Source organism: Lysinibacillus sp. CD3-6, assembly GCF_006351725.2.
In the GTDB taxonomy this organism is placed as follows: domain Bacteria; phylum Bacillota; class Bacilli; order Bacillales_A; family Planococcaceae; genus Lysinibacillus.
In genome coordinates this window covers 3,171,437-4,094,182 of the sequence record NZ_CP085880.1, presented here as the reverse complement: position 1 = coordinate 4,094,182, position 922,746 = coordinate 3,171,437, and the positions used below count along the sequence as shown (strand labels likewise).

The window sequence follows — 922,746 nt, the reverse complement described above, 5'->3', positions numbered from 1 at the left end:
GCTCATGTGTCCTATCCTCTTTTTTACATTGATTTACTCTTTTAGTGCTTTATTGACCGCTGGCATAATGTGCGTGCCAAGTAGCTCAATGGATTTAGCTACTTGATTAAATGGAACTGCACCAATATCGAGCTGTGCCATAAAACGAGAGTGACCAAATAGTTCATGCTGCATTAATATTTTTTCTACAATTTCATTTGGACTACCAACAAATAGAGCGTTATGACCAGCCGTCATGCTATCAAAGCTTTCTTTAGATAAATGATACTGCATACCGCGCTGCGCATTAACATAATGCCAATAATTTGAGTAGTATGGATAAAATTCTTCCTTAGCTTGCGCTAAACTTTCAGCAAAGTAAGCGTGACCTGATACTGTGATTTTCGCTTTATCCATATCATGTCCTGCTGTGGCCAATGCTTCACGATAGACATCAACTAAATGTTTAAAGCGGCTTGGATCTCCACCTAAAATGGCTAAGTTTAAGCCAACTCCATAGCGTCCCGCGCGAATGGCGCTTTGCGGTGTTCCACCAACTCCAACATGAATAGGAATTTCACGACTAGCACGTGGTGCAATTTCAGCATTTTGAAGCGGTTTGCGATATTGACCACTCCACGTTACACGCTCTTCTTTGTTTAACTTTAAAAGTAATGCCAAGTTTTCCTCAAAGAGTGCATCATAATTATCCACATCATAGCCGAACAGCGGGAAAGATTCGATAAAGGCTCCTCGTCCAACGGCAATTTCTGCTCGACCATTTGATAATAAATCGAGAGTTGCGAAATCTTCGTATAAGCGTACAGGATCAACCGTACTAAGCACAGTCGTCGTACTCATTAATTGGATGTTTTTTGTTCGCTGTGATAGCGCTGATAATACAACGGGTACTGCTGAAATCGCATAATCTAAGCGGTGATGCTCTCCAACACCAAATACTTGAAGACCTGCTTCATCAGCTAGTTGCCCATATTGCATAACTTCTTCTAATCTTTCTTTAACGGTTGGCATATAGCCATTCACTGGATTTTGTCCGATATCTGCTAATGTATATACACCAAATTCCATAAGATAGCCTCCTTAAAATTGAAGTAAAATTACATTACCAGCAGAATCCACTGTTTGGAAACCGCCATTCATATCAGTAACAGCTGCGCCAATTTGACGTAAGTTTGCTTTTATTTTATCTGCTTGCACTTCATTATCCAAACGAAGCGTATACGATTTTAAACCAATTTGATTTTCCCCAAGATTTGGTGCGCCTTCAGAATACCAAGTATTTAAGCCGATATGATGATGATAACGTCCCGTAGATATAAATAATGCTTGCTCACCATAGCGTGTGACAATGTCAAAGCCTAAGCCTTTTGTATAAAACACCTCAGCAGCAGCCAAGTTTGATACAGATAAATGAATATGTCCCATTACTGTATTAGCAGGAAGCCCTTCCCATGCCCCATTCGCTTCGACTAATATCGAAGGAATATTAAGTGGCTCAGTTACCATATGCACTTGGTCGTTTCGCCAAGTCCAGTTATTTTCAGGACGATCTACATAAATTTCAATACCATTTTCGTCTGGATCTCGTAAATAAAGTGCTTCACTTACATCATGATCGGATGCGCCAAAATATACTCCTGATTGACGGAAATGAGTAATGATATTTGCTAAATCACGACGTGTTGGTAATAGTAATGCAAAGTGATAAAGCCCACTTGTAGTGCGCGATTTTTGCTCAACTGTTTCTAGCTGAACAATAGTTAGCAATGCTGTTTTACCATCAGCAGTTAAGGTAGCTCGAGTAGATTCCTGTTGTAAAACTTTAAAGCCTATAATTTCTTGATAGTATGCTAGTGAGCGATGTAAATCACTTACTTTAATCTCAACATTTGTAACATATGTGTTCGGTTTTTCATGAAAATGCATAGAAGTAAACCTCCGTTTTTTTAGTTATGATTAATTATCAAGTTACTTTATGTAAGTAAGTATATTTAATAAAGTAGAGTAAGTCAAGTAATTACGAAGTCACAAAAAAAGAAGTAACCGCAATGGCTACTTCTGTAAAAATAAGAAAATCACTAAGTAGCATACTTAGTGATTTTCTTGAGCATTATTTGTCCGCTTTGTAGTCGCCTTCGTACCCAGCAGTGAAAATAGCAGCTAAGAAAGCAACAGTTACACCAATAATTAATAATAACTTCATGGAAGAACCCTCCTCATGTTTATAAGCAAATCTCTTTTTAGTATAGCCTATCTATTATAAAAATGAAACGACCTTGCTAAATAAAATATGTCAGAAATGGTTCAGACTTTAATATTTCGGGAAAACTATTATAGAGGTGATAAAAATGGAAAAAAAGGTTCCAAATATAGAAAACGGCACAATGGCGAGAAATTTTAAAGAGCTGCAAGATCTCGGTAAACAAATGGAGCATCTTCGTGATGGACAAGAACTTGCTGAGGATGACCGTATTGCAGACCCGATTCAGGTAGATGAAGAACCCGAAGACAAGCAATAGGAAAGCGACTCTCACAGTATGCGTGGTTAGCTATGGTAAAAGTTGATTCCGCGGAGCAGCGAGAGGTTTGTGCTGAGCAGGGCGGGGCGTGGATTCCGCGAAGCAAGGAGAGAATCCCGCGAAGCAAGGCAAGGATTCCGCGAAGCAAGGAGAGAATTCCGCGGAGCAAGGCAAGGATTCCGCGAAGCAATGCAAGGCGAGGATTCCGCGAAGCAGGGCAAGAATCCCGCGGAGCAAGATGAGAATCCCGCGAAGCGGGGCAAGGATTCCGCGAAGCAAGGGGAGAATTCCGCGAAGCAAGGAGAGAATCCCGCGAAGCAATGCGAGGATTCCGCGAAGCAATGCGAGGATTCCGCGAAGCAAGGAGAGAATTCCGCGAAGCAAGGAGAGAAATCCGTGAAGCAAGGCAAGGATTCCGCGGAGCAAGATGAGAATCCCGCGAAGCGGGGCAAGGATTCCGCGAAGCAAGGAGAGAATCCCGCGAAGCAATGCGAGGATTCCGCGAAGCAATGCGAGGATTCCGCGGAACAATGCGAGGATTCCGCGGAGCAAGGAGAGAATTCCGCGAAGCAGGGCAAGAATCCCGCGAAGCAGGGCGAGGATTCCGCGAAACAATGCAATAATCCCGCGAAGCAAGGCAAGGATTCCGCGAAGCAAGACAATAATCCCGCGAAAACAAAGCAAAATACCTGCGTGACAAAAAAAATTATTTTTAATCCAATTTTTTGTATAATGTAACTAGGGAAAGAAAGGGGCTGATGTTTTTGAATTTACAATCTACAAAAACGTTAACAAATGGTATTGAGATGCCTCGTTTTGGTCTAGGCGTATACAAAATGACAGAACGTGATGAAACGTTACAGGCTATTGATAAGGCGTTGAAAGTGGGCTATCGTGCGATTGATACTGCTTCGTTATATGGTAATGAGGCAGAGGTAGGTGAGGCGATTCGTCACTCAGGCATTAAACGTGAGGATATTTTTGTGACGACAAAGGTTTGGAATACTGACCAAGGGTATGATGCAACGCTGCGTGCTTTTGAAGTATCATTGAAAAAATTAAATATGGATTATTTAGATTTATATTTAACGCATTGGGCAGTGCCTGAAACATTTGAGGAAACATACAGAGCGATTGAACGTTTGTATGATGAGAAGTTACTGCGGGCAACAGGTGTGTCGAATCATCATGAACATCATCTACAAAAACTATTATCAAAAGCCAATATTGCGCCAATGGTCAATCAGGTAGAATTGCACCCATACTTACAACAAGATGCACTTAAAACATTTTGTGCAGAGCATGGAATTGCTGTAACAGCATGGTCACCGTTAGGTCGTGGAGGGGTGCTTGATAATTCAACAATTCTTGAAATTGCACAAGAGCTAGGGAAGTCTGCTGCACAAGTAGTGCTTCGTTGGCATTTGCAAAAGGATACATTGATTATTCCAAAATCAGTGACACCAAGTCGTATTGAGGAAAATGCACAAATTTATGATTTTGAATTAACGCAGGCACAGATGGATAAAATGGCAACGCTAAATAACAATCAGCGTTTTGGTCAAGATCCTGATAATTTTAAATTTAATTTTTAACGATAAAAATCCCGCTATCAAACTTGCTGAAGCGGGATTTTTTGTCGTATTATTTAGATTCTTTTACATAAGGAATGTAGTTAGAAAGCATTTTTGCCATATGTGCACGTGTAGCATTGTTATTCGGCATGAATTTGCCATTTGAACCGCTAGCAATTTTTAAATCTTGCATAAGTGCGATAGCGTTTTGTGTTTCTTCATTGTATTTAGAAATATCGCTGAAATCAGCAGTTAATCCAGTTTTTGCATCATGTTGTAAGTTATAAGCACGTGCAAACATTAAAGCAAGCTGAGAACGAGTTACTTTTGCTGTAGGATTGAATTTGCCATTTTGACCTTGAACAATTCCTGCTTCAGCAAGTGCAGTAATCTCTTTTTGTGTCGCTGCTTCTAAACTAGTAATATCTGAGAATGTTGCTTCACCTTTAGCTTCAAGTTTTAAGACACGTGCAATAAATGATGCAGCTTGTGCACGAGTTAAGTTAGCATTTGGTGAATATGTTGTTGCAGATGTACCTTGTGTTAAATCACGGTAGTAAAGATCACGAACGTAACCTTCAGTTTCAGAACCTTTTGCAATATCAGTAAATGGAATTGTAGCAATAATGCGACCTTCTACTTTAGCATCTACTTTTTTAAGTGTGTTTAAATGATTGATGAACATTTCAAAGTCAACTGTACCAGGTTCACTTACACGGCCATCTGCATAAGCTTTTGCTAATGTTTCGTAGCCGTCTCCACCTTTAGCAGTGAATGTGTTTGTTGCACCTTTATAGTAAGCTGCTTTATCTAGTTCTTTACCATTTAATTTAATAGATTTCACACGTTTGCCTGCTGGTGCTTTACCATCAAATTCTACTTGTAGACCAGAGAAATGAAGGAAGCCACCTGATTCTTTCGGGAACTCTTTCACACTATGTTCAGCAATTTCATAGAGTTCAGCACCAGTTAATTTTACGATACCAAGTGCATTACCGAAAGGCATTACTGTCATTACTTCACCAACAGTGATGTCGCCAGCGTCAATGCTCGCACGGATACCGCCACCGTTTTGGAATGCGAATTGTACTTCAGGATCAATCTTTTTAGCTCCAGCAAGCATACCATCAGTAATAACGTTACCTAGATTCGTTTCACCTGCACGTACACCCCAAAGTCCACGTTTACCATCAAGTTCTGTAACAGCTGTAGTGCCTGTTGATTGTTGTTTAACTGCTTCGATTTTTGCACTATATGGTGCTAATAATTTAGTTGCTTCAGCGTCTGCTGCTACAGGATTTTCTTTATCATTTAAAGCATGTAATTGGCCGAAGTATTCAACAACAGCACCATTATCATCGAAAGTTAAATCCAGCTCACCTAAGTTTTCGCTGTATTGACCAGTTTGTACGATAATTGTTGGGTTTTTGAATGATGTTTCTGCTTTCACAGCTTTATCTAATTTCGTATGTGTATGACCACCAACGATTACATCGATACCTTCTACTGCTGCTGCAAGTAATTTATCATTATCCCAATCAGTAGAATCGTCATAGCCGATATGAGTAAGTGCAATAATTTTATTTACGCCTTGTTTTTCAAATTCAGCTACTGCTTTTTTCGCAGAGTCGATATAGTTAGCAAATTGTACGTTTGCAACACTTGAAATTGAAGGTGTTTCTTCAGTTGTTAAGCCGAAAATACCCACTTTTTCTCCATCGATTTCTTTAATAATACCGTCATAGATTTTACCGTTTTGGAAATCTTCTACTACTGTTTTGAATTGTAAGCCATCAAATAATGAATCTTTAGAGAAATCTAAGTTGCCACCAAGTAATGGGAATTCTGCACCTTTAACAAATTTTGCAAGAGCAGCATGGCCTTCTGGGCTTGACCCTAAATCGAACTCATGGTTACCAAATGTCATTGCATCGTAGCCCATTAAGTTCATTAACTTCATTTCAACTTCTCCAGTAAATTCGTTAAAGTAAAGCGTACCAGTTAATGCGTCACCTGCATCTAATAGTAGTGAATTTGGATTTGCTGCACGTAACTCTTTTATTTTTGTTGTACGTTGCGGTGCATATTCTGCGTGTGAATGTGTATCATTGGAATGTAAAATTGTTAAATTGAAACCGTCCTTTGTAGCAGTTGGCGCAGATTCTGCCGCATGTGCAGCAAATCCAGGTGTAGCTAGTAAACTTGCAGCTAGAGTTGTTGCTGCAATACTTTTAACCCATTTCATAATAATGATTTCCTCCCTCATTTATATGTCAGATGACTGACAATTTACTCTATTCTAACATGAAAGAAATCTATCGTCATTACCAATATTGGAAAATAAATATTAAAATTATTGTAAAAAACATATGAAGTAAATGTGAATTCGTAATTTTATACTTTAAATAGAAACAGAGTAAAAAAAAGGTTTATACATAAACGACTCATAATCAATAAATATACCAAAAAGTGATATTTTCCATAAAAAAAGTACAAACCCTGAAAGTGGTTTGTACTGTAGCATTATAGCTATTCTTTATCTTTTACTATAATTAATTTATTTAAAAACGGGTGGTCAAATTCTAATTGAATGGCATGTAGTTCATAATCACCGCTAGCTGTTTCGCGTGCACCATACATCGTATCGCCGATAATCGGATGACCGATATGCGCCATGTGAACACGAATTTGGTGTGTACGACCTGTTTCTAAAACAAGGTGGACAACACAAGAATGTTTATAGCGTGCAACAACCTCATAGTGTGTTACAGCATGCTGACCTGTGTTTGATACGACACGTCGTGTGGGATGATGACGGTCTTTACCAATAGATTCAGCAATAGTTCCCGATGTAGTACGAAGGTTTCCTTGCACCTCTGCAGCGTACGTACGAATAATTGTCTTTTCTTCAATCATGCGATCAAAAATGGATTTTGCAAGTGGATGCTTTGCAACTAAAAGCAAACCTTCTGTTCCTTTATCAAGGCGATGAACATGTTCTGCATAGTATCGACCTTGCTCTTTCATATGAGCCATAACGTGATTCATACAAGTGTGCGTATCGCGCTCATCATTAGGATGAGTGGACATGCCCTTTGGTTTAGAAACAATTAAACAGTGATCATCTTCATACACAACATCAATTGCACAAACAGGCGTCGGCTTATAGCTAGAGGCAGGGATAGGAAATGAAAATTTAATGATTGTTCCTGCAGGAAGTGGGTCCTTCCATTGTAATGGTTCTCCTTCAAGTGACGTGACTGCCTTCTCCATACGTAATTCGTGAACTAGCTTTTTCCCTAGGCGCCAATTAGTACGTAGCAGCTCCTCAATCGTTAGATGATTGTCTTTTATTTCATATTGAAACATCTATTTTCCTCCATGGAATGAGCGTTATCGAACACCCTTGTCATTTTTTTAGACAAAAAAATCCGCTCCCTTTCTGCACAAGGACGATTCACAAAATACCAGATGTTAAAGCCACAGCATAATCTGGCTTGAATCGCTATCCCGCAGGCATATCGCGAATTTTTTGTCGGACACTATGTGGTAAATCAAAAAATACTTATCGCATTATTTAGCAGTTTTTGAAGCTTTAATTAAATACAAGCTTGCGCCAACAATTAAAATAAATGCTGTTAATGCTAAAAACGGGATGGTAATGAAACCAAGCCAGTTTATGTATTGACCAGTGCAAGACACGGCACCACAAGAAGGTGCAGAAGCAGCTAAAAAGCTTAGTTTCTGAATTCCATAATGATAAAGTGATACAGAGCCACCAATTACGGCAAATACTGCCGTTGTTACAGCGATACGAGCATTTTTTTGAATAAAGGCAATAGTAGTCATTATTGCTATAGGATACATAAAAATACGTTGGATCCAACACATTTTACAGGGCTCGTAGTGACGAATTTCAGAAAAATATAGTGAGCCTAGTGTTGCAACGACAGAGACAATCCAAATAAACAATAAGCTATTTTCCTCTTTTTTTGACATATAAAAACTCCCTTTATGCTAACGATGTACTTGTTACGATTATAGGTGTTTTGAATTTAGAAGTAAAATGTTTCAATTATAGAGTTTATCTAATGCTGTCTCGTTAGTATATTCACACAATTATATATAAAAACAATGGAATTTCAGTCTAAAGTATGAACGGCTCAGGCAGACACCTTTGACTTGGAAATGTTATCATTAAAATACGTAATGCCAATAAAAAGAGGTGTTTTTGTGAGAGAGAACGAGCACTCCAATATTAGTATTTTAAAGGAAATTGCTGAGTTATTGAATGAAGAAACAGAAATCAACACTACATTAAAAGGCGCGCTTGTAAAGTTTTTAAATGGTACGAATTTTGAAACGGGCTGGATATTTTTTATTGATGAAAAGGGACGATCAGAGCTTGTTGTCCATGAAAATTTACCAGAGGCACTTGAACATAATAATTGCCATTATTTAAAAAAAGGAGGCTGTTGGTGTGTATCTCGTTATCGTAATGAAGAATTAAAAAAAGCTTCTAACATTATTGAATGTCAACGTATCGAAAGTGCAATTGCTGCAAACGTTGGCGATCACGAAGGAATTACACATCATGCTACGGTACCGCTGCAATCAGGGCAGGAACGTTTTGGTGTTTTAAATGTAGCATCCAAAAATACAGTGCGGTTTTCAGAGGAAGAGCTTGCCTTACTGGAATCGGTTGCCTTTCAAATGGGCTCTGCCATTAAGCGCATATTGTTGACTAAGCAGGAGCAAGAAATGGCGCTCGTGAAGGAACGTAATCGTCTGGCACGGGACTTACATGATTCAGTAAATCAGCTTCTTTTCTCTGTAACATTAACGGCGAGGGCTGGCATTGAGATGAGTAACGACACTGAGGTAAAAGAAACATTTAAGGAGATACAGCATTTAACACAAGATGCTTTAACAGAAATGCGTGCACTCATATGGCAACTACGGCCAAAAGGGTTAGAGAATGGACTGTTAGAGGCGATAAAAGTATATGCTGAAATGCTTGGATTAAAGCTTCATGTAACCGTATCTGGTGTTTTACAGTTTCCATCTCGTATTGAGGAAACATTATTTCGTGTTGCACAGGAGGCGCTTAATAATGTGCGTCGCCATGCTGGTGTACTTGAAGCGGCACTTTATATTACGGTAACAGCCACTGATATATTATTAGTTATTCGTGACGAGGGACGAGGCTTTGTTATTGATCATAATACTAAGCTCCTATCCATAGGCTTGCAATCGATAAAAGATCGAGCTAAATCGGTGGGGGGGACAGCTGACTGGGTAAGTGAAATTGGTAAAGGCACGGAGCTGCTAATCCGCTTGCCATATTAAGGGGGGAATAAAATGATTCGTGTTCTAATTGCAGATGATCATCATGTAGTCCGACGAGGATTATTATTTTTTTTAAAGACACAGAAAGATATTGAGGTTGTTGGGGAAGCAAAAAATGGTGTGGAAGCAGTTGCGCTAGCCGAAAGCATACAGCCCGATATTATCTTAATGGATTTAGTAATGCCTGAAATGGATGGTATACAAGCAACGAAGCGCATAAAATCTAAGTTTCCGCACATTGAAGTTTTAATGCTAACGAGCTTCTCTGATCGAGATCATGTTGTCCCCGCAATGGAAGCAGGGGCAGCAGGATATCAGCTAAAGGATATTGAACCTGATGAGTTAGTATCATCGATTCGTCGCATTATGCAGGGGGAACATACTTTACACCCAGAAGCAACTTCAACACTTGAGATGGATCGTCAAGAATCGGAAAATGCATTACATGTTTTAAATCCATTAACTCCACGGGAGCAAGATGTACTTGCAGAGCTTACAAAAGGAAAAAGTAATCGAGAAATTGCTTCATCTTTATTCGTTACTGAAAAAACAGTAAAAACGCATATTTCCAATATTTTTACGAAGCTACAAGTACAGGATCGAACACAAGCCGCTCTCTATGCAGTAAAGCATGGATTGACTGAAGGCAGCGGCCAGTAGGCATTCAATAAACGTGGCTGGGAGAAAAGAGAAAAAGTGTTAGATTGACTGCAATCAATCTAACACTTTTTTACTATGCAGTTGATGTCCGCTATGGCGGGTGCTTTCCGCGGGCACCCCGTAAGCCGCAACCCTCGCTAACGCGCGGATTGTTGTGTCTTACGTTGCGTGCGTTCCCGCAGGAGTCACCGCCTTCGCTACCATCAACTAGTGCACGCTGCTAATTTATTATTCTTACAAAAGAAAGAGATGTGGATTTCAGATAATCTATCACTTTTTTACTATGCCGTTGATGTCCGCTACGGCGGGTGCTTTCCGCGGGCACCCCGTAAGCCGCAACCCTCGCTAACGCGCGGATTGATGCGTCTTACGTTGCGTGCGTTCCCGCAGGAGTCACCGCCTTCGCTATCATCAACTAGTGCACGCTGCTAATTTATTATTCTTACAAAAGAAAGAGATGTGGATTTCAGATAATCTACCACTTTTTTGCTATGCCGTTGATGTTCGCTACGGCGGGTGCTTTCCGCGGGCACCCCGTAAGCCGCAACCCTCGCTAACGCGCGGATTGTTGCGTCTTACGTTGCGTGCGTTCCCGCAGGAGTCACCGCCTTCGCGACCATCAACTAGTGCACGCTGCTAATTTATTATTCTTACAAAAGAAAGAGATATGGATTTCAGATAATCTAGCACTTTTTTGCTATGCCGTTGATGTCCGCTACGGCGGGTGCTTTCCGCGGGCACCCCGTAAGCCGCAACCCTCGCTAACGCGCGGATTGTTGCGTCTTTCGTTGCGTGCATTCCCGCAGGAGTCACCGCCTTCGCTACTATCAACTAGTGCTATTTGAGAAAATTTTCTATTGCTAAAGATTATGAATAGCTAAAGTTCTTCACCATAGTAAATAGCAGCAAAAAATACGAATGTTTTGCTACTGTTTCTAAATTTAAAAAGGTTGGCATGCTTTTCTTTCCATGTAATTTATTGATTATAACTAAATAATTTCTTCGACATTTCTAGTAAAGTGGAGCTCGGAGTAAGTGCTAAGTCTTCTTTTAATTTTTGTTCATAGGATAAAAAAATAGTGTATGCCTGTGTATGAAATCCCGCATTAATTAACAATTGTAAATATTGTTCAAGCTTATGTTCATTATAAGGATCAAACTCTATTAAACGTTTGAGATAGTCAATAGCTTTTTCCGTCTCAGTTGCTATGCTCGTTTGAAATCCTTTCTCTAATAACTCTATGTATGATTTAGTAAGCTTATCTCTATCAGAGGTAGCCCATTCATAATCATCAAATACGAGTAAGCCGTCCTTATAAATAGCAAGACATTGGTTAATTAATGTAATCGGAGGATAATCGGACTTCTTAAAATCATTAAAACAATCTTGGAATTCGTATAAATCACACAAAATATTTGGTTTCTCAAAAATGTAATATTTATTAGAAAATATTATACAGTTCGTATAGCCCATATTATTTAATGTTTTTCTTAAATAAGATAGTGCTGTATGAAGATTAGATTTGGCACGAACGTAATCTAAATTAGGCCACAGAATTTCAATTAACACATCTCGATGAATAGGCATGTTAGGATGCAATATAAAATAGGCGAATAATTCTTTTGTTTTCTCCGTTTTAAAGGAAACGAGACTATTGTTGCTATAGGTAGCAAATTGATTAAAGCATTGGACGTTTAAAATCGTATTAGAAGTTTGTTGTACCAACTGTTGCATAGAAAATTCATGTTCAATACGTGATATTGTTTTTTGTAAGCGTGCTTGGCTAATCGGTTTAAGTAAATAATCAAGTCCTCCTATTTCATATGCTTGGATTGCAAATTCTGAATACGAAGTTATAAATATAACAATTACATGTGGATGATTGCTTTTTATAATATCAGCTACTTCAAGTCCATTCAGTTCATCAAGCTTTATTTCTAAAAAAATTACTTCAAATTCCAGTGATGGAAGGCTATTTAAGAATAGCTTTACACTAGTGAAGGTTTTGATAACCTCTATTTGTTGAAAGTTTTGTAGCTTATTTTGAAAATAGTGTAAAGCTAGAGGTTCATTGTCTATTAAAACGGCTCGAATCACATCAAAATCTCCTTTATACAATTAAATTGAAAACCATTAAACTCTAGTACATTGTTTTTGAAAAGGTCTCCCCATTATATAGAGGATAAAAGTTTTTTATGTAGTGTTAAGAGAATTGAAATAATTGTATAAGCGTTTATTATTAAACTATTTTACAAAAAGAAAGTTGCGATAGTTAAACTAGAAAATTGACTGAAGGGATTTAAAGTTTCTTTTTTCTTATTTTGTAAAAACATTCTAATGAATGTATTATGTAATAGCGGTTATTATAGTACATTTGACTTAAAGAAAACTCAAAAGGTACTTAAAAAATACTTAAAAATAATAGGATATAAGTAATTGAAAATTACTTTGTTGTGGAAAAGTAGTGTGTGTTTTAAAAATATGTACAAAGTTGAGGAATTAGACAAATGAAAGTAGACCGTTTACTAACGATGACTATGATTTTAATTAATCGTAAAAAAGTAAGGGCTCAAGAATTGGCAGATTTATTTGACGTATCCGTTCGCACAATTTACCGCGATGTTGAAACCCTTAGCTTTGCAGGGGTACCTGTTGTAAGTCAGCAAGGAGTAAATGGAGGAATTAGTTTAATCGATGGATATAGAATGGATAAGCAAATTTTAACGAAGGAGGAACTAACCTCTCTATCGATTGCGCTCAAAAGTGCCTTGACGTCATATGAGGATACACATGCTAAAGCCGTTTTAGAAAAATTAACGGGGATAGCAGATGACAAAGTGAAAAAATCGATGGACCATGTATTTATTGACCTCAGCCCTTGGGGACAAAACGTTATATTAAAAGAACAAATAACGTTATTGAAAAAGGCAATTGAGGACGAGCAATGTGTCAGCTTTTTGTATTCAACTGCGCATGGGACGATGACAAAGCGCTTAATAGAGCCACATACTTTAGTACAAAAGGGGAAAGTGTGGTATATCTATGGCTATTGCACATTAAGAAATAGTTTTCGGTTATTTAAAATTTCAAGAATGAAGGATATTAAAGAGGCATTCGTATGTTTTGAACGGAAGGCAGTTCATTTAGCAGAACTTCCTTGGGATAAAGCTTGGCAGCAACCACACAACTTAGTGGCAATCACGCTGTCATTCGATGAATCAATTCGAACACTAGTGGAAGAAACATTTGGAGCAGAACATATAGATAATGAAAAATCAATCGTGCAAGTGTCATTGCCTGAAGATGAATGGCTCTATGGATTTCTGCTGAGCTTTGGGAATCGAATAAAGCTTATTGATCCACCTTATTTAGTTGATATTGTGCACAAACGGGCACAGGAAATTGTCGCATTATATCAGGAAACAAAAGGTGAGAAATAACCTTTCAATTGATGACATACAGATGTCAAGTTTGCTTTGTTATAGTGAATACAAATGAACGAAGGGTGGAAGTAAAAGATGCAAAGTTATTGCCAAAGCTGTGGAATGCCATTAGTGAGCGCGGAATTATTAGGAACAGAAAAGGATGGACAAGTATCTCAGGATTATTGCATATATTGCTACGAATTAGGAGAGTTTAAACAGCCAAATATAACTGTTGATATGATGATTTCTTTATGTGTACCGCATTTAAAAGAAGAAGGTATGGTAGAAGAAGAGGCACGACAAATGTTAGCTTCGTTTTTACCTAATTTAAAAAGATGGCGAACACGAGAGGTCAAACAACCAGTTATAAAGGAAAAACAAAGTTTTCAAATAGTAGGGATAACAGCGCGCACAAATAATGCGAATGAATTAACTCCTACAGCGAAAATACCACAATTATGGACAGATTATTTTCAGCAAAATGTTGCGGGTCAACTGTTCAATCAAGTGAATGAGGGCGTTATGTATGGACTGTATTCGGATTATGAAACAGATGTTAACGGAGATTATTCAATAACGCTTGGAGTGGAAGTATCAACTGACAAAGATGTGCCAAAGGAGATGTCCGTAAAAACAGTTCCTGCCTCTAAATATTTAGTCTTTAGTTCCGAAAAAGGATCAATGCCAGACATTGTTATTAAAGCTTGGCAAGATATTTGGGCTTGGTTTGCAAATGCAGAAGTGGAACGAACGTATACTGGTGACTTTGAAGTATATGATGAACGATGCCAACCTAATGAGGCTCAAGTCGATATTTATATAGCAATTAAGTAATTTTTTAGAGCGAAGCGAAATATTACAAAAAGCCAGTCTCTTACCATCAAGTGGTAGGAGGCTGGCTTTTGTGTGTAGGCGGCAAATCTTCGATGTGTGGTTCAATATGCACGAGTACGTGACAGAAGTGATTTTCCCGCATAATTGTTCGTTCAATTTCTTCAGTAATACGGTGGCTTTCAAAGACATTTAAGTAAGGATTCACTGTCACAGTTACATCTATAAAGTACATATTGCCATGTGCGCGTCCTTTGAAATCTAAAAGCTCAATAACGCCGCTTACATTGCGAATTAAAACCGATAAAGTCTCGACTTCATCGATATCAAATGCATCTGTAAGACTTTGAACAGCTTCCCAAAATATTTCCACGGCCGTTTTTAGTATAAGAAAAGCTACAACAAGCGCTGTCAATGTATCTATGATTGGGAAGCCGAAAATTGCACCGAATATCCCGATAGCTGTACCAATGCTGACAAGTGCATCTGAACGATTGTCATAAGCGGCAGCTTTGACAGCAGCACTGCGAATTTTTTTTGATAAAGCTAAATTATAACGATAAACAATATACATTACTCCAGCACTCCCAATTGCGACAAATGCTGTTAACATAGATGGAGTTGTGCCACTTGGCTCCCATAGTCCTTTTAAAGACGCAATCAAAACTTGTAAGCCGACAACAAGCATAATAAATGATGCAACAAGTGAAGCAACCGTCTCAGCGCGCAGATGGCCATATTGGTGATTTGAATCTGGTGGTCTTTGGGCAATACGCAAGCCGATTAATACGGCAATAGATGCAATAATATCCGTTGTATTGTTTAATCCATCTGCTTTTAAAGCTTCAGATGTTCCAATGTAGCCAATTGTTAGCTTTGTCGAGCTCAGAATTAAGTAAGTAGCGATAGATAACCAAGCGCCTTTTTCCCCTTGACGTAAATTTGTATAGAGCTCCATTTTGTTTCCTCCTCGCAAAACTTTCGGGCATTATAAAACGACCCCCTTATATGAAAGGGAGCCGTCTTAGCTGTGTTATTTATAGTCTTTCGATTCTTCGATATCATTTACTAAATCAAGTTCAGGTAATTTCAGAACTTCTAAGTATAATATGTGGTGACCGTCTAGTTCTTTAGCTGTGAATTCAAAACCTTGCTCTTCAATGCTATCACCTTCAACAGCATCGAAACGCTTCGTCATGAACCAACCACCAATCGTATCGATATCATCATCTTCTATGTCAGTACCTAGCATATCATTGACGTTTTCTAGTAGCATTTTTGCATCTAAAATAAAATGATTTTCTGCAACTTCTTGTACTTCAGGGATTTCATCTTCATCAAACTCATCTTGAATGTCCCCGACAATTTCCTCGATAATATCTTCAATGGTTACAAGACCCGATGTTCCACCATACTCATCCATTAAAATAGCCATATGAATACGTTCACGTTGAATCTTGAGTAATAATTCATTAATTTGCGTTGTTTCCATAACGCGAATAATCGGTTGCATATAGTCAATCACTAGTTTATCACCATTTGCTGGGTCTTTAATGTAAGCAGTTAATAAATGCTTCATATTGACTAAGCCAATAATATGGTCTTTATCACCGTCGATAATTGGATAACGAGTATATTGCTCGACACCCATTAAATCGAATACTTCTTTAATCGTAAGCTCTTTCTCAATTCCGACGATTTCAGTACGTGGCACCATGATTTCTTTTGCAAGGCGATCTGAGAACTCAAAGATACTGTTTACATATTCATATTCTGCGTTATTAATTTCTCCACCTTTTAAACTATCCGACAAAATCATACGCAATTCTTCTTCAGTATGCGCAACTTCTGATTCTGACATCATTTTAAGACCAAATAGACCTGTTAAACCACGAGCAGAGCCATTTAATAATTTAATGATTGGATACGTAATGTTATGGAATAAAATTAATGGACCAGACAAGTTTAATGTAACAAATTCTGCTTTTTGGATGGCTAAAGTTTTTGGCGCCAATTCCCCGATAACTACATGCATAAACGTTACAATAGAGAATGCAAGTATAAATGAAAGGATAGATGTTATGCTACCGTTCAGATTTAGAAACTCGAACACTGGATGTAAAATGATTTCAAACGTTGGTTCACCTAGCCACCCAAGTCCAAGTGCTGTAATTGTAATACCTAACTGACAAGCGGATAAGTACTCGTCTAAATCCGATACAACACGTTTTGCATTTTTCGCTTTTTTATGGCCTTCTGCGACTAATTGATCAATACGGGTAGTTCTCACTTTTACGATTGCAAATTCAGTTGCAACGAAAAATCCTGTCATTATGATTAGTAGGGCGAATGCCGCCAACCTTATGGTTATTTCCAATATGTCTCCGTCCAAATAATTCCTTTGTCCCCGCCCGAATGAGGGAAGTAAACAAAGTGTACACCTCCTATGATTTAAAAAATTGTTGGATGTTTTAATCATAAGTTATTTATAACTAAAACACAAATATTGACAACGACTTTTTTATACTATTTTATGAAGCCATTACTTTTAAAAAAAATGAACATTATCTAGATGACAAATGATTGAAAATCAATATGCATTATGCTAACTTTATATGGAGCAAGGATAGTTTATTTAGAGAAAGAAGCATTTGCATCTCATATAAAACGACACGTCAAAAATCTCAAGAGTGCTTTACTTGTGGATTTTTTTAAATGAATTATTTTTAATATGCAACAAAAAAAGAGGTTGTCTCCGTATAGGAGATAACCTCTTTTTTGCGTTGATATGTATCGAAAAAATTATTGTTGGAAACGTAATTTAAGACAAGCCTTTTCTACATCATGCACAGACTCTTTTATAGGGATGGCGCCTGAAAAAGTTGAAATGATGATAGGTGCTTTATCTGTTAGCCCTTGTTGGGTAAGAATATAATGATTGCCATTGTAAATTAAATACATTTGTTTATTGGCACGTTTTCCTATTCCAGTTGGAGATTCAAAAATAGCTTTTAATTGGCTACAATACTCACTGTAAAAATTACTGCTAAAGCCAGATAGTGCTTCAAATTTTTTACTATCGATAGTGCTAGCCTCATCGACTAATCCGAAAATTTTTGCGGAAAATTCAGAAAAAAGTTCTTTTACTTTTGCACGAATTAATGCTTTCGAATTATAGTTGTTTAAGTCATCAGAAAGTGCGACTTTACTCATTGAAATAGCCTCCTGCATAAAAAACATTATAGAAATAAATTCATTTATTAAATGTATAAGAAAAATACAGGAATATCAATATAAATAAGCACTTTTCGTATAATAGCAGTGATTTTACTAGTAAATATTAGGTATTTTTAAGTGGATAAAAGCAAAAAAATATCGTTATTATTAGTCATAAATATGGAAAAGCATAAGTTCGTGAATCATTTTTTTAACATCTTCTTCATTTGGAGGAATAGGTCCAATCCATTGGATAACGCCGTCCTTTAAATATTCTGCAGCGTAACGTTCACGTTGATAGAAAAACGAAATGGCCCATCCAGGAAGCTGTGTATTTTCAAATAAAGGTTTAAAGCTAAAATGCTGAATCATATACAAACCCCATTTCTAATGATATGTATTTAATATTATTCAAGGATAGCAGGCATTTTGCAACTAAACAATTTGTAATGTATTAAAGATAGGTACAATTATGCTTTATCGTAATTAAATGGAGGGTATTTCTTTCGTTGGATTTCATTGCTCTGCTATAATGAGTCCAATAGGCGACAAAATACGCCAAAAGTGAATATGATTGAAATGAGAGGATGCTAATGGACAATTTTATAGTGACATTATTATTTATGGCAATCATCGGTGCTGCAATCGGAGGTATAACAAATCACTTAGCAATTAAAATGCTATTTCGACCTCATGAAGCGATCTATATTAAAAATTGGCGTGTGCCATTTACACCTGGTCTTATTCCAAAAAGACGTGATGAATTAGCGAAGCAGCTTGGATTGACTGTCGTCAATTATCTACTGACACCTGAGACCTTTAGGAAAAAGTTTTTCTCAAAAGATATTCAAGATAAAGTAGAACAATTTGTACAAACAAAAGTAGAAGAAACATTTTTTACGGAAGATAAAACGATTCAAGATTGGTTAACTTTAGCTGGTTTCTCCAATATGCCTGTCACGATTGAACAAAAGGTAGAGCAAATTGTAGCCGGACAATTTGAATCAGTTAAGAATACATTATCAACGAGAACAATTCGTACACTGTTATCGGAGGACATTCAACAGACGATTGATGCTAAAATTCCAGTAGCAGTGGGGCATATTTTGCAGAAAGGCGAAGATTATTTTTTATCGCCAGCTGGAGAAATGACGATAAAGGCGATGATTGATGACTTTTTATCGTCAAAAGGATCACTAGGCGGTATGCTTAATATGTTTTTAGGTGATTCTTCGTCACTTATGGGTAAAGTACAACGTGAGCTTGTGAAGTTTATACAGGCTCCTGGAACAACAGCGCTGCTAACGAACATTTTCACACAGGAGTGGGAAAAATTAAAGGATCGTCCAGCAATGGATTTTTTAGAGGATATTGATTTTGAACCGATATTAGCAAATTTACAAAGCTATGTAAAAGATCAATTAGCAGTTGCAGAACGCTTACAGCATCCTATTTCATATTACTGGCCTAGCGGTAGTACTTGGATGAGGGAAACAATCGTGCCTCAAATGATTGAAAAGGCATTTACTAGAGCAGAAGATAAATTAGAAGATGTGTTAAAACGCTTAAATTTACAAGAAGTCGTACGTGAACAAGTCGATTCGTTCCCAGTATCGAAACTTGAAGAGCTTGTCCTTGGCATTTCCAAGCGTGAATTTAAAATGATTACTGTACTTGGTGCCGTTCTTGGTGGTCTAATTGGTATTGTGCAAGGTTTAATCGTCTACTTTATTTAGAAAGGGGAAAAAGAAATAATGGTTAATATTTATAATGAGATTAATGCTTTGGAGGCAACTTTCCGCAAAACGGAGGAATTTAAAGCATTAGAAGAGGCAGTAGCAGTCGTAAAGGCGGATGAGGATGCAATTAAGCTATTCCAAAACTTCCGTAAGATTCAAATAGATTTACAGCAAAAGCAAATGGCTGGGGAAGATTTACAGGAAGATGAACTACTGTATGCTCAAAAAACAGCTCAGCTTGCGCAACAAAATGAGAAAATTGTAGCAATGCTTGAAGCAGAGATGAAGCTAAGTGGTGTTATCGAAGAAGTAAATCGTATTTTAGTAAAACCAATCCAATCATTGTACGAGGGTATGTAAGTAAGCATGTCTATCAGCAACATACCGTTAATGATGTTGAGGAATAAATAATCGTATATTTGCACATATAACAAAGTAAGAAGGAAAACGTGTCTCGGCTATTCGAGACACGTTTTCACTTATGGAGGGAATTGTATGCATGTTTTAATTGAATGGACTTATAAAACACCAAAGGGTGCTGGAACGATTTTACGGTCAGAAGAAATGCCTGGAGCTCAAGCGTTATTATTGGCGGAAGATATGGAACGTACAGGACGTGTTAAATCCTTACAATTTATCGATCGACAAGATACGAACTGGTCTATTAAGGAGCTAAAAGCATATCTAAAAGAAGTTGATACGGAACCCCATAATATTACTGTCTATTTTGATGGAGGCTTTGATCGTACAACTAAACAATCAGGGCTTGGGTGTGCCATTTATTATGAGCAAAATGGTAAACCGTATAGGCTAAGAAAAAATGCCTTTTCCGCGGAGCTTAAATCTAACAATGAGGCTGAATATGCAGCGCTTTATTTAGGGCTAGTGGAGCTTGAATTATTAAATGCTCATCATTTACCGATTAGCATTATAGGGGATTCACAAGTCGTTATTAATCAGCTAAACGGAGAATGGGCCGCATTGGAAAAGGATTTAGCAGGTTGGGCAGACAAAATTGACGCAAAATTAAGTGAGCTAAGCCTTCGACCAGACTATAAACTGATTTCAAGGAAAGAGAATGCCGAAGCAGATAGACTTGCAACACAAGCATTAAACGGAATTGATATTACAGGGTTGAGTGAAAGGTTAAAGGAATAACAGTGAGGGAGGCGCCGAATACTACTGACGCCTCTCTTTTGTTAAAAACTTGTCCTATGGAAAAAACAGTTTATTGGCCGTATATTTTGGATATTTTTTGGCGAACTGCTGGAAGTTTATCTTGAAATGAGTAGTATTCATGAAGTTTCGTGCTAATCGTAATTCGTCAGAGTATAAAAGGATATGGTGGAAATGCTGTTGAATAAAGTTCCTTGCATGTTTATAATGCTCGTTGATAGAGATAGCCCCGTACATTTCTTGATGATTCATAATATAAATAAAATCACAAAGAACTTTTTGTTCGCGATATTTAAAAAATATGGTGAAATACATTGTCTTTTCGTCACACCGTTGTAAATCAAAATGATGGAAGGCAACTTCTATTTGCTGAATAAAGCTAGAAACAGAAGAACCGTTTTCTATTAATACACCCACTATCAACACCACCTTTCCTAAAAATTATAGGTAATAATAAATAAATTGTCTATAATTAGTCTAAATATTCTGTTAATCATAACTTGAAAATAGTAGCTTTGCTTATACTTATAAAAATTTGTTAAACTATTGAGGCAATCATTAATTTAGTAATGTACATTGGAATATTGAAAGAAGAGAGCGAAAACAATGAAAATTATTCAAATAGATCGAAAGTATCCTGAGGATTGGATTCGCGTATTAAATCATATTGCGAATTTGTTTTTTGAGGATTCAAAGTTAAGTACGACTGCGCAGGAAGCCGATATGTCCGTTGCTTTCAGCTACCGAGTTGATGAACATTTTTCTATCTATACTAGCGCGGTGCTTGAGGTAGATGGTAAACGTTACACGAATGATTACCATATTGATTATGCGATGGAAGCGGTTGGTCGTGAGCAAAATATTCGACTGAAACGTGCACTATCACATGTGTTTTTAAATGTGCTAGAACAGCATACTGGTATGCATCAGCAATGGGGGATTTTAACAGGTGTGCGCCCGACAAAGCTTTACCATAAATTCCGCCAGGCAGGTATGGATGATAGAGAAATTGAGGAGGTACTCGTACGTGACTTCCGTTTGTCAGAGGAAAAAGTAGCACTGTTGAAAGACATTGTTGCCCGTCAGCTAGTCACTATTCCAGACTTAGACAATATCGAGAAGGAGATTAGTGTTTATATTGGCATTCCGTTTTGTCCAACAAAATGTGCATATTGTACTTTCCCTGCGTATGCGATTGGAAGTAACCGTAAACAAGGTCGTGTAGAGACATTTTTAGATGGCTTGCACATTGAATTGCGTGAGATGGGTAAGTGGCTAACTGAGAACAATATGAAAATTACTTCAATTTATTGGGGTGGGGGTACACCAACTTCAATTGAAGCACATGAAATGGATGCACTGTATCAAACAATGTATGACGCTTTTCCGAATCCTGAAACGATTCGTGAGGTGACGGTTGAAGCAGGTCGTCCAGATACGATTACTCCAGAGAAATTAGCTGTACTGAAAAAATGGGGCATTGATCGTATTAGTGTAAATCCGCAGTCTTATACAGATGAAACATTAAAAGCAATCGGTCGCCATCATACGGTGCAAGAAACAATTGATAAGTTTTGGCTAGCACGCGAATCTGGGATGAATAACATCAATATGGATTTAATTATTGGCTTGCCGAATGAAGGGACGGAAGAGTTCCAACATTCGTTAGAGGAATCTGCAAAAATGCAGCCAGAGTCTTTAACTGTTCACACATTATCCTTTAAACGCGCCTCTGAAATGACGCGTAATAAAGATAAATACAAGGTGGCAGATCGTGATACGGTTGCTCAAATGATGCAGATGGCACAAGTATGGACGAAGGAAAATGATTATGTTCCTTACTATCTATACCGTCAAAAAAATATTTTAGGCAATTTAGAAAATGTAGGCTACAGTAAAGCGGGAGAAGAAAGCATTTATAATATTGTGATCATGGAGGAAGTGCAGACGATTTTAGGTATTGGTTGTGGAGCATCTTCAAAATTTGTTCATCCTGAGACAGGGAAGATTACACAATTCCATAATCCAAAAGATCCTGCCGCTTACATCATGACATTTGAAGACGCCATTGGCAAAAAAATTGAGCTATTAAATGAATTATATAATGTTTAAAGGGCAAAAGAGTAAAGTGTTAGATTGACTGCAATCAATCTAACACTTTTTTGGTGTGCGTATTCTGAAGAACTTAGCCATTCTTTCTTTGGCAATAGATAATATTTAGCAGAGAGCAATAGTTGATGGTAGCGGAGGCGGCGACTCCTGCGGGAACGCACGCAAAGTAAGACGCAACAAACCGCACGTTAGCGAGGGTTGCGGCTTACGGTGTGCCCGCGGAAAGCGCCCGCCGTAGCGGACATCAACCATAGCAAAAATTACGAATGACTTTTCTTTATAAGTTATATGTCCCAGACTGGTTATGATTTACCGTAAAGTGCAGGCCATTTTTAAGATGACAGCATCCTCAAAATATTGCGGATCGTAGCCTGTTAGCTCTCGAATTTTATTTAAACGATAGGTAAGAGTATGACGGTGAATATTAAGCTGTTGTGCACAAAGTTTCAGCTGTAAATTACAATCAAAAAAAGTTTGTAATGTTTCAAGTTGTTTAGCATTCATATTTTTTAGCACACGATTTTGGAATGCTTGTACTTCTTCAGAGTCTCTCTTTTTAAAAAGAGAAAATAACTCGACATCTTCAAAAAACGTAATTTCTTTATTCATAAAGGCAAATTCAAGTGCTGTTTTTGCGCCGTTATAGCAATTTGGAAGTTGCGATAAATTTGGTACAGTTGGTCCAACACCAATCTGTAATGATGGTAGTTTATGCTTTTTTTTACGTAAAGCTTTCATCATTTGTTGTTTTTTCTGCTCATCATAGTTTGTTAGTAATATATAGTATTCATGAAGCTGGCTATGACCTGAAAGAACAGGCTGCTTATAAAATAAATCCTCAAAAAACAGAGGGAGGCTATTTTCTGCAGACGAAGGTGCATCTAAGCTAAGTAATACAATTTGAAAAGGTGCTTCAAGAGAGAATGGAAGTTTTTGAATGCGTTCTTGTAAGGCGGCGTCTATCTTACTGCCGTGCACTAACGCTTCAAATATGTAATCGTTGTTTTTCCGTTGCCACTCACTTTTTGATTCCACAATCGCTTGATGTGTCATGATTTCAGTTGTTAGTTGAACAAGATTGGCAATTTCTAAAATTTCCTCAGAATCACCTGTAATACCGATTACTCCAAGGACTTCATCTTGATACATAATCGGCATATTGATGCCAGGTTTTGTATTGGGATAGGCATCGATGTTTTCCTTATTAATGATGAGTGTTTCTTTTGATTTTGCCACATAAAGTGCGCCTTCGTGTATATTTTCTACCCTCATTTTATCGCCAGAAGCTAAAATAACTCCAGTTGGACTAATAACATTAATGTTGCGACGTAATCGTAACATTGTTTGATGCACGATTTCTTCTGCTAATTTTTTTGTTAACATGCTTATACACCTCGCATAAATAAACCTCTGTTATATTACAGTTAATTTGTACATTCATTATAATGTTTTCTGAATTTATTGTCATTATAATAATTTGTAAGCGCTTAACTTTGACTAGAAGAAATTTCTTGTATGCGATAAAACTATATCGTCTGACAGCTGAGCACCAATTTAAATATGAATGGATGTAAAGTGGGGGTATCAAATGAAAGTCATAATTTGTCCAGATTCTTATAAAGGTACTTTATCTGCATTTGAAGTTGCGAATGCGATGCATGAAGGAATCATGGATGCTGATCAATCGATTGAAACAGTTATTTTACCAGTGGCAGACGGTGGAGAAGGTACGCTAGAATCCCTTATTGCTTCAACGGGAGGTAAGTATATTTCAGAAAATGTGCTCGATCCGCTAGGCAGAACAATCGAAGCAAAGTTCGGTGTGCTTGGAGATGATGAAACTTGTGTCATCGAGATGGCACAGGCTTCTGGAATTATGCTGTTGCAGGACAGTGAAAAAAATCCTGAGCTGGCATCAACATATGGGACAGGGCAGTTAATAATGGCAGCACTGAATAAAGGGTTTCGAAAATTTATTATTGGAATAGGCGGTAGTGCCACAAACGATGCTGGTATTGGTTTATTAAAGGCACTAGGCTTACAGTTTAAAAAAGATGATGGGACATCTATTGCGAATGGCGTGTCAGCATTATTAGATTTAGCATCCATTGATAATAGTCAGCTCGATGCACGATTGTCTGAAGCAACATTTACAATTGCATGTGATGTAGATAATCCATTGATTGGAGAGCGCGGCGCTACAGCCATTTTTGGCCCGCAAAAAGGTGTGAAAAAGCATGAAATTACTTATTTTGATAATTGCTTAAAGCAGTTTGCAGATATTGTGGAAAAGCAGTATCACATACGTTTACATGATTATAAAGGGGCAGGTGCTGCTGGTGGTGTAGGTGGTGCATTAATTGCCTTTTTAAATGGTACTTTTCATGCAGGCATAGATATTGTTATAGAGGCTGTCCAGTTAAAAAAACAGTTGAAAGACGCACAAATTGTTCTTACTGGTGAAGGTAAATCAGATCGCCAAACATTACATGGCAAGGCGCCATTGGGGGTGGCAATGGCTGCAAAAACAACAAACACACAGGCGATGCTATTGTCTGGAGCCATTGATGAGGAGGATAAGTCTATTTTGCTCAATTATTTTGCTGTTGTGGAATCGTTAGTAGACGAATCGACTACTGTCCAGCAAGCAATGCAAGAGCCTTATCGTTTAATTCGTCTAAAAACGAAAAAAATAATTGAGAATTATGTAAATATGGGGGATGAGTAAATGTTGTTCGTTATTATTTTAATAGGGGTAATATTTGTTGTAGTCGGAACAGCAAAGCTAAAGCTTCATCCGTTTCTAGCACTATTAATTAGTGCATTCTTTGTAGGCATTGCTTCTGGAATGCCATTATTAACGGTTGTTGAAAGTATTAATACTGGATTTGGAGGCTTGATGACAAGCATTGGTTTAGTCATTATAGCAGGAACAATTATCGGACTTATTTTAGAAAAATCAGGGGCTGCCTATCGTATGGCAGAAGTGGTATTGCGAATTGTTGGGCCAAAGCGTCCGCAATTAGCTATGTCTTTAATCGGCTATATCGTATCCATTCCTGTTTTCTGTGATTCAGGGTTTATTATATTATCGAGTTTACAAAAATCATTAGCAAAGCGCGCAAATGTTACGATTGCCTCGATGGCTGTAGCTTTGGCTACAGGGCTCTTTGCTACACACGTATTAGTGCCACCAACACCAGGGCCAATAGCAGCGGCTGGTAATATAGGGGCAGCAGATTATTTAGGAACAGTAATTGTTATTGGATTGTTAGTAGCAATTCCAGCGACTTTTGTAGGCTATTTATGGTCAGTTAAAGTAGCAACAAAAATTCGTGTGCCTGAAGATGACTTAGAGGCATTGGATTATGAAGAAATCATTAAATCATTTGGTAAAATGCCATCAACGTTTAAATCATTTTTACCGATTGTGCTTCCAATTGTGTTAATCGGGCTAGGATCAATCGCAGCATTAGTTGGGGATAGCGAAGCTACGTTTAATATGATTTTACGTTTTTTAGGATCACCAACAGTTGCTTTATTTTTAGGTGTAGCAGCAGCAATGTTGTTATTACCTGAAATAAGTGAAAAAACGTTAACTGGTTGGATAGGTGATAGCTTAAAAGAGGCTGCTCCGATTTTATTAATTACTGGAGCGGGCGGTTCTTTTGGAACGGTTATTAAAAATGCTGGCGTTGGTGAAATGTTGCAAGAAATGGATTTAGGTATGTTTGCATCAGGAAGCCTATTCCTACTTGTACCATTTATCGTAGCGGCTGCGTTAAAAACAGCACAAGGTTCTTCAACAACAGCGTTAGTTATAACATCTTCTCTAGTAGCTCCAATGCTTATGACGCTTGGTATTGAAGGCGCTGTTCCATTAGCATTGGTGGTAATGGCAATAGGAGCAGGGGCAATGACGGTTAGTCATGTAAATGATAGCTTTTTCTGGGTTATTACGCAGTATAGTGGAATGGAAGTGACACAAGCCTACAAAGCCCAAACTGTTGCGACACTATTACAGGGGCTTGTAACGATTGTGATTACGATGATTTTGTGGTGGATTTTAGTTTAATTTGCTTTAGCAGAGAGCGGCCTTCGGGTTCGCTCTCTTTTTTTGTATAATAGAAAATAGAAAGGAAGATATGTAATGAAAAAAATATTCGCTGTGCTCCTTTGTATTTTTGTATTAGCAGGTTGTACATCAGCATTAGAAACAGAAAAAATACCAGTGGCAGCTGGCCATGAAATGCGTGTGCATTTTTTTGATGTAGGACAGGGCGATTCAATTTTAATTGAGTCACCGAATGGTAAAACGATGCTCGTTGATGGAGGTGTGAAAGGGGCTGGGCAACAGGTCGTTTCACATATAAATGAACTTGGTATAGATAAGCTTGATATAGTCGTCGCGACACATCCAGATGCGGATCATATTGGCGGTTTAATCCCTGTATTGAATTCGATCCCTATTGAACAGTTTTATGATTCTGGGAAAGTACATACATCACAAACGTTTGAAGAAATGCTATCACTTATTGATACGAAAAATATTCCGTATAATGTGCCGAAAACGGGAGATAGCATTGCTTTTGATGATGAACTAGAAATAAAAGTACTGAATGCTAACGAAGATGCCTCAGATAATAATGATGCATCGATTGTGCTAAAAGTTACCTATGGAAATATTTCATTTTTATTAACAGGTGACGCAGGTGTAGCTCTAGAAAAAGAAATGATGCAACAAAATGTGAAGGCGACTATTTTAAAGGCAGGCCATCATGGTTCCAATACAAGTAGCTCTCAAAGCTTTATACAAGCAGTGCAACCAGAAGTAACTATATTAAGTTATGGCAAAGACAATAAATATGGACACCCACATGCTGAAGTTGTAGAGCGTTTACAGGCAATCGGAAGTAAAATTTATGCAACAGCCGAGGCTGGAACAGTTACTGTTTCAACAGATGGGGTAAGCTATAATGTAAGTGCGAAAGAGTGGTCAGGTGCCATTGCTGAAAAACCGAGTTTGAAACAAGATGTAGAAATTATTAGCAAGGATTTAATAGAGGAAATAGTCGCTATAAAAAACAATGGTCAAGATACAGTTTCGTTAAAGGATTGGCAACTTGTATCAATAGAAGGGAATCAAGTTTTTAATTTTCCTAATGTATCATTACAGCCAGGAAAAACAATTTATGTCACTAGCGGAACGACAGCACGTGAGGGGCAAAATTATTTAAAGTGGACAACAAGACAGATTTGGCTAAATGATGGAGATAGTGCACAATTACTTAATGCGAAAGGGGAAGTTGTAAGTGAACTCGACTAAATACACATTAGACCGCATTGAAGATGGCTATGCAATTTTTTTAAAATATCCAGAGGAAGTTGAGCAACTAATTCTACCTATCAACACTGTGAATCAATCGTTACAAGCTGGTGATCGCGTCTTAATTAAAGAAATTGATAACACTTACCATATTGACATATTAAAAGAAGAAACAGAGCAAAAGAAGGCCGAAATGCAAAGTTTAATGGACAAATTACGCCGAAAAAATTGAGTGCCAGTCACTCAAACAATTCTGAATTAAAATGGCGATGCCAGTAGCGCTAACTAAGTAAAAATCCACGAAGACTCCTGCGAGAATAGCACAAACATAAGTCGCAATAAGCCGCGCGCTAGCGGGGGTTGCGGCTTACACTGTGCCCGCGGAAAGCGTAGTGGATTTTTACGATTTAACTATGCTAACTATTTTGAAAATATGCTAAAATAAGCGATATGAATGCTTTTTGTTCAAGTAGAAAAGAAGCTAGGAGCTGACACAATGTCAATAAGTACAATTATTTTTGATTTGGATGATACGTTGTTATGGGACAAAAAATCTGTAAAAACAGCATTTGAAAAAACATGCGCATACGCAGCAACAATACATACGGTGGATTCAACTGAATTAGAGGAGGCAGTGCGCAAAGAAGCACGTGCACTTTATGAAAGCTACGAAACATATGACTATACGGTGTTAATAGGTATTAATCCATTCGAAGGACTTTGGGGAACATTTGATGATCCAACCGATTCATTTCAAAAGATGAAAGAAATTGTGCCTGGATATCGCTCAGAAGCGTGGACAAAGGGCTTAGCTGCACTTGGAATTGACGATGCAAAGTTTGGAGCCGAACTAGGCGAACGCTTTGTAGCAGAACGTAAAGTGTCGCCACTTTTGTACGAAGATACTTTTACTGTTTTAGATGAACTGAAAGGTAAATATCAACTTATATTATTAACGAATGGCGCACCGAGCTTACAAAATTTAAAGTTAGAAATTACACCTGAAATTGCTCCGTATTTTGACCATATCATCATTTCTGGTGATTTTGGAAAAGGGAAGCCAGATGCGTCCATCTTTGAGCATGTCATGGAAAAGGCGGGCATTACTGCTGACGAGGCAATTATGGTTGGCGATAACTTAAATACAGATATTTTAGGTTCATCTAGAGTCGGCATGCGTAATGTTTGGATTAACCGTGAAAACAATGTACCAACAGGAGCTGTCACGCCAACATATGAGGTAGATTCATTAACAGCCTTTTTAAAACTTGTGAAAGAGCTTTAATCCTTATGAATTAGTGCAACAAAAAATAAATATGCATAAAAGGACTGATTAATAACTAATCGGTCCTTTCAGACTGTAGACAAACTCGAAAAATTTCGAGTTTGCCTACAGTCTTTTTTCATTTTAAAATAAAAATAGATGTCTACTGCCGTTGATTTCCGCTACGTTCGGGCGCTTTCCGCGGGCACACACGTAAGCCGCAACCCTCGCTAACGCGCGGTTTGTTGCATCTTACGTTCTGTGCTTTCCCGCAGGAGTCGCCCGCCCTTCGCTCCAATCAACTTGATATGAATTGCTAGCAGTCTACTATAATTATGGCAAACCGCTTCATATGGAGGGGATGCTCGAAGAGTATAGCAAGACGAAAGTAAAAACTCCTAATTGTCGATAAAGCTTAATGAATCGCCGATAGAATGCAGGAAATCGACGATAAATTCTCCAGCTACGTTTATAGAGCTTAGGCAATGTGCGCTATCACAGTAGCGTTGCCCTCTATACGTAGAACATTAACCATAAAATTACAAAAGACAACAAGAGTGTAAACTCTAGTTGCCTTTTGTAATTTAGTCATTAAAGATCAATTGCTTTCACTTCGTCAATGTTTTCAAGTTGTGAAACGTATGTTAAATCTTCTTCCGTAACAATATTATCGACTGTTAGCATCATTACAGCTGTTCCACCAACTTCAGCACGTCCAACTTGCATTGTTGCGATATTAATATCTTTTTCAGCTAATTTTGTTGCAACGCGACCAATTGCCCCTGGTTTATCTGTGTTTTTAATGTAAAGAAGGTGTCCTTCTGGTACAACGTCTACTACGTAGTTTTCTACTTTTACAATACGTGCGCCAAGGCCATTTAATAATGTACCAGCAACAGTATGTGTTTCAGTAGCCGTTTTTACTTCAACTGTAATTAAGCTTGTGAAGCCTTTTGCAGTAGTAGTTTTATGTTCGTTAATTTTCATGCCAATACGTTCAGATAAGTAACGAGCATTGACATCATTAACGTGATTGCCATAGTTTTTAGCTAATAAACCTTTTAGAGCATTAGAAGTTAAAGGACGTACATCATAGTTTGCTATTTCACCTGCATAAGATAGATTAATTTCTTTAACTGGCTCAGCTGTAATTTGAGATAAGAATGAACCAAGTTTTTCAGCTAATTCAAAGAATGGTTCTACTTGAGCAAGTAGTTCTTTTGGAATTGAAGGCATATTTACTGGGTTTGTCACTGTACCTGTTTTGTAAAATTTAATAATATCGTTTGATACGTCAACTGCTACAGATTCTTGTGCCTCAATTGTAGATGCACCTAAGTGAGGTGTCGCAATGACTTGTGGTAAAGTTAGTAATTTGTGATCAGTTGCTGGCTCAGAAACGAAAACGTCCAATGCTGCACCTGCTACTTTACCTTCGACGATAGCCTCATATAAGTCATCCTCATTAATGATACCACCACGAGCACAGTTAATAATACGTACGCCATCTTTCATCATGGCAAACTTTTCTTTGTTAATAAGGTTACGTGTTTCTGGTAGTAATGGTGTGTGTACTGTAATAAAATCTGCCGCGGCACAAATTTCCTCGACAGTAGATTTCGTAACACCTAGCTCATTTGCGCGTTCATCAGTTAAAAATGGATCATACGCCATAATATTCATACGCTGACCTTTTGCACGGTAAGCTACTTCTACACCAATACGTCCGAATCCAACAACTCCAAGCGTTTTGTTTTTAAGCTCTACTCCTACATATGATTTACGATCCCATTTACCGTTTTTCAATGTATTAAAAGCTTGGGGAATATGACGAGCAAGTGAAGTCATCATGGCGATTGTATGTTCTGCGGCAGAGTTTGTGTTACCGTCTGGAGCGTTCACAACGATAATGCCGTGTTCTGTTGCAGCAGCTAGATCAATGTTGTCTACACCTACACCAGCACGACCGATTAATTTTAAGCTTTTCGCCGCTTCAATTACTTCACGCGTAACGGTTGTTTGAGAGCGAACTAGTAATACATCTATATCAGCAATTTTGGCAATTAATTCTTCTGGTGCTAGTCCAGTGTCGATAATAACGTTTAAGTCTAATTCTTTTTCTTGGCGTAATGGAAAAATACCATCTTCACTTAGTGGATCAGCGATAAATACGTTAATTGTTTTTGTTGCAGTAGTCATTTGTAATTAGCTCCTTTTAATAAAAAATTAGTAGTGATGTCTAAATGAGTAGTCCACAGGGGTGATGCTACAGCATGTAAACAATCTTTTTTTCGAAAAAATATAAAAGCCTTCCGCGCCTTACGAACACAACTATTGTGTCGTAAGGGGCGAAAGGCTGAAAAATATAGGTTCGCGGTACCACCCTTAATTACTGCTCGAAAAAAATCGATACAGTCTTAGCTATATGCGTAACGTGCATGTGACGGACAGGCTTACTTTTGGATGTTTCGGCATGTCTATTCGGGAGTGGAACTTTATCGTAGAAATCACTGATTTACACCAACCATCAGCTCTCTTTGGATTTTCTTGCGACTAGCGTGTCTCCGTCGTTATATTTTTGTGTGATTAAATTTGTTAACATCATAATCCCTATTGTTCACCTTTGTCAACAATAATTCAAAAAAAGATTAAAATCACTCGCTTCAAAAGTCTGAAAACTGCATATAAACGAACGAAATATTGAATTATAACTTTTATTGTTCGTCTTTTTGCAGTGGACATTGTAAGCGCTAACGAATGTGTCAAGACAGATAATATAAGGATTAAGCGAGTATAAAATGATAAAAAATTTTTGAGAAATAATTGTCGTACATTCGATTATTTTCCTAAAACTCTCTTTAATTAAGACGGAATGCGAACATTTCGCTAATGCCATATTTTTGACGAAATTATCAAACGATAAGGAGGTAAAGCGCCAATAAGAGAAGAATGTATGTAAAGAAAGATGGATTTCGATTTTTCGGGGGTGTTGGGATGAAATACGATGTAGCAATTGTCGGAGCTGGTCTGGCGGGACTCGTTGCAGCCTGTGAATTAATAGATGCAAAGAAACGTGTACTATTAGTAGACCAAGAGCCTGAAAATTCAATGGGAGGACAGGCATTTTGGTCTTTTGGTGGGCTATTTTTAGTCAATACACCAGAGCAAAAAAGGCTTGGTATTAAGGATAGCAAAGAGCTTGCGTGGCAGGATTGGCTAGGTACTGCTGGCTTCGATCGTTTGGAAGATGAGGATAGTTGGGCTTACAAATGGGCAAGGGCTTATGTCGATTTTGCTGCAGGTGAAAAATATGCCTGGCTTAAATCATTAGGCATAAAATTTTTCCCTGTTGTTGGTTGGGCTGAACGAGGTGGCTCATTGGCGGGAGGTCACGGGAATTCGGTTCCTCGCTTTCATATTGTTTGGGGAACGGGACCAGGCATTGTAAAGCCTTTTGCAGATAAAGTGAAGAAAGCGATAAAGGAAGGAATTGTTGATTTTAAGCCGAGACATCGTGTAGATGAATTTATCCAGCAGGATGGACGAATTATGGGCATAAGTGGCACAATTTTAGCTGAAAGTTTTGCCCAACGTGGAGAGCAAAGTTCACGCATTGGGGTAGGTGCTTTTTCCTATGAAGCAAATGCAGTTATTGTAGCAAGTGGGGGCATTGGGGCCAATATCGATTTAGTACGTAAAAATTGGCCTGCACGCCTTGGGACGCCGCCTAAAAATATAGTATGTGGTGTACCCGCATATGTAGATGGACGCATGTTAGAGATTACTGAACATGCTGGTGGGCGTATCGTTAATCGTGATCGGATGTGGCATTATACAGAGGGTTTAAAAAACTGGGACCCAATTTGGCCAAACCATGGTATTCGTATTTTGCCAGGTCCTTCATCTTTATGGTTTGATGCCGAGGGAAATCGCTTTGGGGCACCGAACTTTCCAGGGTTTGATACATTAAGTACATTAGAGGCAATTCAAAAAACAGGTTATGATTATTCATGGTTTATTTTAACGGAAAAAATCATTGAAAAGGAGTTTGCCTTATCAGGTTCAGAGCAAAATCCTGACTTAACGAATAAAAGCATACCAGAGTTGATGAAACGCATTTTGCCAGGACCACCCGCACCGATTCAAGCATTTAAAAATCAAGGTGAGGATTTTGTTATTGCAAACGATTTAAAACAGCTAGTAGATGGCATGAACAAGCTTGCTGGGAATGACTTGCTAGATTTTATTAAAATTAAAGAGCAAATATTAGCACGGGATCGTGAAATGGACAATAAATTCACGAAGGATTTACAAGTAAATGCCATATACGGGGCGAGAAAATATATCGGTGATAAAGTAGTACGGGTTGCAAAACCTCATAAAATTTTAGATACAAAAAATTGGCCACTTATTGCAGTGCGATTAAATATTTTAACCCGAAAAACATTAGGGGGCTTGCAGACGAATTTAGATGGAGCTGTATTTGGCATGGATGGACAATTAGTGCCAGGACTATTTGCAGCAGGAGAAGTGAGTGGTTTTGGAGGGGGCGGTGTACATGGTTACCGAGCTTTGGAAGGAACGTTTGTCGGCGGATGTTTATTTAGCGGAAGACAAGTAGGCCGCTATTTAGCAAAACAACCTTAAGTGTCAGGCACTCAAACAATTCTGAAAAAAATCCACGCAAGATCCTGTAGGAACGCACGCAAAGTAAGCCGCAACAGACCTTGTTGCGGCTTACTTTATACTGCACGAAAGTGTCAGGCACTCAAACAATTTTACCCTGTGCAATTTTTGCTATTTGTTCTTCAACTTGCTCTTTTGTCCATCCATTTTCTTCGACAAAGAAATTACGTTTTGCGCGACGACAATCGTCAGAGCAGCTTCGCATATAAAATGCCTCATGCTTTTCCTCGCATAGCATTAATTTATGGCACTCAGGATTAGCGCAGTTTGTATAGCGCTCTGTCGGTTCACCTGTGAAATAGTCCTTACCAACAACTACATGCTCAACCTGATTAATAGGTACACTGCGGCGACGATCGAAAACAAACATTTGGCCATCCCATAATTGTCCCTTCACTTCAGGGTCTTTCGCATACGTAGCAATACCACCATGAAGTTGCCCGACACTTTCACCATAGCCTTCTCGTTTTAACCAGCCAGAGAATTTTTCACAGCGTATTCCACCTGTACAATAGGTTAAAATGTTTTTACCAGCAAAGTCTTCTTTATGCTCTTCCATCCAAGCAGGAAGATCACGGAAGCTTTCAATATCAGGACGCACCGCATTGCGGAAATGTCCTAGGTCAAATTCATAATCGTTACGTGCATCAATAATAACCGTATTATCTTCTTGCATACGAGTCATAAATTCCTTTGGTGTTAAATAATCTCCAGTTAATTCTAAAGGGTTAATATCATTTTCTAAGCCAAGGTGTACAATCTCCGTACGAGGTCGTACATGCATCTTTTTAAAGGCATGTCCTTCTACCTCGTCGATTTTCCACATTATATCACTAAAACGAGGGTCTGCTTTCATATAATTCATGTAGCTTTCAGTTTGCTCAATCGTACCAGAAACCGTACCATTAATGCCCTCCAAGCCTACTAAAATTCGACCAAGTAGACCGACTTCTTGACAAAAAGCTAAATGCTCTTCGGCAAATGCTACTGGGTCCTCAATAGCAACATATTTATAATAAAGTAATACACGAAAGTCCTTTTGTGACACAAAAATACCCACCTTTAATTTCAATATTCGACATTAAATATAGCATAACAACGACTATTTTGCGTAGGAGAGAAGGAGTTTTCAGAAAAAACACGAATAGTACATAGTGAATGACTATTCATATTCGGGGGTGTAGGACATGGAATTTTCAACAATTACATTAGAAAAGTTAGAGCGTCGTGCTACATTAACACTAAATCGACCACAGGCTATGAACGCGATGGATGATGTAATGATGCGTGAATTAGCTGAGTGTTTTGAAGCATTACAGCAGGAGCAAGAAATACAGGTTTTAGTTATTCGTGGGGAAGGGAAGGTCTTTTCTGCGGGCGGTGATATTAAGGCAATGCTTGATCCAACTAAGCCATTAAATATTGATGAGGCGATGGTATATTTAACACGTATCGTCAAAGCGTATTATCAACTACCGATGATTGTTATAGCTGCGGTTCATGGTGCATCAGCAGGCTTAGGCTTTAGCTTAACACTAGGGGCAGATATCGTAGTTGCTTGTGAAAATAGTAAGCTAGCTATGAATTTTATAGGGATTGGGTTAATTCCAGATGGTGGTGGTCATTTCTTTATGAAGGAACGACTTGGTACTGTGAAAGCAAAGCAAATGATTTGGGAAGGCAAAGTGCTTACAGCCGAAGAGGCACACAATGTAGGCTTAATCGATTATGTGGCACCTGAAGGGTCCGTTTTTGCAGTGGCTGATCAATTAGTTGGAAAGATGCTAGCATCTCCAATTGCTTCAATGATTACGACGAAAAAGATTTTACATGCTCAAAACTTGCCACAGTTAGAAAATATTTTAGCGATGGAAGCACAAGGGCAATCTGCTATGCGTAAAACGGCTGATCATTTAGAAGGTATACATGCATTTGTTGAGAAAAGAACACCTGTCTTTGTAGGACAGTAAACATGTAGCTTGGCTTACAGGCTGAACACGACGCAAGCCCCATCACATAAACTTTTGTAGCGAGACAAGTGAGATTCCGTTTCGGAGGCTCTGTGCTTGTTCATAAAAGTAAACGTGGTGGGGCTTGCCATTTTTCTTTAAAAAGCTATTTAAAAATATTGTTACTGTGTTAGACGCCTAGTATTTTTTAGGTGTCTTTCTACTCTCATAGTTTAAACATGGAATAATATTAATTTTCCAGAAGAGTTGACAAGGCGATGTGTTTTTTCAGCAACGCCCTTTTCTACGATTTGTTGTTGACCATTTACTTTTGCAGCTTCATCGCTTTCAAATGTCCAAGTTTCATCAAAAAGTGTTTCCCCAGTTTTTTCAAAAGCTGTAAAACGATAATTATTCATAAACAAACCCCACCTTTTTTTGAATATATATCTATTATACATAGAAGAAATATAAACTTCACGGTATATCTAGCGAATATTTCGATAAATTACGAAAATTGTGGAAAATTTAGTACAACATGATCCTGAATAGTCTAGCAATTCGTTTCTCATCTAACAGGAAGTATGATAAAATAGAACAAATATTCGCTTTTGAATACTCTCGTTATACATGGCTCAAATCTTCCTTGCCTTGTAGACGCAAAACGAAAAACTAGACGAAATGATGAACAAAGGTTTAATTAATATGTAGAGGTGATTGGATGTCCGCAATTCGTTTTTTCCATATGGCAGATTTACATTTAGATAGTCCTTTTAAAGGCTTATTTGGATTACCTGAGAAGAATCTAAAAAAAATTCGAGCAAGTACTTTTGAAGCATTTGATAAAATTATTCAGAAGACAATCGAAGAAAGACCAGATTTCCTGCTTATTGTAGGGGATCTTTATGATGGCGAAAATCGCAGTTTACAGGCACAAAGACGTTTTCAAGCAGCAATGGAGACGCTATTTGAACATAACATTCCCGTCATAGTCAGTTATGGAAATCATGACCACTTACATGGTTCTTGGACACGATTTGCTTTACCGAGTAATGTTTACGAATTACCAGCTGATACAAGTGTTGTGCAATTAAAAATACGAGGTCAGCAAGTAAATATTTATGGCTTTAGCTATGGTGAGCGCCATGTCAAGGAATCGATGATTGATAATTATCCTGTTGCACATGATCAGCATGCAATTCATATAGGGATGCTGCATGGCAGTGAAGCAAGTGATTCTTCGCATGCGGTATATGCGCCATTTAAAAAAGAGCAACTTCTTGAAAAAAGATACCATTACTGGGCACTTGGTCATATTCATAAACGACAGCTATTACACATGGAACCGCCGATCGTTTATCCAGGTAATATTCAAAGTCGACACCGAAATGAGCAGGGAGTGAAAGGTTTTTACGATGTAACCTTATCGCAAACATCTGCTGAATTAACTTTTATACCAACTTCTGCTGTTGTCTATAATATAGTGGAGGTGGATTGCACCGATGTACTTCATGCAAATGAATTACTACTAAAATGTGAAGAGGCCATCGCTACTAATCGAATGGCATATGGAGCATCCGTAATTGAGCTTCATTTGAAAAATATAGATGAAGAAAGTGAAGCGTTATTTGAACATGCTTCGGTAGAAGAATGGCTTGAAACAATTCGGGAGTCAGAAGAGGGGGTTGAGCCAATGGGATGGGTGCAGAAGCTTATTTTGCATAAAGTTTCATCTTCATATGAGTCAACTGCGATGACTGAATCAGTAATAAGTGTAATGGAACAGTGGGATATTTCGGATTGGAAAGATATTTTAAAGGATTTGTACCAGCATGCGAGTGGGGCAAGATTTGTAGAACCTTTAACTGAACGGGAAATCGAACATTTGAAGCTTGATGCGCAGGAGTTATTAACCGATGAAATTCAAAGGGCGTGAAAACTTTGCTAACGATACAGAAAATCCATATTTACGGCTTTGGTAAGCATGAAAATATCACAATCTCTTTGCAAGACGGTGTTACGATTTTTTATGGCATGAACGAGGCAGGCAAAACGACTATTCAACAATTTATTTTGCAGATGCTTTTTGGATTTCCAACAAAACAGCAAAGCCAGCGAAAATATGAGCCAAAAACATCACCGAAATTTGGGGGTCAGCTAACCATACTTCACCCAATATATGGTCAATGTACAATTGAACGTGTAAAAGGAAAGGCTACTGGTGATGTTACTGTCTATACAGAAGATGGTATGAAAGGGCATGACGAGCTTTTAGCCAAGCTTTTGTACGGCTATTCACGTTCATCATTTGAAGCGATTTTTTCCTTTTCAATTCATGAACTGCAAGGAATCGAAAAAATGTCAGAGGACGAGCTGACACATCTATTGCTTGCATCAGGGACGACTGGCATTCATCGGCTATCTGCGCTTGAAAAAAAATTAGAAAAAGACGCTGGAGAGCTTTTTAAAAAATCTGGTAAACTGCCAATCATCAATCAAAAAATCGAAAATTTAAAGCAACTTGAAAAAGCCATTAAAAAAGAACAGGCTACAATTCATACATTTGAAGATAAATCACTCAAATTACAGCAACTTGAGCAAAGACTGAAGGATTTAAATAAACAACAAAAAACGCTGCAACAAGATTGGCAACAACTGACGGTCATAAAACAGGCAATGCCACTTATTGAGCAGCAAGATGCTTTACAGCAATCATTTAAAAATTATGAACATGTCCAATTCCCTCCAGAAGGAATTCGACGTTATGAACAGTTAAAAGATCGACTGACGCACGAAACATTACAGCTAACTCAACTAGAGGAACAATATCAAGCTTTAAAAAGTAAGCTTCAATTGACGGCAGATGAACAAGCAATTGACGAGATGGCTAGGCTGATGAATAAAGAAGCAACTTGGAATCAGCTCCTCGTTAAAGAGCAGAACCTTCAGGACGAGCTGTTTGTACTAGAGCAAGACGTTGAAGCCCAGTTTCGTTTATTGGGTGTACACGAAATGGAAGCTCAAGCAGCTCTTATAGAGGAAACAGTTTCTTTGCAACAAGAGGAACAATTTCAACGGCAGTTGACTGTATTACACGAAGCAGAGGAAGAGCTAAAGTCTTATCTACAATCTTTAGAGCGAATACACGAGGAACTAGATAGCATTGCTCGGCAGAAAAAGCAACTTCAGCAGGAGTCATTATCCGCTGAAGAAGAACATATTTTAGCAAAGTGGCCTCAGAGAAAGGGGCGCTTGGAACAACTGCGTCATGTTCAATCGCAACGCTCGAAACAAAAGCAACCAATGCTTTTTGTTATGCTTGTGTTAGCTATAAGCATTGTTGCGCTTATTTATGGCGTCTTAGAAAAAAATTGGGCTGTAATGGTTATTGGGGCTATGTTATCGTTACTATTTTTATTGTATTTAAAACAAGCGAAACAAGCAGAGGATGGACCTCCAGAGCACAATAGTCAATTACTGAGAGAACTAGAGCAAGAAGAAAATATTGTTCAAGTATTACTTGTGAAAAAGCAACGTCTTGAAGATCGATGGATACTAGCCAATGAGCAACAGCGTGATAAAGAACGACAGTATGCACAGCTCGAACTTAAAATACAACAAGCTGAACAAGTAAGCGCCGAGGCAACTCATTCGTTGCAAAACTTTTTGGAGCGTTTCCGCCTAGAGGGAAATGTACCACGCTCGCTATTACCAGAGTTATTCATGCGTATTCGTGGGGTACAGGAGTTGGTAGTTAAAAAAACAAGCATCTATCAACTATTACATGTTATACAATCTGAAAAAAAAGAGCTTTATGAAATGCTACAACAAGTTTTAAAAAATGAGTATAGTGAGCAGGAAATTTTTGTCCATCTACGCTCAACCTATTTTGCAATTCAGCAGGCGCAACAACAGATGCTGCAAACAAAGGAACAACTTGCTCAAATCGATTCAAAAATACAAGAAGTACAACCACTTTTAGTAAACTATGAAGCGGCAATAGCACAATTATTTCTTGATGCAAATGTAGAATCAGAAAACGCATTTTACGAAGCATATGAACAATATCAACTTCAGCAAAAGCTGCAGTCCGAACTACAAGCGATTCAATATCAATTAGACTCATTAGATATGCAACAGCAAGAAAGCTTTTTAAGTGCGGAACAACTTCAAGAAAAAATACAAGCTTTGGAAGAAGTACGCAATGCTCTACGAATAGAAATTGAGCATTGCCTGGAAGAACGAGCAGCCTTGCAGATTGAGAAGGAACATTTACTTAACGATGAACAATATGGTTTATTGTTGCAACAGTTTGAGCAAGAGAAAGCAATATTGCAACAGCTAATGGCACAATGGGCTTCTAAAAAAGCGTTAGCAACAGCTATTCATGAAACATTATTCCGTTTGCGTGAAGAAAAATTACCACATGTACTTACACAGGTTAATGCTTTCTTCCATTCGTTAACAGGTGGTCGTTACGATAAACTTTTCATTCATGAGGAAGGCTATTTTGAAGCGCATGCGGTTTCTGGCTTACGCTATCATGTAGCAGAATTATCACAAGCTACAAAGGAGCAAGTCTATATTTCATTGCGAATGGCATTAGCGAAAACCCTTGCAACTTCAGCGCCATTTCCGTTTATAATGGATGATCCATTTGTCCATTTTGATCGAAACCGTACAAACAAAATGGTACAATTAATGAAAGAAGTAGGATATGAACGTCAAATTTTGTATTTTACTTGCCATGAAGAGATGCTCGAACTTTGGCAAAAAGAGCAAATTGTCGATCTAGGAGCACTAGCAAATGAAAGGGGAGTGACGTCAACATGAAAGGTATTACGACGCTCCAAGTTGGAGAATCAGTTGATCAATTTTTATTAATTAAACAATCGACAAAAGGGGTTACCACTGTAGGGAAGCCATTTATGTCGCTGTTACTACAAGATAAAAGTGGAGATATTGAAGCAAAACTATGGGATACAAACGAAGACCATGAAAAAATGTATCACGCAGAGGCGATAGTACATGTAGGGGGAGAAATTCATGACTATCGTGGCAAAAATCAATTGCGCATTAAAACGATTCGTGTGGCAAAGCCTGAGGAGGGAATTGCCGTTAATGATTTAGTTCCTTCTGCTGCTACTCCAAAAGAACAGCTTTATGAGGAATTGACACAATTCTTCTTTGATATTAAAAATCCAAATATTTCACGTATCACACGTGCAGCTATTAAAAAGCATCAGGATGCTATTTTAGTATATCCTGCAGCAACGAAAAACCATCATGACTATGCATCAGGCTTATTAGATCATATGGTATCGATGTTAAAGCTAGGGAAAGCCATTGCTGATTTATATCCAACGTTAAATCGGGACCTATTATACTCGGGTATTATTTTACACGATATCGGTAAGGTCGTTGAATTATCAGGTCCAGTGGCAACAATGTACACTGTGGAAGGTAATTTACTCGGTCATATTACGATTATGGTCAATGAAATTGCCAAAATTGCTAGTGAGCTGGAAATTGAAGGCGAAGAAGTGATGCTGTTACAACATCTAGTGTTATCGCATCATGGAAAAGAAGAATGGGGAAGCCCGAAAAAACCTATGATTCAAGAAGCGGAAATCTTACATTATATTGATAATATCGATGCGAAAATGAATATGCTTACGCGTGCATTAGGGAAAACAGCTCCTGGAGAATTTACCGAGAGACTATTCCCACTCGATAACCGATCATTTTACAAACCAAATATTGAGTAAAACGAAAAGGGTTACGCCTTTGATGGCGTAACCCTTTTTCATATAGTAAAACAATGACTATTTAGATTCTTTGTCTTTACTTTCATCGGCTGCTTTTTTAGCTGCTTCTTCATCTGCTTTTGCTTGTTCTTCACTTGTTGTTGTAAAAGATTCTAATGCTTCTTTTAATTCTTTATCAGATGTTTTAAAGTCAGCATCTTTTGCTAATTGGGCAATGATGTCTTTTAACAATGTTTGTGCTTCACCAGTTTGAGTAAGCTTGTTTAACATTGTTGTACGAATTTTTTCTTCTTCATCTTCAAATGAGCCTACATCTTTTACATCGCGCTTTTCCGTAATTTCAATTACGTGGTAGCCATAGCTTGATTTAATTGGCTCACTTAATGTGTTTAATGGAAGTTCATAAGCCGCGTCATTGAATTCATCTACCATAGAACCAACTGTAAACCAACCTAACTCTCCGCCTTTTGCTGCAGAACCAGTATCAGTTGAGTATTCTTTTGCAACATCAGCAAAAGAAGCGCCGCCTTTAATTTTTTCAATCGCTTCTTTCGCAGTTTTTTCATCTGCTACAAGAATATGGCGACCATTTAATTCTGTTTTCATTTGCTCATAATATTTTTTTACGTCTTCTTCTTTAATGGCTTTGTCTTTTAAAGCTTTTTCTTGTAGAAGTTGTACACGTAAAGAATCTTTAAAGCCTTGTTCTGTTAAGCCGTTTTCTGCTAGTGCTTGTGCAAAGCTATCGCCGAACTGTGATGCAGTTGCATCATATTGTTCTTTAATTTCTTTGTCAGTCACTTCATATTTGTCTGCTAATACTTTTTCAGTCACCATTTGTTGTAATACATATGAGCCTGTTAAAGTTTTTGCTTTTTCATTAAAATCAGATACTGAAATATCGCCTACTTTAGATGTAACTAATGCTTTGCTGTCGCCTCCACTACAAGCGCCAAGAGCTAAAATTGAGGCTGCTAATGTTAAAGATAATACAGTCTTTTTCATATGGATATTCTCTCCTTAATTCATTTCGTCCATTTTTTACTATAACATAAACGTTTTAAAAACAAAATGGTTCCCCCTTGAGTATAGCCTAAATTTCAATTTTCAAAGCGCATAGGATATAGAAAAGAAAGGGGGTGAAGTTATGAGCAACGGAGGATACGGTGGTGGCGGTGGCTACGGCTCAGGCTTTGCTTTATTAGTTGTGTTATTTATTTTATTAATTATTGTTGGTGCAGCGTTCCTATACTAATTAATAAAATGCCGAAAAGCTAAGGATATGCTGTTCCTTAGCTTTTCTTATCAATATCTAGGCATTCGCTCCGCACGCACGGGTCGAGGCCGAAAGAATTTTGGCTTCAATTAATTTCCCATTGCTGCATGGATGTTTTAAATACATGACCCGCGTGCGGACTGGCGCGGATGCAACTACATTAGACTGCAAACAAAATATCTACGTAAAATGAAACAAGTAAAATTGTGATAAGTATATTGATAGTTCGGAATATCTTTGGTTGGTTTTCTTCGGGAATTTCACGTCGCATACACAGTGCGTAGGTCATGCGATTGATTTGAAATAAATAGAATACCGAGAATAGAACTACAATCATTAATAGCAAGTCTATTCCTCCCCTCTTTCAGTATTATTAGCATATCAAAAAACATTAATAAAACACAAGTACAAGCGAATCAGTTAATTGTAGGCGGTACTAAAATTTCATAGCCCTTCGGTGTTTCTTCAATTTGGGCATCTTTAGGTGAATTCAACAAATATTTCACGTAAAGAATATCAATTAAACATAAACTACAATGATACGCTAAAAGTAATGTTCCATAATGTGTATAGGCAGGCAGAAGCCATGTACTAATGACGATAATTGTATTTAATACAATAAATGGTGTAAGTAATGCGAAAATATAGCGGTTTTTCGATAATGGCTCACGAATGCGCATATGCAGTATAGGAATAACGTAAAACTGTTTCCGTACACGTAATTTGAGATGCTGGCGTAAGTCATATAATGCTAGAAAGTGTAAACATTTATGAATAGGATAAAGAGCAAGGACGGCAATAACAAATAGCCAAAATAAATGATCATTATAATATTCATCGTTAAATAAATTAAATGTCACATAGGACACGGAAAAGACAGTGAGAAAAACAATAACAGCCATTATTATAATACGAGTCGTTCCATAATGATGTTCAAGGTTTAAAATTTTCCAACAGTGCACGTTAAATATCAACTCCATAATAGGGAAGGTTCCTATTCAATGTAAATTGATTTCTATAAGATTGCAAGAGAAAGGAGGTATTTCAGAAATGTTTCTGAAATGCCTCCTTTTTTAGCATATATTATCCTTTTACAGTAGAACGTTCTTCTAACGTGTCAAAGGAATCACGGAAGTGTTGAAATGAACGTTCAAAAATATCAATAAAGTCCTCACCGTAAATATTACGAATAACAGCCATTACATCTAAAAATTCTGGGAAGCGACCATATAAATCTTTCAAAGCTAACGAGCCCTCCAGCACAGAATGGTAAGTGTTATGATAATTGCTATTCATTTCAATAATAAGGTCTGTCCCTGTTTCAGTTAGTTCTACATAAGTATTTCGTTTGTCATCATCGCGTTTTGAAAACTTTAATAATCCACGTTCCTCTAACTTTTTTGAAAAGTTAAATGCTGTTGAAACATGCATTACACCAAATTTGGCTACATCTGAAATGGAAGCCCCTTTTAAATGATATGAGATCCACAAAATATGGTGCTCGTTAATGTTTAAATCGTATGGTTTAATCCATTGTTGCCAATCTTTTTCAACTGCTTTCCATAAAGCTTTTGATAATTGTGCAATTCTTTGACTGTATAGCATTGCTTCTTTTTGAGTGTATAATTCCTCTGACAAAGCCATCACCTACTGCTTTCTTTAACGTTTTAAAATTATTATAGCAATAAAGAAAAAAAGTTTAAAGTTAGAAAAATTAAAAAATTGAAAAGTGGTTAAAAAATAACAATTTGAATATTATTTTTGGTAAAAAAACAGGTTTTATTACCGTGTTATAAAACTTTATGCCTGTGCCTTTTCTTCTGGTTTTTTCTTTTTATCGGTGAATTGTGCAATGTTTTTCTCGATTTCGTTAATTGAATTCTGTAATGCATCTATTTCTTGTTGTAAATTATTCTTTGTCGGTTCGATTTCTTGTGTAAAGACAGTAATCGAATGTTTTAGATCATTTATTATTTGTGGTATATTATTTTTCGCTTCATTTGTTAAAGTGCCTACAGATTGTTTAACATTGTTGACTTGATGCTTTACATCTTGAAGCTTAAGTTTTGCACTATCAGTATTAGAAAGTATTGTAGAACGTAATTGTTGGCCTGATTGAGGTGTTGACAAAAGGACCGCAATTGCGCCTCCGATTATACCTGTTGTTAATCCGAATAAAAATGGTTGTGCTTTCATAGTAAATACCTCATTTCTATATTTGTTATCTTTCTTCTATTAAACCATGAAATCAGTCGATAAAAAAAGAAAAAAGAAGCTAAACGAGTGATTTTGCCTCACTGTTTAGCTTCTTCCCTTATATTAAAGCTTAAAACGTCTTACGTTTATAATGCTTGCGAAATTGCTGTGTTGAATTTAGAACGCTTCACTAGTTTGGCAACGATAGGATAAATAATAACAAATGCTACAACGTTAAAGGCAACAGCTGGTATTACAACCCCCACAAACAGCACCGTAAACGTTGCGCCTACATTAGCGTTAAATACAAATAGCGCAACAGATAAAAAGACAGATCCCGACAAAATCGTACCTAAGCCAACTAAGACAGCGGATATAGCAAAATGACTTGTCACTTTTTTTAGCATAATGAGTATTGCTAAAAACACAAAGCCTGTAACAGCTTTATCGATAATATTTGGGATAAATCCTGCTGGGAATGTTGTAAATAAACCTGAAAGTACCCCTGTCGATAAAGAAAGTAAAAAAGTTTCTTTTATTGAAGGGAACAATAAAATGCCGATAAACATCATTGTTAACATGAAGTCAGGCTTCATGCCATTTACCATACCTGGTGTGACCACATAAAGGGCAGCACCGACACCGACTAAAAGCGCCATTAACACTAGATTTTTTGTATTCATTTCTAATCTCTCCTCAACTATGCTAATCTAATTGTTTCCTAACGTGTCCTCATGACCGTTAGCGAAACTTATTTGTGATTGTACGCTAAAATGGATCGTTTGACAATAGCGTTCCATTTTCATAACTAAATTGTATGAGAATTGTTTGAGTGCCTGGCACTATAAATTAGCTTTAATGCTGTCGGCTACTTCTGTTAATTGCTCTGGTGTATATGTTTGTGTTTGCCAAATTAAGCCTAGGCCTTCTTTTTCATCGTAACGCGGAATAAAATGTAAGTGGTAGTGGAAAACAGTTTGTCCAGCTGCAGCACCATTGTTATTAATCGTATTCATACCGATAGGGTTAAATGCTGATTTAATGGCATTGGCAAGCTTCGGTGCGACTGCATATAAATTACGTGCTACATCTTCTGGCATTTCGAATAAGTCTTGACAGTGATGTTTTGGAACTAATAAAGTGTGACCTTTTGCAACTGGTGCAATGTCCGTGAATGCATAGACATGTTCATCTTCGTAAACTTTTGTACTTGGAATTGATCCATCAATGATTTTGCAAAATAGGCAATCGCTCATTCGTAAAATCCCCCTTAATATTTATATGTAAGTTTATTCTATCATACTCATAACTGAATCATTTGCTAATTTTTGATAAAATAATAACAAGAAGAGGAGTGAGGGTATGTCGGTATTAGAAGTGCAACATGTGACAGGTGGCTATACGAAAAAGCCTGTTATTAAAGAATTGTCATTTACAATAGGTAAAGGAGAACTTGTCGGGCTAATTGGTTTAAATGGTGCAGGTAAAAGTACGACCATTAAACATATAATCGGCACAATGCTACCAAAAGAAGGCGACATTCGTCTAAATGGTGTGACGTTAAAAGAAAATACGGACAAGTATCGGACAGCATTTTCCTATATCCCTGAAACACCAGTTTTATATGATGAATTAACATTACGTGAACATCTTGAATTAACAGCAATGGCTTACGGTTTAGATGAGGCTACACTTGCAGCTCGTTCAGAAATGTTATTAAAGGAATTTCGGATGGAAAAACGCTTAAATTGGTTCCCATCGCATTTCTCAAAAGGGATGCGTCAGAAAGTAATGATTATGTGTGCATTTTTAGTAAATCCAAGTCTGTATATCATTGATGAACCGTTTGTCGGACTGGATCCACTAGGTATCCAATCATTGCTCGATCAGATGGATACAAAGAAAAAAGAGGGAGCATCCATTTTAATGTCGACACATATTTTATCGACAGCTGAAAAACATTGTGATCGAATTATTTTATTGCATGAAGGACGTGTTCGAGCACAGGGAACGATGGCGGATTTACGACAAGCGTTTGGCATGCCACATGCTACATTGGATGACCTATATATTGCGATGACGAAGGAGCGGGACCATGAAGAACTTGCGTGATGTATGGTCCTCGCGCTTCATGCACTATATAAGTGAAGTACAAAAATATATGCAGTTTATTTTCACTGGACATATTGCGATTGTACTTGTGTTTCTTGTTGGAGCTGGGGGCTATCAATATAGTGAGTGGTTGAAAATCGTTGAGTCTGATTTTCCAGCTGAAGGGCTTATTGCCTTAATAATTGGTGTATTACTAGCATTTAGCCGCCCAACGACATTATTGCGTGAGCCAGACCAAGTGTATTTATTGCCATTAGAATCAAAAATGTCGCTGTATTTAAAAAAGGCACTTGCGTGGACGTTTTGGTCACAAGTTTGGATTGTGGCAATCGTTTATATCATTAGTATTCCTTTATTAAAGGCAGTAACAGAATTAACAACAACTAATATTTGGTTACTATTTTTACTAGTTATCGCCCTAAAGTATGTGAGTGTGCAAGGTGAATTTAGTTATCGTTATAGTGAACGCGGACATTTTGTATGGGTGGACAGACTAATACGAGCTATTATATTTGGTGTAACCGTATATATGGGGCTACAAATGCAACTTATTCTTGCATTAGTTGCAGCGATAATTGGTTGTATCTATGTATTGGTGTTTCGCAAAAAATGTGCGAACGAGCCTGTACCATATGAGCACTTTGTAAAATTAGAACAAAATCGAATGATGAGCTTCTATCGTTTCGCCAATTATTTTACCGATGTACCTCATTTACGTGGGAGTATTCGACGTAGAGCATGGCTGGACTGGTTTTATAATTTTATACCCTATCAAAAGGGGAATGCTCAAAAGTATTTAGTGTTCCGTACGTTTATTCGTACAGACGATCATTTTTATTTATGGCTCCGATTAACCGCTATTTCGGCTATTATTGCAGCCTTTGTGGATATTCCTTTTGTTACATGGTTTATTGCAGGTGCATTGAGCTTTGCGACGACAATTCAGCTAAAGCAAGCATTATTAGCTAGCGGTGAGTTTCGGATGGACATGCTTTATCCGCTGCCAGAGGGTGCGCGTAAAGTTGCTGTTATGCAAGTTGTGCGTCTGACAATGATTGCGCAAGCGATTATTGTTACTCTATGCGGAGTAACGCAGCCGATGTTTTATGTAACAGCAATAATCATTTTTGTAGTTAGTGAAATAACTGCAAAGGTGTCAAAACCTTAAAGACAAACGTTACTATTGTATATTAAAAGAAAGCTCATTTTGCCCGAAATAGATTAGGCAAAATGAGCTTTCTTTTTATTATTCCACGCCTTGATATTCAAGCGCAGCGCTTAACATAACTTTGGCTGCAACTAGCATACCTTTTTCATCAATATCAAATTTCGGATGATGATGTGGTGCATATTCTACAGGTGCGGCCCCTGTGAAGAAGAAAGTACCTGGTTTTTCCTCTAAATAATAGGCGAAGTCTTCGCCACCCATCGTTGCTGGTATTTCAACAACATCACAAATGTCTTGTGCGATATCGCGAACAAATAGTGTTTCTTTTTCATGATTCACAATCGCTGGATAGCCTTTACGATAGTCTAGCTTAATTGTGCAATCTTGTGCAATTTCAGTTCCGTGTACAACGCGCTTAAATTCACGTTCCATCGTTTCACGGACTTCTTTATCAAACGTACGGATAGTCCCATTTAAATAAGCTGTATCTGCAATAATATTATCCGCATTCGAGGCAACGAATGAGCCAACAGTAAGAACAGCTGATTCAGTTGGAGCTACTCGACGTGCTACAAGTTGTTGCAAGTTCATGACAAGCTGAGAGCCGATAACGATGGCATCTTTCGTTTGATGTGGATGAGCGCCATGCCCACCTTTACCTTGAATTTTTAACTCAAAGCTATCCACTGCAGCCATTAGTGGACCAACACGGTAACCGATCATGCCCGTCGGATGATTGGAAGATAAATGTGTACCAAATATAGCGTCAACACCGTTAAGTGCACCTGCTTGTATCATACCGATAGCACCGCCTGGGTCTGCTTCTTCAGCATGTTGATGTATCAGCACATATTCACCTGCTAACTCATCTCTCATTTCCCATAAAAGTTTCCCTATTATTAATAAAGTAGCCGTATGACCATCATGACCACAAGCATGCATAACACCATCTACCTTTGATTTGTAAGGGACATCTTTTTCGTCTTGAATAGGAAGTGCATCAAAATCAGCACGTAAGGCAATCCTTTTACCAGGCTTGCTACCTTTAATACGTGCAATCAGTCCATAGCCGCTAATATTAGGTTCAACTGGGACACCAAGCTTTTGATAGTATTCAATAATATAGTTTGCTGTTTCTTTCTCTTGGAAGCTTAGTTCCGGATGCATATGTAGATGGCGGCGAATGGCCACCATTTCATCAAAATGAGCATCAATTTTATCGAGTAATTGTTGATTCATAAGTAAGTGCTCCTTAAAAAAAATTATGCCTCGTCGTCTTCTTTCGGGACAACAGTATAGGTTGTAACATAGGATGCGGCAGAGAAAATATTTTGTTGTCGCACACCAGTTGGTTCTTCACGTTGGGCATGTGCTGTATTATACGCTTTTGAGCTTTTCCATGCTTCAAATGAGTGAGGTCCATTCCATTGTGTCAAAACAATGTATGTGTCACCATTTAATGGCCGTAACAGTCGGAACGCTACAAAACCAGGCTCGTTCTCAATGGCACGTGCACGATTTAAAAAACGATGTTCAAAAACAGGTTTCCCTTCATCTGTCACTGGAATATTATTGAACACGAAAAAACCGCGTTCTTCTAATTCATTTACCGAATCTAACACTTCAAATTTACGAGGTGTAGCAAATACAGATTTTCCTTCAGTTTCATGGATGAGCACAGAATTACCCTCACCATGCATTAAAATCATATGTTCGTCAGGGTACTTATTTTTCACTTGTTCCATAAACTCTCCTGTGCCAGAAGTTATATAAATATTCATTGTTTTGCCCTCCTTATAAATGTCTAAGTAATCAGTGATTAACTCCATTTAAGTGTAAGTTACCCGCTTTGTCAAAAAAGAAAGCATGGAGAAAGAACAATTTTATGACATTTCACTAGGAAAACTATACAATAGCAGAGGAAGCGTTTACTATTGAAAACGGATATCAATAATAATGGAATAAACAAGTGATTTTTTTTATGATACGAATTTCATCGAGGGGAAGGAAATAATCAATGACAACACTTTTTAATGATACACTTCTACGTGCTGCACGCGGAGAAAGGACTGAGCATACTCCAGTCTGGTATATGCGACAGGCAGGTCGTTCTCAACCAGAATATCGTGCAATTAAAGAAAAATATTCATTAGAGGAAATTACACATCAACCTGAGCTTTGTGCGTATGTAACACGTTTACCGGTCGAAAACTATAATGTGGATGCAGCGATTTTATATAAAGATATCGTAACGCCTCTTCCAGGTATCGGTATTGATGTAAAAATTAAAGCTGGTGTAGGTCCAGTTATTTCAAACCCAATTCGCACAGTATCAGATGTAGAAAAATTAGGTGAGTTCAACGCAAAGGAACATACACCATTCGTTTTAGAAACAATAAAAATATTATCAGAAGAACAGCTTAATGTGCCATTAATAGGTTTTGCAGGAGCACCGTTCACATTAGCGAGCTATATGATTGAAGGCGGACCTTCTAAAAACTATAATAAAACCAAATCATTTATGGTATCGGAACCAAAGGCATGGTTTGCATTAATGGACAAATTAGCAGACATGATTATTGCGGACGTTTCGGCGCAAGTGGAAGCGGGGGCAAAAGCGATACAAGTATTTGACTCATGGGTAGGAGCCTTAAGTGTTGAAGATTATCGTGTGTTCATTAAACCTGTTATGACTCGTATTTTTGGTGAGTTAAAAAAAGAAAATGTACCGCTTATTCAATTTGGAGTTGGCGCAAGCCATTTAGTAAAAGAGTGGCATGATTTACCGATTGACGTTGTGGGCTTAGATTGGCGATTACCAATTAAAGACGCACGTGCAAAAGGAATTACAAAGCCCGTACAAGGAAACCTAGACCCTTCATTATTACTTGCTGATTGGTCAGTAATAGAAAAACGAACAAAAGATATTATCGATCAAGGTTTAGAAGTACCAGGTCATATCTTTAATTTAGGCCATGGTGTATTCCCAGAAGTTGATCCAGCAGTATTGAAACGTTTAACAACACTTATTCATGAATACAGTGCACAACAAATTCAAGCACGTTCTTAAAATAAGCAAAAGAGCAGATTAAATGTCGCAATTACACTATTTTTGGTGTAATTGTTGTTGACGTACAGAAATCATACAAAAAATATAGTTAAACTATTATTTAGAGGTGAAAAGGTTTATGAAAAAAGTTAAAGGTTTATTAGTAATGGCATATGGTACACCCTATAAAGAAGAAGATATTGAATCCTACTATACACATATTCGTCACGGACGTAGACCATCTGACGAGCATTTAGAAGATTTACGCAGTCGCTATGAGGCAATCGGTGGTTTATCGCCACTGGCAGCTGCAACAGAAGCGCAGGCTGAAGCTTTATGTGCACGTTTAAATGAAGTGCAAGATGAGGTTGAGTACAAACTATTTATCGGCTTAAAGCATATCCATCCATTCATTGAGGATGCTGTTGAGGAAATGGTTGCAGCAGGTATTACGGAAGCAGTTTCTATCGTGTTAGCTCCTCACTTTTCGACTTTCTCTATTAAATCTTATAATGGTCGTGCAGAAGAAACAGCAGGTGATCGCCTGAAAATTACATCTGTTGAATCTTGGTATGATGAGCCGAAGTTTATTGAGTATTGGAAAATTAAAGTGAATGAAGCGTTTGATTCGATGACTGAAGAAGAACGTGAAAAGGCATGTCTAATCGTTTCAGCACACTCACTGCCTGTGAAAATTAAAGAAATGGGCGATCCATACGAAGACCAATTAATTGAAACTGCTCGATTAATTCAAGAAGCTACGGGCGTGAAAAATGTAAAAGTAGGCTGGCAATCAGCTGGTCAAACACCAGAGCCATGGTTTGGTCCAGACGTTCAGGATTTAACACGTGATCTTTATGAGCAAAATGGTTATCGTTCATTTGTTTACACACCAGTAGGCTTTGTAACAGAACATTTAGAGGTACTTTACGATAACGATTATGAATGTAAAGTGGTTTGTGATGAATTAGGTGCTAACTATTATCGCCCAGCAATGCCTAATACACATCCGTTATTTATCGATGCTATGGTAGACGCCATTCATAAAAAATTAAGCTAAGCGAAAAGAAAGTGATGATGTTGGTGACTCAAAAAAGACGAAAGGTAGTTGTTGTTGGCGGCGGCATTACAGGCCTCACAGCTGCGTTCTATATGCAAAAACAAGCGCGTGCAAAAGGATTGCCGTTAGATATCGTACTTGTCGAGTCGTCATTACGTCTTGGCGGGAAAATCCAAACGCTTAGAAAAGATGGCTTTATTATCGAGCGTGGGCCAGAATCCTTTTTCGATCGCGAAAATCATGTCCAGGCACTTGCAAAGGATTTAAATATTGAAGATAAGATGATAACTGGAGATTCGGGTCCAACCTATATAGCTGTTGGCAGTAAATTATATCCGATTCCGAGCAATCTGATGTCTGGAGCAACGCCACATATCTCGTCATTCATTACATCAGGATTATTTTCACTCAGCGGTAAAATTCGTGCAGCGGGAGATTTTGTCCTCCCGCGTTCTGCACGGGATGACGACCAGCCAATAGGTGAGTTTTTTCGAAGAAGATTTGGCGCAGAGGTTGTAGAAAATCTTGTAGAACCTTTACTTGCAGGTACATTCGCAGGGGATATTGAGCAGCTAAGCATGAGATCTACATTCCCGCAGCTCTACGAATTAGAGCAAAAGTATCGCAGCTTGCTTTTCGGTATGAAACAGTCGGGTACAAATTTTTTAAGTTACAATCGGATAGCAAAGGATAAGGGGATTTTTCAAACATTTGAAAATGGCCTTGAAACGCTAATCGAAAAACTAGAAGAATCTCTACTTCCAGGGACAGTTATGAAGGGTGTTAAAGTAGAGCAAATTGACCACAGCAAAGATGGCACTGTGCAGGTCGTATTAAATAATTTTTCGCATATAACAGCTGACGCGGTTATTATTGCAACACCATATAATGTTGCGCAAATGATGTTTAGTAATCACCAACTTTTAACAGAGTTAAATACAATGAAAGCCGCAACAATTGCGACCGTGACGATGGCATTTAAAAAAGAGCAGTTAGGTGACTTAGATGCACTGTCGTTTTTTGTCTCTCGAAATAGTGATTTTTCAATAACATCTTGTACATGGATTAATCGTAAATGGCCTAATACTACTCCTGAGGACTATGTATTATTACGTAGCTATATTGGTCGTGTAGGTGACGAAACGATTGTTGCCCTATCTGATTCAGAGATTGAAAAAACAGTATTACAAGACTTAAAGAATACAATAGGAATAGATGGGGAGCCTGTGACGACGGTTGTTTCTCGTTGGAAAAATGCTATGCCACAATATACTGTAGGACATGAGGCAAAAATTGATCGGGTGAAGGAAGAACTTTATGAACACTTCCCGACAGTCAAACTTGCTGGCAGCTCCTTTGAAGGGATTTCAATTCCTGAATGTGTAGAACAAGGGCGCAAAGTTGCAAATGAAATTTTAAGCGAAATGTTTATACAGGAAGATTAAAAAAAGTAGTACAAAATTTAATTTGTACTACTTTTTTATTTGATTTAAGTTTATCCATAGTGGAATGCATTAATGTATAAAGGTTAAATCTCTTAATTGAATAGATAACTAACAATTAAGAAATTCTGTGGCATGACCATACAATACCACCTGAGTTAGCGCCTCCTAGTGTTAAGGCAAGCGATAAACCATTTGCTTCGTAAAATAAATCTATTTGATCACCAGCAGTTAAATTAACTTCTCCAGCCAATGTTACAGTGCCACTACCAAGAATTGCTCTAATAGTTAATAAGGTTACGGATAAATTTAATATTGGGAATAAACCACTAATTAAATTAGTACTTGTATTTCTACGGATAGCAAATGCAGGGTTAACACCTGCACCTATACCAAGGCTAATGGCAGCTACTGTAGAATAGTTGATAGTTGCCTCAAAAGCATATCTTCCAGTTGTAGGAACTGTAAATATACCCGTTGTTGGATTAAATGCTGGTGTTGTGAAATATGGTGAAGTTACACTCCAATTAGTTAAAGTAGTAGAGGAACTAATAGATAAAGTACTTAGGAAGGCTGAGAAACCTTCTGTAAATGCAGGTCCAGTTGGCCCAGTAGCACCAGTAGGTCCCGTAGGTCCAAGAAGCCCCGTCGCGCCAGTAGGTCCTGTAGGTCCAAGAAGTCCCGTTGCGCCAGTAGGTCCCGTAGGTCCAAGAAGCCCAGTAGCACCAGTAGGTCCTGTAGGTCCAAGAAGTCCCGTTGCGCCAGTAGGTCCCGTAGGTCCAAGAAGCCCAGTCGCGCCAGTAGGTCCCGTAGGTCCAAGAAGCCCAGTTGCGCCAGTAGGTCCCGTAGGTCCTGTAGGTCCAAGAAGCCCAGTCGCGCCAGTAGGTCCCGTAGGTCCAAGAAGCCCAGTCGCGCCAGTAGGTCCTGTAGGTCCAAGAAGTCCCGTTGCGCCAGTAGGTCCTGTAGGTCCAAGAAGCCCAGTCGCGCCAGTAGGTCCCGTAGGTCCAAGAAGCCCAGTCGCGCCAGTAGGTCCCGTAGGTCCAAGAAGCCCAGTTGCGCCAGTAGGTCCCGTAGGTCCAAGAAGCCCAGTCGCGCCAGTAGGTCCTGTAGGTCCAAGAAGTCCCGTTGCGCCAGTAGGTCCTGTAGGTCCAAGAAGCCCAGTCGCGCCAGTAGGTCCCGTAGGTCCAAGAAGCCCAGTCGCGCCAGTAGGTCCCGTAGGTCCGAGAAGCCCCGTTGCGCCAGTAGGTCCCGTAGGTCCAAGAAGCCCAGTCGCGCCGGTAGGTCCCGTAGGTCCAAGTTCGCCAGTGGCACCAGTAGGTCCCGTAGGTCCAAGAAGCCCAGTCGCGCCAGTAGGTCCAGTAGGTCCGAGAAGCCCAGTTGCGCCAGTAGGTCCTGTAGGTCCAAGAAGTCCCGTCGCGCCAGTAGGTCCCGTAGGTCCAAGAAGCCCAGTCGCGCCAGTAGGTCCCGTAGGTCCAAGAAGCCCAGTCGCGCCAGTAGGTCCCGTAGGTCCAAGAAGCCCAGTTGCGCCAGTAGGTCCCGTAGGTCCAAGAAGTCCTGTTGCACCAGTAGGTCCAGTAGGTCCAAGAAGTCCCGTTGCGCCAGTAGGTCCCGTAGGCCCTGTTGGACCAGTAGCTCCCGTCATGCCAGTAGCGCCAGGATCTCCAGTAGGCCCTGTTGGACCAGTAGCCCCTGTCATGCCAGTAGCACCAGGATCCCCAGTAGGCCCTGTAGGCCCAGTAGCTCCCGTTATGCCAGTAGCGCCAGGATCCCCAGTAGGCCCAGTAGGCCCAGTGGCTCCCGTTATGCCAGTAGCACCAGGATCCCCCGTAGGCCCTGTAGGCCCAGTAGCTCCCGTCATGCCAGTAGCGCCAGGATCCCCCGTAGGCCCAGTAGGCCCAGTAGCTCCCGTTATGCCAGTAGCACCAGGATCCCCCGTAGGCCCTGTAGGCCCAGTGGCTCCCGTTATGCCAGTAGCGCCAGGATCTCCCGTAGGCCCTGTTGGACCAGTGGCTCCTGTCACACCAGTAGCACCCGTAGGTCCTGTTGCGCCTGTACAACCAGTAGTTCCTGTTGGTTTAATTGGCCAAATGCAGCTATGATGTTCAGGTATTTTTATACAACCACAGGGGAATGTCCTACATTTACTGCAAACATTATTTAAAAAATAATCTTCAAAGTTCATTTATTCACCTCCTCTCTCAAGTATCCTATTCATAAAAATGATAGAGGAGGTGGACGGTTAACTACTTTTACTGTTTATTTGATAATTTGTAAAACCTATATTATTTATTATTAAATTTATTTACCGAAGGGGGAGGGCGATAAGATTGGTAGATGGAAGGTAACACTTTTACAAGAATTTAAATCCTTTTATAAAAGGTAAATTAAAGTTTATCGTTGTTGTTTTTTAACAAACGATCGAAGTAGCTTTTATTGTGTAAGATTTTTGGATCATTGGGTAAGTAGACACGTGCTAATTCATTATGGGTGTTAGCTAATTCGTATTGTTGTAATCGGTCATAGAGAACGCAAAGTTGTAAATGGGGTAACCAAGTAGTAAAGGTTTTATTTTGGAAAGGGGCATTTGGTTTAGGTTTTATTGTGAGTGCTTGTTCATACCAAAAAATGGCCTCATGATTTTTTGCCTGTTCTATAAAGTGATGACCAAGCCTGCAGCATGCTTCAGGGCGCGGGGTGTCGTATTCGAAGCTTCTTAAAATAGAACTTACGTTATTTTCTTTATCATTTAATTTCGTATAGCAATCAGCTAGTTTAAAACAGGCATTAATATTATCTTCTACCCAGCCTTGTTTAGATGTGAGAAAAAGCTCATAGTAAAATATTGCATCTTCAATTTCATTGTGATCCAGTAATTCATTGGCATAATAAAATGTGTCACGTGGTGATAGAGGTTCCCCTGATTGAAGGAGTTTCTTGTAAATAGTAATATTGCGCTGGTGATCGTGCTGAAGTGGTAAATGGCTTACTGCAACATCACTTTCAATCAGAGTACCACTAACCTCTAAATATTCGTGTACCGCCCCTATCCATCGAAATTGTTTCTCCCTTCTGACTAATCGATTTCTTCTTATAAGAGAGCTAACATTACCTTCGTTATCAAAGCTTAAATGATAATTCATCGAGACGGCATCGATATTAGGAGTTAAAGATTCCTTTAGCACTTTAAATTTTTCTTGATCTTCAGCCATTAAAACATCATCTGCATCTAACCAAAAAATGTAATCGCAAGTTGCTTGTTGAAAGGAAAAATTACGTGCATCGGCAAAATGGTGAATCCACTTAAAATCAAAAATCCGATCTGTAAACTGTTTAACAATTTCCTTTGTCTTGTCAGTGGAGCCTGTGTCCACTATATTTATTTCATCAACTAAATCACTTACTGATTCAAGGCATCTGGCGATAACATCCTCTTCGTTTTTCACAATCATACATAAACTTATCGTTACCATATTGATTCCTCCTTTCAATAATCTTTGTAGTATATGTAAAGTTAGTTTTTTTGCGAGGCAAATGGACCTTTCTTATTACGTTAAAGCACTGTTATCACTTGGGAATTTGTCATAAATTTACCTTTCAAGTTTCACGCAGATTTCACAAATGTAAAGTATAGTTAAAGGGCAGAGGTGATGATTATGAAAAAATGGGCATTCTTCATTTTTTCTTTTATACAAGTTATTTGGTTGGCGGGATGTACCGAGAAATCTTTTGAGCCACTTGACCGTAATCAGAGTTTTATTGCATCGCTCAACATACAAGAGCCTTCACTAGATTTTATTGATGAGCTGGGGAACGTAATTGCAACATGGTCATTCGATAAAGCATATACAGGCGCATTATTACTAGATAATGACCGAATATTATTATATGGGCATCAATTAGATGAAATCGTTGTCTATACACTTTCAACGGGTAAAAAGCTTTATTCCAAAAAAGTAGAGCTAGGTACGACAAATGTGTACTATGATCCAAATGTTAAACAATTTTTTATGACGAATAGTAAGATGAACACAGTGACAAGCTTTGATGTGGAAGGAAATAAGTTGGCATCACAGCAACTTGGTAACTACCCGATGTCGATGGCTACTTACAAAGATAAGCTCTATGTAGTCAATTATAAAGATACGAAATTATCGGTATTATCCATTAAAGATTTAACAATAGAACAGGAATGGCCAATAGGAAAATCATCACATGGCATTGTCATCGTTGAGGAGACAAATGAGCTTTGGGTTGGCGGGCATGGTGAAGGAAGCAAGCCGAATAGTTCAGTAAAGCGATTTGATCTTGGGACGGGTACTGTGCGTGGCAATATAGAAATGCCTTTAATGCCAGTAGGTTTAACAAAGACGAAAGATAAAGTGTTAGTCGTTAGCCACGGTCATAATGAATTATATGTTGTTGATTTTAAAGGAAATGTTTTATGGGAAAAAGAAGTAGGAGCAAATCCATTTGTTGTGAATCAGTTTAAGGACTATATTGTTGTAGCTGGTTATGATGACCATACATTATATTTTATAAAAGATGGTCAAGTACAAAAAACAGTTGATGTTGGCAAAGGTGCATTTCAGCTGTTAGTAAGGGAGGAAGAAAAGTGACAACGGTATTAATTGTTGATGATGAGCAAGATATGCGTAATTTAATCGAGATGATGCTCAATAACTCCAATTTCGAGACCTTTACAGCTGCATGTGGAACTGAGGCGTACGATATTATTGTTCGCGAACAAATTGACTTAGTTTTATTAGATGTGATGATGCCACATGAAGATGGCTTTGCGGTTTGTCAAAGTATTCGAGCAATGTCTAATGTGCCTGTCATTTTCTTAACGGCACGAGATGCTAATGAGGATAAAGTAAAAGGACTAACACTCGGTGGAGATGATTATATCGTTAAACCGTTTACAAATGATGAACTAGTGGCACGAATGCATGCTGTATTGAGAAGAAGTGGTACGAATATAGCAGATTTTGAGCAAAAATTTGTTGTCTTTGGGCCAATTAAATTAGATGAGATTGCACGTAAAGTTTCAGTGGAAGGGAAGGTTATTCCATTAACTTTAAAGGAATTCGAATTATTACACTTATTTATGAAAAATCCAGGAAATGCTTATTCTCGTGAGCAGTTGTTAGAGCGTATTTGGGATATTGATTATTTAGGTGGAACAAGAACGGTTGATACTCATATTAAAACTTTGCGATTAAAGCTTGGAAAGGAAGCGGCAGGGTATATACAAACCGTCTGGGGAGTAGGCTACCGCTTTGATCCAGGCGAATGAAAAAGATTTCTACACGTATTTGGCTTTTGATTTTTGCATTTTTGATAATCACAGTTGTTTTTATGTATGTACTGACTGATTTTTTATATGAACAGCTTTATGTGGAAGATACAGAAAGCAATATGATTGAAATCGGGACAAAGCTACAAACAATGTATACGAGTGGTAAAGTTACAGACGAATTTATTGCTAATATTGAACATTATAATGACTATTCCAATTTAAACATTTTTGCTGTTAGAAATCCTCGTGAACTGAGTGCCTGTGTTCCGTTTGATATTGATTATGAAACATTGATAGGAGCTGATGAACGGCAGCAATTGCTAGAAGGGAAATATGTGCAAAAAATTGGCTATGAACCTCGTTTCGATCGACAGCTTATTTCAGTAGTCCTACCTTTAGTAGATCAAAATAGGCTAGAGGGAATTATTTATATTTACTTCCCATTAGCCAAAATTAGTGAGTTAGCAAGTCAAGAAGTCATTTTTTTATTTTTGAGTGCATTTGTCTTTTTGATAGTGACTAGTTTTTTTGTCTATAAAGGTATTCAACATATTATGCGTCCATTAAGTGACTTACAAACGGCAGTAGAACAAATGTCTTATGGACAATATGCAACACGTGTCCCTGTCAAATCAAGTGATGAGATAGGGAAACTATCAAGCACTTTTAACGATATGGCGGAGGCAATTCAACGAGAGGATGAGGCGCAAAAGACTTTTTTAGCGACTGTCTCTCATGAATTGCGTACACCTATTAGCTATGTAAAAGGTTATAGTGAAGCAATGCAAAACGGTATTATTGCAGAAGAGCAACAAGAGGAAACCATTCAGTTAATCGTGCGTGAAGCAAATCGTATGGAACGTTTAACAAATGAGCTTCTTCAACTTGCTCGTATGGAAAATGAACAAAAGGACATCGCACTCTATCCGATACCACTTGCAGAGACATTACGAGAAGTTCAAAAAATTTTAACGCATCAAGCACAGAAAAAGAATATTACTTTGCACCTTGATGTAGATGATGAATTAATTGTTAAAGCCGATGAAGTGAAGCTAAAGCAAATTTTTATCAACATTATTGAAAATGCTATCAATTACTCCTATGAGCAGTCGAAGGTTGACATTGTAGCAATTGAACACAACGGCAATGCGCTTATCATGATAGAAGATGAGGGGATAGGTATACCGCAGGAAGATTTATCTCATGTCACAGAGCGTTTTTATCGTGTCAATAAAGCGCGCAGTCGAGTAGATGGTGGAAGTGGCCTAGGTCTATCCATTGTTGAACAATTATTAAAACAGTTACAAGGCAAGTTAGAAATTGAAAGTGAAATAGACAAAGGCACAAAAGTAAAAATTTCGATGCCATTAATGGAGGAGTAAAACATGAAGAAGTGGTTATTTACATTGATAGCTGTACCAGCATTATTAGTAGGTTGTGGAGAAAAGGAAGAACCTGCAACATCTTCTGCATTGGAAGAGCCTCAAATGTTGGAGGTGGAAATTTTAACGCCAAAAGAAGTAGCGATAAATGCTCCTATTGAACTTGCTGCACATGTAATTCAAGGTGAAAAAAATATTGATGATGCAATAGTCGAATTTGAAGTGTGGGAATCAGGTAAACGCGATGAAGGACAAATGCTTGAAGGAACATTAGAGAAAGATGGCGTCTATAAAGCCCAAACTACATTTGATCATGATGGTGTTTACTTTATGTTTGCCCATACTACTGCGAATGGTATTCATAATATGCCGAAACAGCAAATTACGGCTGGAACACCTGATATGACACAAGTAATTAAAGAAGATGAAAAAGCTAATATGAACATGTCGGATCACGGTAAAGATTCATCAGAGGATTCAGAGCATTAATAAAATGAAAAAAATATTCAATAAATGCTTGCATTATTTTTAAAATAGGAATATTATAATGACCAGATGACCGAAATGGTTTTCTGGTCATTTTAATTTCTGTGTACAAAAAATGTACATAACTTAACAGGAAAGGATGTCACAAATGGATCGTAGGCAGGAAATTCTTGAAGCAGCTGCAAAATCATTTACGTTGTTTGGCTATAAGGCAACGACGATGGAACAAGTGGCTAAAATTGCTAATGTCGGTAAAGGAACGATTTATACATTCTTTGCAAATAAGGAAATTTTATTTCAAGAGATAGCGATGTCACTTGTACGTGAGATGAAGGCAGAAGCGGATGCAGTGTTGGATGTATCAGCTAGCTTCATGGATAATGCACATAATGCTTTAATGAAAATGCTACAGTTCCGTGAGAAGCATCTTTTATTTGCGAAGTTAATTGAGGAAGAAAAAGAATTACGTACGCCAGCAGTAAAACAAGTATTAATTCGTATTGAGTCTGAAATATTATCGTACGTCGCAACGTTAATTCAAAGACGTATTGATAAAGGTGAGATTCGAGATTGTGATGCAGAGTTAGTAAGTTATCTGTTGCTAAAGGCGTATTTAGCGTTCGTGGTAGATTGGCATGAGCTACATGGCGACATGATTCCTGAAGAAAAGATACTAAATCTTTTCAAGGAAACGATCTTTCGAGGGCTAGTTCTTTAACAAAGAATCTACAAATTTTACGCACTGTGAAGTTTGTGATTTTTTTGCAGAAAAATGACCAATTGACGATTGCGGTCAATTAGTATAGGAGTGAGAGAAAAATATGATTAAAGCTGAATGGCTGAAAATCCTAAAAACAAGAAAAATGCTTGTTTCAATAATTGCCGTCCTATTTATCCCAGTCATGTATGCAGGCATGTTTTTATGGGCGTTTTGGGATCCATACGCAGGCATGTCTAATTTGCCAGTAGCGGTTGTCAATGAAGATAATGGAGCAGAAATGGATGATGTGAAGTTAGACTTAGGAGATACCTTGGTCGATAAACTCGTCGATAGTAAGCAATTTGACTTTATTGAAGTGTCAAAAGAAGAAGCAGAAAAAGGTTTAAATAGTAGAGACTATTACATGATCTTAGAAATACCAGCAAATTTCTCAGAACATGCGACGACTTTACTTGATGACAAACCTTCTAAGTTAGTGATGAACTATATCCCAAATGAAGGGTTGAACTTCCTAGGTGCGCAAATTGGTGAAACAGCAATGGATCGCATACGCGCAGAAGTAAATTCACAAGTTTCTGCTACATATGCAGAAAAATTATTTGATTCTATTGCAACGCTTGGAGATGGCTTTACAGAAGCTGCTGACGGTTCAGTTAAGCTAGATGAAGGAGCACAAAAAGTAGCAAATGGAGCAAAAGATTTAAAAGGGTATTTAGAGCAGTTAGCTTCTAGCACAATCGAGCTTTCTGATGGTACAGATAAAATTACAAAAGGTGCAGGGCAAGCTGCAACAGGTGCCAACGAACTGTCCACTGGTTTAGTTAAATTAGAAAATGGTACAGTTCAATTACAGCAAGGTGCACAGCAGGCAGCTGCAGGCGCAACAAATCTTGAACAAGGCTTATCTCAATACACACAAGGTGTAGCTAAAGTAGAAGCAGGCCTTACAACATTAAATGAAAAACAACAGCAAATCGTTTCAGGTGCGGCATCAGTTGCTGAAAATGCTGGTAAAATAAACAGTTCAGCAAATCAATTATCGAATGGTTCTGCACAAGTAGAAGCAGGTATTACAGCACTATCTGAACAGTTGAAAAGTGCGATTGCATCTATGCCAGAGGAGCAAGCAGCAGCGTTAAAACAAACGTTAGCAGAGCTACAAGCAGGAAGTGCAAGTGTGCATAATGGATTAAATTCTTTAGCATCTGGTGCTGAACAGTTACAAGCTGGTGCAAGCCAAGTAAGTGGTGGTGCATCACAAATTGCAGCTGGTCAAAAAGATGTTTTAACTGGTGCAAATGCATTATCAGCAAAAAGCAATGAATTAGTTAAAGGTGCGCAAAGTCTACAAGCTGGTAATGCGACACTAGCTGATAAACTAGGTGAATTACATGCTGGTGTGAACACAGCTGTTACAGGTTCAAAAACATTAGCTTCAGGATTAAATGATTTAGCTAGTGGTACGACAACATTGAACGAGGGCACATCAACGCTAGCTTCTAAATCTGGTGAGTTAGCTGAAGGGTCTGCAACACTTGCAGATGGTTCGACTGAACTTGCGGACGGTACTGCTACACTATCAGGCAAATTAGGTGAAGCGAGTGAGAAAGCAAACGAAGTACATGCGAATGATGACACGTATGATATGGTAGGTAATCCAGTAGAAGTAGAAAAAGAATCAGTTAACCATGTTCCAAACTATGGTACAGGGTTTGCACCTTACTTTATTTCACTTGGATTATTTGTTGGAGCATTATTAATCTCGATTGTATTCCCACTTGTTGAACCAGCTATTCGTCCGAAAAATGGTGCAACATGGTTTACAAGTAAAGTGACAGTGCTTGCATTTGTCGGTCTTGTTCAAGCTTTATTAACAGTAGCAATTGTAAAATGGGGCTTAGGTCTTGAAGTACAAAATTTAGGTTACTTTGTTCTAACAGCTTTAGTGACAAGCTATGTATTCTTAGCTTTAATTCAAATGTTAGTATCTATTTTCGGTGATCCAGGTCGCTTCGTAGCGATTGTTGTACTGATTTTACAACTTACAACAAGCGCGGGTACATTCCCACTTGAGCTTATTCCAGAACCATTACAAGTGTTCAATAAATTATTGCCAATGACTTATACTGTTCAAGCGTTTAAAGCAAGTATTTCAACAGGCGACATGTCATATTTATGGCAAAACTACGGCGTGTTATTTGGATACTTAATTGTGTTCTTAGCCATTACATTTGGTTATTTCATGCTATTACACACAAGACGTTACTCAAAAGTAGTAGAAGATTAAACAAATTTGTACACCCACCATTTACTTGGTGGGTGTTTTTTAGTGCCAAATTGTTTTAGTGCCTGACACGCAAACAATTAGTCGCCAGCAAAGTATCGGCTCCTAAAACGTAAAAATCCACTTCGCTTTCCGCGGGCACTGTGTAAGCCGCAACCCTCGCTAACGCGCGGCTTGTTGCGTCTTACAACTAGTGTTGTTCCCGCAGGAGTAAACGTGGATTTTTACTAGCAAATGAAATTGTGTGAGAGCCAATTGTATGAGTGCCAATTGTATGAGTGCCTGACACGCAAACAATTAGTCGCCTAGCAAAGTATCGGCTCCTAAAACGTAAAAATCCACTTCGCTTTCCGCGGGCACTGTGTAAGCCGCAACCCTCGCTGACGCGCGGCTTGTTGCGTCTTACAACTAGTGCTGTTCCCGCAGGAGTCAACGTGGATTTTTACTAGCAAATGAAATTGTGTGAGTGCCTGACACCCGTCCTCAGTGGGAAGAGTGTCAGGCACTCATACAATTTACAAAGTAAAACAGCAGCTGATATGAGCGTATCAGCTGCTGTTTTGTGTAAGTGTAAGAGATTTAATTAATGGTTCACCATAAATGTATGATGAGGGGTGTCATTATTAGTTCGTGTGGGGCACGAAATGACTTACAGAATAGGCAAATGCTTATAGGCAGTTACATTTTTCACAAGTGTTGCTGTAGCATTCGCTTTGTTCTTCGATCTTTTCACCGCATTCTGTGCATTGTTTTGCAGGTAAGTTCTTGAAAAATTCAACTACGTTTTCTAACATTGTGGACTCCTCCTTTAAGTTCATCTGTACTATTACTGTTTTATTATTTTCTAGTGTATTATAACAGATGCGTTTCGTCAACACAAAATGCCTAATTTACGTTAAAATAATATATGGATATTTTGTGAAGGAGGAAACGATTATGATTTTCGTTGATAATAAAGGGATCCATGATCCACGCATTAACCTTGCCATTGAGGAGTATTTATTAAAAACAATGGACGTTGAGAAGGAGCCAGTGCTGTTATTTTACATAAATCAGCCATCCATCATTATTGGAAAGAACCAAAATACAATTGAAGAAATTAATACAGATTATGTTGAGGACAATGGTATTATCGTTGTGCGCCGTCTCTCTGGTGGAGGTGCGGTGTATCATGATCTCGGAAACCTAAACTTTAGTTTTATTACAAACGACGATGGCGATAGCTTTATGAATTATAAAAAATTCACTCAGCCAGTTGTAGATGCACTTGCAAAAATGGGCGTGAACGCTGAGCTGTCAGGTCGTAATGATATTTTGGCAGAAGGGCGAAAAGTATCTGGGAACGCACAGTTTTCTACTAAAGGCCGTATGTTTAGTCACGGGACATTAATGTTTGATACAGAAATTGATGCGGTTGTATCTGCGTTGAAAGTAAAGAAAGATAAAATTGAATCAAAAGGCATTAAGTCGATTCGTTCACGCGTAGCCAATATTTCGGAATTTTTAAAGGACAAAATGACGGTGGAAGAATTCCGCCTAGAAATTTTAAAGTCCATTTTCGGTGGTGAAGAAAATATTCGCTATTATGAACTAACTGACGAAGATTGGGCGAATATTCATAAATTATCCGCTGAACGCTATCAAACATGGGAGTGGAATTACGGTAAATCTCCACGCTTTAATATTCAAAAAACACATCGCTTCCCTTCAGGTGGGATTGATATACGTCTAGAGGTAAAAAATGGTGTGATTGAAGAAGCACATATTTTTGGTGATTTCTTTGGTGTGGGCGATATGGCTGATGTAGAACAACGTCTAGTTGGGACAAACTATGACCGTGCTGCTATCGCAAATGCGCTCGTAGATATCAACATTCCAACATACTTTGGTGGCGTATCGACAGAAGAGTTTCTACAATTAATTTATTAACAGTAGATAAAAAAATAGCTGGCAAATGCCTTTCGATAACAAAGATATTTTTAGCCTATACTAAGACGATAGATTGGTTATGCTACTGGAAACATTTTGAGTCGAAACATGCTAAACACCCTAGTAAGGGAAATTCGAAGCTACTTCTGTAATCACAGTAGAAAAGGGCACGCGCAATTATGGCGCGTAGCCTTTTTTTGGTACAATATACGATAGAAAGGAGTGTCGGTATGGAGAAGCATCGAATATTTATTGTCGAGGATGATGTGAAGATTGCATCATTGCTTGCAGAAACATTAAGAAAATATCAATACGAAGTGGAAACAATTCAAGAATTTGACCATTTAATCGAAGAGTTTACAACTTTTAATCCACATATGGTATTGCTTGATATAAATTTACCAGCGTATGACGGCTATTACTGGTGTCGTCAATTACGTCAACATACAACATGTCCAATCATTTTCATTTCAGCGCGATCTGGAGAAATGGATCAAATTTTTGCGCTTGAAAATGGGGGTGACGATTTTATTACTAAGCCATTCAATTATGAAATTGTTTTGGCTAAAATCCGTAGTCACTTGCGTCGGACATATGGCGAATATGCAGCTAGGCAAGAAGAACGGACAATTAAGCAAGGGCAGCTTGTATTGCATCTAGAACGTATGGAGTTGCATAAAAATGACTTAGAAATTCCATTACAGAAAAAAGAATGTATTATTTTAGAATTATTAATGGGCCATGCACCAAAAGTAGTGGCGCGCGAGCAACTGTTAGAGGAACTTTGGGACGATCAGGCATTTGTCGATGAAAATACATTGAATGTTAATATGACACGTGTACGTAAAAAGCTAGCGGATTATAATATTTCATCATCAATTGAGACAGTCCGTGGTGCAGGTTATCGCTTTATTTTAAGTGCAGGTGAGCTGTAAATGGGCTGGAAACTATTTTTGCGGGATTATGCAACATTTTTTATATTTCAGCTAATATTAGTTGGTTTTATTATGGTGTTGTATTGGCTCGATGGCTTCCGTAACGTTGATACTGCCATTTACTCTGTAAGTATTAGTTTGGTATTGCTATGCTCTTTTCTACTTATTCGTTATTTAATGCGTCAAAGCTATTTGAGCAAAATATTGCATCTTCCAAAGTCTATGGAGGACGTGCTTCAAAAAAATGCTAAGACACCAGAAGCGATGCAAGTGGAAAAATATATGCATGAATTGTATCGTCTTTATCAGCATGAGCTTCATTCTTTGTATGCTAGCCAAAAGCGACACGATCAATTTATGAATCAATGGGTACACCAAATGAAAACGCCTATTTCCGTTATCGAGATGCTATTACAGGATGAGCGTCCTCTCGATAAAAAGAATGTTCAAGAGGAAATCGATCGCTTACGAAGAGGATTGGATATGGTGCTTGTCAATGCACGACTCGAAAACTTTGAAGAGGATATGCAAGTAGAACAAATACCGTTAAAATCGATTGTCACTGCAACTGTTAATGAAAATAAACGTTTATTTATAACGAATAGAGTTTTCCCAGAAATCCATATTGATGATGACATGATTGTAGCAAGTGATTCAAAATGGCTTCGCTTTATTATTGGGCAATTCGTAACAAATGCAGTGAAATATACGTTTGAAGAAAATAAAAAAATTGTGATGTCTGCCATTAAAAAGGATGATTATATTCAGTTAGCAATTTGTGATGAAGGTATTGGTATTCCAGCTTCTGACCTTTCACGCGTGACTAAAGCCTTTTTTACAGGTGAGAATGGACGTAAAACTGGGGAATCCACAGGTATGGGCTTATATTTAGCAAAGGAAATCTGTGAAAAACTAGGGCATCAATTAGACATTACATCTGAAGTAGGTAAAGGTACAATTGTCACCGTGACTTTTACAAACTAGGGGGAGCAAAAAATGGGAGAAGTACGTTTGGATGATTGGGTATTAAATATTGAATTAGAAAAGACGAAAAATTTGTATGACTTACAATTAGACGTTTGTGACTGTTTGTTTTGTGAAAATTTTCGTCAGGCTAGCCTATTACTTCAGGATGAGGTAATGCATTTTTGCAATGCGCTTGGGCTAAACTTACATAAACCATGCCTACTCAATGCTTTGCCAATAGAAGGTGAGCAAGTCATGTATAGTGGGCACTATTCAGTTTGTGGCGAAATCATTGAAGGTGAATTAGATGGTTGGGATATGATCGTCGGGGAGCATTGCTTTAGTCTAGTTCAAGAAGAAGCGAACATACCTTCAGCTATTTTAGAGCCACAGTTTCAAATTGGCTTTGAGGTGGTATTTAAATGGCTATTACCAGAATCTATGGAATTAATCGAGAAATAAGGTGGATGAGGCATGCCTATTTTACAAATAAATGATGTGACAAAAGTATATGAGGGAAAGGTTACACATCGTGCACTCAATCAATTAAGCTTTGAGGTTGAGGAAGGTGAGTTTTTAGCCGTAATGGGACCATCGGGAAGTGGTAAAACTACGTTACTAAATATAATTTCTACAATTGACGAACCAACAAGTGGCGAAATTATTTTAGACGGCATGAACCCTCATAAGCTAAATGCTACTGAACTAGCTTATTTTAGAAGAAGACAGCTTGGCTTTGTTTTTCAGGATTTTAATTTATTGCATATGCTTACTGTCGAGGAAAATATCGTGTTGCCATTAACGCTTGATCAGCAGCCATTAGAAGTAATGGAAGCGCGTCTTGCAGGTATTATAGAGAAGCTTGATTTAGCTTCTTTCTTGCACAAGCGTCCAAATGAAATTTCAGGTGGACAAGCGCAAAGAACAGCGATAGGGCGAGCACTAATTCATAACCCAAGTCTTATTTTGGCAGATGAACCGACGGGGAATTTGGATTCGAATTCTTCTCGCGATGTACTTGAACTATTAACAAAAATTAATAAGGAAAAACAGACGACAATCGTGATGGTGACCCATGATCCGATTGCAGCAAGTTATTGTGATCGTGTGCTATTTATTAAGGACGGGGAATTTTTCAATGAAATTTATCGAGATGACCGACGTCAAATGTTTTTCCAACGTATTTTAAATGTATTGAGCTTACTAGGGGGAGGGCAAGTAGGTGACCTTTCGACAATTCGCTTACCGTAATGTCGTACGGAATAGCCGTATATACGGAGCCTTTTTTATGGCAAGCTTTTTTTCAGTAGCCGTATTTTTTATCTATTCAATGTTAATGTTTCATCCAGATATTGAACGTGGCATTTTAGGAGAAGTATCGTTAGTCGGCATGATTGGCGCAGAAATCGTACTTGTTCTCTTCACCTTGTTCTTTTTATATTATTCCATGAGTGCTTTTTTAGAGGCGCGCTCACATGAGTTTGCGATTTTATTGCACCTTGGAATGGAAAAGCGACAAATGAACAAGCTTGTCTTTTTAGAAACAATGATTATCGGTGCAGGCTCTATTATTGTGGGCATTATTTTTGGCTTTTCATTTTCAAAGTTTTTCTTCATGATTGTTCGAGAAATATTGCATTTAGAGGATTTACCGCTTTATGTTTCTTGGCAACCTTTTTTACTTACTATTGGTGTTTTTACGAGTGCCTTTGTCGTTATTTCTATCATTAGCGTGTATTTTACACGTGAGAGAAAACTACGTGATCTTATTAAGGGAAATGATTATATAAATAGCGAAACTAGCTTTTCAAAAGTTCGTGCAACATATGGCATTACTCTTATTTTAGCAACCTATGTGCTGGCATTTATCGTTTCTCATACAACAATGATTGGGCTTACGTTATTAATACCGTTTTTTGCAACTTTCGGAACTTACTATTTTTTTAGTGATTCAGTACCATTCATCTTACAAATTGCACGTGGTAAACGTAAATTTAATTGGCAGCGCTATCGCCTTCTCTCTTTAGCGGAACAAACACATATTATGAGGGATAATGTAAAAATGTTTTTCGTCGTAACGATGGTATCGACGTTAGCATTTTTATCTGTCGGAGTATTGGCTACGATGTCCTCCTACACGACACAATACGATCGATTAAATCCTTTAGGGCTTATTTATAAAGGAGATATCGATAACCCATATGAAGCTACGCACATCAATTCCCTCCGTATCCAATTAGAGGAAAAGGGCTTATCCTACCATTTATCCCGCTTTGTAGTTGTAAAACAAACTTCCTCGTATACACATAATGAGGTTGAAGTATTCCGAGAATCAGATATGAATGTTTTATTATCCTCCTTTAACTATCCATTGATTAATTTAGAATCTGGAGAAGCGGTGTTCATACCATATTCGGAAGAGTCGTTAAAAAAGCTTAAAAATAAAGAAGTCAAAACAGTTTTAGAAGAAAACGAAATACCTATTACGATAGATAGTGTTTACCCTAAAATAGTATTCCCAGGATCAATAGTAAGTGTAAATTCAATTGTCATTAGCGATGAAGACTTTGTGAAGCTTGTAAAGCCAATTACGAGTAACGGTGCTGTGCAGCCAAGCTACCATCTATTTACTTTTGATATTCCACAGTGGATGGAAACAAAGGAAATTGGTAAGGACATAATTGAAATGGCTTCAACCGAATATTTTAACAATATTAAGAAGGGCAAGCATAGCCCATTTTATTTTGAAAATGCAGGATTAAATTATTCTTATATACTAGCTACCTACTCATTATTTACATTAGTTGGTGTTTTAGTGGCGACTGTATTTTTGCTGGCGGCTGGTAGTTTCATTTACTTTAAACTGCATACTTCACTTGAGCGAGAGAAGCGGAAATTTGATGTCCTAAAACGTATGGGTTTAACAGATATAGAGTTGAAAAAGCTAGTCAATCGTCATTTGTTCCCACAATTTTTCTTACCTTGGAGTGTTGCTATGATGCACAGTGCCTTTGCCTTTTTTATGGTGCAAGGCATTTTAAAGGATATTGCTAATATTTCAATTGTTAAAGAAGTATTCTTTGCATTTGGTTTTTTCGTCCTTATTCAAGTCATTTACTTTTACTTAATCCGTTGGCGCTACATCTCACATATCCGTTCTTGAAAATCTGTACAAAAGAGAAAAAAATGAATTTTTTGACGGTAATAATGACATGAAGTAAAAAGACTCATTGTCTTTTAGATATATTTCTTATATAATATTACTGAATAACGATTCATTTTATACGATAAGGGGATGGTGTAATTGAATTTAGTTTCATGTGTTCGTCAACAAGCAGCAGAGCAACCAGAAAAAATTGCGTATCATTTTATGGGGAAAGATACGACGTATGGGGAATTTGAACAGACAATTGGTCGCTTTGCACAGGGGTTACAAGATTTAGGGGTACAAAAAGGGGACCATGTGGCGTTTTTACTCGGCAATACGCCACATTATTTAATTGCTTTATATGCAACAATGCGTTTAGGAGCTACAGCAATACCTGTAAATCCAATTTATACGCCAGATGAGATTTCATATATTTTACGAAATGGCGATGTCAAGGCGGTGATTGCGCTCGATGCACTGCTTCCATTAGTAGAAGTAGGTGTACAAGCCTTTCCAGAAGTTGTGACATTTGTAGTGTGTGAAACAACACCAGATGTGGCTGAAAAAGTAGCTGCTTTATCGGAAGCGGCGAAGGCGAGAACACATTTATTTTCACAAGTCATTGCACGTACATCTGGCTCACTAGAACCAGTGAACGTTGCTGAAGATGATACGGCAATTATATTATATACGTCGGGCACAACAGGGAATCCAAAGGGTGCCATGCTGTCCCACGGAAATGTCTATTCAAATGCGCGTGACGTCTCTACTTATTTAGGATATAGAGCGGATGACCGCATTATTGCAACATTACCAGTTTTCCACGTGTTTGCGTTAACAGTAGTTGTCAATGCACCATTAATTAGTGGAGCAACTGTATTGCTTGCACCACGCTTTAGTCCAAGTGAAATATTCGCATTGGCGAAGGAGCAGCAGGCAACTGTCTTTGCTGGTGTACCAACAATGTATAACTTTTTATATTTATTACCTGAGGGCAAGCCAGAAGATTTTTCGACAATTCGATTAGCCATTTCAGGAGGCGCATCTTTACCTGTCGCACTATTACATAATTTCGAACAGAAATTTAATGTGCGTGTCTCAGAGGGGTATGGTTTATCAGAAGCTTCACCTGTAACATGCTTCAATCCATTAGACAGAGAACGAAAAGCAGGCTCCATCGGGACATCTATTAACAACGTTGAAAATAGAGTCGTAGATATCAACGGAAGAGAAGTCCCTGTTGGTGAGGTTGGCGAGTTAGTTGTTCGTGGGCCAAATGTGATGAAAGGCTACTATAAAATGCCTGAAGAAACGGCCATGGCCATCCGTGATGGTTGGTTATTTACGGGGGATCTTGCAAAAGTAGATGACGAAGGCTATTTTTATATCGTCGATCGCAAAAAGGATATGATTATTGTTGGAGGCTATAACGTATACCCGAGAGAAGTCGAGGAAGTGTTATTTGCACATGACAATATCGTAGAGGCGGCAGTAGTAGGCTATCCAGATCTTAACTTCGGTGAAGCGGTACATGCTTATATCGTGCTCAAAGAAGAGTCGGCATCTACAGCGGATGATATATTAGCATACTGTGCAAAACATATGGTGAAATACAAAGTGCCAAAGGTTATTGAAATCTTGGACGAGCTACCGAAAAATACGACAGGTAAAATTTTGCGCCGCTCATTAAAGGCGACAAAAGTATAAGATATTTATAATAGAAATAATGTCCACCACAGAAAGTTAAGTGGTGGGCTTTTATTTTATAATTGGTTTGAGAATTGTTTGAGTGACTGGCACTCCACGGGGAGAATTCAGAATTGTTTGGGTGCCTGACACTTAAATGGTACTTAAATAAGTTGAGTGCATAGAGCTGTAGTGATAAAATCAGTCATGTGTAAAACTTCTACATACTTTAAAAGGGCTTGTCATATAGTAGGGGAGTAGTAACTTGTATACTCTGTTGTATTGATTTGGAACCCTTTTGTGCGTAACAACGTCCAAGCTTTTAGGAAAAATTAAATTGAAAGAGAGCATACAAAAACAATGATAGGACTCATTCAAGAGTTATTTAGTTTTATAATGCATATTGATGTGCATTTAGAAGAAATTATTCGTGATTTTGGTAATTGGAGCTATCTCATTTTATTTGCAATTGTGTTTGTCGAAACAGGTGTTGTTATTTTTCCATTTTTACCTGGTGATTCATTGCTGTTTGCTAGTGGTACATTAACAGCCGCAATGGGTGCCTTTGATTTATGGGTTCTAATTCCTGTATTTTTGGCTGCAGCAATTTTAGGAGATACAATGAATTATCATATAGGTCACAAAGTTGGCACTTCAATTCCACCTAAGAGCTTTTTAGGCCGAATTGTTAAAAAGGAACGTATGGAGGCAGCGGAAAAGTTTTTTAACACACATGGTGGGAAAACAATTGTGATTGCTCGATTCATGCCTTTTATTCGTACGTTTATTCCATTTGTTGCAGGGGCAAGTAAGATGCACTATAGCTACTTTTTACTGTACAATATTGTAGGTGCAGTTTTATGGGTATTCAGTTGTACATTACTTGGTTATTTCTTTGGTAATATCCCTATTATTAAAGATAACTTCTCGGTCGTACTTATTTTAATTATATTTATCTCAGTCGTACCAGCAGTTATCGGCGCTTTTAAATCTAAATTTGGGAAATAAATCGATACTTAAGAGATGATTCTCTGAAGTATGGAGACTATAGACAACTTGAAAATTTCAAGTTTATCTATAGTCTTTTTTATTTAACTAATGTGCTTCTTGCAAAAGAAATATTCCGAAAGGATTATCAAAAATGTATTATTTAAAACGCCATTAGTACATAAGTAATAAAAAACCAATTGTATAGGTATATGTTAGTTGAAGAATAACAATCAATTAATATGTTGCTGAAAAAATAAGCGTAAGGTAATGAAAGGTGCTATAATAATTACTAGAAAATGGTGAATTGGAGGCAACGAAATGGAAGTATTTATCGGAAGACAGCCAATCTTTAATCTTCACGAACAGGTCGTTGCATATGAATTGTTGTATCGAAATAAAAATGTAAATTCATTTCCTGATGTCGATTCGGATGCTGCAACAGTAGATGTGTTAGTGAACTCATTTTTATCAATTGGTATCGATGAGGTGACGAAAGGTAAGCCTTGTTTTGTTAATTTTACGGAAAACCTGATTATGAGTTCAATCGTTGAATTTTTAAATCCTTCTCAAATAGTAATTGAGATTTTAGAGGATGTACCACTAACACCAAAATTAGTTGAGCGTGTCATTGAACTGAAGGCGCATGGATTTAAAATAGCTTTAGATGATTTTATTTTAAACGAAGATGTACAAGTTTATGAAAAACTTTTCCCACATATTGATTATATAAAAGTGGATTTTTTATTTTCCTCTTTGCTTGAACGAATGGAAATTGAAAATATGGTAAAAGAAAATTTCCCCCATATTAAATTGCTTGCTGAAAAAGTAGAAACACAAAAGCAATTTAAAGTAGCTAAGCATTCAGGTTATGAGTTATTCCAAGGTTATTTCTTTGAGCAGCCTCAAATCATTAGAGCAATGGATATACCTGCAAATGCTATTCAATATTTTCATATAATTTCTCTTTTGAAAGAAGAGGAGCCGAATGTTCATCTGTTAGCGGAAAATATAGAACGGGATATATCGTTGACGTATAAATTATTACAAATGATTAATAATTCTAATAGACGATCAAAATCTAAAGTACGTTCAATTAAACAAGCTATACTACTACTTGGTTTAGCCAATCTTCGTAAGTGGATCTATTTATTAGCTTTGCGTGAGTTCGATGGTAAAACAGATTCAGATCTTTTCCAAGAATTAATGCGTACATCATTGTTCAGAGCAAAAGTTTGTGAAAAATTAGCAAAACTATCATATAAGCAAAACTTTTCAGAGTACTTTTTAGTTGGGATGTTTTCATTAATTGATACGATATTACAAAGACCGATGAGTGCAATTTTACAGCAATTACCTTTTTCAGAGGCAATTACGGAAACAATTTTAGGTGGACAAACTGAAATGACCCCCTATTTAGAATTTAGTATTGCTCTAGGTAAATTAGATTGGGAACGCCTAGAAGAATTAGCACCGCAAATAAATATCGAAATGACAAGTATTGATCTTTTATATAATGAAGCTTTAGAATGGGCAGAAACATCATTATAATTAGGGAAAAACTACAGAAACTAAGCTACCGATGTTCACAAGGTAGCTTTTTTTGTTTGTTAAGTCGAGTTTCTCTTCATCAAGATGAAGTTCTCAACATGAAAACTATTTGCTATAATCATGTCGTCTTTAGAAAAATTCTGATAGTTGAAGTGGGCGTGAGGAAATGAATCAAACACAAGATGTAAAGGCAAGTATAGTGGAATATGTGTATGTAATTGTTGGTGCCGCTATTGTGGCAATTGGTTTTAATGTATTTTTACTACCAAATCAAGTAGCTTCAGGAGGCGTTAGCGGTATAAGTACCATTTTACATGGCTTATTTGGCTGGAATCCTGGACTAGTACAATATGCATTTAATATCCCGTTGTTTTTAGCTGGAGTTCTAATACTTGGTAAAAAGTTTGGCGTAAAGTCTTTTGTTGGCACAATAACGTTACCGTTTATCGTCTTATTAACGAATAATTGGGAACCTTGGACGGATAACCCTTTACTCGGTGCGCTTTTTGGTGGAATTGTTGTTGGTTTAGGAATAGGACTAGTCTTTAAGGGGAATGCTTCTACTGGTGGCACTGATTTACTAGCTCAAATTATTACAAAGTATACCGGTTTATCGCTTGGTACAAGTGTACTATTAATTGATGGAATTATCGCGATTAGTGCAGCAATTGTTTTTGACTTAGAAAAAGGACTCTATGCCTTAATCGGCCTTTATGTCACAACGAAAACGATTGATATCATTCAGCTTGGATTTAGCCAATCGAAAATGGTGTATATTATTACGTTGAAACAAGATGAAGTGCGTGATGCCATATATGCTGAAATTGATCGTGGCGTGACAAAATTGCCTGCAATTGGCGGTTATACAGGAGAAGCACGACCAGTTTTAATGGTTGTTGTCTATCAAACAGAGTTCACAAAGCTGAAACAACTCATTAAAAGCGTTGATCCGTCTGCGTTTGTCATCGTTTCTGATGCTTACGAGGTGTTAGGTGAAGGTTTCAAGCGCGCATAAATTTGGTATAATAGCAATGGTAAGATATTCATTTACTTAGGAGGGGTACTAATGAAAAAAGCAATGTTAACATTAGTGTTCGGTTCAGCAATTTTCTTAGCTGCATGTGGTGGCGGCGGAGATAAAAATAATGCTACGGGTAATAACGATACGGCTGCTGAACCAGACGGTAAAGCTATCGCAATGAAATCATGTGTTTCTTGTCACGGTGGTGAGCTACAAGGTATGGGTAATACACCTGCACTAAACAATGTAGGTTCTCGCTTATCGGAAGAGGAAATTTTAGATGTAATTAACAATGGTCGTGGGGCAATGCCAGCTGGACTTATTAAAGGTGCAGATGCTGAAGCTGTTGCCAAATGGTTAGCGACTCAAAAATAATCAAAGCTAAAAACTAGCGGTTCTGGAGACCGCTAGTTTTTCTATTTAATACATGTAAATAGTATAACTCTCATTATTTTGCACTTGTTTGTTACACCACCGTTTAGAAGAAAGTATAATGGTGTTACTAAATAAACATGCAAACAAGTGTAAATTCATTTCTTTTATACATAGGCATGCTAAAATAAAACAATATTCAATTCGTTTGAATGGAGGCTGCACACATTGGTCGTAGTATTGACAAGGGATGTAATGGAAAAATTTAAATTAGAACTATTAGGCGGCGAGGAAGGTATAGGAAGAACGATTACTACAAGTGATATTTCTAGACCAGGGTTAGAGATGGCTGGGTATTTTACGCATTATCCTGCAAATCGAGTTCAATTGCTAGGGAAAACAGAACTTTCCTTTTTCGAAATGTTACCAGCAAATGTTAAACTAGAGCGCATGCGTTTACTATGTTCACAGGATACACCTGCGATAATTATCTCCCGTGACCTAGAAGTACCTGAGGAGCTAATTCAAGCCTCAAACGAAAAGCATGTACCTGTATTTAAAACACATATGACGACAACGAAATTTTCGAGTAGGCTAACCAATTATTTAGAGGGGCGTTTAGCACCTATGACAGCGGCACACGGTGTGTTAGTTGATGTCTATGGCATTGGTGTGCTTATTATCGGAAAAAGTGGTGTTGGGAAAAGTGAAACAGCGCTAGAACTAGTGAAAAAAGGACATCGATTAGTTGCAGATGATTGTGTTGAAATCCGTCAGGAATCAGAGAACTTTTTAATAGGTAGTCCACCACCTTTATTAGAGCATTTATTGGAAATACGAGGGATCGGTATTATCGATATTATGACACTCTTTGGAGCAAGTGCCGTACGACCATATAAACGTATTACTTTAATTATTGAGTTAGAGATTTGGGATCCTGCCAAAGTATATGATCGTTTAGGTTTAGAAGAAGAGAAAATGAAGATAATTGATACAGAGCTGACAAAACTAACAATCCCAGTTCGACCTGGACGAAATGTATCCGTAATTATCGAAGTGGCAGCAATGAATTACCGTTTGAAAAAAATGGGTGTCAATGCAGCTGAAGAGTTTTCACGACGTTTAGATGAAGTCATTTCTTCAACAGATGAATTAGACGATTAATAAATTGTTAAATATTGAAAGGAGTTAAAGATGGATTTATTACTTTTAGACATTAACCCGATTGCCTTTCATTTAGGGCCAATTCCTGTACGTTGGTACGGACTGTTAATTGTATCGGGGATTATTTTAGCATATTTTGTTGGACAACGAGAGGCTGTAAAACGCGGTTTGCCCGAGGATTTTTTAGCTGACTTGTTATTATGGGCAGTACCGATCTCAATCGTTTGTGCACGCATCTATTATGTTTCAATGCGTTGGGATTATTATAGTGAAAATCCAGGCAGCATTATTCAAATTTGGAATGGCGGTATTGCTATTCACGGTGCGCTAATAGGTGCATTTGTGACAGCTTACATATTTACTCGAAAAAAAGGGGTAAGCTTTTTACGCGTGGCAGATATTCTAGCGCCAAGTCTATTAATTGGACAAATTATTGGTCGCTGGGGCAATTTTATGAATCAAGAAGCATTTGGTGGACCAGTGTCACGTTCGTTTTTAGAAAACCTAATGCTTCCAGATTGGATTATTAATCAAATGTACATTGAAGAACTTGGAACATATGTACATCCTACGTTTTTATATGAATCTGCATGGAATTTTGTCGGTTTATTAATTTTACTGGCATTACGGAAAGTGAATTTAAATCGTGGGGAAATTTTCTTTGGTTATTTAATTTGGTATTCAATTGGTCGTTTCTATATAGAAGGTTTACGTACAGATAGTCTATATTTAGTTGGAGATATAAGATCAGCGCAGGTCGTTTCAATTATTGGTATTGTCATTGGCCTTGGAGCAATTATTTACCGACGATTGAAAGTTAAGCCAGCAGTGAAATATTTGGACAATAAGTAAGGAGTGTAATGTATGGCTGTAAAAGCATTACTTTTTGATTTTGATGGAACACTATTAAATACAAATGACTTAATTATTCAATCATTTATGCATGTTTTAGAAGAGAGATTTCCCGGGCAATATTCGCCAAAAGATTTCCTAAAATTCATGGGTCCGTCATTAAAACAAACATTTAGTGATTTAACGCCAGGCGAAGAAGAGGAAATGATGGCAAAATATCGCGCTTGGAATGAACCACACCATGATGAGCTTGTAACAGAGTTCCCAGATGTTGTGTCAACGTTAGAGCAATTAAAGTCAATGGGTATTAAATTAGCCATTGTCTCAACTAAGCGTAATGGTATGATTGATCGCGGCTTGAACATTTTAGGTGCTAGACATCTATTCGACGTGATTGTGGGGACAGATGATGTGCAAAACGTGAAGCCAGATCCAGAGCCTGTCTTACTTGCCCTATCACGTCTAGGTGTAGTAAAGGAAGAAGCCATTATGATTGGTGATAATTCTCATGATATTGAAGCTGGTCATAATGCGGGAGTAAGAGCTGCAGGTGTCGCATGGTCAATTAAAGGTGAACAATATTTACAGCAGTTTAACCCAGAGTATATGTTGCAGCATATGAACGATTTACTTGATATTGTGAAAGAGGGGTAAATGCATGGCGCGTAAAACAGAAAGATATCGTGTCGAAGGAGCAAACTCGCTATGGAATGTCTATGATACGGTGTCCTTTTGGAAGGTGATGAAGTGCTTCATTGTCATTCAAATTGGACGCTTCACACCATTTTTACGCGTGAAGAACTGGCTGTATCGCACATTTTTAAAAATGAAAATCGGTGACCAAACATCTATAGCCTTAATGGTCATGCCAGATACGATGTTTCCTGAGCGTATCCATGTCGGCAATAATACTGTCATTGGCTTTAATACGACAATATTAGCACATGAATACTTAATTGAAGAATATCGTCTAGGGGATGTCCATATTGGCAATGAAGTGATGGTAGGTGCTAATTCGACTATTTTACCTGGCGTGACAATAGGAGACGGAGCCATTGTGTCAGCCGCGACACTAGTACATAAGGATGTACCTGCAGGCTGTCTAGCAGGTGGTAACCCGATGCAAATTATTTATACAGCAGAACAGATGGCGGAGCGCAAACAGAAGGAAGATGTGCAATGGTGTACACCGAAAAAGTGAAATAATGAGGCTGCGACACAATTGCGCCGAGGTGTAATTGATAAACAGGGACAAAGGTGTTCGTAAATTTTACTATTTTTCTGAAGGAGAACTTAGCTATTCATTCTTTGGCAATAGATAAAATCTAACGGTGGACGGGTTCTCGGCACTAATGCAATTTCCACGCTACCATGTAATATTTAATTACTAAGTAAAAATCCACGTAGACTCCTGCGGGAACAGCACATGTTGTAAGACGCAACAGACCGCGCGACAGCGAGGGTTGCGGCTTACACTGTGCCCGCGGAAAGCATCCGCCGTAGCGGACATCAACGGCGTTGGAAAAAGTGTTAGATTGATTGCAGTCAATCTAACACTTTTTCTTTTGTACTAGCTATTTTTACGTTATTCAAGCTGTGTGATAGAGATTGATAAAAGTTCCACTTTATATAAATAGGTGTATAATTAACTGAATAATAAGTAATTAAATCTTTAGAGAATTCAGTGCGTAATATATTGACTGGATAAAAGGAATGCGTTAAAATACTTTCATATTCTAATTCTCTAGCACTCTAGTGAATTAAAGTGAAATGTGAGGAAGTGTCAACATGTCAGCGATTAAAATGTTTGAAAAGCCACTTGGTATGCGCGATAAATTTCCGCAAATCTATGAAAAAGTAGAAGCTGTAAGACATACAGGTCGTAATTTTTTACGCTCAAGGGGCTATGAATTTATAAAAACGCCTACAGTAGAGTATTTCGATACAGTAGGTAAAGCATCGGCAATTTCCGATGCGCATTTATTCAAGCTTGTAGATAGTCAGGGCAATACGCTCGTCCTACGACCTGACATGACAACGCCGATTGCTCGAGTAGCTACTTCAAAATTATTAAAAGAAATGATACCGTTACGCTTAGCTTACTTTGCTAGTGTATTTCGTGCACAGGAAACAGAAGGTGGACGGCCAGCAGAATTTGAGCAAATGGGTGTTGAGCTAATCGGTGATCATTCGGTATTTGCGGATGCTGAGGTAATCGCTACAGCAATGGAACTGTTAAAGCAGTTTGGCATTGAAAACTTCAAAGTAACCATTGGACATGCAGGTGTCTTAAATTGTATCTTACAGGACTATACAGAAAGTACCGAACAACAAGATGCACTACGCACTTTGCTTGTACAGCGTAACTACGTAGGCTTTGAAGAGGCAGTGGCATCATTTGATTTACCAAAGACAAAATCAGATGCATTGCTACAATTTATTGAAGAGGCAATGACCTTAAAGGAAATTCGAGATATTGAAAAATATGTGCGTAAAAATGACGCATTAGACTATATGCAACAGCTTGCAAAATTGTTAGAAGTTGCGGACTTAGCTCAATATGTTGCGTTTGATTTTACACTATCAAGTCATATGAGCTATTACACAGGCATGTTATTTGAAGTGTTTGCCTCAGGCAGTGGTTTCCCTTTAGGCAATGGAGGACGCTATGATGGACTGCTTGAAGTCTTTGGCTCAAAAGTGGGGGCTACAGGTTTTAGTATTCGTGTAGATAGACTATTAGAAACGATAACAGCACAAGCTTTGCAAAAGGAAGAAGCTATTGTTGTGCTATTTGAGGAAGAAGACTTTGAGGAGGCTCTTGAAAAGATAAAAGCTTTAAGAGCAGCGGGAAAACAGGCGACATTGCAGGTAAGAAGTAGTTTAGTTGATGAAGCAGCCTTTTTAACGCATTTTACTGAGGTAGTTGTTGTTGGACAGGAGGAAGTTCGCGGTGAATGAATTAACAATTGCTATGCCAAAAGGGCGTATTTTTGAAGAGGCATACCAAATGCTTATTGATGCAGGCTTTAATTTACCAGAAGAGGTCGAGATGACACGTAAATTAATGATCGAAATTCCTGAAGAAAAAATTCGTTTTATATTAGCAAAACCTATGGATGTTCCTGTATATGTCGAGCACGGTGTTGCAGATATAGGCATTGCAGGAAAAGATGTTTTACTGGAACAACAGCGAGTTGTCCATGAGCTCCTTGATTTAAGAATAAGTACATGCTATATCGCATCAGCGGGTTTACCTAATACGACAATGAACGAAATTGCACCACGCATTGCGACAAAATATCCAAACATTGCGATGAAATACTATAAAGGTATTGGCGAGCAAGTAGAAATTATTGAATTAAATGGGTCGATTGAGCTTGCACCGATGATAGGCTTAGCAGATCGCATTGTCGATATTGTATCAACTGGACGTACGCTCAAAGAAAATGGCTTAGTCGAGTATGAGTTTATTACGGATGTGTCATCGCGCCTAATCGCCAATCCAGTAAGCTATCGAATGAAAGGTGATCGCATCATTGACCTTGTAAAACGTTTGAAAAATTGTGTCGACTAATAAAAGTTTTGCGAAAGGTGTTGCCAAAACACCTAGAAATAAAGGGGACTTTTTCATGAAAATCACAAAATTAGCAAAAGGTATTTCCTTGAAACGACCACTCGAAGGTGGCAATGAAGAACAATTAAAGGTTGTACGACAAGTATTAGCGGATGTCCGAGCACAAGGTGACATCGCAGTACGTACATATACAGAAAAATGGGATGGCTATGCTCCTGACAATTTACGTGTCACAAAAGAAGAAATGGCAGAGGGCGTCAACACGATTGATACACAGCTATATGCAGATTTAACAGAAGCTGCACAAAATATTCGTCTCTATCATGAGCAACAAAAGCGTACTGGCTATCGGATGGAATTGCCAGATGGCTCCTGGCTTGGACAACGTATCACTGCGCTCGATGCTGTAGGCCTTTACGTTCCAGGAGGGACAGCTGCCTATCCATCATCCGTATTGATGAACGTTATCCCTGCACAAGTAGCTGGTGTGAAGCGAATTGTTATTACATCACCTGCTGGTCGTGATGGTAAATTACCTGCTGGCGTGCTTGCTGCTACGCATATTTTAGGTGTAGAAGAAGTGTATAAAATTGGTGGTGCGCAGGCAATTGCGGCACTTGCCTACGGAACGGAAACGATTCAAGCGGTCGATAAAATTACGGGACCTGGTAATATTTTTGTTGCTCTAGCAAAGCGTGAAGTTTTTGGTGAAGTGGCAATTGATATGATTGCAGGACCAAGTGAAATTGCTGTAATTGCAGATGAAACAGCTTTTGCAGACGAAGTGGCTGCAGATCTTTTATCACAGGCAGAGCATGACAAGATGGCTTGTGCCATTTTAGTAACAACATCGGAGCAACTTGCTTATAACGTAGCGCTTGAAGTAGAAAAACAATTAGCTACTTTACCTCGTGAAGAGGTAGCACGTGCATCTATCGAAAATTATGGTGCGATTTACATTGCCGAGACGATGTCAGAAGCAGTTGAGGCCATTAATTCATTAGCACCAGAACATTTAGAAATCGTGACAAAAAATGCGGAAGCTGTGGCAGAGCAAGTACGTCACGCTGGCGGTATTTTCATTGGGCGATATAGCTCAGAGCCTGTAGGTGATTATTTTGCAGGCACAAATCATGTATTACCGACAAACAGCACAGCTCGTTTTGCAAGTGGTTTAAATGTAGATGACTTCGTGAAAAAATCGAGTATCGTTTATTACACTGAAAAAACGTGGGCCGATAATGCCTCAAAAATCGCACGCTTAGCTCGCATGGAAGGCCTAGAGGGGCATGCGCGGGCAGTCGAATCTCGTGGATGGGAAAAGGAGTAGAACGATGACAGATCAAAGACGCTATGCAAAGGTAGAACGAACAACAAATGAAACGCAAATATCAGTAGCCATTGATTTAGATGGTGAGGGCAAAGCAGATATCCAAACAGGTGTTGGATTTATGGACCATATGTTGGATTTATTTATTAAACACGGTCTTTTTAATGGCTCAATACAAGCGAACGGTGATACGCACATTGACGATCACCATACGACGGAAGACCTTGGCATTGTGTTAGGACAAGCTATTCGTGAAGCACTGGGTGATAAGAAAGGCATTAAACGTTACGGTAATGCCTTTGTCCCAATGGATGACGCCCTTGCTCAAGTCGTAGTCGATTGCTCAAACCGTCCGCATTTAGAATATCGTGTGCCTGAGCTAAAAGAAAAGGTAGGCACTTTTGATACTGAATTAGTACATGAGTTTTTATGGAAGTTCGCACTTGAAGCAAGAATGAATGTGCATGTTATTGTGCCATATGGTCATAACACGCACCATATAATTGAAGCTATTTTTAAGGCGTTAGCCCGTGCGATTGATGCGGCAGTGGAGATTGATCCTCGTGTTAAAGGTGTACCTTCAACGAAGGGGCTGTTAACGTGAAAATCGGTGTAATTGACTATGGGATGGGCAATTTATTTAGTGTCGAGCAAGCATTAAAACGCCTTGGCTGTGAGGTCATTGTAACGGCAGATGAACATGAGCTTGATGCAACGGATGCTCTTCTATTGCCAGGTGTAGGTGCTTTCCCTGACGCTATGAAGCGCTTAGCGGAAACAAGATTAGATAACTATCTACAAAAAGTAAAGGCAGAAAATCGACCTTTACTCGGTATTTGTTTAGGGATGCAGTTATTATTTGAGGAAAGTACAGAAGTCACATTAACGAAGGGGCTAGGCTTTTTCAAAGGGAGCATTCAGCGCTTTAGCGGTGTTCAAGGGAATCAATCCTATCGAGTACCTCATATGGGGTGGAATGAATTGATTGTAACAAATCGCCCTGTATGGCTTAAAGACGAAGCAACTGCCGAGCATGTATATTTTGTCCATTCATTTTATGCGACAAATATTGATGCAACAGAGCTTGTCGCTTATGCAGACTATTATGGCATTGAAGTACCAGGCATCGTTGCAAACGGCTCGATTACAGGTATGCAATTCCATCCTGAAAAGTCAGGGGAGTTAGGCGTGTACTTATTAGAACAATGGTTAAAAGGGGTGGCGGCGTGCTAACAAAACGTATTATTCCATGTCTTGATGTCAAGGATGGGCGTGTTGTCAAAGGTGTACAGTTCGTTTCATTGCGCGATGCAGGAGATCCTGTAGAGCTTGCAACATTTTATGATGAGCAAGGGGCAGATGAGCTTGTCTTCCTGGACATATCTGCATCGCATGAAGGTCGTGAAACGATGGTCGATGTGGTGCGCCAAACAGCGGCGACATTAGCTATTCCATTTACCGTTGGTGGTGGTATTCGTTCGTTAGAGGATATGAAGCGTATTTTACGCGCTGGTGCTGATAAAGTGTCTGTTAATACATCTGCTTTAGAACGTCCAGCGCTAATTAAGGAAGGTTCTGACTTCTTCGGTGCGCAATGTATCGTTGTGGCAATCGATGCGCGCTACAGTGAAGAAGATGGCACATGGATGGTGTATACACACGGTGGCCGCAACAAAACATCTTGGCAAGTGATCGAATGGGCAAAAGAAGCTGTTCGCTTAGGTGCTGGTGAGATTTTATTAACAAGTATGAATCAGGACGGAGAAAAATCTGGCTTTGATTTAGCTTTGACAAAGGCGGTAAGAGATTCCGTGACAGTCCCAGTAATAGCAAGTGGCGGTGCAGGGAATGCCGAGCATTTTTACGAAGTATTAGCAGATGATGTCGATGCAGATGCAGCACTTGCAGCATCCATTTTTCATTACAAAGAAACGAGCGTAGCGCAAGTAAAACAATACTTACGTGAAAAAGGAGTGGCAGTTCGATGATGGATAACATTAAATTTGACGATAAAGGTCTTGTGACAGCAGTTGTGCAAGATGCCAATACAAAAGAAGTATTAACGGTAGCTTATATGAATAAAGAGTCATTAGAAAAAACATTGGAATCAGGCGAAACATGGTTTTACTCACGTTCTCGCGCAGAGCTATGGCATAAAGGCGCTACTAGTGGCAACGTACAAAAGGTAGTATCCATTAAAGCGGATTGTGATGGCGATGCATTAGTTGTAGAAGTACTTCCTGCTGGTCCCGCATGCCACAACGGCACGACTTCTTGCTTTACGAATGTACTCCTGGAAAAAGCGAAAGTTGGTTCAGTAGGCATTATCCCTGAACTAGTTAAAGTAATTGAAAAGCGTGAGCAAGAAATGCCAGAGGGTGCATACACTACATATTTATTCGATAAAGGCATCGATAAAATTTGTAAAAAAGTTGGGGAAGAAGCAACAGAGGTTGTCATCGGTGCAAAAAATCGTGATGCAGAAGAGGTAAAATGGGAAGCGGCAGATTTAATTTACCATCTATTAGTTTTACTACAAGAACAAAAAGTAAATGTTTTTGATGTATTGCATGTGTTGGAAAAACGTCACGAGGAGAAATAACAGCATATCGCTTATTGTATGGTATAATATAAGTTACTGTAAAAAGGAACGTATGATGCGTTCCTTATTTCTTGTTTCGGAGGAAATATTTTGGAAAAGAAACGTCAAAAAGAGAAGCAAACGAATGTCGTATCGTTCATTCCAACAGGCGACTATTATTATAAAAAATCAATTCAAGCGATGAATAGCGGACAGATGGATAAAGCCTATAAATATTTACAGCGTGCTGTTGATTTAAGCCCAGATGACCCGATGATTTTATTGCAATTAGCGATTGTAGAATTAGAAGGTCAAGGCTTTGAAGAAGCCTATGATTTACTTCGTCGTGCCTATCAATTAGACCCAAATGAGCCAGAAATTATTTTTTATATGGCAGAGGTGTCTGGATGCGTCGGCATTATACAAGATGCCAAACGCTTTGCAGAGCAATACTTAGAGATGGAACCTGAGGGTGCTTATGCAGATGAAGCGGCTGAAATTTTGGACTTTGTAGCTTTTGAACAAGATGATTATGAAGAGCTTGAAGGTAGCGGCGAGGATTTATATCGTCAGGAACAAGCGCGTCGTTGTATGGAAAAGGGTGATTTTCCAGAGGCGATAAACATTTTAGAACAACTCGTAGAAGATAGACCAGAATTTTGGTCTGCATACAATAATTTAGCTTTAGCTTATTTCTATGTCGGTGAAGCAGAGCAAGCAAAAGCAATCCTAAACACAGTACTTCGTGAAAATAAAGGAAATTTACATGCGTTATGCAATTTAACGGTTATTGCGTATTATGAGAAAAATGATGAGGAATTAAATGCTCTTTTAGAAGTTTTAGTGAAAATCCAGCCTTATGCATGGGATCATCGCTATAAACTAGGTGCAACGCTTGCACTTATTGGTCAATATGAAATAGCCTTTAAATGGCTACGAAGCATGCAAAAACGTGGCTATTTAGGTGATCCAGGATTTTACTTTTGGTTATCACATGCGGCGTATTTCTCGGGCTACGATGATATTTCAAAAAGCGCTTGGGAGCAGTTACTTGAGCTTGATCCAGAGAAAGAGGGCTTTGAACCTTGGCGTCAGCATGAAAATACATATGAACTTGACGCATTAGAACATGATCGTGACTTCATTGTATCTAAACTTGAAAGTGAGTATATAAGTGATCGCCTATTTGGTTTGTTTTTATTAAAAGGGACAGCGCATAAACAGGAAATCATTGCTCATCCTAAATGGATAGATGTTGAGCAATTTGATGCTTTTGAAAAGCTTTTTTTAGCTTACGCACTTGGCCATCAGTTTGATGAAAAAAATAAAGTAGAGGCAAGCTTTTTAAGAGCTGTCCGTGTATCAGAGATTTTATTAGAGCAATATGGGAAAATGACAACATTGGTTGCGCCAATGTTTCAAATGTGGTTTGTGCTATGTGAACAAGCGCTTAGTGAAAATTATCGCTTTACAAATCCAGCTGCCATTGCAGGTGCAAATGATTTCTTATTCCGCTCATCTCGCATGTTGAAGGTGACGAAGAAGGAAATTGCAGAGCAGTATGGTATATCTGTGTCTACATTATCTAAATATATTGAAGAAATGTTAATGTTTTTACCAACCAGTTAAATTTAGGTTGTGAGCAACATAGTTGAATAACTTCATGCTTTCACATACGATGAACATACTAACGTTATTATAAAAAAGTTTTACAAGTTTAGGAGGAAGTATGTATGTCAGAAGAAAAAATTTATGATGTTGTAATTATCGGAGCAGGACCTGCCGGCATGACTGCGGCTGTTTATACATCACGTGCCAACCTTTCAACGCTAATGATTGAACGCGGTATTCCAGGCGGACAAATGGCGAATACAGAAGAAGTAGAAAACTATCCAGGGTTTGATACAATTTTAGGGCCTGAACTGTCTACTAAAATGTTCGAGCATGCGAAAAAATTTGGTGCTGAGTATGCATACGGTGATGTTTCAGAAATCATCGATGGAGAAGAATATAAAATCATTAAATCTGGTGCAAAAGAATATAAAACACGATCAATTATCCTTTCTACAGGTGCAGAATATAAAAAAATGGGTGTACCAGGTGAAAAAGAGCTTGGTGGACGCGGTGTCAGCTATTGTGCAGTATGTGATGGTGCATTCTTTAAACAAAAAAATCTCGTTGTCGTAGGTGGTGGGGATTCAGCTGTTGAAGAAGGTGTTTATTTAACACGTTTTGCTGATAAAGTAACAATTGTTCACCGTCGTGATAAATTACGTGCTCAAAAAATTCTACAAGATCGTGCATTTGCCAACCATAAAATCGATTTCATTTGGAATGCAACAGTAAAAGAAATTAACGAAGCGAACGGTAAAGTAGGCGGCGTTACATTACAATCAACTGTGGATGGCACAGAATCAGAATTTAATGCTGATGGCGTATTTATCTATATTGGTATGCTTCCATTAACAAAACCTTTTGAAGCATTAGGTATTTTAAATGAAGCTGGTTATATTGTGACAAACGAAAATATGGAAACGAAAGTACCAGGTATTTTTGCTGCAGGAGATGTACGTGAAAAAACGCTTCGCCAAATCGTAACTGCGACTGGCGATGGTAGTATTGCAGCGCAAGCAGCACAACATTATGTGGAAGAATTATTAGAAAAAATTAACGCATAATAGGCCTGAAATAGTTCGTCTCGAAATAGCTAGCGTAAAACGCTAAACGTAGAAGCTCGTTGCTATTGGCCGTTATTACCGGAAAAAAATACAATTTTTTAATACGGTTTTAATATTGCTGTAACTTGAATGACATATAAAAGGTGTAATATGTAGAGTGTAATTAGCAATCCCCCTTTTATTTTTTTAGTAGGTTGTTTCCGCCTAATTAGGTGGGGGCAACCTATTTTTGATATTTGAGTGCCAGTCACTCAAACAATTCTGAATTTTAAGTGTTATTGACGCTATTGTTACTTGTCCATTCATGCTACAACAGCACAAAAAATAAGGCGCAACAAGCTGCACAATAGCGACGGTCGAAGCTTACGTTGGGCTGTGTGGACAGCATAATGGGTTTTTCCGCAATTGGATAACTACTTCTTAAGCTTATTATTTCTGAATGTGTCATGTCTCACTATAGAAAACTGTATACTATAAGTATGATTATTCGTGTAAAATAACTGTCATTGGGAGTACAACGACCCTTTATGCAAGAGAAATAAAAGCCATTCATGTTGATTCAATATAAACAGTTTTTTGCGCAAGATACCATAGTTGTGAAATGAGGACAAACTCTGATAGGTCTTGCTATAATGAAAATATAATGCAAAAGAGATTAGAGGTGTGTCTATGCAAAGAATTGCAAACTTAATTGCCGTAAAAGACGGCCAAGTATTATTACTTCAAAAGCCGAGACGAGGCTGGTATGTAGCACCTGGCGGAAAAATGGAAAGCGGTGAGTCGATTTATGAGGCTGCTTTACGTGAGTTTCAGGAAGAAACAAATGTCATCCCATTGAACGCGCATCTAAAAGGTGTATATACGATGATTATTAAGGAAGATAACGTTAAGGTGGATGAATGGATGCTATATACTTTTATGGCGAAAGATATTGAAGGCGTTCCATTCGAAGAAACAAGAGAAGGTAAGCTTGCATGGCACCCAGTTGGGGATTTAAAACATTTGCCGATGGCTGAAGGTGATCGAACGAATTTACTATTTGCGATTTCCCAATCAGGCATTCAATACGGCACATTTGAATACACGAAAGATTTTGAATTGCTTCATGAGAAAATACAAATATCAATAGAACAATAAAGGAGCTGCATGACAGTGGTGGTTGAAAGTCAACAATGTACACATGAATTGGTCATTATTACAGGAATGTCTGGAGCTGGGAAGACAGTAGCTATTCAAAGCTTTGAGGATTTAGGGTATTACTGTATTGATAATTTACCACCAGCGTTACTCACGACTTTTTTAACTTTACTTAGGGATTCAGGTAAAAATATAACACGTATTGCAGCTGTCATGGATATGCGTGGCGGCAACTTTTTTGATTCGCTAATTGGAGCGCTCGACCATATATTAAAAGAAGGCGATATCGTTGTCCGCATTTTATTTTTAGATGCAGATGATGCAACGCTTGTGAGACGTTATAAGGAAACGAGACGTGCACATCCATTAGCTGTAACTGGTTTACCTCTTGATGGCATTAAACAAGAACGCGTACTGCTATCAGAAGTAAAAGGCCGCGCTAATTTCGTTTATAATACGTCAAATATGAAACCAAAAGAGTTACGTGAGAAAATCGTGAAAGCATTTGCAAGTGATGCAGATCACACTTTTTCAGTTAATATTATGTCCTTTGGATATAAACACGGTATGCCAATTGATGCAGACTTAGTATTTGATGTGCGCTTTTTAAAAAATCCTTATTATGTAGAGGAATTGCGCCCTAAAACTGGTTTGCAAACAGAAGTCTCTTCTTATGTATTAGCGTTAGAGGATACACAAATCCTAATTCAAAAACTAACGGATTTGTTTGAATTTATGATACCGCTTTATAAACAAGAGGGGAAATCGCAACTTGTCATTGCTTTTGGTTGTACAGGAGGACAGCATCGTTCGGTGACTTTAGCAGAATATTTTGGCGCTTGCTTGGCCAAAAAAGAAAATGCTGTGATATCGCACCGTGACATCAATCGAAGAAAGGATTGAGTGAATGGGGAAAAAGCATACAAGGCTAGTTGTAATAGGTGGTGGTACTGGCCTTTCTACGTTACTACGTGGTTTAAAGCATCACCCGTTTGATATCACTGCAATCGTAACAGTTGCGGATGATGGTGGTTCCTCAGGACGTTTACGTGATGATTATGATATCCCCCCGCCTGGGGATGTTCGTAATGTCATTGCGGCATTATCGGATGTGGAACCACTCGTTGAGCAAATGTTTCAATATCGTTTTTCCGTATCAGAAGATTTAAATGGTCATTCTCTTGGCAATTTAATGTTAACGGCCTTAACCGATATTACTGGAGATTTTAGCCATGCTATTAGCGAAATGGGAAAAGTTTTAAAAGTACATGGTCGAGTAATTCCAGCTGCTAATAAAAAAATTACTTTACATGCCGAACTAGAAGATGGGGCAGTAATTCAAGGTGAGTCGAAAATTCCTACTGCTGGAAAGCGCATTGATCGCGTTTTTTTAGTGCCTGAAAATGTGCAGCCGTTACCAGAAGCAATACGCGCAATTAATCGTGCTGACTATATTTTAATAGGACCTGGTAGCTTATATACAAGTATTATTCCTAATTTGCTAGTAAAAGAAATTGGAGAAGCTGTAGTTAGAGCAAAGGGACGAAAAATTTATGTATGTAATTTAATGACCCAAAAAGGGGAGACCATTTCTTATACAGCAGGTGACCATGTTGAGGCAATTCACAAGCATGTTGGACATTCCTTTATTGATGCTATTTTAGTAAATGATGAACAACTTCCACATCCTGTTAAAGAGCTTTATAAAGAGGAATGTGCGGAACCCGTAACATTCGATGTTGGAAAGCTTGAAAGTATGGGATTAGAGGTTATTAAACGTGATATTGCAACCATTCGACCAGATGGGACAGTGCGCCATAATGCTGCAAATGTGGCACAATGGCTTGTGGATTATGCAAAAATCTTACCGAAAAAGTAAGGAAGCCAACAATAGAGTCCTAAAGAATGCTTGTTGTATATGGTAAGATGAACATATACATAGAAATAAAGGTCGAAAGGAGGGCGTAATATGTCATTTGCTTCAGAAACGAAAAAAGAGCTGACGCAAGTAGAAGCGGACGATTATTGTATGAAAGCAGAAGTATCTGCATTAATTCGTATGAATGGTTCATTATCTTTTGCAAACAAGCAACTTAGTTTAGACGTACAAACCGAAAATGCAGCGATTGCAAGAAGGCTTTACACTATTATGAAGAAGTTGTATCCATATAACGTAGAGCTACTTGTACGGAAGAAAATGCGTTTGAAAAAAAATAACGTGTATATATGTCGTGTGCGAGAAGGGGCGCGGGAGTTACTTATTGATTTAGCGATAATATCGGATGATTTCCAATTCAATCACACAATTTCTAAAGAGCTTATAAAAAAGAGTGGCCATAAAAGAGCTTACTTACGTGGAGCATTTTTAGCAGGTGGCTCGGTAAATAACCCAGAAACGTCTGCCTATCACTTAGAAATTTATTCTTTGTATAAAGAACACGGTGAAGCATTAATGGATTTAATGAATGAATTTGAGTTAAATGCAAAAACAATTGAACGAAAGAAGGGCTTTGTGACATACTTAAAAGAAGCGGAAAAGATTTCCGATTTTTTAAACATTGTCGGAGCTCATCAAGCGATGATGAAATTTGAAGATGTTCGCATACTACGCGATATGCGAAATAGTGTTAATCGTATTGTAAACTGTGAAACAGCAAACTTGAATAAAACAATCGGTGCTGCACTGCGCCAGGTAGAAAATATTCGCTTTATTGAAAATTCAGTAGGGCTGGATCAGTTGCCTGAAAAGCTTCGTGAAATTGCACGCTTACGTGTGGAATATCAAGATGTGACGTTAAAAGAACTTGGTGAAATGGTATCAAGTGGAACGGTTAGCAAATCAGGCGTTAATCATCGATTGCGTAAAATAGATGAAATAGCAGATGCACTAAGAAGAGGTGAAAAAATAGGCGGTTAAGCTTTCATACAAAAGACAGAAAGCAAGTGCAATCGCTTATTGTTCTTCTGCTGTAAAGTGCGGTAATATAAAACTAAGAGACGAACGGTAGTGAAGGAGAGAATTGCGAATGACTGAGAAAACAGTCCAGGTAAAATTAAAATTAGGACTTCAAGCTAGACAAGCGGCTTTGTTTGTACAGGAAGCAAATCGTTTTAGTGCTGATATTTTTCTTGAGAAAGATGAGAAAAAAGTAAATGCCAAATCCATTATGGGTGTAATGAGCTTAGCGATTGCTAAAGGTACGAAAGTTGTTTTAAGCAGTGAAGGTAGCGATGCAGAGCAAGCGGTTACATCATTAGCTGCTCTTATTGAAAAAGAAGACTAAATAAAAAACCCTCTAAGTCACCTGGACTTAGAGGGTTTTTAGCATCAACGCTGTGGATTTCCACGGGCACTGTATTTTGAGTGTCAGTCACTAGTGCAATTCGAAAGATTCAGAATTGTTCGAGTGCCTGGCACACATAAAAAACCCGCTAAGTCATCTGGACTTAGCGGGTTTTTCTAATTAACGTTCGTTACGTACAAAAATGTGGTCGATTAAGCCGTATTCTTTAGCACGTTCAGCTGTCATGAAGTTATCACGATCAGTATCTCGTGAGATGACTTCTAGTGGCTGACCAGTACGTTCAGATAAAATACCATTTAATTTTTCACGAAGGAATAAAATGCGTTTTGCAGCAATTTCAATTTCAGTCGCTTGACCTTGTGCACCGCCAAGTGGTTGGTGAATCATTACTTCTGCATTTGGTAATGCATAGCGTTTACCAGGTTCACCAGCAGCAAGTAGGAACGCACCCATTGATGCAGCCATACCAATACAAATTGTTTGTACTTTTGGCTTGATGAATTGCATTGTATCGTAGATTGCCATACCAGCTGTAATAGAACCACCTGGTGAGTTAATGTAAAGAGAAATGTCTTTATCTGGATCTTCTGCTTCTAAAAATAGAAGCTGCGCAACGATTGAGTTTGCAACGTTGTCATCAATTGCACTTCCTAATAGGATAATACGGTCTTTTAGTAGTCGTGAATAAATGTCATAAGCACGCTCACCACGACTTGTTTGTTCAATAACTGTAGGAATTAAATTCATGTTAAATCCTCCTTAAAAAGCTAAATTCGAATACTTTTACTGAAATCATCCATTATATTTCAGTTGTAACCTTATCATACACATTATAGTCAGGGAAGGTCAAATATTAACGCTGATATTAAGAAATAAAATCCCTAATAAAAATTTTAAATTATAGTTGAATTGTGGGCAATAGGTTTGTATAATGGAAAGGTCGTAAGTTAAAGTACAGTACACTATTTTGCAGGTATGCTTCTACAATGAGGGTTATCTACATGATGCTTTACCGTAAAGCCTAAGAGTGAGTACTTTTTTTTTATGTTCAATTGCCCTCGTGGTGTAATGGATAACACGTAAGATTCCGGTTCTTGCACTGGGGGTTCGATTCCCTCCGAGGGCGCCATTTACTGATGAATTGATTTACTTTTATAGCTCGATTCTCCTATTAAGTTGCTTAGCAGCCTGCTTAATGGAGAAAGAGAGGAATATGGTGGAAATCTGTCCCGTAGGCATTATTCCCATTATGATTCCTTTCTAAACCATCAAAAGCAATAACTCCAAAAAGTTTTTTAGTGAACATACTGATCGTGAAGCTAGCATTGCTAGCACAAAAGAAGAATCCTATCTGAGAGGATTCTTTTTTTGTGGTCAAAAATATCTAAATTTAGCATAAAAATCATCTTAATATTGCATAAGTATACATTTTCAGACATAGATATTGTTTTTATTACATAATTTCTCTACGTTTTGTATTATAAAATTAATTATTATGAAAAAATAATCACTTTTATACGAAATCGTATTGTATATCCCCTCTATTGACACTATAATTGACCTAATAGTCTAACATTTCCGAATTGATAAAATTGAATTAGTCGGAAAATATTAATTGTATAGGGGGAAAAACTATGAAAAAACGTTTTTGGACGTTATTAATGGTTGTAGCAGCATTTACGCTAGTGCTAGTAGGCTGTGGTGCAAAAGAAGATGCATCTTCTGGCGACGCAGTTTCTGATGGTGGCGGTAAGGACAAAGTTTATAAGGTAGGTACAGAGGCTACTTTTGCACCATTTGAATCGATTGACGATAAAGGGAATATTGTAGGATTAGATGTCGATATTTTGCAAGCGATTGCAGATGAAATGGGCTTTAAAGTGGAATGGGAAAACATCGGGTGGGAGCCTGTATTCCAAACAATTAAAAATGGTGAAACACACATCGGTGCATCGGGGATTACAATTAATGAAGAACGTAAGGCGTCATTCGATTTTACAGAGCCATACTATGAATCTCAATTATTAATCGTAGTTAAAGAGGATTCAGATATTACGTCATTAGCAGATTTAAAAGATAAAAAGATTTCAGTGCAAATAAATGCCACTGGTCATATGGCTGCAAAAAAATTACAAGGTGATGCAAGCACAAACATTATGGCATTCGAAAGCCAACCTGTTGCTATTCAAGAAATGTTAAATGGGAACGTTGATGCAACAATTGGTGATAATGCAGTTATTTATGAATATATTAAAGCTAACCCAAAAGCGAAACTTAAAGTAGTTGAAGATGATGCATTTGAAAAAGAATACTACGGCTTTATGGTGAAAAAAGGTAATACGGAATTATTAAACCTATTGAATGAAGGTCTACAAAAAATTAAAGACAATGGTAAATTAAAAGAAATTACTGGTAAGGACTTTAAGTAATGGATGATGCCGTTAGCCTAATCATGCTAGCGGCTCATTTGATTTATTAGCGTATTTAATAGAGAAATTGATAGGGAAAGTAGGGGTTCTAATGGACATCTTTGATTTACGCTGGGACATAGTTTGGAACTACCGTGATATGTTTATCCGTGGTATTGGTATAACAATCATCTTAACGCTCAGTGGTTATTTTGGTGGTATAATTTTAGGCTTACTATTAGGTTTAGGGAAAGTATCTAAAAATAAGTTTATTTACTGGCCATGTAAACTATATGTCGATTTATTCCGTGGGACACCAATGCTAGTGCAAATTTTATTAATTCATTTAGCGGTGATTCCAACAATTTTTGGCCATTCATTAGGATATATGGTGTCAGGTATAACTGCGCTTGTATTAAACTGTGCAGCCTATAATGCAGAAATATTCCGTGCGGGAATTCAAAGCATTGATAAAGGACAAATGGAGGCAGCGCGTTCACTTGGCCTAACACACAATCAAGCGATGAAAAAAGTTATTTTACCACAGGCTTTCAGACGAATGATTCCACCACTTGGCAATGAATTTATTGCATTATTAAAAGACTCATCATTAGTAACGGTTATTGCAGCGCCAGATATTTTATATGCAAGTAAAGTTGTGGCAGGTGCGAGCTTCCGTTTCTGGGAACCTTATATTGTAGCCGCATTGCTATACTTAGTTTTAACATATGTTGTGACAAAGGTAGTCGCGTTTATTGAAAAACGATTCAGCAACAGCTATATCCCTCGTAAAGCGGAAGGGAGAGAAGCAAGATGATTAGAATTGAAAACTTACACAAATACTTCGGAAAACTGGAAGTATTAAAGGGCATCGATTATGAAATACATGAAAAGCAAGTTGTCTGTGTTATTGGACCTTCAGGATCAGGAAAAAGTACTTTTTTACGTTGCATAAATATGCTAGAAGAAGTGACAGATGGTGCAATTTATATTGAAAATGTGAAGGTAAATGGACCAAAAACGAATATCAATGCTATTCGAGCAGAGGTCGGAATGGTATTCCAACAATTTAATTTGTTCCCTCACATGAATGTCATTGATAATGTAACAATGGCACCAATGCAAATTCGCAAAATGAACCGTGCAGATGCAGAGAAACTAGGGCATGAGTTACTGCAAAAGGTCGGGCTAGATAGTAAGGCTTACAACTATCCTGAGCAGCTTTCAGGTGGACAGCAGCAACGTGTAGCGATTGCAAGAGCATTAGCGATGAAACCTAAAGCTATTTTATTTGATGAGCCAACTTCCGCACTAGATCCAGAAATGGTGAAAGAAGTATTAGATGTTATGAAAAATCTAGCGATTGAAGGAATGACAATGATTGTCGTGACACATGAAATGGGCTTTGCACGAGAAGTTGGAGATCGTGTTGTGTTTATGGATGGTGGCTATATCGTAGAAGAAGGAACACCAGAAGAACTCTTTGGTAACCCGAAAAATGAGCGGACCAAAGCATTTTTAGGAAAAGTTTTATAAAAAAATGGGAAAAACCATTCAACGCATAAGCGATGAATGGTTTTTTTGTATTTAATGGAGGGGATTTGTAGTTGTTGCATAGGCATCAAGCATTGCACGCATATCTTGTTGCGTGTATTGTGGCACTTGATAATAGCCATGCTTATTTTGGTAAATAGATACTTCGTATGCCATCTCGATGCAGTTGGGAATACTATCAGCAACTACACGACGCACAACTGGATTTGTTGTTTCAGTTGCTGCTGCAGTCATACATTTAGCTGAACCTTTATGTGCACCAAGTAAGAAGCCTGAAATGACTTCATCATTGATTTCACTTGCATTTTGCATAGGCTTTTTCGGCTGAGAAGGCTTAATGCCATATTGGAAGTTGTTCCCTGTCTGCATTTCATAGCGACCAGTTGGAACAGAAGGATCATGCCCTGTTTTAAAAGATTCCACAATCGTATTGTACATACCGAGTGTGAAATTATATTGATTATCTAAAATGCTAAGTAGTTCTGGGTCTTTTACTTGTGGACGTAAAATAATGGATAGGTTTAGTCCAGCGATTATTTCGCCAATCGTTTCATGCATGTCCATAACTTCATGGCCACCATGATTAAGGCTTTGTTGTTGGTTAGGTGTTGTTGCATTGTTTTGTTCATTATAAAAAGATTGTGACAAAAAAAACGCCTCCTGAATGGTTTAGTTTGTTGCAGTAGTTAGTATGCCTTGCAAGTACTATTTCATACGATATAAATCCGTTTGCATATATTTAGCATAGCGATGTTTTTTTGCAACACATTAGAGGTATAACAAAAGAAAGTTAAGGAGGATAAAAAATTGAAAAAATTACTTGGACCAGTAGGGATAATCGTTATTATTTTAGCTGTATTAGCTTTACTATTTATTCCAAAATACAATAGTCTTGTAACCGCGGAGGAAAATGTTGACTCGAAGTGGGCTCAAGTCGAAAATCAGCTACAACGCCGTTATGATTTAATTCCGAATTTAGTGGAATCTGTAAAAGGGTACGCAAATCACGAGCAAGATGTCATTACTAGCATTACGGAGGCGCGTGCACAAATGGGCAATGCACAAACACCCGAGGAACAAGCGAGTGCAAATGATGCGTTAAACGGCGCACTTAGTCGATTACTTGTAGTCGTAGAAAATTATCCGAATTTAAAAGCCGATGCAAATTTCCGTCAATTAATGGATGAACTGGCGGGGACAGAAAATCGACTAGCAGTAGCACGTGAGGATTACAATAATGAAGTACAAGGCTTTAATAAAAAAGTAAAACGCTTCCCAGGGAATATTATTGCAGGTATGTTTGGCTTCGAACAAAAGGAATACTTTAAGGCAGCGGCTGGAGCTGAAAAAGCACCTGCAGTAGATTTTAGTGATTCGGGTAAACAATAATGAAACGGTTGACAGTAACGCTTTTAGTTGCGTGTTTTATGTGGTTTGTTACAGCTAACAGCGCACTAGCACAGTTGCCCACACCAATGAAAAATACGTACATCCATGATTTTGCGAATGTGCTTTCAAGTTCTGTAAAGGAAGAACTTAATCATTATTCAGAGCAATTAGATAAAGGCACAGGTGCTGAAATAATGATTGTTACAATGGATAGCATTCAAGGGCAAGACCCAAAAATGTATGCCACGCAATTAATTCGTGCATGGGGTATTGGAGATGCAAAGAAAAATAATGGTGTTCTGCTATTGGCTACATTTGGGCAAGGACAAGGAAATAATGATGTAGTCATTGCTGTTGGTCAAGGTTTAGAGGGAGCGTTACCAGATGGAAAATTAGGACGTATTTTAGATGATGCTTTTTATCCATCTGCAAGTACAGGTGAAGTCGATCAAGCTTTCCAAGCGACATATGCTGAATTATTTCAAACAGTAGCTAAAGAATATAATTGGGATGGAGAGATGCCGACACAAGCAGTGGAGGATGAGTCAATGCCCAATTGGCTATTTGTGTTACTCGTTATTTTAGTGCTTGTTTTCATTATCTTCTCAAATGGCGGAGGCGGACCACGTTCAAGGGGACGCGGAGGTTATCCAGGAGGATTTGGCGGCGGTTTTGGTAGAGGTGGTTCCAGCGGCGGCGGGTTCGGTGGCTTTGGAGGCGGATCATCTGCAGGCGGCGGAGCAAGCCGAAAGTTTTAATTGTGTGAGTGACTGGCACAATTTAAGTGCCAGTCACTCAAACAATTCTGAATACTGAAAATCACGAAGACTCCTGCGGGAACGCACGTAATCTAAGACGCAACAAAGCGCGCATAAGCGAGGATTGTGGCTTATGCTGTGCCCGCGGAAAGCGAAGTGGATTTTAACGCTATAAAAGAAACTAAATTGTTTAAGTGCCAGTCACTCAAACAAAGGACTTTCCATAATAGGAGGGTCCTTTTTAATTGGATAAAAAGGATAAATAAATAATTATTATCATTTATTGACAAATTAACTAATTTTGTTATAATTTCATTGTATCGACAAACGATATAACGAACACTGATATAAGGAGGAATTACTTTGAAAAAAAGATTTTTGTCAGCATCTTTAGCGGTCATTTTAACAGCCTCTGTTGTTTATCCTGTTTCCGTACAGGAAGTTCGTGCTGCTAATGAAACTAGCAACATTACTATTGCACAAGAGGAACGCCTAACAGCAAAAGAATTTCTTGATTTAGCTGTAACATCTTTAACATTCCAACATGGCTCAGAATCAATGCGTCAAGAAGTGATTAATAAGTGGGTTAAAGACGGGGAATTAGACAACTTAAGTAGTGCAATTAAACGTAATGAAGCCGCACGAATTTTAGTAAGAGCGCTTGAGAAAGAAGAAAAAGAAGTAACACTAGCAGACTATCTGGAAAAAGCAAATAAGCTAGGCTTATTTAATAGCATTTCAGAAAATAGTGAAACAATTTCTAAACAAGACGCTACTAAAATATTTACTACATTTAAGAGTTTAAAAAACGGTGCTAGTAACGAAGGTGTTAACGAAATTTCTGTAGAGGATTTTATGAAAAATCCAGGAAACTTCGGTTATCAGCTTTCACCAGATGGTAATTACATTACATTTGCATCATCATGGGAAAGCCGTTCAAATGTTTTCGTGAAAAAAATGAATGATGATAGTGAACCAGTTCGTGTATCTAATTCAAAGGATCGTGATATTGCAGGATTCTTCTGGAAAGATGATACATTGCTTTATGCGAAAGATAAAGGTGGAGATGAAAACTTCCACATTTATTCTTCTACATTTAACGGTACAGAAGAAAAAGATTTAACGCCTTATCCAGGTGTAACTGTAGGGGTATTAAGTAGTTTACAAGGTGTTAAAGATGAAATTTTAATTATGATGAACAAAGAAGATGCAACAGTCTTTGATGTGTACAAGCTAAATGTTAAGACAGGCGAAACAAAACATGTTGCAAAAAATCCTGGTAACGTAGCTGATTGGTTAGCTGACCGTGATGGTAATATTCGTATAGCTGTAGTTTCAGATGGTGTAGAAGGTATGATTCTATATCGTGACACAGAAAAAGACGAATTTAAGCCGTTTATTGAAATGGCTGCGGGCGATGAAGTGACGCCATTAGCTTTCTCTAAAGATAATAAGCATATTTACGCAACTTCAAATAAAGGTAGAGATAAAGTAGAAGTAGTGAAATATGATCTTGAAGGTAATGAAGAAGTCATTATGTCGAACGAAGAAGTAGATGTAACTGGTGTATTATATAGTGGTGAGCAAGATAAAATTTTATACGGTGCATATGTAACGGATAAGGTACATTATCAATTCTTCGATGAAGATTTTGAGAAGTTATTCCGCAAAATTCAAGACAAGCTAGGCGTTGAAGAAAGTGAACTAGGCATCAACGACTACAATAAAGAAATGACGAAATTCATCGTCAGCGTGTCTAGTGACACAGTGTACGGCAAATATTACTACTATGACTCAACTACAGATGAAATGACAGAGCTAGCAACATTAAGTCCTTGGTTAAAGTCAGAAGAGCTTGCAGAGATGCATCCTGTTTCTTATAAGAGTCGTGATGGTTTAACAATTAACGGTTATTTAACATTACCGAAAAACAAAGAAGCAAAAGATTTACCGCTTATCGTGAATCCACACGGTGGACCATGGGCTCGTGATATGTGGGGCTTTAACCCAGAAGTACAGCTACTTGCAAACCGAGGCTATGCGGTACTACAAGTGAATTTCCGTTCATCTACTGGTTACGGAAAAGAATTTTTACAAGCTGGTAATAAGCAATGGGGTCTAAAAATTCAGGATGATATTACAGATGGCGTGCAATGGGCAATCGATCAAGGGATTGCTGACCCTGACCGCATCGGTATTTATGGTGCATCATTTGGAGGTTACGCAACATTAGCTGGTATTGCGTTTACACCAGATTTATATGCAGCAGCAGTTGACTATGTCGGTGTATCAAATATTTTTACATTGCTAGATACAGTCCCACCATATTGGGAAACTATGCGTAATATGTTCTATGAGCGTGTAGGGCATCCAGAGAAAGACAAAGATCTGTTAACAGCAGTTTCGCCAGTCTTCCATGTGGATAAAATTAAAACACCATTATTTGTTGCGCAAGGTGCAAACGATCCGCGTGTAAATCAGGCAGAATCTGATCAAATCGTTGAAGCGTTACGTGCAAGAGGTGTGGATGTAGAGTACATGCTGAAAGACAATGAAGGACATGGCTTCCAAAACGAAGAAAACCGCATTGAATTCTATAATGCGATGGTTAAATTCTTTGATAGCCATTTAAAAAAATAACGATAATGAGGCTGTGCAGAAATTTTACTTGCACAGTCTTTTTTCATTTAAATATATATAAGCCATCGATTTCCGCGGGCCCAGGTATGCCAGGCACTTAAATTGTTTGAGTGCCTGACACTTAATGAGCAGCTCCTAAATAGTAGATATCCACTTTGCTTTCCGCTCAGCGCTCTGGAGCCACAACCCTCATGAGCACGCAGTTTGTTGTGTCTTACTTTACTTGGTAAACTTTAATAGGAGTGTCATGAGAATTCAGAATTGTTTGAGTGCCTGACACCTAAATAGGAAGGGGTTGTGTGTAAATGAATGTGAAATTTTTTAGTCGTTCGCATTGTGAGCTTTGTGTAGAAGGCTTACGTACATTAAAGCTTGTTCAAGAAGAACTGGATTTCTCAATTGACATCATCGATATAGAAAAAGACGATGCAATACACGAAAAATATATGCTGATGATACCCGTTGTTGAAAAGGACGGAGAAGTCATCCAATATGGCAATTTAGACTATGTAACGTTGATGGAACATTTGTGCAGTGAATAACGTGTATTCCGATGAAATGAACGTACATAATTCAATCGTAAAAAATTCGTTTTTCACCAAGTGAAAAGCGGATTTTTTGTTTTCTTCTATAGATATAATTAAACCTGCAATTTGCGTTATTCACAAATTGTTCAATGAAAGCGTTATGAATATGAACAGTTTGTGAAGAACTTCACACAAAGCTTTCTTTTTGAAAAAATTGGAGTAGAATAGGAATCAAGTAAGAGGTTGTTATAAAACAGTTAATCAAAAGTATCACATATTTACGTGGTTGTTATATTACAAAAATAAACTTAAAGGGAGATTTGACTATGTGGGTTATTACAGTATTTGAACAAAAGGACGTTCGTATTTTTGAATACACAAACAAAACGGAAGCAACAAAAGCTTTAGCTGGCTTCAAGAAAAACGCCGTACTATCTTTCACTAAATAATAACATGCAGTCCCGCAGCCAAAAGAATTGGTTGCGGGATTTTTTATTTTCACGAACAACAATTTTTACAAACCATATGTTAACGTGTATAAAGTTTGTAAAAGCAATCCATACCATTATTTACTTGCTCTTTTTTATAAACCATATTATAATAAAATTACAAGTGGGACATAATTTTATATAGTGGGTTAAAAGTTGTCCCACTAAAGTGAGAGGGAGTAGATATTTATGTTAACTGTTCCTGAGGCACAGCAAAGACTACTTCCAGAAATGAATCCACTTCTACAATCGAGATACCGTATTTTGCAATCGGTTCAGTTAATGCAACCAATTGGGAGACGAACACTAGCCGAGTCACTCAAAATGACAGAGCGTGAAATCCGTAAAGAAACAGATATTTTACGTGATCAAGGGTTATTAGATTCCCAAAAGTCGGGTATGGTATGTACGAGTGATGGTGAATTAGTTATTGAACAGCTTAGAGCATTAGTATATGAATGGTCTGGTCTAACGCAGCTTGGTAAAACGCTCGAAAACCATTTAGGACTACAGCATGTGCTAGTTGTTCCAGGTGATTATAACGATGACGAAACCGTATTAACATTGCTTGGAAAAGAGGCGGCACAGCAATTTCTTTCGACTATTGCTAATGAGCAAGTTGTAGCTGTTACTGGAGGAAAGTCAGTCGCTTCGCTAGCGCAGTTTTTACAACCAGTCGATGGTAACCACAATGTAACATTTGTTGCTGCTCGTGGCGGAATCGGACATGAAATGCAAATGCAGGCTAATACACTCGTTGCAACATTTGCTATGCAGATGGAAGCCCAGTACCGTACATTGTTTTTACCTGAGCATTTAAGTGAACAGGCATATCAGGCAATGTTAACGGAGCCAATGGTGACAGAAATCATGGCTTATTATGACCGTGCTGATTGCGTTATTCATGGCATCGGCTCTGCTGAAGAAATGGCGATTCGTCGTAATTCATCAGCCGAAGATTTGCGTATTCTCGAGGAAAAAGGGGCTGTCAGTGAGGCGTTCGGTTATTATTTTAACGCCGAAGGAGACATTGTGCATCGTATTCGTACGATTGGCATTCAACTTGAACAAGTTGAAAAATGTAAGCATATTATTGCGGTTGCAGCAGGAAAACAAAAGGTGAATGCAATGCTATCTTACTTTAAGGTAGCGCCGAAGCAGACGATTTTTATAACAGATGAGGCTGCTGCGAAAGCAATCGCTGAACGTTTACTGTAAAAATAAATCAATAAAACATTATTGGAGGAATTAACAATGGCATTAAAGTTAGCAATTAATGGATTTGGACGTATTGGACGTTTAGTATTTCGTGAAGCAATGAAACATGATGAGTTTGAAGTAGTTGCAGTGAATGACTTAACAGATGCAGGTCAACTTGCACACTTATTAAAATACGATTCTGTACATGGTATTTATGATGCTGATGTCAATGCAGACGAAGATTCTTTCGTAGTGAATGGAAAAACAGTGAAAGTATACGCTGAAAAAGACCCAGCACAATTACCTTGGGGTGAGCTTGGCGTAGATGTTGTTCTTGAATGTACAGGTCGATTCCGCTCAATGGAAGAGGTAGGCAAACATATTGAAGCAGGTGCTAAAAAAGCAATTTTATCTGCTCCAGCTAAAGGCGATATGCCGACATTTGTAATGGGTGTTAACCACGAAGATTACAATCCAAAAACAGATGATGTCATTTCAAATGCATCTTGTACAACAAACTGTTTAGCGCCAGTAGCTAAAATTTTAGATGAGAAATTTGGCATTGAGCGCGGTATGATGACAACAATTCACTCATATACAAACGATCAACGTATCCTTGACTTCCCGCACTCTGATCCACGTCGTGCACGTGCAGGGGCAGTGTCAATGATTCCAACAACAACAGGAGCAGCAGTAGCCGTTTCGAAAGTATTACCTCAATTAAAAGGTAAGCTTGATGGATTCTCTATGCGTGTTCCTACACCGAACGTATCATGTGTGGATTTAGTTGTAGAACTAAAAGCAGATGTAACAAAAGATGCGATTAATGCGGCTTTAAAAGAAGCTTCTGAAAATGAGCTAAAAGGCATTTTAGGCTACAATGAGCTACCATTAGTATCAATTGATTACAATGGCAACCATAACTCTTCAACTGTAGATGGTCTTTCCACAATGGTTTTAGAAAATAGTATGGTGAAAGTTCTTGCTTGGTATGACAATGAAATTGGTTACTCTACTCGTTTAATGGACCTTGCATTATATATCGCACAACAAGGGTTAAATCATAAATAAGTGTCATAATTCGCAATTTGAAGTAAAAAGTGTGACATAATACGGCTTTTTACGCACAAAAAGTATAGCCTTTATAATATCGAAAAGATATAATAAACAAGGGTAATAGGAGTAGGGGACGTTTACCCTACTCCTTTTTAAATACAAATATCTTGGATAAAATATGGATGACTTGCTATCTGCATACAGGTAGTAGTTACCTTGTCTTTTACAAGACACCGAACATTACTTTTGCTACTATAAAAGCTAATAAAGGTATATTTTAACTTGGTCCAAAATGTGTAAAACCAAGATGGGTTGAGCACATTTTATAATGTCCGCACAACAAAACTTTGAAGGGGGTTTCTTCATGTTAAATAAGAAAACAATGAAAGATCTTGATGTAAAAGGGAAGCGCGTCTTCGTACGTGTCGATTTTAATGTACCGATGGCAGATGGTGAAATTACAGATGAAACACGTATCCGCGCAGCCATTCCAACGATTGAATATTTAGTCGAACAAGGCGCAAAAGTTATTTTAGCGTCTCATTTAGGTCGTCCAAAAGGTGAAGTAAAAGAAGATATGCGATTAACTGCAGTAGGTATCCGCCTTGCTGAAATTTTAGGTAAGCCTGTTACTAAATTGGATGAGTCAATCGGTGAAGCAGTAGAAACAGCTGTGGCGAACATGCAAAATGGCGATATCGTTCTACTAGAAAATGTACGCTTCCATGCTGGTGAAGAGAAAAACGATCCTGCACTTGCCGAACAATTTGCTAAACTAGCGGACGTTTATGTCAACGATGCATTCGGTGCTGCTCACCGTGCACATGCTTCAACAGAAGGAATTGCAAAACACATCCCTGCTGTATCTGGCTTCCTTATGGAAAAAGAATTAGATGTATTAGGAAAAGCATTATCAAATCCTGAGCGTCCTTTCACTGCGATAATTGGTGGCGCAAAAGTAAAAGATAAAATCGGTGTTATTGAGAGCTTACTTGAAAAGGTAGACCATTTAATTATTGGTGGCGGTTTATCATTTACCTTCATTAAAGCGCAAGGTCATGATATCGGTAAATCGTTATTAGAAGAAGATAAAATTGAACTAGCAAAATCGTTCATTGAAAAAGCGCAGGCAAAAGGCGTGCAGTTACATATGCCAATTGATGCAGTGGTAGCCAATGAATTTTCGAAAGATGCAGAGACAAAGGTTGTCGATGTAGATGCTATCCCAGCTGATTGGATGGGTCTTGATATTGGACCAAAAACAGCTGCACACTATGCGGAAGTTATTAAAAATTCAAAATTAATCATTTGGAATGGACCAATGGGCGTTTTTGAATTAGAACCATTTGCAAATGGTACAAAAACTGTTGCAGACGCAATGGCAGCAACTGCTGGCTATACTGTAATCGGTGGCGGAGATTCCGCAGCAGCCGTAGAAAAATTCGAAGTAGCTGATAAAATGGACCACATTTCTACTGGTGGCGGCGCTTCACTTGAATTAATGGAAGGCAAAGAGCTTCCTGGAATTGTAGCATTAAACGATAAATAATAGATAGGAGGCATAACGATGCGTAAACCAATTATTGCAGGTAACTGGAAAATGTATAAAACATTTGAAGAGGCAATACAGTTTGTCGATAGCTTGCAGGATAATCTCCCTGCCAATGACAAAGTAGATGCTGTTATTTGTGCACCAGCACTGTTTCTACCAACACTAGTGCAAATCGCTAGTGAATCTGAGCTAGCAATTGGTGCTCAAACAATGCATTACGAAAACGAAGGTGCGTTTACAGGCGAAATTAGTCCAGCGCAGCTTGCAAGTGTTGAGGTTGACTATGTAATATTAGGACACTCTGAGCGACGTGAATATTATAACGAAACTGATGAAGCTATCAATAAAAAGGTGGCAGCAGCGCTTTCACATAATATCGTGCCAATTATTTGTTGTGGTGAAACATTGGAAGAACGTGAGGCAGGTACGACAGAGCAAAAAGTAGCTGGCCAAATTACAGCAGCGCTTGCAGGCTTTGCCGCACAGGATGTAGAGCATATGGTTCTTGCCTATGAGCCTATTTGGGCAATCGGTACAGGTAAAACAGCAACAGCAGAAGATGCTAACCAAGTATGTGGTGCTATTCGTGCAGTTGTTGAAAAATTATATGATAACGCAACAGCAGAGGCTGTGCGTATTCAATACGGCGGTAGCGTAAAGCCTGATAATATTAAAGAATTATTGTCAAAAGAGCATATCGATGGTGCGCTAGTCGGTGGTGCAAGCTTACAAGCTGATTCATATTTAAAATTATTGGAGGCGGCAGCAAATGCCTAAAAAGCCAGTAGCATTAATTATTCTAGATGGTTTCGCATTCCGTAATGAAACATTCGGGAACGCCGTTGCGCAAGCAAAGAAACCAAATTTTGATCGCTTTTGGAATCAATTTCCGCATTCAACTTTAATAGCTTCAGGTGAAGCAGTAGGGTTGCCAGAAGGACAAATGGGGAACTCTGAAGTTGGGCACTTAAATATCGGTGCGGGCCGTATAGTGTATCAAAGCTTAACGCGCTTAAATAAATCGATTCGCGAAGGAGATTTCTTTACGAATCAAGCATTTTTAGACGCAGTAGCACATGTGAAAGCACATAATTCTAAACTACATGTTATGGGCTTACTATCAGATGGCGGTGTACATAGCCATTATGAGCATATGTTTGCGCTATTAAAGCTTGCAAAAGAACAAGGGCTTGAAGATGTTTTTGTGCATGCATTTTTAGATGGTCGTGATGTTGGACCAACAACAGCAATCGACTATATCGAAGAAACAGAAAAACAAATGGTTGCCATTGGTATTGGTAAATTTGCTTCCATCCATGGACGCTATTATGCGATGGATCGCGACAAACGTTGGGATCGTGTAGCATTATCTTATAATGTCCTTGTTGATGGGGTTGGACAAACAGCGGAAAGCGCTAAAGGTGGCGTTACTGAATCCTATGAGCGTGAAGTGACCGATGAATTTGTTATTCCATTTAGCATACAAGAACATGGAGAGCCAGTAGCAACAATTGATGATAATGACGCGGTAATTTTCTTTAATTTCCGACCAGACCGTGCAATTCAATTATCGAAAGTATTTACAAATCCAACATTTGACGGCTTTGCTTTATCAGCAAATCATCCACAAAATGTAAAGTTCGTATCGTTTACACATTATAGTGATGAAGTGAACGCACAAGTTGCTTATGAGAATGACAACTTGAAAAATACGATTGGGGAAGTGTTAGCCTCTAATGGTAAAACACAGCTACGTATTGCAGAAACAGAAAAGTATCCCCATGTGACATTCTTTATGAGTGGCGGACGTGAGGAGAAATTCGCAGGTGAAGAACGTCTTCTGATTGCTTCTCCAAAAGTAGCAACATACGATTTGAAGCCTGAAATGAGTGCTTATGAAGTAACAGACGCATTGCTTGCAGAGATTGCAGCCGATAAATTTGATGGCATTATTTTAAACTTTGCGAACCCTGATATGGTGGGACATAGTGGAATGCTAGAGCCGACAATTAAAGCAATCGAAGCCGTCGACGAATGTCTAGGAAAAGTAGTAGATGCCCTGCTTGAAAAAGGCGGAGCGGCTATTATTACAGCTGACCACGGTAACTCTGACGAGGTTGTAACGTTAGAAGGAAATCCGATGACAGCTCATACAACAAACCCTGTTCCAGTAATTGTGACGAAAGCAAATTTAATGTTAAGAAATGGTGGCATTTTAGCCGATTTAGCGCCAACCATGTTAGAATTATTAGAGGTGTCACAACCTATTGAAATGACAGGTAAATCATTAATCGAAAAAGAGGAGAATTAATTATGCCATTTATTACACAAGTTTATGCGCGCGAAGTTTTAGACTCACGTGGGAACCCAACAGTAGAAGTTGAAGTATTTACAGAATCAGGTGCTTTTGGTCGCGCAATCGTGCCATCAGGTGCATCTACAGGTGAATACGAAGCGGTAGAATTACGCGATGGTGACAAATCACGTTACCTTGGCAAAGGTGTATTAAAAGCAGTCGAAAATGTTAACACAATTATTGCACAAGAATTAGAAGGTAGTTTCTCAGTTCTTGACCAAGTAGTAATCGACAAAGCTTTAATCGAGCTAGATGGCACAGAAAACAAAGGTAAACTAGGTGCAAATGCAATCCTAGGTGTTTCAATGGCAGTTGCACATGCTGCAGCAGATTATTTAGATGTACCTCTTTATCAATATCTTGGCGGTTTCAACTCAAAACAATTACCAGTACCGATGATGAACATCTTAAATGGTGGTGCACATGCGGATAACAACGTGGACATCCAAGAATTCATGGTAATGCCTGTTGGCGCTGAAAACTTCCGTCATGCATTACGTATGGGTGCTGAAATTTTCCATAGCTTAAAAGCAGTACTAAAAGACAAAGGCTACAACACAGCTGTAGGTGATGAAGGTGGTTTCGCACCAAACCTTGGTTCGAACGAAGAAGCAATCACTGTTATCCTTGAAGCAATCGAAAAAGCTGGCTACAAAGCTGGTGAAGAAGTGAAATTAGCAATGGACGTGGCGTCTTCTGAATTATTCAACAAAGAAGATGGCAAATACCATTTAGATGGTGAGGGCGTTGTGAAAACTTCTGAAGAGATGGTGGACTGGTATGAACAGTTAACTTCGAAATACCCAATCATCTCAATCGAAGACGGCTTAGACGAAAACGACTGGGCTGGTCATAAATTATTAACAGACCGCATTGGCGCTCGCGTACAATTAGTAGGAGATGATTTATTCGTAACAAATACGAAAAAATTAGCTGCTGGTATTGAGCAAGGTGTTGGTAACTCAATTTTAATCAAAGTAAACCAAATCGGTACGCTTACAGAAACATTTGAAGCAATCGAAATGGCGAAACGTGCTGGTTACACAGCAGTTATCTCTCACCGTTCTGGTGAATCAGAAGATGCAACAATTGCTGATATCGCTGTTGCAACAAACGCTGGTCAAATTAAAACAGGTGCTCCATCTCGTACAGACCGCGTTGCAAAATACAACCAACTTCTGCGCATCGAAGATCAACTTGGTGCAACATCAGAATACCTTGGTTTAAAAACTTTTTATAACTTAAAATAAGTGAACGGCTAGTACTAGCTTCAGACTATAGACAAACTTGTTTGTCTATAGTCTTTTTTTAACGAATGAATTTTTACTAACAGGGGTCATATTATTCTAAATCGTAAAAATTCACTGCGCTTTCCGCGGGCACAACGTAAGCCGCAACCCTCGCTAGCGCGCGGCTAGTTGCGTCTTACGTTCCGTGCTGTTCCCGCAGGAGTCGCCGCCCTCCACTGCAATCAACTGGTATTAGCTACTAAAATTGTGTGAGTGCCTGTCACTATTCACTATTCAATTAGTGCATGATTGAGGTAGAGCATGGAGAGAGTTCTGCAACGTTGATTTCCGTTGCGGGCGGCGCTTTCCGCGGGCACGATGTAAGCCGCAACCCTCGCTAGCGCGCGGCTAGTTGCGTCTTACTATGCGTGCGTTCCCGCAGGAGTCACCTAATATAATTGTGTGAGTGCCTGGCACTATTATGGTAATGCAAGAAAATTCAAAATTGTTTGGGTGCCAGGCACTGCATTTGGGATTTGAATTATTTCTATATTTTTTTGTATAATATCAGTGGAGTAGAGTGAGACTTCTACTTTTTAATTTATGTATTGTACATAGTATTTGGAAAAGTTATACCATTTTGTAATCTGTATTTGTCATGGGAATCTTTATTTGTTATAATATAGTGTGTTGTGATGTTTCAAAGTTCGGGAGGTGCAGTGGATGCATACAGCAGTATTAATAGCTTTAGTTATCGTATCATTAGCATTGGTTGTCGTAGTTTTATTACAATCTAGTAAAAGTGCAGGCTTGTCAGGTGCCATCTCGGGTGGAGCTGAACAACTATTTGGAAAGCAAAAAGCACGTGGTATGGATTTAATTCTTCACCGTGCAACAATTGTTTTATCAATTTTATTCTTTCTTTTAGCAATCGCTATTGCAAAAATATAATAGTTGAAGATATTCCGCCTAACCTCGACTGGTTGGGCGTTTTCTTTTATTTTCAGTACATAGATGAGCCTAGACGAATAAAGTGGGTATTATACGTATGAAAGATGCTAAAATACGCCAATGTATAATGGATATGGCTATAATAGAGTGAATATGTTTTACAGTGAAGGAGAACTTGCCATGAACAAATCATTATCTCAGCCATTTTTCTTTCAAGCAGGACCGCGTGCAGTGTTATTATTACACGGATTTACTGGTAGCTCTGCAGATGTGCGTATGCTTGGTAGATATTTAGAGAAAAAAGGGTATACTACATTAGCGCCTCATTATAAAGGGCACGGTGTGCAACCTGAAGAACTCATTACAACAGGACCAACTGATTGGTGGCAAGATGTTAAAGCGGCGTACCAACAATTACAAGATGCTGGCTATGAGGAAATTGCCGTAGCAGGGCTATCACTTGGCGGTGTGATGGCTTTAAATGTAGCACTTAACAATCCTGTAAAGGGCATTGTAACAATGTGTGCACCAATGACGATGCGCACAACAGACGTAATGTTTGAAGGCGTATTGAAATACGCCAAGGAATACAAAAAATTTGAAGGCAAAACCGACGCAGAAATTGATGCAGAAGTGTCGTTAATCGCTGACAAAGGTATGCCATCATTACAACAACTTCGTGAGTTTATTGCGCAGACTCGAAAAGAAATAGATATGATTTATGCACCTATTTTTGTCGTACAGGCGACAAATGATGAGGTAATAGAGACAGAATCTGCCAACATTATATATAATCAAACTGAGTCACTAGAAAAATATATCAAGTGGTATGAAAACTCAAAACACGTTATAACATTAGATCAAGAAAAAGATCAGTTACATGAAGATATTTATCGTTTTTTAGAAGGCCTAAATTGGGCACACTAAAAATGATTTAGCATTTTTACATGAGGGAGGGTATCAAGTATGACGGACAAAAAAGATTCACTACAAAGTCGATTACTCGAGTTTTTCGGTGAAGAAGAATATAAACCTTTAACCGTTGGAGAAATAGAAGACGAATTCGGGTTTGAGGACGCAGAAGAATTTAAGGAGCTCGTAAAAACGCTCGTACGCATGGAGGGGCAGGGCTTAGTTGTACGCTCACGCTCGAACCGTTACGGCTTACCAGAGCGCATGAATTTACTACGTGGTAAATTTATCGGCCACGCAAAAGGATTTGGCTTTGTCGCACCTGATGTTGAGGGTATGGACGATGTCTTCATTCCACCGCACGAAGTAAACGGTGCCATTAATGGCGACATAGTACTTATTCGTGTGTTAAAGGAATCATTTGGCGATCGCCGCGAAGGTACAATCACAAAAGTTGTAGAACGCGGGCAAACGTCATTTGTTGGAACATTCCAAGCAAATAGAGGCTTCGGCTTTGTCGTATTGGACGATAAAAAATTACCAATGGACATTTTCATTGCGAAAGGTGATACATTAGGCGCTGTTGATGGTCACAAAGTGGTCGTTGAAATTGCGACATGGCCAGAAGATTTAAAATCAGCAACAGGCTATATTACAAAAATTTTAGGACATAAAAATGACCCAGGTGTCGATATTTTATCAATCCTATATAAGCACGACATTCCACCAGAGTTCCCAGAAGAAGTGGTCGCTGCTGCACAACGAGTGCCAGATGAAATTTCACCAGCAGATTTAGAGGGGCGTCGTGATTTACGTCATGAAACAATCGTCACAATCGATGGTGCAGATGCAAAAGATTTAGATGATGCGGTAACCGTAACAAAAAATGTAGATGGTACCTACAAGCTTGGCGTACATATTGCCGATGTCAGCTATTACGTAACACAAGGCTCTGTAATAGACATTGAAGCATATGACCGCGCGACAAGTGTATATTTAACAGACCGTGTTATTCCAATGATTCCACATCGACTATCAAACGGTATTTGTTCTTTAAATCCACAGGTAGATCGACTAACGCTATCGTGTGAAATGATTATTGATGGCAATGGTAATGTCATTGCGCATGAAATTTTCCAAAGTGTCATTAAAACGACAGAGCGTATGACGTACAAAGACGTTTATAAAATTTTAGAGGAACAAGATGAAGAATTAATTGCTCGCTATGAGCCACTTGTACCGATGTTTAACCATATGGCAGAGCTATCAAAAATTTTACGCAATAAACGTGAGCTACGTGGTGCCATTGACTTTGACTTTAAAGAGTCAAAAGTGATTGTCGATGAAGATGGCTGGCCAGTCGATATTGAACTACGGGAACGAACTGTAGCAGAGAAATTAATTGAAGATTTCATGCTTGCGGCCAACGAAACGGTTGCAGAACATTTCCATTGGATGAATGTTCCGTTCCTATACCGTATTCACGAAGATCCAAAGCCAGAAAAGCTACAACGCTTCTTTGAATTCGTAACGAACTTCGGTATTTTAATTAAAGGTACAGGCAATACAGTGCATCCAAAAGCATTGCAAGATGTTTTATCAGCGATTGAAGGCATGCCAGAAGAACCTGTTATTTCAACGATGCTACTACGCTCAATGCAACAAGCGAAGTACTATCCAGAAAGCATCGGTCACTTCGGTTTATCGACTGATTTCTATACACATTTCACATCACCAATTCGTCGTTACCCTGACTTAGTTGTCCACCGTTTAATTCGCACGTACTTAATTAATAAAGACACGTCACAAGAAACGGTTGCACAGTGGTCGATGGCGATGGATGAAATTGCCGACCATACATCAGAACGCGAACGTCGTGCAGTCGATGCAGAACGTGATACAGACGCACTGAAAAAAGCACAATATATGTCTGATAAAATCGGCGAAGAGTTCGAAGGCATCGTTTCTTCTGTTACAAACTTCGGTATCTTTATCGAGCTACCAAATACGATTGAAGGCCTCGTGCACATTAGCAATATGACGGACGATTACTATCGCTTCGATGATCGCCAAATGATTATGATTGGTGAACGTACGAACCGCCAATTCCGCATCGGTGATGAAGTAAAAGTACGCGTCGCAAACGTTATTATTGAGGAGTCATCGATTGACTTTGAAATCGTAGGAATGGTAACTTCTTATGGAAGAACAAGAAAAGTAACACCTACAGTTATTCATGCACGCAAAAACTATAATGATAATAAAGATGGCCGCAGCAGCCGTAGCAGTCGTTCAGGTTCAGGCGGAGGCAAAGGTCGCCGTGATGATGAAAAACAAAGCCGTGGTGACTCAACTAAACGTGGAGAACGAGGCGGAAGTGACCGTGACCCACGTGGCCGACGCAAAGATAGCTCAAGCCCAGGCCCGAAAAAAGGCGTAAAGCAAAAACAAAAGTTTTACGAAGGCATCGCGAAAAAAGGCAAAAAGAAAAAAACAAAACGTAAATAAAAAATCCAGCGTGAGCAGGCTATGTCCTGCTCAACCTTTGAATTGAGGGTGAACAAGATGGCAAAAGGTACTGGGAAAGTATTAGCACAAAACAAAAAAGCAGGGCATGACTACTTCATTGAAGAGACGATTGAAGCAGGCATGGTACTAACAGGCACAGAAATTAAAGCCATTCGTGCAGGCAAAGTCCAATTACGCGACTCGTACGTTCGAATCACAAGCGGCGAAGCATGGATTAGCAACATGCATGTCAGCCCATTCGACCAAGGTAACCGTTTCAACCACGACCCACTTCGCCAACGTAAATTGCTCTTACATAAAAAGCAAATCGGCGAACTAGTCGGTGCCGTCAAACGCGATGGCTACACAATCATCCCACTGAAGATGTACATTAAGGACGGCTACGCCAAACTCCTTATCGGCGTTGGCAAAGGGAAAAAAGACTACGACAAACGCGACGACATGCGCAAAAAAGAAGCAAAACGCGAAATGGAACGTACCTTCAAAGCAAAAAATCAATATTGATAGATTGAGAGAGATTGAAGCTCACCACTTATTGTGGTGAGCTTTTTCTATATTCGGGCGCAAGGTGAAGTATATAGGCACGGGCTTATCTGCGAAGCGGGGGAGGATTTTAGCTACGGGCGGGCGCTTTCCGCGGAGTAAGGTGAGGTGAGGATTCCGCGGAGCGAGAGGATAATTCCGCGGAGCATGGTGAGGATTCCGCGAAATGAGGGGTTAATTCCGCGAAACGAGGAGGGGATTCCGCGGAATGAGAGGTTAATTCCGCGAAGCAAGGTGAGGAATCCGCGGAGCAAGGAGATAATTCCGCGAAGCAGGCGAGAATCCCGCGGAACGGGGAGATATTCCCGTGAAGCGAGGGAGAATCCAGGAAATGAGGATCCGCGGAGTAAGGTGAGGATTCCGCGGAACGAGAGGTTAATTCCGCGAAATAAGGTGAGGATTCCGCGAAATGAGGAGAGAATCTCGCGGAACAGGGAGATATTCCCGCGAAGCGAGGGAGAATCCAGGAAATGAGGGAAGAATCGAGCGGAGCAGGAAGTTAATTGGGCGAAATAAGGTGAGAATTCCGCGAAGCGGGGATGAATCCACGAAATGAAGAGAGAATCCCGCGGAGCAGGAGGTAAATTCCGCGAAATAAGGTGAGGATTCCGCGAAGTGAGGAGGTAATTCCGCGGAACAATGAGGTAATTCCGCGAAGCGGGGGTGAATCCACGAAATGAAGAGAGAATCCCGCGGAGCAGGAGGTAAATTCCGCGAAGTGAGGTGAGGATTCCGCGAAATGAAGAGGGAATTCCGCGGAGTAGGAGGTAAATTCCGCGAAGTGAGGTGAGGATTCCGCGAAAAGAGGAGCTAATTCCGCGGAACAAGGAGATATTTCCGCGAAGCAGGGGAATCCACGAAATGAGGAGCCGCGAAGCAGGGGAGAATCCATGAAACGAGGCGAGAATCCCGCAGAACGAGAGGTTAATTCCGCAGAACGGGAAGAAATTTCTCCGAAGCGAGGGGGAATCCACGAAATGAAGAGTTAATTCCGCGAAGCGGGGAGAATCCATTAAACGATGATAAAATTCCCCTGAGCAAGAACACTGAAAACACCGATTAAAAGATGGAAAAACTTCGTGTTTTTCCATCTTTTATTATTTTCTTGTACAATAATAAGAATGTTTTGATTTAGATGAGATTTTTTCGAAGAATTTACGTTTTTAATGTAAGGAGGTGTGGTCTCATGGATATGGAGCTGATACAAAAAATCATAGCTGGGGATCAACAAGCATTTCGCATCATTGTTGATACATATAAGCAGCCACTTGTCAGCTATTTAACCTATCAAACGAATGACGAGGAATTGGCGAAAGATATTGCGCAAGAATCATTTATCAAATGCTATAAAAACTTAGTTCATTTTAAAGGTGGATCATTTAAGGCATGGCTTTTTCGTATCGCGATTAATCAACTGATTGATTTTAAAAGGAAGCATAAGGAAGATCCGACACCAATTGAGGAAACGCCCTCATTAGAAACACCTGAAACGTTAATGATTGAAAAAGAGCAGAATGAGTTGCTTCAGCAATGGCTTAAAACATTAGAACACAAAACGTACCAAGTTTTCGTTCTGAAGTATGCCAGTAATTGCTCTTACGAAGAAATCGGGGAGACACTCAATATTTCAATATCGGAAGTACGAAACCGACTGCATAGAACAAAGAAGCGGCTAAGAAACGCTATGTTGAAGGGGGAGATTAATAATGAACTGCTTATCAACTGAAGAAATGCACGACTTTATTGACGGACGAATAGAAGATAAAACAATGATGCAAATGGACAAGCATATTCAATCATGTGCAACCTGCTCTGCATTATTAGATGAACAACTTGAAACAGAACAGCTAATAAGCTCCCTGTTTCCTGCAGTGCATGTGGACGATTCATTTACAGATCAAGTGATGGATCAATTACCAAAGAAAAAAACTTCTCTTACAAAAAAGCGCGGCTGGCGGGCAACTTTTGTAGCAGCCGCATTCGTCACAGCCGCAGTATTATTTCTAATAATTTCGACTGTGCAGCAGGAGCCTGTAACTAGTTCTACACCGATTACGATAAAAGTAAAAGATGTTAAGCTGACAGACGCTTTCATAACAGTAACGTTAGCTACATCTGGCTATAATAGGAAGGAAATGTTCTTCAATGAATCAACGAAGGGTGATGTTGCACTCGTGCTACCAAACGGGAAAAGCGAAGCAGCAAGTTACGGTGCTAATCAATCAGCGAATGAAATTACCTATGAGTTCCCTTTATTTAATGTGACGTATGATGAATTTAAACTTCTTTTTAACTACCAACACATTTATGACGAGGAAGGTCAGTGGACACTAGAAGTACCGATTGATCGCAAGGAATTGTTAGCCCAAACAGAGACTGTTACACTAAATTCCACATTTGAAAAAGAAGGCGTTGACGTAAACTTTATCCGTGCACAACATGGACCACAAAACTCTCTCTTCAAATTTGAAACAAAATTTACGGAGGAGATGGCAACATTTGTAGAGCAACAAGTAGATAAATTTACAGCTGATTTACCGCTAAAGGAAAAGGAAGCTTATACGGGTTATAATGCACAAATACTTTATGACGTTATTGACGCTGATGGGCAAAAACTACAACGCTCGGTTCCTGAAGATAACGTCAATATTCAAAATGATCGCTACACGCATACTGAAACGATTAGTGCCTATCCAAGCGTACAAGAAGGTGGGTATATAGCTGTTACTGGTGCCAAGTTTGAGTTGCCGACGGATGTCCGACACCCGCTAACAGTGGACCAATTACCTTACACATTTACTTATAAAGATACAGAATATGAAGTAAAGCTCTTACCCAACCAACGTCTTGAAATTTCATCAGACGCAAAGACAACGACAATTAGCGACTGGCATATTACAGTGAATAATAAAACAGCATGGGATACAGCCCGATACCGAGAAGATAAAGAAAAACAGTATACAACCATCACATTCGATGAGGGAATTCAATTAGATTCGTTTATCCTTTACGGTCAAACGGAATTAAAATATGTTTACTTTGATGAACCGATTCATGTGGATATACGCTAACCTAAAAACACCTTTTCAAAAGGTGTTTTTACTATGCTTTTTTGAGTTGATATAGAACTATAAATCTGTAAATAAGGCACTATACTTGAAGTACAGCTAGGTTTGTTTTATAATAAGTATTGTTAATGCCAGCATGTATTGAAGCGTAGTACTACTCTTCAACCGTACTAGAAGCAATTCTAGCTCTTTGTTTGGTCGAGGCAACAAGCTTCGTATCATATTCAAGGGGACGTTACGGATTCGACAGGGATGGTTCAAGCTTTGGTCGCGCGTCGGAGGTCTCGGCTCCGTCATCAACGGAAGTTATATAATAACTGGCAAACAACAAAACTTAGCTTTCGCAGCGTAAGCTCGTAAGCGCTCTGCCTCTCTATCGCCCATGTAGAGAACGTGGGGCCCAACTTTAGTGGGATACGGTCGATGGTGCCACCTGAGTCACCGGCAAGAGATTCCCAGGTTAGCGTACAGGACGCCTGTTTGTCGGCATAATGCTACGCGAATTGCGAATGGACAAACTACACGCGTAGAAGCTGAAGTATTGGAGTCTTTGGACGCGGGTTCGACTCCCGCCGTCTCCATAATACGATTTCATTGGATTTCAATGAACGTCAAAACCCTTGTATATCAAGGGTTTTTTATTTTGCCTTTTGTCATATAGTTTCATTGAGTATCAAACGAACGTAGTCAAAGCCGTATTCATTTTCAAGTTTAAATGCTAAGGTACTTTTCAAACTTTTGAATAGCTTCTTCTTTTGCTTTTTGAGTTACGTGTGCATAGATGTTCATTGTAGTTTGTACATCTGTATGCCCTAAACGATCCTGCACTTCTTTAATGCTTGCGCCAGCTTCAAACAACAGGCTACAGTGGGTGTGTCTTAAACCGTGCGTTGTGATTTTCTCTAAATTATGCTTTTCCTGTACCTGCACAATCCATTTTCGTGTTTTCGTTGGTTGCAAGTAAGTGTTAGTCTCATTACTAAATACTAGTTGTTTAGGCTTAAGTGTATTGTAGCCAAGTATTAAGTAATCATGCTTTTGTTTCTTCTTCCAGTCCTGCAAGATACTCATGGAATTCTCGTCCATCTTAATTGTGCGAGCTATTCCTGTTTTTGTCGATTTTATATATAGACGGTTATCTGTACCGCGTGACAATGCTTTATTTATGCGTATCTCGTTTGTTTTAAAATTAACGTCATTCCATGATAAAGCTAGTGCTTCTCCCTTACGCATTCCGCTAAATGAAAGAAGCCTAAAAAGTGCATAAGCTTTATAATTATCCCCTTTTTCCAGGCACTTTAGAAATTGGATGAGCTGCTCTTTTGTATAGAAGTTTTCCTTTTCTTCCTCGTTCTCAATATCCTCTTTTTTAGCTGCTGGCATGTCTACTAATGTGAAAGGATTTAATGGAATGTAGCCACGTTTTACTGCAAAATCTAACACTTTAGCAGCGTAGGATTTGACCGCACGATACTTTTTTAATTTACCGTACCATTCATTTACATGACGCTGACATACTTCTACATTTATTTTTTCAATCTTATAAGCATCCATTGCAGGTAAGATATGATTTTTAAATATACCTGATGTTTTAACAAAGGTGCTTTCCTCAACCGTATTCTGATATTGCTCAATCCAAAGGTTATAAACATCGTGGTATGTTTCAGCAGTGGTTTTTCGGAACGTACCATTTTCAATTTCTAAACGAAGACGGGAAAGTGCAAGCTGTGCTTCTTTTTTCGTTTTAAAACCACGCCTTGTAGTTCGTTGTTCTTTTCCTGTTAGTGGATCTACACCAACATACATTTGGAATTGGTATCGTTTTTCACCATTTTGTAGCGAATAGTTTTTGATTGTTGTCATATAACTTCCTCCTAGACGCTTGCGGGGGCAAGAGAGGAATTGGTAATTAGTCTAAATCAAAAATTAAAGAATCAGTATTTAATACAAATCCACCTATTTCTTCTGCTTTTCTTTGTAATTCTTTATTTTGTTTGCGTAAATTATTAAATTCTAATTCAATTTCCTCATCAGAAGGATAATTATTTTCTAATCCATCAAATAAATCAATAAGTGCTTTGATTTTCTCATTCGTTAATCTATGACCTTTTATGAAGAAAGATCGAGAATCATTATTTAGGAAGTCTTCTAAATCTACATATTTAGTCATTTTAAATCTATTTATTTTGAAATTGTCTTCAGCTGCTAATATTTGATCCTCATTATAGCGTCGTTCTTCTTCTAAACTTAAAGAACTTATAAAATCGTCTTCTCTTTTTAATTGTCTATATTCCTCATCTGTATATAAATCCGCAATCCATGCAGCTTCATTAAAATTTAAATTAAGTGCTTGTGTTAATTTTTTTATGATTTCAAAAGAAGGTTTAAATTTGTTGTTCTCCAATTGTGAAATATAAGGGTTAGAAACACCAGATAGTTTAGATAGATTTACAATTGAAAGGTTATTAGTTTTTCTTTTTTCTCTCAAATAACTTCCAAAATCTTGTTTTGTCATTAAAAACACCTCCATCATAAATAATACACCTAAAATCTTGGTTAATCAAATTGAATAATAAAATTCTTGACATACCAAAAAAGTGGTGTAATATTTGGTATACCAATTTAATTTGGTCAACCAATTATAAAGAAAGGTGGTTGGATATGAACAAGGCTACATTATCTGTTAAAGAAACAAGTACATTACTGGGTGTTTCTATTGGAACAATTTATAGCATGGTTAGGGCGAGGGAAATACCCCATATTAAAATTAGAGGAAGAGTTTTATTTCATCAGCTTACTATTGAAGAATGGCTTTTAAAAAGTTCTATAAACAGTATTTGTTTAAAAAAAGAGCAGGGGATTAAATAAATGAAACAATTAGAAATGCCGGAAAATTTAGGTGAATATTGTAAAAGTACTATTTTAAATGCATTTAAAGAAATAATTGAAGAACAGAGAAAGCAAATCAATTCTAATCCATGGCTATCACTAAAAGAGGGCGCAGCTTATGCAGGTGTTTCATATAATACTTTTATTAAATTTCGTGAATTAGGTTTAAAGGTTGCTGAAATAGATGGAATTAAGCGAGTTTCAAAGAAAGAGATTGATAGATTTTTAGAAAATAATTCATTTTAAAAAATAGTCTTGCGGGGGCAAGATGTGGACAGCTAAAAACATCAAGATGTGTCTTTGAAAGAAGGTGATAACGAATGCAACAGAGCCCAAAACAAATTTATGAAGCGAATCAAAATGAATTTATACTTCCACAAATGAAAACAGATTCTTACAATGAGATTCCTATTGAGCTTCAGCAGCTTAACAATTGGATTGTGTGGCGATTAGAGTCACGCAAAGGAAAAAATACTAAAGTTCCTTATAGCGTGAATGGGGGTGAAGCTCGTTCTAATGATGCAAATACTTGGAGTTCATTTGTTGATGCAGTATCAGCAGCACGTACTGGGAGATATGACGGTATTGGTTTTATGTTTAGTGAGCAAGATCAATACATAGGCATTGATATAGATAAATGCTTCAAGAATGGAGTATTTAACGAAGTTGCAACTAGGGTAATAGATTCACTAGATTCATATACAGAGTTTTCACCCAGTAAAACAGGAGTTCACTTGATTGTGAAAGGTAAAATGCCTGATTGGGTAAAAGGAACAGGTAAAAAGAGCTCGAAGTTTGGATTAGAAATATATTCGCATGGCCGTTACTTTACCTTCACAGGAGATAGAGAAAATGAAAATGAGATTCAGGAACGAACAGACGAAGTAGCTGAACTTTTAGAAATCTATTTCACTCGTGATGAAATAGCAGCATATGCAAATGTAATTATTCCACAAGGAGTTACAAATTCAGAAGAAGATTCTGTAACATGGCAGCGTATGTTTGAGTCAAAACAAGGTGATAAAATCCAAGCAATGTACCGTGGTGAATTAATTATTAATAAGGATCATTCATCTACTGATTTATCTTTTTGTGATGCCCTTGCATTTTGGTGTGATAAAGATTATTGGAAGATGGATCGAATGTTTAGACAGTCAGGCTTGATGCGTGATAAATGGGACGAACGTAGAGGTGAATTACATTATGGTGAAAAAACACTTATAAAGGCTATTTCTACTAAGAAAGAAACTATTTCGGATTATAAAAAGAATAATGAATTACTGATACAAGTAAATGATTCGTTTGTTTTTCCTAAAGGTTATATTTCAAAAAATGGCTGTTTGTATCAAATTATTGAGAAGAAAGACCGTAACGGTGAAATCGAGGAATTAGAAGTTTTAATATGTCGCCAAACTCCAATTATTACACGCTCGTTTATGAATGTGGAGCATCCACAGTTATATCTTGAGCTATCCTGGTCGGACAAAGGAAAAGTATATAAAGAGGTTATACCAGCTGGTGATCTTGCAATAAAAAAAGAGCTATTAAAACTTTCGTATAAGTCATTAGCTGTTACGGATAACAATGCAAAACACTTAATCACTTATTTCGATAGATTGAACATGGTAAATAATTTAGATCATGAGCATCTAGTTGAAAGGCTAGGACATATAAAAAATACTTTCATTCATCCATTAACAGCGAATGGTGTGACAGTTTTACCTCCCGATATAGGAGAAAGGCAATTACTCGAAGCTTTCCAAACATCAGGAACAAGTGAAGAATGGATTGAACATGTATTTAAACCAATTAAGAAGCATCCGAAAGCCTTGTTAATGGTATTGGCATCATTTACATCGGTTTTGCTTCAAGACTTGAAAATGAAACCTTTTATTATTGATTTATCGGGTGTGACTTCACAAGGTAAAACAACTGTTTTAAGGGCCTGTGCGAGCGTGTGGGGTACCGAACATTTAATTTCAGAATGGTCTTTGACAAAAGTCGCAGCAGAAAGAAAAGCCTCATTTTTAAATAGTTTTCCAATCATTCTCGACGATACGAGAAAAGCAGAAGAAAAGCAGCTACAAGGCTTTATTTACAATTTTAGTGGTGGTCGTTCAAAAGGGCGTGGTTCTGTTAGTGGTTCCCAACGTGAATTTACTTGGGGCAACTTAATGCTTTCCACAGGAGAGGATTCACTTAACTCTTACGCTGAACGCGCTGGAGGAGTAGCTGCTAGGATCTTACCTATTACAGGATTACCGTTTGAAGACGAGAACTATCAATTTTTCACTGACTTATACAATTCTATTGAAAGTTATTACGGTTCGATAGGTTTAGATTTTTTGAGTCATTGGCGAGAAAAGAAAAATACGTTACTTTCACAATTTAGTGAATACAATAATGTATTTCAAAAGAAATCACAAGGCAATGAGGTTATTAGTAGAATCGCAAGATATTACGCAGCTATTGTATTTACAGGTAGATTATTAAATGAATTTTTCAATTTAGAAATTGATTTGATGCAGTTCTATCATTTGTTTGATGAAATAAACACTCAAAACAAGGCTACGGATAAACCTATGCAGTTATTAGAGTCGATTCTATCTGATTTAGATGCAGATAGAGGAGCAGTGTATGGAGAGTATCTGCCACGCGGAATAACAAAGGCAGTGTATAAAAATCGTACTATTTATCTTTTACCAAGTTATCTAAAAGATTTTCTTAAGTCAGAGCAAAACACTATACGTAATGAATGGCTACGTAGAGGAATCTGTATTGAAAGTATTAATAATGGTACCGTAGTTGACTATCAACAGATTAAACATAAGGGAAGGAAATTCAGAGGTGTAGCAATCCAACCGAGTATTGTTGAAGAATTAGGCTTCAATTTTGAGGAAAAGGGTTAGCGGTACCATGAGTACCACATTGAAATGAATGAAATGTTTTTTTGGTACTCTTTAAAAACCCTTGATATCAAGGCTTTTATAGTAATAGTACCAAAAGTACCAAGAGTACCAAGAGTACCAAGAAATATATATACATACATGATGAAAGAGAAAGGAGTTTAGCTGCTCTTGCTTGGATTTATATATATATCCTATTTTCATCTTGGTACTCGGTACTTTTGGTACCGTTAGCCATGAAGCCTTGGTATATAAGGGTTTACTAGGTACCATGAATAGTACCATGTACTATGAAAAGTGTGTAAAGGTACCAAAGAAGTATAAAGAGTCCGACTTTAGAAGATAAATTCATGATTTTTAGCATTGGAGGATAATAGATGAACGAGATTAAATCAGAAGTATTGAAGTATATCCAAAGCAATCCTGGAACTAGCTATGTAGAAATAGAACGGTTATTTGAAGCAAAAGAATTTGATTACAAGGGAAGTTTTGATATTTGTAGTAACCAAAATAAAAATATTGTTTTCTGGAGTGGTTGGAATACGGAAGCTATAAACGTTCTATCGGAATTAAAGCGTGAAATGATGATTAAAGAAAAGGCTGCATCACAATTGATTTATTTTATTGATGGTAAAGTATTAGATCTTCCGCTTGTTACAGGAGCATATAACTACAAAAACACGACACTGGTTACCTATTACATTCAATGAAGTTTAGGTCAACTAATATAGATGAGGGCATCCTTAAGGTTAAAAAAATATTTTTTTGAAAAGGGAGGGAGGAGTTTGGTGAGTTTTAAAAACATAAAAAACGAGGTGAGACAACATGAAACGCAGTTGTAGTTATTGTGGTGGAATTCATGAACGTTCTCACGTTTGCAGCAGTAAGCCGAAAAAGCAAAAGGAAGTAACTTATATAGATAGATTCCGTAGGGCTAGAGCATGGCGAAACAAGAGCCTATACATAAGAGAGCGTGACAACAATCTATGTCAGATATGTTTGAGACTTAGATACAACACGACACAACAATATACATTCGATGGAATAGAAGTGCATCACATAGAGCCAGTCGTGAGCGCATGGGATAGGCGGCTAGATGATAGCAACTTAATAACCTTGTGCAGAGAACACCACGAACAAGCAGAAGATGGAACAATACCGCAATACGAGCTAGAAGCGATTGCGTATGAGAATAACGAGAAATATAAATTATAAAAAATATATCCCCCCATATAAAAAATATTTTTGGGGAAAAGGAGGGCGACCGACTGCCCCCATTTATTCAAAAAATATTCCCTAAATGAAACTGTAGTTAATTATTTTGTGTATAATATTGGTATATTTGGAGGGATTATTATTAGACCTTATAGAGATGAAAACTTTTTAAAGGAATACGCTTATTGTTATCATTGCGGAAAAGAGCATAGGCATCATTGGTATAGGCTCGAAAACAACAAAAATAAATACTTAAATACATGTGAACATTGGAGAATAGAAGATCAATATTATTTTGTAAAGCTTACTCGTTCTGAAAAAGAAAGTCGATTGAATGATTTTTTTTTGCTTGACAATGAATTATGTATTAGCGTTTGTGAAGGGTGTGGAGTTGAATTACCTTGGCAAAGTGAACAAAATATACATGCACCAGTCACGTTAATAGCACCACCAGATAGAAATGTACCTGTAGAATCGAAGCTTAATTATAATGAAGCAAGGAAAATATATAAATCATCATCAAGAGGAGCAGCAACCCTTTTAAGAATAGCTATTGAAAGTTTATTAGTTCATTTAAATTTAGGTTTAAGTTCAGCTGATCTGAGTTCTATGGTAAAAGAGCTATCAGAGAAGAAGAAAGCAAACTTAATCGATTGTCCTGAACATATTATTAATGGACTATTAAGAACATGCTTGTCGGAAAAAGGTAAATATTCGGCCAGAGAAATGAGGGGAAAAGAAAATTCTGAAGATGTTCAAATTTTATTTCAATTAGTTAATGAAATTACAGAGGAATTTATAAATAGAGGGAGAAGGATTGAACTTTTTAATGCTATTTTGAAAAAATGAATACTGTCTAACATTTTTTAAATACTTAATACGGCTATCTATATTACAGGGGGAAGGTTGCGAATTTTGAAATTTAAATTCAAGATCGGAAGAAAGTATTCGAGAAAAGAGATAAAAGCTTTTGTTGGGCATTCAAATCCAGATGCGATTGGTGGAGACTTGGCAACTGGTTATACAGTTTTTCAAGCATGTTTTTTTATTTTTGCTACAATTGATACAGCAGGTAGAACAGGTCATGATTACCCTAATATTTTAATGAACAATGAGTTATATTTGTTTAGTAAAAACCATCATACATTAACGACACCTTCTATAAAAAATATGATGGATGGAGAATATGAGGTATATATATTTACAAGGGAAAATAGCAAAGATCCTAACTTTAATTTCAATGGATTAGGCTATGTACGAGATTATGAGAATACTAAACCTGCACATATTGTCTGGGGATTTGTTGAAAGCCTAAATAAAATCCCTTTTAATTATAAAGCTGCTGAAAGAAAAAAATTTATAGAGGGTGCAAAAAAGGAAAATACAACAACTAGATACGAGAGAAATATTTATGCAAGAGAAGCATTCATTGGGTAATATGGTAATGGTTTCCGAGTTTGTGGAATGAACTTTAAAGATACATATGGAAAAATAGGAGAAGATTATATTCATGTTCATCATGAAGTTGAAATTAGTTCAATAGCTGAAGAGTATGAAGTGGATCCTATTGAAGATTTAAAACCGGTTTGTTTGAATTGTCATGCTATGTTACACCGAAGGAAACCAGCATATACAATTGATGAACTAAGAAGAATTAAGAACAGTAATTAGTGTTGCAAATTATAGTATGAAAATGGCATTAGTTTAGAAAAGAGGATATGAATTTGAAAAATAAAAGATATTTAAAAGATAGGTTTTCTGCGTATGACTTTTCAATAGAAGATATAAAAAATCGTAATATTGATGAAGAGTATATTGAAGAAGTAGCAAATAAAACTTGTGTTTATATTCAATATACTTCAGATTTGAAGAAGTTTTATGTTGGTGAATCTAATAGGTACCTTACAAATACAAATAATAGTCGATTTATGGAACACATTAATGAACCGGCTACTGTTTCTGGAAATATTACTCATAATCAATTCGACAGAGTGGTTATTATAATCAGTAGATATCTTAGAGGAAATGCAGATATTTTAGAAACAAAGTTATTGAAGTTTATTGACACTGAATATTTATTGATTAAAGATAAAGAACTAGTGAATAGTAGAATAAATCAAGCCCATGCAGAAGAATTATCATATGAAATTGAATCGGAATTATTCCCGGAGATATGGAGTTTTCTTAAAGAACGGAAATTTGTTAAGAGTGAATTAGAAGATGTCATTAAAAACCCGATTAAGTATTATTCTCCTTTTGGGAAAATACTAGACGACTTACAAGTTGCTGCTATTCAAAAAATGGTTGAAGCTGGACTTTCTAATGATAATAATAGAAAACTTTTGCTTCAGGGAGAACCAGGCACTGGGAAAACATTTATAACGGCATCTGCTATTTTTGAGTTGATAAGACTTGAGAAAAAAGTTGCAATAATAGTGAATCAAACATCAATGATTAAAATTTATAAAGATTTATTTAAACTTGTCTCTAAATCTAGTAAACCTTTTATTGGTTCATTGGCGACATATAGAAACGCTCTGGAAAGAGGAGATTTTTCACTTGAAGAGTATTCATTGTTAATTGTTGATGAGGCACATCGTTTAAAACAGCCTCAAGGTCGACATAATTATTTACCAAGTACTTATACATTAAACAGAAATAATATGGATTTTACGGAACTTGATATCATTGAAAATTATAAAAAAAGTTTAATTTTAATGTATGATGAATTCCAATTAATTAGAGATAGTGATATTGATATAGAGAAGTTTAAGGAAAGAGTAAATGAAACAACTGGTTACGAGAAGATTGAGTTAGAAACTCAATATCGAATTAAGTCCTCTTCAAATATTCCAGCTAGTAATTATACTAAAGGGATTAGAAATATTCTACAATTAGAGGGCAGCGATTTTGATAATGGAATTTTTAACAATGGCTATAAATTTAAAATTGTAGATTCTTTAGAAGAACTGGTTGATGAAATAAAAGCTAAAACGAATGCAAGTTATATGAATGCAAGAATTTTAAGTGGCTTTTATAAAGAGTGGATCTCTAAAGATGATTTAACTAAATATGAATGGGACGCTGCTAATTATGGTGTGAATTTAAGATGGAATACACCTAATAGTAAACTCAGTACAAAAAATTGGCTAAAGTATACAACTGAAAAAAATTTAGAATTTACCGAGATAGGATGTATTCATATAGCACAAGGGATGGATTTGGATTATGCGGCTGTAATTATTGGAAATGATTTAGACATTGAAACGATTGATGGAGAATTGAAACTAGTTGCAGATATAGAAAATTATCATGATACTAATGGAATTCCTATTCAAGGGACAGATGACGGAAGTAGATTAACTCAATATATTAAAAAGGTATATTATGTTCTATTAACAAGAGGCATCTACGGAACCTTTGTATATATTGAAAATCCTGAAGTAAAAAAATATTTTAAAGAACTGATTGAAAATAAAAGTTTAGTATAAATAATTCTATAAAACCATTGTTTAATAGACATTTTGAATACGGAGCATAAATTAACGTTTATGCTTCATTTTTTTGTTGTTTTTGTCTATAAACTCGTCTATCATTAATTGTATATAAAACGTATAAGTAAATAGAAAGTGGTGTTTTTATGGGACGTGTAATTGGATATTGTCTAGTTAGTACGGAAGATCAAAATTTAGATATGCAAGAGCAAGCAATTCAAAAATATGCAGATGAAAAAAGATTAGAGCTAATTTTATATGTAGAAAAAATCTCTAGCCGAAAAGTTGAGAGACAAGAACTTGAACATGCAATGAAGGCAGCTACAGTTGGTGATTTGTTTGTTGTTTATAAACTTGATCGATTAGCTAGGAGCACGAAAGAGTTATTTAAATTAACAGGGGAGCTAAATGAGAAGGGCGTAGAGTTTGTTTCTATTAATGATGCATTTGATACGACCACACCAACTGGAAAAGCGATGTTTGGCATGTTGGCTGTATTTGCTGAATTTGAACGTGATATTATTCAACAGAGAACAAAGGCAGGACTAGAGAGTGCAAGAAAACGTGGACGAGTTGGAGGACGACCAGCCATAGATGAGAAAACTAAGAAACGTGTGAGAGCTTTATTTGAATCAGGTGAAAGTGCAAATGATATTGCTAAAGTGTATGGGATAGGTAGAGCAACGGTATATAAAATCTTAAAAGAGTAAAGTCAAAAAAATATTATAAAGATTTTTCTCCAAATTGCTTATTATTTATAATAATGCATAATTTTAGTGGAGGGAGGGCTGTTTGGAAATATAGCTTTAGAGATATAGATGATTTTGAAATATTAATGAAACGATGTTCAGATGCATTTAAAGATGATCGTGGTTGTATAATTCCTTTAATGGTTTAGGATTTGATTTTTCTTATAGAAAGAGTGGAAATCGAAGAAGGTAATGTCAGTGAGGGATTCTTAAAGGATAGGATTAGAAAATTAATAATGAATTAAAAAAACTAAAAAAGGTAGGTGAAGTAAATGTCAATTTCTTATATTGGAAACGAAGAAATACTATCTGATTATTTTGAAAACCCAGAACTTCCTAAGAAATGTCCAGTATGTAGACATACAATTATTGTGAATATATATCTTTTCACAAATACAAAATATGAAGAAGGTGTTGGCTATAGTGAGGTATTGTTTCAATGTGTAAATTCTGATTGTAATTCATTATTTATTGGAAAATATGCTAAGTATAGTGGGTTCTCTGAACTTTATTAGACAATACCTAAAAATGTCGAAGTTCTTGAAACCTTTGAAGATATACAACTGTATTAAGCAATGGATAGAAAATCCGAAAATAAAAGGTGTATCTGAAAAAGTAACTATTCTTGGTAATGATGAAACACACTATATAAGAAAATGGGAAAATAAAGATGTAACAGATTTAAAAGCTTTAATAAAATTAACGGTAAATTTTATTCAAATGGAATTAGATTATACAAGATATGAGAATGAATTAGTTTAAAGGTAAAATCATTCTTTTACGTGAGTAAGAGATGGAATGTTAAATGGTTTATGTGCGTATAAAAGTTTATGTTAGAGCAAAGTTTTAAATATAATAGAGCAAGTAGATAATATTATTAATTTAACGAGGTAACCAAATGTTATCTCGTTTTCCTATATATTGGGTAATGTAGTGAAATTAAGGGGGGCTATTTAGCTATAAATTAGTGTTCTCTATACTAATATAAACACTCCTGATACACGCATGGAAATCGACATGTCCATTATTCAAAATAATAACGTTATAAAACAAGTGTTCACCTACCATAATTGAAGACAAGAATTACATGAATTGATCGGAATAATCTGTCTTGATAAAAAGCGTAAAACCCTTATATATCAATGGATGGCGAGTGTGCTTTATGACATAACGAGTAAGCACATGCAACTATTAGTTGGAAAAATTAAATATCAATTAGAGAAGGCTTAGAGAGCCTTATTTAATAAGGTACCTACCAAGCTTCTTTATTTAGTGATACCAAAGTTTATTAAAAGGGATAATAACTGAATTTTTTCGTATGATGTTTATAGAATAATTTATTATTTGGTATAAAATAGATATAAAGTAAAAATGATAAAAAGGTTAGGTGGTAAATTTGAAAGTCGAACTTGTTGGTTTTAACAATAATTTTGAAGTAGAAGTAAAAAAAGATTTAGAAAACAAGATATTGCATATTTTAGAAATAGATACAAGTGTAAATAATTCTCTAGTTAATGTAATTGATATAAATAATAATCAGGATAGAATTGTAAAGAAGATGGGTCTACATAAAAATGAATGGGATTTTATGTTGTATAGTCTTTGGAATAATTCGGTGTATAAATTTGAAAACGATGTATTAAAGGAAGTGATAGATCGTAATTTCGATAAAATATTTATTGATTATTACAATTCTATTAGCAGAAAAAAAAATCTAGGACATTACATTACAAAGTTAAATATAGAGAATCTTAGACATTTATCGGAGATGGAAATTGTTTTATCTACTGATGAAAGAAAACACTTAATTCTTACTGGGAAAAATGGAAGTGGTAAAACTTCTGTTTTATTAGCTTTAAAAAAATATTTGCACTCTATAGAAGGTGACCAATTTAATAATCTTGAAAGAATGCAGAACGCTTTAAAGGCTAATGAAGAAAGACTAATGTTAGCAGAAAAAAACAATGAAAATTGTGATACTTTGTATCAGGAAAGAGAAGGTATAGAAAGTTACTTAGAAAGTTATTTTATGGGGGTGACACCAGATTTTAATACTAGAAATAATTTAGTAAATGAATTTAAAAAGGGGAATTTTATTCTTGCTTATTTTGATTCTAAAAGAGTTACTAGAATGATTGAACCAGAAGCTATAAAAAAAATAAATTCTAATATATCATATTCAATTGACTCAAATCCTGGAAATGTCTTTGTTCAATATTTAGTAAATCTAAAAGCAGAACAAGCTTTTGCAAATCAGGAAAATGATATTGAAACGGTAGAAAAAATTACAAAATGGTTTAATCGCCTTGAGCTAAATTTACAAGATCTATTTGAAAGTAAATCTTTAAAGATTAATTTCGACTTTAAATCTTTAAATATATATTTTAAAGAAGATAGAAAAGATAAATATAGTTTTAATACCTTGTCAGACGGATTTTCGTCGGTTATTAATATTGTTTCAGATTTAATTTTACGAATGGAAAATAACGTGAAAATTGAAACCAGTTACGATGTAGAAGGTATAGTACTTATAGATGAAATTGAAACACATTTACATGTAAGTCTCCAAAAGAAAATTTTACCTTTCTTAATTAATTTATTTCCCAATTTGCAGTTTATAGTTACTTCACATTCTCCATTTGTACTAAGTTCTATATCAAATGCAATTATTTATGATTTAGAAAATAGAATTAGGTTGGATGATTTGTCAGGTTATTCATATGAAGGAATAATCGAAAGCTACTTTAATACTAATCAGTACGGGGAAGAGTTAATAAAAAAATTAAATAAATTAGAGGTGTTATTATCAAAAGAACAAAAGAATGAGGACGAAAAAATAGAATTAATAGAATTAGATTCATTCTTTAGGGGACTCCCAGATGAACTTTCAGAGGAAGCGAAACTTAAGTATTATACATTAATTAATAGTTATGGTAGGTGGAATTTTTAATGATTACAATTAAGAAATCTGAAATTCCGCCTAGCTCTTTGGAGATTGAAAAAAAGAAAGCAAGCGGAAAATATAATAAAGAAGATGTAATTAAACAGTTAAAAGAAGAATTTCATAATAAATGCTATATTTGTGAACATGATGGACCTACAAATATTAACGTAGAACATTTTATTCCACATAAAGAGGATATTGATCTTAAGTTTGATTGGGGAAATTTATATTATGCTTGTGGTCATTGTAATAATACTAAACTTGCTAAATATGATAATATTTTAAATTGTACTTTAGAAGATGATGACGTAGAAAATAATATCAGACTTCATATAGATTTGTTCCCTAGAAAATTCGTTTCGGTAAGTTCAGTTAAAGCTGATATAAAAACGCTCAACACAGTTGAATTATTAGAGAAAGTTTATAATGGAAGTACTGCAACTAAAAATATCGAAGCTCAAAACCTTAGAGAATATCTAATAAGTGACTTAAGAGATTTTCAAAAATCTATATTTTTATACTATGAGGCAGAAAAATATTCTGAAACTGAGAATATGGAATTAATTAAGAATAAAATAAAAAGGCATTTACATGATGCTTCAGCATTTACGTCTTTTAAGAGATGGATTATAAAAGATTCAGAAGAATTGATGAAAGATTTTGGTGAATTATTTTTAAAGCCAAGTGTTCAATGATCCTAAATTATTTTTTAGTAATCCTTTATATAGAAAAGTCTATCGATTCAATAAAATCGATAGACTTTTTATATTTATAGTGAGGAAATACTTCATTTTTTATATTTGAAATATTGATTACCTTGGAATTTAGTACTCTTGACTTCTGTATTTTTTAATTTTATAGAGCCGCTCAGACTAGTAGCTATTTCAGAATTTACATTAGGATATAAATGTGAATATGTACTTAGTGTAGTTTTAATATCTTCGTGCCCTAATCGATCTTTAATAATGAGAGGATTAGCATTATACTCATTGATTAAAAAAATGGGGAGTGAGAATGACGTAACCCTTTAGCTTAAATAGGCTTAATCCCAGCTAATGTAGAGGGACGTTTTAAAATTCTTATATGTTTTAGATCTGATTGCTAATTATAGTTTCGAGGAATTATTGCTTTTATATAAATTTATTGAGTGTGAGTTTTCTATGGAAACCGGCACTTTTTTAGATAAGAGGAAAATTTATCTGATGGCTAAAAATGGTGTGTAGTATTATTAAGGGAGATTACAAATTAGACCAACTAAAAGCGTGAAAACATGTCAATATGGAGCTGTAAGAGATACTTGCTATGAGTGTGTTAGCAGGTATTTTTGTCTCATTTGCGGGTAATTTTAATTTTATTAAAAGGGAAGTTTTAGAGTACAATAGAAGAAGTAAGGTTGTAAATTACATGTTAAAGGAGCTAAAGATTATGCCTGTGTATAATAAATTAGTAAGAGATAAGATTTTAGAGATTATCGAAGCAGATGGGTTAGCTTATAACGCTCGAATATTAGAGTCTAGTGAGCTTTTAAAGGAAGTTAAGGCGAAGATGATTGAAGAAGCTAAAGAGTTTTATGCGGCAGATACTACTCATGAGAGCGTTGAAGAATTAGCTGATGTATTAGAGTTAGTACATACAGCTATCAGTGCGTTAGGTGTAAGTTATGAAGAACTAGAAGCGATTCGTAGGCAGAAGAAGGCTAAACGTGGGGGATTTGAAAAGGCGATATATTTAATAGATGTAGAGGATAAGTAACCAATTTTCAATGGAGTGTCTAGATGAATAATTACTTAGAAAATGATAATACCTTGGAATCGAATTTTCGCTCGATTTACTTGTTTGGAAGAAACGTAGCAACTTATAAATTTGCTTTCGCTAAAACATTACTTGAATTAGGCGAAAGTAATAAAAGTTTTGTGAGCTTAGAAGAATTATCCCCTATATTTGCAAAGTATATGTTAGAGCATATTAGGAATGGGAAACGACAAATAACAAGTCAGTCATCTAGGTTTATTAGTGCATTAGATTTATTTCATCAAAACCAAATTACGTGGGAACAGTTACTTGAGGTTACTGTAAAAGTAGGGTTTAACAATGTTATAGATGCCTTCCATAACATTCCTAATGGTGAGCTGGATAAAAGATTTTATGAGAAGTCCATACAAGGAAAGACTTTAGGTATTAGTTTGACTGATAGCATATATTTGTTGAATGAAAGTTCACAAAAAGAAAATATTTTCATTGAAATTGAAGGTAGATGGAACTTAGTAGAAAACGCATGGACTGAACGAAATCCAAAACTAGAAGTTCAGTTTGATACAGACCTTGAGCAGTTTTTCTTTTTAAAGCCTATAACTCCACAGCAGTTTATGTTATCACATGAAAGAATTAATTTAACTTCTGCTAGAAAGCCATTAAATGGGTATCAAAAGGGCAAATGCTTCTATTGCTATAGACCGATTTCAATTGAAAGTAACCAATTGAATACTTGTGATATAGATCATTTCGTGCCACTATCAACACAGTTCAACAGTACACATGATTTAGACCTAAATGGTGTTTGGAATCTAGTTCTAAGCTGTCAGGATTGTAATAGAGGAGAAGTTAATGGAAAGTTTGCTAGACTACCTGAAGACCATCTTTTACAACGGTTGTATAAACGTAATGAGTATCTAATCGAAAGTAATCATCCACTAAAAGAAACGATAATTATGCGAACAGGGAAAAACCCGCAGAAAAGAGCAAGCTTTTTAAATACTATATATGGTTTTGCGAAGTCCATAAATAGATCTAAGTGGCAACCTAAATTTGAATATGATGTTGGGTTTTAACTATGTAATTTTTATGTGAAGATTGGATTAACAACAGGGGCGGGGTTTCCGATATTGTGGTATAGTGTGTCATTGTTTAAAGATGACCTGATAGAGCCACACGAATAGGGGGTATTAACGAAACTATTATATTAAAAATTAAATGGTCTCTCGAAAATGGGAGACCACGAGAGACCAAAATGAGTGTATTTTAATTAGAAGAATTACTAGCAGTAATTAATTTTATTTGAAAGTTTGATTCTTATAAGTATCTCAAAACCCTGTCATGTCAAGCATTATCAATTTTAACTGTATCAGACCACATCATCACTGGTGAAGTAACAACTTCAGAAGAACGTCAAACGACTTTCAAAGATATGTTGATTGTACTCTTTATGTTTTATAAATCTTATATTACAATTAAAAGGTAAATATTGTATATTTTTTCCAGATAAACTATTTTAACTAAAACTACATAGCTAAAGAGGTAAATATATGAGTATTAGAGACACTTTACAAGAAATAATGATAGGAAAACAGAGTGGAACTAGTGTTGATGAATTAGTTACAGAAACACTTAAAAAGGAGTTAGAAGCTTTACCTGTAGTCACGGCGGATGGAAATTTACATATTTATGGTCGTACCGCAACAGGTGGGCAATCGTTTGTTCCTTGGGTGGGAATAATGAATAAACAATTAACAACAACTGTTCAGCAGTCAATTTATCTAGTTTTTTTATTTTCTCAAAATGGAAAAAAAGTTTCTTTTTCATTAAATCAGGGCGTAACTTATCTTGATGAATTAAGAAAAGAGATAAATGATAAATCTGTAAAAAAACTAGACTTCTTTGAAGCAAATGCAAAGGTTTTATTAGAAAAAATTAATGATCAAGATGGATTAGTCACTGGGAAATTAAACTTAGTAAACGATCAAAAACAAGATTCTAGTGGTCGTAGTTACCAACATTCTAACATTATAGCGAAAGAGTATGAAGTAAATAATTTACCTAGTGAAGCGAAAATTATTAATGACATAGAAATAATGCTCGGAAAATATGAAGAACTTCAAGGGAAGATAGGAGATTATAATTCATTTATCAAGAATAATTTTTATAAAGCTCTCCGTTATCTTGATAATAATGAAAAACAAAAAGAAATAAGAGAAAGTGAACTTAAAATGACTAACCCAGACGAAGTAGTGGTGTTGTCAACTGAAAATACCTTTGATGAAAATAGAAGGCCTAATAATTCTGGTGGAAGTTCATCGGGACGGGGAAATACTATTTCTGATAAGAACTTAAAAGCACAGCTAGATCAACAAAATAGGGTCGGGGATTTAGCCGAGTTAGAGGTTTTAAATTATTTTAAAGAAAAAGTTAGAGCAAAGTTTGGAGAAGAAAAGGCCAAAGAAGTTGTTCAAATTTCAAAAAAAGTAGGACATGGACTTGGATATGATATTAAAGCGTTTGATTTAGATAAAAATACTGCTCAAGAAATTCATATTGAAGTTAAAGGAACAACGTCTAATAATTATAAACAGCCTTTTTTTATGAGTATTAATGAAATAAGAAAATTAGTGGCAAATGAACGTTTACGTATTGTTAGGGTATTAGGTGTAGGTAGTGGACAATCTAAATTCATGATTTATGGTGGATTTGAGAATTATGTTTCGCTTGATGAACTATTAACTAATAAATTTAATGCTGAGCCAATTAACTTTAAAATAAATGGTATCAAAATTAATTAGAAGTATTTCTTCTTGTAATTTCATTTTACTGTTAGTTCGAATCAACTGAAAGGCGCTTAAAACCCTTTAATCCAAGGGGTTTAGGCGCTTTTTCTTATTTGAGAATCGTTTAGAAAAGGATAGGAAATGAAAAGTTTCCACACATTTTCTACACAAGAAAGTGTTGTTTGAAATTTATCTGTTCTGAATTTAGCTCGAACTCTCCTGATTTGTCGAGACGTGGCGATGGTAGTACTTTATTAAAAAATTTCAGTTGTTAACGAGGTTTTACTAAAAAATAAGCTTAAGCAGCGTGGATTAGTAGGACAACAATTTACAAAATAAAACAATAAATTTAAAATATAGAAGAAATTTATATATAAATCTAATGGAAATGCAAAGTACACTTTGTAACTTACTTAGGGATAAGTAACTGAACCATCAGAAGGTGGTGTTGATGAATATGAGGTATAGATCTAATATAGAAAGTAGGTAATAACCTTCAATCGCTTGGGGCTCTATGTTTGGCATAAAGCTCGTGAATTGCAATTGCAAGGACTATTGAGAGTATTAACTTAGTTTAAGGTGAAAATGAAAAACTGAATTGCTTTGAAATTCTGAGGAATAGAAATTTCATCTGCAGTTAATTTTTTTTTTTGCTTTTTTATAGGATGATTACTTAGTTATGATAAGGGTTATATTTTTGGAATTGTGATAACATTTAAGTGGAATAATGGAATATATATAAGGAAATTCATGTGTTATTGAAGTGGCTTTCTGTTATTTTCCTATAACATAAGATATATTTTATCTTCTTTATATTAGCTATAATAAGAATAAGTATATTATTTTTAAAATTATTGAGGTGATTTTTTTGGCTGTACATAAATATCTAATTGACCAAATTTCGATGAATTGGATTCATGCGATTTTTCAATATTTAGAAGATGACATGGCGATGGAAGAACTAGTCGAAACCGCGGAAGATGAAGGAATTGAATTTGGCAAACGTCGCGATGTATTTAATCGTTTGATCGATTTAAATATTCTTGAGAAATATACGGAACAGCGTGTGAGCCATTTACGTTGGACAAGCTTCGGCAATGTAGTGCGTGCTTTATATGTGAAGAGCGCATCAAAATTACCGTATTTACTGCATATTTTACAATTAGCAAATGCTTTTAACCCGAAGGCAAAGCGCTATTTTACAACTTATTATTACATTACGGATTTACTATTAGAGCAAGAAAATAAAACAGAAGCTTCAAAAGTTTTTGAGGTTTTATATAGCCGATTGGCAGCACATTATCCAGATGATGCAATCGAAGGAATCGAAAAATCAACTATCGGTAAATCGACGGTATTTTTAAAGGAAGTTTTAGATGAAAATTTCACACCGCTAACATTTATTGATCCAACTTTAATGGTTTTTGGTATCCAGCAATATATTGAAATGAAAACAGGCGAGCGAGATGGCCGAATTTTAATTACAGCAAAAGAGCGTAAAGAGCTATCGAATATTTTACTTATTACACCAAGTCAGTTTGAGCAGCATTTAGAAAAAACGAATAAGTATACAAAAGCTTTTGAATCACGCTATTCAACGGCTGGAACAATTTTAAATTCTTTGAAAATTATGAAGCTATAAGGTGGTAGTTTTATGAACGAAAAATTACTAGAATTACAGAAAGTGTTATTAAAAGAACCGGTTATTCAAACTCATACATCAGAGGCATTAATTACAACTCCTAGCCAAGTGGAGAGCGATTATTTACGCCACGCAAGTACACATATGTCGTTAGGTGATACGAAAGAGCTTGAGAGGCTAATACTTTCAAAATTCAAAGCAAATAAAACATTTGCTGGTTTAACGACTGGTGATTTCGGTTTAGGGAAGACGAGCTTTTTAGTATACCTTTGGAAAAGCATGTCGGATAAAAAAATTATGGCGGTTCCACCATTCAGTTGGCGTTCGCTTGATAGTATTTTCACAACGGTTTCTGGATGGATTAAATATAAGTTGGCGCAAGAAAATACGACAGCATTAGCAGCGTTTGAAGAAATTGCTGAAGTGTACCAAGAAAAAAATGCTGAAGAAGAAATCGAAAAGTTAGTAAATAACGGTATGAGCCGTTCGAAAGCAACGAACTATGTGTCTGATGCAATTGCGAGTGGGACGTTAATTTTAAAACGAAATGTCAGTGAGCTACTTCAATTTTTAGATGAAGTGTCGGACTTTTTAAAAACAGTCGGCTATGAAGGATTAATCGTATGTTTAGATGAGTTGCAAATTACAGTAAGTGAGCTTTCACCTGAACGTACCTTTTTACACTTATTCGAAATTTCGAACCATACGTTAAATCGCCAAAAAAGCTATGGTATTATGATTGGCTTACCGATGAATACATTTGTTCAAATGCGAGAAGTAAAGGCCGATGCGTTAGACCGTTTTGGCGAGCAACGATTAATCGTGGACTTGTCACGTATTTACGATGAAACATTTGCAGTTTCTTTATGGAATCGTTATGTGGAATATTTTGATTTTAAAGATATTGCAGATGAAATTATCGATTCATATGCGTTAAAAGGATTAGGTGAAATAACAGATTCAGCTCGTAAAGAGATTGGTAACGGTCCGCGTTCAGTTATTTCAGCATTCAATGCAATCATTGAGCACTATACGACAGAAAAGAAGCCGTATACGCTCATTCGTTTAGTAGAAGATATTATGTCCAATAAAATTTTATTAGGGCAGCGTTCTAAATATGTAGCGAAAATTAAAGAAGTGTTGAAAAATGCGGATAATCGTCCAGAGGTTGTGCCGTTTATTTATACTGTAGCTGGCTTGCCGCAAGGGTGTAAGCCGGAAGTTTTAACTTACTACAATGTGTTAAATGAAGAAAGCAACCAGCTATTAAAAGAGTGGCTTGGAAAAGAAATTACGCAAAGTAAATTAGTCGGCTATAAGTTAGTCATTTTAAATGAAACGACAACCGCTTTAGATTCTTTCTATGAGCGTTCAATTCGCTACTTTAATATGTCCTTCTCTGCAAAGTCAGAAAAAATGAAGGAAGGCGCATTAGTCGCGTTCAATGAAATCATCATTCCAGAATTATTCCGTGAGAAGGATAAGCTAGGATGGGCTTGTACGTTTGAACAAGAAACGGATCGTGAGCTGGAATTTATGAAGGCTGACAAAGGTTATTTTACTAATATTGGCGGTACTTTTGATAGAACGAGTATGACCTATCCGAATCGTTTATTGCAGCTAATTTCTTACTATATGGAAGATGGGACACCAAAAGTAAAAAAGCCAGCCGATGATCGTCGATACCGTTTTGTAGGGAACTGGTTTTTTGCATTGCAGTTAAATGACGAAGATAAGAATGAATTAGCACAAGCAACGAAAAATCAATTTTCTTATCAATTTAAACTTAATATTTCAAGAAAGCTAAATGATGAGCTGTTAATTATTTCAGATATCGTAGAAGAAGATACGTTAAGTGTGTTATTTGGGTTGAACTTTTTACATTATCTAGAGCATTCTACCGACATTCCACCGAGTGAATTAGCTGAAATTGAATTTAATAAGCAAGAAATTATCGACAATATTATTACTACGTTATTTACAGAAGAATTGAAAACAATTCGTAATGCGAGTTTTGAAGTTGAATCACATGGTAAACGCTTATTACAGGAGTTGTTTGAAAGCATGTGTAAACGCCGATTCCCGGATTACCATGCATTAATTACGACGAGTCAAAGTAGAAGACGTTTAACGAACTATAAAAACTATTTAGGAAACGAAAACGTTCCGGTTGAAGTAAAGCGAGGATCGAAGCCTTTAGCGAAAGATTATAAACGTATGTCAATCCCAGATCGAAAAATGAGTATTTTTGACCGTTTTGGCGTATCGAGTTTACAGCCTTTCGAAAGTATTATGAAGGAATTTCCGAAAATGTTTGAACTAACATCAGTAGGTGATTTATATGTAAAGCCGCACCCAGCAGAGCTGTACTGTCTTGAGCAATTAAAAGAGTCAACGTATACAATTATGGTCGATAATAAGCCGTGCCAATCGCTTACGGTAAATAAGCTTGCAGAACAGCTGCTAGAGCTGGGCTATTTCCAAGATGAATCGCAAGAATTTATATTAATTGGAGCATATCGCCGTTTGTTCCATTTTGACCCGAGAACGAATGTTATTTACTTTAAACCATTAACGCTTGAAGAATGGAAAATGGAATTAACAGAGCGCCTGCAAAAAATTCAATTATTAGATGATGAAATTGAATTACAGGGCTTAACGGCAAAAAATAATTTGCAATTAGCGGAAGAAAAAATCGAGTCTGTATCAGACGAAGATAGCTATCAGCAATTATTGCTTGAGCTAATTCAGCTAGAGAAAGTTAGCTCAGGGCAAATGTCTGTAAATGTAAATCAGCAATTGAATATTATTACAGACCGATTGATGAAGACGACGAATGAGCTTCGTGAAATTACAACGAAAATCGAACAAGTTCAAATGACGGACGAAGTAGAAAAGAAACTATGGTTTGAGCAGCAAGATACTTTAAAAGCAAAGCTAGATGAGTGCCATGAAACATTTAAAGGAATTTCGCAAAACCATGCAGCTATTCTAAAAACGTCTGCGAATGACTTCAAGGCAAATATGAATGGTCATGAGAAATTTGCCGAGTCAATGGAACAAATCCAGCAATTGAATAAAGATATAGATGAGATCGTTGCAGCGCGTAAAAATCTGAAACAGCAAGTGGAAGCATGGAATAAGTGGGAAGATTATTTCCTATTACGCATAGAGCTGCGCGATTTATTGAAGGTGTTAGCGGATACGGGGCAAACAAACTTAGTGTCTGCTATTGAAGAAATCGATAATGAGGTCGCAAGTAGCTGGAAAGAGGATGCACAGTTAGCTGCGGCACCGTATATTACGAAGTTAAGTGATATTCGAAAACATATCTATGAAGAGTTACGTAAATCACGTGAAACATTTAATGAGAAAAAAGAAGCGTATCAACAGTTTTTAGTTAAAGGTCTGCTGAAACAAAAACTATTAACGCAATTTAATGAGCAGCAACAATTTGAGAGTTATCAATCGCTTGAAAAGGAATATTTACTAGTGTTATCGAGCCAGCTCGAAAAATGGACGAAAGATGTGGACGTTTTAGAGCAAAGGTTAACGTATTTGCAACAAATTATGGAGAAGGATGTTGCAGAAGTGGAGGAAATTGTTTTCGGTATTTCAGGTGATTTATTTGACGTGAAAGCTTTATTGGATGAAGCGGCGGATTTACGAAAGTTAAAAGCATTCCAAAGCTTTAATGAGCGAATTAATCAAGCTAAAGATTTAGTAGCAAATGCAGTTCAAAAGGAACCTTTAACAGAGAAGGAAGAGGTTTTATTAAATAGTATGAATACGAATAATTTAACTCTTGAGGAGCTTATTTTAAACTATGAGCAAAACACAGAGTCATTAAATTTAGAGGAGGTACTAAATTTAATGGTTGGTCTCTTTAAGAAGAACCATATTAATATTCGTGTGGAAAAAGGAGGCTCAAAATAGATGGCGAAGCTTCATAGTCCAAATGAATTTGTGACAAAAGGAGAAAAGCAGCTCGTTCAGTTTTTAATGAACGAGCTACCAGATGATTATCATATTTATTGCAACTTTGAAATTCCTTCTGGACGAGGAATGTTTGTCGAATATGATGTTGTCGTCATTGCGCCGCATGCGATTTATGTAATTGAAGATAAGTATTGGCACGGCAAAATAACAGGAAATGAATTAAATATTTTCCTTTCATCTGGTGAATCACGTAAAAACCCTTACCAGCAGGCGACTCGTCAGGCAAAAATTTTAAGCTCTTATTTAGCGAAGAAAAATAGTAGTTTGAAATATTTTTGGGTAGAGCAGATTGTTCATTTTAGTGGCGACAATGTTGTCATTGATATTCAAGGAAACAATTCAAGTAAAATGCATACGTTTGAGACGGTTGCTGAATTTATTCAGCAGCCAGAACGTTTACCGATTCAACAAAAAACATTATCGCCTGAAGAAAACCGTTCATTAGTTGAGGCATGTCTAAATGAATTTAGTATTTTTAATGCTACGTATGCTAGACAAGAGGCAACAGAATTCGGGAAATATAAAGTGATTGAAAAGGGCGATAATCAGCGCGAATTTTTCAATGAGTATGTCGTATATGATCCAGACATCGGCGATCAAACACGCTACTTATTACGAGAGTATTTTGTCGACTCGAAGCTTCAGCAGGTGGACCGTGCGAAACAAATGCATCTAATTAAAAATGATTATTTAACGTTAGAGCGCATGAGCGATGTGAAAGGGATTATTAAGCCGCGTTATGGATTCCATCCAGATGGTAATGAAGAGCGCTTTTGCGTCATTTATCAAATGGTTACAGATGTAGCACCTCTTGATGATTTTTTATTAAATGAAGAAAAGCTAGAGGAAAGTCGCATTCGTATAATGCTTGTGCAATGCTTAGAAATTTTGAAGGAAGTACATCATCATAATGTGATTCATAGAAATATTACGCCAGAAAATATTTTAGTAACACCAGATGATACAGTTTATCTTCATAATTTCGAATTTTCACGACTAGTAACGAATAGCTCAGAGATGACAGTTTTAACATCAATGCTCGATGAAGGCTTGAATACACGTTACATTCCAAGAGAATGGCATGGCGATTATTCGAAAGCGTCAAAAGGGTCTGATTTGTACGCGCTAGGTCGAGTTTTCTATGATTTATTAGTTGGATCGGACCAAGAATTTCCGCGAGAAAATAATGGTTATTTAGTGCCGGTTGAAGGGGTTCAAGATAAGGAGCTAATGCAAGTCATTATCGATATGAGCGCTACATATTCTAAAAATTGGATGTCTTCGGCTGAGGAGGCATTAGTTCGACTTGTCGTAGAAGAAGATGTAAACAAGCAAAAGCCGGCCGAGTTTAAAGTTGGAGCGATTATCGAAAACAAATATGAAATTATAAAGCGTTTAGGCCAAGGCGGCATGTCTTCGGTTTATAAGGTTGTTAATTTAGATATCGGGACGACGTATGCATTAAAGGTGATGCATAATAATCCAGGTAGTTTAGAAATTGCAAAGGCAGAGTATCAAAAACTAATTCCATTAAAGCATGATCATATTGTGCGAATTAATGATATCGATACGTTTGGTAGCAATAAAGCGGTCATTTTAAAAATGGATTATATCGAAGGGAAATCGCTACAAGAGTATTTAGATGGCAATGTAAAGCTATCGATTCAACAAGTGATGCAATGGGCAAAAGAGCTACTAGATGCACTTGTTTATTTGCAAAAACCCGAAAATAAAATTGTTCATGCAGATATTAAGCCCGGCAATGTTTTGATTAATAAAGAGAATAAAGCTGTGCTAATTGATTTTAATATTAGCAGACAAAACGATGATACGAGCTTAGTAGGAATTACACAGCGTTATAGTGCGCCGGATGCTTACATTATTAAAACTGATCCGAGCTTAGACACATATAGTTTAGGCTATTTAATTTTTGTTTTAATGGTTGGCTTAGAGGAACCTGAAATTTCGGTAGAGGTGTTATTGAAGGCTAGACCGAAAATGACATATGCATTAGCTGAATGGATTGTGAAAGCTACTCAGTCGGTAAAGCAAGACCGATTCGCCACACCAGATGAGATGTTAGAGGAGCTAGAGGAATTAGATCATTATACAAAACCGGGCATTATTTTAAATGAAACTAAGGTAAGCTACGATGTGATTCTAAGTATTTTAGAAGATTATTCGGCGTATAGCCATCGTTTAATTCCAAATTATCAAAGCTTATATAGTCAAAGTGCGATTTCAAATGCAGGGACGCGAGGGCTAGATGAATTTAGTAGCGCTAATTATGTGTCAACAAGATTAGATCAACAGTTGCCGAGTTATGTACTGAACGGTAAAAGTCGATTAATTATTATTACGGGTAATGCCGGTGATGGTAAGACAGCATTCATTCAGAACCTAGAACGAATTAATGAAGATAGTGGTGGACAAGTCATTCAGGCTAAAAACAACGGAAAAACGATGGAGTTTAATGGTGGAACAATTATTACGAACTATGATGGTTCACAAGATGAGGACGACCGGCAAAACGAAGAAGTATTAGCGCAGTTTTTTGCACAGTTTAAAGGGGACGAACCGTTTTCAGATTGTGTGCAAAACGAGACGCGAATTATTGCCATTAATGAAGGGCATTTAATGGAATTCTTATCAGATAACAGTTTTACTGGACTACTGAAATATGTAGAAAGCTATTTGCGCAAGCAAGTTATTTTAGATGAGCGGCTAGCGATTATTAATTTAAATTGGCGCTCTATCGTTGCAAAGGATGAGAACGGCTTATCAATCGTTGAAAAGCTACTTGAAAAGATGGCGAATATGGACATTGTGAAAAATTGTACGGTTTGTACGGATGATTATATTTGTCCGATATGTTATAACATTCAGACGCTCAATGATCCAATCGTAGGTCCTATTGTAAAGCAACGTATTTGTACAGTATTTGAAATGGTGCACTTACGAAAAAAATTCCATATGACGATGCGAGATATTCGTTCGGTGCTGTCATACATTATTTACGGAACGCTATCGAGCAAAGAAGTGCGCAACCTAATGAAAATAGGAAGCCCTGAAAGCTTGCAGAAGTTGCACAACCTTTATTATTACAATGCGATTTTTAATGTGGAACAGTCAACTGACCGTTTAATGCAAGAGCTTGGGAAAATCGATTTTGCTAATGTCATTGCACCGCGAATTGAAAGACAGCTATCGATGGTTGAAAGCCAAAAGCAAACATTGTATATGAAAAAGGACTTTTTATATGAAGATAAGGAGCTGGCATTGTTAGACCGTTTTTACGGCTATAAATACGATGACCATGCCGTGATTTCTTACTTCCGCCATTTTGTTAAAGCGAGTAAACGGAAATTTTTCTTTGAGCATGTTGGAGACGAGCAGCTTAATTTATTGCCGTATAAGTCATATGAAAAGTATAACAAGCTATTTAAAGAGGAAAATTGGGAGCAGGAGCTATCGACAATTTTAAGAGCTATTTCGTATTTAGATGGTATTCGCAATCCGTTTGAAAACACGCTTTGCTTCCGCGATAGTAAATGGGTGTCTGAGACGCTTGTTAGTATGCGTGTGTTCCAGGCGGATCAATTTGAATTGCGAACGAACATGATGGATGTTGCGAGTCAATATATTGAAGTTGGGCAAGATACAATTCGCCTCGTTTATAAAGGAAGCGACCGTATTAAGCTTGATATTACGTTAGATATTTATGAAATGCTTATGAAAGTATTGAGCGGCTATATTCCATCTTCGCAGGAAATGAAAGGGCCGTTTATGAATATTATGATTTTTAAACGTCAATTACTAAGTCAGCGCTACGAAGAAATTATGCTCGTTCAGCATGAGCAAGTATTCAAAGTAATGAAAACAGGTGAAGTTATTAAAATTGAGAAGGAGATGATGATATGACGTTAAGGAAGCATAAAGAATATCAAATGTCTCAAATTATACGTGTATATGCAAAGTCAATTAATAAAGATCGTATGATGCTCAATCTCCTTCCTTTAATTAAACACAATGGAAAGAAAGTAAGCTTTAAAAAGGCTAATTTTACGAAAGAAGATGTATTCGAAACAATCTATTCTAGCGATTATTATTTTGAAAACTTCGGAGACTATAAAGGAGTCGTAGAAAGCTGGCTGGAAAATGACTATATGGATTTAATTAATAAAGAAAGTACGACGCAGGAAAAGCGTTTTGTGTCGATTTTACCGATTACATTAAATGTCTATAAAGTCACAAATACAAAAAATATCGAAGATTACGAGAGCAGTGACCAAATTTGGGTGATGCTAAAGCATGCTGATTGCGAGCGTTCAGCAGCGGGTGAAACATCAATTATTAAACAATTAAATGATTATTTTAGCGTTGGCTATAGCTCTGATAAGGAACGCATCGAAAATCATGAGGAATTGGATTTGTCGACATGGTTAATATCGAATATTACGAATCAATTTGATGATGTGATCGAAGTATCCGATGTGCAGGCGGAGACGACCGATCCTTTATTATGTATGGCACAGGCGCGTATCTTAGCCGATGATGTGGAAAGGCTATTACAGTATCAGGATGTGATGGCGCGCCCAGCGTTAATCGAGTCGTTGTCGCAGTTATTTGTTTTACATATGGGTCTTTATGTATTACGAGTTGCCCGTATTTTACCTGTTGCGATTCAAAATAAAACGATCGCGCCAAGCTGTACTTGTCATGAGCAGCTAACAGTAGAAAAAGCGTATGCGTGTGATTATAAACCAAAATTCCAAATGGATATGCAACCGAAATACAGTTCAAAATTAGCAAAAATTTCGGCGCGCAATATCGATATGCATGAGCAACAATTGTATGCGCTTTATGAATCGCTTGTTATTTTGCGTAAAAAGCAAGATTTTATGATGCATACGCTCAATCAAAAGAAATTCACAATCGAAGAAATTGTAAGCTTTGATTTACAACAATATTGGAGTCAATGTGAAAATTACTTTAAACAACAATATGAGCAATTAAATGACCTGTTAGAAGTATTACCTAATATTACAGAAAATTATTTTGAAAATTATATTGCTGCGATTGTACAAAACTTCGGTAAACACTTTGTAGGATTCTATAAGCGCTTATTAAGTGTTTGCTTTGGTAAAAACTTAGATCGAGGCATTTTAATGCAAACAGCTTCACATAAAAAGTATTCACTCGGTATTGAGCTGTTAGATACGATTATGCATTTAGCGATGATTGAAAAGCGAGAAGGTGTTTATGAAAATAAGGTTTTACGTTTAGACCAGTTCCTCACTTTTTTAAGAGAGCGCTACGGCTTTTATATTGACGAGCTGTTAGAGGATTACGATCAAAGCCAATTTTATAGTGCCATTCGAGAAAGTAAAAAATATTTAACGATGAAGCTACAGGAAATCGGCTATTATGAAGCGTTAAGTGATGCATATAATACGCAATGGTTAATCGCTCGATATGATATTTCTAGGAGGGTAAGCTATGAATAAAGCGCTTGAGCAAAAATTAAATGAACGCGTCGGTATATTTGTAGCAGATGAGCTAGCGAAACATTTGAATACAAAAAATAGAGGACATTGTATTCAAGTAACGGATTTGAAAAAGGAAATCATGGTTTCCGCAACGCGCTTATTAAATAACCAACATAATACCGGCTTGTTCGAGATTTACACGCTTGTAGCTCAAACGAAGGTAGATTTAGAGACATGGGAAATTCATGCAACAAAGCTTGTTGAACGACGAAATGCGGAGGAGAAAATTTTAGCTGTTTTCATTCCACATGATTTAAAAACAGCTGCTGAAGACTCTTTTGATATCGCAACGTTTGAAGTTGTGTCGTTTCAAGATGTGTTTAAAGACTTAAGCACTCAGCTTTTAGCAGAGGTTTTTGAATGCTTAAACGAAACAGGCGATGGCTTATTAGTAACGGATAAAGTAGATAAGCTATTTAAAAAAATTAATACTTCTTGGAAAGTGCCATCAGAAATTGACTGGTGCTACTATTTGTTAGCCCTTTTAGAAGAGCGTTGTTCGGTAGAAGCATTCGGTAAATACTTACCTTATTTATATTTGATTCCGGACAAAAAGATTTTAGACTTTGACGCACCTGTGCGAATTAAGGAAAACATTTCCATTATGCAAAACTTGCGCGATGTGACGAAATCGATTCAAAGTAGGGTGAACGGTATTCATACCGCAAGATTGGATATTAAAAGTAAGCTATTATCAATTTTGCGTGAATATGCGACAAGGTTAGATTTTGATAATTGGATTCGCAAAGTATTAAACGATCCTTCGCTTTGGGAGACTTTAGATTTCATTAATTGGGATTTAGAAGAGTTATCGGATACGATCCAAACTTTCACATTAAAAGAGCTGAAAGGCGCGGCGTTGTTGAATACGGTAAATGGTTTAGAAATACAGCCATCGAAAGGAAAGCTAGCTGTTCATTACGAAGTAATTCCAGCGCCACCTTACTGTGATGATTGGGCAAAAGTAGCGATACATTTACTTGAGAGTGATGCAACGGAAGAAAACTACAATGTAATTCATCCGATTGCTACATATAAAAAGCCGACAACGAATAAATCAAAGCAAAGTAAATCGGTTTCTGAAAAAAATTTAGAAGAAATGCTATCAACAGCGGTCGTTGGAAACATTAAAATCGGCATCCAAGCGCTTACAAGTGAAGGACAAATATTGGCTTCAGCGGTATCGAAGGAAGTTATCGTTATTAGCGGTAAAACAGGTGCTGACGATGAAGAAGTTGATGTGAAGTCACAGCGTATTGTTGCGGCTGATGGTTCTGATATTTGGATGGCGGATATGATTGACCGTGCACTCCAAAAAGAAGAGGTGGCCTTTGAAACAGAAAATTACGATGTAGTCATGGATGAAAATTCGCTAGTAACAGAACAGATTAAAGTGACGAGCAAGGTTACGAACAAAACCTTTAATCTTTCAAGCAATGTGCTACTTAATAAGCTTCATCGGTTAGTGCTAGAAAAGCCCGACTATTTAGGCATTATAAAAGTGCCAGCTAGTCAACTTACTACCGATGATTTTAATGTGAGTGCACATTATTATGAGGAAAAAAATCTCGTATTAACAGACGATTTACCGGCTTATGAGCAATTTATGAGCAGTCGTAAGTTTTTCTTTAATGCAGTTACAGTAATCGGTGAATACCATTGGGATGAAGTCGTTTCGTTAATAGAGCGTAGAGTGCTTAAGCGTTTTGCGCAACAATATATTGATTCATATAATGAGCTAATTCAAACATTGTTAACGCAAAATACGTTGGACTCACAAAACTTGATTAGTCGTTTACAAACATTAGATTGTGTAGCGATTACGGATAGCGATTACGGCACAACGTATTTAATGACCCCGACACATCCACTAAAGATTGCTTGGCAAATTAATTATGAGACGAAAGCGAATAAGTGGTTGCGTGATTCAATGGTAGTTGAAAATAAGAAAAAAGAATTGGCTCAAATCGAAGGGTTTTTAAAAGAACAAACGAGCAAAAATTATCCGTTTTTATTAAAGGATAAATTTAATAAATGGTACGGTAATATGGATGTCATCGGTCGTAACTGGGGTGTGTATGTCGAAACTGCACATTTATCGGATGAATATTATAAGTTTTATATTCAGCAGCTTTTACAAATTGATAAAAGCTATAGTGTAAGCGCTAAGTTCCCAACGCAAAAGCTTAAAAGCTATGTTCTGCAATATTTAGAAATGCACCCATATTTGACGGGCTTAACGTTCAATATTTTTGAGCCAGGAGATGGGCAAGAAATTGTACAGCTGCTAAATGAGCTATATAAATTGTTTTACGAAGAGCAAAAATATAGTCATTTTATGCAACTACGTATTCAGCTACACTTATTTACGAATGATGAAAAGTTAGTGAATACGATTGGGAAGAAAATTGATCAGCTAATGAAGGTAAACGAAAAAACTACGCAACTACAGGACAGAGTTATTTTTGCTACTGAAAATATGATGTTCCCGCTATTTAGCTACTCGAAGCATCATACGCAGGAGTTTTTCGATAATCCAGAAGCGTTTGACTCGCATTTAACAATTATGAATCAATTGCTAGATGTACAGTTTGGTTATGTGCAGCAGGCGATTTCGAAAAGAGTTCGTTCAACGTATTTGAATGGTTTGAAATACGAATTGACGACAACGACTAGCGGTAAAAGTGCGAATGATTCCATGTCTATATGGAACAAATTTATTTCGTCGAATTATGAGCTAGCAGATGAGCAAGCTCAAAGTTTAAATGAATTGCTAGATACATTCACAAAAATGAGCATGTATTTTGAAAAAAATCATGAACAAGATGTACCAGCAATCACGATGAAAATTACAGCTGAGCAGAAAAAAGAGCTACAAATGATTCATGAAAGTACAGACTGGTTATTGTTGCTTGATGAATATTTAGGCCCTGACTTTTTAGATCGACCTGCCTCGGGTAGAGAGCGCTATCATTTAATTGACTATTCACCAGGTGCCAAGATGAACAATATGTTTGTCTCTACAAATCGACTAAACGAAGTTGAAACGATTGTAGAGCCTGCAATGAAAGGCCTGGACATTTCGATTGAAGAAGAGATGTATCGAGGAATCATCGATAGCTTAAATGCGATTTCTGGACGATTAGTATTGAAATTAAACTCGGTAAACAATCAAATAAAAGGTGCGGTAGGTCTTGCATTATCTCGTCTGTTTTTAAGTGAGGTCAATCGTATCGGAAATAGCGGAAAGCTTATATTGCTCCCCCTAGATTCGCATACAGATTGGTTTAGACAAATGGAATCGCGTAAAATGACTGATTTATTAGCAATTATGTGTGACCCGATGAAGCGAACAATTACATTTAACTTAGTTGAAGTGAAATGGCGTTCACGTTTAAGTCATGATGATTTAATTGATGCGGTTGATTTCAGACGCAATATCGAAGAGCAATTACAGAACAGTGAGCTATTATTAAAGAACAAATTTGATTTCTCGAATAAAAATGAGACTGTACGATTGCAGCAAACGCGTGAGCTAATGGGCTATTTAAAATATTATTTAGAGCGTTCACTACGCTTTAAAAGTATTTCTGAAGTTGGCTACAACGAAGTAGTGAATTTTATTTCGCGTTTAGATGAGCAGCATTATGACATTATCTTTTCGAAGCATGCGTTGCTATTTGTCACTGGGACAAACGATGATAAAATGGTGCATTTAGACGGCGTGACGTATCATCAAGTCGGTAAACAATCGATTGAGCGACTGCTGAATAGTTCCTCGAAGGAGTTTAAAGAAGAGACTGTTATTTTCTCGGACGATCAATTAATGGACCGAGCGACATATTTCTTTAAGCCACCAACAGATGCGACAGTTAAAGGAAATGAACCGGCAGAAGACATACAGGTGGAAGAAGAAGCTCAAGATGAGAAGCTACCAGTTACAAATGTGGAACCGGATGAAACACAAGATGATAGCGATACATTTGAAGATGATGTTAGAGAACAAGATGAATTTGAAGATGAGTTTGATGAACAGGACGAGTTCGCAGAGGAGTTTGAAGAAGAAGCTGTTGTTGAGCCTGTTCAAGAGCCAGTTCGTAAGCAAGCTAATTCATTAAATCCAGATATATTCATCGGTAATACATCACCATCAAAACAATTTGGCTTGTTAGGTAAAGAGGTGACGAGCTCGAAAAAGATTGCATTAGACTTAAATGGAACGAATACTATCAGTTTATTTGGTGTACAAGGTTCTGGGAAAAGTTATTCAATCGGAACAATTGTTGAAATGGCTGTAAAAGAAATAGCGAATGCAAACGAATTACCATCACCTTTAGCAAGTGTCATTTTCCACTATAGTAAGAGCGAAACGTATCAGCCAGAATATACGACATTTAATCAGGCCAATGCAGTTGAAGCGGAAATTCAAATGCTGCAGAAGGAGTTTGGGATTCATCCAGAGGCGATTGAAGATATTGTCTTGCTGACGCCAAGTGATAAATTAACATTACGCAAACAGCAATACCCTTCAATTGATGTGCAGCCGCTTTACTTCAATACGAGTGAGCTAAGCGTAGAAGATTGGAACTTCTTAATGGGGACAGCTGCGAATTCATCTTTATACATTCGTCAGTTGAAATCAATTATTCGAATGAATCGTCATAATCTGAAGTTTTCAGAGATTGAGCATAGTATTGAAGAAGAGGAAATGGAAGAGCGCTCGAAGAAGATATTAAAGCAACGATTGAATTTTGTACGTGAATATATTGATGATACAATGTATTTAAAGGATATTTTAAAACCTGGTCGTATAATTATTGTCGATGTACGTGATGAATTTATTGAAGAGGATGAAGCGTTAGGCTTATTTATGGTAATGCTACGAATTTTCTCTGATGTCATGTATGAAGGGCGATCATTTAATAAACTAATTGTGTTTGATGAGGCGCATAAGTTTATGAAAGGTGAACAGCTGATGGGCAATGTAATCGAAGTGATTCGAGAAATGCGTCATAAAGGGGTTTCCGTTTTAATTGCTTCTCAAAATCCGCCTTCAGTACCTAAAGAAATTATTGAGTTATCAAATATTGTTGTGTTACACAAATTTAATGCACCGGCTTGGTTAAAGCATATTCAAAAGTCTTTAACTGCCGCGGAAAAATTAAGTGCAGCCGATTTAAATTCCTTAAATTCAGGTGAGGCATATGTGTGGGCAAGTAAATCTACGCATAAGCTTTTTGAGAAGGAGCCGCAAAAAGTGAAGCTTCGTCCAAGAATTACACATCATGGTGGCGCTACAAAGAACGCAAATGATATGTAGAAACTGAATAGGTTGGCAAACGATTTAAAAAAGCTTACTGTGAGAATTTTTCTTGCAGCAAGCTTTTTTATAAAAAATGAATGTAATTGTGCTCATTGTCCTCTTTGAATTCTCAAACATTCAAAATATGATTTTACTTCGCAAGGATAAGAGCAATTCTCGTAACTTATCATAGACAGGCTGATGAATCGATATATTATTTTGCAACTTTAATGAAAAGAAGAAAACTTTCACAACATTGATATATCAATGTCGTATTAACTTTAATGATAGGATTTGCATTACCATTTGTAAGATAAATATGATTACAAAATTTTAATGCATAATTTCAAATAATTTTTTTTAAAAAAATTGCCCCCGACAACGCTTATTTTAAGTGAACCGTAGTCAAACTCGTATTCAATATATTAGAAAATGTACTATAAACTATTGAAAACACTGGTATTATAGCTTTCTTTGAGACGGCTTGTTCGACCCCCGCCGTCTCCATACATAGGAATCATATCTATTTCAAAGAGTACCCAAATCCTTCCACATCAAGGGTTTGGGTGTTTTTTGTTTCATTGAGTTTCATCTAATCGTAGTCAATCGTAGTTAGATTCGTAGTCGACTCCGAAATCAGAAATTAATATAGTTTTCGAACTTCTGGAGTGCTTCGGCTATAGCTTTCTGAGTTACGTGAGCGTAAATATCCATTGTGGTTTTCACATCAGAATGTCCAAATCAATCTTAAACTTCTTTTATACTTGCACCAGCCTCGAACAATAGTGAGCCGTGTGAATGACGTAAGCCATGTGGTGTGATCTTTTCTAATAGGTGTTTCTTTTGGAAACTATACATCCATTTCTGAACCTGTACAGGTTGCATATAGTCATTATTAGTATTACAAAACATTAACTGATTAGGTGTCGTAGTATTATGACCTAAAACAAAATACGCTTTTTTCTGGATTTTCTTCCACGCATTTAAAATAGATAGAGTAGTATTTTCAAGTAAAATTTTACGGGAAGAACCTGTTTTTGTTGTTTTTACATATAGCTTCGCGCTTTGATTTTAAAAGCTATGTTCTTCTAAAAATCTGTTAATTTCTTTACGAGAAATGCGCTTTATACCTTCGATTTCACAGATTTTCAAGCCCATTGTTCGAAATTTCCATGAATGTTAGTTATTTAATTGAAGATAGGAGACTTCAGGGGGACGTAAAACATAAGAAAAAAATCCCTCGCTACTTTTCTGTAGTGGGGAATTTTTGGGAGGATGCCTGTCTAGTTACGGGCAAATTGGTTTCCCTTTTGCTTGAACTTTTCTTTATACATTTCCTTGTCCGCCAGTTCAAGGATTTCGTCAGGACTAAAGTTGCTTCCAGATTTATATTGATACAAACCATGGCTGGCTGAGATTGGATAGGGCTTTTGGTCAATTATAGCCATATCCTGAAACTCACTTTGAATGCTGGACCAGATTGCTTGTGCGACGTCTATTTGTTGATCAAAAATTAGAATTATAAATTCATCACCGCCAAGGCGGAAAAGAACATCCTTTTCTCTGATATGGTGTTTGATTGTTTCGCAGCAAGTAATAATTAGGTCATCGCCTGCAGAATGTCCGTACCTGTCATTTACCATTTTTAAATTGTTTACATCAATATAGCAGACAATAAAATCTGATGCTCCGTCTAGTTGTTGAGAAAGTATTTCCATTCCTCGCCTTCTGTTGAGGACCCCTGTAAGCGGATCAAGCGATGCATGATTATAAAGCTCTTCTTCGGTTTCCTTCAAATTTGTAATGTCAGTGCTACCAATAAGAACACAGCACTCTCCTAAATAATTGACCAGTTCAAAATTAAGCATTGACCATTTCTGTTCAAGTTTGACCATATAATTTTTTAAGCTCTGATGTTCTTCGAGTTTTTTTACTATCGTTTGTTTTTCCTCAGGTGTGGTCAGCATGAACCATCCATCAAGTTTTGCCATATCTTTATTTTTTAAATGAAAGTATTGGATAGCCTGCTGATTCAGGAGCAAAATGTTTCCAGTTTTAAGGTTGAAAAGGACTAATGGATTAGGATTCATGTGAAATAATGTGCGAAAGCTCTCTTCATTCTTCTTTAATTTCCATTCGTTTGTAAAATTATTTTTGCGAAATGAATAGAAGGCATACGCTATCGTAAATGAAATGACAGCTGTACCTGTTGAATTCACCAGCTTAAATAGGAATGAAAAGTGATTTTCTTCCAGAAGGAACAACCCTGTAATGAAAAATAGATGAATTCCTGTGATGAGGCAAGCTTGGTGCTTTGGCCGAATTGGGAAGATAACACCAGCGGCTAAGAGAATAATAATATAAGCATAGATATTACCGTTATTAAGCTGACTGTTGATTGAAGAGACGGCACCTATAAACAAATAAAGAAATAAATAGGTGAGAATAATCGACCCTTTGGCGTGGCCCTTACTTCGGCGGTAGAGGATTAAAAAGATTAGGGAAATCATTAGGCCTATGATATGGAAGGTTGATAGGATAAATTTATAAATCGGGTTGTTCAATTTAGCCAAAAGGATAAAGTCCACAATGTAAAAACAGGGATATGTGAAGATGAGCATATAGGAAACGTATTTAATTCGCTCGAATAAGAGGTTTTCATTACAATCGATAAATTGTTGCTCCATATCATTTCCACCCGTTGTGTTTTTTGTCAATAACTCCATCAGAACAACCATCCTTTATAATCGAATCACATCAGTATATTTTATCATTGAAAACAGTAACGTGTCACGGAAACTGGGGCCAGTTCTTGAAGGGGACAGCACCACCTGACATGTACTGTCCCTCTTCCTATGATTTACGTTTGTATACCAGTCGCAAGTAAGGAACCATCTATAGTAATAAATAGTATACTGTTTATTCTAAATATAAAGGAAAATATTTTTTAATTTTGTAAAGTATGGATAGAAAAGGCGTATAATAAAAATTAATTTATATATATAATATTGTAAATTATTATAAATTTTATTTGAAAGTTCTTCTTTAAAAGAAAATATAGAGATTAATAATCTGTTGATTTTTATAAAGAATAGATTGAAATATTTACTCCATAGATATTTCGTATATAGAGGAGGGGAAGTATGGAAAGAGTAAAAAAAAGAATTTTCCACTATAAAAATGAGTATGTGAAAAGTGTTAAATTAGTACATCATGATGTTGCGACTAATAGAAGATATCGGTTAGATATAGAATTGAAGAATGGGGATAACGAAAAAGCTGTCCATTTAATGATGATCAATCCTAGTAAAGCAAATGAAGAAATTTCCGATAACACGCTTAATCGTATTATCAAATACGTTTCGTTAAATAATGTTGCTGGTGTTTTACAGGATATAGGAAAAATTATTATTACTAATCTTTATGTCGTATGTGAGACATATCCAGAAAAAGTGGATGAATATATTACAGTACAAAGTTTGGATTTTGTTAAAGGAATAGATAGAAACGGAAAATATAATAATGATTCGATAATTGAAATGGCTAACAAAGAGGCCCAATTAATAATTATTGCTTGGGGCAAAGGATACATATTTGATTATGACAAGCGGATTCAAGAAATTTTTAGCTTAATGAAAAACAAGGAAATATATCAAATGGAAGATTTAACGCAAGAGGGGTACCCAAGGCATCCCCGAACTTGGGCTTATTCTTGGAAATTAAAAAGATACAGTATTTAGGGGGAAAGTAGGGGGATTTAATAGCCCTTTCCCCTATGAATCAATATGAGTTTCGGGATTTTAAAAGGTAAACCTTAGTTGAATATCTAAAATGATGTAGCCATCTCATTTGAGGTGGTGTTTTTTATGTGCAAAGTAAGTTATGTCACTTTGCACCAGTAAAAACGAGATGCGGGTGCTATCATTAAAATAATGTTAAACTTTGTCGTGGGGATTGAAGGATGGCTCTGGTATGCAATCAGCTGTACCATCAAATCAACGTCCGTTGGTGTTTCTGAAAAGTCATCGTCCAAAGTTTGAAAGTTAAAATTATGAGCGTATTAGTCAATCTTGAAGACAAAAAATGGACAGAACAAAATGTAAACGAGCATATTTTAGGGCTAGTATTAATGGGGAAGTGGATACTGGTACATAATTAGAACATTTTTGTATAGGTGAATATAATAAATAGGGCAGGAGGATATACGATGAAACAAAAGAAATCTTTAAAGTTTAAAATTTTCACTGGAATTTTTGCTTTGTTAATACTGCTAGTTGCAGGATTTTTTATTTATGTAAGTTCATACTATAAGGCCAGTTCGTTAGCTTCAGATAGTTTGAAATCGGACGCGATCGTTCAAGTAGAGGAAAATGGAGATATTTTATTTGAACCTGTATCGAATGCTAAAAATATCGGCTTTATTTTTTATCCTGGCGCAAAGGTAGAAGCTTCCGCATATGCACCTTTAGCTAAAGAGATAGCAGCAAAAGGTTATACCGTTAGTATTGCGAAAATGAGCTTTAACTTAGCCATTTTTTCACCGAATAAAGCTGACAATATAATAAGTAATCATAAAGAAATTGATACTTGGGTAATCGGAGGACATTCTTTAGGCGGCGTAATGGCAGCAGATTACGCACTAAAAAATGATAAAATAAAAGGTTTAGTACTATTAGCATCCTATCCCCAATCAAAAACCAATCTAAGTAGTCAACCAATCAAAGTGTTATCTCTATGGGGAAGCAATGATAAAGTTGCAGACTTAACCAAAGTAAAAGATGCAAAAAATGTTATGCCAAGTGACGCACGTTTTATCGAAATAAATGGTGGCAATCATGGCGGATTTGGAGATTATGGTCATCAAAAAGGTGACGGTGAATCTTCTATAACAAATAAACAGCAGATGATGGAGACTTCACAGTATATTGTAGAACTGTTGGATAGTTTAAATAAGTAATATTTCGGGAAAAGAATTAGGTAAAAGAGAATTATTATAAATATAAAAGCCATAGGATGCCCAATTGTGAAAGGAGCAACTATGGCTTTTATTATTGGTAATTAACGAATACGTACTTAAAAAACGCGTTTCTGTATTAGATCAATTCTATTTACATAACTACTTTGAAGACTTTAGCTATAATAGAAGTAATGAATAGAAGAGGAGAACATAATGAATCATTACATCGTCATGCAAGGGCACACCTATCAAGAAGAAAAAGAAGCAGAAATCATTTGGTCACCACAAAAAGATAAAGGCGGAAACACACCGCACTCATGGCGACGTATGAAGGAAGTGAGCGAGGGAGACCGTATTTTCCATTATGTAAAAGGAAAGATCGTTGCAATTAGCATTGCGTTGTCTGATTGTGAGGAAGGCATAAAGCCCGTTTCTTTGACATCATATGACCAGTGGGAAGAGCAAGGTTTTCTCGTGAAGCTGCAATACCATGAATTAGAGCAACCATTAACGATAAAAGATTATTTTAATGAGTTGAAAGTGTTATTGCCTGTTAAATACTCAGCTTTCCAGCAAGATGGGGATGGAAATCAAGGCTATTTATATCCATGTAATGAAGAGCTTGCAATCAAGCTATTAGATATTATTAGTGATATGAATATTTATCAAGTGGATGATGAACAGCTAGAATTTGCGATTGGCACGGTAGTACGTACAGAACGAAATACGCTTATTCCTGTAATTACAGAAACAGAAGCTGAAGCAAAACGTAAAATACGTATTGGCCAAGAGAAATTTAAAACAGCATTATTACCTTTATGGAATCATCAATGCGCACTTTGTGGTATCGAACTACCAGCTCTTTTGCGTGCAAGCCACTCTAAGCCTTGGCGTGAGAGTTCGAATGAAGAACGCTTAGATCCGTATAACGGCTTATTGCTTTGCTGTAATCATGATGCATTATACGATCAAGGCTATATTACATTTGATGGAACAGGCTTAATTCATATTTCAGACCGAATTCCAGCAACGAATTATGGGATCTATAACATTCATCAAAAGATGAAGGTTTCAAGGTATGAAGAGAATAAGCTATATTTTAGATGGCATCGGAAAAATATTTTTCGTTAAGTAGAGAGCGCATTAAAGCCTCTCTGCTTTTTTGTTGTCTGATGCACGTGATTAGTAAATTTATTCTAAAATTAGAAGTTGGAAGTAATAATTTAGTGGTAAAATAATCATAATACATAAGGTTGAAAATGATCTATAAATCCATATAAATGAAGTGCACGATTTGTGCTTGTGTAAAAGTAAATCGTGCATATGAATTAAAGGAGTGGTTGCAATGAGTTTTGGTAAAACGATCAAAATGTTCTTAATAGATGGAGATCCCAGTGGAAGATTAACGTGTGAATTATCCAACTGGACAGGGCTGGCATATAGAATACCAAGAACCGAAGTGAAAAAATGCTCGGATCGTCCTAACTTGAATTCTACTGGTGTGTATATGTTATTCGGTCGAAATGATGAAGATAAAGAAGCGGTATACATAGGGGAAGCAGAAGAAGTTTATACACGGTTACAAAGCCATTTGCGTGAAAAAGATTTTTGGAATGAAGTAATTGTATTTATAAGTAAAGATGAGAATCTCAATAAAGCGCATATAAAGTATATTGAAAATAAGCTATATGAAAAGGCTAAAGTCGCAAATCGTTACTTTTTAATGAATGGGAATATTCCTCCAATGCCTTCCATTTCTGAAGCTGACCGTGCAGAGATGGATGAATATATTAGCAATCTTACAATGATGGTCAACACACTGGGCCATAAATTATTTGAAGAGATCAAAGATAGCGCAGAAGTTAATGCAGATGATGTTTTATTTATCAAATCGACTCTTGGTGTCGATGCTAAAGGCGTTCAAACACAAGAAGGTTTTGTCGTATTAAAAGGGTCAAAAATTGCAAATAGAAAATCCTATTCAGAGCGTTTATTAGCAAAAAGAAAAGATTTATTTCATACAGAAAAAGTGAAAGTTGTGAATGATGAATTTGTAGTAATGGAAGATCTATTATTTACTAGCCCTTCGGCAGCAGCTGATATTGTAACGGGGCGAAGTGCGAATGGGTTGACTGAATGGAAAGATAGGAATGGAAAAAGTCTGAAGGATTTAGTTTGATTATTATAATATTGATAGCATCGAAAAAATATCCTTCACTAACAGAAAATGCAGAGAGGCTTGACTCCCTCTCTGCATTTTTTCTATGCTTTGAGACCCCTCACCCCACTAAATTTTATAACAATATACCAAAAACCCCCTAAAATACAAATAAAAAATTCAAAAAATTATGTTGATTCTTAACTTTTAGTTCTGTACAATGTAAAACAAGTCATCTAGATGTATAGATGATATGGGGTGTTTTGTAATTTAATTTCAGTCATAGGAGGGTGAGCATGAGTAATAATTATAATTCTCTGATACCAAAGTATGTTCAGATTGCAGATAGGTTAAGAATAAAAGTAGATGAAATGTATAAAGAGGGAAATGAGAAGTTTGCAAGTGATGATGAACTCATCAAGATGTTTGATGTTTCTAGAATGACGATTCGTCAGGCGGTTCAAGTGCTTGTAGAGGAAGGACTTTTAAAACGTATCCAAGGAAAGGGTACCTTTATTGTTCGAAAAGAAAAATTGAAGACGGATATTGCTAAACTAGATACCTTTTTTAGAGGGTGGTACCTAGAAAACTTTACTGTGGAGTTGCTATATCGAGGATCTGTTCCTTGCCCAGTAGGGTTAGAAGAAAAGTTGGGGGTACAGCCTGGAGAAGAAGTTTATCAAGTAAAGCGTTTACGTCTTTCGGAAGGTATACCGATTGTTATTGATAACCGCTATCTTTTAAAAAAGTATGGTGAACAAATTACGGATGAGGAATATGTGAATTATTCTTTTTCTCATTTATTTTTAAATAAATTTAAGATGGCGCTTACTGAAGGAGAAATTGAAATAGAAGCCGTTCTTGCTAATCAAGAGATTGCGAACATTCTTGGTATTTCTGAAGGTGCACCGATTTTATATAGAAGTGTTGACTTAAAAGTGAAAAATGGCTGTGTTTTAACAGGTGCTTCTTCCTATCGTGGAGACATGTATAAATACAAATCATTATTGAGTTTAGACTAAAAAGATATAAAGTGGCTGTCCATTTTGAAAGCGCTTTATATGCATGTGACGACAAGGAGGAAATTATGTTTTATTCCATTTTAATTATATTGGCAATCATCATTGCCATCTATATGGGCGAAAAACTAGATATTAATACTGGTTTAGTAGCTTTAGCATTAGCTTATGTAATTGGTTGTTTTGTGTTGGGGATGTCGATTAATGATTTATTGGCAACTTTCCCGACAAAATTATTTTTAGTGATTTTCACATTGGCACTGTTTTTTAATTTTGCAGTGGTCAATGGTACTTTAGAAAAAATAGCTCAATTATTACTTTATCGTTTTCAAAAGCAAACAAAATGGTTGCCTTTAATTTTGTACTTTATTACAGCGTTAGTTTCTGGAATGGGTGCAGGTTTCTTTACCTCTGTGGCTGTGATGGGTGCCATTGCAATGGCATTATGTAAATCTTCAGGGATGAATAAATTAAATGCTTCATTCGCCGTTTCCTTAGGTTCCCTTTCAGGTGCGAATTTCATGTATAGTGCGCATGGGGTACTGTTTAACTCATTATTAAGTAACACGGCTGTTGCTGATCAGGCAGATATGTTAACAAGAGATATTTTTGTTGTATCATTTATTTATCCGATATTTATTATGTTAATTTTGATGTTTTTTGATAGAAAAAACAGTCAAAGCATTAACTTGAATATAGATAGACCAGAAGCTTTTACTAAAAATCAAAAAGTAAATATTTCATTAATCATTCTTCTTATGGTCATTGTTCTAGGCGTACCAATGCTGTCTAATTTTATGCCTGACAATGAAACGATTCAATTTATTAACGCACGTACGGACATTACGTTACTAGCACTTGTATTTGCAATTGTTGCGTATATATTAAAATTAGCTGGAGACAAACCGAAAGAAGTCATGGCAAGAATTCCTTGGAGTACGTTATGGCTTGTGTCAGGGGTTGGCATGTTAATTGATGTTGCAGTTGAAGCGGGGACTATCGATTTATTAGCCTCTATGATAAATAATATGCCGACTTTTATTGTGCCTATTGCGGTGGCACTCATTGCGGGTGTGATGTCGATCTTTAGTAGTACGTTAGGTGTTGTTGCACCGCTTATGTTCCCGATGATTGCTGGTATAATAGGTTCTACGGGTTACAGCCCTTCGTTAATTGCAGTGGCTATTATTATCGGTGCGCAATCATCAGCTTTAGCACCATTCTCTACGGGTGGGAGTTTAATTCTTGGTAATAGTGGTTTAGGTGAAGATGAATCTAAGAAGTTTTATAATGATTTACTTTATAAAGCAACACCATTAGGGTTAGGGTTTGCTGTTGTCGCAACTTTGATTTTAATGTTTATTTTGTAGGGGGTAGTTATGCAAAAAATATTTGACACTCACTTTCATATTATTGATCCGAAGTTTCCGCTTGTGGAAAATCAAGGATTTGTCCCTGACTTTTATACAGTCGATGATTATTTACAGGAACTGAAGGAAATGTCGATTGAGTTAACTGGTGGCGCCATTGTATCAGGCTCATTTCAAGGGTATCATCAGCATTATTTTGAGGAGGCAATTTCAGCGTTAGGTACTAATTTTGTAGGTATTACGCAGCTTCCATTTGATACAACGGATGAAGACATTTTAAAATTAAATGATATCGGAATAAAGGGAATACGATTTAATCTATACAGAGGGCTATCTGCTTTACCAAAAGAAATTAATGAGCTTTCAGAGAGAGTTTATCATTTATGCAATTGGAAAACAGAGCTTTATGTAAATTTGCAGACCATTGATAAAGAGATTGAAGAATTAATGTTTTCATTACCAAAAGTATCAATTGATCATCTTGGAATGCATCAGTGTTCGGTTGATAAATTGAAAAAAATTGTTCATGCTAATATACCAATTCGCTTAACAGGCTTTGGTCGAGTAGGATATGAACGTGATGAAATACGTGAATTAATATCCATATTGTATAGCGAAAATCCAAATAGCCTGATGTTTGGTAGTGATTTACCATCAACCCGAGCAAAAGAGCGATTCTCCTATAATGATATTCAATTAATTCAAGAAACAGTAGGTAGTAAAGCACAAGATAAAATTTTCTTCGCGAATGGTGAAAACTGGTATTTAGATAAATAACTTAGACATCTAAATAATGATTTCAGTATTAGGACAGGTATTTCCTCCTTATAGTAAACGGTAAAAGGTAACTTTTGACCGTTTACTTTGGAGGGATTTTTTATAAATAGCAGGCGCTATAATACAAAGATTGTAATAGATTTCTTCAAATTACTACCCATCCTAAGCTATACTTATCATCAAAGCAATTGAATGGAGCTGGTAGCAAGTGTTAAAAACACAAATAGAATCATTAATAAACAACGAAACTAATAGTAAATTACTAGAAGTAGAAAAGACGTATGCTCAAAAGCACGCATTGTTAGATGAGGATGCAATGGTAGATACGATTGCGTTGCAATTTGAAGTAATCGAACGTTGCAATAAGGAGACGGAAGAGTTAATTGTTGAAGAAACAGCTTCGTTTCTAACAAATTCAGTTCAATATTTAAAAGAGCATGCAAATGAATTTTTGTATGTGGCATCAGAACGTTTTGATGTGATTCGTGTCGATTCGTTTGCGCTTGAATTTGACGGGGCGTTTGGTGTGTATAGTGCCTTGTTTGGGCTTCGACTACAAAAGAAGTACAGTGAGTTTTTGCACTCGTATTTAAAAGCACATTTGCAACATGAGAAGATGACGTACAATGTGGCATTTTCTGGAGAAGACGGTTTATGGGAAGTAAATCTTGCGTTAGATGCGCTGGATGGCTTTAGTGAGCAGCAGTCATTTGACGAAGTGTTAGCACAATTATATTCGCTTGTTTTTGAGCTTCTTGAAGAACTTGAAGCGGCTGTCTGATGAGGATGCTTATTTTAAGATGTAGAAGAAAATACTAGTTGATGGTAGCGAAGGCGGTGACTCCTGCGGGAATAGCACACAATGTAAGACGCAAAAAGACCGCGCGTTAGCGAGGGTTGCTCCTTATTGTAAACCTAAAGATATCCCCGCTAAAAGCGAGTAAATCGCCCGTAAACCCGCACATAGCAAGCACCGCCGTAGCGAACATCAACGTCTAAGCAAAAAGTGTTAGCTTGATCGCCATCAAGCTAACACTTTTTCTCGTCTCTTAAGAAACCGTCTCCTCGACAACGACCATTTCCGAGGCAATAGCCGCTGGAGCAGGTGCCTTCTTTGCCTTTGGAATCAAGAAGCAAAGGAACAGAATCGTAGCAAACAATGCCATTGCAATATAGGCAATCGAATGGACAGCGGACGTAAGACCTGCTGCATTTGCTGTAGTATAGATGGACTCGAATGATACGCCTAAAGATGTAAGGTGTTCAGCTAAGGCACTGTTTTCGACAGTACCTGTTTGACCAGCGGCTAGTAGTGCGGCTGAATGCTCGTTTGTGATACCTGCTTCCGTTGCATTCGCTACTAATGTTTCTTTAAATGCCGCGTCTTTAAAAATGGAGAATAGTACAATACCTGAGACAGAGCCTAATGGTGTGCCGAAATCACGGATGAATGAGAATAGACCTGCGCCTGCCGCTAGTTTTTCTTTTGGTACTTCGTTTAAGGCGAATTTCATTAAGATTGGTGTATTGGCTCCAGAAACGAAACCGAGACAAACGGCTAATGTCGCAATAATATTAAATGGCATGGATGCGTCTAGCATTGTAAAAATAAACATAACAATCGTTGGGATAAAGAAAATGGCAATTAAAATGGAACGGCCATTGATTTTATCTGATAAGCGACCTACAACTAAGCCACCGATCGATGAGGCGCCGTATAAGAACATATAAAATAATCCTGTTTGGGAGGCGTCTCCACCTGGGCGGGATGTGATAAAGAAGTTCATGCAATAAATAAATAGCATAAAGGTTGCCACGATAAGCAAGTTAATGCCGACCGCCATGCTAAATAGTTTAATTTTTAATAACGACAATTCAACTAGTGGATTGTTAATGCGGTTTTCGCAAATCCATAACAGCGTAAGTGCCACGATTCCGACAATCAACGTAATGATTGTATACGGGGAAAAGAAGCCGAACGTTTTGCCGATTGTTGATACGGACAACAGTGTGGCTGATGTAACAAAGATAAGGATAAGACCGATGTAATCAAAGGATGATTGCTTTTCTCCCTTCGATTCCTCTACGAAAATTAAGACAACAATTAAGCCAAGAAACGCTAATGCCGCACTAATCCAATAAATAATGGGCCAGCCATATTGTAAAATTAAATAGCCAGCAATTGCCGCACCTGACATGGCAGCGATAGCTTGTACGGAAGAAAAAATGCCCGATGCCATGCCGCGTTTTTCTGGTGGGAAAATAACACCGATATAAGCAATTGCTATCGGTAAGATAAAACCAACAGCTACGCCTTGGAATACCCGCGCAATAAGGAACACTGTGAAATCTGGTGCTATCGCAGCGGCAACTTCAGAAATAGCAAAAATGACCATGCCGATGAGCAACATCTTTTTTCGACCATACTGATCCGCTAGACGACCGACAATTGGATATAGTGTAGCAGAAGCAACATAAAAAGTTAGTAAAATTAAACCAGCTAAATAGGTTGGTAATTTAAAATGTTGCGAAATTACTGGAATGGCTGGTGCCTGAAATGCCATCGCCTCAATTGCTACAAATGCCCCAAAAACTAATGCTAAAAATTGAATCCATTGTGACCTCGTGACCTTTGCATTTTGTGGTTTACTTTCCGTACTTGCCATCTCTACTCATCCCCCTTAATGGTAATAAAGCGTTTACAATTCAATGCATCTCCTTTCGCAAGAATTTATTAAGCCCCATTATAAGAGATATATTTTTCGGAATTCAATCCACAAAATCTATGGAAATGTCGTATAAACAACAATGTCTTGTACTTTGATGTGTTTTTACTGATGTTTCGACATTTTTCTTTCTTTAACGTTCTGATTGCTGACAAAGCATGTTGGACTCAAAAAGTTTTGTCGTTTCTTGCGCTATAAATTGTGCGGAATATTGATAATAGGTTTCCACACTCCAATGATAAATCATGCCTGTTATGACGGAGGCATAATACGTGGCAGCAATTTGAGGTGCCGGCATCTTGTCCTTTACTACAAGTAAAAATTGGTTATAAATTTCCGCAGAAAGTCTTTTCATAAAAGAGTCGCTAAACGTTAAAAAGGTGTGGAAGGCCACATAGTGCTGTTCTACATAGCTAAAGATTGCATGTTGTACATCATATTGAAAAAAGAAGGTTGGAGAAGGTTCGGCATACTGAACCATAATCCCGCAAATATCTTCAATGAAATCCAAAACAATTTGATTTTGTAAGTGTTCCTTTGTTTGAAAGTGCATGTAAAACGTAGAGCGATTAATATTACAACGAGCGACGATATCTGTTATCGAAACAACTGTAGAGCCTCTTTCTTGAACTAAAGCAATGTACGTTTGCTTGATTAAGTTACGCGAATGCTGTGCACGACGGTCTTTTTTTACCTTCATAAAAACACCCCACTTTTTTATTTAAGTTCCAATAAAAAAATTAAAAGTAATATTGCTATATTCGAAATTATATATTATCATAATCGAAATGACTATAATATTCTGAATATTCAATAAAGGAGTGTGGAGAAGTGAACGCATATTTGCTATTGTCAATTGCCTCAAGTATTGCACCAGAGCAAGAAATTTTAACTTTTTTTAAAAGGCGTCTAACTTATGAGCAACTATCCAAGCGTGTTGGTGCATTGGCTAGTCGGTTGGCAGCCGATGGTGTTAAACGTGGTGATCGAGTGGGGATTGTTTCGACAAATAGCCCTGAAGTAGTAGAAAGTTTTTTTGCAGCATTTCAACTAGGTGCAACCATTGTGCCGATTAATTATCGTGCTAAGCCAGAAGAGTTGGCATATATGCTACGAGATAGTGGGATTAAAGTTTTACTAATTGAGAGTCGCTATGTCCAATCAATCAAACAATTTTTAACTAACCCAATGTGCAATATTGACAAGACGATTGTAATTGGCGATGACGCACAAGGTTACGAATTGTATGAAACATATATTGCGAACAATGAGCCAATGATTGACTTTGCTGACATAGAAGAAGACGATATTGCGATTTTACTCTATACGAGTGGGACAACGAGCTTGCCGAAAGGGGTCATGCTTACTTATACACAGCTAACGAATTATGTGATGGGGCATACCGAAGCAGCAACGGGTTTGCCGAATGGCGCATCGTTAACATGTGTTCCGAATTATCATGTAGCGGGGGCAACAAGTATTTGTAACTGTATTTATGGTGGACGCCGTATTGTATTGATTCGCCAGTTTGAGGCAGATAAGTGGCTAGACACGTTAGAGCAAGAGCAAGTGACACATGCTTTTTTAGTACCTACGATGCTCAAGCGTATTATCGATCATCCACGCTTCGGACAAACTGATTTTTCAAGTTTACAAAGCTTATCGTACGGTGCAGCTCCGATGCCATTCCCGATTATTCGTCAGGCGATTGAGATGTTCCCTTTATCCGTCGATTTTGCCAATGCGTTTGGTATGACAGAAACGACATCAACAGTTGCTGTGTTAGGGCCAGATGATCATAAGCTTGTAGGCACACCAGAAGAAATTGCACGCAAGATTGAACGCTTACATTCGGTAGGAAAGCCGTTGCCAAATGTGGATATTAAAATACTCGATGACGGTCAACATGAGTTACCGCCTAATGAAATTGGTAACGTTTACATCAAAACGGCAAAGGCGATGAAGGGCTACTGGAATCGTCCTGATGAATCGCAAGAAACGTTGATTGATGGCTGGATTAACACAAAAGATATGGGTTATTTAGATGAGGATGGCTATTTATTTTTAAAAGGTCGCAACTCGGACATGATTATCCGTGGTGGTGAAAATATTGCGCCGCAGGAAATTGAAAATGTGCTCATTGCTCATCCAGAGATTTCGGATGCAGCGGTGATTGGCGTACCTAGTGTGGAGTGGGGCGAAGAGATTTTAGCGGTCATTATTCCAACTAATGAACTTGCACCGCCTGCTATTGCGGATATTACGGCTTATTGTCGAGAGCGACTCGCTAGTTTTAAATGTCCTAGAATAATAGAATTTGCAACGGAATTACCACGTACATCATCTGGAAAGTTATTAAAGCGTGATTTACGTGATCAATATACTACTAACTTAGTGGAATAAAAATAGAAAGGTGATGGGGGAAATGAAATTCGAATTAACAGCAGAACAAGAATTGTTACGAAAAACAATTCGTGAGTACTTGGCGGAGCAAATAACAGAGGAGTTAATCGAAGAGTTAAAAGATACACCTGAAGGGGGACCTATTTGGAAGTCGTACATTCAAAAGCTTGGTGAAGATGGCTGGCTCGGTGTTGGTTGGCCAAAGGAATATGGGGGGCAAGGTCTTACGCCGCTTGAGCAATATATTTTCATCGAGGAAATAGATCGTACAGGTGTCAATATTCCATTCATTACGCTAGAAACAGTCGGTCCAACGTTAATGAAATTAGGGACTGAGGAACAAAAAAATTATTTTCTACCAAAAATATTAAAAGGTGAAGTTGAGATAGCGATTGGCTATTCAGAACCGCAAGCAGGAACTGATTTAGCTGCATTAGAAACAACAGCGATTCGTGATGGTGATGACTATATCATTAACGGTCAAAAGATTTTTACAACCAATGCACATATTGCTGATTATATTTGGCTTGCCGCGCGCACAGATACAACAGTGTCAAAGCATAAGGGTATTTCGATTTTTTTAGTGCCAACGTCAGACCCAGGATTTTCAGTCACACCTATGGCATTAATGGGTGAGGAAACGAATGTTACGTACTATGAAAATGTGCGCGTACCAGCTTCGGCACTTGTTGGTGAAGAAAATAAAGGCTGGCAATACATTACGTCACAGCTATCCCTTGAACGTTTAATGCTTTCTACATATGCACGGATGGAGCGTATGGTGGAAGAAACATTGGCATTTGCTCAAGATGCAGTCATTGATGGAGAACGTGTCATTGATCGACCGTGGGTAAAAGAGCATTTTGCACAAATGAAGATGAATTTAGAAGTATTGCGTTTACTCAATTACCGTGCTGCATGGGGCCATGACAATGAACAAGAAGCGCCATTTAGACCTTCGATGAATAAAGTGTTTGCAGCTGAAATCAATCAGCGTGTCTTTGATTCTTGTATGCATATTATGGGGCTATTTGGGCAAGTGCGAGATGGCTCTGATTGGGCAATCGCGAACGGCGATGCAGAAAGTTATGCAAAGAAACGCCTAGTGTTCTTATTTGGAGGCGGTGCCAATGATGTGCAACGTGATTTAGTCGCGCGTTTTGGTTTAGGCTTACGCCGTGCTTAATACAAAGGAGGGGATGAAGATATGTCATTAACAACAGAAATGTTACAATCGCTCGTTGGCATTGAATCAGAGGTGACAAAGGGCACTGACGAAGTGTGCCGTCCGATGATTCGCCATTATTGTGAGGTAATGGAAGATGCCAATCCACTCTATCATGATGACGCATATGCAAAGAATTCACGCTACGGGGAAATCATCGCACCACCAACACAGGTGCAAGTATATACGATGAATCCACTTTGGCCCAAAGTAGAGCGTGAAAAAAATTCAATGGAAAACTTAGTAGATTTACTAAAGGAGCATGGCTATTCTTCGATTGTTGCGACAGCGCAAGTACAAGAATATTTTGAGCCAATGAAAATTGGAGATGACATTAGTTATACGCTGTCCGTAAAAGAAATCTCACCGTTAAAGCAAACGGCACGTGGGCCAGGATACTTCTCGACATTTTTATATACCTTTTTAAATCAGCGCAATGAGGTTGTCTGTAAGCAGTCATTTACAATCTTATCGTATCAAGCACAAGTGCAAGAATAGGAGGAATGAGAATGGAAGCGACGACATATGCAAGCATAACGTGGAATGCCATTGAAGTCGGAACGGAATTGCCAACTACCTCTAGGGAGGTAACGGCAGCATTAGTTGTGGGCGGTGCCATTGCAGCGACGCATGATTATGAAAACGTCCATCACGATCATAGGGCAGCAAAGGCAGCTGGCGCAGATGATGTCTTTATGAATATTTTAACGACGAACGGTCTTGTTGGTAAGTACTTAACTGATTGGGCAGGGCCAGAAAGCACGTTGAAAAAAATTGCGTTGAAATTGGCAGTTCCGAACTATCCAAATGACACGCTCGTTTTTAGCGGTCATGTCAAAAACAAGTATGAGGACAATAATGAATGGCTAGTAGAGATAGAGTTTGTCGGTAAAAACAATCTAGGCTATCACGCATTAGGAGAAGGCGTTTTAGCAATACCAAGGGGGTAAAAGTGTGGAAACGATTCAAGGGAAAGCAGCAATTGTAGGAATTGGACAAACGGAATTTAGTCAAAATTGTGGAAGAACGGAATTAAGAATGGCTCTTGAAGCGATTCTAGCTGCAGCAGAGGATGCAGGTTTAGCTATAAACGAAATCGATGGCATGGTCAATTATACGATGGATAGTGCGACTCAAATAGATATAGTACGTGCACTTGGCATTCCTAACTTAAGCTACTTCAATCAAATTCCATATGGTGGTGGTGCGAGTTGTGGCACGGTTGCCAGTGCAGCGGCAGCTGTCGCATCGGGTATGGCGAACTATGTCGTTTGTGTACGGTCCATTCGTGATGCATCTGGTCCGATGCGTTATGGCGATTTCGAGCCAACACGTGTAAGTGGAGATTTGAACATGGGCATGTATCATCCATATGGCTTATTAACACCTGTGTCATGGGTAGCGATGTTTGCCAACCGCTACATTCATGAATATGGCATAAAGGATGGACAGCTAGCGTGGGCACCGTTAGTTAATCGTGAAAATGCGAACCGTAATCCAAATGCTATTTTTCATCATCGCAAAATGACGATGGAGGAATACTTAGAATCGCCAATTAATGTCGAGCCATTGCGTCGCCATGATTGCTGTTTAAGTACGGACGGTGCCATTGCAGTTATTGTGACAACGCCAGAGCGTGCAAAAGCATTAAGGCAAAAGCCTGCGATTATAGCTGGCGCGAGCCAAGGAATGTCTACAAATGGAGAAGTGATGACGAGTTATTACCGCGATGAAATTACGTTTTTGCATGAAGTAGAAGCATCAGGTAAAAAGTTATTCCAGCAAGCTGGTATTACACCGCAGGACATTGATGTGGCACAGATTTACGATGCATTTAGTCCATTAATTCCGATGCAACTGGAAGCACTTGGCTTTGTTAGTAGAGGCGAAGGGGTTGCGTTTTGTGAAGGCGGCACGCGCATTAATCGTCACGGGCAGTTACCGATTAATACAGCAGGAGGCTTAATGTCGGAAGGTTATTTACATGGCATGAATTTAATAACAGAAGGTGTTCGTCAAATTCGTGGTACATCCACAACACAAATAGATAACGTAGAAAATGTGCTTGTTACAGGTGGTACATGTGTGCCAACAAGTGGGCTCATTTTAAGAAGGGGGTAAAACAATATGGTGCAATATACGGGTATTGGCACACCAAAGCCAAATATGAATGAAGATACGGAAATGTTTTGGCAAAAGCTTCAGGAAACAAAGAAATTACATTTTCAGCAATGCTCTAAGTGCGGTACAGTGTTACATCCACCGCGTCCTATTTGTTATAACTGCCATAGTTTTGACTTGGAATGGGTAGAGGCGCCTACAAAAGGAACAATCTATTCTTATGTTGTGTACCACCGTTCGGTACACCCAGGATTTCAAACACCGTACGAAGTAGTATTAGTTGAATTAGAAAATGGTGCAAGAATTGTCGGCAATATGCTGGACGCTGCCCCAGATGAATTGGCAATTGGTATGCCTGTAGAAGTAGTCATAGACGATCAGGTCTATGAAGACTTATCTCTTATTAAGTTTAAAAAAATATGAGGAGGGGTCGTAAATGGATTTTCATTTAAATGATATTCAAAAAGAGTTTAAACAAACTGCACGCAAGTTTTTTAAAGAGAAGTGTGCATTGGAGGAACTACACGCTTTTGAAAAAAATCCACATCATTATTCAGAGAAGCTATATAACGAACTGGTAGATTTGGGCTTTGTCGGTCTTGTTGTGCCAGAGCAATATGGTGGCTTTGATGGAGACTTTTTAGATTTAGCGATTGTCATGGAGGAAGCGGGTTGGGGCTTATTCCAAGGTCCTTTCTTCTCCACAATCGTAAGTGGTGTCATGCCAGTACTTACACATGGTACGGAGACACAAAAGGAAACTTTGCTTCCTGCATTTACAAGTGGCGAACAAAAGGTCAGCTATGCGATTGCAGAGCCACATGCTCATAACAAATTGGAGCATTTGACGCTAGAAGCGGTTTTTGCGGGCGACAAATATGTGTTAAATGGCACGAAGTTATTTGTTCCATTTGCACAGTCAGTTGAAAAACTATTTGTTGTAGCTCGTACAGATCAGGGTGCTGTTGGGTCAGAAGCAGGTTTGACAGTTTTCCTTATTGATAAGGCTACAAAAGGAATTGAAGTGAAAGACATTCCAACGATTAGTGCAGACGGTTTATGTGAAGTGCAGTTCAATCATGTAGAAGTAAGCGTGGAGCAAATCGTAGGAAAGGCTGGAGAAGGGTTCCGTGTAGCAAGCGATATGCTAACATTTGCGACTGCATTAAAGTCTATTGAAATGACAGGTGTACTCAGCCGAGCAGTTGATATTACCTCTGATTATGTGAAGGAGCGTCATCAATTTAATGTACCAATCGGTTCGTTCCAAGCGGTTCAACATCGCATGTCGGATATGTTAACAATTGTTGAAGGTGGTCGTCTAGCAGCCTTTCATGCCTTTTCAAGATTAGTAGAAGGCAAAGATGCGAAAACAGAAGTAGCCATTGCAAAAGCTTGGCTTAGCCAGGAAGGGCAAAAGGTAGTAACAGGTGCCCATCAACTGCACGGTGGAATGGGGATTGATTATGACTACCCATTACAGTTTTGTTACCGTCGCTTCAAAGGGCAACAACTAGCGTTTGGTTCATCAGAAGTACATCTGCACAATCTAGGTGAATGGTTGTCCATAAAGCAAGAAGAACCTTCAAAAGTATCTAGTATGTGAGGGGGGGAGTAGATGACACAAACAGCATTAACACATCTGAAAGTACTCGATTTGTCCTGGCATATTGCAGGACCGTATTGTACCAAAATATTGGCGGATTATGGGGCTGAAGTCATTAAAGTGGAACGTCCTGAAACAGGAGATCCATCAAGAGCAGCGGGTCCCTTTAAAAATAATGAGGAAAATTTAAATGCGAGCGGTTTATTTGCTTATTTAAATAATAATAAGCAAAGTATTACTCTCGATTTAAAATCCGAGCAAAGTATACGTATTATTAAGCAATTAGTGAAGGATATGGATTTACTTGTTGAAAACTTTGCGCCTGGTGTGATGCAGCGACTAGGCTTAGATTATGAAACGTTAAAGGCGATTAATCCTAAGCTTGTTATGGTATCGATTTCAAACTTTGGGCAACAGGGAGAGTTTGCGCATTATAAGGCAACAGAGATTATTACGCAGGCAATGAGCGGTTTTTTATCTTCAGTTGGTGAGCCGAATCGAGAGCCAGTTCGTGCAGCAGGACAATTACGTATTTTAGAGTATATCACTGGTACATTTGCCGCATCCTCCGCTATTGCGGCATGTCGAGGGGCACGTGTAGCGGGAATAGGTGCACATTTAGATATATCCATCGCAGAGATGGGTTTATTACAGCGTTCCTATCCAACTGTTCAAAACTCTTATCCGACAAGTGTTTTTAAGTATGAAGGACGTTATGTTATGCTGCCAGGCATTGAACAATGTAAGGATGGGCATGTCGGCATAAGTGTTCTGACAGGTCAACATTGGCAAGGGTTCTGCTTTATGATTGAGGCTTATGATTGGGTAGAAGATGAGCGTTTTACAACGTTACCTCAGCGATTAATGCATAAGGACATTTTTCAAGAGCGTCTTGATGCGTTTTTAATGGAGCGTACGACTGAGGAAGTGCTTGCTTTAGGCAATGAATGGCGTGTACCTGTAACGCTTGTTCCGACTTTTAAAGACCTACTATCCTTAGATCAGTATGTAGAACGTGAATTTTTCGTCGAGGTCAATCATCCAGAGCTTGGCATAATGAAGCAACCTGGTGCACCTTTCCGAATGTCGAAAACACCTTGGTCGATTCGTACAAGCGCTCCTTTGCTAGGTGAGCATAACGAAAAAACATTCAAACCATTTTATGATAAAAGTACACAAGTCTAGAAAGGGTGAAATCATATGCATCAACCATTAAAGGGAGTACGCATTTTAGATTTGTCGATGTGGTGGTCAGGCCCAATGTGTACATCTTATCTCGGTGCACTTGGTGCGGAAATTATAAAGTTGGAATCTATTCAATCACCAGATGGCTTCCGTTTTATGTTAACTTCCCCGAAGGAAGATTGGTGGGAGTTTGGTCCACAATTTAACGCTGCCAATCATAATAAATTAGGTGCAACGCTTAATTTAAATGATGAAGAGGGAAAAGCGTATTTTAAAAAGGTGATGGAAAAATGCGATATTGTTATTGAAAACTATACACCACGTGTGATGGAAAACTTTCATTTAACATATGACGTGCTATCTCAGTATAAGAAAGATGTGATTATGCTTTCAATGCCAGCCTACGGGAAAACAGGGCCATATCGTGACCAACCTGGATTTGCGTATACATTTGAAATGTTATCGGGTATTGCACAATTAAATGGTTACCAAGATGGTAAACCGATGACTGTACTTGGCGTTGCAGATGTATTAGCAGGCTTTCATGCGGCGGCTGCCTTGTTAATTGCATTAGAGCATCGCGATCGTACTGGTGAAGGACAGGAAATTGAGCTTGCGCAAAATGAAGGCTGTGTGAATTACATGGGTGCACCTATTGCAGACTTTATATTGAATGGTGAAAATTGGAGTCGTGTAGGCAATCGTCAGCCAGGAATAGCCCCACAAGGTGTATACCGTACTCAAGGCAAAGATAGTTGGGTTGCGATTTCCATCACTTCAGATGAGGAATGGCAAAACTTATGCCAAGAAATGAATGCGCAATCGCTTCTAGAGGATGAGCGTTTCAAGACAGTAGCAGGGCGCATAGCAGCGCATGATGAATTGGATGCCATTATTTCGAAGTGGACGCAGCATGAAACACATCATGCAATTGCATCACGTCTCCAAAAAGTCGGTGTGCCAGCAGGTCCTGTATTGGAAGTGCATGAAATGGAGCATGATCCATTTTTAAAAAATATGTTTCAAGAAGTAACACGAGCGTATGTAGGAACACATCTATATCCGTCTTGGCCAATTAAATGGAACAATGAACGTGTTTTACATAAAGCACCCGCGCCATTACTTGGTCAGGATAATGAATATGTATTTAAGGAGTTATTACAACTTTCAGATGAAGATTATAATCGCTTGCTAGAAAAAAATATTATCGGCAGTCAAATGCTTAGCTAAAGGGAGGGAGCGTAAATGACTATTAAAATCGGTACGAAATTCACATGCCCAAAATGTCAAAGCGAGTTCATTATGATGAAAATCGGTGAAGGACAATTAACTTGCTGTGGGCAAAAGATTAGTGAGAAAAAGTAAGGAGTGACGTACGATGGCGAATCAATTAGGAAAACGCTTTGAATGTTTGGAATGTGGGAGTGAAGTAATGTGCATCAAATCCGGTGAAGGTTCTGTACAATGTTGCGATAAAAATATGCAGGTGAAAAAGCCCGTCGCATTACCAACAGCGGACTAAGATAGGAGGTCGTATGATGAAGCAGCAAACACTTAAGGGCTGTCGAATACTGGAACTTTCAACAACGCTTGCAACGAGTTATGCTGCTGAATTATTACGGCAGCAAGGAGCATATGTCGAAAAAGTAAGTATGAAGCAACCTTTCTTTTGTGATTCACAGAAGGTGCTTACATCATCGGTACAAACAGGGAGTGAATGGGATATTGTACTAACGGACGATCGTAAGTGGAGAGCAGCGTGTTTTCCACAGGCAGTCACAATATTCATTAACTTTCAATCTTTTCAAACAGGTGATGAGCGTGAACTACAAGTGAAAGCTGGCTGGCTTAAGGAAAGTGAGCAAGAATCATCCCCTTCTATTGCCATCGGAGGTTTCCCCGCCTCTATATTAGTGGCAGCTCATATTGCTTTTGTCTCAGTTTGTCAGTTACTTGAAGGGCAACGCGGTGCCACAGTAGTTGTACATGTTGCCTCCATTTTAGCGAGTGCACTACATGGTCGCCTGTTTACAAAAGAAGAACAAGAGATTGTGCCGATGATGCTAACCCCTGCTGTGGATGGTCCACTGTTCATTGGTGCGCCTAGTGATGAACAGTGGGCATTTTTAACCCGCTGGGCACAAGTAGATTTACCAACTTGTACAACACAATTGGAACGACGGTTGCAAAAAAGCACAATCGAGGCATCACTAAGTAAGTGGAGTTCCAGTCAGTTACGGCAAGAGCTAATGACACTCGGGCAAACGTTTAGATTACCTTTTGCTAGTGTCCAATCGCATCAGGAAGTAATACAATGTCCCCAACATAAAAGTCGAGGTTTTATTGAACAACAACGCATCATCCGCTCCCCATGGATTATGTCAAAAGGGCTGGCAGCAAACCAGTCCTTTTCTTTTACCAGTTTTAAGGCGTTGCAAATTGTGGATATGACAGCGATGTGGGCTGGCCCGTATTGTACACGTTTATTTGCGGATTTAGGAGCGACAGTAATTAAAATTGAAGCGCCCCATCGTCCAGATGGCATTCGCGGTAAGTCGGGATCAACTCCTTTTTTTGAAGAGCTAAATCGCAATAAAAAATCAGTCGTTCTAGATTTGAATGTGGAAGCAGATAAAGAGGTTCTATTACATCTCATAGAAGACAGCCATATTGTCGTAAATAATTTTAGCCCACGTGTAATGGTGAATTTTGGCTTGACGGATGATGTACTACAGCTACACAATGCATCAATTATTCATGCATCGTTATCCGCATTTGGTCAAACAGGACCTTTTCGAGATTATGTAGGCTATGGCTCGACATTGGAGTCAATGGGTGGAATCGTCGCACAAACAGTAGATCATACAGGGACACCTACGCTTCCTCTGTTTTCTATTAGTGATATGTTGGCAGGTGTTATCGGTGCCTTTTCGATTGCTCTTGCTTTGTATGAACAAACGACAACGTATGCGGCCTATATGATTGATGTCTCGCAATATGAAGTAGCGACGCTGGTTGCTTGGGTTCCTTATGAGCCTACTTCGGATGCATCAGGTGTCAACACAATGAATAACTGTGATGACAATATAATAGAAGAAACACTAAGTTCATGGCACGAACAGAAAGAAAGAGCGCCTTATTTTGGTGAGCATACTGCTTTTTACAAGTCACATTATTCCAAAGAAAAGAGGGATACATTATGAATTATCAATTTATTAATATAACCCAACAGCAAGGCATTGCCTACATACAACTAGTAGACAGTAAAACACAAAATGAATGGCATGCACCCTTTATTCAAGAGTTGCGAGATATCGCTATTTATTTGCGTGATGCAACGAATATTAAGGTAGTTGTTGTCGGTTCGAGTGCAGATGAGTTTTCAATTGGCAGTAGACTCCCTGCAATTTCAGAGGAAGATGTTCCACGGCAATATCAGACAGTAAGTCTTGCAACAGACGTACTTGAACTTTGGGCAAAGCTCCCATATCCAATTATTATGGCCATCCATGGGCAATGCACATCATTAGCATTTAGTTTTGCTTGTATTGCAGATATTCGGATTATTGCGGAAGATGTGCAATTTGCGGTACCTGAATTAGCTTACGGTTTAGTACCAGCTGGGGGCATTACACAGCGATTGCCAAGACTAATTGGTAAAGGCGCAGCGATGAATGTCTTGCTAGGTCAGTCTCCTGTAGATGCGCAAGAAGCGATTGCGCTAGGTTTAGCTACAACACAAGTGCCACGTGAGGAGCTATGGCAAACGGCTTGTACTGAAGGACTGCGTCTAAGCGAGCTTTCTACTTTATCATTACAGTATACGAAGGAATGCTTATATCGTGGTAGTGAGCTACCATTTGAGCAAGGGTTACGTTTAGAGTTAGATGTTTATTTATTATTACAAACTTCACGTGATCGTATGGAAGGTGTTGAAGCATTTTTAGAGAAGCGCAAGCCACATTTTATTGGGGAGTAGGAGGCGATTACATGGAATCAATCGTTTTATTAGAGAGAGATGAAAATATAGCTATTATTACATTGAATCATCCTGAAAAATTAAATGCCGTTAGTGTGGCGATGCGTGATGCATTGTATGAACAAATTTTAGCAGTACAAGCTGATCCTACAATCGATGGCGTTATATTACGTGGTAATGGCAAAGGATTTTGCGCAGGCGCAGATTTAAAGGAATTTGGCACAATCCCTTCTGTTATTGAGAAACGGAAAATTCGGATTCAGCATGATATATGGGAGGAATTCCGCCGATGTCCAAAGCCGATTGCCGCTATTTTGCATGGCTTTGCTGTTGGCTCAGGAATAGAGATGGCGATGATTTGCGACTTTCGTTTTGCAGCACCGAAAACAAAAATATCGTTGCCTGAATGTGCGCTAGGGATGTTACCAGCCGCTGGAGGGACACAAAGCCTACCCCGTTTAATGAGACATGGTTGGGCGATAGATTTTGCGATGAAAGGTTATTATTTATCGGCAGAGGAAGCGAAGGCTCGTCAAATTGTCACAGACATTTTTCCAGAAGAGCATTTATTTGATGAAGTAATGCGTTTTATGAAGCGTATAACGACGTATTCTAAAACAGCACAGCAAATTAAACGGCTCATTTCTAGTGGGATGGATCGATCTTTAGAGCAAGGGCTTGCATTTGAACAAACCCTTGTTAAGGAATGTTATAAGCAAAAGGTCATCGCAAATGGCTAGTGTTGTTGTTCAAGAAAATCTTGTGTAATTTTTGCTGTGTATTCTTGTAAAATTTTTTCCATCTGTTCTTTGATGTCCTCATGATAACGGGCAAGCGGGAGGAGAATCGTGAGTGCAGCTAAAGGCTCTTCACTATTACCCCAAATAGGCGCGGCAACGCCAATCATACCATCTGCTCGCTCACCGAGGCTCCAAGCATAACCGTCTTGCTTGATGGTGGAGAGCTGTTGCTTAAAAAGTTCAATATCAAGTGTAGTTTCTGTATATTGGATATAGGTAGTGCGATTAAAATACGTTTGTAAATCTTTTGGCGACATGTAGGCCATATGTAATTTGCCGATAGCGCCATAATATAATTCATATTCTTCCCCAAGTGGCGTAGTGACTTTTAAAGCATGTTCACTCTCAACCCCCGATAAAAAGAGGTGTTTATTACCTGAGCGTATTGATAAGTAAACAGACTCTTTTGTTTTAGCTGCTAGTTCCGCCATGTACGGTTGAGCAATCGAAACAATATCTGGTGAATGAAAGCGATTGACGATTTGGAAAATAATTGGCCCTGGCTGATACGTTTTACTATCCGAATTTTTTAAAAGCATGCCACGGTCAGTTAAAGTGGCAGCTAAACGAAATGCCGCTGTTTTACTAATTTTTAGTTCACGCTCAATATCAACTAGCCCAATGGATTTGTATTTTAAAAATAATGTGAGTAATGAGATGGCATTATCCACAGTACTTAATCGGTGGACGGTTTTTGTATTATCCATGGTTTTCACACCTTTACGTTTTTTGAAAATTGCGATTATAGCAATTAACTATTTATTATATATAGTTATTGTACGAATTACAATATTTGTTATAAAGAATGATAAAGTCGCTCACCAGCAATCCACGTCTCTAATACTTGCATATTTCGAAGCTGAGCCAATGTGCAGTTTAAGGGATGCTGTTCCACAATAATAAAATTAGCGTCATAGCCTGGTGCAAGTTGACCTATTCGTTGTTGTTCACCAATAACGAAAGCGGCATGGGTTGTATAAAGATTCAGAGCTTCCTGTCTTGACACAGCCTCTTGCATATTGACTGGCAAGCCATCCTTACTTTGCCTTGTACATGACGCATGCATGCCAAGCCAAGGGGAGATAGGGGCGACAGGTGCATCTGAACCAGCTGCAACTGTTATACCGTGTTGTAGTAAAGAATTCACTGGATAAAGCCAACTGTGCTCACTGTCGTCTACTTGCTGTATGTAGCGATCACCATGAACGTCGATAAACGGAGGATTTGTGACGACTTGTATTTGATTTTCATGTAACATCTCAAAAAAAGCTTCGGGACATAAACTCAAATGTTCAAATCGGCAAATTCCTTTTATTTCAGGGAGTTGCTGACGTACTGTTTGTAAAGCATCAATGGCATGCCAAACCATTTCAGGATTAACAACATGAATTGCCACTGGGCTATTTTCGAGAAATGCTTGTTTCATCATGTGTACAACGGTATCTTGACGAGGGTAAATTTCTGGCATTGTCTCCAATACAATTTTTAAGGCATTGCGTTTAAATATGGGTATAGGTTGAAGCTGATTTGCAAGGTCATCAAAGTGAGCGCTACCTGTCATCCAGTGAACGGGAATTTTCCAAAATTGTTGAGCCGCTTTTTTCCATACTGTAAGCTGCGAAGCGGATGTCGTGGCAGATGCATCACAAACAGTAGTAATTCCTAAAGATAGAAGTTTTGATTGTAAAGTTTTTATACCAGCTAACCACTGCGCTTCAGGTAATTTCGGTAATACAAATTCGTTTAGGAAAGCGTCGGCTCCATGAATAATACCTGTAGGCTGTCCAAAAGAATTTAGCTCCAAATGAATGCCTTCTTTAGAATGACTTTCTAAAGCATGTTTAAAATAGTCCCAGGCTTTGCTGTTTAACACGGAGGTATGTCGTGTTACATAACGTAAACGGATTGGGTGTTCTGTAGAAAGCTCATCTAGCATCGCCATAGTGAAAGGCTCTATTTGCGAGAAATGATAAGGATGATAGCCATTAATACGAACCCAATTTCCAGTTGGAATGAGCGATATTTGCTCACGAAGATAGGCAAAAAGCGTCTCTTTCGTTTCGTATGAGGTCGGTATATGTATATTAAACTGCTCGCTAACCATCGCTTGTAAGTGACAATGTGCATCGATGAAACCAGGCAAAATCACTTTTTGCTGTGCATCAATATTTATTTTAGCTCGATAAGGTGAACAATCATTATGTCCAAATAAAGCGATGATTTTTCCGTTAAGAATGGCCATACTTGTAGCGATTGGTACAGATTTTGATTGCGTTACGATAACGGCATTATAAATAAATAAATCGATTTGTTGTACCATAAGTTGGCTCCTTTCCATAAGAAGTGCTATTATCTTAACATAAAAAGACAGAATAATAGAATAATTAAGTAGAGGTGGAAAGATGCAAAATCAAAAACGTTTAAATTGGCAAATGGTTACATTGCCTATTCCTTATGATTTACGTAGTGTTAATTGCTATGTAATTGAAGAACCATCAGGTATTACAATTATTGATACAGGTGACGATACAGTCGAGTCGAAAGAAATATGGCGGCAGGTAATTGGTGAACGTAAAGTTAACCGTGTGCTCATCACACATTTGCATATTGATCATTTTGGTTTGGCAAAATGGCTCCAAGATGAGTATGAGGCAACTATTTGGATGTCTCAACGAAGTTACGAGGAATTAACAAGCAGACGGGAACGTTTTGAAAACGGCATTACCGACGATGGCAGTTTATCTTTTCTAGCTGATTATGGGATGGTGCAAGATCAAGCGGCATCAGCGGTATTTAATCGTTACGAACCATTTCAAGTACATGTCGATGTTATTTTTTCGGAGCATCAAATGATTGAAAGTGAAACCTTTAATTTGCAGCCAATTTGGACACCAGGTCACTCGGCAGATCATTATTGTTTTTATGAAAAAGAGGCTGGCGTTTTATTTTTAGGGGATCATTTATTAGAAATTATTAACCCGATTGTTATGCCTTCAACAAAAATGCAAAATCCGCTCGCCTTATATTTGGCGACATTTGAAAGCTTAGGTCAATTAAAAATTCATGATGCATTGCCTGCCCATGGGACACAAATTGAAGACTTTAATGAGCGCGTATCACGATTAATGGCACACTATACTGACAAATGTCAGCAAATTTTAAATGCAATACCTGAAGAAGGTGCCTCAGCACAGGAAATTACGAATCAGGTGTATGCACATAAGCCTGTAGAGCTTCGAGGAGCTGCTTTTATTCAAGTGATTACCTTTGTGCATTATTTAATGGAGCGCAATTATTTAATACGAAAGCGCAAAGGTCAAAGTTACAACTTTTATAGAAGCGGTTTGACAGATGAAAAGCCGTTTACACTTTGTTAAGACGTATGCACACTTTATCTTTCATGAAGTGTATTTTTGCCGTACTGGCAAGGATATACTTCTTTTTATTTTTCGCAAAAAACAATGGTAGTTCTTTTTCCAAATTATAAAAAATTTCTAGAAGGGGTGCATGAAAATAGAATATAAGGCGATAGTGACCTTCTTCGCTTGGACATGTTTTGGCAGGAAGGTATATAAGGGATTTATGTGAAATGGCTACAGACTGTGCAGAGTTAGCAATAGATAACTTAAAAAACTATGAATTAGCTAACCAATAAGGAAGCTTAAACAAGTGTGAGAAGTTAGCCTCTTCTAACTATTTCTATCTTGTAATTGGGCAAGCGTTAGGATGTAAATAGAGTTTCATGCAATAACCACATGTGATAACTTTGTTGCAATCTTTAGAGCATTAAATGCTACAAATTATTATAGTGAACATGCATTTTATATATAGGACAGCAATAGAGCCATCTAACTATAGATGGCTCACAGCTTGTCGACAAAAGGGATTAAGAATAGAAATCTTACTCCCTTTTGTTATTTTTATTGTAAAAAAGGGGTTCTTACTTTCGCGTCGCCATACTCTTCGAGCATCTCCTCCCTGTAAAGCTGTTTGCCATGATTATAGTAGACTGTTAGAAATTCATATAAAGTTGATTGGAGTGAAGGGCGGGTGACTCCTGCTCAGAAAGCACAGTACGTAAGACGCGGGCATTCCTCGCGTTAGCAAGGGTTGCGGCTTACGATGTGCCCGCGGAAAGCGCCCACCCGTAGCGGAAATCAACGGCAGTAGACCTCTAATGTATTTAATGATTAAACCAGACAACTAGCAAACATAATCATAAGTGCGAAAATTGTACTGTATTTTAACTTTGTCCTGCGAAAAAGCATGTTGACACTATTTGATTGCAGCGGAGGGTGGGCGACTCCTGCGGGAACAGCACAAAACGTAAGACGCGGGCATTCCGCGCGCTAGCGAGGGTTGCGGCTTACGATGTGCCCGCGGAAAGCGCCCACCCATAGCGGAAATCAACCGCAGTAGTCATCACCTATATTAGTTTTTTTAAAAAAAGGACGATAGACAAATTCGAAAAACCTCGAGTTTGTCTACAGTCTGAGAGCCATCTAACTATAGATGGCTCTATTTAATTTAGAAGAATACCTTAAATGAAGAACGACAAGAATCGAGTAATTTACAACGCAATGATGTGGACGCGGTCTTGTCGGTCTAGATATAATAGAAGTAATGATAATTATGGGTATTCAGTTACTTTTAGGATTTATGATGATATGTAGATCAATCTAATTATCCCTTTTGAAAGGAGTGCAAAAATGATTAACTCAAATAATCCAATACCTCTCCATATACAATTAAGAAAAATGATCGAAAAGAAAATTAATCAAGGTATATATATCGGTAAAATACCAAGTGAACGTGAATTAATGGAAGAATTCAATGTTAGTAGAAGTACAGTGAGAGAAGCCATCTCTCATCTAGCAATAGACGGTATTGTGGAGAAAAGACATGGTAAAGGTACATATATTACGAGAAAACCAGTTCATTACTGGTTAGGTAATTTAATTAGTACGACTAAAAGTATTGAAAATATGGGAATGAAGCCAGGAACGAAGTTAATTAAACATGGGATTGTGACGGTTCCAAATGAAGTAAAAGAAGCAATCAATTTAACCGAAGCATATTTGATTAAGCGTGTACGTTATGCAGACGATATGCCAATCGCTATTGAGACACAATACTACCCAATTGAAATTGGCGAAAAGCTTTCTAAACTCGATATTAAAAGTGGTACATTGTATGACTTATTAGAGGATGAAATGAATATTCAATTACATGATGCAGATGAGGTTATTACGAGCAAGCCAATTTCCAAGGAGGATTGTAAATTGCTTGATATTAAGGAAAACAGTAATACACTCCATCTGACTCGCTTTGTTTACGATATTAATGGGGATCTTATTGAATATTGTATAGCTGATTATAATCCTGGTAAGTATGCATTTCACTTCAAGTCTCAACGGTTAAAGAAGCAATAAAACTGGATAATTAAATTTTAAAAACTACTGACAAATGGGGAGTCAGTAGTTTTTTTTTAAAATATATAAATAGTTACTATTGGGGAATAGTAATTATTTTTACTTTGAAAAAGCTAATTGTTTACTTTCATACACAAATTCACCATTAATAATCGTAGCTAAAATATGAATGTCTTTAATTGTCATAGGATCAACGGCTGTAGGGTCCTTATCTAAAATTGCGAAATCAGCTAATTTTCCTATTTCAATACTACCTAAATCCTGTTCGTCGAAGTTCAATTGCGCACCATAAATCGTCATAGATTTTAAGGCACTTTCAACATCAATTTTTTGTTCTTCTCCTAATACATGCCCATCTCTCGTTATACGGTTAACTGCTGCCCATACTGAAAAGAGTGGGGAAATAGGTGTAATAGGACAATCGGAATGTAATGTATATAATAAGCCTAAATCATCGGCTTCTTTTAATGGGTTCATTCTCGCTGCTCTTTCAGGCCCTAAAAAGATGTTTTTATGGCGATCGCCCCAGTAATAAACATGATTAATGAAAAATGAAGCAGCAATATTGTAGTCTTTCATTAATTTCAAATCTTCAGGTGTAGCAGTTTGCACATGTTCAATTCGATGACGATGATCACTTTGTGGTGAAGTATCAAGTGCATACTGATACGCTTCTAAAATCGAGCCTATAGAACGGTCTCCATTTCCGTGTGTTGCTATTCTATAGCCACGATTATGGAAATCTAATACGTAATTGTTCAAAATATGTTGTGGGAAAATAAGATCTCCATATAAATTTGGATCATTATAATATGGTTGACGTAAAGCGCCAGTAAGTCCTTGAATGGAGCCGTCTTGGAATAGTTTTGCACTATCTAACTTGGCCATGCCGTTAGAATCCTTTACTATTTTTTGATTTAGTTGATGTGCATCATATTCCTCGAAAATACCACCCTCCAATAATAAATCATTCATTATCATGAATCGCATTCGCATTGGATGTGCTTTTTCTTTCAATGCCTCAATATGGATATCGTACTCTATTGGACCTAATGTTAATCCAACCCCTGCATCCGTATTCGTTGTGATTCCTTGTGCTAAATAATCTTGAGAAGCTATGCGAATTAACTCAATTACTTCTTCGGTCGATGGAGTAGGGATACTATTGAAAACTAAGTCCATTGCAGCTGGCTCATATAAAACGCCATTTAAATTATTGAATGCATCCCGTCCAAAATGTCCCCCATCTGGGTCTTTAATAGAAGCATCTAACTGCGCGATTTCTAGTGCTTTTGAGTTTGCAACTGCAAGATGATTTGAAATATGGCGGATAAATATAGGTCGATCTGTACTTACTTTATCTAAGTCTTCTCGAGTAGGATGTCTATTCTCAGTAAGCATTGTATCATCATAGCCAAAGCCTAAAATCCAACCGCTATCAACGCGTTTGTTATGGAACTCCGTTAACTTACGCAATATATCTGTAATGCTTTTATTATACGTCGGGGAACAATCTACTTGAGACTTGTTTAGAGCATAGATTAATAGATGGTTATGTGTATCGATAAAACCAGGAATTAACGTTGCCCCATTTAAATCTACTTCGTTAATGCTTTTAGTCAAAACTAAAGATTCTTTAACTCTAGTAAACTCATCCGCAGACCATAATCCTACAATTTTTCCCTCGTAAGAAGCTAAAACATTAGCACGAGTACTTTTGGCATCTAACGTAATAATATTTGCATTTTTAATAAGTAAATCAACTGTAATCATTTTATTGACCTCCTAAAAGTAATTTAATTTAACCAATATTAATAGAAGTAACGGTATCGATAACAATGAAAAGATTGTTGAAATAACTGTGACAATAGCACCTAATTTATCATTTGCATTATATTTACTAAATAAAATAGACGACAATGTTAGAGCAGGCATCGTTGCTTGAATTAGTAAAGTTTGTGCAATGATATGATCGACCGTAATAAAACTAATTATGATAAATACTACAATCGGTAAACCAAGAAGTTTCACTAAAGTAGGAATAATCGATTTACTTTTCAGTACTGTAAATTGAGATTTATTTACAGACATAATTAGTATCCCGATATAAAACATAGCAAGTGGTGATGCCAGTGCAGCTAATTGATTAGTTAATGTAATAAAAATAACGGGAGGACGATAATTAACAAAAGCAAAGAATAAGCCACATACAATTGCAATCGTAGGAATATTAATCATCGATTTTAACGTGCTAAATGAAAATTTCATCGTTTTTTGCAACAGCATAACCCCAACAGTCCAGATGACCAAGTCCACACCTGCATCAAAAATTGCGGCATATAAAGCACCTTTTGGACCTAAAATTGCAGCACATAAAGGTATTCCGATAAAACCTGTATTGCCAAGTCCAGAGAGAAGGGCAACTTCAGGTTTCATCGTACTTTCCTTATCAAAAATAGTAATCAATAGCCATCCTAAAAAAATGCCAATTAGACAAATCATTATAGATAATATAAATACCATGCCAATATTTTTAAGAATAGTAGGGCTAATCTCTACCTTAAATATGCTTGAAAGAATAATACAGGGCATCGCAACGTTCACGATGATTAGTGTATAGGTTTTACGAGTGCTTTCATTAATAGGTGTAATTCGAGCAAGTAATATACCTATTAAAATCATAAATCCTATTAATAGTATTGATTCAAAGACAATAGAATACTCCATTAAATGCACTTCCTAAAACGATCATTATTAAACTATTTCTCCATGCGTACAGCTACTATCGGTGTTAGCAACTGTTTGTTTTTAGATGTTAGTAGACTCACAATAATCAACACAGGGAAGTTGAAACATAATGCAATCAGTCCTGTATTAATTGCAAAAATACTAATACCTGCAAATTGGAAGGATAATGCGATTACCGTACCCGTTAGAATACCTGCACCAACCCCTATCGCAGTAGCTCTTTTCCAAAAAATAATGGAAAGAATACCAGGCAATATTTGACCAAAGCCAAAGTAAGCTGTGTTAATTAGATTTAGCATTAAACTTGGAAGAGATACAGTTAACAACATTGAAATTAATAAATAAACAATAACAACAACTTGTGACCATTTACGTTGTTTATTTTCTGGAATACTTGTCACAATGTTACGAGTAAAAATACCACCAACTACTAAAGAAATAACGGCTAGTACGAGTAGCCCTGATAGTGCGGCCCCAGCAGCTACTAATCCAACTACCCATGAAGGTAATAATTCAATGGAAGTTGCAATAAATGCATGGTTAGGGTTATCAATGTTCGGTAAAGCAACTAGAGCAAAATATGCCGAAGCAATTAAGAATGGATACATAAGCATATACAGTGGCATAAACCTTTGAGCACGCTTAATTGTCCCTTCTGATTTACTTGTGAACAATACATTTATAATAAATGGGAAACAATAGAAAGCTACTGCTTGGAAAATAATTGTCGTTATTGAAAACGTAACTTGTTCTGTCGAACCAAAAGATAATGAAGCACCGTGTTCTTTTGCAGTAGTAAATAGATTATTTACACCATCAAGTTTTGAAAAGGCTGCCCAACCTACGATAATAATAGCTGCGAATAAAAGAATATCTTTTAAAATTGATATAACAGCAGGGGCTTTTACTCCAGAAATCGCAACATACACATATGCAATAGCCCCAGCAATGATTACAGCAATAATAGGTGGGAAATCGAAGCCTAAAGCATTTAAAGCAACTATAAGCCCTTCAAACTGTAACTGTCCCCAAGGAATGAGGAAAAGTAAACAAGTACAAGCCACTAGTAATTCTAAAGGTCTGCTAGAAAAATGGCTTTTGAATAAATCAGGAGCGGTCATCGCATTGTAGTGTTTGCCAGCCCGCCAAATAAGAGGTGAAAGGAAGTAGCCTACTGGATAGGCTAAAAGAATGTATCCTAGAAACCAAATTCCGTAGCTAGCCCCTTTTGCGTATATACCTCCAGGAAACCCAATAATTGTTCCGATACTATACACTTCACCGATTGCAAGGAAGAATAAGATAAATCCGTTAAAAGATCTTCCACCAACTAAATAATCTGCTACGTTGTCTTTTTTCGATTTACCTTTTGAAAGAACTGCTAGAATTAGAGAAAAAATAAGAACACCTATGAAAATTGCAACTGCCATTATCCATCCCACCTTGTAAATTAATTAATCATAATTTTTTTTATCGAAGAAAAACCAAGAACAAGAAATACAAATAGATGTCAGAATGAACCATAAGAACATCCAAAAATAAAGAATAGGAAAACCTAAAATAAAATGTTCGGAGTAACGAAAATAAATTAACCCACCAGGTATACAAACAACTGGTATAACAAGACCAATAAAGACATTCAAAATTGTTTTGCGGGACATAGTATAACTCCTTTCTAAAAAGTAAATAACTATAACTTGTCATGACGTACGTACCAGTTGCGTTATATTCATTTACATTTCCATGGTTTATTTTGGAATAGTATATAAATTTTAAAAAAGGTTGTCAACATAATAATGGTGTTAAAGTAGAAAAAAATGATTTAAAAGAGAATTATTATTTAGTATATAAATATCTTTTATAGGTATTTTCACTTAAATTTGAAGGTGGAAAAGAGGATATTGGGACTCGGAAATGTGATGAATAAAGTATGTCTAAAGATTCTGATAATATCAACGAAATAATAGAATAATTTTACTAAGAGAACAATGAAAACACAGGGGAATGAAGGGCGCAATACAGAACTGGTATGATTTTTGAATATTCGGAAAACTACTGACGGATGGGGATCGTCAGTAGTTTGTCTAACATTTATAAATAGTTACTATTTGGGGAGATAGTAATTATTTTAACTTTGATAATGCTAACTCTTTATTTTCAAATACAATTTCACCATTAATAATGGTAGCTAAAATATGAATATCTTTTATCGTCATCGGATCAACGGCTGTTGGATCCTTTTCTAAAATTGCAAAATCAGCTAATTTCCCTATTTCAATACTACCGATATCTTGTTCGTCGAAGTTCAATAGGGCGCCGTAAATCGTCATTGATTTTAAAGCGGTTTCAACATCAATTTTTTGAGCTTCACCTAGTACGTGCCCTCCGCTCGTTACGCGATTAACCGCTGCCCATATTGAGAAAAGCGGGGAGATTGGCGTAACAGGGCAGTCCGAATGTAATGTAAACAATAAACCTAAATCATCTGCTTCTTTCAATGGGTTTATTCTCTCTGCTCTTTCTGGCCCTAAAAAGATATTTTTATGGCGGTCACCCCAGAAATATATATGATTAATGAAAAATGAAGCAGCAATCTGATAGTCTTTCATAAACTTCAAATCATCTGGTGTAGCTGTTTGCACATGTTCAATTCGATGACGATGGTCACTCCGAGGAGACGTTTCAAGTGCATGCTGATAGGCTTCAAGGATCGAACCTATCGCACGATCTCCATTACCGTGTGTGGCAATTCTAAAGCCCCGATTATGGAAATTTAATACGAAGTCATTCAAAGTTTGTTGTGGAAAAATAAGATCCCCATATAAACTTTGATCACTATAGTATGGTTGTCGTAATGCTCCTGTAAGCCCCTGAATAGAGCCATCTTGGAATAGCTTCACGCTATCTAATTTAGCCATGCCATTAGAGTCCTCTAAAATTTTTTGATTTAGTTGATTTGCATCGTATTTTTCGAAAAAGCCATCTTCCAACAACACATTGTACATAAACATTAAACGCATTCTCATTGGATGTATATGATCGTTTATTGCATCTATATGAATATCATATTCTGCCTGTCCTACCGCTGCATCTGTATTAGTAGTGATTCCTTGTTCAACATAATCTTGCGCAGCAATACGAATTAAATCCATGAATTCTTCTTTTAAAGGAGCAGGAATATGATCGTAAACAAAGCTCATAGCAGCATGTTCATATAAAACCCCATTTAAATTATTCGCAGCATCTCGTCCGTAATGACCGCCTTCAGGATCGTTCACAGAAGCATCAATATTCGCAAGTTCCAGTACTTTGGAGTTGACAACGGCAATATGATTTGAAATATGGCGGATAAATATAGGGCGATCTGTACTTACTTTATCTAAGTCTTCTCGAGTAGGGTGTCTGTTATCTATGAGCATTGTATCATCATAACCAAAGCCCAAAATCCAACTGTTGTCATCTCGCTTCTTATGAAACGCCTCTAAATTGTATACAATATCTGCAATGCTTTTATTATGCGGAGATGAACAATCTACTTGGGCCTTATTTAAGGCATACATAAATAGATGATTATGTGTATCAATGAAACCCGGGATTAATGTTGCTCCATTTAAATCGAGTTCCTTTGCATTTATTTCGAGAACTAACGAATCCTCTGCCTGCTTAAATTGCGCTTTAGACCATATTCCTACAATTCTTCCTCTATAAGAAGCTAAAACATTAGCACGAGTATTTTGAGCATCTAAAGTGATAATATTTGCATTTCTTATAAGTAAATCAACATTCATCATATAATTCCTCCTAAAAGTAATTTAATTTAACAAAAATTAAAAGAAGCAATGGTATTGACAATAAAGAAAAAATTGTTGAAATTACTGTTACAATTGCACCTAATTTATCGTTCGCATTATATTTACTAAATAAAATAGATGACAATGTCAAAGCAGGCATTGTAGCTTGAATTAATAAAGTTTGTGCAATTACATGATCGAGCGTAATAAACCTTATCATTATGAATGCTACAACCGGCAAACCTAGGAGTTTAACGAGTGTAGGAATAATCGATTTACTTTTTAGTGCTGTAAATTGCATTTTATTTACAGACATTATAAGTATTCCGATATAAAACATGGCGAGTGGAGAGGCAAGTGCGGCTAATTGATTTGTTAACGTAATAAAAATCATAGGAGGACGATAATTAACAAAAGCGAATAATAAGCCACACACAATTGCAATGGTAGGAATATTAATCATCGATTTCAGCGTGTTAAATGAAAATTTTACCGACTTTTGCAGCAACATAACGCCAAAAGTCCAAATGACCAAATCAACACCTGCATCAAAAATGGCAGCATATAAGGCACCTTTAGGCCCTAAAATAGCCGCACATAATGGTATGCCGATAAAGCCTGTATTGCCAAGTCCAGAGAGAAGGGCAACTTCAGGTTTCATCGTACTATCTTTATCAAATATAGTGATGGATAGCCATCCTATTAAAATGCCAACTATACTAATAATAATTGACAGCCCAAAGACTATACCAATATTTTTAAGAATAGAATGATCGATTTCTACTTTAAAGATACTCGATAGAATAATACAGGGCATCGCGACATTTACGATAATGAGCGTGTAGGTTTTACGAGTACTATCATTAATCGGCGTAATCCGAGCAAGTAATACACCTATTAAAATCATAAATCCTATCAATAAAATCGATTCAAAGACAACAGTATACTCCATTAAATGCACTTCCTAAAACAATCATTAGTAAACTATTTTTTAATGCACATAGAGACTTAGATTTCAGTAAACTGATAATATAACGTTTTAAGTTCAGTAAAATGCAAGAGGGACACTACATAACCACATAGTATTGATGGATAGAGAATAACTCCTTTCTAAAAAGTAAATAAAATAACTTATTGTGATGTACGTACCAGTATAGTTAGGTTTATCTACCTTTTGAGGTTTAATTTGGAATAGTATATAAAATTTAAATTACGATTGTCAACATAAAAATGGTTTAAAGTAGAAAAAAATAATTCGAAAGAGAATTATTATGCGTTTTTAAAAATGTGACATAGTTATTTCTAGTATATAATTTTTTTATAGCTATTATTACTGCTGCATTATCTAAGTATTGGACAACAAAGAACAGTACTATTTCCTTCGTCTGGTTTAGCGTATTTACCCTCTTTTGTATTAAAAAACTTCTTCTAAATAGTAAATTTATGCTTTTTGAATTAAACTATTATAAATGGAAGGAGATAATTTATTATGCATTCAATTAACAAAATAGGTGACCGTTTTTGGTTTATTACGCCAATCTCAGAAACCGATCGTCCCATTCTAGGAATGGTAGTAGGCAATAACAAAACATTAATGATCGATGCAGGTAACTCGGAAGATCATGTACAGTATTTTCAGGATGAACTTTTAAAAATGGGGGTTCCTAATGCGGATATGGTAGTTTTAACGCACTGGCATTGGGATCATATTTTTGGCCTTTCAGCATTACGTAATCTCGTTTCCATTGCTAGCAGCGCAACAAAGGAAGAAATGGAGAAATTAATTCCGTTCTCTTGGTCAGATGAAGCGATCGATGAGCGTGTAAAAGAGGGAATTGAAATTGAATTTTGCGCTAGAGCGATTAAAGAAGAATTCAAAGATCACCGTGATATTAATATTGTTTTACCAGATATGACGTTTGATAAACGGGTGGAAATTGATCTAGGTGGGATAACTTGTATTGTTCAACATGTTGGAGGGGACCATGCAGCGGATTCTGTAGTTGTCTATATTAAAGAAGAAAAGATTCTTTTCCTTGCTGACTGCATTTATCCTAATCTTTATGCTGTAAAAGAAAATTATACAATTAAGGAAACACTGCGATTATTGGATGTTTTAGAGCAATTTGATGCAGACACATATATCCCTTCCCATCAAAAGCCGATTTCAAAAGAAGAGTTTAATCAAGAAGTGGTGAAGCTTCGAACAATTGCCAACTTTACAGATCGTCTTGGTGGAGACCAACAAAACATTATTAAGGAATATGAAAAACACGTACAAAGAGAACTGACAGAAGATGAACGCGAAACAATCGCTAACTTTGTAAATGGTTATTAATTCAAAATAATAATACTGCGGTTGATTTCCGTTACGGGCGACGCTTTCCGCGGGCACAGGGTAAGCCGCAACCCTCGCTAACGCGCGGATTGTTGCGTCTTACGTGCTGTGCTGTTCCCGCAGGAGACGCACCCTTCACTTCAATCAACTAGTGTCACATTCGCTTGCAGAGGAAAAGGATAAAATACAGCACAATTATTGCACTTAGTCGTCTGCCTCAATTATTAAAAAATAACTTTAGAAGAATACTGCGGTTGATTTCCGTTACGGGCGACGCTTTCCGCGGGCACAGGGTAAGCCGCAACCCTCGCTAACGCGCGGATTGTTGCGTCTTACGTGCTGTGCTGTTCCCGCAGGAGACGCACCCTTCACTTCAATCAACTAGTGTCACATTCGCTTGCAGAGGAAAAGGATAAAATACAGCACAATTATTGCACTTAGTCGTCTGCCTCAATTATTAAAAAATAACTTTAGAAGAATACTGCGGTTGATTTCCGTTACGGGCGACGCTTTCCGCGGGCACAGGGTAAGCCGCAACCCTCGCTAACGCGCGGATTGTTGCGTCTTACGTGCTGTGCTGTTCCCGCAGGAGACGCACCCTTCACTTCAATCAACTAGTGTCACATTCGCTTGCAGAGGAAAAGGATAAAATACAGCACAATTATTGCACTTAGTCGTCTGCCTCAATTATTAAAAAATAACTTTAGAAGAATACTGCGGTTGATTTCCGTTACGGGCGACGCTTTCCGCGGGCACAGGGTAAGCCGCAACCCTCGCTAACGCGCGGATTGTTGCGTCTTACGTGCTGTGCTGTTCCCGCAACTAATGAAATTGTTTGAGAATTGTTTGAGTGCCTGACACCGATAAAAAAGGCATTAAGAATTGACTTCTTAATGCCTTTTGTCGATGAACTGAGGAAGTAGTGTCCGCCACTTCCTTTTTCTTTTTTATAAAATTAAGCTAACAATAATACCTGATAGCACGCTTACAAGAGTAGCACCAAATAATAATTTTAAGCCAAAGCGTGCGACTACATTACCTTGCTTTTCATTGAGACTTTTTACAGCACCGACAATGATACCAATCGATGAGAAGTTGGCAAAGGAAACAAGGAATACAGAAAGAATACCCATTGTACGTTCACTAAAGTGATGATCGCCTCCTGATAAATCCAACATCGCCACAAATTCATTCGTTACCAGTTTAGTCGCCATAATTGATCCAGCACTAACTGCTTCAGAGAAAGGAATCCCCATGATGAAGGCAACTGGTGCAAAGATATAACCTAGAATACTTTGGAACGAAATGCCAAACAATAGCTCAAACACACTATTGAATCCAGCCATCAATGCAATAAACCCAATTAACATGGCGCCGACGATAATGGCAACCTTAAAGCCATCAAGAATATATTCACCAAGCATTTCGAAGAAGGATTGCTTTTCATGTTCTATTTCTAAAATATCCTCGTTCGGGTCAATTTCATACGGATTCATAATTGTAGCGATAATAAAACCACCAAATAGATTTAGAACTAATGCCGTCACAATATATTTTGGTTCTAGCATTGTCATATAAGCACCTACGATGGACATGGATACAGTTGACATGGCCGAAGCACATAGAGTATATAATCGCTGTTTAGAAAGTAGACCGAGCTGTTTTTTTAATGTGATGAAAACCTCTGATTGGCCGACCATCAATGAAGCAACAGCATTATAAGATTCAAGTTTTCCCATTCCGTTTACTTTACTTAATACCCATCCAATTCCTTTCATAATAAACGGAAGGATTTTTAGATGCTGTAAAATCCCAATTAATGCAGAAATAAATATAATAGGTAGTAATACTGTTAAAAAGAATGGCGCTTCCCCTTCGTTCGCTAAGCCGCCAAAGACAAAGGAAACCCCTTCGCTTGCATATTCGAGCAACTTGTTAAAAACAGTAGCTATGCCCTTAATAATAATTAACCCAAATTCTGTATTTAACAATAACAATGACAATAGAATTTGAATAACAATCATGGTGATAATTGGTTTGAATTTTATTTCTTTACGATTGGTACTTGCCAACCATGCCAAAAATAGCACAATAAGAATACCTATAATTGAAATAATGTATTGCATATGTAACCTCCTGATGAATTAAAACATGATGTGTTAGCTTTTCATAAAACCTTTCGCATTAGAAACTTTTTTTATTTTGATTGTAGTTATAATGTGTATATTGCCCAATTTAATAAAAAGAAACCGTACGTATTAATTTTAATTAAGCTTTTCTGTTTAATGGTAACTAAGTGATATTAATAGAAAGTTGATAAAAAAGCAAAAAAAATGATTATAAACGAGTTTTTTGGTGAGTCTTAGGAAATAAAAGGATGAAAAATACACTTATTTACATACCTGAATTTAGTTAATAGCTCGGCTGACAAATGATACTTAGATATAAGATAATGGTGATATATTCGAAATAGACAAACCTATTTAATGAAGGGAGTGCAAATTAATGAATGTGGAAGAGGTAATGCAAGAACTTGAGGCGCTAGGGAAGGAACGAACTAAAAAAATATACATGTCCAATGGTGCACATGAGCCACTTTTTGGAGTGGCAACAGGTGCAATGAAGCCTATAGCGAAGAAAATAAAAATTAATCAACCTTTAGCTGAAGAGCTTTATGCATCGGGGAACTATGACGCAATGTATTTTGCTGGCATTATTGCCGATCCTAAAGCAATGACGGAGTCCGATTTTGACCGTTGGATGGATTCTGCATATTTTTATATGTTGTCTGATTATGTAGTAGCTGTTACGTTAGCCGAAGCGGATATTGCCCAACAAGTTGCTGATAAATGGATTGCTAGTGGGGAAGAGCTGAGGATGTCAGCGGGCTGGAGCTGCTACTGCTGGCTTTTAGGAAATCGTAAAGATATTGAATTTTCCGAGGATAAGATTGCCACTATGCTAGAAAACGTGAAAAATTCAATTCACGATTCGCCAGAAAGAACGAAATCTGCCATGAATAATTTCCTAACGACAGTAGGTATTTCGTATATACCACTGCACGACATGGCGCTTGCCACTGCTAAAGCGGTAGGGCTAGTAGAACTAAAAAAGGACAATAAAAAAAGTAGCTTCCTTCATGCTTATGAAAGTATTCAAAAGGAAGTTGATAAAGGAAGAATTGGCTTTAAACGTAAATATGTTAGATGTTAAAAGTACCGAAATCACCTAGTGTGAGCATCATTAACCCTTGAGTTTCGAGGGTTTTTATTACTGCTAAATAGACATTACCCCGCAAGTTAGTCTTGTAAGGAGGACTTTAATGAACCAACATAAAATCTCTGTTATACCATACAGCCCTGAATTTTCTAGGGAAACAGTAGCAATGTGGCGTGATAGCAAGGAAAAGGCCATTGGTCAAAAAGAAATACACAGCTTTGAAGATCATGTTTATTTTTTAAATCATATATTACTTGAGCAATATCAAATAGATTTAGCATTTATGGAAGAGTCAGTTGTTGGGATGATTGCCTATCATGATAGTGAGATAAGCCAACTATATATTCATGTCGATTATCAAGGGTTTAGTATAGGTCGCACATTATTAAATAAAGCAAAAAGCCTATCAAGTGGGAGATTAACATTATATACATTTGAAATAAACGAAAAGGCACAACGTTTCTATGAAAAGCATGGATTTGTAGTTATCGGTAGAGGGCATGAAAATGAAGAAAATTTACCTGATATTCAATATGAATGGATAAGTCAACATAATAACTCCTAGCGAAAATTTCCAGGTTTGTGTGCCTGGCACTTTACAGGTGAAACTTATTGCCGAAACAACCGTATATGTTTAATAGTAAGATTTTGTAAAGGGGATATTTCATATGCGAAGTCGTTCTATTAAACAAGTAACACCTCAAAATTTCGGGATAGTTTTTTTACATGAGCAATTTGATGAGATTTATAAGCAATGTAATGAAGACTTTAAAGAGATGATTTCTTATGAGCAGTTTAATGAGCTGGCGAGATCCTTTAACTCGAATGTTAAAAACTATGAATTAATTAGTGAGACAACATTAAATAATGTACATTCATATATTTGGGTAGATGATCAGCAAGAAAAAGCTATAAATGTCATGATGGATTCACACAATAGGATACATGGGTTATTATTAAAACCTTTTTTGAGTTTTCCAGAAAGTGATAAAAAGTATACGCAAAATACATATATCATGCCTGTGAATGAAGAATGGTATGTATTTTGGGGTGGGGTAAATGAATTTATCAATTACCATTATGCTTATGAAACGCAAAGGTATGCATATGATTTAGTAATTATGAAGAACGGTACAACATTTAAAGATTCTGCAATGTGCAATGAAAACTATTACGCTTTTAATAAAGAAGTGCTGGCACCAGCAGACGGTAAAGTTGTACAGGTAATTGATCATTTAACTGATAATGCTCCTGGCGAAATGAATGCATTACAACCAGCTGGAAATTTAATCGTTATTGAACATAATAATAAAGAATATAGCATGGTAGCCCATTTGAAAAATAAATCCAGTCTTGTACAAATAGGAGATACAGTTAAACAAGGAGATGCGATTGCCCTGTGCGGAAATTCAGGAAATTCCTCAGAGCCACATATCCATTTTCAAGTGATGGACTCCCAAGACTATATGAATTGTCAGTCGATACGTATTCGTTTTCCAGAAGGTAAAGAACCGATACAAGGTGATTTTACAAAATAATAGACAAAAAAGAACCGATGAGCGAATTTCTTGTTCATCGGTTCTTTCTTGTTTTTTAAATGCTTTGGATTAACTCACTATATTTAAGTGAAAGCAGGTTAAGGGAGTAGTTTTTAATTTTATCGGTTGCAATGATGCCTGTTAGAATACACTCAATCATGTCTTTATATTGGTAAATTAAGTGTATTTCGTTCATAAAAGGTGTATCGATAGTAATGCCATCTTGAATAGTTTTTAACACTACTCTTTGTTCCTCATATACATAAACTAGTTCGTATTTTGAATTGTAAATTAATGTAGTGATTTCTGGGAAAATTTTCTTATCGTTTAAAACCTCTAAAATGACATCAACCGATTTTACACCTTCTATAGATTGCAAATGTGAAAAGGTTTCACGTAGTTTTTTTTCTAAAAAATCAGTACTCATTGAAAATCTCCTTCTTTTTAAAAATTTTATATCCATTTTTATAAACTAATTATTAATTTTGTGATTATAGTATCAGATGGCAGTAGTAATAATTATTAAAATACTTACTGTTTTTTGAATTAATCGGGATAGTTTCATTTTAAATAAATTTTTAATGGTAGTAAATACTGTATAGATAAAAATTCAAATATAGTCTATAATGACTAATTATAACCATTATATTGAAAAAAGGGTCTAGTATGTCTATCACAAAGAAATTAGTTTTAGGTTTTATGACAATGATGTTGATAACACTTGTATCTAGTTCAAGTATTTATTTACAAATTGTCGATATCGGTAAGCATTATAATAGTACTTTAGCAGTCGGTCTCCCACAGCTCTATGCGACAGGGGATCTTAATAAATACATAGCTTTGGAAGGGTCACAAGTACAAACATATCTTTTAGGAGATGAGGAGTCGTTAAATCATGTGCGTGAAACACAAGCGATAGTAGATGAAACGATGAGTTTACTGAAGGAACAATTCGATTCAGAGGAAGCGAAACAAACGTTAAGTAATGCAAGTGAAAAAGTGGATACGTTTGAAAATGAACTTGAAAAGGTCATCGCATTAAATCAAAATGAAGACGTTTTTGCAGCTGCTGCTTATTACACGAAAAATGTTATTCCTATTCGTGGGGAAGCAATAGATGCATCTGATGAGTTAAAAGATTTAATTGAAGCCAATTTCGATCAAGCTCAGCAAGAAGCAAATCAAAATGCAAAAGAATCTTTCTTTATCGCTATTAGCATTATTTTAGTGTCGATTTTAGTAGGGAGTGGCATTGCTTATGTATTGAATAGAAAGATTGCAATACCCCTACGTCAATTACAGCAAGGAGTAAAGACAATTGCAGCGGGGGATTTAACCGCTGACGATATTCAACTTCGCTCTAAGGATGAATTAGGTCAACTTGCGGTAGATTTTAATTCTATGAAAGATATTTTGAGAAGACTTTTAAATCAGTTTGCAGAAAGCGCTAGTCAATTAAGTGCGTCTGCTGAACAATTAAGTGCTTCAACGGAAGAAGTGACGGCATCTTCTGTTGATATCGCAAATCAAGCAGAAGTCGCATCTGAAAACACGTTGACGACTGCAACATCAGCACGGGAAAATGCTGTCGCAATGGACGAAACAGCTAGTGCTGTACAACATATTGCACAATCTTCACATGTCCTACGAACTTCCGCTTCTGAGACAACGGATGTTGCAAGTCAAGGTGTCACGAACATTCAGTCGGCAAGTGACCAAATGACAACAATTTATGATGCAACGAAAGTAACGACTGAACTTATTCAACGCTTAAGTAAACAAACCGAAGATATCGAGCATATTTCAAAAGTTATAACAGGCATTACAGAACAAACGAATCTTCTGGCATTAAATGCTGCAATTGAGGCTGCACGTGCAGGGGAGGCTGGGAAAGGATTTGCTGTAGTAGCTGATGAAGTAAGAAAATTAGCAGAGGAATCGAATAAATCTGCAGGACAAATTGTCACACTTACGAATGAAATACAAAAGGATACGAAAAATGTGGAGCAGGCAATGCGTGACAGCTTACATACAGTAGAAACAGGTGTCGAAATAATCGAAAATGCTGGGACTTCTTTCAATGATATTGTACAAGCAGTTGATCATATGAGAACGCAGATTGAAAACATTTCTGCTGTGACAGAGGAAATTTCCGCAAGTACTGAACAAGTTTCTGCCTCAGTCACACAAATTGCTGCTTTATCAGAAACGACAGCTGAACAGGCAGAAGGCTCACAAGCAGCTTCACAACAACAGCTTTCAACTTTACAAGAAATAAGCGCAGTCGCAAATGATTTAAGCAATCAAGCAATGGACTTACAAACAATTGTTAGTCACTTTAAAATCTAAATGACTACAACAAAAAACGACGAACAGCTTAAAGTGCTGTCCGTCATTTTGTTTCTTCCGATGTTTAGCTGAAGTAAATATGGTTCTTCTCTACACTAACTCTTTATTTACATGGTACTATATCGCCAGTTTTTCCGTCTCATAGCATCCCACTTCAGTAATAACAGGGTTAATAAATGAAACACCGATTAAACGTAAGCCTAATGCAGTCATTTCATAGTCTTTTTCATATTTAACTCCTCCTATATATTTTAACGAAATTATTGCAAAAAGTTTTTTGGTCAAATAAAAATAGTAAAATAAAAAAAGAAATTTTACAGCATTTTATGGAGGTGCAAAGTATGAATTATGTTACGGTTGAAATAATTGATACTGTGGGGTTAAATCCAAGAGAAAGAATAATGTTGCAAAATACGGTGTTAAATTTTGTTGCTATGAGCAATGCGTTAATTTTGAAAGAAGATGTAGTAATCAATCCTTTGGAACAGGACAACGAAAATATTGGCGTTGTCTTAGTTTATGCAAAACCATTGAATGATGAACAAAGTGGGGCCATCACACAAGCTTTGTCCAAACGATTTATCACGTATTTTAAAATGAGTGAGTTAGATTTGGAAGCTCTTATTAAAGTTCATTGATGATGGCATAGTGAATAGAGAATATGAATTAAACCTCGAATAGGAACGCTTCAACAAAGCGGGACGTTTGGGGTTTTTCTTGTAAGCACGCATTTATCTACAATCAAAAACGCCCACGGACAATCCGTAGGCGTTTATTTAAAAGGGGAGGAGTTTTTATGACAGCAACATGGCTAGTTTTTTACAAAATAAGTTAATTGGATAAGTGTATCTGCGTTTAGCTTATACGCAATGACTAGCATGTACATGCCTTGTTCTTCTTGAGAAAGATCGATTGTAAAGTGGTCTGCATTCGGTGCAAGTTGGTCCACATCTACTGAAATTTCTTTCATTGTTTTCGTATTTCTAAGTGCTATTTGGTAAGGGTTTAGATAGTTTCCATCTAATCCTTTAACTAGATTTTCCACTGTTAGTTCTGGCCCCGTTAAGCTAGATACTTCCACAACTTGTGGGTGTGCAGTAATGTTGTCTAATTGACTTAGATTTTTCAATGGTGAGAAATCTGAAATACTATTACCCGAAATATCGAGGGATGTTAAGTTTTTAGCATATTGTAAGCCTTCTAGACTTGAGATACGAGCATTTGGTGCATGTAGACTTGTCAGTGTAATCATATCACCTAAAGTGATTTCTCCCGACAGTCCAAGTGTTTGCTGAATAGCCACTTTAAGATGGTTGTCGGCAATCGCAATGATTTGATTAAAGTCAATTTCTACGAGCGAAGCTTTTGCTTGTGTTAGCTCCTCTAAAGCTTGGTCGATTTGGGCTTGCGTAGCTTGTGAATTTGCAAGCAGTTCTTCAGCTTTCGCCATGCTCGCTTGTAAAGCTTGAATTGATTCTTCTGTATAGTTTTCTAAGTTAATAGTTTTCGCATCTTCAAGTGATACTGTTAAATCTTCAGTGAATACGCGATCAGCATTAGCAAAGTGTAATTTTGTATCACCCCATGATGCATGGTCAGAGCCATTGCCATTGCCACCGTCTGTTACGACAAGTTTCAATTCTTTCGCGCCAGTCACGTTTACTTCAATGTACTTTTCAGGGTCACGAGATTGCATTAAGCCACTGTCAAATTGTTTTTCGCCATCAACAAACACTTGGAATGTAACAGAGCCGATTGAACCATACATTTGACGGTCCACACCAACATAAGCAGAGAAGATATCTGCGTTTTTATCTGTTAAATCATAGATGATGGTTGAGTTTGAATGTGCGCCGATGCCTCGTTCATATGTTTTCTCACGACCATCGTCGCCTGTTAAGCGGATTGCATGGTGACTAATAGAGATATCTTTAACAGGTGCTGCATAGCTGTTTTGTGTAGATTGCCATTCAAAATCAGTTAAGTAATGATAATCTTCCATATTTACTACAGAAATTGTGCGTTTTTTCGTTACTTCATTGCCATCACTATCCACGACTGTGTACGTAATGTCGTAGTGACCAGCTCGATTGAAGTTCACTTGTTCTAAGCCAGTAACTTGTACTTGAGACGTTAAATCACCATCTTCAGCGTCGATTGCTGAATAGGTTTCGTCGATATTAATAGGCGTTCCTACTGTTGTTGCGACTGATTTAGGAATTGTTAATTCTGGCTTACCATTTGAAAGATAGAATTTAGCGTCAGCAAAGTTTGCATGATCTGAAGCATTGCCATTGCCAGAATCATTAGCAACTAGTTTTAATTCTTTCACACCTTGAAGCGGTACTCTCACAAGTTTTGCTTCTGTTTGATATTTCATAACACCACTGTTATATACTTCTTGCCCATCAGCTAATACTTTAAATGTCACGCTAGAATTTCCGTTTTCAGCGATATTGCGATCAATACCAACAAGTGTTTCAAAGTAATCGTAGTTTTTATCTGTTAAATCATAGGCGATTTCAGAGTTTGCGTGTGTACCAATCCCTTTGGCAAATTCCTTCACGTCTCCATTTGTTAATACTTTTATTGAACCACCTGAAGAAGATTTGTCTTTGTTGACAGTACTATACGCTGTTTGAGCAGATTTCCAGCCAATATCTGAGGCGAATTTCTCATCGCTATAGACATATACATTTCTTGTCGCTGTTGCAACGTTATGATCACTATCCGTTACTGTATATTCGATTTGGTAAATACCTGTTTTATTTGTATTGAAGCCATTCGTTGTTACTTGGATGTGCTTGCTTAAATCGCCATCCTCAATATCAGAGGCAGTTACATCTTTTAGAACATCAAATTCACTGTTTAATTTAACGAGAGTCAAGTCTTCAGATAGTGTTAACGTCGGGAGACTTGAGTCTTTACCAAATTTAGCATCTGCCCAAATTGTATGGTCGGATGAATTGCCGCTATCATTGGCATCCGTTGTAATTAACTTTACTTCTTTTGCACCTGTAACAGGAACATTAACATAGCCATGGTCAGTATTGGCTCTGAAGACATCACTTGCAAATTTCTTTTCACCATCGACCCATACTTCAAACGTAGCAGAAGATTTTTGGCCTTTTGCTGCTTGATCGATGCCGATATAGCTTTCAAAGAAATCAAAGCCTTTTCCTTCAATATCATATACGACTTCAGAGTTTGCATGAGCACCAAGCCCTTTTGCGTAGGTAGCATCCATACCTTGTCTTAGTAATGTAATGGTACCGCCAGCAATTGATTTATCTTTTTGTAATGAGCCCCAACCTACTTTTGCCGATTTCGCTGTCATATCAGAAATATATTGCATGTCGCTTATAACGTTGACGTTCATTGTTTTTGTTTGTTTGATGCCTTCATCATTTATTTCATAAACAACTTCATAGCTACCTTTTTGTGTAACATCTACCGTATTGGATTTGATGCTAATTGTTTTCGTAATATCTTTACCACTATAGGAAATTGCTTTTACATAATCCATTGGATCAAATGCTTGATGTAGTTTAATAGTGACAAAGTCTTCAGTAGAAAGGGAAGGTGTAAATGCCTTAACCTCTACTGGTTTTAGTGTATTTAACTTCTTGTCGTAACCAACCACTTTATACGTATAATTTTTTGTTGTATCCACATTTTTATCGATAAATTGTGCAGTGCTAGTAAAGCCGATTAATTCATCATCTCGATAAATTTCATAGCCTAAGAAATCTTCTTGGTACGCTTTATCGATTGATAAATTTAATGTATTAGTTTTGGCAGCTTGGTTTGCAGCAAATGATACATTTACTTCTTTACCTTTCAAACCATTACCTTTATAGTCGAATGCACTATTATTTAAATACCATATTTTTTTATCTGGTTTTGGATATTTGCTTGTTTTTTCTTTCGTTTCGTCAGTTACAACAAACCCGTGACGAGCAAAATGTTCACTTAAATCTAAACCAAGTACTTCTGAAGAGAATTCGACTAAATATTGTTGCTTAGATTGTTCACCATCTTTTAATGAAACATTACGTTCACGATATAATGAGTTTAATTTACCCCAATAGCCTGGACTATACATTTCAAGTTGCCAATAAACAGCAAGTTTTTCAAATAGGCCTTGGTCGTTATAATCTTTTGTGTTTTCTTTCAGTACATTTTTATAGATGTTCGACTCATATGGAATACGTTCATCAATTTTGCCGTAAAATCCTGACATATACTGTGGTAGCATATTATTTGTTACTTCACCGTAAGTTCTTACGCCGATATCCATACGGTGCCCGATTTCATGTATAACGCCCCATGATCCGCCTTTTTCTTCGATAGGCACTAAAATATCAGACACAACATCATCTAATGTGCCGATATGATCGCCAGCTGCATACATATATGCATAAGGCTGAGCAAGTCGTACATTTTCTCGAATTAATTTCGGATCATTTTTTTCATTATGACCATCTAAACCGTTATATTTAAATAATTCGTCCATTAGACGATTGTACGATTCAATAGTTTGTAGTGGGCTATAGCCATTTTCAATATACGTTTTATAAGCACCTGTTGCAGTACCTGTCCAGAATAAATGGTCACTAACAACTTCTACGATATCAAGTACTTCTCGATCTTCAACCTTTGGATGCTTCGCTTTGTCTTCATCTAACTTCTTCTTATAGTCGATTAAAAATTGTTTGAACTCATCAACATTCGTCGATTTCGTTGCAAAAGGAATTCGCTCAACGCCTTCAAAACGTAATGTCGGTGCTTTTCCTTGCTGTTCAGCTGTATAAGGGTTATCAATGTAAATTGTGCCCCCTGGTGTAACAGCCTTGTTATAAGCTGAAGTTTTTGGAATAGCAGGCACCGTAATCACGTTTTTACCAACATTTAAGCTGACATCTCTTCTCCAACTGTTCCAAGCACCTTCTTGTTGTGTAAAGGATAAGCGAGGTAGTGGACCATTTGCCACTGCGTCAACATAAACGATGATTTCATCGCCTGGTTGGGCAGCAAGCCCTGTTGGTTGAAGGTTATTACCTAAACCGATTTTTAAGTTTTCGTTAGCATGCTTCACCATGTTGCCGTGTTGTTCCGCTACGATAATTCTTCCTTCTGTAACGACCTCACCTTTAATGACTTTCTTAGCTAACTCAATGTTTTCTTGATAAGTAGTATATAGTGGATGCGATTTTGCTTCTTCTTCTAGTGCATGAATTAGCTCGATACTATTGAATTCTGGTGAAACAGTATTCATCGTTCCATCTGTAAATAACTTCGCCATCTTATCGTTTACTGTATCTTCTTTATAGAACGCTAATTCAGAAAGTGTTGCCCAATTTTGATTGGACTTTTTAAATTTGAATTTCACTCGTTTAAATGTTGTTGGTTCAAACTTCGCTTCTACTAATCCAGCAACCATATTATGTTTACCTGTTGCAACAAGCTCATAAGTATCACCTTTGGATGTTTGTGAAGCGTAAATTTCAAATTCCTCTGCAAAGCCTTTACGGTCCGATGGTCTTGCTCCATAGACAACGCGATTTAATGTTACAGGCTCTATAAATTCGACTTCTACTTCATTTGAGAATGTAGCTGTGTTGCTACTATTTGTTTCCCAATATGTATTGACATTACCATCGATGGCATTTTCTATAACAGCACTAGCCCAGTGTCCGCCGTTATTGCGAATGCTCTTAATGTTTTTGTAGTCCATTCTAAATAACTGAGAGTAGGCTTCGTTTGCAAAATGGCTAAATGTTGAAGTTACTGCTGTTGTTGCATCGATTGCTTCGGTGCTTAGTAGTGCTTTTGCATTGTCGATATCTTCTTTAAATTGAGCGTAGAACGGATGTCCTTGTGCTTCAGCATCTAATTGATTGATTGCATCAATCGAATGGAACTTGTCACTAACAGCGCTCATTGTGTCGTCAGTAAAAAGAGTTGCCATTTTGTCAGAGATTGTATCTTCTTTATAAAACTGAAACTCTGAAGCACTTGCCCAATCTTGATTTGCTTTTGTGAATACGAATTTTACTCGTTTAAATTCTGTAGGTTGGAACTGAATTTCAACGATATCACCAGTAGATCCTTTATATTCACCTGATGAAACAAGTGTAAAGTCATCATCTGCATCCGTTGTTGAGCTATAAATCTCAAACTGTTGGGCAAAGCCTTTGCCTTTTGTAGATGATTGACGAGCTGCATAAATCATTCTATTTAACGTAGTTGCTTCATTGAACTGAATTACGACTTCGTTTGTGAACGATGCACTATTTGGCTTTCCAGTTTCCCAGTGGGTATTCATGTCGCCATCAATTGCTTTATCAATAGATGAACTTGCATATTTTCCACCGTTGTTCGTAATAGACTTAATGTTTGTAATGGCCATTTTAAATACATCATCGTATGCTTTTAAAATATCCTTACCATACAAATCAAATTTCTTCACTGAAGCGATCGAATGCTTAGTACTTGCTTCAGCTGTAGTTTTGACAATATTCCCATTAGGATTTTCACTTGCCAAAACATTCATTGGTCCGCCTACTAAATTTAAAGCTAGAGCAGACACGGTTACAATCTTTACAACTTTCATATTACATTCCTCCTTATGAAGTTTTGAATTTCTTCCTATGGAGTACATAAAAAAACTACTCATAAAAGAGTAGCTTTATCTCAAATAAGGATATAAAAAATATACAAATATACCCATTTGTAATAGGCACTGAAAAACTAAAAGATAAACGATTTATCTTTTAGAAGTTATATTAAAAAAATATTTTTCAGTAATTTGTTTTTTTATGACCTTACTAAACAAAAAGTAGTATGTACTCTTCGGCAACTGGCTGACATAGTTATAAACCTTAGTCCCTATAGCTTTGCGTCCCTAAATTTCCTTAGGTTTGCCTATTCAATTTTTCTACTATAAAGAATAGCATAGTGAAAATAATTACCACAGAACAATTTGTCCTATATTTTACCACCCTTCTTTAGGGTAAAATGGTGAAGGTTTATGACTGAATGGTATAATAATGTATTCTATTGATAGGCAATATGTTAGGTGTAAATTACTTTAGTAAGAGAAGGGTAGTTTAGTTGTAAACTACTTTTGTCACGTGTTGATAAACAAAAATATTTTCAGCGGCGACATTAGTACACAATTAGCGAAAACAACTTTCAAAATGGTGGAATGCTAAAATATTGCTGTACATGTTTTTCTGGTTTTAGAACTGTTAACTTTCTACTTTGTTTTATGAGTAGAAGGTTTTTTACTTTAATGAGGTACAATATTTCATTTGTAATGGTTTGTTCATTCTCCGTTCATTTTCAGTTCATGCTCTGTTCATGTAGGCTCTATATTCTAAAAATGTGAAAAGAAATAGGAGGGGTTTTAAGATGAACCTGGCTTTAAAAGAAATGAAGAAAAATAAAGTGCGATTTGTGATTTTAGGTTCCATTGTTTTTCTGGTGAGTTTACTAACCTTTATTATTTCAGGTTTGGCAAATGGATTATCACAAGACAATGCTGCGTTAATTAAAGATTTACCAGCAGGACAGTTTTATATGAATGAGGAGGCAGATGAAACGTACAATCTGTCAAAAATAGATAGCAGTACCCAAAATGACATGTTAAACAAACAAAAGGACGCTGTAGCTTTTTCAATTCAAATGGGCTTTATAAATGATGAGGCTGGCAAGCAACAAAGCGTTGCCTTTGTCACTGCTACCGATTCACCACTATTTGAAAATGTGAAACATGAGGAAATTATTTTAGATAGCTCACTAAAGGATAAAGGTATACAGGTAGGCGATACAGTAACGAATAATCAATTTAGTGGCAAGTTTATTGTAAAAGGCTTTGTTGAGCAAAAGAAATATAGTCATGCACCTGTAGCTTATATTAGCATGGAGGATTACAAAGAAATTTATCGAGTTGATGAAATGCAATTAGTTTTCACGCCAGATGGAGATGCTTCACAAGCGTATACGGGCTTACAAGCATTTTCGAAAAGTGATTTTTTAAATACGATTCCTAGTTATAGCGCAGAACAGATGTCTCTTAATATGATTGTTTGGTTTTTAGTTGTGATTAGTGGCATGTTGTTTGCAATCTTTTTCTATATGATGAACGTTCAAAAGATTGGTTTGTACGGTATTTTAAAAGCAATCGGTTTAAAAACAAGTAAGCTATTTAAAATGATTTGGACGCAAATGGTCGTTATTACCGTTATTTCACTGGCGTTATCGATTGCACTGAGTCAAATTTTTAATCAAATTGCACCGCAAGGAATGCCGTTTAGTTTAAGTTTGGCAACGACGACCCAATTGTCGATCGTATTCATCATTATTGGATTTATTGGTGCAACGATTTCAGGTATTCAAATTAAAAAAATTCAGCCATTACAAGCGATACAGCAAGGAGAGGTCTAATATGACACTATTTACAATGGAGAATGTTAGAAAAACGTTTACGAATGGTGAAGTGCAAGAAGAAATATTAAAAGGCATTAATATGACGCTTAAAGAAGGAGAAGTAACAGCTTTAGTAGGTGCTTCGGGGTCTGGTAAAAGTACACTATTAACGATTGCTGCTGGGCTACAACCTACATCGCAGGGCCAAGTAATTTTTCAAGGGAAAAATATGACGGCTTTGACTGCTGAGCAAGTGCGACAAGTGCGGGCAAGTGAATTTGGTTTTGTTTTTCAATTTGCACATTTAGTTCCCTTTCTAACAGTAGAAGAACAGCTATTACTTATGCTCGAAGTGTCGGAATCAGCATTAAAGAAACACGAGCAGCAAAGAGAGGTAGAGCGTATTTTAAAATTAGTAGGGATGGACCATCGGAAAAATGCATATCCTTCGTCCTTATCAGGAGGAGAGAAGCAACGAGTAGCCATTGCGCGAGCGATTATTCATAAACCGAAAGTTCTTTTTGCCGATGAACCTACAGCAAGTTTAGATTCCAAAAGATCGAAGGACGTCATGGAGTTAATTAGAGACCTTACCAAAACATTAAACATTACAACGTTAATGGTTACTCATGACGAAGAAATGTTAGCTTATACAGATCAAGTCATTAAAATGAATGACGGCAAAATTGTTCAAAATGTGTGATTCATTTATAGTCTAAAAGGTTTTCGAAAAAAGTGTTAGATTGACACCCATGTCAATCTAACGCTTTTTTGCTGTATGCTGTTTTCCTCTAATATGGCGGTTACTTTCTGCGTAGCCGACTATAATCTGTAAAGCTCAATCGCCTTCGCTTCTATCGACTAGAAATGCTAAATAGGTTTTACTGAATAGGGACTAATATTTCACATAGATGATTATCAATCATTTGCGATGTATATCTTTCAATGATTGGCTGTTGTCTGATAGATAGATGATTTTTGGCGATTTCAGAAAAAATATTACCCCAAAATTCGCTGACTGCCTCTTTCGTATGGTCTAACAAGAAAACTGCATATTTCCCGCCAGGTAATGTTCCACTCTGAGCAGGCTTTGCCACATGGAAATCATTTGGAATCATGACGCAAACATCATATCGACACTCTTCTTTAGGTGTAACTTCAGGATTATCTTGAGGAATGGCAAAAATGGGTGAATCCTCAAATAAGGCATTTAGCTGTGCCCATTGTTTAAAAGATTCCATTAGCTCTTTGTTGTGTTCTTCACCGTATTCACCGACGTTTCTAAAGTAGGCAATTTTTGATTCTGCCAATTCTTCGATAGTAATTTTCAATATTTCATCCCCCTTCCTAAGTAAAGGTAATATGATTAAAAATGTTTCTCAAGTGCTTTTTAAAAGTTTTTTTGAGGGAACATCCTCTATGCATTCGGTTAGGGCATTTTTTATGTCTTCGATGACATACCTTCTTAAGTAGGGGGGATAGCATGTTTAAAAGGAAATGGATATTTGTAGGAATCATTACTATGGCAGTAGCTATATTTAGCCTAGTCGCAAAACTTATGGAGGTTGAAAGTACGGAAAATAAAGAGGTGCAGCAATCTTTCATTACGAAAGAACAGTTAAGCATTGCGAAATTGAAAGAAAAACTGCGTGAAATATATGTTGGAGTTGATGTGAAAACGACGCCAAAGAAACAATTAGTGTTACAAGTTGTAGCAGATGAGGATTATTTTAATTTAGTAAAAAAAGATATGGAGCCGATTGCAAAAAGTGTTATGGAAACTTCTCCATTTAAGGACTACACAGTTATTTTTGAAAGGTGGGAATTTACCTCAGAACAGGATGATAAAAAACTTATAGATAAAGAGCTTTCTAATTTTTTGAAAGCAATTGTAGTAGGGCTTCAAGAATTTGATGTATTTAAAAATATAACGACAGATCATCACACATTTATTACTGTGCAAACTTCTATCATTGGTTCGGAGAAAAATGCACAAAAGGTTGCATTAGAAATGGAAGAAATCATATATGGAATTTTACGTTCACAAGAGAAAAATGAAGGGACTCCGATCAATGAATATAAGGTGAAAGTAATGAATTCGCAAGGGGAAGTATTAAATGAGTAGAAGATAAAATTGTGTGGGTGCCAATTGTGTGAGTGCCTGACACTCAGTTCTAGCATAATACTGGCTCCTAAAATCGTAAAAATCTACTGCGCTTTCCGCGGGCACGACGTAAGCTGCAACCCTCGCTGACGCGCGGCTTGTTGCGTCTTACGTTACGTGCGTTCCCGCAGGAGTCTCCGTAGATTTTTACTAAGTTAATCCTTGTGGGGGAGCTATTTAGATACGAAATTGTTTGGGTGCCTGACACTTTCCCTGTATTCAAAAAATCCACTGCGCATTTTTAGGGCACAGTGGATTTTTATTATGCTCGTCATCAAATGGATGACGAGCGTAGTAAATTGTAGTTAATTGTTTGAGTGCCAGGCACTTATTTTTTAAGGAAATCAGGTTTAGAGAAGCTTGGGTTAGGATATTTGTAGAAGCCTTCTCCTGTTGCGCGTCCTAATTTGCCTTTATCGATGTACTCTGTTTTTAATAAGTTTGCTAGCTTTTTCATGTTTTCATCACCAGTTGCAGCAGCTTTTGCCTCTACAATGTTATGAGCGGTATTAATACCTACAACGTCTAGAATAGCAAATGGTCCAAGAGGAGCGCCTGTCCCAATCATCCAAGTTTTGTCGATTGTTTCAGGGTCAGATACTTCTTTTACTAGTAGCATTTCAGCTGCATCTAAAAATGGCACGAGTAGAGAGTTCAAAATATAGCCAGGTTGTTCTTTATATAATGTTAACGGCACCATTCCAATAGCTCGAGCAAATTCAACAACTTCATCAAACACCTTCATATCTGTACCTGGATGTTTCATAATTTCGGCTGTATTATTTACCCAAATCGTATTAGCAAAATGTAATGCTAAAAATTTCTCAGGGCGACCTGTAGCTTCAGCAAATTGACTTGGTAATAAAGTAGATGAGTTTGTGGCGAAAATTGTTTTTGCTGGAGCAACTTTGCCAAGGTTTGTGTAAAATTCTGTTTTGATTTTTACAACTTCAGGAATAGCCTCAATAACAAGATCTGCATTTGCTACAGCCTCTGCTAAGTCGCTTTTAAAAGTAAGACGAGCATATGCAGCATCTACTTCTTCCTGTGTTGCGCCCAAATCGTGTTGGTATAATGGTTTTAACTTTGTAATGCGCTCCTGTGCATTTTTTAAAGCATCGTCATTAATATCGTATACAGTAACGTTGAATCCTTTAAAAGCAGACTGATAAGCAATCTGACTTCCTAATACGCCACTTCCTGCTACAGTAATGTTTTGATAATTCATCCTGACTTCCTCCTCTGAAATAGTTACGTTAATATAATAGTTTCTAAATAATATAATTTTCTTATTACAATTTCATACTACTGCTTTCAATGAATGAAAATCAAATTATAAACTCAAATATTATAATGGTATAAAATTATGTTTGATTACTACAGAAATTTATACCTTCAAGTATGTGCTTATCAAGAAGGAATATAACCATTACCTATATTCATTTTATTGAATGGAGACTATAAGGAATATACAAAATAGTGAAAAAGGATTATTATGTAATATTTTAAATTTATAGGTATTTAAACCTTTAGTAAATAATTACTTCGAATATTTAGACTTAGATACATAATGATTTAGTCGGACTGTATGATTGTGTAAAAATAGGTCTATTATATAATTTTCAATAATTTACATATATTTATAGATTTGTTAATAGGTGTTTTAGTAAACTGAGTTTATGAATTGAAAGAGGGGTAAGAAGAATGAAGAAAACAATTTTAGCTGGAGCTCTAAGTATTGCATGTTTTACAGGAGGTTTTGGCTTACAAGCACATGCACAAGAAAAAGTAGAAGTTGCCAACATTATTCATCCAAAACAAGTCGTTGCATCGACAAATCAAGTACAATCGATGTCCTATCAAGATATTTACAAAATGTTTTTACTTTCTAAGTTAGGCTTTGAAAATGATGATGTAACATTAGTTACAACTAAAAATAGCATTACGATAAAAATGTCCCTTAAAGCAATAATGGCATCCTATACAGATGGGACAAACTTATTCCCAGAAGGGGAACAGGCGTTACAAGAAAACTTTGATGAGTTTAAAAAGTTGTTCGGCGATGCGATTCAAATGCGCATTACTCAATCTGGCAATGGCTTCAAGGCTGAAATTTTTACAGCGGGGAAATGGGAAGCAGCAAGTAATGCAGATATGAATGATTTAATTACAGTATTTAACCGTGCTGACCTTGATTTAAAACCAGGTGGGTATTTTACAGATGCGATTGGCCATTGGGCTGAAAGCTATATCCAATTACTTTATCAAGCTGGCATTGTAACTGGAACTACTGATACGACATTCAATCCGAATGGGCAAGTCACTCGTGGGCAATTAGCTGCAATGATTTTCCGTGCGTCAGGCTTAGATGTAAATGAAGATTATGAAGGACCTGCTTCATACAAAGATATGCAAGGTTTCTGGGGAGCTAAGGAAGTAGCAATTTTACAAGAGTATGGCTTACTCGAAATTTTTGATGGTAATTATTTTGAACCAAACAAGCCTGCTACTCGTGAAGAGATGGCTCATGTAACAGTAAGTTACTTAGAAGCAATGGAGTTCGATGTAGCAAAGGCTAACAAAAATAATACCTTTACAGATAAGAATCAAATGCGTCAGGAAGCTGTTGAATCTATTGGCTTATTACAGCAATTAGGAATTATTGACGGTGCAAACGGAAAGTTTAATCCAAAAGGCAATTTAACACGTGCACAGTTTTCTAAAATTTTAGCACTTACGTTGATGACAGTAAGTGAAGAGTAATACTTTCTAAGCTAAAATATAGAACTTAAAATAATCCACTTCGCAGTGCTTTGCTGGCGAAGTGGATTTTTTAAATACCTTTTTAAGTGCCAGTCACCCGAACAATTCTGATAATTTTAGCGCTTATTCCACGAATATATGAAACATATAGCTTAAAAAATAGCCCAATAAAATATATGTTATAAAGGATTTTAAGGTTACTGCTCGTACATGGTGCAAAATAAACTCTGAAATACTAGCCGTTCCGATTAACCCTATTGATAGTCCCATCAACACGCCTTGTGCCTTAATTGTTAAATTCCAATATTGACCAACTAAAATAAAAAGTATAAAAAACATCGAGAATCCGATGAAATAAATAAATAGTTTCCACAGCTTTCCGTTTTGTGAAAGAGATGCTGTTGTAAGTGCAAACCCCTCAGGAAGATGATGAAGAATGATGGATGCTGTCATTGTAATACTAAGTGCGGAATTGCCAAGTAAGTTACCAATAGCAAGACTAATAGGAACTGTATGAATGACCATTGCGATTGCAAGCAAAGAAACGGAGGGATTTTGTTGATTTGTAGGGTGAAATAAACTACTAAGTAATTGAAATATTAAATAGCCAATTAGAATGCCTAATATAATTCCAAACGACTTGTACACTTGAAAAGAAGATGGAATGATATCTAGTACGAGCAAGCCGACTAAAAATCCACCACATAATAATGATAATCCTTGGGTTGTATGTTGAAAAAGCTTAGAGAAAACCCAAGCGATTGTTCCTCCTATGCTAACACTGAAAAAAAGAAATCCACCAATAATTATTGCACTCAACTGCGAAATTCCTCCGCCCTATAATAATCTAAGTTCGTTTTACAAAATATATGCAACGTAAGAGGTTATATGATGGAGCCCAGTGAAAATAAATGACCATTGCTGCGTATAAGCAAAGTAAACTATGACAACTAGAACAGAACGTACAAAGAAGTGAAATGATAAGCTTTCCCAAAAAGATTTTATTTTTTAAAAAAGGGTAGTTATATTTATGAATTAATAAGTTATATAGTAGCTTAATTATGTATATTTATTAGGGGGATTGCTATGAAGTGGGTTGCGCTTTTAAGCTTTTTATTAATGATTACCATTAATGGTATAGCAAGTACAATAGGTATTAATGGCAAAACGACAGGAGAAATTTCGAACCAACAACAGGTGCTGTTTATGCCAGCAGGCTATGTTTTTTCTATCTGGCTTGTAATTTATATAGTATTAGGAATATGGATGGCTATTCAATTATTTCGTAAGAATGCCAATCAGGAGACTGCTATTTTAAGTCTTTTTACATCAACTTGTTTATATAACATTGCTTGGCTTTTATGTTGGCATTATGAATACTTTACATTATCGATTGTCATGATGATTGGTCTCCTTGTTAGTTTAATCTTTATTTATAGAAGTTATCCGAAAGGGGATCGCCGTTTTGCAGGGAGATTACCATTTTCGATTTACATGGGCTGGATTAGTGTTGCCTTAATGGCAAATATTAGCTATGTGCTTACATATTATCAGTGGGACGGCTTTGGTATAGCTGATGTATGGTGGGCGAATTTGTTACTTTTGGTTGCCACATGTCTTGCTATTTATATTCGCTACGTTGAAATCGATGTTTTGTTCCCAATCGTTATTATTTGGGCTTTTATCGGTATTGCTGTAAAAAATGGAGTAGATGCTGGAAGCTTATTCTATATGCCTTTACTGTATAGTGCCATCCTTGTTATCACGATTTTCATCGGCAAAAGAAAATAATATCGTCTGGAAAAAAGAGGGTACATTCAATTGACTGAATATTACTTTAATTCTATACTTTTGAATAGGAACACTAGATTCATAGATGTAGTTAACTACTAATGAAGGTGAGGAATGTAAGTATGAAATGGGATGCAAGTTATGATGTAGTAGTAGTAGGATCAGGCGCTGCAGGTTTGACAGCAGGACTCACAGCAAAGTTGCAAGGAATGAAGTCATTAGTCATTGAAAAAACTGATCGTTACGGTGGAGCATCTGCCTTATCAGGTGGAGCACTATGGATTCCAAATAATCATGTGATTAAAGGTGCAGGTGTTCCTGACACACATGAACTAGCACGTTTGTACTTAGATTCTACTATTGGTGAGCGTGTACCAGCCGCTTTAAAAGAGGCATATATAACACGTGGGCCAGAAATGTTAAAATTTTTAAGTAACCATACAAACCATATGCGTTTCCAATATGCCAAAGGCTATTCGGATTATTATCCTGAAAAGCCAGGCGGTTTATCACAAGGGCGGTCGATAGAGCCACTTATTTTTGATTTGCAAAAGATGGGAACTTTAGCTGATACAATGCGACGATCTACTATGTCGACTAAAGGTTTCACAATGAATAGCTATGAATTCCATAAGGTCAATATGATTAGACGTACAATGAAAGGAAAAACAACAGCACTAAAGCTTGGTATGCGCTTAGTGAAGTCTAAAATAACAGGTAGTGAGCCTATAGCATTAGGACAATCTTTAATTGCACGCTTACGTATGTCACTTGCGGAAGCGAATGGAGATTTATGGGTTTCAACTGCATTTAAAGATTTTATCGTAAAAAATAATCGTGTGACTGGATTGATAGTAGAACGAGATGGACAAGAAATGCAGATTGAAGCCAAACACGGTGTAGTGCTTTCATCTGGGGGCTTTTCTCATAATCAAGCATACCGTGAGAAATATTTGCCTTCACCAACCAATGCCAAATGGACATCAACGCCAGAAGGGCAAACAGGGGATTGCATTGAACCGAGCGTTAAAATTGGGGGAACATTAGATTTAATGGATAAAGTTTGGGGGGCACCTTCCGTAATTGATCCCGAAGGACATCCTTTTTTCTTAGTGGCAGACCGTGGTGTACCAAATATGATGGTTGTGGACAATTTAGGCAATCGTTATTTAAATGAAGCTGCCCCTTATCATGAGTTTGTAGATAATATGTTTGCACACCATAAAAAAACGAATACAGGGATACCTTCTTGGATTGTTATTGATGCAACTGCGAAGAGTCGATATATATTTACAGGTTTGTTCCCTGGACAAGCTTTTCCAAAAAGCTGGTTCGAAAATGATATTGTAAAAAGCGGTAAAACAATAGAGGAATTAGCAAATCAAATGGGTGTCCCATCAGAAAATTTACTTGAAACGGTTGCGCGTTTTAATACATTTGCACGTAATGGAAGTGATGATGATTTCCATCGAGGACAAAGTGCGTACGATAACTATTATGGAGATCCTACTTTAAAAAATCCGAACTTAGCAGAATTGAAGGATGCCCCTTATTATGCGCTCCGTTTATATCCAGGTGATATTGGCACAAAAGGTGGGCTCGTTATAGACGAGCATGCAAGGGTAGTGAAGCAAGATGGAACACCGATTGAAGGCTTGTATGCATCTGGTAATTGCTCTGCTTCGATTATGGGTGAAACGTATCCAGGCCCAGGTGCTACGCTAGGACCTGGAATGACGATGAGCTATATTGCAACATCGCATATGGCGAAATGTAGTAAGCAAGAAATAGCAGCTCTTATTGAAGCATAATTTGTTCTATACTAAAAACCTTCTTATTCTTTCGATAAGCAGGTTTTTTTCCATTAATAACTTGAGAAGTGTACAGATAGAAAAGGGCCATTGTTCTAATTTTGTTCGTTTTTGAATATAGTGGCTACTGGGTGAAGAAATAGGATTGCACATTGGAATGCTAAAAACCCAATAATGGGGTTTTATAAGGAAGGCGATGCTTTGTTATTGAAAGTAAAAAGGAGTGACTACACACGTGCTAGAGTATAAACTCGTGACAACGATTAACGAGCTAGAGACATATAAGGATACTTGGTCTGAAATACTTGAACGTGAAAAAAACGACAATCCATTTATAGAATATGAATGGATTTCAACCTGGTGGATGATAGTGGGGCACGAAGAGAATGTGGAAATTTACATTGTTGAGCATAACGGGGAAGCTATCGCATTTTTTCCGTTTGTTCATACAAGTCGATTTGGTGGTATTCATCAGTTTAGCTTTTTAGGACAAGGGATTGCTTCTTATATGGAGGTAGTTGCCGAAAAAAGATGGAAAGAGCAGGCTGTGCATTATTTATTGAAGGAACTTATAAGCAAATTTACGCGTGTTCTCTTCGTATTACATGGCCTTCTTGAAAGTAAGGATACTTCTCCAATATTAGAGAAATATACATTAGCACATCAATTGCCCTATTCGGTTTTTCGTATTGTCACACCTTATATAGATTTTAAGTCGATTGAATTACCCGATTTTTTAAAGAAACATAAGCGAAGATTTAAAAGTATTGATCGTCGAGAAAAGCGGTTGAAGGAACTTGGAACAATAACATATCAAAAAGCACATGCTGGAAATTTAGATAACATGTTTCAATTGTTTGAAAGAAGATGGCAAAAGAAAATGGATACGAGTGGTTTTACAGCACAACGGACAAAGGCTTTTTTTGAGCAGCTCGCAAAGCAGCAAAATGGGGCATTAAGTTTAAAAGTTCACAGTTTGCAATTCGAAAATACTTGGATTGGTTTTACATTAGATATTTGTTGTCGAGGAAGAAATTTTTGTCATGCGATGGGGCATGAGCCAGATTTCAATATGTTTGGACCTGGACGTTTAATTGAGAAAGAAAATATGCTGAAGGCACATAGTATGAACGTTCGTCTATACGATTTTGGTATTGGGTATGAGCCTTATAAGTTTGACTGGTATACACATTTAGATTTCACAAGAAAATTCATCATGAGTACTGCAGGGGTGAGGGAGCGAGCGCTTCGTACTGTAATGGTGCTACAAGAATCGTTATTAGCGTTGGTGAAAACAAATCGCAGAATTGTAGAATGGAAACGCAATACATTAGGTGAATTACGATACTTGTTTACAAAAGCTGATAGGAATGAATGGCTGTCCATGCTAAAATGTAAGGTGTTTAATGGACAAAAATTTACGATTTATTATTTAGAACAAAAATTAGGCCAATATCAATCTAACTTTCAGGAAATAAATATTCAATCAGTGCTCGAAAACGATCAGCGAACGGAGCTTCTTGCCCATTATTTTAAAGGCTATAAGCTCTATGGACAGAAACAGGACATTTCCTTTTTGCGACATGATCAATTTATCCACGAGGAAGCGGATGGGTTTAAGCAAGAATTGCCACCAAATACTACATATATTAAAAATTATGAACTACCAAAACTCCAAATGATTGTCGATGAAGTGCAACGAGAAGGGCTTGCAATTTGTACCTCTGCTAATTGGTTTGAGTGGCGAAAACGTAAAACGTTAACTGCATTAGGTTTTCGAAAGGTAGAACGTGTTTTAATAACTCAACTGTTTAAGTGGAAAAAGGTGCATCGTCATGAAAAGAAATGGGTAAAATTTTTTTTGAAACACGGACAGCAAACAGAACAACGCTGGCACCTAGCACTACTTTCCTTCCTAATATAACAAAAAATCCTTAGCGTCTTCTTTACGCTAAGGATTTTTATTTGTCATGTAAAAGAGCTGTATATGCTCTTATTAAAAGTGAATACCTGGCTTGTCAATTAGCTTACAGCCTGTGCCATATTTCGCTTTTAAGGCACCTTTAAAGTTTGTTTGTTCAAGCTCTGGGAATGCCTGCTTCCATAGTTCGAATACATTATGATTCGCTGCAACGCCGTTTTTTGTTAAACGGACAATATGAAAACCATATTCATCATTGCAACGAGCTAATGGGCGATTTTCGCGTACGGTAATAATACGTCCGCTTTCAGTGATTTCATAGAGTTCTTCATAGCCTGCAATTGCACGGCTTTTTTCATCCAAATTAGTTGTTTTTATAACAGTCTCTTTAACTGGTTTTTGTTCATTAGCCCCATTAGAAACTGCTGTCTTATTTTCCTCAGGAAGTTGCTCGACGATAATAAAATCCTTATTGGATGCCTTATCACTCATCGTCGCCATTACGTTCATAATGGAACCTACATAATGCATTGGTTTGTCGTTACCTTCTTCATATACGAAAATATTATAGTCGGTTTTATTAATCTTTTTCATAATAATATTTCCTGTTAAAATCGTAAAACCGATAAATTTGTTTTTATTAAGTGCTTGTAGTGCTTGTTGTTTGGTTAAAGTCATTACTAAATCTCCTAAAAAATTGTTTTTTCTATTTTACCATAAAATAAGATTCGCTGTTTTTCAATGGATGTAGTTAGCCAAAGCAAGTATAACATTGTGTTATTTTCCGAAAATTCGAGAGAATATGTAAAGTATGCTTTACAAATGATGGTTAGTAAAGTAAACTTTACGTAAAGGTTGCTTTACATTGGGGTGGTGAAAAATGGAACAACGTATAAAAGAATTAAGAGCATCATTTGGTTGGACGCAAGAACAGTTAGCCGAAAAACTAGGAGTTTCAAGGCAAACAATTATTTCTATAGAAAATGGTCGTTACAATCCTTCTTTAGAGCTTGCCTATAAAATTGCAAAATCATTTCAACTAAGCATTGAGGAAGTATTCATTTTTGAGAAAGGTAGTGATTGAATATGAGTTTGGAACAAATGTTAGGTTTTCTAGGTATAGTACTTGGCATTTCGGGAGGTCTATTTGGACTATGGTGGGGACGTAGGATGGCAGCACGTAAAAATGGGCTGGATGAAAGATATGAAAAAATTACAGTAAGCTCACTAGCGAACGGGTGGAAAATAACGGTTATTTCTATATATGTTCTATTTCTATTATTAATAGCTGGTGTTCAGTTTTCTACCGCTCAAGCTTTAGGAATTCTTTTACTCATTCATATGGCTGGATGGGCATTTTCGACACTTTATTATAATTTAAAATATTGATTATAAGTAATGGAATTATAGAGAAAAGGAGCATTATATATAATGGAGCATAAGTTTAGTATGAATTTATCTTGGTCAAATGGAAGAAATGGGACAGGAAATTTAACAGCTAGCAATTTGAATACAATCGTTTCTATTCCTCGGGAAATGAATGGACCAGGAATCGGAACAAATCCAGATGAAATGTTATTAGGTGCTTCAGCAACTTGTTATTTAATTACCTTTGCCGCATTGCTGGAAAACGCCAAAATACCAGTAGTGGCGTTGTCGATGGATTCAGAGGGGTTTGTAGATGTAACGGATGGAGTTTTTACATATGTGAGAATTGTCCATAGACCTAATGTAAAAGTCCCGCAACTAACCGAACATGAAGAAAAACGGATGCATCGGCTAGCTCAAAAAGCAGAACAAACATGTATGATTAGTAAGGCGTTGAAGGGAAATGTGCAAATCGAATGCTACCTTGAAATTGAGCAGTCGTCTAATAGTCAGTAAGTAATTTAATATTTCCATAAAAATTAAAGGAATTATGCCAGAAGTTTTTCTGGTGTAATTCCTTTTGTCATATTTACAGGGTATTTGCTTTGTCTGAAATAGTTCTATAAATGTGCGAAATGAATATATAAAGTTAAGCACTAAAAAAATGTAAAGGATGATGTATTGCACGTCCAGACAGCTGAGACAAACACATTTTATGGTCAGTATGGAAAACGAATTTTTGATATAGTTGGGGCAATTCTATTATTACTTATGACAATTCCTCTTATGTTAGGTGTACTTCTCCTATTACTTATGACTACAGGACGCCCCATTTTTTTTAAACAAATTCGAACTGGTTACGAACATCAACGTTTTATCATTTGGAAATTAAGAACGATGACGATTCAGGCTACACCTATCAATATGCCTGCATTATGTACAGAAGGTATTCCAGATGATTACTATTTTAAAACTGACCAAGATACGCGCATTACAAAAATCGGTGCAATCTTACGTAAGTTAAGCATTGATGAAATTCCGCAGCTTTTGAATGTAATGAAGGGTGAAATGAGTATTGTTGGACCGAGGCCAGAAGTACCGACAATTACAAATAGTTACAGCGCTTTACAGGCACGCCGTCTAGAAGTGAAGCCAGGCTTAACAGGGCTTGCACAAATTAACGGACGATCCAATATTTCACATGGTCAAAAAATTTCCTATGACATTCATTATGTAGAGAACGTAACGTTTTTGATGGATTTAAAAATTGTTGTGAAAACCTTTTTCGTTGTTCTAGCTAGAACAGGGGCTTACTAAAAGAGCAAGAGGTGAAGGATGCTGAAGATTGTTCAACTTATAACACGTATGGATAAAGTAGGCGGCGCTCAAAAACATGTGGAGGCACTTGCCATAAAGCTAAAGCAAGATGCCCATGAAGTGACGATTGTGACAGGTTATTATGATGCATCATTATGGCGCTTACAAGATGAGCAAATTAATGTCATCAGTATCCCTGCCATGCAACGGGCGATTCATTTAACAAAAGATATCCAAGCACTTTGGCAATTACGAATTGCTTTAAAAAAAATCCAGCCCGATGTGATTGCAACACATTCTTCTAAGGCAGGAGCAATTGGACGTATCATCGGAGGTCTTTTGCATATTCCAACAATTTTTACTGCACATAGCTGGAGTTTTACAGAAGGGGTACCACAAAAAAAGCAACTGATGTATCGACAGCTTGAAAAAACCATCCAGCCATTAACAACTAAAATCATCACCGTGTCTGATTATGATCGTAAGCTGGCGTTAACGAAAGGCATTGCACCTGCTCATAAATTACAGACTATTCATAATGGCATTGAACAATTAGAAACGAATCTAGTATCAAATAGAGTGAAACATGAGCATCCGCAAATCGTTATGGTTGCTCGCTTTGAGGTGCCAAAAAGGCAAGATTTACTGTTGGAGGCTTTGCTGGAGCTAGCAGACATACCATGGCACCTGCAATTTATTGGCGACGGTTCTTTACGACCTCAGCTAGAAAGCTACGTAAAAGATAAAGGTTTTTCAGAACGAGTTACGTTTTTAGGCAATCAATTAGATGTCACAAAATTACTTGCTCAAAGTCAGATTTTTGCACTGCTATCAGATTGGGAGGGATTACCCATCTCAATTATTGAAGCGATGAGAGCTGGACTTCCTATCATTGCCACAAACGTTGGTGGAGTCAATGAGTTAGTGACGGATAAAGAAAACGGTTTTTTAATCGCTCGGGACGATCCAAACCAACTGAAAATAAGACTTAAAGAGCTTTTAATGGATGAAACGCTATGTAAAAAAATGGGCGATATAAGTGAACGTCGTTTTTTACGAGATTTTACGTTTGTTCCTATGTACAAAAAAACAGTATCTATCTATGAACAGGCGATTTCAAAGTTTGCTAAAAAGGGTGATTAAATTGCAATTAATTCGCATTAGAACAGAAGATGAACTTGCGTATTATAAGGGGATTTGGGATGAGATATTAGCGAATGAACACAATGATAATCCGTTTATTGAATATGCATGGTTTTATAACTGGTGGATTACTATTGGAAGAAAGGAACGCGTAGAGCTATATGCTGTGCAAAAGGATGAGGATATTGTGGCATTTTTGCCATTGAAGATGCGAATACTTTGGGGTGTTCGTGTATATACCTTTACAGGTGAAAATGTAGCGAATTATTCAGGTATTATCGCTAGGAAAGTGTGGCAATTACCTGCTATAACGTTTGTATTTGATGAGCTTATAAAAAAGCATCATCACATGTTGTTTTCATTTCATGGATTACTTGAAAGTAAAGAGTCATCGAAAGTCATTGAGCAGTATTTTGTTGAACGGCAATTGCGGCCACATATTTTTCGAGTAGTAACACCGTATCTTGCTTTTCAAGACGTTGACTTCAGCAGTCATTTCCATAACCGCAGAAAAATACATGGTATAGATAGAAGAGAAAAAAAGCTGCGAAATTTAGGTTCTTTACGTATAAAAACACCTGAGCAAGAAGACCTTTGGCAAATGTTTAAATTATTTGATCGACGTTGGGCAAAAAAGGTGGATACGAGTGGTTTTACAAAAGGAAAGAAAAAGGAATTTTTTGAACGTCTTTTTCACCTTAAAGGGGAAGCAATGCAAGTAGAGGTAGACGCACTTGTTTTTGAAAATCACTGGCTAGCCTTTAACTACGGTATTTGCTGTCGAGGGCGTTATGTCACTTATGCGCTTGGGCATGAGCCAAACTTTAACATTTTTGGTGTCGGTCGTTTACTTAATCAAACGACGATCAAGCGCACTTTTTCAGAAAATTATCGTATGTTCGATATGAGTATTGGTTACGAGGCGTATAAATTCGATTGGCGCTCTGGCATCGATTTTACAAGGCGTATTGTTGCAAGTAGTAAAACAAAACGAGCAAAGTTGTTGCTTGGATGGTTTGTACGGAAGGAACGTCTAAAGGAAATGCTGAAAAGTAGTCAGCGTTTCGTTGGATGGAAACGTCACACTCTTGGTGAGATGCGCTATTTAGTAAAGTATGGAAAAGTGAAAGATTGGCTAGAATATGGACAACAATTCGTTGAAAAGTTTGTTCGTTTGAAGCAAGTGGATTTGTACGAGTTATCCCCATCTGATCGAGTCATTCCACAACAACCAGTAGGGGAGTTGTTCGAGGAAATGTCGATTCAAGAGGCAATGCCACTCGATCAAGAAGAGATTATTTCAATATTTTATAAGGGGTACATTCTTTATAAAGATTCCTTTGCCCAGACGACGAAGCCTGCATTTGCATTACATACTGACAACTTACGTGTGGATGCATTGCAAATTGTTGAACCTTTGCCAAAACAAACCTACTTTTTACACTATGATTTCTATAAAGATATAGGCGTTATAACAGCTTTTATTCAAAAAATAAAGCCAAATGAAACACTTTGGGTGACGGCAAGCTTTTGGCAATGGCGTAAGCGAAAACGATTGCAGCAATTAGGCTATAAACGTATTTCTCGAATGAAGCATTTTAAATGTGCTCGTTATGAGCGCAATCATGTAGAAAATTATACAGAGAGTGGGGGCGATGTTCATTCTATCCATTAAAAGTAAGCGATGGAATATCGCGATGCAGCATATTTACTTTGCAGAAAAGTTGGCAAATACTAGAAAATCAATGAAATTAGTTTGTCACACACATTCACTTGTTCCGAGCCGTAAGCTAGTTAAACGTGAAGCCGTTCATATTCCTTTAACAGATCATGCGAGCATGATGTATTCAGCACTTTCGAAAAACAACCGAAAACTGCTACGTCGTGCACAGGAAGAGCCCTATCAAGTACTTTTATATAACGAGCCTTCAGAGGAAAACTTGCGAGCATTTCAACAGTTTTATAATGAGTTTGCAAAAAGAAAGAAAATCGAACAAATTACTAAATCACAAATGGAATCCATTATGCTATTAAATCAAAAAAATGCTTTGCTATTAACAGAAGTACAAAGTATTTGTGGACAAACATTATGCTATCGTTTGGATATTGTCCATTCACAAAAAGCGATGTCCTATTATGTAGCAACCTGTGATGCTTTAGTCGTGCCTGCCCATTTAAAGCGGCCATTACGGTATGCAAATCGTTTCTTGTTATGGCACAATTTAATGTATTTAAAGCAACAGGGATTTGTTCTATATGATATGGGCGAGCTAACAGATGTGCAAACGATTCGTCAATTCAAATCGAGCTTTGGTGGACAAGTCGTTAACGTATATTCAGGCTACATCGCACAATCGAAAATGAGTGCGTTGTTATTGGGCGTGCAAAAGTGGAGAAAATAGCAATCAATGCAAATCATGGTGGTTTAGTGATTTCACTGGACTTTGAGTTAAATTGGGGTGTCCATGATGTTTTTCGCCATGGGCAATATAATAAAAATTTATATGGTGTTCGTCAGGCATTACCTAAAATTTTAATGCTGTTTAAGCAATATGAAATACATGCAACATGGGCTACTGTTGGCTTATTATTTGCCGAATCTAAAGGTGAGATGGCACATTATTTGCGAGGTATTCCAGTGAAATATAAACAGATGCGGTATGCAGCACATTCACAGCTTGCGAAAGTAGGGGAAAATGAACAAGAAGATCCTTTACACTTTGGTAAAGCATTAATTGAAGAAATCATGCAAACACCCCATCAGGAAATTGGTAGTCATACTTTTTCTCATTTTTATTGCTTAGAAAGTGGACAAACTAAAACGGATTTTCTTGCGGATTTACAAGCGATGAATACAATTTGTGATGGCTATATTGAACCGATGAAGTCCATCGTTTTTCCACGCAATCAAGTAAATGACAGTTACTTTGCAATTTGTCAGCAAGCAGGATTTGTGTGCTATAGAGGAAATGAACTACACGATTTATACAACCCTAAAAAGTTTACTAAAAAAAATCGACTATCGTTAGGTGCAAGGAAATGGCTGGATAGCTATATCAATGTCACGGGAAATCATATTGTACGATTAGAGGAGATGCAAGAAAATTCATTTATTAATGTTCGTGCAAGTGCATTTTTAAGACCATATAGTAGCTTGTTACGCACATTTGAGCATCTCAAAGTAAAACGAATTAAAGAAGGAATGCTTGCTGCTGCAAAGGAAGGCGCATTTTATCATTTGTGGTGGCATCCGCATAACTTTGGAAAACATATTGATAAAAATTTGGCGATGCTGGAAGAGCTTTTGCAATATTATCAAGAATTACAGAAGGATTATAATTTTCACAGCTATTCCATGCATGAGGTCGCCATGCTATGTAATGTAAGCAATAACATTTCTGAATAGAGTGTTATTGCTTTTTTATTTTACATGCAAAATTCATCTTCTACTTCATAGAAATTTTAAGAGAATAAGAGGGAAATTACCTGAATGTGACGAAGATGTAAGTTACTTAGTGTTATTTAAAATTGAAGGGTGTATGCACTATATAGAATAGCAGAAGGAATGAAGTAGCTTTCTACATAACAAAGGGGAGTTAGGAATGATGGAAAAGCAACAAAAGCCCATTTGGATTCAAAATATTTCACAATTAGTGACAGTTGCAAGTGACAAGAAGGGCCCACGTGTACGTGAAGAAATGCGCGAGCTCGGAATTATTGAAGGCGGAAGCGTCTGGATTGAAAATGGCACTATTCAGGATCTCGGTACAACGCGTGACATGATTCTAAAATATTTGCCGCGGGCTGAGGAAGCAGAGATTGTAGATGCAACGGGGAAAATTGTGACACCAGGATTAATTGATCCTCATACACATGTTGTTTTTGGTGGAAGTCGTGAGCATGAATTTGAGATGCGTTTAGAAGGTGCCAGCTATATGGACATTATGAATGCAGGGGGAGGCATTCATGCAACAACTCGAAAAATGCGCACATTGACAGAAGAACATATTTTCAATCAAACGACGAGACGCTTGGACTTATTTTTACAGCATGGTGTCACAACATTGGAAAGTAAAAGTGGCTACGGCTTAGATGTAGAAAATGAGTTAAAGCAACTACGTGTCATGCAGCGCTTGCAAAAAAAGCATCCAATGGACATTGTGCCAACATTTATGGGAGCACATGCCGTACCAGAGGAATACCGAGAAAATCCAGAGCAGTTTGTTGATTTAGTTATAGATGAAATGATTCCTGCAGTTGTACAAGAGAACTTGGCAAAATTTATTGATGTATTTTGTGAAGTTGATGTCTTTACACCAGAGCAGTCAGAACGTATTTTATTGGCTGGCAAGGCACAAGGGCTCATTCCTAAAATACACGCTGATGAAATTGAAGAAAATAAAGGGGCACATGTTGCGGCAAAAGTAGGGGCTATTTCTGCTGAGCATTTATTAAAAGTTTCGGACGAAGGAATTGAAGAGCTTGCCAATTCGGGTGTTATTGCGTGTTTACTACCAGCGACAGCATTGTATTTGGGAGAGAAACCAGCACGCGCTAGAGACATCATTGACGCAGGTGTGCCTGTAGCTATTTCGACTGATTGTAATCCAGGCTCATCTCCAACAATTTCGCTTCCTCTTGTCATGAACCTTGCATGTATTACAATGAAAATGACACCAGCTGAAAGCTTATGCGCCGCAACGTATAATGCTGCTTGTGCATTACAAATTGAAGATCGCGTTGGCTCCATTGAAGTAGGGAAGCAAGCCGATTTAGTTTTGTGGGATGTTCATAATCATCAAAAGCTACATTATATATTTGGTGTAAATCATGTGAAAAAAGTGTGGAAAAAAGGTGTAAAGGTGGTAGGTTAAGATGTTCATCCAACCTGAATGGCAGTGGAAACAAGAAAATGGCTCAGGTATGCACCAGTGGATTAAGCAAAAACAAAATCCACATGCAAATGATGTAGATATTATTGTATATGGAGCACTACTATCGTATGCAAGTGACCCATCCAAGAAAGCACAGTATCCTAATGCTTTTCGGAAAGCATGGTCCAGTTTTCAATCATATAATTTAGACGAACAAGTTGATTTACGAGCATTAGCAATTGTAGATATAGGTGACGTAGCGATAGATCCGACAAATCGAATGCTTTCGGAATCTGCATTAGAGGCGGCAGCGGAAAACTTAAGTATTGCCTATCCAAAAAGCTTTACATGCCTTATTGGTGGAGATCATGCGATTACAGCTTGTTCCTTAAGAGGAATTAAAAATGCTTATCCGAAAGAGCGAATTGGCATTATTCAGCTTGATACACATTTAGATGCACGGAATCAGGAAGAAATCGGATTAGCGATGAATTCGCCGATTCATCAACTGATTGCATCAGGCGTTGTAGAGGGGAAGCATATTTATCATGTCGGCCTACATGGCTTTTTTAATTCACCTGAAATGATTTACTATGCCCGTGAGCAGGGAATGCATATGATTACGTTAAAGCAGATGCGCCGAGACGGTATTCAGTTAACTATCCGCGAAATGCTGCGTCAGCTTATGCATGAAGTGGACAGAATTTATGTATCTGTGGATTTAGATGCCCTTGATATTACGTTTGCACCAGATGTTCCTGCGGCTACTCCTGGTGGTTTAACGGCCTATGAATTATTTGATATTTTAAAGCTAATTGGTGAAAATGAAGGTGTACGCCATATTGACTTTATATACGCTGATCCAAAACAAAATGAACTTCGTATAGAAACGGTGAAAACAGGCGTTACAGTATTTTTGCAATGGCTAACGGGCATTCAATTGGATCACCGCAATCGCATATCAAGGAAAGAAAAAGCAGGCTATGGGGCTACCCCATAGTCTGTTATTTGCATTAAGAAAAATATTGCCGTTGATTTCCGCTACGGACGGGCGCTTTCTGTGGGCACACCTTAATTGTTTGAGTGCCTGGCACTTTCAACTTATGCAGTTCCCTTAGGAGCGTCTAGGGTTTTTCTGTGAGTATAGAGAAAAAATACGTGACCAACATGGTAAATTGTTTGAGTGCCTGGCACTAATTATTAAGTCGATATTTTGCTATAATAGAAAAATGCTTATTATTCTTTTGATAATGACTAAACGCTAGAATAATAAATTAGAGAGGATTTTTTATTATGACTACAAAACCAAAATTGCTTATTGTTGATGGCATGGCATTGTTATTTCGTTCTTTTTTTGCTTCAGCAGCAATGGGGCATTTTATACGCTTAGAGGATGGCACACCTTCTAATGGTGCACAAGGATTTGTCCGCCATGTTTTGACGGCACAATCTATTATGAAACCAACACATTTAGCTATTTGCTGGGATATGGGTTCGCAAACATTCCGCAATGAATTATATGATGGCTATAAGGCGAATCGCCCAGCGCCGCCAGAGGAGATGCTGCCACAATTTGATATGGCTAAAAATTTATCTCAACATATTGGGTGGCAAAATTTCGGCGTTGTCGGTATGGAGGCTGATGACTTAATCGGCTCAATGATTACTAAATGGCAAGATGAAGCTGATATTACGGTCATTAGTGGGGATAAAGATTTATTGCAACTGTTAACACCTTCAACGCAAATCGCGTTTACGAAAAAAGGCTACACAGAGTATGATCTTTACACACATTCCCGCTTTAAAGAAGAGTACGGTATTGAACCATTTCAATTTGCACAAGTAAAAGCTTTTATGGGTGATACGAGTGATGGCTATCCAGGAGTAAAAGGAATTGGTCCAAAACAGGCGCTGACACTTATCCAAATGTACGGATCTATCGACAATGTCATTTCTTCCCTAGAGGATTTAAAGCCAGGACAACGTACGAAAATTAAAGATAATCTGGACATGCTGAAGTTATCACACGAACTAGCAACAATTCAAACGAATGTACCGATTGAAGCAGATTTTGCTCAATTAGTAGTACCAAATTATGAGCACCAAACTATTAAAGCGATAGAAGAACGTGGCTTTACACTTATTGCAAAGCAGGCACGTTCATTGTATTCCCTTATTTAGGTGCTATTTTAACGAAGCTTAACACTTTTTCATTATTTTCTAGTAGAGCAGTACGGATTTGGCTGGCACGATTTTTGCCACCATTATCGTGGAAAATCAACAATAGCCCATCATCTTGCACTGCATAGCCAATGAGTGGTACCCAATGATAAACAAAGGTAGATTTTCTATTCCACCATTGTAGGCTAAAATAACGGTCAAAGCGCATTGCAACGGGGCGTCCTGCATCAATTTCAAGCAGCGCCTCTTTTAAGGTACAGCTGCGTATGTCCCATGTCGGTAACAGTTTCCGTAGATTATAAATTAAACGCCATTTAAACAAGCCGATTTTTGTACCACTGAGTAGAAGATAAAGGTCGTTTACTGATGGGGCTGAGAGATTATAGTAGTGTAGTATCACATGAATGGTTGTTGGCCCGCAGGCAGAATTTCGATATTGAGGTGCAATGGATGCATCGTATTGTGATTTTCCTTGCAATGGCAAATACTGTTTCATAAAAATCTCCCTTCGACAATGAACGAATGAAAGACATGTCATGTAAGTTGCAAACGGATGCCTTCTATAAATAAGCAAAAATAGTATGCCAAGAAACACCTAGCATACTATTTTTGCTTTTGTTGCGCTTATTTTATTGTTGAGCAGCTAAAAACTCAGTCACTTGCTGAGGTGTTTTAGCGTTAGCACTATGTAAGTGTGCTAATTTTTCGCCATTTTGGAAAATTAATAAGCTTGGAATACCCATTACATCGTATTTATCAGCGATTTCAGGAAGCTCATCGCGATTAAGCTCATACCAATCAAATTGGTTGTACTCTTCAATAATTGGATCGATAAACATGTTCATGCGTGTGCAATCAGGGCACCATCCAGCATAAAATTTTACGAGCACTTTTTGTTGACCAGAGATAAGCTCATTAAATTGTTCAGCAGTTGTTATTGTTTTCATTAGTAGTTCACTCTCCTTGCTATCCATTTTACACATTTTCTCTTCATCCTGAAAGTTATCTGTTTGGAATAAGTGGACTCTACTTATTGTCTTGTTTTCGCTCGTAAAAAACAAAAAAAAGTTGTATATTGCAAAAATAAATGAAGAAAAAAGATTGCTAATTTAGACAAAATAATCTACACTAAAAACAGAAAAAGTAGTTTTATTTTCATTCAGTGGAAGACTTTTCACACGATGTAGCTGTGTTGCATATCAACTGACTGAAGATAAGTCTCTGGCGCTTGTCACAGATTATGATATGACATCAGTTAAAATCTTTTAGCTAAAAATCTAAGACAATGTAAGTGATTGCAACTAACTGGCATACATTGTAAAAGATCACCATGAATGTCTAAATCGAAGCAAAAAAACGCCAAAGCGAAACTTTGATTTTTTTTGGCTAAAAAATGAATGGCTATTCATTCAATGGGAGAATAAGGGGGAATTGCTTGTGACTTATAACATTAAAAAAGCGGCTGTTCTAGGTTCTGGAGTAATGGGCTCTGGAATTGCAGCACATTTAGCAAACATCGGTATTCCAACATTATTATTAGACATTGCACCGAAGGAACTTACGAAAGAAGAGGAAGCAAAGGGGTTATCTTTAGAGCATCCAGCTGTAAGAAATCGCTTTGTGAATGGTGCTCTTCAAAAGTTAATAAAGCAAAAGCCAGCACCACTTACTTCTAAGAAAAATTTATCGCTACTAACGGTGGGGAATTTTGAAGACGATTTAGCCAAACTGAAAGATGTAGATTGGGTTATTGAAGTTGTTGTTGAAAATTTAGCAATTAAACAAAGTTTATATGAAAAAATTGATGCTGTACGTACACCAGGTACAATCATTAGTTCGAATACATCAGGCATTAGTATTAATGCGATGGCGGATGGACGATCAGAGGATTTCCAAAAACATTTTTTAGGGACACATTTCTTTAATCCTCCGCGCTATTTAAAATTACTTGAAGTAATCCCTGCAACGACAACTGCACCAGAAGTTGTAGACTTTATGAAAAAATTTGGTGAGGATATTCTTGGCAAAGGCGTCGTGTTAGCTAAAGATACACCAAACTTTATTGCCAATCGCATCGGCACATATGGTCTGCTCGTAACTTTGCAGGAAATGCTAAAAGGTGGCTATTCAGTCGGTGAAGTAGATTCAGTGACAGGTCCACTTATTGGTCGTCCAAAATCCGCTACTTTCCGTACGTTAGATGTTGTTGGCTTAGATACTTTTATCCATGTAGCGAAAAACGTATATGACCAAACATCAGGAGATGAACAGCAAGTATTTGCAGTGCCAGAATTTTTACAAAAAATGGTTGAGAACGGTTGGCTAGGAGCTAAGTCTGGGCAAGGTTTCTTCTTGAAGCAAGGGAAGGAAATTTTAGAAATTGATCCAAACACTTTAGCGTATAGTCCAGCAAAAAAATTACAAACACCTTCAATTGAAATGGCGAAACAAACGCGTGGATTAGCTAATAAAGTTAAAGCATTAACGTATGCGAAAGATCGTACAGGTGAGCTGTTATGGGGAATTTTTGCACCGACATTAATTTACTCTGCACAGCTACACGGTGAAATTGCTGATGATATTGTGGCAATAGATAATGCAATGAAATGGGGCTTCGGCTGGCAACAAGGTCCATTCGAAATATGGGATGCCATCGGTGTTGCAGAATCGGTTGCTAAAATGGAAGCGGAAGGTCGCGAAGTTCCTGTATTTGTAAAAGATATGTTAGCTAAGGGCTTTACTTCATTCTATTCAGAACTTGAAGGTGACGTAGCGTATTATAACGGTTCACAATACGTAAAAGTTCCTGTTAATGAAAAAGAAATTAACTTGAAGCGCTACAAAAAGAAACATGGCGTTATTAAGTCCAATACAGGTGCTAGCTTAATAGATTTAGGTGACGGAATTGCCTTACTTGAGTTCCATTCCCAATCTAATGCCATCGGTTTAGATATTATTCAAATGATTAACTACGCGGTAGATGAAGTAGAAGCAAATTATAAAGGCTTAGTTATTGGTAACCAAGGGAAAAACTTCTGCGTCGGTGCTAACTTAGGAATGATTTTAGTAGAAGCACAGGATGATAATATTTTCGAACTAGACTTTGTTATTAAAGCATTCCAAGATGCTATGCAAAAAATAAAATATTCTAACAAACCAGTTGTGGCGGCACCGTTCGCTATGACGTTAGGCGGAGGAGCAGAAGTATGCTTACCTGCTGCCCATATCCAAGCGACGATGGAAACTTATATGGGGTTAGTAGAAGTCGGTGTTGGTTTAATTCCAGGTGGCGGCGGTAATAAAGCGCTTTACCAAAAGTTCTTGAAAGGTTTACCGAATGGCGTTGAGGTAGACTATCAAAATATTGCTAATAAAGTATTCGAAACAATTGCGATGGCGAAAGTTTCAACTTCAGGTGAGGAAGCGCGCGATAATAACTTCCTTGATTTTGCAGATGGTATTTCAGTCAATGCAGATCACCAGATTTACGATGCAAAACAGGCTGCTTTGGCACTTTATGATGCAGGCTATCAACCACCAGTGCCAACAAAGGTTCCTGTTGTCGGTGCATCGGGTTACGGTACGTTACTAATCGGTGCTCAAGGAATGTTTGAATCAGGTTTCATCAGTGAACATGATTTAAAAATTGCTAAAAAGTTAGCATATGTAATTGCAGGTGGAAAAGTTCCATATGGCACATTAGTAGATGAGCAATACCTATTAAATTTAGAGCGTGAGGCATTCCTAAGCTTAGTTGCAGACCCGCTATCTCAACAAAGAATGCAACACATGTTATTAAAAGGGAAACCACTTCGTAACTAACTACTAACTAGACTAAAATGTTTGCACATGAAACAAAGGGGGATTTAGACGATGCGTGAAGCCGTTATTGTAGCAGGAGCACGAACTCCTATTGGAAAAGCGAAAAAAGGTTCATTAGCAACAGTAAGACCAGATGATTTTGGGGCAGCAGTTGTCAAAGAAACATTAAAAAGAGCAGGCTATGAAGGTCCTGTCGATGACTTAATTTTAGGTTGTGCAATGCCAGAAGCGGAACAAGGGATGAATGTAGCCCGTAGTATCGGAGCACTAGCAGGGCTACCTGATACTACACCTGCGCTGACAATTAATCGATTTTGTTCATCGGGTTTACAGGCAATCGCATATGCTGCTGAACGTATTATGCTTGGTCATTCAAAGGCGATTCTTGCTGGCGGTGTTGAATCAATGAGTATGGTACCAATGGTGGGCAATACACCGCGCTTAAATCCAACATTAGCTGAAACTGCACCACAATATTATATGGGGATGGGGCATACAGCAGAAGAAGTAGCACGTCAGTATAATGTGAGTCGAGAAGATCAAGATGCATTTGCTGTACGCTCGCATTTGCTAGCAGAGAAAGCAATTAAAGAAGGTAAATTCAATGATGAAATTGTTCCGATTGAAGTGGAACAACATTATGTGGATAACAATAATAAACTACAAGTGAAGAAATTTACCTTTAGTGTCGATGAGGGTGTTCGTCCAGGCACATCCGTTGAAGGCTTAGCAAAGCTTCGTCCTGCATTCCATGTAAAAGGTAGTGTTACAGCAGGTAACGCTTCTCAAACTTCAGATGGTGCTGCGGCAGTTCTTGTAATGGATCGTGAGGAAGCAGAAAAGCAAGGAATGACACCGATGGCAAAGTTTTTAGGTTTTGCGGTGGGCGGAGTACCTCCAGAAGTAATGGGAATCGGTCCAATCGTAGCTGTTCCAAAAGCGCTTGAAATTGCAGGTTTATCTATTCAGGATATTGATTTGTGGGAAATTAACGAAGCATTTGCCTCACAGTCATTACAGGTTGTTCGTCATTTAGGTATCGACCAAGAGAAAGTGAACGTTAATGGTGGAGCAATTGCTTTAGGGCATCCACTTGGCGCAACAGGCGCAATTTTAACTTTGAAATTAATTCATGAACTGAAACGTCAGGGCAAAAAATATGGTGTTGTAACAATGTGTATCGGCGGTGGTATGGGCGCTGCTGGAGTATTTGAGATTTTATAAGTTATGTGAAATTGTTTGAGAATTGCGAATTGTATGAGTGCCTGGCACCTAAAAATAAGGAGGAATTTAACATGACAGAAAAAACAACAGATATCATTAAAGGCGGCGGATTTATCATTGAGGACGTGGCACTAGATCGCGTATTTACACCAGAAGATTTTACAGATGAGCATAAAATGATTGCCAAAACAACTGAAGAGTATGTTGCGAATGAAGTATTACCTGTAGTAGAAAACTTAGAGCATCATGAGTTTGAGCATTCAGTGCGTTTACTAAAAAGCGCTGGCGAACTTGGTTTACTAGCGGCGGATGTACCTGAAGAATATCAAGGTCTTGGCTTAGATAAAGTATCTTCTGCGTTAATCGCAGAAAAAATGTCTGTAGCTGGTGGCTTCTCGATTACACATGGTGCACATGTAGGGATTGGTTCACTACCGATTGTGCTATTTGGTAACGACGAACAGAAGCAAAAGTATTTACCGAAGCTAGCTACTGGTGAATTGATCGCGGCTTATGCGTTAACAGAGCCAGGTTCGGGATCAGATGCTTTAGGTGCCAAAACGACTGCCAAGCTAAATGCTGCAGGTACTCATTATGTATTAAACGGTGAAAAACAATGGATTACTAACGCAGGTTTTGCTGATGTGTTTGTTGTGTACGCCAAAATTGATGGCGATAAATTCTCAGCATTTATCGTTGAACGTGCCTACAACGGTGTTTCTGTTGGGCCAGAAGAAAAGAAAATGGGTATCAAATCTTCTTCAACTCGTACATTAGTGCTTGAGGATGCTGAAGTACCTGTTGAAAATCTACTTGGTGAAGTAGGTCGTGGACACGTAATTGCATTTAACATTTTAAATATTGGTCGTTATAAATTAGGTGTGGGAACAATCGGTGGCTCAAAACGTGCTTTAGAGTTGGCAATTCAATATACAAACCAACGTCAACAATTCAAAACGAAGCTTTCTGATTTCAACTTAACGAAAGAAAAACTATCGACAATGGCGTCTCAATTATATGCTTCAGAGTCATTAAATTATCGTACGGTTGGTTTATTTGAAGATCGTTTAAGCCAGTTAAGCCCTGAAGAACAAAAGCAAGGAAAAGTTATTGCAAATGCAATTGCTGAATATGCCATTGAGTGTTCAATTGCTAAAGTGTTTGGTTCAGAAACATTGGACTATATCGCAGATGAAGCGGTGCAATTACATGGTGGCTATGGCTTTATGGCTGAATATGAAGTAGAGCGAATTTATCGCGATTCTCGAATTAACCGTATTTTCGAAGGTACAAATGAAATTAACCGTATGATCGTGCCAGGTACATTTATGAAAAAAGCATTAAAAGGTGAATTACCATTATTGCAGGTCGCTCAAAACTTGCAACAAGAACTTCTTATGCTAATGCCTGAAGAAGTAGGCACAGAGCCGCTAGCACAAGAAAAATATCTTGTGAAAAACGCGAAGAAAATTGCTGTATTAGCAGCAGGTATGGCAGCACAGCGCTATGGAGCGAAACTTGACCAAGAGCAAGAAGTATTAGTGAACATTGCCAATATCGCTAACCAATTATTCGCTATGGAGTCTACTGTGTTACGTACAGAAAAGGCGATTGCGCGTGAAGGTGCAGAAAAGTCTCATCAAAAATTACTTTATACACAAATTTTCTGCCAAGAAGCATTTGCAGAAATTGAGAAAGAAGCAAAGGATACAATTCTTGCTTCAGCAGATGGGGACGCTGCACGTATGACATTGTCAGCTTTACGTAAACTAACTCGTAACAACCCTTATAACCTTATTGCTAAAAAACGTGAAGCTTCTGTTAAACTAATTGAAGCAGAAAAATTCATCGTATAATATAATCTTTAACCTAGCTCTTTACTAACGGTAGGAAAAATCAAAGTTTCGAAAAAAGACAACAAGTAAATCAACTTGTTGTCTTTTTTATTGAAAGGAGGGTGTCAGGGAGGGTGTCAGGCACACAAACAATTTAAGCCAAAGTGACAGGCACGCAAACAATTCTCACATTGCCAATTAAAACTAACTAAGTAAAAATCCACGAAGACTCCTGCGGGAACGCACGTAATGTAAGACGCAACAGACGGCGCGCTAGCGACGGTTGCGGCTTACATCGTGCCCGCGGAAAGCGAAGTGGAATTTTACGCAATAGGAGCAGACCATATGCCAGTTGCCCACGCTATAGTGTCAGGCACGCAAACAATTATGAAATTAACCAATAAATGTTTCTTTTTGGCTCATACTAGTTATGATGGTATACTACAGGAAATGATAGCAGAGGAGCCTATAAATATGATTCAACTTATCCATTATCCTAAATGTACAACTTGTAAAAAAGCACAGAAGTGGTTAAACGACAATGGCGTTTCATACGAAGAGGTACACATTGTTGAACAAGCACCTACGAAAGAGCAAATTAAAAGTTATTGGCAGGCTAGCGGGCAGCCATTAAAGAAATTTTTCAACACATCTGGCATGAAATATCGCGAACTTGGGTTGAAGGATAAACTGGCGGAAATGTCGGAAGATGAACAGCTCACACTACTTGCTTCTGATGGTATGTTAATTAAGCGACCAATCGTTACTGATGGAAAAAAAGTAACGTTGGGATTTAAAGAATCAGATTTTGAACAAGCGTGGAAATAACAGCTTTAATCCTTGTTTTTATGAAAGAAGTATGGCACACTGAAAGTGAATATATTACATATTTATGGAGGGGTTTTTGGCATGAGCACACCTAAAGACTTACGTTACTCTGAAGAACACGAATGGGTAAAATTAGAAGATGGTAAAGTACGTATCGGTATTTCGCATTTTGCACAATCTGAATTAGGAGACATCGTTTTCGTTGAGCTTCCACAAGTTGGCGACGAAATTAAAACTGATGATCCATTTGGCAGCGTAGAATCAGTAAAAACTGTCTCTGAATTATACGCACCGATTTCAGGTACTGTAGTGGAAGTAAATGCAGATCTAGAAGATAGCCCAGAATTCGTAAACGAATCACCATATGAAAAAGCATGGATGATCGTTGTAGAGCCTGCTGATGCTTCAGAGCTTGAAAACCTTATGACTGCAGAACAATACGAAGAAATGATTGCAGAATAATCAAGCCTATAATAGAAAAACGTCGGAGTACATACCGGCGTTTTTTATTATATAACACAGGTATGCAATTGTTTTTTGAGCTGTACAAAGCGTGACTCTTCAAGTAAATGAAAGTCCAAGTAACTCACATAAAATGTTATCCAAATTGCAAAGTGACATATAGAAAATATTGTTAACGTGTAGATCTATGCATAGTGTGGAATCCTATAATTGCAATAAATTGTTGTCGTAGATAACTGCTAAATGGGGGTGGCGTGATGTTCGAAGGGAAATGTTTAATTGTGGAAGGCCGTTCGGATAAGCTTCAAATAGAACCTATTTTGAGTGAAGATGTTACAATACTTTGTACAAATGGTACAATTGGTGTGCATCAATTAGAAGAATTACTCGACCCATATGAGGGCTATGAGCTCTATACATTTTTTGATGCAGATGCATCTGGAGATAAATTACGAGCATTGATGGACAGACATTATCCTGAAGCAGAGCATTTGCGAACGATGCCTACTTATAAAGAAGTAGAAACTACACCGAGGAAAGTGCTTGCAATGATTTTATTGCGTGCGCATTTTTCCATCCATAATGAATATATTTTGTAAGGTTGGTTGAAAAATGGAAGAATGGTCAAAAGAGCAGTGGGAAACAGCAGTAAAATCTGGTGAAAAAACTGCCTTTTATTTATATACACCGATGTGCGGAACGTGTGCAGTTGCATCTAAAATGATGGATATCATAGAACAATTATTGCCACAGTTAAAATTAGGCAAGGCAAATATTAATTTTTTAGAGCAAATAGCTTATGATTTTCAAATCGAAAGTGTACCGTGTTTACTCGTTAGTGATGGTGGATCAGTTAGAGAAAAGGTTTATGCATTTCAATCCGTACCTTTTTTATACGAATTGTTAAAAAAACCAATTGACTGAACTTTGCTAGCATGGTAAAGTAACAATTATATTAAAAACTATTAAATATATCGAACTCTTATAAAGAGCGGCGGAGGGAAGTGCCCTATGAAGCCCGGCAACCATCACAAATGTGAAAAGGTGCCAAATCACTCAAAGATTTTTCTTTGAAAGATGAGAGAACGGTTTAGCGTATAAAGTACGTGACCCCTTCTACTTGTCTGTGAGTGAAGGGGTTTTCTATATGAGAAAAGGAGTTTCGCTATGATACAGCTTCAAAATATTACGAAGAAATACAAAACCGCAAATGGCGAATTAACTGCTGTTAAAGATGTTAATCTTACAATTAACAAAGGTGAAATTTTTGGCATTATTGGCTATAGTGGCGCTGGTAAAAGTACGATGATTCGTTTATTAAACGGTTTAGAAAAGCCGACAACTGGGTCGGTGAAGGTGAATAACCAAGAATTTTCATCTATTAAGGGTCAAAAGTTGCGTGATGCTAGACAAAAGGTAAGTATGATTTTCCAACATTTTAACTTACTTTGGTCAAGAACAGTTGCAGAAAACATTGCATTTCCACTTGAAATTGCAGGTGTAGCTAAAAGTGAGCGAGACGCACGTGTGAAAGAACTTATTGCACTTGTTGGTTTAGAAGGTCGTGACAAATCGTATCCATCACAACTGTCAGGTGGTCAAAAGCAACGTGTTGGCATAGCACGAGCACTTGCCAATAATCCTGAAGTGCTGTTATGTGATGAAGCTACATCAGCACTGGATCCAGAAACAACGGATGCAATTCTTGATTTGCTTGTCGATATAAACGAACGATTAGGCTTAACAATCGTATTAATTACTCATGAAATGCATGTTATTCGCAAAATCTGTCATCGTGTAGCGGTAATGGAAGCTGGAGAAATTGTTGAACGTGGTGAAGTACTACAAGTGTTCCAAGCACCACAAGCAGCGATCACTAAAAAATTCGTATCACAAATTACCGATACGAAGGAAACGCAGGAGACAGTTGCACAGCTTAGAATGAACTATCCAACAGGACACCTTGTTAAGCTTGTATTTGTTGGTGAAAAAACAGAGCAGCCAGTTATATCACATTTAGTAAAACAGTTTGATGTAGAAGTTAGCATTGTCCATGGTAATATCTCGCAAACGAAAAATGGTGCATACGGTACTCTTATTGTACAAATTGATGGTACAGAGACAAATGTAGCAGCTGCATTAAATTATTTAAATACAGTTGAAGTACAAACGGAGGTGATTGCAAATGCTAACTAGTCTCTTTCCGAATGTCGACTGGGAAAAAATGTGGACAGCCACATATGAAACACTTTATATGACCACTCTATCTACAGTCGTAACATTTATACTTGGTTTAGCCATTGGCATAATCCTCTTTTTAACGAGTCCAAACCAGTTATGGGCCAATAAAATTGTTAACTTTTTAACAGGATCGGTCGTTAATATATTCCGTTCGATTCCATTTATCGTGTTAATTATTTTACTTATTCCATTTACGAAGTTTTTACTTGGGACAATCCGAGGAGCAAATGCAGCCCTACCAGCACTTATTATTGGTGCTGCCCCATTCTATGCACGAATGGTACTAATTGCATTACGTGAAATTGATAAAGGTGTTGTTGAAGCAGCACGCTCGATGGGTGCTAAAACGTCCACGATTATATGGAAGGTTCTAATTCCAGAATCATTACCAGCACTTATTTCTGGGATTACTGTAACGGCTGTAGCACTTGTTGGATATACGGCAATGGCTGGTATTATTGGTGCTGGCGGTCTAGGAAACTTAGCCTTTTTAGATGGCTTCCAACGTAATCGCCAAGATGTGACATTAATGGCAACTATTTTGATCTTAGTAGTCGTATTTATCATTCAATGGATTGGCGATATGATTACAACGAAAACAGACAAACGTTAAAAAGGTTAAACCGGTATTTACCGCTAACATATTGTTTGAACAAATAAAGGGAGTGTATACAAATGAAGAAGTTATTAGCAGGATTATTTTTATCAGTACTTGTATTGGCTTTAGCAGCATGTGGTGCTGGTAACAAAGACGAAGCAGGATCAACAACTGGAGATGACAGTGCAAAAACTGAAGATAAAGTAACATTAAAAATTGGTGCTTCTAACACACCTCACGCAGTTATTTTAGAACAAGCAAAACCGATTTTAGCAAAAGAAGGTATTGATTTAAAAATCGAGACGTACCAAGATTATGTATTACCTAACCAAGATTTAGAGTCAAAAACTATTGATGCAAACTATTTCCAACATATTCCTTATCTTGAATTACAAATTAAAGATAATGGCTATGATTTTGTAAATGCAGGTGGCGTACATATCGAGCCAATCGGTATTTACTCTAAAAAATATAAATCACTTGAAGACCTTCCTAAAGGTGCAACAATTTTATTATCGAACTCAGTTTCAGACCATGGCCGTATGTTGTCACTATTAGAAGCAAAAGGCTTAATTAAATTAAAAGATGGTATCGACAAAACAGCAGCAGAAATTAAAGATATTGTAGATAATCCAAAAGACTTTAAATTCGATGCAAATACTGCACCAGAGCTACTTGTGCAAATGTTTGAAAACGAAGAAGGCGATGCAGTACTTATTAACTCTAACTATGCAATTGATAATGGACTAAACCCAATTGAAGATGCAATTGCTTTAGAAGATAAAGAATCTCCATATGTAAATATTATTGCAGTTCGTGCTGGTGATGAAAATAAACCAGAAATTAAAAAATTATTAGAAGTATTAAAATCTGAAGAAATCCAAGACTTCATCTTGAAGGAGTGGAAAGGTGCAGTAGTACCCGTTAAATAATATCTATATATTAAAAAATAGTACAAGCCATGAAAATGGTTTGTACTATTTTTTTAGGGAAAGATAAATAATGGTGTGAAATCCAATAATTAAATTCTATTATTTTTCCTAAACTGTTTAGAATTTGTTTAGATTCATTTAATATGATTACTGTTATAATATAATTCGCTAATCATACTGAAGGATTTTGGTACTTAGTCCTAGTGGAGGTGAAATCCTATATTAAAAAATTTTAATTGTGGTATTTTAGTTATATTTTTCCTTTCTATCGTTTTAATAGGCTGCTCTCAAGGGAAAGAAGAAGTAACTAAAGTAACTAAGGAGCCAATTTCATCAACAGAACAATTTGTTATTGAGGAATTAATGACAAAAGATAACTTATTACGTACTGATTTAACGCAACAAAAAGATGTGTTTTTATCTGAATCTGTCGGTTTATGGTTGACCTATTTACTAGAAAAAGATGATCAAGCTCGCTTTGATGAGCAGTTTGAGGTGATTAATCATTATTTTTTAGAGAAGAAATTTATAGTATGGCGAATTGATGGTAAAAAACAAGCTACTGTTAATGCGCTGATTGATGATTTGAGAATTATGCGAGCGCTATTTGATGCAGGTGAAAAGTGGAATGATGAGCGTTATATTTCGTTAGGGAAGACCATTGGTAAAAACATTGTAAAGTATGGAATGCAAAAAGGTACGTTTGTAGATTTTGTTGACGTTCATACACATAAGAAAGCGAACACAATTACATTAAGTTATATTATGCCTTCTGCACTTTTAAAGATGCGACAATATGATGTTTTATCTAAAGAACAACTAGAGCAACAATTATCGATTTTAGCAAAAGCGCCTAAAGCTCAAGCAGGCTTTTTTCCAAAGTATTATGATGTCGTAACCAATAACTATGAATATGATACGGAGTTACATATGATCGATCAATTGTATACGGCTTATCATAGTGCCACGTTAGGTTTGGAAACGAAGCCATTTACTAATTGGATGCTGTCTTTATATAGTAGAGATCAAAAATTGTACGGCCGCTACGATGCTACTACTGGTGAGCCAGCTGTATCATTTGAATCACCTGCTGTGTACGCAATGGCTACTCGTTATATGTTAGAAATTCATAATGATAGGATGGCTGAAGAGTTTTTCCGTAAAATGGAATCTCTTAAAGCTGATGCAAATACGGGGTATGTAGATGTGCAAACAAATGCGACACATATATTCGATAATTTATTACCACTTCTAGCGGAAAGAGAGGTCGACAATGCGAACAGCAATAAAATGGAATAAAGCTATATTTGTTTATGGCGTTTTACTTATTTTGCTTCTACAATTACCTGCTTATTTTTTACTACATCAGGATAGTGAAAGTTTATTATTATATATCTTCTTAATACTTTTAGTCATTATCACACTGTGGAGAGGAACGGTTACGGGGCTAATAAGTAGTTTGTTATTTATTTTTATCAGTGGCTCAACCTTACTGTATATCGGTATGACAGGTTCTATAGCATTGTTAAGTACAGCATTTTCAATGCAACTATTTTTGGCATACGGTGTTGTATTACTACTACTAGTATTATGCGCTGGAAAAATTCATGAGTTATTGATAGCACAAGAAAAATATATGAAAAATTTACAGCAAGATGTCAAAAACTTTGTAGCAATTGATGTTGAAACTGGTTTTGATAATGAATCGCGTATGCGTGTCATTGTTAATGAAGAAATGCGAAGAGCAGATCGTCATCAACATACTTTTGTGTTTATTATGCTAAAGCTTGAAAACTATGAAAAATTTAAAAAGCTTTATGGTTTTAAAGAAGCACAATATTTGTGGAGGCAATTGGCGGAAAAATTACAGCAATCTGTTAGACAAACAGATAAAAAATTCCGATATCGTGAAAACTACCTTGGCATTTTATTAATTGATACGTCAGAACAATACATTGATATTATTTACGAGAAGTTAGATCAAGCTTTAAAGAACCATCAATTATTAAATAAGCGATGGGTGACACTAAGCTATAAAACAAGTTATTTTACTTACACGCCCCAGATGGATCAAAGTTTTGATGACTTGTTAGCAGAAATGGAAAGAGAGATGAAAACAAGTGCGCTTTAAACTAGGCTTGTTCGTCTTCATTGTCCTTTTTATTTTGTTTAGTATGCCACAGCATTATTTAGCAAGTGCCGATAGCAAAGACATTGCACTTATTTATGTAACTAGCAATCAACAAGTAGATGAAGAAGTGCAAATTCTACGAGAAATGCTAAATGCTTATACAGATGTCGATGTCATACCAGTGGAAAATATTAAAGAAGATTCTTTGGATGTTTATAAACGTATTGTTATTTTAAACTCCTATAAGATGCATATACCATTGCCAGCATTAGAAGCTATGAATAATTTCCAAGGACCCGCTGTTGCTATAGGGGAAAATATTGAACAGTTTCCCTCATTCGAACATTGGCAAAAGGGGAAAAAAGTGGAGTTACGAAAAGTCGGGGAACATGTATTGGATCGGCCGATTGAGTGGGCTGTAGTGAACCCACCTAACGATGCTGAAGTAATACAAATGGCATCCACATTTAATGAAGACTTCCCTTTTATTGTGAAAGAAAAAAATAGCAATTGGTCTTATATTGGTAAGATGATTCAATCTTCCCCTTTAGTATATGACTGGCCTTCAATATTTGGCGAGCTATTGAAATTATCATCTACCAACTTACATCCTGCCTTCATTGTGTTAACAGATATTAATATGGAAACGGATGTTTTGAAGTTAAAGAAAGTAGTTGATCAATTAAAGCAATTTGATGTTCCTATTAACTTACAGATAAGCCCGCTATATGAGAAAGATGGCGCTATTTATTATTTACAGGACAATAAAGCGTTATTGAAATATTTACAACAGTTACAGCAGGAGGGGGTAGCTTTTATTTTATCTTCTCCACAAGCTAACATTGAAAAAAGTCTAGATTATTTAGTGTTGAGAAAAATTTACCCTACCTACATTCTAGAGGATAGTGCGCTTTTTAGTGGGGTATTGCGACAACAAGACAATCATTTTTATATAACAGAAAGAGATGAGCAAAAAATTTATCCCTATACAATAGCAGCAATAAATGATGCGAGTGTATACCCACTGTATGCTGTGCAGCAGTCAATTCGTCAGATGAATAAAGCCCCAGGTTCAACGATTGGAATTCAATATCCTAGTTATTTAGGGGCTCACCATGTGCAAGAGCTTGTTGAACTCTTAAACAAACAAGTAGAGCTAGAATGGCTTGATTTTAGAAAAACAGAACAGCTTGTTCAGACATCAAAGGTTTCAATAATGCAATCAGCAAATGGAGAGCAAAAAATTCAGCTTTCTTTTACCAAACTGGATCGCTTAAAAAAGATGTTTGATGAGCGGCCATTTGAAGTAGTTTTATGGCTGTTAGTAATCATTGTATCGTTATTTGTTATTGTATTTTTTATGAATACATTGCGACTACGTATAACACTACGAAAGCGATTATTTGAGGAGAGGAAAAGTAATGGCTGATATTTTGTTTTATATTTCATTGTTTCTCATATGGATTATGTTGTTATACCATATGTTTTTAATGCAAGGGGGCTATTTGCATTTTCGATCTTATGAAAAGGTAATCGATGAATGGTCAAAGAAAATGATAGATGTTCCAACAGTGAGCGTCTTCATTCCTGCACATAATGAAGAGGTTGTTATTGAACAAACTTTACGTGCCATGTCCCGATTGTTTTATCCGAAAGATAAGTTAGAAGTAATTGTCATTAACGATAATTCGTCGGATAGAACAGGAGAGATTGCAAAAAAGTTTACAGAAAAATACCCATTTATACGAGTAATTGAAACAGTAGAACCTTATAAAGGGAAGGGGAAATCTTCAGCATTAAATGCTGCATTAGCCGATTCCACTGGGGAAGTAGTTATTGTCTATGATGCAGACAATACACCAGAGCGTATGGCAGTTTGGTATTTAGTCATGGGGCTTGTAAATGACCCGAAAGCTGCAGCTACTGTAGGGAAATTTCGTGTGGTAAATGCGACGGAAACATGGTTAACACGATTTATTAATATTGAAACAATATGTTTTCAGTGGATGGCACAAGGTGGTCGTTGGAAGTGGTTTAACATTGCAACGATTCCAGGCACAAATTTCGCCATTCGCCGTAGTATTTTAGAGCAATTAGGTGGATGGGATGTAAAGGCGTTAGCGGAAGATACTGAATTAACGATTCGTGTCTATAATTTAGGCTACCATATCCGCTTTTTCCCTAAGGCTATTACGTGGGAACAAGAGCCAGAGACGTTGAAAGTATGGTGGAAACAACGAACACGCTGGGCAAGAGGAAACCAGTATGTAGTGCTAAAGTTTTTAAGCCAATTTTTTACCTTAAAAAGAAAAAGTATTATTTTTGATTTGTTTTATTTCTTTTTTACTTACTTTTTATTTTTCTTCGGCGTTATTTTGTCCAACATTTTATTTATCACCAATCTTTTTTACGATATTGGGCTAACAGTTGGAGATATTGCTATTGTGTTATGGGTATTGGCTTTCTTGTTATTTTTAGGTGAAGTGATGATTACCTTAAGTATTGAAAAAACAGAAATGAATCGTAAAAATTTTTTCTATGTCATTTTAATGTATTTTACATATTCACAAATGTGGATTGTATTAGTTATTTGGTCGCTATTTTTAGAGATCACAAGAGTTTTTACTGGTCAAGAAGTGCAGTGGTATAAAACTGAGCGCTTTGCAAAGAAAACAAAATAAGGAGAACAATAATGAGAGTCTTACTTTATATTTTAACAATCTTAATCAGTTTGCCGTTCCTAGCTACGCATGCCCTAGCTGCACCAATCACAGTAGAAAAACAAACAATAGCTATTGAGGCAAACAGCTTAGCAAAAAAACCATTGTTGTCTCAGGCAATTGAATTACAAGGGCCTTCCTCTTCAAGAGATTTCTATTACACGCTCAGTCAAGATGTAGAGGCAAAGGGACAAACAGTTTCATTTCAAATACAGCAGTCAGAGCTGTTAATAGCTCCATCCTCTTTTACGATAAAAGTGGACGATATTGCAATTAAATCGATTGCCTTAACATCAGATTTATTGAAGCAAACGGTAACTGTTACTTTACCCGAAAGTGCTTTAGTGAAAGGGACGCATAAAATAACAGCTAGCTTTTATGGTGTGTTAAAAGAAGGTGTCTGTGTAGCTCCAGGGAATGAGGGCAATTGGTTACGTATCGATATTTTATCGTCCATTTCCTCTTTTAATGATAGTGAACAATGGTCATTGAGCAGCTATCCTGAAGCGTTTGTAGGCTATGAAGATTATAGTACGACGCTTATTGTACCTGATGAAGCTTCAGAACAATCATTAAATGCTAGTTATCAACTTGCTGCTTATTTGTCAGAGCAAGGAGAGAAAGACGTTAATATTAAACGAGAATCAACTGTTGCACGTGTTGCTGGACCAGTTATTGTTGTAGGCGCAAAAAATGAATTTAGAACAAATTATATGATTAAAATGCTTGAGACTGCCAACAGTCAATATGAAGATGGCCTGTCACTTAATGTTCATAGTCTTAAAAATGATGACAATAGTCAAAGTGTGCCTATCCTGTTTGTCACAGCCGCTACGCCAAATGCATTTCAAGAGCGAATTTCGTTATTGACGGATACGAAATTATATAGTCAATTTTCAGGAAGTACGTTGACAGTGGATGATTTACCGATTGTGGATACTACTGATAATTCAACGCTGCTATTTTCTCAACTAGGTTTTGACCATCAAATATTATCGAGTCAAGCAACGATGACGCCGCACTATTATGTGTCATTGCCACAGGTTGAGGCTGATAAAGAAGCAAACATGCGATTAGTTTTAAAGAAATCTGCTCTACTACCTGAAAAGGGTAACAGTAATGAACGTGAAGTGGAATTGATTGTATGGGTGAATGATGTACCGCATGCAGTTGACCTGAAGAAGTTAGAGTCAATTTCTTCAGGTTTATATGAAGTGAATGTGCCGATTGAAACAAATGTATTAAATAAACAATCGATGACAGATATCCAATTTGAAGTAACTGGGTTTCAATTAGAAGATCCATGTGAAACGACGAATGAACGTTATTGGATTTATATCGATGGTAGCAGTACATTATCTATTACAAAAGAAGTGACAACACCAACATTTACATTAAGGGATTTTCCGAATGCATTCCAAGAACAAGCTTTAATTATTGTTCCGAATAAAACAGTGATAAACGACACACAAATGCTCTTGCTGTATAAGTCTTTAATGATGAATGGTGAAATGGCTCAAACAATATTGACAAAAGAACAAGACGTTAAGGAAGAGGAATTAAAACGAAGTGCTATTATTTTTGCTGGAGCTTCCGCTGATTTCTCGACGCTTATAGGAAACAATAATGATGTCCCTCAATCGTCAGAGGATTATTTAAAGCAAGGTTTTCTTCCAGAAACAATTGCTCAGTATACATTTATCACAAAAAGTTTTTGGGATGATAAACAGCCGCTATTAATCATTCAAATGTTGGATGAAGCAGCAAATCAAAAAGACTTTTTAGCGCAATTGAAGGGAACAAATGAACAGGTAACCTCTGCTATTGAAACAAAAGAGGGGAAATTTGTCGTTGCGGCTAGTAGTGCAGCAGACATTGAAAAATCTGCCTCAGAGCAGAAAAATTCTATTTCATTTGTGCTTATAGCAGAATTTGCTGTGCTGATTTTAGTGATCGGGCTTATTTTATATTTTATTTTACGTAGAAGAAGAAAAAATCTAGTTGTTGAGGATGAAGAAAAGTAGCATCTGAATTTCATCTTACGTTGTGAAATTTTAAGCAGGAGACATTTACTTTGCGCTTCAATTAACAAAAGAAAAGGCATCAAGAACTTGATGCCTTGAGGTTTTCGACTAATGGATAGATAAACGAAAAATCAATCGCTGCCTCTAGTTTTCGAACTAAATGGTCTTGTGGCACCAATTGGTCAATTGTCAGCATTTCTAATTGTTCACGTTTATTGATTTGATTTTTCGACATCATTTTCCATCACCTCAATTAGATTATTTTATTTATAGTTGATTGATAGCAATTCATATCAAGTTGATTGGAGCGAAGGGCGGGCGACTCCTGCGGGAAAGCACAGAACGTAAGACGCAACAAACCGCGCGTTAGCGAGGGTTGCGGCTTACGTGTGTGCCCGCGGAAAGCGCCCGAACGTAGCGGAAATCAACGGCAGTAGACATCTATTTTTATTTTAAAATGAAAAAAGACTGTAGGCATCAAGAACTTGATGCCTTTTCTTGATATTGTGAGACCCAGTGCATTTCACTGGGTCTTTTCGTGTTATTTAAAGGTGTTACTGAAACTGCGAAAGTCGGGAAAAGAAATTAGTGACGAAGTCTAAAAATATTTTTTCAGATGGTGCGATTTCTCGATTTACAGGTGAAATAATGCCAACTGTTCTTGGTATTGTAGGCGATTCTATTGGCACTTTGATTGTGAAGCGGGCTGCTGAATCGTATAGGGAGCTCTCAGGTAGTAGGCTGACACCAATTCCAGCGGCCACTAAACCTTTTAAAGCATCTAAGTCCTCCCCTTCAGATATAATATTTGGTAAGAAGCCTGCAGCACGGCAAGCATCCATCGCAACTTTATGTAATATATAGCCATCTGGAAAAAGAACAAAAAGATCATTACGTAAATCTGCTAGCTGAATACTTTCTCGTTTTGCTAAAGGGTGGTTAGCTGGCAATAAGGCTGCAATGTTTTCGGTGAATAATATGTTTGATTGTATTGCTTCGTCCTTCGGTGGCAGCGGTCCTAAAAATGCTAAGTTAAGCTCGCGGTTTTTAACAGCGTCAATTAAAAAGCGATAAGAGCCTTGGCGCAATTGGAATTGCAAATCTGGGTATTCACGCTTAAAAGCTGAAATAACAGTTGGTAATACATAACTTGCTAAGCTTGTAGGGAAACCGATTTTAATAGTTCCTTTAGCAGGATCTAAATATTCCTCAACTTGCTTGGCGGCAAAATCTATTGCTTTTAAAGCGGTGATTGTATGTTCAAGAAAAGTTTTACCTATCGGTGTTAATTTTACATTTCTGCCGACACGTTCAAAAAGTGGTGTACCTAATTCGTCTTCTAAATTAGCAATTTGACGACTTATTGCTGATTGGGCAACATGAAGGTGTTCTGCAGCTTCAGAAATATGCTCACGCTCTGCAACCTCCACAAAATAACGTAATTGACGTAACTCCACTGGATATTCACCTCTATCTAATCGCAAAATCCGATTAATTATATTTTAATTATATAATATTTAAGATATAAAAAGACTGAAAAAAATAACATCGTGCTAAAAAATGATTTAATGATTAGGTTGGATTGCGCCAATTGTATAACAAGCTGAATGTTCCTATTTAAATGGAATATATATATAACGCCTTAAATAATGCAGTTGTGCTATATATGCTAGACACACTTCTGATGAATGCAAAGAGTATTTTTTTAAGTAGGAATGTGTATGACTGTTTGATGTGAATAGAGGAGTGCTTTTTAGCAAAAGAATTGGTATTAATAGCGCTATTACTCTATAATTTTATTTTCTTATAGTGATTCCATTCTAATGAAATAGGATATAGTATAGGTATGGCAGTTTGTGCATTTTTGTCACAAAACCGCTACAATTAACGCTTTATGCGAGGTTTCCACTATGAAGCTAGATGAAATCCATTCTCATTTAGGGATATTTCATTGAAAATAGACTTTACCAATTCTCATTGGCGGTTTCGATTCTCAAAAATCTGAAAATGCTTAAAAAGTCTTTATAATTCAAGATTTCATCATTGAAAAGTGAAAGTGGTTAAAATGGTTTGCATAGAGAACGATTTTCAGTTAAGATTAGAATGATGATAATTAAGGAATGGTTGCCCATTCACAGAACACACTATGGAGGTATTTTCATGTCAACTTTAGTAATTAAAGATCTTCACGTTGAAATCGACGGGAAAGAGATTTTAAAAGGCGTAAACCTTACAATTAATACAAATGAAATTCATGCAATTATGGGACCAAACGGAACTGGTAAATCAACACTAGCTTCTGCTATTATGGGACACCCAAAATATGAAGTTACTTCTGGTACAGTTGAACTTGATGGTGAAAACGTACTTGAAATGGAAGTTGATGAGCGTGCACAAGCTGGCTTATTCCTAGCTATGCAATATCCATCAGAAATCGCTGGTGTAACAAACGCTGATTTCTTACGTTCAGCTATTAATGCACGCCGTGAAGAGGGCGACGAAATTTCATTAATGAAATTCATTCGTGAATTAGATAAAAATATGGAATTCCTTGAAATGAACGAAGACATGGCACAACGTTATTTAAACGAAGGTTTCTCTGGCGGTGAGAAAAAACGTAACGAAATTCTTCAATTAATGATGATTAAGCCAACTTTCGCTATTTTAGATGAAATTGACTCTGGTCTTGACATTGATGCATTAAAAGTTGTTTCTAAAGGTATTAATGCAATGCGTGGCGAAGGCTTCGGCTGCTTAATGATTACGCACTACCAACGTCTACTTAACTACATCACACCAGATCATGTACACGTAATGATGCAAGGTCGTGTAGTAAAATCAGGTGGCGCAGAATTAGCACAGCGTTTAGAAGCAGAAGGTTATGACTGGATTAAAAAAGAATTAGGTATCGAAGAAGAAACAGAAGAACAAGAAGCATAAGAAGGAGGACGAATTAGCATGACAGTGGAACTTAACTTGCCTGTAACAGTACAGGACGTGCGCTCGTTCTCAGAAGCTAATGGTGAACCAACTTGGTTTGCAGAGCTTCGTACGGCAGCACTAGACAAAGCAGCTGGTTTAGATATGCCAAAACCAGATAGAACAAATATTTCAAAATGGGATTTCATGAACTTCCCAAGCCATTCAGTAGTTAGTGAAAAATACACTTCACTAGATGAACTACCAGAAGAGGCACGAGGCTTAATTAACCTTGAGCAAGAAAACCTATATATTCAACGCAACAATACACCTGCGTTTATTAAAACATCACAGGAGCTAGCTGACAAAGGCGTTATTTTTACAGATATGTTAACAGCTATCCGTGATCATGGGGAGCTTGTTCAAAAGTACTTCATGACGGAAGCGGTAAAAGTTGATGAACATAAATTAACAGCACTTCATGCAGCACTTGTGAATGGCGGCGTATTTGTTTACGTTCCAAAAAATGTCATTATTGAGCAACCGTTACAAGTTGTCTTTTTAAATGATAATGCAGAAGCTTCACTTTATAACCATGTATTAGTTGTAGCTGAAGCAAATTCAGCTGTCACATATGTGGAAACATACATTTCTACAGTTGAAGAGGCAAAAGCACAAGCTAACATTATTTCAGAAGTCATTGTACAAGATAATGCACAAGTAATTTACGGTGCGGTAGATGTACTTGCTAAAGGTTATACTACTTACGTAAACCGTCGTGCTCGTCTAGCGCGTGATGGAAAAGTTGACTGGGCTCTTGGATTAATGAACGATTCAGATACAATTTCTGAAAACATTACACACCTTGTTGGTGACGGTTCACATGCTGATACAAAAACAGTTGTGGTTGGTCGTGGAGAGCAAAAACTAAACTTCACAACAGAAGTTCGTCACTGGGGTAAAAACTCAAATGGTCACATCTTGAAACACGGTGTGATGAAAGATGCAGCACAATCAATTTTTAACGGTATTGGCTATATCGAACACGGTGCTACAAAAGCAGATGCGCAACAAGAATCACGTGTGTTAATGCTTTCTGAAAAAGCACGTGGCGATGCTAACCCAATTCTATTAATTGACGAAGATGATGTAACAGCAGGACACGCAGCATCTGTAGGACGAGTAGATCCACTACAACTTTATTACTTAATGAGTCGTGGTATCTCGAAAGCAGAAGCAGAGCGCCTTGTTATTCATGGATTCCTTGCGCCAGTTGTTAAGCAATTACCTATCGAAGGCGTTCAAAAGCAACTGACGGAGGTTATCGAAAGGAAAGTTCGCTAATGATCAATAAAGACATTAAAAGCTATTTCCCAATCTTAAATCAACAAGTAAATGGTCATCCACTTGTTTACCTTGATAGCGCAGCAACATCTCAAAAGCCTACTCAAGTAATTGAAGCAATTAAGCATTATTATGAATTTGATAACTCAAATGTACACCGTGGTGTACACACATTGGGGAATCGTGCGACTGACAAATACGAGGGTGCTCGTGAAAAGGTACGCAATTTCATTAATGCAAAGTCAACTGAAGAAATTATTTTTACACGTGGTACAACAACTGCGTTAAATACAGTAGCTTCTAGTTATGGTCGTGCAAATGTTGAGCAAGGTGATGAAATTGTGATTACACATATGGAGCATCACTCCAACATTATTCCTTGGCAACAGCTTGCAAAAGAAAAAAATGCAACATTAAAGTACATTGACCTTGAGGCAGATGGCACAATTGATCTTGAAAAGGTTCGAGCAACAATAACACCGAAAACGAAAATCGTGTCAGTATCAATGGCATCAAATGTTCTCGGTACAATTAATCCGATTAAAGAAATTGCAAAAATTGCACATGCTAATGGTGCCGTAATGGTAGCAGATGGGGCGCAAGCTGCACCGCATATGAAAATTGATGTGCAAGATTTAGATGTAGATTTCTTAGGGTTTTCAGGACATAAAATGTGCGGACCGACTGGAATAGGTGTACTATATGGTAAAAAAGAGCACCTTGAAAAGATGGAGCCAATTGAATTTGGTGGCGAAATGATTGATTTTGTTGGACTACATGATTCAACGTGGAAGGAATTACCGTGGAAATTTGAAGGTGGTACGCCTATCATTGCAGGTGCAATCGGTTTAGGCGCTGCTATTGATTTCTTAACTGAAGTAGGGTTAGACAATATTGCACAGCATGAGCATAAACTTGTAGGCTATGCAATGGATCAACTTGAAACAATTGAGGGACTTAAAATTTTCGGTCCGCGGGATCCAATGAAACGATGTGGTCTTGTTACGTTTAATTTAGATGATGTACATCCACATGATGTGGCAACAGTTCTTGACATGAATGGTATCGCTGTTCGTGCAGGACATCATTGCGCTCAGCCACTAATGAAATGTCTCCAACAAGTAGCTACAGCGCGCGCAAGCTTTTATCTGTATAACACGGAGGAAGATATTGACCGCTTAGTTGCCGGGTTGCGTTCTGCGAAGGAGTATTTTGGCGATGTCTTTTAATAATTTAGATCAACTATACCGTTCAGTTATCATGGATCATTATAAAAATCCTCGAAACAAAGGATCTTTAGAAACTGATGCTGTAACAATTGATATGAACAATCCGACTTGTGGTGACCGCATTCACTTAACGCTTAAAGTGAATGATGGTATTGTAGAAGATGCGAAATTCGATGGCGAAGGCTGTTCTATTTCGATGTCCTCTGCATCAATGATGACACAAATTGTCAAAGGAAAAAAAGTAGAAGAAGCATTAGAGCTTGCTGATATTTTCTCGAAAATGATGATGGGTGAAGAATATAGCGATAAATACGACCTTGAGGATGTTGAGGCACTGCAAGGTGTGTCTCAATTCCCTGCACGAATTAAATGTGCGACTTTGGCTTGGAAAGCAATGGAAAAGGGCGTAAAAGAATAATAATTTGTGAACGGAGGAGAAATAATGGCTAAAAAAATGCCGGATATTGGCGATTACAAATACGGATTCCATGACAAGGACGTATCAATTTTCCGTTCAAAACGTGGTTTAACTGAAGAAATCGTCCGTGAAATTTCAAATATGAAACAAGAGCCTGAGTGGATGCTTGAATACCGCTTAAAAGCGCTTGAAACTTTCTATACAAAACCAATGCCACAATGGGGTGGCGACCTTGGAGATTTAAATTTTGATGAAATTACGTACTACGTAAAACCATCTGAAGCTACGCAAAAATCTTGGGATGAAGTACCTGAAGAAATTAAAGCTACATTTGATAAATTAGGTATTCCTGAGGCAGAGCAAAAGTATCTTGCAGGTGTATCTGCTCAGTACGAATCTGAGGTTGTATACCATAACATGAAACAAGAACTTGAAGACCTTGGTATTGTGTTTAAAGATACTGACTCAGCTTTACGTGAAAACGAAGATATTTTCAAAAAATATTGGGGTAAAGTAATTCCATATACTGACAACAAATTTGCTGCATTAAATTCAGCAGTTTGGTCAGGTGGTTCATTTATTTATGTGCCACCAGGTGTAAAAGTTGAAACACCTCTACAAGCTTACTTCCGTATTAACTCTGAAAACATGGGGCAATTCGAACGTACGCTAATTATTGTTGATGAAGGTGCACATGTACACTACGTTGAAGGATGTACAGCTCCTGTTTATACAACAAACTCTTTACACTCAGCAGTAGTAGAAATTATCGTTGAGAAAAATGCTTACTGCCGTTATACAACGATTCAAAACTGGGCGAACAACGTTTACAACTTAGTAACAAAACGTACAGTTGTCGAAGAAAACGGTACGATGGAATGGATCGATGGTAATATCGGTTCTAAATTAACGATGAAATACCCAGCTTGTATCCTAAAAGGGGAAGGCGCTCGTGGTATGACATTATCAATTGCATTAGCTGGTAAAGGACAACACCAACATGCTGGAGCTAAAATGATTCATATGGCACCTAACACATCTTCTACAATCGTTTCAAAATCGATTGCGAAACAAGGTGGTAAAGTAACATATATGGGTCAAGTACGTTTCGGTCCTAAAGCAAGTGGTGCACGTGCCAACATTGAATGTGATACGTTAATCATGGATAACCAGTCTACTTCGGATACAATTCCATACAACGAAATTTTAAATGATAATGTTTCTTTAGAGCATGAAGCGAAAGTTTCAAAAGTATCAGAAGAGCAATTATTCTACTTAATGTCTCGTGGTATTTCTGAAGAAGAGGCAACTGAAATGATCGTAATGGGCTTTATCGAACCATTTACTAAAGAATTACCAATGGAATACGCAGTAGAAATGAACCGTCTCATCAAGTTTGAGATGGAAGGCAGTATCGGGTAATAGTCTGATAAACCTTGAAACATCAACATTTCTATATGGTTTGATTAAGGTGAAATGTATGAAACACCCGCAAATCATCTACTATATGCTTTTAATAAAGGGTCGAGTGCACTGCGCTCGATCTTTTTCTTTATATGTAAATAAGTAATGGCTGTAACCTATACCAATTTATGACCCTGAGTTGCATTACCAAAGCTCGAATTACACATATTATCACTTTCGACAAGCTGTGAAGCAAAAGGCATTACCATGAGCATATCCCGTAAAGGTAGGCCCGCTGATAATGCCACAATTGAATCGTTTCAGTTTGTATTTACTTAGATAGTGCAAGATACTACGACAGCCATCGTAGAACCTTTTTCAATTAATTACAAAACAATAATCTTTGAATGTTGTTAATGGGTAGTATTATACATTTTCGTCAAACAAAAATTTATTGTAGAAACAATTTTCGATATTTTAAGTAATCTTGTACTACTTCTGTATAATATACGAAATCTTATCATCGTAGGTCTGTGGGTTGTCTTATCCCAAAATTAATTTTCTAACTGAAGACCACTTATAGTGGATTACTATACATCCTGCCAGTAAATGTAGCTTTATATTCTCCTTTAATATACTCATGTTTTACATATTTTAAAAGACCTCTCATTACCCCATAAACTTATTGATAATACTCATAGGGAACTTCCTTAGGAATCAATGAAGCTGTGGGAAATGTCAAAGTGATTGTTTAAACATGATCATAAACCCAAAATGGCGATACATCAGTTTTTGTTTCTTGTCTCAATGGTATAGTTGTTTCTCTTGCTAGAACAGTTGGACTAGAAAATGGTAAAATAAATGAAGCAGTACCTATCATCAATAAACCTTTATTAAAAAAGTTATTCATATATGTTACACTCCTTTTTTAATAATTAATTTTACCTGTGAAAGTTGCTCTCCAAGTATATTGAAGCTTTTCTACATCTCCAGTTCTTTTTAGTTTGCCATGATACCACTTACCATCAATATACTCTTCGTAATAAATTGAATCTGGGACTGTAGCGGCGGAAGTATATTCTTTTTTTACAGTTTTAGTTATTGCAGTCCAAGGCCATCCATAAGTTGTAGTATCATCTTTATTTGTTTTGTATAAATTACCACTCATATCACCAACCTTTTCTTTTGAATTATCTTCACTTACCTCATCTTTAGTCACTGCTTGTGGCTGAATTACAATTGAACCAAATGAAACAACCAAAACCAAAGCAACTATGAAATAAATGATTTTTTTTTGCACTTTCCTTTCTCCTTTCTCTTTATTTTTTAGAATGTTATGTAAAAATCGAATATATTATAGCGTATTAGTTTGAATATTTCAAAAAATGAGATATTGTTGGTGGGAGTTATTAATATTTTCAACGTTTTAGGCAAACCTGCTGTATCGACTATAATCAAGCTTATAGAAGTTGTGAGTTACAATGAATGTTTATATCAAAATAAAGGCTATATACTTCATAGGAATAGCACTTTTCATCATGAACATCCGACAATTATATTAACTGTTGATGTAAAAGCGAATGCCAGACTATTAGTTGTGCATGTATTATATAGTAGAGATAGGGATTATATAGTTTTATATCCCATCCAATTACGGACCTTTCGTGTAGTGTATGTTATGATAATGGTCTTCCTAAGAAGAGTCACTCTCTGTAAACGTCGTCGTCTAATCGAATATTTGTAGATTTGCTCAAAAAACGTATTCGAGCGATTTCAAATGATTTATGGTAAAGTGTATGAATAGTAATAGTATAGTTGCTTGTTATGTTGTCTTTCTTTCTATTCAACTGTATATGATAGAAAGTTCAATGGACTAATTTTGTGAAAATACATACGACTAGAGCTATTTTAGCTTTAGTCGCTTTTTGTTTTTGTAAGTATTTGCGTGCTATGATTATGTACATAAGGAGGGAGTCACTTGATTCGAGTTGGGTTAACAGGCTGGGGCGATCATCCTTCGTTGTATAGTGGTGTTACTGCCTCAAAGGACAAATTATTTGATTATACAGGTCATTTTTTAACGGTAGAGTTAGATACGTCTTTTTATGCCATTCCATCAGTTGACAATGTTCGAAAGTGGTGTGAGCTAACACCAGATTCATTTCGTTTTGTAATAAAGGCATACCAGGGAATGACAGGACATTTGCGAGGAGAAATTCCATTTGAATCCAAAAACGATATGTTCAATGCATTTATCGAATGTGCAAACGAATTTAAACGTCATGGCAAGTTAGCGATGATATTAGCGCAATTCCCACCATGGTTTGATTGTCAGTCAAAAAATGTACAATACTTATTGTATATTAGGCAACAATTAAAAGATTTCGATGTGGCAATTGAGTTTCGAAATCAGACATGGTATGCAGAGAAGGTAGTTAAGCAAACAATGGATTTTTTAAAGGAACATCAATTTATTCATACTATTTGTGATGAACCACAAGCTGGTGTTGGTTCTGTCCCTTTTTATCCTGAAGTAACGGCAAATAAGGCACTCGTCCGTATTCATGGACGCAATATTCATGGTTGGCGTAATACGGGCAATTCGGAAAACTGGCGCAAAGTTCGTTTTTTATATGATTATAATAAGGAAGAACTATACCAACTCGGACAGCAACTTCAAAGCATAGAGCCGAATGTGCAGGAGCTATTTGTTTTATTTAATAATAATTCTGGACAGCATGCTGCGAAAAATGCGAAAGAACTTCAGGAGATGTTAGCTATTCGAGATGTTGGTTTAGCACCAAAACAATTAAATATGTTTGAAGGAGAAGTATAATGGAGTTTATTCTTTTAGTAGTGATTGCACTAGCCTCGGGGCTCATTGGTTCACTTGTAGGGCTCGGCGGAGGGATTATTTTAGTACCTGCAACCTTATTTGTTGGACTAAACCTTGGGATGCTCCCTGATATTACACCACAAAAAGTGGTCGGGCTATCGGTTGTAATGATGATCTTCACTGGCCTTGCATCAACTTTAAGCTACATGAAATCCAAAACAGTAGATTATAAAAGTGGGTTTATATTCTTTTTAGGTAGTATTCCAGGGACGATGTTAGGGGCATGGGTAAATAAAGGTTTAGATTTACCGTCATTTAACTTATATTTTGGAATTTTATTAATTGTTATATCGATAATTTTACTTGTACGCGATAAATTGAAACCTGTACAATGGTTTGTGAAAAATGGTACACAACATCAGTTTATCGATACATCTGGTCAAACGTTTATCTATGGATATCCAATTTGGTTTGCATTAATATTCTGTTTTGCTGTTGGCTTTGCCTCAGGATTATTTGGTATTGGTGGCGGCTCAATGATTGTGCCTGCCATGATTATTTTGTTTTTATTTCCGCCACATGTTGCCGTTGCAACATCGATGTTTATGGTGTTTTTAACTTCAATTGTTAACTCAGCGAGCCATATTTATTTAGGACATGTACCGTGGCTTTATACAATTCCAGTTATTCCTGGTGCTTACATTGGAGCTAAACTAGGGGCAGCACTCAATAAAAAAATTAAATCCGATACACTTGTCCTAGCACTACGAATTATTTTATTATTATTAGGAATTCGTTCCATTATAGAGGGCTTATTGTAAAGAAGAGGTGGCTTGAATGCTGGAAAAAATTCATATTTTTCACACAAATGATGTGCATAGTCATTTTAAGTATTGGCCACGAATGCAAAAGTATGTGAAAATGCAACGTGCTCAGTATGAGGCATTAGGTGAAACGAGCTATTTAGTTGATGTTGGGGATCATTTAGATAGGTCGAATATTTATACAGATGCTACTATCGGTAAGGGCAATGTCCAATTATTAAACAAAGCTGGTTATGACGTTGTAACAATAGGTAATAATGAAGGGATAACACTGTCGCATGAAGAGCTATTTCATCTATATAATGATGCGCAATTTGACGTCGTAGTAGGAAATGTAAATGCAGCAGAAGGTGAAAATCCAACGTGGTTGAAACCTTACGTTGTGTTAACGACAAAATACAATACAAAAATTGCAGTCATTGCTGCGACTGCCATGTTCGAAATTTATTATAAGGAATTAAACTGGCAAATAGATGATGCTCGAAGCTCCCTAATCCGTTTAACCCACCAACTTCGTAAAGAAGTTGATATTGTTGTTTGTCTGTCACATTTAGGAATTACTGAAGATGAACTATTAGCAGAGGAATGTCCAGAAATCGATGTCATCTTTGGTTCACACACTCACCATACGCTACCAAATGGTAAGGGTATCAATGGTGTATTGCTCACAGGTGGAGGGAAATTTGGACAATATACGGGACATCTTGTGCTAGAATACGATAAAAAAACGAGGGAAATTGTTGAAAAAAAGGATACTTTAATTCATAATAAGGACTTGCCAATTGTTGAAAATGAAAAAGAGTTTCTGCTATCTTTAGAAGAAGAAGGTAAAAGCTTATTAGACAAGCCTGTATTTTCAACGAAAAAGACGTACAATAAAGAATGGTTCCATTATTCACAATTATCACATCTATTTGCGCAAGCCATATTAGAAAAAAGTGGTGCGGACTGTGCGTTATTTAATGCAGGGATTTTTTTAGACGGCCTTCCAAAAGGAACGGTAACAGCGCTTGATTTGCATAAAATTTTTCCACATCCTATTAATTTATGTACAATTGAATTGTCAGTTTCGGAAATAAAGGAAATTTTTCAACAATCGAAAAATGAAGAATGGCCCAATATGGAACTTAAAGGGTTAGGTTTTAGGGGCGTAATTTTTGGTAAGATGCTGACATATGGCTTTGCTATGAATGAGGATCGTCAATTGCTCATAAATGGTAAGATTGCAGATAATGATCGTACTTATAAATTAGTGACACTTGATTTGTTTACGTTCGGTTATTTTTATCCAAGCTTTAAATATGCAAAGAAAAAATATATTTTACCTGATTTTTTACGAAACATTATGTTAGATTATGGGCAAAGTTTCTTTAAGCGATAGATAAACAAAGCTTTAAGAATGGATTGGGGAAGAAGTCATGCGATTAATTTCAATCGATGTATTAAAAGAAGGTATGGTATTAGGAAGGACCATTTGGAATGAGGCAGGTCATCCACTTTTAAAGAAAGACGTTGTCATTAATGAACGTATTATTGAAAGACTTCAACAGTTGAATACGCATTATTTATATATAGATGACAAACTTTCTGAAGGTATTGAAGTAAAGGAGACGGTTCCTCCTGATGTCCGAAACAAAACCATTTCGACCATAAAAAATTCTTTTCAATCAATAAATGGTTTAAGTACGGTTAATGCCTCTTATATACTTGATCAGCAATCGAAAGCGATTGTCACGATTGTCGATGAACTACTCTCAGCTGTTACAGGTAATAATGAAATTTTGACGGTTTTAACGGATGCTTATTTATTCGATGAATACTTATATCAGCATTCTTTTCATGTAACTTTATATTCGATTGCTATCGCAAAAGAATTAGGTCATTCCGCCGAAGATCTTCGTTTAATCGGTATTGGTGCCTTATTGCATGATGTTGGAAAGCTTATGGTGCCGAAAGAGATACTAAAAAAACCAGGTCGCTTAACGCATGAAGAATTTGAAATGATGAAAATGCACACGCGTTTTGGATTTGATTTATTACGAAATTTACATTCCATTTCCTTACTGGTTGCACATTGTGCTTTTCAACATCATGAACGCATTGATGGAAGTGGCTATCCACGTGGTTTAGTTGATTTTGAAATCCATCCATTTGCTAAAATTATTGGCGTTGCTGATGTATTTGATGCGGTGACGACAAATCGCGTATATCGTGAAAAAATGCTTCCTTCACAAGGGCTTGCCATTGTGGAAGCTGGTTCGGGAACACTTTATGATGCGCGTATTGTCAACGCATTGAAAAAATCAGTTGTCCATTATCCGAATGGACTGATTTTAAAATTATCAGACGGTCGTCGAGGCATTGTTTCTAAGCAAAATAATTTGGATTCATCCTTGCCATGGATTCGGATTTTTGAAGAACAAAATGAATTACTCACAGCGACATACGAAATTAATTTAGTGGACTATCCAACTGTAACAATTGATAGTATTGAAACCGATTATGTAGTGCCATCGCGAGTCGTATAATTTGCTCCTCCTGTTCATAAGTTGTAGAACAGGAGGAGATTTTTTTGTTTTTCCCTCGAAAAAGGATGAAATTGCGAACGAATCATAAAAGAGGAATGCAGCTTAATCGTTTAACCTTATTAATAGTGGCTAGCATTGTTTGTATTGTATTTTTTCTATATTTTTTAAATGAACGTCTTAAACCCACATATTTGGAATATGCCGAAGTGCAGACAAATAAAATTGCATCTTATGTTGTCAGTAAAGCCATTAACTCACGTACTTCTAACGTATTAGACGTTAATGATATAATCGAAGATGTACCATCTGGCACCTCAGTAACGACCAAATTTAATACAGAAATTATTAATAGAGTACGTGCAGAAACACTCGAACTTGTAAAAATGTATTTAGAGCAGGCTGAGCATGGAGAGTTAGCCCATTTACCTGATTTAGATAATGTCGAATATGATGTAAACAAAATTCAAGAAGGTGATGGCATTGTCTTTTTCGTCCCACTTGCACAGGCGGCTGATCTTCCTTTACTCGGTAATTTAGGGCCGAAAATACCAATTCGCTTTCATGTAATTGGTAATGTTCATAGTAATGTTACATCCGATATACGGGAATTTGGCATTAATAGCGCCTATGTAGAAGTAGGTATTCATATAGAAGTTAATGTCCAAATAATAGTTCCATTTGCTAGTAAATCAACGACGGTATCACAGGATATTCCAGTAGCAATGGGGTTAACGAGAGGGCCAGTACCAAACATTTATACAAATGGTGGAGATGCAGTACAACCATCAATAGAAGTACCAGTTCCATATCAATAGAAAAGTTTAAGCTGAGAGTAAATGTTAGTTGTTGCCGTTCGTGTAATATGATACATTGACAACAGTGATGGTAGATAATATTCAACAAAAGATAACTGATAGGGGCGAATTTGTATGACATCCTGTAAACCTACTAGCAATGCTAAAGAAGAACATGTAAGAAAACCAGATTGGCTTAAAATTAAACTAAACACGAACGATGAATATAAAGGTCTTAAAAAGCTTATGCGTGAAAAAAATCTTCATACAGTATGTGAAGAAGCGCGCTGTCCAAATATTCATGAATGCTGGGGTGAGCGCCGTACAGCAACAATGATGATTTTAGGATCAGTTTGTACACGTGCTTGTCGTTTCTGCGCAGTAAAAACAGGTTTACCAAATGAGTTAGATCTTGCAGAACCAGAACGTGTTGCAGACTCAGTAGCTATTATGAATTTAAAGCACGTTGTTATAACAATGGTAGCACGTGACGATCTAAAGGATGGCGGTTCAGAAGTTTTAGCTGAAACCGTGCGTGCTATTCGCCGTAAAAGTCCTTTCACATCTGTAGAAGTACTACCTTCTGACCTTGGTGGTTTGAAGGAAAATCTGCAACTTTTAATGGATTCTAAACCTGATATTTTAAATCATAATATTGAAACAGTACGTCGGTTAACACCAAGAGTCCGTGCGCGTGCAAAATACGAACGTTCATTAGAGTTTCTTCGTTTAGCAAAAGAGATGCAACCAGACATTCCAACAAAGTCATCATTAATGATTGGCTTAGGGGAAACGCATGAGGAAATTTTAGAGGTAATGGACGATTTACGTGCAAACGACGTAGATATTATGACAATTGGTCAATATCTGCAACCAACAAAAAAACATTTACCTGTAAAAAAATATTATTCACCAATTGAATTTGGCAAACTTCGCAAAATTGCAATGGAAAAAGGCTTTAAGCATTGTGAAGCAGGACCACTTGTACGTAGTAGTTATCATGCTGACGAGCAAGTGAATGCTGCAACGAAGGAACGACAACTACAAGCCGAAGTATAATGTGGAATGATAGACGAGAAAGGTGGTGTCACTTTGATAATTATAGAAGGATATGAATATGAAGTAGTTGAAGATTACCGTGAAGCTTTTCAAGAAGAAGTATTTAAAGAGCGGTACTCAGATATTTTAGTCAAATATGATTATATTGTAGGCGACTGGGGCTATAATCAGCTACGTCTAAAGGGATTTTTTGATGATAAAAATCAAAAATCCACCTTTGATACGAAAATTAGTACGCTTCAGGATTACTTATATGAGTATTGTAATTTTGGCTGTGCTTATTTTGTTTTACGTAAAGGTGGTAAAGTTATTTTACAGCCCGACGTTGTAGTAAATGAAGTAACCGAAGTGACAAAACCAAATGACAATGAACAAATAGCTGAATAGCCATAAAAACCTGATGCAAAGTTTGCATCAGGTTTTTTTATTGATAGGAGTTGTGAAATAATTATGTGCTTTTAACTAATTTAGAGTGTAATTATTATAATGTATAATGGAATAACGACCATCGTAATAATAATTTTTAAAGAAGGAGAGGAACAACTATGGGACTTTTTGATTTAATTAAAGCGATTATCTTAGGTTTTATTGAAGGAATGACTGAGTTTGCACCCGTTTCATCAACGGGTCACTTAATTATTGTAGACGACATGTGGCTAAAAACAAATATATTATTAGGAGATACCGCTGCAATTACATTTAAAATTGTAATTCAATTAGGCTCAATTTTAGCTGTTTTTCTTGTTTTTTGGAAACGTTTATTCAGTCTGTTAGGGCTTAGTAAATATGCATCTTCTCATTTAAACTTGTTACATGTTGTGATTGGCTTATTGCCTGCCACTATTTTGGGATTAACTTTCAAGGATTTTATAGACAAATTATTTAAAATAGAGACGGTTATAGTGGCTCTTATTATCGGTGCAGTTCTTATGATGTTTGCTGATAAATTTGGTCCTAAAAAACCGAAAATCGTATCATTAGATCAAATTACTTATAAACAAGCATTTATGGTTGGACTTATGCAATGCTTATCACTATGGCCTGGATTTTCACGTTCAGGAGCGACGATTTCAGGTGGGGTTTTACTTGGAATGAATCATAGAGTAGCAGCTGATTTTACCTTTATAATGGCTGTACCAATTATGATAGGAGCAAGTAGTGTATCAATCATTAAAAGTTGGGATTATTTATCTTTTGATTATTTAGGGTTTTATACTGCAGGTTTTATTAGCTCGTTCGCTTTTTCCCTTATTTCCATTCGCTTCTTTTTAAAACTTATCTCTCAAATCAAATTGACCCCATTTGCAATTTATCGAATTATTTTAGCAATAGTATTAGCTTGCTTTTATGTTATATAAGTGATTGTCATATTCAATTATATTAAATATTTTTGAACTATTAACATTTCTTATTTACATAATTATCAGTTTTTTTATATTAATTGTAAAAAAATACGGAGGGAGATTTTTTCCATGAAAAAGATGGTTAAAGCTTTATTTTCTTTCGCATTTGTTAGTATTTTTGCATTTGGATTTAGTAAGGATGTCCCTGCAGCTATTCAATCTAATAATGCAACAGTTTCGCTGGGGAATTTCAGTATTAGTTCAGGACAAACTAGAACTACTGATTTTTGTAAAGCTATTAAAACTGACATGACATTAGGGTTTAATGCTGAAAATAGTTTTGGGAATTATAAATTCCAACATAAAGCCCCTAATGGCAATTGGAGTACTGTAGGTTCTAATTCTGTTGTTTTAGCAGGAACAAAATATATTAAAGTTAGTTCAAAAGTAGATTGGTCATATCGTCTAGTGTTTAATGGGGGTAGTAGAACAAATTACATCCAAGTGTGGTGTGAGTAGTTTAGATCTCGTAAGCTTTCATTATGAAACAATGGGGATTTATAGAAGAGAATATGAGTTGAAGGTAGAAAAAAATGTCTTTCAAATTGCAAATCAGCCTTGAAAAAAGTGTTAGATTGATTGAAATCAGTCTAACACTTTTCCTTTTCTTCTTGGCTAAATTATATGAAATAATAAAGTTACTTTGCTGTAGAAGATTGCCCCTTATCGGAGGAACAACAGAATATACAATATGTATTTTTAAAAATTAGGAAATAATCTTTAGTTCAAGTATGCATTCATAGCTTCAACCAGAGTGGGAAACAATATCGTTATTGATTATTATTAAAGGTGTGATTTATATAAAAAGAGCAGTATTTTTAGACAGAGATGGCGTTATTAACGAAGTGTTGACCAAAAGGGTGAAATTTGTTAACAAACCGCAGCAACTTTTTTTCTTACCTGGTGTTCCAGAAGCGATAAAAAAATTGAACGAGTGCTTTGATTTTGTCTTTGTTGTAACAAATCAAGGTGGTGTTGGATTAGGATTTATGAAGGAAGGTCAATTAAAAAAAATACACGTTCATATGGCGAATGAATTGAAAAAGCAAGGTGCTACAATTCATGAAGTAGTGTATTGTCCTCATAAACCAAAAGCTGGCTGCGATTGTCGTAAGCCCAATAGTAAGTTAATTGTGGAACTCGCTGAAAAATATAGTGTCGAGTTATCTAAATCCTATATGGTGGGGGATACAGACACAGACATTATTGCAGGGAAAAGAGCTGGTACAAAGGGTGTATTTCTAGGTAAGCGTGATCCGCTTGCAGATGCAGTATACCCCGATTTAATAAGTGCAGTTGACTGGATCATAGAAGATGCAAAATTAAACGCATAACATAATGAAGTATAAATTCCTTAAAAAAGGATAATTTAAAAATTGGAGGTGATAACTTTGGCTAACGAGAAAAAAAAGCAAAAGCAAAAACAATTAAACCGAGAAGAATACGGATACGGATTTGATATTAGTGTTGATGATTTAGCTGTTATTGGGCAAAATAGACAAGCTAAAAAACAAAATGATAATGAAAATAAAGATAAACCACATAATAAAGACAACCCTTCAACTATAAATAAATAATGAAGTATAGGTTGTCCTACTTTCCATTAGTCAATGAGATTTTTGACCAAAAAAATTCCGCTTTATTCTAGCGGGGCAATGAATGTCAGTTTGTGCGACTTACGGATTGCCCCGAGAAAATAATTAGCGGAATTTTTTTGTATTTAAATCTTTAAACGGGTGTCAATTAAGCAATTCACGTAAGTATTCACGTAATTCAATCGTGTCTTCTTCAGAACGGTTGTACACGTGTTCTAGGTAGCCAGGTTCTTCGACATCGTCAGGCCCTATAATAGCGAAACGGCCAAATTGAATATCCATTACAAGTACTTTGCCAAAGAAGCGGCCAGATTGTAAAATGGCTAAATCATAACGCAGTTTTTGCCCTGCGAAACTTACAAAGCGTGTTTTTGTATCTTCTACATCATCATATAAGAAAAAACGTTCCATCTTTTAATCTCCTTCCAGTCCTATAGATATGGTACTATAGAAGAGAAAAGACTATCAACTTTAAATGATTTGAATGGGGGCTTTCCTTGTGTATTTTGTAGATCGAAATAAAATCACAACAAACTTACAGTACTTAGATAAACTATTAGCTATTTTTGAGGCAGAGGAAAATTGGCTTCAAAGTGATATTACGAAATTAGCAGTCGAGCGAATCGGTCATAATGTGATGGAATCAATGATGGATGTAGGGAACTTGATGATTGACGGCTTTATTATGCGTGATCCAGGTAGCTATGAGGATATCATTGATATTTTAATCGATGAAAAAGTTGTCTCAACTGACATCGAAGCATCGTTAAAGGCTGTTGTAGGCTTACGTAAAATGCTTGTTCGTGAATTTGTTTCTGTAGATATTACTGAAGTAGTGAATGTTTTAACAGCAAGCTTACCTGCTTTAAAGCAGTTTGCACCAGCTGTGAATAGCTACTTAACAAATGAGTTAGGTCCCGTATCAGCATTTTTACCTGAGGATCATCAATGAAAACTTATAAAGCTTATTGCTTTGATTTAGATGGCACTGTCTACCGCGGTAAGGAAGGTATTCCTTCTGCGGTTGCTTTTATACAAAGATTACAGCAACAGGGAATTGAACCCTTTTACGTAACAAACAACTCTTCTAAAACAAGAGAACAATTACAACAGTCATTACAAGCGATTGGAGTAGTAGCACCGCTTCATCATATTTATTCAAGTGCCTTAGTTACGGCAAAGTATGTAGCACTGAATTTTTCAGGCAAAAAAGTAGCGATGATGGGATCCGATGGTATTAGATTGGCGTTATTAAACGAAGGAATTGAACCTGTAGACAATGAGCCAGATGTATTTGTTATGGGAATAGATCGAACTTTGGATTATATGGCATTAGCAAAAGCGACTGTTGCAGTGCAAAATGGGGCGATATTTATCGCAACAAATCAAGATATTAAGTTTCCAACAGAATATGGCTTTTTACCTGGGAATGGTGCATTTGCACGTTTAGTAGGAGAGGTAGCGGGGGTAGAGCCGATTTACATCGGTAAGCCATCACCAGCAATGCTCGACATCATTGCAATAGAGCATCATGTGTCAAAAGATGAGATGGTGATGATTGGTGATAACTACGATACAGACATTATGTGTGGTATTCGTTTTGGCTGTGATACAATTCACGTCAACACAGGCGTTACACCAACAAGTGTCGTGCGTGAAAAAGAACAGCAACCTACTTATTTACTAGAAACGCTCGTATGGGAAGACTAATTGTGGTGGGACTTAACAAAAAAATAAAGGATGTTATACCGATTATCGGTATAGCATCCTTTTCATATGTGTAATTTTTTTATTTTACAAGACAAGACTCGACATGTCTATTATATAAACAATTATATTACCATAATGGATTTTCTTCGATAAATTGATATATAGCTTTTGTGAGCTCATCAGGAGAAGCAGCTTCAACTAAATCACCATTTACAATTGCATAAAAGGATTCAGAACACTTCGTACAGTAGCTGAGGCAGCCATATTCCAAAACGTCGATATTTGGATCGCGTTCGAGGATTTCATAAGTTTTCTGTGAGCCATTTGCTAAATTACTTATACAAAATTCAACCATTGGATTCATATGTTCACCTCACCATTGTTATGCTACTAGCTTTTGAAACGTTCGTCAATATTTTAACTTCATTCAACAAAAGCCAACCTTTTTTTGTGGGAGAAAAAGGCCAAGCTATGGACGTAGTTTTGTAACCGTTCATACTTGAGATGAATGGATGTAAAAGATTACGGAGAATGTCACACATTTAAAAATGTATTTAACAAGCAAGCGAACTAAAAATCTGGATGCTATAAGCTCGAGGTGTAATTGATCTTGTATGAATTGTTGTTAAAAAACGCAAAGAAGTTATCGATATTGTGAAATCTTTCACAAAAAGTGCAATCTGATATTGTGAAACTTCTCACAATCGGTTATACTCAATTGTGGATACTTTGTGAACAATTATTATTAGATACATTAAAGGAGACTATTATGGGGAAATTAGTACTTTTAGGTGGCGGCTACGGTAATATGCGTGTCATGCTTCGACTTTTACCAAACAACTTACCGTTAGACACGGAGATTGTGTTAGTAGATCGAGCGCCTTACCATAGTTTAAAAACAGAATTTTATGCATTAGCAGCAGGGACATCGACAGATAAAGAAATTCGTGTAAGCTTCCCAGAGCACGAGCGTTTAACGGCTGTATATGGTGAGGCCGTTGAAATTAATCGTGCCGAAAAAGTAGTCATTCTAGAAGATGGGCAACGTATTGAATATGATGATTTAGTAATTGGTCTAGGCTGTGAAGATAAATATCATGGTGTACCAGGTGCAGAAGAGTACACATACAGCATTCAGACGATGGCTAAATCACGTGCAACATTCCAAGCGTTATGTGGTTTACCAGCTGGCTCGACTGTCGGCATTGTAGGTGCTGGTTTAAGTGGTATTGAGTTAGCGAGCGAACTGCGTGAAAGCCGCGCTGACTTAAATGTGAAGTTATTTGACCGAGGTCCACGTATTTTAAAAGACTTCCCTGAGAAGCTTAGTAAATATGTGAAAGCTTGGTTTACTAAACATAATGTAGATGTAATAGCCAATTCTAATATAACTAAAGTAGAACCTGGTAAAATATTTAATCATGAAGAAGAAATTCCGCTAGATGCCATAGTATGGACTGCAGGGGTACAGCCTGTTAAAATCGTCCGTGATATGGATGTTGAAAAGGATCGCCAAGGTCGTCCAATTGTTACACAATACTTTAATGTGTTGGATGATGAGCATGTATATGTTGTAGGTGATTGTGCTTCTTCAGACTTTTCTCCAAGTGCACAATTAGCGGAAGAACAGGCAGAACATATCGTCAAAGTTTTACGCATGCGTTGGAGAGGCGAGCGTTTACCAGAAAAAATGCCAGACATTAAATTAAAAGGTTTCATGGGCTCATTGGGCAAAAAGCAAGGCTTCGCGTACCTAGCTGATACTACTGTTACAGGCCGTATTGCACGTTTAATGAAGTCTGGATTACTATGGATGTATAAATATCAAAACGATTAATAGAATGCTCTTATGTCACTGAGCATTCATATATAATAATAAGGGATTGCTCAAAGCACGTTTGAACAATCCCTTTCCTATTTTCTTTAAACAGTTTCGTCTGGTGTAAAGCCAAGGTTTTCAAGTGCAGTGAAGACTGGTTTTAATTGGACATAGCCTTCTCCTACTACTTCATCATTGATTAAGACAAGTGGATAGAAAAATTCATCTTCTTGGATACGTGTAGCGTAATCCTGGTCACGATCATTCTCAATTGGACCTTCAATATCGACATAGCGAATATCATAAGCTTGGTCTGGGTATTTTCGATTAATGGCAGCTTGTAGCCATTCATATGTATCTTTTGAAGAAGGTGCATTGACACAGCTAGCACAAATGACAGCTGTTCCGTAAATTTCAATGGTTGGTTTTGATTGACTCATAGTATTTATTCTCCCCCGTGATTCTATATTGGATTTTTTCTGTTGCTAACATTATAATCATTATAAGGAAAGGAGTCGAGACAAATGGCAGAAGCAACGATTAACGACCAAGTTCAAGAAGTATTAGATAAATTACGTCCATTCTTACTACGTGACGGTGGAGACTGTGAATTAGTAGATGTAGAAGATGGTGTAGTAAAATTACGTTTATTAGGTGCATGCGGTAGTTGCCCTAGTTCTACGATTACTCTAAAAGCAGGTATCGAGCGTGCTTTATTAGAAGAAGTACCAGGTATCATTGAAGTAGAGCAAGTTTTCTAATCACTGCATATAAAAAGTTCTAGCTGAAAAATTCAGGCTAGAACTTTTTTTTACGCATGTCGAGCTTTTTCTTCACGAATTAGTGTCCATTGTTCCTTTGCCATATCGATTATTTTTGCTTCGCCTCCGTGGCTTTGTTTCTCAATAACTTTCGAAAAGAAGCGTGTCGCATTTTCAATATCCCCGATACGACGAGATAATTCGGCAATCATATACATAATGCGAATATCTGACATTTGAGTAGAGCTATAATCCTCATTTGAATAAGATTCCATATAAAGATCACGTGACATTTTCATAAAACGTTGCTCTTGCCCTTCATTTTTTAATGAACGATATAACCATGCAAGACGTAATGTAAGACCAGCCGTAGCAACAAACTTTTCCTTTTTAATTGTCCCGCATAAAAACGCTAATTTATAAGCTTGAATCGCTTGGAATATAGTACGTTCGCCTTTGAAATCATGATGTACCCATTTTTCTGTAATTTGCGTCTGAATAACATCCTGTACACCAGGCGCAAAATATTTTGAAAAGTCTTCAGTAAAGGAGAAGCCACAATGCTCACAAACGAATACGTTGTAGTAAAGAGCATTGACATCGTCTGCATAAATCGGCTGAAAATCGGTTTCGGTATGATCTACTTTTATGAATTTAGAGCGTACTTTTAATGTAGGAAATTCTTTTTTACAATTAAGACATTGTACTTTCTTTTCGTAATATGGTGAAATCTCCATAATTGATACCTCTTTCATAGATGTAATTAAAACTATTATACCAATCCATAGGTTTTGTACATGAATAAAAAATACTAATTAAGTGAATAAATCGGGAATTTTTGCTAATAATCAAATCGAAGCTGAATGTTTGTCATACAATAGTCAAAATTGATATGATAAGTAAGAAGGAAGGTGACTGGGATGACAAGTTCAAAACAAGTAATAGAAGTGACTGAGGCAGCAGTTTTTCATATTAATGAAATGATGGAGCATAACGAGGAACGAGGTTCTTTTTTACGCGTAGCTGTTAATGGTGGCGGATGTAGTGGCCTATCGTATGGAATGCATTTTGATAAAGAGAAAAAAGACGATGATTTTGAGGATGTACAACATGGTTTAACAATTCTTGTTTCCCGCGAAGATGCGCCTATCTTAATGGGAACAAAAATTGACTATAAACAATCGCTAATGGGCGGTGGCTTCACAATCGATAATCCAAACGCAATCGCATCTTGCGGCTGTGGCACAAGCTTTAAAGCAGCGAAACGTGAAGGTACACCTGAGGTTTGTGATTAATAAAACCTTTTGAGATAGAATTGTTAAAAAAACCGAACTTGATGTATTTAGGAAAGTAGATACGTAGCCTTTTTAATTTGTATGTTGCAAAGCATTACAAATTGAGGAGGCTTTTTTGTATGGTTTTTTGAGGATATCTGCTACTAACCTCCTAGCATAAACGATTTGTCGTTAAAAAATCGTGAGTGGGGCTACTTATAGTAATAGAGACATAAAATACTCATCTACAAATTGACCATCAATACATAAAGAGTGTCTTTTAACGCCTTCAATTTCAAATCCCATTTTTTTATATAAATGAACAGCAACATCATTTGAAGCAATAACGGTTAAATCTAATCGGTGCAATTCCACTTGTTGTGCCCATGCTATAACATGTGTAAAAAGGGCTTTACCTACGCCTTGGCCACGGCTTTCACTATGTACGCCAATTACTATATTTGCTCGATGTGCTATACGTATGGGCTTTTCATTTTGGACAATTAAATATCCTACAATTTGTTCACCTACACATGCAACAAATACTCCTGCTTTCGGATTACGATGAGTTGTATCGATATATTTAGCGAACTTTTCAGGATTCACTGCTCTTTCTTGAGGAGAAAATAACATAAAACCTGATTCTTCTGCATTTGCCATAACATTTACAATCTTTTCTGCATCACTATAAATTGCTTTTCTTACTATCATAAATTGTAACCACCTTTCTTCTAACTTTTAAGTTGATAGCTTAATGTTAACACTTTAAATGATAATTTAGTATATATATGGAAAAATGTGTAGGGTGAAAAGTTCTGTGTTTAATAGGTGTATAAAAAGTATTTAGAAGGAAGTAATACTACATTCACATTACCCTGTAAGAAAGGTTAGAGAAGCATTTGTGATTTATGGTGAATGGTTTAGAGAAAGAGGTTTTAAACAGGCATAAGGAGATCAGTACATTACATTTAGTACGAAAAAAAAGAAGCCTCGATTATCTTCTTACCTGTGGGCTTCTTTATGTACCTTTAAGAATGTTTAACTAAGTTTAGCTAATACATCTTCATAAATTTCTTCTGAAGGTTTATCGAGTGCAATGGAAAATTCGGAAAATATAATTTCTTGTAAAGAGTGCAATAACTTTTCTTCTTGAAGTGGGAATTTTTTCTCGTTCGCTTCATATTCAAACTTTTTGCGTAGCAATGTATTTAAAAGGTACGCCTGTTTTTGTCGATCGCCTGTTTTAATAATTTCTACGTGATTTCTCATACGATGTGTGTTTTGTTCAATCCATTCAACACCAGGAGACGTAAAGGAACTTAAAATTCTAATGGCTTCATCTTTTTCAATAATATCTCTCAGCTGTTTTTTTGCATTATCGATAGGGGTACGGATTGTTAATTTTGAATCGTTTAGTGGTTGTAATACGTAGTAAGTTTTAGTAATGTCGCTAAAGGTTTGTTCACAAATATCTTCAACTGAACAAAGTCCATGTGATGAATAAATGACTACATCGCCAACATTGTACATGTATAATCCCTCCATCAAACATTATTGTCAACTAAGTTGACTAAATTAATTGTAAACAATAAAAGAACTTTTGTCAACTTAGTTGACGACTGGTTCGTTTTTTTGTATAGTAATTACGAAATTATGGAATGAAGGTGAATGAGTTGAAGGACGAATTGCAAAATCGAGATGTCATTGATTTGTTGAGCGAACGTCATGAAATACTTCGACGACTTGCTGAAGAGAAATGGAATAAAAATAATACACTCCATATATCTAACTCAGAATGGCATATTTTAAGTAAAATATATAAAAAACAACCTACTATTTCAGAGGTAACGAAAGTTGTTGATTTTTCTCGCCAGGCAACTCACAAATTTATTAAAAGTTTAGAAGCTAAAGGCTTGGTAGAAGTGAGTAATGCTGAGCATAGTAAGAAGCACAAAGTAATCCGAATGACGAATTTCGGTGAAGTTTGCTATGAACAAAACGAACGTAACAAAGCGGAAATTGAACAGCAATTGGTTCGCACAATTGGAGAAGAATCAGTCGCAATATTAAAAAATATATTAGAGCTTAATTGGAGTTTTGAGCAGTTAGAGGCGTAAGAGTGGGTTATAAACAATGGATACCTACAATTCCTTAATTCTTCAAATTGTCGATAAAAGGAATCAAGAATAAATTTCTTGATTCCTTTTGTTTTATCAATACATAGAAAATCGATTGGTGAGGACGGGGCGACTCCTGTGGAAACGCACGCATAGTAAGATGCAACAAACCGCGAGTTAGTGAGGGTTGCGGCTTGCATTGTGCTCACGGAAAGCATCCGACCGTAGCAGAAATCAACCCCAAAAAGAAGTTATTGAAAGGAGCTACTATCATTACCTAACCAGTTGATTGGAGCGGAGGGCGGCGACTCCTGCGGGAACGCACGCATAGTAAGACGCGTGCATTCCGCGCGTAGCGGAAATCAACGTTAAAGTATGGTACACAGGATTTTACCTTTTTCAATCCGTGCAGCTATATTTTTACCATTTATTTATCTGCTTTTTTAAAAATTATTGCTTCTAAGAATAGAAATGAAAAAGCTATAATATGGACATAGAGGTGAATGGAAATGAAAAAAGATCGTGGCAAAGTTTGGTTAGGTGTTGCGGGTTGCACAGTTAATGAGCATGGACAATGGCTCGTCGTTAAAAAGGCCTATAGTGGTTTAAAAGGTCGATGGTCATTACCAGCGGGGTTTGTCAATGCAGGAGAAACAGTAGATGAAGCGGTTGTTCGAGAGCTAAAAGAGGAAACTGGCATCGATTGTTATGTTTCGGGCTTAATAGGTTTTCGTACAGGTGTTATTCGTGGTGAAATTAGTGATAATATGGCCATCTTTTATTGTAAGATGAAGGACGAACAACAACAGCTATTTATCCAAGAAGATGAAATATTAGAAGCTAAATGGCTGTATCCTAGTGAGCTTGCGCAGGATGAAATGACATCTGTTATGTTAAAGGAAATGGTGGCTAATCCATTTGAACAACACCAATTAGATGCCATCGAAGGCATCGATCCCGGGGAAATATTTGGCTACACATCTTATCGTTTGTTCTTTAGAAAATAGTGGAAGAAACACTGCTGCTTTTACTAGAAGTAGGTTTTTTTCTAAAATATGACGAACATGCGAAATGAAGGATATGTTCATTGAAAGCACTCTCATAATCATGTAAACTAATGAGAGGAAAACGGAGGTTATACATACATGGGTGGTTCAGTTTCAATTGTGCAGTTAATCATTTCAATTGTGTTATTTTTCGTCATGTTTTTTGGTATTGGATTTTTATTGAATATGTTGCTGCGAATGACATGGTTAATGGCAGTTATATATCCAATTGTAGTAATCTTTATTATCGATAAAGTTAGCTTTTTAGATTATTTTTTTAAACCAGGCACAGCTTTCCCCGCATTGCTTGATAAATTTCGAGCACTGCATGTAGTAGATATTTCTATTTTATCTGGAGGCTTTGCAGGGGCAATTGTAGCAGGAATTGTTATGATTTATTTACGAAAAAGTGGATATCGCATGTTTTAACTTTACAAAGAAAAAATGGATATCTAAAAAGAGCTGGTTCGAGGATGTGAACCAACTCTTTTTTTATAGAATGAATTGATAGGTTATGATAGCGATAAAGATGCCTGTTAATGCTCCAAAAAACACCTCACTACGCTTATGACCAAGCAAAGTTTTCAACTCTTCCATTTTTTCCTGCCCATCCATCTGTGGCCAATCTTTTATATCACGTAGCAATGTTTGAAAATCTTTGCGGAGTTGATTTAATACAACCGCATGCTGTCCTGCTTGGAAACGAACACCACTTGCATCATACATAACAATGAACGAAAACATTGCGGCTATGGCGAAAACAGGTGAGTCTAAACCTGTTTCATAAGCTATCGATGTTGTTAAACCAGTAACAGAAGCTGAGTGAGAGCTAGGCATTCCTCCAGTGGATGTAAATAGGCCCCATTTTATTTGTTTAGTCATTAAAAAATGGATGGGGATTTTAACAAACTGTGCAAAGAGAACAGAAAAGAGGGCGACGAGTAGAGGGGTATTTTGAAGTATCGCCAAATTCATCACAACCTTCACTTATAATTGCCTTTATTATAACATTCATTATTTTCTAAAAGAAGAAATAGCTAAATATTACGCGCTTTTTTGAAAGTTAGGTATAATGGAAATATTGAATGGAGGAATAATTATGCATATTGTTAAAGAAGCAAAAACATTTGAATCGATTTCTACAGAATTATTAGTTGTAGGGGTTACTAAACATCGTGAACAAATGCAAGATTGGGCAAGTTTTTCAGCATTTTACGGAGATTCGCTAAATGACTGGCTTAGTGCAGGTGATGTCTCAACAGAATTAAAATCTATTACTAAATTGCCATTTGTGAAGGAACATGCCAATTTAAAACGTATTTTATTTGTTGGCTTAGATGAGCGTAAAAACTTAACAGAAGGTGACTTACGTGCTGCCTTTGGATTAGTTGGCAAAGAGCTTAAAGCTTTAAAAGTAAAGGACTATTCAATTTGGCTTGAATCATTTACTACAGAAGCAATAACTGTAGATGATGTTGCATTTATAGCAGGTGAAGGAACTACGCTAGGCTATTATTCTATTCCACATTATAAAACAACTTCAAATGAAGTAGATAAACGTATTGAAGCTGTACATTTAGTGACAACTGCTGAGGATTTAGATAAAGTTGTGGCAAGCTTTGAAGTTGGTATTATTTATGGTGATGCGGTTAATGAAGCTCGTAGTTTAATTAATTTACCACCAAATCTATTAACTGCGACAGACTTAGCAAATTATGCGCAGTCACTTGCAATTGAATATAATTTTGAAGTGGAAATTTTAGATAAAGCTCAACTAGAAGAACTGGGTATGGGTGGTATTTTAAGTGTTAATCAAGGCTCATATGAGGAACCACGTTTAATCACGTTAAAATATAAAGCAACAGAAGACTTCACTGATCCAATTGGTCTTGTTGGTAAAGGCGTTACGTATGATACGGGTGGTTATTCTTTAAAACCTAAAGATTCTATGGTTGGTATGAAGGGCGATATGGGTGGTGCAGCAGCAGTACTCGGTGCTATGAAAATTATTGGTGAACTACGCCCTAATAAAAATGTAGTGGCAGTTATTGGTTCAACTGATAATATGGTTTCTGATACAGCCTTTAAACCAGATGATGTTATTACAACATATAGTGGTAAAACAGTGGAAATTTTAAATACGGATGCTGAAGGACGTTTAGTTTTGGCAGATGCTACTACATATGCTAAACAACAAGGTGCAACAGCACTTATTGATGTTGCTACTTTAACGGGTGGTGTTATTACAGCACTTGGCCTTGATAAAACAGGTGCACTTTCAAATGATGATGCATTCTATGCTAATTTCATGGAAGCAGCACAAGAGACAGATGAGTTTGTATGGCGTATGCCATTAACAGAAAGTGATAAAAAGCGAATTCGCAAATCAGATGTTGCCGATTTGAACAACTCTCCTGGTCGCGATGGTCATATGATTTTTGGTGGTGGCTTTGTAGGCGAATTTGTTGGTGAATTACCTTGGATTCATTTAGATATTGCAGGCACGTCGGATGCAGTAGCTGCTCATGATTTAGGACCAAAAGGTGGTACGGGTGTCATGGTGCGTACATTAGCAAACTTTGTGCAACGATTAGGTGAAGAAAAATAGAGTAGGCAAAGAACTCGCGGGATATGTATCTCCCTTCATACGATAGAGAAGAAGGGAGGGAGCCTATGCGAAATTTCGGAGGTTATCCAGGAGGCGGCTTTGGTGGCGGTGGCTTCTTTTGGCCAATAGGTGTACCATTTGTTGGCGGCTTATTAGGAGGCTTTCTAGGGTCACAATTTAACCGATATCCATACTATCCATATTATCCAAACTATCGACCATATCCACCTTATCGACCAGGTCGACCATATCCGTGGAATCGTAGACCTTGGTGAATTAAACGGATGTCAGGTAGCTTACTTATAAAGAAAAAAATGCTAGGAGCAAATACTCCTAGCATTTTTTTGTTTTTACAAGAATGGATTAGCTCCAGTGTTAAAACTTTTTAAAATGAATAAAACAACGGTTGACAGAATATACTAAATTATTTATTATTCTTATTATATTACTAAGAATTAAAAATGGAAGCTGACTAGTAAACTAGAGGCTCTTATTATTCACAGGCAATTCTTTGCCTATGGATAGTATGAGTCTCTTTTTTTTATCTATAGAAAGGAGTGACATGACTTGGGGAAGGTGTACATTGTTGGAGCAGGTCCAGGAGATATTGATTTAATTACGGTGCGAGGATTGCGCTGCATTGAACAGGCTGATGTCATTTTATACGACAGACTGATTAATAAGGATTTATTAGCGTATGCGAAAAAAGGTGCCAAGTTAATATTTTGCGGTAAGTTACCGAATCGACATGCCATGATTCAGGACCATATTAATCATTCTCTTGTAAGCTACGCACAGCAAGGCTTTATTGTCACAAGGTTAAAAGGGGGTGACCCATTCGTTTTTGGTAGAGGTGCTGAGGAAGCAGAAGTGCTTGCACAACATCGTATACCATTTGAAATCGTACCTGGGATTACTTCTGGTATAGCTGCACCAGCTTATGCGGGCATTCCTGTTACACATCGGGATTTAAGTTCTAGCTTTGCAATGGTCACAGGACATATGCGAGAGGGAAAAGATGATGTTATACAGTGGGAAAGTCTTGCGAAAGGCATAGATACACTTGCGATTTACATGGGGGTTGGAAATTTACCTTATATCCAACAGCAGTTAATAAAATACGGTCGTGATGAGCAAACGCCTGTCGCACTTATTCATTGGGGAACGTGTCAGCAACAAAAAACTGTCGTCGGTACATTAGCGAATATCGTGGACGTGGCACAGCAAGAAAATATTCAAAACCCAAGCATGATAGTAATTGGTGAAGTGGTGACATTACGGGAAAAAATCCAATGGTTTGAGGAAACTTGTCCTGAAATGCCTTTAAAAGAAATTTCAGTATAGGGAAGTGTTTTAATGCAGGCTATTTTATATGTGGCACATGGTAGTCGTGTAAAAGCTGGTGTGGAGCAAGCAGTTGCATTTTTACAACGTGTGCAACAAGACGTGGATTTACCGATTCAGGAAATTTGTTTTTTAGAGCTAGCCCAGCCGACGATTGCACAAGGTATAGAAAACTGCGTACGCCAAGGGGCTACAGCTATAGCAATTATGCCTATTCTTTTGTTAGCTGCTCAGCATGCGAAGCACGATATCCCTCAGGAGATGGAAAAGGCAAAAAAACGATATCCAACAGTATGCTTTACATATGGAGAGCCACTTGGCGTACATGAGCTATTAATTGACACATTACAAATGCGAATTTTAGAAACTGAGCTGGATGCTAACAAGGCAAGTGTCTTACTCATCGGTCGTGGTAGTAGTGATCCAGCAGTTAGGGAGGATTTAGCAAAAATTGCGTTAAGACTTCGTGATAAATATAGTTATGTAGCCGTTGATACGTGCTTTTTATACGGAGCGGGTCCTAGTTTAGAAGACTGGTTAAGGCAAAGTCAACAATATAATCGACGTGTATTTATCGTGCCGTATTTATTGTTTACTGGCATTTTACGTCAAAGTATTGCCAAGCAATTGCATGGGTATGAGGAAAACAACCTGATTTTATGTAATAGCTTAGGCTATGACGACAATGTAAGGAAAGTATTAGTAGAACGTATTGTTCAATTAGTGCAACTAAATTATTTGGAGGAAGGGTGTTTTTCGTAATGGTAGATAAGAGAAAAGAAAATGTCAATCTAGCATTAGATAATGTCCGACAAATTTTAAATACAGTTAACCATGGTTCGATTACATTAATTGTACAAAATTTTTACGTTGTACAAATTGAAAAGAAAGAAAAAATTCGTCTTAGATAATTTTAATTATACGTGAGGTGGCATAGTTTGAAACTGCAAGTAATAAACAGTCCTTTTAATGAGGAGCAGGTGAAGCTATTAAATGAGCTATTACCTAATTTAACAGGAGAACAAAAAATTTGGTTAAATGGTTACTTAAGTGCCCCACTAGCAACCATCGATACTAATGTAGTAGAAGAAGCAAAATTGTCAGTTGCCCCAACAACAAAAACAGTAACATTGTTATATGGTTCACAAACTGGAAATAGCCAAGGCTTAGCTGAAAAATATGCAGCTGCATTAAAAGCTAATAATGTTGAGGTGACAGTCACTTCTTTAGCGAAGTTTAAGCCAAATAATTTAAAGAAAATAACGAATTTATTGCTCGTAGTAAGTACACATGGGGAAGGGGAACCACCTGATCAAGCAATCCAATTCTATGAATTTTTACACAGTAAGCGTGCACCTAAATTAGAGCATTTGCATTTTTCCGTACTGGCATTAGGCGATAGCTCCTATGAATTTTTCTGTAAAACAGGTCAGGATTTTGACGAGCAATTTGAAAAGCTAGGCGCAACACGTATCGTGCCACGAACAGACTGTGATATCGATTACGACGAAGCAGCTGCCAATTGGTTTACGGCTGTTCAACAGGCATTATTACAACACACAAATACGGCAACAAAAACCGATCAAAAGCAAATAGTAGAAGGTGACGCTACATATTCCCGTAAAAATCCGTATTATGCTGAAGTATTGGAAAACATCAATTTAAATGGCCGAGGCTCAAATAAGGAAACGCGTCATATTGAGTTAGCGATTGAAGGAGCAAATTTTCATTTTGAGCCTGGAGATAGCATCGGTATTCTTCCAGAAAATGATGAATCATTAGTGAACGCATTAATAACAGCATTACAGTTTAACCCACAGGCACAAGTAACTGTGTTTGATGAAGTAATGCAATTAAAAGATGCGCTACAGAAAAAGTTAGAAATTACGGTGTTATCGAAGCCACTTCTACAAAAAATCAGTGCCTATACGGTGCATGAGGAATTTGCCAAGCTAATTGAAAGTGCTACAGCTTGGAAGGACTATGCCAGAGGAAGAGATTTAGTAGATATCGCTGAAGATTTTGCTCCATTTACTTGGGATGCACAACAGTTTGTTAACCTGCTACGTAAAATACCAGCTAGACTTTATTCCATTGCGAGTAGCCAATTGGCAAATAGTGATGAGGTCCATTTAACAATTGGAAAAGTAAGCTATGAAACGAATGGCCGCGTACGTTTCGGGGTGTGCTCAGGTAGTGTTGCAGGGCGCGTTAATATTGGTGATACATTGCCAATTTATGTTCATAAAAATCCAAACTTTAGATTGCCAGAACAAGCTGATACACCAATTATTATGATTGGTGCTGGCACAGGAATTGCACCATATCGTGCATTTTTAGAGGAGCGAGAGGAATTAGGGATAGCGGGCAATACTTGGTTAATTTTTGGTGATCAGCATTTTGTAACGGATTTCCTTTATCAAACAGATTGGCAGCGTTGGCTTGCGTCAGGAATATTAGCTCAAATGGATATCGCCTTTTCTCGTGATACAGATAAAAAAATATATGTTCAACATAAAATCGAGGAGAAGGCACAAGCCTTTTACGAATGGCTGGAGCAAGGGGCTGTTATTTATGTATGTGGCGATGAAAAATCGATGGCAGCGGATGTCGATCAAACAATCCGTCGCATAATTGAGCAACAAGGGAACAAAACGCCTGAAGAAGCGAAAGCGTATATTAATGAATTGAAACAGCACAAGCGCTACCAACGTGACGTTTATTAGTAAAGGAGCGAAAAAAATGACTGAAAAAATTATTTTACCGCCACAACCTGGAACACCTAGTGATGTAGAACGCATTAAAAGTGATAGTAACTACTTACGTGGGTCACTTGAACGGACAATGAAAGATCCATTAAGCTCAGGAATTCCCGAGGATGACAATCGATTAATGAAATTCCACGGAAGCTACTTACAGGATGACCGAGATTTGCGAAATGAGCGGCAGCGTCAAAAGTTAGAGCCAGCCTATCAGTTTATGGTGCGAGTACGAACACCTGGTGGTGCTGCAACACCTGCACAGTGGCTTGTAATGGATGAGATGGCTAGAAAATATGGCAATGGATCATTAAAATTAACGACACGTCAGGCATTTCAAGTACACGGCATATTGAAATGGAATGTCAAAAAATATATGCAAGAAATCAATGAGGTATTGTTAGATTCACTTGCTGCCTGTGGAGATGTGAATCGAAATGTAATGTGTAATGTCAATCCAAACCAATCGGCATTACATGAGGAAATTTACAATTGGTCAGCAAAGTTAAGTGAACATTTATTGCCAAGAACACGTGCCTATCACGAGCTATGGCTTGATGGCGAAAAAGTAGTAGATAGCCAAGAAGAAGAAATCGAGCCTATTTACGGTGCACAATATTTACCACGTAAATTTAAAATTGGCATGGCAATTCCACCAAGCAATGATGTGGATGTTTACTCACAGGATATCGGTTTAATCGCAATCATTGAAGAAGAACAGCTAGTCGGCTTTAACGTAGCTGTTGGTGGTGGCATGGGGATGACACACGGTGACCATGAAACATATCCACAGCTTGCTCGAAGTATTGGCTTTATTACACCTGACAAATTGCTTGAAACGGCAGAGAAAATTATTACGATTCAGCGAGATTATGGTAATCGTTCAGTTCGAAAAAATGCACGTTTTAAATATACCATTGATGCGCGTGGACTCGACTGGTTTAAAGCAGAATTACATCGTCGTTTAGGTTGGGAACTACAGGAGGAGCGTCCATTTACTTTTGAACGCACTGGAGATGAATTTGGTTGGGTCAAAGGTGCTGAAGGTAAGTGGCATTACACATTATTTATTCAAAATGGGCGTATTAAAGATTTTGAGGATTACGAACTGCTAACAGGGCTGCGAGAAATCGCCAAAGTGCATACTGGAGATTTTCGATTAACACCAAATCAAAATTTAATGATTAGTAATGTATCGCAACAGCAGAAGAAAAAAATTGCTGACCTTATTGAGCAATATAAGCTAACAGATGGCGCGCATTACTCTGCACTACGCCGCAATTCAATTGCTTGTGTATCGTTACCTACGTGTGGCTTAGCAATGGCAGAGGCAGAGCGTTATTTGCCTTCACTCATTACGAAGATTGATACGATTATTGATGAAGCTGGTTTACATGATACCGAAATTGTTATTCGTATGTCTGGTTGTCCAAATGGCTGTTCACGTGCAGCAATGGGTGAAATAGGCTTTATCGGCAAAGGACCAGGCAAGTACAATATGTATCTTGGCGCAAGCTTTACAGGTAATCGGTTGAATAAAATATATCGAGAAAATATTGGGGAAGAAGAAATTTTAGCAGAATTACGTCCAATTCTTTTGCATTATGCAAAGGACCGTTTAGATGGTGAACATTTTGGCGACTTTGTTATTCGTGCAGGCTATGTAACAGCTGTCTTTGATGGTCGTAAATTTCATAACTAAAATATATGCAAAGTAGAAAAAGTGTTAGATTGACTGCCATCAATCTAACACTTTTTTGCTAGGCCATTAATGTCTACTACGACGGATTCTTTCCGCGGGAAGGTAGTATAGATACCTATCATAAGAATGACTTCCTAAATCGTAAAAATCCACTGCGCTTTCCGCGGGCACAGTGTAAGCCGCAACCCTCGCTGTCGCGCGGTTTGTTGCGTCTTACAACTTGTGCTGTTCCCGCAGGAGTCTTCGTGGATTTTTACTTGGAAAGTTATAAAATTACATTGCTAGCAAGGAAATAGATATGTGCCTGGCACCCTACCTCTGCTAAGAGGAAAAATTTACGAACACCTTCTTCCCGCGTGCACAAAATTTTAACCCAACCTTTTTAAATAGAAAAATCCTCTGGAATAAATACCTTTAATTGCTTTGGTCTTACAAATACATTGTCGCCTACTTTTAGCAAGAGATTGGTAAATTGATCTTTTGTCAGCTCTGCCTCTAAAAATTCATCAATATCAAGACGACGCAGTTCAATTTGTACGATTGGGCCGAGCAAATGAATATGGCTTATTTGAGCAGGGACAGTGCCTGGCACCGCTATTTTTTCGATTTGGATATCATGTGGTCGAACATAGCCTACAGCATCGTCCTGCGAATGTGCGTGTGTGTCTGGCACATCTATGGCAAATTCTCCATGTGTCAGCTTTCCGTTATGTAAACGCCCTTTGAAGAGGTTGACATTACCTAAGAAATCATAGACGAATGGACTTTTAGGGTTGGTATACACTTCATCTGGACTGCCAATTTGCTCAATTTTACCGTTGTTCATGACGACAATACGATCAGCCACATCGAGTGCTTCCTCTTGGTCATGCGTTACAAAAATGCTCGTTATATGAAAATCATCATGCAGCTTCCGCAACCAGCGTCTTAATTCCTTACGTACTTTCGCATCAAGTGCACCGAATGGTTCATCTAATAAAAGTACTTTAGGTTCGACAGCGAGTGCTCGAGCGAGTGCAACACGTTGACGTTGCCCGCCAGATAGCTGTGTTGGATAACGATCTGAGAAATTTTCAAGTTTAACAAGTCGCAGTAATGTCATTACTTTATCGTTTATTTCTGCTTTGCTTGGTCTAGATTTCCTTGGTCTTACTTTTAGCCCATAAGCGACATTATCAAAAACGGTCATATGGCGAAAAAGCGCATAGTGCTGAAATACAAAGCCAACGTTGCGTTCCTTTGGATGATGATTAGTAATCGTTTGACCGTCAAATAAAATTTCGCCGACATCCGAAGCTTCAAGTCCTGCTATTACACGCAGTAATGACGTTTTACCAGAACCAGAAGGACCTAGCAGTGCTACCAATTCACCAGATTGGATATCGATGGATACATCTTGTAGTGCTTGAAAAGAACCAAATTTCTTTGATACATTTTGAATTTGTATACTCAAGCAAGTAAACCTCCTTTAAATTGATTTTGATTTCCACGCAACAATATCTTTTATAATAAGCGTGATGATGGCTAGCACACTCATTAATGATGCAACAGCAAAGGCTGCTGAAAATTGATATTCATTGTATAAAATTTCGATATGAAGTGGCATCGTATTCGTCATGCCCCGAATATGACCTGATACAACAGAAACAGCACCGAATTCACCAATAGCACGGGCATTACACAATATTAAGCCATATAATAACCCCCATTTAATGTTGGGTAATGTAACATACCAAAACGTTTTAAAGCCATTCGCACCGAGAGAAATAGAAGCCTCTTCCTCGGATGTTCCTTGTGCCTGCATTAATGGCACAAGCTCTCTTGCTACGAAGGGCAAAGTAACAAAAATAGTAGCAAGTACAATGCCTGGTAAGGCAAATACGATTTTAATATCATTGGCAAATAGCCAGTTCCCAAAAAGACCTTGTGCACCGAATAGCAATATAAACACTAAACCTGCGATAACTGGTGACACAGCAAAAGGTAAGTCAATGACCGTAAGTAATAGATTTTTTCCCTTATAGTTAAATTTCGTTAGTACCCAAGCGGCCATTATACCGAACATTGCATTTAAAGGAACTGCGATTGCTACTACAGTTAAAGTTAACTTTATAGCAGCTAATGCATCTGGATGGGTAATGGCTGCAAAATAAACATCTGCTCCTTTTTGAAAAGCTGTTATAAAAATGGAAACGAGGGGAAGAACGATAAAACATGCTAAAAAAGCAAGCGCAATAAAAGTTAATACATAACGAACAATGCGAGGCTCCTGAAGGGCAGCTGGCTTTGCCGTGGCAATATGTGATTTACGAGCAAATGGTTCGATTACCGTTGATTGATCCATAAATACCTCCTCCTAATGTACAAAGCGACGGTTTGCCAGCCACTGTATCAAATTTATGGTGAATAATAAGACAAAGGATGTAATAAGCATGACAGCCGCGATAGATGTAGCGCCTGCATAGTCATATTGTTCAAGCTTAGTCATAATAATTAACGGTGTAATTTCCGTCTTCATCGGCATATTTCCCGCAATAAAGACAACTGATCCATATTCCCCTAAGGCACGTGCAAAGGCTAACGAAAAGCCTGTTAAAATAGCAGGTGCCAGTTCAGGGAAAATAATTTTCGTGACGGTTTGGAGACGGGTTGCTCCAAGACTTGCCGAGGCTTCTTCGACTTCAGTACTTATATTTTGTAAAACAGGTTGCACAGTGCGCACTACAAATGGAAGTCCAATAAAGGTTAGCGCAATGATAATACCAAGTGGTGTAAAGGCAATTTTAAAATCGAAAAATTGCCCGATCCAGCCATTCGGGGCATAAAGAGATGTTAACGCAATTCCTGCTACAGCTGTAGGTAAAGCAAATGGTAAATCTACGAGACCGTCAATGATGCGCTTGAACGGAAAATCGTAGCGCACAAGTACCCAAGCGATAATGGTACCAAAGACGACATTAAGTAACCCAGCGGCTAACGCTGTGCCAAAGCTAAGCTTATAGGAAGCAACGGCACGAGGATCGGTTATAATGGTCACAAACTCAGCCCAGCTCAAGGACATCGTTTGAATAAAAATCATTGCTAAAGGCAAGAGCACAAGCAAACTAACGTATAGCATTGTATAACCAAGAGAAAGATGGAAGCCAGGAATAACACGTGCAGGCTTCTTTTTTACTGTTAGGCTACTCATCATATGCCTCCTTATTGTGGGACGTAAATTTCATCGAACGTGCCGCCGTCTTTAAAATGCTTCGACTGTGCTTCTGTCCAACCGCCAAAATCTTCAATTGATATGAGTTCAAGCTGAGGAAATTGATTTTGATATTTTGCTAAAATTTCTTCATTGCGTGGTCGGTAATAGTTTTTTGCAGCAATTTCTTGCCCAATATCGCTATATAAATGTTGTAAGTATGCTTCTGCCACTTTGCGTGTTCCTTTTTTATCTACAATTTTGTCAACAATTGCGACAGGGGGCTCTGCTAAAATACTCAATGAAGGTGTAACGATTTCAAATTCGTCCTCCCCTAATTCATTGAGAGATAAATAGGCTTCATTTTCCCAAGCAATTAATACATCACCTATTTTCCTTTCAACAAACGTAGTCGTTGCGCCTCGAGCACCAGAGTCAAGTACTTCCACATTGCTATACAATGCCTTCATGAACTCCTTTATTTGCTTCTCGTCATTGTTATACAACTTCGCAGCATACCCCCATGCGGCTAAGTAATTCCAACGTGCACCGCCTGAAGTTTTAGGATTTGGTGTGATGACTGATACGTCGTCTTTTGTTAAATCACGCCAATCTTGTATAGCTTTTGGATTGCCCTTTCGAACTAAAAAAACAATTGTGGAAGTGTATGGTGTAGAATTATTTTCAAATTCTGTTTGCCAGTCTTTGTTTAGTAAATCGCGAGCTTGTGCAATTTCATCAATATCGTAGGCAAGTGCAAGTGTTACAACATCAGCTTCTTGACCATCAATGACTGCGCGTCCTTGTTTACCAGAACCACCATGCGATTGATGAATCTTCACATCTTGACCTGTTTCATTTTTCCACTTGGCAATAAAGTCTTTATTAAATTCGTCATAAAGCTCACGTGTTGGATCATAAGAAACATTTAGTAGCTCAACTGGCTTTTTTATGTCTTCCGTACTAGTATCGTTTTCTGTGGACGCGCTATTACATCCTGTTAACAGTAAAGTTAAGCCAGATAACAGTACGAACGATTGGAAAATATGCTTTCTTTTTTTCATCCAAAATCTCCCCTTTTTCATCAAAAGAACATAAAAGGCCATCTGTCAAAAACGTGTACAAACACATTTTGAGTAGATGGCCTTCAGATCCTCTGATCAGCATTTTTTTGTTTTAATTAGCTTATTACCACATTAAACATATATTTCCTATTAGTCAACAAGGAATTAAAAAAAATTCTCTTTTTAGACAGACAAGTATGTGTCATGCAATTGCTGAGTAGCAAAGGGCGAATGACGTGAATAATATTATTTGAAGGTGCCACTAAATGGGAGAGAAGACGATATTGCAGAAAAAAGTTCAGATTTTTAGAAAACCTAGTTGACTACTAGGTGTAATTTAGTATATATTTGGTAATAAGAAATTGATTGATAAATGAGGTACAAGATTACTAGTTTACAATCATCCATAAAAGCTGGCTAGTCAAACTAGAGGCGTTTTAACGAAGACACACTACCATAATTGTGTCTGTTGTTAAAACGCCTTTTTCTATATCCGAAAATGTTTCGAGGGGGATTACATGTTAACGTATGCAACTTGGCAGGAGCCAACGACTAACTTTGGAGTGGATGAAACCTTTAAAGGTGCACTAGAGGTTTTACAATGGAGCTATGCACAATATGGGGATGACATCGTGTATGCTTGTAGCTTTGGTATAGAGGGAATCGTCTTAATCGATCTGATCTCAAAGGTTAAACCTAATGCTACTATTGTTTTTTTAGACACAGATGTCCATTTTAAGGAAACATATGACACGATTGAAAGAGTTAAGAAAAAATATCCACAGCTTAATATCATCTTGCAGAAACCTAAGCTTACGCTTGATGAGCAAAAGGCTCAATATGGAGATGAATTATGGAAGTCCAACCCTAATAAGTGCTGTGATATTCGAAAAATTAAGCCGTTGCATGAGGCTTTATCAGGAGCTACTGCTTGGATTTCAGGTTTGCGCAGGGAACAATCACCGACACGACAACAGACGAATTTTATTAATCGTGATGATAAATTTAAGTCGATTAAAATTTGTCCGCTCATTCACTGGTCGTGGAAAGATGTATGGCGTTATGTATCAAAGCATGATTTAACTTATAATCCGCTACATGATCAAGGCTATCCGAGCATTGGCTGTGAACACTGCACACAACCAGCATTTACAATGGATGACCTACGTGCAGGCAGATGGCAAGGATCTGCTAAAACTGAATGTGGGTTACATGAATAGGGGCGGTTAAATGATGCTGGAATATATTGCGATAGCCATTAGTTTATTTTTTGCAATGAATATTGGTGCAAGTGGAGCTGCCGCTTCAATGGGTGTAGCCTACGGAGCGGGGGCTATTAAAAAAGCTTGGCACGCATTACTAATTTGTGCAGTAGGGGTTTTTGCAGGCGCCATTTTAGGTGGTGGGGAAGTTGTAAAAACGATAAGCTCAGGGATTATGCCACAAGAGTATATAACTGTAAAAATCGTTGTGATTATATTAATTTCTGCCACAAGCTCATTGTTCCTTGCCAATTTACTAGGTATTCCATTATCAACAAGTGAAGTTACTGTAGGGGCAGTCGTTGGTGTAGGAATTGCTTATCGTGTGCTATATGTCAAATCATTACTTGTTATTATGGCCTTTTGGGTCATCGTTCCTCTGATTGCATTTGTTATTGCACTCGTAGTTGGCAAGTTACTTTATAGATATCGAGGAAAGAGCTTTTTGGCAAACCATCCGTTGTTAACAGTGCTCCTTGTACTTGCAGGATTTTTTGAAGCCTTTTCAGCAGGTATGAATAATGTCGCCAATGCTGTTGGCCCACTCGTAGGTGCTGGGATGATAACTGTCACAAATGGCATATGGCTTGGTGGTGCATTTGTTGCACTAGGGGCAATGCTATTAGGAAGACGCGTACTCGAAACAAATGGGAAAAAGATTGTTCGCTTTGAGAAAGCTGAGGGCATTTTAATTTCAAGTACAGGTGCATTGCTTGTCGGTATCAGTTCATTGTTTGGGTTGCCTGTACCACTAACACAAGTAACGTCATCCTCTATCATTGGCATAGGGATGGCGAAAAGCGGCAAACAAATTTTTCATAAGCACATCGTAAAAAAAATTATGTGTATTTGGATTGTTTCACCTATTTTTTCATTAGCCATTTCTTATAGTCTAGTTCAGTTATTTATGGAGAAAGATTTATATGCCATCGTCATAATGGGAAGCGTCATAATCGGAACGCTGGGTGCAATTAGTTTAATGCGAACAATGCGTGAAGAAGAACGGTCAATATACGATGCAGGTGAAGGTATTTAACTATAAAACATACTATTTAAATCAATTTAGGGGGAATGAAAATGACGTTACAACCACATGGCGGAGCTTTAGTGCAAGCCTATCATCCACAAAAATCGATAGTACATATTACAAAGGAGATCGAATTGGATGCAATCGCATTAAGCGATTTAGAGTTAATTGCAATTGGTGGATATAGCCCAATCGATGGCTTTTTCACTAAAAATGATTACGAATCTGTCGTTGAACATACAAGGTTGGCCTCTGGCATTGTGTGGAGTATTCCTATTACACTTCCTGTTGACAAAGAGTTGGCTGCAACATTACAGCCAGGAGATGAAGCGAAATTAGTATATGGCAACGTTGTTTATGGAATTATTGATATTACTGATATATATGAGCCAGATAAACAAAAAGAGGCATTACTCGTTTACGGTACACAGGATTTAGCACATCCTGGCGTGAAAAAGCTCCATGAGCGGCAGGCCATATATGTAGGCGGTAAAATTACATTAATTAAGCGCCTTGAGCAAAAATTCCCTACGTATTCATTTGATCCAAAGGAAACACGTCAGCTATTTAAGGAGAAGGGTTGGCAAACTATTGTGGGCTTCCAAACACGTAATCCAGTCCATCGTGCACATGAGTATATTCAAAAGGCGGCATTAGAAACAATTGATGGCTTATTTTTAAATCCATTAGTTGGTGAAACGAAGTCGGATGATGTATCAGCTACGATACGTATGGAGAGCTATGAGGTGCTATTAAAAAATTACTATCCTCAAAATCGTGTGCAATTAGGTGTCTTTCCAGCAGCTATGCGTTATGCAGGACCAAAGGAAGCTATTTTCCATGCACTTGTGCGAAAAAATTACGGCTGCACCCATTTTATTGTAGGACGTGATCATGCTGGTGTAGGCGATTATTATGGCACATATGATGCACAAAAAATCTTTGAACAATTTACAGAAGATGAGCTTGGTATAGTACCGTTAAAGTTTGAGCATAGTTTCTATTGCACTACATGTGAAGGGATGGCAACAACCAAAACATGCCCGCATGATAGCGCATCCCATGTTATTTTATCTGGTACGAAGGTGCGCGAAATGCTGCGAAACGGGGAAGTACCTCCAAGTACATTTAGCCGCAAAGAAGTGGTCGATGTTCTGATTAAAGGAATGCGTCAGGAGGTTTTAAAATGAGCTCTAATATCGTTTGGCATGAATCATCCATTACAAAAGAAGAACGCCGCACTCAAAATAAACATCAAAGCTTTATTTTATGGTTTACAGGGCTATCAGCTTCAGGGAAATCATCCGTAGCAAATGCACTTGCCCGTGCACTATTTGAACGAGGGAACCAGGCATTTGTACTTGATGGCGATAATGTACGACATGGTTTAAATAATGATTTAGGCTTTGATGAAGTAAGCCGTAAGGAGAATATTAGACGTATCGGGGAAGTTGCCAAGCTTTTTGTGGAAAGTGGTCAAATTGTACTTACAGCCTTTATTTCACCTTATAGAGAGGATCGCCAAGTTGTTCGAAAACTTGTGGAAGAGGGAGAATTTTTAGAGGTGTATGTTAGCTGCTCTGTAGAAACGTGTGAGCAGCGCGATCCAAAAGGTCTTTATAAAAAAGCTCGCAATGCAGAAATTGCTAATTTTACAGGTATTAGTGCGCCATATGAAGAACCAGAACATCCCGAATTTATTTTGGACACTGAGCGCTATTCTATTGAGGAATGTGTCGAGCAGCTCACGACGTTTTTAACGGCGAAGGGCTATATTTAAATGGTATATCGCCGATAAAAGTCCGCGAATCGCCGATTAAACTTGAGAAATCGCCGATAAAAGACAGTGAATCGCCGATAAACCTGCGGAGAGTAACGACATAGAAAAAGTGTTAGATTGATTGCAGTCAATCTAACACTTTTTGTTTTTGTTTAAGTCTTTTTATTTGATACCTTGTTCTTTTTTCATTTTATCAATCTCAGGACCTAGCTCGTCACGAACTGTTCCTTTCCAAGGTTTCACCCCTGCTATATAGGAGGAACGGGTCATAATATGTCCACCGACAGGGCCTGTAATAAAGAGAAACAATATACCGAGTAAAATACGAGGGTTAAAATGATCCTCGATAAGCCAAAAGTGAAAGAATACACCAATCAATACACACATAACACCGAGTGTTGCACTTTTAGAAGCGGCATGTGCCCGTGTATACAAATCTGGTAATCGAATGAGCCCTATAGCTGTTACGACGATAAATAGTACTCCGATAGAAATGAACAGAATAACTAAAGTATTAGCGAGAATTGTCACGTTTAATGATGTCTCCTTTCTCTATGAATTTAGAGAAAGCAACTGTACCGATGAACGATAAAATCGCTAACAATAATACAATTTCTAAAAAGAAGCTCGTTTCCACTAAAATCGAAAATAACGCGATTAATGAAATGAGTGATACCCCTAAGGAATCAAGTGCTACGACGCGATCGGACGCAGATGGTCCTTTCACCATACGGAAAATCACAGCTATCATTGATAAGCAAATCACTACGATCGCTGCAATAATAAACGTCATCATGATTTACTCACCTCCAAAATGGCTTTTTCAAAAGAGTCTCGGATGGATGCAATGGCATCGTCCACATCACTAATATCAATAGCATGGACAAACAATGTTTTGGCATCATCCGATACATGTACGACGACGGTTCCTGGTGTTAATGTAATGAGACTCGATAATAATGTAATTTCCCAATCTTCTTTTAAGACAGTTGGATAAGCAAAGAAGGCAGGTTGCATATCTAGCTTAGGTTTTAGCACAACTTTTAGTACTTGAATATTTGCTAATATTAACTCCTTAAAGAACAGGATCGTAAGTTTAATGATTGCCCATATACGGAAAACATAGAGCCTTTTAAAAAAGAATCTCCTCATAATCACGAGCAAAATAATACCGAGAATGAAGCCTACTATAAAGCCTGTTGCTGTATAGTTCGATGAAAGAAACATCCAAACGAAGGCAAGAGCAAAGTTTAAAATAATTTGAAATGCCATAGCTCTAATCCTCCTTCATTACAGCATCTATATAAATAGATGGGTCATTTAATAGTTTTGCAGCATCATCCATAAATGGTGTAATCCACTCTGAACCGACACCGTATGCTACTGTAATAAGCACTAATACGACAGTTGGCACAAAAAGGGTAGTATATACTTTTTTATCGACAGTACCTGTTGTTTCTTTTTCCTCACCCCAGAAGGCATAAAGGAAAATACGAATAACAGAAAGTAACACAAGTAAAGAGGAGGCTAAAATAAAAATACTACTCCACATGCTTCCAGCCTCAAAGCCCCCTTGAACGATTAACAGCTTGCCCACAAAACCACTAAGTGGGGGAATGCCAGCTAAACCGAAGGCAGCTATTAAATAAAACCAGCCTAGCACAGGGTACTTTTTCATAAGACCGCCCATCTTACGTAAATCTGATGTGCCTGTAATGTAAATGACAATACCAATCAACATAAAGAGAGCAGCTTTAATTAGCATGTCATGGATTAAGTAAAACATCGCACCCTTTAACGCTACTTCATTCATTTGAGATACACCAAATAAAATGACACCGACTGCAATTACAATGTTGTAGATAATAATAAGTTTGACATCGAAATAGGCAAGTGCCCCGATACAGCCTGCAATAATCGTTCCAATCGCTAATATCATTAACAAATGATGTGTATACGATAAATCATGGACGAAAAATAATGTATATGTGCGAGTAATCGCATAAACGCCAACTTTTGTTAAAAGTGCCCCAAATAGTGTTAACACAGGAATTGGTGCAGCTGCATATGAAGTTGGAAGCCAGAAGTAAAGCGGGAAAATCGCCGCTTTTAAACCAAATACCATTAAAAATAACACAGCAATAACGGTTATGATACCTGGCTGATTAATGTCGCTAATTTTCACTGCAATGTCTGCCATATTCAATGTGCCTACAACGGAGTAAAGAAAAGCTACCGTAATAACAAACAATGCAGAAGAAATGACATTGATTAAAATATATTTAATGGAGCCTTTCAGTTGTCCTTTTTCTCCACCTAGTACAATTAATAAATACGACGCCATTAACAGTACTTCAAAGAATACGAATAAGTTAAAAATATCCCCTGTCGTAAATGCGCCATTCACACCTGTTAAAATAAACATAATACCAGGGTAATAGAAAAAGCGTTCTCGCTCTTTTGTGATAGAACCAAAGCCATACCACACAACGAAGAATGCAATGAGCAATGTCGTTGTTACTAATAGTGCTGACATCATATCAGAAACCATTGTTATACCATAAGGTACTGGCCAATTCCCGAATGTCACCTTTTGCAGACCATCATGTTTTACTTTCATCAATAGGGAAATGGCTGATATGAAAGCGAGTAGGATTCCCAGTAAAGCAAACGAGCGCTGATATTTTAAATTTTTCTGCCCAAACATTAAAATCATACCGAAGAAGAACGGAATGATGATTGGTAGTAAAAGGAAGTTATTCATCCTCATCACTTCCTCTCATTAAACTAATATCATCAGTTTCTAGCTCCTGATACGAGCGATAGGCAAGTACTAGGAAGAAAGCCGTTACCCCAAAACTAATAACAATCGCGGTTAAAATTAAAGCTTGTGGTAAAGGGTCCGCAAATGTTTTGGCCCCATCTTTTAATACAGGAGGAGCTTCCCCTGTCAGTCCACCCATTGTTAAAATGAGTAAATGTGCACCGTGACTTAAAAGTCCAGTACCAATAATAATGCGTAATAAGCTTTTCGATAATATTAAATAAACAGCTGCCATAAACAAAAAGCCAATGACAAACGCCATAATTATTTCCATTATTCATCCTCTCCAATCGTTTGAATAATGGTCATCGTAACGCCAACAACAACCAAGTAAACACCGCTGTCAAAAAGCATGGCAGTGTGTAAGGATTGCTTACCTAGAAGCGGTAAATCGAAATAATCAAAGAAATGTGTGAAAAATGGTTTCCCTAAAAACATAGGGAATGCCGCTGTTGCAAGTGCCAATAATAAGCCCGTTGCAGTTAAATACGTATAGTTAATCGGTAAAACATTGCGTACAGTGTTTAAATCAAAGGCAAGTACTAAAAGCACGATGGCACTGGATGTTAAAAGTCCACCAACAAAGCCTCCACCTGGTGTATAATGACCAGCTAAAAAAATATGAATGGAGAAGAAGAAAATAATGAAGAATACAATTTTAGCTGTAAATTGTATTATCACATCATTTGTTTTCATGCGATTTCTCCTTTCTATTCATACGCAGCTTAATCATTGCTAAAATTGCCATTCCAGCAATACCTAACACGGTAATTTCAAATAATGTATCAAAGCCACGGTAGTCTACTAAAATAACATTGACGATATTGCCGCCACCCGCTAAAGAATAGACGGTTTCTTCGTAATATTTTGAGATAGTCGGCACAAGCTTTTGAGAATGTGCCGATAAAGCTATAAGCGTCACCATCACACCAACTGCGATGGAGATAACTGCACGATTTAACTGAAAGCGCATGCGTTCCTCACGTTTTCCGAGTTTCGGAAGATGATAAAACGCCAATAAAAATAATGCAACAGAAATAGTTTCAATTACTAGCTGTGTTAATGCTAAATCAGGTGCATTGAACATAACGAAGAATAATGCAACAGTGTAACCGACAGAGCCAAGTCCAATAATTGCTGTAAGACGTGACTTCGCAAAAATAGTTATCGCTGTGCCGATAATTAACACGACAATTAAAATTAATTGGTAAGATCGAATTGGTGCCGCACCTTCAAATGATAATGAAAAGGCATCCTTGGCAAATAATGTCCCAATGGAAATAACGGCAATAGCACTAAACATATACAATAAGTAGTGGCGCATTGAACCAGTCATATAAAGACGGGATACACGATTTAATCCGACATCTAAACCGTACATTGCTTTGTCATAGGCATTATTGAGCGTAAGAGCACGTGGGAATAGATTATAAATGCCTTGCCATTTAGGTAAGCCAACAAATAAAAGGACACCTATAATGACAATACCGATAGTCATGATTAATTCTGGTGTTAGACCCCCATGCCAGGCAGCCACGTGAATATTGATATCTTCAGGAAGATCATATAAAAAAGGCTGAATAGCTTGTACTGCTGGTTTGACAAACGTATCCCCAATAATATTAGGGATGAAGAAAATAATGACTACTAATGATGCTAAAATCATCGGTGATATTAGCATACCAATTGGCGCCTCATGTGGTTTATTCGTGTAAAGCTCTGGTTTATATTTTCCTGTAAATGTTCTAAATACAAAGTAGAAACTATAAATAAACGTAAAAATACTCGCTATCCAAGCAACGATAGGGAAGAGAACACCCCATGTATCAAAACCAAAAAATTCAAAATTTTGAAGTGCTAACATAGCTGTTAAAAACATTTCCTTACTTAGAAAACCATTAAATGGTGGTAAACCTGCCATTGAGAAGCTGCCAATAGCCGCCACTGTAAAGCTAAGCGGCATAATGCTCATTAATCCTCCAAGCTTACGAATATCACGAGTACCTGTTTCATGATCAATAATCCCCGCAATCATGAATAAGCTACCTTTAAATGTGGCATGGTTGATTAGGTGGAAAATGGCTGCAAAGGCCGCATATTTAAACACTGAATCAGCTGCACCGTTTACATGAAATGCAACTGCCCCAGCGCCGAGTAACGACATAATTAATCCAAGCTGACTGACAGTAGAAAATGCTAAAATTCCTTTTAAATCGGTTTGTTTTACTGCAAAGAACGAACCCCAGAATAGTGTTAACAAACCTATTCCTGTAACAAGCCAAACCCATAGCTCAGAAGCTGCAAAAATTGGTGTAAAGCGAGCAACTAAGTAAATGCCTGCTTTTACCATTGTTGCAGAGTGTAAGTATGCGCTGACAGGTGTCGGTGCTTCCATGGCATCTGGTAACCAAATGTAGAATGGGAATTGTGCAGATTTTGTAAATGCGCCTAGGAGTAATAAAACAAGTGCCCATGTGAACAATGGATGTTGCACTAGGTTTGGTGCCATTGCAATGAGTTCACGAATTGAATATGTTCCACCCATTAAATAAAGAAGGATAAATCCTCCTAACATCATTAAGCCGCCAAAGACTGTAATCATCATGGATTTTAGTGCACCAAAGCGAGAAGCATCACGTGTGTACCAATATCCAATAAGTAGGAATGATGAAATCGACGTTAACTCCCAGAAGAAGTACAATGAAATTAAATGGTCAGATTGTACAACCCCGAGCATTGCAGTCATAAATAATAATAAGTAAACATAAAAATTATGTAGTTTTTCTTTATGTTTATCTAAGTAGAAAATGGAGTAAAGCACAACGAGTGAGCCAATTCCTGTAATGAGTAACGAAAACAGTAAACTAAGTCCATCTAAATACGATACGATCGAAATATCGAGCGATGGAATCCAAGGTATCCCATCATAAAACACTTCTCCTTGGGCAACTCTCGCTATATAAGTTGCGTAAATAACGGCGAGTGTCGCAGGCACTGCAAGAACAAACCAGCCTGTGTGAATATTTTTAATGCTTTTATATATAAAAGGCACAAATATTGCAGCAAGCATCGGGATGAAAATATAGAGTACTTGTAACAAAAAAATCCTCCTTTATGCAGGTAAGTGTAATAATTATAACGTACTTTCGTAGGGAATGCATATGGCCTAACAGGATTTAGCTTGGATAGCAGGGGAATTTTAGCTATATTATAAATAGGAAGTTATCAAAAAAAAACAGAGGAAAAAATTTTTTATGAGGAACCCTTACATATATGGTTATTTACCATTAATTACAATTTTATTGTTTAGTTTAACGTTCGGTATGTATGCAGTAGGCGAAGCATTACAAATCTTCCAAGCAATCGGTGTTTATTCAGGAATGCGTGAATTTTTATCGGATTTTGAATTACGTGTATTATTGCTTGTTGTATTTGCAGTTATTTTTTTTATGGCAATTTCAGCGCTTAAATTAGTTGGAGAAACAATTCATGAACTAGGAATGTTATTTTTTTCAAAAGATAATGAAGGGGCAGCGGTAAGCCAAGCACGTGGAGGCTATGTCATTTTATTTATTGGAGCTATGTGTTCTGTCTTTGCTATTCAATCGATTTATGCATTAGCAGGTATATTCGTATTAACGATTTTTGTTTATTTCATTTATCTTATCTATAAAATGAGCCTTTTTATGTCCATGGGAGGAACGATTGGATTACTAATATTTGAGCTTTTCATGTGGACAATATTATTTTCGTTATTAGTTTATGTCATTTTAAAATTGTATAACGGTGTACTGGCAAGCCTTCCTTTTGCAAAATAGAGTGACAGGCACCGAAACAATTCTGAATTTTCACAGTGACAGGCACCGAAACAATTCTGAATTTTGTCAGTAGGAAATAACCAAGTAAAAACCCACTTAGACTCCTGCGGGAACGCACGCAAAGTAAGACGCAACAGGCGGCGCGATAGCGACGGTTGCGGCTTACAGAGTGCCCGCAGGAAAGCGAAGTGGGTTTTTACGCTATAAGAAGTCGTTTTTTGCAAGGAGATATTACTCTAGTAAAACATTAAATAGCTTGTGATGGATTTTATACGCTTCTAGTTTTTCCATTGGTTGAGGTTTATCATAGCCTAGCCAGACAGCGGCTGTATACTGATCATTTAAGCCCGCGAGCCAATAATCGCGGTAATCATTTGTCGTACCAGTCTTAGCCCCAACATAATTACTATTATTATAAACACCTTGCCCCGTCCCATTTGTTACAACCTCAGCAAGTAACTCCCGCATATATTTTACCGTTTTGGGCGACCATATTTGATCGCGTTCCGAATCCCAGCTATATAGCACGGTACCATCATTTGCCGTCACCTTGCGAATACTATGTGCCAAGACATATGAGCCATCAATAAAGCTTGTATAGGCATCTGCTAGCTCAAGTGCTGTGACACCGTATGTTAATCCACCCAATGAAGCGGCGTACGTATGATCCTTTGCTACGATGGAGCGGAAATGGAATCGATCAAGGTAACTAAATGCCGTCTCCACTCCAACAGCGTTAAAAAGACGAAGCGCGGAAGTATTATAACTATTACGGAATGCTGTACGAATAGTCACATCCCCATATTTATACCCCCCATAGTTTTGAGGGCAAAAAGAACCAACACAATAACTACCACCGTTTACGATGGAATCAGGCGTATGTGTGCTCGTTTCAAAAAAAGGTGCGTAGACAGCAAGTGGCTTAAATGCTGAACCAGGCTGTCTTGGTCCTTGAAAAGCTCGATGATAGTCAAACTTCTCGTAATTTTTACCAGCATATAGGCTGATAATTTCACGCGAAGTGTTATTAATAACAGCACCTGCTGCCTGCAATTCACCAGTTCCTAATATAGCTGTCATATGCTGTTCATCATGATTTTGTTTAGCTGGATCAAGGGCAGTATAAATAGTTAACCCATTTTGAAACAAAGTGTTGAGACGGTTGTCTAGTTGTGTTTGAATCGACTTTTTTTCTTCTTCACTTTGTGTATTTTGAAGTCGATCTTTGTAGCCCTCTTTTTCGGCTACAAGCCAACGTAGCTCTTGAAGAACATAAGTGCTATACATCGGATAGCTTTGCATCTTATTTTTGACATTTAATATTATTGGTGCTGCTTTATAAGAAGTGGCATCTTCTTTTGTAATAGCGCCACTTGCAGCGAGTGTATCGAGTAGCCGTTCCTGTCTTGCCTTTGTCTCATCAAAATTTTTTAATGGATTATAAAGTGATGGGTTGTTTGGAATAGCGGAAATAAAAGCAATTTCAGCAATTGATAAATCTTGAATTGATTTTTGAAAATAAAAAGTCGCGGCACTTCCGATGCCATAAACTTGGTTGCTAAAATAAGATTCATTTAAATACATTGTTAAAATTGCATCTTTATCGTATTTTTTTTCTAGTTCGTAGGCATAAAATAATTCCGTTAATTTACGTTCGTACGTTTTTTCATCAGATAGATAGCGCATTCGAACAAGCTGTTGTGTAATGGTACTGCCACCTTGTGATGTGGCATTAGCGTTAGAGTTTGCGACAACAGCACGAATAATGGCACTTAGATCGAAGCCGATATGTTCATAAAAGTCAGCATCCTCACTAGCAATAAAAATTTCCTGGGCAATTTGTGGAATTTCTTGCAGTGTTAATGGTTGTCGCCATTCGACATATTCTTCGCTAAAGGTTTGACCATTCTGATCTATTAATGTAACGGGAAGTTGAACTTGTACTTCAGGCACATCAATTGTCCCTTCGATTTGTTCTTCGTGCGCTTGAGCTGTATTCAACTCTGTTCGTATATTCGTTCCAATCCACCAAATGGTAGGTAAACATAGAGTAATAATAATAAAACCAAAAACCTTTTTCATATATGCCTCCAACTTTGAAAATAAGTCTTTCAACAGAATAGCATATTTTGGATGCTTTCCAAATACTCGTTGAGACCTATTTACGCAATACAAAACTATAAAAACAAATGACAGCGGTAGTCTGTTTCTTCCACCATTATTTTGGGTTATACTACCATAGGTACCAAGCAGAAGTTTCGCTGTTATCGCAAATATAATTGGTTGAACGATTGTAAAATTACAAAATTCGTCAATACTTAGATGGAGAAAACAGCTAGGAAGTATGTTAGACTAATATGAGGTCAGAAATGATCTAGGATGATCATTTTCATTGAAACTGAAATTTTACATTTAAAGGAGAGACTCCAATGTTTCCACAATTAACAACAGAAGTACAAGAAGGCGAAGTACTAGTAGAAATGAAAACAACTTTAGGTGCTTTAAAAATTAAACTATTTCCAAAACAAGCACCAAAAACTGTTGAAAATTTCTTAGGTCATGCAAAATCAGGTTATTACGATGGCATCATTTTCCACCGTGTTATTCAAGATTTCATGATTCAAGGCGGTGACCCTACTGGTACAGGTATGGGCGGTGAGTCAATTTGGGGTAACTCATTTGAAGATGAGTTTTCTGATGAATTATTTAACCTACGTGGTGCACTTTCAATGGCAAACGCTGGTCCAAACACAAATGGTTCACAATTCTTTATCGTACAAATGAAACACCTGCCAAGTGATATGTTACGCCAACTTCAAGGTGCTGGTTTCCCAGAAGAAATTATTGAGGCATATGCTAAAAACGGTGGGACACCATGGTTAGACCATAAACACTCTGTATTCGGTCATGTTGTAGAAGGTATGGATATCGTTGATAAAATTGCTGATGTAGCAAAAGATAACCGCGATAAACCGCTTGAAGATGTTAAAATTGAGTCAATTACAGTTTTTGAATAATAATTGTAAGGACGTGTAGAAAATATGGAACATTTAATGTATCAATTTTTATATTTCCCTGAAGATAAAACAGCGTACATTCCAGCAGCTTTCGAATTTTTAATCATGCTTATTTTATGTATAGGCGTATTTATGATTTTCCGTAAAATCTCTAAAAAGCAGGAATTAAAGTCTAAGGAAATCGAAACACGTATTTTAGCTGAACGAAATAGCACAAACAATCAACAAAACGTATAAAAAAAGCACTCTGCGAAAGAGTGCTTTTTTTATGTGCACAACCACCATTAAGTGACTGGCACTTTAAAGATTCAGAATTGTTTGAGTGACTGGCACGCAAGCTTAAAGCGAGCGACTGCATCTTTTACAGTATCAAATGAGCACGCGACGTTCATGCGTAGGAAGCCACGGCCTTCTTCACCATATTTTGAACCTGGTTCTAATGCAAGTTTTCCAACTTCAAGCAGTTGCTTCATTATTTCTTTTTCGTCGATGCCTAATTGACGACAATCAATCCACAGCAAGTATGTGCCTTGAGGTTTTGCAATGTGTATGCCAGGTAATTGCGTTAACTCGCTAATGACATAATCCATATTATTAGAAATATAAGGAAGTAACTCTTCTAGCCATGGTAATCCTTCAGTGTAAGCGGCTTGCAGAGCAATAGGAGCAAAGCTGTTTAATGATCCTTGACCACTGGCCATATTAACTGCCTCTAATAGAAGGCGTTTTTTCTTATCTGTTGCAATAATATAAGACACTTGGATACCTGCAAGGTTAAATGTTTTTGTCGGTGCCATACATGTAATTACACGATCGATTTCATCACCTGCAATTTTTGCAAGCGGAGTATGCTTGGCACCATCTAACATTAAATCTGCGTGGATTTCATCTGAAATAATTAGAACGTCATACTTTGCACAAAGACGAATAATCTCTTTTAGTGTGGCTTCATCCCATACATAACCACCTGGATTATGTGGGTTACACAATATGTAAGCTTTAATATCTTGGGCAAGTGTTTGTTCAAATGCCTCAAAATCATAGACAAACATACCGTCTTTTTCTACTAACGGACAAGTTACGACCTCACGACCATTGCTTTTTGGGATATTAAAAAATGGCGGATAGACAGGTGTTGAAATAAGTACCTTATCACCTACATTAGTCAATGCGGTTAGAATATTTGCTAATGCTGATACAACCCCGTGGCTAAAAGAAATGAATTCTTTTTCGATGTGCCAATTATAACGATTGTATTGCCAGTCAACTATAGACTGTTTTACTTCCTCACATACAAAGCCATAACCAAAAATGGCACCCTCCGCATGCTTTTGTAATGCCTTTGAAACAGCTGTTGGTGGAGCAAAGTCCATGTCTGCTATCCACATTGGTAATATTTCTGTCGTATCGTTTAGGCCATAAATTTTCTCCATTGCGTCCCATTTTACTGAGTTAGTATAGCGACGATTTAAAGTTTGATCGAAAATAGACAAGCAAATCACTCTTTTCTTTTTTTTTTACTATGGTATCATACCTATTAAGATTAAAGGATAATAGGTGAGTATTTTGGAAAATATAAAAATGAATCGAGCAGCCGTACATCTGCTAGCGGAGTGGGATCCTTTCCACATCGGAGCTGAGCATTATGATACAGAAACAGCAGATGTTGTTGCAGCATTACAAAGTATTGATGACCCCTCAGCACTTGCAAAGGTCATTCAAGAAACTTACGAGCACTCGTTTGAGCAATGGATTCCAATTGAAGATTGTGTTGCCATTTCATACAAACTAATTGCCATTAAGTTTGAAGCAAAATGCATTATTTAATCGACATATAGTGTTTTTCTATTGGAAATAGCTTGTAGGGCTAGCATTTATGCGAATTACCAGCTGCTTCCTTATAAAAGTGAGGTTGTCTTTACAATAGTAGACAACCTCATTTTCTTATTTAAATAACGGCAAAATCCCTTGGATGAAAATAAGAAAAATCGCAATAGGTGATACATAGCGAATTAACAAGTACCAAATGTTAAACATAAGGCTTGATGAAGCAAGCTCTTTACGGGAAATATCTTTTGTATAGTAATAGCCTGCAAAAATAGAAATAAGTAATGCACCAATTGGCATACCTACGCTATTTGTAAGGAAGTCTACAAAATCAAAAATTGAACGATCTAATAGTTGTACGTCAGAAAGAATGCCGAAAGATAGAGCACTTGGAATACCGAAGCCGAAAATAATAATACCGCCAATCCATGCAATTTTTTTACGCTTCTCTGGCTTGTCTCCTATAGCAATAGCTACTACAATTTCTAACATTGAAATTGAGGATGTCACTGTAGCAAACAATAAGAGAATAAAGAAAATTGTTAGGAAAAGACCACCAAGTGGCAATTGTTCAAAAACAGCAGGCAAAATAATAAAAACAAGTCCTGGTCCTTGGTCAGGTGTGTAGCCTAGCGCGAATACCGCTGGGAAAATAACTAAACCTGCAAGTAGCGAAATTATTATATTCATTGAAGCTACATTGATAGCAGAGTTACCAATCTTCTCGGTTTTTGGGAGGTAGGATGCGTACGTAATCATCACGGCAATACCGACACTTAATGAGAAGAATGCTTGTCCAAGTGCTTTCAAAAATGTTTCAGCATTTAAGTAAGACCAGTCAGGGACAAACATAAATTTTACGCCTTGCATTGCACCGTCAAGTGTTAAGGAACGGATAACTAACACAATGAAAAAAATGAATAATAATGGCATCATCCATGTACTAGCCTTCTCAATCCCACCTTTAATGCCTCCTGATACAATGGCGATTGTTAAAAGTAAAAATAACCCTTGTACAAGAATCGCTTCAAATGGGCTGGAGATGATATTGTTAAATAAATCAGCGTAATTTCCATCATTACTTGATAATTGGAAAGTCAAGGAACGCCCTAAATAACTTAAAATCCAACCGCCCACTACGCTATAGAAGGATAGTATCAAACCAGCAATAATCATGCCGCCCCATCCTATTAAGTACCATGGTTTTCCTGGCGCTTGTTCTTTGAATGACGTAACAGCATCCTTTTGCCCACGACGGCCAATCATAAATTCTGCGATTAACACTGGCAAACCGATGAAAAATGTACATAAAATAAACAATAAAATAAATACACTCCCACCGTTCGTTCCCGCCATATAAGGGAATTTCCAAATAGCTCCCAATCCAATGGCACTTCCAGCAGCAGCTAAAATAAATCCAATTTTTGATGTGAATTGATCTCGAGATGACACAAAAATAAAGCCTCCTTATACTAAAGTTCTATTTTACCGTAAAAACTTTATAACACAAGGCAAATTTCTGAAAATTGATTATAGATACTTTTTTTCTAACCACGTCCAAAAGGGAAGTTGAAGTTTTCGTGTAAAAGTGTCATTTTAACTGAACAAAAGCTGATGCAATCAGTTTTATTAACGTAAACTATGCTCTAGCATCAATTTAGTCAAAATGTAACAATTAGGAAGAATGGATCGTTACATAAAAAAGGGGGGATAACGAGTGAATGAGTCCGAATTAATCGAACGAGCACAACAAGGAGACAAAGATGCCTATATCGAACTAATTCGCATCCATCAGCGAACAGTTGAAAAATTTGCCTATCAATGTGGCGTACATAGCAGTGATTTAGCGGATGTTGCACAAGAAGTTTTTGTAAAACTGTACCGCTTTTTACATCAATTTAAGCAGGATCGATTTACGACATGGCTTTATAAAGTGACACTCAATGCTACGCGTGACTACTATCGTAAGGAGCAGCGTGAGCAGGCTAAGGAGGAACTGTTAAATGCTCAGCGACAAAATTATAGTCCTTCGGCTGAAAAACACGTATTGAATTTTGAGGAAGATCGATTATTACACCAAACTATTCAAGCACTTGATGAAAAATATCGCTATCCACTTGTATTGTTTTACTTTCATGAGTTGAAATACGAGGAAATTGCAGAGGTGCTTGGGATTTCTTTGTCGGCGGTCAAAGTACGAATTTTACGGGCAAAGGAAAAACTAAAAGTCTCTTTGACACAGGAGGGGAGTGTTGAAAATGGATGACAAACAATTTGATAAACGCATGGCACTATTGAAAAAATCTTATGACCGAATGGAACAACAATTAAATCCAGCAGATGTTTTCAAGCAAATCGAAGAAGAAGAAGCACTCGCAAAGCAAACGATTGCCACTCAAAAGAAGCCCTCCCCAAAATGGCAAAAGCCAGCAGTCTGGCTAGCGAGTATTGCAAGCGTATTGTTAGTTGGTCTGTTAGTGACGCTCTATACAATGAAACAGCAAGAAAATACCCAAACGGAAGTGCCGCAAAGTATTCCTGTAAAAGAGGCTGAAGAGGAAGATGCAGCCGACTATATAACGAAAAAATATAATAGTCGAAAAGAGGATATTAGAAGAGAATTAAAAGTTTCGAAAGATGAACTACAAGCATTTGAATTTATTCAAACAGCAGATACAATGTTAGATTTTTATATAGCAAATAACTTACATTCGTCCTCAAGTGATAGTGCACAGAATGTAGAAGAATACGTCTTATACTATTTAATGACTCCTAAAAGGGCTATAGAGACGATTAAAACATTTAACAATTTAACTTTTGATGAATCGTATGAAGTTTATAACCAATACGTTATTTCTGTTGAAGAGTTGGAGAATTTTTATAGTAAGCTACTAGAACCGTATAAACCACTACTGAAGAAAGCTGATGAAAAGCAATATCCATCAGATTTAAAAGCTATTATTGAAGCTGCTAACAATCAATATATGGAGCTGAAAATGGATGATAAAGGCTCGTTTTATTTTAAAGCGAACCCTATCGATGGAGAATTTGCACCAGCCTATATCAATCAATTACATCCGGATGTTTTTGGGTATTTTGAATATTTAAAAATGGGCTATTTATTATTAGTTGATGATTTACGCTATTCACGAGAAGAAACAGCAAAATCGCTTAAAGTAATGGAACGTACGTTATTAGCGGATGTCAATGCGGGTTCTCCCAACTACAAGTTATTACAAGAAACCTTTAAAAATACGTGGGTGGCTCTATTGCTAGGCACTAAACAATATCCTGCCTTAGCGGAAGATGGGCAACCTGATAAGAAATATTTAACGTTTTTACAAGAAGTGGCTGCAGGTAAGTATGGGGAGGTCATGAAAAAGACAGTTGCCACAATCTTAAAAGAATTCCAGCAAACTAATCACTCTCAAACATTATCGCAACTTGCAGCTTATGATATATGGACAATTCTTTTACAGACACGGGAAGAAACAGCAGGTTATATTAACGATAGTGATTTTAGTGTTGTTGATATGGATGATTCTCGTATCGAGCAAATTAAGGGAATATATGAGCAATACAAGCAAAATAGCGATGTAGCTATATTAAATCAACTTCGCCCAATAAATATTGCTGCACTCTACTTATATGCCATCTCCATTGACGATGAATCTTTGCAAAAGACTTTATTAATGCCGGATACCGAACTGTATACAAGTCCGTTGTTAAATACGATGAAAGACTTAGATATGTTTAGTCAGCTAGGTGAGTACGATGGGATTTATCCAATTGTAGCTGCTCGTGTTGCTGTCAATAAACAAGATCAGTACGGTAGGCAATTTCTTATAAAATTTTCAAAACAAGAGGAAGGCTATTATCGTATAACGGAGATCATTGATTAGTGGGACGATTTTTTGCTCCAGATATTGACGTATGTTATAATTTAACGTGATATATACGTAGCAAACATATAGAAAGTGGGCAAAGGTTATGGCAAAAAAATATGAATTAGGAGACGTATTGACCGGAAAAGTTACAGGTATTCAACCGTACGGTGCGTTTGTAGCACTTGATGACGATACACAAGGGCTCGTGCATATTTCTGAAATTACGTACGGCTTTGTAAAAGACGTCAGTGAGTTTTTATCAGTAGGGCAAGAGGTCGAAGTGAAGGTACTTGAAATCGATGAAGCGGCCGAAAAAATTAGTTTATCGATCCGTGCCTTACAAGAACGCCCAGTAGCAATAAGAAAAAAAGACGCAACACCACGGAAATCATTACAGGATCGTGTAGATGAATCCGATGCAAATGGCTTCAATTCCCTAAAAGATAAACTACAGGACTGGATCGAACAGTCAGGACATTAAAAAACGAGGATGCTTCCATGAGAAGGCATCCTCGTTTTTTATAAACAGTATTAGAATTAATCCTTTTTCATCTTCCGTATGCGATACTGCAAGTTTTGGCGACTCATGCCAAGTGCACCAGCAGCCTTTGTTATGTTACCTTCATATAGATTTAAGACATTTTGCACATAATAGGATTCGGCTTCTCGTAAATAAGCATCGAGCGGCATGACATCATTTTGCTGTTGGAACATGAAAAATTCAGGTTCGCGTTCAGAAGTATCCTGGCTTTGCACTTTAAAACGAAAATGAACTGGGAGTAAATCGAATGTAACAGTTGTTTCAGTTGTCATAAATGACACAATTTCATCAAGTAATAATTCGAGTTCTTTTAGATTGCCAGGCCAATCATACTGTAAGAATAAAGCTTGTACATCAGGTGCTAGTTCTTTTACGTTTGATGCAAAGCGCTCACGATGGCGACTAAAGTAATCATCCACAAACGGTAAAATATCTTCTTTTCGGTCTGTTAAATTAGGAATGGTGATAGACATGGTTGCAAAGAAATAATACAAAGATTTTGAAAGCTTTTTCTCCGCTATCAATGTAATTGGATCACTGCCGACACTACCAATCAGCATATATTTTGATTGTGGAAGGGACTGTAATAGTTCGAGTAATTGCTCCTGAATGGGGAGGCTTAAAAAATCGATGCGTTCAAAGAAAAATGTATATGCTTTATCATCCTGCAAAAGCTCTTCCATTTTATCAAGCACTGATTTTGCTGAACGTCGACTAAACAGTGTAACGAAAGCTTCAGGATCAGACGAAGCGGCATGATGAATACTTTCTGCAACTAAATCTTTTCCAGTACCAGACTCTCCGATGAGCAATATAGGTAATTTTACTGCGGCAGCTTTTTTAGCATTTACAATTACTTGTTGCATCGTCTCTGAAACAGCAGTAATCATATCAAAAGTTAAAGGCTCACCATATCGACGGAGTGGCTGATATACTAATTTTTCTAAAGATGTTATATCACGTGCAAATTCTATAGCACCGATTAGTTGATTGTTTTTAAAAAGTGGAAAAGTATCGTTAATCGTTGTAATTTCATGACCATTTTTATTCCAATAGGTTTGTTTCACATTCATTTCTTGTAAGCCTGTTTGTAATACCCGCATCAAAGTACTTTCATGTTGACGGAAGGAAAACAACTCAATAATTGAACGATCTGCTAATTCATCAAAATGAAATCCTTCAATTTCTTTCATTTTTGAATTATAGATAATTGTTTTACCTGTTTCGTCAATCGCATGTATACCAACGGATACATTAGTTGCAATAAACTCATAAAAGGGTAATAAGGGTTCAGAATTTTTCATAAAATGTGCACCTCAAAAATTTTTTACTTGAAATATGCAACGAAATTTTGCATTATAATAAGTGTAAGAATATTTTATACGCAAAAATATTTTGCGTCAATGTTTTTTGCACACTAAATATTTACAGCTCACAAAAGGAGGATATAGTATGATTCCATACAAACACGAACCATTTACAGATTTTTCTCAAGAGGCAAACTACAACGCTTATTTAGAGGCATTAAATAAAGTTGAAGGTTATTTAGGTCAAGACTATCCACTAATCATTGGCGGAGAACGTATTACAACAGAAGATAAAATTGTTTCATATAATCCAGCAAAGAAAACAGAAGTAATCGGTCGCGTTTCAAAAGCAAGCAGAGAATTAGCTGAAAAAGCGATGCAAGCAGCAGATGAAACATTTAAAACTTGGAAAAAAGTAGACCCAGCTATTCGTGCTGACGTGTTATTCAAAGCAGCAGCAATTATCCGTCGCCGCAAACATGAATTCTCAGCACTTTTAACAAAAGAAGCTGGTAAACCTTGGAATGAAGCAGATGCTGATACAGCAGAAGCAATTGACTTCCTTGAATACTATGGTCGCCAAATGTTACGTATTAAAGACGGCCAACCAGTAGAAAGCCGTCCAGGCGAATACAACCGTTACGATTATATTCCATTAGGTATTGGTATTGTTATTTCACCATGGAACTTCCCATTCGCTATTATGGCTGGTACGACAGTTGCAGCTTTAGTAACAGGGAACACAGTATTATTAAAGCCAGCTTCAACAACACCAGTTGTTGCTTATAAATTTATCGAAGTTTTAGAAGAAGCGGGACTACCTGCAGGTGCAGTTAACTATGTACCAGGTTCAGGTGCAGAAGTTGGGGATTACTTAGTAGATCATCCAAAAACACGCTTCATCAGCTTCACAGGTTCTCGTGATGTAGGCTTACGTATTAACCAACGTGCTGCAACACATAACGATGGTCAAATTTGGATTAAACGTGTTATCGCTGAAATGGGCGGTAAAGATACAATCGTAGTTGATAAAGAAGCAGACTTAGAATTAGCTGCACAATCAATCGTAAAATCAGCTTTCGGTTTCTCAGGACAAAAATGTTCAGCATGTTCTCGTGCCGTTATTGTAGAAGATGTATATGATACAGTTGTTAACCGTGTAGCGGAGCTTACAAATGCGTTAACAGTTGGTGACCCAGCTGACAATAGCAACTTCATGGCGACAGTTATTGACCAAGCAGCATTTAATAAAATTACTGAATACATTGAAATTGGGAAAGGTGAAGGTCGCCTTGTAGCAGGTGGTACAGCTGATGATTCAGTTGGTTACTTCATCAACCCAACAGTATTCGCAGACGTAGACCGTTCTGCTCGTATTATGAAAGAAGAAATCTTCGGACCAGTTGTGGCAATTGCGAAAGCAAAAGATTTCGATGAAGCAATCGAAATTGCAAACGACACAGAGTACGGCTTAACAGGTGCAGTTATTACAAACAATCGTATGAACTTAGAAAAAGCTCGTGAAGATTTCCATGTTGGTAACTTATACTTCAACCGTGGTTGTACAGGTGCTATCGTTGGTTACCAACCATTTGGTGGCTTCAACATGTCAGGTACTGACTCAAAAGCTGGTGGCCCAGACTACCTACAACTTCATATGCAAGCAAAAACAACTTCAGAAATGCTTTAATTTTTACTGATTTGAGTGGCATAAAACCACATGTTCAAAGATGGATTGTTTAAATAAGAAGAAAGAGCTAGCAAAGCCTCGTAGATTGTAATACCTACGAGGCGTGCAGCTTCATTAATAGCAGACGAATTTTCATGTTGTTTCTATTAAATAGCTCCTTTATTAAAACTGTTAAACAGACCAATCTTTTTTGATTTTCATTTTAAGTTAGTAGGGAGAGAATGCTATATGACAAAATCACAACAAGTTATTGAACAAACACAAAATTACGGTGCTGCAAACTATCATCCACTGCCAATCGTTATTGCAGAGGCTGAAGGTGCTTGGGTTAAAGATCCAGAAGGAAACAAATACTTAGATATGTTATCAGCATATTCTGCAGTGAATCAGGGGCATCGCCATCCGAAAATTATTGCTGCATTAAAAGAACAAGCTGATAAAGTAACTTTAACTTCTCGTGCATTTTATAGTGAAAACTTAGGTGAATGGTATGAGTTAGTAGGTAAATTAACAAATAAACAAATGGTTTTACCTATGAATACAGGTGCAGAAGCTGTAGAAACTGCATTTAAAGCTGCTCGTCGTTGGGCTTATGATGTAAAAGGCGTAGAAGAAGGTAAAGCAGAACTAATCGCTTGTAACGGAAACTTCCACGGACGTACGATGCTAGCAGTATCTTTATCATCTGATGAAGAATACCGTCGTGGCTTCGGACCAATGTTACCAAATATCAAACTTGTTGATTATGGTAATTTAGAAGCGTTAAAAGCTGCAATTACACCGAATACAGCTGCATTTTTAATTGAGCCAATTCAAGGTGAAGCTGGTATTGTTATTCCACCAGAAGGCTTCTTAAAAGCTGCACGTGAATTATGCCGTGAAAATAATGTTTTATTTATTGCGGATGAAATTCAAGCTGGTTTAGCTCGTACAGGTAAAATGTTTGCATGTGATTGGGAAGAAGTAGAACCTGATATGTACATCCTTGGTAAAGCATTAGGTGGCGGTGTATTCCCTATTTCTTGTGTAGCTGCTAATCGTGAAATTTTAGGTGTCTTCAATCCTGGTTCTCACGGTTCAACTTTCGGAGGAAATCCATTAGCGTGTGCGGTTTCTATCGCATCTATTAAAGTTTTATTAGATGAAAAATTAGCAGAGCGCTCACAAGAACTTGGTGAATATTTCAAAGGTAAACTACGTGAAATTAACAACCCAGTGATTAAAGATGTTCGTGGCCGTGGTTTATTCATCGGTATGGAATTAACAGAAGCTGCTCGTCCATATTGTGAAAAACTAAAAGAATTAGGTTTATTATGTAAAGAAACACATGATACTGTAATTCGTTTTGCTCCACCACTAGTTATTTCTCAAGAAGATTTAGATTGGTCTATTGCTCAAATTGAAAAAGTATTTAAACTTTAACAAAATGTTCACATTTTAATTAAGAAGTGTGTTACAATGATGCCGATATACAATCATTAAAAAAAACAAAGAGGCGATTTAAAATGTCTGAAAACTTAAATCTGTTCACATCAACTCAAGATGTTATTCAAGAAGCTCTTAATAAACTAGGCTATGACGAAGCAATGTATGAACTACTAAAAGAACCGCTTCGTATGCTACAAGTCCGCATTCCAGTTAAAATGGATGATGGAACTACAAAAGTATTTACTGGTTACCGTGCACAACATAATGATGCAGTAGGACCAACTAAAGGTGGAGTACGTTTCCATCCAGCTGTATCCGAAGAGGAAGTTAAAGCGCTTTCAATGTGGATGACATTGAAATGTGGAATTGTAGATCTACCATATGGCGGAGGTAAAGGCGGTGTCATCTGTGACCCACGTCAAATGTCTATGGGTGAAATCGAACGTCTAAGCCGTGGTTATGTTCGTGCGGTTAGTCAAATCGTTGGACCAACAAAAGATATTCCTGCTCCAGACGTATTTACGAATGCACAAATTATGGCATGGATGATGGATGAATACAGTCGTATGGACGAATTCAACTCTCCAGGTTTCATTACTGGTAAGCCACTAGTTCTTGGTGGTTCTCAAGGTCGTGACCGTGCAACTGCTCAAGGTGTAACAATCGTTATCGAAGAGGCTGCGAAAAAACGTGGTATCGACATTAAAGGTGCTCGCGTTGTAATCCAAGGTTTTGGTAACGCAGGTAGCTTCTTAGCTAAATTCATGAATGATTTAGGTGCCAAAGTAATTGGTATTTCTGATGCTTACGGTGCACTTCATGATCCTGAAGGTTTAGATATCGACTACTTATTAGATCGTCGTGATAGCTTCGGAACAGTAACAACTTTATTTGAAAACACAATTTCAAATAAAGATCTTTTAGAGCTTGATTGTGATATTTTAGTTCCAGCTGCAATTGAAAACCAAATTACTGCAGACAATGCGCATAATATTAAAGCAAACATTGTCGTTGAAGCAGCAAATGGCCCAACAACTTCAGAGGCGACTAAAATTTTAACAGAGCGTGGCATTTTACTTGTACCAGACGTATTAGCATCTGCTGGTGGTGTTACAGTTTCTTACTTTGAATGGGTACAAAATAACCAAGGTTATTACTGGACTGAGGAAGAAGTAGAAGAACGCCTTTACAAAAAAATGGTTGATGCATTTGAAAATGTTTATACAACTGCGACTACACGTAACATCAATATGCGCTTAGCTGCATATATGGTTGGTGTGCGCCGTACTGCAGAAGCATCTCGCTTCCGTGGTTGGGTTTAATCAATAGATATTTAAAAAGACATTCCTAATTAGGGATGTCTTTTTTTATGTAAAAACTTAAATGCCGTTAATTTGAGCTATAGGGCGCTTTCGCTCAGCACAACGTAAACCGTCACCTCGCTGTCGATGTCGCATACAAGTTGTTTGTGCAGACGAAGTGGATTTTCCTTTAGTATGCATCGAAATTGTGTGAGTGCCTGTCACCCATTGCATTTTTTGGTTTTAAATCTTTGCTTTCTGCATTGTAATTATGAGAAAATCCAACTAGAAAGGGGCGAATTCAATGGATTCATTTACATTTTTTAACCCAGTAAAATTACACTTTGGTGAAGATGCGCTGGAAAAATTACCGAAAGAGTTAGCGCAGTATGGAAGTAAGGTGCTAATGGTTTACGGTGGAGGTAGTATCAAGAGTAATGGTGTATACAATGCTGTTATTGAGAAGCTACAACAAGCAGATAAAACAGTATTTGAATTAAGTGGGGTAGAGCCTAATCCGCGAGTAGAAACGGCGCGAATTGGTATTGAGATTTGTAAAAAAGAAGGTATTGATCTTGTGCTTGCTGTTGGTGGCGGCTCTGTCATTGACTGTTCTAAATTAATTGTTGCTGGTGCTAAATATGATGGCGACGCATGGGATATTGTTAAACGAAAAGTATTAGTTCAAGATGCTTTGCCACTTGGAACAGTTTTAACATTAGCTGCTACAGGATCCGAAATGAATTCAGGCTCTGTTATTACAAATGCAGCAACAGAAGAAAAGTTAGGGTGGGGTAGTCCTGCTGCGTTCCCTAAATTTTCGATTTTAAATCCAGCATACACAGTGTCAGTACCGAAAAATCATACGGTTTACGGTATGGTCGATATGATGTCCCATGTTTTGGAGCAATATTTCCACAACACGACGAATACGCCTGTGACTGATGAAATGTGTGAGGGTGTTTTACGAACTGTTGTGACGACAGCACCTAAATTACTAAAAGATTTAGAAGATATTTCATTACGTGAAACGATTTTGCTAGCTGGAACGATTGGTTTAAATGGTTTCTTATCAATTGGCTCACGCGGAGATTGGGCATCACATAATATTGAGCATGCGGTATCAGCAATTTATGATATACCTCATGCTGGTGGTTTAGCCATTTTACAACCTCATTGGATGAGATTAAATGTGCCTGTAAACCCAGAACGTTTTGCAGGTTTAGCCACTCGCGTTTTCGGTGTAGATGCGACAGGAAAAACGGCAGAAGAAATTGCTTATGAGGGAATTGATCGTTTGTCAGCATTTTGGACTTCTTTAGATGCGCCAAACCGTTTAGCTGATTATAATATCGATGATTCGAAATTCGATCAAATTATTGAACATGCAATGCAAAACGGACCTTTTGGTAACTTTAATAAGCTACAAGAAGACGATGTTCGTACAATTTTACAAAACGCATTATAAAAATAAAGCCAATTGCCAGTATAGGCAATTGGCTTTAATGTTATTGTTTTTTATAGGCAATTGAAGGTCTTTCACCGACGTGCACCCAGTTAACTTTACCATCATCTTCATCAAATAAAATAGCTACTTTTGAGACGCCTTTTTGACTTAGAATGACTTCTGTTAAATGATCGCGGACATCATCTAGAAAGGCAAGTGATAAATTTGCATCTGCTTCAGCGACTAATTCAACATGTAAAAATTCGCCTTCTTTTACAACCTCTAAGCGGAAAATATCTTTAATATTAGGATCATCCATTACGAGATGGGCGATATGATTGAGCATTTCTTCATCTGTTTCACCAATTACCCCGCGAGCGTTATCTAAGAAAACCTTTCCGACTACATAAAACATCATACAGCCGATAATAATTGAAACAAGTCCTTCGATTCTCGTCCAACCTGTAAAATGTGCAATTAAGATAGCGACAAAGGCTAAAACATTACCACCTGTTGCTACTAAATCTTCCATAAAAACTAATTTTGTAGCAGGCTTGGCACGATTTAAAAAACCAAATGCTTTTGGAATAGACATCATACCAGCTTTTTCTTGTCCTGCTTCGTGAAGTACTTCGACTGCCGCTTTGGCAAGAACAGTTCCTTCTAATACAATCCCGATAAATAAAACACCAAGTGCAATCAGCATTCCTTTTGATTCACCAGAAGGATGCATAAAATGATGCCAGCCTTCTTTTATCGTCTCGTAAGAAAGAATAGCTACAATTATAACGGCAAACAGGCAAACTAGATTGACGATTCGACCAAAGCCCCCAGGGAATTTTTTTGTAGGGGCTTTTTTAGATAACGCTGAACCAATATATACGAATAGTTGGTTTGCTGCATCTCCAAGTGAGTGCATCATTTCGGCAAACATAGCGACATTGCCTGTGAAAAAGAAGGCAATTCCTTTTATGATACCTAAAAATGCGTTGACAAATGCAGCCATTAATGAAGGCTTATTACCTTCCTTGAGTAGTTTTAATATTTCTGTCATTAAAGAATCCTCCAGCTAGTTTAAAATTTCCATTTCAATTTTTTCAATATAAGGTAAGGTACGTAATGAACGATAAAACGACAGTAAGTTATCTGAGACAATCAACGATAAACGGAAATCTAATTCGTGTAACACTTGATTATTACCTAAAGGAATGTCTTTTATACGAATGTTTTCAATTACAATATTGCTGTCCTTTAAAAATAGAAGGAATGATTCCGTGTTACTATCATCATCAATTTGAATTTTTAACGAAACTTCTCGCATACGAATTCTTTTTGGTCCAATCTTCATAAGAAATGGAGACAATACTTCAATACCGAACACAATAATAATTACAGCTAAAGTAGCATCCATATAGAAGCCTGCGCCAACAGCAATTCCGATACCAGCAGCTCCCCAAATCATAGCAGCGGTAGTTAAACCCGAAATGCTATCATTACCGCGTCTTAATATGACTCCCGCTCCAAGAAACCCAATGCCACTTACTATTTGGGCTGCCAGACGAAGAGGGTCCATCGTTATATTAATGTCTGTTCTTGGAGGAGTTGAGTATGCGGTCTCAATCGAGATAATTGTAAGTAAGCAGCTGAATGTAGCAATAACTAAACTGGTTTTTAATCCAACAGGTTTCTTTTTTAATTCCCTCTCAATGCCGATTACTAAACTTAATGTGGCTGCAATAACTAATTTTATGCCAACTTCATATGTAATCATATTCTCCAATAATGTTTCCAAACGCACCCCTCCATTTATATTTCGTATTGCTAAGAGATATGCAAGCTGTCATTATTATATGTACATTACTTTTTTGTATTGTACATCATGAAAGTAATGATGTATAAGCTTTTTTTCTGGAGGTCGATTTCAATGAATGAACCAAAGATTCATCCGTATATCCCAATTTTTATTGGCGTTATATCAGTATCTTTATCAGCCATTTTTGTAAAATTAGCAAATGCGGAGTCGGGTGTTATTGCTTTTTATCGTATGTTGTTTTCTGTCATAATCATGGCACCGTTATTTTTCATGAAATATACGAAAGAATTAAAGCATTTATCTAAGAGGGATTGGCTTTTTTCTTCAATTGCTGGAGTATTTTTAGCATTTCACTTTATTTTGTGGTTTGAATCACTAAATTACACATCTGTTGCAAGTTCAACTGTGCTTGTGACACTTCAGCCACTTTTTGCGTTTGTCGGTACATACTTTTTCTTTAAAGAGGCTATTACTTTAAAAACCATTCTAGCCGGAGCAATTGCCATCGTTGGTAGTGTATTAATTAGCTGGGGGGATTTTAAGCTTAGTGGCTCTGCTTTCTATGGAGATATGCTTGCATTAATTGCTTGCGCACTTATTACAACCTATCTTTTATTTGGCCAGGATGTACGAAAACGACTTTCACTTGTAACCTATACAATGATTGTTTACGTAGTGAACACAATTACATTGTTTTTCTATGTACTAATAAAAGGGGAATCATTCGGTCCTTATTCTACGATGGACTGGACGTGGTTTATTTTATTAGCCATTGTTCCTAATTTATTAGGTCATACTTTATTTAATTGGTCTATTAAATATGTTAGTACGAATGTGGTATCAATTGCTATTTTATTCGAGCCAATTGGAGCAGCTATTTTAGCTCTTATTATTTTCAAAGAGTATTTAATCGCAACACAGATTGTTGGTGGATTAGTTGTAATAGTAGGGATTCTATTGTTTGTAGTGGACGAGAAAAAGATTTTAAAGTTTTTTAAGAAAAAAGCTTGATTTTTATATTGCTATATTATATATTATTACTTGTCCTTAACAAGAGGGACGGCTTGAAAATAACGATTTAAAAAAGTTGTTGACTTCTTGTTAAAAACAAGTTATATTAATAAAGTCGCTAAAAACAAGCGACTATGAAATGAACCTTGAAAACTGAACAAGCAAAACGTAATCAATATAGTTTTTAGTAGCTAACTTCGTTAGTGAACGAAACAAAATTTTGGACATCAAAATTGATGCCAGCAAAACAATTTGAGCTAATCAAATTTCTTTTATGGAGAGTTTGATCCTGGCTCAGGACGAACGCTGGCGGCGTGCCTAATACATGCAAGTCGAGCGGACAGATAAGGAGCTTGCTCCTTTGACGTTAGCGGCGGACGGGTGAGTAACACGTGGGCAACCTACCCTATAGTTTGGGATAACTCCGGGAAACCGGGGCTAATACCGAATAATCTTTTGTCTCTCATGAGACAATTCTGAAAGACGGTTTCGGCTGTCGCTATAGGATGGGCCCGCGGCGCATTAGCTAGTTGGTGAGGTAACGGCTCACCAAGGCAACGATGCGTAGCCGACCTGAGAGGGTGATCGGCCACACTGGGACTGAGACACGGCCCAGACTCCTACGGGAGGCAGCAGTAGGGAATCTTCCACAATGGGCGAAAGCCTGATGGAGCAACGCCGCGTGAGTGAAGAAGGATTTCGGTTCGTAAAACTCTGTTGTAAGGGAAGAACAAGTACAGTAGTAACTGGCTGTACCTTGACGGTACCTTATTAGAAAGCCACGGCTAACTACGTGCCAGCAGCCGCGGTAATACGTAGGTGGCAAGCGTTGTCCGGAATTATTGGGCGTAAAGCGCGCGCAGGTGGTTTCTTAAGTCTGATGTGAAAGCCCACGGCTCAACCGTGGAGGGTCATTGGAAACTGGGAGACTTGAGTGCAGAAGAGGATAGTGGAATTCCAAGTGTAGCGGTGAAATGCGTAGAGATTTGGAGGAACACCAGTGGCGAAGGCGACTATCTGGTCTGTAACTGACACTGAGGCGCGAAAGCGTGGGGAGCAAACAGGATTAGATACCCTGGTAGTCCACGCCGTAAACGATGAGTGCTAAGTGTTAGGGGGTTTCCGCCCCTTAGTGCTGCAGCTAACGCATTAAGCACTCCGCCTGGGGAGTACGGTCGCAAGACTGAAACTCAAAGGAATTGACGGGGGCCCGCACAAGCGGTGGAGCATGTGGTTTAATTCGAAGCAACGCGAAGAACCTTACCAGGTCTTGACATCCCGTTGACCACTGTAGAGATATAGTTTTCCCTTCGGGGACAACGGTGACAGGTGGTGCATGGTTGTCGTCAGCTCGTGTCGTGAGATGTTGGGTTAAGTCCCGCAACGAGCGCAACCCTTGATCTTAGTTGCCATCATTTAGTTGGGCACTCTAAGGTGACTGCCGGTGACAAACCGGAGGAAGGTGGGGATGACGTCAAATCATCATGCCCCTTATGACCTGGGCTACACACGTGCTACAATGGACGATACAAACGGTTGCCAACTCGCGAGAGGGAGCTAATCCGATAAAGTCGTTCTCAGTTCGGATTGTAGGCTGCAACTCGCCTACATGAAGCCGGAATCGCTAGTAATCGCGGATCAGCATGCCGCGGTGAATACGTTCCCGGGCCTTGTACACACCGCCCGTCACACCACGAGAGTTTGTAACACCCGAAGTCGGTGAGGTAACCTTTTGGAGCCAGCCGCCGAAGGTGGGATAGATGATTGGGGTGAAGTCGTAACAAGGTAGCCGTATCGGAAGGTGCGGCTGGATCACCTCCTTTCTAAGGATATTTTCGGAATACAAACCTTGGGTTTGTAAGATTACGTTTTGCGTTCAGTTTTGAAGGTTCATCATTAGATGAAACACTTCAAAACTTGTTCTTTGAAAACTGGATAAAACGACATTGAAATTGTAACAAACACATTTATTTTTTAAATTAAGTTTTTTAGGCTTAATAACTAGGTTAAGTTATTAAGGGCGCACGGCGAATGCCTTGGCACTAGGAGCCGAAGAAGGACGGCACTAACACCGATATGCTTCGGGGAGCTGTAAGTGAGCTTTGATCCGGAGATTTCCGAATGGGGGAACCCACTACGTTTAATCGCGTAGTATCTTGACGTGAATACATAGCGTCTTGAAGGCAGACCCAGGGAACTGAAACATCTAAGTACCTGGAGGAAGAGAAAGAAAAATCGATTCCCTGAGTAGCGGCGAGCGAAACGGGAAGAGCCCAAACCAAGAGGCTTGCCTCTTGGGGTTGTAGGACACTCTATACGGAGTTACAAAGGAATGAGTTAGATGAAGCGACTTGGAAAGGTCCGCCAGAGCAGGTAAAAGCCCTGTAGTCGAAAGTTTATTCCCTCCAGAGTGGATCCTGAGTACGGCGGAACACGTGAAATTCCGTCGGAATCCGGGAGGACCATCTCCCAAGGCTAAATACTACCTAGTGACCGATAGTGAACCAGTACCGTGAGGGAAAGGTGAAAAGCACCCCGGAAGGGGAGTGAAAGAGATCCTGAAACCGTGTGCCTACAAGTAGTTAGAGCCCGTTAATGGGTGATAGCGTGCCTTTTGTAGAATGAACCGGCGAGTTACGATTACGTGCGAGGTTAAGCTTTAGAAGGCGGAGCCGCAGCGAAAGCGAGTCTGAATAGGGCGAATTAGTACGTGGTCGTAGACCCGAAACCAGGTGATCTACCCATGTCCAGGGTGAAGGTGAGGTAACACTTACTGGAGGCCCGAACCCACGCACGTTGAAAAGTGCGGGGATGAGGTGTGGGTAGCGGAGAAATTCCAATCGAACTTGGAGATAGCTGGTTCTCTCCGAAATAGCTTTAGGGCTAGCCTCGTGATGAGAATACTGGAGGTAGAGCACTGTTTGGACTAGGGGGCCATCCCGGTTTACCGAATTCAGACAAACTCCGAATGCCAGATATTTATACACGGGAGTCAGACTGCGAGTGATAAGATCCGTAGTCAAAAGGGAAACAGCCCAGACCACCAGCTAAGGTCCCAAAGTAATCGTTAAGTGGAAAAGGATGTGGCGTTGCACAGACAACCAGGATGTTGGCTTAGAAGCAGCCATCATTTAAAGAGTGCGTAATAGCTCACTGGTCGAGTGACGCTGCGCCGAAAATGTATCGGGGCTAAACGATTCACCGAAGCTGTGGATTGACATCTACGATGTCAGTGGTAGGAGAGCGTTCTAAGTGCGTTGAAGTCAGACCGGAAGGACTGGTGGAGCGCTTAGAAGTGAGAATGCCGGTATGAGTAGCGAAAGACGGGTGAGAATCCCGTCCACCGTATGACTAAGGTTTCCTGAGGAAGGCTCGTCCGCTCAGGGTTAGTCGGGACCTAAGCCGAGGCCGATAGGCGTAGGCGATGGACAACAGGTTGATATTCCTGTACCACCTCCTCACCGTTTGAGAAATGGGGGGACGCAGTAGGATAGGGTAAGCGCGCCGTTGGTTGTGCGCGTCCAAGCAGTAAGGCGTGTGTGTAGGCAAATCCGCACACTGTAACGTTGAGCTGTGATGGCGAGTCCGTATGGACGAAGTTCCTGATTTCACACTGCCAAGAAAAGCCTCTATCGAGGTGAGAGGTGCCCGTACCGCAAACCGACACAGGTAGTCGAGGAGAGAATCCTAAGGTGTGCGAGAGAACTCTCGTTAAGGAACTCGGCAAAATGACCCCGTAACTTCGGGAGAAGGGGTGCTCTTGAGCGTGCAAGCGCACGAGAGCCGCAGTGAATAGGCCCAGGCGACTGTTTAGCAAAAACACAGGTCTCTGCAAAACCGTAAGGTGACGTATAGGGGCTGACGCCTGCCCGGTGCTGGAAGGTTAAGAGGAGTGGTTAGCGCAAGCGAAGCTGCGAATTGAAGCCCCAGTAAACGGCGGCCGTAACTATAACGGTCCTAAGGTAGCGAAATTCCTTGTCGGGTAAGTTCCGACCCGCACGAAAGGCGTAACGATCTGGGCACTGTCTCAACGAGAGACTCGGTGAAATTATAGTACCTGTGAAGATGCAGGTTACCCGCGACAGGACGGAAAGACCCCGTGGAGCTTTACTGTAGCCTGATATTGAATTTTGGTACAACTTGTACAGGATAGGTAGGAGCCAGAGATCTCGGAGCGCCAGCTTCGAAGGAGGCGTCGGTGGGATACTACCCTGGTTGTATTGAAATTCTAACCCATGCCCCTTAGCGGGGCAGGAGACAGTGTCAGGCGGACAGTTTGACTGGGGCGGTCGCCTCCTAAAAGGTAACGGAGGCGCCCAAAGGTTCCCTCAGAATGGTTGGAAATCATTCGTAGAGTGTAAAGGCACAAGGGAGCTTGACTGCGAGACCTACAAGTCGAGCAGGGTCGAAAGACGGGCTTAGTGATCCGGTGGTTCCGCATGGAAGGGCCATCGCTCAACGGATAAAAGCTACCCCGGGGATAACAGGCTTATCTCCCCCAAGAGTCCACATCGACGGGGAGGTTTGGCACCTCGATGTCGGCTCATCGCATCCTGGGGCTGTAGTCGGTCCCAAGGGTTGGGCTGTTCGCCCATTAAAGCGGTACGCGAGCTGGGTTCAGAACGTCGTGAGACAGTTCGGTCCCTATCCGTCGTGGGCGTAGGAAATTTGAGAGGAGCTGTCCTTAGTACGAGAGGACCGGGATGGACACACCGCTGGTGTACCAGTTGTCTTGCCAAAGGCATCGCTGGGTAGCTATGTGTGGACGGGATAAGTGCTGAAAGCATCTAAGCATGAAGCCCCCCTCAAGATGAGATTTCCCATTACGCAAGTAAGTAAGATCCCTCAAAGACGATGAGGTAGATAGGTTCGAGGTGGAAGTGTGGTGACACATGGAGCTGACGAATACTAATCGATCGAGGACTTAACCAAAAAAGTTTGAAACATTCAATGAACCGTTTATCCAGTTTTGAAAGAACAACACTTTCAATTAAGAGGGTTTCAAGATACGATGTATATTGAAAGCCGAACATAGTCTAGTGATGATGGCAAAGAGGTCACACCCGTTCCCATACCGAACACGGAAGTTAAGCTCTTTAGCGCCGATGGTAGTTGGGGGCTTCCCCCTGTGAGAGTAGGACGTCGCTAGGCATAATACCCAGGAGGATTAGCTCAGCTGGGAGAGCATCTGCCTTACAAGCAGAGGGTCGGCGGTTCGAGCCCGTCATCCTCCACCATATGCCGGTTTAGCTCAGCAGGTAGAGCAACTGACTTGTAATCAGTAGGTCGTGGGTTCGATTCCTATAGCCGGCACCATTTTTTGAGCCATTAGCTCAGTTGGTAGAGCATCTGACTTTTAATCAGAGGGTCGAAGGTTCGAGTCCTTCATGGCTCACCATTTTTATAATTGCCAACAATAATATGCGGGTGTGGCGGAATTGGCAGACGCACTAGACTTAGGATCTAGCGCCGCGAGGCGTGGGGGTTCGACTCCCTTCACCCGCACCATTTATTTTTTAATTTCATAATTGCCAGGATAAATAATCTTATGCACATGCGGAAGTAGTTCAGTGGTAGAACACCACCTTGCCAAGGTGGGGGTCGCGAGTTCGAACCTCGTCTTCCGCTCCAAATGTGCCGGGGTGGCGGAACTGGCAGACGCACAGGACTTAAAATCCTGCGGTAGGTGACTACCGTGCCGGTTCGATTCCGGCCCTCGGCACCATTTTTTTAATAGTAAGCGCCCGTAGCTCAATTGGATAGAGCGTCTGACTACGGATCAGAAGGTTGTGGGTTCGACTCCTGCCGGGCGCGCCAATAAATGAACGGGAAGTAGCTCAGCTTGGTAGAGCACTTGGTTTGGGACCAAGGGGTCGCAGGTTCGAATCCTGTCTTCCCGACCATTTCCTAACACATATAATTATGGGGCCTTAGCTCAGCTGGGAGAGCGCCTGCCTTGCACGCAGGAGGTCAGCGGTTCGATCCCGCTAGGCTCCACCATAATTTATAACCAGTATAAAGATCCTGGCGGTGTAGCTCAGCTGGCTAGAGCATTCGGTTCATACCCGAAAGGTCGTGGGTTCGACTCCCTCCGCCGCCATCTTAAAGGACCTTTAGCTCAGTTGGTTAGAGCAGACGGCTCATAACCGTCCGGTCGCAGGTTCGAGTCCTGCAAGGTCCACCATTTATATACTACGGAGGTATACCCAAGTCTGGCTGAAGGGATCGGTCTTGAAAACCGACAGGCGGGTAACACCGCGCGGGGGTTCGAATCCCTCTACCTCCTCCAGTTTTTATTTAGTAAATGGTGTGCTAACAACTCGATATAATAAATAGTATTTTCGCGGGGTGGAGCAGTGGTAGCTCGTCGGGCTCATAACCCGAAGGTCGTTGGTTCAAATCCGGCCCCCGCAACCAAATGGTCCCGTGGTGTAGCGGTTAACATGCCTGCCTGTCACGCAGGAGATCGCCGGTTCGATCCCGGTCGGGACCGCCATTTTTTAAATAAGTTGATAGCTTAGTAAGAAGTATATGGGTCAGTAGCTCAGTTGGTAGAGCATTAGATTGAAGCTCTAAGTGTCGGCGGTTCGATTCCGTCCTGACCCACCATATACGCGGGTGTAGTTTAATGGTAAAACCTCAGCCTTCCAAGCTGATGTCGTGAGTTCGATTCTCATCACCCGCTCCAAATGGGCCTATAGCTCAGCTGGTTAGAGCGCACGCCTGATAAGCGTGAGGTCGATGGTTCGAGTCCATTTAGGCCCACCATTATTCCGAAGTAGCTCAGTTGGTAGTAGCACCTGACTGTTAATCAGGTTGTCGCAGGTTCGAGTCCTGCCTTCGGAGCCATTTTTTAATTTGTGGGGAAGTACTCAAGAGGCTGAAGAGGCGCCCCTGCTAAGGGTGTAGGTCGGGTAACCGGCGCGAGGGTTCAAATCCCTCCTTCTCCGCCATTGGCCCCTTGGTCAAGCGGTTAAGACACCGCCCTTTCACGGCGGTAACACGGGTTCGAATCCCGTAGGGGTCATACTAAAGCACAGTCGATGTGAACAAATACATCGACTGTGCTTTTTTTATTAGGAGAAATAGGAAAAATCGTCTACCAATAAATAGGTAGACGATTTTTTCGCTTATGCACGTGATAGCATTCTTTCAAGTGAGCTACGAGCTTCCTTTGCCGTTGACGCATCTACTTGGATACGGTTATGGGGCTTGCCCTGAACAATGCTCTCAAGTGACCACAGTAAATGTGGAAGGTCAATGCGATTCATTGTAAGACAAGGGCAAAAGTTTTCGTTTAAAGAAATAATATGTTTATCAGGATGTTGTTGAATAATTCGGTTTACTAAATTCATTTCTGTGCCAATTGCCCACGCTGATCCGCTTGAAGCATTATTAATCGTATCAAGGATATATTTTGTAGAGCCTGCATCATCTGCAGCTGCGACAACTTCACGGCTACATTCAGGATGAACGATAATACGCATATTTGGATGTGATTGACGAACCATTGCTGTATGTTGCACTGTAAAGCCTTCATGTACCGAACAGTGTCCTTTCCACAATATTACTTGAATATTTTCTGGCGATTGATCTGTTTCAAGCGTATTCGTATGTGGATTCCATACGGCCATATTTTCGAGTGGCACACCTAAGTCGAACGCTGTATTTCTTCCTAAATGCTGATCTGGTAAAAATAATATACGCTGTTTTTGTGTAAATGCCCATTTTACCATTTCTTTAGCATTAGAAGAGGTTACACAAGCACCGCCGTGACGTCCAGTAAATGCTTTAATCGCGGCAGTAGAATTAACATATGTTAACGGCAAAATTGTATTGCCGAAAAGTTGCTGTAGAATTGGCCAAGCTTGTTCAGTTTGATAAATATCTGCCATATCAGCCATCGAACACCCTGCACGCATATCAGGTAGGTAGACATGTTGCTTCTCCATAGTAAGCATATCGGCTGTCTCTGCCATAAAATGCACACCACAAAAAACGATATGCTCGGCTTCTTTATTAGCAGCGGATATTTGAGCAAGCTGTAAGGAATCCCCTGTAGCATCAGCAAATTGTATTACTTCATCTTTTTGATAGTGATGGCCAGGTATAAAGAGTGTCTTACCTAGCTTCTTTTTTATAGTTCGAATACGAGATTCCATTTCGATTGTTGATAATGTTCGATAATGCTCAGGAAGTAATGAGGTTTGTTGTAGTAAACTAGTGATGGACAAGTGTATGTTCTCCTTTCATTTGTACAAGTGCACTAATATCAAAAGTTTTTACGGAATGAGTTAATGCGCCTAATGATATCCATTGAATGCCTGACTTTGCATAAGCATTGAGGTTTTCTAATGTAATGCCACCAGAAGCTTCAGTAGCGATATGTGCTGGAACGATTGGAAGCCAAGCATGTATTTCTTCAGGTGTACGATTATCGAACATAATAATGTCAGCCCCTGCTAATATAGCTTCTTCTAATTGTGCCTTCGTTTCAATCTCGACTTCGATTTTTACCGTGTGCCCAATTTTCTTGCGAGCAGTTTGTACGGCTTTGGTAATACTTCCTGCAAAAGCAATATGATTATCCTTGAGCATAATTGCATCGTATAAGCCACTTCGGTGATTATAGGCACCTCCTACTCGTACCGCATATTTGTCGAGCATACGTAATCCTGGAATGGTTTTGCGTGTATCACAAATTTTCGCAGAGGTTCCTACAGTTTCACGAACAGCTAAGTTGGCTGCTGTAGCGATAGCAGACATGCGTTGAATAAGATTCAAAATGACTCGTTCACCTAATAATAATTTTTGTAGAGGTCCTTTAATAACAGCAAGGACATCTCCGTAATTCACAGCATCCCCATCATTTTTATGCATAGTTATATGCATCGAAGGATCAAGTAAACGAAATCCATGTTCGATAATAGGCGTTCCACAAAAAATACCGCTGTCTTTTGCATAAAAGGAAAAGGAGCCTATTTGGTCGATTGAAAAGATTAGTTCACTTGATAAATCTCCATCTCCTATATCTTCATTAAAAAATTGCTTGAGCATTTCCTCGAGTTTGATGATATTCATACAATGAATTCCTCACTTTCATTTGTCCTTGTTGAAAAATAATCCAGCGCTGTGCCCACTTTGCTTCACTGTTAGGTTTATCATTCCGAATGTGTGCACCGCGAGTTTCTGTTCGCGTGATAGCTGCATGGAGCATCAATGATGCAACAATATGCATCATGTAAAGTTCGAGTTGCTGTTGATTTAAGTCCATTACTTTTACTTGACGTAGATTTTGTAATGAAGGTAGTTGTTCTTTCAAAAGCTGCATATCGAAAGGGTCTCGGACAATGCCTAATGAGCGCATCATTGTTTGTTGTAAGTTTTCCTTTGTGAATAATGCTGGCATTGATTGATAATCATTAACAACAGCAGGTGTGAAATTAGTTTGCTTACAACCTGCTTTTATAATAAATTGAGCCATTTTATGACCAAATGTTATGCCTTCGAGTAATGAATTGCTCGCTAAACGGTTTGCACCATGAACTCCTGTACATGCTACCTCACCAACAGCATAGAGATGAGAAATCGAGGTTCTTCCTTTATCATCCGCAATCACACCACCCATTAAAAAATGGGCGCCTGGAGCTACAGGAATTAGGCCGTCTTGTATATCTATACCGTTTTCAATACAAAGTTTTGTAATTGTAGGGAATTTAACTTCAAATCCCTGAATGCTTGAAATATCAATAAACGTTTCATGCCCTGAGGCGCGTTTAGTATATAATGTGTGTGCTGTAATATGGCGCGGAGCTAAATCGAGCAATGGATGCACACCTTCCATAATTGGTTGACGCTCGGCATTAACAAAAATTCCTCCTGCTCCCCGAACAGCTTCAGAAACCAATCCTTTAGCTTCACCATTACACCATAATAGACTTGGATGAAATTGCATAAATTCCATGTCACTGATAGCAGCGCCAGCACGGTAAGCTAATGCAATGCCGTCTCCAGTATTCGTGGCAAAGTTCGAAGTGTTTGAGTAGAGAGCACCTGCACCGCCTGAAGCCAGAATGACGTGATGAGCAAAGTAACGTTTTATTTCTTTTTCACTTTTTGTTAGTACGCCAATACAAGCACCATCCGTATTCAGTAACAAGTCATAAGCCATCTCATTGCTATTAATGTGAACGTTTGAAGATAGATGCTGAAGCAAATAATCAATTAGCACTTGTCCCGTCCTATCACCACCTGCATGTATAATTCGTTGATGGCTATGTGCTCCTTCTAAGCCTAGAGCAGGTTCGCCATTTTCTTGCCGATCGATAGGTAAACCCTCTAATAGCAGTTGCTGTATAATCGTCATTCCATCGTTTATTAGTACATCAACGAATTTGTTTTCATGATGGTGTTCACCTGCCGTCAGAGTATCTGCAATATGAAAACTAGTATGATCTTCTGGACTAGTAACAGCAGCTATTCCTCCTTGTGCACGATAAGAGCTACTCATTTTAACTGAGGATTTTGTAACAATCTGTACTTGAAAATATTGTCCGAGTAGTCGTGCTGCTTGAAGTGACGCAATGCCGCTACCAATAATAAGTATGTCTGTCTTTACATCCATAGCAATACCTTCTTTACAGTTGTCTTGACACATATCTTTACATAAAATAAAAAGGAAAACAAGACTTGATGACTAGAAAGGGAGAATTAGATGATTTATATGGATTATGCAGCAACATCTCCAATGTCCAGTAACGCACTTCAGGCTTATTGTGATGTAGCAAAACGTTATTATGGAAATAGTGCGAGCTTACACGATTTAGGAGGACAAGCAAATTATTTTGTGGAGCAGGCAAGAACTGTACTAGCCAAAACTCTCGGCGTTGAACGGAATGGGATAATTTTTACTGGGAGCGGCACAGAGGGAAATATACTATCAATTTTGTCACTAGCTTTAGCTGCAAAACAGGGTAAGCATATTATTTCATCCCAGGCTGAACATACATCTGTTCATGCAGCATTAAATACACTTGAAAAAATGGGGTTTGCCATCACGAAATTACCTTTACAGCTAAATGGGTGTATTGATGTAGAACAAGTTCGAAAAGCAATAAGGGAAGATACAGCATTAATAACGATTCAGCATGTAAATTCCGAAATAGGTTCCATCCAACCTGTTGAGGAAATCGTCGAAATAGCAAATAATGCAAATATATTTTTTCATGTGGATTGTGTGCAGTCATTTAGTAAACTAGCAACATATTCATTTAGTGCAAATGTAGATGCGATAACGGTTTCAGCCCATAAAATAGGAGGACCAAAAGGGTGTGGGGCTATTTTTATCAATCCGAAAATTCGAGTTCCAGCATTAACGCCTGGTGTAACGCATGAACGAGGTTTACGAGGAGGAACATTAGATACACCTGCCATTGTTGCATTTGCGACAGCTATTGAAAACTATCAATATGAGCGTCAACATTATGAATTACTGCGCCAATATTTACGAAACAATTTACCGTCAACTTGTCAGTTGATTGAATGTGACAATCAACTGCCTAGTATATGCGGCTTGATAATGGAAAAAGTAGAGGGGCAATATGTGTTGTTAAAATTAAACGAAGCAGGTATTTGTATTTCAACGGGTAGTGCTTGTGATATTCACAGTGAGTCTGGTACGAAGGCAATTTTATCAATGGGCTATACGATGGAGGAGGCACGCCAATTTTTTAGAATTTCCTTTGGACCAACAACATCATTTGAAGAAATTGATCAGTTAGTTGCTGCTCTTACTCATGTTTTTGTAAAATACTAAACGGAAATATAAATGTTAGTAAAATATTTTATAAAAAAGCTTTAGATTTTCACTTAGAGTCCCACTTTCAGTGAAAATCAAAGGCTTTTCTTAAATATGATTAGGAAATACATTGAAGGGTAGAATAGTACAGTTTTTATCTAATATCTATCCAAGTAGTTTCAAATAAAAATCTATTGGGGAAACTGTACACAGGCTCATTCGTAATATGCGCTTATTGTGTATCGCTAGACTGCAAAAAGGGTAGTAGTTTTGTTTGTTAGTTTTCTTTAGCATGCTTTTACTATGTGCTTATACGATAAAGTTTTTATTTTTATTAATAAAATGTTTTCTTTTGAAAAAACAATTGCTATAATGATTAGCAGAGCGATAATTTCTCTCACATAACAAAAATATCTTCAAAAAGTAATAATTTCTTTTTTTTATAAAAAAGGGTTGCAATATGTTGATAATCGTTATACAATAATTCTTGTCTTGAAGGACAGGTAAACAACTTCAAAACGACATACATAAAGGTTTCATGAATATGTAGTAAATTAGAAACCAAACATAGTCTAGTGATGATGGCAAAGAGGTCACACCCGTTCCCATACCGAACACGGAAGTTAAGCTCTTTAGCGCCGATGGTAGTTGGGGGCTTCCCCCTGTGAGAGTAGGACGTCGCTAGGCATAATACCCAGGAGGATTAGCTCAGCTGGGAGAGCATCTGCCTTACAAGCAGAGGGTCGGCGGTTCGAGCCCGTCATCCTCCACCATATGCCGGTTTAGCTCAGCAGGTAGAGCAACTGACTTGTAATCAGTAGGTCGTGGGTTCGATTCCTATAGCCGGCACCATTTTTTGAGCCATTAGCTCAGTTGGTAGAGCATCTGACTTTTAATCAGAGGGTCGAAGGTTCGAGTCCTTCATGGCTCACCATTTTTATAATTGCCAACAATAATATGCGGGTGTGGCGGAATTGGCAGACGCACTAGACTTAGGATCTAGCGCCGCGAGGCGTGGGGGTTCGACTCCCTTCACCCGCACCATTTATTTTTTAATTTCATAATTGCCAGGATAAATAATCTTATGCACATGCGGAAGTAGTTCAGTGGTAGAACACCACCTTGCCAAGGTGGGGGTCGCGAGTTCGAACCTCGTCTTCCGCTCCAAATGTGCCGGGGTGGCGGAACTGGCAGACGCACAGGACTTAAAATCCTGCGGTAGGTGACTACCGTGCCGGTTCGATTCCGGCCCTCGGCACCATTTTTTTAATAGTAAGCGCCCGTAGCTCAATTGGATAGAGCGTCTGACTACGGATCAGAAGGTTGTGGGTTCGACTCCTGCCGGGCGCGCCAATAAATGAACGGGAAGTAGCTCAGCTTGGTAGAGCACTTGGTTTGGGACCAAGGGGTCGCAGGTTCGAATCCTGTCTTCCCGACCATTTCCTAACACATATAATTATGGGGCCTTAGCTCAGCTGGGAGAGCGCCTGCCTTGCACGCAGGAGGTCAGCGGTTCGATCCCGCTAGGCTCCACCATAATTTATAACCAGTATAAAGATCCTGGCGGTGTAGCTCAGCTGGCTAGAGCATTCGGTTCATACCCGAAAGGTCGTGGGTTCGACTCCCTCCGCCGCCATCTTAAAGGACCTTTAGCTCAGTTGGTTAGAGCAGACGGCTCATAACCGTCCGGTCGCAGGTTCGAGTCCTGCAAGGTCCACCATTTATATACTACGGAGGTATACCCAAGTCTGGCTGAAGGGATCGGTCTTGAAAACCGACAGGCGGGTAACACCGCGCGGGGGTTCGAATCCCTCTACCTCCTCCAGTTTTTATTTAGTAAATGGTGTGCTAACAACTCGATATAATAAATAGTATTTTCGCGGGGTGGAGCAGTGGTAGCTCGTCGGGCTCATAACCCGAAGGTCGTTGGTTCAAATCCGGCCCCCGCAACCAAATGGTCCCGTGGTGTAGCGGTTAACATGCCTGCCTGTCACGCAGGAGATCGCCGGTTCGATCCCGGTCGGGACCGCCATTTTTTAAATAAGTTGATAGCTTAGTAAGAAGTATATGGGTCAGTAGCTCAGTTGGTAGAGCATTAGATTGAAGCTCTAAGTGTCGGCGGTTCGATTCCGTCCTGACCCACCATATACGCGGGTGTAGTTTAATGGTAAAACCTCAGCCTTCCAAGCTGATGTCGTGAGTTCGATTCTCATCACCCGCTCCAAATGGGCCTATAGCTCAGCTGGTTAGAGCGCACGCCTGATAAGCGTGAGGTCGATGGTTCGAGTCCATTTAGGCCCACCATTATTCCGAAGTAGCTCAGTTGGTAGTAGCACCTGACTGTTAATCAGGTTGTCGCAGGTTCGAGTCCTGCCTTCGGAGCCATTTTTTAATTTGTGGGGAAGTACTCAAGAGGCTGAAGAGGCGCCCCTGCTAAGGGTGTAGGTCGGGTAACCGGCGCGAGGGTTCAAATCCCTCCTTCTCCGCCATTGGCCCCTTGGTCAAGCGGTTAAGACACCGCCCTTTCACGGCGGTAACACGGGTTCGAATCCCGTAGGGGTCATACTAAAACGCAGTAAATGTGATTATCACATTTACTGCGTTTTTTTGTTAGAGTGAAAGATAGCTAATAAATAAAGCGAAATTTTACGACTTATATAGAATAGTATCTACTATAAGTACATACTATTATTCTTTTTAATTGAATTTTCAGGTAATATAGTAATGAACGCTAAAATAGAGGGGGATAAGGATGAGCCATAACTTGAAATGGATAAAAAATCAACAATTTCATTTACAGGAAAACATAGAGCGAATAGAACATGCACTACAAAGTTTTACAGCGGAACAGGTGAATCGTGTGGAACGATTTCATCGTACATATGAAGGTTTTAAACAGACACCTTTACGTAGTTTAGATTTTTTAGCATCCCATTTAGAGGTCAATAAAATTTTCGTGAAAGATGAGTCATTTCGATTTGGCTTAAATGCATTTAAGGTTTTAGGGGGCATTTATGCAATTGGACAGTATGTTGCGAAATTGCTAGGTCAACATATTGATGAACTGTCATTCGAACAATTAAAGTCGCCTGAAGTAAAAGCACAACTAGGCGATTTAACCTTTATTTCAACAACAGATGGCAATCATGGACGAGGGGTTGCATGGGCTGCTAGAGAACTAGGATGTAAAGCACGGATTTATATGCCAGCTGGCAGCGCGGAAGAGCGTTTGCAAAATATTAAGAACGAAGGGGCATACGCAGAAATCACGACAATGAATTATGATGATACCGTGCGTTATACGTCACAGCTTGCAAATAGCAATGGCTGGGTTATTATACAGGATACGATGTGGGAAGGATACGAAGAAATTCCTTTATGGATTATGCAAGGCTATACAACATTAGCAAAAGAAATAGTCGACCAATTAGAAGAAGCACCGACACATGTATTTTTACAGGCAGGAGTAGGTTCATTTGCTGGAGCAGTCGTCGCTTTTCTCCAACAATTTTATGGACGGAAGATAACATTTGTGTTGGTAGAGCCAGATGTAGCGAACTGCTTTTATGAGAGCTTTAAACTTGGCACAGACCATTTTGTTACTGTCGGTGGAGAGATGCAAACAATTATGGCAGGGCTAGCGTGTGGAGAGCCAAATCCTTTGGCCTGGGATATTTTAAAAGCGTATACGAAAGTAAGTATTTGCTGTGATGAAACGACAGCTGCTACGGGCATGCGTGTGTTAGCAAATCCACTTGGTTCGGATCATCGCATCGTTGCAGGCGAATCAGGTGCAGCACCGTTCGGATGTTTTTATGAGTTAATGACGAATGAGGATTATGCAGAATTAAAGGCGACATTACAGCTAAATGCACAATCAAACATACTCTTTGTGAATACAGAGGGAGACACGGACGTAGAAAACTATCGAAATATTGTGTGGCATGGTAAGTATGCAAAATAGTACAAGTGAGCATCTCTTTGTTGATTGAGATGCTTTTTTATATTAATTCTTGCAAATTATTTTTACATTTATTCATAAAATAAAATAAATAAAGAGGTAATATTATTGAGTAACCACATAAAATACCAATGGCGAATAACGAAATATAATCCTGACTTCCGAAATAATGAGGGGCATTACACGAGGGAGGTGGAATGGACAAGTCCATCTCACATTGGGAAGACAATCGATGGTGAAACCTTTACAGTAGAAAAATATATAGAGGTCGAAACTGCCTATTTTGCTACAATCATGAAGTTTTTACATGTCAATGATATAAAATCATTAACAATGATTAACACGACTTATATTGATGTAGGGTTAGAATCTGCTTTGTATAACCAATTGTATGATGAAAAATTTGACAATCTTCACTTAAAAGATGATCAAGAGGTAACGATTGATCAAATTCCTCTCATTGCAAAAATGGTGTTACGGGTTTTTCTATTTTGTCATTTCATCGCTGCAGATTTTTTTGTCCATTTTGGAGATGACTATTATATGTTTATTGGAACAAATCATTATCAAGAGGAACCATTACAATTTGCTCGGGAACATCACTTATTTGTAGAAGAAATGATTTCTCCATTTTATATTCGTGAAGAGAGCATCGAAAGAATGATCATGTGGACGCCAATTCATGAAGATACCGTAGTAGGTGAGGAAATACTAACAGACATTTCATTAGAGAAATATAGGGAAATATTGCATCTTTCCACTATTCATCCAGTTGTCGGGGTCTTTCCAATTACAGCGAGTAACCAACCATTTTTTTAAAAAAATTTAAAACATAAAATGGATATGAATAAGTATCAATATTATCTAAGTGCGGGGGATTGATGATAAGCGCTGTGGCAGGTAGTAAAGTGGCCACAGCTTTTTTTTATTTAAATAGCCCTTGACCTTAACGCTACGTAAAGGTTTACAGTATGAATATGGAGGTGAGAGCAATGGAATATACGATTCAGCAACTTGCCAAATTGTCTGGGGTCAGTACGAGAACGTTACGCTACTATGATGAAATCGACTTGCTAAAACCAGCAAGAACGAACGAGGCAGGCTATCGCTTTTATGGTCAACATGAAGTCGATATACTTCAGCAAATTTTGTTTTATCGAGCACTCGATATGAAACTAGTGACGATACACAACATTATTCATGCACCTGATTTTCAACATACGGCTGCATTAAAAACACATCGTGATGCTTTACTACAACGAAAAAAACAGCTAGATCAATTATTAAAAACAGTTGAACAAACAATTCAATCGATTGAGGGGGAACGTCCAATGACGAACGAAGAGAAATTTGATGGCTTTAAAGAGCAGCTAATTGATGAAAATGAAAAGCAATATGGTCAAGAAATTCGTGCAAACTATGGTCAAGAAACAGTTGATGCATCGAATGCAAAATTTAGAAATTTAACAGAGGAGCAGTATAAAGCAATGCAACAATTAGAACAGCAATTATTTGAACGATTAAAAGAGGCGATGGCAATAGGAGATGCGAAAAATGATGTTTCAATGGAAGTTGCAGAGCTTCATAAACGCTGGTTGAGCTTTTCGTGGCCGCAATATACAAAGGAAGCACATGCTGGTTTAGCACAAATGTATGTTGCAGATGACCGCTTTACAGCTTATTACGATAAGCATGTATCTGTTGGGGCTACTCAATTTCTGCATGATGTAATTAGAGAATATACACAAAACTAAAGGAATCCTTCTCATACTGATGTTTTAGAAATAAGTATTTAGGAAAAAATGAATGTATGAGGAGGAGATTTTCATGGAACAACAAATGATAGAAAAGTTTAAAAAACAATTGCAGCAGGAATTACAGGAAATAGAGCAGCAGCTAGAGGAATCAGAGCGACCACAGGCAACAGAGCTCTCCAATTATGATAATCATCCAGCTGATAATGCGAGTGATTTAACTGATCAGCTTACAGAAATGGCTATTGATGAGCATCGTAGTGACCATGCGGAGGAAATCAAAAACGCCCTGCAAGCTATTGAAGATGGAACGTACGGCAAGTGCGCAGAATGTGGGGAAGAAATTCCGCTAGGTCGATTAGAAGCGATGCCCCATGCATTGACATGTGTAGAGCATGCGGAGCAACGAGAGGAACAAATACGACCAGTTGAAGAGGATGTACTATCATCCTTACCAAAATCTGATGATTTCGAAGAGCTTGAGGAATTTGGTTCGTCAGATACGCCATCAGATAAAATGTAAAAAATACGAGCATTTCTTCCTAATTATTCCCTTGAACAGTATAATAGCTTTATGGGGTGATAACATGGAAATAATTGATTTACATTGTGATGTATTGTATAAGCTAACAACGCTAGATGCGCCAAAATTTGCGGATGATGTACGATTACATGCAAGTAAAGAAAGATTACAATTAGGGCAAGTAAAGGCGCAGGTATTCGCTATTTTTATCGACCCTGCAACACCACAAAATATGCAATTTTTAGAGGTCATGCGTCAAATTGAAGCCTTTCATACACAAGTATTACAAACTGAAGGCATGGTGCATATTACGGAATGGTCACAACTAGATACTTTAGCGCCTCATGAAATTGGTGCTATTCTAAGTTTAGAAGGCTGTAGCGCAATTGGCGATGATATGACAAAGCTTTCAGCAATTTTGGATGCAGGTGTAAAGTTAGTAGGACTTACATGGAATGAAGAAAATGCTGTAGCCTATGGCGCAGAGCAGGATGCTAGTCTAGGGTTAAAACCTTTCGGTAAAGAGGTTGTCAATATGCTAAATGCGCGGGATATTATTATTGATGTATCCCACTTAAACGAGCAAGGGTTCTGGGATTTGCTGCCGCTGGCAAAACATCTTGTCGCAAGTCATAGCAATGCACGTGCGATTTGTGACCATCCACGTAATTTAACAGATCAACAAGCAAAGGCACTTATAGAGCATGGGGGTCATATACATGTAGTCTACTTCCCAAAATTTATTGGTGACAATGCAACAATGGATGATTTAATTGCGCATGTAAAGCATCTGGCGAGTATTGTTGGGATTGACCATCTCGGAGTAGGATCTGATTTTGATGGCATCAATGTAACAGTTAAAGGCCTAGCGCATGCAGGTGAGGCGCAAAATTTATTGGAGCAACTACGAGAGCATTTTACAGATGAAGAAGTTCGTGGAATAGCGCACAATAATTTTAGACAATATATAAAAAAAGCAGCAACCAAATAAGGTTGTTGCTTTAGAGTTTTGACAAAAGGAACAAGAATTTCGCTCTTGAGCCTTTTGTCATTTTTATTATTTGGAAATGGCATTTTGCTAACAAAGTGAATATACTCTTCAAGCGTATCATCTCTTTTAAGTAGCTTGTCATGTTGCATCTTCTACATTTTCCATGTTCCGCATAATCACTTTATTTAGTTGATTGGAGCGGAGGGCGGCGACTCCTGCGGGAACGCACAGCACGTAAGACGCAACAAACCGCGCGCTAGCAAGGGTTGCGGCTTACGTGTGTGCCCGCGGAAAGCGTCCGCACGCAGCGGAAATCAATTGCAGTCGTCACTATTTGTGCATATTAATAAAAGAAATAATTTACTAATAATCCGAGTCCTAATAGGAAACCGAAGAATGTATTTGTTTGCGCTGTATATTTCATCGCTGGCATTACTTCCTTGGCTTCTTTTTTATCGCGGAAAATTTGGATAGCACGTAGCGGCTTCGGAATACTTAGGAAAATAATAAGCGCCCAAAAAGTAATACCGTCAATTGCTACTAATGCAATTACCCATAGGTAGGAAACGATAAAAAAGCCAGATAGTACAGAAATAGCACGGTCACGACCTACTAAGATGGCAAGCGTTTTCCGTCCACCTTCTGTATCGCCAACAATATCACGAATATTATTAGATAGCATAATGCCACCTACTAAAATCATACTCGGAACAGAGAGTAAAACCGCATCCAATGTTACAGTACGTGTTTGAATAAAAAAGGCAATTAAGACAATACCCATACCCATGACGGCCCCTGAAACAAGCTCTCCAAATGGCGAATATGCGATAGGATAAGGTCCGCCTGTATATAGAAAACCAATCAGCATACAAACTAGTCCAACTGCAGCAAGCCACCAAGAAGTTGAGGCACAAATATAAATGCCAAGAAGCATGGCTAGTGCATAAAAGCTTAAAGCAATCAACATAATTGTTCTCGGCTGTACACCGTGACGGACAATTGTGCCGCCAATGCCGACAGAATGTTCATTATCTAATCCTAGCTTGTAATCATAATATTCGTTGAACATATTCGTTGCTGCTTGAATTAGCATACTAGCTATCAGCATCGCAAAAAATAGTCCAAAATTAATTGTTTCTTTTTCAATTGCTAGAGCAATTGCTGTTCCTAAAAATACTGGAACGAATGAAGCGGTTAAAGTATGTGGGCGCGTTAAATGCCACCAAACTTTAAAACCCCTATCAGCTTCAATGACTTTGGTCATAAGGTCTTTCTCTCCTTCAACTATTGTAGACTCTTCTTATTTTATACGAAGAAAGAGAAAATGGATAGGTTCACAGCTTATTACATACAGTTATGTTTAAAAAAATGATACAATAGTACATGCATTTGAGAGATGGGAATACAAATTAAGCTAATCGTAGCAGTAGAAAGATTAAAGCCGTCAAACAAATAGGACGGCTATTTTAGCGCAACAAGTAATGCGAAAGACGGATGTCACAGGTCTTTTTGTGTGTGAATTCGAAGCGACAGACGTATGATGTTATGTACGTGGAATTTAAAGCAACACGTACAATAGCGCGAAACATAATTGATTATGTACATTGCAATAACGGAGGTAATTTTCATGCAACAGAAGTGGTACCAAGCCACAGAAGTAGAAGTGGACTCTTTGGGCCAAAACCTTCATTTTTATATGGAAACAATCGAAGTAAGTCGCTTATCAGCCCTTGCATTTTATGCAGCGGGCGAGGAGCGTTATAAAGGTGAACGATTTTATTGGCAAAATAGAGAAAAAACAATGACATTAGTAGGGCTGGGACATGCCCACACAATTCAAAATAACGCAAAAAGCGACCGCTTTGATGCTGTAGAAGCTGAATGGAAAAGCTTAACGAAAAATTGCGTAAAAGGACAAGCAGAACTACAACCCATTTTATTTGGTGGTTTTACATTTGATCCGCAAAATAATGTGAATGGTGAGTGGACAGACTTCCCAGAAGCTTATTTTGCCTTGGCAACGTATCAGCTAGTATTACGTGATGACAAAGCCTATGTAAGCATAAATCTTATCGCAACAGCTACGCAGGCAGATGAACAATTAGAGGCATTGCGTAAAGAGCGAGATCATTTAATCCATGCTGCGCAAGTAAAAGAAGTGAAAATGTATGCGAAGCCTGAAATAACGAATTATTTTGAGCCATATAAGGACCCATATTTAGCGTCAATTGACCAGGTGACTGCACTAATAAAAGCAAAGCAAGCAGATAAAGTAGTCATTGCACGTTCACTTGCACTGCAATTTAAGGAGCAAGTGTCGTCACCTCAAGTATTAGCTCAAATTATTCACGAACAGCCTGAAAGTTATTTATTTGGGCTAGAGAGGGATGATTTATTATTTTTTGGAGCATCTCCAGAGCGCCTTGTGAAGGTAGCAAATGGTCTTGCATACTCATCATGCGTCGCAGGGTCAATTCAACGAGGTAAAACAGCTGAGGAAGATGACGCTTTTGGACAAAGCTTATTAAATGATCCTAAAAATGGTGGCGAGCATCAATACGTAGTCGATATGATTGCGGATACGTTCCGTAAAAACTGTGTTGCGATGAAAATACCAGATGGACCACGTTTATTAAAAATAAGAGATATCCAACATTTATATACACCAGTTGAAGGTCAGCTTAACAATGAGGCAACTATATTACAGTTAACGAAGCATTTGCACCCAACGCCAGCTTTAGGCGGTGTGCCAAGAAAAGAGGCCATGACTGCTATACGTAAATACGAGCCAATGAACCGTGGGCTTTATGCTGCGCCAATTGGTTGGCTAGATGCAGAGGGCAATGGGGAATTTGCGGTTGCGATTCGTTCTGCTGCGTTAATAAAAGATAAAGCTTATTTATATGCAGGTGGCGGTATTGTAGCTGATTCAGAGCCACAATCTGAATATGAGGAAACATTAGTGAAATTCCGTCCAATGCTTCGAGCGTTAGGAGGACAAGTACATGAGTGAACGAAAAATATTGACTGATTATGTTTATAAAATGGTTGCATCACTAGTGCAGGCAGGTGTCCAGCATGTTGTTGTAAGCCCTGGATCACGGTCAACACCACTAGCTTATGCTTTTGCCTCTACAAAGCAACTAACGATGTACCGTCAAGTAGATGAACGAGCTGCTGCATTTTTTGCACTAGGAATTGCTAAAGCTACTGCTAAGCCTGTTGTATTGTTATGTACATCAGGAACTGCTGCAGCCAACTATTATCCTGCGATTGTAGAAGCAAGTTATGCTCGAGTACCTTTAATTGTTATAACGGCCGATCGCCCACATGAATTACGTGAGGTAGGGGCACCACAAGCTATTAATCAGACAAATTTATATGGAGCACATGTAAAGTGGAGTGTCGATTTTCCACTTCCAGATGGTGCTGCACCGACATTGCCTTTTATTGAGCGTCATATCGCACGTGCAGTAGCCATTGCGACAAGTGCACCTTTTGGTCCAGTGCATATGAATGTACCGTTCCGTGAACCGTTGCTTATTGATTTTTGTGATGAGCTTCCTAATGTTACATTTAAGCAAAGTATTATTGGACAGTTAACACCACCTAAGGATGCACAGCTAGAACTTACATCTATATTACGACAAACGAAAAAAGGGTTTGTCATTGTTGGTGAGCTTCCATTAGGGACAGATTTAACTGTTATGTGGGAGTTTGTACGCCAATTAAAATGGCCGATTATTGTTGAAAGTCTATCAAATATGCGAACTTCTGTGCCAACTGATTGCCTACCATATGTAATTACAACCTATGATGCAATTATGAAAAACGATGACTTTAAAGCGCTTGTTGAACCTGAAACAGTTCTTCGCATAGGAGCTCAGCCTGTATCGAAGTTTATTATGCAGTTTATTACAAAATCGCAGCCACAAGCTTATATTGTTGTTGATGAAGATCCGATGTTCCGTGATTCTACAGGGGTATCCACTCATTTCTTACATGCAAGCATTGGTGAATGGCTTATTCAATTAGATCTTTCTGAAACAGCGCTCGAAGCGGCCTATTTAGCTGAATGGCAAGATGCCAATGACATCGCATTAGAGTATATAGAGCATTATGCAGAAGGCGCAATTGACGAGGGAGCAATGGTGAGTCGCTTACTTGAAGTAATTCCAAATGGTAGTGATGTATTCGTCAGCAGTAGTATGCCAATACGAGATATTGATACATTCCTTATGACAACATCAAAAGATATTCGTATTTTTGCGAACCGTGGGGCAAATGGTATTGATGGCGTTGTATCGACTGCGATGGGATTAAGTCAAGGAAACAATCGTGAAACCTATTTGCTCATTGGAGATTTAGCTTTTTTACATGATGTCAATGGTCTAATTGCTTCACGCTATCAAGCATGCAATATAACCGTTATTGTGATGAATAACGATGGTGGTGGTATTTTCTCTTATTTACCACAATCAACTGTAGAGGCGCATTATGAGAATCTATTCGGTACACCGACTGCGCTCGAATTTCAAGATATTGCTCGCATGTATGACATGGACTATATTTGTATCGAAGATATTGCACAGTTAGTACCTAAATTTAATATGGTGAAAAAAGGACCATTACGTTTAATCGAAATTTTTACAGATCGTGAAGAAAACGTTTATGCACATCGCGCTCTTTGGAATCGTATTAATGCAGGATTAAAAGCATGGCAAAGCTAATTATTCGTGGTCTTGAGACACATGTAGATATTTGGAATGAAGCTGCAGGGCAAACAATTGTTGCATTGCATGGCTTTACAGGAAGTACTGCTACATGGCAAAGTTTAGCGAAGAATCTTCCTCATATGCGAATCGTAGCAATTGATTTAATTGGTCATGGTCAAACAGCTGTGCCTGAAAAAGAGAGCCGCTTTACAATGGAAGAACAATTGCGTGATTTAGAGGACATTGTTAGTCAATTACAATTAGAGACATTTACTTTGCTTGGCTATTCAATGGGGGGACGGATCGCATTATCCTATGCAATCGAATACCCGTATCGCGTGGAGAAGTTATTGTTAGAAAGTGCTTCTCCTGGTTTGCGAACATTAAAAGAGCGTATGGAGCGTTGTGAGCGTGATGATGCGTTAGCCACGAAAATTATGATTAATGGTGTGCTGTCCTTCGTTAATGCGTGGGAAAATATACCGTTGTTTGAATCGCAAAAGCGGTTATCTCATAATGCAAGGCAAGCGGTTCGAACAGAGCGTCTGGCCCAAAGGGAGATGGGCTTGGCTGGCAGTTTACGGGGAATGGGAACTGGTGTACAGCCATCTAATTGGGACAAGTTAACACAATTAGAATTACCTGTGTTATTACTGACTGGTTCATTAGATAGTAAATTTTGTAATATTGCTTTAGAAATGAAAGCGTTATTAAAAAATGGAAATCATATGACAGTAAATGACGCTGGACATGCAATTCATGTGGAAAATCCAGCTGAATTTGCTACAATAGTAAATGAGTATTTAACGTAATGATTTTTACGTTAGCGCTTCATCTTAGTTATGAGGCGAATTTTAATTAGGAGGTATTTCAATGTCACGTCAATGGACTACATTACATACTTACGAAGACATTAAGTATGAGTTTTATAACGGTATCGCTAAAGTAACGATTAACCGTCCTGAAGTGCGTAATGCATTTCGACCAAAAACTGTTATGGAAATGATTGATGCATTTTCTCGTGCTCGAGATGATAAAAATGTAGGTGTTATCATTTTAACAGGTGAAGGCGAGCAAGCTTTCTGTTCAGGTGGTGACCAGAAGGTACGTGGCCATGGTGGCTATGTAGGTGATGATGAAATTCCACGCTTAAACGTACTTGATTTACAACGTTTAATCCGTGTTATTCCTAAACCAGTAGTAGCGATGGTTGCTGGTTATGCAATCGGTGGAGGACACGTATTACATGTTGTATGTGACCTTACAATCGCAGCAGACAATGCTCGTTTCGGACAAACTGGTCCAAAAGTTGGTTCATTTGATGCTGGTTACGGTTCAGGCTATCTTGCACGCATTATCGGTCATAAAAAGGCTCGTGAAATTTGGTACCTTTGCCGTCAATACGATGCACAACAAGCGCTTGATATGGGCTTAGTAAATACAGTTGTTCCTTATGCACAATTAGAAGACGAAACTGTGCAATGGTGTGAAGAAATGCTACAAATGTCTCCTACAGCTTTACGCTTCTTAAAAGCAGCTATGAATGCTGATACAGACGGCTTAGCTGGTCTTCAACAAATGGCAGGCGATGCTACACTTCTTTACTACACTACTGATGAAGCAAAAGAAGGTCGTGACGCATTTAAAGAAAAACGTCAACCAGACTTCGGTCAATTCCCAAGATTCCCTTGATTTGAAAGGTGCAGGCTCGTATCTCTTTGTAGATACGAGCTTTTTCTATTTTTATAAAAGGGGAAACAGACGAATAGACCAATGATGGAAAAAGCGGTACCATTATCATTGTAAATGATCGGAGGAAGCAAATAATGTACCCAAACTGGATTTTGCAGCGTGCGTATGTAACACCATTACGGAGCGCTCTCACATACGAAGGACAAACATGGACGTTTCAACAATTAAATGAGCTATCTTTAAAACGCGCTCGGCAATTAACAGCGCTGGATATTAAGCAAGGGGAACGTATCGCGATTATGGGACCGAGTACGCCTGCACTTGTCGTTATGATGTATGCTTGTATGCATTTGCAATGTGAAATGGTCATGCTTAATCGTAGGCTTTCTCAAGCCGAAATCGCTTATCAACTAGAAGATTCACAAGCAGAGGCTGTGTTCGTTGCAGATGAAGATGTAGAAAAATTACCACCCCAGACGTCTTATTATTTATTTTCTGCCATTGAGAATGGGACAGAACAGCATATTGATATTGCAAAAGAATGGTCACTCAATCAAACAACATCTATTATGTATACATCTGGGACGACTGGCTTTCCAAAGGGCGTTCGCCAAACGGTTGGCAATCACCAGGCAAGTGCAACGGCTTCTGTTCTTAACATAGGTTTACAAGCAGATGATGTTTGGTTGTGTGCAGTACCATTATTTCATATAAGTGGATTTTCTATTTTAGTGCGTTCATTACTATACGGCAATAAAGTACAGCTATACGAGCATTTTAATGTAGATGCTATTGCACAAAACATAATAGATGGCGATGTGACACATATGTCGGTAGTCGCTGTTACATTAGAACGTATTTTAAATACATTGGAGCTAAACAAGGCACAGGCGTCACCACAATTTAAATTGATGCTAGCTGGTGGCGGCCCTGTACCAGTAGATTATTTAAAACGAGCAAGTGCACTACATTTAGCTGTAGCACAAACATATGGTATGACAGAAACTTCATCGCAAACAGCTACACTAGCGAGTGAAGATGCCATGAAAAAAGTTGGTTCTGCAGGTAAGCCATTATTTTTTAATCAAATTAAAATTTCAGCCCCAAATGCGCAAGGTGAAGGTGAAATATGTATTAGAGGCCCACATGTAACACCAGGGTATATTGGACGCTTTGCTGAAAGAAGTGCAACCGAGGAGGGATGGCTTCATACTGGAGACATTGGCTACATGGATGAGGAAGGCTATTTATTTGTTGTCGATCGTCGAGCAGATTTAATTATTTCAGGTGGTGAAAATATTTATCCAGCTGAGATAGAAAATGTGTTATTGGCACATCCTGCTGTTCAAGAAGCGGGGGTGTGTGGCATTGATGATGATAAATGGGGGCAAGTTCCAATAGCTTTTGTTGTTTTAAAGGAACAGCTAGCTATGGAAATTTTACAGCAGTATTGTGAAAACAATCTTGCTAAATATAAAGTCCCAAAACAATTCATTATAATCGATGAACTTCCACGGAATGGAGCAAATAAGCTACTAAGAAGAAAATTATTAGATTTACTTCCAAGTGAATAATTTTCATTAAATTAGAATGCCTTACAAGGGGCTTCGTTTAAAAGAAACAGCATGCTAGAAGCGCACTTCTAGCATGCTGTTTTTATATTTAGTGCCAGTCACTCAAACAATTTCGAATTTTATGTCATATCCGAGTAAAAATCCATGAAGACTCCTGCGGGAACACACGCAAGGTAAGACGCAACAGGCGACGGTTGCGTCTTACAACGTGCCCGCGGAAAGCGCAGTGGATTTTTTCGATGATGTCGATATTTTGTTAGGTGTCTATACGATAGTGCCCGTCATTCAACACTTCGCCACAAAGCACAGTCAATTTTTTAAGACATAGAAATTCGGGTATTATGCTGATATAGAAGTAAAGATCAATAGTCCTGTAATTTCAAGTACAGGCGACGCATTTTGCCGACATTGCTTTGCATTATTCTCCTCATCACTGTTTTGCTACATCCTTTTCCACCATGCTATGTCATCAAATTTTCCAATCCTCCATTTTTTTAGATTAAATTAATGATTCATTAACATAATAAGTAATGAGCGGCATAAACTATTTAGTAAAGGAGAATGACTCATATGAGAAAATATATATATAATGTTGTCATTATATTATTTGTTTTACAAATGAGTCATGTGCAAGTATTCGCAAATTATGAAAAACAAAATATAGCAACGGCTAATTCAATAGAAACATTACAACAGCAAATTCAGAATGAAGTGTTGCAACTGTCTACTGAATTTGATATTCGATACACTGGTAATATATCTGACTTAAAAGACCAACTAACAGAGCTTATTAAACATGCCATTACCGATCCATATATTTATGCCAATATTTCTAGTTTTAAATGGAAATATGATGGCTACGCAAATAATATTGTCATTCAATTTCAATTTACCTATCATATCTCACAGGAAGAGGAGGCATTTGTCGAGCAAACATTGACAACTATTGTTGGATCTATGCATGGATTAAGCAAGCTGGAGAAAATACAAGCTGCACATGATTATATCGTCTTAACTTCTGAGTATTCAAAGGATAGTGTAGGAAGTCAATATTCCCCTTACACATTGCTTACTGAACACAAAGGTGTTTGTCAGGCCTATGCTTTAGTACTATATCGGATGTTAGAGATGCTAGATTTTGAAGTACAATATGTACCAGGTAAAGTGGGAGAACAATTGCATGCATGGGTATTAGTGAAGCTTGATAATGAATGGTACCATATTGATGTCACATGGGATGATCCATTGCCAGATCATAAAGGTGAAGTTCGCTATAATTACTTTCTTGTTTCCGATAAGCAATTAGCAAAAGACCATACTTGGGATTATGCAAGTTTTCCAGCGGCAACAAGTGAAAAATATGCTGATTGGCAGCAACTAACTAAAGTTGAAGTTCTTACGAAACCTTTAACAAACCATTTTAATTTTAATAGTGGGCTCGCGATGCTAGATAAAAATACACATATTATCAAACAATTAGTAGAACCATCTCCACTACTATTGAAACAAGACGAAAAAAGCAGCAAGTCTGTTCAAATAGTTTTCAATGCACCAAATGATAAAATTATTCTAGAGAGAAGTTTTACGCTTCGTCCAGTTTTTGCATATGTAAAGACGAACGCTAAGGATGGACAAAAGAGTATTATTAGCGTTGACAGAACTGAGAAGAGAATGCCACAAGAAAAATACGTCATAATAAAGGAGGTGTCCCCTGTGTAGTTGGGGCACCTCCTTCTTCAAATTACCATGTACGGTTGTTTGGATTACTGATGCTCATTAAGAGCTTTCTCTAACGTTTGTAAATTTTTCTTCATTAATGTAAAGTACGTTTCCTTATTTTTTACATCATCGTTTGTTAGCACACTTAAATTATGAAGTACAAGTGATTGAGCACCAACTTCTTTTTGAATGACTTCTGCTAATTTTGAAGAAACATTTTGCTCGAATAAAATGTAATGAATATTTAAGTCATTTGCTTTATCGACGATAGCTGTTAGCTCTTTTTGAGATGGTTCATTTTGTGAGTTTAAGCCTGCAATTGGGACTTGTGTTAAACCATATTGGCCAGCAATGTAGCCAAATGCTGCATGCGATACAAAAAATGTTTTGTCTTGAGTTGCATCAGCCATTGCTTTATATTCAGTGTCTAACTCTTGTAGCTCTTTGACTAAAGCTTCATAATTTGCTGTAAAAGTCGCTTCTTGAGCTGGCATTTTTTCAACTAATGTATTTTTAATAGATAGTGCTAAATCTTGACTAATAATAGGTGAAAGCCAAACGTGTGGATCAACACTACCATGATCATGAGCTTCATGCTCATCATGGTGATCTTCCTCCGTTGCATCATGCTCATGGTCAGCATGATCTTCCTCCGTTGCATTATGCTCATGGTCATGGTCTGCTTCTTCTTCTTCTTCTTCGTCATGCGAATGACCAGTGCTAACCGCTAATTTTTCGTCCGAAATTTGAGCTGCAGTTGCAACCATTGATACATCTTCGTTGGCTAACGTTTTTTTAGCATTTTCAACAAAGCCCTCTAGCCCTAAGCCGATGTAAAAAAATATATTTGCATCTGCTAATTTCATCATATCTTTTTGTGTTGGCTCAAATGTATGCTCGTTTGCACCAGGAGGATAAATAGAGGACACTTCTACATATTCGCCCCCAATTCGCTCTGTAAAGTAGCTCAATGGATAGACTGTTGTATAGACAGACAACTTGTCTTTATTGTCCGCCGTCTGTTTTGCTGTTGATGATTTATCACCGCAGGCAGCTGTAAATAGTGCAAGCACAGTAATCAGGAAAAATAGAAATACTTTTTTCATATAATAGATACCTCTTTCAAATAGTAATCATTACGATTTATTTTTTTGACAGTTTCTATAATAACGTACATCGGAAAAAAGTACAAGAAAAAATGACCTTCGAAAATTAATTCTTTTTCGAAGGCCATTTATCGGGCACAGGATCAAAGCCACCAGGATGAAGTGGTTGGCATTTTAAAATGCGTATTACGGTTAATATTAGTCCTTTAATAGCACCGTGCTTTTGAAAAGCTTCTAATCCGTAGGAAGAACATGTAGGGTAGAAACGGCACGTTGGTGGCGTCATAGGTGAGATGAATTTTCTGTAAAACTGAATGAGCCATATAAAGGGATATTTCATGCTTGACCATCCTTATGATGTGAATTTGTTTGCTCAGGCTTAGCATCGATTGTTTGGGTAAAAAAGTCGCCTTTTTTCTTAAGAATAACAATGACGGAAACTCCAAACATTAGCATCATCATAGCAATCATAATTATTATTGGTAATGGCACACCCATTGTTTTCACTCCAATTTCTTTTCGTTATTGTAATTTCAAGTTTTCGAGCAAGCTCGAAAAAATCTGGACGCAATTACGCCTTGGCATAATTGATTAATCTTGATGAAAATTTTGTTTAGGCTTTTCATCTACCGTATGTTTAAAGGCATAGGCACGGTTGACACTTATTATCGTAGCAGTTGTAACTAAAATAACGATAATAATTGCTACCGTTAAGAGCGAGACCAAACTCATTGCAATCACTCCGTTCTTGTTCATTATACCTATTATAAAATAGATGCTCTAGTTTAGTTGTGAAGGAAGTTTGACATTCCAGCGAATAAAACAAACACTTTACCACCATACTATGGAAAAAGGGGTGTTATTAATGGATCGTCAGCGTGTATATTTTTCCCTTGCCCATAAAACATATTATACAAATCCATATGAGGGTCAATGGAATTTCGAGCTTAATGTAGATCGACAAGCATTGGATGTTTTCGAAAAAATATTTCAACAAATGCAACTGTTAGAAATTGCGAATGGATGGCGTGCGCAATTACCTTATTTACAATATCATTTGGACAGAGAAAATGACGAATTAGATTTACGATTAAAGAAAATTTACGCACTCATTCACGAATATGGAGACGAGGATACAAAGGAATTTGTTGAACAGCTCCCATATTTTAATAAACGTGTCTAGCTTTTTGTGCTAGACATTTTTTATGTTGAATATCTCACTGTAGGAATAGTAAATGGATAATGATTTCTATAAAAATAATGGCAAGTGTGCCTAGACCAACCATAGCTAATTTTATTTGAATAGTGTTTTCAAGTGTAGTTATTTTACAAACAGAACAGCTTAAGGCGACTCGAGATGGGTTTACCATTGTCATTAAAGATGAACTAACATTTTGGATACAAGCGAGTAAAGTGGGAGAAGCTCCAATTTGTACAGCAGTTTCTGTTTGTAAGCGAATAAACATCGTATTTGAAGCCGTATTACTGCCAGTTAAAAATCCGCCCGTAGCGCCAATTAAAGGTGTAATAAATATAAAAAGCGAACCAAAAGAGTTTGCAGCAGTTAAAGAAAGTAGTTGTATCATCTTTGCCTCCGACATCATTTCAGAAACAACAATATATAAAAAAGTAGTAAGCAATACTGGATAACATTTATTGATAGTTAACTTTATGCTATCGAGAATTGATGTTTTATTTAAACGGAAGAGTAAGCATGAAAAAAGACAAACAATGAAGAGAAAAAATCCTGGTGAATATAGAAAAGATAACTGAAAATGATACGACGGTATTGTTATCATCAATAAATGACTTAAAAAACTTTGAATGGGTGGAATGGTTCTAGAAACAAATAATAGAACAATTAATAGCAAATAGGGAGAAATATTTTTGATAAATGCATTAGAAGGATTTTGATTGCCCCTCTTGTGTAAAGTAATCATAATAAAAATAGTTGAAACAACAGTTAAAGAGCCAACTAAACCTGCAAGCTCGACACTGATAAAACGATTACAAATCCACACGATAAAACCTAATAACAATCCTATCCAAAGTATTTGCACTTGTTTCTTTTTCATGGCTTTTTTTCCTACCCCAATGTAAGTAACGAGGAAGGCGAAATAAATATAAAGAGGGATGCACATTAGGGCACTACCGACACCTAAATCTTCTAATGGAATGTTTCCTATTGATGCACCAATAATTGTACCCATCGCTAGTGTACCCCAAGGAATTATACATAAACTAATTAATGCTATGAGGGAAGATTGAATAGCATTAAATTTTAAAGCTATTAAAATAGGTGCAATAACAATTATTGCTAAACCAAACCCACTTACCGATTCAATTAAAGGTGAGAGGCCTAGAGCCAACAATAACACCTGATATGTTTTGTCATCGGTAGAGGTAGCAATGGCCGAAGCAATTTTTTGTATAGCCCCTGATTTCTCCATTAAATGAAATAATAAAATACCAAAAAATAAAATATAAATAACTGGTACTGTTGTAAGAAAACTTTTAATGAAAGGTTTAGGAAGTAACTCGACGCTTGTGTGAAAGGCAGGAGAAATAGCGATACCTGTTGTAAGTATGCAAGCTATAATACCTGTATAAATAGAAGATTTTTTTAAAATAAATATCATAAATAAAATACTAGCTAAAGGTAATAGTGCTAAAATGACTTTTAACATTAAACATCACTCCTATGTATAATTTATTCACTATAGTATATTTTATTTTAACTAAAGTGTAAATATGTGTTGCTAGTCATTGTTTCTAGAATAAGGGTATACATTTTATAAGTTGATTGTTGTAGAACATGTGCAATATCATAGTAGAAGGACAATCTCTGAATAGAAAAGAAATTTTCACTATAGTAAAAAAAATAATAGGACGAACTAAAATGGATAAGATCGCTTAAACTGCAGTAGTGAGAGGAGCTTTTATAATGGGATTTGGAAAGCAAGTAAATGCTATTAGGAAAAAAAATAAGATGACATTGCAGGAGCTTTCAGCAGTAAGTAATGTGAGTGCCTCGATGCTATCTCAAATTGAAAGAGAAGAAAAAAATCCAACGATTCAAGTAGCCTGTCAAATTGCGGAGGCTTTAAATACAACTCTTTCTGCATTGCTAGATCAGCAAGAAAAAAGGGATATTGTCGTGATAAGAAAAGATGAACGCCCAATCTATGTCGACGAAAAGTCTGGGTTTCAACGCCACTTATTATCACCTTCTGTTCCTTCTAGAGGCATTGAGTTTGTTTTAAATATCATTCCTGCCAATAAAGAATCAGGCATTTTCCCAGCTCATAAATCAGGAGTGAAAGAGTATATTTTTGTTAAAAGCGGAAAGTTACGTGTTGAATTAGGACGTGGCGCTTTTTGTGAAGAATTAGACGCAGGAGATTCCTTCTTTTTTGAAGCAGATACAGAGCATCGATTTATCAATAAGACGAATGAAGAATGTCACTATTTCCTTGTGATTGATTCCTCGCAGTATATGAAATAATAAGTCAGCAAAATGTAATGAATACATTCGTTACAATATAATAATAGGAGTGGAATGGAATGTTTTCATTTACAGATTTAAATGGTTTTCAAGTAGATTTAAGCTTTACAAGAGGGGAGTTAGAAGTTGAGCCAAGGCATGTACTCATCTTGTTAAAGCATAAAAATAAATGGCTATGCACGATTCATAAGCGACGTGGCGTGGAAGTGCCAGGTGGTAAGGTAGAACCTGGGGAAACTTTAGAACAAGCTGCTGTTAGAGAAGTATTTGAAGAAACGGGTGTACATGTGAAAAATCTTCGTTGGTTTGCAGAATATGCTGTCCACGGAGATCAATTATTTTGTAAAACAGTATTTACTGCGCAATTTGTAAGTCAAGACAAAGTGGAGTTTGATTTGGAGACATCAGGTATGGTTTGGCTCACAGATGAAGAGTTTGCTAACCATCCAAATTTAAGCTTTCATATGAAAGATGAAGGTATGCAAAAAATGCTAGAGGAGCTGAAGCGCTATGACGATCAATGGTGAAATAGTTGAAAAACGTCCATACCCTTCACCGAATCCAGCTATTCGCTTAACCGAAATTACTTATGTATCACTTGGATTACGGGTTAAAGGCTTGCTAGCTGAGCCTAAGGCAGAAGGTACATACGATGGTTTTTTATATTTACGTGGTGGAATGCAAAGCATCGGTATGGTGAGACCAGCACGTATTGCCCAGTTTGCCGCACAAGGTTTTATCGTTTTTGCCCCTTACTATCGAGGGAATAGAGGAGGAGAAGGTCGTGATGAGTTTGCTGGTCAGGATCGTTATGATGCAGTGCATGGAGTAGATGTGCTAAAGCAATTTTGCAATGATAATATTCATGTGTTTGGCTTTTCACGCGGAGGTATTATGGCACTGTGGACGGCAATTTTGCGAAAAGATATTACATCTGTCGTTACGTGGGCAGGGGTGTCGGATGCGACAGCAACTTATTGGGAGCGTACGGATATGCGCCGTATGATGAAGCGTGTAATTGGAGGTACGCCTAATCGTGTACCAGAGGCATATGATGCACGTACACCATTATTTGAAGTTGAACACATTACAGCTCCTGTGCTTATTATTCACGGCTATCGTGATGAAAATGTCGATATTGAACATGCAAGGCAATTAGCATTTTACTTAGAAGATGCCAATAAAACGTATGAAACATGGTATGATCATCGTTTTGCACACCAATATCCACCTGCTCAAAATCGTGAAACTGTGCGTGCTTTGTGTAAATGGATGAAGAAACAATGAGACGCAAATAAAGGGACAATTGGTGAGGTGGTGACCGAGAGGGTGACTGGCACTAATTGTGTGAGTGTCTGGAATTGTTTGAGTGACAGGCACAAAATTATTATAAAAATCCACTGCGCATTCTGTGGGCTATAGGGAAGCCGCAACCGTCGCTAGAAGCGTCCTGTGTTGCAGCTTACGCTATTTGGTTACCATAGAAGCGTTCGTGGATTTTTATTATTTTAGTTGTAAGAAAAAGGACTAATATAGTGAATTGTGTGAGTGACAGGCACTTATTCGTTTACGTAGACACTTAAGAAGGTTTGAATTGTTTTCCAATATGTTGCTCCTGCGACATTTTCAGCTCTACCGTGTCCAGCCCCTTCAACTAGTAATTTTTCTTTTGGCACATTGGCAGCTTCATAGACTTCATCTAGCATTGAAGAAGGCACGAATGTGTCAGAACTACCATGGATAAACAGCATCGGTGTTTGTGATTTAGCTACTTGTTTTACTGTATCGGCTTCACCAAGCGTATAGTCTGCTTTGATTTTCGTTACAGCTGAAGCAAAATTCATGATTGGAAATGCAGGCAGATGGAAGATTGCTTTAAGCTGATACGAAAATTCGCCCCAAACAGAAGAATAGCCACAATCCTCAATGATTGCCTTTACATTTTTAGGTAATTTTTCGCCAGACGCCATCATCACTGTGGCGCCGCCCATCGACACTCCAAAAAGGACAATTTCAGCATCATTATTTAATTGCACCGTATTGTCAATCCATGACACGACATCTAAGCGATCATGCCAGCCCATTCCGATATAGTCTCCTTCACTTTTGCCATGGCCTCTCGCATCAGGAATAAGTATATTGTAGCCCATGTCGTAAAAGTGTTTTGCATACTTGGTCATCTGTAAACCATCACTTGAATATCCATGGAAGATTAGGGCCCATTTATTTGAATCATTTTGATTTTTAATGGAATAAGCATGTAGCTTAAGTTGATCGAAAGATGGAATCGTTGTCTCTTCGTAATGACTGTTGAACCATGTTTCACGAGCTTCTTTCTCTTTCACTTCATTCGGATTAGAATCAATTAAATTATGTGGGGCATCCAGAACGGCTGTTTTATCAGATTGCGGATTTAACGCCAAGTTATAAAAGTAATTGCCTGCAATAAATCCAGCTCCAATAAACAACACGACTAATGATACTAGGATGCCAACTAGTATTTTGTATTTTTTTTTCATATGTATCCTCCAATACTATCCAAAAAATGAACATTTGAAGATTATTTTTTATAGAAATGGGTAAAAAAAAGGGAACGAATAAATCGTTCCCTTAGTCGCATTATTATTTTAATGGACCACCAAGTTTAGTGATTGCTTCAGAAACGTTTGAGAATTTCTTGAAGTTATCATTGAATAAACCAGCAAGTTCTGCAGCTTTTACATCATAAGCAGCTTTGTCTGCCCAAGCATCGCGAGGGTTAAGAACTTCTGAAGGTACACCTTCAACTGCTGTAGGGATGTGTAAGCCAAATACAGCGTCCTGTGTCGTTTCAACATTGTTCAGTTTGCCATCGATTGCAGCACGTACCATTGTACGAGTGTATGAAAGCTTCATACGGCTACCTGTACCGTATTCGCCACCAGTCCAGCCAGTGTTTACAAGGAATACTTGTGCGCCATGCTCATCGATTTTTTGACCTAACATTTCAGCATAAACAGTTGCTGGAAGTGGAAGGAATGGAGAACCGAAACATGTAGAGAATACTGGCTCTGGCTCTGTTACACCACGTTCAGTACCTGCTAGCTTCGAAGTGAAACCACTTAGGAAGTGATACATTGCTTGTTCTTTTGTTAATTTACTGATTGGAGGTAACACACCAAATGCATCAGCAGTTAAGAAGACGATTGTTTTTGGATGACCTGCAACAGATGGATCAACAATATTTTCAATAAATTGGATTGGGTAAGCAACACGTGTGTTTTCTGTTAATGAAACATCATCGTAGTCACAAACACGAGTTTCAGGATCTACAGCTACGTTTTCTAGAACAGAACCGAAGCGGATTGCGTTATAGATTTCAGGTTCTTTTTCAGCAGAAAGGTTAATTGTTTTTGCATAGCAACCACCTTCAATATTGAATACGCCGTTGTCAGACCAGCCGTGCTCATCGTCACCGATTAATTTGCGGGCAGGGTCAGCTGATAAAGTTGTTTTACCAGTACCAGATAAACCGAAGAATAATGCCACATCGCCAGCTTCACCTACGTTTGCTGAACAGTGCATTGATAGGATGCCTTGTTGTGGTAGTAGGTAGTTCATAATGCCGAAAATAGATTTTTTCATTTCACCAGCATATTCAGTACCACCGATTAGGATGATTTTCTTTTCAAGTGATACAATAATGAAAGTTTCAGAAGATGTACCATCGATAGCTGGATCCGCTTTAAAGTTAGGAGCTGAAATAACTGTGAATTCAGCAACATGAGAAGCTAATTCTTCTTGTGTTGGACGGATAAATAATTGATGGGCGAAAAGATTGTGCCAAGCATATTCATTGATTACTTGGATGCTTAATTGTGAATCTTTGTCAGCACCAGCAAAACCTTTGAATACGAATAATTCGTCACGTTCTTTTAAGTATTTAACTACTTTTACATATAAGTTATCGAACACTTCCGAAGAAATTGGTTGGTTTACTTTACCCCAGTCAATTTTATCTTTTGTGCTTTCTTCTTCTACCGTATATTTATCTTTAGGTGAACGACCAGTGTATTTGCCAGTTTCTGCACGAACTGCGCCATCTACTGTTAACATTGCCTCACCACGAGATGTAGCTTTTTCCGCTAATTGTGGTACTGAAAGTTGAACGTTAATGTTCCCACCGTTTAATAATTCCTTCAGTTCGTTTGCAATTTCTACTGAATTCATCGATTAAATACCATCCTTTTTTATAATATTCCCTTGAGTTTGAGGGAGTTTTTCTTAATTTCAAAAATAGTATAACACAATTGCTTTAATAATCTATACTAATTCAAAAATTATTTTCGTGTTTTAAATAACTTTCAACAAAAAGTCATAAAATAATTGACAACGTTCGACCTTTTACGTAAGATGAGGAATTGAACGGATACTCTTATCCCGAGCTGGTGGAGGGTCAGGCCCTGTGAAACCCGGCAACCTGCATGAACTATTTCACGACATGCGCTGGTGCCAACCTGATGCAAGGGGAAAACCCTTGAACGATAAGAGTGAAAGGTTACGAAGTCATTATTCCTTTCCTCATGTAAAGACGTGAGAAAAGGATTTTTTTTATTTTCATAATGAATGTAAAGGTAAGTATATACAATTCTTTCCTTATTATAATGACGGATCTTTCGAAATCCTCATGTTAAAAGCAACAACGGCTTGAAAGTTCTATCCTTCAGGAGCGAACTTGACATGGGTAATGAGTACCGTATTAATTTCGCAAATGCTATTTGTAAGAGTAATAGGAGGAAAACCAAATGACAAACCGTCGATTGTTTACATCAGAGAGTGTAACAGAAGGACATCCTGACAAAATTTGTGACCAAATTTCGGATGCCATTTTAGATGCCATTTTAAAAGAAGATCCAAATGCACGTGTAGCGTGTGAAACAACTGTAACGACAGGATTAGTACTAGTAGCAGGAGAAATTACTACTTCTACTTATGTAGATATTAAAGGTATCGTGCGTGATACTGTAGCAGAAATCGGCTACACACGCGGTAAATATGGCTTTGATGCTGAAAACTTAGCAGTACTAGTAGCAATTGGTGAACAATCACCAGACATTGCCCAAGGTGTAGACCAAGCATTAGAAGCGCGTGAAGGTTCTATGACTGATGCAGATATTGAAGCAATTGGTGCAGGTGACCAAGGATTAATGTTTGGTTACGCTTGTAACGAAACACCTGAATTAATGCCTTTACCAATTAGTTTAGCGCATAAATTAGCTCGTCGTTTAACAGAAGTTCGTAAATCAGGTGAACTAGCATATTTACGTCCAGACGGTAAAACACAGGTGACAATTGAGTATGATGAACACAACATCCCAGTACGTGTCGATACGATTGTTATTTCAACACAGCATGATGAAGAAGCGACATTAGAGCAAATTCAATCAGATTTAAAAGAGTTAGTAATAGCTCCTGTAGTACCTAGTGAGCTATTAGATGCTCAAACAAAATATTTCATTAACCCAACAGGTCGTTTTGTTATTGGTGGACCTAAAGGAGATGCTGGTCTTACAGGACGTAAAATCATCGTTGATACATACGGTGGCTATGCACGTCATGGTGGTGGAGCATTCTCTGGTAAGGATGCTACAAAAGTGGACCGTTCTGCTGCATATGCAGCGCGTTATGTAGCTAAAAACATTGTTGCTGCAGGTTTAGCAGAACGTGCTGAAGTACAACTTGCTTATGCCATTGGTGTAGCACAACCCGTATCAATCGCAGTAGATACATTTGGTACAGGAAAAGTAAGCGAAAGCGATATCGTAAAATGGGTTCGCGATCTATTTGATCTACGTCCAGCAGGCATTATTAAAATGCTTGATCTACGTCGCCCAATTTATAAACAAACGGCAGCTTATGGTCACTTTGGCCGTACAGATTTAAATGTGCCTTGGGAAAATACGGACAAGGCAGATGCTTTAAGAGAAAAAGCAGGTCTATAAGCAATGGAAAGGGGCTACTTCATGGCCCCTTTCTAACTTGCTTCAGCATTCATACCTCACGTTTAAAGGTTGGGTTTGAATGCTGAAGCAAGTTACAGATTTTTGAAGAGCTTGTCAAGCATACAAAAAATCTGGACGGCAATTATGGATAGGCGTAAATGATTGCAAAAAAATTCGCGTCTTTCCGTTTACAGTTGGAAGGAAATCGCGAATTTATTTTTTATCCTGTATAAATGTGTTTTTACAAGAGCACCTACGCCTATATCGGCAGCCCTCGTATTTAGGGCATCCATTATTTTTGAAGAGATTTGTAATATTGACCTTTTTCGGCGTATTCTCTAACGATACGTTCCATGTCTTCTTTATCTTCAGCATTTAATTCACGTACGACTTTTGCTGGACGACCTAATGCTAAGCAATTAGGAGGAATGACTTTACCTGGAGGTACAAGACTACCCGCACCAATAAAAGCACCTTCTCCTATCTCTGCCCCATCCAACACGATTGATCCCATACCTATTAATGCATTTTTTCGAATTGTACAGCTATGTAAAGTTACTTGGTGTCCAACTGTTACTTCATCTTCGATTATTAATGGATATTTTGGACTCTGATGTAGACAGCAAAGATCTTGGATGCTTACTCGTTTACCAATTATTGTTGGCGATACATCGCCTCGAATAACAGTATTAAACCAAATAGTGGTTTCGGCACCAATCGTTACGTCACCAGTAACGGTTGCATAGTCAGCAATAAAAACCGATGGATCGATATTAGGGGTCTTGTCTTTAAACGGATAAATCATGCTAAACGCCTCTTTTCTTTCTTTGATGTAGTATTATCGTATCAAATGCGCAATTTTATGCAAATATAATTTTATAATGACGAGAATATTTCGTTATAATCAGTGTGTAACTATTTAATTAGGAGGACTATGTGAATGTGGAAATGGGAAGCTGATGGACAAGCGAAGGCTGTGATTGCTATTGTTCACGGTGCTTATGAAAATCACCGTTGGTACGCATGGCTTATTGAAAAACTCAGAATGGAAGGCTTCCACGTAGTCATGGGGGATTTACCAAATCATGGGGCAAATGCAAAACTATCACGAGTCCATGATGAGGACTTTAAAGAGTATAACAAATATACAAGGCATTTAATTGAAAATGCTTTTTCATATGATTTGCCAGTGTTTTTAATAGGGCATGGACTAGGAGCAACGTTATTATTGCATACAATGCATAAGAGAAAATATGAATGTGCAGGTATTGTTTTAACTTCGCCTTGGCTACATTTGAAACTACAGCCTGGTAAGTTATCAAATGCATTAACTAGCTTAAGTGCTTTAACGGCAAGTGTTAAAATGACACACGATATTTCTTTTGACAAATTAACGCGCAGTATTGAAGGCAGAGAGGAAATGAGGGACGAGTTTCCTTTTAAGTCAGTTATATCAGTGAAGTGGTATCGCGAACTCCAGCAAATGATGCGCAATTTAGCCGTCATGCCTAAAGCAGAATTTCCGAATACGCCTATGCTTATTATGACTGGCGAAAAAGATAGTATTACGGAAACGAGACAAACACGTAATTGGCTACATCAGCAAGAGTTTGCAGAATTCCAATTTAAGGAATGGGCAAAATGCTACCATAATCTATTCCATGAAATAGAGCGTGAAGAGATTTTTGTCTATATCCGAGATTTTGTTAATAATGCCTTGCGTAGAATTGGATATATAATTCAATAGAATGTTTCCCCTTCGAAAAATATTGTTGAATAAGATGTATAGTAACTTAAAAATAATGTTGTAATTTTCAGAAAAATGTAATACTATAATGTCTTAAAGTAAGAATATTCATATTTTGGGAGGGGTAAAATGGAAGGTATTGTAAGTTTTCTGAACAGTATTTTATGGGGACCGTGGTTTATTTATGGTATTTTATTGATTGGTTTATTCTTTTCGATTATTACACGGTTCCTACAAGTAAGACTCATTAAGGATATGTTCGTCTTAATGTTTAAAGGAGAAAAATCGGAAAAAGGAATTTCTTCTTTCCAGGCAATGTCGATTGCATTATCAGGCCGTGTAGGTACAGGTAATATTGCTGGTACGGCAACTGCAATCGCAATGGGGGGGCCTGGTGCAATTTTTTGGATGTGGGCAATTGCCTTCATTGGTGCTGCGACAGCTTATGTTGAGTCGACATTAGCACAAATTTATAAAGAAGAGAAAGATACCGAATACCGTGGTGGTCCAGCCTTTTACATTGAGAAAGGTATGGGGCAAAAGTGGTTTGCGGTAATTTTTGCGATTGCTGCGTTAATTGCAATGTTAATATTAATGCCTGGCGTTCAATCAAATGCAATTTCTGTTGCTGTTGAAAACGCTTTCGGAATGGATCCTTGGATTACAGGAATTATTATTATTGTATTATTAGGTGCCATTATTTTCGGTGGGGTTAAATCGATTGCAAATGTTGCACAAGTAGTTGTACCGTTCATGGCTTTAGCTTATATTTTAATGGCAATTGTTATTATTTTCATGAATATTTCTCAAGTACCTGCTGTATTTTCTTTAATTTTCTCTAGTGCTTTTGGTGCTCAAGAAATATTTGGGGGTATTATTGGTTCAGCAATCGCTTGGGGGGTTAAGCGTGGGATTTATTCAAACGAAGCTGGTCAAGGAACTGGAGCGCATCCAGCTGCAGCTGCAGAAGTTTCGCATCCCGCTAAACAAGGTATTGTGCAAGCAGCTTCTGTGTACATTGATACATTATTAGTTTGTTCAGCTACTGCATTTATGATTTTATTTACAGGTATGTATAATGTTCAGAATGAAAATGCTACTGAAGGTACAGATCCATTTATTTACGTTGGGGAATTTAATCAAAACGGTCTTACAGGAGACGAACAAATTACGTTTGCGAAAAGTATTAAAGAAGGTGCTGCGTATACACAATATGCAGTGGAAACTTCATTGCCAGGGATTGGTTCAGAATTCGTAGCGATTGCATTATTCTTCTTTGCATTTACGACAATCATGGCGTATTACTATATAGCGGAGACGAATGTGGCCTATTTATTCTCAGGGCAAACCGAAAAGATTTTTATTTGGATAGCTAAGATTGCCTTTTTAATTGCTACATTTTATGGAACGGTTCGTACATCGGACCTTGCATGGGCAATGGGGGATGTTGGCTTAGGTTTAATGGTATGGATTAATGTTATAGCTATCTTAATAATTATGAAACCTGCGATTCTAGCATTAAAAGATTACGAGAAACAGAAAAAAGAGGGCAAAGACCCTGTATTTGATCCTCGTAAACTAGGAATTAAAGGTGCAGATTTCTGGATTGATTACAATGATAAACGAAAAAATAAATAATGGATAAAAAGGGTCCTCTCATGAATGAGAGGACCCTTCAGACTGTAGACAAACTCGAAAAATTTCGAGTTTGCCTACAGTCTTTTTTCATTTTAAAATAAAAATAGATGTCTACTGCCGTTGATTTCTGCTACGTTCGGGCGCTTTCCGCGGGCACACACGTAAGCCGCAACCCTCGCTAACGCGCGGTTTGTTGCGTCTTACGTTCTGTGCTTTCCCGCAGGAGTCGCCCGCCCTTCGCTCCAATCAACTAGTGTCAACAAGCTCTTTCGAAAGGAAAGTTAAAATACAGTACAATTATCGCACCCATAAATATATCTGCTAGTCGTCTACTTTTATCATTAAATAACCTTAGAGGTTTACTGCCGTTGATTTCCGCTACGGGCGGTCGCTTTGCGCGGGCACATCGTAAGCCGCAACTCTCGCTAACGCGCGGAATGCCCGCGTCTTACGTATTGTGCGTTCTGAGCAGGAGTCGTCCGTCCTCCGCTCCAATCATTTCGTATCCAATCCTCAGCTCTAATCAATTGTACAATATCAAAAGGATAAAAAATTGACAAAAGTATCAGGAGTCACCTGTTTAATGTCTTTTGTCTATGATTTGATGAATAAGTAGAATGCTATCATATAAGACATCTAGCTAAAGTTATATAAAAACAGTATTTTCTTTATTAAAAAGTATTCCATCATAATTCTTTTTAATTCTGAAAAAAAAAGCCCGAAATTTCAAGTTCGGGCTTTTGTATCAGGGTTAATCGGTAGGTAAGTCTTTCATTTTTTCTAGGGCAATAACAAATGGTGGATCGTTTTGTTGGTTTAGAAATTCGTATTTTAACACATGTACATTTTTTTGTGGTAAATGACTGACAAATTCAATAACCGCGTCTCGTTCTTCTTTGCCACCCTGATGACCATGGTAGATAACAAGGACAATTAAGCCTCCGATTTTAAGGAGTTGTAGTAAATCTTTAATCGCTTGTATCGTAGTATTCGGTTTTGTCACGATATCATGATCACTACCAGGTAAATAGCCAAGATTAAAAATTGCAGCAGCTACTGGCTTTTGCACATGTTTGTTAATATTTTCGTGCCCAGTATGTAGCACTAGGGCGCGGTGCTCTAATGCGTTATCTAGCAGACGATGCAAAGTAGCGTCGACAGCACTTTTTTGCACATCAAAAGCATACACTTGTCCGTTATCACCAACAAGCTGTGCTAAAAATAATGTGTCATGACCATTTCCTGCTGTGGCATCTACAACTGTATCGCCTTCTTGTATCGTATTTACTAATAAATGCTGAGCATATTGTAAAACTCGTTGAAGCTTCATTTTGTTACCTCAGCATTATAAAATTTACCTTGCCAACTGCCACGTCGTTCTAATTCCGCATCAATCCCATTTAGTACTTCCCATTTATTCACACTCCACATCGGTCCAATCATTAAATCGATTGGTCCATCACCTGTTATACGATGAATAACCATTTGGGGTGGCAAGATTTCTAACTGATCGGCTACTAATTTTGTATAAACATCCTGGTCTAAAAATTCTAGCATACCTTTTTCATATTGTTTGACCATTGGTGTCCCTTTTAATAGGTGAAGTAAATGAATTTTAATGCCTTGGACATCGAGCTTAGCAACTGCGCGGGCAGTTTCCATCATCATGTCATAGTCTTCAAGTGGCAGACCATTAATAATATGAGAACATACGCGAATCCCATGTTTACGCAGTTTTTCAACACCTTCCACATATGTTGCATAATCATGTGCACGATTAATGAGATTTGCTGTTTTTTCATGAACTGTTTGAAGTCCAAGTTCTATCCATAAATAAGTCCGTTCGTTTAGTTCAGCTAAATATTCTACAACATCATCTGGTAGGCAGTCTGGACGTGTCGCAATTGAAAGTCCTACTACACCTTCTTGTGCTAATGCTGCTTCAAATTTCTCTTTTAAAACAGGCAGCGGTGCATGGGTATTTGTATACGCTTGGAAGTAAGCCATATACTTGCCATCTTTCCACTTTTGATGCATTTTGTCACGGATTTCGGCGAACTGCACATCAATTGGGTCTACCTTATTACCGGCAAAGTCTCCTGACCCTGCAGCACTACAAAATGTACAACCCCCAAATGCAACGGTACCATCACGGTTTGGGCAATCAAAGCCTGCATCGAGCGCTACTTTAAATACTTTGTGGCCGAACTGATCCCGTAAATATCGATTCCATGTATAATATCTTTTCCCCTCTGTGGGAAAAGGAAAGTTTATTTCTGTCATGTATTTCACTCCTCTAACGTTATATTTTATCATGTGTGTCAGGTTCCGTCATGGATAAGAATTTTAATATGGAAGTATAGTTGCATTGCAAGTTTATTCACTTAAATAACCACTGTATTTCTAGTCGAGAGGAAAGTACATATAGCTCTGTTATAGCCAGAGCGCAATGCAGAAAAATGTATATTCAAAAAAGGAATATTTTATGAAGAAAAGGTAAATTTATTTTCCTTGTACTTTTTTATTTTTCAGCATAAACTAGCTATTTAGAGAAACGAAATAATGGAGGTCAAGAATATGCCAAAAAGTGTTTGGTTTTTAATTATCGGTATGCTTGTGAACACGACGGGCAACTCTTTTTTATGGCCTTTAAATGCCATTTATATGCATGACTACTTAGGAAAGTCACTAGCAATGGCTGGCTTTATTTTAATGTTAAATTCAGCTGCAGGTGTGTTAGGGAATCTTTTAGGTGGCTATTTATTTGATAGAATTGGTGGCTACAAGTCTATTATGCTAGGTATTCTTTTAACAGTTGCCTCGTTAGTCGGCTTAACGATTTGGCATGGCTGGCCTCATTATGTGTGGTTTTTAACCGTACTTGGTTTTAGTGGAGGCATTGTATTTCCAGGTATGTTTGCACTAGCAGGAGCTGCTTGGCCTGAGGGCGGACGTAAAGCGTTCAATGCGATTTATTTAGCTCAAAATGTTGGGGTTGCTGTTGGTCCCGCATTAGCTGGAATTGTTGCAGATTATCAATTTGATTATGTCTTTGTTGTCAATTTAGCAATGTATATTTTATTTTTCTTTATAGCGTTGATTACATTTAGAGGAATAGATTCAGAAAATATTGCACTGAAAAATGTAGTAAGTGAGAGTAAACGCATTACAAATAAAGCACCATTTTACGCCCTATTAATTTTAAGTATTTCTTCCGTATTATGCTGGCTTGCGTATTCACAATGGAGTGCGACGATTTCATCGTATACGCAAGATTTAGGTTTAGGATTAAAACAATATAGTTTACTTTGGACTATAAATGGACTACTAATTGTCGTTGGGCAACCTTTAATCGCGCCACTTGTGAGACGTTGGGAGCATCAAATAAAGAGACAGCTAGTATTTGGTATTACGCTCATAGCAGCATCATTTGGAATTATAGCATTTGCTGAAGATTTTAAAATGTTTGCAGCTGCAATGGTCGTATTAACATTTGGCGAAATGTTTTATACACCAGCGTTACCGACCATCGCGAATCAGCTTGCACCAAAAGGGCGCGAAGGTTTCTACCAAGGAATTATTAATAGTGCGGCAACAGCTGGCCGTATGATAGGTCCTTTATTTGGTGGGATAATGGTCGATCAGTTTGGTATGATTGCGCTTGTTTCTATTTTAGTTGTCATCGTATTAATAGGTATCTTCCCATGTTTAATGTATGACCGACCATTACTTTCGAGTGGCAGGCACGCAAACAATTCTGAAAATTAAAGACTGTTTTTAGTAAAGCGAATGTAAATCATTCGCTTTTTATTTTTGGGATTGAAATCAACCTCACAAAAAGATACAATCATACATATTCAAATATTTGAATATGTAAATATAATAATGGGGGGATTAATGTGGAAGAAGGGTTACAACAGTTTAAAGCCGATTTTTTTAAAGCTTTAGCACACCCGTTACGAATTAGAATTCTTGAATTATTGGTGGATGGTAAGAAAAGTGTGAACGAGATTCAAAGTTGTCTTGAAAAAGAGGGCTCAGCGGTGTCACAGCAACTAAGTGTATTACGGGCAAAAAATATTGTGTATGGCACGAAAGAAGGGAAAAAAGTTTATTATTCTTTAAGTGATCCGATGATTGTTGAGTTGCTGCGTGTTGCCAAAGACATTTTTAACAACCATTTAATTCATACAATTTCAAGATTAGAAGAAATGACCGTCAGTGAAAATGATGAAGAGATGATATAGGGTCATATTTTTATTCCCCCTTAGAAAACAGCCTAGTATGAAAGAAACACGGTCTGGATTCAAAGAATTTATTATTTCGAAGGGAAGATTACTGTATGAAATCACTGTTTACGGGGCGGTATGAAGGGTATTCAGCTGATCATTTTAAAAAGGATTTATTGTCTGGAATTATTGTTGGTATTGTTGCAATTCCTTTAGCAATGTCATTTGCCATAGCTTCTGGTGTAAAACCAGAGTACGGTATTTATACAGCATGTATTGCAGGCATACTGATTTCACTATTTGGTGGTTCGAAATATCAAATTGGTGGACCTACTGGTGCTTTTGTGCCCATTTTATTAGGAATTGTATTATCATACGGCTATGAAAATCTATTGATTGCAGGGTTAATGGCGGGTGTTTTGCTATGCTTAATGGGCATTTTTAAGCTTGGCACTCTTATCAAATTTATTCCACGTCCTGTAACGATCGGATTTACTGCTGGTATTGCGGTTATTATTTTTACGGGACAAATTGCAAATTTTTTAGGGCTGACCAATATTACGCGGCATGAATATTTTATCGCAAATATGAAAGAGCTCTTTCTGCACATCGGTACAACAAATTATTATAGTATTTTCATAGCGATCATTTGTCTTGTAATGATACTAGTGACACCGAAAGTTTTTCCGAAAGTACCTGGCCCATTAGTAGGCATTGTAGTTTCGACGCTTGTTGCTAGCTTCTTTTTTTCGGGACAAGTTGCAACAATTGCTACAGCTTACGGTCAAATACCAAATACATTACCAGAGATTAAAATACCTGAAATTACGTTAGAGCGATTGCAATTATTAATAGGGCCAGCATTTGTCATCGCTATGTTGGGGGGGATTGAATCTCTTTTATCGGCGGTCGTTGCGGATGGTATGACTAATAGTAAGCATAATAGCAATCGTGAGCTAGTAGGGCAGGGCATAGCGAATATCATTACACCTTTATTTGGCGGAATTCCTGCTACAGGGGCCATTGCGCGTACGGCAACAAATATAAAAACGGGTGCAACATCCCCGATGTCAGGTATTATTCATGGTGTTTTTGTATTAGTAACGTTGTTGTTATTGGCACCTTTTGCATCGCATATTCCGTTAGCTAGTATGGCACCAATTTTGATGGTCGTTGCGTGGAATATGAGTGAACGGAAGCATTTCGCACATATTGTGAAAGCGAAATCAGGAGATTCACTTGTTTTAATGATTACATTTTTACTTACGGTTTTCACTAGCCTAACGGTAGCTGTAGAAGTAGGACTTGGTTTGGCAGTTGTGTTATTTGTTAAACGAATGAGTGAAAAGTTGGTTGTAGATAAGGTTTTACCAGACCATACAAAAAACAATGGCAAAGTACAGCCGCATGTTGTCAATCAAAAGCATGATTGCCCTCAAATTAGTATTTATTCAATTGAAGGACCGTTATTTTTTGGTGCAGCACAAACATTTGAGCAAACATTGCTACATTCAATGCAAGTTCATCCAAAAGTTTTAATTTTGCGTATGAGTAAAGTGCCTTTTATGGATTCTACTGGGGAGTCCTATTTTAGCAATATTGTTCAAAGCTTTAAAATGCAAGGTGGCACTGTGTTAGTAACGGGTATCCATGAAGAATTAAAAGGGGCACTGTTACGAAATGGTCTATACGATCTAATTGGAAAAGATAATTTCTATGAACATACAGGCGATGCTATTAACAGGGCATTGAAGGATTTGGATATGAACAAATGCTACGGATGCAAACATTTTGCCTTCCGTGAATGTGTAGACCTTTCCTCAAGCGACCCTCGAGTGACAGGCACAGAAAAAATTCTGACAATTGAAGTTGGTTTGAATAAAAGCTCCACATGATGAATTTTCATGTGGAGCTTTTTTTAGTTTGTGTTGCAAAAACAATTACTCGTTTTGTTGAACCTCGCAATATTGACAATAGCATGGAGAGTGAAACTGTGAGGTTTGAAGTATACAATTTTTGAGAATACTCGTATTAAGAAATGGGTAATCTGGTGATGTATTATGCTTATAGTGATGATAGGAGCTATATGGATAATCCTCCATGTTGTCAACAATAGGAGGTGCTGTTGAAATAGGATTGCGGTGGATATAGCGGCTAACACTGAGCATATCTAGTTGTGAGGGAACAAGATCTGCAAAGTAGCGACTCTCGTACAGATGACCGCAATATTGATATTTCTTTTTAAAGTAATTACTGTAACGCCAATTGATGATCGCCATCAATTTCCCTAGTGGAACATCCTTTGACTGAATCAGAAGATGGTAGTGGTTAGACATAAGGCAATAAGCGACAATGCTAAAAGTGTGTTTTTGATAAGCATATTGCAGTATACGAAAAAAAGCATCGAAATCAGCAACATTCAAAAAAATCATTTGACGATTGTTACCACGCATAACAACGTGATTATAATGATGTGGAGACCAAAGTCGTTTTTTTCTTGGCACACAATACTACCTCCTTTGTCGTTTTCTTTAGCATAAAAATGAAGATCAATAACGTCAAATGTACAAAAATCACTAAAATACCTAATATTTTAATTTTTTTAGCGAAAAAAGGCTGGAATTTTACAACTCTATCCAAAAAGCATAGGAAATAATTTTTTTAGCTAATTGTGTGAGAATTGTGTGCGTGTCAGGCACCGATAAAAAGAGGCTTGTGCTTTTATGCACTTTCCATTAGAATAAATGCAATACATGTAAAGACAATGATGAGGAATAGTAAATTTGTGGTTCTTTTTAGAGAGCTAGCGGTTGGTGGAAGCTAGTAGGGATGCAAATTGAACTCGCCTGCTGAGTCTGCGTACATAAGTGTTATGTGTGCCGTCATTTCCGCGTTAAGGAAGCTTGAGCCGAGTGTAATCACTAATTTGGGTGGTACCGCGGGAGATAAGAATGCTCTCGTCCCTTTCTGACAAAGGAAGGGGCGAGTTTTTTTATTTTTTAAATATTTTGTCAATTCTTACGATAAGTGGTATTGAACATATATAAGGAGGAAATAGTATGAGCTTTAATCATCAACAAGTTGAAAAAAAGTGGCAGCAATATTGGGATGTCAACAAAACATTCAAAACAGAAAATGAAACGGATAAACCGAAATTTTATGCACTTGATATGTTCCCATATCCATCAGGAGCGGGACTTCACGTAGGGCATCCAGAAGGGTATACAGCAACTGATATCCTTTCACGTTTCAAACGTATGCAAGGCTTTAATGTTTTACATCCAATGGGATGGGATGCATTCGGTTTACCTGCAGAGCAATATGCTTTAGATACAGGAAATGATCCAGCAGAATTTACAGCAAAAAATATTGCAACATTTAAGCGTCAAATTCAAGAGCTAGGATTTAGCTATGATTGGGATCGTGAAATCAACACAACAGATCCTGACTATTACAAATGGACACAATGGATTTTCATTCAATTATATAAAAAAGGCTTAGCGTATGTAGATGAAGTGGCTGTAAACTGGTGCCCTGCATTAGGAACAGTGCTTGCCAATGAAGAAGTCATTGATGGAAAATCAGAGCGTGGAGGACATCCAGTAGAACGTCGCCCAATGAAACAATGGATGCTGAAAATTACTGCCTATGCGGATCGTCTAATCGATGATTTAGAAGAAGTTGATTGGCCAGAATCGATTAAAGATATGCAACGTAACTGGATTGGACGCTCTGAAGGTGCTGAAGTAACTTTTGGCATTGAAGGAACAGATAAAAACTTTACGGTATTTACTACACGTCCTGATACGTTATTCGGTGCTACTTATACAGTACTTGCGCCTGAACATAAACTAGTGGCTGAAATTACAACAGCTGAACAACAAGCTGCTGTAGAGGCGTATCTTGAAAAAGTAAAAATGAAATCAGACTTAGAACGTACTGATTTAGCTAAAGAAAAAACAGGTGTATTTACTGGAGCGTACGCAGTGAATCCTATTAACGGTAAAAAAATGCCGATCTGGATTGCTGATTATGTATTAGCGACGTACGGCACTGGTGCTATTATGGCTGTTCCTGCTCATGACGAACGTGATTATGAATTCGCTAAAGAGTTTGGCTTAGACATCGTAGCTGTGCTTGAAGGTGGCGACATCGACAACGAAGCGTTCACAGGTGACGGTCAGCACATTAACTCGGACTTCCTTGATGGTTTAAACAAAGCAGATGGTATTGCGAAAGCGATTGAATGGTTAGAAGAAAAAGGTGTAGGTGAGAAAAAAATATCTTATCGTCTACGTGACTGGTTATTCTCTCGTCAACGTTATTGGGGAGAGCCAATTCCAATGATTCACTGGGAAGATGGCACAACAACTCCAGTACCAGAAGCAGAATTACCTTTAATGCTTCCGAAAACAGATAATATTCGTCCATCAGGAACAGGTGAATCACCATTAGCTAATATTACTGATTGGGTAAATGTTGTAAATCCTGAAACAGGTATGAAAGGTCGCCGTGAAACAAATACAATGCCTCAATGGGCAGGGTCTAGCTGGTACTTCTTACGTTATATTGATCCGAACAATACAGAAGCGATTGCTGATCCTGAGTTATTAAAACGTTGGTTACCAGTCGATATTTATATTGGAGGAGCAGAGCATGCAGTATTGCACTTACTATACGCACGCTTCTGGCACAAAGTACTGTATGACCTAGGTGTAGTTCACACGAAAGAGCCATTCCAAAAATTATTTAACCAAGGCATGATTCTTGGTGAAGGTAATGAAAAAATGTCTAAATCAAAAGGCAATGTCGTGAACCCAGATGAGATTATTGAGTCTCATGGTGCAGATACACTTCGCCTTTATGAAATGTTCATGGGTCCATTAGAAGCTTCCGTTGCTTGGTCTACGAATGGCTTAGATGGTGCTCGTCGATTCTTAGATCGTATTTGGCGTTTATTTGTTAATGAGGAAGACGGCACATTATCAGCGAAAGTTCAACATTCAGACGATAAGTTCCTAGAAAAGTCATATCACCAAACAGTGAAAAAAGTAACAGAAGACTATGAAGGTATTCGTTTCAATACAGCTATTTCACAAATGATGGTATTCATTAATGATTGCTACAAAGCAGAAGTACTTCCTACGGCTTACGCTGAAGGATTTGTAAAAATGCTAGCACCAATTGCACCACATGTCGCAGAGGAGCTATGGCAGCTGTTAGGTCATGATGCAACATTATCTTACGAGCAATGGCCAGCATACGACGAGTCTAAACTAGTAGACGATGAAGTAGAAGTGGTTGTTCAAGTGGCAGGTAAAGTGCGTGCAAAAATCATCGTTGCAAAAGATGCTTCAAAAGAAGAAATTGAAAAAGTAGCATTAGCTGATGAAAAAGTACAAGAATACATGGCTGGTAAAGACTTGGTAAAAATTATTGTAATTCCAGGTAAACTTGTTAATATCGTTGTTAAATAAATAAAAGGAAGAACCGTGATTTTACGCTTATTATTAGCGTAAAATCACGGTTTTTTTTCGCCAATTTCTAATAGTAAGTCTGGAGATAATGCGACATGATTTGACAAAACATAGGTAAAAAAGATATTAATTTAGATTTTTATAGCAAAATATGTATCTTTTGGCGTTAATAAAGGTTAAAATTCTCTATGTATATAGTAATGAAAATGATGCGAAAAGGAGAATATTTATGAAAAAATCACAGAGATTGAGCGATAAGGTATTATTGTTCGCTAGTATTGTGGTAGTCCTTATTGTAGGACTAGTGATAGGTATTTTATATATGAATACGAATAATTCAGTTGAAGGAGCAATAGGTCGTGATGGCGTATCGAAAGCACAAACTATCGCCTCACTTGTAGATGTGGAATCATATAAAAAATTAATTGATTCTGATGATGATAAGTCAACGTTATATAAAGATTTGCGTGAAGAATTAAATACATTACGTATACATAATGGTCTTTTATATGCTTATGTTTTATATCCACCTACAGAGGGTGAAAATTTGAAATTTTTAGTCGACGGTTTACCGTTAGATGAAGAAATGGCTGGCGCTATGGGGGACCCATCTGAGGTTCTTACATATAAAGATGGTCAAAAGGCTATTGATCAAGATGGCTATTATTCAGCAATACAAAAAAGTGAAACATACGGGTCTCTAATGTCAGCTATTACCCCATTAAAAGATAGTGAAGGAAATACGGTTGCCTTTGTCGGTGTAGATATGATGGCAAATGATGTGCAGGCTGTTCAAAGCGATGTGTTAAAACATACGATTCCTTATATTGTTATTATTTTATTAATTGGTGGCGTAATTTTAATTGGTATTATTCGCTTTTATACAAATCGCTTATTACAGCCTCTTGTTGTTTTAAAAGATGTAGCAGAGCAATTTGCTGATGGAGATATTCGCAGTGCTGAACAAGGCTTAGATGCAATTAAAGTAGCAGGAAACAATGAAATTTCTGCTTTTGCCAGAGCATTTACACAATCCATGTATAAATTAAAGGAAACATTCCATTTGATTCATGGGACTGCTCTTAATTTACAACAAGCCATTGATAATATTCATTCTTCGACGGGAACAGTAAGTAGTTCGAACAGTGAAGTGGCAAATAGTATTGTGACGATTGCAAGTGGTAGCGAACAGCAACGTGCTAACAATGAAGAAGTTGTTCGTGCGATGGAGGAAATGGTATCAGGCATTCAACGTATGGCAGACGCTACATCGAATGTGGCGGAGTCATCGAACGATATTACGGATCGTGTACAAACGGGAGTGGCAAATTCTGAAAATGTTGTATTTAAAATTCATCAAGTTGAGAAATCTGTTCTAGCAACTTCAGATCATGTTACAGAAATGGGTAAGCAATTCCGCTCTATTGAAGAAATGGTAGCTGTTATTACAAGTATTGCAGATCAAACTAATTTACTAGCATTAAATGCGGCGATTGAAGCAGCCCGTGCAGGTGAGGCAGGTAAGGGGTTTGCCGTAGTCGCTGATGAAGTAAGAAAATTAGCTGAAATGTCTCGTGTTTCAGCTGAAAACATTCAAAATCAATTACAAAGTTTTAGCATTACGACAACAAAGGCATTGGAAGAGATGCAGACTAGCGCTACAAGTGTGAAAGATGGTAGTGAAGAAGTAGGCAAAATTGGCCAAGCATTAGTGATGATCTTACAAGCTGTGCAAAGCGTCAACCAAGAAATACAAGAAAACTCTGCTATTATTGAGCAAATGTCAGCAAGCTCAGAGGAAGTATTGGCATCTGCTGAACAAATGAATAATGTCATTATTATGAATGCAAATCGTGCAGAAAGTGTTGCACAGGCTTCAGACCAACAAATGACGATTGTCCATGATTTAGAGTCAGTCGTGGAAGAGCTAGAAAACAGCTCTAAAAAAATGTTTGATGCTATCAATCATTTTAAAATTTAACGACTTGCGTTGAGACTTTAACAATTGACAAAGTATACTTAAGAAAAAAGTGCCTGAAAAATGGGCACTTTTTTCATTTTAGTGAAACTATCTTAAAAGATTTTACGACTATAGGATGAGTGGAAAAGGGGGGGGCTCTCGTGAGTGAGCATTTAACAGCCATAATGGAAGAGCACGGCGAATATTGCCTACGTGTGGCTTATTTATATGTGCGAGACTGGTCGATTGCTGAAGAAATTGTGCAAGATGTATTTCTCGCCTATTACTTGCAACAGAATCGCTTTGAACAAAGAGCTTCGCTTAAAACCTATTTAGTAAAAATTACAGTACATAAAAGTCATGATTATTTAAGAAGCTGGAAAAATAAACGCCATCAATTATTTGGCAAGCTTCATTTTGGTGTAAGTAAAAGGACTCCAGAAATAGATCTCATCAAAGCCGATGAACGAGTGACGTTGAAAGCAGCTTTATTTGAGCTACCCATAAGTTATAGGGAAGTGTTAATTCTTTATTATTATCAGGAATTAAAAGTGCGTGAAATAGCAGATGTGCTTGGTTGTACTGAAAATACAGTAAAAACAAGGTTACGTAGAGCAAGGCAAATGCTACAAGACAAACTCGAACGAAGCGATTGGGAGGTGCTTGGAGATGACATCTTTTAAAAAGAAGCTGGATGAGGAAATAGGAGAAGCACCACGTTTTACGAAAGCATTACAGGAGCGTATTGTCCATAGCGCAGAGCAACACCAGCCTAAACAAAATGGCGGTTGGCAGTACCCCACAATTATAGTTGCTGCAATTGTGACGCTACTTTTTTTAATTGCCAGTGGACCGTGGGAACGAACAGAGTATGTTCAGCATGCTTCAATTGTTGAACTAGCGCAAATTGAAGAAATACAACAATTGTCCATCGTACAAAATTGGGATGAAGATAGGATTAACGTGGGAAGAATAGGTTGGGTAATAGGGCAACAAGAGTTTACAAAAGGGACTGAAACTAAGCTAATTGAGAACGTACTTCAAAATGCCGTTGTAGCACAGAAGAATGATGATTACTATGGAGTGAGTGATGTATGGGTAGCGTTTGACAATGGGCAAACGGTAAAGGTGAAAATGTTTAAAAATAAGGATAAGGAGCAACTTGCATTTCTCGATATACAGACAAATACCTTTTATCAGGTTAATGATGAGCAAGCTGTAATCGAATTTACAAATTTCCTTTTCAAGGAAGATCCATTTAACTTTACCGTATTTCTCCTATGGATTGGTGTTATTATACTAGGTGCTTGGATAACTGAAAGAGCGGTTCGGTGGAAATTTAACATCCCGAAAGAGCCGAAGTATGTAAGTGTTAATCATCAGCGAGTGGTATTTACGTTTAAGGTCATTAATATTATTGCAATTACTATATTTAATTTAAAAGGTTGGATTATATATATTGCTGCAGATTTTACGTTAATTATTACTTTAACATTAATTAATGTAGCAACCGAATATTATTTTGGACGACATGAAAAAAGACATTATGTAGCGGTCACAACAACAACCTATTTGCTTATTGTATTTACCGCTTTTATCATTTGGGTTCAATAATAGAAAAAAGATGGTTCGCTAGCTGGCGAACCATCTTTTTTAGCATGATATGTAAATGAATTGGCTAATCGTCAGCTGTTGGAAAACGACTCGCCTGCTGAAGCATGAATTGAGTGATACACGAGATGATAAAGCTTACAGCTAGACCGTATAGAGCACTAAAATAGAGGCCAACAATAATGCCAATCAAAATAGAGAGCAATATGGCGAACCAGCTATGCTTATGAATCGTTCTCTTTGTAAATAGTAGAATAATGATAAACGGTAACATTGTAATATGGATAAAGGCAAAGCAATATATTACGCCTAAAATCGTTATTTTAATGGATAAAAATAGACTAAATAATAGCACCATTAAGCCTATTAAATAGTAATAATAGGGTTTACGTGTAGAAAAGAAGTGTTTTGTTGCACGCATTTCTACAATTAATGTAGTCACAATTGCCAAAATCGTAATTACAAGAAAAGCAAATGTAAGAAAACCTGGCTGGACCTCATATAAAAAAGTGAGCACTAAAATTTGAAATTGGCCGTATGAGCCACTATATAGGGCAATCATTAAGATTGCTGTAAAGGATAACGTTAATAAAGCTAAAACGACACCTGAAGAAAATAAGCTTCGGCGTACTTTTTTAGGTTTAATAAAGGCAACTAAATACCAAGTCGATTTATCAAACAGCACTTGCCCTAAAATAGCTAATTGGATGACAACATAAAACAACAGGATTTCGCTGTTTTTAAAGTAAAATAAATATGGATGGTATAAACGAATTCCTTCATAAACAGTGCTTGCTCCATTTTGCACAAAATAAAAAATAGGGATAAAAATGAGTAGAGAAAATAACAGTATAATAAATAACGTATCTAGCCATAATATCCCTTTTAAAGACATGAAACGGTCCAATACTAACATGCCAACTAGAAACATTGCTAAAGTGATTGGCACTGGTATATTGAACATAATAGTTGATAATACACTAATACTAATGAATTGAATGAGCCAAATTTCAATGCCTGTAAGCAAGTAAAACAGCCGTATGACTTTTAAATTGATTCCACTTAGTTTTTCATGCATTCTCACCATCAAAAAACTTTGTTGGTGTTGGCTTTGAGAATAGCCGCTTTTATTTAAAAAAGAACCGAGAACGATAAACGAAATGGCTGTTGCAATTGTATAGCAAATACCCGCCATAAAACCATAAGAAATAAGTGCAGATGGGGAGGATAATAAAAAATTACCACTAATCCATCTTGCTAATAATATGATAACACCTGCTGTCGTACTTAAACTTGCTAGCGGTACAAGAAGTGAAAGTTTTTTAAAATACATATGTTTTACTGCCCTTTATACTTTTGTGATACTTTGTATTGACGTGGCGACTGATGATATTTTTTCTTAAATGCGACACTGAAATAATGCTGACTATTAAAACCACAACTTTCAGCAATCGTAGACATACTGGCTTCCATGTTGTCATTCATCTTTTTTATAGCCATCTCTAATCGGTAATTATTAATATACTCGTTAATGCCAATCGATTGCTCCTCTAAAAATTTACGGCTTAAATAGCTTGGATTTAAATGGATTTTTTCAGCAATAATATTGAGTGTAAGTTTTTCATAATAATTTTCATGAATATAGGAAAGTGCACTTTGAATGGCATCGTGGTTGGAACTCCACACTTTATATTTTTCAACAATAGCATTTAATTCACTTGCAATAACTGGCTTTGTTAAATAATCCGTCACCCCGATGCGTAGAGCTTTTTGTGCGTATTCAAAGGTCTGAAATGCCGTAACCATAATAATATCTAATTCATAAAGATCCTTTAATTCCTTGCTCAACGTTATACCATCCTTTCCAGGCATTTGGATGTCTAAAAAGGCGATGGTCATACGATGCTTTTTTGCTAATTGTAATGCTTGAGAAGCATCGAGAGCCGTGTGAAATTTCCAATTTGGAAAATGTGGCTTTAATAAATAAATCATTTGTTCTAGTTCTAATGGCTCGTCATCAGCGATTAATATATTCATGTTGCTTCATCCTTTCCTTTAGGACTTACTTCTATTGCTTACGCAGGAACATGAATAGTAACGGTATAAATTTCCTTCTCGCTAACGGTCGAAAATAAAATATTTTCAAGTCCGTATATAAGTTGGAGACGTTTTTGAACATTTTCAAGTCCATAGCCTTGCTGCAATGCATCATCAGTATGGTTAATTGCCGAATCAATTGGCTGTGTATTTTTTATTTCAAGCAATAAAATATTGTCCATTTTTTTTATATAAATAGATAGCTCTGCAGGTCCGATGTGCTTCTCAAAGCCATGTTTAAAGGCATTTTCAATAATTGTTTGAAAAATAAACGGCGGTATTTTGACTGAGAGAGCATCATTATCGATAAATTTATTGACGGTTAAACGATGACCGAAACGTAGCTGCTGAATATTTAAATAGCTCTCAACAAATTGGACCTCGTTTTTTAAAGCGATTAAGACATCGTGATCATTATATTTAAATTTAAAAAACGTTGCTAAAGCTTCAATACCTGCAACTAAGTCTTCTTTACGATTAATGCGGGCTAGGCTTAACAAAGAATTTAAAGCATTAAAAAAGAAGTGTGGTTGTATTTGCTGATTCAGTTGAAGTATATTCGCACGCTGCAAATCCTGCTCTAGCTCCAAATGTCTTTTTTCTTCCTCAAGACTATCAATCTGTTTTTCAAAAATAAATATAAATGTAAGCAGAAAAGCTCCAATGATTGGAGCGATTACACATAGGAGAATATATATGTTGAATGTTTCTAGTTGTAACATAATAAAAATGACCTCTCCCGTTTAGTATAAGTGTAAGTTACATTAAACTAAATTTTCTGCAAAATGGCAAGCTACCTGATGCGTCTGATTTATTTCCCGTAGCGCTGGAATTTCAACTTTACATTTATCTGTTGCAAACGGACAACGTGTATGAAAGCTACAACCTGAAGGAGGATTTAGAGGGGATGGAATATCTCCCTTCAAAATAATGCGTTCCTTCCGATGCTGCTTATCGATAATTGGTATAGACGAAAATAGTGCTTTTGTATAAGGGTGAAGCGGCTGAGAGAAAAGGGAATGCTTGTCGGCTATTTCGACAACTTTTCCGAGATACATTACCATAACACGATCAGATATATGTCGCACGACACTTAAATCATGCGAAATAAATAAAAACGTCAAATCTAAATCACGCTGTAGTTTTTTTAGTAAATTTAATATTTGAGCTTGAATAGACACATCTAATGCAGATACCGATTCATCACAAATAATAATTTTTGGATTGACTGCAAGTGCTCTCGCAATACCGATACGTTGTCGCTGTCCACCAGAAAATTCATGTGGATAGCGCTCGAGGTATTCTGGACGTAAACCAACGAGAGTCATTAATTCTAGCATTCGTGACTCTTGTTGCGCTGGCGGTACAATTTTTTGAATAGACATCGCCTCTGTCAGCATTTTGCGAATCGTTCTGCGCGGATTAAGGGAAGCGTAAGGGTCCTGAAAAATAATTTGCATATCCTTTCTTGCAGCCCGTAGTTCTTTTTTATTCATCTCTACTAAGTTTTTGCCGAACAATAATACTTCGCCTGATGTCGGTTCATCCAATCGTAAAATAGCACGACCTGTTGTCGATTTCCCACAGCCTGATTCCCCAACAATGCTTAGCGTTTCACCTGGCATAATATTGAAAGAAACACCATCTACAGCTTTCACAACTTGCTGTGGACCAAAGAGTTTTTCTTTTTTTAAGAAAAAATGCTGTTTTAAGTCGTTTACTTGTAATAATGGTTGCGCGTTTTTATTCATCGTCATACTACCATCTCCTCCTTCACTGATTCACCTTGCCATTCTTCACTATACATCCAGCATCTTACCTTTTTATCGGACTCTACAGTAATGAGCTCTGGTTGCTGCACACGACATAGCTCCGTTGCAAACGGACAGCGTTCAGCATAACGGCAGCCATTCGGATAGTGATATGGACTTGGTACAGTACCGTGGATTGTCGATAGCTCTTCTTGATCTTCATAAAGCTTTGGTAATGATTGAATTAAACCCTTTGTATAAGGATGGAGAGGCTTCTCAAAAAGGCTATCTGTAGAGCCTTCTTCTACTACTTGGCCCGCATACATTACCGCAATTTTATCGCAAATTTCTGCTACTACTCCGAGGTCATGTGTGATAAAAATAATGCTCATTCCTAATTGCTGTTGTAAGTTTCGAATAATATCAATAATCTGTGCTTGAATCGTTACATCTAGCGCGGTTGTTGGCTCGTCAGCAATTAATACATCTGGTGTGCAAGCTAAAGCCATTGCAATCATAATACGCTGTCGCATTCCGCCACTTAATTGATAAGGCTCCTGCTTTGCTCTTTTTTCTGGAGCTGGTATGCCGACTAGACGAATCATTTCAACTGCCTGTTGCCAAGCTTCCTTACGGGACAACCCTTGATGTAAACGTATTGTTTCAGCAATTTGCTCACCAACTGTTAAGACGGGATTTAGGCTCGTCATCGGCTCCTGGAATATCATTGATATTTTGTTGCCCCTTATTTTCCGTAGCTCTTCTTCTGACAGTTTCATTAAATCTGTATTGTTTAGTAGTATTTCACCATTAATGATCTTACCTGGTGGTGAAGGTACTAATCTGAGGAGGGAAAGAGAAGTCATGGATTTCCCACAACCCGATTCACCAACAATGCCTAACGTTTCTCCTTTATGAAGTGTAAACGATACGCCATCTACAGCCTTTGCGACCCCTTCACTAGAATAAAAATATGTTTGTAAGTTTTTTACTTCCAATACAGTATCTCGTTTCATGATCATTTCCCCCCTAATTTAAGTCAATTCGTTTATTAAATATTCTGTATAAAATATCGACAAAGAGATTGATAACAACAAATATTAATGAAGCTACAAGTACGCCGCCTTGTACAACGGGTATATCTCGAGTACGAATAGCATCCACAATCATACGACCAAGTCCGTTTACGGCAAAAACAGATTCAACTAATACTGTTCCTCCAAGTAAAGTACCAAACTGTAATCCTACTACTGTAATGACAGGTATTAATGCATTGCGTAATGCGTGTTTTAGAATGATAACGTAACCTTTTAATCCCTTTGCTTTTGCTGTACGGATGTAGTCTTGATTGACAACTTCAAGCATACTGGAGCGTGTCATTCGTGCGACAATAGCAGCACCTCCAGCACCGAGTGTAATGGCTGGTAAAATAATATGCTTTGCACTTTCCCATCCTGCTACTGGCAGCCAATGGAGCTGTACTGAAAATACATACATTAATAAAATGCCAAGCCAAAAGCTTGGTAGAGAAATGCCGAGCAGCGCAACAATCATTAACCCAACATCTAAAATTGAATAGGGACGTATTGCTGAAATAATTCCTGCAATAAGACCTAACACAATGGTAATTAAAATACTATATATCGCCAGCTCAATTGTAATCGGTAAGCGTGCCGTAATTTCCTCAAAAACGGGTTGCTTATTTTTTAAGGAATTCCCCATATCGCCATGTAAAAGATTGTTTATATATTCTCCGTATTGAACATATAAAGGTTTGTTTAACCCTAAGTTTTCGCGTAATTCTTCAACCGTTTCATTTGAAGCACCTTCACCAGCTAAAATCAACGCAGGATCACCAGGGATCATCTGCATAATTAAAAACACAACGAGTGTTACACCTAATGTAACAGGGATAATTTGCGCAATTCGTTTTAAGATAAATAGTGTCATATCGCTACACTCCTTTAATTTTTCATTCTCGGATCAAGTGCATCTCGTAAACCATCTCCAAATAAGTTAAAGCCGAGTACAAGTATCGAAATCATCAGCCCAGGAAACATCGCCATATATGGAGCAGTAAAAATAAAATCTCTACCGTTAGAGAGCATGGCTCCCCATTCTGGTGATGGAGGCTGAGCACCTAAACCTAAAAATGATAAACCAGCAGCTGATAAAATGGCTGTAGCTAAACGCATAGATGCTTGCACAATAATTGGTGATAAAATATTAGGGAAAACATGCTTCGCTAAAATTGTCACATCGTTCGCACCGAGTGTTCGGACAGCATCAATGTATTCCAATTTTTTAACTTCCATCGTAGAACCGCGCACGATACGAGCGAACATCGGTATTGAGAAAAAGCCAACAGCAATTGTGACGTTAATTAGGCTTGGTCCTAATGCACTGACAATCGCCAATGCTAGTAAAATACCAGGGAAGGCGAGCATGATATCTAAAATTCGGCTAATAATGGAATCAATCCATCGGCCATAATAGCCTGCAATAAGCCCTAATAACGTGCCAATCGTTCCACCAAAAAGTACGGCTGAAAAACCGACACCAATTGACAGGCGTGAACCATATAGTATTCGACTAAAAATATCACGACCTTTATCATCCGTCCCCATTAAATGATCCAAGCTAGGTGCCTGCAATTTTTGATCCAACTGCACATCATATGGATCGTAAGGAGCAAAGATTGGCCCGATAAGAAACATAATTAAATAAAGAAGAATAATGATACCACCTGCAACAGCTGCTTTATTTTTTTTAATTTTGTTGAGAAAACCAATCATATTTTTTTTCCGAGATGCTTTGCGCGCATCCGATAATATAGAATGATCTATCGTTGTAGTTACTTTCTCCATAATGATTTCTCCTTTTTTTTAGATGTGATATCAATTTATTGAAAAGAGAACAGAAAGTAAATATTCCAGAACGTATTAGTCAGAAAATTTAAAAAACAAGTAAAGATTTTAAAAAACAAGTAAATTTTATTTCTTTATAATTCGAAATGTAAGCAACAATTTAACAAGGAGGAGTAATTTATGAAGAAAATGAAATTGTTTTTATTTTTAGCGCTTATGACTGTCGTTATTTTGCAAGCTTGTTCGACCGCAAGTAACAATAGTACAGAGGGATCAAAGGAAGGATCGAAAAGTGTAGGAGGGGAACTTATCGTTTTAAGAGCTTCAGATGCTACAAGTCTTGACCCACACTTTATTACAGATATTCCTTCAGCAAATATTATTCATGGGAAAGTCTATGAAACATTAGTAGCTTTTGATAGAGACCGAAAAATTGTTCCGTTACTAGCAAAATCATGGGAGCAAAAGGATGAGTTAACGTGGACCTTTACTTTAAATGAGGGCATTAAGTTCCATGATGGTGAAGATTTGAATGCTGAGGCAGTAAAAGCGACATTCAATCGTATTTTAGATCCAGCGACAGGCTCACCACAACGCGATAAGCTATCTATGATTAGCGAAGTTGTAGTAGATGATACGTATGTTGTGACATTAAAACTAAAAAATCCATATGCCCCACTTCTTTCGATTTTAGCGAGCCAAGAAGGTAGCATAATTAGCCCGAAAGCCATTACGGAATCAGCAGATCAGTTGGCAACAAATCCAGTAGGCACGGGTCCATTTATTTTTGAATCTTGGAAAACAGGTCAAGCAATTACATTAAATACAAATAAGGATTATTGGGGTACTGTACCGAAAATTGATAAAGTGACATTTAAAATCGTCCCTGAAGATTCAACTCGTTTAGCGATGATTGAAAGTGGGGAAGCGCATATTGCCGATCAAGTGCCAGTGACCGATATCGCTAGAATTGAAAATTCTTCAACAATGAATTTATTCCGCACAGAGGGACTTGCTGTTGAATTTATCGGTTTTAATGTGAAAGACTCGTTATTATCGAATGTCAAAGTACGTCAGGCAATTAGCTATGCTGTTGACCGCGAGGCAATTATAAGTGGGATTTATAATAATGTAGGTACACTTGCAAATTCAGCAATGAGTCCAAAAGTTATAGGTTATTCAAATGAAACAAAGGCCTATGATTATGATGTTGTAAAGGCAAAACAACTGTTAAAAGAAGCAGGGATTAAAGAAGGCACTAAACTGAAATTACTAACAAGTGATCGCAAAGAGCGCATTAATATGGCTGAGGTTGTGCAATCTCAATTAAAAGGCATTGGCTTAGATGTAGAAATTCAAGTAATGGAATACGGTGCATTTATTTCAGAAATTACGAAAGAACAGCATCAATTATTTATTAGTGGCTGGGGTAATGCAACTGGTGACGCTGATTATAACCAATACAATCTGTTCCACACAGCTTCAATGGGCGCACCAGGAAATCACTTCTATTATAGTAATCCAGAAATTGATAAGTTAATTGAAGAAGGTCGTACGGAATCAGACCAAGCTACTCGTAATGACATCTACAAAAAAGCGATGCAATTAGAGTTAGATGAAGCGGTATATATTCCAGTTCGAAATTATGAGCATTTAGCAGTTTATAGTAATGCTGTAAAGGGCTTTTGGTTAGATGCTTCCAATTACACAATGCTTAGCGGAGTGGAAATTGTCCAATAAGGCTAGAGGGGCACTTGTTTTATGAACAATCATCAAAATACGAATTAGGAGAGTAAACTATGAGCACACTATTGCTAAAAAATGTGAGATTAGAAGAAGCTTTTGAACATGATAACGAGCACATTGTTGCGACTCGTACAGCTATTTATGATGTCCTAATTGAAGATGGGCAAGTAAAAAAGGTAGATAAGAATATAGTAGTTTCCGAAGATGTTGAAGTGTTGGATGCCCAACATCAATTGTTAGTCCCTTCCTTCCGAGAAATGCATATTCATATTGATAAAACGTATTTTGGTGGGGAATGGCAAGCACCAAGACCCATTACAAAAGGAATACTAACACGCATTGAGGAAGAACAGACGCTATTACCGAAGCAATTACCAACGGCTGCTTATCGTGCTGAGGAAATGGTGAAATGGCTTATTGCTCAAGGGCATACACATATTCGTTCCCATTGTAATGTTGATCCACAAATTGGCACAAAGCATATTGAAATTACAAAACAAGTGTTAGAGAAATATAAGGAACAAATTACGTATGATATTGTGGCCTTCCCGCAGCATGGTCTTCTTCGTTCAAATGTAGAAGGATTAATCCGCGAGGCAATGACAATGGGGGCAACATTAGTTGGCGGTGTTGATCCATCGATAGTGGATCGCAATATTGAAAAATCACTCCAAACAACAATGCAAATAGCTCAAGATTATAACACAGGGATAGATATTCATATTCATACTGCTAATACATTGGGCGAATTTGAGTTTTATAAATTGATTGATTTAACAAAGCAAGCCAAAAAAGAGGGACAAGTGACAATTAGTCATGCAATGGCACTCGCAGATTTAGCGCAGCCGCAATTAGAAAATCTAGTACATGCAATGGCTTCTGTGCAAATGGATGTGACAACTACAGTACCGATTGGGATTAATCGTTCTACAATACCGATCCCTTATTTATATGAAAAAGGGGTGAAGGTATCAGTTGGGCATGATAGTTTAACAGATCATTGGTCCCCATATGGTACAGGCAATACTATTACAAAATTAAATGTGATGGCTGAAAGATTCCGTTTTATGGATGAATATTCTTTAAGCCGTGCATGGAAATATGCTTCTGGCGGTATCACTCCTTTGAATGATGAGGGGGAGCGTGTATGGCCAAAGGCTGGTGATGTCGCGAATATGTTGCTAGTAGATGGCGTTAGTACGGCACATGTTGTAGCTAGAAGATGTCCAATCTCTACTGTCATTTCGCAAGGCGAAATAATTCACCAGCAGGAAGTTGGAGAGTTGAAAGGAGAATACAGATGAAGCAGTGGCTTACAAACGTTCTACTTGAAACAGGCGAGTATATAAAAGATAATGATACAGTTGGTACAAAGGTCGAGCTTTTTAACATTGAAATTACTGAAGGTGTAATTTCGCAAATTATTCCAGCAACACAAGCAATTGATGCTTCACAAAACGTTACAGATATGAAGGGCAAGCTTCTTTTACCTGCTTTTAAGGAAATGCATAATCATTTAGATAAAACATATTTATCATTACCTTGGAAAGCTGTCACACCCTCAAAAAATTTAAAAGATCGATTAGCACAAGAAGCAAGAGAGCTACCGATTTTAGCACATACGGGAAAACAGCGTGCTGTGGCAATGATTGAAAAAATTATTAGCAACGGAACGAATCATATTCGTACCCATGTAAATATAGATCCGTATATAGGGTTGAAAAATTTAGAGGGTGTATTAGCGGCATTAGATGATTATAAAAATATTGTAACAGCAGAGATCATCGCATTTCCGCAGCATGGCTTACTAAGAGATAATGTACCTCAGTTACTCCGTGATGCATTACGCAACGGGGCAACAATGATTGGTGGGCTAGATCCTGCTGGAATTGATAATACGATCGAGCGCTCTCTCTACGAAACAATGGATATTGCCCATGAATTTAATGTCGATGTGGATATTCACTTACATGATGGCGGTCATGTCGGCTACTATACAATAGATAAATGGCTTGATATGGTGGAGGAGACAAACTACCAAGGTAGAACAGCAATAAGCCATGCCTTTGCTTTAGGTGATGTATCAATAATGGAACAACATAGTATTGCCAATCGCCTTGCCGAGCAACAAGTGAAAATCATGTCTACAGTGCCCTATAATATTAATCGTGTGATGCCACCAATTGATTTATTGTCAGAGCATGGAGTCGATGTGCATTTTGGTTGTGATGGATTTTTTGATTCATGGAGTCCATATGGTTCAGGCGATATTTTAGAAAAAGTAACGACGTTTGCAGACATTTCTCGAAAACTAGATGAGCGTTCTATTCGTCAAACATTAAAATACATTACAAACGGTATGACGCCGTTAGATACAAATGGTCAAAAGGTTTGGCCAAATGTAAATGATGAGGCAAGCTTTGTATTTTTTGACGCAGTATCAAGCGCTGAAGTTATTGCAAGAAGACCTCTAGAACGTACGGTCATGTCTAAAGGAATATTTATTCGTTAAAAACATTGGAGAGGCATATCGAATTGTGCCGTTCTTATAATAAAATTATCCCCCTTAAATAATTTTATATAGATGAAAATCCACTTACATTCCTGTGCTGAAGTATCGCTTTCATGGTGATAGCGATACTTAGCAAAGGAAGGCAAAGCGGTTTTTTTAATTTGTAGCAATGTTTTCACTTGTTTCGGCATGGCATTTAGCGGCATTCAAACCAAGGCTGAATCAAGCGAAAATCTCGACGATATTACGCCAAGACGTAAATGATTATTTTTCATGTGAGAAGGAGCAATAAATGAAACAACTAACAACATACATGATTTTATTTAGCTGTGTATTTTTTTGGGCTAGTAACTTTATTATTGGCGCTATTTTAATTCATCATTGGGAACCGATGGCGATTGCCATTTATAGGCTGATTGTAATTGTGCTATTTTTAGGGTGTATAAGTTGGCGATCTATCATCCATTTGTCCATTACACGTCGCGATATTTTATTACTCATTGTAGCTGGCATTTTAGGCGTTGCGATTAATCACTATAGTTTTTATGCAAGTCTTCAGCATACAACGCCAATAACAGCAGCACTCATCTTAGCTTGTGCACCGATTGTTACGTCTTTACTTAATAAAATAATCTATAAAGAATATCGAAACAGTATTTTTTGGATCGGTGCTATTATTTCATTAGTTGGCGTTTCGATGATTATTACAAAAGGAGCATTTATCGGCATATCAATTGGTAAAGGTGAAATTTTAAGCTTGATTACAATGTTGAGTTTTGCGCTGTTCCTAATTATTGTGAATGACCTTAGCGCCAGAATTTCAGCGGCGGCCATTACATTTTATACAAATTTAATTGGTCTAATGGTTCTCATGCCTTTCGGAACGTCCATAGTAGCCCAGAAAAATATGCAAGTGGCATTTCCATATTGGTTACTGCTAATCGTTTCAGCCATCATTATTCATGGAATAAGTAATTTAATGTGGAATAGAAAAATGAAAGAAATAGGGTCGACAAATGCATCGCTTTTGTTAAATTTTGAACCAGCAATAGCGATGATTTTAAGTGCTATTATATTAAGTCAGTTGCCAACTAGCATCCAAATTTACGGTTCTTTGTTGATTCTTTTAGGGATTATCCTTTGTATTTACTATAAAGAAATAAAGGGGTTAGTTTATAAATAGGATCTACTGCAGTCATTGATTTCCGCAAACGATACGGGCGAGCGCTTTTCGCAGTCACAACGTAAGCCACAACCGTCGCTATCGCGCCGCCTGTTGTGTCTTACGTGTTGTGGTGTTCCCGCAGGAGTCGCCCGCCCTGCGCTTCAACCTATTGAAAATTGTATGAGTGCCTGGCACTTTCCGCTACGGGCGAGCGCTTTCCGCGGGCACAACGTAAGCCACAACCGTCGCTATCGCGCCGTCTGTTGTGTCTTACGTGCTGTGCTGTTCCCGCAGGAGTCGCCCGCCCTGCGCATCAATCCATTGAAAATTGTATGAGTGCCTGACACTTTCCGCTACGGGCGAGCGCTTTCCGCGGGCACAACGTAAGCCACAACCGTCGCTATCGCGCCGCCTGTTGTGTCTTACGTGTTGTGCTGTTCCCGCAGGAGTCGCCCGCCCTGCGCATCAATCCATTGAAAATTGTATGAGTGCCTGACACTTTCCGCTACGGGCGAGCGCTTTCCGCGGGCACAACGTAAGCCACAACCGTCGCTGTCGCGCCGTCTGTTGTGGCTTACGTGTTGTGCTGTTCCCGCAGGAGTCGCCCGCCCTGCGCTTCAACCTATTGAAAATTGTGTGAGTGCCTGGCACTTTAAAAATACTTTAAAAGCGTAAAAATCCACTTCGATCTTTGCGGGCACAAAGTATGCCGCAGTAGTCGACGTGGATTTTACTTGGATGGAGAATTGTATGAGTGCCAGGCACTAAAAATGGGCACTAAAAATTACTGTGTATCTTTTTTGTGCAATGTGTAATTTAGAAACAGTATATATATTATAGGAAGGAAAGCGGTTGTGATGACAATACCCAACCAATTAAAATGCAGCCATAATGGACTGAGTAACGTACTTCCACAAGCAACACCAATATAATAAGAAACGAGATATAGGCTTGACGCACTACCTTTTTGATGGATTGCTGTGCGACTTACTGTAGCTGATGTTAAGGCATGGGCTGTGAAAAATCCTAAGCATGCTATGCAAAGCCCTACAATTACGATAATGAGTGAATCGCTTAACGTTAGAATTATGCCACTAACTAATAAAAAGACCCCATATGTTCGGACGCGAAGAATGCCTATTTTTTCTGCAAGTGTGCTAGCGATGGGTGAACCGACGATACCTAAGCAATACGCTAAAAAAACAAACGATATCATTTTCAATGAAAGTGAAAAGGGCGGTTCAATTAAATAATACGGGATAAAAGACCACATACCACTAAAGGATGTTTGGAGTATAATTCCTAGTCCGAACAAGATAAGCAGTTTGGGATTTTTTATATGGAGCGCAAAGCCTTGTAAATCTTTTGAAATCGTCCGATTGTTGACCGTAAAATTTTTAGATTTTGGTAGTGTAAGTAACACCATTAAAAAAATTGCAAAACCTAACAAAGCTAGTGAACTAAACGCAGTCTCCCAAGAATAGTGTTCAGTTACATAGCCCATTAGGAGACGTCCAATTGTCCCCCCAAGCGCATTACATGAAATATAGAGAGAAGTAGCAAATCCCATTGATTGGCTATCAATCTCTTCGCTAATATAGGCAAGTGCTGCAGCAGGAACGCCAGCAATTGCAAAGCCTTGAATAAAACGTAATAAAATAATAGTTAGAAAAGAATCAGTTAATGGCATAAAGAGAAAAGGAATGACAGTTAGAATGAGGGAAAGTCTAATGAAAAGTATTCTTCCATGTCGATCCGATAAAAAACCTAAAACAATTAAGCCGATAATAACAGATAACGTCGTAATCGAAACTGCAAGGCTAGCAAATGAAACTGAAACATGAAACTGTTCTGTAAAAAAGGGGAGCAATGGTTGTACTGAATACATCGCAGCAAAAACAAAAACCGATGCTCCTCCTAAACTAATAATAATTTGCCAAAATTGACGATCTTGAATCGAATACCCTTTTGTCCCTCTGTCCATAAGGAAGCCCTTATTTCATTTGCTCTGGTAACCAAAGCGACAATTGTGGTAGTACAACTACGATAGCTAAGAACACAATCATTAAAATAATAAATGGAATAACCCCTTTGACAACTTCGCCGAGTTTTTCCTTCGCAATACCACTTACTACGAAAAGGTTCAGACCTACTGGAGGTGTAATCATACCTAGCTCCATATTGATTGTCATAATAATTGCAAAGTGAATTAGGTTGATATCGAAATGCACAAGAATTGGTAGCAAAATTGGTAATGTAATTAAAATAATTGAAACCGCCTCTAAGAACATTCCCATAATAAAGAATAGTATATTTACAATAATCATGAAAATCCATTTGTTTAAATCACTTTCCGCAATCCAAGCCCCAACTTGCTGAGGAACTTGCGCGTTCGTTAAATATAACCCGAAGAGTGAAGCAGCACCGATAATTAAGAAAATCATCGCTGTAATATTAATAGATTCAACTAATACTTCACGGAAATCTTTTAACTTCATTTCACGGTAAATGAATAGAGATACGATTAAACCATAAAATACAGCAATAACTGCCGACTCAGTAGGTGTGACAACTCCAGAATAAATTGTTCCTAAAATTAAGAACGGTAAGAAGCCACCCCAAATGGCTTTTAATGATTTACGGCCACGCTCCTCCCAAGTGGCAGGTTCATCGCCTTTGAAACCATTGCGCTTTGCATAGACGATGGCAGCAACGATTAAAATACCAGTTAACGCAAGACCAGGAATTACACCAGCCATGAACAATTCCCCTATGGATTGTTCAGATGTAATACCGTAAATGATTAAAGGAACACTTGGAGGAATTAAAATTCCTAGTGTACCACCCGCTGCAACAAGTCCCATCGAGTAACGCTTTTTATAACCTGCAGAAATCATGGCAGGAATCATAATTGATCCAATTGCAGCGGCAGTTGCAGGTGAAGAACCTGAAATGGCTGCGAAAATAGCACAGGCAACAATCGTTACAACTGCAAGCCCTCCAGGCAGATGTCCAATCCAGGCACGTAATGCTTCAATTAAATATTTTGAAATCCCGCCACGTGCCATTAGTACACCAGCAAGAACGAATCCTGGAATGGCCATCATCGGGAATGAATCTAGCGCAGTGAAAATACGCTGAGGAATCATATTCATATTAAAATCGATTTGAAAGAACACTAAGATTGTTGAAAGTGCTAGGCTCACTGCGACTGGTACACGTAAAAATAATAAAACAAAGAAACTAAGTAAGAGGATTAGCATATTCTTCGTCCTTTCCTCGGATAATATTAACTAGTCTTTCTACGAATCTTAGTAAAAATAAAACGCCAGAAATCGGCAGTACTAAGTAGACAACCCACATTGGAATACCGATATCAAGTGAAACCATACCTGATGTATAGCGGTTCTCAACTAATACGAAACCGTAGTACGTATAAATTAAACAAAATACGATACTTAAACTAGTGGCGATAAAATCTAAAATGCGTTTATTTGATGGTTTTAATTTATCGTATAAAATGTCTACTTGGATGTGCTGATTGTGACGTAGTGCTAAACCAAAGCCGAGGAACGTTCCCCAAATAATTGCGTAACGTGCTAATTCTTCTACCCAAGCTTGAGGTTCGTTAAAAACATAACGCATCATTACACCGTAGAAGATTAGTGCAATACCAGCTACGAAAAAGAATCCCGCAAGGATTTCCTCTAAATAACCCCATACTTTATGTAAAACATTCATCCTGATGCCTCCTTAAAATATAAGATGGTAAAATTTTTCTCCAATAAAGTAAAACAAGTTTGTAAGCGATTTACTTTAAGAAAAAGAGTGAGTGTCGATTACTTATCGACACTCAATTGAAAGAGCTTATTTTAAATCACGAATACCGCTAATTAATTCTTCCGTAATAGCTTTACCGAACTCTTCGTAAACGGGCTCAAGCTCAGCTTTAATAGCTTCTTTTTGAGCAGCTGTTAATTCAATTACTTCAATACCAGAGTTCTTAATGTTTTCGTATGATTTCGCATTTTCTTCAGCAGCTAGTTCCCATGCTAAAGTTGTAGCTTCAGCTAACGAGTCCTCAACTGCCTTTAATAAATCTGCAGGGATCTTTTCCCAGAATGGTTTGTTTACAAAAATTGCATAGTCAAGACGACCATGTTCAGATACGGAGAAGTACTTTTGAACTTCTTGGTATTTTTGTGTATCGAAGTTGTTGAATGTATTTTCTTGTCCATCAACAGTTCCTTGTTGAAGAGCTGCGTATGTTTCACCGAATGAAATCGTAGCCGAACCAGCATGTAAAGCTTTAAATTGTGCTTCAAGTACTTTACCTGCCTGTGCACGGAATTTTAAACCTTTAAAATCTTCAACATTAACAAGTGGATGTTTATTATTAGAGAAATGCTTAAAGCCGTTTTCCCAGAATACTAAACCTTTAATATCATTTGCCGCTAATTGATCTGATTCAAGAATTGTTTTTGCAACGTCTGATTCAAAGAACTTGCGAGCATGCTCTTCATCTTCAAAAAGGTAAGGCATGTCTACGTACTGCCAACGAGGGTCAATTTTCACCATTTTTGTAACAGATGGTGCAATCATATGTACGTTTCCAGATACTAAAGCATCAAGCTCGTCATTATCACCATATAATTGAGAAGATGGATATACTTCAACTTTTACTTTACCTTCTGTTTTCTCATCAACTAATTTTGCAAAAGCTTCAGATGCTTTCCCCTTCACACTATCGATTGATGTAACGTGAGAAAATTTAATAACAAGTGGTTTTTCTTTTGTATAGCCACCATCTCCTTCAGCTGCTGGAGCAGAAGCTGGTTCTTTTTTATCGCCACCACAAGCAGCTAAAGCTAAAACTAGCACAGCCATTAGTGACATTAAAAGCCATTTTTTCATTTCAAATCCCCCTTAAAGTTGTGATTATAGTTAAAAGGATCCCCTTTAAACCCAAATTAGTTATGTGGTTGGTTTTTTGGTAGCGCAAGTATATATTTCTTGCTGTAACTTTTAGCGTAATAATCATAGACTGGTTCAAATGCTGACTCCCATTTCTCAACATCCTCATCTGTGAAATAATGAATATTAATGCAGTTACAAGCCTCCATTTCTTGCAGACGCTCTGCTGTAAGATTTTCTGCAAGTTGCCATTCCCATTCCTGTACTTCAGCAAGTGTATCAATAAGCAATGTTTGAACATCTTTCGGTAAGGACTGCCAAAACTCATTGTTCATAAGTAATAAATAGCCCAAATAACCATGATTACTAATTGTTAAGTAGTCTTGTAGAGAATGTAGATTTTTACTAGTAATATTAGTGAGTGTATTTTCCTGTCCGTCTACATTTCCTTTTTGTAGCTGATGGAAAACGGTATTGAAATCTATTCTCTTTGGATAGGCACCAACACTTGTAAACTGCTCTGCTAAAATATCACTCGGCATGATGCGCATGCGTAAGTTTTTTAAGTCAGTGACATCTTGAATAGGGCGGATACTATTGCTAAATTGCTTAAATCCACTATCCCAAACCCCGATTGAATAAAGATTATGGTCATTTAATTTCTTCATTAAAGATTGACCGACATCGCTATCAACGTATGTATGCACTTCATCAGCATTTTTAAATGCATAGGGCAAGTCCATAACCGACCACTCAGGTACAAGCGTTGTAATTTTTGAAATAGCTGGTGCTATCATCTGAATATCTCCACGTAAAAGTGCATTCATTTCTTCTCCATCTTTATAAAGAACACCATTTGGAAAGACTTGAATTTCTACATGACCATTACTGCGCTGTTTAATGAGTTCGGCAAATTTGATTGCTGCCATTCCTTTTGGCGTGTTTTCACCTACTACGTGTGAAAATCGAATGACTATTTGTTCTTCATGACTTAACTGTTCATTATCTGTAGGATAATCTTGTTGCTGACAGGAAATTAATAGAACTGTCAGTAAAATGAGAACGCTAACAAAATACTTGTGAATGTGATTGCGCCACATACAAATTCACCTCTAATCTATTGAAGATGTGAACGCTTCTTATTCTATTGAAAATATGAAAATATACAATATTATGGTATTAATGAACATTTTGGTTTTTATGGTATATAACAATTCATTATTTTGAAAAACTGTTACAAAACAGCTACAATGCTTTTTGTAAGAACTTGAATGTAGCTACTAAATAAAAAAAGAATCTGCAATTTTCAGTGGGACATAAAAGAAGCAAGGTGTAGTAGGCGAAGTGACTATGGCTGCCTGTTGCTTTCCCGTGAAAAGTGAGCAGATTCTTGGTTTTAGGCTATGATTAGAATAGGTAGCAAATCGAGCACTAATATACTAATTTATTATTATTTAATAGAATAGTATTTAGTTGGTCGTCCTACGGTTCCGTATTTTAATTCAATATGCACAGTACCTTTTGTAGCTAAGAAGTCTAAATATTTTCGTACAGTTACTCTTGCCATGCCGACATTTTGTGCAAGCTGTTCAGAAGTAATCGGTGCATGATGTGTCGTTAAGTAACTTAAAATTTGCTCCATTGTAATCTTATTCAAGCCTTTTGGCAGTTCTAAAATTTCATGCTGAATACCTAACCACTGATCGATATCCTCTTGGTTAATATTAGTTGTACTGAGTAAGTTTTTTGTAGAGTTTTTATATTGTAGCAAAGCCCTTTCAAAGCGATCAAAACGAAATGGCTTTATTAGGTAATCAATTGCACCTAGTCGAAGGGATTCTTGTACTGTAGGTGCATCTCGAGCTGCTGTTATCATAATAATATCGGATGGAATACGTTGTGCTCTAATTTTTAAAAACAATTCCATGCCTGTCATATCTGGTAAGAACATATCCAGTAAAATAAGGTTTGGTTTTTGAATCATGATTTTGTCATAGGCATCTCGTCCATTGACTGCCTCTCCTATGAGTTGAAAGCCACTCATTTTATTCAAAAATCCTTTATTTACCTCAAGCACCATTGGGTCATCTTCTACGATAAAAACTGTGATTTTGCTCATGGTTCCTCTGTCACCCCTATATTAATTGTAATTGTTGTGCCGATGTGAACAGTAGATTCTACATGAATTGTGCCATTATTGGATTCGACGATTTGTTTGACAAGTGCAAGACCAATGCCGTGTCCTTCTTTTGGTTTCGTACTAAATCCATAATCAAAAATTCGTTGGGGTATACCTGCAATACCTTTACCACTGTCCTGTACTTCTATAATTAAATAATGCTTATCACCGTTAATTGTTAAATGAACATCCTTATGTTCACATTCAAAGCAAGCTTCCATTGCATTGTCCAATAAGTTGCCAATGATGGTAATAATATCGCCACTCGATAAGCCACTCATAAAATCAGCGAGATTAGATTCTTCATCGATTGTCAGTTCTACACCTAGTTCCTTAGCGCGTGAGTATTTGCCAAGTAATAAGCCTTGAATAGAATAATCCTGAAATTTATCATGCAAGCTTTGAATTAGTTCTTCTTCATCTGTGATTTCATCAATAATGAGGCTTAAAGCATCGTCATTTCGCTCCAACTGGATAAGTCCAGCAATACTATGGAGACGGTTCATGTATTCATGTTGCTGTGCCCGCAAGGAATCCACGAGCATTTTAATTCCTGTTAATTCTTCAGCAAGCATATTTGCCTCTTTTCGATCAGTTAACATAATAAGATAGCCGGCATTTTGTTCCATAATACGGATAGGGAATGTCCGAACTAAATACATTTGCTCGTACATTAAAAGTGGTCGATAAACCTCATGTTGTTGTATGGTGTCTTCAGCAAGCCACGTATCTTTAAATAAAGTTTTTCTGGATACTTTGTGTCCAAAGTAATGTGTATACTGCCGTGCTAATCGGTTAATGAAGGTTACATTTCCACTTTCATCTGTAGCTAAAATTCCTATATCCATCGCTTGAATAATACCTGAACGTTCTTCTACTAAACGAGCGATTTCGTAAGGTTCTAAGTTAAAGGTTTGACGTTTTAAATGGTTAGCAACCCAAACAGATCCGCCTAACCCTATGGCAAGCCCCCCTAAAAGTGATACTAATATATCAAATTGATATTCATCTAAAAGGTCATACCATTTTGGTGCAAGTAGCCCAACGGTAATAACTCCAACTTGCTTCGTGCCTTCCTCGTTCATAATTGGTACGAATGCGCGTATAGAATAACCCAATACCCCACGTGCCTTTGATATGTATTCATGCTGTGAAAATGCTTCTATTTCATCGCCACCTTCAAAAACGGTACCTAGCTTACTTTCGGAGGGATGGGAGTAACGAATGCGTTTCATATCGATAATGACGATATAATCGACATCTGTCGTTAATCGAATGCGTTCAGCAATCGGCTGAATAATTTCAAAGCCCTCTTTAGTACCTACGTTTTTTTGCACTTCTGTAAGCTGTGAAACCGTCCGTGCTATAGCTATTGCACGGGCTCCAAACTCCTTCTCTAAAGCACCAGCTAAATTATGAATCATAATTGCACCACTCGTAGTAATAGAGAAAATAACGATAATAAAAGAAAAAATAAACATTTTGAGTCGTAATGATATGTTTTTCATAATAATGAAAAGGAATGCCAAATTAGCAGCCCTTTTATTCATTCATCACCTCTTTTTTGTATTATTTCAATATGTAGGAAACTAATATATTTAATGGAGATATGCAAAACCCATTTTTCTAGTAAAGGACTAGGACTATCATTCTATAATAAAGTACCATAAATGAATAGCTTGTTGTAATACAATTACTGCTACAAAGTATCTGTTTTAATTGTGTACTATAACAATATATGTATTAAAATCACATTAGCATAAGAAAAGAAATAGGAAGTGCTATCGGAGTTTGGTTTTTTATAAAATAAAAATTTATATTTGAATAATAAAAAATAATTGGCGATTTATCTTTAAAATGCCGTTATACAACAAGTTTTTATGTAATTATTTACATTTAAATAATATAATGGGTTAGTTTACTTATCCTATAGAAAGTTAAAATATTTTGCGCAAAGAAAATTTGCTTTGTTATCGTTTTAAAATTCTCTTTCATTCTTAATATTTCTGTATGTCGATTATTTCTATTTTTACATATCAAGCGAATTTCTATTTTTTATCTAGCAGTCAAAAGGAGAGAAGCTTTCTATCATATGTGAAAATATGCACATTTTTAATTATCTTAAAATAATTTATTTAAATAGAATAAGTACAGTAGAAAAGTAATAATAGCTAAAATATGTTGGGGATATTGTTTGAAAAACGCCTTTTTTCTTAGAGACTGTAAGGTTTTTGTTCTTTTAATTATATAGTGAACAATAAAAAACTTTTTGGAGAAATAATATTTTTTAGAAAAACATCTTGCATTTGAATAATTATAAGTGGTAAATTGTTTTACATGGACGTTCATAGAATTTTCACAGGTAGCAAAAGAGGGGAGAAATGAGAATTTATGAATAAAAATAGATGGTTAATTGCATTATCTGCGATCGCTATTCACCTTTCAATTGGTGGAGCTTATGCATACAGTGTATACAAGCTGCCGATTGTCACAGAAATGGGATGGAGTGAAACGAAGGTTACGATTGCCTTTACAATTATGATGGGGCTTGCAGGTTTTTCGGCAGCACTATTTGGTAGTTTAGTAGAAAAAATGGGTCCGCGTAAATCTGCTATGGTAGCTGCTGTGCTGTTTGGAGCAGGACAAGCAGGAGCAGGTGTTGCGATTTCAATGGATTCAGTAACATTGTACTGGCTAACTTACGGCTTACTAAGTGGACTTGGTATGGGGATTGGATATATCGCACCTGTATCAACATTAGTTAAATGGTTCCCAGATCGTCGTGGTTTAGCAACTGGTATGGCTGTACTAGGGTTTGGTTCGGGTGCACTTATTACTGCACCAGTAGCAGCGAACTTAATGGAAGCAGTCGGAATTTCTACAACTTACTTTATTTTAGGGGCATGTTACTTCACGTTAATGATTTTAGGGGCTTCATATATAGCACCGCCAAAACCAGGTTATATGCCTGCGAATATGAAAGCGGCTGCAGAAAAAGGCAAAGAAGTAGTGAAAACAGACTTGGCTGTTATGTCAGCTCGTGAAGCTGTGAAAACAAAGCATTTCTGGATGTTATGGTCTATGCACTTAGTAAATGTTACAGCGGGTATTATGATGATTTCTGTAGCATCTCCGATGGCACAGGAAATTGTAGGGTTATCAGTTGCGGGTGCCGCAGCAATGGTAGGAGTAATGGGGTTATTCAATGGTGGTGGCCGATTAATTTGGGCTGCTGTGTCTGATTATATTGGTCGTCCAAACGTTTTTGTTATTTTCTTTACAGCACAACTTATTACATTTATCGTATTACCACATACGACAAACGTTATTATTTTCCAAGCACTTATTTTCTTAGTAGTTAGTTGTTATGGTGGTGGTTTCTCAAACCTACCTGCATTCGCAAGTGATTTATTTGGTACGAAACAACTTGGGGTCATCCATGGTTATTTACTGACAACTTGGTCATTAGGTGGTGTATTTGGTCCACTTCTAGTGAGTGGTATTAGAAATGCTTATGACAGTTACATTCCTGTCTTTTATATTTTTGCAGGGTTAATTGCCATTTCATTCATTATTGCAATAACATTACGTGCTGATGTACGTAAACAAACAGCGTTAAAAGCAGCATCACAAAAAGTTGGAGACGTCTCCGCTACACGATAATTTTCACTTTCAATTCGCACTTGAAGGTATTGCCGTATTAGTGTCATTTCGCATATGACACTGATGCGGTTTTTATTTGTAGTCATTGTTATACAACACTCGATTAATCTTCGTCTAACATATAACAGCTGTTTGTTGATGTCAATAACATTATGGTAAATAAAGTGATTTTGGTACTAAAAGAGAATTTTTGCAACGATATTCTTTTCTTGATGACAGCACATACCTGTGAAAATAATCAAAAATATAGTAAATGAATGTGTTCGCTACGATTCATATGGAAAGTGATAATGACTAGGTGAATCTTTTCGTGGCATGTAACGTATATAAGGTAAAGAAAGCAGAGGAGGAGATGTACATGGGGAAGTATTCATTAAACGACTTTATAAGCACGACACAACAAAATGATCATGTAAACGAATATTTTGAGTTAGAAACGGAACGTGTACTAGAGGTAAACTTAGATGGTGAAGTCTGGTCGAAAATGGGGGCTATGATTTCATACATAGGCGACATTAAGTTTGAACGGGAACGTGTATTGGAGCATGGTCTATCCAAGATGTTTAAAAAAGCACTGACAGGTGAAGGCACGCAACTGATGAAAGCAAAAGGGAAGGGGCGTCTCTATTTAGCGGATCAAGGAAAAAAGGTGACCATTTTTGATTTGAAGGGTGAAAGTATTTGCGTAAACGGTAATGACTTATTGGCATTTGAACCTACGATAAATTGGGATATTCAATTAATGCGTAAAATGGCTGGTATTATGTCTGGTGGTTTATTTAATGTCACTTTACAAGGAACAGGTAAGGTAGCTATCACAACTCATTTCGAGCCATTGACATTATTAGTAAAGCCAGGAGAGACGGTTTATACAGATCCACATGCTACAGTAGCGTGGTCAGGTAATTTAACACCTGAGTTTAAAACAGATATTAGCTTCCGTACGTTTATTGGACGTGGAAGTGGTGAATCAATTCAAATGGCTTTCTCAGGAGAAGGATTTGTCATCATACAACCATATGAAGAGGTCTATTTGTCTAGCGAAAGTTAAAGAGGCGCTACAGAAAAACAGTTTTTTGTGGAAAAGAAGATAGGATAAAATCGGTAGTTCTTCATTCTTGTGCAATGCATACAAAATAGAATAGAACATTAGTTGATGGTAGCGAAGGCGGTGACTCCTGCGGGAACGCACACACGTAAGACACAACAAACCGCGCGCTAGCGGAGGGTTGCGGCTTACGTGTGTGCCCGCGGAAAGCAATCGCCGTAGCGGAGACATCAACGGCATAGCCAAAAGTGTTAGATTATTGTGATGACAATTTTCTGCTTTGTAATTTGTAAAATGAATGAAGCTATAACTATTCATTCTTTTGCAGTAAATAAAAAAATAGAAAAGTACACTAGTTGATGGTAGCGAAGGCGGTGACTCCTGCGGGAACGCACGCAATGTAAGACACAACAAACCGCGCGCTAGCGAGGGTTGTGGCTTACGTGTGTGCCCGCGGAAAGCATCCGCCGTAGCGGACATCAACGGCATTGCAAAAAAGTGTTAGATTGACCGCCATCAATCTAACACTTTTTCTCTTTTGTCCCTGCCCCATAGCAAATTGAATATTATTATTAAAATGCGGCGTTCATACCTGCAATTCTTCCGGTAACAAGCGCAGACGTAATGTTGTAGCCGCCTGTATAGCCATGAATATCTAAAATTTCACCACAGAAAAACAACCCTGCTTTTTTCTTGGATGCCATCGTTTTTGGTTCGATTTCTTTTACAGAGACGCCACCACCTGTAACGAATGCTTTGTCGAGAGATTGCGTACCACTAACAGTCATTGTGAAATTGACGAGTAGATGTGCTAGCGCACGGATTTTTTCTTGAGATAATTCAGTGCCAGTCACTTGAACATCGATGCTTGCACGGTCACATAAGAATAGTAGCCAGCGTTCTGGTGCGACACCTTTCCACACATTTTTCACGGCCTTTTTCGGTTCTTCTTTAATAAGTTTATTTAAATATTGCAGACAAGTTTCTTCATTGTAGTCTACGAGTGTTTGAATACGCATTGTGACAGGATCGTAACCTGTTTTCATCAATTCCTTAACTACGAATTGACTACAGCGTAAAACGGCAGGACCGCTTAATCCAAAATGCGTAAAGAGCATATCCATTTGATGTGTGACAAGCGACTTGCCTTTTTTATTGAGAACGGAAACTGCAACATCTCGTAATGCTAGTCCTTGGAGCTCTCTCGTTTGAATAAAGTCCTCCTTCGATAAAATCGGTACTTCTGTTGGGAATAGCGTTGTGACATTATGACCAGCTCGCTCAGCCCAAGGATAGCCATCACCTGTTGAACCTGTTTGCGGCACTGCTTTCCCTCCAACTGCAACAACAACAGCTTCACAGCGAACTTCTGTACCGTCTGCTAAACGCACACCAAGAATCTTTTCCTCATCCATTAGTAGCTTGTTAACAGGTGTATTTAAGCGGACTTCAACATGTAGTCGCTGCAATTGACGGATAAGGGCATCGACGACATCTTGTGCGCGGTTTGACACAGGGAACATACGACCATGATCTTCTTCTTTTAATGCAACACCTAGACCTTCGAAAAAGGTAATAATATCTTCGTTGTTATAAACAGTAAAAGGACTATATAAAAAACGACCATTGCCAGGAATATGTTTAACAATTTCTTCAACAGAGAGTCTGTTCGTCACGTTACAACGCCCTCCACCAGAGATTGCTAGCTTTTTACCAAGCTTTGTCCCTTTTTCAAGTAGTAAAACTTTCTTTTTTCGTTCTCCAGCCGCAATAGCAGCCATTAATCCAGAGGGGCCACCACCGATAACGATTACATCATACATATATGTGAACTCACTTTCTTTTCATTTTTAGGAACTTTTCCTATTATACATGAAGTCTATATAGAGGGCGGCTACTTTACATTGAAAATTATCATAAAGTGCATTATAATTTTTTATCTATAATGACAGCATGAAATGAATGGCTATTCGTGCTATGATGGTAGTGGTTATGCACTAAATTATGAGGTGAAAAAATAGATGTGCGGATTTATTGGCTATATTAATGGAACAAATGTGATTGATCATCACCAAACAATTGAAAATATGATGAATACGATTATTCACCGTGGACCAGACAGTGGTGGTATTCATAGTGACGATAAAGTAACGTTAGGTTTCCGTCGTTTAAGTATTATTGACTTATCTGACGTGGCAAATCAACCTCTTTATAGCCCAGATGGGGACATCGTGCTTGTTTTCAATGGGGAGATATATAATTTCCAAGAGTTACGTGAAGACCTACAAGCAAAAGGTCATACGTTTAAAACGAAATCAGATAGTGAAGTATTAATTTTCGGCTATATTCAGTACGGTGTAGAATTCGTCAAACAGCTTCGCGGAATGTTCGCATTCTGTATTTGGGATAAAAAGAAAGATTTACAATTTATCGCACGTGATGGCTTTGGCATTAAACCGTTGTACTATACTGAAAATACAACGGATGGAACATTTATTTTTGGTTCAGAAATAAAATCTTTCATGCCACATCCAGCTTTTATTAAAGAATTAAACAAAAATGCATTACGTCCTTATTTAACATTCCAGTATTCTTCAATGGACGAAACATTCTTTAAAGGTGTGTACAAATTACCACCAGCGCACTATATGGTCATTCAAAATGGAAAAAAACAAATTGTGCAATATTGGGATAAAAAATTCCATGCGAAAGAAGCGCCAATTGAAAAATATGTGGAAGATATTCGTTCAACAGTGAAAGAATCTGTAGACGCCCACCAAATTAGTGATGTAAAGGTTGGTTCTTTCTTATCTGGCGGTATTGACTCAAGTTACATTACATCATTACTACGCCCTGATAAATCATTCTCTGTCGGTTTTTCTGACTATGAAGATATGTTCAATGAAACAAACTTAGCAAAAGATTTATCAGATACATTAAATATTCAAAACGAGCGTAAATATATTTCAGCGGATGAATGTTTTGAAGCATTACCGAAAATTCAGTGGCATATGGATGAGCCGCAATCAAACCCATCTTCTGTACCGCTTTACTTCCTATCTGAGCTAGCAGCGAAGGATGTAACAGTAGTCCTTTCAGGTGAAGGCGCGGATGAAATATTCGGTGGCTATTCTTGGTACCAAAACTCTGGTAGAATGCAAAAATACGAGAAGGTGCCATTTGGTATTCGTAAAGCATTGCGCGGTGTTGCAGAAGCATTACCTAAAAACCAATACACACATTTCCTAGTTAAGGGCGGTCAAACGGTAGAAGAACGTTTTATTGGGGAAGCGGTTGTTTGGGATGAAGAAGATGCTTTAAATGTGCTAAAGCCTGACTACAAAAACGGTCCTTCTGTCAAAACGATTACAAAACGTATTTATGATGAAGTACCTGGTGATGATGATATTACTAAAATGCAGTATTTAGATTTGAATTTGTGGATGCCTGGTGATATTTTATTAAAGGCTGATAAAATGAGTATGGCGCATTCAATTGAATTGCGTGTACCGTTTTTAGACAAAGAAGTAATGGAATTAGCAAAAGATATTCCATCAAAATATCGTGTAAATGATATTGATACGAAATATGTGCTTCGTCAAGCAGCACATCAGGAGTTACCAGAAGAATGGGCAAAGCGTCCAAAGCTTGGTTTCCCTGTACCAATTCGCCACTGGTTGCGTGAAGAAAAGTATTACAATATGGTGAAGGACATGTTTACAACTGACTTCGCTAATGAATTTTTCGATACGAAACAATTAGTTGGTTATTTAGATGAACATTATGAAGGCAAAGCAAATCGTGGTCGCTATATTTGGACAGCTTATGTGTTCTTAGTATGGTATAAACAATTCTTTGTTGATATGTAACATAGAAGTAGCAGTTCAAAGAATCTATTTGATTTTTTGAACCGCTATTTTTTTGGCAATGTACTAGTAATTTGACATCAATCTAACCTAGGGAAGCTAGAGATGTTTGATTCAAAAATTTTTCAGTGTAATTATGCATCTGTTTTCTTTTAAATATGTTAAGATAACAGTTGGTTTACTTATTTATTGTTTCAAAAGTGGTGATGCTTTATCACTTATAAAGGCTTGATTTTACTAATGAATGGATGGATACGATGTCCAATTTAATGAAAGGTACTGCGATATTAACTTTAGGGATGTTTTTATCGAAAGTGCTTGGATTAATTTATATTTTTCCCTTTTATGCGATTGTTGGGCAGGAAAATATCGCGTTGTATCAATATGCGTATATTCCTTACTCAATTATGCTAGCAATAGCCATTTCAGGCGCACCTATTGCTGTTTCTAAGTTTGTTTCTAAATACAACGCAATGGGAGATTATCAATCAGGACGCAAGCTGATGAAGTCGGGCATACTCATTATGATGATTACGGGTATTGCCTCATTTGCTGCTCTCTTTATACTTGCAACACCAATCGGGGAGCTTGTGATAAAAAGTGATGAACAAAAATTTTCAGTTGAGCAAATTGCTTCTGTTATACGTTGGGTAAGTTTTGCGCTTATTGTTGTGCCATTTATGAGTTTATGGCGTGGCTTCTTCCAAGGCTATGACAAAATGGAACCAACAGCAATCTCGCAGTTAGTGGAGCAAATTGTCCGAATTGTTGTGTTATTAGGCGGTTCTTTCTTAGTAGTAGTTGTATTTAATGGCAAACCTGAAACAGCAGTTTCGTTTGCAGTCTTTGCAGCATTTATCGGGGCAATTGGTGGGTTAATGGTGCTCTATTATTACTGGAAGAAATATCAACCTGAATTTAACTTATTACGTAGTCAAAGTATTACTTCAACTCAATTACCGATGTCGGATATTTATAAAGAAGTAATAACATATTCGATACCGATGGTGTTTGTAGGTGTCGCAAATCCATTATTCCAATTAGTGGATATGCTAACGTTTAATGGAGCGATGAGTTCAATCGGCTTAGCAAAAGTTACAGATGAATATTTATCGATGATCAACTTTACAACACATAAAGTTGTAATTATTCCAGTTATGCTCGCAACGGGTTTTTCGATGGCACTAGTACCGACGATTACAAAATATTATACACAGGGTGAGTATTTATCGCTCCGTCATGCGATGGATAAAACATATCAAATACTGATTTTCATTACCTTACCTGCTGTTGTCGGTATTTCTTTATTAGCAAATGAAATATACTTTATGCTTTACTCAGAAAGTGAAATGGGGGCTGCAATTTTAGCCCATTATGCGCCAGTAGCGATTTTATTTGCGTTGTTCCAAGTAACGGCTGCACTATTACAAGGTATCGACTTTCAAAAATGGATTGTCTTAAGCTTACTATCTGGTATTTTAGTAAAGCTAGCACTTAACATACCGTTAATTCGTTGGCTAGAAGCAGATGGAGCCATTTTTGCAACAGCGATTGGCTACAGTGTCTCCATTATTATTAACATGTTAATCCTTAGAAAAACGCTTAATTATAAATCAGAAATGGTATTGCGCCGTGTCATGCTGATTACGCTTTTAACAGCTGCGATGGCGGTAAGTGTATTAATCGTCCATAAGCTATTAGAACTTATTATGGGACCAGTAGATGGTAAATTCTCTGCGCTCGTATACTCTGTTATTTGTGCGGCAGTGGGTATAGCTGTTTATGGATATTTATCATTACGCCTAGGCTTAGCACAAAAATTACTTGGTGAGCGATTGACACGTATTACAAGTAAATTTGGATTTAAATAGGAGGAACTATGCGTTTAGATAAATTACTAGCCAATATGGGCTACGGCTCACGAAAGGAAGTTAAGCAACTCCTAAAACAAAAGGCGGTTTCTGTAGATGGCACATATGTAAAGGATGCAGCAATGCATGTTGATCCAGAAAAGCAAGATGTTGTCGTCTATGGTGAACGGGTTGTCTACACAGAGTTTGTGTACTATATGATGAATAAGCCTCCTGGTGTTATTTCTGCAACCGAAGATTTACGGGATGAGACTGTGATTGATTTACTAGATCCTCTGCATCAGCATTTTCAACCGTTTCCTGTTGGACGTTTAGATAAAGATACAGAAGGCTTGTTACTGTTAACGAATGACGGTGTATTAGCTCATAATTTATTATCTCCCAAGAAACATGTACCAAAAGTGTACTATGCCAAAATTGAAGGCATTGTTACGCAGGAAGATGGAGAAATATTTGCTCGTGGTGTTGAGTTAGATGATGGCTATGTAACTAAGCCAGGTGAGCTTGTCATTTTAAAATCTGCACAGCAATCAGAAATTGAATTGACGATACAAGAAGGAAAATTTCATCAGGTAAAGCGTATGTTTGAAGCGGTTGATAAACGTGTTACCTACTTAAAGCGCCTTTCGATGGGTAGCTTACAACTTGATGAAAGCTTAGCATTAGGTGAATATCGTGAGTTAACGTCTGAAGAATTAGCAGGCTTACAAAATAGAGAATAAAAAGACCCTCGATGCTGTACTTTAGTATCGAGGATTTTTTTTACATGTTTGTCCCAATAACTGTATAATATGATATATCAATAAAATATTATAGAGGGAATATAGTGTACCAGAAAAAGTATGTTCAAAAAATGATAGTGAAGATGAGTAGAGGACATGTTAATGAAAAAACTACGAATTAAATTATTAATATCTTTAATTGCCTTTGCATTAATACTGGTTGCCGTAATTTCTTATGTTAATAGGCAAATACTTGTGGCAAATATTGAAGACCAAGAAGCGAGTAATCGAACATTCATTGAAAATCATATTTTAACGGATATGCAAACTGTAGATAACGCACGCTTTTATTTTGATAAAAATATTTCGGAAAACATGGAACAAGAACTACAAGCATTAGCTACATATTATGAGGAAAATCCTAATCTAGCGACTTGGGATTTACAACAAATGAAAGACAATCTTGGTATGGATATATACATATTGGATAAAAAAAATACCGTTATTTATACAACATTCGAAAAAGATAAAGGGCTGAATTTTTCCCTTTGCTGTAAAAACTTTTCTGCTTTATTAGACGAAAGAAGAGAAAGCGGACAGTTTTTTACAGATGGTATAGATGTTTCAACAACTACAGGCGAATATCGAAAATTTAGCTATTTGGCTACACCTGACAAAAAGTATTTATTGGAGCTTGGCTTAAAATTAAGTGAAGTGCCTGTATTTCAAACATTCAACTTTGCAAAAACCTCTGCTTATTTAATTGATAAATATGATGATTTGCTAGATTTACGAACAATTAATGCAGGGGGTATTTTTTTCTCTGATACAGATGCCGCTGGAACAACTGTAAAAAATCAATCAAAAAAATTTCAGGAACATTTTAAGGTAGCTCTCCAAACGATGAAGCCAAGTGAGTATCAACAAGAGTTAGGCAATGGCTATATAGAGACATATCGTTTTATACCTTATGAGGCAGAGACAGTTCGAGGTGCATCGTCAAAGCGAGTAGTGTACGTGAAATATGGTAACGATACGAAGTTGACGGCCCTTGCCAAAAATACGAAACAGTTTTGGTTCGTTCTGATGATTGCATTAGTAACAGCATTTATTATGCTGATGGTTATTAATAGATTGTTTTCTAAAACGATACAATTAGCAACATATGATTCACTAACAAATGTCTTTAATCGTGCTACATATATAAGTAAAATGGATAAATTATTAAGAAAAAGAAGAGCTAATACGCCAGGTTTACTTTTAATAGATTTAGATAACTTTAAGCAAGTAAATGATCAATTTGGTCATGCTGAAGGTGATAGAATTCTTATTAAAACAGCCGATATCTTGAAGGAAGTCGTAAAAAAGAATGGCTTTGTTGTAAGATTTGGAGGCGATGAATTTGCAATTGTTTTATATGATACGAACGAGGAACTTATGGAGCAATTAGCAAATGCCGTTTTGGCGAAAATACGTAGTTTTGATAATATAAAATGGTCCGTCATTTCTGTTAGTATGGGCGGGGTAATTTGCAAAAAATCAAATGAAACAGAATTGAGTTTATTTGAACGGGCAGACAAAGCATTATATCAGTCCAAGAAGGCAGGGAAGGATCAATACTCCAGTTTCGACGAAGTTGCATCGACAGAAGAAAAATATGCAAACGAACTTAGTTTGAAATGAAAGGCACGAGATATGTAGGAGAAGAAAAACTGCCTCCTACGTAACTCGTGCTTTTTTAATATAGTTAAGCAGCACCTTGTGTTTTAGATCGATAAAACAGTGAACTACATAAGACAAGAACGGCGATGACAGCAAACATTGCATCAATATAATGCGTTAAAAGCCATCCCCCAATAATAGGGCCAATAAAACCACCTAAATTTTTAAATTGAGAGGCGCCTAGATATGTTGCTTTTTGTGTATCTGGTGCAATTTCATCGATCATGACATTCATTGTTGGGAAAGCAAATATTTCGCCAATTGTAAAAATAATCATTGCACAAATGAACAGCGAATAGTTCGTTGATATGCCAAAGAGCGTTAAACCAACTGCAAAGAATACGATACCAATCAGAAGAATTGTGGATGATGAAAAACGCTCTGAAAAAATACTAATCGGTAATTGTAGTAAGAGAACAACCGCCGCATTTAACGAAATTAGTAAAGAATAGAGCTTAGCACCATCCTCAATTTTTAGCTCAATCAATTGCGGAAGTGTTGAATCAAATTGGGAGTAGCCAATATTTATTAAAATGGCTCCAAAAATAAAGCTTAGTAATACTTTGTTTGTTAAAAGAATCGTAAAGGTTTGAAGCACTTTTGTTTGTGTGATAGCTTTTTGTTGCTGCATTTCGTAACGATTCAATACGAAAAATAAAAATAGTGCATAAATAATGTACATAACACCTGTCAGCATAAACGGAATGCTAGGACTGGATAGCTGGGCTATATAAACGCCAATAAGAGGTCCTATTACGGCCGCTATATTAATGGCTGTATAGCGCAATGAAAACAATCTTTTGCGTTTTTCTGCTGGAGTGAAATCAATCATTAATGCTTGTGTAGAAGGCTCAAAGAACGAGCGACATAAGCCGTTCAACGCATTAAGTACGACAAAGAACCATATCGTATGTGCTGTAGCAAAGCCGAAGAAAACAATACTCCAAACAAGTATCGTAAGTAAAATGACACTTTTGCGACCAAAGCGATCTGTTAAATAACCGCCAAAAAATCCACCTACAGTGGAAATCAGCGGTGCAATACCAATGGTCAGCCCTATCTGTAAAGGGGAGGCATCAATTTCGTTATGTAAATATATAGCTAAAAAAGGCATTGCCATAAAGCTCGCAATACGTGTAAATATAGTGCCACCTAAAATAATCCAAACGAGCGGGTGGAACATCTTGGATAGTTGCATAAAAATCCTCCTCTCAACATGTAGAATGTTTCGAGTGTAACGGATTGTGAAGAGGCTGTAAATAGAAAAAAAGAATGACCCCGACGAAAGGTCATTCTTTTTTCTTACAATAATGCTTTACGCAACGTGCGCAAAAACTAAGACGTCAATTTTACTTTTTTACTCGTCGTTGTCCATTTGCCTCGACTTGGACTCATCACCAAATCGTTAAAGGCTAACACGTTCAAATCTCTTTGAACGGTGCGAGGAGTGATGCTAAACTCTTCGACTAAATCCTGTGTAGACACGGTTCCTTTGTCTAAAATAAACATGTACACGTCTTTAATACGATTAAGCATTCGATCAGTAGTTGGTTTCATAAATGAACCACTCCTTCATCTTAATTCACTTGGCAAAGACTAGCGGACGACACTATGTGCGGAGTGCACTGAGGCTTTTTAAGTAGCTGCCTTAGACATCCCCTTTTCTAATTTTATGTTCAGAACAATAATTCTGATAACTCTATTATATAGAAAAACGAAGCAGTTTTCTAGTGAATGCAATAGAAATTTACAATATATACATAAAGTTTTCGCTGTATTTTGTGGACATTAGTGTAAAAGATGCTATATGTGGTAGTGTAAAGGGAAGAGAGGCAAATGATAGTTAGAAAGACGATTGTATTTTTCTAAGTAAAGAGTAGAATAATCTTATTATAAAATGGAGGAGGTACATAGTATGGATTGGTTACATGCTGCAAAGGAAAGACAAGATGAGTTAGTAAGAGAATTACAGGAGCTTGTGCAAATTAATAGTGTATTGGATGAAAAAACGATAACAGAAAATGTGCCGTTTGGTAATGGACCGCTAAAGGCACTGGAATGGTTGTTAGCAAAGGGTGAAGCTGAAGGGCTACAAACGAAAAATGTTGATAATTATGCTGGACATATTGAAATGGGCCAAGGTGAAGAATTACTCGGTATTTTATGTCATGTTGATGTAGTGCCTGAAGGTGATGAAACGAATTGGACTTATCCACCTTTTAGTGGCACGATTGCCGATGGGAAATTATTTGCCCGAGGTGCAATAGACGATAAAGGCCCAACGATTGCTGCATGGATGGGCATGAAGCTTGTGAAAGATGCAGGCATTCCATTAAACAAACGCGTACGAATGATTATCGGTACGGATGAAGAAACAGGCTTCCGCTGTGTCGACCATTATTTTAAAAATGAGGAAATGCCAACATTCGGTTTTGCACCAGATGCAGACTTCCCACTCATAAATGCCGAAAAAGGCATCGCTGAGCTTGTGTTCTCTCAAAATAAATCTGGGGATGCGACGAAAGAACAGCTACTACTATTTAATGCTGGGAAGCGTCCAAATATGGTACCAGATTTCGCAAAAGCGACAATTCAATTAGTATCTGCACAATTCGAACAGAATTTTCAAACATTTTTAAGCAAAAATCAGCTAGAAGGCTCTTTATTAAAAGAGGGTTCTCGCTATATAATAACTATCAAAGGAAAAGCAGCTCACGCAATGGAACCTGAGAAGGGGATCAATGCAGCTGTCTACCTTGCAGCATTTTTACAGCAAGAATTGACGACAGAAGGAAGTAAGCAATTTGTCGATTTTATCGCAGATGTATTCCATCAAGACCATTATGGCAACGCATTAGCTTTGCAATTTGAGGATGATATGTCTGGCAAAACGACATTAAATCCAGGTATTGTTACTTATGATGTAGCCCAAGGAGGAAGCATAGTCGTTAGTTTCCGCTACTCTGTAACGTATCCATTTGATCAAAAAATTACAGAGGCTCAACGTTTAGCTGCTGACAAAGGATTATCACTCGATGTTCAAGATAACTCAAAACCTCATTATGTCAGTGAGGACGATCCGTTAATCCAAACGTTAGCTGCTGTTTATCGCCGACAAACAGGGGACAACGATACACCTTTGCTTTCGACTGGTGGTGGTACGTATGCGCGCGTCTTGAAAAAAGGTGTGGCATTCGGCATGCTTTTCCCTGGTGATCCAGATGTAATGCATCGTGCGGATGAATATGTAATTGTTGATAAATTAGTACAAGCTGCTGCTATTTATGCAGAAGCTATTGCAGAACTTGCTGGGAAGTAAGTGTAATCTGTAAGAGTATAATGTTCTTATGAAAGAGGTCACAATGCTTCACTTGCAAAGCACTTCACTAAAAAATAATTTTAAAATGAAAAGGATGTATGAACATGGCATACTCATTATGGAATGATCAAATCGTTGAAGAAGGATCTATTACAATTTCACCAGAAGACCGTGGTTACCAATTTGGAGACGGTATATATGAAGTAATTAAAGTATATAACGGAAATATGTTCACAGCACAAGAGCACATTGATCGTTTCTATGCTAGTGCCGAAAAAATTCGTCTTGTCATTCCTTATACAAAAGACGTTTTACACAAATTACTGCATGATTTAATCGAAAAAAACAACTTAGAAACAGGTCATGTTTATTTTCAAATTACACGTGGTACGACTTCTCGTAACCACATCTTCCCAGATGCAAGCGTACCAGCTGTCCTAACAGGCAATGTTAAAGCTGGCGAGCGTTCAATCGAAAATTTTGAAAAAGGTGTAAAGGCAACATTGGTAGAAGATGTGCGCTGGTTACGTTGTGATATTAAATCGTTAAATTTACTGGGAGCTGTACTTGCAAAACAAGAGGCTTCTGAAAAAGGATGCTACGAAGCAATTTTACACCGTGGTGATATTGTAACGGAATGTTCATCTGCAAATGTTTATGGTATTAAGGCAGGTAAACTTTACACACACCCAGCAAATAACTACATCTTAAATGGTATTACACGCCAAGTTATTTTAAAATGTGCAGCAGAAATTAATTTACCTGTTATTGAAGAGCCAATGACAAAAGGCGATTTATTAGCAATGGATGAAATTATCGTGTCATCCGTTTCTTCTGAAGTAACACCAGTTATCGATGTGGATGGTCGTCAAATCGGCGCAGGTGTTCCTGGAGAATGGACTCGTAAATTACAAAAAGCATTTGAGGCGAAATTACCACTTTCAATCAATGCTAAATAACAGTAAGTAATTAAAAAGAGCTACCTATAACTTGGTTAATAGCCAAGCTGCTAGGCTAGCTCTTTTTTATAGAACAAAATATGCATGTATTCTCCTGAAACGTCATGTAAAATAAAAAGGATAGAACCTTTAATTGGTAGTAGAACAAAAGCCAATGAGGCAAAGTTGATATGGGGTAGTAGATTGGAGTGACCTAAACATGGCACAATTAGTGAAAATACAAGATTATATTTCACGTTATCAAATTGATTTAGCTAGATACCCAACACAGTTTGTGCGCTTAAAAAAAAGTCAATGGGAGCGCATTAAACGTCAATGGGAATTAGGCGAAGATATAACGGAATGGCAGCATACTGAAAATGAAAAAGACAATGATTCATTTGAAGAAAAAGATCGCTTCTCATTCATTAAAAAGATTTTTACAGGGCGTCCAAAAGAAGATATCCAAGAAGATATTGAGCAAGTAGACGTGACGAACGAATTTGCCGATGAAGAAGATATCATTCCAGAAGAGGAAACAACATTATCTTTTGAACCGAATATTGTTTACGCACCTCAGTCCATCCATGAATTGAAGCGGATGTTTATAGACCAATTTTTTCATTTTCAAATGAAATGGGCAAGCTCCACTTTGCGAGAAAAATCGTATGTAGATCCTCGATTTATGCGCGATTCTTTGTTACGTACACTGCTACAAAACTTACCAGATAATTATTTAGTCTTTTACTATCCGATTTTACAGGTGAGAAAAGCACCGATCGAGCTGGATGTTGTGTTAATGTCACCAACAGAATGCATTTGTATTACTGTGCTTGAAGCAGAGAATCAGGCGGTATATGTAGGTGGCAGTGAACGCTTTTGGTTGAAAAAAGTGGGGACAAAGGATTCAAAAATACTCAATCCGATGATTAGCTTAAGCAGAATGGAATCTGTCCTAACACAATTATTTAAGCAAGACCAAATAGACATGCCGATTCGCAAGGTTATTTTAACTCGTAATGGTTATTTCGATTACCCAGGTTCATCTTTTAGTGTTCGCTTAGTCGACCGTCGTAATTATAATGAATGGATGCAGTCATTAAAAAATGTTTCATCACCTATGAAGCATATGCAAATTCGAGCAGCTCAAACAATTTTAAATAATGTGCAAACGACTTCTTTTAATCGTGATATTTGGCAACAAACATCTTCAAAAGCTGAGGACTAACAGATGCATGTATTATTTATTGTTAATGAGTGTGCTGGGAATGGGAAGGGTAAAATTGTTTGGAATAGATTGCAGCAGCAATTATCCATTGATTATCAAGTAGCTCTTACACAATACGAAGGGCACGGTCAAGAAATTGCTGAGCAATGGGCGCAAAAAGACCAAACAAAAAAGTTAATCATAGTAGTTGGCGGAGATGGCACCGTTCATGAAGTTGTTAGTGGCATTGTACATAATCAATTAGTCGTTATTGCCGTGGTCAGTGCAGGCTCTGGTAATGATTTTGCCCGTTATTATCCAACATTTAAAAATGCGAAACAGATTGAACTGTATGTCAGGTCGGAATTGTCTGCCAGTATGATGGATATCGGAAAGCTGCAGCTAGGAGCAATGCAACACGAAGTATTTGTTAATAATGCGGGAATCGGCTTTGATGCCTATGTCACAAGGCACATAAATAAGTCCCGTCTTAAATACTATTTCAATAAAATAGGACTTGGTAAGCTTTCCTATGCCGCTGCAGTAGTTAGAGGGTTATTTCACTTTAGTTGTTTCGATGTAACAGTTCAGACGCAAAATCAAACGATTCATTTTCAAAATGTCTGGTTTGTCGCTACAAGCAATCAACCGTATTTTGGCGGTGGCATGAAAATTTCACCTATGTCTAAAGCAAATGATGGCAAAGTTGAATTAACTATTGTCCACAATATTTCTAGAGTGAAATTACTATTAATTTTTGCCACTGTTTTTTTTGAAAAGCATACAAAGTTTCAAGAAATATCTTTTTTACAAAGCGAGCAATTTGATATTGTTGTGCATGCAAATAGCGTTGATTGTCATACTGATGGAAATTATATCGGAGCGATTGGGCAGGATGTAGTCGTGCGATGTACAGTGCAACAACAAGCATGGAAATGTATAACATTGGAAAAGTCAAAAAACGTCATTTCGCAATAATATCATGCGAATGTGACGTTTTTACGTTATACTAATAAAAAATCAATAATTTCACTATTAAGAAATGAGGAAGAAAATTGAGATTAAGAAATAAGCCTTGGGCAGAGGAAATGATTACAAATCATCCAGAGGTGATTATTCCAAATCCTGAAGACTTTAAAGGAAACTGGCAAGCTGTTTTCGGCAATGATCACCCACTACACATTGAAGTAGGAACTGGGAAAGGTCAATTTGTGACTGGAATGGCCTTGCAAAATCCACATATTAATTATATCGGTATTGAGCTTTATGATAGCGTAATTGTTTGCGCATTAGAAAACATTTTAGAAGCTAAATCTCCAGCGAATTTACGTTTATTAAAAGTAAATGGCGCAGATTTAAATAAATTTTTTGAAAAAAATGATGTAGATCGTGTGTATTTGAATTTCTCAGATCCTTGGCCAAAAATACGCCATGCAAAGCGTCGTTTAACGCACGAGGGTTTTTTGAAATTATATGAGTCGATTCTAGTGGATAATGGGGAAATCCATTTTAAGACGGATAACCGTAGTCTTTTTGAGTATTCCTTAATTAGTATGTCTGAATACGGTATGTTATTAAAGTATGTATCACTCGACCTACATGCAAATATGCCAGAAGATAATATTATGACAGAATATGAGCAAAAGTTTTCTGCTAAAGGACAGCCGATTTATCGTTTAGAATCGCAATTTATTAAAAAATAGCAAACAGTAGGGGGAGTATGGATGGATCAGTTACAGTTTCATAATATGTCATTATCATGGCTAAACGGGGGTGTCACTTGCCTTGATGGCGGTGCAATGTTTGGCGTAGTACCAAAACCACTTTGGTCACGCAAATATCCAGTAAACGAAAACAATCAAATCGAATTACCTACAGAGCCTATCTTAATTCAATATGATGGGAAAAACTATCTTGTTGATACGGGTGTTGGTTTTAACAAATTAAATGAAAAGCAATTGCGAAACTATGGAGTAACAGAAGAATCAACTCTAGCTGATAGTTTGCAAGAGCTTGGCTTAACAACGGCTGATATTGATGCAATTTTAATGACGCATTTACATTTTGATCATGCGGGTGGTCTTACACGATGGGAAGGTGAAGTTTTAGTCCCTACATTCCCTAATGCTAAAATTTATGTAACAAAAATTGAATGGGATGAAATGCGTGAGCCAAATATTCGCTCTAAAAATACGTATTGGAAAGAAAATTGGGAGCCTGTTCAACATTTAGTAGAAACATATGAAGGGTCGTTAGAGGTTGCTTCTGGAATTGAAATGATTCATACAGGTGGACATAGCGATGGACATGCTATTATTAAATTAACGCAAAATGGCGAAGTAATGTTGCATATGGCAGATATTATGCCAACTCATGCGCATCAAAATCCATTATGGGTGTTAGCATATGATGATTATCCAATGACGAGTGTTTTTGCCAAAGAACGTCTTATGAAGGAAGCTTTAGCAAATGGCTACAGTTTTATTTTCTACCATGATGCATATTACCGTATGATTAAATGGGATGAAACAGGCAAGGAAATTGTTGATAAATTAGAACGCAGCAGACAAGCTGTTATTACATTTAATAAATAATATATGGATTTCATGTGTGATTGCTTTTACAGACCACACTTTAGACTATAGGCTAGCTTAAAGAGCCTATAGTCTTTTTTATTTTTAGACATTCAAAAATGGAGTGTAGAGCTCTGGAACGGAAATATGTATTTTTAATATTTCGAAATATTTTTTTGTAATATTCAGCTATTTGGAAACGACTACTTTCTGAGTGGTGATATAATATGCTATTTACCAATTTTAACATGTAATATTCTGAATATTACATATTGACTGATTAATCTAATATTAATATACTAAGATAACATCAAAGAGCGTTAGATTGACAGAAGGGAAATGAAATACAATGAAAAATTTTATCAATAATGTACTAACTGGGATGAGTATGGGAATTGTTGTTTGTTTAATTCCCAATGCATTAGTAGGTGAGATATTAAAACTAATAATTCCTTATGTGCCCCAGCTAGAAATTATTTTAAATACATCTGTATTAGCAATGAGTCTACTACCTGTTATTATTGGCGTCATGACAGGAATTTGCTTTAAATTAACACCTGTCCAAACATGTAGCGTTGGACTAGCTGCATTTGTTGGTAGTGGTGTATATACTATTGATCCAGATACAGGCATTACAATTGCTGGTATTGGTGTTGTTATTAATATTGGGATTACGACTGCTTTAGCTGTGTTATTTGTGCAATTTTTAGGTAATAAGCTGAAGGACTTTACACTATTATTAATGCCTGCACTTGCTATGTTTGTACCTGGTTTAATCGGCAACGCCATTTTACCATATGTGCGTACAGGTTCAGGATATGTTGGACTTATTATTGAACATTTAACGACGTTACAGCCAGTAGTAATGGGCTCACTCATTGCTATGATTTTCTCAATATTAATTATTTCACCAATTTCTACTATAGGTGTAGCTACAGTAATTATGTTATCAGGCATCGGTGCTGGTGCAGCCAATCTCGGTGTTTGTGCATCTGGTGTAGGGATGTGTATTGCAAGTTATAAGGCGAACAATATTGGTACTGCCATTGCCCATGTAGCATCTGCAAAAATTCAAATGCGTAATTTTTTCATGAAGCCAAAAATAGCTTTTCCGATGATTATTACTGCGGGAATATTAGGCGCCTTAGCAGGACTCTTTGAAATTGTAGGTACACCATACAGTGCTGGTTTCGGTCTAGGTGGCTTTGTTGGACCATTGAAGTATTTAAGCTTAGTAGGTTGGACACCTTATACACTAACAATAGCGATAACGTTATTTATCGCCCTGCCTATTCTATTAAATGTTGTCTTACTACGAATCTTCTCGATGAAACTGAAATGGATTACATCGGAAGACTATAAGGTGCATTATGAATAATGGAAAAGTCTCCGTTTGGGGGCTTTTTTTTCGTGAACATTTTGGAAAATATGATACACTAAAAGCTATACTAAAACACAAAAGAGAGTTGAAATAAATTATGGTAACGGAGCAACCATTTTTACCAGTATTATTAGGATCAGATATGAATGCATACGGCATGGCACGAGCATTTTATGAGGCATATGGCATTAAGCCACTTGTATTAGGACGTTCACATTTAACAGCAACACAAGATAGCCATATTTTAGAATTTAAAGAAATTGATCGTTTAAATGAACAGGACGTATTTGCACCAGCACTTGCTCAAATTGCAAAGCAATATGCTGATAAAAAATTACTGCTACTTGCTTGTGGCGATGATTATGCAAAGCTCATCATTAAAAACAAACCTGCATTACAGGAGCATTTTACAGTACCATATATTGATGAATCATTAATGGATGAAATTTTATTAAAAGAAAATTTCTATAAAATGTGTGAGAAGTACGACTTTAGATATCCAGGTACAACAACGGTAACAGCGAAAAACTATGAAAATTTCACGCCACCATTTAACTACCCAATCATTATAAAAGCATCGAATTCAGTAGAATATTGGGCATGTAAATTCCCAGGCAAGAAAAAGGTGTTCGTTGCACACGATGAAGCTGAAAAAAGTGCAATTTTAAAAGCTATTTATAGTTCTACTTACCAAGATACAATGATTATTCAAGAATTCATCCCTGGTGATGATTCGTATATGCGCGTGTTAAATGTGTATGTAGGAAAAGACGGCAAAGTAAAGCTAATGTGTTTAGGTAACCCGATTTTAGAAGAGCATTCACCAGAAGGTATCGGAAGCTATGCAGCCATCGTTACGACATACGATAAAGAGCTTATGGATCAAGTACGCCACTTTTTAGAGGATATCGGTTATACTGGCTTTGCTAATTTCGATATGAAATACGACATTCGCGACAAACAATATAAATTATTCGAAATAAATTTACGTAACGGACGCTCAAGCTATTATGTAACGGCAAGCGGACATAATTTAATGAAATATGTTGCGGACGACCATATGTTAAATATCGAGCAACAGTTAACGTATGTAGAAGACAAGCATTTATGGATGATTATTCCGAAAGGCGTGTTATTTAAATACGCTTCTAACGAAAAGCTAAAGCTTGAAGCGCAAAAATTGATTCGTGAAGGGAAGTATACAAATTCTCTTTACTTCAATAAGGACATGAATGCAAAGCGTTGGGTAAAGCTTACACTAAATAATTTAAATTATTATCGAAAATATAAAAAGTATTTCAATAATAAAGGTCTAGAAGAATAAGATTGATTAAAAGGAGGTATAACACATATACCTCCTTTTAGTTTAGGAAAAAACTCGAAAAACGACGACTGCTAGTGATTTCTACTATGCGCGGGCGCTTTTTGCAGAGTGCGGGAGCGTAATTCCGCGGAGCGAGGGTGTGATTCCGCGGAGTGAGGGTGTGATTCCGCGGAGCGAGAGTGTGATTCCGCGGAGTGAGGGTGTGATTCCGCGAAGCAAGGGTGTGTCCGCAAAGCAAGGGTGTGATTCCGCGAAGCGAGAGTGTGATTCCGCGGAGCAATGAGTGAATTCCGCGGAGCAAGGAGCGAATTCCGCGGAGCAATGAGTGAATTCCGCGGAGTAAGTGTGTGATTCAGCGAAGCAAGGGCGTGATTCCGCGGAGCGAGGGTATAATTCCGCGAAGCGAGAGTGTGTGCGCGAAGCGAGAGCGTAATTCCGCGGAGCAAGGGTGTGATTCCGCGAAGCGAGAGTGTGATTCCGCGGAGCAAGGAGCGAATTCCGCGGAGCAAGGGTGTGATTCCGCGGAGCAAGGGTATAATTCCGCGGAGCAAGGGTGTGATTCCGCGGAGCAAGAGTGTGTGCGCGAAGCGAGAGCGTAATTCCGCGGAGCAAGGGTGTGATTCCGCGAAGCGAGAGTGTGATTCCGCGGAGCAAGGAGTGAATTCCGCGGAGCGAGGGTGTGATTCCGCGAAGCAAGGGTAGGATTCCGCGAAGCAAGGGTGTGATTCCGCGGAGCGAGAGTGTGATTCCGCGAAGCGAGAGCGTAATTCCGCGAAGCAAGGAGTGGATTCCGCGGAGCAAGGGCGTGATTCCGCGAAGCGCGTGCGTGATTCCGCGGAGCGAGGAGTGAATTCCGCGAAGCGAGGGTATAATTCCGCGAAGCGAGAGTGTGGTTCTGCGAAGCGAGGGTGTGATTCCGCGGAGCGGGGGTATAATTCCGCGAAGCGAGAGTGTGTGCACGGAGCGAGAGTGCGATTCCGCGGAGCAAGGGTATAATTCCGCGAAGCGCGTGTAAGCAAGTCCCTACATTTAAATTTTTGAAAATAAAAAAAGCATGTGAGACATTGTTATGTCCACATGCTATTCTATGATGTTTTGTTTAAACTTCCGTCAATTCTACGACTACGCCAGAGCGTGCATCTGCAGCAAACTCGAATGTTTGCATTTCACCCTCGTGCATGCGTGAAATACCACCACGATAAACAGGAATAGTCATAAATCCATTTGTGAAATTGTCAGTTTTCATAAAAATCCAAGAACCGTCTATTGGCGAATCCTTTTTAAATTCCTTTTTTATGTTTTCAAGTACTTGTCCTGCGGGTACATACGGAGAAACTTTTTCACTAGCTTCTTTAATAATGACTGCCGCGGCGAGGCCTGTTGCAACACCAATTAAAAAATCACGTAATTTCATGGGTAATTTCCTCCTTTTCCTATAGCTCTATTTTAGCATAGCACAAAGAAGGAAAGCACGTTCATTATAAAGGACTTTCAAGAAATGTATCAATATTTCGACTTCTGAAATAATTATGATACAATAAGCAAGGAAGAAAATTCTACTTCGTGGGGAGAGAGTCATCATGAATGAGGAAACATTACAATTATTTAAAACATTAACTGAATTACCTGGGGCTCCGGGCAATGAGCATGCAGTGCGTGCATTTATGCGTTCTGAGCTACAGAAGTACTCAGATGAGGTAATTCAAGATCATTTAGGTGGTATTTTTGGTGTAAAGCATAGTGCTGTATCAGATGCCCCTAAAATCCTAGTAGCAGGTCACATGGACGAAGTAGCATTCATGGTAACGTCGATTACTGATAATGGATTAATTCGTTTTCAAACACTAGGTGGCTGGTGGAACCAAGTTATGTTAGCACAGCGTGTGGAAGTGTACACGAAAAATGGTGCAATTCCAGGTGTTATCTCATCTATTCCACCGCATTTACTAACAGATGCAGAACGAGCAAAACCAATGGAAATTAAAAATATGCTAATTGATGTTGGGGCAGACAATAAAGAGGATGCAATTGCTCTTGGTGTTCGTCCAGGACAGTCAATTATCCCAGTATGTTCATTTACGCCGATGGCAAATCCGAAAAAAATTATGGCAAAAGCATGGGATAACCGTTATGGCTGTGGACTGGCGATTGAATTAATGAAAGAAGTAAAAGATGAAAAATTAGCTTCTCATTTATATTCAGGCGCAAATGTTATGGAAGAGGTTGGCCTTCGTGGTGCTCAAGTTTCAGCTAATATGATTAAGCCTGATTTATTTTTTGCTTTAGATGCATCACCAGCTAATGATATGTCTGGAGATAAAAATCAATTTGGTCAACTAGGTAAAGGGACATTATTACGAATACTTGACCGTACAATGGTAACACATCGTGGTATGCGTGAATTTGTGTTAGATACGGCAGAATCTAATCATATTCCTTATCAGTATTTTGTATCTCAAGGTGGCACAGATGCTGGCCGTGTACATACATCTAATGACGGTATACCAAGTGCTGTAATTGGTGTTTGCTCACGTTATATCCATACATCAGCATCGATTATTCATATTGATGACTATGCTGCAGCTAAAGCATTAATTGTAGAATTAGTGAAAAAAGCTGATCGTTCGACATTAGAGACGATTCGCGCTAATGTATAAGTAAAACAGAAGGTGCCTATTAGGGCATCTTTTTCTATGCAAAGAAAGAGGGATTATAATGGAAATTGCTATTGGGACAACGAATAAAGCGAAAATCCAATCAGTTCAAGCAATAGTTAATCAATATTTTGAAAAAGTAAATTTTACATATTTTAAAGCACCTTCACAAGTTTCAGAACAACCAATAACTACTGAAGAAACAAGACTTGGCGCGATTAATCGTGCAAAGAATACATCGATTGCTACTGGTGCTATGCTTTCTTTTGGACTAGAGGGTGGCGTGACGGAAATAGATGGTGATATGTACGTCTGTAACTGGGGAGCTCTTACATTAGCAGATGGTACGACATTTACAGCAGCAGGCGCACAAATTATTTTGCCAGAGGAAATTGCCCAGGAAATAAGAGCGGGCAAGGAGCTTGGGCCTGTAATGGAACAATACACTCAGCGATTAGATATTCGTCAAGGTACTGGGGCTGTGGGTATTTTTACGCAAGGAATTGTAACTCGTCAGACGATGTTTGAGCATATTGTCGCGCTGCTTATTGGACAATATTTGTTCACAATAGCGCAAAAATAGTGTCTTTGAACTAGTGAGAATGGAGCAGTGATGTTGCAACTTATCTAGAATTTTTTTAAAATAGAAAAAAGTTAGCAATGAAAGGAAGATAGAAATGTCTCGTGTATGGCTACAAGCACTAGGATTACTGCTTTTACTATTGGGGCTTTCTGGATGTAATCAATCGGATGATGAACAAATTGCTAGTGGACTTCAAATAACGGAAACGGTTTTTGAAGAAGAGCCAGAAGCATATACCGACAAAATTGGTCATATACAATTGTTTTTACCGTCAAAATACAAAATTGATGATAGTTCAGATGCTTATAATATTTTAATATCAAAAGGAATGGACTCGTATATTCTTTTTATCAATGATCGCGAAAAAGCCAATAGTAAACTCTATTATAATTTACTACAAGAAGATAGTTCGAAGAAAATTATCGATGAAACTACCTATGAAAAGGATGGTATTTTCGGTTTTGCTGCTGTCTCTAAAACAGATAACAAAGATGAATTTGAGTTAATCGTAAGCTGTGGTGGCGTGAAAATGACAACCATTTCTCTAGCAAAAAATATTGAAAATAATCTTCATGAGATGACGAAAATCGTTCATTCGGTTAAGATTAAATAATTGCATAGTTTTGACCAGCGCGGTTCACAAAATTATGTGAGCCGTTTCATTATGAAGAAAGGACGTGAGCTAATTGAAAAAAATAAAATCAGAGCAACTTGTGTCCCTATTAAAAAAGCAGTTAAGTGAGCAAAAATTTGATTTTCAATTTGATAAAAAGCAAGATAAATTACGCTTGAATCATAAAAAAATAGGCAAAGGGATGGAGCTCTCTTTACCAGGTATTTTAGCAAAATATAATGAAAAGCAAGAGGCTGCAATTGAAGAAGTTGTCTATACGATTGAGCAAACTTTTTTAGCGATGGAGCAGGAACAGGAGCGAGGCTTCAAAGAATCTGGGAAAATTTTTCCCGTAATTCGTGCAACATCCTATCCGAAAGCTTCTAAAGAAGGACATGCGTTTATCACGACAGAGCATACTGCTGAAACACGTATTTTCTATGCGCTTGATTTAGGAAAAACATATCGCTTTATTGATGAATCGATGTTAGACACACTAAAATTGACAGAAGAACAAATTCGAGAAATGGCACGATTTTCTGTCAAACAGCTACCAACCGTCTATAAACAAGATGAAGTAGCAGGAAATGTCTTTTATTTTGTGAATGCAAATGACGGCTATGATGCAAGTCGGATTTTAAACGAAAACTTTTTAAAAGAAATGCGAGCAAAAATGGAAGGTGATATGACGGTATCTGTACCTCATCAGGATGTATTAATACTAGGTGATATTCGTAATGAAACAGGGTATGATGTATTAGCACAGATGACGATGCATTTCTTTGCTGTCGGGACAGTACCGATTACGTCATTATCATTTATTTATGAAGATGGGGAGCTTGAACCAATCTTTATATTAGCAAAAAACAGAGTAAAAAAGGAGCAAGAAAAATAATGAATGTATTTTACAACAAAGAGCATGTGGGAGATGTATTATTAGTACAATTGGCTACTGAGGCGATTGTGAAAACAGAGGTAGAGCGTGCTGGAGATATCGCCATTTTAAAAGAAGCACAAACAGGAGAAATAAAAGCATTTAACTTATTTAATGCAAGCAAGTATGTTCAAGTTGAGGCACGAGGCAATATCGAGCTTACACCAGAGTTTGTAGCACAGCTTGAAGCTGCTATTAAAAGCAATGGCGCTGCAATTAGCCTTGATGTAGATTTTACACCAAAATTCGTTGTTGGCTACGTTGAAACAAAAGAAAAGCATCCAAATGCCGATAAATTAAGTATTTGTACTGTAAATGTAGGTGAACAAACGCTTCAAATTGTATGTGGTGCACCGAATGTTGATGCTGGTCAAAAAGTTGTTGTTGCTAAAATTGGCGCTGTAATGCCTTCTGGAATGCTTATTAAAGAAGGAAATTTACGTGGGGTAGACTCATTTGGTATGTTATGCTCAGCGCGTGAATTAGCGATTCCGAATGCACCATCTGAGAAAGGTATTTTAGTTTTACCTGAGGATGCTGTAATAGGCAGCGCATTTGAGACACCATCTCGTTAATTATATAAGTTGTAAAAGAATCGTTAGACTACCAATAGCTGGTGGTATAACGATTTTTTGTCTAGCTCGGGCCTATAAATACGAGTTTCTATATCATTTTTATGGTATGCTTTTTGATGTGGACATTGAACTTAGTTTTAATAGTCGATTATTGAAAACTAAAACAATGCTATAAATGAAGTGTAAGAGAAATGAGTGAAACAACGTGAATTGGTTTAAAAAGAAAATTGATAAAATTTTAAATAGAGATGAATATGAATATGATGAATATTATGAAGAGTACGAGGAACAACCAGAGCACCAACAGCCGTTAAATGAGCATTTGAATGAAACATCCGCTACAAAACAAAAAGCTTTCCGATTCCCTTTAATTGATGATGAAGAAGATAAGCTTCAAGCATCCCAATCAAAAGACGTGTTTGATCAAATGGATGACTCTTATGGATATATTGAAGATTTAACGTTGCCCAAACATTTAAATCATAAAATGGCAGATTCGCGTGTTTACGATATAGAGGTTTCTGGTATCCGTGAATTATTAGAAAATCGTTCGAAGAGAACTGGCCGAACGACGACAACACGCAGTCAGCCTAAACAGCAAGAATATCCAACGAAGGCAAGTATGATTTTCCGCGATGCACAAGTTGAGGCTAAACCTGTTCATAAGGAGCCAATTGTAAAACAGGAAAGCAAAACGGAAGACATTTTAGCTCAGAATCGAAAGCGCTTTGTGCCAACGGATGTCCCTTCACCAGTTTATGGCTTTGCAAAACCAAGCCCGATTGAGCAGTTATTGAATAAACGGAAGGAAGAGAAAGAGGCTGAAACACCTTCCGTGGCTAAGTTTGCAAAAGAAGCGACAACAAATGAGCTTATTGAAAATATACTAGAAGAAAAAGAGCCTATCAAAGCCTCCATCGATGTTCGTGAATTGCTTGAAATACCACGTTCAATTGAAGTGCCAACGAACCAAACAACTGCACTTGAGGAAGTTGAAGCAACGGAGCACAGCCAATCAGCGACTGAAGCGAATACAGAAGAACCTTCAAAGCAGCTGATTACATTTGAAGATGTAGCTGAGCATAGCCAATCGGCGGATGAAGTATGTATGGAAGCGCCATCGAAGCAACCGATTACATTCGAGGAAGTTGCGGCAGATCAACAAAATCTAATAACAGATGACGATCATTTAGAGTTACCTGTACCCCAAACGACATCCATTACGATGAATTTTGAAGAGCAAATTAAAGATGCGGTACAGCAAGAACTAGCTGTCGAGCAGCTTTCTGCTGATCAGTCAGAAATTCATGTCAAAGAAGTAGTTGTTGAGCAATTACAAATTGAGAATTCTACAATTCACATTGGGGAAGTGACAGTGGTTCAGCCAACGAATGAAGAGGACCAACAAGAAATAGTAGAGGATTCAGCTGTAAAGCAAGAAAAGAGCCGTATTCCATTTAATGTTTTAATGTTAAAAACAGATAAAGAGAAATGGCGAATTTCACAGCAACTAAAAGCGATATCCAAAACTTCTACAGAAGAAAAGCTAAATGAGAGTGCGTTTACTCGCGATAATTATGGAGCTGTAGCGTTGTCAGAAGACAAACAAACACCTTCTCCTATTGTAGAAGTAGAGCAATCAATGCAAGAGCCATCATCGAAAGAGACTGAGACGGAAAGTATTTCTGTTATTACGATGTCACCTGTAGCAACGATGACACCTTTGCCAACAAAAGAAAATATAGCGGTTGAAGCTGAGGCGATTGAAGAAATTGCAGCAACAACGTTTGAAGAAAATGTTTTACTTCAAACAGAAACTACAGATATTAAAGTTGAGCCATTGGAAGAAGATTTAGCACCAATACTGTTTGAAGAAAATAAAGTACCTTCACAAGAAATTACAAGTATTGAAGCTGGAGCGATTGAAAGCAAGCCAGCAATAATGATTGAAGAAAATGCTTTATCACAAGCAGAAAATACAGTAATGGATGCTGAGGTAATCGAAGAAACGACAGCGCCAGTGTTAACAAATAATGATTTACCAAATGCCGAACTTACAGAAACAACAATTGCTATTCAAAGCATTGAAAAAGCTGAAATGGTAGAGGGAAATCAGACTGATGCATTGGTAATTTCGGATGTTGAAGCGAAAGAAAATGAAGTTATACCTCAAAAGCCTGTTCATGTTTATCAAAAACCGACGGATGAATTTTTAGAGCCGCCTGAGGAAAAAACACAAGATACAGAGTGGATGGAGCAACAAGGGGACACACTAGTGGAAGCACTATCTTATTTCCAAGTGTCAGCGCAAATTGAATCGATTATGCAAGGTCCAGCGGTAACACAATTTGAAATTACAGTAAGTCATGGTACGAAGGTAAGTAAAATTCGTAACTTAGCTGATGATTTGAAACTTGCTTTAGCTGCAAAGGATATTCGAATTCAGGCGCCGATTCCAGGAAAAAGCTCTATCGGAATAGAAATTCCTAACCGAGTATCTCGTGCTGTTCGTTTATCAGAAGTGACAAATAGTGCTTCATTCCTCGATTCCGATTCACCATTAGAAGCGGCACTAGGTCTGGACTTAACAGGGAAGCCTGTCACGATTGATTTACGTAAAATGCCGCATGGCTTAATTGCCGGGGCGACCGGATCAGGTAAGTCTGTTTGTATTAATTCTATTTTAGTTAGTCTATTGTATAAAGCGGCACCACATGAATTAAAACTGATGCTAATTGATCCAAAAATGGTAGAACTTGCTCCGTTCAATCATATTCCTCATTTAGTCAGTCCAGTCATTACGGATGTAAAGGCTGCAACAGCAGCGTTAAAATGGGCAGTTGAGGAAATGGAGCGACGTTATCAGTTATTTGCTCATGCAGGTGCACGTGACATTACACGTTATAATGCTTTAGCAGATAAAAATAAAGAGCATAGTTTAAAATTGCCGTATATTTTAATTGTCATTGATGAGTTAGCAGACTTAATGATGATGTCGCCTGCTGATGTCGAGGAAGCGATTTGTCGTATTGCTCAAAAGGCACGTGCTTGTGGTATACATTTAATTGTTGCAACACAAAGACCTTCTGTAGATGTTATTACAGGTCTTATTAAATCCAATATCCCTACACGAATTGCCTTTGCGGTATCTTCACAAATCGATTCACGTACAATATTAGATGGGCAAGGAGCAGAGCGATTATTGGGACGAGGCGATATGCTATATTTAGGTAATGGCATGTCTGCACCAGTACGTTTGCAAGGGACATTTGTTACTGATGATGAAATCGAATCAATTATCGAGCATGTTCGTGAGCAAGGCGAACCAGATTATATATTCGACCAAGAGGAACTTTTAAAGAAATCTGAAGTATCGGCAGAGCAAGATGATCTGTTTGAGGATGTTTGCCGTTTTGTTTATGAGCAAGGTGGGGCCTCTACATCTCTTATTCAACGTAAGTATCATATCGGCTATAATCGTGCTGCACGATTAATTGATATGTTAGAATCTCATGGTTTTGTGTCGGAGGCAAGAGGCAGTAAACCACGTGAAAGCTATATTACTGAACAAGATTTAATTGCTATGTTTGAATAAGAATTGCAGTGTTTTCGTAAAGATTATCTGACTTTCGTCAAAATTAGTTTTTTTAGAAAAGTTGCACATTTATCCTTGTGCATAAATAGTGCTATAATAGACAAGATGTTTTAACATAGTACGTATTTTTCTGTACGTGTAAAGGTATTAATACCTAGTGCAAAATACGATACACCTAATAGATGATAGATGGGATTTTGTATTTCCCGGGGGGTTTAATTAATGACAGTTTTTCATTTCACAGGCATTAAAGGTTCTGGCATGAGTTCGCTTGCACAAATCTTATTTGATGCTGGTGAACAAGTACAGGGCTCAGATATTGATAAATATTTCTTTACGGAACAGCCGTTGCGTGAACGAAATATTCCAATTTTCACTTTTAATGCGGATAATATTAAAGAAGGTATGACAGTAATTGCAGGGAATGCTTTTCCTGATGACCATCCTGAATTAGTGCGAGCACGAGAAATTGGTGTAGAAATTATTCGTTATCACAAATTTCTTGGTGAGTATATTGGCAATTACACATCGATTGCTATTACTGGCGCACATGGTAAAACATCTACAACGGGCTTAATGGCACATGTTGTAGGCGGCTATAAGCCAACTTCCTATTTAATCGGTGATGGTACAGGTGCAGGCCATGAAAATGCTAACTTCTTCGTGATGGAAGCGTGTGAATATCGTCGACACTTTTTAGCATATAATCCTGATTATGCAGTGATGACAAATATTGATTTCGACCATCCAGATTACTTTGCGAATATTGAAGATGTGTATGCAGCCTTCCAATCACTTGCATTACAAGTGAAAAAGGCGATTATCGCATGTGGCGATGATGAACATCTACAACGTATTCAAGCAAAAGTACCTGTTGTTTATTACGGTTTTGGCGCTGAAAATGACTTTGAGGCACGTAATGTTGAAAAAACAACAGAAGGCACAACATTTGATGTTTTTGTGCGTAATGAATTTTATAGTACTTTCTTTATCCCATTATTTGGCGACCATGCAGTGTTAAATACACTAGCTGTTATTACACTTTGCCAATATGAAGGTATTTCATCTGAAATTATTCAAGAACGTTTAAACACGTATAAAGGTGTAAAAAGACGTTTTACAGAATCGAATATTGGGGATCATGTTTTAATCGATGATTATGCACACCATCCAACAGAAATCCGTGCAACGATTCAATCGGCTAGACAAAAATATCCTGAACGTGAATTAGTAGCGATATTCCAGCCGCATACATTCACGCGTACACAAGCGTTTTTACAGGACTTTGCAGACAGCCTTAGTTTGGCTGATACAGCATACTTATGTGATATATTTGGTTCTGCAAGGGAAACACAAGGTGCACTTTCCATTCAGGATTTAGCTTCACTTATTGACGGGAGCGCTGTAATTACTACAGAAGGTATCGACGTGTTAACAAAGCATAAAGACGCAGTATTCTTATTTATGGGTGCTGGCGATGTTCACAAGTTCCAAGATGCCTTTGAAGATGTACTTAAAAGCAACGAAACAGCTTAATCCGCAAGGAATAAGCTGTTTTTTCTCAAATATGAGAAGGATTTAAGTTTTATTTGTCGAAGATAAGGTAAGTAATAGTATACAGAGAGAAATTATTACTAGCAGGAGGTCTATTTTATGGAAGTCATTTTGTATATTGCAGCAATAATAGCAGCGATCGGTTTTTTATTCTTATGTGTGAGCGTCGGTATGACGTTATTTTCACTCAAGTCAATACTTAACAGTTTATCTGGAACATTAGCAGGCATTGAAAAACAAATGGAAGGGATTACACGTGAAACGACTTCTTTGTTAATTAAAACAAATAGCCTAGCGGAAGATATTCAACAAAAATCTGAGCAATTAAATACTGTTGTTCATGCAGTAAAAGGAATGGGCGACTCTGTAAATGGTTTAAATGCCTCAGTGCAGCAAATTACGTCATCTATTTCAAAAAGCGTTGAACAGAATGAAGAAAAAATCGCACAAGTTGTTCAATGGAGTAATGTCGCAATGGGCATTGCAGATAAATGGAAAAAGCGTAAAGTAATTGAGCAGGCACCAGAAATAATGCCTGAGGACGTATATAGTTTTGAGGAAGTTCAGACGGACAAGCCAAAAAGAAAATGGGGTCGCAAAAAATAATTATTATTTAGCAGGTGCTTTCTTAACGCCAGCTGAATATAAATAAAGCCTTAGGCGATTTATATTGTATGACACATTCAAGTGGAAATACATACGTCTAGGCGCATTAGATTATAAAATGGGAGGAATTGTCCATGACTACACAAAAGCCAAACTTTAACGAAGTGAAGGAACAACAACTAGAAAGTACATTGCCACAGCTTTATAATTCGCAAGATTCGATCTATGAAGAGGAGCGTGTAAATATGAAAGATTTCGTCATTGGCGCTTTAGTTGGGGGTATAGTGGGTGCAGCTGCAGGGTTACTATTAGCTCCGAAATCAGGGAAAGATTTACGTAGTGATGTGGCAGTGCAAGCTGTTAATTTAAAAGATAAAAGTGCGGATTTATCATCAACAGCTAAAGATAAAACAGTGCAATTATCAAAACAAATCCAAGAGCAATCTTCGCAATTGGTTGAAAAAGTAAAGACACTCAAGACTGCAAAAGCACCAACTGTTTTTGATGATGGTACGGTCTCTTTCGAAGGGGAAGAGCCACTTGAGGACTTTATCGATGATGCTAAATCAGAACAAGAAGAAGTGTCAGAAAAAAAGGAAAAAACGGATGAAGAGAAAGCACAAGAAGTCCGTGCATAGTATAAAAAATTAATAGAGAACACTCATTGATGGTGTAAAGGGCGATAACTCTTACGGGGTTGCAACTTACATGCTAAGCCGTAAAGCAGCTGCCTTAGTAGACATCAACGATATAGCAAAAAGTGTTAGATTGATTGTAATCAATCTAACACTTTTTCTTTGTGTACACGTGCTTATAATGATAAAGGTGCGTCTTCAAGAACTATTTCTAGTTGGTCGCCACCAAAGATTTCTGTATCAAATGATGCAGGTTGTCCGTTACGGAGAATCGTAAAATGCCCTTTAAATGTCGTTGGTAGCTGCCAAGTAGAGAAGCGGAAAACATCCTGATAAATCCAAGGACTTCGATCTTTTTCCTGAATGGCAATTGTCGCTCCATTGGGGACAGTTGAGAGCGGTGAAACAACTGCCTGGTTAACAAGCATGTCATTTGTCGTTTTTTTCAGCTCTACTAGCTCCTGTTGGAAATGAATAATGATTTTATCTTCAAGTAAAACATTCATATGATCAGCAATTCGCTGTACAGTAGGTAATGTTGGTTGCGAGAAGGTAATTACATCGTTTTGTTGAACAGCATATGATAGTTTACTTGGTTTTCCGTTAATGAGTAACTGAGCGGAAAACGCTGGTAAATATAATGGTTTTCCATCGACATAAACAACAAAAGATTCAAATTGCATTAGTAAATGCGTATTATTTGTAAATTTAAATATATCTTCAACCGTTTCAGCTATTTCAAACACGATTATATCCCGATCGTTTAACACAGTGTCCATAGAAACGGGTGAACCGTTGACAGTAATTGTTGGTTCGATAACGTATTTTGTATCTTGAATAGTTACCGTTTTAGTTACTGCTTGGTCAACAATATCTCTTACCGTAGCAGTGGCTGGATGTCCATCTTGACCTTCAATTAACTGAATGGCATCGCCTGTTTTAATAATGGTTTTTGTAGTGGCTTGTTGACTGTTAACTAAAATTTGTGCTGGTTGACCGTGACCTCCAGGTATGAAAATATCTTGTCCGTTCACACTAATAGATAATCCATGTCCTGGCTTGCCATATAATTGTTTAGCTCGAATATTGGCTGCTAAAAAGGCATCGCCAACTGTCATTTCTTTTAATTCAAAAAGACGTACAATTTGTTCATTTACCGTTAAGCTCATATATTGTATTGGCATTTTCTTTGCAGCAATGGCTATGCCAATTGGTGTGACTAACTCAGGGGATGCTTTTATATGCTCCTCCTTTGTTAAATTTTGAATGGCATCCACACCGCGTACAGCAATTCGATTTGCTGGTAAATCAAGTACTAGGCCAATCTCTGTTGTTAGATTAGGCGTTAAACTACCACCTCCAACGAGCATCACAGCTTTTGGGGCAGTTTTATTATTAAGGCGCAATATCTCTTCTCCAATTGCCTTAGCAAGTTGTTTAACAGCAGGCTCAATTGCGATAAGCACTTCAGCTTTTGGATAGTATTGGTCAAAGCCCAAAATATCTTGAATTAAAATTTCATCAGCACAGTGCAGTTGACGCTTCGCCTCTTCAGCCACTGGGAAATCGAGCAAATAATGGTCGCTAAGCGCCTCTGTTATTTCATCACCCGCTGTTGGCACCATCCCATATGCCACGACTGTACTTTTGTCGGTAATGGCAATATCGGATGTACCAGCACCAATATCGACAAGTGCCACATTTAGACGGCGCATTGTAGGAGGGATGAGAACATTAATTGCAGCAATAGGCTCTAATGTTAAGGCATCCATTTCTAAATTCGCACGTTTTAAGGCAGCAATCAGCGATTCTACTACGACACGTGGAAGGAAAGTCGCAATGACTTCAATCTGTGCCTCGTCACCTTGCTGATCGAGAAGGCTACCAATTTCTTCACCATCTAGACGATAATATAAAACGGAATAGCCAACACAATAATAGTGACTTATTTTGGCATCCTCTTTATGCTGTAGGAGCTGTTGTTGTGCTTGTTGAACTGCCTGTAATTCTAAGCGACTAATGTCTTCTTCAGTGAATATAGGGCGGTTACGAATATTAATGGTCACGCTTGCCTGCTCTGTTTTTAATGAACGACCTGCAGCAGCGACACTTACTTTCGATAATGGTCCATGCTTTTCTTCAAGCTCTTGTTTAATTTCATTAATTAATTCAGCAACATACATGACATTATGTATTTGACCATCTACCATGGCCCGTTCTTTGTGTTCTTTTACTAAAATATCTTGTACATGAAAATGATCATTATCTTCCTCTAAAATAATGCCAACAACAGAACGTGTACCGATATCAAGTGCAAATAATTTTGAACTCAATGTAATCGCTTCCTTCCTTGAAATAACTCAAAATAATTTAGCGAGTTGAAGCGCTAAATTAAAAATGCGTGACATTCTGAACAACATTGATTATAATGATGCTAATATCTAAAAATGTAACATACATTTCAGAGTTCTGAAAGTGTCTGTCATAGGGAGAGGAGCAAGAAGCATGAGCCAAAAAGATTTAGAAAGCTTACGTAGTCAGATTGACGGATTAAACTTAGAAATTCTTCGTCTAATTAACGAACGTGCAGCTGTAGTAGATGAAATCGGTAAGATTAAAGAAAAACAAGGTGTTAATCGCTATGATCCATTGCGTGAACGACACATGCTTGATCTAATTAAGGAACACAATCACGGTCCGTTAAACCAAATGACGGTTGATTATATTTTTAAACAAATCTTTAAAACAGCTTTAAAACAATTAGAAGCTGATAAAAAGAAAGAATTACTTGTGTCACGCAAGAAAAAATCAGAAGATACTGTCATTAATGTTAATGGTGAGCTAATTGGGCAAGGAAAACCATCTTTCGTATTTGGTCCTTGTGCGGTTGAATCATACGAACAAGTAGCAGCAGTTGCAGCATCTATTAAAGCTAAAGGTGAAAAGCTAATCCGTGGCGGTGCTTACAAACCTCGTACTTCTCCATATGACTTCCAAGGTCTTGGTTTAGAAGGGCTGAAAATTTTAAAGCGTGTTTCTGATGAATTTGGTTTAGGTGTTATTACGGAAATTGTAACACCAGGTCATTTAGAAGAAGCGCTAGATTATATTGATGTTATCCAAATCGGTGCTCGTAATATGCAAAACTTCGAGTTATTAAAAGCAGCGGGTGCCACAAATAAACCTGTATTATTAAAACGTGGTTTAGCAGCAACAATTGACGAGTTCATTCATGCAGCAGAATACATTATGTCTAAAGGGAATGAAAACATCATCCTATGTGAGCGTGGTATTCGTACGTACGAAAAAGCGACGCGTAACACATTAGACATTTCAGCAGTACCAATTTTAAAACAAGAAACACATTTACCAGTATTCGTCGATGTAACACACTCAACTGGTCGACGCGACTTATTATTACCATGTGCGAAGGCAGCAATTGCAATCGGCGCAGATGGTGTAATGGCTGAGGTGCATCCAGATCCATCTGTAGCACTTTCAGATTCACAACAACAAATGGATATACCAACATTCGATGCATTCTACGAAACGCTACAAAAATTCATGAAGAATCACGAAATTCACGCATAATGTTTTCACACCGCTTGCGCAATAAGCAGGCGGTGTTTACTATATCGTGACAAAAAAATGTCTATAACAGTACTATTTGTACTTGATATTTGATTTCATATACGTACACTTCTTGAAAATGATGCGAAAATTATCGTATGATAAGGCTATAAAAGGAAAAAGGGAGGCACGTACGATGACTGTTACAATTTATGATGTTGCACGAGAAGCGAATGTTTCGATGGCAACCGTTTCTCGTGTAGTCAATGGTAATCAAAATGTAAAACCAGCAACACGAAAAAAAGTATTAGAAGTAATTGAACGATTAGAATATCGTCCGAACGCAGTAGCGCGAGGGTTAGCAAGTAAGAAAACTACAACAGTTGGCGTGATTATCCCAGATATTGCAAATAATGTTTATGCAGAGCTGGCACGTGGTGTAGAGGATATCGCTACAATGTATCGCTACAATATTATTCTTGCCAACTCAGATCAACATGAAGATAAAGAGCTACAGTTGCTAGATACAATGCTAGGTAAACAAGTGGACGGAATTGTAATGATGAGTGATGAAGTAACAGAGAAGATGCAACAAACGATGGATCATTCACCAGTACCGATTGTTCTGGCGGGTTCTGTAGACGAATCACAAACAATTGCCACTGTTAATATTGATTATTTCCAGGCAGCTTATGAAGCGATTTCGTTACTGATTCAAAACGGTCATACACGAATTGGCTTTGTAACAGGACCTCTTACTTATACGATTAATGGTAAATTCAAGCTTGAAGCTTATAAAAAAGCACTGCAAGATGCAGGGTTAAGTTTAGATGAATCACTAATTGCTGCAGAGGAATCGAGCTATGATATGGGCTTAGAAGCTTGGGAAACATTATCTGCTCTTGAAAACCCTCCAACTGCCTACTTTGCAGGAAGTGATGAACTTGCTATCGGTTTAATTCATGGTGCACAAGATGCTGGAAAAAATGTGCCAGAGGATATCGAAGTCATCAGTTTTGAAAATTCTAAGTTAGCTCGCATGGTTCGCCCTCAGCTTACAAGTGTAGCATTACCGCTATATGATATTGGAGCTGTAGCGATGCGATTATTGACTAAGCTTATGAATAAAGAGCCTATTGAGGACGAAAAGGTAGCGGTTATCTTACCGCACCGTATTGAACATCGTCAATCTGTGAAAAGCAAATAAGAAAAAACACGTAAATCTAATGTTAAGATTTGCGTGTTTTTTTATGGGAAAATGTGTGCTTGAAAACGTTGTTGTCCGCTACGGCGGACGCTTTCCGCGGCCACACCGTAAGCCGCAACCCTCGCTGTCGCGTCTTACTCCTTGTGCTGTTCCTGTAGGTGTCTACGTGGATTAACTATACTAGTAATGCTATGAAAATTCAGAATTGTTTGCGTGCCTGGCACCGCTAAGCCCCGCTAGCTACGCTTTTCTGTGCGAATAATATGTAACGCTTTTTCTAACATTTGAGCGTTCTTTTCTTCAATTTCAGTTTTTCGAGGAATCGGCTCATAGAGAGGATTAGGGTCCTCCCATGTTGGGATAAAGGGAACAGGCGCTTCTGGCTGCCAACGGTCTAACCATGCTTGAGGTAAGGCTCCTGTTGGGATTTCTTGATCTGTCATTTCTAGCCATAACAGCGACCATGCCCTTGGCACGACACGCCAAATATCGTAACCACCACCACCAACTGCAATCCATTTTCCATCGCAATATTCGTGTGCCAATTTATGAGCGAGCTTTGGAATTTCTCTATAAATATTCATAGTACCGTATAAATGTGTTAAAGGATCAAAATAATGCGCATCGGCACCATTTTGAGTTAAAACAACATCTGGTTTAAAAAACTCGAAAACTTCACGCATAGCTTTTTCATATATTTCTAAGAAACTATCATCCTCGGTAAATGCATCAATTGGAAAGTTAAAAGATGTGCCATAACCTTGACCATTGCCGCGTTCAGTTATATTTCCTGTTCCAGGGAATAAGTAGCGCCCTGTTTCATGAATAGATAATGTACAAACATTTGGGTCTTCGTAGAAACTCCATTGTACACCATCACCATGATGTGCATCCGTATCAACATAGAGTACGCGCGCATTGTACTTTTCCTGTATATATCGAATGGCAACTGTACTATCGTTATATATACAAAAACCGGAAGCACGACCGCGGAAACCATGATGTAGACCTCCACCAAGATTTAGCGCGTGCTGAGCCTTTCCTTGCATTACCCAATCGACAGCGGTTAATGTTCCTCCGACAAGTTGGGCACTAGCTTCGTGCATATTTTTAAAGATTGGTGTATCCTCAGTGCCTATACCATAGCTTGCACATTGTGCCTCACTCAGTTTACCATGGCCGGCATCTTTAACGATTTCAATGTATTTCGGATCATGCGCAAGTAAAAGTTCTTCTTCTGTGGCAATGCGTGCAGGAACGATATCGACATCATCGAGCGCTCCTATATTTTTTAATAAATCCATCGTTAGCGTTAAGCGTTTGTGATTGAAAGGATGCGTATCTGAAAATTTATATCCGAGTTGCTCTGGCGAATAAACAAAGACGGCCTTTTTCATTTTAAAGAAACACCTGGTAAATTAGGCCATAACACGTCGAATCCTTCTTGGCGAAGTTCCTCTATGATAGCAAGTGGATTTAAAGTTTTAACTCGGACGCTTAAAATTTTATTTTGTGTATTTTCAGAATCAGGATATACTAAAACGCTTTGGACATTGGCATGATGGAGATTGAAAATTTTCGTTATTTCAAACAAAACTCCAGGAGTATCGCTAACTCGAATTTCAATTTTGGAGCCAGGTTCAGTGGCACCAGTCAGTTCTATATATGTGTAGAGTAAATCAGTTGTTGTCACAATTCCTACTAGTTTTCCTCCAGAAACGATAGGTAAACAACCTACCTTTGCTTCATAAAAAGTGAGCGCTACTTCTTCTACAAAATCAAGCGGATGACCGACAAGAGGGTTTTTAATCATGATTTCTTCTACCTTTGCGCTAAAGACTGGAGAATTAGGTTCATCTTTCAATGAGGAAGGTAATGCCTCTTTAATATCGCGCTCTGTAATTACACCTAGAACATGCCGATCATTATCGATGACAGGTAAATGACGAACTTTTTTTTCGCGCATCAATCTCAGTGCTTCTAGAACAGTGTTGGTCGGAGCCAATGTGTAAGGCTCCTCATTCATAATTTCTTCAACAATCATATACTCATCCCCTTTGTGTTGGTTTTAATACATGAAGCGATTTCTAAAACGAAGCCTGTCGAACCTTTCCATTGTTTCAGGGGGCACTCGTTTACCCTCCCGTGCCATAAGGCAATTAGCAGGATGTGATGTAATTTCAGGATCATCTGTAGCAAAATACTCGAAGCCAACGGAACTCATCATTCGCTCCATCATTTTGCGGTAATCCCATACATTTAATCCCGTACCTTTTAAATCCCAATGCCAATAATATTCAGTTGTTATAACAAGGTAGTCCTCCATTTCATCTCCCATAAAGGACACCGCTAGCAATGCTTTACCAGCACCTGTTCCACGATAGTCAGGAATGACCTCAATCGCACCTAATTCAATCATATTATCGATTTTGTCCTCTGCCCACCGTTCAAGCGGATCAGGATATAAATAGGTGACGTAGCCTACAATAATGTCGTTATTTCGAATAATAATAATACGCCCTTCAGGAAGCCCAGCAATTTCTAAGATGGCTTGCTGTTGTTGCTTTGGGGGTCTAAAGGCAACTAATCCCTCGTGGAATGTATATGTAGCTAATTTTTCTGGAGGAACAGGCCCTTCCACATAAACAGTACCATGCTTTGTCTCCTTTGTAACAGAAAAAAAAGTCTTTTTGTGTTCCATAATTACACCACCTGAGTTTAATAATTCCATTATAGCTGATTTAAAGCGGAAAAACGCTTAAAATTACGAAATATAACTACATTTTCGGAAAAATAAAAATATTGAGACATTCAGGTGGAATTCGTGTAAAATAGATTTATATTGCAACTGTTATTTAACAGATGAACGTTGTTTTAATAGGCATTGTTCAAATATTGATTGCATAAACTGTTCTATAACAATTGCTACATAACGTATTTGTCTTTGGAGAAAGTGGCGAATTTTAATATCATTCAGTAGCTGTTTTTTATGGCGAAATTGTTTCAATTGCCATTATTTCACTTAATTTTCTAAATGGGGATGGATGCTCCTTTTTTTATCCTTTATAGGGGGCTTCAAGAGAAGATTGCATACAAGCAAAGTGAACCGAAGTGGCAGGCAGCTACGATTACGTCCAAGCGTAATTACGGGGGTATCGTGAGTACGAAATGAAATTTGCTTACGAATGTACTAAAGCCAAAAAAGGAAGGGGTAAATTTATGGGGATGAAAACGATGGAGAAATTAACAGCGATACCAGGGCAGTATAACTTGCCAAATTATGAGGTGGCAGCAGCAACACATGATTGGGCAGAAACAGAAAAAGCATTTAGTTGGCATGAAACAGGTTTAGTAAATATGGCATATGAGGCTATTGACCGTCATACAGAAACATCTCGGAAAAATAAAGTAGCCCTATATTACAACGATGGGAAGCGTAAGGAAGCCTACTCCTTTAATGAAATGAAAAGGCTGACGAACAAGGCGGCAAATGTATTTAAAACAGCAACAAACCTAGAAAAAGGCGATCGTTTATTTATTTTCATGCCGCGTTCACCAGAGCTTTACTTTTCATTATTAGGTGCTTTAAAAATGGGCGTTATTGTGGGACCATTGTTTGAAGCATTTATGGAAGGCGCAGTTTATGATCGTCTTTCAGATAGCGATGCGAAGGTGTTAGTAACAACACCTGAATTACTAGAGCGAGTTCCATTAGATAAACTGCCAAACTTGCAACATGTATTTTTAGTAGGATCTGAGATAGAAGAAACGCCACAAATATTAGATTTTAATAAGCGCTTGAAAGAGGCTTCTGCTAAGTTTGACATCGAGTGGATGGACCGCGAGGACGGTATGATATTACATTATACTTCAGGCTCGACAGGTGCCCCAAAAGGTGTTTTACATGTTCATAATGCGATGATTCAGCAGTATCAATCAACACAGTGGGTACTTGATTTAGGAGAAAATGATGTATATTGGTGTACGGCTGATCCAGGTTGGGTAACGGGAACATCCTATGGAATATTTGGTCCTTGGTTAAACGGTGTGACAATGCTTATCGTTGGTGGACGCTTCTCGCCACAAGCATGGTATCAAGCGATTGAGGATTACAGTGTAACAGTATGGTATAGTGCGCCAACTGCATTTCGTATGCTAATGGGTGCTGGGAGTGGAATGCTAGAAAATTATGATCTATCATCATTGCGTCATGTATTATCTGTTGGGGAGCCACTTAACCCTGAAGTTATCCGTTGGGGAAGTGAAGAGCTAGGACATCGCATTCACGATACTTGGTGGATGACAGAAACGGGTGCACATATGATTTGTAACTATCCGAGCATGGATATTAAGCCTGGATCAATGGGCAAGCCACTACCAGGTGTTCATGCGACAATTGTAGATGATGCGGGTAATGAAGTTCCACCATTTACCATGGGTAACTTAGCGGTGCGTCGTGGTTGGCCAGCTATGATGCGTCAAATTTGGGGTAATCCAGAGCGTTATGAATCGTATTTCTTAAAAGGTGAGTGGTATGTGTCTGGTGACTCAGCTTATATGGATGATGAAGGTTATTTCTGGTTCCAAGGCCGAGTGGATGATGTTATTATGACAGCAGGTGAACGTGTTGGACCGTTTGAGGTTGAAAGTAAGCTACTAGAACATCCTGACGTTTTAGAAGCTGGAGTTATCGGGAAGCCGGACCCTGTACGTGGGGAAATTATTAAAGCATTTGTATCTTTACGAGAAGGCGTGGAGCCGTCGGATGCTTTAATTGAGGATATTCGTGAGTTTGTGAAAAGGGGCTTATCTGCTCATGCGGCACCGAGAGAAATAGAGTTTAAAGAAAAACTGCCGAAAACACGAAGCGGTAAAATTATGCGACGCGTATTAAAAGCATGGGAGTTAGATTTGCCAACTGGTGATCTTTCCACGATGGAAGATTAATTGGTATTCAATATGTAAATTTATTTTTATTCAATATATGCATCTGAAGAGGGTAGAGATTCATTCGATTAACGAAAGAGTCCCTACCTTCTTTTTCTTAATTTACAGTAGTATCTATCAATTCGAAACATCTATAACAGAAGATTGAGAAAATAATATAAATAAATAAAAATTCAGTTGACTTAATAATTATGCAGACGTATACTATTTTTAACTTATTTTAGAGGTGAGTGAAATGAAAGTAGGAATTGTGGGAGCAACAGGATATGGAGGATTGGAGCTTATCCGCTTTTTACATAATCACCCAGCGGTAGAGCATATAGAGTTATTTACATCTTCTGAAGAAGGTGTCGTTTTTTCTACAAAGTTTGGACATTTAGTTACGATAACAGATGCGCCATTGCAAAAAATAGATTATGAGTCATTAGCGAAATTGGATGTAGTATTTGCAAGTACGCCTTCTGGTGTGACAAGTGAACTGTTACCACCTTTAGTCGGAAAAGGTCCGAGGTTAATTGATTTATCGGGAGATTTCCGCTTAAAAAATCCAGTAAGTTACGAACAGTGGTACGGAAAAAAAGCTGCGCCATTAGAAATTATTCAGCAAAGTGTATATGGCTTAACTGAATGGAATGCTCATAATGTGAAAAATGCAGCACTTATTGCGAACCCAGGATGCTATCCAACAGCGGTTCTACTTTCGTTATTACCTTTGTTAAAAGAGAGACTAATAGATTCTAATTACCTCGTGATTGATGCAAAAAGTGGAATATCAGGAGCTGGAAATAAACCATCGCAAACAACCCATTTTAGTGAAGTGAATGAAAGCTTCTCGATTTATAAAACAAACACACATCAACATATTCCAGAAATCGAGCAAGCTATTTCATTGTTTACTGGTGTAGAGACAGCCATTACTTTTAATACACATTTAGTGCCGATTACACGTGGAATTTTATCTACTGCCTATGCTCCTTTAATGCCAGGTATTACAGAGCAGCAATTAGTCGCTTGCTTACAAGCAACATATGAAAAACATCCATTTGTAAGGGTTGTAACCGATGTAAATAGCCTCGCTACAAACCGTGTAAAAGGCTCTAACTATTGTGATATTTTCGTCAAAGTCGATACCCGCACTAACCGTGCAACAATTGTCGCTGTTATTGACAATCTAGTTAAAGGGGCAGCAGGGCAAGCGATACAAAATATGAATGTGCAATTGGACTTACCTCAAACAACAGGCCTAGACGTCGTGCCATTTTTTATTTAAGTGCCATTTAAGTGCCAGTCACCCAAACAATTTTGAATTTTGCCAATTGTTTTAGTGCCAGTCACCTTTATTATACAAACTGAGGAGGAAAACGTTTATGACATTAACAGCATCAACGAACGTTATGAAAAAATTATCAAGTAAAAACATCGTTTCACCGAAAGGCTTTAAAGCAGCAGGTATTCATTGCGGACTAAAGCATAAGAAAAAGGATTTAGCTATTTTAGTTAGTGACGTACCTGCAAGTGTAGCTGGGGTATTTACAACAAATGCCGTTCAAGCAGCGCCATTAAAAGTAACGAAAGATGTTGTCTATACAACAAAAAAAATACAAGCAATGATTGTAAACTCTGGTAATGCTAATGCATGTACTGGGAAGCAAGGTGTAAAAGATGCGCAAACCATGCAAGCTTTAGCAGCTGAAAAGTTAGGGATAGCTGCAAATTTAGTTGGTGTTTGCTCAACAGGTGTAATCGGAGAAATTATGAATATGGAGCCAGTTGCTAGTGGGATATCACAATTAGAGCCGAAGGATAGCTTGGAGAGTGCAATCGATTTTGCGCAGGCCATATTAACGACTGATACGGTGATGAAAAATACGAGCTATAGCACAGTAGTTGATGGCAAAGAAATAATTATTGCAGGTGTAGCAAAAGGTTCAGGAATGATTGAACCGAATATGGCGACAATGCTAGGTTTTATTACGACAGATGCCAATATAGAATCGGATGTATTACAAGCAGCATTATCAGAAATTACAAACTTAACGTTTAATGCCATTACGGTAGATGGTGATACTTCGACAAACGATACGGTTGTCGTAATGGCAAATGGTGTAGCTGGCAATGATTCTTTAACATTTGCGCACCCTGATTGGCATAACTTCTACTATACATTAAAAACTGTGGCAGAGGATTTAGCGAAAATGATTGCGAAAGATGGTGAAGGTGCTACAAAACTGATTGAGGTTGAAGTAGAAGGTGCCATTTCAGATGAGGAAGCGCGTAAAATTGCTAAAACGGTTGTTGGTTCGCCACTTGTAAAAACAGCTGTATTTGGATGCGATGCCAACTGGGGACGCATCATTGCAGCAGTTGGTTATAGTGGTGCAACAGTTGACCCTAATAAAATTACAATTCAAATTGGTGGTGCAACAATGGTCGAAAACGGTGAACCAGTTGCATTTTCTGAAGATGAGTTAATTCAAATTTTAAAAATGCATGAAGTGAAAATCTTTGTGTCACTTGGTATAGGTGAAGGCAAGGGGCATGCTTGGGGATGTGACTTAACCTATGACTACGTTCAAATCAATGCATCATACCGCTCGTAAGCGCATGGTTATTAAGCTGGGTGGCAGCACGCTTGAAGGCTTAAATGAAGCATTTTTTGAGAATTTTAAAAAACTACAAGCAAGTGGTATAGAACTTATTATTACGCATGGTGGAGGTCCTGCCATTAATCGCGAGCTTGCAGCACGACATATTGAATCCCATGCTTTAAATGGTATTCGTGTAACGAGCGCAGCAGCTATGGACGTTGTTCAGACTACATTAATAGGAAATGTTAATCCTTCGCTTGTACATGAGTTAACAACAGCAGGCATTGCAGCAGTCGGGCTAAATGGCTTTGATGGCCAATTACTAGTCGCTGACTTTTTAGACAAGGACGTTTACGGCTTTGTAGGGGCGGTGCAATCGGTCAATACGCCGTTGTTAGAAGCATTAATTACAGCTGGAATAGTCCCAGTAATCGCGTGTGTTGGTGCAGATTACAATGGTCAAGCGCTGAATATTAACGGAGATACGGTAGCAAGCGAAGTGGCACTTGCTATTGGAGCAGAAAGCTTACTGCTCGTTACGGATGTCTCAGGAATTCGTATTCAAGATGAATATCAAGCAGAAGTTACGCCACTGTTAATAGCTCAATGGATTGAGGAAGGCCATATTTATGGTGGCATGATTCCAAAAGTACAAGGGGCGATCGAGTGCCTAAATGCAGGCGTTCCATCCGTGCAAATTGTTGGCGACACATTAGTCGGTACAACGATTTTGCCGTAATGTAGTTATGCAATAAGTGGACGCCGTGCTCTGAAGGTGGTGTCCATTAAAAATGAAGTTCAGGAGCTGATAAGATGAGCGCTTTATTTGGAAACTATGGCAAACGTCGTGCACAGATTGTTAAAGGGCAAGGAACTGTTGTGCAAGATAGTGATGGCAAAAAGTATTTGGACTTCACAAGTGGTATTGCCGTTGTTAGTCTTGGGCATGCTCACCCTGCTATCGTAAAGGCTATACAGGAACAGAGCGAAACACTTTGGCATATGTCAAATTTATTTGATATACCTGGGCAAGAGAAGGTAGCTCAAAAATTAGTTACAGATACACATTTTACGTATGCGTTTTTCTGTAATAGCGGTGCGGAAGCGAATGAAGCGGCAATTAAGCTGGCTCGTAAGCATACAGGAAAACATCATATTATTACATTTGAAAAATCATTTCATGGCCGTACATTTGGGGCTATGTCAGCAACTGGTCAAGGCAAGGTACATAATGGGTTTGGACCACTTGTTGATAAATTTACAATACTGCCATTCAATGACGTCAAGGCCCTTGAAGCAACGATAGACGATTCAGTTGCAGCCATTATGCTGGAAATGATTCAAGGTGAGGGCGGTGTGAATAGCGTATCGCCTGAATTTGCTGCAGCAATTGCAAAAATTTGTGAGGATAAAGGCATTTTATTGATTGTTGATGAGGTGCAAACAGGAATCGCTAGAACAGGAACCCGATATGCATTTGAACAAACGGTTTTGAAGCCGAATATCATAACGTTAGCAAAAGGCTTAGGGGGAGGTTTCCCAGTAGGCGCAATGTTAGGGACAGCTGAATTGTATGAAACGTTTAGCCCAGGGACACATGGTACAACGTTTGGAGGCAATCCTTTAGCAATGCGTGTTGCTGAAACGGTCCTTGAAAACGTTTTTGAGTCAAGCTTTTTAGAAAATGTACAAGAATTATCAGCCTATTTTGTCAAGCAACTACAAGCCAATTTACCGCCAAGCTATACAGTACAAGGTCAAGGTTTATTACTTGGGATTGGCTGTGGCGATACAGAGGTAGCACCTTTTATTTCAGCAGCGGAGGACAAAGGTTTACTTCTTGTAGGAGCAGGACCAAATGTTATTCGACTTTTACCACCGCTTACTGTGTCTAAAACAGAGATTGATGAAGCAGTAGCCATTTTAAAAACCATTTTACTATAATAGATATAGGCTGTAAAAAAAGGCACGAGCCACATTCAATTTTAATGTGCTCGTGCCTTTGTATGTGTAAGTCACTATTGCAGTTGTTTTACCAACTTATTTACAAGGCTAGGAAGCCATTCGTTTAGTTGGCTAAATGTGAACCCTGCTGCTTCTGCCTTTGTATTCGACATATACCAATGATTTGGAATTCCATAAGGTGATTGAGAATTTTCATCGCCGCCAACAAGTGAAACTTTTGCAAGTTTTCCAGTTTCCTTCTCAATTAATTCGAGTAATGCTTTCAATGAAATAGTGCCTGATGTTGTGGCATTGTAAGGACCTTCAATCGGTGAAACACCAGCAAAATATAGAAATGCTGCTGCTTCATCATCTGAAATAAAACTCATTTTTGCATCAACATTCGGCAAAGAGATAGGTTGTGCCTTTAAAATGTGTTCTACATGGAAATGTAAGCGGCGTGTATAGTCGTGCTCTCCAAGAACAATTGGGAAACGCACAGCGACAACAGGGAATGTCGCTTCTTTAAAAAGGACTGCCTCTGCTTGACGTTTACCTTCGCCGTATGAGAAATCATTAATATCGCCCATACGAATCTCGTATTTATATGGGTTAAAATCAGCCTCGGTTTTCATCTTTCCATCTGCTTCATAAGTAGCTAATGTAGAGGTGAAGACAAGCTTTTTCGTCTTGTTTTGTAGTAGCTGAGCCATTTCATGTGCTTCGTTCGGTGAATAGCAAATATTATCGTAGACGATATCCCATGTCGTATTAGCTAATGCTTTTGTTAATGCTTGAACATCGTTGCGATCAACAGTTATCTGTTGAACTTGTTCTCCAAATGGATTACCACTTTGGCCGCGAGTTAAAATTGTTACGTCATGTTTATTTTGAAGGCAAAGCTCCACTAATTTTTTACCGAAAAAGCGCGTGCCACCTAAAACTAAAATTTTCATTTTACCTACCCCTTTGCATAGTTGTCCTCTTAATAATGACAAAAAAATAGGCTTACTACAATTGAAATTTCATTGTAGTAAGCCTTTTATTATTCGGTTGGTGGATCTGTTGGAGGTGTCGTACCTCCATTATTTCCGCCGCTCGAACCATTGCCGCCATTAGACCCGTTTCCGTTATTTTCGGAACCACTGCCATTATTAGACCCGTTTCCATTGTTGCCAGACCCGCTGCCATTGTTTGACCCGTTTCCGTTATTACCAGAGCCATTGCCACCATTACCATTACCATTGCCAGAGCCATTACCGCCATTTGACCCGTTTCCATTATTGCCAGAGCCAGAGCCATTGCCGTTATTCCCATTTGCAGGTGGTATAGGTACAGTAGGTGTTGTTGGTTTTTCTTCATCGTCCTCTTCATCTGGTTTTGTTTCATTGCCACCTGTTGAAACAACATTTGATTGTGGTGAAGTTAAACCTGTAATATCAACAGCAACAACTACATATGCTTGCCCACTAGCAACTGTCATACTTTGCGTAGCTTCTAGCACCGAAGAAACAAGGGTGTTACCACCATTGGTAACATTATAAATTCGATAGCCTACTACGTCGTTAGACGAGCCACTCCAAGATAGTGTGTTGCCATTAATGGAAGCATTTACAGCTGCAGGCGCACTTCCATCTGCTGGGAAATCGACCGCTGATACTGCTGAATTTGATAAAGATGAATTTTTAGGTAGTAGACTTGCTGGGTTACCTCCCAGTCTACCTAACATTCGTTTTATAAAGGCTTGGTTTATACCAGCACCACTAGCTTTTACAAATTCTGCTGGTGTATTTGGATGTGCATTATACGTTTTACCTTGAATTGTTACGACACTCGATGAAGCTAAGCTATCATCAGGTTGTGACGGTAAAAATACTTTCGCATTAAATAAGTCTGAACGTACAAGTCCTGCACTTGCACAAGCCGCAGAAGGTGCAAGGCCAGAAATACCACAGAATGAAGCAGTCACTACATTTTTTGGTGCCTTAAAGTTTGTTGAGGCATCAATTTGTTGTGGGTCTACATCATAGACTGAGTTCATTAATGTACCCCATAGTTTGTTAATGCGGGCACTTGGTTGCAAGTACGTATTATTAAAAGCATCAAGTGAGCGTTGTTTATCGTAGCCCATCCAGACACCAAGGGAAATATTTGGATTATAACCAACTAACCAAACGTCATTCGTGTTTTGCGAAGTACCTGTTTTCGCTGCAAAATCAGAATTGAATTTTAGTGTATTTTTTGCAACCGTTCCTGTGCCTTTTGATAGTACATCTCGCAACATATCTGTCACGATATAAGATGTTTCAGGACTAAATACTTGTACAGGTTCTGCTTCATGTTGATAAATAAGATTACCATCTTGGTCTTCTATTTTTTCAATCATATAGGCATCAACAAACTGACCACCATTCGCAAAAGTAGCATAAGCATTTGTATTTTCTTCAACAGTTGTACCTATTTCTAAAGCCCCAATACCTGTTGAAAGGTTTGTATAATCTTCAGGTTGTAAATCCGAGAAGCCCATTTTTGCTAAAAACTCAGCGGGACGTCTATTTAAAATGTCATAATATAGGCGTAGGGTTGATATATTTAGAGAGTCAGCTAACGCTTCACGCGCAGGAATAAGACCGCGTTCATCGTTCGCCGAAAAGTTCTTAGGACTCCAATCGCCAATAGCGAACTTAACGTCAACTAAGGGACTCCCTGCACCAATCACGCCGTATTCAATCGCAGGTGCATAAACAAGTAAAGGTTTCATTGTTGAACCATTTGAACGGGTAGAGCGAGTTGCGTGGTTTACTTGACTCGTTTTAAAATCACGACCACCTAGGAAACTTAAAATTCGTCCTGTGCTATTTTCGATTAAAATACTACCCACCTGTACAGGCATTTGCACATCTATTTCCTCACCTGTTACAGGATCTTTGCCTTTACCTGTATACGTTTGTCCGTAATATTTAAAGTTATCTGCCGCTTTTTGCATGGCATCGTACATATCCTTATTAATAGTGGAATAAATACGATAGCCTTTTGAACGAATATCGCGGTCAGCTAAGATTGAATATTTTTCTTCTAATTTACTTTCTGTTTTTAAGCGTTCTGGATCGATGCCATCTTCTTGCGCTAACTTTTCAGCAATAATTTGCTTCGCGCGGTCTTCCAGTTCAAACGTTAACCAAGGATAACGATCTTCTGGACGTGCTTCTGGCGAACGGAAGTCTTTTGTAATGTCGTAAGCGAGGGCTTCTTTGTATTGTTTCTCATTGATGTAGCCTGCTTCTCTCATACGATAGAGTACCGTTTTCATTCGATCGATGCCTAGTTTTAAAGCTTCTTCACTTTTTAGCACACCTGTATTCGTAAATGGTGTGTAAGTATAAGGTGCTTGTGGAATACCAGCTATGTAAGCGGCTTGAGGAAGTGTTAAATCCTTTGCCTTCACATTAAATATACCTTCAGCTGCAGTTTCAATACCTGCGATATTGCGTCCAGTTGCATTTCGACCGTAAGGAATAATATTTAAATAGGCCTCTAAAATTTCTTCCTTTGTCATAAAGTGTTCTAAACGCATTGCTAGTAATAGTTCTTTTGCTTTACGCTCATAGGAAACTTCATTTGTTAACACTTGGTTTTTAATAAGTTGTTGTGTTAATGTAGAGCCACCTGTTTGCGTAGCAGAGTTCGTTACGTCCTGTAGTAGCCCTCGAATTACGGCTTTAGGAACGATCCCATTATGCTCGCGGAAATATTCATCCTCTGTTGCAAGCACTGCATTAATTAAGTCAGGTGCAACAGCGCTAAGAGATGTTTCACGACGTTCTAAATCCGTACGCAATTTCCCAATATAAATATTGTTGGCAAAATAAATTTCACTTGTTTCCTCATAGTTGAAAATAAGGTCTCGTAATTCATCTTTAGAGCGTAAAGGCTCTTCTTTTACAAGTGAGGCAAAATAGCCGGCGCCAACAGAACCAACAAATACTGTGCCTACCAATGCAAAGACTAAAAATAGTAAAAATAAGTTCCAGACTACACTGCCTGAAATACGTAATGTCTTCATCCATTTTTGTTCGAGTAATTCATCGATCTTTGCATTGATTTTCTCAATCCAATCTTTCAAGGTATCGACCTCCTAAAATCTTGTTTATTATAGCATATAATGAATTGCCTCGAACATAGTTATTGACATTGAAAGAGAATCGTATAGAATAATGCTTATAGTTTTCTAGTGATGAAGAGTTTGCAGTAGTGTCTATATTCCCTGTTTAGAGAGCCAGCGGTTGGTGAAAGCTGGTCATAATGTAGAGACGAATTACGTACTTGGAGCTTAGACGTGCGCGCCTGCGATAAAGGCGGTTGAATGAGAGGAAGATGGATGACATCTTCAAGCCGGGTGGTACCGCGTTAGTTATTAACGTCCCTGCATGCAAAATTTTTGCGTGTAGGGACTTTTTTGTTTCTACACGCTAAAGAAAAACAATTTAGGAGGAAGAAACAATGACAAACGAATTATTACAAGATTTAGAATGGCGTGGTTTGCTGTACCAACAAACTGACGCTGAAGGCATGGAAAAACTTTTAGCTGAACAGTCTGTTTCACTATACTGTGGTGTAGATCCAACTGCTGACTCTATGCACATCGGTCATATCGTGCCGTTATTAACGCTTCGTCGCTTCCAAAAAGCAGGCCACCGTCCAATTTTACTTGTAGGTGGTGCCACAGGAATGATTGGGGACCCATCTGGTCGCTCTGAAGAACGTCAACTTCAAACAGTGGAGCAAATTGACAAAAACGTGCAAGCTATTCGAGGCCAATTAGAGCGCATTTTTGAATTTGCAGAGGATGGAAATGGAGCGCAACTTGTTAACAACCGTGACTGGATTGGAAATATTAGTACAATTGAATTTTTACGTGATTACGGGAAATTAATTAATGTTAATTACATGTTAGCAAAGGATACGATTGCTTCACGTCTTGATACAGGTATTTCATTTACAGAATTTGCTTACACATTAATTCAAGGTATTGATTACAATCATTTATACAACAACTACAACTGTCGCATTCAAGTGGGCGGCTCAGACCAATGGGGCAATATAACAACTGGGTTAGAAGTAATTCGTAAAACACATGAAGAAGAAACAAAAGCATTTGGTATTACAATTCCATTAGTAACAAAAGCAGATGGGACGAAATTTGGTAAAACTGCTGGTGGTGCAGTATGGTTAGATAGTAAGAAAACATCTCCATACGAGTTCTACCAATTTTGGATTAATGCTGCTGATGCGGACGTTGTAAAATATTTAAAAATCTTTACATTCTTATCACAAGAAGAAATTAACGCATTAGCTGCATCTGTAGAAGAAGAGCCACATTTACGTAAGGCGCAAAAAGCTTTAGCAGAGGAAATGACACGCTTAATCCATGGTCAGGAAGCTTTAGATCAGGCTATTCGCATTACTGCTGCACTTTTCTCTGGCGATTTAAAAGCTTTGTCGGCTGAGGAAATGAAGGATGCGTTTAAAGATGTTCCTTCTATTGAAATGGCGAAAGAAGAGAAAAATATCGTGGATTTACTTGTGGAAGCAGGAATTTCATCATCTAAACGTCAAGCTCGTGAAGATGTAACAAATGGTGCAATTAGCGTGAATGGTGAAAAAATCACGGATTTAGAATATATTGTAGATGAAAAAGATCGCTTAGAAGATGCATTTAGCATTGTGCGTCGCGGTAAGAAAAAATACCATATGGTGAAATTTGGATAGATTGGGTGCCTGACACTCACACAATTCTCACACAATTCAACATCCCCTCGTTACTTCGAGGGGATGTTTTTGTTTTTAGAATTCTAAAAAGGATGGCAGTGCTATTTGCTGATAGCTTTGAGGGTGTAGAAGCTGCGCGAGTTTTAGGGCGCCCTCCACAAGTCGAGGGGAAGGGCGACAGTACAACCATTCTTCCATTACATGAACATGTTGTTTTTGAACAGCCTGAAGTTCGTTGGCCTGTGGACGTTTCAATAAATGAGCTGGTTTAATGCGCTCATAGGCAACACCAACCCATGCCATTAAAATATAATCTGGATTACGACTTATAATTTCTTCCCAGTCTGTTTGGACATTTGCTAACTCAATATCGTGGAAAAGATTTTGGCCACCTGCAAGAACGCTAATTTCAGTTAACCAATTGACCTTTCCAGGCGTAAAAATAGGATTTGGCCACCATTCCCAATAGAGTGTCGGTTTTTCTTGAATTGTTTGGGCAATCGTTTGAAGCTGTGCGATAAAGTGTAAATATTCCTCAGAAATCTTTTTGGCATGCTCCTCTACTCCACAAGCAATACCCAGTGTTATAAGGTCCTGCGCAATTTCATTTAACGAGTTGGCATTAAAGACGATGTGGGGAATGTTTCTCTCCTGTAATGCCTCTATGTTTTTTTCCATACCAGGTACACTTAACGATGCAAGGACTAAGTCTGGCTTTAATGTCTCTAGTGCATCCATATCAATGGATAAGTCTGGTCCAAGCTTTGGCAATTCATGCACAGCCAATGGCCAATCTGAAAAATCATCAACACCTACAAGTTGATCGGTTAACCCTAAATAGGCAACAAGCTCTGTATTGCTAGGGCAAATTGAAATTAAACGCATATGTGTCCCCCCATATCTTTTTAAGAAAAGTATAGCTTTCACTAGACGCACATACAATAAGCGATTGCTTTTTGCTCAAAAAAAGACGTGCCTCATTGAGACACGCCATTGTTAAGATAATTTTAAGAAAGTGCAACAGCTTCAAGAGATGCTGTTTTTACTACAGGTCCCATTGCTGCTGTAATGATTTGTTTAATGTCCTCTAATGTAGCTTTACGAGGATTTGTTGCAGCACAAACGTCTTGCATAGCATTTTTTGCTAAAATTTCGATATCCTCATCCTTCGCGCCTAATTCACGGAAGCCACTAGGAATATTCAAGTCTTTAGACAGTTTTTCTATGGCAGTAATTGCTTTTTCTGCAGCGTCACGTTTACTGATGCCTTCAATATTTTCTCCTAACAATTCAGCGATACGAGCAAAACGCTCAGTGCGCGCAGTTAAGTTGAAGCGGCAAACGTGTGGCAGTAAAATCGCATTACATACGCCATGTGGTAAGTTATAGAAGCCACCTAGTTGGTGAGCGATAGCGTGTACATAACCAAGTGAAGCATTATTAAACGCCATACCAGCTAAAAATTGTGCATAGACCATTTGCTCACGTGCTTCTAAATCAGCACCATTTGCGTATGCACGTGGTAAAAACTCAGGTACTAGCTGAAGTACTTTTTCTCCGCATGCATCAGTAATAGGAGTTGCGTCTGTCGATACAAATGATTCGATGGCATGTGTTAATGCATCTAAACCAGTGGCAGCTGTTAGAGCTGGAGGTAAACCAATCATTAACTCTGGATCATTAATCGAAACTAGCGGTGTAACGTGCTTGTCAACGATTGCCATTTTAACTTTACGTTCAGTATCTGTGATGATTGTAAAACGTGTCATTTCACTCGCCGTACCCGCTGTTGTATTAATAGCGATTAATGGTACCAGTGGGTTTTCTGATTTGTCCACGCCTTCATAGTCATGAATGCGTCCACCATTCGAAGCAATAAGTCCGATACCTTTTGCTGCATCATGTGCACTACCGCCTCCAAGAGATACGATTGAATCACAGTTTTCTGCATGATAGACAGCGATTCCATCTTCAACGTTTTGATCTGTTGGATTTGGTTCTGCTTTAGGGAAAATTGCAACATCAATTCCAGCTGCTGTTATGATGTTAGCAATTTGCTCTGAGAGACCTAGTTTGTGTAAGCCCTCATCTGTTACGATTAATGTCTTCTTCACTTCTAAATCATTTAAGCGTTTACCAACTTCTTGAATTGCTCCAGGTCCAAATAAGTTTGTTTTTGGCATTACAAATTGCTTTAGAACGTCTGACATATTTCCAACCCCTTTAAAAAAATTATTATTGCTTGAATGATGGTGAACCACCTTTCGAAATCCATATTATTCTATTTTTTTTGAAAGTTCAAGACGAATTTTTATTAAAATTTTTAATTTTATTGCTGTTATTATTTCACAAAAAAGTAACTGATAACATGATATTGTGGAAGTTTATTAGGAGTAGGATGGTTGATTTGAATACGTTTTAATAAATATTATCGTATAAAAGTAAAATATATTTTTTGGAAATTAGTTCTATTTACGAGTAGGATTGAATAGTAAATAAATGATATACGGTTGTTAATATAATGATAGTGTTTATGTTGTTTGGAAAGTGAAAAATTGCTATTTTAATGTACAGAAAAATTTACAATTAATTAAATTATATTTTTTGTGAATTTGTCTGACAATTCCCCCTAATAAATAGAAGAAGGGAAGTTGAAGGCTTTGAATGCAAAGTTCACTCCCAAGACTAATGTGCTTTATTTTTGATTGGAAGGCTATTGGGCATAAAAATGAAAAATTAGTCGGACGGATGTATGCAAAAAAAGGGTCATTACAAAATATATAAAAAGGGAATATAAAAACTGTTTATAGAACGTGATGCTCTATCGAAACATTACCTTTTTACATTTAAATACTTTTGAATTCGATAAAGAAAACTAGCAGCTATTTTTATAAGTTTAAAGAAAATAATAGACTTTTTTAAAAATAATGTTTAGCCATGTAGAGACTGGGAATATAAATAGTGAGCTAGTCAATAGCTTAAAAAAATTATTTAGGAGGAATTATAATGGCTAACAAGCAGAACAATCGCAACAGAAACAACAATGAAAACATGACTGTAGAAGAAGCGGGTCGTAAAGGCGGAGAAGCTACCTCCAAAAATCATGATCATGATTTTTATGAAGAAATTGGACGTAAAGGTGGCGAAGCTACGTCTAAAAATCATGGCCAAGAATTTTATCAAGAAATTGGACGTAAGGGCGGAGAAGCTACCGCTGAAAACCACGACGACGATTTTTATGAAGAAATAGGTCGTAAAGGTGGAGAAGCAAGCAGCAACCAGCGTAGTAACATCTCCAATGGAAACCAAAATCAACGTAACAAAAATAATAATAACAACAACTAATTAAATATTATGTAAAGCCTTAAACAAGCAAAGAGGCGTTTGTAGTTTTTAACTACAGACGCCTTTTTTGATGGAAAAAATCTCATTTCCTCTAAATAAACAGGATAAATCTGTTGTATTTCTCCTAATTTTAGTATATATTTAATCCGCTTCTAATAAATTTTCATTAGCTTGTTTTCAGAGGAAATGAGGAAAGAGATAATGACAACGTTGAATAAAGAAAAAGAACTAAATGATGTAATTCATTCCGTTATGCAAACTGTAGGGCTAACGGTAGCAATAAAACAAGATCATTCTGGTATTAATATGAGTTATAACTTTATTGGGGATTATATAGGATTTGATGCAAAAAGATTAGTAGAAGCAAAAAATGAGCTAATGTTACCACTTCCACTTGAGGTATATGTAAAAACAATTACGTTACATGAATTAGGCCATGCTGTAGACCGTGAGGCACTACAAGCATCACTTCCTAGAACGATTGAAATTTTCAAAATGAAAAAACAGCATGCCAAAACGGAAATTTATCGTAATGAGCGCCTTTTATCTATGATAATTGAAGAGCACCAAATGAATATTCAATTCGAGGAAACTGCATGGGAAAATGCATGCAAACTTAATAATACACTTCATTTAATAGATCAAAAGGACTTTGACTATATAAAGCAACATAGCCTAGCGACATATCATAAATTATATGAGCAAGATTTACATGTATATCATAACCTTTTAAGTCAGCCTGTTTTACAGTTAGCATAGATAAGCGTAAGCGGCACTCAAAATTGTTTGAGTGCCTGACACTGAAAGTCACTCATTTGAAAATAATGAGTGACTTTCTTTCATAAGGAGAGATAATTAATGTTAAAAATAGTCAGTTGGCTAGGTTAATTTACCTAGGAGAAGTTGGTTTGAAAAGTAGGCGAATTATTGTGAAATTGTGGATTAACACAAAAACCCCGCAAACACTTGAATAAACAAGGTTGCGGGGTTTAAGAAACGAAAACAATCTAACGTTAAAAAATTAACGAGAGTAGTACTCTACGATGAATGCTTCGTTGATTTCAGCAGATAGTTCAGAACGTTCTGGAAGGCGAGTGAATGTACCTTCTTTTTTGTCTGCATCAAAAGTTAAGTAGTCAGGTACGAAGTTGTTTACTTCGATAGCTTCTGTTACTACAGCAAGGTTTTGAGATTTTTCACGAAGAGAAATCGTTTGACCTGGTTTAACGCTGAATGATGGAATATCAACGCGTTTGCCATCTACTAAGATATGACCGTGGTTTACTAATTGACGAGAACCACGACGAGTGCGAGCTAAACCTAAACGGTAAACTAAGTTGTCAAGGCGAGTTTCAAGAAGGATCATGAAGTTTTCACCGTGAACACCTTTCATTTTACCAGCGCGGTCAAATAGAGTACGGAATTGACGTTCAGTCATACCATACATATGACGAAGTTTTTGTTTTTCTTGAAGTTGTAAACCGTATTCTGATAATTTTTTACGTTGGTTCGGGCCGTGTTGACCTGGTGCGTAAGGGCGTTTTTCGATTTCTTTACCAGTACCGCTTAGTGAGATACCAAGACGACGTGATAATTTCCAAGATGGACCTGTATAACGAGACATATTGTTGTCTCCTCCTTTAAATTTGGTTTTTTTGTTGTAAAACAAAAACCAGTAGTACCCATTCTTATACGCATTTTATTTTCATGTATTTTCGCCTATGCAGCCATTAGGTTACATAATACACCATCTATTTGTAGCTGAGACACTTTGAGAAGTAATACTCAGTAAAAGAGAGGAATAAAATACAGTAATAAGCTTATACCACTGCTGCGTTTATTTTACACAACCTTCATTGTAACTGCTTAAAGCGTAGACGTCAATTATTAGTATTGCTATTTTTAAAAAGGTCTATAGTAGGAATTTCCTTGAAAGACATTTTCCACTACTACGAAATGGTTATTGATACGGTATTAAATGTAAAATGTAAAAGTAAGGCAGAATTAAATAGTCAAAATGACACAAATTATGTATAATACATTATAAGTTAATAGTAATTGATTTGTACGTTATATAGAAAAGGTGATTTCATGACAGACCATTTACAAACGCTGAAATATATAAAATCTGATGTTTTGAGCATTTGGGTGAGTTCGAATGGAGGACTAATTAGTTTTAATGAGTATTTTTATTCATTTAAACAGTGTCTAAAGAAGCACTTGAAAATTGAAAATGCGGCATTTCTTAGCTTTGAAGGTAATAGTTTAATACCTGTGGAAGAATTAGCTAATTTAACAATTGAAACAAAACTAAATGCTGTGTCATGGCTAATGATAGAAGCCAGCTTTTACCAACAAAAAGTGGTGAAGCTTCCTTATATATTAAAAGAAAAAACAGCCTATAATATGATGACAGATATGGTGCTTTTCCAGGCGGAGGGCAAAGATCCTATTGGTGTGTTGCTTGTAGAAGCCACCGATACTTGGACGGACTTTATGACTTCGGATTATGGTGAAGAATGTGTAGAAATACTTACGAAAGTTTTACAAACTTTGATTGAAAACTTAGAAGTAAAATTGAATGAAGATCAATATAGAAAACTTTATAATATGACGGACTTATTTCATTCAACAATGGATATTGATTTAATTTTAGAGAATGTATTAAAAAATATTAGAGATAATTTCCCTGAATTTAATGTGGAGCTTATATTATCCAACGATCAAGATCGACATACAACAATTGATATCAAGCTTTTTGATTACTTATCAGAAAGACCTGCTACAATTGAAGCTTTTGTATCAGGTGAGTTAACAACCGAACTAGCTGGAGATTTGAATTGTCGATTATTAAACGCTCCTATAAAAGGGAGACAAGCCATTTATGGGATTTTACAAGTTAGTGCACCAACCACATACCTTTTCTCAGCAACTGAAAAAGATTTTGTGCGCATGCTCGCACAAGCATCTGGCAATGCACTAGAAAATGCCAAGTTATATCATCAATCGCATCGCCTCGTAAGTGACTTACAACTTATCAATGAAACATCGCATCGATTAAATATGCGAATTGATATTAATGAAATGTTACTTTTCCTACAAAAACAATTAATGAAGTCTTTCCAACCAATGGAAGTTTGTTTCGCTTTTAAAGATAATGCTACTTATGTAGTGAAAGATGCTAGTACATCCTTATTTAAATCAGACGAAGGCAAGACTTATATAAATCATGTTGAACAACATTTTGAGCATACAAATGATCCACTTTTTATAGCCGATTTTAGCAGGTTAACCCCAAATCAAATAGAATATCGCTCAATAATGGCGATTCCTATATTAATGGAGGAAAAAATAAATGGCTTTAGTATCGTCTTACACAAAGAGCCGTATTTCTTTTCATTTGATAGCTTTAAGCTAATGCAATCTTTAATCCATCATTCTTCATTAGCGATTGCAAACTCTATTTTACGAAATCAGCTACAAGAAATGGTGGATCGAGATCATTTAACTAAATTATATGCACGCAGTTATTTAGACCAATTTGTAGAAAAATCATTAAAAACAGATCAATCAGGAATGTTTTTATTGATTGATATTGATAATTTTAAACGCATTAATGATACCTATGGTCATCAAATAGGGGATAAAATTCTTGTGCAAATTGCAGTGCAACTAGAGGAAACAATAGGTGCCAGTGGTATTTGTGCTCGTTGGGGTGGAGAGGAAATGTCGGTGTATGTACCAAATGTTGATGAGCAAAAAGCAATCGAACTTGCTTCAACAATTGTAGAAGTAATACCGAATGCAACAGATCCTCAAGTAACCATTTCAGCAGGTCTTATTACATGGGATCAACTCTATAAACCAGCCTTTCAAGCTGTTTTCCTACATGCGGACACAGCTTTATATGAAGCGAAAAACAATGGGAAAAATAGATTTTGTATCCATGATCGAACTTTACAAACAAATGCATAAACTATGTTATACAATAAATTGCCCCGAAATGATATATTTATAATCCATTTCAGGGCATTTTTTAGTGGCAACTTGTAGCCGTTTTTTAAATATGAAGCAACAAAGTTTTGACAAAATGTTCTAAGCCAACTTGATCTTCAGCGGAAAAGCGATTTTTAATCGGGCTATCTATATCAAGCACGCCAATCACCTTTTCTTGCTGAATGAGTGGAATAACAATTTCAGATTGGGATGCAGCATCACATGCAATATGTCCAGGAAATGCGTGTACATCATCTACAACAAGCGTTTCTTTTTTTGAAACAGCGGATCCGCAAACGCCACGTCCAACTGGAATTCTTACGCAGGCAGGTAAGCCTTGGAATGGACCTAAAACTAGCTCTTGTTCTTGTAATATGTAAAAGCCAACCCAGTTAATGTCAGGGAGGAATTGATTAAGCAATGCAGAGGCGTTGCTTAAATTAGCAATACGATCTGTCTCACCAGAAAGTAATGCATCTAATTGCTTTGTTAATGTCTTATATTGATCGACGATGGATCCTTCATAATTAATTTGTGTAAACATAATAGCACCCCGTTTAAATGTTATATAATTGGAAATAGAGTTTTATAATGCTGATGTAAATCAGCAGCAGTATGTGCATCTGAACCGAAAACGACAGGCAATCCAATCGTTTTACTATAATTAATAAAGGCAAATGGTGGATAAGGTTCTTGGCAATGTGTTTTACTTAAACCAGCACTATTTAAATCTAACTCATATCCCTTTTGCTGCATAGTAGTTAATATTTCCTGAATGCGGACAGTATCATCAATTTTCATATTATGGGCTAGTTGAAACTTATGAACTAGTGTTGGATGTCCGATACGCTTCGGTTTAAATTGACCTAAATCTGCTTCTATCGATTGTAGGACAGTATCATAATATAAATGATAGACTTGTTCAATGGAACCTACCTTTTTAGCAAAAGCGATAAAATTCTCAGCAGAAAAATCGATGCATTCATAGGTGTTTTGCCACTGTAAAAAATGCACTGAAAGAATAGAGTCATCTAAAAAATGCCCATATGTATCAAGGAATTTACGAGTTTCTTGTTCAAAGCCTTGAATATAGTCTATCTCTAAACCAATCCGAATGCGAATATCTTGTGCATACTGCTTTTGAAGTTGCTGTAAATCTTCAAAATACGGCAATAAAAAATCTGGTTGCATACCACTATCCTTTTCGGGTGTAGGGTCGCTAAAATTGAAGGGCAATGGTGCATGTTCTGTAAATGTAATATCCGTAAAGTTTTCAGCAATAGCTTTTTCAATATATTGTGTAAATGAATCAGATGTCCCATGTGGGCAATAGGGGCTATGGATATGGCCGTCTCTTTTCATACATATTACACTCCTTTAACTAGTAAAATGATAAATACATATTTATGCTCTATGTTCAATGACACAGGCGGAACTGTCAATATGTAGGTCGTGAATACACTTTTCTGAAAATCACTCAAATTTTAGTACAAAAGGCGAAAACATAGTATATAATGAATACAACTAGCCAATTCGTTTATTGTAGAATAGGAGGCTTACGATGGAGTATATCATCATTCCAATTATCCTACTATTAATATTAGCCATAGTAGGATTAATGATGCGAAGAAAACATACAACAATCATTTCTCAACTTGAAAATGAAAAATTACAAATACAAAACAATCCCATAAATGAGGAAATTTCCAAAGTTAAATCTTTAAACATGAATGGTGAAACAGAGGAAATGTTTGAACGGTGGCGTAATAGTTGGGATGAAGTCATCGATGTACATATGACAAAAATTGATTCGCTTCTATTCGACGCTGAAGATCAAATCAATCGTCTTCGTTTTAAAAGAGCAACGTTAATAGAACGTGAAATAGAAGATTATATTCTTAAGTGTGAAAAAGATAAAAATAAAATCTTAGAAGAACTTAATGAATTAATTGGCAGCGAAGAAAAAAACCGTATTGAAATTGAACAGCTAAAAGAATATTATCGTTCAGCACGTAAAACATTGCTTGCGCATCAACACTCATTTGGTGTCGCATTACCAGCACTTGAACAAAAATTAGAAGTATTTGTTCAAAAATTTGAAGAATTTGATGTACTCACAAGTGAAGGAAATTATTTGCAGGCACGTGAAATTGTCATTAACTTGAATCATGAATCCCAGCAAACATTCGAATACATTAATGACGTTCCTACTATTTTAACGGAACTACAAGTAAAGTTACCAGGTGCGATTCAAGAATTGCGCAATGGTCAACGTGAAATGGAAGAGCAATCGTACTATTTGCATCATTTAGAGTTAACAGAAGCGTTGGACAAACTGGAAGTTGAATTTGCAAAGTTAAAAGAAGAACTTGCGGAGCTGAATATAACAGTTGTCAAACCTCGAGTTGCAGAAATAAATGAAGAAATCGACCATTTTTATGACTTACTTGAAAAAGAAGTAATTGCTAAAAATTATGTAGACCAGAATTGTGAGCGATTGTTAGGTTCTATTACAAATGTTATAAGCTCAACTCGATTAGTAAGTGATGAAGCAACATTCGTTCAGCAAAGTTATCATCTAAATGAAAAAGATGCTGAAATTCCAAAGGCTGCTTTAAAACAATTAGAAGCACTCCAACGTCGCTATGATTTATTGGCAATACGAGTTGCTGAGGAGAAATCCGCTTATTCAAGTCTACAAGAAGAATTAATCGAAATTAGCGAAGAATTAGAGCGCATTCACGAAGAGCAAGGACATTTATCCAATACAATGAAAAAGCTACGCATTGATGAAAATAAAGCTCGTACACAAGTGGAAAACTTGAAAAAGACGCTTCAAGAAACAGATCGCCTGTTAAATAAGGCGAATATTCCAGGTATTCCTGAAGAGATGGATGCTCGTTTAGATGAGGCTGCAGAGCATATTTATGTTGTTATGCAAAGTCTTCAAGAAGTTCCACTCAATATGGGAACAATCCATAATAACTTAAATGCAGCAACTCTTTGCGTTGAGGATGTTCACGCGAAAGCACATGAATTGATTGAGAATGTTATGCTTATCGAACGTATCATTCAATATGGTAATCGTCATCGTGCAACGAACCCAAAATTAAACGCTCGTTTAAAAGAAGCGGAACAAGCATTCCATCAATACCGTTATGCGAAGGCTTTAGAAGAAGCTGGAACGGCGGTAGAGGAAATGGAGCCAGGTGCATTAAAACGCATTGAGGCAATTGTTGCGGAAGAGACGCTTACAAAGTCTTAAAAATGGAAATGAATAAACAATAATACAGCCACCTACATATTAGGTGGCTATTTTATTTTCTATTGTTACATTAGCTTTAGCAATACGTGAGATTCTAGTTTACTATTGGTAGTTTATTCAATAAATAGGTCATCAAAAAGAGATGGTAAATGACTAAATTACAATAATAGTAGTCAATCGCGACAGATTGCGTTATGATAAATACCGTTAAATCAACGTTTTGAAAGTGTGTGAAAAATAATGAAGGTTAATACAATTTATCTTGATAATAGTGCTACAACAAAGCCTTATAAAGAAGTAATGCAAACATTTATGGCAGTGAATGAACAGTATTATGCGAACCCTGCGTCAATTCATGCGATGGGTGTAGAATCAAATGAATTATTAATGCGTGCGCGTGAGCAAGTAGCAGATATTTTGAAGACTGACGCAAAAAATGTGCTATTTACTTCAGGTGGTACCGAATCTAATAACACAGCAATTATTGGTTTAGCACGAGGTAATACACATAAGGGTAAACATATTTTAACTACGGAAATTGAGCATCCTTCTGTGTTAGAATCGGTCAAACAGCTAGAAAAAGAAGGCTTTGAAATCGAGTATTTACGTGTCAATGCACAAGGCGTAATTTCATTAGATGAGCTAAAGGCAAAAATACGCAAAGATACTATTTTGGTGAGTATGATGCATGTAAATAATGAAATGGGAGCAATTCAACCTATTTTTGAAGCTGCTACAATTGTTCATACAGAAAGTCGAGCGGCATTTCATGTTGATGCAGTACAAAGCTTCGGTAAATTACCTTTAACTTTTAAAGGTGAGGAAGGTCCTGATTGTATTACAATCTCTGGGCATAAAATTCATGGCTTTAAAGGCTCAGGTGTCTTAGCATTCCAAAAAAAAATGCAATGGCAACCATATGCATTAGGTGGAGGACAGGAATTTGGCTTGCGTAGTGGTACAGTTGCTGTTCCACAAGCGGTAGCGCTGTCGAAAGCGGCTCGTATTGCAGTTGAAACAATGAATGAACGCCAAGAGAAATATCGTAATTGGCAACGGGAAATTCGGGCGGAGCTAGAGCAATTTGGTGATGTTGTGCATATTTTATCTACTCCAGAATGTGCGGCTCATATTTTATCATTTAGTGTTCGTGATTTAAAAGGTGAGGTACTGATAAATGCCTTACAAAAATATGGTGTCATTGTATCGACATCAAGTGCTTGTTCATCAAAGCAAACAAAAACAAGTCATGTTGTAGAAGCATTAAATATTGATGAACACTTTAAAAAGGGTGTTATTCGTGTTAGCTTTGGCGCACATGTAACTTCTGAAGACATCGCACAATTTATACAAGTTATTAAAAAAGTAATGATGGAACTAAAAGGAGAACTTTTATTATGATTTGGAAAGAAATATTAATTCGTTATGGCGAACTTTCTACAAAAGGACGTAACAAAATGGATTTTATCCGTCGTTTACGTGAAAATATTCGCTATGCATTTGCAGATTTAGGGCATTTACACATTCGTACAGAACGTGATCGTATGTTTATTGCCATTCAAGACGAGGCACAAATGAATGTTTTATTAGCAGGATTACCAAAAATATTTGGGATTCAATCATTTAGTCCAGTAGCTGCTTGTGACAAAGATATGGATGCCATGAAACAACTTGCGATTACGATTATGGATACATTTAAACATGAACAATTAACTTTTAAAGTTGAAGTTAAACGTACAGATAAAACATTCCCGTTAGATTCTCACAGTATACAGCGTGAAATTGGTGGACATGTTTTACCTCAATATCAAAACTTATCAGTAAAAGTGAAACATCCTGATGTAGAGCTACGTGTGGAAGTTCGCCACGATTCAACTTACATGATGGCGCAAGTGATTCCTGGCGCAGGTGGAATGCCAGTTGGCTCTAACGGAAAATCTTTATTAATGCTTTCAGGTGGAATTGATAGTCCTGTTGCAGGTTATTTAATGATGAAACGTGGTGTACGTCTAGAAGCAATTCATTTCTTTAGCCCACCATATACAAGCCAAAATTCATTGGAAAAAGTAAAAGTGCTAGCAAATGAGCTAACAAAATTCGGTGCAAGTATTCGATTACATGTAATTCCGTTTACAGAAATTCAAGTGCTTATTAAAGAAAAAGTGCCGTCAAATGTGTCAATGACTACAACGCGTCGTATGATGTTAAAAGTTGCAGATAAAGTACGTGAAGAAATTAATGCACTTGCTATTGTCACAGGGGAAAGTCTTGGACAAGTAGCAAGTCAGACGCTTGAAAGCTTAACAGCTATTAACGCAGTTACGAATACACCAATTTTGCGTCCTCTTATATCGAGTGATAAATTAGACATTATTGAAATTGCGGAGAAAATCGGCACATATGAAACGTCAATTCAGCCATTTGAAGATTGTTGTACAATCTTCACGCCTGCTAGTCCGAAAACGAAACCAAAGCTTGAAAAAGTAGAGCATTATGAAAGCTTTTCTGATTTTGAAGACCTAATTGAGCGTGCTGTAAAAAACCGTGAAGTGTACATTTTCCCGAAAAAAGACCAGCCTACAGATAAATTTGCAGATTTATTATAAAAAAATTACGTGCGTAACAAATAAATTCGTTATTGTTTTTCGTTTATTTAAAAACGCCATTTAATAAGAAGGAAACCGTCTCAAAAACGTATTTGGGACGGTTTTTTTTAATATTTACTAGCTTATTTCCTTTAGAGTTACATTTTACCTTTAATTTTTTCGTATTAAAAAACAAATATCGCACATTCTATATTCACAAGGAGGTGAGACAGACATGACAAACAACAATGGTAGTTCAAACAAGCTTGCAGTACCTGGTGTACAACAAGCACTTGATCAAATGAAATACGAAATTGCACAAGAATTTGGTGTTCAATTAGGAGCTGATGCTTCAGCTCGTGCTAACGGTTCCGTTGGTGGTGAAATCACTAAACGTCTTGTACAAATGGCAGAATCTCAATTAAAAGGTATGCCAAAAAACCAATAATTGCAGAATAAGCAATTATTGAACTTAAAACCAGTGACCGTAAAAGGCACTGGTTTTAGTTTGTTTAAATTTAGTTTTTTTATGCCATGACTTCTTGTATACATACGTGCAACAATGCAAATTACAAAGACAATGATTTGAAGGTTGAAACTGTTTTTTGAATATCATTGCTTTCGCAAATAGCTGAAATAACCGCTACGCCATCTGCACCTGCTTTAAAAACAGCAAGTGCATTGTTGCAGTCTATGCCACCAATTGCGACGATCGGCAATTGCGGATACATGTTTCTTGCTTGTTGTAAAAACTCAGTTCCACTAGGTGGTTTTGCATCGCTTTTGGACGTCGTTGCATAAATAGGACCAATCCCTACATAATCCGCTCCATATGTTAAAGCAATTTGTAATTCAGTGGCTGTATGAACCGAAACACCAAGAATCATTTGTCCAATTTTTTGTCGCACTAGTGAGATGGGATGGTCGTCTTGACCAATGTGAAGGCCATCTGCCTTAAGCTTTAGAGCAAGGTCGATATCATCATTCACAATAAAGGGAACGTTGTATTTTCTGCATAGGTTTTGACATTGACGTGCAAATTGTTCATAGTGCTCATTCGTCAATGCTTGTTGTCCTTTTTCACGAAACTGAAACATCGTAATGCCTGCTTGCAATGCGGATTCAAGTATTTCTAAAGGTTGTCTATTTTTTACGTTCGCTGTGCCCATTATAAAATAAAGCTGTAAATCACTACGTTTCATGAATGGTTACCTCACAAGTATCGAGAAATTTTTTGTAAGCAAAATGATTTGTCGGCCCATTGCCATTGCCAATCAATAAATCATGGCTAATGGCTAGCTGAATAAACTTTTTCGCTTCAATAATCGCTTGTTTTAAAGGCATTTTCTGACCGATAAAAGCGGTTAATGCAGCAGAAAATGTACATCCCGTTCCATGTGTATTTTTCGTTGCGATTCGAGTAGATTGCATAGAAAATGTTTTACCATCATTGAAGAATACATAATCTGTTGCAAAGTTATCATCCTGTAGATGACCACCTTTAATAATGACACATTGAACACCTAGCTTTAATAATGACTGTGCAGCTTGTTGGATGTCTGATAAATTGTGTATTTTGCTTGCTGTAAGCGTCTCCGCTTCAGGGATGTTAGGTGTGACGATTGTAGCAAGCGGTAATAGAGCGTTTTTTAACGCCTCAACTGCTTCTTGCTGTAATAAGTTTTCGCCACCTTTGGCGATCATTACAGGATCAACGATAAGTGGAATATTTAAATTAGACATAGCTCCTGCAATAGTATGAATTATATCTGAGGAGAAAAGCATGCCTGTTTTTATTGCACTAATTGAAAAATCCTCAAGCAGTGAATGAAGTTGTTTATTTACAAAAGCTTGATCAATTGGAAGCACCCCGCTCACACCTAAAGTATTTTGTGCTGTTAAAGCGGTAATAACGGATGTCCCGAATACATTTAATTCTTGGAAAGTTTTTAAATCAGCTTGAATACCAGCTCCACCACCGCTATCTGAGCCAGCTATTGTCGTCACAATATGCATTATTTTTCACCGTCCTTCGATAAACGGTGAAGCTCATTTAAGACGGACACTGCGAAATCACCATTATATGGCGCACAAGAAGCGGCATGTTCAGCAACTTTTTTATAGCTCGTTAATGTATGGCACAACTGAGTAAATGGCTCATTACCTGCCATATAAGCTGCACAGCAAATAGCACTTAACAAACAACCCGTCCCTGTAACTTCTGTCATGCGAGCGTTTCCACCAATAATCCATTTAGATTGCTCACCATCAGTAATAAAATCTTTTTCACCAGTTACAATGACAATGCACTTATATTTTTTAGAAATCTCTTGTGCTTTATCTTCAACAGATATGGAGCCGCTGCCACTATCCACACCTTTTTGTTGCCAATGAACATTAGCAATCGCGGCAAGCTCACCGATATTGCAACGAATAACAGCAAAGTGAACCGCTTCTAATAATTGCTGTACCGTTTGTTTACGTAAAGTTGTTGCCCCAACACCAACAGGGTCCAAAATCACAGGTATACCTAGCGCGTTTGCTTTTTTACCAGCAAGGAACATCGATTGTTTTGTACGGGTAGTAAGCGTGCCAATATTAATTAATAAGGCTGATGCAATCGATACCATTTCTTCAACTTCGGTTGATTCATCGGCCATGACAGGTGAAGCACCAATTGCTAATAATCCATTTGCTTGGAAATTGGCAACTACATAATTGGTAATACAGTGAATCAATGGCTGTCTTTTACGAATAGTTTGAAAAATCATCGTAGTCCTCCTTTTTTGGATGGACGTAAGCATGCAAAAAAGCTCTTTTTCGTGCGAAGTGTACACGTAAAAAGAGCTTATCATCAGTAATAAGATGTGTGTTGCTCCCTACGTCAGTATTAACTAACAGGTTCAAAGGGTCAGGTTTTACCTTCTCAACTCGTTATGAGTCCCCCTGCAATCATGAATTTTTTAGTTGTCCAAAATGTAACATACCTATTCTCAGTATTCAATAGCATTTTATCATTATCTGGAAAGCAGTGACTGATGCCATATAATAAACCATGATAATTGTCATGACTTTGTGAAAATAAGGTCCATCCATTGAAAATCATAAAAAATGAGTTTTATAATAAACCTAGCAATAAGGAGGCAGTTATTATGAAAAGACAGGATTTAATCGCACCAGAATGGTATAACATTGTTGAGGAGATTGAGAAGTATGCTCAGGACCCTTCTAAAAAAGCATTAATTGTTTATAACAATCATGAAGAAATTCAACATATTACATATGCAAATTTACTTGAAAAAGCAAATCAGGCGGCCCATGTATTTACTTCGCAAGGACTAACAAAAGGTGATGTGCTTTTAGTAATGGTTCCAAGATCTGTTGAGGCATATATCGTATACATAGCAGCATTGAAAGCGGGCTTAACGATTATTCCAAGCTCAGAAATGTTGCGCACAAAGGATATTGAATACCGCATTACACATGCAAATGCCAAAGGAATAATTGCTTACGAGCCATATATTGAGCAATTTGATGAAGTAAATAATCTAAAGGGTATTTTGCAATATGTAATTGGTCATGCGCATGCCCCATGGCAACCGTTGCTTGAAAAAATGGAGGAGCATCCTACAAACTATACGAATCCTACACCAACAAAAAGTACAGACACTGCTTTTTTAGCCTATACAAGTGGAACAACGGGCAATCCTAAAGCAGCTGTTCATACGCATAGCTGGGGTTATGCTCATTTACGGACAACAGCACCAAATTGGTTAGGTGTACAGGAAAATGATATAGTATGGGCTACTGCGGCACCTGGATGGCAAAAATGGATTTGGAGTCCGTTCCTTGCAACTTTAGGCAGTGGTGCAACAGCCTTTGTCTATAAAGGCAAATTCGATGCATCAACTTATTTGTCGTTGCTTGAAAAATTTAAAGTAAATGTATTATGTTGTACACCGACAGAGTATCGATTTATGGCAGCACTCAATAATTTACAGGATTATAATTTAAGCGAAATCCGCCAAGCAGTATCAGCGGGAGAACCATTGAATAGTGAAGTTGTAAAAGTGTTCATAGAAACATTTGATATCCAGGTTCGAGATGGCTACGGTCAAACTGAAAATACATTACTTGTAGGGACAATGGTTGGCATGGAAGCGCGCGTCGGGTCAATGGGGAAACCGACACCAGGAAATACAGTAGAAATAATCGACGACCTTGGAAATCCTGTGTCTGAAGGTGTAGTTGGGGATATTGCCGTGCATCGTGAAACACCTGCACTCTTTAAAAAATATTTCCAAGATCCCGAACGCACGAGCCTACAATTCCGCGGAGAATGGTATATAACAGGAGACCGTGCATATAAAGATGCCGATGGCTATTTTTGGTTTGAGGGCCGTGGAGATGATGTCATTATTTCTTCAGGCTATACAATAGGGCCATTTGAAGTAGAAGATGCATTAATGAAACACCCTACAGTAAAGGAAGCTGCTGTAGTTGCTAGTCCTGATGAAGTAAGAGGAAATATTGTGAAGGCATTTATTGTCCTGCATGAAGGTGAGACAGGGGATAATACGCTTATTAAAAAGTTACAAAACCATGTGAAATTAATGACTGCCCCATATAAATATCCACGAGCGATTGAATTTGTAGATGCTTTACCGAAGACTGCATCGGGTAAAATTCGTCGTGTCGAATTACGCCAACAAGAAAAAGCTCTTTATACACATCAATAAATATTTCCTAGGAAATAAAGGCGAATAATCAAAGTTCATGTTTTATTATGAACTTTTGATTTTTTGTTGTAGCCTCATTTATTTATAGTAAAATAATAAACAACAGAACATTTTTACATAAAAATTGCTTAAAAGTGAAACGTTTTGGAAATTTAGACGTATAACGTGTTGAGGAGGCGTTTGTATGAATGTGAAAAGGTGGATAGCCTTGGCTATAGCTGCTGTGTTGTTAGTATTTTCATTAGGAATTAATACGATTTTTGCAATATTTAAATCAGACTTCTTTAGTAATTTTGACAGCATTGTCGCTGGAAATAATTTAGATGTTTATGAAACTGTTATTGAAGGTGAAGATTACAGTAAGCGGATTGCCTATTTAAAAGTTGATGGAACGATTCAAGATGTTGGATCGAACACATTATGGCAAACCGTAGCTTATGATCACCAGTTTTTCTTAAATCAATTGGACAATATTTTATATGATGATTCAGTACAAGGTATTGTGCTAAGTGTAAATTCACCTGGTGGTGGCGTAAAGGAATCGGCAGAAATTTATAAAAAACTGTTGCAAATTAAAGAGGAACGTCAAATTCCAATTTACGTTTCAATGGATTCGATGGCTGCTTCTGGTGGATACTATATTTCTGCACCAGCGGATAAAATATATGCCCATCGTGATACGATAACAGGTTCGATTGGTGTAATTATGCAATCTATTAATTATCAGGAACTTGCAGAAAAAGTAGGCGTGAAATTTGAAACGTTTAAATCTGGGCAACATAAAGACATGCTTAGTCCAACACGTGAAATTACTGAAGAAGAACGTGCTATGATGCAGGATATGATTAATGAATCATATGAAGAGTTTGTTGATATTGTGGAACAAGGACGCAATATGTCTGAAGCGGACGTGAAAAAAGTAGCGGATGGTCGAATACTTGGCGGTACAAAGGCACTTGAAGCAGGCTTAATCGATGAAATTGGCGATGAGCAAGCAGCTATTGCAGCTTTACGTCAAGATTATGGTTTAGAAGATGCCGTCTTATTTGAATACAGTTATGATCAAGGTGGTCTACCGTCAATAATTGGTATGAAAGTAAGCTCTCTTTTTGGCCCATCAGCTGAAGAAAAAATGCTAATGAAAATTATGACAGAATACAAGGCACCGAAAATGATGTACTTATATGGTGAATACTAAGGAGGGCATACCATGACAAACAATGAATTCGTTTTGCAAGGGACACCCTCAATTGAACAACAATTGCTAAATAAGGAAAACACACCAATAGTGACTACGAAATATGATTTAAAGACGGCAGGATTTTGGGTGCGCTTTTGGGCATTTATCCTAGATGGATTAATTATTTCAGCTGTTGTAGGAATCGTAGTTAATCCGATATTTTACTTAATGGACTGGTCGTTATCGGATTCAATTTGGTATGCACCTATCTCCATTATTTCAGCTATTCTCTATTACTGTTATTTTGTATTGATGACAAAGTTTTTAGGGCAAACGTTGGGGAAAATGGCTTTCGGGTTACGTGTTGTTTCACTACAACATGACAAACTTACATGGTCAGACGTGCTGTTCCGTGAATGGATTGGTCGCTTAATTAGCAACATAATTATGCCACTTTATATTTTTGTTGCGATTTTACCTGACAACCAAGGCATACATGATTATTTTGCCGATACTACGGTTGTCCATGAAAAGGTATATGTAGCGAAAGAAACAGCACAACCTGTTGCACAACCGACAGCACCCATTCAGGAAAATACAAAAGAGCCTGAAAAGATAGAGGAGAAACCTGAAGAATCTTGAGCAGGTAAGGATTTGAATTTCTTTCTTATGCAATTTGTATAGGCCATTAATTGTTTGTAGCGATAGCGATGCCTCCTGCGGGAACAGCACAAAACGTTAGATGCAACAGGCGGCGCGATTAGCGACGGTTGCGGCTTACATTGTGCCCGCGGAAAGCACCGCCATCGCGCACAACAATGAATAGAAAAGTGTTAGATTGATTGCAGTCATTCTAACACTTTTTCTTTTGTAATTTGAAATGCAAATAGGTCTTATAGTGCAACAATTACAAAGTTTACACTATGATAAGCTGTCCTAGTTGCAATTAATTCCCTACATTTAGTAAGATTATGTACATATGATGATTAGGAGGCGTTTTCATGGCACAAATTACATTTAAAAAAGGTCCAGTAACACTTATTGGTAACGAAGTAAAGGTTGGAGACCAAGCACCAGATTTCACAGTATTAGCAAATGATCTATCACCTGTTTCTTTAAAGGATTCAGAAGGTAAAATTCGTTTATTTAGTGTTGTCCCATCTTTAGATACAGGCGTATGTGATGCACAAACACGTCGTTTTAATGAAGAAGCTGCAAATTTAGGGGATAACGTAGTAATATATACAGTATCTGTTGACCTGCCATTTGCACAAAAACGTTGGTGCGGTGCTGCGGGAATTGATGCTGTTCAAACAGTTTCAGATCATCGCGATCTATCATTCGGTGAAGCATATGGTGTATATATTAAAGAATTACGTCTTCTAGCACGTGCAGTTTTCGTGGTAGATGCAGCTGGAAAAGTAACTTATGTCGAGTATGTACCTGAGGCTACAGATCATCCAAACTACGAAGCAGCAATTGCAGCAGTTAAAGCACTAGCATAATTTGCTTCTTTTAGGCTAAGATAATACTAGACAAAAGGGCTGTGACAGAGTTTGTCACGGCTCTTTTCTGCGTGAAAGGAAGTTATGTATGGAAAAGATTGAAAAACTATTTGGCATGCTAAATGAGCATGCGGAAAAAATAGAAAAAGAGCAAAATACGACGTTATTAGAAGGTATACTTGATGGACTAGAGGCTTGGCTTGATGGAGATGTAGATTTCTCACAGCAAGGTACAACGAAAGAAGATGTGCGCAAGTCCATTCAAATTGCAATTTTAAAAGGTATGCGTAAAGGTTCACAGCCGAATCATCAAATGACACCAGATACGCTTGGTCTTTTAGTTGGCTATTTCGTGGAACAAATTTTTGCGGATCAATTAGCAAAAGAAAAACTAACAATGCTAGATCCAGCAGTTGGTACTGGTAACTTACTGTTAACGGTCATGAATTTACTCGATGGAAAAGTAGAGGCATCTGGAGTAGAGGTAGATGAGTTATTGATCCGATTAGCCGCAGCAACAGCAGATTTAACAGAGCAGCCAGTTTCTTTATATCGTCAGGATGCATTACAAGACCTATTAGTAGATCCTGTAGATGCCATTGTTTGTGATTTACCAGTCGGTTACTATCCGAATGAGGAAGTGGCGTTAGATTATGAGCTTTGTGCATCTGAGGGAATGAGTTATGCGCATCATTTATTTATTGAACAATCTATTAATTATACGAAAGATGGGGGCTATTTATTTTTCCTAGCTCCGACGCATCTCTTTGAATCTGAACAGTCTAAGCAACTGCATAAGTACATTCAAAAGCACGCATGGATACAAGCAATTATTCAATTGCCAGATACGATGTTTGCTAATAAATCACTTGAAAAGAGTATTGTTATTTTACAAAAACAAGGGGAAGCTTTTAAAGCTCCAAAAGAAGTACTGTTGGCAAAAGTTCCAAATATGCAAAATAAACAAGCGCTTGCGATGTTCTTTGAAAAAGTGAAAATGTGGCAAGAAGGGAAATAATAAAAAAGGTATCCAAATTTGGATACCTTTTTATGTATTGCATTATTAAGCTTCTGGTGTACGAATAACTAGAACGTCACAATTTGCTGAACGTACGATTGCTTCAGAAACGGAACCGATTAGGAAGCGTTCTACTGCATTTAAACCAGTAGCGCCACAAATAATTAAATCTGCATCTACAATTTTAGAAAGTTCTTTTGTAATAATATTTTTAGGAGATCCATACTCAATTATAAGGTTTACGTTTGCTAAGCCTTCATCTTCAGCTTGTTTTTTATAACCATTTAATAATTCTTCTGAGAAAGCTTGTGCGCGTTCAGCGATTGAACGATCATATGCTTCAATAGCAGCGAATGAACGCGTATCAATAACGTTTACTAGGTTTAATACGGCACCTTCGTTACGTTTAGCAACGTCGATTGATTTACGAAAAGCGTACTCCGCTTCTTTAGAACCGTCTACTGCAACTACAATGCTTTTATAATGATTAGCCATTTGTATTACCTCCCTATTTGTATAATGTAATTATACCAAATCATTTTCTAAAGGAAATACTTTCCGTAGAAAATTTGTGAATAAGTAAAGGCGTTTACTATGAAATACCTTAATTCGCTCCATTAGTAGTAATATTTAGTATTTTAAAAATGTTATGAATTTAATTAGTATTTGCTTTAATTAAAGCATTTTTTTCACTTGTTTGGTAAGATGGAAGTGCAAAGGGGTCATCATCTACGAGAAATCGTATTTTGATGAAATATTGCTTAGTTCATAGGTTATGAAAGGGGATTGGAAATATGAAGATTGGTATTCCAAAAGAAATTAAAAACAACGAAAATCGCGTAGCAATGACACCAGCTGGGGTTGTCTCATTAACGCATGCTGGTCACGAAGTGTATATTGAAGCGGGTGCGGGTATTGGTTCGAGCTTTACAGATGCAGATTACGTGGCAGCGGGTGCACACATTGTTGCATCAGCAAAGGAAGCATGGGCTCAAGAAATGATTTTAAAAGTAAAAGAACCCGTAGCATCGGAATACGATTACTTTTATGAAGGACAAATCTTATTTACCTACTTACATTTAGCGCCTGAGCGTGAGTTAACGCAGGCATTAATAGATAAAAAAGTTGTAGGTATCGCCTATGAAACAGTACAACTTGCAAACGGCTCCTTGCCTTTATTAACACCAATGAGTGAAGTGGCAGGTAAAATGGCAACGCAAATTGGTGCGCAGTATTTAGAAAAAAATCATGACGGTAAAGGGATTTTATTAGGTGGCGTATCAGGTGTACAACGCGGAAAAGTTACTGTAATTGGTGGCGGAATTGCTGGTACCAATGCTGCAAAAATCGCTGTTGGTATGGGGGCAGATGTAACGGTCATTGATTTAAGTCCAGAACGTCTACGTCAATTAGAAGATATGTTTGGTCGCGATGTACAAACGCTTATATCTAATCCTTACAATATTGCAGAATCAGTGAAAAGCTCCGATTTAGTTGTAGGTGCTGTTCTAATTCCTGGTGCAAAAGCACCGAAGCTAGTATCGGAAGAAATGATTCAATCAATGCAGCCTGGTTCTGTTGTCGTTGATATTGCTATTGACCAAGGTGGAATTTTTGCGACATCTGATCGTGTAACAACACACGATGATCCAACGTATATTAAGCATGGGGTAGTACATTATGCTGTTGCGAATATGCCAGGTGCTGTGCCACGTACGTCAACGATTGCTTTAACTAATAATACAATTCCATATGCGCTACAAATTGCAAACAAAGGCTATAAGCAAGCATGTATTGATAATCCAGCATTGAAAAAGGGTGTTAATGCATTAGATGGACATATTACTTATCAAGCAGTCGCAGAAGCACAAGGCTTGCCATATGTGAATGTTGATGAATTAATTAAATAAAAATCAAGTACTATAAAATAAATAGGCGGTTGATACCGTTACGAGTAGACGGATTTAAAAAAGTGTTAGATTGATAGTCAATCTAACACTTTTTTGCTATGCCGTTGATGTCCGCTACGGCGGTCGCTTTCCGCGGGCACACCGTAAGCCGCAACCCTCGCTAACGCGCGGATTGTTGCGTCTTACTATGCGTGCGTTCCCGCAGGAGTCGCCGCCTTCGCTACCATCAACTAGTGCACTCTGTTAATTTTTAATTTATTGCAAGGAAAAAATAGCTAATGATATGTCCCTGCTTCTTTTTGCTATGGCGTTGATATCCGCTACGGCGGTCGCTTTTAATGTGTCCGCCCTCTACATTGTATTTCTATCTGTAAAAAACGTTGTCAATTACAGGACAATTAAGTCTTTAGGGAATTTTGTTAAAACTTCCACTCCATCTTTTGTGACTACAACATCATCTTCAATACGTACACCAGTCACATCTGATTTGTATACACCTGGCTCGATTGTGAACACCATGCCTTCTTCCATTACCATGTCATTTGCGCCCGTAACTGATGGGAATTCATGTACGGAAATACCAAGTCCATGACCTAGTCGATGCGTGAAATATTCTCCATAGCCTGCATGAGTAATTGTGTCGCGAGCAATTTTATCTAAGTCCATTGCACGTACACCAGGTTTTACTGCCGCAATTGCATTTGAATTAGCTGCTAATACAGCATTATAGATTGCTTTTTGTGCTTCAGAAGGTTCTCCAAATGCGACTGTACGTGTGATGTCTGAGCAATACCCATCGTAAATTACTCCTAAGTCAAATAAAATCATATCGCCTTTTTCGACTTTACGAGCGCCTGGTTTTCCATGTGGTGAAGCTGATTTAGGACCACTTAATACCATTGTCTCAAAGGACATCTTACAACCCTTTTCTTGAATAGCACTTTCGATAGCTGTTAAAATTTCCATTTCAGTTTTACCTTCAGCAATTTCTTTACAGCCTACTTCAATTGCATAATCAGCAAGTTGTGCAGCTTTGCGAAGCTTGTTTAACTCATCTTCATCTTTAATTACACGCATTGCATTAATTTTTTCATCTAGACGTACAAAAGTTGCTTGTGGAAATGATTGCTGTAAAGCTTCTAAACGCTCAACAATAAGTTGTGCTTTTTCAATAGCAAACGTTAACGGATTTACATTACGAGCAATTATTGCTTGTGCAAGAATATCCATAGCATTATCTGTATCTTGGTGGCCGATGACTTCATATGACCAACCTGCAGCTTTTGCATCAGGAATCTCCATTTGTGGACAAATTAAAAAAGGCTCAGCCTCTTTAAAAATCATCACTCCTAGTAATCGTTCATGGGGGTTGCTTTTGAAACCAGATACGTAAAAGACATTATCGGGAGTCGTAACGAAAGCAGCATCGATTTGATTTTTTTGTAAATAGTTTTGGATTTCTTGTACTTTTGACATCATCCATTTCCTCCTCATATTGCACCTAGTTTGCTGATCTAGCCTATAGCGACACGCCTTCATATGGCTTCAATTATTTAAGTGAAAGCAGTGCAATGTTTACTAGTGCCCACTATTGAAAGTAAAGCACGGCGTGGTTTTTCTCGGCATTCGAAATGTCGAGAAAAGATGTGCACTATACACTTTTCATATCCTGTTTAAGCATATCAAAAAAAGGGAAAAAGCGCATGGATAGCGAATTAAAAGATGGAGCAAATATTCAATTATCAGGAGGAACGATTAATGCAAATTAGTTATCATGGACATTCTGTCGTTAAAATTCAAACAAATGGTAAAACAATTTTAATTGACCCTTTCATTAATGGAAATAGCCAAACCGATTTAAAGGTTGCAGAAGAAGCACCAGATATTATTTTGCTTACACATGGGCATAATGACCATGTGGGGGATACTGTGGAGCTTGCAAAGAAAAAGGATGCACTCGTTATTGCACCGAATGAGTTGGCAAACTGGATTTCTTGGCAAGGAGTGAAAGCGCATCCAATGCATATAGGGGGAGCAAAAGAATTTGATTTTGGAAAGGTGAAATTTACACAGGCTTTCCATGGCTCTTCTTATGTAACAGAAAACAATGAAATTATTTATATGGGTATGCCTGCAGGCGTTTTACTGTTTATCGAAGGATTAACAATTTATCATGCGGGTGATACAGCACTATTTAGTGATATGAAATTAATTGGAGAGCGTCATCCAATTGATGTAGCGTTTTTACCAATTGGTGATAATTTTACGATGGGACCTGAAGATGCAGCATGTGCAGTATCATTTTTAAAGCCAAAAATGGTTGTACCAATTCATTATAATACATTCCCTCCGATTGAACAGGATCCGCAAATTTTTGCTAATTTAGTACAAAATGCAGAAGTTCAAATTTTAAAAGCGGGCGAAAAAGTAAACTGTTCCTAATCATTTGAGGTGCTGTACTATAATGTTTGACACCACGTGCGTAGTTGAAATAATGGGAAACGTAAAACATTTTACACCTTTATACTCAATATTTTTGCAAAAAATATGGTACACTAATAACAGAATTCATTGCTTGAGAAATAGGTGATATTTTGTCAACAAAACATGAGAAGATTTTACAATACATCGAATCACTACCCGTGGGCGATAAAATTTCGGTACGACAAATTGCAAAGGAAATGCAAGTGAGTGAAGGAACGGCTTACCGTGCTATTAAAGAAGCGGAAAATCGTCGTCTTGTAAGTTCTATTGAGCGTGTCGGAACAATTCGTATTGAGAAGAAAAAGAAAGAAAATATCGAACGATTAACATTTGCGGAAATTGTTAATATTGTAGATGGCCAGGTACTAGGTGGTAAAACTGGTCTACATAAAACATTAACAAAATTTGTAATCGGCGCGATGCAATTAGAAGATATGATGCGTTATACAGATGCAGGTAGCTTACTGATCGTCGGAAACCGTTTTAAAGCTCATGAAAATGCGCTTCGAGCAGGTGCAGCTGTATTAATTACAGGTGGATTTGATACAACGGATGACAATAAACAGCTTGCCGATTCATTGGATTTGCCGATTATTTCAACTAGTTACGATACTTTCACCGTAGCAACGATGATTAACCGTGCGATTTATGACCAGTTAATCAAAAAAGATATTTTATTTATTGAGGATATTTTCGTGCCAATGACCGAAACATCTGTGCTCCACAATGATGAAACGATTCATCATTTCCAAAAATTAAATGAGCGTACAACGCATGGTGCCTTTCCTGTAGTAACTGCTATGAATAAGCTAGTAGGAATGATTACGGTGAAAGACGTCATTGGTAGGGAAGAGGACGAGCTAATTGAAAAAGTGATGACGAAAAATCCAATTGCTGGATCAATGAAAATGAGCGTCGCTTCCGCAGGGCATCGAATGATTTGGGAAGGGATCGACCTACTGCCGATTGTAAATGACGATAATGTTTTACAAGGGGTAATTAGTCGACAAGATGTGCTAAAGGCGTTGCAGCTTGCACAAAGACAGCCTCAACACGGTGAGACTATAGATGATTTAGTGAAAAATGAAATGAAAGTGCTTGGCGATGAAGATTTAATCGTGGAGTTTAAAGTGACACCGCAAATGACAAACCAATATGGGGCTATTTCTTATGGAGCATTTACAACGTTACTAGCCGAAGTTGGATCATTTGCATTAAAGCGTCGTAAACGTGGCGATGCAGTTGCAGAAAACATGACAATTTATTTCATCAAGCCTGTTCAAATGGAGAGCACGCTTACTGTCAAACCTCGCATATTAGATATGAGCCGTAAGTTCGTAAAAATGGACTTTGAAGTATTTAATGAGCAAATGCTTGTCGGTAAGGCAATGATGATGTTCCAGCTATTGGAGCGTTAAGCAGACAAAAAGGGATGACCTAGGCAAATACTAGGTCATCCCTTTATTAGTTTTTTGCAATTATATGTGTACTGCAGTGTAATTGTTATCGATTAATTCGAAATTCTTCATCAACAAACTGACCATAATGTCGGGCCTTTTTAATATTTTCCACAACAACAAAGATGCCTAACACGACAAGAATTGCTACAATGATAAATGTAAACGTTCCAGGGAATAAGTATGCTTGATTCAATGCAAATGCAAGAATAAAAGAACCAAAACCTATATTCGACTTACTTTTGTACCAATTTTTAGCAATAGGCAATGGTGAACGGAACTGTTTTGTTTTAAAATAAAAATAAAAGACAAATGATATAATTATGGCAAACACAAAAATTAAATTGAGCATAGTAAACCTCCTAGCATAACTAGACATTATTGTAACGATTATTGAGGAAAAATGCTAACGGTTATTACTATCATTTTGGGGGAAATCACTTTGAAAAGACAAATCATCGACACAATTGCTTCATATGAGACAATCGTTATTCATCGACATGTGCGTCCAGATCCAGATGCGTATGGATCACAATTAGGCTTAAAAGAATTAATTTTAGCAAATTATCCAGAAAAGAAAGTGTATGCTGTTGGTGAGCATGATACATCCTTGTCGTTTTTAGCTGAACCTGATCAAATAGCGGATGATGTATATGAAAATGCGCTGGTTATAGTAACAGATACGGCGAATACAGAACGTATTGACGATCAGCGCTATACAAAAGGCAAAATGGTCATAAAAATCGATCATCATCCTAATGACGATCAATACGGCGACTTATTGTGGGTAGATACAACTGCTAGTTCTTGCAGTGAGATGATCTATGTGCTATTTGAAGAGGGGAAAGAAATCGCTGATTGGAAACTTTCAGATGCAGCCGCACGATTATTATTTGCTGGAATTGTTGGAGACACAGGTCGTTTTCAATTCCCAAGCACGACTGTAAAAACATTCAAAGTTGCAGCGGAACTTATTACATATAACTTTGATCGAAATCAAATTTTCGATGGGATGTATGAAATGGAGCAAAAGCTATTAACGTTACAAGGATATATTTATCAAAATTTTGTTATGGATGAAAACGGTGCAGCGCATGTAAAGCTGACAAAAGAATTACTTGCTGAATTCAATGTTGTACCATCTGAAGCATCGCTTTTAGTGGGCTGCCTCGGCAGTGTAAAGGGGATTTGTGCATGGGTAATCTTCATCGAAGAGGAAGACCAAATTCGTGTTCGTTTACGCTCTAAAGGACCGATTATTAACACTTTAGCGAAGGAATTTAATGGTGGCGGTCATCCACTTGCTTCTGGTGCAACTGCTTACTCATGGCAAGAAGCAGAAATTGTCACTGCACGTTTAAAAGAAATTTGTAAGGCATATTAATAAATTTTGAAAGGCAGGGATTCTTTTGACACATGTATATACACAAATGCATACGAGCGCGGATTTATTAAAAAGCACGATTCGGCTTGAACAATTGATCCCTTTTTTACAAGAACAAAATACGCAGGCCTGTGCAATTGTCAATTCGAAATTGTACGGGCTTTTACCTTTTTGTAAAGCGATGCAGCAGGCAAATATGCACGCGGTAATAGGGCTTTCGGTGAAGGTACAATGGGATAATAACATAATACCGCTCGTGTTGTATGCACAAACACAGCAAGGCTACCAGCATCTTTTAAAGATTAGTAGTGCTGTTTCTATTCGAGAAGACGAGGTATTGCCTTGGAGATGGCTTGAAGGCTATGCAAAGGGCTGTATAGCGTTGCTTTCGGCGAATGATATAGCGGAAATAGTAGAATGGGCAGAAATAACAAGTGCTTTACAACAAGTATTTGGTAAGCGTCTATATGTAGGAATGGCAAGACCAGGTGGCATAATAGCAGACAATGAAGCTATGATTTCACAGTGGTGCGAGACAAAAGGTATTTTAATTGTAGCTACACAGCGTTGTTATTTTTTACGACCAGAGGATCATTTTGCATATGAAGTTGCTAGAGCTATTGATACAGGGGAAAAGCTTCAAGATACGATGCTAACAGCTCATTTAGAAAACTATTATGCGCCGACTGAGGAGCAGTGGAAGAGTTGGTTTTCAAATCGCCCTGAATGGATTGAGGCAAGTGTCGATATGTTAGCTAGCTGTGTTGCAAAAATTCCTGAAATGCATGTTCAAATGCCAAAATTTCCGCTACAAGAGGGTGAAACAGCCGAAAGTTTGCTTGTAAAAGAAACGTTTTCAGGATTAGCTAATCGTTTAAAACTAACAGAGGTTCCAGCAATTTATCGAGATAGACTGCAATATGAGTTAGAAATTATATGCTCAATGGGCTATGCTGATTATTTTTTAATTGTTGCAGATTTTATGCGTTATGCCAAAGAGCATCGCATTTTAACTGGGCCAGGTCGTGGTTCTTCAGCAAGTTCACTAGTTGCATTTAGTCTTTCTATCACACAGGTAGATCCACTTGCCTACGGATTATTGTTTGAACGATTTTTGAATCCTGAACGTGTAACATTACCCGATATTGATATTGACTTTGTTGACAGCAAAAGACAACAAGTAATTCAATACGTTGCACAAAAATATGGCAAGGCTAATGTTGCGCAAATCATTACTTTTGGTACTTTATCAGCGAAAGCAGTGGCGAGAGATGTAGCGCGTGTTTTTGGTTTTGATGCTGAAGTGATGGAAAAAATATCGAAAATGATTCCAAACAAACCAGGCATAACGTTGCAAAGAGCTGTAGCAGAATCCCAAAGCTTTCAAAGTTGGTTGGCTGAAGATGAATACCATCGACGTTGGCTTGACATAGCTCTAAAATTAGAAGGTTTGCCGAGAAATTCCTCTACCCATGCGGCTGGCATTGTATTAGCGCCAACGCCATTAGTAGATACAGTTCCAATTGAGGATGGACATGAGGGAATTTATTGTACCCAGTGGCCGATGGGAGATGTAGAAGCAAGTGGTCTTGTAAAGATGGATTTTTTAGGGTTGCGTAATTTAACCATTTTAGAGCAAGTACGTTGGTCTATTTACAAAGCAGGGGGACCATGGATAGAGTTTGACCTAATCCCTATGCATGACGAGCTTACCTTCCAACTGCTTCAAAAAGGAGATACAGTAGGTATTTTCCAATTAGAATCAGATGGCATGAAAGAGGCATTACGTGATATTCATCCAACACATTTTTCAGATATTGTTGCAGTCAATGCTCTTTATCGTCCAGGGCCGATGGAATTCATTCCTGTTTATGCAAGAAGAAAGGCGGGGCAAGAACGTGTAACGATGCCACATCCGTTATTGGAGCCGATATTAAGTGAAACATATGGCGTCATTGTCTATCAGGAGCAAATTATGCAAATTGCAGCGACGATGGCTGGTTTTACGATGGGGCAGGCGGACTTATTACGTCGGGCAGTTAGTAAAAAAAATCGTGATATATTAGAGGAGCAACGTACTGCCTTTGTAGATGGCGCATTGAGGCAAGGTTTTGATCGGCGAGATGCAGAGGGCGTCTACGAGCTAATTGTACGCTTTGCCGACTATGGCTTTGCAAAAAGCCATGCGGTTGCCTATAGCGTCATCTCGTATCATATGGCGTATTTAAAGGCTCATTACCCGCAAAGCTTTTATGCAGCATTATTAACCAATGCAACAGGGAATGTAGAAAAAATTCAACAGCTTGTTGCGGAAGCGAAGGAAAAAGGAATGGCGTTTTATCCGCCATCTTTATTGCAAAGTACTAAATTCTTTAAGGTGGAAAAGGATGGCATTCGTTATAGCTTATCGGGCATAAAAGGTGTACCGCACACATTTATAGAGAAATTAGTGACGTTGCGTAAAACGAATCCAGAGGCACTTCATAATTTATTTGATTTGGCTGTCGCTTTAAGTGCACAACATTTTAAACCGAATATTATGGAATCCTTAGTTCGTGCAGGGGTGCTTGATTATTTAGAGAAGGATCGTGCTGTACTGGTGGCCACTTTAGAGGCAGCATTAAAACAGGCAGAGCTTGTGCGTCCAACAGAGGATGTCGATATAGAAACGGCGACCGCTTTTAATTTTGGGAAACCGAAGTATATGCAAGCTGAAGCGATGTCTCAGAAAGAAAAGCTTCAGCATGAGAAAGAAAGTTTAGGCTTTTATATTTCTGCGCATCCTGTTTCTGAAGCAAGAAGTTACTGGGGAGAAGGTACTGTAACCTGTGCTGACCTGAAGTATACACGTGAAGGGACGTATGTAAAAATGATTGGCTTGATTGAGGAAGTGAAAAAAATAAGGACAAAAAAAGGAGAGCAAATGGCCTTTGTCCAACTCCAAGATGAATTTGGAATCGTATCAGTAACCTTATTTCCACAAGTCTTTCAACTCGTTCAAGATATCTTAATAGAAGATGAACTGCTGTATATTGAGGGTACTCTTGAAAAACGTTTTGGTAAATCGCAAGTGAAAGTAAAACATGCACAATCGACTAAAAAAATATGAAATTAAACAAGATTTTAGAAACTGCATAGAATTTTATGCAGTTTTTTCTTTACTTTTAAACAGTTATTTTGTAAGATGTAGTCAATGCTAAAAAAGTGGTCAGACCACTTTTTGATAACGGGAGTTAATCATATGGATAAACAAACCGAACAAAAAAAAGTGTTTTTAGAAATCGTTCAGCAATTACGTCAACTTATTCGAATGGAAAAAATTCAAGCTGGAGAGAAGCTTCCTTCTGAACGTGTTTTATCAGAAAGGTTAGGTGTTGGGCGCTCTTCTGTCAGGGAAGCACTGCGCAGTTTAGAGTTACTTGGACTCATTGAAACGCGACACGGTGGAGGTACATTTCTTGCCTCAACACATAAGCACCAGCTTGTAGAAGTTCTGTCGATGTTTATATTAGAAGATGAAAAATCAAAAAAAGATGTCGAATTAACGCGACAAATTCATGAAAAGGAAGCAATTCGCGTAATAAGTTGTACAGAGATTCTTCGTACACTACCTGTGTGGGATAGTTTTTTTGTGAAGCTGGAAATTGAAGGAACAGTAAATTGTCGTGATGTATTGCGAGAACTATTAGTTACATCAGGCAATCGGCTTTCGCTGAAAATCTGGTTTCAACTTGCAGCATATGACGGTGACCGTTTAAATCGAAACTCAACGGAAGATGAAAAACTAATCCTTCAAACGATGTTGAAATCGATGCAACTTGGCTATGAAAAAGAAGCATTACTAGCTTACGAGCAGTGGATGGGTACTGGTCAAACTTTTTAGACAATAAAGGGGGAGTCAAACATGGCAATACGCGACATATTTAACGCAAATCGAAAAAAGAAACAGGATGGTCAGGAAAAGGCATTTCCAGAAGGACTCATGACAAAGTGTCCAGAATGTCGTCATATCCAGTTAACAAAAGAATTAGAAAAGCATCATAAAGTATGCTCGAAGTGTGAACATCATTTTAAAATGACTGCCCAAGAGCGTGTGGATTATTTCTTAGACGAAGGATCATTTGTTTCGATGGACGATCATTTACAAACAAGTAATCCACTTAATTTCCCTGCTTATGTAGAGAAAATTAATGCAGACCAACAAAAAACAGGTCTAAATGAAGCTGTATTGACAGGTTTAGGTACGCTTGATGGAGAAGATGTTGTAGTAGCGATAATGGATTCACATTTCCGTATGGGATCAATGGGCTCTGTTGTTGGAGAAAAAATAACACGTGCTGTTGAAAAAGCAACTGAATTAGGTGTGCCGTTTATCATTTTCACTGCAAGTGGGGGAGCACGAATGCAAGAAGGTGTACTTTCTTTAATGCAAATGGCGAAAACAAGTGTTGCTTTAAAACGTCATAGCAATCAAGGATTGTTATTTATTTCTATATTAACGCACCCTACTACTGGTGGTGTATCTGCAAGCTTTGCCTCTGTGGGGGATATCAATATTGCAGAACCTCAGGCACTAATCGGCTTTGCGGGAAGACGTGTAATCGAAGAAACGGTAAGAGAAAAACTACCGAATGATTTCCAAACTGCAGAATTTTTATTAGAGCATGGTCAACTAGATGCCATTTTCCATCGCAAAGATTTACGGAAACAAGTAGCTATGCTTGTAAAAATGCATACGAAAGGTGGCGTGCAACATGTCTAAAAATTTAGCTTTTGAAGAACCTGTAGTACAATTGCGTGAAAAAATTGATGAATTAAAAACGATTGCTGCTGAAGCGGACGTAGATATGTCGGGAGAAATTGAAAAGCTAGAAACGCGTTTAACGCAACTCGAGCAATCAATCTATGCCAATATGAAGCCTTGGGATCGCGTGCAAGTGGCAAGACATCCTGAACGCCCAACAACGCTACAATATATTGAGGCAATGTGTGAAAACTTTATTGAATTACACGGAGATCGTACATTTGGAGATGATGCAGCGATTTTAGGTGGAATTGCTCTATTTGAAGGACAACCAGTCACAATTATTGGACACCAACGTGGTAAATCTACAAAAGAAAATATTCGTCGTAATTTTGGGATGCCACATCCAGAAGGTTATCGTAAAGCGTTACGCTTAATGAAACAAGCAGAGAAATTTAATCGTCCGATTATTTGTTTTATAGATACAAAAGGTGCCTATCCTGGTAAAGCAGCAGAAGAGCGTGGTCAGAGTGAGGCGATAGCTCGTAATTTAGTAGAAATGGCGGGTTTATCTGTACCAGTCATTAGCATCGTTATTGGAGAAGGCGGTAGTGGTGGCGCACTAGCTCTAGGTGTAGCAAATCGCGTTTACATGTTAGAGAACTCTACCTATTCTGTTATTTCTCCAGAGGGTGCTGCTTCAATTTTATGGCGTGATGGTAGCCTTGCTAAGCAAGCAGCTGAGGCAATGCGTATTACTGCACCTGATTTAAAAGAGCTTGGTGTGATTGATGGTATTATTCCAGAGATTACTGGTGGAGCACATCGTAATGTGGCGAAGCAGGCTATCTATATAAAAGAATGTATTAGTGACACACTAAAAAAATTAAATACTTTAAATGGTGAGCAATTAATCGATGACCGATATGATAAATTTAAAAAAATCGGACAATATATAGAAGTATAGGCAAATCCCATAGCAATGCTTTGAAGGTCTAATTCGTTAAATTAAAGCGAAATATTTATAAAAAATGTTAAATTTTAGATGCTTTGTGATGGAAAGAGTGTGTGAAAGCGCATTCTTTTCATTTTTTATGTAAAAGTTATGTTTTTCTAGCTCTAGAACCCTTACATAGTTTGTTTTTTCGTGTTAATGTGAATAATATTAGATAACACTGCAGGAGGTTGTTCGACAATGAAAAAAATTGCCGTATTAACAAGTGGTGGAGATGCCCCTGGCATGAACGCAGCCATTCGAGCAGTCGTTCGTAAGGCAGCTTATCACGGAATGGATGTTGTTGGAATTAAGCATGGCTATGAAGGTTTAATAAAAGGATCTTTTGAGCCGCTTGATTTAGGTTCTGTAGGTGGCATCATTCAAAGAGGAGGTACCAATTTATTTTCAGCACGGTGCCCTGAATTTAAGGAAGATGCTGTTCAACAGCAAGCAATTGCTAATTTGCGAGAAGCAGGTATCGAGGGGTTAGTTGTTATCGGGGGTGATGGTTCTTACCGAGGTGCAATGGACCTTGTGAAAAAAGGCTTTCCTGCTGTTGGTGTGCCTGGCACGATTGATAATGATGTTCCTGGAACAGAATACACAATTGGCTTTGATACCGCGCTCAATACAGTCGTAGAATCAATCGATAAAATTCGTGATACAGCGACTTCCCATGAAAATTCTTTTATTGTTGAAGTAATGGGGCGTGATGCAGGTGATATTGCATTATGGGCAGGGCTTGCAGCAGGTGCTGAAACGGTCTTAATTCCTGAAGAGGAATATGATTTAGATGACATCGTATCACGCTTAGAGCGTGGTGAAGCACGAGGGAAAAAGCATAGTATCATTATTGTGGCAGAGGGTGTAATGTCAGGTGGCGAGTTGGCAAAATTACTGAAAGAAAAAACAGGGAAAGAGACGCGTGTTTCTGTTCTTGGTCATATTCAACGCGGTGGTTCTCCAACGGCACGTGATCGTGTCCTCGCAAGTCAATTTGGTGCACATGCGGTAGAATTATTAATGGAAGGTAAATCTGGTCGAGCTGTAGGAATACGCAACCATACAGTTATTGACTATGATATGCCAGAAGCTTTTGAAAAGCATCATGAATCTGATGTAAGCTTATATACTTTAATGAAAGAACTATCAATATAATTTCGCGTAAAACGGAGTGGGCAGAGAATGAGAAAAACAAAAATCGTATGTACAATTGGTCCGGCAAGTGAGTCACCAGAAATCTTAGAAAAACTAATTGAGGCAGGTATGAATGTAGCCCGCTTGAATTTTTCACACGGTTCACATGAAGAACACGAAGTGCGCATTAATTTAATTCGTGAAGTTGCAGAAAAATTAGGGAAACCAGTAGGTATTTTGCTCGACACAAAAGGACCTGAAATTCGTACGCATAATATGCAAAATGGTGAACTACATTTAAAAGCAGGTCAAGTAATCGATATTTCAATGACAGAAGTAGAAGGAACAGAAGCAAGTTTTTCTGTTACGTATGAACGACTAATCGAAGACGTGCAACAAAACTCAATTATTTTATTAGATGATGGTTTAATTCAATTACGTGTGTTAGCAACTGATACGGAAAAAGGGCTTATTCACACAATAGTAGAAAATGCTGGTGTCTTAAAAAATAAAAAGGGTGTTAATGTCCCTGGGGTTTCAGTTCAACTACCTGGAATCACTGAAAAAGATGCACAAGATATTTTATTTGGTATTAAACAAGGTGTGGATTTCATTGCAGCTTCATTCGTTCGACGAGCTAAGGATGTATTAGAAATTCGCGAATTACTTGAACAAAATGGCGGTAGTCATATTCAAATTATCCCGAAAATCGAGAACCAAGAAGGTGTCGATAATATCGATGAAATCATTCTAGTATCAGACGGATTAATGGTTGCACGTGGTGATCTAGGCGTAGAAATTCCAGCTGAAGAAGTACCATTAGTGCAAAAGAAATTAATCTTAAAATGTAACCAAGTTGGTAAACCAGTTATTACGGCTACACAAATGTTAGACTCTATGCAACGCAATCCTCGACCAACTCGAGCTGAAGCAAGTGACGTTGCGAACGCTATTATTGATGGAACAGATGCGATTATGCTTTCTGGTGAAACAGCAGCAGGGACATACCCTGTTGAATCAGTACAAACAATGAACAAAATTGCACAACGTACAGAAGATTCATTAGATTATAAAGCAATCGTTTCTACACGTAGTCGTGAAAAAGAAGCGAATATGACAGAGGCTATTTCTCAGGCCGTAGCATATACGTCGATAAACTTAGGGGTTAAAGCTGTTTTAGCACCGACAGAAAGTGGAAACACGGCTAGAATGATTGCAAAATATCGTCCTGGTGTTCCGATTGTCGCTGTTACAGGCTCAGAAAACACTGCAAATACACTAACACTTGTGTGGGGTGTTTATCCTGTAGTTTGTCAACGTGTTACAACGACAGACGAAATTTTAGAACTAGCAGTTGACGAAAGCTTGAAGCATGGCTTTGTAAACCATGGTGATGCAGTTGTCATTACAGCAGGTGTTCCTGTTGGGGAAGCTGGTACAACGAACTTAATGAAAGTACACATTATTGGCGATTTACTTGCGCGCGGTCAAGGAATTGGCAAAGCGTCGGTAATCGGTAAAACAGTAGTAGCAAAAAATGCAGCTGAAGCATTAGCGTATGATACAGAAGGCTGTATTTTAGTAACGGTCGGTTCAGATCGTGATATGATGCCAGCTATTGAAAATTGTATTGGGTTAATTACAGAGGAAGGCGGACTAACAAGTCATGCCGCTGTAGTAGGGCTAAGCCTTGGTATTCCTGTAATCGTCGGTGTAAAAGAAGCGACATCATTAATTCGCCACGGTCAAGAAATAACAATGGATGCTGAAACAGGTGTTATTTATAAAGGACATGCCAGCGTACTTTAATAGATAATAAAAAGGCTCTAGTATGGGGTAACCGTACTAGAGCTTTTTAAATAACAAGGAAAATTAGTTTTTACACCAGTTTGTTTTTTAGTTGAAACTTATTGGGCTATAATAACGTATAGAAGGTATAGCTTTTTCAATAGAAGGGAGAAAAAGATGAAAAAATTTTTTCTTAGTTTTGTTGTATATGCACTAGCCGAACTGGCGTTATTAATAGTTATTGGTCAAAATATTGGCGTTTTCAATACATTATTGCTTGTTGTCGCAACGACTATCATTGGCATTTATATAGCGAAAAATAAAGGTATCAATTCAGTAAAAAACGTAAAACATATGGTAGCGCGAGGAGAAGCTCCTGGACCTGCATTAGTTGATGCAATGTTAAACTTTAGTGGTGGTGTACTGTTAGCATTACCTGGTTTTATTACAGATATCATTGGTTTACTAATGTTGCTACCAGTGACACGTAAATTGTTCCAACCACTTGTATTTTATTGGATGCGTAAAAAAATGAAAAAAGGTCAATTTATTATCGTTCAAAAATAGACTTTTCTTTCAGCTTAACAGCTAAAAATAAAAAAATTGGGCTGAGTAAAATACCGTAAAAACCAAATAATAAGATAGAGGCAGCGCTGATGAAAAACGTATGAAACGTTCGTAATTGCAAGGTATTAGACCAAAGCATGGATTCAGCGAGCTGCCTTGTTAGTTGGACAAACAAATATAAAAGTAAAATTGCAACACATAAAAAGGTATTGCCATTGAAATAAAAATAAATGCTCATTGGTACGAGAAATACGCCGATACCAAAGAAGGGCAGTACATCTGCAAATGCAACAATAAATGCTTTAATAATGGCTTGTTCAAATTGAAGGATCATAAAGCCTGCGCAAAGTATAAGCAATGTTATCGTAAATAATTGAAATTCTACGTAGACAAAGTAATGAAAAAGTTGCATGACTTTCGAAAAATGGGCTTGCCATTGATTTCTATATTTTTTAGGGACATATTGAAAAAACCAGTACCGCGATTTTCTTGTTTCAATTAAAGCGAAATAATACGCGACAAGAAATATAAAAACTTCGATAACGTGCTTCATAAACATTTGAAATAAATTTGCAGTATACACTACGATAGAATCAAAAATAGACATTGACTTTTCTTGCAAAAATTGTATAAATATAGATTCGTACTCAGTGAACAACGGAAAGTTTTGAAGTGTGTCACGTATCTCAGGAAAGATGAGTATAATACTGTTTATTGAGATGATTATGAGGAGAACTATACAGGAAAGTATTAGTATTTCTACTATAATAGCGGCAATCCAATAATTAACTTTACAGTACTTATGAAGGAAATTTATTATCGGATAGGTTGTAAATGATAAAAAAATTGCCAGTGATACAGGTAGAACGAACCAAAGTATCACTAAGTAAAAAATAAATAATAAAACATTAATAGTTCTTTCGTATGAAAAATATTTAATATTCCTCATTTTAACAAATTCACCCCAATTCAAATGAAAATATATTGTCAAAATATACAAAATACCCTCTTTAGTACGCTTATCTAGTCGCTCGTCCGACTTTTTCTTAATTTGAAGGATTTTCATTCACAAAGCTGTCAAAAATGATTATAATAACAATGTAAGCGATTTACTTAATGGTTCATGTGAGCAAAATCGTAAATGCTATGGTTGAAAAAGCGTTTACAACAAAAATTATTAGTATGAGGGAGCGATAATTTATGTCAGCAACAAAAGGATTAGAAGGTATCGTAGCAGCGGAATCTAAAATCAGTTCAATTATCGATGACACACTTACATATGTTGGTTACAACATTGATGATTTAGCAGATAACGCATCATTTGAAGAGGTAATTTACCTACTTTGGCATACTCGTTTACCTAAAGCGGACGAGCTTGCTGAATTAAAACAACAATTGGCAGACAACATGTCTATTCCACAAGCAATTGTAGACCAATTCAAAACTTACCCACTTTCAACTGTACATCCAATGGCTGCACTTCGTACGGCAGTATCTTTACTTGGTGTATTCGATGAAGAAGCGGATGTTATGGATCCAGAAGCTAACTACCGTAAAGCAATTCGTCTACAAGCTAAAATTGCTACTGTTGTTACTGCATTTGCACGTGTACGTAAAGGTTTAGAGCCAATTCAACCTAAAGCAGAACTTAGCTATGCAGCAAACTTCCTATATATGTTAAAAGGTGAAGAGCCAGCACCAATCGAAATAGAAGCATTCGATAAAGCGTTAGTATTACATGCTGACCATGAATTAAATGCATCTACATTTACTGCACGTGTATGTGTAGCTACATTATCAGATGTATATTCTGGTGTAACTGCAGCTATCGGTGCATTAAAAGGACCACTTCATGGCGGTGCAAACGAGCAAGTTATGAAGATGTTAACTGAAATTGGTTCTCTTGAAAATGTTGAATCTTACATTCAAAATAAATTAGATAACAAAGAAAAAATCATGGGCTTCGGTCACCGCGTATACCGCAAAGGCGACCCACGTGCACCACACTTACGTGTAATGTCACAAAAATTAACTGAACTAACTGGTAAACCAGAGCTTTATGAAATGTCAGTTAAAATCCATGACATGATTGTTGAACAAAAGAAATTACCTGCAAACGTAGACTTCTTCTCTGCATCAGTGTACGATTCTTTAGGCATCGATCATGACTTATTCACACCAATCTTTGCAGTTTCACGTACTTCTGGTTGGGTAGCACATATTCTTGAGCAATATGCTAACAACCGCCTGATCCGTCCACGTGCTGAGTATGTTGGACCAGGTATGCAAAAATATGTTCCAATCAGTGAGCGCTGATTCGGAAAATATGCTAGAATATTTGGGACTGTGTTACCTATAACACAGTCCTATGATTATGAATTTAGGAGGCAACAACAATGTCAAACAAAATTGTAGTTGAAAACGGCGTACTTAATGTACCAAACAATCCAGTAATCCCATTCATCGAAGGTGACGGAATCGGTCCTGATATTTGGGCAGCAGCATCTCGCGTAATTGACGCAGCTGTAGAAAAAGCTTATAACGGTGAAAAGAAAATCGAATGGTTAGAAGTTCTAGCTGGTGAAAAAGCATTCAACCAAACTGGCGAATGGTTACCACAAGAAACTTTAGATAAAATTAACGAATACCTAATCGCAATTAAAGGTCCTCTTACTACTCCAATCGGTGGTGGTATCCGCTCTCTAAACGTAGCATTACGTCAACAACTTGATTTATATGTTTGCCTACGTCCAGTACGTCACTTTGATGGAGTACCTTCTCCAGTTAAACGCCCAGAAGACGTTGATATGGTTATCTTCCGTGAAAACACAGAAGACATCTATGCTGGTATCGAATTCGAATCAGGCTCTGAACAAGCTAAAAAAATCATCAACTTCTTACAATCAGAATTTGGTGTAAATCAAATCCGTTTCCCAGAAACTTCAGGTATCGGTGTAAAACCTGTATCTAAAGAAGGTACTGAACGTTTAGTTCGTTCTGCTATCGAATATGCAATCAAACATAACCGTCCTTCTGTAACATTAGTGCACAAAGGTAACATCATGAAATTCACTGAAGGTGGATTCAAAAAATGGGGTTATGAATTAGCTGAAACTGAATTTGCTGATCAAACATTCACTTGGAACCAATATGATGCAATCAAAGCTGACCAAGGCGAAGAAGCAGCAAACAAAGCACAAGCTGATGCTTTAGCAGCTGGTAAAATCTTAGTAAAAGATTCAATCGCTGATATCTTCTTACAACAAATCTTAACTCGTCCAACTGAGTTCGATGTAGTAGCTACAATGAACTTAAATGGTGACTATATTTCTGATGCATTAGCTGCACAAGTTGGTGGTATCGGTATTGCTCCAGGAGCGAACATTAACTACGTAACTGGTCACGCAATCTTCGAAGCTACTCACGGTACAGCTCCAAAATATGCTGGTCAAGATAAAGTAAACCCATCTTCAGTATTACTTTCAGGTGTATTAATGCTTGAACACTTAGGATGGCAAGAAGCAGCTGACATGATCACTAAATCTGTAGAGAATACAATCTCTTCTAAAGTTGTAACTTATGACTTCGCTCGTTTAATGGACGGCGCTACAGAAGTGAAATGTTCAGAATTCGCTAACGAACTAATTAAAAACCTATAATTTTTACGAATCTGTAAAAATGATCACTGTAACAATCTAGCGCAGTCAACAGATATTTGTTTAATGTAACATTGGTTTGCTACAGTAATATTAGTACCTGGTTTAATGGAGGGAGAGAGAATTTATTCTCCTCCCTTTTTTAGCATATAACCTAAAAAAGGAGCGTATTCAAATGACTTTGAAACGTAAAAAAATCTCAGTAATCGGTGGCGGATTCACCGGCGCTACTGCAGCATTTTTAGCAGCACAAAAGGAACTTGGCGATGTTGTATTAGTAGATATCCCACAAGCTGAAAACCCAACAAAGGGTAAAGCTTTAGACATGTGGGAAGCTGCTCCAATACAAGGTTTTGATTCTTTTGTAAAAGGTACTTCTAACTATGAAGACACTGCAGATTCTGATGTAGTAATCATTACTGCGGGTGTTGCCCGTAAACCTGGCATGAGCCGTGACGACTTAGTTCAAATTAACCAAGGAGTTATGAAAACTGTTGCAAAAGAAATCGCAACTCATTCGCCAAATGCAACCATTATCGTATTAACAAACCCTGTTGATGCGATGACTTACACAGTATTCAAAGAAACAGGATTCCCTAAAAACCGAGTAATCGGTCAATCTGGTGTATTGGATACTGCTCGTTTCTGTGCTTTTGTTGCAGAAGAGCTAAACATCTCTGTAAAAGACATCACTGGTTTTGTATTAGGTGGCCATGGTGACACAATGGTACCACTTACTCGTTATTCATTTGCTGGTGGTATTCCTTTAGAAACTTTAATCGCGCCAGAGCGTTTAGAAGCAATCGTTGATCGTACACGTAATGGTGGTGCAGAAATCGTGAACTTACTTGGAAATGGTTCTGCCTACTATGCTCCAGCAGCAGCACTTATTGAAATGGCTGAAGCAATCATTAAAGATCAAAAGCGTATTCTACCATCAATCGCATACTTAGAAGGTGAATATGGTTACAATGATATTTACTTAGGCGTACCGACATTATTAGGTGCAAACGGTATCGAAAAAATCTTTGAGCTTGAACTAACTGACAAAGAAAAGGCGGAATTGGATAACTCTGCTGATGCCGTAAAAGCAGTTATGAAAGTTTTAGCTTAATAAAAGCTTATGAAATCGAGTAGGAATCATTCTTACTCGATTTTTTATACATAAAGATACTGAAAATAAACAGCTTCTTTTGTTCTTTATAATATGCATAAACATAAAATGGTTATTCTGCTTTTCATTGTACTTTTAGAATAAAATTGATACTATGAAGGTAGTATGATAGAAAAGGGGTTGGCGTATCTTTGCTTCAAAAGAACAGTAAGCTTGGTCTCACTATTGATGAAATTACAGTTGGCGAGAAAATTCATATTACTGAAAAAATAGAAGATAAGGATTTATTGCTTTATTTAGGACTTACAAATGATAATAATCCGCTTTACATTCAACATGATTATGCAGCAATGACGCCTTTTAAAAAGCCGATTGTACCAACTATTATGTTAAATGGTATTATTACGTCAGCTGTGTCGAAGTATATTCCAGGACCGGGTGCGCGTATTATAGAACAACATTTAACCTATTTAGGGCCACTCTATCATTATGAATTATTTGATACGCTTTTAGAGGTTACAGAAGTAAATAAAATACAGAATACCATTACCGTATCTGTACTCTCCTATAATGAACAAAAACAGCTAGTAATTGAAGGTACATTGTTGGTGACACCACCACTAGCATTATAGGGAGAGTCTTGAGATTTGAAATGGGGGTTTCAAATCACTAACGGAGGCAATATACATGACAAAAACTATTTTAGTTGTAGAAGATGAATTTTCGATTGCGACCTTATTAAAATATAATTTAGAACAGGCTGGCTATTTAGTTGAAACAGCAGCAGACGGTTTAGAAGGGTTAAATAAAGCAATGGAAATACAGCCTGATTTAATCCTTTTGGACTTGATGCTCCCTAAGCTAGATGGCATGGAAGTTTGTAAACAAATTCGCCAGCAACGTATGAATACACCAATCATTATGCTAACGGCAAAAGACGATGAGTTCGATAAAGTGCTTGGTTTGGAGCTAGGGGCAGATGATTATATGACAAAACCCTTTAGCCCACGCGAAGTTTTAGCACGTGTCAAAGCAGTCTTAAGAAGGTTTACACAAAATGTTGTAGTAGAGGATAAAGATGAGCCTCAAGAAAAAATGTATGAGTTTGGACAACTGCGTGTATTTCCTGAGCGTTTTGAAGTATTTTTACAAGAAGAAGCACTTGAATTTACACCAAAGGAATTTGAACTACTTATTTATTTATTAGAAAATAAAAACCGTGTATTAACTCGCGATCAATTATTAAGTGCTGTTTGGAAATATGATTTTGCTGGCGATACTCGTATTGTGGATGTGCATATTAGCCACCTCCGCGATAAAATTGAAGAAAATAGTCGTAAGCCGATGTTTATTAAAACAATTCGTGGGCTTGGCTATAAATTTGAGGAGCCGAAAACTTCATGAAATCAATGAGCAACCGCTTATTCTTGACATTCATGCTCTCGCTCGGATCAATTCTTGCTGTCCTAATGATTGTTATAGGTCAGCTTTTTCCTGTTTATGTAGAACAATACAATGAGCGCTCGAGTTCATATAGTCAAGAAGCAATGGAAAAAGTACTTGATGAACGCCAAATTTCCTTATCTGAGGAAGATAAGAAAGCTTTATTTGCAGCCCAAACAATTGAAATGAAGGACTCACTCCTGTCCTATGTAAGAGCTCGGCTTTATGGTGTGTTAGCTATATTATTTTCAATTACGCTTATATTAATTGCTATTGTGAGCCGCTATATGATTCGAAATTTTACCGCACCAATTGATAATGTGACCGAAACAGCACTTGAATTGGCAAAGGGGAATTATCGAGCGCGTGCACACGAAAATGAGCATGAGCGCATGATGCCATTGAGCCATTCTATTAATATTTTGGCGCGTAATTTGCAGGATATTACGACAATACGAGAGGTAGAAGAAGAAAGGCTAAAAACGTTAATTGAAAACATGGGTAGCTCACTAATGATGATTGGTCGTGAAGGCAATATATCAATCGTCAATCGCGTGTTTTTAGAACGTTTTGGCATGCAACTAGAGCATGTGCAAGGAAAAGTCTTTCGCACAATTGGTTTACCGAAAACGCTTGAGCAATTTATTGACCACGTGTTTTTAACGGAAATGCCCTATCGACAGCAAATAAAGATGGAAGTACAACAAGAGCTATACAATAAAGAAGTGTATGGTGCACCCGTAATTGGTGATCACGGACGCTGGTTAGGTGTTGTCATTGTTATGCATGATATTACAGAGCTTGTCCGACTTGAGCAAATTCGTAAAGATTTTGTAGCCAATGTATCACATGAATTACGTACACCAATTACCTCGATTAAAGGCTTCTCTGAAACACTTCTGGATGGAGCCTATAAAGACGAAAAGATGCTGTTATCCTTTTTAGAAATTATGCATAAGGAGAGCAATCGTCTGCAAATGCTTATCCAAGATTTATTAGAGCTTTCGAAAATTGAACAACATGGATTCACCGTTAATATTATGCCAATGGGCTTACAGGATGTCCTTATACGCGGGGCAGAATTAACAGGGCCGCGGCTCGATGAAAAAAATATGAGCTTTCAAGTGGATATTGCCCGTGATGTAGAAGTAATGGGGGATGCTAATCGGGTTATTCAAATTGTTACGAATTTAATTACAAACGCCATTACGTATTCGCCTGAAAATACAACCGTATCAATTCGCTTGAAGGAAAATGACACATATGGAATTATTGAGATCGAAGATGAAGGAATCGGGATAGAAAAAAATGAAATTGCACGGGTCTTCGAACGCTTTTATCGTGTTGACCGTGCGCGTAGCAGAAATTCTGGTGGAACGGGGTTAGGGCTAGCCATTGTGAAGCATCTTGTGGAGGCGCATCATGGACGAATTCAAGTAGAAAGTCAAGTTGGCGTTGGCACAAAAATGATTGTCATGATTCCGAAAAAATTAACAAATTCTTTACAATAATAATATATAAGATTCAAAATAGAGGGCTATACTATTTTATAGAAACCCCCTATTTTGTAATATAAAATGAAAATAATATTAAACTCTAATTTGCATGAATGAAGATTTTTATGTTTACTACTTTAGCTTCACCATAGAAAGAATCTATTTCCAAATTTTTTTGGAGATGGATTCTTTTCTGTTTTACACATTGCTGATTTAGGTGTAAAGTATAGTAGCATAAAAAATTGAGAGAAGGTTGACCATGAAAATCGTCAAAAGTTTCGTGCAAATTGGCTATCTTTATATAGTGTTATTTATAGGAAATAGTATTGCGCGTTTACTTCACTTGCCGATACCAGGTAGTATAATTGGGCTTGTTTTATTATTTTTACTATTACAGTTTCATCTTATTAAACTAGAATGGATCGAGTTAGGCGCAGGATTATTACTGAGTGAATTGTTATTATTTTTCATCCCTTCAGCGATAGGCGTCATTGATTATGATGCGTTAATCGGTATACAAGGCATGAAAGTTGTAGTTGTTATTGTAGTAAGTGCATTCGTCGTGATGTTAGTGACGGGTTTTACTGCACAGTGGTTAGATAGAAAGAAGGGTGACACTGTATGAGTATAGTTATTGCTGTCATCAGTTTACTAGGAACCATTGCTATTTTTTATGCTTGTAAAGCATTTTATCAAAAGTTTCCTAAAGAATGGCTTACACCCATATTGATTAGCCCAATAATAATTATTGTATTGTTACTATTAACAGGTACTTCATATGAGTCTTATAATGCAGGGGCAAATATTTTATCAAATTTATTAGGGCCTGCAACAGTCGCCTTTGCTGTACCGATTTATAAAAATTTTAATCTATTAAAAAAACATGCTTTTGAAATCATTTTTAGCATTGCTATCGGCTCGGCTGTTGCAATTGCTTCTTCGTTTATAATAGCGCTTGTTGTTGGACTAAATGATGAACTTGTTCATAGCTTAGTGCCGCGTTCGGTCACTACTCCTATTGCAATGGATATTTCCAATATGATAGGTGGGTCACCTACTCTTACGGCTGTTTTTGTAATGACAACTGGTATTTTGGGTAGTTTAATTGCGCCAATCGTTATACGGATTTGTCGTTTCCAAAAGCCATCTGCAAGAGGTTTAATGCTTGGAATGGGTGCTCATGGTACGGGTACATCAAAAGCATTTGAATTGGGAGAACTGGAAGGGACATTTGCAAGTTTAGCAATGATTGTAGCAGCACTAATCAGTATTGTTTTATCAACAACCTTTTTCCCAGCATTAGAACACCTAGTTATGAATATCCTGTTACCTTAATGGTGACAGGATTTTTTCTTTTTTTAGTGACAGGCACACAAACAATTCTGAAAATTCCTGCGCGACTGCTAATAGTAAGTCGCAACAAACCGCGCGACAGCGAGGGTTGCGGCTTACTCTGTGCCCGCGGAAAGCGAAGTGGAATTTTACAATGAAGGAGCCATCACTATGCCAGGAGCCCGCGGAAAGCGTCCGTATGCAACGGAATTCAATGGCTGTATGTTGATTTTGTCTACAGTTTTCGTCTACTTTATGAAATTATTTTGAATCTTTTTAAAAGCTACACCGTATACAATAGTACTAAGCAAAAGGGAGGAACAGACATGAGTGTGAAAAGGACACTAATGATGGTAGGACTTGGGATATTCGGTATTGTAGCACTTATCGCAGTATTTACTTCGTGGTACACAGTCGATGAATCGGAGCAGGCAGTTGTGATAACATTTGGCCGTGCAGATGAAACGGTCACAAATCCAGGCTTACATTTTAAATTACCTTGGCCAGTACAATCAGTTGAGATTTTATCGAGAGAAACATTCAGCTTACAGTTTGGCTATAAGCAAAATAAAGAAGGCGAATTGGAAGCCTTTGATGCAGAAACAAAAATGATTACAGGTGATGAATATATTGTTTTAACAGATCTTGTTGTTCAATGGAAAATTACAGATCCTCGTAAGTACTTATTTAATGCACAAAATCCAGAAGAAATATTACATAGCGCTACATCAAGCGCGATTCGCTCTATAATTGGTAGTTCGACAATTGATGCTGCGTTAACAGATGGAAAAGCAGATATTGAAGCAAACACAAGAGAATTACTTGTTTCCCTTATTGAAAAATATGATATTGGTATTGGTGTATTAGGTGTCAAATTGCAGGATGTAGAATTACCAAATGCAGAAGTACGAGCAGCATTTACAGCTGTAACAGACGCACGTGAGACAAAAAATACAAAAACGAATGAAGCTCAAAAATACAAAAACCAACGAATTAGTGAAGCGAATGGTGAAAAAGACGCTATTATTTCAAAAGCAAACGGTGCAAAAACAGCACGTATCGAACAAGCTTATGGTGATGTAGCTGTTTTTAATAAAATGTATGAGCAATACAAAGGGAATCAACAAATTACACGCGAACGTTTAATTTTAGAAACACTTGAAAATGTGTTACCGAAGGCACAAATTTATATTATGAATGATGATGGTAGTACAATGAAGTATTTGCCACTACAAGCGCTACAACCAACTACACAACAAGCAACAAAAGAACAACAATCAACCGAGCAACAAGCACCAACAGAGAAAAAAGAAGGGAGCGGTAATTAATGGACCAGAAAAATAAAGATCTTGAAAAATTTCTAAGTTTTTTATCGGGGAAATCAAAAAATACTGCTTCTAGTGATGGAGACAAGGTAATTAAGATGTCAAAAAAGGGCCCATTAAATCCTAAAAAGTACATTTCTCTTGTCGTCACATTAACAATTGTTTTTGCTGTTGCGGTTATTCTCTTTGCTAATGTATATATTGTAAAAGAATCTGAGTATGCAGTCGTTCGACAGTTCGGTGAAGTTGTAAAGTTTGAACGTGATCCAGGCATAAAAATGAAGGTACCCTTCATTCAGAGCGTGACAACACTTCCAAAAAATCAATTGACGTATAATATTTCAGAGGAAGAAATTAATACAAAGGATAAAAAACGTATCATAATTGATAACTATGCAGTGTGGCGCATTACAGATCCGAAAGCGCTCATCTCCAATGCTGGAACGCTTACAAAGGCGGAATCGCGGATGGAGGAGTTTATTTATTCGGTAATTCGAACAGAGCTTGGTCAACTAAGATACGATGAAATCATTAATGATGAAAACTCTTCACGAGGTAGCTTAAATGACCGTGTCACAGAACGTGTTAATGAACTATTACTAAACGATAAGTACGGAATTGAAGTTGTAGATGTGCGCATTCGTCGTACGGACTTGCCAGCAGAAAATGAGCAGTCTGTATTTACGCGCATGGTTTCTGAACGTCAATCTACTGCACAGCTATATTTATCGGAAGGTGATGCGGATAAACGCCGTATTGAAGCACAAACAGATAGAGAAGTACAAGAGATGCTAGCAAAAGTGAATAAAGAAGCGGCATTGATTCAAGCGGAAGGAGAAGCGGAAGCAGCGAAAATTTACAATAGTTCTTTTTCAAAGGACCCTGAATTTTACTCACTTTACCGTACATTAGAATCCTATAAGAAAACAGTAGGTGAAGATACGGTCATTATTTTACCTTCCACTTCACCATACGCAAAACTATTATCAGGCTATATAGAATAATTTTGTCATCCTTGCAGGGATTAATATAACTGAATAAAAGAGAAAAAGTGTTAGGTTGAATACAATCAATCTAACATTTTTTTCTGTAGACGTAGTGGTTGCTTACGGTAGTCGTTTGCCAAGGGCTCACTGTGAGCCACCACCATTGCGAATCCCACAGAAATTACCGCCCCCGCTATAACGACTAGTACCATCTTTTAATTTTTGTAAATTATAGGAGAGAGAAAAACAAATTTTTTATTCTTGCACATGACGCAAATGAGCAGTGGTTGTTACAAAACTGTGGCATAAAACAATGAAAATAATCCTAACAAATAATTGGTTGTGTCCTAGATTGCTATTTTCTGATAAAATAATGATGTTTAGGAATGATAAAAGGGGGGTAATAGCTTTGAAATTAAATATTAGCACTTGGCTCCAAAATTTAGGAATTGCTTGTAGTATTGCATCGCTTTTTACACTTTTCTTCCGTATATCTGATTTTGCATGGGTGACGAAAAGTGTTTATTATATACCGTTATTTTTTGTAGTTTTATTTTTATTAGGATTAGTCATTGCAGACGATGTGCGAAAAGCTTTTAAAAAAATATTTTGGTACGAGAAACGCCAAGAGAAACGCGCAATTTGGCAAGTTGGAATTGGTTTTATTTTCTTTTTAGCACAAATCGGTATGGTTATGGTATTTAGTACAGAGCTAACACATATAAAACTAGGTGGAATGCCTATATTTTTCGTATTTGCTTTTATGAATGCCTTCATTATGACGGTTATTTATGAGGAACTCTTCAATCGAAAAGAAAGAACTAAAAACGTAAGTCAATAATAGCAGGTGAGTCGATTGCAATATGCAATTGACTTTTTTTATGGATTTGGCAGAAAATACACATGAATTTTTTAACGGATAGACGTCCTATGATTGGTAAAAAGTTTACTTTCCCGATAAAGTAGAGGAAAGAGCATTTTCAAACATACGTTTTCGTTTTACAATTAAAAGAACGACGACTTCAGGAGGAAATTAAAATGACTAAGGAAAAATTACTATTACTGGACGGTAATAGTTTAGCTTACCGTGCGTTTTTTGCGTTGCCATTACTAACAAATGATAGCGGTATTCATACGAATGCAGTGTATGGCTTTACAACGATGTTGCAAAGGATTTTGGAGGAAGAGCAACCAACGAAGATGCTCGTTGCTTTTGATGCAGGTAAAACGACGTTCCGTCACGATACGTTTACTGAATATAAAGGGGGACGTCAAAAAACGCCACCAGAACTATCAGAGCAGTTTCCTTATATTCGTAAACTAATCGATGCTTATGGGATTAAACGTTATGAACTTGAAATGTACGAAGCCGACGATATTATAGGTACATTAGCGAAAGAAGCAGCCGAACAGGATATGGAAGTAATTATCGTGTCAGGAGATCGCGATCTTACACAGCTCGCAACAGAGAAGGTAACAGTGTACATTACGAAAAAAGGGATTACTGAAATAGAAAAAAATACGCCTGCCTTTATCGAAGAAAAGTACGGCTTAACGCCTCTTCAAATTATAGACATGAAGGGCCTCATGGGGGATGCTTCAGATAATATTCCTGGAGTACCTGGTGTTGGGGAAAAAACAGCAGTTAAATTGCTAAAAGAGCATGGTTCAGTTGAGGCACTATATGAAGCAATGGACACGTTAAAAGCTTCAAAGATGAAAGAAAAGCTTGTTGCAAATGAAGAACAGGCACTTATGAGTAAAAAGCTTGCTACAATATTCACAGAGGCACCAATCGAAATTACTTTTAATGATCTTGCCTATAGTGGGCCAAATGAAGAAGAGCTAATTAGTGTATGGCAGGAATTGGGCTTTAAATCACTACTTGAAAAAAGTGATTTTTCTGTGGAAGAAGAACAACGTGCGCCATTTGCCTATGACATTGTGCAAGATGTACAGCAAGGGCATTTAAAGGATGTTATGGCAATTCACTTAGAGTTAGAGGACGAGCATTATCATACATGTCAGCAGTTAGGTATCGCATTAACTGATGGTACAGATACGTTTTATGTGCCGTTCGATGCTGCTTCTAAATCAGACGTGTTGTGTCGCTGGCTAGAGGATGAAACGAAAACTAAATATATTTCAGATACAAAGGCTGCTCAGGCAGCTTTAAAACGTGCGGGTATTCGTTTAGCAGGAGTCGAGTTTGATTTATTGCTAGCTTCTTATATCAATAACCCTGCACTTAGCGGTGATGATGTAGCTACATTAGCAAAAGACCTTGGCTATCGTGAAGTGCAAGCAAATGAGACAGTCTATGGTAAAGGAGCAAAGCGTGCCATACCAGCTATCGATGCATTAGCAGAACATGCTAGCCGAAAAGTATTTGCTGTGTGGACATTACAACCTAAGCTAGAGGCACTGCTAAAGGAAAACGAACAGTTTGATTTGTATAAAAATCTAGAACTACCATTAGCTTCGATTTTAAGTGAAATGGAAAGTGAAGGCATTACAGTGAACCGTGCTACACTTGAAACAATGGGGCAAGAGTTGAGTAATAAGCTAGTCGTGATTGAGCAGGAAATTTATGCGGAGGCAGGAGAAGCGTTTAACATTAATTCACCAAAGCAGTTAGGCGTTATTCTTTTCGATAAGCTTGGTTTACCTGTTATTAAAAAAACGAAAACAGGCTATTCCACAGCGGCAGATGTGTTGGAAAAATTAAAGCCTGAACATGCCATTATCGAGCATATTTTACTTTATCGTCAGCTTGGTAAGTTACAATCTACTTATATTGAAGGCTTGCTAAAAGAAATTCATGAAAAGGACAGCAAAGTGCATACACGCTTCCAGCAAGCACTAACATCAACAGGTCGTCTAAGTTCAACAGATCCAAATCTACAAAATATTCCAATTCGTTTAGAGGAAGGTCGTAAAATTCGTCAAGCATTTGTGCCATCACAAGAAGATTGGATTTTATTCTCTGCCGACTACTCTCAAATCGAACTGCGTGTGTTAGCGCATATGTCAGAGGATAAAAACTTAGTCGAAGCTTTCCGCGAAGGTATGGATGTTCATACACGTACAGCAATGGACGTTTTCCATGTGACTGCAGAAGAAGTGGATAGCAATATGCGTAGGGCTGCTAAAGCTGTTAACTTTGGAATTGTTTATGGTATTAGTGATTATGGTTTATCACAAAATTTAGATATTACACGGAAGGAAGCAGCTATTTTTATTGAGAAATATTTTGCCAGCTTCCCAGGTGTTAAAAAATATATGGATGAAATTGTGCAAGATGCGAAATTTAATGGTTATGTTACAACGCTATTGAATCGCCGTCGTTATTTACCAGATATTACGAGTTCCAATTTCAATCTACGTAGCTTTGCAGAACGTACAGCGATGAATACGCCGATTCAAGGAAGTGCTGCAGATATTATTAAAAAAGCAATGATCGATATGGATGCTCGTTTGAAAAAGGAAAACATGCAAGCGAAGCTTCTTCTACAGGTGCACGATGAATTAATTTTTGAAGCACCTAGGGAGGAAATTGCATTACTAGAAAAAATCGTACCAGAAGTTATGGAAAATGCCATTGAACTGAGCGTTCCATTAAAAGTGGACTTCGACTTTGGGGCAACATGGTACGATGCAAAGTAAGGAGGGGTTAAAATGCCTGAATTACCAGAGGTAGAAGGAGTTGTACAGGCATTAAAGCCGGAAATTGAAGGCCGCACTATAAAGCAAGTCCAACTTTCAGAAGTTATTCGCTTTTCCTATGATGAAGGAAAGCAATGTATAGTGAAGCAAGCAGAGCCAGATGCATTTGAGATGGAATTATCCCAAATGCAAATTACGAAGATTGAGCGTCGTGCAAAATATATATTTTTTCATTTGATGAAAGAGCAGTTGTCTTATGTTTTGGTCAGTCATTTAGGGATGACAGGTGCATGGTTTATTGTGGACACGCCTGAAGATATCAATGAGGAAAAATTTAAAAAGCATATACATGCGACTTTTCAAATGGCAGACGGCGGTTATTTAATATACTCAGATATTCGTCGTTTTGGTGAGCTACGTTTTTTAACAAAAATAGAAGACCATGCACCATTAACAAAAATGGCGCCTGAACCTTTTGATGAAGCAGCATGCGATTATTTTATAGCGAAATCATTGCTGCCGAAATACGAGAAAAAAGCAGTTAAAGAAGTAATTATGGATGGGCAAGTAATCTCGGGCTGCGGAAATATTTATGCCACAGAGGCGCTGTTTGCACAAAAAATCCACCCTGCTCGTAAAATGAACCGAATAAGTGAAAAGAGGAAACGTGCTCTTTTTGCTGCGATTGTAGATGTTTTGCGTCAAAGCATTGAAGCGGGAGGTTCGACAATTTCAGATTATCGAAATATTAATGGTGAAGCAGGTAGCATGCAAAACCGTTTACAAATGTATGGGAAGAAGATATGCCCGGAGTGTGGGACAGGGACGAGTCAAATGACAATTGGTGGACGTACATCAGTATTTTGTCCAAATTGTCAACATTAAAGGGGAACTAATTATGATTATCGGATTAACAGGAAGTATTGCGAGTGGCAAAAGTACAGTCGCAAAAATGATGACAGCACTAGGTTTACCAATAGTCGATGCAGATGTTGTCGCACGTGATGTAGTTAAACCAGGTACAGAAACGTTAGCACTCATTGTACAAAACTTTGGAGAAAATATATTGCTTGATGATGGCAATCTAAATCGTCCGAAGTTAGGTGATATTATTTTCCATGAGCCTGCGAAACGAAAAATTTTAAATGATATTATGCATCCTGCTATTCGTCAGGAAATGCTAACTCAACGTGATGCATATTTGGAAGCTGGACAAAAACATGTTGTCATGGATATTCCATTACTTTTTGAAAGCAAATTGCAGCATTTTGTTGAGCGCATCCTTGTTGTTTCAGTTAGTGAAGAAGTACAGCTTAGACGTTTAATGGAGCGCAATCAATTATCAAAAGAAGATGCACTAGCACGCATGCATTCACAGTTACCAATGTCTGTGAAAGAGAAAAGTGCTCATGCTGTCATTTATAACAACGAAAATATACAGCAAACTGAAGAGCAGTTAATTAAGATTCTTACGCATTGGGGCGTACTTTAGAAAAGTGCGGAGATAATAGTACTGTCAAAGGCATCAAGAAGTTTTACTCTTGATGTCTCTTGTTATTTTTAGTCTTTTTAGAATTGAAATGTCATTCAACTACCCAATTAAACATCCTATTTGATCATATCCCCTTTATAAAGATGAATAATTGTTTTTCTGAGTTAGCAAAACACGATTACATTGTTTAGTTGATTGGAGCGGAGGGCATCTGCACAGAGTGGAAATCAACGGCAGTAGCCAAATGCATTCTTTGCGCAGCGATAATTGCTGCGCATTTTTTTGTTTTTATGCGAAATAATAAGGATGAAATACTGTATTTTTTCATTTTTTAAAAGGTTCTATTTTTCAGAAAATAAGAACTTTTTTATTATGGATATATAATGTTCATCTTTTTTAAAATTGTGTTATACTAATTAGCATAAAGTATATAATGAATATGAGTATGCACTCACAGGAGGATTTTATAATGACAGTCTCAGTTGCTATTAACGGTTTCGGACGTATTGGACGTATGGTTTTCCGCCAAGCGATCGTACAGGAAAGTTTAAATATTGTTGCAATTAACGCAAGCTACCCAGCAGAAACGTTAGCACATTTGATAAAGTATGACACAAATCACGGAACATTCGAAGGTACGATTGAACCAGCGGGCGATGCATTAATTGTAAATGGTAAACGTGTCCAAATTATTAGCGAACGTGATCCACTAAAATTACCATGGGCTACAATGGGCGTAGATATTGTAATTGAAGCAACTGGTAAATTCAATGATCGTGAGAAAGCAGCTATGCATCTTGAAGCAGGCGCCAAAAAAGTTATTTTAACAGCACCTGGTAAAAACGAGGACGTTACAATTGTTTTAGGTGTAAACGATGAAAAGCTTGATGTTGAAAAACATGACGTAATTTCAAATGCTTCTTGTACAACAAACTGCTTAGCACCAGTTGCTAAAGTATTAAATGATACATTTGGTATCGAAAGCGGTTTAATGACAACAGTTCACGCATATACAAATGACCAAAAAAACTTAGATAATCCACATAAAGATTTACGTCGTGCACGCGGTTGTGCACAATCTATTATTCCAACTTCAACAGGTGCTGCCAAAGCATTGAAATTAGTGTTGCCGGAATTGGAAGGTAAAATTCATGGTATGGCACTTCGTGTTCCAACACCAAATGTATCGTTAGTAGACCTTGTTGTAGATTTAAATACAGATGTTACAGTAGATTCTGTCAATGCTGCATTTGTGAAAGCTGCAACTGAAGGGCCTATGAAAGGCATTTTAAACTTCTCAATCGAGCCACTTGTATCTTCTGATTACAACACAACAACATACTCATCAACAGTAGATGGACTTTCTACAATGGTGATGGGTGACCGTAAAGTAAAAGTACTTGCTTGGTACGACAACGAGTGGGGCTATTCTGCACGTGTAGTTGATTTAGTGAAAAAAGTTGCCAAAGCATTAGAAACAGTTAGCGCTTAATAAATGTTTAGCACATTGAAATCGTAATGGTTTCAATGTGCTTTTTTTATAATTGTGTGAGTGACAGGCACTGTGCTTTGAAAAGTCAGAATTGTGTGAGTGACAGGCACTGTTTGCTGAAAAGATAATTAGGGAAAATGTACACTGTTCTAGGTCTGTAATCATCTGCCATACTACAGTTGGATAATGCGCTTTTCTTACTTGTAGGAAATTTGTTATAATATAAATATCAAATTGTTGTGGAATCAGGAGAGTAAAAATATGAGATGTCCTTCTTGCCAATTTAACGGAACACGTGTAGTGGATTCGAGGCCAGTAGATGATAATAAAGAAATACGAAGACGTCGTGAATGTGAGTCGTGTGGCTTTCGTTTTACAACGTTTGAAAAAATTGAAGAGACACCGTTAGTCGTTGTGAAAAAAGAAGGCTCGCGGGAGGAGTTTAGCCGCGAGAAGGTTTTGCGCGGTCTTATTCGTGCTTGTGAGAAACGTCCTGTCGCTCTAGATGTATTAGAGGCACTTGTAATGTCAATTGAAAAAGACCTGCGACGTATTGGAAATGCTGAAGTACGATCAGAGGATGTAGGAGAAATGGTGATGGACCGCCTAGCAAAAATCGATGAAGTTGCCTATGTTCGTTTTGCGTCAGTTTATCGTCAGTTTAAAGATATCAATGTTTTTATAGAGGAAATAAAAGAAATTATTCAACGTCAAACAGAGCAAAAATCATAGGAAAAACAGAGAGGGTGAATGACGTTGATTCATTTGTATAAAGAATTGCAACCAGCAGATACTTTTGACATTCGTCTACCTCATGCGCTTTCCACAATGGAACGTCAATTAGTAACATTATTTTATCAACCATTGACTGGTGCTGAACCAATTAGTCTATATTTAACGTTATGGGCAGAAGCAGAGCAAATGCCAAGACAGCAAATGAATCATTATTATTTAATGAATGTACTCGGGCTACCAATAGGCAAAGTGTTCGAAGCGCGTATTGCCCTTGAAGCAATCGGTTTATTGCGAACTTGGAAAAAGGAAGAGGTAGAACAGCGAAGTTTTGTGTATGAGCTAATGCGCCCTCTTGATGCGGATAGTTTTATGAAAGATCCACTATTGTCTATGTTTTTGTTTAGTAAAATTGGGGAACAGGCGTATCGAAAGCTGCGTCAGCGTTTTATTCAACCTATCAGAGGTACAGAATTTAAAGATGTATCACGTGCCTTTATGGATGTTTTTAAGCCAGTCAACACTAATATACCTACTGAGCTGCAAGGTGGGATAGATAGCCAAGAAAATTCGCAAAAGGTTTATCCGTTTTATTTCGAGCAATTTGATTTTGAGCTGTTACAGGCAGGTTTATCGGACCAATTAGTGCCAGCCAATTTACTAACGCTTGAAGTGCGTGAAACAATTGCGAAACTAGCATTCTTATACCATTTAACTGCGTTGGATATGCAAAAAGTTGTGATTTTAGCACTTGATGATGATTTAGGTATTTCATTAGAGCGTTTGCGAAAAGCAGCAGCTGATTTTTATAAACTCACAGTTTCTAAAGAACCACCAAAGCTTGCAAAAGTATATGCTTCTCCAGCAGTAGAGGATGAGGCTGTTCAAAAAACAAAGGATCAGGAGTTACAACATTATTTGGAGTCAACACCTCCTGTCCAAGTATTGCGGGATATTAATAATGGGAAAGAGCCATTACAAACATCTGTTCAGCTAGCTGAGAGCTTAATTGTTCAGCATGGAATGCCAGTAGGTGTTGTCAATGCGCTACTTGAGTATGTCATGCTCTCAACAGATATGAAGCTACCAAAGAAGTATGTAGAAACGATTGCCGATCATTGGGTACGGAAAAATATTAAGACGGCGAAGGAAGCAATGGAGCTTGCACGCCAAGAACATGATAAATATACAACGTGGAAAAATAAGCCGCAGACACCGACTAAAAACAACCAATATGCTAAAGGTCCAGTAGACAATCAGCGTAAGGAAAAGGTGCCTGAGTGGTTTTATAAACGTAATGAGCATCCAGAGGAAAGCGCATCTTCTTCAAGCACTATGGATTTTGAAAAAGAGCGTCAAAAAATATTAGCAATGCTAGGGAAAAGCGATAAGTAAGGTAGGTGAATGGCAATCGAACCAATTAACAAGCCATTAAAAAGAGCAATTAATGTACCGTCATTTCAAGAGCGATATGATGCGATGCGTAGAGAAATTTTAGAACACCCTAGAGTACAAGCTTTTTTAGCAGAGCATGCAGAAGAGCTTAGCTACGATGCAGTCGAACGCAATTTACCTAAGCTTCATGAATTTATTAGCCAATCTACTGTTTGCTGTGGCTGCGATAATACAGCTCACTGTACGAACTATTTAAAAGGGTTTATTCCAACATTACGTGTCGTACGCAATACAGTAGAAATTGATTACGTACGCTGTGAACAAAAGGTACGTGAGGAAGAACGTCGTGATGTTGCTAATATGATTGCTAGTATGCACATGCCAAAAGATGTGCTACAAGCTACAATCCAAGATTTAATGATTGACGATGAATCTCGTGTGCTCATTGCACAGAGAGCAGCACATTTTGTTAAGAAAACGGAGGAAACTGGGCAGCTTCCTACGAAAGGTTTTTATTTATATGGAAAGTTCGGTGTAGGAAAATCGTTTGTGCTTGGAGCACTTGCTAACGAATTAGCTTCCAAGAAGATTCGTTCAGTAGTCGTTTTCGTACCTGAATTTTTACGTGAAATGAAGAATGCTATCGGTGATAATACGTTAAATGACAAAATAGATTATGTGAAAAAGGCGCCAGTGTTGATGCTCGATGATTTAGGGGCGGAAACGATGTCGGCTTGGACGCGCGATGAAATTTTAGGAACTATTTTCCATTATCGAATGGCAGAGCAATTGCCGACGTTCATTACATCTAATTTTAATTATGATGAATTAGAACATCATTTAGCGCAATCCCAAAAAGGCGATATTGAGGTTGTAAAAGCTGGACGTATTATGGAACGAATTAAAGCTTTAACAGAGCCAATTGAAATGCGTGGCAAAAATCGACGTTTGTAACATTGGCAGTTGCATTTTACGACAATCGAGCGTATACTGTCTCATATACTATATATGTCAATGCAATGATGAGGACATGAAATTTGTGTAACAGCTTTTAGAGAGGGAAGTCATCGGCTGTAAGCTTCCTAGTTTGGGCACATATTTTACTACCTACTGAGCAGCGAAAGGGAATATCTTTCGCCGGTCCCTAGCCCGTTAGCTAGCCTTGAGCTTCGTCTGACTATTTTGTCGGAAGGAAGAAGGGTGGAACCACGAGCATACGCTTCGTCCCTTTTGTGAGGGACGGGGCTTTTTTGTTTTTTCAGGTTTTATTGCTCAAGTTGAAACAAATATTACGTCCACTGATTCATCATGCATCATACAAACAACCAAATTTAAGGAGTGTAAAAAAATGTCAGAAATGATTAAGTTAACGTTCCCTGATGGCGCTGTAAAGGAATTTGCAAAAGGTACATCTACGGATGATGTCGCATTATCTATTAGCCCAGGACTTCGTAAAAAAGCATATGCAGGTAAAGTGAATGGGGAATTAGTAGATTTAAAAACTCCAATTGAAGAAGATGCAACAATTTCGATTATTACGCAAGATGATGAGGAAGCATTAGAAATCCTTCGTCACTCAACTGCCCATTTGACAGCACAAGCGATTAAACGTTTATTCCCAGAAGTGAAGCTTGGCATTGGTCCAGTTATTGAAGGTGGCTTCTACTATGATATTGATGCGCCAACACCAATTACTGCTGAGGATTTACCAGCAATTGAGAAAGAAATGAAAAAAATTATCGCTGAAAACCTAGAGGTAGAACGTAAAAATGTAAGCCGTGCAGAAGCACAAGCAATTTACGAAGAAATTGGCGATGAATATAAATTAGAATTACTTGAAGCGATTCCAGCTGATGAGCAAGTGTCTATTTACTACCAAGGTGAATTTTTCGACCTTTGCCGCGGTATTCACGTACCGTCAACAGGTAAATTACGTGAGTTCAAATTACTTTCATTAGCAGGTGCTTATTGGAGAGGAAACTCTGATAACAAAATGCTACAACGTATTTATGGTACTGCTTTCTTCAAAAAAGAAGAATTAAAGCATCACCTACAAATGTTAGAAGAAGCAAAAGAACGTGATCACCGCAAAATCGGTAAAGAATTAGAGTTATTCACAACTTCTCAAAAAGTAGGGCAAGGTTTACCACTTTGGTTACCAAATGGGGCAACAATCCGTCGTGTGATTGAACGCTATATTGTCGATAAAGAATTATCTCTTGGTTATAAACATGTTTACACACCAGTACTTGGTTCAAAAGAGCTTTATCAAACTTCTGGTCACTGGGATCATTACCAAGATTCAATTTTCCCACCGATGGAAATGGACAATGAAACATTAATTATGCGTCCGATGAACTGTCCACACCATATGATGGTTTACAAAAACAGCATGCATTCATACCGTAACTTACCTTTACGTATTGCTGAGCTTGGTACAATGCACCGTTATGAAATGTCAGGTGCGGTTTCAGGATTGCAACGTGTACGTGGGATGACTTTAAATGATGCACATATTTTTGTACGTCCAGATCAAATTAAAGCTGAGTTCCAAAAAGTTGTACAATTAATTTTAGAAGTATACAAAGACTTTGATTTAAAAGATTACTCATTCCGTCTGTCTTACCGTGATCCAGCAGATACAGAAAAATACTTCGATGACGATGCAATGTGGGAAAAAGCACAAAGCATGTTAAAAGAAGCGATGGATGAGCTTGGCTTAGACTACTTCGAAGCGGAAGGTGAGGCTGCGTTCTATGGTCCGAAACTTGACGTACAAGTAAAAACAGCGATTGGTAAAGAAGAAACATTATCAACTGTACAGTTAGACTTCTTATTACCAGAACGCTTTGACTTAACATACGTAGGTGAAGATGGTAAACCACACCGTCCAGTCGTAATTCACCGTGGTGTTGTGTCAACAATGGAACGTTTCGTAGCATTCTTAATTGAAGAATATAAAGGTGCATTCCCTACATGGTTAGCGCCAGTACAAGTAGAGGTTATTCCTGTATCGAACGAAGCACACTTCGATTATGCAAAACAAATCGAAGAACAGCTGACAGCAGCAGGTTTACGTGTTGAAATGGATGACCGTGAAGAAAAACTTGGTTACAAAATCCGTGAAGCACAAATGAAAAAGATCCCATACATGCTTGTTATTGGGGATAAAGAAGTTGAGGCAAACGGTGTGAACGTGCGTCGTTATGGCTCAAAAGATTCTGAAACAATTTCTTTCGAGGACTTCCTAGCGAATATTAAAGCTGAGGTTGCACGTTTTTAATAGTACAAATGATTAGATAAACTTCGTTCGTTGTGCTATATTTGGAATAAAGTTTCGATGGATTGCACATATTAATGATGAGATTGTAAAAAACATATTTGACAATCTAATTTGTACATGCTAATATGATTAAGGTTAATGAATACAAAGTTTGTGGTTGAAGTAGAGGCTGCCCGCTTCTCACCTGATACAACGCTTAGGCTGTGAACAGGTATGACACGTTGAATTGTTTTGCGTACACTTACGCATGCACATATAGCGGGCGGACATCTTCAAAAATGTCCGTCCTTTTTTTATGGACATGACAAGAGGATGTACCGTTCAACCGGGCAAGGCTTTGCCCAAACCATGTATTCGCGACAACTACTTGGAGGTGGATTACTATTAGCAAAGACATGTATGTAAACGAAGGCATTCGCGCACGTGAACTTCGATTAATCGATCACAATGGTGACCAGCTTGGTGTAAAGACACGTAACGAAGCGCTAGAAATCGCCACTCGTGTAAACTTGGATCTTGTCCTTGTGGCCCCTCAAGCCAAGCCGCCAGTCGCTCGTATCATGGACTATGGTAAATTTAAGTTTGAACAGCAAAAGAAAGACCGCGAAATTCGTAAAAATCAAAAAGTTATCGTGATGAAAGAGGTTCGTTTGAGCCCAACAATCGATGAACATGATTTCCAAACGAAGCTACGTAATGCGATTAAATTCCTTGAAAAAGGTGATAAAGTTAAATGTAGCCTACGTTTCAAAGGTCGTGCGATTACACACAAAGACATTGGTCAACGTGTATTAGATCGATTTGCTGAAGCTTGTGCTGAAGTATCTACGGTTGAACAAAAACCGAAGATGGAAGGCCGAAGCATGTTCTTAGTTCTTCAACCAAAGAACGAGAAATAATATTAGACGAACAGTTTAGGAGGAATTCGACATGCCAAAAATGAAAACTCACCGTGGAGCTGCGAAACGTTTCAAAAAAACGGGTTCAGGTAAATTAAAATATGACCGTGCTTATGGAAGCCACTTATTCGCAAACAAGTCTACGAAACAAAAACGTCACCTACGTAAAGGTAAAGTTGTATCATCTGGTGACTTCAAACGCATCAAATCATTACTTGTTTACATGAAATGATTGACAACACAAAATAAACTAATATTCATTTTTTAATGAAAAGCAGGAGGTAATTCATATGCCACGCGTAAAAGGCGGAACAGTGACGCGCAAACGTCGTAAAAAAGTATTGAAATTAGCTAAAGGTTACTATGGTTCTAAACATACATTATATAAAGTTGCTAACCAAGCAGTAATGAAATCAGGTCAATATGCATACCGTGACCGTCGTCAGAAAAAACGTGATTTCCGTAAACTATGGATCACTCGTATCAACGCAGCTGCTCGCATGAACGGTCTTTCATACAGCCGTCTAATGCACGGTTTAAAAGTTGCTGGTATCGAAGTTAACCGTAAAATGTTAGCTGACTTAGCTGTAACAGATGCTTCAGCATTCACACAATTAGCAGAAGCTGCTAAAAAAGCAGTAGCTAAATAAAAAAGAGCGACTATGTCGCTCTTTTTTATTTCTGCCCCGAAAGCGAAGCGACAGGGGCAAAATAAAGTATCTGCCCCAAAAGCGTAAGCGACAGGGGCAAAATAAAGTATCTGCCCCGAAAGCGAAGCGACAGGGGCAAAAGGTTTCTGCCCCGAAAGCAAAGGGACAGGGGCAAAATAAGGTTTCTGCCTTGAAAGCGTAAGCGACAGGGGCAAATAGATTAGTGTATAGTTAAGACTGGTGAGGTTCTTTCATCAGTCTTTTTACATAGGAGGTTGTTTTAATGGCTCAAGCATTACTTGCCTATATGGCAATTGTTTCAATCGTATTGCTCGTCATGATGGGTATGGATAAATCACGCGCTAAAAAGCATGAATGGCGCATTGCGGAGCGTACATTATTTACACTTGCTATTGCAGGTGGTGCAGTCGGTGGTGTGTTAGGTATGTATTTATTCCGTCATAAAACACGCCATAATAGCTTTGCATTTGGCTTCCCGTTGATTGCGGCTATTCAAATTTTTATTATTGTGCAATTATGGGGTAGCTCTTTATAGAGAGGCTTTCCACATTAAAAACGATAGCACACTGGAAATCGCCGATACCCCTACTAATATCGCCGATAGAACAGGGGAAATCGCCGATAAACTCTTTGAAATCGCCGTTAGTATCAGAAAAATCGCCGATAGATCTTAGGAAGCGTGCGTTCTCGTAAAAATCATAAATTGTGTGAGTGACTGGCACAGCTAAGGGGTATTTTTTTGCGCAAAAAACACATCCTTCATGTGGAGGATGTGTTACGCATAAGCTGTTCAATGGGTTGCTTCCAGTTGATTTTCGCGTTAGGGTAGTTAAATAAAATTTCTTGCTGGAGATATTCGAAGTCACTCCTTGTAAACCCTTGTAAAGTTGCGGCATCGCGAGCGCCAACAAAAATAGTAACAACCTCAAATGCATCTTCTGTTGTACCTAAGTATTTTTCACCTTCAAAAAGCGCACCTTTAAAAGAAATAAAGAAATTCTTTCGAACATTTTTTACGTCATCATAAAAGTAATATTGGCCTTTTTCATAGGCTTCATCGAGTTTTCGTTTAGGATCGGTTATATATCGAATCGCTTTATAGAATACATAGATTATAAGCGCTATCACAGCAAGTCGAATAAGTAACGGTAACATTTTTAAAATTCCCCCTTGAAGAAAGGTTATTCCTACCTATACGATTAGGGGAGACATTTAGTTTCACTTTTTAAAAAATATTTTTTAGAAATTTAGGAGAAAAAAATGAATTTACAACAATTATTTACGATGCAAAAAGAACTAGATGCATTTATTGAAACTACACAAAAAATAGAACGAGATGTTTTTAAAGAAAAAGGCCTCGCCTTAATGGTAGAACTAGCGGAACTTGCTAATGAGACGCGTTGTTTTAAATTTTGGAGTACGAAAGGGCCGTCAGAGCGTACTGTGATTTTAGAGGAGTATGTGGATTCGATTCATTTTATTTTATCTCTAGGTTTATTAAAAGGGTACACGTCTATTGAAAAATGGCCTGTTGTTGAGGAAAAACGCGATTTAACAGAAACATTTTTAATGACACAGGACTATATATTAACGTTTATTAGTCATCCAACAGAGGATAGATATTTAGCGATTTGGCAATGCTATGGGTTACTTGCGTATAACCTTGGTTTTACATTTGAGGATGTTGTGTCAGCATACATTGAAAAAAATGAAGAAAATTATAATCGCCAACGTAATGGCTATTAATTTACTAGACTAAAGAGTAAAAAAAACACCAATTTTCAGACAAATTCACTAGGAATATTTCGGTAAACGAAGTATAATAGATGAGATACAAAATGTAGGAGGCAAAAGGATGACACAACTAGATTCAACTTTGCAAATGTTTAAAGATTTAACAGACGCGAATGGGATTGCAGGTAATGAGCGTGCTCCACGTGAGGTCATGAAAAAATACATCGCACCATACGCAGATACTGTAGAAACAGATCATTTAGGTAGCGTTATTGCTAAAAAAGTGGGCGATGAAAACGGCCCTAAAATTATGGTTGCTGGCCATTTAGACGAAGTAGGCTTTATGGTAACACAAATCGATGAAAAAGGATTCATCAAATTCCAAACAGTTGGTGGCTGGTGGAGCCAAGTAATGCTTGCACAGCGTGTAACAATTACAACTCGTAAAGGTGAAGAAATTATTGGGGTAATTGGTTCTAAACCACCTCACATTTTACCAGCAGATGTGCGTAACAAAGTGGTAGACATTAAAGACATGTTTATCGATGTTGGTGCTGCTTCAAAAGAAGAAGTACTTGAGTGGGGAGTATGTCCTGGTGACATGGTAACACCTTATTTCGAGTTCAATGTAATGAAAAATGACAAATACTTATTAGCAAAAGCATGGGATAACCGAATTGGTTGTGCAATTGCAATTGATGTCATGAAGGCATTAAAAGATGAAAAACATCCGAATATCCTATATTCTGTTGGGAACGTACAAGAAGAAGTAGGTCTTCGTGGTGCGAAAACAGCAACACATAAAATTCAACCAGATATCGGTTTTGCAGTTGATGTAGGTGTGGCTGGAGATACTCCAGGGGTAACACCGAAAGAGTCAACTAGTAAAATGGGTGCAGGTCCACAAATCGTTGTATATGATGCTTCAATGGTATCACACCGTGGTTTACGTGAATTTGTTTTAGATGTGGCGGATGAAAACAATATCCCATATCAATTTGAAGCAATGGCTGGTGGCGGTACAGACGCTGGTTCAATCCATGTAACTGCAAATGGTGTGCCTGCTTTATCAATCGGTATTGCTACACGCTATATCCACTCACACGCAGGTATTTTACACCGTGATGACTACGATAACGCTGTTAAGCTAATGGTTGAAGTTATTAAAAAATTAGACCGCGATGCAGTAAACAAAATCACATTTGATTAAGAGTGGAAAAAACATCGGAAAGAATTAAAAAGAAATACCATAGTTTTGCCTTCTAACTAAAATGTTAGGAGGCTTTTTGCGTTGGTTAGACCAAAGAAGCATTTCAATGTAGATATTGATGCAAAAATTTTAACGATTAAAACACAAAAAGAAGAAATGGGAGAGGTGCTAGAAGAACAGAGCATAGTAGATAAGCTGTATATGCCCATTATGAATGATAAGAGTATTAAGAACATTACAATTCATCATGTATTGCTCGTACTTAATCAACAGATGAAGTTAAATGGATTACGAAAGCGAACAATTGAGGATTATCATTACCAATTTAAACGCTTTGCTGAAATGGTAAAGGTGGAGTATATACATGAAATCAATGCAGATAAGATTTACGAGTATTTATCGATTCTTGGTGATATTAAAGATATTTCTAAGCTCAACCGTTTAAAGACCCTTACAGCAATTTTAGGACGTTGTTATGACAATGGATGGATTAAATCTAAATATTGGAAAAACATCAAAATCAAAGTGGATAAGAGCATTAAACAGCCATCTAATGAGCGTGAACTAAGCATTTTATTGTCAATACTTGATAAGGCTACATACTCAGGATTTAGAGACAGTGTAGCGGTTTTGCTTTTGTACAAGACGGGCATTCGCATTACAACGCTTGGCTTATTAGAAGAAAAGCACATTGACTTTAACAATCAAGCTCTTTGTTTGACGGGGGATATTATGAAAAGTCATAAAGCGTTGAAACTGCCTTTAGATGATGATATGTGTTCTCTTCTACATCAGCTAATTGAAGTAAATAGAGAAATGAGAAGAGAGTACAAAGAGAAAAATACAAACATATTCTTAACAAGCACAGCAACACCGATTAAAAATACCGTTTCACCATCGAATTTAATTGCTAAAAATTTATACAAGTATAGTAAAAGATATGGGCTGAAAAACATAAACGCTCATAGCATAAGGCGCTTATACGCTCAAAATCTAATAAAAAGAGGTGCAAATATTAATCTAGTATCACATGCACTCGGTCATGATAGTCTTCATACAACAAGTAGATATTTGTATTTAGATGAGGAAACGGTGGCAAAGAACTTACGTGATTATTTATAAACAATGTGAGTGCTAGTTATTGTATTATCCAACTCTCAGAACTGAATTAGCATTACGAATAATAAGTGTATAGATGTGCGTCTGCTAAGAACTTTCGTAAAAGGAGCTAGTGTTGCGTTGATTTGTAAAATGCTGGGTTGTTCTGAATTAGCTGTAACAACAAAGTATTTAGATTTAGGTTATATCTCTATAGCGAATAACCAAGACTGAAATGATAACTCATTTTGTTTGATATTGATATTTCTACCATTTTTATATAATATCAGTATTATTTATGTGGTAGCGTTTACAAGAAAAGGGGGTTCGAATGCTGAAAAGATGGGGATTTGTATTATGCGTATCTGGAATATTATTGGGTTGTTCTGCTGAAGCGGATCAAAAAGATAGAGAAAAAGAAACGAATGTAGAGGCGGAAAGTGTGCAAGTTCAGAGTGATAATATTAATAATGATATAAATAGTACAGATAATGTAACGAAATATCTTGATGATATGTTGAATTTTTCGGAAGGCATAGCTACAGAAATTAAGTCTATACAAGCATTAAGTGAAACAATGATTAAAAATCCTTCTATTATAGGAAACAAAGAATTTGCATCTAGGGTGGCTGGAGTAGCAAATGTAATTGTAGATAATAATAAACGCATTGAAGACAAGGAAGTACCAAATAAATTTCTAAATTATCATTCACTAGTGTTAGATATATATAGTGAATTAAGTTTTAGTGCAAAATTATTTAGAAACGGTTCAATAGAAAGAGACGACGGGGCATTAATGAGGTCTTCAGAGCATTTAGAGCTTGTTGTACAGTTAATAAATAAATTAGCCACAGCAGAATTAAGTAAAACTGATGAAATGGAGACCCAAAAATTAGAGAGAAATAGTGAAGTATTATTAAAGTCTATAGAACACTTAGAACTGACTGTAGAGTTGGTAAATAAATTAGCCATAACGGATTTTAGTGAAATACAAGAAAATGTAGAAGAAACTGCTAATAATAATACAATATTTGATGTTGATTGGAACACGTTTAAAAAGCAGTGGAATAATTCTCTGAATAGTACAAGTAGAAAATTAAGTGTTATTACCGATATTGAAGAAAAACCAACTGTAATTGGTATTCGTCATAATGGACAAATTAATAGAGCTTTATTTGTTAGTGCAAATACTGATGAGAATACTGGCAAGGTTTCTTATGCAGTAGTAATAGGAGCTACAAAAAAGAATAATTTGGATAGAAATATGGATCTTCTGATAGCGTCTATTAATTTAATCGAGTTAACTGATTCAACTCTCACACTTGAGAAAAGAAAACAAATTGCTCTAGAGCATCTAGGTCTAGGGAATGGAGTAATATTGCAAGAAAAGAATCTTTCATATTCTCATAATGGCATAACTTACAAAGCAGAATATGAGGAAGGAGATGAAGATTTAGGAACATTAACTGTTTCGGTTGATAAAAGAAAATAAATTTAAATAATTGCTAAATATTATTTTTAAGAACAGGGGGAAATCCCCTGTTTTTTAGTATATAAAAGTATTAACTGGATTATCATTAACAGTGAAAAAGAGTCTGTCATAAACGCAAATATATAATTATATTCTACGTGTCAGTGGTAGGGGCTATTAACAACCAAATGAGTTGACTTATATAATAAGAAGTAAGGTAGCACTTCCACTCCTACACATAGTTATTATTTTGAAGCGTCAAAGTACAACTCAATGTCTTTGATGCTTGTTTCATTTATGAAATCCCTGCCTAGTTAGTTAATAAAATTGTTATTTTATCAAAAATATTCCGAATTAAGTTTTAGGTGAAATATTCATTGGAAATGAAAAATTCATTTTATCATATTTTTTATAAAAATCAATAGTGTATATAGCATGTTTTTTGACTTTTTTCTGAAAATTTAGTATAATAAGATTAAATAGTTAATGTTTTTATATTAACTATTTAATTTATGAGGTAGAAAAATGGTATAGAGAAAAGATGAATTTTAAAATGTATACATAGTAGGAGGTTTATTATGTACTTTGACAAGCAATGTAAAACTGCTTTCGCAGGTTTCACATTGTTGCGACCAAAGTACCAAAGTCGCTGAACATACTTAGATGTTGATTGAGTTTTAGTGGAATGTCGTAGGATAGGAACTAGGGTATTAATATATATTTCTTTTTATACTATCCGAGTTCCTATCCTTAAATGAAATGAGAAAGGGTAATTAAAAACAATGACAAATTATAATGATGAAATGATAGTAACGGTTGCAGAATTTGCAGAAATGTTTGGAACAGAAAAATGTAAGGAATACTTTGCAAAGTATAAAAAGTTGGGTGGACATAAAGATTCAACTATTACTACTGCTAAACAGAAATGGCATATTGTTGAAGTTGTGAAAATTGATAAGAAAAATAGGTACAGACTAGCAGGTAAAAGAGAGGAAGAAATTGAAAGGAAACAATTACAAAATTATTCTAATTGTGGTCAAGACCAGATGCCATATAAAGAAATTCTTCAAAATTTAATTTTGATTTATTTGGAAAATCCTAACAGGAAACCATCGGCAACCTATAGGGTGCTTGCCCGTGATTTAGAAGTCATGAGTGATATATTATTTTTTGCATCTGAAAAAGTAACTTCTGATGAACAGAAAGCTTATTATAAAAATCTTGACGATAAATATAAAAAAAATGGATATGAGATGTTTTGGGATGCAGTTAATAAAGAAACACAAAGAATTAGGAAACATATAGAATCAGTGTTGAAAGACATGAAAGAAAAAGGAATCATTAGACACATGGATGTTGTAAATGCAGTTAGTCTAGATAAATATGAAAGGGAAATACATAATCCGATAAACGTAAGTGAAGTTGGTAAGATTGATAAAATGTTAAAAAGTTTACGTGAAAAACATGAGGTTACAGCTACAGACATTAGATATAAACCTAAAAGTACATCAGTTTTGTCTTATAAAGAAGACGAATACAACTATTTGCAGTCGTTTGGGTATGAATATGTGTATGATGCTGTTTACATTGATTTAATTGCAACAGATAGAGAGATTCAGAACTATATGAAAGATTCACTTGTAACTGATTTTAAAAAGGAACATTTAGCATTTGCGTACCAAAAAGCCTTGGCAAGAGAAAACTCATTCTTTAATGATATTATTAGAGTTAAAGACAATCATAAATTCCATAAATTATTTGGAGGTAAAAAGAAGTCAGAAGTTTTAAAAGGAACACTTACAGCTTATGATTCGATTCTTATTGATGAATTATTGAGTGATGGGATTAAACAAGAAAAATTCGGTAAAACATATGCTACCAACTACAAAGAATCGCTAAAAGCCATTCAGGATGTTTTAGACGTGGAAGAAAACGTAAATAATTGATAAGGATATTGGAATTTTTGATTAACCTTATATAAACACAAAAACATATAATGTAAATCAAGCATTTTAAACATAAAGTAAGAAGACTGAAACCCCATTTATAATATAGTGGGGTTTCTTTAAATTGAAAGTCTACTTTCCACGCAATCATGTTAAATAATTTGTAACGTGTGAATATGCTATTAAACCCTCTCAGTAGAGGAGTTTTTCACGTATGATATGTCGTGCTATGAGTTCTTTCAAATGGAAGTTCTGAGACATAACTTCTAACACCAGATTAGGGGGTACTTAAAAATCAAATTTATTAAAATAACTATATGGAAATGCAGTAGCACTACAATGTTTAGATCAAAGAGAAATGAGGTGTTCTCATAGTAAAGAATATTGCATTTTATATTTATTTGGAAATGTAAACTAAGGTATTCATACTAAAATGCTCTTGAATAGAAATGAGGAAAATAAGAAGTATTTCAAATGGAATAAGAAACATATATATAGTAACAAACCGATCAAATTAAAAGGGTTTATTCTATATAGGTGAAAGGGAAATAAATATGTAAATAAAATGAAGGTGAGGGAAATGTATGCTAAGTTTTGATAAAAAAACATTTTTTAAACAACGGCAGTTACCCCTAAAAAACTTTTACTATTCTTATAATGGACAAAACTATACAATTGCTTTGGACAAAGTAATTGGAAATATTGGTTGTTCGGAGGAGAAAAGTCTTTTTCTATTAAATGAATTAAAAGCGACTGATGATTTCATAGTAAATGTTTATTTACAGGACCTTGCCGATGAACACATGCAAAGACTTTTAAGACAGAGTTTTTGTGAAGAAATCGAAAGTAGTTTGTTGGATAAACAAGAAAGCTATAGATTCACTTTGACTAAAAAAGACGGTATATATGAATATATTGCTTATCAAGATGAAGAAGGAAAATATCATGTTAATAGGGTCGAATATGTAGGTAGATATGTGGGAAGAGGGTTTAGCAAATTCAGTGACAAACTGTATTCTTTATTAGGATCACACACTTTTGATTGTAAAAGGATTGAGAAACCAGAGGAAGTTAATGATTAATGTGTTAAGAAATGTACTTAAAGTAACGGGTACTTTAGTTTAATAAAAAGTAAGAGGTATCCATCTCATACGAGGTGGTTTTTTTATTAGTAAGTGTCAAAACTTAAAAGTATTGACACCTAAAGTCCGATGCAGTAATGTCAAGGTATTAGATGGTGTCATATTTAAGTGTCGCAAGTAAGTGTGAAAAGGGGAATTGGAATGACAGTATATGGATATGCTCGTGTATCAACAATAGGACAGGACCTAGATGGACAGATTCAAATGTTAGAACAAAATGGTGCTAGTTTCATTTACAAAGAGAAGTTCACAGGAACTAAAACAGATAGACCGCAGTTCAATGAACTACTAAATGTTCTAAAAGAAGGCGATACCCTTATGGTAACTAAACTTGACCGATTTGCTCGTTCTGCTTCACAAGGAAGTGATTTAGTAAAAGACCTTATTTCCAAAGGGATTAAGGTGCATATTTTGAACATTGGTCTTCTAGATAACACCCCTGCTTCAAAATTAATAAAAAACATTTTCTTTGCTTTTGCAGAGTTCGAGCGTGACATGATCGTTGAGCGTACACAGGGAGGTAAAGCGATTGCTAAGCAGAATCCAAACTATCGGGAAGGTCGTAAGCCAACATATACAAAGTCTCAACTTGAACATGCTTTAAGTATGCTAGAAAGCCATTCATATAACCAAGTGGCAGAAAAGACAGGAATCAGTAAGAGTACATTAATCAGAGCCATGAAGAAACGTAAGGCACAGGAATTACAGTAGATATCAAACTGTAACCTTAGGTGTTTATTCTTTGAGTCATACGGCTTTTCATCACATCATTATTGCTACGGTGCATAAAGTATATCATTTGATTTTGTATTATTTTTAACCTATCAATTTGTTGAATTATATTTTACAATAAATTGGTAGAATGTTGGTCTTATAAAGCTAGAGGAGGAATGGATGAAATGGTATTAAAAAAATTGACATTAGAAGATTGGAATCAATTTGACAAAATTCAGTTTGATTTTCACCCAAGAATAACAATTATTACAGGAGCAAATGGTGCTGGTAAGAGTTCAGTTTTAAGATTAATTGCACGGCAATTAGGATGGGGTTATGAGGAAGTTGCTAGGGTAGTTCTAAAAAAGAATAAAAGTATGTTCTTAGCGGGTATGGACTTTGATAAAGTATCGGAATTTATACAAAATAATAAAGAGTTAAAGTCAGTATTGTATGAAATGCAATCAAAGTCTAATGAATGGATTGATACTATTCAAGCTGATAATATCGTTATGGGTAAATTGGAAGTCGAAAAAGGCGTTTTTAAATTTTATGTGCCAGAAGAAGTACATACAGCTTCGTATAATATAGAAGCACGCTTTCAATATTTTAATGAGGAAAAAGAACTTATGCCTTATGATGCTGAAGGTATGATTAAAGGAGTGAACATTTCTTCTCATCGTCAACCATATTCGTATGTGAGAGTAGATGAAATTCCTTTACACGTTAATGATACAAATAATATATATTATCAATATTTAAACTCTATTCAAAATAGAACCTTAAATAGATATTATAGTAATGATGAATCACCTGTACAATATATGAAAAAATCGCTAATTTCATTAGCAGTATTTGGTGAGGGGAATGCTTTAATTGAACCTAATGAAGAATTAAAAGAAAAATTTTATGGTTTTACAGATATATTAAAATCTATTTTACCTAAACATATAGGATTAAATAATATAACTATTGAAGCAGGTGAAGTTGTTTTAAAAACAGATAGTGGTGATTTCCTAATTGATGCTGTTTCAGGTGGTTTAGGAGCATTGATAGATTTAGCTTGGCAAGTATATATGTATGATCATGCTGGTGACGAATACACTGTAATTATTGATGAAATCGAAAATCATTTACATCCCTCTATGCAAAGAGAAATATTACCTAATCTTTTGAATGCATTTCCAAAAGCTCAATTTATTATTAGTACACACAGTCCTTTTGTTGTCAACTCTATCAAAGACTCATATGTGTATGCGTTGAAATATAATGATAAAAATCGAGTTGAATCATTAAAGTTGGATTTTTACAATAAAAGCAATGATGCATTTGATGTACTAAAAAATGTTTTGGGAGTTCCTGTGACTATGCCTCTTTGGTTGGAAAATGAGTTGGATAGTATTTTAAGTAATTTTAATACCAAAAAACTAGAATTAGATTCATATAATCAATTAAAGCAGTATTTAAGTAATAAGGGTTTAGAGGAATACTTGCCTGAAATGCTTAAAAGATTTGAGGTGTAGAATAATTGATTAGTATAAAAAAATTAAATAAGCCTACTATTTTAAGTCAAAATGCTGAAGAATGGACAGAATTATATTTAGCATATAAAGAAGGAGATAATAGTATTTCAAAAACAATTGGGAGCAAGTATTCTCATAAGGAAGTTAAAAAAACACTGATTGAAGAAACGCATGGTAAGTGTGCATACTGTGAATCGAAAATATTACATATCTCGTTTGGTGACATTGAACATATAGTTCCTAAAAGTGAAGTTCCTGAAAAGTGTTTTCAGTGGGAAAATTTAACATTAGCATGTACTGTTTGTAATAATAATAAGAGAGATTTTTATGACGTTGACAATTTATTAATAGACCCTTATATTGATGACCCAAATGAACACTTTTATTTTGCAGGTCCTATGCTTATTGAAAAAACAGAAAAAGCTATTCTAACCAGATCAAAATTAGATTTGAATAGGGCAGAATTGTTTGAGGATAGAACTCGATATTTAGATAATTTAAAAGGATTTACTATGCAAATCCAAAGTGCTATAAATCCTGTTTTAAGAGAAGCGCTATTAGATGACTTTAGAAAAAGAGCAAAAATTGAACAGGAGTATAGTAAAATGGTTTTTGATTTTTTGGAGTTATTTGAATCAAAGTACACTTTAAGTGATATCTCATAATAAAACTCATATAAGTAATGAAAATATAGAAGAATTGTATGTAGTTTATATGAGGCTGACTCAAAATAAAATAATAAACATTGAAATAATAAAAAAATAGAACCTTTAACAAATTTAATTTAGTGCTATTAGATAGTTTTAGTATTTCTATTTTAAACATAATTGTATTGGTTAGACAATTTACCTTATCTAAGAGAGCTTAATGGGCTCTCTTTTTTTTGTACTAACAGTGAAACTTGAACAATGTAATCCTACATAGTAGACTAGTCTTAATGAAGGTAAAACTATATTCTGATTTAATTCCTTCCGATAAATGTACGTTCTTATAATTAAACCGGTTTAATAGCAGGATTTTATAGCGGTATGGTTACTGACATACAGCTCATTTGTGACGCTGGTTCAATTCATGTAACTGCAATCGGTATTGCAACACGCTATATCCACTCACACGCAGGTATTTTACACCGTGATGACTACGATAACGCAGTTAAGCTAATGGTTGAAGTAATTAAAAAATTAGACCGCAATGCAGTGAAAAAAATTACATTTGATTAATTGTAACTTTCAAGCCTTCTAACTAAATGTTAGAAGGCTTTTTATAGTAATGAACCCTACTTTCCCAATCCAATACTTCTCCTTCCAGTCGGAAAAATTTATTTTCCTGTAACATCTTTAGCTCAGGATATTTATCAAAGAAATATAAGTTAACTTTAAAAAAATAAAAGAAAAAATTTTATCTATTTAATTTAGAGGTTTATCAGTTGAAAATTTTATATAAATTCTACGATTATCAAGAGAGATTTACGTAGGAAGGTTAATTTTTGTTTGAAATTAATTGATTCCCCGCATGAATTTAGACCTCTGTTCCATTAGGACAGAAGTTTTTTGCTTTGAGGTGGGAATTTAAAAAAGATATATACTTTAAAATCTTAATTTTGCTAAAAACCTTAATATCTAATTTCCATTAGATATTAAATATTCAAGTAAAAGTTGTATAATTATGTTAAAAGAGTTTTGGGAGGATATTATGGAAGTTCAACAATCGAAAAACAATGAATTAGTAAAAAAAATAAGAAGGTTGGCAATTACTAAGCAACTAAACTTTTTAATAGGTTCTGGAACATCGTTGCCGGCAGTTCCTTTAATGGGAATGATTCAAGGTACGACAGATGATGAACGAAATGCTAAGCTCGCTGATATAGTAAAAGAAGTAAGTCGTGAGTTGTTACAATTAGATGTAAGTCAAGATACGCCTCTAGAAATTACTTTAAAAAATTATATAAATTTTTTATCAAGTATAGTTGGAATACTTAATTTATCAAACTCAAGACAAGCGCCTCGTACTGCTAATATTTTCACAACGAACTATGATTTATTTATTGAAAAGGCATCGGATGAAGTATTACAAAACTATAGATTTATATTTAATGATGGTGCAAGTGGATATTTTGATAGAAAATTGGATGGTTCAAACTATAATCGCACTGTCTCTTACAAAGGATTAAATGATAATTATACAAATGAAATTCCATCACTAACTTTGATAAAACCTCATGGCTCTATGAATTGGGAGAATATTAACGATGCTATATTAATAAGAAGTGAAGTATTGGATCGCCCGGTAATTGTAAAACCTACAGGATATGAATCACAAGAGACTTTTATTAACAATCATTTCCACGAAATGCTTAGAATTTTTCAATTAGAATTGGATAAACCACAATCAGTTTTGTTTGTTATTGGTTTTTCTTTTCAAGATAAGCATATTGCGAAAATGATAAAGAGAGCTATTCAGAATCCAGAATTGATGATTTATGCTTTTGCTTTCAAGGAGGAAGATAGAGCTGTATTTTTGAGGAATTTAGATTTAAAGGATGAAATGAGCAATTTTAAAATTATAACTCCAAATAATTTAAATGAAGTTTATAAGACGAAAGGTGCAAATGAAAGCGGCGAAGATATTTTTACATTTACAATAGAAAATTTTACTCGTATTTTAAGTGATCAAAGTTTGGAGGACATGAATGATGAAAATTCCTAAGAGAAAACTTGGGGTGATTACTGCTGTTGATGGTGATTTATCACAAGTAGGAATGTATAGCATGTCTAACGATGCTGAATTTCTTTGGTACGGTGAAATATTGAATGGTCCTAAAATAGGTGCGTATCTTACAATTAATCAAAATGAAATTAAAATAATTGCTACAGTAGCTAATGAAAAAGTTGTGGACCAGCAAAACTCCATAAAAAGTATTGAGTTTGATAATAGGTACTCTAAAAGTTCAATTAACAGAATTATTACGTTAAAAACAAAAGGTGTTATTGAAAATGGGGAATTTCAAGTTACAAGTCAATATGTACCTATGATTGGTAATGAGGTTACATTAACCACATTGCAAGAATTGGAAATTATTTATGGTGTAGATATTAATGAACCAACGATAAATATAGGAAAATCTATTTTAGAAAACCAGCCTATTAAATTATCTATTAATAAATTCTTTGCATCACATATTGGTATATTTGGGAATACGGGCAGTGGGAAATCAAATACTTTACATAAATTATATTTAGAACTCTTCAAATCAAAATACTATGAACAGATGAAAAATAAATCACAATTCTTTGTAATCGATTTTAATGGAGAATACTCATCTTCGGGGTTTGAAGAATCAACAAGAAAAGGCATTTTTGGAGTTGAAAGAGACTATAGAGAAATATTTGATATAAACACAAGGAATGTAACTCAATGTAGGAAATTACTTGTTGAGAGTAAATATTTATTTGACCCTGATATTTTATCAATACTTTTTGATGCTAGACCTGCAACACAAGTACCTTTTTTGAGAAGTGCATTAAAGGAATTTAATAATAAAGTCTCTGCGGGGAGTTTTGACTTTGGAGCATATGTTGTAGGAACATTAAAAAAGATTTTAACTTCCGGTTCCGCTGCTAATCAAGATAGTTTTCAAGATTGGATAGGAACAGCAAAAAAGTATTTAAATAATAATCCTTTGTTTTCGAAACTCAATCAAATTAAACAATTTAATGGTAATTATAAAATTGAGGGTACGCAAATATGGTTTAATAGTGGTTCTACAGAAGCAATTTCGCAAAGTACATTAAATGATTCAGGGATTACTAAAATCTCTGATGAATTAAAAAAGTTATTTAATAGTTTAAGTAATGAGCCAATTTTACAATTAGAGATTTTTTTACATTTTCAGAAGGTACATCGGACTGCATGGGGGAAAGTTAATCGTGAACATTTAAATCCTTTATTTAACAGGATTAATACATCTCTAGATAGTTTAAGTAAGGTTATAGAAGTAAAAAATAGAGCAATTGAAGATTATAAATTAATGAATATTATTTCATTAGTTCATGCAAATCAAGAAATTACTCGTCTAATACCGATGTTGTTATCTAAAATGATTTATGATCAGCAAAAATCGTTGGTGTCAGGTAAAGTGGTATCAAAAACAAAACATTTAATTATAGATGAAGCTCATAATATATTAAACTCTAGCTACAAAAATAATGGAGACGATTGGCAAGATTATCGATTGTCTATTTTTGAAGAAATCATAAAGGAAGGTAGAAAGTTTGGTTTCTATCTTACTTTATCTAGTCAAAGACCAGCAGATATTTCGCCGACAATTCTGTCTCAAACGCACAATTATTTAATTCATCGCTTAGTTAATGAGAAGGATTTAAGAATGCTGGAAAATACAATGCCTACACTTGATAAAAGTTCTTATCAAATGATACCGAGCCTTGGTAAAGGAGAAGCTATTATTACAGGAAATGCAATGCAAGTTCCTGTATTTGTGAAAATAGATAAAGAAGAATCTGTTCGTCCAGCAAGTGATGATATAATTCTAACTAATCTGTGGGAGCCCGTGGAAGAGCCTGAGCCTGAAGAGAATAGAGTGTTGGTATTAAAATGATGTGTTGATTGGATTAACGCTATGGTCATTGTTTCGATGTTGAGGTAGGGAATCTTCCTATATAGGGGGTGACCTGTATCAACTATACAAAATGAAGTGAAGTATGATACGAAAGACATAGTAGAATATTGAAACTTGAACAATGTACTCCCACATAGTAGACTAGTATTAATGAAGGTAAAACTATGTTCTGAATTAATTCCTTCCGATAAATGTACGTTCTTTTAATAAAAACGGTTTAATAGCAGGATTTTATAGCGGTATGGTTACTGACATACAGCTCATTTGTGACGCTGGCTCAATCCATGTAACGGCAAATGGTGTACCTGCTTTATCAATCGGTATTGCTACACGCTATATCCACTCACACGCAGGTATTTTACACCGTGATGACTACGATAACGCTGTGAAGTTAATGGTTGAAGTCATTAAAAAATTAGACCGTGATGCAGTAAACAAAATTACATTTGATTAAATGTAACAGTAAATAAAAAATACCTTCTAACAATTTGTTAGAAGGTATTTTTTTTATAATGATTAGTATTGATAGTGGTGAAAAATGCAAAGGAATTTAAATTAACAATAATATTTTGGTGAAATTCAATGTTTTTTTATTGTAAAACGATAAAATATCGTTTACAATCAAGTTGAAAATAAACCAATGAGGTGTTTTTATGAAAATAGCTACAACTTTGTTTTTAAAAATTGCGGTGATTCTTATGGCCATTCCCGTTTTAGCATTATGTATTTTTCTTGTGCCTGAATTAGGAAAGGTAGCAGTAGAGCTGGTTCCATCGTATCCATCTTTAAAATATATCGTTTCGATTATTTTTTATGCTTCTTCAATTCCATTTTACTTTGCTTTATATCAGGCATTTCAACTTTTACGTTACATCGATCTAAACAAAGCATTTTCGGAGTTATCCGTTAAATCATTAAAGAAAATAAAATACTGTGCCATTATAATTAGTATTTTACATGTGTTAGCTTTGCCACTCTTCTACCTTTTTGCAGAGATGGACGATGCACCAGGAGTGATATTCGTTGGAATGCTTGTACCTTTTGCATCGATGGTCATTGCCGTATTTGCGGCAGTTCTTCAAAGACTTTTACAAGAAGCAGTTGAAATCAAATCAGAGAACGACCTTGTAGTTTAAGGAGATTGACAGTGGAGAGGTGTTTTATGAAACGAGGTGCAACGATATTTTTAAAAGGAGTTATTCTTCTTATAAGCATCGCAACATTAACATGTGTTTTGTGTGCCTGAGATAGCTAAAAGTGATGCGAAAATGAATCCAGCATCTGCTTATTTACAATTCCCTTTTTTACTAGCGGCTTATGGTTTAACTCTCCCTTTTTTTATTGCGTTGTATCAAGCATTTAAGCTTTTAATTTACATTGATAAAAACAAGACTTTTTCGGAAGGATCAGTAGGGGCATTAAAGGTTATGAAGTTCTGTGCTACCATCATCAGTGCATTTATTATAGGTGGAGTCCTTTTTGTTGCGGTATTTCTGGATGGGGACAGAGCTGGTATTATAGCATTAGGGTTATATTTTACTTTTGCTTCAAGTGTCATTACAACCTTTGCTGGTGTTCTCCAACATCTTGTTAAAGAAGTCGTAGATATAATAACTGAAAATGAGTTAATAGTGTGAGGTTGAGGATATGACAATAATTATTAACATCGATGTGATGTTAGCCAAACGGAAAATGAGCGTAACGGAACTTTCGGAAAGGGTTGGCATAACAATGGCTAATCTTTCTATCTTAAAAAATGGCAAAGCGAAAGCAATTCGCTTATCTACATTAGAGTCGATTTGTAAGGCATTAGAATGTCAGCCAGGCGATATTTTAGAATACCGCAGTGAAGACACTCCGAAAGATTCATAAATGTAAATGAAATACGCTATGTAAGATAGCATATTTATAAAAAAAGAGCTTGCCTGTGGGTAAGCTCTTTTTTTGTAGAGTTTTACATAAGTATGCAAGTTATCTTTAGTAGTCAATATGCTATTACATAGTTATTAATGCATAAATATTCAAATAGACGAATTTTTGTCACAAACAACATATGAATTCTAACTTTTGAAAATAAACATAAAAATTCAGTTGATTTTATAATTATGCATGTGTATACTAAACTCAACAGTTACAAAAGCAAGGAGAGAAGGCTATGAAATTATTAGAAGAAGTACAGTTAAAGTTAGTATCAAGCTTAAAAGGGAAAGACTTACTAACTTTGCTAGACTATACAAGTGAAGAAGTACAGCAGTTAGTTGCACTTTCGACGCAACTGAAAATGATTACAAAAGAAGGTAAATGTCCGAAGCTACTTGAAGGAAAAACACTTGGTATGATTTTTGAAAAACATTCAACGCGTACTCGTATTTCATTTGAAGTGGGAATGGAACAATTGGGCGGTAAAGGTATGTTTATGCATGCACGTGATTTACAAATCGGTCGCGGTGAATCCATTTATGATACTGCACATGTGTTATCTGGCTATTTAGATGGCATTATGATTCGTGCAAACTCGCATGCGATGGTTAAAGAGCTTGCTGAGCATGCAACGATTCCTGTAATTAATGGCTTAACGGATATATATCATCCTTGTCAGGCGTTAGCTGATTTAGAAACAATCGCTGAAAATAAAGGTGAATTACAAGGTCTTAAAATTGCATATGTTGGTGATGGCAACAACGTGGCGCACTCCTTAGTAGTCGCTTCTGCACACGTCGGTATGGACGTCGCAGTAGCAACGCCTGTTGGCTATGAATGTGATGCAGAGGTTATCGCAAAAGCACAAGCTATCGCAATGGCAAATGGGAGTACAATCACAATTACACATGATCCTGTAGCAGCAGTTCAAAATGCAGATGTAGTGTATGCAGATGTTTGGACATCAATGGGCCAAGAAGATGAAGCAGCAAAACGCTTACAAGATTTTGCCGAGTATCAAATCAATGATGAGCTTGTGGCACATGCAAAGCCAAACTACATGTTCCTTCATTGCTTACCAGCTCATCGCGAAGAAGAAGTAGCAACATCTGTTATCGATGGTCCAAATTCGTATATTTTTGAGCAGGCGGAAAATAGACTTCATGCTCAAAAAGCAGTTTTAGCTTCCATTATGGCTTAAGTAAAGGGATAGGATAGTTGACTCTCTAATTGAGAGTTCCTATATACAAAGTTTGCACTAGTAACAGAGGGTGTTAGTGCCAACAACATACTAGTAGCATACAGACAGAGGGATGTATGCTACGCGCGATGTACGTTGTCAAGATGGATGACTTCATCGCTACATAGTGAAAGTAACCTGGGAGACGCTGGGTTGCTTTTTTTGTTAATTTCTATTGATTTGTAAAGAAAACCCTCTGATTTGCAAGCTATCAGCGGGTTTGTTGTTCAAGAATGATTTCAAATCGTTCCATATGCAAGGTAAGGGAAAAAACCTTCAAAAAATCGTTCGGTTGCAGGCATGAAATAGGAACCAAAGTGGAAATCAGGGTCAAGTGTTGTAACAATCCATTTTCCAGCAGTGGAATGCGCATCTATATAGAGTACAGCACCACCATCTTCCGTAGAAATTAAAATATCAGCATGTGCAGGTGGCCAAAAAACGCCGTGTTGATGCCAAGTACAATCAACGAGTGTGAGATAGCCATTGAATAGAGGATGCGCTGGATTTTGCAGTACTAAACCACTAGAAGCATCTTTATCAAGCCACCACCAGAAGTTTGTTAGACGTTCTTCCCAATGTTGCGCAGGAATCCAATTCCAAGGCTGTGGTCCGAATGCAACGACAATGCCACCATTTTCTGCAAATGCGTGAATTTTTTCGACGCTTGCTAGCAATAGCTTATAGTTTAATTGGGACGGGACGATGAGCACATCGAGCTCATTTATATCGGTTTCTAAAAAATCTGGATGGTAAATTAACTTCGTAATAAATTGATTAAATTTTGGCTCGTGGAAAGTGCGATAATGGGATTCATGCCCACTATAGATAACCCCAATTTTTCTCATTGATGATTGTCCTCCTTTAAAGCTTGTACCTCAGATTCAAGCCAGGCAAGAAATTGTGGGCGAATGCGATCTGTTGATTTGTTTTCACCTGCATAGCCAAGCAGTTCACGTCCTGCGTGAACTAAAATTGTCCCATTTGTAGAACAGCGGTCAATGTATGTAACGGGCTTACCATTTGCAAACGTTAATAAAATTTCAGCATTTGCTGGTGCATGATGATAGCCGCGAGCAAAAAAGCCTGCAACCCCTTTTTTAAATGTCATATCTTCAGTTAAAACTCCATCGAAAATAACAGATTGCTCTGTTGGAAAAACTTCATAATCTTTGAAATTTTGAATGTGTTGGGGCATAAATGGGCCACAACCTGGCAACCATTCTCGGAATAAATGCCCGCAGTATACAACGATTTTTTTGTTTGCTAAAAATGCTGCAATTTTTTCACGTTGTAAATATAGCCATTCTTGGTCTATAAAATTGGGAATAAAAAGAACATCTACATCGTCCAAATTAACTTGTGGAAAATCATATTGATCTATGATTTTTGCTTCGTTACCTGTATCTCTCTGCATGCGACCGTTAACACCAAAAGCATGTCCTGGGTCTAGTTTTAGCATTGTAAATGGAATGCTCATAAACATATCCTCCTAGTAAAATAATTAAATACCCAATCATTTTTTGGTAATAAATAATATTAAAAAAACATTTAAAATGCTATGTAAATATTGTTTGACCAAAAATATGTTGCGAATATTAGAATTCTATAAAAAGCAAATTGACATTGAGAATCATTATCAATATACTGTTATATATATTCTATTGCAAATGATAATCATTTTCAATATATTTTCAAAAGAAAGTAGGGAATGCCGTGAAACCAATTGCGTATATCGGTATCGATATTCAATTTGCTAGGTTGTCAGATGAGGATCGTAGGCGCGGACTTACATTTTTATATTTATACGATTTGCCGTATGCAGATTTACGTGCTTATGCGGGTCTCATTATTACGAATCTAGTAGAGGAGCAGTTTTTGCTAGAGCATAAAGCTATGCTGGAGCAGTATTTAAAACAGGGTGGAGTAATTTTTTCGCTAACTGAGACATCATTACCATGGTTAGTAGGTGTGCCTAACTGGAAACGGTCGTCAATTCCATTGAAGGATCGTGAAATTATTATAAAAGATTCTGCCCATCCATTATTTGCGGGAATTGATGCATATGACATTAACTATCGCAAAGGTGTTAGGGGCTTTTTCTCACGCGGATATTTTGAAAAAGTTCCATTGCATGCAGAGATTCTTGTGACTGACCAAAGTGGAGCAGTCATTATTTATGTAGATCATGATTCAACAAATGGAACAATCTTTGCTGGTGCAGGAACAGATATATATCGTGTGTTCATTGACGAAGATAATACCTCTCGTCAATTAAGTGTGCAAATGCTTGCATGCATCCGTGCGGAATATGTACGCAATCAAGCGAAAGGAGCTCAAATACAATGATTGGGATTGTCACAAATGGACTACCATTTCAAAATCGCTTTTTTGCAGAGGAGGAATTTCATTATTTATATGATGATATTTTACATATTCGAGAGCTGCATCGGTATGATTTAGCAAATTACGATACGTTAATTTTATCTTGCCGTTTAGATATTCCTCATTTAAAACGTTATCAATCACAGCTTTTAGCGTTCATTGAATCAGGTAAGCGGCTCATTATTTTTGGTGAGATTTTGGATAATTGGTTTCCTACGATTGATTGGCAAGATTCTGAGGTGAATTTTAGCTGGTGGGTGCGAGATGGTGGAGACTTGCCAATGACTGAGCAAAATATGACACACCCATTGTTTAAATACGTAACACTCCGTGATTTAAAATGGCATTATCATGGCTCGTTTTTACCGCCAGAAGGTGCTCAGTCTTTACTTGATATACCTAATGGTCGCTCACTATTTTATGTCGACAATGTAAGCTTTAACGGAGAATTAGTCGTAACAACACTTGACCCTATGTTTCATATAGGACTAGGTTTTATTGATCAATCAAAACCTTTTTTACACGGTATAGCAAAATGGCTCAGAGAGGAAGAAGGACAATGAAAAAATACGGATTTCTAGCAACATTAGCATTAGCGGCAATGCTAGCAGCGTGTGGCGATAAAGATGAGGGGGCAGTAACAGAACAACCGTCTGAAACTTCTGATGTGCAAACAACGGCTGAAGAAAAAGTTGTGACAGACCAACTAGGTAGGGAAGTTACAATACCTGGAAAAATTGAACGGGTTGTAACAGGAGGCATATTGCCTTATTTTTCTACATGGTATGTAGCGACAAACTCTACAAAAGAGATAGTGGGTATGCACCCCAATTCATATAATGCTGCGAAAAACTCTATTCTATCAAAAATTTCACCAGATGTGTTAAATGCAGAAACGTCTTATATTCAAAATGGTGAGGTGAATGTTGAGGAATTACTAAAGATTGATCCCCAACTATATGTAGAAATTTCAACAAATGAAGATTCAATTAACAAAGTAACAGAAGCGGGTATTCCTGTTGTTGCGGTAAAAGCAATTGATGCCGCAGCCGCTGAACCGTTAGCAACATTCAATAGCTGGCTAACATTAACAAGTAAAATAACTGGAACAACTGATCGTGCGGACCGTTTTTTACAAGAGGGCAAAAAGGTGCAGTCTGAACTAGATGCCAAATTAAAAGATGTAGCAAAAGAGGACAAGCCACGTGCATTAATATTATTTATGCATAATGATAAGTCCATTACGGTAGGTGGTAGCAACTTCTTCGGCAATCAATGGCTAAACGCAACGGGTGCAATAGATGTTGCTGAAAAGGATGTACAAGGAAGAAAAGAAGTAAATATGGAACAAATTTACTCTTGGAATCCTGATATTATTTACATTACAAACTTTACGGAAACACAGCCCGAAGATTTACTTGAAAATAAAGTGGATGGACAGGACTGGAGTCAGGTAAAAGCAGTGCAAGATGGAAAGGTTTATAAAATTCCATTAGGTATATATCGCTGGTTCCCACCAAGTGGCGATGCACCGCTAATGCTAAAATGGATGGCTCAAAAAAATCATCCAGCGTTATTTACGTATAAGATTGAAGATGAAATTAAAACGTATTACAAAGACTTCTATGAATTTGACGTAACAGATGAGGAAATCCATGATATATTAAACCCTTCTTCTGACGCGGCGAAATATTAAGGATTGATAGTTAGATGAAGAAGTGGATTATTGCATTGTTATGGTTGCTACCATTTTTGGTAGCAATCGTTTCACTCGGTGTTGGTCGTTTTGAAGTAGGTCTTGACCATATAATAAAAATTTTAACATCACAATTGTTCCCAATTGAACAAACATGGACAAAGATGGAAGAAACAGTTGTGATGAATGTCCGTTTACCTCGTATTTTGCTCGCTCTTCTCATTGGTGGAGGGTTAGCAATAGCAGGTGCAGGATTTCAAGGTATGTTTGGCAACCCGCTAGTTTCGCCAGATATTTTAGGTGTTTCAGCAGGTGCGGGTTTTGGTGCATCATTAGGTATTTTATTATTTGGCCAAAATTTTTCTGCACAAATAATGGCATTACTTTTCGGTTTAGGTGCGATTGGCTTTACATTTTTAGTAGCAGGTGCAAAAAAGAATGCGCCTATTTTTATGTTCGTATTGGCTGGTGTTGTCACATCTGCCCTTTTTAATGCTTTGATTTCCCTTATCAAATTTGTGGCAGACCCAGAGGAGAAGTTACCAGCCATTACCTATTGGCTAATGGGGAGTCTCGGTACTGCAACCTATAAAGATCTATATATTGGTGGCCCATTAATTTTAATAGGTATTCTACTCCTCTATTTACTGCGTTGGCGAATAAATATTTTAACATTGCCAGAGGATGAAGCAAAGTCCATGGGGATTCCAGTCGCACGTTTAAAATGGCTCGTAATTTTTGGGGCAACACTAATAACAGCGGCATCTGTAGCTGTAGCGGGCATCGTAGGTTGGGTTGGTTTAATTATTCCACATGTTGCACGCATGCTTGTCGGTAATAACAATCAATTTGTTCTACCTGTGTCTGTTGCAATCGGTAGTGTGTACTTATTAATTATCGATGATTTAGCACGCTCACTAACAGCAACAGAAATTCCATTGTCCATTTTAACAGCCATTATTGGTGCACCATTTTTTGCTTATTTATTACGTCGCTCAGGAGGTGGCTGGGGATGAAAATAGAAGTGGTCGATGGCAATTACTATTATGAGAAGCGCCGCACCAAAATGCCTCATTTATATGCAAAAGATATTAATTTTACATTAGCATCAGGTGAAATAATGGCTATTCTTGGCCCGAATGGTGCAGGGAAAACAACTATGCTAAAGTGTATTACAGGTCTTCTCGATTGGAAAAAAGGCAAGACGTTGATAGACGGTAAACCTCTTAGCGCAATGGATCGTAAAGAGTTGTGGAAGCGAGTTGGCTATGTACCTCAGGCGCATAAGATGGTATTTGGCTTTACTGTGGAAGAGCTAGTTGTCATGGGGCGTGCGCCATATATTAGTACATTGGCGCAGCCTTCAGCAAAAGATATGGAAGCGGCTCATGTAGCACTAAATACAATTGGGATAATGCATCTTGCTAAAAAATCGTGTAATGAAATTAGTGGAGGAGAGTTACAATTGGCTTTAATTGCCCGTACGCTCGTGTCAAATCCTGAAGTTTTAATATTGGATGAACCTGAATCACATTTGGATATACAAAAGCAAATTGTTATATTGCAAACGATAAAGCGCTTATCCAAGGAGCGAGGTATTTCTTGCATCATTAATACCCACTATCCAAACCATGCCTTTTATCTTGCAGATCGTGTATTAATGACAGCGAAAGAAAAGGATGTTATATACGGCGATGTACAGGAGGTAATGACTGAGTCTCGGATGAAGGAATTTTTCGGTATAGAGCTAAAAAAAATAATTTACGAGGAAGAGGATTATTTCGTTGAAACGATGGTTCCTCGCGCACTAGGACAAAATGTGATATAAGTGCCTGTCACCTTAAATGTAAAAACACGGTCCCCTGCAGTGGAGGAGACCGTGTTTTCATTGTTTATGGGAAGGATTTCAATTGGGAGAAATTTCGAGCAACTATACGTTGAAAATTTTCCCTGGATTCATAATGTTATGTGGATCGAGCGCTGTCTTAATGCTTTTCATAACAAGTAGGGAGGCACCGTGCTCCATCGATTGGTATTTCATTTTACCAATACCTACACCGTGTTCGCCTGTACAAGTCCCTCCGCGAAGCAGCGCATATTGCACAATATGCTCATTGAAACGGTCCGCTTGCGCACGTTCGTTTGAATCTGTCGGGTCCAACATTAACAATGCATGGAAATTCCCATCTCCAACATGTCCGACAATTCCTCCTGCTAAACCGACGTTGTTTAACTGTTCGCGGGCATACAAAATGGTCTCTGCCAATTTTGAAATCGGAACACAAACATCTGTTGACATAAGCTTTTTACCAGGATACGCATGAATATATGCATAGGCTAATGTATGTCGCGCCTCCCATAGCTTATTACGAGCTGCGTTGTCTTGCTCAAACTCGACAGACGTACAGCCGAAATCCTCAAAAATTTCTGTAGCAAATGCAATATCAGCTTGCATACCTGCATCATTACCGTGGAACTCTAAAAACAGCGTCGGTTTTTCATCATAGGAAGTTTCATTATAAATATTAACTTGTGTAATAGATGCTTCATCGACTAGTTCGACACGACCAATGGAAATGCCAGCCTGCAATAATGCGGCTACTGCACTAACAGCATCGCCAACTGTTTCAAATACAGCACGACCTGCAGTGACAAATTCTGGAATACCATAAACTTGCAATGTCAGCTCTGTAAAACAGCCTAGTGTACCTTCAGAACCAACAAATAAGCCATTTAAGTGATAGCCTGACGATGATTTGGCTGCTAAATTTCCAGTATGTATAACAGTACCGTCTGCCAGTACCACTTCTAAATCACGCACTTGGTCGCGCATAACACCATATCGAACAGCAGTAGTACCGCTGGCATTTGTTGCTGCCATTCCTCCAAGTGTCGCATCTGCTCCTGGATCTACCGTAAATTGAAGGCCGTGTTTTTTTAATTCTTTATTTAATTGTGCACGTGTTACACCTGGTTGCACTTTCACTAGTAAATCTTCTGGGCGAATATCTAAAATTGTATTCATTTCAGAAAAATCGATAGAAATACCGTTAGCAATCGGAATAGCATTTCCTTCTAAACTGGAGCCAACGCCAAATGGTACGACAGGTATAAGATTTGCATGTGCTATTTTCATTATGGCACTTACGTCTCCTGTGGAACGTGGGAACACTACTATATCTGGCAAGTTCATTGCATGATGGGATTCATCTTTGCCATGTAGCTCTCGTACCGTATCGTTTGTCGACACTTGCTCATCCGATAATACCTCTCTAAGTTGATTTACTATTAGCTCTACTGCAACAGTCATTCCAATCCCTCCAAACTTTCTGATAAATCTAATTTATCATGCGATTAGTGGAAATGGAATGTCCTGTTTACAAAAAATCAGTGTGCAAATACTTTTTCTAGCTTTTGTACGAATGCTTCTTGTTCTTCATTAGTTGATTGTTGCCACCATTTTTCGAAAAATACACCTAGGCCAGGTAGTAAATGCTCTTCGCCACGTGAAATGGCATCTTGGACTATATCTTTAAATTCTGCTGCTGATTGACCATGGACATTTGCCGTAATGGCATCTCTTATTTGAAAATTCATCTATTTCGCCTCCTTAGTCATAATTTGTCCACTGACATTAGAAATATGTATAAAAATTAATGCAAAACATAGGATTTTTTAAAATTCTCTCGATATTTCGTTTAAATTTAGGCAGATATTTATGCAAATCTGTAGAGAATACTTGTAAAAGGGTTATTCGACGAGTTTTTTACCGCAAGTTAAGCTAAAAACACCTAGGAATAATGGACTGTGCACAAGTCGTTAGGAAAGTATCAGTGCCATTTGAAAAACAAACACAAATTCTTTCACCACAACAGCCTTTTGAAGAAGTATTAGAATTGGTGCAACCGATGATTTCCTCCATATTATCAAAGTGCCATATTTACAAAGACTTTGAGTATTATCGTCAAATTGCAGCAATTGCTGTATGGAAAGCATATAGCAATGCAGATCCTTCGAAAGGGCAATTTTCTGCCTATATTTATACAACCGTGAAAGGTGAAATTTTGAAAGAACTTACGAAAGAAAGAAGATTTCAGGACAAGGAATTATTAATGGCTGATGACACGTTGAATTTTATAAGTTGTCGGGAGAAACAAATCAATCCACTTGGAGAGTGTCTTTTAGTAGAAAAAATAATGGACCAATTAACAGAAGATGAAAGAAAGATACTGCAACTATATTACCTAGATGGTTATAGGTATGAAGAAATAGCTAAAGTACTACAGGTATCAGTCGCTGCAATTAAAAAAAGACGTACTAGACTAATAAAGAAACTACGTCGTCACCTTAATGAGTAAACTAAATTACTACTAAAAGATAATAAAAGTATGCTAATATCAAAATAAATTGAATATTAGCATACTTCACTTGTTGCATACAAAGTCCAATAAAAATGCTATGATTTGTAAGAAGTCAAAGAAATATACAATTTTAATACGTTTAAATATAATATGTAGGTAGAGTTACCTATCTATTTTGATTGTGTATATATTGATATGGAGGGTTAGTATTGGAAAACGCGTGTAATCATTTAGATAAAAGGGAGATATGGTATAGTGCGATACCACTGCTTCTATTGATTCCTCTTTTAATATTCAATAATCAGCTTATGTCTATTTTTACAGAAGGAAATATCCTCGATTATTTAAGATTAATTATGAAAATATTAATTGTTGTATTCACGATGACAATTGCCATTCATTCTTGGCTTGTATTTTCGCAGTTATTAATCAATCATACATTATACATAGGTAGTGTTTTCTTTCTTATCGCTTTGCTAGAGATTGCTAATATTGTCATATCAGTCCCACAAAGTGTAGACACAATATTAATAGGCGTCTGGATACAAATTTTTATGCGAATGGCTTTAGTAATAGGGATTCTACTTATTATTGCGAAGCCTAGAAAAAAGTTAACATTGGCTCACCGGAGGGTAGCTTATGGAATAGCGATTTTGTCTGTTATGCTTATGCTTTTTAGTTTATATAAGGTACAGCCATTCCTTGAAGAGCATCAGCCAATAACTCCTCATACAGTACAATTATTGACTGGCGCTATACAAGGGGTTTCCATTTATTTTTTAAGCAAGCATTTTAAAAGTGCACGAAAACAGGTTTTGTGGTTAATTAGTGGGTCCGTATATTTAATTTTGAGCGATGTTGTGTTTATTTTTAGCAAAGACGACAATGCTATTTGGATGTTTATTGCACTGTTTTACCAGTTTTCAGCTTATTACGTTTTTTTAAAGGCGATTTACTATACATCAGTTGAGAAACCATATTTACAGCTATTAAAAATTAAGCAAGACCTGGAACAATCACAACAGGAGCTTACTTTTCAAGCATATCATGATGATATTACCCAACTGCCAAATGAGCGTCTTTTATTAAAAACATTGAAAGAGGAGCTGCATAAGGATAGTAAACGAAAGGCGGTTATTTCTATTGAAATTGACCGACTTGCCACCATTAGTGATTCCTTAGGTATTAGCAATTCCAATAAAATGATGAAACTTGTAGCGGAAAGGATTCAAGCAATGCTACCCCCGCATTATTTTGCAACGAAGTTACGGGAAAGCCAGTTTGTTATTTATATTAACCATGTACAAACACAAGAAGAACTAATACAGTTTTGTTTGAACATTAAAAGTACGATGGAAAAACCTTTACAAGTTCAGCTTTTCTCATTAAAAGGGAATGTTAATATGGGTATTGCATTCAATGAAAAAAATTGTTCTGCTGAAGAATTATTGATGCATGCACAGCTGGCAATGCGTGAAGCAAGCCAAATACCACAACGTTTCCTTTTCTATAAAGAGCATATGTCAACGGGCGTGACAGATCGTATATTGCTGGAGCAGGAATTACATAGAGCACTCGATCAACAGGAATTTTATTTGGATTACCAGCCCCAAATTAATTTGAAAACAGGGAAAATAGAATCGGTGGAGGCGCTTGTCCGTTGGCGACATCCAGTTCATGGTTTTGTGCCGCCTGATAAATTTATTGACATTGCCGAAGAGTCAGGGCTAATTATTCCTCTCGGTAAATGGATACTTGAAACAGCATGCTTGCAAGCAAAGGCGTGGGAAGCACAAGGTCTACCTAAAATGAAGGTTGCTGTTAATTTATCGCTCGGACAATTATTCCAGCAAGATTTGGTGCAAATGGTGAAGGAGATTTTACAGCGAAGTAAGCTGGAACCAGCCTATCTACAGTTGGAAATAACCGAAAGTATGACAATGAATATTGATCAAATGACTCAATTACTACATGAGTTAAAGGCATTAGGAATTCAAATAGCAGTCGATGATTTTGGCACAGGGTACTCGTCCTTGTCATATTTAAAAGAATTTCCAATTGATTGTTTAAAAATTGATCGCGCTTTTGTACATAATATTCAGCATGATGCTAATGATGAAGCACTCGTTTCTATGATTCTTTCCATGGCAAAACATTTACGTTTAAAGGTTGTGGCTGAGGGGATAGAAGAAGTGGCTCAACTGGCTTTCCTTGTTGCAGGTGACTGCGATTATATTCAAGGCTATTTATTTAGTAAACCTATTACTGCCGAGCAGCTGACCGCGACTTTTTACGATTTACATGTACATGCTAATGAGATTTTAGAGCAGTACAAATGCGGTAAAGAAAATAATTAATGAACCGAGTGAAAGTGAAATAAAAGGTAAATCCGCATTGACTTAAGTTGGACAGCAAATTTAGAAGTGATAAGCTGATCGACCTAAGTACAATGCGGATTTTTTAAGTTGGGTTGTTTAATGAATGAGGTATTCTTCTTTTAGCTCGGAAATTGTGACTTCTGAGCGTTCTTCTAGTGAGCGACGTAAATGAACGGTAGCTGTTTTACCATCATCATGTAACTGATCAATCCAGACAGAAACGCCATTATAGCTCACTTCATATTCCTTTGGAGAGGCAACAATTTCTTGTGCGCGTAGATAATCCAATTGATGTCCCTCCTTATTTTTTTTGCTTATTTTTCGTTACGGAATTAATAAGCTCTGTAAATTCTTGTGAAAATTCTTCTTTTACTTTATTCGGCGCAATTTTTTGGTTTTTTGGCGTTTGCGGTAATGAACCTTTGTTATTGCTTTGCCCTTGCTTATTATCTCTTCCCATAGTTGAGTGCTCCTTTCGCTTTAATATTTCTTAATATGGCTTTGAATTCATATTTTTATCAAGGGAAAAACTAGGGAAACATAAGAATAACATGTAGCAATGCAAAAATATTTAGTGGTTCATTTGCTTATAAAATATCGTGCTGAGGATAAGGATAAAGTATGTTTATTTTTTGATTGAAAAATTATTATCTAACAGTGCCCAGTTTTGTGGGAAAGGAAAACCTAACGCCCAGTAACTAATACCACGTAGATGATATTCCTTAGTTAGGTCAAACTTAGCTTGAGCGCTTCTTGCATCTTCAAACCAAACTTCATGATTGCGTCCTTGCTTGTCAACATAGCGAAAATAAGGGGATTGTGTTGTTGGATCATATTGAATAGTTGCCCCATATTGTTGTGCTCTTGCAACCGCTTCTTGAGGGCTAAATGTTTCTGCTTCCTGACCTTTCACATGTGGAATGAGCCAATCGCGTGCATAAATTTGGAAGCCTAAAAATATTTTATTAGCGGGTATTACTGTTAGCGCATATTCCACAACCTTCCTCATTTCATTAATTGGAGAGATTGCCTGTGGAGGTCCTAGTCGATAGCCCCATTCATATGTCATTAGCACGACAAAATCCACAATTCTGCCATGTGCCTCATAATCATATGCTTCATAAGTTGATCCTGCTGGAGATGGCCCTGTTTTAGGAGCGAGTGCAGTTGAAACTAAAAAGCCTTTCGGATGAAGGCGATCAACGGCTAATTGAAGAAATCGGTTATAGTTTTCTCGATCTGCAGGTAGGACATTTTCGAAGTCTATATTTAGCACTTTATAGCCCTTATCTTCCATGACTTTTAATATATTATCGATGACTTTTTCTGATAATTGTTGATTTGACAATATTACATGGGTTAAGTTGGACCCGCTTTCTGTAGAAGTGAAGTTCGTTAAGGTTAACATCGGAATAATATTTTGAGAGTTGGCAGCAGTTATCATTGCTTTGTCGTTTAACGGTTCCAATGTTCCATCTTCGTTCATCAAATAAGCAAACGGGCTAAAATACGTAAGTAGAGAGCCTAATGCATTTAGTGACTGTACAGCTTCTTCAGGTGTTTCGTACGTATAGGCATTTACTTCAATAGTAGGTTTCATTCGTGGAATAATTAAATGCGAACCTACATAGATCATATTGGGGTTTGTAATATCGTTTTCCTCTATTATGGCCTGTACGGTTGTATTATAGTCCTTAGCGATTTGCGATAATGTCTCGCCACTTTCTACAACATGAATGATGGGAGGAATAATTAGTTTTGTTCCTGGTGTTAAAAGATCGGGGTTTGTAAGATGATTTACTTGGATAATGGATTGCAGTGACACGTGATATTGTTGGGCAATAGACGACAACGTTTCTCCTTTTTTAACGGTATGTGTTGTAAAAGAAGAAGGTATAACGAGTGATTGTCCAATCACTAATTGATTTGGGTCAGGTAAAGCGTTTAATTGAATAATAGCGCTCATTGGTGCAGCATAGCGGTTCGCAATTTGCCATAGTGTTTCACCGGCGCTTACTACATGTATTAACATTCGGTCTCCTCCTAAATAGGTTTTGTTAATGCATCATATGTAACTAAATATCTACCTAATGATGAAATACAGTGTTATTTTTAAATGTTTAATCATTTCAATACTCATATTTTTTTCTTATTAGTTATACATAGTATAGTAGATGCGAATTGTATCATTAGAGAAAGGAGCTGGACGTTGAAGAAAGTAAAGCTCACAGGAAGAATTGTTAGCCCAGGTGATCCAGATTATGATGAAGCGAGAACAAATAATAATTTAAGTGTGCCAAAATTCCCGAGTAAAATTGTTTTTTGTCAAAGAACTAAAGATGTAATCAATGCGTTAAAGTGGGTTAGGGAAAATAATGAAGATTTTCGAGTAAGGAGCGGACGACATCATTATGAAAACTACTCCTTAGTGAATCACGGTCTGATTATAGATGTCAGTGAAATGGATGATATCACCGTTAATGTGGAAAATGGAACTGCTCGAATTGAGGCTGGTGCAAATCTTGGAAAAGTGTACCGTACATTATGGCAACATCGTATGACAATCCCTGCTGGTACCGAAAGTAGTGTTGGCATTGTGGGCTTGACATTAGGTGGTGGGATTGGGATGTTATCACGTCATTTTGGGCTTACTTGCGATCAATTAATTGAAATTGAAATGGTTAGAGCAAGTGAACATCAAGGAGCAGAGTTAATTCAAGCAAACCGACATGTAAATAGTGACTTGTTTTGGGCTAGTTGTGGCGGTGGTGGGGGCAATTTCGGTGTTGTTACTGCCCTTACGTTCAAGCTTCAACCTATTTCAGACGTTACCCTTTTTGCTATCGTGTGGGAGTGGGATGATTTTGAGATTGCATTTGATGCTTGGCAAAAATGGGCGCCATTTACCGATGAACGCATAACTTCACAAATAGAGCTAAAATCACAGGAAGTGGGCGAAATTGTTGTGCAAGGTTTGTTTGTAGGTGAGGCGTCGGAATTAAAAAAGCTTTTACGCCCTTTAAGGAAAAGTGGTTCACCTACGGAAGTGTGGATAAAAGAAGTACCGTACATAAAAGCGGTACGATTTTTTGATGTTGCAAGCGGCAATCAACCAGCATTCCGCAAACGATCAGGCTCTTTTATTGAAAAACCGTTTCCACATGTGGCAATTGCAAGAATGAAACAATTTTTAGCAAATGCCCCTAATCGAAATGCGAGCATCTGGCAGCAGTCTCTAAGAGGGGCTGTAGGTCAAATTGGATCAAGCAAAACGGCTTTTTATTATAGAACAGCATTGATTGCTCAGGAATATATTACCTCATGGGAAGATCATGAAGCCGAAAATGAAAACGTTCAGTGGGTTGAGGATATAAGAAGAACATTATCTCCTTTTACTATGGGGGATTATGTGAATTTTCCAGATCAATCGATTCAAAATTGGCCTACTGCTTATTATGGACGTAATTTTAGACGTTTACGAGAAGTCAAAACCAAATACGACCCTTACAATGTTTTTACATTCCCTCAAAGTATTCCAACAATTAAAAAGTGGATGTAGCATCAAACAAGTTTTTTAAAATGTCATGACATAAAGAGTAGAGTGCGATTGAAACTTAGCATTCTACTTTTTTTGTGAAGTTTACTATTATTATTTCCTTGATAATTATTGAAAGCACAGTCAAAATGGAGATATTACATATATTTCTAAAAGGGGTAAATGCGATGATGGATGTTGTTGTACGCAATAATGTGAAAATTATTGGAAAAGGGCAGAAACCGATTCTTTTTGCACATGGATTTGGCTGCGATCAAAATATGTGGCGCTATATTACGCCTGCTTTCGAGGAGCAATACCAAATTATTTTGTTTGATTATGTTGGTTCTGGTAATTCAGATTTAAACGCTTATCAATCTGATAAATATCAGTCTCTACAAGGGTACAAGCAAGATGTTTTAGACATAATTGAAGCGCTTGGGCTGCAACAGGTCATTTTTATTGGTCACTCTATTAGTTCAATGATTGGTTTACTTGCATCAATCGAACGCCCTGATTACTTTGAAAAACTAATTATGATTGGACCTTCGCCGCGGTATTTAAATGATGACAATGGCTATGTTGGTGGATTTGAGCTGAGTGATATTACGGAAATATTAGATATGATGGAAATGAATTTTTCAGGTTGGGCTAGCTTTCTAGCACCGATTGCCATGAATAATCCTGACTCTCCTAAACTAACAAAAGAGCTTGAACAAACTTTTAATTCTGCTAACCCACTGATTGCAAGGGAGTTTGCGGAAGTAACGTTTTTATCAGATCATCGAGGCGACTTAACAAAGGCTAGTGTGAGTGTGCCTATTTTAATTATGCAATGTTCGGACGATAGTATCGTTCCAATTGAGGTTGGCGAATATTTGCACAATCATTTAAAAGCCAGTACGTTTCGATTAATGACTGCAAAAGGTCATTATCCTCATATTAGCCATCCTGAGGAAACGATTCAGTTAATTACACAATTTCTGTAATGGAATAAGAAAGGATTATGAATAATTCATGGATAAACGATTGAACTATGCACCTTGTGGATTTATTGCCATTACGCATGATGGAATGATGATAGAGGTGAATCAGACCTTTCTTGAGTGGATAGGTTATGAACGGGTGGATTTATTACACCAGCATATTGAATTGCTAATGTCCAAGCCTAATAAGATGATTTTTCATTCTTATTTTTACCCAACAATAAATCTGAACGATCATGTGGAAGAACTGTTTATCAGTTTAAAGCATCGCGATGGTACTGCGATTCCTTTTCTATTGAATGGTAGGAAGTATATGGTGGGAGAGGCTGAATGTATTGATTGTATTTTAGTGCCTATGAAAAAGCGCATTGATTATGAATTAGAGTTACGCTCAGCTAAAAAGCAATTAGAGGCTGCTTATTTAGAAAAGGATCAGGCTTTAGCTAAATTAGAGCAACTGCATTTGGAAATTGAGCGAAAACAAAATGAGCTTTTAAGCATAAACGCCACATTAGTAGAACTATCCGTTACTGATAAGCTAACAGGATTGAAGAACAGAAGGTTTTTTCAAGAGAAGCTTGAGGAGCAACTTGCTATATTCGATGAAACAGCACAACTATTCTCTCTTATAATTTTGGATATCGATCATTTTAAAAAGGTAAATGATACATACGGACATCAAGTAGGTGATGAAGTTCTTGCCCAATTGGCACGAATTTTAAATGCGCATGCCCGACAAGATGATGTCGTCGCTCGTTATGGTGGAGAGGAATTTGTTATTATTTTACCTGAAACAGATGTAGATACGTCGAGGACGATTGCTGAGCAAATACGTCGGGTTGTTGAACAGGCCCAATGGCAAACTGGTAAAGTCACGATAAGTATCGGTATTGCGACCGTAACAGAAGAGGATACAGATGCAACGATTTTGAAAAAGGCAGATCAAGCATTATATGTATCGAAAGAGAACGGAAGAAATAGGGTAAGCACTTTTGAGTGCCTGACACCCAAACAATTCTGACAATTGGCTACATTTTGCTGGACTATGTAATTTGTTGTTTTCTACTGTATAATAATGAACAGTAAATAGGAAAAAGGCGGTACGAAAGACGATGAAGAGAATAGAATCTACGCAAAATGCGTTGGTAAAATATTGGAAAAAATTAGCGACTACACGAAAAGAACGTGAGCGTTCAGGTGAGTTTTTAGTTGAGGGATTCCATTTAGTAGAAGAAGCGCTGAAAAATAGTGGTCAAGTGTTACAGCTAATTGTGCGAGAGGGTGTTGACTTACCGATGCTATGGCCAATTGATGATGTGGCAATGGTAGAAGTAACGGCAGCTGTTGCAAAGGAATTTGCTGAGACCGAGACTTCACAAGGTGTGTTTGCTGTTTGTAAGCAAATGACGGTAGAGCAAGATGTCATGGGTTCATGGCGCAAAGTCCTTTTAATCGATGCTGTACAAGATCCAGGTAACATTGGCACAATGATTCGAACAGCAGATGCAGCTGGTTTAGATGCGGTTATACTTGGCAAAGGCTGTGCAGATCTTTATAACCCGAAAACGTTGCGCTCTGCTCAAGGGTCACATTTCCATATTCCAGTGATTCGTGGGGAATTAGAGGATTGGATCGATATGCTTCAGGATAATGGTGTTCCAGTATTTGGAACGGCGCTTGATGAAGATGCTGTCATTTATCATGATATTCAGCATACAGGTGCTTTCGCTATTATGATGGGGAATGAAGGCAGTGGCATTAATCCACAGTTATTAGCAATGACCGATCAAAATATGATTATTCCTATTTTCGGACAAGCAGAATCATTAAATGTCGCTGTTGCAACGGGTATTGTTTTATATGGATTTGTAAAATAGGTTTTGTTTTACGTGCGTAACACTAGTCAAAACGCCGATAATACACTGGCAATCGCCGATGAAACCAGGGCAATCGCCGATAGAATGTCAGGAATAGCCGATAAAACAATGGCAATAGCCGATAGAACGTCAGGAATCGCCGTTAAATCATGTCATACTGCTATAGGGAACAGATGCCCCTTGCTTTGAAGTGGCGTCATAATGTATAATCACATTTAAAATGTAATTAAGTATATTGAAATGCTTTGACCAGGAAGTAGTAAAGATTGTGAATGGACGACAGGGAGCGTAGGCCGAAGATTGAGAGCCAGCGCCGAGCCAATGCAATTTTGAATTCAGCCTGCGAGCAGCTACCGGGACCAGCAAGTGAAACGGCTGTAAAGGTATGCCGGCTTCAATCGAGTCGTTATGTCAATGAAGTGATTGTACGAAGTTGATCGTGCAATAACTAGGGTGGTACCGCGAATATGTCCTCGTCCCTTTTTTGGGGGCGAGGTTTTTTTGTGCCATTTGTGCAAGCGGGCACTTATATGAACAAGGAGGTTTTACACATGGAAGAGCAATTAAAGCAATTAGAGCAAGAAGCGCTAGCGAAAATTGAAGCAGCAGCAAATTTAAAAGAATTAAATGATGTACGTGTCGCTTATTTAGGAAAAAAGGGACCAATCACAGATTTATTAAAAGGCATGGGGAAACTATCGGCTGAAGAGCGTCCGAAAATGGGTGCTTTAGTTAATACGGTTCGTGAAAATGTCACTGCGGTGCTAGAAGCAAAAGTAACTGTTTTAGAAGAAGCAGCTATTGCCGAAAAATTAGCAAGTGAGTCGATTGATGTTACATTACCTGGTCGTGACATTAAAGTAGGGAACCGTCACCCATTAACACGCGTTATCGAAGAAATTGAAGATTTATTTATCGGGATGGGTTATGAAATTGCTGAAGGACCAGAAGTAGAAAAGGATTACTATAACTTTGAAGCTTTAAATTTACCAAAAGGGCACCCTGCTCGTGATATGCAGGATTCGTTCTATATTTCCGAGGAAATATTATTACGTACACATACATCGCCAGTACAAGCACGCACAATGGAAGAGAAAAAAGGCGAATCTATCCGTATCATTTGTCCAGGGAAAGTATTCCGTCGTGATAATGACGACGCAACACACTCTCACCAATTTATGCAAATTGAAGGTTTAGTCATTGGCGAAAATATTCGAATGAGCGACCTTAAAGGTACGTTAGATACGTTAGCGAAAAAAATGTTCGGTGCAGATCGTGAAATACGTTTACGCCCAAGCTTCTTCCCATTCACAGAGCCATCTGTTGAGATGGACATTTCTTGCTTTAAATGCGGCGGCTCAGGCTGTAACGTATGTAAAGGCACAGGTTGGATTGAAATTTTAGGTGCAGGTATGGTACACCCAAATGTGCTTGAAATGGCTGGCTACGATCCGAAGAAAGTTTCTGGTTTCGCATTTGGTATTGGTGCAGAACGTATTGCAATGTTGAAATATGGTGTCGACGATATTCGTCATTTCTATACAAGTGATACACGTTTCTTATCACAATTCGAGCGAACAGAGGCGTAAGGGGGACTAAAAATGTTAGTATCATTAGAATGGTTAAAAGATTATGTAAGTATACAGGACTTAGCGCCTGAAGATTTAGCAGAAAAAATTACACGCTCAGGTATTGAAGTAGACGCTGTTATTGACCGTGCTAGCGGCATGGATAAAGTCGTTGTCGGCTATGTTGTGTCAAAGGAGAAGCACCCTGAAGCTGATAAATTAAACATTTGCCAAGTTGATGTTGGCGAAGCAGAGCCACAACAAATTATTTGTGGAGCGCCAAACGTAGATGCAGGGCAAAAAGTAATCGTTGCTCGTCCTGGTGCACATTTACCAGGAGGCATTAAAATTAAAAAAGCAAAACTTCGTGGGCACGAGTCAAACGGCATGATTTGTTCATTACAAGAGCTTGGTATTGAAGGTAAGTTAGTACCGAAAGCTTATGCTGAAGGCATTTATGTGTTGCCAGCAGATGCAGAGGTGGGCTCTGATGCACTAGCGGTTTTAGGTCTTCGTGATACTGTGCTTGAGCTTGGCTTAACACCAAACCGCTCCGATGCGCTTTCAATGCTAGGCGTGGCTTATGAGGTTGGTGCAATTCTGTCAGAAGAAGTAAAGTACCCAGAAATCGAATATCATACATCTTCCGAAAAAGCAGGGGACTTATTAAAGCTTCGCGTGGAAGATTTGCAAGCGAACCCAATGTACGTAGCGAAAGTTGTGAAAAACGTTAAAATTGCAGAGTCACCAATGTGGTTACAGCACCGATTAATGGCAGCTGGAGTACGTCCTCACAATAATGTAGTCGATGTGACAAACTATATTTTAATGGAATATGGTCAACCGCTTCATGCATTTGACTACAATAGCTTAGCTACAGGTGAAATTGTTGTTCGTAAAGCAACAGAAGGTGAAAAAATTACGACTTTAGATGACCAAGAACGTACATTAAAGGCAACTGATTTAGTCATTACTAATGGCAAGGAGCCAGTAGCGATTGCAGGTGTAATGGGTGGAGCAAATTCTGAGGTAACAGAAACGACAACAACTGTAGTTATTGAATCTGCCTATTTCGATGGTTTAACAGTTCGCCAAACTTCACGTAATCTAGGTCTTCGCTCGGATGCATCAGCTCGCTTTGAAAAAGGCGTTGATCCAAACCGAGTAATTCCTGCAGCAGAACGTGCAGCAGCATTACTAGCTGAGTTAGCTGGCGGTGAAGTGTTAGAAGGTACTTGTATCGTTGATGAATTAGATAAAACACCAGCTCGTGTTGTTGTCTCTCCAGACTTTATTAACGAACGTCTTGGCATGAAAATTTCATTAGAAGATATGCTTTCTATTTTAGAGCGTTTAAAATTCGGTGTAGAAGCTGCAAATGGCTTATTAATTATTGATGCACCAACACGTCGACAAGATATTAAAATTGAAGAAGATATCGTTGAAGAAATTGCACGTTTATATGGTTATGATGAAATTCCAATGACTTTACCAGAGGGTGCAAACCAAGTTGGGCAATTGACAGCTTACCAAGCGAATCGTCGTGTCGTGCGTGACTATTTAGAAGGTGCAGGACTTTATCAGGCTGTTACTTATTCTTTAACATCTGAAGCACTATCACAACGCTTTGCACTAAAAGCTGAGCCTGTAACACGTTTATTAATGCCGATGAGTGAAGACCGTTCAACACTGCGCCAAAGCTTGATTCCACATTTAATTGAAGCAGCAGCCTATAATGTTGCGCGTAAAGCAGATAGCGTAGCATTATATGAAGTTGGTTCTGTGTTCCTTGGTCAAACAGAAGAGGGGCTACCTTTTGAAGAAGAGCATGTAGCTGCTGTTTTAACAGGTAAATGGTTAGATCATGCTTGGCAAGGTGAGAAAAAGGAAGTAGACTTCTTTGTACTAAAAGGAATTATTGAGGGTGTCATTGGCAAGCTTGGATTAACAGATCGCATTGCATTTGTTAAAACAGAGGTAGCTGGCTTACATCCTGGACGAACAGCAAGTATTTTATTAGACGGAGAACAAGTTGGTATTATCGGTGGCTTACATCCTGCAGAACAAAAGTCATGGGGTGTCAAAGATACGTATGTAATGGAAATGAATTTAGTAGCATTACTTCATGCGAATGCAAGTGAAGCACCACTTGGTTATAAAGCGGTTCCTCGTTTCCCTGCGATGTCTCGTGATATCGCGCTTGTTATGGACCGTGCAACAGCAGCAGGTGAAGTAATTACTGCGATACGTTCAGCGGGTGTGAAGCTGTTGAAGGACATTCGCGTGTTTGATGTCTATGAAGGTGAAAAAATGGAAGCAGGTAAAAAATCTGTTGCCTTCTCATTAACATACTTCGATCCAGAACGAACATTAACAGATGATGAGGTAGTTGCAGCACATAACAAAGTGTTAAAAGCAATTGCTACAATTGAAGGAACAGAAGTACGTTAATTTATACTAATTTAACAAGCTGTTTCGAAATTAGAGACAGCTTAGAGTGTCGACAAAAGGCACCAAGAAATTACTCTTGGTGCCTTTTGTCTTTTTTAATACCTATTAAGTTAATTGGAGCGAAGGGCCCGCGGAAAGCGTCAGCCCGTAGCGGAAATCAATGTAATAGTCCTAAATATATTGAGTGGTTGAAAAGAGCAACTATCGAATACATTTAATTTTTATCTTTTGGAAAAGCATGCAATCTAGTTGATTGGAGCGAAGGGCTGGCGACTCCTGCGGGAACGCACGCCACGTAAGACGCAACAATCCGCGCGATAGCGAGGGTTGCGGCTTACGGTGTGCCCGCGGAAAGCGTCAGCCCGTAGCGGAAATCAACGTAATAAGACCTCTATATATTTATTTTAACTTCCGAGCCTTTTCAGTATTAGCAAAATGCCATTTTGTGATGGAGCGCAAAAATTCCTCCCCTTGTCCACGCCAAATTCGGGCAGCTAGTGCATCAACTTTACTTGATGCCCCTTTTTGTAACTCTATGCCAGCAAGCTCACTTAGTCGATCCATTTCCTTTAAGAATGCAGCGCGAGCTAAAATCGAAGCAGTAGCAACTGAAACATGTAATTGTTCAGCTTTCGTTGAAAATAGTACATCCTCTTTTACAATGTCCCGCTCTTTTTTTAAATAATTGTAATAGACGCCGCGTTCAGCAAACTGATCAATTAAAATATGCGTAGGTTTTTCAGGAGCCATTTTTGACAGTGTATTGCCGAGCGCCTTATTATGCATCATTGCTTTCATTTTACCCTGAGAGTAGCCTCGTGCTTGTAATACATTATATTTTTCATTGCGCAATACGAGTACGCTATGGATACATGCTGCACGTAAATCAGGTGCTATTTTGCGCATATAGTCATCAGTAAGCATTTTAGAATCTTTAACGCCGAGCTCATTTATTAGTTCTATTTTTGTAGAAGGAACGTAAACTGCAGCGACTGTTATAGGACCAAAATAATCGCCTGTCCCCGTTTCATCGGAGCCTAACACAGACATTGAGGCAAAGCCTTCTGGAAGCGTATCGCCTTTTGCTCCAATGGTTGAGGACTTTTGAGTAGTTACTACCCCAGTGGCACCCCAACGTGCGGCTTCTCGCTCAGCTCCCCCGCCTTGGAACATACATTTCCCTGATTTATACATCGTAATAGCTGTATCAGGAAGTTTTGCGGCAAACACCACACCTGGTGCTTTTCGCTCCACAAAATAACTTGCGTAATAAGACATCACCTCTTTTTGTGCATTTGTTGAAATTAATAGTACAATATTTGACATTTAACCGTTCCTTTCTATCCTCATTGTTCACAATTTTATACCTTTCATGTTATGATAATATATAGCTTTTTTGTGTGGACGTTGCTCATTACTGTCAAAATCGTGAGCAAAATGATTTTATTGGAGGGTGCGACTATGGAAAATCAAGAAAAGAATAAAATTTCTGTGGAAATATATGGTCATACATATAAAATGGTCGGCTCCGAATCCATTGGACACATGCGACTTGTCGCTTCTATTGTTGATGACCGTATGCGCGAAATGAATTTACATAATCCCTCACTTGATAGCACAAAGCTTGCCGTCCTTACAGCCGTAAATACGGTGCACGATTATTTACTCTTAAAAGAGCAAATAGAATTACTAGAAGAAGAATTGAAAAAATTAAAGGGTTGAAGTGAATGCTAGATTTAATCATATTAGTAGTTCTATTAGTTGGACTGCTAGTGGGGGCAAAACGTGGCTTCATTGTACAAATGATGCATATTGTCAGCTTTGTCGTTGCCCTAATTGTTGCGTATATTTATTATAAGCCATTAGCACAGAAATTTGTGTTTTGGGTGCCATATCCAGGTGTAACGGATTCAGGAAGCCTCGGGGTTGTCATTGATAGCTTAGATTTAGACCGCACGTTTTACCGTGTTATTGCATTTGCGGTTATTTTCTTTGCAGTGAAAATTTCATTGCAAATTGTGGCGTCTATTTTTGACTTTATTGCCTATCTACCTGTGCTTAATACGGTGAACCGTTGGCTTGGTGCACTGCTTGGCGTAATTGAAAATTATTTAATTTTGTTTATTGTGTTGTATGTTTTGGCATTAGTACCAATTGATTTAGTACAAAATTTAATGTCGAAGTCGTTCTTATCAGGCCTCATTTTGGAGCATACACCGATTATTACAAAGATGTTCCAAAATTGGTGGTATATTTATCTCCATGCTTCATAACAATTTGGCATCTACGCATGGAAAACTGAATGTAGTGTTCACTTGTTTGTCCGTAGAAATCTGCTGAAATGGCGAAGTTGTTGTTAAGGGCACAGCTGTTTTGTGCGCAGAGCCGCAATGAATAGGCAATAGTAATCGATGCACTTCTCTCGGACTAGAGGGAAGTGTTTTTACGATAGGAGGAATTCTAAATGAACAAAAAGACAATTATTCGAACACTAGAGAAAATTGCTTTATATATGGAGTTACAAGGTGAAAATCCCTTCAAGGTATCCGCCTTCCGAAAGGCAGCTGCCGCACTTGAAACAGACGAACGCTCCCTAAGTGAAATGGAAGATGTGACAAAGCTTAAAGGAATTGGGAAAGGCACAGCTGCTGTTATTGAAGATTTGATTGAGACTGGAGAATCTAGTCTTTTAAAAGAATTACAAGATATTGTGCCAAAAGGGTTACTACCGCTATTAAAGTTGCCAGGCTTAGGTGGCAAAAAAATTGCCAAGCTTCATCAAGAGCTAGGCATTGACTCTGCTGAAAGCTTACAAGCTGCATGTGAGGCTGGCAAAGTGCGCGAGCTAGCGGGCTTTGCAGCGAAAACAGAAGAAAAAATTTTAAAGGAACTTGCGAACTTTGCCAATCGTTCGGAACGTTTGCCAATTTGGCTGCTAGAGCCTGTTGTTTTACAAATTGAAGCACTTCTCGGTAGTATGGAGGAAGTGACACGTTTCTCAGTAGCTGGAAGCTTCCGTCGTGCCTCAGAAACGAGTAAAGATATCGATTTTATCGTTGTAACGGAAGCGATTGAAGTAGTCCGTGAAAAGTTATTGAGTGAACTTGCAATTCAGGAAGTCGTCGCTGCAGGCGATACAAAAATTTCAGTTGTTTTAGATTTAGATGAACCGATAAGTGTTGATTTTCGATTAGTGAAAGATGTTGAATATGCAACAGCTTTGCACCATTTTACTGGCTCAAAGGAACATAATGTGCGTATGCGTCAGCTTGCAAAGACGCGTGGGGAGAAAATTAGTGAATATGGTGTAGAGCAAGCAGATGGCACAGTACTAACATTTACAGATGAAGCGGCATTTTTTGACCATTTTGATATGCCATTTATTCCACCTAGCTTACGAACAGGATCAACAGAATTTGATCGCCAAAGTGAAGTGAAGGATTTAGTGAAGCTGGAGGATATTGTAGCTGATTTGCATATGCATACGACATGGTCAGATGGTGGATATGCCGTTGCTGAAATGGGAGAGGCATTAATTTCTCATGGTTATCACTATGGCGTTATTACCGATCACTCCCAGTATTTAAAAGTGGCGAATGGTTTAACACCTGCACGTTTAGTGAAGCAACGAGCGGAAATTGAAGCATTTAACGAAACACATCCAGACTTTTATTTATATGCAGGAACAGAGATGGATATTTTACCAGATGGTTCGTTGGATTTTGATGATGACGTATTAAAAAAATTAGATTTTGTAATAGCCTCTATTCACTCCAGTTTTACGCAGTCACAAGAAAAAATTATGGCGCGTTTACACACGGCAATGCAAAATCCGTATGTTCATATGATTGCCCATCCAACGGGTCGCATTATTGAGGATCGGGCTGGTTATAATCCAGATATGGCACAGTTAATTGAATGGGCGAAGGAATATGGTAAAATTTTAGAGTTAAACGCAAATCCATATCGTTTAGATTTATGTGTCGAGCACTTAGAAATGGCGGTTGCAGCAGGGGTACCTGTCGCGATTAATACGGATGCGCATGATATCGCTCATTTACGTTTTATGGATATAGGTGTGCGCTACGCAAATAAGGCATGGCTGAAAAAAGATATGATTGTCAACACATGGACGCGCGAACAGTTTGAGGCGTTTATTCGACGAAATAAATAGGTTGAGGAGGTGTTCTCAGTGATCGCCAACCGCGCATTGAAAACACTAGAATATGATAAAGTACGTCAACAAGTGGCTACATACTGTACTTCATCAATTGGCAAATCTGCCATTGATGAGCTTGTACCACAAACTGACTATGAAAAAGTAGTTCAGTTACTAGAAGAGATGGATGAAGGGCTATCCATTTTGCGTGTAAAAGGTAATGTCCCAATGGGTGGTATTTTCGATGTTAGACCTGCTGCAAGACGTGCCCAAATCGGCGGGATGCTTTCAGCGATGGAATTAATGGAAGTATCAAGTACGATTCGAGCTAGCCGTATTTTGCGCAATTTCCTAGAGGACTTAGAGTCAGAGGAAATCATTGAAATTCCTCATTTCATTGCTAAAAAGGAAATGATGCCCGTATTAACAGGATTACAGCATGAAATTAATAACTGTATTGACGATAATGGTGCTGTTTTAGATTCAGCAAGTCCAACATTGCGTTCTATTCGTCAATCTTTGCGTGCTGAAGAGGCTAAAGTGCGTTCGAGACTAGAAAGTCTAACTCGTGGTAGCAATGCATCAAAAATGCTGTCAGATGCCATTGTTACGATTCGAAACGACCGTTATGTAATTCCAGTTAAGCAAGAATATCGACATCATTACGGTGGTATTGTGCACGATCAATCGTCATCAGGCCAAACGTTATTTATCGAACCAGATTCCGTTGTACAAGCAAATAATGAAATACATCGACTTAAGATGAAAGAACAAACGGAAATTGATCGTATTTTACTTGCTTTAAGTGCGATGGTTGAGGAAGTTGCACCCGATTTATTTAACTTAGTGAAACTATTAGGTGAGATTGATGTCATTTTAGCAAAAGGTAAATATGGCCAAGCCAATAAATGCACGATGCCAAAGATGAACAAGGACGGGTATATCCGACTTGTAAGAGCACGTCATCCACTTTTACCTATTGAAACGGCAGTTGCTAATGATATCGAATTCGGTAGAGACATTACAGCAATTGTCATTACAGGGCCTAATACGGGTGGTAAGACTGTGACGTTAAAAACAGTTGGTCTTTGTACATTAATGGCGCAGGCAGGCTTACCAGTGCCCGCATTAGATGGTTCAGAGCTAGCGGTATTTGAGCAGCTTTTTGCTGATATCGGTGATGAACAATCAATTGAACAATCGCTTTCTACATTTTCATCTCATATGGTAAACATCGTCGACATTTTACAGCAATTCGATCACGAATCATTGGTGTTATTTGATGAATTAGGTGCAGGAACAGACCCTCAAGAAGGTGCTGCCTTAGCTATTTCCATTTTGGATGAAGTGCATGGACGTGGTGCGCGTGTAATGGCAACAACGCACTATCCTGAATTAAAAGCATATGGCTACAATCGACCTGGCGTTGCCAATGCGAGTGTAGAATTTGATATCGAAACATTAAGTCCGACATATCGCCTACTTATTGGTGTACCAGGTCGTTCTAATGCATTTGAAATTTCTAGTCGTCTTGGCTTACCAGAGTCCATTATTGATCGTGCTAAAAGCTTCACAGGTACGGACCGTCATGAGGTGGAGTCTATGATTGCTTCCTTAGAAGAAACGAGACGCCAATCAGAGGATGATGCGGAGCGCTCCCATGATTTACTTTTAGAGTCTGAGGCACTGCGCAAAGAGCTACAAGATAAGCTGCAAGCATATGATGAGCGCAAAGAAGCACTCGATAAAAAAGCGAAAGAAAAAGCACGTAAAATTGTGGAAGATGCAAAAAGAGAAGCAGAAACCATTATTACCGAGCTTCGTGAAATGCGCAAAAATGCCGATCAAGTAGTAAAAGAACATGAGTTAATTGAGGCGCGTAAACGTTTAGAAGAGGCGACACCCCTTGAGCATAACAAAGTATTGAAAAAAGCAGCGCAAGTGAAGGCGCGTGCGCAAAACTTGGTTGTCGGTGATGAGGTAAAGGTGTTAAGCTATGGACAACGAGGAACTTTACTTGAAAAAGTCTCTGATGCTGAATGGGTTGTCCAAATGGGCATTTTAAAAATGAAAATTGCCGATACAGATATAGAATACATTAAACCAGAGAAAGAGCCTGTTCAACGTGTTTCTGGTGTGAAAAATCGAGATAGCCATGTGAAATTAGAATTAGATTTACGTGGAGAGCGCTATGAGGATGCGATTATTCGCACTGAAAAATATATAGATGATGCGCTGCTTTCAAACTATGGTCGCGTGTCGATTATTCACGGTGTTGGGACAGGAGCATTGCGTCAGGGCATACAAAGTTACCTGAAAAAACATAAACGGGTGAAGTCCTTCCGTTTTGGAGAAGCAGGCGAAGGTGGATTTGGCGTTACTGTTGTGGAATTGAAATAAGCTGTAAAGGGGACGGAGAAAATGCTAAATTCTAGCTTTTGGCGATATCCAATTATCGAAACGGCAGGATATTTTAGTGTTGTTGTGTTATGTTTAGTCGTCTCGATGGCATTGTTCGAAGTCGTTACGAAATATAAAAACTGGGAAGAAATAAAAAATGGTAATGTAGCTGTGGCGCTTGCAACTGGCGGTAAAATATTAGGGATTTGCAATATTTTCCGTTATTCGATTGCACGTCATAGTACGCTGAGTGAAATGATTGGTTGGGGACTATTTGGCTTTACGTTACTCATCGTGGCGTATTTCTTATTTGAATTTATGACACCCCGTTTTAACGTGGATCAGGAAATTGCCAATGACAATCGCTCAGTAGGCTTTATTTCCTTTACGATTTCAGTCGGACTATCGTTCGTTATTGGGGCAAGTATTGCATAGGAGTGTACTGAGATGGAAAAATTAGCGAAAGTTCTAATCGTAGTCTGCATCGCATTTTTGGCAGTCGGTATTTACTATATGTTGACCGTATAATTTTATAATGTAGCCTCCATAATGTGAGGAAGTATCTAGCTTTAGAGAAACTTGAACTTTCAAGTTTTTCTAGAGCTTTTTTTGTATAGAAAATCGTCAATCGCTAATAGAGGAAGTCTATTTTTTTACAAGATGATAGAAAAATTTTTATAAAATTATTTTTTAAATATAGGAATAGCAAGCGCATGAATTGAATAAAAAATGAAACAATGAATGAGCATTCATAAGGGGGAGCGACTAAAAACCCTTTATGTGGTAGTTATATAAATGTTGTTAAATGCATAATAATTAATCGAAAATACATTTATTTTCTATTTTGTGTTTGAAAGTACATTTCTTTTTCATTATAATTAAATTAAGAATTTACAAAGTTTGGGACAAAGGGGAGAGGACGTATGACAGCAAAACCATGGCTAGCAAATTATCCTGAAGAAGTACCACCGTCTTTAACGTTTGAGGAAATTCCTGTGCAAGAGTTTTTGACACGTGCCTATCAAAAGAAACCATCTAAAGTGGCCATTCATTTTATGGGTAAGGATTTAACGTACACCGAGTTATATGAGTCCGCACTTAAGTTCGCGAACTATTTACAAGCACTTGGTGTAGAAAAGGGAGACCGTGTGGCAATTATGTTACCAAATACGCCACAAAGTGTAATCGCTTACTATGGGGCGATGTATGCTGGAGCGGTCGTAGTACAGACAAATCCACTTTACACTGAACGTGAATTGCAATATCAATTGATGGATTCAGGTGCGAAGGTCATTTTAGTCATGGATATTTTATATCCGCGAGTGATGAAAATCATGAAAGAAACGGCTCTTGAAAATGTCATTGTAACCGCAATCAAAGACTACTTACCATTCCCAAAAAACTTAGTATATCCATTTATCCAAAAAAAGCAGTATGGCTTTAGTGTGAAAGTTGAGCATAGTGGACAAAATCATTTATTTACAGAAATTATGAAATCCTCACCTGTAAAAATGATTGAAATGCCATTTGATTTTGAAGAAGATCTTGCATTACTTCAGTATACAGGCGGGACGACAGGGTATCCGAAAGGTGTTATGCTAACGCATAAAAACTTAATTGCCAATACGACAATGTGTGACGCTTGGATGTATAAATGTGTCCATGGTGAGGAAACGATAATGGGTGTGCTTCCATTTTTCCATGTTTATGGAATGACAACTGTCATGTTGCTTTCTGTTTTCACTCAAAATAGAATGGTATTATTACCGAAGTTTGATGCTGAAACAGCTTTGAAAACGATTGATAAGCAAAAGCCAACATTGTTTCCTGGTGCACCGACATTGTATATTGGTTTATTAAATCATCCAGATATTGCGAAATATGATTTATCGTCTATTAAAGCATGTCTAAGTGGTTCGGCTTCGCTGCCTGTAGAAGTACAGGAGCAATTTGAGGCAGTAACAGGTGGGAAACTAGTAGAAGGTTACGGGTTAACCGAAACTTCTCCAGTAACGCACGCAACACCAATTTGGGGTAACCGTGTTATAGGTTCAGTAGGTTTACCGTGGCCGAATACTGATTCTGTCATATTACGTACAGGTGATACGGAACAGCTTGCCATTGGTGAAGTGGGCGAAATTGCTGTAAAAGGCCCGCAAGTTATGAAGGGCTATTGGAATCGTCCTGAAGATACGGCAGCAACGTTTGCAGATGGTTGGTTCTTAACGGGTGATTTAGGCTATATGGATGAAAAAGGTTACTTCTATGTAGTTGACCGAAAGAAAGATTTAATTATAGCGGGTGGCTTTAATATTTATCCTCGTGAAGTCGAAGAAGTATTATATGAGCGTGAAGAAATTCAAGAATGTGTAGTTGCAGGTATTCCTGATCCGTATCGAGGGGAAACAGTAAAAGCTTATATTGTTGTAAAAGAAGGATATTCGATTACGGAAGACGAATTAAATAAATATTGCCGTCAACACTTAGCTGCTTTTAAAGTACCGCGCTATTATGAATTCCGTGACGAGTTACCAAAAACAGCAGTCGGAAAAATTTTACGCCGTACTTTAGTAGAGGAAGAAAAAACAAAAATGGCGAATAAAGAAGCAAAATAACTACGTGGTAAAGTATTGACAAGCGTGAATGTAAAATATAATATGAAAATATGAATGAATAACCATTCATATTTTCATATTTTTTGTTTCTTGAAAACCACGCCATGTAAATCATGAAGAATCGGCTCAAAATTTTGTTTCGAAATTTCAGTGTTAAAAGAATTACAAAGTGTCATATAAATAGGCAAATCATTCGCTTAACGATACGTCTAATATGTGACAAAAAATAATAAGGTGTGCGTATGTTTTTGTAGGTGGTGATTTAAAAATGAAGCGAGATAAGCCGAAATATAAGCAAATTATTGATGCAGCTGTCTTCGTTATTGCAGAAAATGGTTATCACCAAGCGCAAGTATCGAAGATTGCTAAACAAGCTGGAGTAGCCGACGGAACAATCTATTTATATTTTAAAAATAAAGAAGATATATTAATTTCTGTCTTTAATGAAAAAATGGCTGTTTTTGTAGAGTCATTACAAGATATAATAGAAAATGGAAGTACGTCGAAAGACAAACTTTCACGAATGATTGAAAATCATTTTAGTGTTCTAGCTACAGATCGATCACTTGCGACCGTTACACAATTAGAACTTCGCCAATCAAATAAAGATTTACGACAGAAGATCAATGGTGTATTAAGAGATTATTTACAATTACTTGATCAGATTCTAATTGAAGGTATGGTTTCAGGTGAGTTCAATCAAACGATGGATGTTCGCTTAGCGCGACAAATGGTATTTGGAACAATTGACGAAACCATTACGTCTTGGGTTATGAATGACTATCGATATGATTTGATAGAACAAGTTCCGAAAGTTCAGGCATTGATTCTGAACGGCATTAAAGCATAAAAGGATGTGGAGAAATGGAATTTCTAAGTTGGAAAGTAGAAGATGGAGTTGCAATTATTACGATTGCACGTCCACCAGCAAACGCATTATCTCGCGGAATCATTGCTGAAGTCAATGCTGTACTAGATGCTGTAGAAAACGATGACGCAGTACGTGTCCTTGTACTTCATGGTGAAGGCCGTTTCTTCTCAGCAGGTGCAGACATTAAGGAATTTACAGAAGTTAATTCAGGGGAAGAGTTTACGAAACTTGCAGGCAATGGTCAACAAGTCTTTGAACGTGTTGAGTCGTTCTCTAAGCCTGTCATCGCCGCAATTCATGGTGCTGCACTTGGCGGTGGTCTAGAGCTAGCTATGAGCTGTCATATGCGTTTTGTAACGGAATCTGCGAAATTAGGATTGCCTGAACTACAACTAGGACTTATTCCAGGATTCGGTGGCACACAACGTTTACCACGCTATGTAGGGGTAGCTAAAGCAGCAGAAATGTTGTTTACAAGCGATCCTATTTCAGGTACAGAAGCTGTACAATGGGGACTAGCAAACCGTGCTTTTACAGATGAAGTATTATTGGAGGAAACACTAAAGGTAGCGAAAAAAATTGCGAAGAAAAGCCCAATTGCATTAAAAGAAGCAATTCAAGCATTGCAATATGCGAAACATGCTTCATTTTATGAGGGTATTCAAGCAGAGGCTAAATCATTTGGTACAGTATTTGTATCAGAAGATGCGAAAGAAGGAATTCAAGCATTTATTGAAAAACGCGAGCCTGTGTTTACTGGCAAATAGTTTTCCATCAGTATAGTTAACCACTTAAGGGGAGTTTATCTAGACTGAAAATATATAATATTTACAAGTTTACTTGGGAATTTAAAAAACGTTGCAGGGGGTATGAAATATGAATATTTTTGCATTAATTAAACGTACGTTTGATACAGAAGAAAAAATCGTAGTGTCGGGTGGTAAAATCCAAGAGGACGGCGCTGAATTCATTATTAATCCTTATGATGAGTATGCAATTGAAGAGGCAATCCAAGTTCGTGATGCAGCTGGTGGTAAAGTAACAGTTGTGACTATCGGTGGCGAGGATGCAGAAAAACAATTGCGTACTGCGTTAGCAATGGGTGCAGATGAAGCGGTTCTTATTAATACTGAAGATGATCTAGATGAGTTAGATCAAAATGCAGCTGCTTATATTTTAGCTGAATACTTAAAAGATAAAGATGCTGATTTAATTTTAACAGGAAATGTGGCAATTGACGGTGGTTCTGGTCAAGTAGGCCCACGTGTTGCAGACTTATTAGGCATCAACTACGTTACAACAATTACAAACCTTGAAATCGATGGCACAACTGCAAAAATCGTGCGCGATATTGAAGGTGATTCTGAAGTGATTGAAACGTCTTTACCACTTTTAGTAACTGCTCAACAAGGTCTAAATGAGCCACGTTACCCATCGTTACCAGGCATTATGAAAGCGAAGAAGAAACCGCTTGCAGAGCTTGAATTAGATGATTTAGATATTGATGAAGATGATGTTGAAGTAAAAGTAGAAACAGTCGACATTTACTTACCAGCTCAAAAAGCAGCAGGCCGTATTTTAGAAGGTGAGCTGTCTGATCAAGCAAAAGAGCTAGTCAACCTACTTCATTCAGAAGCGAAAGTTGTTTAAGTGTTAGCGCAAATCGAATCTTAAAGGGTAACGGAGGGAATATACTATGTCAAAAAAAGTATTAGTATTAGGTGAAGTTCGTGAAGGAAGCTTACGTAATGTATCTTTCGAGGCAATTGCAGCAGCAAAACAAATCGCTGATGGTGGCGAGGTTGTAGGCGTACTTTTAGGGGATGCGGTTGCAGGATTAACAGGTCCATTATTTGAGCATGGGGCAGATCGTGTTGTCACTGTGGAACATCCACATTTAAAACAATATACATCAGATGGCTATGGACAAGCTTTATTAGCTGTTATCGAGCAAGAACAGCCAACGGGCATTGTATTCGGTCATACAGCAAATGGTAAAGATTTATCTCCTAAAATTGCGAGTAAATTACAAGCAGGCCTTGTTTCTGACGTAACGTCGATTGAAGGTGCTGGTGACGATGTAGTATTCATTCGTCCAATCTACTCAGGTAAAGCTTTTGAGAAGGTAAAAGTAAAAGAGGGCATCGTGTTAGCTTCAATTCGTCCAAACAATATTGCACCTTTAGAAAAAGCTGCGGGTAAATCAGGTGATGTTTCTTCTGTCACTGTTGATATTACAAACTTACGCTCAATTATTAAAGAGGTTGTACGTAAATCTTCAGAAGGTGTAGATCTTTCAGAAGCTAAAGTCGTTGTAGCTGGTGGTCGTGGTGTTAAATCAGAAGAAGGCTTTGAGCCATTAAAGGAATTAGCAGATTTACTTGGCGGTGCAGTTGGTGCATCTCGTGGTGCATGTGATGCTGAGTACTGTGATTATTCTTTACAAATTGGTCAAACAGGGAAGGTTGTTACACCAGACCTTTATATCGCAGCAGGTATTTCAGGTGCCATTCAACATTTAGCAGGTATGTCAAACTCTAAAGTAATTGTAGCAATCAACAAAGATCCTGAAGCAAATATTTTCAAAGTAGCTGACTATGGTATTGTCGGCGATTTATTTGAAGTGATTCCGCTTCTAATCGAAGAATTTAAAGCATTAAAAGTAAACGCATAATTAGTTGAAGCAGGAAGGATAAATCCTTCCTGCTTTTTTTATGGTTATATCTCGCGAGAAGTATTATGTGAAAATTATTGTAAAATAAAATATTGACATAACTAACAAGAGACATTATAGTGGTGAATAATCATTAATTTTTCAATCATATTGTTTTGAAACACAAAGATTAGGAGTAGTAAAAGCTCATTATTCGGTAAAGAGAGCTGCGGGGTGGTGCAACGCAGTCCAATAAGACTTTGAACTTGCCTAGGAGTGGTAAAATAAATAGAGTTATCAGATTATTCTATTTGTTTGACGATTAACCTTCGTTATAAGGTTTTTAAGTTGGGTTCATAATGAACCAATTAGAGTGGTACCGCGGTAGCTTATGGCATATCGTCTCTTCTTTCATTTGATGATGAAGGAACAGACGATATGCCTTTTTTGATTTTAGGAGGTAAGAAAGTGGAAAACAACAATCAACAATTAAAACGAACTATGACCTCGCGCCATATTACAATGATGGCGTTAGGTGGTGCCATCGGTGCTGGGTTATTTAAAGGAAGTAGTGCAGCCATTGATATGGCAGGGCCGTCTGTGCTTATTGCGTATTTAATAGGAGGCATTATTTTATTATTTGTCATGCAAGGCTTAGCCGAGATGGCTGTTCGAAATAAAGAGGCAAGAACATTTAGGGATTTAGTTGAATCCGTATTAGGCAAATACCCTGCATATTTCCTTGATTGGATCTATTGGAAAATGTGGGTTTTAAATATCACAGCAGAATCAGTAGTTGCTGCTATTTTTATTCAATATTGGCTACCTCAATATCCGATTTGGATACTTGCTCTATCTGTTTCTATATTAGTAACAGCTATTAACCTGTTATCCGTAAAACTATTTGCGGAAACTGAATACTGGCTAGCGATGATTAAAATTACTGTAATTATTGTATTTATTATTGCAGGACTTATTTTATTGTTTGGTACGTTTGGTAATCATACAGCAGTTGGCTTTGCAAACTTAACTGAACACGGAGGCTTTTTCCCTAATGGATCAACGGGGTTAATCGCTGCAATGCTTGTCGTCATTTATTCATATGGCGGTACAGAAATCATTGGGATTACATTAGCTGAAACGAAAAATCCTGAAAAAGTAGTACCAAAAGCTGTTCGCAGTACATTAGTGCGTATTGTTACATTCTACCTTCTTCCTTTCTTTATTATCGTTAGTTTAATTCCTTGGAATGAAGTAAATGGGGTACCTGAAAGTCCATTTGTTATGGTATTTAAAATGATTGGAATTCCAGGGGCAGACCATATTATGAATGCTGTTGTTTTACTAGCTATTATTTCTTCCATGAATTCAGGGCTTTATGGTTCATCTCGCGTACTGTATACACAAGCGGTAGACGGTCGTGTTCCAAAAATCTTTGCGCATTTATCTAAACGAAAAGTTCCTGTATATGCTATTTTAATGTGTACGGCAGCTTTATACTTAGGTGTTATCTTTTCTTTATATGCTGGAAGCAAGACGTTTGATTTCTTAATGGGATCGCTTGGCTATACCGTATTATTTATTTGGTTAATTATTGCGATTGCCCATTTGAAATCACGAAAAAAACAATCACAAAACACAAGCGCCTATGAAGTGAAATGGTTTCCGTATACAACTTGGATAGCCATAATTGCGTTAAGTGCCATACTCATTGGGATTATTTTTACAACATCCATTATCGTGACAGGCATCACTTTAGCAATTTACATTTTTATTACATTAACGTATGTATTTAAAGGCCGACATCAAGTAAATTAATTGGTGTCATTTATGTATCCGACATGTTTTTCATAAAATATACATTGCAGGCAGATTGTTCGCTCAAGCTATTTTATCCATGCTATACTACAACCATAGTAAGATTTAAGGAGGATTTCAAATGGCAATTGTACATGCAACAGATGCAACGTTTCAAGATGATATTAAAGAAGGCTTAGTATTAGTCGACTTTTGGGCTGCTTGGTGTGGACCATGTAAAATGATCGGACCAGTTCTTGAAGAAATGGATGCTGCAGGTAGTGCAGCTAAAATCGTAAAAGTAGATGTGGATAACAACCAAGGTACTGCAGCACAATACCAAATCATGTCTATCCCTTCATTGCTTTTATTCAAAAACGGTGAATTAGTAGATAAAACTGTTGGTTTCCAACCTAAAGAAGCATTAGAAGCTTTCATCGCAAAACATGCTTAATTTGTAAAATAAAGAGCTGAGCCATCTTTAGATGTGCTTGGCTTTTTTTCGTTATATAATAGATAGAGGAATTTCAATAAACGCTCGTTTATTAATAAATTTTCTTATTTTGTTGTAATATCTTTTGAGCGATTTACGATGAAAGACAAAAGAGAATGGAACGAAATGGCGATTATTAGATAGGCATCAAAAAAGGGGGGCAGGTAGGCGATGAATGATTTAATTAAACGTAAGCTTGATATTCTACCAGATCAGCCTGGCTGCTATTTGATGAAGGATCGACAAGGGACAATTATTTATGTAGGTAAGGCCAAGGTACTTAAAAACCGAGTGCGCTCGTATTTTACAGGAACACATGAAGGGAAAACACAGCGCCTTGTTGGTGAGATTGAGGATTTTGAGTACATTGTGACTTCTTCGAATTTAGAGGCACTTATTCTAGAGTTAAACCTTATTAAGCTACACGATCCTAAATACAATATCATGCTAACGGATGATAAAACGTATCCGTATATTAAAATTACGAACGAAAAATATCCACGGCTTATTACAACACGTAAAGTAAAAAAAGATAAAGCAAAATACTTTGGTCCTTATCCAAATGCGTATGCAGCAAGTGAAACAAAAAAGTTGCTCGATAGACTCTATCCGCTACGTAAATGTGTACAATTACCATCAAAAGTTTGCTTGTATTACCATATGGGACAATGCTTAGCACCGTGTGTAAAAGAAATTGATGCTCAAGTATATCACGATATGATTGAAGATATGACGAAGTTTTTAAATGGTGGCGTGGAGTCAGTAAAAAAAGAGCTTGAACAGAAAATGTTAGCTGCCGCGGAGCAACTAGAGTTTGAGCGAGCGAAGGAGTTCCGCGATCAAATTGCACATATAGAAACGGTTATGCAAAAGCAAAAAATTGTGTCCAGTGATACAACGAACCGCGATGTATTCGGTTATGCAGTTGAAAAGGGTTGGATGTGTGTGCAAGTATTTTTCGTTCGTCAAGGTAAGTTGATTGAACGAGATGTTTCGATTTTCCCGATTTATCAGGATGTTGAAGAAGAATTTTTAACATTTGTCGGACGCTTTTATGAAAAGCCTGAGCATATAAAGCCTAAGGAAATTTTTATTCCTCCGTCGATAGATACAGCAATTTTAACGGAGTTATTAGCGGTTAAAGTGCTAACACCGAAGCGAGGGCAAAAAAAAGAATTAGTAGATTTAGCTATGAAAAATGCTGAAATTGCAGTGGCGGCGAAATTCCAGCTAATTGAGCGACAGGAAGAGCGTACAATAGGTGCTTGCGAGGCACTCGGGGAAGCGATGGGAATTTCAGCACCTCTCCGCATTGAAGCTTTTGATAATAGTCATATGCATGGTGCTGATGCGGTATCAGCAATGGTTGTATTTATTGATGGTAAGCCTGCTAAGAAGGAATATCGTAAATATAAAACACGCACTGCCGCAAAACATGATGATTATGGAGCAATGCAAGAAGTGATACGTCGCCGTTACACAAGAGTATTAAAAGAAGGCTTGCCATTGCCTGATTTAGTTCTAATAGATGGTGGTAAAGGACAGATGGAAGTCGCGCGAGAAGTGTTAGAGGACGAGCTTGGACTTGTTATCCCAATTGCTGGCTTAGCAAAAGATGAAAAACATAATACATCCCAGCTTTTATTTGGTGATCCACCTGAGGTCATTGCATTAAAGCGGACAAGTGACGGGTTTTATTTACTTCAGCGTATTCAGGACGAGGTACACCGTTTTGCGATTACATTTTTACGCCAACAGCATGAGAAAAATGCTATTCAATCTGTTCTCGATGGCATTGAAGGTGTTGGGCCAAAACGCAAGCAACAATTATTGAAGCACTTTGGTTCAGTTAAAAAGATTCGTGAAGCAAGTGAGCTTGCACTTCAAGAAGCGGGAATACCTGCGAACTTAGCGAACAGCATTTACAATTATTTTCAGCAACAGACGTTGTCAAAGGATTAGACATGTGCTAAGGTTGTGATAGAACAAAGCAGTGAAAAACTGATATGTTCTATTACACTTTAGATGAAGAATATGTGGGCAGAGCATATATTTTCATAAAGGTAAAAATGAATAATTTCACTATTTTAAGTGATGATAGAGGTGCAAGATTCAATAGTAGCACATTGAAGGATGGACAAATCCAATGATGGTGTGTGAAAGGGGAGCTTGCCGAAGTGAAGTATCGTTGTTTCCGATACTTTGCTGGTTTTGCATTTAATAGATGTAAGACTGTCGAATCTTGACGTTTCGGAGAGCTATCACACATGCGCAAGCTTTTTATTGTACATGTTGCAGGCAGCTTTCACGTTATGTGAAGGCTGCCTTTTTGCTGTTCTAGAGACGAATCGATAAAAGGAGAATGATAATAATGGCGAGTATTGTATTAAAGTTTGGCGGACCAGCAATCGCTTCAACCGAGCAAATTCAAGAGGTCGCAAAAATAGCGATAGCCAAAAAAGAGCTTGGCTATGATGTTGTAGTAGTGACAGCTGCGATGGGACGCACAGCAAAAGACTTAGCAAAGATGGTACGTGGTATATCAGACGATGCTTCTAAACGTGAAATGGATGTACTACTTTCGACGAGTTCACAACTCGCAAGTGCCCTTTTTGCAATTGCTTTACAGGAGGCGGGCTATGATGCAGTATCTTTGACTGGCTGGCAGGCTGGTGTGCAAACAGATGGGAAACATTTTCATGCACGTATCGACCATATCGATGTGTGCCGTATGAAAGAACATTTGATACAAGGTCAAATTGTCGTTGTTGCGGGAGAGCAGGGCATTTCTAATGCAAATAATATTACAACGCTTGGTAAAGGTGGAGCCGAAACAACGGCAGTAGCCATTGCAGCTGCATTAGAAGCGGAACGTGTGGACATTTATACAAATGTAGATGGTGTTTATACAGCAGATCCTAGGTTTATAAAAAAAGCAAGAAAGCTAAAGGAGATTTCATATGATGAAATGCTTGAACTGTCCCATTTAGGTTCACATATTTTACATCCACGGGCAGTGGAGCTTGCTAAAAAGTTTCAAATGCCTGTCATTATTCGTTCAAGTGTAGAAGATACAGCAGGTACTTTATTGAAGGAGGAAGTTGAAATGGAGAAAAATTTAATCGTACGTGGTGTTGCTTATGAGTCTGATATCATTCGCCTAACTATCGGTTATGATACATACTCTACTGCATCGTTAGCAGATATGTTTGCTATCCTAGCAGAGAATCGCATTAATGTTGATATTATTGTGCAAGCTATTATTGAAGGTGTGAGACCATCTGTATCATTTACCATTTTAAAAGAAGAGTTTGCTGATGCTTTACGTGTACTAGAGGATAGTAAATTATCACTTGGTTTTAGCTTTGCAGATTTTGAAATTGGACTAGCGAAAGTTTCGATTATTGGATCAGGCATGGCGTCAAATCCAGGTGTTGCAGCACGAATGTTTGATCGCTTACGTCGAGAAGAAATTGCAGTAAAAATGGTCAGTACTTCTGAGATTAAAGTTTCTGTTGTTGTCCCACAGGACGAGATGATTCGCGCTGCAAACGCATTACATGATGAGTTTAATTTAGCAGAGGAGATTCACGAATAGTAGCTTTCTATAGATAACTACATAGGTTGATTTCCGCTACAGGCGGGCGCTTTCCGCGGGCACAAACGTAAGCCGTCACCCTCGCTGGCGCGTCTTACGTTTTGTGCATTCCCGCAGGAGTCGCCCACCCTGCGCTCCAATCAACTAAGCACTTTGGTAAATAAATATTGATGACTAAGAATCCAATAGCTAATCTTCTTTTATAAAATAATATAGAAGACTTCTGCGGTTGATTTCCGCTGCGGGCGGGCGCTTTCCGCGGGCACAAACGTAAGCCGTCACCTTGGCTAACGCGAAATGCCCGCGTCTTACGTTTTGTACGTTCTCATCAGGAGTCGCCCGCCTCCGCTTATCAACGCAACCAGGAATATGCCGATGGATACCTATAATAAAAAAAGACAAAAGGCATGTTGCCTTTTGTCGACGCTGAAAAAGGATTGCTTTTCTAACAAAATCGCAATACTTACAAGCTTATCTATTTGGTATTGTATTCATAATACGCTCTTTAACATCCCATTTAACTGTAAACATGACTTGCTGTTGCTTTTCGCGCTTCTCATCATAACATTCCGTTAAGTATCCTTTTGATTGTTGGATTTGTTCAGCAATAAACCCTGCTTCCAATCTAAAGCTCCGATTTTGAATTTGCAAAAGGGTTGGCTCATTTGTTAAATGGAAAATACGTCCATCCTTAGACTCCTTTGTCAATTCAAGAGTACCCCAGCACGCATCCGCGAAAAATGCGATAAGTTCATCTTGACTTTTACAAGGGAACTTCCGTGCAAGCTCTTTTCCAGCCCAATATAGTACGTCATCTTCATGTTTACCGAGAATAGATGATAGAATATGATCACGGATTAACTCATATCCAAATGGTGAGATTGTATTAGATGGATTATTTAACATAGAAATCCTTCTTTCTTAGAATTTTCTTATAATTCAGCGTCAATAAAGTAAAGGTAGAATTTTCGAGAAGAAACGACACGTTATGTACTAGATTGCTTCTATAATGAGGGCTATTAAAAACTCTATGTTACCTTGACGCTCGTAGCTCTTGAGAGTACAATAAACATGTCATAATATTGTACCATGATGAAATACACAGTCAATGGAGTATCATTTACAAAATGGTGACTTCTTTTGTTGTGCTATTTTAAGTACTAAGGGGGGTAACAGTCTTGTCGAAAGATCGAGAGTTTTTATGGCGTCGCTTACATTCTCTACTTGGTATCATTCCAGTAGGTCTGTTTTTAACGATGCACCTATTCATTAACTTTACAGCAGTAGGCGGAGCAGAGAGCTACAATGATGCAACCGCAGTAATGGAAAAGATTCCATTTCTTATCCTAGTAGAGTGGATTGTCATCTATATTCCATTAATGTTCCACGCATTTTATGGTGTGTACATCGCATTCACTGCTACACCAAATACAGGGCGTTTCAGCACATACCGTAACTGGATGTTCTCATTACAACGCTTCACAGGTGTATTTTTAGTAATCTTCATTGCATGGCATATTTTCCAAACTCGTATTCAAAAAGCGCTTGGTACACACGTTGATTACGACATGATGGCAAATATCGTAAATAATCCATTTATGCTTGGATTCTATATTGTTGGTATTATATCAGCAACTTTCCACTTATCAAATGGCTTATGGGCATTCCTAGTAAGCTGGGGTATCACACAATCTCCTCAGTCTCAAAAGATTGCTACTTATGTAACAAACGTTCTTTTCGTAATTCTAAGTGTAGTTGGTGTGGCTGCTATTTTAGCTTTCGTTTAATTTAATAAAAGCTACTATAATAGTGCATGCAATCATTGCAATTTTTTAAGAGGAGTGAGAAATAATCATGGCGAAAAGCAAAATAATTGTTGTCGGCGGCGGTTTAGCTGGTCTGATGGCAACGATTAAAGCAGCTGAAGTTGGTACTGAAGTTGATTTATTCTCATTAGTTCCTGTAAAACGCTCACACTCTGTATGTGCGCAAGGCGGAATTAATGGTGCCGTAAATACAAAAGGTGAAGGGGATTCTCCTTGGATTCACTTTGATGATACAGTATATGGTGGGGATTTCTTAGCAAACCAACCACCTGTTAAAGGTATGTGTGATGCAGCCCCTGGTATTATTCACTTAATGGACCGTATGGGTGTAATGTTCAACCGTACGCCAGAAGGTTTACTTGATTTCCGTCGTTTCGGTGGTACGTTAATGCACCGTACAGCATTCTCAGGTGCAACAACTGGTCAGCAATTACTATACGCGTTGGACGAGCAAGTTCGTTCTCACGAAGTAGCTGGTTTAGTTAACAAATATGAGCACTGGGAATTCCTTGGTGTGGTTATTGATGATGACGGCGTTTGCCGCGGTATCGTAGCACAAAATATGCGTACAGAAGAAATTAAATCATTCCGTGCAGACGCTGTAATTATGGCGACTGGTGGCCCTGGTATTATCTTCGGTAAAACAACAAACTCTGTTATTAACACAGGTTCTGCTGCTTCTATCGTATACCAACAAGGTGCTTCATACGCGAATGGTGAGTTCATTCAAATTCACCCTACAGCGATTCCTGGGGACGACAAAAACCGTCTAATGTCAGAATCTGCACGTGGTGAAGGTGGACGTATTTGGACATACAAAGACGGTAAACCTTGGTATTTCTTAGAAGAAAAGTATCCTGCATATGGTAACTTAGTACCACGTGATATTGCTACACGTGAAATTTTCGACGTTTGTGTAAACCAAAAGCTTGGTATTAACGGCGAAAACATGGTATACCTAGATCTTTCTCATAAAGATCCACATGAGTTAGACGTTAAACTTGGTGGTATCATTGAAATCTACGAAAAATTCGTAGGTGATGACCCACGTAAATTACCAATGAAAATTTTCCCAGCAGTTCACTATTCAATGGGTGGATTATGGGTTGATTACAACCAAATGACTGAAATTCCTGGTCTATTTGCAGCAGGTGAATGTGATTACTCACAACATGGCGCAAACCGTCTAGGTGCAAACTCATTGCTATCTGCTATTTATGGTGGTATGGTTGCTGGACCAAATGCAGTTGATTATGTGAAACATCTTAAAAAGCATGCTGAAGATTTATCTCAAGATATTTTCGATGCACGTGTTAATGAAGAGCAAGCTAAATGGGATTCTATCATGAAAATGGACGGCACAGAAAACGCTTACCTACTTCATAAAGAACTTGGTGAGTTAATGACAGCTACAATGACTGTTGTACGCTTTAACGACCAACTTGAAGAAACTTACAAAAAACTTGGCGAATTCCAAAAACGTTGGGAAAACATCAATATCAACGATACACAAAAATGGAGTAACCAAGGTGCTCACTTTACTCGTCAGTTGAAAAACATGCTTTACTTAGCGAAAGTAATGACGAAAGGTGCTTTACTACGTAATGAATCTCGTGGTGCACACTATAAACCAGACTTCCCGCAACGTGATGATGAAAACTTCTTAAAAACAACGATGGCGAAATTCGACCCAGCTACGGGCGAGCCAATTATCACTTATCAAGAAGTAGATGTATCATTAATCCCACCACGTAAACGTGACTACTCTGCGAAAGGAGACTAAGAATTATGGAAATCGCAGCTAATACTGGAAGAATGGTAAAAGTTGAAATTTTACGTCAAGATACACAAGGTGGCCAAGGCTACTGGCAGAAATTCGAAGTTCCTTACCGTCATGGTATGAACGTTATTTCTGTGTTAATGGAGATTCAAAAAAATCCAGTAACAGCTACTGGAGAAAAAACAACACCAGTTTCATGGGACATGAACTGTCTTGAAGAAGTTTGTGGAGCATGTTCAATGGTAATCAATGGTCGTCCACGTCAATCATGTTCAACACTGATTGATCAATTGACTGAACCAGTTCGCCTTGAGCCAATGAAAACTTTCCCGGTTGTACGTGACTTACAAGTAGACCGTGATCGTATGTTCAATGCACTGAAAAAAGTAAAAGCATGGGTACCAATCGATGGTACTTATGATTTAGGTGAAGGTCCTCGTATGCCAGAAGGTAAACGTCAATGGGCTTATGAATTATCTAAATGTATGACTTGTGGTGTATGTATGGAAGCGTGTCCAAACGTGTCTGAAAAAGCTTCATTCATTGGACCAGCACCACTATCACAAGTACGTCTATTTAACACTCACCCAACAGGTGCAATGATTAAAGACGAACGTTTAAATGCAATCATGGGTGACGGCGGTCTTGCTAACTGCGGTAACTCTCAAAACTGTGTAGCTGCTTGTCCTAAAGGTATACCTTTAACAACATCTATCGCATCTTTAAACCGTGCAACAACAGTGCAAATGTTCCGTAACTTCTTCGGTTCTGACCATTACGTTGACTAATTGTACAATGCAAATCCCTTACACAATTGTGTAAGGGATTTTTTTATAGACTGTTAGATATAAGATAATAGTTGATTCGGCAATAAAACACTAAAATTTCTGATTTTTCTATGATAAAATAGCATTTTCCTTTATAATGAATTTGTATTCATTTTTTAACTATTAATACGGCTAGAATATCAACAGCTTCATAAAAACAGTAGCCGCATACAGACGAAGGGGATGGTTCACATGAAAGCAAGCTATATTGGGGATTTTGAGAAATGGGCAAAAGATTTTTCGTTTTATATAGAAGTACGTGTTCGTTTTTCAGAAACGGATATGTATGGCCATATGAATAACACTGTTAGCTTTACATATTTTGAACAGGCGAGAATCGATTATTTTAATCATCTTGGCATATTAATGCCCTCTGCAATAGATGACCATGTAAATGGTATTCCAATCGTAGCAGATTTACAATGTGATTACCGAAAGCAAGTTTTCTTTGACGATGTCATCCGCGTGTATACGAAAGTAGCTAAAGTAGGAAATTCTTCAATGGATATTCATTACTTGGCAAAAAATCAAAAAGATGAAGTATGCTTTACAGGACGTGGTACAGTTGTACAAATGGACCCACGAACAGGAAAAAGTGTGCCCATCACAGAAGAGGAAAAGGCACATTTAGCAGCATTAGCTATTATTTAACTGGCTTTTCGTAAAAATCACCACTTTTCTAAGAGTGGTATGTATGTAACGATGTACTTAATTAGTATGGATAATGTTGAATTATTATAAATGCGTAGAAGTCAAAAATGTATAGTAGAGTTTTTCGAGCAGGCTTAAAAAGCTGGACGTAAATTGCAGGGGCAATTCATGCATTTTTTATTTGCTTATTGCGCTTATATAGAAGAACTTCCGATTTTTTTGTGGAAACTACGTATATTAATGAAAATAGCCGTCACCGCTCATCACTCCTTAACATAAGTTACAATACGTGCGGGGGAGGAGGGTGTGACTGAAAATGAATGGCTCTCATCATCGTTCTCTTTTAACAAACCGAGAACGTGAAATATTTGCGCTTTTATTAGCTGAAAAAACAACGAGGGATATTGCAGGGCAACTTGGTATTAGTGAAAAAACAGTGCGAAACCACATTTCCAATACAATTCAAAAGCTGGGTGTAACAAATCGATCTCAAGCGTTAATTGAGCTGTTACGCTTAGAAGAATTTAAATTAGACTAATGGACACTTGCTATTTCGTGAAAAAAACGACAAAATAGAACTATTCAACGTATTTTTAGGAGTGGAATAGTTATATGTCGGATGAAGTAACAAAGCACTCACCTGAAACCGTTGCAACGGTTGAAAAGGAACTACGCTATATAGCGGCCATTGTGAAGCAAAAAGGAAGGGAAATTGTTTCACAATATGCGATTACGCCGCCACAATTTGTTGCATTACAGTGGTTAGAAGAGCTTGGTGATATTACAATTGGCGATTTATCAAACCGTTTATACTTAGCTTTTAGTACGACAACAGATTTAGTGGACCGAATGGAGAAAAATGAATTAGTCAAGCGAATGCGTGATGAAAATGATCGTCGTGTCGTTGTCGTTCATCTTCTCGAAAAAGGCGAACGTATAATTCAAGAGGTTATAGAAAAAAGACAGCAATATTTGCAGGAAATGCTTGTTGGTTTTAATGAACAAGAAGTCGCGCAATTATCAAGCTATTTACAAAAACTACATGTACACATGAAACAGGATTGAGGCGGAAAGTATGAATGCCCCGATAGGCGTTATTGATTCAGGAGTAGGCGGTCTAACCGTAGCAAAGGAAATAATAAAACGATTACCAAATGAAACGATTTATTATATTGGTGATACAGCAAGATGTCCCTATGGTCCACGAACTCGACAAGAAGTACGAAATTTTACTTGGCAAATGGCAAAAGCGCTAGAGAAAATGAATATCAAGATGCTAGTCATTGCTTGTAATACAGCGACTGCAGTGGCACTCGAAAGTTTACAACGTAATATGCCTTTTCCGGTATTAGGCGTTATTAATGCTGGCGCACGTGCAGCTGTAAAGAAAACGAAGCGACATGAAGTCGTTGTGCTTGCAACAGAAGGAACAATAAAAAGTGGGGCCTATGAAGAAGCATTATTGTCTCTTAATACGTCTACCCACATTATTCCATTGGCTTGTCCAACGTTCGTACCACTAGTGGAAAGTGGCGAATATAAAGGTGAATTTGCAAATAATTTAATTGCTGATGGCTTAAAACCGTTAAAAAACGAACAATTTGATACGGTCATTTTAGGATGTACACATTATCCTATTTTGCAAAAACAAATTGAAGCTGTCGTCGGAGAAGATGTTTTCGTGCTATCTTCTGCGGAAGAAACAGCAAAGGATGTCGAGGAAATGCTTGCGTATAATGGCACTTTAGCAGAATCAAATGCTAAGCCCGCACATAAATTTTTTGCATCGGGTTCTGTACCCATTTTCCGCTCGATTGCAGAAAGTTGGCTGGAGCAAGGTACGCTTGACATAAACCGTATTACATTAAAATAAAAATCAGCTTAGCTTAAGAGCTAGGCTGATTTTTTTTATTTTATGTGGTTTACATAAATAAATAGATCGTCACGAACATCCAAGCACTTCCAGCCATGACAAAGACATGCCAAATTGCATGGTTGTACTTAATCTTTTTATTTTTGTAAAAATAAGTACCAGCAGTATAAAAAATACCGCCGATTAAAAGCGTCATAAAGCCTTTGAATGAGATGTAGGCAACTAATGGCTTATAGGCGAAGACAATGAGCCATCCCATGCCAATATAGACGATTAATGATATTTTTTTGAAGCGATATACGAAAAATTGTTTTAAAATAATGCCGATGAAGGCAAGCACCCATTCAATAATGAAAATGCTCCATCCAAGCTTTCCACCTACTGCAATTAAAGCAATCGGTGTATAAGTTCCTGCGATTAATAAGAATATGGAGCTATGATCTAATTTTTTTAACAGCACCTTATTTGTCGGAAGTGAATGATACAAGGTGGATGCTATGTATAAACAAAACATCGATAAACCAAAAATAATGTAACTAATTAGCTCTGTGCTTGTACCAGTGGTTAACGCTTTATGCACTAATAGAAGGGTAGCAGGAACTGTCAAAAATGCACCTATTCCATGTGTTAGCGCATTCCAAAATTCTTCCTTTATGGTATAACTACTATGCTCAATTGTTGGTTGAGACATGACCATCACCTCTTTCTTTGTTATATTACTATAACATGTTAACGTTTGTCATAGTAGATGAAAATGTAATGCATTTTATATGATAAATATCATATATTGCGCGTAGTAAATCGTCGCATCAATGTAAAATATGATAAAATAAGGGCGCGAAAGATTTGAGGAGGAACGAATAATTATGACAAGATTTGATGGTAGAGATGCAGATGCATTACGCCCTGTAAAGTTGGATAGCGAGTATTTATTGCATCCAGAAGGCTCAGTATTGATCCAAGTTGGAAATACGAAAGTAATTTGTACAGCAACAGTTGAAGATAAAGTACCAGGTTTTTTACGTGGGCAAGGAAAAGGATGGATTACAGCTGAGTATTCTATGCTACCTCGTGCCACTGCACAACGTACACCACGTGAATCGTCACGCGGGAAAGTAAACGGACGTACAATGGAAATCCAACGTCTTATTGGTCGTGCATTGCGTGCTATCGTCGATTTAGAAGCTTTAGGTGAACGTACTGTATGGATTGACTGTGACGTCATTCAAGCAGATGGTGGAACACGTACTGCGTCTATTACTGGTGCATTTGTAGCAATGACACAGGCGATTGCTAAGCTTGCTGAAGAAAAACAACTAGAAAAATTCCCTATTACAGATTTCTTAGCTGCTACAAGTGTCGGCATTGTTGAAGAACAAGGTGCCGTTTTAGACTTAAACTATGTTGAAGATGTTGCCGCAGCAGTTGATATGAACATCGTTATGACTGGTGCTGGCCGTTTTGTTGAACTACAAGGTACAGGTGAAGAAGCAACCTTTTCTCGCGAAGAATTAAATGAATTGCTTGCATTAGGTGAAAAAGGAATCCAAGAATTAATTGAACTACAAAAACAAGCACTTGGAGAACTAGCTCATAAAGTAGGAGGAAACAACTAATATGAAACAAGTTGTAATAGCTACAAAAAACAAAGGCAAAGCCAAAGATTTTGAAGCGTTATTTGCACCCCTTGGCTTTGAAGTGGTGACGATGTTTGATGTCGCGCCAAATATGGAAATAGAAGAAACAGGCACTACATTTGAAGAAAATGCGGTGTTAAAGGCGGAAGCATTGGCAAAAGAGCTAGATACAATAGTTATTGCAGATGATAGCGGCTTAGCTGTAGATGCACTAAATGGTGAGCCAGGCGTTTATTCGGCACGGTATGCTGGAGATCATGATGATGAAGCAAATATGGTGAAGCTACTGCAAAATTTACAAGACGTTGAAGAAAACAAGCGTACGGCTCGTTTTTGTTGCTGTATTGCCATTGCAGGTCCTGATTTTGAAACAACAACTGTTTTTGGCACTTGTGAAGGTGTAATTGCGCGTGAAAAACGAGGTACAAATGGCTTTGGATATGATCCAGTCTTTTTTGTACCAAGCTTAAATCGAATGATGGCAGAGTTATCGCCAGAAGAAAAAGGGGCTATTTCTCACCGAGGAAATGCCATTCGTAAGCTAAAGGAACAATTGCCAAATCTTATTAAGTAAGAGGTGATTCTATGCAAATATTAGTCATGAGTGATACACATGGAGATAGCAGTGTCATTGATAAAGTACGTAGCTTTTATCCAACTGTCGAAACTTTGATTCATTGTGGCGATAGTGAGCTACCCTTCTCCCATGATGCACTCAATGATATGAAGAAAGTACGAGGAAATTGTGATAGCGATCAAGCCTTTCCTGATGAAGTCATTATGGAAGTGGGCGACGCGACTCTTTTTGTGACACATGGTCATTTATTTAATGTGAAAACATCCATTTTGTCATTATCGTATCGTGCAAAGGAGGTCGATGCACAAATTGCCTGTTTCGGCCATTCTCATGTACTAGGTGCTGAAATGATTGATGATGTCCTTTTTATTAATCCAGGAAGCTTATTAAAGCCAAGAGGTCGCAACGAAAAAAGCTTTGCAATTATAGATATTCAAGATGATTATTTTCAGGTCAATTTCTTAACAGATGACAATGATTGTATTTCAACGCATAAGTTTATGCGGAAATAAGTCATAAGAAATGGCTAATATAAAAACGCTTAAGATTCTGCTAAAAGAGAGTTTAAGCGTTTTTATATTTATGTATAACTATATTGCTGGAAATCATGTCCACGAATTATTTGCATTAGAGGAGAAAAACTAAATGAAAAGAACAAGGGTGATTATATGACTATGGCAAACAACATAGGTTGGAATTTTGATAATAGCTACACTCGTCTACCGAGTTCATTTTATAGCTGCCTTCCATTGAATCGTGTACAAGCCCCAAAATTGGTGATTCTTAATGAGGCGGTGGCCGAGTCCCTCGGATTAGATACGCGTGCCCTTCAACGACCAGAAAGTATCGAAATACTTGCTGGTAATGAGGTGCCGAGTGGTGCAATACCGCTCGCACAAGCTTATGCAGGACATCAATTTGGGCATTTTAACATGTTAGGTGATGGCAGAGCGCTTCTTCTAGGTGAGCAAATGACACCTACAGGGGAGCGTTATGATATCGGGCTTAAGGGATCAGGGCGAACACCTTATTCGCGAGGAGGAGACGGTCGTGCGGCACTCGGTCCAATGCTCCGTGAATATATCATTAGTGAAGCGATGTACGCATTGGGCATTCCGACATCCCGTAGTTTAGCGGTGGTAACTACAGGAGAAACGATAATACGTGAAACGGAACTGCCAGGTGCTATTTTGACGCGTGTTGCTAGCAGCCATTTACGTGTGGGAACATTTCAATATGTGGCGCAATGGGGGACAGATGAAGAACTTCAAATTTTAGCTGATTATGCAATCGAACGTCATTTCCCAACGATAGATCAGACGCAACCTAATCGCTATTTAAGTCTGCTTCAGGAAGTTATGGAGAGACAGGCTAAGCTTATTGCCCAATGGCAGCTAGTTGGCTTTATTCATGGTGTGATGAATACGGATAATATGACCATTAGCGGTGAAACAATTGATTATGGTCCTTGTGCTTTCATGGATACGTATAATCCAGCAACAGTCTTTAGCTCAATCGATAGACAAGGTCGCTATGCATATGGAAACCAGCCACCTATTGGAGGATGGAATATCAGCCGTTTTGCTGAAACATTACTTCCGCTCATTCATAACAACGAAGAAGAAGCTGTGATTTTAGCACAAGAAGTAATACAGCAATATCCTCAATTGTATTACACAAATTGGCTAGCAGGCATGCGAGCGAAACTAGGGATTTTTAATGAAGAAGAGCAAGATGCAAAGCTGGTAGAGGAACTGCTCACGTTAATGGAAAAGTACGATGCCGATTATACGAATACATTCCGTGCTTTAACTTTTACTAAATGTGAAGGAACGGACCTATTTAATAGTGCAGAATTTACAAATTGGTATGAGCAGTGGCAAGCAAGACGTGAAAAACAAGAGGAAAGTGAAGCGGCATCACAACAATTAATGCGTGATAATAATCCAGCAATTATTCCACGAAATCACCGAGTAGAAGAAGCATTAGAAGCTGCCGTTACACACGGAGATTATCGTGTAATGGAAAAGTTACTACAGGCACTTTCACAGCCTTTTGCACATACAAGTAACCAAGAAGAGTATGCAACGTTACCAGCACCATCCAACTGTCCTTATCAAACGTTTTGTGGCACATAAATTTAGAAAAACGAAGGAATGCATATCCTTCGTTTTTTTTATTGAAGTAAAAGAAAAGCAGTAACAGCACAAAACCTTTGAGCATACGTTATGTATGAGTAACAGAAAAGGAGACTGTGCAACGTGCATCGATATTCTAAAGGTTGGTTTGTCAAAGAGCTACGTGCAAAGGGAATTTTAGTTCATCCTCAATTAAAGACACACCTTGGGCTTTTTAAGGAATCTGAACTACGGAATTTATATTACCGCTATGTTGACAAGCAACCCGTCAATCCAGAGCAAACATAGATTAAGTGGGATATACTAGCGCAAAGGAAAATACTTTATAATGGAATACGAAAAACCAGATTGATGGACAAAAGATATTGTCGATGAATCTGGTTTTTTATTTATTCGTTATGAAGAAAAGCGGTAGCAAAATTGCATAACAATCGCCATTGCAATCATATCCGACATTTCGAGTACCTCTGCTTCAATCTCATCAAAAACTTGCACATCTGCTTGATAGTCTTTTTGAATCATTGTAACAGCTTCTTTTTTCGTTAAAGCTAAATGGCTATAAAACATTTGCTGTACGGCTTCCTTACTCAAATATGGATTAATCGTACTTAAAAATATCGCAATATCATCGGCATTACGATACCATTCTTTTTCCTTTGCTGCTGCGGTTGCCGCATCTCCTTTATTCGCTGCAGTCACGAGCTGCGCTGCAATAAGTAGATGCTCTTTAATCAGCTCGGCGTATCGATCAGCTAGTTGATCTCCGTAAAAAGGACGGAGACAATTTCCTAAATCTGTCGCATTGCGTAAAAGACGTGTTTGTACAAATGGTAAATCAGGCAAACCAAAGACAATACTAATAATGGTCATTCTCGTCCAATTGACATGCTCCAACCACAACAATCGATTCATCGCCATATAATCAGATTCTGCTTTACTGATACACAGTCGAGTATCTCTCTGGGGTTTTAAAAAGTGCCGAATAGGTGCCGTATATTGGGTATAAGGGGTAGTATAAATAGCGCTTAATGAATTGCCGTAATAGTCATTTATATACGGATACAATGCACGTTCACTCCCTCAAAAAATTCATTCTATTTTAGAATACTCGACAATATCCTTGGATGTGCATAAATGAAGAGTGTTCATTAATCTTCATACATCATTTTCTTGGTCATTCCACCATCGACAGTAAGATTGATACCTGTGACAAATCGATTCGCTGGATTTGTTAAATACAGACATGCTTGTGCAATATCTTCTGGCATGCCAACCCGCCCTGATAAATGTTGTGCATGATCGATTGAACGTAACTGACCATAATCCCCCGTCTCAATCCAACCAGGTGATATACAGTTGACCGTAATCTGATCTGGCCCTAAAGAGCGTGCTAGAGCGTGTGTTAAAGCGACAATACCACCCTTTGAAGCGGCATAAGCCTCAGTATTAGGTTCAGACATAAACGCCCGCGTAGAGGCTAAAGAAACGATCGAACCACCATGCTCATTCGTCCGCATTACTTTTGCCGCCTCTCTAGAACAAAATAAAACACTCGTTAAATTCGTCTGTAACATATCATGCCATTGTTCAAACGTAATGTCATAAGGTGAAAGATGTTGAAACTTACCCGCATTATTAATTAAAATGCTGATTGTCCCAAAATGCTTTACCGTTTGTTGCATTAAAGAAACAATAGCTTGTTCCTGTGAAACATCTGTTTCTATAAACAATGCCGAATAACCTTGCTCATGCATTTCTTGCTCCAGCTGTTTACCGAGCGCTACATTGACATCGGCAATGACAACCTTTGCTCCACTCTTTGCGTATGCTAGCACAATGCCTTTACCAATGCCATGTGCACCCCCAGTCACTACAACAACAGCGTTCTTAAACATGCCTATACCTCCTATCATTTAGTTTTCATTATTTTAGCAAAAATAGGGCACTATAACGTATTAGAATGACATAAAGAAACCTATAGATTCATACAATAAATAGGTATATAATATTTTTAAGGCAAACCTTGCCTTCATAGTAAAATTCATGTTGACATTATGTTATAAACGACATATAATAAATATTGTCTTTCCTAAGAGAAAAGTAAATTAGGAAAACACATCATGTCTCAGTAGCTCAGCAGGATAGAGCAACGGCCTTCTAAGCCGTCGGTCGGGGGTTCGAATCCCTCCTGGGACGTCTAAAGGTTCAGATAGAATAAGTTTGAACCAACTAAAAAGCGCTTCAAATCCTTTGACATCAAGGGTTTGGGGCGCTTTTCCTTTTTTGAGAATACTTTAGAAAGGATAGAAAATGAAAAGTTTCTACACATTTTCTACACAAAATAAGGTGTTACTAAAACGTTTGGTGACTGTTATAGAACTAAGCCGCAATAAGGTTAATTGCATACAAATTGCCGAGCAGACTTCAAGATAACCATTATTCCATTAATTTTTATTAATCAATCAATTCTTTTTTAAGCATTTAAATAGTACCCTTAGAAAATAAATGTAATTGATTTATTCAACAAACGGGCCAGATTGTTGAATAACATTCTTTAACGAAAGTTTCCAAAACGACCGCTTTTGAAATGTTATTTAGGGTATTCGTAACAAGTGATGGAATACCCAATTTAATTATTATGGATTACTACATAATTAACTCATATTGTGAAGTAATGCATCTTCTATTTATTCATGTATTCTGGCCATATTTTAAGGCATTAAGTTCAAGGTCATACTTGTATCGGAGCTTCGTAACTACCTTTGGAAAGTTCGTGATAGCCGGCTAGCTTCTCCTTTGTAAGTGTAATCATGTGGCTCAATTCCTGCTGCTTAGCTTCCAAATCCAACAGATATTTCGAAAGTATTTCTGTTCGTTTATTTAATGTGGGAGTAAATTTAGTAGGGTCTGCCCCTAGCTGTATTTTTTCCATTACACAACCGTCGCGAGTAAATTCTGTGATCTCCTCAAGTGATAAACCTATCTTCTTTAAATTATTTAAACACAGTATATATGAAACTTCGCTCTCGGTATATGCCCTTGCACCTCCTTCGCTGCGATTTGGTCCTTTCAGAACTCCAATTTTCTCGTAATAACGCAATGTATAAGGGGTTAAACCCGTTCTTTCTGACACTTGACTAATTGTGAGCATTGAATGCTTCCTCCTTTGTAATAATGGAATGAAGTAATCGTACACCTTAGAGCTAGCTCTAAGTCAAGTTTTACGAACTCTCACTCTTTTTAAATCCTCCCTTGACTTCGAGTCGACTCTAATTTGTATACTGCATCCATAATAGTTTAGGAGGAATTGCCATGATATCTGAATGTAAAGGTCATTAATCAGTCAATTTTATATAAAAATTAATCAAGAAAGGATGAAATTAACGTGGAAATTACCCCTGAAAAACTTACGTGGAAAGACAGCTACAAATTATATACAGGCTCTATTTTGCCTAGACCGATTGCTTTGGTCTCTACTATCTCAAAGGGAGGTATTCCAAATCTTGCCCCTTTCAGTAATTTTTGCGGCGTTTGTCCTTGGCCATTTATGGTAGCCTTTGCTCCTATGATTCGACCCGAAGATGGTACGAAGAAAGATACCACACGAAACATAGAAGAAACAGGAGAATTTGTAATCAATATCGTGACAGAGGATATTGTAACGAAAGTGAATGAAACATCCATAGAATTTGCACCAGACATAGATGAGTTTCAAGAATCCGGTTTAACACCTATTCCCAGCTCGAAAGTGTTGCCGTTTCGGGTTAAAGAAAGTCCCATACAAATGGAATGTGTATTGGAGAATATGCTAACATTTGGGGAAGGACCAGGATCATCAAACCTCGTTATTGGTCGTGTAGTTAAAATCCACATCGAAGATACACTATACAAAGATGGGAAAATAGATTTAGCCAACTTTAAGCCGGTAGGTCGTCTCTCAGGGCCCCATTATGCGAGAATGTCCGACTTATTTACATTGAAAAGCCCCCAAGGACGCTGACAGGGTCTTAAGAAGGTCAAAACACAATATTAAATTATTGGAAAGCAAAAATAGACTGGTATCAGCAATAGTACCCTAGAGTAGGGGCGAAATCCAGGGTTTCAACCTTGATACCTTTTTAAATTGAGGTATGTTTTAGTTATTCCATTAAAGGGCCATTTAATTGAATATCGTCTTTTTAAAAGTCGGGGTAATTATGTTAAAAAATCGAGCTTTATTTTGAAAATAATTAATCTTATATTTGAATTATAAAATAGCTTGAGTATCCATCATGAATTTAAAAGGAAGAATAGTGGAAGAAATGTTTGGAAAGCAGAATGTCAAATCAATAAAATTTATGGAAAATTAAATTTCTAATGAAAAGAATTGTTTGTTAAAGATTAATCGTTAATAAAATAGATATTATTGAAGCCCTCGAAGAGGCTAGATATATTAACACTAGGATAAAATACTTTTTTAAGTTCTAAATAATTTCTTTAGATAATGAATAAAGAGCCTGCTCAATTGAGCAGGCTTTTATATAGCTAGTGGATTTAAAGGAAACCAAAAACATTTTAGAAGAACTTCTTTAAAATAAAACTAACTTATTCATTGTAAATAAATATTAGCTATAGGCTTACCAGTTTAAATTAGCATTTTTCACAGCATTTACAGTAGGGTTTTGTACAAGCATACCACCGTCTGAGTTAATTATTTGACCAGTAATGAATGAAGACTCATCGCTTGCTAAGAATAAAGCTAAGTTTGCGATATCCATTGGATCACCGATACGATTTAATAATTTGATATCTTTGTAAATATCGATTAAGGAAGCTAAAGCTTCTGGTGCATTGTCGATACGATCTTTTGGTAATACCATACCAGGTGAAATTGCGTTACAACGGATACCTTGTTTACCGAATTGTACAGCCGTTGAGCGTGTTAATGAAATAACCCCTGCTTTTGCTGCAGCATAAGCTGATTTTGTCATTTCGCCTACTTGTCCACCCATTGATGCTGTGTTGATGATTGAACCACCACCGTTATCTAACATCACTGGAAGCGCGTATTTTGTACCTAACATAACAGATTTCAAGTTGTAACGCATTGTTTCATCCCACTCAAATACATCCATATTTTTTACGTCTACATCTTTATGGAAATCTAAACGTGCAGCATTATTCATTAAAATGTCTAAACGGCCATACGTATCAACAGCTGTTTGAATCATTTCTTTGATCATTTCTTCATTACCAATATCCACTTGTTTGGCTACGATTTCTCCGCCAGCTGCTTTAACTTCAGCTACAACACGCTCTAATCCAGCGACATTAATATCAGCTGCTACTACTTTCGCACCTTGTGCAGCGAATAGTTTTACTGTTGTTTCCCCCATGCCTGATGCGGCACCTGTTACGATAGCTACTTTGTTTTCTAAACGATTCATGTTAAAACACCTCTTTGAAATTTTACAAAATGAACTTTTAGGTTGTATATTAGAATTCATTTCGTTAATTTATTATATGAACTATTTTACATTCTGTAAACTAAGTTCGTTCGATAAGGAGGAGAAAATATGCGTTTACATGGTAAAGTAGCCATTATTATGGGTGCTGCTAATGGGATGGGCTCTTCTGAAGCGTAAATCTTCGCTCGTGAAGGGGCAAAAGTAGTAGCTACAGACGTGAACGAAGAAAAATTAATGAAGCTTGCAGCAGAATTTAAAGAAGCAGGTAGTGACATTTTGGTAATGAAGATAACGTAGCTTCAGAAGAAGAATGGAAAGCCGTTGTTGCGAAAACAGTTGAAACGTATGGCAAAGTAGATGTGTTAGTGAATAATGCAGGTGTAGCATTTAATAAAAATTTTGCGACGATGGAAATGGATGAATGGAATTGGGTCATGGACATTAACTTAAATGGTTGTGTACTTGGCATAAAATACGCGATTCCTAAAATGCAAAATGCTGGTGGTGGCTCAGTGATTAATATTTCATCTATGGTGGTATTGTAGGAATGGCAGGATTTAGTCCTTACACAGCTGCAAAAGGTGCATTACGTGCTTTATCAAAATCAGCAGCTGTTGAATACGTTAATGATAAAATCCGTGTCAACTCATCACATCCTGGTATTATCGTGACACCTATGACAGCACATACGATGGAGGCAGGTATGCCATTCTATCAAGCGCATACACAATTACCATACATGGGAGAGCCTGAAGATGTGGCACATGGTGTATTATTCCTAGCATCAGATGAATCACGCTTTATGACAAGTGTAGGTGTTGAATTAGTCATCGATGGTGGATGAACAGCATTGTAATTTAAATTTTAAAAAAAATCGTTTCATGCTACTATTATGACTAGTAGGTGATGAAATGAAATTAGATCCAAGACAAGTAAGATCAAAAGAGAAGTTACATGAAGCATATTTGTCATTGATAATTGAAGGACATGAACAATTATCGATACAACAAGTTTGCGCAAAGGCAGAGGTAACAAGACCGACGTTTTATAAACTGTATAAAGATACGAATGAATTACGAAAAGCAATGATTGAAGAATTACTTTTGGAATTGAAACAAGCACTTACCATTCTTAATCCAAAGTCGCTTGATGAAATTACAGAAGAAGAGAAGCCAGAAAACTTAATTTTGTTTTTTGAACATGTTCAAAAAAATCACATAGCATATGAGACGTTGCTTATCTATCAAACGGATGCGCTGTTTACAAATGGCATCCAAGAAATATTAAAAGAATATGTACGAGATGGAATTTTTTTCTCTAAGACGCGTCCGTTTTTAATTAATGTAAATGAACAGCTCATCATTGCCTATGCAGCAGGTGCCTATTTAGAATGTGTAAGATGGTGGATTACAACCAATTATGAAACACCTCCCGTTGAAATGGCAAAAACACTCATTGAACTATCGCTAAATGGGCCTTATATAAAACGAATGCCTTAATTAGTATAATATTGACAAGAAAATACCCCCCAAAAAAAAGTTCTACTCAACAAGCCACTCTGTTTTCGGACAGAGTGGCTATTTTTATATGTCTTATAAAAGAGAATGTAAATTATTATATTTTGTTATGTATATATTTTACAAAATATAATAATTTAGTATAATTTAAGTGTGGACTAGTTTACAATTTGTAAACTAAACTAAATTGATTTTGAATGGGAGGATAAATCATGCGTTAATTAGGGAAAGTTGCCATCATTACAGGTGCTGCGAGTGGTCAAGGTGCTGAGGAGGCTCGTTTATTTGCCCATGAAGGCGCAAAGGTAGTTGCAACAGATATTAATTTAGAGCTTTTAGAAAAGGTTGTAGCTAAAATTCAATCAAATGGTGGAGAAGTAATTGCGGTTTCACACAATGCACATCGAGTGAAGAGTGGCAAAATGTTGTAGATCAAGCGATTCAATCGTTCGGTAAAGTGGATATATTAGTAAATAATGCAGGTGTTACAGGACCAATAGGACATACAATTGGAGGTATAGATGAAAAGACATGGGACTTCGTTTTAGGTATGAAAGCTGTCATCCCTCAAATGAAGGAAAATGGTGGTGGTAGTATCATTAATATTTCTTCTTTGTCAGGGATTTATGGAATTGGAAACGCTGCGTACAATAGCTCAAAGGGTGGACTACGAACATTAACGAAAAACGTTGCTCTCGATTATGCGAAGTATAATATTCGCGTTAACTCTGTACATCCAGGTACCATTGAAACGCCTATGATTGCGCAATTTACTGGAGATTCAGCAAGCCGTGAATAAGCGTTATCAACCATCCCATTGAATAAATTAGGACAACCATCAGATGTTGCCAATGCTGTGCTATTTTTAGCCTCTGATGAATCACAATTTATGACAGGAATCGAATTAGTTGTAGATGGAGGATCACTATGATCACTATTACAATAAGAAGGCGAGTGTACGATGAATCTGATTTCTATACTCATTAATGGTTGGTGGACAACGCTATAATAAAATTGTTATAAATTTAGATTTTCTGATTCTTCCCCAAAATATGGGTTGAATCGAACAATTGAAATGGGGGAAAATCGTCTTAAAAGGCTGTTCTTTCTTTAGTTCACTTAAAATTTATTGTATATTAGGAAAAATAAAATTTCTGCATTTTACAAGCTATTAGTTTTACAAAGTGGAAATTAGTTGGTGGAATGAGGATGATTATTATGGAGGTGTTCTTATGGGACGTTTAGAAAATAAAGTGGCAATCGTCACTGGTGCTGCACAAGGTATGGGTGCTGCACATGCAAAACGCTTTGTAGAAGAGGGCTCGAAAGTTGTATTAACTGATTTAAATGAGGAAAAAGGACAAGCATTCGCAGCTGAATTAGGTGAAAATGCAATTTTTGTAAAACAAAATGTAACAAGTGAAGAAGATTGGGTTGCTGTTGTAGCAAAAGCTGAAGAAGCATTTGGACCAGTTAATATTTTAGTTAATAATGCAGGGTTATCTGTCAACAAATCAATGATGGATATGTCGTTAGAAGAATATCGTCTTATCGTGGACATTAACCAATTGTCCGTATTTTTAGGTATGCGCACAGTTGTACCTTCAATGGAGAAAGCAGGTAACGGTTCAATTGTGAATATTTCTTCAATGAACGGCTTAGTTGCTGGTGCAATTGGTTATACAGATACAAAATTCGCAGTACGTGGTATGACGAAAGCTGCAGCAATTGAACTTTCACATAAAGGAATCCGTGTTAACTCAGTACACCCTGGCGTAATTGCAACACCAATGATCCAACAAGCAGATGCAAAAGATGTTATCAAAGAATTCGCGAAATTCATCCCATTAAAACGTATTGCGCAACCTGAAGAGGTTTCAAACATGGTATTATTCTTAGCTTCAGATGAATCTAGCTACTCAACAGGTTCTGAATTTGTAATTGATGGTGGCTTAACAGCTCAGTAATTAATAAAAGATTATAATTTTACCCTCGAAAAGATATTTTCGAGGGATATTTTAACTGTATAATGCCTATTTATTATAAAGTTTAGATACATAGGTAATGCTGTGAAAACAATAGTTCTTAAAACAAATTATAAATCTGCATCTTTTTATCACTTCTATATTGATGGACTTTAGTTGGAAAACGATACTCAACAATCGGGCGCGATTCTGTAATAAGAATCAGCTGATAGAAATTTATAAGATGGGCTATGATGTTTGGGGAGATAATCTGCCATATAAAGAATATATAACTATGTGCCAGGCTTCCAATAAGTATAAAAAGGGAATGTAGTACGTTCTTGAAGCAACAGATACAAAGCAACTATTAAGCTCCCTCATCGTATATGAACTAAATCTTTCTGAAGACCAAATTGTAAAAGGGATTGGTTCAATCGCTACTCCTTTATATTTAAGAAAAAAAGGATACGCTTCTTTATTGGTCAAAGAAACGATAAATAAACTAGAACAGGAAGAAAACTGTAATAACTTTTTCCTTTATAGTGATATTGGGATAGAATTTTACAAAGGATTAGGTTTTATTGTACTACCTAATGATTGTCAAAAATATAAAGACAGTGTTTGTATGTATTACTCAAAAGAAAATGAGATCGACTCCATATCACTACATATCCCCGATTACTTTTAAAGCACATCCTTATTAAAGTAACGGGGGCTTTAGTTCAATAACGATCATCAACAATCGGGCGCGTTTGTGAAGTGAAAAACTGGTCCAATTTCTTAATTTTAATGTTGAGAGATTGGACTTTTTATATTTGTTCATGGTGCAAAATAGCACTTAAAACAGGTTATTGGTAGTTAGATTTTGGTTATATTTTTGGTCATGTATTTTAGTAGGTTTTTAACTTTTTAGAGAGTCTCCTTTTTGTTACCAAAAACGGTCGTTTATGGGTGAACGGAGAAAAAACAGTGTATGTACAGCATCGCTCCTCGATGACGCGCTTCTTCTCATAAGGAAAAGAAAAGAAAAGAAAGTTGTATACTGAGAAATTATAGTGTTAGACTGAATTGGTAGTTTGCACCATTGAGTTAACTGGCAGTTATCTTCAATAACCACATAGGATAAAAGGAATATGTCTGCATCTGAAACGCCTATATTTGGCGTTATTTTCGTTCCATTCCTCACCATCTCACGGAACTTGAAGCATGTATTATAAAATTGCTAATTGCAACTCAACTGCTTGTTTTTAAAGTCAGAGAATGTTGCGATACCTAGGGGGGGCTTTTGCTTTTGGAAAGCAAAAGCCCCCTCCATCGTTTTGGTGGAAGGGACTTAAAAATATGTGGTCATGGCGTTGGGGCATTATAAGATGCGTCAGCTCCTTTTTTTTGTTCTTTCCGCCAACTTCGTAATCGACTCCACGTCTTGATCGGTTAATTGATCCAGAAAATGTTTGCGTATGGCCATGGTGACGATGGGACGGGCATCATTTAAGGCTGATTTGCCAATGGGAGTAATGATGACCTGAACACCGCGATTGTTGTCTAATGGCTTCCTCATCACCATCCTGCGTTTCTCCATCCGCGTCAGATGATGTGACAATCGGCTCTTATCCCAGTCCATGGATTCGGCCAGTTCCTGTTGACGAAGGCTGCCGTTCCCCAGAAGGTCTAACCGATCCAGTACTCCATAATCGCCCTCTGATAGTCCCGTGTGATCGGACATCTCTTTGATTACGCGACCGAAAATGCTGTGAAAGGAGCCTTTCCACTTATACCATAATTGAATTTCTTCTTCGTTCAGTTCGCTATTATTCATGGAATCATTATAGCATAGTTGACGTGTCAACTGCAATGTGATACAGTTGCGTAAGGTTGATATATCAACCTTACTATTTCTGAGAAGACCAAGAAAGGAACATCCATTATGCAAATGAACGTAATTACGTCTACTCCAGTTATCTCTTTTAAGCCGGTAATACTATCGGCCCCGATTCGTGGCGAGGATTTGCAAGTGCGGGTATCAGCGCCAGCGACGGGTAGCCAATTGCCTATTATTATTTTCTCGCATGGCTTTGGTTGGTCGATGGACAGCTACGGTCCGTTAGTCGACTACTGGGCTGCTCAAGGCTTCGTGGTCATTCAACCCACCCATCTCGACTCGAGGACGCTGAATCTCCCTCCTGACGATCATCGTACACCACTGATTTGGCGTTTCCGAGTCGAAGACCTGAAGCTCATCCTTGACCAACTTGATTTTATTGAAGCTTCCGTACCAGGCCTCAGCGGACGTCTCGACCGAAGTCGTATTGCCGCAGCCGGACACTCCTGGGGAGGCCAAACGGTGAGCATGCTACTTGGCGCGCGAGTCCTCGATGCCAATGGCGAACCAGGAGAGGACATGTCCGACTCGCGGATCAAGGCGGGCGTATTGCTTTCCACGACTGGCCTTGGTGGAGCTGATTTGACTCCGTTCGCAGCAGAGCACTTTTCTTTCATGCATCCGAGCTTCTCTGAGATGAGGACGCCGACTCTTGTGGTCGCTGGGGATCAGGATCAATCCCACCTGTCCACTCGGGGGCCTGACTGGTTCACGGACCCCTACTTCCTGAGCCCTGGCAGCAAGAGCCTGCTCACCCTCTTCGGGGCAGAGCATATACTTGGCGGAATCTCTGGGTACAACGTTGCGGAGACAACGGACGAGAACCCCGAACGAGTTGCTTTGCTTAGGCAGCTCACGTGGTCGTACTTGCGCGATACGCTCGACCTCGACAATTCCAGCTGGATAGAAGCACGCAAAGACCTGGAGGAGAGTACCAATCCGTTAGGACGAATTGAATCCAAGTAAGAATAATTGATCACAGCGATCTCAAAGAATGGACCATCCTAAAAATAGGATGGTCCAAAAAAGGAGAGTGTTACTAATGCAGATTAATCCAAAGAAAGAGCGTTCCATGAGCAAGCCGTTCACTGAAGTTGCCGGTCCTGTCAACGATTCTACACCTGTTATATCCTTCAGCCCCGTGGTGCTTTCGGTCCCAGGGCGGATTGTGGATTTGCAGATCAAGGTCTCTGCACCCTCGACGGGGAGCGACTTGCCCGTAATTCTTCTTTCGCACGGTCATGGGCCTTCGAACTTTGTATCATCTCTACACGGCTATGGCCCCCTCGCAGACTTCTGGGCAGCTCACGGCTTTGTCGTTATCCAGCCCACTCACTTGGACTCCAAGGTGCTAGGTTTGCGTGAATCAGATAACCCAGAGGCACCGTTGTTTTGGCGGTCACGAGCAGAGGACATGCGCTACATTCTCGATCACCTCGAGCAGATTGAGGCTGCTGTTCCAGGGCTCGGTGGACGCCTAGACCGGAGCCGGATCGCCGCAGTCGGGCATTCAATGGGCGGGCATACGGTAGGCATGCTGTGTGGTCAGGGGGTTACTGATCTGGTCGATGGGACGGAAGTGAATCTAGCCGACTCTAGGATCAAGGCGGGTGTACTGTTGGCTGCGCCAGGCAAAGGTGAGGACCTCGCCACATTCGCAACCGAGCACTACCCGGTATTGAAGACAACTAGCTTCGCCACAATGACAACACCAGCCCTCGTCGTCGTGGGCGATAACGACTGGAGCCCCGCGTTCTCCAATCGCAAGGATTGGCACTCTGATGCGTACTTCTTGAGCCCAGGCCCCAAAAGCCTGCTGACGCTGTTCGGAGCGGAGCATGGGCTAGGCGGGGTAGCCGCGTACGACGCGAAGGAAACGACTGACGAAAACCCCGAGCGCGTGGCTGCGCTGCGAGCGCTCGTCTGGTCCTATCTCCGTACCGCGCTCTACCCTGAAGACCCAGCCTGGTCTGCAGCGTGTGCCGCATTGATGGATACACCTAATCTACTGGGTACTATCGAATGTAAAGGGAGCTCTAAGAAGGCGCACGCTTGATTGCGTCGTGATATTGTCGGGGGACAAGGACATTCATCCATTAGAAGCCGTGAATAGCCCACGGCTTTTTTATTTTAATGATGCAAGACCTTGTTAAAGACTCAGGACAAGGTCTTTTATTCATTCCCGATTTAGGATAAGAACTTGCGTTGATTTTCTAAGTGGGAATTGGCATTAAGCTAACGGGGAACAACAGTGAAATGATTATGACAGGAGCAGGCACCGCAACGACCTGCTCTTGGTCGTTGAAATAAACGGACAGAGTTTAGTAAATGTGAGGTGACCCCTAATACAATAATAATAATTATCAGGGGGTATTATTATGAAAAAAATTTTATTATGTATAACCATCTTATTCTGTTTGTTTACAGTAGTAGGTTGCAGTGAACAATAGAAGGCTGTAACAGGTGATTTCCTTTTAGGAAATTTTGGATTTGACCTTAAATCAAATGAAACTTACCATCTTGTTGTTCCAATTGAATGGACAGGTGAATCATCTGTGACAATAGAGTCGATTGAGTTGGTTAAAAGCGATGGAATTCCTGTTACATACGAGGAAGATGGTATTAAGTATGAAATTTTCGGTGTTGACCCATTAAAGAAATCGGGAGTTTATGGAGATAGAGATATAGGAGATATAAAAAGTATTAATAACTTTGAAATCAACGGTAAAGGAAAAATTGTTCTTAAACTTTCAACTGAGAACGTAAAGAACGATATTGACCGAAGAGTAAAAATCAGTTTTAAAGTTAACGGAGAAAAAAGTGAGAAAATTATTAAGTGGAAGACTCTTGAACAATTTTCTGCGGTTCAATAATTAAAGGCATTTCCTTTATTTAACTAACGGATGTTTTAGTGCAACAATGATTTATAAAGCATACATAATAAATATTAATAACGTTCCTAAATGTAAGTTCGGGACACTGAAAAATGAACTTCAACAATCGGGCGCTTTCCTGGAAATAGGGGAAGGCCCCTTTTCTATTTTCTGGTTAACAATACTTCATAAATTATTAATATATTAGCTTATTGAATAATCTCTGTATGAAACAGCCTCTCTCTGAACATAATAAAATATAGAATACTAGATTTAACTTAGTAGGAGAGTGAAAGACACATGTTATTATCCGAAGCGTGGAAAAAGTATCAACAGGATAAAAAAATCGAAGGATATTCATCGCTTACATTAAAAACATATTGTTTTCAATAAAATGTATTATTACGATTTTTTGGTGATATTGATATGAACGAATTTAATACAGATAGATTAAAAGAATATTTAATACGATCAGGAGACCACTTAAAGCCTTCCAGTTTAGGACATAGGATTCGTTGTGTTAAATCATTATTTAGATGGTCACATGAAGAAGGTTATACTCAAAAAATCCTGTAGCTAAATTAAAAGAGCCGAAATTAAGTAAAAGGATTCCTAAATTTCTCTCAGAATTAGAGATAGAACATCTAAGGGAAGCTTGTCAAACAACAATGGAGAAAGCACTATTTGAGTTTATGTATTCAACTGGCTGCCGTATTGGTGAAATTGTAAAATTAAATCGAGAAGATATCGATTTTCAATCGAATTCAGTAATTGTACAAGGGAAAGGTGATAAAGATAGGGAGGTGTACTTTAATACCTGCTGTTCTATTTAGTTAAAAAGGTATTTAGATGAACGAGAGGATAAAGAACTTTGTTTGTTTATTACGGACAGAAGGCCGAAAGACGAATGAGCATTGATAATTTAAGCTATATTATCAAGCGCATATCAAATTGTGCTAGTATAAAAAAGAGTATACATCCGCATCAATTACGACACAGCTATGCAACGCATATGATTAATAACGGTGCGCCAATTGATGTCATTCAAAGTTTACTGGGTCATGAAAAGAGTAAGACTACAAAGATATACGCTCTACTAAGCGGAAAGCTAAGACAAGATTTATACAGTAAATACTTTTAAAAAACTTTCATTCAATCAAGACACTCATGTAGAATTACAATACTTTCTAAAAGGAGGATATATAATGAAAGCAACGAAACTCGTATCATTAGCAATACCTATTCTATTATTAGTAGGTTGTGCGGTAGAAAATAAAGAGTCTACTCCTAAGACTGAGCAGTTAAGCAAATCAACAATGAAAACAGTAATATCAGAGAAACAGTATCCCTATTATATTTGTGAACAATTAGTAGAGTTTCAATACATGAAGGATTTATTCATAGTAAACTCGATGAAAGCTATGGAAGACAAAGAAAAAGAAAAAGATCTTTTAAAAACAGCAAACAAGATGGATAAGATATTAGACAATATGGAATATGTAAAAGTTCCTGATAAATACAAAGACATTCACAAAGACATACAAGTAGGGGTAACAGATGCAAGAAAAGCAACAAAGCTTATTAAAGACGCTAGTAAAGAGGATAAACCGAATATGCAAGAAGCTGTACTAAAAAGTACTCCACATTTATCAGGTGTAGATGGAGATAATTGGAAAAACGCACTTTATGAATTAAGTAAGGAAAACAAAGATGCTTATGGTAAAGCACTTGATAAATTAATGAAAGAACATGCGGAATAATATAGTACCATACAAATTATAAGGGAGTTAAGCGTAAAATTAGTTCTTCAACTAACGGGCTGCTTTAGTTTAACAAGAATTATGGTTATAATCTTCCACAAGCGGGCGCATTTCTTTAATAAGGAATGCGTCTTCCTCTATTAAAGGGCCATTAAATTGATTAACACTTCTAAATTAATTTTATGTTAATCTTGATGTGAGACTGTGAAACAATGTACTTAAGCTAACGGGGCAATTTATAATTAACTAGATTGCAATAGTGAGAATTGTGCAATTTAGAACTTTACAAGACAGACTTTGCTAAATTCAAAGGCAATGCGGGAACAGGAACTGAAGTGATAATTACCATCTGATAAACATGGTTTTTAAATAACATTGGAAGTATGGCTGAACATTGAGCAAGTTACATTCGTGATTTCATCAAATGATTTCAATAATCTATAAAATGAAAAAGCTCATTTGTGAAGAATATCAGGACTAAGACACTGTAGAGATTGGTTATGGTTTTTCTAATGAAGTAGCTGGAAAAGGTTTGGCAACAGAAGCGGTTAGTACTTTGGTTAATAAATTATTTAGTGAATTTAATGTACATCGTATACAAGCCAATCTTGATGCACGGAATACAGCTTCACAAAAATTGTGTGAACGAATAGGTATGTTTGTATATGGAATGTTATCCTCCGATTTGTAGTAATAGAATTACATCATCTCACCTTTATATAACGCAGCTTTTAAAAAAGCTTCATAAGCTTTACAGTTATTTCATTCACGGGCGCTTTCTTTGAATTAGAAAAGGCCCTTTTTCTTTTTAAGTGCGCAATTCATGAAGATGAATTGTGCCTTTTTCAGTAATAGGGCCAGATTGCAGACGAAAGGAAGTCATTATTTATATATAATGGGTTTCGGGTTTTAAAGAAATACACATTAACTAAAGTGAAAGTTTTGTTGTAAAGGGATTCAAAAAATATTAAGAGAATCTACAGCATTTTTTGATTTTTTTGTACGAGTGTACTAAAATAAAAACATGAGTAAAAAAAATAAACTAACTAACCAAAAAGAATTATCATTTATTGAAAAAGCCCGTAGAACTCAAATTGTTGAATATGCAATAGAAACAATCGCAGAACTTGGTTATTCTCAAGCCTCTTTAGGTCAAATTGCAAAACGTGCAAAAATCAGTAAGGGGGTTATTTCATATCACTTTGCAAATAAAGAGGAATTATTGGAGCAAATAGCTATTGAATATTATATGGCTTGGCAAGCCTATACTGTTCCCCTTATAGAAGCTCAAAAATCGCCTAAAGAAATGCTTCGAGTTTATATTGAAACCAATCTTAAATTCATATATGAAAATCAACAACATGTTTTCGCTATTATAGAAATGGGTTCGAATTTGAGAACTGCTGACGGGAAACTTCGGTTTGCAAAAGAGCATGATGAAACTGTATTACTTCCAATTGAAAATATTCTCACACTCGGAATGCAAGAAGGAATTTTCCGAGAATTCACCAAACTATCGGCAAGGGTTATGGCATTAACAATAAGAAATGCTATTGACGGATTTACCATTGAATTAATGAGAAATTCCCAGTTTGATGTGCAGGAATATACTAACGAACTGGTTACAATCTTTGAGAGATCAACTAAAAAGTAATGTGTCAGCAGGAGGAGAACTATGTTTTTCTATGAGATAGTTTGTAGTAGTTGTAGACAAAAATTCAGAGTGTATGAGGATTCACTAAGATATAGATTATTCAAGGAAAGAACGAATAAGATTTTCCGTTGCGAAGTATGTGAATCTAAAATACGCATGGATGCTATAAAAAACTTCTTTAGATAGTTTTTTTGAGTGTCCTTAATAGATTGAGTAAAATTGCACTCAAAGTAACAGGTGCTTTGTATAGAAAAATGAAGGTACAAATCACTATCTCGATTCTCAACAATCGGGCGCGATTCTGTAACAAGAATCAGCGTTCGTTTTTATTAAAGGGCCATATAATGGAACACCACTTTTATAAGATCTGGATATTTATGTTAACATATAGGGCAGATTGTGAAGAATTACACTTTAACTAATGGTGCAGGTTAGTACAATAAGGAAAAAAATACATATATATATTAAGGGAATATATTGTTAAAATTTGAGAAGTCAAAAATTCGAAAGATGTGCTTCATTATAATTTTTCTTAACGGAGGATTGAAGTGTGAATAAGAATTTATGGTGAAATATTACATAATGGGAGTTTGGGGTATTTTATAGAATCACTCATTTATGCTTTGTTTGGATTTGTATTGGTTCGATACTTAATATACTGCTTAAGACGATTGAAAAACGAGATTGGCTTATCACATTCTTTGTAAAGTAATGAACAACGAAAACAATATTCAATAGAAATATTTAAAAATTGATAAAGAAACATCCGATTGAAACAGCAATAAAAATTATGGCAAATACTAAACTATTCCAAAGACCTAGCATAATAAAAGGAGAAGTACTTTTATCTCCGTCTTTCTTGAGACCTGTGAATGTTCGCCAGGTTATTATTATCTGCCAAATACCTATTAATAAAAAAATGAATCCAAATAAATAACCCATATAATTACCTCCTTTATATAAAAAATATCACTTTTGGAAATAATTATCAATAAAATATAAATATAATGAAAAAACGCTTTATATTGTAAGTTGTGAATTAAGTTTAGGTTTAGCAATAATAGTAGCACTACTATTAAATTTATCCACTGCAACTTTTTTTTGATGAAGACTAACAGATGTTTATTAAGCTAACGGGTACTTATCTTCAATAAGGTATTGAACAATTGGGTGCAGTACCCAGTGTAATAAGGATCAGCGCTCGTTTTCATTAAAGGGCCATTTTGTGGAGTAACATTCTTGGAAAAGGTAATCAATTGACGCTACGTATACTTAAAAGGAAAGGCACTAAATGAAACGATTTGTTTAGTGCCTTTCTTTGTTGTGTAAGCCATTCTGCAACTTTTTTAGCTTCATCCTCTTTTTAATTGATTACTTTTCATCTAAAAATTTATCAATATCAATCACTTCTCCAGGTAGCCATCCAGCTACTCTTGCGGGTCCATTAATCATAATGTTTAAGATACCTTTTGCTAATTGCTCAGGTGTGTAATCTTCTGTTTGATCTAACCATAATTGGGTAGCCCGAGTAATGACAGATGCCAAAATGGGGATGAAAAAATGAGATGGTAAATACTTTACTTGTCCAATAATTTGAATAGAAGGAGACTGATGAAAGACATTTTGAAGTACTTTCGTTAGTTCGGTTTGAAATGACGTTGCGCCTTTCGTTTGTTGAATAATTTGAAATAAAATTTGTTCTTCTTTTAAGCATGTAAATAATTGAATAAATGTTGGATATCTAGACTTTAAAAGGTCATTCGGCGAATTCACATCTTTTAAATGCGTTTCGAAAATTAGTTTGATTTTATCCACTAATTGTTGTTCAAATTGGTCAAGCATATCGAACTTGTCTACATAATGTAAATAAAATGTGCCACGACTAATATCTGCTTTCTCGGATATGTCGGAAATAGTTAGCTCATCAAAGCTTTTTTGCTGTAATAACTTAAAACAGGCGTCTTGAATAGCCTGTAATGTTTTTCTTTTTCGGCGATCCACCAATAGCTCTCCTCTATTTCTGAACAATTTATTAAGATATGTTCAGTAATTTACAACATTGAAGTTATTGTACATGGTCAGTTTAGTACTTTCATGTTTATAATCAGTAAGTAAAATACTTGACAACGTGTTAATTATTTATAATAGAGAGAAGAAAGGAAAACGTCAAATGAAGAGCAAAAATAAGTTTTTATTTTTACCATTTATCGTAGCGACGATTGTGACGCTGATTTTTCTAGCAGCACAAATTCCATCAGCTAAAGTTAACCCAAAACATTTGCCAGTCGCATTGGTTAATGAAGATGGCGGCGAAATGGCCAATACGATTATCAAAAATTTAAAAGAAAATGCACCTGATGCAGTTGAATTTATTGAATATGATTCTCTAAAAGAAATGCAAGAGGGGATGACTGAGCGCAATACTTATGGCGGGCTTGTCATTCCATCCATGTTTACAGAGCAAATTACTGCGATTCAAACAGGTAATACGCCTGCTAATCTAGACATTTATATAAATGAAGGTGTAAATACAAATGTTGCAACATCGATGGAAGCGACGTTAAAACAAGTTGTAGCAACAATTAGTACGAACGCCAGTGCACAAATTACTGTGCAAATGCAACAAGTAGCAGATCAAATGGGTGAAGCAGTTGGTACAAAATTAGCTCAAATGAATGTACAAGGTAGTGGAGAAGGACAAAATTTATCTTCTATGATTTCTCCTATACAACCGACAAAGGTGGCATTACTTGCAAATCCTATAACAGCAACTGTAACGAAAGTAAATGCAGTAGGAAAATTAGGATCTGTGCCAGCAGCTTTGTTTGTACCACTGTGGATGGCTAGTATGATTGGGGCTGTTATGCTGTACTTAGCGGGAACAAAGCGTCCATTTGAAAATCGTATTAGCATGACAAAGTTCCAACTAGCCCAATCATTAATTCCGATTATTTATGGATTCTTTGCGGGTTATCTAGTAACTTGGTACTCAACATGGATGTTAGGGTATGTGTTTAAATCATTCAATACGGTTGCGTTATTTGCATCTATAGCAGTGATCGCATTTATCTACATGATTTTATCAGTCATTTCCTGGTTACGTTTACCAGTACTAGCGTTTTTCGCGTTATTCATATTCTTTGGATTACCATTAATTCAATTAGTACCCGAGATGATTCCAAGCTTCTACGGCAATTACATTTTACCTTGGCTACCAATTCGTTTCTTAGTTGATGGCATCAAAGAGATTTTATACTTTGGTGAAGGTGTTATGAATGACTATACAGTCGTATTAATTTGGATTGCAATTTGTGGTTTTGTATTACTATGGGTAAGAAATTTAACTAAAAAAGTAGTAACTCCTTAAGAGTAAAGCAGAGTCAAAAAGAAAATGATTTTATGCTTCATATCTTCAAGTGGTATATATTTTGTTGGTTCAATTACAGGGTGTGTTAGTAAATCCGCAAGAACCAATGCAATTACTTGCAGGTACTTCACATGGCTTTAAAAACAACATTTACTATTAGGATGATTTTAGCCATTACCGCATTAGTCATTGCGTTGTTGATGAAAATAGAAAAGAAAAATAAGTAAATTGCTGCTGCTATTGACTTATTGAACAGAGAAGCCTAAAAACACTGAGATTTAGTGTTTTTAGGCTTTTAAATAATATTTTCTAAATGAAAATTGATGTTCAACAATCGGGCGCTTTACTTGAAAATCATGGAGTTGCGCAGGCAGCTCTTTTTTCTTATTGTGCTAACGATGCAGTTTAGTTTAACAAGAAGGAGAAATGTGGATAATTATGGGGGGCAAATGACTGTTTTTTGAAATAACTATACAAGTTTGTGTTACTGATTTTAAAGAAGGACGCAAGTGGTATGAAACACTATTAAATAGAAAATCTAATAAAAACCTCGGCAATTCCTCTTGGAAAAGCCAAGTGCTGAAAAGTCAGCAAGTTCGATATGATACTTTTCGTTATTCATCTTAATTGAACTGCCGTACGCCGTATACAGAACCGTACTTACGGTGGTGCGAAAGGACGGGAGTCTTCGTACTCGATTGTCAAAGACTCCTAGAATCTTGATTGTCCAAAATAAAGAACTAAGTTCAAATATATCAATATTTACTTTAAAACGTTTAGAGTAATTTTGGCAGCCTGCGCAATTAGTGCATCATCAAACTTAGCATCCTCCGAATCATGGCGGGACATAATCGCTATGACGATGGGTTCTTTGTTTGGTGGCCAAACAATTGCGATATCATTTCTCGTTCCGTAATATCCAGCTCCACTCTTATCACCGACATCCCAACCTTCAGGTGCGCCCTTACGAATGAGCGTATCTCCTGTAGCATTGCCCATTAGCAAATCAATAAACAATTCACGCTTAACATCGGAAAGTAAGTCACTGAGTGCAAAAGCTTGTAGACTGGTAGCAAGGGCTTTTGGTGTGCTAGTGTCTCGAGAATCTCCTGGAGTGAAGATATTTAAATCTGGTTCAAAGCGATCAGCCTGGGTAACGGTATCACCTATTTGACTTAATGCTTGTTCAAAACCTTCAGGACCTCCGATTGCCTCAAATAAGAGGTTTCCCGCTGTGTTGTCACTAAATCGAACTGCCGCCTCACTTAATTCCATAAGGGTCATTCCAGTATCCACATGTTTCTCTGTAATCGGAGAATAGGGGACTAAATCATCCTTGGTATAGGTAATTACTTCCTTTAGATCTTCCAAAGAATTTTGCTGCAGTAAGATGGCTGCGGCTAATGCTTTGTAAGTTGAAGTAAAAGCAAAGCGCTCTTCTGGTCGATATTCAATCGTCTGATTCGTGCCCGTATCAATCGCATAAACACCAATCCGAGCGTCAAACTCATTCTCGAGTTCCGCAAATTTTTCATCTGTTTTTGCAATTTGTTTCACTTCATTCGCCTCTTTTGAAAGATTATTAGTCGAATTGTCTTTATTTACGCAAGCTGTGAGTATCAAAACTGCGACTAACAGCAGCATAGGTCGTGAAAAGTAGTGCATGCTGAATTTATTTTTATATGTTTTGTTCAAATTGAAAACCTCTTTCTAGTTTTGGTTTATCCAATATATAAAGCTACTTTTACCTAGCGATGATGATGTAGTCTTAAATGGCTAATCTATACCTCCCTCTAAATCAATTGACTACAACTGTAGTCCAATATTACAATTGTAGTCTATGGAATGTCAATCCTTTTAAGCTAATAAATATTCGCACTTCCTTTTAGAGAAAGTTCATAAAGACCATCTTGAGCCAAGGCTATTAGATTCAACCTTTTGTGCTAAAAACTAAGGAATTGATAAACTAATAATGAAGTGTTAACATGAAATTTTATGAAAATATAAAATGGTTTTGGAAAATAAGTAATTATTTTTTATTAAGGTTGTTGTAACTTACAGGAGGAACTCTAGGAAAGTAAATTACGATAATGATACATTGGGAAATGGAGGTAAAGAGGTATGTTCTTAACGCATTTTGTCACAAGTTTTATTGTATCCTCTGTTACTATAGCGTTTATTTTGCTTATTAGGAGATTATTCTCTGAGCAACTTTCAGCAAAATGGCAATATAATCTATGGTTTTTATTGATAATCGCATTGACGCTTCCATTTATATCGAAGCAGTTGATACATTTTAAAAATCATTTTAATATATTCAATGTAAATCTAAGCAATAGTGTTGGCGACTCTTCTATCAGAGCCACTGAAGTTTCTAGGCTCGATAATGTAAATTGGATGCAGGACTTTACGATATCTGTTCATCATCTTGAACTAAATTTCTTGAATGTCGGATTAGCCAGTATTTGGATTGCAGGCATGCTCGTTATGGCTTTGCTGTTCCTACAGGCAGGGGTCAAAATAAGAAATATAAAAAAAACGACTACAATCTTGAACAACAGAGACATAATACATGTATTTGAACGATGCAAGGATCAGCTAGATATATCTAAACCTTTAATCATAGGAGAATCACCACTTGCCAAATCTCCAATGATATTTGGTCTGTTTAAAACATATGTAGTGTTGCCGCAGTATCTTGACGAAAGGATGTCTATAGAAGATATTAAATATATAATGATGCATGAACTTCATCATTATAAATACAAAGATATAGCAACGAATTACCTCATGATCATTTATCAAATTCTGTACTGGTTTAATCCGCTTGTATGGATTGCTTTTAAAAAAATGAGGACAGATCGTGAGATAGCTTGTGATTTGGCTGTTTTAACATCTTTAGATGAGCATTGTTATGCAGATTATGGTAATGCCATTATTAATTTTGCAGATTTAGCGTCACATTCTAAAGAGGTTACCTGGGTCAATCAGTTTAACGGTCCCAAGGAACAAATAAAAAAAAGAATTGAAAAAATTGCTTCCTATAAAGTCGAGTCGAAGTGGATGAAACTAAAGAGTATTTCAATCTTTACTCTTATTGCTGTATTTGTAGTAAGTCAGGTTCCATTTGTTTCCGCAATGGCCACTACTAATGACCGTTATGTTTGGAATAATGAACGCACGCTTTATGAGGATTTAAGCGATTATTTTGATGGATTCGATGGAAGCTTTGTATTATATGATATGAAAGCTAGTCAATATCGTATTTATAATAAAGATAAAAGTACACTGAGAATTTCCCCAAATTCTACTTATAAAATTTATAGTGCCTTAATTGGATTAGAGTCACATGTAATAACAAATGAACATTCCACTATGAAATGGAATGGAACAAAATATTCTTATGAATCATGGAATACAGATCAAAACTTATCAACCGCTATAAGAAATTCAGTAACCTGGTATTTTCAGAAATTAGACCAAGGAATCCCTCAAGAGACCATCAAAAGCTATCTAGAACAGATGAACTATGGGAATAATGATCTATCAGGAGGCGCAAACTATTGGCTGGAATCCTCATTGAAAATTTCTCCAGTTGAACAGGTTCAATTAATTTCAGCGCTTTATACAAATCAGTTTGGATTCGAGGACAAAAATATCGAAATCGTTAAAGATTCCTTATCATTAGAGAGATACGATGGTTCGCGTCTTTCGGGCAAAACGGGTACTGGAAATGTGAATGGTAAGAATATAAACGGTTGGTTCATTGGATATGTAGAGAACAAGGACAATACTTATTTCTTTGCAACAAATATACAAAATGAAGATAAAAGTTATGGAAGTAAGGCTGCGGAAATCACGTTATCCATTTTGAGAGATAAAGGAATCTATAAAGGAAATATGTGAATGAGTTGAAGCATTTAGGAGGAGATAAGGTTGACAAGGGAAATCCCCAATATTTCAGAATCAGAATGGGAAGTAATGAATGTACTATGGCAAAAGGCTCCACAAACGGCCAACGACGTAATATTATCCTTGCAGGAGCAAACGGATTGGAAGCCGAAAACCGTACGCACTCTTTTGGATCGTCTCGTTCATAAAAATGTAATAGGTGTCAATAAAGATCATAGAGTCTATACTTTTTTTCCACTTTATTCGCAAGATGAATGTCAACGCGCCGAAGCACAGTCTTTTATTAAGCGAATTTATGGTGGAACGCTAAAGTCGATGCTAGTTCAGTTCATACAGGAAGATTCCTTATCGGAAGATGATATTAGTGAATTACGTTCCATTTTGAAAGAAAAGCCTAAAAAGTAACCAAAAGTATTAAAGTACTTCTCAGAGTTGTGAAAGTGCTATTGAAATCATTTAAGTTATTCCACAGGGCGATTATTAAGTTTATCAGTCTAATTCCTCGGTAAAAGTGCGGGGTATTAGACTTTTTTTATCTCTAAAAATAATTTTCTTATTGAAGAAGGCATCCCATCAATTATGTTAAGTAAAAGAAACATTGACTATTAACCTTTCTCAAATATTGGGATTATGATACCATATATTTGAATCTTTTAACTTTAAAAAATAGGAAAGGAAGTGTAATAATCCTCACATGAAGAAGATATTGAAACCATTGATTAGTGTTATTGCCATTGGTGCCTTCTCTCTATCAATAAACATAGATAAAAATGTATTAGCTAATAATCTTGCAAATACATGTAAGTATGATGCGGCATCGAAAGTAAACCCTGATTACTCCACAATGAACTGTTTGTTAACCGAAACTGCACTGAGTTATGATGTTCCTCCTGAAATTGTGAAGGCGATAGCGGAAGGTGAAAGTGGAAATTGGCGTCATTTTGATAAGAATGGTGAAGTGATTGTGACAGCTGATAATGGAATTGGCATTATGCAAATTACAAATCAAGCAGGCTACAATCAAGATAGACTAAAAAACGATATTGTCTATAATATTCAAGCTGGTGTAGAGACGCTAGATGCTATGTTTAAGCGAAAGGATTTACCTCGCATCAACGGTGGGGAAAGAGATGTACTGGAACATTGGTACTTCGCTATCATGGCATATAACGGTACTAAGCCAGTAAATAGTCCAATTGTGCAAGCAACTGGTGAAAGAAATACCAATGCCTATCAAGAAAGAATTCTTGGAATTATTAATAAAATGGAATTAATAGACTTAACAGAGCTGCCTTTTTCACGTGAACATTTTCAATATGACTCTAACAGCAAAGAGAATATGAAATTTTCAACGATGAACTATGATTTTGATTTACCATTAACAAAATCTAAGTATTATTTTAAAACAAATCAAAAAGTTAGTGCAATAACGAATGTAACATTTAGGACAAGATCTACTACGGATAGTCCTTCTTTGGGTACTTTACGTGAAGGTGAAATTGTTACCATTACGGGTCCTTTTGAATATGACAAAGTATCAACGAAGAAAAACCATTTTGTTTGGTATCCTGTGAAAAGAAGTGACGGGACACAGGGGTATGTAGCATCAAGTTATTTAAACGACTTAACGCCAACACCTCCAGTAACACCGCCAACAACGGGAAACGTTGATGTATCAAAGTTTGCTGATTACAATGCCAACCAATACTGGGCTGAGGATTTTAAGTGGGCAGTCAACATCGGTATCATCAGTGGGTACCCGAACGTGAAAAACCCATCAACAGGTAAGTACGAAAGCTTACTAAAACCGTACACGAACTTAACGGAAAACCAAATGTTATCGATCCTATTACGTTACTTCAAACCAACAGAACTAGCTTCAACGGTAGCTAAAACTTCATGGTACGGAGACGTAAATTACCAACTGGCTACAAAATACGCTCTACCAGTTCTAGGTGCAAACACTGCTTCTAAACAAGCCATTGCAGGTAAGGATATCACACGGGGTAACTTTGCTCGTATCTTAGCTTCAATGCATTATGGTAAGACTGTATCTCAGTCAGAAGCTATTAAATTTCTTCGTGATAATGGTTTAACAACTACTAAAACAAATGAAGAGTTTAAACCAGATGATTTTTTAGCAAGAGCGCACACAGTGGCATTCTTCCACCGTTACGAACAAATATTCAATAACTAAATTGCTAGTTTCAACTGCAAAGGTGACTATAAAAGTCATCTTTCTTTTTCTATGTTTAATAAATCCTTTCTTGACACTCCTTGAGCCTTTCATCACTAAATTCATTGACACAGATTACCTGATTGGACCTACAAAGTCCTTTTTTGAAACTACTGGAGTGATTTAGAAAGCATAACAAAAGGACTTGTGTGTAATTTTAAGCACAAGCCCACAGATTGTTGTATGATTTATTTCAACGTTTATCCTCAGAGGTTCTTCAACCCGAAATAGGTGCTGAGAGTAGTTTTACTATCTTCATATTAGGATGTTCACTAGCCTGAATGAATAAAGTTGCTGAAGTAGATCGTAAATCATGGAAACGTATCCGAGATAAATCAAGATTCCTTTCCATAAAGCAATCCCACCATGGACTTATTAAATCGGGGCAATAAGGTTTCCTAATTTTTAAAAAAAGAAAAATATATTCATCTCATTCTCAAGCTCTACTCCAGCATCTTCTACAATTAGTTTAAAATTTTTTCAATTAATCTTCTTAACGTACCTCACAATAATGACTCCCTTCGGTAAGTTTATGATCATCAAAATAATGATTATTAAGATAGTGATATAATCTTTTCTTCGCAAAATCGTAATCTACATTAAAGAACGCTTGAATTGTAATAATTGCTTTTTCCTCATTTACAGGTAGTTTAAGCTTATTTAGCATAAAAGTGGGTACACAGGCTTGGAGAGCAAAACTATTTGCTTTCCATTCTTGATACTCTCTAAAAAGTGGAATAGATTTTGCTTGATTACCAGAGTGTACCATGGCATGACACAATTCATGTCCGAAATCCTGCCACTGCCTTTGTTCAGACAATCTAGAATCAATAAAAATTACATTTCCTGTATTGGTAGAATCGTAAGGTAAAAAGTATAGTGTAAAACCAAGGCGTGAGGCGATTAATCCTGGATTTAGTTGTTTAGGTGTTGTTACATCAATACTTGTATATAATTCACGAATATAATCTTCCAGATGAGTATAAATAAAATTCATAATATCCCTCTTTTGTCAAACGTATGTTCTGTTTATGGTAACAAAAAAATTCACCAAAGAAAAGGCGAATTTTTATAATGTTTGGAAATGTTACAAATTATTGTGTTTTTTTACTTTTTGTTTTCTTGTTGACGTTTCAAAACTTCATAGAAAACTTCAAACTGTTCTAGCGCATCCAATAAATTTTCTGGCTGGTTTTTAAAAAATAAATCTTCTCTAGTTAAAAAGAAATCAATTACCTCTTTTTGATATGAACTTAGATTGTTGTATTCATTATCAGAGATGCCAGCTTGGGTATGTAAAGCTCCTTTATTATCTGTTCTTCCTAAAAGATAATCTATAGACACATTGTAGTAGTCCGCAATTTTTTCTAAAATTTCATAATCAGGATTTCTCTTACCTTGTTCATAAGCAGTATAAGCTGGTCTAGTAATGCCTAGAATGTCTGCTATATCTTGTTGTGTTTTGTTATTTGATTTTCGTAGATATTTCAAGCGTACACCTAGCATAAGTTCACCTCGCGTTTCTAAATATAATTATATGTAACAATTTGTTACTAATCCAATGAAAAATAAAAATGTAACGAAATGATACAATTATTGTTGACTAAGTAACGAAATGATACTATATTATAAATAATCTATATGAAAGGTGGTCAATAATTGGAAAATCGAACTTGGTTAAAGACAAGACGTTTAGAAAATAAACTGACTCATGATGAGGTCGCTAAAGCATCTGGAATTAAACGAGCATATTATACCATGATTGAACAAGGTAAACGCAGGCCTTCTGTACATGTTGCTAAATCTATTGCGGTAGTACTAGATTTTGATTGGGTTCTTTTTTTCGATGACGAAAGTCACGATTCGTTACAAAATAACTGTATAAAATGTATTTATGTAGCGATATGATACAACATACATTTTTATTAGGGAGGCTATATGGACATGAAATTATTACAAATTATCTTATATAAAAATCTTCGCGTACTAACGACAGTACAAATTGCCGAACGTTATGGAACAAACAGTGACCATATTTCTAAGAACTTTTCACAAAATAAAGATCGATTTAAGGAATATAAACACTATATCAAATTAGAGGGTGAGGAATTATTGTATTTCCGAAAAGCGCAGCAACAATTACACATTTCCAGTATAGCTAGAGTGTTATACCTATGGACTGAAAAAGGAGCTTGGCTTCATGCAAAATTTCTTAATACAGAGGAAGCTTGGGACGTCTACGAAATTTTAGTAGACGAATACTACACGGTTAATGAAGATGTAGTTCCGTTATCTAAAAATCAAGCACTTGTGACCGTCCTTCGTACAACAGCTGATTTAGTAGAAAATACTCAAGCAATTAAACAAGAACAGTATGAAATAAGAAAGGAACTTTCAATGATTAACGAAAAAGTGGATGAACAAATAACATTAACTTCTGGTGAACAACGCGCTGTACAAAAAGAAGTTGCCATAAAAGTTTATGAGATTGAAGTTAATACAACAATCCAATCGAAATTATTTCGAGAATTGCATCGTGAAATTAAGAATCGTTTTGCGGTAGCTAGTTATAAAGATATTCGTAGGCAAGATTTGCAAAATGTGCTTAATTACATTCGGTCTTGGGTTCCTCTAAAAATATCTTAGCTGTCGTTTGTGGGATGAACAAGGACATTAGAAAACAACAAGTATTGATTGTTATTTTTGGAGGAGGAAAGGGGCATGCGCGAAACACACAACCGAGGATTTAAGGGTGTTTGGATACCGAAAGAGATTTGGCTAGCCAACGACTTGGGCTGGTCAGAAAAACTCCTTCTTGTAGAAATCGAGAGCTTAGACGGTGAACAAGGGTGTTGGGCATCGAACGAATATTTAGCAACATTCTTTAGTCTTAGCAAAGGGCGAATATCAAAGTTAATTTCAAGTCTAAAAGATAAGGGCTATGTCACAGTTGACCTAATCTATAAACCTGGCACAAAAGTAATTGACCGACGTATTATCAAAACGACTAGAGGGTATGGTTGGAAACGACTAGGGGGTATGGTCGAAAGTGTTGATACCCTTATAGACGTAAACAGTCAGGAGAATAATACAGTTTTTAATAATACATTGAATAATAAAAGAGACAATTGCAGTCAGTCGTCTGGTTTCCACTTTAATCCAAATTATAATTTTATTAAACAACTATTCGAAAGCAATGTTCGTATCGCAACATTAACGGATTGCAACAATATTCATGAAGCACTAAAGCTTTATGATCCATTACTAATTCAAGAAGCAATATACGCTGGCACTCATAGTGCACAAAGCTTTATGTACATTCTTTCCATTTTAGATAACTGGCGTAAAGAACTTGGTGTAAAAACATATGCAGATTGGCAGGTGAAAATAGATGCAAAAATCGGGCGACAGAATGGCAGCAGTAATGGAGGAGCTACAAGCACGAAGCCAACTGTATTCGGAAACTACTGTAGCGATTGAAGAACCCAACTACAACTGTCCAAAGTGTAAAGATACTGGCAGTTACTTAATCCGTAAAAAGAATGGTTACTATATTCGAGGTGTGGAAGTTGAGCAAGATTATTATGTCGTCTGTGAATGCAGCAGGATACTCAAGATTAACAAACTTATTAAATCTAGCGCAATTACAAAAGCGTTTCAGAAAATGAGCCTTAAAAACTTCTCGACGGATAATGTTCATCCCAAAGTTGTTGAAATGAAAAGTAAGGCAAAACAGTATTACGCGGCCTTTGAAGAAATTAGAGGTTTCAGACAGAACAGCATCATGCTGATCGGACAACCTGGTTGTGGCAAGACACATTTATTAACCGCCATATCTAATTACCTGATGCATACAAAGCAAGTACCTGTTCTGTACTTTCCATACAAAGATGGTTTAAACAATATCGCAGCTAACAACTTTGAACGTAAAAACGAAATTATGGATCGGATGAAAGAAGTGGATGTACTGTTTATTGACGATTTATTTAAGCCAATTGGTGGGAAAGTTAATGTCAAGTCGTGGCAAACGGAAATCATCTTCGAAGTGGTCAACTCTCGCTATTTGAGCAACAAACCTTTATTAATATCTAGCGAATTGTCTCTTGATGACATGCTTTATATCGATGAAGCGTTAACTAGTCGACTGTTTGAAATGTCTCAAGATTTCATAGTTACTATTGAAAAAGACAAGAAAGCGAACTATCGATTGGGCAAGATATTTGAAAAAAGATAGAGAGACGCACATCTAAACGGAGGGGAAATGGATGACGAAACGACAAAGATATGGATATGAAACATTTAGGAACTGAGTATTAACTGTAAGTTATTAATGGGATATAGGAGGTAGCAGCTTGAATCCAATATTTTTAGGTTTTGGAGTAAAACCTTACGCAGTCATCATATGGCGCAATGGGGATGAGAATAAGTCGAAAACAATTTGCTTTGACGAGCGTGAATTACAAGTAGCATTAGCAATGCATGTTAATCCTAATGGCTTCTATCATCGATATGAGCCAAAAATTTACTACTCTGCACAGAGGGAAAATATGAATGCACTTAGGAGGGAAAATCTATGTTAAAAGAGAGAGCATTAGTTCTTACACCAGATGTTTTAGATTCAATGATTACAGACTACCACTGGATGGTTAACGCCATCAAAGAAATGCGAGCTGAAATGGTGATAGGGGCAAAGACAGCACAATATGGTATTGAGGCTTCATTACCAAAGGCGGCAGGCGGGATAGGTGACCCAATTATGCAAGAGGCAATTAGACGTTCGAAAAATAATAAACGTGTTGCAGATTACGAGAAAAAGATAATGGCGGTTCAGAAACTTCTAGAAAAGGTTACAGGCGAAAGGGAGGTGCAAGTCTTAAACTGGATGTTAGATGGAAAATCGAAGCGTTGGATAGCAAAGAAAATGGAAGTGAGTCACACACAAATTCAAAATATTAAAGAAAATATATTAATCAAAATGTTAGCTTAAATAGGATCCCTGATATATTGAGGAATTCTCAGACTGTAGACAAACTCGAAGTTTTTTTCCAATTTGTCTACAGTCTTTTTTATTTAAAATTAATTTAGATGATGACTACTGCCGTTGATTCCTGCTACGGACGGTCGCAATCGGCGAGCACATCGTACCCTCGCTAACGCGCGGTCTGTTGCATCTTACGTTCTGTGATGTTCCCACAGGTTACGATTGCTAGCAGTCTACTATACCTAAATTAGTCTATTAATGCAGAAATATTCCATACTTGCCAGAGTTGCCATACTTTAAACATTATGTGAGTTAGAAATAATAATGTAAACTAGGATACAGGCAGGTTGGTTAGGTAAGGTTTGAAAATAGGGAGAGACAACAAAAGTAATCACTTCCAAAGTTAATGCGAACAACCTAATTCAAATGATAGATAAAAACATAATAATATTTTAATTAATCGGTCGTAGGTAATCTACGACTTTTTATTATGTCTTATTTCGTCTTTTTAAAACTTGTAGACGTTAAAGAATAAGTTTTCAACCCATGTCATTAAACTATATTTGGGAAGGGAGGGGTGGATATATCAAAAGAAAGTTGATTGATTAGGATGAGGAGGTGCTATCTGATAAAGAATGAGTTCTCTATGTATCGAACAAAGACGTGGTTTTGAAGGAAGGTGTTTGCTTAATGGCATTTGAATTTAAGGAAGTAAAGCAATTAGCAGAAAACTTAAAGGAACTCACTATTACAACTGGGAAGATACACAAAAAAGTGGCTGAGAGAGTTGCCAAAATAGCCATTAAGAAAGTGAAAATGCTCACACCTGTAGATAATAAAGCGTTTCGTGATAATTGGAAATACCATATTGTTAAAGAGGGTAATAATTTTATAATTATTATTTATAATCAGTTAGAAAATCCGCTTGTTGTTGAGAAAAGGCATAATGTAATTACAGGACGAACAGTAGGTTTTGTAAATGGACAATTTATACTTAAACTCACGGAACAAGAAATGGAACATCTTATACCTCAAATGTGGGAACACGAAATCGAGAAGGAATGGAGGCGTAAAATGGGTGGTTAATGTAACAGATAGTATTAAAACGCTAGCAATCATGCAATTACGATCTTTGTATCCTGATAACAATCAATATCAAATCTATAATAAACTAGTGAAGCAAGGCATAACAGTACCTGCTTTTTTAGTCCGAATTATTAACGTGCATCAAGAGCGAGGTATGAAGAATCAAGCTATTCGCACCTATTCATTTAGCATTGTCTATTTCCCATCTACAGATAATATAGACGATGAATGCTTAAATGTACTGGAAGTTATTCAAAATAACTTTAAATACCTTGCAGATAGGTTCCATGTACATGAAATAGGCGGCGAGATAGTTGACGAAACATTAGAGATTAATTTTCAAGTGAAAGCGAGACTATACGACATTCAAGAAGAAACGAGAATGAAAACATTGGAGGGCGTTGAATTTGACACAAATAATGACAGACAAACAGAAAACAGTGAAGCAGCCAGGGAATAAAAAATTCTCTAAGGCTGCTTTTTTAGATAGTACTCAATCTTCAAAAGAGCGTTTGGAGTATGAAGTTGTGCTACAAGAAGGAGTAACTTATACAAAAATGGAAGCTGACAAGCTAGTAGCAGAGTGGAAGAAGAAAGGAGTGAATGCATAATGGGTGGTATTTGGGAAACGCAAAATAAAGTACGTCCGGATGCTTATATTAATTTTGAAACAAATAATTTAAATACAATGGGGCTTGAATCGAATGGTGCTCTCGTCGTGCCTATGACACTAAATTGGGGTGAAGTTGGTAAGTTTATTAAACTCTCTACAACTACACAGTTTAGAAATTTATTCGGTAAATCGCTAGGTGATATTTTACCTCTTCGAGAAGCTTTTAAGGCTACTGGTAATGTGTATTTATATAACCTTAATGGTGTAGGTGAGAAAGCAAAAGCGACAGTTGAGGGATTAACGGCTTCTGCGAAGTTCGGTGGAACGGATGGAAATAAGATTCACATTCTGACAACGACAGGATTAGATGGAACTACAACAGTAAAAACCTATTTTGATGCTCTTCAAGTTGACATGCAGAAGGTGACTGCTTTCGAAGATTTAAAATCAAATGATTATGTAGTGTTTGATGGGGCATTACCAACAGGAGATGCTACTTTGACTTTAGCTGGTGGAACAACAGTAGCTGCTACAAACGACTCTATATCAGAGTTCGCATCTGCATTGGATACTTTGAATTTTAAGGTAGTAGCATATGGGACTGATGACAATACAATAAAAGCGCTACTTGCTTTAAAGGCAAAAGAACTGCGAGAACAAGCAGGTAAACGTGTTACATTCGTTACGAATAATTATAATGCTGCAGACCATGAAAGCACAGTATCAATTAAAAACGGAGTCACACTTGATGGTGGGGAAATCTTAAGTGCAAATGAGGCGGTGTACTGGTTCGGTGCAGCATTTGCAGCGGCCACTGTAGGTTCATTAACATATGCAAAATACCCTGGAGCAATAGAAGCGGAAGCGATGGCAAATGATGAAATTATTAAAGCATTACAAGACGGCCATATTGTCTATTCTTTCAGTGATGATGAAGTAGTAGTAGAGCAGGATATTAATACATTCCATTCATTTACACCGACTAAAAACCAAGATTTCCGTAAAGGAAAAATCGATCGAGGAATGACTATTCTCGAAAATAACACACGCCACATTTTCCGAAAATACTTCATCGGTAAAGTGAACAATAATGAAGATGGAAGAGATTTGTTTAAGAAACAATTAATGAAAACAGTGCTTGATCCATATGTACGGTTAGGTGTTATTAATCCATATCTTCCAGAAGATATTACTGTTGAGCAGGGTGATGAAAAAGATGCCGTATTGGCTGTGATCGGTATCAAGTTTATCGATGCAATGGAAAAATTATATATGCGCGTTGAGTGTAAATAAAAGGGGGAAAAACTAAATGGCAGCAAACGTAATGCAAACAAAAGACGCTATGTCCTCTCGTGAGGGCTTGGTATTTATTAATATTGAAGGTCAAACATATGAATTTGCAGAAATTCTTAAATTCAAAGCGGAAGTAGAATACAACAAAGTAGAAGTAAAACGTCTAAATGCTCGTATGGAAGGTTCTAAAATTGTAGGCGCAAAAGGTGTTGGTGAAATGACGATGTATTACCATCGCCCAGAGGTACGAGCGATGGCTATGAACTATTTACGTTCAGGTAAATCACCAATGTTTGATGCGACAATTGTTAATGCGGATATTACTAGTGCAGCTGGTAAACAAACCGTCGATGTCCGAAATATCGTGCCAGATAAAACGCTATTAGCAATGCTTGATGCAGATAGTGCAGACACATTAAAAGACGAATTTTCATTCACATTTGACGATTTTGAAATCTTAAACCAATTTAGCGTTATCCAATAAGGAGGAAACTATAAATGAGTAACTTTAAAGCTTTCATGAAAGAAAATGTAATGGCGGTAGAACCTATTGAGTTATCCCTACAACGTTTTGCTGAGCCTATTAAATTACGACCTGTTCCATCTGAAGAAGCAGATGTAATTAATGATAGATGTTTTAAAAATGTAGCCGGCAAAAGAGGACGCCAAGAACGAGTATTTGATCCAGTAGCATACAACCGTAGATTAAACGTAGCAGCTATCGTATACCCGGACCTTAATAATACAGAATTACAGCAATCTTATGGCGTAAAAGGTGCAGAGGCGTTATATGGAAGAATGTTTCTGGCAGGTGAAACATCGCTGATTTCTGAAAAAGTATCCGAAATTAGCGGAAGTGATATTACTCTCGAAGATGAAGTGGAAGAAGTAAAAAACTAATACAAGGCAGTGACGATGAGCGTGACGGACTAGCATTTTATGCACATGTTGCGCTTCATCGATTCAATATACTGCCTAACTTGTTTTTAAATATGGATCGCAAAGAGCGCGCATTCATTATCGCAAGTTTGGATATTGAGCTTGAAAAAGAGGCAGAGGCTTCGAAAAAGTAATAATATAATAATTTTATAAAAAAGGCATGCCTTGTAGGGTATGTCTTTTTTAGCCCTAAAATGAGGTGAGTGTTATGTCAGTTCGTACAACCATGACCTTGACCGATAGAATGACTGGTACTCTTCAAAAGATGATGAAAGCTATGAAAAGTACTATCCGAACGATGGAGCAAATGCATATATCATCCAACAGAGCAGGAGATATGCGTAGCCTGCAACGAGCAACGCGCGTTATTCAAAGTGCAAGGGTAGCTTTTGATAGATTAAGTGCTAGTGCAAGACTTGCATTTCAAAATGTTGGTGATGTAGGTGATATTTTTAGTGGGACTTCTGGAGGGATATCAGCCGCCACAAGTGGAGTGGATAAGTTTTTTAGTAAATTTGTAGGTTTTGCTTCTAATATTTTATCGGTAAAGAATTTAACTGAGGGTTTTAAAAAGTTAGCAAGCGCTTCTGATTCTTATAGTAATACTAATACGCGAATCGCTAATATTAATGACGGTTCGCAAACACAAGCGGAGTTGCAGAATAAGATTTATAGAGCTTCTCAGCGAAGTTTAAGCTCTTATAATGATATGGCTACTACTGTTGCGAAATTAAACGCTGGGGACACTTTTGGTAGCAATGATGAAGCTATCCGATTCAGTGAGCTGATGAATAAATCTTTCGCTGCTTCAGGAGCTAGTGGTCAAGAAAAGGCTGACAGTATGAAACAAATAACGCAAGCAATGGCTTCTGGAGGATTGCAAGGTGATGAGTTTACATCTATCGCAGAAAAGGCTCCATTGCTTGCAGATGCAATTGCAGATTCGTTAGGAAAAAGCACAAGTGAACTAAAGCAAATGTCATCTGATGGGGAAATTACAGCGGATATTATTAAAAATGCATTATTTAATGCTGCTGACGAAATTGAAGATAAATTTAGTAAAACGCCGAAAACATTTTCAGACGCTATGACCATATTTAAAAACTATGCGCAAAACGCATTTGAACCTATATTTAAACGATTCAGCGAATTTGTTAATTCGGATGCATTTGGAGTTTTAGCAGGTCATGCAATGGTTTTTGTAAATTTGTTTGTATTAGGTTTATCGTTAGTGTTTGACATTTTAGAAAGGGTTTATAATGGAATAGTTACATTTGGAGATATGTTACAGAATACTTGGTCTTTGGTTGGGCCAATAATTGTAGCAGTAGCAACATCATTGGGTTCATATTTGACGATATTAACTGCGTATAGGGGAGTATTAATGATAGTTGCAGCTTATGAGGCAGTAAGAACTTTCGCATTAGGTGTGCTGGCAGCGGCCTCTATGCTAGCTACAGGTGCAACCTTGGCTCAAACATCAGCTGTATGGGGATTAAATACAGCATTACTCGCCTTCCCTGGAACATGGATTCTAATAGCATTTATTGCTGTTATCGCTTTAGTAGTAACCGCAATGCTGATGTGGGCTGAACAAACTGCAGCTGTATTTGGCGCAATTGTTGGAGGCGTTTATTGGCTAGGTGCTGTTTTCTATAACGTTTTTATAGGTATATTGAACATAAATATTACCGTTGTTGAATGGCTCGTTAATACATGGAATAAGGCTATATTCTTTGTACAACTAGCATGGATTGCCTTAAATCTTATGGTTAGAACTGTATTAGATGCCATAGGAAATAATATAATTAGTGTAGCTGAATGGATTGCAAATACCTTCAACGCTTTAGTGTACGGTGTACAGATGGCATTTTATACGATGGGTACTATGGTGCTGAAAACGGTTGGTGGAATTGCAGATGGTATTTTTAATGTCATTAATAATGCATTAGGTGGAATATCTAATCTTATCAACGGTGCAATCGGTGGGGTAAATAAATTTATAGGTTTGCTTAATGGTGTGCTGGATACAGATCTTTCCAAGATAGGTACAGTAGATTTAAAATTAAGTAGTGGTGCAACTAACTTTGGGGATACTCTTCAAAATCTTATTAAAGCACCTACAAAGGCCGACAAGATTACTCTAGAAAGAAAGAACACCGCTGGTGAATATATGAATAGTGTGACTATGCCTACTGCACCAACTAATAGACAATTTGAACGTTTAGACTACAAAGACTTAGGTACTGCTTACGATAAAGGTAATGAAATAGGAAAATCTCTTTCACTTGCAGGTAGTGAAAAATTAGGTGTTATGGCCGATAAGTTAAAAGGGCTAGCGGGGTCAATGAATAAAGATGATGATAATTCTAATTCATTTCCATCCAGTTTGACAGATGATCTTGTAAAATCAGCACCTTCAGAATCAGGTCTTGGAAAAAATGCTGATGATAATCAAAAACTTAACGGTGGAAATATAGATAAAGTTGGGAAGATTGATGACAAAATCGATCTTGCAGACGAATATCTCGAATTATTTAAAGATATTGCGGAAGGTAAAGCGATTAACAACATTGTTTCGCTAACACCAAATTTACAGGTCCATAATAATTTTGAAGATACAACTGGTAGTGCAATGGAAAAAATGCTTAATAAATTCGGTGATTTATCCAATGCGAGTGGCAATGTTGCTAAAATAAATGACTATGTATCACAAGCTTTAAATGTTCCAGTTAGGGATGACGTTGAAGTATCAAATGAAGTGCGAGAAAAAGTTTCTGCGTCATCTATAGCAAATAACAGTAAAGCTGTAGTGCAACATATTCAAAGTGAACCGAAGTTTTATTTTACTGGCGATATTCGTGAAAAAGTGGATGTTCATGAAGTCGTAAAGTTTATTACACAAGGTTTGAAAGATGAGCAGAATCGTTCGGTAGAGGGGGTATATGGATGATAGGAATCTATCTTAGTGCTAACAATGATAAAGAAGGATTTCGTATTCCGATTAATCCACCAGAATTATCATTTAAACAGGATGCTGACGGAGAAGAGTTTTCCGTCGCTAAGATAGGTGCTGTGAAAGTACCTAAACCTATGAAATTACCAGAGTTCTCGTTCTCCTCGTTTTTTCCGTCGCAGGATACACATTACGCGGAAACACAATTTGTAGAGCCTAAAAAGTATATTGACCAAATAAAAAAGTGGATGGCCGAAGAAACGGTTATCCGCTTTGTTTATGTAGGCGGTTCATTTTCTGTTAATGACCAATTTACAATTGAAAGTTTTGAAGTAAAAGATCAATTTGGTACGTCCGACGTGGATTATACCATCTCTTTTAAAAAGTATGTGCCGTTTGGATTCAAAAAGATGGAACTTGTTAAAAAGAGTACTACACCAACTGTCTCTGCCAAGAAAAAGTCAGTGAAGCAAGTAGTGAAAAAGGAAACTCCAAGAGAAAATACAAAGCAAATACCACAGACGTATAGTTTAGTAAAAGGAGATTCACTTTGGAAGATAGCCCAAAAGTATACTGGAAACGGAGCAAATTATAAAGCATTGCAATCCTTGAACGGGATTAAAGATAGTGAATTAAGGAAGTTGCCAATTGGGTTGAAAGTAAAAATTCCACCTGAATGGACGGCTAAGAAATGAGGTGGTAGGTATAGAAGTATTAGTTGATAATCGTGATGGGAATATTTACGAAGTGCCTGTCACTTCACTTAGCTGGAAGACTGAAAAAACAGGGAAAGCATCGGAGCTTACTGTTAATTTGTTAAATCCTAATCCACTTGAAAATAAAATTGTATCAGGTGCAATAGTAAGAGTAATTGATGGAAAACATAAAGTTTTTTATGGCTATTCATTTAAGGCGGGTTTTGGTAAGGATAGCGATTTTAATATTATTGCTTACGATCAACTCAAGTATCTAATGTATGAAGATACTTTTGTTATTCCATCGATGTTAGCAGAAAAAGCCATTGAACGTATTTGCAGTATAGCAAATCTTCAATTAAGTTCTGTAGCGAAAACAGGCTTTACAACGCCTGGAATGGTTGAAGAAGATAAGAAAGCATTAGATGTCATTATGAAATGCATTGATTCGGCTATTGTGGCTACAAATCAAAGCTTTGTTTTTATGGATGAGTTTGGCTCGCTAGGATTGCATAATATTAATGAATTAGTTATACCCCCTACAGACTTTTATATAGGGGAAGAAAGTCTTTTGTACGACTATGATTATTCGGTATCCATTGAGGATTCTTACAATCGAGTAAAACTGGTGTTAGATGATAAAGAGACATCAAAACGTAGAGTATTTATTGCGCAGGATAGTAGCAATATCGCTAAATGGGGACAGTTGCAGTATTACAAAAAGGTAGACGAAAATATGACGCCTTCCCAGATTGAAAGTCTGCTGAATGTATTGCTTACGGTCCATAATACAGAAAAAAAAGAACTGTCATTAAAATGTTTAGGTGATTGGCGAGTGCGCGCAGGAAAGATGGTATTTATCTATATAGAGAAATTAAAAATTAAGCAGTTATTTTTGGTGGAAGCATGCACACATGATTGGTCAGCTAAAGTTCATACAATGAGCTTAGAATTGAAGGTGATTTCATGAGTTTACTAGAGTTAATCAAAACGACTGCAATGGCAGCCTTTAATGCGTCCAATCCAGTAAATATTGTATTGGGGACAGTTATTGGAGCAAAGCCTTTAAAAATTGAAATACACTCGAAGCTTATTTTAACGGATGAGTTTTTACTAGTTGCAGAGCATCTTACTCGACACGAAAGAATAGCGAGTATTCAGTACGAACATCCGAAAAGCTACACCAAAAATCAAATTGGCGATGACATTAAACAGACAAGTTCGACACGACAAAATCAAGGTGAATCGACCGCGGTGCCTTATGAAAAATATGAAATGAAATACTTAAAACACATCTTAGAAGATGGTTTAAAAGAAGGCGATAAAGTAGTGTTGCATAGAGTACAAGGTGGTCAAAAGTATTTTGTATCAGACAGATATAAGGAGGGTCATGACATATGGCACTACCAACAGAAGCAATAACAATTACCCCTGACATTGAAGTAATGGATGCTGTTGAATTACCTACTCGTACGTATCATTTAGATTTCAAACGAGGTTGCTGCAGTGGATTGATAGATGGTCAAAAAGCAATGGAGCAAGCGATATTTAAAGCATTGAATACGATTCGCTTTGAACATTTAGTTTATACAAATAATTACGGTTTTCAAAATATGATGGGATTTGATGAATTGTATGTACGTGGTGATTTAGGTAGGCGCATACAAGATGCCTTGCTGCAAGATGAACGTATTACATCATTAGAAAATTTTAGTCTCGAATTTACATCAAAAGATGATGTGTTAATAACATTTATCGCTCGAACAATTTATGGCGATGTAAGTCTGTTAAAGGAGGCGATTAGGATTGCTTGAGTACTTAGAGTCGCAATCATTTGATAGTATTTTAGCAGAACTGCTCGATCGTGTGCGGGGTGACGTCGATAAACGTGAAGGTAGTGTAATATACGATGCACTTGCACCTACAGCATTAAAGTTAGCTGAAACATATTGGGATATGTCCGTGTTATATCGTCGTACTTTTGCTGCTACAGCAGACGGAGATGATCTTGAAAAACGAGTGAACGAGCATGGAGTCGAACGTAAGAAGGCTGGAAGGGCTATTCGCCGCGCATTATTTACAGATGGTGATGGTCAACCTCTTGATGTGTCTACAAATAGCCAATATCGATTAGAGGCAGTTATCTATAATGTAATAGAAAGATTAGAGACAGGGGTATATAAAGTAGAAGCACAAACAGCAGGTGCCGTAGGAAATAAGGATTATGGCGAGATGCTTCCGCTAGAAGTAAACAATAAGCTAGGTAAAGCTGTATTAGCTGATGTGCTTGTACCAGGTGAAGATGTTGAAACAGATGAGTCATTATATGTAAGGTTTGTAGACCATATCCGCGAAAAAGCATTTGGTGGTAACCGCGCAGACTATAAGAAAAAAATGAAGGCAATTCAAGGGGTTGGTGGTGTACGGTTACGTCGTACTCCGTTTGGTGGAGGAACAGTAAAAGCAATTATTATTGATTCTGATTTCAATGCACCGACACCTGAGTTTGTATCTTATGTTCAAGAGATAATGGATCCACTAGAATTTAAAGGCGATGGATATGGTTCAGCGCCGATTGGTCATGAAGTAACCGTGGAAGGAGTAGGAAAAAACACTATTGAAGTTGAAAGTGAACTCATTTTGAATGGTGCAACGATTGGTCAAATTGAAGCACAAGTGAGTGAAACATTAGAAACGTATTTTGCTGAATTACGTGCCAATTGGTTTAAAGATTTAGATATCAATGTTCGTATTACTCATATCGAATCTCGACTATTAGAGATTGAAGGCATTGAGGATGTTGCTTCAACGATGTTGAATGGCTTAAGTAATAATATTAACTTAGTTGAAGAAATTCCAGTACTTTCTAAAGTAACACTGAAGGAAGTGATTATATGACCAATGCTTTTTTAGAGGAGTTACCATTCTATTATCAAAATATAAAAGAGTTTCGTGAGTTGTCCAATACAGTTACGCTTAACTGGGATAAACTCGACGAAGCTCTTTTTGGTGTAGATAACGATCAATTTATTTTAACCTCAAGCGAGACAGCTATTGCCATTAGAGAAAAGGATTTTGGTATTCGTGCAGATTCGAAGAACGAGACATTGAAATTCCGAAAACTACGATTACTAGCTCGAATGCAGGAAAGCGCACCATATGTCTTAGAGTATTTAACAAAGGCATTGTCCAGATTAATCGGAGAAAATAATCATCAGATTTTATTAGATGTTAATCAATTTGAAATGGAAGTCGCAATAGAAGTTGAACAAACGGCTTATTATAACGAAGTAGTACGGTTGGTAGAGCGAATCGTACCGTTAAATATTAATTTAATGACAACTATTTTGGCTTTAAAGGAATGCCTCATTATTGTAGGGGGCACTTATGCATGGCAAATCAATCATAAAATATGTGGTCGTTTTAAAACAGCCAAAACACATGGTGCTTTAGGAAAAGAAGTGTTAACAGTTTCAAATGAGATTTATAGTTTTATTATAAATAACCGTATTTGTGGTCGATTTAGAGCAGGAGGTGTGAGGAATTGAACGAAATACAACCATTAATGATAGATTTAACTCAACAATTTTTAAGTAATCTTACAGTTGGCGCAAAGGTTACGATTGATGGGGTTGTTTATAACAAAGAAATCTATCACACTAGCACGAAGGTTGGGCTAAGAAAGTATGTGAAGTTATCGACGGAACAAGGCTTGGTAACACGGGCTGCTTTAGTCGATAGTTACGGACGTGAATTATATGTAAAAACAATGAACTATCAGAAAGGCTCACAGGGGTATGTTATCGCATTTCCTCTGCAACTTGAAGCGAAGGAAGTGAAAGTAAATGAGTAACTATATGACTGGTGAAATACCGCTGAATTTTAAGAAAAACCCATACGAACGTACTGAATGGTACGATGACGTAACAGATCCAGTGACAGGAGAGCTCATCGAGGATGGTACGCCTTATATGTCTGAGTATGCCAACAATTTCGAATGGGGAATTTATAACGCCTATCGTTTTTTGATTGAGATGTATCGACAATTAGAACGTATGCGTATTCAAATGGAACTAGATGGCCGTGTACCAGGTAATAGTGGAACATTTGCCGATATGCTAGATGGTAGTACAAATAAAATCAATTTAGACACAGCCATGACCGATATTATCGAAGCTGTCATTATAGGTACAACTACTTTAAAAGTGGCTAGCGTTGATGGGTTTACACCATTTACGCAAGTCACTATTTTTGATGATGTGGCAAGTGAAGATGTGGTAATTGCTGCAGTAGGGGCAGACACAATTACGATTTCAGCACTAAAAAATGCATACAAAAAAGGCGCGAAAGTGGCTCGAAGTAATGTCTTTATTGATATGGTTAACGCGGAAATGGGTGTTGGGGATTGGCAGACATTTAACGTTGAATTAGTGGAGGTGGTTTGAGGATGGTTCAATATTATTATGATAAGTTTACGGCGATTGGCACTACCGTGTATACCGATAGTTCACCGTGGGAATCCGAAAATGGGGGTGCGGAAATTCCAAACGGGAATTTTATAGGATTGTCTAAAAGTTCTAGCTTTAACCCTTCTACTAATACCTATGCGCTAGGTATTGATAAATGGGGGATAGAAGCAACAAAGCAGGGAGATGTCGCGTATGCTATGAATGTGGGAAAACTTTTTAAGTCAGTAGTAGTACGTAGCGGGTACTGGACAGATACAGGGGTTTCTTATTGGTTATACAGTAAGACACCAACTAAAAACAGCAGCAACACAACCTTTGCAAAAGGCGTCCAGGTGCAAAGCGCCATTGCAGCCGAGGAAGGGACCTACCCTGCAAACGGACGTCATACGGATGGGTATTGGTACGTGAAAGGCGAAAAGGTAAATACAGCTCCAACACAGCCAGGAGCTTTTACACAACCATCAGGCATATTAAAAATTGGCGAATCAAAAGTATTTTCTGTAGGAGCTGCATCTGATGCAGATGAGAACCTATCGAAATACATTTGGGAAGTATCTCTAAATGGGGCTGCTTATTCAAAAGCAGGGGAAACAGCAACACCTAGCTTTACTTATACAATACCAACGGCAACAAGCTTAAAGATGCGTATCAAAGCAGTTGATACAGCAGGGCTAGAAAGTGCATATCGTGAGAGTAATTCATATACGGTACAGCCTGTAAACACAGCACCGACAACACCTGGTGCATTTACACAACCGTCAGGAACATTAGAAATTGGCGATGCAAAAGTATTTTCTGTAGGAGCTGCATCTGATGCAGAAGGTAATTTTTCGAAATACAGTTGGGAAGTGTCAATAAACGGTGCTGCTTATTCTAAATCAGGAGAAACAGCAACGCCTAGCTTTACTTATACAATACCAACGGCAACAAGTTTGAGAATGCGTGTCAAAGCAGTCGATTCAGCAGGACTAGAAAGTGCGTATCGTGAAAGTAGTTCGTATTCTGTACAACCACCGCAGTATTATTATGATAAGTTTATAACAGTTTCTAATACCTTAAGTGTGGATAATGCCCCATGGGAACTCCAACATAATGGATATCAATATTCCAACGCCTTCGCCTTTGGTTCTAAGGGCTATTCGTTCGAGAGTGGAAATAACAGGTATACAACATCATCAACTCAATGGCAAACTGATGACATTGTAAATGCTGGTGATGCTAGGTATTACTTAGAAAGTGGTAACTTACGTAAATGGTCAGCAGTAAGCGGAGGACGTGCGGGTAATCCTATAACTTATGAAACTTATGAAAAACAAGTCAAAAACAATGGTTATAACACAACATATTCAAGAGGTTCACTAATACAATCTGGTATTTCAGCAGGTGCTAGCACTTATCCAGCAAATGGTCGTCATACAGACAGTTATTGGTATGTACGTGGATCACGTGTTAGCCAATCAATTGCACCGCCAGCACCATTTACAGCTCCAACACAGGGTAAGATATTCAAACCTAACGAGGTTGCTAGTATCATTTTCGGGGCATCAACTGCGCCTAACCTATCACTTTATGAGGTAGATTACCGATATAATAGCATAGGCACATGGACATCGATAGCTTACAACAACACGCTCACTCGTAGTTTTACAACTACTACAGATAAGGCACTTAAAACCTTAGAATTACGTGTGCGAGCAAAAAATACAAGTAATGTATATTCTGATTATGTATATTCTGAACCATTTGAAATAGAACATAACGTTGCGCCAACAATAACCTTAACTGGTCCTGAGGATAACGCAACATTATATGAAAATGACATATTAAATATTGCTGGTACAGCTTTTGATGCTGATGCAGACCAATCAGTTACGGTTTACTATCAAATTAACAGCGAAGCTCGTAAGATACTAGCAACAAACCTAAGCCAAATACAAATCTCATTATCTAAACAGATAACCTTTAAAGGTGGCAAAATTTACGATGGAGAAACAGCACTTACAGGAACACTTGCTGCTGGCGTAGCACACACATTAAAAGTATGGGCGGAGGACAGCGAAAAAGCGTTGTCTGCCATTGTTGAACGTACATTCTATGTTGTACCGAACCGAGCCCCTTTACTATCCGTAGATGCTGTTGTACCTTCAGGTGTAGTCGATGCGGACAAGTTTAAAATCAGTGGTACAGCCACTGATCAGGACGTTAATTCTACGCTTAAAGTAACTAGCCGCATTAATGCTGGAAATGCTGTTGAAATCTACAGTGGCTCGGGTGGAGCTTGGGAATTTGATTTAGCACTTTCACAGCTTGTAGTTGGTCAAAATACGATTGTGATTGAGGTAATTGATAACTACGGAGCAAAGACTAGCAAGACTGTAACACTTAATAAAAAAGAATTGAAAACACCAATTTTGCAATCCGTCGCTCGGTATAAAATTGAGCCACCTAAGGGATCTGCAAAGGGTGTTTTATTATTTATACAGCGCGATGAGGCATTGGATATAAAAGTTGAGCTATCAATGACTGCTAGTGATGAGCAAGAACAGTATGAAACTTTAACGCCCGTAAACACAGCACCAGTTCAACAAGGTTTAGTGGAGGATACATTTGAATATGAGGGGTTAGAAGCGAAGCAAAATATTATTCTTAAAATTACGCCATCACGTACAGATTTAGCATTAAATCACAAAATACATCTAATTTCAGGGGCGGTGGACTAATGGCATTTCAATATAAAGTACGAAACTCAGACAGTACATTAGGCGATAGGAAGAAATTCGGATTCGAAGAAACTCCAGAAGAAAAAACGGATCGATTAGAAGCTACTAATGCCCAATTAGCGTATGAATCAGTTATGAAGGATTTAAGAATAGAAGAATTAAATAGTAATCAAGCAGATTTAACATATCAACTGATGATGAAAGGGGTTTTATGAAATGGATTGGCTAAAAATGATTAATGGCTTTTACCCTAAATACTGGACGAAGGAAATGGTTGGGGATGCTGTAGTTGCTGGGAAAATAACAGCAGAACAATATAAAGAGATTACAGGCGATAAATATTCATCAACGAAAACGCAAGCATAAGCTTAGCGTTATTTTTTATGCTGTGAGAGTAAACGAGATAACAGTACTTGGTTCTGTTTCTCGATACATCTCATAGCTATTTATTTTACTTGAATAGCAAAGGAATGTGATGGAATGGATGTAACTGCAGTAAATGAAATCGCTACAAGCCAAGCAGTTTGGGCAATAGCTTGTTTAATTATAGCGTTTGGGGCATTTCGCTATTTAATAAGCAAAAATGATAATTTGATGGACCGAGCGGAAGAACGGGAAAATAAATTAATGGATCATTTAGAACGGTCTAATGAATCACAGGAAAGAACAGCAATCGCACTCGAAGGCATGAATCGATCGTTGAATATATTGGAAGGTCGTGTCGATCGTATTGAAAAACATTCGCTGCAAAATAAAAATAATGAAAAGGATGATGAATAATGGATTTAACAAACATTTTTATGATTGCAATCGTAATGGTGGCTATCGTACTAGCTGTAGCAGAAGTACTGAAAAAGACATTTAAAATTAATACACAATACATGCCAATCACATCGGTAGTGATTGGTATTTTTATTGGCTTAGTTTGTTGGCCGTTATCAGAGTATCCAGCGTATGCCATGCTGATGTCTGGCTTTGTTGCTGGTCTAACAGCCTCGGGAACATTTGATTTATTAAAGGCGGCTAAAAAAGAAGGACAGCAATAATGGCTTACACTTTAAAACAAAATCTATTACCATCAATTAAATATTCAATAAAGGCACCTTACATCATGACACCACAGTATATTACAGTACACAACACGGCCAATGATGCATCTGCAGCCAATGAAATTAAATACATGATCACTAACAATAAACAGGTATCCTATCACGTTGCCATTGATGATGTAGAAGCAATTCAAGCAATCCCGTTCAATCGTAACGGTTGGCATTGTGGAGATGGTCAAGGGATGGGTAACCGTAAATCAATTGGTATTGAAATTTGCTACAGCAAAAGTGGGGGAGCTCGTTATATTGCTGCTGAGGAAAATGCAGTTAAGTATATCGCTTCGTTATTAAAACATTTTGGTTGGGGCATAGAACGTGTGAAAAAACATCAAGATTGGAACGGAAAATACTGTCCGCATCGAATTTTAAGTGAAAATCGTTGGAATCTCTTTTTAAAACGAATTGAAGAATCTTTGAAGCCAACAAACACTATTCAACAAAAGGAGGAACCAAAAGTGACTAACACATTAACATCAACAGCTAAAGAGGATTTAAAGGGCTTGCTAAAAGAAACGTATCAAAAAGGAATTTTAAAGGTGGACCATAGCGAACGAATTGGTTCAATGACGGATGGCGAGGCCTTGGGTTTATTAATATCAGTTGTAAAACGGACTTTGTAAACTTTAAACCAGGTTTTCACAAAATATGTGAGCCTGGTCTTTTTTTATTGCTAACTTAAAAATTATTGTTCTGTAATAAATCAAACGATTTCAAGCGTATGTTTTTCACGCCAAACGAAGTGTTCTCTTACTTAGTAGTTCCAATCTTATACAAAAAATAGTAGTTGTTATATGACTATCAATAGTCAACTTTTGAACTTTGTCTTGATAGTTCATTCTCTGGTAGATGAACGGTTCTTCCAGTAAATATATTGCTAAGCAATAGGAGAATGTCTTAGTTACTAAATTTTTAATTCTTATTTAAAAATAGAAGGTTAAGATTTCTTTACGTTGGCGAAATTGTATTGATTAATAGTAGAAATCAAATTAAGATGTTGACGGGGAAATAAGTACAAAGATCTATTGTTGATGGATCGCCGTATGCGATGAAAGTCGCCTGTACGGTGAAGGCTCGTTATAACGCCATGTAGATAAGGTATAAGACGAGAATAGTTTACCAGGAGCACCAGAGTTAATGAATGCACCAACAACAACAAGCTCATCAGCGTATCCTAATATGGTAATTACATTTACTGATAATGTAGATTGGCGAAATGCTATAAAAGAAGTTTTAGTTGATGGTAACACTTTCCATCCGACTAGACTTATTATAGAACCAGGCAAGATTACTATAAATTGGATTGCTATGCCGCCTGCCCTTTATACAGTCACAATTAAGGCTGATGGTTACCACGATAAAGTAGTTCCTGTTGAATTGGTAAATAACTAATAAGTGTTTGAGCCTCGCCTTTTGGCGGGCTTTTTTTATCTCTTTTCATTTCGACACCTCCTAAAGATATTATTTAACTTAACCGATTAAATGTACCTTGTTATTTTGTAGTTTCCTCATGGAACACGCATTAAGCCGAATAGCCTCAAGGATTGTACGTTTTTTATTTATGGTTAGTATGAAAAATAGACTATATCAATCATTTTCAAGCAAAGACTTATTAAAAAGCAGATTTGTTTGTTGACTAGTTTCATTTAACATTATCTTATCTAGACATAAATAGGACGAGATACTATGATAAATAGAAAATGAGGGGGCTAATAATGGGAAACAAACGATATTCATCAGATTTTAAATTAGAAGTTGTTAAACAATATCGCCTCGGCACAGCTGTAAGTAAACTATCAAGCGAATATGGGATATCAGAAGTGACGATTTATAAATGGATTAAATTATTTACACCTGTTGATGGTATGGTCAACATGACAAAGGCAGAAGTATTAAGCGTGCAAAAAGAAAATGAGCGCTTAAAGCAAGAGGTTGATATTTTAAAAAAGGCTATAACCATATTCGCAACCAAATAGTTGAAACAGATGTCATTGACTTTATCGAACGGGAAAGTAAAAGCTATGCTGTGAAAGTACTTTGTGAGCTTCTAGACTTGCCGAAAAGTACTTTTTACAGCGCATTGCACAAAAAGGCCACAGACCAACCAGAAAAATCTCCATCAGAGCAATTATTACAAGAAATTCAGCAGATTATAACTGAGGATGGTAGACTTTACAATGGTACAGAGTTATATGACAAATTAAAAAAGCAAGGCTTTCAGGGGAGTTTACGGAAAGTACAGCGGGTGTTAAAAAAAGCTAAGGAAGCACAAGTTGAGGAAGTGCAGGAGCAGGTAGTAAATGTTGGCTTTGAAACGACAGAAGTGAACGAAAAGTGGGTAGTCAATGTAAGTTATGTACCAACGTGGCATCAAGGGTGGGTTTATATGGCATCTATTATCGATGTACATACAAAGAAGTTAATTGGCTTTAGCTTTGATTCATCAATGTGCGAAAGCTTAGTTGTGGAGGCACTACAGAAAGCGTATGCCCAATTTGCATTGCCAGCCGTATTGTATACAAGCTTGCAACCAGCGTTTATTGAGCAATGCAAAGAAGCTAGTAAAGAAAAAGAATTGTTAATACCACCAATTGTTTATAAAGATTATTTGTATGATGAGGGATGTTTACAAGCAATTGTACCATTTTTAACAGGTACGGAAAATCGACTGCGCCGAGGTCATGCTTCCTTGGAAAATTAAAAAATGAGAGCCTCCATAGATGGTATAAAGTATGCCCATTTAAGGAGGCTTTTTTTGTTATAAAAATTAACTAAATGATGTCCAAAATATTGACGTTTTCTGAAAAATTAATTATATTTATGGTGTATTAGGATTTTGTAAGCCTAATCAAATTCTATTGAGAGAGGAGACATTCTAAATGAAAGCACTTGTATTTGCGGGACCAGGTAAAAAGGAACTGCGTGAAGTTGAAAAACCACGTGTAATGAAAGACGGCGATGCAGTTGTTCGCCTTGTAAAAACAACAATTTGTGGTACGGACTTACACATTTTGGGCGGCGATGTACCTGCCGTTAAAGAGGGAACAGTTTTAGGACATGAAGGTATCGGAATCGTAGAAGAGGTAGGCGCAGGCGTATCTAACTTTAAAGTAGGCGATAGGGTCATTATTTCGTGTGTAACTTCGTGTGGTAAATGCCATTATTGTAAAAAATCATTGTATGCACACTGTGAAGATGGTGGCTGGATTTTAGGTCACTTAATCAATGGTACTCAAGCGGAATATGTTCATATACCACATGCAGATAATTCTCTTTATCACATTCCTAAAGGGATTTCAGATGATGCAGCTGTCATGATTTCTGATATTTTACCAACTGGTTTGGAAATAGGCGTATTAAATGGACAAGTATCTCCTGGTGATGTAGTAGCTATCGTCGGTGCAGGTCCAATCGGGATGTCTGCATTATTAACTTCACAATTTTATTCTCCTTCCAAAATCATTATGATTGATCTCGACGATAACCGTTTAGAAGAATCCAAGAAATTCGGTGCGACGGATACAATCAATTCACGAGATGCCCAAGCTGCAATTAATAAAATTTATGATATGACGGATGGTCGTGGTGTGGACGTAGCAATCGAAGCTGTAGGCTACCCTGCGACATTCGATATTTGCCAGCGTATCTTATCACCTGGAGGGCGTTTAGCGAACGTTGGTGTGCATGGCAAAGCTGTCGATCTACAATTACAAGATTTATGGATTCGTAACGTTACAATTTCCACTGGCTTAGTATCTACAAGCACAACACCAATGCTACTAAAAACATTGGAAACAGGAAAGATTAAGCCAGAGGGATTAGCAACACATCGCTTCAAATTTGATAATATGATTGAAGCATACGAAACATTTGCAAATGCCGCGAAAGAAAATGCATTAAAAATTATTATAGATTTTGAATAATGAAGAATTAGCATAGTCAATCTTTCGAGTATAGTATGTTCAAACTCCATAAATTTGTAGTAAAAGTATAGGAAAAGGTGCCCGCAAGGTGGCTAAATTAATATAGAATCTTCTTAATTAGCTAAGTACCGAATATATAAATGTAAAAAATATAAATAGCTATCACCACTGCCTTCTTTGACGTCGGATAGTAGGCGAGCAACGGGAAACATGGACACAGTTGTTACGTCACCTTACGTTACGTACAGGGTCAGTTGTGTTACGAATAAAAAGGACTTGCATAGTTGAGGATAACTCAAACATGCAAGTCCCATTCTTATTAAGTAAACGCACCTGATAACTTAATAAGAGTGAATGTTTAGAAGGAATCATGGATACCAAGTGATAGCGGGGCAAAAGTATTTTCTTTAGAATAATGCGAACAGGTTGCCCAAAAAGTCGGCTCGGTGGACTATTTATTAGTGCAATGTTTCATCCACGAAGGAAGTTTTCAATATTTTTCCGTACAACTGTTGGGGAAATAAGTTGGATATGTTCCCCTTTATCGTCACATGTGAAAATGCCTTTGAACACTTCAGGCATGGCTTCATACTGTTTCTCTAACTGTTCATTAAATTTTTTAAAACAATCATAAGGATATTTTTCTTGCAAGTAGGGTAACAAAAAAGCTGATCGTAAGATTTCGTATTCCTGGTAATTATATGGTGTACTTTTTGGACGCTTTTTTAAGATTTCCAACATCTTATTCATTAATAGCGCAACATCTTCTTCACTTGCAAAAGCAGCATATCCTCTAATGGCAGTAAGCCGCATATCCAAATATCGTTCTTTTTTATATACTTTTAGAAAAAAATCCTTTCCGTCCTCAGGCAAGTCAAATATTAATTGCTTTAATAAGCTATTACGTTTTGCAATATCCTTTGTATTAAAATATGCTGTCAAATATGCGTTTTTTTCGTCCAAGTAATCTACCTCCATTCATGAGCTAGGCGTTACAACTTGTTTATCAAGCTTGCTTCTCATTATCTTTTTCATATCGCTACTAAGGTTATCAAAACATCTTATAAACTGCTCCGATAGTATTAACCTGCTGTTTTATATTTTACCTTTTAATAGCTTCCAATGTTCGAAATTCTTCATCTACAAGATTAACAGTAGCAAAAATACGATGAAACTACTCCTCTAATGTTCTGCTTTCACGCTTAAGGTATGCCTCGCAGTTAAATTTATAGGCGCGCTACCCTTTTCTTGTGTGGACTATAAATAGGGGGATGTTTAATCCCTATCAAAACCATAATCAACAAATAAAAATCATCCCATAAAAAAATAGGAAAATTTTTCTTGACCTTTCCAGGGATTTCTGTTAATTTTGATAGTAACATAATGTTATTAACAAAGTGATACTAAGAAATCATTTAATTTTCATTTCTTGAATGAGTGGAAAAAACGGAGGGGGATGTAAGATGAAGAAGGTAGCAGGGAGTTGGAATCTTTTCGAAATAACGTGGTTAATGCTGTTTACCTCAATCGCTGTGGGGTTTACGGTAGTTTCAAAGGACTCCTTATTCGGATTTACCGTTTTTATTACGGGCGTATTATGTGTGGTGCTTGCGGCGAAGGGTAACCTGATGAGCTATGTTTTTGGTATGTATAATACCGTTGGATACACTTATTTGGCTTTTATTAATGGCTTGTTTGGAGAGGTAATGTTGAATCTACTATTTTTCGTTCCTATGAATGTTATAGGGTTCTACATGTGGAAAAATAACCGTCAAGAAGACGGTAAGCTCGTTATGCGACAGATGAACTTAAGAGCATTGCTTCTCGTTGTGGGGGTCTGTGTAATCGGCTGTTTACTTATTGGGTTTGGCCTTTCCTTTATTCCAGGACAGAATTCACCTTACATCGATGCTATTACGACAGTGCTATCTGTTGTGGCAACCATTTTAATGGTTCGTAGATTCAAGGAACAGTGGCTGGTCTATATCGTGCTTAATCTGTTCACTGTGCTGCTGTGGGCTATTCGAATGCTGGAAGGGAGTGGCGAAGGCTTGCTAATGATTGTGATGTGGAGCGCGTATCTGGTCAATGCGGTTTACGGGTACTATACTTGGAATAAAGTGGTTAAGGAGGTGGCGGTATGAAAACGCTTGGACTAACACTCGGGAAGTTTGCCCCGTTGCATAAAGGACATCAGTTTATGATTGAAACGGCGTTACAAGAGGTCGATGAATTAATTGTAGTTATTTACGAGACGACGGTCAGCCCAATTCCGCTTCATATCCGAGCAAATTGGATTCGCAAACTCTATCCGCAAGTCCGTGTAATCGAAGCTTGGGATGGACCAGACGGCTATTCGGATGATCGAGAGCATGAGATACGCGAAGAACAGTATATACTCGGTTTACTGAACGGAGAGCAAGTAACACATTTTTATTCGAGCGAGTTTTACGGCGAACATATGAGTATTGCTTTGGGTGCTATAGACCGACGGGTGGATGAAGCCCGTGAGCTAGTTCCAATCTCAGCGACAATGGTGCGCTCCAACCCATATAAGTATAGAGAGTTTGTAAGTGATATTGTGTACCGAGATTTAATCACGAAAGTTGTTTTTGTTGGAGCGATGTCAACGGGGAAATCGACAATTACTGAAGCACTTGCCAAACGATACAGCACGACGTTTGCAAGTGAATATGGACGCGATTATTGGACTGAGCATCAGGTGGATCGCCGAATTGGACTTGAAGCGTTCGATGAAATTGCAGTCGGACATATCGAGCGCGAGGAACAGGCATTACTTACTGCGAACCGATATCTTTTTGTCGATACCAATGCCATTACAACGTATATGTTTGCTCAGGACTATCATGGCAGGGCGCCCGAGCTGTTAACACGTCTCGCTTTGGAGAATGCGCAACGCTATGATCTGTTCTTCTTATGTGATGACGATATTCCTTACGACGATACGTGGGACCGAAGTGGAGATCAGAAGCGGCATGTTTTCCATAAACAGATTATTGCGGATTTGAAGGAGAGACGAATTCCTTATATTACACTGCAGGGGAGCCTAGAGGAACGCATAAACAAGGTTGACGAAGTGCTGGCAAAATTCGAGCCCTACGGAAACTATTTCGGAGAGTTAAATAGTTAAATCATGAATTGAGGAGGCGAGCCAAATGGATTTGTTAGATAAAGATGGACTTACAGAACACGAATTTTTGGAGCAGTATAGTGTTGGGGATTACGAGCGACCTTCTGTTACAACGGATATGGTTATTTTTACTGTAACGGCGGAGGAGGCTGACAGTTATCGTAAACTGCCAGAAAAAGAGCTACGCGTCCTGCTTATTCGTCGAGCAGGACACCCGTTCTTAGGTAAATGGGCATTGCCTGGTGGCTTTGTACGTTCGAATGAGACGACTGAGCAGGCAGCGGTAAGGGAACTATGCGAGGAAACGGGCGTGAAAGACGTTTATTTGGAACAGCTATATACGTTTAGTGATATTGGGCGAGATCCACGAACATGGGTGATAAGCTGTAGCTATATGGCATTGATTAACAGTGACAAGTTGGAACTGAAGGCAGGAGATGATGCTGCTGATGCCGCTTGGTTCAAGGTAGCTTATCGACCGCTACGGGAGGAAAAAGAGCGGATTGAAGACGGGTATATCAAAACACTGGAGTATGAAATTAAACTAAGTAGTGAGGAAGAAGAACTTTCGGCGGTCGTGGCAAGGACGATGACAGCGAAAACGACCTCTACTGGCATGGATTATCAGATTGTATCGAATGATGGATTGGCTTTTGACCATGCAAAAATCATAGCATGCGCTATTGAGCGGCTGCGTGGAAAAGTGAATTATACAGATATTGCATTGCACCTAATGCCGAAGTTTTTTACTTTAACGGAATTGCAGCAAGTTTATGAGGTAGTGATGGATAAAGAACTGTTGAAGGCGGCATTCCGACGTAAAGTGGCCGATCTTGTGGCGGAGACTGATCAATACACCGAAAATGCGGGGCATCGACCATCTCGCTTGTATCGGAGAAATTGGGAGGATGAAGGATGATTTACAATATAGACGACTTAAAAAAAGCATATAACGAGGGGAAGAAGTCCAAATTCGTGTTTTTTTTGGGGGCATACGCCGTCTAAGGACGGGAGTGTCGACAAAAGCTGCTTTAGTCAATGGTGGATGTGTCCATTTACAGTAGACGGAACGCAGTACACTTGCGCCGAGCAGTTTATGATGGCCGAGAAGGCACGGTTGTTTAGTGATGATGAAATGCTAGAGTCCATCCTAAATGCTAAGCATCCAAAGGAGATGAAGGCTTTTGGACGGGCGGTTCGAAACTTTGACAATGATATTTGGGATAAGGAATGCTATGGCATTGTCAAAAGAGCAAGCTTGGCTAAATTTTCGCAAAATCTGGTGCTTGCGGATTATCTTAAATCGACAAAGAACCGCATACTCGTTGAGGCTAGCCCGCGGGACCGTATTTGGGGGATTGGCATGGCACAGTCCAATCCAGCTGTGGAAAATCCACTGAAATGGCGGGGGAAAAATCTGCTGGGGTTCGCACTGACGGAAGCACGAGACGAGTTGCTAAAGCATTAGAAGTAAGACTTATAGTAAGAGAAAATAAAAGAAGGATAGTGATGACCTTGAGATACACTGAATATGTCCGTCTAAAAACAGGTAGATACCAATCTGTCGGCAAATTTGGTGATGAAATTTATGCCTATGAGGTTTTAACTGGGGTAACAGACTCCCCTGAGTACCATCAAATTTCTAAGGCGGAATTCGACTCATTTGAAACATGGACGAAAGAGTATATTTCGGATCTTAAAAAACTGTATGACATCATTAACCGCCCAGTTATATGTAGTGGTTATTTGGGGAAAGAGAAATTGGATACTTCACTTCTTCGTGATTTAGAAAATGAATAAAGAGGATTTCCATTTAGAACTATGAATTCCTAAAATTTAAATCTTTAAATAGATGAATTGAGGTGAATGGGATGTCACAGCTGCCAGAAATAAACTATGAAGCGTTAAATAAGCTAGTTAAATTTCTTGATTTTTTCCAAAGACTAGACGGACTACCGAGTGAAAACGAAAAAAGGAATATGCTTGTATGTGAAGAAATTCGACAATTTCACGATGAATTAGGTAAGACAGGTTTTCTCATTGTATTCGATTGGAAGAGTTGGTTGCATGAAAATGAAGCTTATAGGCAAATTGCAAATGATATAGAAGAGCATATCAAGAAAGCAGATTTAGCTACACTTCGAAAATTGATGACCAGTTATATACGAGGAGATCGATTTACGGAAGGACTATTTGAAGCCGTCATTATCAATGGACATATAACAAAGATACTAACAAGACTGCAAGAATTAGTGGAGATAGAAGGCAATAGGAGGGACATAAATGAGTATTAGTAACGCTCAACAATGCAATCTAAATATATGGTATGACTTACCATCTGAAGTATGGGATAGGATGACGAATGTATACGAGTGTATGCCTGGGTGGAAAGGATATAAAAATGGTATTCCCTATTGGTTTGGGCACGAAGAGGATGATGTTTTTATAATGGCATCGGTAGAACCAAGTGGGTTATCTTTTTTTGCACAGATGAATCATGATGACTGGCATACCTGGATCGAGCGCTTTAAAGTGGAAGCTACCAAAATAGTAGGATTTGATGTGGGTGAACCGGAAGACGGATTTAATTAATTTGGGATGAGATTAATAAAAAGAAACGAGGGATAGCTATTAATAACAATATCAAGCAAGAACATATTGAGGGGCTTTCTGAGAAATTGAAAGCTATATTACACAATGAATTATTGCTTGGGAATGAAATTACGGAGACTTGGGAAGGGTGGCCTCCAGATAGCATTGTTGTATTTTTGAAAAAGCCATTTAGAACAAATATTAAAAAGATAGATAAAGAACTAGAGTACAGAGAAATAAATGATTTGCATTATTGGCAAGCCGAAATACATGATAGAAAGTCAAATCGTATATTGCTATGTGGCTTTGCTAATTAACGATTAATACAACTAGATATTAGGGGAGAGAGTAATTAAATGTCCATTTTACTAAAAGCGTCATTTGTTTATTTTGGTATTGAGGATGAGACAATTATAATTGGTTTTGCAGATGATGAATTTGATACGAAGGAATATGTGTTATTTCAAAAGTCGTTATCGGTTGAAGAAATACCTATTTTAAATAAGGTTCATATTACGCTTAATAGTGAAAATAGAGCAGCGTATGGGGGAATAGTAAGGATAATACTAAGTAAAAAATTAATTTCTATTTTTTTATCAAAAGAGACAGCAAGTTCACTAGGCGTAGCTGATTCCATAGACATTGAGTATGCAACAGAAGAAAAAGAGTTTGATTCCTTAATAAGTCACTTTCATAAACTTAATGTCGAGCAAGAGATAGTCATTGAAGTGAAGTAGATTTAAGAATGATGTTCATGATGAAGTGACAATTAAAGATAAAACGCTAAAGAATCGAGCTCCCTCCTAAGACACCCCTCAGGCATTCTCCATCGGTCCCTCTATTAAGGGAATCTCTCCATATTTATGACACCCTATTGATGGGTGCAGGAAATAGACAAGAAATGAATAAGTGGTAAAATTTAGTGATACAGTAAAATGAAAAATCAGACGTAAGGAGAGAAAACAACGATGGGCAAGAAGAAAAAGACCTTACCGAAAAATTTTGATGAACTAATTGAAGCAGGAGATATATTAGGGTTAAAAGAGGTATTTACCAAATGCGAACTAGATGCTCGTGGCGGTTACAGTAAATCAACAGCTTTAGGCTTTTACAATATACCGCATGAATTCGTTCGCTGGCTTTTGGAACAGGGGGCTGATATAAATGCTAGCGATAGTTATGGAAGAACAGCTTTACATAAACATGCAATAAGTTCGAGCGGTATTACTGAATTGCTACTTGCTTTGGGTGCAGATATAGAAGCTAGTGATTATCAAAACGAGACACCTTTATTTGCCGCTGCAGGTTTTTGTAATCCAAATGCGGTGCTCACATTAGTTGCCAACGGAGCAAATAGTAGCGCAAAAAATAAGATGAAACAAACGCCTTTAGAAAAAGCTTTGGCAATGTGTAAAAATAGCGATATCGTCAACATGGCAAAAGTTGCCGATATTTTGCTTGACGCTGGGGTAAATGTCACGCAGGAAATGAAAGAGTCTATTAAGCGAATTGGAACAGACTTTGAATTTCATAGAGAAGGTTTTAACAAAGACTATTTGAATCAAACAGATGAGGCACTATTACATCTATACGAACTATTCGATGTTCCTCCAGTAGGGAAACGAAAGACTCACGATGGCGCCTCTTCGATAGAAGTTTCTACAACGGGATGGCAAGCACAACATAGTGAACTTTGGAGTTTATTAATTCCTTCACAAGGACATGCGAAAACCGTACAGGGCGAGGTTATTCGTATTACTGGTAAAGTATCATACGAAATATTAGATAATGGTGGTATCAACTGGGATAACCAATATCGTAAAATGCTCAAAAGTCTAAACCAATACTTTAAATTGGGCATTCCATTAAATGATGATGCACTTCTGGAGGTAGAAACATTAGTAAAGGAACTTCACAATGGCAATGGTAGTGATGAACCAGCAAGACTGTGTGAACTGGCAGTGAGCTGGGTACTCAGCAATCTAAATCCTATTACGTTGGAACAGCCTGACTATAAGCGATAAAGGGGATGTATATCACAATGAGTAATGATGTTCAAATTGGAAGGCTAATCAACGGGACAAGAGAATTGGAAGGCAAAGGTACGTTTCTACTATGCTCAACAGCTCAAACCATTCAGGAAATCACGACATTTAATCCACATGAAGGGATTTTCGTTAGTAGAAAAGATCTTGAGAATGCGCTATACGACTTCTGCAAATCGGCTATCTCTAACTATATAGAAGAAGGAAGAAATAAAGATGTGTATACCTTCTCCATCTATACCGATAGCTATAACGGTAGCTACATTGTGTACATAAATAATCGGGCTTCCTTAGAGCAAACTGTTGCAGATTGTTACGACTGTTATCAAGAAAATTATATGAGAACGGGTGACGAAATTTATAACCAAACAAAAGAGCAGGTCTATCGTTCAAGTAAATTTAGTGAAGGTGATTATCCCTTTATGTTTGAAGACATGCCTGCGTGCCTAGAAAGCTATCTTGAAACATACAGCTGCATTAGTCAAGAAACGCCTGAGTATTTAAGCAATAAGGAGAATTATATATTTGAAAAGACGATTATAGATTCGGAGCTATTTTTAATCGCCATGGATGTTATTCAACGATTGCACAACGATTTAAAACAATTAAACCAAACAGAGGACTTCATTGCCTACGTTTCAGCAGCGGATGGAGTTGGTGGTGATTATTTGACACTAAGCCAACTCGTCAGAAACTGTGTACCCTTAGACCAATTGTATAAAGCAATGCCTGACTTAAAGATTAAAGATCAAGAATTTCAGTTTGCTGTCGAAGCTATACACCAACTCTCCCTTGATCAACAAGTAAAACATTGGGTCAATGTGATAGAAGGAGGAGAATTTGGGGAAGGCAGCATGAAAAGCTTCTGGCGAACAGATTATGAAGCCTATGAACAACTTGCTGCGCTTGGAGCACCAGCCATCCCATATATTAAAGCGTATTTGAACGGTGATCTTAAGAATGAGGGGAGGAATATTCTAACGTTAGTATTAGAAACTCTGGGCGAACAATAACACCCAATAAGAGACTGTTACTCATGAAAAATATGAGGTGACTGGCTTGATTACAGGAATCGCGATTTATAATACTGAGAATATTAGCGCGACTGACTCTTTAAACATCGGATTGTCTTTTTTTTAGGCGGTATGCGTCGGAGATTATGTAGAGGATCATCAACTTTCCAATATTTCTGTCGATCGGTTATAAGAGAATGTGTTAAATGGAGCTTGTGATGCGTTAGGGCTATACCATGAGCGAAAGGGCTCGACACCTTGATATGCTACATTCAGCCGTGAAACTGTGGAGTTTGGCAGCTTCTCTCATTTCACTGCATGTTGTGAATGTTCACTTGAAAAAGTTTATGCCCCTTTAACGGCGATGCTTGCAGACTTTGCAAAGCGATTTCCAAGCTTGTCCTATGCGATCCATACAATAACTTATCGAACTGAGGTTTCAATATGATAGCAAATCAAAACAAAATGAAAGTAATGGAGGCCATTGCAGACAGAAATTTAGTTTCGATTATGAATAATACAAAGTGGCGAGAACTGCAAGATGCCGTTATAAATACGTTATTATTTCCGCCACCATACCAATGCAAGTATTTGTTAGAAGGAATACTACACCCAGAAGAATTTGAAACGGATGTGTGGTATTGGGGAGATTGGGAAGAGGGCATTGAACCGTTTTACAGTGTCGAGTGGATTAGAGTAAGGCCAAGATATTTGAAACATCGAGGTAAACTCGTTTCACCAGAATTGATTGATATCACAGATGATTTTGTCAATATATTAAAGGCATTATCCATTCCATACCGACTTGAGAACGATACCTATTATATTTACGGCTATCTATTAGATACAAGTATATTAACATCATGAAGCCCAGTGGGAGGCAATGTCAGCTGTTGACAAATAAAGGAAGGAATCTAATATGACAGAACGAATATCATGTAAGACGGAAGGTTGCAATGCAACAATTTTGCCGAGCACCGCAGCCAAGACAGGCGGAATCTGCATGCCTTGCTATCAAGAGCAGGAACGAAAAAAACAACAAGCATATATTAAGCAGCACCGCAAAACGGTCAATCTCTATGAAGGATTAACAGATTATGTTGATATTCTCAAGGTGATGCATGCACCGAGAAAGCATGATCCGCTTATCCAGTATGTACCTTATCCATTAAGCAAGGAGCAGATATACATATCTTTATCAGACCAAGAAGCGGACTGTATGCTGACATATGCAATGGAATTACTCGCTGTTCACAATGAAAGTGAAGCAGAGGATATTTTATTAGCGCTAGTGTGCTATCGGGATGTGAATATTTCAGATGCTTTGTTAGATCTTATACAGCAAGGCTTGTTTGATAATCCAATTCTTTTTAAAGATGCAACACAAGACATTCGAAATCAGCTTCTAGAGCGGGTGGAATGGGATGAGGATAGCCGAAATCATCTCCTCCTTATACTCGGCTGGATTGGTGATACGGTAGTTATCGAGCAGTTTCGAAAATGGCGAATGCAGCCACCAAAATGGGTGGAGCAGTTATTTGTAACTCCTGAAACTTACGCTCTTGATGGCGGGTGGGAGCTTACCCCTGACGGAGAGCGACGTAACCTAATTAACCAACTATGTTATGCAATTAGGCAAGCAGATGAACCATATAATGAATTAAATGTAGAACATCATGCGCGTTTCCTGGAGACAAGTCATTTAACATGTCCATGGTGCAACAGGAAGCTAACGAAGTTGATGGACGTAGCTACCTCTCATCCAGCTTTGCAATATCTCAAACTCCAGATGGAAACATTACAGGTCATAACCTGTGACTTATGTGGGGGCTTTAGCACAATATACATGGAGCTGGATAATCGTGGCGTGCCTGTTTGGAGCCGCTATAATCAGGAACCCGATTATCTTCCTGATGTTGATGACGTTAATAGCAGTACGGAAACCCCTCATAATTTAATGCTTGCACAAAATCCACAATCGCCGTATTATGCTGCTGTTTGGACAATGTCACAATTAGATTCGCAGATGGGTGGACATCCAAGCTGGGTACAAGATTCGGAGTATCCGATTTGTCCTTGCTGTACCCGAAGAATGATGTTTATAGGGCAGATTGATTATGCTGATATCGATGAATATGCAGAAGGTATTTTTTATATGTTTATATGTCCAAAAGACAGAATGACAGCAACAGTATATCAGCAAAGCTGATTAATGTTCACGCTTTGTTGCATTTCAGGAACCGCCACAAGAAGAGCCCAATGAGAAAAAGAAGAGCCCGCTTTAACAGCGAGCTCTTTGCTTAGGCGTCTTTTAACTTATTAATTACTTCATTTGTATAGGAATCGTTAAAGCGAATGATCCCGTGATTCTTTACAATACGACCTTCCTTCAAGCGGCGATCAAGCCAATCGGTAATAAAGGCAGGAGCATATCCGCCTTGCCCGAATTCTCCGCCAAATGCAATGATGTTCTGATAAACGGATACATATTGATCGTAATTAGTATCTGTATACGACTTGGTATATAACCAAAACTGCACATCGTACATGTCATAGGATAATTCATCTGCATGAAAACTAAAATAGCCTTTTTCTTCGACAATCCGTGTGCAAATGTTGCGGATTTTCTGTTCAACTTGTTCTACTTCGGTTACCCGAGAGCACAGCTCCTCCAGCAGTGGTGAAAATTTGCCGTGCGCTACTTTATCGAGGGCTTCCTCTTTGTCCTCTTCAAAAGTATCGTATTGTTCTTCGCTCACTAAGCCTTTGATAAACGCTTCGAAATTGTCGGCAAGGAAGGTAATCTCATAATCATCTTCTTGATCGACATGAATAACTTCAGGTTCACCATCCCTACCACATGCTCGATAGTCTAACATAACGACATCATGACCCGCTGATGGACAATCACAGATTACGACTCCAATGTCTGGATATCCCCATTCCTCAATCATAAACGGACTGCCCAAATCTCCGCATAGGGAATAGCTTTTCTCACGCCCAATACCCATGATACCCGTAATGGCAATATGATCTTCAGCCCAGGAAGTAGGCTCCTCTGTTGGAAAGCAAGTGTGCATCGGTACTCCGCCATTTTGCTGCTTCATGAGATAAATATACGAGGAAGGGAGCTTATAGCCAAGTTCCTTTTCTATAGATTCAATTAGTTCATCCGTCGGGGGCTCACATTGATAGGATGTTCTTGCATACTCGCTGTCTTCCCAGAAATCGGGTAAAGACATGTCTGAAAAAGGAATCTTTTTTTCTACGAACCCACCATGCGCTAACGAAGCTTTCTTTTTAGCAAGCCGAAGTTCTTCTTTTTGCTGCTTCGTCGCTTTATGCGTACTTTGTCTCAAAAAGTATTCTGTACTTTGATCACCAGGTTCTAGTTGATTAGAAATGCTAAAAGCTTGAACTGCTTCCTCATATCGCTGTAAATGATAAAGAGCAAAGCCAACCCGATAATGCCAGAGAGAATCCTGTTTGCCAGCCTCAGCAATCTTATCGAATTGATAGAGCGCTTCTTCATAAAGCCCTGAATTGTTATAGGCTCTTGCCATAATACTAATTGCTTCATAGTCTCGCTTTTCTTCGGGTATTGCTAAAAGCGAATCGATAATTCGCTGATGTTCGTCCATTTCATGCCACTCGTTCAATTGATCAGTAAGTCTTTGCTCCATGTCTACCTCCAAATGAATATTTACTTAATAACTACATATGTTTCTGGTGGTCTCTACCTTAAAATAGTAACATCTATAAATGAAGGATTCTAGAATTTTCCTTTGTTACGATGAAACTGAAATGATAATTTGTTCATTCAAATAATCACAAATTATAGAAGTTCGTACATCACGTAGGTGTAGGAGCTATTGAGGAAGCATATTAAAAGGACTTGTATAAATGATAAAAAAATATCCATACAAGTCCTAAAAAGTAACGCTGTGATTATTTTTCTTTTATAAAGAAGAAGCCTGTTCCATTTTCTTGTGGCACAAAACCTTCTTTAACGAATGTTTTTTCAACCATATATTGTTCTTCTTTTGTTATAACCGTAGTCATGTTTGTTTGTTTGTTTTGAAGCAACAATAGTTTTTTCTTCTATTGATACTTGTGTGTTTTGCAAGTTTGCAACAAAACCAATTGTGAATGCAAGAACGCCTGTTAAACCAATTGCAAAGATTACCTTCTTTTTCATATTAAAACTTCCAGTTGTATTTAGATTGCAACAAGCACATAGGTTTACTTTACGGAGACATTAAGGATACCATGAAAGTTTAGAATCACTATCTAGTGATATCGTTTTTATTTCTTCACTTATAATAGTGAACCATTTACGTAAAATGTCTTCTTTTCCTAAATTACTATTGTCATCATCAGCCCAAATAATATGGGAAAACCATGCTCCTGTTGCCCATTCGAATTGCAGTTCAGCAAATGATATGCCAGGATGGTTCACTTGAGTGAATTTGTCATTTACTGCGACAGCGACATTAGAAGCTTGAGGGAGTAATTCATTTTGTATTTTTTCTGTCATATTAGGATCTTCAAGCTCATTCCACATCTTGAGACGCCCATCAATTTGGTAAAAAATATTGAAAGAAGGCTGTTCGCCCATATCGATTAAAATAAAGGCACGTTCTACTGTGTTGTCAGTCGCCTTAACGGCATTGACGATTAGATTTTGCGCGATGTCCACCCAAAAGTTATTGGCTTCATCTAATGGTGTGTCCTCTAAATAAAACTCCGATTCAAGTTCAGAAGCAGCGACTTCTCCTTTATTCACATCTTCAATTTTTTTAAAAAACCTATTAAAGAACCCCATTTATTTATACCCTCCGATATTTATATAATAAATAATTCTAGCATTGAATTTCTTGTTTAAAATCCTACATATTACAAATTTTAACACATTGAAGTGTTGAATAGTAAATAAATAGATTTCATGGTGAGTACTAATCAGAAAGTATGAACTACAGAGTAAAGGGATTCTTACTATATAAAAGATCTGTAACTGTTCACGATGAAATTGTAGTAGAGCTAAAAGTATTTTGGTTGATTACTTCAATGCCAATTGTCCCATGCTATAACTAGATGGGGGGTGTTGGTTAATGGATTACGAATATACAGTGAAGTTATACTTCAATGAAAGTCGTGAAGAAGAATATAAAATTAAAAATAATATTGGACAAGATACATTTGTAGAAGAAATTTTGAATGGGTTCAATGAGAAGCGCTGGCATTCATTTACTGAAACTGAAAATTTTAAAACGATATTAGTTAGTACTAATGAGGTTTATAAAGTAACGGTAGTGCAAAATGTTGTAACGTTTGATTAATCTAATGGAAAAGTCACTTCTAATTTGGAGTGACTTTTTATTACCTCTATAAGGTCATTTCAATGAATGGAGTGGGAAGTAAATATAAAAAACAGATAACTTATTTAGTTATCTGTTGCAGGAGCCATATTGTTGTAGATTACGTCGGCAGTCACTTTACCAGTCGTAACATCTTGAGAGGTGTAACCTGAAATGAAGTTTCCTACTTTAAATTCTTTCTGTAACAGTTCTTCGGATGGTTTTGCTGCAGTTGGACCTTTAATTCCCAGCTGGGTTTTGTCCGTTATCGTTACCCATAAATCACCGATCTTAAAGGTTTTGCCGTTTGCAGTGACTTCCGTAATCGTCCCTTCAATATTCACCACTGCTTTAGCTGTAGTTTGCGGTTTATCTATTTCTATTACTGTACTTTGCGTGTCGCTTTTTAAATGCTGTGTCATCGTGTATGTCCCCGTTAGTACTGTACAAACTGTGACTATTAAACCGAAATTTTTTAAGGATAATTTCATGCTTTTTTTCATTTTCACTTCCTCCTTAATGGGTGTTGATTGCATGATTTTTTTATAAGTTTCTTCTTTGAATTTATCGTTAATCTTGACCTGCTCCATCGCAGATTTATAGACAGACTTCCTCATTGTCAAGGCCTCCAATCTTTTCTTTTAAAAGAAGGCGTCCACGCGCAAGCCAAGTACCCACTGTTGCTGGTTTGGCCTGTAAGATTTCTGCAATTTCCTGAATAGAATAACCCTCATAATAGTGCAGATGAATAGGAATCCGATATTTTTTATCCAAAGCTAATACTGCCTGTAATAACTCGTTCTCTTCCTTGGGGAGGTAGCTTAAATCCTCAGGAATTGGGTTTCTACTGCGGAACCATCCCGTTTTTAGCATGTTTTTGCTTTTGTTAATAGTTGTGCGTATGAGCCAAGCTTTTTCGTGTTCATCGCTGTTGAATACAGGGGCATTCTGCAAATAAGTTAAAAATACCTCCTGTGTAACCTCTTCAGCGTCCGCTACATTTTTTAAATAGGCGAACGCTACTTTAATCAGACTGTGCGAATATAAGTCCAGTGCTCTTCGCAATGCTTCATGTACTTCTAGAGAATGATGCACGCCACCACCTCCTTTCACTATTAATACAACTGAGGATGCCAATATTTTTCATCGAGCATAAATTTTTTTAAATATTGAGTGGAAAAGTTCATTGTATATCCAGTTTCAATCTTCTACCTATCTTCCTTGTTTTTCTGTAATGATAAAAACGAAAGAAATTGATGATAAAAAACTTTATCCCGCTTATCATTGCCAATTCACAAATGTTACCTCAACGTTACTATGAAACAAAATTGTGCGTACTTTTTTTTACTCCTTCAAGACTACATAATGAGAAAGCAATCAAGAAAAGCACATTGGAGGAATAAAAATGATTAATCATTTACAAGATACAATCACATTAAATAACGGCTTACAAATGCCTGGAATGGGTTTAGGTGTTTTCCAAGTAGAAAATGATGCGACGGCAGAGATGGTGAAAAACGCTATCGAGGTTGGCTATCGCAGTATTGATACAGCTGCTATTTATGGCAATGAAGCGGGAGTAGGGCAAGGTATTAAACTAGCATTAGCATCTACTGGTTTAAATCGTGAAGACCTGTTTATTACATCAAAAGTATGGAATGACGGATTAAGCTATGACGAAACAATTGCTGCTTATGAAGACAGCCTACAAAAATTAGGGTTAGATTATTTAGATCTTTACCTTATTCATTGGCCAGGTAAAGATAAGTATGCGGAATCTTGGAGAGCACTTGAAGACCTATATGACCAAGGCAAGATTAAAGCAATCGGCGTATGTAACTTCACTGTTGCACACTTAGAAAAATTATTAACGTTTGCGCGTATTAAACCTGTTATCAACCAAGTGGAGTTTCACCCACGCTTACAACAAGTGGAGCTTCGTGCGTTTTGCGACAAGCACCAAATTCAATTAGAAGCGTGGGCACCTTTAATGCAAGGCGGTCTGCTTGAAGATGAAACGATTGCACAAATTGCTACTAAATACGGAAAATCAATCCCTCAAATTATTTTGCGCTGGGATGTACAAAATGGAGTCATCACGATTCCAAAATCTGTGCGTAGAGAACGCATGATGCAAAATGCTGATGTTTTTGACTTTACATTAACAGATGAAGAAATGGCGATCATCAACTCGATGAATCTTGAACAACGTGTTGGTCCTAACCCAGATGAATTCGACTTTGCGCTATAAGCATTAAAAAGGAAAAGAGACTGTCTAGTGTATGACAGTCTCTTTCTTCCCTCATTATGAGGTTTGTTGCATAGCGATATCTTCATCACGTTGTTTCAAAATGATATCTTCACCTTTTTCTTGTAATACTTCAATATGATGTTCGCCCCACGTGCAAAGCATGTTTAAAATAGGTTCCATGCCTTCTCCATAAGGCGTTAATGAATATTCAACTTTGGGTGGTACTTGATTAAAGACTTTGCGATCGATGAGTCCAGCCTGCTCTAATTCTCTTAATTGACTTGTCAGCATTTTTTGTGAAATTTTTGGAATCAATCGTCGAAACTCATTTGTTCGAATTTTACCATGGTGGTTTAAATGACAAAGAATGACCGGTTTCCATTTTCCGCCGATTACTTCAAGTGTCGCTTCAACACCAATATTATATAGTTTTTGCATTGTAACCTCCGTAATATTCAAAAGTAACTAAAAGTACTCTATGGTTTGTTTAGGTATGTATGAATAGTACTACACATGAAAAGAAAAATCAAAGGAGATAGTATTTAAATGTCACAATCAAAAAAAACAAGTGCTAAATTAACATTGCTAGCACTTGCAATCAGTGCTTTTGGTATAGGTTCTACTGAATTTATCAGTGTTGGATTGCTACCATTAATAAAAGAAGATTTTGGTATATCGTTAAGCACAGCAGGTTTAACCGTTTCTATTTATGCATTAGGTGTGACGATTGGGGCCCCATTATTAACAGCCCTAACATCACGCCTCAGTCGAAAAACCGTTTTATTACTTGTTATGGCTATATTTATAGTTGGTAATTTAACTGCAGCTTTCGCCCCTGTTTTCTCTATCCTAATATTAGGGCGCATTATATCAGCATTAGCACATGGTGTATTTATGTCGATTGCTTCTGTTATTGCTGCCGATGTAGTTGAACCAAATAAACGAGCAAGTGCCATTGCCTTTATGTTTACAGGTTTAACATTAGCTACTGTAACAGGTGTCCCGCTTGGTACTTTTATTGGACAAGTAATGGATTGGCGTATGTCATTCATCTTTATTGTCGTAATTGGCATTATCGGCTTAATTAATAATGCGATGTTAGTGCCTAGCCAATTATCGAAAGGTAACCCAATCTCATTACGTGATATTGGCAAAGTATTAGGCAATATCCGCATGTTATTAATACTGTTCATTACCGCAATTGGTTACGGTGGTGCCTTTGTTGCTTATACTTATATTTCACCTATTTTAGAGCAATATATGGGCTATTCACCACATGCTGTTGTTGTTATTTTAGTTGTCTATGGTATTTGTGTAGCGATTGGTAATACACTAGGCGGTCATTTTGCTAATCAAAATCCGCTTCGTTCAATTTTTATTATTTTTATTGGGCTTGCCTTGGCGTTACTTGGCATTAACTTTACTCTAGAATCACCTATTATCGGATTAATCATGGTACTGCTAATGGGACTTTTTATGTTCATGAATGTCCCTGGTTTGCAGCTATATGCGGTTATCCTGTCTGAAAAATATGTACCATCCGCTATTTCAATGGCGTCCGCATTGAATATTTCTGCTTTCAACATTGGTATATTCCTAGGATCGTATATTGGTGGCTTTATTATCCGTCATCAATCATTAGCCTATACGCCAATTTACGGATTCTTAATGGTGATGCTTGCAGCAGTTGTTACATTGTTATGGTTACTTTTCGATAAAAAGAAAGTAGATTAAATTTTTAGCCATGAATTGCATTTCGGATAACTAACAAAAAGGAAGCTCACTATCGCTTCCTTTTTTATTTATGGCAACAACGCTTTCCTTGGAATATTCTTGACATCTAACGTAGTTTCTAGTTTTAATATAAGTATATACATTAAGCAATAAACACGTTTTTCGGTTACGTATAGGTAGGACCTCTAGTTAATAGATGGTCTTTTTTTGTGGGCTCATATCGACTATACAAGTTAGGAATGACATTCAATACAAATAGTCTATCTAGTACTTGCTTTTCACCCAAGTTCTAAGGTAGTTTGATTATGAGAATAGGTTTTATCGAGGACACAGTGAAAGCTCATGCAATTAATTTGTTGAGATGAAATATAGATCGAAAGAGGTTATGTACAACATGAAACAAGGAGTTACTGCCAAGGATGTAGCAAAATTGGCTGGTGTTTCACAATCTTCAGTATCAAGAGTTTATTTTGAAGGTGCGTCAGTATCTGCGAAAACTAGAGAAAAGGTTTTAGCAGCGGCACAGGAGCTTGGTTATAGACCGAATGAATTTGCACGTAGTTTAATTACAAATCAATCAAAAATAATTGGTTTAGTAATGAAAGGCGTTCAAAATCCATTTTACCCTCAAGTATTAAAGCTATTTACAACTTCTCTAAAAAAACATGGATACAGCGTACTATTCATCTATACGAACAATGATGAAATACAAAAAGATGATATCGAAATATTATTTAATTATAATGTTGCAGGTGTAGTTATTACCGATGCATCACTTTCTTTATCGGTTACAGAAGATTTCATCAAGTATCAAATACCGTTAGTTCTGTTTAATCGAAAAATAGATAATAATCAATTTTATTCTGTATGTTGTAACAACTTTGAGGCAAGTAAAAAGATTGCAGAATATCTATTGAGTATGGGCTGCACAAAGATGATTTATATTTCAGGGAATGAAAATACATCGACTAGTAGAGAACGGGAAAAGGGATTTAGTGCTGTGTTGCAAGGGGAAGAAGTGGACTATCAGAAATACAGCTCTGATTACACATATGAGGGTGGATATAATATCACACAGAAAATTATAGCAGAAAAACAATTGCCCGATGCGTTCTTTGTGGCCAATGATATTATGGCGTTAGGGGTAGTGGATGCATTAAAGGACAATAATATTGATATTCCGAATGAAACGAAAGTAATTGGTTTTGATAATATTGAAATGGCAGCTTGGCCTACATACAATCTAACAACATGGGAGCAACCAATTACAGAAATGGTAGAAGAGACTGTGAAATATTTACTTAATGAACTAGAGGAATATTCAGGTGAAGCTAAAAATCTCGAAATTGATGGAGCGCTTATTTTACGAAAAACAACATAGTGTATAAAGGTCGTAAAGACTTATTTCTAGGCATCATGCTATTTCAAAATGAGGATACATACAGCAATATGTATGTGTATCTTATAAGAGATAGTGTGATGCTTTTATTATTTTTATATGTGATATGGTAAATATTTAATAAAAATAACGAAAATAAATACTTGTTGACAAGCTATTATTTTTCGAATAATCTTACTTATATAATTTCTGCATACGTATGCAAAAATGAAATATTAAACAAAAAGGGGTAAAAACAATGGTTAAAGTATTGAAATCTGGAAAATCAAAAGAAGAAGTAAGCATAAATGACTCGCAGGTATCTCAAATTGTTTCCGAAGCAATTAAGGATATAGAAAAACGAGGAGATCAGGCAGTTCGTGAACTATCTGAAAAATTTGATAAATGGTCTCCGACAGCGTTTCGTTTAACTGACAAACAAATAAATGAAATCGTATCCAAAGTACCAAGTGACGTAATTGCGGATATTCAATTTGCTCAAAAAAATATTCGTGAATTTGCAGAGGCACAATTAGCTTCACTACATGATGTAGAAGTAGAAAATATTCCAGGCGTTATTTTAGGTCACAAAAATATTCCTGTTAACAGTGTTGGATGTTACATCCCTGGTGGTCGCTATCCAATGGTTGCATCAGCACATATGAGTGTTTTAACGGCTAAAGTGGCAGGCGTAAAACGAGTAATCGCATGTACGCCACCTATTAACGGAGAAATTCCACATGCCACAATTGCTGCTATGTCCTTAGCAGGTGCGGATGAAATTTACCTTTTAGGTGGTATTCAAGCAATGGCTGCAATGGCAATTGGGACAGAAACAATCGAATCTGTAGATATGATTGTTGGACCAGGGAATGCTTTCGTTGCTGAAGCAAAAAGACAATTGTATGGTCGCGTAGGCATTGACTTGTTTGCTGGACCAACAGAAACATTAGTAGTTGCTGACCATACGGCAGATGCCGAAATGATTGCAACGGACCTTTTAGGTCAAGGGGAACATGGACCTACATCACCTGGTGCACTAATTACAACATCTGAAAAACTAGCAGAAGAAACTGTAAAAGAAATTGAACGTCAATTGCAAACGTTACCAACTGCTGATGTTGCCCGTGTATCTTGGGAAGATTATGGTCAAATCCTTTTAGTAGATTCAATTGAGGAAGCTAGAGTTGAAGCAGATCGCCTTGCTTTTGAGCATGTAGAGATATTAACCGAAGATCCAAATTACTTCCTTGAAAATATGACGAACTACGGATGCTTATTCTTAGGCCCTGAGACAAATGTTGCCTATGGAGACAAAGTAATTGGCACAAATCATACATTACCAACTAAAGGTGCTGCTCGTTATACAGGTGGATTATGGGTAGGAAAATTCATTAAGACGGTTACCTATCAAAAAGTAACACCAGAGGCAAGTGCCTACATCGGGGAATATGCAGCACGTCTTTGTCAGTTAGAAAATTTCGCTGGTCATGCAGAGCAGGCTCTTCTACGTGTAAGAAGATACGGAAAATAGAATGATACATGCTAAGTATGACGGCAAGTAAGTGAAGATTAATAAAGTGCAAAAAGGGGATTCGGGGGGAACAATATGTTAGGGATGATTGGGTTATTTGGCGGATTGGCACTATTAATATATTTAACAATGAGAGGTATGAATTTACTCATTGCTGCACCTATTACAGCATTGCTTGTAGGGCTATTAAATGGGCTTCCGCTTTTCCCGCAGCTCGCAGAAAATGATGCTGCAAACTTTTTAACTAATTATATGTCTGGTTTCACAGGCTTTATTGCATCTTGGTATTTAATGTTTTTAACAGGGGCTATATTTGGTAAAGTAATGGAAGATAGTGGAGCGGCGGACAGTGTTTCGCAATGGATTGTCAATAAAATTGGCATGAAACAAGCTGCATTAGCGATTGTAGTTGCCTGTGCGGTTTTAACTTATGGTGGTGTGAGCTTGTTTGTTGTAGCATTTTCTGTGTATCCAATGGCGCTTAGCCTATTTAAACAGGCAGATTTACCAAGACGCTTTATTCCAGCGGCACTTGGGTTTGGCTCAACAACGTTTACGATGACATCTGCAGGTTCGCCTGAGATACAAAATTGGATTCCAATTCAGTTTTTAGGCACTTCACCATATGCAGGATGGGAAGTGAGCTTTATTGTCGCTGTATTTATGTTGGCATTTGGTTATTGGTGGCTAAAAAAGATGATCAACAAAGCTATGGCGAATGGAGAACGATTTGTTAGTAGAGAGACGGATGTATTGAAAACAACTCGAACAGATTTACCAAATCCGATTTTAAGTATTGTTCCGCTTCTCGTTGTATTAATTATTTCTTTCACCTTCCATAATTCTTTAGGAACGTCAGCATTGATTATTGCGTTAACGGGCGGTATATTAGCAAGTTACCTAATCAACAGAAAGTTCTTTCAAAATTTTGGTGCAGCAGTAGGAGAAGGGGCAATGGGTGCTATTGTTGCGATTGCAAATACAGCTGCAGTTGTTGGTTTTGGGGGTGTCGTAAAAGCAACACCTGCCTTTGAATCTGCTGTGAAGGTTATGACGGATATTCCAGGAAGCCCATTAGTAGGTGGTGCTTTAGCGGTAGCAGTTATTGCGGGACTAACGGGTTCGTCATCTGGTGGACAAGCCATCGCATTACCTTTATTAGCACCACATTATTTAGATTTAGGAGTCAATCCTGAGGCGTTACACAGAACAGTTGCCATTTCTTCGGGGTCACTTGACTCGCTTCCACAAGGAGGATATGTTGTCACGACTATTCGTTCTATCTGTGGAGAAACACATAAAGATGCTTATCCAGCATTTGGTGCCTTAACAGTTGTAGTACCAGCATTAGGCGTTATATTAGCCGTAATTTTATTCTCATTAGGTTTGGGCATTTAAAAATATATGAAAATAGAAACCCAATAAATGATTAATCATTTATTGGGTTTCTAAGCCTGCAATAGTTTTATTTAAGCATAGCTAAATGTTAGTTAACGGTGCATCGTATTGGTTGTTTCATACTGTATATTTAACTTAATTTTGTTCAAGTCTCTATCAATTTTGGAAATTAACATATGTAATTCTTCATTTTCTGGAGCGTCAAACGTTTCCCCTCTTCGTTTGCATAAAGTCACTGTTTGATTAATTAATCGCAAACAGGATTTAATTAGAGCCAAATCAGTTTTGATTGCTTCTTTGTTTATAATGTCTATTTCATCCATTAATAATCACCCCTACAAACATAATACAATATTAGTGATAATTAACCAATTTCGTAAAATGAATATAATCCTTGGGAAATTCACATTTTGTTTTTAGTGAAAGCATGTCACCCATTCAAAGTTGGTTAAGCTAATCTTAAAGAGGGAGTGTTTTAATGTTTGGATGTAGTAGCTTATCAATAAATACAACAGATAAAAAAACATTATTTGCTAGAACAATGGATTTTACAATGGAACCAGATAGTAAAGTAGTTATTGTTCCACGTAAATATGGCATTCGATTGCTTGAAGAGAAAAATGAGGTAACGATTAGCAATCCATACGCGTTTATTGGCATGGGAAGCACGGATCTCGCATCTCCAGTTCTCTACGATGGTGTAAACGAAAAGGGGTTAATGGGAGCAATGCTTTACTATGCCACATTTGCGACATATTCGGATAAGCCGAAAGAAGGAACGAGAGGTATTAATCCAATTTATGTTGTTTCACAAGTTTTAGGAAGCTGTGTAACAGTCGACGATGTTGTTGAAAAATTAGGTGCTTTTACATTATTGACTGAAGCAAATAACATACTTGGCTTCGCACCACCACTTCACTATACTTTTACAGATGCTACTGGAGAAACGATAGTTATTGAGCCTGATAGAACAGGCATAACCATTCATCGCCAAACAATAGGGGTTATGACCAATAGCCCTGGATATGAATGGCATCAGACAAATTTAAGAGCTTATATTGGTGTCACACCTCACCCTCCACAAGACATTACAATGGGAAATTTGAAATTAACACCGTTTGGGCAAGGGGCAGGTGGGTTAGGATTGCCAGGTGATTTTACGCCATCTGCACGATTTCTTCGTGTCGCTTATTGGAAAAAGTATACGGAACAAGCGAAAAATGAAACAGAAGGGGTAACTGCCATGTTTCATATTCTATCTTCCGTTAATATTCCGAAAGGTGTTGTGTTAAATAAAGAGGGAAAGACGGATTATACAATTTATACTTCTGCAATGTGTGCCCAAAGCAAAAACTATTACTTTAAGCTTTATGACAATAGTCGAATTTCAGCTATTTCATTATTTGCAGAGGATTTGAATAGCCATGATTTAATTACATTTGAGTGGGATCGTAGACAGGATATCAAACAGTTGAATATAAAAAGCTGATAGTGGTCCAGTTCTCATTAATATAATGAGCAACTGGTCTTTTTTTAGTCTTTTAGTAACCGTCGCAACGCATTATAGCTAGCGATTGGATTTTTTAGTGGATGGCTAAAATAGCATTGTAGTGGCTGGTTCAAGACAAGCTAACTTACATTAATATATAATCTTTTAGCTTGTATAAAAATGCTAAAAGATGAAAGCATGTTTGATAGAATATTATGAGGTGAGTATATATGGATTGGAAACCTGATAGAAAAGCAAAAAAAGCTATCTATAAACAACTCGCAGAATATATTGAAAAGGGAATTGCAGATGGTACATTTCCACCTGATAAACCATTGCCATCGGAAAGATATTTGGCTAGTACATTAAACGTAAATAGAAGTACTGTCGTGCATGCATATGACGAATTAGAATCGTTGGGCCTAATTGACAGAACTAGAGGAAGCGGTACTACCATTAGTAAAGATATTTGGGGTATTACAAAAAAACGGATTCCAAGCTGGAACCGCTATATTGAGGCAGGTTCTTTTTTACCGAGTCTACCTGTAATGCAAAAAATAAGAAAAGAAGCAGTTGAACATAAATTAATTAATTTAGCTTCTGGTGAGTTGTCAGAGGATCTTTTCCCTAAAAAATTTTTAAGCGAAATTACTTCGACACGCTCCTTTATTGGAAGCTTAGGATACGATCATCCTCAAGGAAATGAAATTTTAAGAAGTACACTTTCAAAACATGTAAAAAGAAGTCGCGGAATTGAAACCAGCCCGTCTTCAATACTTATCACTTCAGGGGCGCAGCAAGCATTACATTTAATTGTCCAATGTTTGCTAAAGCCAGGAGACGCCATTGCTATAGAAGATCCTTCATATAATTACAATCTTCCTACTTTTAAATCAGCAGGCATTCAAATACATTATTTGCCTGTCGATAAGGATGGGATTAACCCAGAAGATTTGCAAAAACTATATAAAAAACACCGAATTAAAATGATTTTTCTAAATCCTTATTTTCAAAATCCGACTGGTTATCTATTGAATCAAAGAAAAAGAGAAGCGATTTTAGACATATCCTCAAAGCTAGGGATTCCTGTTGTAGAAGACGATCCATATAGTTTAACTGCTTTTTCAGGAGAGAAAATTTCAACCCTTAAATCATTGGATAGGAACGGCAATGTTTTATATATTAGTTCATTGTCCAAAATTGTAGCTTCAGGACTAAGAATTGGATGGATTATTGGTCCGACATCAGTAATTGAACGTTTATCCGATGCGAAGCAACAAATCGACTTTGGTCATTCTAGCTATACACAATGGATAGCGAATGATTTTTTAGAATCAGAAAATTTTCATACGCATATAAAAAGTTTAATTAAGGAATTAGAAAAAAGAAGAGATACAATTATTAAAAGCCTTGATACTTATTTAAAAGGGCTTGTGGAATATTCGATTCCGCAAGGTGGTATTCATATATGGTGTAAAATACTAAAAAGCTTTAATGAAACCCAATTACTTGAGGCATCTATTAAGCAGGGGGTCATCTATGCCCCAGGCTCTACATTAGGTTCCAAAGAAAGCTTTGTTCGTTTTACTTTCGCAAGGGAAGATGAAGAATCGATTGATGAAGGTATAAAAAGGTTTGCACAAGCACTACAAAGAGTATAGTTAATTGGATGACTAAAAATAACCAAGAGTGGATGGTTTAAACGATATAGAAAACCTATATGATTGTAATAAGGGAAAATAGCATCATCCCTTAAAAGTTCGAGCTGCTGATGAGAAAACTTAAGGCGGCTACCTTTTATTATATTTTATACCGCGTTCATTTTATGTTTTAAAGACATCGCCACTTAAGCTTAAAATGAAAGAAATAGAGCACTCCTCCAATCCTCAGGTTGGAGAGTGGCTCTGTTTTTATTATGTCACAATACTTTCATTTGATATTCAAAGCTTGTATGGTATGGTTTTGAATAGAGCAAAAAAATGATTTTAGTTTAGTTCCAAAATAAATGGATGGTCAAAAAACCCTCCAATTGGATGGTACGATTCACTATAATTCCTTTATCATTGAGAAGTGGATGATGCATCTAGGCATTTAGTGAAACGATGGCAATGAAGGTGATAAAATTATTTGCTATATATAAAAATAATAAAATGATTGAAAGAGTTGATATGCTATGACATGGGGTTTAGTTATTACAATCGTTATTGGATCTATTGTTAAATTGATAATGAGTCCGCCAAGTATCGTTGTGGGATGGACAGTAAGTAAATTTGAACTTCATAAAAAACTGGATTCAAAAGATGTGACGGTAACCTACAATGGAAAGAATTTAGAAGAAGAAGATAAAAATAGATTTACTGGCTATTTTAATGAGGCTTCCTTTTTAAAAAAGCATTATATCTTTCCAGGCAATGAAAAATTATTTTTAGAGCCAGAATCGAATGTAACGCCTTTTGTTATCAATGTAAATAAGGGCAAAAAAGAAGATATTCACTTTTTTGTTTTTAATTACGATAATCACGTGGATGTTGTGAAGAAATACAAAGAGAAAGTTGTTTCTTATAGTATAAGTTCTGAACATCTACAAAAATGGTCTACGTCTCCTAACGGATTAATTTAAAGGATAAATACCTAAACATAATATGGAATTCATGAAAAGGCACTTACTAAGTTGTAAGTGTCTTTTATTCTGTCGCCTCTAATAATTAGTACAAAAGAGAACGATACAATCTCAATCGATAGTGATTTTTCGAATAAACAACTGTCGATGACAGCAAGTTGTTGAAAACGACGAAGAAACAGGTTATTTTATATAGATAAATGAACTGATTTTCAAGGTGGAATAAATGAATTGATAGAAGATTTACTTGCGGCTTTCTTCCCTAATGGTAGTATTGCTTTAAATACACGAAAAATCGATAGAAATATTGAATTGTTAAAAAATGAATTTTGGTTCGAAGTTATTTATAATGAAGAAAAATATCGAAAGCAATTTTTCGTAAATAGAAAAGTAAGGAAATATTTGCAAAGTACACATCGTGTGAAAAGATTGATAAAGAAGGAAAAAGTTCAAAATGCATTTATAATCTTTTTAAATAATCAACTAGGACAATTTTAATATGGGGGAAACGAATATGCCAACGAAAGAGTTATCAATTGAGCAGCATGAGGAACTACTGAAAACGTTGCAAGACCGATTTGAGAAAAATATGGACCGCCATCAAGGTCTTGACTGGGCTAAAGTACAAGCTAAGCTAGAAGCTAATACGGAAAAACTATGGTCACTGAATGAAATGGAAGTGACAGGCGGTGAGCCCGATGTTGTCGAGTATGACAAAAATTCGGACGAGTACATTTTTTACGATTGTGCAACGGAAAGCCCTAAAGGTCGTAGAAGCTTTTGTTACGATCGTGAAGCATTGGAATCAAGAAAAAAGCATCAACCAGAAAATACTGTAATCGATTTGGCAAACGCTATGGGCATTGAACTTTTAACAGAGGACCAATATCGCAAGTTGCAGGAACTAGGAAATTTTGATTTGAAAACGTCAAGTTGGGTGCAAACACCTGACAATATTAGAAAACTTGGCGGGGCCATCTTTTGTGATCGTCGCTACGACACTGTCTTTATGTATCATAATGGAGCGGATTCCTACTATGCTGCAAGAGGCTTCCGTGGCTCGCTTAGGGTTTAATCATTTTGAGCTGTTGAGACAGCTCTTTTTTATTTTTTAAAATAGCAAATTGAACAGATAGTAAGGACGAATAGGATGAAAGATAAAAAGGAACGTTTGAAGGAATTGTTAGCTCTGCAAAACGAAAAAAGAAAGGAGGCGGAGGAACAAAGAGCCTATGAAATAGTTGTAGAGGTAGTAAATGAGTTGTTTCCAAATATTCGTTTTGAAGAGGAGGTAGCCATTTTATCAAAAGAAGCTTCTAAAAAAATCACCGATGATTTATTTGAAGAGTTCCCATTTTGTCACTCGGGAATTGACTGGACACGTATGTTTTACAAAACGATATTTTCTAACTTTGTTGACTATGAAAGTGCATTAGCAGAATTAGTGATGAAAAATCATAAAGAACAGCATACATATTGTTATATTATTGACTTGAATGCTCAACATGTGATTAAAACACAATTGGTTAACATCCTTCATAGAGTCGAGGAAGTGAGGCATTGGGATAAATATATTTATGCACCTCAAATTCAATTGGTTATGGAATTTCCTTCGAATGATATTGCAGTAGGATGGAAGAAATAAAATTGAGTAAATAGCAAAATAAAAATCAAACCAGTGACCAATGCAAAATTTACAATGGTGACTGGTTTCATTATAAGTATAAAAAATTTTTAGCTCGTCTATTTGAGTTACTTCATATCTAAATGAAAGGTGTCGGTGCAAGGATTAGATTAAAAGGGTTACCAGGCTGAGAGCAACCCTTTGTGTTAGAGAGGTGCATTACATTTGGATAATAGTATTAGCAATCATCTCCATTACTGATGAAAGTAGCGCCGACAATAATTAAAAGAATAAATAGTACAACAATTAGTACGAATGTTGAACCGTTATTGTTATTACCATAATCATAGTTATTTACTCCACAACAATTATTGTTCCAATTGCCTGCATTTCCGTAGTATCCCATGGAAAATTCCCTCCTTTCTTCAATGTATAATATGTATTTTGCAAAAAAGTGGGGGGGTGTTTATCCATTAAAAATTTAAACTAGTTATATTTTGTGGGAGAAAGAAAATCATTCGATTAAATTAGCAAAAATCATAAAATCGATAGAGGGCTTAAAATATCAGACATAGTAATACTGAATCAACAAATTACTATTACGTCAAAATATTTGAGTTTTACTAAAGATGATTTAGAAACGATAAATCATGCCTAGCCATATTAAGAAGAGGTAAATTAAATCCATTCAAGCGCTTCTAAATTAAAAAAACCACTCAACTTTCCGCAGGCACGATGTAAGACGCAACTTGCTTAAACGCGCTTTTTTGCGTCTTACGTTCCGTTGTACCGCAGAAGTCAAAGTGGATTTTTACTCGGACAAAAAAATTCAGAATTGTTTGAGTGACTGGCACTCCTTCGCTACCCAGTGATCTTTAGACACTTCCACAAGCTGTGTATTGTCTAGATTAAAACGATTGGTCATCAATTCTTCCTCTGACATGACCTGGCGTTTCTTCTGTTTTTCAATTGCTGGGTCTGGAATTGGAATAGATTGTAGTAGCATCTTAGTATAAGGATGCTGTGGGTTTGCATAGAGTTCTTCACTCTCCGCTAACTCCACGATTTTTCCTCCGTACATTACAGCAACACGATCACTAATATGCTTCACCATCGACAAATCATGTGCGATAAATAAATACGTCAATCCTAAGCGTTGTTGTAATTCTTTCAATAGGTCTACAACTTGCTTTTGAATCGAAACATCTAAGGCAGAGAGTGGTTCATCACATACAATAAAATTCGGTTCGACTGCTAAAGCGCGGGCAATACCAATACGTTGTCGTTGCCCACCACTAAATTCATGTGGATAGCGTAAAGCATGCTCCTTTTTTAAGCCTACTAGTTCGAGTAATTCTTCTATGCGTGTGCGTCGTTGCTCAGCGGATTTCGTTAATTTATGTACATCAAGTGCCTCCCCGATAATATCAAGCACCTTTTTTCGGGGGTTCAATGACGAGTACGGATCTTGGAAAATGATTTGCATATGACGACGCATACTCTTTAATTCATTTTTAGTTAAGCGAGTGACAGGCACCCCTTTATACAATACTTCTCCTTCTGTTGGTGCATGGAGCTGTAAAATCGTACGTCCTGTTGTTGACTTACCTGAACCAGATTCTCCTACGAGCCCCAGTGTCTCACCAGGATAAATACGGAATGATAAATCATCTACTGCTTTTAAAATTTCCCCTTTCTTTAAATCGAAATGCTTGGATAAATTGCGTACTTCTATTAGCGGTACATTTAAATCAGTACCATCTTCGATATTAGGTGGCTGTTTTGGTTCTTTCTTTTCATGCAGCTTTGGTAGCGCGTTTAATAGCTTCTTCGTATAGGAATGCTGCGGATTCGCAAATATCTCTTCCGTAGTTCCTTCCTCAACAATTTCTCCCTCTTTCATGACAATGACACGATCACACATACCTGCAACAACACCTAAATCATGTGTAATTAAAATAATAGATGTTCCAAGACGCTCTTGCATTTGCTTCATAATACTTAAAATTTGAGCTTGAATTGTAACATCTAGCGCAGTAGTTGGTTCGTCGGCAATTAAGAGGGAGGGGTTGCAGGCAAGGGCCATCGTAATCATGACACGTTGACGCATACCACCACTAAACTCATGTGGATATTGCTGATAACGCTCCTCACTATTTTTAATGCCAACTAATTTTAATAATTCAATCGTTTTTTCGTATGCTTCCTTTTTAGACATTTTTTGATGCTTCATTAAGCCTTCAGCAATTTGCTCACCAACGCGAATTGTTGGGTTCGTAGATGTCATCGGGTCTTGGAAAATCATACTAATATCTTTTCCTCGGATTGCCTCCATTTGCTTTTCAGATTGCGTCACCAAATTTTCCCCTTGGAATAGGATTGTACCTGACTTTAAAAATGAGGGAGGGGATGGGAGAAGACGCATAATGGATCGAGCCGTAACACTTTTACCGCTTCCCGATTCTCCAACAATGCCAACCGTTTCACCTTTATTGACGTAAAAGTTTACGCCCTTTACAGCTTCAAATTCGGTTTCTCCTGTAATAAAAGAAACGCGTAAATCTTGTATTTCAAGAATTTTTTCGCTCATCGAATGCTCATCCTTTAATAAATTTCAAATATTCTTATTGACGAACTGTAGTCGTTCATACATACTATACTATACAGGTAGGTATTGTACAATATACGCAAGGAAAGTAAATTATCTCATTTTATTTTCATACCTTACTACTATAGTAAGCGAAGAAAGGAGGAAATACATGAATAATTTTCTGAATATTAGCAAGTTTAAAGAAAATTATTATTTTAAGCGAATTTTTAATGAAATGACAAGAAGAAATAGTTATTCTTTTGTGTTATTTTTACTAGGATTTCCAGTGCATATTGTTACATATTTTTTATATTTGTTAAAAAAAGATAAACATTCATATGCTCAATTGTTTGCACAAACGAAAGAACATTTTATTTCGCAAGGGAAACTCCAAGCATGGGAAGCGGAATATAGACAGCAGGAACAAACGAAGGCAGCATTTTTTAATAAATCGCTGAATGAGCAGCAACTTGCATCGGTAGTTAATCAACTAACTGAACAAAAGCTTACTAGAGAAGTAGAAAAGAAACTAGAAAGTGAAAGTATTGCAAAACAATCTTACAAAAAGTATTTTAGTGAACTACTTGAAAAGCCAATTTTTTTAGCTGTGTCATTTATTCCTGGTGTTTTAATGTATTGTTTCTTAATTTTATGCAGTAATGCGTTTAGTCGATTTATCGTTGAACGTTTATTCCAAAGTGCATTTGTCATTGTTGGTGTGGCGACATTAGTATTTACGATTTTATATTTATCGCCGTTTGATCCAGCACGTAATTTGCTAGGTATCGAGGCAACACCTGAACAAGTCGCGAATTTTAATAAAATTTATGGATTAGATCAGCCCTATTTAGTACAGCTGTGGCATTCCTTATCTGGACTGTTTACGTTTGACTTAGGAAATTCATTTGAAGGTAAAGAAAATATTACGCAAAGTATTATGAATAAGTTTCCAGTAACATTGGAAATTGCGCTGTTTTCATTATTAATGGCGGTGGCAATCGCAATACCTGTTGGAATTATTTCAGCGGTACGACCGAATTCATTTGCAGATTATGCGTTTATGTTTATTGCACTTATTGGTTTATCGATACCAAGCTTCTGGCAAGGGCTCATTTTTATTTTAACGTTCTCATTAAAATTACAATGGTTCCCTGCTACTTATAATCCTAACAATTGGTTATCTATTGTCATGCCAGTTGTTGTATTAGGTACTTCTATTACAGCGTCGATTGCACGAATGACAAGATCAAGCATGCTCGAAGTAATTCATGAGGATTATATTATTACAGCAAAAGCGAAAGGGTTGAGTGAGCGTAAAGTCATCACAAAGCATGCGATTCGCAATGCGATGATTCCGATTGTTACCGTAATAGGCCTTTTATTTGGCGGTATGCTCGGTGGCGCTTCTGTGACTGAAAAAGTATTTAATATTAGTGGTATCGGTAGTTATATAGTAGATAAACAATTTATTCCTGATATACCTGCCATTCTAGGTGGGGTTGTCTATATTGCCATTACTATTTCGATAGTCAATATGGTGATTGATGTGCTATATGCGTTCTTTGATCCACGCATTCGTTCAAAAATGAAGAAATCTTAGGAGAGGGTATATTGTGAAATTCATATCGAATGTAAAGCTGCTTTTGAAAATAACGCAAGAATATGTCAATGCACAGTTTACTATTGCCTTTTCTGCTATTTTTTCAGTGCTGTTTTTACTAAATAGTTTTGATTTTGCTAATGGCGTGTGGCGACCTTATGTCCTTGCGATATTTGTCATTTATGCCTGTACGACATTATATATATGGTTTACAACGTTACAAATTAAAAAGGATTTAGCTAAAGAACGAGAAATTCAAACACGAACGCGTCTGCTTGCTTATCCATTAATGCTCACAGTTTTAGTAGGTAATGTATTTGCAGCAGGCTTTGGCTTTATGCTAGCAACGAAAAATAAAACAGCAGAATATACCTTTGCTGTCTATGCGTTGATTACGCAGATTTTTATACTTCTTATTTCGGCATTAAATTTATTTAAACCATATGTCGTGGATACATTTTTATTAGCGATGGGTGCATTTCTATTACTCGCAGTCCTTTATGCGGTGATGGCGGTACTTGTAGCGCGATACGTTACAGTAAGCGATGCTCCTAAATGGATGATACCACTTGGTGTAATATTGCTTTTACCAGCGCTAACAGGAAATCTTTTCTCATTCCTGCTCGGCTGGACATTAATTAAAAAAGCACGAAATACGGATCCATCCGCTGTTGAAAAATGGCAAAAAATATGGAATAAAATATTACGTAATACGATGGCTGTTTTCGGCATGTTCTTCATTATATTTATGTTCTCGCTATCAGTCGTTAGCTCATGGACATTTGATTACGATTTTGCCGTGCAAAATAATTATAGTGCGTTATTACAAACACCTTCTTTGGATTATCCGTTAGGGACAGATAACTTTGGTAGAGATTTATTTTCAAGAATCGTGTTTGGTGCTCAAATCTCTTTAATAGTTGGGTTCTTTTCAACTATCATCCCTGCTGTAATAGGAGGCGCACTTGGTGCATTTTCAGGCTATTACGGAAAAAATACAGATAACATCATTATGCGTTTGCTCGATATTTTGTATGCGATCCCAGGTATCTTACTGGCGATTGCGATCATTGCAGCATTTGGCGCAAACACAGTGAATTTAATTATTGCATTGAGCGTAGGGGCGATCCCGACATACGCAAGAACGATGCGTGCGAATGTTATGCAAATTGCCAATTTTGAATTTGTAGAATCAGCAAGAGCACTCGGTGTATCAGATGCTGCCATTATTTTTAAGCATATCGTACCGAACTCTCTCGCTCCGATGATAGTAAAAGCAACTTTGACAATTGGCGGCGCGGTTATTTCAACTAGTAGTTTAAGCTTTCTTGGACTGGGAATCGAGCCACATATACCAGAGTGGGGCAATATTTTAAAAGTAGGCAGTACGTATTTAGAAACTAATTCTTATGTAGCCATTTTCCCAGGATTATGCATCATGCTACTCGTCTTATCGTTTAACTTTTTCGGCGATGGGTTACGTGATGCACTTGATCCTAAAACAAACTAATTTATAAATTGGAGGAATAGAGAGATGAACAAAAAATTATTTACACTTGCTGCATCAGCAACTGTTGCGGCGGTCGCTTTGGCAGGGTGTGTAGAAACGAAATCGAATGTTGAAAATAAAGGTGATAAGTCAGATACAGCGAGCACAAAACCCGTTATTGAAGTGCTAGGTATGGCAGCACAAGAGCAGGATATGAATATTGTGCGCGATCAGCTAGTGAAAAATGGCTTTGATGTAAAGTTAAATATTCAACCAGACTTCGGTTCCTACTCAGCACAAAAGGATGCTGGGAACTATGATGTGGCCATTTCTAGCTGGACGACTGTAACTGGAAATCCAGACTATGCAGTACGTGGCTTATTTAAAACTGGTGGAGATTATAGTGTGACTGCAGATGAGACAGTCGATAAATTAATTGATGAGGCAAGTACTTTAACAGGCGATGCTGCAAAAGAGAAATATAAAGAGCTTGAGCAAGCATTAGTATTTGATAATGCATATATTGCACCGTTATATATTTCTCAAAAATTCCAAGGTATTTATTCGAAAAAAGTAAACCCAGATACTGTGCGATTACCAAAATCACGTGCTCAAGCATGGGAATCAATTGCATTTAATGATGCTGGCAAAAATGCAACGGACACATTAGTATTACATCAATCAATAGGCTCATTAACGTCTCTTGATCCGATTAAAGGGAATGACGGTTCGATTAATACATTAAATACAAATATGTATGTTCGTTTAGTGAATTTATCTGATACAGATGAAGTAGTATCGGATGGTTCATTATCATATAATCATGCTATTTCTGAAAATAACCAAGAGTACTATTTCGTGCTACGTGATGATATTAATTTTGCTAAAGTGGAAAATGGCAAAGCAGTAGATACTGGTGATGTAGTATCGGCTGAAGATGTTGTATTCTCATTAGAACGTGCGAAAGACCAAAATTCGGTACCAGATCACCGCACATATTCAATTCATGAAAATATTGATTCCGTAGAGATAGTTTCAGATATTACTTCACTTGAATCTGTGAAAACAGCTGACGGAAAATCGGTTTTAGATGAATTATCAGATAAACTACCAGCAGCAATTGCGCAAGTTGTAACGGATGAAGCAAGTGTCGACAATGCAGCAGGTAAATATCAAGTTGTGAAAATTACAACGCCAAATCCGTTCCCGCAAGTGCTAAATTATTTAGCGCACCAATCAGGCGGAATCGTCTCTGAAGCGGCGGTTAAAGCGGTTAATACGTTTGACGTAGCAAGCTATGATCCAAATGTAAATGTTGCATATGGTGACCAAGCAACTGTTACAGAAGGGGCAACATATGCAAACCATTTAGCTGCATCTGGTCCTTACATTTTAGTGCAAAAAAATGATTACGAAGCAACATTTGTCAAAAACCCTGCTTACCAAGTTGGTACAGACAACGAGCCGAAAATTAATAACATAAGTGTTCGCTTTATTGAAGATAATGACAGTGCGCTATCTGCACTTCGTAATGGTGAAATTGACGTATTACAATCCGTACCAGAAACTAAAATTGATGTAGTAAAAGGCGATGCCAACTTAACATTAAAAACAGCTGATAGTAATGCAGTCTCTTATTTACTCGTAAATCCAAAAGGTCGCGAAGTATCGAAATCAGTAGACTTACGTAAAGCAATTCTATACTCTATCAACCAAGATGAATTTATTAGCTATTATCAAGGTAATAAAAAACCAGCAGTATCAACAGTTTCTCCACTTGTTGACACGGGCTTAAAGCTAACAGCAGATAGCTCAAAAGTGAAAGAATTTTTAAGCGCTTATAAAGCTAGTAAATAAAGTGTCAGGCACATAAATGGAAGCACTTCAAATCCTAATCTAAAGGTTTGAAGTGCTTTTTTTTGAGTGTCAGGCACTTTTTGTTTAAATTTGGAACTTAAACCAAGTTTAGTCGTATATAAAGTAAAAGAATAAAAGGAGAGTTGTATATGCGAAAGAAAAATTACATCATTTTAATTGTAACATTGGTTGTGGAAGCGATTATTACGTACTTTATTGCATCATTTTTCTCCGTTAGATTTATCGAAATAATGTTCTTTATTGGCTTTGCAATTGCTGGCGGTATTTTTTACTTTTCGAGTAGTGGTGGTCCAATGGCTAGATTCAATGAAGTGGCAGTGACTGCTCAAACAGGTATTATGCTGAAAAGTGAGCAATATATCGCGAAGAAAGGCCCAATATTTTTTGCCTCCGTACTATTTTGCTTAATTGGGCTAGTTTTCTTTCTCCTCCTTATTGCAGGTATCATCCCACCTAGAGAAATTTAAATCTTGTTAGCTAGCAGCAAGCTTCCGACTGAGGAAAGCTCTCTGCAAATATGGACGCCCTTTTCATCTTTTAATGATTGAAAGGGCTTTTTTGTTACAACAGGATTAAAGGGAATACATAAATAACCCCACAGCGATTTTTAATCAACGAAACGATTAAATTGCATAATATTTGGAAAGTACTGTATGTAAAAACGTTGGAGTTGATAAGCTTGGAATTTATTAAAGATAAAGAGCTTTACTGTTATAGCTGTCGTAAAAAGACCGTCTTTACATGTAAAGATGGGCATCATAAAAGTGGTGTAGAAAGCCATTGCAGTGAATGTAGTGGCATTTGGTTTGAATGGCAAAATCGAGCGGTCGAAAGAGAAATGGAAAAATGGGTTGAATATAACCAAAGAATCGTCAATTAATACAAGCGCTACACAATTTTTGTTATTGTGTATTGTAATTTATTATATTTATAGAAAGATTTTACCTTAAATTATTGCGATATTTTGCTTAAAAGTGATACAAATTATCCAAAAAGCTCACTTACTTAGAACTTAAGGCTTTCGAATATAGACTATGTCCGATTTAGTTGTATATAATGGAATAAAGTTAAAGTGTGAAGGTGATATATTTGGACGACATAGTCATAACAGGATATGGCATTAAAGCTCCTGGAATTTTAGATAAATTTAGCTTTTTAAATATATTAGAAAAAGGTATTTGTACGCAGAGCATTTTAAACAATGCTCATCAGCCTCACACTAATATCGTAGCGGGTTTGATTGAAGAAAGTTTCAAGGAGATAAATGGGGTAAGTTATCATCGTCATCCGCGTTCTGTAAGAATGGCGATTGCTGCTGCATTGGATGCAGCTGAAATGTCAAATTTAGATGATTTTAAACCACATCGTATTGCAGTAATTATGGGTACATCCGCTGGAGCAATACTTGAAATCGAAAAATATGCTACTGCAGCTTTTGATTTAAGGCAATTTCCCATTCATGGAGTTTCCCTTGTGGATACGCACACACTTTCAAGCTCTGTTGCCGAAGCAATCGGTTCGTGTGGTTCTGCATTTACAGTAACAACAGGCTGTAGTGCTAGTTTGGATGCTATATTAATAGGGAAACAGCTATTAGAATCTGGAAGTGTTGATGCCTGTATTGTGGGTGGAACTGAGGCTCCTTTAGGCCAATGGACAGTTAATGGCTTTAAAAAAATAAGATCACTTTCGCTAGAAAGTTCTATTGAAAAAGCTGGTGTGCCGTTTTCAACTCAGCATCGCGGCTTTGTATTATCCGAGGGAGCTGGGGTAATGGTTTTAGAGCGTAGACAATCAGCCGTCAGCCGTGGACAGAAAATTTACGGTAAAGTTGAACGTGTGATTTCAAGAAATGAAGGACAAAAACTATTAAGCTCTGATATCACTGGTAGACATATGCTGGACGTTTTTCAAGAAACAGTCGGAGATACTATACCAAGCTATATAAACAGTCAGGCGCTAGGGATAGAGGTAAATGATCAGATAGAACGCTTTACTCTTAAAGAAACATTTGGCTCTAAAGTACCTATTACGTCTATTAAAGGAATGATAGGGCACACATTTGGTGCAATGGGTGCGATGCAAATTATTGCATCTTTATTATCAATGGAATACGGGTTTATACCTCCAACGATTAAAACCTCTGGGCATGGGTTTGAAGACATACCTATTGTTTATGAAACTAGACATCAAGCGGTAGAGTCTGTATGTATTACTACTCATGGGAGTAGCGGGAATAATGCTTGTCTATTACTGACACATACATAGGAGGCTCTTTATATGTTTTTTATATTTTTAATTTTATTATCATTTATTCCCGTTTGTGTTGGCATTACAATTTTAGTGTTATTTAAAAAAAATAAACTTTCTAAAATTATTTTTCTATTCTTAATTTTAGCCTCATTTTGGCACATCGATGTTTCGTTTTTGTACGCATATCGACTGTTTAGTGAAGAGACGATAATGTTCTTTTTCAAGCTGTTTCGATTTGGGTCTATTATGTTAACACCAACAATCTTTTATATAGGTTATACGATTGTACAAGAAATACTACCCATTGAATATCAAAAAAAGTGGGGGTATCTTGTTAATCGAACAACCGTCATTATATCTTATGCATTTGCATTACTTGGTTACATAATCGGATGGAGCTCTAAGGGCATTAGTCAATTAGAACTTATTCAAATGGATACGAGCATATTTTATTTTCCAGTAGATGGCGAGCTCTCATGGATTTTTAATTTTAATGTCCTTCTTTTTATAGTTTGTATCATTATTAGTTTATTGATTAGTTTAGATGTACAAAACAAGAATGAACGTTCATTTTTGTTTTATTTTAATATTTTCACGTCCATTGGGTTTGCTATTGGCTACTTAAATATGTTTCCTAATACAAGATTGTACCCAAGTTCGATTGCTGTTTTAGTCTTTGCTATTTCGATCTTAATTCTTTCAAGCAGAATGCATCTTGAAATCGTAAAAACTATGAATAAAAAGCTTTATGAACAAAAACAGTTTTTATTTAAAGTTATTGATTTAAATCCGAATTACATTTATGCACAAGATGAAAATGGTCGTTATACTTTAATGAATAAATCCTACGCACAGTTAATGGGTATGAGCTTTCAAGATATGATTGGAAAAACAGATACTGATTTACTCATTGATTTGACTAATGAGGAAGAGTGCTTTGATCTTGAGAAAGACATGTTCAAGCTACCAGAAAAACATTTCATAAAAGAGGAAGCCATTACAGCTGCATCTGGGGATGTTATATGGGTACAAACGGTTAAAGTACCGATTCAATTACATGATAGTTCTACGTTACTTGCTGTTTCAACAGATATTACTGAACGTAAGCAATATGAAGATGAAATTAAATTCCAAGCGAATCATGATGCTTTAACAGGATTACCGAATAGAAGAATGTTCAATGATGATTTAATTGCCCTTTTAGAAAAAGCTAAAATCGAGGGCAGTGACAATGCAATATTATTTTTTGATTTAGATCGCTTTAAATATATTAATGATAGTCTTGGACATGATGTAGGCGATTTATTATTAGTAGAAGTTTCAAGACGGATTGAAAGGTTACTAGAAGAAAAACATCGTAAGGCAAACATTTATCGTCTCGGTGGAGATGAATTTACAATTTTACTTCCTTATTATGATGCGAATGAAAGTGAAGCGTTTGCTAAGGACTTATTGGCACAATTTATTTCAGGCTTTTGGATAGATGGTAGTGAGTATTTCATTACACCAAGTATAGGAATTAGCACGTTCCCGAATGATGGCTATGATGCCAATACATTAATTAAGCATGCAGATACAGCCATGTACTATGTAAAAGAAAGAGGGAAAAATAACTATCAATTATTTACTTCCGAAATGCAACAACATTTCTATCGTAAAATGATGATTGAAAAACAATTACGTACTGCACTAGATAATGATGAATTTGAACTTTATTATCAGCCCATTATAGATGTAAGAACGAATGAAATCATTGGTATGGAATCTCTCATCAGATGGAACAATGCGGTACTTGGTCAAGTAACACCAGACGAATTTATTTCCATTATGGAAGAGACAGGAATGATTATTCCTATCGGTAAATGGGTAATGAATACGGCAATTACCCAAACTGCACGTTGGCACAATGAAACAAATAAGGAATTGAAAATAAGTATAAATGTTTCAGTAAAGCAGTTACTTGAATCATCGTTTGTAGAAAATGTCCAAATGGCTATTGAGAAAGCAGAATTGGATGCGTCCTATATTGTATTAGAGATAACGGAAAGTATCGCAATGTATGCAGAGTCGATGATTGAAAAATTATGTGCATTAAAAAAACTCGGTATCAGTTTATCGATGGATGATTTCGGAACAGGGTATTCATCCCTTAGTTATTTAAATAAATATCCTCTTGATTCCTTGAAAATTGATAAATCATTTGTCATTGGCATGAATCAAGATGATGAGAACAAGGCACTCGTAAAAACCATTATAGCGATAGCCAAACAACTCGATTTGAAAGTGATCGCTGAAGGCGTAGAAGGTAAGGAAGAATATCACTTCTTGGCTGAGATTGGCTGTGATTATGCGCAAGGGTACTTATTTAGCCGTCCACTCCCTGTTGCAGAATTTAAAGGGAAATGGCTTTCAGTGAACTGATGTATTACGCCAATGTAGATTTATTAAAGTAATAATTGTTAGCGAGGCTTTCTCTTACTGAGGAAGCCTTTGCTTTTTAATAACTAAAGATAGTTTAGAAGGAGCGGTAGAAGTGAAGAAAAAGTGGATTGTTTTAATTACTTTCATTATGTGTATAAGCTTCCAATCAATTACTGAAGCAAAAGTAATATGGGATGGAGCGGAGATTACAAAAGGACAAACGGGTAAATTAACATTTTCTAATGACGTGAAAATATATAAAAAAAATGCTGACGGTACGTTTGTTTCGCTTATTGTAAAAAAAGGAGAGTTTTATCGCGTTTATGGCCATGAGTATTCGACTGTTGGCAAAGTATATAACATGAGTGGTGGCTATCGTGTACAAGCAACGGATTTAGTTATTTACAAGGAAGTGCCGTTAGCTATTCAACAACAAGTATCTGGGGGGAAGTTTACTGTAGGAACACCCATTTTTGCTAATTCAGCAAAAGGCGTTTCTATTAAAGAAGCCCCGAATAGTTCAGCAAAAACTATTATGCATACACCCTATGGGGCTGTTTTTAAAGTGGTCGAGCTAAGTGGTGATTATGTCAAAGTAGAATACAATCCAAGAACTGATACGACAATCGATTATATATGGGGATTTGTACCTCAAGACTTTGTTTCGAATTTACCTGAAGGCACAACCCAATATGTAAAACAGATCGTTGATTTATCGGTTCGTCCTGGGTGGCAAAGTCAGTCATTAAAACCTGGTATATCGGTTGCAGTCTATTTCACAACAGCAGATGGTCGTGCATATGTGTCATCAAATAAAATATATGGATATCTCCCTGCTAGTGCTTTATCAAAGACGCCAATCGTTGATAAGGAACTGCAAACTTTAACCGAACCGTCGAGCTTATTATTTGATGCAACGAAAAAGGTTTCCTTATCAGAAACAGCACCAGATTACTATTTAGCCGAGTTTTCACCGATTACTAGTAATCGTTGGCAAGGACATATGCAACTTGTAAATGACGACGAAATTAGCGGTGGCAAACAAATAGAAGGTGAACTAAGCTACACGCTTGTAAATAAGAAGCTAATGTATCATTTAGAAAGCGAACTACACAATCATAATATTGCGATTCAGTTCCCGCTAAAAGTAAATGATACAATTTATGTCAACGGCCAACCGCAAATGGTCACAAAAATTTATGACCAAAGGGATTTAAATATTAGAGGTAGCTATGAAACATTTAAAAATGTTGTAATCGCAGGTGACTACATTATTGCGAAAGGTTTAGTAAAGGGTCGTTACGATTATTGGATTCAATCGTAGCGTGGTCTATTAGGAAAGTCATTGTTTTAAAAGAAGTGTTTCTGATTGAACGAAAACGCTCTTATAGTAAAAAGTTGAATTAGCAAAAAAATTGAAATATTCGGAATGAGAATTTATAATATTTACAAGTATTTTATGGGAGGGATTTTTTATATGAAACAAAAAATATGTATTTTGTTATCATTAAATCTATTGCTTTCCACTTTCTTACCAATGTTTAATTATGTTGGAACGAGCTTGTAGAGGATCTTGGAGACAGTAAGGTGTGAAGACAATAAATGATATATCGATTTTTATTGATACTAGCTACATTAATCTTTATATTTAATTTATATGTCCTTCCAACATTTTTTTCCATTGAACAAGACCGTACGGGTACTTTTATTGGTTTAATGATAATCATAGGTATTATCAATCATTTATTAAAAAATAAAGATAAAAATTAAGATACTGTGCAGCGCCTTTCAATAGAAATGCTGCACAATTTTTTTATGTTTCAGCTATTTTTATTGTACGAAATGTCTATTTTATGTATTTAAATTGAAAAAATTGTTCAAAAAAAACAAAAAGATGCGCTCATTGACCAAATTAATGGTACAGTTAGAAAGTATATTTTAAAAGTGAGTAGGAGACAAAACATGATAGAAATTAAAACATCTCCATTAAGCGATGGAGAATTCAATAGAGGGGTATTTGCTACATGCGATATCCAAAAAGGAGCGCTTTTGCATGAAGCTCCAGTCATTTCTTATCCAAATGAACAGCATCAATACATCGAGCAAACATTGCTTGGGGATTATGCTTTTGAATATGGAATAGGACAATCTGCTATCCTTCTTGGCTATGGCATGCTGTTTAATCATTCTTATGAACCGAATGCAACATATGAGATTAATTTTAGAAACCAAACATTCGATTTCTTTGCTTATAAGGATATTAAAGCTGGGGAAGAAATTTTAATCAATTATAATGGCGATGTAGATAATCAAGATCAGCTATGGTTTAACGAGGAATAACAGAGATTTACATGCCCCATATAAAAAATTTGTATGGGGTTTTTTTCATACTATGCGGAGTCGAAGAAGTTTTTTATATAAGTGCTAGACAAATGAGATTTTATATTATATAATGAATTCAATAACATCGTTTGCAAAGAAACAATAATTCACATGTTACAAAGAGTAATCGTGTTTTGTTCGGTACTTTTTGTAATATGTGAATTTTTTTCTTTTGAGGAAATCGGATATTATTAAATACAATTAATGGAGGTCATTTAAATGACACAACAAGGTACAGTAAAATGGTTTAACGCAGAAAAAGGTTTCGGTTTCATCGAAGTAGAAGGCGGAAACGACGTATTCGCTCACTTCTCAGCAATCCAAGGTGAAGGTTTCAAATCACTTGACGAAGGTCAAAAAGTTGAATTCTCAGTAGAAGAAGGCCAACGTGGACCTCAAGCTACAAACATCGTAAAACTTTAATTTTTAATTAAACGAACGATATCTAACTGTAGGCAAACTCAAATTTGAGTGTGCCTACAGTTTTTTTGTCGGTTTAATTTATATAATAAAGAACTTTTCTTTTTAAGTCGTTTACAAGCCCGTATGTAAATTTTTAATAACTATAGGACACTTTTATCTAACATCGGGTAAAAAGGTAATAGAAAGCATGGGAGGTGGCTTAAAATGAGCCTCAGGATATTTCTAAAATTAAAATGACTTATGACAAAGTATTTCACATCATGCCGAATATATTTGTTTGTATTTCCTCTCTTTAGGATAGACTGAAATCAAAAGTAAGGGAGGGCATACAATTGTTACAAATTGAATCTAATATTGTCGGTAAAGAAATTACCTTTGGTTATTTACGTGATCAAATCGAAAGACATGGTTTTACAATTGGAGGCAATTGGGAGTATCACAAAGGGAGCTTTGATACAATTTTATCGAGCGAGGGGGGCGAAACAATTTATTTACGTGTACCTTTTATCGTGACACAGGGTGAACTAGATTTTTATGATGCACAAATCCGCTTTCAAAACCCTTTTGTTATTAAACATGTTATAAACGTGGGATTAGATTATGATGAAGGCTCATTGCTTGATGCGACAGGGGCTAGTCAATTCCAAACACCGCTTGATAATGATGGTCATATACATGACAAAAGCAAATGGATACAAGCTGGTGAAAAGGTAGTGGCTGATAAAGTTCTTCCTTATTTTCACTAGCCTTCGCACCCATATTATTACGTAGTCACACTTTTAATAAGTAGTGGCTTTTATTATGTTTAAAACACAAGAAGCCTGCAGCTGAAAAATCTTTGCTATTTTGTTCCTTCATAGTAATAAAGAGCGTGATTTTGATAGAGATTATCCACACCACCTATATAATACGGCATTCTAATGCTGGCAAGATCGCTAGGTGCCCACTCAATGAGTGAAATTTCATCAGGTAATGTTATTTCCTCCTCACCTTCTACTATTTGCGCTTCAAAAGTGAAAAACAAAGCATGATGATTCCGACCCGTAAATTTTGCCTCATTAACTGAAAGTAACTTCCCTATTTCAACAATATAGCCTGTTTCTTCTTTAACCTCGCGGATTGCTGCTTCAAATAGTGTTTCACCTGCTTCAACTTTTCCTCCAGGAAGCGACCAATGACCTTCGTGATTATGAACCATTAAAATTTGATGATTGAGGTTTTTAATGAATGCATAGACAACTTTTACTTCTTCCATAATGCTCTCCTTTTTATATCATTTTTTGGTTAAATATGTACATAATAGTTTATTGGTATTTAATTAGGAAGTAAATATATCATGTACGATTAACATAAGAATTTGCAAGTCGACGAAATAACTTTAAGAAAGAGGGTTAGCAATTGAAGAAAAGAATTATTTTTTTGTTTTTAATAATGATTTTGGCGTCTGGCTGTTCCTCAAGTTCACAACAAAAGCCTACAATGCATAAGCAGGAGAATGTTACAGATAATCTAGAAAGCAATAAGAACATAGAAGTAATCGCTGATAATTTAAACATACCATGGGCTATCGAAAAATATAAAAATATGTTTTACGTTACGGAGAGAGCTGGGTATATTGTAAAAATTAAAGAAGGAGAAATAGAGAGACAACATGTCAAATTGAAAAAGGAACTAGCGACAGCCGCTGAAGCAGGATTATTAGGGTTTGTACTTGCTCCTGATTTTTCTGATTCAAAACTTGCGTATGCTTATTATACGTATGTCAATGGAAATAAGCAGTTTAATCGGATGGTGACACTTCGACAAGAAGAGAATGTTTGGAATGAAGAGCATTTGCTCATTGATGAAATAGTAAGTGGTACCTTTCATCATGGAGGGAGACTTAAAATTGGGCCGGATGGTAAGCTTTATGCAACAGTGGGGGATGCGTTGCAACCTTCTGTAGCGCAAGACCTGTCTGTATTAGAAGGGAAAATTTTACGAATTAATTTAGATGGAACGATTCCTTCTGATAATCCATTCCCAAATTCATTTGTTTATAGTTATGGACATCGCAATCCGCAGGGACTGACGTGGTCGTTAGACGGCACATTATTCGCAAGTGAGCATGGCAATAGCGCCAATGATGAAATAAACAAAATAGATGCAGGACAAAACTATGGTTGGCCGATCATTGAAGGGATTGAGACTCGACAAAAAATGATGTCACCGTTGTTTACATCAGGAAGTAGCAACACGTGGGCTCCTTCGGGCATCGATTATTATGACAATAAATTGTACGTTGCTGCGTTAAGAGGAGCGGCTGTTTGGGAATTTGATCTTAAAACGAACAGCCAAAGGGAAATGATAGCAGGGCTGGGGAGAATTCGAGATGTTTTCGTGGACGAGCAATATCTTTATTTTGTAAGCAATAATACAGATGGACGTGGGAATCCACTAAATAATGACGATAAACTATATCGAATACCATTATGATATAATGATTTTGAAAACGTTGAATTGGTTGGAAAAGATGAGGGGGGAAAGATAGCTATGAATTATAAGACAATCGCAGTAGCTATAGATTTTTCAAAACAGTCATTAAAAGCCTATGATCGAGCTATAAAATTGGCAATTGAGTATGGGGCAACATTACAATTAGTGAATGTCATTGACACGAAGTCGTTCGGAGCTGTTACGGCATATGACTTGAAGTATGCTGAGAAATTAAAAGAAGAGAATTTTACCAGAATAGAGAAGTTAAGAATAGAAGCTCAAGCAGCAGGTGTAACGGAAGCATTAGCTAATGTAGAAACTGGTTCGCCGAAAAGTATTCTTACACAACTTCCAACTGTAGATTTACTTGTATGTGGTGCAACGGGGTTAAATCAAATAGAAAAGATGGTACTTGGTTCAGTAGCAGAACGAATCGTCCGATTAGCATCATGTGATGTATTGATTGTTCGCTAATTTAAAAAATAATCATCTTAACAAAGCTAGTGACAATTAATTTTGGAACTCGGAAGCCAATCTTCGAAATTTCGAAGGTTGGTTTTTTGCTAGATTCAAATAAAAAAGACCGAGAAAATGAAATCATTTTCTCGGCTCTTTTGATTAGTAACCCCAGATCATTGCAAATAATGTACCAAGGACTGTCACAGCAGCTACGAATACTGAATATAAAATTGTTGTATATAATGTTTTTTTATCTTCAGATTCACCGATGTGCATGAATAATACTAATTGAACAGTTGCTTGTGCAAGTGCAGTTACTAATAGGATAGCAAATGCCATATTGTAAGACATATCAAATTTCACAACTGCTAAAGCGATAACTGTTAGTAATAGTGAGAAGCCGAAGCCCATCACGTGTTGTTTTGGGAATAGTTCCTTCATTAGCTAATCAGTCCTTTCAAGTAGACGAAGCTGAAGATGAAAATCCAAACAACGTCTAGGAAATGCCAGTACAGTGAGAAAATAAACGCTTTGTTAGCCGTTTGTGGGTTTAAGCCACGTCTTGCTACTTGGATTAAAATTGCAACACCCCAGAAGAAACCAAATGTTACGTGGGCACCGTGCGTACCAAGTAAAGTCATTAATGAAGATAAAAATGCACTTGTTGTAATTGTTGCACCTTCATGAACATAAGTGACGAACTCATCAATCTCAATACCTAAGAAGCCAAGACCTAAGATAAGTGTAATGATGAAAAATGTCATCATTGCTTTTTTGTTGCCAAGACGCATAGCGTGTACGCCAAGACCGATTGTAAAACTACTTGCTAGAAGTAAAAATGTTTCTAGTAATACTGGTGTTAACTCGAAAATCTCAGCACCGTCTGGGCCGCTACCTGTACGATTGTGTAGCGTGAAATAGACAGCAAAGAGTGTAGCGAATAACATGATTTCGGCGCCAAGGAAGATCCAGAAACCAAAAATCTTTAAGCGGTTTTCCTCTGTACTATATTCTAATGGAAGTGAAGAATCGATTTTCATATTATTTATCACCTCTCAAACTTTTTTCAGTTTCCATAATTTCTTCCACTGAAATGTAACGACCATGATCATCTTCAAATGAACGATGAGCCATGAAGCCAAATACAACAAGCATGCTGATGATGGCTAGAGGCCATAGACTAAATACAGCGAAGAATGCTGCAAGGAATAAGAATCCACTTGTCCAGAAAGGAGTACCTGTGTTGTTAGGCATGTGGATTTTTTCAATTTTACCAGCAGTAATATCGCGACCTTCTTTTTTCGCGAACCAGAACTCGTCTAAACGTGACACGTTTGGTACTACTGCAAAGTTGTATTCAGGAACTGGAGAATGTGTAGCCCATTCTAATGAACGACCATCCCAAACATCTGCTTTCTCGTTACGAGGCATATGTTTCCAGCTGTAGTAAATGTTATAGCAGATTAACGCAAAGCCTACTGCAAGTCCAAGTGCACCGATGAACGATAGCATGTTTAATGGACCGTAACCAGTTGAAGCTGAGTAAGTGTACATACGACGTGCATAACCATCTAAACCTAAAATGAATAGAGGGAAGAATGTTACGTTAAAGCTGATAGCGATGAACCAGAAACCAGCTTTCCCTAATTTCTCATTTAAACGGAAACCGAACATTTTTGGCCACCAGAAATGGTAACCTGCAAGTACACCAAATACTGTACCTGGAATTAATACATAGTGGAAGTGGGCAACTAAGAACATCGTATTATGATATTGATAGTCAGCACTTGCCATTGCTAGCATTACACCTGTAACCCCACCAATTGTGAAGATTGGAATAAATGCAAGCGCATAAAGCATTGGGGTAGTGAATTGAATCTTACCGTGCCTCATTGTGAGCAACCAGTTAAACATCTTAACCCCAGTTGGAACAGCAATCGCCATTGTAGTAATAGAGAATACACTGTTTACCATAACGCCGTGACCCATTGTATAGAAGTGGTGGGCCCAAACTAAGAATGATAGTAATGAAATGACAACCATACTCATTACCATTGATTTGTAACCGTATAAGTTTTTACGTGCAAATGTTGCAATAACTTCTGAGAAAATACCGAACGCTGGTAGGATAACGATGTAAACCTCAGGATGTCCCCAAACCCAGAATAGGTTGGCCCAAAGCATATCCATACCGCCGTCTGTCATTGCAAAGAATTTTGTACCGAATTGACGGTCTAACATCATTAAAGCAAGTGCTACAGTTAATACTGGGAACGCAAATACGATAATAACGTTTGTAATTAAAATTGACCAAGAGAACATTGGCATTTTCATTAATGTCATACCAGGAGCACGCATTTTAAAGATCGTTGTGATGAAGTTCACACCCGTCAATAACGTACCAATACCTGATAATTGTAGTGCTAATGAATAGTAGTTGTTCCCTACAGTTGGACTAAAATCAGTACTTGCTAATGGGAAGTAAGCTGTCCAACCTGCATCTGGTGAACCACCAATAATGAATGATAGGTTCAGCAAGCCACAACCTGCTGCAAATGCCCAGAAGCTGACTGCATTCAAACGAGGGAATGCTACGTCACGTGCCCCAATTTGTAATGGAATAACAATGTTCATTAAACCGATAACAAACGGCATCGCCATAAATAAAATCATGATTAAACCATGTGTAGTGAAAATCTCGTTATAATGTTGTGCATCAAGAAGTCCGTTATCAGGAACGGCTGTTTGTGCACGCATTAAAAGTGCGTCGATACCACCGCGGAATAGCATTAATAGTGCTACGGCGATATACATAATACCGATCTTTTTATGATCGACTGTTGATAGCCAGTTTTTATAGAAGTAGCCCCATTTTTTAAAATAAGTAAGGCCTGCTACGACAACAACTGCACCAACTACGATACTGATAGCTGCCGCTAAAATCATCGGTTCTTGCAGTGGATGGAATAATTCTTCCATACTCATAGGATGCGCTCCTTTCAAATTTGAAAATTAGTGTGAATGTGTTGAATCGGCATCAGTTGAATGGTCCATATCTTCATGGTTCATGTCTTCATCAGACATATCCATGTCGCTATGATCCATACCCCCCATATCCATATCACCATGTGCCATTGGTGCTGGGCTGAAATCTAAGTGAGTAGATGAGTAGCTTGAACGACCTACATGTTCAGCTGCTAATAATTCTTTGAATTTCTCTTCAGTTAATGGTTTTTCGTTCGCTTTTACGTCCTTAACCCATTGCTCGAAGTCTGCTTGAGTCATAGATTGAGCTTCAAATTCCATTTCCGCAAATCCACGACCGTTAAAGTTAGAGTTACGACCCATGAAAGAGCCAACTTCATCTGCTGCAAGGTGAATAGTTGTTAACATGTCACTCATTGCATATTTTTGACCAGCTAACTGTGGAATCCAGAAACTTGTGATTGGTCCGAATGAATACAATTTGAATTCAATAGGACGATCAGTTGGAATGTTTACATAGTTCACAGTTTCAATACCCTCTTCTGGATAGCTAAAATGCCATTTCCAGTTTGAAGATGCTGCATAAATAACAAGTGGTTCTTTATTGTCATAACCTTCTGGTGTTGTTTCTACCGTACTAGTTGTTTTAACAGTAACAATTGCTAGGAATGCTACGATAATAATAGGAATAACTGTCCACGTAATTTCAAGTACGTGACTACCTTCTTCATGAGGTGGCTCATAATCGGCAGATGCTTTAGATGCGCGGTATTTTGTTAGCATAAACGCAAAAAGCACATACACGACTAGTAAAATAACTGCCATTGTAATAATGGATAAAATAATTGTGTTTGATAATGTTTGAGCATTCGGTCCTTTTGGATTGAAAACTGTTAATGGTTCACAACCAGACAGGATTGCAATAGCACCAAATGCTAAAAACATTAAGCTTAATTTTTTATTCATGTTTGACTCCTTTCTATAAAACGGCTATTCATAAATTTAATGTGTAGTAGTATTGATTCACATTTATAAATAGTGGGTATTGAGGTCACCTCTTTTATCTGTTGTACCAATCAAGTACAGTTGCATTTACAATGACAATGGCATGGTTCGATATGAAGCATAATGTCTAGTATTTGATTGGTCTGGTGCAAGCGTTCACATACATGATGATTAATGCACCATAAATTGGACAAAATTTCAATGTCGATGGTCGCATCATGTCTTTGTTTGCATATAGGATTATACGCCCGCTTCACTAAAAAAAAAATAATTAATTATAAATATGATAATGAAATGGGGTTGAATATGAACATTTTTTGAACAAAAAAAGCTATTTCACTATTGGTATTTTTAGGTTTTGTTAATTTAACACTGTATAAACGTTGAAAATACTGAGTTTATCGTATTTAACTAAGTAAATGTTTTTTTTGTGAAAAATTCTATTTCACATTTTAGACGATGATTTGTAATAAAATCCTTGACCTACCTCTGTTTTCGATTCTTTTTAGTTGCGTTTTTTTTAAAAAAGGAGTATATAAAAAGACGGTTTTTCAAAGAATAAAGGATAAATTTTCAATGTAAGGAATGATTAGAGAGAGGATACTGGAACAATGATAAAATTATGTTAACATAATTAAGCGCTTTCAAAATTTAACAGAAATTAGTATACCAATATTGGTTTCGTATAAACAAAAGAACATCCGATGTGAATTGGATGTTCTTTCATTAGTTAAGAACCGAGCTTCAGCCACTTTGCTACTTGAATATAAAGTGTATTTTGAAGTTTAGGTGCTAGATTATTCATTTTTAAAGCGAAGTACAATGTTTTCATCGTATTTAAAGTGCAAGTACGGCCGCTAAAAAAGCTTTCGTTATAGCCTTGTGTTACTAAATGTATTTCGAATTTATCAAAAGTTTGCTCGACCCATTCCGTTAAGGCTTCTTCAGAATAGTCCCTTGCTAATAATGCTTCAATAATATTGACAAAGCGTTCTTCCTCATCGTTAACATAGACAACATCTTTCCAAGTTGCTAATTTCAATGCATGTAAGATGGAAGGTGCATGTTGCAAGTCAAATTTAGGATGTTTAATTGTCATGGCGGCTAAATCAGCCCCATGTGCAATGCTATGTGCCCAACCTTTGCCTTCAACATGTCCTCTTGTATCCTTCTCAAGTAATAAATAGCGACCAATTTTTTTAAAGAAAGTGTCCAAGCTTGTATCATTTAAAATAAGGAGCTCGCTATCTTTTGCAAGAATGCTAGCAACAAGTAACGCTGAAAAGGAACGAGTAAATACACTATCTCCCGTTTGTTCCCCAATGTTTGCATATAAGAAATCGTCACCTGTTGCCGTATCGAACAAATATTGGAGCTGCTGTGAACTTAGTAAGTTATCACTAAGCAGGTCGATAAATGTTCGATAGATCAAATGGTCACGTAGCTGCTCATCAATAGAACCGATATGTGTTAACATTTCCTTCAATAGCCAATCACCTTCTTTTTCAAAAAAAGCTTGTTTTTCAGTAGGTGTCATTGAAGAAAATGTTTGTAATGCTTCTTTTATATCCATGTTAGTTGCCTCCAATAATAAATCTATTTTTTCATTATACCTTCTTTACTAAAGAAATTTGTCAGAAGTGAATTTTTTAATGGTTACTTTGTCAATTGCAATACCGTAATCAATAGAAAGCTGATATGATAAAAGCGCAACGAATGAGGGAATGGTTTTTGATTCACAATAAAAAGACATACTTAATTAAGTATGTCTGAGACAAAAATAGTTTATTTGTTAGTCAATTTTATAAGCATGTGTTACATAAAGAGTTTTGTTTAGCTTCCTATAATATAACAGCGGACTTTATGCCAAGTGGCCATTCGATATAGGAGTTTTGATTCGTTTTTAATTCAACGAGAATACTCGCATTTTTGATGGCATCTAAAAGCCACTCACTATAATAAAGTGTTGGGTTAGGATGTTGTAAAATGCGTTCCATATCTTTTGTATCAATATCAAGAAGCTTATAGTTGCATTCAATGTGAACACTTTGGGGAATAATATAAAGTGACTCCTGATGATGCCCAATTGAGATGGATCCGGGTATAGTTCCATAAATACTCGAAATATGGGTTGTTGCTTCTTTCGAAAACGTATTAATTTTTGTTCGCGTGAAAAATTCGAAGTCAATTGAATAATCTTGTAACGGACCATGTGCTGTTGTAATTGATATAACTTTAATTGATAGTGCCTCGAAAGCAGGGGAGATGCGACTATCGAATTCAATGATTGTATCCATTAATGGCATGTATTACACTCCTTGTGAACAACTTGTTTTCGTCTAGCTAACAATGACTATATGATTGCGGAATATTTTGATAATAATGTAAATTATGTTAGGTATTATTAATTATAATTCAATTCATTACAAAATATGAATATAAATTCAATTATTTTTGTTAAAAATAAACAATTAGGAAATAGTGAACTAAAGAGGTGAGAAAAATGTCAAAGCAAAAGCGCCATGTTATTAAACATGACAATATTGTTGTTTTTCCAGGCGCAACCCAAACGTTAATTCGTGAAGGACATATGTATGCGGAGAAATATCAATATGAAGAGGCGGTCGCATGTTTTGAAAAGGCGTTTTTATATGATAATGGAGATGAAAAAGCTTTAAGTGCCTATGCATATGCATTATATGAGCTGAAGCTTTATGTGAAAGCTAAGGAAATATGTGAGCAATTGCTTGCTATGGGCACCTCTATGTATGTTGAAGTGATGGAACTATACATTACAATTTGCATGCAGTTAAAGGAATATCATCAAGTTGAGTCTATAATAAATACGTTGATAGAAGAAAAAGTACTGCCTGAAGCGCAGCTAGAAAAATTTGAACGCTTAAAAAGTATAAATAGTGAAGTCGCTAAAAAGCTTCAACAACGAGAAGATGTACAAGATCTGATAGAAACACAAGAATATGAATTAGAAAAATTTATTGATCTGACACCGAGTGAACAGTCGTTGCGATTACATCGACTGATGGATACGAATGTAAGACAGTTGAAAAAGTCGTTAAAGGCTATTATAGAATGTTCGGATATTCATCCATTTGTGCAAAGTCTTGCACTCATTTTGCTAGTAGAGCAAGAAGTTTCAATCGAAGTGGATGTTACTAAATTTGAGCAGACAAAAATTATTAATCCAATTGATTTAGCGTTACCGAATCAATTACAGCAATATGGTGAAATAAAAAAAATTATAGAATCCGAATTAGAACAAGACCCATCGACATTGGAAATGGTACAATATTTAATGGCAAAGCATGCAATCGTTACGTATCCATTTGAATGGCACCCGTTTGCAGCCGATGATATTGCTTATAGTTATATTGATTTTGTTAAAGTAATGCTCGGTAAGGTGCAGGAAATGGACTATGAAATCATCGACTTTTTACAAATGTTAGAAAAACTAACAGAACTCCATGAAGTATGAAATAAGTTGAAACTATGCGCATCTATGATATACTAAAATGGTTGTCAAAATCGTAGTTACGAATAAATTGTCTAACATTTAAACTTGATTCAACTGAAATCCCTTATTTGACAAAGTGGGTGGATGAATGTCAAAGATATATACTATTCAGCAGAAATGCTAAGTCTTTGACACAAGTTGCGGATTTACAAAAATTATCGAGAAATCGAAATCCGGACACGATTACGTTATGCGTAATTGAAACTAGATTATTTTGGAGGTATTTATACATGTCAGCAAAATGGGAAAAACAAGAAGGAAATATCGGTACTCTTACAATTGAAGTACCAGCTACAGAAGTAGATGCAGCAATGGAACAAGCATTCAAAAAAGTTGTAAAACAAATTAACGTACCAGGTTTCCGTAAAGGTAAAATGCCTCGTAAAATGTTTGAACAACGTTTTGGAATCGAATCTTTATACCAAGATGCATTAGAAATCATTGTTCCAGATTCTTATGCTAAAGCAATCGATGAAGCTGGTATTATGCCAGTTGATTACCCAGAAATTTCTGGTACAGAAAACTTTGTGCATGGTCAAGACTTCTCATTCACAGCTCAAGTAACAGTGAAACCAGAACCAAAACTTGGCGACTACAAAGGCTTAGAAGTTACGAAACTTCCAGTTGAAGTAACAGACGAAGAAGTTGAAGCGCAAATCCAAGAACAATTAGCACGTAAAGCTGAACTTGAAATTAAAGAAGATGAAGCTATCGTAGAAGGCGATACAGCGGTAATTGACTTTGAAGGTTTCGTTGGCGAAGAAGCTTTCGAAGGCGGAAAAGGCGAAGACTACCCATTAGAAATCGGTTCAGGTTCATTCATTCCTGGATTTGAAGAGCAATTAGTAGGTGTAAAAGCTGGTGAAGAGAAAGACGTTGTTGTAACTTTCCCAGAAGAATATCACGCTGCTGAATTAGCTGGTAAAGAAGCTACTTTCAAAGTAACTGTGAAAGAAGTAAAAACAAAAGTTCTTCCTGAGCTAAACGATGAGTTTGCAAAAGAATTAGATCCAGAAGTAGAAGGCGTAGAAGCATTACGTGCAAAAATTAAAGAACAAACTGCTTCTCAAAAACAAGCAGAATCAGATGCTACACTTCGTGATGAATTAGTAGAAAAAGCTGCTGAAAATGCGGAATTCGAAGTACCAGCTGGCATGGTTAACTCTGAAACAGATCGTATGCTACAAGAGTTTGGCCAACGCTTACAAACACAAGGTATGAACTTAGACCTTTACTACCAATTCTCTGGTCAATCAGAAGAAGATTTACGTGGTCAAATGAAAGAAGAAGCTGAAAGCCGTGTGCGTGTTTCATTAACGCTTGAAGCAATCGCTGATGCAGAAAAAATTGAAGCTTCTGAAGCTGATATTGATGCTGAATTAGAAAAAATGGCTTCTCAATTCAATATGACAAAAGAACAAATTACTGGCGCTCTAGGCGGTACTGCTGTTCTTGAAAATGACATTAAAATCCAAAAAACAGTTGAACTTTTAGTAGAAAACGCTAAAATTACTGAATAAGATTTTTTACGTAACTAGATAGAAAAATTAAGATGACAAGGTACGGCGCTAAACCGTGCCTTGTTTTATCACACATAGCTTTTTAGTTTAGGCTAAAGGGGCCCAACCTCTCAAGGTCAAGGACGACAAAAAGTAAGTCTGATTTTTACTAACTGTTATACTTTTGGTGGCCACTTTAGTTAATTTACTTATACATAGTATTGTTGTTTAACTTTTTACACGATGCTAAATTTTAACTTCATTATAGTAGAGCCGATAAGTAGCAGTGACTATAGCGTCCCCATTATAATGGAGATAGAACGCACATAGGTTTTACGAGTGAGGGAACTAAACCTCGAAAAAATGAAGCTAAACAATCAATCAGTGGTCATGGGTTAGTCTGAATGGTCGCATCAACACGAATTATCTGCATGAAGGTGAGCAGACCGCGTTAATGTTTTAAGTATGAATGACTGGTAATTATTAGTTGGCGGTCCTCGTGCTTGAAGACTTTGAAAATAATTCAAAATCTAGACGCATTTGCGCCATGACGTAAATGTTGCAATCAATTTATTTGATAATGGTTCAATAATCTTGTAAGATTGTAGCTTGAATAGGGGTGAAACATATTGTTCAAATTTAATGATGAAAAAGGCAATTTAAAATGCTCATTCTGTGGTAAGCCACAAGAACAAGTACGTAAATTAGTTGCAGGTCCTGGTGTTTATATTTGTGATGAATGTATCGAACTTTGTTCAGAAATCGTTGTAGAAGAACTAGGTGTTGAGGAAGAAATTGACTTCCAAGATATTCCGAAACCGAAAGAAATTCAATCGATTTTAAATGAGTATGTAATTGGACAAGAGCGTGCTAAAAAAGCCTTAGCGGTTGCGGTTTACAATCACTACAAACGCATCAATACAAATAGTAAAATCGATGATGTGGAATTAGCAAAATCGAACATTGTGTTAATCGGCCCAACTGGTAGCGGTAAAACATTATTAGCTCAAACATTAGCACGTATACTAAACGTACCTTTCGCAATTGCAGATGCTACTTCTTTAACAGAAGCAGGTTATGTAGGTGAAGACGTTGAAAATATTTTATTAAAATTAATTCAATCAGCAGATTATGATATTGAACGTGCAGAAAAAGGGATTATCTATATTGATGAGATCGATAAAGTTGCACGTAAATCAGAAAATCCGTCGATAACACGTGATGTTTCTGGTGAAGGGGTCCAACAGGCATTACTAAAAATTTTAGAAGGCACTGTTGCAAGTGTACCTCCGCAAGGTGGACGTAAGCATCCGCATCAAGAATTTTTACAAATAGATACAACAAATATTTTATTTATCGTAGGCGGAGCATTTGATGGTATTGAATCCATCATTAAACGTCGTCAAGGTGAAAAAGTAATTGGTTTCGGTTCAGATCCTAATAAAGTAGAAGTGGACGAAGGTTCATTAATGGCGAAATTGATTCCTGAAGATCTGTTGAAATTTGGTTTAATTCCAGAATTCATCGGTCGATTACCAGTACTTGCAAGCCTAGAGCAATTAAATGAGGCAGCGCTTGTACAAATTTTGACGGAACCAAAAAATGCGCTTGCGAAGCAATATCAAAAAATGCTTGAACTAGATGGTGTTGAGCTTGAGTTTGATGAAGGTGCCCTTTCTGAAATTGCAAAGGAAGCAATTGAACGTAAAACAGGTGCACGTGGTCTTCGTTCAATTATTGAGTCAACAATGCTTGATGTAATGTACGAATTACCTTCACGTGATGATGTGAAAAAATGTATCATTACTGCAAAAACAATTACGGAAAAAGAAAAACCGAAATTGCTTCTTGAAGATGGCACTGAACTCGATGAAGGTAGCGACACAAAAACTTCGGCATAATAAACAGACGTAGCGTCTATTGTTATGAGAAAAAGAGTAACTTAGCTGACTTCGATTGTGCAATGTTCGCACATATCGGGAGTCAGCTTTTTATTCATACATAAAGCTGACGACTGTAAATAGATGAAATTTTTGGCTCGTTTGAATAGATAGTGTGAATCAGTTTTTTAAACACATACTAGAAGCGCGGGATTGTGAACAAGAAAATTTTGACGGAGGTGAATACCCGCATGGTAACAATTCAAAAAACAACAAATGTACCATTATTGCCTTTACGTGGACTTTTAGTATACCCGTCGATGGTGTTACATATTGATGTGGGTAGAAATCGTTCTGTAGCGGCGCTAGAACAAGCGATGTTAGAGGACCAATTGATTTTATTGGTAACACAAAAAGAAATGCACGATGAACAGCCAGAAGAGCAAGATTTATATCAAGTTGGTACAATGGCTTATGTAAAGCAAATGCTAAAATTACCAAATGGAACGCTACGTGTTTTAGTGGAAGGTGTGGCACGTGCAACATGGTCCAACTATCAAGCATTAGACAAATATACAGTTGTTGATATTGATGTTAAAGAGGAAAAAATCGATAAAGATGTGGAAACACAGGCCTTAATGCGTACATTGTTAACGTATTTTGAAAAATACGCGAAATCCTCCAACAAAATAACAACAGAAACAATTAATACAGTTGCTGACATTGAAGAGCCAAGCCGTCTTGCTGATATTATTGCCTCGCATTTACCAATTAAAATTGCGGATAAACAAGAAGTTTTAGAAATGCTAAATGTGAAGAAACGCTTAGATCATTTAATTATTCGCCTGCACGATGAGCAAGAGGTCCTGGATCTTGAAAAGAAAATTAATTCAAAAGTAAAGCAATCAATGGAGCGTACGCAAAAGGAATATTACTTGCGCGAACAAATGAAGGCTATTCAAACAGAGCTTGGAGATCGAGAAGGTAAAACAGGTGAAGTAGCTGAGTTGCGTAAGCTTATAGATGAAACAGGTATGCCTGAATCTGCAAAAGAAGCTGCGCTAAAAGAACTTGATCGGTATGAAAAACTCCCTAGCGCAAGTGCGGAAAGTGGAGTTATTCGAAACTATATCGATTGGTTAGTGTCTTTACCTTGGACGAAAGCAACGGAAGACCGAATGAATATTGCTCATGCTGAGGAAATTTTAAACAGAGATCATGCTGGACTAGAGAAAGTAAAGGAACGTGTGCTTGAATATTTAGCTGTACGTCAGTTGAAAAATTCATTACGTGGACCAATATTATGTTTAGCTGGCCCTCCTGGGGTAGGTAAAACATCGTTAGCACGTTCAGTAGCAGAAAGCTTAGATCGTAAATTTATTCGTATTTCTTTAGGTGGGGTGCGTGACGAATCTGAAATTCGAGGACATCGTCGCACATACGTAGGTGCAATGCCAGGACGTATTATTCAAGGAATGAAAAAAGCAGGTACGATTAATCCTGTATTTTTACTTGATGAAATCGATAAAATGTCAAATGATTTCCGAGGGGATCCTGCGGCCGCAATGTTAGAAGTGTTGGACCCTGCACAAAACAACACGTTTAGTGATCACTATATCGAAGAACCGTATGACTTATCAAACGTATTATTTATTGCTACAGCAAATGATTTAAGTACAATTCCTGGACCTTTATTAGATCGAATGGAAGTGATTTCGATTGCAGGTTATACAGAAATTGAAAAGGCGCAAATTACAAAAAATCATTTGATCCCAAAACAATTAAAAGAACATGGCTTGAAGAAAACACAAGTAGTTATTAAAGACGAGGCTGTAATGGACATTATTCGCTATTATACACGTGAAGCAGGTGTCCGAGGTCTAGAGCGTCAAATAGCAACACTTTGTCGTAAAATTGCTAAAATTATTGTTTCTGGCGAAAAGAAACGTGTAACAGTAAATTCAAAATCAGTTATCGAATATTTAGGGAAGCACCGTTTCCGCTATGGACAAGCGGAAGAGGAAAACCAGATAGGTGTAGCAACAGGACTAGCGTATACAACTGTTGGTGGTGACACATTACAAATTGAAGTTTCTTTAACTCCTGGGAAGGGCAAAATACAGTTAACAGGGAAACTTGGGGATGTTATGAAGGAATCCGCACAAACAGCGTTATCGTATGTCCGTACTAAAATAGAGGATCTCAATGTAGACTCCGAATATTTCGAAACACATGATATCCACATCCATGTACCTGAGGGAGCTGTACCAAAAGATGGTCCATCAGCAGGTATTACGATGGCGACAGCAATTGTTTCGGCTATTTTACATCGTCCGATTCGTCGTGAAGTAGGAATGACTGGTGAAATTACGTTACGTGGTCGTGTACTACCAATCGGTGGTTTGAAAGAAAAAACTTTAAGCGCACACAGAGCAGGTTTAACAACAATCATTTGTCCAAAAGATAATGAACGTGATATTGAAGATATTCCTGAAAGTGTACGCGAACAACTTACATTTAAACTAGTGTCATCTGCTGATGAAGTATTAGCAATCGCACTGGACGGAGGTTTTTAAGGAAATGAAAGTCCATAATGTCGAAATGGTCATAAGTGCAGTAAGACCGGACCAATACCCAGAAGATGGACTGCCAGAGTTTGCATTAGCAGGTCGCTCAAATGTTGGGAAGTCATCATTTATTAATCGTATGATTGGGCGTAAAGCGTTAGCACGTATTTCTTCTAAACCTGGGAAGACTCAAACGCTAAATTTTTACAAAATTGAAGAACAGCTGTTTTTCGTCGATGTTCCGGGATATGGTTATGCCAAAGTCTCAAAAACAGAGCGTGAAGCATGGGGGAAAATGATTGAACGTTATATTACTGGTCGTGAAGAACTAAAAGCCGTCGTTCAAATCGTTGATTTACGTCATCCTCCAACAGCTGATGATTGTATGATGTATGACTTTTTAAAACATTACAGTATCCCATGTATTGTCATTGCAACAAAGGCAGATAAAATTCCAAAAGGTAAATGGGATAAGCACAAAAAAGTTGTCAAGGAAACATTAGATATGGATAAAAATGATCCACTCATTGTGTTCTCTTCTGAAAAAGGTATCGGTTTTGAAGAAGCTTGGCAAACGATTGAAAATAAAATGTAATCAAAAAACATCTATTGCGTGTATGGAGCACAGTAGATGTTTTTTTATTGCGTAACATCGAGCTACACATATGTGCGTTCTATACACAAAAAGAAGTAAAAAAGCTTTTCTGCTGCTAGTCTGAAAGTTATGGATAAATATGAGGAAATTACTTGATGTATGGCAAGTTTAGCCGATAAATGTAATAGGAGGTGGACTAAAATGGATATCGCAGCTTTATCAATCGCAATGCATCAATCAAATCTTATGCAAAATGTATCTTTAGCTGTTACAAAACAAGCAATGGAAATGCAACAGCAAAATACTGAACAGCTAGTTGAGATGCTAGATGCTCCACATCCAACAGCTGGACATACAATTGACATCCAAGTATGATGATGGCAAGGTAGCTTGAAGTTGGAAGCTACCTCTATCTTTATGTCTAATGGTAGATTCGAAAAAATATTAAAACGCGTGAAAATGTAACTTTTTGAATAAGAAAAACTACCAATAATACGATATACTATTTATAAATAACAATTTTTTAAGGAGGCGGGAAATGTTGAAGAAGATTCCATACATATTGATTGTCCTGTTTGTAATGGCCCTTAGTTTGCCATCCCTACCGACTGTCCATGCCGCACAGTTAGTAACAGGAACCTTTGTCGATGTAACTTATTCAGAATATACGAATACAAACGGGGAAATAGAAAGGCAGCTTAGCAAAATTACACTAGAAAATGCTGATGGCCGACAAGTAACTTATAATATTAACAATAATGCCCGCCTGTACATTAATAACACTGAAACGACAATTGAAGGCTTTAAGATGGGTATGAAAGTAGAAGCTAAAATAAACCTTCGTAGTGTTATTGAGCTCCGAGGCACTTCCAATAGCACAGAGGAATCAACAACAGTTGTTCAAAGTCCAAGAATAATTGCTGGGGTAATCACAAGTATTGACCCAAAAGGGTTATTCATAATGGTGAAACCAGATACTGGAAAAGAAACTACATATTATTTGAATAAGGATACTGCTTTTCAAAAGGGTTCTTCATCGGTAGATATTAGTGGGATGTATGTAGGTGATCGAGTTAAGCTTCATCTAAAAAATAAAAGTACATCGATTGTCACAAAAGTAGATATTAGTGAGACTGGAACATTAGTTGAAAATTTATACAAAGGTGAAATTCAAGCAGTTAATATTAATACGAACAAATTAACAGTAAAAAATCAAAATGCCTTTGTGAACTGGCAATTTGGCTCAGCATCAACGACTGCACTTTCAACGATGAATTTTTCAACAAAAGTGCCGATTTATGTTGGCAATACGAAAATTGAAAAAGGGCAATTGAAAAATTATATTGGCAGTGAAGCATATTATGCGACGGTGAAGCAATTTGGTAAAGAAGTTATTGAAAAAATCGTCGTATTGAAAAACAATGAACGCACGTACTACGAGCCGATGATTGCAGTCGATACGGATTATCAATTATTAAAATTAAAATCAGCTGGCACTTTGTACTTCCATGATGGGTCAATTTTAATTCGAAACGGCCGCTTTATTCAGCCTACAGGATTATTGGCATATGGGACAGCGTTCGTCATTACAGACGGTGCTGCTCGCGACCATTATGCACAAGTAGTGGATGTTACTAGTGATAGCTTTATGTCACCAAATTTAGCGTCGCATGAATTATATTATGGTCGATTAGCACAAGCAGATGGTTACTTAATTGAAATTGATGATGCAATGAAAATTGAATCGAATGTGTTCAAAAAAACTGCAAGCACCGTGCTATCTGTTAGTAATACAACAAAAGCAATGGTAGACGATGGTAATAAAACGTACAGTGTAGTGCCGGATATTGAACTGTATTTATCGGAAGGCGATTATGGTTACTTCTATGTAAACAATGGGCATGTGCAGGCTCTTCACATGTTAGATAATGCAAAACCTGTTGCGCCATTAATGCTAGTCGGTAAACTACAGTCAATAAAATCGACATATCCAGCTACTATTAATGTGAAAAGTGTGAGCCAATGGCAAAATGGCCGTTGGTATGAAGCTGGCCAAATGGTGGATATGAATATTGACCAAGCTACGCTGATTAAAGCAGGAAAAGTCATTCAACCATCTGATTTGAATCCTTCTGATCGTTTAGTCGTATTATCTGACCGATTTGTAAAAGCACATTTCATTTTAGTTGATTAATAAGATAGAAGCTATCTCTACAATATGAGATAGCTTCATCTGTGCATACGCATGGGAAGAAAGAGAGGGGAAAAGAACAGATGCGCAACCATTTATATAAAGCACTGTTAGCTATTGTAATGGTGTTCGTTTTGGGAACGAGTATTTTAGGGAATGCCTCCGCTGCATCAGTGGAAACAACGGGTGCTGTAAAAAATGAATATACATATGAAGAAGCAGTGTTCATTACCGGTACACCGATTATTTTTAAAGGTACAAGTAAAGATATTAAAATTACACAAAAAGAAACAAAAGGTAAATTAACAGAAACATATAATTTAAAATTAACTGCTAGCAATGGGGCAACATTAACAAGAAATATTGCCTATGAATCAGATGTTGTTAATTATGCGACGATCGGCCAAAAAACATCTAATGGGGTTGTTAAAAAATACTCTGAAAAGATTGTTGATGGAAAACTTACGTATACATTAGCAGACTACCAATTTTCACAAGGCACTGTAACAGATAACCGTGCAGCTTCTGATTATTTCTCAGGGAATGTTATTTCAAGAAAAACCTATACGTACCAAACTGGTTCTGGAAAGAATGCAAAAACTAATACAGTCACAATAGATATTGATAGTCGTCATGCAGGCTACGAAAATTTCTGGGGTGCGACTGAAACGCAAATTACAGAATCGATTTATACGTACAGCGATGGGACAACTAGTCATGTAAAAAATCGTTTATCCACAAGTAAATCGCGTGTCCTTAACTATGAAGAAAACCCAGGTAGTTTAGCTAGCTTTGATGGTGGATATGCAGTCGTAAGTGAAAAAGATGTCATTTCAGAATATACGTATGACTTAGCTTCTGGCAAAAAAGGCAAAGTTGATTTGGATACAGAATATACGCCAACAATCGAGCGCCTTATAATTCCGAAGTTCCGAGATTTATCTAATCATTATGCGAAGAGTGCTATCGAAAAACTATATTCTTTAGGAATCTATTCAGATACAAGTAATTTCTTTTCGCCTAACACACCAATGAAGCGAATTGACTTTACCATAGCAATTGGTAAAGCAGTAGACCTTCGTGTAATGGAAGAAAAGAATACGAAAAAACCATCTACAAGTGTCTTTAAGGATGTTAAACGTACTGTAAAAGATTATCCATATATTGAATCAGCAGTAAATAAAGGCATTATTAAAGGTGTGACGCCAGAGTATTTCAAACCGGATAATGCGATTACACGTGCGCAAGCAGCTGCCATATTTGTACGAGCATTAGGGCTTGAAAATAAAGCGCCAGAGCCTGGGTATGTTACGGAATTTAAAGATGATGCACAAATTCCAGACTATTCAAGAGACGGTATCTATATCGTCAATGAACTTGGTCTAATGACAGGTGACCCTGTAACTGGTCGTTTTAATCCAAACCAACCATTGACGCGTGCACAAGCATCTGTTGTACTTGAACGCTTCTTAAACTATTTAGAAAATGATTTAAAACAAAACTATCGAGACGATATTTTATTCTTTAACTAAAGGAAGGACTGAAATGAATGAAGTATGCGAAAAAGGCATTGCTATTACTGGCCTGTTTTGTACTAGCCTTTATGACTTTAACACCATCAGTCACATTGGCAGCTACAACGATTCAAGATGTACCAACATCTAATAGTAAATACAAAGCTATTTCATGGGCTGTTGCTAATGATTTACTATCGTTAAACAGTGCAAATAACTTTTTACCAAACGAACAAGTAACTGAGCGAGAGCTAGTAACGATGTTTGCAAAGCTTGATAAAAACTATGCACTATCTTATAACGAAAATGTTGCCTATAATTTTTATAGTGACTTTTATTTACCGTTTGACGGAACGCATGTAATGGGGAACCGCTCAAAAGCTATCACTCGTGGTCATTTTGCTCGCATCTATGCTGCATTTCAAGGCTTAGATTTGGATGAGCCGCAAGCGGTGCAATATTTATATACAAATGATATTTCAACAGGTAGTACAGGTAAAAAAACATTTGCTGATTTTAACCCCTCTACGAAACTATCACGTGGTGATGCAGCTGTGTTTTTATATCGCATTGTGGAAAATAATTCCTTTGCGGTACAAGGATTAAAACGATCTGCAGCAGGCCGTGATAATGATAAAATAACTTTGCCAGCAGGTTTTATGGGTTCTAATAGTGGTGAGTTTGAAGAGCCAAACGATAATGAAAATGATTTTACTGGCCCTGACTATGTCAACAATGCATTACAGAGTATTGAAGTTGAAAAACCAGATTTAATTGCAAATGGTGAGGATATGACGCCAATTACTGTATCCTTAAAGGCATGTAATGGAGATCCAATTGCTGATGATAAGTCCTACACATTCCATGTGACTTCTTCTAACGGAGCGGATATTGTAAATGCAGCTGGGGAAGCTGTTCGGAATGTACAGTCGGACGGTTCAACAGTAACAGCATTTGTGAAAGCGAAAAAGCTAACGAAATCTGTACGTGATACGATTACTTTTGAGCTTATTAACAATACAGATCCTAGCATGAAATGTCTTGTTGGAGAAAAAATAAATGCACACGTTCGCTACTTACCACAGCCAGAATTGCGCATTGATTTTAAAGTGTATGACCCAACGAACACAGATGATAATGGAAGTGTCACACCACCATATGTACAATACGAAAAGCCACCAGAGTTTTTCACAGAAAATTTAATTGATGTATATGGTCCTGTACCGTTAAAACCAGATGCAGATGAAAAGAAATTTAGCATTGGGCAACAAACAAATGTTACAAATGCTCTTGGTCAAGTAGAAAATATATACTTACAATATGGTGGCTCAGATCCGAAGTATCCAGCTCTCGGATATGAAAATGCGATATTACAATTTGAAAACTACAATATTTCAGTGTATTTATTTGAGAAAATATTGAATGACCGTATAAATGACTCAGTAACGACGCCAGCTAAGACTGAGATTATGTACATGATCTCAGAGGATGGTCGTCCGATTTATCGCATCCAAGGAATCGATGATAATATTGCGTCTCAAGTTGAAAACATTAATCCTGTCGGTGCCATTATTCAATTAATGAGTCCAAAATATATGCCAGAAGAAAAGAATTTAACATTAGAGCATTATGATAGTGTTATGAAGATTTATGCGATTTTAACAAGTCTAAGTAATTATGAGCGTACAGTATTATTAAAATACCAAGGTGGTAAATTACTAGGCCAAGTAGAAGCATATAAAAAACGTGTAGAGGCGCTAAAAGAAAGTGCGGACGCTGCTGCAAGACCAAATGGTAAGGACAGATATACGCAAGTAATGGTGACACTAGTAAGTCCAGGTGGTGAAGTTATTACAGACTACCAAGGAACAGTAAAAATCAAATTTGATGGTGTTGAGAAAACAGCTTCTTTTGTCACGAATACTTCGGATTATTTAAATAATACAGGTGGTCCTGGAACTGCAGTCGCTTATTTTGACTCAATTATTTATGGGAAATCTAAAATAGAAGCGACACTTGTAAACAAAATCGATCCACGTTATGCCACAATATTGAAGTCTATTACGGATAAAACGATTACGAAAGAAATTTTTACAAATCCTTACTTTAGTAAAAATGCTTGTTCATTAGCAACTGAGGTTGCATATGTAGTCGATTACTCATCTTCTATGAAACGTATTGATCAGACGAATTATCGTGGTAAAAAAATGATGGAACTGATAAATCAAATACAAGCTAAAAATAATATTGTCATTGAAACAAATACAAGTGCAAATTTATTAGGTGAGGGTAGCACCGAAAATGTCTTAAAGAAAGATTTATATCGTACGTCTACTGATAAAGGTGCTACAGATATCTTTACAGGTATAGAGTTGGCGCTTTCTAAATTCTCGAACGATACAAAAACTTCTAAATCCATTGTTGTTGTGTCAGATGGTAAAACAAGTAAAACGAAAATGACAAAAGTAATCAATGATGCGAAAAAGAAAGGCATTAAAATTTACACTGTAAGTATGGGCAAGAAAAATCAAATTAATGAAGCAACACTTACTCAAATAGCTGAGGAAACAGGTGGTATTTACTATCATGCTATTGATAATTATCAATTCCATCAAGTTGCTCAAAAAATAATTGATTCGATTTTATGTAAAACTTCGCCTTCAAGCTGTATTAATCCTGAAGACTTATTTGAAGAAGCGCAGGTAACATTACGAAAAGGTTATATTACGATGAATGCAAGAATTGATGGGAATTGTTCAAATGTTGCCAAAGTCGTTGTGCGTTATTCTTCTGTCAGCGGAGATGTTCAATTTGAACTTACAAAACGCAGTGATAGTGTGTTTATGTTGACTAAAAATGTGCAAACTATGTATGACTTTAAAGTGAATGGTGACATCGAATTTTTAGCATATGATAAAGATGGTAATGCGATTTCGCAGCAAACTGTGAAAATTTCAAACTAATATTGCTCTTCTATAGAGCTATCTTAGACTGTAGATGCACTCAATATTATTGAGTCATCTGCAGTCTCTTTAAATTGTGTTTTACAGGAGAGCTCAAATAGTTGTTTCTATACAAACCTCCAAAATAGTATGCGTCTTTCTTATTTTCGACACAAGATGCTACTGCATCCTATTGAGTCCAGTTTTTAAATTTGATACATGCAGTATAATTTGTTAAACTTAGTTTATAATAATTCTAATGTAAGAAATGAATTATAGTTCTTCATGACATGTTCACAAATTATAGATGAACTATTGTCGAACTATGCTATAATGAAATTTGTGAATTAGAACGTGTGAGGTGTTATTCATGCATACCATCGTAGTAGGCTTGAATTATAAATCAGCGCCAGTTGAAATTCGTGAAAAGCTATCTTTCATAGAGAGTGAGCTACCACAAGCAATGGAAGCGCTGCAAAAACAAAAAAGTATATTGGAAAACGTAATCGTTTCAACTTGTAATCGGACAGAAATATATGCAGTAGTAGATCAATTGCATACTGGCCGACACTTTGTTAAGCAATTTTTAGCAGATTGGTTTAACTTGCCTGTGGAGACTTTTTCTTCTTATTTAACAATTCGAGAAGAAGATGAGGCATTAGAGCATTTGTTTAAAGTAACAGCTGGAATTGATTCAATGGTGCTAGGTGAAACTCAAATTTTAGGACAAGTGAAGAAAAGCTTCTTAAATGGACAAGAGATTGGGACGACAGGTACGGTCTACAATCAGTTATTTAAACAAGCAGTCACATTTGCGAAGCGAGCACATAGTGAAACAGCTATCGGAGAGAATGCGGTATCTGTATCATATGCAGCAGTAGAATTAGCAAAGAAAATTTTTGGATCTTTACAGCGCAAGCATGTTGCTATTTTAGGCGCAGGTAAAATGGGTGAACTTGCCATTGAAAATTTATATGGCAATGGTGTAGGAAAAGTAACGGTTATTAACCGTACGTTTGAAAAAGCGGAGACTTTAGCAGCTAAATTCCAGGGTGAAGCAAAATCAATGAGGGAATTACAATGCTCGTTACTAGAGGCGGACATTTTAATTACGTCTACAGGTGCAACTGATTTTGTAATTGATTATGAATTAATGCAACTTGTTGAACGTTTACGTAAAGGTAAACCATTATTTATGGTAGATATTGCGGTACCACGTGATATTGATCCACTTGTTGGAGAATTACCGAACGTTTTCTTATATGATATCGATGATTTACAAGGTATTGTAGAAGCAAACTTAGCAGAGCGTGAACGTGCAGCAGCTGAAATTACACAAATGATTAGTAAAGAAGTTGTCCAATTTAAAGATTGGATTGCAACGCTAGGTGTTGTACCAGTTATCTCGGCTTTACGTAAAAAAGCAAACCAAATTCAAGAAGAAACAATGATCAGTATTGAAAATAAAATGCCAGAGTTAACGGAACGTGAACGTAAGATTTTAAGTAAGCATACTAAATCAATTATTAATCAATTGTTAAAAGAGCCAATTTTACAAGCTAAAGAAATGGCAAATTCATCAAAAGCAAATGAACAGTTACGTTTATTCCAACAAATTTTTGGCATAGAAGATGCTGTGGAAGTAGAAGTAGATATGATGAGCAAGCAAGAGCTTGAGCGTAAAGAACGTTTACAGTCATCGCAAACACCTACCGAACCAAAGTATTCTTTCTAGTAATGTCTAGACATTCGAGCTCCACAATCGCTTGAGGTTCACGATGTGAGTTATGTAGGCACTAGTGCGAATTGCGTACTTTTGCTGACGTGTGCGAACTTGAAATTACATGAGGCGTTTTCGTATCTGTATGGTAAACTAAAGATACGAAAACGTCTTTTTTAGGCTGGGATACTGTTTATAGTAACTTTAGCACTTTTTGATATAAAGAAGGGATGTCCATTGGCTGATTTGACAATGACAAGGCTCTATGAAGTAATGATCGTCTTGTACGCGATCAGTCTAGTGTTTTACTTTACTGATTACTTTTATAAGCAAGTGCGAGCAAGGCGAATTGCTTTTTGGCTTGTATCATTTGTATGGGTAATTCAAAGTGCCATTATTATTTTGACTTTTGTAGAAACAAAGCGATTCCCGATATTATCCTTGTATGAGGGGATTCTTTTCTATTCATGGTTACTTGTAACACTGTCGATTATTCTCCATTGTATAGCGAGAGTCGATTTACCAGTATTTATTATCAATATATTAGGATTTGTTTTTGCTAGTATATTTACATTTATGCCGAAGAGACCGACTGGTGCAGTAGGAGATACTTTAATTTCGGAAATGCTCTTCATCCATATATCATTTGCGATTTTATCGTACGCTGCTTTTACATTAACTTTTGTTTTTGCGATATTATATTTAATTCTATATCGTTTATTAAAAAAGAAAAAGTGGTCACAGTTGTGGACACGTTTGCCGTCTTTACAGCAAACGAGTAATTGGATGAACATTTCATTTTTTATTGGTATTCCAATGCTTTTTATAAGTTTAGTTTTAGGGTTTGAATGGGCATTATTAAGATTAGAGAGTTTATCTATCTTTGATGCGAAGATAATAGGGTCCTTTATCATTTTAGTATTATATTGCTGTATTTTATATGTGAATCGGAAAAGTAAGCTGACAGGTACTAATTATGCATGGGTGCAAATTTATGCTTATTTATTGGTTGTCGTTAACTTCTTTTTAGGAAGTAGCTTATCTCGATTCCATTTATGGTATTAGAAGAAAGGTTGGAGACAGTTGAGAAAAATTATTGTAGGTTCTAGGAGAAGTAAATTAGCATTAACGCAAACAAATTGGTTCATCAATGAGCTAAAGGCAGCAGGTGCGCCGTTTGAATTTGAAGTAAAAGAAATTGTCACAAAAGGCGATCAAATTTTAGACGTCCAACTTTCAAAAGTTGGCGGTAAAGGGCTGTTTGTAAAAGAAATTGAACAGGCACTTTTCGATAAGGAAATTGATTTTGCTGTTCATTCAATGAAAGACATGCCTGCGGTACTACCTGAAGGTTTAGTCATTGGTTGTATTCCACCACGTGAAGATGCGCGTGATGCATTTATTTCTAAAGGTCATGTGAAGTTTGCAGATCTTCCTGCAGGAGCGGTAGTTGGGACAAGTTCTCTTCGACGTAGCGCTCAACTCTTAACGATGCGTCCAGATATTGAAATAAAATGGATTCGTGGCAATGTAGATACACGTTTAGCAAAGCTTGAAACAGAAGAATATGATGCGATTATTTTAGCTGCTGCAGGGTTAAAACGCCTAGGCTGGAGCGAGGATGTCGTAACAGAATTTTTATCAGTAGAAGATTGCCTGCCAGCTGTAGCACAAGGTTCTTTAGGTATTGAATGCCGTAAAGATGATGCGGAATTATTAGCTGAACTAGCAAAAATAACTGACAATGCAACATGGCATGAGGCACATGCAGAACGTGCCTTCTTAGCGGCTATGGACGGTGGTTGCCAAGTACCTATCGCAGGGTATGCAAAGCTTAATGGGGAAGAAATTACACTTACAGGTTTAGTTGCTGCACCAGATGCTTCTGTCATTTATAAAGAGACTGTAAAGGGTAGCGATGCTGAAACAATCGGCAAGGAGCTTGCTGAGATGTTAACGAAGCAAGGTGCCTATGATCTAATTCAACGTGTGAAGGCAGAGCAAGATGCAAAATAGTTTACCTTTACAGGGTAAAACAATCGTTTTAACAGGAACATCTAAAACAGCAACTGTTGTAGAAGATATTTCCTCTTTAGGTGGTCAGGCAGTTTTTGCCCCATTGATAGAAACTTGCGAAATAATCGATTCAAATGATGGCGTGCATTTAGAATGTGCGCGTCAATTTAACTGGCTCATCTTTACGAGTCAAAATGCAGTAGATGCTTTTGCTAAGAAAATGGATCGCAGCCAATTACGAGCAAGTCATTTTCAAGGGAAAATTGCATCTATTGGAACTAAAACTACTGAGGCATTAGAAAAGTTAGGTTTTCAAGTTAGCTTCATGCCTTCAGTATTTAGTGCTGATGTATTTGTAAAAGAGTTTCCTATTATTGCAGGAAGCACTCCAACGTGTTTATTTATTCGTGGGGAAAAGGCGAAGAAAACGTTAAAGGAAGGTTTGCCTTTTAAACTCAATGAATGGACTGTTTATGAAACGATTGAGCGCCACGACCAGAAACAAGTAATTATTGATTGCATTCAGGAGCATGCTGATGTCACAGTAATATTTGCAAGTCCTTCAGCTGTGGACGTATATGCAATGGATGTAGCTTCAATCGTTGGTTGGGATACGGTACGTGTGGCAGCAATTGGTCATATTACAGAAGCAGCTATTTTAAACCACGGTGCTACTGTAGACATTAAGCCGAGTGTTTATACAATGACAGCAGTCATCGAGGAATTAACGAAAGTAGAGGAAAGAAAATGACAAATTTACAATTTCAAAGACATCGTCGTTTACGAGCAAATGCAACGATTCGATCTATGGTAAAAGAAACTTACTTACACAAAGAGGACTTAATTTATCCGATTTTCGTTATTGAAGGCGAAAATATTAAAAATGAAGTTCAGTCTATGCCAGGTGTTTTTCAATTTTCATTAGATAACCTAGGTGCTGAAGTTGATGAAGTGGTTGCTTTAGGTATACCTGCTGTTATTTTATTTGGTTTACCAGCGGAAAAGGATGCGGTTGGTACAGGTGCATTCCATGATCATGGTATTGTACAAGAAGCTACTCGTCTAATTAAAGAACGTTATCCTGATCTTTTAGTTATTGCCGATACATGCCTTTGTGAATTCACAGACCATGGTCATTGTGGTTTAATTGAGGGCGATCAAATTTTAAATGACGCTTCTCTGGATGTTTTAGCACGCACTGCTGTATCACAAGCACAAGCAGGGGCAGATATTATTGCACCATCAAATATGATGGATGGCTTTGTTGCTGCAATACGTACTGGGCTTGACGAAGCTGGATTTGAAAATGTACCAATTATGTCCTATGCCGTAAAATATGCATCTAGCTACTATGGTCCATTCCGTGATGCGGCTGATGGAGCACCACAATTTGGTGATCGTAAATCATATCAAATGGATCCTTCAAATCGTATGGAAGCATTCCGTGAGGCGGAATCTGATATTGAAGAAGGTGCAGATTTCTTAATCGTGAAACCAGCTCTTAGCTATTTAGATATTATTCGAGATATGAAAAATAACTATACATTACCGATTGTTGCCTATAACGTATCGGGTGAATATGCAATGATTAAAGCTGCGGCAATAAATGGCTGGATTGAAGAGAAAAAAGTCGTGTTGGAGACATTGCTAGGTATGAAGCGAGCAGGTTCTGATCTAATTATCACATATCATGCTAAAGATGTAGCACGTTGGTTGGAGGAGAAATAAATGGCGCGTTCTTACGAAAAATCAAAACAAGCATATGCAGAAGCTGTTAACTTAATGCCAGGTGGGGTTAGTAGCCCTGTCCGTGCATTTAAATCTGTGAATATGGACCCGATTTTTATGGAATCTGGTCACGGTGCGATTATTAAAGACATTGATGGAAATGAATATATCGACTACGTATTATCATGGGGACCTTTAATTTTAGGGCATACTCACCCAGAAGTTGTAAAAGCTATCGCTGAAACTGCAGCCAAAGGCTCTTCTTTTGGCGCACCTAGTTATACAGAAAACCGATTGGCTAAACTAGTGTTGGAACGTCTGCCAGGTATGGAGATGATTCGCTTTGTATCATCTGGAACAGAGGCAACGATGTCCGCATTACGTGTAGCACGTGGTGTAACAGGACGCGATAAAATTTTGAAATTTGAAGGATCATATCACGGTCATGGGGATTCATTACTTATTAAAGCTGGTTCAGGTGTTGCAACATTAGGCTTACCTGATAGCCCAGGCGTACCTGCAGATATTGCGCGTAATACATTAACAGTTGCCTATAATGATTTACAGGGTGCACAACAAGTATTCGAAAAATTTGGTACGGAGCTCGCAGCAGTTATCGTTGAACCAGTGGCGGGGAATATGGGTGTTGTACCACCACAACCAGGATTTCTCGAAGGTTTACGTGAGCTAACAACTGAACATGGTGCTTTGTTAATCTTTGATGAAGTTATGACAGGCTTCCGTGTTGACTACGGCTGTGCACAAGGCTATTTTGGTGTGACACCAGATATGACAACGCTAGGAAAAGTAATTGGCGGCGGTCTTCCTGTAGGCGCGTTTGCTGGTAAAAAAGAAATTATGGAGCAAGTAGCACCAGCTGGTCCGATTTATCAAGCTGGCACACTATCTGGTAACCCGTTAGCAATGACAGCAGGTTATGAAACTTTATCACGTCTTGATGCCAACTCCTATGAGTATTTTAAAAAATTAGGAGATCAATTAGAAGAAGGTTTCCGAGAAGCTGCTACAAAATACAATATTCCACATACTGTTAATCGTGCAGGCTCTATGATTGGTTTCTTCTTTACGAATGAAGAGGTAATAGATTTTGCTACTGCGAAAACGTCAGATTTACAATTATTTGCGGAATATTTCCGCTTAATGGCAGAGGAAGGTATTTTCTTACCACCTTCACAATTTGAAGGATTATTTATTTCTACTGCACATACTGAGGAGCATATTGCAAAAACTGTCGCGGCTTTCCATAAAGTGTTTGAACAATTAGCAAAATAATGTAAAGCCATCCATTTAGGGTGGCTTTTTTTTGTTAAAATTAAAACTTTCAGCATAGCCAAATTGTGGGCGTTTTAGTTTATAATATTACTATTCATAATAGAAAGTAGTGAATTAAAATGGCAACAGGCACACATACAGTAGAAGTACCCGTAGGAATCGAACATGTTTGGGAATTCGTTAGCGATATGGAAAAATGGGCAAAACTTGTCCCAGGCTATAATGCACATACGATGATAGATGATAAGCAGTCTACATGGACATTTAAAGGTAATGTTGGCGTACTGAAAAAAACAGTTGAAGTAGAAATTACAATTTTAGAGTGGACAGCACCATCAAAAGTAACGTTCAATTTAAAAGGTTTATCAGATAATTTCACAGGAAACGGATATTTCCTTGCTGAAAGCATTGATGCAGACAATACAAAAATGACAGGCTTTTTAGAAGTTATAGCAGGTGGCTTAGCTGGACCTGTATTAAACCCTATCTTTAAGCCAATCGTTCCAAAAGCTACTCAAGTATTAACGGATCGCGTAGCTAATAAAATTAAAATGGTTAACGTATAATTATAAAAAGCATGCCTGATTTTAATTCGGGCATGCTTTTTATATGAACACTAACTTGCTAGTTGAGTAGTATATATTCCACTTGCCATTCATATGATGCAAAGGGAGGGATTATTATCGAACAGAAAACATGGAATATGCGTGAGACATTTTGTTTTCCAGGGTACGGTTGCCCAACAGAAATTGCGGCTGTGCAGATAAAGCCACAATGGCAGTCAATGCAATTAGAAGATTCGTTAAGATTAAATGGTATTTATCATATTACAGCACATGTACGCTTTGATTTTCAAGACATGCAAACATTTATGGATGCTGAAGATTTAATCCGTATTGATGCGCTTGATGTGCAAGGAGACACAGGTTATTTTGAGTATGCAGTCCCATTAAATGTCGATTTACCAAAAGAGGCTGCAATTGAGGACTTAATGATAAAAGACATTCGTCCGATTCTTACCAATCAAAAGTGTCAACTAGAATGGACAGTGACAAGTACGTTTAGCGAATCGACGCCAGTAGTCGAACAAGTCGATGCTGTTATAGAAAAACTTGTAGAAGCTACGCCCCAAGAATTAGTGGATGAGTCTACATTTGTTGCGCAATCTGTTCAAGTAAAGCAACCGACAACGATAGAAGCTAGTGCAGCAACTGCAAAACCGAAACAAGCTGCACCTGCCGAGCAAAAAATCGTCCTTAGAGAATCTTCAAGCCATACAGCTGTGAGAGAATCAAGTTCTTGGCATGAAGTACCGTCTATGATATGGGATTTAACAGAAGGTTATACACCACTTAAAGTTCGTGTATCAAATGATATCTTTCAAAAGTAAATAGCATAGAAGTAGTAAAAGTAATAAGATGAGAAGATCGCCAGAAGTTGGAATGATGATGACACGTATAAACTGAAAACCACAAATCGGTACAATAATTGTTCTACAATAAAAGCGGAATTGTCGTAGCCAAGGTGGTAAAAGCCAAGGGTTATACTTACGTCGTCGCATTTGAATAGTCACTTCCTTTTCTATTTACTTTTTAAGACTAGCTGAAATTAACGAAATCACTTGAAAAAATATATGAAATTGCGGTACAATGTGTAAAATCGAATATGGATGCTATGACAGGGAAGAGTAAATTATTTGTGCAATTATAGAGAGGAAACGGTAGCTGAAAAGTTTCTATTTGTGCGTAATTGAACGTAGCCCTTGAGCAGCTTTAGTGAACTAGTAGTAGTTAAAGCCGGTTAAACACCGTTAACGAATTGAGAGCCAGCTGTTATAAGCTTAAGTAAATCAAGCATATCATTATTTTGAAATGATAAGGGCATTTAGAGAGCACTTATTAAATGATGAATTGTGGGATGCAAAAGTACTAATCTTAAAATACTGGAATTAAAGGTGGTACCGCGAACTTAAACTCCTTCGTCCTTTTGTAGACGATAGGAGTTTTTTTATTTGCTAAAAAGATGTATAGGTTTTTTTAGTAAATAAGCCACGTGCAATTGTCACGGATTTATTTGGTGAGAATACACTGAAAAAATCAAGACGAGTGGTTATCTAGTTTGCCAAAGCTGACGTATGTCAAAAATTATTTACAACAGGAGGAGACAATATGACAGAAAACATTGCAATGCCAACGAAATATGATCCACAATCAATTGAAACAGGTCGCTATGAATGGTGGTTACAAGGTAAATTTTTCGAAGCACAACCTGAAAGCGGAAAAGAACCTTATTCCATCGTTATTCCACCGCCGAACGTAACAGGTAAATTACACCTTGGGCACGCATGGGATACAACGCTACAAGATATTTTAATCCGTATGAAGCGTATGCAAGGTTATGATGCACTTTGGTTACCAGGAATGGACCATGCAGGTATTGCAACTCAAGCAAAAGTAGAAGCAAAATTGCGTGAAGATAATATTACACGTTATGATTTAGGACGTGAAAAATTCCTAGAAAAAACGTGGGAGTGGAAAGAAGAGTATGCTGGACACATTCGCGCACAATGGGCGAAGCTTGGCCTTGCATTAGACTACTCTCGTGAACGTTTCACACTCGATGCAGGTCTATCAGATGCAGTTAAAACAGTATTCGTTCAATTATATGAAAAAGGCTTAATTTATCGCGGGGAGCGTATTATTAACTGGGATCCAGCAGCGAAAACAGCCTTATCTGATATTGAAGTAATCTATCAGGATGTTCAAGGTGCATTCTACCATATGAAATACCCGTTAGCAGATGGCTCAGGCTTTGTGGAAGTGGCAACAACTCGCCCCGAAACAATGCTAGGTGACTCTGGCGTAGCAGTTCACCCGAAAGATGAGCGTTATCAACATTTAATTGGTAAAACAGTTATTTTACCGATTGTCGGTCGTGAAATTCCAATCGTAGCAGATGATTATGTTGATATGGAATTCGGTACAGGCGTTGTAAAAATGACTCCAGCCCATGACCCGAACGACTTTGAAGTTGGTAACCGCCATAACTTAGAACGTATTCTTGTTATGAATGAAGATGGCACAATGAATGAACTTGCTGGTAAATATAATGGCATGGATCGTTTTGAATGTCGTAAACAAATCGTAGCAGATTTACAAGAAGCGGGTGTCTTAATTAACATTGAAGAGCATATGCACTCTGTAGGACACTCTGAACGTTCTGGTGCGGTTGTTGAACCTTACCTATCTGCACAATGGTTCGTTAAAATGCAACCACTTGCAGATGCTTCTTTAGAGCTTCAAAAAGATGAGGAAGGTAAAGTGAATTTTGTACCTTCTCGTTTTGAAAACACATATTCTCGTTGGATGGAAAATATCCGTGACTGGTGTATCTCTCGCCAACTATGGTGGGGACATCAAATTCCTGCCTGGTATCACAATGAAACAGGTGAGATTTACGTAGGGAAAGAAGCCCCTGCTGATGCAGAAAATTGGACACAAGATGAAGACGTATTAGATACATGGTTCTCATCTGCACTATGGCCGTTTTCTACAATGGGTTGGCCGGACGAGGCAAATGAAGAATATCAACGTTACTACCCAACAAGTACGCTTGTAACGGGCTATGATATTATTTTCTTCTGGGTTTCTCGTATGATTTTCCAAGGTATTGAATTTACGGAACAACGCCCATTCAAAGATGTATTAATCCATGGATTAGTACGTGATGGTGAAGGACGTAAGATGAGTAAATCACTTGGTAATGGTGTAGATCCTATGGATGTTATTGAGAAATACGGTGCTGATTCACTTCGTTATTTCTTAGCTACAGGCTCATCTCCAGGTCAAGATTTACGTTATACAACTGAAAAAGTAGAGTCGGTTTGGAACTTTGCTAATAAAATTTGGAATGCTTCTCGTTTTGCATTAATGAATATGGATGGTATGTCATTTGACGAAATCGACTTAACTGGTGAAAAATCAGTTGCTGATAAGTGGATTTTGACTCGCTTAAATGAGACGATTGAACGTGTAACATCGTTAGCAGACCGCTATGAATTCGGTGAAGTAGGACGTGAGCTCTATAACTTCATTTGGGATGATTTCTGTTCTTGGTATATTGAAATGGCGAAATTACCATTGAATGGTGAAGATGAAGCTGCTAAGAAAACGACTCGCTCTATATTAGCTTATGTACTAGACCAAACAATGCGTCTATTACATCCGCTTATGCCATTCATTACAGAAGAAATTTGGCAACACTTACCGCATGAAGGTGAGTCAATTACAGTTGCAGCATGGCCAACGGTACGTACAGACCTTCACTTTGCTGAAGAAGCAGACAATATGAAGCTTCTTATGGATATTATACGTTCAGTGCGCAATATTCGTGCGGAAGTGAACACACCAATGAGCAAAAAAGTACCATTATACATTTCTGCTAAAGATGCAGCTACCGTTGCCATTCTTGAAGCGAATAAAGGCTATTTAGAAAAATTCTGTAATCCAGAGCCATTAACAATTGGTGAAGGCTTAGAGGCTCCAGGACAGTCTATGACGGCCGTAGTAACAGGAGCAGAGCTATTCTTACCACTTGTAGGACTTATCAACTTAGAGGAAGAGATTGCTCGTCTTGAAAAAGAATTAGAAAAATGGGCAAAAGAAGTGAAGCTTGTTACTGGTAAGTTGTCAAATGAGAAATTTGTATCAAAAGCACCAGAAGCATTGGTTAACGCAGAACGCGAAAAATTAGCGGACTATGAAGGTAAACATGCCGTTGTATTAAAACGTTTAGAAGAACTAAAAAATATGTAATCATAAAAATGATTTATTGAAACAGCAGATGGCGAAAAAGTCATCTGCTGTTTTTCTTTTTATGCGTCAAAAGATATGTATTGAGTTAGGAAAAAATATATAGTATTATACAATGTAGTTAGTATAATAGATAAAGGCAAACTACCCGAAAGGTTAGGAAGCAAAGCCTAGGGTCTAAGGTGAAGAGAGAATTGTTTTTTTTACTATGATTGCCAGGTTACCATTTAATGTAAATTCATTTAATTTTATGGCTATTCTATGGTGATTAGAATAGCTTTTTTCTTTGTTACGAAAATAATTTTGGAGGTTTTTCATGTCTGGAAATATTGGAACAATAGTAGTGAAGGTGAACAAAGCCTGTGATGATTTAGATTTTGTGAATGCAAGAGGAATAATAGAGGCAAATCTTCTAAAGCTATCGGAAGCAAAATACTATCGCCTATTAAACGCAAGCGGGCGTGTACTTATTAAACATATATTAGCAAATGGCGACGGGCAAAATGAAGTGAAACAAACATTAACACGTACTGATTTCCTAGTGATTAATAAAATTAATGAGTATTGTTCGAACTTTGATATTTCAATGTTGAAAAGAACATTAAAAAACTCATTTGAATTAGTGCAAAGATCAGATGTATTGCCACTTTTAAATAATGATGCAAAAATTATTTTAGACGATATGGGTGCGCTTTTAGGCGTCCATCAATTACATTAATTTGCTGTTTATTTGCAAAAAACTAGTTAAAAACACACAGACAATCACTCCTACAGTGCTTTTCTGTGTGTTTTTAAAATTGTGTCAGAATTGTTTGTGTGCCTGGCACGCTTTATACTAGAGTGAGAGGGAGTGTTTCTTTTGTTTACAACGATAAAAGCATGTACAGATTTTATTTTTACATTAAAAGCGGTTGATCATAAACGTGAGCCATTAGTAATGATGCGTGAAGTATTGGCTCGTTTAGGAGACCCGCAGAACAAGCTACGAACTATACATCTAGCAGGTTCCAATGGCAAAGGGTCTACTGTAAATGTATTGAGGGAGATGTTGGAGAATGCAGGTTATCGAGTAGGGGCTTTTACTTCTCCACATTTAACGCGTGTCAATGAACGGATGACGATTAACGGCATGCAAATTTCGGATGAGCAATTTTTACAATATATGAACAATATCGCTTCAATTATTGAAGCGCATTATAATGGGGACTATCCAAGCTTTTTTGAGGTCGTAACACTTATTATGTTCCAGTATTTTGCTGAAGAAGAAGTAGATTTTGCACTTATTGAAACAGGGCTTGGTGGGCGCTTAGATGCGACCAATGTGATCACACCACTTGTTTCAATTATTACGACAATTTCATTGGAGCATACAGCATTTTTAGGCGATACGTATGCGAAAGTTGCATTTGAAAAGGCAGGAATTATTAAAGAAGGAGTGCCTGTTGTGGTGGGCGTTAAAAACGATGAGGCGCTTGCTGTTATTCAAAAAGTTGCACAACAACGTCAAGCCAAATGTCTTGTTTTAGGATACGATTTTCACGTCGTAGCACAAAATCAACGGGTTGGTATGCAATCCTTTAATTATCGTAACGCAAATGTTGAACTAACTGGTATTCAATTAAAAATGGCTGGAGAGCATCAAATTGCTAATGCCAGTCTTGCCATAACAGCAATGGATATTTTACGTGAGCAGGGACATATTCAACTAACAGAACAGGCTATGCTTCTGGCGCTACAAACTGCACAGTGGGCAGGCCGCTTTGAACAATTTCCAAATAATATTGTGCTAGACGGTGCCCATAATTCAGAAGGAACCGCTGCATTGATTCAAACGCTTCAGACAGTTTATCCGCACCATCAATATCACTTTATTTATGCAGCGCTTTCTGATAAAGATCATGCAAATAGTATTGCATTAATGGATGCAGTGGCAACTTCTATGTCGTTTACACAAATTGGCTTGCCGAATGCCATGCCAGCTGAAAAATTAGCGATGTTATCAACACATATTAACAAACAATATGATGCGAATTGGCAGGCAATAGTCCAAGCCGTTATAAAAAGCAGAGAGCCTCAGGATATTGTTGTTATTACTGGCTCACTTTATTTTATAGCGGAAGTTCGACAGTGGTTGAAGGAGGAGACACGATGATTCCCCAGTTTGATCAATATAAGAAAAAATGGGCATTAGCAAGTGATGATATCATTAAGCCTGGACTAACGGCTATTGAAGAAGCTTTAGCACTAGTGGGAAATCCAGAGAGAAAACTACAAATTGTGCATCTTGCAGGTACGAACGGCAAAGGCTCTACACTGACATTTTTAGAGTCGATTGCGCAACAACATGGTTTAAAAGTAGGGAAGTTTATGTCTCCTTGCATTTTAAATGTGCATGATCAAATTCAAGTAATGAGCGAGCCAATTTCTAAAGAAGAGATGGATTGCGTTTTTCAACAAATGAAAAGTGCCGGACTTAGTGGGAAGCTGACAGATTTTGAGCTACTAACAGTTGCAGCATTTTTGCAATTTGTCCATAGCGATGTAGATGTGGCATTCATTGAAGCGGGTATGGGGGGCTTACTAGATAGTACTAATGTCGTAATGCCAATTGTCTCCATTATTCCAAGTATTGCGCTTGAACATACGAAATTTTTAGGATCGACAATTGAAAGTATTGCCGAGCATAAAGCAGGGATTATTAAGCAAAATCGTCCTGTTGTTATTGGTGAGGTACCGTTAGAGGCGATGGCCATAATTAATAAAGTTGCAAAAGCAAAGCATGCTCCAATTTTAGAGCTATCAAAACAATTTACAATTGAGCAAATGGATGATGATGAGTGTTATACAAATAAAGAAAAAAACATATGTATTGCCAATCTCACTCGTAAGATGAAAGGGCCACATCAGGGTAATAATATGGCATTAGCCATTACCGCTTTTTTTGAAGTAGCTACAGCATTAGACGTTGCCATCAACGAAGAAAGCATACGCTATGGTATTAAAATGGCAAGTATTTTAGGACGTTTTGAAGAAGTAATGCCTTATATTATTTTTGACGGTGCCCATAATCCAGCAAGTGCAGAAAAATTGGTAGAGACGGTCCGTCGAGAATTTCCTGATGAGTCCATTACGTTCGTTATAGGCATATTAGGTGATAAAGATGTAAAAGAAGTTTTGCAATACTTTGAGCAAATTAGCGATCGTTTTTATTTTGTTGATTTTGATAATCCGCGAGCTATGTCCGCAAAAAATATGGTAGAACTAAGTAATGCACCCTATAAAGCGGTTTTACGTGATTACATTCAATTTATACAACAGCAATCAGAAAACCAGTGCAGAACAATTGTATCGGGCTCTTTATATTTATTAACAGAGGTTCGTAGTAGGTTACTACAATCCAACAATTAGGAACGTCAAATTATAGTTTTATAATTACAAGAAGGACTAGCAATTCGTCATCGTTCTACTGAAAACAACGTAACCTTCCGTTAGTTGAACCACATGTATTATGAAAGCGTCACAGCGTGGAAACAGGCTCTATAGCCGTGTTTAACGTGGAAAATGCACGAAATTAGGTGAGCGATCATGATGTGACGAGCTTTGAAAATTAAAGACGTTTTTTGAAAGTTTATAGCGATAAATTTTTTAGACGAGACGACAACAGTCTCGTCTTTTTTTATGTTTATTTTGATAGGTTGAAATAAGAGGTGATGAACGTATGAAAATTGTTAGTCAGGTAATCAGAAAACAAATAGTGCGCGCAATGCTAATTGGTGGCATCGTGGGGCTTTTTGGGGTAGCCATTTTTTTAGGTGTTCTCCAGGCAAGTACCCAATTTTCTTTAAAAAAGGATAGCGAGGTCGCAAAAAACGAAACGGAAGCACCAGTAGAGGGAAATTCAGAAACAATACCGACAGCAGGAGGTACTGGAACCTCGACAATGTTTTATGCGAGTCAAGCAGGTGTATTTTCTAATTATGAAAGTGCAAGTGCGTTTATAGCAGAACATCCTACACTGCAAGAAAGTGCGATTGTGGAAGTAGAGAGTAAATATTATGTATGGACAAGTATGGTGACAGAGGAAAGTGACTTAGTATTTTTAAAGGATCCTCCAACATTTAAAAAAGTTTTCAATGTTACTGGCGATAGTTGTAAAGAGCCGACCATTGCAGAAATAACAAATGTATTAGCAGATAAAAATACGAAAAAATTAAATTTTAGTGAGGCAGCAAATGATTCCACATTGCCTTCCGATTGGCAAAGTATTGGCAAGGCAGCAACATCTATTTCTAGTGATATAAGCATTATCCGTCTTCAAATTTTTGCGCATTACAAATCCAAAAATCCTTGTCTTCAAACGAAATTTTAAGTAAAGAATATAGCCAAAAGTACATTATCTTGATTTTTAGAAAATTTTCAAAAACCACTTTCTCCGTTATGATAGAGAGAAGGAGGAATGGTGAAAAAATGTTTGAAACGAATCATAAATTAGTGCTTGCTTCCGCATCACCACGACGTAAAGAATTGCTTGCGATGCTTGAACTTCCGTTTGAAATTGTGACAAGTGAAGTAGAAGAGACAAGCGTAACCGCAACAACAATGCAAGATTATGTAAAAGGTGTGGCACTTTTAAAAACGCGGGATGTCGCTCAAAAAGTATCAAATGCAACGATTATTGGTGCGGATACGATTGTCGTCTTTGACAATGAGCTACTGCATAAGCCAAAAACACGTGAGGAAGCCATTTCTCACTTAACACGTTTATCAGGCAAGCGTCATGCGGTCATGACTGCTGTTGCCATCATTGAACCAAATGGATTGGAAACGACATTTCTAGAAGAAACAGCTGTTGTATTCCATACTTTATCACAGGAGCTTATAGAAGCGTATGTAGCCTCTGGAGATTCTTATGATAAGGCAGGCGGTTATGGTATTCAAACAGTTGGTACCCTTTTAGTTGAGCGAATTGAAGGAGATTATAACAATGTTGTGGGCTTACCACTTGCAGCGTTGTTCGCGCAATTGGTAGCACGACGAATTATCCAATTTGCGAAGGAGTGAAGCTATTGCCAATAGATGTTATACCAGATATGATGATTCGCGACGTTCATTTAGCAGATCGACCTCGGGAAAGACTATTACGGCAAGGTGCTAAGAGCTTATCCAATCAGGAGCTACTGGCTATATTACTGAGGACAGGCACGAAGGAAGAATCTGTTCTTGTCCTTGCCAATCGTGTTTTAAGTACATTTGAACGTTTGCATCAATTAAAACATGCAACAATTGAAGAAATGGTCGCCATAAAGGGTATTGGAGAGGTAAAGGCAATTCAAATATTAGCCGCAATCGAACTCGGAAGGCGCTTGTCTCAAAAGCAAAATGATGATAAATATACGGTTCGTTCTCCGCAAGACGCCGCTGCTTACCTTATGCCTGATATGACCTCTTTAAGTCAGGAACATTTTGTTGTCCTTTTTCTTGATGTGAAAAATCAAATCATTCATAAAAAGACGATTTTTATCGGGGGTTTGAATGCGTCCATTGTACATCCGAGAGAAATCTTTCGTGAGGCTGTAAAGCGCTCTGCTGCCTCAATTATTTGTGCTCATAATCACCCAAGTGGTGTTCCGACACCGAGTCCAGAAGATATTGAGGTAACGAAAAGAATTCAGGAAGCTGGTTTTATTATTGGTATTGAGTTACTGGATCATATCATCATCGGTGACCACCAGTTTACTAGCTTAAAAGAAAAAGGTTATTTTTAGCACTGTACGCTTAAAGGCTTCCTTGCTGGAGCTTCTAGTAAATAAGCTTCAGCCTTTAGCAGGCACCCCATTACCTAGCTACTCGCCAGCGAATTAGAAAGAGGAATGATGCTTGTGCTTGCAATAGTGGGGCTAGTACGTTTTGCTACAGAACATTTTGCAAATTAAATAGCTTTGGTAACAAGCTGAGCTCTGCAAAAATTTTTGCAGAGCTTTTTAGAATACAAAAGGCGTTAATGCTCCGAAATGCGTTTTTTCTTGGTAATAAATTTTTCTAGTTTATTTTAGGGACAGTATAGTTTGAACGGTTTTTAAGCATTTTAATAAAAAATGAACCTTTTTGATTGAATGACGTTATTGTATTCGTAGAAAAATATCTATAGCATTCACAAAAATTGGTAGCCTATAATGCGTTGTCTTACATGAAAAAAAATAATATGCTAATCTATACGTACTATTTTTAGTTTAAGAGGGAATTAAAATAGTAAGTTTTCTGCAAGATGAGGTATGTGGCACTACAAATTCTTGCATTTATCCGTTATAATGAACGGTATGATTTTATGTCAACGATAGTATGGCTTAAATAGAAAGGGAGTACACAATTTGTTTGGATTAGGTAGTAAAGATGTCGGGATTGACCTTGGCACAGCGAATACATTAGTTTTTATTAAAGGGAAGGGGATCGTTTTACGCGAGCCTTCAGTAGTAGCAAAAAACACAAAAACAGGAGACATCGTTGCAGTTGGTAATGATGCGAAAAATATGATTGGCCGTACACCTGGATCAATCGTGGCGATTCGTCCGATGAAAGATGGCGTTATTGCTGATTATGATATTACAACAGCGATGATTGAATATTATTTAAAAGAAGCTTGTAAAAATTCCGGCGGAAATTGGAAAAAACCGAATGTAATGATTTGTGTGCCATACGGTATTACATCGGTAGAGCAACGTGCAGTTATCGATGCTTCTCGTCAAGCTGGTGCAAAAGAAGCCTTTACAATTGAAGAACCATTTGCAGCTGCTATTGGAGCAAACTTACCTGTTTGGGATCCAACTGGTTCTATGGTTGTTGATATCGGTGGCGGTACAACTGAAGTAGCAGTAATCTCTTTAGGTGGTATTGTGACAAGTGAATCTGTACGTATTGGCGGGGATGCTATGGATCAATCAATCATTTCATATATCCGTAAATCGTATAACTTAACAATTGGTGAACGTACTGCAGAAGCAGTTAAAATGGAAATTGGGACAGCATTCGCTGAAGGCCCAGAAGAGAAAATGGAAATTAGAGGTCGTGACCTTTTAACAGGTTTACCAAAAACAATTGAGATTTCGTCTCAGGAAATTTCAGATTCATTGCGTGAAGCGGTATCGTCAATTATTGACGGTGTACGTAAAACGTTAGAACAAACACCTCCAGAATTATCTGCAGACGTGATGGAGCGAGGTATTGTGTTAACTGGTGGTGGCGCATTGTTAACGAATTTAGACAAAGTTATTAGCCGTGAAACAAATATGCCTGTATTTATTGCAGAAGATCCATTAGACTGTGTAGCTATTGGAACAGGTAAAGCTCTAGATCATATTGATCTAATTCGTCAACAACAAGTAAAAGGGTAAGGAGGTTTAGGCAATGCCACATTTTTTTTTCAATAAGAAATTAATACTGCTATTAGTGGGCATGGTTTTTCTTGTGGCATTGATTAGCTTCTCATTACGAGATCGGACGAACGCAACTTTACCAGAGCAAATTATTAAAGATACTGTCGGCGTCGCGCAATCTATTGTTGCGAAGCCGGCGAATTACATAGCTGGTATTTTTAATAATATTGACTCCCTCTTAAACACGTACGAAGAAAACAAACGTTTAAAAGCACGCTTAGAAGATTTTGCAGCTGTACAAGCCGAAGCATTGGTATTAAAATCTGAAAATGAAAAGCTATTAGAACTTACAAAGTCAGAAAGTTTAAAGGCGTTTAATCCTATTCAAGCAACGGTTATTGCTAGAAATCCAGACCAATGGGAAGAAAAGATTATTTTAGATAAAGGTTCATCCCATGGTGTAGAAAAAAATATGGCAGTTATGACAGCGAAAGGGCTAATCGGTAAAATTACGTTAGTGACTCCTTTCACCTCTGAGGTTGAGCTTTTATATACAAATAATCCTAATTATCGTGTGTCAGCGATGGTTTTAGGAGAAAAAGAAGCATACGGTTTAATCGAGGGCTTTGATAAAGAACGAAATGAACTCATTATGAAGCGAATCGATTCTAGCTTAAATGTGAAGGAAGGCGAAAAAGTAGTTTCTTCAGGTTTAGGTGGTATTTTCCCTAAAGGTGTACCAATCGGAGAAATTACGGAAGTTAGCACAGATGATTTTGGCTTAACGAAAATGGCTTATGTAAAACCATCTGCTGATTTTTCTCTATTAGAAAATGTTGTTATCGCAAAACGATCATTAACAGTTATTGATGGTTCTGACGGAGAAGCAACGAATGAAGATTTAACAAATCCACAAAAGGTTACTGAAGAGGGGGAAAAGTAATGGTTCGGTTTCTTATTCCCTCTGTTGCAGTATTGCTATTTTTACTAGAACCAGAGTTTGCTATGCTGTCACCGATTGAAGTGGGCGGGCATGTCTATTATCTAGTACCTCGATTTCTAATTCTATACTTAATATTTATATCCATCTATTACAGCCGTCAACGAGCGGTAATGTATGGACTTTTTTTTGGTGTCTTGTATGATGTGTTTTACATTGATATTATTGGATTATACTCGGTACTATATCCGCTAATTTGTTTTTTAGCAGGGTCTATCGTGAAAATAATTCATCAGCACTTAGTTGTGACTACAACTATTTCAGTTGTTTTAGTAGCAATTTTAGAATTCGTACTTTATCAATTCTTCTATCTAATCGCTTTTACAACGATACCGTTAACGGATTTCTTACAATCACGACTACTGCCAACAATCATTGCGAATACGTTATTTTTAATGATTCTTGGTTGGGCCTTCAAGTATCTAATTAATGCGCGTGTCTTACAGAGAGCACGTGAAGTTTCTTAATATCAAGAGCAACGTGAGGTGAGGCATTCATGAAAAAACAATTAGTTAATATGAAGGGAACAAAGGATGGTTTTGTTCTTCGTTTAGACGATCAATGTTCGTATGCCGATTTAGTAGAAGAGCTAAAGCGAAAAGTTTCAGAAGGCGGTATCGATGGTAAAGTAGATGTACAATTACATTTAGGCTATCGATACTGTTCAGATGAACAAGTAAAAGAGTTAGTGAAAATTGTTCAAGAATCAGAACAATTAGTAGTAGCAAAAGTGCAAAGTGAAGTACTGACTGTCCATGAGAGCAACAAGAAAATGATAGAAAGCCAACAAGATACATATGTAGGAGTGGTCAGATCGGGACAAGTTCTACGTGCCTCAGGGGATATAGTAATTGTGGGGAATGTGAATCCGAATGGACGGGTAGAAGCTGGTGGTAATGTATACGTCCTTGGCAGACTAAAGGGAATTGTACATGCAGGTGTACATGGAAATAGGGAAGCAATCATTGCTGCCTCTCGTTTAGAAGCCACACATATTATGATTGCTGATCAGGTTGAAGCAATGTCAGATGAACATGTAAAAGCTATCAATCAAGCAGACATGGCTTGTGCATTTATCGGCTATGATGGGCGTATTGCGTACGATCAAATTCATGCGTTAAAAAATATTCGACCATTATTAAATGTGTCTAAGGGAGGAAGCTAGTGTGGGAGAAGCGATCGTCATAACTTCAGGTAAGGGCGGTGTCGGTAAAACGACAACAACGGCTAACCTCGGGACTGCATTGGCTCTACAAGGGAAAAAAGTATGTTTAGTAGATACAGATATTGGCTTGAGAAATTTAGATGTGATTCTAGGTCTCGAAAACCGTATTATTTATGATTTAGTTGATGTTGTTGAAGGACGTTGCAAAATCCATCAAGCATTGATTAAAGATAAACGTGTAGATGATAAACTATTTTTATTACCTGCTGCTCAAACGACAGATAAAAATGCTGTCACACCTGAGCAAATGGAGAGCTTAGTAGAGGAATTAAAGAGAGACTATGATTATGTTTTAATAGATTGCCCTGCTGGTATTGAGCAAGGTTATCGCAATGCGGTAGCAGGTGCAGACCATGCAATCGTTGTAACAACACCAGAAATTTCTGCTGTACGGGATGCAGACCGAATTATTGGACTGCTTGAACAAGAAGAAATTACAGCTCCTAAACTTATTATTAATCGTATTCGTCAGCATATGATGAAAAACGGCGATACACTGGACGTCAATGAAATTACAACACATTTGTCCATTGATTTATTAGGCATTATTGTTGATAGTGAAGGTGTTATCTCATCCTCAAATAAAGGTGAGCCAGTCGTTATGGATCCAACGAATAAGGCATCTTTAGGTTACCGTAATATTGCCCGTCGCATATTAGGTGAATCTGTGCCATTAATGGCCATTGAGGACGAGCATCGTGGAATGTTCTCAAAACTTAAAGCATTATTTTCAAGATAATCAAAACCTTTTCGTGCACATGCGCGGAAAGGTTTTTTTATTGCTAGTAAATTGTGTGAGAATTGTATGAGTGACTGGCACATGCATGAATGGACATGCTGCCTCATATAGTGTGAAAAAAGAGGATGAGAGCTTGTTTAAAAAATGGAAATGGATTGTCATGATATTACTTGTGGCTGCAATTATGCTTATGATTCGCTTAGAAGATCAAGGCGTAATGGAAACACCTGTGCGAAAGCTTGTAACGACATCAGCAGATTTAACATATTTAAGTGAGCTCGGAAAAAGTCTGCTGAAAAAAGAGGAAGAAACGATAATGGTTTCCAGTGATATAGGGCAAACTGAACTATTAACGTTTTCAAATGCGCAAGTTTTTAAAGAGGGGTTTTTATTACAATATGATGTGGGCCTCCCTGTATATGCGGGCCAAAGTGGGCTCGTTGTTTTTACAGGTCATACAAAATATACTGGTAAAACGATGACAGTTAGCTATGAGGATGGTACAACTGTCTCTTATGGGATGCTTGATAGTTTAGCACAGTTACCATATACAACAATACAGGCCAACGACTTGATCGGTATGAAGCAGACTGGACAACTCTATATTTCGATTGAGAAAGATAAAAAGCATTTAAATTTAGAAGAAATTGTGCAGTGGCTTGAAACGACGGAGAACGATGAAGGTTAAATTGCATTTACTTTGTATCCCTCTGATTCTGTTAATGATTTTTAGTGGCCAGATCGCTTATTATGCAATTATTTTAACTTCTTTGCTATGGCATGAAGCGGGCCATATATTGGCTGCGGTGCTTTGTGGCGTGAAAATAAAATCATGTGTGATCGCACCCTATGGAGGGGAAATAGAATTTGAAAATCCAGCAGCTGTGCAGGCATCTTCACTACTTTGGATTGCACTAGGAGGTCCAATCGCCACAATACTGGGGATTGGTCTTGCTTTTTTTATGCCAGATTTAATTGCCATTCGACTTGTCAATGTGCAGCTAGTATTACTAGTAATTAATTTAATACCCATCATTCCGTTAGATGGTGGAAGGATACTTTTGGCCTGTTTATTTTTATTTTATCCAAGTGTGAGAGTTTTTGAATATTATTATTCGCTTTCTCTTATTTTTGCCTCTATACTATTCATAGTAACTTTAGGAAATTTACCACAATCCATTTTTTTAGCTGTTCTGTGCCTATTTATATGGTTGCAAGTACTAAAAGAATGGAACTATCGAAAGTACCGTTTAGCATTTGAGAAATATGTAATGAACAGGTTGACTTGATAGAATCCATGTGGTAGTATTTTAATGTTATTGTTTGTAGCACCCGTGCTACTACAACCGCTCTGGGAAGGTTTAAGCATCTTTGGATCACCTTCATAAACAGGCGAGTCTGAGTCTAAGAGGAGGTGCAGTAAAATGTACGCAATTATTGAAACTGGTGGTAAACAAATCAAAGTAGAAGCTGGTCAAGAAATCTATGTTGAGAAATTAGGCGTAGAAGCTGACGAGGTTGTAACTTTCGATAAAGTTCTATTCGTAGGTGGCGAAAACGTTAAAGTTGGAGCTCCATTCGTAGAAGGCGCTACAGTAACAGCTAAAGCTGTGAAAGAAGGCCGTCAAAAGAAAATCGTTGTTTTCAAATTGAAAGCTAAAAAGAACTACCGTCGTAAACAAGGTCACCGTCAACCTTATACAAAATTAGTTGTTGAATCAATCAATGCTTAATTGTGAGGTGTAACATTTGATAAAAGTTACGATACATCATGATGAAAACAGACATGTGTCTGCATTTGAATTTTCAGGACATGCTGAGTACGACGAATCTGGAAAAGATTTAGTATGTGCAGGTGCATCTACCATTGCCATCGGTACGGTGAATGCGATTTATGCATTACTACAATTGCAACCAGAAGTTGAACAAGCAGCTGAAGGTGGAGGTTATCTTAAGGTAAATTTACCGACAGATTTAGAGCCTGAAATTGATACAAAACTACAATTAATTGTCCAAGTAATGACTGCTCAAGTGTATTCTATGGTGCAAAATTACGGACAATATATCCAAATCAACTACAACCAAGTAGGAGGTGGAACAGAATGAAATTGTTATTAGCATTAGACCTTCAACTTTTCGCATCGAAAAAAGGGGTAGGTTCTACAAAAAACGGACGTGACTCTGAGTCTAAACGTCTTGGCGCTAAACGTGCTGATGGCCAATTTGTAACTGGTGGTTCTATTCTTTACCGTCAACGCGGTACAAAAATTTACCCAGGTACAAACGTAGGTCGTGGTGGCGATGATACACTATTTGCTAAAGTTGATGGCGTTGTTAAATTCGAACGCTTAGGTCGCGATCGCAAACAAGTATCTGTATACCCAGCTACACAAGAAGCTTAATTTTAATAAAGTAGACATAAAGCGGAGGACTGCATTTATTGCAGTCCTTTTTTTGGCTAAATTTCAATGAAGAATTAAGGGAAAAATACATCAAAACTTGTTATACTAGTTAAGATAACTTTATTGGAGTGAATGGGATGAACAATCAATCACTAACCATTAGTGAGGTATTACGTTTTGCAAATCATGATTATGTGAATCAACTTCAACTTATTCGCATGAATTTAGATTTAGGTAGAATTGATGAATCAAAAGAACTTATTCAACATTATTCGGAACAGCTACGAGTATTGTCTATCATGAATCGTCTACAATTACCACAAACAATGGAGTGGCTACAAACAGCAGGATGGCGTTATCCATCTTTACCGCTGGAGCTTAATGGTGAGATCAAAAAACCAGTCACTAATAATATTGACAAGGATGTTGTAGAGTATTTAAACAAAACAGTTATGCATGTTTATGATACATTAGATCCATTTACGGAGCAGAGCTTAGCGCTTGATGTACGTGTTGACGATCATACATTTGTTTTGGCGTTTACGCTAAATGGACTGTGGAGTGCAGACGCATTCACCGAAAAAGGTTTGAAACAATTCGACATTCAAACAATTGTGCAGACAAATACGTGCTGGCAATATGTGTTGAGTGCAAATAGGGAGTGAAATAAATGTTTGTCGATCACGTAAAGATATATGTTAAAGGTGGCGATGGCGGCGATGGAATGGTAGCCTTTCGCCGTGAAAAATATGTACCAAATGGTGGGCCAGCTGGTGGAGATGGCGGTCACGGAGGTAACGTAGTATTTGAAGTAGAAGAAGGCTTACGTACGTTAATGGATTTCCGTTATAAACGTCACTTCAAAGCAGAACGTGGTGAACACGGGATGAGTAAAGGGATGCACGGAAAACGCGCTGAAGATTTAATTGTTAAAGTGCCACCAGGTACAGTTGTGATGAATGAGGAAACAGGAGAAGTCATCGCAGATTTAGTTGAGCATGGCCAACAAGCGATTATCGCGAAATCAGGTCGTGGTGGACGCGGAAATTCTCGCTTTGCAACACCTGCCAATCCTGCGCCTGAGCTTTCTGAAAAAGGCGAGCCAGGACAAGAATTAAATGTTATATTAGAGTTAAAAGTATTAGCAGATGTTGGCTTAGTTGGTTTCCCAAGTGTAGGTAAATCCACACTATTATCAGTTGTTTCTGCAGCAAAACCAAAGATTGGCGCTTATCATTTTACGACAATCGTGCCGAATTTAGGAATGATTGAAACAGATGATCACCGAAGCTTTGCAATGGCAGATTTACCAGGGCTAATTGAAGGCGCGCATGAAGGCGTAGGGTTAGGACACCAATTTTTACGTCATATCGAACGTACACGTGTCATTGTGCATGTTATCGATATGTCAGGTATGGAAGGCCGTGACCCGTACGAAGATTATTTAACAATTAACGAGGAGTTAAAGCAATATAATTTGCGTTTAACAGAGCGTCCTCAAATTATTGTAGCAAATAAAATGGATATGCCAGAAGCAGAAGAGAACTTAGTGGAATTCCGCAAAAAAGTTGGAGAAGATGTGCAAATCTTCCCGATCTCAGCAGTTTCACGCCAAGGCTTAAAAGAATTATTATTTGCTATAGCAGATTTACTTGAAGTAACGCCTGAGTTCCCACTATTTGAAGAAGTAGAGGAACAATCAGATGCAACAGTAATGTACAAGCATCAATCGCAAGGCGAAGATTTCGAGATTACTCGTGATGATGACGGTGCATTTATCATTAGTGGCTACTCGATTGAACGTCTATTTAAAATGACAGACTTTAGTCGTGAAGATGGTATTCGACGTTTCGCACGCCAATTGCGCGGTATGGGTGTGGATGAGGCATTGCGTGAGCGTGGTGCTCAAAATGGTGATACCGTTCGTCTACAAGAGTTCGAATTCGAATTTATAGATTAAGACAGGAGTTTTAGGGGGAAGCGTATGAAGAATGTTGCGAATCAGCGATATTATTTAGTTCGTGAAGATGTATTAACGGATGCTATGCAAAAAACATTGGAGGCAAAGCAATTACTTTCAAGTGGTTCGGTATCCTCCATCTGGGATGCGGTAAAGCAAGTGGATTTATCGCGCAGTGCGTTTTACAAATATCGTGATGCTGTATTTCCTTTTCACTCAATTGTACAGGAGCGCATTTTAACCGTCTTTTTACAGCTTCAAGATCGAAAAGGAACGTTAGCCAAATTGTTAGAAACTGTGACCAATTCACATTGTAATGTACTGACAATCCATCAAACTATACCAATTCAAGGACGTGCGAATGTAACATTGTCATTAGATGTGACGAGTATGACTTCTGAACTTGATGACTTAATACAGCAGCTAAAACGTTTAGATTTTGTTGAATCTGCAGAGGTAATAAGTTCTGGTGCATTGTAAGGGGCTATTAAAAAAGGCCCCTTTGCCTTTTATTAGTTAATGCTGGTAGATGTTGATACAAAATTTCGCTCCCTTTCCGCATGCGATGAGCAAGCCTCTCTGAAGCTGAAAAATAGCTTCTGTGAGGTTTCGCTAAAGTCGCGATCCTGCAGAAATACTGCGAAATTTTTTAAAATACCCGAGCATAGTGTATAAAACTGCATTAAGCTATAAGCAATAGTGTTGAACCTGCTAGCAAAAGCAGTATCTACTATCACAATTACTCATTTTAGAGGGAGGCTGTATTACATAGCCTTTTCTTTTTATAAAGAGTTTTCCAAACATTATAAATGTTTCATATACTAAGAATTAAAGAAGGAGGTCATTTCGATGACAGAGCGACAGTGGGAGAAACGAATTGCATATTTAGGACCTGAAGCATCATTTACATACTTAGCGACAAAATCTATCTTCCCAACTGATTTGCTTGTCCCGTGTACAACGATACCTGAATGTATTGAGGCAGTAGCAGAGGGCAAGGTTGATTTAGCGGTTGTACCATTAGAAAATGCTTTAGAAGGCTCAGTACCATTGACGCTCGATTATTTATTCCATGAGGCAACGCTTTATGTAACAGGTGAGCTACAATTGAAAATTCAACAACATTTAATGGTTAATAAGGCGCAAAAGAATAATTGGGAATCCATCAAAGGGGTATATTCACATCCGCATGCTTTAGCGCAATGTCATAAATATTTATTTTATCGCTTTAGTGATGTGCCGTTACATCAAACAACATCAACAGCTGCTGCAGCTAAATTTGTATCAGAAAATCCTGATGATTGCATTGCAGCAGTAGGTAATGCAGCCGCTGCTGCAAAATACGGACTAGAAATCGTGCAAGATAATATTCATGATTTTCATTTTAATCATACTCGTTTCTTTGTGTTATCTAAGCAAAATAAACGATTACCCCAGGAATTATCAGATGGGCAAGCTAAAACAACATTTATGATTACGTTACCGACAGATCGATCAGGGGCATTACACCAAGTTCTTTCCGTTTTTGCGTGGCGACAATTGAATTTAAGTAAAATTGAATCACGCCCATTAAAAACAGGTCTTGGTGATTATTTCTTTATGATTGATGTTTTAGCTGATGAAAAAGAACCAATGATGCGAGGTGCTATGGAGGAGCTAGCGGCACTTGGCTGCAAAGTGAAATCGCTTGGTACATACTTTACGTATTTAACATCAGACGAAGGCTAAAAGATTTAGGGGGTGCGAAAATGGGTGGTATTATATTGTTCGATGGTATTTGTAATTTCTGTAATAGCAGTGTACAATTTATTATTAAACGCGATCAAGCTGCGTTTTTCAAGTTTGCCTCTATTCAAAGTGAAGTTGGGCAAGCACTACTTGCACAATACAATGTCCCTGCAAATATAGATAGTGTAATTTACATTGAACAAGGTACTATTTATTTTGAATCAACAGCAGCACTTAAAATTTGTCGCCGTTTAGATGGCTTATGGCCAGCGTGCTACGCGTTTATTGTGATACCTCAATGTATAAGAAATACGGCATATAAATTATTTGCCAAAAACCGTTATTACCTTTTCGGTCAAAAGGAAGCATGCCTATTACCAACACCTTCACAACGACAACGTTTTCTTTAAATATGGTGTCAGGCACTCAAACAATTTTGAAAATTTTATTACTGTCCAAGTAAAAATCCACGGAAGCCAGTCGGGACCACACACTGTAAGACGCAACAAGCCACGCATATCATAAGCGAGGGTTGCGGCTTACATCGTGCCCGCCGAATGCTAAGTGGATTTTTATGTTATAGAAAGTGATATATCCTATCCATCATCATTGTTTATTGATCTGAGACAAGGTATCCCTTCTTTTGCAAGGATTGCTCAATTAAATCTAAAATATCAACAGAAGGTGCTGTAATAACATGAAGATGAGTGCCACCTGTAAGCGCAGATAAATAGTTTGCCTGAGTGTCATTTACACGTTGTACGAATTTTTCAACTTCATGACGATTCGAGACCATAATCGAAGCGGTAAGCTCTCCGTAAATCGGATGCTCTACAATGACATTTTTAACCGTTCCACCACAATCTACAATTGTTAACAATTCGTCTTTGGCATCTTTGGGTGTGTGGAAACATGGGATTGTCCGTTCAACAGTTTGACTGAGCTGCTCTTGGTGCATATAAATATAACCTTGGCTTGTTGCAATAATAGGTTCATTTCTAGCCTTTAATAATGTCATATCATTTACGATGACTTGTCTAGAAACATTTGCAAATTTAGCGAAGTCTGTCCCAGTTATCGGTGTGTTGCTTTTTTTTAACAGTTCTAAAAGTTGCAGTCGGCGTTCCTCGCCTAACATTTTTTTCATAAAAGATCACCTCTGCCATGTAATAAAGGAATAGTTATTCCTTAAGCATTAGTGTACCATGAAGCATTTCCACCATGCGTAATTTTTTGTATCCAAATGAAACATTGAACATATGATACGTAGAGAGGAAGGGAGGAAAAAATTGCGTATTCATATTGTTCAAAAGGGAGATACATTGTGGAAGATTGCGAAAGAGTACGGTATTTCGTTTGAGGATTTAAAACGACTCAATGCTCATCTTGCCAACCCTGATTATATTGTTCCGGGCATGGAAATTATTTTGCCTGAAAAAATAAACATGGAACCACATAAAGGAACACATAAGGAAACACAAAAAGAAACACATAAGGAAACACAAATGCATAAAGAGATGCCAACTCAAACAAAGCCTAAGGAAAGTGTTAAAAAAGAGGTGCAAAGACCGATGCCAGTGCCACCACCTATTGTTATTCAACCACCAGCACCGATGCCTATGCCAGAACCACAGATGATTCCAATACCGTTTCCAATGCCAATGCCGATGCCACAACAACAGCAACCGATGTGGGTGCCTCAGCCAGTAGAACTTAGCTGGAATCAACAATTAGTAATGCCGCAAGTGCAACAACCAGCACCCCCACCACCACCAGTAGCACAACCAGCACCGCCGCCACCACCACCGCCAGCACCAGCACCAGCACCACCGCCAGTTCATATGGTACCACATATGCCAATGGTACCTCATTGTTCTAGCTGCCATCAGCCAATGCATCATCAAATGTGGTGGCATATGCCAATGCATCCACAAATAGATGCATATGCAATGCCACAGCAACAAATGCCATATGCTATGCCGCAACAGCCAATGCCAACATATGTAGAAGGTGCGAATTTCTTAGAATCGAGCTCATCACCATTCTTTAATGAGCCACAAATGCAGCCTCAATTTGAGCAGATGCCAATGATGCCGATGGGTCAAACTTGTGGTTGTGGCGCACAACATGGAATGGGTCAAACTTGCGGATGTGGCGCACAGCACGGAATGGGTCAAACTTGCGGATGCGGTGCACAACATGGAATGGGCCAATCCTGTGGATGTGGTTCACAACCAGTAATGATGCCGAATTGGCAATATGACCATGGTCACTGCCCACCGCCATGCCCGCCACCATGTCCTTCAACTGGACCATGGGTTTCACCGAACTTTTTCCCAGGCGGGATGACGCCTTATCGATGGTAAAAAAGCGTACATTGTTGAGGAAGTAAAGCCGAATATTTGGAAGTATAAATATCGATCCAATCATTATTTTGTGAAACGAGCAAAGCAGTTAGAAATAGCAGATAAGGTGAGGGTCATTCATCGCCAACTTGGGCGAATAGAGCCCTCCCTCGTCCTGCCTTTAGTAAAAAGTGATGATGAGCAACTTATCGTTCAAATGTGGCAAGAGGGAAGCCACAGTGCGAATTTCGCACATAAAAAAGATAGAGAACAATCTTTAAAGCTATTAAATACGTTACATGATACAAATCAAAAAATTGCGTGGCAACGAGTGCCAGGTCTGTATACCTTCTCACAGCTATTAAAATGGCAAATGCGTCATATCCGTTTTAAAAGTAGACGAAATGAATTCAGAACATTTTTAACGAGAGAAGAAGTGGATCAAATCATTCATTTTAGTGAAAAGGCTTTGCAGTTAATGGAACAAGAAAATGTGCCAGAAAAAGATCTTACGTTGCTACATGGTGATGTTGTACATCATAATTTCTTATGGTGTTCAGATGGAGAATTACGTTTAATCGATTTTGATCTTGCTCATCTTGGTGAAGCCGATGATGAATATATATTATGGCTGCATCGTGTATTGCCAGCAGTAGATTATAATATTGATAGTATTTTAAACGAATTACCAGACCTTCAACGATTAGATATGAGAAAGTTACATCGTTTAAAGTTTCCAAATGAGTTATTGAGAGAGTGGCTTTTTGCTGTAGATTTGCCATTAGAACAACAGCTAGTATTTTTAGATTATTTAATACCGTTTACGAAGCGAGCCCTAACATACTGGCCAAAACTGTGGTACGATATTGATAGAGTGATGAAGAAATGACCGTCCCCGAGGCGGTCATTTTTGCATGTGAACGGTACTATCGCCATTTATATAGTCGAGCATTCGTTCGCTATATGCTATAATCGAAGACGATGAATGTGAGGGATTTTACATGTATGATTATTTAAAAGGACAAGTAGTGCGTATTACGCCTGAGTATATTGTGCTTGAGCAACAAGGGATTGGCTGGCAGTTGAATACACCTAATCCATTTGCATTTCGTGCGTCCGCTGTCGAACAACAAATTTATGTACATCTACATGTTCGAGAAGATGCACAAATGCTATATGGCTTTCCGAATTTAGATCAACGAGAGCTGTTCCGTAAATTAATTTTAGTATCAGGCATTGGACCAAAAGGTGCGCTTGCGATTTTAGCGACTGGCAACCCACAACAAGTCATCAGTGCCATCGAACGAGAAGACGAAGCATTTTTAGTGAAATTTCCTGGTGTGGGCAAAAAGACAGCACGCCAAATGATTCTAGATTTAAAAGGCAAACTTGGTTCATTAATGGACTCAATTGAGTTGCCTAGCACTGAGGATGAATTACCGTTATTTGGCGTTAATCCGTATAAGCATGAACTCGAAGAAGCCATTCTAGCATTAATGGCGCTTGGCTATTCGGAAAAAGAACTTGATAAAATCCGACCGCTTCTCGAAGATAATGACAAGCTGGAAACAACAGATGCCTATATGAAACAGGCATTACAGCTTCTACTAAAATTAAAATAATGAAAGGGGGGCACGTACATGTCAGAGCGCATGATAGCAAGTGAAGCAGGCAGTTATGATGAACAATTTGAATTATCTTTAAGACCGCAACGATTAGCTCAATATATTGGGCAGCATAAGGTTAAAGAGAACTTACAAATTTTCATTGAAGCGGCGAAGCTTCGGCAGGAAAGTTTGGATCATGTACTATTATATGGTCCTCCTGGATTGGGAAAGACGACATTAGCCGCGATTATTGCAAATGAAATGAATGTTAATGTTCGTATGACGAGTGGTCCTGCCATTGAACGTCCAGGAGATTTAGCCGCGATTTTAAGCTCACTGGAACCAGGAGATGTTTTATTTATTGATGAAATTCATCGTCTTCCTCGTGCCATTGAAGAGGTACTATATCCTGCAATGGAGGACTTTTGTTTAGACATCGTTGTTGGAAAAGGCCCTGAAGCACGTTCTGTCCGTCTAGATTTGCCACCCTTTACACTTGTGGGAGCAACTACAAGAGCGGGGGCGTTGTCAGCGCCACTCCGAGATCGATTCGGTGTCTTGCTTCGTCTTGAATTTTACGATGATATATCACTAGCTGAAATTGTAGTTAGGAGCGCACATTTATTTGACGTCAATATAGAACAAATAGCCGCAGGTGAAATGGCAAGGCGCTCTCGTGGTACACCTCGTATCGCAAACCGTTTACTTAAACGAGTGCGAGATTATGCACAAGTGCTTGGAGATGGTATGATAACGGAGGACCTTGCCAAGCAAGCGCTAGAACTTTTACAGGTTGACCCTAGAGGGCTTGACCATATTGACCATAAACTTGTGACCAATATGATTGAGCGCTTCCGTGGTGGCCCAGTAGGCTTAGATACACTTGCTGCCTCCATAGGTGAAGAACGAGTGACGATAGAAGATGTGTACGAGCCTTATTTAATGCAAATAGGCTTTATTCAACGTACACCGCGTGGACGTGTTGCAACGCATCTTGCTTACGAACATTTTGGATATGATTATCCACAACAATCATAAAAGAAGGAAGTTTTTTTAATGCGTGTAGAAGATTTTGATTTTGAATTACCAGAGGAGCTCATCGCACAAACGCCACTTGTCGATCGTACGGCAAGTCGTTTAATGGTCGTGACACCAGGCTCAGAAAAAGTTGAGCATCAGCATTTTGCTCATATATTAGAGGAGCTTCATGCTGGAGACTGTCTTGTTTTAAATGATACAAGAGTATTACCAGCACGTTTAATGGGTGTGAAAGAGGAAACTGGCGCACATATCGAAGTATTGCTATTAAAGCAAACAGCAGGTACTGATGAATGGGAAACACTTGTAAAGCCAGCAAAGCGTGTTAAAGTGGGGACAGTTGTAACATTTGGAGACGGTTTACTAACGGCTACTTGTACAGCTGAACTAGATCATGGTGGCCGCATGTTTGTATTTAAATACGACGGTATTTTTTATGAAATTTTAGAGCAACTTGGAGAAATGCCATTGCCTCCTTATATTCGCGAAAAACTAGATGACAGTGAACGTTATCAAACTGTATATGCGAAAGAGCGTGGCTCGGCAGCAGCCCCAACAGCAGGTCTTCATTTTACGCAGGAACTATTAGAACAAGTTCGTGCAAAAGGTGTGGAAATTGTTTTTATAACGCTACATGTTGGTCTTGGCACATTCCGTCCAGTGAGTGTGGACTCTATAGAAAATCATGAAATGCATGCTGAATTTTATAGTGTAACAGAAGAAGCAGCTGCTACAATCAACCGAGTGAAAGCAAATGGTGGTAATGTGATAGCTGTTGGTACGACATCTACTCGTACGCTCGAAACAATCGGCTCTAAGTATGGAGAAGTACGTGCAGAGCAAGGTTGGACATCTATTTTTATTTATCCAGGCTATAAATTTACGGTAGTAGATGGGTTAATTACAAACTTCCATTTACCGAAATCGACATTAGTAATGCTCGTTAGTACACTTGCGACAAAGGATACGATTTTAAGCGCATATAATCAAGCGGTAGAAGAAAAATATCGCTTCTTTAGCTTTGGAGACGCAATGTTTATACGTCCGAGTACAATTCGTAAATAATGTTTTATAAACATTTAGGCAGTTGAATGTTAACATGGATTCTTCTATGAGAAGAATCAAAAAATCGGAGTACTGTTTTTACTTTAGATAAGAGAGGATTTATTATTTTATGACACAACCAGCAATTCGGTATGAACTACTTCATACATGTAAGCAAACAGGAGCACGACTAGGTATTGTGCACACACCACATGGCTCTTTTGAAACACCAGCATTTATGCCTGTGGGGACTCAAGCGACGGTTAAAACGATGTCTCCTGAGGAATTAAAAGAAATGAATGCGGGCATTATTCTTTCAAATACGTACCATTTATGGCTTCGTCCAGGTAATGATATTGTCAAAGAAGCAGGTGGCTTGCATAAATTTATGAACTGGGATCGCCCAATTTTAACGGATTCAGGTGGCTTCCAAGTGTTTTCATTGAGCCAATTCCGTAAAATTGAAGAAGAAGGTGTCCATTTCCGTAATCATTTAAATGGAGATAAGCTGTTTTTAAGTCCAGAAAAGGCAATGGAAATTCAAAATGATTTAGGTTCAGATATCATGATGGCATTTGATGAATGTCCACCTTACCCAGCGACATATGACTATATGCTGAAATCAGTAGATAGAACGACACGTTGGGCAAAGCGATGCAAGGAAGCGCATGCTCGTCCAGAAGATCAAGGCTTATTCGGTATTATTCAAGGTGGGGAATTCGAGGAATTACGTCGTCGCTCTGCGGAAGCGCTAGTAGAGCTTGATTTTCCTGGTTATGCAATAGGAGGCTTATCAGTGGGCGAACCTAAAGATGTGATGAACCGAGTGTTAGAGTTTACGACACCGTTAATGCCAACTAATAAGCCACGTTATTTAATGGGAGTTGGATCTCCAGATTCTCTTATTGACGGCGCTATTCGAGGAATTGATATGTTTGACTGTGTACTACCAACTCGAATTGCACGTAATGGAACATTAATGACGTCTGAAGGCCGTTTAGTCGTGAAAAATGCAAAATATGCACGTGATTTCGGTCCAATCGATCCAAACTGTGATTGCTACACATGTAAAAACTATTCTCGCGCATATGTGCGTCATTTAATTCGTACAGAAGAGACATTCGGTATTCGTTTAACTTCTTACCATAACTTACATTTTTTACTGAAGCTTATGGAGCAAGTGCGTGATGCTATTCGTGAGGATCGCCTAGGAGATTTCCGTGAAGAATTTTTCGAGAAGTATGGTTTTAATGGGCCGAATGCTAAAAACTTCTAATACTGGAATGTAACTTAGCGAAAATTTACCTAATATAGAAAAACTATTATTAATATAGAAAAATTTTGGGCTTGTTCATCGCTTTTTTAGGGTGAAATAGTCTATACTAAAAAAGTGAGATTTGGAAAGGGGGCTAGCAATTTGAATATGGAATCAATATTAGGTTTTGCACCGATCATTCTAATGTTCGTGGCAATGTGGTTCATTTTAATCCGTCCTGCTAAAAAGAGACAGCAAGAAACACAAAATATGCAAAGTAGCTTACAGCGCGGCGATAAAATTATTACAATCGGTGGCTTGCATGGTGTTATCGACTCAATTGAGGACACAGCTGTCACTTTAGTTATCGCTGATAATGTTCGCGTTAAATTTGACCGTCAAGCAATTGGACGTGTCGTAAATGACCAAGTATAATGTTATAAGGCGTTGTCCCAAATAATTTTTGGACAACGCCTTTGTAATTTTTCAAGCTATGTCGAAATGTGTATTTTTGACACAGCTTTTTTTGTATAAAAAGTAACTGATACGGTCACCTTGATATAGATGGGGGTGTCTGTATGGAAGAATATTTAACAATAATTTTTAGAACATGCTTTTTATATGTGTTTATACTTATCGTTTTCCGTTTAATGGGTAAACGTGAAGTCGGTGAATTATCTGTTATCGACTTAGTCGTGTTCGTATTAATTGCGGAAGTTGCTGCCTTTGCACTTGATGATTACGATAACCCGTTATTTAATGCTATATTACCGATTATTATTTTGCTCTTTATTCAAATATTGAGTGCTTATTTATCGTTAAAAAATAAAAAAATACGTGATTTAGTTGACGGTGAACCAGCATTGCTCGTAAAGGATGGGATTATCCAAGAAAGCGAAATGAGGAAACAGCGCTATAATTTGGATGATCTATGTCAACAAATACGAGAAAATGGCATCGCTTCTGTTACGGAAATTGCTTTTGCTTACTTAGAGCCTTCTGGCAACCTTTCTGTTTATAAAAAGGATGAGAAGGCATTTATCTATCCACTTATCATTGATGGAGATATTCAAGATAGGCATTTAAAGATTATTCATAAAGATGAAGAATGGTTAATGACTGAGTTAGCTAAAAATAATATTCTGGATAGTAGTACGGTGTTCTTCTGTATATGGGAAGACGAGCGACTTCATATTCAATTAAAGGAATTTTAAACCTTCTTGGCTAATTTACGTATATAGTGGAAATCTGTAAAGCGTAATTGATTGGTCATTAATAATAGCGTAAATAATAAAAATAATGTAACACAGCTACTTAAAAGCAATGGTAGTGGCATAATTTGCATGAAGAAATATTGGGCAATACAAACCATAATAAAACAACTATAAGGTACAACAAACATACGGAAGCCTGCGCGTAAATTTTTACGTTGTCTTACCGTAGCAATATGCAAGAATGATGTTAGCAAAACACCAAAGCCAATTGCTACAACAGCACCTTTTTCTTGTATCCCAGGTTGAGAGGCCAGTACAAACATAACGAATAGTTTGCCGAGGCCTCCGTATATCGAATTCATCATCGCGGCACGCGCTTCACCAACCGCTTGTAAAATCGAATGTAATGGACTTTGAATATAATAAAAATAAAAAATTGGTGCTAAAATTTTCACATAGCCTCTATTTTCTTCTAAGTGAAATAATTTCATGGCTAAGTCATCACCGTGAACGAAAAAATACGTAGCAGCGAAGCAACCGACCAATGAAGATAAGCGCAAGGAAACAGAAATACGTTCCTGTAAAAGAGCGTTATGTTGCCGAGCGACTGCATCACTCACTGCCGGAATAAGGACAATGGATAGTGCTGTGGATACAAAGGCTGGGAATAATAGCAAGGGCACTAAAACACCTGAAATAACCCCATATAATATAGTCGCAGCAGAAGCTGTCAAGCCTGCCATTGTTAATGCCTTTAAAAAGATAATAGGCTCTAAAAACCACGTGAAAGAGCCAAATAGCTTACTGCCTGCTGAGGGTACGGCAACCCGCAACATAGGTGAAGCAGGATAGGATTCCACTTTGCTTTTTCTTGGCAATAATTTTTTCTTTGAAACGGTATAGTGCAACCATAAATACAAGAAAGCAACTACTTCTGCTAAAAGCGTAATACCCATTGCAGAAGCTGCAGTTATTGCTGCATTATTATAAGCAGCAACAAGTGGTAACATGAAGGTAATAAACCCGATTCGAACAATTTGTTCAAGCATTTGAGCCCAAGCAGTTGGTGTAATTTTAGCTACACCCTGTAAGTAGGCGCGGAGTAAACCTGAACCAACCGAAACAGGTACAGCGAAGAGTGCAATCCAAAGTGTAATCGTTGTTTGTTCATTATGTAACAGCGTAGTAGAGATATAAGGTATTGTCAGTGCAACGAGTGGCATAAAAACAATCATACCAATAAATGACCAAATGATTGCCGTACGCATTACGCCAAAAATGCTTTCGCGTTTATTTTTTGCTAGTAATTCAGCTACAATTTTTGCTACAGCGATAGGTAGTCCAAGTTGAATGAGTGAGATGAAGAAAATAAATGCAGGATAGGCGGTCATATAAATGCCGACTGCCTCTTCACCAGCGATACGCATAAACTGCATTCTATAAAAGAAGCCAAAGAGTTTAGATAAGAAAATCACAAACATTAAAAATAGTGTACCTCTTACAAAAGAACTCATGCCATCCGTCCCTTCTCAAGCCACAAAAATTCATTTACACTATTTGTATGCAAACACTTCTTACGATACAACTTTGATTGGAGATGATTCAAAATGAGTATGCAACATGCACAACTATTTGAAAAAATTCGTCCGGCAATTGATAGTAAGATTGCAGAATTTAAGTATTATAATTATGATGCAATTACAGCAGAGGAATTATGGCGTTTTTGCGTAGAAAAAAAATGGCGAAAAAAAAATGTAGAGCAATTACGTTTATATGAAATTATTGCTACTATTTTTGCAGTATCACCGTCCGATATTGTATCATTCAACCAAGTAGAATTTTTACAAAGTTCTGATTGGTTTGCAGAAATAAACACAGATGAACTAAAATCATTGCTTGGTCCATTAAAAACACAAGAAGAATATGTCGGTTCTGTAAAAGATTAATAAGAATACTACAGTGTTGAATTGACACCAAGCGCAACGTGTTTCATAATGAGTGTGTTGCGCTTTTTTACTTTGTACAAGCCATATCGAAAAAAAGGCTGTAAAAAGTTGTAAGGAATTTGATTTCCCTACATACATGTTCCGCTTACTATTCATAATGAAATGGAAGACGCATCTTCTATTAGTACGGGATTTGCGCGTTATTGAACGATTGAAATAAGTAAAGCAAAGCAACCCTTTTGAAGCACGAGCTACAATTATTCTAAGGAAAAGGAGGAATATACGTTTCAAAAGGTATTGCTAGTATACTTGTTTGCAGTGTAAGGGATGCCCTTGCACTAATTCGAGGAGGATTTATAGATGAAATTAAGAAGTCGAATTGTTGCATTCGTGCTACTTTTGGTGCTATTTGCAGCTTCCATGAGTACGACTGTAGAAGGCGTCTTAAAGGACATTAAGCTTGGTCTTGATTTACAAGGCGGGTTTGAGGTACTTTATGAGGTCAATGAATTAAAAGAAGGACAAAAAATCACACCTGAGGTTGTAACCGCAACGGCAACAGCTCTTAGTAACCGTGTCAATGCAATTGGGGTAAGTGAACCAAGCATTCAGGTTGAAGACAAAAACCGTATTCGTGTGCAATTAGCGGGGGTTGAAGACCAAGAATCTGCTCGTAAAATGTTATCTACTTCTGCGAATTTAACATTCCGCGATGTCGATGATAATTTACTTTTAGATGGTGATGATTTAAAGGCTGATGGTGCGTCAGCTTCCTTCGACCAACAAAACCGTCCAATTGTTTCGCTAACATTAAAAGATGCGAAAAAATTTGCGGATATTACGAGTAAAATTGCTGCCAAACCACAAGGCCAAAATTTACTTGTTGTATGGTTAGACTTTGAAGAAGGTGTTGATTCTTATAAAACAGAATCGCAAAAATCGAAACCTCGTTATGCATCTGCAGCAACAGTAAGTCAAACGTTAAATACAACAGATGTCATGATTAGTGGTAGCTTTACAGTTGACGAAACAAAAAATTTAGCGGGTATTTTAAATGCAGGGGCACTTCCTGTGAAACTTGATGAGATTTACTCTACATCAGTTGGCGCACAATTTGGTGACCAAGCATTAAAAAGCACAATATTTGCAGGTATTGTGGGCGTAGTAGTTATTTTCCTATTTATGCTATTCTACTACCGTTTACCAGGCTTTATTTCGATTATTACACTTGCGATATTCACATTCCTAGTTCTTGTTGTGTTCGATTGGATTAATGCCGTGTTAACATTGCCAGGTATTGCAGCGATCGTGCTCGGAATAGGGATGGCAGTAGATGCGAATATCCTAGCAGCAGAACGTATTCGGGAAGAGCTACGTGTTGGTTATTCAGTAAAACAAGCATTCCAGATTGGTTCGAAACAATCGTTATCAGCGATTGTCGATGCGCAACTAACAACATTATTAGCAGCAGCCGTGCTATTCTACTTCGGGACAAGCTCTGTTAAAGGATTTGCAACAACATTAATCATTAGTATTTTACTAAGCTTCCTAACAGCTGTTTGGGGTTCTCGTGTGCTACTAGGGTTACTCGTAAACAGCGGTTACTTCAATAATCCAGCATGGTTTGGTATACCAAAATCTAAACAACATAGCTTGGATGAAAAAATCGGTACATTAGATTTATCAACGAAATTTGATCGTTTTGACTTTGTACACAACCGTAAAAAATTCTATACAATCTCTTTAGCTATTTTTGTTGCAGGGATTGTTGTGCTTGGCATTTTCCGCTTAAATCTTGGGATTGACTTCTCAAGTGGTACGCGAGCGCAAATAGAAGCGGATCAAACCTTAACGAAAGAAGAAGTTTCAAACTATGTGTCTAGCATCGGTTTCCCATCTGATGATATTGTGCTTTCAGGTGAGAAAAATAAAATGGCGGTTATCCGTTATAAAGATGACTTATCACAAAGTGAAATTTTAAAATTCAAAAAGGTAGTAGGCGAGAAATATGGCCATGAGCCTGGGGTAAGTACCGTATCTCCAACTATTGGTAAAGAGCTCGTGAAAAATGCGATTAAAGCATTAGCACTTGCTGCACTTGGAATCATTATTTATGTAGCGATTCGATTTGAATGGCGTATGGGTATTGGCGCGATTGTATCGCTTCTGCATGACGTATTCCTAATTATTGCTGTCTTTAGTTTTATGCGCTTAGAAGTGGACATTACGTTTATTGCAGCCGTACTGACAATTGTTGGTTACTCCATAAACGATACCATTGTTACATTTGACCGCATGCGAGAAAACTTAGAGCGATATGATACAATTCAAGACCGAGAAGTCCTAGCGAACATTGTTAATAAATCGTTACGTCAAACGATGGGACGTTCAGTAAATACGGTATTAACTGTAATTATCGTAGTAGTGTCGCTCCTTATTTTCGGTGCACCGTCAATTGAAACGTTCTCAATTGCGTTATTAATTGGTTTAATTACAGGTATGTATTCTTCAATCTGTATTGCAGCCCAAATCTGGTACTCACTAAAAGTGCGTGAGATGAAAAAATCAGATGGTCAATTACGCAAAAAAGAGAAAAAACAATGGGGAACTGACGAACCTACTGTTTAATAAATAGTTAAAAGAGCCATTCTCAACTGAGGTTGAGATGGCTCTTTTTGTATGGTTAGGATTAGTGTTTTACAAATAACTTAATTATTGAGAATTTTTGTTGAAAATTTTATTGTTTCTAATAATAACCTTTTATTGTGTTAATGATAGATTGTTTCATGTCTTATTAGCCCTGTATATTGTGAGTATTTGTAAAAATATACCTCTTCTTTATATCTTTTATATAGTAAGGGAAACTGTTCGTGTGGTTTTGTATATCTGATGTGCTTATAATATACACTGCCTCTTTCAGAAGAGACTGAAGAAAAAATGGCAGTTGCTATAGAAGCTAGAACACCTACTATTACATTTTTTGTAAGTATTGCTACGAGGATACCTATTAGTGCAGCTTTAGTTAAGCCAAATACATTAATTTGTCCATAATCTGTAAATTCATAAACCCATGATGTACCAAATCCAGCACCTTGATCAACTGATAAAGGTGTTGGATTATTGTTTTGCAAGTGAATAGATTGATGGTTATTGATTGATGTATGCTCATTTTCAATTTCAGCAAATTTTTTTAAAGAATTTACTATTTCATCTGAAAGTTTTTCACCGTTTAAAAACATTTCATTTTTTTAGTATCGTAGACAATGTTTTCAGTTGTGTTTCCGTCGTCTACAATCACCGTTTTTATGCCGTTATCAGTATTTATTGTTACGAAGAAACTTTCTTTTGTTGCAGAGTCAGTTAAAATAAATCTTTTATTATTTGATGATACTTCTGCATTAGCTGAGGGGAGATTGAGAGTAAATATTACTAGTAGTATTAAAGCTGTAAGGTTTAGAAATTTTTTCATGATTATACGCCTTTCTTTAAAAGACTATAAATATGATATATAAATTATATATAGAAAAGGAAAATAAATTAAACTAACAAGTGATTTTATAGGAGGGAAATTTAATGAAATTACTGAAAATTGTATTGAGTTTGTTTATTGTGCTGGTTGGTTCTTTCTTTTTAAATATTACAGTAAAAGATGAATTACTTAAAAATATTGTATTGAATTTTTTAGGAGTTATATTTTTGTTCGTTGGTTTATTTTATCTACTTAAAATAATGAAAGTCCCTAACAAATGTGAAAAGAAATAAGCAACTTTGTCATCTTTTAATCAGAATTGGTTGACAATTATTATAGGGTGGCATAGAATAAGGCTAACTTTTCGTTCGGATACGGCAGAAGGTCTTGGGAGCGAGATTAGCCTAGAACAGATGAGCAGAGCATAGACGAGAATAGCTGAGAAATTGTTGAATAAGAGTAGTAGCATAAGTGTGCAATATAGAGAGTCAGTGGCTGGTGAAAACTGATTTGTAGCTTATGTGAATGGACTTATGAGAGTTGCTATGCAAATAGCAAACGGATTCCCCACGTTATCGGGGGTGCTTCATCTTTAAACAGTTAACTACACAACTGTTTATTAGACATATGCTTATAAATCTTTCGCACAAAAAACACTGCGATAGATTTTATTTGCTATAGGTAAAAATGATGCACATAAGTGAGAGCTATCTAGCTCTAATATGAGGTGGCAACGCGGTCATGATCGTCCTCTGTAATTAGGAAAATTCCTTTTTGCAGAGGGCTTTTTTTGTTTTGTTTTATGCTTTTGCTAAATCGAGAAACGTTAAATGAATGTTAAAAAGGAGTTTAGTCGATATGCAAACAACCAGTTCAAGAACGAAGATGAAGAAAATAAATGGGGATTCGTTAACACCAATATTAATATTTAGACGCTTGCAAGGTAAATTTAAATTTTTGCTAGAAAGTTCCGCTCAGCATGAAGGGGCAGGACGTTATTCATTCATAGGTGCCAATCCTCGAAAAACATATAAAGGTATAGGCGATGAAATTACGGAATACTCCTATAAAACTGGAAAAACATATACACATAAAGGCGACCTTTTCGTATTGCTAAAGCGCTTGATGCCTCGTATTTCGAATACGACTGAATTTCCATTTTCAGGTGGTGCAATAGGTTATATTGGCAGCGGTGCTATAAACAACGTAGCAAAAAATCAAGAAATTATTGAGCAACCAACTGTACATTTTCATGTTTATGAAACAATCGTTGTATTTGACCATCTAACAGATGAGGTTACATTGATTCATACAAACATCGATGCAGAAAATAAAGAGCCGAATTTAGAGGAATTGGCTCAGCAGTTATTAACTGGTAAAGAAGCTGTAGATACTACATGGGGCTATCAAGCACTAAAGACGTTATCGGATACACAATTTCATACATTTGTTAGCAAGTTAACGGAGTCGTTAAGCGAGGAGCATACACGTGTTATGCTTTCTAAACACTTTTTAGCCACTATACAGGGAGATGCCTTTGCATTATATCGTCAATTACGAAAGAAAAATCCTGCACCTTATATGTATTGTGTAACATTTGAGGATCATATTGTGATGGGAACATCGCCTGAAAGTTTGGTTAGAGTAAAAGGTGAACGCGTTATTGCAACACCGACGGAAGGCACTTATGCACGAGGTACAACCAACTTAGAAGATTTAGAAAATGAACGCAAGTTGTACGAAAATGCTGAAATGAGGAAATCACATGCCGTTCTTGTTACGGCGATGCAACAAGAACTTTCAACAGTTTGTTTCCGAGATTCTATACGAGTGATTGATGCGATGAGAATTGGGCGATCGAAGCAGGCACTGCATATGACATCATATGTCGAAGGGCAACTTTTACCGATGTTACATGCAATAGATGTATTAGCTGCAACGATACCACCATTTACATCTACTGTTATGCCAGAACAACTAACCGAGAGCCATTTATCAAAAACAACGCAAACGGCTGGTGTTTTCGGTGGGGCTATCGGATTTATCGGATTTAATGGGCATTTAGATTTTGCATTAACAGGTAAGTCAATTGTTGTTGAAAATGAAACAATGCATATGCAATCCACTGTTACAGTTACAAAATATTCAAATGTGAAAAATGTACTTGAACAAGTAACAGCGGAAGAACAGTTGTTTTTACAACATTTGAAAAATGAAGGTGGGGCAAAATGATGGAAATGATACAAAGAAAGGTTCAGCAGCGACAGCATTTAATGTATGAAGAAATGATAGAAGCTGCAAAATGGATGTTTCAACAAGATACGCCGAAAGAAGAAATAGCTGACTTTTTAGTAAGCTTATCCGCAAAGGGCGAAACCGCACATGAAGTGGCGGCATTGGCCATGATAATGCGTTCATTTGCACTTGAAGTACCAGCTAAAGCAGGTGTCTATATGGATAACTGTGGTACAGGTGGAGATGGTTTAAATACATTCAATATTAGTACGGCTTCAGCCTTTGTATTGGCAGGAGCAGGTGTCAAAATGGCGAAGCACGGTAATCGCAAAGTTTCATCTTCATCGGGTAGTGCTGATGTGTTAGAAGCGCTAGGTATTCATACAAATATTTCTATTGCGCAAACGGTAGAGCTATTAGAAAAAGAAGGGATAGCCTTTTTATATGCTCCCAATGTACATCCAAAATTGAAGCGTATCGGAGAGGTACGTCGTGCCTTAGGAAAGCCAACTATTTTTAATCTTGTCGGTCCACTGACAAATCCAGTCCCATTATCTACACAATTTACTGGTATTAATCGCCCAAACTTTGTAATGGAATATGCCTCTGTTTTACAAATGCTTGGACGAGAGCGAGCGATAGTTGTTTCTGGTCCAATGGGTTTAGATGAAGCTTCACTTGCTGGTCAAAATACATTTGTTTTAGTCGATAAGGGAGATTTAATCCCGTTTACTTTAACAGCAGAAGATGTAGGACTACACTATGCTCCTTTAGAAGCGATACGTGGAGGCAATGCTAACGACAATGCAGCTATAATGCGCAAATTGCTAGCAGGAGAACAAAGTGCTTATTTTGATACGGTATTGTTAAATGTGGGAATTGGTTTATTTGGTCATGGGATAGCACAAACCGTTAAAGAAGGTGTAGAAATCGCTAAAGATAGTATCTTTAGTGGACGCGCATTGCAAAAATTAGAAGCTGTTGTCGCTTATAGTGAGAAAATTAAAGAGGTGGAGATAGGGCTATGAATATATTAACTAAAATTATAGAACAGAAAAAAATAGAAGTAGCCAACTTACTTACACAGCCAGATCCACTAGCCAATTTTACTGACATAAAGCGTAACACACTTTTTGCAACGTTAAGTTCTGCTGATACTTTGAAAGTCATTGCAGAAATGAAACGAGCATCTCCGTCAAAGGGGCTTATTGCACAAGGTGCTGATCCTGTTAAACAGGCAAAAATTTATGCAAAAGCAGGGGCAGCGGCGATTTCTGTCTTAACGGACAAAGCATTTTTTCAAGGTTCATTTGAAGATTTGGCGGCGGTTGCGAAGGCTGTGCAAACACCATTACTTTGTAAAGATTTTATGATTGATCGTGTGCAAATTCGATTTGCCAAGGCTGCTGGTGCATCTGTGATTTTACTAATCGTTGCGGCCCTTGATGATGTAACGTTACAAGATTTATTTAGCTTTGCAACAAGCTTGGGACTAGAAGTATTAGTAGAAGTTCACGATGTGGAAGAGCTTGAACGGGCACTAACTTTAGGGGCAAAGTTAATTGGTGTCAATAATCGAGATTTACGAACATTTGAAGTAGATTTAGCACGTACGCAAGAAATTGCAGAAGCTTTTCCTTTTGAAGAGCAACGAGTGCTTATTAGTGAAAGTGGCATTTGGAGCAATGCAGATGCTAAAAAGGTAGCGGCTATGGGCGCAAGTGCTGTACTTGTAGGAGAATCCTTAATGCGTAGTGGTGATGCAGGTAGTGCACTTCGACATTTACAAGTAAATAAAGCGGGGGCATCAGTATGACGAAGGTGAAAATTTGTGGATTGAAAGAAATACAGCATGTGAAAGCGGCTGTGCAAGCAGGAGCAGATGCCATCGGGTTTGTCTTTGCTCCAAGTAAACGTCAAGTAACCATTGCACAGGCGCAACAATTGGCTAAGCATGTACCAAAAGGCGTTATGAAAATAGGAGTTTTTGTAAATCCAACGCCTGAGGAATTACAAAAAGCAGTTTTAGGCGTGCCATTGGATTATGTGCAGTATCATGGTGATGAAACGCCTGATTTTATAGCTCAGCAAGGCTATCCTTCGATTAAGGCACTGTCTATCCATGGTGCTGAGGATGTGCAGGCGGCGACCAACTATGATGTTGACTATTATTTATTTGATGCTCCTGGCACGGAATATAAAGGCGGAAGTGGTCATACGTTTGATTGGACATTACTCGAGGCAGCTGGCATCCAACGTGACAAGCTAATACTAGCAGGCGGCTTAAAGGTAGAAAATATTCAGGAGGCATTGTCATTAGTATCACCTTCTATGGTAGATATTTCAAGCGGTGTGGAGACAGAGGGTAGCAAAGATACGAAAAAAATAGAAGCATTTTTACAAGCAGTAAAGAGGGGGAGAGCATTATGACAAATTCAATCGCAAATAGCGTACCAACGAAGGAAGGGCGCTACGGGAAATTTGGCGGACAGTATGTTCCTGAAACATTAATGACAGCATTAATAGAATTGGAAGCATCTTTTGATGAGGCAATGGCAGATCCCACATTCACAAATGAGCTAGCTTATTATTTACAGGAATACGTCGGACGTGAGACACCACTATACTATGCTGAAAATTTAACAAATGAGCTGGCGGGAGCCAAAATCTATTTAAAGCGTGAAGATTTAAATCATACAGGTGCTCATAAGATTAATAATGCAATTGGGCAAGCGCTTCTTGCTAAGCGAATGGGTAAAAAGAAAATAGTGGCGGAAACGGGCGCGGGACAACATGGTGTAGCGACAGCGACAGCTTGTGCATTATTAAATCTGGAATGTGTTGTTTTTATGGGTGCAGAAGATATAAAACGACAACAATTAAATGTTTTTCGTATGGAGCTACTTGGCACAAAGGTAGAGTCTGTTGAAACGGGTTCGAAAACGCTGAAAGATGCTGTTAATGCTGCCCTTCGCTACTGGGTGACGAATGTCGAAGATACACATTATATTTTAGGCTCTGCACTAGGGCCTCATCCTTTCCCAAAAATTGTGCGTGATTTCCAGCGGATTATTGGTGTGGAAACAAGAGCACAAGTCCTTGCAAAAGAAGGGCGATTGCCAGATGCCGTTGTCGCTTGTATCGGCGGAGGTAGTAACGCAATTGGCATGTTCCATCCATTTGTCGATGATGCATCAGTAGCGTTATACGGTGTAGAAGCTGCTGGAAGTGGCATTGAGACAGGAAAGCACGCTGCTGCCATTGCAGGCGGGCAGTTAGGTGTTCTTCACGGAGCATACATGTATTTGCTGCAAGATGACAATGGCTTTGTACAGGAGGCCCATTCCATTTCAGCAGGTCTTGATTATCCTGGCAAGGGGCCAGAGCATTGCTATTTGTATGATATCGGACGCGCAAAGTTTGATTCTATTACAGACGATGAGGCACTTGAAGGTCTTCAATTATTAAGTCGCACAGAGGGAATTTTACCAGCTCTGGAAAGTGCACATGCTATAGCGTATACAGCAAAACTAGCAAAAGAGATGAATGCTGAAGACATTATTGTTGTTTGTTTATCAGGTCGTGGTGATAAGGATGTACATACTGTTCGTGCAGTACTTGGAGGTGATGAAAAATGACAACTTTACAGCAGGCAGTTGAACAAGTGAACAACGCTGGTAATAAAGCATTTGTGCCCTATATTATGGCGGGAGATGGTGGACTTGCGACGTTAAAGCCGACGATTTTGTCCTTGCAAAACATGGGGGTAACAGCCATTGAAGTTGGTATTCCTTTTACGGATCCAGTTGCTGATGGACCAACGATAGAGCAAGCAGGAGAACGGGCTTTAGCGGAAGGTGTAACATTGCGCAAAGTGCTAGAAGCGCTCGCTTCATTCCGTCAACAGATAACCGTTCCATTAGTCGTTATGACATATTTTAATCCAGTTTTAGCCTATGGTTTAGAGCAATTTGCCATTGCTTGTGTGGCAGGAGGGGTTAAAGGAATAATCGTACCTGATGTACCATTAGAAGAAAGTGAAATACTACGTCAAACTTTAAATCCCCACGGGGTTGATGTAGTGCAACTTGTATCGCTAACAAGCCCGCCAGATCGAATTGCTCGTATAGCAACAGCTAGTCAAGGCTTCGTTTATGCTGTTACGGTAAACGGTATTACTGGAGCACGCGCGAGCTTTGCAGATGATTTAGAAGGCCATTTCGCACGTTTGCGCAATATGAGTCCCATTCCTGTGTTAGCTGGCTTCGGTATTTCTACGCCACAGCAAGTAGTGAGCATGAGTGCCCTTGGTGATGGTGTCATTGTAGGCAGTACAATAGTGGCGGCTTTACATGAAGGAAATGTTGCGAAAGTCGAAGCATTAGTCGCTGCTTCAAAAGGAACGTTTGAGACTGAAATTGTTTGAGTGCCTGACACTTCGCTTGCACACTTGTAAGCTGCAACAATCGCTTGCGGGGCGGTCTGTTCCAGTGCAATCGTCGCCGTCGTCCGCACTAATTAACTGAAATTGTTTGAGTGCCTGACACATTTCAATCCGAAGTCTACTCTTTTTTAGAGTAGGCTTTTTTACATGCTGACCTTCAATGGCTACATGTTAGTCATAATAGAAAATCTATGCAAGGATAAAACTAGTAAGCTAGTGGATAGTGCGAACAAGCTAGATTTTCGGTATAATAGCCTTCGTGAGGAAGTGAGAAATATGATTTTATCGAAAAAAAGATGGCAGGTCGAGCGTCCAGACGCCGAACTTGTACAAACATTACAAAATGACTTACAACTTTCTGCAATTGCGGCGAAAATTTTGGTTGCCCGAGGATGTTCAACATCAGCTGATGCAGAAAGCTTATTAAATATGACAGAAGCAAATATACATGATCCGTTTTTAATGCATGGTATGGCAGAAGCGGTAGAGCGCATACAACAAGCGCTAGAAAAGAATGAGAAAATTTTAGTTTATGGGGATTATGATGCAGATGGTGTGACGAGTACGACGGTCATGCTCAACGTATTACTAGACCTTGGAGCGGATGTATCATTTAAAATTCCAAATCGTTTCTTACATGGCTATGGTCCGAGCGAAGCATTATTTCGTGAAGCCCATGAAGAGGGCATTCAATTAATTATAACGGTTGATAATGGTATCTCAGGTATTGAACCGATTCGAGTGGCTAAGGAACTTGGGATGGATGTCATTGTGACAGATCACCATGAGCCTGGGGAAGAGTTACCACAGGCGGATATCATTTTACACCCGCGCGTACCAGAAGGGCATTATCCGTTTGGTGAGCTAGCGGGTGTTGGTGTGGCATTTAAATTAGCGCACGCCCTTTATGGGGAGCTGCCAACCCATTTATTTGAGTTTGTGGCAATAGGTACCGTTGCAGATTTAGTACCTTTAGTTGACGAAAACCGTTACCTAGTAAAACGTGGCATTGAGGAAATGAAACGCTCACTTAGCCCGTGGATACAAGCAATGTGTGAAGTAGCAAGTGCTGAGCAAGCCACTATAAATGAAGAAACGATTGGCTTTTATTTTGGACCTCGTCTTAATGCAGTTGGACGACTAGGCGAAGCATCTCCAGCTGTTGAATTACTCATGGCAGAGGATGCACCGAAGGCGACAGCTTTAGCGAAGCAGTTAAATGGCTGTAATACAGAGCGAAAAGATATTGTAAAAAGTATTACAGATGAGGCGATTGCCTTCATTGAAGCAGATGAAAAGATAGGGGACTCTCTTGTTTTAGTTGTAGCAGGTGAAGGCTGGAATGCTGGTGTTGTAGGTATTGTAGCATCCAGACTTGTTGAACTTTATTATCGACCAACAATTGTTCTATCACTAGACTTGGAAAAAGGGACAGCGAAAGGATCTGCCCGTAGTATTGAAGGGTTCCATTTATATAATGAATTGGCGAAAAATAGAGATATTTTACCACATTTCGGCGGACATCCGATGGCCGCGGGAATGACGTTACCATTGGAGCATGTGGATGAACTGCGCGCGCGATTGGATGTGCAGGCAAGGGAATGTTTAACAGAAGAGCAATTAACGCCAGTTGTTTCAATCGATATTCCGCTTAAAATTGATGAAATCTCCACGGAAGCTATTGAAGAAATTGCGACGCTCGGCCCGTTTGGCACAGATTTCCCGAAGCCAGTGTATGTGCTTGAGGATGTGGAAATTGCATCAATGCGTAAAATTGGCGCTGCTGAAAATCACATTAAAATGGAATTAACAGACGGCTTAGAGAAATTGGATAGTGTAGGATTTAATAAAGGGCATTTGTTCAATGAGCTGACATACGGCATTAAAGTTTCGTTTATTGGGGACCTTCAAATAAATGAGTGGCAAGGACGTAAAAAGCCACAATTTATGATTGAAGATGTCCAAACGACGGAGTGGCAATTATTTGATATTCGTGGAATTCGTCAAACATCTCGATGGTTGCATACAGTGCCGAAGGAGGAAGCTGTTTTTTATGCGTTCCGTCCTGAGACAATTAGCTATTATCATTCATTGCTTGGTGTGCCAATACAATTAGTTGATGCAGAGCTGTCCAATGTAGAGCAAACAAATTACATTGTGTTGCTTGATTTACCGCATAACGTTCAATTATTAGAAAATGTATTACAAAAAACAGCACCTTCCCGTATTTATGCGCATTTTTATATGCCAGATTCCCAGTACTTCAACGGAATGCCTACACGTGAACAATTTGCCTGGTACTATAAATTTTTAAAGCAACGTCCTGCATTTCCATTAGATATGCATCTAACAGATTTAGCAAAGCATACGGGTTGGCCGTTAGAAGCATTAAAATTTATGACACAGGTGTTTTTTGAGCTCAATTTTGTTAGAATGGAGAGTGGACTGACGACTGTCAACGTGAATGTGCCGAAAACTGCATTAACTGAGGCGCCGTCTTACAAACAACGTTCAGAACAGATTGAAATAGAGCAAAAACTTGTCTATGCACCATATATAGAGCTAAAGCAATGGTTTGATGAACGATTAAATTTATATGCGAATACAATTTCGTAGGAGGAGCAAGAACTATGGATTTAAAGCAATACGTGACAACAGTTGAGAACTGGCCAAAAGAAGGCATTAGCTTCAAAGATATTACAACAATTATGGATAATGGACCAGCTTACAAATATGCAACAGACCAAATCGTTGAATACGCTAAAGAAGTTGGCGCAGAAATTATTGTAGGTCCTGAAGCTCGTGGCTTCATTATTGGTTGCCCAGTTGCCTATGCACTAGAAATTGGCTTTGCACCAGTTCGTAAACCAGGAAAATTGCCACGTGAAGTAATTAGTGCCGATTACGGTTTAGAATACGGTAAAGATACATTAACAATGCATAAAGATGCCATCAAACCAGGTCAAAAAGTGCTTATTTGTGACGACTTATTAGCTACTGGTGGTACGGTAGAGGCAACTGTTCGCTTAATTCAACAATTAGGTGGAGAAGTTGTTGGCTGCGCATTCCTAATCGAGCTAAACGAGCTAAACGGTCGTGCAAAACTTGGCGATTTAAGCGTAAAAACATTAATTCAATACTAATAAATGAAAAGGCTGTCCCATATATTGGGACAGCCTTTTCATTTATTGAGTGCCAGGCACCCAAACAATTTGAAAAATACCGTTATTCGTAGGATTTCAATACTTTTTGCATTTTTTTAAGTGTTTCATAAAAGTCTTTATATTTGTCGAGGCCAATATCTTGAATAATTTTTTCTTGTATATCCATCCAAAGAGGCGTTGCTTCCTTTAGCTTTTCAATACCAATAGCCGTTAAGGAAATGATTTTTGTTCGACCATCTTGTGTATCACGAGTAACATCCACATAGCCGTTTTTCTTCAATAGATTGACATTACGGGTTATCGTTGTCTGATCAAGTAATAGAATATCACCTAGTTGACTTACTGAAACTGCTTGATGGCGGGCGATATTTGCTAGCATCGAGTATTGAGTAACTTTTAATTGAGTAGGTTCAAGTACTTTATCATATAGTTGCGTTACGGCCCTAGTCTTTTTTCTAAGATTTGCACATACGCAAATTTGAGTATAGTCAATGTCTGTGTAATTTCTCTCCATAACTAGATCTCCTTTTCTTTTTTCGTTATATTACATTGTACCACTAAAATGGAATTATTTTCTTGACATCTAAATTAACAAGTCATTATTATATATGTATATACATATATTTTTAGCATAACGGTTTTCTAAACTTTTTTCATTTAAAAACATTCGTTTTACATTTTTCAAGAAATGTAGGTGGCGTTATGAAACGTATTCATTACAGTTGGTTTATTTTAACGATAACATTTTTCTCAATTATTGTAGCAGGCATTACTTTATCTTCATCAGGTGTTTTTATTGGCCCGTTTGAACATGAATTTGGCTGGGACCGATCGGTAATAGCAATGGCATTTGCTATCAGTCTTTTTTTATATGGAATTTCTGGTCCATTTATGGCAGCATTACTCGAAGTTCTTGGATTAAAGAAAATGATGCTAGCTGCTATGACAATATTAATGATAGGTATATCGCTTACATTGTTAATGCAACAAGCATGGCAACTAATTATAATTTGGGGCTTTATTATTGGGCTAGGTGCGAGTCTCTTTTTAACCGTTTTAAGTCCCTTTGTAGCGAATCATTGGTTTGAAAAAAGAAGAGGGCTTGCTTTAGGGATATTAACGGCCAGTACTGCAACAGGACAATTAGTTCTTCTGCCAATATTAGCAATGATTATCGAAAAATCCTCATGGCGATGGGCAATTGTTTTAATCATGGTGTTAAGCGCCATTATGTTTTTCATTATTTTAGTGTTTATGAAAAATAAACCGAAGGATGTTGGAGTTCTTGCGTATGGACTTGAAGAGGAAAAAACGGAAAGTGTAATAGTAGAAAAGAAAAACCCAATCATTATTGCTTTTAATGGTTTGTTCACTGCGGTGAAAGTGAAAGAATTTTGGCTTTTAGCAGGTAGTTTTTTTATTTGTGGATTATCAACGAGTGGTTTAATTGGTACGCATTTTGTATCGTATTGTATTAGCTTCGGTGTTCCATTAGTAACGGCAGCTTCGTTTTTATCGTTTATGGGCATATTTAATTTAGTTGGAACAACATTATCAGGCTGGTTATCTGATCGCTTCGATAATCGCTGGTTACTGTTTTGGTATTATCTTTTAAGAGGAGCTTCTCTCGTTTTATTGCCGTATGCATTAATGCAAGGTTCGCTCACATTGCTTATTATTTTCACTGCGTTCTATGGATTAGATTGGATTGCCACTGTACCGCCTACAGTTAATATTTCAAGACAAATTTTTGGCACGCAAAAAAGCGGTATTATTTACGGTTGGATTTTTGCATCCCATCAGGCAGGTGCGGCAGTAGCAGCGTATGGTGGAGGTCTAATTTATAAATTTTTCAATTCGTACACATGGGCATTTTTCTTAGCTGGTGTATTTTGTGTTTTAGCTAGCCTGTTTGTCATCATAGTGAAAAAACAAACGCTGAATAAACTAGCACATTAAAATATAAATCATTGCTCTGATTGTAATGAACAGAGTGAATTGAACATAATAGTATAAACGACATAAAAAGTACAAATAGTATGCTAGGAAGTATTCTAGCGTGCTATTTTTTTGCCGTAAAACCAGTTAGGTAATTGTGAATAAGAGATATGTTTGACAATATTCAAACAAAAGTTTATAATGTAAACAAATATAATAAAAGGTGATGCTATGAATGAAAGAGAACAAGCGGTACTGGCTTTAATTCGTAAAAATCCGTTTATGTCTCAGCAAGAGATGGCAGATAAGATGAATCTGTCACGTCCAGTACTTGCAAACTTAGTGTCGAGCTTAACGAAGCAAGGAAAGATTGTTGGCCGTGCTTATATTTTACCTGAGGAAAATGAAATTATTTGTATCGGCGGGGCTAATCTCGATCGGAAATTTCATGTAAGAGGGACCGTGCAATTAGGAACTTCTAATCCTGCTAGCTCCTCATTTAGTGTAGGTGGGGTTGGTCGTAATATTGCGGAAAATTTAGGTCGACTTAATCATGAGGTGACGTTACTCACGACAGCTGGAAAGGATGCGGATTGGCAAGTAATCCAAGAAGCATCAGAATCATTTATGAATTTACGCTATGTCGAGCAGTTACCAGATGCTTCAACTGGTTCCTATACTGCGATTATGGACGAGCAAGGTGAACTTGCATTAGCTGTTGCAAACATGGAAGTTTATGATTTGTTATTGCCAAGTTTATTGAAGAAATATGAGCCAATGTTGATGAATGCAGGCTGCTTTATTATGGATTTAAATTGCCCGAAAGAAACGGTCGCTTACATCCAACAAGTAGCGATTGCGCGAGCTATTCCGTTTGTCATTGTACCTGTATCTTCACCAAAAATGAATCGATTACCAGATACATTGCAAGGGGTTACATGGTTTATTTGTAACACAGATGAAGCAGAAACAATCGTTGGTCATAAAATTGAAACCGATGCAAGCTATGAAAAAGCTATTCAAAAGATTCTTCAATTAGGTGCCGAGCATGTCATTATTACGGCAGGTAGCAAAGGTGTCTATGCTGCATCTGCAACTAGTACACCAAGTCATTTTGCTGCTAAGGAAATAACTAAAATTGAAGATGTAACGGGCGCTGGTGATGCTTTTGTAAGTGCTGTCATCCATAGTTGGTTAAGGGGACAATCTCTTGATGTTTGTATTGATGCAGGCTTAACAAATGCTAAAAATACACTGGCATCCCCGTACACAGTAAGACCTGAATTATCAGAAGAATTGTTAAAGAGTGAAATGGAGGAATAACACATGAAAGAATTCATCGTATTATCAGAAGAAGTAAAAGCTGGACAAGCAAAAGGACTACCAATTGTTGCATTAGAGTCAACAATTATCTCACATGGTATGCCGTATCCTCAAAACGTACAAACAGCACGTGAAGTAGAGCAAATTATTCGTGACAACGGTGCAGTGCCTGCAACGATTGCGTTAATTGACGGTAAAATTAAAATCGGTTTATCTGACGAAGAACTAGAAATGTTTGGGAATGCACAAGGTGTTGCTAAAACATCTCGCCGTGACCTAGGCTATTTATTAGCGACGAAAAAATTAGGTGCAACAACAGTTGCTGCAACAATGATTTGTGCAGAGCTTGCTGGCATTGAAATTTTCGTTACAGGTGGTATCGGTGGCGTGCACCGCGGTGCTGAAACAACAATGGATATTTCAGCTGACTTAGAAGAATTAGCACAAACAAATGTTGCTGTTATTTGTGCGGGTGCTAAATCAATTTTAGATATCGGTTTAACACTTGAATATCTTGAAACAAAAGGTGTACCTGTTGTAGGTTATGGCACGCCAGAGCTTCCTGCATTCTACACACGCCAAAGTGGATTTGATGTAAACTTTAAGCTTGATACACCAGAAGAAGTAGCAGCAATGTTACGTGCTAAATGGGATTTAGGTTTACAAGGTGGAGCAGTGATTGCAAATCCTATTCCAGAAGCAGAAGCGCTTGAGCACGAGTTTATCACTAGCATTATTGAAAAAGCGTTACAAGAAGCTGAAGAAAATGGAATTCAAGGTAAAAACGTAACGCCATTCTTACTTGGCAAAGTAAAAGAATTAACAGAAGGTAAGAGCCTTGATGCAAACATTGCATTAGTGAAAAACAATGCAGTAGTTGGTGCGAAAATTGCGGTTGCTTACAACAAAGCAAACTAACTAGTAAATGAAAGACCCTTTGTGAAGCTGATTGACTTCACGAAGGGCCTTTTTATCTATAATAATGTATTTTTAACCCATTAATACGAAGTGTTCACGATATTATCTAAACTATATGACACAGTCCCTTTACAATCGACCTCTATTTTTTATACAATTAAGTTTATATCTAATCTGAAAAATTTGACGAGCAAGGTGGACATGTTATGGCGAAAGAGCAAATTTTGACTCCTGAGGACGTTTTTGATTTAGTCAAATCCTACATGAATGAGGAAAATGTCGCATTCGTGAAAAAAGCATATGAATTGGCAAGAAATGCGCATATTGAGCAATTCCGTAGCTCTGGTGAACCGTATATTATTCACCCAGTGCAAGTTGCGGGTATTTTAGCTGAATTACAAATGGATCCAGAAACTGTAGCAGCAGGCTTTTTACACGATGTTGTGGAAGATACGGAATTTACACGGGATGATTTAGTCCGTGAATTTGGCGAGGAAGTAGCAGTGCTTGTTGACGGAGTAACGAAGCTTGGGAAAATAAAATATTTATCGAAGGAAGCACAACAGGCGGAAAATCACCGCAAAATGTTTGTAGCAATGGCTCAAGATATTCGCGTCATCTTGATTAAGCTTGCTGACCGTCTGCATAATATGCGCACGTTAAAGCATTTACCTGCTGAAAAGCAACGCCGTATTTCGAAAGAAACTCTAGAAATATTTGCACCGCTTGCACATCGTCTAGGGATTTCGACAGTAAAATGGGAGCTGGAGGATACTGCACTTCGATATTTAAATCCACAGCAATATTACCGTATTGTCAGTCTAATGAAGAAGAAGCGGGATGAACGTGAGGCTTATTTAGACAATGTCATGGGGGAAATGAAATCTCAATTGTCTGAAGTTGAAATTGATGCGGATGTTTATGGTCGACCAAAGCATATTTATAGTATTTATCGTAAAATGGTGCTACAGAAAAAGCAATTTAATGAAATTTATGATTTATTAGCGATTCGTGTACTTGTTGATAGCATAAAAGATTGCTATGCAGTGTTAGGAATAGTCCATACTTTATGGAAGCCGATGCCTGGGCGTTTTAAAGATTATATTGCAATGCCAAAGCAAAACTTGTATCAATCATTGCATACGACCGTTATAGGGCCATATGGCGACCCATTAGAAGTGCAAATCCGCACAAAAGAAATGCACAAAATTGCGGAGTACGGGATTGCAGCACACTGGGCATATAAAGAAGGTAAAAAAATTGATATTGAAAAGCAAAATGTCGATCAAAAATTAACGTGGTTTAGAGAAATATTAGAATTCCAAAATGAATCATCTAATGCAGAAGAGTTCATGGAATCATTAAAATTTGATTTGTTTTCTGATATGGTGTACGTATTTACACCTGAAGGCGATGTTATTGAATTACCTGCTGGTTCTGTACCTATCGATTTCGCATACCGTGTGCATTCAGAAGTCGGCAATCGTACAATCGGAGCCAAAATCAATGGTAAAATGGTACCGCTTGATACCCCATTAAAAACTGGTGATATCATTGAAATTTTAACATCGAAACAATCATTTGGTCCGAGTCGTGACTGGCTTAAAATCGCACAATCATCGCAAGCGAAAAATAAGATTAAGCAATTTTTCAAGCGTCATCTTCGTGAGGAGAATATCATCAAAGGTAAAGAGATGATTGAAAAAGAAATTCGTTCACAAGATTTCGATATGAAAGAAACGATGTCCTCGGAAAACTTAAAACGTGTTTGCGATAAATTTAATTACACGAATGAAGAGGATTTATATGCGGCAGTTGGTATGAATGGTATTACGGCACAACAAGTTGTAAATCGTTTAGCTGAAAAACGCCGTAAAGAGCGTGAACAAGAAGAAGCGCTTGAAAAAATCGAACAAAAAATGAAAAATCCAATTCCACAAAAACGTACAGAGTCAGGCGTTATTGTAAAAGGCATTGATAATATGCTTATTCGACTATCACGTTGCTGTACACCTGTTCCTGGTGATGACATCGTCGGCTTTATTACAAAAGGTCGGGGTGTTTCAGTACACCGTGCGGATTGTCCAAATATCCAAATTGAGGATGAGCAGGAGCGTATAATTGAAGTGGAATGGGAGCATGGCCTTACACCAGAGAAAAAAGAGTATCCTGTTGATATCGAAGTTTCTGCCTTTGATAGACCTGGAATATTAAATGAAGTCATGCAAATCGTTAGCGAAACAAAAACAAATATTTTAGCTGTAAGTGGCCGTGCAGATCGCGATAAAATTGCGACTATTCATCTTACAATTTCTATTTCAAATATTTCACATTTGCATAAGGTTGTTGAACGCATTAAACAAACACCCGATATTTACTCTGTGCAACGTGTAATTAATTAGAAGAGCAAAAGATAACATATGCATACTGGAAAGGCACTGCAGTTAAAACGACAGTGGGCACAGATTTTGATAGATTGAGGGGTTAAACATTATGAAAGTAGTTCTACAGCGTAGTAAGGCTGCATCTGTAACGGTCCAAGGAGAAGTTACAGGTGCGATTGATAAAGGCTATGTGCTTCTCGTAGGTATTACCCATGAGGATACGGCAGAGGACGTTGCATACCTTGCCAAAAAAGTCGCTAATCTACGCTTATGGGAAGATAGTGAAGGGAAAATGAATCATTCCATTTTAGAGCATGGTGGGGCAATCTTATCTGTATCTCAATTTACTTTGTATGGAGATGCAAAAAAGGGCAATCGTCCGAGCTTTACAAGTGCAGCAAGACCAGAAATCGCTGCACCGTTATGGGAAGCTTTTAATGATGCTTTACGTGGATATGGCTTACAAGTAGAGACTGGTATTTTCGGTGCTATGATGGACGTTGCATTGACGAATGATGGTCCTGTCACAATCTTACTTGAGTCAAAATAGAGGTACATTTCCTATCATTCCTACATATAGTAAGAAGAATGGCAAATTTGTAGGAAGGAAGTGTATCGTCGATGACGCAAACAGGAAGGCTATCGAATCCTTATTTATATGAAACACTTAAACTGATGATTAGCCAAAAAATTGTCGTGCAAACAGAGAAAAGTATCCAGCAAGGGATTTTAACTACTGTATTACCTGACCATATCGTTATCGAGATTGATCATACACCCTTCTTTATTCGTATGGAGGAAATCATATGGGTTACAATGGCGACAAAATAAGCACAAATAAATAAAAACCTTCATTTTCTATAGGTAATAGAAAATGAAGGTTTTTGTTATTCGTTAGCATCAAAGTAATCTAAAATACCTTGATAGATGCCGAGTGTGGCCTGTTCTCTGAATTTAGCCGTTGTAATGATCCGTTCTTCATTGGAATTACTTAAGAAACCTAGCTCGAGAAGCACTGCTTTTTGTCTGTTTTCACGAAGTACTAAGTAATTTCCTTCCTGTGTACCGCGATCTTTAATGTTAATTTTACTAGCGAGCCCATTGTGTATAGCTTCAGCTAGCCCTTTTTGATTGTTGTTCAAATAGTAGGAAGTAAAACCCGAAACCGAACTATTGTCAGTTGCATCATAGTGAATACTTATAAACGCATCTGCATCATGTTGGTGTGCAACGGATACACGTTTACGAAGGGCAACATATTCATCTGATTCACGGGTCATGACAACATTTGCTCCAGCTGCACTTAACTTGGAAGCGAGAAGAGACGCAGTTTTCAACGTTAAATCTTTCTCGTCCGTTCCTCGCTGACCCGTTGTACCGTGGTCATTTCCACCATGTCCAGCATCCACAACAATTGTAAGTCCGTTAAGAGTTCCTTTTTTTCGAGGTTCAGATTTTGTATTGCTAGTTGTAACTACTGTGCTTTGGGAAGTGGAGACTACCCAGTTAGCGACAAATGCCGTTTTATCTTCTAATTGGATTTCGTAAAAATCATCTTTAGCACCTACAATTGGATAGGTTTCACCTGCATCTACACGTTTAACAACCTCAGCCGTTGTAGTTGCGTCCGTACGTAAGTTTGTCCCATTATAAATAATTGTGACAGATTCAAGCGAGGAAGATGATGGTGATGTTGACGTTGACGATGACGTTGTAGTTTTCGCCGTCGTTTTTACCGAATCTGAAAATGTCCCGTAGAAGCTGTATACCCAACCAGTTTTTTTGTTATTGTACTGAATTTGCACCCAATTATGTTCTTGTGCGAGAACTTTAAAGGATTGTCCATTAGAAACAGTTCCTATTTTTTTTGAGGTTAAATCTGCCTTTTTGCGAACATTTAGTGTATCAACTAAAATAGTAAAGGTAGTCCCTTTAGGCTCGGTAGTTGTAGATACTTCTACTACTGGGTCAGTTGGTGTTTTTTCGGTTGTTTCATTAATTGTCACATAGTCTGAAGATACCCAACCGACTAGTCCATTCCAATTAATTTTTGCCCATTCACCACTTTCTGTTATGAGTGTTGCTTGATTGCCTGTTGACAGTTGCCCAAGGACTGGTGATGCAATATCGGGTTCAGTACGGATATTGAGACGATCAACTTGCGAAATAACTGTTTTATCAATTGTTTGTTGCTCATTTATAGAAGCTGTTAGCCAAGATGCTACCCATCCTTCGTCATTGCCTGCTTTTACTTGAATCCAGTCACCTTCACGACCGATGGATGTTAACATATCACCTTCTTTTAATGTTGTAATAATCGGGTAAGAGAGCCCAGGTCCTTCGCGTAAATGAAGTATCGTTCCAGTAACTTTTAAATCACTCGTATCGGCAAATACTAGTTCTTTATTGCTGATACTGGGAATCAAAAATGCTAATAATAGGACAAAGATAATGGTTTTATGTATAAGTTTTGTCGTCATCGGACCCCTCCTTTTCTTGTGCTATTTTACCATGTTTTCATAATAAAATTCGAGGGAAAAAGGTAACGGAAATCATTATTTTAATAACTACTTTGTGAAAAATAAGAAAACAGTTGACATTACCTATCGTTGTGACTAACATAAAGGGTAATCAAAAAATGATTAACCGCTTATGACCAAGCAAGTAGCATATACCTCTATTGGAAAAGAGAGGGAAAGACTTAGGCTGCAATCTTTCCTACAAAAAAGTATAAGGCGAATAACACTTGAGAGGCTTTTTTCTGAAAAGAAATTCTTAGTAGGAAAAAACGGAATCGGCCGTTACCCGATTATGAGGAGGACGCAATGTAGTTTATGCGTCAACTAGGGTGGAACCGCGGAAGCATATACAGCTCTCGTCCCTTGCAATTTTGCAAGGAGGCGAGGGCTTTTTTTTGTTGGATTCCTTTTGATAAAAGTCGTCTGTCTGAAGGTAAGTGCGCGCTTTACAACGAAAGCTAGCTCATAAGCAATTGACAAGGAGGTAATTACATGAGTTTTAAAGTGCCACGAGGGACCCAAGATATATTGCCAGGTCAATCAGAAAAATGGCAAAAGGTCGAAGCAATTATTCGTGATATTTGTCGTGTGTATCGATATAACGAAATTCGTACACCTATTTTTGAACAAACAGATTTATTTGCGCGCGGCGTTGGTGAAACAACTGATGTAGTACAAAAGGAAATGTATACATTTGAAGACCGAGGTGGTCGTTCATTAACATTGCGCCCTGAAAATACGGCTGGCGTTGTTCGTGCATATGTTGAACATAAAATGTTTGGTGCACCTGATCAACCTGTGAAGCTCTCTTATTTAGGACCAATGTTCCGTTATGAACGTCAACAGGCTGGTCGTTACCGTCAATTTGTACAATTTGGTGTCGAAGCTATTGGCTCAGCTGACCCTGCAATCGATGCAGAAGTGATAGCATTAGCTATGGATATTTATGAATCAACGGGCTTAAAAGATTTAAAATTAGTTATCAACTCTCTTGGTGATAAAGTAACGCGTGATGCACACCGTACAGCATTAATTAATCATTTTGAGCCACATATTCATGAGTTTTGCTCTGATTGCCAAAATCGTTTGCAAAAAAACCCATTACGTATTTTAGATTGTAAGGTAGACCGTGAGCATCCATTAATGGCTACTGCTCCTGCATTAACTGATTTTTTAACAGAAGATTCAGCGGCATACTTTGCGCAAGTTAAAACGTATTTAGATACGCTAGGTATTTCATATGAAGTAGATCCGAATTTAGTACGTGGCCTTGACTATTACAACCATACAACGTTTGAAATTATGTCAACGGCGGACGGCTTTGGCGCTATTACAACGCTTTGTGGTGGTGGTCGTTATAATGGGCTTGTAGAAGAAATCGGAGGTCCCAATGTACCAGGTATTGGCTTTGCTTTAAGTATCGAGCGTTTATTATTAGCGCTTGAAGCGGAAGCGGTAGAGTTAGATACAGAATCCGCATTAGATGTTTACATGATTGCTATGGGCGATGAAGCGAAGCTAAAAGCAGTAGAGCTAACAAGTTCATTCCGTGCTAAAGGTATTTCAACTGATATGGATTATTTAGATCGAAAAATGAAAGCACAAATGAAATCAGCAGACCGTTTAGGTGCTAAATATACGATCGTCTTAGGTGAAACCGAAATAGAAGAGCAAGCAGCAGCAGTAAAACATATGGCATCTGGGGAACAGCAAAAAATTGCCTTCTCAGAATTAGTGAATTACTTATTAAATAAATGATTTTGGAGGAAATGCAAAATGGCAAAAAGAACACATGCTAGTAACGAGCTTTCTGAAACGTTACAAGGCGAACACGTTGTATTAAAAGGTTGGGTGCAACGTCGTCGCGATTTAGGTGGATTAATCTTTATCGACCTACGTGACCGCACAGGTATTACACAAGTTGTATTTAGTCCAGATGTAGCAGAAGCACATGCTTTAGCTGATAAAGTACGTAGCGAATACGTAATTGAAATAGAAGGAAAAGTAATTCTTCGTTCTGAAGATCAAATCAATCCAAATGTGCCAAACGGCAAAATTGAAGTGGAAGCGACAAGCTTAATTGTTATTAATACAGCAAAGACACCTCCATTCCAAATTGAGGATCGTACAGACGTTTCAGAAGATTTACGATTAAAATATCGTTACCTAGATTTACGTCGTCCTGCAATGTTCGATACATTCAAAATGCGTTCAGATGTAACTCGTACAATTCGTAACTTCTTACAAAATGAAGGCTTCCTAGAAGTAGAAACGCCTATTTTAACAAAATCAACGCCAGAAGGTGCTCGTGACTATTTAGTACCATCTCGTGTACATGAAGGCGAATTTTATGCTTTACCACAATCTCCTCAGCTATTTAAACAATTATTAATGGTAGCTGGATTTGAAAAGTACTTCCAAATTGCGCGTTGTTTCCGTGACGAAGACTTACGTGCTGACCGTCAACCTGAATTCACACAAGTTGACATCGAAACAAGCTTCTTAACACAAGAAGAAATTTTAGAAATGAACGAACGTTTAATTCAAGCTGTAATGAAAGATGTCAAAGGCATCGACATTCCTGCACCGTTCCAACGCATGAAATATCAAGAAGCGATGGATCGTTATGGCTCAGATAAACCAGATGTTCGCTTTGGCTTAGAGTTAGTAGCGTTAAATGATGTGTTTGATGGTTGTGATTTCAAAGTGTTTGCTGATACAGTAGCGCAAGGCAAGCAAGTGAAAAGTATCAACATTAAAGGTGCGGCTGATAAATATTCTCGAAAAGATATGGATGAGCTTACAAAATTCGTTGGTATCTACGGAGCAAAAGGTCTTGCTTGGTTAAAAGTAACAGAAGAAGGATTAAATGGACCAATCGCAAAATTCTTCGATGAAGCGTTAGCTGCTGCATTAATAGAGCGTATGGGCGCTGAAGTTGGCGATATATTAGTATTCGTAGCTGACAAAGCGGATGTAGTTGCAGCATCTCTAGGAGCACTTCGTACAAAATTAGGTCAAGATTTAGGCTTAATTGATGAATCACAATTCGCATTCTTATGGATTACGGACTGGCCTTTATTTGAGTACTCTGAAGAAGATGGCCGCTATTATGCAGCGCACCATCCTTTCACACGTCCATTTGACGAAGATATCGAATTAATGGATACAAACCCTGCTGCAGTTCGTGCACAAGCTTACGATATCGTATTAAACGGTTATGAGCTTGGCGGTGGTTCATTACGTATTTATGAGCGTGATTTACAAGAAAAAATGTTTAAACTTCTTGGTTTCTCAGATGAGGAAGCAAAAGCACAATTCGGTTTCTTATTAGAAGCGTTTGAATACGGCGTACCTCCACACGCAGGTCTTGCCTTTGGTCTTGACCGTTTCGTAATGTTACTTGCTGGTCGTACTAATTTACGTGATACAATTGCATTCCCGAAAACAGCAAGTGCAAGCTGCTTATTGACAGATGCTCCAAGTGAAGTGTCTCCAGATCAATTAAGCGAATTAAGTCTAGCGATTAAAACATTTAAAAGATAAAAGCATTACCAAATACCTGGATTTCCTAGCAAAAAATGTTGGGAATCTAGGTATTTTTTGCGTTTTTTGAAAGAATCTGTTTTTTTATTATAAATCGTTTGAATTATCAGAAATATGGTGTTATTATAACAGTAATACGAATCCTGATGTGTTTGTCTAACTGCTAACTCTATTTAACAGTTTTGACCGAACACTATATCGTCGGGAGCCATCTATTTTTGTAGTGGCAAACAAGCCCCATTTTCGAGAGGGACGTTTAAAGCTATAAAGCGGGCACCCACCTGCAAATTGCGGGTTCAAAACGAATGTTTCATTGGCATTACGGCACAATCGGGATTCGTCCATACATAGAATACTAGATACTAATGTGACGTTGTTTAACGTTTTTAGCAAAAAAGTGATAGATTGATTAATGTCAATCTATCACTTTTTGTTATTTGTCCTACTTTTTCACGATAAAAAGGCAGATGGGCGTTATTTACTAAATTAAATGAAAAATAAGAAAAATTGTAAAATTTACTTTTTATTTTTGGATTAGCATACTATAATTGGTATAGACAACTATACCAAAACTTGTAGCTTGTCTTTACGTTTCAAGTAAGCTTCGAAAAAAACTTAGACAGCGGAGGTGTGAAATTGAGCAATACATTATTAATTTCCAATGTAACGATCGTCAACCATAACGAAATACCGTTCACAGGTGACGTATTGATTGACAATGGCAAGATAATTAAAGTAGGTAAAGAATTATTTGATAAGGCAGAGCAATATATTGAAGGCAAGGGGAAAGACTGGTTGTTGTTTCCTGGTTACATTGATATGCATATTCATGGTTCGGCAGGCAATGATGCAATGGATGCATCACAACAAGCGCTTCATGATATGGCTGCGTCATTAGTTAAAGAAGGTGTCACAGGCTACCTTGCAACGACAATGACACAAGCACCAGAAGCTATTGAAAATGCATTAAAGACAATCGCACAATTTGAAAATGGTAATAATGAGGCCAATTTATTAGGTGTACACGTAGAAGGACCTTATGTATCGAAAAAGCGTGCTGGAGCACAGCCAATCGACTATATGATATTGCCATCTATCGAACAATTTGCACACTGGCAAGCATTAAGTAACAACCGCATTAAACAAATAACGATTGCACCTGAGCTTGAAGGTGGCTTTCCGTTTATTAAAGAGCTTTACAAGCAAGGGGTCATTGTTTCAATTGGTCATTCAGATGCAACACTTGAAGAGGTAGAGCAAGCAGTAGCATTCGGCGTCAGACAGGCAACGCATTTATACAATCAAATGCGACCATTCCATCATCGAGACCCAGGTGTTGTAGGCGGAGTGCTTGTTGAAGATGCAGTGAAAGTAGAGATTATTGCAGACTTTGTGCATTGCCATCCTATGTCTGTAAAACTTGCGTACCGAGTAAAAGGGGCAGAAGGAATTATTTTAATTACAGATGCAATGCGCGCTAAAGGATTACAATATGGGGATTATGATTTAGGTGGTCAAACAGTCCATGTCACAGAAAGCGGAGCACATTTATCTAATGGAGCATTAGCTGGAAGTGTATTGACGATGGAACAAGCAGTGAAAAATATGAAAGCGGTCACAAATTGTTCGTTGTCAGAGCTTGTAGCAATGTCTTCAGCAAATGCTGCGAAACAATTACAATTGCGCTCAAAAGGACGTATTGCAGAAGGCTTTGATGCAGATGTCATTTTATTGGATCAACATTTAAATGTTGAAAAAACTATTTGTCAGGGAAATATTGTATTTGAGAAAACGATAGTAAAAATGCGATAGGATGGTGCAAGTCTTGTTAGATAAAAATTCTCATATACCAATCTATATACAAATAGAAGAAGTATTAAAGCAACGGATTTATTTAGAGGAATACAAAATTGGTGAAAATATTCCATCTGAACGCGAGCTGTCCGTTCAATTTGATGTGAGTAGAATGACTGTTCGTCAATCGATTACCAATTTAGTGAATAGTGGATTGCTTTATCGTGAAAAAGGTAGAGGGACTTATGTTGCCAATCCAAAGTTGGAACAGCCATTAATGGGCTTAACAAGTTTTACAGAGGATATGCGTGCAAGAGGTATGGAACCAAGTAGTAAAGTATTACGTTTCGAAAAAATTGTACCACCATTAGATATTGCAGGAGATTTAATGTTAGAACGTGGGGAGGAAGTATTTTTCGTAACGAGGATACGGAGTGCCAATTCTAAACCGATGGCGATTGAAAGAACCTATATTCCAGTGAAAGTATATCCTGAATTAGATGAAAAGAAAATTATGGGTTCCTTGTATGCGCTTATAGAAGCAAAATTCCATCAGAAAATTGGCAATGCTATACAGCAAATGGAAGCGGCCATTGTAGCAAAAGAAGATAGTAAATATTTGCAAATCAATAGTACTGCACCAGTGTTAATTATTAAACGAACAAGTTATTTAGGGGATGGTGTGCCATTCGAACTTGTGCGAAGTACTTATCGTGCTGATCGATACAAATTCATAAGTGAAATTAAAAGGTGATATGATGCGTGCTTATTTTCATGAACTACAAAGGCTTTTAGATGTTGTGCTAGCGCAAGAAAATACGCTGTTAGCAGAGGCTGCACAAATGATTGTTTCTCGTCTTCAAAGCGGTGGAATTGTCCAACTGTTTGGGTGTGGACACTCACATCTTTTAGCACAAGATGCTTTTTATCGTGCGGGAGGGCTTGTACCTGTACGTCCAATTACGATCGAGCCATTGACTTTACATGCAGGGGCTTTAACATCATCAAAAAATGAAAAGGACCCATCGATTATCGTGCGTCATAAAGATGAATTTCAATTTCAGGAAAATGATGTTTGCATCGTCATTTCGACGTCTGGTCGAAATAATGCCCCGATAGAAGCGGCAATGCTTGCAAAGCAGTCAGGCGTCCTCGTAATGTCTATGCAATCACTTGAATATTGTGAACAACCAACACGTCATATTAGTGGAAAACGTTTAGAGGATGTTGTCGATGTTGTCATCAACACACATATTCCTATAGGGGATGGGCTCTTGCACCATCAACAGATACAGTATGCACCTGCATCAACAGTAATTGGTTCTGCAGTTCTTCAAGCGTTATTCAGTCAAGTCATTGAGTTATTGGCTGAATGTCAGGAAGTACTGCCTGTTTTTGAAAGCAATAATGTTGAATCGAATAAGCATCATAATGAAATAATGATTGCGAACTATCAATCGCGCATTAATTTTGAGTGAAATTTGGAGGGATAACCATGGAAAAAACATTTAAGATTACAACACCAGAAGGTTTACATGCTCGACCAACAGCGCTATTAGTAAGTGCGGTCACACCATTTGAGAGTGAAGTTCAGTTAACCTACAATGATAAGTCTGTCAATTTAAAGTCCATTATGGGGGTCATGGCGCAAGGAATTGTAACGGGGAGTACTATTGCAATTTCTGCACAAGGAGCAGATGCCCAACAGCTAATGCAAACAGTTACTGATGTGATTGTTACAAAAGGAATTGGTGAAGAATGCTAGAGATTCAGGGTATTGCCGTATCGGAAGGCATTGCCTTTGCAACTGCCTTTTGTTTAGTGGAACCAGATTTATCATTTGAGAAGTACACGATTACAGATATACAGCCAGAACTAGAGCGCTTTAAATCAGCACTTGCCCATACGAAAATGGAATTACAAGAAATTTTAACACTCGCTCAGAATAAATTTGGCGAAGACAAGGCGGCAATATTTGCTGCGCATTTATTATTGCTAGAGGACCCTGAAATGTTAGCAGCCATTGAAGAGAAAATTAAAACAGGCAGTAATGCGGAGTATGCCTTACACGAAGTTTCCAATATGTTCATCGGACTGTTTGAAGGAATGGACAATGTTTATATGCAAGAGCGAGCAGCGGATATTCGCGATGTAACGAAGCGCTTATTAGCCCATTTATTAGATGTTGAATTAGTTGACATGAGTCGTTTATCAGCAGATGTCATCATCGTAGCAGAAGATTTAACACCATCGATGACGGCACAGCTAGATACTAACTATGTCAAAGGATTTATAACAGATATTGGTGGGAAAACCTCTCATTCTGCTATTCTTGCACGCTCACTAGATATTCCAGCAATCGTTGGCACTAAAACGGCTACACAAGTAATTCAACATGGCGCGCCAATTATTATGGATGGCACGAATGGCACTATCATTATTAATGCAACACAAGAAGTGTCTGCATTTTACGAGCAACAGCAACAAACGCTTAGTCAGCAACGACACGAGCTCCTTCAATATCGCACAATGTCGAGCGTAAGTGCGGACGGACATAATGTAGAGCTTGCGGGCAATATCGGCAAGCCCGAAGATGTGGAAAAGGTCATGCAGGCGGCGGGGGATGGAATCGGTTTATTTCGAACAGAGTTTTTATATATGGGACGGCAGGAGCTCCCAAGTGAAGAGGAACAGTTTCAAGCGTACCGTACCGTCCTTGAAAAAATGCAGGAAAAGCCAACGATTGTACGCACATTGGATATTGGCGGGGATAAGCATCTTCCATATTTAAAGCTACCGTCAGAGATGAATCCTTTTTTAGGCTATAGAGCGATTCGTATTTGCCTAGACCAACAAGCAATGTTCCGTACACAATTGCGTGCATTGCTAAGAGCAAGTGTTTTTGGCAACTTGAAAATAATGTTTCCAATGATCGCAACGTTAGATGAATGGAGAATGGCAAAGCAACTGTTGTTTGAGGAAAAAGCCCAATTGCAAGCAGACGGAGTGGCAATTGCGGAAACAATAGAAGTCGGTATAATGGTAGAGATTCCAGCAGCGGCGATGATTGCAGACTTATTTGCAAAAGAAGTAGATTTTTTCTCGATTGGTACAAACGATTTAATTCAATATACTTTGGCAACGGATCGGATGAATGAAAATGTCTCTTATTTATATCAGCCATATCACCCAGCAGTATTAAGACTTATAAAAAATGTGATTGATGCAGCACATAAACAGGGGAAATGGGTTGGTATGTGCGGTGAAATGGCAGCAGATGAAATAGCAATACCGATTTTACTTGCTTTAGGTTTAGATGAATTTTCCATGAACCCTTCTTCTATTCTTAAAACGAGAGCACATATTGCAAAGCTTTCAAAGAAGCAGTTAATGCAACATATTGAGCAACTGTTAATGCTATCGACAGCCTCTGAGGTTGAAGTATATGTAAAAGAACATCTAGGTATGTAAGTTCTTATTTTTGAATATTGTGAAAAATAAGGAGGGCGTCATGGATATTAAAAACGTTCCAGCGAAAGATTACCAACAAATTCATCGTTTAAGGGATTATTGCTTTCCAAATAAATATAGCGGTGCTAGGCGCGATGATTTTCATTATTGGATTGAGCATAGTACAACTTTAGGAGCTTATGATGGCGATAACGTTGTTGGGCAACTGCTAATCCTTCCGCTCAATATGACGATACATGGTGAAAACTATGAAATGGGTGGTATTGGATTTGTAGCTACATATCCTGAGTACCGTCAGCAAGGTATTATAAAAAAGCTAATGACGGCTTCACTAAAGGAAATGCAACAACGTGGGCAAACAATTTCCGTCCTTGCACCTTTTTCCGTTTCTTTTTACCGTTATTTTGGCTGGGAATTATTTTTTGACAAACTACATTATGCAATACCTCATTCACACTTTCCTCATTTCGGGAAACAGTTAGATGATGTAAAACGTATGAGCTTTGAATGGCCGAATAGTGATCTGTTTGAGGCAATTCAGCAATTTCATAATGTCCAAGCAAGCATTACAAATGGGGCGATGCTACGTGATGCAGCTTGGTGGAAGCGCATTGAAAGAAGGTCACCTGAAAGTCATTTTGCTGTGTGTTTTCAAGAACAAAAAATAACGGGCTATATCCGCTATACCATTCAAGATGGTATCTTTACAACCCATGACTATATTGTGAAGGATTATCTAGCACAACAAGCACTATGGCGCTTTATTACATCACATGCGGCAAGTATCCACACAATCGAAGGAATTACGGCAAATGATAGTCATTTCGGTTTTAATTTCGATAATCCACAATTTCCTAAAAAGATTATACAAGATATCATGGTAAGAATCGTGGATGCTTTTGCTTTTATGCAACGCTACCGTTGGAAGGATATAAAGCAAACTTTGTACGTTCGTCTAGAGGATCACTTTTGTCCGTGGAATGAACAAATTTTCATGATAAATAAAGATGGAGATGTCTCAATAATTGAGGAAAATTCCATGTTTAAAAAGCATATGCTAACATTACCAATCAACTTATTTTCTGCGATGATGGTCGGCTATCTTAGTGTGAAGGATGCAGTGACGATTGCGAATAAAGTACTAGATGATGAAGAAATACGTCATTGGCAACAGGCAATTCCGACGGAGCGACCTGAATTTTACGAATATTTTTAACTTACTGCAAAAATAGGTAGAAAATGAAAATTTTTTTGAAGTTTTTTCTGGACTATACCAGTTAAGGGAAGCCATTTATTAGCAAGTATCGAAGCAATAGCCCAATTATGTATTAGCTTTTAAAAGGTATAAAATTACTAAAAAAGTATATTGTGGTATATACCAATTGGTGCTATTCTCAATATAAGAAAGCGATTTCATTAGAGTCGTCAATTCGTTAAAAGGGACTAAATTAAAAAAAGACAATGAGGGAGTGCTGACGATGAAAAATATTATGTTAGTTTGTGTTGCAGGTATGAGCACGAGTTTACTAGTTTCAAAGATGCAGAAGGCTGCACAAGAACAAAATATTGAGGCGGATATTTTTGCTATAGCTGAAAGTGAGGTAGATAAAATTTTAGCAAACAAGAAGGCAGATGTACTGTTACTTGGCCCACAAGTTCGTTACTTGAAATCAACATTTGAAGCAAAATTCAAAGAATTGAATTTTCCAATTGATGTAATCAATATGGCTGATTACGGCATGATGAACGGTGAAAATGTCTTAAAGCAGGCATTGAAACTGATTGGGTGAGGAGGCAAGTTAATGGAAGAAACAGCAATGATGCAGTCCATAATGGGGTTGATTGTTCATAGTGGTAATACGAAAAGTGAATGCATGGAAGCACTTCAGTTAGCGAAAAAGGGGCAGATTGGTGAAGCAAAGGAAAAAATAAAGCTGGCAAATGAAGCACTAGTTGAAGCTCATCATTCACAAACAGCATTGTTAACGCAGGAAGCAAGGGGAGAAAAAGTAGAGGTATCGATGCTATTAATTCATGCACAGGATCATCTAATGAATGCCATCACGTTTCGTGATTTAGCGCAAGAAATGATTGAACTGTATGAACAAATCAAAGGGGAGTAACATCAATTATTTGATGTCACAATAAAAAGCAAAGGGAGTGTGTAGAATGTTCCGATTTTTAGAAGAAAAATTTGTGCCGGTAGCTGCTAGGATTGGGAGTCAGCGTCATTTAGTTGCCATTCGTGACGGTTTTATTACAATCATGCCATTGACAATTGTAGGCTCGTTAGCTGTATTAATTAATAACTTACCAATTGACTTTTATCAAAATGCACTGGACTCCATTTGGAAGCATGAAACATGGACGCAATGGGGCGGCAATATTTGGAGTGCAACATTCAATATTCTGTCACTGTTACTCGCTGTTTCCATTGCCTATAACTTAGCCAAAAGTTATAACAAGGATGGCCTTTCCGCTGCCGTCATTAGTCTTTCCAGTTATTTGACATTTGGTACATTTGGTGAAGGTGGTTTAACAGGTTTAACAACTGGAACGGGTGGGATATTTATCGCCATTATCGTATCGTTGTTATCTACTGAAGTATTTTGTAGATTATCAGGTAATAGTAAGCTACTGATAAAAATGCCTGAAGGGGTACCACCAGCAGTTTCGAAATCATTTGCAGCATTGCTGCCAGCTATTATTACAATTGGTGTGTTTGCATTAGTTCGTACAATTATTTCTGCAGGCTTTGATATGCCAGATATTGTTGGTTCATTCTATTCAGCCATTCAAGAGCCGTTTATGGGCTTAACAAATACGTGGGTTGCTGCCATAATTTTAGCTTTTATTCCAGCATTCTTATGGACGCTAGGCGTTCATGGTGCGAATATTATCGATCCATTTATGCAAACGATTAATTCAGCCGCGATTGATGCAAACGTAGCAGCAATTTCTGCTGGCAAAGTGGCACCATATATCGTGAATAAGCCATTCTTTGATGCATTCGTTAATATGGGTGGGTCAGGTACGACAATTGCACTTATTATTGCGATATTCATTATTGCAAGGAAAAATAAGCAATACAATACCGTTGGAAAATTGTCCGCAGCACCAGGGCTATTTAATATTAATGAGCCGTTATTATTTGGTCTACCAATCGTCTTAAATCCAATTTTATTTATTCCGTTTATTTTAACACCAATGGTTAACGTAACAATTGCATTCTTTGTAACAAAATGGGGTTGGGTTCCTGCAGCAACTGTTGTAGCGCCATGGACGACACCGCCAGTAATAAACGGGTTTTTAGTGACACAATCTTGGACTGGAGCTGTTTTAAGTTTAGCGTTAATCGTTATTTCTGTTTGTATCTACCTTCCATTCATTGCAATGGCTAATCGTATAGCTAAACAACAGGAAAGAAAGGCTGAGCAAGCACAAGAACAACAGCCTGAAATAACTCCAGAGATTCCAAAAGTAGAAGTGTAATAGCATAGCATTGGAGGTATTGTCATTTGAGGAGATTAGGAATTTCACTCTATCCACAGCACAGCACGCTAGAAGAAATGCAACAGTATGTTCAGCTAGCACACGATAATGGTTTTGACCGTATTTTCACATGTTTGCTATCTTTAAATAATGAAGAAGAAAAGCTTAAGTTACAGCAAATCAATTACTTTGCAAAACAACTGGGCTTTGAGATTTCTGCGGATATTGCACCAGCTGTTTTTGAAGATTTAGGCTTAACGTATAAAGATATTGCCTATTTTAAAGAACACTACCATCTGGCGGCATTGCGTTTAGATATGGGATTTTCAGGTCAAGAGGAAGCGTTAATGTCTTTCGATGATAGTCAGTTGAAAATTGAGCTAAATATTAGTAATGGAACGAAATATGTGGATAATATATTATCCTACCAACCGAACCATAACAATATTATAGGCTGTCATAATTTTTATCCAAGACGATTTACGGGTCTTTCAAGACAGCATTTTCTGGCAACATCTAAAAATTTTAAAGCCAACCATATACGGACAGCGGCGATGATTTCCTCGCAGCATGCACTGTACGGACCTTGGGAAAAAACAGAGCACGGCCTACCAACACTTGAAGAGCATCGCGATTTACCGATTACAGTGCAAGCGAAGGATTTATGGCATACAGGTTTAATCGATGATTGTATTATTGGTAATATGTATGCCTCAGAGGAGGAGCTTAAAGCATTAGGGCAATTAAATCGACATAAGTTGGAGCTGAAAGTTGTCCCATCCTCAGAAACGACGGTTTTAGAAGAAGCCATTTTATTTAAAGAACCTCATTTTAATCGTGGCGATGTATCAGATTACGTTATTCGTAGTACACAATCGCGCGTAAAATATAAAAATGGGGATTTCCCAGCCCACGATACGCATGTTTTGCAGTTAGGTGATGTTACCATCGATAATAATTTAGATGTGCGCTATAAAGGGGAGCTACAAGTAGTATTAAAGGAAATGCCGAATGCTGGTTCTACAAATGTAGTGGCCAAGGTAGTGGAAGAAGAGCGTTTTTTACTAGCACAAATTCAACCATGGGCATCATTCGGTTTTACAAAATAATTGAACTAAGAGGAGGATTAAGCCGACGATTGTATGTGCTTAATCCTTTTTTTATAGAAAGGGGCAAATAGGATGTATGTGCTAGCGATAGATGGTGGAGGTACAAAAACATGTGCAGTTATTTGTGACGAACATGGCACTATTTATGGTAAGGTGATGACATCACGTAGTAACCCTACTGCAATGGAAGCACATGATTTTGAAGCAACGATTCATGGATTGTTACAGAAATTGCAGGAGCAAACGCCACAAAGCTTTACGGCAATACATAGTTGCTTTGCAGGAATGGCTGGGGTGAAGGAACGGCAAGCTGAAGATATAGTAGAACGTATTATTCGTCAATATGTTGATAAGAAGACGCACATTGTTATCGAAAATGACGCATTAATCGCGCTATATGCTGGCACGATGGGACAAGAAGGGATTGTCCAAATTGCAGGTACGGGTGCGATAACGATGGGATTTAATTATCAACATTCGGTCAATCGTGTCGGTGGCTGGGGGTACTTATTTGATGATGAGGGAAGTGGCTATGATTTAGGAATTCAGGCGCTAAAGGCTATTTTTCAGAGCTATGATCAGCGGGCACAGCCAACAGCGTTAACAGATGTCGTGCTACAACATTTCGCGGTTGATTGTGTGCCGCAATTAATCGCCCATATTTATGGGGAACAGCATCCTAGAACAGTGATCGCACCACTAGGCAAATATGTATTTCAAGTTGCGGATAAAGGGGATAGTATAGCTCAAGCCATTTTAAAAGAAGCATGTGTCAAATACTATAAAGCGATAAAAACATGTTATGGAAGCATGCTATGGGGGCGAGAAGATGTTTCTGTAGTATTAGCGGGTAGTGTGTTTTCAAATAATCCAACTATTGTTTCACACCTGGAACAATTAGCGTTAGCAGATCAGTTGCCAATGCAGTTTATATTACCTGTTTTAGAGCCTATTGGTGGGGCGGTTGTTGGAGCCTTTAAACAAGCGAACATCCAACTAGATATGTCATTTGTTGAATCGTTTCAAGCAAGCTTTAAGCTATGGGATAATGACGAATAAGTAAATAAAAGGCATCTATGCGAAATTTTTTAGTACATCAATAGCGCTTGTTCTTTTTGAGAATTTCCACTTGAACAATATCATGATAGAATGTAATATAGGTTTGATTTTATCTTAGTATATAACTAGGTTTACTAATAAAAATTAGATAGATGGAGAGTGTAAGGATGTTACATCAATTTTCTCGTAACGAGCTCGCGATAGGTACAGAGGGACTCGAAAAATTAAAAAATACAACAGTAGCCATTCTAGGTGTCGGTGGCGTCGGTTCATTTGCTGCAGAAGCATGTGCTCGTAGTGGTATCGGTCGCATTATTTTAGTTGATAAAGATAATGTAGATATTACGAATGTTAACCGTCAATTAGTAGCGTATCTTTCAACTGTAGGAAAATCCAAATCTGGCGTTATGAAAGAGCGTATTGCTGATATTAATCCTGAATGTGAAGTAATTGATATGCATATGTTTTACACGGAAGAAACATATGAGGAATTTTTTGCACAAGGCATCGACTATGTTATAGACGCGAGCGATACTGTGATTTATAAAATTCACATAATGAAAGAATGTTTAAAACGTAACATCCCCATTATTTCAAGTATGGGTGCTGCCAATAAAATGGACCCAACACGCTTCAAAATCGCGGATATTTCAAAAACGCACACAGATCCATTAGCGAAAGTTATTCGTACAAAATTACGAAAAGATGGTATTCATAAAGGGGTAACAGTAGTTTTCTCTGATGAAAGTCCGATTGTCGTACGTCCAGATGTCGTCGAGCATGTTGGAAAACCTGATGCCGCTATCCGCAAGGCGAAAATGCCGCCATCTTCTAACGCATTTGTCCCTTCTGTTGCAGGTTTAATAGCAGCAAGCTGGGTAGTCAATAAAATTGTAGAAGATGTGAAAATTACTCGCGTACAAGGCTGAGGATTTATTTTGTATTTAGTATATTGAATTTCAAAGCACTTAAATGTTAATGAAAAGAGGAATCTACAAAGTTTTCCTTGGGAAAGTTGTGAGTTTATACCTGCGCATAATAGCTGTAGGTAAGAGCTAGCTTACTTTTTTGAGAGACGACATGTAGATTCTTTTCTTTTATGACAAGAAAATCAGTAGGAGAAATGACTAAAAATGCTCCCTTATGTTACTTACGAGACAGACCTTCACTTTTTCTATGATACAATAGGGCTGTTATAAAAGAGGGGGCATTCATTAATAATGGAGCAAATTTATCAAATGGAATATAGAGGATTGAATCTATTCGATGAAATTAGCACAGTGGAATTAGCGATTGATGAGGAGAGAAAGACGATACATATTTTTGATGTAGGACAGGTAGTGACACCTGTTTTTAATTTTGATGTATCTGCTTATGAATTATCTGATGGTTTTTACAAAATGGCGGATATACTTCGGCATAAACGAATTTTAACTGAACAGCAACCAGCGACAGAGCTAACGTTAAGCCAATGGCTCATTACAAATAATGCATATTTTTATTGTCCAAAACAAAGAATTAAAAAATATGCAGACGGTCGCATCATCGAAATAATCGATCGAGAAAAGGAACAATTTTTGTTCGATTACTATATACAAAGAGTTTAATTTTACCAAAATAATTAATCTTACGTACACAAAATGCTAATAATTCACGGAATTGCCTTATTTTTTTCATGTGCTCACTTCTTCTTTTGGTTTATTGCTATAATTTGAATAATTCCAATATATATAGTTAATAGGTCAGCTTGTTTGGAATGTTCAAATCTACTTAGGGGAAGTGGAAATGGCGTTTGATAAAACAAATGAGAACATGGGAGAGTGGGAAAATGGAAATACAAGTAATTCGTGAACATTTAGATATTGTAAAACTTCAAGAAAAAATGAATAGTACTGTATTTGATTATTTAGATACGTCTAATAATTACACAAAAGCCATGAGAGCTTTAACGCCTTTATATACACAAGCTACAACCTTTTATAAGGAATATTTAGTTGCTAAAGCAGGTGAACTACCGAAAGCCAATACATATTGGCATCTGTTTATAGATTGTAGTGCGAAGCTATGTTATTTTTTAGCTGCATCTACTTATTATTCTTCAAATGAGCTACAAAAAACGCCTGAAAAAGTAGGACGATTATTAACAATCGCCGCCCGTTCTTTACCAAGTATTGAACAGGAAGAGAATGAGGAGTTATTAGCTGCAATTATTGCCCTATATGGTGAGGTAATAAAAGATGATGATAAAGTAGCTGCTTTGAGAGAAGAAGTACTTGCCCAAAAAGGTGACGTCAAGCAATGTTTACAGCAATTTAAATGGTTTGTTGAGAAGGAATCAAATAATTAAATGAATTATTACCATTGTCGAGCAGTATATCGACAATGGTTTTCTTTTTGTAATGGGGGGATAGCAGCAATTGTTTCCGTGCCTGTCACTCCACGACGTTTTCACAGGCATAAAGTAAGACGCAACCCTGCTGTTCCACCATAGGTTGCGCCTTACGGACTGCGCGTTCTCGCCGCAGTCTACTTAGATTTTTATTAATAGGTAAATTGTGTGTGCCTGGCACTTTATTTCTTATGGAAGGATTTAAGCTTGTCGTAAATACTTGCCATTCGTTTTTCTTCACCTGCAATAACAGGTTTATAAAATTCTGTACCAACAAGCTCGTCTGGTAAATATTGTTGATCTACCCAGCCACCAAAAGTACCAATTGGACTGTTATGCGGATATTGATAACCAACATGCCCTAAATCTTTGGCACCTTCATAATGAGCATCGCGTAAATGGTGTGGAATATCTCCCGTTTTACCTTCATGGATGCTTGCAATCGCAGCATCAATCGCAGAAATGGCCGAATTTGATTTTGAAGCAAGGCACATTTCGATTACAGCACTTGCTAGTGGAATCCTTGCTTCAGGTAATCCTAGACGTTCTGCTGCTTGAACAGCTGCAAGCATATGAGCACCTACTTGGGGGTTAGCAAGACCAATATCCTCATAGGCCATGACGAGTAAACGACGACTAACTGCAACTAAATCACCCGTTTCAAGTAAATGTGCTAAATAATACAATGCCGCATTCGTATCACTTCCACGTACCGATTTTTGTAAAGCGGACAGCAAGTTATAAAAGTGTGAGCCATTTTTATCCCCGTACACACCAATTCTGCCAATAAGATGCTCTAAAATATGGTCAGAAGCTATTGTTTGTCCATTCACTTCATCACTTGCATAGTAAATCGATTCGAGCAATGTTAGTGCCTTACGTGCATCACCATTAGCTGCAGTAGCAATTTGTTCAATTTGAGAATCTGTCAATGCAAAATGATATTTTCCTAATCCGCGTTTGTCGTCAGTAAGTGCCTTTTGAATAAGTTCTACTAAATTTGCAGTAGTTAATTTTTTTAACTGATGAATTTCTCCGCAACGTGAACGAATAGCGGGATTGACATCATGGTATGGATTTTCTGTTGTGGCACCTATTAAAACGATAGAGCCATTTTCTACATGTGGTAATAATGTATCCTGTTGTAATTTATTGAAACGATGTATCTCATCTAGAAACAGTATAACTTTTCCAGAAATTCGCGCTTCTTGGACAATATCTTCTACGTCTTTTTTGCCCGCCCGTGTCGCATTAAGTGCGAAAAAGGGTAGTTTAGAGCTTCCAGCAATGGCATTTGCAATAGATGTTTTACCGATGCCAGGCTCACCGTACAATAACATGGAAGGAACATGTCCGTTTTGAATCATTTTGTATAGAGCAGTATCAGGACCGACAAAATCTTGTTGACCTATGATTTCGTTGAGCGTTAATGGGCGCATCCGATATGCAAGTGGTTCGTTATGCAAAAGAATATCCCCTTTCGTACGTTTGTTCTAAAAGATAGTATATCATAACCTTCCAAGAGTATTTCCGAGTTCTTCAAGAGGAGATTATGATATACTGTTGGTAGTATTTTGACTAGACTAATTGAGGGTGATAAAATGAAAATTTCTACAAAGGGCCGTTACGGTCTCACGATTATGATTGAATTGGCAAAGCATTATGGTGAAGGGCCAATTCCATTACGCAAAATTGCTGCTGAAAAGGAGCTTTCTGAAGCGTACTTAGAGCAACTTGTATCGCCATTGCGCAATTCAGGCTTGGTAAAAAGTGTGCGCGGAGCTTATGGTGGTTACATGCTTGCAAATCCACCAAGTGAGATCTCAGCAGCCAATGTAATTAGTGTATTAGAAGGACCGATTCAGCCTGTTGAAGGTATCGAAAATGAGGAAGCACCGCAACGTGAGCTATGGCTACGAATTCGTGATGCTGTGAAAAATGTATTAGATACAACGACAATTGAAGATTTAGCACAGTATACAGAGGAAAATGTAACAGACGGCTATATGTTCTATATTTAATATTTCTAGGCTAAAGCACCTCCAAAGGTTTAGAGACGCTGGCATGCACACTACATAAATTTACCGTGTAACATGCAGTGCTAAAGCCATTTAGGTGAACTGTGCTTTAGTGTTTTTGTATAAAGGAGTTTTCAACATGAATTCATATATCTATCTTGATCATGCGGCGACATCCCCGATGAACGACAAGGTAATAGACGCCATGACTTTAGCGATGCGAGATGTATTTGGAAATGCATCAAGTATTCACGGAGTAGGACGAGAGGCGCGCAAACATTTAGATAATGCACGTGATGTACTTGCACAATCTATAGGTGCAAAGCCAGGGGAAATTATTTTAACTAGTGGTGGTACAGAAGCTGATAATCTGGCAATCATTGGAACGGTTACTGCCCGAGCTGCTGAAGGTAAGCACGTTATTACAACTCAAATCGAACATCATGCGGTGTTACATACTTGTGAGAAGCTGGAACGAGATGGCTTTGAAGTGACGTATTTACCAGTTGATGCGCATGGACGCATAACTGTTGAAGCGGTACAAAAGGCGTTACGTGATGATACTATCCTAGTAACAATTATGTATGGTAATAACGAAGTTGGTTCAATTCAACCAATTGCAGAAATAGGTGAGTTGTTGCGGGAGCATAAAGCGACGTTTCATACAGATGCTGTTCAGGCGTATGGCTTAGAGAAAATTGATGTAGCAGCTTTGCAAGTTGATTTATTAAGCGTATCTGCGCATAAGATTAATGGACCAAAAGGGATTGGCTTCCTTTATCAGAAAACTGGGACACCACTTACAAGCTATGCGTTAGGTGGTTCGCAGGAGAAAAAACGTCGTGCTGGTACCGAAAATATTCCTGCTGTTATTGGCTTTGCTACAGCCGCAGAAAATGCAAGTCAGTTGCGCGAAAGTAAGCGAACACTGTACAATCGCTTTAAACAAATTATGCTTGAAGTTTTTACACATGAAAAGCTAGTATTTCATGTCAATGGCGATACTCAAAATGTCCTGCCGCACGTCTTAAATGTCAGCTTTGCCAATATGGAGGTAGAGTCATTTTTAGTGAATCTAGATATGGCTGGTATTTGTGCATCGAGCGGTTCTGCATGCACAGCTGGTACGATTGATCCTTCACATGTGTTAGTTGCTATGTACGGCAAAGGGGCAGAGGAGTTACGCAACTCTATTCGCTTTAGCTTTGGACAAGATCTAACAGAAGAGGTTGTCCGCCAAGCGGCAGAAAAAACAGCAGCAATTGTAAAGAAGCTAGCAAAATAATTTGTTAATTACTATCAATTTAAACCGAATGAATAAAATGCGATGTAAGTTTGCATAGCATTAGAGTTTGGTTTATATGAATTGATTAAAAAGAAAAGGTGACCACAATGATCGAAACACGTGACCCATCGGAAATTCGTGTCGTCGTCGGCATGTCAGGTGGGGTAGACTCTTCAGTTGCTGCATATATGTTAAAGCAACAAGGGTATGAAGTGATTGGTATTTTTATGAAAAACTGGGATGATAAAGACGAAAATGGCGTTTGTACAGCAACAGAAGATTATGAAGATGTAATTAAAGTATGTAATCAAATTGGCATTCCCTATTATGCAGTAAATTTTGAAAAGCAATATTGGGATAAAGTTTTCACATACTTTTTAGAAGAATATAAAGCGGGACGCACACCTAACCCCGATGTAATGTGCAATAAAGAAATAAAATTTAAAGCATTCCTAGAACACGCTATGAATCTTGGGGCAGACTACTTGGCAACAGGACATTATGCACGAATTGATCGTAATGGTGATGGCGAAGTACGGATGCTTCGTGGTGTTGATGATAATAAGGATCAAACATATTTCCTTAACCAATTATCGCAAGAGCAACTAGCACATGTAATGTTCCCAATAGGAGATATTGAGAAAAAAGAAGTGCGCAAAATTGCAGAAGAAGCAGGTCTTGCAACAGCAAAGAAAAAAGATTCTACTGGCATTTGCTTTATTGGGGAACGAAATTTTAAAGAGTTTTTAAGTCAATATTTACCTGCTCAACCAGGCAATATGGAAACAATGGACGGCGTAGTGATGGGACAACATGATGGTTTAATGTACTACACATTAGGTCAACGTCATGGTCTTGGTATAGGCGGAGACGGTGAGCCTTGGTTTGTACTTGGTAAAGATTTAGCACGTAATGTGCTACTTGTTGGCCAAGGGTTCGACCACGAAGCTTTATACTCAACTTCCCTTACAGCTGTGAAAATGGGCTATACTTCGACAAAAAAATTGCCCGGGAAATTTTCTTGCACTGCGAAATTCCGCTACCGACAAACAGACACGCCTGTTGAGGTAGAAATTTTAGAAGATGGCCGTGCACATATTGTGTTTGCTGAACCAGTACGCGCCATTACACCAGGACAGGCTGTTGTTTTATATGACGGCGAAGTGTGCTTAGGTGGCGGTACAATTGATGAAGTGTTTAAAAGTAATGAAAAACTAACATATGTTGGATAACTTGTGGAAAGACTGCAAAGATACTGAGCTCTGTTAATGTTCTTAGGAGATAAGAAGATGCATTAAGTAGATGGAGTCACTTAGTGTAAACGAATAAGCGATAGGATTTGCAGTCTTTTCGCTACATAGAGGTGAAATAATTTGGATTTGAACGAGCAGGGCATACAAGCGTTCCAAGAAAAGCGTTATGAGGATGCTGCACAACTATTTACGAAAGCTATAGAAGCAGAACCTGACAATGCAATTGGCTATGTAAACTTTGGGAATTTATTAGCCGTACTAGAAGATACAGAACGAGCAGAACGCTTTTTTCAAAAGGCAATCACTGTTGACGAAACAGCAGCTACAGCATATTATGGCTTAGCTAATTTATATTATAATGCGGAACGCTATCCTGAAGCGCTAAAACTTTATGAGCTAGCGGTACAGCATAAAATAGCAGGTGCAGATGTTTATTATATGATGGGCAAATGTTTTGAAAGAATGGAAAATCCAAAGCTTGCATTGCCGTATTTACAACGTGCGGCGGAGATTGCACCTGAAGATACGCAAATTCGCCTTGCATATGCGATCGTGCTATGTGCTTTAGAAATGTTCGAAGAAGGTAAGAAGGAATTAGATTATTTAATCGAGCTGGATTGGAATAATGCAGATGCGCATTATAATTTAGGGGTTCTATATGCAGTTTCTACAGAACAAACAGAAGATGCTATGTATCATTTGAAGCAGGCATTTACACTCCAACCAGAATATGACCAAGCGCGCTATATTTACGATATGATTGCACAACGGTTTAACTAAAGTAGCTTGAACCAAAGAGAAAAAGTGTTAGATTGACTGCCATCAATCTAACACTTTTTTGCTATACCGTTGACTTCCGCGGGCACACTGTCAGCAACAACCCTCGCTAACGCAAGAGTTGTTGCGTCTTACTATGCGTGCGTTTCCGCATGAATCATCGCCTTCGTTTCATCAACTGGTGGCATCTTGAAATTTTATTACATTTAATTTTGCTATTCGATCAATTATTTACTGTCTTTCCTGTCAAATGTGAGCTGTGATAAGTATTGTGCTAAATGCGCAACAGGTGTGGTATCTAAAAGTGAGGATTCTGCCTCATTTTCCTTTAAAATATTGATTTCTTTATTGAGCCGCTCCATTTTACGATCTAATTCTGCAGCTTGTAATGCCGCCTCTTTTAATTCCATGCGAATATGGGCAGGCACTTCTTTATTATACTTATAATAAATTTTATGTTCGAGACTTGCCCAAAAATCCATTGCAATCGTACGAATTTGAATTTCCGTATAAACTTTTTCCATACGATCGGACATAAAGATTGGAATTTTAATAATAAGATGTAGGCTTTGGTAGCCGTTTTCTTTTGGATACGCAATATAGTCTTTTACATCGACGACTTCAATATCATTTTGTGCTTGAAGCATCGCACTTACTTTGTATATATCTTCAACAAAAGAGCACGTAATGCGGAGGCCTGCGATATCACGAATATTATCGCGAATACTTTCAATAGCAGGCGGTAGCTCTTTTTTCTGCATCTTTAATAAAATGCTTTTTGGCGATTTCACGCGAGTCGAGACATGTTCAATTGGATTATATTCATGAATGAGCTTAAATTCTTCTTGTAAAATATTGATTTTCGTTTCAACTTCATTTAATGCAAATTTGTATGCAAGGAAAAAGCGGGTAAGCTCTGTTTGAAGTGTTTTATAAGTGATAGCTTCGAGTTCGTTTTTCATATTATAATAAATCCTTTCTTCCGAAAAAATCGTTCTAGTCATGATAGAGCAATAATATTAGTATGCCTACTTTCAAGCTTAACAAAAAGAAAGGATAAATAAAAATTTGTGCTCTAGCAAAAGCATGTCGGAATTCCTTTAACAAGAAATGTTTTCCGCTTTGAAAAAGAAAAAATACCTCGAAAAGTGTTTCTCTCGAAGTATTTTTTATCTACGTTTATATTATTTTAAACAAGTATTTTAGCGTCTAAATTGTAACGTTTATTGAACTCATCAACGAAAAGCTGTAAGTCAATATAAGTACCGATATATGGCTCGGTTTCTTGATCGAGAAGGAAACCACAAGTTGCTTTTAATGATTTAGAAAACTCAAGTAACATTTGTTCGTTATCAAGTTGAATTTGTAATGATAAAGAATCATCCAACGTATTCACCTTGAAATATTTTCTATCAATAATGCGTTCTAAATTTGTCTTTTCAAATGGAAAAACAAAGTCTTTATAAATTAATTTCACAGTACCCCGCCTTTTTTACAATAATTTACAACCTTAGTATATGGTAAATCTCCACCGAAAATAGAAAGGGAGCTACCAATTGTGACATGAAGCTTATTATTAGAAATTGCTTTAAATTTTTCTAAGTCCTCTAAAGAACGAACTCCGCCAGCATAGGTTGTTGGAATGGATGTCCAAGCAGCCAAATCTCGTACAAGGTTTTCTTGTATACCACCTTTTTTTCCTTCAACATCGACGGCGTGAATCAGTAATTCATCACAAAATCCTTCGATATAGGCAATGGTCTTTGCATTCACTTCGAAGTCACTAAACTTCGTCCATTTATCAGTTACAACAAACCATTTGTTATCGCGCATTCTACAGCTAAGGTCAATTACGAGATGCTTTTTCCCAATGGTATTAACTAGTTGCTCTAAACGATTAATGTCGAGTTTTCCATCATGAAAGATATAGGATGTCACGATAACATGAGAGGCACCTGCATCTATGTATTTTTTTGCGTTTTCTGAAGTAATACCGCCCCCGACTTGTAGGCCTCCTGGAAATGCTGCTAATGCTGCGATTGCGGCTTGTTCATTGCCATTGCCAAGCATGATGACATGACCACCAACTAATTGATCTTTTGCAAACATGTTAGCATAATAGCTAGAGTCAAAATCTGAAATGAAATTTTCGATAACTTCTTGATCTGTATGTCCTAATGTACTTCCAACAATTTGTTTTACTTTGCCATCGTGTAAATCGATACAAGGTCTAAATTCCAATAGCTTCACAATCCTTCCAACAACAAGTTCATAGTATCTATCATAGCATGGTTAGAAATAAATTAGCTGTAAATCTTCATTTGTCAAAATAATGTTAAAAATTTTTACGTTTTTCTTGTGAAAACGATATTTCTTAACGTGCTGTGGTAAAATAATAAGATTGAAATAAACGAGAAGGGGACGAATCGAAAATGACAGAAAATCTAGATTTATTTGAGTTGAATAAGCTATTTATTCTCGGCCGTCCTATTGTGTCTATTTTTCATAATCCTCAAAATATGTATTCTATTGTACGTGTGAAAATTCAAGAAACAAATTTGCAATATGATGATAAGGAAATTATTGTTGTTGGTTATTTCCCGCAACTGCAAATGGACGAACAATATCGTTTTACAGGAATTATGAGACAACATCCAAAATATGGTGTACAATTTCAAGTTGAGACGTTTACAAAAGAAGTGCCCGCAACTGAGCAAGGAATTGTTCATTACTTATCAAGTGATTTATTTGTGGGGATAGGGAAGAAAACTGCTGAAACAATTGTTGAAAAGCTTGGTGCCAATACAATCCGTCGTATATTAGAAGATCCAAATGTGCTTGATGTTGTACCTCGATTATCGGCTGAAAAAAAGGAAGTCATTCATCGCACGATTGAGCAAAATCTTGGATTAGAGCGTGTTATGATTCAATTGAATGAATGGGGATTTGGTCCACAGCTCGGAATGAAAATTTATCAAACATACCGTACAGAAACGATTGATTTTTTGACTGAAAATCCTTATCGCCTCATTGAAGATGTGGACGGAGTTGGTTTTTTCCGTGCAGATGAGCTTGGTGCAAAATTAGGGATTACTGGTAATCACCCTGACCGTATTAAGGCTGCGATTTTACATACTCTAAATACAGCTGCTTTATCGGATGGTCATGTATATTTGGATGCTGAGCATGTCTTACCGCAAGTGAAAGATATGCTTGAGCAAAGCCAACGTCAAGAAATTCCGTATGAAGCAATTTCTAAAGCTTGTATTGAGATGCGTGAGGAAAATAAAATATATGGAGAAGAAACAAGACTTTATTTGCCTTCCTTATATTTTTCGGAAATAGGCATTGCGTCAAAAATTATTGCGTTAACTGAACGAAATAGTCAGGCTAAGCATTTTAGTAAAGATGAAATTCGCAAGGCGATTGGGGATACGGAAGCGTTTTTAAATGTTACGTATGCAGAAACACAAGCTTTTGCGATAGAACAGGCTCTTAATTCAGCTGTGATGATTTTGACGGGTGGTCCTGGTACAGGAAAAACGACTGTTGTTAGAGGCATTGTGGAAGTCTATGCAAAGCTTCACGGTCTTTCATTAAATCCTAAGGAGTATGCGCAAAAAGAAGAACCGTTTCCTATTATTTTATGTGCACCAACAGGAAGAGCTGCTAAACGTTTAGCAGAGTCCACAGAGCTACCTGCTATGACAATCCACCGCTTGCTAGGTTTTACAGGACAGGAGAAGGAAGAAGAAACCGAGCGAGAGGTTACAGGGAAACTTATTATTGTCGATGAAATGTCAATGGTTGATACATGGCTTGCCCATCAGTTATTAAAATCACTACATGAAGATGTTCAAGTTGTTTTTGTAGGTGACCAGGATCAGTTACCACCAGTAGGCCCTGGACAAGTACTCAAAGATTTACTTGCCTCACAACAAATTCCAACAGTTGAACTGACGGATGTTTATCGACAGGCGGAAGGTTCGACAATTATAGAGCTTGCCCATCAAATTAAGCGGGGGACAATACCAAATGATTTGACGATGAAAACGTCTGATCGTTCATTTATTAAAGCTTCACCCGATCAAGTAGCAAATGTCGTAACGCAAGTTGTAAAAAGTGCTGTAGCGAAAGGGCAAGAAATACGTAATATACAAGTTTTAGCACCGATGTATAAAGGGCCAGCAGGCATTGATAATTTAAATAAAATGATTCAAGACCTTGTTAATCCGAATGATACAGGTACAAGAAAAGAGCTTATTTTTGGTGATGTAACGTATCGAATTAAGGACAAGGTGCTACAGCTTGTCAACCAGCCAGAAAGCAATGTCTTTAACGGCGATATGGGGGAAGTCATTAGTATTATTAAAGCTAAAGAAACGATTGAAAAGCAGGATTTGCTTGTCGTGTCATTTGATGGTATTGAGGTAACGTACCAACGGAGCGATCTTAATCAATTAACCCTAGCGTATTGTTGTTCGATTCATAAATCGCAGGGCTCTGAATTTCAAACGGTGATTATGCCTGTTGTTCGTGGCTATTCTAAAATGCTACGTCGTAATTTGTTATATACTGGAATTACGCGGGCGAAAAATTTCTTAATTTTATGCGGTGAGCCTGATGTGCTAGCTAATGGCTTACAGCGTACAGATGATTTACAACGGTTCACGTCTTTGCGAGCACGACTTAATCCAATGGATGCATCTCCAGATGAGGTCAATGAAGTGAAGGAGATGTCAGAGGAGACAATTGGAGAAGAACGACAAGACGAGCCTGTGACTGTTCTACAGCTAACAGTAGAGACATTACCATATATACATCCAATGATTGGAATGGATGGCATTTCTCCATATGATTTTATGGATAACTAAAAATCGAAATAAGTTTTATGAGGTGAAGAAAGTGAAACGCATCGTGTTATTGCTTCTATTCATGCTGTTATTACCATTTGCACAAAAGGTACATGCCAGTAATATTGTTATTCAGGTGAATGAGGAAGCAACTGTCTTTGATAATCGTTCAGGAGCACTTGAACAAGTAGGAACGTTATCAGGAGGACAAACTTTTGAAGTGACAAAAGATTATGGGGCAAATTGGTGGCAAATTCGTTGGGGTGGTAGTTACGGCTATGTCGATAAACGGTATACAACCGTTGTACCATCCACAACATATAAAAATACCGTTCCTTCAGTTGCGAAGATAAAAGATTATATTGTAGCAACGAAGGTAACCCCTATTTATGATAATACAGGCAATAAATTGGTTCAATTTGCAACATTGTCAGAAGGTGTTCGTTTTCCCATTTATAGTAGAATGGGCAGTTGGTACGGAATTGCTGTGAACGGACGACTTGGTTATGTACATAGTAATTTCGTGAATGAAGAAAAAGGGCAAGAAACAACGAATCCTTCAACAAAGCCGATTGAAAAGCCAACGCCAACACCCACTCCGCCAAGTAAGCAAAATGGCTATATTGAAGCATTAGAAAATACAGTACTTTATGATCTTCGTAGAGAACAACCGATGTCTATTGCAACACTTAACAAAGGTCAGCAATTGGAAGTGGCAGGTGTTGGTGATGAAACTTATGTTCAAGTTCGTTGGGGCAAAACATTTGTTTATGCTGAAAAAACGAAAGTAAAGTTTGTGAACACGCCTACTTATAAAAATATTGGTAAAGACAATGCCGTAAAAAATCAATATTTCATTCCGATATCAGGAAATAGCGAAATTTATGATCGATCAGCAAACAAACTAGTGCCATTTGCAAAGCTCGATATGAATCGACGTTATCCTATATTACGAAAAGAAGCCAATTGGTATGTGACGACAATTGGTGGACGCGAAGGCTATATTCACAGTTCGAAGGTTGCTTTAGATCGTGGTGTTCCAGTTATGATGTACCACCATTTATTAAAGGAGCATGAGCTTGGACGCTTTAAAAATGTAAGTACTACAATGACAGATACACAATTTGCTAATGAAATGAAATATTTGAAAGATAAAAAATTTGAAACGGTTAGTGCAGACGATTTATTACGTTTTATGCGTAATGAAATTACATTACCCGCATATTCAATTGTTCTAACATTTGATGATGGCTTATTATCTACAAGAGAATATGCTTATCCGATTTTAAAAAAATACGGTTTTCAAGCAACACAATTTTTAATTACGTATCGTAATGAATATTCTCCAGCAGAGCAACTATTTAATTACAATGATTTACAAGCATTATCAAGAAAAGATATGGAGCTCATGCAAGATGTCTTTACATATGAGTCTCATACGTACAATTTACATGATATGATCGGGAATAAAGGGAAAATGTTGCTAATTCCTTATCATGAAGTTGTACAAGATTTAAAGCGCAGTTTAACGATTATTCCAGAAGCAAAAGCATTTGCTTATCCTTTTGGTCAATATACTACCAATACAATTTACGCTGTAAAGGAAGCTGGATTTGCGATGGCCTTTTCAACGAAGCCTGGCTACAACAATCCATATGATGATGTTTACCAAATTAAACGTTTATATAGTGATCAACAAACGTCCTTCACGCAGTTCAAAAAAATGGTTTCACCGTATGCACAATAATATTTTCTAAAAAGAAGCTGGGATTAAATTTTTAATTTTTGTTAGAGGGAAAAGGTTAAAGGAGATACTGGTGACATTTAAAATAGTATACTAGTTAATGGTAGCGTAGGCAGTGACTCCAATGGCAACACACGCAACGTAAAACCAAAGAAACCGTGCGTTAGAGATGGTGGAAGTTTACGGTGTACTGGCGGAATGCATTTCTCGTAGCATTAACAACGGTATAACCAAAAAGTGTTAGATTGATTATAGTCAATCTAACACTTTTTTTCTTGGCTTCCTATTTGAAGTGAGCAAAGGAGCGATGGAACGATTCAGCCTAATAGGTCATATAATACATGAGTAGTAAAAACATAGGTCCATTTTAGGGGTGAATGTATGCCAGCAATTACAGGCCAGCAATATATTAAACGCATTGATGAATTGCAAACGTATATATCAATAGATGGGGAAGTCGTGAAGGGAAATGTTTCTGAACATCCAGCATTTAAAGGTGTTATGCAAAGCCAGGCTAAACTTTTTGATTTGCAGCATGATGAAAATTTACACGACAGTATGACTTATATGTCACCAACAACGAACCAACGGGTAGGGATGTCTTATCTTCAAGTGACAAAGGCAGAAGATTTGGTAAAAAGACGTCAAGCTGCTCGGGAGTGGGCTTTATGTAATCATGGATTTATGGGAAGAAGTCCAGATTATATGAACACTACTTTAATGGCACTGGCATCAGCAGCCGAATACTTAAAAGATAAGCCGAATTGTTTTCCAGATCATCTGCTAAAATTTTATGAATACGCACGTGAAAATGATTTAACGATGACACATACGTTTATTGAGCCTCAAGTAAATCGTCATAGTTATCAGTATGAAGATGATGAGGTGATCATTGCTGCTAAAATTGTCGGGAAAACGAATGAAGGATTAGTAATTAAAGGGGCGAGATTGCTAGCAACGCAGGGTGGCATTACGGATGAACTTCTTGTTCTTTCAACAAATGGCATTGATGAGGAAAAAGGCTTTGGTTTCTCTATACCAAGTGATACTAAAGGCTTAAAGTTTTTATGTAGGCAGTCTTTTGTTGGCGGCGAATCGACGTTCGATTATCCATTAAGCGCTCGATTTGAGGAAATGGATGCAATTGTTGTTTTTGATGATGTAGTAGTCCCTTGGGATCGTGTCTTTTATTATGAAAATACAGAAGTTGCAAATCGCTTTATGAATGTAAGTGGTTTCCAAGCATATTCTTTGCATCAAGTATTGTCTCGACAAATTGCTAAAACCGAATTTATTTTAGGCGTTGTACAATCTATTGTTGATACGATTAATATCGGTGGCTATCAGCATGTGCAACAAAAAGTAGTCGACATTATTGTAACGCTAGAAACGATGAAGGCTTTATTACTTAAGTCAGAAATAGAAGCAAAAATGGATGACTTTGGTTTTATAAGACCAGATTTACCAACGTTGCAAGTTGCCATTCAAATTTTCCCAAAGGTTTATCCAACCTTTACAGAAATTATCCAATTACTTGGAGCAAGCGGCTTAATGTCTATTCCAAGTGAAAAAGCATTTGCCGCAGATGATGGCGACTTAGAACATTATTTACAGTCATTTAGAGATGGTGGAGAAGATCGGGTAAAAAAATTCCGTCTAGCGTGGGATTTAACGATGAGTACATTTGGCACAAGGCAAACACTTTATGAGCGGTACTTCTTTGGAGATCCAGTTCGCTTATCTGGCTTGCTTTATCAAACTTATAATCGTGAGTCATTTATGAAAAGAGTTGAAAATTTCCTAAAAAGTTAACATACAAAAACGACGTATGTTTGAAGAATTCGATATTTTTGTATAGAATAGAAATGCAATGATTGACAGAAGAACATAATTTTTTTATAATGTGCGTTAGAAAATAGAAAAAACGATGATGGAACAAGTACGTATTTGTGCGTGTGTAGAAAGGGATTTCTAGGCTGAAAAAATCCTCGCGTCAACAAGTGCCGAAAGCTACTCCAGAGTGCAGCTAATCCCTGCCGTTCACTTACGTTACAAGTGCTAAAGAGGTAAGCATGTTGATGCTTACAACTAGGGTGGTACCGCGAGACAATTCACAAAGTCCTCGTCCCTTTTTGGGATGAGGGCTTTTTTATGTGTATAAGCGGATTCATATCGTAAATTTTACACAATTAGAGGAGGAACTTTTCGTATGAAAGCAGCAGAAATTCGCCGTTTGTATTTAGAATTCTTTAAAGAAAAAGGACATCACCATGAACCGTCAGCACCACTTGTGCCAATTAATGACCCTTCATTACTTTGGATCAACTCAGGTGTTGCAACATTAAAACCATATTTTGACGGTCGTATCATTCCTGATAACCCACGTATTACAAATGCACAAAAATCGATTCGTACAAACGATATTGAAAATGTAGGGAAAACAGCACGTCACCATACATTCTTTGAAATGCTAGGGAACTTCTCTATTGGAGATTACTTCAAAAAAGAAGCTATTCACTATGCATGGGAATTTTTGACAGATAAAAAATGGATGGGCTTTGACCCTGAACTTTTATCCATTACAATTCATCCAGAAGACCAAGAAGCTTATGATGTTTGGCATAACGAAATTGGTATTCCTGAGGAACGTTTAATTCGCTTAGAAGGGAACTTCTGGGATATTGGTGAAGGTCCATCTGGTCCAAACTCAGAAATTTTCTATGACCGTGGAGAAGAATATGGTTCAGATCAAAATGATCCAGAAATGTATCCTGGCGGTGAAAACGAGCGTTATTTAGAAATTTGGAATTTAGTGTTCTCTCAATTTAACCACAATCCAGACGGCACTTATACACCATTACCAAAGCAAAATATTGATACAGGGATGGGCCTAGAACGTATCGTTTCGGTTGTACAAAATGTGCCAACAAACTTTGATACAGATTTATTCATGCCAATCATTGAAAAAATTGAACAATTTGCAAATCGTAAATACAAACGTCCAGGCGAAGTTGCGTTAAGCGAAATCTTCGGTTCAGAAGAAGATATTAATACGCCATTTAAAGTAATTGCAGACCATATTCGTACGGTAGCATTTGCTATCGGTGACGGCGCACTTCCTTCGAATGAGGGTCGTGGTTACGTATTGCGTCGTTTACTACGTCGTGCAGTGCGTTACGCTAAGCAAATTGGTATTGAAAAACCATTTATGTTTGAATTAGTACCGACAGTCGGCGAAATTATGGTTGATTTCTACCCAGAAGTTACGGAGAAATGCGAATTTATCCAACGTGTTATTAAAAACGAGGAAATTCGCTTCCATGAAACATTAGATGGTGGTCTTGCCATCTTTAACGAGGTTGTAGAGGCACAAAAAGCAGCAGGGCATGATTATATTCCTGGCGCTGATGCATTCCGTCTTTATGACACATATGGCTTCCCAATTGAGTTAACAGAAGAATATGCGGAAGAAGTTGGCATGAAGGTAGATCACGAAGGTTTTGAAGTTGCTATGAACGAGCAACGTGAGCGTGCGCGTGCTGCTCGTCAAGATGTCGATTCAATGCAAGTACAAAATGAAGTGCTAGCAAACTTAACAGTAGCAAGTGAATTCGTAGGCTATGACACATTATCAGTGGAAACTGAAATTGCTGCGATGATTGTCAATGGTCAAGTAGCGAAAGTGGCTTCAGAAGGTCAAGAAGCGTTAGTCGTATTAGCAAAAACACCATTCTATGCTGAAATGGGTGGACAAATTGCAGACAGCGGTGTAATTGCCAATGATGGCTTTACAGCAATTGTTAAGGATGTTCAAAAAGCACCAAATGGACAACCGTTACACACTGTTCTAGTAGAATCAGGCGAAATGCATGTTGAAGATGCGGTAACAGCAGTAGTGAACCGTGATGAACGTAATCTAATCATTAAAAACCATACAGCGACACATATTATGCAACGTGCGTTAAAAGATATTTTAGGTGACCATGTAAACCAAGCAGGCTCATACGTTGGTCCAGATCGATTACGTTTTGACTTCTCTCACTTCGGTCAAGTAACAAAAGAAGAATTACAACAAATTGAACGTATCGTTAATGAAAAAGTGTGGGAAGATATTGAAGTCGTGATTGAGGAAAAAGCAATCGATGAAGCGAGAGCAATGGGCGCAATGGCATTATTCGGTGAAAAATACGGTGATATCGTTCGCGTCGTATCGATTGGTGATTATTCAATTGAACTTTGTGGTGGTATTCACGTAAAACGTTCTTCTGAAATAGGCTTCTTTAAAATTGTTTCAGAAGGTGGTATTGGCGCTGGCACTCGTCGTATCGAGGCTGTCACTGGTAAAGTGGCATATGAAGCAGTCAAAGAAGAAGAGGCGCTGTTAAATGATGCAGCAGCACTATTAAAAGCGAATCCGAAAGATCTTGTGACAAAAGTCCATGCATTGCAAGTAGACTATAAAGAATTACAGCGTGAAAATGAAGGATTGTCACAAAAAATTGCGAACGCTCAAGCAGGTGCTATCGTAGATGCAGCACAAACTTTTGGGGATGTAACAGTTCTTTCAACTAAAGTTGAAGCAAAAGATAATAACCAACTTCGTCAAATGATGGATGACTTAAAAGGTAAGATGACAAAAGCTGTTGTCGTATTAGGTGCTGTTGATGGCGATAAAGTTATGTTATGTGCAGGTGTAACGAAAGATTTAGTTGGTGGCAATTACCATGCAGGAAATATTGTGAAAATGGTTGCCGAAGCTTGTGGCGGTAAAGGTGGCGGTCGTCCTGATATGGCGATGGCAGGTGCAAAAGAGGCTTCAAAACTTGATGAAGCGCTACTTTCTGTGTATGATTACGTTAAATCCATTTAATTAATACATCAAATCGGTTATAATAAGAGAAATCGGAGATGAGCTTCTTTGCACATCTCCTTATTTCTGAAAGCGAGGTGCTGGTCATGAGTTCATTTGATCAAACGATGAAATTTAATTTTCCAGAAGAATCAATGGAACAGGAAGTCAAGCAGGTAATGTTGAAAGTACATTCTTCATTAGAGGAAAAGGGATATAATCCTATCAATCAGATTGTCGGTTACTTACTTTCTGGTGATCCGGCGTATATTCCTCGCCATCAGGATGCTCGTAATTTAATTCGCAAGCTAGAGCGTGATGAAATTCTAGAAGAGCTTGTTAAATTTTATATTAAAAAGAATAACGAGGGCTAGAAATGAGAATTATGGGATTAGACGTTGGGTCGAAAACAGTAGGCGTTGCGATTAGCGATGCACTTGGCTGGACGGCTCAAGGTATTGAAACCGTAAAAATTGATGAAGCAAATGGCGAATTCGGCATCGGCCGTATTGCTGAGCTAGTGAAGGAATATACTATCACTGAATTTGTTGTAGGATTCCCGAAAAACATGAATAATACGGTAGGACCACGTGGTGAAGCTTCTGAAAACTATAAAAAGTTATTAGAAGAAACATTTTCACTGCCGGTTAAACTTTGGGATGAACGTTTAACGACGATGGCTGCCGAGCGCATGTTAATCGAAGCGGACGTAAGTCGCAAAAAACGCAAGCAAGTCATTGATAAAATGGCTGCTGTGATGATTTTACAAGGCTATTTAGATAGCAAAAACTAATTAATGAGGTGGCAAACATGGCACACGAGCATAACCATGAAGAAGAATTACACGTACAACACATTACAGTGATTGATGAAAATGGAAACGAGCAGCTTTGCGAAGTGATTCACGTACACGAGTCTCCTGAATTCGGCAAATCATATGTATTTTACTCAATGGTAGGCGCTGAAGAGGATGAAGATGGCTCTGTAGAAATCTTCGTTTCATCATTTGTACCATCTGAAAACGGTGAAGATGGCGAATTAACACCGATTGAAACAGAAGCAGAATGGGACATGGTAGAAGACGTTTTAAACGCTTTAGAGGACGAAGACGAAGAATAATTGTTTTCTTTTTAGAGTGTATGGAACAAGGATGGCACAAGCGGTCCTTGTTCTTTTTTTACGTCATCAAGTTTGTGGCACGATGAAGCGGTAGTAATGATTTAGCATATAGAAACTTAGACTATACGTGATTATAGTAAGGAGGAATAACAATGAACGAAGAAACACAAGAATTCATAATAATAGGTGACAATGGCAAAGAGCAAACATGCCGTGTTGTTTTTACATTTGATGCAGAGGAAAAATCATATGTACTGTTTTCCCTAATCGATGAAAATGGGCAGGAAATACCTGGTGATATTTCAGCAATGACATTCGATTATGATGATAACAGTGGAGAAATGACTAATTTACAACCTGTGGAAACAGATGCAGAATGGGAAATGATTAATGAAGTCGTGTTAACGCTTCTGGATGAATTCCAAGAAGAGCCACAGCTTATTACAGTAACAAATGAGGATGGAACGGATCAAGTGTGCGAGGTAATTCATACATTTGCCTCAGAACAATTCGGTAAATCGTACGTACTTTATGTAGCTGTCTCAGATGAGCCAATGGAGGAGCGAGATATTTTCGCCGCCCAGTATATACCTGGAGCAGATGGAACAATCGAGGATTTACTACCAATTGAAACAGATGAAGAATGGGCATTTGTAGAAGATGTATTAAATGACTTATAAAAGTGCCAGTCACCCAAACAATTCTGAACTTTTAATGTTGGAAAAGAATAGTTAATTTATCAGTGACGATTTATTTATAAAGTATCAAATCTGCTAAAGAATGTATTAGCAGATTTTTTTTATATGCGCAATTTCACCTGAATTGTCCATTTCTGTTTGTCGTAAAAGTTGATTTCTAGTATGATATTGAATAGTGATAGGGGGGAAACCCGTGGATAACGGTTCTAAAAAACAAGAAATGTTTTCAAAAATGAAGGAAAAAAAGACTGAGGTAAAAATTGTGAGAAAAATAGTCGCTATTATAGCCATTGCATTTGTATTAGTATTTGCAGTTGTCGGTTTAATGGGGTACAACTACGTAAAAAGTGCTTTAAAACCAGTTGATCCCGATGCAACAAAAACAATAGCTGTCGAAGTTCCAATTGGCTCAAGTTTAAGCTCGATTTCGGCTTTATTGGAGAAAAAGGGCATAATTAAAGATGCAAAAGTTTTTAAATACTATGCAAAATTTAAAAATGAATCCCAATTCCAAGCAGGGAATTATGATTTAACACAATCAATGACATTGGACGAGCTAATTGAGAGCTTAAAAACAGGGAAGGTGTATCGCGAGCCTATCTTTACAATGACAATTCCAGAAGGCTTAACATTAGATCAGATTGGAAAAATCGTTGAAAAGAAAACTCCTTATACACAAAAAGAATTTATGGATTTAGTGACAAGCGAAGCATTTGTCCAAAAAATGATGGCCAACTATCCAGAGCTGGTTACAGATGCGGTACTGGCAGACAATATTCGCTATGATTTAGAAGGCTATTTATTCCCTGCAACATATTCATACTTTGAAGAGAAACCTTCGTTAGAAGCAATTGTTGAAGAAATGATAGGTGCTATGAATAATGTTGTGAAAAATTACAATGAAGTACTAGTAGAAAAACAAATGTCAGTCCATCAACTATTAACGTTTGCCTCATTATTAGAGGAAGAAGCAACGGCACAAACAGATCGTGAGACGATTGCAAGTGTATTCTATAATCGTATTGATGAAGGCATGCCACTCCAAACAGACCCAACTGTTTTATATGCACTTGGCTCACATAAAGACCGCGTTTTATATGAAGATTTAGAAGTAGAAAATGCTTATAATACTTACAAAAATAAAGGATTACCGCCAGGTCCAATTGCTGGTGCTGGAAAAACTTCGATTGAAGCAGCATTAAATCCGAGCAAAACTGATTATTTCTACTTCCTTGCAGATAAAGAAGGGGTCAACCACTTCTCAAAAACATATGATGAGCATTTGCAAAAAGTAGAAAAATATTTACGTCAAGCAGAGTAGTTTCTAAAAAATAGAAACGAACATAGTGCGCTAAAAAGAATAGAAGGAAAGAAAAATAGCTTTCCTTCTATTTTCGTGCTATTATAAATTGTGATTTTTAATCAATTAATACGTGGTGGCAATTGTTTCGTGGCATATAGACAACAATTGCTCATTTTTGTATGGCAAAGTACCAAGACATCACGTTTGGTCTTTTTCTTTTTGTAGCAAAGTGATGATGAAGTTTGGACAACGGGAGTGTGCTCGTTTCCTTTTAAATTGAGGGTGAATTTTACAATGGAATTATCGGATGCATATATACAATCATTTATTCAACCACGTAATGAGTTGCTTTTAGAAATGGAAGCATATGCGGAAGAAAATCATGTACCGATTATGCAACTAGCAGGTATAGATGCGTTAAATCAGTTACTTCGTATTCAAAATCCGTCAAAAATATTAGAAATTGGCACGGCAATTGGCTACTCAGCAATGCGTATGGCTGACGCTTTGCCGAATGCGCATATTGTGACGATTGAACGCGATGAAGAGCGTGTAGCTAAAGCAAGAGCTTATATTGCACGTTCAACTGTTTCAAATCGTATTACGGTCATTGAGGGAGATGCCTTAGAGGTAGACGATGAGGCAATCCATACAACTTTTGATGCGATTTTTATTGATGCAGCGAAAGGTCAATATCAACGATTTTTCGAAAAATATGCCCCTCTTGTAAAATCAGGAGGCGTCTTATATATCGACAATATGTATATGCATGGCTTGTCGGATTTGGACTTAAAGGACGTGCCACGTCGCAAGCGGACAATGATTCGAAATTTAAAAAATTTTACCGATTGGATTATGCAACATCCTGAATATACGAGTGCATTTTTACCAGTCGGTGATGGCTTATTATTATGTTTGAAGAGGTGACGACTATGAAAAAACCTGAATTGCTTGTCACACCACAATCAGTGGACCATGTAAAAGCACTTTTAACAGCTGGAGCAGATGCTTTTGTCATTGGAGAACAACAATTTGGTCTTCGTCTTGCTGGGGAATTTTCTGTAAGCGAAGTAGAAGAAGCAACGAAGCTAATTCATGCAGCTGGTAAAAAGGTTTATGTTGCAGTGAATGCGCTATTTCATAACGAAAAACTAGATGCATTAGGTGAATACTTAAAAGAAATGCAACGTATTGGTGTAGATCGTTTAATTTACGGCGACCCTGCTGTTATTATAGTACGTCGTGAGCAAGGTGTTACAATTCCATTACATTGGAATCCTGAAACAACAGCAACAAACTGGTTTACTGCAAATTATTGGGGTAAACGAGGTGCCACAAGAGCTGTTCTTGCACGTGAGCTTTCACTAGATGAAGTAATAGAAATTAAAGAAAACGCGGAAGTAGAAGTTGAAGTACAAGTGCATGGTATGACTTGTATGTTCCAATCAAAACGTCCATTACTAGGTCATTATTTCCTATACCAAGAAAAAATAATGACAATTGAAAATCGTCAGGAAAACCGTAACATGTTCCTACACGATGATGAACGTAACAATAAATATCCAATTTATGAAGATACCAATGGTACGCATATTTTCAGTCCAAATGATATGTGTATTATTGATGAGCTTGGCGAGTTATTTGAAGCGGGAATCGATTCATTAAAAATCGAGGGTGTTTTACAATCACCAGAATATGTTGTCACAGTAACGGAAGCGTATCGTCAAGCAATTGACACATATTTTGACGAATCTGAAGAAGCATATGACGATATAAAAGATGATTTACTGGCTAAAATTGAAGATGTCCAGCCCGCTATTCGACCACTCGATACTGGCTTTATCTTCAAAGAAACAGTGTACTAGGAGGTGGCAAGAAAATGGCATTGGCATTAGAACAAAATGACAAAATTCGCGAAGTCGTCGACGGCAAGCGCGTCATTACAAAAAAACCTGAACTACTTGCCCCTGCAGGTAGCTTAGAAAAACTAAAAGTTGCTGTCCATTATGGTGCAGATGCAGTATTTATTGGCGGTCGTGAATTTGGTCTTCGTTCAAACGCAGATAATTTCTCAATCGATGATATGCGAGAAGGTGTAGATTTTGCTAATCAATACGGAGCAAAAATTTACGTGACAACGAATATTTTCGCTCATAACGAAAATATGGATGGCTTAGAGCAGTACTTGAAAGATATTGAATCAGCAGGAGTTACTGGCATTATTGTAGCGGACCCGCTAATTATCGAAACATGTCGTGCTGCTGCACCAAAGCTCGAAATTCATCTTTCGACACAGCAATCATTATCTAACTGGAAAGCTGTTCAGTACTGGAAAGAAGAAGGATTACATCGAGTAGTGTTAGCGCGTGAAGTTGGCGGCGAAGAAATGAAGCTTATGAAAGAAAAAGTCGATATTGAAATCGAAGCATTCGTTCATGGCGCTATGTGTATCGCATATTCGGGTCGTTGTGTACTATCAAACCATATGACAGCGCGTGATTCTAATCGTGGTGGCTGTTGCCAATCTTGTCGTTGGGACTATGATTTATACGAGCTAGAAGACGCTGAGGAAAAAGCGCTTTTCGATGATAACCATGCACCATTTGCAATGAGTCCAAAAGATTTAAAGTTAATTGAAGCGATTCCACATATGATCGAGCTTGGTATTGATTCATTAAAAGTAGAAGGTCGTATGAAATCAATTCACTATGTGGCTACAGTGGTTTCTGTTTATCGTAAAGTGATTGATGCTTACTGTGCAGATCCAGACAATTTTAAAATTAAGCGTGAATGGCTAGAAGAGTTAGATAAATGTGCGAACCGTGAAGCAGCTGAGGCGTTTTTCCACGATGCACCTGGCCACGAGGAGCAAATGTTTGGCGTTCATGGTCGTAAAACAACTTACGAATTTGCAGGACTTATTTTAAACCACGATCCAGAGACGAAAATTGTTACAATGCAACAACGTAACTATTTTAAACCTGGTGATGAAGTTGAATTTTTTGGTCCAGAAATCGAAAACTTCCGCATTACGATGGGAGAAATTTGGGATGAGGACGGCAACAGCTTAGACGCTGCACGTCATCCATTACAAATTATTAAATTTAAATGTGATACATTGCTTCAACCGCATAACATGATGCGAAAGGAGAATAATTAATGGCAATTAAGCGTCCAGTTGTCATCGGAATCGCTGGTGGCTCATGTTCAGGTAAAACGAGCGTGACACGTGCTATTTATGATGTTTTCCGTGACCATTCTGTTGTTGTAATTGAGCAAGATTATTACTACAAAGATCAAAGTCATTTAACATTTGAAGAACGTTTAGGTACGAATTATGACCATCCTCTAGCGTTTGATAATGATTTATTAATTGACCATATTAAAAAATTATTAAAGCGTCAGTCCATTGAAAAACCTGTATATGACTATGTACAGCATACACGTGCCAATGAAGTGATCCATGTTGAGCCAGTAGATGTTATTATACTAGAAGGAATTTTAGTATTAGAGGATGCGGACTTACGTAATTTAATGGACATTAAATTGTTTGTCGATACGGATTCAGATTTACGTATTATTCGTCGTATTCTTCGTGACATAAAAGAGCGTGGTCGTACAACGGATTCCGTTATCGAGCAGTATTTATCTGCCGTGCGTCCAATGCATAATATGTTCATTGAACCAACTAAACGTTATGCTGATATTATTATTCCCGAAGGCGGGGAAAATGGCGTCGCAATTGACTTGATGGTAACGAAAATTAAAACTATTCTTGAAACTGACAACGTATTGTAATAAGATAGAGTGGTATTGACAATATTTACATGAATTTCAAAGCATATTTTTGTAACGCATGCATACTATTAGGTCAAAGCATATTTTGAACTGAGATTAAAAATAATAAAATTCGATTAAATGCACTTTATAAAGCATTTGGTCGAGTTTTATGTTTTTATATTGATGAAATAAGGAGTGAAGTACTTTGTCAAATGAAAAACAGTACCCAATGACAGCAGAGGGTAAACGAAAATTAGAAGAAGAATTAGTAAAATTAGAAACAGAAACACGTAAAGAAATCGTAGAGCGTATTAAAATCGCACGTGACTTCGGTGACCTTTCTGAAAATGCTGAGTACGATTCAGCTAAAGAAGAACAAGCCTTTTTAGAGGGGCGTATTTCTACTTTAAAATCAATGATTCGTAACGCAGTTATTATTTCTGAAGATGAAACAGATAACAGTGTAGTTTCTCTTGGGAAAACGGTTACATTCGTTGAAATTATTAACGGTAAACCATCTTCTGATGAAGAATCTTATACAATCGTAGGTTCAGCTGAGGCAGATCCAATGGAATTCCGCATCTCAAACGAATCACCAATTGCAAAAGGCTTACTTGGCAAAGGTGAAGGTGAAGAAGTAGTTGTACAAACACCTGGTGGCGAAATGAAAGTGAAAATACTTTCAATTAAATAATTACAAATGTACAAGCAGTTAGCTTCTCTTTCTAAGTGAAGCTAACTGTTTTTATTTTGCATGCGGTGTGGAACTTGATAAAATATTGGTTAGAGAGGGGGAGACTTCATGAGTGAACGAAAAACACGAAGCAGTCGTCATTTGCAGCCATCTCGCAATAAAAAGCTAGATAAGATGTTGAATGTTTTAATTGGTATAGTCATTATACTAATTGTTATAACGGCAACGTATGTGTTTAAGTGGCAGGATGACGAACAAGAAGCAGTTAAAGAGGAACCAGTTCAGGAACAAAAGAACGATGAAGGTGAGCAGGAACCTCAGAAAGAGGAAGACAGCGCCGAAAATGAAGAACAATCGACAGATAAAGAACAATCGACAGACGAAGACCAGTCGAAAGAGGAAGAACAGCAGCTAGAGCAAAATACGGCTGAAGAAACGACGTCTGACGATCCGATTGTTGATCGTGTTGTGACAGATAAAAACTGGAAGCCAACGCCTACAACGCAAACAGGAGCACATGTATCGTCATATGATGACCAATCTGTCGACTGGGCAGAGAAAATCGCTACAATTACCGCAGTGACAGGTATAACAAATGATAATATGATTGTTTGGCGTTTACAAAATAATGGTGGGGCGAATAAAGCAATTGCAACCGTTTCTACGAAAGATAAGAGTGAAAAGTATCGTGTCAGTATGGAATGGGTTGATAATGAAGGCTGGCTGCCAGTAAAACTAGAACAGTTGAATACATTAGATGGTGCCTATTGACGAAAGCTGTTGTATTGATTATTTTTAAAGATGGCAAAGAAATACGGATTCGTTCTTAGCTTTACCGAAAGTGGAACAATCGGTCATAAAACTATATGGCAACTATTTTCGATTTTGATTGTAGTAAAGCTCATCAAAATGCAGATGCCGACTAGTGAGTAATCTGTTTAGAGTTGAATTAAAGAAGGGAAGTAAAGAATTCATGAAAATCGCAGTTATCGGTGCAATGGAAGAGGAAGTAGAGCTGCTACGTGCATCTTTAGAGGATGCTAAAAGTAAAACAATTGCTGGCAGTGAGTATACAACAGGGACATATGAAGGAAAAGAAGTAGTATTATTAAAAAGCGGTATTGGGAAAGTCAATGCAGCAATGTCTACAACAATTTTATTGCATGAATTCAAGCCAGATGTAGTAATTAATACGGGTTCTGCTGGGGGCTACGATGAGGCACTTGAAGTAGGAGCAGTTGTTATTTCTGATGAAGTACGCCATCATGATGTCGATGTGACAATCTTCGGTTATGAAATTGGGCAAATGGCAGGAATGCCTGCTGCTTTTCAATCAGATGCAAAGCTAATGAAAGTAGCTGAGGAGGCTGTAAAAGCGGTAGGTGAACACCAATATGGTATTGGCCTAATTTGCTCAGGTGATGCTTTTATGAATGATCCTGTACGTGTAGAAGCAGTACGTCAGCATTTTCCACAAATGAAAGCAGTAGAAATGGAAGCGGCAGCTGTTGCGCAAGTATGTTATCAATTCGGGACACCATTCGTGGTTATCCGTGCTTTATCTGATATTGCAGGGAAAGAATCGAACATTAGCTTTGATGAGTTCCTACCAGTAGCTGCTAAGCACTCTACACAAATTGTATTAAAGGCAATTTCGTCATTATAAAACTACACGAAATAGACAAAATGAACAGTTAAAGAGTGAGAAAAATCACAGTCGTAATGAATCTTCAATGCTACAATGGCATTAATTAATTCTCTTCATAGTTAGATGGGAGGTATACATTATGCTATTTTTGACAGCAGGTGTCGTCATCATTACGATGTTAATCGGCACGCTTATTTCGGCCGACCTTACTGAAACAACTCATTAATATTGTATAGAAAGCTCCTTTGCGGCTGCTAAAGCGTAAAGGAGCTTTTTATATGAAACAAGTAACTGCTAAATCAAAATAAGTTCTTCCATGTAATTTTTTGAACACATGTGCCTCATATTCTTGATTGAATTTTTATCAATAACACATTACAATAAATTACTCAATAGACTTTTGATCTCTTTTGTAAAATTGATAGAGTTTAATGAGTGCTCGCTTTTCTATGCGAGATACATAACTACGAGAAATGTTCAAACGGGCAGCAATTTCTTTTTGGGTAAGTGCGTCATGTTGATTTAATCCGTAGCGCAGTGTGACAATTTCAAGCTCTCGTTCATCAAGCATATGCAAATAATGATACAACTGCGCAACGTGCTCTTTGTGTTCTAATTTTTCTGTTGCACTTTCTTCATCACATTGAAGCAAATCGCGAATTTGCAGCGCATTTCCATCTTTATCTGTACCAATCGGTTCAAACAAAGAAACATCCTTTTGTACTTTTTTCTGTGTCCGTAAGTGCATTAAAATTTCATTTTCAATACAGCGCGCTGCGTACGTAGCAAGGCGCGTCTTTTTATCAGGGGTATAGCTTTCAACGGCTTTCATTAGACCAATTGTACCGATGGAAATATAGTCATCGAGTTGCTCGTGCTTAGGGTGGAATTTTTTTACGACATGTGCAACAAGTCGCATATTGCGCTCGATTAAATCAAGACGCGCTTGCTCATCACCACCTAAAAATCGTTCAATACAAGCAGCTTCCTCTTCTTTAGAAAAGGGTTTATGGAATGTTTGCCCTTTTAAATAACCGAATAACGCAGGAATTTCAAACCATAACTGCAACATAGAAGTAAAAATTCCGCTCATTGAATGATTTCATCCTTTCCCCATTTTTCGACAGTATATGTTAAGAAACTGCGTTCAATGAAAAAAAGTGCAACAGCAAATGCGCTGTTACACTTTTTTTAACGTGAATGTACTAATCATTAGTAAAGCTAAAATGGGAAGTAGGAAAAGATAAAAAGCTGGGTGGAACGTATTGGACGCAAAATACGTTAATGTTAATAGCGTACCAGCAGCTGTAATCGGTAGTCCAGTGAAATAACCGTTTGCTTCACTAATATTGAAGCGAGCTAATCGCATCGCACCGCAGACGATATAAAGAACGGTCATCATCATGCCCGCGAAACCAAAATCAACTAGGACAACTTCATACATTAATAATGCAGGGGCTACACCAAATGATATAATATCACTCATAGAATCTAATTGCTTACCTAACTCAGAAACCTGTCCGAGTGCACGTGCTACTTTCCCGTCATAACGATCGAGAAGAGCAGCAATAAAGATAAACAAGACACTATAGCTATAATATTCATGTAAAGTGGCCATAATGGCCGCGCCACCAAAGGACATATTACTAATAGTAATGAAGTTTGCTGCGTGCGATTTCATTTTCTTAACCGTCGTATCCACCAACTTGTGATAAAAAAACAAGGCGGATCACTCCTTTGCACTTAAGATATTGTACCATTATACTTCGGATGCGAAAAAATTGACAGTCTAATTTAATCGATAGGGGTTTTGCTTTATGAAAGAAAAACTTTACCAACGCTTAATAGAATTAACGAATGGCAAACAATCTTCCCAGCTTTTACAAACTATTGCTAAAGCGAAGTGGAGTAAGCGAATAATTCCAAGCTATATGAAAATATACGATATAAACCTTGAAGAGGTTTCAAAAAAACAACAACAATTTTCAAGTTTACATGATTTTTTTACAAGGGAACTTGTAACTGAGGCACGACCAATCAATGAAAATCCTTTCGTCTATACAAGTCCAGTGGATGCCAAAGTAGAATCATTTGGGCGCATCGAATGGGATATGACTTTTCTTGTCAAAGGCAAGCCATATGCTCTACAGGATTTATTAGGAAATAAAGATCGTGCTGCCCAATATGCTGATGGACATTATATAGTATTTTATTTAAGTCCTGCGGATTACCATCGAATCCATAGCCCAATTGATGGCACAGTGTTAAGACAATATACACTTGGACAAACGTCTTTCCCAGTTAATCAGCTTGGGCTCACATATGGCAAAAAACCAATTTCTCATAACTACCGTCTTGTAACGGAGTTAAAAGTAGCAAATGACCAGCATGTAGCATTTATTAAAGTTGGTGCTACCTTTGTCAACTCCATTGTGCTGACAAATACAACAACGCAATGGGCAAAAGGTGAGGAAGTCGGTTATTTTTCATTTGGTTCGACAGTGGTCATGCTATTTGAAAAAGATACGATTACATTTACGGACAATGTTGTGCAAGGAAGTCCAATTCGCATGGGTGAAGCCTTTGCAAATATGCTATAATGGTCGAATAATACGTTTAGATTAGGGGTCGCTATTTTGTATAATTTTTTATTACCAGATGAATTTGTGACAAGCATTTTTGAAATTACACCAGAAAAGCTTCAAGAACTAGGCATTAAAGGGATTATTACAGATTTAGATAATACGCTTGTGGAATGGGACCGTGCAGATGCAACGGAAGAGCTTATTATTTGGCTACGTATTATGAAGGAATCAGGTATTCGCGTTATTATTGCGTCGAATAATAAAGAGGCGCGTGTAAAGCATTTTGCTGACCCGCTTAATATTCCGTATATTCATAAAGCAAAAAAGCCACTTCGCAATGCCTTTTATAGTGCTGTAATTCAATTAGGATTACGTCCAAATGAAGTAGTCATGGTAGGAGACCAGCTACTAACAGATGTAATGGGTGCCAATCGTTTAGGACTGCATACGATTTTAGTAAAACCAGTTGCACAATCAGATGGGCTCGTAACAAAATTTAATCGTTTCGTTGAGCGTCGTGTGTTCAATGATTTAAAACGAAAAGGAATAATTACTTGGGAGGAAAAAGAATGAACGAAATGCCAAATTGTATTGGCTGCGGTACGACAATTCAAACAGAAGATAAAACAGCAGTAGGGTACGCACCCCCATCATCATTAGAAAAAGACGTGGTTATTTGCCAACGTTGCTTCCGTTTGAAAAATTACAATGAAATTCAACCTGTGTCATTAACAGATGACGACTTTCTACGTATTTTAAATGGTCTTGGAACACAGCAAGGCTTAATCGTAAAAATCGTTGATATTTTTGACTTCAATGGTAGCTGGTTGCCAGGGCTTCATCGCTTCGTTGGCAAAAATCCAGTGCTCTTAGTAGCGAATAAAGCTGATTTGCTTCCCAAATCAGTGAAGCCTAAAAAGGTTATTAACTGGCTGAAGCGTGAAGCAAAGGCACTTGGCTTACAACCTATTGATGTGCTATTAGTGAGCGCACATAAAGGACAAGGGATGACCGAGGCAATGGAAGCGATAGACGAATATCGCAAAGGACAAAACGTTTACGTAGTAGGTTGTACAAATGTAGGGAAATCCACGTTTATTAACCGCGTTATAAAACAGGCTACGGGTGAAGGGGAAGTCATTACAACTTCTCATTTCCCTGGAACTACGTTAGATATGATTGAAATTCCACTTGACGATGGTAGTGCATTATATGATACCCCTGGGATTATTAATCACCACCAAATGGCGCATTATATTGATTCGAGTGAATTAAAATACATTATGCCCAAAAAAGAAATTAAACCGAAAGTGTATCAGCAAAATCCAGGTCAATCCTTATTCATTGGTGCACTAGCACGATTTGACTTTATTCAAGGTGAACGTTCTGCATTTACAATACATGTTGCAAATGATCTGCCCATCCACCGTACGAAGTTAGAAAAGGCAGATGCTTTATATGCTGAGCATAAGGGCGAATTACTGGCACCACCGACAGCAAACTTTATCGACAAGCTGCCTGAATTAATCCGTCATGAGTTTTCAATAAAAGAGGCAAAAACAGATGTCGTCTTTTCAGGTCTTGGTTGGATTACAGTACAGCATGCTAATGTCGTTATTGCTGCGTATGCCCCAAAAGGTGTACAAGTTTCAATTCGTCCATCGCTCATTTAATAATTAGTGAAGAGAGAAGAGGAGCTAGGACATGAAGAAGTGGTTTGCAGTAATTGGTGATCCGATCGAACATTCAAAATCACCAGCCATGCATAATGCTTGGTTTGAGGAAATGGCGATCGATGCAACTTATATTCCAGTACATGTGACACCAGATCAGTTAGAAGCGGCTGTTGCTGGTTTTAAAACATTAGGTGCAAGTGGTTGGAATGTTACTATCCCCCATAAGACAGCAATCATTCCTTATTTAGATGAGTTAGATGAGCTAGCAGAAAAAATGGGTGCGGTAAATACAGTTGTCCGAACAAAAAACGGTAAGTTAAAAGGGTACAATACTGATGGGCTTGGTTTTGTTCGCTCGTTGGAAGAAGCTGTTGGCAAGTCACATAAAGAAAAACCTGTCCTTCTTATCGGAGCAGGAGGGGCAGCACGTGGCATAGCTTTTGCAATGCAACAACAAGGCTATACGAATTTAACGATTGCTAATCGTACAGTTGCCAATGCACAGGCAATTATTGATGAACTTGGAACAGGTCGAGCGATTTCATTGGCACAGGCTGAAGAAACGTTAGCTGACTATGGCATTTTCGTACAAATGACGTCCGCTGGTCTAGTTGCGGGCGAGTATTCTATGCCGTTTTCACTGAATCGACTTGTAAAAGGCGCAATTGTTGCAGATATTGTGTATAATCCATTAATGACGCCTTTTTTACAAGCGGCTGAGGAAAAAGGCGCAACCGTAGTAACAGGTCTTGGCATGTTTGTACATCAAGGTGCAATCGCGTTCCAATACTGGCTCGAAGAATATCCAAAAACAAATTCAATGATTGCGCGATTGAAGGCGCAATTAGGAGGACAATAATTTTTATGTTAACAGGTAAACAAAAGCGTTTTTTACGTGCAGAAGCACATCATTTAACACCAATTTTCCAAGTAGGAAAAGGCGGCGTTAATGACGAAATGACAAAGCAAATTCGTGAAGCATTAGAAGTACGTGAACTAATTAAAGTGCGTATTTTAGATAACTGTGAAGATGACAAACAAGAAGTGGCAGAAGCTCTTGCAAAAGGTGCGCATGCTGAGCTTGTACAATTAATCGGATTGACAGTTGTATTATATAAAGAATCACGTAACAACAAAAAAATTGTGTTACCAAAAGTAGCGAAATAAGGTGGAACGATGAAAAAGGTCGGTTTACTTGGAGGTACGTTTAATCCACCACATATTGGACACTTAATGATGGCAAACGAAGTATTTCATGCATTGGAACTAGATGAGGTACGTTTTTTGCCAAATGCATTACCACCGCATAAGCAAGCTCCACATGATGCGAGTGATGCAAAACGTTTAGAAATGGTTGAACGTGCTATACAACCATATCCGCATTTTCGTGTAGAGTCGTATGAGGTTGATAAGGGCGGCGTATCCTATTCATATAATACACTTGCTGCATTATGTGAAAGAGAGCCGACTGTAAAATTTTACTTTATCATTGGTGGGGATATGATTGATTCACTCCATACGTGGTATCGTATTGACGAGCTCGTGAAGCTTGTTCAATTCGTTGGTGTAAAGCGTCCTGGGACAGAAGCACGTACGGAGTATCCTGTATTGATGGTGGAAGTACCACAAATCGATTTATCGTCTACACTCATTCGTGAACGCCTTGCCACTGGTAGAACGGTAACCTTTTTACTGCCAGAAGCGGTAGAGACGTTTATACGAGAGGAAGGTCTTTATGGAACGCGAACAGTATTTAGCAGCGATTAAACCACGTATGCCTGAAAAGCGTTATATTCATACACTTGGGGTAACGGAAACAGCCATCGCGTTAGCGAAAATTTACGGTGAGAATGAGAAGAAAGCTGAAACAGCAGCTATTCTCCATGACATTGCAAAATATGCAGATGTCAAATGGATGGAGCAGATTGTTCAAAACGAAAATTTAGATCAACAACTGATTGGCTGGGGCAGTGAATTACTACATGGTCCAGTTGGGGCATATATTGCTGAAAGTGAATTCGGCATTTCAGATGAAGATATTTTGAATGCTATTCGCTTTCATACGACAGGGCGTGTAGCAATGAGTCGTTTAGAAAAAATACTTTTTGTCGCAGATATGATTGAACCGAATCGAAACTTCGATGGGGTTGAACGTCTGCGGAAAAAAGCGCAAAAAAATTTGGATAAGGCAATGAGTGCCTGTATACGTCATACACTAGCATTTTTAATTGATACAAAGCAGGCAATTTACCCATTATCTATAGCATGTTATAACGATATGATGAAAAGAGAGGACAGTGAAGGATGACTTCAACTTTATTACAAGCAGCTTACAAAGCAATCGACGACAAACATGGTGAGGATATTGTCGTTTTAAATATGCAAGGTATTTCACTATTAGCAGATTATTTCATCATTGCACACGGGAACTCAGATCGCCAAGTACAAGCGATTGCACGTGAATTACAAGATGTAGCAATCAAAGAGGGGCATGAAATTCGTCGCGTGGAAGGCTTCGATGGGGCACGATGGATTTTAGTAGACCTTGGTGATGTTGTAGCACACGTATTCCATAAAGATGAGCGTGCTTACTATAACCTAGAGCGTCTATGGGGCGATGCACCGCAATTAGACGTACCAGAGGCATAAGTGAGTAGCTACGAACGTTTTGCCCATGTTTACGATGAGCTTCAAACTGATATTCCATATAATAGCTATGTTGATTGGATTGAGCAATATGCACCGAGCAAACATTACCCAAGTCTTTTAGACATTGGCTGTGGCACCGGGGTTCTTGGGCTGATGTTAGCAAATACTGGCTATAATGTTAGTGGTATCGATTTGTCAGAAGATATGCTTGCTATAGCGGCAGAGCGCTTTGCTAATGCTGGTCTACAAGTACCACTATACTGTATGTCGATGCATGAATTAGATGGCTTTGAGGCACTAGATGTTGTCACAATTGCCATTGATTCGCTTAACTATGTCGTGGAACAAGCAAATGTTTATGCAACGCTTGAACGTATTTTCCATTCTTTACGTGAAGGTGGTCAGTTATTATTTGATGTCCACTCATTATTTAAAATGAATGACATCTTTTTAGACGGACCCTTTACGTATGATGATGGAGATATTAGCTATGTATGGCATACAGAGCCTGGTGATTATGAGCATTCTGTTGTTCATCAAATGACATTTTATGTACGAGATGGAGCGAGCAATTTGTATGAACGCTTTGACGAAGAGCACATCCAGCGCACATTTCCAATTGAGCAATATATGACATGGCTTCGTGAAATTGGTTTTACAGATGTAGAAGTGACAGCAGATTTTACAAATGAAGCACCTGAATACGAAAGCGAACGCATTTTTATTCGTGCAGTGAAATAATAACAATATAAGTGACGCCAAAAAGTTCGGTATTTTACCGAACTTTCAGCTTGTCGACAAAAGGGATTAAGAATAGAAATCTTAATCCCTTTTGTTATTTTTATTGTAAAGAATGGGTTCTTACTTTCGTCTTGCCATACTCTTCGAGCCTCCCCTTCCTATGAAGCTGTTTGCCATGTCCAAGCAGCAATTATAGTAGCCTTTTAGCAATACATATAAAGTTGATTGGAGCAGAGGGCGGGCGACTCCTGCGGGAAGGCACAGGACGTAAGACGCAACAAACCGCGCACTAGCAAGGGTTGCGGCTTACGATGTGCCCACGGAAAGCGCCCGCCCGTAGCGGAAATCAACGGCAGTTGCCCTGTATGTTTATTTAATGATTAAAGCAAAAGACTAGCAGATATAATCATAAGTGCGATAATTGTACTGTATTTTAACTTTTTCCTTCTAAAGAGCGTGTGGACACCAGTTGATTGGAGTGGAGGACGGGCGACTCCTGCGGGAACAGCACAAAACGTAAGACGCAACAAACCGCGCACTAGCAAGGGTTGCGGCTTACGATGTGCCCACGGAAAGCTCCCGCCCGTAGCGGAAATCAACGGCAGTTGCCCTGTATGTTTATTTAATGATTAAAGCAAAAGACTAGCAGATATAATCATAAGTGCGATAATTGTACTGTATTTTAACTTTTTCCTTCGAAAGAGCGTGTTGACATTAGTTGATTGGAGCGAAGGTCAAGCGACTCCTGCGGGAAAGCACAGGATGTAAGACGCAACAGACCGCGCGTTAGCGAGGGTTGCGGCTTACGTTGTGCCCGCGGAAAGCGCCCGTCCGTAGCGGAAATCAACCGCAGTAGTCATTACCTATATTAGTTTTATAAAAAAGGACTATAGACAAATCCGAAAAACTTTGAGTTTATCTACAGTCTGAAAGTTCGGTATTTTTTCCGAACTTTTTTTTATTAAATATAACTTTTGGAACGTATAAGGCAACAACAATTCTCTTTTTGATTTATAGCATCAATTTACTGTTCAATATGAAATGGATAGTTTATCATGAAATGGACTCCATATGATTGCCTTTTGCAGCGAAAGGATGGTTAAATTGATCCAATCTTTATGGCAAAAGTATAAAAAGAGTATGTTGCTCCCTAGCATACTTGGTATCAGTGGACTTTGTTACTTCTTTTTTTCGAGTTTTGACTCTTCACCTCCCCAAGAAGAGCTCATCGAAACAATCCAACCGACAGAACAACTAGCATTAACAGAACCTGCCGAAGAAGAAGCGGTCTTACAGCAGGTGGTGATTGATATAAAGGGTGCTGTATTGCATCCAGGTGTTTATACGCTAAACCCCGAACAACGTATTATCGACGCTGTACAGCTTGCTGGAGGGTATAGCGAGGATGCGGATCCAACGCTTATTAATCATGCCCAAAAGGTGCAAGATGAAATGGTGATTTATATACCTGTACAAGGTGAGCAGCTTGATGAAACGATGGCCAGTTTCAATTTTGCCAATTTAGCTGCTGAAAGTCACACGTCAACGAGTAATAAGGTGAATGTCAATAAAGCGGATAATACGGAACTGACAACATTAGCAGGTATTGGACCATCAAAGGCGCAAAGCATTATTGCATATCGTGAGGAAAACGGAGGCTTTCAAACAATTGAGGATATAAAAAAAGTGACAGGTATCGGCGAAAAAACATTTGAAAAGCTGAAAGATTCCATTACTGTTAATTAATGAGTCAATATCGTGTGAAGTTGACGACTCTTTTCGAAAAGGGCTACACTATAGTAGAAAAGTGACTGGCGCAAAGATGCACAGTTCGTAATCAACGAAAGTAAATTTAGGAGGTAGTCATATGGAGCGTATTACTTGGGATCAATTTTTCATGGCACAAAGCCATTTACTCGCGTTACGTAGTACTTGTACAAGACTGGCAGTCGGAGCGACGGTCGTACGCGATAAGCGTATTATAGCAGGAGGATATAACGGCTCGATTACAGGTGATGAACATTGTATTGAAGAAGGTTGCTATGTCGTGGATAATCATTGTGTCCGTACAGTGCATGCAGAGATGAATGCCTTACTGCAATGCGCAAAGTACGGTACTCCGACAAAAGGAGCAGACCTTTATGTTACACATTTCCCTTGTCTTCCATGTACAAAATCAATTATTCAAGCAGGAATTGAACGTGTCTATTATGCAACGGACTATAAAAACAATTCATATGCGCAAGAATTATTTAAAAAAGCAGGCGTAGAGGTATTGCACGTACCTTTTGATGAACGCAAAATTGACTTTTTAAGAAATGAAAAATTGGCATTGTACATAGATATGCTTAATGAATTACGTGAAAGTGGCGTGCCTGCTGAAAAATTACTCCCTTATGAACAGAAGGTGAGTGCATTATTTGGCAAAATACAATAAAGCATAAATGGATTTATATAGCGCTTGCTGTACTTGTTGCCTCACTAGCGGCACACAAGTCAGCTTGGCTTTTAGCGAGTTTACTAATTATAGCAACTTGGCTTACTTTAAAAGGTGAAACATTCATCATCACAGCACTCGTAGTAGCTGCTGGACTTCTTTCCTTCTTCTTTATTACAAAGATACAATTGACGGAACCTTCCCCATTACCGTCAACTTTTCAATTAACATGGACGAGCGATTATAAAATTAATGGACAACGGCTAAGTGGATTTGCGAGGACAGATACAGGCGAAAAACTATATGTCACGTATACATTATCCTCAGAGCATGAAAAGCATTTTTATGAAAATACATTAATTACTGGCTTTACTTATATCGTTCAAGGAGAACTTGTAGCACCAAATCCACCAGCACATACTTACGCTTTTTCATTTGAGAAATACTTAGTAAGTAAGGGCGCAAGGGGGATATTTGAAGTGAAAAGCTGGACGTTGATGTCAGAAAATAAAACGATAGGCTCTGTTCTAGCAAATTATCGATTTCTTCTTAAAAAACATATTGAGACTACTTTCCCGCCATCATTAATAGCAGAGGCACAGTCGCTGCTTATTGGTTTACGAGATCATGTGGATGATGAGCTTCAACGAGCATACCAAAAACTCGGCATTACGCATCTATTTGCAATCTCTGGCTTACATGTAGCACTTATATGTTGGTTGTTTTATGAGGGCCTTCTTCGTGTCGGTATTCGTAAAGAGATGGCCACAATTATTCTACTTATCATATTACCCACTTATGGTGTAGTAGCAGGTGGTGCTCCTTCAGTAATCCGAGCGGTGGCAGTTGTAGAAATAATAATGTTTATGCGACTAAAAGGGTGGTATATGGCAGTAGAAGATGCACTTGCCATCAGCTTTATTGGCTTTGTCTTACTAGAGCCAGGGGTTATTTTTCAGATTGGTTTTCAGCTATCCTATTTAGCAACGGCCAGTCTTATATATTCAAGCGTTATTTTGCAGAATAGACACTGGTTGACAAAAACATTTTTAATTACATTTGTATGCCAACTACTTGTTTATCCGCTATTGCTTTATCATTTTTATGAGCTATCGATATCTTCCTTTTTGGTAAACATTGTTTTTGTACCATTATTCTCGTTTGTTATTTTACCGATGAATATTTTATTGCTTATTGTCACTTTTGTCTCTATGCCTTTAGCTAAGCTATTATTTCAAATATATGAGCCATTGCGTACTTGGCTAACAGAGGCAATTTTGTTTTTTCAAGCATTACCATTGCAACTATGGTCGCCTGGGAAACCAACAATATGGCTAGTTTGCATAGCGTTTATTAGCGTGCTTATTAGTTTATATTTGTTAGAAACAAAACATTATTTTAAAGTCGGCATTGTCCTCCTTGTTCCAGCTCTTTGTATACATTTTGCACCGATGCTCTATAAGGAAACGAAAATCACGTTTTTGAACGTAGGTCAAGGTGATTGTACAATCATTGAATTACCGTTTAGAAGGGCCGTATACGCGGTTGATACGGGAGGTGTACTTCGACTTAGGCAAGAGCCATGGAAGCTCTCAAACAGCCCCTATGAGGTTGGTAGACAGGTTGTTGTTCCATTTCTCAAAGGTAAAGGTATTCGTGTTGTTGATATTTTGATTGTGACACATCCAGATGCTGACCATGTAGAAGGAGCCGAAGAAGTGCTTGAAGAGATACGGATGCGAGAAATTCATGTAACACCAGGCTCATTAAATACACCTGCCATGCAAGATTTATTAGCGGAAGCCACGAAACAAAAAGTACCTGTGAAGGAAAAAATGGAAGGTACTTCATGGCAAGTAGGTTCAACGCGTTTTCACTATTTATCCCCACACGATACACTTTATGAAGGCAATAACGATTCCATTGTGTTATTTATACAGCAAGGGTCCTTTCGAGCATTGTTAACAGGTGATTTAGAAGAAGCTGGAGAACGCCAGCTGATAAAGCTATATGGCCACCAATTAGCAAATATGACGCTGTTAAAGGCAGGCCATCATGGTAGTAAAACATCAAGTATTGAGCCATTTGTAGAGCTTCTTCGGCCAGCATTAACCGTTTTTAGTGCAGGACGTAATAATCGCTACCATCATCCTCATGATATTGTAGTCGAGCGCTTTAGGATGCGGCAATTAGCGACGAAAACGACAAGCATTGATGGGACAATTGAAGTGTCGGTTCATGGTGGAAAATGGATTGTTCGTACAGAAAAAGACCTTGTCCGAAAGTGAACAAGGTCTTTTTCATTGGTATAAGAGGTAGATTACATGCTTGCGTAGTCTACTATTACTGCGATGATGAACATAATAGTGAAGACCCCAAATGATACGCCGAAACCAACGCCTGAATCGATAGCATCGTTACGTCTGCATTGTATATTATTACCTTCAAATGGATTCATTGTCATCCCTCCAATTCTGTTACTAATTATAAGACATCGTTTTCATAAAAGCTATATCGAAAAGATGAATTACCAACTGTGGCAAGGAATGGACACAATTTAGCTCGAAGTCACAATCGAAACTAAATCATGTATACTAGTAGTATTGCTATATGGAGGTAAAAATATTATGATTTCAACGGTTTGGAACAAAATAAAAAAAGGTGAGCTTGCACCAGTGTATTTGATTATTGGTGAAGAAAGCTATTTTATAGATGAAACTGTAAAACGTTTAAAAGAAGCACTTGGTACGGAAGAAGAAATTGAAATGAGCACTTTTGATTTGGAAGAGTTGCCTGTGGATGTCGTTATAGATGAAGCGGATACAGTCCCATTTTTTTCAGAACGAAAGCTTGTCATTGCTAAAAATGCGTCGTTTTTAAAGGCAACTGAAAAAGGGAAGGAAAAAATTGATCATGATGTTAAACGTTTAGAGTCATGGCTAGCAAATCCTTCAGATTTTTCGGTGACGGTTTTTATTGCTCCATATGAAAAGCTGGATGAACGAAAAAAAGTGACAAAAATGATGAAAGAACATGCGTTTATCGTCCAAGCGGAAACACCGAAAGAACAAGATTTAGCTGTGTGGATTCAAGGGCTTGTAACATCGCAAGGCAATACAATTACTCAAAGTGCTATTGAGCAGCTTGTCTCAATGGTTGGATCGAATATGCTCCAACTGCAGATGGAAATAGAAAAACTGGCATTATATGTTGGCGACGGTGGAGAAATTACAACGATGCTAGTGGAGGATTTAGTAGCGAAAACACTAGAACAAGATGCTTTTAAAATGTTAAATGCTTATTTAGCACATGACCCTGTTGCAGCATTGTCAATTTACCATGATTTATTGCGACAAAAACAAGAGCCGATTATGCTTGTTGGACTTCTTGCCTCTAATGTGCGAACGATGTCGAATGTTTTTTACTTGCTGAAAAAAGGCTACCATCCACAGCAAATTGCAAAAAATTTAAAAATCCACCCTTATCGTGTAAAGTTAATGGTCGAGCAACGCAATCGTCCATCCGAAGAGAGTTTATTGAAAGCTTTGTATCAATTGGCAGAGGTTGATTTAAAGCTAAAAACAGCTGGAGGAAACCGCGAGCGTTATTTAGAACTATTTTTACTGCGCCGACTGTAAAAAATATTAACTTGTTGGGCATGAATGGTTGTATAATGTCGTGGGGGGTTTTTGAACGTGCAAACACGAATTCAGTACATGGATAGCCTACGTGCCATAGCTATTATAGGTGTATTACTTTTACATGCTGCGACTCCTTATGTCGTACTTTATGACAAAATAGATGGTTTTGATTGGCAAACGGGCATTGTGTTCAATGCTTTGTCACGATGGTGTGTACCCATTTTTTTAATGATTAGTGGGGCACTTTTACTTGGACGAAAGGAAGAATCTTTGAGTACCTTTTTTAAAAAGCGTGCCAATAAAATTTTACTACCTTTCGTAGCTTGGTCGATTATTTATTATGTATGGGCAACATATATGTGGAATCCAGGGTATTCAGTAAAAGAATTTCTAATCATGTTCTTTAATGACCAGATATACTATCATTTGTGGTATTTTTATGCGCTTATCGGTATTTATCTACTAGCGCCAATATTTAATATTTTTGTTAATCATGCCTCCAAACAAGTGATAGGCTATGTGGTTGTTCTATGGATATTATTTTATGGGGTATTCCGATATTATTCCTATATTGTGAGTAATGAATTTACATTGTTTTTCCCTTTAAGTGAGTACATCGGCTTCTTTTTACTAGGCTACTATTTAGCAAAATTTGAGCTATCAAAAAAATGGCGTGTTGGAATTTACATGTTAGGGATTATTGGAGCACTTGAAACGATTTGGCGGACAATTGTCTTGTCTGAGCAGCAAGGGCAATTTTCAGGCTATGCATTTTCGTATTCAAGCCTTAATGTAATTGCGATGAGTATTGCACTTTTTGTTTTTGTGAAATATTGGGTCAATCGAAAAGTAGCACAAGGAAGCTATGAAACAAGTGGGATTGTCAAGCTAATTGGACAAACAAGCTTTGGTGTTTACTTAGTGCATGCGATGATTTTAGATAAGGTCCGTCCGCATTTTTTTGAAGGCAATGAGCTCTTTGTAAAGCCACTTATGGCGATTCCGTTACAAGTAGTCATTATTTTAGTACTTTCTACAATAATTGTGTGGATAATACAGAAAATACCTTTGTTGAAAAAACTAATATAGTTTAAAAAACGGAAAAACTATATATTAAAATCCGCTTTGCTTTTTGGTAGGTAAGTAAGACACGAATGTGTTATCACTTTCCCCTTTAGCTGCAAGGCGGATTTTTTATATATTGCTGAAAAACATAAAGAAATGAAAAAAGACCAGTTACTCCTAAGAGTAAACTGATCCTTAATAAACACTTAAGCTTTTTTAGCTAGGCGAGACTTTTTACGAGCCGCCGCGTTTTTGTGGATAAGTCCTTTTGAAGCTGCTTTATCTAAAGATTTGTAAGCTGCTTGTAAAAGTTCTTGTGCGTTTTCAGCGTTTGCAGCAACAGCGTTTTCAGCTTTTTTCACTGTAGTACGCATTGCAGATTTAGCTTGAGTGTTAGCAGCGTTAGCTTTTTCGTTCACTTTTACGCGTTTAATCGCAGATTTAATGTTTGGCATATCTTTCACCTCCTAAAATAGGTACGAGATGATATCTTCTCATTGATTTCTTGTGTCAATACAACAAAAATCATTTTAACAAACGCTAGGCTAAATTGCAATAGATAAATGCAAAGAATATTTACTTGACAGTTTGAACAAACTACAATTTGAGGTGAACTGAATGCAAAACTTAAATTGGCAGCGTACTGATTTAATTGATGAATCTGAAGAGGTAGTATTGCATCAAACGAAAGAACAAAAAGATACACTTAAACAATCAAGTGGGGTTCAAATCGAAGACAAAACTGCTGGGCGTGTGAAAATTACCGATGTCCAAGTAAATGCGGAGGGTGGAAAACAAATAGGCAAAAAGGAAGGGAAATATATAACCCTTTCCGTCCCAACGCTTACATTAGAGGATGAAGATGGATTCGACCAGCTTGAGAAAGAATTGCTAGCAAATTTTAAAACATTGCATGAGTCAATTTCCTGGAAGGAAGATGACAAAATATTAATTATAGGTCTTGGAAATAGAACGATTACGCCAGATGCTATTGGACCTTATGTGATCGATCATTTGCATAGTTTAGATCATATCGATGACAAATTTGTCATGTATGCACCTGGGGTAACAGGACAAACAGGTTATGAAACAGGTGAATTTGTAGCAGCATTGGCAGAGCGGCTACAGCCCAAATTAATAATTGTAGTAGATGCACTCGCAACAAGAGCGAGCGATCGATTATGTAAAACAATTCAGCTTACTGATACAGGGATCCATCCTGGCTCGGGTGTCGGCAATCAGCGCAAGGAAATTTCCTATGAGATGCTCGGTATCCCAGTTACTGCAATTGGAATTCCAACTGTCGTTGACGCGCCCGTATTAATTGCGGATGCAGTAGAGGTGATGCTACGTTCTATTGCGGCTCGTGTTGCAGAACGCGGAAAGCCTTCATCTAAATTATCCTTATCCTCTTGGCGCCCAGATATTAATAAGGAACTTGATATGTCGCTTGTGACCCCGATTTTTGGTGAATGGGCAACATGGACAAAAGAGGAACGTCAACAGCTTTTTGAAGAGACATTTGCCGCTTCCCATTCACAGTTAATGGTTACACCAAAAGAAGCAGATTATTGGATAGATAAGTATGCAACAATCATTTCAACTATGCTTATGAATTGGGCAAACGATCTATAAAATCATCGTTCTAAAAGACACATCCCCTCCATACGATATTGGGAGGAGGGTGTGACTTTGCTAAAAAAACTACAATGGTCAATTGGTCTATTATTGTTCTTTTTCGTATTACCAGTCATTGCTGGGCAACTTCCGTTCAACAAGCAAGCATCGACTCCGATCAAGCAACCAGAGGATAAACAAGTCGTGTTTGCCGCTACAAATTTGCCTGAACAAACAGCACTAGAGTTGACGAAAGAGCAGACGAAAGAACAGGATCCTTTTAAAGTATTATTGTTATTTACGCATTCACAAGAAGCCTATCAACCAATGGTGAAAGCGGTAAGCGGGAAAGCAGACTTTTATGATGAGAAGACAAATATTTTTAATTTACAAGGAGCTATTTCCAAGCATTTTAGCATGAACGGTATACAGACAGATGTATTAGATGTAGATGTCATGAAGGTAATGAAATCTGAAGGTAAAACCTTTCCACAAGCTTACAACACAGTACGTCCATATTTAGCCAATCGTTTACAGGAACAATCCTATGATTTAGTGATTGATTTACACCGAGATTCCGCTAAACGAGATGCGACAACGATTACACACAACAATGAAAGTTACGCACGCATTGCCATTGTTGTGGGGGCGGAACATAAAAACTACCGATGGAATACTGCTTATGCTGAAACTCTCTCTGTTGCTATGAATGAGATGGTGCCGAAAGTATCAAGAGGAGTTATCTCTAAAAGTGGTGACAATGTAGATGGTCGTTACAATCAAGATTTAGCCAAGGAAATGATTTTAATTGAATTAGGTGGAATTGATAATACGGAAGAAGAATTAAATCGTACCATTGCTGTTATTGGGAAAGCAATTGCGAAAAGCTTTGTAACTGAATCCAAAAGTTAAAAACTAGCTTTTATTATCTCTATAAAAAATTTTCGGAATCGCTAGTTTTAATAAAATACGCATATCTATGCGATAGCTTCATTGGTGTCCACGATTATAAAAATGAGTTGTAGTAAGACCTATAAGGAAATAAATGGTGAACAGAAGTACCTTTTGAAAAAATTACCTAAAAATTTTTGTTTCAGAGGTCTTTCAATTGTTTTTCCATTGCATTATACTTTTCAAGTCAGCTCATACGCCTTATTGAATCGGGCGATTTTCGATGGTGTACATCAATGGAAAAAACCGCTTCAAAAGCATCTACCATTATGGGCAGATGCTTTTTTTCGTTGGTTAATATTACAAATTTTAATTAAGAAGTTAAGTATTTGATACATATAGGTATTTATAAAATCATGGAGCTAAAAAATCTCAGCGGAAATTTTTTGTTTTAGAAAATGGTTAACCTTTTTAGGTAGCTCATACGTCTTTAATAATAGGTAATGGAAATGAAAGTAAAGGGGCAGAGGCTAGGCGTAATACAAACTATTTTTATAACTAAATAATGTTAATGGTTTTACATTTTATTGGAGGAAACAGTATGTTAGGCAAGTCATTGAATCATCGTTACATCCCTGGATTAGATGGGATTAGAGCATTAGCAGTATTAGCTGTAATTGCTTATCATTTTAACTTTCGATGGGCCAGTGGAGGATTCCTCGGAGTTGATATATTTTTTGTATTATCAGGTTACTTAATTACCTCAACAATTTTACCGATGCAAGGGGAGCAAATAACAATTAATTTGCGTAAATTTTGGATTGGACGCTTTAGACGCCTAGTTCCAGCTGCGTATGTCATGATAATGACTACCTTTGTGTGGGTCATGTTATTTCATAAAGAGCTACTTAATACGTTACGAGGAGATGCTCTTTCCTCCATTTTTTATTCGAGTAATTGGTGGTTTATTTATCACAAACTATCTTATTTTGATAGTTTTGGGTCGCCTTCTCCTTTGAAAAATTTATGGTCGTTAGCGATTGAGGAACAATTTTATGTTATTTGGCCAATTGTATTAATCATTGGATTGTCTATTGTGAAAAAACAAAGCAAATTTTCTAACATTATTTTTATTGGAGCAATTTGTTCAGCAATCCTTATGGCTATCTTATTTCAGCCTGGAGCTGATCCTAGTCGCATTTATTTTGGAACAGATACTCGTTCATTTGAATTACTAATCGGTTGTTGGTTAGCCTTCGTTTGGCCGATGAAAAGACTTTCTACTAAAAAGCTTTCTACAAAGCATGTTTATGAGCTCAATAGTATCGGTGTAATTACCTTTATAATTTTTATTGTAAGTATTTTATTTGTAGATGAATACCAAGCATTTTTATACAGAGGTGGTATGTTCCTATTTTGTATGAATGCTGCGCTATTAATTGCCTGTGTTTGTCATCCAGCTAGTTTCTTAGGAAAACTACTCTCATGGAAACCACTTTGCTGGATTGGTTCTCGATCATATGGAATTTATTTATGGCATTACCCAATAATAGTGCTAAGTACTCCTGTTCATGAAATAGGCAATCCAGTTTATTGGCGTGTCGCTTTACAGCTAGTGTTTATATTAATCGTCGCAGAATTGTCGTATCGTTTTATTGAAATGCCGATTCGTAAACAAGGATTCCGAACATACTTCCGACAATATTTAGTTATCAATCCAAGCAAGTGGCACAATTTTTCAATTGCAAGAAAGATAGCAACTGCTATTATTCCGCTATTCATATTAGTATTTTTTACAGGTATGACAGGGGTAGTAGGGGAAGCACAACACGACTCTAAGGAGAATTACCCTACAAATATTAAAATAAATGGTGAAGAACATTCTATTAAAGATTCGGCTCAACAAAATAAGACTGATGAAGAAGTAGGACCGTCAGTGGAAAAAAATGACGATACATCTCAAACAGAACAAGATGAGCCGATTGAAAATCCTATAAAAAAACCGTATAAGGAACTATTAGCAATCGGTGATTCAGTCATGATTGATATTGCTACGCGTTTACATACGCTCTACCCTAACATTACAATCGATGGAAAAATAGGGAGACAAGTTTCACAAGCAGTAAAATTGGTTCCTAGTTACACTCGCTTCAATCAACAAGAAAAAGCGGTCATTATTCAATTAGGCACAAATGGCTATTTTACAAATGACCAGATTGACACGCTACTCGGAGCGTTCTCGCAAGCTCAAATTTACCTAGTGAATACACGTGTACCCCGTCCTTGGGAAACAAAAGTAAATAATGCTTTAGCAACTAAAGCGCATGAGTATAACAATATTACGTTAATTGATTGGCATTCAACAGCGCTTAACCACCCCGAGTATTTTGCTCCAGATGGCGTCCATTTAGAACCAAAAGGGGTAGAAGCGCTATGTAACCTTATTCAACAAGCGATCAATGCGCATCAGAAAGAAGTATAATGATTCAGCCCATAGCCTCCATATACTCACTTCAATGTAGAAGTTCATGAAAATACAAAGAGACCAGCTGCTTATAGTTAAGCAGCTGGTCTCTCTTTTAATTTAGATATAGGATAAGGAATTTAAAAATACTAATTTAATACAATAATACCATTTTTTATTAATATTATACACACACTCGCCATATTTATGCTGTTCCTTCTAGAAAGCAATATTTAGCTTAAGTGCCCTAATTAGGTGCTATTTTTTGCATTGAAATGCAGAAGATAAGAAACATAAATAAGAGTAACCATTGATTTAACAGCATTTATGCCGTTCTAATGTTGTGGTTTGTATATGGTTCATAGTATAATTCATTATAGTTTAATTAGGAGTGGAAGAGATGAACCGAGAAGCACGATTAAAAAGACAAGAGAATATTCGAAATTTCTCTATTATTGCACATATTGACCACGGGAAATCAACGCTTGCTGACCGTATTTTAGAGCAAACGAAATCACTGACATCCCGTGAAATGAAAGCACAGCTACTCGACTCAATGGATTTAGAGCGTGAGCGAGGCATAACAATTAAGTTAAATGCAGTCCAATTAAAATATGAAGCTAAAGATGGCGAAGTGTATACATTCCATTTAATCGACACACCTGGACATGTCGATTTCACATATGAAGTATCACGTAGTTTAGCTGCTTGTGAGGGCGCTATTTTAGTTGTGGATGCAGCACAAGGCATTGAAGCGCAAACGCTGGCTAACGTTTACCTAGCACTTGATAACGACCTTGAAATACTACCAGTTATCAATAAAATTGACTTACCTGCGGCAGATCCAGAGCGTGTTCGTCAAGAAGTTGAAGATGTCATTGGTTTAGATGCATCTGAAGCGGTATTAGCGTCTGCAAAAGCTGGTATTGGAATTGAAGATATTTTAGAGCAAATTGTTGAAAAGGTTCCTGCACCAACAGGTGATCCAGAAGCACCGTTACAAGCACTTATTTTTGACTCTGTATACGATGCCTATAAAGGTGTTATTATCTCTATTCGTATTATGAATGGTACTGTTAAACCAGGTGATAAAATTCGCATGATGGCGACAGGCGCAGAATTTGATGTTATTGAAGTCGGCGTACATACTCCGAAAAGTGTACCGCAAAGTGAATTAACGGTTGGTGATGTTGGTTACTTAACAGCGTCAATTAAAAATGTAGGTGATACGCGCGTAGGGGATACTGTAACATTTGCGAGTCGCCCAGCAGCTGAGCCATTAGCGGGTTATCGTCGTTTAAATCCAATGGTGTACTGTGGATTATATCCAATCGATACAGCTAAGTATAATGACTTACGTGATGCCTTAGAAAAATTAGAGTTAAATGACTCAGCATTGCAGTATGAGCCTGAAACGTCACAAGCGTTAGGTTTCGGTTTCCGTTGTGGTTTCTTAGGACTTCTTCATATGGAAATCATTCAAGAACGTATTGAACGTGAATTTAACATCGATTTAATTACAACAGCACCATCTGTTATTTACGAAGTGCATATGACAGATGGTACGTCCATTAAAGTCGACAACCCATCATTTATGCCTGACCCACAAAAGATTGATCGTGTTGAAGAGCCATATGTGAAAGCAACGATTATGGTACCGAATGATTACGTTGGGGCGGTTATGGAACTTTGCCAAATGAAACGTGGTAATTTCATGACAATGGACTATATTGATACATCACGTGTCAGCATTATTTATGAAATGCCATTAGCTGAAATTGTCTATGACTTTTTCGATTATTTAAAATCAAATACAAAAGGCTATGCATCATTTGACTATGAGCTAATCGGTTACCAGCCTTCAAAACTAGTGAAGATGGATATCCTACTAAATGCTGAGCAAGTCGATGCACTAAGCTTTATCGTTCACCGCGACTTCGCTTATGAACGTGGCAAAATTATCGTAGAAAAACTAAAAGAATTAATTCCACGTCAACAATTCGAAGTACCGATTCAAGCCGCAGTTGGACAAAAAATTGTCGCGCGTTCAACAATTAAAGCGATGCGTAAAAACGTATTAGCGAAATGTTACGGCGGAGATATTTCCCGTAAACGTAAACTTCTTGATAAACAAAAAGAAGGTAAAAAACGTATGAAACAAGTCGGCTCCGTCGAAGTACCACAAGAAGCGTTCATGGCTGTACTGAAGATGGATGATTCGAAGTAATTCAGTAGTAGTAAGAGTTTGTAACGTATTTTGATAAATTATTATAGGGTTAAATGGTGGGGCTCCCCACCAATTCCCCACCATAAAAAAATATGTTAGTAATTTTATATATCTTGAGCAAATGAATCAAAGATGTTCGTGGCATCTCTGGCCATTTTCTCAGTGAGGTGGACATAGCGATCTTCTGTTACGGCAGCTCGACTATGTCCTAATCTTTTTTGTACAGTTTAAACAGGAGTACCATTCTCGATTAAAGTCGTAGCATGTGTATGGCGTAGAGAATGATAATTAAAAGTAATATTTAATTTTTCGCTAATTTTTCTAGTGTTATATTTGATTACACTTGGTGTACAATGTTCACCACTTTCTTTTTTACATATATAATCATGTTCGGGATTTTGTTTATAAAATTCACCGTACTTTAAACGATTTTCCCGTTGTCTCTTTTTTGCACGTCTGCATTACCAAAAGGAATCGTACGATAACCAGCCTTTGATTTAGGAGGTCTAGGTTGCCATTGAATTTTTCCGTTTTCATCTTTAATACCAACCAGTTGTTGCTCAACTTCCAGTGTCATTTCTTCGAAATTTATATGTTTCCAATCAAGACCACAAACTTCTCCAACACGTAATCCACAATGCAAGCCAATATGAAATGGTAGATAAAAAGGATGATCTTCATTTATTGTGCTATTAATGCCTCTTAAGTTTTCTTTCGATTGGATTTTTAACTCTTCACGAGTAGGTTTTCTATTTTTGTCTCTCATTAATTCCACATAATGCATTTGGTTTTTCTTTGATGTATTTATACGGATATACAGCATGATTTAAGGACTTACTAAGGATACCCACGATAATGCTCAAAGTTTGACGAGCGTAACCCTCACGCGTTTTTAGATTAATAAACTGTTGCAATACATATGGAGTCAATGATTTCACTTTATACTTACCCAAATGAGGTATTATGTGAATTCTAATCGTCGACTCGTAATTATAATACGTATTGGGCTCTAATTTGAGCTCAACATATTCATGCATCCTTTCTATAACTGGCTAAAGGAAAGAGATAGCCTTTCACAATCAAATTAGTAATAAACCATTTATTTTAGAGAATTGGGTAGAATGGTAGATGGATGAAATAATGTAATGGAAAAACACTCTACTTTTGTTGGATTTTTAACATTCGTTGCTAGAATATTAGATTACTAGTATATAATACTGAGAGATTATTTTTTTAAAACTGAGTAGGAGGAGAATAATGAAAAAAATACTTATTGTGTTACTAACAGCATTTGTAATCGCAGTAGTAAATCCAACAAAATCAGAAGCAAAAGTAATGTATGATGGAGCAGAGGTTGTAAAAGAGCAAACAGGAAAAATGACCTTTAAAAAAGACATCAAGGTATACAAGAAAAATTCAGATGGTACGTTTGATTCGTTAGTGGTTAAGTCAAATAACTTCTTTAGAACGTATGATATTGAAAAATATGATGGCAAAATATTTTACCAGATGGGGCAATATCGCGTACAAGCAACGGATTTGGTAATTTTCAAAGAAGTACCAATAAAAATTCGTTCATCTTTCTATAACAATCCAACTTATATTTATATTAATCGTGACCAAATTGGATACTTTAAGAGTTACGGAAAATATTTTAATAAAGATGAAAAGCTCAATGGACAAGCGGCCAAGATTTCTTTCTCAAATGACGAACAATTCCTTTCTTATTGTTTCATGGATGCAGATGGAGAAATATGTATGGGATATCAAGGGACAGATATTAAAATAGCAGAAACGATAAAAAGAAAAGAAGGCGTACATTATGAGTTAACAGCGGATACGCGAGCGCAACTTAGTCCAATAGAGGGATACGTTCGAGCTGATGATAACAGAATGTATTTAAAGGGAAGCGTTTTTTCATCGCTAGGTATTGAAATTAATGGTTATCTATATGTAAGGAATGAATCGGATTCGTTAGTTAGCTATTTTCCAATAAAATTATTAAAGTCAGTTGGAGATAAGTGATATATTATGAATTATATATAGCTCTCTTATTTAATTGATAAGGGGGCTATTTATATGGTTGTTGATATACAATGTTTGTCAATGTCTTGGTCTTAGCTGAATAAACAATAATAAGACCACTCTGTGATGGGTGGCAATTTTGTTATTTTCCCCATCATATCCCCACCAATGATAGTAAATAAGCGAAGATAAAACCTATATACAACTAGATAAAATTAAATAAAAAACAACCGACAAACCGTTATATATCATAGGATTGTCGGTTATATAGAAGTATAAAAAGATACGCCTGAATACAATGTTTCTACAGGAAGGGTTCATGGCTGTACAGAAGATAGATGATTCGAATTAATTCAGTAGTGGTAAGAGTTTGTAACGTATTTTTTTAGGGTTCAATGGTAACTAACGAATAAATATATCTGAGTTAAGCCTTTCACATTTCTGTGGAGGGCTTTTCTTATTCAAAAATAGGAGATGAGCCTTATGAGAGGTATTGATTTGAACCAGTTATGAGAACTGAAACAAAAGCTTTATTGCGCACGCTGTTAAGGACGGTATGATTTCAGGATTTATAAAATGGTATAACTGACCATTTATCGGTTTATATGTCACCAATTCAGCAGAGAGGTAGTAAATGATAAGTGATAACAGTTTTCCTTGCTTTTGCATACTATAGGAGCATGTATGCAAAAAGAGGAGGATAAAATATGGTAATGCCTTCATATAATCAGAGAATTACTCCCCAACAGGCAATGCAGATTGCTGTGCAAAGAGTACCTGGCCAGATCATTCATTATGGTATGGATATGGAAAACGGCACTTTAGTGTATGAAATATTCATTTTAACTGCTCAAAATAAGATTTATGAAGTAGAAGTAAATGCAAAGACAGGTGTAGTTCGAAAAATTGAAGAAGAGAATGATTATGATTAATTAAAAATAAAAGGACAGGACTTACTTAGTTGAATAAACAATAAAAAATGACTCCGAAATGAACTGCACCTCAATTGTTAGACACAATCTAACAATTGAGGTGCGTTTAATATGGTTAAGATTACACTAGACAATTACTTTACTTACAAAAGTATAAAGTGTCTAACTTTTTGGGTTCACTTCAAATATGGGTGGTCAAAATAAATAAAACCTAATTAATCTTATATTATAATGAGGTTGATTTACTTTTCTTCTCATTAATTATAAGGTCTTCTTGATTTTGTGGGCGAGCAGTTTCAGTATGTCCGACACGCTCATTAGGTTTTTTAATATTTGATTGTTTTGTTGGCTCGTCTGTTGCAAATTCTGTATCTTTCTTATCCCTTTTCATTTCAACACCTCCTAAAGATATTATTTAACTTATCTCAATAAAATATCCTTGTTTATTTCGACTTCATACTTACAACTATAGCGGAGCTGGTTTTTTAATTTGCAATGAAAGAGCCATATCGAAGAGTTAACGATTCTTCACTTTAAAATGCCAATAAATGGTCGATATATAAACAAGAGGTGATGTAATATGAAACTTACGAATGAAGTAAATTCTTCTAATTTCATGAAGTTGTCAAATGGATCAGCAATTAAGCCTAAATTGGTTCAGCAAAATCTTATAGTACATAAAGATACATTAACAATTGGACAACAAGCTCGTAATTTGTTTAAAGGGCAGCAAGCTAAAACGAGTCTTATCGAAAGTTTAATGAAACAACGTGAGAATATTCAAAAGATGAAAAGTGATCTGAGTGAACGTACGTTGGAAAGCGGAGGCGACTTATCATCTATTAAGGAACAACTAAAAGATTTTGAAAAGCAAATAGCTGATATAGATGCGCAAATAGCTGAACAGCAAACGGATGAGCAAAAGAAAACGACAAACCAAAATGAACAGGATTTGAAAAGCGAAAAGCCATCCAACTCAATGGAAAATCTTTTAGAAAAATCTGTTTCACTAGAACAAATGAAAACACTTGAGTTGACAAAGAATTCATTAGGACGTGAGCAAAATCGCCTTTCCAGTGAATTAGAGATGGATGCAGACCGAGGAATTTTTATTGATAGTAAATATGAGAAACTTTCGAATGTAGAGGATCGAATACAAACGGTTCAAGAACAAGTTGCTGAAGAAATCAAGAATAATGATGATAAAGAACTAAATAAAGATGTTTCCCTAGCGCCTATAAGTGAAAAAGAAGTGCTTAATGAATCAAAAATGGACAATCAATGGTAAGCGAGAAAAAGCGTTATAAGCTGTGCTGAAGATGGACGAAGAAGTAATTCAGTAACCTCTATAATTTTAGCGCCAATAAAAAAAGTTAAATAGCCCAGGCTCCCGAGTAATTGCGAGTCTGGGCTTTTGTTATTCAGTTTATATAAGTAAAAAAATTTTTTAATAGTTATTTGAAAGCTCGCAGCAATTTTATCTAATTTAATTTTTTGAACAAAAAAGGATAATATAAGTAAATGTAGAAATGGTTATCCTATAGTAAAAAATTGACGGGAGGCAAGTTATTGTGACCATACCAATAAATAAAACACCGATTAAAAACCAAATAGGCGGTGTATTTGTTCCAGTACGTGATCTAGAAAAAGCAAGAGAATGGTACAGTAAAATACTCGGATTAGAAGGGGGAGAAATATGTTTCGGGCATTTATACACAGCACCAATGACGGGAACGGCAGGTTTGATGTTAGATACAATGCCTAAGTGGAGAAAGGAAGATGGGGATATTTCAACCTATCAAGCTCCTTTTATTCAGTTACTAACAAATGATATCCAAGCTTCTTATCAATTTATGAAAGAAAATGATGTTGAACTTGTGACGGAGATTGAGGACAATTTTTATTTTGTAATTAAAGATCTAGATGGAAATTTATTGATGATTTGTAGGGGAATATCTTAAACAAGATTTAGTCAACTACAAGTTTCACTGGCTGATATTCATAATTAAGTACCTCTTATGCCAATTTTTTTACCACTTATCATGAGAAAAATAAATCCTCTATAATTTAATGTTACATTATGGACGGAGGAACGTATTTCGTAAATAAATTAAATTTTAGGGGACCGCACAATGAATAAAAAAACTTGGCTTCTTATTAGTTGCTTAGCTATTGGTATAGCTTGTTATTCCATTGTTCAATATTTAATATTGGATGCCCATCAAGCAGGGTTTGTTAGCTTGAAACTTATGTTTATAGATACTTTAGATTCGCTTTGGTATACGATGCTGTATATCCATATTATATTTAGTGTACTGGCATTAGTTATTGGCCCCTTTACATTATTCTCAAAGTTTAGAGAAAACAATATAAAGCGACATCGGATTTTAGGGAAACTCTATATGATTGGCATTTTATTCGGTAGTGTCGCAGGTCTTTATTTAGCGATTTATGCTACTGGGGGAGTCATATCTCAGCTCGGTTTTAGTGCACTATCTATATTATGGATGATCACTGGTTATCAAGCGCTTGCAAAAATTAAACAACAAAAAATTTATGAACATCAACAATGGATGATAAGAAATTATTCGTTAACGTTCGCTGCTGTAACATTGAGAATTTGGCTTTTAGTCTTTACAGTATTATTCGGATTTGAAAATTTTATAATAAGCTATCCGATTATTTCGTGGTTATGTTGGGTACCGAATCTCATGATAGCTCAATGGATTATTGGGCGGTCACGTCAAGAAAGAGGCTTAATAGTTAAATAAATTAGGGTAAAGGCCACTCCATTTTGGGTGGTTTTTTTATTTGTTCTTGTAGAAAAAATGTAAGGGAAGAATTAATATAAAATATTTTTTACATAATACTAAAATTTTCATTACAAAAGTGCCTGAATTTTATAAAAAAATAAATTGATATTACTATTGATTGAGAAATGTTTTCAATGATAAATTATTATTAAATTCGAGGTTGTTTAGCTATAGCTATTTGATGTTGGTATTAATAAGTTAAAAGATAGTTTTTTCAAATTGACACCACAAATGAAAATTTAGATTTTACATTTCATTAATAGGGTGAACTAATACTAAATAAAAATTGAAAAAGGTGAATTAAAAGTTTTAGACAACGGTGCCATGATTGATTCGACCGATAAAAACTTTTATATTCAGGGCGGATCTACTTACGATGAAACTTTTTGGTGGGGCAAACGACGTTATATGAGTACTTCAGCTGCTAGGCAATGGGTTTATGATTTAAGAGATGCAGCAGGCTGTATCAACTGGTCTCGCACTTGCTAGTGTCGTTTTTGGCAAACTTGGTATAATTCCTGGAACTATTAATGGTATTACTGCTTTATGGACTAACCAATTAGCTAATCGAGTAGAATATCATAATGGAAATACAAATAGAGGATTTAGAGCAGATTTATACTGTAGTAGCATCCTCAGGAGATTATGGAAATACTGAATTGATGTATCCTGCAATTTTGGATGAAGTTATTTCAGTTGGAGCAATTGATGCTTCTGGAAATGTACTTGATTTAACAAGCGGTCCTCAAAGAACGACGATTAACGCTCCTGGTCACGAGATATCACCAATCAATACCGATAGAGCAATAATTAAAACAAGTGGTACCTCACAGGCAACAGCCTTAATTTCAGGTTATATCGCACTATTAAAGGATTATGCATTTTCGAAAAATAAAGATTTGACCAATGATAGTATTATAGCGCTACTAAAATCTATTAATAGTCGAGAGATAACTTATCTACAAGCATTGAAGAAGATAGATTCTCTCTGAAGGGGGCTAGTTAATATGAAATTATTACCATACTATTATTTAGTGATAGTACCTGTCAGTATAAGCTGTATTGCATCGTATTTATCTATATCTTCAAATACCAAAACCATGATTAATCTTATCGCGGCTTTGTTAGTGATTATTTCGATACCTTTGAACTACAGAGAATACAAAAAGTTAAAACAAGAGTCTAAATAAGTAGACATGACAAGTGCAGATACATTCTATTTTGATTAATGGGATGATGATAGATGGAATTGGGTGATTGGTTCAGCATACCAATGATTCTAAGTCAAATTGCCGTTTGGATTTTATGGAGCTTTTTACAGTTGGCAATAGGCAGCGAAATAAACAGGTCTTTTCAATCCGTTAAATTTTCTTTTTATAGTTAATTTTATTTTTGGGGTTGTTTATCACATAAAAAAAGTAAAAAGACAACAAAATTAAAATAACCATTTGAATCATAATTAATTATTGGCATCGAAAAAAAGAAGAAGATTATATGTTCAAATCAATAAAAAAATGACCAAGGACCAGCACAAAAATGTGAACCTGGTCATTTTTTATTGCTAATATAAATCTCAAGCATCATACAAAATAGTGGGGAAAATAGTAACTGTCGAATTTACATATCGTGTATGATGATAAAAGAATAGGAAATTTGTTCCGTCGTCGAAAATTCGGAAAGAAGGGATTAACCCTGGATTCAAAAAATAATCCTCTATCAAGAAAAAGGAGCAATTACATTGTACGAAAAACAACTAGAAAGAGCGCTTGAATTACGAAAAGTTAATAAGAAGCAAGAATCAAATCAGTTACTTTTACAGTTGGTAGAGGAATATCCAGAAGATGCATACATTAACTACCAATGTGCTTGGAGTTTTGATGTGTTAGGACAAGAATTACAAGCCGTTCCTTACTATGAAAAGGCCATCCAACAAGGGTTATCTGGAACAGCTTTAGAAGGAGCATTTTTGGGACTTGGCAGTACGTATAGAACATTAGGGCACTATGAAAAATCCGAAAAAGTTTTTTTAGAAGGGATGCAATTATTTCCAACGAATCATGCATTACAAGTGTTTTATGCAATGACTTTATATAATCTAAAAAAACATAACGAAGCAATGGAACTCTTACTTCAATGCCTAGCAGAAACGACAACAGACGCTGAAATACTTAGTTATAAAAACGCAATTAATTTCTATGCAAATCAATTAGATAAAGTATGGAAATAGTCCCTTGATAATCGAATCTACTATAATGGAGGAGCAAAATGTGACGAAGTTTTATATGATGAACATTTCAAAGAGATCAGATGATTCAGAAGGTGAAGAAATGAATCAAGATAAAGTTTTTGAGAAAAAATCTGAGCTAAAAGAGTTTTTGATAAATGATGGATACATTAAAGAATCGAAGGATCAATACATTAAAATGCATGAAGAAACGATTTATATTGCTACAGTCGAAAAAATTAAAGTTAAATGATCGTTATGTCACGTATGATGCGCGTGACTTTTTTTATGAAATGCAAGTGCCTTCCATTAAGGTAAAATTGAAGGGGTGTTGTAGTTGAAAATTAGTAAAGAACATGCAGAACATTATAATTGGGGAAATGCGTGTGATGGTTGGCATTTAGTTAAAAATAATGAATTGAGTGTTATTCACGAAAGGATGCCAGCCAATACAGCAGAAGTTTGTCATTATCATCATCAAGCACAACAATTCTTTTTTGTACTTTCGGGTACGGCAACAATGGATATAGACGGAGAAAGGATTACATTACAGGCGAATGAGGGAATTGAAGTGCCAGCGCTTACGCCGCATCAAATGCGCAATGATTTACAGGAAGATGTAGAATTTTTAGTAATCTCTCAACCGAATAGTAAAGGAGATCGTATACCGCTATAGGGCATGAAGCTATAAGACGTGTCCTATTTTCCAAAATGTTCATTCTTTTGCATGAGGTTCACCATGTATTTATTTAGTACAGTAAATGGTAGTAAATACAAAGGGGATGTTTGGAAAATGAAGATTTCGGAATTGAAACTTAACGTGCATGATTTACATAAAATGAAGGAATTTTACTGTGACAAATTAGGATTTGAATTATTAGAACAAGCAGAGCATTTTTTTGAAATAGCAGCTGGGGAAAGCAATATCCTATTTGAAAGAATAGACTCTACTATCGACAAGCAATATCATTTTGCGTTCAATATACCAAGTAATTTATTTCAACAAGCGAAAAAATGGGTGCAAGAACGTGTAGAAATATTACGCGCAGATGAACAAGATGAGGTCTATTTTGAATTTTTAGATGCATACGCATGCTATTTTTACGATCCAGAGGACAATATAATTGAGTTTATTGCTAGACAGGGGATAAACCCAAAAGTGAGTACCAATGCATTTTCAATTCAACATGTATTAAATATTGCGGAAATAAATTTAACGACTGATGCGATCCTTACTGTCGCAGAACGTTTAAAGGAATATGGTATCACGCCCCTTAAAGATGAAGAAATACGTACAGATGCGCTTACTTTTATGGGGAATTACGAGGATGGTGTCCATCTATTAATCGGTCCGAGTGAACGTATGTGGTATTTCTCTACTAAAAAAGCAATTGTCAGCCCGATTGAAATTAGAGTCGATGATCATCTACAACTATGTGTAAGCGTAAATGGAGAATTTGCTATTTCACACCTATAAAAATTGTATTGCTATTTTCCGAATTAGTATTGAATAATAAATCTCTTTATTGTATATTTATTCAAAATAGTGCGGGGGGGGAATAGCCAAGGTGTACATAATAAGTGAAACAAATCCTACCTTTGAAGATTATCAAGCATTACATCAGACTACTGGCTGGAATGCGAAAGGGCTATATACGTACGAACAATTATTTCAAGCCATTTGTCGTAGCTGGTATAGTATTTCAATTTATGATGACCAAACATTAATCGGCTATGGTCGAATTATTTCTGATGGTATTTATCAAACATTTATTTGCGACGTAATGGTACATTCTGAGTATCAACGAAATGGCATTGGTACAACTATTATGGAAGCTCTATTAGCACATTGTAAACTTAAAAATATAAAGTGGATTCAATTATCATGTGCTAAGGGTAAACAACCTTTTTATCAAAAACTTGGATTTTCTGAAAGGGATGCAGATGCTCCAGGAATGATGTTGTTTTTTGAATAATATGTGAGCCGTTGCTGAGAAAAAAGAAGGATAGAATGCTATCCTTCTTTTTTATGAAATTAACTAGCGTATAGTACCAAGGTTGTTCAAAAATTTTCACATTCATAATATGGGGGAACTACGAAATACGATATGATATTTATAGGTAATGTTTATTCGGAGGTGAGCATGATGAAAGAAACCATTGCCATTGTTTGTTCGACAGCTAGCATGAAAGTTACGATGATGAAGAAAAGGCCTATTAACTATTTATTGCAAGCGATAGCTGGAGGACTCTTTATTGGCTTTGGTATTTTGTTGATTGTTACTATTGGAGGCTTATATGATCCTGTTGGTGTACCAAGTATGAAAGTTGTTCAAGGATTAGCATTTGGTGTGGCACTTAGCATGGTCATGATGGCTGGTGCAAATTTATTTACTGGGGATAACTTCGTATTATCTGTAAGTACTTTAGAGAAAAAATCCACCCCTTTTGCAATGGTCGGTATTTGGTTATTTAGCTATATAGGTAATTTTATGGGCTCTTTAGTTGGGGCAGTGCTGTTCTTCTATGCAGGGCTTGCAGTCGGTGATACCGCGACGTATATCGAGAAAGTGGCAACGTACAAAATGAATGCAGGCTTTGTCGCTTTGCTATGTCGTGGTATTTTATGTAATCTTCTTGTTTGCTTAGCTGTCTGGAGTACCTATAAATTAAAATCAGAAATAGCAAAATTAGCGATGATTTTCTGTTGTATTCTCCCCTTTATTACATCAGGTTTTGAGCATAGCATTGCCAATATGACACTTTTTTGCCTAGCGCTCTTTATTCCACATGGTGATCTAGTGTCCATTGGAGGTGCAGTGGCAAATTTAGTTCCCGTCACACTAGGTAATATCATTGGCGGTGCAATAATTGGTTTTGTCTATTGGCTTAACGCACGGGGATAAACTTCTAATTATCGAAAGGAGAAATGGAAATGCTCGAGGATTCTATTCGATTGAAAGAGGCAATTAAAAAACTTAGCGAAGCCGAAGCGAAGTCAATGCTTTTCTTTTCCTTATTAAATGGCAAATCAAGTGAGGATATTCAACAAGTTATATTACAAGTATCAGAGGAAAAAAATAATACGAATGCACAAACGGTACATATCCTATTTGGCGAATCACCAGGAGGAAGTTTAAAAGCTGCATTTAGAAATACAGACTATCAAAAGACAGAAGATATCATTGTGTTGCCACATAATCTATCTATTGGTCCTATTAATGACTTACATAAAACATCAGGTATTGAAGCCAGATTTGCGTGGTTTAAGAATCGATACACAACTGAAGATAATGGAATTACGCATTATAGACAGCTTATGTTAGCTGCAGTTGAAAAAATAAACAATATTTTACCGCATCAGAACATTGTTATTTGGACTTGTCAAAATGCACATGAGCAAACAGGGTTACGTCTTGTGCTAGCTATGCTAGATGGTAAGTTAAATACAGTGCGTGTAATTGACACATTCACTGCTTTTCATAAAAAGAAAATAAACCCGCACTTAGCGCAAGATAACTATCCAAGATCAACGGGTGAATTAAATGGAGAAACGCTTGTTAATTTTTATGAGCAGGGGATAGAGCCATTAAATAACGTACAAAGGCAACAATTGGTTGATGAAGGGAAACGTTTATTATTAGACGATGTCCATATTATTCGAACATGGGCTTGTGATAAGCTATTAACCAGCAGTAACGAAAAACGAGATGATGATTATATTGTTGAATGTGCAAAGCGTATGTATCAAGAAGATGGCAAGGTGGAATATAAGAAGGCAGCACGATTAATTGGTGAAGTGATTGGACATATGCAGGAATATACAGGAGACGAATGGATAGAATATCGGTTACGTTGTTTAATTAAGGAAGGTGTTTTTTCATATAAAGGTGATATAAAAGCCATGCGTTTTTATGAAGTAAAATTACTAGACGATTTCTTGACAAATTGAAATTTTTGATGTTTTGACTTCATTAAAAATGGTAGATAAAATTGGTATGGAAGAGCTCGTAAGACTCTCATAGATTAATAACATTAAAAGTGAACATAAAGATTGACTTAATAGATTAATTTAAAGAAAGGAAGTTGACAATGAATCCTGAAATCAATCAAAATGCAATTCTTCAAGCAATTTTGGAGCTTTCTACACAAGTACAAGGCGTGAAAACAGAGATTCAACAGCAAATTGTAGCGGTAGAAAAAAGATTAGTAGAGAAAATTGAAGCAGTAGAAAAAAGATTAGAAGAGAAGATCGAAGCGGTAGAAAAAAGATTAGAAGAGAAAATCGAAGCGGTAGAAAAAGGATTAGAAGAGAAAATTGAAGAGGTAGAAAAAGGATTAAAAGAGAAGATCGATTTAGTTGAAACAAGATTGGACTCACTTGAAATAAGATTAGGGAAAGTTGAAACAAGACTAGATTCGCTTGAAACAAGATTAGAGTCAGTTGAAACACGAATAGACTCACTTGAAATTAGATTAGAGAAAGTTGAATCAAGATTGGATTCTCTTGAAACTAAGCTAGAGAATAAAATGGAGACGGTTGAAAAAAATCTTAGTGAAATAATAGATAAAGTAGATGCTAAGATGGAAGTGTTAACTATAGAAATATTAGAAACAAAGGCAGATGTGTTAAAATTAAAGAAAGCAAAATAAATTGTTTCTGCCATCACTATGTGCAATAATCATTGACAATTAGTGATTCATATTTGAGGAGTGAGCTTGATGTTAAAAACAGAAGTATTTGATCAACTAAAAAAGGCTATGAAGGAAAAGGATGTCTTGGCTAAAGGCGTACTTACACTTGTTAAATCGGCACTAGATTTAGCAGAGAAGGAAAAGGGTGAACCCCTATCACAAGCTGAAGAGATTGCCATTATTAATCGTGAAGTAAAGCAGACGAATCAGGCATTAGAAGGTGCGCAAAATGCTGGTCGCGCGGATTTAATTGAAAAAGAGGAAGCAAAATTAGTACTATTAAAATCATTCCTTCCTAAACAATTAACTGAAGAAGAAATTGCTGAAAAATTAGTAGCCGCTGGTGTTACTAAAGGCATGAATATGGGAGACGCAATGAAAATTGCAAAACCTTTGTTAAATGGTCAAGCGGAAGGTGCCGTTATTTCAAAAGTAGTCAAAAGTTTAATTTAATAGAGGAACAAAAAGGATAGCTGGCGTTCGTAACGTCAGCTATCCTTTGTTTTTTAAGCCATTGGCAATCTACTACAGACTTCGTATGGAAGAATTCTTAATTGTTTCGGTGCCTGGCACGCAAAGATGGCACTCATAGATTAAATTTCTGGATAATATTTCGTAGTTGTTGAGCCATTTCCGCTAAATTATTTGAAGAAGCGGTAATCTCTTCGATGCTAGCAGACTGTTCTTCGGAAGCAGCTGCGACATTTTGAATGTTTCCAGATGCTTGAACAGCTACAATTCCAACTTGCTCAACTGAATTAGCAATATTGCTAACTCCTTCATTCATGTTCGTAATGATGCTGTTAACCTGGTTCATTTCTTGAGTAAGTTCTGTTATATGTGCATAGATATCGCCAAAGGCTTCTCCAGATGCGTTAAAAGTAGTAGAACTTTCAGCAAGGTTATTACTGCTAATCGCCATTGATTTCACTGCTTGAGCAGATTCTTCTTTGATCGTTTCAATACGTGTTCGAATACTATTCGTTGCTGTAAGTGATTGATCAGCTAATTTACGTACCTCTTCAGCTACAACTGCGAAGCCTTTACCATGTTCGCCCGCACGCGCTGCTTCAATAGAGGCATTTAAAGCAAGTAAATTGGTTTGGTCTGTAATTTCATTTATAAGTGAAACGATATCACCAATCTCATTTGTATAAGTGCTTAAACGTTTTACAACATCTGCAGTATGGTGAATGGCCTCAGATGTGATTGCCATTTTTTCTGTAGCACTTTGGATTGTAGTATTGCCCTTTTCGGCAATAGTGGATGCGCTAAACGCCTTTGTTGTGACATCATTGACACTATCTACAACATCTGTCATCTTCGTCGAAATCATTGTAATATGACCTTCTACCTCTTCAATAGATGATGTTTGTCTTTCTGAGCCTGCAGCTACTTCCTGCATAGAAGATGTAATTTGTTGAATAGATGCGCTCGTTTGTTCGGAGCTGGCAGTTAATTCTTCTGACATGGCAGCCACTTGTTCAGCATTTTCTGCAATTTGCTGAATGAGCGTCCGTAAATCAGCCGTCATGTTTTGGATGCCATCTGAAAGCTGAGCGATTTCATTTGTACCTTTGATTGGTAATGGGTCAACAGCTAAATCACCCTTTGCAACCTTATCCACATAACTTGTCATATTTTTAATTGGTTTAATTATGCCTTTACTGATGAAATAAGCAACAATGACTCCAAATAGTGCAAAAATAATTGTCATGATGATGCTAACCCAAATAATTTGTGTTTGAAGTTCAGATATAAATGAAGCATCCATATCTAACCCAAAAAGAATATCTGTATTGTTGAATGGAATAAAAATCGATTTATGAATACCGTATTCGTCTTCATAGATCTCACTTATTTGCGTCCGCCCAGTATCTAAAGCCGCATGCATTTTTGGATCAAAAACGTAGTCTTCCTGATAACTATCCGTATTACTTAATGCAACGATATGCTCCTTACCATTAGCGCGGGATAGTATATAGGCATTTTCAATATCAAACTTTTTTGTTGTACCATTTAATTGTTTCATTATTTTTTCATATTGAGTTTTAATACCGTTATCTGCTGCTTTTACTTTATTTTTATCGATATCCTCGAAAATATTGCTAGAAATCACCTCTAATGATGATTCAAATTCCTTTATAACAAAATTATCAATGATTTTATTAGAAACGAGAAATAACATGAAACTAAATATTATTGAAATAATTACGATTGGAATTGTTAAACTTGCAATATATTTATAGAGTAAAGAACTTTTAAATTTACTTAATATACTCAACTTGTAAATCCTCCAATAATACAACTTTTTGTTGTAGGAATTGAATCATAGCACTAATATGTTCTGTCTCAGTATAAGGTGAGATAGAAAAGAATTTAGCTGCAGCTACTGGAACTTGTTGCTTTGTATCACTTGCGTTAACAGTGCAGACACGTGTCGTATCACCGAAAAATACTTCATCTCGTCCTTCACCTAAAATTTCAAAGAATGAAGCATTTAAACCATTAATGTACTCGATTTGATCTTGTGTATAATTTCCAGCTTGTTCATTTGCCCAGTCAAAGCCTTTTGGATATAGTCTATAGGCTGTTACTGGTCCGATATTTGCGTCATTTACTACTTGTAACATTGGTAATTGATCAGCTAATTGTGTACGGAATGCTAAATTTACACGAACATAGTTAGCTAATATTTGTTGATAACCTTCTTTACCAAATGCCTGTAATGCAGCATAAATAGCAATTGAACTACCCATACGAGAACATTCTAATGTATAACCAGTATGATATGAACCGTAGCCTCTATTGCCTACATATGGTGTATCAAAGTCGTCAATATCTAATAGTTGTAAACTTTTTCCTTCTTTTATTAAGAATAGACTTGTTAAATACGGTGTTTGACCAAGCTTTTGGAAATCAAAACATAGACTATCCGCAATTGCGAGATGTTGCATACGTTGGCGAATTTGTTGTAAGCCTTTCAATACATCTTCCTCGAATTGTAGTGTGTTTGCTTTAAAGTCGTAGTCATTGAAAAATGCGTAAAAACCGCCTAAAGCAGAGTCAGCATGGATATGTATTTGTTTTAAATCATATTTTTGTTCAAGTGTTGTTGCAACTTCCTTAATTGCCTGCACATCATCAATTGCAAATTGATCTGTAGCACCTGTAGTCGCTACGATGTAAACAGGAATACCACCATTTTCAATTACTTCTGTCATGCGTTTTCTTAAATCTTCTACGTCCATCGATTGGTCTTTACCTGCTTTTACACGTACTAAGTGGTTACTACCAATACCGACTGCTTCAATAGACTTTAATAAACTATAGTGGGCGTTTTCTGACGCGAAGCAATATAAATTATTTGGTACACCTTCCTCTTTAGCGTGAGGGAATTGTTTCGCAATGGCAAGACGTAAACCACTAAATACCGCTCCTTGTCCACCCCAAGTTGTATAACCAAAGCTTTCTGTGAAATCATAACCAACTAATTTTGACATCATTGCGATAACTTTTACTTCGCATTCTGCTGCTGCAGGTCCATATACATCCCACAAATTGTTGCCATTAAGTAAGGCATTCGTAAATTGTCCCAATACACCAGGGATACTAGCCATTGGTAAAACGTTTGTGACAAAGTTGCGTGTATGATAAGGATGACCTTGCATTAATTGTGTTAAGTCTTGAACGACCTGATCAAGTCCAACCCCTGATGTAGGAACTTGGTTTTCTTGCATAAGATCTTTATAGAAAGTAGCAGAACGTTCTTGTATAGGTCCTAGTGTTGTTTTCTTTGGATCTTTTAATTGATCTAATGAAGTTACAATTTGCTCTATTAGAGATAAAAAGTTTTCCCTTTGTAAGCTGTTCCCATCTTCACTTTGAAATAGTTGTTGGATATTCTTCATTTTCATCATCCTTTATTAGTTCATATTTCACCATTATTTAGATAATAATAGTACAATTTACTAAAGTCATAATAACATATTCTTATGGAAAATATATTCATATTTGAGTAGGATATTAAATTTCTATTATTTTAAATTATTAGAAAATATTTTCATTATATTTAAAGAATGATTTTCAGACAGATGTTTGCGTCGTTTTTTACTTTTATTACTATTTAATGCAACGAAGGTCCTGATAAAAAGATCTATTAATATTTTCTTGATATAATTAAATGTTAAATAGATACTTTTAGCTATAAAAAAATAGCATAATAAATTACAGTTTTCTTTATGGTACTTTTTACTTATTTTATATAATTAGAGATGAGATTTTGACTAGTGGAATAACACACCACATTTTTGTTATGCGGGTTGTTGGTTATATAATGCATAACTCGTTATTACAATGAATCATAAAGAGTTAACGTCGAAAGATTTTGAACTCGGGGGTGTTTAATTGCCAGTTGAGCCACATGTACATGAAGTCGACTATTTTGGAAAAAGTGGAAGACGTAAAAGATGGGTGATTATTGTAGTAAGTGTTTTAGTAGGTGCCAGTGTACTTTTGGCAAGTGCTCTGTTCGTCTCCTCAATTTTTAATAAACATGATGAGTCGGATTTTTCGGCCTATAAAACACTTGTAGGTACAACAACCAAAAATGATTTTGGTCAATTGACCTTAAATGAAGTGATGATTGATGATAATCAATTATTACTAAATGCAACATTTGAACCAGCAAAAGGCATGAATTTTAACTATCAAATATTTTTCTTTCCGCAAATACTAGTAAATGGTCAAGATTATATGGTTCGAAATGGGGGACAGACCATTGCACAGTCAGCATCAACCTATACAATTTATAGCAGTGTGAAGATGCGTGATTTACCGAAAGATGAAATACTACAACTAAAAATTCTTTATAATGATTGGAATTGGGAACAACCAATCGATAATCCGTGGGCATTTGAAATTGAAGCTTCCCAAAAACAATTACAAGAGGACCGAAAAGTAATCGAGGTTAATAAAACAATTCAGCTTAATGACGGCCAAGAAATTAATGTAGATAAAGTTGTTTCTACACCTATTTCGACTACGGTTTATTTTGAATCAAAGGAAACATTGAATGAATCCATTGACTTTAAAATTTTAACAGAGTCAGGAAAAACATGGCGTCACGACTCATCATATACATTAAATGAAGCGCATACAAAGTGGGGAATTCGCTTCGATGCTCGTTATTTAACAGATAAAACGTATAAGCTAATCCCTGTAACGACAGGGGATATTGAGCTGGGGTCAGCTATCAAAATTCGTGTAAAATAAATTTTACACGCAACTAATTAATTTTTACAATTTTTTAATAATAATAAAGTATTCTCCATGTAATATGTTTGTATATAACATGGAAAGTAGTTGAACTAATTGCCAAAGCTGTTAGAAATATTTCTTACTTCCTTTAAGCTAGGCTGTACTTCCTTTGGAGGACCAACCGCCCATTTAGGTTTTTTTCAAAATGAGTATGTGCAAAAGAGAGAATGGCTTACGGATAAAGAATATAGTAATTTAGTAGCGCTAAGTCACTTTCTTCCAGGTCCTGCATCAAGTCAGGTCGGAATGGGTATTGGTGTCCTACGTGGAGGACTTATAGGAAGTTTAGTTTCTTTTCTTGGGTTTACATTACCCTCTGTGTTGCTGTTAACGCTATTTGCCTATTTTTACAAGCATACAACGATGGACATGGGCTGGATTCATGGCTTGAAAATAGTTGCTGTCGCCATCGTTGCACAAGCAATTTGGGATATGTCCAAAAAATTAATACCAAGTATTGTACACTTGATGATCGCCATATTATCGCTTTTAACTGTTCTATTATGGGACAATCCGTTTGCACAAGTAATTGTCATAGCATTAGCTTGTTTAACAGGATCTCGCCTTTTTAAGCAAACAAAATTAAATACTGATGCTGCAAATAAAACTATGCCCATCTCTAAAGCGACAGGTGGATTGTTTCTCGCATTCTATGTCATACTACTGATGGCTTTACCGATAGCAAATACACTTTTTAAATCCGAATGGCTTATGATATTAGAAAAGTGTTATCTAGCAGGAGCTTTAGTATTTGGTGGTGGGCATGTAGTGTTGCCATTGCTAGAAACACAATTTGTACAAAGTGGCTTAATGAGTTCTACAGACTTTATAGCAGGGTATAGTCTTGCGCAGGCAGTGCCTGGTCCATTATTTACGTTTGCCTCCTATATTGGTATGGTCATTGCTGGATTACCAGGAGCAGTGGTAGCGACAGTGGGCATATTTCTACCGTCATTTCTTTTAATCATTGGAGCAATGCCCTTTTGGCTTTCTCTGCACGGTCATACAGCATTGAAAGGTGCAATGGTCGGAGCAAGTGCTGCGGTTGTTGGTATTTTAGCTAGCGCTTTTATTCATCCCATTGTGACGCAATCAATACAAAGTGGATTAGATTTTCTTTTAGCAGCCTTATTTATATGGCTGACCATGAAACGAGCCTGGTCACCTTACCTATTAGTAGTATTGGGGGTAGTCGTTGGACTTATATGTTACTAAAGTAAACTGTGGCATCGGAAATACGGCAATGTCTTGCCAAAGGTTTACTAGCTCGGTGCCAGGCACTCAAACAATTTAGTTTGCACGTAAAAAGTGTTAGATTGATGGCAGTCAATCTAACACTTTTTCTTTTTTGTCCTGGACGTTTTATATAAGCTCTTCTTTTTGAATCGCGAGTTTTTTCATATGATATTGCAACGATTGTCGGGAAATATTTAATTGTTTCGCAGCAGCTGATATATTTCCATCACACTGTTGTAGCACTTTTCGTATATACTGTTCTTCATTTGTATGCATAAGTGCTTTGAAAGGGCGTTTTTTAGATGGGGCCGCTTTTATTGAAATTTTATTTTTTAAATAACGTGGCAGCATATCTTCTGTAATATCGCTGTCAGAGCTCGCTTGAATTACAAGGTTTTCAATTAAGTGCTCCAGTTCACGTACATTGCCAGGCCAATCGTAAGCAACAAGAATTTGATAAAGGTCAGGCTTAATCGTGATATTTGCCTTCATATATTTCAGCACATTTTTATGTAAAAAATGCTGAATAAAGAAAAGGATATCCTCTGGTCTCTCACGTAACGGGGGGATATATATACTTGAATGGGCTATACGATAAAATAAGTCAAGCCGCATTCGCTCACCAGCAGTTAGTAGCTCTGGATCTTCATTGGATGCACTAAACACCGTACATTCAATAGGAATAAGTGTATTACTGCCCACTCGTCGAACAGCACGTTCTTGCAGGACACGCATTAATTTTGGTTGAAGCTCCATTGGTAATGAATTAATTTCATCTAGAAAAAGAGTGCCATCTTTGGCATATTCAAAAAGACCTTCTTGGTTGGTAGCACCAGTAAAAGCCCCTTTAACCGAGCCAAAGAGCGTGCTCTCTAACAATGTAGCAGGGATGGCAGCACAGTTTATGGCAACGAAGGGCTTTGTTACACGAGGGCTTAAATTATGCATGCTTTGGGCAAACAATTCTTTACCTGTGCCAGTTTCCCCAACTATTAATGTATCCGTATTATAATTAGCAATATTTTTCGCTTCAGATATTGTTTGAAGGAGCTCGTGACTGTTCCCTTTGATATCTTGAAATGTGTAAATCGTTCCATTATTCCGTTTGACTTCTTCAGGTACTTCCATTGTCTCACGTTTGGAATCCAATGTTTGTTGTAATTGATTTCGTAAGCTTTTTTCCGTATGGGTAATTGAAAAAACACCAATGGTTTTATTATCCTTTTGAATAGGGAACGAACTGTAACCTACAAATTTAGGTTCATTTTCTGAATAGGCATGTGCTCTATATTTCGTATAAATGGGTTTAGCTGTTTTTAAAATATGATTATGCTCTGATAGTCTACGATCTTGATAGTTATACGCATCCCACAGCTTCTTGCCAAGCATGTCCTCTTTTTTATGCTCCTCCATTTTAGCGAGTGCCTCATTGTAATAAATAATGTCCCCGTCTTCATTGCTCACAATAATCCCTTCATCTAAATGCTCTATAATTTCCTCTAGCACAAAAACTTTATTTTGTAAGGAATGCTGGAAATCTACTAAGTTTTCTACAGAAACAATATACAATTGCTCTGGAAAATAAAAAGGCTCTATTGTAAAAGATAGAAGCTGGTCTTGTATTTGCAATTGTTGCGGTTGATGCAAACTTGTCACGTCAATGGCAGCGAAGAAATCTATTGGCATATCAACTTGGATATTTAACGAGATACTTTCATTGAAATGCCACCATTTCACCTTGAATGATTTGTCTACTGCAATGATATTCGCGCCTAAAAAAGCTGTGTAACGCTGCAATTCGTTGTTCATACAAAAACCTACTTTCTCTCGTTATTTTGCATGCAAAATTTATCTGCTTTGCCCTTTATCGTATCACAATTATTTTCTGAATAAAAACAATATACAGAATATTAAAAGGTGCAAAATATATCTGCATACACTTTCCATTTCGTGACAATAACGACGATTGAATGCGAATGTACATCATTTGAGAAACAGCATGTATTCCACATTTTTAAAATTTTTTTGAGTGTTTTGGAAAGTTGGCACACTATTTGCATTATTAAAGTGTGTAGTCACAAAAAAGGAGGAATTTTCAATGACAAAACCAGAAATTTTATATTCAGTAAAAGCTCAGCGAGGAAATACATTACGATGCAAAGGATGGCGCCAAGAAGTTATTTTAAGAATGCTAGAAAATAATATGGAAAATGCCGAAAAACCTGAAGAGCTCGTGATTTACGGGGGGATTGGGAAGGCAGCTCGTAACTGGGAGTCCTACCATGCCATTGTAGATTCCTTAAAAAATTTAGAAGATGATGAAACGCTTGTTGTACAGTCGGGGATGCCAGTTGCTGTTTTTAAAACTCATAAATATGCACCAACTGTTGTTATGGCAACGACAAATATTATGAAAGCAGATTGGCCAACATTTTATGATTTACAAGAAAAGAACTTAACGATGTATGCCAATTATACAGCGGCACCTTGGGAATATATCGGTACACAAGGCGTTATTCAAGGTACATTTGAAACGCTTTCGGCAATTGCACGATTGCATTATAACGACTCACTTGTTGGGAAAATTTTATTGACTGCTGGTGCAGGCGGTATGGGTGGCAACCAGACACGTGCGATGACAATGCACGGAGGTGTCGCTATTTTATGTGATTCCAATATTGATATTATTAATCGTCGCATTGAAAAGGGCTTTATTGACATTGTTGTAGATTCTTTAGAAGAGGCGATTGAACTAGCAAAAACGAAAGCGGCTGCTGGCGAAGCTCTTGGTATAGCAGTAGTAGGGAATGCAGCAGATATTTTCGAAAAAACATTAGAAATTGGCTTTTTACCTGATATAGCAACTTCCATGACACCTGCCCATGACCCGATTGCCTATTTACCAGCTGGTTACAGTGTCGAAGAGGCTGACGCGCTACGTGATAAAGATCGTCTTGCATACTTAGAAAAAGCACGCCATACGATGGTTCGCGAGCTGAAGGCATTAATAGCTTTATTAGATAAAGGTGTACATTCGTTTGAATATGGCACAAGTATTCGTAAAGAGTGCATTGATGCTGGATTTGATGAGAAGGAGGCAAAGCGTTTGCCAGGATTTGTAGCAGAATATATCCGTCCATTATTCTGTGAGGGGCGTGGGCCTTTCCGTTGGATTTGCATGTCAGGCGAGGCAGAGGATTTACGCAAAATTGACGATATGATTTTAGAGAAGTTTAGTGATGATTTCCTTGTTACGCGCTGGATTAAGCTTGCGAAGGAGCATATTCCGATAGAAGCATTACCTGCTCGAATTTGTTATATGGGCTTTGGACAGCGTAAAAAGTTCGCATTGGAAGTTAACGATATGATTAGACGAGGGGAGTTAAGTGGCCCAGTTGCCTTCTCCCGCGATAATTTAGACTCTGGTTCCATTGTCAATCCAACATTTGAATCTGAAAATATGAAAGATGGCGGAGATTTAATTTCTGACTGGCCAGTATTAAATGGTTTATTAAATGCAGTTGGTATGTGTGACTTAATTGCGCTTCAAGCTAACTATTCAATGGGAGAGGCTGTGCATACAGGTGTGACGATGATTGCTGATGGAACAGAGGAATCGGATATGCGCTTAGAAGTAGCAATGACAGTGGATTCAGGTATTGGCGTTGTGCGACATGCACAAGCAGGTTATGAAACTGCAAAAGATGTAGCGAATGGGAAAGGAAAATTAACGGATGAAAGTATTCAAATCCCATTATGGTGGGAACCGACTGCAACTTTTGGTCCGAAAGATTTAGTAAAAGAAAAAGTGTAATGCATTTTTAGGAAAGAGGCCAGTGCAATAAACAATAAGAGATGCGGGCCTCTTGTTAGTTTAAAAGGAGGAATGTACATGAAAAAAGCTGATATGTCACCTGTGGATTTTGACAACTTTCTAGAAGGTGTATCGCATCAATATAAAAAATCAGCCATCTACAAATTTTTTGCTTTTAGCTTATTTGGTATTTTCATGTTCTTTATCTCTATCACCCTAAATGGTAAAAAAACAATACCACTTGATCATTTAGTGACATTTATTCGTACACAGTTTTCGTCAGCCATTGTTTACTATATTTTAATCATTGTTATTGCTGGCGCCGTTTATCCTTTTTATAAAAGAACGTGGAATCGATCGGTAGTAGAAATAGTAATCTCTCTATTAAAAATAATCGGTGCAATTGCCTCTATATTAGTTGTCTTTAAAGTTGGTCCGAGCTGGCTTTTAGCTGCAGATATGGGACCCTATTGGTATAACTCACTGCTTACACCAATCGGAGTATTAGTTCCAATTGGTGCCATATTTTTAGCTATGTTGGTAGGCTATGGATTGTTGGAGTTTATCGGTATTATAGTGCAGCCAATTATGCGGCCAATTTGGAAAACGCCTGGTCGATCGGCGATTGATGCGGTTGCCTCATTTGTCGGTAGCTATTCTATCGGTTTATTAATTACGAATCGCATTTATAAGGAAGGAAAATATACAACAAAAGAAGCGGTGATTATTGCTACTGGATTTTCGACCGTTTCAGTTACCTTTATGATTGTCGTTGCAAAAACACTAGGTCTAATGGATATTTGGAATCTTTATTTTTGGGTGACGTTTCTTGTGACATTTTTAGTAACAGCCATCAGTGTTCGGATTTGGCCTATTCGAAATATGAGTACGGACTATTACAACCAGATGGATGGGGATGTAGAGAAAATTGTAAAAGAAAAACGTTTGCAATGTGCATGGAGAGAGGCGTTACAAACAGCTGAGAATGCACCGAATCTGTGGCAAAGTATGAAGGACAATGTGAAAGATGGTTTAGTGATGGCTATGGGGATTTTACCAACAATTATGTCCATTGGCTTAATCGGTTTATGGCTTGTTAATAATACACCTATCTTTGATTATGCTGCTTACTTGTTTGTACCTATTACCTATTTACTGCAAATGACAGAGCCGTTAATAGTGGCAAAAGCGGCCGTCATTAATTTAATTGATATGTTTTTACCTTCACTTGTAGCTATAGATAGTGCTATAGAGACGCGATTTATTGTTGGAACTTTATCGATATCTGCCATTCTCTTTTTCTCTGCACTAATTCCTTGTATTCTATCAACGGAAATTCCCATTTCTTTAGGCAAGATGATTGCAGTATGGTTTGTACGAACGGTTTTAACGCTCATTATCGTCACGCCTATCGCCTATATACTTTTGTAAAGGAGTGGTCGTGTGTTAAAAAGACCAGACATGATTATTCAAAATGCAGCACAAATATTACCTTGTACAGGTGATAGCATGCAAGACTTTCAAGTGTTAACCAATCAGGCAATCGTTATAGATGGACAAAAAATTATCGATATTTGTAGCCATCAACAGCTTGAACAACGCTATGTAATGGATGCTACTAACAGTATTGATGCAAGTGGGAAAGTAGTGGCTCCTGGTTATATTGATGCACATACACATCTGGTGTTTCATGGTAGTCGAGTTGAAGAGTATGCCGCTAAACTTACTGGAAATATAGAAGAAAATTTAAAAAAGCTTGCTATTACGACAGGACCAAATCGAACAATCGAACTTACGCGAGATACTTCAGAGGAGGAGCTTTTCGAACAAGCGAAAAAACGAATATTGACGATGCTTAAGCATGGTACAACAACGGTAGAGAGTAAAAGTGGCTACGGTTTAACACTAGAAAGTGAGCTAAAAATTTTACGAGTAGGTCGACGCTTAAACGATCTTACTCCTCTTGATGTAGTCAATACATTTTTAGGAGCGCACGGGATTCCAGATCATTTAACAAAGGAACAATATGTGGATGAAATTGTTGAAGTGATGATTCCGCAAGTAGCTCAACATCATTTAGCAGAGTTTTGTGATGTTTGGTGTGATGAAGGCTATTTTACTGAGCTTGAATCCGAACGTATTTTACAAGCGGGCTTAGCACATGGATTATTACCTAAAATTCATGCGGATGCCTATTCGTATATCGGCGGTTCAGATTTAGCTGCGCGCATGAAAATGATTTCCATTGACCATCTCAATTACACACCAGAAGATGTTATGACACAACTAGCGAAGGCTGGAGTTGTCGGTGTATTAATGCCTGCATTAGATTTCGCTGTTGCCCATAAGAAACCATTTGAAGCGCGGAAAATGCTTGATAAAGGTATGCAAATAGCACTAGCAACAGATATGTGCCCTGCTTGTTATACGACTTCTATGTCCTTTGTAATTAATTTAGCATGTAGACTCTATCAATTTTCAGTAGAGGAAGCAATTAAGGCGGCGACAAAAATGGCTGCAAAGGCTCTAAATCTTACAGATCGAGGAACAATAGAAGTTGGTAAAATGGCAGATCTTCAAATATGGGATGTACCAAATTACAAGTATGTAGCATATGAACTTGGAACGAATATTGTAGAGACGGTTATTAAAAGCGGGCAAATTGTTATAAGTAATGGGACATGGGCAAAGGAAGGCACATTTAGTTAGAAGGGAGAATTAGTAATGACAATTGAATTTGCATCGAAAGCAGCGTCATATGTAAATGAAGAAAAGTTAGTACAATTATTTTTAGAAATGGCTAAAATTAATGGCCCAAGTAGTAAGGAGAGTCTAGTAGCAGCATTTTTAAAAGAGACATTACCAAAGCTTGGCTTTCAATTAACATTCGATGAAGCACATGAACATTTTAATGGTGAAGTTGGGAATCTAATTGCTTGGCATCCGGGAACGGATAATACGATTCCGCCATTATTTTTTTCTACACATATGGATACGGTGTTACCAACCGAGCACCTCAAACCTATTATCAAGGAAGGGATTATTTATTCAGATGGTACGACAATTTTAGGGGCGGATGATCGGGCGGCACTAGCTTCTTATATCGAAGCAATGCGCGCTATTATTGAAAGTGATGTCCCGCATGGTCCAATTGAATTCATTTTAACAGTAAATGAACAAGCAGGTTTAGTTGGTGCAAAATATATGGATTATAACAAGATTAAAAGTAAAAATGGATATATCTTTGATAGTAGCGGGGATGTTGGTCAAATCATTTTACAAGGTCCTTTCAGTAGTAGAATTTGGTTCACTGTGAAAGGCAATGCCGCCCATATAGCGCTCAATGCAGAGGCAGGAAATAATGCATTTATTATTGCTTCCGAAGGGTTGTTATCAATGGAGCTTGGAGAAATTGATAGTGAAACATTAGCAAATGTAGGGATTATAAGTGGTGGAGAACTAACTTCAATAATACCAGGTTCAGTGACGCTTGGTGGCGAAGTAAGAAGTTTTTCAAAGGAGAAGCTGGACGCACAATTGCAACATATGCAACTAGCGATGGAAAGAGCAGCACAGAAATTTCAGGGTACGGTCGAGGTTAACATTGAAGAAAAGTATTTGGGCTTTAATATTTCTGAGGAAGATGATCTTGTGAAAACGGTAAAAAAAGCGGCTGATAATATTTGCGTTTCATCCTATTTAACAAAAACATTAGGTGGCGCAGATACGAATGTATTAAATGAACATGGATTAACGTGTATTACGCTCGGAAACGGATTTCAGAATATTCACTCTTTTAGAGAAAATATTAGTATTGAAAACTTAGTTAATACGGGTAGATTAACTGCTGCATTAATTGAGCAGTGGTATGAACGCCATAAAAATTAAAGGAGGAGAGTGTTACATGTCAAGCACTTTAAATGTAGCGAAAGAAATAGAGCAAGTAGTGCCGCAAATTTTACAGTGGAGAAGATATTTACATGAAAACCCTGAACTGTCGTATGAAGAATATGCTACTGCAGATTTTGTGTACAATCAGTTAATCTCTTTTGGAAATTTAGTCGTAACGAGGCCGACAAAAACAAGTGTGTTAGCTGTTTTAAAGGGGACTTTACGAGGAGATTGTTTGGCATTCAGAGCAGATATGGATGCTTTGCCGATACAAGAAGAAGCAGATGTACCGTTCGCTTCTAAAGTAGCGGGTGTAATGCACGCTTGTGGTCATGATGGTCATACTGCAATGTTACTTGGCGCTGCTAAAATTTTATCTACGTTACAGCAATCTTTAAAAGGGGAAATTCGCTTCATCTTTCAACATGCTGAGGAATTATTTCCAGGAGGCGCTAAAGAGATGGTAGCAGCTGGTGTAGTGGATGGTGTTGATCGCATAATAGGATTGCATTTATTTTCTACGCTTCCAACAGGCAAAATAGGCATTTGTGCAGGCCCTTTTACAGCCAATTCAGATACGTTTGATTTAGAAATAATCGGAAAGGGAGGCCACTCCTCTCAGCCTCATGATTCTATTAATCCGATTTTAATAGGATCGCAAATTACAAATGTATTACACCATATCATTCCGCAAAAAGTGAATGCAGAAGAACGAGCGGTACTTGCGGTGACAGAGTTTCATGCGGGTAGCGCCAAAAATATTATCCCTGATCGCTTAGTAATAGGTGGAAGTGTCCGAACATTCTCGCAGCAAGTGAGAGAACGGATTGCCCAACAAATAGCCATGCAAGTTCAGCATACGGTTGCTGCACATGGTGCTGATTATAATTTTACGTACAATGATGGTTATTCATCAGTAATAAACGATGAACAATTAACTGCCGTAGTGGAAGGGGTTATCCAACAGCATTTTCCTTCCGATACCATTTTGCACATAGGGCCATTTATGGGCGGAGAAGATTTCTCGGCTTTTTTAACAAAAGTACCTGGTGTATTTATCGCGATTGGAGCAGCGTTTGATGATGAAACATTAAATTATCCTCATCATCATCCTAGATTTGCAGTAAATGAAGATTCATTAGCAATTGGATTAAAACTTTTTGTTCATTCAGCTTTAACATTAAATAGTTAAAGGGGAGATTAAATGGTTCAAGAACCTGTAATTGCAGCGATGATTATTTTAGGGCTCGTTGCGCTAGGAGAAATCATTTCCGTTATTAGTAAAGCAAGAGTGCCAATGCTTTTTGTGGCAATGATGGGCTATTTAATTTTGTTATGGCTAGGGATATTTCCGAAAGATTTGCTTGAAAACTCGACATTTTTAACGGTTGGCGCTTTATTAGGAACGGCACCTATTTTAGTTCATATGGGTACTTTAATTCCATTACGAATGATTCGCTCCCAATGGAAAGTAGTATTAATTGCAATAATGGGTATGTTTTTTGCTTCACTCTTTATTTTAACAATTGTGACCGTCCTTTTTGATTATCAAACTGCTGTTGCAGGTACGGGACCATTAAATGGGGGTATTATTGCGGTTTTAATTACATCTGAGGGGATAAAAGAATTGGGGTTTGTCAGCTTATTGACCATCCCTGCATTAATTATGGCTTTGCAGTCGTTAATTGGAATTCCACTAGCAAATTTATTGTTACGCAAACATGCAACTGTGATTAGTGAGCAAATAAAAAGCGGTTCGTATGTAGCCTCCAACACTGTTGCATTTGGGCAAGAAGATAATGATCAATTAATCGTTCCTAAAAAGTTTCAAACGCCTTTAGTATTACTGTTTATGTTGTTTATTGGTGGGGCGCTAGCCGTAGTTTTAGCCAAATTAACTGGAATTCCGTATAGCTTATGGGCGTTGGCGATAGGTATTATCGGTCGGTTAGTGAAATTTTATCCTGAACGTGTTATGGAGAAATCAAATAGTTTTACCGTTGGGATGGCAGGAATTATTTTCATCGTTATTGGGATGATGAACGATATTACATTTGAGATGTTTATTGATAAATTACCTGCTGTATTAACAATTCTTTTCGTAGGAGTAACTGGCATTTTATTAGGGGGGTTACTAGGATCTAAGTTATTAAAGGTGAATCCTTTTCTTGGGATTCCAGTTGCATTAACGTCTACATTCGGCTTTCCAGGTGATTACATTGTATGTGAGGAAGTCAGTAGAAGCATTGGTAAAACGGAAGAAGAGCAAAGAAAAATCTTTAATGAAATTTTAACACCAATGCTCGTTGGAGGGTTTACGACGGTAACCTTGGGAAGTGTTATTATTGCAAGTATTTTGATTAAAACAATATAAAACAGACAGTGGGGATGTAGATGTTAGATAATCCTGTTTTAATCTCAGTCATTGTGTTATCCATTTTAAGTTTATGTGGTATTCACGTATTATTTGCTTTATTAATTGCGGCTATTGTTGCAGGGCTTGTTGCTGGTTTATCGCTCTCTGAATCACTTTCAATTTTTATTGGTGGAATGGGAGGTCAATCTGAGACGGCATTAAGTTATATATTGTTAGGAATCTTTGCGGCATTAATTGCGCATTCTGGTTTAGCAAACATTCTGATACAAAAATTATTGTCACTCGAAAAGCCTAATAAATACATTTTAATCTTTGCGTTGGCAATCATTGCGTGTTTATCAGGAACACTGATTCCCGTACATATTGCCTTTATTCCAATATTGATACCACCACTTTTATTTTTCTTTAATCAATTAAAAATGGATCGTCGTGCATTAGCATCAGCGCTAACATTTGGCTTAAAAATGCCCTACTTGTGGATTCCTGTTGGCTATGGATTAATATTTCAAGGAATTATTGCTAATGAGATGACAGCCAATGGCATGGCCATTGTTCAAAGCCAAATACCAAAAGCAATGGCTATTCCTGCTATTGGTATGTTCGTTGGTTTAGCGATTGCTGTATTTGTTTCCTACAGAAAACCGCGAGAGTATAAGCAACTAGAAGAGGATATTAAAGACTATGAGCAAGCAAAATTAGAAAATAAAAAGGCATCCTTGGATACGAAAGGATGGATAGCGATCGTTGCCATTTTTGTAGCACTGGGCATTCAATTATCATTAAGCTCATTAGTATTAGGCGCATTATCAGGCATTATCATTATGTTTATAGGCCGTGTAGTGTTTATTAAGGATAGTGAAGAAGTGGTCCAAAATGGCGTCAAACTAATGGGGGTTATTGCTTTTATTATGCTAATTGCCTCAGGCTATGCAACGATTTTAAAAGAAACAAATGCTATTACGGAGCTTGTAGAGGCAATGACTGGTATGACAGGACAAAGCAAACTTATAACAGCTATCCTTTTATTATTTATCGGTTTACTAGTAACAATGGGGATTGGCACATCTTTTGGCACCATTCCTATTTTAGCTGTAGTGTTCGTGCCGTTATGTGCGGCAGTTGGGTTTAGTGCGCTTGCAACAGCTGCGCTAATTGGAACAGCAGGTGCATTAGGGGATGCGGGTTCCCCTGCCTCTGATAGTACATTAGGTCCGACATCAGGGTTGAATGCAGATGGACAGCACAATCATATTTGGGATACTTGTGTACCTACATTCTTACATTATAATATCCCTTTATTTATTTTTGGCATAATCGCTGCAATGGTTTTATAGAAAAAAAGTCGTAACAATCAAAGGGGTGGAGTTCTAGATGGAAGTTATTCAGTTGGATGGTCATACATTGACGATAACGCAAATTGATCAAATAGCGAGGGGGCATGCTCAAGTTGCCATTGCACCAAGCGCTTTAGAAAGAGTGCAAGCAAGCCGTGCTCGAATTGAACAAAGATTAGCGGATGGACATACTATTTATGGTGTAAATACTGGCTTTGGGAAACTAAGTGATGTCCAAATTGCCGACGAGGATAATGAATTATTACAATTAAATTTGCTACGTGCTGACGCGGTTGGTGTAGGGGTGCCATTGGAAACAGCAATTGTTCGTTCAATGATGGTTTTACGTGCCAATGCTTTAGCGAAAGGATACTCTGGCATACGGCAAGCAACACTTCAATTACTAGTGGATTTAATTAATCATCATGTTCATCCTATTGTCCCTTCCCAAGGATCTGTTGGAGCAAGTGGTGATTTAGCCCCCCTGTCACATATCGCATTAGTGTTGATTGGAGAGGGCAAGGCAGAAGTAAATGGACATGTTATGTCAGGGCAGGAAGCATTAGCAAAAGTGGGGTTAACAGCTGTCCGACTGCAAGCGAAAGAAGGACTTGCATTAATAAATGGGACACAGGCGATGACTGGCATAGGGGTAATGACAATTAAAGAAGCGGAACGTCTTGGCTATATAGCAGATATGGCAGCCTGTCTCACAATGGAAGCGTTACAGGGCATTATTTCTGCATTTGATGCTGATTTATTGGCTGTGCGCCCTCATGCTGAACTTGCTACGGTTGGTAATCGAATTCGAAAGTGGTTAACTGGTAGTCAAAGGATAACGACGCAAGGTGCAGTCAGTATGCAAGATGCCTATTCAATACGTTGTGTGCCGCAAGTTCATGGTGCATCTTGGCAATGTTTTGATTATGTCCAGCAACGTTTGCAGACGGAAATCAATGCAACGACAGATAACCCGATTGTATTAGAAAATGGTGAGGTGTTATCTGGTGGTCATTTCCACGGGCAGCCGATTGCACTTGCAATGGATTTTTTAAAAGTAGGCGTAGCAGAGTGGGCGAATATTTCTGAGCGAAGAACGGAACGTTTAGTGAATCCTCAATTAAGTGGATTATCACCATTTTTAGCAACAGATCCAGGACTTGAATGTGGTTTAATGGTCGTACAATATGTTGCAGCATCTCTTGTTTCTGAGAACAAAGTACTTGCGCATCCATCGAGTGTCGATTCTATTCCTACCTCTGGCAATCAAGAGGATCATGTCAGTATGGGGACAACTGCGGCAAGGCAAGCACGACAAATTGTGCATAATAGTGCACGGGTGCTTGCCATTGAATTAATCGCCGCTTCTCAAGCTATTTATTTAGAGCAAGCAGAAGAGCAATTAGCACCTACAACACGTAAATATTTAAATATCATACGTTCGTTTTGCCCACCATTAGAAGGGGACAAAGCGATTGGTGAAGAAACAGAGGCACTGGCAAACTATTTATTAAATAGTAATGATATTTTAACGATTGGGTAGAAATTGTTTGAGTGCCTAGCGCTTAGGATTTAAAGAATATAAATAATTCAAACAAAATTATATTAAAAAGAACTATAACGCCAATAATTATTAATACACTCTATGTAGCAATATCTAGAATAAGATTATTGTTATTAATATTATCATTGCAATAAGTATTTCTATATAACCTTTTTTTCTAACATTCATTAAATCAGCTCCTAAACTAATTTAAGTTGATATTATATTGGGCATTCTGTTCAACTTAAAGCTTTGCTTTATAGTTGAAGCATAAAACCCTCAGTTAGAAGTCATTTAATATTTATGAAATTTTATATGTTACCCTTGAACATTACCACTGAAATAGAAATCAAAGCATCGAAAATAAAGAGAGTACGGGAACGTTTTTCGTTCTCGTACTCTCTCATTCGTTTTTGTTTCGAAAGTACTTCGAACGTTACGTGTTGAGTGAACCATTATAATTCCTTACGTTTGCTCGCTGCTTGTATTCCTAGTTCCTCGCGATACTTGCTGATCGTGCGTCTCGCAATTTGAATTTGATGGGAGTTTGCTAGTATTTCAGCAATCTTTTGATCAGATAATGGCTTTTGTTTATTTTCTGCTGTAATAATATTTTTGACCATTTCCAAAATGGAAGTTTGAGAATGTTGCGCTTGCATATTGTCAATTTTTGAAGAAAATAAATCTTTCCATAAATACGTTCCAGCAGGTGTTTGAATACGTTTGTTGCGAATTGCTCGGCTTACTGTTGAAACATGCATATCGATTTTCGTTGCGACATCTTGTAGGGTAAGCGGTTTCAAAGAAGAGAAACCATGAATGAAAAATGCTTGCTGATGCTCTAAAACTACAGACATTATTTGAATAATTGTTTGTCGACGTTGCTGTAAGCTATGTATAAGCCAGTTATAATGCTTGAAATGTTGTTTTACATATTTTTGCTCAGATTGAGGTAAAAAAGAAGTGATGTTTTTATAGCTTTCATCGAGTTGAACTATCGGTAATGAGCCATCATTTAAACTAAAGTGTAATGTCCCGTCTTCAAGAAAAACGATAATGTCAGGAGTGACATACAACGTATCATTCTCTTGGCTCAACGTACAAGGTACTGGTGTTAGTTGTTGTAGCCGATGAATGCAATTTGATAATTGTTCCTTTGATAGCTGCAGCGATTTCTGTAGAGCTAGGAATTTTCGTTCGGCTAACAGAGATAAACCGCTTTGGATAAGCTGTTGTAAATCAAAGTCTTTCTCTTCAATTTGCAACAAAAGACATTCTTGCAAATTACGTGCACCTACTCCAGCTGGACCAATTTGCTGTAATAATTGAATGGCGCGATTATGCTGTTGTACTGAAAGATGGCCAATCTGTAGTGGCGAATACCCTTTATGATCTAAGTGCATAATTACTGTTTGGGTAAGTCGTATATCTTCCCCCTCAAAAGTGAGTGCAGCTAATTGTAATAACTCCTCACGATAGTTTGGTTCCGCCCTCTTTGTATAAAATTCGTTGGGCATAGTTGAAGCAGAGTTATAGGTAGCACTAAAAACTCTCTCCTGAAAAGTTGGCGATTGTAGATCAATTAATGGATTTTCTAATTGTTGTTCATAAAGAAATTGCTCTAATTCATAGGCATTGTATTGTAGTAATTCAATAGACTGCTGTAATTGAGGTGTCATCATCACTTTCTGTTGTTGTTGTAGCTTTAAATTCGGGTCCATTATGATTCCTCCTGTCTATCACTTTTTCTTATCATATCATATAACTGAGTGAATTTTCAGAAAAATATCAACTATATACTAGTTTTTCTGTATTACTTTTAGAAGATTAATTTACATAAAAAAGAACGGCATAATGCCGTTCTATCAAAATAATTTTCATTTAATATAAAGCACCGATTTTAGAGATGCTTACTGTAAAATTAGTCGTAAATGGGATAACGACACCTTGGTAAGTATAGTTGCCAGCAAAGAGGCGAAATGAAAGTTCTATAGAACATGGAGCACGGACAATTCAAGTTATGATGAGAATTTTGAAAGACAAAATAACGATTAAATCATCGTAAATTTAACAAGTTCTCCAGGTTTAAAGGTACTAAGCTAAAACCTCTCCTAAAATGTCGGAATAGGTGAAATAATCTATATATATTTTAAGTTGTTCGATAAATTGGGTCAATTTTTATGTTATGAATAAAAAAGTAATCCTTATAATTGTAAAAAAGGTTTGTTTCGTACTAATTTAATAGTAAAATAATGGTAAAAAGAGAGTGTGTATGAAAAATTGAGAATATTTGTTTTATCATTATGTATTCTGTCTGTCATTGTTATTGCATGCCAATCAAATGAAAGTGTAAATATTTCAAAGGTCAGTATCTCTAAATCAAGTGGTTTCGGTAAAGTGAATGCTAATTTTTTTGGAGAATATGAAGATAATAATACGCTAGATATATTTAACAATGCCTTCGCCAGCGCTGTAAAGAGAGAGGGGATAGTAGATATGACTGAGCCTGAATTTGATTTAAAGGTCATTTATACAGATGGAACTAAGCAAGATTATCATCTATGGCTAGGGGAAAAAGGACAAAAAAGTGCCTTAATGAAGGTGGATGATACACACGTTACTTATGCCATCCCAGAAGAAATAACAGATCAGTTAATTAATCTTCTTAAATAATATTTTACTCCAAAGCTTTTGCTAGGAGGTCTTTTCTTTTATTCGAAAGGTCTTTAAAGCTACCATTAATGGATTCTTTCTATATAATACAATTCAATGAGTTCACATATTATTGATAGTTTATTGTCAATTTGTACTAACTCGTTTTTACTGTCGTTCATGTATCTGGATGGATTCATGGCGTTCTCCATAACGTTTGTTTATAATGGGGAAATGGAAAAACTCAACTAGAAAGAAGGGATAGCTATGGCACGAGGTGTTTACATTCATATTCCTTTTTGTCATCAAATCTGCAACTATTGCGATTTCAATAAGTTTTACTTTAAAAATCAACCTGTAGATGAATATATCGAAACGCTAGGCAAGGAGATGGCGCTTGCGACGGAAAAATATCCACATAGTTTTACCCAAATAGAAACGATTTTTCTGGGTGGAGGCACACCAACTGCTTTATCTCCAGATCAATTGACAAGGCTGCTCAAACTGATTCGCACGTATATTCCGATGGACAGTGTGACAGAATTTACATCAGAGGCAAATCCAGATGAACTATCTGAGGCAAAAATGCATGCCCTGTTTAATGGAGGCGTCAATCGATTAAGCATGGGCGTGCAATCATTCGATCAAGAATTATTAAAAAAAATTGGCCGCACACATAGCAATGCACATGTCTATGACACAATTGCACTTGCAAAAAAAGTTGGTTTTAAAAATGTAAGCATCGATTTAATGTATGGCTTGCCAGGCCAAACAATGGAGCAATGGAAGGATACACTAGAAAAAGCGTTCGCACTTGACCTTCCGCATTTTTCAGCGTACTCCCTTATAGTGGAACCAAAGACGATTTTTTATAACCAATATGCAAAAGGGAAGTTAAGTTTACCGACGGAAGATATAGAAGCAGATATGTATGATGTCCTCATGCAAGAGATGCAATCGCATGGCCTTCTGCAATATGAAATTAGCAATTTTGCAAAGACTGATTATGCTTCGACTCATAATAAAATCTATTGGGAAAATGATGAATATGCTGGTTTTGGTGCAGGCGCACATGGCTATATAAATGGTGTACGCTATTCAAATCATGGTCCTTTAAAAAAATATATGGATGCTGTAAGTGCAGGGGATTTGCCTATTATGCAGGACCATGTGGTGACTGAGACTGAACAGCGAGAAGAGCAAATGTTTTTAGGACTGCGTAAAACGGAAGGGATTGCGCACGCTATATATGAAGAAAGATTTAAAGAGCCGATGATGAATCGCTATGGACAAGTTATAGATAAATTAGTATTAGAAGGTCTATTAGAGCATGATAAAGTAGGTATTCGTCTTACGCGCAAGGGGCGTTTTGTTGGAAATGAAGTTTTTCAACAATTTTTACTAGAAGATTGAGCGATATCGTTGACAGAAAATGTGGGATTTGATAACTTAATAATAGTATTAGCACTCCTCTTGGTTGAGTGCTAACAGAGGTGATAATCATGCTAACAAATCGGCAATTACAGATATTGCAAGTAATCGTAGATGATTTTATTATGTCTGCACAGCCGGTAGGTTCTCGCCAAATCTCAAAAAAACATGAGATTACATTTAGTCCAGCCACTATTAGAAACGAAATGGCGGATTTAGAGGAATTAGGTTTCTTAGAAAAAACACATACTTCCTCTGGTCGAGTGCCTTCGGAAAAGGGGTATAGATTTTATGTAGATCATTTGTTGAGTCCACAGGGCATTAATTCTAGGGATATTCAGCAGATTCAATCGATTTTCAATGAACGTCTAGTAGAAGTAGAGCACATTATCCGAAAATCAGCCAATATTTTATCAGAGCTGACATCGTATACATCGATTCTTTTAGGACCAGATGTCCAAAGACATCGAGTAAAACGTTTTTCTATTGTGCCACTCTCAAGTGATGCTGCAGTAGCGATTATCGTAACGAATAACGGTCATGTTGAGAATCGCATGTTTAGTTTACCACCTAATTTTACCGCTGCTGATTTAGAAAAAATGGTTAACATTTTAAATGAACGCTTAGTTGGCGTTTCATTAGATGAAATCCACAAGAAATTGGAAATTGAAATACCCGCCATTTTACAACAACATGTGCGATCTGCGGATGATTTTATCCATTCGCTCGTTTCAGCTACAATGCAAAATTCAGAAAGTAAAATTTTCTATGGTGGCAAGACAAATATGTTCAACCAGCCGGAATTTCACGATTTAAATAAAGTCCGAATGATACTGGACTTAATGGAAACGACTAGCCAAGTGCAGTCGCTCTTCCATCCGAACGAATCGGGTATTCATATTCGTATTGGCTCGGAAAATAAGCAGTTAGAAATGGAAAACTGTAGTGTCATAACAACGACTTATTCAATAGGTGATGATCAACAAGGAGCCATTGCAATTATTGGTCCAACACGCATGGATTACAAGCGTGTGGTTGCTTTGCTTGAAGTAATGCGCATGGATTTAACCCAAGCCTTTACGAAGAATCGTAGTGATTGATAATGAGGAGGATTTAAGTGACTGAAACAACTGAAAACAAAGATCTTGTACAAGAAAATGTACAAGCTGAAAACGAATCAACTGTCGAGCAAACAGAAACACAAGAAGTAGAACTAACAGTGGAAGAGCAGTATGAAGCAAAGCTAGCAGAGTTGCAAGCAAAGCTAGATGACGAGGAAAATCGTCACCTACGCTTACGTGCAGACTTCGATAATTTACGTCGTCGTTCTCAGCTTGATCGCGAGGCTGCCGAAAAATATCGTGCACAAAATCTATTATCGGATTTACTGCCGGTATTAGATAATTTTGAACGTGCTTTGCAAATTGAACCGACTTCTGAGGAAGCAGTATCAATCGTAAAGGGCATCGAAATGGTCTACCGCTCACTATTGGAAGCAACAGAAAAAGAAGGCTTACAAGTTATTAAGGCAGAAGGGGAACAGTTTGATCCAAACGTCCACCAAGCTGTTATGCAAGAACAAGATAGTGAAAAAGAACAAGGTGTAGTGTTACGTGAGCTGCAAAAAGGGTATCTTTTAAAAGATCGCGTATTACGCCCAACGATGGTATCTGTAAACGAATAGTCAAAGCATTAAGCAAAAATATTTTAGTTAATTAACGCAAATTTGCGTTTTAATAATAGGAGGAAATTTTACTATGAGCAAAATTATCGGTATTGACTTAGGAACAACAAACTCTTGTGTATCTGTACTTGAAGGCGGAGAACCAAAAGTTATTCCAAATCCAGAAGGAAATCGTACTACACCATCTGTAGTAGCATTTAAAAATGGTGAAAAACAAGTTGGTGAAGTAGCAAAACGCCAATCAGTGACAAATCCAAACACAATTATTTCAATCAAATCAAAAATGGGTACAGCTGAAAAAGTGAAAGTGGAAGAAAAAGAATACACACCACAAGAAGTTTCAGCAATGATTCTTCAATACTTAAAAGGTTATGCAGAAGATTACTTAGGTGAAAAAGTAACAAAAGCAGTAATTACTGTACCTGCTTACTTTAACGATGCGCAACGTCAAGCGACAAAAGACGCTGGTAAAATTGCTGGTCTTGAAGTAGAGCGTATTATTAACGAACCAACAGCTGCTGCACTTGCTTATGGTTTAGACAAACAAGATGTAGACCAAAAAGTTTTAGTATTCGACCTTGGTGGTGGTACATTCGACGTTTCTATTCTTGAATTAGGCGACGGTGTATTCGAAGTATTAGCGACAGCTGGTGACAACAAACTTGGTGGGGACGATTTCGATGATGCGGTAATCGAATATTTAGTAGCTGAATTCAAAAAAGAAAACGGCATCGACCTTTCTAAAGATAAAATGGCTATGCAACGTCTGAAAGATGCTGCTGAAAAAGCGAAAAAAGATTTATCAGGTGTAACTTCAACACAAATTTCTTTACCATTCATTACAGCTGGTGAAGCAGGTCCATTACACTTAGAAATCTCTTTAACTCGTGCGAAATTCGATGAAATTACATTACCATTAGTAAACCGTACGGTAGGTCCAGTACGTCAAGCTTTATCTGATGCAGGCCTATCAACTTCTGAAATTGACCAAGTTATTTTAGTTGGTGGTTCTACTCGTATTCCTGCAGTACAAGAAGCTGTACGTAAAGAAACTGGTAAAGAGCCTCACCGTGGTGTTAACCCTGACGAAGTAGTAGCGATGGGTGCTGCAGTTCAAGGTGGCGTATTAACTGGTGACGTAAAAGACGTAGTATTACTTGATGTAACACCTCTTTCATTAGGTATTGAAACAATGGGTGGCGTGTTCACAAAATTAATCGATCGTAACACAACAATTCCTACATCTAAATCACAAGTATTCTCAACTGCGGCTGATAACCAACCAGCAGTAGATATTCACGTATTGCAAGGTGAACGTTCTATGGCAGCGGATAACAAAACATTAGGTCGCTTCCAATTAGCGGATATCCCACCAGCACCACGTGGTATTCCACAAATCGAAGTTACATTTGATATCGATAAAAATGGTATCGTTTCGGTTAAAGCGAAAGATTTAGGTACAAATAAAGAGCAAACAATTGTAATTCAATCTGATTCTGGTTTATCAGACGATGAAATCGAACGCATGGTAAAAGACGCTGAAGCGAATGCAGAAGCCGATGCAAAACGTAAAGAAGAAGCAGATCTTCGCAACGAAGCGGACCAATTAGTGTTCCAAGTTGATAAAACAATTGCTGACTTAGGTGAGCAAATTACAGAAGATGAGAAAAAATCTGTAGAAGATGCTCGTGATGAACTTAAAAAAGCGCTTGAAGCTGGCGAATTAGAAGGTATTAAAGCAGCGAAAGAAAAATTAGAAGGCGTATTACAGCCTCTAGTAATGAAAGTATACGAACAAGCGGCAGCTGCAGCACAAGCAGCTCAAGGTGGCGAGGCAGGTCCAGATGCTGGAGCTGATAAAAAAGACGACATCGTAGACGCTGACTTTGAAGAAGTAAAAGACGACAAATAAGAAATTATCAACATAACAGTAAAGTGAAGAAGCCAAAGACCGCTTGCGGCTTTGGCTTTTCTCTTTCTATACAATTATTTCTTGAGTTTGAATAGACGAAATTGAAGTAGCAAGGGCTTGTCAATTCGACTATGAAGCTTAGAAATATGGATAGAAAAGTGAAAATTATGGCGAAAATAGAGGCAGTTTTTTAGACTGCATGTTACAATAGATTTTATGCAAAAAGAGCGGAGTGTGAATCATGGAGAAACGCGATTATTACGAGGTGCTTGGTTTAACGAAATCGGCTTCTAAAGATGACATTAAAAAGGCATACCGTAAATTATCAAAACAATACCATCCTGATCTAAATAAAGAGCCAGGTGCAGATGAAAAATTCAAAGAAATTGCTGAAGCTTATGAAGTATTAAGTGACGATCAGAAAAAAGCGCGCTACGACCAATTTGGACACGAAGATCCAAATGCAGGTTTTGGAGGCGGCGGTTTCGGAGGCGGCGGCTTTGGCGGCTTCGAGGATATTTTCAGTTCATTCTTTGGCGGTGGTGGACGCCGACAAGACCCGAATGCACCACGTAAAGGTGACGATCTGCAATACCGTATGAATATTAAATTTGAGGAAGCGATTTTTGGGAAAGAAACAGAAATTGAAATTCCTAAAGACGAAACATGTGAAACATGTCATGGTTCTGGTGCAAAACCAGGTACAACTCCTGAAACATGTTCTACTTGTAAAGGTGCAGGACAAATTAATCAGGCTGTTGATACACCATTTGGCCGCATGATGAATCGTCGTACTTGTACGACATGTCACGGAACAGGTAAAATTATTAAAGAAAAATGTTCAACTTGTCGCGGTGAAGGTAAAGTTCAAAAACGTAAAAAAATTAAAGTGTCCATTCCTGCAGGGGTTGATGATGGTCAACAAATTCGTGTAACAGGTCAAGGTGAACCAGGTATTAACGGTGGTCCAGCTGGTGACTTATACATTATGTTCCGCGTTCAAGGGCACAATGAATTCGAACGCGATGGCGATGATATTTACTACGAATTAAAATTAACATTCCCTCAGGCAGCATTAGGGGATGAAATTGAGGTACCTACTGTACATGGTAAAGTGAAATTACGTATTCCAGCGGGTACACAATCAGGTGCACAATTCCGCTTGAAAGATAAAGGTGTAAAAAATGTTCATGGTTATGGAACAGGTAACCAATATGTAACTGTTAGAGTTATGACGCCAGAAAAATTAACAGAGAAACAAAAACAATTACTACGTGAATTTGCAGAAATTAGTGGCGATATTCCAGAAGAACAAGGAAGCTCACTATTTGATAAAATCAAGAAAAAATTCCAAGGTGAATAATTAGAGGAGCTGAAGAGCTACGTGAAGTGGTCAGAATTATCCATTCATACAAAAAATGAAGCGGTGGAAGCAATTTCAAATATTTTGCATGAAGCAGGAGCTAGCGGTGTTGTAATTGAGGATTCAGCTGAATTCGCGAAGCCACGTGAAGATCAGTATGGTGAGATTTACGCGCTAAATGAAGATGATTTTCCAAAAGAGGGCGTTATCGTTAAAGCTTACTTATCAGAGTCTAGCTTTTTAAATGAAACAGTTGAAGAAATCAAGGCAGCGATTACGAATTTAACGAATTTCAACATTGATATCGGAGAAAATGTTGTTTCGATTGTAGAAGTGAACGAGGAAGATTGGGCGACAGCGTGGAAACAATACTATCACCCAGTTAAAATTTCGGAACGTTTTACAATTGTACCGACATGGGAAGACTATACACCAGTTTCAACGGATGAATTAATCATTGAGTTAGATCCTGGTATGGCATTCGGTACAGGAACACACCCAACAACGGTTATGTGCTTACAAGGTCTTGAGAAAGTCGTAAAAGAAGGCGACACGGTTGTCGATATTGGCACAGGCTCTGGTGTTCTTTCGATTGGTGCAGCAATGCTTGGCGCAAAAAGTGTGCATGCACTAGATTTAGATGAAGTGGCTGTACGTTCTGCCCAAGAAAATGTTGCGTTAAATAAAGTAAGCGATAAAGTTGAAGTTTTCCACGGTAACTTATTAGATACTGTGAAAGAGCCAGCTGATGTTGTAGTTGCAAACATTTTAGCAGAGATTATTATGTCCTTTACTGACGATGCATTTACAATTGTTAAACCAGGCGGATTATATGTCACTTCAGGCATCATCGGAGCGAAACGAGATGATGTGAAAGCAGCACTTGAAGCTTCAGGCTTTGTTATTGAAGAAGTATTATTAATGGAAGATTGGGTAGCAATTATCGCTCGTCGACCACAATAAATTGACCAAGGAAGCGCCAAATCGTGAGCCGAGTGCTTACGGCTTGGCGTTTTCATTATCAGAAAGGAGTATTAGCTATGCAACGTTATTTCATCGATACATCCATTGATTCAGCACGCATTACGGGTGAAGATGCGCGACATATCATGCGTGTTATGCGCATGAAAGAAGGTGCGGAGATTATCGTCGTTGCACAAGACACAGCTTATATTTGCACAATTACTGCATTTGAAGAGGATGATGTCATTGTGCATGCGACGGGACGAACAATTCCATCGCCTGAGCTTCCTGTTCGTGTAACAGTTGCTTGTGGGCTGCCTAAAGGTGATAAATTAGAACTCATTACACAAAAAGCGACTGAGCTTGGTATGTATGCCTTGTTGCCATTTGAAGCGGAGCGATCAATTGTAAAATGGGATGTCAAAAAGGGTGCGAAAAAACAGGAGCGCTTGCAAAAAATTGCAAAAGAGGCAGCGGAGCAATCACATCGCACACACATACCCGAAATATACGAGCCAATAAAGTTTACACAGCTTGTATCGCGTATGAACGATTTTGACGCTATATTTATTGCAGATGAAGAGGATGCAAAGGCAGAAAAACGCACAAGGTTTGCGGATAAGCTAAAAAACGTGTATGATAAGGAGTCGAAATCAATCCTTATTATCTTCGGTCCAGAAGGTGGTATTGCGCGAAAAGAAGCTGATATGTTAAAGCAAGCTGGCGCGCAAACAATGTCTCTTGGTCCAAGAATTTTACGTGCAGAAACAGCGCCACTTTATGCGCTATCTGCAATATCATATGAATTTGAATGAAAGAGGTGTTTAGCCTTGTCAAAAGTGGCTTTTCACACACTTGGCTGTAAAGTAAATCACTATGAAACAGAGGCTATTTGGCAACTGTTTAAAGAAGATGGTTACGATCGTACGGAGTTTGATCATCAGGCTGACGTTTATGTCATTAATACATGTACAGTAACAAATACGGGCGATAAAAAATCGCGTCAAGTTATTCGTCGAGCTGTCCGTCAAAATCCAGATGCGGTTATTTGTGTTACAGGCTGTTATGCGCAAACGTCCCCAGCTGAAATTATGGCGATTCCTGGTGTAGATATTGTTGTAGGAACACAGGATCGTACAAAATTACTTGGCTATATTGAGCAATATCGTAACGAGCGTCAACCAATTAACGCTGTACGCAACATTATGAAAAATCGTGTATATGAAGAATTAGATGTGCCAGCATTTACAGACCGAACACGTGCATCATTAAAAATCCAAGAAGGCTGTAATAACTTCTGTACATTTTGCATTATTCCTTGGGCGCGTGGTTTAATGCGCTCACGTGATCCACAGGAAGTACTAAATCAAGCACAACAATTAGTCGATGCTGGTTACCTTGAAATCGTACTAACAGGGATTCATACAGGTGGTTATGGACAAGACTTGAAAGATTATAACCTTGCTCAATTGTTACGTGATTTAGAGGCGAATGTAAAAGGATTAAAACGTTTACGTATTTCTTCTATTGAAGCTAGCCAACTAACAGATGAAGTCATCGATGTTTTACGTGAGTCAAACATTGTTGTTAATCATCTACACATTCCGATTCAATCAGGTTCGGATACAGTATTAAAACGTATGCGTCGTAAATACACGATGGCATTTTTCGGCGAACGCTTAACAAAATTACATGAAGCATTACCGAACTTAGCTGTTACTTCTGACGTCATCGTTGGTTTCCCAGGTGAGACAGAAGAAGAATTTATGGAAACGTATAACTTTATTCGTGACCATAAATTTTCAGAGTTACATGTGTTCCCATTCTCTCCTCGTACAGGCACACCTGCAGCCCGTATGGAAGACCAAATCGATGAGGACATTAAAAATGAGCGCGTTCACCGCCTAATCGCTTTAAATGACCAACTTGCGAAGGAATATGCTTCTCGCTTCGAAAATGAAGTATTAGAAGTAATACCTGAAGAATTTGTTCATGATGGTAGTGAGGAAGAGGGCTTATTAACGGGTTACACAGACAACTACTTAAAAGTAGTTTTTGAAGGTCCTGAAAACCTGATTGGTCAACTTGTAAAGGTCAAAATTACACAAGCGGGCTACCCTCACTCTAAAGGGCAGTTTGTACGCTTATTAGAAACTGTAAAATAATAGCCTAAGGATTGTCTATCTATTGATGATAGACAATCCTTTTTTTATTGATAATATTACCCTTAAACGGGCATGCTAAAGACTATGACAAATTAAAAACCATTGTGTAATAACTTAAGACATTAGACGGAAACGTGAAAACATGGTATTATTCCAGAGAGGTACGGACAACTTAAGTTAGAAGGAGTGCTTGTTAAATGACAACAAATTATGCAAATATGATTGATCACACTTTATTAAAGGCTGAGGCGACGAAAGAACAAATTGAAAAGCTATGTGCAGAGGCAAAAGAATTCGGCTTTGCATCTGTTTGCGTAAACCCAACGTGGGTGAAATATTGTAGCGAGCTATTACAAAACTCAGATGTTTTAGTATGTACGGTTATTGGTTTCCCATTAGGCGCTAATACACCAGCTGTAAAAGCATTTGAGGCAAAAGATGCGATTGCTAATGGCGCACAAGAAGTGGATATGGTCATCAATATTGGCGCTTTAAAAGATCAAAACTTCGAACAAGTACAAGCGGATATTGCGGCAGTAGTAGAAGCGGCAAAAGGCAGTGCGATTGTAAAAGTAATTATCGAAACTTGCCTACTAACTGAAGAAGAAAAAGTAAAAGCTTGTGAACTGTCTGTAGCAGCTGGCGCAGATTACGTGAAAACGTCAACAGGCTTCTCTACTGGTGGAGCAACAGCAGAGGACATAGCGTTAATGCGTAAAACAGTAGGACCTGAGCTAGGTGTGAAAGCTTCTGGTGGGGTTCGTAGCTTGGAAGATATGCAAAAAATGGTTGAAGCTGGTGCCACTCGTATTGGAGCAAGTTCTGGTGTAGCAATCATGAAGGGCTTAATTGCTGATTCTAATTATTAATTTCAACAAATAATTTTAATAATGCTTAATAGGAGAAATAGTGTACTGGAATATTTTCTAGTACGCTGTTTTTTTGTTTACATTTAAAAATGGTCTGTAAGGAACAACTACAAAGCAAACGCCGTTAAGCTAATTTTTTCATCAGAATAATTATTTTTCCGACCTCATATACTCGAATGATGTAATTGCTTTTAGAAGGGAGGATTTTATGTTTACGCAATATAAGTATTGGCGACCTTATATCAGTCCTTTTGATCCTTGTAAACCGATTGAGGTCAAAAGCTTTGCAACACCTCCACAACTGTATATAGGCTTTCAACCGCCTGGTCTACCACAGTTTCAGACTGCAAGGGAAGCGTTAAAATTTGGTACACTATGGCCTGATTTTTTTAGCCCCTATCCGAACCCAGAGAGAGGTGGGATGAAAGGTGAGTAAACAAATGCCACCAGAGTTTTATCAGCTTCTCGAAGAAATTCAAGCGATTGATTTTGTTATCGTTGAATTAAATCTTTATTTAGACACACATCCACATGATTATGCTGCAATTACCCAATTTAATGAAAATACCGAAAAAAGTATGCGATTAAAAGTAGATTTCGAACAAAAATTTGGTCCGCTTATGAATTTCGGAAGAAGCTATTCGAATTATCCGTTCAATTGGGTTGATACGCCATGGCCTTGGCAAGTGTAAATACAGAATGAAATACATTTGGATTAGGGGGAAAGATGTTTGTGGTATTATGAAAAAAAGCTCCAGTATCCAGTCAAAGTTAGTACTTGTAACCCGATGCTAGCAAAGTATTTAATAGAGCAGTATGGTGGTGCAGATGGTGAGCTAGCAGCTGCACTTCGCTATATGAATCAACGATATACAATACCTGATAAAGTAGTAGGCTTGTTAACGGATATAGCAACAGAAGAGTTTTCTCACCTCGAAATGATTGCTACAATGATTTATAAGCTAACAAAAGATGCAACCCCTCAGCAAATTAAAGAAGCAGGACTCGCAGATCATTATGTTAACCATGATAAAGCACTGTTTTATCAAAATGCATCGGGGGTACCATTTACTGCTTCCTATATACAGGCAAAAGGGGATCCAATTGCTGATTTATACGAAGATATTGCGGCGGAAGAAAAAGCACGTGCCACATATCAATGGATAATTGACTTATCGGATGACCCTGATTTAAATGATAGTTTGATTTTTTTAAGAGAACGAGAAATTATCCATTCGCAGCGCTTTAGAGAGGCTGTAGAAATTTTAATCGAAGATGGCAACACAAAGAAAATCTTTTAACCAATTTACGCCTTTATCAAAACAGTAAAGGAGCGTGGAATTTTTAGTTTGAAGTGTATGAAAGTTTTTGTGATGACGAAGAGACATGAATGTACCCTCTCTCAAAAAAGTATTTTTTGTTCTATTGGGTAGAGACACTGCACTCTCTTCTTTACTATTTGTACACAATGACTATCCTTATTGTTATCTGAAGAACAATATAAAATACGGTTAAAATGGATTTTAAAAATTCTCTTTGCGATTTCGAATACTTTCTATTGACCGTTATAAGACAATACGGTATAATTTTTTAGTACACAACAGTTGGTTATTAGCCTAATTGTTTTGTGTATTGACGTGTGTTCGGAGGGAGGGAAAGAGAGATGTCAAAAACTGTCGTTCGCAAAAACGAATCGCTTGAAGATGCTCTTCGCCGCTTCAAACGTACTGTATCAAAAAGTGGTACAATTCAAGAAGTTAGAAAGCGCGAGTTCTACGAAAAACCTAGCGTTAAACGTAAAAAGAAATCAGAAGCTGCACGTAAACGTAAGTGGTAATTTAATTTCCCATTAAAAATCCCTACGTTCAAAACACGCAATTGTATGATTCACTGAGCAGACAATGATATACCTGGAATTAGTTGCAATTGCGATTAATTCCAGGTATTTTGCATGATGCTCTTTTTGCGGTACATATTCGAAAAAGTCGAATGAAATCACTACAGATTTCATTCGGCTTTTTTTATTTATAAGAAAACAGCAACTTTGCTAATCAGCTGAAGGGAAAAAACATACTTCATACTGTATAATAAAAATAAACTTGATTTTGTGAAACTTTTTACAAGGTCAGTCGTATATAGAGTAGAGAAGCATGTTAGAAGGGAGGGAAAAAGATGCGGAAAAGGAGAATCCTTAGCTATATTATTGTGATTTGGATGACTGTTTTGGTAGCGTTTCCACTGACTTCAGCATTTGCAAGTAGCAAGGTGTACCACGTACCGATTCATGATGAAGTTGAACGTGGACTTCACGCATTTTTAGAACGAGCTTTTAAAGAGGCTGAAGAAAACTATGCAGAAGCGATTGTACTCGATATACATACGCCTGGTGGTTTTGTCAATGCAGCAAGCGATATCGCCATGCTTATGGATGCCACTACGATACGTACGATTGCTTTTATTAACAAGGATGCCCATTCAGCAGGTGCTTTTTTAGCCTTACATGCAGATGAAATTTATATGGTTCCTAATGGAACAATTGGCGCAGCAGCAGTAATCGATTCTGCTGGCAATGCAGCTGATAATAAGGCTCATAGTGCGTGGCTCGCGCAAATGCAGGCGGCTGCCGAAACTTCTGGTCGTGATCCGAAGTATGCCTTAGCAATGGCAGATTCGACAATTGATTTGCCAGAATTTCGAGCTGGAGGCGAGAATTTATTAACATTATCGGCTTCAGAGGCTGAAAAGGTAAACTATTCAGAAGGTACTGTTGCTAATTTTCAAGAACTTTTAGCCAAGACAGATTTAAAGGGCAGTGATATTGTATCAATTGAGCCAACCTTCGCAGAAAAAATTGCTCGTTTTATTACAAACCCACTTATCGTACCTATTTTATTGTCTATTGCGAGTTTGGGGCTTGTTATGGAACTGTATTCGCCTGGGTTTGGTGTTCCAGGTATAATGGGTTTATCAGCTCTCGGATTATTTTTCTTCGGTCATATGGTAGCAGGTTTTGCAGGCTATGAAACATTATTAATTTTCATTGCAGGCTTAGCACTCGTCATTGCGGAATTTTTTGTCCCCGGAGGCATTGTTGGTATTTTAGGTGGCGTGCTTATATTACTTAGCTTGCTGCTGGCAGGTGCAAACATGATGCAAATGGTCATGGCGATTTTTATTGCGCTTGTAGTAGCCATAATAGGAATGGTGATCCTGATGAAATTTTTCGGTAAAAAAATGCATGTTTTAAACAAGTTAGTGCTCATGGATGCTACTACAACGGAAGAGGGCTATGTGTCTAACGTTAATCGCACTGAGTTGTTAGGGAAAGTTGGTATAACGTTAACACCACTTCGCCCAGCAGGTACAATTCGATTTGTGAATGAACGAATTGACGTTGTGTCAGAAGGTGGCTATGTTGATGTAGGGAAGAATGTAGAAGTGATTAAAGTAGAAGGCTCACGTATTGTTGTGAGACAAACAGAAAAAGAGATGGAGGAATAACAACATGGGAATTGATTTAGCTTTAGTGGGCCCAATAATCGGGCTAGTCCTACTATTTATTGTCGTCGCTGTATTTTTTACATTTGTACCAGTGGCGCTGTGGATTTCTGCACTAGCTGCAGGTGTCCGCGTTAGTATTTTCACATTAATCGGAATGCGCTTACGTCGTGTAATTCCTTCACGCATCGTCAATCCGTTAATCAAAGCGCATAAAGCTGGCTTACCTGTGACAATTAATCAATTAGAAAGTCACTATTTAGCAGGTGGTAATGTAGACCGTGTCGTAAATGCACTAATTGCTGCTCACCGTGCTAATATTGAGCTAACATTTGAACGTTGTGCTGCAATTGACCTTGCTGGTCGTGATGTTTTAGAAGCGGTACAAATGTCTGTTAACCCAAAAGTAATTGAAACACCATTTATTGCAGGTGTGGCAATGAACGGGATTGAAGTTAAAGCAAAGGCACGTATCACAGTTCGTGCAAACATCGAACGTTTAGTCGGTGGTGCAGGTGAAGAAACAGTTATTGCCCGTGTAGGTGAAGGTATCGTTTCGACAATCGGTAGTGCATCAAGTCATACAACAGTCCTTGAAAATCCAGATATGATTTCACAAACAGTATTATCTAAAGGCTTAGACTCTGGGACTGCATTTGAAATCTTATCGATTGATATTGCGGATGTGGATATCGGTAAAAATATCGGTGCCGAATTACAAATTGAACAAGCGCAAGCAGATAAAAACATTGCCCAAGCGAAAGCGGAAGAACGTCGTGCAATGGCTGTAGCAAATGAGCAAGAAATGATTGCCCGCGTACAAGAAATGAAGGCGAAAGTAGTAGAGGCAGAAGCAGAAGTACCACAAGCAATGGCAGAAGCTTTACGTTCTGGTAACCTTGGTATTATGGACTATATGAACTACCGTAATATTCAAGCAGATACGGCTATGCGTGACTCCATTTCAAAAGTAAGTACAGACAAATCAGACCCTAGTGAACCAAAAGCATAATTAACGGAAAGGAGCGAGTGCTAACAAATGGAACAACTTATTATAATTGCAATTATTGCCATAGTCAGCTCTCTTTTCGGAAAATCTAAAAATAAAAAAGAACAAAAACCAATGCCCCCCTTCAATAAAACTGCTCCATCACAACCTTCCGCCCAAATGGAAGTAGATGAACCAACGCATCGACGCCCAACTACTAAAAGGCAAAGCTTTGAAGACTTTGCGCGTGAATTTGTAGGGGAGCTAAAAACGGAATTTGCGACAGAAAATGACACAGAAAAACGACTGGAGCCAGTAAGAGAAAAAGTGAAGGAACATATTCCTAGTTATGTAGCCCCACCGCTTATTCCAACTGAGCAATTGAGTCGTAAAACCGAACGTCCTAGCATTGGGCGTTTGGCTGCTGAGAAAAAAGACATCTCTGTTGCAACCTCCAATAATGGATTTCAGATACCGAATTCCCAAAAAGCATTGGTGCAAGCAGTGGTGATGGCTGAAATTTTAGGCCCGCCAAAAGCAAAACGAAAATAACTAGCATGTCCTCCTTTTTCGGCGCATATATTGCCGAAGAAGGAGGCATTTTTTTATGAAAAAATTATTTCAATTAACGCCACTACTTGAATTAACACAGTATGAAACATTAAAAATTATCGGACCTTATCGCTTTTTACATGCTGACGCTACGTCGTGCTCGTTTATTTATGCTGATTATCATATTATTGTGCGTGGAAAATCTGTTGAGATAAATGCAATAAAGGAAGAAATGCTCCATCTTTCAGTAGAGGATTTGCAGGAATTACATGTAAAAATGACTAATGATATGGGTGTGAGCAAGAATGTGGAATAATCGACCAATTATAATACGTATAAAGCGCCATGAAAATGTTCATCCTTTTATTCAAGCATTACATGCACAGCAAGTACCTTTAAAGCGTGTTGTCTTTCGAGATCAGGAAGTTACATTTGAAACGAATATGGGATACTTGCCAAAAATTCGTCGCATTCGTAGTCGGTATCGGTTAAAAATGACCGTTCATTATGCTGATGAGCTTCAAGTTTTTCGGGCGCAACTTTGGACATTACTCGGGTTATTTATCATGATTTTAATCCCTTTACTTTGCGCACAAATCATTTGGCGTGTAGAAATTGAAGCGGCGACACCAGAGCTGCAACAACAAATCGAGAAAACATTTCAAGAAACATTTCATTTAGAAACGCCGATGACTAAAAAAGTATTACCGTCAGACGCTGTTATTCGGCAGAGTCTGTTAGAAAAACATCGAGACTTAGCGTGGGTGCATATTGAAAAGCAAGGTGGTCGTGTTACGCTGAGACCACAGGAATCTCCAAAAACAACAGAATTGACAACCGAAAAACTTGCAACACATTTAGTTGCTACGAAAAGCGGTGTCATAACAAACTTTAACATTCAACATGGGGAACGGAAAATTTCTGTTAATGATACAGCTTATGAAGGTGACGTTCTTGTAAGTGGTGTCATTGACAGTGGTGAAGACCATGTCTTTGTTGGGGCAAAGGGTGAGGTTTTTGCGGACTACTGGCTTGAATGCTCCTTTAAAATTCCAACAAAACTAACTATTGAATCAATGCAACAAAAGCAGTGGCGTGTAGTCGTAAAGGGGATTCATAAAGAAGCGGTTGATTATGTACAAAAGAAAGACTTACCAAATTGGCTAGATCCATATGTTTCGATTGTGGAGGAACAGCAAACAAAAACAGTGGAAATTAAATTAGATGAATCAAAAATAGATACATTGTTAATGCCACTACTACATGAAAAGATGCTTCAATCACTTCCTGCAAAAACCGTTATTAAGAAAGAAAACCTTTTACAGGCGAAGTGGGGGAATGGTACAGTTGAAGGGAAAGTTCTATTTTTAGTCAACGAAAACATTGCAAGTCCAATACAAGGGCCACAAGGAGAATGATTATGTCAGAACATTTAACTGTATTACAAGTGGATAATCCAAATGAAGCGGTGATGCTGCTAGGTATTTCCGATGCTAATATGAAATTAATTGAAGAGGCTCTTCATGTCCATATCATTACACGCGGTGAGCAAATTCAGCTTACAGGTGAAGAAGAAGCAAAAGAACAAGCAACATATCTTCTACACGCATTATTAAAAGTTATTCGCAAAGGAATTAATATTGATCAACGTGATGTAGCAACGGCAATTGAAATGACACAAAAAGGGACAATTGAATACTTTGCAGAACTTTACGATGAAGAAATTGCACGCACGACTAAAGGGAAACCGATACGTGCAAAAACAATAGGTCAACGAGAATACATACAAGCGATTCGTCACAAAGACGTTGTTTTTGGTATTGGCCCAGCTGGTACCGGAAAAACGTATTTAGCGGTAGTAATGGCTACGCAAGCGCTTAAAAATGGGCATGTAAAGCGTATTATTTTAACACGTCCTGCAGTCGAGGCAGGAGAGTCTCTAGGCTTCCTTCCAGGTGATTTAAAGGAAAAGGTCGATCCATATTTACGACCGCTCTACGATGCGTTAAACGATATATATGGCACGGAACAAACGCAACGCCTAATTGAGCGAGGAACGATTGAAATCGCGCCTTTAGCCTATATGCGTGGACGCACATTAGATGATGCCTTTGTCATTCTAGATGAAGCTCAAAACACAACACATATGCAAATGAAAATGTTTTTAACACGACTTGGATTTGGTTCAAAAATGGTTATTACTGGCGACAAAACGCAAATTGACCTTCCAAAAAATACGGAGTCTGGTTTGATTGTTGCTGAACGCACATTAAAATATGTCAATTCAATACATTTCCAAATTCTAGAACAAGGCGATGTAGTCCGCCATCCAGTCGTAGCAAAAATCATAAAAGCTTACGAAGATCAGCAACTTTAAAATAACCGCCTAAGGCGGTTATTTTAAAGTCTGTACCGAAAGCGAAGCGACAGGTACAACGAAAGAAAAAAAGTCTGTACCGAAAGCGAAGCGACAGGTACAACGAAAGAAAAAAAGTCTGTACCGAAAGCGAAGCGACAGGTACAACGAAAGAAAAAAAGTCTGTACCGAAAGCGAAGCGACAGGTACAACAAGTACGATACTGTGCTTATATTTAACCTTAGTTATCTGTAATAGAAACTAATACTTGTTAATTAGAGCGGAGGGTGGGCGACTCCTGCGGGAACAGCACAAATTGTAAGACGCAACAGACGGCGCGACAGCGACGGTTGCGGCTTACATTGTGCCCGCGGAAAGCGCCCGCCCGCAGCGGAAATTAACGGCGATAGTCATCCTTATATATAGGTTGAAGCTGATAACTTTCGAAATTATTCAGAATAACGATACTGTGCTTAAATTTAACCTTAGTTTTCTATAATAGAAACTAATACTTGTTAATTAGAGCGGAGGGTGGGCGACTCCTGCGGGAACAGCACACAATGTAAGACGCAACAAACGGCGCGACAGCGACGGTTGCGGCTTACATTGTGCCCGCGGAAAGCGCCCGCTCGCAGTCGAAATTAACGGCAATAACCTATACTAAAAATGAAGCGACAAATCCAGCAATTTATGCATATTTAAGGTTGAAAAATGAAAAATGTGACGGCTATACAAATACGTATAGCTGTTTTTTTGCTTTCTTATACATTTTTCGGGAAAAATGTTTTTTGAATTGGTATGATAGAAGATAGATAGAGGAGGTGCCGAATGGAGAAACAACTTCAAAAAATTACGGAGCTTATCGGGTTTCGCTACTTTTTGATTGTCGTTCTCATCCTTACAGGGGCATTACAGTTTACATTTATGTATGGCAATGTAAAGGGTGTTACATACGATTTTAAACCATTGCAACTTGCATCAGAAACAGTAAGATCGACGAAAACAATCGAAGATACAGTTAAGACTCAGCAGGAACGAGAAAAGGCTGCCAATGCAGTTACGCCCGTCTATCAATTTTCAGAGGACGTTGCAAAACAACGTGTAGCAATCGTGACGTCTTTATTTGATTATGTGCTTGAAGTGAAAAAGGCTGTAGATAGTAGTAAAGATCCCGATGCAGATGTCGACCAAGTGGCAAAGCTCCGCAAAAAATTAGAATCTATTGATGTTGATCAAATGCCTGTCATTTTTACAGATGCACAGCTTGAAGGCTTATTACAACAAAGTGAAACAGATTTAAAAAGAACAAGCGTACAACTTTCTAAACTTGTTCAAGAATATTTACAAAAATCAATTCGTAAAGAAAATGTGTTAGCTGCGCAAAATGATTTTGAAACAAAAATTCGTGGTCAGCGTGGCTATCCTGATAAGATTTTAAGCACAGTCATATTAATCGGACGTGCAAGTATTGTTGAAAACGAAACAATCAATGAGGAACAAACAAAAGTTAGAATAGAGCAAGCAAAGGAAGCAGTTGAACCAACGCGTATACTACAAGGTCAAATTATCGTACAGGAAGGGCAGATTATTGATAATGAGACATTTAGGCAATTAGAGTTACTTGGTATGGTGAGTAATAAAGCTTCAATGAAGCCGATTGCAGGGTTGATTATTTTAACCTTCCTTCAACTGATTTTTATGTATATTCTATTTGATCGCTGGGAAATAGAAGAACCTAAAAAGCGTAATGCATTGCTTGTCACAGTAATTGTGTATAGTTTTTCAATTCTTCTAATGAAGTTTATAAGCTTAGTGGCAGATGGTTTTGATGTGACGGTTGCATTTTTATTCCCCACGGCATTAGCAACAATGCTCGTTCGTCTGTTAGCAGATGATCGCGCAGCAGTATTAATTACCGTTATGACTGCTGCTTCAGCAGGGGTTATTTTTCAAGAAGGATATTCATCTGTGATGCAGATGGAAATTACGTTATATATTATATTTGGTGGTTTTGCGAGCCTATTCTTTATGCGTAGTGTAGAAAAGCGCTCACATATTATGCAGGCGGTTGCTGTTATATCACTTGTAAATATGGGCTTTATCGCATTTTATTTACTAATGACGCAATCATCGTATGGCTTGTCTGAGCTACTGTTTTATTTTATCGCTGCGATTTTATCGGCCCTTTTATCGGGTGCACTTACAATGGGGCTATTACCATTTTTTGAGTCGGCATTTAGTTTACTTTCGACATTGCGTTTAATTGAACTGTCTAATCCAAATCATCCATTGTTAAAAAAATTACTAATGGAAACACCTGGCACATATCATCATAGTGTAATGGTGGCAAATTTAGCTGAAGCTGCATGCGAAGCTATTGGTGCAGACGGATTACTAGCCAGAGTCGGCTGTTATTATCATGATATTGGCAAGACGAAGCGTCCAGCGTTCTTTATCGAAAATCAAATGTCAGGTATGAATCCTCACGATTCAATGCCGCCAGAAACTAGTGCAGAAATTATTATTGCACATACTACTGATGGAGCGGACATGCTAAGACGCTATAAAATGCCGCAAGAGATTATTGATATAGCGCTACAACATCATGGAACAAGTTTACTTAAATTTTTCCTTTACAAAGCAAAAGAAGAGGGAAAAGTGATTGATGAGGCAAAGTTCCGTTACCCTGGACCGAAACCACAAACAAAAGAGGCAGCCGTAATTAGTGTAGCTGATAGTGTGGAAGCGGCAGTTCGTTCAATGAAAGAACCAAATGCTGAAAAAATTCACAAGCTCGTGCGTGCTATTATTGATGACCGTGTACAGGACCATCAGTTTGATGAATGCGATATTTCGATAAAAGAGTTAAAATGTATAGAGCAAGTACTTTGTGAGACGTTAAATGGAATTTTCCATTCACGTATTGAATATCCAAAGGCAGATAAGTAGGAGGCACCAATGATTTTAACAATTGATTTTACAGATGAAACAAATGAAGTAACTGCACAACATATGGAGCTGGTAGAGAAGCTTTTACAACATGCAGCAAAAGTAGAAAAGATTGAACCTGAAACAGAAGTATCAGTAACCTTTGTGACTAACGAAGCTATCCAAGAAATAAACAGAGACTATCGCGGTAAAGACCAACCGACAGATGTGATATCGTTCGCCTTAGAGGAATTAGGTGAAGGTGAAATGGAAGTAACGTTTGAAGGGATGCCACGCATTTTGGGCGATATCATTATTTCAACAGATCGCACAAAGGAGCAAGCTGAGGAGTATGGACATTCATTTGAGCGTGAATTGGGCTTTTTAGCTGTCCATGGCTTCTTGCACTTACTTGGTTATGATCATATGGTATCAGAGGATGAAAAGGTGATGTTCGGGAAGCAAGAGGAGATTTTACAATCTTACGGCTTAGGACGTGACTAAATGGACTTACGCAAATATTTACGTTCGTTTGGATATGCTTTTGAAGGTATAATCACAGCATGTAAAGAGCAAAATTTTCAATCACATTTGCTCAGTGCGGGCATTGTTTTAATTGCTGGTTATTTCACAGGTTTATCACCAGTAGAATGGTTTATTGTGCTATTATTAATAGCACTGATGTTTGCGCTTGAAATGGTGAATACCGCTATTGAACGAGTTGTGGACTTAGCTTCAACTGACATTCACCCACTTGCTAAGCAAGCGAAAGATATTGCAGCAGGTGCGGTGCTTGTATTTGCGGTATTCAGTGCTATAATCGGTTTACTAATCTTTATACCAAAATGGTTTTAACTTGATTTTAGCAACCCTTACTTATATAAGTGAGGGAATAAATATTGAATGTGCACTAAAAGCGGTGGAGTTCAAACTTTGGCTATATTAAGGTTAGAGAATGTCGTAGATTTTAAAAGGAGTTCTTTATGAAGCTCCAAAAAATCTGGACGCAATTACACCGAGGCGTAATTGATGAGATGCCTAATGCATAAAGGCATTGATTTTGATGTAGAGGAGAATTAGCATAGATGAAGATAGATATGCATGCGTTACTAGAAGAATCTAAAAAAGCACGTGAGAAGGCATATGTGCCCTATTCAAAATTTAAAGTAGGGGCTGCGCTATTAACAAAAAACGGGGATGTCATCCATGGCTGTAATATTGAAAATGCAGGTTATAGTATGACGAACTGTGCAGAGCGTACAGCGTTTTTCAAAGCAGTCTCAGAAGGTGTTTATGATTTTGAGGCGATTGCTATTGTAGCTGATACAGAGGGCCCTTGTGCTCCATGTGGTGCGTGTCGCCAAGTAATGATGGAATTTTGTGCCCCATCTATGCCTGTATACTTAACAAATTTAAATGGTGATGTCACGGTAACGTCAGTTGGCGAGTTACTACCGTTTGCATTTACAACGGAGGATTTAGAAAATGCTGGAAAATAATACTGGCTATAAGTCAGGCTTTATCTCAATTATTGGACGACCAAATGTCGGGAAGTCTACATTTTTAAACAGAGTCATTGGTCAAAAAATTGCCATTATGAGCGATAAGCCACAAACAACACGAAATAAGGTACAAGGCGTACTAACAACAGACGATAGCCAAATGATCTTTATTGATACACCTGGTATCCATAAACCAAAGCATAAGCTAGGCGATTTCATGTTAAAAGTGTCAAAAAATACATTGCGTGAAGTAGACGTTATTATGTTTATGGTCAACGCGGAGCAAAAGCTTGGTAAGGGTGACGAGTTTATTTTAGAAATGCTTGAAGGCAATCCAACACCTGTATTTTTAGTAATTAATAAAATTGATCAAATTCACCCAGATGAATTAATGGGTATTATCGACAGCTATAAGGAGCGCTATGACTTTGCTGAAATAGTGCCAATCTCAGCTCTTCAAGGGAATAATGTTGAAAACTTACTGTCAACTTTAACGAAGTATTTACCTGAAGGACCACAGTATTATCCTGCCGACCAAGTAACAGACCACCCAGAACGCTTTATCATTTCAGAGCTAATTCGTGAAAAAGTGTTACATTTAACACGTGAGGAAATACCACATTCTATAGCAGTAGTCATTGATAAAATTCGTCGTGATGAAGAAAATGAAGAAAAGATTCGTGTTGCAGCGACAATTATTGTAGAACGTGATTCTCAAAAAGGGATTGTTATAGGTAAACGTGGGGCGCTGCTGAAAGAAGTAGGTATTCGTGCTCGTAAAGATATAGAAATGCTCCTCGGATCTAAAGTGTATTTAGAGCTTTGGGTAAAAGTGCAGAAAGATTGGCGTAATAAATCAACGCATCTTCGTGATTTTGGATTCCGAGATGATGAATATTAATTTCCTTCACTTGGCGTAAATGCTTCGTGATTATAAAATTTTTCGATTTCTTAAAGTGGACTAAGCAGTTGAAATGATGCTTTAAGCCATTTGGGAGAGAGTAAAAATGGAGCTGTCCAAATTTTGTTTGGAGAGCTCTATTTTCTTTGAAAACTCGCAAAAAAAGGAGGGGGATGGATGCTTTATAAATGGGAAGGCATTGTGCTAAAGGTTCGTGCATATGGCGAATCAAATAAAATTGTGACGCTACTAACGAGAGAGGCTGGCAAAGTGGCAACAATGGCACGAGGTGCGAAAAAGCCCTCAAGCAGATTATCTGCGGTGACACAGCCATTTACATATGGGATGTTTATGGTGCAACATCATACTGGAATGGGCACATTGCAACAAGGAGAGCATCTAAATTCAATGCGCCATATACGCGAGGATATTGTAGCAACTGCCTATGCAAGCTATATAATGGAACTGATCGAGCGTGTGGTGGAGGAAGGTAAAGCGGAGCCTTTTGCATTTGAAGTACTTCTACAGGCATTACAGGCAATTGAAGATGGCTATGATCCAGAAGCCATTACACTTTTTGTAGAGTGGAAGATGTTACCCTACACAGGTGTACAGCCAATACTACATGCTTGTGCATCATGTGGTGCAGTGGATGGAGAATTTGCCTTTTCCTTTGCACAAGGCGGGTTCCTATGTCACCGCTGTTACCAGCAAGATCCATATATTATTCGGCTCACTCCAACTCAGCTAAAGCTGATTCGCATGTTCTACACAGTACCAATTGATCAAATTGGCAAACTAGAATTGAAAAAAGAGACAAAATATTTCATAAAAAAAATTATTACAACCATTTATGAGGAACAAACTGGTATTCGCTTTAAGACAAAGAAATTTATAGAGCAATTAGAAAGAACACCTGAATTACAGTTAAGACCATCTACAGACAAAACAGAAACGCCAGAGGACAACTAATATGTCCTCTGGCATTTTTTTAAATTCGGTCCGTATTAATAGATATCCGAATCATCGTATAAATCGTAATAAGTAGCCCATTTATCTGCAATTTTCATAAACTCAACACTTAAATATGCAGTTTCACCATTTTTTCCAGTTACGTGTAATACTGCATTGCCCTCTGCTAATGGCGTTACAATCAATTTGTTGCCATTGATTATTGCTTTAACAGGTACTTTGTTTGTTGGATCTGAGCTATCCCCTAAATCCTCTAATGCCACTTGTACTGGCTCAAAATTCAAATAATCACTTGTAAATGTTAGTTCATTTGAAATTTCATAAAGATCAATACTACGTACAAAATCATACGTATACACATCTGCCGCCATGATTTGTTGTTGTGTACCATTTGTAAAAGTTAATAAGTATTGTCCATCTTGAAAAATAGATAGTGTTGTTACGTTATCTTTCGTATCAAGTGTATAGAAATCAGAAGATAATGCTTGACCATCAGCAGTTTGAATACTTACTTCTGTAGGTGTGAACGATAAATCAGTTTCATTAAGATAAAGAGGTAGATTTTCTAAATAATCTCCTTCATTTACTTCTTCTAGTGTAGCTTGCAGCTTGCCATTGATAGATTTCACATGTACTAAGAAAAAGAAATCAGTAAATTCCTCGGTATCTTCGTTAAAACCAGTGATAACCAATTTACCAGTGCCTTCTTTTAATGGCTTAATTGTAATCGTATTTGTTATTTCTTGTTCGTCATCCCAAGAGAAAATATCCTCTGCTGGCTCAATCCCGCCATAAGATGCAAAGATAAAATCTTGATTAAAATGATCTGCATGAATCATCGCATTATTTTGTGTGTTTTCAGCGCGCACTACAAAAGAAGCTAGTTGAGAACGTTTTACATAGCTTTGAGGACCAAAGGTAGTTGGTGTCGTACCTTTTGTGATGTTGTTAGCAAATAATGTTTGAATATATGGCTCGTATTCACTGCCAGCCTTTACATCTGTAAAAGGTATATCTATATCGTCTGTAATTGTTAAATCAAAGCCTTTTACAAGCATTTTGGATAGTTGACCACGTGTAATTTGTTTTGTCGGATTAAAATAACCATTAGAGCCACTAATGATTCCTGCCTCTGCAAGAGCAGCGATAGCACCATAGTTTTCATTATCAGGGGTAATATCCTTGAAGTGAGGATTTTTTACATGCACAGTATCTAGATGTAAAATGCCTGCTAAAATTTTTGCTGCCTGTGTACGAGTAATAAAATTAGCGGGTTTAAATGTACCGTCAGGATAGCCAGAAATTATACCACGCTCGGCTAAGTTAATAATTGCTTTGCCTTCCTCAGTCGATGGGTTAATATCGGGAAATAATGAAGCGGCATTAGCTGTTTGGGGGGCTATAACGATAGCGCTTGTTGCTAAAGTAGCTGCCAAAGCCATTTGATAAAAACGGTGTGTATTCAATTTGTTTCCTCCAATGAATAGATATACATTTATAGCATTGCTCTTTCTAGTAAGAATCCTTCCTATGTACAGTTTCAAACTTCCGGACGATTGATTGCGAATGGTTGGTATTACTATGTATTGTTAAAAAAACGTACTTTAACATAAAAGAATAACTATAATAATATATTTATATCAAATTGTTGAAGGTGAGAATAGAGGGAATATTATCCACTATAAAATGGAAATTATGTGGTGCATATTGAAATCGAAATAGGAAAAAAAGATTAGGAGAACGTCCGATATACAAATTAGTAAGAAAAAATTTGTTTTTTTTAGCTATACGGTGCATTAATAAAATAATAGTTGTTTTTATAAATAATAACGTTAATTTTTATTGAAATAGGTCATATATCTTAGCATTTAGTTACAACCAATAGCGAAGTTGGTTAAATTTATGAATCTAAAGAATTACTTTTTAAATGGTTTGTAATATATGCATAGTATTAACTAATCATTTCAATCCCATATACTAGTTGAAAAGGCATTTTAACCTATGATATTGTAAAGGTAAATAAAATATATATTAGTTATTTTTGCATAATTATACTAATTACATGGAAAATTAGTTTTAATTATTCTTCATTTGACACATAGATGAAAACCAAGCCTCTATCAGCAAACGTATAATAGTACGTTATTAGATTAATGCAGTCCTATGGAAAAGGGAGGGAGGTCACATAATGCTATAAATACGCGTGTGTGGCTGAATAAATGCTAAGAAAAGTGACATTAAGTATTGAGGAAGTAGAAGCAAATGATATTTTAGCAGAAGATATTTTTTCCGAGTATCGCCTATTAGCTAAAAAAGATTTAGTACTAACTGAGAGAATAATTGCATTACTTAAACTAAGAAAAGTAGAGGAATTATCAGTTTATCTATCTTCAGATTCAGTAAGAATTGTTCATGATTTAAGTTTGCAGCGAACAAGAGAGTATGAGGATGTATTTGCACCTCTTTTAGAGCAAAAAGAAGCAATTGATGAATATAAAGTAGCGGTCAATAATCTATTTATGACAACGTTAGAAAATGTTGTACACGAATTGCGTTATGGTCAAATTTTAAAAAGTACTCAGGACACAGCGTATGTTAGAGGTGTCTTTGAGCGGATTTTAGAAAAAAAACATCGCTACGATTTACTCTTACGTTTAAGAGAATGGGATGAGTACTCGTTTGTCCATTCCTTCGATGCTTTTGTACTAGGAACTATTTTTGCGCGACATCTAGGCTTAACAGAAATAGAGATGCTAGCGCGTGGTTATCTATTTCATGATATTGGCAAAGTATTTATACCACAAGAAATACTAGGCTTAAAAAGAAAGCTGTCCGAAGATGAATTTGAAATTGTCAAAACTCATACAACGAAAGGCTATGAGCTCCTATTAGAAAATGGTGAAGCAGATATCGCTTATTTAGCACGTGATCACCACGAGCGTTTTGCGGGAAAAGGATATCCGAACCAACTTTGTGCAGATGAGATGAGTGATGGCGTTCAACTATTACAAATTATTGATGTTTATTCCGCAATGACCTCAAAACGTGTATATCATTCGGGATATAACGCAACAGATGCTTTAGCTGTCCTGTATCGGGATCGACATTTATATAACGAAAAGTTTATGCATAAATTTGTAGAGTGCCTTGGCATTTATCCTGTAAACTCAGTTGTGTTGCTATCTGATAATCGGAGTGCACAAGTGGAGCTTGTCTACGATTTATTTCCAACGTTACCGAAAGTAAAATTATTAGATGAGCAAAGGTCTATGAATTTACCCCTGAATTATAGTGTGAAAATTATTAAAATGATTGATTATCGTGCAAATAGTTTTGAAGAAATTTTTAACTTATTTATCGAACAGTTAATACGTAATGATGAGAAAACTTTAAAAGTGTATTTCAATAAATTAATTGATCATTTACATCCGAAAGAAATTGTTTTAAAAATCTTCTTACCTGCCTATCGTATTCTGCGGCTGCTAACTCGAGAAATTCAAACTGATATGAAGAAATACAAAAATTCCATTCATATATTAAAGCAACTATTGGAAGAACAATTAAATGTTTTGTACATGGATTATCAGCATGAGCAAACAACCATTTTAGTCGTTGAAACTTCTATTCGTGAGAACTTTTTTATTAAACTTGTTCAGAGTATTTTGTATATTGATAAAATCGTGCCGTTCTTTATTAATCCAGGCGATGATCAACGTATAACACAACTAATGGAGCACTGTGGTGTAAATGTTGCCTACTTCATTGAGGAGGAACTGACAATCGATAAAAGAGTTCGTCCTATGCGTGAAGGCACCTTCCTATACTATTCCTTAAGTGATATTGAGGAACTATTAGTAAACTTAGTTGGTATGAATATGAAAAAGTTTTTATTTGAGGAAAAAATGCAGGAGCGTTTATTTATTTCGTTAAAAGTATAGAACATGGCCAAATCAAAACTTGATTTGGTTTTTATTTTTTAACTATAAAAAGGGATTATTAGTTAAATAGATTAGAAGATCATAAATCGCCGATAAACTTAGAGAAACAGCCGATAAAAGTCCTTGAATCGCTGGTGAGACAGAAGAAAGCGCCGTTAAAAGTTCGTGAATCGCCTGTAAACCTTCAAAAAGCAACCGCCTAAGCATAGAAAAAAGTGTCAGATTGATTGGCAGTCAATCTAACACTCTTTTCTTTTGTCACAGCCGCTCGGGCTTTAGACAAGTTTAATTTAAATTAAAATTGAAGATGCTTTTCGATATATGCTTTTACATCAGCGATGGGCATACGAACTTGTTCCATTGAATCACGGTGACGAACAGTTACTTGACCGTCTTCTTTTGAATCGAAATCAAATGTAATACAGAATGGCGTACCGATTTCATCTTGACGTCGGTAGCGTTTACCGATTGATTGAGATTCATCAAAATCAACTGGGAACGATTTGCGTAGCTCTGACCATACGTCAGCAGCCTCATCCGATAACTTTTTAGAAAGTGGAAGTACTGCTGCTTTAAACGGTGCTAAAGCAGGATGGAAGCGTAATACTGTACGTTTGTCATCACCCTCTAGCTCTTCTTCATCATAAGCATCACATAAAAATGCTAATGTCACACGGTCAGCACCTAAAGATGGCTCGATACAATAAGGTACATAGCGTTCGTTTGTCACAGGATCAATATAAGTGAAGTCTTCACCTGAATGCTCCATATGTTGTTTTAAGTCGTAGTCTGTACGGTCAGCTACGCCCCAAAGCTCGCCCCAGCCGAATGGGAATTTAAATTCGATATCAGTTGTTGCGTTAGAGTAATGCGATAATTCGTCATCCTCGTGGTCACGTAAACGCATTGAATCTTCTTTCATGCCCAAGTTCAGTAACCAGTTTTTACAGAATTCTTTCCAATATGCATGCCATTCAAGATCTTCACCTGGTTTACAGAAAAATTCAAGTTCCATTTGTTCAAATTCACGTGTACGGAATGTGAAGTTCCCTGGAGTAATCTCATTTCGGAAAGATTTACCGATTTGCGCGATACCGAATGGTGTACGTTTACGCATAGAACGTTGAACGTTTTTGAAGTTTACGAAAATGCCTTGTGCCGTTTCAGGTCGTAGGTAGATTTCGTTAGTAGAAGATTCTGTAACACCTTGGAATGTTTTAAACATTAAATTAAATTGACGGATATCAGTGAAATCTGCTTTCCCACAATCAGGACAAACAACATCATATTTCACCATTGTTTCTTTCATTTGATCGAATGTCATACCGTCTACAATAATTTCATCACCTTTAGCTAGTGCAGCATCTTCGATGATTTTATCTGCACGGTGACGTGCTTTACAAGCTTTACAGTCTACCATTGGGTCGTTGAAGTTGCCAACGTGACCAGATGCAACCCAAGCTTTTGGATTCATTAGAATAGCTGCATCGATACCAACATTATGTTCTGATTCTTGAACAAACTTTTGCCACCAAGCTTTTTTAACATTATTTTTTAATTCAACACCAAGTGGACCATAATCCCAAGTGTTTGCTAAGCCTCCATAAATTTCAGAACCTGGGAAGACAAAGCCTCGATGCTTTGCTAATGATACAATTGTTTCCATTGATTTGTTAGCCATTATAATAGCCTCCTTCTTAATTTTCCTTGCAAAAGAGTGAAAAAGTGTTACATGACGAATTAAATGAATGACCAGTGTCATTGTCAAAACTAATTCGCTTCATACGAATATTGCATGATTTAATTTAGCACGAGCTAAATTAAAAATAGCACCCGTCTCCGGGCACAAATAATGCCCAGGGACGAGTGCTAATACCCGCGGTTCCACCCTGATTGTTTTAAACGACCTGTTTAAAACCTCTTTTCAAAAAGTTAGCTCAAGGAGTGCCTTTTCTCTGCTACATTGTAGACTTTCACCATCTTCTACTCGCTAAAAATTGAACAGATACTTTTTTCCTATCATCGCCTGTATAACGCAAGATTGCTCGAAAATACATTTAGAGCAAGCGTATGTGTCAATATTGTAGCATGTAGTTCTTTTCTTCGCAATAACCATTAAAATAGTATATAATAATTGAGCATAAGTATAACACTATTAGATTTGAGGCGGTGAGTCCAATCGAACTCAACAAACGTCAGGAAGACATTTTACAAATTGTGAAAGAGAACGGCCCGATAACAGGGGAGCATATTGCAGAACGTCTCAATCTGACAAGAGCAACTTTAAGACCAGACTTAGCAATTTTGACGATGGCTGGCTTTTTAGATGCTAGACCACGAGTTGGTTATTTCTATTCTGGGAAAAAAACATCCGTAACACTAATGGATAGCATTAACAATTTAAAAGTAAAAGATTTTCACTCGGGACCTGTTGTTGTACCTGAAACGATGACGGTATATGATGCCATTTGTTTCATGTTTTCAGAGGATGTTGGAACCCTTTTTGTTGTTGATAAGAACGAATTTTTAACAGGGGTTCTCTCTCGTAAAGATTTACTGCGTACAAGTATTGGCACGCAGGATTTAAATAAAATTCCTGTACATATTATTATGACACGAATGCCAAATATCTCGTACTGTGAAAGATCAGATTCGTTAGTTGTTGCAGCAAATAAGTTAATAGAACGAGAAGTAGATTCATTACCAGTAATCGAACCTCAAGAGGGCGGATTGACGATAGTCGGCCGTTTAACTAAAACGACCATTACACGTGCATTCCTATCTCTTGCGCAAAATGTCTAACAGTTGAAGGGGAACAGCATGAAGAGATTACGCGTTTTTGTTGTATCTGATTCCGTCGGCGAAACTGGTGATCAAGTAGCTAAGGCAGTTATTAGCCAGTTCCGTCCAGGCTTAGAAAATACGATTATTCGGCGCTTTCCGCATATTCAAACAGAAGAGCTTGTTCGAAAAATAGTCTGCCTCGCTGCGAAACAGAAGGCATTTGTAGTTTATACACTTGTTCGACAAGACATGCGTGCATTATTGCATGACCTTTGCGAAAAAGAAAAAGTTCATGCTGTAGATATATTAGGGCCAGCGTTGAAATCGATGGCAACCTTTATGGAAGAAATGCCATTAGAAACTCCGGGCATTGTGCATCAACTCGATGATGACTACTTTAAAAAAATTGAGGCAATTGAATTTGCAGTGAAATATGACGATGGCAGAGATCCACGAGGCTTATTGCAGGCTGACATTGTACTTGTTGGCGTTTCACGTACTTCTAAAACGCCGCTTTCACAGTATTTAGCACATAAACGTTATAAAGTGGCAAACGTACCATTGGTCCCGGAGGTTGCGCCACCAGAAGAATTATTAAATATTGATGCGAGAAAATGTTTTGGCTTAGTTATTTCTCCTGATAAATTAAACTCAATCAGAAAAGAAAGATTAATGACGTTAGGTTTAAGTGACGATGCCATCTATGCGCAACATGCACGAATTTTAGAGGAAATACAACATTTTGAAAAAGTTGTCGATAAAATAGGCTGTAAAGTGATTGATGTAACGAACAAAGCTGTTGAGGAAACTGCAAACGTTATTATTGAATATCTTGCAAGCTATAAATAAGAAACCAAAATTTAGTAAACCACCTCGGGTTAGTAGAGGCGGTTTTTTTGAGTCGGTTTTTAAAATTGTATAGATAAATACTAAAATTTGTTTTATAATAATAAAATTGTGGTAAAAATATTTAAAATGAGAAAAATCCTATTTTTTTGTCGAGAAATAAAGGATTTTTAAAACGGATATCGAATTGTGTTCTAGAACGTAAATTAAAGATGGTGATGAATTTGGCAGGGAAAATACCAGAAGAAGTGATTGAGCAGATTCGTACACAATCAGATATTGTGGATGTCATAAGCGAATACATGCAGCTGACAAAGCGTGGGCGCAATTGGTTTGGACTCTGTCCTTTTCATGGAGAACAAACGCCATCTTTTTCTGTGTCAACAGACAAACAGATTTTTCACTGCTTTGGTTGCGGTGCAGGTGGTAATGCTATTACTTTCGTCATGGATATCGAAGGGATTTCTTTCCCAGATGCTGTTGTAAAACTTGGTGAACGTGTTGGTATGCATTTAGATGTAGGACCAAGTTTACCAGAGGCGACGACAAAGATATCTAAAGCGGAAGAAAGGATGAAAGAAGCACATGCCTTTGCGGCAGATTTTTTCCATCATTTACTGTTAAACACAGAAGATGGTGAAGAGCCTTTAAATTATTTGCTAGAAAGAGGATTTACAAGGGAACTTATCGAATCTAATAGCATTGGATGGTCTCTCCCAAGCTTTGATGCATTAACGATATTGCTTGAAAGAAAAGGTTATAACTTACAAGAAATCGCAGATAGTGGTCTAGTTATCAAACGTGAAGGGGAAGAACGCTATTTTGATCGTTTTCGAGGACGTATTATGTTCCCGATTCGTGATGAGAACGGTAAGATTATTGCCTTCTCAGGACGAATTCTGTCATCGACAGGTGAAGAGGCAAAATATTTAAATAGTCCAGAATCACCAATTTTTCAAAAGAGTGAAGTGCTATATAACCTAGACAAGGCACGAACCTCTATTAGAAAAAATCGTCAAGTAGTGTTGATGGAAGGTTTTATGGATGTTTTGGCTGCAACTTCTGTGGGCGTAACAAATGCCGTTGCAACAATGGGAACCTCGCTTACGAATCAGCATATCACAAAGCTAAAACGCTTAGTAGAGCAAGTTACGATTTGTTATGACGGTGATAATGCTGGATTTGATGCGGCGAAAAGAGCGGCGCAGTTACTCCAAACGGAGCGCATGAAAGTTAATATTGCGGTGATACCAGATAAACTCGATCCTGATGAGTATATTCAAAGTCTAGGTGGACAGGCTTTTAAGGAACAGATTTTGGAAAACCCACATACGTATATTGCTTTTATGATGATGCATGCTAGACGAAATAAGAATTTTCAATTTGAAAATGATACGCTTCAATATATTCAAGAAGTACTCGAACAATTAGTGGGTAGTTCCTCACCAATTGAGCGAGATTTGTATATCCGACAGCTATCAAATGAAACGACGATTTCGGAAGAAGCTATTTATGCCCAATTCCGAAAACTAGAGGCAAATCAAGTACGCTCTGCGAAAGTGGAAATGCCAACGCATACACCTTCGATGCCAGTCACGCAGCAACAAAAGCCTATGGACGCAGCAGAACGTGCCGAACGTTTATTACTGGCTCATATGCTTCATAATATAGATGTAGTGGACAGGGTATTACGTAGTGAGCAAACAGAGCCTTTTGTAAGAGATGCATATATGGCTGTTTTTGTTCGATTGGTAGGATTTTATGAGGAATATGGTCATCCAGATTATCAGCGCTTTGTAGAAATCTTAGATGACGCTGAATTACGCAAAATTGTTATGGAAGCTGCTTTAGTAGAACGTGATCCTGACCAGGCTGAATCAGAAATCGCAGATTCTATACGACAGCTTCAAAAATATAGAATTGAGCAAGAAATTCATCAAAAGATGCATGAGTCAAAGGAAGCGGAGAAGATGCACGAGTATGCGCGTGCTCTAGAAATCGCCCAACAGATTATTCATTTAAGAAAATCGTTATCGGCGATTTAACCCGATTCGGTTGTTTAGAAGGAGGAAGGTTTATGGCGGACAAGTCTGAACGTTCAAAAGAGGTAGAAGTAGAAATTACATTAGATGAAGCAAAAAAATTACTACAAGAAAAGGCGAAAACAGAAGGTGAAATTTCGATGAAAGAAATTTCAGAGAAATTATTGCCATATGAATTGGAGAATGAAGAAGTTTTCCATTTCGCTGAAGATCTTGAAAAAAATAAAGACATTCAAATTATTGGTAAAGAAGAATTTGAAGAAGAAAGCTTAATGAAAGAAGAAGCTAACGAAGAAACGTTCGATTTAAATGATTTGAGCGTACCACCAGGCGTAAAAATTAATGATCCTGTACGTATGTATTTAAAAGAGATTGGCCGAGTTGATTTACTTTCTGCAGAGCAGGAAATTGCTTTAGCAGAGCGTATTGAGCAAGGTGACGAAGAAGCGCGTAAACGTTTAGCTGAGGCAAATTTACGTCTTGTTGTATCGATTGCAAAACGTTATGTTGGTCGTGGGATGCTATTCCTTGATTTAATTCAAGAGGGGAATATGGGGCTTATTAAGGCAGTTGAGAAGTTCGACTACCGTAAAGGCTTTAAATTCTCAACATATGCAACTTGGTGGATTCGTCAAGCAATCACACGTGCAATTGCCGACCAAGCACGTACAATTCGTATTCCTGTACACATGGTAGAAACGATTAACAAACTAATCCGTGTACAACGTCAATTGTTACAAGACTTAGGTCGTGAGCCATCTCCAGAAGAGATTGGTGAGGAAATGGATTTAACACCTGAAAAAGTACGTGAAATTTTAAAAATTGCGCAAGAACCTGTATCTCTTGAAACACCAATCGGAGAAGAAGACGATTCACACTTAGGGGACTTCATTGAGGACTCTGAGGCACAGTCTCCTTCTGACCATGCAGCATATGAATTGTTAAAAGAGCAACTAGAAGATGTTTTAGATACATTAACAGACCGTGAAGAAAACGTACTTCGATTACGTTTTGGTTTAGATGATGGACGTACACGTACATTAGAAGAGGTAGGTAAAGTATTTGGTGTAACACGTGAACGTATTCGCCAAATTGAGGCAAAAGCACTGCGTAAGTTACGCCACCCTTCTCGTAGCAAACGCTTAAAAGATTTCTTAGAATAATAAACCAATACAATCCATTTATAATAAATGCAAACCCCGCCATCCTTTTTAGTGGCGGGGTTTGCCTTGTATTGGACATTGTGACGAGCTGAAGAAACCGTAAGAAACTTTAAATAATTGCTAAAGTAATGTAAAAATATATAATTTGAACGGTTCTGTAGTCTCGTTTTTGCGACTTTTTACAGATGCTCTTTCACGAATTGTGAGATAAAATTGTATTACAACCATTATTAAGCAATGTTTGGAGAATATACGATGACAAATCCACGGAAAAAAATTATTTTAAATGAGATATTGTTTTGGAAGCAAAATAAGCTATTGCCAGAGCACTACTGTGACTTTTTAGCGACTCTTTATGCAGAAGGAAATGATATAGAGGAGTTAGAGTCAGCAACTCATAAACAGGCTGTATTGCCTTTAGAAAAAAGAAAAATGATGTTCTTCATTGTGGGATTATGCTTGGGTATGATGGTGTTCTTGTATTTTTATTTTACAGTAACTACTTTATTGCTTTTTTTAACGGGCATTGTAGCGATCGCTGCAGTTACATTATTCATATTCGCTTTCCGTTTTGCGAGCAAAAATAACTTATTAGCACCTGCACTGCATATTATCGCTGCTATATTGTTATTTAGTTTATCGATTCGCATGTATACTACATATTTTAGTGGAAATAATTTCGCGTTATTCGCTTTTATCGCGGCAAATTGTGCCGTGTGGTTATTTTCAGGGTTAAAAATGAAATTGCTTTATTTCACAGTCTCTGGCGTTCTCGGCCTAGTGGCACTAATTGGCTATTACTTGTATAATTTTATGTAATTTAAATACCCTTCTATGACCTATTCTGTGTGCATAGAAGGGTATTTGTTTTTTTAATATAGCAGTATGACTTTATTGAAAAAGTAATTTTGTGAGAAGTTTAATAAAAAAATAGCGATTGATATTATATCGAAATAATAGTATGACCTATTTATGCAAATGTCATTATAAATAGGCAGCTTAATACAGCACAAAGGTTTAACTAGAAAGTCCTAATTTTATTTTCAGTGTTAGACGTATATGAATGCATTTCAAGTGGCAAAATATTTGCGAGCAGAAAACGAATGTTAGTGTGGAAAGAGTTCTCCATAAGCCCAATTATTGGTTTTAACAAGACATATTTTATCCAATTGATACAGAAATGTCGAAAATGTTACAAACAAAGGAAAACTTAGCGAATGGGGCTTTTCGTTTCATGTGTAATGCAGTACAATATTAGATGTTGACTGATTCTATATTATAATAGAAGTAGATTTATTAATGAGGAGGGGAAACATATGAAAAACAATCCAGTCGTTCCTTACATCTTGATTCTGGCATTTGGTATAGGTCTTATTTTCTTCATGTCTTTACAAGGCGCAGATAACAAGAAAGAAATTGCTGCTGAACATGAGGGTGGTGGCGAAACTACAGAAGCTAATGATGATGGTTCTGCATTAGTACAAACTTGTATCGGTTGTCACGGTGGTGACTTAACTGGTAGTGTTGGTCCAAACCTACATGGTTTAGATGAAGCTCATATCGTGGACGTGTTAACTAACGGTATTCCAGGAACTCCAATGACACCAGGAATGAAAAACGAAGCAGAAGCGAAAGCAATCGCTGAGTACATCTCTACTCTAGAATAGTTTAAAAAAGTGGCTGTACTAAAAGTGTATTTACGCTTTAAGTACAGCTTTTATTATGAAAATGGAGTTGCTCAAAATATGAGACAACTCCATTTGTTTTTTTGTCCAACATCATACATACTAGAATGGACTCTATATAAGGTAGGCGGTAAAAAATGAACGCACAAAAATTATCAAAAAGATTAGAAACAGTGGCAAAATTTGTTCCAACAGGTGCGGTTGTGGCGGATATTGGCAGTGATCATGCTTATTTACCTTGCTATTTAATTCATAAGGAAATAGCTACTTGCGCAGTAGCAGGCGAAGTTGTAAAAGGTCCTTATGATTCAGCGGTTGGACAAGTGAAAAAGGAAGGATTAACGGAAAAAATCACGGTCAGATTAGCTGACGGCTTAGCTGCAGTGGAAGAATCGGACCATGTAGATACTATTACAATTGCTGGTATGGGTGGTCCACTTATTGTGTCCATTTTAGAGAAACATCCACAAAGTTTACAAGGTGTCACTCGTCTTATTTTGCAACCAAATATTCATGCAAAAGTTATTCGAGAATGGGCTTTAAAAAATAATTGGGCGATTCTGGACGAAGATATTTTAGAGGAAGACGAAAAGATCTATGAGATTCTTGTCTTACAACGAGGACCCATGGAGCTAACAGAAGCAGATATTTTATTTGGACCTAAACTAGTACTTCGAAAATCACCAGCATTTAAGAAAAAATGGAATAGAGAAAAAGAAAATTGGCAACGTGTTTTACATTCTATTGAAGGGGCCGAGCCAACACTAGAAATTAAGGAAAAACGTGCAGAATTAAAAGCGCTACTTCATTTAGTGGAAGGAGTTTTATAGCATGAAATCTGTTAACGGTCAGGAAATTATACAGTTATTTGAATCATGGTCGCCAAAAAAACTTGCCTGTATGGAAAATGATCCAATTGGACTTGCAATTGGCACGTTAAATAAACCAGTAAGTAAGGTTTTAGTCACATTGGATGTCAATGAAGCAGTAGCGGACGAAGCTATCGCTCAAGGATGTGAACTGATTATCGCACATCATCCGCCAATTTTTAGACGCCTAGCCAATATTCGTACTGACAATCCTGCAGGACAATTATACGAAAAGCTTATTAAACATGATATTGCTGTATATGCTGCACATACAAACTTAGATGTAGCGGAAGGTGGCGTTAATGATTTATTGGCTGATGCATTGATGCTGGAAAATCGTTCTATTTTAGAAGAAACGTATGCGGAGGATGTTCTAAAGCTAGCTGTATTCGTACCAACTGCCAATGCGGATACATTACGTGAGGCATTAGCGAAGGCAGGAGCTGGTCGTATAGGGGCATATGAAGCATGTAGCTATACTACAACTGGAGAAGGACGATTCCGAGCATTAGAAGGGGCTAATCCATATGTTGGTTCTGTTGGTGAATTACATGTGGAGGAAGAAGTCAAAGTGGAAGTTGTATTCCCAACGCCTATTAAAAATCGTGTGTTAAAAGCGATGTTAAATGCCCATCCATATGAGGAGCCAGCGTATGATGTAATTCGCTTAGATCAGCAAACGAACATTATGGGATTAGGCCGTGTTGGCTATTTATCTGAAGAAATGACGTTAAAAGACTTTGCAGAGTTTGTAAAGAAACAACTAGATGTACCAGCTGTTCGTGTTGTCGGCGATTTGCAATCAAAAGTAAAAAAGATTGCCCTTGTTGGCGGAGACGGAAATAAGTATATTTATACGGCGAAGCATGCTGGAGCAGATGTGTTTTTAACAGGTGATATGTATTTCCATACTGCACAAGATGCACAAGCAATTGGTTTACAAATTGTAGACCCAGGTCATCATGTAGAAAAAGTAATGATTGCAGGGGTTGCGAAAAAAATGGCGACGATGTGTGAAGCAAAAAAATATACAGTAGAATTTGTTCAATCTACTATTCATACAGAACCGTTTTTATTTGTTTAAGAGAGGGGAATGGGAGTGGCAAATGGGAGACCTGCTGGCAATAATGCGGGCAAGTTATGGATTATCATTGGTTTACTAATTGCTGTGTTCGGAGGCGGCATGACAATCATGACGAATATGATGAACGAGAAAAAAATAGACGCAATGACAGAGCAATGTGAGGACGATGGGGGCAAAGCCATTGTATCGAAAGAAAAGAATTTTTTATCAACGAACTATTCGTTTGAATGTAACAAATAGTATGTGAATAAACGCAACTTTTAGAGGTAATTCCTTTAAAGGTTGCGTTTTTGTGTGTTTTAAAGAAGGTAAATCTACTATTTTTTAATTAGTAATAAGTATTTAAAATATATTGATTTTTCCATTATTCTATGCTATATAAAAATTAAGTAAATGAGAATGAGAATCTATTGAGAATTTTAATTGAATGAAATTACATAATGTGGCTCTCTGTTAAATTAATAGTTTTTGGAGGAGTATTTCTGTATGAAATGAGGCGGTGAAGGTGAAAAAAATTAAAAAAATTCCAGCACCTTATGTTTATCTAATGCTAATATTTATTTCGTTACAATCATTAATAAGAGATTATAAAAGTCAGCCTATTTGGATAACGGTTTTTGCGATAATTAGCATTTTAGGATTTTCAGTTTTCACCTATTTGGATAGAGATAAATTTTTCAAAAAGTAAAGAGTCTATCAAATTTTTATACATGATTTATGGAAGGAGATAATTATGAAATTTAAAAAATTCGCATTAATGGTGTGTTGTTTAGGATTAATAGGGAGTATGTTTTCATTTGATTTCACAAATGTACATGCAGTACAAATGGATTCTAATTCGGATGAATCAGGAACAATGGACCCTTATTTAGAAGAATATCTAAATGATTTTGTTTTTAATGAAGATACCGATTTTTATAAAATATTAGCAGCAATTGAATTATTATCTTCTGATATGGAGGAAATGAGTGCTGATGAAATGGCGGAGTGGCTATTTTTAGAATCCGGTGTAGAAGTGTATGCAGAAGGGGATGCGTTAGTTTTCCCTACTTTTAAAAATAAAGAAGTTCCTATTGAGCTTTCTTCAAGGAAAAGCATGACAACTTTTGCCTCTTGGACTGACTATGCTGGGTGTATTGGTGCAGTTGGATTAGCAGCACTACAAAATGCATTACCAATAACAAAAGTGGTGAAAATTAAATCTACTTTACAAGCTTTAGGCGGGGCTACTAGAGCCATTCGTGCTATTCATACAAACTATAAGTATTATCGATCTCAAAAATATTCTGTTCAAACTTCTTTAAATAAAGCAATAACTGATATTGTTGATAGAAGAAAATTAGTTGCTGATACAAGACAATTATTAACAGAACTTTTTAGTGTAGGTATTGTTATAAATTCGTGTAAGAAATTGTTTAGCTATGAATTTGATGAAAAAAGACTAGATAGAAATAAGGTTGCTGTAAACACATAATCTCTTTAATACTATGTCGATGTTTAAAATAGATACATCATTTTTAAAATTCTAGAGAAGATTACTATAAGGTAAGCGATTAATTACTAGAACTTTTATCCTTTCGAGGCTTGGAATGTCTTTCGCAGTAGGCTTTCCAAGCTTCTCAATTAAGGAGGAGAGTCATGCTTAAAAGAGCAATACAACTGACATCATTGATTGCTGTAATTATGCTGTCCCTGCTTATTTTTCAATATACGTCACTTGTCCAACAACGGTTGCCATTAGGCACTACCAATCAATTTGATTTAAATCTTGCTGAAACCACTATTGCAAAAGATCAATTGGTTTCGGACCTTAATCAACTAACAGATCAATATAAAACGATCGTAGTAAAAACTTCTGTTGACCCCGAAAACTATGACAACAAAAAGGATATTATTTATTTTGGGACTGCTAAACCAGCATTTCATGGCTTGCTTATAGAGCACAATGCGATTAAGTGGTTCGAATCTTCTTTAACAGGTGAATTGCTTTCCACTGCAGATATAGGCACCCGTTCCTTATCAGGCATCTATGCTTTTAACGCCGAGAAAGATTTCCGAGAAGCACTTGAACATTGGACGCAACAGCATCAAATTGGGCTTTTATGGATTCCAGAACCATCTCATTTAACAATTTTATATGCATACTTATTTCAAAATGGTATAGGAAATGCAGTGCTTGCTTCCTTGCTGTTATTAGTAACGACCATAATTACTTGGATATTTAAACATGCAAAAGCAAGGTCTATTCGATTATTAGGCGGTGTAAAAGCAGGGAAAGTTCATGTGGAAGATACAACGACAATCGTATCTTTTATCTTTGTCGGATTTTTACTAGGTTTGTTTATGTCATTAGGCTATGTAGGTGTCATAAAGGACATTCGACAAATTCCATTGGTGTTCAATCGTCTACTACTTTGTTTAATGCTATTCTTGATTGTCGTTAGCATCATTACAGCATTGCTTTCGCTCATTGCTAGTCCAAAAGCTGCCCATATAGCGAAAAGACAAATTCCGTTAAAGCGGTTTTCCGTCATGGGAAAGCTAAGTCATGTTCTTGTTATGATTTTATCGCTAATTGTTATCCCGACCATCATCACCTCTATACTAATAACCAATCAACTGTCGAAAGAATATGCGCTTTGGGACAAAATGCACAATATCGTTCGGCTCTCCATGTTTGACTTGGATTCATTAGAACAAGAGGCGACTCTTCCCGAGGTAGAAGCTTTTTTTTCTAAAATGCAAGAAGCTAATAATTTAAGTCTTTCTTTCGTTATCGATAAAGCGATTTTTTTAGAGCCATATCGAATGGGTGGCTATGATCATATTATTATGACAGATCGTGCTTGGATTGATTTGCTAGAAATAGGTGTGGAAACAGAAGGCAAGGGCGGGAAACTCATAGCAAAGGATGTTAAAGATTTACCAGATGATTTGGCTTCGTTTTTAGAAGGGCAAATTCCGCTATGGACGAAACATAATGATGTTTATCCAGCGCAAGGTTTGAATTTTTACGAATATAAGGGAACGAAATTTCTTGCATTACCACCAAATGTTGGTTTAGCAGGTGAAACAGTACAAGCAGAAAATCCGTTAGTTATATTGATAGATGGTCAGCTAACAGACATTGTAAAATCGAAAGGGTTCTTAATATCTTTAGCTTCTAGTGGAAATATCGTTTTTTTTGATGAAGTTCATTTACAAGCCGCTTTAGCTAACTCCGTTATGAAACCTTCTATCACGTCGATTAATGGGATAGCAGACGTTGCTTTGGAAACGGCTCAAAGGTTTAAACAACAATACGTTTACTATATTGTAGCGGGACTGCTAATTTTCATAACAATGTTTTTGACTGCTGTATTGAATGGCAGACTGTGGGCTGGCACGAATGGTAAACGTATTTTCACCTTGCATACCTTTGGTTTACCATACACATCGATTATTGGACCAGTTTTCAAGCGACAATTATTTATCATCATCATAACAACAATTGTCGGTTCTATAATTGGTTATTTGGTACACCACGTGCAACTTAGCGTATTACTTTTATCTGCTTTGCTTGTCGGAATTTTATATGGGATAGGAAGTTACCTTTCTTTTAAGAAATCTGCAAAACAAGCTTTTTATCGTACGAGTCATCGGTACAATTAAATGTACTAAAGGAGTAATGGATATGATTATTCAAACAAAAAATATTGGCATTGAAATTAGTGGAAAAACGATTTTATCTAATATTTCCTTAGAGATTAACCCTAATGAAATGATTGCCATTACTGGTCCATCTGGTAGTGGCAAAACAACACTTTTAAATTGTTTAGGGCTTATTCAATCAGTTAATAGTGGGGATATTCTAATAGAAAATCAACATGCTAGTAAATGGAAAGAAAAAGAAAAAACAAGTTTTTGGAAAGAAAAAGCGGCATTTATTTATCAAGACTATGGCATCATTGAAGATGAAAACGTCAGTTATAATGTGACATTAAATAAGCGACAAGCAAAAACAAAGGTTGTTAACGAAATTCTACATACAGTTGGACTAGGTGGAAGAGGGCAAGATATGGCAGCTGTTTTATCGGGAGGAGAAAAACAGCGACTAGGCGTAGCGCGTGCAATTTATAAGAAAGCCACTATTATCTTTGCGGATGAACCAACAGCCTCGCTAGATAAATCAAACAGAGAAATGATTATTAATCTATTAAAAACATGTAGTCAAAACGGTGCGAGTGTCATTATTGCAACGCACGATGAAAGGCTAGTCAATGTTTGTGATAGAAGTATCAATTTGTTTGAATTTAATTGATTGAGGGAAAACGGCTAGCAATCGAAGAAGTGACTTTGGATTTGAAAAATTTGCAATGACCACTATACAAAATGCTGCCTTAGTCTATACTTGATATAATGGAATGCAAAAGGGAGTGGCTACATGTTTATCCGATTAACAACAGAGCAACAAGAGCTTATCATCGCTGATATTCAACGCTTTTTCTATAATCAGCGTGATGAAGATATTACTGAATTTGAAGCGGAAAGATTGTTTGATTTTATTAAAGAAAATATCGCTCCGTATATTTATAATGCAGCGATTTCAGATGCAAAATATGTAGTGGATAGTCAATTATCCGCAATTGAAGATGAGCTAGTTGCTTTGGAGCGCCCTATTAAAATTAAATAACAAAAGGAGAAACAATTGCTAGCAGATTGTTTCTCTTTTTGATAAAAGAGAAAGCTGAATTATTTGACAACTAAAAGTAACATATGGTAATTTTATCTCGAATTGAAGATAAATAATCCCAAAGTAAAGGCACGCTATCATTCATTGATTTTTTATCTTGAGTTCAAATTTAAAGATAGCTTGATGAATAGAGTACTGTTTATCTGAACACCATGGGTAAGAGCGCAGTTTTTTTGAAAATCATCAAAGATTAATGCAATCAGCAATGCACTTTTTAGGTATGAATAAGGAGGAATAGTGATGTTGAAAATTGGGATTATTTTAGGTAGTACACGTGAAGGACGTGTAAGTCCACAAGTTGGTCAGTGGGTAAAGGAATTAGCAGAAAAACGTCGAGATGCTGAATATGAAATTATCGATATTGCCGATTTCAAGTTACCGCTTTTAGGAGAACCAGGAGGCGATGCTTCTGGAGCCGCAGCATGGTCACAAAAAGTTGCTGCTTGTGATGGGTTTGTTTTTATTGTGCAAGAATATAATCACTCTATCTCAGGAGCGCTTAAAAATGCTTTAGATTATTTACGTGAGGAATGGAATAATAAAGCAGCAGGTATTGTGTCTTACGGTTCTGTAGGTGGGGCACGTGCGGCGGAACATTTACGTGGTATTCTTGGAGAATTATCGGTTGCGGATGTACGTGTACACCCTGCATTGTCTTTATTTACTGATTTCGAGAATGGCAATGTGTTTAAACCAAAAGATGTGCAAGCTGATTCAGTAAACCAAATGTTAGATCAAGTCATTCCATGGGCAACAGCTTTAAAAACAATTCGCTAATAAACGGTGGAATAATAGTTTGCAAATAGCATGCTGGCATATGTCCAGTATGCTATTTTTTTGTTTTTTTTGGTGTCAGGCACCCAAACAATTTTGAAAAAAAAGAAAATTCCCCATTGGTCACTCCATTGCGTTATGTTAATATAGCCGTATAACATTAGTTAGTTCTTCCGTGAAATCGAAATTCACATTCTAATTACAAGGTGGGGAAGTATATGAAAACTATAACTGTTCAACATTATGATGCATTTAGTCACGTACCAAATAAGGGGAATCCTGCTGGAGTTGTAGTGGAAGGAAATCAATATAGTGAGCAAGAAATGCAAGAAATTGCGAAAATGGTTGGCTTTAATGAAACAGCCTTTGCTTTGACATCTGAAAAAGCTGATATACGCATTCGTTATTTTACACCAGGTCATGAAGTCGATTTATGTGGACATGCCACAATGGCGACGATTTATGCATTACAAACACAAGGTTTATTAGCAAACAAAACGTCTATCACAATTGAAACAAAAGCAGGTATATTACCCATTCGTCTAGAGGAAAAAGATGAAAAGCTATACATAACAATGCAGCATGCTGCACCACAGTTTAAAGCATTTAATGGCTCTCGAGCTGCGCTTGCTGAGTCAATCGGTATTGACGAGGATGAATTGCATTCAGACTTACCAATTGTCTATGGTAGTACAGGATTGTGGACCTTATTAATACCTGTTAAACAATTAAGCTCTTTCAAAAAAATGGACCCACAAACGGCTACATTTCCGTCTATCTTAAAGGAAATGCCAACAGCTTCCTTGCATCCATTCTGCATGGAGGCATTAGATGGAACGGCAGACATGCATGCGAGACATTTTTCTTCACCGTACTCTGGCACAATTCAAGATATCGTAACGGGAACAGCTTCAGGTGTAATGGGAGCATACTATGCGAAGTATGTTAAGAATGAATTAACATACCCGAAAACCCTTATTGTTGAACAAGGACAAGAGCTTGAGCGAGATGGTCGTGTGTATGTACATGTAAATAAAGCAGACAACCATTTAGACATTTCGATTACTGGAACGGCTGTCTATGTCACGGAATTGAAAGTGCAAATATAAGTGCCAGTCACTCAAACAATTCTCACACAATTTTAAACAAAAGAGACTGTTCATCTCCCGAACAGTCTCTTTCATTATTTTTGAAAAATATCACAAACTCTACCTATTTGGCCATCTGTTAGACGAACTTTAATGCCGTGTGGATGATGTGAAGAATTGGTTAAAATATCTTTGACAATCCCTCTTGTTTTCACCCCTGATCGTTGATCTTTTTTAAGGACAATGTTGACCTCAAGCCCTGGGTGAATATCTTTTCTATTTTGACCGTTCATATTTAACCTCACATGTATATAGAATGATTCAAATTATAGCATAGTTGCAGTTAGTTACCAATTGCAAAAAGTGATTGAAAGAGTGAGGCTAATAAAGCAACGAATAATGTATCGTCCGTCTGGAACAGTTTATAAACAATGCCTTCTCGTACAATTCCATCTTCTATGTAGTTAGCACTGGCAATTTTTTCATCATTACAATATAAATAAGCTGTTGATGTGAAATCTTTCTCAAAGCGAAAAATAAGACCATCCATCGTAAAGGAATAGGAAGATTCTAATAATTGAACAGTTTTTCTTTGAATAGGTATGATACTCCTATCAGGCATGATGATTTCATGACTGACACCTTTTGTGAGTAGTGTAGAACGTACTTGAAAAAGGGGTTCTCCGTGAATTGTCCGTGTTTCGTAACGGTGCGGTAACGGTTGCTGCGATGCTATTAGTGAGGCTGCATTGAGCACTTTCCCGATGTTTGAACGCTCAACTTTTTGAAGTAAGCAAACTGTTTCATTTTGACTGTTTACAATTGGTAATTTTGAAAGTCTATCAAATGCTTTTGGATATGCAAGTGTAAATGTTGCCATAAAAAACCTCCAATCTACTTACTATACGAGTAAGTTAGACTGGAGGTTTCACTTTTATTAATTGGAAATCACTTTACCTGATAAAGCACGTTTTTCTTGCTCTGGATCGAATTCATTTTCCATTTTAGATACAACAACTGTCGCTACACCGTTACCAATTAAGTTTGTTACAGCGCGTGCTTCAGACATAAAACGATCGACACCGATTAACAGAGCAATCCCTTCTACAGGAATCATAGGGAATGCAGCGAGTGTTGCAGCAAGTGTAATAAAGCCTGAGCCAGTTACTCCTGCAGCTCCTTTAGAAGTTAACATTAATATAGCGAGTAAAGTAAGCTGATGCCAAATATCTAAATCAACCCCATAGGCTTGTGCAATGAAAATAGCCGCCATTGATAGATAAATAGAAGTACCGTCCAAGTTAAAAGAATAACCAGTTGGTATAACAAGTCCGACAACTTGTTTCGAGCAGCCGTAATTTTCTAATTTGCGCATCATCGAAGGAAGTGCAGATTCAGAAGAAGATGTACCAATAACAATGAAAATTTCATCTTTAATATATTTAATGAATTTAAATATACTAAAGCCAAAGTAATGTGAAATTAAGCCAATAATGAAAACTATGAATATGAACATTGTAATATAGACAGATAGCATTAAGAACCCTAAGTTCCCAAGAGATTTTATACCGAAGTTCCCGATAGTATAGCTCATAGCACCAAATGCTCCAATTGGAGAAATTTTCATGACCATATTAACAATTTTAAAGAATATATCTGCTACTTGCTCAAAAAACTTAATAACAGGTTTAGCGGGTTCACCAATAGCTGCTGCTGCTAAACCAAATAATACAGCAGAAAATAAAACTGGTAATAACTCACCATTTGCAAGCGCACCGACAACATTATCTGGGATAATTTGCATTATAAATGCCCCAAAACCATGCTCAGCAGCTGCAGCTTGCTCTGTATATTGTGAAACATCCGCAGCATTTGCAGCATCTGTATTAAATCCTTTACCAGGTTGAATAATATTAACAATAAGTAAGCCGATTGCCAATGCGAATGTCGAGACAATTTCAAAATAAATTAAGGCCTTACCACCAATTTTACCGACCTTTTTTACATCACCCATGCTACCAATCCCGATAACAACAGTTAAGAAAATAATAGGTGCAATTAACATTTTAATTAATTTAATAAAAATATCAGCTAATATTTTTAAGCTAGCACCGAACTCTGGGAATGCAGCACCAACAATAATACCGAGTACAATGGCGATTAGCACCTGTACCGTTAAGTTTTTAAAATTTATTCGCATAATACTTCCCCCTAAAAATATGTGAACTTTGTGAACGCTTTCATGTGGTTATCATAGCTGAAATTTTCCGACAATAGGTTTTATGGCCGTAAAGTTTCTATTGTTCATTTTGTTCATTTTTCATTTAATTAGGTAGAAAGATAGTAATATCAACGGTTTGAAGCTGTTTTATAGTAGATAGCAATTTTGCTAAACTATTATAATACAAAAGAAAAAACCCCACATAAAGTGGGGATAGATTTTTAATGACCAAAAGGTTTAAGGAGATACTATCTTTTGGATGTCAGTCAATACTTTTTGCTGTTTAACATTAGCTCGATAGAAGTCATAAGCAGGTGCTAATTTTTCTTGAAAACGTTGACGTTCCTCTTCACTCATCGTATATATTTCAAAATCATTTTCTTGCTGTAGCTTTCGTAAATCAGTGTCATTTATTAACACAGCCTGCTTAAATTGCCATTCGGTTGTTTCCTTCATAGCATCCATAAGCTGATTTTGGACTTTTGTCGGTAACTGTTCCCAAAATTTTTCGTTCATTAAAACTGAATAGCCTAAAATCCCATGATTAGTTAAAGTCATATTTTTTTGAACTTTGTAAAAGCCCTTAGAATAAATATTAGAGGCAGTATTTTCTTGGGCATCGATAGCATGTGTTTCTAAGTCAGTAAAAACTTCACTAAAGGAAATTGGCACAGGCGTTGCACCGACTAAGCTAAACTGCTTTTCAAGTGTTTTACTGGGCATTGTGCGTATACGTAACCCTTGTAAATCTTCAAACGTATGAATGGGATGCTCAGCTGTTAATTGTTTAAAGCCATTGTGCCAAAAGCCGAGTCCCCTTACATGAAAAGGCTTCAGCTCATCTAATAATTGCTCACCAATTGGTCCTGTTAGTACTTGACGAACTTCATCATCTGTATGAAAAAGATAAGGGAGATCAAGCACTTGCCAATCAGGTACATAGGAAGTCATTTTAGAAAAAGTAGGAATAATCATCTCTACTTTCCCATCTTGTAAAGCCTTGAATTCATTTTCATCATTAAATAAAGAGGCATTTGGATAGACATGCACTTTTACCTTCCCATTTGTTTTTTTCTCAACTAGTTCAGCAAATTTCGTTGCAGCTTGTCCTTTTGGCGTATTTTCAGCTACAACATGACTCAAATGTATCGTAATTTGGGTATCGAGGCCCTTTTGTTCATCATCATAGGGGAGCGTTTTCGAAAATAATAATCCTTGCTGTATACTAAATACAATAGTTAAGATCAAAACGGTTGCAATTGTTCCAATAATAAATTTTTTCATATTTTTACACCCAATTGATTCGTATTTTTACATGTTTTTGTTATTCTAACATAAGGCATAAGCTAAAATATAGTAAGAGGGAGGCAATGGTCTTGAAATTTCAAAAGTTATCGATGAAGGGCAAAATCATGTCTCTTACTTTTTTTATACTGTTGTTGTCTTTTAGTATTGGTGGAACTTTTTTGCTTGGGTTTGTTATGAATGAACAGAAAGAAAAGCTGGCGGAACAGGCATTGCTTGTTGCAAAAACAGTCTCACAGCTACCAGAAATGAAAACTGCTATTACTAATAGAGATTTTACAGAAGCGACTGAACATATTAATCCTGTTGTTGAAGAAATAAGAGATATTAATGGGGCGCAGTATATAGTTGTCCTCGATATGCAACGACGAAAATATTCCCATCCAAATGGGGATGAAATTGGTACAATCTCACAGTCTGGTGATTTAAACGCTGCATTTTCTGAACATTATTATACATCGATTGCACATGGTGAGCATGGAGATATGGTTCGAGCTTTCGTGCCAATTATGACAGATGATGGACGTCAAATTGGTGTTGTTATCGTTGGCTATAGTGTATTAACTGTGAGTGAACTTCTATTATCAATCCAAAAAGAGCTATTAATTACAGTAGCTTTGTCCTTATTATTTAGTGCTTGGGGTGCTCACACGTTAGGTCGGCATATGAAAAAACAAATGTTTGGATTAGAGCCCCACGAAATCGCTAAAATGTACGTGGAACGCACTGAAACATTTAACGCGATGCATGAAGGGATTATCGCCATTGATACGGAATTGACGATTACCATTTTTAATGAAAAGGCATGTGATATATTAGGTGTGGCTGAGCGACCATCATCACTAATTGGGAAGAAAATTTTCGAGGTGTTGCCAGATACGCGGTTACCCGAAATATTAGCGCTAGATCGTCCTCTCTATAATCGTGAACTCTATATAAATGATCATAGCATTATGAGTAATCGTATTCCTATACAGGTCAATGGTAAAACTGTTGGTGCTGTAGCGATGTTTAAGGATCGGACAGAGGTGAAGAAATTGGCCGAGGAATTAACGGGAGTCAAGGCGTTTGTTCAGGCATTACGTGTACAAACACATGAACATAAAAATAAATTGCATACGATCGCTGGCCTTTTGCAGCTTGGACATCATGAACAAGCACTTTCCTATTTAACACAAGTAAAGGAAGAGCATGATGAAATCACGAATTTTTTAAATGAGCGCATTAAAAATGAAAATATTTCGGGGTTATTGCTTAGTAAAATTGCTCATGCGAAAGAGCATGGCATTACATTAGAGATAGACCGAGCGAGTCGTCTCACAACATTTCCTAAAAATTTAGATCATCATGATTTTGTCATTCTATTTGGGAATTTAATTGAAAATGCATTTGATGCATTAAAAGATAGTCCCGTTGAAGAGAAGATTGTGCATATTTCAGTAGATGAAGATGATGATGTACTTGCAATTTTAGTAACAGATAACGGAGTGGGCATGACGAAAGAAGTAAAGGCACAAATTTTTAAAAATGGCTATTCGACTAAAGAAAAAAAGGGCCGAGGTATCGGACTGTATTTAATAAAAGAAATCGTGCAAAAAGGACAGGGTGAAATCGAAGTAATCAGCGAACCAAGTAAAGGGACAAGCTTTTTAATAACATTTTATCATTCTTAGTGTTCGGAAGTTTTACTTTATAAAGGACATTGTATGAAAGCATACATTATGCACTTCATGTGAGAGAAGTGTATTGAATTCGTTTAATAGAAGAAAGTAGTAATCGATTGTATGGAGGGCTTAATAGTGACGCAGATTAACGTGTTATTAATAGAGGATGATCCCATGGTGCGGGAGGTAAACCGTCAATTCATTGAAAAAGTTGCTGGATTTAAGGTAATAGGGCAAGCGTCGAATGGGGTAGAAGGAATAGACAAAATCCGTACGCTACGACCAGATTTAGTGTTTATGGATATATTTATGCCAGAGCAAGATGGTATAACAAGCTTGCGAAAAATTCGTGAATTCAAAATTCCCGTCGATGTGATAACTGTAACGGCAGCCAATGATATGGAAACGGTAAAACAAGTTTTGCATCTTGGTGTCTTTGATTATATAATGAAGCCATTTTCATTTGAACGAGTGCAAGGTACGCTAGAAAACTACATGCGATTTAAGCAACAAATGCTAACCCAAAAGGAGCTAACGCAAGGAGAGCTCGATCAGTTATTCCATTATCATAGTGGAGAAGGGAAGGCTGAAGTAGCAAGTGAGGAGAAAACCGAAAAAAGCTTGCCAAAAGGTTTTAATCGAGCGACACTGGAAAAAGTGGTCCATTATTTGCAATCGGTAGATGGTGCATCAGCAGAAGATGTGGCAAGCGGTGTTGGAATTGCACGCGTAACAGCAAGACGATACTTAGATTATCTAGAAAAGCAAAAGGAAATAACGATGGATGTCCATTACGGTGGCATTGGTCGTCCAATTAATTATTATTTTAGTAAGTAATAGGAATAGACAGAGACATTATTTTGAAATTTTATAGGGTAAGGTGTTTGTGAAGCAGGCGATATCTGCGATAAAAGCTTACAGGGTTGTCGGCTTACGATGTGCACGCAAAAAGCGGTCGCTGTAGCGGACAACTACATTCACAGCAAAAAAGTGTTAGATTGATGGGAGTCAATCTAACACTTTTTCTTTATTGTCGCAAACTTTCATTCATATCTCCAAAAGTTGGATATAAATTAGTAAGGCATAATTTTATCGACAGGCTTAGGCGTTTTAATTTTTGGTAAAATTTTATCAAGTGTAACGGTACGTTGGATACTATGCGTCGTTTCATCATTTTCATCAAATTGCTCAAGGAAATTAATAACCTCTTTCACAATAGGTGTTGGTGTGGAAGCACCTGCAGTGACAGCAACTGTATTAATTCCTTTTAACCAATCAACTTTAAGTTCAGAAACGTCTGCAATACGATAAGAAGGTGTACCTGCAATTTCTACAGATACTTGTGTTAGACGGTTCGAGTTATTCGATTTAGGATCGCCAACAACAATTAATAAATCTGCTTCTCCTGCTTGCTTCGCAACGGCCTCTTGACGAACTTGTGTTGCTAAACAAATTTCTTTATGAACTTCAATATGTGGGAATTTTTCTTTTAAACTATCCATTAAATGGGCAACATCCCATTGACTCATAGTCGTTTGGTTTGTTACTAGCAATTTATCATTTGTTAAGTTTAAAGCATCAATATCCGTTGAAGATTGTACTAAATGAACATGGTCTGGAGCAACACCGATTGCACCCTCTGGCTCTGGATGACCCTTCTTACCAATATAAATAATATCGTAGCCTTCAGCTGATTTTTCACGAATTAAATCGTGTGTTACTGTTACGTCAGGACATGTAGCATCAATGGATACTAGGCCTTTGCGTTTCGCAATTTCACGAATTTCAGGTGAAACACCATGCGCAGTGAAAATAACAGTGCCTGTTTCAACCTGTTCAATAATTTCTAAGCGATTATCACCGTCTAGTGTAATGATACCATCTTCTTCAAAGGCATCTGTAACATGTTTATTGTGCACAATCATCCCTAAAATGTAGATAGGTCTTGGTAATGTTTTATCGAGTGCGGCGTTACGTGCAATGACCATCGCATCAACAACACCGTAGCAATAGCCACGTGGATTAATTTTTAATACTTGCATGGTTGTGACTCCTTTCAAGCTTACCTACCTACATTATAACGGACAGGCACGTCGAATACAAAGAAACCTTCACTCCATAGGTGGCTGGAAAATACGTGGCTTAGATGGAAGCGGTTCACGTGGAGTAGTCGACGCATTTTTTTGTGTTGAACGTCTACCTTTAGTGGAACCTGCTGCCTTACTTGCTGCCGCTGCATCAGTAGCCGCAGCGGCCACGCCTGCTGCTGCACCCGCTGCAGGCAGTCCTTGGAAGCCTTTATACAATTTTAAAAGTGAAGGGATGTTTTTCACCATTGGCATTGCTTGTTGTATATAAGGGGTATACGTTTTGGCAGAATTAAATAAACTATTTGCTTGTTGTAAAAAAGAACCGATTTTGGAAGGTTCCTGAACGGGTGGCGTCGGCATTTGCCCTCCGAATCCCCCTCTCATTCCACCAGACATTGGAAAACCACCTGGAATTCGTGGTTGAGGAAAACCTCCAGGCGGGTAAAAGGACTGTGGTGGCATCTGAGGAGGTGTAGGCATCCGCATTTGCGCGGGCATTTGCGCAGGCATTTGCATGCCACCAGGATACATAGGGAATTGATAAGGTGGTCTAAATACCATAATGATCTCCTTTCATTGTATGCTTTTCATTGATGACATACCTGATTATAGATATGATATGCAGACGCTGATGTTAGCGTTCGACAAATGCTAATGATTGAACAATTGAAAGGGCTCCTATGTGCTCTTTCATATTAAGTTATGTAAGTCACGATAGAATGGATTATGAGGAAAAGAAAATTCTAAAAAAAACATAAAACATTTACAATAGCAGGCGAATAATATTTTTGCTTATTTAAGTGAAAATCGGATAGCTTTTTGCAATTATGTACATGTCCCAACAAAACTGCTAAGTGAGAAAGTTATATGTGAAAGCAGTAATTAATAAGTACAAGGCATAGCTCCATAGAGTTGGAGCCATGCGTACGGATTTTTACCGTAGAGAACCGTAGAGAAAAGTAGTTGTTATAGTTGAATAGCGTATTTGATAGTGCAATTTGATCTAACGTTATTCATCATCATTCACTCGCAGCATTCTATATCCAACCCGAACGTGAGTCTGAATATACTTTGGTTGTGAGGGATTCTCTTCTATTTTCTTTCGAAGAGTTGCCATAAATACTCGAAGGCTTGGAACATCTGACTGGAGAGCATTTTGCCATATCTCCTTCAATAAAAAATTATGTGTAAGTACTTTGCCAACATGCTTGGATAGAACAACTAAAAGTTTATACTCAATAGGTGTCAAGTGCACTTCCATCGCGTTAACAAACACGGTGTTTGCCACGTAATGTATTTCTAATTGTCCATTAACAAACACTGCTGACTCTGCTTCTAGCTGATGTTCGCTACTTATTCTTCGTAATGCTACACGTATACGCGCAAGTAGCTCCTCCACGCTAAAAGGTTTTGTGACATAGTCATCCGCACCAGCATCTAATGCGCTTATTTTATCGAGTTCTTCACCGCGGGCACTTACAACAATTATGGGCGTTTGGGTCCAGCCGCGTACTTTTTTAATAAAGTCTATCCCATCCATATCAGGTAAGCCTAAATCAAGGATAATGACATGGGGCTTCAACGAGATAGCTTTTTGTAATGCACTAGAACCATCTTGTGCTATATCGAATTCGTAGTGCTGAGTAGTTAAGGTCATTCTAATTAAATTGCCGATTGCTACATCATCTTCTACGACTAAAATCCGCTTATTCATTTATACGGACAACTCCTTTTTTTAAAGTAAAACGAAAGATGGTTCCAGTCGGATAGTTTTTTGCAACTTCTAATTCACTATCATGTAATTTTAAAATTGTTTGACATAGTGCTAACCCTAAGCCTAAGCCCCTTCGACTGTCACTACGCTGAACTTTACCTGTTATAAACGGCTCGAACAGTTTTTCTTTTAGCGAATCGTCAATACCTGGTCCATTGTCAGTGATACTAATGTCAACAAACTCGTCTCGATCTTTTGCAATGAAAGAGATGGCACTACCTGCAGGTGTATAGGTTAATGCATTATCGATTATATTTATAATTACTTGAATCATTAGGCGTGCATCCATCAATGCCATAAGTAATTCAGGCTCTACATGATAAGAAATGTTATGTGTATTGTCACGTGGAGTAACATGCAGTAACGCCTCTTGAATAATATCCTCCACAAGCTCTAATTGCATCTCTAATGCAAATTGACCATCTTCTAACATCGAAACTGCCAGTAGGTTTTCAACCATTTGAACAAGCCATTTTGAGTTCTTGTATATATCTTCGTATAATCGTGTTTTTTCAATTTCAGGAATATGCGCTTTATTTGTTAACAGGATATCTGCATTTCCAGAGATAGTTGTAAGCGGTGTTCGTAAATCATGAGAGATAGCACGTAAAAGGTTAGCTCTCATTTGTTCAAGCTCCGCTTCCCTTGCAACTTGCTCATTTAAACTTTGCAAATACCATTTATCGAGAGCGAATGAAAAATCATTCAAAATAGCATGTAAAATATCGCGCTCAAATGCGGGGAGAGGTGCTTGCTTAGAAAGAGCAATTCCTACAATACCCTTAACGTTTCCACTTGAAATAACAGGTAAATAATAGCCGTTCACTTCAGGGAAAATATCTGTTGATATACCAGCAAAATGTTTATTATTAATGACCCAATGTATTACACCTAATTCATTAGTATCTTGAAAGAGTGATGCTACGTTAGTATTCTCCATATTAGATAGACTTGTTGTTGGGAAAAAAATAGAGTTAGTAATTATTTTTTGCTCTATTTCAAAAAATTGTACAGGTCTTTCTACTAATTTAACAATCTGTGTCATGCCTTCCGTAATGATTTCTTCGATAGATTTGGCGTGTTGTAGTTTGCGATTTGTTTCTAGTAAAACTTCCATTCGATATGATTTACGAACAGCAACGATTGCCTGCTCTTTTATCTTTTTTGTTAAGCTACTTGTGATTATGCCAGAGAAAAACATAATGAGAAAAGTAATAGGATAATCCCGATGATATGCTTCAAGGGAAAATCGTGGCTCAGTAAATAAAAAGTTAAATAGAAGTACAGCTACTGCAGAGCTAATAATGTTCATTAGCCAGCCTGACGACCATATCGCAAGGATTAGCACAGTGAGAATGTAAATCGTAATAATATTGGATTCACTAACTCCTATTGTAAAGAAAAATAAAGCTAAAATAGAGCCTAAGAGAAACACTACTGCCATTTTTATTAAATCCAACCATTCAATCGTTAGTCGATTTCGAACGCCAGTAGGCACATACAATCGTTCATTTTCTTGATCTGGAACTATATGCATAGTTAAATTCGGTGCAAATTCATTGAGCCTGTCACTGATTTTCGCATGTGGCAGCCACCATTTCTTTTTCAAAGCAGTTCTGCCAATTACTAGCTTTGTGACCCCACTTAAATGTGCATAATTGGCTAGTGCAGCTGCGATATCATTCTCTTGAACGATTACAACATGGCCGCCAAGTTGCTCGGTCAATTTCATATGTTGTTGCAATCGTTCATCATTTGCTTTGTTAAAACTACTTTCTTGCACCTTTTGCACATAAAGCGCAGTAAATTTGCCATGTAATGCTTGAGCAAGTCTTGCGGCAGTGCGAATAACTTTTGCATTAGTCGGGGAGCTGCTAATACCTACTAAAATATGTTCTTCAATTTGTTTCGTTTGCCTAATCGATTCGCTATCATTTATCTGTTTGTAATTAACCGTATCTGCAGTCCTGCGTAAGGCAATTTCTCGAAGTGCAACTAAATTTTGTTTGCGAAAAAAGGAAGCTAATGCTTTTTCAGCTTGTTGTTTGTGATAGATTTTTCCTTCTTTTAAACGTTGAATTAACTCATCTGGTTCAATATCCACAATCTTGATAAGTGCTGCTTGATCAATTAAATAATCTGGAATGCGTTCTCGCACTTGTACCCCCGTAATTTCTTCAACCACATCATGCAGACTTTCAATATGTTGAATATTTACAGTTGTATATACATGGATACCTTTCGCAAGTAATTCTTCTACATCCCCAAATCTTTTTGTATGACGCATAAGTGGAACATTTGTATGAGCCAACTCATCGATTAGTACGATTTCTGGTTTGCGTTGCAATACTGCATCTATATCTAGTTCTTGAAAGTTTTTCCCTTTATAATGCAAATTTCTAGTCGGTATTTGCTCAAGTCCGTCAAGTAATGCTAATGTCTCTGGACGTGGATGTGGCTCAATATAGCCAATTACTACATCTTTGCCAAGTTTTTTTGCTAGATGTGCTGCATCTAGCATGGCATACGTTTTACCTACGCCAGCAGCATATCCGATAAAAATTTTTAGTCTCCCTACAGTTGCTTGCTCCTGATGAATTCTTGCTAAAAATTCTTCTGGAGTGGGGCGCTCATTTTCCATCATCCTTCACCTCATTTGTATTATAGCGTTATCTGACATTAAGAAAGTGTAAAGATTTAACCCCTTTATCGTTTCTTAATACAAAATTCAATTTCCTAACACTACATTAATTTCAAAGTCAGTATGATGAAAACATCAAATGGAGGGAATGGTGATGTGAATTGATGGACTTTTATATGATTGGCTTATTAATCATTAGTTTTGCCAGTCTATATGCGTTAATCATTTGGTGCTACAAATTAGTCGAAGAGTAGGGGGAATCGCTATGGGCATTGTTATTGGAATTATATTTATCTTACTTTTTGGATATTTAGGGTACGCCCTCTTATATCCAGAAAATTATTAATAGGATGCAGGAGGAATAGCGTATGTGGCAAATAGCCATTGTTTGTATTATTTATTTACCGCTTGTTATCCTAATGGGCCATTATCTTTTTCATGTCACAATGCATAAAAAAACATGGCTCGATCCAGTGATGGATAAAGTAGATGGTGTCATTTATAAATTATGTGGCGTAAAGCAAGTGGATATGACTGGAAGACAATATGTGCTGTCGTTAATTATGTCGAATGCTTTTATGGTGTTCATTGGCTATATGCTATTGCGCATACAATCTTTTTTGTTGTTAAACCCTAATGAAATTGAAAATATGGAGGCAACGCTTTCCTTTAATACGATCATTTCATTTATGACCAATACAAATCTGCAGCATTATAGTGGTGAATCAGGTTTAAGTTATTTGTCACAAATGCTCGTCATTATTTTTATGATGTTCACATCGGCAGCGACAGGCTATGCAGCATGTATGGCGTTTTGCCGACGTCTAGTAGCCAAAAGTGATACTTTGGGCAATTTCTATGTAGATTTTGTACGGGTGATTACACGTGTATTAATGCCCATTTCAATTGTGGTTGCCATTATTTTAGTATGGCAAGGTTCACCTCAAACATTAAGCGCCAATAAAATCGTACAAACAATTGAAGGAAAGATGCAAGATATTGCACTTGGACCTGTTGCATCCCTTGAATCAATTAAACATGTTGGTACAAATGGAGGCGGGTTTAATGGAGCCAATTCGACGACTCCTTTTGAAAACCCTTCCGTTATATCCAACATTGTAGAAATGCTATCTATGATGTTGCTACCTGGGGCTTGTGTTATAGCATTTGGTTTAATGGTTGCTTATAGAAAAAAGAAAACGATAGTTGGGAAGCAAGGGCTAGCAATCTTTGGTGCCATGTGTATGCTGTTTCTAATTGGGCTAGTAACAGTGTATATAGCTGAGCGTGCTGGAAATCCACTTATTGATGAGCTAGGTCTTACACAGGCACTTGGCAGTATGGAAGGAAAAGAAATGCGCTTTGGTATAGCCCAATCCGCTCTTTTCACTGCTGTCACAACGGCTTTTACAACTGGCTCTGTCAATAATATGCATGATACTTTAACACCGCTTGGTGGACTTGTGCCGATGTTTAACATGATGCTAAACGTTGTATTTGGTGGTAAAGGCGTTGGGCTTATGAACATGATGATGTATGTGCTACTGACGATTTTTATTGCGTGCTTAATGATAGGCCGCACCCCACAATTTTTAGGGAAGAAAATTGAGGAAAAGGAAATGAAGCTTATAGCGCTGTGTATTTTAATTCATCCTGCCATCATTCTGTTATTTTCGGGTTTTGCTGTTGCTACGACAGCAGGTGTGGCAGGCATAACAAACCCAGGTGCACATGGTTTATCACAGGTGCTATATGAATTTGCTTCTGCATCTGCCAACAATGGCTCTGGCTTTGAAGGATTAGCCGATAACTCGACATTTTGGAATGTATCGACAGGGCTAGCGATGTTTTTCGGACGCTATTTAACCATCATAATTCAATTGGCAATTGCTTCGTTACTTGCTAAAAAAATGTTGCATAGCGATTCAATTGGAACATTGAAAACAGATACATCGATGTTTACATTTTTACTAGTTGGCATTGTACTGATGATTGGCGCATTGACATTTTTACCAGCATTGGCACTTGGTCCAATTACAGAGCATTTACAAATACATTCCTAATGAGGAGGGACATAAATGGAAACTGGAAGGAAAAGTTTTATTTCGAGCGAAATAATCAAGCATTCCATGATCGGTGCGTTGAAAAAATTTAATCCACTATATATGATCAAAAATCCTGTAATGTTCGTTGTAGAGAGTGGATTTATTTTAGTGTTATTGTTATCGTTTTTCCCCCATTTACTTGGGAGCGGGGAAGGGGAGCATGAGCGACTCTATAATGCTATTGTCGCTTTTATTCTCTTTGTCACGATTTTATTTGCTAACTTTGCAGAGTCTATAGCAGAAGGGAGAGGGAAGGCTCAGGTACAAACATTAAAAAATACAAAAACAGTAACACTGGCACGAGTTCTTTTAGCGGATGGTTCGGAAATAATGAAACAAGCACATGAGCTAAAAAAGGGAGATAAAGTTTTAGTTCAAGCGGGGGAGGTCATTCCGAACGATGGCGAGGTAATTGAAGGGATTGCGACTGTCGATGAATCGGCCATTACAGGGGAGTCGGCACCTGTTGTGAAAGAACGAAGTGGTGACTTCTCATCTGTTACAGGAGGAACGACTGTCACTAGTGATTGGCTTATTATTGAAATTACATCACTGCCAGGAGAGTCATTTTTAGATAAAATGATTACGCTAATAGAAGGGGCAAGTCGGAAAAAAACACCTAATGAAATCGCGTTAAATACTTTGTTAGTAAGTTTAACGATAATTTTCTTATTGGTTGTCGTGACATTATATCCAATGACTACTTATTTAAATGTGCATATTTCCATGGCAACATTAATTGCACTGACAGTTTGTTTAATTCCCACGACAATTGGTGGCTTGCTTTCCGCCATTGGTATTGCTGGAATGGACCGTGTGACACAGTTTAATGTCATTGCGATGTCGGGGAGAGCTGTGGAAGCGTGCGGTGACGTAGACACCCTAATATTAGATAAAACAGGAACAATCACTTATGGCAATCGCATGGCATCTGAGTTTTTACCTGTAAAGGGAGTAGCGCATCTAACATTGATGCAAACTGCATGGCTTAGTTCCTTAACTGATGACACACCTGAAGGAAAATCTATCTTATCGTTAGCATGTGATTTAGGTGTGAATACGACAGATGCACAACATATTATTAAATCAAGTGAGCATATACCGTTTTCTGCACAAACACGGATGAGCGGATTAAATTTGCAGGATGGCACTCAAATTCGAAAAGGGGCTTATGATACGATTAAACAAGAAAGCATTGTTGCAGGGCATTCAATCCCTCAAAATTTGGAGCAGTTAGTCCATCAAGTATCTTCTGTCGGAGGGACGCCACTTGTTGTGTCGATGAATCATAATATTTTAGGCGTAATCCATCTTAAAGATGTTGTCAAATCTGGTTTAAAAGAACGCTTTGAACAGTTGCGGGCAATGGGCATTAAAACAATTATGTGTACAGGAGATAATCCCTTAACAGCAGCAGCTATAGCCAAAGAATCAGGCGTGGATAGCTTTATTGCTGAAAGTAAGCCTGAGGATAAAATAAAGGTCATAAAAGACGAGCAGGCACTAGGGAAAGTTGTAGCGATGACAGGAGACGGAACGAATGATGCACCTGCATTGGCGCAGGCAAATGTTGGTCTTGCTATGAATTCAGGTACGAATGCAGCGAAAGAGGCTGCGAACATGGTAGATTTAGACTCAAATCCAACTAAAATAATAGAAGTTGTAGAGATTGGGAAGCAATTATTGATGACGCGTGGCGCACTTACTACATTTAGTATTGCAAATGATGTTGCGAAATACTTTGCGATTATCCCTGCCATGCTGATGGTGGCAGTACCAGAAATGAGCTCACTTAATATTATGCAACTCGATTCACCGACAAGTGCCATCATTTCTGCT

General features: G+C 37.5%; 841 protein-coding genes, 42 tRNA genes, 4 rRNA genes, 2 other RNA genes, 11 pseudogenes, 6 riboswitches and 9 other annotated features (1 of these 915 running past the window's edge). Of the genes and pseudogenes, 700 read left to right on the top strand and 200 right to left on the bottom strand.

What is annotated here, in order from left to right; genetic code table 11:
* Nucleotides 1–33: 33 nt before the first annotated feature.
* Together FH508_RS20305 and FH508_RS20300 are read right to left on the bottom strand one after the other, a co-directional pair.
* A complete protein-coding gene (locus FH508_RS20305) occupies nucleotides 34–1,068 on the bottom strand; it encodes an LLM class flavin-dependent oxidoreductase (protein ID WP_173479843.1) in 1,035 nt (344 codons plus the stop codon).
* 12 nt (nucleotides 1,069–1,080) lie between these two features.
* A complete protein-coding gene (locus tag FH508_RS20300; protein WP_173479842.1) occupies nucleotides 1,081–1,926 on the bottom strand; it encodes a VOC family protein in 846 nt (281 codons plus the stop codon).
* 422 nt (nucleotides 1,927–2,348) lie between these two features.
* Here FH508_RS20300 and FH508_RS20295 point away from each other — a divergent pair, with 422 nt between their 5' ends.
* The 3 genes from FH508_RS20295 (at nucleotide 2,349) to FH508_RS20285 (ending at nucleotide 4,114) form a co-directional block, all read left to right on the top strand.
* Nucleotides 2,349–2,519, top strand: a complete 171-nt coding sequence (locus FH508_RS20295; RefSeq protein ID WP_173479841.1) for a hypothetical protein — start codon at nucleotides 2,349–2,351, stop codon at nucleotides 2,517–2,519.
* Between the two features lie 189 nt (nucleotides 2,520–2,708).
* Nucleotides 2,709–3,257: a hypothetical protein gene (locus FH508_RS20290; RefSeq protein WP_173479840.1), complete on the top strand. Its 549-nt coding sequence runs from the start codon at nucleotides 2,709–2,711 to the stop codon at nucleotides 3,255–3,257.
* Nucleotides 3,258–3,283: 26 nt separating this feature from the next.
* On the top strand, nucleotides 3,284–4,114 hold the full coding sequence (locus FH508_RS20285) for an aldo/keto reductase (protein ID WP_305068700.1): 831 nt from the start codon (nucleotides 3,284–3,286) through the stop codon (nucleotides 4,112–4,114).
* A gap of 49 nt (nucleotides 4,115–4,163) precedes the next feature.
* Here FH508_RS20285 and FH508_RS20280 read toward each other — a convergent pair whose 3' ends face one another.
* From FH508_RS20280 to FH508_RS20270, 3 genes are all read right to left on the bottom strand, one after another.
* Nucleotides 4,164–6,338 (bottom strand): 5'-nucleotidase C-terminal domain-containing protein, encoded by a 2,175-nt coding sequence (locus tag FH508_RS20280; protein WP_228134168.1) that lies wholly within the window; start codon nucleotides 6,336–6,338, stop codon nucleotides 4,164–4,166.
* A gap of 284 nt (nucleotides 6,339–6,622) precedes the next feature.
* A complete protein-coding gene (locus FH508_RS20275) occupies nucleotides 6,623–7,462 on the bottom strand; it encodes an RluA family pseudouridine synthase (RefSeq protein WP_173479837.1) in 840 nt (279 codons plus the stop codon).
* Between the two features lie 204 nt (nucleotides 7,463–7,666).
* Nucleotides 7,667–8,092 carry a disulfide oxidoreductase gene (locus tag FH508_RS20270; RefSeq protein WP_173479836.1) on the bottom strand — a complete coding sequence of 142 codons (426 nt, stop codon included), beginning with the start codon at nucleotides 8,090–8,092 and terminating at the stop codon, nucleotides 7,667–7,669.
* 234 nt (nucleotides 8,093–8,326) lie between these two features.
* On the opposite strand from FH508_RS20270, the gene FH508_RS20265 reads away from it, so the two are divergent.
* Together FH508_RS20265 and FH508_RS20260 are read left to right on the top strand one after the other, a co-directional pair.
* Nucleotides 8,327–9,442, top strand: coding sequence for a GAF domain-containing sensor histidine kinase (locus FH508_RS20265; protein WP_173479835.1), 1,116 nt, complete (start codon nucleotides 8,327–8,329; stop codon nucleotides 9,440–9,442).
* Between the two features lie 12 nt (nucleotides 9,443–9,454).
* Nucleotides 9,455–10,102: a response regulator gene (locus tag FH508_RS20260; RefSeq protein WP_173479834.1), complete on the top strand. Its 648-nt coding sequence runs from the start codon at nucleotides 9,455–9,457 to the stop codon at nucleotides 10,100–10,102.
* Nucleotides 10,103–11,078: 976 nt separating this feature from the next.
* On the opposite strand, the gene FH508_RS20255 is transcribed toward FH508_RS20260, so the two are convergent.
* Nucleotides 11,079–12,200, bottom strand: coding sequence for a response regulator (locus tag FH508_RS20255; protein ID WP_173479833.1), 1,122 nt, complete (start codon nucleotides 12,198–12,200; stop codon nucleotides 11,079–11,081).
* Nucleotides 12,201–12,610: 410 nt separating this feature from the next.
* Here FH508_RS20255 and FH508_RS20250 point away from each other — a divergent pair, with 410 nt between their 5' ends.
* The gene (locus FH508_RS20250; protein WP_173479832.1) at nucleotides 12,611–13,543 is read left to right on the top strand and encodes a helix-turn-helix transcriptional regulator; all 933 of its coding nucleotides are present in this window, start codon (nucleotides 12,611–12,613) and stop codon (nucleotides 13,541–13,543) included.
* Nucleotides 13,544–13,621: 78 nt separating this feature from the next.
* Nucleotides 13,622–14,362, top strand: coding sequence for an effector binding domain-containing protein (locus tag FH508_RS20245; protein ID WP_173479831.1), 741 nt, complete (start codon nucleotides 13,622–13,624; stop codon nucleotides 14,360–14,362).
* Between the two features lie 46 nt (nucleotides 14,363–14,408).
* Here the strand turns inward: FH508_RS20245 and FH508_RS20240 are convergent, their stop codons facing one another.
* The 4 genes from FH508_RS20240 to FH508_RS20225 form a co-directional block, all read right to left on the bottom strand.
* Nucleotides 14,409–15,317 (bottom strand): cation diffusion facilitator family transporter, encoded by a 909-nt coding sequence (locus tag FH508_RS20240; RefSeq protein WP_173479830.1) that lies wholly within the window; start codon nucleotides 15,315–15,317, stop codon nucleotides 14,409–14,411.
* Between the two features lie 75 nt (nucleotides 15,318–15,392).
* A complete protein-coding gene (locus FH508_RS20235; protein WP_255639588.1) occupies nucleotides 15,393–16,736 on the bottom strand; it encodes a hemolysin family protein in 1,344 nt (447 codons plus the stop codon).
* A 425-nt stretch (nucleotides 16,737–17,161) separates the two neighbouring features.
* On the bottom strand, nucleotides 17,162–17,572 hold the full coding sequence (locus FH508_RS20230) for a hypothetical protein (RefSeq protein WP_173479829.1): 411 nt from the start codon (nucleotides 17,570–17,572) through the stop codon (nucleotides 17,162–17,164).
* A 171-nt stretch (nucleotides 17,573–17,743) separates the two neighbouring features.
* Nucleotides 17,744–17,947 (bottom strand): YheE family protein, encoded by a 204-nt coding sequence (locus FH508_RS20225; protein ID WP_173479828.1) that lies wholly within the window; start codon nucleotides 17,945–17,947, stop codon nucleotides 17,744–17,746.
* A gap of 221 nt (nucleotides 17,948–18,168) precedes the next feature.
* Here FH508_RS20225 and FH508_RS20220 point away from each other — a divergent pair, with 221 nt between their 5' ends.
* From FH508_RS20220 to FH508_RS20210, 3 genes are all read left to right on the top strand, one after another.
* Nucleotides 18,169–19,311, top strand: coding sequence for a DUF445 domain-containing protein (locus tag FH508_RS20220; RefSeq protein ID WP_173479827.1), 1,143 nt, complete (start codon nucleotides 18,169–18,171; stop codon nucleotides 19,309–19,311).
* Nucleotides 19,312–19,329: 18 nt separating this feature from the next.
* Nucleotides 19,330–19,674 (top strand): YlbF family regulator, encoded by a 345-nt coding sequence (locus tag FH508_RS20215; protein WP_173479826.1) that lies wholly within the window; start codon nucleotides 19,330–19,332, stop codon nucleotides 19,672–19,674.
* Between the two features lie 135 nt (nucleotides 19,675–19,809).
* On the top strand, nucleotides 19,810–20,472 hold the full coding sequence (locus FH508_RS20210) for a ribonuclease H family protein (protein WP_173479825.1): 663 nt from the start codon (nucleotides 19,810–19,812) through the stop codon (nucleotides 20,470–20,472).
* 54 nt (nucleotides 20,473–20,526) lie between these two features.
* Here the strand turns inward: FH508_RS20210 and FH508_RS20205 are convergent, their stop codons facing one another.
* Complete coding sequence (locus tag FH508_RS20205) at nucleotides 20,527–20,907, bottom strand: hypothetical protein (RefSeq protein ID WP_228134167.1); 381 nt, start codon at nucleotides 20,905–20,907, stop codon at nucleotides 20,527–20,529.
* 189 nt (nucleotides 20,908–21,096) lie between these two features.
* Here FH508_RS20205 and FH508_RS20200 point away from each other — a divergent pair, with 189 nt between their 5' ends.
* Entirely contained in the window at nucleotides 21,097–22,602 is a 1,506-nt protein-coding gene (locus FH508_RS20200; protein WP_173479824.1) for a coproporphyrinogen III oxidase, read from the top strand.
* Nucleotides 22,603–22,911: 309 nt separating this feature from the next.
* Here the strand turns inward: FH508_RS20200 and FH508_RS20195 are convergent, their stop codons facing one another.
* Nucleotides 22,912–23,985, bottom strand: coding sequence for a CdaR family transcriptional regulator (locus FH508_RS20195; protein WP_173479823.1), 1,074 nt, complete (start codon nucleotides 23,983–23,985; stop codon nucleotides 22,912–22,914).
* Nucleotides 23,986–24,190: 205 nt separating this feature from the next.
* On the opposite strand from FH508_RS20195, the gene FH508_RS20190 reads away from it, so the two are divergent.
* The 5 genes from FH508_RS20190 to FH508_RS20170 all read left to right on the top strand — a co-directional run bounded on the left by FH508_RS20190 (nucleotide 24,191) and on the right by FH508_RS20170 (nucleotide 29,213).
* Nucleotides 24,191–25,330, top strand: a complete 1,140-nt coding sequence (locus tag FH508_RS20190; protein WP_173479822.1) for a glycerate kinase — start codon at nucleotides 24,191–24,193, stop codon at nucleotides 25,328–25,330.
* Nucleotides 25,331–26,677, top strand: a complete 1,347-nt coding sequence (locus FH508_RS20185) for a GntP family permease (RefSeq protein ID WP_173479821.1) — start codon at nucleotides 25,331–25,333, stop codon at nucleotides 26,675–26,677.
* 75 nt (nucleotides 26,678–26,752) lie between these two features.
* Entirely contained in the window at nucleotides 26,753–27,928 is a 1,176-nt protein-coding gene (locus tag FH508_RS20180) for an MBL fold metallo-hydrolase (RefSeq protein ID WP_173479820.1), read from the top strand.
* The gene (locus tag FH508_RS20175; RefSeq protein WP_173479819.1) at nucleotides 27,915–28,160 is read left to right on the top strand and encodes a DUF3006 domain-containing protein; all 246 of its coding nucleotides are present in this window, start codon (nucleotides 27,915–27,917) and stop codon (nucleotides 28,158–28,160) included. Before FH508_RS20180 ends, FH508_RS20175 begins: the two co-directional genes overlap by 14 nt.
* Nucleotides 28,161–28,424: 264 nt before the next feature.
* Complete coding sequence (locus tag FH508_RS20170; RefSeq protein WP_173479818.1) at nucleotides 28,425–29,213, top strand: HAD family hydrolase; 789 nt, start codon at nucleotides 28,425–28,427, stop codon at nucleotides 29,211–29,213.
* A 570-nt stretch (nucleotides 29,214–29,783) separates the two neighbouring features.
* Here the strand turns inward: FH508_RS20170 and serA are convergent.
* Nucleotides 29,784–31,391 (bottom strand): phosphoglycerate dehydrogenase, encoded by a 1,608-nt coding sequence (gene serA, locus FH508_RS20165; RefSeq protein ID WP_173479817.1) that lies wholly within the window; start codon nucleotides 31,389–31,391, stop codon nucleotides 29,784–29,786.
* A gap of 142 nt (nucleotides 31,392–31,533) precedes the next feature.
* Nucleotides 31,534–31,772: a binding site (T-box leader), on the bottom strand.
* 414 nt (nucleotides 31,773–32,186) lie between these two features.
* Between serA and FH508_RS20160 the strand changes: the two genes are divergently transcribed.
* Complete coding sequence (locus FH508_RS20160; RefSeq protein WP_173479816.1) at nucleotides 32,187–33,839, top strand: FAD-binding dehydrogenase; 1,653 nt, start codon at nucleotides 32,187–32,189, stop codon at nucleotides 33,837–33,839.
* A gap of 121 nt (nucleotides 33,840–33,960) precedes the next feature.
* Here the strand turns inward: FH508_RS20160 and FH508_RS20155 are convergent, their stop codons facing one another.
* A complete protein-coding gene (locus FH508_RS20155; RefSeq protein ID WP_173479815.1) occupies nucleotides 33,961–34,926 on the bottom strand; it encodes an oxygen-dependent tRNA uridine(34) hydroxylase TrhO in 966 nt (321 codons plus the stop codon).
* 139 nt (nucleotides 34,927–35,065) lie between these two features.
* Between FH508_RS20155 and FH508_RS20150 the strand changes: the two genes are divergently transcribed.
* Entirely contained in the window at nucleotides 35,066–35,848 is a 783-nt protein-coding gene (locus FH508_RS20150; protein ID WP_173479814.1) for an enoyl-CoA hydratase, read from the top strand.
* A gap of 212 nt (nucleotides 35,849–36,060) precedes the next feature.
* Here FH508_RS20150 and FH508_RS20145 read toward each other — a convergent pair whose 3' ends face one another.
* Nucleotides 36,061–36,246 (bottom strand): YhzD family protein, encoded by a 186-nt coding sequence (locus FH508_RS20145; RefSeq protein ID WP_173479813.1) that lies wholly within the window; start codon nucleotides 36,244–36,246, stop codon nucleotides 36,061–36,063.
* A 302-nt stretch (nucleotides 36,247–36,548) separates the two neighbouring features.
* Here FH508_RS20145 and FH508_RS20140 point away from each other — a divergent pair, with 302 nt between their 5' ends.
* Genes FH508_RS20140 through yhaM form a run of 3 tightly spaced genes read left to right on the top strand, consistent with a single transcriptional unit; the run spans nucleotide 36,549 to nucleotide 41,595 of the window.
* Nucleotides 36,549–37,763 carry a metallophosphoesterase family protein gene (locus FH508_RS20140; protein WP_173479812.1) on the top strand — a complete coding sequence of 405 codons (1,215 nt, stop codon included), beginning with the start codon at nucleotides 36,549–36,551 and terminating at the stop codon, nucleotides 37,761–37,763.
* A gap of 5 nt (nucleotides 37,764–37,768) precedes the next feature.
* A complete protein-coding gene (locus FH508_RS20135) occupies nucleotides 37,769–40,660 on the top strand; it encodes an ATP-binding protein (RefSeq protein WP_173479811.1) in 2,892 nt (963 codons plus the stop codon).
* Nucleotides 40,657–41,595 carry a 3'-5' exoribonuclease YhaM gene (gene yhaM / locus FH508_RS20130; protein ID WP_173479810.1) on the top strand — a complete coding sequence of 313 codons (939 nt, stop codon included), beginning with the start codon at nucleotides 40,657–40,659 and terminating at the stop codon, nucleotides 41,593–41,595. Before FH508_RS20135 ends, yhaM begins: the two co-directional genes overlap by 4 nt.
* A gap of 57 nt (nucleotides 41,596–41,652) precedes the next feature.
* On the opposite strand, the gene FH508_RS20125 is transcribed toward yhaM, so the two are convergent.
* Nucleotides 41,653–42,600 carry a peptidylprolyl isomerase gene (locus tag FH508_RS20125; protein WP_173479809.1) on the bottom strand — a complete coding sequence of 316 codons (948 nt, stop codon included), beginning with the start codon at nucleotides 42,598–42,600 and terminating at the stop codon, nucleotides 41,653–41,655.
* 142 nt (nucleotides 42,601–42,742) lie between these two features.
* Between FH508_RS20125 and FH508_RS20120 the strand changes: the two genes are divergently transcribed.
* A complete protein-coding gene (locus FH508_RS20120; RefSeq protein ID WP_080647610.1) occupies nucleotides 42,743–42,850 on the top strand; it encodes a YjcZ family sporulation protein in 108 nt (35 codons plus the stop codon).
* 437 nt (nucleotides 42,851–43,287) lie between these two features.
* On the opposite strand, the gene FH508_RS20110 is transcribed toward FH508_RS20120, so the two are convergent.
* From FH508_RS20110 to FH508_RS20090, 5 genes are all read right to left on the bottom strand, one after another.
* Nucleotides 43,288–43,833, bottom strand: a complete 546-nt coding sequence (locus FH508_RS20110) for a DUF3267 domain-containing protein (RefSeq protein ID WP_173479808.1) — start codon at nucleotides 43,831–43,833, stop codon at nucleotides 43,288–43,290.
* Nucleotides 43,834–43,954: 121 nt separating this feature from the next.
* Entirely contained in the window at nucleotides 43,955–44,515 is a 561-nt protein-coding gene (locus FH508_RS20105) for an HTH-type transcriptional regulator Hpr (RefSeq protein ID WP_029747195.1), read from the bottom strand.
* Nucleotides 44,516–44,671: 156 nt separating this feature from the next.
* Nucleotides 44,672–45,067 carry a YtxH domain-containing protein gene (locus tag FH508_RS20100; protein ID WP_173479807.1) on the bottom strand — a complete coding sequence of 132 codons (396 nt, stop codon included), beginning with the start codon at nucleotides 45,065–45,067 and terminating at the stop codon, nucleotides 44,672–44,674.
* Nucleotides 45,068–45,213: 146 nt separating this feature from the next.
* The gene (locus FH508_RS20095; protein ID WP_173479806.1) at nucleotides 45,214–45,750 is read right to left on the bottom strand and encodes a tryptophan transporter; all 537 of its coding nucleotides are present in this window, start codon (nucleotides 45,748–45,750) and stop codon (nucleotides 45,214–45,216) included.
* A 159-nt stretch (nucleotides 45,751–45,909) separates the two neighbouring features.
* Complete coding sequence (locus FH508_RS20090; protein WP_173479805.1) at nucleotides 45,910–46,323, bottom strand: HIT family protein; 414 nt, start codon at nucleotides 46,321–46,323, stop codon at nucleotides 45,910–45,912.
* A gap of 106 nt (nucleotides 46,324–46,429) precedes the next feature.
* Between FH508_RS20090 and FH508_RS20085 the strand changes: the two genes are divergently transcribed.
* A complete protein-coding gene (locus FH508_RS20085; RefSeq protein ID WP_173479804.1) occupies nucleotides 46,430–47,179 on the top strand; it encodes an ABC transporter ATP-binding protein in 750 nt (249 codons plus the stop codon).
* Nucleotides 47,163–48,347 carry an ABC transporter permease gene (locus tag FH508_RS20080; protein ID WP_173479803.1) on the top strand — a complete coding sequence of 395 codons (1,185 nt, stop codon included), beginning with the start codon at nucleotides 47,163–47,165 and terminating at the stop codon, nucleotides 48,345–48,347. The genes FH508_RS20085 and FH508_RS20080 overlap by 17 nt, the downstream gene beginning before the upstream one ends.
* Before the next feature lie 78 nt (nucleotides 48,348–48,425).
* Here the strand turns inward: FH508_RS20080 and FH508_RS20075 are convergent, their stop codons facing one another.
* A complete protein-coding gene (locus FH508_RS20075) occupies nucleotides 48,426–49,586 on the bottom strand; it encodes an amidohydrolase (protein WP_173479802.1) in 1,161 nt (386 codons plus the stop codon).
* Between the two features lie 23 nt (nucleotides 49,587–49,609).
* Nucleotides 49,610–50,128, bottom strand: a complete 519-nt coding sequence (locus FH508_RS20070) for an antibiotic biosynthesis monooxygenase family protein (protein WP_139860602.1) — start codon at nucleotides 50,126–50,128, stop codon at nucleotides 49,610–49,612.
* Between the two features lie 236 nt (nucleotides 50,129–50,364).
* On the opposite strand from FH508_RS20070, the gene hemE reads away from it, so the two are divergent.
* From hemE to hemY, 3 genes are all read left to right on the top strand, one after another.
* The gene (hemE, locus tag FH508_RS20065; RefSeq protein ID WP_139860599.1) at nucleotides 50,365–51,417 is read left to right on the top strand and encodes a uroporphyrinogen decarboxylase; all 1,053 of its coding nucleotides are present in this window, start codon (nucleotides 50,365–50,367) and stop codon (nucleotides 51,415–51,417) included.
* A gap of 118 nt (nucleotides 51,418–51,535) precedes the next feature.
* Nucleotides 51,536–52,456, top strand: a complete 921-nt coding sequence (gene hemH / locus FH508_RS20060) for a ferrochelatase (protein ID WP_173479801.1) — start codon at nucleotides 51,536–51,538, stop codon at nucleotides 52,454–52,456.
* A 14-nt stretch (nucleotides 52,457–52,470) separates the two neighbouring features.
* The gene (gene hemY / locus FH508_RS20055; protein WP_173479800.1) at nucleotides 52,471–53,901 is read left to right on the top strand and encodes a protoporphyrinogen oxidase; all 1,431 of its coding nucleotides are present in this window, start codon (nucleotides 52,471–52,473) and stop codon (nucleotides 53,899–53,901) included.
* Between the two features lie 115 nt (nucleotides 53,902–54,016).
* Here the strand turns inward: hemY and FH508_RS20050 are convergent, their stop codons facing one another.
* Nucleotides 54,017–56,080 carry a collagen-like domain-containing protein gene (locus FH508_RS20050; protein ID WP_228134165.1) on the bottom strand — a complete coding sequence of 688 codons (2,064 nt, stop codon included), beginning with the start codon at nucleotides 56,078–56,080 and terminating at the stop codon, nucleotides 54,017–54,019.
* A gap of 202 nt (nucleotides 56,081–56,282) precedes the next feature.
* Entirely contained in the window at nucleotides 56,283–57,368 is a 1,086-nt protein-coding gene (locus FH508_RS20045) for a glycosyltransferase family 2 protein (protein WP_173479421.1), read from the bottom strand.
* A 183-nt stretch (nucleotides 57,369–57,551) separates the two neighbouring features.
* Here FH508_RS20045 and FH508_RS20040 point away from each other — a divergent pair, with 183 nt between their 5' ends.
* The 6 genes from FH508_RS20040 to FH508_RS20015 all read left to right on the top strand — a co-directional run bounded on the left by FH508_RS20040 (nucleotide 57,552) and on the right by FH508_RS20015 (nucleotide 64,073).
* Nucleotides 57,552–58,514: a YncE family protein gene (locus tag FH508_RS20040; protein WP_173479422.1), complete on the top strand. Its 963-nt coding sequence runs from the start codon at nucleotides 57,552–57,554 to the stop codon at nucleotides 58,512–58,514.
* Entirely contained in the window at nucleotides 58,511–59,194 is a 684-nt protein-coding gene (locus tag FH508_RS20035) for a response regulator transcription factor (RefSeq protein WP_173479423.1), read from the top strand. Before FH508_RS20040 ends, FH508_RS20035 begins: the two co-directional genes overlap by 4 nt.
* Nucleotides 59,191–60,579, top strand: coding sequence for a sensor histidine kinase (locus FH508_RS20030; protein WP_173479424.1), 1,389 nt, complete (start codon nucleotides 59,191–59,193; stop codon nucleotides 60,577–60,579). The genes FH508_RS20035 and FH508_RS20030 overlap by 4 nt, the downstream gene beginning before the upstream one ends.
* A 3-nt stretch (nucleotides 60,580–60,582) precedes the next feature.
* Complete coding sequence (locus FH508_RS20025) at nucleotides 60,583–61,068, top strand: FixH family protein (protein WP_173479425.1); 486 nt, start codon at nucleotides 60,583–60,585, stop codon at nucleotides 61,066–61,068.
* 145 nt (nucleotides 61,069–61,213) lie between these two features.
* A complete protein-coding gene (locus FH508_RS20020) occupies nucleotides 61,214–61,783 on the top strand; it encodes a TetR/AcrR family transcriptional regulator (RefSeq protein ID WP_173479426.1) in 570 nt (189 codons plus the stop codon).
* 103 nt (nucleotides 61,784–61,886) lie between these two features.
* Entirely contained in the window at nucleotides 61,887–64,073 is a 2,187-nt protein-coding gene (locus FH508_RS20015) for a YhgE/Pip domain-containing protein (protein ID WP_173479427.1), read from the top strand.
* A 665-nt stretch (nucleotides 64,074–64,738) separates the two neighbouring features.
* On the opposite strand, the gene yhfH is transcribed toward FH508_RS20015, so the two are convergent.
* Nucleotides 64,739–64,864, bottom strand: a complete 126-nt coding sequence (yhfH, locus tag FH508_RS20010; protein WP_069514604.1) for a protein YhfH — start codon at nucleotides 64,862–64,864, stop codon at nucleotides 64,739–64,741.
* Nucleotides 64,865–65,006: 142 nt separating this feature from the next.
* Here yhfH and FH508_RS20005 point away from each other — a divergent pair, with 142 nt between their 5' ends.
* From FH508_RS20005 to FH508_RS19865, 29 genes are all read left to right on the top strand, one after another.
* Complete coding sequence (locus FH508_RS20005) at nucleotides 65,007–65,999, top strand: lipoate--protein ligase (protein WP_173479428.1); 993 nt, start codon at nucleotides 65,007–65,009, stop codon at nucleotides 65,997–65,999.
* Between the two features lie 230 nt (nucleotides 66,000–66,229).
* Nucleotides 66,230–66,934, top strand: coding sequence for a response regulator transcription factor (locus FH508_RS20000; protein WP_173479429.1), 705 nt, complete (start codon nucleotides 66,230–66,232; stop codon nucleotides 66,932–66,934).
* The gene (locus FH508_RS19995) at nucleotides 66,935–67,918 is read left to right on the top strand and encodes a sensor histidine kinase (protein ID WP_173479430.1); all 984 of its coding nucleotides are present in this window, start codon (nucleotides 66,935–66,937) and stop codon (nucleotides 67,916–67,918) included.
* A gap of 12 nt (nucleotides 67,919–67,930) precedes the next feature.
* Nucleotides 67,931–68,362: a hypothetical protein gene (locus FH508_RS19990; protein ID WP_173479431.1), complete on the top strand. Its 432-nt coding sequence runs from the start codon at nucleotides 67,931–67,933 to the stop codon at nucleotides 68,360–68,362.
* A gap of 12 nt (nucleotides 68,363–68,374) precedes the next feature.
* Nucleotides 68,375–69,151, top strand: a complete 777-nt coding sequence (locus FH508_RS19985; RefSeq protein WP_173479432.1) for an ABC transporter ATP-binding protein — start codon at nucleotides 68,375–68,377, stop codon at nucleotides 69,149–69,151.
* Nucleotides 69,123–71,063, top strand: a complete 1,941-nt coding sequence (locus tag FH508_RS19980; RefSeq protein WP_173479433.1) for an FtsX-like permease family protein — start codon at nucleotides 69,123–69,125, stop codon at nucleotides 71,061–71,063. Before FH508_RS19985 ends, FH508_RS19980 begins: the two co-directional genes overlap by 29 nt.
* Nucleotides 71,064–71,204: 141 nt before the next feature.
* The gene (locus tag FH508_RS19975; protein ID WP_139860777.1) at nucleotides 71,205–72,755 is read left to right on the top strand and encodes a fatty acid--CoA ligase family protein; all 1,551 of its coding nucleotides are present in this window, start codon (nucleotides 71,205–71,207) and stop codon (nucleotides 72,753–72,755) included.
* A gap of 342 nt (nucleotides 72,756–73,097) precedes the next feature.
* Entirely contained in the window at nucleotides 73,098–73,742 is a 645-nt protein-coding gene (locus FH508_RS19970) for a VTT domain-containing protein (protein ID WP_370635742.1), read from the top strand.
* Nucleotides 73,743–74,042: 300 nt separating this feature from the next.
* Entirely contained in the window at nucleotides 74,043–75,272 is a 1,230-nt protein-coding gene (locus FH508_RS19965) for an EAL and HDOD domain-containing protein (protein ID WP_173479434.1), read from the top strand.
* Between the two features lie 166 nt (nucleotides 75,273–75,438).
* Entirely contained in the window at nucleotides 75,439–76,287 is an 849-nt protein-coding gene (locus FH508_RS19960) for a YitT family protein (protein WP_139859781.1), read from the top strand.
* A 51-nt stretch (nucleotides 76,288–76,338) separates the two neighbouring features.
* Entirely contained in the window at nucleotides 76,339–76,668 is a 330-nt protein-coding gene (gene cccB / locus FH508_RS19955) for a cytochrome c551 (RefSeq protein WP_139859783.1), read from the top strand.
* A 225-nt stretch (nucleotides 76,669–76,893) separates the two neighbouring features.
* Nucleotides 76,894–77,829 (top strand): HPr(Ser) kinase/phosphatase, encoded by a 936-nt coding sequence (gene hprK / locus FH508_RS19950; protein WP_139859785.1) that lies wholly within the window; start codon nucleotides 76,894–76,896, stop codon nucleotides 77,827–77,829.
* 30 nt (nucleotides 77,830–77,859) lie between these two features.
* Nucleotides 77,860–78,681, top strand: a complete 822-nt coding sequence (gene lgt, locus FH508_RS19945) for a prolipoprotein diacylglyceryl transferase (RefSeq protein ID WP_139859786.1) — start codon at nucleotides 77,860–77,862, stop codon at nucleotides 78,679–78,681.
* A gap of 12 nt (nucleotides 78,682–78,693) precedes the next feature.
* A complete protein-coding gene (gene ppaX / locus FH508_RS19940) occupies nucleotides 78,694–79,335 on the top strand; it encodes a pyrophosphatase PpaX (RefSeq protein ID WP_173479435.1) in 642 nt (213 codons plus the stop codon).
* Between the two features lie 4 nt (nucleotides 79,336–79,339).
* The gene (locus FH508_RS19935; protein WP_173479436.1) at nucleotides 79,340–79,882 is read left to right on the top strand and encodes an acyltransferase; all 543 of its coding nucleotides are present in this window, start codon (nucleotides 79,340–79,342) and stop codon (nucleotides 79,880–79,882) included.
* 587 nt (nucleotides 79,883–80,469) lie between these two features.
* Complete coding sequence (locus FH508_RS19930; protein ID WP_173479437.1) at nucleotides 80,470–81,642, top strand: ATP phosphoribosyltransferase regulatory subunit; 1,173 nt, start codon at nucleotides 80,470–80,472, stop codon at nucleotides 81,640–81,642.
* On the top strand, nucleotides 81,635–82,258 hold the full coding sequence (gene hisG, locus FH508_RS19925; RefSeq protein ID WP_173479438.1) for an ATP phosphoribosyltransferase: 624 nt from the start codon (nucleotides 81,635–81,637) through the stop codon (nucleotides 82,256–82,258). The genes FH508_RS19930 and hisG overlap by 8 nt, the downstream gene beginning before the upstream one ends.
* A gap of 55 nt (nucleotides 82,259–82,313) precedes the next feature.
* Nucleotides 82,314–83,588, top strand: coding sequence for a histidinol dehydrogenase (hisD, locus tag FH508_RS19920; RefSeq protein WP_173479439.1), 1,275 nt, complete (start codon nucleotides 82,314–82,316; stop codon nucleotides 83,586–83,588).
* A 4-nt stretch (nucleotides 83,589–83,592) separates the two neighbouring features.
* Nucleotides 83,593–84,192 (top strand): imidazoleglycerol-phosphate dehydratase HisB, encoded by a 600-nt coding sequence (gene hisB, locus FH508_RS19915; RefSeq protein ID WP_173479440.1) that lies wholly within the window; start codon nucleotides 83,593–83,595, stop codon nucleotides 84,190–84,192.
* Nucleotides 84,189–84,821 (top strand): imidazole glycerol phosphate synthase subunit HisH, encoded by a 633-nt coding sequence (gene hisH / locus FH508_RS19910; protein ID WP_173479441.1) that lies wholly within the window; start codon nucleotides 84,189–84,191, stop codon nucleotides 84,819–84,821. Before hisB ends, hisH begins: the two co-directional genes overlap by 4 nt.
* Nucleotides 84,815–85,576: an imidazole glycerol phosphate synthase subunit HisF gene (gene hisF, locus FH508_RS19905; RefSeq protein ID WP_173479542.1), complete on the top strand. Its 762-nt coding sequence runs from the start codon at nucleotides 84,815–84,817 to the stop codon at nucleotides 85,574–85,576. The genes hisH and hisF overlap by 7 nt, the downstream gene beginning before the upstream one ends.
* A complete protein-coding gene (hisIE, locus tag FH508_RS19900; protein WP_173479442.1) occupies nucleotides 85,573–86,190 on the top strand; it encodes a bifunctional phosphoribosyl-AMP cyclohydrolase/phosphoribosyl-ATP diphosphatase HisIE in 618 nt (205 codons plus the stop codon). Before hisF ends, hisIE begins: the two co-directional genes overlap by 4 nt.
* 90 nt (nucleotides 86,191–86,280) lie before the next feature.
* The gene (locus tag FH508_RS19895) at nucleotides 86,281–87,798 is read left to right on the top strand and encodes a tetratricopeptide repeat protein (protein WP_173479443.1); all 1,518 of its coding nucleotides are present in this window, start codon (nucleotides 86,281–86,283) and stop codon (nucleotides 87,796–87,798) included.
* Nucleotides 87,799–87,902: 104 nt separating this feature from the next.
* On the top strand, nucleotides 87,903–88,847 hold the full coding sequence (trxB, locus tag FH508_RS19890) for a thioredoxin-disulfide reductase (RefSeq protein ID WP_173479444.1): 945 nt from the start codon (nucleotides 87,903–87,905) through the stop codon (nucleotides 88,845–88,847).
* Between the two features lie 669 nt (nucleotides 88,848–89,516).
* Complete coding sequence (locus FH508_RS19885; RefSeq protein ID WP_173479445.1) at nucleotides 89,517–89,984, top strand: NUDIX domain-containing protein; 468 nt, start codon at nucleotides 89,517–89,519, stop codon at nucleotides 89,982–89,984.
* A gap of 9 nt (nucleotides 89,985–89,993) precedes the next feature.
* Nucleotides 89,994–90,887, top strand: coding sequence for an RNase adapter RapZ (rapZ, locus tag FH508_RS19880; RefSeq protein ID WP_173479446.1), 894 nt, complete (start codon nucleotides 89,994–89,996; stop codon nucleotides 90,885–90,887).
* Nucleotides 90,888–90,891: 4 nt separating this feature from the next.
* Entirely contained in the window at nucleotides 90,892–91,863 is a 972-nt protein-coding gene (gene yvcK, locus FH508_RS19875; protein ID WP_173479447.1) for a gluconeogenesis factor YvcK family protein, read from the top strand.
* Between the two features lie 90 nt (nucleotides 91,864–91,953).
* Entirely contained in the window at nucleotides 91,954–92,901 is a 948-nt protein-coding gene (gene whiA / locus FH508_RS19870; RefSeq protein ID WP_173479448.1) for a DNA-binding protein WhiA, read from the top strand.
* 109 nt (nucleotides 92,902–93,010) lie between these two features.
* Complete coding sequence (locus tag FH508_RS19865) at nucleotides 93,011–93,268, top strand: HPr family phosphocarrier protein (RefSeq protein WP_173479449.1); 258 nt, start codon at nucleotides 93,011–93,013, stop codon at nucleotides 93,266–93,268.
* Nucleotides 93,269–93,448: 180 nt separating this feature from the next.
* On the opposite strand, the gene clpP is transcribed toward FH508_RS19865, so the two are convergent.
* Nucleotides 93,449–94,036 (bottom strand): ATP-dependent Clp endopeptidase proteolytic subunit ClpP, encoded by a 588-nt coding sequence (gene clpP / locus FH508_RS19860; RefSeq protein ID WP_024363901.1) that lies wholly within the window; start codon nucleotides 94,034–94,036, stop codon nucleotides 93,449–93,451.
* A 307-nt stretch (nucleotides 94,037–94,343) separates the two neighbouring features.
* Between clpP and FH508_RS19855 the strand changes: the two genes are divergently transcribed.
* From FH508_RS19855 to FH508_RS19840, 4 genes are all read left to right on the top strand, one after another.
* Nucleotides 94,344–94,418 (top strand) — tRNA-Arg (locus FH508_RS19855).
* 505 nt (nucleotides 94,419–94,923) lie between these two features.
* Nucleotides 94,924–95,718 (top strand): basic amino acid ABC transporter substrate-binding protein, encoded by a 795-nt coding sequence (locus FH508_RS19850; RefSeq protein ID WP_173479450.1) that lies wholly within the window; start codon nucleotides 94,924–94,926, stop codon nucleotides 95,716–95,718.
* Between the two features lie 91 nt (nucleotides 95,719–95,809).
* Nucleotides 95,810–96,514 carry an amino acid ABC transporter permease gene (locus FH508_RS19845; protein WP_173479451.1) on the top strand — a complete coding sequence of 235 codons (705 nt, stop codon included), beginning with the start codon at nucleotides 95,810–95,812 and terminating at the stop codon, nucleotides 96,512–96,514.
* On the top strand, nucleotides 96,511–97,233 hold the full coding sequence (locus FH508_RS19840; protein ID WP_173479452.1) for an amino acid ABC transporter ATP-binding protein: 723 nt from the start codon (nucleotides 96,511–96,513) through the stop codon (nucleotides 97,231–97,233). Before FH508_RS19845 ends, FH508_RS19840 begins: the two co-directional genes overlap by 4 nt.
* Nucleotides 97,234–97,284: 51 nt before the next feature.
* Here FH508_RS19840 and FH508_RS19835 read toward each other — a convergent pair whose 3' ends face one another.
* Nucleotides 97,285–97,899, bottom strand: coding sequence for a spore coat protein (locus FH508_RS19835; RefSeq protein ID WP_173479453.1), 615 nt, complete (start codon nucleotides 97,897–97,899; stop codon nucleotides 97,285–97,287).
* A 159-nt stretch (nucleotides 97,900–98,058) separates the two neighbouring features.
* Between FH508_RS19835 and FH508_RS19830 the strand changes: the two genes are divergently transcribed.
* The 18 genes from FH508_RS19830 (at nucleotide 98,059) to ssrA (ending at nucleotide 119,033) form a co-directional block, all read left to right on the top strand.
* On the top strand, nucleotides 98,059–98,640 hold the full coding sequence (locus FH508_RS19830; RefSeq protein ID WP_173479454.1) for a LemA family protein: 582 nt from the start codon (nucleotides 98,059–98,061) through the stop codon (nucleotides 98,638–98,640).
* Nucleotides 98,640–99,398 carry a TPM domain-containing protein gene (locus FH508_RS19825; protein WP_173479455.1) on the top strand — a complete coding sequence of 253 codons (759 nt, stop codon included), beginning with the start codon at nucleotides 98,640–98,642 and terminating at the stop codon, nucleotides 99,396–99,398. The genes FH508_RS19830 and FH508_RS19825 overlap by 1 nt, the downstream gene beginning before the upstream one ends.
* Before the next feature lie 363 nt (nucleotides 99,399–99,761).
* Nucleotides 99,762–102,038 (top strand): S9 family peptidase, encoded by a 2,277-nt coding sequence (locus FH508_RS19820; RefSeq protein ID WP_173479456.1) that lies wholly within the window; start codon nucleotides 99,762–99,764, stop codon nucleotides 102,036–102,038.
* A gap of 305 nt (nucleotides 102,039–102,343) precedes the next feature.
* Nucleotides 102,344–102,580: a glutaredoxin family protein gene (locus FH508_RS19815; protein ID WP_173479457.1), complete on the top strand. Its 237-nt coding sequence runs from the start codon at nucleotides 102,344–102,346 to the stop codon at nucleotides 102,578–102,580.
* 311 nt (nucleotides 102,581–102,891) lie between these two features.
* On the top strand, nucleotides 102,892–103,014 hold the full coding sequence (locus FH508_RS23985) for a hypothetical protein (RefSeq protein WP_255313811.1): 123 nt from the start codon (nucleotides 102,892–102,894) through the stop codon (nucleotides 103,012–103,014).
* 228 nt (nucleotides 103,015–103,242) lie between these two features.
* Entirely contained in the window at nucleotides 103,243–104,271 is a 1,029-nt protein-coding gene (locus tag FH508_RS19810) for a sugar-binding transcriptional regulator (RefSeq protein ID WP_173479458.1), read from the top strand.
* Nucleotides 104,272–104,307: 36 nt separating this feature from the next.
* Nucleotides 104,308–105,324 (top strand): type I glyceraldehyde-3-phosphate dehydrogenase, encoded by a 1,017-nt coding sequence (gene gap, locus FH508_RS19805; protein ID WP_173479459.1) that lies wholly within the window; start codon nucleotides 104,308–104,310, stop codon nucleotides 105,322–105,324.
* 349 nt (nucleotides 105,325–105,673) lie between these two features.
* Nucleotides 105,674–106,858: a phosphoglycerate kinase gene (gene pgk, locus FH508_RS19800; protein WP_173479460.1), complete on the top strand. Its 1,185-nt coding sequence runs from the start codon at nucleotides 105,674–105,676 to the stop codon at nucleotides 106,856–106,858.
* Nucleotides 106,859–106,876: 18 nt separating this feature from the next.
* Nucleotides 106,877–107,638, top strand: a complete 762-nt coding sequence (gene tpiA / locus FH508_RS19795) for a triose-phosphate isomerase (protein WP_173479461.1) — start codon at nucleotides 106,877–106,879, stop codon at nucleotides 107,636–107,638.
* Entirely contained in the window at nucleotides 107,631–109,172 is a 1,542-nt protein-coding gene (gene gpmI / locus FH508_RS19790) for a 2,3-bisphosphoglycerate-independent phosphoglycerate mutase (RefSeq protein WP_173479462.1), read from the top strand. The genes tpiA and gpmI overlap by 8 nt, the downstream gene beginning before the upstream one ends.
* Before the next feature lie 2 nt (nucleotides 109,173–109,174).
* The gene (gene eno, locus FH508_RS19785; RefSeq protein WP_173479463.1) at nucleotides 109,175–110,467 is read left to right on the top strand and encodes a phosphopyruvate hydratase; all 1,293 of its coding nucleotides are present in this window, start codon (nucleotides 109,175–109,177) and stop codon (nucleotides 110,465–110,467) included.
* Between the two features lie 702 nt (nucleotides 110,468–111,169).
* Nucleotides 111,170–111,397 carry a preprotein translocase subunit SecG gene (secG, locus tag FH508_RS19780; RefSeq protein ID WP_173479464.1) on the top strand — a complete coding sequence of 76 codons (228 nt, stop codon included), beginning with the start codon at nucleotides 111,170–111,172 and terminating at the stop codon, nucleotides 111,395–111,397.
* 180 nt (nucleotides 111,398–111,577) lie between these two features.
* Entirely contained in the window at nucleotides 111,578–112,324 is a 747-nt protein-coding gene (locus tag FH508_RS19775) for an alpha/beta hydrolase (protein WP_173479465.1), read from the top strand.
* 39 nt (nucleotides 112,325–112,363) lie between these two features.
* Complete coding sequence (gene rnr / locus FH508_RS19770; protein ID WP_173479466.1) at nucleotides 112,364–114,817, top strand: ribonuclease R; 2,454 nt, start codon at nucleotides 112,364–112,366, stop codon at nucleotides 114,815–114,817.
* A gap of 57 nt (nucleotides 114,818–114,874) precedes the next feature.
* Nucleotides 114,875–115,342, top strand: coding sequence for an SsrA-binding protein SmpB (gene smpB, locus FH508_RS19765; RefSeq protein ID WP_173479467.1), 468 nt, complete (start codon nucleotides 114,875–114,877; stop codon nucleotides 115,340–115,342).
* A 1,225-nt stretch (nucleotides 115,343–116,567) separates the two neighbouring features.
* Nucleotides 116,568–117,107, top strand: a complete 540-nt coding sequence (locus FH508_RS19760; protein ID WP_173479468.1) for an RNA polymerase sigma factor — start codon at nucleotides 116,568–116,570, stop codon at nucleotides 117,105–117,107.
* Nucleotides 117,088–118,452, top strand: coding sequence for an anti-sigma factor family protein (locus FH508_RS19755; protein WP_173479469.1), 1,365 nt, complete (start codon nucleotides 117,088–117,090; stop codon nucleotides 118,450–118,452). The genes FH508_RS19760 and FH508_RS19755 overlap by 20 nt, the downstream gene beginning before the upstream one ends.
* A 225-nt stretch (nucleotides 118,453–118,677) precedes the next feature.
* Nucleotides 118,678–119,033, top strand: a transfer-messenger RNA (tmRNA) gene (gene ssrA, locus FH508_RS19750).
* A 127-nt stretch (nucleotides 119,034–119,160) separates the two neighbouring features.
* Here ssrA and FH508_RS19745 read toward each other — a convergent pair.
* Both FH508_RS19745 and FH508_RS19740 read right to left on the bottom strand, forming a co-directional pair.
* Nucleotides 119,161–120,312 (bottom strand): site-specific integrase, encoded by a 1,152-nt coding sequence (locus tag FH508_RS19745; protein ID WP_173479470.1) that lies wholly within the window; start codon nucleotides 120,310–120,312, stop codon nucleotides 119,161–119,163.
* 46 nt (nucleotides 120,313–120,358) lie between these two features.
* Complete coding sequence (locus FH508_RS19740) at nucleotides 120,359–120,964, bottom strand: helix-turn-helix domain-containing protein (RefSeq protein ID WP_173479471.1); 606 nt, start codon at nucleotides 120,962–120,964, stop codon at nucleotides 120,359–120,361.
* Nucleotides 120,965–121,110: 146 nt separating this feature from the next.
* Here FH508_RS19740 and FH508_RS19735 point away from each other — a divergent pair, with 146 nt between their 5' ends.
* From FH508_RS19735 to FH508_RS19630, 22 genes are all read left to right on the top strand, one after another.
* Nucleotides 121,111–121,317 (top strand): helix-turn-helix domain-containing protein, encoded by a 207-nt coding sequence (locus tag FH508_RS19735; RefSeq protein ID WP_173479472.1) that lies wholly within the window; start codon nucleotides 121,111–121,113, stop codon nucleotides 121,315–121,317.
* Nucleotides 121,318–121,584, top strand: a complete 267-nt coding sequence (locus tag FH508_RS19730; RefSeq protein ID WP_228134164.1) for a helix-turn-helix domain-containing protein — start codon at nucleotides 121,318–121,320, stop codon at nucleotides 121,582–121,584.
* A 74-nt stretch (nucleotides 121,585–121,658) separates the two neighbouring features.
* Entirely contained in the window at nucleotides 121,659–124,247 is a 2,589-nt protein-coding gene (locus FH508_RS19725; RefSeq protein WP_173479473.1) for a phage NrS-1 polymerase family protein, read from the top strand.
* A 374-nt stretch (nucleotides 124,248–124,621) separates the two neighbouring features.
* A complete protein-coding gene (locus tag FH508_RS19720; RefSeq protein ID WP_228134163.1) occupies nucleotides 124,622–124,954 on the top strand; it encodes a pathogenicity island protein in 333 nt (110 codons plus the stop codon).
* A gap of 115 nt (nucleotides 124,955–125,069) precedes the next feature.
* The gene (locus tag FH508_RS24180) at nucleotides 125,070–125,459 is read left to right on the top strand and encodes an HNH endonuclease (protein ID WP_139860123.1); all 390 of its coding nucleotides are present in this window, start codon (nucleotides 125,070–125,072) and stop codon (nucleotides 125,457–125,459) included.
* Between the two features lie 108 nt (nucleotides 125,460–125,567).
* Nucleotides 125,568–126,308 (top strand): hypothetical protein, encoded by a 741-nt coding sequence (locus FH508_RS19715; RefSeq protein ID WP_139860125.1) that lies wholly within the window; start codon nucleotides 125,568–125,570, stop codon nucleotides 126,306–126,308.
* A 66-nt stretch (nucleotides 126,309–126,374) separates the two neighbouring features.
* Nucleotides 126,375–126,896 carry a DUF3427 domain-containing protein gene (locus tag FH508_RS19710; protein WP_217270363.1) on the top strand — a complete coding sequence of 174 codons (522 nt, stop codon included), beginning with the start codon at nucleotides 126,375–126,377 and terminating at the stop codon, nucleotides 126,894–126,896.
* 27 nt (nucleotides 126,897–126,923) lie between these two features.
* Nucleotides 126,924–127,130, top strand: coding sequence for an HNH endonuclease (locus tag FH508_RS19705; protein ID WP_217270364.1), 207 nt, complete (start codon nucleotides 126,924–126,926; stop codon nucleotides 127,128–127,130).
* A 53-nt stretch (nucleotides 127,131–127,183) separates the two neighbouring features.
* Entirely contained in the window at nucleotides 127,184–128,950 is a 1,767-nt protein-coding gene (locus FH508_RS19700) for a DNA/RNA helicase domain-containing protein (RefSeq protein WP_173479475.1), read from the top strand.
* Nucleotides 128,951–129,099: 149 nt separating this feature from the next.
* The gene (locus FH508_RS19695) at nucleotides 129,100–129,663 is read left to right on the top strand and encodes a recombinase family protein (protein WP_173479476.1); all 564 of its coding nucleotides are present in this window, start codon (nucleotides 129,100–129,102) and stop codon (nucleotides 129,661–129,663) included.
* A gap of 311 nt (nucleotides 129,664–129,974) precedes the next feature.
* Nucleotides 129,975–130,217 (top strand): hypothetical protein, encoded by a 243-nt coding sequence (locus FH508_RS19690; RefSeq protein WP_173479477.1) that lies wholly within the window; start codon nucleotides 129,975–129,977, stop codon nucleotides 130,215–130,217.
* Nucleotides 130,218–130,242: 25 nt separating this feature from the next.
* Nucleotides 130,243–130,464 carry a hypothetical protein gene (locus FH508_RS19685; RefSeq protein ID WP_173479478.1) on the top strand — a complete coding sequence of 74 codons (222 nt, stop codon included), beginning with the start codon at nucleotides 130,243–130,245 and terminating at the stop codon, nucleotides 130,462–130,464.
* A 634-nt stretch (nucleotides 130,465–131,098) separates the two neighbouring features.
* Complete coding sequence (locus tag FH508_RS19680) at nucleotides 131,099–132,652, top strand: AAA family ATPase (RefSeq protein ID WP_173479479.1); 1,554 nt, start codon at nucleotides 131,099–131,101, stop codon at nucleotides 132,650–132,652.
* Nucleotides 132,652–133,341, top strand: coding sequence for an HNH endonuclease (locus tag FH508_RS19675; protein WP_173479480.1), 690 nt, complete (start codon nucleotides 132,652–132,654; stop codon nucleotides 133,339–133,341). The genes FH508_RS19680 and FH508_RS19675 overlap by 1 nt, the downstream gene beginning before the upstream one ends.
* Before the next feature lie 730 nt (nucleotides 133,342–134,071).
* Nucleotides 134,072–134,398, top strand: coding sequence for a nucleoside triphosphate pyrophosphohydrolase (locus FH508_RS19665; protein WP_173479543.1), 327 nt, complete (start codon nucleotides 134,072–134,074; stop codon nucleotides 134,396–134,398).
* A gap of 23 nt (nucleotides 134,399–134,421) precedes the next feature.
* A complete protein-coding gene (locus FH508_RS19660; protein WP_173479481.1) occupies nucleotides 134,422–135,474 on the top strand; it encodes an HNH endonuclease domain-containing protein in 1,053 nt (350 codons plus the stop codon).
* Nucleotides 135,475–135,948: 474 nt separating this feature from the next.
* Nucleotides 135,949–137,199: an MrcB family domain-containing protein gene (locus tag FH508_RS19655; RefSeq protein WP_173479482.1), complete on the top strand. Its 1,251-nt coding sequence runs from the start codon at nucleotides 135,949–135,951 to the stop codon at nucleotides 137,197–137,199.
* A gap of 853 nt (nucleotides 137,200–138,052) precedes the next feature.
* Nucleotides 138,053–138,826, top strand: coding sequence for a hypothetical protein (locus FH508_RS19650; RefSeq protein ID WP_173479483.1), 774 nt, complete (start codon nucleotides 138,053–138,055; stop codon nucleotides 138,824–138,826).
* A gap of 12 nt (nucleotides 138,827–138,838) precedes the next feature.
* Nucleotides 138,839–142,762, top strand: a complete 3,924-nt coding sequence (locus FH508_RS19645) for a coiled-coil domain-containing protein (protein WP_173479484.1) — start codon at nucleotides 138,839–138,841, stop codon at nucleotides 142,760–142,762.
* Nucleotides 142,763–146,746, top strand: a complete 3,984-nt coding sequence (locus tag FH508_RS19640; protein WP_173479485.1) for a protein kinase domain-containing protein — start codon at nucleotides 142,763–142,765, stop codon at nucleotides 146,744–146,746.
* Nucleotides 146,743–148,332 carry a methylation-associated defense system protein MAD7 family protein gene (locus FH508_RS19635; protein ID WP_173479486.1) on the top strand — a complete coding sequence of 530 codons (1,590 nt, stop codon included), beginning with the start codon at nucleotides 146,743–146,745 and terminating at the stop codon, nucleotides 148,330–148,332. Before FH508_RS19640 ends, FH508_RS19635 begins: the two co-directional genes overlap by 4 nt.
* Nucleotides 148,325–153,694, top strand: coding sequence for an ATP-binding protein (locus FH508_RS19630; protein ID WP_173479487.1), 5,370 nt, complete (start codon nucleotides 148,325–148,327; stop codon nucleotides 153,692–153,694). The genes FH508_RS19635 and FH508_RS19630 overlap by 8 nt, the downstream gene beginning before the upstream one ends.
* A 729-nt stretch (nucleotides 153,695–154,423) precedes the next feature.
* On the opposite strand, the pseudogene FH508_RS19625 reads toward FH508_RS19630, so the two are convergent.
* Together FH508_RS19625 and FH508_RS19620 are read right to left on the bottom strand one after the other, a co-directional pair.
* Nucleotides 154,424–154,720: pseudogene (locus FH508_RS19625) on the bottom strand (tyrosine-type recombinase/integrase); the annotation flags it as partial.
* A gap of 239 nt (nucleotides 154,721–154,959) precedes the next feature.
* Nucleotides 154,960–156,363, bottom strand: coding sequence for a sensor domain-containing diguanylate cyclase (locus tag FH508_RS19620; protein ID WP_173479488.1), 1,404 nt, complete (start codon nucleotides 156,361–156,363; stop codon nucleotides 154,960–154,962).
* A gap of 456 nt (nucleotides 156,364–156,819) precedes the next feature.
* Between FH508_RS19620 and FH508_RS19615 the strand changes: the two genes are divergently transcribed.
* The 8 genes from FH508_RS19615 to FH508_RS19580 all read left to right on the top strand — a co-directional run bounded on the left by FH508_RS19615 (nucleotide 156,820) and on the right by FH508_RS19580 (nucleotide 164,738).
* Nucleotides 156,820–157,416 carry a DUF1643 domain-containing protein gene (locus FH508_RS19615; RefSeq protein ID WP_139859773.1) on the top strand — a complete coding sequence of 199 codons (597 nt, stop codon included), beginning with the start codon at nucleotides 156,820–156,822 and terminating at the stop codon, nucleotides 157,414–157,416.
* 467 nt (nucleotides 157,417–157,883) lie between these two features.
* On the top strand, nucleotides 157,884–158,633 hold the full coding sequence (locus tag FH508_RS19610; protein WP_139859771.1) for an alpha/beta family hydrolase: 750 nt from the start codon (nucleotides 157,884–157,886) through the stop codon (nucleotides 158,631–158,633).
* Between the two features lie 213 nt (nucleotides 158,634–158,846).
* Complete coding sequence (locus FH508_RS19605; RefSeq protein ID WP_139859769.1) at nucleotides 158,847–159,764, top strand: HNH endonuclease; 918 nt, start codon at nucleotides 158,847–158,849, stop codon at nucleotides 159,762–159,764.
* A gap of 214 nt (nucleotides 159,765–159,978) precedes the next feature.
* Nucleotides 159,979–160,812: a GIY-YIG nuclease family protein gene (locus FH508_RS19600; protein WP_139859767.1), complete on the top strand. Its 834-nt coding sequence runs from the start codon at nucleotides 159,979–159,981 to the stop codon at nucleotides 160,810–160,812.
* 275 nt (nucleotides 160,813–161,087) lie between these two features.
* Nucleotides 161,088–161,813 (top strand): GntR family transcriptional regulator, encoded by a 726-nt coding sequence (locus FH508_RS19595; RefSeq protein ID WP_139859765.1) that lies wholly within the window; start codon nucleotides 161,088–161,090, stop codon nucleotides 161,811–161,813.
* A gap of 65 nt (nucleotides 161,814–161,878) precedes the next feature.
* Complete coding sequence (locus tag FH508_RS19590; protein ID WP_173479489.1) at nucleotides 161,879–163,180, top strand: SLC13 family permease; 1,302 nt, start codon at nucleotides 161,879–161,881, stop codon at nucleotides 163,178–163,180.
* A gap of 9 nt (nucleotides 163,181–163,189) precedes the next feature.
* Nucleotides 163,190–163,957: an amidohydrolase family protein gene (locus FH508_RS19585; protein ID WP_173479490.1), complete on the top strand. Its 768-nt coding sequence runs from the start codon at nucleotides 163,190–163,192 to the stop codon at nucleotides 163,955–163,957.
* A gap of 208 nt (nucleotides 163,958–164,165) precedes the next feature.
* Entirely contained in the window at nucleotides 164,166–164,738 is a 573-nt protein-coding gene (locus FH508_RS19580) for a hypothetical protein (RefSeq protein WP_173479491.1), read from the top strand.
* Between the two features lie 268 nt (nucleotides 164,739–165,006).
* On the opposite strand, the gene FH508_RS19575 is transcribed toward FH508_RS19580, so the two are convergent.
* Together FH508_RS19575 and FH508_RS19570 are read right to left on the bottom strand one after the other, a co-directional pair.
* Nucleotides 165,007–166,623: an MFS transporter gene (locus FH508_RS19575; RefSeq protein WP_173479492.1), complete on the bottom strand. Its 1,617-nt coding sequence runs from the start codon at nucleotides 166,621–166,623 to the stop codon at nucleotides 165,007–165,009.
* A 193-nt stretch (nucleotides 166,624–166,816) separates the two neighbouring features.
* Nucleotides 166,817–167,383, bottom strand: coding sequence for a TetR/AcrR family transcriptional regulator (locus FH508_RS19570; RefSeq protein WP_173479493.1), 567 nt, complete (start codon nucleotides 167,381–167,383; stop codon nucleotides 166,817–166,819).
* Between the two features lie 131 nt (nucleotides 167,384–167,514).
* On the opposite strand from FH508_RS19570, the gene FH508_RS19565 reads away from it, so the two are divergent.
* From FH508_RS19565 to FH508_RS19505, 13 genes are all read left to right on the top strand, one after another.
* The gene (locus FH508_RS19565; protein WP_173479494.1) at nucleotides 167,515–169,086 is read left to right on the top strand and encodes a class I adenylate-forming enzyme family protein; all 1,572 of its coding nucleotides are present in this window, start codon (nucleotides 167,515–167,517) and stop codon (nucleotides 169,084–169,086) included.
* Nucleotides 169,087–169,108: 22 nt separating this feature from the next.
* Nucleotides 169,109–170,272 carry an acyl-CoA dehydrogenase family protein gene (locus tag FH508_RS19560; RefSeq protein ID WP_173479495.1) on the top strand — a complete coding sequence of 388 codons (1,164 nt, stop codon included), beginning with the start codon at nucleotides 169,109–169,111 and terminating at the stop codon, nucleotides 170,270–170,272.
* 21 nt (nucleotides 170,273–170,293) lie between these two features.
* Complete coding sequence (locus tag FH508_RS19555; protein ID WP_173479496.1) at nucleotides 170,294–170,809, top strand: FAS1-like dehydratase domain-containing protein; 516 nt, start codon at nucleotides 170,294–170,296, stop codon at nucleotides 170,807–170,809.
* 11 nt (nucleotides 170,810–170,820) lie between these two features.
* A complete protein-coding gene (locus FH508_RS19550) occupies nucleotides 170,821–171,261 on the top strand; it encodes a hotdog family protein (RefSeq protein WP_173479497.1) in 441 nt (146 codons plus the stop codon).
* Nucleotides 171,262–171,265: 4 nt separating this feature from the next.
* Nucleotides 171,266–172,432 (top strand): thiolase C-terminal domain-containing protein, encoded by a 1,167-nt coding sequence (locus tag FH508_RS19545; protein WP_173479498.1) that lies wholly within the window; start codon nucleotides 171,266–171,268, stop codon nucleotides 172,430–172,432.
* A gap of 6 nt (nucleotides 172,433–172,438) precedes the next feature.
* Nucleotides 172,439–172,855, top strand: coding sequence for a Zn-ribbon domain-containing OB-fold protein (locus FH508_RS19540; protein ID WP_173479499.1), 417 nt, complete (start codon nucleotides 172,439–172,441; stop codon nucleotides 172,853–172,855).
* A 13-nt stretch (nucleotides 172,856–172,868) separates the two neighbouring features.
* Nucleotides 172,869–174,038 carry an acyl-CoA dehydrogenase family protein gene (locus FH508_RS19535; protein WP_173479500.1) on the top strand — a complete coding sequence of 390 codons (1,170 nt, stop codon included), beginning with the start codon at nucleotides 172,869–172,871 and terminating at the stop codon, nucleotides 174,036–174,038.
* A gap of 12 nt (nucleotides 174,039–174,050) precedes the next feature.
* Entirely contained in the window at nucleotides 174,051–175,223 is a 1,173-nt protein-coding gene (locus tag FH508_RS19530) for a CaiB/BaiF CoA transferase family protein (RefSeq protein WP_173479501.1), read from the top strand.
* A gap of 15 nt (nucleotides 175,224–175,238) precedes the next feature.
* Nucleotides 175,239–176,453, top strand: coding sequence for a CaiB/BaiF CoA transferase family protein (locus FH508_RS19525; protein WP_173479502.1), 1,215 nt, complete (start codon nucleotides 175,239–175,241; stop codon nucleotides 176,451–176,453).
* Nucleotides 176,454–176,601: 148 nt separating this feature from the next.
* Nucleotides 176,602–176,745, top strand: a complete 144-nt coding sequence (locus FH508_RS19520; RefSeq protein WP_173479504.1) for a hypothetical protein — start codon at nucleotides 176,602–176,604, stop codon at nucleotides 176,743–176,745.
* Between the two features lie 13 nt (nucleotides 176,746–176,758).
* Complete coding sequence (locus tag FH508_RS19515; RefSeq protein WP_228134162.1) at nucleotides 176,759–178,426, top strand: CoA transferase; 1,668 nt, start codon at nucleotides 176,759–176,761, stop codon at nucleotides 178,424–178,426.
* On the top strand, nucleotides 178,423–179,202 hold the full coding sequence (locus FH508_RS19510; RefSeq protein WP_139859696.1) for an enoyl-CoA hydratase/isomerase family protein: 780 nt from the start codon (nucleotides 178,423–178,425) through the stop codon (nucleotides 179,200–179,202). The genes FH508_RS19515 and FH508_RS19510 overlap by 4 nt, the downstream gene beginning before the upstream one ends.
* An 11-nt stretch (nucleotides 179,203–179,213) precedes the next feature.
* Nucleotides 179,214–179,942, top strand: a complete 729-nt coding sequence (locus FH508_RS19505; protein WP_139859698.1) for an enoyl-CoA hydratase/isomerase family protein — start codon at nucleotides 179,214–179,216, stop codon at nucleotides 179,940–179,942.
* On the opposite strand, the gene FH508_RS19500 is transcribed toward FH508_RS19505, so the two are convergent.
* Both FH508_RS19500 and FH508_RS19495 read right to left on the bottom strand, forming a co-directional pair.
* A complete protein-coding gene (locus tag FH508_RS19500) occupies nucleotides 179,939–180,709 on the bottom strand; it encodes an IclR family transcriptional regulator (RefSeq protein WP_173479506.1) in 771 nt (256 codons plus the stop codon). The genes FH508_RS19505 and FH508_RS19500 overlap by 4 nt on opposite strands.
* A gap of 89 nt (nucleotides 180,710–180,798) precedes the next feature.
* Nucleotides 180,799–182,322, bottom strand: a complete 1,524-nt coding sequence (locus FH508_RS19495; protein ID WP_173479507.1) for an amidohydrolase — start codon at nucleotides 182,320–182,322, stop codon at nucleotides 180,799–180,801.
* A gap of 82 nt (nucleotides 182,323–182,404) precedes the next feature.
* Here FH508_RS19495 and FH508_RS19490 point away from each other — a divergent pair, with 82 nt between their 5' ends.
* Nucleotides 182,405–183,379 (top strand): MBL fold metallo-hydrolase, encoded by a 975-nt coding sequence (locus FH508_RS19490; protein ID WP_173479508.1) that lies wholly within the window; start codon nucleotides 182,405–182,407, stop codon nucleotides 183,377–183,379.
* A 1,332-nt stretch (nucleotides 183,380–184,711) separates the two neighbouring features.
* Nucleotides 184,712–185,434 carry a GntR family transcriptional regulator gene (locus tag FH508_RS19485; protein ID WP_173479509.1) on the top strand — a complete coding sequence of 241 codons (723 nt, stop codon included), beginning with the start codon at nucleotides 184,712–184,714 and terminating at the stop codon, nucleotides 185,432–185,434.
* Between the two features lie 99 nt (nucleotides 185,435–185,533).
* On the opposite strand, the gene FH508_RS19480 is transcribed toward FH508_RS19485, so the two are convergent.
* The 6 genes from FH508_RS19480 to FH508_RS19460 all read right to left on the bottom strand — a co-directional run bounded on the left by FH508_RS19480 (nucleotide 185,534) and on the right by FH508_RS19460 (nucleotide 192,925).
* Nucleotides 185,534–187,207, bottom strand: coding sequence for an amidohydrolase (locus tag FH508_RS19480; RefSeq protein WP_173479510.1), 1,674 nt, complete (start codon nucleotides 187,205–187,207; stop codon nucleotides 185,534–185,536).
* A gap of 12 nt (nucleotides 187,208–187,219) precedes the next feature.
* Complete coding sequence (locus tag FH508_RS19475) at nucleotides 187,220–188,161, bottom strand: AEC family transporter (protein ID WP_173479511.1); 942 nt, start codon at nucleotides 188,159–188,161, stop codon at nucleotides 187,220–187,222.
* A 32-nt stretch (nucleotides 188,162–188,193) separates the two neighbouring features.
* Entirely contained in the window at nucleotides 188,194–189,612 is a 1,419-nt protein-coding gene (locus FH508_RS19470) for a sodium:solute symporter family protein (RefSeq protein WP_173479512.1), read from the bottom strand.
* Between the two features lie 24 nt (nucleotides 189,613–189,636).
* Nucleotides 189,637–189,843 (bottom strand): DUF3311 domain-containing protein, encoded by a 207-nt coding sequence (locus FH508_RS24175; protein WP_173479513.1) that lies wholly within the window; start codon nucleotides 189,841–189,843, stop codon nucleotides 189,637–189,639.
* A gap of 462 nt (nucleotides 189,844–190,305) precedes the next feature.
* A complete protein-coding gene (locus FH508_RS19465) occupies nucleotides 190,306–191,973 on the bottom strand; it encodes an amidohydrolase (RefSeq protein ID WP_139860484.1) in 1,668 nt (555 codons plus the stop codon).
* A 10-nt stretch (nucleotides 191,974–191,983) separates the two neighbouring features.
* The gene (locus tag FH508_RS19460) at nucleotides 191,984–192,925 is read right to left on the bottom strand and encodes an AEC family transporter (RefSeq protein WP_139860486.1); all 942 of its coding nucleotides are present in this window, start codon (nucleotides 192,923–192,925) and stop codon (nucleotides 191,984–191,986) included.
* A gap of 537 nt (nucleotides 192,926–193,462) precedes the next feature.
* On the opposite strand from FH508_RS19460, the gene FH508_RS19455 reads away from it, so the two are divergent.
* Nucleotides 193,463–194,311, top strand: coding sequence for an MBL fold metallo-hydrolase (locus tag FH508_RS19455; RefSeq protein WP_173479514.1), 849 nt, complete (start codon nucleotides 193,463–193,465; stop codon nucleotides 194,309–194,311).
* Between the two features lie 947 nt (nucleotides 194,312–195,258).
* On the opposite strand, the gene FH508_RS19450 is transcribed toward FH508_RS19455, so the two are convergent.
* Nucleotides 195,259–196,437, bottom strand: a complete 1,179-nt coding sequence (locus tag FH508_RS19450) for a NupC/NupG family nucleoside CNT transporter (RefSeq protein ID WP_173479515.1) — start codon at nucleotides 196,435–196,437, stop codon at nucleotides 195,259–195,261.
* Between the two features lie 379 nt (nucleotides 196,438–196,816).
* On the opposite strand from FH508_RS19450, the gene FH508_RS19445 reads away from it, so the two are divergent.
* The 3 genes from FH508_RS19445 to FH508_RS19435 all read left to right on the top strand — a co-directional run bounded on the left by FH508_RS19445 (nucleotide 196,817) and on the right by FH508_RS19435 (nucleotide 199,068).
* Nucleotides 196,817–197,524, top strand: a complete 708-nt coding sequence (locus FH508_RS19445; RefSeq protein WP_173479516.1) for a DNA alkylation repair protein — start codon at nucleotides 196,817–196,819, stop codon at nucleotides 197,522–197,524.
* Nucleotides 197,525–197,633: 109 nt separating this feature from the next.
* Nucleotides 197,634–198,095 carry a GNAT family N-acetyltransferase gene (locus FH508_RS19440; protein WP_173479517.1) on the top strand — a complete coding sequence of 154 codons (462 nt, stop codon included), beginning with the start codon at nucleotides 197,634–197,636 and terminating at the stop codon, nucleotides 198,093–198,095.
* Between the two features lie 103 nt (nucleotides 198,096–198,198).
* Complete coding sequence (locus tag FH508_RS19435; protein WP_173479518.1) at nucleotides 198,199–199,068, top strand: M23 family metallopeptidase; 870 nt, start codon at nucleotides 198,199–198,201, stop codon at nucleotides 199,066–199,068.
* A 55-nt stretch (nucleotides 199,069–199,123) separates the two neighbouring features.
* Here FH508_RS19435 and FH508_RS19430 read toward each other — a convergent pair whose 3' ends face one another.
* A complete protein-coding gene (locus FH508_RS19430; protein ID WP_173479519.1) occupies nucleotides 199,124–199,495 on the bottom strand; it encodes a hypothetical protein in 372 nt (123 codons plus the stop codon).
* A gap of 239 nt (nucleotides 199,496–199,734) precedes the next feature.
* On the opposite strand from FH508_RS19430, the gene FH508_RS19425 reads away from it, so the two are divergent.
* On the top strand, nucleotides 199,735–201,417 hold the full coding sequence (locus FH508_RS19425; protein WP_173479520.1) for a methyl-accepting chemotaxis protein: 1,683 nt from the start codon (nucleotides 199,735–199,737) through the stop codon (nucleotides 201,415–201,417).
* Nucleotides 201,418–201,758: 341 nt separating this feature from the next.
* Nucleotides 201,759–202,055 (top strand): hypothetical protein, encoded by a 297-nt coding sequence (locus FH508_RS19420; RefSeq protein ID WP_173479521.1) that lies wholly within the window; start codon nucleotides 201,759–201,761, stop codon nucleotides 202,053–202,055.
* Nucleotides 202,056–202,228: 173 nt separating this feature from the next.
* On the opposite strand, the gene FH508_RS19415 is transcribed toward FH508_RS19420, so the two are convergent.
* Complete coding sequence (locus FH508_RS19415; RefSeq protein WP_173479522.1) at nucleotides 202,229–208,033, bottom strand: NPCBM/NEW2 domain-containing protein; 5,805 nt, start codon at nucleotides 208,031–208,033, stop codon at nucleotides 202,229–202,231.
* Nucleotides 208,034–208,271: 238 nt separating this feature from the next.
* A riboswitch (cyclic di-GMP riboswitch) is annotated at nucleotides 208,272–208,355 on the bottom strand.
* 478 nt (nucleotides 208,356–208,833) lie between these two features.
* Between FH508_RS19415 and FH508_RS19410 the strand changes: the two genes are divergently transcribed.
* Together FH508_RS19410 and FH508_RS19405 are read left to right on the top strand one after the other, a co-directional pair.
* Nucleotides 208,834–209,868 (top strand): ABC transporter permease, encoded by a 1,035-nt coding sequence (locus FH508_RS19410; RefSeq protein WP_173479523.1) that lies wholly within the window; start codon nucleotides 208,834–208,836, stop codon nucleotides 209,866–209,868.
* A 1-nt stretch (nucleotide 209,869) separates the two neighbouring features.
* Nucleotides 209,870–210,553 (top strand): ABC transporter ATP-binding protein, encoded by a 684-nt coding sequence (locus FH508_RS19405; RefSeq protein WP_173479524.1) that lies wholly within the window; start codon nucleotides 209,870–209,872, stop codon nucleotides 210,551–210,553.
* 178 nt (nucleotides 210,554–210,731) lie between these two features.
* Here the strand turns inward: FH508_RS19405 and FH508_RS19400 are convergent, their stop codons facing one another.
* A complete protein-coding gene (locus FH508_RS19400; protein ID WP_173479525.1) occupies nucleotides 210,732–211,181 on the bottom strand; it encodes an AraC family transcriptional regulator in 450 nt (149 codons plus the stop codon).
* Between the two features lie 152 nt (nucleotides 211,182–211,333).
* Between FH508_RS19400 and FH508_RS19395 the strand changes: the two genes are divergently transcribed.
* Nucleotides 211,334–211,975 (top strand): hypothetical protein, encoded by a 642-nt coding sequence (locus tag FH508_RS19395; protein ID WP_173479526.1) that lies wholly within the window; start codon nucleotides 211,334–211,336, stop codon nucleotides 211,973–211,975.
* A gap of 367 nt (nucleotides 211,976–212,342) precedes the next feature.
* Here FH508_RS19395 and FH508_RS19390 read toward each other — a convergent pair whose 3' ends face one another.
* Nucleotides 212,343–213,242: a 3-hydroxyacyl-CoA dehydrogenase gene (locus FH508_RS19390; protein WP_173479527.1), complete on the bottom strand. Its 900-nt coding sequence runs from the start codon at nucleotides 213,240–213,242 to the stop codon at nucleotides 212,343–212,345.
* A 476-nt stretch (nucleotides 213,243–213,718) separates the two neighbouring features.
* Between FH508_RS19390 and FH508_RS19385 the strand changes: the two genes are divergently transcribed.
* Complete coding sequence (locus tag FH508_RS19385) at nucleotides 213,719–214,777, top strand: S-layer homology domain-containing protein (RefSeq protein WP_173479528.1); 1,059 nt, start codon at nucleotides 213,719–213,721, stop codon at nucleotides 214,775–214,777.
* A gap of 123 nt (nucleotides 214,778–214,900) precedes the next feature.
* Here the strand turns inward: FH508_RS19385 and FH508_RS19380 are convergent, their stop codons facing one another.
* Nucleotides 214,901–215,596: a ZIP family metal transporter gene (locus FH508_RS19380; RefSeq protein ID WP_139859684.1), complete on the bottom strand. Its 696-nt coding sequence runs from the start codon at nucleotides 215,594–215,596 to the stop codon at nucleotides 214,901–214,903.
* 267 nt (nucleotides 215,597–215,863) lie between these two features.
* Between FH508_RS19380 and FH508_RS19375 the strand changes: the two genes are divergently transcribed.
* The 3 genes from FH508_RS19375 to FH508_RS19365 all read left to right on the top strand — a co-directional run bounded on the left by FH508_RS19375 (nucleotide 215,864) and on the right by FH508_RS19365 (nucleotide 220,303).
* The gene (locus FH508_RS19375) at nucleotides 215,864–216,568 is read left to right on the top strand and encodes a TspO/MBR family protein (protein ID WP_139859682.1); all 705 of its coding nucleotides are present in this window, start codon (nucleotides 215,864–215,866) and stop codon (nucleotides 216,566–216,568) included.
* Nucleotides 216,569–216,690: 122 nt separating this feature from the next.
* The gene (locus FH508_RS19370; protein ID WP_139859680.1) at nucleotides 216,691–218,379 is read left to right on the top strand and encodes an FAD-dependent oxidoreductase; all 1,689 of its coding nucleotides are present in this window, start codon (nucleotides 216,691–216,693) and stop codon (nucleotides 218,377–218,379) included.
* 235 nt (nucleotides 218,380–218,614) lie between these two features.
* A complete protein-coding gene (locus FH508_RS19365) occupies nucleotides 218,615–220,303 on the top strand; it encodes a GNAT family N-acetyltransferase (protein WP_173479529.1) in 1,689 nt (562 codons plus the stop codon).
* Between the two features lie 72 nt (nucleotides 220,304–220,375).
* On the opposite strand, the gene FH508_RS19360 is transcribed toward FH508_RS19365, so the two are convergent.
* The gene (locus FH508_RS19360) at nucleotides 220,376–220,978 is read right to left on the bottom strand and encodes an NUMOD4 domain-containing protein (RefSeq protein ID WP_173479530.1); all 603 of its coding nucleotides are present in this window, start codon (nucleotides 220,976–220,978) and stop codon (nucleotides 220,376–220,378) included.
* A 202-nt stretch (nucleotides 220,979–221,180) separates the two neighbouring features.
* Between FH508_RS19360 and FH508_RS19355 the strand changes: the two genes are divergently transcribed.
* From FH508_RS19355 to FH508_RS19305, 11 genes are all read left to right on the top strand, one after another.
* The gene (locus tag FH508_RS19355) at nucleotides 221,181–221,384 is read left to right on the top strand and encodes a helix-turn-helix transcriptional regulator (RefSeq protein ID WP_173479531.1); all 204 of its coding nucleotides are present in this window, start codon (nucleotides 221,181–221,183) and stop codon (nucleotides 221,382–221,384) included.
* 2 nt (nucleotides 221,385–221,386) lie between these two features.
* Entirely contained in the window at nucleotides 221,387–221,689 is a 303-nt protein-coding gene (locus tag FH508_RS19350; protein ID WP_173479532.1) for a hypothetical protein, read from the top strand.
* A gap of 39 nt (nucleotides 221,690–221,728) precedes the next feature.
* Nucleotides 221,729–222,184 (top strand): SACOL1771 family peroxiredoxin, encoded by a 456-nt coding sequence (locus FH508_RS19345; RefSeq protein ID WP_173479544.1) that lies wholly within the window; start codon nucleotides 221,729–221,731, stop codon nucleotides 222,182–222,184.
* Between the two features lie 165 nt (nucleotides 222,185–222,349).
* Nucleotides 222,350–222,985, top strand: coding sequence for a sugar transferase (locus tag FH508_RS19340; RefSeq protein ID WP_173479533.1), 636 nt, complete (start codon nucleotides 222,350–222,352; stop codon nucleotides 222,983–222,985).
* A gap of 18 nt (nucleotides 222,986–223,003) precedes the next feature.
* A complete protein-coding gene (locus tag FH508_RS19335; protein WP_173479534.1) occupies nucleotides 223,004–224,128 on the top strand; it encodes a glycosyltransferase family 4 protein in 1,125 nt (374 codons plus the stop codon).
* Between the two features lies 1 nt (nucleotide 224,129).
* Nucleotides 224,130–225,803 carry a GNAT family N-acetyltransferase gene (locus FH508_RS19330; RefSeq protein ID WP_173479535.1) on the top strand — a complete coding sequence of 558 codons (1,674 nt, stop codon included), beginning with the start codon at nucleotides 224,130–224,132 and terminating at the stop codon, nucleotides 225,801–225,803.
* A complete protein-coding gene (locus FH508_RS19325; RefSeq protein ID WP_228134161.1) occupies nucleotides 225,784–226,530 on the top strand; it encodes a hypothetical protein in 747 nt (248 codons plus the stop codon). The genes FH508_RS19330 and FH508_RS19325 overlap by 20 nt, the downstream gene beginning before the upstream one ends.
* The gene (locus tag FH508_RS19320) at nucleotides 226,518–227,534 is read left to right on the top strand and encodes a polysaccharide deacetylase family protein (protein WP_228134160.1); all 1,017 of its coding nucleotides are present in this window, start codon (nucleotides 226,518–226,520) and stop codon (nucleotides 227,532–227,534) included. Before FH508_RS19325 ends, FH508_RS19320 begins: the two co-directional genes overlap by 13 nt.
* A gap of 196 nt (nucleotides 227,535–227,730) precedes the next feature.
* A complete protein-coding gene (gene hutI, locus FH508_RS19315; RefSeq protein WP_228134159.1) occupies nucleotides 227,731–229,002 on the top strand; it encodes an imidazolonepropionase in 1,272 nt (423 codons plus the stop codon).
* Nucleotide 229,003: 1 nt separating this feature from the next.
* Nucleotides 229,004–230,002: an agmatinase family protein gene (locus tag FH508_RS19310; protein ID WP_173479536.1), complete on the top strand. Its 999-nt coding sequence runs from the start codon at nucleotides 229,004–229,006 to the stop codon at nucleotides 230,000–230,002.
* A 293-nt stretch (nucleotides 230,003–230,295) separates the two neighbouring features.
* Entirely contained in the window at nucleotides 230,296–231,183 is an 888-nt protein-coding gene (locus FH508_RS19305; protein WP_173479537.1) for a 5'-3' exonuclease, read from the top strand.
* On the opposite strand, the gene FH508_RS19300 is transcribed toward FH508_RS19305, so the two are convergent.
* Nucleotides 231,176–231,679 (bottom strand): C39 family peptidase, encoded by a 504-nt coding sequence (locus FH508_RS19300; protein WP_173479538.1) that lies wholly within the window; start codon nucleotides 231,677–231,679, stop codon nucleotides 231,176–231,178. The genes FH508_RS19305 and FH508_RS19300 overlap by 8 nt on opposite strands.
* A gap of 133 nt (nucleotides 231,680–231,812) precedes the next feature.
* Nucleotides 231,813–232,157: a thioredoxin family protein gene (locus FH508_RS19295; protein WP_173479539.1), complete on the bottom strand. Its 345-nt coding sequence runs from the start codon at nucleotides 232,155–232,157 to the stop codon at nucleotides 231,813–231,815.
* Nucleotides 232,158–232,620: 463 nt separating this feature from the next.
* Here FH508_RS19295 and FH508_RS19290 point away from each other — a divergent pair, with 463 nt between their 5' ends.
* The 15 genes from FH508_RS19290 to FH508_RS19220 all read left to right on the top strand — a co-directional run bounded on the left by FH508_RS19290 (nucleotide 232,621) and on the right by FH508_RS19220 (nucleotide 250,000).
* A complete protein-coding gene (locus tag FH508_RS19290; RefSeq protein WP_139860528.1) occupies nucleotides 232,621–235,005 on the top strand; it encodes a 3-hydroxyacyl-CoA dehydrogenase/enoyl-CoA hydratase family protein in 2,385 nt (794 codons plus the stop codon).
* A gap of 51 nt (nucleotides 235,006–235,056) precedes the next feature.
* Complete coding sequence (locus FH508_RS19285) at nucleotides 235,057–236,229, top strand: acetyl-CoA C-acetyltransferase (protein WP_173479540.1); 1,173 nt, start codon at nucleotides 235,057–235,059, stop codon at nucleotides 236,227–236,229.
* Between the two features lie 71 nt (nucleotides 236,230–236,300).
* Nucleotides 236,301–238,085, top strand: coding sequence for an acyl-CoA dehydrogenase family protein (locus tag FH508_RS19280; RefSeq protein WP_173479541.1), 1,785 nt, complete (start codon nucleotides 236,301–236,303; stop codon nucleotides 238,083–238,085).
* Between the two features lie 453 nt (nucleotides 238,086–238,538).
* A complete protein-coding gene (locus FH508_RS19275) occupies nucleotides 238,539–238,892 on the top strand; it encodes an arsenate reductase family protein (protein ID WP_228134524.1) in 354 nt (117 codons plus the stop codon).
* A gap of 81 nt (nucleotides 238,893–238,973) precedes the next feature.
* Nucleotides 238,974–239,354 (top strand): glycine cleavage system protein GcvH, encoded by a 381-nt coding sequence (gcvH, locus tag FH508_RS19270; RefSeq protein ID WP_228134158.1) that lies wholly within the window; start codon nucleotides 238,974–238,976, stop codon nucleotides 239,352–239,354.
* 257 nt (nucleotides 239,355–239,611) lie between these two features.
* Nucleotides 239,612–239,953, top strand: a complete 342-nt coding sequence (locus tag FH508_RS19265) for a toprim domain-containing protein (protein WP_228134157.1) — start codon at nucleotides 239,612–239,614, stop codon at nucleotides 239,951–239,953.
* A gap of 13 nt (nucleotides 239,954–239,966) precedes the next feature.
* Nucleotides 239,967–240,278: a thioredoxin family protein gene (locus tag FH508_RS19260; protein WP_228134156.1), complete on the top strand. Its 312-nt coding sequence runs from the start codon at nucleotides 239,967–239,969 to the stop codon at nucleotides 240,276–240,278.
* Between the two features lie 55 nt (nucleotides 240,279–240,333).
* Nucleotides 240,334–240,438: riboswitch (SAM riboswitch) on the top strand.
* An 83-nt stretch (nucleotides 240,439–240,521) separates the two neighbouring features.
* Nucleotides 240,522–241,550, top strand: a complete 1,029-nt coding sequence (locus FH508_RS19255) for a methionine ABC transporter ATP-binding protein (RefSeq protein ID WP_228134155.1) — start codon at nucleotides 240,522–240,524, stop codon at nucleotides 241,548–241,550.
* Nucleotides 241,540–242,208, top strand: a complete 669-nt coding sequence (locus FH508_RS19250; protein ID WP_228134154.1) for a methionine ABC transporter permease — start codon at nucleotides 241,540–241,542, stop codon at nucleotides 242,206–242,208. Before FH508_RS19255 ends, FH508_RS19250 begins: the two co-directional genes overlap by 11 nt.
* Before the next feature lie 62 nt (nucleotides 242,209–242,270).
* Nucleotides 242,271–243,125, top strand: coding sequence for a MetQ/NlpA family ABC transporter substrate-binding protein (locus FH508_RS19245; protein ID WP_228134153.1), 855 nt, complete (start codon nucleotides 242,271–242,273; stop codon nucleotides 243,123–243,125).
* 363 nt (nucleotides 243,126–243,488) lie between these two features.
* Complete coding sequence (locus tag FH508_RS19240; protein WP_228134152.1) at nucleotides 243,489–244,424, top strand: glycosyl hydrolase family 8; 936 nt, start codon at nucleotides 243,489–243,491, stop codon at nucleotides 244,422–244,424.
* Entirely contained in the window at nucleotides 244,399–245,256 is an 858-nt protein-coding gene (locus tag FH508_RS19235; protein WP_139860763.1) for a diguanylate cyclase domain-containing protein, read from the top strand. Before FH508_RS19240 ends, FH508_RS19235 begins: the two co-directional genes overlap by 26 nt.
* Nucleotides 245,246–246,685 carry a DUF2334 domain-containing protein gene (locus tag FH508_RS19230; protein ID WP_228134151.1) on the top strand — a complete coding sequence of 480 codons (1,440 nt, stop codon included), beginning with the start codon at nucleotides 245,246–245,248 and terminating at the stop codon, nucleotides 246,683–246,685. Before FH508_RS19235 ends, FH508_RS19230 begins: the two co-directional genes overlap by 11 nt.
* A complete protein-coding gene (locus FH508_RS19225) occupies nucleotides 246,678–247,937 on the top strand; it encodes a glycosyltransferase family 2 protein (protein WP_228134150.1) in 1,260 nt (419 codons plus the stop codon). The genes FH508_RS19230 and FH508_RS19225 overlap by 8 nt, the downstream gene beginning before the upstream one ends.
* A gap of 11 nt (nucleotides 247,938–247,948) precedes the next feature.
* A complete protein-coding gene (locus tag FH508_RS19220; RefSeq protein ID WP_228134149.1) occupies nucleotides 247,949–250,000 on the top strand; it encodes a cellulose biosynthesis cyclic di-GMP-binding regulatory protein BcsB in 2,052 nt (683 codons plus the stop codon).
* A 97-nt stretch (nucleotides 250,001–250,097) separates the two neighbouring features.
* On the opposite strand, the pseudogene FH508_RS19215 reads toward FH508_RS19220, so the two are convergent.
* Nucleotides 250,098–250,238, bottom strand: a pseudogene (locus FH508_RS19215) (IS5/IS1182 family transposase); the annotation flags it as partial.
* Between the two features lie 316 nt (nucleotides 250,239–250,554).
* Nucleotides 250,555–251,457, bottom strand: coding sequence for a glutamate biosynthesis transcriptional regulator GltC (locus tag FH508_RS19210; RefSeq protein ID WP_173479794.1), 903 nt, complete (start codon nucleotides 251,455–251,457; stop codon nucleotides 250,555–250,557).
* A 703-nt stretch (nucleotides 251,458–252,160) separates the two neighbouring features.
* Between FH508_RS19210 and sufC the strand changes: the two genes are divergently transcribed.
* The 5 genes from sufC to sufB are packed head-to-tail and all read left to right on the top strand — an operon-like array spanning nucleotide 252,161 to nucleotide 257,332.
* Nucleotides 252,161–252,940, top strand: coding sequence for a Fe-S cluster assembly ATPase SufC (gene sufC, locus FH508_RS19205; RefSeq protein ID WP_370635669.1), 780 nt, complete (start codon nucleotides 252,161–252,163; stop codon nucleotides 252,938–252,940).
* 18 nt (nucleotides 252,941–252,958) lie between these two features.
* A complete protein-coding gene (gene sufD / locus FH508_RS19200; protein WP_173479793.1) occupies nucleotides 252,959–254,263 on the top strand; it encodes a Fe-S cluster assembly protein SufD in 1,305 nt (434 codons plus the stop codon).
* Nucleotides 254,263–255,492: a cysteine desulfurase gene (locus FH508_RS19195; protein WP_173479792.1), complete on the top strand. Its 1,230-nt coding sequence runs from the start codon at nucleotides 254,263–254,265 to the stop codon at nucleotides 255,490–255,492. The genes sufD and FH508_RS19195 overlap by 1 nt, the downstream gene beginning before the upstream one ends.
* Nucleotides 255,482–255,910, top strand: a complete 429-nt coding sequence (gene sufU / locus FH508_RS19190; RefSeq protein WP_173479791.1) for a Fe-S cluster assembly sulfur transfer protein SufU — start codon at nucleotides 255,482–255,484, stop codon at nucleotides 255,908–255,910. The genes FH508_RS19195 and sufU overlap by 11 nt, the downstream gene beginning before the upstream one ends.
* 24 nt (nucleotides 255,911–255,934) lie before the next feature.
* Nucleotides 255,935–257,332, top strand: coding sequence for a Fe-S cluster assembly protein SufB (sufB, locus tag FH508_RS19185; RefSeq protein WP_173479790.1), 1,398 nt, complete (start codon nucleotides 255,935–255,937; stop codon nucleotides 257,330–257,332).
* A gap of 733 nt (nucleotides 257,333–258,065) precedes the next feature.
* Here sufB and FH508_RS19175 read toward each other — a convergent pair.
* Both FH508_RS19175 and FH508_RS19170 read right to left on the bottom strand, forming a co-directional pair.
* Nucleotides 258,066–258,224: a hypothetical protein gene (locus FH508_RS19175; protein WP_173479789.1), complete on the bottom strand. Its 159-nt coding sequence runs from the start codon at nucleotides 258,222–258,224 to the stop codon at nucleotides 258,066–258,068.
* Nucleotides 258,225–258,242: 18 nt separating this feature from the next.
* Nucleotides 258,243–258,614 (bottom strand): hypothetical protein, encoded by a 372-nt coding sequence (locus FH508_RS19170; protein WP_173479788.1) that lies wholly within the window; start codon nucleotides 258,612–258,614, stop codon nucleotides 258,243–258,245.
* 678 nt (nucleotides 258,615–259,292) lie between these two features.
* Here FH508_RS19170 and FH508_RS19165 point away from each other — a divergent pair.
* From FH508_RS19165 to FH508_RS19115, 11 genes are all read left to right on the top strand, one after another.
* On the top strand, nucleotides 259,293–260,150 hold the full coding sequence (locus FH508_RS19165) for a DUF72 domain-containing protein (protein ID WP_173479787.1): 858 nt from the start codon (nucleotides 259,293–259,295) through the stop codon (nucleotides 260,148–260,150).
* Nucleotides 260,150–260,971, top strand: a complete 822-nt coding sequence (locus tag FH508_RS19160; protein ID WP_173479786.1) for a sulfite exporter TauE/SafE family protein — start codon at nucleotides 260,150–260,152, stop codon at nucleotides 260,969–260,971. Before FH508_RS19165 ends, FH508_RS19160 begins: the two co-directional genes overlap by 1 nt.
* Nucleotides 260,972–260,987: 16 nt before the next feature.
* Nucleotides 260,988–262,355, top strand: coding sequence for a bifunctional metallophosphatase/5'-nucleotidase (locus FH508_RS19155; protein ID WP_173479785.1), 1,368 nt, complete (start codon nucleotides 260,988–260,990; stop codon nucleotides 262,353–262,355).
* A 37-nt stretch (nucleotides 262,356–262,392) separates the two neighbouring features.
* Nucleotides 262,393–263,502 (top strand): cyclic di-GMP phosphodiesterase, encoded by a 1,110-nt coding sequence (locus FH508_RS19150; protein ID WP_173479784.1) that lies wholly within the window; start codon nucleotides 262,393–262,395, stop codon nucleotides 263,500–263,502.
* Between the two features lie 65 nt (nucleotides 263,503–263,567).
* Nucleotides 263,568–264,317 (top strand): sporulation protein YunB, encoded by a 750-nt coding sequence (gene yunB, locus FH508_RS19145; protein ID WP_173479783.1) that lies wholly within the window; start codon nucleotides 263,568–263,570, stop codon nucleotides 264,315–264,317.
* Nucleotides 264,318–264,431: 114 nt separating this feature from the next.
* Nucleotides 264,432–265,355: a lipoyl synthase gene (gene lipA, locus FH508_RS19140; protein ID WP_173479782.1), complete on the top strand. Its 924-nt coding sequence runs from the start codon at nucleotides 264,432–264,434 to the stop codon at nucleotides 265,353–265,355.
* Nucleotides 265,356–265,388: 33 nt separating this feature from the next.
* Complete coding sequence (locus FH508_RS19135) at nucleotides 265,389–265,742, top strand: YutD family protein (protein WP_173479797.1); 354 nt, start codon at nucleotides 265,389–265,391, stop codon at nucleotides 265,740–265,742.
* A 158-nt stretch (nucleotides 265,743–265,900) separates the two neighbouring features.
* Nucleotides 265,901–266,713: an undecaprenyl-diphosphate phosphatase gene (locus FH508_RS19130; protein WP_173479781.1), complete on the top strand. Its 813-nt coding sequence runs from the start codon at nucleotides 265,901–265,903 to the stop codon at nucleotides 266,711–266,713.
* 114 nt (nucleotides 266,714–266,827) lie between these two features.
* Nucleotides 266,828–267,217 carry a hypothetical protein gene (locus tag FH508_RS19125; protein ID WP_173479780.1) on the top strand — a complete coding sequence of 130 codons (390 nt, stop codon included), beginning with the start codon at nucleotides 266,828–266,830 and terminating at the stop codon, nucleotides 267,215–267,217.
* A 341-nt stretch (nucleotides 267,218–267,558) separates the two neighbouring features.
* Nucleotides 267,559–268,092: a D-glycero-alpha-D-manno-heptose-1,7-bisphosphate 7-phosphatase gene (locus FH508_RS19120; RefSeq protein ID WP_173479796.1), complete on the top strand. Its 534-nt coding sequence runs from the start codon at nucleotides 267,559–267,561 to the stop codon at nucleotides 268,090–268,092.
* 57 nt (nucleotides 268,093–268,149) lie between these two features.
* The gene (locus tag FH508_RS19115; RefSeq protein ID WP_370635667.1) at nucleotides 268,150–268,335 is read left to right on the top strand and encodes a hypothetical protein; all 186 of its coding nucleotides are present in this window, start codon (nucleotides 268,150–268,152) and stop codon (nucleotides 268,333–268,335) included.
* Nucleotides 268,336–268,497: 162 nt separating this feature from the next.
* Here FH508_RS19115 and FH508_RS19110 read toward each other — a convergent pair whose 3' ends face one another.
* Nucleotides 268,498–268,764: a DUF3055 domain-containing protein gene (locus tag FH508_RS19110; protein WP_139859850.1), complete on the bottom strand. Its 267-nt coding sequence runs from the start codon at nucleotides 268,762–268,764 to the stop codon at nucleotides 268,498–268,500.
* Between the two features lie 88 nt (nucleotides 268,765–268,852).
* Between FH508_RS19110 and FH508_RS19105 the strand changes: the two genes are divergently transcribed.
* The gene (locus tag FH508_RS19105) at nucleotides 268,853–269,305 is read left to right on the top strand and encodes a DUF86 domain-containing protein (RefSeq protein WP_139859848.1); all 453 of its coding nucleotides are present in this window, start codon (nucleotides 268,853–268,855) and stop codon (nucleotides 269,303–269,305) included.
* On the top strand, nucleotides 269,302–270,063 hold the full coding sequence (locus FH508_RS19100; RefSeq protein ID WP_139859846.1) for a TIGR01457 family HAD-type hydrolase: 762 nt from the start codon (nucleotides 269,302–269,304) through the stop codon (nucleotides 270,061–270,063). Before FH508_RS19105 ends, FH508_RS19100 begins: the two co-directional genes overlap by 4 nt.
* A gap of 127 nt (nucleotides 270,064–270,190) precedes the next feature.
* On the opposite strand, the gene FH508_RS19095 is transcribed toward FH508_RS19100, so the two are convergent.
* Nucleotides 270,191–270,427 carry a YuzB family protein gene (locus FH508_RS19095; protein WP_139859844.1) on the bottom strand — a complete coding sequence of 79 codons (237 nt, stop codon included), beginning with the start codon at nucleotides 270,425–270,427 and terminating at the stop codon, nucleotides 270,191–270,193.
* Between the two features lie 405 nt (nucleotides 270,428–270,832).
* Here FH508_RS19095 and FH508_RS19090 point away from each other — a divergent pair, with 405 nt between their 5' ends.
* The gene (locus FH508_RS19090) at nucleotides 270,833–271,900 is read left to right on the top strand and encodes an NAD(P)/FAD-dependent oxidoreductase (RefSeq protein WP_139859842.1); all 1,068 of its coding nucleotides are present in this window, start codon (nucleotides 270,833–270,835) and stop codon (nucleotides 271,898–271,900) included.
* 86 nt (nucleotides 271,901–271,986) lie between these two features.
* Here FH508_RS19090 and FH508_RS19085 read toward each other — a convergent pair whose 3' ends face one another.
* Nucleotides 271,987–272,322, bottom strand: coding sequence for a YuzD family protein (locus FH508_RS19085; RefSeq protein WP_139859840.1), 336 nt, complete (start codon nucleotides 272,320–272,322; stop codon nucleotides 271,987–271,989).
* Nucleotides 272,323–272,406: 84 nt separating this feature from the next.
* Between FH508_RS19085 and FH508_RS19080 the strand changes: the two genes are divergently transcribed.
* Nucleotides 272,407–272,643: a NifU family protein gene (locus tag FH508_RS19080; protein ID WP_024364841.1), complete on the top strand. Its 237-nt coding sequence runs from the start codon at nucleotides 272,407–272,409 to the stop codon at nucleotides 272,641–272,643.
* Nucleotides 272,644–272,693: 50 nt separating this feature from the next.
* On the opposite strand, the gene FH508_RS19075 is transcribed toward FH508_RS19080, so the two are convergent.
* A complete protein-coding gene (locus FH508_RS19075; RefSeq protein WP_173479779.1) occupies nucleotides 272,694–273,380 on the bottom strand; it encodes a DUF2225 domain-containing protein in 687 nt (228 codons plus the stop codon).
* A gap of 183 nt (nucleotides 273,381–273,563) precedes the next feature.
* Between FH508_RS19075 and FH508_RS19070 the strand changes: the two genes are divergently transcribed.
* Complete coding sequence (locus tag FH508_RS19070; protein WP_173479778.1) at nucleotides 273,564–273,938, top strand: HesB/IscA family protein; 375 nt, start codon at nucleotides 273,564–273,566, stop codon at nucleotides 273,936–273,938.
* A gap of 195 nt (nucleotides 273,939–274,133) precedes the next feature.
* Here the strand turns inward: FH508_RS19070 and FH508_RS19065 are convergent, their stop codons facing one another.
* Both FH508_RS19065 and FH508_RS19060 read right to left on the bottom strand, forming a co-directional pair.
* Nucleotides 274,134–274,628, bottom strand: coding sequence for a GNAT family N-acetyltransferase (locus FH508_RS19065; protein WP_173479777.1), 495 nt, complete (start codon nucleotides 274,626–274,628; stop codon nucleotides 274,134–274,136).
* 327 nt (nucleotides 274,629–274,955) lie between these two features.
* Nucleotides 274,956–275,447: a CarD family transcriptional regulator gene (locus FH508_RS19060; protein ID WP_173479776.1), complete on the bottom strand. Its 492-nt coding sequence runs from the start codon at nucleotides 275,445–275,447 to the stop codon at nucleotides 274,956–274,958.
* A gap of 134 nt (nucleotides 275,448–275,581) precedes the next feature.
* Between FH508_RS19060 and FH508_RS19055 the strand changes: the two genes are divergently transcribed.
* The 3 genes from FH508_RS19055 to FH508_RS19045 all read left to right on the top strand — a co-directional run bounded on the left by FH508_RS19055 (nucleotide 275,582) and on the right by FH508_RS19045 (nucleotide 277,509).
* The gene (locus FH508_RS19055; RefSeq protein ID WP_370635741.1) at nucleotides 275,582–276,034 is read left to right on the top strand and encodes a MarR family winged helix-turn-helix transcriptional regulator; all 453 of its coding nucleotides are present in this window, start codon (nucleotides 275,582–275,584) and stop codon (nucleotides 276,032–276,034) included.
* A 509-nt stretch (nucleotides 276,035–276,543) separates the two neighbouring features.
* A complete protein-coding gene (locus FH508_RS19050; RefSeq protein WP_173479774.1) occupies nucleotides 276,544–277,041 on the top strand; it encodes an NUDIX hydrolase in 498 nt (165 codons plus the stop codon).
* A gap of 138 nt (nucleotides 277,042–277,179) precedes the next feature.
* The gene (locus FH508_RS19045) at nucleotides 277,180–277,509 is read left to right on the top strand and encodes a YuiB family protein (protein WP_173479773.1); all 330 of its coding nucleotides are present in this window, start codon (nucleotides 277,180–277,182) and stop codon (nucleotides 277,507–277,509) included.
* A gap of 63 nt (nucleotides 277,510–277,572) precedes the next feature.
* Here the strand turns inward: FH508_RS19045 and FH508_RS19040 are convergent, their stop codons facing one another.
* Nucleotides 277,573–278,055 carry a divergent PAP2 family protein gene (locus FH508_RS19040; RefSeq protein WP_173479772.1) on the bottom strand — a complete coding sequence of 161 codons (483 nt, stop codon included), beginning with the start codon at nucleotides 278,053–278,055 and terminating at the stop codon, nucleotides 277,573–277,575.
* A gap of 124 nt (nucleotides 278,056–278,179) precedes the next feature.
* On the opposite strand from FH508_RS19040, the gene FH508_RS19035 reads away from it, so the two are divergent.
* From FH508_RS19035 to cysI, 7 genes are all read left to right on the top strand, one after another.
* Nucleotides 278,180–279,688 (top strand): leucyl aminopeptidase, encoded by a 1,509-nt coding sequence (locus FH508_RS19035; protein ID WP_173479771.1) that lies wholly within the window; start codon nucleotides 278,180–278,182, stop codon nucleotides 279,686–279,688.
* A gap of 65 nt (nucleotides 279,689–279,753) precedes the next feature.
* Entirely contained in the window at nucleotides 279,754–279,963 is a 210-nt protein-coding gene (locus FH508_RS19030; RefSeq protein ID WP_173479770.1) for a uroporphyrin-III methyltransferase, read from the top strand.
* 292 nt (nucleotides 279,964–280,255) lie between these two features.
* Entirely contained in the window at nucleotides 280,256–281,032 is a 777-nt protein-coding gene (cobA, locus tag FH508_RS19025) for a uroporphyrinogen-III C-methyltransferase (RefSeq protein ID WP_173479769.1), read from the top strand.
* 12 nt (nucleotides 281,033–281,044) lie between these two features.
* Nucleotides 281,045–281,794, top strand: a complete 750-nt coding sequence (locus FH508_RS19020) for a sirohydrochlorin chelatase (protein WP_173479768.1) — start codon at nucleotides 281,045–281,047, stop codon at nucleotides 281,792–281,794.
* Nucleotides 281,794–281,943 carry a YezD family protein gene (locus FH508_RS19015; protein ID WP_173479767.1) on the top strand — a complete coding sequence of 50 codons (150 nt, stop codon included), beginning with the start codon at nucleotides 281,794–281,796 and terminating at the stop codon, nucleotides 281,941–281,943. Before FH508_RS19020 ends, FH508_RS19015 begins: the two co-directional genes overlap by 1 nt.
* 27 nt (nucleotides 281,944–281,970) lie before the next feature.
* On the top strand, nucleotides 281,971–283,758 hold the full coding sequence (locus FH508_RS19010) for an assimilatory sulfite reductase (NADPH) flavoprotein subunit (RefSeq protein WP_173479766.1): 1,788 nt from the start codon (nucleotides 281,971–281,973) through the stop codon (nucleotides 283,756–283,758).
* A gap of 16 nt (nucleotides 283,759–283,774) precedes the next feature.
* On the top strand, nucleotides 283,775–285,493 hold the full coding sequence (gene cysI / locus FH508_RS19005; protein ID WP_173479765.1) for an assimilatory sulfite reductase (NADPH) hemoprotein subunit: 1,719 nt from the start codon (nucleotides 283,775–283,777) through the stop codon (nucleotides 285,491–285,493).
* A gap of 382 nt (nucleotides 285,494–285,875) precedes the next feature.
* Here the strand turns inward: cysI and FH508_RS19000 are convergent, their stop codons facing one another.
* The 4 genes from FH508_RS19000 to FH508_RS18985 are packed head-to-tail and all read right to left on the bottom strand — an operon-like array spanning nucleotide 285,876 to nucleotide 289,747.
* A complete protein-coding gene (locus tag FH508_RS19000; protein WP_139860253.1) occupies nucleotides 285,876–286,946 on the bottom strand; it encodes a sulfate/molybdate ABC transporter ATP-binding protein in 1,071 nt (356 codons plus the stop codon).
* Between the two features lie 15 nt (nucleotides 286,947–286,961).
* Nucleotides 286,962–287,837: a sulfate ABC transporter permease subunit CysW gene (cysW, locus tag FH508_RS18995; protein WP_173479764.1), complete on the bottom strand. Its 876-nt coding sequence runs from the start codon at nucleotides 287,835–287,837 to the stop codon at nucleotides 286,962–286,964.
* 12 nt (nucleotides 287,838–287,849) lie between these two features.
* A complete protein-coding gene (gene cysT, locus FH508_RS18990) occupies nucleotides 287,850–288,683 on the bottom strand; it encodes a sulfate ABC transporter permease subunit CysT (protein WP_139860254.1) in 834 nt (277 codons plus the stop codon).
* Nucleotides 288,684–288,694: 11 nt separating this feature from the next.
* Complete coding sequence (locus FH508_RS18985; protein ID WP_173479763.1) at nucleotides 288,695–289,747, bottom strand: sulfate ABC transporter substrate-binding protein; 1,053 nt, start codon at nucleotides 289,745–289,747, stop codon at nucleotides 288,695–288,697.
* Nucleotides 289,748–290,265: 518 nt separating this feature from the next.
* Between FH508_RS18985 and FH508_RS18980 the strand changes: the two genes are divergently transcribed.
* The 4 genes from FH508_RS18980 to cysC are packed head-to-tail and all read left to right on the top strand — an operon-like array spanning nucleotide 290,266 to nucleotide 293,816.
* Nucleotides 290,266–290,967: a phosphoadenylyl-sulfate reductase gene (locus FH508_RS18980; RefSeq protein WP_173479762.1), complete on the top strand. Its 702-nt coding sequence runs from the start codon at nucleotides 290,266–290,268 to the stop codon at nucleotides 290,965–290,967.
* 16 nt (nucleotides 290,968–290,983) lie between these two features.
* Nucleotides 290,984–292,045, top strand: a complete 1,062-nt coding sequence (locus FH508_RS18975) for a sulfate permease (RefSeq protein ID WP_173479795.1) — start codon at nucleotides 290,984–290,986, stop codon at nucleotides 292,043–292,045.
* A gap of 41 nt (nucleotides 292,046–292,086) precedes the next feature.
* Complete coding sequence (sat, locus tag FH508_RS18970; protein ID WP_173479761.1) at nucleotides 292,087–293,226, top strand: sulfate adenylyltransferase; 1,140 nt, start codon at nucleotides 292,087–292,089, stop codon at nucleotides 293,224–293,226.
* Entirely contained in the window at nucleotides 293,223–293,816 is a 594-nt protein-coding gene (cysC, locus tag FH508_RS18965; RefSeq protein ID WP_139860680.1) for an adenylyl-sulfate kinase, read from the top strand. The genes sat and cysC overlap by 4 nt, the downstream gene beginning before the upstream one ends.
* Before the next feature lie 162 nt (nucleotides 293,817–293,978).
* On the opposite strand, the gene mnhG is transcribed toward cysC, so the two are convergent.
* From mnhG to FH508_RS18930, 7 genes are read right to left on the bottom strand one after another with little or no spacing between them, the layout of a single operon-like run.
* Nucleotides 293,979–294,347 (bottom strand): monovalent cation/H(+) antiporter subunit G, encoded by a 369-nt coding sequence (gene mnhG, locus FH508_RS18960; RefSeq protein ID WP_139860683.1) that lies wholly within the window; start codon nucleotides 294,345–294,347, stop codon nucleotides 293,979–293,981.
* Nucleotides 294,331–294,612: a Na(+)/H(+) antiporter subunit F1 gene (locus FH508_RS18955; protein ID WP_139860686.1), complete on the bottom strand. Its 282-nt coding sequence runs from the start codon at nucleotides 294,610–294,612 to the stop codon at nucleotides 294,331–294,333. Before FH508_RS18955 ends, mnhG begins: the two co-directional genes overlap by 17 nt.
* Complete coding sequence (locus FH508_RS18950; protein ID WP_139860689.1) at nucleotides 294,609–295,088, bottom strand: Na+/H+ antiporter subunit E; 480 nt, start codon at nucleotides 295,086–295,088, stop codon at nucleotides 294,609–294,611. Before FH508_RS18950 ends, FH508_RS18955 begins: the two co-directional genes overlap by 4 nt.
* A gap of 4 nt (nucleotides 295,089–295,092) precedes the next feature.
* On the bottom strand, nucleotides 295,093–296,580 hold the full coding sequence (locus FH508_RS18945) for a Na+/H+ antiporter subunit D (protein ID WP_173479760.1): 1,488 nt from the start codon (nucleotides 296,578–296,580) through the stop codon (nucleotides 295,093–295,095).
* Nucleotides 296,573–296,914: a Na(+)/H(+) antiporter subunit C gene (locus tag FH508_RS18940; RefSeq protein ID WP_173479759.1), complete on the bottom strand. Its 342-nt coding sequence runs from the start codon at nucleotides 296,912–296,914 to the stop codon at nucleotides 296,573–296,575. Before FH508_RS18940 ends, FH508_RS18945 begins: the two co-directional genes overlap by 8 nt.
* Nucleotides 296,914–297,336 carry a Na(+)/H(+) antiporter subunit B gene (locus FH508_RS18935; RefSeq protein ID WP_173479758.1) on the bottom strand — a complete coding sequence of 141 codons (423 nt, stop codon included), beginning with the start codon at nucleotides 297,334–297,336 and terminating at the stop codon, nucleotides 296,914–296,916. Before FH508_RS18935 ends, FH508_RS18940 begins: the two co-directional genes overlap by 1 nt.
* Nucleotides 297,323–299,740, bottom strand: coding sequence for a Na+/H+ antiporter subunit A (locus FH508_RS18930; RefSeq protein ID WP_173479757.1), 2,418 nt, complete (start codon nucleotides 299,738–299,740; stop codon nucleotides 297,323–297,325). The genes FH508_RS18935 and FH508_RS18930 overlap by 14 nt, the downstream gene beginning before the upstream one ends.
* A gap of 154 nt (nucleotides 299,741–299,894) precedes the next feature.
* Between FH508_RS18930 and FH508_RS18925 the strand changes: the two genes are divergently transcribed.
* On the top strand, nucleotides 299,895–300,458 hold the full coding sequence (locus FH508_RS18925) for a DUF5366 family protein (RefSeq protein WP_173479756.1): 564 nt from the start codon (nucleotides 299,895–299,897) through the stop codon (nucleotides 300,456–300,458).
* Between the two features lie 231 nt (nucleotides 300,459–300,689).
* Here FH508_RS18925 and FH508_RS18920 read toward each other — a convergent pair whose 3' ends face one another.
* Nucleotides 300,690–302,540, bottom strand: a complete 1,851-nt coding sequence (locus tag FH508_RS18920; protein ID WP_173479755.1) for a transglycosylase domain-containing protein — start codon at nucleotides 302,538–302,540, stop codon at nucleotides 300,690–300,692.
* A gap of 347 nt (nucleotides 302,541–302,887) precedes the next feature.
* Here FH508_RS18920 and FH508_RS18915 point away from each other — a divergent pair, with 347 nt between their 5' ends.
* Together FH508_RS18915 and FH508_RS18910 are read left to right on the top strand one after the other, a co-directional pair.
* Nucleotides 302,888–303,475 (top strand): peptidylprolyl isomerase, encoded by a 588-nt coding sequence (locus FH508_RS18915; protein ID WP_173479754.1) that lies wholly within the window; start codon nucleotides 302,888–302,890, stop codon nucleotides 303,473–303,475.
* Nucleotides 303,476–303,499: 24 nt separating this feature from the next.
* Nucleotides 303,500–303,712 carry a hypothetical protein gene (locus FH508_RS18910; RefSeq protein WP_173479753.1) on the top strand — a complete coding sequence of 71 codons (213 nt, stop codon included), beginning with the start codon at nucleotides 303,500–303,502 and terminating at the stop codon, nucleotides 303,710–303,712.
* Between the two features lie 71 nt (nucleotides 303,713–303,783).
* Here FH508_RS18910 and FH508_RS18905 read toward each other — a convergent pair whose 3' ends face one another.
* Nucleotides 303,784–304,968, bottom strand: a complete 1,185-nt coding sequence (locus FH508_RS18905; protein WP_173479752.1) for a MalY/PatB family protein — start codon at nucleotides 304,966–304,968, stop codon at nucleotides 303,784–303,786.
* A 73-nt stretch (nucleotides 304,969–305,041) separates the two neighbouring features.
* Here FH508_RS18905 and FH508_RS18900 point away from each other — a divergent pair, with 73 nt between their 5' ends.
* Nucleotides 305,042–305,302 carry a DUF1871 family protein gene (locus FH508_RS18900; RefSeq protein ID WP_173479751.1) on the top strand — a complete coding sequence of 87 codons (261 nt, stop codon included), beginning with the start codon at nucleotides 305,042–305,044 and terminating at the stop codon, nucleotides 305,300–305,302.
* 117 nt (nucleotides 305,303–305,419) lie between these two features.
* Here FH508_RS18900 and FH508_RS18895 read toward each other — a convergent pair whose 3' ends face one another.
* Nucleotides 305,420–306,754, bottom strand: coding sequence for a sodium-dependent transporter (locus tag FH508_RS18895; protein WP_173479750.1), 1,335 nt, complete (start codon nucleotides 306,752–306,754; stop codon nucleotides 305,420–305,422).
* A 265-nt stretch (nucleotides 306,755–307,019) separates the two neighbouring features.
* Between FH508_RS18895 and FH508_RS18890 the strand changes: the two genes are divergently transcribed.
* The 3 genes from FH508_RS18890 (at nucleotide 307,020) to yugI (ending at nucleotide 309,670) form a co-directional block, all read left to right on the top strand.
* Complete coding sequence (locus FH508_RS18890; RefSeq protein WP_173479749.1) at nucleotides 307,020–307,568, top strand: RNA polymerase sigma factor; 549 nt, start codon at nucleotides 307,020–307,022, stop codon at nucleotides 307,566–307,568.
* On the top strand, nucleotides 307,561–309,204 hold the full coding sequence (locus FH508_RS18885) for a hypothetical protein (protein ID WP_173479748.1): 1,644 nt from the start codon (nucleotides 307,561–307,563) through the stop codon (nucleotides 309,202–309,204). The genes FH508_RS18890 and FH508_RS18885 overlap by 8 nt, the downstream gene beginning before the upstream one ends.
* Nucleotides 309,205–309,292: 88 nt before the next feature.
* Nucleotides 309,293–309,670 carry a S1 domain-containing post-transcriptional regulator GSP13 gene (gene yugI, locus FH508_RS18880; RefSeq protein ID WP_173479747.1) on the top strand — a complete coding sequence of 126 codons (378 nt, stop codon included), beginning with the start codon at nucleotides 309,293–309,295 and terminating at the stop codon, nucleotides 309,668–309,670.
* Nucleotides 309,671–309,726: 56 nt separating this feature from the next.
* On the opposite strand, the gene FH508_RS18875 is transcribed toward yugI, so the two are convergent.
* The gene (locus tag FH508_RS18875; protein WP_173479746.1) at nucleotides 309,727–311,034 is read right to left on the bottom strand and encodes an AAA-type ATPase lid domain-containing protein; all 1,308 of its coding nucleotides are present in this window, start codon (nucleotides 311,032–311,034) and stop codon (nucleotides 309,727–309,729) included.
* A 148-nt stretch (nucleotides 311,035–311,182) separates the two neighbouring features.
* On the opposite strand from FH508_RS18875, the gene pruA reads away from it, so the two are divergent.
* The 4 genes from pruA to FH508_RS18855 all read left to right on the top strand — a co-directional run bounded on the left by pruA (nucleotide 311,183) and on the right by FH508_RS18855 (nucleotide 316,924).
* Entirely contained in the window at nucleotides 311,183–312,727 is a 1,545-nt protein-coding gene (gene pruA / locus FH508_RS18870) for an L-glutamate gamma-semialdehyde dehydrogenase (RefSeq protein ID WP_173479745.1), read from the top strand.
* A 228-nt stretch (nucleotides 312,728–312,955) separates the two neighbouring features.
* Nucleotides 312,956–314,149 (top strand): ornithine--oxo-acid transaminase, encoded by a 1,194-nt coding sequence (locus FH508_RS18865; RefSeq protein ID WP_173479744.1) that lies wholly within the window; start codon nucleotides 312,956–312,958, stop codon nucleotides 314,147–314,149.
* 83 nt (nucleotides 314,150–314,232) lie between these two features.
* On the top strand, nucleotides 314,233–315,477 hold the full coding sequence (locus FH508_RS18860; protein ID WP_173479743.1) for a Glu/Leu/Phe/Val family dehydrogenase: 1,245 nt from the start codon (nucleotides 314,233–314,235) through the stop codon (nucleotides 315,475–315,477).
* 283 nt (nucleotides 315,478–315,760) lie between these two features.
* On the top strand, nucleotides 315,761–316,924 hold the full coding sequence (locus tag FH508_RS18855; RefSeq protein ID WP_173479742.1) for an iron-containing alcohol dehydrogenase: 1,164 nt from the start codon (nucleotides 315,761–315,763) through the stop codon (nucleotides 316,922–316,924).
* 40 nt (nucleotides 316,925–316,964) lie between these two features.
* Here the strand turns inward: FH508_RS18855 and FH508_RS18850 are convergent, their stop codons facing one another.
* Entirely contained in the window at nucleotides 316,965–317,957 is a 993-nt protein-coding gene (locus FH508_RS18850; RefSeq protein ID WP_173479741.1) for a cation diffusion facilitator family transporter, read from the bottom strand.
* A gap of 15 nt (nucleotides 317,958–317,972) precedes the next feature.
* Nucleotides 317,973–318,695, bottom strand: coding sequence for an MgtC/SapB family protein (locus tag FH508_RS18845; protein WP_173479740.1), 723 nt, complete (start codon nucleotides 318,693–318,695; stop codon nucleotides 317,973–317,975).
* 132 nt (nucleotides 318,696–318,827) lie between these two features.
* Here FH508_RS18845 and FH508_RS18840 point away from each other — a divergent pair, with 132 nt between their 5' ends.
* The 24 genes from FH508_RS18840 to FH508_RS18725 all read left to right on the top strand — a co-directional run bounded on the left by FH508_RS18840 (nucleotide 318,828) and on the right by FH508_RS18725 (nucleotide 326,754).
* A complete protein-coding gene (locus tag FH508_RS18840; RefSeq protein WP_173479739.1) occupies nucleotides 318,828–319,727 on the top strand; it encodes a DMT family transporter in 900 nt (299 codons plus the stop codon).
* A 271-nt stretch (nucleotides 319,728–319,998) separates the two neighbouring features.
* Nucleotides 319,999–321,550 (top strand): 16S ribosomal RNA (locus tag FH508_RS18835).
* A gap of 181 nt (nucleotides 321,551–321,731) precedes the next feature.
* Nucleotides 321,732–324,659: ribosomal RNA gene (locus FH508_RS18830) — 23S ribosomal RNA — on the top strand.
* A 103-nt stretch (nucleotides 324,660–324,762) separates the two neighbouring features.
* Nucleotides 324,763–324,878, top strand: a 5S ribosomal RNA gene (gene rrf, locus FH508_RS18825).
* Together the 16S, 23S and 5S rRNA genes with 20 tRNA genes alongside form the textbook arrangement of a ribosomal RNA operon.
* A gap of 10 nt (nucleotides 324,879–324,888) precedes the next feature.
* Nucleotides 324,889–324,964 (top strand) — tRNA-Val (locus FH508_RS18820).
* A gap of 3 nt (nucleotides 324,965–324,967) precedes the next feature.
* Nucleotides 324,968–325,043: transfer RNA gene (locus tag FH508_RS18815), tRNA-Thr, on the top strand.
* A 6-nt stretch (nucleotides 325,044–325,049) separates the two neighbouring features.
* Nucleotides 325,050–325,125, top strand: a tRNA-Lys gene (locus FH508_RS18810).
* Between the two features lie 25 nt (nucleotides 325,126–325,150).
* A tRNA-Leu gene (locus FH508_RS18805) sits at nucleotides 325,151–325,235 on the top strand.
* A gap of 48 nt (nucleotides 325,236–325,283) precedes the next feature.
* A tRNA-Gly gene (locus FH508_RS18800) sits at nucleotides 325,284–325,358 on the top strand.
* Nucleotides 325,359–325,363: 5 nt separating this feature from the next.
* A tRNA-Leu gene (locus FH508_RS18795) sits at nucleotides 325,364–325,452 on the top strand.
* 15 nt (nucleotides 325,453–325,467) lie between these two features.
* Nucleotides 325,468–325,544, top strand: a tRNA-Arg gene (locus FH508_RS18790).
* Between the two features lie 9 nt (nucleotides 325,545–325,553).
* Nucleotides 325,554–325,630: transfer RNA gene (locus FH508_RS18785), tRNA-Pro, on the top strand.
* A gap of 21 nt (nucleotides 325,631–325,651) precedes the next feature.
* Nucleotides 325,652–325,727: transfer RNA gene (locus FH508_RS18780), tRNA-Ala, on the top strand.
* Between the two features lie 26 nt (nucleotides 325,728–325,753).
* Nucleotides 325,754–325,827 (top strand) — tRNA-Met (locus tag FH508_RS18775).
* Nucleotides 325,828–325,834: 7 nt separating this feature from the next.
* Nucleotides 325,835–325,911 (top strand) — tRNA-Ile (locus tag FH508_RS18770).
* Between the two features lie 12 nt (nucleotides 325,912–325,923).
* Nucleotides 325,924–326,016, top strand: a tRNA-Ser gene (locus tag FH508_RS18765).
* A gap of 53 nt (nucleotides 326,017–326,069) precedes the next feature.
* Nucleotides 326,070–326,144 (top strand) — tRNA-Met (locus FH508_RS18760).
* Nucleotides 326,145–326,147: 3 nt separating this feature from the next.
* Nucleotides 326,148–326,223, top strand: a tRNA-Asp gene (locus tag FH508_RS18755).
* Nucleotides 326,224–326,260: 37 nt separating this feature from the next.
* Nucleotides 326,261–326,336, top strand: a tRNA-Phe gene (locus FH508_RS18750).
* A gap of 5 nt (nucleotides 326,337–326,341) precedes the next feature.
* Nucleotides 326,342–326,415 (top strand) — tRNA-Gly (locus FH508_RS18745).
* A gap of 3 nt (nucleotides 326,416–326,418) precedes the next feature.
* A tRNA-Ile gene (locus FH508_RS18740) sits at nucleotides 326,419–326,495 on the top strand.
* A gap of 4 nt (nucleotides 326,496–326,499) precedes the next feature.
* A tRNA-Asn gene (locus FH508_RS18735) sits at nucleotides 326,500–326,576 on the top strand.
* 13 nt (nucleotides 326,577–326,589) lie between these two features.
* Nucleotides 326,590–326,680, top strand: a tRNA-Ser gene (locus FH508_RS18730).
* Between the two features lie 2 nt (nucleotides 326,681–326,682).
* Nucleotides 326,683–326,754, top strand: a tRNA-Glu gene (locus FH508_RS18725).
* Nucleotides 326,755–326,857: 103 nt separating this feature from the next.
* Here FH508_RS18725 and nadA read toward each other — a convergent pair.
* From nadA to nadB, 3 genes are read right to left on the bottom strand one after another with little or no spacing between them, the layout of a single operon-like run.
* Entirely contained in the window at nucleotides 326,858–327,961 is a 1,104-nt protein-coding gene (gene nadA / locus FH508_RS18720; protein WP_228134148.1) for a quinolinate synthase NadA, read from the bottom strand.
* Nucleotides 327,948–328,808 (bottom strand): carboxylating nicotinate-nucleotide diphosphorylase, encoded by an 861-nt coding sequence (gene nadC / locus FH508_RS18715; RefSeq protein ID WP_228134147.1) that lies wholly within the window; start codon nucleotides 328,806–328,808, stop codon nucleotides 327,948–327,950. Before nadC ends, nadA begins: the two co-directional genes overlap by 14 nt.
* Nucleotides 328,765–330,351, bottom strand: coding sequence for an L-aspartate oxidase (nadB, locus tag FH508_RS18710; protein WP_228134146.1), 1,587 nt, complete (start codon nucleotides 330,349–330,351; stop codon nucleotides 328,765–328,767). The genes nadC and nadB overlap by 44 nt, the downstream gene beginning before the upstream one ends.
* A gap of 99 nt (nucleotides 330,352–330,450) precedes the next feature.
* Here nadB and FH508_RS18705 point away from each other — a divergent pair, with 99 nt between their 5' ends.
* The 27 genes from FH508_RS18705 (at nucleotide 330,451) to FH508_RS18575 (ending at nucleotide 338,753) form a co-directional block, all read left to right on the top strand.
* Nucleotides 330,451–331,542 carry a cysteine desulfurase family protein gene (locus FH508_RS18705; protein ID WP_228134522.1) on the top strand — a complete coding sequence of 364 codons (1,092 nt, stop codon included), beginning with the start codon at nucleotides 330,451–330,453 and terminating at the stop codon, nucleotides 331,540–331,542.
* Between the two features lie 553 nt (nucleotides 331,543–332,095).
* Nucleotides 332,096–332,211 (top strand): 5S ribosomal RNA (gene rrf, locus FH508_RS18700).
* Nucleotides 332,212–332,221: 10 nt separating this feature from the next.
* A tRNA-Val gene (locus FH508_RS18695) sits at nucleotides 332,222–332,297 on the top strand.
* 3 nt (nucleotides 332,298–332,300) lie between these two features.
* Nucleotides 332,301–332,376, top strand: a tRNA-Thr gene (locus tag FH508_RS18690).
* 6 nt (nucleotides 332,377–332,382) lie between these two features.
* Nucleotides 332,383–332,458, top strand: a tRNA-Lys gene (locus FH508_RS18685).
* Between the two features lie 25 nt (nucleotides 332,459–332,483).
* A tRNA-Leu gene (locus FH508_RS18680) sits at nucleotides 332,484–332,568 on the top strand.
* Nucleotides 332,569–332,616: 48 nt separating this feature from the next.
* A tRNA-Gly gene (locus FH508_RS18675) sits at nucleotides 332,617–332,691 on the top strand.
* Between the two features lie 5 nt (nucleotides 332,692–332,696).
* Nucleotides 332,697–332,785, top strand: a tRNA-Leu gene (locus tag FH508_RS18670).
* 15 nt (nucleotides 332,786–332,800) lie between these two features.
* Nucleotides 332,801–332,877 (top strand) — tRNA-Arg (locus FH508_RS18665).
* Between the two features lie 9 nt (nucleotides 332,878–332,886).
* Nucleotides 332,887–332,963: transfer RNA gene (locus FH508_RS18660), tRNA-Pro, on the top strand.
* Nucleotides 332,964–332,984: 21 nt separating this feature from the next.
* Nucleotides 332,985–333,060 (top strand) — tRNA-Ala (locus tag FH508_RS18655).
* 26 nt (nucleotides 333,061–333,086) lie between these two features.
* A tRNA-Met gene (locus FH508_RS18650) sits at nucleotides 333,087–333,160 on the top strand.
* A gap of 7 nt (nucleotides 333,161–333,167) precedes the next feature.
* Nucleotides 333,168–333,244 (top strand) — tRNA-Ile (locus FH508_RS18645).
* Nucleotides 333,245–333,256: 12 nt separating this feature from the next.
* A tRNA-Ser gene (locus FH508_RS18640) sits at nucleotides 333,257–333,349 on the top strand.
* 53 nt (nucleotides 333,350–333,402) lie between these two features.
* Nucleotides 333,403–333,477: transfer RNA gene (locus tag FH508_RS18635), tRNA-Met, on the top strand.
* 3 nt (nucleotides 333,478–333,480) lie between these two features.
* Nucleotides 333,481–333,556 (top strand) — tRNA-Asp (locus tag FH508_RS18630).
* Nucleotides 333,557–333,593: 37 nt separating this feature from the next.
* Nucleotides 333,594–333,669 (top strand) — tRNA-Phe (locus FH508_RS18625).
* Nucleotides 333,670–333,674: 5 nt separating this feature from the next.
* Nucleotides 333,675–333,748 (top strand) — tRNA-Gly (locus tag FH508_RS18620).
* A gap of 3 nt (nucleotides 333,749–333,751) precedes the next feature.
* A tRNA-Ile gene (locus FH508_RS18615) sits at nucleotides 333,752–333,828 on the top strand.
* 4 nt (nucleotides 333,829–333,832) lie between these two features.
* A tRNA-Asn gene (locus tag FH508_RS18610) sits at nucleotides 333,833–333,909 on the top strand.
* A 13-nt stretch (nucleotides 333,910–333,922) separates the two neighbouring features.
* Nucleotides 333,923–334,013, top strand: a tRNA-Ser gene (locus tag FH508_RS18605).
* 2 nt (nucleotides 334,014–334,015) lie between these two features.
* Nucleotides 334,016–334,087, top strand: a tRNA-Glu gene (locus FH508_RS18600).
* Between the two features lie 189 nt (nucleotides 334,088–334,276).
* On the top strand, nucleotides 334,277–335,488 hold the full coding sequence (locus FH508_RS18595) for a diaminopropionate ammonia-lyase (RefSeq protein WP_173477640.1): 1,212 nt from the start codon (nucleotides 334,277–334,279) through the stop codon (nucleotides 335,486–335,488).
* Nucleotides 335,489–335,593: 105 nt separating this feature from the next.
* Nucleotides 335,594–336,304, top strand: a complete 711-nt coding sequence (locus tag FH508_RS18590) for a hypothetical protein (RefSeq protein WP_173477639.1) — start codon at nucleotides 335,594–335,596, stop codon at nucleotides 336,302–336,304.
* A gap of 173 nt (nucleotides 336,305–336,477) precedes the next feature.
* Complete coding sequence (locus tag FH508_RS18585; RefSeq protein WP_173477638.1) at nucleotides 336,478–337,239, top strand: MerR family transcriptional regulator; 762 nt, start codon at nucleotides 336,478–336,480, stop codon at nucleotides 337,237–337,239.
* Nucleotides 337,240–337,312: 73 nt separating this feature from the next.
* Entirely contained in the window at nucleotides 337,313–337,762 is a 450-nt protein-coding gene (locus tag FH508_RS18580) for a TraR/DksA C4-type zinc finger protein (protein ID WP_173477637.1), read from the top strand.
* Between the two features lie 64 nt (nucleotides 337,763–337,826).
* The gene (locus FH508_RS18575; protein WP_173477636.1) at nucleotides 337,827–338,753 is read left to right on the top strand and encodes a dipeptidase; all 927 of its coding nucleotides are present in this window, start codon (nucleotides 337,827–337,829) and stop codon (nucleotides 338,751–338,753) included.
* Nucleotides 338,754–339,096: 343 nt separating this feature from the next.
* Here the strand turns inward: FH508_RS18575 and FH508_RS18570 are convergent, their stop codons facing one another.
* Entirely contained in the window at nucleotides 339,097–340,017 is a 921-nt protein-coding gene (locus FH508_RS18570) for a 1,4-dihydroxy-2-naphthoate polyprenyltransferase (protein WP_173477635.1), read from the bottom strand.
* 363 nt (nucleotides 340,018–340,380) lie between these two features.
* Here FH508_RS18570 and FH508_RS18565 point away from each other — a divergent pair, with 363 nt between their 5' ends.
* From FH508_RS18565 to FH508_RS18540, 6 genes are all read left to right on the top strand, one after another.
* Nucleotides 340,381–341,766, top strand: a complete 1,386-nt coding sequence (locus tag FH508_RS18565) for an isochorismate synthase (protein ID WP_173477634.1) — start codon at nucleotides 340,381–340,383, stop codon at nucleotides 341,764–341,766.
* Complete coding sequence (gene menD, locus FH508_RS18560) at nucleotides 341,759–343,483, top strand: 2-succinyl-5-enolpyruvyl-6-hydroxy-3-cyclohexene-1-carboxylic-acid synthase (RefSeq protein WP_173477633.1); 1,725 nt, start codon at nucleotides 341,759–341,761, stop codon at nucleotides 343,481–343,483. Before FH508_RS18565 ends, menD begins: the two co-directional genes overlap by 8 nt.
* Complete coding sequence (gene menH, locus FH508_RS18555; RefSeq protein WP_173477632.1) at nucleotides 343,471–344,280, top strand: 2-succinyl-6-hydroxy-2,4-cyclohexadiene-1-carboxylate synthase; 810 nt, start codon at nucleotides 343,471–343,473, stop codon at nucleotides 344,278–344,280. The genes menD and menH overlap by 13 nt, the downstream gene beginning before the upstream one ends.
* A 61-nt stretch (nucleotides 344,281–344,341) precedes the next feature.
* Nucleotides 344,342–345,160: a 1,4-dihydroxy-2-naphthoyl-CoA synthase gene (menB, locus tag FH508_RS18550; RefSeq protein WP_173477631.1), complete on the top strand. Its 819-nt coding sequence runs from the start codon at nucleotides 344,342–344,344 to the stop codon at nucleotides 345,158–345,160.
* 134 nt (nucleotides 345,161–345,294) lie between these two features.
* Nucleotides 345,295–346,734: an o-succinylbenzoate--CoA ligase gene (locus FH508_RS18545; protein ID WP_173477630.1), complete on the top strand. Its 1,440-nt coding sequence runs from the start codon at nucleotides 345,295–345,297 to the stop codon at nucleotides 346,732–346,734.
* Between the two features lie 570 nt (nucleotides 346,735–347,304).
* Nucleotides 347,305–348,453, top strand: a complete 1,149-nt coding sequence (locus tag FH508_RS18540) for a transglutaminase domain-containing protein (RefSeq protein ID WP_139860313.1) — start codon at nucleotides 347,305–347,307, stop codon at nucleotides 348,451–348,453.
* Between the two features lie 44 nt (nucleotides 348,454–348,497).
* Here the strand turns inward: FH508_RS18540 and FH508_RS18535 are convergent, their stop codons facing one another.
* The 4 genes from FH508_RS18535 to ytzI all read right to left on the bottom strand — a co-directional run bounded on the left by FH508_RS18535 (nucleotide 348,498) and on the right by ytzI (nucleotide 350,291).
* Nucleotides 348,498–349,559: a metal ABC transporter solute-binding protein, Zn/Mn family gene (locus FH508_RS18535; protein ID WP_139860315.1), complete on the bottom strand. Its 1,062-nt coding sequence runs from the start codon at nucleotides 349,557–349,559 to the stop codon at nucleotides 348,498–348,500.
* A gap of 106 nt (nucleotides 349,560–349,665) precedes the next feature.
* Nucleotides 349,666–349,899: a membrane protein insertion efficiency factor YidD gene (gene yidD / locus FH508_RS18530; RefSeq protein ID WP_139860316.1), complete on the bottom strand. Its 234-nt coding sequence runs from the start codon at nucleotides 349,897–349,899 to the stop codon at nucleotides 349,666–349,668.
* The gene (locus FH508_RS18525; protein WP_173477629.1) at nucleotides 349,896–350,057 is read right to left on the bottom strand and encodes a hypothetical protein; all 162 of its coding nucleotides are present in this window, start codon (nucleotides 350,055–350,057) and stop codon (nucleotides 349,896–349,898) included. The genes yidD and FH508_RS18525 overlap by 4 nt, the downstream gene beginning before the upstream one ends.
* Nucleotides 350,058–350,150: 93 nt before the next feature.
* Nucleotides 350,151–350,291, bottom strand: a complete 141-nt coding sequence (gene ytzI, locus FH508_RS18520; RefSeq protein ID WP_139860318.1) for a YtzI protein — start codon at nucleotides 350,289–350,291, stop codon at nucleotides 350,151–350,153.
* 133 nt (nucleotides 350,292–350,424) lie between these two features.
* On the opposite strand from ytzI, the gene FH508_RS18515 reads away from it, so the two are divergent.
* A complete protein-coding gene (locus FH508_RS18515; RefSeq protein WP_173477628.1) occupies nucleotides 350,425–350,742 on the top strand; it encodes a transposase in 318 nt (105 codons plus the stop codon).
* A 34-nt stretch (nucleotides 350,743–350,776) separates the two neighbouring features.
* On the opposite strand, the gene FH508_RS18510 is transcribed toward FH508_RS18515, so the two are convergent.
* Nucleotides 350,777–352,246: an L-lactate permease gene (locus FH508_RS18510; RefSeq protein ID WP_173477627.1), complete on the bottom strand. Its 1,470-nt coding sequence runs from the start codon at nucleotides 352,244–352,246 to the stop codon at nucleotides 350,777–350,779.
* A gap of 257 nt (nucleotides 352,247–352,503) precedes the next feature.
* On the opposite strand from FH508_RS18510, the gene FH508_RS18505 reads away from it, so the two are divergent.
* The 3 genes from FH508_RS18505 to FH508_RS18495 are packed head-to-tail and all read left to right on the top strand — an operon-like array spanning nucleotide 352,504 to nucleotide 354,351.
* Complete coding sequence (locus tag FH508_RS18505; RefSeq protein WP_173477626.1) at nucleotides 352,504–353,064, top strand: helix-turn-helix domain-containing protein; 561 nt, start codon at nucleotides 352,504–352,506, stop codon at nucleotides 353,062–353,064.
* Between the two features lie 59 nt (nucleotides 353,065–353,123).
* Nucleotides 353,124–353,591 carry an NUDIX domain-containing protein gene (locus tag FH508_RS18500; RefSeq protein WP_173477625.1) on the top strand — a complete coding sequence of 156 codons (468 nt, stop codon included), beginning with the start codon at nucleotides 353,124–353,126 and terminating at the stop codon, nucleotides 353,589–353,591.
* Nucleotides 353,575–354,351, top strand: a complete 777-nt coding sequence (locus tag FH508_RS18495) for an alpha/beta hydrolase family protein (protein ID WP_173477624.1) — start codon at nucleotides 353,575–353,577, stop codon at nucleotides 354,349–354,351. The genes FH508_RS18500 and FH508_RS18495 overlap by 17 nt, the downstream gene beginning before the upstream one ends.
* A gap of 272 nt (nucleotides 354,352–354,623) precedes the next feature.
* Here FH508_RS18495 and FH508_RS18490 read toward each other — a convergent pair whose 3' ends face one another.
* Together FH508_RS18490 and pckA are read right to left on the bottom strand one after the other, a co-directional pair.
* Complete coding sequence (locus FH508_RS18490; protein WP_173477623.1) at nucleotides 354,624–355,583, bottom strand: alpha/beta hydrolase; 960 nt, start codon at nucleotides 355,581–355,583, stop codon at nucleotides 354,624–354,626.
* 103 nt (nucleotides 355,584–355,686) lie between these two features.
* The gene (gene pckA, locus FH508_RS18485; RefSeq protein ID WP_173477622.1) at nucleotides 355,687–357,273 is read right to left on the bottom strand and encodes a phosphoenolpyruvate carboxykinase (ATP); all 1,587 of its coding nucleotides are present in this window, start codon (nucleotides 357,271–357,273) and stop codon (nucleotides 355,687–355,689) included.
* 202 nt (nucleotides 357,274–357,475) lie between these two features.
* Nucleotides 357,476–357,594, top strand: a riboswitch (SAM riboswitch).
* A 254-nt stretch (nucleotides 357,595–357,848) separates the two neighbouring features.
* Between pckA and metK the strand changes: the two genes are divergently transcribed.
* Nucleotides 357,849–359,045, top strand: a complete 1,197-nt coding sequence (metK, locus tag FH508_RS18480) for a methionine adenosyltransferase (RefSeq protein WP_139860749.1) — start codon at nucleotides 357,849–357,851, stop codon at nucleotides 359,043–359,045.
* A gap of 292 nt (nucleotides 359,046–359,337) precedes the next feature.
* Here metK and FH508_RS18475 read toward each other — a convergent pair whose 3' ends face one another.
* Nucleotides 359,338–359,850 carry a gamma carbonic anhydrase gene (locus FH508_RS18475; protein WP_139860748.1) on the bottom strand — a complete coding sequence of 171 codons (513 nt, stop codon included), beginning with the start codon at nucleotides 359,848–359,850 and terminating at the stop codon, nucleotides 359,338–359,340.
* Nucleotides 359,851–359,985: 135 nt separating this feature from the next.
* On the opposite strand from FH508_RS18475, the gene FH508_RS18470 reads away from it, so the two are divergent.
* Both FH508_RS18470 and FH508_RS18465 read left to right on the top strand, forming a co-directional pair.
* Nucleotides 359,986–360,792 carry an alpha/beta hydrolase gene (locus tag FH508_RS18470; protein ID WP_173477621.1) on the top strand — a complete coding sequence of 269 codons (807 nt, stop codon included), beginning with the start codon at nucleotides 359,986–359,988 and terminating at the stop codon, nucleotides 360,790–360,792.
* A 129-nt stretch (nucleotides 360,793–360,921) separates the two neighbouring features.
* The gene (locus tag FH508_RS18465; RefSeq protein ID WP_173477620.1) at nucleotides 360,922–362,430 is read left to right on the top strand and encodes an alanine/glycine:cation symporter family protein; all 1,509 of its coding nucleotides are present in this window, start codon (nucleotides 360,922–360,924) and stop codon (nucleotides 362,428–362,430) included.
* A gap of 751 nt (nucleotides 362,431–363,181) precedes the next feature.
* On the opposite strand, the gene FH508_RS18460 is transcribed toward FH508_RS18465, so the two are convergent.
* Together FH508_RS18460 and FH508_RS18455 are read right to left on the bottom strand one after the other, a co-directional pair.
* Complete coding sequence (locus FH508_RS18460; RefSeq protein ID WP_173477619.1) at nucleotides 363,182–363,760, bottom strand: tRNA 5-(aminomethyl)-2-thiouridylate-methyltransferase MnmM; 579 nt, start codon at nucleotides 363,758–363,760, stop codon at nucleotides 363,182–363,184.
* Nucleotides 363,757–364,713, bottom strand: coding sequence for a tRNA modification radical SAM protein MnmL/YtqA (locus FH508_RS18455; protein ID WP_173477618.1), 957 nt, complete (start codon nucleotides 364,711–364,713; stop codon nucleotides 363,757–363,759). The genes FH508_RS18460 and FH508_RS18455 overlap by 4 nt, the downstream gene beginning before the upstream one ends.
* A 294-nt stretch (nucleotides 364,714–365,007) precedes the next feature.
* Here FH508_RS18455 and FH508_RS18450 point away from each other — a divergent pair, with 294 nt between their 5' ends.
* The 3 genes from FH508_RS18450 to FH508_RS18440 all read left to right on the top strand — a co-directional run bounded on the left by FH508_RS18450 (nucleotide 365,008) and on the right by FH508_RS18440 (nucleotide 368,554).
* Nucleotides 365,008–366,198 carry an MDR family MFS transporter gene (locus tag FH508_RS18450; RefSeq protein WP_173477617.1) on the top strand — a complete coding sequence of 397 codons (1,191 nt, stop codon included), beginning with the start codon at nucleotides 365,008–365,010 and terminating at the stop codon, nucleotides 366,196–366,198.
* A 131-nt stretch (nucleotides 366,199–366,329) separates the two neighbouring features.
* The gene (locus FH508_RS18445) at nucleotides 366,330–366,677 is read left to right on the top strand and encodes an ArsR/SmtB family transcription factor (protein ID WP_173477616.1); all 348 of its coding nucleotides are present in this window, start codon (nucleotides 366,330–366,332) and stop codon (nucleotides 366,675–366,677) included.
* Between the two features lie 95 nt (nucleotides 366,678–366,772).
* On the top strand, nucleotides 366,773–368,554 hold the full coding sequence (locus tag FH508_RS18440) for a SulP family inorganic anion transporter (protein WP_173477615.1): 1,782 nt from the start codon (nucleotides 366,773–366,775) through the stop codon (nucleotides 368,552–368,554).
* Between the two features lie 45 nt (nucleotides 368,555–368,599).
* Here FH508_RS18440 and FH508_RS18435 read toward each other — a convergent pair whose 3' ends face one another.
* Nucleotides 368,600–369,163, bottom strand: a complete 564-nt coding sequence (locus FH508_RS18435; RefSeq protein WP_173477614.1) for a transposase — start codon at nucleotides 369,161–369,163, stop codon at nucleotides 368,600–368,602.
* A gap of 251 nt (nucleotides 369,164–369,414) precedes the next feature.
* Nucleotides 369,415–369,627: a binding site (T-box leader), on the top strand.
* A 91-nt stretch (nucleotides 369,628–369,718) separates the two neighbouring features.
* Between FH508_RS18435 and leuS the strand changes: the two genes are divergently transcribed.
* From leuS to FH508_RS18415, 5 genes and pseudogenes are all read left to right on the top strand, one after another.
* Nucleotides 369,719–372,136: a leucine--tRNA ligase gene (gene leuS, locus FH508_RS18430; protein WP_173477613.1), complete on the top strand. Its 2,418-nt coding sequence runs from the start codon at nucleotides 369,719–369,721 to the stop codon at nucleotides 372,134–372,136.
* 151 nt (nucleotides 372,137–372,287) lie between these two features.
* Nucleotides 372,288–373,157 (top strand): annotated as a pseudogene (locus FH508_RS24170) (hypothetical protein); the annotation flags it as partial.
* Nucleotides 373,158–373,412: 255 nt separating this feature from the next.
* Complete coding sequence (locus FH508_RS24165; RefSeq protein ID WP_370635740.1) at nucleotides 373,413–374,117, top strand: methyl-accepting chemotaxis protein; 705 nt, start codon at nucleotides 373,413–373,415, stop codon at nucleotides 374,115–374,117.
* A gap of 140 nt (nucleotides 374,118–374,257) precedes the next feature.
* Nucleotides 374,258–374,779 (top strand): sigma-70 family RNA polymerase sigma factor, encoded by a 522-nt coding sequence (locus FH508_RS18420; RefSeq protein WP_173477612.1) that lies wholly within the window; start codon nucleotides 374,258–374,260, stop codon nucleotides 374,777–374,779.
* Complete coding sequence (locus FH508_RS18415) at nucleotides 374,766–375,710, top strand: hypothetical protein (protein WP_173477611.1); 945 nt, start codon at nucleotides 374,766–374,768, stop codon at nucleotides 375,708–375,710. Before FH508_RS18420 ends, FH508_RS18415 begins: the two co-directional genes overlap by 14 nt.
* A 64-nt stretch (nucleotides 375,711–375,774) precedes the next feature.
* Here the strand turns inward: FH508_RS18415 and FH508_RS18410 are convergent, their stop codons facing one another.
* The 7 genes from FH508_RS18410 to nikC are packed head-to-tail and all read right to left on the bottom strand — an operon-like array spanning nucleotide 375,775 to nucleotide 382,422.
* Complete coding sequence (locus tag FH508_RS18410; protein WP_173477610.1) at nucleotides 375,775–377,040, bottom strand: permease; 1,266 nt, start codon at nucleotides 377,038–377,040, stop codon at nucleotides 375,775–375,777.
* A gap of 5 nt (nucleotides 377,041–377,045) precedes the next feature.
* The gene (locus tag FH508_RS18405; protein WP_173477609.1) at nucleotides 377,046–377,744 is read right to left on the bottom strand and encodes a response regulator transcription factor; all 699 of its coding nucleotides are present in this window, start codon (nucleotides 377,742–377,744) and stop codon (nucleotides 377,046–377,048) included.
* A gap of 38 nt (nucleotides 377,745–377,782) precedes the next feature.
* On the bottom strand, nucleotides 377,783–378,526 hold the full coding sequence (locus FH508_RS18400; protein ID WP_173477608.1) for a sensor histidine kinase: 744 nt from the start codon (nucleotides 378,524–378,526) through the stop codon (nucleotides 377,783–377,785).
* Nucleotides 378,527–378,568: 42 nt separating this feature from the next.
* Nucleotides 378,569–379,561, bottom strand: a complete 993-nt coding sequence (locus FH508_RS18395; protein ID WP_173477607.1) for an ABC transporter ATP-binding protein — start codon at nucleotides 379,559–379,561, stop codon at nucleotides 378,569–378,571.
* A complete protein-coding gene (locus tag FH508_RS18390) occupies nucleotides 379,558–380,571 on the bottom strand; it encodes an ABC transporter ATP-binding protein (RefSeq protein WP_173477606.1) in 1,014 nt (337 codons plus the stop codon). Before FH508_RS18390 ends, FH508_RS18395 begins: the two co-directional genes overlap by 4 nt.
* 13 nt (nucleotides 380,572–380,584) lie before the next feature.
* Nucleotides 380,585–381,505, bottom strand: coding sequence for a nickel ABC transporter permease (gene nikB / locus FH508_RS18385; protein ID WP_173477605.1), 921 nt, complete (start codon nucleotides 381,503–381,505; stop codon nucleotides 380,585–380,587).
* Between the two features lie 14 nt (nucleotides 381,506–381,519).
* The gene (nikC, locus tag FH508_RS18380) at nucleotides 381,520–382,422 is read right to left on the bottom strand and encodes a nickel transporter permease (protein ID WP_173477604.1); all 903 of its coding nucleotides are present in this window, start codon (nucleotides 382,420–382,422) and stop codon (nucleotides 381,520–381,522) included.
* A 180-nt stretch (nucleotides 382,423–382,602) separates the two neighbouring features.
* Between nikC and FH508_RS18375 the strand changes: the two genes are divergently transcribed.
* The 4 genes from FH508_RS18375 (at nucleotide 382,603) to FH508_RS18360 (ending at nucleotide 387,863) form a co-directional block, all read left to right on the top strand.
* Nucleotides 382,603–384,162: a glutathione ABC transporter substrate-binding protein gene (locus FH508_RS18375; RefSeq protein WP_173477603.1), complete on the top strand. Its 1,560-nt coding sequence runs from the start codon at nucleotides 382,603–382,605 to the stop codon at nucleotides 384,160–384,162.
* A gap of 59 nt (nucleotides 384,163–384,221) precedes the next feature.
* Entirely contained in the window at nucleotides 384,222–385,472 is a 1,251-nt protein-coding gene (locus FH508_RS18370; RefSeq protein ID WP_173477602.1) for an amidohydrolase family protein, read from the top strand.
* On the top strand, nucleotides 385,469–386,680 hold the full coding sequence (locus tag FH508_RS18365) for an amidohydrolase (protein WP_173477601.1): 1,212 nt from the start codon (nucleotides 385,469–385,471) through the stop codon (nucleotides 386,678–386,680). Before FH508_RS18370 ends, FH508_RS18365 begins: the two co-directional genes overlap by 4 nt.
* Before the next feature lie 292 nt (nucleotides 386,681–386,972).
* Nucleotides 386,973–387,863, top strand: a complete 891-nt coding sequence (locus FH508_RS18360) for a DMT family transporter (RefSeq protein ID WP_173477600.1) — start codon at nucleotides 386,973–386,975, stop codon at nucleotides 387,861–387,863.
* Between the two features lie 766 nt (nucleotides 387,864–388,629).
* Here the strand turns inward: FH508_RS18360 and FH508_RS18355 are convergent.
* From FH508_RS18355 to FH508_RS18325, 7 genes are all read right to left on the bottom strand, one after another.
* Complete coding sequence (locus FH508_RS18355; RefSeq protein ID WP_173477599.1) at nucleotides 388,630–389,829, bottom strand: MFS transporter; 1,200 nt, start codon at nucleotides 389,827–389,829, stop codon at nucleotides 388,630–388,632.
* A gap of 10 nt (nucleotides 389,830–389,839) precedes the next feature.
* Nucleotides 389,840–391,108, bottom strand: a complete 1,269-nt coding sequence (locus FH508_RS18350; RefSeq protein WP_173477598.1) for a TRAP transporter large permease — start codon at nucleotides 391,106–391,108, stop codon at nucleotides 389,840–389,842.
* Nucleotides 391,089–391,586 carry a TRAP transporter small permease gene (locus FH508_RS18345; protein WP_173477597.1) on the bottom strand — a complete coding sequence of 166 codons (498 nt, stop codon included), beginning with the start codon at nucleotides 391,584–391,586 and terminating at the stop codon, nucleotides 391,089–391,091. The genes FH508_RS18350 and FH508_RS18345 overlap by 20 nt, the downstream gene beginning before the upstream one ends.
* A 126-nt stretch (nucleotides 391,587–391,712) precedes the next feature.
* Entirely contained in the window at nucleotides 391,713–392,759 is a 1,047-nt protein-coding gene (locus FH508_RS18340; protein ID WP_173477596.1) for a DctP family TRAP transporter solute-binding subunit, read from the bottom strand.
* Nucleotides 392,760–392,815: 56 nt separating this feature from the next.
* Entirely contained in the window at nucleotides 392,816–393,859 is a 1,044-nt protein-coding gene (locus FH508_RS18335) for a DctP family TRAP transporter solute-binding subunit (protein WP_173477595.1), read from the bottom strand.
* A gap of 350 nt (nucleotides 393,860–394,209) precedes the next feature.
* On the bottom strand, nucleotides 394,210–394,878 hold the full coding sequence (locus FH508_RS18330; protein ID WP_173477594.1) for a response regulator: 669 nt from the start codon (nucleotides 394,876–394,878) through the stop codon (nucleotides 394,210–394,212).
* Nucleotides 394,875–396,488: an ATP-binding protein gene (locus FH508_RS18325; protein WP_228134144.1), complete on the bottom strand. Its 1,614-nt coding sequence runs from the start codon at nucleotides 396,486–396,488 to the stop codon at nucleotides 394,875–394,877. The genes FH508_RS18330 and FH508_RS18325 overlap by 4 nt, the downstream gene beginning before the upstream one ends.
* Before the next feature lie 841 nt (nucleotides 396,489–397,329).
* Between FH508_RS18325 and FH508_RS18320 the strand changes: the two genes are divergently transcribed.
* Both FH508_RS18320 and FH508_RS18315 read left to right on the top strand, forming a co-directional pair.
* Entirely contained in the window at nucleotides 397,330–398,601 is a 1,272-nt protein-coding gene (locus FH508_RS18320) for an L-lactate MFS transporter (RefSeq protein ID WP_173477592.1), read from the top strand.
* Between the two features lie 358 nt (nucleotides 398,602–398,959).
* On the top strand, nucleotides 398,960–399,652 hold the full coding sequence (locus tag FH508_RS18315) for an AIM24 family protein (protein WP_173477591.1): 693 nt from the start codon (nucleotides 398,960–398,962) through the stop codon (nucleotides 399,650–399,652).
* A gap of 569 nt (nucleotides 399,653–400,221) precedes the next feature.
* Here FH508_RS18315 and FH508_RS18310 read toward each other — a convergent pair.
* Nucleotides 400,222–401,472 carry a BaiN/RdsA family NAD(P)/FAD-dependent oxidoreductase gene (locus FH508_RS18310; RefSeq protein WP_173477590.1) on the bottom strand — a complete coding sequence of 417 codons (1,251 nt, stop codon included), beginning with the start codon at nucleotides 401,470–401,472 and terminating at the stop codon, nucleotides 400,222–400,224.
* A gap of 198 nt (nucleotides 401,473–401,670) precedes the next feature.
* On the opposite strand from FH508_RS18310, the gene asnB reads away from it, so the two are divergent.
* From asnB to FH508_RS18290, 4 genes are all read left to right on the top strand, one after another.
* Complete coding sequence (gene asnB, locus FH508_RS18305; protein ID WP_173477589.1) at nucleotides 401,671–403,518, top strand: asparagine synthase (glutamine-hydrolyzing); 1,848 nt, start codon at nucleotides 401,671–401,673, stop codon at nucleotides 403,516–403,518.
* A 254-nt stretch (nucleotides 403,519–403,772) separates the two neighbouring features.
* Nucleotides 403,773–405,386 carry a putative polysaccharide biosynthesis protein gene (locus FH508_RS18300; RefSeq protein ID WP_173477588.1) on the top strand — a complete coding sequence of 538 codons (1,614 nt, stop codon included), beginning with the start codon at nucleotides 403,773–403,775 and terminating at the stop codon, nucleotides 405,384–405,386.
* Between the two features lie 8 nt (nucleotides 405,387–405,394).
* On the top strand, nucleotides 405,395–406,108 hold the full coding sequence (locus tag FH508_RS18295) for a pseudouridine synthase (RefSeq protein WP_173477587.1): 714 nt from the start codon (nucleotides 405,395–405,397) through the stop codon (nucleotides 406,106–406,108).
* Between the two features lie 162 nt (nucleotides 406,109–406,270).
* Nucleotides 406,271–407,791, top strand: a complete 1,521-nt coding sequence (locus FH508_RS18290; RefSeq protein ID WP_173477586.1) for a diguanylate cyclase domain-containing protein — start codon at nucleotides 406,271–406,273, stop codon at nucleotides 407,789–407,791.
* 64 nt (nucleotides 407,792–407,855) lie between these two features.
* Here FH508_RS18290 and FH508_RS18285 read toward each other — a convergent pair whose 3' ends face one another.
* Both FH508_RS18285 and FH508_RS18280 read right to left on the bottom strand, forming a co-directional pair.
* Nucleotides 407,856–409,028 (bottom strand): MDR family MFS transporter, encoded by a 1,173-nt coding sequence (locus FH508_RS18285; RefSeq protein WP_173477585.1) that lies wholly within the window; start codon nucleotides 409,026–409,028, stop codon nucleotides 407,856–407,858.
* 137 nt (nucleotides 409,029–409,165) lie between these two features.
* Complete coding sequence (locus tag FH508_RS18280; RefSeq protein ID WP_025220342.1) at nucleotides 409,166–409,387, bottom strand: DeoR family transcriptional regulator; 222 nt, start codon at nucleotides 409,385–409,387, stop codon at nucleotides 409,166–409,168.
* A gap of 358 nt (nucleotides 409,388–409,745) precedes the next feature.
* Between FH508_RS18280 and pepV the strand changes: the two genes are divergently transcribed.
* The 8 genes from pepV (at nucleotide 409,746) to FH508_RS18240 (ending at nucleotide 418,572) form a co-directional block, all read left to right on the top strand.
* A complete protein-coding gene (pepV, locus tag FH508_RS18275; protein WP_173477584.1) occupies nucleotides 409,746–411,149 on the top strand; it encodes a dipeptidase PepV in 1,404 nt (467 codons plus the stop codon).
* Between the two features lie 104 nt (nucleotides 411,150–411,253).
* A complete protein-coding gene (dat, locus tag FH508_RS18270; protein WP_173477583.1) occupies nucleotides 411,254–412,108 on the top strand; it encodes a D-amino-acid transaminase in 855 nt (284 codons plus the stop codon).
* A gap of 199 nt (nucleotides 412,109–412,307) precedes the next feature.
* Nucleotides 412,308–413,315 (top strand): nuclease-related domain-containing protein, encoded by a 1,008-nt coding sequence (locus FH508_RS18265; protein WP_173477582.1) that lies wholly within the window; start codon nucleotides 412,308–412,310, stop codon nucleotides 413,313–413,315.
* 3 nt (nucleotides 413,316–413,318) lie between these two features.
* Nucleotides 413,319–414,272, top strand: a complete 954-nt coding sequence (locus tag FH508_RS18260; protein WP_173477581.1) for a diacylglycerol/lipid kinase family protein — start codon at nucleotides 413,319–413,321, stop codon at nucleotides 414,270–414,272.
* Between the two features lie 77 nt (nucleotides 414,273–414,349).
* A complete protein-coding gene (gene trmB / locus FH508_RS18255) occupies nucleotides 414,350–414,997 on the top strand; it encodes a tRNA (guanosine(46)-N7)-methyltransferase TrmB (protein ID WP_173477580.1) in 648 nt (215 codons plus the stop codon).
* 21 nt (nucleotides 414,998–415,018) lie between these two features.
* Nucleotides 415,019–415,888 (top strand): YtnP family quorum-quenching lactonase, encoded by an 870-nt coding sequence (locus FH508_RS18250; RefSeq protein WP_139860163.1) that lies wholly within the window; start codon nucleotides 415,019–415,021, stop codon nucleotides 415,886–415,888.
* Between the two features lie 328 nt (nucleotides 415,889–416,216).
* Entirely contained in the window at nucleotides 416,217–417,245 is a 1,029-nt protein-coding gene (locus tag FH508_RS18245) for a PTS sugar transporter subunit IIC (protein ID WP_139860161.1), read from the top strand.
* Nucleotides 417,246–417,345: 100 nt separating this feature from the next.
* Nucleotides 417,346–418,572: a carboxylate--amine ligase gene (locus tag FH508_RS18240; RefSeq protein ID WP_173477579.1), complete on the top strand. Its 1,227-nt coding sequence runs from the start codon at nucleotides 417,346–417,348 to the stop codon at nucleotides 418,570–418,572.
* Nucleotides 418,573–419,671: 1,099 nt separating this feature from the next.
* On the opposite strand, the gene FH508_RS18235 is transcribed toward FH508_RS18240, so the two are convergent.
* Nucleotides 419,672–419,986 carry a hypothetical protein gene (locus FH508_RS18235; RefSeq protein WP_173477578.1) on the bottom strand — a complete coding sequence of 105 codons (315 nt, stop codon included), beginning with the start codon at nucleotides 419,984–419,986 and terminating at the stop codon, nucleotides 419,672–419,674.
* A gap of 166 nt (nucleotides 419,987–420,152) precedes the next feature.
* Between FH508_RS18235 and FH508_RS18230 the strand changes: the two genes are divergently transcribed.
* The 9 genes from FH508_RS18230 to FH508_RS18190 all read left to right on the top strand — a co-directional run bounded on the left by FH508_RS18230 (nucleotide 420,153) and on the right by FH508_RS18190 (nucleotide 430,324).
* Complete coding sequence (locus tag FH508_RS18230) at nucleotides 420,153–421,229, top strand: M42 family metallopeptidase (RefSeq protein WP_173477577.1); 1,077 nt, start codon at nucleotides 420,153–420,155, stop codon at nucleotides 421,227–421,229.
* Nucleotides 421,230–421,287: 58 nt separating this feature from the next.
* Nucleotides 421,288–421,809, top strand: coding sequence for a DUF84 family protein (locus FH508_RS18225; RefSeq protein ID WP_173477576.1), 522 nt, complete (start codon nucleotides 421,288–421,290; stop codon nucleotides 421,807–421,809).
* A gap of 94 nt (nucleotides 421,810–421,903) precedes the next feature.
* The gene (locus tag FH508_RS18220; protein WP_173477575.1) at nucleotides 421,904–422,422 is read left to right on the top strand and encodes a hypothetical protein; all 519 of its coding nucleotides are present in this window, start codon (nucleotides 421,904–421,906) and stop codon (nucleotides 422,420–422,422) included.
* A gap of 73 nt (nucleotides 422,423–422,495) precedes the next feature.
* Nucleotides 422,496–423,317 (top strand): DUF1444 domain-containing protein, encoded by an 822-nt coding sequence (locus tag FH508_RS18215; RefSeq protein WP_173477574.1) that lies wholly within the window; start codon nucleotides 422,496–422,498, stop codon nucleotides 423,315–423,317.
* On the top strand, nucleotides 423,317–423,931 hold the full coding sequence (gene ytpR, locus FH508_RS18210; RefSeq protein WP_173477573.1) for a YtpR family tRNA-binding protein: 615 nt from the start codon (nucleotides 423,317–423,319) through the stop codon (nucleotides 423,929–423,931). Before FH508_RS18215 ends, ytpR begins: the two co-directional genes overlap by 1 nt.
* 205 nt (nucleotides 423,932–424,136) lie before the next feature.
* Nucleotides 424,137–427,526, top strand: a complete 3,390-nt coding sequence (locus tag FH508_RS18205) for a DNA translocase FtsK (RefSeq protein ID WP_173477572.1) — start codon at nucleotides 424,137–424,139, stop codon at nucleotides 427,524–427,526.
* A 222-nt stretch (nucleotides 427,527–427,748) separates the two neighbouring features.
* Complete coding sequence (murC, locus tag FH508_RS18200) at nucleotides 427,749–429,062, top strand: UDP-N-acetylmuramate--L-alanine ligase (protein ID WP_173477571.1); 1,314 nt, start codon at nucleotides 427,749–427,751, stop codon at nucleotides 429,060–429,062.
* A gap of 117 nt (nucleotides 429,063–429,179) precedes the next feature.
* Nucleotides 429,180–429,686 carry a DUF948 domain-containing protein gene (locus FH508_RS18195; RefSeq protein WP_173477570.1) on the top strand — a complete coding sequence of 169 codons (507 nt, stop codon included), beginning with the start codon at nucleotides 429,180–429,182 and terminating at the stop codon, nucleotides 429,684–429,686.
* A 134-nt stretch (nucleotides 429,687–429,820) separates the two neighbouring features.
* The gene (locus FH508_RS18190) at nucleotides 429,821–430,324 is read left to right on the top strand and encodes a YtxH domain-containing protein (RefSeq protein WP_173477569.1); all 504 of its coding nucleotides are present in this window, start codon (nucleotides 429,821–429,823) and stop codon (nucleotides 430,322–430,324) included.
* Between the two features lie 173 nt (nucleotides 430,325–430,497).
* On the opposite strand, the gene FH508_RS18185 is transcribed toward FH508_RS18190, so the two are convergent.
* The gene (locus FH508_RS18185; protein WP_139859825.1) at nucleotides 430,498–432,654 is read right to left on the bottom strand and encodes a cell division protein FtsA; all 2,157 of its coding nucleotides are present in this window, start codon (nucleotides 432,652–432,654) and stop codon (nucleotides 430,498–430,500) included.
* 172 nt (nucleotides 432,655–432,826) lie between these two features.
* On the opposite strand from FH508_RS18185, the gene FH508_RS18180 reads away from it, so the two are divergent.
* Both FH508_RS18180 and ccpA read left to right on the top strand, forming a co-directional pair.
* The gene (locus tag FH508_RS18180) at nucleotides 432,827–433,912 is read left to right on the top strand and encodes a bifunctional 3-deoxy-7-phosphoheptulonate synthase/chorismate mutase (RefSeq protein WP_139859827.1); all 1,086 of its coding nucleotides are present in this window, start codon (nucleotides 432,827–432,829) and stop codon (nucleotides 433,910–433,912) included.
* A 175-nt stretch (nucleotides 433,913–434,087) separates the two neighbouring features.
* Nucleotides 434,088–435,098, top strand: a complete 1,011-nt coding sequence (gene ccpA, locus FH508_RS18175) for a catabolite control protein A (protein ID WP_139859829.1) — start codon at nucleotides 434,088–434,090, stop codon at nucleotides 435,096–435,098.
* Between the two features lie 236 nt (nucleotides 435,099–435,334).
* Here the strand turns inward: ccpA and FH508_RS18170 are convergent, their stop codons facing one another.
* Genes FH508_RS18170 through FH508_RS18160 form a run of 3 tightly spaced genes read right to left on the bottom strand, consistent with a single transcriptional unit; the run spans nucleotide 435,335 to nucleotide 437,799 of the window.
* Entirely contained in the window at nucleotides 435,335–436,495 is a 1,161-nt protein-coding gene (locus FH508_RS18170) for an acetoin utilization protein AcuC (protein WP_173477568.1), read from the bottom strand.
* Nucleotides 436,492–437,142 (bottom strand): acetoin utilization AcuB family protein, encoded by a 651-nt coding sequence (locus FH508_RS18165; RefSeq protein ID WP_173477567.1) that lies wholly within the window; start codon nucleotides 437,140–437,142, stop codon nucleotides 436,492–436,494. The genes FH508_RS18170 and FH508_RS18165 overlap by 4 nt, the downstream gene beginning before the upstream one ends.
* Before the next feature lie 24 nt (nucleotides 437,143–437,166).
* Nucleotides 437,167–437,799 carry a GNAT family N-acetyltransferase gene (locus FH508_RS18160; RefSeq protein ID WP_173477566.1) on the bottom strand — a complete coding sequence of 211 codons (633 nt, stop codon included), beginning with the start codon at nucleotides 437,797–437,799 and terminating at the stop codon, nucleotides 437,167–437,169.
* Nucleotides 437,800–438,317: 518 nt separating this feature from the next.
* Here FH508_RS18160 and acsA point away from each other — a divergent pair.
* The 5 genes from acsA to FH508_RS18135 all read left to right on the top strand — a co-directional run bounded on the left by acsA (nucleotide 438,318) and on the right by FH508_RS18135 (nucleotide 444,577).
* Nucleotides 438,318–440,045, top strand: a complete 1,728-nt coding sequence (gene acsA, locus FH508_RS18155) for an acetate--CoA ligase (RefSeq protein ID WP_370635663.1) — start codon at nucleotides 438,318–438,320, stop codon at nucleotides 440,043–440,045.
* A 235-nt stretch (nucleotides 440,046–440,280) separates the two neighbouring features.
* Nucleotides 440,281–441,315, top strand: a complete 1,035-nt coding sequence (argC, locus tag FH508_RS18150) for an N-acetyl-gamma-glutamyl-phosphate reductase (protein WP_173477565.1) — start codon at nucleotides 440,281–440,283, stop codon at nucleotides 441,313–441,315.
* 97 nt (nucleotides 441,316–441,412) lie between these two features.
* Nucleotides 441,413–442,645, top strand: a complete 1,233-nt coding sequence (gene argJ / locus FH508_RS18145; RefSeq protein WP_173477564.1) for a bifunctional glutamate N-acetyltransferase/amino-acid acetyltransferase ArgJ — start codon at nucleotides 441,413–441,415, stop codon at nucleotides 442,643–442,645.
* Nucleotides 442,608–443,372, top strand: a complete 765-nt coding sequence (argB, locus tag FH508_RS18140) for an acetylglutamate kinase (RefSeq protein ID WP_139860465.1) — start codon at nucleotides 442,608–442,610, stop codon at nucleotides 443,370–443,372. The genes argJ and argB overlap by 38 nt, the downstream gene beginning before the upstream one ends.
* Before the next feature lie 74 nt (nucleotides 443,373–443,446).
* The gene (locus FH508_RS18135) at nucleotides 443,447–444,577 is read left to right on the top strand and encodes an acetylornithine transaminase (RefSeq protein ID WP_139860467.1); all 1,131 of its coding nucleotides are present in this window, start codon (nucleotides 443,447–443,449) and stop codon (nucleotides 444,575–444,577) included.
* 74 nt (nucleotides 444,578–444,651) lie between these two features.
* Here FH508_RS18135 and FH508_RS18130 read toward each other — a convergent pair whose 3' ends face one another.
* Nucleotides 444,652–445,533: an NAD-dependent epimerase/dehydratase family protein gene (locus FH508_RS18130; RefSeq protein WP_139860469.1), complete on the bottom strand. Its 882-nt coding sequence runs from the start codon at nucleotides 445,531–445,533 to the stop codon at nucleotides 444,652–444,654.
* 89 nt (nucleotides 445,534–445,622) lie between these two features.
* The gene (locus FH508_RS18125; RefSeq protein ID WP_173477563.1) at nucleotides 445,623–448,700 is read right to left on the bottom strand and encodes a transglycosylase domain-containing protein; all 3,078 of its coding nucleotides are present in this window, start codon (nucleotides 448,698–448,700) and stop codon (nucleotides 445,623–445,625) included.
* A 102-nt stretch (nucleotides 448,701–448,802) separates the two neighbouring features.
* Nucleotides 448,803–449,005, top strand: a binding site (T-box leader).
* A 72-nt stretch (nucleotides 449,006–449,077) separates the two neighbouring features.
* Between FH508_RS18125 and tyrS the strand changes: the two genes are divergently transcribed.
* Nucleotides 449,078–450,346 (top strand): tyrosine--tRNA ligase, encoded by a 1,269-nt coding sequence (gene tyrS / locus FH508_RS18120; protein WP_173477562.1) that lies wholly within the window; start codon nucleotides 449,078–449,080, stop codon nucleotides 450,344–450,346.
* Between the two features lie 75 nt (nucleotides 450,347–450,421).
* Here tyrS and FH508_RS18115 read toward each other — a convergent pair whose 3' ends face one another.
* Nucleotides 450,422–451,231, bottom strand: coding sequence for a cobalamin-binding protein (locus tag FH508_RS18115; RefSeq protein ID WP_173477561.1), 810 nt, complete (start codon nucleotides 451,229–451,231; stop codon nucleotides 450,422–450,424).
* Nucleotides 451,232–451,353: 122 nt separating this feature from the next.
* Nucleotides 451,354–452,556, bottom strand: coding sequence for an iron-containing alcohol dehydrogenase (locus tag FH508_RS18110; RefSeq protein WP_173477560.1), 1,203 nt, complete (start codon nucleotides 452,554–452,556; stop codon nucleotides 451,354–451,356).
* Nucleotides 452,557–453,397: 841 nt separating this feature from the next.
* Here FH508_RS18110 and FH508_RS18105 point away from each other — a divergent pair.
* On the top strand, nucleotides 453,398–453,691 hold the full coding sequence (locus FH508_RS18105; protein WP_370635739.1) for a KGG domain-containing protein: 294 nt from the start codon (nucleotides 453,398–453,400) through the stop codon (nucleotides 453,689–453,691).
* A 201-nt stretch (nucleotides 453,692–453,892) separates the two neighbouring features.
* Nucleotides 453,893–454,450: an integrase gene (locus tag FH508_RS18100; RefSeq protein WP_173477558.1), complete on the top strand. Its 558-nt coding sequence runs from the start codon at nucleotides 453,893–453,895 to the stop codon at nucleotides 454,448–454,450.
* A gap of 262 nt (nucleotides 454,451–454,712) precedes the next feature.
* On the opposite strand, the gene rpsD is transcribed toward FH508_RS18100, so the two are convergent.
* The gene (rpsD, locus tag FH508_RS18095) at nucleotides 454,713–455,315 is read right to left on the bottom strand and encodes a 30S ribosomal protein S4 (protein ID WP_173477557.1); all 603 of its coding nucleotides are present in this window, start codon (nucleotides 455,313–455,315) and stop codon (nucleotides 454,713–454,715) included.
* 467 nt (nucleotides 455,316–455,782) lie between these two features.
* Here rpsD and FH508_RS18090 point away from each other — a divergent pair, with 467 nt between their 5' ends.
* The gene (locus FH508_RS18090) at nucleotides 455,783–457,666 is read left to right on the top strand and encodes a sensor domain-containing diguanylate cyclase (RefSeq protein ID WP_173477556.1); all 1,884 of its coding nucleotides are present in this window, start codon (nucleotides 455,783–455,785) and stop codon (nucleotides 457,664–457,666) included.
* Nucleotides 457,667–457,751: 85 nt separating this feature from the next.
* Here FH508_RS18090 and FH508_RS18085 read toward each other — a convergent pair whose 3' ends face one another.
* Nucleotides 457,752–458,231 carry a GAF domain-containing protein gene (locus tag FH508_RS18085; RefSeq protein WP_173477555.1) on the bottom strand — a complete coding sequence of 160 codons (480 nt, stop codon included), beginning with the start codon at nucleotides 458,229–458,231 and terminating at the stop codon, nucleotides 457,752–457,754.
* Nucleotides 458,232–458,251: 20 nt separating this feature from the next.
* Nucleotides 458,252–459,049, bottom strand: coding sequence for a histidinol-phosphatase HisJ (hisJ, locus tag FH508_RS18080; RefSeq protein WP_173477554.1), 798 nt, complete (start codon nucleotides 459,047–459,049; stop codon nucleotides 458,252–458,254).
* Nucleotides 459,050–459,248: 199 nt separating this feature from the next.
* On the opposite strand from hisJ, the gene ezrA reads away from it, so the two are divergent.
* From ezrA to FH508_RS18060, 4 genes are all read left to right on the top strand, one after another.
* On the top strand, nucleotides 459,249–460,952 hold the full coding sequence (gene ezrA, locus FH508_RS18075; protein ID WP_139860403.1) for a septation ring formation regulator EzrA: 1,704 nt from the start codon (nucleotides 459,249–459,251) through the stop codon (nucleotides 460,950–460,952).
* 240 nt (nucleotides 460,953–461,192) lie between these two features.
* Complete coding sequence (locus FH508_RS18070) at nucleotides 461,193–462,353, top strand: cysteine desulfurase family protein (protein ID WP_173477553.1); 1,161 nt, start codon at nucleotides 461,193–461,195, stop codon at nucleotides 462,351–462,353.
* Nucleotides 462,350–463,558: a tRNA uracil 4-sulfurtransferase ThiI gene (thiI, locus tag FH508_RS18065; protein WP_173477552.1), complete on the top strand. Its 1,209-nt coding sequence runs from the start codon at nucleotides 462,350–462,352 to the stop codon at nucleotides 463,556–463,558. Before FH508_RS18070 ends, thiI begins: the two co-directional genes overlap by 4 nt.
* Before the next feature lie 214 nt (nucleotides 463,559–463,772).
* Nucleotides 463,773–463,985 carry an alpha/beta-type small acid-soluble spore protein gene (locus FH508_RS18060; protein ID WP_173477551.1) on the top strand — a complete coding sequence of 71 codons (213 nt, stop codon included), beginning with the start codon at nucleotides 463,773–463,775 and terminating at the stop codon, nucleotides 463,983–463,985.
* Nucleotides 463,986–464,106: 121 nt separating this feature from the next.
* On the opposite strand, the gene thiE is transcribed toward FH508_RS18060, so the two are convergent.
* The 3 genes from thiE to thiM are packed head-to-tail and all read right to left on the bottom strand — an operon-like array spanning nucleotide 464,107 to nucleotide 466,308.
* Nucleotides 464,107–464,739, bottom strand: coding sequence for a thiamine phosphate synthase (thiE, locus tag FH508_RS18055; RefSeq protein WP_173477550.1), 633 nt, complete (start codon nucleotides 464,737–464,739; stop codon nucleotides 464,107–464,109).
* Nucleotides 464,729–465,553, bottom strand: a complete 825-nt coding sequence (gene thiD / locus FH508_RS18050) for a bifunctional hydroxymethylpyrimidine kinase/phosphomethylpyrimidine kinase (RefSeq protein WP_173477549.1) — start codon at nucleotides 465,551–465,553, stop codon at nucleotides 464,729–464,731. The genes thiE and thiD overlap by 11 nt, the downstream gene beginning before the upstream one ends.
* A complete protein-coding gene (gene thiM / locus FH508_RS18045) occupies nucleotides 465,553–466,308 on the bottom strand; it encodes a hydroxyethylthiazole kinase (RefSeq protein WP_139860753.1) in 756 nt (251 codons plus the stop codon). The genes thiD and thiM overlap by 1 nt, the downstream gene beginning before the upstream one ends.
* A gap of 88 nt (nucleotides 466,309–466,396) precedes the next feature.
* Nucleotides 466,397–466,495: riboswitch (TPP riboswitch) on the bottom strand.
* Nucleotides 466,496–466,689: 194 nt separating this feature from the next.
* Between thiM and mbcS the strand changes: the two genes are divergently transcribed.
* From mbcS to FH508_RS18020, 5 genes are all read left to right on the top strand, one after another.
* Nucleotides 466,690–468,276, top strand: coding sequence for an acyl-CoA synthetase MbcS (gene mbcS, locus FH508_RS18040; RefSeq protein ID WP_139860751.1), 1,587 nt, complete (start codon nucleotides 466,690–466,692; stop codon nucleotides 468,274–468,276).
* Between the two features lie 184 nt (nucleotides 468,277–468,460).
* Nucleotides 468,461–469,474 (top strand): signal peptide peptidase SppA, encoded by a 1,014-nt coding sequence (gene sppA, locus FH508_RS18035; RefSeq protein WP_173477548.1) that lies wholly within the window; start codon nucleotides 468,461–468,463, stop codon nucleotides 469,472–469,474.
* Nucleotides 469,475–469,486: 12 nt separating this feature from the next.
* Nucleotides 469,487–470,098: an RDD family protein gene (locus FH508_RS18030; protein WP_173477547.1), complete on the top strand. Its 612-nt coding sequence runs from the start codon at nucleotides 469,487–469,489 to the stop codon at nucleotides 470,096–470,098.
* Between the two features lie 359 nt (nucleotides 470,099–470,457).
* Entirely contained in the window at nucleotides 470,458–470,961 is a 504-nt protein-coding gene (tpx, locus tag FH508_RS18025) for a thiol peroxidase (RefSeq protein WP_139860576.1), read from the top strand.
* Nucleotides 470,962–471,049: 88 nt separating this feature from the next.
* Nucleotides 471,050–471,979 carry a class I SAM-dependent methyltransferase gene (locus FH508_RS18020; protein WP_139860574.1) on the top strand — a complete coding sequence of 310 codons (930 nt, stop codon included), beginning with the start codon at nucleotides 471,050–471,052 and terminating at the stop codon, nucleotides 471,977–471,979.
* Between the two features lie 45 nt (nucleotides 471,980–472,024).
* Here FH508_RS18020 and FH508_RS18015 read toward each other — a convergent pair whose 3' ends face one another.
* Nucleotides 472,025–472,474, bottom strand: a complete 450-nt coding sequence (locus FH508_RS18015) for a universal stress protein (protein ID WP_139860572.1) — start codon at nucleotides 472,472–472,474, stop codon at nucleotides 472,025–472,027.
* Between the two features lie 299 nt (nucleotides 472,475–472,773).
* Between FH508_RS18015 and ald the strand changes: the two genes are divergently transcribed.
* Nucleotides 472,774–473,889, top strand: a complete 1,116-nt coding sequence (gene ald / locus FH508_RS18010; protein WP_173477546.1) for an alanine dehydrogenase — start codon at nucleotides 472,774–472,776, stop codon at nucleotides 473,887–473,889.
* A 387-nt stretch (nucleotides 473,890–474,276) separates the two neighbouring features.
* Here ald and FH508_RS18005 read toward each other — a convergent pair whose 3' ends face one another.
* Entirely contained in the window at nucleotides 474,277–475,365 is a 1,089-nt protein-coding gene (locus tag FH508_RS18005; RefSeq protein ID WP_173477545.1) for a M24 family metallopeptidase, read from the bottom strand.
* 282 nt (nucleotides 475,366–475,647) lie between these two features.
* Here FH508_RS18005 and FH508_RS18000 point away from each other — a divergent pair, with 282 nt between their 5' ends.
* Entirely contained in the window at nucleotides 475,648–476,331 is a 684-nt protein-coding gene (locus FH508_RS18000; protein ID WP_173477544.1) for a metal-dependent hydrolase, read from the top strand.
* A 152-nt stretch (nucleotides 476,332–476,483) separates the two neighbouring features.
* Nucleotides 476,484–477,791: a DRTGG domain-containing protein gene (locus FH508_RS17995; protein WP_173477543.1), complete on the top strand. Its 1,308-nt coding sequence runs from the start codon at nucleotides 476,484–476,486 to the stop codon at nucleotides 477,789–477,791.
* A gap of 85 nt (nucleotides 477,792–477,876) precedes the next feature.
* On the opposite strand, the gene FH508_RS17990 is transcribed toward FH508_RS17995, so the two are convergent.
* Nucleotides 477,877–478,182 (bottom strand): YtpI family protein, encoded by a 306-nt coding sequence (locus tag FH508_RS17990; protein ID WP_172772416.1) that lies wholly within the window; start codon nucleotides 478,180–478,182, stop codon nucleotides 477,877–477,879.
* 90 nt (nucleotides 478,183–478,272) lie between these two features.
* On the opposite strand from FH508_RS17990, the gene FH508_RS17985 reads away from it, so the two are divergent.
* The 8 genes from FH508_RS17985 to FH508_RS17950 all read left to right on the top strand — a co-directional run bounded on the left by FH508_RS17985 (nucleotide 478,273) and on the right by FH508_RS17950 (nucleotide 488,447).
* Nucleotides 478,273–479,214 (top strand): DHH family phosphoesterase, encoded by a 942-nt coding sequence (locus FH508_RS17985; protein ID WP_217270131.1) that lies wholly within the window; start codon nucleotides 478,273–478,275, stop codon nucleotides 479,212–479,214.
* A 25-nt stretch (nucleotides 479,215–479,239) separates the two neighbouring features.
* Entirely contained in the window at nucleotides 479,240–482,323 is a 3,084-nt protein-coding gene (gene dnaE / locus FH508_RS17980) for a DNA polymerase III subunit alpha (protein WP_172772414.1), read from the top strand.
* A 132-nt stretch (nucleotides 482,324–482,455) separates the two neighbouring features.
* Complete coding sequence (locus FH508_RS17975; protein ID WP_172772413.1) at nucleotides 482,456–483,097, top strand: FadR/GntR family transcriptional regulator; 642 nt, start codon at nucleotides 482,456–482,458, stop codon at nucleotides 483,095–483,097.
* A gap of 21 nt (nucleotides 483,098–483,118) precedes the next feature.
* Nucleotides 483,119–483,976, top strand: a complete 858-nt coding sequence (gene accD, locus FH508_RS17970; RefSeq protein WP_172772412.1) for an acetyl-CoA carboxylase, carboxyltransferase subunit beta — start codon at nucleotides 483,119–483,121, stop codon at nucleotides 483,974–483,976.
* Nucleotides 483,969–484,925: an acetyl-CoA carboxylase carboxyltransferase subunit alpha gene (locus FH508_RS17965; protein WP_172772411.1), complete on the top strand. Its 957-nt coding sequence runs from the start codon at nucleotides 483,969–483,971 to the stop codon at nucleotides 484,923–484,925. Before accD ends, FH508_RS17965 begins: the two co-directional genes overlap by 8 nt.
* 228 nt (nucleotides 484,926–485,153) lie before the next feature.
* Nucleotides 485,154–486,113: a 6-phosphofructokinase gene (pfkA, locus tag FH508_RS17960; RefSeq protein ID WP_172772410.1), complete on the top strand. Its 960-nt coding sequence runs from the start codon at nucleotides 485,154–485,156 to the stop codon at nucleotides 486,111–486,113.
* 27 nt (nucleotides 486,114–486,140) lie between these two features.
* A complete protein-coding gene (pyk, locus tag FH508_RS17955; protein WP_172772409.1) occupies nucleotides 486,141–487,901 on the top strand; it encodes a pyruvate kinase in 1,761 nt (586 codons plus the stop codon).
* A gap of 156 nt (nucleotides 487,902–488,057) precedes the next feature.
* Nucleotides 488,058–488,447 (top strand): FxsA family protein, encoded by a 390-nt coding sequence (locus FH508_RS17950; protein ID WP_172772408.1) that lies wholly within the window; start codon nucleotides 488,058–488,060, stop codon nucleotides 488,445–488,447.
* Here FH508_RS17950 and FH508_RS17945 read toward each other — a convergent pair.
* Nucleotides 488,431–489,396, bottom strand: a complete 966-nt coding sequence (locus tag FH508_RS17945) for an AI-2E family transporter (RefSeq protein ID WP_228134143.1) — start codon at nucleotides 489,394–489,396, stop codon at nucleotides 488,431–488,433. The genes FH508_RS17950 and FH508_RS17945 overlap by 17 nt on opposite strands.
* 251 nt (nucleotides 489,397–489,647) lie before the next feature.
* Between FH508_RS17945 and citZ the strand changes: the two genes are divergently transcribed.
* The 23 genes from citZ to FH508_RS17830 all read left to right on the top strand — a co-directional run bounded on the left by citZ (nucleotide 489,648) and on the right by FH508_RS17830 (nucleotide 513,964).
* Complete coding sequence (citZ, locus tag FH508_RS17940) at nucleotides 489,648–490,763, top strand: citrate synthase (protein ID WP_172772406.1); 1,116 nt, start codon at nucleotides 489,648–489,650, stop codon at nucleotides 490,761–490,763.
* 80 nt (nucleotides 490,764–490,843) lie between these two features.
* The gene (icd, locus tag FH508_RS17935) at nucleotides 490,844–492,106 is read left to right on the top strand and encodes an NADP-dependent isocitrate dehydrogenase (RefSeq protein ID WP_172772405.1); all 1,263 of its coding nucleotides are present in this window, start codon (nucleotides 490,844–490,846) and stop codon (nucleotides 492,104–492,106) included.
* A 172-nt stretch (nucleotides 492,107–492,278) separates the two neighbouring features.
* Nucleotides 492,279–493,217: a malate dehydrogenase gene (gene mdh, locus FH508_RS17930; protein WP_172772404.1), complete on the top strand. Its 939-nt coding sequence runs from the start codon at nucleotides 492,279–492,281 to the stop codon at nucleotides 493,215–493,217.
* A 191-nt stretch (nucleotides 493,218–493,408) separates the two neighbouring features.
* Complete coding sequence (locus FH508_RS17925; RefSeq protein WP_172772403.1) at nucleotides 493,409–493,849, top strand: MaoC/PaaZ C-terminal domain-containing protein; 441 nt, start codon at nucleotides 493,409–493,411, stop codon at nucleotides 493,847–493,849.
* Between the two features lie 55 nt (nucleotides 493,850–493,904).
* Entirely contained in the window at nucleotides 493,905–494,621 is a 717-nt protein-coding gene (locus FH508_RS17920) for a response regulator transcription factor (RefSeq protein WP_172772402.1), read from the top strand.
* The gene (pnpS, locus tag FH508_RS17915; protein ID WP_172772401.1) at nucleotides 494,618–496,171 is read left to right on the top strand and encodes a two-component system histidine kinase PnpS; all 1,554 of its coding nucleotides are present in this window, start codon (nucleotides 494,618–494,620) and stop codon (nucleotides 496,169–496,171) included. The genes FH508_RS17920 and pnpS overlap by 4 nt, the downstream gene beginning before the upstream one ends.
* Before the next feature lie 244 nt (nucleotides 496,172–496,415).
* The gene (locus FH508_RS17910) at nucleotides 496,416–496,781 is read left to right on the top strand and encodes a CidA/LrgA family holin-like protein (protein WP_172772400.1); all 366 of its coding nucleotides are present in this window, start codon (nucleotides 496,416–496,418) and stop codon (nucleotides 496,779–496,781) included.
* Nucleotides 496,778–497,491, top strand: a complete 714-nt coding sequence (locus FH508_RS17905) for an LrgB family protein (RefSeq protein WP_172772399.1) — start codon at nucleotides 496,778–496,780, stop codon at nucleotides 497,489–497,491. The genes FH508_RS17910 and FH508_RS17905 overlap by 4 nt, the downstream gene beginning before the upstream one ends.
* Before the next feature lie 323 nt (nucleotides 497,492–497,814).
* Nucleotides 497,815–498,816, top strand: a complete 1,002-nt coding sequence (gene hflK, locus FH508_RS17900; RefSeq protein ID WP_172772398.1) for an FtsH protease activity modulator HflK — start codon at nucleotides 497,815–497,817, stop codon at nucleotides 498,814–498,816.
* Nucleotides 498,816–499,817 (top strand): protease modulator HflC, encoded by a 1,002-nt coding sequence (gene hflC, locus FH508_RS17895; RefSeq protein ID WP_172772397.1) that lies wholly within the window; start codon nucleotides 498,816–498,818, stop codon nucleotides 499,815–499,817. Before hflK ends, hflC begins: the two co-directional genes overlap by 1 nt.
* Nucleotides 499,818–500,208: 391 nt before the next feature.
* On the top strand, nucleotides 500,209–500,640 hold the full coding sequence (locus FH508_RS17890; RefSeq protein WP_228134142.1) for a DNA polymerase I: 432 nt from the start codon (nucleotides 500,209–500,211) through the stop codon (nucleotides 500,638–500,640).
* Between the two features lie 197 nt (nucleotides 500,641–500,837).
* Nucleotides 500,838–503,465, top strand: a complete 2,628-nt coding sequence (polA, locus tag FH508_RS17885; protein ID WP_172772396.1) for a DNA polymerase I — start codon at nucleotides 500,838–500,840, stop codon at nucleotides 503,463–503,465.
* A gap of 12 nt (nucleotides 503,466–503,477) precedes the next feature.
* Nucleotides 503,478–504,350 carry a bifunctional DNA-formamidopyrimidine glycosylase/DNA-(apurinic or apyrimidinic site) lyase gene (gene mutM / locus FH508_RS17880; protein ID WP_172772395.1) on the top strand — a complete coding sequence of 291 codons (873 nt, stop codon included), beginning with the start codon at nucleotides 503,478–503,480 and terminating at the stop codon, nucleotides 504,348–504,350.
* A 13-nt stretch (nucleotides 504,351–504,363) separates the two neighbouring features.
* Nucleotides 504,364–504,957 (top strand): dephospho-CoA kinase, encoded by a 594-nt coding sequence (gene coaE / locus FH508_RS17875; RefSeq protein ID WP_172772394.1) that lies wholly within the window; start codon nucleotides 504,364–504,366, stop codon nucleotides 504,955–504,957.
* A 469-nt stretch (nucleotides 504,958–505,426) separates the two neighbouring features.
* Entirely contained in the window at nucleotides 505,427–506,449 is a 1,023-nt protein-coding gene (locus FH508_RS17870) for a glyceraldehyde-3-phosphate dehydrogenase (protein ID WP_172772393.1), read from the top strand.
* Between the two features lie 261 nt (nucleotides 506,450–506,710).
* Complete coding sequence (nrdR, locus tag FH508_RS17865; protein WP_172772392.1) at nucleotides 506,711–507,181, top strand: transcriptional regulator NrdR; 471 nt, start codon at nucleotides 506,711–506,713, stop codon at nucleotides 507,179–507,181.
* An 18-nt stretch (nucleotides 507,182–507,199) separates the two neighbouring features.
* On the top strand, nucleotides 507,200–508,576 hold the full coding sequence (locus tag FH508_RS17860) for a replication initiation and membrane attachment family protein (protein WP_228134141.1): 1,377 nt from the start codon (nucleotides 507,200–507,202) through the stop codon (nucleotides 508,574–508,576).
* A gap of 15 nt (nucleotides 508,577–508,591) precedes the next feature.
* A complete protein-coding gene (gene dnaI, locus FH508_RS17855; protein WP_228134521.1) occupies nucleotides 508,592–509,530 on the top strand; it encodes a primosomal protein DnaI in 939 nt (312 codons plus the stop codon).
* A 394-nt stretch (nucleotides 509,531–509,924) separates the two neighbouring features.
* On the top strand, nucleotides 509,925–511,859 hold the full coding sequence (thrS, locus tag FH508_RS17850) for a threonine--tRNA ligase (protein ID WP_172772390.1): 1,935 nt from the start codon (nucleotides 509,925–509,927) through the stop codon (nucleotides 511,857–511,859).
* A 154-nt stretch (nucleotides 511,860–512,013) separates the two neighbouring features.
* Nucleotides 512,014–512,159 (top strand) — a sequence feature (ribosomal protein L20 leader region).
* Between the two features lie 95 nt (nucleotides 512,160–512,254).
* Complete coding sequence (infC, locus tag FH508_RS17845) at nucleotides 512,255–512,758, top strand: translation initiation factor IF-3 (protein WP_024363824.1); 504 nt, start codon at nucleotides 512,255–512,257, stop codon at nucleotides 512,756–512,758.
* A 31-nt stretch (nucleotides 512,759–512,789) separates the two neighbouring features.
* A complete protein-coding gene (gene rpmI / locus FH508_RS17840; RefSeq protein WP_024363825.1) occupies nucleotides 512,790–512,990 on the top strand; it encodes a 50S ribosomal protein L35 in 201 nt (66 codons plus the stop codon).
* A 58-nt stretch (nucleotides 512,991–513,048) separates the two neighbouring features.
* A complete protein-coding gene (gene rplT / locus FH508_RS17835; protein ID WP_069513715.1) occupies nucleotides 513,049–513,408 on the top strand; it encodes a 50S ribosomal protein L20 in 360 nt (119 codons plus the stop codon).
* A 283-nt stretch (nucleotides 513,409–513,691) separates the two neighbouring features.
* Nucleotides 513,692–513,964: a DUF1294 domain-containing protein gene (locus tag FH508_RS17830; RefSeq protein ID WP_172772389.1), complete on the top strand. Its 273-nt coding sequence runs from the start codon at nucleotides 513,692–513,694 to the stop codon at nucleotides 513,962–513,964.
* 224 nt (nucleotides 513,965–514,188) lie between these two features.
* Here the strand turns inward: FH508_RS17830 and FH508_RS17825 are convergent, their stop codons facing one another.
* Nucleotides 514,189–514,584: a sigma-w pathway protein ysdB gene (locus FH508_RS17825; RefSeq protein WP_172772388.1), complete on the bottom strand. Its 396-nt coding sequence runs from the start codon at nucleotides 514,582–514,584 to the stop codon at nucleotides 514,189–514,191.
* Nucleotides 514,585–514,689: 105 nt separating this feature from the next.
* Between FH508_RS17825 and FH508_RS17820 the strand changes: the two genes are divergently transcribed.
* The 17 genes and pseudogenes from FH508_RS17820 (at nucleotide 514,690) to argF (ending at nucleotide 532,024) form a co-directional block, all read left to right on the top strand.
* Entirely contained in the window at nucleotides 514,690–515,175 is a 486-nt protein-coding gene (locus tag FH508_RS17820) for a dUTP diphosphatase (protein WP_172772387.1), read from the top strand.
* A gap of 109 nt (nucleotides 515,176–515,284) precedes the next feature.
* Nucleotides 515,285–516,373 carry a M42 family metallopeptidase gene (locus FH508_RS17815; RefSeq protein WP_172772386.1) on the top strand — a complete coding sequence of 363 codons (1,089 nt, stop codon included), beginning with the start codon at nucleotides 515,285–515,287 and terminating at the stop codon, nucleotides 516,371–516,373.
* 81 nt (nucleotides 516,374–516,454) lie between these two features.
* Nucleotides 516,455–517,495 carry a tyrosine-type recombinase/integrase gene (locus FH508_RS17810; RefSeq protein ID WP_228134140.1) on the top strand — a complete coding sequence of 347 codons (1,041 nt, stop codon included), beginning with the start codon at nucleotides 516,455–516,457 and terminating at the stop codon, nucleotides 517,493–517,495.
* Between the two features lie 307 nt (nucleotides 517,496–517,802).
* Nucleotides 517,803–518,963: a hypothetical protein gene (locus FH508_RS17805; protein ID WP_172772385.1), complete on the top strand. Its 1,161-nt coding sequence runs from the start codon at nucleotides 517,803–517,805 to the stop codon at nucleotides 518,961–518,963.
* A 761-nt stretch (nucleotides 518,964–519,724) separates the two neighbouring features.
* Entirely contained in the window at nucleotides 519,725–520,888 is a 1,164-nt protein-coding gene (locus FH508_RS17800) for a hypothetical protein (protein WP_172772384.1), read from the top strand.
* A 584-nt stretch (nucleotides 520,889–521,472) separates the two neighbouring features.
* Nucleotides 521,473–521,970 carry a hypothetical protein gene (locus FH508_RS17795; protein WP_172772383.1) on the top strand — a complete coding sequence of 166 codons (498 nt, stop codon included), beginning with the start codon at nucleotides 521,473–521,475 and terminating at the stop codon, nucleotides 521,968–521,970.
* A 201-nt stretch (nucleotides 521,971–522,171) separates the two neighbouring features.
* A complete protein-coding gene (locus FH508_RS17790; RefSeq protein ID WP_172772382.1) occupies nucleotides 522,172–522,741 on the top strand; it encodes a recombinase family protein in 570 nt (189 codons plus the stop codon).
* A 179-nt stretch (nucleotides 522,742–522,920) separates the two neighbouring features.
* A complete protein-coding gene (locus FH508_RS17785) occupies nucleotides 522,921–524,267 on the top strand; it encodes an AAA family ATPase (protein WP_172772381.1) in 1,347 nt (448 codons plus the stop codon).
* 5 nt (nucleotides 524,268–524,272) lie between these two features.
* Nucleotides 524,273–524,932, top strand: coding sequence for an HNH endonuclease (locus FH508_RS17780; protein ID WP_172772380.1), 660 nt, complete (start codon nucleotides 524,273–524,275; stop codon nucleotides 524,930–524,932).
* A gap of 342 nt (nucleotides 524,933–525,274) precedes the next feature.
* On the top strand, nucleotides 525,275–525,487 hold the full coding sequence (locus FH508_RS17775) for a hypothetical protein (protein ID WP_255639751.1): 213 nt from the start codon (nucleotides 525,275–525,277) through the stop codon (nucleotides 525,485–525,487).
* Between the two features lie 472 nt (nucleotides 525,488–525,959).
* Complete coding sequence (locus FH508_RS17770; RefSeq protein ID WP_172772379.1) at nucleotides 525,960–526,973, top strand: SIR2 family protein; 1,014 nt, start codon at nucleotides 525,960–525,962, stop codon at nucleotides 526,971–526,973.
* Nucleotides 526,957–528,882, top strand: coding sequence for an ATP-binding protein (locus FH508_RS17765; protein ID WP_228134139.1), 1,926 nt, complete (start codon nucleotides 526,957–526,959; stop codon nucleotides 528,880–528,882). Before FH508_RS17770 ends, FH508_RS17765 begins: the two co-directional genes overlap by 17 nt.
* Nucleotides 528,883–529,171: 289 nt before the next feature.
* Nucleotides 529,172–529,357: pseudogene (locus FH508_RS17760) on the top strand (peptidase M28); the annotation flags it as partial.
* A gap of 199 nt (nucleotides 529,358–529,556) precedes the next feature.
* On the top strand, nucleotides 529,557–530,039 hold the full coding sequence (locus FH508_RS17755; RefSeq protein WP_172772377.1) for a DUF2975 domain-containing protein: 483 nt from the start codon (nucleotides 529,557–529,559) through the stop codon (nucleotides 530,037–530,039).
* A gap of 132 nt (nucleotides 530,040–530,171) precedes the next feature.
* Nucleotides 530,172–530,540: a DUF2975 domain-containing protein gene (locus FH508_RS17750; RefSeq protein ID WP_228134138.1), complete on the top strand. Its 369-nt coding sequence runs from the start codon at nucleotides 530,172–530,174 to the stop codon at nucleotides 530,538–530,540.
* A 10-nt stretch (nucleotides 530,541–530,550) separates the two neighbouring features.
* Nucleotides 530,551–530,775, top strand: coding sequence for a helix-turn-helix domain-containing protein (locus FH508_RS17745; RefSeq protein ID WP_172772376.1), 225 nt, complete (start codon nucleotides 530,551–530,553; stop codon nucleotides 530,773–530,775).
* Between the two features lie 283 nt (nucleotides 530,776–531,058).
* Nucleotides 531,059–532,024, top strand: coding sequence for an ornithine carbamoyltransferase (gene argF / locus FH508_RS17740; protein ID WP_172772375.1), 966 nt, complete (start codon nucleotides 531,059–531,061; stop codon nucleotides 532,022–532,024).
* A 278-nt stretch (nucleotides 532,025–532,302) separates the two neighbouring features.
* On the opposite strand, the gene FH508_RS17735 is transcribed toward argF, so the two are convergent.
* Nucleotides 532,303–532,911, bottom strand: coding sequence for a hypothetical protein (locus tag FH508_RS17735; RefSeq protein WP_172772374.1), 609 nt, complete (start codon nucleotides 532,909–532,911; stop codon nucleotides 532,303–532,305).
* A complete protein-coding gene (locus FH508_RS17730) occupies nucleotides 532,908–533,543 on the bottom strand; it encodes a hypothetical protein (RefSeq protein ID WP_217270130.1) in 636 nt (211 codons plus the stop codon). The genes FH508_RS17735 and FH508_RS17730 overlap by 4 nt, the downstream gene beginning before the upstream one ends.
* A gap of 236 nt (nucleotides 533,544–533,779) precedes the next feature.
* Between FH508_RS17730 and FH508_RS17725 the strand changes: the two genes are divergently transcribed.
* From FH508_RS17725 to FH508_RS17705, 5 genes are read left to right on the top strand one after another with little or no spacing between them, the layout of a single operon-like run.
* Nucleotides 533,780–534,412, top strand: coding sequence for a hypothetical protein (locus FH508_RS17725; RefSeq protein ID WP_172772373.1), 633 nt, complete (start codon nucleotides 533,780–533,782; stop codon nucleotides 534,410–534,412).
* Nucleotides 534,409–535,011: a hypothetical protein gene (locus FH508_RS17720; RefSeq protein ID WP_172772372.1), complete on the top strand. Its 603-nt coding sequence runs from the start codon at nucleotides 534,409–534,411 to the stop codon at nucleotides 535,009–535,011. Before FH508_RS17725 ends, FH508_RS17720 begins: the two co-directional genes overlap by 4 nt.
* A complete protein-coding gene (locus tag FH508_RS17715; RefSeq protein WP_172772371.1) occupies nucleotides 535,008–536,144 on the top strand; it encodes an ABC transporter substrate-binding protein in 1,137 nt (378 codons plus the stop codon). The genes FH508_RS17720 and FH508_RS17715 overlap by 4 nt, the downstream gene beginning before the upstream one ends.
* Before the next feature lie 14 nt (nucleotides 536,145–536,158).
* Nucleotides 536,159–537,160 (top strand): FecCD family ABC transporter permease, encoded by a 1,002-nt coding sequence (locus FH508_RS17710; protein ID WP_172772370.1) that lies wholly within the window; start codon nucleotides 536,159–536,161, stop codon nucleotides 537,158–537,160.
* Nucleotides 537,157–537,972 carry an ABC transporter ATP-binding protein gene (locus FH508_RS17705; protein WP_172772369.1) on the top strand — a complete coding sequence of 272 codons (816 nt, stop codon included), beginning with the start codon at nucleotides 537,157–537,159 and terminating at the stop codon, nucleotides 537,970–537,972. Before FH508_RS17710 ends, FH508_RS17705 begins: the two co-directional genes overlap by 4 nt.
* A 102-nt stretch (nucleotides 537,973–538,074) precedes the next feature.
* On the opposite strand, the gene FH508_RS17700 is transcribed toward FH508_RS17705, so the two are convergent.
* Both FH508_RS17700 and sspI read right to left on the bottom strand, forming a co-directional pair.
* Nucleotides 538,075–539,454, bottom strand: coding sequence for an FAD-binding oxidoreductase (locus tag FH508_RS17700; protein ID WP_172772368.1), 1,380 nt, complete (start codon nucleotides 539,452–539,454; stop codon nucleotides 538,075–538,077).
* A 77-nt stretch (nucleotides 539,455–539,531) separates the two neighbouring features.
* A complete protein-coding gene (sspI, locus tag FH508_RS17695; protein ID WP_172772367.1) occupies nucleotides 539,532–539,741 on the bottom strand; it encodes a small acid-soluble spore protein SspI in 210 nt (69 codons plus the stop codon).
* Nucleotides 539,742–539,977: 236 nt separating this feature from the next.
* Between sspI and FH508_RS17690 the strand changes: the two genes are divergently transcribed.
* Together FH508_RS17690 and FH508_RS17685 are read left to right on the top strand one after the other, a co-directional pair.
* Nucleotides 539,978–540,502 (top strand): sigma-70 family RNA polymerase sigma factor, encoded by a 525-nt coding sequence (locus tag FH508_RS17690; RefSeq protein WP_228134137.1) that lies wholly within the window; start codon nucleotides 539,978–539,980, stop codon nucleotides 540,500–540,502.
* Between the two features lie 212 nt (nucleotides 540,503–540,714).
* Entirely contained in the window at nucleotides 540,715–542,862 is a 2,148-nt protein-coding gene (locus FH508_RS17685) for a bifunctional diguanylate cyclase/phosphodiesterase (RefSeq protein WP_228134136.1), read from the top strand.
* Between the two features lie 117 nt (nucleotides 542,863–542,979).
* Here FH508_RS17685 and FH508_RS17680 read toward each other — a convergent pair whose 3' ends face one another.
* The 3 genes from FH508_RS17680 to FH508_RS17670 all read right to left on the bottom strand — a co-directional run bounded on the left by FH508_RS17680 (nucleotide 542,980) and on the right by FH508_RS17670 (nucleotide 544,915).
* On the bottom strand, nucleotides 542,980–543,171 hold the full coding sequence (locus tag FH508_RS17680; protein WP_172772365.1) for an H-type small acid-soluble spore protein: 192 nt from the start codon (nucleotides 543,169–543,171) through the stop codon (nucleotides 542,980–542,982).
* A gap of 13 nt (nucleotides 543,172–543,184) precedes the next feature.
* The gene (locus tag FH508_RS17675) at nucleotides 543,185–543,343 is read right to left on the bottom strand and encodes a YfhD family protein (protein WP_172772364.1); all 159 of its coding nucleotides are present in this window, start codon (nucleotides 543,341–543,343) and stop codon (nucleotides 543,185–543,187) included.
* A gap of 165 nt (nucleotides 543,344–543,508) precedes the next feature.
* Complete coding sequence (locus FH508_RS17670; RefSeq protein ID WP_172772363.1) at nucleotides 543,509–544,915, bottom strand: LysM peptidoglycan-binding domain-containing protein; 1,407 nt, start codon at nucleotides 544,913–544,915, stop codon at nucleotides 543,509–543,511.
* A 177-nt stretch (nucleotides 544,916–545,092) separates the two neighbouring features.
* Between FH508_RS17670 and FH508_RS17665 the strand changes: the two genes are divergently transcribed.
* The 6 genes from FH508_RS17665 to pheT all read left to right on the top strand — a co-directional run bounded on the left by FH508_RS17665 (nucleotide 545,093) and on the right by pheT (nucleotide 553,300).
* Nucleotides 545,093–546,442, top strand: coding sequence for an FAD-binding oxidoreductase (locus FH508_RS17665; RefSeq protein WP_172772362.1), 1,350 nt, complete (start codon nucleotides 545,093–545,095; stop codon nucleotides 546,440–546,442).
* Between the two features lie 164 nt (nucleotides 546,443–546,606).
* Nucleotides 546,607–547,407: an alpha/beta fold hydrolase gene (locus FH508_RS17660; RefSeq protein ID WP_173477671.1), complete on the top strand. Its 801-nt coding sequence runs from the start codon at nucleotides 546,607–546,609 to the stop codon at nucleotides 547,405–547,407.
* Between the two features lie 28 nt (nucleotides 547,408–547,435).
* Nucleotides 547,436–548,425, top strand: a complete 990-nt coding sequence (locus tag FH508_RS17655; RefSeq protein ID WP_172772361.1) for a sensor domain-containing diguanylate cyclase — start codon at nucleotides 547,436–547,438, stop codon at nucleotides 548,423–548,425.
* Nucleotides 548,426–548,516: 91 nt separating this feature from the next.
* Nucleotides 548,517–549,281, top strand: coding sequence for a TrmH family RNA methyltransferase (locus tag FH508_RS17650; protein ID WP_172772360.1), 765 nt, complete (start codon nucleotides 548,517–548,519; stop codon nucleotides 549,279–549,281).
* Nucleotides 549,282–549,832: 551 nt separating this feature from the next.
* Nucleotides 549,833–550,870 carry a phenylalanine--tRNA ligase subunit alpha gene (pheS, locus tag FH508_RS17645; protein ID WP_172772359.1) on the top strand — a complete coding sequence of 346 codons (1,038 nt, stop codon included), beginning with the start codon at nucleotides 549,833–549,835 and terminating at the stop codon, nucleotides 550,868–550,870.
* Between the two features lie 12 nt (nucleotides 550,871–550,882).
* The gene (pheT, locus tag FH508_RS17640; RefSeq protein ID WP_172772358.1) at nucleotides 550,883–553,300 is read left to right on the top strand and encodes a phenylalanine--tRNA ligase subunit beta; all 2,418 of its coding nucleotides are present in this window, start codon (nucleotides 550,883–550,885) and stop codon (nucleotides 553,298–553,300) included.
* A gap of 399 nt (nucleotides 553,301–553,699) precedes the next feature.
* Here the strand turns inward: pheT and rnhC are convergent, their stop codons facing one another.
* The gene (gene rnhC, locus FH508_RS17635) at nucleotides 553,700–554,626 is read right to left on the bottom strand and encodes a ribonuclease HIII (protein WP_139860393.1); all 927 of its coding nucleotides are present in this window, start codon (nucleotides 554,624–554,626) and stop codon (nucleotides 553,700–553,702) included.
* A gap of 135 nt (nucleotides 554,627–554,761) precedes the next feature.
* Between rnhC and zapA the strand changes: the two genes are divergently transcribed.
* The 14 genes from zapA (at nucleotide 554,762) to FH508_RS17565 (ending at nucleotide 571,886) form a co-directional block, all read left to right on the top strand.
* Nucleotides 554,762–555,022 carry a cell division protein ZapA gene (zapA, locus tag FH508_RS17630; protein ID WP_024363855.1) on the top strand — a complete coding sequence of 87 codons (261 nt, stop codon included), beginning with the start codon at nucleotides 554,762–554,764 and terminating at the stop codon, nucleotides 555,020–555,022.
* 5 nt (nucleotides 555,023–555,027) lie between these two features.
* A complete protein-coding gene (locus tag FH508_RS17625; RefSeq protein ID WP_139860395.1) occupies nucleotides 555,028–555,573 on the top strand; it encodes a CvpA family protein in 546 nt (181 codons plus the stop codon).
* A gap of 191 nt (nucleotides 555,574–555,764) precedes the next feature.
* Complete coding sequence (gene polX / locus FH508_RS17620) at nucleotides 555,765–557,474, top strand: DNA polymerase/3'-5' exonuclease PolX (RefSeq protein ID WP_172772357.1); 1,710 nt, start codon at nucleotides 555,765–555,767, stop codon at nucleotides 557,472–557,474.
* Nucleotides 557,475–557,492: 18 nt separating this feature from the next.
* Nucleotides 557,493–559,859 carry an endonuclease MutS2 gene (locus FH508_RS17615; protein WP_172772356.1) on the top strand — a complete coding sequence of 789 codons (2,367 nt, stop codon included), beginning with the start codon at nucleotides 557,493–557,495 and terminating at the stop codon, nucleotides 559,857–559,859.
* A gap of 21 nt (nucleotides 559,860–559,880) precedes the next feature.
* On the top strand, nucleotides 559,881–560,294 hold the full coding sequence (locus FH508_RS17610; protein ID WP_010860124.1) for a DUF350 domain-containing protein: 414 nt from the start codon (nucleotides 559,881–559,883) through the stop codon (nucleotides 560,292–560,294).
* A gap of 488 nt (nucleotides 560,295–560,782) precedes the next feature.
* Nucleotides 560,783–562,474 (top strand): AMP-binding protein, encoded by a 1,692-nt coding sequence (locus tag FH508_RS17605; RefSeq protein ID WP_172772355.1) that lies wholly within the window; start codon nucleotides 560,783–560,785, stop codon nucleotides 562,472–562,474.
* Nucleotides 562,475–562,742: 268 nt separating this feature from the next.
* Nucleotides 562,743–563,324 carry a fatty acid metabolism transcriptional regulator FadR gene (locus FH508_RS17600; protein WP_172772354.1) on the top strand — a complete coding sequence of 194 codons (582 nt, stop codon included), beginning with the start codon at nucleotides 562,743–562,745 and terminating at the stop codon, nucleotides 563,322–563,324.
* Between the two features lie 14 nt (nucleotides 563,325–563,338).
* Nucleotides 563,339–564,112, top strand: coding sequence for an enoyl-CoA hydratase (locus FH508_RS17595; RefSeq protein WP_172772353.1), 774 nt, complete (start codon nucleotides 563,339–563,341; stop codon nucleotides 564,110–564,112).
* Nucleotides 564,113–564,221: 109 nt separating this feature from the next.
* Nucleotides 564,222–564,995, top strand: a complete 774-nt coding sequence (locus FH508_RS17590) for an electron transfer flavoprotein subunit beta/FixA family protein (protein ID WP_172772352.1) — start codon at nucleotides 564,222–564,224, stop codon at nucleotides 564,993–564,995.
* A gap of 46 nt (nucleotides 564,996–565,041) precedes the next feature.
* Nucleotides 565,042–566,019, top strand: coding sequence for an electron transfer flavoprotein subunit alpha/FixB family protein (locus FH508_RS17585; protein WP_172772351.1), 978 nt, complete (start codon nucleotides 565,042–565,044; stop codon nucleotides 566,017–566,019).
* Between the two features lie 156 nt (nucleotides 566,020–566,175).
* Nucleotides 566,176–566,408 (top strand) — a binding site (T-box leader).
* Nucleotides 566,409–566,466: 58 nt separating this feature from the next.
* Nucleotides 566,467–567,816, top strand: coding sequence for an amino acid permease (locus FH508_RS17580; protein ID WP_172772350.1), 1,350 nt, complete (start codon nucleotides 566,467–566,469; stop codon nucleotides 567,814–567,816).
* Between the two features lie 121 nt (nucleotides 567,817–567,937).
* Entirely contained in the window at nucleotides 567,938–568,249 is a 312-nt protein-coding gene (gene trxA, locus FH508_RS17575; protein ID WP_024363864.1) for a thioredoxin, read from the top strand.
* 210 nt (nucleotides 568,250–568,459) lie between these two features.
* Nucleotides 568,460–570,250 (top strand): excinuclease ABC subunit UvrC, encoded by a 1,791-nt coding sequence (gene uvrC, locus FH508_RS17570; protein WP_172772349.1) that lies wholly within the window; start codon nucleotides 568,460–568,462, stop codon nucleotides 570,248–570,250.
* Between the two features lie 128 nt (nucleotides 570,251–570,378).
* Nucleotides 570,379–570,557, top strand: a riboswitch (Lysine riboswitch).
* Nucleotides 570,558–570,659: 102 nt separating this feature from the next.
* A complete protein-coding gene (locus FH508_RS17565; RefSeq protein WP_172772348.1) occupies nucleotides 570,660–571,886 on the top strand; it encodes an aspartate kinase in 1,227 nt (408 codons plus the stop codon).
* 471 nt (nucleotides 571,887–572,357) lie between these two features.
* Here FH508_RS17565 and FH508_RS17560 read toward each other — a convergent pair whose 3' ends face one another.
* The gene (locus tag FH508_RS17560) at nucleotides 572,358–572,792 is read right to left on the bottom strand and encodes a YslB family protein (RefSeq protein WP_172772347.1); all 435 of its coding nucleotides are present in this window, start codon (nucleotides 572,790–572,792) and stop codon (nucleotides 572,358–572,360) included.
* A 272-nt stretch (nucleotides 572,793–573,064) separates the two neighbouring features.
* On the opposite strand from FH508_RS17560, the gene FH508_RS17555 reads away from it, so the two are divergent.
* The 7 genes from FH508_RS17555 to racE all read left to right on the top strand — a co-directional run bounded on the left by FH508_RS17555 (nucleotide 573,065) and on the right by racE (nucleotide 578,843).
* On the top strand, nucleotides 573,065–573,673 hold the full coding sequence (locus FH508_RS17555) for a succinate dehydrogenase cytochrome b558 subunit (protein WP_172772346.1): 609 nt from the start codon (nucleotides 573,065–573,067) through the stop codon (nucleotides 573,671–573,673).
* 67 nt (nucleotides 573,674–573,740) lie between these two features.
* Nucleotides 573,741–575,495, top strand: coding sequence for a succinate dehydrogenase flavoprotein subunit (sdhA, locus tag FH508_RS17550; RefSeq protein ID WP_172772345.1), 1,755 nt, complete (start codon nucleotides 573,741–573,743; stop codon nucleotides 575,493–575,495).
* A 5-nt stretch (nucleotides 575,496–575,500) separates the two neighbouring features.
* Entirely contained in the window at nucleotides 575,501–576,280 is a 780-nt protein-coding gene (gene sdhB, locus FH508_RS17545) for a succinate dehydrogenase iron-sulfur subunit (RefSeq protein WP_172772344.1), read from the top strand.
* Between the two features lie 231 nt (nucleotides 576,281–576,511).
* Nucleotides 576,512–576,970, top strand: a complete 459-nt coding sequence (locus FH508_RS17540; protein WP_172772343.1) for an acyl-CoA thioesterase — start codon at nucleotides 576,512–576,514, stop codon at nucleotides 576,968–576,970.
* 316 nt (nucleotides 576,971–577,286) lie between these two features.
* Nucleotides 577,287–577,508 carry a helix-turn-helix domain-containing protein gene (locus tag FH508_RS17535; protein WP_172772342.1) on the top strand — a complete coding sequence of 74 codons (222 nt, stop codon included), beginning with the start codon at nucleotides 577,287–577,289 and terminating at the stop codon, nucleotides 577,506–577,508.
* A 74-nt stretch (nucleotides 577,509–577,582) separates the two neighbouring features.
* A complete protein-coding gene (locus FH508_RS17530; protein WP_172772341.1) occupies nucleotides 577,583–578,035 on the top strand; it encodes a MarR family winged helix-turn-helix transcriptional regulator in 453 nt (150 codons plus the stop codon).
* Between the two features lie 10 nt (nucleotides 578,036–578,045).
* Nucleotides 578,046–578,843 (top strand): glutamate racemase, encoded by a 798-nt coding sequence (gene racE / locus FH508_RS17525; RefSeq protein WP_172772340.1) that lies wholly within the window; start codon nucleotides 578,046–578,048, stop codon nucleotides 578,841–578,843.
* A gap of 49 nt (nucleotides 578,844–578,892) precedes the next feature.
* Here the strand turns inward: racE and FH508_RS17520 are convergent, their stop codons facing one another.
* Nucleotides 578,893–579,534 (bottom strand): PAQR family membrane homeostasis protein TrhA, encoded by a 642-nt coding sequence (locus tag FH508_RS17520; RefSeq protein WP_172772339.1) that lies wholly within the window; start codon nucleotides 579,532–579,534, stop codon nucleotides 578,893–578,895.
* 175 nt (nucleotides 579,535–579,709) lie between these two features.
* Between FH508_RS17520 and rph the strand changes: the two genes are divergently transcribed.
* From rph to FH508_RS17495, 5 genes are all read left to right on the top strand, one after another.
* Nucleotides 579,710–580,459 carry a ribonuclease PH gene (gene rph, locus FH508_RS17515; RefSeq protein WP_172772338.1) on the top strand — a complete coding sequence of 250 codons (750 nt, stop codon included), beginning with the start codon at nucleotides 579,710–579,712 and terminating at the stop codon, nucleotides 580,457–580,459.
* A 1-nt stretch (nucleotide 580,460) separates the two neighbouring features.
* On the top strand, nucleotides 580,461–581,054 hold the full coding sequence (locus FH508_RS17510; RefSeq protein ID WP_172772337.1) for an XTP/dITP diphosphatase: 594 nt from the start codon (nucleotides 580,461–580,463) through the stop codon (nucleotides 581,052–581,054).
* 11 nt (nucleotides 581,055–581,065) lie between these two features.
* Nucleotides 581,066–581,569 carry a metallophosphoesterase gene (locus tag FH508_RS17505; protein WP_172772336.1) on the top strand — a complete coding sequence of 168 codons (504 nt, stop codon included), beginning with the start codon at nucleotides 581,066–581,068 and terminating at the stop codon, nucleotides 581,567–581,569.
* Nucleotides 581,570–581,731: 162 nt separating this feature from the next.
* Nucleotides 581,732–583,195, top strand: coding sequence for a protein adenylyltransferase SelO (locus FH508_RS17500; protein WP_172772335.1), 1,464 nt, complete (start codon nucleotides 581,732–581,734; stop codon nucleotides 583,193–583,195).
* 123 nt (nucleotides 583,196–583,318) lie between these two features.
* Nucleotides 583,319–583,483: a DUF2639 domain-containing protein gene (locus tag FH508_RS17495; protein ID WP_172772334.1), complete on the top strand. Its 165-nt coding sequence runs from the start codon at nucleotides 583,319–583,321 to the stop codon at nucleotides 583,481–583,483.
* A gap of 108 nt (nucleotides 583,484–583,591) precedes the next feature.
* Here the strand turns inward: FH508_RS17495 and FH508_RS17490 are convergent, their stop codons facing one another.
* Both FH508_RS17490 and FH508_RS17485 read right to left on the bottom strand, forming a co-directional pair.
* On the bottom strand, nucleotides 583,592–584,260 hold the full coding sequence (locus FH508_RS17490) for a hypothetical protein (protein WP_172772333.1): 669 nt from the start codon (nucleotides 584,258–584,260) through the stop codon (nucleotides 583,592–583,594).
* 83 nt (nucleotides 584,261–584,343) lie between these two features.
* Complete coding sequence (locus FH508_RS17485; RefSeq protein ID WP_172772332.1) at nucleotides 584,344–585,090, bottom strand: SDR family NAD(P)-dependent oxidoreductase; 747 nt, start codon at nucleotides 585,088–585,090, stop codon at nucleotides 584,344–584,346.
* Nucleotides 585,091–585,317: 227 nt separating this feature from the next.
* Between FH508_RS17485 and FH508_RS17480 the strand changes: the two genes are divergently transcribed.
* Nucleotides 585,318–585,391, top strand: a tRNA-Arg gene (locus tag FH508_RS17480).
* A 535-nt stretch (nucleotides 585,392–585,926) separates the two neighbouring features.
* Here FH508_RS17480 and FH508_RS17475 read toward each other — a convergent pair.
* The gene (locus FH508_RS17475; protein ID WP_172772331.1) at nucleotides 585,927–586,346 is read right to left on the bottom strand and encodes a MerR family transcriptional regulator; all 420 of its coding nucleotides are present in this window, start codon (nucleotides 586,344–586,346) and stop codon (nucleotides 585,927–585,929) included.
* 234 nt (nucleotides 586,347–586,580) lie between these two features.
* Between FH508_RS17475 and FH508_RS17470 the strand changes: the two genes are divergently transcribed.
* Nucleotides 586,581–587,195, top strand: coding sequence for a flavin reductase family protein (locus FH508_RS17470; protein ID WP_172772330.1), 615 nt, complete (start codon nucleotides 586,581–586,583; stop codon nucleotides 587,193–587,195).
* Between the two features lie 616 nt (nucleotides 587,196–587,811).
* Here FH508_RS17470 and FH508_RS17465 read toward each other — a convergent pair.
* A complete protein-coding gene (locus FH508_RS17465) occupies nucleotides 587,812–588,621 on the bottom strand; it encodes an SDR family NAD(P)-dependent oxidoreductase (protein ID WP_172772329.1) in 810 nt (269 codons plus the stop codon).
* A gap of 129 nt (nucleotides 588,622–588,750) precedes the next feature.
* Between FH508_RS17465 and FH508_RS17460 the strand changes: the two are divergent.
* The 4 genes and pseudogenes from FH508_RS17460 to FH508_RS17445 all read left to right on the top strand — a co-directional run bounded on the left by FH508_RS17460 (nucleotide 588,751) and on the right by FH508_RS17445 (nucleotide 592,126).
* Nucleotides 588,751–589,486: pseudogene (locus FH508_RS17460) on the top strand (SDR family NAD(P)-dependent oxidoreductase).
* 67 nt (nucleotides 589,487–589,553) lie between these two features.
* Entirely contained in the window at nucleotides 589,554–590,141 is a 588-nt protein-coding gene (locus tag FH508_RS17455; protein WP_172772328.1) for a TetR/AcrR family transcriptional regulator, read from the top strand.
* Nucleotides 590,142–590,395: 254 nt separating this feature from the next.
* A pseudogene (locus FH508_RS17450) lies at nucleotides 590,396–591,090 on the top strand (SDR family NAD(P)-dependent oxidoreductase).
* A 301-nt stretch (nucleotides 591,091–591,391) separates the two neighbouring features.
* Complete coding sequence (locus tag FH508_RS17445) at nucleotides 591,392–592,126, top strand: glucose 1-dehydrogenase (protein WP_172772327.1); 735 nt, start codon at nucleotides 591,392–591,394, stop codon at nucleotides 592,124–592,126.
* 1,372 nt (nucleotides 592,127–593,498) lie between these two features.
* On the opposite strand, the gene FH508_RS17440 is transcribed toward FH508_RS17445, so the two are convergent.
* A complete protein-coding gene (locus FH508_RS17440; protein ID WP_172772325.1) occupies nucleotides 593,499–593,942 on the bottom strand; it encodes a MarR family winged helix-turn-helix transcriptional regulator in 444 nt (147 codons plus the stop codon).
* 108 nt (nucleotides 593,943–594,050) lie between these two features.
* On the opposite strand from FH508_RS17440, the gene FH508_RS17435 reads away from it, so the two are divergent.
* The 7 genes and pseudogenes from FH508_RS17435 to FH508_RS17405 all read left to right on the top strand — a co-directional run bounded on the left by FH508_RS17435 (nucleotide 594,051) and on the right by FH508_RS17405 (nucleotide 600,292).
* Nucleotides 594,051–594,971: an alpha/beta hydrolase family protein gene (locus FH508_RS17435; protein ID WP_172772324.1), complete on the top strand. Its 921-nt coding sequence runs from the start codon at nucleotides 594,051–594,053 to the stop codon at nucleotides 594,969–594,971.
* A 76-nt stretch (nucleotides 594,972–595,047) separates the two neighbouring features.
* Nucleotides 595,048–596,061, top strand: a complete 1,014-nt coding sequence (locus FH508_RS17430; RefSeq protein ID WP_217270128.1) for an alpha/beta hydrolase family protein — start codon at nucleotides 595,048–595,050, stop codon at nucleotides 596,059–596,061.
* Between the two features lie 499 nt (nucleotides 596,062–596,560).
* Nucleotides 596,561–596,878: a hypothetical protein gene (locus FH508_RS17425; RefSeq protein WP_172772323.1), complete on the top strand. Its 318-nt coding sequence runs from the start codon at nucleotides 596,561–596,563 to the stop codon at nucleotides 596,876–596,878.
* 300 nt (nucleotides 596,879–597,178) lie between these two features.
* Nucleotides 597,179–598,019 (top strand): annotated as a pseudogene (locus FH508_RS17420) (tyrosine-type recombinase/integrase).
* A 64-nt stretch (nucleotides 598,020–598,083) separates the two neighbouring features.
* A complete protein-coding gene (locus FH508_RS17415; protein ID WP_172772320.1) occupies nucleotides 598,084–598,638 on the top strand; it encodes a hypothetical protein in 555 nt (184 codons plus the stop codon).
* Nucleotides 598,639–599,119: 481 nt separating this feature from the next.
* Nucleotides 599,120–599,329 (top strand): annotated as a pseudogene (locus tag FH508_RS17410) (GNAT family N-acetyltransferase); the annotation flags it as partial.
* A gap of 333 nt (nucleotides 599,330–599,662) precedes the next feature.
* Nucleotides 599,663–600,292 carry a TetR/AcrR family transcriptional regulator gene (locus FH508_RS17405; RefSeq protein ID WP_172772319.1) on the top strand — a complete coding sequence of 210 codons (630 nt, stop codon included), beginning with the start codon at nucleotides 599,663–599,665 and terminating at the stop codon, nucleotides 600,290–600,292.
* A 744-nt stretch (nucleotides 600,293–601,036) separates the two neighbouring features.
* Here the strand turns inward: FH508_RS17405 and FH508_RS17395 are convergent.
* Nucleotides 601,037–601,234, bottom strand: coding sequence for a hypothetical protein (locus tag FH508_RS17395; protein WP_172772318.1), 198 nt, complete (start codon nucleotides 601,232–601,234; stop codon nucleotides 601,037–601,039).
* A gap of 429 nt (nucleotides 601,235–601,663) precedes the next feature.
* Nucleotides 601,664–602,293, bottom strand: a complete 630-nt coding sequence (locus FH508_RS17390) for a TetR/AcrR family transcriptional regulator (RefSeq protein ID WP_172772317.1) — start codon at nucleotides 602,291–602,293, stop codon at nucleotides 601,664–601,666.
* A gap of 169 nt (nucleotides 602,294–602,462) precedes the next feature.
* Between FH508_RS17390 and FH508_RS17385 the strand changes: the two genes are divergently transcribed.
* On the top strand, nucleotides 602,463–603,659 hold the full coding sequence (locus FH508_RS17385; RefSeq protein ID WP_172772316.1) for a YhgE/Pip domain-containing protein: 1,197 nt from the start codon (nucleotides 602,463–602,465) through the stop codon (nucleotides 603,657–603,659).
* A gap of 762 nt (nucleotides 603,660–604,421) precedes the next feature.
* Here the strand turns inward: FH508_RS17385 and bla are convergent.
* Nucleotides 604,422–605,354 (bottom strand): class A beta-lactamase, encoded by a 933-nt coding sequence (bla, locus tag FH508_RS17380; protein WP_228134133.1) that lies wholly within the window; start codon nucleotides 605,352–605,354, stop codon nucleotides 604,422–604,424.
* Between the two features lie 426 nt (nucleotides 605,355–605,780).
* Here bla and FH508_RS17375 point away from each other — a divergent pair, with 426 nt between their 5' ends.
* From FH508_RS17375 to FH508_RS17365, 3 genes are all read left to right on the top strand, one after another.
* On the top strand, nucleotides 605,781–607,565 hold the full coding sequence (locus FH508_RS17375) for a BlaR1 family beta-lactam sensor/signal transducer (protein ID WP_172772315.1): 1,785 nt from the start codon (nucleotides 605,781–605,783) through the stop codon (nucleotides 607,563–607,565).
* A 30-nt stretch (nucleotides 607,566–607,595) separates the two neighbouring features.
* Nucleotides 607,596–607,976 (top strand): penicillinase repressor BlaI, encoded by a 381-nt coding sequence (blaI, locus tag FH508_RS17370; RefSeq protein WP_172772314.1) that lies wholly within the window; start codon nucleotides 607,596–607,598, stop codon nucleotides 607,974–607,976.
* 301 nt (nucleotides 607,977–608,277) lie between these two features.
* On the top strand, nucleotides 608,278–609,768 hold the full coding sequence (locus FH508_RS17365) for an SH3 domain-containing protein (RefSeq protein WP_228134132.1): 1,491 nt from the start codon (nucleotides 608,278–608,280) through the stop codon (nucleotides 609,766–609,768).
* Nucleotides 609,769–610,300: 532 nt separating this feature from the next.
* On the opposite strand, the gene FH508_RS17360 is transcribed toward FH508_RS17365, so the two are convergent.
* Both FH508_RS17360 and FH508_RS23980 read right to left on the bottom strand, forming a co-directional pair.
* Entirely contained in the window at nucleotides 610,301–610,804 is a 504-nt protein-coding gene (locus FH508_RS17360; RefSeq protein WP_172772312.1) for an ImmA/IrrE family metallo-endopeptidase, read from the bottom strand.
* Nucleotides 610,805–610,914: 110 nt separating this feature from the next.
* On the bottom strand, nucleotides 610,915–611,313 hold the full coding sequence (locus FH508_RS23980; protein ID WP_172772311.1) for a helix-turn-helix domain-containing protein: 399 nt from the start codon (nucleotides 611,311–611,313) through the stop codon (nucleotides 610,915–610,917).
* 153 nt (nucleotides 611,314–611,466) lie between these two features.
* Here FH508_RS23980 and FH508_RS17350 point away from each other — a divergent pair, with 153 nt between their 5' ends.
* From FH508_RS17350 to FH508_RS17220, 27 genes are all read left to right on the top strand, one after another.
* Entirely contained in the window at nucleotides 611,467–611,715 is a 249-nt protein-coding gene (locus tag FH508_RS17350) for a helix-turn-helix transcriptional regulator (RefSeq protein ID WP_172772310.1), read from the top strand.
* A gap of 36 nt (nucleotides 611,716–611,751) precedes the next feature.
* Nucleotides 611,752–612,453 carry an ORF6N domain-containing protein gene (locus tag FH508_RS17345; RefSeq protein ID WP_172772309.1) on the top strand — a complete coding sequence of 234 codons (702 nt, stop codon included), beginning with the start codon at nucleotides 611,752–611,754 and terminating at the stop codon, nucleotides 612,451–612,453.
* A 75-nt stretch (nucleotides 612,454–612,528) separates the two neighbouring features.
* Entirely contained in the window at nucleotides 612,529–613,287 is a 759-nt protein-coding gene (locus FH508_RS17340) for a helix-turn-helix domain-containing protein (protein ID WP_172772308.1), read from the top strand.
* Entirely contained in the window at nucleotides 613,199–614,041 is an 843-nt protein-coding gene (locus FH508_RS17335) for a DnaA ATPase domain-containing protein (protein WP_172772307.1), read from the top strand. The genes FH508_RS17340 and FH508_RS17335 overlap by 89 nt, the downstream gene beginning before the upstream one ends.
* Before the next feature lie 118 nt (nucleotides 614,042–614,159).
* Nucleotides 614,160–614,387, top strand: a complete 228-nt coding sequence (locus FH508_RS17330; protein ID WP_172772306.1) for a hypothetical protein — start codon at nucleotides 614,160–614,162, stop codon at nucleotides 614,385–614,387.
* Nucleotides 614,381–614,794: a LuxR C-terminal-related transcriptional regulator gene (locus FH508_RS17325; protein ID WP_217270127.1), complete on the top strand. Its 414-nt coding sequence runs from the start codon at nucleotides 614,381–614,383 to the stop codon at nucleotides 614,792–614,794. Before FH508_RS17330 ends, FH508_RS17325 begins: the two co-directional genes overlap by 7 nt.
* 684 nt (nucleotides 614,795–615,478) lie before the next feature.
* Nucleotides 615,479–615,874 carry an HK97 gp10 family phage protein gene (locus tag FH508_RS17320; RefSeq protein WP_172772305.1) on the top strand — a complete coding sequence of 132 codons (396 nt, stop codon included), beginning with the start codon at nucleotides 615,479–615,481 and terminating at the stop codon, nucleotides 615,872–615,874.
* A complete protein-coding gene (locus tag FH508_RS17315) occupies nucleotides 615,867–616,334 on the top strand; it encodes a phage tail terminator family protein (RefSeq protein WP_172772304.1) in 468 nt (155 codons plus the stop codon). Before FH508_RS17320 ends, FH508_RS17315 begins: the two co-directional genes overlap by 8 nt.
* A complete protein-coding gene (locus FH508_RS17310; protein WP_228134131.1) occupies nucleotides 616,282–616,485 on the top strand; it encodes a hypothetical protein in 204 nt (67 codons plus the stop codon). Before FH508_RS17315 ends, FH508_RS17310 begins: the two co-directional genes overlap by 53 nt.
* The gene (locus FH508_RS17305) at nucleotides 616,485–617,780 is read left to right on the top strand and encodes a phage tail sheath C-terminal domain-containing protein (RefSeq protein WP_217270126.1); all 1,296 of its coding nucleotides are present in this window, start codon (nucleotides 616,485–616,487) and stop codon (nucleotides 617,778–617,780) included. The genes FH508_RS17310 and FH508_RS17305 overlap by 1 nt, the downstream gene beginning before the upstream one ends.
* A 16-nt stretch (nucleotides 617,781–617,796) precedes the next feature.
* On the top strand, nucleotides 617,797–618,264 hold the full coding sequence (locus FH508_RS17300) for a phage tail tube protein (protein ID WP_108029912.1): 468 nt from the start codon (nucleotides 617,797–617,799) through the stop codon (nucleotides 618,262–618,264).
* 14 nt (nucleotides 618,265–618,278) lie between these two features.
* The gene (locus FH508_RS17295) at nucleotides 618,279–618,680 is read left to right on the top strand and encodes a phage tail assembly chaperone (protein ID WP_172772302.1); all 402 of its coding nucleotides are present in this window, start codon (nucleotides 618,279–618,281) and stop codon (nucleotides 618,678–618,680) included.
* A gap of 247 nt (nucleotides 618,681–618,927) precedes the next feature.
* Nucleotides 618,928–621,672 carry a tape measure protein gene (locus FH508_RS17290; protein WP_217270125.1) on the top strand — a complete coding sequence of 915 codons (2,745 nt, stop codon included), beginning with the start codon at nucleotides 618,928–618,930 and terminating at the stop codon, nucleotides 621,670–621,672.
* Nucleotides 621,669–622,370: a LysM peptidoglycan-binding domain-containing protein gene (locus tag FH508_RS17285; RefSeq protein WP_172772300.1), complete on the top strand. Its 702-nt coding sequence runs from the start codon at nucleotides 621,669–621,671 to the stop codon at nucleotides 622,368–622,370. The genes FH508_RS17290 and FH508_RS17285 overlap by 4 nt, the downstream gene beginning before the upstream one ends.
* Nucleotide 622,371: 1 nt before the next feature.
* Nucleotides 622,372–623,340 carry an XkdQ/YqbQ family protein gene (locus FH508_RS17280; RefSeq protein WP_172772299.1) on the top strand — a complete coding sequence of 323 codons (969 nt, stop codon included), beginning with the start codon at nucleotides 622,372–622,374 and terminating at the stop codon, nucleotides 623,338–623,340.
* Complete coding sequence (locus FH508_RS17275; RefSeq protein WP_172772298.1) at nucleotides 623,337–623,792, top strand: DUF2577 domain-containing protein; 456 nt, start codon at nucleotides 623,337–623,339, stop codon at nucleotides 623,790–623,792. Before FH508_RS17280 ends, FH508_RS17275 begins: the two co-directional genes overlap by 4 nt.
* Nucleotides 623,768–624,184 carry a DUF2634 domain-containing protein gene (locus FH508_RS17270; RefSeq protein WP_172772297.1) on the top strand — a complete coding sequence of 139 codons (417 nt, stop codon included), beginning with the start codon at nucleotides 623,768–623,770 and terminating at the stop codon, nucleotides 624,182–624,184. Before FH508_RS17275 ends, FH508_RS17270 begins: the two co-directional genes overlap by 25 nt.
* Nucleotides 624,177–625,268, top strand: a complete 1,092-nt coding sequence (locus FH508_RS17265) for a baseplate J/gp47 family protein (RefSeq protein WP_172772296.1) — start codon at nucleotides 624,177–624,179, stop codon at nucleotides 625,266–625,268. Before FH508_RS17270 ends, FH508_RS17265 begins: the two co-directional genes overlap by 8 nt.
* On the top strand, nucleotides 625,265–625,918 hold the full coding sequence (locus FH508_RS17260) for a putative phage tail protein (protein WP_172772295.1): 654 nt from the start codon (nucleotides 625,265–625,267) through the stop codon (nucleotides 625,916–625,918). The genes FH508_RS17265 and FH508_RS17260 overlap by 4 nt, the downstream gene beginning before the upstream one ends.
* On the top strand, nucleotides 625,915–626,223 hold the full coding sequence (locus tag FH508_RS17255; protein ID WP_172772294.1) for a hypothetical protein: 309 nt from the start codon (nucleotides 625,915–625,917) through the stop codon (nucleotides 626,221–626,223). Before FH508_RS17260 ends, FH508_RS17255 begins: the two co-directional genes overlap by 4 nt.
* Nucleotides 626,216–626,815 (top strand): hypothetical protein, encoded by a 600-nt coding sequence (locus FH508_RS17250; RefSeq protein ID WP_172772293.1) that lies wholly within the window; start codon nucleotides 626,216–626,218, stop codon nucleotides 626,813–626,815. Before FH508_RS17255 ends, FH508_RS17250 begins: the two co-directional genes overlap by 8 nt.
* 2 nt (nucleotides 626,816–626,817) lie before the next feature.
* Complete coding sequence (locus FH508_RS17245; protein WP_172772292.1) at nucleotides 626,818–629,559, top strand: phage tail protein; 2,742 nt, start codon at nucleotides 626,818–626,820, stop codon at nucleotides 629,557–629,559.
* Nucleotides 629,559–629,774: a hypothetical protein gene (locus FH508_RS17240; RefSeq protein ID WP_172772291.1), complete on the top strand. Its 216-nt coding sequence runs from the start codon at nucleotides 629,559–629,561 to the stop codon at nucleotides 629,772–629,774. The genes FH508_RS17245 and FH508_RS17240 overlap by 1 nt, the downstream gene beginning before the upstream one ends.
* Before the next feature lies 1 nt (nucleotide 629,775).
* Nucleotides 629,776–629,925 (top strand): XkdX family protein, encoded by a 150-nt coding sequence (locus tag FH508_RS17235; protein ID WP_172772290.1) that lies wholly within the window; start codon nucleotides 629,776–629,778, stop codon nucleotides 629,923–629,925.
* Nucleotides 629,926–630,039: 114 nt separating this feature from the next.
* On the top strand, nucleotides 630,040–630,339 hold the full coding sequence (locus tag FH508_RS17230; protein ID WP_172772289.1) for a hypothetical protein: 300 nt from the start codon (nucleotides 630,040–630,042) through the stop codon (nucleotides 630,337–630,339).
* The gene (locus FH508_RS17225) at nucleotides 630,339–630,605 is read left to right on the top strand and encodes a holin (RefSeq protein WP_172772288.1); all 267 of its coding nucleotides are present in this window, start codon (nucleotides 630,339–630,341) and stop codon (nucleotides 630,603–630,605) included. Before FH508_RS17230 ends, FH508_RS17225 begins: the two co-directional genes overlap by 1 nt.
* Nucleotides 630,605–631,288, top strand: a complete 684-nt coding sequence (locus tag FH508_RS17220; protein ID WP_172772287.1) for a peptidoglycan recognition protein family protein — start codon at nucleotides 630,605–630,607, stop codon at nucleotides 631,286–631,288. The genes FH508_RS17225 and FH508_RS17220 overlap by 1 nt, the downstream gene beginning before the upstream one ends.
* 399 nt (nucleotides 631,289–631,687) lie before the next feature.
* On the opposite strand, the gene FH508_RS17215 is transcribed toward FH508_RS17220, so the two are convergent.
* On the bottom strand, nucleotides 631,688–631,915 hold the full coding sequence (locus FH508_RS17215) for a hypothetical protein (protein WP_228134130.1): 228 nt from the start codon (nucleotides 631,913–631,915) through the stop codon (nucleotides 631,688–631,690).
* Between FH508_RS17215 and FH508_RS24160 the strand changes: the two are divergent.
* The 4 genes and pseudogenes from FH508_RS24160 to FH508_RS17200 all read left to right on the top strand — a co-directional run.
* Nucleotides 631,887–631,973 (top strand): annotated as a pseudogene (locus FH508_RS24160) (hypothetical protein); the annotation flags it as partial. The gene FH508_RS17215 and the pseudogene FH508_RS24160 overlap by 29 nt on opposite strands.
* Nucleotides 631,974–632,380: 407 nt before the next feature.
* Complete coding sequence (locus tag FH508_RS17210; protein ID WP_172772285.1) at nucleotides 632,381–632,641, top strand: transposase; 261 nt, start codon at nucleotides 632,381–632,383, stop codon at nucleotides 632,639–632,641.
* A 77-nt stretch (nucleotides 632,642–632,718) separates the two neighbouring features.
* On the top strand, nucleotides 632,719–633,366 hold the full coding sequence (locus tag FH508_RS17205; RefSeq protein ID WP_228134129.1) for a DDE-type integrase/transposase/recombinase: 648 nt from the start codon (nucleotides 632,719–632,721) through the stop codon (nucleotides 633,364–633,366).
* Nucleotides 633,367–633,544: 178 nt separating this feature from the next.
* Nucleotides 633,545–634,588: a zinc-dependent alcohol dehydrogenase family protein gene (locus FH508_RS17200; RefSeq protein WP_172772283.1), complete on the top strand. Its 1,044-nt coding sequence runs from the start codon at nucleotides 633,545–633,547 to the stop codon at nucleotides 634,586–634,588.
* A gap of 471 nt (nucleotides 634,589–635,059) precedes the next feature.
* Here the strand turns inward: FH508_RS17200 and FH508_RS17195 are convergent, their stop codons facing one another.
* Complete coding sequence (locus FH508_RS17195) at nucleotides 635,060–635,551, bottom strand: hypothetical protein (RefSeq protein ID WP_172772282.1); 492 nt, start codon at nucleotides 635,549–635,551, stop codon at nucleotides 635,060–635,062.
* Nucleotides 635,552–636,051: 500 nt separating this feature from the next.
* Between FH508_RS17195 and pnuC the strand changes: the two genes are divergently transcribed.
* From pnuC to FH508_RS17130, 13 genes and pseudogenes are all read left to right on the top strand, one after another.
* A complete protein-coding gene (pnuC, locus tag FH508_RS17190; RefSeq protein ID WP_172772281.1) occupies nucleotides 636,052–636,732 on the top strand; it encodes a nicotinamide riboside transporter PnuC in 681 nt (226 codons plus the stop codon).
* Nucleotides 636,729–637,739 carry an AAA family ATPase gene (locus FH508_RS17185; RefSeq protein WP_172772280.1) on the top strand — a complete coding sequence of 337 codons (1,011 nt, stop codon included), beginning with the start codon at nucleotides 636,729–636,731 and terminating at the stop codon, nucleotides 637,737–637,739. The genes pnuC and FH508_RS17185 overlap by 4 nt, the downstream gene beginning before the upstream one ends.
* A gap of 25 nt (nucleotides 637,740–637,764) precedes the next feature.
* Nucleotides 637,765–638,658, top strand: a complete 894-nt coding sequence (locus tag FH508_RS17180; protein WP_172772279.1) for an NUDIX domain-containing protein — start codon at nucleotides 637,765–637,767, stop codon at nucleotides 638,656–638,658.
* Nucleotides 638,655–639,207 (top strand): annotated as a pseudogene (locus FH508_RS17175) (NADAR family protein). Before FH508_RS17180 ends, FH508_RS17175 begins: the two are co-directional and overlap by 4 nt.
* A gap of 41 nt (nucleotides 639,208–639,248) precedes the next feature.
* On the top strand, nucleotides 639,249–639,539 hold the full coding sequence (locus tag FH508_RS17170; protein WP_172772278.1) for a hypothetical protein: 291 nt from the start codon (nucleotides 639,249–639,251) through the stop codon (nucleotides 639,537–639,539).
* A gap of 71 nt (nucleotides 639,540–639,610) precedes the next feature.
* Complete coding sequence (locus FH508_RS17165; protein WP_172772277.1) at nucleotides 639,611–640,033, top strand: DUF6508 domain-containing protein; 423 nt, start codon at nucleotides 639,611–639,613, stop codon at nucleotides 640,031–640,033.
* Nucleotides 640,023–640,331 (top strand): hypothetical protein, encoded by a 309-nt coding sequence (locus FH508_RS17160; protein ID WP_172772276.1) that lies wholly within the window; start codon nucleotides 640,023–640,025, stop codon nucleotides 640,329–640,331. The genes FH508_RS17165 and FH508_RS17160 overlap by 11 nt, the downstream gene beginning before the upstream one ends.
* A gap of 86 nt (nucleotides 640,332–640,417) precedes the next feature.
* Nucleotides 640,418–640,648, top strand: coding sequence for a hypothetical protein (locus tag FH508_RS17155; protein ID WP_172772275.1), 231 nt, complete (start codon nucleotides 640,418–640,420; stop codon nucleotides 640,646–640,648).
* Nucleotides 640,649–640,687: 39 nt separating this feature from the next.
* Nucleotides 640,688–641,068, top strand: a complete 381-nt coding sequence (locus FH508_RS17150; RefSeq protein ID WP_172772274.1) for an Imm10 family immunity protein — start codon at nucleotides 640,688–640,690, stop codon at nucleotides 641,066–641,068.
* Nucleotides 641,069–641,299: 231 nt separating this feature from the next.
* Entirely contained in the window at nucleotides 641,300–642,355 is a 1,056-nt protein-coding gene (locus tag FH508_RS17145; protein WP_172772273.1) for an ankyrin repeat domain-containing protein, read from the top strand.
* 17 nt (nucleotides 642,356–642,372) lie between these two features.
* Entirely contained in the window at nucleotides 642,373–643,389 is a 1,017-nt protein-coding gene (locus FH508_RS17140; RefSeq protein WP_172772272.1) for a hypothetical protein, read from the top strand.
* Between the two features lie 444 nt (nucleotides 643,390–643,833).
* Complete coding sequence (locus FH508_RS17135) at nucleotides 643,834–644,256, top strand: DUF6678 family protein (RefSeq protein ID WP_172772271.1); 423 nt, start codon at nucleotides 643,834–643,836, stop codon at nucleotides 644,254–644,256.
* A 52-nt stretch (nucleotides 644,257–644,308) separates the two neighbouring features.
* The gene (locus FH508_RS17130) at nucleotides 644,309–645,598 is read left to right on the top strand and encodes a DUF1963 domain-containing protein (protein ID WP_139860550.1); all 1,290 of its coding nucleotides are present in this window, start codon (nucleotides 644,309–644,311) and stop codon (nucleotides 645,596–645,598) included.
* A 91-nt stretch (nucleotides 645,599–645,689) separates the two neighbouring features.
* Here FH508_RS17130 and FH508_RS17125 read toward each other — a convergent pair whose 3' ends face one another.
* The 3 genes from FH508_RS17125 to FH508_RS17115 form a co-directional block, all read right to left on the bottom strand.
* The gene (locus FH508_RS17125; protein WP_172772270.1) at nucleotides 645,690–647,072 is read right to left on the bottom strand and encodes an SMI1/KNR4 family protein; all 1,383 of its coding nucleotides are present in this window, start codon (nucleotides 647,070–647,072) and stop codon (nucleotides 645,690–645,692) included.
* A gap of 338 nt (nucleotides 647,073–647,410) precedes the next feature.
* Entirely contained in the window at nucleotides 647,411–647,587 is a 177-nt protein-coding gene (locus FH508_RS17120) for a hypothetical protein (protein WP_228134128.1), read from the bottom strand.
* 60 nt (nucleotides 647,588–647,647) lie between these two features.
* Nucleotides 647,648–648,214 carry a hypothetical protein gene (locus FH508_RS17115; protein ID WP_172772269.1) on the bottom strand — a complete coding sequence of 189 codons (567 nt, stop codon included), beginning with the start codon at nucleotides 648,212–648,214 and terminating at the stop codon, nucleotides 647,648–647,650.
* Between the two features lie 286 nt (nucleotides 648,215–648,500).
* Between FH508_RS17115 and FH508_RS17110 the strand changes: the two genes are divergently transcribed.
* Nucleotides 648,501–648,728 (top strand): hypothetical protein, encoded by a 228-nt coding sequence (locus FH508_RS17110; RefSeq protein ID WP_172772268.1) that lies wholly within the window; start codon nucleotides 648,501–648,503, stop codon nucleotides 648,726–648,728.
* Between the two features lie 104 nt (nucleotides 648,729–648,832).
* Here the strand turns inward: FH508_RS17110 and FH508_RS17105 are convergent, their stop codons facing one another.
* Together FH508_RS17105 and FH508_RS17100 are read right to left on the bottom strand one after the other, a co-directional pair.
* Nucleotides 648,833–649,363 carry a hypothetical protein gene (locus FH508_RS17105; protein WP_172772267.1) on the bottom strand — a complete coding sequence of 177 codons (531 nt, stop codon included), beginning with the start codon at nucleotides 649,361–649,363 and terminating at the stop codon, nucleotides 648,833–648,835.
* On the bottom strand, nucleotides 649,344–649,841 hold the full coding sequence (locus FH508_RS17100) for an RNA polymerase sigma factor (protein WP_172772266.1): 498 nt from the start codon (nucleotides 649,839–649,841) through the stop codon (nucleotides 649,344–649,346). The genes FH508_RS17105 and FH508_RS17100 overlap by 20 nt, the downstream gene beginning before the upstream one ends.
* Nucleotides 649,842–650,151: 310 nt before the next feature.
* On the opposite strand from FH508_RS17100, the gene FH508_RS17095 reads away from it, so the two are divergent.
* Nucleotides 650,152–650,997, top strand: coding sequence for an aldo/keto reductase (locus FH508_RS17095; protein WP_172772265.1), 846 nt, complete (start codon nucleotides 650,152–650,154; stop codon nucleotides 650,995–650,997).
* A gap of 54 nt (nucleotides 650,998–651,051) precedes the next feature.
* Here the strand turns inward: FH508_RS17095 and FH508_RS17090 are convergent, their stop codons facing one another.
* Complete coding sequence (locus FH508_RS17090; RefSeq protein ID WP_172772264.1) at nucleotides 651,052–651,435, bottom strand: winged helix-turn-helix transcriptional regulator; 384 nt, start codon at nucleotides 651,433–651,435, stop codon at nucleotides 651,052–651,054.
* Nucleotides 651,436–651,543: 108 nt separating this feature from the next.
* On the opposite strand from FH508_RS17090, the gene FH508_RS17085 reads away from it, so the two are divergent.
* The 4 genes from FH508_RS17085 (at nucleotide 651,544) to FH508_RS17070 (ending at nucleotide 657,041) form a co-directional block, all read left to right on the top strand.
* Nucleotides 651,544–652,731 (top strand): MFS transporter, encoded by a 1,188-nt coding sequence (locus FH508_RS17085; protein WP_172772263.1) that lies wholly within the window; start codon nucleotides 651,544–651,546, stop codon nucleotides 652,729–652,731.
* Nucleotides 652,732–653,125: 394 nt separating this feature from the next.
* Complete coding sequence (locus FH508_RS17080) at nucleotides 653,126–654,112, top strand: LacI family DNA-binding transcriptional regulator (RefSeq protein ID WP_172772262.1); 987 nt, start codon at nucleotides 653,126–653,128, stop codon at nucleotides 654,110–654,112.
* 256 nt (nucleotides 654,113–654,368) lie between these two features.
* Nucleotides 654,369–655,643 carry a histidinol dehydrogenase gene (hisD, locus tag FH508_RS17075; RefSeq protein ID WP_172772261.1) on the top strand — a complete coding sequence of 425 codons (1,275 nt, stop codon included), beginning with the start codon at nucleotides 654,369–654,371 and terminating at the stop codon, nucleotides 655,641–655,643.
* A gap of 75 nt (nucleotides 655,644–655,718) precedes the next feature.
* Nucleotides 655,719–657,041: a GntP family permease gene (locus FH508_RS17070; protein ID WP_172772260.1), complete on the top strand. Its 1,323-nt coding sequence runs from the start codon at nucleotides 655,719–655,721 to the stop codon at nucleotides 657,039–657,041.
* Between the two features lie 92 nt (nucleotides 657,042–657,133).
* On the opposite strand, the gene FH508_RS17065 is transcribed toward FH508_RS17070, so the two are convergent.
* Nucleotides 657,134–657,364: a phosphoglycerate mutase gene (locus tag FH508_RS17065; RefSeq protein WP_172772259.1), complete on the bottom strand. Its 231-nt coding sequence runs from the start codon at nucleotides 657,362–657,364 to the stop codon at nucleotides 657,134–657,136.
* A gap of 155 nt (nucleotides 657,365–657,519) precedes the next feature.
* Between FH508_RS17065 and FH508_RS17060 the strand changes: the two genes are divergently transcribed.
* The 6 genes from FH508_RS17060 to FH508_RS17035 all read left to right on the top strand — a co-directional run bounded on the left by FH508_RS17060 (nucleotide 657,520) and on the right by FH508_RS17035 (nucleotide 662,795).
* Entirely contained in the window at nucleotides 657,520–658,530 is a 1,011-nt protein-coding gene (locus FH508_RS17060; protein ID WP_172772258.1) for a linear amide C-N hydrolase, read from the top strand.
* A gap of 230 nt (nucleotides 658,531–658,760) precedes the next feature.
* Complete coding sequence (locus tag FH508_RS17055; protein ID WP_172772257.1) at nucleotides 658,761–660,191, top strand: MocR-like pyridoxine biosynthesis transcription factor PdxR; 1,431 nt, start codon at nucleotides 658,761–658,763, stop codon at nucleotides 660,189–660,191.
* Nucleotides 660,192–660,703: 512 nt separating this feature from the next.
* Entirely contained in the window at nucleotides 660,704–661,150 is a 447-nt protein-coding gene (locus FH508_RS17050; protein WP_172772256.1) for a YfmQ family protein, read from the top strand.
* 231 nt (nucleotides 661,151–661,381) lie between these two features.
* The gene (locus tag FH508_RS17045) at nucleotides 661,382–661,648 is read left to right on the top strand and encodes a hypothetical protein (RefSeq protein WP_217270123.1); all 267 of its coding nucleotides are present in this window, start codon (nucleotides 661,382–661,384) and stop codon (nucleotides 661,646–661,648) included.
* A gap of 16 nt (nucleotides 661,649–661,664) precedes the next feature.
* Nucleotides 661,665–662,225, top strand: coding sequence for a DUF4256 domain-containing protein (locus tag FH508_RS17040; RefSeq protein WP_172772255.1), 561 nt, complete (start codon nucleotides 661,665–661,667; stop codon nucleotides 662,223–662,225).
* A gap of 75 nt (nucleotides 662,226–662,300) precedes the next feature.
* A complete protein-coding gene (locus tag FH508_RS17035) occupies nucleotides 662,301–662,795 on the top strand; it encodes a CDI toxin immunity protein (protein ID WP_172772254.1) in 495 nt (164 codons plus the stop codon).
* Nucleotides 662,796–663,012: 217 nt separating this feature from the next.
* Here the strand turns inward: FH508_RS17035 and FH508_RS17030 are convergent, their stop codons facing one another.
* Entirely contained in the window at nucleotides 663,013–663,180 is a 168-nt protein-coding gene (locus tag FH508_RS17030) for a YjcZ family sporulation protein (protein ID WP_172772253.1), read from the bottom strand.
* Between the two features lie 423 nt (nucleotides 663,181–663,603).
* Nucleotides 663,604–665,364 (bottom strand): ABC transporter ATP-binding protein, encoded by a 1,761-nt coding sequence (locus tag FH508_RS17025; RefSeq protein WP_172772252.1) that lies wholly within the window; start codon nucleotides 665,362–665,364, stop codon nucleotides 663,604–663,606.
* Nucleotides 665,365–665,533: 169 nt separating this feature from the next.
* Between FH508_RS17025 and FH508_RS17020 the strand changes: the two genes are divergently transcribed.
* The 11 genes from FH508_RS17020 to FH508_RS16970 all read left to right on the top strand — a co-directional run bounded on the left by FH508_RS17020 (nucleotide 665,534) and on the right by FH508_RS16970 (nucleotide 678,556).
* Nucleotides 665,534–666,964 carry an ABC transporter permease gene (locus FH508_RS17020; protein WP_172772251.1) on the top strand — a complete coding sequence of 477 codons (1,431 nt, stop codon included), beginning with the start codon at nucleotides 665,534–665,536 and terminating at the stop codon, nucleotides 666,962–666,964.
* Between the two features lie 13 nt (nucleotides 666,965–666,977).
* Nucleotides 666,978–668,474 carry an ABC transporter permease gene (locus tag FH508_RS17015; protein WP_172772250.1) on the top strand — a complete coding sequence of 499 codons (1,497 nt, stop codon included), beginning with the start codon at nucleotides 666,978–666,980 and terminating at the stop codon, nucleotides 668,472–668,474.
* Nucleotides 668,475–668,498: 24 nt separating this feature from the next.
* The gene (locus FH508_RS17010; protein ID WP_172772249.1) at nucleotides 668,499–670,310 is read left to right on the top strand and encodes an ABC transporter substrate-binding protein; all 1,812 of its coding nucleotides are present in this window, start codon (nucleotides 668,499–668,501) and stop codon (nucleotides 670,308–670,310) included.
* A 149-nt stretch (nucleotides 670,311–670,459) separates the two neighbouring features.
* On the top strand, nucleotides 670,460–670,798 hold the full coding sequence (locus FH508_RS17005) for a hypothetical protein (protein ID WP_172772248.1): 339 nt from the start codon (nucleotides 670,460–670,462) through the stop codon (nucleotides 670,796–670,798).
* A 212-nt stretch (nucleotides 670,799–671,010) separates the two neighbouring features.
* Nucleotides 671,011–671,211 (top strand): hypothetical protein, encoded by a 201-nt coding sequence (locus tag FH508_RS17000; RefSeq protein WP_172772247.1) that lies wholly within the window; start codon nucleotides 671,011–671,013, stop codon nucleotides 671,209–671,211.
* A gap of 209 nt (nucleotides 671,212–671,420) precedes the next feature.
* Nucleotides 671,421–672,599 carry a beta-ketoacyl synthase N-terminal-like domain-containing protein gene (locus FH508_RS16995; protein WP_172772246.1) on the top strand — a complete coding sequence of 393 codons (1,179 nt, stop codon included), beginning with the start codon at nucleotides 671,421–671,423 and terminating at the stop codon, nucleotides 672,597–672,599.
* Nucleotides 672,600–672,611: 12 nt separating this feature from the next.
* Entirely contained in the window at nucleotides 672,612–675,005 is a 2,394-nt protein-coding gene (locus FH508_RS16990) for a sensor domain-containing protein (protein WP_172772245.1), read from the top strand.
* 112 nt (nucleotides 675,006–675,117) lie between these two features.
* The gene (locus tag FH508_RS16985; RefSeq protein WP_172772244.1) at nucleotides 675,118–676,329 is read left to right on the top strand and encodes a hypothetical protein; all 1,212 of its coding nucleotides are present in this window, start codon (nucleotides 675,118–675,120) and stop codon (nucleotides 676,327–676,329) included.
* A gap of 638 nt (nucleotides 676,330–676,967) precedes the next feature.
* On the top strand, nucleotides 676,968–677,345 hold the full coding sequence (locus FH508_RS16980; RefSeq protein WP_172772243.1) for an SET domain-containing protein: 378 nt from the start codon (nucleotides 676,968–676,970) through the stop codon (nucleotides 677,343–677,345).
* 261 nt (nucleotides 677,346–677,606) lie between these two features.
* A complete protein-coding gene (locus FH508_RS16975; protein ID WP_172772242.1) occupies nucleotides 677,607–677,810 on the top strand; it encodes a cold-shock protein in 204 nt (67 codons plus the stop codon).
* A 332-nt stretch (nucleotides 677,811–678,142) separates the two neighbouring features.
* Nucleotides 678,143–678,556 (top strand): YugN family protein, encoded by a 414-nt coding sequence (locus FH508_RS16970; RefSeq protein WP_172772241.1) that lies wholly within the window; start codon nucleotides 678,143–678,145, stop codon nucleotides 678,554–678,556.
* Nucleotides 678,557–678,651: 95 nt separating this feature from the next.
* Here the strand turns inward: FH508_RS16970 and FH508_RS16965 are convergent, their stop codons facing one another.
* Nucleotides 678,652–679,065 (bottom strand): NUDIX hydrolase, encoded by a 414-nt coding sequence (locus tag FH508_RS16965; RefSeq protein WP_172772240.1) that lies wholly within the window; start codon nucleotides 679,063–679,065, stop codon nucleotides 678,652–678,654.
* A gap of 143 nt (nucleotides 679,066–679,208) precedes the next feature.
* On the opposite strand from FH508_RS16965, the gene FH508_RS16960 reads away from it, so the two are divergent.
* Nucleotides 679,209–680,285: a PQQ-dependent sugar dehydrogenase gene (locus FH508_RS16960; protein ID WP_228134127.1), complete on the top strand. Its 1,077-nt coding sequence runs from the start codon at nucleotides 679,209–679,211 to the stop codon at nucleotides 680,283–680,285.
* Between the two features lie 57 nt (nucleotides 680,286–680,342).
* Entirely contained in the window at nucleotides 680,343–680,759 is a 417-nt protein-coding gene (locus FH508_RS16955; RefSeq protein ID WP_172772239.1) for a universal stress protein, read from the top strand.
* 144 nt (nucleotides 680,760–680,903) lie between these two features.
* On the opposite strand, the gene qoxD is transcribed toward FH508_RS16955, so the two are convergent.
* The 6 genes from qoxD to FH508_RS16925 all read right to left on the bottom strand — a co-directional run bounded on the left by qoxD (nucleotide 680,904) and on the right by FH508_RS16925 (nucleotide 687,040).
* Entirely contained in the window at nucleotides 680,904–681,185 is a 282-nt protein-coding gene (qoxD, locus tag FH508_RS16950) for a cytochrome aa3 quinol oxidase subunit IV (protein WP_172772238.1), read from the bottom strand.
* A complete protein-coding gene (gene qoxC, locus FH508_RS16945) occupies nucleotides 681,185–681,784 on the bottom strand; it encodes a cytochrome aa3 quinol oxidase subunit III (protein ID WP_172772237.1) in 600 nt (199 codons plus the stop codon). The genes qoxD and qoxC overlap by 1 nt, the downstream gene beginning before the upstream one ends.
* A gap of 1 nt (nucleotide 681,785) precedes the next feature.
* Complete coding sequence (qoxB, locus tag FH508_RS16940; protein WP_172772236.1) at nucleotides 681,786–683,729, bottom strand: cytochrome aa3 quinol oxidase subunit I; 1,944 nt, start codon at nucleotides 683,727–683,729, stop codon at nucleotides 681,786–681,788.
* Between the two features lie 27 nt (nucleotides 683,730–683,756).
* On the bottom strand, nucleotides 683,757–684,695 hold the full coding sequence (qoxA, locus tag FH508_RS16935) for a cytochrome aa3 quinol oxidase subunit II (protein ID WP_172772235.1): 939 nt from the start codon (nucleotides 684,693–684,695) through the stop codon (nucleotides 683,757–683,759).
* A gap of 769 nt (nucleotides 684,696–685,464) precedes the next feature.
* Complete coding sequence (locus FH508_RS16930; protein ID WP_172772234.1) at nucleotides 685,465–686,307, bottom strand: DUF2785 domain-containing protein; 843 nt, start codon at nucleotides 686,305–686,307, stop codon at nucleotides 685,465–685,467.
* Nucleotides 686,308–686,575: 268 nt separating this feature from the next.
* On the bottom strand, nucleotides 686,576–687,040 hold the full coding sequence (locus tag FH508_RS16925; protein ID WP_172772233.1) for a hypothetical protein: 465 nt from the start codon (nucleotides 687,038–687,040) through the stop codon (nucleotides 686,576–686,578).
* Between the two features lie 197 nt (nucleotides 687,041–687,237).
* On the opposite strand from FH508_RS16925, the gene FH508_RS16920 reads away from it, so the two are divergent.
* From FH508_RS16920 to FH508_RS16725, 39 genes are all read left to right on the top strand, one after another.
* Nucleotides 687,238–688,227, top strand: a complete 990-nt coding sequence (locus FH508_RS16920; RefSeq protein ID WP_172772232.1) for a CDC27 family protein — start codon at nucleotides 687,238–687,240, stop codon at nucleotides 688,225–688,227.
* Nucleotides 688,228–688,496: 269 nt separating this feature from the next.
* A complete protein-coding gene (gene tig / locus FH508_RS16915; RefSeq protein ID WP_172772231.1) occupies nucleotides 688,497–689,786 on the top strand; it encodes a trigger factor in 1,290 nt (429 codons plus the stop codon).
* Nucleotides 689,787–690,394: 608 nt separating this feature from the next.
* Nucleotides 690,395–691,666, top strand: a complete 1,272-nt coding sequence (clpX, locus tag FH508_RS16910; RefSeq protein WP_172772230.1) for an ATP-dependent protease ATP-binding subunit ClpX — start codon at nucleotides 690,395–690,397, stop codon at nucleotides 691,664–691,666.
* Nucleotides 691,667–691,896: 230 nt separating this feature from the next.
* A complete protein-coding gene (gene lon / locus FH508_RS16905) occupies nucleotides 691,897–694,221 on the top strand; it encodes an endopeptidase La (protein WP_172772229.1) in 2,325 nt (774 codons plus the stop codon).
* Between the two features lie 4 nt (nucleotides 694,222–694,225).
* Entirely contained in the window at nucleotides 694,226–694,807 is a 582-nt protein-coding gene (gene yihA / locus FH508_RS16900; protein WP_025220187.1) for a ribosome biogenesis GTP-binding protein YihA/YsxC, read from the top strand.
* A gap of 201 nt (nucleotides 694,808–695,008) precedes the next feature.
* On the top strand, nucleotides 695,009–695,182 hold the full coding sequence (locus tag FH508_RS16895) for a YjfB family protein (RefSeq protein WP_172772228.1): 174 nt from the start codon (nucleotides 695,009–695,011) through the stop codon (nucleotides 695,180–695,182).
* Nucleotides 695,183–695,345: 163 nt separating this feature from the next.
* Entirely contained in the window at nucleotides 695,346–697,001 is a 1,656-nt protein-coding gene (locus FH508_RS16890) for a hypothetical protein (RefSeq protein WP_228134126.1), read from the top strand.
* An 80-nt stretch (nucleotides 697,002–697,081) separates the two neighbouring features.
* Nucleotides 697,082–698,530 (top strand): S-layer homology domain-containing protein, encoded by a 1,449-nt coding sequence (locus tag FH508_RS16885; protein WP_172772227.1) that lies wholly within the window; start codon nucleotides 697,082–697,084, stop codon nucleotides 698,528–698,530.
* A gap of 17 nt (nucleotides 698,531–698,547) precedes the next feature.
* Nucleotides 698,548–701,475, top strand: coding sequence for a VWA domain-containing protein (locus FH508_RS16880; RefSeq protein WP_172772226.1), 2,928 nt, complete (start codon nucleotides 698,548–698,550; stop codon nucleotides 701,473–701,475).
* Nucleotides 701,476–701,824: 349 nt separating this feature from the next.
* Nucleotides 701,825–703,189, top strand: coding sequence for a glutamyl-tRNA reductase (gene hemA, locus FH508_RS16875; protein WP_172772225.1), 1,365 nt, complete (start codon nucleotides 701,825–701,827; stop codon nucleotides 703,187–703,189).
* Between the two features lie 222 nt (nucleotides 703,190–703,411).
* A complete protein-coding gene (gene ccsA / locus FH508_RS16870; RefSeq protein WP_172772224.1) occupies nucleotides 703,412–704,239 on the top strand; it encodes a cytochrome c biogenesis protein CcsA in 828 nt (275 codons plus the stop codon).
* A gap of 18 nt (nucleotides 704,240–704,257) precedes the next feature.
* Nucleotides 704,258–705,190, top strand: coding sequence for a hydroxymethylbilane synthase (gene hemC / locus FH508_RS16865; protein ID WP_172772223.1), 933 nt, complete (start codon nucleotides 704,258–704,260; stop codon nucleotides 705,188–705,190).
* A complete protein-coding gene (locus FH508_RS16860; RefSeq protein WP_172772222.1) occupies nucleotides 705,180–705,941 on the top strand; it encodes a uroporphyrinogen-III synthase in 762 nt (253 codons plus the stop codon). The genes hemC and FH508_RS16860 overlap by 11 nt, the downstream gene beginning before the upstream one ends.
* Nucleotides 705,938–706,918, top strand: a complete 981-nt coding sequence (hemB, locus tag FH508_RS16855) for a porphobilinogen synthase (RefSeq protein WP_172772221.1) — start codon at nucleotides 705,938–705,940, stop codon at nucleotides 706,916–706,918. The genes FH508_RS16860 and hemB overlap by 4 nt, the downstream gene beginning before the upstream one ends.
* The gene (gene hemL, locus FH508_RS16850) at nucleotides 706,919–708,211 is read left to right on the top strand and encodes a glutamate-1-semialdehyde 2,1-aminomutase (protein ID WP_172772220.1); all 1,293 of its coding nucleotides are present in this window, start codon (nucleotides 706,919–706,921) and stop codon (nucleotides 708,209–708,211) included.
* Between the two features lie 119 nt (nucleotides 708,212–708,330).
* The gene (locus tag FH508_RS16845) at nucleotides 708,331–708,777 is read left to right on the top strand and encodes an SRPBCC family protein (protein ID WP_172772219.1); all 447 of its coding nucleotides are present in this window, start codon (nucleotides 708,331–708,333) and stop codon (nucleotides 708,775–708,777) included.
* Nucleotides 708,778–708,914: 137 nt separating this feature from the next.
* The gene (locus FH508_RS16840) at nucleotides 708,915–709,601 is read left to right on the top strand and encodes a valyl-tRNA synthetase (protein WP_173477664.1); all 687 of its coding nucleotides are present in this window, start codon (nucleotides 708,915–708,917) and stop codon (nucleotides 709,599–709,601) included.
* Between the two features lie 275 nt (nucleotides 709,602–709,876).
* Nucleotides 709,877–710,200 (top strand) — a binding site (T-box leader).
* A gap of 179 nt (nucleotides 710,201–710,379) precedes the next feature.
* Nucleotides 710,380–713,025, top strand: a complete 2,646-nt coding sequence (locus FH508_RS16830) for a valine--tRNA ligase (RefSeq protein ID WP_172772218.1) — start codon at nucleotides 710,380–710,382, stop codon at nucleotides 713,023–713,025.
* Between the two features lie 125 nt (nucleotides 713,026–713,150).
* Nucleotides 713,151–713,250, top strand: a riboswitch (cyclic di-GMP riboswitch).
* A gap of 88 nt (nucleotides 713,251–713,338) precedes the next feature.
* Entirely contained in the window at nucleotides 713,339–713,740 is a 402-nt protein-coding gene (locus FH508_RS16825) for a hypothetical protein (protein WP_139860139.1), read from the top strand.
* Between the two features lie 141 nt (nucleotides 713,741–713,881).
* On the top strand, nucleotides 713,882–715,174 hold the full coding sequence (locus FH508_RS16820) for a bifunctional folylpolyglutamate synthase/dihydrofolate synthase (RefSeq protein WP_139860141.1): 1,293 nt from the start codon (nucleotides 713,882–713,884) through the stop codon (nucleotides 715,172–715,174).
* Nucleotides 715,171–716,430 carry a bifunctional folylpolyglutamate synthase/dihydrofolate synthase gene (locus tag FH508_RS16815; RefSeq protein WP_172772217.1) on the top strand — a complete coding sequence of 420 codons (1,260 nt, stop codon included), beginning with the start codon at nucleotides 715,171–715,173 and terminating at the stop codon, nucleotides 716,428–716,430. The genes FH508_RS16820 and FH508_RS16815 overlap by 4 nt, the downstream gene beginning before the upstream one ends.
* A gap of 310 nt (nucleotides 716,431–716,740) precedes the next feature.
* Complete coding sequence (locus FH508_RS16810; RefSeq protein WP_172772216.1) at nucleotides 716,741–717,391, top strand: hypothetical protein; 651 nt, start codon at nucleotides 716,741–716,743, stop codon at nucleotides 717,389–717,391.
* Between the two features lie 98 nt (nucleotides 717,392–717,489).
* On the top strand, nucleotides 717,490–718,083 hold the full coding sequence (locus FH508_RS16805; protein WP_172772215.1) for a Maf family protein: 594 nt from the start codon (nucleotides 717,490–717,492) through the stop codon (nucleotides 718,081–718,083).
* Between the two features lie 32 nt (nucleotides 718,084–718,115).
* A complete protein-coding gene (gene radC / locus FH508_RS16800) occupies nucleotides 718,116–718,787 on the top strand; it encodes a RadC family protein (protein ID WP_173477662.1) in 672 nt (223 codons plus the stop codon).
* Between the two features lie 603 nt (nucleotides 718,788–719,390).
* Complete coding sequence (locus FH508_RS16795) at nucleotides 719,391–720,410, top strand: rod shape-determining protein (RefSeq protein WP_172772214.1); 1,020 nt, start codon at nucleotides 719,391–719,393, stop codon at nucleotides 720,408–720,410.
* Between the two features lie 13 nt (nucleotides 720,411–720,423).
* On the top strand, nucleotides 720,424–721,335 hold the full coding sequence (gene mreC / locus FH508_RS16790) for a rod shape-determining protein MreC (protein WP_172772213.1): 912 nt from the start codon (nucleotides 720,424–720,426) through the stop codon (nucleotides 721,333–721,335).
* A complete protein-coding gene (gene mreD, locus FH508_RS16785) occupies nucleotides 721,335–721,859 on the top strand; it encodes a rod shape-determining protein MreD (protein WP_172772212.1) in 525 nt (174 codons plus the stop codon). Before mreC ends, mreD begins: the two co-directional genes overlap by 1 nt.
* Before the next feature lie 29 nt (nucleotides 721,860–721,888).
* Nucleotides 721,889–722,557, top strand: coding sequence for a septum site-determining protein MinC (minC, locus tag FH508_RS16780; protein WP_172772211.1), 669 nt, complete (start codon nucleotides 721,889–721,891; stop codon nucleotides 722,555–722,557).
* A gap of 1 nt (nucleotide 722,558) precedes the next feature.
* Nucleotides 722,559–723,356 (top strand): septum site-determining protein MinD, encoded by a 798-nt coding sequence (gene minD / locus FH508_RS16775; RefSeq protein ID WP_172772210.1) that lies wholly within the window; start codon nucleotides 722,559–722,561, stop codon nucleotides 723,354–723,356.
* Between the two features lie 133 nt (nucleotides 723,357–723,489).
* Entirely contained in the window at nucleotides 723,490–724,044 is a 555-nt protein-coding gene (locus FH508_RS16770) for a M23 family metallopeptidase (RefSeq protein ID WP_172772209.1), read from the top strand.
* A complete protein-coding gene (locus FH508_RS16765) occupies nucleotides 724,034–724,645 on the top strand; it encodes a zinc metalloprotease (RefSeq protein WP_172772208.1) in 612 nt (203 codons plus the stop codon). Before FH508_RS16770 ends, FH508_RS16765 begins: the two co-directional genes overlap by 11 nt.
* A gap of 45 nt (nucleotides 724,646–724,690) precedes the next feature.
* Nucleotides 724,691–724,766: a sequence feature (ribosomal protein L21 leader region), on the top strand.
* Nucleotides 724,767–724,780: 14 nt separating this feature from the next.
* Nucleotides 724,781–725,089 (top strand): 50S ribosomal protein L21, encoded by a 309-nt coding sequence (gene rplU / locus FH508_RS16760; RefSeq protein WP_010860053.1) that lies wholly within the window; start codon nucleotides 724,781–724,783, stop codon nucleotides 725,087–725,089.
* Nucleotides 725,090–725,105: 16 nt separating this feature from the next.
* A complete protein-coding gene (locus FH508_RS16755) occupies nucleotides 725,106–725,462 on the top strand; it encodes a ribosomal-processing cysteine protease Prp (protein ID WP_172772207.1) in 357 nt (118 codons plus the stop codon).
* Nucleotides 725,459–725,758: a 50S ribosomal protein L27 gene (gene rpmA / locus FH508_RS16750; RefSeq protein ID WP_024363181.1), complete on the top strand. Its 300-nt coding sequence runs from the start codon at nucleotides 725,459–725,461 to the stop codon at nucleotides 725,756–725,758. The genes FH508_RS16755 and rpmA overlap by 4 nt, the downstream gene beginning before the upstream one ends.
* Nucleotides 725,759–725,895: 137 nt before the next feature.
* Nucleotides 725,896–726,423 carry a Spo0B domain-containing protein gene (locus tag FH508_RS16745; RefSeq protein ID WP_172772206.1) on the top strand — a complete coding sequence of 176 codons (528 nt, stop codon included), beginning with the start codon at nucleotides 725,896–725,898 and terminating at the stop codon, nucleotides 726,421–726,423.
* A 5-nt stretch (nucleotides 726,424–726,428) separates the two neighbouring features.
* Nucleotides 726,429–727,718, top strand: a complete 1,290-nt coding sequence (gene obgE / locus FH508_RS16740; protein ID WP_172772205.1) for a GTPase ObgE — start codon at nucleotides 726,429–726,431, stop codon at nucleotides 727,716–727,718.
* Nucleotides 727,719–727,742: 24 nt separating this feature from the next.
* Nucleotides 727,743–728,198: an ACT domain-containing protein gene (locus FH508_RS16735; protein ID WP_172772204.1), complete on the top strand. Its 456-nt coding sequence runs from the start codon at nucleotides 727,743–727,745 to the stop codon at nucleotides 728,196–728,198.
* A 369-nt stretch (nucleotides 728,199–728,567) separates the two neighbouring features.
* Nucleotides 728,568–729,446, top strand: a complete 879-nt coding sequence (gene pheA, locus FH508_RS16730) for a prephenate dehydratase (protein WP_172772203.1) — start codon at nucleotides 728,568–728,570, stop codon at nucleotides 729,444–729,446.
* A gap of 20 nt (nucleotides 729,447–729,466) precedes the next feature.
* Entirely contained in the window at nucleotides 729,467–729,856 is a 390-nt protein-coding gene (locus tag FH508_RS16725) for a thiol-disulfide oxidoreductase DCC family protein (RefSeq protein ID WP_172772202.1), read from the top strand.
* A gap of 203 nt (nucleotides 729,857–730,059) precedes the next feature.
* Here FH508_RS16725 and FH508_RS16720 read toward each other — a convergent pair whose 3' ends face one another.
* A complete protein-coding gene (locus tag FH508_RS16720; protein ID WP_172772201.1) occupies nucleotides 730,060–730,593 on the bottom strand; it encodes a transcription repressor NadR in 534 nt (177 codons plus the stop codon).
* A 142-nt stretch (nucleotides 730,594–730,735) separates the two neighbouring features.
* On the opposite strand from FH508_RS16720, the gene FH508_RS16715 reads away from it, so the two are divergent.
* The 8 genes from FH508_RS16715 (at nucleotide 730,736) to FH508_RS16680 (ending at nucleotide 737,949) form a co-directional block, all read left to right on the top strand.
* Nucleotides 730,736–731,812, top strand: coding sequence for a LysM peptidoglycan-binding domain-containing protein (locus FH508_RS16715; protein ID WP_172772200.1), 1,077 nt, complete (start codon nucleotides 730,736–730,738; stop codon nucleotides 731,810–731,812).
* A 70-nt stretch (nucleotides 731,813–731,882) separates the two neighbouring features.
* Entirely contained in the window at nucleotides 731,883–732,680 is a 798-nt protein-coding gene (locus FH508_RS16710) for a phosphotransferase (RefSeq protein ID WP_172772199.1), read from the top strand.
* Between the two features lie 112 nt (nucleotides 732,681–732,792).
* Nucleotides 732,793–733,413, top strand: a complete 621-nt coding sequence (gene ruvA / locus FH508_RS16705; RefSeq protein ID WP_139860358.1) for a Holliday junction branch migration protein RuvA — start codon at nucleotides 732,793–732,795, stop codon at nucleotides 733,411–733,413.
* Between the two features lie 18 nt (nucleotides 733,414–733,431).
* A complete protein-coding gene (gene ruvB, locus FH508_RS16700; RefSeq protein ID WP_139860360.1) occupies nucleotides 733,432–734,436 on the top strand; it encodes a Holliday junction branch migration DNA helicase RuvB in 1,005 nt (334 codons plus the stop codon).
* Between the two features lie 18 nt (nucleotides 734,437–734,454).
* On the top strand, nucleotides 734,455–735,501 hold the full coding sequence (gene queA / locus FH508_RS16695) for a tRNA preQ1(34) S-adenosylmethionine ribosyltransferase-isomerase QueA (protein WP_139860362.1): 1,047 nt from the start codon (nucleotides 734,455–734,457) through the stop codon (nucleotides 735,499–735,501).
* Between the two features lie 109 nt (nucleotides 735,502–735,610).
* Nucleotides 735,611–736,756 carry a tRNA guanosine(34) transglycosylase Tgt gene (gene tgt, locus FH508_RS16690; protein WP_172772198.1) on the top strand — a complete coding sequence of 382 codons (1,146 nt, stop codon included), beginning with the start codon at nucleotides 735,611–735,613 and terminating at the stop codon, nucleotides 736,754–736,756.
* A 147-nt stretch (nucleotides 736,757–736,903) separates the two neighbouring features.
* On the top strand, nucleotides 736,904–737,170 hold the full coding sequence (gene yajC, locus FH508_RS16685) for a preprotein translocase subunit YajC (RefSeq protein ID WP_173477661.1): 267 nt from the start codon (nucleotides 736,904–736,906) through the stop codon (nucleotides 737,168–737,170).
* A 143-nt stretch (nucleotides 737,171–737,313) separates the two neighbouring features.
* A complete protein-coding gene (locus FH508_RS16680) occupies nucleotides 737,314–737,949 on the top strand; it encodes a DUF421 domain-containing protein (RefSeq protein WP_172772197.1) in 636 nt (211 codons plus the stop codon).
* On the opposite strand, the gene FH508_RS16675 is transcribed toward FH508_RS16680, so the two are convergent.
* Nucleotides 737,946–739,463, bottom strand: a complete 1,518-nt coding sequence (locus tag FH508_RS16675) for a putative polysaccharide biosynthesis protein (protein ID WP_172772196.1) — start codon at nucleotides 739,461–739,463, stop codon at nucleotides 737,946–737,948. The two genes, FH508_RS16680 and FH508_RS16675, sit on opposite strands and share 4 nt — an antisense overlap.
* A 93-nt stretch (nucleotides 739,464–739,556) precedes the next feature.
* On the opposite strand from FH508_RS16675, the gene FH508_RS16670 reads away from it, so the two are divergent.
* Together FH508_RS16670 and secDF are read left to right on the top strand one after the other, a co-directional pair.
* Nucleotides 739,557–739,895, top strand: coding sequence for a post-transcriptional regulator (locus FH508_RS16670; RefSeq protein WP_172772195.1), 339 nt, complete (start codon nucleotides 739,557–739,559; stop codon nucleotides 739,893–739,895).
* Nucleotides 739,896–740,255: 360 nt separating this feature from the next.
* A complete protein-coding gene (gene secDF, locus FH508_RS16665; protein WP_172772194.1) occupies nucleotides 740,256–742,523 on the top strand; it encodes a protein translocase subunit SecDF in 2,268 nt (755 codons plus the stop codon).
* Nucleotides 742,524–742,663: 140 nt separating this feature from the next.
* Here the strand turns inward: secDF and FH508_RS16660 are convergent, their stop codons facing one another.
* The gene (locus FH508_RS16660; protein ID WP_172772193.1) at nucleotides 742,664–743,134 is read right to left on the bottom strand and encodes a hypothetical protein; all 471 of its coding nucleotides are present in this window, start codon (nucleotides 743,132–743,134) and stop codon (nucleotides 742,664–742,666) included.
* Between the two features lie 334 nt (nucleotides 743,135–743,468).
* Here FH508_RS16660 and FH508_RS16655 point away from each other — a divergent pair, with 334 nt between their 5' ends.
* From FH508_RS16655 to FH508_RS16615, 9 genes are all read left to right on the top strand, one after another.
* A complete protein-coding gene (locus tag FH508_RS16655) occupies nucleotides 743,469–743,657 on the top strand; it encodes a hypothetical protein (RefSeq protein WP_172772191.1) in 189 nt (62 codons plus the stop codon).
* A 147-nt stretch (nucleotides 743,658–743,804) separates the two neighbouring features.
* Nucleotides 743,805–744,120, top strand: a binding site (T-box leader).
* Nucleotides 744,121–744,222: 102 nt separating this feature from the next.
* Complete coding sequence (locus FH508_RS16650; RefSeq protein ID WP_172772190.1) at nucleotides 744,223–745,596, top strand: chorismate-binding protein; 1,374 nt, start codon at nucleotides 744,223–744,225, stop codon at nucleotides 745,594–745,596.
* On the top strand, nucleotides 745,596–746,627 hold the full coding sequence (trpD, locus tag FH508_RS16645) for an anthranilate phosphoribosyltransferase (RefSeq protein WP_173477660.1): 1,032 nt from the start codon (nucleotides 745,596–745,598) through the stop codon (nucleotides 746,625–746,627). Before FH508_RS16650 ends, trpD begins: the two co-directional genes overlap by 1 nt.
* Nucleotides 746,624–747,415, top strand: a complete 792-nt coding sequence (gene trpC / locus FH508_RS16640) for an indole-3-glycerol phosphate synthase TrpC (protein ID WP_172772189.1) — start codon at nucleotides 746,624–746,626, stop codon at nucleotides 747,413–747,415. The genes trpD and trpC overlap by 4 nt, the downstream gene beginning before the upstream one ends.
* The gene (locus tag FH508_RS16635) at nucleotides 747,412–748,029 is read left to right on the top strand and encodes a phosphoribosylanthranilate isomerase (protein WP_172772188.1); all 618 of its coding nucleotides are present in this window, start codon (nucleotides 747,412–747,414) and stop codon (nucleotides 748,027–748,029) included. Before trpC ends, FH508_RS16635 begins: the two co-directional genes overlap by 4 nt.
* Nucleotides 748,026–749,237 (top strand): tryptophan synthase subunit beta, encoded by a 1,212-nt coding sequence (gene trpB, locus FH508_RS16630; protein ID WP_172772187.1) that lies wholly within the window; start codon nucleotides 748,026–748,028, stop codon nucleotides 749,235–749,237. The genes FH508_RS16635 and trpB overlap by 4 nt, the downstream gene beginning before the upstream one ends.
* Nucleotides 749,234–750,025, top strand: coding sequence for a tryptophan synthase subunit alpha (gene trpA, locus FH508_RS16625; RefSeq protein ID WP_172772186.1), 792 nt, complete (start codon nucleotides 749,234–749,236; stop codon nucleotides 750,023–750,025). Before trpB ends, trpA begins: the two co-directional genes overlap by 4 nt.
* Before the next feature lie 294 nt (nucleotides 750,026–750,319).
* Nucleotides 750,320–752,659 carry a single-stranded-DNA-specific exonuclease RecJ gene (recJ, locus tag FH508_RS16620; protein WP_172772185.1) on the top strand — a complete coding sequence of 780 codons (2,340 nt, stop codon included), beginning with the start codon at nucleotides 750,320–750,322 and terminating at the stop codon, nucleotides 752,657–752,659.
* Between the two features lie 14 nt (nucleotides 752,660–752,673).
* A complete protein-coding gene (locus FH508_RS16615; RefSeq protein WP_172772184.1) occupies nucleotides 752,674–753,186 on the top strand; it encodes an adenine phosphoribosyltransferase in 513 nt (170 codons plus the stop codon).
* An 82-nt stretch (nucleotides 753,187–753,268) separates the two neighbouring features.
* On the opposite strand, the gene FH508_RS16610 is transcribed toward FH508_RS16615, so the two are convergent.
* Nucleotides 753,269–753,721 (bottom strand): MarR family winged helix-turn-helix transcriptional regulator, encoded by a 453-nt coding sequence (locus tag FH508_RS16610; RefSeq protein WP_172772183.1) that lies wholly within the window; start codon nucleotides 753,719–753,721, stop codon nucleotides 753,269–753,271.
* A 188-nt stretch (nucleotides 753,722–753,909) separates the two neighbouring features.
* On the opposite strand from FH508_RS16610, the gene FH508_RS16605 reads away from it, so the two are divergent.
* The 6 genes from FH508_RS16605 to FH508_RS16580 all read left to right on the top strand — a co-directional run bounded on the left by FH508_RS16605 (nucleotide 753,910) and on the right by FH508_RS16580 (nucleotide 760,601).
* Complete coding sequence (locus FH508_RS16605) at nucleotides 753,910–755,166, top strand: MFS transporter (protein WP_172772182.1); 1,257 nt, start codon at nucleotides 753,910–753,912, stop codon at nucleotides 755,164–755,166.
* Nucleotides 755,167–755,376: 210 nt separating this feature from the next.
* Nucleotides 755,377–756,468, top strand: a complete 1,092-nt coding sequence (locus tag FH508_RS16600) for a carbohydrate kinase (RefSeq protein WP_172772181.1) — start codon at nucleotides 755,377–755,379, stop codon at nucleotides 756,466–756,468.
* Nucleotides 756,469–756,471: 3 nt separating this feature from the next.
* Nucleotides 756,472–757,386: a pseudouridine-5'-phosphate glycosidase gene (locus tag FH508_RS16595; RefSeq protein WP_172772180.1), complete on the top strand. Its 915-nt coding sequence runs from the start codon at nucleotides 756,472–756,474 to the stop codon at nucleotides 757,384–757,386.
* A gap of 206 nt (nucleotides 757,387–757,592) precedes the next feature.
* A complete protein-coding gene (locus FH508_RS16590) occupies nucleotides 757,593–759,788 on the top strand; it encodes a RelA/SpoT family protein (protein ID WP_172772179.1) in 2,196 nt (731 codons plus the stop codon).
* Between the two features lie 91 nt (nucleotides 759,789–759,879).
* Nucleotides 759,880–760,320, top strand: a complete 441-nt coding sequence (dtd, locus tag FH508_RS16585) for a D-aminoacyl-tRNA deacylase (protein WP_172772178.1) — start codon at nucleotides 759,880–759,882, stop codon at nucleotides 760,318–760,320.
* Between the two features lie 71 nt (nucleotides 760,321–760,391).
* Nucleotides 760,392–760,601: a DUF2642 domain-containing protein gene (locus FH508_RS16580; protein ID WP_172772177.1), complete on the top strand. Its 210-nt coding sequence runs from the start codon at nucleotides 760,392–760,394 to the stop codon at nucleotides 760,599–760,601.
* Nucleotides 760,602–760,657: 56 nt separating this feature from the next.
* On the opposite strand, the gene FH508_RS16575 is transcribed toward FH508_RS16580, so the two are convergent.
* A complete protein-coding gene (locus FH508_RS16575) occupies nucleotides 760,658–762,250 on the bottom strand; it encodes an N-acetylmuramoyl-L-alanine amidase family protein (RefSeq protein WP_172772176.1) in 1,593 nt (530 codons plus the stop codon).
* Between the two features lie 163 nt (nucleotides 762,251–762,413).
* Nucleotides 762,414–762,656: a binding site (T-box leader), on the top strand.
* A gap of 125 nt (nucleotides 762,657–762,781) precedes the next feature.
* Between FH508_RS16575 and hisS the strand changes: the two genes are divergently transcribed.
* The 17 genes from hisS to FH508_RS16490 all read left to right on the top strand — a co-directional run bounded on the left by hisS (nucleotide 762,782) and on the right by FH508_RS16490 (nucleotide 779,107).
* A complete protein-coding gene (hisS, locus tag FH508_RS16570) occupies nucleotides 762,782–764,047 on the top strand; it encodes a histidine--tRNA ligase (protein WP_172772175.1) in 1,266 nt (421 codons plus the stop codon).
* 18 nt (nucleotides 764,048–764,065) lie between these two features.
* Nucleotides 764,066–765,835, top strand: a complete 1,770-nt coding sequence (gene aspS, locus FH508_RS16565) for an aspartate--tRNA ligase (protein ID WP_172772174.1) — start codon at nucleotides 764,066–764,068, stop codon at nucleotides 765,833–765,835.
* Nucleotides 765,836–765,972: 137 nt separating this feature from the next.
* Nucleotides 765,973–766,176, top strand: a non-coding RNA gene (ssrS, locus tag FH508_RS16560) — 6S RNA.
* A gap of 295 nt (nucleotides 766,177–766,471) precedes the next feature.
* A complete protein-coding gene (nagA, locus tag FH508_RS16555) occupies nucleotides 766,472–767,647 on the top strand; it encodes an N-acetylglucosamine-6-phosphate deacetylase (protein WP_172772173.1) in 1,176 nt (391 codons plus the stop codon).
* Between the two features lie 13 nt (nucleotides 767,648–767,660).
* Nucleotides 767,661–768,383, top strand: a complete 723-nt coding sequence (locus FH508_RS16550; RefSeq protein ID WP_172772172.1) for a GntR family transcriptional regulator — start codon at nucleotides 767,661–767,663, stop codon at nucleotides 768,381–768,383.
* A gap of 1 nt (nucleotide 768,384) precedes the next feature.
* Nucleotides 768,385–769,107: a sugar isomerase domain-containing protein gene (locus FH508_RS16545; RefSeq protein WP_228134124.1), complete on the top strand. Its 723-nt coding sequence runs from the start codon at nucleotides 768,385–768,387 to the stop codon at nucleotides 769,105–769,107.
* A gap of 17 nt (nucleotides 769,108–769,124) precedes the next feature.
* A complete protein-coding gene (locus FH508_RS16540) occupies nucleotides 769,125–769,394 on the top strand; it encodes an HPr family phosphocarrier protein (RefSeq protein ID WP_172772171.1) in 270 nt (89 codons plus the stop codon).
* On the top strand, nucleotides 769,388–771,100 hold the full coding sequence (ptsP, locus tag FH508_RS16535) for a phosphoenolpyruvate--protein phosphotransferase (protein ID WP_172772170.1): 1,713 nt from the start codon (nucleotides 769,388–769,390) through the stop codon (nucleotides 771,098–771,100). The genes FH508_RS16540 and ptsP overlap by 7 nt, the downstream gene beginning before the upstream one ends.
* 40 nt (nucleotides 771,101–771,140) lie before the next feature.
* A complete protein-coding gene (eis, locus tag FH508_RS16530; RefSeq protein ID WP_172772169.1) occupies nucleotides 771,141–772,316 on the top strand; it encodes a GNAT family N-acetyltransferase in 1,176 nt (391 codons plus the stop codon).
* Nucleotides 772,317–772,578: 262 nt separating this feature from the next.
* Nucleotides 772,579–772,890 carry a PTS sugar transporter subunit IIB gene (locus FH508_RS16525; protein WP_172772168.1) on the top strand — a complete coding sequence of 104 codons (312 nt, stop codon included), beginning with the start codon at nucleotides 772,579–772,581 and terminating at the stop codon, nucleotides 772,888–772,890.
* Nucleotides 772,891–772,902: 12 nt separating this feature from the next.
* A complete protein-coding gene (locus tag FH508_RS16520) occupies nucleotides 772,903–773,223 on the top strand; it encodes a PTS sugar transporter subunit IIA (protein WP_172772167.1) in 321 nt (106 codons plus the stop codon).
* 46 nt (nucleotides 773,224–773,269) lie between these two features.
* Nucleotides 773,270–774,592, top strand: coding sequence for a PTS sugar transporter subunit IIC (locus FH508_RS16515; RefSeq protein WP_172772166.1), 1,323 nt, complete (start codon nucleotides 773,270–773,272; stop codon nucleotides 774,590–774,592).
* Between the two features lie 26 nt (nucleotides 774,593–774,618).
* Nucleotides 774,619–775,701, top strand: coding sequence for a DUF871 domain-containing protein (locus FH508_RS16510; protein WP_172772165.1), 1,083 nt, complete (start codon nucleotides 774,619–774,621; stop codon nucleotides 775,699–775,701).
* Between the two features lie 72 nt (nucleotides 775,702–775,773).
* Entirely contained in the window at nucleotides 775,774–776,760 is a 987-nt protein-coding gene (locus FH508_RS16505; protein ID WP_172772164.1) for an N-acetylglucosamine kinase, read from the top strand.
* Nucleotides 776,761–776,927: 167 nt separating this feature from the next.
* Nucleotides 776,928–777,689 (top strand): tRNA threonylcarbamoyladenosine dehydratase, encoded by a 762-nt coding sequence (locus tag FH508_RS16500; protein WP_172772163.1) that lies wholly within the window; start codon nucleotides 776,928–776,930, stop codon nucleotides 777,687–777,689.
* A 291-nt stretch (nucleotides 777,690–777,980) separates the two neighbouring features.
* Nucleotides 777,981–778,367 carry a hypothetical protein gene (locus FH508_RS16495; RefSeq protein ID WP_172772162.1) on the top strand — a complete coding sequence of 129 codons (387 nt, stop codon included), beginning with the start codon at nucleotides 777,981–777,983 and terminating at the stop codon, nucleotides 778,365–778,367.
* Between the two features lie 221 nt (nucleotides 778,368–778,588).
* Nucleotides 778,589–779,107 carry a hypothetical protein gene (locus FH508_RS16490; protein ID WP_172772161.1) on the top strand — a complete coding sequence of 173 codons (519 nt, stop codon included), beginning with the start codon at nucleotides 778,589–778,591 and terminating at the stop codon, nucleotides 779,105–779,107.
* Nucleotides 779,108–779,331: 224 nt separating this feature from the next.
* On the opposite strand, the gene FH508_RS16485 is transcribed toward FH508_RS16490, so the two are convergent.
* Entirely contained in the window at nucleotides 779,332–780,615 is a 1,284-nt protein-coding gene (locus FH508_RS16485; RefSeq protein ID WP_172772160.1) for a replication-associated recombination protein A, read from the bottom strand.
* A gap of 135 nt (nucleotides 780,616–780,750) precedes the next feature.
* Here FH508_RS16485 and cymR point away from each other — a divergent pair, with 135 nt between their 5' ends.
* The 4 genes from cymR to FH508_RS16465 all read left to right on the top strand — a co-directional run bounded on the left by cymR (nucleotide 780,751) and on the right by FH508_RS16465 (nucleotide 784,485).
* A complete protein-coding gene (gene cymR, locus FH508_RS16480; protein WP_172772159.1) occupies nucleotides 780,751–781,170 on the top strand; it encodes a cysteine metabolism transcriptional regulator CymR in 420 nt (139 codons plus the stop codon).
* Nucleotides 781,171–781,306: 136 nt separating this feature from the next.
* Nucleotides 781,307–782,452: a cysteine desulfurase family protein gene (locus tag FH508_RS16475; protein ID WP_172772158.1), complete on the top strand. Its 1,146-nt coding sequence runs from the start codon at nucleotides 781,307–781,309 to the stop codon at nucleotides 782,450–782,452.
* Nucleotides 782,453–782,559: 107 nt separating this feature from the next.
* Nucleotides 782,560–783,684, top strand: coding sequence for a tRNA 2-thiouridine(34) synthase MnmA (gene mnmA / locus FH508_RS16470; RefSeq protein WP_172772157.1), 1,125 nt, complete (start codon nucleotides 782,560–782,562; stop codon nucleotides 783,682–783,684).
* A gap of 141 nt (nucleotides 783,685–783,825) precedes the next feature.
* Entirely contained in the window at nucleotides 783,826–784,485 is a 660-nt protein-coding gene (locus tag FH508_RS16465; RefSeq protein ID WP_172772156.1) for a tetratricopeptide repeat protein, read from the top strand.
* Nucleotides 784,486–784,709: 224 nt separating this feature from the next.
* Here the strand turns inward: FH508_RS16465 and FH508_RS16460 are convergent, their stop codons facing one another.
* The 3 genes from FH508_RS16460 to hisA all read right to left on the bottom strand — a co-directional run bounded on the left by FH508_RS16460 (nucleotide 784,710) and on the right by hisA (nucleotide 786,723).
* Entirely contained in the window at nucleotides 784,710–785,444 is a 735-nt protein-coding gene (locus FH508_RS16460) for a GTP pyrophosphokinase (RefSeq protein ID WP_172772155.1), read from the bottom strand.
* A 227-nt stretch (nucleotides 785,445–785,671) separates the two neighbouring features.
* The gene (locus FH508_RS16455; protein WP_172772154.1) at nucleotides 785,672–785,959 is read right to left on the bottom strand and encodes a hypothetical protein; all 288 of its coding nucleotides are present in this window, start codon (nucleotides 785,957–785,959) and stop codon (nucleotides 785,672–785,674) included.
* Entirely contained in the window at nucleotides 785,956–786,723 is a 768-nt protein-coding gene (gene hisA / locus FH508_RS16450; RefSeq protein ID WP_172772153.1) for a phosphoribosylformimino-5-aminoimidazole carboxamide ribotide isomerase, read from the bottom strand. Before hisA ends, FH508_RS16455 begins: the two co-directional genes overlap by 4 nt.
* Before the next feature lie 191 nt (nucleotides 786,724–786,914).
* Between hisA and FH508_RS16445 the strand changes: the two genes are divergently transcribed.
* From FH508_RS16445 to mtnN, 16 genes are all read left to right on the top strand, one after another.
* On the top strand, nucleotides 786,915–789,356 hold the full coding sequence (locus FH508_RS16445) for an SF1B family DNA helicase RecD2 (RefSeq protein WP_172772152.1): 2,442 nt from the start codon (nucleotides 786,915–786,917) through the stop codon (nucleotides 789,354–789,356).
* 31 nt (nucleotides 789,357–789,387) lie between these two features.
* Entirely contained in the window at nucleotides 789,388–791,082 is a 1,695-nt protein-coding gene (locus FH508_RS16440; protein ID WP_172772151.1) for a polysaccharide deacetylase family protein, read from the top strand.
* 378 nt (nucleotides 791,083–791,460) lie between these two features.
* On the top strand, nucleotides 791,461–792,891 hold the full coding sequence (gene hpaB, locus FH508_RS16435; protein ID WP_172772150.1) for a 4-hydroxyphenylacetate 3-monooxygenase, oxygenase component: 1,431 nt from the start codon (nucleotides 791,461–791,463) through the stop codon (nucleotides 792,889–792,891).
* A gap of 397 nt (nucleotides 792,892–793,288) precedes the next feature.
* Nucleotides 793,289–795,949, top strand: a complete 2,661-nt coding sequence (alaS, locus tag FH508_RS16430; RefSeq protein ID WP_172772149.1) for an alanine--tRNA ligase — start codon at nucleotides 793,289–793,291, stop codon at nucleotides 795,947–795,949.
* An 86-nt stretch (nucleotides 795,950–796,035) separates the two neighbouring features.
* Complete coding sequence (locus FH508_RS16425) at nucleotides 796,036–796,302, top strand: IreB family regulatory phosphoprotein (protein ID WP_024363117.1); 267 nt, start codon at nucleotides 796,036–796,038, stop codon at nucleotides 796,300–796,302.
* 2 nt (nucleotides 796,303–796,304) lie between these two features.
* Complete coding sequence (ruvX, locus tag FH508_RS16420) at nucleotides 796,305–796,721, top strand: Holliday junction resolvase RuvX (protein WP_172772148.1); 417 nt, start codon at nucleotides 796,305–796,307, stop codon at nucleotides 796,719–796,721.
* Between the two features lie 17 nt (nucleotides 796,722–796,738).
* Nucleotides 796,739–797,047 carry a DUF1292 domain-containing protein gene (locus tag FH508_RS16415; RefSeq protein WP_024363115.1) on the top strand — a complete coding sequence of 103 codons (309 nt, stop codon included), beginning with the start codon at nucleotides 796,739–796,741 and terminating at the stop codon, nucleotides 797,045–797,047.
* A 152-nt stretch (nucleotides 797,048–797,199) separates the two neighbouring features.
* On the top strand, nucleotides 797,200–797,727 hold the full coding sequence (locus tag FH508_RS16410) for a DUF1292 domain-containing protein (protein WP_172772147.1): 528 nt from the start codon (nucleotides 797,200–797,202) through the stop codon (nucleotides 797,725–797,727).
* Between the two features lie 211 nt (nucleotides 797,728–797,938).
* The gene (gene mltG, locus FH508_RS16405; RefSeq protein ID WP_172772146.1) at nucleotides 797,939–799,066 is read left to right on the top strand and encodes an endolytic transglycosylase MltG; all 1,128 of its coding nucleotides are present in this window, start codon (nucleotides 797,939–797,941) and stop codon (nucleotides 799,064–799,066) included.
* Between the two features lie 276 nt (nucleotides 799,067–799,342).
* Nucleotides 799,343–799,975 (top strand): O-methyltransferase, encoded by a 633-nt coding sequence (locus FH508_RS16400; RefSeq protein WP_173477658.1) that lies wholly within the window; start codon nucleotides 799,343–799,345, stop codon nucleotides 799,973–799,975.
* A gap of 5 nt (nucleotides 799,976–799,980) precedes the next feature.
* Nucleotides 799,981–800,913 (top strand): peptidase U32 family protein, encoded by a 933-nt coding sequence (locus FH508_RS16395; RefSeq protein ID WP_172772145.1) that lies wholly within the window; start codon nucleotides 799,981–799,983, stop codon nucleotides 800,911–800,913.
* A 14-nt stretch (nucleotides 800,914–800,927) separates the two neighbouring features.
* Nucleotides 800,928–802,208, top strand: coding sequence for a peptidase U32 family protein (locus tag FH508_RS16390; RefSeq protein ID WP_172772144.1), 1,281 nt, complete (start codon nucleotides 800,928–800,930; stop codon nucleotides 802,206–802,208).
* Complete coding sequence (gene udk, locus FH508_RS16385; protein ID WP_172772143.1) at nucleotides 802,208–802,846, top strand: uridine kinase; 639 nt, start codon at nucleotides 802,208–802,210, stop codon at nucleotides 802,844–802,846. Before FH508_RS16390 ends, udk begins: the two co-directional genes overlap by 1 nt.
* A 187-nt stretch (nucleotides 802,847–803,033) precedes the next feature.
* The gene (gene greA / locus FH508_RS16380; protein WP_172772142.1) at nucleotides 803,034–803,522 is read left to right on the top strand and encodes a transcription elongation factor GreA; all 489 of its coding nucleotides are present in this window, start codon (nucleotides 803,034–803,036) and stop codon (nucleotides 803,520–803,522) included.
* Between the two features lie 108 nt (nucleotides 803,523–803,630).
* Nucleotides 803,631–804,293: a YrrS family protein gene (locus FH508_RS16375; RefSeq protein ID WP_172772141.1), complete on the top strand. Its 663-nt coding sequence runs from the start codon at nucleotides 803,631–803,633 to the stop codon at nucleotides 804,291–804,293.
* Nucleotides 804,294–804,495: 202 nt separating this feature from the next.
* A complete protein-coding gene (mtnN, locus tag FH508_RS16370; RefSeq protein ID WP_172772140.1) occupies nucleotides 804,496–805,188 on the top strand; it encodes a 5'-methylthioadenosine/S-adenosylhomocysteine nucleosidase in 693 nt (230 codons plus the stop codon).
* Between the two features lie 367 nt (nucleotides 805,189–805,555).
* Here the strand turns inward: mtnN and sigK are convergent, their stop codons facing one another.
* Together sigK and pssA are read right to left on the bottom strand one after the other, a co-directional pair.
* On the bottom strand, nucleotides 805,556–806,263 hold the full coding sequence (sigK, locus tag FH508_RS16365; RefSeq protein WP_172772139.1) for an RNA polymerase sporulation sigma factor SigK: 708 nt from the start codon (nucleotides 806,261–806,263) through the stop codon (nucleotides 805,556–805,558).
* An 87-nt stretch (nucleotides 806,264–806,350) separates the two neighbouring features.
* Nucleotides 806,351–806,851: a CDP-diacylglycerol--serine O-phosphatidyltransferase gene (gene pssA, locus FH508_RS16360; RefSeq protein ID WP_173477657.1), complete on the bottom strand. Its 501-nt coding sequence runs from the start codon at nucleotides 806,849–806,851 to the stop codon at nucleotides 806,351–806,353.
* A gap of 136 nt (nucleotides 806,852–806,987) precedes the next feature.
* Between pssA and FH508_RS16355 the strand changes: the two genes are divergently transcribed.
* From FH508_RS16355 to FH508_RS16300, 12 genes are all read left to right on the top strand, one after another.
* Complete coding sequence (locus tag FH508_RS16355; RefSeq protein WP_172772138.1) at nucleotides 806,988–807,770, top strand: phosphatidylserine decarboxylase; 783 nt, start codon at nucleotides 806,988–806,990, stop codon at nucleotides 807,768–807,770.
* Between the two features lie 36 nt (nucleotides 807,771–807,806).
* A complete protein-coding gene (locus FH508_RS16350; RefSeq protein ID WP_172772137.1) occupies nucleotides 807,807–808,328 on the top strand; it encodes a YqeG family HAD IIIA-type phosphatase in 522 nt (173 codons plus the stop codon).
* Complete coding sequence (gene yqeH, locus FH508_RS16345; protein ID WP_139860448.1) at nucleotides 808,325–809,428, top strand: ribosome biogenesis GTPase YqeH; 1,104 nt, start codon at nucleotides 808,325–808,327, stop codon at nucleotides 809,426–809,428. The genes FH508_RS16350 and yqeH overlap by 4 nt, the downstream gene beginning before the upstream one ends.
* Before the next feature lie 31 nt (nucleotides 809,429–809,459).
* Nucleotides 809,460–810,290, top strand: a complete 831-nt coding sequence (aroE, locus tag FH508_RS16340) for a shikimate dehydrogenase (RefSeq protein ID WP_139860446.1) — start codon at nucleotides 809,460–809,462, stop codon at nucleotides 810,288–810,290.
* Nucleotides 810,291–810,295: 5 nt separating this feature from the next.
* Nucleotides 810,296–810,598: a ribosome assembly RNA-binding protein YhbY gene (gene yhbY / locus FH508_RS16335; RefSeq protein ID WP_139860444.1), complete on the top strand. Its 303-nt coding sequence runs from the start codon at nucleotides 810,296–810,298 to the stop codon at nucleotides 810,596–810,598.
* 9 nt (nucleotides 810,599–810,607) lie between these two features.
* Nucleotides 810,608–811,198 (top strand): nicotinate-nucleotide adenylyltransferase, encoded by a 591-nt coding sequence (locus FH508_RS16330; protein ID WP_139860442.1) that lies wholly within the window; start codon nucleotides 810,608–810,610, stop codon nucleotides 811,196–811,198.
* A complete protein-coding gene (yqeK, locus tag FH508_RS16325; RefSeq protein WP_172772136.1) occupies nucleotides 811,167–811,739 on the top strand; it encodes a bis(5'-nucleosyl)-tetraphosphatase (symmetrical) YqeK in 573 nt (190 codons plus the stop codon). The genes FH508_RS16330 and yqeK overlap by 32 nt, the downstream gene beginning before the upstream one ends.
* The gene (rsfS, locus tag FH508_RS16320; RefSeq protein WP_172772135.1) at nucleotides 811,736–812,080 is read left to right on the top strand and encodes a ribosome silencing factor; all 345 of its coding nucleotides are present in this window, start codon (nucleotides 811,736–811,738) and stop codon (nucleotides 812,078–812,080) included. Before yqeK ends, rsfS begins: the two co-directional genes overlap by 4 nt.
* Complete coding sequence (locus FH508_RS16315; RefSeq protein ID WP_172772134.1) at nucleotides 812,081–812,821, top strand: class I SAM-dependent DNA methyltransferase; 741 nt, start codon at nucleotides 812,081–812,083, stop codon at nucleotides 812,819–812,821.
* 1,104 nt (nucleotides 812,822–813,925) lie between these two features.
* Nucleotides 813,926–814,567 (top strand): helix-hairpin-helix domain-containing protein, encoded by a 642-nt coding sequence (locus FH508_RS16310; protein ID WP_172772133.1) that lies wholly within the window; start codon nucleotides 813,926–813,928, stop codon nucleotides 814,565–814,567.
* Nucleotides 814,568–814,688: 121 nt separating this feature from the next.
* The gene (locus tag FH508_RS16305; RefSeq protein ID WP_172772132.1) at nucleotides 814,689–815,258 is read left to right on the top strand and encodes a ComE operon protein 2; all 570 of its coding nucleotides are present in this window, start codon (nucleotides 814,689–814,691) and stop codon (nucleotides 815,256–815,258) included.
* Nucleotides 815,259–815,446: 188 nt separating this feature from the next.
* Nucleotides 815,447–817,546, top strand: coding sequence for a DNA internalization-related competence protein ComEC/Rec2 (locus FH508_RS16300; protein WP_217270121.1), 2,100 nt, complete (start codon nucleotides 815,447–815,449; stop codon nucleotides 817,544–817,546).
* A gap of 32 nt (nucleotides 817,547–817,578) precedes the next feature.
* On the opposite strand, the gene FH508_RS16295 is transcribed toward FH508_RS16300, so the two are convergent.
* A complete protein-coding gene (locus tag FH508_RS16295) occupies nucleotides 817,579–817,716 on the bottom strand; it encodes a YqzM family protein (protein WP_172772131.1) in 138 nt (45 codons plus the stop codon).
* Between the two features lie 169 nt (nucleotides 817,717–817,885).
* Here FH508_RS16295 and holA point away from each other — a divergent pair, with 169 nt between their 5' ends.
* Nucleotides 817,886–818,896: a DNA polymerase III subunit delta gene (holA, locus tag FH508_RS16290; protein WP_172772130.1), complete on the top strand. Its 1,011-nt coding sequence runs from the start codon at nucleotides 817,886–817,888 to the stop codon at nucleotides 818,894–818,896.
* Nucleotides 818,897–818,953: 57 nt separating this feature from the next.
* On the top strand, nucleotides 818,954–819,988 hold the full coding sequence (locus FH508_RS16285) for an acyltransferase (protein ID WP_172772129.1): 1,035 nt from the start codon (nucleotides 818,954–818,956) through the stop codon (nucleotides 819,986–819,988).
* Between the two features lie 182 nt (nucleotides 819,989–820,170).
* On the opposite strand, the gene rpsT is transcribed toward FH508_RS16285, so the two are convergent.
* Nucleotides 820,171–820,419: a 30S ribosomal protein S20 gene (gene rpsT, locus FH508_RS16280; protein ID WP_172772128.1), complete on the bottom strand. Its 249-nt coding sequence runs from the start codon at nucleotides 820,417–820,419 to the stop codon at nucleotides 820,171–820,173.
* Nucleotides 820,420–820,582: 163 nt separating this feature from the next.
* On the opposite strand from rpsT, the gene gpr reads away from it, so the two are divergent.
* The 4 genes from gpr to lepA all read left to right on the top strand — a co-directional run bounded on the left by gpr (nucleotide 820,583) and on the right by lepA (nucleotide 827,163).
* Nucleotides 820,583–821,599 carry a GPR endopeptidase gene (gene gpr / locus FH508_RS16275; RefSeq protein WP_172772127.1) on the top strand — a complete coding sequence of 339 codons (1,017 nt, stop codon included), beginning with the start codon at nucleotides 820,583–820,585 and terminating at the stop codon, nucleotides 821,597–821,599.
* A 51-nt stretch (nucleotides 821,600–821,650) separates the two neighbouring features.
* Nucleotides 821,651–822,493 carry a stage II sporulation protein P gene (gene spoIIP, locus FH508_RS16270; RefSeq protein ID WP_228134123.1) on the top strand — a complete coding sequence of 281 codons (843 nt, stop codon included), beginning with the start codon at nucleotides 821,651–821,653 and terminating at the stop codon, nucleotides 822,491–822,493.
* A gap of 580 nt (nucleotides 822,494–823,073) precedes the next feature.
* Nucleotides 823,074–824,954: an acyltransferase family protein gene (locus FH508_RS16265; protein ID WP_172772125.1), complete on the top strand. Its 1,881-nt coding sequence runs from the start codon at nucleotides 823,074–823,076 to the stop codon at nucleotides 824,952–824,954.
* 382 nt (nucleotides 824,955–825,336) lie between these two features.
* Nucleotides 825,337–827,163: a translation elongation factor 4 gene (gene lepA / locus FH508_RS16260; RefSeq protein WP_172772124.1), complete on the top strand. Its 1,827-nt coding sequence runs from the start codon at nucleotides 825,337–825,339 to the stop codon at nucleotides 827,161–827,163.
* 227 nt (nucleotides 827,164–827,390) lie between these two features.
* Here lepA and FH508_RS24155 read toward each other — a convergent pair.
* The 3 genes and pseudogenes from FH508_RS24155 to FH508_RS24150 form a co-directional block, all read right to left on the bottom strand.
* Nucleotides 827,391–827,570 (bottom strand): annotated as a pseudogene (locus FH508_RS24155) (tyrosine-type recombinase/integrase); the annotation flags it as partial.
* A gap of 14 nt (nucleotides 827,571–827,584) precedes the next feature.
* On the bottom strand, nucleotides 827,585–827,929 hold the full coding sequence (locus tag FH508_RS16255) for a site-specific integrase (RefSeq protein WP_172772123.1): 345 nt from the start codon (nucleotides 827,927–827,929) through the stop codon (nucleotides 827,585–827,587).
* The gene (locus FH508_RS24150; RefSeq protein WP_139859974.1) at nucleotides 827,913–828,200 is read right to left on the bottom strand and encodes an N-terminal phage integrase SAM-like domain-containing protein; all 288 of its coding nucleotides are present in this window, start codon (nucleotides 828,198–828,200) and stop codon (nucleotides 827,913–827,915) included. The genes FH508_RS16255 and FH508_RS24150 overlap by 17 nt, the downstream gene beginning before the upstream one ends.
* A gap of 220 nt (nucleotides 828,201–828,420) precedes the next feature.
* Between FH508_RS24150 and FH508_RS16250 the strand changes: the two genes are divergently transcribed.
* Both FH508_RS16250 and FH508_RS16245 read left to right on the top strand, forming a co-directional pair.
* Entirely contained in the window at nucleotides 828,421–829,188 is a 768-nt protein-coding gene (locus FH508_RS16250; protein ID WP_139859976.1) for a hypothetical protein, read from the top strand.
* A 707-nt stretch (nucleotides 829,189–829,895) separates the two neighbouring features.
* A complete protein-coding gene (locus FH508_RS16245) occupies nucleotides 829,896–830,120 on the top strand; it encodes a PepSY domain-containing protein (protein ID WP_139859978.1) in 225 nt (74 codons plus the stop codon).
* 226 nt (nucleotides 830,121–830,346) lie between these two features.
* Here FH508_RS16245 and FH508_RS16240 read toward each other — a convergent pair whose 3' ends face one another.
* The gene (locus FH508_RS16240; protein WP_172772122.1) at nucleotides 830,347–830,511 is read right to left on the bottom strand and encodes a hypothetical protein; all 165 of its coding nucleotides are present in this window, start codon (nucleotides 830,509–830,511) and stop codon (nucleotides 830,347–830,349) included.
* Between the two features lie 189 nt (nucleotides 830,512–830,700).
* Between FH508_RS16240 and FH508_RS16235 the strand changes: the two genes are divergently transcribed.
* From FH508_RS16235 to FH508_RS16175, 13 genes are all read left to right on the top strand, one after another.
* A complete protein-coding gene (locus FH508_RS16235) occupies nucleotides 830,701–831,408 on the top strand; it encodes a hypothetical protein (RefSeq protein ID WP_139859980.1) in 708 nt (235 codons plus the stop codon).
* A gap of 283 nt (nucleotides 831,409–831,691) precedes the next feature.
* Nucleotides 831,692–832,081: a VOC family protein gene (locus tag FH508_RS16230; RefSeq protein ID WP_172772121.1), complete on the top strand. Its 390-nt coding sequence runs from the start codon at nucleotides 831,692–831,694 to the stop codon at nucleotides 832,079–832,081.
* Between the two features lie 171 nt (nucleotides 832,082–832,252).
* Nucleotides 832,253–832,891 carry a DUF2306 domain-containing protein gene (locus tag FH508_RS16225; RefSeq protein ID WP_172772120.1) on the top strand — a complete coding sequence of 213 codons (639 nt, stop codon included), beginning with the start codon at nucleotides 832,253–832,255 and terminating at the stop codon, nucleotides 832,889–832,891.
* A gap of 626 nt (nucleotides 832,892–833,517) precedes the next feature.
* Complete coding sequence (locus FH508_RS16220) at nucleotides 833,518–833,925, top strand: S8 family serine peptidase (RefSeq protein ID WP_172772118.1); 408 nt, start codon at nucleotides 833,518–833,520, stop codon at nucleotides 833,923–833,925.
* 746 nt (nucleotides 833,926–834,671) lie between these two features.
* Nucleotides 834,672–835,160 carry a tetratricopeptide repeat protein gene (locus tag FH508_RS16215; RefSeq protein ID WP_172772117.1) on the top strand — a complete coding sequence of 163 codons (489 nt, stop codon included), beginning with the start codon at nucleotides 834,672–834,674 and terminating at the stop codon, nucleotides 835,158–835,160.
* Nucleotides 835,161–835,200: 40 nt separating this feature from the next.
* On the top strand, nucleotides 835,201–835,410 hold the full coding sequence (locus tag FH508_RS16210; protein ID WP_172772116.1) for a hypothetical protein: 210 nt from the start codon (nucleotides 835,201–835,203) through the stop codon (nucleotides 835,408–835,410).
* 84 nt (nucleotides 835,411–835,494) lie between these two features.
* Entirely contained in the window at nucleotides 835,495–835,833 is a 339-nt protein-coding gene (locus FH508_RS16205; protein ID WP_172772115.1) for a cupin domain-containing protein, read from the top strand.
* Nucleotides 835,834–835,896: 63 nt separating this feature from the next.
* On the top strand, nucleotides 835,897–836,634 hold the full coding sequence (locus FH508_RS16200; RefSeq protein WP_228134122.1) for a VOC family protein: 738 nt from the start codon (nucleotides 835,897–835,899) through the stop codon (nucleotides 836,632–836,634).
* A 91-nt stretch (nucleotides 836,635–836,725) separates the two neighbouring features.
* Complete coding sequence (locus FH508_RS16195; RefSeq protein ID WP_172772114.1) at nucleotides 836,726–837,133, top strand: GNAT family N-acetyltransferase; 408 nt, start codon at nucleotides 836,726–836,728, stop codon at nucleotides 837,131–837,133.
* A 168-nt stretch (nucleotides 837,134–837,301) separates the two neighbouring features.
* The gene (locus FH508_RS16190) at nucleotides 837,302–838,063 is read left to right on the top strand and encodes a formate/nitrite transporter family protein (RefSeq protein WP_228134121.1); all 762 of its coding nucleotides are present in this window, start codon (nucleotides 837,302–837,304) and stop codon (nucleotides 838,061–838,063) included.
* 23 nt (nucleotides 838,064–838,086) lie between these two features.
* Complete coding sequence (locus tag FH508_RS16185; protein ID WP_228134120.1) at nucleotides 838,087–839,109, top strand: DUF1835 domain-containing protein; 1,023 nt, start codon at nucleotides 838,087–838,089, stop codon at nucleotides 839,107–839,109.
* A gap of 140 nt (nucleotides 839,110–839,249) precedes the next feature.
* Nucleotides 839,250–839,810 carry a hypothetical protein gene (locus FH508_RS16180; protein WP_172772111.1) on the top strand — a complete coding sequence of 187 codons (561 nt, stop codon included), beginning with the start codon at nucleotides 839,250–839,252 and terminating at the stop codon, nucleotides 839,808–839,810.
* Nucleotides 839,811–839,879: 69 nt separating this feature from the next.
* Nucleotides 839,880–840,305 carry a GatB/YqeY domain-containing protein gene (locus FH508_RS16175; RefSeq protein WP_172772110.1) on the top strand — a complete coding sequence of 142 codons (426 nt, stop codon included), beginning with the start codon at nucleotides 839,880–839,882 and terminating at the stop codon, nucleotides 840,303–840,305.
* 133 nt (nucleotides 840,306–840,438) lie between these two features.
* Here the strand turns inward: FH508_RS16175 and FH508_RS16170 are convergent, their stop codons facing one another.
* Nucleotides 840,439–842,136: a methyl-accepting chemotaxis protein gene (locus FH508_RS16170; RefSeq protein WP_172772109.1), complete on the bottom strand. Its 1,698-nt coding sequence runs from the start codon at nucleotides 842,134–842,136 to the stop codon at nucleotides 840,439–840,441.
* Nucleotides 842,120–843,763, bottom strand: coding sequence for a pyridoxal phosphate-dependent decarboxylase family protein (locus tag FH508_RS16165; protein ID WP_172772108.1), 1,644 nt, complete (start codon nucleotides 843,761–843,763; stop codon nucleotides 842,120–842,122). Before FH508_RS16165 ends, FH508_RS16170 begins: the two co-directional genes overlap by 17 nt.
* 496 nt (nucleotides 843,764–844,259) lie before the next feature.
* Here FH508_RS16165 and FH508_RS16160 point away from each other — a divergent pair, with 496 nt between their 5' ends.
* Entirely contained in the window at nucleotides 844,260–845,126 is an 867-nt protein-coding gene (locus FH508_RS16160; RefSeq protein WP_172772107.1) for a DUF4179 domain-containing protein, read from the top strand.
* Between the two features lie 99 nt (nucleotides 845,127–845,225).
* The gene (gene chrA / locus FH508_RS16155; protein ID WP_172772106.1) at nucleotides 845,226–846,386 is read left to right on the top strand and encodes a chromate efflux transporter; all 1,161 of its coding nucleotides are present in this window, start codon (nucleotides 845,226–845,228) and stop codon (nucleotides 846,384–846,386) included.
* Nucleotides 846,387–846,533: 147 nt separating this feature from the next.
* Here chrA and FH508_RS16150 read toward each other — a convergent pair whose 3' ends face one another.
* Nucleotides 846,534–848,216, bottom strand: a complete 1,683-nt coding sequence (locus FH508_RS16150) for a sigma-54 interaction domain-containing protein (RefSeq protein WP_172772105.1) — start codon at nucleotides 848,214–848,216, stop codon at nucleotides 846,534–846,536.
* 289 nt (nucleotides 848,217–848,505) lie between these two features.
* Here FH508_RS16150 and hutU point away from each other — a divergent pair, with 289 nt between their 5' ends.
* The 8 genes from hutU to hutH all read left to right on the top strand — a co-directional run bounded on the left by hutU (nucleotide 848,506) and on the right by hutH (nucleotide 859,366).
* Complete coding sequence (gene hutU, locus FH508_RS16145; RefSeq protein ID WP_172772104.1) at nucleotides 848,506–850,221, top strand: N-tau-methylurocanate hydratase; 1,716 nt, start codon at nucleotides 848,506–848,508, stop codon at nucleotides 850,219–850,221.
* Between the two features lie 78 nt (nucleotides 850,222–850,299).
* Complete coding sequence (locus tag FH508_RS16140; RefSeq protein ID WP_228134119.1) at nucleotides 850,300–851,652, top strand: YjiH family protein; 1,353 nt, start codon at nucleotides 850,300–850,302, stop codon at nucleotides 851,650–851,652.
* Between the two features lie 12 nt (nucleotides 851,653–851,664).
* Nucleotides 851,665–852,930: an imidazolonepropionase gene (hutI, locus tag FH508_RS16135; RefSeq protein WP_228134118.1), complete on the top strand. Its 1,266-nt coding sequence runs from the start codon at nucleotides 851,665–851,667 to the stop codon at nucleotides 852,928–852,930.
* A 15-nt stretch (nucleotides 852,931–852,945) separates the two neighbouring features.
* Nucleotides 852,946–854,109, top strand: coding sequence for a M20/M25/M40 family metallo-hydrolase (locus FH508_RS16130; RefSeq protein WP_172772103.1), 1,164 nt, complete (start codon nucleotides 852,946–852,948; stop codon nucleotides 854,107–854,109).
* Nucleotides 854,110–854,125: 16 nt separating this feature from the next.
* A complete protein-coding gene (locus tag FH508_RS16125) occupies nucleotides 854,126–855,304 on the top strand; it encodes a M20 metallopeptidase family protein (protein ID WP_172772102.1) in 1,179 nt (392 codons plus the stop codon).
* 12 nt (nucleotides 855,305–855,316) lie between these two features.
* Nucleotides 855,317–856,486, top strand: coding sequence for a hypothetical protein (locus FH508_RS16120; protein WP_172772101.1), 1,170 nt, complete (start codon nucleotides 855,317–855,319; stop codon nucleotides 856,484–856,486).
* Between the two features lie 20 nt (nucleotides 856,487–856,506).
* Entirely contained in the window at nucleotides 856,507–857,823 is a 1,317-nt protein-coding gene (locus tag FH508_RS16115; protein ID WP_172772100.1) for a Na+/H+ antiporter family protein, read from the top strand.
* Between the two features lie 37 nt (nucleotides 857,824–857,860).
* Nucleotides 857,861–859,366: a histidine ammonia-lyase gene (hutH, locus tag FH508_RS16110; RefSeq protein WP_172772099.1), complete on the top strand. Its 1,506-nt coding sequence runs from the start codon at nucleotides 857,861–857,863 to the stop codon at nucleotides 859,364–859,366.
* A gap of 455 nt (nucleotides 859,367–859,821) precedes the next feature.
* Here the strand turns inward: hutH and rpoN are convergent, their stop codons facing one another.
* Nucleotides 859,822–861,087 carry an RNA polymerase factor sigma-54 gene (gene rpoN, locus FH508_RS16105; protein ID WP_172772098.1) on the bottom strand — a complete coding sequence of 422 codons (1,266 nt, stop codon included), beginning with the start codon at nucleotides 861,085–861,087 and terminating at the stop codon, nucleotides 859,822–859,824.
* Between the two features lie 547 nt (nucleotides 861,088–861,634).
* On the opposite strand from rpoN, the gene FH508_RS16100 reads away from it, so the two are divergent.
* The 26 genes from FH508_RS16100 to recO all read left to right on the top strand — a co-directional run bounded on the left by FH508_RS16100 (nucleotide 861,635) and on the right by recO (nucleotide 886,102).
* Complete coding sequence (locus tag FH508_RS16100) at nucleotides 861,635–862,039, top strand: YhfM domain-containing protein (RefSeq protein WP_228134117.1); 405 nt, start codon at nucleotides 861,635–861,637, stop codon at nucleotides 862,037–862,039.
* Nucleotides 862,040–862,285: 246 nt separating this feature from the next.
* Nucleotides 862,286–863,431 carry a radical SAM family heme chaperone HemW gene (gene hemW, locus FH508_RS16095; RefSeq protein ID WP_172772096.1) on the top strand — a complete coding sequence of 382 codons (1,146 nt, stop codon included), beginning with the start codon at nucleotides 862,286–862,288 and terminating at the stop codon, nucleotides 863,429–863,431.
* Nucleotides 863,432–863,520: 89 nt separating this feature from the next.
* Nucleotides 863,521–864,549 carry a heat-inducible transcriptional repressor HrcA gene (gene hrcA, locus FH508_RS16090; RefSeq protein WP_172772095.1) on the top strand — a complete coding sequence of 343 codons (1,029 nt, stop codon included), beginning with the start codon at nucleotides 863,521–863,523 and terminating at the stop codon, nucleotides 864,547–864,549.
* Between the two features lie 17 nt (nucleotides 864,550–864,566).
* Nucleotides 864,567–865,133, top strand: coding sequence for a nucleotide exchange factor GrpE (gene grpE / locus FH508_RS16085; protein WP_172772094.1), 567 nt, complete (start codon nucleotides 864,567–864,569; stop codon nucleotides 865,131–865,133).
* A gap of 73 nt (nucleotides 865,134–865,206) precedes the next feature.
* Nucleotides 865,207–867,045, top strand: a complete 1,839-nt coding sequence (gene dnaK, locus FH508_RS16080; RefSeq protein ID WP_172772093.1) for a molecular chaperone DnaK — start codon at nucleotides 865,207–865,209, stop codon at nucleotides 867,043–867,045.
* A gap of 241 nt (nucleotides 867,046–867,286) precedes the next feature.
* On the top strand, nucleotides 867,287–868,408 hold the full coding sequence (dnaJ, locus tag FH508_RS16075) for a molecular chaperone DnaJ (protein ID WP_172772092.1): 1,122 nt from the start codon (nucleotides 867,287–867,289) through the stop codon (nucleotides 868,406–868,408).
* A 21-nt stretch (nucleotides 868,409–868,429) separates the two neighbouring features.
* A complete protein-coding gene (gene prmA, locus FH508_RS16070; RefSeq protein ID WP_172772091.1) occupies nucleotides 868,430–869,371 on the top strand; it encodes a 50S ribosomal protein L11 methyltransferase in 942 nt (313 codons plus the stop codon).
* 77 nt (nucleotides 869,372–869,448) lie between these two features.
* Entirely contained in the window at nucleotides 869,449–870,186 is a 738-nt protein-coding gene (locus FH508_RS16065) for a 16S rRNA (uracil(1498)-N(3))-methyltransferase (RefSeq protein ID WP_172772090.1), read from the top strand.
* A gap of 15 nt (nucleotides 870,187–870,201) precedes the next feature.
* Nucleotides 870,202–871,536, top strand: a complete 1,335-nt coding sequence (mtaB, locus tag FH508_RS16060) for a tRNA (N(6)-L-threonylcarbamoyladenosine(37)-C(2))-methylthiotransferase MtaB (RefSeq protein WP_172772089.1) — start codon at nucleotides 870,202–870,204, stop codon at nucleotides 871,534–871,536.
* 197 nt (nucleotides 871,537–871,733) lie between these two features.
* Nucleotides 871,734–872,405, top strand: a complete 672-nt coding sequence (gene deoC, locus FH508_RS16055) for a deoxyribose-phosphate aldolase (protein WP_139860630.1) — start codon at nucleotides 871,734–871,736, stop codon at nucleotides 872,403–872,405.
* Nucleotides 872,406–872,613: 208 nt separating this feature from the next.
* Entirely contained in the window at nucleotides 872,614–872,841 is a 228-nt protein-coding gene (locus FH508_RS16050; RefSeq protein ID WP_139860633.1) for a spore coat associated protein CotJA, read from the top strand.
* Nucleotides 872,834–873,097: a spore coat protein CotJB gene (locus FH508_RS16045; protein ID WP_139860636.1), complete on the top strand. Its 264-nt coding sequence runs from the start codon at nucleotides 872,834–872,836 to the stop codon at nucleotides 873,095–873,097. Before FH508_RS16050 ends, FH508_RS16045 begins: the two co-directional genes overlap by 8 nt.
* 39 nt (nucleotides 873,098–873,136) lie before the next feature.
* Nucleotides 873,137–873,706 (top strand): manganese catalase family protein, encoded by a 570-nt coding sequence (locus FH508_RS16040; protein ID WP_139860639.1) that lies wholly within the window; start codon nucleotides 873,137–873,139, stop codon nucleotides 873,704–873,706.
* A gap of 362 nt (nucleotides 873,707–874,068) precedes the next feature.
* Nucleotides 874,069–874,242 (top strand): 30S ribosomal protein S21, encoded by a 174-nt coding sequence (gene rpsU / locus FH508_RS16035; RefSeq protein WP_004227078.1) that lies wholly within the window; start codon nucleotides 874,069–874,071, stop codon nucleotides 874,240–874,242.
* A 335-nt stretch (nucleotides 874,243–874,577) separates the two neighbouring features.
* Nucleotides 874,578–875,906, top strand: a complete 1,329-nt coding sequence (locus FH508_RS16030; protein WP_172772088.1) for an NfeD family protein — start codon at nucleotides 874,578–874,580, stop codon at nucleotides 875,904–875,906.
* A gap of 4 nt (nucleotides 875,907–875,910) precedes the next feature.
* Nucleotides 875,911–876,915 (top strand): flotillin-like protein FloA, encoded by a 1,005-nt coding sequence (gene floA / locus FH508_RS16025; RefSeq protein WP_139860794.1) that lies wholly within the window; start codon nucleotides 875,911–875,913, stop codon nucleotides 876,913–876,915.
* Between the two features lie 27 nt (nucleotides 876,916–876,942).
* On the top strand, nucleotides 876,943–877,443 hold the full coding sequence (locus FH508_RS16020; protein ID WP_139860792.1) for a hypothetical protein: 501 nt from the start codon (nucleotides 876,943–876,945) through the stop codon (nucleotides 877,441–877,443).
* A gap of 55 nt (nucleotides 877,444–877,498) precedes the next feature.
* Complete coding sequence (locus FH508_RS16015) at nucleotides 877,499–877,759, top strand: hypothetical protein (protein ID WP_172772087.1); 261 nt, start codon at nucleotides 877,499–877,501, stop codon at nucleotides 877,757–877,759.
* Nucleotides 877,749–878,861: a sporulation protein YqfD gene (locus tag FH508_RS16010; RefSeq protein ID WP_172772086.1), complete on the top strand. Its 1,113-nt coding sequence runs from the start codon at nucleotides 877,749–877,751 to the stop codon at nucleotides 878,859–878,861. The genes FH508_RS16015 and FH508_RS16010 overlap by 11 nt, the downstream gene beginning before the upstream one ends.
* Nucleotides 878,862–878,863: 2 nt before the next feature.
* Nucleotides 878,864–879,820, top strand: coding sequence for a PhoH family protein (locus FH508_RS16005; protein WP_172772085.1), 957 nt, complete (start codon nucleotides 878,864–878,866; stop codon nucleotides 879,818–879,820).
* Nucleotides 879,821–880,627: 807 nt separating this feature from the next.
* The gene (locus FH508_RS16000; protein WP_172772084.1) at nucleotides 880,628–882,748 is read left to right on the top strand and encodes an HD family phosphohydrolase; all 2,121 of its coding nucleotides are present in this window, start codon (nucleotides 880,628–880,630) and stop codon (nucleotides 882,746–882,748) included.
* Between the two features lie 9 nt (nucleotides 882,749–882,757).
* Nucleotides 882,758–883,231, top strand: coding sequence for an rRNA maturation RNase YbeY (gene ybeY / locus FH508_RS15995; protein ID WP_172772083.1), 474 nt, complete (start codon nucleotides 882,758–882,760; stop codon nucleotides 883,229–883,231).
* On the top strand, nucleotides 883,232–883,582 hold the full coding sequence (locus tag FH508_RS15990; protein ID WP_172772082.1) for a diacylglycerol kinase family protein: 351 nt from the start codon (nucleotides 883,232–883,234) through the stop codon (nucleotides 883,580–883,582).
* Nucleotides 883,583–883,812: 230 nt separating this feature from the next.
* Entirely contained in the window at nucleotides 883,813–884,226 is a 414-nt protein-coding gene (locus FH508_RS15985; protein WP_172772081.1) for a cytidine deaminase, read from the top strand.
* On the top strand, nucleotides 884,213–885,130 hold the full coding sequence (gene era / locus FH508_RS15980; RefSeq protein WP_172772080.1) for a GTPase Era: 918 nt from the start codon (nucleotides 884,213–884,215) through the stop codon (nucleotides 885,128–885,130). Before FH508_RS15985 ends, era begins: the two co-directional genes overlap by 14 nt.
* A gap of 177 nt (nucleotides 885,131–885,307) precedes the next feature.
* Complete coding sequence (recO, locus tag FH508_RS15975; protein ID WP_172772079.1) at nucleotides 885,308–886,102, top strand: DNA repair protein RecO; 795 nt, start codon at nucleotides 885,308–885,310, stop codon at nucleotides 886,100–886,102.
* Nucleotides 886,103–886,137: 35 nt separating this feature from the next.
* Here recO and FH508_RS15970 read toward each other — a convergent pair whose 3' ends face one another.
* A complete protein-coding gene (locus tag FH508_RS15970) occupies nucleotides 886,138–887,568 on the bottom strand; it encodes an S-layer homology domain-containing protein (RefSeq protein ID WP_172772078.1) in 1,431 nt (476 codons plus the stop codon).
* 753 nt (nucleotides 887,569–888,321) lie between these two features.
* Here FH508_RS15970 and FH508_RS15965 point away from each other — a divergent pair.
* Nucleotides 888,322–890,040, top strand: a complete 1,719-nt coding sequence (locus FH508_RS15965; protein WP_172772077.1) for an HD-GYP domain-containing protein — start codon at nucleotides 888,322–888,324, stop codon at nucleotides 890,038–890,040.
* A gap of 295 nt (nucleotides 890,041–890,335) precedes the next feature.
* On the opposite strand, the gene FH508_RS15960 is transcribed toward FH508_RS15965, so the two are convergent.
* Complete coding sequence (locus FH508_RS15960; RefSeq protein WP_172772075.1) at nucleotides 890,336–891,721, bottom strand: glycine--tRNA ligase; 1,386 nt, start codon at nucleotides 891,719–891,721, stop codon at nucleotides 890,336–890,338.
* 488 nt (nucleotides 891,722–892,209) lie between these two features.
* Here FH508_RS15960 and FH508_RS15955 point away from each other — a divergent pair, with 488 nt between their 5' ends.
* The 15 genes from FH508_RS15955 (at nucleotide 892,210) to FH508_RS15885 (ending at nucleotide 907,128) form a co-directional block, all read left to right on the top strand.
* Nucleotides 892,210–892,842, top strand: a complete 633-nt coding sequence (locus FH508_RS15955) for a transcriptional regulator CcpN (protein WP_172772074.1) — start codon at nucleotides 892,210–892,212, stop codon at nucleotides 892,840–892,842.
* An 18-nt stretch (nucleotides 892,843–892,860) separates the two neighbouring features.
* Nucleotides 892,861–893,673 (top strand): pyruvate, water dikinase regulatory protein, encoded by an 813-nt coding sequence (locus tag FH508_RS15950; protein ID WP_172772073.1) that lies wholly within the window; start codon nucleotides 892,861–892,863, stop codon nucleotides 893,671–893,673.
* Nucleotides 893,674–893,882: 209 nt separating this feature from the next.
* On the top strand, nucleotides 893,883–895,715 hold the full coding sequence (gene dnaG / locus FH508_RS15945; protein WP_173477651.1) for a DNA primase: 1,833 nt from the start codon (nucleotides 893,883–893,885) through the stop codon (nucleotides 895,713–895,715).
* 32 nt (nucleotides 895,716–895,747) lie between these two features.
* Nucleotides 895,748–896,875: an RNA polymerase sigma factor RpoD gene (rpoD, locus tag FH508_RS15940; protein ID WP_172772072.1), complete on the top strand. Its 1,128-nt coding sequence runs from the start codon at nucleotides 895,748–895,750 to the stop codon at nucleotides 896,873–896,875.
* A 255-nt stretch (nucleotides 896,876–897,130) separates the two neighbouring features.
* Nucleotides 897,131–897,694 carry a hypothetical protein gene (locus FH508_RS15935; RefSeq protein ID WP_172772071.1) on the top strand — a complete coding sequence of 188 codons (564 nt, stop codon included), beginning with the start codon at nucleotides 897,131–897,133 and terminating at the stop codon, nucleotides 897,692–897,694.
* Nucleotides 897,695–898,191: 497 nt separating this feature from the next.
* Nucleotides 898,192–898,542, top strand: a complete 351-nt coding sequence (gene cccA / locus FH508_RS15930) for a cytochrome c550 (RefSeq protein ID WP_172772070.1) — start codon at nucleotides 898,192–898,194, stop codon at nucleotides 898,540–898,542.
* 155 nt (nucleotides 898,543–898,697) lie between these two features.
* The gene (locus FH508_RS15925; RefSeq protein WP_172772069.1) at nucleotides 898,698–899,390 is read left to right on the top strand and encodes a tRNA (adenine(22)-N(1))-methyltransferase; all 693 of its coding nucleotides are present in this window, start codon (nucleotides 898,698–898,700) and stop codon (nucleotides 899,388–899,390) included.
* A gap of 1 nt (nucleotide 899,391) precedes the next feature.
* A complete protein-coding gene (locus FH508_RS15920) occupies nucleotides 899,392–900,513 on the top strand; it encodes a Nif3-like dinuclear metal center hexameric protein (RefSeq protein ID WP_172772068.1) in 1,122 nt (373 codons plus the stop codon).
* Nucleotides 900,514–900,528: 15 nt separating this feature from the next.
* Entirely contained in the window at nucleotides 900,529–900,753 is a 225-nt protein-coding gene (locus FH508_RS15915) for a hypothetical protein (protein WP_172772067.1), read from the top strand.
* A 493-nt stretch (nucleotides 900,754–901,246) separates the two neighbouring features.
* Entirely contained in the window at nucleotides 901,247–901,987 is a 741-nt protein-coding gene (locus tag FH508_RS15910) for a hypothetical protein (protein WP_172772066.1), read from the top strand.
* Between the two features lie 164 nt (nucleotides 901,988–902,151).
* Nucleotides 902,152–904,164: a hypothetical protein gene (locus FH508_RS15905; RefSeq protein ID WP_172772065.1), complete on the top strand. Its 2,013-nt coding sequence runs from the start codon at nucleotides 902,152–902,154 to the stop codon at nucleotides 904,162–904,164.
* 22 nt (nucleotides 904,165–904,186) lie between these two features.
* The gene (locus tag FH508_RS15900) at nucleotides 904,187–904,813 is read left to right on the top strand and encodes an ABC transporter ATP-binding protein (protein ID WP_172772064.1); all 627 of its coding nucleotides are present in this window, start codon (nucleotides 904,187–904,189) and stop codon (nucleotides 904,811–904,813) included.
* Nucleotides 904,814–904,936: 123 nt separating this feature from the next.
* Nucleotides 904,937–905,185 (top strand): DUF2164 domain-containing protein, encoded by a 249-nt coding sequence (locus tag FH508_RS15895; protein WP_172772063.1) that lies wholly within the window; start codon nucleotides 904,937–904,939, stop codon nucleotides 905,183–905,185.
* Between the two features lie 300 nt (nucleotides 905,186–905,485).
* Nucleotides 905,486–906,022 (top strand): NADPH-dependent FMN reductase, encoded by a 537-nt coding sequence (locus FH508_RS15890; RefSeq protein ID WP_172772062.1) that lies wholly within the window; start codon nucleotides 905,486–905,488, stop codon nucleotides 906,020–906,022.
* A 215-nt stretch (nucleotides 906,023–906,237) separates the two neighbouring features.
* On the top strand, nucleotides 906,238–907,128 hold the full coding sequence (locus FH508_RS15885) for a PhzF family phenazine biosynthesis isomerase (protein WP_172772061.1): 891 nt from the start codon (nucleotides 906,238–906,240) through the stop codon (nucleotides 907,126–907,128).
* A gap of 74 nt (nucleotides 907,129–907,202) precedes the next feature.
* Here the strand turns inward: FH508_RS15885 and FH508_RS15880 are convergent, their stop codons facing one another.
* From FH508_RS15880 to FH508_RS15865, 4 genes are all read right to left on the bottom strand, one after another.
* Nucleotides 907,203–907,400: a YwbE family protein gene (locus FH508_RS15880; protein WP_172772060.1), complete on the bottom strand. Its 198-nt coding sequence runs from the start codon at nucleotides 907,398–907,400 to the stop codon at nucleotides 907,203–907,205.
* Nucleotides 907,401–907,450: 50 nt separating this feature from the next.
* A complete protein-coding gene (locus FH508_RS15875; protein ID WP_172772059.1) occupies nucleotides 907,451–907,987 on the bottom strand; it encodes a tubby C-terminal domain-like protein in 537 nt (178 codons plus the stop codon).
* A gap of 57 nt (nucleotides 907,988–908,044) precedes the next feature.
* Nucleotides 908,045–909,307, bottom strand: coding sequence for a dicarboxylate/amino acid:cation symporter (locus FH508_RS15870; RefSeq protein WP_172772058.1), 1,263 nt, complete (start codon nucleotides 909,305–909,307; stop codon nucleotides 908,045–908,047).
* 258 nt (nucleotides 909,308–909,565) lie between these two features.
* Nucleotides 909,566–910,612: a TRAP transporter substrate-binding protein gene (locus tag FH508_RS15865; RefSeq protein ID WP_172772057.1), complete on the bottom strand. Its 1,047-nt coding sequence runs from the start codon at nucleotides 910,610–910,612 to the stop codon at nucleotides 909,566–909,568.
* Nucleotides 910,613–910,725: 113 nt separating this feature from the next.
* Between FH508_RS15865 and FH508_RS15860 the strand changes: the two genes are divergently transcribed.
* Both FH508_RS15860 and FH508_RS15855 read left to right on the top strand, forming a co-directional pair.
* On the top strand, nucleotides 910,726–912,306 hold the full coding sequence (locus FH508_RS15860) for an ATP-binding protein (protein WP_228134519.1): 1,581 nt from the start codon (nucleotides 910,726–910,728) through the stop codon (nucleotides 912,304–912,306).
* A 126-nt stretch (nucleotides 912,307–912,432) separates the two neighbouring features.
* On the top strand, nucleotides 912,433–913,134 hold the full coding sequence (locus FH508_RS15855) for a response regulator (protein ID WP_228134116.1): 702 nt from the start codon (nucleotides 912,433–912,435) through the stop codon (nucleotides 913,132–913,134).
* A 236-nt stretch (nucleotides 913,135–913,370) separates the two neighbouring features.
* Here the strand turns inward: FH508_RS15855 and FH508_RS15850 are convergent, their stop codons facing one another.
* The 4 genes from FH508_RS15850 to FH508_RS15835 all read right to left on the bottom strand — a co-directional run bounded on the left by FH508_RS15850 (nucleotide 913,371) and on the right by FH508_RS15835 (nucleotide 918,805).
* Nucleotides 913,371–914,339, bottom strand: coding sequence for a 4-hydroxy-3-methylbut-2-enyl diphosphate reductase (locus FH508_RS15850; protein ID WP_172772054.1), 969 nt, complete (start codon nucleotides 914,337–914,339; stop codon nucleotides 913,371–913,373).
* A 69-nt stretch (nucleotides 914,340–914,408) separates the two neighbouring features.
* Nucleotides 914,409–914,948 carry a VrrA/YqfQ family protein gene (gene vrrA, locus FH508_RS15845; protein ID WP_139860177.1) on the bottom strand — a complete coding sequence of 180 codons (540 nt, stop codon included), beginning with the start codon at nucleotides 914,946–914,948 and terminating at the stop codon, nucleotides 914,409–914,411.
* Between the two features lie 448 nt (nucleotides 914,949–915,396).
* The gene (locus FH508_RS15840) at nucleotides 915,397–916,101 is read right to left on the bottom strand and encodes a response regulator (protein ID WP_139860175.1); all 705 of its coding nucleotides are present in this window, start codon (nucleotides 916,099–916,101) and stop codon (nucleotides 915,397–915,399) included.
* Complete coding sequence (locus tag FH508_RS15835; RefSeq protein ID WP_228134115.1) at nucleotides 916,094–918,805, bottom strand: sensor histidine kinase; 2,712 nt, start codon at nucleotides 918,803–918,805, stop codon at nucleotides 916,094–916,096. Before FH508_RS15835 ends, FH508_RS15840 begins: the two co-directional genes overlap by 8 nt.
* Nucleotides 918,806–919,067: 262 nt before the next feature.
* On the opposite strand from FH508_RS15835, the gene FH508_RS24145 reads away from it, so the two are divergent.
* The 3 genes in view from FH508_RS24145 to kdpB are tightly spaced (at most 22 nt apart) and all read left to right on the top strand, a layout consistent with a single transcriptional unit that may run on beyond the window.
* Entirely contained in the window at nucleotides 919,068–919,148 is an 81-nt protein-coding gene (locus tag FH508_RS24145; RefSeq protein ID WP_370635738.1) for a hypothetical protein, read from the top strand.
* A gap of 22 nt (nucleotides 919,149–919,170) precedes the next feature.
* Complete coding sequence (kdpA, locus tag FH508_RS15830) at nucleotides 919,171–920,865, top strand: potassium-transporting ATPase subunit KdpA (protein ID WP_172772053.1); 1,695 nt, start codon at nucleotides 919,171–919,173, stop codon at nucleotides 920,863–920,865.
* Between the two features lie 15 nt (nucleotides 920,866–920,880).
* On the top strand, nucleotides 920,881–922,746 hold the 5' portion of the coding sequence (gene kdpB / locus FH508_RS15825; RefSeq protein WP_172772052.1) for a potassium-transporting ATPase subunit KdpB. It continues 198 nt past the right edge of the window; the window shows 1,866 of its 2,064 coding nt (coding positions 1–1,866); the start codon lies at nucleotides 920,881–920,883; its stop codon lies off the right edge, out of view.

Excerpts from the sequence above, each read along its gene's own strand:
- FH508_RS20305 (WP_173479843.1), bottom strand. The coding sequence starts at position 1,068 with ATGGAATTTGGTGTATATACATTAGCAGATATCGGACAAAATCCAGTG.
- FH508_RS20300 (WP_173479842.1), bottom strand. The coding sequence starts at position 1,926 with ATGCATTTTCATGAAAAACCGAACACATATGTTACAAATGTTGAGATT.
- FH508_RS20295 (WP_173479841.1), top strand. The coding sequence starts at position 2,349 with ATGGAAAAAAAGGTTCCAAATATAGAAAACGGCACAATGGCGAGAAAT.
- FH508_RS20290 (WP_173479840.1), top strand. The coding sequence starts at position 2,709 with ATGCAAGGCGAGGATTCCGCGAAGCAGGGCAAGAATCCCGCGGAGCAA.
- FH508_RS20280 (WP_228134168.1), bottom strand. The coding sequence starts at position 6,338 with ATGAAATGGGTTAAAAGTATTGCAGCAACAACTCTAGCTGCAAGTTTA.
- FH508_RS20275 (WP_173479837.1), bottom strand. The coding sequence starts at position 7,462 with ATGTTTCAATATGAAATAAAAGACAATCATCTAACGATTGAGGAGCTG.
- FH508_RS20270 (WP_173479836.1), bottom strand. The coding sequence starts at position 8,092 with ATGTCAAAAAAAGAGGAAAATAGCTTATTGTTTATTTGGATTGTCTCT.
- FH508_RS20260 (WP_173479834.1), top strand. The coding sequence starts at position 9,455 with ATGATTCGTGTTCTAATTGCAGATGATCATCATGTAGTCCGACGAGGA.
- FH508_RS20250 (WP_173479832.1), top strand. The coding sequence starts at position 12,611 with ATGAAAGTAGACCGTTTACTAACGATGACTATGATTTTAATTAATCGT.
- FH508_RS20245 (WP_173479831.1), top strand. The coding sequence starts at position 13,622 with ATGCAAAGTTATTGCCAAAGCTGTGGAATGCCATTAGTGAGCGCGGAA.
- FH508_RS20240 (WP_173479830.1), bottom strand. The coding sequence starts at position 15,317 with ATGGAGCTCTATACAAATTTACGTCAAGGGGAAAAAGGCGCTTGGTTA.
- FH508_RS20230 (WP_173479829.1), bottom strand. The coding sequence starts at position 17,572 with ATGAGTAAAGTCGCACTTTCTGATGACTTAAACAACTATAATTCGAAA.
- FH508_RS20225 (WP_173479828.1), bottom strand. The coding sequence starts at position 17,947 with ATGATTCAGCATTTTAGCTTTAAACCTTTATTTGAAAATACACAGCTT.
- FH508_RS20220 (WP_173479827.1), top strand. The coding sequence starts at position 18,169 with ATGGACAATTTTATAGTGACATTATTATTTATGGCAATCATCGGTGCT.
- FH508_RS20215 (WP_173479826.1), top strand. The coding sequence starts at position 19,330 with ATGGTTAATATTTATAATGAGATTAATGCTTTGGAGGCAACTTTCCGC.
- FH508_RS20210 (WP_173479825.1), top strand. The coding sequence starts at position 19,810 with ATGCATGTTTTAATTGAATGGACTTATAAAACACCAAAGGGTGCTGGA.
- FH508_RS20200 (WP_173479824.1), top strand. The coding sequence starts at position 21,097 with ATGAAAATTATTCAAATAGATCGAAAGTATCCTGAGGATTGGATTCGC.
- FH508_RS20195 (WP_173479823.1), bottom strand. The coding sequence starts at position 23,985 with ATGTTAACAAAAAAATTAGCAGAAGAAATCGTGCATCAAACAATGTTA.
- FH508_RS20190 (WP_173479822.1), top strand. The coding sequence starts at position 24,191 with ATGAAAGTCATAATTTGTCCAGATTCTTATAAAGGTACTTTATCTGCA.
- FH508_RS20185 (WP_173479821.1), top strand. The coding sequence starts at position 25,331 with ATGTTGTTCGTTATTATTTTAATAGGGGTAATATTTGTTGTAGTCGGA.
- FH508_RS20180 (WP_173479820.1), top strand. The coding sequence starts at position 26,753 with ATGAAAAAAATATTCGCTGTGCTCCTTTGTATTTTTGTATTAGCAGGT.
- FH508_RS20170 (WP_173479818.1), top strand. The coding sequence starts at position 28,425 with ATGTCAATAAGTACAATTATTTTTGATTTGGATGATACGTTGTTATGG.
- serA (WP_173479817.1), bottom strand. The coding sequence starts at position 31,391 with ATGACTACTGCAACAAAAACAATTAACGTATTTATCGCTGATCCACTA.
- FH508_RS20160 (WP_173479816.1), top strand. The coding sequence starts at position 32,187 with ATGAAATACGATGTAGCAATTGTCGGAGCTGGTCTGGCGGGACTCGTT.
- FH508_RS20150 (WP_173479814.1), top strand. The coding sequence starts at position 35,066 with ATGGAATTTTCAACAATTACATTAGAAAAGTTAGAGCGTCGTGCTACA.
- FH508_RS20145 (WP_173479813.1), bottom strand. The coding sequence starts at position 36,246 with ATGAATAATTATCGTTTTACAGCTTTTGAAAAAACTGGGGAAACACTT.
- FH508_RS20140 (WP_173479812.1), top strand. The coding sequence starts at position 36,549 with ATGTCCGCAATTCGTTTTTTCCATATGGCAGATTTACATTTAGATAGT.
- yhaM (WP_173479810.1), top strand. The coding sequence starts at position 40,657 with ATGAAAGGTATTACGACGCTCCAAGTTGGAGAATCAGTTGATCAATTT.
- FH508_RS20125 (WP_173479809.1), bottom strand. The coding sequence starts at position 42,600 with ATGAAAAAGACTGTATTATCTTTAACATTAGCAGCCTCAATTTTAGCT.
- FH508_RS20120 (WP_080647610.1), top strand. The coding sequence starts at position 42,743 with ATGAGCAACGGAGGATACGGTGGTGGCGGTGGCTACGGCTCAGGCTTT.
- FH508_RS20105 (WP_029747195.1), bottom strand. The coding sequence starts at position 44,515 with ATGGCTTTGTCAGAGGAATTATACACTCAAAAAGAAGCAATGCTATAC.
- FH508_RS20100 (WP_173479807.1), bottom strand. The coding sequence starts at position 45,067 with ATGAAAGCACAACCATTTTTATTCGGATTAACAACAGGTATAATCGGA.
- FH508_RS20095 (WP_173479806.1), bottom strand. The coding sequence starts at position 45,750 with ATGAATACAAAAAATCTAGTGTTAATGGCGCTTTTAGTCGGTGTCGGT.
- FH508_RS20090 (WP_173479805.1), bottom strand. The coding sequence starts at position 46,323 with ATGAGCGATTGCCTATTTTGCAAAATCATTGATGGATCAATTCCAAGT.
- FH508_RS20085 (WP_173479804.1), top strand. The coding sequence starts at position 46,430 with ATGTCGGTATTAGAAGTGCAACATGTGACAGGTGGCTATACGAAAAAG.
- FH508_RS20080 (WP_173479803.1), top strand. The coding sequence starts at position 47,163 with ATGAAGAACTTGCGTGATGTATGGTCCTCGCGCTTCATGCACTATATA.
- FH508_RS20075 (WP_173479802.1), bottom strand. The coding sequence starts at position 49,586 with ATGAATCAACAATTACTCGATAAAATTGATGCTCATTTTGATGAAATG.
- FH508_RS20070 (WP_139860602.1), bottom strand. The coding sequence starts at position 50,128 with ATGAATATTTATATAACTTCTGGCACAGGAGAGTTTATGGAACAAGTG.
- hemE (WP_139860599.1), top strand. The coding sequence starts at position 50,365 with ATGACAACACTTTTTAATGATACACTTCTACGTGCTGCACGCGGAGAA.
- hemH (WP_173479801.1), top strand. The coding sequence starts at position 51,536 with ATGAAAAAAGTTAAAGGTTTATTAGTAATGGCATATGGTACACCCTAT.
- hemY (WP_173479800.1), top strand. The coding sequence starts at position 52,471 with ATGATGTTGGTGACTCAAAAAAGACGAAAGGTAGTTGTTGTTGGCGGC.
- FH508_RS20050 (WP_228134165.1), bottom strand. The coding sequence starts at position 56,080 with ATGAACTTTGAAGATTATTTTTTAAATAATGTTTGCAGTAAATGTAGG.
- FH508_RS20045 (WP_173479421.1), bottom strand. The coding sequence starts at position 57,368 with ATGGTAACGATAAGTTTATGTATGATTGTGAAAAACGAAGAGGATGTT.
- FH508_RS20040 (WP_173479422.1), top strand. The coding sequence starts at position 57,552 with ATGAAAAAATGGGCATTCTTCATTTTTTCTTTTATACAAGTTATTTGG.
- FH508_RS20030 (WP_173479424.1), top strand. The coding sequence starts at position 59,191 with ATGAAAAAGATTTCTACACGTATTTGGCTTTTGATTTTTGCATTTTTG.
- FH508_RS20025 (WP_173479425.1), top strand. The coding sequence starts at position 60,583 with ATGAAGAAGTGGTTATTTACATTGATAGCTGTACCAGCATTATTAGTA.
- FH508_RS20020 (WP_173479426.1), top strand. The coding sequence starts at position 61,214 with ATGGATCGTAGGCAGGAAATTCTTGAAGCAGCTGCAAAATCATTTACG.
- FH508_RS20015 (WP_173479427.1), top strand. The coding sequence starts at position 61,887 with ATGATTAAAGCTGAATGGCTGAAAATCCTAAAAACAAGAAAAATGCTT.
- yhfH (WP_069514604.1), bottom strand. The coding sequence starts at position 64,864 with ATGTTAGAAAACGTAGTTGAATTTTTCAAGAACTTACCTGCAAAACAA.
- FH508_RS20005 (WP_173479428.1), top strand. The coding sequence starts at position 65,007 with ATGATTTTCGTTGATAATAAAGGGATCCATGATCCACGCATTAACCTT.
- FH508_RS20000 (WP_173479429.1), top strand. The coding sequence starts at position 66,230 with ATGGAGAAGCATCGAATATTTATTGTCGAGGATGATGTGAAGATTGCA.
- FH508_RS19995 (WP_173479430.1), top strand. The coding sequence starts at position 66,935 with ATGGGCTGGAAACTATTTTTGCGGGATTATGCAACATTTTTTATATTT.
- FH508_RS19990 (WP_173479431.1), top strand. The coding sequence starts at position 67,931 with ATGGGAGAAGTACGTTTGGATGATTGGGTATTAAATATTGAATTAGAA.
- FH508_RS19985 (WP_173479432.1), top strand. The coding sequence starts at position 68,375 with ATGCCTATTTTACAAATAAATGATGTGACAAAAGTATATGAGGGAAAG.
- FH508_RS19965 (WP_173479434.1), top strand. The coding sequence starts at position 74,043 with ATGGAAGTATTTATCGGAAGACAGCCAATCTTTAATCTTCACGAACAG.
- FH508_RS19960 (WP_139859781.1), top strand. The coding sequence starts at position 75,439 with ATGAATCAAACACAAGATGTAAAGGCAAGTATAGTGGAATATGTGTAT.
- cccB (WP_139859783.1), top strand. The coding sequence starts at position 76,339 with ATGAAAAAAGCAATGTTAACATTAGTGTTCGGTTCAGCAATTTTCTTA.
- lgt (WP_139859786.1), top strand. The coding sequence starts at position 77,860 with ATGGATTTATTACTTTTAGACATTAACCCGATTGCCTTTCATTTAGGG.
- ppaX (WP_173479435.1), top strand. The coding sequence starts at position 78,694 with ATGGCTGTAAAAGCATTACTTTTTGATTTTGATGGAACACTATTAAAT.
- FH508_RS19935 (WP_173479436.1), top strand. The coding sequence starts at position 79,340 with ATGGCGCGTAAAACAGAAAGATATCGTGTCGAAGGAGCAAACTCGCTA.
- FH508_RS19930 (WP_173479437.1), top strand. The coding sequence starts at position 80,470 with ATGTCAGCGATTAAAATGTTTGAAAAGCCACTTGGTATGCGCGATAAA.
- hisD (WP_173479439.1), top strand. The coding sequence starts at position 82,314 with ATGAAAATCACAAAATTAGCAAAAGGTATTTCCTTGAAACGACCACTC.
- hisB (WP_173479440.1), top strand. The coding sequence starts at position 83,593 with ATGACAGATCAAAGACGCTATGCAAAGGTAGAACGAACAACAAATGAA.
- hisIE (WP_173479442.1), top strand. The coding sequence starts at position 85,573 with ATGATGGATAACATTAAATTTGACGATAAAGGTCTTGTGACAGCAGTT.
- trxB (WP_173479444.1), top strand. The coding sequence starts at position 87,903 with ATGTCAGAAGAAAAAATTTATGATGTTGTAATTATCGGAGCAGGACCT.
- FH508_RS19885 (WP_173479445.1), top strand. The coding sequence starts at position 89,517 with ATGCAAAGAATTGCAAACTTAATTGCCGTAAAAGACGGCCAAGTATTA.
- rapZ (WP_173479446.1), top strand. The coding sequence starts at position 89,994 with ATGACAGTGGTGGTTGAAAGTCAACAATGTACACATGAATTGGTCATT.
- yvcK (WP_173479447.1), top strand. The coding sequence starts at position 90,892 with ATGGGGAAAAAGCATACAAGGCTAGTTGTAATAGGTGGTGGTACTGGC.
- whiA (WP_173479448.1), top strand. The coding sequence starts at position 91,954 with ATGTCATTTGCTTCAGAAACGAAAAAAGAGCTGACGCAAGTAGAAGCG.
- FH508_RS19865 (WP_173479449.1), top strand. The coding sequence starts at position 93,011 with ATGACTGAGAAAACAGTCCAGGTAAAATTAAAATTAGGACTTCAAGCT.
- clpP (WP_024363901.1), bottom strand. The coding sequence starts at position 94,036 with ATGAATTTAATTCCTACAGTTATTGAACAAACAAGTCGTGGTGAGCGT.
- FH508_RS19850 (WP_173479450.1), top strand. The coding sequence starts at position 94,924 with ATGAAAAAACGTTTTTGGACGTTATTAATGGTTGTAGCAGCATTTACG.
- FH508_RS19845 (WP_173479451.1), top strand. The coding sequence starts at position 95,810 with ATGGACATCTTTGATTTACGCTGGGACATAGTTTGGAACTACCGTGAT.
- FH508_RS19840 (WP_173479452.1), top strand. The coding sequence starts at position 96,511 with ATGATTAGAATTGAAAACTTACACAAATACTTCGGAAAACTGGAAGTA.
- FH508_RS19825 (WP_173479455.1), top strand. The coding sequence starts at position 98,640 with ATGAAACGGTTGACAGTAACGCTTTTAGTTGCGTGTTTTATGTGGTTT.
- FH508_RS19815 (WP_173479457.1), top strand. The coding sequence starts at position 102,344 with ATGAATGTGAAATTTTTTAGTCGTTCGCATTGTGAGCTTTGTGTAGAA.
- FH508_RS23985 (WP_255313811.1), top strand. The coding sequence starts at position 102,892 with ATGTGGGTTATTACAGTATTTGAACAAAAGGACGTTCGTATTTTTGAA.
- FH508_RS19810 (WP_173479458.1), top strand. The coding sequence starts at position 103,243 with ATGTTAACTGTTCCTGAGGCACAGCAAAGACTACTTCCAGAAATGAAT.
- gap (WP_173479459.1), top strand. The coding sequence starts at position 104,308 with ATGGCATTAAAGTTAGCAATTAATGGATTTGGACGTATTGGACGTTTA.
- pgk (WP_173479460.1), top strand. The coding sequence starts at position 105,674 with ATGTTAAATAAGAAAACAATGAAAGATCTTGATGTAAAAGGGAAGCGC.
- tpiA (WP_173479461.1), top strand. The coding sequence starts at position 106,877 with ATGCGTAAACCAATTATTGCAGGTAACTGGAAAATGTATAAAACATTT.
- gpmI (WP_173479462.1), top strand. The coding sequence starts at position 107,631 with ATGCCTAAAAAGCCAGTAGCATTAATTATTCTAGATGGTTTCGCATTC.
- eno (WP_173479463.1), top strand. The coding sequence starts at position 109,175 with ATGCCATTTATTACACAAGTTTATGCGCGCGAAGTTTTAGACTCACGT.
- secG (WP_173479464.1), top strand. The coding sequence starts at position 111,170 with ATGCATACAGCAGTATTAATAGCTTTAGTTATCGTATCATTAGCATTG.
- FH508_RS19775 (WP_173479465.1), top strand. The coding sequence starts at position 111,578 with ATGAACAAATCATTATCTCAGCCATTTTTCTTTCAAGCAGGACCGCGT.
- rnr (WP_173479466.1), top strand. The coding sequence starts at position 112,364 with ATGACGGACAAAAAAGATTCACTACAAAGTCGATTACTCGAGTTTTTC.
- smpB (WP_173479467.1), top strand. The coding sequence starts at position 114,875 with ATGGCAAAAGGTACTGGGAAAGTATTAGCACAAAACAAAAAAGCAGGG.
- FH508_RS19760 (WP_173479468.1), top strand. The coding sequence starts at position 116,568 with ATGGATATGGAGCTGATACAAAAAATCATAGCTGGGGATCAACAAGCA.
- FH508_RS19755 (WP_173479469.1), top strand. The coding sequence starts at position 117,088 with ATGAACTGCTTATCAACTGAAGAAATGCACGACTTTATTGACGGACGA.
- FH508_RS19745 (WP_173479470.1), bottom strand. The coding sequence starts at position 120,312 with ATGACAACAATCAAAAACTATTCGCTACAAAATGGTGAAAAACGATAC.
- FH508_RS19740 (WP_173479471.1), bottom strand. The coding sequence starts at position 120,964 with ATGACAAAACAAGATTTTGGAAGTTATTTGAGAGAAAAAAGAAAAACT.
- FH508_RS19735 (WP_173479472.1), top strand. The coding sequence starts at position 121,111 with ATGAACAAGGCTACATTATCTGTTAAAGAAACAAGTACATTACTGGGT.
- FH508_RS19730 (WP_228134164.1), top strand. The coding sequence starts at position 121,318 with ATGAAACAATTAGAAATGCCGGAAAATTTAGGTGAATATTGTAAAAGT.
- FH508_RS19725 (WP_173479473.1), top strand. The coding sequence starts at position 121,659 with ATGCAACAGAGCCCAAAACAAATTTATGAAGCGAATCAAAATGAATTT.
- FH508_RS19720 (WP_228134163.1), top strand. The coding sequence starts at position 124,622 with ATGAACGAGATTAAATCAGAAGTATTGAAGTATATCCAAAGCAATCCT.
- FH508_RS24180 (WP_139860123.1), top strand. The coding sequence starts at position 125,070 with ATGAAACGCAGTTGTAGTTATTGTGGTGGAATTCATGAACGTTCTCAC.
- FH508_RS19705 (WP_217270364.1), top strand. The coding sequence starts at position 126,924 with ATGAACTTTAAAGATACATATGGAAAAATAGGAGAAGATTATATTCAT.
- FH508_RS19695 (WP_173479476.1), top strand. The coding sequence starts at position 129,100 with ATGGGACGTGTAATTGGATATTGTCTAGTTAGTACGGAAGATCAAAAT.
- FH508_RS19690 (WP_173479477.1), top strand. The coding sequence starts at position 129,975 with ATGTCAATTTCTTATATTGGAAACGAAGAAATACTATCTGATTATTTT.
- FH508_RS19675 (WP_173479480.1), top strand. The coding sequence starts at position 132,652 with ATGATTACAATTAAGAAATCTGAAATTCCGCCTAGCTCTTTGGAGATT.
- FH508_RS19665 (WP_173479543.1), top strand. The coding sequence starts at position 134,072 with ATGCCTGTGTATAATAAATTAGTAAGAGATAAGATTTTAGAGATTATC.
- FH508_RS19660 (WP_173479481.1), top strand. The coding sequence starts at position 134,422 with ATGAATAATTACTTAGAAAATGATAATACCTTGGAATCGAATTTTCGC.
- FH508_RS19655 (WP_173479482.1), top strand. The coding sequence starts at position 135,949 with ATGAGTATTAGAGACACTTTACAAGAAATAATGATAGGAAAACAGAGT.
- FH508_RS19645 (WP_173479484.1), top strand. The coding sequence starts at position 138,839 with ATGAACGAAAAATTACTAGAATTACAGAAAGTGTTATTAAAAGAACCG.
- FH508_RS19640 (WP_173479485.1), top strand. The coding sequence starts at position 142,763 with ATGGCGAAGCTTCATAGTCCAAATGAATTTGTGACAAAAGGAGAAAAG.
- FH508_RS19635 (WP_173479486.1), top strand. The coding sequence starts at position 146,743 with ATGACGTTAAGGAAGCATAAAGAATATCAAATGTCTCAAATTATACGT.
- FH508_RS19630 (WP_173479487.1), top strand. The coding sequence starts at position 148,325 with ATGAATAAAGCGCTTGAGCAAAAATTAAATGAACGCGTCGGTATATTT.
- FH508_RS19620 (WP_173479488.1), bottom strand. The coding sequence starts at position 156,363 with ATGGAGCAACAATTTATCGATTGTAATGAAAACCTCTTATTCGAGCGA.
- FH508_RS19615 (WP_139859773.1), top strand. The coding sequence starts at position 156,820 with ATGGAAAGAGTAAAAAAAAGAATTTTCCACTATAAAAATGAGTATGTG.
- FH508_RS19610 (WP_139859771.1), top strand. The coding sequence starts at position 157,884 with ATGAAACAAAAGAAATCTTTAAAGTTTAAAATTTTCACTGGAATTTTT.
- FH508_RS19605 (WP_139859769.1), top strand. The coding sequence starts at position 158,847 with ATGAATCATTACATCGTCATGCAAGGGCACACCTATCAAGAAGAAAAA.
- FH508_RS19600 (WP_139859767.1), top strand. The coding sequence starts at position 159,979 with ATGAGTTTTGGTAAAACGATCAAAATGTTCTTAATAGATGGAGATCCC.
- FH508_RS19595 (WP_139859765.1), top strand. The coding sequence starts at position 161,088 with ATGAGTAATAATTATAATTCTCTGATACCAAAGTATGTTCAGATTGCA.
- FH508_RS19590 (WP_173479489.1), top strand. The coding sequence starts at position 161,879 with ATGTTTTATTCCATTTTAATTATATTGGCAATCATCATTGCCATCTAT.
- FH508_RS19585 (WP_173479490.1), top strand. The coding sequence starts at position 163,190 with ATGCAAAAAATATTTGACACTCACTTTCATATTATTGATCCGAAGTTT.
- FH508_RS19575 (WP_173479492.1), bottom strand. The coding sequence starts at position 166,623 with ATGGCAAGTACGGAAAGTAAACCACAAAATGCAAAGGTCACGAGGTCA.
- FH508_RS19570 (WP_173479493.1), bottom strand. The coding sequence starts at position 167,383 with ATGAAGGTAAAAAAAGACCGTCGTGCACAGCATTCGCGTAACTTAATC.
- FH508_RS19560 (WP_173479495.1), top strand. The coding sequence starts at position 169,109 with ATGAAATTCGAATTAACAGCAGAACAAGAATTGTTACGAAAAACAATT.
- FH508_RS19555 (WP_173479496.1), top strand. The coding sequence starts at position 170,294 with ATGTCATTAACAACAGAAATGTTACAATCGCTCGTTGGCATTGAATCA.
- FH508_RS19550 (WP_173479497.1), top strand. The coding sequence starts at position 170,821 with ATGGAAGCGACGACATATGCAAGCATAACGTGGAATGCCATTGAAGTC.
- FH508_RS19540 (WP_173479499.1), top strand. The coding sequence starts at position 172,439 with ATGGTGCAATATACGGGTATTGGCACACCAAAGCCAAATATGAATGAA.
- FH508_RS19535 (WP_173479500.1), top strand. The coding sequence starts at position 172,869 with ATGGATTTTCATTTAAATGATATTCAAAAAGAGTTTAAACAAACTGCA.
- FH508_RS19530 (WP_173479501.1), top strand. The coding sequence starts at position 174,051 with ATGACACAAACAGCATTAACACATCTGAAAGTACTCGATTTGTCCTGG.
- FH508_RS19525 (WP_173479502.1), top strand. The coding sequence starts at position 175,239 with ATGCATCAACCATTAAAGGGAGTACGCATTTTAGATTTGTCGATGTGG.
- FH508_RS19520 (WP_173479504.1), top strand. The coding sequence starts at position 176,602 with ATGGCGAATCAATTAGGAAAACGCTTTGAATGTTTGGAATGTGGGAGT.
- FH508_RS19515 (WP_228134162.1), top strand. The coding sequence starts at position 176,759 with ATGATGAAGCAGCAAACACTTAAGGGCTGTCGAATACTGGAACTTTCA.
- FH508_RS19510 (WP_139859696.1), top strand. The coding sequence starts at position 178,423 with ATGAATTATCAATTTATTAATATAACCCAACAGCAAGGCATTGCCTAC.
- FH508_RS19505 (WP_139859698.1), top strand. The coding sequence starts at position 179,214 with ATGGAATCAATCGTTTTATTAGAGAGAGATGAAAATATAGCTATTATT.
- FH508_RS19500 (WP_173479506.1), bottom strand. The coding sequence starts at position 180,709 with ATGGATAATACAAAAACCGTCCACCGATTAAGTACTGTGGATAATGCC.
- FH508_RS19495 (WP_173479507.1), bottom strand. The coding sequence starts at position 182,322 with ATGGTACAACAAATCGATTTATTTATTTATAATGCCGTTATCGTAACG.
- FH508_RS19490 (WP_173479508.1), top strand. The coding sequence starts at position 182,405 with ATGCAAAATCAAAAACGTTTAAATTGGCAAATGGTTACATTGCCTATT.
- FH508_RS19485 (WP_173479509.1), top strand. The coding sequence starts at position 184,712 with ATGATTAACTCAAATAATCCAATACCTCTCCATATACAATTAAGAAAA.
- FH508_RS19480 (WP_173479510.1), bottom strand. The coding sequence starts at position 187,207 with ATGATTACAGTTGATTTACTTATTAAAAATGCAAATATTATTACGTTA.
- FH508_RS19475 (WP_173479511.1), bottom strand. The coding sequence starts at position 188,161 with ATGGAGTATTCTATTGTCTTTGAATCAATACTATTAATAGGATTTATG.
- FH508_RS19470 (WP_173479512.1), bottom strand. The coding sequence starts at position 189,612 with ATGGCAGTTGCAATTTTCATAGGTGTTCTTATTTTTTCTCTAATTCTA.
- FH508_RS24175 (WP_173479513.1), bottom strand. The coding sequence starts at position 189,843 with ATGTCCCGCAAAACAATTTTGAATGTCTTTATTGGTCTTGTTATACCA.
- FH508_RS19465 (WP_139860484.1), bottom strand. The coding sequence starts at position 191,973 with ATGATGAATGTTGATTTACTTATAAGAAATGCAAATATTATCACTTTA.
- FH508_RS19460 (WP_139860486.1), bottom strand. The coding sequence starts at position 192,925 with ATGGAGTATACTGTTGTCTTTGAATCGATTTTATTGATAGGATTTATG.
- FH508_RS19455 (WP_173479514.1), top strand. The coding sequence starts at position 193,463 with ATGCATTCAATTAACAAAATAGGTGACCGTTTTTGGTTTATTACGCCA.
- FH508_RS19450 (WP_173479515.1), bottom strand. The coding sequence starts at position 196,437 with ATGCAATACATTATTTCAATTATAGGTATTCTTATTGTGCTATTTTTG.
- FH508_RS19445 (WP_173479516.1), top strand. The coding sequence starts at position 196,817 with ATGAATGTGGAAGAGGTAATGCAAGAACTTGAGGCGCTAGGGAAGGAA.
- FH508_RS19440 (WP_173479517.1), top strand. The coding sequence starts at position 197,634 with ATGAACCAACATAAAATCTCTGTTATACCATACAGCCCTGAATTTTCT.
- FH508_RS19435 (WP_173479518.1), top strand. The coding sequence starts at position 198,199 with ATGCGAAGTCGTTCTATTAAACAAGTAACACCTCAAAATTTCGGGATA.
- FH508_RS19430 (WP_173479519.1), bottom strand. The coding sequence starts at position 199,495 with ATGAGTACTGATTTTTTAGAAAAAAAACTACGTGAAACCTTTTCACAT.
- FH508_RS19425 (WP_173479520.1), top strand. The coding sequence starts at position 199,735 with ATGTCTATCACAAAGAAATTAGTTTTAGGTTTTATGACAATGATGTTG.
- FH508_RS19420 (WP_173479521.1), top strand. The coding sequence starts at position 201,759 with ATGAATTATGTTACGGTTGAAATAATTGATACTGTGGGGTTAAATCCA.
- FH508_RS19415 (WP_173479522.1), bottom strand. The coding sequence starts at position 208,033 with ATGAAAGTTGTAAAGATTGTAACCGTGTCTGCTCTAGCTTTAAATTTA.
- FH508_RS19410 (WP_173479523.1), top strand. The coding sequence starts at position 208,834 with ATGAACCTGGCTTTAAAAGAAATGAAGAAAAATAAAGTGCGATTTGTG.
- FH508_RS19405 (WP_173479524.1), top strand. The coding sequence starts at position 209,870 with ATGACACTATTTACAATGGAGAATGTTAGAAAAACGTTTACGAATGGT.
- FH508_RS19395 (WP_173479526.1), top strand. The coding sequence starts at position 211,334 with ATGTTTAAAAGGAAATGGATATTTGTAGGAATCATTACTATGGCAGTA.
- FH508_RS19390 (WP_173479527.1), bottom strand. The coding sequence starts at position 213,242 with ATGAATTATCAAAACATTACTGTAGCAGGAAGTGGCGTATTAGGAAGT.
- FH508_RS19385 (WP_173479528.1), top strand. The coding sequence starts at position 213,719 with ATGAAGAAAACAATTTTAGCTGGAGCTCTAAGTATTGCATGTTTTACA.
- FH508_RS19375 (WP_139859682.1), top strand. The coding sequence starts at position 215,864 with ATGAAGTGGGTTGCGCTTTTAAGCTTTTTATTAATGATTACCATTAAT.
- FH508_RS19370 (WP_139859680.1), top strand. The coding sequence starts at position 216,691 with ATGAAATGGGATGCAAGTTATGATGTAGTAGTAGTAGGATCAGGCGCT.
- FH508_RS19360 (WP_173479530.1), bottom strand. The coding sequence starts at position 220,978 with ATGACTTTAACCAAACAACAAGCACTACAAGCACTTAATAAAAACAAA.
- FH508_RS19355 (WP_173479531.1), top strand. The coding sequence starts at position 221,181 with ATGGAACAACGTATAAAAGAATTAAGAGCATCATTTGGTTGGACGCAA.
- FH508_RS19350 (WP_173479532.1), top strand. The coding sequence starts at position 221,387 with ATGAGTTTGGAACAAATGTTAGGTTTTCTAGGTATAGTACTTGGCATT.
- FH508_RS19335 (WP_173479534.1), top strand. The coding sequence starts at position 223,004 with ATGCTGAAGATTGTTCAACTTATAACACGTATGGATAAAGTAGGCGGC.
- FH508_RS19325 (WP_228134161.1), top strand. The coding sequence starts at position 225,784 with ATGTTCATTCTATCCATTAAAAGTAAGCGATGGAATATCGCGATGCAG.
- hutI (WP_228134159.1), top strand. The coding sequence starts at position 227,731 with ATGATGGAAAAGCAACAAAAGCCCATTTGGATTCAAAATATTTCACAA.
- FH508_RS19310 (WP_173479536.1), top strand. The coding sequence starts at position 229,004 with ATGTTCATCCAACCTGAATGGCAGTGGAAACAAGAAAATGGCTCAGGT.
- FH508_RS19305 (WP_173479537.1), top strand. The coding sequence starts at position 230,296 with ATGACTACAAAACCAAAATTGCTTATTGTTGATGGCATGGCATTGTTA.
- FH508_RS19300 (WP_173479538.1), bottom strand. The coding sequence starts at position 231,679 with ATGAAACAGTATTTGCCATTGCAAGGAAAATCACAATACGATGCATCC.
- FH508_RS19295 (WP_173479539.1), bottom strand. The coding sequence starts at position 232,157 with ATGGATAGCAAGGAGAGTGAACTACTAATGAAAACAATAACAACTGCT.
- FH508_RS19285 (WP_173479540.1), top strand. The coding sequence starts at position 235,057 with ATGCGTGAAGCCGTTATTGTAGCAGGAGCACGAACTCCTATTGGAAAA.
- FH508_RS19280 (WP_173479541.1), top strand. The coding sequence starts at position 236,301 with ATGACAGAAAAAACAACAGATATCATTAAAGGCGGCGGATTTATCATT.
- FH508_RS19275 (WP_228134524.1), top strand. The coding sequence starts at position 238,539 with ATGATTCAACTTATCCATTATCCTAAATGTACAACTTGTAAAAAAGCA.
- gcvH (WP_228134158.1), top strand. The coding sequence starts at position 238,974 with ATGAGCACACCTAAAGACTTACGTTACTCTGAAGAACACGAATGGGTA.
- FH508_RS19265 (WP_228134157.1), top strand. The coding sequence starts at position 239,612 with ATGTTCGAAGGGAAATGTTTAATTGTGGAAGGCCGTTCGGATAAGCTT.
- FH508_RS19260 (WP_228134156.1), top strand. The coding sequence starts at position 239,967 with ATGGAAGAATGGTCAAAAGAGCAGTGGGAAACAGCAGTAAAATCTGGT.
- FH508_RS19255 (WP_228134155.1), top strand. The coding sequence starts at position 240,522 with ATGATACAGCTTCAAAATATTACGAAGAAATACAAAACCGCAAATGGC.
- FH508_RS19250 (WP_228134154.1), top strand. The coding sequence starts at position 241,540 with ATGCTAACTAGTCTCTTTCCGAATGTCGACTGGGAAAAAATGTGGACA.
- FH508_RS19245 (WP_228134153.1), top strand. The coding sequence starts at position 242,271 with ATGAAGAAGTTATTAGCAGGATTATTTTTATCAGTACTTGTATTGGCT.
- FH508_RS19240 (WP_228134152.1), top strand. The coding sequence starts at position 243,489 with ATGACAAAAGATAACTTATTACGTACTGATTTAACGCAACAAAAAGAT.
- FH508_RS19235 (WP_139860763.1), top strand. The coding sequence starts at position 244,399 with ATGCGAACAGCAATAAAATGGAATAAAGCTATATTTGTTTATGGCGTT.
- FH508_RS19225 (WP_228134150.1), top strand. The coding sequence starts at position 246,678 with ATGGCTGATATTTTGTTTTATATTTCATTGTTTCTCATATGGATTATG.
- FH508_RS19220 (WP_228134149.1), top strand. The coding sequence starts at position 247,949 with ATGAGAGTCTTACTTTATATTTTAACAATCTTAATCAGTTTGCCGTTC.
- sufC (WP_370635669.1), top strand. The coding sequence starts at position 252,161 with ATGTCAACTTTAGTAATTAAAGATCTTCACGTTGAAATCGACGGGAAA.
- sufD (WP_173479793.1), top strand. The coding sequence starts at position 252,959 with ATGACAGTGGAACTTAACTTGCCTGTAACAGTACAGGACGTGCGCTCG.
- FH508_RS19195 (WP_173479792.1), top strand. The coding sequence starts at position 254,263 with ATGATCAATAAAGACATTAAAAGCTATTTCCCAATCTTAAATCAACAA.
- sufU (WP_173479791.1), top strand. The coding sequence starts at position 255,482 with ATGTCTTTTAATAATTTAGATCAACTATACCGTTCAGTTATCATGGAT.
- sufB (WP_173479790.1), top strand. The coding sequence starts at position 255,935 with ATGGCTAAAAAAATGCCGGATATTGGCGATTACAAATACGGATTCCAT.
- FH508_RS19175 (WP_173479789.1), bottom strand. The coding sequence starts at position 258,224 with ATGAATAACTTTTTTAATAAAGGTTTATTGATGATAGGTACTGCTTCA.
- FH508_RS19160 (WP_173479786.1), top strand. The coding sequence starts at position 260,150 with ATGGAGTTTATTCTTTTAGTAGTGATTGCACTAGCCTCGGGGCTCATT.
- FH508_RS19155 (WP_173479785.1), top strand. The coding sequence starts at position 260,988 with ATGCTGGAAAAAATTCATATTTTTCACACAAATGATGTGCATAGTCAT.
- FH508_RS19150 (WP_173479784.1), top strand. The coding sequence starts at position 262,393 with ATGCGATTAATTTCAATCGATGTATTAAAAGAAGGTATGGTATTAGGA.
- yunB (WP_173479783.1), top strand. The coding sequence starts at position 263,568 with ATGAAATTGCGAACGAATCATAAAAGAGGAATGCAGCTTAATCGTTTA.
- lipA (WP_173479782.1), top strand. The coding sequence starts at position 264,432 with ATGACATCCTGTAAACCTACTAGCAATGCTAAAGAAGAACATGTAAGA.
- FH508_RS19130 (WP_173479781.1), top strand. The coding sequence starts at position 265,901 with ATGGGACTTTTTGATTTAATTAAAGCGATTATCTTAGGTTTTATTGAA.
- FH508_RS19125 (WP_173479780.1), top strand. The coding sequence starts at position 266,828 with ATGAAAAAGATGGTTAAAGCTTTATTTTCTTTCGCATTTGTTAGTATT.
- FH508_RS19110 (WP_139859850.1), bottom strand. The coding sequence starts at position 268,764 with ATGGAACGTTTTTTCTTATATGATGATGTAGAAGATACAAAAACACGC.
- FH508_RS19100 (WP_139859846.1), top strand. The coding sequence starts at position 269,302 with ATGAAAACTTATAAAGCTTATTGCTTTGATTTAGATGGCACTGTCTAC.
- FH508_RS19095 (WP_139859844.1), bottom strand. The coding sequence starts at position 270,427 with ATGAATCCAATGGTTGAATTTTGTATAAGTAATTTAGCAAATGGCTCA.
- FH508_RS19090 (WP_139859842.1), top strand. The coding sequence starts at position 270,833 with ATGGGGAAATTAGTACTTTTAGGTGGCGGCTACGGTAATATGCGTGTC.
- FH508_RS19085 (WP_139859840.1), bottom strand. The coding sequence starts at position 272,322 with ATGAGTCAATCAAAACCAACCATTGAAATTTACGGAACAGCTGTCATT.
- FH508_RS19080 (WP_024364841.1), top strand. The coding sequence starts at position 272,407 with ATGGCAGAAGCAACGATTAACGACCAAGTTCAAGAAGTATTAGATAAA.
- FH508_RS19075 (WP_173479779.1), bottom strand. The coding sequence starts at position 273,380 with ATGGAGATTTCACCATATTACGAAAAGAAAGTACAATGTCTTAATTGT.
- FH508_RS19070 (WP_173479778.1), top strand. The coding sequence starts at position 273,564 with ATGACAAGTTCAAAACAAGTAATAGAAGTGACTGAGGCAGCAGTTTTT.
- FH508_RS19065 (WP_173479777.1), bottom strand. The coding sequence starts at position 274,628 with ATGATAGTAAGAAAAGCAATTTATAGTGATGCAGAAAAGATTGTAAAT.
- FH508_RS19060 (WP_173479776.1), bottom strand. The coding sequence starts at position 275,447 with ATGTACAATGTTGGCGATGTAGTCATTTATTCATCACATGGACTTTGT.
- FH508_RS19050 (WP_173479774.1), top strand. The coding sequence starts at position 276,544 with ATGAAAAAAGATCGTGGCAAAGTTTGGTTAGGTGTTGCGGGTTGCACA.
- FH508_RS19045 (WP_173479773.1), top strand. The coding sequence starts at position 277,180 with ATGGGTGGTTCAGTTTCAATTGTGCAGTTAATCATTTCAATTGTGTTA.
- FH508_RS19040 (WP_173479772.1), bottom strand. The coding sequence starts at position 278,055 with ATGAATTTGGCGATACTTCAAAATACCCCTCTACTCGTCGCCCTCTTT.
- FH508_RS19035 (WP_173479771.1), top strand. The coding sequence starts at position 278,180 with ATGCATATTGTTAAAGAAGCAAAAACATTTGAATCGATTTCTACAGAA.
- FH508_RS19030 (WP_173479770.1), top strand. The coding sequence starts at position 279,754 with ATGCGAAATTTCGGAGGTTATCCAGGAGGCGGCTTTGGTGGCGGTGGC.
- FH508_RS19020 (WP_173479768.1), top strand. The coding sequence starts at position 281,045 with ATGCAGGCTATTTTATATGTGGCACATGGTAGTCGTGTAAAAGCTGGT.
- FH508_RS19015 (WP_173479767.1), top strand. The coding sequence starts at position 281,794 with ATGGTAGATAAGAGAAAAGAAAATGTCAATCTAGCATTAGATAATGTC.
- cysI (WP_173479765.1), top strand. The coding sequence starts at position 283,775 with ATGACTGAAAAAATTATTTTACCGCCACAACCTGGAACACCTAGTGAT.
- cysW (WP_173479764.1), bottom strand. The coding sequence starts at position 287,837 with ATGGATCAATCAACGGTAATCGAACCATTTGCTCGTAAATCACATATT.
- cysT (WP_139860254.1), bottom strand. The coding sequence starts at position 288,683 with ATGAGTAGCCTAACAGTAAAAAAGAAGCCTGCACGTGTTATTCCTGGC.
- FH508_RS18985 (WP_173479763.1), bottom strand. The coding sequence starts at position 289,747 with ATGAAAAAAAGAAAGCATATTTTCCAATCGTTCGTACTGTTATCTGGC.
- FH508_RS18980 (WP_173479762.1), top strand. The coding sequence starts at position 290,266 with ATGTTAACGTATGCAACTTGGCAGGAGCCAACGACTAACTTTGGAGTG.
- sat (WP_173479761.1), top strand. The coding sequence starts at position 292,087 with ATGACGTTACAACCACATGGCGGAGCTTTAGTGCAAGCCTATCATCCA.
- cysC (WP_139860680.1), top strand. The coding sequence starts at position 293,223 with ATGAGCTCTAATATCGTTTGGCATGAATCATCCATTACAAAAGAAGAA.
- FH508_RS18955 (WP_139860686.1), bottom strand. The coding sequence starts at position 294,612 with ATGATGACGTTTATTATTGCAGCGATCGTAGTGATTTGCTTATCAATG.
- FH508_RS18950 (WP_139860689.1), bottom strand. The coding sequence starts at position 295,088 with ATGGCATTTCAAATTATTTTAAACTTTGCTCTTGCCTTCGTTTGGATG.
- FH508_RS18945 (WP_173479760.1), bottom strand. The coding sequence starts at position 296,580 with ATGAATAACTTCCTTTTACTACCAATCATCATTCCGTTCTTCTTCGGT.
- FH508_RS18940 (WP_173479759.1), bottom strand. The coding sequence starts at position 296,914 with ATGGAAATAATTATGGCGTTTGTCATTGGCTTTTTGTTTATGGCAGCT.
- FH508_RS18935 (WP_173479758.1), bottom strand. The coding sequence starts at position 297,336 with ATGAAAACAAATGATGTGATAATACAATTTACAGCTAAAATTGTATTC.
- FH508_RS18925 (WP_173479756.1), top strand. The coding sequence starts at position 299,895 with ATGAGGAACCCTTACATATATGGTTATTTACCATTAATTACAATTTTA.
- FH508_RS18920 (WP_173479755.1), bottom strand. The coding sequence starts at position 302,540 with ATGAAAAAGGTTTTTGGTTTTATTATTATTACTCTATGTTTACCTACC.
- FH508_RS18915 (WP_173479754.1), top strand. The coding sequence starts at position 302,888 with ATGTTTCCACAATTAACAACAGAAGTACAAGAAGGCGAAGTACTAGTA.
- FH508_RS18910 (WP_173479753.1), top strand. The coding sequence starts at position 303,500 with ATGGAACATTTAATGTATCAATTTTTATATTTCCCTGAAGATAAAACA.
- FH508_RS18885 (WP_173479748.1), top strand. The coding sequence starts at position 307,561 with ATGGATGACAAACAATTTGATAAACGCATGGCACTATTGAAAAAATCT.
- yugI (WP_173479747.1), top strand. The coding sequence starts at position 309,293 with ATGGCAAAAAAATATGAATTAGGAGACGTATTGACCGGAAAAGTTACA.
- FH508_RS18875 (WP_173479746.1), bottom strand. The coding sequence starts at position 311,034 with ATGAAAAATTCTGAACCCTTATTACCCTTTTATGAGTTTATTGCAACT.
- pruA (WP_173479745.1), top strand. The coding sequence starts at position 311,183 with ATGATTCCATACAAACACGAACCATTTACAGATTTTTCTCAAGAGGCA.
- FH508_RS18865 (WP_173479744.1), top strand. The coding sequence starts at position 312,956 with ATGACAAAATCACAACAAGTTATTGAACAAACACAAAATTACGGTGCT.
- FH508_RS18860 (WP_173479743.1), top strand. The coding sequence starts at position 314,233 with ATGTCTGAAAACTTAAATCTGTTCACATCAACTCAAGATGTTATTCAA.
- FH508_RS18855 (WP_173479742.1), top strand. The coding sequence starts at position 315,761 with ATGGATTCATTTACATTTTTTAACCCAGTAAAATTACACTTTGGTGAA.
- FH508_RS18850 (WP_173479741.1), bottom strand. The coding sequence starts at position 317,957 with ATGACAGAAATATTAAAACTACTCAAGGAAGGTAATAAGCCTTCATTA.
- FH508_RS18840 (WP_173479739.1), top strand. The coding sequence starts at position 318,828 with ATGAATGAACCAAAGATTCATCCGTATATCCCAATTTTTATTGGCGTT.
- nadC (WP_228134147.1), bottom strand. The coding sequence starts at position 328,808 with ATGAATATCATCAAACTCGAGGAAATGCTCAAGCAATTTTTTAATGAA.
- nadB (WP_228134146.1), bottom strand. The coding sequence starts at position 330,351 with ATGGATGTAAAGACAGACATACTTATTATTGGTAGCGGCATTGCGTCA.
- FH508_RS18705 (WP_228134522.1), top strand. The coding sequence starts at position 330,451 with ATGGATTATGCAGCAACATCTCCAATGTCCAGTAACGCACTTCAGGCT.
- FH508_RS18595 (WP_173477640.1), top strand. The coding sequence starts at position 334,277 with ATGAGCCATAACTTGAAATGGATAAAAAATCAACAATTTCATTTACAG.
- FH508_RS18585 (WP_173477638.1), top strand. The coding sequence starts at position 336,478 with ATGGAATATACGATTCAGCAACTTGCCAAATTGTCTGGGGTCAGTACG.
- FH508_RS18580 (WP_173477637.1), top strand. The coding sequence starts at position 337,313 with ATGGAACAACAAATGATAGAAAAGTTTAAAAAACAATTGCAGCAGGAA.
- FH508_RS18575 (WP_173477636.1), top strand. The coding sequence starts at position 337,827 with ATGGAAATAATTGATTTACATTGTGATGTATTGTATAAGCTAACAACG.
- FH508_RS18570 (WP_173477635.1), bottom strand. The coding sequence starts at position 340,017 with ATGACCAAAGTCATTGAAGCTGATAGGGGTTTTAAAGTTTGGTGGCAT.
- FH508_RS18565 (WP_173477634.1), top strand. The coding sequence starts at position 340,381 with ATGCAACAGAAGTGGTACCAAGCCACAGAAGTAGAAGTGGACTCTTTG.
- menD (WP_173477633.1), top strand. The coding sequence starts at position 341,759 with ATGAGTGAACGAAAAATATTGACTGATTATGTTTATAAAATGGTTGCA.
- menH (WP_173477632.1), top strand. The coding sequence starts at position 343,471 with ATGGCAAAGCTAATTATTCGTGGTCTTGAGACACATGTAGATATTTGG.
- menB (WP_173477631.1), top strand. The coding sequence starts at position 344,342 with ATGTCACGTCAATGGACTACATTACATACTTACGAAGACATTAAGTAT.
- FH508_RS18545 (WP_173477630.1), top strand. The coding sequence starts at position 345,295 with ATGTACCCAAACTGGATTTTGCAGCGTGCGTATGTAACACCATTACGG.
- FH508_RS18540 (WP_139860313.1), top strand. The coding sequence starts at position 347,305 with ATGAGAAAATATATATATAATGTTGTCATTATATTATTTGTTTTACAA.
- FH508_RS18535 (WP_139860315.1), bottom strand. The coding sequence starts at position 349,559 with ATGAAAAAAGTATTTCTATTTTTCCTGATTACTGTGCTTGCACTATTT.
- yidD (WP_139860316.1), bottom strand. The coding sequence starts at position 349,899 with ATGAAATATCCCTTTATATGGCTCATTCAGTTTTACAGAAAATTCATC.
- FH508_RS18525 (WP_173477629.1), bottom strand. The coding sequence starts at position 350,057 with ATGGGTGTGCCATTACCAATAATAATTATGATTGCTATGATGATGCTA.
- ytzI (WP_139860318.1), bottom strand. The coding sequence starts at position 350,291 with ATGAGTTTGGTCTCGCTCTTAACGGTAGCAATTATTATCGTTATTTTA.
- FH508_RS18515 (WP_173477628.1), top strand. The coding sequence starts at position 350,425 with ATGGATCGTCAGCGTGTATATTTTTCCCTTGCCCATAAAACATATTAT.
- FH508_RS18510 (WP_173477627.1), bottom strand. The coding sequence starts at position 352,246 with ATGTTAAAAGTCATTTTAGCACTATTACCTTTAGCTAGTATTTTATTT.
- FH508_RS18505 (WP_173477626.1), top strand. The coding sequence starts at position 352,504 with ATGGGATTTGGAAAGCAAGTAAATGCTATTAGGAAAAAAAATAAGATG.
- FH508_RS18500 (WP_173477625.1), top strand. The coding sequence starts at position 353,124 with ATGTTTTCATTTACAGATTTAAATGGTTTTCAAGTAGATTTAAGCTTT.
- FH508_RS18495 (WP_173477624.1), top strand. The coding sequence starts at position 353,575 with ATGACGATCAATGGTGAAATAGTTGAAAAACGTCCATACCCTTCACCG.
- FH508_RS18490 (WP_173477623.1), bottom strand. The coding sequence starts at position 355,583 with ATGAAAAAAAAATACAAAATACTAGTTGGCATCCTAGTATCATTAGTC.
- pckA (WP_173477622.1), bottom strand. The coding sequence starts at position 357,273 with ATGAATTCAGTAGAAATTGCAAACGAACTGAAGGAATTATTAAACGGT.
- metK (WP_139860749.1), top strand. The coding sequence starts at position 357,849 with ATGACAAACCGTCGATTGTTTACATCAGAGAGTGTAACAGAAGGACAT.
- FH508_RS18475 (WP_139860748.1), bottom strand. The coding sequence starts at position 359,850 with ATGATTTATCCGTTTAAAGACAAGACCCCTAATATCGATCCATCGGTT.
- FH508_RS18470 (WP_173477621.1), top strand. The coding sequence starts at position 359,986 with ATGTGGAAATGGGAAGCTGATGGACAAGCGAAGGCTGTGATTGCTATT.
- FH508_RS18465 (WP_173477620.1), top strand. The coding sequence starts at position 360,922 with ATGGAAGGTATTGTAAGTTTTCTGAACAGTATTTTATGGGGACCGTGG.
- FH508_RS18460 (WP_173477619.1), bottom strand. The coding sequence starts at position 363,760 with ATGAAGCTTCAACGAGTTTTACAATATGCTCAGCATTTATTAGTAAAT.
- FH508_RS18455 (WP_173477618.1), bottom strand. The coding sequence starts at position 364,713 with ATGACAGAAATAAACTTTCCTTTTCCCACAGAGGGGAAAAGATATTAT.
- FH508_RS18450 (WP_173477617.1), top strand. The coding sequence starts at position 365,008 with ATGCCAAAAAGTGTTTGGTTTTTAATTATCGGTATGCTTGTGAACACG.
- FH508_RS18440 (WP_173477615.1), top strand. The coding sequence starts at position 366,773 with ATGAAATCACTGTTTACGGGGCGGTATGAAGGGTATTCAGCTGATCAT.
- leuS (WP_173477613.1), top strand. The coding sequence starts at position 369,719 with ATGAGCTTTAATCATCAACAAGTTGAAAAAAAGTGGCAGCAATATTGG.
- FH508_RS18415 (WP_173477611.1), top strand. The coding sequence starts at position 374,766 with ATGACATCTTTTAAAAAGAAGCTGGATGAGGAAATAGGAGAAGCACCA.
- FH508_RS18410 (WP_173477610.1), bottom strand. The coding sequence starts at position 377,040 with ATGTATTTTAAAAAACTTTCACTTCTTGTACCGCTAGCAAGTTTAAGT.
- FH508_RS18405 (WP_173477609.1), bottom strand. The coding sequence starts at position 377,744 with ATGAATATATTAATCGCTGATGACGAGCCATTAGAACTAGAACAAATG.
- FH508_RS18400 (WP_173477608.1), bottom strand. The coding sequence starts at position 378,526 with ATGTTACAACTAGAAACATTCAACATATATATTCTCCTATGTGTAATC.
- FH508_RS18395 (WP_173477607.1), bottom strand. The coding sequence starts at position 379,561 with ATGACGATGAATAAAAACGCGCAACCATTATTACAAGTAAACGACTTA.
- FH508_RS18390 (WP_173477606.1), bottom strand. The coding sequence starts at position 380,571 with ATGAAACGAGATACTGTATTGGAAGTAAAAAACTTACAAACATATTTT.
- nikB (WP_173477605.1), bottom strand. The coding sequence starts at position 381,505 with ATGACACTATTTATCTTAAAACGAATTGCGCAAATTATCCCTGTTACA.
- nikC (WP_173477604.1), bottom strand. The coding sequence starts at position 382,422 with ATGGAGAAAGTAACTACAACGATAGATCATTCTATATTATCGGATGCG.
- FH508_RS18375 (WP_173477603.1), top strand. The coding sequence starts at position 382,603 with ATGAAGAAAATGAAATTGTTTTTATTTTTAGCGCTTATGACTGTCGTT.
- FH508_RS18370 (WP_173477602.1), top strand. The coding sequence starts at position 384,222 with ATGAGCACACTATTGCTAAAAAATGTGAGATTAGAAGAAGCTTTTGAA.
- FH508_RS18365 (WP_173477601.1), top strand. The coding sequence starts at position 385,469 with ATGAAGCAGTGGCTTACAAACGTTCTACTTGAAACAGGCGAGTATATA.
- FH508_RS18360 (WP_173477600.1), top strand. The coding sequence starts at position 386,973 with ATGAAACAACTAACAACATACATGATTTTATTTAGCTGTGTATTTTTT.
- FH508_RS18355 (WP_173477599.1), bottom strand. The coding sequence starts at position 389,829 with ATGGACAGAGGGACAAAAGGGTATTCGATTCAAGATCGTCAATTTTGG.
- FH508_RS18350 (WP_173477598.1), bottom strand. The coding sequence starts at position 391,108 with ATGCTAATCCTCTTACTTAGTTTCTTTGTTTTATTATTTTTACGTGTA.
- FH508_RS18345 (WP_173477597.1), bottom strand. The coding sequence starts at position 391,586 with ATGAATGTTTTACATAAAGTATGGGGTTATTTAGAGGAAATCCTTGCG.
- FH508_RS18340 (WP_173477596.1), bottom strand. The coding sequence starts at position 392,759 with ATGAAAAAATGGCTTTTAATGTCACTAATGGCTGTGCTAGTTTTAGCT.
- FH508_RS18335 (WP_173477595.1), bottom strand. The coding sequence starts at position 393,859 with ATGTGGCGCAATCACATTCACAAGTATTTTGTTAGCGTTCTCATTTTA.
- FH508_RS18330 (WP_173477594.1), bottom strand. The coding sequence starts at position 394,878 with ATGAGCAAAATCACAGTTTTTATCGTAGAAGATGACCCAATGGTGCTT.
- FH508_RS18325 (WP_228134144.1), bottom strand. The coding sequence starts at position 396,488 with ATGAATAAAAGGGCTGCTAATTTGGCATTCCTTTTCATTATTATGAAA.
- FH508_RS18320 (WP_173477592.1), top strand. The coding sequence starts at position 397,330 with ATGAATAAAAATAGATGGTTAATTGCATTATCTGCGATCGCTATTCAC.
- FH508_RS18315 (WP_173477591.1), top strand. The coding sequence starts at position 398,960 with ATGGGGAAGTATTCATTAAACGACTTTATAAGCACGACACAACAAAAT.
- FH508_RS18310 (WP_173477590.1), bottom strand. The coding sequence starts at position 401,472 with ATGTATGATGTAATCGTTATCGGTGGTGGCCCCTCTGGATTAATGGCT.
- asnB (WP_173477589.1), top strand. The coding sequence starts at position 401,671 with ATGTGCGGATTTATTGGCTATATTAATGGAACAAATGTGATTGATCAT.
- FH508_RS18300 (WP_173477588.1), top strand. The coding sequence starts at position 403,773 with ATGTCCAATTTAATGAAAGGTACTGCGATATTAACTTTAGGGATGTTT.
- FH508_RS18295 (WP_173477587.1), top strand. The coding sequence starts at position 405,395 with ATGCGTTTAGATAAATTACTAGCCAATATGGGCTACGGCTCACGAAAG.
- FH508_RS18290 (WP_173477586.1), top strand. The coding sequence starts at position 406,271 with ATGAAAAAACTACGAATTAAATTATTAATATCTTTAATTGCCTTTGCA.
- FH508_RS18285 (WP_173477585.1), bottom strand. The coding sequence starts at position 409,028 with ATGCAACTATCCAAGATGTTCCACCCGCTCGTTTGGATTATTTTAGGT.
- FH508_RS18280 (WP_025220342.1), bottom strand. The coding sequence starts at position 409,387 with ATGAAACCAACTACTGATCGAATGCTTAATCGTATTAAAGACGTGTAC.
- pepV (WP_173477584.1), top strand. The coding sequence starts at position 409,746 with ATGGATTGGTTACATGCTGCAAAGGAAAGACAAGATGAGTTAGTAAGA.
- dat (WP_173477583.1), top strand. The coding sequence starts at position 411,254 with ATGGCATACTCATTATGGAATGATCAAATCGTTGAAGAAGGATCTATT.
- FH508_RS18265 (WP_173477582.1), top strand. The coding sequence starts at position 412,308 with ATGGCACAATTAGTGAAAATACAAGATTATATTTCACGTTATCAAATT.
- FH508_RS18260 (WP_173477581.1), top strand. The coding sequence starts at position 413,319 with ATGCATGTATTATTTATTGTTAATGAGTGTGCTGGGAATGGGAAGGGT.
- FH508_RS18250 (WP_139860163.1), top strand. The coding sequence starts at position 415,019 with ATGGATCAGTTACAGTTTCATAATATGTCATTATCATGGCTAAACGGG.
- FH508_RS18245 (WP_139860161.1), top strand. The coding sequence starts at position 416,217 with ATGAAAAATTTTATCAATAATGTACTAACTGGGATGAGTATGGGAATT.
- FH508_RS18240 (WP_173477579.1), top strand. The coding sequence starts at position 417,346 with ATGGTAACGGAGCAACCATTTTTACCAGTATTATTAGGATCAGATATG.
- FH508_RS18235 (WP_173477578.1), bottom strand. The coding sequence starts at position 419,986 with ATGAAATTACGTGATTTTTTAATTGGTGTTGCAACAGGCCTCGCCGCG.
- FH508_RS18230 (WP_173477577.1), top strand. The coding sequence starts at position 420,153 with ATGAATGAGGAAACATTACAATTATTTAAAACATTAACTGAATTACCT.
- FH508_RS18225 (WP_173477576.1), top strand. The coding sequence starts at position 421,288 with ATGGAAATTGCTATTGGGACAACGAATAAAGCGAAAATCCAATCAGTT.
- FH508_RS18220 (WP_173477575.1), top strand. The coding sequence starts at position 421,904 with ATGTCTCGTGTATGGCTACAAGCACTAGGATTACTGCTTTTACTATTG.
- ytpR (WP_173477573.1), top strand. The coding sequence starts at position 423,317 with ATGAATGTATTTTACAACAAAGAGCATGTGGGAGATGTATTATTAGTA.
- murC (WP_173477571.1), top strand. The coding sequence starts at position 427,749 with ATGACAGTTTTTCATTTCACAGGCATTAAAGGTTCTGGCATGAGTTCG.
- FH508_RS18195 (WP_173477570.1), top strand. The coding sequence starts at position 429,180 with ATGGAAGTCATTTTGTATATTGCAGCAATAATAGCAGCGATCGGTTTT.
- FH508_RS18190 (WP_173477569.1), top strand. The coding sequence starts at position 429,821 with ATGACTACACAAAAGCCAAACTTTAACGAAGTGAAGGAACAACAACTA.
- FH508_RS18180 (WP_139859827.1), top strand. The coding sequence starts at position 432,827 with ATGAGCCAAAAAGATTTAGAAAGCTTACGTAGTCAGATTGACGGATTA.
- ccpA (WP_139859829.1), top strand. The coding sequence starts at position 434,088 with ATGACTGTTACAATTTATGATGTTGCACGAGAAGCGAATGTTTCGATG.
- FH508_RS18170 (WP_173477568.1), bottom strand. The coding sequence starts at position 436,495 with ATGAAAAAGGCCGTCTTTGTTTATTCGCCAGAGCAACTCGGATATAAA.
- FH508_RS18165 (WP_173477567.1), bottom strand. The coding sequence starts at position 437,142 with ATGATTGTTGAAGAAATTATGAATGAGGAGCCTTACACATTGGCTCCG.
- FH508_RS18160 (WP_173477566.1), bottom strand. The coding sequence starts at position 437,799 with ATGGAACACAAAAAGACTTTTTTTTCTGTTACAAAGGAGACAAAGCAT.
- acsA (WP_370635663.1), top strand. The coding sequence starts at position 438,318 with ATGGGGATGAAAACGATGGAGAAATTAACAGCGATACCAGGGCAGTAT.
- argC (WP_173477565.1), top strand. The coding sequence starts at position 440,281 with ATGAAAGTAGGAATTGTGGGAGCAACAGGATATGGAGGATTGGAGCTT.
- argJ (WP_173477564.1), top strand. The coding sequence starts at position 441,413 with ATGACATTAACAGCATCAACGAACGTTATGAAAAAATTATCAAGTAAA.
- argB (WP_139860465.1), top strand. The coding sequence starts at position 442,608 with ATGACTACGTTCAAATCAATGCATCATACCGCTCGTAAGCGCATGGTT.
- FH508_RS18135 (WP_139860467.1), top strand. The coding sequence starts at position 443,447 with ATGAGCGCTTTATTTGGAAACTATGGCAAACGTCGTGCACAGATTGTT.
- FH508_RS18130 (WP_139860469.1), bottom strand. The coding sequence starts at position 445,533 with ATGAAAATTTTAGTTTTAGGTGGCACGCGCTTTTTCGGTAAAAAATTA.
- tyrS (WP_173477562.1), top strand. The coding sequence starts at position 449,078 with ATGACAAACGAATTATTACAAGATTTAGAATGGCGTGGTTTGCTGTAC.
- FH508_RS18115 (WP_173477561.1), bottom strand. The coding sequence starts at position 451,231 with ATGCGTTTAATTTCAATTTGCCCTAGCAATACAGAGCTTGTTGCCTAT.
- FH508_RS18110 (WP_173477560.1), bottom strand. The coding sequence starts at position 452,556 with ATGTCAGACGTTCTAAAGCAATTTGTAATGCCAAAAACAAACTTATTT.
- FH508_RS18105 (WP_370635739.1), top strand. The coding sequence starts at position 453,398 with ATGACTGTAGAAGAAGCGGGTCGTAAAGGCGGAGAAGCTACCTCCAAA.
- FH508_RS18100 (WP_173477558.1), top strand. The coding sequence starts at position 453,893 with ATGACAACGTTGAATAAAGAAAAAGAACTAAATGATGTAATTCATTCC.
- rpsD (WP_173477557.1), bottom strand. The coding sequence starts at position 455,315 with ATGTCTCGTTATACAGGTCCATCTTGGAAATTATCACGTCGTCTTGGT.
- FH508_RS18090 (WP_173477556.1), top strand. The coding sequence starts at position 455,783 with ATGACAGACCATTTACAAACGCTGAAATATATAAAATCTGATGTTTTG.
- FH508_RS18085 (WP_173477555.1), bottom strand. The coding sequence starts at position 458,231 with ATGTTTACACAAATTAATTATGAAGGATCCATCGTCGATCAATATAAG.
- hisJ (WP_173477554.1), bottom strand. The coding sequence starts at position 459,049 with ATGAAAAGAGACGGCCATATCCATAGCCCCTATTGCCCACATGGGACA.
- ezrA (WP_139860403.1), top strand. The coding sequence starts at position 459,249 with ATGGAGTATATCATCATTCCAATTATCCTACTATTAATATTAGCCATA.
- FH508_RS18070 (WP_173477553.1), top strand. The coding sequence starts at position 461,193 with ATGAAGGTTAATACAATTTATCTTGATAATAGTGCTACAACAAAGCCT.
- thiI (WP_173477552.1), top strand. The coding sequence starts at position 462,350 with ATGATTTGGAAAGAAATATTAATTCGTTATGGCGAACTTTCTACAAAA.
- FH508_RS18060 (WP_173477551.1), top strand. The coding sequence starts at position 463,773 with ATGACAAACAACAATGGTAGTTCAAACAAGCTTGCAGTACCTGGTGTA.
- thiE (WP_173477550.1), bottom strand. The coding sequence starts at position 464,739 with ATGAAACGTAGTGATTTACAGCTTTATTTTATAATGGGCACAGCGAAC.
- thiD (WP_173477549.1), bottom strand. The coding sequence starts at position 465,553 with ATGCATATTGTGACGACAATAGCTGGCTCAGATAGCGGTGGTGGAGCT.
- thiM (WP_139860753.1), bottom strand. The coding sequence starts at position 466,308 with ATGATTTTTCAAACTATTCGTAAAAGACAGCCATTGATTCACTGTATT.
- mbcS (WP_139860751.1), top strand. The coding sequence starts at position 466,690 with ATGAAAAGACAGGATTTAATCGCACCAGAATGGTATAACATTGTTGAG.
- sppA (WP_173477548.1), top strand. The coding sequence starts at position 468,461 with ATGAATGTGAAAAGGTGGATAGCCTTGGCTATAGCTGCTGTGTTGTTA.
- FH508_RS18030 (WP_173477547.1), top strand. The coding sequence starts at position 469,487 with ATGACAAACAATGAATTCGTTTTGCAAGGGACACCCTCAATTGAACAA.
- tpx (WP_139860576.1), top strand. The coding sequence starts at position 470,458 with ATGGCACAAATTACATTTAAAAAAGGTCCAGTAACACTTATTGGTAAC.
- FH508_RS18020 (WP_139860574.1), top strand. The coding sequence starts at position 471,050 with ATGGAAAAGATTGAAAAACTATTTGGCATGCTAAATGAGCATGCGGAA.
- FH508_RS18015 (WP_139860572.1), bottom strand. The coding sequence starts at position 472,474 with ATGGCTAATCATTATAAAAGCATTGTAGTTGCAGTAGACGGTTCTAAA.
- ald (WP_173477546.1), top strand. The coding sequence starts at position 472,774 with ATGAAGATTGGTATTCCAAAAGAAATTAAAAACAACGAAAATCGCGTA.
- FH508_RS18005 (WP_173477545.1), bottom strand. The coding sequence starts at position 475,365 with ATGTCAAAAGTACAAGAAATCCAAAACTATTTACAAAAAAATCAAATC.
- FH508_RS18000 (WP_173477544.1), top strand. The coding sequence starts at position 475,648 with ATGCAAATTAGTTATCATGGACATTCTGTCGTTAAAATTCAAACAAAT.
- FH508_RS17990 (WP_172772416.1), bottom strand. The coding sequence starts at position 478,182 with ATGCTCAATTTAATTTTTGTGTTTGCCATAATTATATCATTTGTCTTT.
- FH508_RS17975 (WP_172772413.1), top strand. The coding sequence starts at position 482,456 with ATGGATAAACAAACCGAACAAAAAAAAGTGTTTTTAGAAATCGTTCAG.
- accD (WP_172772412.1), top strand. The coding sequence starts at position 483,119 with ATGGCAATACGCGACATATTTAACGCAAATCGAAAAAAGAAACAGGAT.
- FH508_RS17965 (WP_172772411.1), top strand. The coding sequence starts at position 483,969 with ATGTCTAAAAATTTAGCTTTTGAAGAACCTGTAGTACAATTGCGTGAA.
- pfkA (WP_172772410.1), top strand. The coding sequence starts at position 485,154 with ATGAAAAAAATTGCCGTATTAACAAGTGGTGGAGATGCCCCTGGCATG.
- pyk (WP_172772409.1), top strand. The coding sequence starts at position 486,141 with ATGAGAAAAACAAAAATCGTATGTACAATTGGTCCGGCAAGTGAGTCA.
- FH508_RS17950 (WP_172772408.1), top strand. The coding sequence starts at position 488,058 with ATGAAAAAATTTTTTCTTAGTTTTGTTGTATATGCACTAGCCGAACTG.
- FH508_RS17945 (WP_228134143.1), bottom strand. The coding sequence starts at position 489,396 with ATGAGGAATATTAAATATTTTTCATACGAAAGAACTATTAATGTTTTA.
- citZ (WP_172772406.1), top strand. The coding sequence starts at position 489,648 with ATGTCAGCAACAAAAGGATTAGAAGGTATCGTAGCAGCGGAATCTAAA.
- icd (WP_172772405.1), top strand. The coding sequence starts at position 490,844 with ATGTCAAACAAAATTGTAGTTGAAAACGGCGTACTTAATGTACCAAAC.
- mdh (WP_172772404.1), top strand. The coding sequence starts at position 492,279 with ATGACTTTGAAACGTAAAAAAATCTCAGTAATCGGTGGCGGATTCACC.
- FH508_RS17920 (WP_172772402.1), top strand. The coding sequence starts at position 493,905 with ATGACAAAAACTATTTTAGTTGTAGAAGATGAATTTTCGATTGCGACC.
- pnpS (WP_172772401.1), top strand. The coding sequence starts at position 494,618 with ATGAAATCAATGAGCAACCGCTTATTCTTGACATTCATGCTCTCGCTC.
- FH508_RS17910 (WP_172772400.1), top strand. The coding sequence starts at position 496,416 with ATGAAAATCGTCAAAAGTTTCGTGCAAATTGGCTATCTTTATATAGTG.
- FH508_RS17905 (WP_172772399.1), top strand. The coding sequence starts at position 496,778 with ATGAGTATAGTTATTGCTGTCATCAGTTTACTAGGAACCATTGCTATT.
- hflK (WP_172772398.1), top strand. The coding sequence starts at position 497,815 with ATGAGTGTGAAAAGGACACTAATGATGGTAGGACTTGGGATATTCGGT.
- hflC (WP_172772397.1), top strand. The coding sequence starts at position 498,816 with ATGGACCAGAAAAATAAAGATCTTGAAAAATTTCTAAGTTTTTTATCG.
- polA (WP_172772396.1), top strand. The coding sequence starts at position 500,838 with ATGACTAAGGAAAAATTACTATTACTGGACGGTAATAGTTTAGCTTAC.
- mutM (WP_172772395.1), top strand. The coding sequence starts at position 503,478 with ATGCCTGAATTACCAGAGGTAGAAGGAGTTGTACAGGCATTAAAGCCG.
- coaE (WP_172772394.1), top strand. The coding sequence starts at position 504,364 with ATGATTATCGGATTAACAGGAAGTATTGCGAGTGGCAAAAGTACAGTC.
- FH508_RS17870 (WP_172772393.1), top strand. The coding sequence starts at position 505,427 with ATGACAGTCTCAGTTGCTATTAACGGTTTCGGACGTATTGGACGTATG.
- nrdR (WP_172772392.1), top strand. The coding sequence starts at position 506,711 with ATGAGATGTCCTTCTTGCCAATTTAACGGAACACGTGTAGTGGATTCG.
- FH508_RS17860 (WP_228134141.1), top strand. The coding sequence starts at position 507,200 with ATGACGTTGATTCATTTGTATAAAGAATTGCAACCAGCAGATACTTTT.
- thrS (WP_172772390.1), top strand. The coding sequence starts at position 509,925 with ATGTCAGAAATGATTAAGTTAACGTTCCCTGATGGCGCTGTAAAGGAA.
- infC (WP_024363824.1), top strand. The coding sequence starts at position 512,255 with ATGTATGTAAACGAAGGCATTCGCGCACGTGAACTTCGATTAATCGAT.
- rpmI (WP_024363825.1), top strand. The coding sequence starts at position 512,790 with ATGCCAAAAATGAAAACTCACCGTGGAGCTGCGAAACGTTTCAAAAAA.
- rplT (WP_069513715.1), top strand. The coding sequence starts at position 513,049 with ATGCCACGCGTAAAAGGCGGAACAGTGACGCGCAAACGTCGTAAAAAA.
- FH508_RS17830 (WP_172772389.1), top strand. The coding sequence starts at position 513,692 with ATGGCTCAAGCATTACTTGCCTATATGGCAATTGTTTCAATCGTATTG.
- FH508_RS17825 (WP_172772388.1), bottom strand. The coding sequence starts at position 514,584 with ATGTTACCGTTACTTATTCGACTTGCTGTGATAGCGCTTATAATCTAT.
- FH508_RS17820 (WP_172772387.1), top strand. The coding sequence starts at position 514,690 with ATGAATTTACAACAATTATTTACGATGCAAAAAGAACTAGATGCATTT.
- FH508_RS17815 (WP_172772386.1), top strand. The coding sequence starts at position 515,285 with ATGACACAACTAGATTCAACTTTGCAAATGTTTAAAGATTTAACAGAC.
- FH508_RS17805 (WP_172772385.1), top strand. The coding sequence starts at position 517,803 with ATGCTGAAAAGATGGGGATTTGTATTATGCGTATCTGGAATATTATTG.
- FH508_RS17800 (WP_172772384.1), top strand. The coding sequence starts at position 519,725 with ATGACAAATTATAATGATGAAATGATAGTAACGGTTGCAGAATTTGCA.
- FH508_RS17795 (WP_172772383.1), top strand. The coding sequence starts at position 521,473 with ATGCTAAGTTTTGATAAAAAAACATTTTTTAAACAACGGCAGTTACCC.
- FH508_RS17790 (WP_172772382.1), top strand. The coding sequence starts at position 522,172 with ATGACAGTATATGGATATGCTCGTGTATCAACAATAGGACAGGACCTA.
- FH508_RS17785 (WP_172772381.1), top strand. The coding sequence starts at position 522,921 with ATGGATGAAATGGTATTAAAAAAATTGACATTAGAAGATTGGAATCAA.
- FH508_RS17770 (WP_172772379.1), top strand. The coding sequence starts at position 525,960 with ATGGAAGTTCAACAATCGAAAAACAATGAATTAGTAAAAAAAATAAGA.
- FH508_RS17765 (WP_228134139.1), top strand. The coding sequence starts at position 526,957 with ATGATGAAAATTCCTAAGAGAAAACTTGGGGTGATTACTGCTGTTGAT.
- FH508_RS17755 (WP_172772377.1), top strand. The coding sequence starts at position 529,557 with ATGAAAATAGCTACAACTTTGTTTTTAAAAATTGCGGTGATTCTTATG.
- FH508_RS17750 (WP_228134138.1), top strand. The coding sequence starts at position 530,172 with ATGAATCCAGCATCTGCTTATTTACAATTCCCTTTTTTACTAGCGGCT.
- FH508_RS17745 (WP_172772376.1), top strand. The coding sequence starts at position 530,551 with ATGACAATAATTATTAACATCGATGTGATGTTAGCCAAACGGAAAATG.
- argF (WP_172772375.1), top strand. The coding sequence starts at position 531,059 with ATGAAATTATTAGAAGAAGTACAGTTAAAGTTAGTATCAAGCTTAAAA.
- FH508_RS17735 (WP_172772374.1), bottom strand. The coding sequence starts at position 532,911 with ATGAGAAAAATTGGGGTTATCTATAGTGGGCATGAATCCCATTATCGC.
- FH508_RS17730 (WP_217270130.1), bottom strand. The coding sequence starts at position 533,543 with ATGAGCATTCCATTTACAATGCTAAAACTAGACCCAGGACATGCTTTT.
- FH508_RS17720 (WP_172772372.1), top strand. The coding sequence starts at position 534,409 with ATGATTGGGATTGTCACAAATGGACTACCATTTCAAAATCGCTTTTTT.
- FH508_RS17715 (WP_172772371.1), top strand. The coding sequence starts at position 535,008 with ATGAAAAAATACGGATTTCTAGCAACATTAGCATTAGCGGCAATGCTA.
- FH508_RS17710 (WP_172772370.1), top strand. The coding sequence starts at position 536,159 with ATGAAGAAGTGGATTATTGCATTGTTATGGTTGCTACCATTTTTGGTA.
- FH508_RS17705 (WP_172772369.1), top strand. The coding sequence starts at position 537,157 with ATGAAAATAGAAGTGGTCGATGGCAATTACTATTATGAGAAGCGCCGC.
- FH508_RS17700 (WP_172772368.1), bottom strand. The coding sequence starts at position 539,454 with ATGACTGTTGCAGTAGAGCTAATAGTAAATCAACTTAGAGAGGTATTA.
- sspI (WP_172772367.1), bottom strand. The coding sequence starts at position 539,741 with ATGAATTTTCAAATAAGAGATGCCATTACGGCAAATGTCCATGGTCAA.
- FH508_RS17675 (WP_172772364.1), bottom strand. The coding sequence starts at position 543,343 with ATGGGAAGAGATAATAAGCAAGGGCAAAGCAATAACAAAGGTTCATTA.
- FH508_RS17670 (WP_172772363.1), bottom strand. The coding sequence starts at position 544,915 with ATGTTAATACATGTAGTAAGCGCCGGTGAAACACTATGGCAAATTGCG.
- FH508_RS17660 (WP_173477671.1), top strand. The coding sequence starts at position 546,607 with ATGATGGATGTTGTTGTACGCAATAATGTGAAAATTATTGGAAAAGGG.
- FH508_RS17655 (WP_172772361.1), top strand. The coding sequence starts at position 547,436 with ATGGATAAACGATTGAACTATGCACCTTGTGGATTTATTGCCATTACG.
- FH508_RS17650 (WP_172772360.1), top strand. The coding sequence starts at position 548,517 with ATGAAGAGAATAGAATCTACGCAAAATGCGTTGGTAAAATATTGGAAA.
- pheS (WP_172772359.1), top strand. The coding sequence starts at position 549,833 with ATGGAAGAGCAATTAAAGCAATTAGAGCAAGAAGCGCTAGCGAAAATT.
- pheT (WP_172772358.1), top strand. The coding sequence starts at position 550,883 with ATGTTAGTATCATTAGAATGGTTAAAAGATTATGTAAGTATACAGGAC.
- rnhC (WP_139860393.1), bottom strand. The coding sequence starts at position 554,626 with ATGTCAAATATTGTACTATTAATTTCAACAAATGCACAAAAAGAGGTG.
- zapA (WP_024363855.1), top strand. The coding sequence starts at position 554,762 with ATGGAAAATCAAGAAAAGAATAAAATTTCTGTGGAAATATATGGTCAT.
- FH508_RS17625 (WP_139860395.1), top strand. The coding sequence starts at position 555,028 with ATGCTAGATTTAATCATATTAGTAGTTCTATTAGTTGGACTGCTAGTG.
- polX (WP_172772357.1), top strand. The coding sequence starts at position 555,765 with ATGAACAAAAAGACAATTATTCGAACACTAGAGAAAATTGCTTTATAT.
- FH508_RS17610 (WP_010860124.1), top strand. The coding sequence starts at position 559,881 with ATGCTAAATTCTAGCTTTTGGCGATATCCAATTATCGAAACGGCAGGA.
- FH508_RS17605 (WP_172772355.1), top strand. The coding sequence starts at position 560,783 with ATGACAGCAAAACCATGGCTAGCAAATTATCCTGAAGAAGTACCACCG.
- FH508_RS17600 (WP_172772354.1), top strand. The coding sequence starts at position 562,743 with ATGAAGCGAGATAAGCCGAAATATAAGCAAATTATTGATGCAGCTGTC.
- FH508_RS17595 (WP_172772353.1), top strand. The coding sequence starts at position 563,339 with ATGGAATTTCTAAGTTGGAAAGTAGAAGATGGAGTTGCAATTATTACG.
- FH508_RS17590 (WP_172772352.1), top strand. The coding sequence starts at position 564,222 with ATGAATATTTTTGCATTAATTAAACGTACGTTTGATACAGAAGAAAAA.
- FH508_RS17585 (WP_172772351.1), top strand. The coding sequence starts at position 565,042 with ATGTCAAAAAAAGTATTAGTATTAGGTGAAGTTCGTGAAGGAAGCTTA.
- trxA (WP_024363864.1), top strand. The coding sequence starts at position 567,938 with ATGGCAATTGTACATGCAACAGATGCAACGTTTCAAGATGATATTAAA.
- uvrC (WP_172772349.1), top strand. The coding sequence starts at position 568,460 with ATGAATGATTTAATTAAACGTAAGCTTGATATTCTACCAGATCAGCCT.
- FH508_RS17565 (WP_172772348.1), top strand. The coding sequence starts at position 570,660 with ATGGCGAGTATTGTATTAAAGTTTGGCGGACCAGCAATCGCTTCAACC.
- FH508_RS17560 (WP_172772347.1), bottom strand. The coding sequence starts at position 572,792 with ATGTTAAATAATCCATCTAATACAATCTCACCATTTGGATATGAGTTA.
- sdhA (WP_172772345.1), top strand. The coding sequence starts at position 573,741 with ATGGCGAAAAGCAAAATAATTGTTGTCGGCGGCGGTTTAGCTGGTCTG.
- sdhB (WP_172772344.1), top strand. The coding sequence starts at position 575,501 with ATGGAAATCGCAGCTAATACTGGAAGAATGGTAAAAGTTGAAATTTTA.
- FH508_RS17540 (WP_172772343.1), top strand. The coding sequence starts at position 576,512 with ATGAAAGCAAGCTATATTGGGGATTTTGAGAAATGGGCAAAAGATTTT.
- FH508_RS17535 (WP_172772342.1), top strand. The coding sequence starts at position 577,287 with ATGAATGGCTCTCATCATCGTTCTCTTTTAACAAACCGAGAACGTGAA.
- FH508_RS17530 (WP_172772341.1), top strand. The coding sequence starts at position 577,583 with ATGTCGGATGAAGTAACAAAGCACTCACCTGAAACCGTTGCAACGGTT.
- racE (WP_172772340.1), top strand. The coding sequence starts at position 578,046 with ATGAATGCCCCGATAGGCGTTATTGATTCAGGAGTAGGCGGTCTAACC.
- FH508_RS17520 (WP_172772339.1), bottom strand. The coding sequence starts at position 579,534 with ATGTCTCAACCAACAATTGAGCATAGTAGTTATACCATAAAGGAAGAA.
- rph (WP_172772338.1), top strand. The coding sequence starts at position 579,710 with ATGACAAGATTTGATGGTAGAGATGCAGATGCATTACGCCCTGTAAAG.
- FH508_RS17510 (WP_172772337.1), top strand. The coding sequence starts at position 580,461 with ATGAAACAAGTTGTAATAGCTACAAAAAACAAAGGCAAAGCCAAAGAT.
- FH508_RS17505 (WP_172772336.1), top strand. The coding sequence starts at position 581,066 with ATGCAAATATTAGTCATGAGTGATACACATGGAGATAGCAGTGTCATT.
- FH508_RS17500 (WP_172772335.1), top strand. The coding sequence starts at position 581,732 with ATGGCAAACAACATAGGTTGGAATTTTGATAATAGCTACACTCGTCTA.
- FH508_RS17485 (WP_172772332.1), bottom strand. The coding sequence starts at position 585,090 with ATGTTTAAGAACGCTGTTGTTGTAGTGACTGGGGGTGCACATGGCATT.
- FH508_RS17475 (WP_172772331.1), bottom strand. The coding sequence starts at position 586,346 with ATGCTCACAATTAGTCAAGTGTCAGAAAGAACGGGTTTAACCCCTTAT.
- FH508_RS17465 (WP_172772329.1), bottom strand. The coding sequence starts at position 588,621 with ATGAATCGTTTAGAAAACAAAGTAGCTATCGTAACAGGTGCCGCATCA.
- FH508_RS17455 (WP_172772328.1), top strand. The coding sequence starts at position 589,554 with ATGAAATTAGATCCAAGACAAGTAAGATCAAAAGAGAAGTTACATGAA.
- FH508_RS17445 (WP_172772327.1), top strand. The coding sequence starts at position 591,392 with ATGGGACGTTTAGAAAATAAAGTGGCAATCGTCACTGGTGCTGCACAA.
- FH508_RS17440 (WP_172772325.1), bottom strand. The coding sequence starts at position 593,942 with ATGAATAATAGCGAACTGAACGAAGAAGAAATTCAATTATGGTATAAG.
- FH508_RS17435 (WP_172772324.1), top strand. The coding sequence starts at position 594,051 with ATGCAAATGAACGTAATTACGTCTACTCCAGTTATCTCTTTTAAGCCG.
- FH508_RS17430 (WP_217270128.1), top strand. The coding sequence starts at position 595,048 with ATGCAGATTAATCCAAAGAAAGAGCGTTCCATGAGCAAGCCGTTCACT.
- FH508_RS17415 (WP_172772320.1), top strand. The coding sequence starts at position 598,084 with ATGAAAGCAACGAAACTCGTATCATTAGCAATACCTATTCTATTATTA.
- FH508_RS17405 (WP_172772319.1), top strand. The coding sequence starts at position 599,663 with ATGAGTAAAAAAAATAAACTAACTAACCAAAAAGAATTATCATTTATT.
- FH508_RS17395 (WP_172772318.1), bottom strand. The coding sequence starts at position 601,234 with ATGGGTTATTTATTTGGATTCATTTTTTTATTAATAGGTATTTGGCAG.
- FH508_RS17385 (WP_172772316.1), top strand. The coding sequence starts at position 602,463 with ATGAAGAGCAAAAATAAGTTTTTATTTTTACCATTTATCGTAGCGACG.
- FH508_RS17375 (WP_172772315.1), top strand. The coding sequence starts at position 605,781 with ATGTTCTTAACGCATTTTGTCACAAGTTTTATTGTATCCTCTGTTACT.
- FH508_RS17360 (WP_172772312.1), bottom strand. The coding sequence starts at position 610,804 with ATGAATTTTATTTATACTCATCTGGAAGATTATATTCGTGAATTATAT.
- FH508_RS23980 (WP_172772311.1), bottom strand. The coding sequence starts at position 611,313 with ATGCTAGGTGTACGCTTGAAATATCTACGAAAATCAAATAACAAAACA.
- FH508_RS17345 (WP_172772309.1), top strand. The coding sequence starts at position 611,752 with ATGAAATTATTACAAATTATCTTATATAAAAATCTTCGCGTACTAACG.
- FH508_RS17340 (WP_172772308.1), top strand. The coding sequence starts at position 612,529 with ATGCGCGAAACACACAACCGAGGATTTAAGGGTGTTTGGATACCGAAA.
- FH508_RS17335 (WP_172772307.1), top strand. The coding sequence starts at position 613,199 with ATGCAAAAATCGGGCGACAGAATGGCAGCAGTAATGGAGGAGCTACAA.
- FH508_RS17325 (WP_217270127.1), top strand. The coding sequence starts at position 614,381 with ATGTTAAAAGAGAGAGCATTAGTTCTTACACCAGATGTTTTAGATTCA.
- FH508_RS17320 (WP_172772305.1), top strand. The coding sequence starts at position 615,479 with ATGGCATTTGAATTTAAGGAAGTAAAGCAATTAGCAGAAAACTTAAAG.
- FH508_RS17305 (WP_217270126.1), top strand. The coding sequence starts at position 616,485 with ATGGGTGGTATTTGGGAAACGCAAAATAAAGTACGTCCGGATGCTTAT.
- FH508_RS17300 (WP_108029912.1), top strand. The coding sequence starts at position 617,797 with ATGGCAGCAAACGTAATGCAAACAAAAGACGCTATGTCCTCTCGTGAG.
- FH508_RS17295 (WP_172772302.1), top strand. The coding sequence starts at position 618,279 with ATGAGTAACTTTAAAGCTTTCATGAAAGAAAATGTAATGGCGGTAGAA.
- FH508_RS17290 (WP_217270125.1), top strand. The coding sequence starts at position 618,928 with ATGTCAGTTCGTACAACCATGACCTTGACCGATAGAATGACTGGTACT.
- FH508_RS17285 (WP_172772300.1), top strand. The coding sequence starts at position 621,669 with ATGATAGGAATCTATCTTAGTGCTAACAATGATAAAGAAGGATTTCGT.
- FH508_RS17275 (WP_172772298.1), top strand. The coding sequence starts at position 623,337 with ATGAGTTTACTAGAGTTAATCAAAACGACTGCAATGGCAGCCTTTAAT.
- FH508_RS17270 (WP_172772297.1), top strand. The coding sequence starts at position 623,768 with ATGGCACTACCAACAGAAGCAATAACAATTACCCCTGACATTGAAGTA.
- FH508_RS17260 (WP_172772295.1), top strand. The coding sequence starts at position 625,265 with ATGACCAATGCTTTTTTAGAGGAGTTACCATTCTATTATCAAAATATA.
- FH508_RS17250 (WP_172772293.1), top strand. The coding sequence starts at position 626,216 with ATGAGTAACTATATGACTGGTGAAATACCGCTGAATTTTAAGAAAAAC.
- FH508_RS17245 (WP_172772292.1), top strand. The coding sequence starts at position 626,818 with ATGGTTCAATATTATTATGATAAGTTTACGGCGATTGGCACTACCGTG.
- FH508_RS17240 (WP_172772291.1), top strand. The coding sequence starts at position 629,559 with ATGGCATTTCAATATAAAGTACGAAACTCAGACAGTACATTAGGCGAT.
- FH508_RS17235 (WP_172772290.1), top strand. The coding sequence starts at position 629,776 with ATGGATTGGCTAAAAATGATTAATGGCTTTTACCCTAAATACTGGACG.
- FH508_RS17230 (WP_172772289.1), top strand. The coding sequence starts at position 630,040 with ATGGATGTAACTGCAGTAAATGAAATCGCTACAAGCCAAGCAGTTTGG.
- FH508_RS17225 (WP_172772288.1), top strand. The coding sequence starts at position 630,339 with ATGGATTTAACAAACATTTTTATGATTGCAATCGTAATGGTGGCTATC.
- FH508_RS17220 (WP_172772287.1), top strand. The coding sequence starts at position 630,605 with ATGGCTTACACTTTAAAACAAAATCTATTACCATCAATTAAATATTCA.
- FH508_RS17210 (WP_172772285.1), top strand. The coding sequence starts at position 632,381 with ATGGGAAACAAACGATATTCATCAGATTTTAAATTAGAAGTTGTTAAA.
- FH508_RS17200 (WP_172772283.1), top strand. The coding sequence starts at position 633,545 with ATGAAAGCACTTGTATTTGCGGGACCAGGTAAAAAGGAACTGCGTGAA.
- pnuC (WP_172772281.1), top strand. The coding sequence starts at position 636,052 with ATGAAGAAGGTAGCAGGGAGTTGGAATCTTTTCGAAATAACGTGGTTA.
- FH508_RS17185 (WP_172772280.1), top strand. The coding sequence starts at position 636,729 with ATGAAAACGCTTGGACTAACACTCGGGAAGTTTGCCCCGTTGCATAAA.
- FH508_RS17180 (WP_172772279.1), top strand. The coding sequence starts at position 637,765 with ATGGATTTGTTAGATAAAGATGGACTTACAGAACACGAATTTTTGGAG.
- FH508_RS17170 (WP_172772278.1), top strand. The coding sequence starts at position 639,249 with ATGACCTTGAGATACACTGAATATGTCCGTCTAAAAACAGGTAGATAC.
- FH508_RS17165 (WP_172772277.1), top strand. The coding sequence starts at position 639,611 with ATGTCACAGCTGCCAGAAATAAACTATGAAGCGTTAAATAAGCTAGTT.
- FH508_RS17160 (WP_172772276.1), top strand. The coding sequence starts at position 640,023 with ATGAGTATTAGTAACGCTCAACAATGCAATCTAAATATATGGTATGAC.
- FH508_RS17150 (WP_172772274.1), top strand. The coding sequence starts at position 640,688 with ATGTCCATTTTACTAAAAGCGTCATTTGTTTATTTTGGTATTGAGGAT.
- FH508_RS17145 (WP_172772273.1), top strand. The coding sequence starts at position 641,300 with ATGGGCAAGAAGAAAAAGACCTTACCGAAAAATTTTGATGAACTAATT.
- FH508_RS17140 (WP_172772272.1), top strand. The coding sequence starts at position 642,373 with ATGAGTAATGATGTTCAAATTGGAAGGCTAATCAACGGGACAAGAGAA.
- FH508_RS17135 (WP_172772271.1), top strand. The coding sequence starts at position 643,834 with ATGATAGCAAATCAAAACAAAATGAAAGTAATGGAGGCCATTGCAGAC.
- FH508_RS17130 (WP_139860550.1), top strand. The coding sequence starts at position 644,309 with ATGACAGAACGAATATCATGTAAGACGGAAGGTTGCAATGCAACAATT.
- FH508_RS17125 (WP_172772270.1), bottom strand. The coding sequence starts at position 647,072 with ATGGAGCAAAGACTTACTGATCAATTGAACGAGTGGCATGAAATGGAC.
- FH508_RS17120 (WP_228134128.1), bottom strand. The coding sequence starts at position 647,587 with ATGAAAAAGAAGGTAATCTTTGCAATTGGTTTAACAGGCGTTCTTGCA.
- FH508_RS17115 (WP_172772269.1), bottom strand. The coding sequence starts at position 648,214 with ATGGGGTTCTTTAATAGGTTTTTTAAAAAAATTGAAGATGTGAATAAA.
- FH508_RS17110 (WP_172772268.1), top strand. The coding sequence starts at position 648,501 with ATGGATTACGAATATACAGTGAAGTTATACTTCAATGAAAGTCGTGAA.
- FH508_RS17105 (WP_172772267.1), bottom strand. The coding sequence starts at position 649,363 with ATGAGGAAGTCTGTCTATAAATCTGCGATGGAGCAGGTCAAGATTAAC.
- FH508_RS17095 (WP_172772265.1), top strand. The coding sequence starts at position 650,152 with ATGATTAATCATTTACAAGATACAATCACATTAAATAACGGCTTACAA.
- FH508_RS17090 (WP_172772264.1), bottom strand. The coding sequence starts at position 651,435 with ATGCAAAAACTATATAATATTGGTGTTGAAGCGACACTTGAAGTAATC.
- FH508_RS17085 (WP_172772263.1), top strand. The coding sequence starts at position 651,544 with ATGTCACAATCAAAAAAAACAAGTGCTAAATTAACATTGCTAGCACTT.
- FH508_RS17080 (WP_172772262.1), top strand. The coding sequence starts at position 653,126 with ATGAAACAAGGAGTTACTGCCAAGGATGTAGCAAAATTGGCTGGTGTT.
- hisD (WP_172772261.1), top strand. The coding sequence starts at position 654,369 with ATGGTTAAAGTATTGAAATCTGGAAAATCAAAAGAAGAAGTAAGCATA.
- FH508_RS17070 (WP_172772260.1), top strand. The coding sequence starts at position 655,719 with ATGTTAGGGATGATTGGGTTATTTGGCGGATTGGCACTATTAATATAT.
- FH508_RS17065 (WP_172772259.1), bottom strand. The coding sequence starts at position 657,364 with ATGGATGAAATAGACATTATAAACAAAGAAGCAATCAAAACTGATTTG.
- FH508_RS17060 (WP_172772258.1), top strand. The coding sequence starts at position 657,520 with ATGTTTGGATGTAGTAGCTTATCAATAAATACAACAGATAAAAAAACA.
- FH508_RS17055 (WP_172772257.1), top strand. The coding sequence starts at position 658,761 with ATGGATTGGAAACCTGATAGAAAAGCAAAAAAAGCTATCTATAAACAA.
- FH508_RS17050 (WP_172772256.1), top strand. The coding sequence starts at position 660,704 with ATGACATGGGGTTTAGTTATTACAATCGTTATTGGATCTATTGTTAAA.
- FH508_RS17040 (WP_172772255.1), top strand. The coding sequence starts at position 661,665 with ATGCCAACGAAAGAGTTATCAATTGAGCAGCATGAGGAACTACTGAAA.
- FH508_RS17035 (WP_172772254.1), top strand. The coding sequence starts at position 662,301 with ATGAAAGATAAAAAGGAACGTTTGAAGGAATTGTTAGCTCTGCAAAAC.
- FH508_RS17030 (WP_172772253.1), bottom strand. The coding sequence starts at position 663,180 with ATGGGATACTACGGAAATGCAGGCAATTGGAACAATAATTGTTGTGGA.
- FH508_RS17025 (WP_172772252.1), bottom strand. The coding sequence starts at position 665,364 with ATGAGCGAAAAAATTCTTGAAATACAAGATTTACGCGTTTCTTTTATT.
- FH508_RS17020 (WP_172772251.1), top strand. The coding sequence starts at position 665,534 with ATGAATAATTTTCTGAATATTAGCAAGTTTAAAGAAAATTATTATTTT.
- FH508_RS17010 (WP_172772249.1), top strand. The coding sequence starts at position 668,499 with ATGAACAAAAAATTATTTACACTTGCTGCATCAGCAACTGTTGCGGCG.
- FH508_RS17005 (WP_172772248.1), top strand. The coding sequence starts at position 670,460 with ATGCGAAAGAAAAATTACATCATTTTAATTGTAACATTGGTTGTGGAA.
- FH508_RS16990 (WP_172772245.1), top strand. The coding sequence starts at position 672,612 with ATGTTTTTTATATTTTTAATTTTATTATCATTTATTCCCGTTTGTGTT.
- FH508_RS16980 (WP_172772243.1), top strand. The coding sequence starts at position 676,968 with ATGATAGAAATTAAAACATCTCCATTAAGCGATGGAGAATTCAATAGA.
- FH508_RS16975 (WP_172772242.1), top strand. The coding sequence starts at position 677,607 with ATGACACAACAAGGTACAGTAAAATGGTTTAACGCAGAAAAAGGTTTC.
- FH508_RS16965 (WP_172772240.1), bottom strand. The coding sequence starts at position 679,065 with ATGGAAGAAGTAAAAGTTGTCTATGCATTCATTAAAAACCTCAATCAT.
- FH508_RS16955 (WP_172772239.1), top strand. The coding sequence starts at position 680,343 with ATGAATTATAAGACAATCGCAGTAGCTATAGATTTTTCAAAACAGTCA.
- qoxD (WP_172772238.1), bottom strand. The coding sequence starts at position 681,185 with ATGAAGGAACTATTCCCAAAACAACACGTGATGGGCTTCGGCTTCTCA.
- qoxC (WP_172772237.1), bottom strand. The coding sequence starts at position 681,784 with ATGAAAATCGATTCTTCACTTCCATTAGAATATAGTACAGAGGAAAAC.
- qoxB (WP_172772236.1), bottom strand. The coding sequence starts at position 683,729 with ATGAGTATGGAAGAATTATTCCATCCACTGCAAGAACCGATGATTTTA.
- qoxA (WP_172772235.1), bottom strand. The coding sequence starts at position 684,695 with ATGAATAAAAAATTAAGCTTAATGTTTTTAGCATTTGGTGCTATTGCA.
- FH508_RS16930 (WP_172772234.1), bottom strand. The coding sequence starts at position 686,307 with ATGGATATAAAAGAAGCATTACAAACATTTTCTTCAATGACACCTACT.
- FH508_RS16925 (WP_172772233.1), bottom strand. The coding sequence starts at position 687,040 with ATGCCATTAATGGATACAATCATTGAATTCGATAGTCGCATCTCCCCT.
- FH508_RS16920 (WP_172772232.1), top strand. The coding sequence starts at position 687,238 with ATGTCAAAGCAAAAGCGCCATGTTATTAAACATGACAATATTGTTGTT.
- tig (WP_172772231.1), top strand. The coding sequence starts at position 688,497 with ATGTCAGCAAAATGGGAAAAACAAGAAGGAAATATCGGTACTCTTACA.
- lon (WP_172772229.1), top strand. The coding sequence starts at position 691,897 with ATGGTAACAATTCAAAAAACAACAAATGTACCATTATTGCCTTTACGT.
- yihA (WP_025220187.1), top strand. The coding sequence starts at position 694,226 with ATGAAAGTCCATAATGTCGAAATGGTCATAAGTGCAGTAAGACCGGAC.
- FH508_RS16895 (WP_172772228.1), top strand. The coding sequence starts at position 695,009 with ATGGATATCGCAGCTTTATCAATCGCAATGCATCAATCAAATCTTATG.
- FH508_RS16890 (WP_228134126.1), top strand. The coding sequence starts at position 695,346 with ATGTTGAAGAAGATTCCATACATATTGATTGTCCTGTTTGTAATGGCC.
- FH508_RS16885 (WP_172772227.1), top strand. The coding sequence starts at position 697,082 with ATGCGCAACCATTTATATAAAGCACTGTTAGCTATTGTAATGGTGTTC.
- FH508_RS16880 (WP_172772226.1), top strand. The coding sequence starts at position 698,548 with ATGAAGTATGCGAAAAAGGCATTGCTATTACTGGCCTGTTTTGTACTA.
- hemA (WP_172772225.1), top strand. The coding sequence starts at position 701,825 with ATGCATACCATCGTAGTAGGCTTGAATTATAAATCAGCGCCAGTTGAA.
- FH508_RS16860 (WP_172772222.1), top strand. The coding sequence starts at position 705,180 with ATGCAAAATAGTTTACCTTTACAGGGTAAAACAATCGTTTTAACAGGA.
- hemB (WP_172772221.1), top strand. The coding sequence starts at position 705,938 with ATGACAAATTTACAATTTCAAAGACATCGTCGTTTACGAGCAAATGCA.
- hemL (WP_172772220.1), top strand. The coding sequence starts at position 706,919 with ATGGCGCGTTCTTACGAAAAATCAAAACAAGCATATGCAGAAGCTGTT.
- FH508_RS16845 (WP_172772219.1), top strand. The coding sequence starts at position 708,331 with ATGGCAACAGGCACACATACAGTAGAAGTACCCGTAGGAATCGAACAT.
- FH508_RS16840 (WP_173477664.1), top strand. The coding sequence starts at position 708,915 with ATGCGTGAGACATTTTGTTTTCCAGGGTACGGTTGCCCAACAGAAATT.
- FH508_RS16830 (WP_172772218.1), top strand. The coding sequence starts at position 710,380 with ATGACAGAAAACATTGCAATGCCAACGAAATATGATCCACAATCAATT.
- FH508_RS16825 (WP_139860139.1), top strand. The coding sequence starts at position 713,339 with ATGTCTGGAAATATTGGAACAATAGTAGTGAAGGTGAACAAAGCCTGT.
- FH508_RS16815 (WP_172772217.1), top strand. The coding sequence starts at position 715,171 with ATGATTCCCCAGTTTGATCAATATAAGAAAAAATGGGCATTAGCAAGT.
- FH508_RS16810 (WP_172772216.1), top strand. The coding sequence starts at position 716,741 with ATGAAAATTGTTAGTCAGGTAATCAGAAAACAAATAGTGCGCGCAATG.
- FH508_RS16805 (WP_172772215.1), top strand. The coding sequence starts at position 717,490 with ATGTTTGAAACGAATCATAAATTAGTGCTTGCTTCCGCATCACCACGA.
- radC (WP_173477662.1), top strand. The coding sequence starts at position 718,116 with ATGATTCGCGACGTTCATTTAGCAGATCGACCTCGGGAAAGACTATTA.
- mreC (WP_172772213.1), top strand. The coding sequence starts at position 720,424 with ATGCCACATTTTTTTTTCAATAAGAAATTAATACTGCTATTAGTGGGC.
- mreD (WP_172772212.1), top strand. The coding sequence starts at position 721,335 with ATGGTTCGGTTTCTTATTCCCTCTGTTGCAGTATTGCTATTTTTACTA.
- minC (WP_172772211.1), top strand. The coding sequence starts at position 721,889 with ATGAAAAAACAATTAGTTAATATGAAGGGAACAAAGGATGGTTTTGTT.
- FH508_RS16765 (WP_172772208.1), top strand. The coding sequence starts at position 724,034 with ATGAAGGTTAAATTGCATTTACTTTGTATCCCTCTGATTCTGTTAATG.
- rplU (WP_010860053.1), top strand. The coding sequence starts at position 724,781 with ATGTACGCAATTATTGAAACTGGTGGTAAACAAATCAAAGTAGAAGCT.
- rpmA (WP_024363181.1), top strand. The coding sequence starts at position 725,459 with ATGAAATTGTTATTAGCATTAGACCTTCAACTTTTCGCATCGAAAAAA.
- FH508_RS16745 (WP_172772206.1), top strand. The coding sequence starts at position 725,896 with ATGAACAATCAATCACTAACCATTAGTGAGGTATTACGTTTTGCAAAT.
- obgE (WP_172772205.1), top strand. The coding sequence starts at position 726,429 with ATGTTTGTCGATCACGTAAAGATATATGTTAAAGGTGGCGATGGCGGC.
- FH508_RS16735 (WP_172772204.1), top strand. The coding sequence starts at position 727,743 with ATGAAGAATGTTGCGAATCAGCGATATTATTTAGTTCGTGAAGATGTA.
- pheA (WP_172772203.1), top strand. The coding sequence starts at position 728,568 with ATGACAGAGCGACAGTGGGAGAAACGAATTGCATATTTAGGACCTGAA.
- FH508_RS16725 (WP_172772202.1), top strand. The coding sequence starts at position 729,467 with ATGGGTGGTATTATATTGTTCGATGGTATTTGTAATTTCTGTAATAGC.
- FH508_RS16720 (WP_172772201.1), bottom strand. The coding sequence starts at position 730,593 with ATGAAAAAAATGTTAGGCGAGGAACGCCGACTGCAACTTTTAGAACTG.
- ruvA (WP_139860358.1), top strand. The coding sequence starts at position 732,793 with ATGTATGATTATTTAAAAGGACAAGTAGTGCGTATTACGCCTGAGTAT.
- ruvB (WP_139860360.1), top strand. The coding sequence starts at position 733,432 with ATGTCAGAGCGCATGATAGCAAGTGAAGCAGGCAGTTATGATGAACAA.
- queA (WP_139860362.1), top strand. The coding sequence starts at position 734,455 with ATGCGTGTAGAAGATTTTGATTTTGAATTACCAGAGGAGCTCATCGCA.
- tgt (WP_172772198.1), top strand. The coding sequence starts at position 735,611 with ATGACACAACCAGCAATTCGGTATGAACTACTTCATACATGTAAGCAA.
- yajC (WP_173477661.1), top strand. The coding sequence starts at position 736,904 with ATGGAATCAATATTAGGTTTTGCACCGATCATTCTAATGTTCGTGGCA.
- FH508_RS16680 (WP_172772197.1), top strand. The coding sequence starts at position 737,314 with ATGGAAGAATATTTAACAATAATTTTTAGAACATGCTTTTTATATGTG.
- FH508_RS16675 (WP_172772196.1), bottom strand. The coding sequence starts at position 739,463 with ATGAGTTCTTTTGTAAGAGGTACACTATTTTTAATGTTTGTGATTTTC.
- FH508_RS16670 (WP_172772195.1), top strand. The coding sequence starts at position 739,557 with ATGAGTATGCAACATGCACAACTATTTGAAAAAATTCGTCCGGCAATT.
- secDF (WP_172772194.1), top strand. The coding sequence starts at position 740,256 with ATGAAATTAAGAAGTCGAATTGTTGCATTCGTGCTACTTTTGGTGCTA.
- FH508_RS16660 (WP_172772193.1), bottom strand. The coding sequence starts at position 743,134 with ATGTTTTTAAACGGTGAAAAACTTTCAGATGAAATAGTAAATTCTTTA.
- FH508_RS16655 (WP_172772191.1), top strand. The coding sequence starts at position 743,469 with ATGAAATTACTGAAAATTGTATTGAGTTTGTTTATTGTGCTGGTTGGT.
- FH508_RS16650 (WP_172772190.1), top strand. The coding sequence starts at position 744,223 with ATGCAAACAACCAGTTCAAGAACGAAGATGAAGAAAATAAATGGGGAT.
- trpD (WP_173477660.1), top strand. The coding sequence starts at position 745,596 with ATGGAAATGATACAAAGAAAGGTTCAGCAGCGACAGCATTTAATGTAT.
- trpC (WP_172772189.1), top strand. The coding sequence starts at position 746,624 with ATGAATATATTAACTAAAATTATAGAACAGAAAAAAATAGAAGTAGCC.
- FH508_RS16635 (WP_172772188.1), top strand. The coding sequence starts at position 747,412 with ATGACGAAGGTGAAAATTTGTGGATTGAAAGAAATACAGCATGTGAAA.
- trpB (WP_172772187.1), top strand. The coding sequence starts at position 748,026 with ATGACAAATTCAATCGCAAATAGCGTACCAACGAAGGAAGGGCGCTAC.
- trpA (WP_172772186.1), top strand. The coding sequence starts at position 749,234 with ATGACAACTTTACAGCAGGCAGTTGAACAAGTGAACAACGCTGGTAAT.
- recJ (WP_172772185.1), top strand. The coding sequence starts at position 750,320 with ATGATTTTATCGAAAAAAAGATGGCAGGTCGAGCGTCCAGACGCCGAA.
- FH508_RS16615 (WP_172772184.1), top strand. The coding sequence starts at position 752,674 with ATGGATTTAAAGCAATACGTGACAACAGTTGAGAACTGGCCAAAAGAA.
- FH508_RS16610 (WP_172772183.1), bottom strand. The coding sequence starts at position 753,721 with ATGGAGAGAAATTACACAGACATTGACTATACTCAAATTTGCGTATGT.
- FH508_RS16605 (WP_172772182.1), top strand. The coding sequence starts at position 753,910 with ATGAAACGTATTCATTACAGTTGGTTTATTTTAACGATAACATTTTTC.
- FH508_RS16600 (WP_172772181.1), top strand. The coding sequence starts at position 755,377 with ATGAATGAAAGAGAACAAGCGGTACTGGCTTTAATTCGTAAAAATCCG.
- FH508_RS16595 (WP_172772180.1), top strand. The coding sequence starts at position 756,472 with ATGAAAGAATTCATCGTATTATCAGAAGAAGTAAAAGCTGGACAAGCA.
- FH508_RS16590 (WP_172772179.1), top strand. The coding sequence starts at position 757,593 with ATGGCGAAAGAGCAAATTTTGACTCCTGAGGACGTTTTTGATTTAGTC.
- dtd (WP_172772178.1), top strand. The coding sequence starts at position 759,880 with ATGAAAGTAGTTCTACAGCGTAGTAAGGCTGCATCTGTAACGGTCCAA.
- FH508_RS16580 (WP_172772177.1), top strand. The coding sequence starts at position 760,392 with ATGACGCAAACAGGAAGGCTATCGAATCCTTATTTATATGAAACACTT.
- FH508_RS16575 (WP_172772176.1), bottom strand. The coding sequence starts at position 762,250 with ATGACGACAAAACTTATACATAAAACCATTATCTTTGTCCTATTATTA.
- hisS (WP_172772175.1), top strand. The coding sequence starts at position 762,782 with ATGAGTTTTAAAGTGCCACGAGGGACCCAAGATATATTGCCAGGTCAA.
- aspS (WP_172772174.1), top strand. The coding sequence starts at position 764,066 with ATGGCAAAAAGAACACATGCTAGTAACGAGCTTTCTGAAACGTTACAA.
- FH508_RS16545 (WP_228134124.1), top strand. The coding sequence starts at position 768,385 with ATGATGCGTGCTTATTTTCATGAACTACAAAGGCTTTTAGATGTTGTG.
- FH508_RS16540 (WP_172772171.1), top strand. The coding sequence starts at position 769,125 with ATGGAAAAAACATTTAAGATTACAACACCAGAAGGTTTACATGCTCGA.
- ptsP (WP_172772170.1), top strand. The coding sequence starts at position 769,388 with ATGCTAGAGATTCAGGGTATTGCCGTATCGGAAGGCATTGCCTTTGCA.
- eis (WP_172772169.1), top strand. The coding sequence starts at position 771,141 with ATGGATATTAAAAACGTTCCAGCGAAAGATTACCAACAAATTCATCGT.
- FH508_RS16525 (WP_172772168.1), top strand. The coding sequence starts at position 772,579 with ATGAAAAATATTATGTTAGTTTGTGTTGCAGGTATGAGCACGAGTTTA.
- FH508_RS16520 (WP_172772167.1), top strand. The coding sequence starts at position 772,903 with ATGGAAGAAACAGCAATGATGCAGTCCATAATGGGGTTGATTGTTCAT.
- FH508_RS16515 (WP_172772166.1), top strand. The coding sequence starts at position 773,270 with ATGTTCCGATTTTTAGAAGAAAAATTTGTGCCGGTAGCTGCTAGGATT.
- FH508_RS16505 (WP_172772164.1), top strand. The coding sequence starts at position 775,774 with ATGTATGTGCTAGCGATAGATGGTGGAGGTACAAAAACATGTGCAGTT.
- FH508_RS16500 (WP_172772163.1), top strand. The coding sequence starts at position 776,928 with ATGTTACATCAATTTTCTCGTAACGAGCTCGCGATAGGTACAGAGGGA.
- FH508_RS16495 (WP_172772162.1), top strand. The coding sequence starts at position 777,981 with ATGGAGCAAATTTATCAAATGGAATATAGAGGATTGAATCTATTCGAT.
- FH508_RS16490 (WP_172772161.1), top strand. The coding sequence starts at position 778,589 with ATGGAAATACAAGTAATTCGTGAACATTTAGATATTGTAAAACTTCAA.
- cymR (WP_172772159.1), top strand. The coding sequence starts at position 780,751 with ATGAAAATTTCTACAAAGGGCCGTTACGGTCTCACGATTATGATTGAA.
- FH508_RS16475 (WP_172772158.1), top strand. The coding sequence starts at position 781,307 with ATGAATTCATATATCTATCTTGATCATGCGGCGACATCCCCGATGAAC.
- mnmA (WP_172772157.1), top strand. The coding sequence starts at position 782,560 with ATGATCGAAACACGTGACCCATCGGAAATTCGTGTCGTCGTCGGCATG.
- FH508_RS16460 (WP_172772155.1), bottom strand. The coding sequence starts at position 785,444 with ATGAAAAACGAACTCGAAGCTATCACTTATAAAACACTTCAAACAGAG.
- FH508_RS16445 (WP_172772152.1), top strand. The coding sequence starts at position 786,915 with ATGACAGAAAATCTAGATTTATTTGAGTTGAATAAGCTATTTATTCTC.
- hpaB (WP_172772150.1), top strand. The coding sequence starts at position 791,461 with ATGCCAGCAATTACAGGCCAGCAATATATTAAACGCATTGATGAATTG.
- alaS (WP_172772149.1), top strand. The coding sequence starts at position 793,289 with ATGAAAGCAGCAGAAATTCGCCGTTTGTATTTAGAATTCTTTAAAGAA.
- FH508_RS16425 (WP_024363117.1), top strand. The coding sequence starts at position 796,036 with ATGAGTTCATTTGATCAAACGATGAAATTTAATTTTCCAGAAGAATCA.
- ruvX (WP_172772148.1), top strand. The coding sequence starts at position 796,305 with ATGAGAATTATGGGATTAGACGTTGGGTCGAAAACAGTAGGCGTTGCG.
- FH508_RS16415 (WP_024363115.1), top strand. The coding sequence starts at position 796,739 with ATGGCACACGAGCATAACCATGAAGAAGAATTACACGTACAACACATT.
- FH508_RS16410 (WP_172772147.1), top strand. The coding sequence starts at position 797,200 with ATGAACGAAGAAACACAAGAATTCATAATAATAGGTGACAATGGCAAA.
- FH508_RS16400 (WP_173477658.1), top strand. The coding sequence starts at position 799,343 with ATGGAATTATCGGATGCATATATACAATCATTTATTCAACCACGTAAT.
- FH508_RS16395 (WP_172772145.1), top strand. The coding sequence starts at position 799,981 with ATGAAAAAACCTGAATTGCTTGTCACACCACAATCAGTGGACCATGTA.
- FH508_RS16390 (WP_172772144.1), top strand. The coding sequence starts at position 800,928 with ATGGCATTGGCATTAGAACAAAATGACAAAATTCGCGAAGTCGTCGAC.
- udk (WP_172772143.1), top strand. The coding sequence starts at position 802,208 with ATGGCAATTAAGCGTCCAGTTGTCATCGGAATCGCTGGTGGCTCATGT.
- FH508_RS16375 (WP_172772141.1), top strand. The coding sequence starts at position 803,631 with ATGAGTGAACGAAAAACACGAAGCAGTCGTCATTTGCAGCCATCTCGC.
- mtnN (WP_172772140.1), top strand. The coding sequence starts at position 804,496 with ATGAAAATCGCAGTTATCGGTGCAATGGAAGAGGAAGTAGAGCTGCTA.
- sigK (WP_172772139.1), bottom strand. The coding sequence starts at position 806,263 with ATGAGCGGAATTTTTACTTCTATGTTGCAGTTATGGTTTGAAATTCCT.
- pssA (WP_173477657.1), bottom strand. The coding sequence starts at position 806,851 with ATGAAATCGCACGCAGCAAACTTCATTACTATTAGTAATATGTCCTTT.
- FH508_RS16355 (WP_172772138.1), top strand. The coding sequence starts at position 806,988 with ATGAAAGAAAAACTTTACCAACGCTTAATAGAATTAACGAATGGCAAA.
- yqeH (WP_139860448.1), top strand. The coding sequence starts at position 808,325 with ATGAACGAAATGCCAAATTGTATTGGCTGCGGTACGACAATTCAAACA.
- aroE (WP_139860446.1), top strand. The coding sequence starts at position 809,460 with ATGAAGAAGTGGTTTGCAGTAATTGGTGATCCGATCGAACATTCAAAA.
- yhbY (WP_139860444.1), top strand. The coding sequence starts at position 810,296 with ATGTTAACAGGTAAACAAAAGCGTTTTTTACGTGCAGAAGCACATCAT.
- FH508_RS16330 (WP_139860442.1), top strand. The coding sequence starts at position 810,608 with ATGAAAAAGGTCGGTTTACTTGGAGGTACGTTTAATCCACCACATATT.
- yqeK (WP_172772136.1), top strand. The coding sequence starts at position 811,167 with ATGGAACGCGAACAGTATTTAGCAGCGATTAAACCACGTATGCCTGAA.
- rsfS (WP_172772135.1), top strand. The coding sequence starts at position 811,736 with ATGACTTCAACTTTATTACAAGCAGCTTACAAAGCAATCGACGACAAA.
- FH508_RS16305 (WP_172772132.1), top strand. The coding sequence starts at position 814,689 with ATGGAGCGTATTACTTGGGATCAATTTTTCATGGCACAAAGCCATTTA.
- FH508_RS16295 (WP_172772131.1), bottom strand. The coding sequence starts at position 817,716 with ATGAATCCATTTGAAGGTAATAATATACAATGCAGACGTAACGATGCT.
- holA (WP_172772130.1), top strand. The coding sequence starts at position 817,886 with ATGATTTCAACGGTTTGGAACAAAATAAAAAAAGGTGAGCTTGCACCA.
- rpsT (WP_172772128.1), bottom strand. The coding sequence starts at position 820,419 with ATGCCAAACATTAAATCTGCGATTAAACGCGTAAAAGTGAACGAAAAA.
- gpr (WP_172772127.1), top strand. The coding sequence starts at position 820,583 with ATGCAAAACTTAAATTGGCAGCGTACTGATTTAATTGATGAATCTGAA.
- FH508_RS16265 (WP_172772125.1), top strand. The coding sequence starts at position 823,074 with ATGTTAGGCAAGTCATTGAATCATCGTTACATCCCTGGATTAGATGGG.
- lepA (WP_172772124.1), top strand. The coding sequence starts at position 825,337 with ATGAACCGAGAAGCACGATTAAAAAGACAAGAGAATATTCGAAATTTC.
- FH508_RS16255 (WP_172772123.1), bottom strand. The coding sequence starts at position 827,929 with ATGAGAGACAAAAATAGAAAACCTACTCGTGAAGAGTTAAAAATCCAA.
- FH508_RS24150 (WP_139859974.1), bottom strand. The coding sequence starts at position 828,200 with ATGCATGAATATGTTGAGCTCAAATTAGAGCCCAATACGTATTATAAT.
- FH508_RS16250 (WP_139859976.1), top strand. The coding sequence starts at position 828,421 with ATGAAAAAAATACTTATTGTGTTACTAACAGCATTTGTAATCGCAGTA.
- FH508_RS16245 (WP_139859978.1), top strand. The coding sequence starts at position 829,896 with ATGGTAATGCCTTCATATAATCAGAGAATTACTCCCCAACAGGCAATG.
- FH508_RS16240 (WP_172772122.1), bottom strand. The coding sequence starts at position 830,511 with ATGAAAAGGGATAAGAAAGATACAGAATTTGCAACAGACGAGCCAACA.
- FH508_RS16235 (WP_139859980.1), top strand. The coding sequence starts at position 830,701 with ATGAAACTTACGAATGAAGTAAATTCTTCTAATTTCATGAAGTTGTCA.
- FH508_RS16225 (WP_172772120.1), top strand. The coding sequence starts at position 832,253 with ATGAATAAAAAAACTTGGCTTCTTATTAGTTGCTTAGCTATTGGTATA.
- FH508_RS16220 (WP_172772118.1), top strand. The coding sequence starts at position 833,518 with ATGGAAATACAAATAGAGGATTTAGAGCAGATTTATACTGTAGTAGCA.
- FH508_RS16200 (WP_228134122.1), top strand. The coding sequence starts at position 835,897 with ATGTATTTATTTAGTACAGTAAATGGTAGTAAATACAAAGGGGATGTT.
- FH508_RS16190 (WP_228134121.1), top strand. The coding sequence starts at position 837,302 with ATGATGAAAGAAACCATTGCCATTGTTTGTTCGACAGCTAGCATGAAA.
- FH508_RS16185 (WP_228134120.1), top strand. The coding sequence starts at position 838,087 with ATGGAAATGCTCGAGGATTCTATTCGATTGAAAGAGGCAATTAAAAAA.
- FH508_RS16180 (WP_172772111.1), top strand. The coding sequence starts at position 839,250 with ATGAATCCTGAAATCAATCAAAATGCAATTCTTCAAGCAATTTTGGAG.
- FH508_RS16175 (WP_172772110.1), top strand. The coding sequence starts at position 839,880 with ATGTTAAAAACAGAAGTATTTGATCAACTAAAAAAGGCTATGAAGGAA.
- FH508_RS16165 (WP_172772108.1), bottom strand. The coding sequence starts at position 843,763 with ATGAAGAATATCCAACAACTATTTCAAAGTGAAGATGGGAACAGCTTA.
- FH508_RS16150 (WP_172772105.1), bottom strand. The coding sequence starts at position 848,216 with ATGAACAACGAATTGCAGCGTTACACAGCTTTTTTAGGCGCGAATATC.
- hutU (WP_172772104.1), top strand. The coding sequence starts at position 848,506 with ATGACAAAACCAGAAATTTTATATTCAGTAAAAGCTCAGCGAGGAAAT.
- FH508_RS16140 (WP_228134119.1), top strand. The coding sequence starts at position 850,300 with ATGAAAAAAGCTGATATGTCACCTGTGGATTTTGACAACTTTCTAGAA.
- FH508_RS16130 (WP_172772103.1), top strand. The coding sequence starts at position 852,946 with ATGACAATTGAATTTGCATCGAAAGCAGCGTCATATGTAAATGAAGAA.
- FH508_RS16125 (WP_172772102.1), top strand. The coding sequence starts at position 854,126 with ATGTCAAGCACTTTAAATGTAGCGAAAGAAATAGAGCAAGTAGTGCCG.
- FH508_RS16120 (WP_172772101.1), top strand. The coding sequence starts at position 855,317 with ATGGTTCAAGAACCTGTAATTGCAGCGATGATTATTTTAGGGCTCGTT.
- FH508_RS16115 (WP_172772100.1), top strand. The coding sequence starts at position 856,507 with ATGTTAGATAATCCTGTTTTAATCTCAGTCATTGTGTTATCCATTTTA.
- hutH (WP_172772099.1), top strand. The coding sequence starts at position 857,861 with ATGGAAGTTATTCAGTTGGATGGTCATACATTGACGATAACGCAAATT.
- rpoN (WP_172772098.1), bottom strand. The coding sequence starts at position 861,087 with ATGGACCCGAATTTAAAGCTACAACAACAACAGAAAGTGATGATGACA.
- hemW (WP_172772096.1), top strand. The coding sequence starts at position 862,286 with ATGGCACGAGGTGTTTACATTCATATTCCTTTTTGTCATCAAATCTGC.
- hrcA (WP_172772095.1), top strand. The coding sequence starts at position 863,521 with ATGCTAACAAATCGGCAATTACAGATATTGCAAGTAATCGTAGATGAT.
- dnaK (WP_172772093.1), top strand. The coding sequence starts at position 865,207 with ATGAGCAAAATTATCGGTATTGACTTAGGAACAACAAACTCTTGTGTA.
- dnaJ (WP_172772092.1), top strand. The coding sequence starts at position 867,287 with ATGGAGAAACGCGATTATTACGAGGTGCTTGGTTTAACGAAATCGGCT.
- FH508_RS16065 (WP_172772090.1), top strand. The coding sequence starts at position 869,449 with ATGCAACGTTATTTCATCGATACATCCATTGATTCAGCACGCATTACG.
- deoC (WP_139860630.1), top strand. The coding sequence starts at position 871,734 with ATGACAACAAATTATGCAAATATGATTGATCACACTTTATTAAAGGCT.
- FH508_RS16050 (WP_139860633.1), top strand. The coding sequence starts at position 872,614 with ATGTTTACGCAATATAAGTATTGGCGACCTTATATCAGTCCTTTTGAT.
- rpsU (WP_004227078.1), top strand. The coding sequence starts at position 874,069 with ATGTCAAAAACTGTCGTTCGCAAAAACGAATCGCTTGAAGATGCTCTT.
- FH508_RS16030 (WP_172772088.1), top strand. The coding sequence starts at position 874,578 with ATGCGGAAAAGGAGAATCCTTAGCTATATTATTGTGATTTGGATGACT.
- floA (WP_139860794.1), top strand. The coding sequence starts at position 875,911 with ATGGGAATTGATTTAGCTTTAGTGGGCCCAATAATCGGGCTAGTCCTA.
- FH508_RS16020 (WP_139860792.1), top strand. The coding sequence starts at position 876,943 with ATGGAACAACTTATTATAATTGCAATTATTGCCATAGTCAGCTCTCTT.
- FH508_RS16015 (WP_172772087.1), top strand. The coding sequence starts at position 877,499 with ATGAAAAAATTATTTCAATTAACGCCACTACTTGAATTAACACAGTAT.
- FH508_RS16010 (WP_172772086.1), top strand. The coding sequence starts at position 877,749 with ATGTGGAATAATCGACCAATTATAATACGTATAAAGCGCCATGAAAAT.
- FH508_RS16005 (WP_172772085.1), top strand. The coding sequence starts at position 878,864 with ATGTCAGAACATTTAACTGTATTACAAGTGGATAATCCAAATGAAGCG.
- FH508_RS16000 (WP_172772084.1), top strand. The coding sequence starts at position 880,628 with ATGGAGAAACAACTTCAAAAAATTACGGAGCTTATCGGGTTTCGCTAC.
- ybeY (WP_172772083.1), top strand. The coding sequence starts at position 882,758 with ATGATTTTAACAATTGATTTTACAGATGAAACAAATGAAGTAACTGCA.
- FH508_RS15990 (WP_172772082.1), top strand. The coding sequence starts at position 883,232 with ATGGACTTACGCAAATATTTACGTTCGTTTGGATATGCTTTTGAAGGT.
- FH508_RS15985 (WP_172772081.1), top strand. The coding sequence starts at position 883,813 with ATGAAGATAGATATGCATGCGTTACTAGAAGAATCTAAAAAAGCACGT.
- era (WP_172772080.1), top strand. The coding sequence starts at position 884,213 with ATGCTGGAAAATAATACTGGCTATAAGTCAGGCTTTATCTCAATTATT.
- recO (WP_172772079.1), top strand. The coding sequence starts at position 885,308 with ATGCTTTATAAATGGGAAGGCATTGTGCTAAAGGTTCGTGCATATGGC.
- FH508_RS15965 (WP_172772077.1), top strand. The coding sequence starts at position 888,322 with ATGCTAAGAAAAGTGACATTAAGTATTGAGGAAGTAGAAGCAAATGAT.
- FH508_RS15960 (WP_172772075.1), bottom strand. The coding sequence starts at position 891,721 with ATGGCTAACAAATCAATGGAAACAATTGTATCATTAGCAAAGCATCGA.
- FH508_RS15950 (WP_172772073.1), top strand. The coding sequence starts at position 892,861 with ATGAAGAGATTACGCGTTTTTGTTGTATCTGATTCCGTCGGCGAAACT.
- dnaG (WP_173477651.1), top strand. The coding sequence starts at position 893,883 with ATGGTGATGAATTTGGCAGGGAAAATACCAGAAGAAGTGATTGAGCAG.
- rpoD (WP_172772072.1), top strand. The coding sequence starts at position 895,748 with ATGGCGGACAAGTCTGAACGTTCAAAAGAGGTAGAAGTAGAAATTACA.
- FH508_RS15935 (WP_172772071.1), top strand. The coding sequence starts at position 897,131 with ATGACAAATCCACGGAAAAAAATTATTTTAAATGAGATATTGTTTTGG.
- cccA (WP_172772070.1), top strand. The coding sequence starts at position 898,192 with ATGAAAAACAATCCAGTCGTTCCTTACATCTTGATTCTGGCATTTGGT.
- FH508_RS15925 (WP_172772069.1), top strand. The coding sequence starts at position 898,698 with ATGAACGCACAAAAATTATCAAAAAGATTAGAAACAGTGGCAAAATTT.
- FH508_RS15920 (WP_172772068.1), top strand. The coding sequence starts at position 899,392 with ATGAAATCTGTTAACGGTCAGGAAATTATACAGTTATTTGAATCATGG.
- FH508_RS15910 (WP_172772066.1), top strand. The coding sequence starts at position 901,247 with ATGAAATTTAAAAAATTCGCATTAATGGTGTGTTGTTTAGGATTAATA.
- FH508_RS15905 (WP_172772065.1), top strand. The coding sequence starts at position 902,152 with ATGCTTAAAAGAGCAATACAACTGACATCATTGATTGCTGTAATTATG.
- FH508_RS15900 (WP_172772064.1), top strand. The coding sequence starts at position 904,187 with ATGATTATTCAAACAAAAAATATTGGCATTGAAATTAGTGGAAAAACG.
- FH508_RS15895 (WP_172772063.1), top strand. The coding sequence starts at position 904,937 with ATGTTTATCCGATTAACAACAGAGCAACAAGAGCTTATCATCGCTGAT.
- FH508_RS15890 (WP_172772062.1), top strand. The coding sequence starts at position 905,486 with ATGTTGAAAATTGGGATTATTTTAGGTAGTACACGTGAAGGACGTGTA.
- FH508_RS15885 (WP_172772061.1), top strand. The coding sequence starts at position 906,238 with ATGAAAACTATAACTGTTCAACATTATGATGCATTTAGTCACGTACCA.
- FH508_RS15880 (WP_172772060.1), bottom strand. The coding sequence starts at position 907,400 with ATGAACGGTCAAAATAGAAAAGATATTCACCCAGGGCTTGAGGTCAAC.
- FH508_RS15875 (WP_172772059.1), bottom strand. The coding sequence starts at position 907,987 with ATGGCAACATTTACACTTGCATATCCAAAAGCATTTGATAGACTTTCA.
- FH508_RS15870 (WP_172772058.1), bottom strand. The coding sequence starts at position 909,307 with ATGCGAATAAATTTTAAAAACTTAACGGTACAGGTGCTAATCGCCATT.
- FH508_RS15865 (WP_172772057.1), bottom strand. The coding sequence starts at position 910,612 with ATGAAAAAATTTATTATTGGAACAATTGCAACCGTTTTGATCTTAACT.
- FH508_RS15860 (WP_228134519.1), top strand. The coding sequence starts at position 910,726 with ATGAAGGGCAAAATCATGTCTCTTACTTTTTTTATACTGTTGTTGTCT.
- FH508_RS15850 (WP_172772054.1), bottom strand. The coding sequence starts at position 914,339 with ATGCAAGTATTAAAAATTAATCCACGTGGCTATTGCTACGGTGTTGTT.
- vrrA (WP_139860177.1), bottom strand. The coding sequence starts at position 914,948 with ATGGTATTTAGACCACCTTATCAATTCCCTATGTATCCTGGTGGCATG.
- FH508_RS15840 (WP_139860175.1), bottom strand. The coding sequence starts at position 916,101 with ATGAATAAGCGGATTTTAGTCGTAGAAGATGATGTAGCAATCGGCAAT.
- FH508_RS15835 (WP_228134115.1), bottom strand. The coding sequence starts at position 918,805 with ATGATGGAAAATGAGCGCCCCACTCCAGAAGAATTTTTAGCAAGAATT.
- FH508_RS24145 (WP_370635738.1), top strand. The coding sequence starts at position 919,068 with ATGGGCATTGTTATTGGAATTATATTTATCTTACTTTTTGGATATTTA.
- kdpA (WP_172772053.1), top strand. The coding sequence starts at position 919,171 with ATGTGGCAAATAGCCATTGTTTGTATTATTTATTTACCGCTTGTTATC.